The 922,746-nt window shown below is 48.2% G+C and carries 828 protein-coding genes, 20 tRNA genes, 9 pseudogenes, 2 riboswitches and 1 other annotated feature (2 of these 860 only partly in view); of the genes and pseudogenes, 459 read left to right on the forward strand and 398 right to left on the reverse strand.

Annotated features, from left to right (window positions below; all coding sequences use genetic code 11):
- The 6 genes in view from eno to IPP66_10540 are tightly spaced (at most 59 nt apart) and all read right to left on the reverse strand, a layout consistent with a single transcriptional unit that may run on beyond the window.
- Positions 1-516, reverse strand: the beginning of a protein-coding gene (eno, locus tag IPP66_10515; protein MBK9925714.1) for a phosphopyruvate hydratase. 777 nt of this gene lie to the left of the window's left edge; the window shows 516 of its 1,293 coding nt (coding positions 1-516); its start codon is at positions 514-516; the stop codon falls past the left edge of the window.
- A 37-nt stretch (positions 517-553) separates the two neighbouring features.
- A complete protein-coding gene (locus tag IPP66_10520; GenBank protein MBK9925715.1) occupies positions 554-2,095 on the reverse strand; it encodes a sulfatase-like hydrolase/transferase in 1,542 nt (513 codons plus the stop codon).
- 3 nt (positions 2,096-2,098) lie between these two features.
- Positions 2,099-2,668, reverse strand: coding sequence for a hypothetical protein (locus tag IPP66_10525; protein ID MBK9925716.1), 570 nt, complete (start codon positions 2,666-2,668; stop codon positions 2,099-2,101).
- Between the two features lie 59 nt (positions 2,669-2,727).
- Complete coding sequence (locus IPP66_10530; protein MBK9925717.1) at positions 2,728-3,336, reverse strand: sulfotransferase; 609 nt, start codon at positions 3,334-3,336, stop codon at positions 2,728-2,730.
- Positions 3,336-5,162, reverse strand: coding sequence for an alkaline phosphatase family protein (locus tag IPP66_10535; GenBank protein MBK9925718.1), 1,827 nt, complete (start codon positions 5,160-5,162; stop codon positions 3,336-3,338). The genes IPP66_10530 and IPP66_10535 overlap by 1 nt, the downstream gene beginning before the upstream one ends.
- 11 nt (positions 5,163-5,173) lie before the next feature.
- The gene (locus tag IPP66_10540; protein ID MBK9925719.1) at positions 5,174-5,335 is read right to left on the reverse strand and encodes an LPXTG cell wall anchor domain-containing protein; all 162 of its coding nucleotides are present in this window, start codon (positions 5,333-5,335) and stop codon (positions 5,174-5,176) included.
- Between the two features lie 74 nt (positions 5,336-5,409).
- Here IPP66_10540 and IPP66_10545 point away from each other — a divergent pair, with 74 nt between their 5' ends.
- From IPP66_10545 to IPP66_10600, 12 genes are all read left to right on the forward strand, one after another.
- Positions 5,410-6,108, forward strand: coding sequence for a 1-acyl-sn-glycerol-3-phosphate acyltransferase (locus tag IPP66_10545; GenBank protein MBK9925720.1), 699 nt, complete (start codon positions 5,410-5,412; stop codon positions 6,106-6,108).
- A 36-nt stretch (positions 6,109-6,144) separates the two neighbouring features.
- Positions 6,145-6,990 (forward strand): TerC family protein, encoded by an 846-nt coding sequence (locus IPP66_10550; protein MBK9925721.1) that lies wholly within the window; start codon positions 6,145-6,147, stop codon positions 6,988-6,990.
- 126 nt (positions 6,991-7,116) lie between these two features.
- Positions 7,117-7,863, forward strand: coding sequence for a LysM peptidoglycan-binding domain-containing protein (locus IPP66_10555; GenBank protein MBK9925722.1), 747 nt, complete (start codon positions 7,117-7,119; stop codon positions 7,861-7,863).
- A 114-nt stretch (positions 7,864-7,977) separates the two neighbouring features.
- Complete coding sequence (locus tag IPP66_10560; protein MBK9925723.1) at positions 7,978-8,208, forward strand: cytochrome b5; 231 nt, start codon at positions 7,978-7,980, stop codon at positions 8,206-8,208.
- Between the two features lie 32 nt (positions 8,209-8,240).
- The gene (locus IPP66_10565; protein MBK9925724.1) at positions 8,241-9,956 is read left to right on the forward strand and encodes an alpha-glucosidase; all 1,716 of its coding nucleotides are present in this window, start codon (positions 8,241-8,243) and stop codon (positions 9,954-9,956) included.
- 47 nt (positions 9,957-10,003) lie between these two features.
- Positions 10,004-10,222, forward strand: coding sequence for a hypothetical protein (locus IPP66_10570; protein ID MBK9925725.1), 219 nt, complete (start codon positions 10,004-10,006; stop codon positions 10,220-10,222).
- The gene (locus tag IPP66_10575) at positions 10,206-10,829 is read left to right on the forward strand and encodes a DUF402 domain-containing protein (protein ID MBK9925726.1); all 624 of its coding nucleotides are present in this window, start codon (positions 10,206-10,208) and stop codon (positions 10,827-10,829) included. Before IPP66_10570 ends, IPP66_10575 begins: the two co-directional genes overlap by 17 nt.
- Positions 10,830-10,971: 142 nt before the next feature.
- Positions 10,972-11,751, forward strand: a complete 780-nt coding sequence (fdhD, locus tag IPP66_10580; GenBank protein MBK9925727.1) for a formate dehydrogenase accessory sulfurtransferase FdhD — start codon at positions 10,972-10,974, stop codon at positions 11,749-11,751.
- A gap of 59 nt (positions 11,752-11,810) precedes the next feature.
- On the forward strand, positions 11,811-11,978 hold the full coding sequence (locus tag IPP66_10585; GenBank protein MBK9925728.1) for a hypothetical protein: 168 nt from the start codon (positions 11,811-11,813) through the stop codon (positions 11,976-11,978).
- Between the two features lie 93 nt (positions 11,979-12,071).
- Positions 12,072-13,652, forward strand: a complete 1,581-nt coding sequence (locus IPP66_10590) for a LysM peptidoglycan-binding domain-containing protein (protein ID MBK9925729.1) — start codon at positions 12,072-12,074, stop codon at positions 13,650-13,652.
- Positions 13,653-13,771: 119 nt separating this feature from the next.
- Complete coding sequence (locus tag IPP66_10595; protein ID MBK9925730.1) at positions 13,772-15,373, forward strand: hypothetical protein; 1,602 nt, start codon at positions 13,772-13,774, stop codon at positions 15,371-15,373.
- Between the two features lie 100 nt (positions 15,374-15,473).
- Complete coding sequence (locus IPP66_10600) at positions 15,474-16,844, forward strand: LysM peptidoglycan-binding domain-containing protein (GenBank protein ID MBK9925731.1); 1,371 nt, start codon at positions 15,474-15,476, stop codon at positions 16,842-16,844.
- 47 nt (positions 16,845-16,891) lie between these two features.
- Here IPP66_10600 and IPP66_10605 read toward each other — a convergent pair whose 3' ends face one another.
- On the reverse strand, positions 16,892-17,437 hold the full coding sequence (locus IPP66_10605; protein MBK9925732.1) for a TlpA family protein disulfide reductase: 546 nt from the start codon (positions 17,435-17,437) through the stop codon (positions 16,892-16,894).
- Positions 17,438-17,583: 146 nt separating this feature from the next.
- On the opposite strand from IPP66_10605, the gene IPP66_10610 reads away from it, so the two are divergent.
- Positions 17,584-18,042, forward strand: coding sequence for a cyclic nucleotide-binding domain-containing protein (locus IPP66_10610; protein ID MBK9925733.1), 459 nt, complete (start codon positions 17,584-17,586; stop codon positions 18,040-18,042).
- Positions 18,043-18,202: 160 nt separating this feature from the next.
- On the opposite strand, the gene IPP66_10615 is transcribed toward IPP66_10610, so the two are convergent.
- From IPP66_10615 to IPP66_10630, 4 genes are all read right to left on the reverse strand, one after another.
- A complete protein-coding gene (locus tag IPP66_10615) occupies positions 18,203-18,835 on the reverse strand; it encodes a hypothetical protein (protein MBK9925734.1) in 633 nt (210 codons plus the stop codon).
- A 10-nt stretch (positions 18,836-18,845) separates the two neighbouring features.
- Complete coding sequence (locus tag IPP66_10620) at positions 18,846-19,625, reverse strand: hypothetical protein (GenBank protein MBK9925735.1); 780 nt, start codon at positions 19,623-19,625, stop codon at positions 18,846-18,848.
- Positions 19,622-20,149, reverse strand: a complete 528-nt coding sequence (locus IPP66_10625; protein MBK9925736.1) for a hypothetical protein — start codon at positions 20,147-20,149, stop codon at positions 19,622-19,624. The genes IPP66_10620 and IPP66_10625 overlap by 4 nt, the downstream gene beginning before the upstream one ends.
- Before the next feature lie 98 nt (positions 20,150-20,247).
- Complete coding sequence (locus IPP66_10630; protein MBK9925737.1) at positions 20,248-21,102, reverse strand: winged helix DNA-binding domain-containing protein; 855 nt, start codon at positions 21,100-21,102, stop codon at positions 20,248-20,250.
- 43 nt (positions 21,103-21,145) lie between these two features.
- Here IPP66_10630 and IPP66_10635 point away from each other — a divergent pair, with 43 nt between their 5' ends.
- The 4 genes from IPP66_10635 (at position 21,146) to IPP66_10650 (ending at position 25,186) form a co-directional block, all read left to right on the forward strand.
- Positions 21,146-22,048 (forward strand): metalloenzyme domain-containing protein, encoded by a 903-nt coding sequence (locus tag IPP66_10635; GenBank protein MBK9925738.1) that lies wholly within the window; start codon positions 21,146-21,148, stop codon positions 22,046-22,048.
- A gap of 222 nt (positions 22,049-22,270) precedes the next feature.
- Positions 22,271-22,966 carry a hypothetical protein gene (locus IPP66_10640; protein MBK9925739.1) on the forward strand — a complete coding sequence of 232 codons (696 nt, stop codon included), beginning with the start codon at positions 22,271-22,273 and terminating at the stop codon, positions 22,964-22,966.
- A 174-nt stretch (positions 22,967-23,140) separates the two neighbouring features.
- Positions 23,141-24,130, forward strand: a complete 990-nt coding sequence (locus IPP66_10645) for a hypothetical protein (protein MBK9925740.1) — start codon at positions 23,141-23,143, stop codon at positions 24,128-24,130.
- Between the two features lie 207 nt (positions 24,131-24,337).
- The gene (locus tag IPP66_10650) at positions 24,338-25,186 is read left to right on the forward strand and encodes an isocitrate lyase/phosphoenolpyruvate mutase family protein (GenBank protein MBK9925741.1); all 849 of its coding nucleotides are present in this window, start codon (positions 24,338-24,340) and stop codon (positions 25,184-25,186) included.
- A gap of 3 nt (positions 25,187-25,189) precedes the next feature.
- Here the strand turns inward: IPP66_10650 and hemW are convergent, their stop codons facing one another.
- Positions 25,190-26,467: a radical SAM family heme chaperone HemW gene (gene hemW / locus IPP66_10655; GenBank protein MBK9925742.1), complete on the reverse strand. Its 1,278-nt coding sequence runs from the start codon at positions 26,465-26,467 to the stop codon at positions 25,190-25,192.
- Between the two features lie 179 nt (positions 26,468-26,646).
- Here hemW and speD point away from each other — a divergent pair, with 179 nt between their 5' ends.
- The 4 genes and pseudogenes from speD (at position 26,647) to IPP66_10675 (ending at position 29,990) form a co-directional block, all read left to right on the forward strand.
- Positions 26,647-27,030 carry an adenosylmethionine decarboxylase gene (gene speD, locus IPP66_10660; GenBank protein ID MBK9925743.1) on the forward strand — a complete coding sequence of 128 codons (384 nt, stop codon included), beginning with the start codon at positions 26,647-26,649 and terminating at the stop codon, positions 27,028-27,030.
- A gap of 3 nt (positions 27,031-27,033) precedes the next feature.
- Positions 27,034-27,864: a polyamine aminopropyltransferase gene (gene speE / locus IPP66_10665; GenBank protein ID MBK9925744.1), complete on the forward strand. Its 831-nt coding sequence runs from the start codon at positions 27,034-27,036 to the stop codon at positions 27,862-27,864.
- Complete coding sequence (locus IPP66_10670) at positions 27,861-28,259, forward strand: S-adenosylmethionine decarboxylase (protein ID MBK9925745.1); 399 nt, start codon at positions 27,861-27,863, stop codon at positions 28,257-28,259. Before speE ends, IPP66_10670 begins: the two co-directional genes overlap by 4 nt.
- 136 nt (positions 28,260-28,395) lie before the next feature.
- Positions 28,396-29,990 (forward strand): annotated as a pseudogene (locus tag IPP66_10675) (VOC family protein).
- A gap of 226 nt (positions 29,991-30,216) precedes the next feature.
- On the opposite strand, the gene IPP66_10680 reads toward IPP66_10675, so the two are convergent.
- Together IPP66_10680 and IPP66_10685 are read right to left on the reverse strand one after the other, a co-directional pair.
- Positions 30,217-30,984: a DUF4279 domain-containing protein gene (locus IPP66_10680; protein MBK9925746.1), complete on the reverse strand. Its 768-nt coding sequence runs from the start codon at positions 30,982-30,984 to the stop codon at positions 30,217-30,219.
- Between the two features lie 301 nt (positions 30,985-31,285).
- Positions 31,286-32,077, reverse strand: a complete 792-nt coding sequence (locus IPP66_10685) for a class I SAM-dependent methyltransferase (protein MBK9925747.1) — start codon at positions 32,075-32,077, stop codon at positions 31,286-31,288.
- Between the two features lie 154 nt (positions 32,078-32,231).
- Here IPP66_10685 and IPP66_10690 point away from each other — a divergent pair, with 154 nt between their 5' ends.
- A complete protein-coding gene (locus tag IPP66_10690; GenBank protein MBK9925748.1) occupies positions 32,232-35,225 on the forward strand; it encodes a TIR domain-containing protein in 2,994 nt (997 codons plus the stop codon).
- 144 nt (positions 35,226-35,369) lie between these two features.
- Complete coding sequence (locus tag IPP66_10695) at positions 35,370-36,458, forward strand: TIR domain-containing protein (GenBank protein MBK9925749.1); 1,089 nt, start codon at positions 35,370-35,372, stop codon at positions 36,456-36,458.
- A 100-nt stretch (positions 36,459-36,558) separates the two neighbouring features.
- Here the strand turns inward: IPP66_10695 and IPP66_10700 are convergent, their stop codons facing one another.
- From IPP66_10700 to IPP66_10735, 8 genes are all read right to left on the reverse strand, one after another.
- The gene (locus IPP66_10700) at positions 36,559-37,758 is read right to left on the reverse strand and encodes a methionine adenosyltransferase (GenBank protein ID MBK9925750.1); all 1,200 of its coding nucleotides are present in this window, start codon (positions 37,756-37,758) and stop codon (positions 36,559-36,561) included.
- A gap of 96 nt (positions 37,759-37,854) precedes the next feature.
- A riboswitch (SAM riboswitch) is annotated at positions 37,855-37,978 on the reverse strand.
- An 85-nt stretch (positions 37,979-38,063) separates the two neighbouring features.
- Positions 38,064-39,017, reverse strand: coding sequence for an SUMF1/EgtB/PvdO family nonheme iron enzyme (locus IPP66_10705; protein MBK9925751.1), 954 nt, complete (start codon positions 39,015-39,017; stop codon positions 38,064-38,066).
- Between the two features lie 71 nt (positions 39,018-39,088).
- On the reverse strand, positions 39,089-40,330 hold the full coding sequence (locus IPP66_10710) for a C39 family peptidase (GenBank protein ID MBK9925752.1): 1,242 nt from the start codon (positions 40,328-40,330) through the stop codon (positions 39,089-39,091).
- A 79-nt stretch (positions 40,331-40,409) separates the two neighbouring features.
- Positions 40,410-41,792 carry a PDZ domain-containing protein gene (locus IPP66_10715; GenBank protein ID MBK9925753.1) on the reverse strand — a complete coding sequence of 461 codons (1,383 nt, stop codon included), beginning with the start codon at positions 41,790-41,792 and terminating at the stop codon, positions 40,410-40,412.
- A 16-nt stretch (positions 41,793-41,808) separates the two neighbouring features.
- On the reverse strand, positions 41,809-42,792 hold the full coding sequence (locus IPP66_10720) for a hypothetical protein (protein MBK9925754.1): 984 nt from the start codon (positions 42,790-42,792) through the stop codon (positions 41,809-41,811).
- On the reverse strand, positions 42,776-43,033 hold the full coding sequence (locus IPP66_10725) for a hypothetical protein (protein ID MBK9925755.1): 258 nt from the start codon (positions 43,031-43,033) through the stop codon (positions 42,776-42,778). Before IPP66_10725 ends, IPP66_10720 begins: the two co-directional genes overlap by 17 nt.
- A 20-nt stretch (positions 43,034-43,053) precedes the next feature.
- Positions 43,054-43,863 (reverse strand): site-specific DNA-methyltransferase, encoded by an 810-nt coding sequence (locus IPP66_10730; protein MBK9925756.1) that lies wholly within the window; start codon positions 43,861-43,863, stop codon positions 43,054-43,056.
- A 106-nt stretch (positions 43,864-43,969) separates the two neighbouring features.
- Positions 43,970-44,755 carry a hypothetical protein gene (locus IPP66_10735; protein MBK9925757.1) on the reverse strand — a complete coding sequence of 262 codons (786 nt, stop codon included), beginning with the start codon at positions 44,753-44,755 and terminating at the stop codon, positions 43,970-43,972.
- Between the two features lie 48 nt (positions 44,756-44,803).
- Here IPP66_10735 and IPP66_10740 point away from each other — a divergent pair, with 48 nt between their 5' ends.
- Together IPP66_10740 and IPP66_10745 are read left to right on the forward strand one after the other, a co-directional pair.
- Entirely contained in the window at positions 44,804-45,817 is a 1,014-nt protein-coding gene (locus IPP66_10740) for an NAD-dependent epimerase/dehydratase family protein (GenBank protein MBK9925758.1), read from the forward strand.
- A 64-nt stretch (positions 45,818-45,881) separates the two neighbouring features.
- Positions 45,882-46,742: a LysM peptidoglycan-binding domain-containing protein gene (locus IPP66_10745; protein ID MBK9925759.1), complete on the forward strand. Its 861-nt coding sequence runs from the start codon at positions 45,882-45,884 to the stop codon at positions 46,740-46,742.
- A gap of 38 nt (positions 46,743-46,780) precedes the next feature.
- On the opposite strand, the gene IPP66_10750 is transcribed toward IPP66_10745, so the two are convergent.
- Positions 46,781-47,128: a histidine triad nucleotide-binding protein gene (locus tag IPP66_10750; protein MBK9925760.1), complete on the reverse strand. Its 348-nt coding sequence runs from the start codon at positions 47,126-47,128 to the stop codon at positions 46,781-46,783.
- Between the two features lie 173 nt (positions 47,129-47,301).
- Here IPP66_10750 and IPP66_10755 point away from each other — a divergent pair, with 173 nt between their 5' ends.
- From IPP66_10755 to IPP66_10775, 5 genes are all read left to right on the forward strand, one after another.
- Complete coding sequence (locus tag IPP66_10755; protein MBK9925761.1) at positions 47,302-48,804, forward strand: site-2 protease family protein; 1,503 nt, start codon at positions 47,302-47,304, stop codon at positions 48,802-48,804.
- Between the two features lie 3 nt (positions 48,805-48,807).
- Positions 48,808-49,833 carry a HEAT repeat domain-containing protein gene (locus tag IPP66_10760; protein ID MBK9925762.1) on the forward strand — a complete coding sequence of 342 codons (1,026 nt, stop codon included), beginning with the start codon at positions 48,808-48,810 and terminating at the stop codon, positions 49,831-49,833.
- A gap of 182 nt (positions 49,834-50,015) precedes the next feature.
- On the forward strand, positions 50,016-50,933 hold the full coding sequence (locus IPP66_10765; protein MBK9925763.1) for an AEC family transporter: 918 nt from the start codon (positions 50,016-50,018) through the stop codon (positions 50,931-50,933).
- 1 nt (position 50,934) lies between these two features.
- The gene (locus IPP66_10770; protein ID MBK9925764.1) at positions 50,935-52,164 is read left to right on the forward strand and encodes a hypothetical protein; all 1,230 of its coding nucleotides are present in this window, start codon (positions 50,935-50,937) and stop codon (positions 52,162-52,164) included.
- Positions 52,157-52,468 carry an acylphosphatase gene (locus tag IPP66_10775; protein ID MBK9925765.1) on the forward strand — a complete coding sequence of 104 codons (312 nt, stop codon included), beginning with the start codon at positions 52,157-52,159 and terminating at the stop codon, positions 52,466-52,468. The genes IPP66_10770 and IPP66_10775 overlap by 8 nt, the downstream gene beginning before the upstream one ends.
- A 55-nt stretch (positions 52,469-52,523) precedes the next feature.
- On the opposite strand, the gene IPP66_10780 is transcribed toward IPP66_10775, so the two are convergent.
- The 15 genes from IPP66_10780 to radC all read right to left on the reverse strand — a co-directional run bounded on the left by IPP66_10780 (position 52,524) and on the right by radC (position 65,985).
- Positions 52,524-52,985: a DUF1801 domain-containing protein gene (locus IPP66_10780; GenBank protein ID MBK9925766.1), complete on the reverse strand. Its 462-nt coding sequence runs from the start codon at positions 52,983-52,985 to the stop codon at positions 52,524-52,526.
- Between the two features lie 342 nt (positions 52,986-53,327).
- Positions 53,328-54,716 (reverse strand): hypothetical protein, encoded by a 1,389-nt coding sequence (locus tag IPP66_10785; GenBank protein MBK9925767.1) that lies wholly within the window; start codon positions 54,714-54,716, stop codon positions 53,328-53,330.
- A 69-nt stretch (positions 54,717-54,785) separates the two neighbouring features.
- On the reverse strand, positions 54,786-55,073 hold the full coding sequence (locus IPP66_10790) for a hypothetical protein (GenBank protein ID MBK9925768.1): 288 nt from the start codon (positions 55,071-55,073) through the stop codon (positions 54,786-54,788).
- Positions 55,074-55,137: 64 nt separating this feature from the next.
- On the reverse strand, positions 55,138-55,857 hold the full coding sequence (locus tag IPP66_10795) for a toll/interleukin-1 receptor domain-containing protein (protein MBK9925769.1): 720 nt from the start codon (positions 55,855-55,857) through the stop codon (positions 55,138-55,140).
- Between the two features lie 175 nt (positions 55,858-56,032).
- Positions 56,033-56,821: a DUF4145 domain-containing protein gene (locus IPP66_10800; GenBank protein ID MBK9925770.1), complete on the reverse strand. Its 789-nt coding sequence runs from the start codon at positions 56,819-56,821 to the stop codon at positions 56,033-56,035.
- 151 nt (positions 56,822-56,972) lie between these two features.
- On the reverse strand, positions 56,973-57,419 hold the full coding sequence (locus IPP66_10805) for a GNAT family N-acetyltransferase (GenBank protein ID MBK9925771.1): 447 nt from the start codon (positions 57,417-57,419) through the stop codon (positions 56,973-56,975).
- 88 nt (positions 57,420-57,507) lie between these two features.
- On the reverse strand, positions 57,508-58,323 hold the full coding sequence (locus IPP66_10810) for a CPBP family intramembrane metalloprotease (protein MBK9925772.1): 816 nt from the start codon (positions 58,321-58,323) through the stop codon (positions 57,508-57,510).
- A 142-nt stretch (positions 58,324-58,465) separates the two neighbouring features.
- Positions 58,466-59,290 (reverse strand): MBL fold metallo-hydrolase, encoded by an 825-nt coding sequence (locus tag IPP66_10815; GenBank protein MBK9925773.1) that lies wholly within the window; start codon positions 59,288-59,290, stop codon positions 58,466-58,468.
- Positions 59,291-59,365: 75 nt separating this feature from the next.
- Complete coding sequence (locus IPP66_10820) at positions 59,366-60,244, reverse strand: transglutaminase domain-containing protein (GenBank protein ID MBK9925774.1); 879 nt, start codon at positions 60,242-60,244, stop codon at positions 59,366-59,368.
- On the reverse strand, positions 60,241-61,299 hold the full coding sequence (locus tag IPP66_10825; protein ID MBK9925775.1) for a CPBP family intramembrane metalloprotease: 1,059 nt from the start codon (positions 61,297-61,299) through the stop codon (positions 60,241-60,243). Before IPP66_10825 ends, IPP66_10820 begins: the two co-directional genes overlap by 4 nt.
- A gap of 318 nt (positions 61,300-61,617) precedes the next feature.
- Positions 61,618-62,145, reverse strand: a complete 528-nt coding sequence (locus IPP66_10830) for a DMP19 family protein (GenBank protein MBK9925776.1) — start codon at positions 62,143-62,145, stop codon at positions 61,618-61,620.
- 223 nt (positions 62,146-62,368) lie between these two features.
- Complete coding sequence (locus IPP66_10835) at positions 62,369-63,631, reverse strand: TIR domain-containing protein (protein MBK9925777.1); 1,263 nt, start codon at positions 63,629-63,631, stop codon at positions 62,369-62,371.
- A 136-nt stretch (positions 63,632-63,767) separates the two neighbouring features.
- On the reverse strand, positions 63,768-64,784 hold the full coding sequence (locus IPP66_10840) for a hypothetical protein (GenBank protein ID MBK9925778.1): 1,017 nt from the start codon (positions 64,782-64,784) through the stop codon (positions 63,768-63,770).
- A 115-nt stretch (positions 64,785-64,899) separates the two neighbouring features.
- On the reverse strand, positions 64,900-65,274 hold the full coding sequence (locus IPP66_10845) for a ribonuclease E inhibitor RraB (protein MBK9925779.1): 375 nt from the start codon (positions 65,272-65,274) through the stop codon (positions 64,900-64,902).
- A 39-nt stretch (positions 65,275-65,313) separates the two neighbouring features.
- Positions 65,314-65,985 carry a DNA repair protein RadC gene (radC, locus tag IPP66_10850; GenBank protein MBK9925780.1) on the reverse strand — a complete coding sequence of 224 codons (672 nt, stop codon included), beginning with the start codon at positions 65,983-65,985 and terminating at the stop codon, positions 65,314-65,316.
- A gap of 143 nt (positions 65,986-66,128) precedes the next feature.
- Between radC and IPP66_10855 the strand changes: the two genes are divergently transcribed.
- The 8 genes and pseudogenes from IPP66_10855 (at position 66,129) to IPP66_10890 (ending at position 75,828) form a co-directional block, all read left to right on the forward strand.
- Positions 66,129-66,201: transfer RNA gene (locus IPP66_10855), tRNA-Ala, on the forward strand.
- A gap of 57 nt (positions 66,202-66,258) precedes the next feature.
- Positions 66,259-66,331 (forward strand) — tRNA-Ala (locus IPP66_10860).
- Between the two features lie 376 nt (positions 66,332-66,707).
- Positions 66,708-66,875: a hypothetical protein gene (locus IPP66_10865; protein MBK9925781.1), complete on the forward strand. Its 168-nt coding sequence runs from the start codon at positions 66,708-66,710 to the stop codon at positions 66,873-66,875.
- A 424-nt stretch (positions 66,876-67,299) separates the two neighbouring features.
- Positions 67,300-69,802: pseudogene (locus IPP66_10870) on the forward strand (leucine--tRNA ligase).
- A 194-nt stretch (positions 69,803-69,996) separates the two neighbouring features.
- Positions 69,997-71,244: a hypothetical protein gene (locus IPP66_10875; GenBank protein MBK9925782.1), complete on the forward strand. Its 1,248-nt coding sequence runs from the start codon at positions 69,997-69,999 to the stop codon at positions 71,242-71,244.
- Between the two features lie 65 nt (positions 71,245-71,309).
- Positions 71,310-72,290, forward strand: a complete 981-nt coding sequence (locus IPP66_10880; protein ID MBK9925783.1) for an FHA domain-containing protein — start codon at positions 71,310-71,312, stop codon at positions 72,288-72,290.
- A gap of 102 nt (positions 72,291-72,392) precedes the next feature.
- Positions 72,393-74,516, forward strand: a complete 2,124-nt coding sequence (locus IPP66_10885; protein MBK9925784.1) for a peptidoglycan DD-metalloendopeptidase family protein — start codon at positions 72,393-72,395, stop codon at positions 74,514-74,516.
- 181 nt (positions 74,517-74,697) lie between these two features.
- On the forward strand, positions 74,698-75,828 hold the full coding sequence (locus IPP66_10890; GenBank protein MBK9925785.1) for a cystathionine gamma-lyase: 1,131 nt from the start codon (positions 74,698-74,700) through the stop codon (positions 75,826-75,828).
- A gap of 52 nt (positions 75,829-75,880) precedes the next feature.
- On the opposite strand, the gene IPP66_10895 is transcribed toward IPP66_10890, so the two are convergent.
- Positions 75,881-76,690, reverse strand: coding sequence for a hypothetical protein (locus tag IPP66_10895; protein MBK9925786.1), 810 nt, complete (start codon positions 76,688-76,690; stop codon positions 75,881-75,883).
- A 211-nt stretch (positions 76,691-76,901) separates the two neighbouring features.
- Between IPP66_10895 and IPP66_10900 the strand changes: the two genes are divergently transcribed.
- The 10 genes from IPP66_10900 (at position 76,902) to IPP66_10945 (ending at position 87,001) form a co-directional block, all read left to right on the forward strand.
- Positions 76,902-79,655 carry a hypothetical protein gene (locus tag IPP66_10900; protein MBK9925787.1) on the forward strand — a complete coding sequence of 918 codons (2,754 nt, stop codon included), beginning with the start codon at positions 76,902-76,904 and terminating at the stop codon, positions 79,653-79,655.
- Positions 79,656-79,710: 55 nt separating this feature from the next.
- Positions 79,711-80,241 (forward strand): sigma-70 family RNA polymerase sigma factor, encoded by a 531-nt coding sequence (locus IPP66_10905; GenBank protein MBK9925788.1) that lies wholly within the window; start codon positions 79,711-79,713, stop codon positions 80,239-80,241.
- The gene (locus IPP66_10910) at positions 80,228-80,749 is read left to right on the forward strand and encodes a hypothetical protein (GenBank protein MBK9925789.1); all 522 of its coding nucleotides are present in this window, start codon (positions 80,228-80,230) and stop codon (positions 80,747-80,749) included. Before IPP66_10905 ends, IPP66_10910 begins: the two co-directional genes overlap by 14 nt.
- A 73-nt stretch (positions 80,750-80,822) precedes the next feature.
- Complete coding sequence (locus IPP66_10915) at positions 80,823-81,323, forward strand: hypothetical protein (protein MBK9925790.1); 501 nt, start codon at positions 80,823-80,825, stop codon at positions 81,321-81,323.
- 179 nt (positions 81,324-81,502) lie between these two features.
- Complete coding sequence (locus tag IPP66_10920) at positions 81,503-81,655, forward strand: Flp family type IVb pilin (GenBank protein ID MBK9925791.1); 153 nt, start codon at positions 81,503-81,505, stop codon at positions 81,653-81,655.
- Between the two features lie 143 nt (positions 81,656-81,798).
- Complete coding sequence (locus IPP66_10925) at positions 81,799-82,323, forward strand: hypothetical protein (protein ID MBK9925792.1); 525 nt, start codon at positions 81,799-81,801, stop codon at positions 82,321-82,323.
- 36 nt (positions 82,324-82,359) lie between these two features.
- Positions 82,360-83,841: a DUF1800 family protein gene (locus IPP66_10930; protein MBK9925793.1), complete on the forward strand. Its 1,482-nt coding sequence runs from the start codon at positions 82,360-82,362 to the stop codon at positions 83,839-83,841.
- A gap of 140 nt (positions 83,842-83,981) precedes the next feature.
- Complete coding sequence (locus IPP66_10935; GenBank protein ID MBK9925794.1) at positions 83,982-85,193, forward strand: DUF1501 domain-containing protein; 1,212 nt, start codon at positions 83,982-83,984, stop codon at positions 85,191-85,193.
- A 29-nt stretch (positions 85,194-85,222) separates the two neighbouring features.
- Complete coding sequence (locus IPP66_10940) at positions 85,223-86,287, forward strand: PD40 domain-containing protein (protein ID MBK9925795.1); 1,065 nt, start codon at positions 85,223-85,225, stop codon at positions 86,285-86,287.
- A gap of 186 nt (positions 86,288-86,473) precedes the next feature.
- Positions 86,474-87,001 carry a CbrC family protein gene (locus IPP66_10945; GenBank protein ID MBK9925796.1) on the forward strand — a complete coding sequence of 176 codons (528 nt, stop codon included), beginning with the start codon at positions 86,474-86,476 and terminating at the stop codon, positions 86,999-87,001.
- Positions 87,002-87,168: 167 nt separating this feature from the next.
- Here the strand turns inward: IPP66_10945 and IPP66_10950 are convergent, their stop codons facing one another.
- The 5 genes from IPP66_10950 to IPP66_10970 all read right to left on the reverse strand — a co-directional run bounded on the left by IPP66_10950 (position 87,169) and on the right by IPP66_10970 (position 94,070).
- Entirely contained in the window at positions 87,169-88,164 is a 996-nt protein-coding gene (locus IPP66_10950; protein ID MBK9925797.1) for a hypothetical protein, read from the reverse strand.
- A 2-nt stretch (positions 88,165-88,166) separates the two neighbouring features.
- Positions 88,167-89,219, reverse strand: coding sequence for a hypothetical protein (locus tag IPP66_10955; protein ID MBK9925798.1), 1,053 nt, complete (start codon positions 89,217-89,219; stop codon positions 88,167-88,169).
- A gap of 42 nt (positions 89,220-89,261) precedes the next feature.
- Positions 89,262-91,550, reverse strand: coding sequence for a hypothetical protein (locus IPP66_10960; protein MBK9925799.1), 2,289 nt, complete (start codon positions 91,548-91,550; stop codon positions 89,262-89,264).
- A 149-nt stretch (positions 91,551-91,699) separates the two neighbouring features.
- Positions 91,700-92,854 (reverse strand): polysaccharide deacetylase family protein, encoded by a 1,155-nt coding sequence (locus tag IPP66_10965; protein MBK9925800.1) that lies wholly within the window; start codon positions 92,852-92,854, stop codon positions 91,700-91,702.
- Positions 92,855-92,984: 130 nt separating this feature from the next.
- Positions 92,985-94,070: an inositol-3-phosphate synthase gene (locus IPP66_10970; protein MBK9925801.1), complete on the reverse strand. Its 1,086-nt coding sequence runs from the start codon at positions 94,068-94,070 to the stop codon at positions 92,985-92,987.
- A gap of 179 nt (positions 94,071-94,249) precedes the next feature.
- Here IPP66_10970 and IPP66_10975 point away from each other — a divergent pair, with 179 nt between their 5' ends.
- Complete coding sequence (locus IPP66_10975) at positions 94,250-95,515, forward strand: GAF domain-containing sensor histidine kinase (GenBank protein ID MBK9925802.1); 1,266 nt, start codon at positions 94,250-94,252, stop codon at positions 95,513-95,515.
- A gap of 88 nt (positions 95,516-95,603) precedes the next feature.
- Here the strand turns inward: IPP66_10975 and IPP66_10980 are convergent, their stop codons facing one another.
- Together IPP66_10980 and IPP66_10985 are read right to left on the reverse strand one after the other, a co-directional pair.
- Entirely contained in the window at positions 95,604-96,335 is a 732-nt protein-coding gene (locus IPP66_10980; GenBank protein ID MBK9925803.1) for a DUF4013 domain-containing protein, read from the reverse strand.
- 73 nt (positions 96,336-96,408) lie between these two features.
- Complete coding sequence (locus tag IPP66_10985) at positions 96,409-96,708, reverse strand: hypothetical protein (protein ID MBK9925804.1); 300 nt, start codon at positions 96,706-96,708, stop codon at positions 96,409-96,411.
- A gap of 120 nt (positions 96,709-96,828) precedes the next feature.
- Here IPP66_10985 and IPP66_10990 point away from each other — a divergent pair, with 120 nt between their 5' ends.
- Positions 96,829-97,734, forward strand: coding sequence for a methionyl-tRNA formyltransferase (locus IPP66_10990; protein MBK9925805.1), 906 nt, complete (start codon positions 96,829-96,831; stop codon positions 97,732-97,734).
- Here the strand turns inward: IPP66_10990 and IPP66_10995 are convergent, their stop codons facing one another.
- A complete protein-coding gene (locus tag IPP66_10995) occupies positions 97,735-98,619 on the reverse strand; it encodes a LysR family transcriptional regulator (protein MBK9925806.1) in 885 nt (294 codons plus the stop codon).
- A gap of 136 nt (positions 98,620-98,755) precedes the next feature.
- Between IPP66_10995 and katG the strand changes: the two genes are divergently transcribed.
- Together katG and IPP66_11005 are read left to right on the forward strand one after the other, a co-directional pair.
- Positions 98,756-101,020 carry a catalase/peroxidase HPI gene (gene katG / locus IPP66_11000; protein MBK9925807.1) on the forward strand — a complete coding sequence of 755 codons (2,265 nt, stop codon included), beginning with the start codon at positions 98,756-98,758 and terminating at the stop codon, positions 101,018-101,020.
- 194 nt (positions 101,021-101,214) lie between these two features.
- A complete protein-coding gene (locus IPP66_11005) occupies positions 101,215-102,039 on the forward strand; it encodes an MIP family channel protein (protein ID MBK9925808.1) in 825 nt (274 codons plus the stop codon).
- Between the two features lie 88 nt (positions 102,040-102,127).
- On the opposite strand, the gene arsB is transcribed toward IPP66_11005, so the two are convergent.
- From arsB to IPP66_11030, 5 genes are all read right to left on the reverse strand, one after another.
- Positions 102,128-103,216: an ACR3 family arsenite efflux transporter gene (arsB, locus tag IPP66_11010; GenBank protein ID MBK9925809.1), complete on the reverse strand. Its 1,089-nt coding sequence runs from the start codon at positions 103,214-103,216 to the stop codon at positions 102,128-102,130.
- A gap of 13 nt (positions 103,217-103,229) precedes the next feature.
- Complete coding sequence (locus IPP66_11015; protein ID MBK9925810.1) at positions 103,230-103,643, reverse strand: arsenate reductase ArsC; 414 nt, start codon at positions 103,641-103,643, stop codon at positions 103,230-103,232.
- A gap of 76 nt (positions 103,644-103,719) precedes the next feature.
- Entirely contained in the window at positions 103,720-103,971 is a 252-nt protein-coding gene (locus tag IPP66_11020) for a TM0996/MTH895 family glutaredoxin-like protein (GenBank protein MBK9925811.1), read from the reverse strand.
- Positions 103,972-104,033: 62 nt separating this feature from the next.
- Complete coding sequence (locus IPP66_11025; GenBank protein MBK9925812.1) at positions 104,034-105,080, reverse strand: permease; 1,047 nt, start codon at positions 105,078-105,080, stop codon at positions 104,034-104,036.
- A 3-nt stretch (positions 105,081-105,083) separates the two neighbouring features.
- Positions 105,084-105,473, reverse strand: a complete 390-nt coding sequence (locus tag IPP66_11030; GenBank protein ID MBK9925813.1) for a helix-turn-helix transcriptional regulator — start codon at positions 105,471-105,473, stop codon at positions 105,084-105,086.
- 135 nt (positions 105,474-105,608) lie between these two features.
- On the opposite strand from IPP66_11030, the gene glpK reads away from it, so the two are divergent.
- From glpK to IPP66_11060, 6 genes are read left to right on the forward strand one after another with little or no spacing between them, the layout of a single operon-like run.
- A complete protein-coding gene (glpK, locus tag IPP66_11035; protein MBK9925814.1) occupies positions 105,609-107,102 on the forward strand; it encodes a glycerol kinase GlpK in 1,494 nt (497 codons plus the stop codon).
- Positions 107,103-107,156: 54 nt separating this feature from the next.
- On the forward strand, positions 107,157-108,848 hold the full coding sequence (locus tag IPP66_11040) for a glycerol-3-phosphate dehydrogenase/oxidase (protein MBK9925815.1): 1,692 nt from the start codon (positions 107,157-107,159) through the stop codon (positions 108,846-108,848).
- Positions 108,849-108,871: 23 nt separating this feature from the next.
- Positions 108,872-109,813 carry a glycosyltransferase gene (locus IPP66_11045; GenBank protein MBK9925816.1) on the forward strand — a complete coding sequence of 314 codons (942 nt, stop codon included), beginning with the start codon at positions 108,872-108,874 and terminating at the stop codon, positions 109,811-109,813.
- Entirely contained in the window at positions 109,810-110,451 is a 642-nt protein-coding gene (locus tag IPP66_11050; protein MBK9925817.1) for a histidine phosphatase family protein, read from the forward strand. The genes IPP66_11045 and IPP66_11050 overlap by 4 nt, the downstream gene beginning before the upstream one ends.
- Before the next feature lie 51 nt (positions 110,452-110,502).
- The gene (locus IPP66_11055) at positions 110,503-111,555 is read left to right on the forward strand and encodes a ketopantoate reductase family protein (GenBank protein MBK9925818.1); all 1,053 of its coding nucleotides are present in this window, start codon (positions 110,503-110,505) and stop codon (positions 111,553-111,555) included.
- A gap of 57 nt (positions 111,556-111,612) precedes the next feature.
- The gene (locus IPP66_11060; GenBank protein ID MBK9925819.1) at positions 111,613-113,310 is read left to right on the forward strand and encodes a TGS domain-containing protein; all 1,698 of its coding nucleotides are present in this window, start codon (positions 111,613-111,615) and stop codon (positions 113,308-113,310) included.
- 15 nt (positions 113,311-113,325) lie between these two features.
- On the opposite strand, the gene IPP66_11065 is transcribed toward IPP66_11060, so the two are convergent.
- The 8 genes from IPP66_11065 to IPP66_11100 all read right to left on the reverse strand — a co-directional run bounded on the left by IPP66_11065 (position 113,326) and on the right by IPP66_11100 (position 119,251).
- A complete protein-coding gene (locus tag IPP66_11065) occupies positions 113,326-113,736 on the reverse strand; it encodes a GNAT family acetyltransferase (GenBank protein MBK9925820.1) in 411 nt (136 codons plus the stop codon).
- 46 nt (positions 113,737-113,782) lie between these two features.
- Entirely contained in the window at positions 113,783-114,580 is a 798-nt protein-coding gene (locus tag IPP66_11070; GenBank protein ID MBK9925821.1) for a DUF4111 domain-containing protein, read from the reverse strand.
- Between the two features lie 185 nt (positions 114,581-114,765).
- Positions 114,766-115,281, reverse strand: a complete 516-nt coding sequence (locus IPP66_11075) for a hypothetical protein (protein MBK9925822.1) — start codon at positions 115,279-115,281, stop codon at positions 114,766-114,768.
- A gap of 28 nt (positions 115,282-115,309) precedes the next feature.
- Complete coding sequence (locus IPP66_11080; protein ID MBK9925823.1) at positions 115,310-115,675, reverse strand: DUF2200 domain-containing protein; 366 nt, start codon at positions 115,673-115,675, stop codon at positions 115,310-115,312.
- A gap of 597 nt (positions 115,676-116,272) precedes the next feature.
- A complete protein-coding gene (locus tag IPP66_11085) occupies positions 116,273-116,764 on the reverse strand; it encodes an ATP-binding protein (protein ID MBK9925824.1) in 492 nt (163 codons plus the stop codon).
- 195 nt (positions 116,765-116,959) lie between these two features.
- On the reverse strand, positions 116,960-117,649 hold the full coding sequence (locus IPP66_11090) for a hypothetical protein (protein ID MBK9925825.1): 690 nt from the start codon (positions 117,647-117,649) through the stop codon (positions 116,960-116,962).
- 182 nt (positions 117,650-117,831) lie between these two features.
- Positions 117,832-118,347 carry a hypothetical protein gene (locus IPP66_11095; protein ID MBK9925826.1) on the reverse strand — a complete coding sequence of 172 codons (516 nt, stop codon included), beginning with the start codon at positions 118,345-118,347 and terminating at the stop codon, positions 117,832-117,834.
- A gap of 79 nt (positions 118,348-118,426) precedes the next feature.
- Positions 118,427-119,251 carry an AraC family transcriptional regulator gene (locus IPP66_11100; GenBank protein MBK9925827.1) on the reverse strand — a complete coding sequence of 275 codons (825 nt, stop codon included), beginning with the start codon at positions 119,249-119,251 and terminating at the stop codon, positions 118,427-118,429.
- A gap of 83 nt (positions 119,252-119,334) precedes the next feature.
- Between IPP66_11100 and IPP66_11105 the strand changes: the two genes are divergently transcribed.
- Both IPP66_11105 and IPP66_11110 read left to right on the forward strand, forming a co-directional pair.
- Positions 119,335-119,964 (forward strand): DJ-1/PfpI family protein, encoded by a 630-nt coding sequence (locus IPP66_11105; GenBank protein ID MBK9925828.1) that lies wholly within the window; start codon positions 119,335-119,337, stop codon positions 119,962-119,964.
- Between the two features lie 82 nt (positions 119,965-120,046).
- Positions 120,047-120,388 (forward strand): cupin domain-containing protein, encoded by a 342-nt coding sequence (locus IPP66_11110; protein ID MBK9925829.1) that lies wholly within the window; start codon positions 120,047-120,049, stop codon positions 120,386-120,388.
- A 63-nt stretch (positions 120,389-120,451) separates the two neighbouring features.
- On the opposite strand, the gene IPP66_11115 is transcribed toward IPP66_11110, so the two are convergent.
- The 5 genes from IPP66_11115 to IPP66_11135 all read right to left on the reverse strand — a co-directional run bounded on the left by IPP66_11115 (position 120,452) and on the right by IPP66_11135 (position 124,652).
- Complete coding sequence (locus tag IPP66_11115; protein MBK9925830.1) at positions 120,452-121,417, reverse strand: NAD(P)-dependent alcohol dehydrogenase; 966 nt, start codon at positions 121,415-121,417, stop codon at positions 120,452-120,454.
- Between the two features lie 89 nt (positions 121,418-121,506).
- Positions 121,507-122,472 carry an NAD(P)-dependent alcohol dehydrogenase gene (locus IPP66_11120; protein ID MBK9925831.1) on the reverse strand — a complete coding sequence of 322 codons (966 nt, stop codon included), beginning with the start codon at positions 122,470-122,472 and terminating at the stop codon, positions 121,507-121,509.
- Between the two features lie 30 nt (positions 122,473-122,502).
- Positions 122,503-123,201, reverse strand: coding sequence for a DUF4386 domain-containing protein (locus IPP66_11125; GenBank protein MBK9925832.1), 699 nt, complete (start codon positions 123,199-123,201; stop codon positions 122,503-122,505).
- Positions 123,202-123,232: 31 nt separating this feature from the next.
- The gene (locus tag IPP66_11130; GenBank protein ID MBK9925833.1) at positions 123,233-123,616 is read right to left on the reverse strand and encodes a hypothetical protein; all 384 of its coding nucleotides are present in this window, start codon (positions 123,614-123,616) and stop codon (positions 123,233-123,235) included.
- Positions 123,617-123,653: 37 nt separating this feature from the next.
- A complete protein-coding gene (locus tag IPP66_11135) occupies positions 123,654-124,652 on the reverse strand; it encodes an NAD(P)-dependent alcohol dehydrogenase (GenBank protein MBK9925834.1) in 999 nt (332 codons plus the stop codon).
- A 221-nt stretch (positions 124,653-124,873) separates the two neighbouring features.
- On the opposite strand from IPP66_11135, the gene IPP66_11140 reads away from it, so the two are divergent.
- Entirely contained in the window at positions 124,874-125,842 is a 969-nt protein-coding gene (locus IPP66_11140) for a GAF domain-containing protein (protein ID MBK9925835.1), read from the forward strand.
- A 169-nt stretch (positions 125,843-126,011) separates the two neighbouring features.
- Here the strand turns inward: IPP66_11140 and IPP66_11145 are convergent, their stop codons facing one another.
- From IPP66_11145 to IPP66_11210, 14 genes are all read right to left on the reverse strand, one after another.
- Entirely contained in the window at positions 126,012-127,157 is a 1,146-nt protein-coding gene (locus IPP66_11145; GenBank protein ID MBK9925836.1) for an HD domain-containing protein, read from the reverse strand.
- A 102-nt stretch (positions 127,158-127,259) separates the two neighbouring features.
- Positions 127,260-127,490, reverse strand: coding sequence for a hypothetical protein (locus IPP66_11150; protein MBK9925837.1), 231 nt, complete (start codon positions 127,488-127,490; stop codon positions 127,260-127,262).
- Between the two features lie 54 nt (positions 127,491-127,544).
- The gene (locus IPP66_11155) at positions 127,545-128,297 is read right to left on the reverse strand and encodes a VIT1/CCC1 transporter family protein (protein MBK9925838.1); all 753 of its coding nucleotides are present in this window, start codon (positions 128,295-128,297) and stop codon (positions 127,545-127,547) included.
- Positions 128,298-128,318: 21 nt separating this feature from the next.
- Positions 128,319-129,224 carry a cation transporter gene (locus tag IPP66_11160; GenBank protein MBK9925839.1) on the reverse strand — a complete coding sequence of 302 codons (906 nt, stop codon included), beginning with the start codon at positions 129,222-129,224 and terminating at the stop codon, positions 128,319-128,321.
- Between the two features lie 137 nt (positions 129,225-129,361).
- Entirely contained in the window at positions 129,362-129,814 is a 453-nt protein-coding gene (locus tag IPP66_11165; GenBank protein MBK9925840.1) for a nuclear transport factor 2 family protein, read from the reverse strand.
- 12 nt (positions 129,815-129,826) lie between these two features.
- Positions 129,827-130,489 (reverse strand): hypothetical protein, encoded by a 663-nt coding sequence (locus IPP66_11170; GenBank protein ID MBK9925841.1) that lies wholly within the window; start codon positions 130,487-130,489, stop codon positions 129,827-129,829.
- 31 nt (positions 130,490-130,520) lie between these two features.
- Positions 130,521-130,970 carry a DUF2214 family protein gene (locus tag IPP66_11175; protein ID MBK9925842.1) on the reverse strand — a complete coding sequence of 150 codons (450 nt, stop codon included), beginning with the start codon at positions 130,968-130,970 and terminating at the stop codon, positions 130,521-130,523.
- A gap of 53 nt (positions 130,971-131,023) precedes the next feature.
- Complete coding sequence (locus tag IPP66_11180; protein MBK9925843.1) at positions 131,024-132,187, reverse strand: twin-arginine translocation signal domain-containing protein; 1,164 nt, start codon at positions 132,185-132,187, stop codon at positions 131,024-131,026.
- 37 nt (positions 132,188-132,224) lie between these two features.
- Complete coding sequence (locus tag IPP66_11185; protein ID MBK9925844.1) at positions 132,225-133,175, reverse strand: NAD(P)H-binding protein; 951 nt, start codon at positions 133,173-133,175, stop codon at positions 132,225-132,227.
- A gap of 43 nt (positions 133,176-133,218) precedes the next feature.
- Positions 133,219-133,617 carry a hypothetical protein gene (locus IPP66_11190; protein ID MBK9925845.1) on the reverse strand — a complete coding sequence of 133 codons (399 nt, stop codon included), beginning with the start codon at positions 133,615-133,617 and terminating at the stop codon, positions 133,219-133,221.
- Complete coding sequence (locus IPP66_11195) at positions 133,614-134,318, reverse strand: DUF2306 domain-containing protein (protein ID MBK9925846.1); 705 nt, start codon at positions 134,316-134,318, stop codon at positions 133,614-133,616. The genes IPP66_11190 and IPP66_11195 overlap by 4 nt, the downstream gene beginning before the upstream one ends.
- Before the next feature lie 115 nt (positions 134,319-134,433).
- Entirely contained in the window at positions 134,434-135,693 is a 1,260-nt protein-coding gene (locus tag IPP66_11200; protein ID MBK9925847.1) for a beta-lactamase family protein, read from the reverse strand.
- An 89-nt stretch (positions 135,694-135,782) separates the two neighbouring features.
- Positions 135,783-136,286 (reverse strand): hypothetical protein, encoded by a 504-nt coding sequence (locus tag IPP66_11205; GenBank protein ID MBK9925848.1) that lies wholly within the window; start codon positions 136,284-136,286, stop codon positions 135,783-135,785.
- Positions 136,287-136,291: 5 nt separating this feature from the next.
- On the reverse strand, positions 136,292-136,981 hold the full coding sequence (locus IPP66_11210; protein MBK9925849.1) for a TetR/AcrR family transcriptional regulator: 690 nt from the start codon (positions 136,979-136,981) through the stop codon (positions 136,292-136,294).
- Positions 136,982-137,171: 190 nt separating this feature from the next.
- Between IPP66_11210 and IPP66_11215 the strand changes: the two genes are divergently transcribed.
- Entirely contained in the window at positions 137,172-138,335 is a 1,164-nt protein-coding gene (locus tag IPP66_11215) for a hypothetical protein (GenBank protein MBK9925850.1), read from the forward strand.
- A gap of 73 nt (positions 138,336-138,408) precedes the next feature.
- On the opposite strand, the gene IPP66_11220 is transcribed toward IPP66_11215, so the two are convergent.
- The 7 genes from IPP66_11220 to IPP66_11250 form a co-directional block, all read right to left on the reverse strand.
- Complete coding sequence (locus IPP66_11220) at positions 138,409-139,212, reverse strand: glycoside hydrolase family 16 protein (protein ID MBK9925851.1); 804 nt, start codon at positions 139,210-139,212, stop codon at positions 138,409-138,411.
- A gap of 50 nt (positions 139,213-139,262) precedes the next feature.
- On the reverse strand, positions 139,263-140,444 hold the full coding sequence (locus IPP66_11225; protein MBK9925852.1) for a glycine C-acetyltransferase: 1,182 nt from the start codon (positions 140,442-140,444) through the stop codon (positions 139,263-139,265).
- A 214-nt stretch (positions 140,445-140,658) separates the two neighbouring features.
- On the reverse strand, positions 140,659-140,982 hold the full coding sequence (locus IPP66_11230) for a hypothetical protein (protein ID MBK9925853.1): 324 nt from the start codon (positions 140,980-140,982) through the stop codon (positions 140,659-140,661).
- 75 nt (positions 140,983-141,057) lie between these two features.
- Positions 141,058-142,182 carry a DUF2029 domain-containing protein gene (locus tag IPP66_11235; protein MBK9925854.1) on the reverse strand — a complete coding sequence of 375 codons (1,125 nt, stop codon included), beginning with the start codon at positions 142,180-142,182 and terminating at the stop codon, positions 141,058-141,060.
- A 61-nt stretch (positions 142,183-142,243) separates the two neighbouring features.
- Complete coding sequence (locus IPP66_11240) at positions 142,244-143,878, reverse strand: helicase-associated domain-containing protein (protein ID MBK9925855.1); 1,635 nt, start codon at positions 143,876-143,878, stop codon at positions 142,244-142,246.
- A 53-nt stretch (positions 143,879-143,931) separates the two neighbouring features.
- Positions 143,932-144,843 carry a diacylglycerol kinase family lipid kinase gene (locus IPP66_11245; protein MBK9925856.1) on the reverse strand — a complete coding sequence of 304 codons (912 nt, stop codon included), beginning with the start codon at positions 144,841-144,843 and terminating at the stop codon, positions 143,932-143,934.
- A 148-nt stretch (positions 144,844-144,991) separates the two neighbouring features.
- Positions 144,992-146,230 (reverse strand): GGDEF domain-containing protein, encoded by a 1,239-nt coding sequence (locus IPP66_11250; GenBank protein MBK9925857.1) that lies wholly within the window; start codon positions 146,228-146,230, stop codon positions 144,992-144,994.
- A 106-nt stretch (positions 146,231-146,336) separates the two neighbouring features.
- On the opposite strand from IPP66_11250, the gene IPP66_11255 reads away from it, so the two are divergent.
- From IPP66_11255 to IPP66_11275, 5 genes are all read left to right on the forward strand, one after another.
- Positions 146,337-147,122 carry an SDR family NAD(P)-dependent oxidoreductase gene (locus IPP66_11255; protein ID MBK9925858.1) on the forward strand — a complete coding sequence of 262 codons (786 nt, stop codon included), beginning with the start codon at positions 146,337-146,339 and terminating at the stop codon, positions 147,120-147,122.
- 51 nt (positions 147,123-147,173) lie between these two features.
- Positions 147,174-148,577: an FAD-binding oxidoreductase gene (locus IPP66_11260; GenBank protein MBK9925859.1), complete on the forward strand. Its 1,404-nt coding sequence runs from the start codon at positions 147,174-147,176 to the stop codon at positions 148,575-148,577.
- Between the two features lie 40 nt (positions 148,578-148,617).
- Positions 148,618-149,400 (forward strand): lipoyl(octanoyl) transferase, encoded by a 783-nt coding sequence (locus tag IPP66_11265; GenBank protein MBK9925860.1) that lies wholly within the window; start codon positions 148,618-148,620, stop codon positions 149,398-149,400.
- A 66-nt stretch (positions 149,401-149,466) separates the two neighbouring features.
- Positions 149,467-150,891, forward strand: a complete 1,425-nt coding sequence (locus IPP66_11270; GenBank protein ID MBK9925861.1) for a DUF1800 family protein — start codon at positions 149,467-149,469, stop codon at positions 150,889-150,891.
- A gap of 75 nt (positions 150,892-150,966) precedes the next feature.
- Positions 150,967-152,193 (forward strand): DUF1501 domain-containing protein, encoded by a 1,227-nt coding sequence (locus tag IPP66_11275; protein ID MBK9925862.1) that lies wholly within the window; start codon positions 150,967-150,969, stop codon positions 152,191-152,193.
- A 67-nt stretch (positions 152,194-152,260) separates the two neighbouring features.
- On the opposite strand, the gene IPP66_11280 is transcribed toward IPP66_11275, so the two are convergent.
- The gene (locus IPP66_11280; protein MBK9925863.1) at positions 152,261-153,112 is read right to left on the reverse strand and encodes an FTR1 family protein; all 852 of its coding nucleotides are present in this window, start codon (positions 153,110-153,112) and stop codon (positions 152,261-152,263) included.
- A gap of 137 nt (positions 153,113-153,249) precedes the next feature.
- Here IPP66_11280 and IPP66_11285 point away from each other — a divergent pair, with 137 nt between their 5' ends.
- Positions 153,250-153,942 (forward strand): metal-dependent transcriptional regulator, encoded by a 693-nt coding sequence (locus tag IPP66_11285; protein MBK9925864.1) that lies wholly within the window; start codon positions 153,250-153,252, stop codon positions 153,940-153,942.
- A gap of 128 nt (positions 153,943-154,070) precedes the next feature.
- Here IPP66_11285 and IPP66_11290 read toward each other — a convergent pair whose 3' ends face one another.
- Genes IPP66_11290 through IPP66_11310 form a run of 5 tightly spaced genes read right to left on the reverse strand, consistent with a single transcriptional unit; the run spans position 154,071 to position 158,722 of the window.
- A complete protein-coding gene (locus tag IPP66_11290; GenBank protein MBK9925865.1) occupies positions 154,071-154,712 on the reverse strand; it encodes a hypothetical protein in 642 nt (213 codons plus the stop codon).
- Positions 154,713-154,741: 29 nt separating this feature from the next.
- Complete coding sequence (locus IPP66_11295) at positions 154,742-156,142, reverse strand: ATP-binding protein (GenBank protein MBK9925866.1); 1,401 nt, start codon at positions 156,140-156,142, stop codon at positions 154,742-154,744.
- On the reverse strand, positions 156,048-156,713 hold the full coding sequence (locus IPP66_11300; protein MBK9925867.1) for a DnaD domain protein: 666 nt from the start codon (positions 156,711-156,713) through the stop codon (positions 156,048-156,050). The genes IPP66_11295 and IPP66_11300 overlap by 95 nt, the downstream gene beginning before the upstream one ends.
- A 57-nt stretch (positions 156,714-156,770) precedes the next feature.
- Positions 156,771-158,147 (reverse strand): replicative DNA helicase, encoded by a 1,377-nt coding sequence (gene dnaB / locus IPP66_11305; GenBank protein ID MBK9925868.1) that lies wholly within the window; start codon positions 158,145-158,147, stop codon positions 156,771-156,773.
- Complete coding sequence (locus IPP66_11310) at positions 158,144-158,722, reverse strand: bifunctional nuclease family protein (protein MBK9925869.1); 579 nt, start codon at positions 158,720-158,722, stop codon at positions 158,144-158,146. Before IPP66_11310 ends, dnaB begins: the two co-directional genes overlap by 4 nt.
- Positions 158,723-158,950: 228 nt before the next feature.
- Between IPP66_11310 and IPP66_11315 the strand changes: the two genes are divergently transcribed.
- The 9 genes from IPP66_11315 to IPP66_11355 all read left to right on the forward strand — a co-directional run bounded on the left by IPP66_11315 (position 158,951) and on the right by IPP66_11355 (position 164,300).
- Positions 158,951-159,025, forward strand: a tRNA-Pro gene (locus IPP66_11315).
- A gap of 52 nt (positions 159,026-159,077) precedes the next feature.
- Positions 159,078-159,425, forward strand: a complete 348-nt coding sequence (locus tag IPP66_11320) for a hypothetical protein (GenBank protein MBK9925870.1) — start codon at positions 159,078-159,080, stop codon at positions 159,423-159,425.
- Positions 159,426-159,578: 153 nt separating this feature from the next.
- A tRNA-Sec gene (locus IPP66_11325) sits at positions 159,579-159,672 on the forward strand.
- Between the two features lie 111 nt (positions 159,673-159,783).
- Positions 159,784-161,013 carry a site-2 protease family protein gene (locus tag IPP66_11330; GenBank protein ID MBK9925871.1) on the forward strand — a complete coding sequence of 410 codons (1,230 nt, stop codon included), beginning with the start codon at positions 159,784-159,786 and terminating at the stop codon, positions 161,011-161,013.
- Complete coding sequence (locus tag IPP66_11335) at positions 161,013-162,404, forward strand: extracellular solute-binding protein (GenBank protein MBK9925872.1); 1,392 nt, start codon at positions 161,013-161,015, stop codon at positions 162,402-162,404. The genes IPP66_11330 and IPP66_11335 overlap by 1 nt, the downstream gene beginning before the upstream one ends.
- A 129-nt stretch (positions 162,405-162,533) precedes the next feature.
- On the forward strand, positions 162,534-163,244 hold the full coding sequence (locus IPP66_11340) for a hypothetical protein (GenBank protein ID MBK9925873.1): 711 nt from the start codon (positions 162,534-162,536) through the stop codon (positions 163,242-163,244).
- A gap of 56 nt (positions 163,245-163,300) precedes the next feature.
- Positions 163,301-163,372 (forward strand) — tRNA-Gly (locus IPP66_11345).
- Between the two features lie 65 nt (positions 163,373-163,437).
- Positions 163,438-163,510: transfer RNA gene (locus IPP66_11350), tRNA-Ile, on the forward strand.
- An 88-nt stretch (positions 163,511-163,598) separates the two neighbouring features.
- Complete coding sequence (locus IPP66_11355) at positions 163,599-164,300, forward strand: phosphatidate cytidylyltransferase (GenBank protein MBK9925874.1); 702 nt, start codon at positions 163,599-163,601, stop codon at positions 164,298-164,300.
- A gap of 41 nt (positions 164,301-164,341) precedes the next feature.
- Here the strand turns inward: IPP66_11355 and IPP66_11360 are convergent, their stop codons facing one another.
- Positions 164,342-165,079, reverse strand: coding sequence for a PIG-L family deacetylase (locus tag IPP66_11360; GenBank protein ID MBK9925875.1), 738 nt, complete (start codon positions 165,077-165,079; stop codon positions 164,342-164,344).
- A gap of 202 nt (positions 165,080-165,281) precedes the next feature.
- Between IPP66_11360 and IPP66_11365 the strand changes: the two genes are divergently transcribed.
- Both IPP66_11365 and IPP66_11370 read left to right on the forward strand, forming a co-directional pair.
- Positions 165,282-166,910: a DHA2 family efflux MFS transporter permease subunit gene (locus IPP66_11365; GenBank protein MBK9925876.1), complete on the forward strand. Its 1,629-nt coding sequence runs from the start codon at positions 165,282-165,284 to the stop codon at positions 166,908-166,910.
- A gap of 133 nt (positions 166,911-167,043) precedes the next feature.
- Positions 167,044-168,654 (forward strand): M23 family metallopeptidase, encoded by a 1,611-nt coding sequence (locus tag IPP66_11370; protein ID MBK9925877.1) that lies wholly within the window; start codon positions 167,044-167,046, stop codon positions 168,652-168,654.
- A gap of 8 nt (positions 168,655-168,662) precedes the next feature.
- Here the strand turns inward: IPP66_11370 and IPP66_11375 are convergent, their stop codons facing one another.
- The 5 genes from IPP66_11375 to IPP66_11395 all read right to left on the reverse strand — a co-directional run bounded on the left by IPP66_11375 (position 168,663) and on the right by IPP66_11395 (position 179,831).
- Positions 168,663-169,073, reverse strand: coding sequence for a hypothetical protein (locus IPP66_11375; protein MBK9925878.1), 411 nt, complete (start codon positions 169,071-169,073; stop codon positions 168,663-168,665).
- 2 nt (positions 169,074-169,075) lie between these two features.
- A complete protein-coding gene (locus IPP66_11380) occupies positions 169,076-169,546 on the reverse strand; it encodes a GNAT family N-acetyltransferase (protein ID MBK9925879.1) in 471 nt (156 codons plus the stop codon).
- Positions 169,547-169,759: 213 nt separating this feature from the next.
- Entirely contained in the window at positions 169,760-173,185 is a 3,426-nt protein-coding gene (locus tag IPP66_11385) for a PAS domain S-box protein (GenBank protein MBK9925880.1), read from the reverse strand.
- A 440-nt stretch (positions 173,186-173,625) separates the two neighbouring features.
- Entirely contained in the window at positions 173,626-176,628 is a 3,003-nt protein-coding gene (locus IPP66_11390) for a PAS domain S-box protein (protein ID MBK9925881.1), read from the reverse strand.
- Positions 176,629-176,897: 269 nt separating this feature from the next.
- A complete protein-coding gene (locus IPP66_11395) occupies positions 176,898-179,831 on the reverse strand; it encodes a PAS domain S-box protein (GenBank protein ID MBK9925882.1) in 2,934 nt (977 codons plus the stop codon).
- 328 nt (positions 179,832-180,159) lie between these two features.
- Here IPP66_11395 and IPP66_11400 point away from each other — a divergent pair, with 328 nt between their 5' ends.
- From IPP66_11400 to IPP66_11430, 7 genes are all read left to right on the forward strand, one after another.
- The gene (locus IPP66_11400) at positions 180,160-180,774 is read left to right on the forward strand and encodes a transposase (protein MBK9925883.1); all 615 of its coding nucleotides are present in this window, start codon (positions 180,160-180,162) and stop codon (positions 180,772-180,774) included.
- 68 nt (positions 180,775-180,842) lie between these two features.
- Positions 180,843-182,366 carry an aromatic amino acid lyase gene (locus tag IPP66_11405; protein MBK9925884.1) on the forward strand — a complete coding sequence of 508 codons (1,524 nt, stop codon included), beginning with the start codon at positions 180,843-180,845 and terminating at the stop codon, positions 182,364-182,366.
- The gene (locus IPP66_11410) at positions 182,366-183,094 is read left to right on the forward strand and encodes a hypothetical protein (GenBank protein MBK9925885.1); all 729 of its coding nucleotides are present in this window, start codon (positions 182,366-182,368) and stop codon (positions 183,092-183,094) included. Before IPP66_11405 ends, IPP66_11410 begins: the two co-directional genes overlap by 1 nt.
- Positions 183,095-183,118: 24 nt before the next feature.
- Positions 183,119-183,928 carry an esterase family protein gene (locus IPP66_11415; protein MBK9925886.1) on the forward strand — a complete coding sequence of 270 codons (810 nt, stop codon included), beginning with the start codon at positions 183,119-183,121 and terminating at the stop codon, positions 183,926-183,928.
- A gap of 125 nt (positions 183,929-184,053) precedes the next feature.
- A complete protein-coding gene (locus tag IPP66_11420; GenBank protein ID MBK9925887.1) occupies positions 184,054-185,562 on the forward strand; it encodes an SH3 domain-containing protein in 1,509 nt (502 codons plus the stop codon).
- A gap of 157 nt (positions 185,563-185,719) precedes the next feature.
- Entirely contained in the window at positions 185,720-186,649 is a 930-nt protein-coding gene (locus IPP66_11425; protein ID MBK9925888.1) for a glycoside hydrolase family 5 protein, read from the forward strand.
- An 85-nt stretch (positions 186,650-186,734) separates the two neighbouring features.
- Entirely contained in the window at positions 186,735-186,971 is a 237-nt protein-coding gene (locus IPP66_11430) for a hypothetical protein (GenBank protein ID MBK9925889.1), read from the forward strand.
- Positions 186,972-187,059: 88 nt separating this feature from the next.
- Here IPP66_11430 and IPP66_11435 read toward each other — a convergent pair whose 3' ends face one another.
- The 9 genes from IPP66_11435 to IPP66_11475 form a co-directional block, all read right to left on the reverse strand.
- Positions 187,060-187,929: an alpha/beta hydrolase gene (locus IPP66_11435; GenBank protein MBK9925890.1), complete on the reverse strand. Its 870-nt coding sequence runs from the start codon at positions 187,927-187,929 to the stop codon at positions 187,060-187,062.
- Positions 187,929-189,188, reverse strand: a complete 1,260-nt coding sequence (locus IPP66_11440) for a TIGR03862 family flavoprotein (protein ID MBK9925891.1) — start codon at positions 189,186-189,188, stop codon at positions 187,929-187,931. Before IPP66_11440 ends, IPP66_11435 begins: the two co-directional genes overlap by 1 nt.
- Positions 189,189-189,193: 5 nt before the next feature.
- Positions 189,194-190,426, reverse strand: a complete 1,233-nt coding sequence (locus tag IPP66_11445; protein ID MBK9925892.1) for a hypothetical protein — start codon at positions 190,424-190,426, stop codon at positions 189,194-189,196.
- Positions 190,427-190,435: 9 nt separating this feature from the next.
- Positions 190,436-191,713 (reverse strand): MFS transporter, encoded by a 1,278-nt coding sequence (locus IPP66_11450; protein MBK9925893.1) that lies wholly within the window; start codon positions 191,711-191,713, stop codon positions 190,436-190,438.
- 108 nt (positions 191,714-191,821) lie between these two features.
- Positions 191,822-192,541 carry a sulfotransferase family protein gene (locus tag IPP66_11455; GenBank protein ID MBK9925894.1) on the reverse strand — a complete coding sequence of 240 codons (720 nt, stop codon included), beginning with the start codon at positions 192,539-192,541 and terminating at the stop codon, positions 191,822-191,824.
- A gap of 87 nt (positions 192,542-192,628) precedes the next feature.
- On the reverse strand, positions 192,629-193,708 hold the full coding sequence (locus IPP66_11460) for a zinc ribbon domain-containing protein (GenBank protein MBK9925895.1): 1,080 nt from the start codon (positions 193,706-193,708) through the stop codon (positions 192,629-192,631).
- Positions 193,709-193,754: 46 nt separating this feature from the next.
- Positions 193,755-194,765 carry a histone deacetylase gene (locus IPP66_11465; GenBank protein MBK9925896.1) on the reverse strand — a complete coding sequence of 337 codons (1,011 nt, stop codon included), beginning with the start codon at positions 194,763-194,765 and terminating at the stop codon, positions 193,755-193,757.
- 208 nt (positions 194,766-194,973) lie between these two features.
- Positions 194,974-195,447, reverse strand: coding sequence for an NYN domain-containing protein (locus IPP66_11470; GenBank protein MBK9925897.1), 474 nt, complete (start codon positions 195,445-195,447; stop codon positions 194,974-194,976).
- A gap of 59 nt (positions 195,448-195,506) precedes the next feature.
- The gene (locus IPP66_11475) at positions 195,507-197,540 is read right to left on the reverse strand and encodes an alpha/beta fold hydrolase (protein MBK9925898.1); all 2,034 of its coding nucleotides are present in this window, start codon (positions 197,538-197,540) and stop codon (positions 195,507-195,509) included.
- Positions 197,541-197,788: 248 nt separating this feature from the next.
- Between IPP66_11475 and IPP66_11480 the strand changes: the two genes are divergently transcribed.
- From IPP66_11480 to IPP66_11515, 8 genes are all read left to right on the forward strand, one after another.
- Complete coding sequence (locus IPP66_11480) at positions 197,789-198,145, forward strand: DUF1232 domain-containing protein (protein MBK9925899.1); 357 nt, start codon at positions 197,789-197,791, stop codon at positions 198,143-198,145.
- Between the two features lie 5 nt (positions 198,146-198,150).
- Positions 198,151-199,374 carry a PQQ-dependent sugar dehydrogenase gene (locus IPP66_11485; GenBank protein MBK9925900.1) on the forward strand — a complete coding sequence of 408 codons (1,224 nt, stop codon included), beginning with the start codon at positions 198,151-198,153 and terminating at the stop codon, positions 199,372-199,374.
- 112 nt (positions 199,375-199,486) lie between these two features.
- On the forward strand, positions 199,487-199,705 hold the full coding sequence (locus IPP66_11490; GenBank protein ID MBK9925901.1) for a hypothetical protein: 219 nt from the start codon (positions 199,487-199,489) through the stop codon (positions 199,703-199,705).
- Positions 199,706-199,933: 228 nt separating this feature from the next.
- Entirely contained in the window at positions 199,934-200,851 is a 918-nt protein-coding gene (locus tag IPP66_11495) for a quinate 5-dehydrogenase (protein MBK9925902.1), read from the forward strand.
- 153 nt (positions 200,852-201,004) lie between these two features.
- Positions 201,005-201,247 (forward strand) — a binding site (T-box leader).
- Between the two features lie 100 nt (positions 201,248-201,347).
- Complete coding sequence (gene pheS, locus IPP66_11500) at positions 201,348-202,406, forward strand: phenylalanine--tRNA ligase subunit alpha (GenBank protein MBK9925903.1); 1,059 nt, start codon at positions 201,348-201,350, stop codon at positions 202,404-202,406.
- A 47-nt stretch (positions 202,407-202,453) separates the two neighbouring features.
- Positions 202,454-202,927 carry a four helix bundle protein gene (locus IPP66_11505; protein ID MBK9925904.1) on the forward strand — a complete coding sequence of 158 codons (474 nt, stop codon included), beginning with the start codon at positions 202,454-202,456 and terminating at the stop codon, positions 202,925-202,927.
- Positions 202,928-202,979: 52 nt separating this feature from the next.
- Complete coding sequence (locus IPP66_11510) at positions 202,980-205,496, forward strand: phenylalanine--tRNA ligase subunit beta (GenBank protein ID MBK9925905.1); 2,517 nt, start codon at positions 202,980-202,982, stop codon at positions 205,494-205,496.
- 84 nt (positions 205,497-205,580) lie between these two features.
- Positions 205,581-205,844 carry a hypothetical protein gene (locus IPP66_11515; protein ID MBK9925906.1) on the forward strand — a complete coding sequence of 88 codons (264 nt, stop codon included), beginning with the start codon at positions 205,581-205,583 and terminating at the stop codon, positions 205,842-205,844.
- 68 nt (positions 205,845-205,912) lie between these two features.
- Here IPP66_11515 and IPP66_11520 read toward each other — a convergent pair whose 3' ends face one another.
- The 3 genes from IPP66_11520 to ablA are packed head-to-tail and all read right to left on the reverse strand — an operon-like array spanning position 205,913 to position 208,607.
- Positions 205,913-206,566 carry a hypothetical protein gene (locus IPP66_11520; GenBank protein MBK9925907.1) on the reverse strand — a complete coding sequence of 218 codons (654 nt, stop codon included), beginning with the start codon at positions 206,564-206,566 and terminating at the stop codon, positions 205,913-205,915.
- A 35-nt stretch (positions 206,567-206,601) separates the two neighbouring features.
- Positions 206,602-207,252 (reverse strand): hypothetical protein, encoded by a 651-nt coding sequence (locus IPP66_11525; GenBank protein MBK9925908.1) that lies wholly within the window; start codon positions 207,250-207,252, stop codon positions 206,602-206,604.
- Between the two features lie 17 nt (positions 207,253-207,269).
- Entirely contained in the window at positions 207,270-208,607 is a 1,338-nt protein-coding gene (gene ablA, locus IPP66_11530) for a lysine 2,3-aminomutase (GenBank protein ID MBK9925909.1), read from the reverse strand.
- 203 nt (positions 208,608-208,810) lie between these two features.
- Here ablA and speB point away from each other — a divergent pair, with 203 nt between their 5' ends.
- The 3 genes from speB to IPP66_11545 are packed head-to-tail and all read left to right on the forward strand — an operon-like array spanning position 208,811 to position 210,471.
- The gene (gene speB, locus IPP66_11535; GenBank protein ID MBK9925910.1) at positions 208,811-209,707 is read left to right on the forward strand and encodes an agmatinase; all 897 of its coding nucleotides are present in this window, start codon (positions 208,811-208,813) and stop codon (positions 209,705-209,707) included.
- 12 nt (positions 209,708-209,719) lie between these two features.
- Complete coding sequence (locus tag IPP66_11540) at positions 209,720-210,013, forward strand: N-acetyltransferase (protein MBK9925911.1); 294 nt, start codon at positions 209,720-209,722, stop codon at positions 210,011-210,013.
- Entirely contained in the window at positions 210,010-210,471 is a 462-nt protein-coding gene (locus IPP66_11545; GenBank protein MBK9925912.1) for a GNAT family N-acetyltransferase, read from the forward strand. Before IPP66_11540 ends, IPP66_11545 begins: the two co-directional genes overlap by 4 nt.
- Positions 210,472-210,513: 42 nt before the next feature.
- Here the strand turns inward: IPP66_11545 and IPP66_11550 are convergent, their stop codons facing one another.
- The 3 genes from IPP66_11550 to IPP66_11560 form a co-directional block, all read right to left on the reverse strand.
- The gene (locus IPP66_11550) at positions 210,514-211,815 is read right to left on the reverse strand and encodes a hypothetical protein (GenBank protein MBK9925913.1); all 1,302 of its coding nucleotides are present in this window, start codon (positions 211,813-211,815) and stop codon (positions 210,514-210,516) included.
- A gap of 93 nt (positions 211,816-211,908) precedes the next feature.
- Positions 211,909-211,998: transfer RNA gene (locus IPP66_11555), tRNA-Ser, on the reverse strand.
- 84 nt (positions 211,999-212,082) lie between these two features.
- Positions 212,083-212,167, reverse strand: a tRNA-Ser gene (locus IPP66_11560).
- A 99-nt stretch (positions 212,168-212,266) separates the two neighbouring features.
- Here IPP66_11560 and IPP66_11565 point away from each other — a divergent pair.
- The 3 genes from IPP66_11565 to IPP66_11575 all read left to right on the forward strand — a co-directional run bounded on the left by IPP66_11565 (position 212,267) and on the right by IPP66_11575 (position 214,547).
- Positions 212,267-212,641, forward strand: a complete 375-nt coding sequence (locus IPP66_11565) for a Flp family type IVb pilin (protein ID MBK9925914.1) — start codon at positions 212,267-212,269, stop codon at positions 212,639-212,641.
- Between the two features lie 87 nt (positions 212,642-212,728).
- The gene (miaB, locus tag IPP66_11570; GenBank protein MBK9925915.1) at positions 212,729-214,066 is read left to right on the forward strand and encodes a tRNA (N6-isopentenyl adenosine(37)-C2)-methylthiotransferase MiaB; all 1,338 of its coding nucleotides are present in this window, start codon (positions 212,729-212,731) and stop codon (positions 214,064-214,066) included.
- A 49-nt stretch (positions 214,067-214,115) separates the two neighbouring features.
- A complete protein-coding gene (locus IPP66_11575; GenBank protein MBK9925916.1) occupies positions 214,116-214,547 on the forward strand; it encodes an NUDIX domain-containing protein in 432 nt (143 codons plus the stop codon).
- Between the two features lie 47 nt (positions 214,548-214,594).
- Here IPP66_11575 and IPP66_11580 read toward each other — a convergent pair whose 3' ends face one another.
- Positions 214,595-216,163 carry a toll/interleukin-1 receptor domain-containing protein gene (locus IPP66_11580; GenBank protein MBK9925917.1) on the reverse strand — a complete coding sequence of 523 codons (1,569 nt, stop codon included), beginning with the start codon at positions 216,161-216,163 and terminating at the stop codon, positions 214,595-214,597.
- A 51-nt stretch (positions 216,164-216,214) separates the two neighbouring features.
- Positions 216,215-216,724, reverse strand: a complete 510-nt coding sequence (locus IPP66_11585) for a hypothetical protein (protein MBK9925918.1) — start codon at positions 216,722-216,724, stop codon at positions 216,215-216,217.
- A gap of 219 nt (positions 216,725-216,943) precedes the next feature.
- On the opposite strand from IPP66_11585, the gene IPP66_11590 reads away from it, so the two are divergent.
- Positions 216,944-217,315, forward strand: coding sequence for a hypothetical protein (locus IPP66_11590; protein ID MBK9925919.1), 372 nt, complete (start codon positions 216,944-216,946; stop codon positions 217,313-217,315).
- A 61-nt stretch (positions 217,316-217,376) separates the two neighbouring features.
- Here IPP66_11590 and acnA read toward each other — a convergent pair whose 3' ends face one another.
- From acnA to IPP66_11625, 7 genes and pseudogenes are all read right to left on the reverse strand, one after another.
- The gene (gene acnA, locus IPP66_11595) at positions 217,377-220,085 is read right to left on the reverse strand and encodes an aconitate hydratase AcnA (GenBank protein MBK9925920.1); all 2,709 of its coding nucleotides are present in this window, start codon (positions 220,083-220,085) and stop codon (positions 217,377-217,379) included.
- Positions 220,086-220,206: 121 nt separating this feature from the next.
- Complete coding sequence (gene add, locus IPP66_11600; GenBank protein ID MBK9925921.1) at positions 220,207-221,247, reverse strand: adenosine deaminase; 1,041 nt, start codon at positions 221,245-221,247, stop codon at positions 220,207-220,209.
- Positions 221,248-221,259: 12 nt separating this feature from the next.
- A complete protein-coding gene (locus IPP66_11605; GenBank protein MBK9925922.1) occupies positions 221,260-222,420 on the reverse strand; it encodes a preprotein translocase subunit SecA in 1,161 nt (386 codons plus the stop codon).
- A 306-nt stretch (positions 222,421-222,726) separates the two neighbouring features.
- A pseudogene (locus tag IPP66_11610) lies at positions 222,727-223,287 on the reverse strand (preprotein translocase subunit SecA).
- Positions 223,288-223,938: 651 nt separating this feature from the next.
- A pseudogene (locus IPP66_11615) lies at positions 223,939-225,273 on the reverse strand (preprotein translocase subunit SecA).
- A gap of 138 nt (positions 225,274-225,411) precedes the next feature.
- Positions 225,412-225,702 (reverse strand): hypothetical protein, encoded by a 291-nt coding sequence (locus IPP66_11620; GenBank protein ID MBK9925923.1) that lies wholly within the window; start codon positions 225,700-225,702, stop codon positions 225,412-225,414.
- Between the two features lie 12 nt (positions 225,703-225,714).
- Entirely contained in the window at positions 225,715-226,269 is a 555-nt protein-coding gene (locus IPP66_11625; protein ID MBK9925924.1) for a sigma-70 family RNA polymerase sigma factor, read from the reverse strand.
- A 277-nt stretch (positions 226,270-226,546) separates the two neighbouring features.
- Here IPP66_11625 and IPP66_11630 point away from each other — a divergent pair, with 277 nt between their 5' ends.
- Positions 226,547-227,191 (forward strand): molybdopterin-dependent oxidoreductase, encoded by a 645-nt coding sequence (locus IPP66_11630; GenBank protein ID MBK9925925.1) that lies wholly within the window; start codon positions 226,547-226,549, stop codon positions 227,189-227,191.
- Between the two features lie 58 nt (positions 227,192-227,249).
- Here the strand turns inward: IPP66_11630 and IPP66_11635 are convergent, their stop codons facing one another.
- The 4 genes from IPP66_11635 to IPP66_11650 all read right to left on the reverse strand — a co-directional run bounded on the left by IPP66_11635 (position 227,250) and on the right by IPP66_11650 (position 231,813).
- Positions 227,250-228,383 carry a trypsin-like peptidase domain-containing protein gene (locus IPP66_11635; protein MBK9925926.1) on the reverse strand — a complete coding sequence of 378 codons (1,134 nt, stop codon included), beginning with the start codon at positions 228,381-228,383 and terminating at the stop codon, positions 227,250-227,252.
- A gap of 15 nt (positions 228,384-228,398) precedes the next feature.
- Positions 228,399-229,289 carry a DnaJ domain-containing protein gene (locus tag IPP66_11640; GenBank protein MBK9925927.1) on the reverse strand — a complete coding sequence of 297 codons (891 nt, stop codon included), beginning with the start codon at positions 229,287-229,289 and terminating at the stop codon, positions 228,399-228,401.
- A gap of 121 nt (positions 229,290-229,410) precedes the next feature.
- Positions 229,411-231,045, reverse strand: a complete 1,635-nt coding sequence (locus IPP66_11645; protein MBK9925928.1) for a tRNA uridine(34) 5-carboxymethylaminomethyl modification radical SAM/GNAT enzyme Elp3 — start codon at positions 231,043-231,045, stop codon at positions 229,411-229,413.
- Positions 231,046-231,051: 6 nt separating this feature from the next.
- Entirely contained in the window at positions 231,052-231,813 is a 762-nt protein-coding gene (locus IPP66_11650; protein MBK9925929.1) for a phosphoadenylyl-sulfate reductase, read from the reverse strand.
- Positions 231,814-231,873: 60 nt separating this feature from the next.
- Between IPP66_11650 and IPP66_11655 the strand changes: the two genes are divergently transcribed.
- Together IPP66_11655 and IPP66_11660 are read left to right on the forward strand one after the other, a co-directional pair.
- Positions 231,874-232,611 carry a class I SAM-dependent methyltransferase gene (locus IPP66_11655; protein MBK9925930.1) on the forward strand — a complete coding sequence of 246 codons (738 nt, stop codon included), beginning with the start codon at positions 231,874-231,876 and terminating at the stop codon, positions 232,609-232,611.
- Positions 232,612-232,624: 13 nt separating this feature from the next.
- Positions 232,625-233,767: a polysaccharide pyruvyl transferase family protein gene (locus IPP66_11660; GenBank protein ID MBK9925931.1), complete on the forward strand. Its 1,143-nt coding sequence runs from the start codon at positions 232,625-232,627 to the stop codon at positions 233,765-233,767.
- On the opposite strand, the gene IPP66_11665 is transcribed toward IPP66_11660, so the two are convergent.
- The 3 genes from IPP66_11665 to IPP66_11675 form a co-directional block, all read right to left on the reverse strand.
- Positions 233,764-236,223 carry a diguanylate cyclase gene (locus IPP66_11665; protein MBK9925932.1) on the reverse strand — a complete coding sequence of 820 codons (2,460 nt, stop codon included), beginning with the start codon at positions 236,221-236,223 and terminating at the stop codon, positions 233,764-233,766. The genes IPP66_11660 and IPP66_11665 overlap by 4 nt on opposite strands.
- A 181-nt stretch (positions 236,224-236,404) precedes the next feature.
- Positions 236,405-237,388: a hypothetical protein gene (locus tag IPP66_11670; GenBank protein MBK9925933.1), complete on the reverse strand. Its 984-nt coding sequence runs from the start codon at positions 237,386-237,388 to the stop codon at positions 236,405-236,407.
- A gap of 25 nt (positions 237,389-237,413) precedes the next feature.
- Positions 237,414-239,996: a hypothetical protein gene (locus IPP66_11675; GenBank protein ID MBK9925934.1), complete on the reverse strand. Its 2,583-nt coding sequence runs from the start codon at positions 239,994-239,996 to the stop codon at positions 237,414-237,416.
- A gap of 125 nt (positions 239,997-240,121) precedes the next feature.
- On the opposite strand from IPP66_11675, the gene IPP66_11680 reads away from it, so the two are divergent.
- Positions 240,122-241,129, forward strand: coding sequence for a GNAT family N-acetyltransferase (locus IPP66_11680; protein MBK9925935.1), 1,008 nt, complete (start codon positions 240,122-240,124; stop codon positions 241,127-241,129).
- Here the strand turns inward: IPP66_11680 and IPP66_11685 are convergent, their stop codons facing one another.
- On the reverse strand, positions 241,130-242,440 hold the full coding sequence (locus IPP66_11685) for a hypothetical protein (GenBank protein MBK9925936.1): 1,311 nt from the start codon (positions 242,438-242,440) through the stop codon (positions 241,130-241,132).
- Positions 242,441-242,559: 119 nt separating this feature from the next.
- Between IPP66_11685 and IPP66_11690 the strand changes: the two genes are divergently transcribed.
- The 5 genes from IPP66_11690 (at position 242,560) to IPP66_11710 (ending at position 246,195) form a co-directional block, all read left to right on the forward strand.
- Positions 242,560-243,438, forward strand: coding sequence for a fumarate hydratase (locus IPP66_11690; protein ID MBK9925937.1), 879 nt, complete (start codon positions 242,560-242,562; stop codon positions 243,436-243,438).
- 87 nt (positions 243,439-243,525) lie between these two features.
- The gene (locus tag IPP66_11695) at positions 243,526-244,155 is read left to right on the forward strand and encodes a fumarate hydratase C-terminal domain-containing protein (protein ID MBK9925938.1); all 630 of its coding nucleotides are present in this window, start codon (positions 243,526-243,528) and stop codon (positions 244,153-244,155) included.
- Between the two features lie 131 nt (positions 244,156-244,286).
- Positions 244,287-244,805 carry a chromate transporter gene (locus tag IPP66_11700; protein MBK9925939.1) on the forward strand — a complete coding sequence of 173 codons (519 nt, stop codon included), beginning with the start codon at positions 244,287-244,289 and terminating at the stop codon, positions 244,803-244,805.
- Entirely contained in the window at positions 244,802-245,350 is a 549-nt protein-coding gene (locus tag IPP66_11705; GenBank protein ID MBK9925940.1) for a chromate transporter, read from the forward strand. The genes IPP66_11700 and IPP66_11705 overlap by 4 nt, the downstream gene beginning before the upstream one ends.
- A gap of 2 nt (positions 245,351-245,352) precedes the next feature.
- On the forward strand, positions 245,353-246,195 hold the full coding sequence (locus IPP66_11710; protein ID MBK9925941.1) for a universal stress protein: 843 nt from the start codon (positions 245,353-245,355) through the stop codon (positions 246,193-246,195).
- Positions 246,196-246,295: 100 nt separating this feature from the next.
- Here IPP66_11710 and IPP66_11715 read toward each other — a convergent pair whose 3' ends face one another.
- From IPP66_11715 to IPP66_11735, 5 genes are all read right to left on the reverse strand, one after another.
- Positions 246,296-246,994: a hypothetical protein gene (locus tag IPP66_11715; protein MBK9925942.1), complete on the reverse strand. Its 699-nt coding sequence runs from the start codon at positions 246,992-246,994 to the stop codon at positions 246,296-246,298.
- Between the two features lie 3 nt (positions 246,995-246,997).
- The gene (gene mutM, locus IPP66_11720; protein MBK9925943.1) at positions 246,998-247,801 is read right to left on the reverse strand and encodes a bifunctional DNA-formamidopyrimidine glycosylase/DNA-(apurinic or apyrimidinic site) lyase; all 804 of its coding nucleotides are present in this window, start codon (positions 247,799-247,801) and stop codon (positions 246,998-247,000) included.
- Positions 247,802-247,867: 66 nt separating this feature from the next.
- Positions 247,868-248,830 (reverse strand): ribose-phosphate diphosphokinase, encoded by a 963-nt coding sequence (locus tag IPP66_11725; GenBank protein MBK9925944.1) that lies wholly within the window; start codon positions 248,828-248,830, stop codon positions 247,868-247,870.
- Between the two features lie 45 nt (positions 248,831-248,875).
- Positions 248,876-249,874: a methylmalonyl Co-A mutase-associated GTPase MeaB gene (gene meaB / locus IPP66_11730; GenBank protein MBK9925945.1), complete on the reverse strand. Its 999-nt coding sequence runs from the start codon at positions 249,872-249,874 to the stop codon at positions 248,876-248,878.
- Between the two features lie 46 nt (positions 249,875-249,920).
- Positions 249,921-250,316 (reverse strand): cobalamin B12-binding domain-containing protein, encoded by a 396-nt coding sequence (locus IPP66_11735; protein ID MBK9925946.1) that lies wholly within the window; start codon positions 250,314-250,316, stop codon positions 249,921-249,923.
- 163 nt (positions 250,317-250,479) lie between these two features.
- Between IPP66_11735 and IPP66_11740 the strand changes: the two genes are divergently transcribed.
- The 8 genes from IPP66_11740 to IPP66_11775 all read left to right on the forward strand — a co-directional run bounded on the left by IPP66_11740 (position 250,480) and on the right by IPP66_11775 (position 259,742).
- On the forward strand, positions 250,480-250,716 hold the full coding sequence (locus tag IPP66_11740) for a hypothetical protein (protein ID MBK9925947.1): 237 nt from the start codon (positions 250,480-250,482) through the stop codon (positions 250,714-250,716).
- Positions 250,716-251,450 (forward strand): hypothetical protein, encoded by a 735-nt coding sequence (locus IPP66_11745; GenBank protein MBK9925948.1) that lies wholly within the window; start codon positions 250,716-250,718, stop codon positions 251,448-251,450. The genes IPP66_11740 and IPP66_11745 overlap by 1 nt, the downstream gene beginning before the upstream one ends.
- Positions 251,450-252,070, forward strand: coding sequence for a hypothetical protein (locus IPP66_11750; protein MBK9925949.1), 621 nt, complete (start codon positions 251,450-251,452; stop codon positions 252,068-252,070). The genes IPP66_11745 and IPP66_11750 overlap by 1 nt, the downstream gene beginning before the upstream one ends.
- A 101-nt stretch (positions 252,071-252,171) precedes the next feature.
- A complete protein-coding gene (locus IPP66_11755; GenBank protein ID MBK9925950.1) occupies positions 252,172-255,633 on the forward strand; it encodes a hypothetical protein in 3,462 nt (1,153 codons plus the stop codon).
- A gap of 6 nt (positions 255,634-255,639) precedes the next feature.
- Positions 255,640-256,350, forward strand: a complete 711-nt coding sequence (locus IPP66_11760) for a hypothetical protein (GenBank protein MBK9925951.1) — start codon at positions 255,640-255,642, stop codon at positions 256,348-256,350.
- A 3-nt stretch (positions 256,351-256,353) separates the two neighbouring features.
- Complete coding sequence (locus IPP66_11765; GenBank protein MBK9925952.1) at positions 256,354-258,105, forward strand: glutamate mutase L; 1,752 nt, start codon at positions 256,354-256,356, stop codon at positions 258,103-258,105.
- The gene (locus IPP66_11770; protein ID MBK9925953.1) at positions 258,106-259,161 is read left to right on the forward strand and encodes a hypothetical protein; all 1,056 of its coding nucleotides are present in this window, start codon (positions 258,106-258,108) and stop codon (positions 259,159-259,161) included.
- Positions 259,162-259,196: 35 nt separating this feature from the next.
- Positions 259,197-259,742, forward strand: a complete 546-nt coding sequence (locus IPP66_11775; protein MBK9925954.1) for a hypothetical protein — start codon at positions 259,197-259,199, stop codon at positions 259,740-259,742.
- A gap of 52 nt (positions 259,743-259,794) precedes the next feature.
- Here the strand turns inward: IPP66_11775 and IPP66_11780 are convergent, their stop codons facing one another.
- The 4 genes from IPP66_11780 to IPP66_11795 all read right to left on the reverse strand — a co-directional run bounded on the left by IPP66_11780 (position 259,795) and on the right by IPP66_11795 (position 265,462).
- Positions 259,795-261,444, reverse strand: coding sequence for a hypothetical protein (locus tag IPP66_11780; GenBank protein MBK9925955.1), 1,650 nt, complete (start codon positions 261,442-261,444; stop codon positions 259,795-259,797).
- A gap of 45 nt (positions 261,445-261,489) precedes the next feature.
- On the reverse strand, positions 261,490-262,605 hold the full coding sequence (locus tag IPP66_11785; protein ID MBK9925956.1) for a hypothetical protein: 1,116 nt from the start codon (positions 262,603-262,605) through the stop codon (positions 261,490-261,492).
- A 16-nt stretch (positions 262,606-262,621) separates the two neighbouring features.
- Positions 262,622-264,082: a phosphoglucomutase/phosphomannomutase family protein gene (locus tag IPP66_11790; protein ID MBK9925957.1), complete on the reverse strand. Its 1,461-nt coding sequence runs from the start codon at positions 264,080-264,082 to the stop codon at positions 262,622-262,624.
- Positions 264,083-264,154: 72 nt separating this feature from the next.
- Positions 264,155-265,462 carry a DUF389 domain-containing protein gene (locus tag IPP66_11795; protein MBK9925958.1) on the reverse strand — a complete coding sequence of 436 codons (1,308 nt, stop codon included), beginning with the start codon at positions 265,460-265,462 and terminating at the stop codon, positions 264,155-264,157.
- Between the two features lie 149 nt (positions 265,463-265,611).
- Between IPP66_11795 and IPP66_11800 the strand changes: the two genes are divergently transcribed.
- The 5 genes from IPP66_11800 (at position 265,612) to IPP66_11820 (ending at position 269,792) form a co-directional block, all read left to right on the forward strand.
- Positions 265,612-265,683: transfer RNA gene (locus IPP66_11800), tRNA-Lys, on the forward strand.
- Positions 265,684-265,872: 189 nt separating this feature from the next.
- Positions 265,873-266,382, forward strand: coding sequence for a hypothetical protein (locus IPP66_11805; protein MBK9925959.1), 510 nt, complete (start codon positions 265,873-265,875; stop codon positions 266,380-266,382).
- A gap of 172 nt (positions 266,383-266,554) precedes the next feature.
- Positions 266,555-268,063: a sugar transferase gene (locus tag IPP66_11810; protein MBK9925960.1), complete on the forward strand. Its 1,509-nt coding sequence runs from the start codon at positions 266,555-266,557 to the stop codon at positions 268,061-268,063.
- 108 nt (positions 268,064-268,171) lie between these two features.
- Entirely contained in the window at positions 268,172-269,152 is a 981-nt protein-coding gene (locus IPP66_11815) for a GHMP kinase (GenBank protein ID MBK9925961.1), read from the forward strand.
- A gap of 25 nt (positions 269,153-269,177) precedes the next feature.
- Positions 269,178-269,792 (forward strand): SIS domain-containing protein, encoded by a 615-nt coding sequence (locus IPP66_11820; GenBank protein MBK9925962.1) that lies wholly within the window; start codon positions 269,178-269,180, stop codon positions 269,790-269,792.
- Between the two features lie 4 nt (positions 269,793-269,796).
- Here the strand turns inward: IPP66_11820 and IPP66_11825 are convergent, their stop codons facing one another.
- Positions 269,797-270,357, reverse strand: a complete 561-nt coding sequence (locus IPP66_11825; GenBank protein ID MBK9925963.1) for an HAD family hydrolase — start codon at positions 270,355-270,357, stop codon at positions 269,797-269,799.
- A 175-nt stretch (positions 270,358-270,532) separates the two neighbouring features.
- Here IPP66_11825 and IPP66_11830 point away from each other — a divergent pair, with 175 nt between their 5' ends.
- The 78 genes from IPP66_11830 (at position 270,533) to IPP66_12215 (ending at position 367,493) form a co-directional block, all read left to right on the forward strand.
- Positions 270,533-271,279, forward strand: coding sequence for an acyltransferase (locus IPP66_11830; protein ID MBK9925964.1), 747 nt, complete (start codon positions 270,533-270,535; stop codon positions 271,277-271,279).
- Positions 271,276-272,472 (forward strand): glycosyltransferase family 2 protein, encoded by a 1,197-nt coding sequence (locus IPP66_11835; protein ID MBK9925965.1) that lies wholly within the window; start codon positions 271,276-271,278, stop codon positions 272,470-272,472. The genes IPP66_11830 and IPP66_11835 overlap by 4 nt, the downstream gene beginning before the upstream one ends.
- 45 nt (positions 272,473-272,517) lie before the next feature.
- Positions 272,518-274,179, forward strand: coding sequence for a radical SAM protein (locus IPP66_11840; protein MBK9925966.1), 1,662 nt, complete (start codon positions 272,518-272,520; stop codon positions 274,177-274,179).
- A gap of 108 nt (positions 274,180-274,287) precedes the next feature.
- Positions 274,288-276,018 carry an O-antigen ligase family protein gene (locus IPP66_11845; GenBank protein MBK9925967.1) on the forward strand — a complete coding sequence of 577 codons (1,731 nt, stop codon included), beginning with the start codon at positions 274,288-274,290 and terminating at the stop codon, positions 276,016-276,018.
- Between the two features lie 15 nt (positions 276,019-276,033).
- Positions 276,034-278,700, forward strand: a complete 2,667-nt coding sequence (locus IPP66_11850; protein MBK9925968.1) for an exo-alpha-sialidase — start codon at positions 276,034-276,036, stop codon at positions 278,698-278,700.
- A 4-nt stretch (positions 278,701-278,704) separates the two neighbouring features.
- Entirely contained in the window at positions 278,705-280,246 is a 1,542-nt protein-coding gene (locus IPP66_11855; protein MBK9925969.1) for an exo-alpha-sialidase, read from the forward strand.
- 94 nt (positions 280,247-280,340) lie between these two features.
- Positions 280,341-281,609: an ABC transporter ATP-binding protein gene (locus IPP66_11860; protein ID MBK9925970.1), complete on the forward strand. Its 1,269-nt coding sequence runs from the start codon at positions 280,341-280,343 to the stop codon at positions 281,607-281,609.
- Positions 281,610-281,647: 38 nt separating this feature from the next.
- Positions 281,648-282,400 (forward strand): ABC transporter permease, encoded by a 753-nt coding sequence (locus IPP66_11865; protein ID MBK9925971.1) that lies wholly within the window; start codon positions 281,648-281,650, stop codon positions 282,398-282,400.
- 14 nt (positions 282,401-282,414) lie between these two features.
- On the forward strand, positions 282,415-283,824 hold the full coding sequence (locus IPP66_11870) for a glycosyltransferase family 2 protein (GenBank protein ID MBK9925972.1): 1,410 nt from the start codon (positions 282,415-282,417) through the stop codon (positions 283,822-283,824).
- Positions 283,825-283,842: 18 nt separating this feature from the next.
- Positions 283,843-285,060 carry an ATP-grasp domain-containing protein gene (locus IPP66_11875; protein MBK9925973.1) on the forward strand — a complete coding sequence of 406 codons (1,218 nt, stop codon included), beginning with the start codon at positions 283,843-283,845 and terminating at the stop codon, positions 285,058-285,060.
- 78 nt (positions 285,061-285,138) lie between these two features.
- Positions 285,139-285,414, forward strand: a complete 276-nt coding sequence (locus IPP66_11880) for a hypothetical protein (protein ID MBK9925974.1) — start codon at positions 285,139-285,141, stop codon at positions 285,412-285,414.
- Positions 285,415-285,452: 38 nt separating this feature from the next.
- Positions 285,453-286,751 (forward strand): glycosyltransferase family 4 protein, encoded by a 1,299-nt coding sequence (locus IPP66_11885; GenBank protein MBK9925975.1) that lies wholly within the window; start codon positions 285,453-285,455, stop codon positions 286,749-286,751.
- Between the two features lie 183 nt (positions 286,752-286,934).
- Positions 286,935-287,273 carry a hypothetical protein gene (locus IPP66_11890; GenBank protein MBK9925976.1) on the forward strand — a complete coding sequence of 113 codons (339 nt, stop codon included), beginning with the start codon at positions 286,935-286,937 and terminating at the stop codon, positions 287,271-287,273.
- Positions 287,204-287,560 carry a hypothetical protein gene (locus tag IPP66_11895; protein MBK9925977.1) on the forward strand — a complete coding sequence of 119 codons (357 nt, stop codon included), beginning with the start codon at positions 287,204-287,206 and terminating at the stop codon, positions 287,558-287,560. The genes IPP66_11890 and IPP66_11895 overlap by 70 nt, the downstream gene beginning before the upstream one ends.
- Positions 287,561-287,628: 68 nt before the next feature.
- The gene (locus tag IPP66_11900) at positions 287,629-288,243 is read left to right on the forward strand and encodes a serine acetyltransferase (protein MBK9925978.1); all 615 of its coding nucleotides are present in this window, start codon (positions 287,629-287,631) and stop codon (positions 288,241-288,243) included.
- 63 nt (positions 288,244-288,306) lie between these two features.
- Positions 288,307-289,593 carry a glycosyltransferase family 4 protein gene (locus tag IPP66_11905; protein ID MBK9925979.1) on the forward strand — a complete coding sequence of 429 codons (1,287 nt, stop codon included), beginning with the start codon at positions 288,307-288,309 and terminating at the stop codon, positions 289,591-289,593.
- Positions 289,594-289,623: 30 nt separating this feature from the next.
- The gene (locus IPP66_11910) at positions 289,624-290,841 is read left to right on the forward strand and encodes a glycosyltransferase (protein MBK9925980.1); all 1,218 of its coding nucleotides are present in this window, start codon (positions 289,624-289,626) and stop codon (positions 290,839-290,841) included.
- Positions 290,841-292,109: a glycosyltransferase family 4 protein gene (locus tag IPP66_11915; GenBank protein ID MBK9925981.1), complete on the forward strand. Its 1,269-nt coding sequence runs from the start codon at positions 290,841-290,843 to the stop codon at positions 292,107-292,109. The genes IPP66_11910 and IPP66_11915 overlap by 1 nt, the downstream gene beginning before the upstream one ends.
- A complete protein-coding gene (locus IPP66_11920) occupies positions 292,106-293,332 on the forward strand; it encodes a glycosyltransferase family 4 protein (GenBank protein MBK9925982.1) in 1,227 nt (408 codons plus the stop codon). Before IPP66_11915 ends, IPP66_11920 begins: the two co-directional genes overlap by 4 nt.
- Positions 293,329-294,510 carry a glycosyltransferase gene (locus IPP66_11925; GenBank protein ID MBK9925983.1) on the forward strand — a complete coding sequence of 394 codons (1,182 nt, stop codon included), beginning with the start codon at positions 293,329-293,331 and terminating at the stop codon, positions 294,508-294,510. Before IPP66_11920 ends, IPP66_11925 begins: the two co-directional genes overlap by 4 nt.
- 87 nt (positions 294,511-294,597) lie before the next feature.
- On the forward strand, positions 294,598-298,629 hold the full coding sequence (locus tag IPP66_11930; GenBank protein ID MBK9925984.1) for a hypothetical protein: 4,032 nt from the start codon (positions 294,598-294,600) through the stop codon (positions 298,627-298,629).
- A 133-nt stretch (positions 298,630-298,762) separates the two neighbouring features.
- Positions 298,763-300,196 (forward strand): hypothetical protein, encoded by a 1,434-nt coding sequence (locus IPP66_11935; protein ID MBK9925985.1) that lies wholly within the window; start codon positions 298,763-298,765, stop codon positions 300,194-300,196.
- Positions 300,197-300,217: 21 nt separating this feature from the next.
- Positions 300,218-300,970 carry an NTP transferase domain-containing protein gene (locus IPP66_11940; protein MBK9925986.1) on the forward strand — a complete coding sequence of 251 codons (753 nt, stop codon included), beginning with the start codon at positions 300,218-300,220 and terminating at the stop codon, positions 300,968-300,970.
- Positions 300,971-301,927: a glycosyltransferase family 2 protein gene (locus tag IPP66_11945; GenBank protein ID MBK9925987.1), complete on the forward strand. Its 957-nt coding sequence runs from the start codon at positions 300,971-300,973 to the stop codon at positions 301,925-301,927. It abuts the gene before it with no gap.
- An 87-nt stretch (positions 301,928-302,014) separates the two neighbouring features.
- Complete coding sequence (locus IPP66_11950) at positions 302,015-303,244, forward strand: glycosyltransferase (protein MBK9925988.1); 1,230 nt, start codon at positions 302,015-302,017, stop codon at positions 303,242-303,244.
- Between the two features lie 16 nt (positions 303,245-303,260).
- The gene (locus IPP66_11955) at positions 303,261-304,589 is read left to right on the forward strand and encodes a glycosyltransferase family 39 protein (GenBank protein MBK9925989.1); all 1,329 of its coding nucleotides are present in this window, start codon (positions 303,261-303,263) and stop codon (positions 304,587-304,589) included.
- Between the two features lies 1 nt (position 304,590).
- Positions 304,591-305,766, forward strand: coding sequence for a phosphopentomutase (locus tag IPP66_11960; GenBank protein ID MBK9925990.1), 1,176 nt, complete (start codon positions 304,591-304,593; stop codon positions 305,764-305,766).
- A 2-nt stretch (positions 305,767-305,768) separates the two neighbouring features.
- Complete coding sequence (gene wecB, locus IPP66_11965) at positions 305,769-306,839, forward strand: UDP-N-acetylglucosamine 2-epimerase (non-hydrolyzing) (protein ID MBK9925991.1); 1,071 nt, start codon at positions 305,769-305,771, stop codon at positions 306,837-306,839.
- A gap of 64 nt (positions 306,840-306,903) precedes the next feature.
- Positions 306,904-308,178: an NAD(P)/FAD-dependent oxidoreductase gene (locus tag IPP66_11970; GenBank protein MBK9925992.1), complete on the forward strand. Its 1,275-nt coding sequence runs from the start codon at positions 306,904-306,906 to the stop codon at positions 308,176-308,178.
- A 24-nt stretch (positions 308,179-308,202) separates the two neighbouring features.
- Positions 308,203-308,781, forward strand: coding sequence for a sulfotransferase domain-containing protein (locus IPP66_11975; GenBank protein ID MBK9925993.1), 579 nt, complete (start codon positions 308,203-308,205; stop codon positions 308,779-308,781).
- Between the two features lie 38 nt (positions 308,782-308,819).
- Positions 308,820-309,056, forward strand: a complete 237-nt coding sequence (locus IPP66_11980; GenBank protein MBK9925994.1) for a hypothetical protein — start codon at positions 308,820-308,822, stop codon at positions 309,054-309,056.
- A gap of 15 nt (positions 309,057-309,071) precedes the next feature.
- Positions 309,072-310,913 carry an alkaline phosphatase family protein gene (locus tag IPP66_11985; protein MBK9925995.1) on the forward strand — a complete coding sequence of 614 codons (1,842 nt, stop codon included), beginning with the start codon at positions 309,072-309,074 and terminating at the stop codon, positions 310,911-310,913.
- Positions 310,910-311,527 (forward strand): hypothetical protein, encoded by a 618-nt coding sequence (locus tag IPP66_11990; protein MBK9925996.1) that lies wholly within the window; start codon positions 310,910-310,912, stop codon positions 311,525-311,527. The genes IPP66_11985 and IPP66_11990 overlap by 4 nt, the downstream gene beginning before the upstream one ends.
- Before the next feature lie 54 nt (positions 311,528-311,581).
- Positions 311,582-313,423 carry a sulfatase-like hydrolase/transferase gene (locus tag IPP66_11995; GenBank protein ID MBK9925997.1) on the forward strand — a complete coding sequence of 614 codons (1,842 nt, stop codon included), beginning with the start codon at positions 311,582-311,584 and terminating at the stop codon, positions 313,421-313,423.
- A gap of 7 nt (positions 313,424-313,430) precedes the next feature.
- Entirely contained in the window at positions 313,431-315,275 is a 1,845-nt protein-coding gene (locus IPP66_12000) for a sulfatase-like hydrolase/transferase (protein ID MBK9925998.1), read from the forward strand.
- On the forward strand, positions 315,268-317,286 hold the full coding sequence (locus IPP66_12005) for a twin-arginine translocation signal domain-containing protein (GenBank protein ID MBK9925999.1): 2,019 nt from the start codon (positions 315,268-315,270) through the stop codon (positions 317,284-317,286). Before IPP66_12000 ends, IPP66_12005 begins: the two co-directional genes overlap by 8 nt.
- A gap of 56 nt (positions 317,287-317,342) precedes the next feature.
- Entirely contained in the window at positions 317,343-318,860 is a 1,518-nt protein-coding gene (locus IPP66_12010; protein MBK9926000.1) for a glycosyltransferase family 39 protein, read from the forward strand.
- Between the two features lie 11 nt (positions 318,861-318,871).
- Positions 318,872-320,428: a glycosyltransferase family 39 protein gene (locus IPP66_12015; GenBank protein ID MBK9926001.1), complete on the forward strand. Its 1,557-nt coding sequence runs from the start codon at positions 318,872-318,874 to the stop codon at positions 320,426-320,428.
- Positions 320,429-320,668: 240 nt separating this feature from the next.
- Complete coding sequence (locus IPP66_12020; GenBank protein ID MBK9926002.1) at positions 320,669-321,646, forward strand: Gfo/Idh/MocA family oxidoreductase; 978 nt, start codon at positions 320,669-320,671, stop codon at positions 321,644-321,646.
- A gap of 3 nt (positions 321,647-321,649) precedes the next feature.
- Positions 321,650-322,411, forward strand: coding sequence for a glycosyltransferase family 2 protein (locus IPP66_12025; GenBank protein MBK9926003.1), 762 nt, complete (start codon positions 321,650-321,652; stop codon positions 322,409-322,411).
- A 53-nt stretch (positions 322,412-322,464) separates the two neighbouring features.
- Positions 322,465-323,070 (forward strand): N-acetyltransferase, encoded by a 606-nt coding sequence (locus tag IPP66_12030; GenBank protein MBK9926004.1) that lies wholly within the window; start codon positions 322,465-322,467, stop codon positions 323,068-323,070.
- Positions 323,052-324,143 carry a DegT/DnrJ/EryC1/StrS family aminotransferase gene (locus tag IPP66_12035; protein ID MBK9926005.1) on the forward strand — a complete coding sequence of 364 codons (1,092 nt, stop codon included), beginning with the start codon at positions 323,052-323,054 and terminating at the stop codon, positions 324,141-324,143. Before IPP66_12030 ends, IPP66_12035 begins: the two co-directional genes overlap by 19 nt.
- Positions 324,144-324,156: 13 nt before the next feature.
- Positions 324,157-324,861, forward strand: coding sequence for a glycosyltransferase (locus tag IPP66_12040; GenBank protein MBK9926006.1), 705 nt, complete (start codon positions 324,157-324,159; stop codon positions 324,859-324,861).
- Positions 324,858-325,367, forward strand: coding sequence for a glycosyltransferase (locus tag IPP66_12045; GenBank protein ID MBK9926007.1), 510 nt, complete (start codon positions 324,858-324,860; stop codon positions 325,365-325,367). The genes IPP66_12040 and IPP66_12045 overlap by 4 nt, the downstream gene beginning before the upstream one ends.
- 192 nt (positions 325,368-325,559) lie before the next feature.
- Complete coding sequence (locus IPP66_12050; protein ID MBK9926008.1) at positions 325,560-329,090, forward strand: Ig-like domain-containing protein; 3,531 nt, start codon at positions 325,560-325,562, stop codon at positions 329,088-329,090.
- Between the two features lie 380 nt (positions 329,091-329,470).
- The gene (locus tag IPP66_12055) at positions 329,471-332,227 is read left to right on the forward strand and encodes a cadherin repeat domain-containing protein (protein ID MBK9926009.1); all 2,757 of its coding nucleotides are present in this window, start codon (positions 329,471-329,473) and stop codon (positions 332,225-332,227) included.
- 350 nt (positions 332,228-332,577) lie between these two features.
- Positions 332,578-333,426 carry an ABC transporter permease gene (locus IPP66_12060; protein ID MBK9926010.1) on the forward strand — a complete coding sequence of 283 codons (849 nt, stop codon included), beginning with the start codon at positions 332,578-332,580 and terminating at the stop codon, positions 333,424-333,426.
- A complete protein-coding gene (locus IPP66_12065; GenBank protein ID MBK9926011.1) occupies positions 333,423-334,682 on the forward strand; it encodes an ABC transporter ATP-binding protein in 1,260 nt (419 codons plus the stop codon). Before IPP66_12060 ends, IPP66_12065 begins: the two co-directional genes overlap by 4 nt.
- Positions 334,675-335,409: a methyltransferase domain-containing protein gene (locus tag IPP66_12070; GenBank protein ID MBK9926012.1), complete on the forward strand. Its 735-nt coding sequence runs from the start codon at positions 334,675-334,677 to the stop codon at positions 335,407-335,409. Before IPP66_12065 ends, IPP66_12070 begins: the two co-directional genes overlap by 8 nt.
- Positions 335,410-335,415: 6 nt before the next feature.
- Entirely contained in the window at positions 335,416-336,357 is a 942-nt protein-coding gene (locus IPP66_12075; GenBank protein ID MBK9926013.1) for a glycosyltransferase family 2 protein, read from the forward strand.
- Positions 336,358-336,359: 2 nt separating this feature from the next.
- Positions 336,360-338,030 carry a hypothetical protein gene (locus IPP66_12080; protein MBK9926014.1) on the forward strand — a complete coding sequence of 557 codons (1,671 nt, stop codon included), beginning with the start codon at positions 336,360-336,362 and terminating at the stop codon, positions 338,028-338,030.
- The gene (locus IPP66_12085; protein MBK9926015.1) at positions 338,027-339,277 is read left to right on the forward strand and encodes a glycosyltransferase family 4 protein; all 1,251 of its coding nucleotides are present in this window, start codon (positions 338,027-338,029) and stop codon (positions 339,275-339,277) included. The genes IPP66_12080 and IPP66_12085 overlap by 4 nt, the downstream gene beginning before the upstream one ends.
- A gap of 80 nt (positions 339,278-339,357) precedes the next feature.
- Entirely contained in the window at positions 339,358-340,680 is a 1,323-nt protein-coding gene (locus IPP66_12090) for a CDP-glycerol glycerophosphotransferase family protein (GenBank protein MBK9926016.1), read from the forward strand.
- Positions 340,670-341,629 (forward strand): sulfotransferase, encoded by a 960-nt coding sequence (locus IPP66_12095; GenBank protein ID MBK9926017.1) that lies wholly within the window; start codon positions 340,670-340,672, stop codon positions 341,627-341,629. Before IPP66_12090 ends, IPP66_12095 begins: the two co-directional genes overlap by 11 nt.
- A gap of 31 nt (positions 341,630-341,660) precedes the next feature.
- The gene (locus IPP66_12100; GenBank protein MBK9926018.1) at positions 341,661-342,305 is read left to right on the forward strand and encodes a methyltransferase domain-containing protein; all 645 of its coding nucleotides are present in this window, start codon (positions 341,661-341,663) and stop codon (positions 342,303-342,305) included.
- Between the two features lie 6 nt (positions 342,306-342,311).
- Positions 342,312-344,234: a heparinase II/III family protein gene (locus IPP66_12105; protein ID MBK9926019.1), complete on the forward strand. Its 1,923-nt coding sequence runs from the start codon at positions 342,312-342,314 to the stop codon at positions 344,232-344,234.
- Positions 344,231-345,295, forward strand: a complete 1,065-nt coding sequence (locus IPP66_12110; GenBank protein ID MBK9926020.1) for a glycosyltransferase family 2 protein — start codon at positions 344,231-344,233, stop codon at positions 345,293-345,295. Before IPP66_12105 ends, IPP66_12110 begins: the two co-directional genes overlap by 4 nt.
- Positions 345,270-346,427: a glycosyltransferase family 4 protein gene (locus tag IPP66_12115; GenBank protein ID MBK9926021.1), complete on the forward strand. Its 1,158-nt coding sequence runs from the start codon at positions 345,270-345,272 to the stop codon at positions 346,425-346,427. The genes IPP66_12110 and IPP66_12115 overlap by 26 nt, the downstream gene beginning before the upstream one ends.
- A 53-nt stretch (positions 346,428-346,480) precedes the next feature.
- A complete protein-coding gene (locus tag IPP66_12120; protein MBK9926022.1) occupies positions 346,481-347,437 on the forward strand; it encodes a glycosyltransferase in 957 nt (318 codons plus the stop codon).
- Positions 347,434-348,804, forward strand: a complete 1,371-nt coding sequence (locus IPP66_12125; GenBank protein MBK9926023.1) for an O-antigen ligase family protein — start codon at positions 347,434-347,436, stop codon at positions 348,802-348,804. Before IPP66_12120 ends, IPP66_12125 begins: the two co-directional genes overlap by 4 nt.
- Entirely contained in the window at positions 348,788-349,921 is a 1,134-nt protein-coding gene (locus IPP66_12130; protein ID MBK9926024.1) for a glycosyltransferase, read from the forward strand. The genes IPP66_12125 and IPP66_12130 overlap by 17 nt, the downstream gene beginning before the upstream one ends.
- A complete protein-coding gene (locus IPP66_12135) occupies positions 349,914-350,900 on the forward strand; it encodes a glycosyltransferase (GenBank protein ID MBK9926025.1) in 987 nt (328 codons plus the stop codon). The genes IPP66_12130 and IPP66_12135 overlap by 8 nt, the downstream gene beginning before the upstream one ends.
- Before the next feature lies 1 nt (position 350,901).
- A complete protein-coding gene (locus IPP66_12140) occupies positions 350,902-351,930 on the forward strand; it encodes a glycosyltransferase family 2 protein (GenBank protein ID MBK9926026.1) in 1,029 nt (342 codons plus the stop codon).
- A 27-nt stretch (positions 351,931-351,957) separates the two neighbouring features.
- A complete protein-coding gene (locus IPP66_12145; protein ID MBK9926027.1) occupies positions 351,958-352,977 on the forward strand; it encodes a sugar transferase in 1,020 nt (339 codons plus the stop codon).
- Positions 352,978-352,982: 5 nt separating this feature from the next.
- Entirely contained in the window at positions 352,983-353,537 is a 555-nt protein-coding gene (locus IPP66_12150) for a hypothetical protein (protein ID MBK9926028.1), read from the forward strand.
- On the forward strand, positions 353,534-354,529 hold the full coding sequence (locus tag IPP66_12155; GenBank protein ID MBK9926029.1) for a GDP-mannose 4,6-dehydratase: 996 nt from the start codon (positions 353,534-353,536) through the stop codon (positions 354,527-354,529). The genes IPP66_12150 and IPP66_12155 overlap by 4 nt, the downstream gene beginning before the upstream one ends.
- 9 nt (positions 354,530-354,538) lie before the next feature.
- Positions 354,539-355,249 carry an NTP transferase domain-containing protein gene (locus IPP66_12160; protein MBK9926030.1) on the forward strand — a complete coding sequence of 237 codons (711 nt, stop codon included), beginning with the start codon at positions 354,539-354,541 and terminating at the stop codon, positions 355,247-355,249.
- Positions 355,250-355,252: 3 nt separating this feature from the next.
- Positions 355,253-356,407, forward strand: coding sequence for a DegT/DnrJ/EryC1/StrS family aminotransferase (locus tag IPP66_12165; protein MBK9926031.1), 1,155 nt, complete (start codon positions 355,253-355,255; stop codon positions 356,405-356,407).
- A gap of 31 nt (positions 356,408-356,438) precedes the next feature.
- Entirely contained in the window at positions 356,439-358,295 is a 1,857-nt protein-coding gene (locus IPP66_12170; protein MBK9926032.1) for a polysaccharide biosynthesis tyrosine autokinase, read from the forward strand.
- Between the two features lie 11 nt (positions 358,296-358,306).
- The gene (locus IPP66_12175) at positions 358,307-358,621 is read left to right on the forward strand and encodes a hypothetical protein (GenBank protein MBK9926033.1); all 315 of its coding nucleotides are present in this window, start codon (positions 358,307-358,309) and stop codon (positions 358,619-358,621) included.
- Positions 358,622-359,113: a hypothetical protein gene (locus tag IPP66_12180; GenBank protein MBK9926034.1), complete on the forward strand. Its 492-nt coding sequence runs from the start codon at positions 358,622-358,624 to the stop codon at positions 359,111-359,113.
- A gap of 206 nt (positions 359,114-359,319) precedes the next feature.
- Positions 359,320-361,098, forward strand: a complete 1,779-nt coding sequence (locus IPP66_12185; protein MBK9926035.1) for a polysaccharide biosynthesis tyrosine autokinase — start codon at positions 359,320-359,322, stop codon at positions 361,096-361,098.
- Between the two features lie 78 nt (positions 361,099-361,176).
- Positions 361,177-362,361: a YibE/F family protein gene (locus tag IPP66_12190; GenBank protein MBK9926036.1), complete on the forward strand. Its 1,185-nt coding sequence runs from the start codon at positions 361,177-361,179 to the stop codon at positions 362,359-362,361.
- Between the two features lie 58 nt (positions 362,362-362,419).
- Positions 362,420-363,025, forward strand: a complete 606-nt coding sequence (locus tag IPP66_12195; GenBank protein ID MBK9926037.1) for a sigma-70 family RNA polymerase sigma factor — start codon at positions 362,420-362,422, stop codon at positions 363,023-363,025.
- Positions 363,006-363,530, forward strand: coding sequence for a hypothetical protein (locus IPP66_12200; protein ID MBK9926038.1), 525 nt, complete (start codon positions 363,006-363,008; stop codon positions 363,528-363,530). Before IPP66_12195 ends, IPP66_12200 begins: the two co-directional genes overlap by 20 nt.
- Positions 363,531-363,533: 3 nt before the next feature.
- A complete protein-coding gene (locus IPP66_12205; protein MBK9926039.1) occupies positions 363,534-364,604 on the forward strand; it encodes a polymer-forming cytoskeletal protein in 1,071 nt (356 codons plus the stop codon).
- A gap of 79 nt (positions 364,605-364,683) precedes the next feature.
- Entirely contained in the window at positions 364,684-365,799 is a 1,116-nt protein-coding gene (locus IPP66_12210) for a hypothetical protein (GenBank protein MBK9926040.1), read from the forward strand.
- A gap of 146 nt (positions 365,800-365,945) precedes the next feature.
- Entirely contained in the window at positions 365,946-367,493 is a 1,548-nt protein-coding gene (locus IPP66_12215) for an SUMF1/EgtB/PvdO family nonheme iron enzyme (GenBank protein ID MBK9926041.1), read from the forward strand.
- A gap of 111 nt (positions 367,494-367,604) precedes the next feature.
- On the opposite strand, the gene IPP66_12220 is transcribed toward IPP66_12215, so the two are convergent.
- Positions 367,605-368,516, reverse strand: a complete 912-nt coding sequence (locus IPP66_12220; protein MBK9926042.1) for a VWA domain-containing protein — start codon at positions 368,514-368,516, stop codon at positions 367,605-367,607.
- Between the two features lie 50 nt (positions 368,517-368,566).
- The gene (locus tag IPP66_12225) at positions 368,567-369,667 is read right to left on the reverse strand and encodes an ATP-binding protein (protein ID MBK9926043.1); all 1,101 of its coding nucleotides are present in this window, start codon (positions 369,665-369,667) and stop codon (positions 368,567-368,569) included.
- Positions 369,668-369,903: 236 nt separating this feature from the next.
- Here IPP66_12225 and IPP66_12230 point away from each other — a divergent pair, with 236 nt between their 5' ends.
- Genes IPP66_12230 through IPP66_12240 form a run of 3 tightly spaced genes read left to right on the forward strand, consistent with a single transcriptional unit; the run spans position 369,904 to position 372,716 of the window.
- Positions 369,904-371,121, forward strand: coding sequence for a S1 RNA-binding domain-containing protein (locus IPP66_12230; protein ID MBK9926044.1), 1,218 nt, complete (start codon positions 369,904-369,906; stop codon positions 371,119-371,121).
- Between the two features lie 48 nt (positions 371,122-371,169).
- The gene (locus IPP66_12235; protein ID MBK9926045.1) at positions 371,170-372,261 is read left to right on the forward strand and encodes a membrane dipeptidase; all 1,092 of its coding nucleotides are present in this window, start codon (positions 371,170-371,172) and stop codon (positions 372,259-372,261) included.
- Positions 372,258-372,716: a hypothetical protein gene (locus tag IPP66_12240; protein MBK9926046.1), complete on the forward strand. Its 459-nt coding sequence runs from the start codon at positions 372,258-372,260 to the stop codon at positions 372,714-372,716. Before IPP66_12235 ends, IPP66_12240 begins: the two co-directional genes overlap by 4 nt.
- 31 nt (positions 372,717-372,747) lie before the next feature.
- Here the strand turns inward: IPP66_12240 and IPP66_12245 are convergent, their stop codons facing one another.
- From IPP66_12245 to IPP66_12275, 7 genes are all read right to left on the reverse strand, one after another.
- Complete coding sequence (locus tag IPP66_12245) at positions 372,748-373,122, reverse strand: hypothetical protein (protein MBK9926047.1); 375 nt, start codon at positions 373,120-373,122, stop codon at positions 372,748-372,750.
- 128 nt (positions 373,123-373,250) lie between these two features.
- Entirely contained in the window at positions 373,251-374,411 is a 1,161-nt protein-coding gene (locus tag IPP66_12250) for an amidohydrolase (GenBank protein ID MBK9926048.1), read from the reverse strand.
- A 162-nt stretch (positions 374,412-374,573) separates the two neighbouring features.
- Entirely contained in the window at positions 374,574-375,992 is a 1,419-nt protein-coding gene (locus tag IPP66_12255) for a trimethylamine methyltransferase family protein (GenBank protein ID MBK9926049.1), read from the reverse strand.
- A gap of 10 nt (positions 375,993-376,002) precedes the next feature.
- On the reverse strand, positions 376,003-377,916 hold the full coding sequence (locus IPP66_12260; protein ID MBK9926050.1) for a S9 family peptidase: 1,914 nt from the start codon (positions 377,914-377,916) through the stop codon (positions 376,003-376,005).
- A 6-nt stretch (positions 377,917-377,922) separates the two neighbouring features.
- Positions 377,923-378,573: a corrinoid protein gene (locus tag IPP66_12265; protein ID MBK9926051.1), complete on the reverse strand. Its 651-nt coding sequence runs from the start codon at positions 378,571-378,573 to the stop codon at positions 377,923-377,925.
- A 74-nt stretch (positions 378,574-378,647) separates the two neighbouring features.
- Positions 378,648-379,385, reverse strand: coding sequence for a GntR family transcriptional regulator (locus IPP66_12270; GenBank protein MBK9926052.1), 738 nt, complete (start codon positions 379,383-379,385; stop codon positions 378,648-378,650).
- Positions 379,386-379,426: 41 nt separating this feature from the next.
- Positions 379,427-380,062, reverse strand: a complete 636-nt coding sequence (locus IPP66_12275) for a nicotinate-nucleotide adenylyltransferase (GenBank protein MBK9926053.1) — start codon at positions 380,060-380,062, stop codon at positions 379,427-379,429.
- 267 nt (positions 380,063-380,329) lie between these two features.
- Between IPP66_12275 and IPP66_12280 the strand changes: the two genes are divergently transcribed.
- From IPP66_12280 to ligA, 9 genes are all read left to right on the forward strand, one after another.
- The gene (locus IPP66_12280; protein ID MBK9926054.1) at positions 380,330-381,499 is read left to right on the forward strand and encodes an FAD-binding oxidoreductase; all 1,170 of its coding nucleotides are present in this window, start codon (positions 380,330-380,332) and stop codon (positions 381,497-381,499) included.
- A gap of 14 nt (positions 381,500-381,513) precedes the next feature.
- Positions 381,514-382,110, forward strand: a complete 597-nt coding sequence (locus IPP66_12285) for an HNH endonuclease (GenBank protein ID MBK9926055.1) — start codon at positions 381,514-381,516, stop codon at positions 382,108-382,110.
- Positions 382,111-382,117: 7 nt separating this feature from the next.
- A complete protein-coding gene (locus tag IPP66_12290; protein MBK9926056.1) occupies positions 382,118-382,540 on the forward strand; it encodes a VOC family protein in 423 nt (140 codons plus the stop codon).
- Positions 382,541-382,557: 17 nt separating this feature from the next.
- On the forward strand, positions 382,558-383,373 hold the full coding sequence (locus tag IPP66_12295; GenBank protein MBK9926057.1) for a hypothetical protein: 816 nt from the start codon (positions 382,558-382,560) through the stop codon (positions 383,371-383,373).
- Between the two features lie 39 nt (positions 383,374-383,412).
- A complete protein-coding gene (locus tag IPP66_12300) occupies positions 383,413-383,814 on the forward strand; it encodes a helix-turn-helix transcriptional regulator (GenBank protein MBK9926058.1) in 402 nt (133 codons plus the stop codon).
- A gap of 5 nt (positions 383,815-383,819) precedes the next feature.
- Positions 383,820-384,218: a VOC family protein gene (locus tag IPP66_12305; GenBank protein MBK9926059.1), complete on the forward strand. Its 399-nt coding sequence runs from the start codon at positions 383,820-383,822 to the stop codon at positions 384,216-384,218.
- A gap of 61 nt (positions 384,219-384,279) precedes the next feature.
- The gene (locus tag IPP66_12310; GenBank protein MBK9926060.1) at positions 384,280-384,921 is read left to right on the forward strand and encodes a hypothetical protein; all 642 of its coding nucleotides are present in this window, start codon (positions 384,280-384,282) and stop codon (positions 384,919-384,921) included.
- Positions 384,905-386,290: a hypothetical protein gene (locus tag IPP66_12315; protein MBK9926061.1), complete on the forward strand. Its 1,386-nt coding sequence runs from the start codon at positions 384,905-384,907 to the stop codon at positions 386,288-386,290. Before IPP66_12310 ends, IPP66_12315 begins: the two co-directional genes overlap by 17 nt.
- Positions 386,291-386,366: 76 nt before the next feature.
- Positions 386,367-388,388, forward strand: a complete 2,022-nt coding sequence (ligA, locus tag IPP66_12320) for an NAD-dependent DNA ligase LigA (protein ID MBK9926062.1) — start codon at positions 386,367-386,369, stop codon at positions 388,386-388,388.
- A gap of 39 nt (positions 388,389-388,427) precedes the next feature.
- Here ligA and IPP66_12325 read toward each other — a convergent pair whose 3' ends face one another.
- On the reverse strand, positions 388,428-389,114 hold the full coding sequence (locus IPP66_12325) for a hypothetical protein (GenBank protein MBK9926063.1): 687 nt from the start codon (positions 389,112-389,114) through the stop codon (positions 388,428-388,430).
- A gap of 101 nt (positions 389,115-389,215) precedes the next feature.
- Here IPP66_12325 and IPP66_12330 point away from each other — a divergent pair, with 101 nt between their 5' ends.
- The gene (locus IPP66_12330; GenBank protein MBK9926064.1) at positions 389,216-389,638 is read left to right on the forward strand and encodes a nitroreductase family deazaflavin-dependent oxidoreductase; all 423 of its coding nucleotides are present in this window, start codon (positions 389,216-389,218) and stop codon (positions 389,636-389,638) included.
- Between the two features lie 46 nt (positions 389,639-389,684).
- Here IPP66_12330 and IPP66_12335 read toward each other — a convergent pair whose 3' ends face one another.
- On the reverse strand, positions 389,685-391,154 hold the full coding sequence (locus IPP66_12335; GenBank protein ID MBK9926065.1) for a tetratricopeptide repeat protein: 1,470 nt from the start codon (positions 391,152-391,154) through the stop codon (positions 389,685-389,687).
- A 130-nt stretch (positions 391,155-391,284) separates the two neighbouring features.
- Here IPP66_12335 and IPP66_12340 point away from each other — a divergent pair, with 130 nt between their 5' ends.
- The 6 genes from IPP66_12340 (at position 391,285) to IPP66_12365 (ending at position 400,401) form a co-directional block, all read left to right on the forward strand.
- Positions 391,285-392,940, forward strand: coding sequence for a SulP family inorganic anion transporter (locus IPP66_12340; GenBank protein ID MBK9926066.1), 1,656 nt, complete (start codon positions 391,285-391,287; stop codon positions 392,938-392,940).
- Positions 392,941-393,265: 325 nt separating this feature from the next.
- On the forward strand, positions 393,266-394,249 hold the full coding sequence (locus IPP66_12345; protein MBK9926067.1) for a Gfo/Idh/MocA family oxidoreductase: 984 nt from the start codon (positions 393,266-393,268) through the stop codon (positions 394,247-394,249).
- 63 nt (positions 394,250-394,312) lie between these two features.
- Entirely contained in the window at positions 394,313-395,524 is a 1,212-nt protein-coding gene (locus IPP66_12350; GenBank protein ID MBK9926068.1) for an aminotransferase class I/II-fold pyridoxal phosphate-dependent enzyme, read from the forward strand.
- A 183-nt stretch (positions 395,525-395,707) separates the two neighbouring features.
- Positions 395,708-396,814: a site-2 protease family protein gene (locus IPP66_12355; protein MBK9926069.1), complete on the forward strand. Its 1,107-nt coding sequence runs from the start codon at positions 395,708-395,710 to the stop codon at positions 396,812-396,814.
- A gap of 218 nt (positions 396,815-397,032) precedes the next feature.
- Positions 397,033-397,704: a DedA family protein gene (locus IPP66_12360; protein MBK9926070.1), complete on the forward strand. Its 672-nt coding sequence runs from the start codon at positions 397,033-397,035 to the stop codon at positions 397,702-397,704.
- Positions 397,705-400,401, forward strand: a complete 2,697-nt coding sequence (locus IPP66_12365) for a cation-translocating P-type ATPase (protein ID MBK9926071.1) — start codon at positions 397,705-397,707, stop codon at positions 400,399-400,401.
- Between the two features lie 51 nt (positions 400,402-400,452).
- On the opposite strand, the gene IPP66_12370 is transcribed toward IPP66_12365, so the two are convergent.
- The 26 genes from IPP66_12370 to IPP66_12495 all read right to left on the reverse strand — a co-directional run bounded on the left by IPP66_12370 (position 400,453) and on the right by IPP66_12495 (position 424,926).
- Positions 400,453-400,995, reverse strand: coding sequence for a carbonic anhydrase (locus IPP66_12370; GenBank protein MBK9926072.1), 543 nt, complete (start codon positions 400,993-400,995; stop codon positions 400,453-400,455).
- 140 nt (positions 400,996-401,135) lie between these two features.
- Entirely contained in the window at positions 401,136-403,349 is a 2,214-nt protein-coding gene (locus IPP66_12375) for a right-handed parallel beta-helix repeat-containing protein (GenBank protein ID MBK9926073.1), read from the reverse strand.
- Positions 403,350-403,443: 94 nt separating this feature from the next.
- Positions 403,444-403,818, reverse strand: coding sequence for a cytochrome c (locus tag IPP66_12380; GenBank protein MBK9926074.1), 375 nt, complete (start codon positions 403,816-403,818; stop codon positions 403,444-403,446).
- Between the two features lie 80 nt (positions 403,819-403,898).
- Positions 403,899-404,282, reverse strand: a complete 384-nt coding sequence (locus IPP66_12385) for a hypothetical protein (protein MBK9926075.1) — start codon at positions 404,280-404,282, stop codon at positions 403,899-403,901.
- A gap of 162 nt (positions 404,283-404,444) precedes the next feature.
- Positions 404,445-404,729, reverse strand: coding sequence for a hypothetical protein (locus IPP66_12390; GenBank protein MBK9926076.1), 285 nt, complete (start codon positions 404,727-404,729; stop codon positions 404,445-404,447).
- A gap of 26 nt (positions 404,730-404,755) precedes the next feature.
- Complete coding sequence (locus tag IPP66_12395) at positions 404,756-405,181, reverse strand: TIGR03667 family PPOX class F420-dependent oxidoreductase (GenBank protein ID MBK9926077.1); 426 nt, start codon at positions 405,179-405,181, stop codon at positions 404,756-404,758.
- 15 nt (positions 405,182-405,196) lie between these two features.
- Positions 405,197-407,209 carry a (Fe-S)-binding protein gene (locus tag IPP66_12400; protein ID MBK9926078.1) on the reverse strand — a complete coding sequence of 671 codons (2,013 nt, stop codon included), beginning with the start codon at positions 407,207-407,209 and terminating at the stop codon, positions 405,197-405,199.
- A 168-nt stretch (positions 407,210-407,377) separates the two neighbouring features.
- A complete protein-coding gene (locus IPP66_12405) occupies positions 407,378-409,042 on the reverse strand; it encodes a hypothetical protein (GenBank protein MBK9926079.1) in 1,665 nt (554 codons plus the stop codon).
- A gap of 46 nt (positions 409,043-409,088) precedes the next feature.
- Positions 409,089-409,340, reverse strand: a complete 252-nt coding sequence (locus IPP66_12410) for a hypothetical protein (GenBank protein MBK9926080.1) — start codon at positions 409,338-409,340, stop codon at positions 409,089-409,091.
- Positions 409,341-409,352: 12 nt separating this feature from the next.
- A complete protein-coding gene (gene ccsA, locus IPP66_12415) occupies positions 409,353-410,051 on the reverse strand; it encodes a cytochrome c biogenesis protein CcsA (protein ID MBK9926081.1) in 699 nt (232 codons plus the stop codon).
- Positions 410,052-410,111: 60 nt separating this feature from the next.
- On the reverse strand, positions 410,112-410,819 hold the full coding sequence (locus IPP66_12420; GenBank protein MBK9926082.1) for a heme exporter protein CcmB: 708 nt from the start codon (positions 410,817-410,819) through the stop codon (positions 410,112-410,114).
- Between the two features lies 1 nt (position 410,820).
- Complete coding sequence (ccmA, locus tag IPP66_12425; GenBank protein ID MBK9926083.1) at positions 410,821-411,519, reverse strand: heme ABC exporter ATP-binding protein CcmA; 699 nt, start codon at positions 411,517-411,519, stop codon at positions 410,821-410,823.
- A gap of 33 nt (positions 411,520-411,552) precedes the next feature.
- Positions 411,553-413,406, reverse strand: coding sequence for a c-type cytochrome (locus IPP66_12430; GenBank protein MBK9926084.1), 1,854 nt, complete (start codon positions 413,404-413,406; stop codon positions 411,553-411,555).
- Positions 413,407-413,427: 21 nt separating this feature from the next.
- A complete protein-coding gene (locus tag IPP66_12435; protein ID MBK9926085.1) occupies positions 413,428-413,934 on the reverse strand; it encodes a zinc ribbon domain-containing protein in 507 nt (168 codons plus the stop codon).
- A 7-nt stretch (positions 413,935-413,941) separates the two neighbouring features.
- The gene (locus IPP66_12440; protein ID MBK9926086.1) at positions 413,942-414,520 is read right to left on the reverse strand and encodes a TlpA family protein disulfide reductase; all 579 of its coding nucleotides are present in this window, start codon (positions 414,518-414,520) and stop codon (positions 413,942-413,944) included.
- Positions 414,521-414,525: 5 nt separating this feature from the next.
- Positions 414,526-415,035 carry a cytochrome c-type biogenesis protein CcmH gene (locus IPP66_12445; GenBank protein ID MBK9926087.1) on the reverse strand — a complete coding sequence of 170 codons (510 nt, stop codon included), beginning with the start codon at positions 415,033-415,035 and terminating at the stop codon, positions 414,526-414,528.
- A 34-nt stretch (positions 415,036-415,069) separates the two neighbouring features.
- The gene (locus IPP66_12450) at positions 415,070-417,136 is read right to left on the reverse strand and encodes a heme lyase CcmF/NrfE family subunit (protein ID MBK9926088.1); all 2,067 of its coding nucleotides are present in this window, start codon (positions 417,134-417,136) and stop codon (positions 415,070-415,072) included.
- A gap of 60 nt (positions 417,137-417,196) precedes the next feature.
- A complete protein-coding gene (locus IPP66_12455; GenBank protein ID MBK9926089.1) occupies positions 417,197-417,679 on the reverse strand; it encodes a cytochrome c maturation protein CcmE in 483 nt (160 codons plus the stop codon).
- Positions 417,680-417,827: 148 nt separating this feature from the next.
- Positions 417,828-418,091: a MoaD/ThiS family protein gene (locus IPP66_12460; GenBank protein ID MBK9926090.1), complete on the reverse strand. Its 264-nt coding sequence runs from the start codon at positions 418,089-418,091 to the stop codon at positions 417,828-417,830.
- Between the two features lie 81 nt (positions 418,092-418,172).
- A complete protein-coding gene (locus IPP66_12465) occupies positions 418,173-418,457 on the reverse strand; it encodes a GIY-YIG nuclease family protein (GenBank protein MBK9926091.1) in 285 nt (94 codons plus the stop codon).
- A gap of 192 nt (positions 418,458-418,649) precedes the next feature.
- A complete protein-coding gene (locus tag IPP66_12470; protein MBK9926092.1) occupies positions 418,650-419,219 on the reverse strand; it encodes an endonuclease/exonuclease/phosphatase family protein in 570 nt (189 codons plus the stop codon).
- Between the two features lie 356 nt (positions 419,220-419,575).
- Entirely contained in the window at positions 419,576-420,121 is a 546-nt protein-coding gene (locus tag IPP66_12475) for a HEAT repeat domain-containing protein (protein MBK9926093.1), read from the reverse strand.
- 26 nt (positions 420,122-420,147) lie between these two features.
- Entirely contained in the window at positions 420,148-422,406 is a 2,259-nt protein-coding gene (locus IPP66_12480; GenBank protein MBK9926094.1) for a xanthine dehydrogenase family protein molybdopterin-binding subunit, read from the reverse strand.
- A gap of 94 nt (positions 422,407-422,500) precedes the next feature.
- A complete protein-coding gene (locus IPP66_12485) occupies positions 422,501-422,968 on the reverse strand; it encodes a (2Fe-2S)-binding protein (GenBank protein ID MBK9926095.1) in 468 nt (155 codons plus the stop codon).
- Positions 422,958-423,842, reverse strand: a complete 885-nt coding sequence (locus tag IPP66_12490) for an FAD binding domain-containing protein (protein MBK9926096.1) — start codon at positions 423,840-423,842, stop codon at positions 422,958-422,960. Before IPP66_12490 ends, IPP66_12485 begins: the two co-directional genes overlap by 11 nt.
- Positions 423,843-423,957: 115 nt before the next feature.
- On the reverse strand, positions 423,958-424,926 hold the full coding sequence (locus IPP66_12495; GenBank protein ID MBK9926097.1) for an aldo/keto reductase: 969 nt from the start codon (positions 424,924-424,926) through the stop codon (positions 423,958-423,960).
- Between the two features lie 44 nt (positions 424,927-424,970).
- Here IPP66_12495 and IPP66_12500 point away from each other — a divergent pair, with 44 nt between their 5' ends.
- Together IPP66_12500 and IPP66_12505 are read left to right on the forward strand one after the other, a co-directional pair.
- Complete coding sequence (locus tag IPP66_12500) at positions 424,971-425,447, forward strand: LysM peptidoglycan-binding domain-containing protein (GenBank protein ID MBK9926098.1); 477 nt, start codon at positions 424,971-424,973, stop codon at positions 425,445-425,447.
- Positions 425,423-425,905, forward strand: coding sequence for a hypothetical protein (locus IPP66_12505; protein MBK9926099.1), 483 nt, complete (start codon positions 425,423-425,425; stop codon positions 425,903-425,905). The genes IPP66_12500 and IPP66_12505 overlap by 25 nt, the downstream gene beginning before the upstream one ends.
- A 43-nt stretch (positions 425,906-425,948) precedes the next feature.
- Here the strand turns inward: IPP66_12505 and IPP66_12510 are convergent, their stop codons facing one another.
- Complete coding sequence (locus IPP66_12510; GenBank protein MBK9926100.1) at positions 425,949-427,535, reverse strand: peptide ABC transporter substrate-binding protein; 1,587 nt, start codon at positions 427,533-427,535, stop codon at positions 425,949-425,951.
- A complete protein-coding gene (locus IPP66_12515) occupies positions 427,528-428,901 on the reverse strand; it encodes a hypothetical protein (GenBank protein MBK9926101.1) in 1,374 nt (457 codons plus the stop codon). Before IPP66_12515 ends, IPP66_12510 begins: the two co-directional genes overlap by 8 nt.
- Before the next feature lie 153 nt (positions 428,902-429,054).
- Here IPP66_12515 and IPP66_12520 point away from each other — a divergent pair, with 153 nt between their 5' ends.
- From IPP66_12520 to IPP66_12590, 15 genes are all read left to right on the forward strand, one after another.
- Entirely contained in the window at positions 429,055-429,861 is an 807-nt protein-coding gene (locus tag IPP66_12520; GenBank protein ID MBK9926102.1) for a DUF4388 domain-containing protein, read from the forward strand.
- Positions 429,862-429,887: 26 nt separating this feature from the next.
- Positions 429,888-430,427, forward strand: coding sequence for an ATP/GTP-binding protein (locus tag IPP66_12525; GenBank protein MBK9926103.1), 540 nt, complete (start codon positions 429,888-429,890; stop codon positions 430,425-430,427).
- A gap of 23 nt (positions 430,428-430,450) precedes the next feature.
- Positions 430,451-431,314: an alpha/beta hydrolase gene (locus IPP66_12530; GenBank protein ID MBK9926104.1), complete on the forward strand. Its 864-nt coding sequence runs from the start codon at positions 430,451-430,453 to the stop codon at positions 431,312-431,314.
- On the forward strand, positions 431,311-431,937 hold the full coding sequence (locus IPP66_12535; protein MBK9926105.1) for a 4-vinyl reductase: 627 nt from the start codon (positions 431,311-431,313) through the stop codon (positions 431,935-431,937). The genes IPP66_12530 and IPP66_12535 overlap by 4 nt, the downstream gene beginning before the upstream one ends.
- Before the next feature lie 86 nt (positions 431,938-432,023).
- Positions 432,024-433,316 (forward strand): multidrug transporter, encoded by a 1,293-nt coding sequence (locus IPP66_12540; GenBank protein ID MBK9926106.1) that lies wholly within the window; start codon positions 432,024-432,026, stop codon positions 433,314-433,316.
- A 3-nt stretch (positions 433,317-433,319) separates the two neighbouring features.
- Positions 433,320-434,420, forward strand: a complete 1,101-nt coding sequence (locus tag IPP66_12545) for a shikimate dehydrogenase (GenBank protein MBK9926107.1) — start codon at positions 433,320-433,322, stop codon at positions 434,418-434,420.
- Positions 434,421-434,435: 15 nt separating this feature from the next.
- On the forward strand, positions 434,436-435,341 hold the full coding sequence (locus IPP66_12550) for a response regulator (protein ID MBK9926108.1): 906 nt from the start codon (positions 434,436-434,438) through the stop codon (positions 435,339-435,341).
- A gap of 9 nt (positions 435,342-435,350) precedes the next feature.
- Positions 435,351-442,787 carry a GAF domain-containing protein gene (locus IPP66_12555; GenBank protein ID MBK9926109.1) on the forward strand — a complete coding sequence of 2,479 codons (7,437 nt, stop codon included), beginning with the start codon at positions 435,351-435,353 and terminating at the stop codon, positions 442,785-442,787.
- A complete protein-coding gene (locus tag IPP66_12560) occupies positions 442,788-443,162 on the forward strand; it encodes a response regulator (GenBank protein ID MBK9926110.1) in 375 nt (124 codons plus the stop codon).
- Positions 443,163-443,165: 3 nt separating this feature from the next.
- Positions 443,166-443,948 (forward strand): alpha/beta hydrolase, encoded by a 783-nt coding sequence (locus tag IPP66_12565; protein MBK9926111.1) that lies wholly within the window; start codon positions 443,166-443,168, stop codon positions 443,946-443,948.
- A 71-nt stretch (positions 443,949-444,019) separates the two neighbouring features.
- Positions 444,020-444,130, forward strand: a riboswitch (TPP riboswitch).
- 28 nt (positions 444,131-444,158) lie between these two features.
- Positions 444,159-444,800: a thiamine diphosphokinase gene (locus IPP66_12570; GenBank protein MBK9926112.1), complete on the forward strand. Its 642-nt coding sequence runs from the start codon at positions 444,159-444,161 to the stop codon at positions 444,798-444,800.
- An 8-nt stretch (positions 444,801-444,808) separates the two neighbouring features.
- A complete protein-coding gene (locus IPP66_12575) occupies positions 444,809-445,909 on the forward strand; it encodes a thiamine ABC transporter substrate-binding protein (protein MBK9926113.1) in 1,101 nt (366 codons plus the stop codon).
- Positions 445,885-447,621, forward strand: coding sequence for an iron ABC transporter permease (locus tag IPP66_12580; GenBank protein MBK9926114.1), 1,737 nt, complete (start codon positions 445,885-445,887; stop codon positions 447,619-447,621). Before IPP66_12575 ends, IPP66_12580 begins: the two co-directional genes overlap by 25 nt.
- Positions 447,621-448,640: an ABC transporter ATP-binding protein gene (locus tag IPP66_12585; GenBank protein ID MBK9926115.1), complete on the forward strand. Its 1,020-nt coding sequence runs from the start codon at positions 447,621-447,623 to the stop codon at positions 448,638-448,640. The genes IPP66_12580 and IPP66_12585 overlap by 1 nt, the downstream gene beginning before the upstream one ends.
- Positions 448,637-449,092, forward strand: a complete 456-nt coding sequence (locus IPP66_12590) for a DUF402 domain-containing protein (GenBank protein ID MBK9926116.1) — start codon at positions 448,637-448,639, stop codon at positions 449,090-449,092. Before IPP66_12585 ends, IPP66_12590 begins: the two co-directional genes overlap by 4 nt.
- A 28-nt stretch (positions 449,093-449,120) precedes the next feature.
- Here IPP66_12590 and IPP66_12595 read toward each other — a convergent pair whose 3' ends face one another.
- The 3 genes from IPP66_12595 to IPP66_12605 are packed head-to-tail and all read right to left on the reverse strand — an operon-like array spanning position 449,121 to position 450,769.
- Positions 449,121-449,279 (reverse strand): hypothetical protein, encoded by a 159-nt coding sequence (locus IPP66_12595; GenBank protein MBK9926117.1) that lies wholly within the window; start codon positions 449,277-449,279, stop codon positions 449,121-449,123.
- A gap of 58 nt (positions 449,280-449,337) precedes the next feature.
- Positions 449,338-449,904, reverse strand: coding sequence for a DUF4126 domain-containing protein (locus tag IPP66_12600; GenBank protein MBK9926118.1), 567 nt, complete (start codon positions 449,902-449,904; stop codon positions 449,338-449,340).
- 34 nt (positions 449,905-449,938) lie between these two features.
- Complete coding sequence (locus IPP66_12605) at positions 449,939-450,769, reverse strand: DUF2085 domain-containing protein (protein MBK9926119.1); 831 nt, start codon at positions 450,767-450,769, stop codon at positions 449,939-449,941.
- 394 nt (positions 450,770-451,163) lie between these two features.
- Here IPP66_12605 and IPP66_12610 point away from each other — a divergent pair, with 394 nt between their 5' ends.
- A complete protein-coding gene (locus IPP66_12610; protein ID MBK9926120.1) occupies positions 451,164-452,771 on the forward strand; it encodes a DUF4173 domain-containing protein in 1,608 nt (535 codons plus the stop codon).
- Between the two features lie 54 nt (positions 452,772-452,825).
- On the opposite strand, the gene IPP66_12615 is transcribed toward IPP66_12610, so the two are convergent.
- The 6 genes from IPP66_12615 to IPP66_12640 form a co-directional block, all read right to left on the reverse strand.
- Positions 452,826-454,145 (reverse strand): DUF2029 domain-containing protein, encoded by a 1,320-nt coding sequence (locus IPP66_12615; protein MBK9926121.1) that lies wholly within the window; start codon positions 454,143-454,145, stop codon positions 452,826-452,828.
- A gap of 108 nt (positions 454,146-454,253) precedes the next feature.
- Complete coding sequence (locus IPP66_12620; protein MBK9926122.1) at positions 454,254-454,622, reverse strand: response regulator; 369 nt, start codon at positions 454,620-454,622, stop codon at positions 454,254-454,256.
- A 26-nt stretch (positions 454,623-454,648) separates the two neighbouring features.
- The gene (locus IPP66_12625; protein ID MBK9926123.1) at positions 454,649-456,340 is read right to left on the reverse strand and encodes a PAS domain-containing protein; all 1,692 of its coding nucleotides are present in this window, start codon (positions 456,338-456,340) and stop codon (positions 454,649-454,651) included.
- 4 nt (positions 456,341-456,344) lie between these two features.
- Positions 456,345-457,814 (reverse strand): cyclase, encoded by a 1,470-nt coding sequence (locus IPP66_12630; protein MBK9926124.1) that lies wholly within the window; start codon positions 457,812-457,814, stop codon positions 456,345-456,347.
- 2 nt (positions 457,815-457,816) lie between these two features.
- Complete coding sequence (locus tag IPP66_12635) at positions 457,817-458,716, reverse strand: diterpene synthase (protein ID MBK9926125.1); 900 nt, start codon at positions 458,714-458,716, stop codon at positions 457,817-457,819.
- Positions 458,717-458,805: 89 nt separating this feature from the next.
- A complete protein-coding gene (locus IPP66_12640; protein ID MBK9926126.1) occupies positions 458,806-459,840 on the reverse strand; it encodes a hypothetical protein in 1,035 nt (344 codons plus the stop codon).
- A gap of 112 nt (positions 459,841-459,952) precedes the next feature.
- Between IPP66_12640 and IPP66_12645 the strand changes: the two genes are divergently transcribed.
- Entirely contained in the window at positions 459,953-460,351 is a 399-nt protein-coding gene (locus IPP66_12645; protein MBK9926127.1) for a DNA-binding protein, read from the forward strand.
- Between the two features lie 123 nt (positions 460,352-460,474).
- Positions 460,475-461,890 (forward strand): PAS domain S-box protein, encoded by a 1,416-nt coding sequence (locus tag IPP66_12650; protein ID MBK9926128.1) that lies wholly within the window; start codon positions 460,475-460,477, stop codon positions 461,888-461,890.
- On the opposite strand, the gene IPP66_12655 is transcribed toward IPP66_12650, so the two are convergent.
- The 8 genes from IPP66_12655 to rbsK form a co-directional block, all read right to left on the reverse strand.
- Positions 461,869-462,678 (reverse strand): ABC transporter ATP-binding protein, encoded by an 810-nt coding sequence (locus IPP66_12655; GenBank protein ID MBK9926129.1) that lies wholly within the window; start codon positions 462,676-462,678, stop codon positions 461,869-461,871. The two genes, IPP66_12650 and IPP66_12655, sit on opposite strands and share 22 nt — an antisense overlap.
- The gene (locus IPP66_12660) at positions 462,675-463,514 is read right to left on the reverse strand and encodes an ABC transporter ATP-binding protein (protein MBK9926130.1); all 840 of its coding nucleotides are present in this window, start codon (positions 463,512-463,514) and stop codon (positions 462,675-462,677) included. Before IPP66_12660 ends, IPP66_12655 begins: the two co-directional genes overlap by 4 nt.
- Positions 463,502-464,281 (reverse strand): energy-coupling factor transporter transmembrane protein EcfT, encoded by a 780-nt coding sequence (locus IPP66_12665; GenBank protein MBK9926131.1) that lies wholly within the window; start codon positions 464,279-464,281, stop codon positions 463,502-463,504. Before IPP66_12665 ends, IPP66_12660 begins: the two co-directional genes overlap by 13 nt.
- A 140-nt stretch (positions 464,282-464,421) precedes the next feature.
- A complete protein-coding gene (locus IPP66_12670; GenBank protein MBK9926132.1) occupies positions 464,422-465,102 on the reverse strand; it encodes an ECF transporter S component in 681 nt (226 codons plus the stop codon).
- Positions 465,103-465,156: 54 nt separating this feature from the next.
- Entirely contained in the window at positions 465,157-465,693 is a 537-nt protein-coding gene (locus IPP66_12675; GenBank protein ID MBK9926133.1) for an ECF transporter S component, read from the reverse strand.
- A 25-nt stretch (positions 465,694-465,718) separates the two neighbouring features.
- Positions 465,719-466,672 (reverse strand): nucleoside hydrolase, encoded by a 954-nt coding sequence (locus IPP66_12680; protein MBK9926134.1) that lies wholly within the window; start codon positions 466,670-466,672, stop codon positions 465,719-465,721.
- A gap of 1 nt (position 466,673) precedes the next feature.
- Positions 466,674-467,624 carry a nucleoside hydrolase gene (locus IPP66_12685; GenBank protein ID MBK9926135.1) on the reverse strand — a complete coding sequence of 317 codons (951 nt, stop codon included), beginning with the start codon at positions 467,622-467,624 and terminating at the stop codon, positions 466,674-466,676.
- A gap of 48 nt (positions 467,625-467,672) precedes the next feature.
- On the reverse strand, positions 467,673-468,587 hold the full coding sequence (gene rbsK, locus IPP66_12690) for a ribokinase (GenBank protein MBK9926136.1): 915 nt from the start codon (positions 468,585-468,587) through the stop codon (positions 467,673-467,675).
- Positions 468,588-468,644: 57 nt separating this feature from the next.
- Between rbsK and IPP66_12695 the strand changes: the two genes are divergently transcribed.
- Positions 468,645-469,802, forward strand: a complete 1,158-nt coding sequence (locus tag IPP66_12695; protein ID MBK9926137.1) for an MFS transporter — start codon at positions 468,645-468,647, stop codon at positions 469,800-469,802.
- Here the strand turns inward: IPP66_12695 and IPP66_12700 are convergent.
- The 7 genes from IPP66_12700 to IPP66_12730 form a co-directional block, all read right to left on the reverse strand.
- The gene (locus IPP66_12700; GenBank protein MBK9926138.1) at positions 469,783-471,033 is read right to left on the reverse strand and encodes an MFS transporter; all 1,251 of its coding nucleotides are present in this window, start codon (positions 471,031-471,033) and stop codon (positions 469,783-469,785) included. The two genes, IPP66_12695 and IPP66_12700, sit on opposite strands and share 20 nt — an antisense overlap.
- A 29-nt stretch (positions 471,034-471,062) precedes the next feature.
- Entirely contained in the window at positions 471,063-471,989 is a 927-nt protein-coding gene (locus IPP66_12705; GenBank protein ID MBK9926139.1) for a DMT family transporter, read from the reverse strand.
- Positions 471,990-472,040: 51 nt separating this feature from the next.
- Positions 472,041-472,113 (reverse strand) — tRNA-Glu (locus IPP66_12710).
- A gap of 53 nt (positions 472,114-472,166) precedes the next feature.
- Positions 472,167-473,726, reverse strand: coding sequence for a hypothetical protein (locus IPP66_12715; protein ID MBK9926140.1), 1,560 nt, complete (start codon positions 473,724-473,726; stop codon positions 472,167-472,169).
- A 14-nt stretch (positions 473,727-473,740) separates the two neighbouring features.
- The gene (locus IPP66_12720) at positions 473,741-475,777 is read right to left on the reverse strand and encodes an LUD domain-containing protein (GenBank protein MBK9926141.1); all 2,037 of its coding nucleotides are present in this window, start codon (positions 475,775-475,777) and stop codon (positions 473,741-473,743) included.
- 3 nt (positions 475,778-475,780) lie between these two features.
- Complete coding sequence (locus IPP66_12725; GenBank protein MBK9926142.1) at positions 475,781-476,494, reverse strand: class I SAM-dependent methyltransferase; 714 nt, start codon at positions 476,492-476,494, stop codon at positions 475,781-475,783.
- Positions 476,495-476,508: 14 nt separating this feature from the next.
- On the reverse strand, positions 476,509-477,258 hold the full coding sequence (locus tag IPP66_12730; protein MBK9926143.1) for a (Fe-S)-binding protein: 750 nt from the start codon (positions 477,256-477,258) through the stop codon (positions 476,509-476,511).
- A 108-nt stretch (positions 477,259-477,366) separates the two neighbouring features.
- Between IPP66_12730 and glgP the strand changes: the two genes are divergently transcribed.
- Positions 477,367-479,502 (forward strand): alpha-glucan family phosphorylase, encoded by a 2,136-nt coding sequence (gene glgP / locus IPP66_12735; GenBank protein ID MBK9926144.1) that lies wholly within the window; start codon positions 477,367-477,369, stop codon positions 479,500-479,502.
- Positions 479,503-479,507: 5 nt separating this feature from the next.
- Positions 479,508-479,852 carry a hypothetical protein gene (locus IPP66_12740; GenBank protein MBK9926145.1) on the forward strand — a complete coding sequence of 115 codons (345 nt, stop codon included), beginning with the start codon at positions 479,508-479,510 and terminating at the stop codon, positions 479,850-479,852.
- Positions 479,853-479,889: 37 nt separating this feature from the next.
- Here the strand turns inward: IPP66_12740 and IPP66_12745 are convergent, their stop codons facing one another.
- Positions 479,890-481,014, reverse strand: a complete 1,125-nt coding sequence (locus IPP66_12745) for an aminopeptidase (protein ID MBK9926146.1) — start codon at positions 481,012-481,014, stop codon at positions 479,890-479,892.
- 149 nt (positions 481,015-481,163) lie between these two features.
- Here IPP66_12745 and IPP66_12750 point away from each other — a divergent pair, with 149 nt between their 5' ends.
- From IPP66_12750 to IPP66_12760, 3 genes are all read left to right on the forward strand, one after another.
- Positions 481,164-482,435: a radical SAM protein gene (locus IPP66_12750; protein ID MBK9926147.1), complete on the forward strand. Its 1,272-nt coding sequence runs from the start codon at positions 481,164-481,166 to the stop codon at positions 482,433-482,435.
- Between the two features lie 103 nt (positions 482,436-482,538).
- Positions 482,539-482,847: a MoaD/ThiS family protein gene (locus tag IPP66_12755; GenBank protein ID MBK9926148.1), complete on the forward strand. Its 309-nt coding sequence runs from the start codon at positions 482,539-482,541 to the stop codon at positions 482,845-482,847.
- A complete protein-coding gene (locus tag IPP66_12760; protein MBK9926149.1) occupies positions 482,844-483,122 on the forward strand; it encodes a MoaD/ThiS family protein in 279 nt (92 codons plus the stop codon). The genes IPP66_12755 and IPP66_12760 overlap by 4 nt, the downstream gene beginning before the upstream one ends.
- Before the next feature lie 252 nt (positions 483,123-483,374).
- Here IPP66_12760 and IPP66_12765 read toward each other — a convergent pair whose 3' ends face one another.
- Positions 483,375-485,201: an aldehyde ferredoxin oxidoreductase family protein gene (locus IPP66_12765; protein ID MBK9926150.1), complete on the reverse strand. Its 1,827-nt coding sequence runs from the start codon at positions 485,199-485,201 to the stop codon at positions 483,375-483,377.
- A gap of 301 nt (positions 485,202-485,502) precedes the next feature.
- Here IPP66_12765 and IPP66_12770 point away from each other — a divergent pair, with 301 nt between their 5' ends.
- The 7 genes from IPP66_12770 to IPP66_12800 all read left to right on the forward strand — a co-directional run bounded on the left by IPP66_12770 (position 485,503) and on the right by IPP66_12800 (position 494,434).
- On the forward strand, positions 485,503-487,656 hold the full coding sequence (locus IPP66_12770; protein ID MBK9926151.1) for a bi-domain-containing oxidoreductase: 2,154 nt from the start codon (positions 485,503-485,505) through the stop codon (positions 487,654-487,656).
- Between the two features lie 5 nt (positions 487,657-487,661).
- Positions 487,662-489,263, forward strand: a complete 1,602-nt coding sequence (locus IPP66_12775; GenBank protein ID MBK9926152.1) for a hypothetical protein — start codon at positions 487,662-487,664, stop codon at positions 489,261-489,263.
- A gap of 16 nt (positions 489,264-489,279) precedes the next feature.
- A complete protein-coding gene (locus IPP66_12780) occupies positions 489,280-489,738 on the forward strand; it encodes an NUDIX domain-containing protein (protein MBK9926153.1) in 459 nt (152 codons plus the stop codon).
- A gap of 36 nt (positions 489,739-489,774) precedes the next feature.
- On the forward strand, positions 489,775-490,965 hold the full coding sequence (locus tag IPP66_12785; protein ID MBK9926154.1) for a toll/interleukin-1 receptor domain-containing protein: 1,191 nt from the start codon (positions 489,775-489,777) through the stop codon (positions 490,963-490,965).
- Between the two features lie 188 nt (positions 490,966-491,153).
- Positions 491,154-492,023, forward strand: coding sequence for a 4-hydroxy-tetrahydrodipicolinate synthase (gene dapA, locus IPP66_12790; GenBank protein MBK9926155.1), 870 nt, complete (start codon positions 491,154-491,156; stop codon positions 492,021-492,023).
- A gap of 41 nt (positions 492,024-492,064) precedes the next feature.
- Complete coding sequence (locus IPP66_12795) at positions 492,065-493,090, forward strand: proline racemase family protein (GenBank protein MBK9926156.1); 1,026 nt, start codon at positions 492,065-492,067, stop codon at positions 493,088-493,090.
- Between the two features lie 93 nt (positions 493,091-493,183).
- Positions 493,184-494,434 (forward strand): FAD-dependent oxidoreductase, encoded by a 1,251-nt coding sequence (locus IPP66_12800; protein MBK9926157.1) that lies wholly within the window; start codon positions 493,184-493,186, stop codon positions 494,432-494,434.
- Here IPP66_12800 and IPP66_12805 read toward each other — a convergent pair.
- The gene (locus IPP66_12805) at positions 494,431-495,276 is read right to left on the reverse strand and encodes a methyltransferase domain-containing protein (GenBank protein MBK9926158.1); all 846 of its coding nucleotides are present in this window, start codon (positions 495,274-495,276) and stop codon (positions 494,431-494,433) included. The two genes, IPP66_12800 and IPP66_12805, sit on opposite strands and share 4 nt — an antisense overlap.
- Positions 495,277-495,433: 157 nt before the next feature.
- On the opposite strand from IPP66_12805, the gene IPP66_12810 reads away from it, so the two are divergent.
- The 3 genes from IPP66_12810 to IPP66_12820 all read left to right on the forward strand — a co-directional run bounded on the left by IPP66_12810 (position 495,434) and on the right by IPP66_12820 (position 497,553).
- A complete protein-coding gene (locus IPP66_12810) occupies positions 495,434-495,970 on the forward strand; it encodes an NUDIX hydrolase (GenBank protein ID MBK9926159.1) in 537 nt (178 codons plus the stop codon).
- Positions 495,971-495,991: 21 nt separating this feature from the next.
- Complete coding sequence (locus tag IPP66_12815) at positions 495,992-496,447, forward strand: NUDIX domain-containing protein (protein MBK9926160.1); 456 nt, start codon at positions 495,992-495,994, stop codon at positions 496,445-496,447.
- Positions 496,448-496,536: 89 nt separating this feature from the next.
- Positions 496,537-497,553: a DUF4349 domain-containing protein gene (locus tag IPP66_12820; protein MBK9926161.1), complete on the forward strand. Its 1,017-nt coding sequence runs from the start codon at positions 496,537-496,539 to the stop codon at positions 497,551-497,553.
- Positions 497,554-497,635: 82 nt separating this feature from the next.
- Here the strand turns inward: IPP66_12820 and IPP66_12825 are convergent, their stop codons facing one another.
- The 10 genes from IPP66_12825 to IPP66_12870 all read right to left on the reverse strand — a co-directional run bounded on the left by IPP66_12825 (position 497,636) and on the right by IPP66_12870 (position 506,136).
- Positions 497,636-498,190: a hypothetical protein gene (locus tag IPP66_12825; protein MBK9926162.1), complete on the reverse strand. Its 555-nt coding sequence runs from the start codon at positions 498,188-498,190 to the stop codon at positions 497,636-497,638.
- 8 nt (positions 498,191-498,198) lie between these two features.
- A complete protein-coding gene (locus IPP66_12830; protein MBK9926163.1) occupies positions 498,199-499,230 on the reverse strand; it encodes an aldehyde reductase in 1,032 nt (343 codons plus the stop codon).
- A 1-nt stretch (position 499,231) separates the two neighbouring features.
- Positions 499,232-500,023, reverse strand: a complete 792-nt coding sequence (locus IPP66_12835) for a DUF92 domain-containing protein (protein ID MBK9926164.1) — start codon at positions 500,021-500,023, stop codon at positions 499,232-499,234.
- A gap of 25 nt (positions 500,024-500,048) precedes the next feature.
- Positions 500,049-500,966 carry a hypothetical protein gene (locus IPP66_12840; GenBank protein MBK9926165.1) on the reverse strand — a complete coding sequence of 306 codons (918 nt, stop codon included), beginning with the start codon at positions 500,964-500,966 and terminating at the stop codon, positions 500,049-500,051.
- A 33-nt stretch (positions 500,967-500,999) separates the two neighbouring features.
- Positions 501,000-502,169, reverse strand: coding sequence for a hypothetical protein (locus tag IPP66_12845; protein MBK9926166.1), 1,170 nt, complete (start codon positions 502,167-502,169; stop codon positions 501,000-501,002).
- Between the two features lie 57 nt (positions 502,170-502,226).
- Positions 502,227-502,736, reverse strand: a complete 510-nt coding sequence (locus IPP66_12850; GenBank protein MBK9926167.1) for a polymer-forming cytoskeletal protein — start codon at positions 502,734-502,736, stop codon at positions 502,227-502,229.
- A gap of 84 nt (positions 502,737-502,820) precedes the next feature.
- The gene (locus tag IPP66_12855) at positions 502,821-503,618 is read right to left on the reverse strand and encodes an enoyl-ACP reductase (GenBank protein ID MBK9926168.1); all 798 of its coding nucleotides are present in this window, start codon (positions 503,616-503,618) and stop codon (positions 502,821-502,823) included.
- A 40-nt stretch (positions 503,619-503,658) separates the two neighbouring features.
- On the reverse strand, positions 503,659-504,231 hold the full coding sequence (locus tag IPP66_12860) for a DNA-3-methyladenine glycosylase (protein ID MBK9926169.1): 573 nt from the start codon (positions 504,229-504,231) through the stop codon (positions 503,659-503,661).
- A gap of 79 nt (positions 504,232-504,310) precedes the next feature.
- Positions 504,311-505,234, reverse strand: coding sequence for an NAD-dependent epimerase/dehydratase family protein (locus tag IPP66_12865; protein ID MBK9926170.1), 924 nt, complete (start codon positions 505,232-505,234; stop codon positions 504,311-504,313).
- Between the two features lie 26 nt (positions 505,235-505,260).
- Entirely contained in the window at positions 505,261-506,136 is an 876-nt protein-coding gene (locus IPP66_12870) for an EamA family transporter (GenBank protein ID MBK9926171.1), read from the reverse strand.
- Between the two features lie 329 nt (positions 506,137-506,465).
- Here IPP66_12870 and IPP66_12875 point away from each other — a divergent pair, with 329 nt between their 5' ends.
- Together IPP66_12875 and IPP66_12880 are read left to right on the forward strand one after the other, a co-directional pair.
- Entirely contained in the window at positions 506,466-506,678 is a 213-nt protein-coding gene (locus tag IPP66_12875) for a cold-shock protein (GenBank protein ID MBK9926172.1), read from the forward strand.
- Between the two features lie 155 nt (positions 506,679-506,833).
- On the forward strand, positions 506,834-506,986 hold the full coding sequence (locus IPP66_12880) for a hypothetical protein (protein ID MBK9926173.1): 153 nt from the start codon (positions 506,834-506,836) through the stop codon (positions 506,984-506,986).
- 163 nt (positions 506,987-507,149) lie between these two features.
- Here IPP66_12880 and IPP66_12885 read toward each other — a convergent pair whose 3' ends face one another.
- The 14 genes from IPP66_12885 to IPP66_12950 form a co-directional block, all read right to left on the reverse strand.
- Positions 507,150-507,995: a DUF4435 domain-containing protein gene (locus tag IPP66_12885; GenBank protein ID MBK9926174.1), complete on the reverse strand. Its 846-nt coding sequence runs from the start codon at positions 507,993-507,995 to the stop codon at positions 507,150-507,152.
- A complete protein-coding gene (locus tag IPP66_12890; protein ID MBK9926175.1) occupies positions 507,988-509,301 on the reverse strand; it encodes an AAA family ATPase in 1,314 nt (437 codons plus the stop codon). Before IPP66_12890 ends, IPP66_12885 begins: the two co-directional genes overlap by 8 nt.
- A gap of 97 nt (positions 509,302-509,398) precedes the next feature.
- Positions 509,399-510,637 (reverse strand): DEAD/DEAH box helicase, encoded by a 1,239-nt coding sequence (locus IPP66_12895; GenBank protein MBK9926176.1) that lies wholly within the window; start codon positions 510,635-510,637, stop codon positions 509,399-509,401.
- A 286-nt stretch (positions 510,638-510,923) separates the two neighbouring features.
- Positions 510,924-511,547, reverse strand: coding sequence for a hypothetical protein (locus tag IPP66_12900; protein ID MBK9926177.1), 624 nt, complete (start codon positions 511,545-511,547; stop codon positions 510,924-510,926).
- Between the two features lie 16 nt (positions 511,548-511,563).
- A complete protein-coding gene (locus IPP66_12905; protein MBK9926178.1) occupies positions 511,564-512,460 on the reverse strand; it encodes a class I SAM-dependent methyltransferase in 897 nt (298 codons plus the stop codon).
- 15 nt (positions 512,461-512,475) lie between these two features.
- Positions 512,476-513,612 (reverse strand): glycosyltransferase family 4 protein, encoded by a 1,137-nt coding sequence (locus IPP66_12910; GenBank protein ID MBK9926179.1) that lies wholly within the window; start codon positions 513,610-513,612, stop codon positions 512,476-512,478.
- A 50-nt stretch (positions 513,613-513,662) separates the two neighbouring features.
- Positions 513,663-514,049, reverse strand: a complete 387-nt coding sequence (locus tag IPP66_12915) for a 6-carboxytetrahydropterin synthase (protein MBK9926180.1) — start codon at positions 514,047-514,049, stop codon at positions 513,663-513,665.
- A gap of 21 nt (positions 514,050-514,070) precedes the next feature.
- Positions 514,071-514,757 carry a 2-phosphosulfolactate phosphatase gene (locus IPP66_12920; GenBank protein ID MBK9926181.1) on the reverse strand — a complete coding sequence of 229 codons (687 nt, stop codon included), beginning with the start codon at positions 514,755-514,757 and terminating at the stop codon, positions 514,071-514,073.
- 2 nt (positions 514,758-514,759) lie between these two features.
- Positions 514,760-515,089, reverse strand: a complete 330-nt coding sequence (locus IPP66_12925; protein ID MBK9926182.1) for a hypothetical protein — start codon at positions 515,087-515,089, stop codon at positions 514,760-514,762.
- The gene (locus IPP66_12930) at positions 515,079-516,104 is read right to left on the reverse strand and encodes a zinc-binding alcohol dehydrogenase (GenBank protein MBK9926183.1); all 1,026 of its coding nucleotides are present in this window, start codon (positions 516,102-516,104) and stop codon (positions 515,079-515,081) included. Before IPP66_12930 ends, IPP66_12925 begins: the two co-directional genes overlap by 11 nt.
- Positions 516,101-517,075: a flippase-like domain-containing protein gene (locus tag IPP66_12935; GenBank protein MBK9926184.1), complete on the reverse strand. Its 975-nt coding sequence runs from the start codon at positions 517,073-517,075 to the stop codon at positions 516,101-516,103. Before IPP66_12935 ends, IPP66_12930 begins: the two co-directional genes overlap by 4 nt.
- Positions 517,072-517,962 carry a 1-acyl-sn-glycerol-3-phosphate acyltransferase gene (locus tag IPP66_12940; GenBank protein MBK9926185.1) on the reverse strand — a complete coding sequence of 297 codons (891 nt, stop codon included), beginning with the start codon at positions 517,960-517,962 and terminating at the stop codon, positions 517,072-517,074. The genes IPP66_12935 and IPP66_12940 overlap by 4 nt, the downstream gene beginning before the upstream one ends.
- Positions 517,963-517,996: 34 nt before the next feature.
- On the reverse strand, positions 517,997-518,302 hold the full coding sequence (locus IPP66_12945) for an ATP-dependent Clp protease adaptor ClpS (protein MBK9926186.1): 306 nt from the start codon (positions 518,300-518,302) through the stop codon (positions 517,997-517,999).
- Positions 518,303-518,319: 17 nt separating this feature from the next.
- Positions 518,320-519,144, reverse strand: a complete 825-nt coding sequence (locus tag IPP66_12950) for an aldo/keto reductase (GenBank protein ID MBK9926187.1) — start codon at positions 519,142-519,144, stop codon at positions 518,320-518,322.
- 135 nt (positions 519,145-519,279) lie between these two features.
- Here IPP66_12950 and IPP66_12955 point away from each other — a divergent pair, with 135 nt between their 5' ends.
- From IPP66_12955 to IPP66_12980, 6 genes are all read left to right on the forward strand, one after another.
- Entirely contained in the window at positions 519,280-520,857 is a 1,578-nt protein-coding gene (locus IPP66_12955) for a hypothetical protein (GenBank protein MBK9926188.1), read from the forward strand.
- A 103-nt stretch (positions 520,858-520,960) separates the two neighbouring features.
- Positions 520,961-522,271 carry an efflux RND transporter periplasmic adaptor subunit gene (locus tag IPP66_12960; protein MBK9926189.1) on the forward strand — a complete coding sequence of 437 codons (1,311 nt, stop codon included), beginning with the start codon at positions 520,961-520,963 and terminating at the stop codon, positions 522,269-522,271.
- A complete protein-coding gene (locus IPP66_12965; protein ID MBK9926190.1) occupies positions 522,268-522,990 on the forward strand; it encodes an ABC transporter ATP-binding protein in 723 nt (240 codons plus the stop codon). Before IPP66_12960 ends, IPP66_12965 begins: the two co-directional genes overlap by 4 nt.
- Before the next feature lie 10 nt (positions 522,991-523,000).
- Positions 523,001-524,245, forward strand: a complete 1,245-nt coding sequence (locus IPP66_12970) for an ABC transporter permease (protein MBK9926191.1) — start codon at positions 523,001-523,003, stop codon at positions 524,243-524,245.
- 89 nt (positions 524,246-524,334) lie between these two features.
- Positions 524,335-525,003 (forward strand): response regulator transcription factor, encoded by a 669-nt coding sequence (locus IPP66_12975; GenBank protein ID MBK9926192.1) that lies wholly within the window; start codon positions 524,335-524,337, stop codon positions 525,001-525,003.
- A complete protein-coding gene (locus tag IPP66_12980) occupies positions 525,000-526,328 on the forward strand; it encodes a HAMP domain-containing protein (protein MBK9926193.1) in 1,329 nt (442 codons plus the stop codon). The genes IPP66_12975 and IPP66_12980 overlap by 4 nt, the downstream gene beginning before the upstream one ends.
- Positions 526,329-526,358: 30 nt before the next feature.
- Here IPP66_12980 and IPP66_12985 read toward each other — a convergent pair whose 3' ends face one another.
- A complete protein-coding gene (locus IPP66_12985) occupies positions 526,359-527,675 on the reverse strand; it encodes a GHKL domain-containing protein (GenBank protein ID MBK9926194.1) in 1,317 nt (438 codons plus the stop codon).
- 220 nt (positions 527,676-527,895) lie between these two features.
- Entirely contained in the window at positions 527,896-528,576 is a 681-nt protein-coding gene (locus IPP66_12990; protein MBK9926195.1) for an HAD-IB family hydrolase, read from the reverse strand.
- 107 nt (positions 528,577-528,683) lie between these two features.
- Here IPP66_12990 and IPP66_12995 point away from each other — a divergent pair, with 107 nt between their 5' ends.
- Genes IPP66_12995 through IPP66_13005 form a run of 3 tightly spaced genes read left to right on the forward strand, consistent with a single transcriptional unit; the run spans position 528,684 to position 531,264 of the window.
- A complete protein-coding gene (locus IPP66_12995) occupies positions 528,684-529,670 on the forward strand; it encodes an ABC transporter ATP-binding protein (protein MBK9926196.1) in 987 nt (328 codons plus the stop codon).
- Positions 529,667-530,464 (forward strand): ABC transporter permease, encoded by a 798-nt coding sequence (locus IPP66_13000; protein ID MBK9926197.1) that lies wholly within the window; start codon positions 529,667-529,669, stop codon positions 530,462-530,464. The genes IPP66_12995 and IPP66_13000 overlap by 4 nt, the downstream gene beginning before the upstream one ends.
- Entirely contained in the window at positions 530,461-531,264 is an 804-nt protein-coding gene (locus IPP66_13005; GenBank protein MBK9926198.1) for an ABC transporter permease, read from the forward strand. Before IPP66_13000 ends, IPP66_13005 begins: the two co-directional genes overlap by 4 nt.
- Before the next feature lie 73 nt (positions 531,265-531,337).
- Here the strand turns inward: IPP66_13005 and IPP66_13010 are convergent, their stop codons facing one another.
- Complete coding sequence (locus tag IPP66_13010) at positions 531,338-532,012, reverse strand: hypothetical protein (protein ID MBK9926199.1); 675 nt, start codon at positions 532,010-532,012, stop codon at positions 531,338-531,340.
- Positions 532,013-532,104: 92 nt separating this feature from the next.
- Here IPP66_13010 and IPP66_13015 point away from each other — a divergent pair, with 92 nt between their 5' ends.
- Genes IPP66_13015 through vanZ form a run of 5 tightly spaced genes read left to right on the forward strand, consistent with a single transcriptional unit; the run spans position 532,105 to position 535,704 of the window.
- Positions 532,105-533,259 carry a cysteine desulfurase gene (locus IPP66_13015; protein ID MBK9926200.1) on the forward strand — a complete coding sequence of 385 codons (1,155 nt, stop codon included), beginning with the start codon at positions 532,105-532,107 and terminating at the stop codon, positions 533,257-533,259.
- 1 nt (position 533,260) lies between these two features.
- A complete protein-coding gene (gene mnmA, locus IPP66_13020; GenBank protein MBK9926201.1) occupies positions 533,261-534,322 on the forward strand; it encodes a tRNA 2-thiouridine(34) synthase MnmA in 1,062 nt (353 codons plus the stop codon).
- A gap of 19 nt (positions 534,323-534,341) precedes the next feature.
- Positions 534,342-534,608, forward strand: coding sequence for a hypothetical protein (locus IPP66_13025; protein MBK9926202.1), 267 nt, complete (start codon positions 534,342-534,344; stop codon positions 534,606-534,608).
- A 56-nt stretch (positions 534,609-534,664) separates the two neighbouring features.
- Entirely contained in the window at positions 534,665-535,303 is a 639-nt protein-coding gene (locus IPP66_13030; protein ID MBK9926203.1) for a DedA family protein, read from the forward strand.
- A 38-nt stretch (positions 535,304-535,341) separates the two neighbouring features.
- The gene (gene vanZ, locus IPP66_13035; protein ID MBK9926204.1) at positions 535,342-535,704 is read left to right on the forward strand and encodes a VanZ family protein; all 363 of its coding nucleotides are present in this window, start codon (positions 535,342-535,344) and stop codon (positions 535,702-535,704) included.
- A gap of 30 nt (positions 535,705-535,734) precedes the next feature.
- Here the strand turns inward: vanZ and IPP66_13040 are convergent.
- From IPP66_13040 to IPP66_13090, 11 genes and pseudogenes are all read right to left on the reverse strand, one after another.
- Positions 535,735-538,289: pseudogene (locus IPP66_13040) on the reverse strand (penicillin acylase family protein).
- A gap of 104 nt (positions 538,290-538,393) precedes the next feature.
- Positions 538,394-540,892, reverse strand: coding sequence for a hypothetical protein (locus IPP66_13045; GenBank protein MBK9926205.1), 2,499 nt, complete (start codon positions 540,890-540,892; stop codon positions 538,394-538,396).
- Positions 540,893-540,937: 45 nt separating this feature from the next.
- Positions 540,938-541,861 carry a twin-arginine translocase subunit TatC gene (tatC, locus tag IPP66_13050; GenBank protein MBK9926206.1) on the reverse strand — a complete coding sequence of 308 codons (924 nt, stop codon included), beginning with the start codon at positions 541,859-541,861 and terminating at the stop codon, positions 540,938-540,940.
- Complete coding sequence (locus IPP66_13055) at positions 541,854-542,231, reverse strand: twin-arginine translocase TatA/TatE family subunit (protein MBK9926207.1); 378 nt, start codon at positions 542,229-542,231, stop codon at positions 541,854-541,856. The genes tatC and IPP66_13055 overlap by 8 nt, the downstream gene beginning before the upstream one ends.
- Positions 542,232-542,240: 9 nt before the next feature.
- Positions 542,241-542,672: a transcription antitermination factor NusB gene (gene nusB, locus IPP66_13060; GenBank protein ID MBK9926208.1), complete on the reverse strand. Its 432-nt coding sequence runs from the start codon at positions 542,670-542,672 to the stop codon at positions 542,241-542,243.
- On the reverse strand, positions 542,669-543,025 hold the full coding sequence (locus tag IPP66_13065; protein MBK9926209.1) for an Asp23/Gls24 family envelope stress response protein: 357 nt from the start codon (positions 543,023-543,025) through the stop codon (positions 542,669-542,671). Before IPP66_13065 ends, nusB begins: the two co-directional genes overlap by 4 nt.
- Positions 543,026-543,037: 12 nt before the next feature.
- Complete coding sequence (gene fabG, locus IPP66_13070; protein MBK9926210.1) at positions 543,038-543,796, reverse strand: 3-oxoacyl-[acyl-carrier-protein] reductase; 759 nt, start codon at positions 543,794-543,796, stop codon at positions 543,038-543,040.
- Between the two features lie 54 nt (positions 543,797-543,850).
- Complete coding sequence (locus IPP66_13075) at positions 543,851-544,522, reverse strand: TIGR01906 family membrane protein (GenBank protein MBK9926211.1); 672 nt, start codon at positions 544,520-544,522, stop codon at positions 543,851-543,853.
- 121 nt (positions 544,523-544,643) lie between these two features.
- Complete coding sequence (locus IPP66_13080) at positions 544,644-546,194, reverse strand: fused MFS/spermidine synthase (GenBank protein MBK9926212.1); 1,551 nt, start codon at positions 546,192-546,194, stop codon at positions 544,644-544,646.
- A gap of 100 nt (positions 546,195-546,294) precedes the next feature.
- Complete coding sequence (locus tag IPP66_13085) at positions 546,295-547,197, reverse strand: LysM peptidoglycan-binding domain-containing protein (GenBank protein MBK9926213.1); 903 nt, start codon at positions 547,195-547,197, stop codon at positions 546,295-546,297.
- Positions 547,164-547,697 (reverse strand): hypothetical protein, encoded by a 534-nt coding sequence (locus tag IPP66_13090; GenBank protein ID MBK9926214.1) that lies wholly within the window; start codon positions 547,695-547,697, stop codon positions 547,164-547,166. The genes IPP66_13085 and IPP66_13090 overlap by 34 nt, the downstream gene beginning before the upstream one ends.
- A gap of 106 nt (positions 547,698-547,803) precedes the next feature.
- Here IPP66_13090 and IPP66_13095 point away from each other — a divergent pair, with 106 nt between their 5' ends.
- The 4 genes from IPP66_13095 (at position 547,804) to IPP66_13110 (ending at position 550,741) form a co-directional block, all read left to right on the forward strand.
- Positions 547,804-548,415: an FMN-binding negative transcriptional regulator gene (locus tag IPP66_13095; protein MBK9926215.1), complete on the forward strand. Its 612-nt coding sequence runs from the start codon at positions 547,804-547,806 to the stop codon at positions 548,413-548,415.
- A 7-nt stretch (positions 548,416-548,422) separates the two neighbouring features.
- Positions 548,423-549,313: a hypothetical protein gene (locus tag IPP66_13100; GenBank protein ID MBK9926216.1), complete on the forward strand. Its 891-nt coding sequence runs from the start codon at positions 548,423-548,425 to the stop codon at positions 549,311-549,313.
- Between the two features lie 154 nt (positions 549,314-549,467).
- Positions 549,468-549,989, forward strand: coding sequence for a hypothetical protein (locus tag IPP66_13105; protein ID MBK9926217.1), 522 nt, complete (start codon positions 549,468-549,470; stop codon positions 549,987-549,989).
- A gap of 98 nt (positions 549,990-550,087) precedes the next feature.
- Entirely contained in the window at positions 550,088-550,741 is a 654-nt protein-coding gene (locus IPP66_13110) for a 50S ribosomal protein L25 (GenBank protein MBK9926218.1), read from the forward strand.
- An 82-nt stretch (positions 550,742-550,823) separates the two neighbouring features.
- On the opposite strand, the gene IPP66_13115 is transcribed toward IPP66_13110, so the two are convergent.
- The 6 genes from IPP66_13115 to IPP66_13140 all read right to left on the reverse strand — a co-directional run bounded on the left by IPP66_13115 (position 550,824) and on the right by IPP66_13140 (position 556,977).
- Positions 550,824-551,486, reverse strand: a complete 663-nt coding sequence (locus IPP66_13115; protein MBK9926219.1) for a CoA pyrophosphatase — start codon at positions 551,484-551,486, stop codon at positions 550,824-550,826.
- 45 nt (positions 551,487-551,531) lie between these two features.
- A complete protein-coding gene (locus IPP66_13120) occupies positions 551,532-552,059 on the reverse strand; it encodes a hypothetical protein (GenBank protein ID MBK9926220.1) in 528 nt (175 codons plus the stop codon).
- Positions 552,059-552,913: a tRNA (adenine-N1)-methyltransferase gene (locus IPP66_13125; GenBank protein MBK9926221.1), complete on the reverse strand. Its 855-nt coding sequence runs from the start codon at positions 552,911-552,913 to the stop codon at positions 552,059-552,061. The genes IPP66_13120 and IPP66_13125 overlap by 1 nt, the downstream gene beginning before the upstream one ends.
- Positions 552,914-552,927: 14 nt before the next feature.
- The gene (locus IPP66_13130; GenBank protein MBK9926222.1) at positions 552,928-554,160 is read right to left on the reverse strand and encodes a peptidylprolyl isomerase; all 1,233 of its coding nucleotides are present in this window, start codon (positions 554,158-554,160) and stop codon (positions 552,928-552,930) included.
- Between the two features lie 3 nt (positions 554,161-554,163).
- Positions 554,164-555,438, reverse strand: coding sequence for a hypothetical protein (locus IPP66_13135; protein ID MBK9926223.1), 1,275 nt, complete (start codon positions 555,436-555,438; stop codon positions 554,164-554,166).
- A gap of 99 nt (positions 555,439-555,537) precedes the next feature.
- A complete protein-coding gene (locus IPP66_13140; GenBank protein MBK9926224.1) occupies positions 555,538-556,977 on the reverse strand; it encodes an NAD(P)-dependent oxidoreductase in 1,440 nt (479 codons plus the stop codon).
- Between the two features lie 249 nt (positions 556,978-557,226).
- On the opposite strand from IPP66_13140, the gene IPP66_13145 reads away from it, so the two are divergent.
- The 14 genes from IPP66_13145 (at position 557,227) to fdhF (ending at position 573,979) form a co-directional block, all read left to right on the forward strand.
- Complete coding sequence (locus IPP66_13145; protein ID MBK9926225.1) at positions 557,227-558,495, forward strand: efflux RND transporter periplasmic adaptor subunit; 1,269 nt, start codon at positions 557,227-557,229, stop codon at positions 558,493-558,495.
- A 10-nt stretch (positions 558,496-558,505) separates the two neighbouring features.
- A complete protein-coding gene (locus IPP66_13150) occupies positions 558,506-559,198 on the forward strand; it encodes an ABC transporter ATP-binding protein (protein MBK9926226.1) in 693 nt (230 codons plus the stop codon).
- A complete protein-coding gene (locus tag IPP66_13155) occupies positions 559,195-560,451 on the forward strand; it encodes an ABC transporter permease (protein MBK9926227.1) in 1,257 nt (418 codons plus the stop codon). Before IPP66_13150 ends, IPP66_13155 begins: the two co-directional genes overlap by 4 nt.
- A 152-nt stretch (positions 560,452-560,603) precedes the next feature.
- Positions 560,604-561,545 (forward strand): hypothetical protein, encoded by a 942-nt coding sequence (locus IPP66_13160; protein MBK9926228.1) that lies wholly within the window; start codon positions 560,604-560,606, stop codon positions 561,543-561,545.
- Positions 561,546-561,624: 79 nt separating this feature from the next.
- Complete coding sequence (locus IPP66_13165; protein ID MBK9926229.1) at positions 561,625-563,121, forward strand: carboxypeptidase M32; 1,497 nt, start codon at positions 561,625-561,627, stop codon at positions 563,119-563,121.
- 66 nt (positions 563,122-563,187) lie between these two features.
- Complete coding sequence (locus IPP66_13170; GenBank protein MBK9926230.1) at positions 563,188-564,120, forward strand: hypothetical protein; 933 nt, start codon at positions 563,188-563,190, stop codon at positions 564,118-564,120.
- Positions 564,121-564,180: 60 nt separating this feature from the next.
- Positions 564,181-564,254: transfer RNA gene (locus IPP66_13175), tRNA-Pro, on the forward strand.
- 106 nt (positions 564,255-564,360) lie between these two features.
- Positions 564,361-565,182 (forward strand): class II aldolase/adducin family protein, encoded by an 822-nt coding sequence (locus tag IPP66_13180; protein ID MBK9926231.1) that lies wholly within the window; start codon positions 564,361-564,363, stop codon positions 565,180-565,182.
- A gap of 243 nt (positions 565,183-565,425) precedes the next feature.
- Positions 565,426-565,863: a CBS domain-containing protein gene (locus tag IPP66_13185; GenBank protein MBK9926232.1), complete on the forward strand. Its 438-nt coding sequence runs from the start codon at positions 565,426-565,428 to the stop codon at positions 565,861-565,863.
- Positions 565,864-565,900: 37 nt separating this feature from the next.
- Positions 565,901-567,409 carry an amidase gene (locus IPP66_13190; protein ID MBK9926233.1) on the forward strand — a complete coding sequence of 503 codons (1,509 nt, stop codon included), beginning with the start codon at positions 565,901-565,903 and terminating at the stop codon, positions 567,407-567,409.
- Between the two features lie 57 nt (positions 567,410-567,466).
- Positions 567,467-569,191, forward strand: coding sequence for an NAD(P)H-dependent oxidoreductase subunit E (locus IPP66_13195; GenBank protein ID MBK9926234.1), 1,725 nt, complete (start codon positions 567,467-567,469; stop codon positions 569,189-569,191).
- Between the two features lie 20 nt (positions 569,192-569,211).
- Complete coding sequence (locus tag IPP66_13200; protein ID MBK9926235.1) at positions 569,212-570,972, forward strand: DUF4173 domain-containing protein; 1,761 nt, start codon at positions 569,212-569,214, stop codon at positions 570,970-570,972.
- 22 nt (positions 570,973-570,994) lie between these two features.
- Positions 570,995-571,696, forward strand: coding sequence for a (2Fe-2S)-binding protein (locus IPP66_13205; protein MBK9926236.1), 702 nt, complete (start codon positions 570,995-570,997; stop codon positions 571,694-571,696).
- 33 nt (positions 571,697-571,729) lie between these two features.
- Positions 571,730-573,979 (forward strand): formate dehydrogenase subunit alpha, encoded by a 2,250-nt coding sequence (fdhF, locus tag IPP66_13210; protein MBK9926237.1) that lies wholly within the window; start codon positions 571,730-571,732, stop codon positions 573,977-573,979.
- 49 nt (positions 573,980-574,028) lie between these two features.
- Here the strand turns inward: fdhF and IPP66_13215 are convergent, their stop codons facing one another.
- Together IPP66_13215 and IPP66_13220 are read right to left on the reverse strand one after the other, a co-directional pair.
- Positions 574,029-575,849, reverse strand: coding sequence for a DUF262 domain-containing protein (locus tag IPP66_13215; GenBank protein MBK9926238.1), 1,821 nt, complete (start codon positions 575,847-575,849; stop codon positions 574,029-574,031).
- Positions 575,850-576,235: 386 nt separating this feature from the next.
- Positions 576,236-576,964 carry a hypothetical protein gene (locus IPP66_13220; GenBank protein MBK9926239.1) on the reverse strand — a complete coding sequence of 243 codons (729 nt, stop codon included), beginning with the start codon at positions 576,962-576,964 and terminating at the stop codon, positions 576,236-576,238.
- Positions 576,965-577,229: 265 nt separating this feature from the next.
- Here IPP66_13220 and IPP66_13225 point away from each other — a divergent pair, with 265 nt between their 5' ends.
- Positions 577,230-577,862 (forward strand): hypothetical protein, encoded by a 633-nt coding sequence (locus IPP66_13225; GenBank protein ID MBK9926240.1) that lies wholly within the window; start codon positions 577,230-577,232, stop codon positions 577,860-577,862.
- Positions 577,863-577,923: 61 nt separating this feature from the next.
- Entirely contained in the window at positions 577,924-578,511 is a 588-nt protein-coding gene (locus IPP66_13230) for a YigZ family protein (protein ID MBK9926241.1), read from the forward strand.
- 84 nt (positions 578,512-578,595) lie between these two features.
- Here IPP66_13230 and IPP66_13235 read toward each other — a convergent pair whose 3' ends face one another.
- From IPP66_13235 to IPP66_13245, 3 genes are read right to left on the reverse strand one after another with little or no spacing between them, the layout of a single operon-like run.
- Positions 578,596-579,249 (reverse strand): hypothetical protein, encoded by a 654-nt coding sequence (locus IPP66_13235; GenBank protein MBK9926242.1) that lies wholly within the window; start codon positions 579,247-579,249, stop codon positions 578,596-578,598.
- A gap of 3 nt (positions 579,250-579,252) precedes the next feature.
- Positions 579,253-579,612, reverse strand: a complete 360-nt coding sequence (locus IPP66_13240) for a response regulator (protein MBK9926243.1) — start codon at positions 579,610-579,612, stop codon at positions 579,253-579,255.
- Between the two features lies 1 nt (position 579,613).
- Complete coding sequence (locus IPP66_13245; GenBank protein ID MBK9926244.1) at positions 579,614-581,776, reverse strand: PAS domain S-box protein; 2,163 nt, start codon at positions 581,774-581,776, stop codon at positions 579,614-579,616.
- Between the two features lie 177 nt (positions 581,777-581,953).
- Between IPP66_13245 and IPP66_13250 the strand changes: the two genes are divergently transcribed.
- Entirely contained in the window at positions 581,954-583,528 is a 1,575-nt protein-coding gene (locus tag IPP66_13250; GenBank protein ID MBK9926245.1) for a protein kinase, read from the forward strand.
- Positions 583,529-583,602: 74 nt separating this feature from the next.
- Here IPP66_13250 and IPP66_13255 read toward each other — a convergent pair whose 3' ends face one another.
- From IPP66_13255 to IPP66_13265, 3 genes are all read right to left on the reverse strand, one after another.
- Positions 583,603-585,990: an FtsX-like permease family protein gene (locus IPP66_13255; GenBank protein ID MBK9926246.1), complete on the reverse strand. Its 2,388-nt coding sequence runs from the start codon at positions 585,988-585,990 to the stop codon at positions 583,603-583,605.
- Positions 585,987-587,072 (reverse strand): ATP-binding cassette domain-containing protein, encoded by a 1,086-nt coding sequence (locus tag IPP66_13260; GenBank protein ID MBK9926247.1) that lies wholly within the window; start codon positions 587,070-587,072, stop codon positions 585,987-585,989. The genes IPP66_13255 and IPP66_13260 overlap by 4 nt, the downstream gene beginning before the upstream one ends.
- A gap of 131 nt (positions 587,073-587,203) precedes the next feature.
- Complete coding sequence (locus IPP66_13265; protein ID MBK9926248.1) at positions 587,204-588,241, reverse strand: HlyD family efflux transporter periplasmic adaptor subunit; 1,038 nt, start codon at positions 588,239-588,241, stop codon at positions 587,204-587,206.
- 230 nt (positions 588,242-588,471) lie between these two features.
- On the opposite strand from IPP66_13265, the gene IPP66_13270 reads away from it, so the two are divergent.
- From IPP66_13270 to ltaE, 8 genes are all read left to right on the forward strand, one after another.
- Positions 588,472-589,257, forward strand: coding sequence for a hypothetical protein (locus IPP66_13270; protein MBK9926249.1), 786 nt, complete (start codon positions 588,472-588,474; stop codon positions 589,255-589,257).
- A 193-nt stretch (positions 589,258-589,450) separates the two neighbouring features.
- The gene (locus IPP66_13275) at positions 589,451-589,804 is read left to right on the forward strand and encodes an RNA-binding protein (protein ID MBK9926250.1); all 354 of its coding nucleotides are present in this window, start codon (positions 589,451-589,453) and stop codon (positions 589,802-589,804) included.
- Positions 589,805-589,883: 79 nt separating this feature from the next.
- Positions 589,884-590,342: a GNAT family N-acetyltransferase gene (locus IPP66_13280; GenBank protein ID MBK9926251.1), complete on the forward strand. Its 459-nt coding sequence runs from the start codon at positions 589,884-589,886 to the stop codon at positions 590,340-590,342.
- Between the two features lie 10 nt (positions 590,343-590,352).
- On the forward strand, positions 590,353-591,462 hold the full coding sequence (alr, locus tag IPP66_13285; GenBank protein ID MBK9926252.1) for an alanine racemase: 1,110 nt from the start codon (positions 590,353-590,355) through the stop codon (positions 591,460-591,462).
- 34 nt (positions 591,463-591,496) lie between these two features.
- Positions 591,497-592,048, forward strand: a complete 552-nt coding sequence (gene lspA / locus IPP66_13290) for a signal peptidase II (GenBank protein MBK9926253.1) — start codon at positions 591,497-591,499, stop codon at positions 592,046-592,048.
- The gene (locus IPP66_13295; GenBank protein ID MBK9926254.1) at positions 592,041-592,961 is read left to right on the forward strand and encodes an RluA family pseudouridine synthase; all 921 of its coding nucleotides are present in this window, start codon (positions 592,041-592,043) and stop codon (positions 592,959-592,961) included. Before lspA ends, IPP66_13295 begins: the two co-directional genes overlap by 8 nt.
- Entirely contained in the window at positions 592,958-593,521 is a 564-nt protein-coding gene (locus tag IPP66_13300) for a histidine phosphatase family protein (protein MBK9926255.1), read from the forward strand. The genes IPP66_13295 and IPP66_13300 overlap by 4 nt, the downstream gene beginning before the upstream one ends.
- A 10-nt stretch (positions 593,522-593,531) precedes the next feature.
- Entirely contained in the window at positions 593,532-594,572 is a 1,041-nt protein-coding gene (ltaE, locus tag IPP66_13305; protein ID MBK9926256.1) for a low-specificity L-threonine aldolase, read from the forward strand.
- Between the two features lie 30 nt (positions 594,573-594,602).
- On the opposite strand, the gene IPP66_13310 is transcribed toward ltaE, so the two are convergent.
- Complete coding sequence (locus IPP66_13310) at positions 594,603-596,141, reverse strand: GGDEF domain-containing protein (GenBank protein ID MBK9926257.1); 1,539 nt, start codon at positions 596,139-596,141, stop codon at positions 594,603-594,605.
- Positions 596,138-598,702 carry a GAF domain-containing protein gene (locus IPP66_13315; protein ID MBK9926258.1) on the reverse strand — a complete coding sequence of 855 codons (2,565 nt, stop codon included), beginning with the start codon at positions 598,700-598,702 and terminating at the stop codon, positions 596,138-596,140. Before IPP66_13315 ends, IPP66_13310 begins: the two co-directional genes overlap by 4 nt.
- Before the next feature lie 128 nt (positions 598,703-598,830).
- Here IPP66_13315 and IPP66_13320 point away from each other — a divergent pair, with 128 nt between their 5' ends.
- From IPP66_13320 to IPP66_13375, 12 genes are all read left to right on the forward strand, one after another.
- Complete coding sequence (locus tag IPP66_13320) at positions 598,831-599,685, forward strand: purine-nucleoside phosphorylase (protein MBK9926259.1); 855 nt, start codon at positions 598,831-598,833, stop codon at positions 599,683-599,685.
- Positions 599,676-600,344: a hypothetical protein gene (locus IPP66_13325; GenBank protein MBK9926260.1), complete on the forward strand. Its 669-nt coding sequence runs from the start codon at positions 599,676-599,678 to the stop codon at positions 600,342-600,344. Before IPP66_13320 ends, IPP66_13325 begins: the two co-directional genes overlap by 10 nt.
- A gap of 11 nt (positions 600,345-600,355) precedes the next feature.
- The gene (locus IPP66_13330; GenBank protein MBK9926261.1) at positions 600,356-600,895 is read left to right on the forward strand and encodes a GNAT family N-acetyltransferase; all 540 of its coding nucleotides are present in this window, start codon (positions 600,356-600,358) and stop codon (positions 600,893-600,895) included.
- A gap of 18 nt (positions 600,896-600,913) precedes the next feature.
- Positions 600,914-602,851, forward strand: a complete 1,938-nt coding sequence (locus tag IPP66_13335; protein MBK9926262.1) for a hypothetical protein — start codon at positions 600,914-600,916, stop codon at positions 602,849-602,851.
- A complete protein-coding gene (locus IPP66_13340; protein ID MBK9926263.1) occupies positions 602,848-603,828 on the forward strand; it encodes a S1 RNA-binding domain-containing protein in 981 nt (326 codons plus the stop codon). Before IPP66_13335 ends, IPP66_13340 begins: the two co-directional genes overlap by 4 nt.
- Positions 603,825-604,442, forward strand: a complete 618-nt coding sequence (locus IPP66_13345) for a hypothetical protein (GenBank protein ID MBK9926264.1) — start codon at positions 603,825-603,827, stop codon at positions 604,440-604,442. The genes IPP66_13340 and IPP66_13345 overlap by 4 nt, the downstream gene beginning before the upstream one ends.
- On the forward strand, positions 604,393-606,018 hold the full coding sequence (locus IPP66_13350; protein MBK9926265.1) for a DNA translocase FtsK: 1,626 nt from the start codon (positions 604,393-604,395) through the stop codon (positions 606,016-606,018). Before IPP66_13345 ends, IPP66_13350 begins: the two co-directional genes overlap by 50 nt.
- A 26-nt stretch (positions 606,019-606,044) precedes the next feature.
- Positions 606,045-606,677 (forward strand): CDP-alcohol phosphatidyltransferase family protein, encoded by a 633-nt coding sequence (locus tag IPP66_13355; GenBank protein MBK9926266.1) that lies wholly within the window; start codon positions 606,045-606,047, stop codon positions 606,675-606,677.
- An 8-nt stretch (positions 606,678-606,685) separates the two neighbouring features.
- The gene (locus IPP66_13360) at positions 606,686-607,468 is read left to right on the forward strand and encodes a prolipoprotein diacylglyceryl transferase (GenBank protein MBK9926267.1); all 783 of its coding nucleotides are present in this window, start codon (positions 606,686-606,688) and stop codon (positions 607,466-607,468) included.
- A gap of 91 nt (positions 607,469-607,559) precedes the next feature.
- On the forward strand, positions 607,560-608,498 hold the full coding sequence (locus tag IPP66_13365) for an ABC transporter ATP-binding protein (protein ID MBK9926268.1): 939 nt from the start codon (positions 607,560-607,562) through the stop codon (positions 608,496-608,498).
- Positions 608,488-609,924, forward strand: coding sequence for a stage II sporulation protein M (locus IPP66_13370; GenBank protein MBK9926269.1), 1,437 nt, complete (start codon positions 608,488-608,490; stop codon positions 609,922-609,924). The genes IPP66_13365 and IPP66_13370 overlap by 11 nt, the downstream gene beginning before the upstream one ends.
- Positions 609,925-609,941: 17 nt before the next feature.
- Positions 609,942-610,697, forward strand: coding sequence for an MBL fold metallo-hydrolase (locus IPP66_13375; protein MBK9926270.1), 756 nt, complete (start codon positions 609,942-609,944; stop codon positions 610,695-610,697).
- A 68-nt stretch (positions 610,698-610,765) separates the two neighbouring features.
- Here IPP66_13375 and IPP66_13380 read toward each other — a convergent pair whose 3' ends face one another.
- Entirely contained in the window at positions 610,766-611,269 is a 504-nt protein-coding gene (locus tag IPP66_13380) for an HNH endonuclease (protein MBK9926271.1), read from the reverse strand.
- A 95-nt stretch (positions 611,270-611,364) separates the two neighbouring features.
- Between IPP66_13380 and IPP66_13385 the strand changes: the two genes are divergently transcribed.
- The 3 genes from IPP66_13385 (at position 611,365) to IPP66_13395 (ending at position 614,374) form a co-directional block, all read left to right on the forward strand.
- The gene (locus tag IPP66_13385; protein ID MBK9926272.1) at positions 611,365-612,255 is read left to right on the forward strand and encodes a TIGR01777 family protein; all 891 of its coding nucleotides are present in this window, start codon (positions 611,365-611,367) and stop codon (positions 612,253-612,255) included.
- Between the two features lie 66 nt (positions 612,256-612,321).
- Positions 612,322-612,984, forward strand: coding sequence for a hypothetical protein (locus IPP66_13390; GenBank protein ID MBK9926273.1), 663 nt, complete (start codon positions 612,322-612,324; stop codon positions 612,982-612,984).
- A 178-nt stretch (positions 612,985-613,162) separates the two neighbouring features.
- Positions 613,163-614,374 carry a tyrosine--tRNA ligase gene (locus IPP66_13395; protein MBK9926274.1) on the forward strand — a complete coding sequence of 404 codons (1,212 nt, stop codon included), beginning with the start codon at positions 613,163-613,165 and terminating at the stop codon, positions 614,372-614,374.
- Positions 614,375-614,394: 20 nt separating this feature from the next.
- On the opposite strand, the gene IPP66_13400 is transcribed toward IPP66_13395, so the two are convergent.
- Positions 614,395-618,789, reverse strand: coding sequence for a GAF domain-containing protein (locus IPP66_13400; GenBank protein MBK9926275.1), 4,395 nt, complete (start codon positions 618,787-618,789; stop codon positions 614,395-614,397).
- Between the two features lie 460 nt (positions 618,790-619,249).
- Here IPP66_13400 and IPP66_13405 point away from each other — a divergent pair, with 460 nt between their 5' ends.
- Positions 619,250-619,411, forward strand: a complete 162-nt coding sequence (locus IPP66_13405; GenBank protein MBK9926276.1) for a hypothetical protein — start codon at positions 619,250-619,252, stop codon at positions 619,409-619,411.
- On the opposite strand, the gene IPP66_13410 is transcribed toward IPP66_13405, so the two are convergent.
- The 3 genes from IPP66_13410 to IPP66_13420 form a co-directional block, all read right to left on the reverse strand.
- Positions 619,381-619,452 (reverse strand) — tRNA-Cys (locus IPP66_13410). The genes IPP66_13405 and IPP66_13410 overlap by 31 nt on opposite strands.
- A gap of 14 nt (positions 619,453-619,466) precedes the next feature.
- Positions 619,467-619,538 (reverse strand) — tRNA-Gly (locus tag IPP66_13415).
- A gap of 23 nt (positions 619,539-619,561) precedes the next feature.
- Positions 619,562-619,634 (reverse strand) — tRNA-Phe (locus IPP66_13420).
- A gap of 345 nt (positions 619,635-619,979) precedes the next feature.
- Here IPP66_13420 and ffh point away from each other — a divergent pair.
- A complete protein-coding gene (gene ffh, locus IPP66_13425; GenBank protein MBK9926277.1) occupies positions 619,980-621,305 on the forward strand; it encodes a signal recognition particle protein in 1,326 nt (441 codons plus the stop codon).
- A gap of 99 nt (positions 621,306-621,404) precedes the next feature.
- Here ffh and IPP66_13430 read toward each other — a convergent pair whose 3' ends face one another.
- Positions 621,405-622,343, reverse strand: coding sequence for a hypothetical protein (locus IPP66_13430; GenBank protein ID MBK9926278.1), 939 nt, complete (start codon positions 622,341-622,343; stop codon positions 621,405-621,407).
- 183 nt (positions 622,344-622,526) lie between these two features.
- Between IPP66_13430 and IPP66_13435 the strand changes: the two genes are divergently transcribed.
- The 10 genes from IPP66_13435 to IPP66_13480 all read left to right on the forward strand — a co-directional run bounded on the left by IPP66_13435 (position 622,527) and on the right by IPP66_13480 (position 632,263).
- Entirely contained in the window at positions 622,527-622,976 is a 450-nt protein-coding gene (locus IPP66_13435; protein MBK9926279.1) for a hypothetical protein, read from the forward strand.
- 326 nt (positions 622,977-623,302) lie between these two features.
- Positions 623,303-623,989: a response regulator transcription factor gene (locus IPP66_13440; protein MBK9926280.1), complete on the forward strand. Its 687-nt coding sequence runs from the start codon at positions 623,303-623,305 to the stop codon at positions 623,987-623,989.
- Between the two features lie 48 nt (positions 623,990-624,037).
- Positions 624,038-625,207, forward strand: a complete 1,170-nt coding sequence (locus IPP66_13445) for a HAMP domain-containing histidine kinase (protein ID MBK9926281.1) — start codon at positions 624,038-624,040, stop codon at positions 625,205-625,207.
- Between the two features lie 121 nt (positions 625,208-625,328).
- Positions 625,329-625,670 carry a 30S ribosomal protein S16 gene (gene rpsP, locus IPP66_13450; protein MBK9926282.1) on the forward strand — a complete coding sequence of 114 codons (342 nt, stop codon included), beginning with the start codon at positions 625,329-625,331 and terminating at the stop codon, positions 625,668-625,670.
- 52 nt (positions 625,671-625,722) lie between these two features.
- Entirely contained in the window at positions 625,723-625,959 is a 237-nt protein-coding gene (locus tag IPP66_13455; GenBank protein MBK9926283.1) for a KH domain-containing protein, read from the forward strand.
- Entirely contained in the window at positions 625,959-626,489 is a 531-nt protein-coding gene (rimM, locus tag IPP66_13460; protein ID MBK9926284.1) for a 16S rRNA processing protein RimM, read from the forward strand. The genes IPP66_13455 and rimM overlap by 1 nt, the downstream gene beginning before the upstream one ends.
- 81 nt (positions 626,490-626,570) lie before the next feature.
- Positions 626,571-627,677: a DNA-protecting protein DprA gene (gene dprA, locus IPP66_13465; protein MBK9926285.1), complete on the forward strand. Its 1,107-nt coding sequence runs from the start codon at positions 626,571-626,573 to the stop codon at positions 627,675-627,677.
- A 23-nt stretch (positions 627,678-627,700) separates the two neighbouring features.
- Positions 627,701-628,792: a mannose-1-phosphate guanylyltransferase gene (locus IPP66_13470; GenBank protein MBK9926286.1), complete on the forward strand. Its 1,092-nt coding sequence runs from the start codon at positions 627,701-627,703 to the stop codon at positions 628,790-628,792.
- Positions 628,793-628,887: 95 nt separating this feature from the next.
- Positions 628,888-631,167: a type I DNA topoisomerase gene (topA, locus tag IPP66_13475; GenBank protein MBK9926287.1), complete on the forward strand. Its 2,280-nt coding sequence runs from the start codon at positions 628,888-628,890 to the stop codon at positions 631,165-631,167.
- 94 nt (positions 631,168-631,261) lie between these two features.
- Entirely contained in the window at positions 631,262-632,263 is a 1,002-nt protein-coding gene (locus IPP66_13480) for a hypothetical protein (GenBank protein ID MBK9926288.1), read from the forward strand.
- Positions 632,264-632,332: 69 nt separating this feature from the next.
- Here the strand turns inward: IPP66_13480 and greA are convergent, their stop codons facing one another.
- The 4 genes from greA to IPP66_13500 form a co-directional block, all read right to left on the reverse strand.
- Complete coding sequence (gene greA / locus IPP66_13485) at positions 632,333-632,794, reverse strand: transcription elongation factor GreA (GenBank protein MBK9926289.1); 462 nt, start codon at positions 632,792-632,794, stop codon at positions 632,333-632,335.
- A gap of 15 nt (positions 632,795-632,809) precedes the next feature.
- Positions 632,810-633,961 (reverse strand): deoxyguanosinetriphosphate triphosphohydrolase, encoded by a 1,152-nt coding sequence (locus IPP66_13490; protein MBK9926290.1) that lies wholly within the window; start codon positions 633,959-633,961, stop codon positions 632,810-632,812.
- An 88-nt stretch (positions 633,962-634,049) separates the two neighbouring features.
- Positions 634,050-634,133: transfer RNA gene (locus IPP66_13495), tRNA-Leu, on the reverse strand.
- A 26-nt stretch (positions 634,134-634,159) separates the two neighbouring features.
- Entirely contained in the window at positions 634,160-634,927 is a 768-nt protein-coding gene (locus IPP66_13500; protein MBK9926291.1) for a TIGR02206 family membrane protein, read from the reverse strand.
- Positions 634,928-635,126: 199 nt separating this feature from the next.
- On the opposite strand from IPP66_13500, the gene IPP66_13505 reads away from it, so the two are divergent.
- The 21 genes from IPP66_13505 (at position 635,127) to IPP66_13605 (ending at position 660,295) form a co-directional block, all read left to right on the forward strand.
- Complete coding sequence (locus IPP66_13505) at positions 635,127-636,077, forward strand: MoxR family ATPase (GenBank protein MBK9926292.1); 951 nt, start codon at positions 635,127-635,129, stop codon at positions 636,075-636,077.
- Positions 636,078-636,089: 12 nt separating this feature from the next.
- Positions 636,090-637,277 carry a DUF58 domain-containing protein gene (locus IPP66_13510; protein ID MBK9926293.1) on the forward strand — a complete coding sequence of 396 codons (1,188 nt, stop codon included), beginning with the start codon at positions 636,090-636,092 and terminating at the stop codon, positions 637,275-637,277.
- A complete protein-coding gene (locus IPP66_13515) occupies positions 637,274-638,908 on the forward strand; it encodes a DUF4129 domain-containing protein (protein ID MBK9926294.1) in 1,635 nt (544 codons plus the stop codon). The genes IPP66_13510 and IPP66_13515 overlap by 4 nt, the downstream gene beginning before the upstream one ends.
- A 314-nt stretch (positions 638,909-639,222) precedes the next feature.
- The gene (locus tag IPP66_13520; GenBank protein MBK9926295.1) at positions 639,223-639,567 is read left to right on the forward strand and encodes an SH3 domain-containing protein; all 345 of its coding nucleotides are present in this window, start codon (positions 639,223-639,225) and stop codon (positions 639,565-639,567) included.
- Positions 639,567-640,340 (forward strand): hypothetical protein, encoded by a 774-nt coding sequence (locus tag IPP66_13525; GenBank protein ID MBK9926296.1) that lies wholly within the window; start codon positions 639,567-639,569, stop codon positions 640,338-640,340. The genes IPP66_13520 and IPP66_13525 overlap by 1 nt, the downstream gene beginning before the upstream one ends.
- Complete coding sequence (locus IPP66_13530; protein ID MBK9926297.1) at positions 640,337-640,630, forward strand: hypothetical protein; 294 nt, start codon at positions 640,337-640,339, stop codon at positions 640,628-640,630. The genes IPP66_13525 and IPP66_13530 overlap by 4 nt, the downstream gene beginning before the upstream one ends.
- Positions 640,627-641,403 (forward strand): ParA family protein, encoded by a 777-nt coding sequence (locus IPP66_13535; protein MBK9926298.1) that lies wholly within the window; start codon positions 640,627-640,629, stop codon positions 641,401-641,403. The genes IPP66_13530 and IPP66_13535 overlap by 4 nt, the downstream gene beginning before the upstream one ends.
- Before the next feature lie 9 nt (positions 641,404-641,412).
- Positions 641,413-641,988 carry a hypothetical protein gene (locus IPP66_13540; protein MBK9926299.1) on the forward strand — a complete coding sequence of 192 codons (576 nt, stop codon included), beginning with the start codon at positions 641,413-641,415 and terminating at the stop codon, positions 641,986-641,988.
- Between the two features lie 271 nt (positions 641,989-642,259).
- Positions 642,260-643,174 (forward strand): tyrosine-type recombinase/integrase, encoded by a 915-nt coding sequence (locus IPP66_13545; protein MBK9926300.1) that lies wholly within the window; start codon positions 642,260-642,262, stop codon positions 643,172-643,174.
- 21 nt (positions 643,175-643,195) lie between these two features.
- Positions 643,196-646,387 carry a DUF927 domain-containing protein gene (locus tag IPP66_13550; protein ID MBK9926301.1) on the forward strand — a complete coding sequence of 1,064 codons (3,192 nt, stop codon included), beginning with the start codon at positions 643,196-643,198 and terminating at the stop codon, positions 646,385-646,387.
- 531 nt (positions 646,388-646,918) lie between these two features.
- On the forward strand, positions 646,919-647,359 hold the full coding sequence (locus IPP66_13555; GenBank protein MBK9926302.1) for a hypothetical protein: 441 nt from the start codon (positions 646,919-646,921) through the stop codon (positions 647,357-647,359).
- Positions 647,346-648,623, forward strand: a complete 1,278-nt coding sequence (locus tag IPP66_13560; protein ID MBK9926303.1) for a winged helix-turn-helix transcriptional regulator — start codon at positions 647,346-647,348, stop codon at positions 648,621-648,623. The genes IPP66_13555 and IPP66_13560 overlap by 14 nt, the downstream gene beginning before the upstream one ends.
- A 125-nt stretch (positions 648,624-648,748) precedes the next feature.
- The gene (gene hsdR / locus IPP66_13565) at positions 648,749-652,012 is read left to right on the forward strand and encodes a type I restriction-modification system endonuclease (GenBank protein ID MBK9926304.1); all 3,264 of its coding nucleotides are present in this window, start codon (positions 648,749-648,751) and stop codon (positions 652,010-652,012) included.
- Positions 652,009-653,565 carry an N-6 DNA methylase gene (locus IPP66_13570; protein ID MBK9926305.1) on the forward strand — a complete coding sequence of 519 codons (1,557 nt, stop codon included), beginning with the start codon at positions 652,009-652,011 and terminating at the stop codon, positions 653,563-653,565. Before hsdR ends, IPP66_13570 begins: the two co-directional genes overlap by 4 nt.
- A complete protein-coding gene (locus IPP66_13575; protein ID MBK9926306.1) occupies positions 653,546-654,889 on the forward strand; it encodes a restriction endonuclease subunit S in 1,344 nt (447 codons plus the stop codon). Before IPP66_13570 ends, IPP66_13575 begins: the two co-directional genes overlap by 20 nt.
- 1 nt (position 654,890) lies before the next feature.
- On the forward strand, positions 654,891-656,063 hold the full coding sequence (locus tag IPP66_13580) for a hypothetical protein (GenBank protein MBK9926307.1): 1,173 nt from the start codon (positions 654,891-654,893) through the stop codon (positions 656,061-656,063).
- A 15-nt stretch (positions 656,064-656,078) separates the two neighbouring features.
- Positions 656,079-656,273, forward strand: a complete 195-nt coding sequence (locus IPP66_13585) for a hypothetical protein (protein MBK9926308.1) — start codon at positions 656,079-656,081, stop codon at positions 656,271-656,273.
- The gene (locus IPP66_13590) at positions 656,270-656,962 is read left to right on the forward strand and encodes a hypothetical protein (protein MBK9926309.1); all 693 of its coding nucleotides are present in this window, start codon (positions 656,270-656,272) and stop codon (positions 656,960-656,962) included. Before IPP66_13585 ends, IPP66_13590 begins: the two co-directional genes overlap by 4 nt.
- Before the next feature lie 4 nt (positions 656,963-656,966).
- Positions 656,967-657,761 carry a hypothetical protein gene (locus tag IPP66_13595; GenBank protein MBK9926310.1) on the forward strand — a complete coding sequence of 265 codons (795 nt, stop codon included), beginning with the start codon at positions 656,967-656,969 and terminating at the stop codon, positions 657,759-657,761.
- A gap of 286 nt (positions 657,762-658,047) precedes the next feature.
- Complete coding sequence (locus tag IPP66_13600; protein MBK9926311.1) at positions 658,048-659,259, forward strand: DUF4263 domain-containing protein; 1,212 nt, start codon at positions 658,048-658,050, stop codon at positions 659,257-659,259.
- Positions 659,260-659,287: 28 nt separating this feature from the next.
- Complete coding sequence (locus tag IPP66_13605; protein ID MBK9926312.1) at positions 659,288-660,295, forward strand: hypothetical protein; 1,008 nt, start codon at positions 659,288-659,290, stop codon at positions 660,293-660,295.
- Here the strand turns inward: IPP66_13605 and IPP66_13610 are convergent.
- A tRNA-OTHER gene (locus tag IPP66_13610) sits at positions 660,277-660,383 on the reverse strand. The two genes, IPP66_13605 and IPP66_13610, sit on opposite strands and share 19 nt — an antisense overlap.
- 109 nt (positions 660,384-660,492) lie before the next feature.
- Between IPP66_13610 and IPP66_13615 the strand changes: the two genes are divergently transcribed.
- The 7 genes from IPP66_13615 (at position 660,493) to IPP66_13645 (ending at position 675,298) form a co-directional block, all read left to right on the forward strand.
- Complete coding sequence (locus tag IPP66_13615) at positions 660,493-661,446, forward strand: ATP-binding protein (protein ID MBK9926313.1); 954 nt, start codon at positions 660,493-660,495, stop codon at positions 661,444-661,446.
- A gap of 53 nt (positions 661,447-661,499) precedes the next feature.
- Positions 661,500-667,832, forward strand: a complete 6,333-nt coding sequence (locus IPP66_13620) for an ATP-binding protein (GenBank protein ID MBK9926314.1) — start codon at positions 661,500-661,502, stop codon at positions 667,830-667,832.
- Positions 667,744-668,526: a hypothetical protein gene (locus tag IPP66_13625; protein ID MBK9926315.1), complete on the forward strand. Its 783-nt coding sequence runs from the start codon at positions 667,744-667,746 to the stop codon at positions 668,524-668,526. Before IPP66_13620 ends, IPP66_13625 begins: the two co-directional genes overlap by 89 nt.
- Positions 668,527-668,797: 271 nt before the next feature.
- Positions 668,798-669,058 carry a hypothetical protein gene (locus IPP66_13630; GenBank protein ID MBK9926316.1) on the forward strand — a complete coding sequence of 87 codons (261 nt, stop codon included), beginning with the start codon at positions 668,798-668,800 and terminating at the stop codon, positions 669,056-669,058.
- Positions 669,055-669,516, forward strand: a complete 462-nt coding sequence (locus tag IPP66_13635; protein MBK9926317.1) for a hypothetical protein — start codon at positions 669,055-669,057, stop codon at positions 669,514-669,516. The genes IPP66_13630 and IPP66_13635 overlap by 4 nt, the downstream gene beginning before the upstream one ends.
- A gap of 13 nt (positions 669,517-669,529) precedes the next feature.
- On the forward strand, positions 669,530-669,892 hold the full coding sequence (locus IPP66_13640) for a trypsin-like peptidase domain-containing protein (protein ID MBK9926318.1): 363 nt from the start codon (positions 669,530-669,532) through the stop codon (positions 669,890-669,892).
- A 66-nt stretch (positions 669,893-669,958) separates the two neighbouring features.
- Positions 669,959-675,298, forward strand: a complete 5,340-nt coding sequence (locus IPP66_13645; protein MBK9926319.1) for an ATP-binding protein — start codon at positions 669,959-669,961, stop codon at positions 675,296-675,298.
- A 222-nt stretch (positions 675,299-675,520) separates the two neighbouring features.
- Here IPP66_13645 and IPP66_13650 read toward each other — a convergent pair whose 3' ends face one another.
- The 8 genes from IPP66_13650 to IPP66_13685 all read right to left on the reverse strand — a co-directional run bounded on the left by IPP66_13650 (position 675,521) and on the right by IPP66_13685 (position 684,270).
- Positions 675,521-676,558 carry a hypothetical protein gene (locus IPP66_13650; GenBank protein ID MBK9926320.1) on the reverse strand — a complete coding sequence of 346 codons (1,038 nt, stop codon included), beginning with the start codon at positions 676,556-676,558 and terminating at the stop codon, positions 675,521-675,523.
- 212 nt (positions 676,559-676,770) lie between these two features.
- A complete protein-coding gene (locus IPP66_13655) occupies positions 676,771-677,178 on the reverse strand; it encodes a hypothetical protein (GenBank protein ID MBK9926321.1) in 408 nt (135 codons plus the stop codon).
- Between the two features lie 125 nt (positions 677,179-677,303).
- Positions 677,304-677,702: a hypothetical protein gene (locus IPP66_13660; protein ID MBK9926322.1), complete on the reverse strand. Its 399-nt coding sequence runs from the start codon at positions 677,700-677,702 to the stop codon at positions 677,304-677,306.
- Positions 677,703-677,721: 19 nt separating this feature from the next.
- Positions 677,722-679,020: a hypothetical protein gene (locus IPP66_13665; GenBank protein MBK9926323.1), complete on the reverse strand. Its 1,299-nt coding sequence runs from the start codon at positions 679,018-679,020 to the stop codon at positions 677,722-677,724.
- Positions 679,017-679,304, reverse strand: a complete 288-nt coding sequence (locus tag IPP66_13670; GenBank protein ID MBK9926324.1) for a WXG100 family type VII secretion target — start codon at positions 679,302-679,304, stop codon at positions 679,017-679,019. Before IPP66_13670 ends, IPP66_13665 begins: the two co-directional genes overlap by 4 nt.
- The gene (locus tag IPP66_13675; protein MBK9926325.1) at positions 679,297-679,569 is read right to left on the reverse strand and encodes a hypothetical protein; all 273 of its coding nucleotides are present in this window, start codon (positions 679,567-679,569) and stop codon (positions 679,297-679,299) included. Before IPP66_13675 ends, IPP66_13670 begins: the two co-directional genes overlap by 8 nt.
- Positions 679,566-682,436: a DNA translocase FtsK gene (locus tag IPP66_13680; GenBank protein MBK9926326.1), complete on the reverse strand. Its 2,871-nt coding sequence runs from the start codon at positions 682,434-682,436 to the stop codon at positions 679,566-679,568. Before IPP66_13680 ends, IPP66_13675 begins: the two co-directional genes overlap by 4 nt.
- 343 nt (positions 682,437-682,779) lie before the next feature.
- Positions 682,780-684,270: a hypothetical protein gene (locus IPP66_13685; protein MBK9926327.1), complete on the reverse strand. Its 1,491-nt coding sequence runs from the start codon at positions 684,268-684,270 to the stop codon at positions 682,780-682,782.
- A 177-nt stretch (positions 684,271-684,447) separates the two neighbouring features.
- Here IPP66_13685 and IPP66_13690 point away from each other — a divergent pair, with 177 nt between their 5' ends.
- Together IPP66_13690 and IPP66_13695 are read left to right on the forward strand one after the other, a co-directional pair.
- Complete coding sequence (locus IPP66_13690; protein MBK9926328.1) at positions 684,448-684,609, forward strand: hypothetical protein; 162 nt, start codon at positions 684,448-684,450, stop codon at positions 684,607-684,609.
- On the forward strand, positions 684,584-686,407 hold the full coding sequence (locus IPP66_13695) for a recombinase family protein (GenBank protein MBK9926329.1): 1,824 nt from the start codon (positions 684,584-684,586) through the stop codon (positions 686,405-686,407). The genes IPP66_13690 and IPP66_13695 overlap by 26 nt, the downstream gene beginning before the upstream one ends.
- Before the next feature lie 9 nt (positions 686,408-686,416).
- Here the strand turns inward: IPP66_13695 and IPP66_13700 are convergent, their stop codons facing one another.
- Positions 686,417-686,839: a helix-turn-helix transcriptional regulator gene (locus IPP66_13700; GenBank protein MBK9926330.1), complete on the reverse strand. Its 423-nt coding sequence runs from the start codon at positions 686,837-686,839 to the stop codon at positions 686,417-686,419.
- 447 nt (positions 686,840-687,286) lie between these two features.
- Between IPP66_13700 and IPP66_13705 the strand changes: the two are divergent.
- Together IPP66_13705 and IPP66_13710 are read left to right on the forward strand one after the other, a co-directional pair.
- A pseudogene (locus IPP66_13705) lies at positions 687,287-687,832 on the forward strand (recombinase family protein).
- Between the two features lie 27 nt (positions 687,833-687,859).
- Positions 687,860-688,060: pseudogene (locus IPP66_13710) on the forward strand (recombinase zinc beta ribbon domain-containing protein).
- Positions 688,061-688,446: 386 nt separating this feature from the next.
- On the opposite strand, the gene IPP66_13715 reads toward IPP66_13710, so the two are convergent.
- Positions 688,447-688,520 (reverse strand) — tRNA-Asp (locus IPP66_13715).
- A gap of 44 nt (positions 688,521-688,564) precedes the next feature.
- Positions 688,565-689,713, reverse strand: coding sequence for a L,D-transpeptidase (locus tag IPP66_13720; protein ID MBK9926331.1), 1,149 nt, complete (start codon positions 689,711-689,713; stop codon positions 688,565-688,567).
- A gap of 204 nt (positions 689,714-689,917) precedes the next feature.
- Between IPP66_13720 and IPP66_13725 the strand changes: the two genes are divergently transcribed.
- Genes IPP66_13725 through IPP66_13740 form a run of 4 tightly spaced genes read left to right on the forward strand, consistent with a single transcriptional unit; the run spans position 689,918 to position 692,511 of the window.
- Positions 689,918-690,265, forward strand: a complete 348-nt coding sequence (locus IPP66_13725) for a roadblock/LC7 domain-containing protein (protein ID MBK9926332.1) — start codon at positions 689,918-689,920, stop codon at positions 690,263-690,265.
- Between the two features lie 12 nt (positions 690,266-690,277).
- Positions 690,278-690,913, forward strand: coding sequence for a 4-vinyl reductase (locus IPP66_13730; GenBank protein MBK9926333.1), 636 nt, complete (start codon positions 690,278-690,280; stop codon positions 690,911-690,913).
- A gap of 12 nt (positions 690,914-690,925) precedes the next feature.
- Positions 690,926-691,780 carry a response regulator gene (locus tag IPP66_13735; GenBank protein ID MBK9926334.1) on the forward strand — a complete coding sequence of 285 codons (855 nt, stop codon included), beginning with the start codon at positions 690,926-690,928 and terminating at the stop codon, positions 691,778-691,780.
- Complete coding sequence (locus IPP66_13740; GenBank protein ID MBK9926335.1) at positions 691,777-692,511, forward strand: polyprenol monophosphomannose synthase; 735 nt, start codon at positions 691,777-691,779, stop codon at positions 692,509-692,511. Before IPP66_13735 ends, IPP66_13740 begins: the two co-directional genes overlap by 4 nt.
- 36 nt (positions 692,512-692,547) lie before the next feature.
- Here the strand turns inward: IPP66_13740 and rsmA are convergent, their stop codons facing one another.
- From rsmA to IPP66_13775, 7 genes are all read right to left on the reverse strand, one after another.
- Entirely contained in the window at positions 692,548-693,378 is an 831-nt protein-coding gene (gene rsmA / locus IPP66_13745; GenBank protein MBK9926336.1) for a ribosomal RNA small subunit methyltransferase A, read from the reverse strand.
- Complete coding sequence (locus tag IPP66_13750) at positions 693,375-694,544, reverse strand: LCP family protein (protein ID MBK9926337.1); 1,170 nt, start codon at positions 694,542-694,544, stop codon at positions 693,375-693,377. Before IPP66_13750 ends, rsmA begins: the two co-directional genes overlap by 4 nt.
- The gene (locus tag IPP66_13755) at positions 694,544-695,737 is read right to left on the reverse strand and encodes a DUF348 domain-containing protein (protein MBK9926338.1); all 1,194 of its coding nucleotides are present in this window, start codon (positions 695,735-695,737) and stop codon (positions 694,544-694,546) included. Before IPP66_13755 ends, IPP66_13750 begins: the two co-directional genes overlap by 1 nt.
- Before the next feature lie 7 nt (positions 695,738-695,744).
- Positions 695,745-697,289 (reverse strand): DUF4111 domain-containing protein, encoded by a 1,545-nt coding sequence (locus IPP66_13760; protein MBK9926339.1) that lies wholly within the window; start codon positions 697,287-697,289, stop codon positions 695,745-695,747.
- Positions 697,290-697,331: 42 nt separating this feature from the next.
- Positions 697,332-698,945 carry an ABC-F family ATP-binding cassette domain-containing protein gene (locus IPP66_13765; protein ID MBK9926340.1) on the reverse strand — a complete coding sequence of 538 codons (1,614 nt, stop codon included), beginning with the start codon at positions 698,943-698,945 and terminating at the stop codon, positions 697,332-697,334.
- Between the two features lie 268 nt (positions 698,946-699,213).
- Positions 699,214-699,507: an antibiotic biosynthesis monooxygenase gene (locus IPP66_13770; GenBank protein MBK9926341.1), complete on the reverse strand. Its 294-nt coding sequence runs from the start codon at positions 699,505-699,507 to the stop codon at positions 699,214-699,216.
- 30 nt (positions 699,508-699,537) lie between these two features.
- The gene (locus IPP66_13775) at positions 699,538-700,197 is read right to left on the reverse strand and encodes a cation transporter (GenBank protein ID MBK9926342.1); all 660 of its coding nucleotides are present in this window, start codon (positions 700,195-700,197) and stop codon (positions 699,538-699,540) included.
- A 122-nt stretch (positions 700,198-700,319) separates the two neighbouring features.
- On the opposite strand from IPP66_13775, the gene IPP66_13780 reads away from it, so the two are divergent.
- Together IPP66_13780 and IPP66_13785 are read left to right on the forward strand one after the other, a co-directional pair.
- The gene (locus tag IPP66_13780) at positions 700,320-700,730 is read left to right on the forward strand and encodes a cupredoxin domain-containing protein (protein ID MBK9926343.1); all 411 of its coding nucleotides are present in this window, start codon (positions 700,320-700,322) and stop codon (positions 700,728-700,730) included.
- 53 nt (positions 700,731-700,783) lie between these two features.
- Positions 700,784-701,560 (forward strand): RNA methyltransferase, encoded by a 777-nt coding sequence (locus tag IPP66_13785; protein MBK9926344.1) that lies wholly within the window; start codon positions 700,784-700,786, stop codon positions 701,558-701,560.
- A gap of 84 nt (positions 701,561-701,644) precedes the next feature.
- Here the strand turns inward: IPP66_13785 and IPP66_13790 are convergent, their stop codons facing one another.
- The 5 genes from IPP66_13790 to IPP66_13810 all read right to left on the reverse strand — a co-directional run bounded on the left by IPP66_13790 (position 701,645) and on the right by IPP66_13810 (position 706,318).
- Complete coding sequence (locus IPP66_13790) at positions 701,645-701,863, reverse strand: hypothetical protein (GenBank protein MBK9926345.1); 219 nt, start codon at positions 701,861-701,863, stop codon at positions 701,645-701,647.
- 18 nt (positions 701,864-701,881) lie between these two features.
- Positions 701,882-702,307 carry a vitamin K epoxide reductase family protein gene (locus IPP66_13795; GenBank protein MBK9926346.1) on the reverse strand — a complete coding sequence of 142 codons (426 nt, stop codon included), beginning with the start codon at positions 702,305-702,307 and terminating at the stop codon, positions 701,882-701,884.
- 3 nt (positions 702,308-702,310) lie between these two features.
- The gene (locus IPP66_13800) at positions 702,311-703,543 is read right to left on the reverse strand and encodes a molybdopterin molybdotransferase MoeA (GenBank protein ID MBK9926347.1); all 1,233 of its coding nucleotides are present in this window, start codon (positions 703,541-703,543) and stop codon (positions 702,311-702,313) included.
- A gap of 4 nt (positions 703,544-703,547) precedes the next feature.
- The gene (locus IPP66_13805) at positions 703,548-705,752 is read right to left on the reverse strand and encodes a bifunctional (p)ppGpp synthetase/guanosine-3',5'-bis(diphosphate) 3'-pyrophosphohydrolase (GenBank protein MBK9926348.1); all 2,205 of its coding nucleotides are present in this window, start codon (positions 705,750-705,752) and stop codon (positions 703,548-703,550) included.
- Between the two features lie 113 nt (positions 705,753-705,865).
- Positions 705,866-706,318 (reverse strand): cyclic nucleotide-binding domain-containing protein, encoded by a 453-nt coding sequence (locus IPP66_13810; GenBank protein ID MBK9926349.1) that lies wholly within the window; start codon positions 706,316-706,318, stop codon positions 705,866-705,868.
- Positions 706,319-706,371: 53 nt separating this feature from the next.
- On the opposite strand from IPP66_13810, the gene IPP66_13815 reads away from it, so the two are divergent.
- Positions 706,372-706,854 (forward strand): aminoacyl-tRNA deacylase, encoded by a 483-nt coding sequence (locus IPP66_13815; protein ID MBK9926350.1) that lies wholly within the window; start codon positions 706,372-706,374, stop codon positions 706,852-706,854.
- Between the two features lie 58 nt (positions 706,855-706,912).
- On the opposite strand, the gene IPP66_13820 is transcribed toward IPP66_13815, so the two are convergent.
- The 3 genes from IPP66_13820 to trxA all read right to left on the reverse strand — a co-directional run bounded on the left by IPP66_13820 (position 706,913) and on the right by trxA (position 708,707).
- Positions 706,913-707,545, reverse strand: a complete 633-nt coding sequence (locus IPP66_13820) for a hypothetical protein (GenBank protein MBK9926351.1) — start codon at positions 707,543-707,545, stop codon at positions 706,913-706,915.
- Between the two features lie 132 nt (positions 707,546-707,677).
- Entirely contained in the window at positions 707,678-708,343 is a 666-nt protein-coding gene (locus tag IPP66_13825) for a hypothetical protein (GenBank protein ID MBK9926352.1), read from the reverse strand.
- Between the two features lie 19 nt (positions 708,344-708,362).
- A complete protein-coding gene (gene trxA / locus IPP66_13830) occupies positions 708,363-708,707 on the reverse strand; it encodes a thioredoxin (GenBank protein MBK9926353.1) in 345 nt (114 codons plus the stop codon).
- A 102-nt stretch (positions 708,708-708,809) separates the two neighbouring features.
- Between trxA and ftsY the strand changes: the two genes are divergently transcribed.
- The 6 genes and pseudogenes from ftsY to IPP66_13860 all read left to right on the forward strand — a co-directional run bounded on the left by ftsY (position 708,810) and on the right by IPP66_13860 (position 714,316).
- On the forward strand, positions 708,810-709,718 hold the full coding sequence (gene ftsY, locus IPP66_13835; GenBank protein MBK9926354.1) for a signal recognition particle-docking protein FtsY: 909 nt from the start codon (positions 708,810-708,812) through the stop codon (positions 709,716-709,718).
- 112 nt (positions 709,719-709,830) lie between these two features.
- Positions 709,831-710,853, forward strand: a pseudogene (gene prfB / locus IPP66_13840) (peptide chain release factor 2).
- Between the two features lie 9 nt (positions 710,854-710,862).
- Positions 710,863-711,108: an acyl carrier protein gene (locus IPP66_13845; GenBank protein MBK9926355.1), complete on the forward strand. Its 246-nt coding sequence runs from the start codon at positions 710,863-710,865 to the stop codon at positions 711,106-711,108.
- Positions 711,105-712,790, forward strand: coding sequence for an AMP-binding protein (locus tag IPP66_13850; GenBank protein MBK9926356.1), 1,686 nt, complete (start codon positions 711,105-711,107; stop codon positions 712,788-712,790). The genes IPP66_13845 and IPP66_13850 overlap by 4 nt, the downstream gene beginning before the upstream one ends.
- A gap of 5 nt (positions 712,791-712,795) precedes the next feature.
- Positions 712,796-713,623: a hypothetical protein gene (locus tag IPP66_13855; GenBank protein ID MBK9926357.1), complete on the forward strand. Its 828-nt coding sequence runs from the start codon at positions 712,796-712,798 to the stop codon at positions 713,621-713,623.
- 141 nt (positions 713,624-713,764) lie between these two features.
- Positions 713,765-714,316, forward strand: coding sequence for a rhomboid family intramembrane serine protease (locus tag IPP66_13860; GenBank protein ID MBK9926358.1), 552 nt, complete (start codon positions 713,765-713,767; stop codon positions 714,314-714,316).
- 49 nt (positions 714,317-714,365) lie between these two features.
- On the opposite strand, the gene IPP66_13865 is transcribed toward IPP66_13860, so the two are convergent.
- Entirely contained in the window at positions 714,366-715,133 is a 768-nt protein-coding gene (locus tag IPP66_13865) for a S1 RNA-binding domain-containing protein (GenBank protein ID MBK9926359.1), read from the reverse strand.
- A gap of 265 nt (positions 715,134-715,398) precedes the next feature.
- Between IPP66_13865 and IPP66_13870 the strand changes: the two genes are divergently transcribed.
- From IPP66_13870 to IPP66_13940, 15 genes are all read left to right on the forward strand, one after another.
- Positions 715,399-715,905 carry an Lrp/AsnC family transcriptional regulator gene (locus tag IPP66_13870; protein MBK9926360.1) on the forward strand — a complete coding sequence of 169 codons (507 nt, stop codon included), beginning with the start codon at positions 715,399-715,401 and terminating at the stop codon, positions 715,903-715,905.
- 20 nt (positions 715,906-715,925) lie between these two features.
- On the forward strand, positions 715,926-717,224 hold the full coding sequence (locus IPP66_13875; GenBank protein MBK9926361.1) for an aspartate aminotransferase family protein: 1,299 nt from the start codon (positions 715,926-715,928) through the stop codon (positions 717,222-717,224).
- A 63-nt stretch (positions 717,225-717,287) separates the two neighbouring features.
- Complete coding sequence (locus IPP66_13880) at positions 717,288-718,613, forward strand: aminotransferase class III-fold pyridoxal phosphate-dependent enzyme (protein ID MBK9926362.1); 1,326 nt, start codon at positions 717,288-717,290, stop codon at positions 718,611-718,613.
- 79 nt (positions 718,614-718,692) lie between these two features.
- Positions 718,693-720,159 (forward strand): CoA-acylating methylmalonate-semialdehyde dehydrogenase, encoded by a 1,467-nt coding sequence (locus IPP66_13885; GenBank protein MBK9926363.1) that lies wholly within the window; start codon positions 718,693-718,695, stop codon positions 720,157-720,159.
- 30 nt (positions 720,160-720,189) lie between these two features.
- Complete coding sequence (locus IPP66_13890) at positions 720,190-721,602, forward strand: APC family permease (protein MBK9926364.1); 1,413 nt, start codon at positions 720,190-720,192, stop codon at positions 721,600-721,602.
- Between the two features lie 14 nt (positions 721,603-721,616).
- Positions 721,617-722,042, forward strand: coding sequence for a universal stress protein (locus IPP66_13895; GenBank protein ID MBK9926365.1), 426 nt, complete (start codon positions 721,617-721,619; stop codon positions 722,040-722,042).
- Between the two features lie 80 nt (positions 722,043-722,122).
- Positions 722,123-723,478, forward strand: coding sequence for an aminotransferase class III-fold pyridoxal phosphate-dependent enzyme (locus IPP66_13900; GenBank protein ID MBK9926366.1), 1,356 nt, complete (start codon positions 722,123-722,125; stop codon positions 723,476-723,478).
- Positions 723,479-723,571: 93 nt separating this feature from the next.
- The gene (locus IPP66_13905; GenBank protein ID MBK9926367.1) at positions 723,572-724,684 is read left to right on the forward strand and encodes an ABC transporter ATP-binding protein; all 1,113 of its coding nucleotides are present in this window, start codon (positions 723,572-723,574) and stop codon (positions 724,682-724,684) included.
- Positions 724,685-724,689: 5 nt separating this feature from the next.
- On the forward strand, positions 724,690-725,613 hold the full coding sequence (locus tag IPP66_13910; GenBank protein MBK9926368.1) for an ABC transporter permease: 924 nt from the start codon (positions 724,690-724,692) through the stop codon (positions 725,611-725,613).
- Positions 725,614-725,698: 85 nt separating this feature from the next.
- Complete coding sequence (locus tag IPP66_13915; GenBank protein ID MBK9926369.1) at positions 725,699-726,592, forward strand: ABC transporter permease; 894 nt, start codon at positions 725,699-725,701, stop codon at positions 726,590-726,592.
- A gap of 69 nt (positions 726,593-726,661) precedes the next feature.
- A complete protein-coding gene (locus IPP66_13920; protein MBK9926370.1) occupies positions 726,662-727,837 on the forward strand; it encodes a spermidine/putrescine ABC transporter substrate-binding protein in 1,176 nt (391 codons plus the stop codon).
- Between the two features lie 110 nt (positions 727,838-727,947).
- On the forward strand, positions 727,948-729,156 hold the full coding sequence (locus IPP66_13925; protein ID MBK9926371.1) for a saccharopine dehydrogenase NADP-binding domain-containing protein: 1,209 nt from the start codon (positions 727,948-727,950) through the stop codon (positions 729,154-729,156).
- Between the two features lie 207 nt (positions 729,157-729,363).
- Positions 729,364-731,271: an aldehyde ferredoxin oxidoreductase family protein gene (locus tag IPP66_13930; protein MBK9926372.1), complete on the forward strand. Its 1,908-nt coding sequence runs from the start codon at positions 729,364-729,366 to the stop codon at positions 731,269-731,271.
- Between the two features lie 120 nt (positions 731,272-731,391).
- Complete coding sequence (locus tag IPP66_13935) at positions 731,392-732,642, forward strand: aminotransferase class III-fold pyridoxal phosphate-dependent enzyme (GenBank protein ID MBK9926373.1); 1,251 nt, start codon at positions 731,392-731,394, stop codon at positions 732,640-732,642.
- Between the two features lie 76 nt (positions 732,643-732,718).
- Entirely contained in the window at positions 732,719-734,074 is a 1,356-nt protein-coding gene (locus IPP66_13940; GenBank protein ID MBK9926374.1) for an aspartate aminotransferase family protein, read from the forward strand.
- Between the two features lie 68 nt (positions 734,075-734,142).
- Here IPP66_13940 and IPP66_13945 read toward each other — a convergent pair whose 3' ends face one another.
- Positions 734,143-735,246 carry an AAA family ATPase gene (locus IPP66_13945; protein ID MBK9926375.1) on the reverse strand — a complete coding sequence of 368 codons (1,104 nt, stop codon included), beginning with the start codon at positions 735,244-735,246 and terminating at the stop codon, positions 734,143-734,145.
- A gap of 105 nt (positions 735,247-735,351) precedes the next feature.
- On the opposite strand from IPP66_13945, the gene IPP66_13950 reads away from it, so the two are divergent.
- Both IPP66_13950 and IPP66_13955 read left to right on the forward strand, forming a co-directional pair.
- Positions 735,352-737,076 (forward strand): aldehyde ferredoxin oxidoreductase, encoded by a 1,725-nt coding sequence (locus tag IPP66_13950; GenBank protein MBK9926376.1) that lies wholly within the window; start codon positions 735,352-735,354, stop codon positions 737,074-737,076.
- A 46-nt stretch (positions 737,077-737,122) separates the two neighbouring features.
- Positions 737,123-738,196, forward strand: a complete 1,074-nt coding sequence (locus tag IPP66_13955; protein MBK9926377.1) for a DUF4870 domain-containing protein — start codon at positions 737,123-737,125, stop codon at positions 738,194-738,196.
- 207 nt (positions 738,197-738,403) lie between these two features.
- Here IPP66_13955 and IPP66_13960 read toward each other — a convergent pair.
- Positions 738,404-738,476, reverse strand: a tRNA-Thr gene (locus tag IPP66_13960).
- A 90-nt stretch (positions 738,477-738,566) separates the two neighbouring features.
- Here IPP66_13960 and IPP66_13965 point away from each other — a divergent pair.
- The gene (locus tag IPP66_13965; protein ID MBK9926378.1) at positions 738,567-739,814 is read left to right on the forward strand and encodes a glycosyltransferase; all 1,248 of its coding nucleotides are present in this window, start codon (positions 738,567-738,569) and stop codon (positions 739,812-739,814) included.
- Here IPP66_13965 and IPP66_13970 read toward each other — a convergent pair.
- From IPP66_13970 to IPP66_14010, 9 genes are all read right to left on the reverse strand, one after another.
- On the reverse strand, positions 739,811-740,521 hold the full coding sequence (locus IPP66_13970; GenBank protein ID MBK9926379.1) for a hypothetical protein: 711 nt from the start codon (positions 740,519-740,521) through the stop codon (positions 739,811-739,813). The two genes, IPP66_13965 and IPP66_13970, sit on opposite strands and share 4 nt — an antisense overlap.
- Before the next feature lie 121 nt (positions 740,522-740,642).
- Positions 740,643-741,392 (reverse strand): hypothetical protein, encoded by a 750-nt coding sequence (locus IPP66_13975; GenBank protein ID MBK9926380.1) that lies wholly within the window; start codon positions 741,390-741,392, stop codon positions 740,643-740,645.
- 112 nt (positions 741,393-741,504) lie between these two features.
- The gene (locus tag IPP66_13980) at positions 741,505-742,779 is read right to left on the reverse strand and encodes a methyltransferase domain-containing protein (GenBank protein ID MBK9926381.1); all 1,275 of its coding nucleotides are present in this window, start codon (positions 742,777-742,779) and stop codon (positions 741,505-741,507) included.
- Entirely contained in the window at positions 742,772-743,947 is a 1,176-nt protein-coding gene (locus IPP66_13985; GenBank protein MBK9926382.1) for a DUF2029 domain-containing protein, read from the reverse strand. Before IPP66_13985 ends, IPP66_13980 begins: the two co-directional genes overlap by 8 nt.
- A gap of 98 nt (positions 743,948-744,045) precedes the next feature.
- Complete coding sequence (locus IPP66_13990; protein MBK9926383.1) at positions 744,046-744,810, reverse strand: NYN domain-containing protein; 765 nt, start codon at positions 744,808-744,810, stop codon at positions 744,046-744,048.
- Between the two features lie 25 nt (positions 744,811-744,835).
- On the reverse strand, positions 744,836-745,495 hold the full coding sequence (locus tag IPP66_13995) for a hypothetical protein (GenBank protein ID MBK9926384.1): 660 nt from the start codon (positions 745,493-745,495) through the stop codon (positions 744,836-744,838).
- Between the two features lie 59 nt (positions 745,496-745,554).
- Complete coding sequence (locus tag IPP66_14000) at positions 745,555-745,815, reverse strand: glutaredoxin family protein (protein ID MBK9926385.1); 261 nt, start codon at positions 745,813-745,815, stop codon at positions 745,555-745,557.
- 124 nt (positions 745,816-745,939) lie between these two features.
- Positions 745,940-746,164 (reverse strand): hypothetical protein, encoded by a 225-nt coding sequence (locus IPP66_14005; protein ID MBK9926386.1) that lies wholly within the window; start codon positions 746,162-746,164, stop codon positions 745,940-745,942.
- A 12-nt stretch (positions 746,165-746,176) separates the two neighbouring features.
- Positions 746,177-746,249: transfer RNA gene (locus IPP66_14010), tRNA-Arg, on the reverse strand.
- A 398-nt stretch (positions 746,250-746,647) separates the two neighbouring features.
- Here IPP66_14010 and IPP66_14015 point away from each other — a divergent pair.
- From IPP66_14015 to IPP66_14060, 10 genes are all read left to right on the forward strand, one after another.
- Positions 746,648-748,939 (forward strand): nitrite/sulfite reductase, encoded by a 2,292-nt coding sequence (locus IPP66_14015; protein ID MBK9926387.1) that lies wholly within the window; start codon positions 746,648-746,650, stop codon positions 748,937-748,939.
- Between the two features lie 30 nt (positions 748,940-748,969).
- Positions 748,970-749,563, forward strand: coding sequence for a hypothetical protein (locus IPP66_14020; GenBank protein MBK9926388.1), 594 nt, complete (start codon positions 748,970-748,972; stop codon positions 749,561-749,563).
- Positions 749,556-750,353 (forward strand): uroporphyrinogen-III C-methyltransferase, encoded by a 798-nt coding sequence (cobA, locus tag IPP66_14025; protein ID MBK9926389.1) that lies wholly within the window; start codon positions 749,556-749,558, stop codon positions 750,351-750,353. The genes IPP66_14020 and cobA overlap by 8 nt, the downstream gene beginning before the upstream one ends.
- Before the next feature lie 35 nt (positions 750,354-750,388).
- Positions 750,389-751,141, forward strand: coding sequence for a phosphoadenylyl-sulfate reductase (locus tag IPP66_14030; protein ID MBK9926390.1), 753 nt, complete (start codon positions 750,389-750,391; stop codon positions 751,139-751,141).
- A gap of 100 nt (positions 751,142-751,241) precedes the next feature.
- Complete coding sequence (locus IPP66_14035) at positions 751,242-751,898, forward strand: bifunctional precorrin-2 dehydrogenase/sirohydrochlorin ferrochelatase (GenBank protein ID MBK9926391.1); 657 nt, start codon at positions 751,242-751,244, stop codon at positions 751,896-751,898.
- Positions 751,898-753,124, forward strand: a complete 1,227-nt coding sequence (locus tag IPP66_14040; protein MBK9926392.1) for a glutamyl-tRNA reductase — start codon at positions 751,898-751,900, stop codon at positions 753,122-753,124. Before IPP66_14035 ends, IPP66_14040 begins: the two co-directional genes overlap by 1 nt.
- Complete coding sequence (gene hemC / locus IPP66_14045) at positions 753,121-754,035, forward strand: hydroxymethylbilane synthase (protein ID MBK9926393.1); 915 nt, start codon at positions 753,121-753,123, stop codon at positions 754,033-754,035. The genes IPP66_14040 and hemC overlap by 4 nt, the downstream gene beginning before the upstream one ends.
- Positions 754,036-754,173: 138 nt before the next feature.
- Positions 754,174-755,169, forward strand: a complete 996-nt coding sequence (locus tag IPP66_14050) for a MoxR family ATPase (protein MBK9926394.1) — start codon at positions 754,174-754,176, stop codon at positions 755,167-755,169.
- A complete protein-coding gene (locus tag IPP66_14055) occupies positions 755,166-756,485 on the forward strand; it encodes a DUF58 domain-containing protein (protein MBK9926395.1) in 1,320 nt (439 codons plus the stop codon). Before IPP66_14050 ends, IPP66_14055 begins: the two co-directional genes overlap by 4 nt.
- Positions 756,452-757,360 carry an MBL fold metallo-hydrolase gene (locus IPP66_14060; GenBank protein ID MBK9926396.1) on the forward strand — a complete coding sequence of 303 codons (909 nt, stop codon included), beginning with the start codon at positions 756,452-756,454 and terminating at the stop codon, positions 757,358-757,360. The genes IPP66_14055 and IPP66_14060 overlap by 34 nt, the downstream gene beginning before the upstream one ends.
- Here IPP66_14060 and IPP66_14065 read toward each other — a convergent pair.
- Genes IPP66_14065 through IPP66_14075 form a run of 3 tightly spaced genes read right to left on the reverse strand, consistent with a single transcriptional unit; the run spans position 757,357 to position 759,277 of the window.
- The gene (locus IPP66_14065; protein MBK9926397.1) at positions 757,357-757,833 is read right to left on the reverse strand and encodes a GNAT family N-acetyltransferase; all 477 of its coding nucleotides are present in this window, start codon (positions 757,831-757,833) and stop codon (positions 757,357-757,359) included. The genes IPP66_14060 and IPP66_14065 overlap by 4 nt on opposite strands.
- A gap of 41 nt (positions 757,834-757,874) precedes the next feature.
- Positions 757,875-758,696 carry an MBL fold metallo-hydrolase gene (locus tag IPP66_14070; GenBank protein MBK9926398.1) on the reverse strand — a complete coding sequence of 274 codons (822 nt, stop codon included), beginning with the start codon at positions 758,694-758,696 and terminating at the stop codon, positions 757,875-757,877.
- A 50-nt stretch (positions 758,697-758,746) separates the two neighbouring features.
- On the reverse strand, positions 758,747-759,277 hold the full coding sequence (locus IPP66_14075; protein ID MBK9926399.1) for an alpha/beta hydrolase: 531 nt from the start codon (positions 759,275-759,277) through the stop codon (positions 758,747-758,749).
- A 270-nt stretch (positions 759,278-759,547) separates the two neighbouring features.
- On the opposite strand from IPP66_14075, the gene IPP66_14080 reads away from it, so the two are divergent.
- The 9 genes and pseudogenes from IPP66_14080 (at position 759,548) to pyk (ending at position 775,021) form a co-directional block, all read left to right on the forward strand.
- Positions 759,548-766,903 carry a DUF11 domain-containing protein gene (locus IPP66_14080; GenBank protein MBK9926400.1) on the forward strand — a complete coding sequence of 2,452 codons (7,356 nt, stop codon included), beginning with the start codon at positions 759,548-759,550 and terminating at the stop codon, positions 766,901-766,903.
- A gap of 89 nt (positions 766,904-766,992) precedes the next feature.
- Complete coding sequence (locus IPP66_14085; protein ID MBK9926401.1) at positions 766,993-767,376, forward strand: hypothetical protein; 384 nt, start codon at positions 766,993-766,995, stop codon at positions 767,374-767,376.
- A 175-nt stretch (positions 767,377-767,551) separates the two neighbouring features.
- Positions 767,552-768,301 (forward strand): hypothetical protein, encoded by a 750-nt coding sequence (locus tag IPP66_14090; GenBank protein MBK9926402.1) that lies wholly within the window; start codon positions 767,552-767,554, stop codon positions 768,299-768,301.
- Positions 768,302-768,404: 103 nt separating this feature from the next.
- Positions 768,405-768,770, forward strand: coding sequence for a hypothetical protein (locus IPP66_14095; GenBank protein ID MBK9926403.1), 366 nt, complete (start codon positions 768,405-768,407; stop codon positions 768,768-768,770).
- Positions 768,771-769,065: 295 nt separating this feature from the next.
- Entirely contained in the window at positions 769,066-769,989 is a 924-nt protein-coding gene (gene argF / locus IPP66_14100; GenBank protein ID MBK9926404.1) for an ornithine carbamoyltransferase, read from the forward strand.
- 59 nt (positions 769,990-770,048) lie between these two features.
- A pseudogene (gene rocD / locus IPP66_14105) lies at positions 770,049-771,252 on the forward strand (ornithine--oxo-acid transaminase).
- A 57-nt stretch (positions 771,253-771,309) separates the two neighbouring features.
- Positions 771,310-772,404, forward strand: coding sequence for an alanine dehydrogenase (gene ald, locus IPP66_14110; protein ID MBK9926405.1), 1,095 nt, complete (start codon positions 771,310-771,312; stop codon positions 772,402-772,404).
- Positions 772,391-773,482 carry an acetyl-CoA hydrolase/transferase family protein gene (locus IPP66_14115; protein ID MBK9926406.1) on the forward strand — a complete coding sequence of 364 codons (1,092 nt, stop codon included), beginning with the start codon at positions 772,391-772,393 and terminating at the stop codon, positions 773,480-773,482. The genes ald and IPP66_14115 overlap by 14 nt, the downstream gene beginning before the upstream one ends.
- Positions 773,483-773,575: 93 nt before the next feature.
- Positions 773,576-775,021, forward strand: a complete 1,446-nt coding sequence (gene pyk / locus IPP66_14120) for a pyruvate kinase (protein MBK9926407.1) — start codon at positions 773,576-773,578, stop codon at positions 775,019-775,021.
- Here pyk and IPP66_14125 read toward each other — a convergent pair.
- The 17 genes from IPP66_14125 to IPP66_14205 all read right to left on the reverse strand — a co-directional run bounded on the left by IPP66_14125 (position 775,018) and on the right by IPP66_14205 (position 790,097).
- Entirely contained in the window at positions 775,018-775,893 is an 876-nt protein-coding gene (locus IPP66_14125; GenBank protein ID MBK9926408.1) for a DMT family transporter, read from the reverse strand. The genes pyk and IPP66_14125 overlap by 4 nt on opposite strands.
- A 69-nt stretch (positions 775,894-775,962) precedes the next feature.
- On the reverse strand, positions 775,963-776,382 hold the full coding sequence (gene arfB / locus IPP66_14130) for an aminoacyl-tRNA hydrolase (GenBank protein MBK9926409.1): 420 nt from the start codon (positions 776,380-776,382) through the stop codon (positions 775,963-775,965).
- Positions 776,383-776,462: 80 nt separating this feature from the next.
- Positions 776,463-777,500 (reverse strand): 2-oxoacid:ferredoxin oxidoreductase subunit beta, encoded by a 1,038-nt coding sequence (locus IPP66_14135; protein ID MBK9926410.1) that lies wholly within the window; start codon positions 777,498-777,500, stop codon positions 776,463-776,465.
- A 14-nt stretch (positions 777,501-777,514) separates the two neighbouring features.
- Positions 777,515-779,449 (reverse strand): 2-oxoacid:acceptor oxidoreductase subunit alpha, encoded by a 1,935-nt coding sequence (locus IPP66_14140; protein ID MBK9926411.1) that lies wholly within the window; start codon positions 779,447-779,449, stop codon positions 777,515-777,517.
- A gap of 69 nt (positions 779,450-779,518) precedes the next feature.
- Entirely contained in the window at positions 779,519-780,193 is a 675-nt protein-coding gene (locus IPP66_14145; GenBank protein MBK9926412.1) for a FadR family transcriptional regulator, read from the reverse strand.
- A gap of 147 nt (positions 780,194-780,340) precedes the next feature.
- On the reverse strand, positions 780,341-780,478 hold the full coding sequence (locus tag IPP66_14150; protein ID MBK9926413.1) for a hypothetical protein: 138 nt from the start codon (positions 780,476-780,478) through the stop codon (positions 780,341-780,343).
- Between the two features lie 91 nt (positions 780,479-780,569).
- Positions 780,570-780,791, reverse strand: coding sequence for a DUF2132 domain-containing protein (locus tag IPP66_14155; protein ID MBK9926414.1), 222 nt, complete (start codon positions 780,789-780,791; stop codon positions 780,570-780,572).
- Positions 780,788-781,717 carry a hypothetical protein gene (locus IPP66_14160; GenBank protein MBK9926415.1) on the reverse strand — a complete coding sequence of 310 codons (930 nt, stop codon included), beginning with the start codon at positions 781,715-781,717 and terminating at the stop codon, positions 780,788-780,790. The genes IPP66_14155 and IPP66_14160 overlap by 4 nt, the downstream gene beginning before the upstream one ends.
- Before the next feature lie 47 nt (positions 781,718-781,764).
- Positions 781,765-782,589 (reverse strand): EF2563 family selenium-dependent molybdenum hydroxylase system protein, encoded by an 825-nt coding sequence (locus IPP66_14165; GenBank protein MBK9926416.1) that lies wholly within the window; start codon positions 782,587-782,589, stop codon positions 781,765-781,767.
- The gene (locus tag IPP66_14170; protein ID MBK9926417.1) at positions 782,576-783,331 is read right to left on the reverse strand and encodes a DUF1361 domain-containing protein; all 756 of its coding nucleotides are present in this window, start codon (positions 783,329-783,331) and stop codon (positions 782,576-782,578) included. Before IPP66_14170 ends, IPP66_14165 begins: the two co-directional genes overlap by 14 nt.
- 6 nt (positions 783,332-783,337) lie before the next feature.
- Positions 783,338-783,829: a DinB family protein gene (locus IPP66_14175; GenBank protein ID MBK9926418.1), complete on the reverse strand. Its 492-nt coding sequence runs from the start codon at positions 783,827-783,829 to the stop codon at positions 783,338-783,340.
- On the reverse strand, positions 783,826-784,539 hold the full coding sequence (locus tag IPP66_14180; GenBank protein ID MBK9926419.1) for a DUF1361 domain-containing protein: 714 nt from the start codon (positions 784,537-784,539) through the stop codon (positions 783,826-783,828). The genes IPP66_14175 and IPP66_14180 overlap by 4 nt, the downstream gene beginning before the upstream one ends.
- Positions 784,539-785,417 carry an alpha/beta hydrolase gene (locus IPP66_14185; GenBank protein ID MBK9926420.1) on the reverse strand — a complete coding sequence of 293 codons (879 nt, stop codon included), beginning with the start codon at positions 785,415-785,417 and terminating at the stop codon, positions 784,539-784,541. Before IPP66_14185 ends, IPP66_14180 begins: the two co-directional genes overlap by 1 nt.
- A 42-nt stretch (positions 785,418-785,459) precedes the next feature.
- The gene (locus tag IPP66_14190; GenBank protein MBK9926421.1) at positions 785,460-787,649 is read right to left on the reverse strand and encodes a xanthine dehydrogenase family protein molybdopterin-binding subunit; all 2,190 of its coding nucleotides are present in this window, start codon (positions 787,647-787,649) and stop codon (positions 785,460-785,462) included.
- Positions 787,650-787,683: 34 nt separating this feature from the next.
- On the reverse strand, positions 787,684-788,112 hold the full coding sequence (locus IPP66_14195; protein ID MBK9926422.1) for a hypothetical protein: 429 nt from the start codon (positions 788,110-788,112) through the stop codon (positions 787,684-787,686).
- An 8-nt stretch (positions 788,113-788,120) separates the two neighbouring features.
- Positions 788,121-789,530, reverse strand: coding sequence for an FAD binding domain-containing protein (locus IPP66_14200; GenBank protein MBK9926423.1), 1,410 nt, complete (start codon positions 789,528-789,530; stop codon positions 788,121-788,123).
- A gap of 45 nt (positions 789,531-789,575) precedes the next feature.
- Positions 789,576-790,097 carry a hypothetical protein gene (locus IPP66_14205; GenBank protein ID MBK9926424.1) on the reverse strand — a complete coding sequence of 174 codons (522 nt, stop codon included), beginning with the start codon at positions 790,095-790,097 and terminating at the stop codon, positions 789,576-789,578.
- A 200-nt stretch (positions 790,098-790,297) separates the two neighbouring features.
- Between IPP66_14205 and IPP66_14210 the strand changes: the two genes are divergently transcribed.
- Positions 790,298-791,362: a class I fructose-bisphosphate aldolase gene (locus IPP66_14210; GenBank protein MBK9926425.1), complete on the forward strand. Its 1,065-nt coding sequence runs from the start codon at positions 790,298-790,300 to the stop codon at positions 791,360-791,362.
- A gap of 49 nt (positions 791,363-791,411) precedes the next feature.
- A complete protein-coding gene (locus tag IPP66_14215; protein MBK9926426.1) occupies positions 791,412-791,906 on the forward strand; it encodes an NUDIX domain-containing protein in 495 nt (164 codons plus the stop codon).
- Positions 791,907-791,992: 86 nt separating this feature from the next.
- Here the strand turns inward: IPP66_14215 and IPP66_14220 are convergent, their stop codons facing one another.
- The 14 genes from IPP66_14220 to IPP66_14285 all read right to left on the reverse strand — a co-directional run bounded on the left by IPP66_14220 (position 791,993) and on the right by IPP66_14285 (position 805,333).
- Positions 791,993-793,246 carry a hypothetical protein gene (locus tag IPP66_14220; GenBank protein MBK9926427.1) on the reverse strand — a complete coding sequence of 418 codons (1,254 nt, stop codon included), beginning with the start codon at positions 793,244-793,246 and terminating at the stop codon, positions 791,993-791,995.
- A 52-nt stretch (positions 793,247-793,298) separates the two neighbouring features.
- Positions 793,299-794,474: a cyclic nucleotide-binding domain-containing protein gene (locus IPP66_14225; GenBank protein ID MBK9926428.1), complete on the reverse strand. Its 1,176-nt coding sequence runs from the start codon at positions 794,472-794,474 to the stop codon at positions 793,299-793,301.
- A 150-nt stretch (positions 794,475-794,624) separates the two neighbouring features.
- The gene (locus IPP66_14230) at positions 794,625-795,113 is read right to left on the reverse strand and encodes an adenosine-specific kinase (protein MBK9926429.1); all 489 of its coding nucleotides are present in this window, start codon (positions 795,111-795,113) and stop codon (positions 794,625-794,627) included.
- 194 nt (positions 795,114-795,307) lie between these two features.
- Positions 795,308-795,874 (reverse strand): 16S rRNA (guanine(966)-N(2))-methyltransferase RsmD, encoded by a 567-nt coding sequence (gene rsmD / locus IPP66_14235; protein MBK9926430.1) that lies wholly within the window; start codon positions 795,872-795,874, stop codon positions 795,308-795,310.
- A complete protein-coding gene (locus tag IPP66_14240) occupies positions 795,871-796,845 on the reverse strand; it encodes a uroporphyrinogen decarboxylase (GenBank protein MBK9926431.1) in 975 nt (324 codons plus the stop codon). The genes rsmD and IPP66_14240 overlap by 4 nt, the downstream gene beginning before the upstream one ends.
- Entirely contained in the window at positions 796,842-798,458 is a 1,617-nt protein-coding gene (locus IPP66_14245; protein MBK9926432.1) for a hypothetical protein, read from the reverse strand. Before IPP66_14245 ends, IPP66_14240 begins: the two co-directional genes overlap by 4 nt.
- 101 nt (positions 798,459-798,559) lie before the next feature.
- Positions 798,560-799,189, reverse strand: coding sequence for a GNAT family N-acetyltransferase (locus tag IPP66_14250; protein ID MBK9926433.1), 630 nt, complete (start codon positions 799,187-799,189; stop codon positions 798,560-798,562).
- On the reverse strand, positions 799,186-800,268 hold the full coding sequence (locus IPP66_14255; GenBank protein ID MBK9926434.1) for an ATP-binding protein: 1,083 nt from the start codon (positions 800,266-800,268) through the stop codon (positions 799,186-799,188). The genes IPP66_14250 and IPP66_14255 overlap by 4 nt, the downstream gene beginning before the upstream one ends.
- Before the next feature lie 270 nt (positions 800,269-800,538).
- The gene (locus IPP66_14260) at positions 800,539-801,006 is read right to left on the reverse strand and encodes an acyl-CoA thioesterase (GenBank protein ID MBK9926435.1); all 468 of its coding nucleotides are present in this window, start codon (positions 801,004-801,006) and stop codon (positions 800,539-800,541) included.
- 263 nt (positions 801,007-801,269) lie between these two features.
- Positions 801,270-801,653, reverse strand: coding sequence for a hypothetical protein (locus tag IPP66_14265; protein MBK9926436.1), 384 nt, complete (start codon positions 801,651-801,653; stop codon positions 801,270-801,272).
- A 21-nt stretch (positions 801,654-801,674) separates the two neighbouring features.
- The gene (locus IPP66_14270) at positions 801,675-802,127 is read right to left on the reverse strand and encodes a GtrA family protein (protein MBK9926437.1); all 453 of its coding nucleotides are present in this window, start codon (positions 802,125-802,127) and stop codon (positions 801,675-801,677) included.
- Positions 802,124-803,080, reverse strand: a complete 957-nt coding sequence (locus IPP66_14275) for an SDR family oxidoreductase (GenBank protein MBK9926438.1) — start codon at positions 803,078-803,080, stop codon at positions 802,124-802,126. The genes IPP66_14270 and IPP66_14275 overlap by 4 nt, the downstream gene beginning before the upstream one ends.
- A 63-nt stretch (positions 803,081-803,143) precedes the next feature.
- Positions 803,144-804,724, reverse strand: coding sequence for a G5 domain-containing protein (locus IPP66_14280; protein MBK9926439.1), 1,581 nt, complete (start codon positions 804,722-804,724; stop codon positions 803,144-803,146).
- Between the two features lie 24 nt (positions 804,725-804,748).
- On the reverse strand, positions 804,749-805,333 hold the full coding sequence (locus tag IPP66_14285) for a hypothetical protein (GenBank protein MBK9926440.1): 585 nt from the start codon (positions 805,331-805,333) through the stop codon (positions 804,749-804,751).
- 38 nt (positions 805,334-805,371) lie between these two features.
- Between IPP66_14285 and scpB the strand changes: the two genes are divergently transcribed.
- Positions 805,372-805,959, forward strand: a complete 588-nt coding sequence (scpB, locus tag IPP66_14290; GenBank protein MBK9926441.1) for an SMC-Scp complex subunit ScpB — start codon at positions 805,372-805,374, stop codon at positions 805,957-805,959.
- A gap of 85 nt (positions 805,960-806,044) precedes the next feature.
- Here scpB and IPP66_14295 read toward each other — a convergent pair whose 3' ends face one another.
- The 5 genes from IPP66_14295 to IPP66_14315 all read right to left on the reverse strand — a co-directional run bounded on the left by IPP66_14295 (position 806,045) and on the right by IPP66_14315 (position 813,583).
- Entirely contained in the window at positions 806,045-807,565 is a 1,521-nt protein-coding gene (locus IPP66_14295) for a sulfatase-like hydrolase/transferase (protein MBK9926442.1), read from the reverse strand.
- 739 nt (positions 807,566-808,304) lie between these two features.
- Positions 808,305-808,754, reverse strand: coding sequence for a rhodanese-like domain-containing protein (locus tag IPP66_14300; GenBank protein MBK9926443.1), 450 nt, complete (start codon positions 808,752-808,754; stop codon positions 808,305-808,307).
- A 138-nt stretch (positions 808,755-808,892) separates the two neighbouring features.
- Positions 808,893-811,106, reverse strand: coding sequence for a serine/threonine protein kinase (locus IPP66_14305; protein MBK9926444.1), 2,214 nt, complete (start codon positions 811,104-811,106; stop codon positions 808,893-808,895).
- Positions 811,107-811,121: 15 nt separating this feature from the next.
- A complete protein-coding gene (locus IPP66_14310) occupies positions 811,122-813,020 on the reverse strand; it encodes a hypothetical protein (protein MBK9926445.1) in 1,899 nt (632 codons plus the stop codon).
- A 23-nt stretch (positions 813,021-813,043) separates the two neighbouring features.
- Entirely contained in the window at positions 813,044-813,583 is a 540-nt protein-coding gene (locus IPP66_14315; protein ID MBK9926446.1) for an FHA domain-containing protein, read from the reverse strand.
- 232 nt (positions 813,584-813,815) lie between these two features.
- Between IPP66_14315 and IPP66_14320 the strand changes: the two genes are divergently transcribed.
- A complete protein-coding gene (locus IPP66_14320; GenBank protein MBK9926447.1) occupies positions 813,816-814,592 on the forward strand; it encodes an rRNA pseudouridine synthase in 777 nt (258 codons plus the stop codon).
- A gap of 164 nt (positions 814,593-814,756) precedes the next feature.
- Here IPP66_14320 and IPP66_14325 read toward each other — a convergent pair whose 3' ends face one another.
- The 6 genes from IPP66_14325 to IPP66_14350 all read right to left on the reverse strand — a co-directional run bounded on the left by IPP66_14325 (position 814,757) and on the right by IPP66_14350 (position 819,753).
- The gene (locus IPP66_14325) at positions 814,757-815,398 is read right to left on the reverse strand and encodes a CBS domain-containing protein (GenBank protein MBK9926448.1); all 642 of its coding nucleotides are present in this window, start codon (positions 815,396-815,398) and stop codon (positions 814,757-814,759) included.
- Between the two features lie 118 nt (positions 815,399-815,516).
- Positions 815,517-816,878 (reverse strand): M20/M25/M40 family metallo-hydrolase, encoded by a 1,362-nt coding sequence (locus IPP66_14330; GenBank protein MBK9926449.1) that lies wholly within the window; start codon positions 816,876-816,878, stop codon positions 815,517-815,519.
- A 10-nt stretch (positions 816,879-816,888) separates the two neighbouring features.
- Positions 816,889-817,467 (reverse strand): VTT domain-containing protein, encoded by a 579-nt coding sequence (locus IPP66_14335; protein MBK9926450.1) that lies wholly within the window; start codon positions 817,465-817,467, stop codon positions 816,889-816,891.
- 84 nt (positions 817,468-817,551) lie between these two features.
- On the reverse strand, positions 817,552-818,064 hold the full coding sequence (locus tag IPP66_14340; protein ID MBK9926451.1) for a peptidylprolyl isomerase: 513 nt from the start codon (positions 818,062-818,064) through the stop codon (positions 817,552-817,554).
- A gap of 94 nt (positions 818,065-818,158) precedes the next feature.
- Complete coding sequence (udk, locus tag IPP66_14345) at positions 818,159-818,782, reverse strand: uridine kinase (protein ID MBK9926452.1); 624 nt, start codon at positions 818,780-818,782, stop codon at positions 818,159-818,161.
- 116 nt (positions 818,783-818,898) lie between these two features.
- Complete coding sequence (locus tag IPP66_14350) at positions 818,899-819,753, reverse strand: DegV family protein (protein ID MBK9926453.1); 855 nt, start codon at positions 819,751-819,753, stop codon at positions 818,899-818,901.
- 138 nt (positions 819,754-819,891) lie between these two features.
- On the opposite strand from IPP66_14350, the gene IPP66_14355 reads away from it, so the two are divergent.
- The 9 genes from IPP66_14355 to IPP66_14395 are packed head-to-tail and all read left to right on the forward strand — an operon-like array spanning position 819,892 to position 829,142.
- Complete coding sequence (locus IPP66_14355) at positions 819,892-820,962, forward strand: rod shape-determining protein (protein MBK9926454.1); 1,071 nt, start codon at positions 819,892-819,894, stop codon at positions 820,960-820,962.
- A gap of 41 nt (positions 820,963-821,003) precedes the next feature.
- Positions 821,004-821,843, forward strand: a complete 840-nt coding sequence (gene mreC, locus IPP66_14360) for a rod shape-determining protein MreC (GenBank protein ID MBK9926455.1) — start codon at positions 821,004-821,006, stop codon at positions 821,841-821,843.
- A gap of 1 nt (position 821,844) precedes the next feature.
- Positions 821,845-822,345 carry a hypothetical protein gene (locus IPP66_14365; protein ID MBK9926456.1) on the forward strand — a complete coding sequence of 167 codons (501 nt, stop codon included), beginning with the start codon at positions 821,845-821,847 and terminating at the stop codon, positions 822,343-822,345.
- Complete coding sequence (locus tag IPP66_14370) at positions 822,342-824,627, forward strand: hypothetical protein (protein MBK9926457.1); 2,286 nt, start codon at positions 822,342-822,344, stop codon at positions 824,625-824,627. Before IPP66_14365 ends, IPP66_14370 begins: the two co-directional genes overlap by 4 nt.
- A gap of 44 nt (positions 824,628-824,671) precedes the next feature.
- Entirely contained in the window at positions 824,672-825,361 is a 690-nt protein-coding gene (gene minC, locus IPP66_14375) for a septum site-determining protein MinC (protein MBK9926458.1), read from the forward strand.
- A gap of 32 nt (positions 825,362-825,393) precedes the next feature.
- On the forward strand, positions 825,394-826,191 hold the full coding sequence (gene minD, locus IPP66_14380) for a septum site-determining protein MinD (protein ID MBK9926459.1): 798 nt from the start codon (positions 825,394-825,396) through the stop codon (positions 826,189-826,191).
- A gap of 2 nt (positions 826,192-826,193) precedes the next feature.
- On the forward strand, positions 826,194-826,475 hold the full coding sequence (gene minE, locus IPP66_14385) for a cell division topological specificity factor MinE (GenBank protein MBK9926460.1): 282 nt from the start codon (positions 826,194-826,196) through the stop codon (positions 826,473-826,475).
- Between the two features lie 8 nt (positions 826,476-826,483).
- Positions 826,484-827,611, forward strand: a complete 1,128-nt coding sequence (locus tag IPP66_14390; GenBank protein ID MBK9926461.1) for a rod shape-determining protein RodA — start codon at positions 826,484-826,486, stop codon at positions 827,609-827,611.
- Positions 827,612-827,666: 55 nt separating this feature from the next.
- Positions 827,667-829,142 (forward strand): glutamate--tRNA ligase, encoded by a 1,476-nt coding sequence (locus tag IPP66_14395; GenBank protein MBK9926462.1) that lies wholly within the window; start codon positions 827,667-827,669, stop codon positions 829,140-829,142.
- 40 nt (positions 829,143-829,182) lie between these two features.
- Here IPP66_14395 and IPP66_14400 read toward each other — a convergent pair whose 3' ends face one another.
- The 6 genes from IPP66_14400 to IPP66_14425 all read right to left on the reverse strand — a co-directional run bounded on the left by IPP66_14400 (position 829,183) and on the right by IPP66_14425 (position 837,479).
- Positions 829,183-829,599 (reverse strand): hypothetical protein, encoded by a 417-nt coding sequence (locus IPP66_14400; protein ID MBK9926463.1) that lies wholly within the window; start codon positions 829,597-829,599, stop codon positions 829,183-829,185.
- Positions 829,600-829,792: 193 nt separating this feature from the next.
- Positions 829,793-830,425 (reverse strand): adenylate/guanylate cyclase domain-containing protein, encoded by a 633-nt coding sequence (locus IPP66_14405; GenBank protein MBK9926464.1) that lies wholly within the window; start codon positions 830,423-830,425, stop codon positions 829,793-829,795.
- Between the two features lie 72 nt (positions 830,426-830,497).
- The gene (locus tag IPP66_14410) at positions 830,498-831,919 is read right to left on the reverse strand and encodes an RtcB family protein (GenBank protein ID MBK9926465.1); all 1,422 of its coding nucleotides are present in this window, start codon (positions 831,917-831,919) and stop codon (positions 830,498-830,500) included.
- A gap of 24 nt (positions 831,920-831,943) precedes the next feature.
- Positions 831,944-833,758, reverse strand: a complete 1,815-nt coding sequence (locus tag IPP66_14415; GenBank protein ID MBK9926466.1) for an ABC transporter ATP-binding protein — start codon at positions 833,756-833,758, stop codon at positions 831,944-831,946.
- Positions 833,759-833,800: 42 nt separating this feature from the next.
- On the reverse strand, positions 833,801-835,564 hold the full coding sequence (locus tag IPP66_14420) for an ABC transporter ATP-binding protein (protein ID MBK9926467.1): 1,764 nt from the start codon (positions 835,562-835,564) through the stop codon (positions 833,801-833,803).
- Between the two features lie 241 nt (positions 835,565-835,805).
- Positions 835,806-837,479: a glutamine--tRNA ligase/YqeY domain fusion protein gene (locus tag IPP66_14425; GenBank protein ID MBK9926468.1), complete on the reverse strand. Its 1,674-nt coding sequence runs from the start codon at positions 837,477-837,479 to the stop codon at positions 835,806-835,808.
- Between the two features lie 152 nt (positions 837,480-837,631).
- On the opposite strand from IPP66_14425, the gene IPP66_14430 reads away from it, so the two are divergent.
- The 25 genes from IPP66_14430 (at position 837,632) to IPP66_14550 (ending at position 871,592) form a co-directional block, all read left to right on the forward strand.
- Positions 837,632-837,973: a hypothetical protein gene (locus IPP66_14430; GenBank protein ID MBK9926469.1), complete on the forward strand. Its 342-nt coding sequence runs from the start codon at positions 837,632-837,634 to the stop codon at positions 837,971-837,973.
- Between the two features lie 108 nt (positions 837,974-838,081).
- Positions 838,082-838,152 (forward strand) — tRNA-Gln (locus IPP66_14435).
- Between the two features lie 333 nt (positions 838,153-838,485).
- Positions 838,486-839,508, forward strand: coding sequence for a LacI family DNA-binding transcriptional regulator (locus IPP66_14440; GenBank protein MBK9926470.1), 1,023 nt, complete (start codon positions 838,486-838,488; stop codon positions 839,506-839,508).
- A gap of 104 nt (positions 839,509-839,612) precedes the next feature.
- Positions 839,613-841,127: an extracellular solute-binding protein gene (locus IPP66_14445; GenBank protein ID MBK9926471.1), complete on the forward strand. Its 1,515-nt coding sequence runs from the start codon at positions 839,613-839,615 to the stop codon at positions 841,125-841,127.
- Between the two features lie 72 nt (positions 841,128-841,199).
- On the forward strand, positions 841,200-842,198 hold the full coding sequence (locus IPP66_14450) for a sugar ABC transporter permease (GenBank protein ID MBK9926472.1): 999 nt from the start codon (positions 841,200-841,202) through the stop codon (positions 842,196-842,198).
- A 15-nt stretch (positions 842,199-842,213) separates the two neighbouring features.
- On the forward strand, positions 842,214-843,368 hold the full coding sequence (locus tag IPP66_14455; GenBank protein ID MBK9926473.1) for a carbohydrate ABC transporter permease: 1,155 nt from the start codon (positions 842,214-842,216) through the stop codon (positions 843,366-843,368).
- Positions 843,368-844,768, forward strand: coding sequence for a hypothetical protein (locus tag IPP66_14460; protein ID MBK9926474.1), 1,401 nt, complete (start codon positions 843,368-843,370; stop codon positions 844,766-844,768). The genes IPP66_14455 and IPP66_14460 overlap by 1 nt, the downstream gene beginning before the upstream one ends.
- A gap of 14 nt (positions 844,769-844,782) precedes the next feature.
- Positions 844,783-846,078, forward strand: coding sequence for a 6-phospho-beta-glucosidase (locus tag IPP66_14465; protein MBK9926475.1), 1,296 nt, complete (start codon positions 844,783-844,785; stop codon positions 846,076-846,078).
- A gap of 52 nt (positions 846,079-846,130) precedes the next feature.
- Positions 846,131-847,126 carry an ATPase gene (locus IPP66_14470; protein ID MBK9926476.1) on the forward strand — a complete coding sequence of 332 codons (996 nt, stop codon included), beginning with the start codon at positions 846,131-846,133 and terminating at the stop codon, positions 847,124-847,126.
- Complete coding sequence (locus tag IPP66_14475; GenBank protein MBK9926477.1) at positions 847,123-848,331, forward strand: extracellular solute-binding protein; 1,209 nt, start codon at positions 847,123-847,125, stop codon at positions 848,329-848,331. Before IPP66_14470 ends, IPP66_14475 begins: the two co-directional genes overlap by 4 nt.
- Before the next feature lie 120 nt (positions 848,332-848,451).
- Complete coding sequence (locus tag IPP66_14480; protein ID MBK9926478.1) at positions 848,452-849,423, forward strand: glycoside hydrolase family 130 protein; 972 nt, start codon at positions 848,452-848,454, stop codon at positions 849,421-849,423.
- Between the two features lie 65 nt (positions 849,424-849,488).
- Entirely contained in the window at positions 849,489-850,670 is a 1,182-nt protein-coding gene (locus IPP66_14485; protein MBK9926479.1) for an AGE family epimerase/isomerase, read from the forward strand.
- Entirely contained in the window at positions 850,670-851,923 is a 1,254-nt protein-coding gene (locus IPP66_14490) for a cellulase family glycosylhydrolase (protein MBK9926480.1), read from the forward strand. Before IPP66_14485 ends, IPP66_14490 begins: the two co-directional genes overlap by 1 nt.
- Positions 851,924-851,997: 74 nt before the next feature.
- Positions 851,998-852,804, forward strand: a complete 807-nt coding sequence (locus IPP66_14495) for a carbohydrate deacetylase (protein ID MBK9926481.1) — start codon at positions 851,998-852,000, stop codon at positions 852,802-852,804.
- A 94-nt stretch (positions 852,805-852,898) separates the two neighbouring features.
- Positions 852,899-855,319, forward strand: a complete 2,421-nt coding sequence (locus IPP66_14500) for a glycoside hydrolase family 3 C-terminal domain-containing protein (GenBank protein MBK9926482.1) — start codon at positions 852,899-852,901, stop codon at positions 855,317-855,319.
- A 189-nt stretch (positions 855,320-855,508) separates the two neighbouring features.
- On the forward strand, positions 855,509-857,962 hold the full coding sequence (locus IPP66_14505; protein ID MBK9926483.1) for a glycosyl transferase: 2,454 nt from the start codon (positions 855,509-855,511) through the stop codon (positions 857,960-857,962).
- A complete protein-coding gene (locus IPP66_14510; GenBank protein MBK9926484.1) occupies positions 857,962-859,032 on the forward strand; it encodes an efflux RND transporter periplasmic adaptor subunit in 1,071 nt (356 codons plus the stop codon). Before IPP66_14505 ends, IPP66_14510 begins: the two co-directional genes overlap by 1 nt.
- Before the next feature lie 97 nt (positions 859,033-859,129).
- Positions 859,130-862,048 carry an ABC transporter permease gene (locus tag IPP66_14515; protein ID MBK9926485.1) on the forward strand — a complete coding sequence of 973 codons (2,919 nt, stop codon included), beginning with the start codon at positions 859,130-859,132 and terminating at the stop codon, positions 862,046-862,048.
- A gap of 89 nt (positions 862,049-862,137) precedes the next feature.
- Positions 862,138-863,133 carry an ABC transporter ATP-binding protein gene (locus IPP66_14520; GenBank protein MBK9926486.1) on the forward strand — a complete coding sequence of 332 codons (996 nt, stop codon included), beginning with the start codon at positions 862,138-862,140 and terminating at the stop codon, positions 863,131-863,133.
- The gene (locus IPP66_14525) at positions 863,130-863,807 is read left to right on the forward strand and encodes an ABC transporter ATP-binding protein (GenBank protein MBK9926487.1); all 678 of its coding nucleotides are present in this window, start codon (positions 863,130-863,132) and stop codon (positions 863,805-863,807) included. Before IPP66_14520 ends, IPP66_14525 begins: the two co-directional genes overlap by 4 nt.
- Positions 863,804-865,783: a glycoside hydrolase family 3 C-terminal domain-containing protein gene (locus IPP66_14530; GenBank protein MBK9926488.1), complete on the forward strand. Its 1,980-nt coding sequence runs from the start codon at positions 863,804-863,806 to the stop codon at positions 865,781-865,783. The genes IPP66_14525 and IPP66_14530 overlap by 4 nt, the downstream gene beginning before the upstream one ends.
- A gap of 10 nt (positions 865,784-865,793) precedes the next feature.
- The gene (locus tag IPP66_14535) at positions 865,794-866,873 is read left to right on the forward strand and encodes a hypothetical protein (protein MBK9926489.1); all 1,080 of its coding nucleotides are present in this window, start codon (positions 865,794-865,796) and stop codon (positions 866,871-866,873) included.
- A 13-nt stretch (positions 866,874-866,886) separates the two neighbouring features.
- A complete protein-coding gene (locus IPP66_14540; GenBank protein ID MBK9926490.1) occupies positions 866,887-869,316 on the forward strand; it encodes a glycosyl transferase in 2,430 nt (809 codons plus the stop codon).
- Positions 869,316-870,164: a hypothetical protein gene (locus IPP66_14545; GenBank protein ID MBK9926491.1), complete on the forward strand. Its 849-nt coding sequence runs from the start codon at positions 869,316-869,318 to the stop codon at positions 870,162-870,164. The genes IPP66_14540 and IPP66_14545 overlap by 1 nt, the downstream gene beginning before the upstream one ends.
- A gap of 66 nt (positions 870,165-870,230) precedes the next feature.
- Positions 870,231-871,592 carry a beta-glucosidase gene (locus IPP66_14550; protein ID MBK9926492.1) on the forward strand — a complete coding sequence of 454 codons (1,362 nt, stop codon included), beginning with the start codon at positions 870,231-870,233 and terminating at the stop codon, positions 871,590-871,592.
- Between the two features lie 47 nt (positions 871,593-871,639).
- Here IPP66_14550 and IPP66_14555 read toward each other — a convergent pair whose 3' ends face one another.
- On the reverse strand, positions 871,640-872,413 hold the full coding sequence (locus IPP66_14555; GenBank protein MBK9926493.1) for a class I SAM-dependent methyltransferase: 774 nt from the start codon (positions 872,411-872,413) through the stop codon (positions 871,640-871,642).
- A gap of 196 nt (positions 872,414-872,609) precedes the next feature.
- On the opposite strand from IPP66_14555, the gene IPP66_14560 reads away from it, so the two are divergent.
- Positions 872,610-873,302 carry a hypothetical protein gene (locus IPP66_14560; GenBank protein MBK9926494.1) on the forward strand — a complete coding sequence of 231 codons (693 nt, stop codon included), beginning with the start codon at positions 872,610-872,612 and terminating at the stop codon, positions 873,300-873,302.
- A gap of 127 nt (positions 873,303-873,429) precedes the next feature.
- On the opposite strand, the gene IPP66_14565 is transcribed toward IPP66_14560, so the two are convergent.
- The 5 genes from IPP66_14565 to IPP66_14585 all read right to left on the reverse strand — a co-directional run bounded on the left by IPP66_14565 (position 873,430) and on the right by IPP66_14585 (position 879,272).
- Positions 873,430-874,680: an MFS transporter gene (locus IPP66_14565; GenBank protein ID MBK9926495.1), complete on the reverse strand. Its 1,251-nt coding sequence runs from the start codon at positions 874,678-874,680 to the stop codon at positions 873,430-873,432.
- Positions 874,681-874,792: 112 nt separating this feature from the next.
- Positions 874,793-875,035, reverse strand: a complete 243-nt coding sequence (locus IPP66_14570; protein ID MBK9926496.1) for a hypothetical protein — start codon at positions 875,033-875,035, stop codon at positions 874,793-874,795.
- 28 nt (positions 875,036-875,063) lie between these two features.
- The gene (locus IPP66_14575) at positions 875,064-876,155 is read right to left on the reverse strand and encodes a winged helix-turn-helix transcriptional regulator (protein MBK9926497.1); all 1,092 of its coding nucleotides are present in this window, start codon (positions 876,153-876,155) and stop codon (positions 875,064-875,066) included.
- 177 nt (positions 876,156-876,332) lie between these two features.
- Positions 876,333-877,496 carry a LysM peptidoglycan-binding domain-containing protein gene (locus tag IPP66_14580; GenBank protein ID MBK9926498.1) on the reverse strand — a complete coding sequence of 388 codons (1,164 nt, stop codon included), beginning with the start codon at positions 877,494-877,496 and terminating at the stop codon, positions 876,333-876,335.
- Positions 877,497-877,616: 120 nt separating this feature from the next.
- Positions 877,617-879,272 carry an ABC-F family ATP-binding cassette domain-containing protein gene (locus tag IPP66_14585; GenBank protein MBK9926499.1) on the reverse strand — a complete coding sequence of 552 codons (1,656 nt, stop codon included), beginning with the start codon at positions 879,270-879,272 and terminating at the stop codon, positions 877,617-877,619.
- 363 nt (positions 879,273-879,635) lie between these two features.
- Here IPP66_14585 and IPP66_14590 point away from each other — a divergent pair, with 363 nt between their 5' ends.
- Both IPP66_14590 and typA read left to right on the forward strand, forming a co-directional pair.
- The gene (locus IPP66_14590; protein ID MBK9926500.1) at positions 879,636-881,339 is read left to right on the forward strand and encodes an SUMF1/EgtB/PvdO family nonheme iron enzyme; all 1,704 of its coding nucleotides are present in this window, start codon (positions 879,636-879,638) and stop codon (positions 881,337-881,339) included.
- A gap of 236 nt (positions 881,340-881,575) precedes the next feature.
- Positions 881,576-883,435 carry a translational GTPase TypA gene (gene typA, locus IPP66_14595; protein ID MBK9926501.1) on the forward strand — a complete coding sequence of 620 codons (1,860 nt, stop codon included), beginning with the start codon at positions 881,576-881,578 and terminating at the stop codon, positions 883,433-883,435.
- Between the two features lie 84 nt (positions 883,436-883,519).
- Here typA and IPP66_14600 read toward each other — a convergent pair whose 3' ends face one another.
- The 9 genes from IPP66_14600 to IPP66_14640 all read right to left on the reverse strand — a co-directional run bounded on the left by IPP66_14600 (position 883,520) and on the right by IPP66_14640 (position 891,769).
- A complete protein-coding gene (locus tag IPP66_14600; protein MBK9926502.1) occupies positions 883,520-884,302 on the reverse strand; it encodes an SH3 domain-containing protein in 783 nt (260 codons plus the stop codon).
- 79 nt (positions 884,303-884,381) lie between these two features.
- Positions 884,382-885,266: a hypothetical protein gene (locus tag IPP66_14605; GenBank protein ID MBK9926503.1), complete on the reverse strand. Its 885-nt coding sequence runs from the start codon at positions 885,264-885,266 to the stop codon at positions 884,382-884,384.
- 73 nt (positions 885,267-885,339) lie between these two features.
- Positions 885,340-886,152, reverse strand: a complete 813-nt coding sequence (locus IPP66_14610; GenBank protein ID MBK9926504.1) for a hypothetical protein — start codon at positions 886,150-886,152, stop codon at positions 885,340-885,342.
- Positions 886,153-886,157: 5 nt separating this feature from the next.
- Positions 886,158-887,768 (reverse strand): hypothetical protein, encoded by a 1,611-nt coding sequence (locus IPP66_14615; GenBank protein MBK9926505.1) that lies wholly within the window; start codon positions 887,766-887,768, stop codon positions 886,158-886,160.
- Entirely contained in the window at positions 887,710-888,819 is a 1,110-nt protein-coding gene (locus tag IPP66_14620) for a LysM peptidoglycan-binding domain-containing protein (protein ID MBK9926506.1), read from the reverse strand. Before IPP66_14620 ends, IPP66_14615 begins: the two co-directional genes overlap by 59 nt.
- Positions 888,820-888,999: 180 nt before the next feature.
- On the reverse strand, positions 889,000-889,737 hold the full coding sequence (locus IPP66_14625; protein ID MBK9926507.1) for a TIGR02206 family membrane protein: 738 nt from the start codon (positions 889,735-889,737) through the stop codon (positions 889,000-889,002).
- Between the two features lie 73 nt (positions 889,738-889,810).
- Positions 889,811-890,761 (reverse strand): prolyl oligopeptidase family serine peptidase, encoded by a 951-nt coding sequence (locus IPP66_14630; GenBank protein MBK9926508.1) that lies wholly within the window; start codon positions 890,759-890,761, stop codon positions 889,811-889,813.
- 88 nt (positions 890,762-890,849) lie between these two features.
- Positions 890,850-891,296 carry a protein tyrosine phosphatase family protein gene (locus IPP66_14635; GenBank protein MBK9926509.1) on the reverse strand — a complete coding sequence of 149 codons (447 nt, stop codon included), beginning with the start codon at positions 891,294-891,296 and terminating at the stop codon, positions 890,850-890,852.
- Positions 891,293-891,769: a YbaK/EbsC family protein gene (locus IPP66_14640; GenBank protein MBK9926510.1), complete on the reverse strand. Its 477-nt coding sequence runs from the start codon at positions 891,767-891,769 to the stop codon at positions 891,293-891,295. Before IPP66_14640 ends, IPP66_14635 begins: the two co-directional genes overlap by 4 nt.
- Positions 891,770-891,895: 126 nt before the next feature.
- On the opposite strand from IPP66_14640, the gene IPP66_14645 reads away from it, so the two are divergent.
- Both IPP66_14645 and IPP66_14650 read left to right on the forward strand, forming a co-directional pair.
- Positions 891,896-893,335: a hypothetical protein gene (locus tag IPP66_14645; GenBank protein ID MBK9926511.1), complete on the forward strand. Its 1,440-nt coding sequence runs from the start codon at positions 891,896-891,898 to the stop codon at positions 893,333-893,335.
- Between the two features lie 3 nt (positions 893,336-893,338).
- Positions 893,339-894,760, forward strand: coding sequence for a hypothetical protein (locus tag IPP66_14650; GenBank protein ID MBK9926512.1), 1,422 nt, complete (start codon positions 893,339-893,341; stop codon positions 894,758-894,760).
- 5 nt (positions 894,761-894,765) lie between these two features.
- Here the strand turns inward: IPP66_14650 and IPP66_14655 are convergent, their stop codons facing one another.
- Positions 894,766-895,182, reverse strand: coding sequence for a hypothetical protein (locus IPP66_14655; GenBank protein ID MBK9926513.1), 417 nt, complete (start codon positions 895,180-895,182; stop codon positions 894,766-894,768).
- 88 nt (positions 895,183-895,270) lie between these two features.
- Between IPP66_14655 and IPP66_14660 the strand changes: the two genes are divergently transcribed.
- Positions 895,271-895,966, forward strand: a complete 696-nt coding sequence (locus tag IPP66_14660) for a methyltransferase domain-containing protein (GenBank protein MBK9926514.1) — start codon at positions 895,271-895,273, stop codon at positions 895,964-895,966.
- Here the strand turns inward: IPP66_14660 and IPP66_14665 are convergent.
- From IPP66_14665 to IPP66_14725, 13 genes are all read right to left on the reverse strand, one after another.
- On the reverse strand, positions 895,963-896,523 hold the full coding sequence (locus tag IPP66_14665; GenBank protein MBK9926515.1) for a hypothetical protein: 561 nt from the start codon (positions 896,521-896,523) through the stop codon (positions 895,963-895,965). The two genes, IPP66_14660 and IPP66_14665, sit on opposite strands and share 4 nt — an antisense overlap.
- A 78-nt stretch (positions 896,524-896,601) precedes the next feature.
- A complete protein-coding gene (locus tag IPP66_14670; protein MBK9926516.1) occupies positions 896,602-897,066 on the reverse strand; it encodes an NUDIX domain-containing protein in 465 nt (154 codons plus the stop codon).
- 53 nt (positions 897,067-897,119) lie between these two features.
- A complete protein-coding gene (locus IPP66_14675; protein MBK9926517.1) occupies positions 897,120-897,965 on the reverse strand; it encodes a pirin family protein in 846 nt (281 codons plus the stop codon).
- A gap of 42 nt (positions 897,966-898,007) precedes the next feature.
- A complete protein-coding gene (locus IPP66_14680) occupies positions 898,008-898,433 on the reverse strand; it encodes a PPOX class F420-dependent oxidoreductase (protein ID MBK9926518.1) in 426 nt (141 codons plus the stop codon).
- A gap of 9 nt (positions 898,434-898,442) precedes the next feature.
- Positions 898,443-898,925 (reverse strand): methylglyoxal synthase, encoded by a 483-nt coding sequence (locus IPP66_14685; GenBank protein MBK9926519.1) that lies wholly within the window; start codon positions 898,923-898,925, stop codon positions 898,443-898,445.
- Positions 898,926-898,967: 42 nt separating this feature from the next.
- Positions 898,968-899,405 (reverse strand): DinB family protein, encoded by a 438-nt coding sequence (locus tag IPP66_14690; protein ID MBK9926520.1) that lies wholly within the window; start codon positions 899,403-899,405, stop codon positions 898,968-898,970.
- Positions 899,406-899,421: 16 nt separating this feature from the next.
- Entirely contained in the window at positions 899,422-899,859 is a 438-nt protein-coding gene (locus IPP66_14695; protein ID MBK9926521.1) for an SPOR domain-containing protein, read from the reverse strand.
- Positions 899,860-899,871: 12 nt separating this feature from the next.
- Positions 899,872-900,594, reverse strand: coding sequence for a DNA/RNA non-specific endonuclease (locus tag IPP66_14700; protein ID MBK9926522.1), 723 nt, complete (start codon positions 900,592-900,594; stop codon positions 899,872-899,874).
- A 69-nt stretch (positions 900,595-900,663) separates the two neighbouring features.
- On the reverse strand, positions 900,664-900,954 hold the full coding sequence (locus IPP66_14705; GenBank protein ID MBK9926523.1) for a hypothetical protein: 291 nt from the start codon (positions 900,952-900,954) through the stop codon (positions 900,664-900,666).
- A 106-nt stretch (positions 900,955-901,060) separates the two neighbouring features.
- A complete protein-coding gene (locus IPP66_14710) occupies positions 901,061-901,816 on the reverse strand; it encodes a dienelactone hydrolase family protein (protein MBK9926524.1) in 756 nt (251 codons plus the stop codon).
- Between the two features lie 18 nt (positions 901,817-901,834).
- Positions 901,835-902,287 carry a VOC family protein gene (locus IPP66_14715; GenBank protein ID MBK9926525.1) on the reverse strand — a complete coding sequence of 151 codons (453 nt, stop codon included), beginning with the start codon at positions 902,285-902,287 and terminating at the stop codon, positions 901,835-901,837.
- Between the two features lie 12 nt (positions 902,288-902,299).
- Entirely contained in the window at positions 902,300-903,196 is an 897-nt protein-coding gene (locus tag IPP66_14720) for a hypothetical protein (protein MBK9926526.1), read from the reverse strand.
- Positions 903,197-903,248: 52 nt separating this feature from the next.
- The gene (locus IPP66_14725; protein MBK9926527.1) at positions 903,249-903,842 is read right to left on the reverse strand and encodes a deoxynucleoside kinase; all 594 of its coding nucleotides are present in this window, start codon (positions 903,840-903,842) and stop codon (positions 903,249-903,251) included.
- 82 nt (positions 903,843-903,924) lie between these two features.
- On the opposite strand from IPP66_14725, the gene IPP66_14730 reads away from it, so the two are divergent.
- The gene (locus IPP66_14730) at positions 903,925-904,395 is read left to right on the forward strand and encodes a hypothetical protein (protein MBK9926528.1); all 471 of its coding nucleotides are present in this window, start codon (positions 903,925-903,927) and stop codon (positions 904,393-904,395) included.
- A gap of 27 nt (positions 904,396-904,422) precedes the next feature.
- Here IPP66_14730 and IPP66_14735 read toward each other — a convergent pair whose 3' ends face one another.
- The 7 genes from IPP66_14735 to IPP66_14765 form a co-directional block, all read right to left on the reverse strand.
- On the reverse strand, positions 904,423-906,786 hold the full coding sequence (locus IPP66_14735; GenBank protein ID MBK9926529.1) for a DUF4071 domain-containing protein: 2,364 nt from the start codon (positions 906,784-906,786) through the stop codon (positions 904,423-904,425).
- A gap of 59 nt (positions 906,787-906,845) precedes the next feature.
- On the reverse strand, positions 906,846-908,234 hold the full coding sequence (locus tag IPP66_14740; GenBank protein ID MBK9926530.1) for an SLATT domain-containing protein: 1,389 nt from the start codon (positions 908,232-908,234) through the stop codon (positions 906,846-906,848).
- Entirely contained in the window at positions 908,234-911,293 is a 3,060-nt protein-coding gene (locus IPP66_14745; GenBank protein MBK9926531.1) for a TIR domain-containing protein, read from the reverse strand. Before IPP66_14745 ends, IPP66_14740 begins: the two co-directional genes overlap by 1 nt.
- 12 nt (positions 911,294-911,305) lie before the next feature.
- Positions 911,306-912,739: an SH3 domain-containing protein gene (locus tag IPP66_14750; GenBank protein MBK9926532.1), complete on the reverse strand. Its 1,434-nt coding sequence runs from the start codon at positions 912,737-912,739 to the stop codon at positions 911,306-911,308.
- A 207-nt stretch (positions 912,740-912,946) separates the two neighbouring features.
- The gene (locus IPP66_14755) at positions 912,947-913,648 is read right to left on the reverse strand and encodes a histidine phosphatase family protein (protein ID MBK9926533.1); all 702 of its coding nucleotides are present in this window, start codon (positions 913,646-913,648) and stop codon (positions 912,947-912,949) included.
- A gap of 84 nt (positions 913,649-913,732) precedes the next feature.
- On the reverse strand, positions 913,733-914,917 hold the full coding sequence (locus tag IPP66_14760; protein ID MBK9926534.1) for an alpha/beta fold hydrolase: 1,185 nt from the start codon (positions 914,915-914,917) through the stop codon (positions 913,733-913,735).
- Positions 914,865-915,371, reverse strand: a complete 507-nt coding sequence (locus IPP66_14765) for a DUF4760 domain-containing protein (protein MBK9926535.1) — start codon at positions 915,369-915,371, stop codon at positions 914,865-914,867. Before IPP66_14765 ends, IPP66_14760 begins: the two co-directional genes overlap by 53 nt.
- A 134-nt stretch (positions 915,372-915,505) precedes the next feature.
- On the opposite strand from IPP66_14765, the gene IPP66_14770 reads away from it, so the two are divergent.
- The 4 genes from IPP66_14770 to ndk all read left to right on the forward strand — a co-directional run bounded on the left by IPP66_14770 (position 915,506) and on the right by ndk (position 920,774).
- Positions 915,506-916,801, forward strand: coding sequence for a thymidine phosphorylase (locus IPP66_14770; GenBank protein MBK9926536.1), 1,296 nt, complete (start codon positions 915,506-915,508; stop codon positions 916,799-916,801).
- Positions 916,802-916,839: 38 nt separating this feature from the next.
- Positions 916,840-917,847, forward strand: a complete 1,008-nt coding sequence (locus tag IPP66_14775; GenBank protein MBK9926537.1) for a tetratricopeptide repeat protein — start codon at positions 916,840-916,842, stop codon at positions 917,845-917,847.
- Positions 917,848-917,889: 42 nt separating this feature from the next.
- On the forward strand, positions 917,890-920,205 hold the full coding sequence (locus tag IPP66_14780) for a hypothetical protein (protein ID MBK9926538.1): 2,316 nt from the start codon (positions 917,890-917,892) through the stop codon (positions 920,203-920,205).
- Positions 920,206-920,321: 116 nt separating this feature from the next.
- Complete coding sequence (gene ndk / locus IPP66_14785) at positions 920,322-920,774, forward strand: nucleoside-diphosphate kinase (GenBank protein MBK9926539.1); 453 nt, start codon at positions 920,322-920,324, stop codon at positions 920,772-920,774.
- Between the two features lie 61 nt (positions 920,775-920,835).
- Here the strand turns inward: ndk and IPP66_14790 are convergent, their stop codons facing one another.
- Entirely contained in the window at positions 920,836-921,789 is a 954-nt protein-coding gene (locus IPP66_14790) for an EamA family transporter (GenBank protein ID MBK9926540.1), read from the reverse strand.
- Positions 921,790-921,801: 12 nt separating this feature from the next.
- Positions 921,802-922,746, reverse strand: the 3' portion of a protein-coding gene (locus tag IPP66_14795) for a DUF2029 domain-containing protein (protein MBK9926541.1). The gene runs 213 nt beyond the window's last position; only the last 945 of its 1,158 coding nucleotides appear in the window; the start codon falls outside the window, past its right edge — the gene reads right to left on this strand; the stop codon is at positions 921,802-921,804.

Here is a 922,746-nt window from a genome sequence, read left to right on the forward strand (position 1 = left end):
GAACGGCATGACCATGAATTCCTGCATGTCAGTCGATTGCCAGGCAGTGTGTGCGCCACCGTTCAAGATGTTCATCATCGGCACAGGCAACACGTGCGCATACACGCCACCGAGGTAGCGATAGAGCGGCAGACCCAAAGAGTTGGCCGCAGCTTTAGCAACGGCAAGGCTCACACCCAAAATTGCATTCGCGCCGAGCTTTGATTTGTTGGGTGTGCCATCCAGTTCGAGCAATGCGGCATCAAGACCTTTCTGGTCGGTTGCATCCCAGCCGAAGAGTTCGTCTGAGATCACGCCGTTGACGTTCGCCACAGCCTGCGAAACGCCCTTGCCAAGATAGCGTTTCTTGTCGCCGTCGCGCAATTCAAGCGCTTCATGTATGCCGGTGGATGCGCCTGACGGCACAGCCGCGCGTCCCCATGAACCGTCCGCAAGCGCAACTTCAACCTCAACGGTCGGGTTGCCGCGCGAGTCAAGAACTTCCAATGCTGAAATACTTTCGATAATAGTGTCCATTTTTTTTCTCCAATATGTTTTTATAACCGATCACGAGTTATAGATAGGGCTGATTAACAGTGTCTAATTTTATCTTTAATTCGTTCAAAAGTTCGGTTGTAATTGCTTTTTGTGATGATGAGAGGTCAACCAATTCTTCCGGGTCCGATTCTACATCAAACAGCTTGACCAATTCGGATATATTGCGTTCACTGTATCCAAAATAATAGTGTAGCTTATATCGTCCTTTCGTCAATGTGACGGATGCATGCGTAAGGGGGACAAACTTCCCGTTTTTTGTGGATCTCATCGTATACACGCTTCTTTCCGACCCCGAAGCTGATTCAGCGAAAGGAGCCAATACTTCCCCTTCGGCCCATTCCGGAACCGCCTGCCCCGTTACATGCAGGAGGGTGGGTAGAAGGTCTATCGCGCTGGTATTCGTGTATACGTCTGTGCGAGATTTGCGCCCCGGTTCAAAGATCATTAATGGCGTTCGGATGACTGGCTCATACATCGAGTCCGTGCCATGCGCTACTATACCACGTTCGAACATTTCACCATGATCAGACGTAAGCACAAGCCAGGTGTTCTCCAATAAGCCAAGCGATTCCAATTTCATGTACAGATCGTTGAAAGCCTTGTCTGCATACAGAATGAATTCATCGTACTCAGTACGCTGTTTCAGCATCTCTGCCTTGGATTTTTTCTGTGAGAAGACAGAGTCATCGGGCTTGTCGACCGGTGCGTAACCATCCTGCCCGAAGCGGCCATAAAACTCTTGTGAGGTTCGGTAAGGATCATGCGGCGGCAGAAAATGGAAATACCCAAGGAATGGTTGGGGCAGGGCAGGCAGGCGTTTGACAGTCCAATCCACGGCATCTTCGAGTGTGAATACATTCTGTGAAGCTTCAATGGACGGAATGCCACGCGGGAATAGTTTCCTGTAATCCGCGATATGCTTCTCGCGCAGGAGTTGATAGAGATGTGATATCAACAGTGAGTAGGCGGTGCCTTGCTCTTTTATGTTGATGTTGCGCGTCCAACTTAACGAGGCGATATCGTCATCGTTCTTGAAAAGAGTATGAATGAACCCATCATCTTGCGAGCCGAGAAAGAGTGAGTACCAAGGGATTAACTCATCGATTTCACTGCCGAACGTGCTCAGGATCTTATTTGCCCATGGATTATGGGTATAGGCGATCCCGTAATGATCTTTGAAGGCGCTGAATATATTACGCGTGATAAAGTCGTCGCTCACTGTGCCATTGGATTGAAATGCGCGATGTGTCCATGGGAGCGTCCCAGTCAAAATGGATGCTGTACCGGGTGTCGTGAAATTTCCTCCTGCATAATGGTTGTGATACACGACAGCTCGCTCCGCCAGCCTTGTAATGTTAGGCATGGTCTCGCGTGGGTAACCGTGCATGGATAGGTGATACGCGGAGAGTGCATCGAAAACGATCACAAGTACGTTCGCTTGTCCGCTTTGCAGGGGTTGTGGCATTCCAAGTTTGGTAAAGGTTTGTGAAGCGGCAACACCAGCGGGTAAAACCCCAGCCAGCTTCAAAAAATCTCTGCGTGAAATGGGACGTTTCATGATTTATCCAATATTACGGATGACCACCACGATCAAACCGATAAGGTCAAAGAACAGATACAACATGGTCAATGTGGAAAGACGCTCGATCAATTCCTGCATGAACAGGAATACTTTGTTCGTACGCAAGAAGAAATACACGGGAAGTATGACCGTTGGGATAACGATGATCAAACTCCCTGCATATAAAACGCGTAGGGGATGTGCGTTACGAGCAAGAGCCTGCATCAGCGGGGCGGGGAGATTGATATTCCAAAGAAAGAAGAACTGGCTAAGTATTCCCCACAGAGTAATGATAAGGACGATAAGACTCAAAAATGCAACGCGTGTATCAACATCCCATTGTTTTGGCAAGACAAAACCAATTGCTGTGAAAATAAGAAATACAAGAATACTTTCAACTAGCGCCAATAACAGCCCATATGCCACCACACCGACAGCGTCCCATGTATTGGTCCGCTCGGCTACCCAGGATATATCCCGGAAGGCCATGATGAGAGCCCAAAGATGAAATGGGAAGGCGCACATTAAGAAAAGGGACCAGAGTCCCTGTTTGGAGTAGGTTCGTAACATTAATTCAAGTTCCGGGGCCAAATTATACCCAGAGCGGTCACAAATTGCGCTTTTTCAAATCATGAACGGTTTCGGTATAAATTCTTGTTGGGCACAGATAGCATGTGTTCAAGATTCATGGGCAGACCAAGGAACTCCACGATACGGGAGCAGAAGGGTTCAGGGGTTGCCATGAGCGCGTTGAAATTGACGTACAGCACTTCGATATTCGGTTGCCGCACGAGCCAGGCTCTAACTGTCTTGAGGTGACCTTGAAATTGTTGTTTCATCTCTTCATCTTCCACTGTGGAAGTTTCGTTTCGGTTCGTGAGCATCTTCTGCTGTGATGCAAGGACTTCGCTCAGTTCCCGTTCCATGAAGATGATCTTATAAGAATGTTGTGGCGGCAAATATTCAAGCAGGGATGAGATGACTTTGACAACCTTGCCATTGGCGCCATCCATCCACGTCAGGTTGCCTCGCGTCATCTCTTTGACGGCTTCGAGTTCGAAATATCCATTGGGGTTGTCGTTGTCGGCCTGACGCAAGCCGTCGGTGACAGCTTGCAGGCCACCTTCCACGAGCATCTTCATCATCATGGAAGTACCAGACCTTGGCAGGCCCGACACAATGACAACAGGTAGTTTGGGTTGTTTCTTTTTACTGAATAAAGACAATGGGTTTTTCACTACAAGTATCCCAAGCCCTTCAATCTTTCCTCAATATCTTTTTGACCTTGTCCACCGGCGGAGTGCGAGGGCGGTTTGACATGGGATTGGTCGAGGTGTTTGCCGATGGCGAGGAAGGGAATATCGCGGAAGGAGATGGCCCCAAAATCGCGCAGGTCACGGTTGGCAAACAATACACCGGGCACGATATCTGCATCCATACAGTGATCGGCACCCCAGTGATCGGTATTGGGTTCCATGACCGCTTCAGGAATTTTGCCGACCCCGGTCTCAGCGGAGGAACGGTATCCTGCGGCGTACCCAACTATAAGGTCGGGGCCGAGGCGTGTGTAGGGACCGGAGTACACCTCGTGCTTGAGTCGTGCTTTTTCGACAACTGAGTCCCCATTGGAGTTTTTCCAGTTGACCAATTTATCTTTGATCTCAGCCAATGTACTTTCGATCGCGTCAGGTTGGACGATGCCTTGCCCCTCGCGGCCTTGAATGTTCAAGTAGATGCTGTTGAGACCAACAGAATACGCGCGGGTCTTGGCCCAATCCACATGGGTGAGATCGCCCGATGTGTTGCCATTCTTGAATGCAAGATAACCTTCATTGAGAAGCCAGCGATTCAAATGGACCTTGTGCTGGAAGTTGCTAAAGCCATGATCCGACATCACGATGAAACGATGCTTGCTATCCCAGCCTGAGATTTTCTGCTGTACATCACCGACGAAACGATCCAACCGCTGATACCAATCGCGGACGATATCCTGCCGGTTGTGGAAAAACATGTGTTGCACGCGGTCGAGATCATCAAAGATGGCCGCGAGTACACCCTCACGAAAATCGCCCATCAGATGATAGAGAATGCGGATGCGTTGATCGAAGATGAGTTGGCAGAGGTCTAGGAATTGTTCGTCGTTGATACAACCATCTTCGAGACCGGTGGTGTCCTGCGGCCAGCCGAGCGTAAGGAACGGGCCGACTTCCGTCCACAACTTTTTGACGAATGATTTCGATGCTGTGTAGTTGAATGTGGAATGAAGCGGATGGATCTGCAAGGGTTGAACATAAAAACGGACAACGCCGTTTGTATTTGTGAGAATGACCTGTGTGATTGCATGGACGTTGACGAGAAGCCCTGCTTTGAATTTCAACTCAATGATCTCACTCCACTTGCCCAAACGAAGTTGAATCTTTTTGCCATCAATAGAGAGTTCAGCGAGGTTGTTATCAATGATATCGAGGGTGAGTGGCAGAGTGATGAACTTCGGCCCCGTCTTGCTCGGTACTTGCGGCCCCGGCAGTTCAGCTTGATAACGATTCTTCCCAGTCGATTCTAATTTCACAACGCGAACTTTTTTCTTCTCTTCGGTTTCGGTTGTGAAGAACGTACCCACCCCAAGTTGTCCACGGATATCGGGTGTGCCAAGGCCGGGGATGGTCATCACCGGTAATTCAGGGCGGGCAGGGAACATGGCCGGCCACCACAGCGCTGTTGCGGGGTAGCCTAATTCAGAGGCTTCCTCAAAAAAAGTTTTGGCTGTGTAAGGGGGAACGAACTGCTCACCCAATGCGCTTTTGCGTGTCGGCAAAATGGACACATAGGGCATATATGTGCCTGGGTCGCGATGAACGAAATCGAAGATGCCGTGGCCACCCGGGTCTGTGCCGGTGGCAATGCTCGTCCATGAAACCTCGGTCTGTGGGGGAGAGCAAACATCTAAACGGGAATATCCGTTCCACTGATTGAACTTTTCAAAGTTGGGCATTTGTCCCTTGCCCAACATATCTTCGAACGTTGCAGGGTTAAAGGAATCAAACCCCAGAATAAGAGTCTTCATGCAAAACTAGTCTATTCCTGGGTTTCTTCTTTGTTTTCACGTGAACGGCGGCGAAGTTTGGCAATCCCTTCTTTGATTCTGCGTGAAAAAATAAATAATACACCTGAAACAGCTACTAACGCTCCGGCCAGTGCCTGAAACAGGATGCCGCCTGTGTTGGGGTCAATATACATTTTGACTAACTCCTTTATCGATTGGTAAATTGTGATTGCAAGTATAATCCACTTTAGGTGACCGATTTTTCACTATGGACTCAGCGCCTCATTCCCCACTTGAACCTGATTCTAGAGACAAAAAGAAATTCTATTTCGCTGACACTTTCCAGCGCCGGGCATTGATCTTGTTTGCCCGCGCTATTTTTTACCCTGTTATGAAATACGAGGTCAGCGGACTTGAAAATTTTCCTTACGAAGGGGCGGCTATTCTTGCGGCGAACCATGTAACAAATTTCGATGTGTTCCCAATACAGTTCTCTGTCCCTCGTGTGATATTTTTCATGGGGAAGGCTGAGTTGTTCAAAAATCCTGTGATGGATATTTTGATGCGGAACCTAAGCAGTTTCCCTGTCAATCGTGGAGAGAAAGATCAGTGGGCGATGGACCATGCGTTGAAAATCTTGCGTCACGGACTTGTCCTCGGCATGTTCCCAGAAGGGACGAGATCGCAAGGGGCTGGGCTAAAGGTCGCTAAAACAGGAACAGCCAAACTTGCGATTGAAGCGGGATGTCCCATTGTGCCAATAACGGTCCAAGGGTCAGACCAGTTTTTTAAGAAGATTCCACACCGGGCACGTGTCCACATTCAGATCCTGCCGCCTATTACGCCGAATGCTGGGGAGAGTCCGCTGGCGCTGACTGACCGTTTGATGTTCACTTTAGCAAAGGCTTTGCCAAAAGAAATGCGTGGCGTGTATGGCATAGTGCCACAAGGTTTTGAACCAAATTAAGTTATACTCTTGCTACTTTACTCTGGAGGAATGGTTATGGAATGGTTGTCGTTTGATTGGGTTTCACAGCCCGAAGCTTGGGTTGCTTTGATTACCCTGGTTGTGCTTGAACTTGTGTTGGGCGTGGACAATGTGATCTTTATTTCGATCTTGGCGGGGAAACTGCCAGAAGCGGAACGTGATCGCGCTCGTATGACCGGCATTTCGATGGCGGTTATTACCCGTATTTTGTTGTTGCTTTCCCTTTCATGGATCATCAGTTTAGAAGAGCCGTTCTTTACCCTGCCTTTGCTTAACGTCGGCATCTCAGGCCACGACTTGATTCTGCTGGCGGGTGGTTTGTTCTTGTTGTGGAAGAGCGTGCATGAGATCCATGATAAGTTGGAAGGCGTGGAAGGACATGCCTCTTCCAAGGTGTATGCGTCGTTCTGGAGCGTCATCATCCAGATCATGCTGCTCGATATTGTCTTCTCGCTTGACTCAGTGATTACTGCTGTGGGTATGGCCAATGAATTGATGATCATGATCATTGCTGTGGTCGTCGCGGCTGGGGTGATGATCTTTGCTTCTGGCCCCATCGCTCATTTTGTGGAGAAACACCCCACGATTAAGATGCTGGCTTTGTCCTTCCTGTTGTTGATCGGTTTCACCCTGATCGTCGAAGGATTGCACCAACATATTCCGAAGGGATATATTTACTTCGCGATGGGCTTCTCGATCCTTGTGGAGTTGCTTAATTTGCGTATACGTGAGAAATCAGCTCATCCAGTCAACTTGCGGGATGCGTATATAGTGGAGAAGGCTCCAGCGGCGGCTGTGCCAGTGCAGGCAAAGTCGGTTGCCAATAAATCCAAGCCCAAATCGAAGGGTAAGAAGCGCTAATCCATACTGTTGCAATACAATTGTTATATTCCCGGTGTCACCCTAGGAGTAATCTGAGGGTAACACCGGGAACTTTTTTAATTTGAGAATCATCTTCTGTATGGTTATAACGAAATGGAGGTTTCGATGAACACCAAAAAAATATTACAGTCTTTTGTTCTTATGGCAATGTTATTTGCCACGTTTGCAACTACATCCTCGGCCTATGCGGCGGCTGGATGCGGTTCCAGCGTCACCGTCGTAAAAGGCGACACGTTGCGCAAGATCGCTGAGCGTTGTGGCACGACCGTCTCGGCCCTGCAACGAGCGAATCCCGAGATCGGGTCTGGCAATCTGATCTATCCGGGACAGGTCTTGCAGTTGCCGGGTACCATTCTCGGTACCGATGGTGGATATTTCGTCTATGTTGTTGCTCGCGGTGATTCTCTTAAAGGTTTGGCAACCCGCTTTGGCACCACTATTGACATCCTGCTTGCCGACAACCCGGAGATTACAAATAGAAACGTGATCTACGAAGGACAGCAGATCAAGGTCTATGATCATTCCACTACACCCCCGCCACCACCGCCCCCTTCTTCTGGACAGACCTACTACGTGCAGAAAGGTGATACCCTGCGGAAAATCGCGGCAAAGTTCAACACATCGGTTGATGCGATCCTTCAACTCAATAATATTGCTAACCCCAATGTGATCTATGTTGGTCAGGCCATTACACTTCCGGCGTACATCTCCACCTACATCGTTCAGAAAGGCGATACGCTCAAGATCATTGCCAATCGATACGGAACGACCGTTGAGAAGTTGCTCGGGCTGAATCCCACGATCAAGAATGCGAATGTGATCTATGTCGGTCAGGTAATCACTCTTTGGTAAAGCGCAAATTCGATAAAAGCAGGACGTGCCTTTAATGTGCGTCCTGCTTTTTCGTTTAATTCAATCCCTTGTATAATTCTGTCCATGCAAATCCCCGAACTCATTATCACTGAAATGGAACTGCGCCGTAATAACGGCGACCGTGGTTCTCGAAAATATATTGCCTATAATGGAATCGTCTACGATGTGACCGATTGCCCGAGATGGCGCCTTGATTTACACGAGAGACTGCACTTCCCCGGGCAAGATCTCACATCCGAGCTTCCTGATGCGCCGCATGAGGAAGATGTTTTTTCAAGACCTTGTGTGAAAATCGTTGGGAAACTGGAATCCAAAGTCTCCTGATTTTGGAAATCTCTAATTCAAGGAATCAATCTATGTCAAATCTCAAGTGGTGGCAGACTGCAGTCTTTTATCAAATTTATCCGCGTTCGTTCGCCGATGGAAATGGCGATGGTATTGGCGATTTCAGAGGCATCACCGAAAAGCTGGATTACCTCGCCGACCTTGGTGTAGATGCCCTTTGGCTCTCACCTCATTTCCCATCTCCCAATTGGGATTGTGGCTACGACATTTCCGATTACATGAACGTTGCGCCTGAATACGGAACTTTGGATGACTTCAAACATTTCCTTGCCGAAGCGCACAAACGAAATTTACGCGTCATTCTGGACCTTGTCCTGAATCATACATCCGATGAGCACCCCTGGTTCCTTGAATCAAAATCCAGCCGCGATAATCCCAAAGCGGATTGGTACGTCTGGGCCGATACACCACCGAATAACTGGCAATCCTGTTTTGATGGCGAAGCGTGGACGTATTCACCTGAGCGCGATCAATACTATTATCACTATTTCATGAAGCAACAGCCTGACCTCAATTGGCATAATCCTCAGGTCAAACAAGCCATGTGGGATGCGGTCCGTTTTTGGCTTGACCTTGGCGTGGATGGCTATCGCCTCGATGCCATCGGCACTATTTACGAAGACCCTAACCTTACACCACACACTGTCCCGATGGATTTAGCGCAATTACGTCTTGCCTCTGAAACTGCAAAGACCCCTGCCGAGAAAAAGAAAGTCGGAAAATACTGGGAAGAGATGTTCAAGAATCAAGTGGAACAACCCGGCGTGCATGAACTAATGAAAGAATTGCGTGCCGTTCTGAATGAATATGACGGTGACCGCATGTTAGTGGGCGAGGATGATCACATTGAATTTCACGGCAATGGTGACGATGAACTACAACTCGTCTTCAACTTCCCTCTCATGCGGACAGCACGCATCACTCCTGACCATATTCGGCGCAACCAAAAGGAGCGTTTGACTCAACTGGAAGCGCTTCCTGTTAAAGGCTGGCCGTGTAATACGCTTGGTAATCACGATACATCCCGTGTTCATACAGCGTTTGGTGACAAACAACATGATGCTGACTTGGCACGCCTCCACGCCGCATTGGTGTTGACTCTCAAAGGGACTCCTTTCCTCTACGACGGCGAAGAGATCGGTATGACAGATCTCATCATCACCGACCCGACCAAATTGCGCGACACGATGGCAACCTGGTATTACGGCAGATTAATCAATGAACTCAAAATAGAACCAGCCGAAGCCGCCTTACTTGCTGCCAAAATGTCTCGCGATAAGAATCGTACACCCATGCAATGGTCTAACAATCCCAATGGCGGATTCTCTCCCTTTGGCGTGGACACATGGCTTCCTGTTAATCCGAACTTTAAAGACGGCATCAACGTCCGCGACCAGGGACATAACCCAAGCTCACTTCTTAATTACTACAAACACCTTTTACGTGTTCGCAAAAATACGCCTGCCTTGATCGAGGGCGAATATATCCCGCTTGATAAGACAGCCAAGGAACATTTCTCTTTTCTTCGCCGTTCTAGTCAGCAAACAGTTTTAGTTGTATTGAACTTCTCCGAAGCAAAACTCGAATTGAATTTCTTGCGGACAAAAGAATTCAAAGGTAAAAGTTTGCACCTTCTATTTTCCAGCGCCACCCGCTCCAAAACGGACTTGAATCCTCAAGACCTTAACATCAGCTCTTTCGAAGCGTTCATTGCCGAAGTGAAATAATATCCGTCATTGTGAGCGGAGCGAAGCAATCTCAAACTTCCATACTTATGCTTCAAAAACAAAAATCCCGCCCAAAACAATTCGTCACCCTCTGTGGACGTATCTTCCGTGATACGGATTCCGCTTACTTCCCTCGTACCGAATATCGCGGACGAACGATCCTGCTCTGCACAGACTCATGTCTTGGTGCGTTCCTTGCCGACCCTGATATCTTCTACAAAGCCCATCGTAACTCGGAGAAACATAAAAATGTGGAAACCCGGTGACATTGTTGCATGGAGGGGAATTGCTGGAAACCGTCCATGGCATATTGTGTCAGCAATCGTTGTTGCCGATAAACCTAATGAGATTGTAGTGACGATTCTCCCTGGCGCTGAAGGCATTGCAGAGAAGACCTACGCCATGGGTATGGGGAAACATGGCAATCGCCGTTGGGATTTCACGGAACATGATTGGGTCCTCGGTAGTTTCGCATGGCATACCAATCGCGTGTTGGCTATTGTGGAACCGGAGAAATATTATTCCATCATGCTTTTTTGGCATCACGAGCGTAATGAATTTTTGGGGTATTACGTCAATTTTCAAACCCCTTATATGAGAAGTCATTGTGGAATTGACACTTTAGATCTGGATCTTGATATTGACATTGATCCAAGCTTTGGCTTCAGGTGGAAGGATGAGGACGATTATCAAAAAGCGATTGATCACGGCTTGATAACTTCCGAATGGATTCAGGGTATCGAAACCGCAAAGCCAGAGATATTTGATAAGCTTGAAAACCGCCACTATCCCTTCGATGGTTCCTGGTTGGATTGGAAACCTGACCCGAATTGGTTACCGCCCAAGTTGCCTGAGAATTGGGATAAGATCTAAAAACTTGAGTTTGTCATGCTGAGCGAAGCATCTTTACCATCGCAACAGAGACTCTCACCTGCACTTGCGTGCGGTGCAAGTGTCGGTTGCAAAGAACGCTCCCTCAGAGTGACATTAATTGATTTTACCGGTTGGAGCAACCATGATCACCCCTCAAAAAGCAATTCAATATGACCGATACGAATTCAAGAAGTGGGAACATCACGATGCAGAGACTATTGTTGAGACTCCTGTTTCGTTAACGGTCAATGGCAAGGTCTGGTTGACGTTCATGTGTACGCCGGTCCATCTGGAAGCATTGTCAGTGGGATTTCTGTACAACGAAGGCATCATCGAATCCATGAGCGAAGTGGTGGATGCACGCGTCTGTGAGCATGGCGATAACGTGGACGTATGGTTGAGTCACGATGTGGAACAACCTACCTCATGGCGAAGGACTTCTGGTTGCACGGGTGGCATGACGGCTGTGGATCTTCTAGCGAAGCCCAATGTCTCTTTTGATGGAGACAGGCTTGAGGTCCAGCCGGAGGCGATTGGGAACTTAGTGGAGATGCTGTTTGATGCGCAGTCTTTGTATCGTGAGACCGGCGGAGTCCATACATCCGCGTTGAGCGATGGGGAGAAGGTTTTGTTGTCAGCAGAGGATATTGGCAGACACAACACGCTCGATAAGATCGCGGGGTTGTGTTTGATGAACAACGTCTCGCCCGAAAAACGGATCTTGATCACGACCGGGCGTATCAGCTCCGAGATGTTGCAAAAGGCTGCGCGGATGCAGACACCGATTTTGATCTCGCGCACATCGCCGAGTTCGCTTTCCATTGAGATGGCGGAGCGATATGGCATTACGTTGATCGGGTACGCGAGGAAACATCGTTTCAATGTGTATTCGAACGCGCAACGGGTTGGAGTAAATGGGTGATGATTTAACTGGTATGATGTGATTAAGATAAAGTCTAATGCGCTAATAAGGAGGTTTGTATGGACTTGAGTGCCTTTTTGTTCTTTTTTATTGTCGTGCCTTTTGTTTTGATAAATTTCACAAAATATCGCAAAGAACGTATGAACTCTGACGAGCAATTGCAGGCGTTGTTGAAAGAAAACAACTTGTTGCTCAAAGAGTTGTTGGTCTCATTGAAAAACGATTAAGTATATTCTGGAAAATCAATGAATACTTTTCAAGTAATGGCAAAGTCATTACTTGTCTGATGTTTGTTGTTTCCTTTTGGTAAAATCCCTCGCATGTCACTACGAGCCTTTCTTCTTTCTTTTTTCATTTTTCCCGTCATTCTTTCTTCCTGTTCCTCTTCCTCGTCGAACGTATATCCAACTTACGATCCCTTCGCGACGGTGGCCGCTACTAACGCCATGCCGCCTCCGCAAGAGGGTGTGGTCATTCAATCCACCGGCACACCTCGCGGACCTGCTCCTACGCGTGCATCTATTTCTGTTACTCTTCCGCCGCGTAACCCTAACAGTTCGTTGGTCACCCCAACGGCTGATGCCCCTCATCCGCTTCCGCCGCCACGCGAGTTTGTTGACCAGTACACGGTTCAAGCCGGTGATACGCTTGGCAGTATCGCTCAACGATATGGCATCGGCCTCGCGGCGTTGTTGCAGGCTAACGGATTGAATGAAACGAGCGTCCTTTCTGTGGGGACGGTGCTCAATATCCCTCCTGTTGTTACAGACCCGAACCCCGGCTCCTCGTTTAAAATCATCCCTGATTCTGAATTGATCTTTAGCCCTTCCAGTATTGGGTTCGATATTGATGCATTCGTTCAAAGCAAGGGCGGGTATCTTGCAAGTTATTCTGAAGATGTGCATGGCGAGATCTTGAGTGGTTCGCAGGTCATCATGCGTGTGGCGCAAAATTATTCGGTTAGCCCGCGCCTGTTGTTGGCTGTGCTTGAATATCGAAGCGGGTGGGTGACGAATCCTGTGCCCTCAAACGTCAATTATCCTTTTGGTTATCTCAATGATTATTCGGCCGGGTTGTATCGTCAGGCAGTGTGGGCCGCCGATAGCTTGAGCCGCGGATATTATCTCTGGCGCGTCAATGCCATCTCTACTGTATCTTTGAATGATGGCACATACGTTCCGCTTGCACCGACCATCAACGCCGGTACGATGGGTGTGCAATATCTTTTTTCATTGTTCAATGATCGTATTACTTGGGATCAGGATGTTAGCGCGCTTGGACTCTTCCAAACGTATACACTGTTCTTTGGTTCGCCCTTCGACTATGACATCGCGTCTCTTCTTCCCTCGAACCTGATTCAGCCTCCGATGCAACTTCCCTTTGAACCCGGCGTGACCTGGGCATTCACCGGCGGCCCGCATGGAGGTTGGGATGCCAGCTCAGCTTGGGGTGCGCTCGATTTTGCACCGCCGCTCGAAGGCATGGGATGTGATACGAGCAATCTGTGGGTGACGGCGATTGCCGATGGGTATATTGTCCGTGCGGCGAATGGGGCAGTGATGCAAGACCTCGATAATGATGGATACGAACAAACGGGTTGGAATGTCCTTTATATGCATATTGCAGAAGATGGACGTGTGCAACCGAATACGTATGTATATGCGGGTGATCGTATTGGGCATCCATCTTGTGAAGGCGGCATATCGAATGCCACACATCTTCACCTTTCTCGTAAGTACAACGGTGAATGGATCTCGGCCGACAGTAACCTGCCTTTCAATCTTGATGGCTGGATTTCCAGTGGCAATGGCATTTACTATGATGGGTATCTCACACGCAATGGAATTACTTTGCAGGCTGAGGAAGGCGTCTTCGAGGGCGTGAACCTGATCTCACGATGAGTATGGAGTCAGGGAGCTCGTGTGCCCGTTAGGGTATGCTCCCGCCATAACAACTCCATACACTATACTCGTCCACATCCTGCATTAATCTACAAAGGTATAATCACATCGGACATCTTGTGAAAAGAAGCATCGTTTTTCTCGTTCTTACATCCGTTTTATTATCTTCATGCGTTGGGAATACGTCATTGTGGGGGCAATACCCAACGCCTACGCCGATAGGATGGATTCCAGAAACATCCACGCCTGCGCCGGATGTTTTTATTCCTGATACCCCTATCCCGACTCCGATCAATATCGTTGCGCCAACCGCAAGCCCAACGCCCACAGCCCTTGCCAATTTTGTGCCGAACGAAGCTGCCACGCAACCGTCGGCTGATATAGCACCGACTATCGATGGAAATTCGATTCTGTACTACGCTCAAAGCGGGGATACGCTTCCAGCAGTAGCAAGCAGGTTTGGGGTCGATGCGAACGAGGTCACGTCCCCAAAGATATTGCCTGAGACCGGGCTGATCGATGTGGATACACTCCTCATCATCCCTGACAGTCTTGATAAAGCTATTTCATATACGCCGTCAACGCGCTTCATCCCTGATAGTGACGTGGTGTTCTCTGCCACAGCGATCGATTTCGATATTGAAAAATACGTTAAGGATGCAGGTGGCTACCTTTCGAATTATCGTGAATATCTCGGCACTACGGCATGGACGTCTGGCCCGCAAGAGATCAAACGCCTTGCGTATGAGAACTCGATCAACCCACGCCTCATCCTTGCTTTGTTGGATTATGAAGCGAATTGGGTGCGCGGTAAGCCTGAGAGCAAGTTCCGCACAGATTATCCGATGGGGCATGAGGATTATCATAACTTGGGGATGTTCGGCCAAATGGCCTGGGCTGTTGACCAACTTTCCATTGGCTATTATGGCTGGCGCAAAGGAAGCCTCACAGAATTGGTTTTCAATGACGGTAACAGACTTCGTCTTGACCCAACTCTCAACGCCGGCACAGTAGCTGTGATGACGTTGTTCTCGCGCCACCACAGTTTGAACGAATGGCTTCGCATCATGGATGTGAACAGCGGGTTTCCCTATTTCTATCAAAACATGTTTGGCGACCCGTGGGCACGTGCTGATACATTGAATAACCTCTTTCCCCCCGGGCTGGCCCAACCGACAATGACATTGCCCTTTGAGCGCGGCCGTACGTGGGCATATACTGGTGGCCCACACGGAGCATGGGAGGCGAATGGTCCGCTTGCCGCGATAGATTTTGCGCCAGAGGGTGATAAGCCCGGTTGTTATACAGCGAGTTCGTGGGTTGTAGCAATCGTCTCAGGGCTGGTGGTGCGATCAGAGAATGGTGTAGTGGTTGTGGACATGGATGGGGACGGCTCTGAACAAACCGGGTGGAATGTGATGTACTTGCACATTGCAAATAAAGACCGCGTACCGCTTGGTCAGTGGGTGGAGCAGGATGGCCGGATCGGCCATGCCTCTTGTGAAGGCGGCGTTTCCACAGGCACGCATGTACATATTGCTCGCAAATACAACGGCGAATGGATCATCGCTGACGGCCCTATTCCGTTCGTGCTTGATGGTTGGCGCGTGGTTGACGGTGATAAACCGTATCAGGGGAGTTTGGTTCGAGACGGTGAAAGCATCAAAGCCGATATCTATGCACAAGCCTGGTCATTGATCACACGTAAAGATGATGAATAAAAACTCTCGGGTGATAGTCACTTTTAAAATGACTATCACCTTATTTGCCATACTCATTTCCTCCTGCGCCTCGCGCGAATCAACCAGCAGTATCGAGAATATGATCACGCCGCTCGCGCCGACGCCCGTGCCTGCACCTACTTCCGGCAGGCCTGCCTATGCTCCCGGCGAGCTTGTGGATTACACAGCACAGAGCGGTGATACATTGCTCGCGCTTGCGACTCGGTTCAACACATCTGTTGCACAGATCTTGGAAGCCAACCCGATCATTCCACGTGAAGCCACCACCATGCCGCCCGGCATGCCCATGAAAATTCCCGTTTACTATCTTCCATTATGGGGTACGGCCTATCAAAGTATCCCGGATGATGCTTTCGTCAATGGGCCATCGCAGATTGGCTTCAGCACGTCCGCTTTTGTTGAGGCGTCTTCGGGATGGTTGAAAAACTATCAGGCCTATGCTGGCGGAAAAAATCGTAGTGGCGCTGAGATCGTTGAGTACGTTGCGGCCAATTACAGCGTCAGTCCGCGCCTTTTGCTGGCGGTGCTTGAATATCAGGGTGGCGCATTGACGCAACCTGTTCCAATGATAGACGAATACATGCTCGGTTTTCGCCGCTCATATTACGAGTCGCCATACTTGCAACTTGTCATTGCGGCGAACATACTCAACAACGGATACTATGGTTGGCGCTCCGGTATGTTGACCGAGTTTGACTTGACCGATGGTTCCGTCACAAGGCCTGACCCCTGGCAAAATGCAGGATCAGTAGCTTTACAATATTATTTCTCGAGAATCTATTCTGGAAGCGAATATTACGCCTCTATCGGACCCGATGGGCTGGCTCGTACATACTCAGACCTTTTCGGCAATCCATGGCAGGATTCCGCTCCTACGATCCCTGGTAGTTTGCAACAACCTGCACTTCGATTTCCGTTTTTGGCAGGGAATGCCTGGTCGTATACGGGCGGCCCACATACGGGGTGGGGCTCCGGCCAACCGTTTGCCGCAGTGGATTTTGCTCCCGCATCAAATTCTCACGGTTGCTTTACCGCGCCTTCTGATCTTTATGCAGTTGCGATGGCAGATGGATTAGTTGTCCGCTCCAGCATAGACGGCATTGTTATTGACCTCGATAAAGATGGCGATGAACGGACAGGCTGGGCTTTATTCTATTTGCATTTAGCGACGAACAAACGCGCAGGTGTTGGCACGGAAGTGGTGGCAGGCCAGCCGGTAGGTTACCCCTCTTGCGAAGGTGGCTCTTCTACAGGGACACATGTTCACATTGCGAGAAAATATAACGGCGAGTGGATCCTTGCAGATGGCCCGCTTGCTTTTGAGTTTGAAGGCTGGGTGGTCCACAGTGATGGCAAGGCGTACAAAGGCACACTCAAGCGTGGTCCGCTGACTGTGGAAGCTTGTGATTGTGGTGACGCGGGAAGTCAGATCGTGTCGGGTCTTCCGTAAAGATACTTGACGTCACCCGTCTGCTCTAACAATCCTGTATTCTAAAATTACAGTTTTTCTTCAATAATGGGGGTTACGAATTTTTCGAGCATCTTGCTGTTGATCCCGCCAACCCATTGCAAGCGGATCGTTCCATTACGGTCAATGACAAATGAACTGGGCAGATTCAATGTTTTGAATACCTGTTCTGTTGCTGTGTAATTGAGGTCAATCCAAACGGGGAAGGTGAGACGGTAATCTTTCACGAATTGAATGACTTCTGGAGCGGGGTCGCCATCGTTGATGGCAATGATGATGAAACCATCCTCTTTATGTTTGTTGTAATAGGCATCGAGTGTAGGCATTTCGTCTTTGCAGGGTGGGCACCATGTGGCCCACAAGTTGACGAGCACGACCTGTCCTTTGTAATCGGCGAGGGAGTGAGTAATGCCTTGGGTGTCGGTCAGAGTCAGTTCGGGGGAAGCATAGTTCACTTGTGCTGGAACAGCTGAAAGGTCAGATTGAGCCGAAGGGTTTTGTAAAATAAAATATCCGGAAGCGGCGATCAGGATAAGTCCCAATCCCAATAAGATTAGTGGTGTGGTTCGTTGCATGTGATGTGTTTCCTGTCCATTTGATGCACAATATTGAGAAAAGTATACCTCTGCCGGTGATGGTCATGTTAAATAAGGATAAACGTCATTGAAAAGATGATGTTTGCCACTAGGACGAACCATCCCTTAAAAGTTAAGATGTTTCAATGGTTGTAGATTTAGAGTTAAATCCTTTGTTTCGTGGTATTGATAGTAAGCACCTTGGTCTCCTTCGACCGTTGTTCGAACGTGTCGCGTTCCGTGCGGGCACGACGGTGATCGAGCAAGGCGCAGTAGCTGATTTTATTTATTTGATCGAGAATGGTGTAGTGGCGATTACCTACAAGCCGTATGATGGTGAGCCTATCACGATCACACACGTAGAAGTAGGCGGCTTGTTTGGGTGGTCTGCTTTGGTGGGAAGTCACAATTACACTTCATCTGGTGTTGCAGTAGAAAGCCTTGAGACGATCCGTATGCGTGGGAGTGATCTGCGTACGTTGTGCGCGGAACATCCCGAGGCGGGTAAGGCGATATTGGATCGGTTGGCAAGTGCCGTATCTTCCCGTTGGAAGGATGCGCATGAGCAGGTGAAGTCTATTCTGGAGAGCGGGATAAAAAGTTGATTTGAATAATGCCGGGGAGGCAGGTAACGAAAACGGGATGGAGGTTTTTCCATCCCGTTTTTGGTTAAGAATATATCAATTGGTGTTTCCCTGTATTTTTGCCACTGAGACACAGAGTTCGCAGAGATTTAAAAATTTTCGTGCTCAGCAGATTGTTTTATTACTCCGACGATTTGCTCCTGAAGAAGCGCAGGATGAGGAACCCGCCGATGATAATGAGCAGGGCAGGACCGACATAACTGGAAATGCCAAGCGCTGGGACGAGTAACGCGCCAAACAGTAAAAGGATGACAGCGGGGATATAAGCCCATGAGCGGCTATCTCCGCCGGGAAGTAGGGCAACGAGCAAGAAGGTCAACCCCAGCCCAATGAAGAAGATGCCGCCCGAATCGACGCCTGAGATTTCATCGAGCACTGATACAACCCCGAGCGTGAGCAGAACACCGCCAGGGATGATGGCCCACCATCGCGTTCTGTCAGTGAAGTAAACCCACAGGAAGGCAAAGCTGATCCCCGCAAAGAAAACCAGTCCGCTCAATGCGTCCAGAGGTTTAGGTAATATGGATGCGACAGCCATGCCGATGAGTGTAAAGCCCGGGAACGCGGCCCACCAATTCCTTTGCCCATCTACAAACAGCAAGTAGACGAAGAACACACCGACTGCGCCCCAGATCAAACCCCAGAAGATACCGCCGGCATTTCGGATGATGCCCATCGCATCCAACAGAGAAAGGATGCCGCCGAATAGGAGCAATCCGCCAAAGATCAACCGAGGATCATATTTTCGTATCATGATGTTTTCCTTACTTGACCGTGATCGAACCCAACCCGGCTTCTACATTGATCTCGGCGCGGTTGGGGTTGGTATCGTAGTCAGCAGATTGATACATGCGCGAGTCCAGTTGGGGGAAGCGGCTTGTGTTCACGTTCATCGAGGTGAGTCCCTCTTTGATGCGGACGCGCGCCGAAACACCGTCAGGGACGCGAATGTCGATCGAGGCCGCACCAGCTGAAAGGTCCAAAATCGACGCGCCGCGTGCAGGCAGGGTCACACTTGAGTTGCTGGCGCCGGTTTGCAATCTGATCTGTGAGGCGAGTACATTTGTCAGATCCATATCCAACTGACTTGCACCTGTCTCCACATTGATTGTGGCTGGGACTTCCTGACTCAATTGAAATCTCCAGACGCCATCATCAGGCCCAACGAACGGGACGAAAGACGCGCCCGCTTCAATACGGACATCGAGCTTGTCTCCGTCCAATCGAGAGGTGTCTTTCATCCCAGTGGCAGATGAACCTACCAAGGCTTTGCCTACTGGTGCGCCACCTTTGATCTCGAACTGACCTGCGCCGTGTGCAAAACTATAGCGAACGCTTTTTGCGTTTTGCAGTGCAATATCGAATTGTTCTGCAGATTGTTCAGGTTTCCAAAAGACATTCAAGATCATCCAGCCACCGATGAGGATCAGTGCCAGCGGCCAAATGTAAACGAAGACGTTCTTGATAATGCCTTGTTGTTGGAGGAAGAACAGCCCGCCCAAAAGAATGAGCGCAACTCCCCAAAAAATGTTATCGCGTTTCATTGAGTCGCTCCTCTATTTCCTCGCATAAAACCGCGTGCGAGAATATACAGACCCAACAAAATGAGAACGATGGGCAGGCCATATTCTCCAAGGATCGAAAGCCCACCGAAGAATGTGGCAAAGATGAGGAAGAGTACCGCGCTGGTGACGATGAGTCTCAGCCCGTGGCCGATATTCCTGCGGGTGTTCTCACCGAGCAAACCCGCCAGAATGGAACCGACACCCACGAAGCCGGGGATCAACGTCCACATGTAAGACCAGGAGGCGAAGTTACCGGTCTCATTCTGGTAATACAAAATGCCACCGACACCCGCCACAATGGAGGCAGGGACAGCCATGCCGGGGGAACCCGTGAGCAGGCCGATGAAGAGGATGAGAACGCCTGCGCCGATGGTCCACATCGGCCAGGAGAAGTTGAGGTTGATCCATTTTTCAAGAGCGGGCACCTGGCGAACGGCCAAAAGCCACCCGCCGACCGCAAGAAGGATGAGACCGAGAGCAAGACTGGAACGATTTTGTTTCATGATGATTCTCCTTGTGAAAATCCAAAAGTAACTATTAATATTGTACGCCCATGTGTGGGAAAAGTTTCATGTTTCTTGAAACTTGTTTTGAGAGAACTTTACTTTGTGATGTCTTGTAGCGCGAACCAACTTCCCTTGTGTTCTGGGTGTTCTGTCTCGACTAAGATCCGCTTCGTCACTAAGCTGGAAATTGCCCTTGTGACGAGTTCCTTTTTCCACCCGAACAGTTTGACAGCGTCACGTTCCTGCGCCGCGCCCACAGATTGGAAATAGAGTTCCACGAGTTTTGCACGTGCTTCGCCTTCGCCGATCTTGCGTGCCTGCTCGGGCAACTCAGGGAAGTGGCGCGGAACAAGTTGGTAAATAAACGAATACTTCCATGCGCCTGCCTGCGATACACCCACGGGCAATATCTTGAAATCGGACTGTAGATATTCGAGTGCCTTGTTGAACTCTGAATCTTTTGCGTTGGATAACTTGGACGCTTTGCGCAAGTCCAATGTATTCATCGCCCCTTCGTTGAGAAGCACCTCGTAGACTTGTTTCGCTGACTGCGTCATGCGCCCTTCTTCGTATGTCAGCAGGTAATCTTCTTCGGGCGAACCGTAGTTTTCTGAGAGCGCATAAAAATAGGGGGCCACGTCGAGCGAGATCATGGTTGCTTTTTTGCGAAGGATCTTCGCGTAGTACCAGATCTTTTTATCAAGCGCTCCATCTTTCCACCCCCACGTGATGTGACCGGGGTCATCGTGTTTATCGGCGACGGGTCTGTTACCGGCAACGGCTGTCCATAGACTGGGCATGTCGATGCCAGCGATGGGCCAGAAGAAAATGAATCCGCGTTGATCCACGAATTTCAAAGCTTGGGCGGGAGATGAAAGCCTTTTAGACGGAGGCAGGTTGAAGGTCCGTGTGCGATGCGTGTTGAGTTTCTTGATGTCAATTGTGGGCATGTGACGATTATAATCTCCTACTATGCGAGTCTTATTTATATTCATGGACGGAATCGGTTTAGGCGAAAACGATCCAGAGACAAATCCGTTGGCGCGCGCGAAGATGCCGAACTTGAATGCGTTGCTCGATGGACGGTCACTGCTGAAAGAGTCCGCGCCGTTTGTGGGGGAACATGCATCACTGCTCGCCATTGACCCGAACGTGGGCGTGGACGGTTTGCCGCAATCGGCAACGGGACAGGCGATGTTGTTGACGGGTGTCAACGTTTCGGCGGAGATCGGGTATCACTATGGGCCGAAGCCGAACCCTGAAGTGGCCGCGTATTTGAACGGCGGCACGCTGTTCTCGCGTTGTGTGGAAGCGGGCAAGAAAACGACTTTGCTCAATGCGTATCCGCCGCGTTACTTCGATGGGATCGATTCGGGCAAGCGCAATTATTCGTCCATCCCGATGGCAGTGACGAATGCGGGCCTTGAGCTTTTTCGGCACGAAGATTATTTTGCTGGCCGCGCCCTCTCGGCAGACTTCACTGGTGAAGGCTGGCGGACGATGCTTGGCTTCCCCGATGCACCCTTGATGGAACCGCATGATGCAGGACGTAAACTTGCATCGCTTGCGATGGAGTACGACTTCTCTTTGTTCGAGTATTGGGCAAGCGATTATGCCGGTCACAAACAGCAAATGGGCACGGCAGTGGGATTGATGGAGGCGTTTGATGGGGTGATTGGTGGATTAGTGGAAAGTGGAAAGTGGGAGGATGAGTTGTTGATTGTGGTGACTTCCGATCATGGAAACATGGAAGATATGTCCACACGCAGGCACACGGATGCAATGGTCCCTGCCTTGGTGATCGGGGAGAAGAACGCGCGGGAGGAGTTTACGCACGATATGAAAAACATCACAGATATTGCCCCAGCGATTTGGAAAGCGGTGGAGAACCACTAATTAATTCTTGGCAATCAATCAAATTAGGCGTATAGTATGAACAATTGCGGGAGAAATTCCGTATAAGACTCCATATGGGCGTCATCTACGGAAAATGTCCGCATAAGACCCCAAATCAGCGTCATATACAGAAAACATCCGCATAAGACCCCGTAGGGGGTGGTTATACGGAAAGTTTCCGTCTAATACATAGTTGGGCGCTGGGTCATACATTGAGAATTTATGAGCATTCCTTCTAATATTGCACTAGTCAACGCATTTGGGAAAGCAGGGGTAGACTATTTCAATTGTAAAGAGCAATTGATAAAGTCTCATCCAAGCTGGAATCAAGACAGTGACGCAAGAATATCTGTTTTCTCAAAATGCGCCAATGTATTTGGAAGTGTAAATTTAGGAATGAACTTTATTATGCTCAACTTGACAAGTGATGAGTGGTGGCAATCAAAATCCGAACAAAAAATCCCTGATGAACTTATCAAGCATTCAATACATGAGTTTGATGTTTTCCTAAAAATCAGCTTTTTTCATTTGTTTTTTTCTTCCATTGAAAGTTCATTTAGAGCTATCGTTCAGGCACTTGACCCACAAGCATGTAACAATGGAAAAAGCGACTTCAAAAATCTGTATTCTTGGTTATTAAGCAGGCTAAAACTTTCAAGGTGGAATAATTTATTGGACCTGTTGCGTTGCATCCGAAATACTATTCACAATAACGGGATATATTTCCCTAAAAGCGGAAAAAATGAGAAAATCTCTTATAAAGGAATTGACTACAATTTTGTTGTAGGAAGTAAAATTGGTTTTACATGGGAACAACTTTTAGAGTTTACAAGTGATGTCAAAGACATGCTTCGCGAAATAATTGAAAGTCCAGAAGTGGCTTCACATGCGAGTGTTGGAGATCCGTTTGCCCAATAATCTTAAGCATTAAAAGCGCCCAACAAAGCGTGCACCTGACGCTGGGGATTCTGCGCAAATCTCAAACAGTTTTCTGCGCCTTATCATTTTTCTGGTTGGACGGCTTCGCCGTCCCCGCCCCAGCGCAGGTAACGCAAACCGTTGGCTTGCCCCTTGTATAAAATGAGTAAAAATATGCCAAAATCAAGTCGCAGTATACAAAAAATAATAAACCCAATATACAACTACTCTGCTTGGGTCTTTTCTGTATTTTTTATTATCGTTGTGCTTGTTTTCGTCACTCAATATTTTCAAGGTGAGTTGAGTAAATGTTTCACTCCAACTGTTCTTGCGTTTAGCGTGTTAAACTTAATCACGCCATTGGTCGCCAACTATTTATACAAGACCTTTTCGTCACTGCAAAATGCAGTTAGTACTTTAACAGAGACAAATCAGAAAAAATGGTTTTCACAACAGGAATCATTTATCTTTGGTGTCAATACTGGCTCTGTCGCTACTGCAATATTCTTGGCTATCTGTGGTGGAATACTAAATTATGGCATGGTGGGATGTGTCTGGACTGGCATCGCAAAATTTTTCTACTTCTTACATGTGATTGTGCTTTTTGGTGCGCTGGGAGTGTTAGGTTGGGCATACTGGGGAATATTACTGTTTTTTTATCGGTTACAAAACCTCAAGTTAAATCCACAACCATTTCAAGCAAAAAAAGACGAGTTTGAAGAAATAAGCACTTTACTTTTTGGAATATTTTCCACTGGCGCAATTTTATATATTGTAGCAATAACAGCAACTTGGATAAGTCCGCTTGTTGATTATCTTGAAGTGTTTATGCTTCAATATTTGATTTTTCCATTAGCAATCGTAATCGCAGGCTTTTTCATTTTAGCGCAACATTTTCTACATGAGATTATGAAGCAAAGCAAGAAGACTAGATTAAATAAAATCTTAGCATTCACAGTGAAACTTTACAATAAATGGGAAAAATCCCAATTATCCACTCACCGAACAGCAATTAATGATTTACTTTCATGGAAAGAGAAAATCGAAACGGAAAAAGATTTTCCTTTTAATTTTTTTACAATTGTATTCGTTCTAGCGGCTGTGTTTTTGCCGACAATAGCCTTATTTTTGCCAACAATAAAAACAATTATTAAGTTGTTTTGAATTCCAAAAGCAAGCCAACAAAGCGTGCACTGGACGCTGGGGATTCTGCGGCAATCTCAAGCAGTTTTCTATACCTTAGCATTTTTCCAGTCGGACGGCTTTGCTGTCCCCGCCCCAGCGCAGGTAACGCAAACCGTTAACCTTACAAAAATCGCATAAAGACTTAACTGCCGAGTAAGTACAAATACGGTGAGTAGGAATCCTCAAATGCTAACTACTGAACAAACCACCAAAGCAGAAAAACTATTATCCCTTCACACGAACGGACAACTTCTAATCCTGCCAAATATCTGGAATCCGATTGGGGCGCGGGTTTTGGAGAGCAAGGGATATCCTGCAGTAGCGACCGCCAGTGCGGCGATTGCCGAATCGCTTGGGTATGCGGATGGGGAGAATATTCGCTTTGAAACCATGCTGGAGATGTTGACCCGCATTGCGCGGAGTGTGGATGTCCCTGTCACGGCGGATATAGAAGCAGGATATGCCAGCACCGTAAGCGAACTCAAAGACTCGATCCATGAAGTGTTGAAAACAGGCGTTGTGGGAATCAATATCGAAGATAGCTTGGTCGAGGGCGTGTCCATGCGCTCTGTGCGGGAGCAGTGCGAACGAATTGCCGCTGTCCGTGAGGCGGCGGATCAATATGGCGTGCATTTGGTTATCAACGCCCGTGTAGACAGTTTCTTTTTGGATAGCCTGGGTGCTGGGCAAGAGAAACTTGAAGATGCTGTCGCACGTGCTAACGCGTACGCTGAAGCTGGCGCGGATTGCATTTACCCCATCGGCCCGGGTGACAGGGAGACGGTCAGCCTGTTACGTCAACGGATCGTTGTGCCGTTGAATATCCTTGCCACGCCCAATGCGGTCAGTTTGACAGACTTGCAACGGCTGGGCATTAACCGAGTCAGTTTTGGACCGTTCATCTTTCGGTCGTTGTTGGCGAAGTTTGTTCGCATCGCAGATGAATTAAAGGATTTTGGCCCGTATTCCGTTTTTGCTGAACAAAGTATGTCTGGAAAAGACGTGACGAAATTTTTGATCTCAGGAAAAGAGTAGCTTCTACACAAAACGCATAAAGACTTGGTTACCGAGCAGGCGTCCGTGTTGGGTGAGCCTTAAGACTTCCGAAGTCTCCGAGACTTCGGAAGTCTGTTTTTCAAGTAACCCCAACTTCAATAATTCATTGATTTCTTTACCGAACACATCCTGCATGGACTGTCCGAATCTTGTTTGGAATTCTTGAAACGAAACGCCTTCCTGCGTGAGGCGTAAGCCAGTCATCATGAACTCGGACATATCGTCTTTGGGAGTTTGTTTGTGTTGGTTGACTGTTGCGGGAGATAAAGGAAAAGTCTGACGGCTAATGGCTAATGGCTGAGTTAGTCGTTCGATATAGGTTTTGATTCGTAATACATTTGAGTAACGGTAGCCGTCTGCGTATCCGTGCCCGCCAGCGCCGAAGGCCAGATAGGGGAGTCCGCGCCAGTATTGCAGATTATGTTTGCAAGCAAACGACGATGGACGATAGACGATGGACGATAAATTGTCTAAGGTCGATTGTCGATGGTCATCCTTTGCCCAATTGGAAATCTCATATTGCACATACCCGTTCGCTTCCAATATTTCGCTCAGCCATTCGTACATTTCTGCGGCGAGATCGGGATCGGGAAGGGGGAGCATGCCTTTCGATGACCAACGTCCGAAGGGAGTGCCGTGTTCGAGGGTCAGTGCGTAAGCGGAGATGTGTTCGGGGTGCAGGTCGAGAATCCGCTGGACGGTGGTTTGCCATGTTTCGAGTGTTTGTTCAGGCAGACCATAGATTAGATCAAGGTTGAGGTTATCGAACCCTGCTTTGCGTGCGGATGTCACGGCTTCGATCACATCAATAAAGTTGTGCGCACGCTCAAGCATTTTTAATTCGAATGCGTTTGCCGATTGGACACCGTAGCTGATGCGGTTGATGCCGATCTCACGAAGCTGACATAACGCTTCGTACGTCACTGTGCCGGGGTTGGCCTCGATGGAAATTTCCGCATCTGGAGTCAAGGTAAAGGCGGAGCGAATGCTTTTGAAGATCGAGTCAAATTGGAGCGGGGAAAGAAGCGATGGCGTCCCTCCGCCGAAGAATATTGTATGAATCGTAGGGGACGGCAGCTGCCCGTCCCTGCGATTATGTCCAACGAATTCAATCTCTTTGCATAGTGCATCCACGTAGGCAGGGATCATGTCTTCTTGACCTGCGTAGGTGTTGAAGTCGCAATAGGCACAGCGGTGTGTGCAAAAGGGAATGTGAAAATAGAGGGAATAATTCATCAGTGTGATTATAGTGTATGACAAAAATAGTGACACTCAAAAGATTGACATTCTGTGATTCGATAGTATAAATACACCTAACAGAGTCTATTTCGAGGGCGCTTCGTCCGTTACTCAGGGCACACATCCTGTGGATCGGCTTGAAGTGAAAAGTTCGTGCCTTCGGATAGGTTCTTTATCTTTTTAACCCTATGGAGGTGTGAGTGAACGCGACTTTGAAATTAGGAGAGCACTTTATCTTTGATCTCTCCGACTGCAACCATGAGATTCTCATGGATGGTGAATTGGCATATTCACTGTTTGCGCAAGCTGTTCGTGAAAGCGGCTTGACGGTTGTGGATGAGGGCTTTTACAAGTTCAGTCCGCATGGCTTTACCTGTTTTTTGCTTCTCGCAGAGTCGCATGCAAGTTTGCATGCTTGGCCCGAACATAATTATTGCGCCATCGATCTGTTTACGTGTGCGATCGGCAAAGATATGATGCCGTTGATCACGCAGATCAAGAACGCTCTTGGCGCTGATAAATTTACACTGCGCAAGATTGACCGCGATGCCGAAATTGAAACCATGATGGCAGTGGCGGTGTAAGGAATGAGTATCTGGTTTACTGAAGAACTGCATCCCTATTATCGCAAAGGGATTCGCGTCAAACGTGTGTTGGCAGATGAACAAACACAATATCAGCATCTGCAATTCGTGGAGACCGAATTCTTTGGCAACGCGATGATCCTCGATGGCATCATCCAACTGACCGAGCGCGACAACATGGGCTATCACGAGATGATTGTGCATGTACCCATGTTGGCCGTTGGAAAGCCCAAGCGCGTGCTCATCGTCGGTGGCGGAGATGGCGGCTCACTGCAACAAGTACTGCGATATGACTCGGTGGAGGAAGCGGTGGTCTGTGAATTGGACCAACGCGTCGTGGATCTCTCTCGTGAATATTTCGCCGCCTCTTTTGGCGACCCGTGGGCTGATCCTCGTTCCAAGCTTCTCGTTCGGGACGCCTTTGGCTACCTCGAAGAAAACCCCGGTCAATTCGACGTGATCATCTCCGATACTACCGACCCCATCGGCATGGCGGAGCGGTTGTTCTCAGACGAGTTCCAAAAATTATTGGTACGTGCGCTGGCCCCCGGTGGGGCGGCCGCCACACAATGTGAACAGCCTTACTTCGACACCGCATTGATCAAAGAGATCTACAAGTCAGCCAAAGCGCTGACGAAGAATCCCGCGTATTACTACGCCAACATCCCCACGTATCCCGGCGGTGGGATCGGGTTCATGTACGTCTCAGACACTCCCTGGGAAAACGGATTGAAAACCCCATATCCGAAGGGCATCAATAATTATCTTAATCCTGAAATCCACAAGGCCGCCTTTGCCTTGCCGGAGTTCTTTAGAAGGGAACTTTATCAATGATCAACCTCCCGACAGAAATAAAAGAAAAGGCGGACTCTGAAACCGAATACTGGGGTGTTTCGTCCGCGATTGACCTATATGACTGTGACCTGTCCCTCATGCAGAATGCGGACGCGATCCGTGAGTTCGTTGTGCTTCTTTGTGACCGTATCAAGATGCGCCGTTATGGAGAGACACAAGTTGTGTTCTTTGGCGATGAGCCACGTGTGCAGGGATTTAGCATGACGCAACTGATCGAAACATCCCTGATCTCTGCGCATTTTGCCGATGCAAGCCGCGCTATTTACCTCGATGTGTTCAGTTGCGCGCCTTATGATTCACAAGATGCGGCAGAGTTCGCGGCAGAATATTTCAAGGCCAGCCGATATCAGTTGAACGTGGTACACAGGCGTTGATGCTGTGTGGAAGTTTTATGTCAAAAGCCTCAGGTTTCAAGCCTGAGGCTTTTATATATTTCATACAGGATGTTTACCCGATGCAAATGTAAGATTGCCTCTCCTGCCCCAATCTTGAAATCTAAAGGAGCAAAACATGGATCCCATTAAAGGTTTACATCATGTCACCGCTGTGGCGCGTGATCCACAACGGAATTTGGATTTTTATCGGAACATACTTGGACAAAGATTTGTAAAGCGGACGGTCAATTTCGATGCGCCGGATACGTATCACTTTTACTTTGGTGATGAAAACGGATCGCCCGGTAGTATCTTGACCTTCTTTGCATGGCCCAACACACGGAAGGGTGTACGTGGCAACGGTGAGACGAATGTCGTTGCTTATAACGTTCCTATGGGTTCGCTGGGATTTTGGCAGAGCCGTCTGGAGCAGAATGGCATCAAGACTGACCCCATCGAAGAGCGCTTCGGTGAAAAGGTTTTGCCGTTCAGTGATCCGGACGGAATGCGTGTGGAACTGGTGGAAGTCGAATCTCTGCCACCAGTCCGATTTTGGGAGGAAGGGCCGATTCCACGAGAATACGCTTTACACGGTTTTCACAGCGTCACCTTGTGGCTGGATGAGGTTGAACCGACGTCAGCGTTGTTGACGGATCAGATGGGCTATCAGGCTGCAGGTCAGGAAGGGAACCACTTTCGTTTCGTCGGCGATGTGAAGGAGTTGGGTCACATTGTGGACATCATCCAGCGTCCCGGTAAAGCACAGGCTGGGTTTGGCGCAGGCTCGATCCATCATATCGCTTTCCGTGTGCCGGGCGATGCGGAGCAGTTGGAGTATCGCTCAAAGATCCGTTCTGCGGGGTTTGGCGTGACCGAAATGATGGATCGCAATTACTTCCATTCGATCTATTTCCGTGAACAAGGTGGTGTGTTGTTCGAGATCGCAACCGATGCGCCTGGCTTCGCAGTGGATGAGCCATTTGAAACTCTTGGCGAGACGTTGAAACTGCCGGAGTGGTATGAGCCGAATCGTGAAGAGATCGAGCAAAGCCTTGCGCCGCTGAGGTTGAGAACGTTGGAGAAGGCGGCGCAATGACCCTGCCACATGCAGACCAGCCTGTGTATTCCGCAGGCGTTGACCTGGATAAGGCTGTTGCCGCGATGATCTTGATCCACGGGCGCGGCGCGGATGCAGGCGATATCCTTTCGCTTTCACAGTATCTCGATTTTCCCGGGTTGACCTATCTTGCGCCGCAAGCCGAAGGATATACGTGGTATCCGAACCGCTTTATCTTCCCGGTGGAACAGAATGAGCCGTATCTCTCCGGTGCGTTGGCAAAAGTGGATGGCATCGTCAAGCAAGCCGAAGCGCAGGGAATCCCATCTGAGAAAATATTCATCGGAGGCTTCTCGCAGGGAGCCTGCCTTGCCAGTGAATATGTCATTCGAAACCCGAAACGCTACGGCGGATTGCTCGTCTTTAGCGGCGGGTACATCGGACAATTGAACGCGTTGCGTGAGCCCTCCGGTGATTTGAGCGATACGCCTGTCTTCATCGGTTGCTCTGACATTGACCCACACATTCCGCTTCAACGCGTGCAGGAGACAACGTCCCTGTTGCGCGCAATGGGCGCACAGGTGGCCGAGAAGATCTACCCAAACATGGGGCATATGATCAACGATGATGAGATTGAGTCAGCTAGAACGTTGATGGAAATTGCGTTGAATTAAAACGAAGGGATTTTCAAAAACTTTAAACACTCGGCTATGGCTTGATTGCTTTCATTTGCTTCCCCCAAAAAAACAGCAGCCACCTTAACTTTCAAGACAGTTGCTGCACGCTATGTTGCCTTTTTCATGGCATCAGGCTTTCTCCATCCATTTTCCATCCTAGTCCTCGCGAAGCACCTCTTTGGGGTTGATACTGCTGTTCATCGGTAGGCGGTGATGTGGATAATCAAATAAAATCATCGGGCCAGAAACTTATATCTATTCTATCAGTCAAATTCACTAGCTTTGTAAGCATAGAACTTGGTAACGATATACCCGAGTACCTACTTGGTTCTACTATACTAATCTGGAGAACACGGCAATCATCTGTATTCAAGTTTTGCGAAAATTGTTTTAGCTCAAGTGTGAGTGTTCCCAGAAGGTTGGTCAACCACTCCAAATGTATCATAATATCGTTTGACTCTACGTGCGGCAGAGAGCAGACTTCCCACCACCCAGTATGACTTAAGCGAATTGGAGCGTCTTTTCGACGTTTAGAATATGGCCTGAGAAAGGGTTCGTCTTTTTTGCAAGCAAACGTTGGTGTTATTCTCAAAAGTGCCGTTACCTGTGCCGGATCAAGGTCAACATCTGCAAGAATAAAACTCCCGTGAGTTGGAATGCCAGCATTGCGATAAATCTTCTCATAAGTTTTTTGCACAACATAAGTTTTTCCATTTCGAATCTCTTCAATCACTCGGGTGCCATTGTGTTTCTTAAGTCGCTTATATCTTCCCAACAGTTTTTGGTTTGATATTTCTGTGCGATACCAACCTTTATTGAACACGGAACAAACAATATCGTCAATGAAGTTTTCAATTGAATGTGCGGGTGGGTAAGCTACCGTTCCGTCGTCTAGAACTTCAATGACAACATCGGAATCGCTGATTGCTTTTATCAGCGACGATTGAAGTGTTTCGTCTGTAAAGCGGAAAAACTCTCGATTTTCTTGCAAATGTTTTTCTCCACAAATAACATGATGAAAGATTGTCTATGGACTGACCGCCTAACTATTATTTATACAGAATCATTCTTTAATTAACCCCTGTGCGGGGTGTTATACAGACTGCGTCTGTATAACAGGCTATGTACAGATTATATAACCGTCCATTCCAAAGGGCAACTGAAAGCATATTATGCCTTTTCCTTGCATAGTTCCAGCACAGTATTCCGCGTTTCTCCTTCTGCCACGAATACCAATATATCGCCTGCTTTGAGGATGGTTTCACTGCGCCGCGGATTTGACCGGGCCGCCTTCATGCCAACCTCATCCTTATCACAAGTGCAGGGGGGATCTCGCTGAATTTTCCTCCCCATCCGAGCGGATGATCTTGCGGATGCTCAGGTGGGAAGGCGCGTTCTTCGAAGCCGTCTACAACGAATCCGTTTTGGAAGCCGAGGTTCATGTAGTATTGAAGCGGGCGCTCGAAATAGAGTTGGGGCTTGGGTTGTTCCCGCAATGCAAGTCCTTCGGCTTGATAGGGTGTCATGTATCGTGAGATCTTTACGGCGTAACGCGTTTTGATCTGTCCATCGTCCCATTCTTCGACGAGGTGTGTGGACGATGAATTGTTGAAAGCGGGGTGGCATAAGGAGAAGGCAAAGACCCCGTTCGGTTTGAGTAATTTTGGCAGAGTCTGAAATAAAGTCTCGATGTTCGCCATATCAAAGAGCGCCATATTCGAGAGGGCGGAGTCAAATTTATGCTTGCCCAAGGACAGAAGTTGCGATTCGTCGGTCGCGTCAATGACGTGATATGTAATTCGATGATTAGGGTTAGACCGTTCTTTAGCTTTCTCGATGAGATTGGCAGAAAAATCAAAAGCTGTGACGTTTGCTCCGAGCGATGCGAGGCGGCGCGAGGTCAGGCCGTTGCCACAGGCGATGTCGAGGATGTTCGAATCAGGCTGAACATCGAGAAAAGAGGCGAGAACGGGCCAGCAGAGGATGTTGAAGAAGTCGTTACCCTCGTCACCCATGCGTGAGTCCCACACTTCGGCGTTGGAGTCCCAGGCAGATTTTGCGAATTGATTGGGGTCATTTTTCATTGGGTTGTTTTACCATAAAATAGGTGGCAGGCATAATGACCGAACGTCAGGACATATGGGGTATAAAATTGGTACGCAGGCTGATACAATTGAAAGATACGAACATGGGTTAAGGACGCATGAATTCTGTTTTTTGACCGGGATTAGGTGCTTCATGGCGAAAATATTCGTTTCATATTCCAGAAAAGATTCAAAATATGCTCGCAACTTGATCAACTCCATCAAGGAGTTGAAGCATGACCCGTGGGTGGATTGGGAGGATATTCCCCCGGCAACCAACTGGATGGACCAGATCGAGTCTGGCATCGAGAAGTCGGATGCTTTCATTTTCTGCATCAGCCCAGATTCGGTTGCGTCTGAAGTATGTAACGTGGAATTAAGTCACGCCGCGAAATATAACAAACGTATTATCCCCATTGTTCTACGTGAAGTGCCAGCCAAAGATACCAACAATATCATCCGTCAGTTAAATTGGATCTTCTTGCGTGAAGAAGATGATCTTCAAAGTGCGCTTGGCAGACTCAAAGACGCAGTTGAACTCGATTTTGTATGGCTTGCGGAACACAACCGCTTGCTGGAAAAAACACTTGACTGGCATCACGGTAAGACAAATAGTTTGTTGTTGCGCGGCAGTGAATTACATCGCGTGCAAAAAGTTGTAGCAGAAGCAAAAGGTAAAGAACCTTTTCTGACGCCGTTGCAAGAGAAATTCCTGGAGAACAGCATCCAGAATGAGAGAAGAACTTATTTCCTCGGCATGATCGTTGGGATCGTATTGACGATATTGGCCGGGCTTACAGTCTTTGCCCTCGTTCAGAGAAACCTCGCCAAATTTAACGAAAGAGAAGCGACAAAACAAGCCGCGATCGCCTCTGAGAATGCGCTGGTGGCATTGAAGAATGAGCGTGAAGCTAGAAAAGCTCAACAAGAAGCGGAAGATCAGCGCCAGATCGCTGAAGAGCAACGTTCCATTGCAGACGATCAACGCAAGGTTGCGGAAGAACGGGCAAGATTTGCACTGGCACAACAAAGCGCGGCGAGGGCGCAGATCTATCAAAGCCAGCCGGGCGAACTGTATACCAGTACATTGCTGGCGATCAACTCATGGCAAACGGCACCCTCCTCTGAGGCAGAGGAAATTTTACGAAAGAACATCAGCCTTTTGCCGATCCCGGTAAAACAAACACAACGTGATGGCAAGATCAACTCACTCGAGTTCGACAGGCAGGGTGATATGTTCGTCACAGGCGGTGCGGATGGCAATGCCTGTGTGTGGAAGGCGTCAGATGGGGAAATGCAATTTTGTGTAACCAGCTCCGGGGCTGTGAATGACGCGGTATTTAGTCCCAATGGGAAACTGCTTGTGACCGGCGATATGACCGGGCTTGTGCAGATCATCCGCATTGAGGATCAAAATGTGCTGGCCACATACAAGGCTGGTGCCATTGTTTGGGATGTGGACATTCGCAAAGCGGGCGACCAGATCGCTGTCACGCGTGACGATGGCAGGATCACATTGCTCGATACAGCAACGGGTAAACGAAAATATGATTTGCAGGCATCCGGCAGACTCAAGATCGCATCGTTCAGCCCCGACGGAAGATACATTGCCGTGGGTTCGAGTATTGGCGCTGTGACGCTTTGGAATCTTGATGATGGCAAGGCTGTTTCGAGTGGAAGACATAAAGGGGAAGTGCTCGCGCTTGTATTCAGCCCGGATAGTAAGTATCTTGTCACAGGCGGCGCCGATAGCATGGCCGTGGCCGCGAAAACGATCGACGGGCAGGAAGTCTATCGCCTCTTGCACGAAGATTGGGTGCAGGATATCGCCTTCAACCCCGATAACTCATGGTTCGCCACTGTTTCGAATGATCGTCGCATTCGGCTTTGGGATACAGCCGATGGCGATGAACGTTTGCGCATGTCGCAGAATAGTTTTGTGAAGCAGGTCAAGGTTAGTGCGAACGGTCAATGGCTTGCCACCACAGGCGCCGATAAAACTGTGCGTGTGTGGAACGCCTCCACGGGTACCGAGATGTTCCAGATTCCGTTGAAGGGTGAGGGCACGGTGGTTGGTTTCAGTGCGGATGGTACAAGGCTTGTGGAAGGTGACACAACAGGCGAACTCAATGTCTGGGATATTTCTGTGATGCCTGCCCCCGAAAACTATCTCCAATTTCCTGGCTTGGTCGGAGACGTGCATTACAGTCCTTCCGGGGATTGGATGGCCGCTTCAGACGGACCCCGAGTTTGGTTGCTACAACCCGGGCAGTTATCCACGCTGACATCGCGTTCGCTTGGCAGGCCAACTCTCGAAGTGAACGGAAACGTGATGGCCATGGAATTCAGCCCCGACTCAACATGGTTGGGAATTTCCACTGATACCGGGAATGTGACCGTCTACCAGATCAAAAATAGATCATCTCAAACATTCACAACATCCGGCGGTGACCACGAGATAGCCTTTACCTCCGATAATACACGTCTGCTTGTGGGCCAACCCGGCTGGAGTGTGGATGCATGGGACCTGAAAACAAGAGAACAATTGGTTGCTTTCGCCGGTGGTCAACAGGAAGTGATGTCTTTTGCAGTAGGGCCGTCAATGATCGCATTGGGGCTAACGGACAAAGTCACAATATTGAATGATGCCGGTGAAAAGGTACAAGAGATCGATTCTCCCGGTGAGCATTCGCTATTGATGTTCAGTTCAGACGGTTCGTTGCTTGCCTCCAGCAATTCGGCTGGGTTGGTCAATCTCTGGAAAAACACGAATGGGAAGTTCGTCTTTGTCGATTCTATTCGTAAGGATGCTGTGTATTCCATGACCTTCAACCCGGCTGGCAATCGTCTGGCTGTTGGTGCCACGAATGCGGTCTACTTGATCGATACCGCCACAGTAGATGAAGTGGCACGCATCCCGCATGCGGGCAAAGTGGATGGCGTTTCCTATTCAATCGGCGGACAGATCATGGCGACAGCCTCGCTCAAAGCCATCCAGTTTTGGGATGTAACGAAGATCGAAAACGTTCAGGCAGATGCCCTCATTCCGACTGCTTGCTCGCGCCTGACAGCCAATTTCTCCGAAGCGCAGTGGAGTAACCTGTTCGGCAGTGAGCCATATAGAAAACTATGTGAAGCATTGCCATAGTTCAATAAAAGAACTCCGAGTTTTCGCAATGAGAAACTCGGAGTTCTGTATTTAAGAGTGAAAATCTATATTTGCGCCTTACAGCCTGACGTTCCTGATATATAATGATAAAAATCTATCGGGCAATTCAAGAATGAGGCTACCATGGCGAACGAAACCCAACTCAAGACATTTCTCAGTTACTCACGGGCGAACAAGGACTTTGCCATCAGGTTAGCCAAGGAATTGAAATCAGAGGGATTCTCCGTTTGGCTGGATCAGTTGGATATCCCTGCCGGCTCGCGTTGGGATCGGGAAGTTGAAAAAGCACTGAAAGAGTGCGAAATCTTCATGATTATCCTGACATCTGCCTCCGTGGATTCGGAAAATGTGCTGGATGAGATCGGATACGCCATTGATACAGGTAAACGTTTTTTGCCTGTATTACTTGAAAAATGTGATGTTCCTTTTCGCCTAAGGCGTTTTCAATATGTTGATTTTACGAATAAGAACTTTGATGATGGGGTGGAATCAGCCAAAGACTTGCTTAGAAACCTGATTGCACAAACTACAACTTCACAGAGAACCCAACCTGAGTCTCAAGGGCAAACAACTCAACCTGATACGGGACAAGTTGCCACACAAAAAGCCGAGGAGGAGCGGCTTGCCCAAGTCAAGGCCGATACCGAGCGAAAAGCCAAGGAAGAAGCGGATCGTCTCGCTGCGCAGAAAGCTGAATCAGATCGAGTAGCCAAACAAAAGGTAGAAGAGGAACGGCTCGCTCAAGTCAAAGCGAAGGAAGAAGCGGACCGAATTGCCAAGGCAGAAGCAAAGGGTAAAACGAAAGACAAATCCACGCCCGCTAAAAAGAGACCTGTCTTAAAAGGGATTGTAATTGGCATTGTTGTGATCGTTTTATGTGCCATTGTTGGTATTGGATTTAACATTCTCTCCAATAGGAATACTCCAACTCCGGACGTTGAAGGCGGCGTAATCCATTATGATCTTGATTGTTACGATATGAATGTTAGCAATGAGGACAGAAAAACAGTTCCTCTGTACAGTGGGGCTACAGTTGTTGTATCTCTTCAACATTGTGAGTCCGGGACATATAAATCGACAGGCTCCATTACGCCAAATTCTTCGATCGATTCTTACCTGACGAATGTTTCTGAATTTAAAATTACGGGAAATGCATACTTGGAGATTCATGGAAATAAGATATTTAAGTGGACGTTTGCAGCAACCCCGTAAGGATTACAGAAGAAAATAATCGCAAAGTAAAAAATCTGCCGAAGTCATTTGACTTCGGCAGATTTTTATAAACTTCAGGTATTGATATGACTGAATATGCTTACAGTCCAGCCGCGCTCTTGAGAGCTTCGGCTTTGTCAGTGCGTTCCCAGGGGAATTGGACATCGTCACGGCCAAAGTGACCGTAGGCGGCGGTTTGGCGATAGATCGGCTTGCGCAGGCCAAGGTCACGGATGATCGCGCCGGGGCGCAGATCAAAGTATTGGCTGATGAGGTCCGCGATGTGTTCGTCTGAGATCTTGGCGGTGCCAAAGGTTTCAACGTTCACAGAAAGCGGATGTGCTACACCGATGGCGTAAGAGACCTGTACTTCCACGCGGTCAGCGATGCCAGCGGCTACGATGTTCTTCGCAACATAACGCGCGGCGTACGCGGCGGAGCGATCCACTTTTGTGGGATCCTTACCGCTGAATGCGCCGCCACCGTGACGACCCATGCCGCCGTAGGTATCTACGATAATCTTGCGGCCGGTCAAGCCAGCGTCGCCCATGGGGCCACCGACAACGAAACGGCCGGTCGGGTTGACGTAGACTTTGATGTTGTTATCCACCAATTCTTTGGGCAGAGCGGGCATGATGAGTTGATCTGTGACAACTTCGGCGATCTCAGCTTGTGAGACTTCCGGTGCGTGTTGAGTGGAGATCAGGACGGTGTCCACGCGAACGGGCTTGCCCTTCGAGTATTCGATCGTCACCTGGCTCTTCGCATCTGGACGAAGCCAGGGAATGGTTCCGTTTTTACGAAGCTCGCTTTGCCGACGAGTTAACTTGTGTGCGAGGTAGATCGGCAACGGCATGAGGGTGGGGGTTTCATTACAAGCAAAGCCGAACATCATACCCTGATCGCCTGCGCCGATGGATTCAACTTCCTCATCAGTGAGGTGATGTCCATCACGTGTTTCGAGCGCGTTGTTCACGCCCATGGCGATATCGCCAGATTGTTTGGCAATGGCGACGAGAACACCGCAGGTGTTGCCATCGAAACCTTTGTCGCTTGAGTCGTAGCCGATCTCGTTGATGACCTTGCGGGCCAGTTCATCGTAATTGATCTGCGCCTTGGTTGTGATCTCGCCCAACAATGCGACGAAGCCGGTCTTGGTAGCGGTCTCGCAGGCAACGCGTGAGCGTGGATCCTGTTCGAGACATGCATCCAGCACTGCGTCAGAGATCTGATCGCAGAGCTTGTCGGGGTGTCCTTCAGTCACTGATTCAGACGTGAACATCAGTTTTGAGGACGTCATAAAAGTGTTGCTCATTTGTTTATTTCTCCTTAAGAAAATAAGATTGCCCCATCAGACGAACAAGAAAGGGCAATCTCATATTTTTCGATTGTAGCCCTCTCATCTCCCAGGACATCCGTCTGTCGGAATTGGCACCTTTTCAACGTGATCTAATGAGAACCTTTGTTGATAGGTTGTCGAGGCATCGCAGGGCCGTTCCCTCCGCCTCTCTGGATAAGAGCGCCTTGTGGGGCTATTGAATTGTGTTTGGATATTACCACATGGAAAACGTTGAGTCAATTAAATAACTTGTTATTAATGAATTGTTATTGACTCACTGCACAGCGAAATCCAATGCGTGGTGAAAAGTCACCGAGATATTCTTTTGAATTTTCCAAAGCGTTTAGATCTGAACCCAACACAGATGAACGCTTCGATACGCGGATGTTGATCTCTGCATCACCCAAACTTCCACCGCGTACTACACGGAAGAAATTGGAACTCGTCTGTGGCCCCAGTGGATTCACTGTTTCGGCATTTGCGTAATAATTGGAATTATAAAAATCATTCGTCCATTCAGCGACGTTGCCTGCCATATCCAATACGCCAAACGGACTGGCTCCCAATGGGTAACTCCCTACACGTGATGTATCTTTGACCATAAAGTTGAAGTTGGTAAATCGTTCATCAGATTTATCTTCGCCCCATGGGAAAGTTCGCAGGTCATCACCGCGTGCGGCGCGTTCCCATTCCGCTTCAGTGGGGAGACGCTCACCGGCCCATTCGCAGTATGTTTTTGCCTGCCCCCATGTCACATGCACAACGGGATAATCTTTAAACTCAGAGATGTTGTAGTATTCCTGTCTTCGTTGTGACCCAAGGTTTTGTGGGAGCGTACACTTGCCAGCGCTGACACATAATTGATACATGGCATTCGTTACTTCGAGTTGGTCCATCCAGAACGCGTCGAGCGTGACATCATGAGCAGGGAATTCATCCGGCGCGGCGCGGACGTCATAGCCACCCATGTGAAGTATTCCCGCTGGGATATACACCTGTGGCATGCCGTTGATGGATGACACACGTACATTCAGAGGCTCTTCCGTTGGCGCAATTGCCGGTGTGACAATAACCTCAACGGTTGCACTCGGAGCTACAGTGGGCATAGCTGTGGAAGTAGATGGCACTGTTGAAGTTGATTCGACTACGGGAGTTTGAGTCTGCCCTGCGCATGCGGTGATGATGAAGATGAACAATAGGGTCGGGATATATTTTTTCATGGATTGTCCTGAATTAACACAAAGTGACAGCCACCTTGTAGATAGATGGCTGTCACTTAAGTATAGTATTGCTAAGGCGTGGCTCCCACAAAGCTCAATGCATACAAAGCATCTTCATATCCCGGGTGGACGGATAATGCCTTGCGCCAGTTCTCGACCGCGCCTTTGACATCATCTTTGCGATAGAGCGCCCAACCGTGCCAGAGCCATGTCTCTTCAGACATTTGTGTTCGTTGTAAAGCGTAATCGGTCAACACTAACAGATCATCGGTTCGATGGGCGTGGAAGTTGGCGAGGAACGGGCCGAATTGATAACGGAACATGCGTTGTGGCAAGCCAAGTTCACGCGCCTTGTCATATGCAACATTGGCTTCATCGTAACGCTCAAAGTAGACGAGATTACTGCCAAGGTTGAACCACGCGAATGAGTCCGATGGGTCGGTGATAGTAGCGGCCTCAGATGCGGCAAGGCTGTTTTGGCGATTCAAGTCCGGGTCCCAATTTGAGCCGAGCAGTCCCTTCATCTCCTCTTCCTGATCGGGGAGATAAAGAACGATATATAAATAGTTGAACGGCTTCCATTCATCCAGTGTTTTGGTGTATTCCACTTTTTGATCGGGGCCTCGATAGGCATCCTGCACAGTGAAGGTTTGAGTGGCATCATCGTAGCCAGTGACCAGAAGATAATGCGCGGCCCATAGATCATCGTCAGGCCAGCCGGTGTCATCGGGGTTAAGAGACGTGGTACCTTCGATGATGACGGGATATCCTTTGGAGACGAGACGTTTGAGCGTATCAAGATCGCCGCCCACACGGTACTCGATGCGAAGCCAACCCGCGTAATTGCGTACCCAATATGCGAGTTCCTCGGGGTTCACATTGCGGTCACCCGTGACTGGTTTGATGACATCCGAAATATCTTTTTGTGAGCCATTCCAGCCAAAGATGTGAAGCATCATCGACAATGCCGCCGGGCCACAATTATTTGGCGATTGTTTTTCGTATGGAGGGGAAGTGATGAACGCCTGCGGCGGAAGCGGCTCAAGCGTGGACGTGGGGACTGGTACAGTCTCGATTGCCTGTTGTGTCGGGACAGCGGTTTGCGTGGGCGTCACCGGCGTGGATGTTGCGATACTTGTTGGGTTGGGAACGGCGGTGGGCACACTACCGACGGGATTGATGACATTCTGCACGTAGATCTTTGCGACTTCGAATCTCCATGCAACACGTTCCTTGATGGCAGGGATTTGCAAAAGGAGAATGCCGAGCACAAGAATGCCCAAACCAGCGAATGCGATATTTCTCTTTGACATGATAGGGGGACGACCTTTACGGTCATCCCCGGGGATGTTTCTGTTTAACATGCGGAAAGTTTACCAGAGTTGAATGAGTCTAATTTAATCCATGTCCCAACAACTTCAACGCCGCCGCAACGGATGGGTCGGTGTCGAAGTAGAACGTTGTCCAATCAGCATAGGCCTCAATATCTGTAACAATGCCAGTTTGTTCCCAATCGGTATCCGAGAACGCGGAATCGAATTTCTCAGCGGCGATCCAAAGCACAGATCCATCCTCAAACGTGGACCCGTGCAAGACTTCCACATTTCCCAAGCTGGTCTTACCGGTGATCTTTGCGTGGCGGGCATCTTTCATAACACCTGCGAAGATCTCACCGAAACTTGCTGTGCCCTCGCCGACCATCACCACAAGTGGAACGGTCTGTGAATTGTTGACCGGGTTGGCTTTGATCTCCAGTGGGCGTGAAGCATCGCGGCTCACGAAGTTTCCAAGCCTCCCTTCGGTAAAGAAGGAAAGGATCGGGTAAAGAACTGTACTGCTCCCGCCTCCGTTTAAGCGCACATCCAGTATCAATCCATCGAGTTGACCGAATTCTTTCAAGGCGTTTTCGATCTGTGGCGGTAAGGTTTCATCAAAGAAAGATGGGATAAAGATATAGCCGATGCGTGACCCGTCGTTAGTAGAAACGAGACGCGCGTCGATCGGTATATTTCCCTCCACTTTTGTGCGCATCACGATCACATCACGCGGCGCCTCGCCGGGTGATTGCACTTTCAACACCACGGCCGTGCATTCCGGTCCGCGTGTGAGTCTGGTGTCTTCTGGTGAAATAGGTTTCCCATCCAACGCCAGAATGCTGTCGTGTGATTGTAGGCCTGCATATTCGGCGGGCGAGCCGGGAAAGGTCGAAATAACAACCAGACTGTTGTTGTCGGGGTTTATGTTGCTATAAATACCCACGCCCACAAATTCCGATTCCCCTTTCAATTCAGCATCTGATGCTTCCACTTCGACCGGTGAAATGAACGAGGAATGATCGTCTTGCAATTCGTCGATCATCGCTTGCATTTGGAAATAAAACTCTTGTGTTTCCATGCCAGCTTCGACCATGGCACGGTAACGTGCTACGATCCCGTCCCAATCCTTGCCGTTGTAATCGGGGTAAACATATTTATCTTCCACAATGCTCTTGATCTCATTAAGGATTCGCAATTGTTTGCTCTTCGATATTTCCTTCACATCGAAGGTCTGAATCGGTTGCACGACATCATCAGGCGAAAGGGTCGCTACAGGCCGCGACTTGCATTGTGGCGGGATGAACGCTGGGACAAGTTGAGTAGGTGTAGGTGTTACTGTGACTGTTGGTGTGAACGTAGGGACGGGTGTAGCAGTTGGTGGCACGATCATTTGTGTCACAAAATTACAAGCCAACAACGATAAGACCAATGCACCGAAAGCGATTCGTTTTATTTTCATGGATACCTTTATATGGTTACGTATTCCATTCTTTCACACGTTCCAGCAACTCAGAGATCGGTTTAAGCTCTGATACAGCGACGGCCATATTCTTTGTACGTGTTCGATCATATTGAAACACACGCGTTCCTTCCGGGATCGGGTTTGCGCGGCGATTGAACTCCTCATGCGTCTGCCAACCTGCCAGCAAAACATCCAGGCCATAGACCCAGATATTGCCCCAATCCATTTCACCGATGACGTGAGTCTCTTTGCGCAACGGGCTATGGATTCCGATGCGGGCATTCGGCAAAGACTTACTTTGGATGTACGCCACTGAACAGAATCCACTCTCGATCTGGACTCTCGTATTGGGCGGCAACTCCACACTGACGGTCCGCGTCTCTCGCCTTTCATCCTGCCCATTGACTTCGACGACTTGAGTCTCCACTGAGTCCGATTTCAAGACCAACGCCCCAAGCGGATTCCATTTCACCGGTCGCATCCACGCCTCAGGCATCACATGGACAAGATGATACGGTTGCTTCTTGTAAATTGCTTTTTGCAAATCTTCTTGTGACGCGGCAATAAGACCCGATAAAAACGCGAATAGATAAATATCTTTATCTGAACGTCCCTCGCTTAGATTCTGTTCCGAAGGAACAAGTGCAGGCGCTTTCAACACAACCTGCGGATTACGTTTCATCTCCATGACTTGTTCGCGATACGAGATCAAAAAAGATTTGATGTCACATCGTCGCCCGCCCAGTGACACATCATACCGCTCTGGGTCCGTGAACGGTTTTGCCCCCTTCACCTCAAAAGGGACATTCTGCTCCGCAAGATACCTCCGAAATGCCAACTCCACCGCCACACTCGCCACTGTCCTGCGCAAGCGGTCATAAATAGAACTCCCTGTCCGCGTGTACATGAAGGGTAACGAATGGAGCGCATACGCGATCCCGCCCTCGGTCAGGTCACGGGTGTAGGGGAGGTGGATGAAATCAGGGGAGGACAGCATTGAGCACTGTTGTTAAGATAATCACCACCACATTACAGATTGTCACAAGTGCTACTACAACAGTAGCTATAGACATTATTTTTGTCCACTTATTCAGTGCTCTCGTATGTTCATCTTGACTACGGTGGAAAAGTTCGTCACGATAATCATTGTAACTATACGCGACGTTCTTTGCCTCAGCACGCATTCGATCATGAATTTCGTCTTTAGTCAGATCTACTAGAGATTTTTTTATATCCATAATATCCTCCTTTTGAAGTTTCAATCATTCCTAAACTGCAAACAATAGTGATGGAACGTATTGCTCACCCAAGCAGACCCCATGCCGAACGGCGCGAGGGGTTGGTTATCTTGTAACCAGATCTTTTCGTCTTTGAGTGTGTAGGTCTTGCCGAGTTCGCGGGCAATGTCCCATGCGAGGGGATAAATTTTCCCGCCCTTCTTTACGTTCTTGACGATGATCGTGATGTAGGATTTTTCTCGCAGTAAGGGTTTTAGCCCCTCATAGATATGAACCAGTTTTCCAAGAAACTCTTCGTAATCAGCGATATTCCCCATATCGTTCGGGTCATCTGAATAATGGACATCCAACTTATCCGAGTCGCGGCGTTTCTTTTGATTCTCTGCGCCTTTTACGCGGAGCATGTCCCAGTAAGGTGGCGAAGTTAATACATAGTCGAAGATTGGTAATTGGTAAGTGTTAATTTTTGCCGCATCCCCATTTACGATTTCAGATTTCAGATTGATGATCGCTTCACCAAGCGTATTGCGTTCATCTTCGATGATCTGCTTTGCGATCTTCGCATATTTAGGATTCAACTCAATACCATAACTGTTCCGCCCCGCACGCAAGGCCGCAACGAGAGTCGAACCTGTCCCTGCCATGGGGTCGAGGACGGTTTCGCCTTCCATGGTGAAAAACTCAATGAATTCCTGCGCCATCGTCTCAGGGTACTTGGCGGGATGGACCAAGACTCCCTTTTTACGAGGAGGTGGGTTATGAATGAACCATGATTTCTGGAACTTCAGCCATTCTTTATTCGTGAGGTTGTTGAGTTTATTTCGGGCCATATGAAGATTATATCGTAGGGGCGACCCTTGACTGCCGGGGTTGTAAATATTGTCGTTATGGTTTTATATCAGGCTCAGTACCCTTTTAAACCCTGACGGGTCGCCCTTACGGCATGGGCGTTTTTGTTGGTACTGTGTAACTCACATCATACACGACGAAATCGGAAAATATAACGCTGACCGGTGTATCCCCTCCGCCGCGCGCAAAGACGCCGAACCCGCCACTTGAAAAAGCAATATCTGTCACGCTGAATTGGAATCGTCCGTTGAGGAAGAGGCGCATTTCACCGCCAACAGCCCAGAGACCGATGTGTACTTCACCGGGTGCACCGGCGGGTGCATCTCCGCTGGGGACGGGTTGTTGCAACCCCAAACGTACATTGGACTTGATCCGTTCCGCTTGGATCATGGAATTACAGGCGAGGCTAAACCGATAGAAAGAATTTCCCTGCGAACGGACGATGAGTCCGTAACTATCCTCGCCACGGCACAGGCTAAGATTCACTGTGATCTCGGCGTAGAAATCTGTGAGGAGCGCAATACGATTCATGCTGGTAAGCGTAATGCCCGGTTGAGCGAATAAGGATAAACGGTTGCGGCTGATGTTAGCGCTCCCTTGATCGGATGTGGCAGTGTCCCAGTTGGAGTCATCTGAGAAGTCGTCTGAAAGAATTTCTGCGCCGATACCGGGGCTCATTTCGGGCGTGCCTGTGTAGGTAGGGAATGCCAACAGCGTAGATGTGGCTGATGGGGGGAACCAGATCACAGTTGAGGTGGGAAGCGCTGTTTCACTCGGTTGAGGAGTTTCAGTGGGCAGAATCGTCTGAGACGGCAGGCAAGCCGTCAGTGTGAGAAATCCAACAAAAAGAAATATTACAAATATACGTTGCATGATGTTGTACAATTAAGAGGTATTCTACCTCGACATAAAGGAGATTGAATGACCGAAAAACTTGTGCTGGTGACTGGCGCTTGTGGTGAGATTGGTCAGGCTCTTATTCAGGGGTTGGCAAAACGTGGGGGCTATAAAATCGTAACATCAGATCTGGCTCCACTGCCCGATAGCATTAAGGCGATGTCGGCGGAGCACGCGCAAGGGGATCTGGTATACAAGATCAAAACTTTCTACGATTATGATTTCGATGTGGTCTTTCACTTGGCGGCTTCGCTTTCCTCGAAGGCGGAGGTTTCCAGTGAAGATGCGCATCGCATCAACGTGGAAGGCACGATGCAACTGCTGATGATGGCGGCGTATCGTTCGGAGAAATATCACAAAGATGTGAAGTTTGTGTTCCCGAGTTCGATTGCCGCGTATGGTATGCCGAGTCTTGAAGCGAAGAAGACGGCCGGGCTTGTGACCGAAACCGAGTTTAATTTTCCGCATACGATGTATGGATGTAATAAACTGTATTGCGAAAAATTGGGGATGTACTACAGCAAGTACAACGGTCAAAAACATTTGGATGAAAACCCGCCTCATTTTCTGGACTTTAGAGGGATCCGGTTCCCCGGCTTGATCTCAGCCTTTACCTTGCCTAGTGGCGGGACAAGTGACTATGGTCCCGAGATGCTTCATGCGGCGGCACAGGGAAAACCCTATTCGTGTTTCGTGCGTGAGGATACGAAGATCTCGTTCATGGCGATGCCCGATGCGATCAAATCTTTGTTGATGATGTTGGATGTGCCGCGTGAAAAGTTGAACCATCAAGTGTATAACATCGCGGCATTTGCGATCACAGCAGGGGAGTTCCGTGACCGTGCGATGAAGGCTTTCCCTGATGCGAAGATCACCTTCGAACCCAATCCGCGCCGACAGGGCATCGTCGATTCGTGGCCTGAAGATGTGGATGATTCCCTCGCGCGTACAGAATGGGGCTGGGAACCAGATTACGATGAAAACCGTTTCTTCGATGAATATTTTTTACCGGAGATCAAGAAACGATATGGAAAATAATTTGTAGGGACGGGCGGCCGCCCGTCCCTACGGGTTTGTGTGTACCCTGATATAATCCCCGCCGATGAAAATACGGAAACTATTTTTTATTAGCTCGTTATTTTTGGTCTTGTTATTGATCGGCATGGCCTTGCCTGCGTATAGCGTAACCGCTGCGCCGAACCAGCAGGGATTTATCACGGCTACACCGGGCCCTGATGGACGCATCATGTACACGGTTGTATCGGGTGATTCCTGTTCGCAGGTTGCACTGCTTCATAACATCACGGTCGCTCAGTTGCGCCTGTACAATACACGTCTCGATAAAGACTGTAATCTATCAGAGGGTCAACAACTGGTCGTTGGACTTGTTCCGCTGATTACTTCCCCCACGCCGGGGCCTGCTCCCACCAACACGCCTCCCGCTGTGACCTCCACTCCTTTCACTGGGACGACTGAGGTCTGTATCCTTTTGTTTAACGATATCAACGGTGATGCCTTGCGGCAGGAGATCGAACTAGGCATCGACGGTGGAGCGGTCAGTCTCACGAATTTGAACGGCTCGTACTCGCAGACTCAGAACACCACTTCGGCTCTTGACCCTGATCTGCAAGAACCGACCCGTGCATGTTTTAAAGATGTTCCACCCGGAAAATACAATGTCAGTATGGCCATCCCTGATGGATACAACCCGACGATGAATCCCACCTATACATTCGATGTCAAAGCCGGTGACCGTGCTTCTGTGGACTTTGGCGCACAATCCAAGACGGTGACGTCGCAAGAACCAGCGCCGACCACAACCGATGAAGGCGGAAGCCGTTCTCCCATGTTGGGCATATTCGGTTTGTTGTTGTTGCTCGGGGGAGTGGGGCTGGGGTACTTTGCGTATCGGTCAAACCAGCCAAAGAGTAAACTAAAAGATAGTCCGTTGATGAAGCGATAAGTACAAAAGAGACCACCGATTTCGGTGGTCTCTTTTATCTATCCCATTGGGTATTTCATTCTTTGTCCGCCGATCAAGTGCAGATGAAGATGAAATACGGTTTGGCCACCATCAGCTCCGGTGTTTGTGATGAGGCGGTATCCGCTCTGGTGAATCCCTTCTTCTTTTGCAAGTTTGCCAGCGATTGCAATGAGATGTCCCATGACTGGCTCATCTTCTGCTTCAAGGGCGTTCACGGATTCGATGTGTTTATTCGGGATAAGTAGAATATGCGTCGGCGTCACGGGGTGAATATCGCGAAAGGCTGTCACTTGTTCGTCACGGTACACGATCTCGGCTTTTGCCTCCCCTGAAACGATCTTACAGAAAATACATGTATCTGTCATATTTGCTCTGATCCTTGAAAAGCGGGCAATGATGTGGATGAAATGCGCTTTTAGCATATTTGCACAAAGTATGGGCGCAATTCTAACCGTTTCTTGTGGCATTGTTAGAAATATCTTACTTTCAGGCGTCGTCCATCTAAAAGGCGATATAATGCCACGCGAAGGAAAAAAACATGAACGAAACTATGTTAACCTGGCTGGTTTTCATTCTGGCCTTTGGCGGAATGATCATTATTCACGAACTCGGACACTACCTTGCCGCCTTAATGGTGAAAGTGGAAGTAGAAGAATTTGGTATCGGTTTCCCGACCCCCGGTGCAATTGCATTCTGGATCGCAAAAGGCTATTTCTTCTTGCGAAATGGCAAACGAGTGGAGATTCCTCGAAACTTCCGCATGCCGGTTCTATGGGATGAACTTGTTGACCGCGAAGTAAAGATCACCGTGGACGAGGTGGATGGCCGCCTGATCCTGCGTTCGATCGAAGCGGTTGTATATGAAGAAAAGCGACAAGCTCCCGCCCGTGGGCAAAAGCTTGATGAAATTTATGTAGACGAAGATGGTAATCCCATTGACCCGCCGAAAGACGATGTAAAAACGGAAGTTTCAAAGAAACTGATCACGGCTGGCAAGACGTTTGGTGCCGTACAGCTAACGGACGTGATCGCAGAAGTCCACCCCGGCACACGCTTTACGATCAACTGGCTTCCGATTGGTGGCTTTGTACGCCCGAAGGGTGAGAACGACCCCAACATTGAAGGTGGTCTTGCCGCCGCCGCGCCATGGAAGCGTTTGGTTGTGTTATTTGCTGGACCGTTGATGAACCTCGTGATGGCGGTCGTATTGATCAGTGTCATTATCAGCCAGATGGGCGGCATCATTTCTTCGCCGCTTGATGAGACCGGCCCGCAGGATATTCTCATTACTGAAGTTGTGCCGAACAGCCCGGCTGATCAAGCTGGTTTGCAGATGGGCGATATTCTGCGCACGGGCGCTGGACAAACTCTCAGCGGTGATAAAGACCTCGAAACTGTTATAACTGCCGGTAAAGATACGCCCACTGTCTTTGTTGTAGACAGACAGGGCGAGACCCTTGAATTAACCATCACGCCTCGTATGAATGAAGCTGCTGGGCGGCCTATGATCGGTATCGCGTATTGTGCCGGATGTGAATTCAAGCCGATCACCAATCCACTTGAAAACTTGAAATACAGTTTGCGTTTTACGGGTGTACAGATCAACTCTCTCGTCACGTTGCCTGTACGTTTGATCATGGGAACCATCCCTCCCGAGCAGGGACGTCTCGTTGGCTTGAAAGGTATCTTCGATATTGTAGGGCAGGGTGTGGCCAGCGATGTGAAGGCCAGCCAGGAGAAAGCCGCAACATCTCAAACATCATCTCCGTCTGCGGCATCAAGCCCGTATAACCAACCGGTGCAAACACTGTTCATCATCGCATCGCTTTCCATCAGTCTCGGTATCTTCAACCTCTTTCCGTTCCCTGCGCTTGATGGTGGACGTATCATCTTTGTCATTCCTGAGATGATCTTCCGCAAGCGTATTCCGCATCAGTTCGAGAACTATGTCCACGGGATCGGTATGATGCTCCTATTAGCTTTGATGCTTTATATCAACGTGCGCGATTTCATTGACCCTGTCACCTCAAACCTTCCATAAGATATGAACACTCAAACCACAACCTTTCAAACAGTGCTGGATGCTCTGCTTGCTTCAGGCAAGGATTTTCCCCGCCGCTACCTGCAACAGTTTTCAGATATTGGACCTCTCGAACTGAAGACTCTACTGGAAGTGTGGCCACGCGTCAAACCGGAACGCAAGCTGTCTCTGCTCGAGGGGCTTCGGTCGTTGGCTGAGAAAGATACCCTCGTCAACTTTGACGAGTTCGCGCGTGCCATTCTCAACGATACAGAAGCGACCGTCCGTGTGCAGGCCATTCGTTTGCTTGGCGAGTGCGATGATGTGAAACTGATCCCGTCGTATCTCAACCTGTTGAAGAACGACCCGGACGTGAACGTCCGTGCGGAGGCGGCGACTGCGCTCAACCTGTTCGTGGACCTCGGCGAGCTGGAGGAGATCACAGAAGAAACCTACGGGAAGCTACAGGCCGCTTTGCTCGAATCAGCCAACGGGTCGGATGAGGCGCGTGTTCGTCGTCATGCGTTGGAGTCGCTTGGATATGCATCCAACAATGCGGACGTGGTCGAGTTGGTCGAGTCATCTTTCGATCAAGGGAACAACGATTGGAAGGTCAGCGCATTGATCGCAATGGGACGTTCGGCCGATGACCGTTGGGAAGACCGCGTTCTTCGTTCGATGCTTGAGGAAAATAATGCGATCCGCAAGGCCGCGATACAAAGCGCGGGGTTGCTTGCGTTGAAGTCTGCACGTTTGCCGTTGTTGCGTATGTTGGAGACAGAGGAAGATGGTGATGTGATCAGTGCGGCGATCTGGTCGCTTTCGCAGATCGGCGGCGAGGATGTGCAACTCTACATCGAGACCCTGATCGATAACACGGAAGATGAAGACCTGATCGAGTTCCTTGAAGAGGCGCTTGAGAATCTGGCCTTCACCGAAGACCTCGACCGCTTTGAGTTGATGTCGTTTGACCCTGACGAGATCGATGGCCTTGAAGAACTCGAAGACCTTGAAGACCTCGAGAAACTTGATGGGGAAGAAGACGAGTAGGTTTTTGCTGCCCTAGAGGGTGCGTCGCACTCTTGGGATTAGGATACGTTCGCAACTTGAGCCCCGCCTGTTTATCAGATGGAGCTATCCGTGTGGTGCGACGCACTCCGGTAAGTAAGAGTATATTAAACACAATCACGGAGACGATATAATCTCCGTGATTTTTATGCGGCGGTAAACCCATGGCTTTTTCAACACTTTTTTCTACGTTTGCCAATAACATCCTTCCGATCATTTTGCTCGGAGGGGCTGGCTTTGCGCTGGGAAAGATACTACATGTCGATGCGCAGGCTTTGGGGCGGGTGGTCTTTTATGTGTTCAGCCCGGTCTTGATCTTCGACTTGATGATCAAGAATCAGCTTGAACTTAGCGAGGCCGCAATTGTGATCGGGTTCTCGACATCCATTATTTTGACGGTGGGATTGCTCACTTACCTTTTCGGGAAGTTGTTGAAACTGGAACGGCCTGCATTGATCTCGGTCATAGTAACATCCATGTTTGCGAACACAGGGAATTACGGTCTGCCGCTTGTCTCATTCGCGTTTGGGGAAAAGGCTTTGCCTTATGCAGGTATTTATTTTGTGACGACCACTTTGTTGTTCTACTCTCTCGGCGTTTTGCTTGCTTCTTTGGGACACATGAACTTCAAGGACGCTTTGCTCGGCTTGTTCAAAGTGCCAACATTGTACGCGGTGCTTCTGGCGTTGATCGTCAATACCTTGCACGTCGAACTTCCTCTTGCCATCAACCGTGCTGTGGAACTTGCCTCAGGTGGGACGATCCCTGCCATGCTTGTACTTCTTGGCTTGCAAATGACAAAAGTTGAATTCTCGAAGAATATGCGAGCCTTGCAATTGAGCGTGGCCATGCGTCTGCTCGTTGCACCTGCGCTTGCGCTCTTGGTGGCTGGGATATTTGGCATGCAAGGCTTTGCCCGTCAGGGAGCCATCACGCAGGCCTCCATGCCGAGTATGGTCAGTTCCACGGTTCTCGCATCGGAATATCACCTCGATACGAAACTTGTCGCGGCGGTTGTGCTGGTCAGCACGTTGTTGAGTCCGCTCACGTTGACGCCGTTGCTTGTGTTTTTAGGGAGATGAAATGAAATCGCCGTGTCGGTGGGTTCTCTCAGTTGTCAGCGTAGCGCTCATTCTGTTGAACGCGAAGCAGGCACAGGCCGCCGCCCTGACCGTGCCGAAGGAGCAGGCAGGAATCGACATGCAGATGTCGGCCTTCTATCAATTTGGGGATTTTGTCACGTTCACTGCACAGCTGAATTCCCCAGTCCAGATCCAAAAAGCATCCATCCTCATTCACGATAGTACGCAGATCATCACGCATGTAGAACCTGTTACGTTCAACGAGCAGGGTATTTCAGAATATCGTTTTGATACGCGGCAAAATATTTTGCGGCCGTTCACAACCGTCCTATGGCGATATGAATTGACGTTGGCCGATGGGAGCATTGTGCAAAGCGCCACAGGCTCGATCCGTTATGACGATGATCGCTTCTCGTGGCAAACGCTCGATGCCGATGCGCTTCACGTCCATTGGTATAACGGTGACCAGCAGTTTGGCGTATCTGCCTTGAACGCGGGGCAGGCGGGGCTTCAAACGATTGCCGGTGTGTTCCCTCCAGATCTTTCACAACCGATTGATGTGTATATCTACGCAAATGGGAACGATCTGCGCGGCACGTTGTATGGCGCAGAGACCTGGGCGGCAGGCCATGCCGATTCTGCGGCGGGTGTGGTCATGGTCACGGTTGAGCGGGATGTGAATCAAAACGCCGTCATGGAGCAACGCATTCCGCACGAGATCATGCACATCATGTTGTATCGCCAGATCGGCGCGGGATATAAGAACATCCCTGCCTGGTTGCGTGAGGGCATTGCCATGCTTGCGGAGGTCTATCCGAATCCCGATTATGACAGTGTTCTACAGGATGCTACATCACGTAACGCATTGATCCCCATCAGGGACTTGTGCGCTTCCTTCTCCCCGCAAATTGATACAGCGTTTCTGGCCTATGCTGAGTCCCGATCCTTTACCAATTACCTGCGCGGACAGTACGGTGCAGACGGCTTGTTGACTCTCGCCAAAGCCTACGCCGATGGCGTGGACTGTGAACGCGGAACCGAACGCGCCTTCGGGGTGACGCTCGCCAAACTCGAACGGGATTGGCATGTCAATGCACTCGGACAAACCAGCGCCTCCTCAATATTTGTGCGATTGGCTCCGTATCTGGTTTTGTTATGCATGGTGATCTTCTTCCCGTTGATCGGTGCAATTGGCTCCTCAATGAAAAAGAAGGGAGACTCAAATGGATAAAAAACATAAACCCGCATCTGACATTGTCCGCGCGCACATATGGGTGCAGGGACGTGTGCAAGGCGTTGGTTTTCGTGCCCACGTGGAATACGCCGCGCGGACGATCACCGGCATCACTGGCTGGGTGCGCAACGTGGGCTATGACACCGTCGAGGCCATCGCAGAAGGTGAGCGCGAAAACGTGGAGCGCTTCATCGAATGGATGCAGGAAGGTCCGCGCATGGCACGCGTGGACGAGTCTAAAGTGGAGTGGGAAGATGTGACGGGCGAGTTTCAGGGATTTGGTGTGAAGAGGAGCGGGTGAGGGGATAATGTCGGTGTTGCAGCCGTATCGGGTCATATCGGTAAGGCAGAACTGCTTATTTTTGCCATAATATTTGGTTGATGTGTCCGTCTTGAGACTTTATATTCTCATATGACTTTTGGATGATTTGCTCAAGGGTCGGTATCTCTACATCGCCAAGCCGTTTGATATAAACACAGTATCCAGTAGTGGTATGTTTACCTAACTTAGCCAGCAATTCAGAATAGCGTGCCGTGCCGTCCATCAGGTAAATGGTAGTCTTGCCTTTTCCTGGATGAAAGCCAAGAACATGACCGTCGCCTTCGCGCCCGCTGTCGTATTTATAGTGGTAGGTATCAAACCCGATAGTGCCCGCATTCCAAATCTTTGGCTTCTGCCCACTTATTCTCTGCATCATTTCTATAAGTACCTGGCAATCTTTTACCAACTGTTCATCCTCTAACGAAGCAATAAACTCTTTAACCGAAGTGTTGTTCTGAGCGGCCTTGCTTTTAGATGAAACGGTTGTTTTTTTCATGAGTATTCTCCTTTGTGAGATTGTAGAATTTATGTTCTATTTCGTCAAGGTGGAATAAAGGAGATTCTGAACAGAAGGGGCGAAAACATGGAGCGCTTCATCGAATGGATGCAGGAAGGTCCGCGCATGGCACGCGTGGACGAGGCCAAAGTGGAGTAGGAAGATGTGACGGGCGAGTTTCAGGGATTTGGTGTGAAGTGGAGTGGGTGAGGGGACGAAGTCGTCCAGCTAGAAAACTGCTTGACTGCGAAGCGTACCGCAGATCGGGCGAACGAGCCTCCAGCGAGCATCGCCCAGTCAAAGCGTGCACTTAGCGCTTTGACTGGGCATTTTTGGAAACGCCTACTCGCTCAATAACCAATTGCCATACATTGCTTGTTCCAGCGCATCCATAATGATTTGATCTGCTTGGCTTTCACTCATTCCAGAAGGAATTTTTGGATTGGTGTAATAGAAGCCAGCAGACCCGCATGTAAAATCTAATCCTGGATGTTGTGCTGCTAATTCTTGCTTGGCGCGAACACAATTTGCCGCAAGATTATTTTCAGCGGGAACGCGAATATTGCTAATAGATATACTGACAGGCGAAGTGCCATAATTACTTATACCGACAGGAAATTCAACGACATAACAACGATATGCGCTTGAATATGTGGATGCGTCTTTCGGGTTCTTGAGCATATATCCTGAAAGCGAGTTTTGGACATTGCCCGCAATAAGCATAACACCATTCAAATTCCAATCTCGTGTATCGGGCAACTGGGCGCAAACCTCAACGTTAGTAACAATCTCGCCTTTTTGAACATCGACCAAAGTCATTGTCACGTTGCCTGCTTGAACTGAATTACTACCCAATTGGGCATTTCCAACGACGATTTTCAACCAAACTGTGTTGCCATCGCCAGATACTGTTTGTCCATTAGCATTTTGTAGTTTGTAATGGATTTCGTAGACCCCATCCATATCAGGGACAGTAAAATCTGCGGAAATTTCTATAGATTCACCTGGATTTACAGATTTTGGCAATTTGATTTGATAGGGTTCGTTTAGGCTTTTTCCCAGCGGATGGAAAGAGTCGGTCAAAACCAGAAAATAATCTGTTGTCCATGTAGTCGAACCATTATTTTGAAGTTTCCACGTTTTAGTGAAAGTTACACCTTTTTCAATTTTGGTTCCATCGGGATAATTTTCAGTGAGGAAGTGTGCTATATCCCCTGCCGATGCTGATACTTGTATTGTGCTTGTAGGTACCGCAGGCTCTGACGTAATCGTTGGCGTTAGAGGCAAAAGCGTTTCAGTTGATACTACGGATGTTTGCTCTGCTGACAGGGTTGGGGTAAGGGCTAATTTTTGAGTAGGCGAGTTAGCAAGCACGAGTGCCACCACCAATAAGGTTGTAAACAAACCACCGCTAACGATGTAAAACAAGTTTTTCATGGGGATCCTCCGTGAAATGGTTTTGACGCCATTTTCGGTGGATTCGCTATTTATATCAACTATGGGTTTCCTTAATTCACCTGGGACAACCTCACCTATGGATTTCCCCAGGCGTAAAACTGCCTCAGTTCTTGAGCTTACTTGAAGTTTTTTGTAGATATTTTTCAGGTGGTATTCAACGGTACTTGCAGAAATACCGAGCGACAGGGCAATTTGTTTGTTGCTTTTGCCCTGTAAGAGAAGTCCCGTTACTTCCTTTTCACGCTCACTAAACTTGCTATCATCAATGTGCATGTTTTGTTTTCACTTGAAACCATTTTGACTTACTGCCCCAGCGCCAAGAGCACGCGTTATTGGGCAGTTTTATGCCTTCCCGTTTTTAATAACTACTGCCTCTTTAATTAGCAATGCGATTTGTGCAGAACTTATAAATAATCGCTGGCTTTCGGGTGGAAGAATAAATTGAGCCTTCCCTTCGGCAATCTCATAAGTGTCAATGTAGCCACGGTCTGAAACCAACTTGAACTGTCTGTTTGTTGTTTCCAAAAAAGCGATCCATCCCATAGACCAAAAATCTAGTGAAATGAGTTTTGAATCTTCGGGTAACTCTTTCATAATCTCGGACAGTTCAGACGGAAGTTGTTTTTCCATTTTCTGTTATTGATGGATTGTTAATTGTGTTTTACAAGGAACTGCCCAACGGCTGCGCGCATTGTTAGGTTGTTTCTGCATCGTCTTGAGCACAAACATAAAGGGACTGTATAAGAAGCTCAAATCCATCTTGAGAATACAAGTCTACCCATTGCCTACTGCTCAATCTATCTGGAACTTTACACTCTTCGATCTTGGCTGGTATTAGAAATATCTTGCCCTCGGGCCTCTCATCTGCTGCGTCAAGTGCAATTCTTATCTCCTTTTGAACATACCCAGTTTTATCAACTGACTTGTTAGATAAGAAAATGACAACAACGTCGCTACTTCTTACAGCTTTCTTTATCTCCAAAGTCCAATTCTGACCGGGCAGGATACTTTTTTCATCAAGCCAAGGCTCAATACCATTAGCAATTAACTCATAATATATTTTTCTAACGACGAGTTTATCTTCTTTCGCATGGCATAAAAACACTCTCAGCGGTTTTCCCGCTTTCACAAAGAGCTTTCTTCTTTCTTGAATTTCGCTTGCATAATAAAAGGCATTTGCAAAATCATCTATGACGACCCATGTTTTTTCCTTCACGTGAGACATCCAATCTGTTTCGCTCATCCTTTTAAATGAAATAGGATAACGCGTGCTGAGACATTCCACGCCATATGTGGTTACCGCCCAAGTCCCAAAACGTTTAATTATTGGTGAGCCATCAAAGCGGTTGGCGGCTTCCTCCAAACTAAAGACTTCGTTATGAATTGTTGTTACTTGGTCGTCTTTAGAATTCATTTTCATTATCCTTACTATCCAGTCATGAATGATATTAACAGCCTAACGGTTTACGTTACTGCGCTGGGGCAGGGACGGCGAAGCCGTCCAGCCAGAAAAAGGCTAAGGCGTAGAAAACTGCTTGGGATGTGCGCAGAATCCCCAGTATCAAGTGCACGCTTTGTTAGGTGCGATTTTATAAAACACCTTCTTGTTGAGCGATGTCTTTCAGAATAGCAATTAGCCTTGATCCAATATCCAATGCTTCTTGCGCTTGAAATTCGGGAATTACTTGAGCGTGAGCCGCTGCATTACCAACTTCTCTAACATAATCAAAGGATTTTTGCAGGTACTTGTAATCTGGATAGTATTGGAAAAACTCTTTTGTCATTTGCAACATTGACATAAACTTAATGCCTTTGGATGCGTCACTCACGCTAACCCGTTTTTCAAGAAGTTTTCGTAATAAATACTCAAGTTGAACTCTTATTTTCAAAACAGACATCGCCGTATCTTGATTTTCTAGGAATTCATCTTTTATTTCTTCCGCTTCCTTTTCTACTGCCTGTGATGTCTTTTGCTTTAAGTCAGCCTTCGCTTCTTCGTAGCCAGGAACATAAACTGTAACTTGATTCTGGTTTCTAATACTTGCGACTGCTGTGATTTGACTCGACATTATAGAAATTGTATTTCTAGTCTCGTTCTTGAACTCGGTTAAATCTTTCTTTGCCTGTTCTATTTCTCTCTCTATTTCAATTTCTCCAACTTTCACTCTTTTGAAAAAAGGAAGCAAGATTAAGAGAATTCCAAACGCAGAGATTGTCAAAAATAACGGCTTGATTTCATCTGGCTTTGATAAGTCAAGATTTGAATATCCCAAGTTGAATATTTTTATACCGAAATACCAACATACAACAAGGAAAAGCAAACTTTTCCAGTTATCAGAAAAAAATTTTCCGATTGGCTTGAAATGATTGTCGGACATAAATTCCCTTTTTCATTACAAAGTGCCGAACTATGTATTAGACGGAAACTTTCCGTATAACTACCCTGTAGGGTGTCATATGCGGAATATCTTTCCCGTGCATGCCTCAACTATACAACCGTTTTGATTTCCGCGCAAAGCGAAAGCGTGCTTAAAACCTTTTCATGAAGGCTGTCTTGCCGCCGCGCGTTAAACCGCAACTGTCATAAAACCGCAGTTTCCATTCGTCTTTTGTTCCTGTCTCTAAAATCACCTTGTAGCAATTCCATTTTTCCGCTTGCGTCATTGCATGGCGCACCAATTGTTTGCCAATTCCCCGGCTTCGTATCGCATCCAGCACGACCACGTTTTCAATGATCGCGAATGGACGGCATCCCTTTGATAATCCCTCCACTCTTCCGAGGGTACAGGTCCCGACTATTTTTCCATCCAGTTCATATCCAAAGACCATCATGTGCTCCAGCTGTGACATGTCCGCGATTTTTGCTTTGATCGCAGCCACCGTCTCTTCGGTAACGCTTGCCTCATCAGACGAACTCAATTGCCTGAGCAATTCAGCCATGTCATTGGCGTCTTGTGTGTTTACTTCTCGAATCATTTCTGCTCCCGGGTAATTTTTCTAGCAGTTTGGACAAAAGGTTATTCGTTGGTTGTGGTTTCGGTACGCCCTTCGCTATCGCTTCGGGCTACTCAACCACCACTTGATTCGAAAGTGTCAGGCGGCTGGTAATTTTACAAATCACTCCGATTGCCAGCAACCAGATCAGCGGACCCAACACTCCCGACTCAGGCATCCACGGAGGAGTGCCTACCAACCATTGCGGAGCCTGATACCTTGTCAGAATAAAGCCTCCCAGTAAACTGAAGCTGATATTCAAACCATAATGCAGACCGAAAGGAAACCAGAGCGATTTCCCAGTCCGCAAATAGCCGATGCTTAACGCAGTTCCCCATACGATAAATGTCAACATGCCCAGTGTTATCGCAAAGAGGGGTAACCCTTCACTGACCATTGATGCAAGATGCCCGATGCTCCACAGCGCGGATGATAACAACACTGCCCATACCATGTTCATGCCGAGCGCAAGTCGCTGGAGGAAAAAGCCGCGAAAGACGAACTCCTCGATCGCGGCAATAAAGAACATTTTGACCAAAACAAAAGCGATATAGCCCGGCACAAGAATGTATGTTGGGTACTCACCATACACAAGAGCACGAGGCGTCAGTGTTACCCAACCAAAGAGAACTTGCGCCAACAGGATCAGCACGGGAAATATCAGTCCCAGTCCAATGGCCCAGCTTAAGGACTGCTTCCATGCGTCCCCGCTTCGACTCAAGCCCAGGTCTTGCAGAGTCCGCCCTTCACTGCGCCATAACCAGATGGCACACACAGGGAAAACGAGCAAATACACTAGTGGCGATAACCATTTCAAGTTTGGTTCCCAGATCGCCAAGCCAACTGCAACGATTCCCAATGTGTACAATGTAAATACTTTTTTCATGCATCAACGCCTTCCTCAATGGGATTGCTTCGTCGGGGAAGAGCACCCTCCTCGCAATGACATCGTTAATCAATGACACCCGTTTCCAATCTGTTGAAGTTTGGTAACGGGTGTCAAAAGTTTACATCTGAGATTTACAGTTTTACCAGCTGGGCAATTTGAACATGGATTGGTACGCGTACGCCAGCGGGCCAAAGATGAGAATGCTCTGCTCTGCAGGAATATCGGCTTTGGTGATGCTCACACCGCCAGTGTCGGTGTACACATAGCCCTTCCACTTTTCCACGGCTAAAGCGATCCCTGCCTGATTCGCGTGCGCGGTAGGGATGATCAACTTCGGTTTCAACTGGTCCATCAAGTTGAAGCCTTTTTTGTTTTCAACAGTCATATCGCTGTAGCTGTTTTCGAATTGGGTGATGGCAATGTCCACATCTCCCAACTCCTGAAGTTGTTCATCGGTCAATGCATCTTGCCCGATATCGCCGAAGTGAGCGATGCGCAGACCCGCCACGTCAACGATCTCAATGTAGTTGGTGCCTTTATCGGCGGGTGTCAACGGATCGTACGAATTGTGCGCAGCGACAATGGACTTTACTTTTACATCAGATGAAGTGATTTCGCCTTCTTGAAAGGTAAGTTGTTGGCCCGGGAAAGATTCCGCCAGCTTAGCATCGTAATGATCGGTATGGGCGTGCGTGGTCAGGAGTACATCATTTGCCGTTGGTTGGGCTGTAAACTGACCCGTGTCAATGACATCGAACCAAACGTGTATACCTTCAGGGCTGACAATTTCAAACTGGGCGTTACCCTGATAGTAGAGCGTGATGGCTGGCTGAGGCTCTGGTGTGGCCGTCTCTGTTGGCGCAGGGAGTGGGGTGGCGGTAGGAGCCTCCGTCGGTGCGGCACAGGCGCTGAGAATGCTTGCGATCAGTGCGATCACAAAAATAGAAAATACAAAACGCTTCATTACTTTATCCTTTTCATATTAAGAGTTTCTACGTGCGCGGCGGATTATCTCATATAAGTTGAATCGGCCGCAAGTTTATGGTTTCGCCCAAAAAACATCGGGGTTATGGATCACCTGATTCTTTGCAAATGGATTCCTTCTGCCGCTGTCATTGCCCATCGGGTTCAGTGTGACCATTTTTCGATCGGGCGACGAGTCAATGCCAAAGGCAGAAACCTGCGGGCTGGCGAAGCGATAAAAGTTCTTCGCAAGATAATGCAGATAGTCCACGTCCACAGGCCCACCGTTGTAATTGATCGAGCTGTTCGCTTGTAAAAGGCTTCCAGTGATGAGTCCAGAGCGTATCTCAGCAATATCCAGATAATGATTCGTCTCGTCCACAAAATAGGCCTGATAGGTGGGGTCGAGATACATCCATTGATCTAACTCTGAAAGATAGGCGAGTGTGACCACATGACTCTCGGATGAAAAATCGCGTGGTAGAAGTTCTACGAAGCGGGCTTTGACCCCAACGCTTAATAAGGATTCCGACAGGACGATCGCCAGCCCTCTACAATTTAATCCATGCCCCGAGCTTTGAGTGTACTCAATGAGTGAGATCGCGTCTCTCTTCGACGGAAGCGGGTAACTGCCATCATGCCTGATCGTCTCCTGAACCCATTTCAACATGTTCTGTGATTTTTCAAGGTCTGTCCCTGTGCCAGCGATAGTGCCTAGATGATACAGCTCTCGTAAGTTCACAAGACCGGGGTCATCTTTCGATTGATACGAAAAAGTGACATCAGCTTTTTCGGTGTAATCATATGCAGGCGAGGACTTGAGCACAGACAGATAATCATAGTTGGGATCATACGAACGGCTGGATAGATACCAGTTGAAGGCTGTCCCAGTTGTTACGAGCATAGCTATAACGCCTAATGAGATGAAGAGTAAACGTTTTACTGCTTTGTTCATGATGAAATTTTTGCCAGCTTTTCGTTTTGTTTTAACTTGCGTTTTTCCATGACTTCCAACACAAGTGCAATGACTAGAGCAACGATACTGAATAAGATAGCCATGTCTTCGGCTGTTGCAACAATGACTGCAAAGATGACCATGAAAATGCTTGCCAGTGCCGTCCCAACTTTTGAGACGATATCCGACTTGAACATTGCGCCAAATGTCTGGAATTCTTCGACAATTTGCTTGCGGTAGATCACAATAATGGCAAGCATCGCGATGGGTAAGAGGAAGTCAGCCATTCCGCGTGTAGGGAAGTTTATAAGGACGTGCGCTACGATGGGCGCGATCAGGGAGCGTGTTCGGTAAAAGACAAAGCCCCATGCCAACGACGAGAACAGTCCTGTGAGCAACATTCCTACTGTCCAAGGGGAAAGCGTAAGATAATACTGCCCATGAGAGAATTCAAAGAATAAGGCCGCGACTAGAATAGCCGTAGGGGCGTCAAAATCTTCACCTAAACGCACCTGCACATACCCCCGATAGAAAAATTCTTCCACAAACGGGATCAGCAGGAAACTGCCGACTGCCATGAAGACCCAGAATCTGAAATCGCTCCAGTCCAACATGGATGCGATATTTTGCGTCACAGCCTTTGCGCCAAGCGGAATGATATGGTCAATGGCTACGAGTAACTTGACGGGTAAGTCCGCAACGGCAAAAAGCACAACGCCGATCCCTACTTGTTTGAGGATGGGTTGTTTGGCTTTGGTTACACCGTACTCGGAGATGCGTCGTTTGCGATGCCACCAGCCGATCGTCAATGCAAGGGACATGATGCCGCCATACTGCAAGAAGAGTATGGACACCATATTCTTGGACATCTCTAGTAAGTCTGCATTTGGGTTGGCGGTTAACACCGTGATGGGATTCTGTACTTCGACCCCCAATACCTTCATGAGAATAAATGCGATTAATTGTCCCACCATATACACACCACACACTTCAAGTATGGCGGTCAAGCGGCGTTGTCGGGCGGATGGCTTGTTTTGTACCTCAATTGTTGACATGATATTTCTCCGTTTTTGAATAAGTTGATTTGATCCCACCGCCTTTCATGGAGAACTTGTAAGACATATTGTGTCTGCGTGCCATGCAAGAACGCGACGATCTCATTACATACGCCGAGAAATAAAAAAGGTTTTATTTTGGTAATGTAAAGGCCTGACTGTTCACGTCTATGGTGAGGCCGCATGTTCAGTGTCAAGAACTCCTTTAAAAAGAAAAACCCAATGCCTTTTCATGGCATCAGGCTTTCTCCATCCATTTTCTACCCTAGCCCTTGACACTGCTGCTCATCGTTGGGCGGCGGTTTTGAACTGGAAACTTTACTGCTTTTTTGCCCATCGTTTCGGTATCTTTATTTTGTCATTGAAATAAAATGCCCTTTTATTTTCGAGAACATATTGATAAATTCTTTCATAGATTTGATTGTCTATTTCATAAAGCCGAGAGTCTAATTCGGTAAAATCTGGCTCGTATTTATCCAACTGTTCTTGCCTTGCTTCTCTGTCCAAACTTGGTTCGCCGCCCATTTTGACGGCAGATTCTTCTATGATTTTGGAAACTTCATCAAGCCCTAAAATTTTGCTACACAAAAGCGCATCTTTCCATACAATGCCTGTGGAGTTGAAATAAAACTGGTCATGTCCACCATTCTCTACTTCAGCCAAATACCACAACAAAGCATAGACATTCCGCTGCTCTTTAGAAAAAGGTGCAAGGCTTTCATTATATTTTTCTTCGCCGTCATATATAGTGGCAGACCACCAAACGGGAGAAATAATCTTCATTGGGTCATCATTACTCTTGATGAACTCATCATCAATTTTTATGTGTTCAATCACTGTTTCCATATTCGACTCGATGACTAATTAAACTTTTTTATGCTTTCCTGACAATCTCTTGGCGAAGCCGCCCAACGGTTTGCGTTACCTGCGCTGGGGCGGGCGGCGGGACGCCGTCCGATTGGAAAAATGACAAGGCGTAGAAAACTGCTTGAGATGTGCGCAGAATCCCCAGCGTAGGCTGCACGCTTTGTTGGGCAGTGTTTGCGCATTAGACACCTGTTTGAGGTTGCTAGCCTTGCTCTACTTCTGTGATTACTAGACGAAAACCGCAACCCATCCAATCTCCAGTTGCTTGAAACGATCCATAGGAGGATACTCGTGCAAGCTCACGAGTATATTCATCAATATACAGATAGCCATCACAATATTCTAGTGAGTCTGGAAGATTCTTTCCGTAACAATTTGCAAGCATATCTGTTGCGGAAATGTCTAATGAAAGCCCAGGATGGCGTTTTGCAAAAAGGCGTAGAGTTGGATCAAGCGATACGCGGCTCAAATCATCATACTTGACTGCGACATGAAACTCTGTTTCCAATGGAAGGCGAACATCAAAATTTGAATTTGCGGGCATCATGCTTGAAAGGTTTTCCGCGTCTGGTAATTCTTTCCAGTGACGCAAAAACCATTTGCAGTAAGCATTTGCTTCGAACCAAGAGACTTGTGCGTGATGGTTAGGTTGACGGTAATCATAGTCTAAACCTGCTCCTATCGGTGGCTCATACCAATACCAATCTAGATATTTTTCTAAGAGCGACGAATGATTTTTGAGCGCATTTTTTAGCCATTTCAAGCCTGCATCACCCCAATTCCCAATATAGTTGCAGTTCTCATCAAATTTCGGAAAATTTATCCAATAAATATCTTTAGCATAATCGTTGGCATGGAGAAATTGTATATATTGCTCGTTGGTTATATGAAACTTTCGTATTGAGAAGGAATAATTGACTTTAGTTGTTTCGGGAATATTAACATACTTATGCCAATCCAAATTTTCATAAAAACTCGAGGGACGCGAAACTGGAAATTGAGCAGAATCGAGTGGGGCAGTTTCACTTCCTGTTGTGTAGATTGCGGGTTCGCCGCTGAATATGCGTAGGTAGTTGATTAAATCTTCATGTCCATTTTTGCTGAAATAATCTCTCTTGCTAAAATAATCTCGCCGTATCAGATATTGTAAACTCTCAGGCAATGCGCACTCATCTAAACGCAAAGCAATAACGCGAAATAACTTTTTATGGCTTTCTTCTATTAACTTAAGAGTGCGCGTAAAATTATCTTCTAAGTATCCTTGTTTAGAAAATGATTGCTTTGATATAAGAAATATAACTACGTGCGCCCCGTTGACAGTATTTTCAATTTGTTTTTCCCAATTGGAACCAAATACCAGCCAAGGTCTTATCCATGTGTAAGCCGAAAGGCGTTTGTATACTTCCTGTGCAGGCAACTTATCGTATGATGAGTAACAAAGAAAAGTATTTAATCGAAAACCCATTTTGATACCTCAAACTGCCCAACTATGTATTCCACGGAAACTTTCCGTATAACCACCCCTGTAGGGACTTATACGGAAATTTCTCCCACATAGCCCAACTATACACCGATTTGTTTTTACACAAACCTCAAACCTACTACACCCGCCGTGTGTCCGTACTGCAATAGGGGCACACCACATTGTTGACTGATACAGGGAACGAGAGCAAAGCTCCGCACTTTTGACAGGGAATGGCCTGACTGTTCACATCGATGGTGAAGCCGCATGATTCGCACACCATCTGTTTCGCGCCGGGGAGAGCTTCAATATCTGACCCGCAACATCCACAATGACGGTGTTCGGTTTCCAATGGTTTCACTTCATCGTATTCCGCGTTCAAGCCATAAAATTTCAAGAGGCGTTCCCCATCTGTTGGGGAGAGGTGGGGGAGCCAGGCCTGACAGAAGGTTGTGTATTCCATGCGCAGGGCAACTTCGGGCGAGGCATGATCGGGGTCCAACTTGTCCGCACCCAATTGACGGATCAGCGCATACGTCCCTTCCATCTGTTCCTTGAACAGCGCGGCATACTCCCAGAACGGGCCAGCCACCATCCATGCGCCGCCAGGCGTAGGGATGCGTTGCAGGCGGGACACTAACGAATCCATTTGAGTTTGTAGTGTGGTCTGATGCGGGTCCATGTCCTTGATCATCGCGCACTCGGCCGAGTAATCAATGAACTGTTTGCGAAAGCCCATGTCCCTGATCGCGCGCGGCGAAGCGGCGTTTGGGCATTCCTGCAACCATTGTGTGAAGACCTGCTTGTAGATGATACGTACCGCTTCTCGATTCCCCACAGCCTTCGATTGCGCCAGCGGAACTTGTACCGTGGCAATGATGCGATGATAGACCGTGTTGGTAATGCCTGCGTTGGTGTTGGCATTCGCCATGCGGAAGTCATAGTCCATGAGCGAACCGCAATAGTCACAGTAAATGTATGCCGTTGTAGAAGGTCGTGACTTCGGTGCGCCGCATTGTGGACAACTCACGCGCTTTATGAAGCGGGAGTGAGCCTTCAAGGAGTCAGGGATCGCATCACCCGCCTTGGGAAGCCCTGCTGAAAAACTGGGTTTTTGTGATTGCTGTGGCTTGCGCTTTCCGAAGAAAAAATCCATAAGGCTCACTCCCGAATAAAGATATGAATAAGGGTAACTACATCATATCATTGGAGGAAGAACCGCTTCATCCTCCATTTGGGCTGGTTCGCTGACCTTCGAGTTTCGATAAAGCCTAGGATTTGTGCTTTGGCGGTTCTTGCCCTTTCCACGGCATATAAGCACCACATCCATCAAATGTTAAATGTAACATGTCAGCAAGTTTACAGAATCGACGTGTTTGTTCATTCAATATTTCCAATGTCCATGATTGTGATATTGGCACAGTAATTGTCCAACCTTTGAGAATAAAAAGAGTTCGATTTATACTTTTCTTGGCTGATAACCCCGCTTTCTCTAACCCGGCAATTAACTCGTCAGCTGCTTGTTCTTTTGATGTGTAAAAGTGGAACTCGACCTCAAACTCGGCGCCTGAGGTGATACCAAAATCCAGCCATCTATGCCATAACATTTCATTTGTTTTTAATTGGTATGGGAGGTCGTTAGCCATATAAGCATCCAAAGTTTAATTGCGTAGCTGTTTTACTCATTACCCAAACCCCAATCCTTTTTCTTTCAACGAGACCCACTTCCCCTGACCGATCACAAGATGATCAAGTACTTCCACATCCAAGAGTTTGCCTGCCTGCACGATGGCACGCGTCACAGCGACATCATCGGGGCTGGGAGTGGGGTCTCCGCTGGGGTGGTTGTGGATCACAATGATCGCAGAAGAATTTTTCCGTACCGCTTCTTTGAAGATTTCACCAACTCTTACTTGTGATGAGTTGACCGAGCCTTTGTACACTTCCACGGTTTCCATCACGCGGTTTCTTCTATCGAGCAATATCACGCGCAGATGTTCCTGCTCCAACGCGGACATTTCATACGAAACCAATGCGGCCGCATCGGCAGGGGAGTTGATCGAGGGGCGTTCTTCCGGGGATTCGAGAGTCAATCGTCGGCCGAGTTCGATGGCGGCTTTGATCTCTGCGGCTTTCGCCTCACCTATCGCATGTTGTTTTGTAAGGTCAACGAATGGGGCGCGGTGGAGACCGGTCAGCCCGCCGAATTTGTTGAGCAGGCGTTGTCCTACCTCGACCGCATTCTCGCCTTTCACACCGACTCGTAACAGGATGGCAATTAATTCAGCGTTGGTCAAGGCTTGGGGTCCCAATGAAGCAAGCCTCTCGCGCGGACGATCCGAAGCGTGTAAGTCCATGATGCGATAGATTGGTTTGGAGTTTGTTTCGGCCATGAGACTCCCTCAATAGGTAGGATGTCTCTATTTTACAGCGAATCTTGTGGAGTGCTTTGCTTGACATCCCCCAACCCCTCAAGTAGAATTCGGGTCGCCTTATTTACGGGCCTGTAGCGCAGTTGGGAGCGCGCCTCAATCGCACTGAGGAGGTCAGGGGTTCGAATCCCCTCAGGTCCACTAGGCAGTGAACGGTGGACAAATGGAAAGCTGGTTCACTGCTCACAAAAAGAATATGGGCCCATAGCGCAGTTGGGAGCGCGTCTCAATGGCATTGAGAAGGTCGAGGGTTCGAATCCCTCTGGGTCCACTAGCGAGAGCGATTAGAAAACCTAGTCGCTCTTATGCTATAATGAACGAACATAATTAAAAGTCAAGACAGGAGTAGTAGGTCATCCCGTCAGCGAGTTGGGAGAGTGAGGTGGAAGCCCAACAACAGTGTCAACGGGACACTTTAAAGACTGAACTCGCCTGTTACTCGATCGAGAGACTTGGATGGTGAAACGAAGTAGTCATCCACGGGTATGCCCGTTATCGCAGTTAAAGTGACGTTTACAGGTTCGAACGTTGAAACGTTTGAACGTTCCAACTTGAAAACGTAATTCGGGTGGTACCGCGGAGAGAACTCTTCGTCCCTGTTGTGGATGAAGGGTTTTTTGTTTTTTACGGACAATGGACGGTAGACCATGGACGATGAGAAGAACTTCATGGTCGATTGTCCACGGCCCATCGTCAAATTTAGAAAGGAGGCACGTATGATCGCAGAACAAATCTTTGAAATCAGGACGGTGTCCTGCCTTCTCGCATGGAGCGTCAATGCCGTGCGCCTCCTCACGCTGAAAGTCAAAAATTGAATGTCAAAGGTCAGATTTTGACCTGAGACTTGAAACCTGGAACCTGAAACTATTAAACAATGAGGTAAGAATGGCTGTTACAAAGAAAAGTAAAACTACAAAGAAAACTGTCGCGAAGAAACCGTCTCCCAAGACGAAGAAAATAGCGGCAGTAAAAAAGGCAGTGGTTAAAAAAGCGACTCCGAAGAAAACGGCAGTCAAGAAAGTCGCTGTAAAGACATCGTCCTCGAAGGCGAAAGCCACTCCTGCCAAAAAGACAACCCCGAAGGCAAAACCTGCTGTTACGAAAAAGGTTGTTGCCAAGAAGACAGCAACAAAAGCGATTGTGGTTGCGCCCGTCAAGGCTATTACGCCTGTGACCCCAAAGCCCAAGGCTGTTGTGCCTGTGGAGAAGAAACAGTCCGCTATTCAGGCGGTAAAGGAAGTGAAACCCGTGAAGGAAGAAACCAAAAAGGACATTTCCTATTCTCCTAAAGCTCTTGAAGCCAAGTGGCAGAAGAAATGGGAAGCAGACAAGCTGTACCGTTCTGTGATCGATGAGAGCCGACCTAAGCATTACGCGTTGACCATGTTGCCGTATCCGAGTGGTGACTTGCATATTGGTCACTGGTATGCGATGACGCCTTCAGACGCGCGTGCCCGTTACATGCGGATGAAAGGCTACAACGTATTGTTCCCGATGGGTTTTGATGCGTTCGGTCTGCCCGCGGAGAACGCCGCCATTAAAAGCGGTATTCACCCCATGGTGCGCACGCGGGACAATATCGTCCGCATGCGTGGGCAGTTGCGCTCGATGGGCGCGATGTTCGATTGGGAACGTGAAGCGGTCTCATGCGAGCCTGAATACTACAAGTGGACTGAGTGGTTCTTCATCCAGTTATACAAGGCTGGGTTGGCCTACCGCAAACTATCGCCAGTGGATTTCTGCCCGAACTGCAATACGACATTGGCACGTGAACAGGTTTGGGGCGACGACCGTCATTGTGAACGATGCGGCACGCCTGTCATCAAGAAGGACTTGAGTCAGTGGTTCTTCAAAACGACCAAGTATGCTGATGAACTGTTGAACTTCGATGGCATTGACTGGCCTCAAACGGTCAAGACTCTGCAAACGAATTGGATCGACCGCAGTGAAGGTGCATCGGTCGTCTTCAAGACCGAAATCGGAAACCATGGTGTAGAGGTCTTTACGACTCGTCCCGATACGTTGTGGGGCGCGACTTTCATGGTCTTCTCGCCTGAGCATCCATTGGTGGATGAATTGACCACACCTGAGAACAAAGTCGCTGTCGAAGAGTATAAGTCACAAGCCGCGCGTCAATCGGATATTCAACGTGGCGCTATCGACAAAGAAAAGACTGGCGTGTTCACGGGCGCTTATGCCATCAACCCGGTCAATCAGGCGCGCATTCCGATCTGGATCGCAGATTATGTTTTGATGTCCTATGGCACGGGCGCGATCATGGCTGTCCCTGCACACGATGAACGTGACTTCGCATTTGCCAAAAAGTATGAACTGCCTATTATCCCAGTGATCCAGCCCGAAGGTCAGAGCGAAGCGGGTGTTTTAGAGTCCGCATTTATTGGGGCTGGTGTCATGATCAATTCTGGTATGTTGGATGGTACGAAAGTCAACACAGAAAAAGGACGGAAGAATCCCAGCATCGCAAAAGTCATTGACTGGCTGGAAGCGCAGGGCATCGGCAAAGAGTCGGTCAACTATCGCTATCGCGATTGGTTGATCTCGCGCCAGCGATATTGGGGCGCACCGATCCCGATGATCCATTGCGATGTGCATGGATGGAATCCTGTGCCTGACGATCAATTGCCTGTGACGTTGCCCGAAGATGTGGAATGGAAGCCAACCGGCGAAAGCCCGTTGAAACTGCATCCCACATGGAAGAATACCACCTGTCCTGTGTGTGGTGAACCTGCCACACGTGAAACCGATACGATGGATACATTTATGTGTTCGTCATGGTATCACCTGCGTTACCTGTCGCCGAAGTATGACAAAGGTCCGTTTGATGATAAGGAATATAACTATTGGATGCCTGTTGATACCTATACGGGTGGCATCGAACATGCCACCATGCATCTGTTGTACACTCGCTTCTTCCACAAGGCTTTGCGTGATGCAGGCATCACTGAAGGTGGCGAGCCGATGTTGCAGTTGCGCAATCAAGGCATGGTATTGGGCGAAGATAACGAGAAGATGTCGAAGAGCCGCGGCAACGTCATTGCGCCCGATGTGTTGGTGGATCGTTATGGCGCCGACACCGTCCGCGCGTATTTGATGTTCTTCGCGCGTTGGGATATGGGCGCTCCGTGGGACTCACAAGGCATTGAAGGATCCGCACGTTGGATTCGCCGCACATGGAATCTGTTCACTGATCCCTCGCCTGCCTCTTCCAACCCGACGGCTGGTTCAGCCTTCGATGGACGTCAATTGCGCCGACGCGTTCACCAGACCCTGCGCAAAGTGACTCGTGATTTCGAAAACTTTGAATTCAACACGATCATCTCCTCGTTGATGGAATTGATGAATGACATGTATAAAGCACGTGAGGCTGGTGCGGTTGGTTCCCCTGAATGGAACGAAGCACAGGAGATCTACTTGAAGATGCTGGCCCCTGTTGCGCCGCACATCGCCGAAGAACTGTGGACGAATCACATGGGCAAGCCATACTCGGTCCATCAGCAGGATTGGCCGAAATTCGATGAAGCCGCCGCGAAAGAAGATTCCATCGAACTGCCGGTTCAGGTCAATGGCAAAGTGCGTGACCGCATCACGGTCCCAGCCGAAGCTACGGAAGATGAGATCAAGTCTGCCGCGCTGGCTTCTGAAGTCGTGCAAAAGTTCCTGGAGGAAGGAGCCGAAGAAGGTCATCGTAGCGAACCGCAGATTGGTGAGCATTGTTATATAAGACAGCCAGATAAGAAGAAGCCCTTGAGAGTCGAAAGATTTTCAAGGGCTTTTTGATTCACATTCCCACAAAAGTACTGCCGTTATTTTGGCAATCATTCTGCAACATCACGGCAACCCTAATGCAACGGTACTAACCTTTATCTAGACCTACAATGAGAATAGTTTTTCCACCAAATCCAGAAGGAGAATGTAATGATGAAATTCAAAAGCCTTTTGCAGATCCTTGTTGTAGTTGTGATGTTGTTTGCGGTTGTAGGAAGTTTCCAATCTGCGCAGGCACAATCCGGGGACCCAGTGGTTGTAGTGCGTGATCTCACCTATTGGGATGCCACTTATGCTGGATATGTAGATGCCAACCGCATCGAAAAATGGCCTGTCCTGTTCACTGAAACCGAAAATTTCTCTGTGAACGCTGCTGCCAGCGGAGATGGCTTGACCACCGTGGTCATCTTGACCGATGCAAACGGTAACGAGATCACACGTGGTAATGGCTCGTTGACCAGTTCTCAGCCAGCCGGAAGTTACTTTGTACTGGTTGAACCTGGAACCGGCAGTGGTTTCTATTCCTTTACCATCCGGCGTGTAACAATCACTCCACCTCCAACCGATCCATCATCCTCAGTGAGTGCTCAGCCCGATAGTGTGAAGGTGGGAGAAATCTCCACCGTCAGCGTTAGCTTGGATAACATCCCTGAAGGTGGATATACGAGCGCAGAATTCACTTGTACCTATGATATGAGCAAGATCGAAGTGAGCAACATTGTTGTTGCCGGTTTGTTTGGTGCCGATTCTGCTACAGCACTCAGCGGCCCAACGAACGGCAGTTTCATTGTGGCAGTTGCGGGAAGTAACGGAAACAGAGCTCTGACAGATGGTGTTGCGTTCACCTTCAATGCGAAGGGTCTGCAGGAAGGCCAGGCTACGATTACGTGTGTGGCCCGCGTTTCCAAGGGCGATAATGTCCTCATAACACTTCCGGCCACTTCTATTACTTTGACGATTACCGGCGTTGTAGTTGAGCCTGTGAATGGAACTTTGACCGGGCAAGTCCTTGCTGGCAAGGCTGTGACCATCGGTCTGTATGACGCGCAGGACACCCTGGTCACTTCGGTCGCTGCCAACACAGATGGCACCTTTAGCCTCACGGCTCCTGCTGGGACCTATACTGTTGTCGGAACGGCGAGCGGCTTTCTCAACGCAGAAGGTTCGGCTGTCATCACTGCGAATGCGACCACCGCCAAGACTGCGGTGACCCTGTTGGCTGGTGATATTGATGGCAATGGAGTTATCGACCAATTCGATGCCCTTACCATTGGCATGAGCTACAACACTGCAGTTCCCTCCGCTGCTGACTTGAACAATGATGGCACCATCAATGTTCTCGACCTGGAACTGCTCGCTGCCAACTACCGCTTGACAGGTCCTATTAACTGGCCGTAACACAACATGATAGATGATCACATGGGCGCACGTGTATATGTGCGCCCATGTCATGGAATTATCCTATGAGACTTATCGTTGCAATTATTCTTGTATTTGTTTTTGCTTTTTCATTCGTCCCTGGTGTCCATGCGCAGGTATCGGAAACGATCTGGTTGACTGCCAATACCACTGCATATAAAACCGGTGAAACCGTGCTGATCACGGTCAATGCAATGTCTGTCACTCCCATCCAGGGATTCACATTTCAGGTTCGCTATGATCCCGCTTGTCTCAAACCTGTCAATGCCACGAGCCCCATTCCAGGTATGAACGGTTTATCACTACCCCAAACCTCCGGTCTTGTAGATGCATCCTTTGCCAGCACCACCCCGCAAATAGTGAATGGCGTACTGGCTGAATTGAGATTTGTAACACTTGGTGGTTGCCAGACCGGCATCAATTTGGAGAACGCTGCGCTGGCTGTTCGCAATGAAAAAGGATTTGCTGCCCCGCTCCCTGGTGTGAAATTTTCCCAGAGCAGTATTGCTTTGAATGTGGATTCGGCGGTGGGTGAACAATCCGATCAACCTGTATCGGGTACGCCGCTTCCTCTCGACCCGACGATTGGTTCCCCTTCGAATTTTCAGTCTCCCCTTTGGGGTGTTGCCGCGATCACGATCTTCCTGATTCTTGGTCTTGGTTTTGGCATTTACAAGGTGATCCAGAAAACTGCTGGCATGGCCTATGTCGACCAACCATCGCCTTCCTTCTTGAAGCCGGTTGCCGTCAGTTTCAAGATGGGTTCACGTGCTGGCAAAAGGTTTTCACTGAACAGACTGCCCTGTGTGATTGGCCATGACCCGTCCAACGATATCTGTCTTGATGACCCACAGGTGATCGGGCAACACATCAAGATCTACGCCGCCAATAACGATTATTACCTCATGGATTTGGGCGGCGAGACATTCGTCAATGGCCGGGCCGTGCGAAAAAGCTCTGCCGTCTTGAAATCTGGTGATGTGGTACGCCTCGGAAGACGTGTCCTGTTTGTGTTTGGAACCTAGCTAAAGAAATAGTGGCGCTCGTTATGTATGGAGAGCACCATGAGTATGTGGCATTGTGTCATAGCCCCGGAATAGTTGTCATATTGATTAAGGAAAATAGAGATGAAATCTAAACGCACTCTTCGGGCTATCCTTCTGTTAATCCTGTTGACTTCTTTATTGCCTGTGGATGTAGCGGGTGCCCTCCCTGCCAATGCTACTACGCTCCCGCCAACGGATATGTTCCAACTGCCTTGGGATTACGGTGTTGCCTGGATGGCGATCGATGGGATCGATAACGGTTTCAAACGGCCCATAAGTAGTTCACATAATTATTCGGTGGGCGGCGCAATTGATTTTGCTCCACACAAGTATACCTATAAAGGGGAAGATACATCCAATTTTTGGGTGGCCGCCGCGGCTTCAGGGACAGTGGTTGCTGTATCGAGTTGCTACATCATCCTCGATCATCATAACGGATGGGTATCACAATATCAATTCCTCGGTAATGTACAGGTGCGTTTGGGCGACACAATTAATCGCAACCAACGTCTCGGCATTATTGCCGATGGTATACGGTATAAATTTTGCGTTGGGAGTACAGAGCCAGATATTCCGCATTTGCATTTCATGCTGCGTCCCACCTTGCTTGGTGCTTCATTTGCCGGGTGGCAGGTAAATTACTTTTCGCTTTTCAACCACACTTCTTTCACAAAGGGGAGCGAGACTGTAGGCTTATACAAGCCGCTCATGAACACGTTCGATTCATTGTCCATCACTCCTACACCTACACCATCTGAGACGCCAACTTTACCTACTACAACAGAAACTACTCTCACAGTCTTTCCCACTCCTACCGGGCCTTATATCTCCACCAGCGCTGACCCGCTGAATATCAATGTCGGTGAAACAGCGCTTGTCACGGTCAGCTTGAATAATGTGCCAGTGGAAGGTTATACAAGTACGGAAATAGTTTGCCCGTATGATTCATCTATTATCGAAGTAAGTAATATTTCCGTTGCAAACATCTTTGGCACAGACCCCGCTGTTGCGTTCAATGGACCGCAAAATGGGAGCTTCATCGTTGCCATCGCCGGCAGTCACGGGAACAAAGCCACGGCAAGCGGATCGGCATTCACCTTTGTTGCGAAGGGTTTGCGATCAGGGCAAACCAACCTTGAATGCACGGGGCGTGTATCATCAGGTAATGATCAACTTGTGAATCTCCCTTCCATTGGAACTGCTTTGAATGTTCTTGGATCTATTCCAACGCCTACATTCACGCCCACAACTACACCAGTACCTCTGCCATCATCGACTCCGACACCTGTTTCCACCGTTGATACTTGGTTGACCTTTACTGATGCAACCTATAATTTCCAATTTAAATATCCACCACAAGGAACAATTGATCCCGTTAGTAATGACAATCTCACGTATATCTACCTTCCTGTTACGCCCGGGACGAATCTGGGTGTGAAATATTTGGAAATGATTGTGGCTGAGAATGCCAATCCATGTCAAAGCCCCTTGGCTATCCAATCAATGCTTGAAACATCTGAGACAGTCACTATCAACGGTCTCTCTTTTCTAAAGCAGACCGGACAAGATACCACTGCCGGGCATACCAACAAATGGACAGCGTATTCCACTCTGCGTGACAATATCTGTGTCAGTCTCGACTTTATCCTGCGTGCTGCCAACCCTGGAGCGTTTGTAACACCTCCACCGTTATATGATGAAGCGGCGGAGTCCGCTGTTTTTGGGCAGATCGTTGAGACATATGTCTGGCTTTCGCAGATGTATCCTACATCGACACCAACACCATTACAAAATGGGACACTCACCGGCCAGGTACTTTCCACCAAGCCAGTGACGATCAATTTATATGCATCGAATGGTTCCATTGTTTCGGCTGTCACGACCAATACTGATGGCACATTCACGCTCACGGCTCCTGCTGGGACCTATACAACTGTCGCCTCCTCAAGCGGCTTTCTCAACGCTCAAGCCTCTGTTACTCTCACCAGTGGTGTGATAACGTCACTAACATCCATCGCTCTTCTCGCTGGTGATATTGACGGTAACAATATTATTGACCAGTTCGATGCGTTAACCATTGGGATGAACTACAATGCATCCCAGCCCTCTGCCGCTGACTTGAACAACGATAGCATCATCAATGTGTTGGATCTTGAACGACTTGCAGCCAATTATAGAAAAACAGGTCCTATTGTTTGGCCATAGGGGAGTTTTTCCCAAATAGAGATAAAAGCCAATGCTTTCCATGGCGAAATTCCCTGATGACGCGGAAGTTCATCAGGGAATTTTTCATTGTCAGGCAAATAAACTTTGATGCTTCAAGGGAGTGAAGACGAAAAGGTATAATCCATTTGAATGTCCAATCTCTTAAGTCCCTAAAAATTTAATGAATATGGAGAGCCCCATGAAAGAAGCAACTCGTGTCGTTAGAGCGGGTCTGCCGGATGCAAAACAAGGTGATGCCTTTTTGCCCGGCCCGACTTTTGCTGGTACCTATCATCTTAGTGGTGACCCGTCCACCTCGGCGTACCTCTATGGACGGTATCACAACCCAACATGGACGGCATACGAAAAAGCCATCACTGAATTGGAATCAGGCGCGGCGACTATCGCATTTTCCTCTGGCATGGCAGCCATTGCCGCAGTGTTGGGAGTGACGCTCAAAGCGGGGGATCGTTTGGTCATGCCATCGGACGCGTATTATGCCGCTCGTATGATCGCTACTGGTTTTTTCGCAAACCTCGGCGTGGAAGTTCAACTTGCCCCCACGGCAAATAACGCGCAGAAAGAATTCCTGCAGGGCGCAAAACTGTTATGGTTGGAAACTCCCAGTAATCCTCTTTTAGATGTCTGCGATATTGCTTTGCTTGCAGAGGCCGCTCATGCGGCTGGATGTCTGGTTATCGTGGATAACACAACACCATCCTGTCTTGGCCAACAACCATTGACCTTAGGCGCGGACTTTTCGTTATCGTCTGATACAAAGATCACAACGGGACATAGCGATCTGATATTGGGACATGTGTCTGTGAAGGATGTACAGTGGGGAGAAAAGTTGCGAGCGTGGCGTACGCAAATGGGTTCGATCCCCGGTCCCATGGAAGTTTGGCTTGCTCATCGTTCATTGGCGACACTTGATGTGCGCATGGAACGTCAGCGCAAAAATACTTTAGCTATAGCAGAGTTCCTTGCCTCTCGCCCCGACGTGCAGGGATTGCGCTATCCTGGCTTACCGAATGATCCAGCTCATGCAGTTGCATCTCGTCAGATGAGATTTTACGGTTCGGTCATTAGCTTTGAATTGGCATCTCAGGAACTAGCTGAGCAATTTTTGAAGAACTGCGAATTGGTTTACGAAGCCACCAGCTTTGGCAGTTTGCACACCATGGCTGAGCGGCGTGCACGTTGGGGAGGGGACAAGGTCAATGCTGGATTCATCCGCATGAGTGTTGGTTGTGAAGACGCGGAAGACCTGATCGCGGATATGAAACAAGCTCTGGATAAAATATCCAGTTAATTGTTGTTGTAATAAAAAGACCCTGATGTTTTTAGCATCAGGGTCTTTTGCTTTATCTTGGCAGTGAAAAACTCAACACCAAACCATCGTCCGTTTCTTGCGGATCATCCATCTGTCCATCATGGAGTTTGACAAGCGATGTGGTAATGAACTCCAGCATGGACGAGTCCATTTCGGATTTATCAACGGCCTTTTTGCCGTTACTTTGGACCCTGACCTTTAGTGCTTTAGGCGAGTCGCTTGCTGAAAGTGAGACAGTCCCATCGGTCACACGGATCGAAGCGAAAGTCAAAAGATACATGAAGATCGTGCGCATCTGAGCTTTGTCCACGTTGAAAGACGGATTTGCGATGGTTACATCGATGTTGAGTGGCTTGGCCGTGCTTTGGGTCTTCCAGCGATTGGTGGCGTCGGTGATGATCTCTGTAATATCGTTATCGCTACGAGAAAGTTTGATGTGGCCGTTGTTTAGGCGGGCGATCTCCACCAGATAGGTGACCAGCGCCAGCATGCGCTGACCCGCTGTGAACGCGGTTGTAAGGTCAGTTTCCTGCATCTCGTTGACGGGACCGTCAATACCTTTCAGCACCACCTTGGTAAAACCGATGATGGAATTGAGCGGAGTTTTCAGGTCATGTGAGGCCCACGAAAGGAAGTCGTCTAGGCCAAAATGACCTGTCTCGCCATTGCTCCAGACCAACGATTCGATCACCTTCGGGTCACCCGCCAGTTGCGCGGCCTGCCTGTCGTTCAATTTGTGCAATTGATACAGGCGGATGGCCAGTTCTTTTTTGGCATCCTCGGCTGTGATCTTTGCCGCTTCCAATAGCTCGGTCGGAATTTCAAGGGTAGTTGTATTCACATCGGTCTCCCAAACGGGGGGTGAGATAAATCGAGTATAGCACACGCAGTATGTAGGGCACTTTACAGCATGTTTAGGTTGTTCAGGAGTAAAAACCCTCGGTAAGCGCGAATGTTACGAAGCCATAGCCCTACTATTCTGTAAATTTGACCCAATTTGGAATACAATCGAAAATAAATCTAACTTACTAGTTGACCTTGAGGAACACGATATGCCTGAACAAACTATTTACTTCCAGTGGCAGAACGATGTTTTACGAAAGACTATTTATCCCTTGCGCGAGATGAAACTGCGTGATTTTCTTGTGTATTACAAGGAGATCGAATTATGGGCGGAATACAAGAACAAAGATATCAAAGGCGAGATCAATGCCTATCATGCCCAAAAGAAACTGGCCGTTGAAAAGGCGGCCAAGGCTTACTTTGAATATAGAAATTATTTTATGAGCGGGGATGTCCGCGCGGATTATATGAAGAAGTTTGGTGCGGTGGATGAAGAGATACTCAACGCCATCCACGCCTTTCACAGGAATTTCAGCACATACCTTCCAAAGTTCACTGATCCACGCCGCGAAACATATTTTGTATCGCAACAAGTCCTTTTCTGGCAACAATATCGAAAAGAATATCTCAAGAAACTTGCGAACAAACAGCGCCGTGTGGATATTATGAAGAGCCAGACGCCGCCTCATCCGAATGCGCCCAAAGAGGAACAGGAATTAATCCGTATGCAAAAGCCTGCCTTCCAAATGGTGGACGAGGAACTCAATCGTTTGTATGTATTTGTCTCCACCTCAGGCAGGATCGAAAAACGCAAACAGGATATAGAGAAATCAATTCAGAACGCCGAAAAGATCGTCAAAGAAGCGACGGCTAAACTGGATCTATTGAAGCCTCAGATCGAAAAGCAGAATTCCCTCCAAAAGAAAGCTTCGGACGAATTGGCACGCCTCAAATCTCCCCCGCAGTTGGCTTCTGTTGAATCATACTTTTCCACCGCTGACGTCTCTTCGCAACTCCGCAATCAATTTGCACAGGCCAGTCAATCGTTGGTGGATGCGATCAACAAATTTCACAAGGACTTAAAAGACCAATTCAGTTATTCCAAATCGGAGTCGTCGCGGCTGAACGTGATCCGAAACACACTCTACAGTTTGAACCAGTATCAAGCGACTCTCCAAAAAGAGATCATCAAACACGACACAGACCTCCGCAACATGGGCCCAACCTGGAAATACAAAGCGGAGCGGGAAGCCCTGCGCGATAATCTGCGGAATGTCAGCTTGAAGGCTGTGGAGGAAGAGCTAAAAAAACTGACTGACTTCCAAGCTGCGTTCGAATACTCAAGCAAATCTAAAGACGAGATGACGAAGTTGGTTCAGGCCAAAGAGTTGGAATTGGCGTCAGCAAACGGAAGCCTCTCAAAGTTAAGGGACGAAGCGAAGGCGTTGCAAAGTCAGATCGATTCATATGACGACATCCTTATCGTCACCGAAGAAAAACGTCTGATGGAATACGTCCCGGATGCATCGAAGCCTGTCACTGTGAAGGATATTGTGCAGGTGAAACTGGATGATTACAAGCTGTCGCTGGGGGACTTGGATCACTATCAGCTTTTGGAATTGGTCGTTAAAGAGTTCAAGGCCAAGCTGGGACGGTATCCACGTTGGCTTCAGTATATGGTTGTCCATTTTTCAGGGATGCGATACGCGAGCGCACATGGCTCGTGGGCAGACCCCAAAGATCTGTTGGCAAACCTGCATACCGCGGAAATCGAAAAAGAAATGAAGAGTCTGAGCGAGGACGCCGTGGAGGCGCTTTGCCGTGAGAAAGTGGAATCTTACGAACCTTCCAGTGGGGTGCCTGCCTCACCTGTTCAGCAAAAACCGAAACTTGCCCAAGCCACCGATCCTGAATGGAAGGAACGCATTGCAGGACATTTGAAACGCATCAAACGTGCACTTGAAATTGACAGCCCGTCTCATCAACGCAATTCATTGATCAACTTACGTATTGACGAGGGAAGTTACGAAGTCGATGCAATGAAATCGGATGAAATCTACGAAGCTCTGATGGACTATAAGGATGACCTGCCCGATTGGATGTGGAAGGAGATCGTCAAGTTAACCGATCTGCGTCTGACCGAAGTGAAGGATAAAGATTGGGAGAAGTCGACACAGGGACAGACTGGCGGATTTTCCAAACAGGATGCTGAGTTCCGCCAGATGATGGGAGACTGGAAGAATAAGTTCATGACCGGCTGGCGCGAAGAACATGACCGCTCTGATCGGCTGGTTGTTTCGCGTGCGGTGTGTAATGAAGTGGCGGAACACATCCAACACTTACGTGGACACACTCCTCCCGGCGGCCTGACACCGAAACCGACATGGTATCAAAGCAATGAAAAGAAGGATCCGAACTCGTATCTGGTAAAACCTGAAAGTGAAACGGATTTCAAAACGGGTGCGAGTATTCTGTGGCTACGTTTCGTGCGCAAAGAACCGAACGAGTGGCAGATGGCACACCCCATTACAACGAAAAAAGGCGGCTTTGGTTTGCTCCCGCCCGGTTTCATCGCAAAGCGAGCGACAAGCGGCCCCAATGAGACTACTCCCTGGGCCTATAACATGAGTGACCCGATCACGCGCGTCCGTACATTCCTCACCGCTGAGAAGGCGCGTATTCGCGAGCAGGAATGGTTACGTTGGATCCATGAGGCGACAGTGGTGGAAATGGCAGATACGGCCGATGGCAAGATCGTGCTCACCTTTGAAACGGCGTTGCCCAGCGACGATCCGCGCTTATCTTCGATCGGTGTGTTCAAACATCGTTTAAGCGACCTGTTACTCGATGGGGAAGAGGATGTCTATAATCGCTCATTCATCGGCTATATTCCCGAGGGGAAAGTGCCTGAAGACAACTTGAAGGACATGCTCGATTGGGATAAGGTCTTGTTGAAACAATAAGGCTTCACCTGCAACTTTTTCAACCTATCGCCTGTATTACACTGTAGCCATGACCGTGCCCACAGACCGCGACCTCATCCTCCGTGCCCGTCGCGGCGAAAGTGATGCTTTCGGCGAACTTGTCACGCGCTACCAGACGGGTGTGTTTAACGTCTGTTATCGCATGCTCCACGAGCGCGGCGAAGCCGAAGACATGGCGCAGGAAACCTTCATGCGAGCCTACGACCGCCTCAACACCTTTGACCTCGAACGCGAATTCGGCCCGTGGATTCGGCGTGTGGCTGCGAACTTGTGCCTCAACTTCCTTGAGGCGCGCAAGGCTGTGCTTCCTCTTGATGAAGAGCGGGATCGAGATCAAACTCAAAGACCTGAGAAGCAGGTCGAGGTCAAAGAAAGAAGCGAGCAGGTGCGCGATGCACTTGCTTCCTTGCCCGCGAACTATCGCGTTGTCGTCGAATTGCGTCATTATCAAGAACTTTCCTACGAAGAGATCGCAAACGAACTCAATATCCCTCTCAGCGACGTGAAGAGTCATCTCTTCCGCGCCCGCAAGCTTTTGGCGGAGAAACTCCATGCATCTGACTGACGATCAACTCAACGAGTATTTGGATAACGAATCAGCAGAACGTGCTGCCATCGAAACACATTTATCTTCATGCGATGAATGTGCGGCGCGTCTGACTGCGCTACAAGCCTTGTTCACCGAAATAGAATCTCTTCCTGAATTAGCCTTATCTCAATCCATCGCCGCCCGCTTCACTACGACCTCAAGCCTGCCTCCGCAACTCCCACGCTGGCTCACGCTGACAGCGACTCTGCAAGCTGTGGCCGCAGTAGTTGCCATCATATTCGTTGCTCCATTTGTGGCAAATCTCTTCCCTGCTATTCAAACACCCTCCATCGCTGAAACTTTACTTCACCTTCAGTCACACTGGATGGCCTTGCTTAAGACATTGACTGATTTTCAATTACCGACCCTTCCGCAAATACCCGTTATTGAAACTTCCAGCCTCATGCTTGCATTGACCCTTGCTGGTGTTTCCCTGCTCTGGCTGGTGGGGAATGGGTTTTTATTACGAAGTCAAATGAAATAAAACTATGGAGTGCGGGAGCTTGCTCCCGCGAATTAGCCAGCAAGCTGGCTGACTCCAAATTTAGGAGATACACATGACAGATATCTTTCGCACACTCTTGATCGTTCTATTGCTCACCGTCAGCCTTGCGGCATACTTTGTTACTTTGGGTGCGCTTTTCCCATCTCGTGTAGCCAAAGTGGGACAGGTTATCAATCAAATACCAGGACGTTCCCTCGGTGTGGGTTTTGTTAATTTCTTATTCTTTGGTGTGATCCTGCTTGTGCTGGTCACGATCACAGACGGGAATGCCAACAGGGTCGACTCTGTCATTCGAGCCATCCTACTGGTTCCCACCATTGGCCTCGCGGGTTTGTTGACTGCCGTCTTGAGCTTTGGCTTGGTGGGCATGGTCAATGTTTTGGGTGAAAAAGTGTTTCCCACATTTGAAGCCTTGAAGCGGACCATTTCAGGCTCTGTGCTTTTGTCCTTTGCCTGTGCCTTGCCATTTGTGGGGTGGTTCCTGCTGTTTCCATATGTCGCGCTCACAGGTTTCGGCGCTGTGATCTTGAGTTTCTTTCAAAAAAACCAGTAGATCATCTTGGAAAATGACATTCTCAGCCTAACTATTTTGTAATTTTTAGTTTTCTAACAATGTTGTAAATAGAGTTCCTTTTCCTATTGATATAATTTATTAAAGTTATATTAAACAGGCAACTGAAAGAATGAATTGTTTGACTTTGCCTGTAATTTTTTTCAGGAAAGGAAATTTTTATGTTATTCGCTCCCCAGGAAAAAGGACAAGGTTTGGTTGAGTATGCCATCATTCTCGCTTTGGTAGCCATTGTGGTTATCGCTGTGATGAGGTTGTTAGGCCCCAAGATTGGGAACACCTTCAGCTCCATCAATAATTCTCTTCGAGTCTGATTGACGTATTTCTCAAACAAAAAGAACCGCATAAAATGCGGTTCTTTTTGTTTAATATCATCGTTAGATCAAATACAAAATACTGCAACTTTTTCGTTTGGTTTCTGTATCCCTTACATCAACCAAACGAAAGGACATTTCCCGTGGCCGATATTTCCGCCATCTTCTTCATCCTCTTGATCATCGCTATTGCCTTCCCTGCCATGCTGACCGCATGGTGGCTGTTGTTCCCAAATCTTATTTCGCGCGCACAAACACGAGTGGAGAAATCCCTGTCTGGCACATTCTGGTTCGGGCTGGTTATCGTCATCGCATTGACTATCCCCATTGTTATTTTGTTCGCACTTCCCTTTGGCCCTGCTAAAGCCTTCGGGTGGATCTTGCTTGCGGTTTCGCTGGCGCTCTCCACAGTAGGTGCAGCAGGCATTGCCGCGCATTTAGGCGAACGGATAAAAAACACAAGCAAGGACATGACATCACTCGGTACTTTCATCCGTGGGGCAGTTGTGCTGGAGCTTGCCGCATTTCTCCCTGCCATCGGCTGGCTCTTCTTCTGGCCTATCGCCATTATCACAGCCTTTGGTGCGACAGGCTTTGCCCTCCTCAACTGGATGCCGCGAGAGAAATCTCAAATTGCTTCTGCAACTACTTCACCCTCGCAAGCATAAATCTTTTGTGTTCTTTGTGTCCTTAGTGGTAAGAAAATGACCCTCTCCCGACGTGACTTCCTCAAACTTGGCGCACTCGTCACTGCCAGCGCAGTGCTCTCCTCCTGCGCACCTGTGTACCGCAGGCTGGCTGGTGACCTCCCAACCGTTCCCTGGGCACCACTGACAGCGAGTGACTTCCTTGCCCTCAACCGTCTCACCTTTGGGCCACGCGTCGAAGAACGTGCCCGCTTTACAGAGATCGGACTTCAAAACTACATCGAGGAACAACTCGCATTTGATTCTATCAACGATTTCGATTGCGAATTATTACTCAATCCGTTCAAGACCCTCAATATGGATGCGAACGAGCTTGAAGGCATCAGCAATCAGTTGTTTGATGGATATGACCGCGATAAAGCGCCAAATGAACTGCGTCAGGCAACATTGATACGCCAACTGTATAGCAAGCGTCAACTGTATGAAGTGATAGTCGAGTTTTGGAGTGACCACTTCAATATCTTCATGGAAAAAGGCAATTGCTTCTACCTCAAAACTGTAGACGACCGTGAAGTGATCCGCAAGCACGCGATGGGTAACTTCCGTGATCTGGTGTGGGCGTCTGCCCATTCGCCCGCGATGCTGACCTATCTCGATAATCAAGCCAATGAGAAAAGTCATCCCAACGAAAATTATGCGCGCGAACTCATGGAGTTGCATACGCTCAGCGTCAACGGCGGTTACAGTCAACAAGATGTGATGGAGCTGGCGCGTTGTCTCACGGGTTGGACGGTCAAGGAGCACTTCTGGCTCGGTGACTTTGCCTTCAAAGAGGAACTCCACGATCAAGGCGTGAAAAATGTTTTGGGGCGAACGATCCAACCGTCGGGTCAGAGTGAAGCGGAGCAGGTCATCGAGCAGTTGGTCACACATCCCAGCACGGCGCATTTCATCGCAACCAAACTTACTCGTCGCTTCATCGCGGATGAGCCGCCTCAGCAAGTTGTCGAAAAAGCCGCACAAACATTTCTCGATACGAATGGTGACATCCAATCTGTGTTGCGTGTTATTTTGTTGGACGGTCTTCCGCTCGCGCAACCGAAATACAAACGACCCGCGAATTTTGCTTTGTCTGCGTTGCGAGCACTTAATGCCGAGACCGATGGCGCCGCGATCAATGAGCATCTGCTTCGGATGGGGCAGTCCTATTTCAATCATCCCACGCCCGATGGGTATCCCGATCACAGCGAGGCTTGGCAGGGAAATCTCATGCCGCGTTGGCAATTTGCGTTTGAATTGATTCGCAATGAGATGAAAAACACGAAGCATAATCTCAATGCTTTATTGGATGTCGTCCCAACAGACAGTTTACAAGCTGATGTGGATGCAGTGGCCTCATTGCTTTTGGGTGCCCCTTTAGAACGCTTCACTCGTGACGAGTTGATCGATTCGGTTTCGAAAGCGGGCGCCACCCCCGAAGAGACTCTGCAGATCATCGCCGCGAGTCTCATCGCTTCACCTGCGTTTCAATGGAGATAGTTTCCGCGCTGATCGGAGCGTAGCGAAGTCGAAGCGCCGTTAAGTTAGGCCGAGATTGCTTCGTCACTCACTACCGTTCGCTCCTCGCAACACCGCACCTGCGGTGGGTGCAGGTGTGACGAGATGATTTTGGAGATACCATGTTACAAACCTTACCCGTACTTCATCAGATCCCAAATAAATCCTGGATGCCACGCCTTGCATTCGTACCTCGCAACTCCGCACCGCGTGGCGATACATTAGTTGTCATTTTCCTACGCGGCGCCGCGGACGTGTTGAACATGGTCGTGCCGCATGGCGAGGATGCGTATTATCGTTTACGTCCGTCACTTGGTGTGCCAAGACCAGATGATTCAAAAAGGAAAAAAGAAGAAAGAGCTTTGGACCTGGATGGATTCTTTGGATTCCATCCGAGCATGTCTGCGTTGACCGATGCATGGATCTCGCAGCAGCTTGCCATCATCCATGCCTGCGGTGCACCAGATGAGTCGCGTAGCCACTTCAAGGCAATGGAGTTGATGGAACGTGGCGTGGACGATGAACGCGGGCCCGCCTCGGGTTGGATCGGCCGTCACCTCGCCACGTTGGATACAGGTAACTCGTCGCCATTGCGCGCGGTAGGGATGGGGACTCGTCCGCAGAGGAGTTTGAGCGGGTCAGTCCCTGTTTCGGCTTTGCGCTCCATCACGGACTTTCACCTCGGTGGCGATGCACGTGCCTTACAACAAATGCGCGCCGCGTTGAGCACGGTCTATGAAGGTGACGTGATGGGACAGGACACGTTATCCATTATGGATACGTTACAACAACTTGACCCTGTGAATTATCAATCGAAAGTTGCCTATCCCGATTCGGAATTTGGACTTGCGCTCAAACAAACTGCCATGCTCATCAAAGCGGAAGTGGGACTCGAAGTCTCTGCCATCGATGTGGGTGGATGGGATACGCATTTCGCTCAAGGTTCGGTCAATGGGCAGATGCCCAACTTGATGAAAGACCTCGCCGATGGCATGGCCGCCTTCCATGCCGATATGCAGGAATATATGAGCCAACTGACGATTGTCACGATGTCTGAGTTTGGGCGGCGCGCCTCGGAGAATGGAAGTTTGGGCACCGACCACGGACACGGAAGCATGATGATGGTCATGGGAGGTCACGTGGACGGTGACAAAGTCCACGGCCAATGGCCTGGATTGGGCGAAGGCCAATTGGTTGGTCCCGGCGACCTCGCGGTCACGACCGATTATCGCGATGTCCTCTCCGAAATCCTGACGAAGCGTTTGAACAATCCCGCCATCGATTCTATTTTTTCGAATTATCAAACCAAGCCCGTGAATGTGCTCAGCGGATAATCGAATACAATTGCATCGGGATCTTCTCGATGCAATCTTCGAACACCAAATTTTTATTTGGTGGATTGGGATGTGGACTTGCGCTCGCGTGCCTCGGGGTTGGATACTTCGCCTACATCGTGGGCAACTTACGCGTCTCGCCTTCCCCTGCGGGGACGATGCCCCCCGACCCGACAGTTGATTCGGCCTCTCTGATAACTCCCACGCCCATCTTCATTTTTCAAGTCACAGAACCTGTTGGGCCAACGCCCCTCGCAGAGACATTTTCCCTCACGCCGATTCCATCTCCCATCCCCGGCTCGTTCGGTGACATACCTCCTGTTGGCAAGATCGCCTTCGCCTGTTACATCAAACAAATTGACCAGATCTGCCTCATGAGCGCGGACGGGACGAACCGTGTGCAACTCACGGACTTCAAGGCCACGGCCTTTTATCCATCCATTTCACCGGATGGAAGCACGGTTTACTTTTCATCGAAGCAGGATGGTGGATTTGAAATTTATTCCATCTCAGTGGATGGGGGAGAAGCACAACGATTGACCAACGACATCGGCAGTTTATACGCGCCTGAACTTTCCCCAAACGGTGAGTGGATTCTCTTCACCAATCAGGGCAACGGACTTTGGTTGATGCGCCCCGATGGGAAGAACCCTCATGCCCTCACGAACCGTGATGATATTGACCCGACATGGTCTCTCGATGGTTCGATGATCGCGTTCGCTTCCTCGCGTGCAGGAGACCGTCAACTCTTCGTCATGGACGCGGACGGGACGAACATCCGTCAGGTGACGAACCTCGACAACATGGGCGGGCGCAGTACCTTCTCTCCCGATGGAACAAAACTAGCTTTCTATCGTGGTCCCGCCGGTGACCACAACATTTACGTCATCAACATTGACGGTACGGGCCTCGTCCAACTCACGAACGGAGGCGATAACCTCGGCCCTTCGTGGTCACCTGATGGCAATTGGATTGCGTTCACGTCTTATCGCGACGGCAACAACGAGATCTACATCATCCATCCCGATGGAACAGGCCTCACGCGCCTGACGAACACCTCCATTTCAGATTGGCAACCGAGGTGGGGGAATTAAGATGTTTATTCAGCAATTGGACTGCTGGATAAAGTTGCGTATAATGCAGTTATGGAAGATATAAGATGTTATACAGCCCACAGGCTGTATAACATCCCAATTTGGGGGTTTATACAGCATGCTGTATAAACTATAGTTAGCCGCTTTCTCTGAAATTTTGTCCAAGTAAATCTCCAAAGGAATAAAATGGATTTGCCAATATTTAAGTATCATCCTGATCCACTTGCCACTGGCTCAATAATTGAAAGCAATGCGATGTGCCACTGTTGCGAGCAAAGTAAAGGTTATATTTATATATCCAATGTTTATGCCGAAGAAGATCTTGATAACAAAATTTGCCCTTGGTGTATTGCGGACGGGAGTGCCGCCAAAAAATTTGATGCTACTTTTTCTGAAAGTTTTGCTTTAGAGCAAGCAGGAATTTCCAACGACATCATCCTTGAAGTTACAACAAGGACTCCAGGATATGTCACATGGCAACCAGAATTTTGGCTATCCCACTGTAAAGACGCATGTGCCTTCTTGGGTGATGCATCAAAGGATGATGTATTAAGAATTGCAAATGAACATGTTAAAGTCATCCGCTGGGAAGACCTCAATGAGGAAGTTATGAAAGAGATTGCCAAAGATTACCAGCCAAAAGAAAGTCCAGCGTTTTATAAGTTTAAATGCCTCCACTGCAATGAGATTTTATATACAATGGATTATCTTTAATGGCAAAAAGCGGCTAACACAGCGTGCACCCGACGTGTGGGAGTCTGCGCGATTTACAGGCATTTTTCTGGCTTCGGGTTTTTTCTACATCTCAAGCATTGTCCACGCCCGCCCACACGCGGGTAACGCAAACCGTTGAGCAGTTGGTTGACACAACAAGATTCCTCTTACGGCCCGCCCATATCCACAGTCCAATAGCCGCCGTACGAGCTGAATTTGTTATAGACATATCCCACGCCGATCTCAGTGACACGCGAGTTAATGACCAGCTCCCATTCGAGTTTTGGGTGTATCTTCCATTGGTTGATCGCATCGCCCGGCAGACCGATGGCGAGCAGTTCAAGGTAATACGGATTGGTATAACCTGCTTTGGTCAGGCGGTCCCCTGTCCACGAGCCATCGGAGCCGCTGTGCTTGAGAAAGTCTTTACAGGCCATATCGAGGCTGTGTGCTTGTGCGGCGCTCATTAACTTATCATTGACCGTCAATTCGGCGCGACCTACATCTGCACGGGCTTTGTTGATCAGATCGATCAACTGTTGAACATAACTGCTGTTCGTTGTGTACACACAGTTGCCAACCTGCCCAGCCTGCGATGAACCCACAGTGATCTGCACCCAGAAAACGGATTCGTTTCCCACAGGCACGGTTTTCCCATCTGCATTCCGTAATTCAAAATTTCCATGATATGTCCCGTCGATGGACGGGGCAGTTAGATCCACTGAAACTTCCACAGGGTTGCCCTTGTCTGTTTCAGGGACGGGCACAGAATCGGGGGAAGCCATTCGGTCACCGTCAACGAATGCGACGGTGTACCCTGTCCATTTGCAATTGCCATTGTTTTGTAATTTCCATATTTTGGTGAAAGTTTCACCCGTGGGCACAATTGCGTTATCAGGGTATGTCACATCTTCGACGAGGGCCGCACTGTCCCTGCAGTTGGAGGCGGGATCAGGAGTTCGCGTTACAGAGGGATCCAACGTCGCTGTGGCGGTGGGCGGAACATCCGTCGGGATGGTTAAGGCTTGTTTGGTCGGAGGCAGGGTCGAGGTCACAAAAAGAGGCGCGGCTGGTGTAGCTGTGCCCTGTTGTTGCGATGAAACGTCCACGCAGGATGTCAAAAGTAAAACAAGAGTAATAAAGAGAGTGATGTGTTTTTTCATGGTTAAGGTCTTCCAAAATCTACAGTGTAATAACCGCCGTACGCCGTATCGGCCACGTAGGCATATCCAACGCCCATCTCGCTGATGTTCGGATTCAAGATCGCGTCACGATGGATTTTATCGTTCATCCACCAATCGAACGCAGTTTGTGGAAAGCCACTTCCGTAGATGATCTCTTCGGAATAGGAGGGAGCATACCCTGCAGCGACCACGCGTTGATTAACAGACGATCCATCGGAGCCTGTGTGGCTGAGTAAACCATGGCAAGCCATATCGATGCTGTGGCCTTGTGCGGCGGACGCGAGTTGTGCGTTGATCGCGAGGGCAGGCAATCCGTTTTGCGTGCGGGCAGTGTTGATGAGATTGGCAATTTCAGTTTGATATGATGCACTGGTGGTGTATGTGCAACTCTTGGGGCCTGAAGGCTTTGAAACGGGCGTGTTGTTGGGAGAGGTGGCAATAACTATAACGTTGGTTGGAGCGGCGATGCCGATCAATATCTTCACCCAAAATGTTTTTTCTGTGCCGATGGCAAGTGCCTGGCCGTTCGCGTTCCTTAACTCGAAATATCCTGTGTAACTTCCATCTGCCGATGGGGCAGTGAGTTCCACAGATACATCCACGGTCTGGCCTGATGCGGTTTGCGGAACGGGTGCGGTATCGGGCGCATCCATTCGGTCACCCGCTGAAAATGCGATGGTGTAGCCGCCCCAATTGCATTTGCCTGTGTTCGCGAAGCGCCACGTTTTCGTGAACATTTCTCCGCGCGTCATCAACGTATTATCGGGCACGGTTACATCTTGCATCAGCACGGCGCTATCTTTGCACGTTGTTCCGTTGGCCAATGGCGTTTCCACCGGTGTGGTTGTGATGGATGCGTCAGGAGTCTCTGTCAACGGGATTGATGTGGCCACAGACGGTTCTTGTTGGGTTGGTGGCAAAGTGGCCGTGACAAATTGCGGCCCTGTGGGCGTGGGCATATCTTCTACAGCGATATGCACGCAGGATGTGAGTAATAAAAGAATGGATATACCAAGAATTGTTTTTTTATACATGGGATTTTCTACCAGGGCGGGGTTTAAATGCCCAGTGATGGATCAAAACATGATCATCTGTGATTTGGATTTTTCAAGCGGGTCGCTGGCGATCTGTTCTTCGAACGTTTCGCGCGTCAACACTGGGACCTCGAACAGGGTCCGCAACAAACGATATTTTACAAGCTGATAGCTTTTCATACGTGCCGCCAGCGACGGGTCACGTTGTGCCTTGTATTGGATCAACCCTGCACGTCCGCCGGGGATGACAATGATCGTTTGCTCTGCCGGGTAAGGTGTTTCGTTGATCGCACGCCCGATCAATGCTGATGCAAGGATGCAAAATGCGTGTGCCACTTTGCTTGAGCCGCCGTCCCCGGCGGCGAGGACGCCGCCTTGAGCAGATGGATACTCCCAAAGATAATTTTTATCCTGTTTGCGTGTTTCATATTGCAGGCGTTTTCCAACAGCATGGAGCATGGCCGTGATCGTAATGAGCTCATTGCGCCGCGCATTGGCGACATCTTCGGGGCGCAACCGCCATGAGGCTCCGCTTTTTTCTGCATAGGAATTCAAGATCGCATAGATCATTCCCTTTGAAGGTGTCATCAACCCTGGGAAACGCGGGTACAAATCATCTTCGATCTCGAGATAAATGCTATCGGGATTCTTTTGCAAGAATGTGACGATGGCTACTTCGATTTGATCTGATAACGAATCGTCCTGAGCGTCCTTCGACTTCGCTCCGCTCCGCTCAGGACGAGATGCGAGACCCCACATCCCTGTATCCACATTCTCGCCGGTAGAGTAATGAACAAATCGCTCATCGTCCGCTAGTGCACTTTGAATAACAGATTGTGTTGTTCGCAAGGCCTCGTCGAATTCCTGTTCCTTTTTCTTCAACGCATGAGTCTCGGTCAACGCGATCAGCCCCGCCGCATGCACATGCAGATAGCTGGCGGGTTCGCCACGTTCGGTCAAATGCATGTGAATAGCTTCGCGTACAGAGTCCACGTTGGGGATGTTCGTCTCGCGTTTCAAATGTTCGCCGCGCTTCCATATGAGTTGGATTGGATCATATTCCGTGCGCAATGCAAGCGATGTCAGATCAAAGCCAGCCGCACTGGCGGCGGTCAATGCAGAGGTCAAAAATGCGGGTTCGGCTTCGGGCAGTAAGCCAAAGAACGGCGTACCCAGTGGGAGCAATTCAAACAAGTGAGCGAATGCGGCATTCAATGCGGTCGCGTTCCATGCCCAATCATACCGTCTACGACGCAATGCCACCTTGAACGGTTCCACTGCCTCGCGCCCCCACAGCCACCCCGCCCACAAAGCGGACAATGTCCAAAACGCTTGATTCGGACGCGGCACCGAACCGATCACTGCCGCAATAGGAATCTCTTTTTTGACTTCGTGTGCCAGATCTTTGAGACGACCTTCGTAAATGCAGATGCCGCCGCTCTCTGGGATCTTCTTCGGCCACGCTTCCACTACGACGCCTGAACCTGTTTCCGTCCAAAGACTTAATCCACGCTCCAGCATCATCCATAAATTATGCTCGCGAAATTGGCTTGGAATGTTGAGTTGCTTGGGCCGCGGCCTCTCAGATGGATGTCCCCACAGTGTGTTGCCCGCGTCACAGGCCAGCAGAATCATTGCGGTCAAGGCACGCCTTCGTTCAGTTGCGAGAGTCAAACCATCGAGACGGTTGATGACTGTTGTGAGGAAATACAATGGCCTCGGTAAATAATGTTCGATGGCTTCTTCTGCATAGATGCGGTCTTCGTCATCGAGTGCTACAACACGTTCAAATGCGCGTGAACGATGCAGGCCGTCTGTCGCTTTGATCTTTTTTGCGCGGTCAATGTCAACCTGTGTGGTCACGCGTTCGCCCGCATCCTCGCAATGCGGACACTTGTACACACGGGCATACGGCGCATCCTCGCCTTTGCGCCAGAGAAATGCTTCAGCTTGTATGTCTTGTTCGCATTTTTCACATGGTGTGAGATACAAAGATTGAAGATGCGCCTGAAGCCGTTCGTCCCCTTTTTTGACGACGGCCAGATCAGCGAGTGCAGCTTTGAAATCCGCTTCCGATGGGGGATTGGCCGACATCTCAAGCATGAAGCGTGTGATCGGGTTGTTGACCGTCACCAGTACACGATACCCTGCGCGCGCGGCCTCGAGGGTCAGCCGGGGGGAGAATCCGAATGGGTCGAGGAGCCAGCTTGAAGTCGAGGCGTGAGGCGGGAGCCAGCGTGCGACAACACCTTCCTCAAGAGGCGGCGTATAGCGCGAAAGCGGACCTGGGTCCGCTGGCTTTGTCCCTGGGATGTAGGGTTGGTGGTCCATCTGGAGTTAAGTATACATCCCCCAGCCTTTCCGCTCTGAGCGGAGCGTCCTTCGACTGCGGGTTTCGCAACAACCGCTCAACTCTCCGCTCAGGACGGAAGAACTTTGGGAAAGAGCGAAGTCGAAGCGTATGTTCAGCACGGAGAGGCTTATGGCATTGCGCCTAAAGTTGGCGCACAGACGATATCGTAGTATTCCAACTCGGTGGCTTTGTTCTGCTCAGCGTAGGCCGCGGCTTCCTTACCGATATTGCGTACAGCATCAAGCTCAGATTGGACTTGATACGGCCAATAGCGCGGAATGACCATACGCGGGTCGTTGACATACCCTTCGGCTTGATATGCAGGACGATTGGGGTCGTCCTGGTCTGCGAGCGGAATCCAGTTGTACATGACGGGCCCACGTGGGTTGACGGTAAAACCAAGACGGTAACCGTATTCGCGCGCGATCTGCACGGGGCGAGCACCAAACCCACCGCCTGGCCAGATGATGGCAACCGGTGTTTTGTTGAAGTTCGTTTTTAAGTCGTTGAGAGAACCTTCGAATTCGCCTTTGATGAATTCGTCAGTGGATTCGTCGCTCATGTTGATGTTGTGAACGTAGCCATGTGACTGATGGTCGACCCAGCCTTCGGTTTCGAGGGCGACGTTGTCTTGCAGGTTCAGCGCGCGAATGGAATCATCCCAGCTGATCCATGCGTTGACGACAGGCCAGCCCCACTTGTCGTGATAGGGTCTGAAATGTTCATTGAAGTTTTGGGCTGTACGGCGGTCGTCTTGAATGAGAAGCACGGAACGGCTGGGGATCTTGGCGTTGTGGTCGACGAAATCTGCCAGTTGTGTAGCGTTGATGGCTTCGAAGCCTTGATCGTGCAGATCGTTCATCATGTGGCCGAAATCTTCGGCGGTGATGTCGTTGGCAGTGACATCGGATGCACTTTGCTTGATGCCGTGCAACATCACAACCATGACGATCGTGCCGGGGGCAGCGTTGGTCGAACTCCATTTGTCACGGAGATATTGGCAGGTGTCTGTGATGTACGTGTGCGGCGTATCGAGCGGGTTAAGTTTATTTGATACATACCCTGCCGGTAACGCAGGCGGTGTGCGGACGGCTGTCGATGATGGGACGGGTGTCTCGGTGGGGACGGGCGTCCCTGTGGGTTGAAGTGTAGCGAGTGCAGTCTGGTAGGCCTGTGTGGAAAAGGCGCTGATGTCGATGGTGGGTGCGGCGGCAGGCGCAGGGGCGCACGAGGCCAATAGAATGAGGAGCAGGCTGAGGTTAAGGATGAGGCGTTTAGTCATATGAGTTTAAATTAAAAACAAAACCCGTCATTGCGAGTGGCGCCTTGGCGCTACGAATCAATCCCCAACATGATGGTGAGATTGCTTCGTCGGGCTACGCCCTCCTCGCAATGACGGAGTTTCATATTATTTATTCTTCGCTTTTGCCAGAGATAAAGTCTTCCACCTTTTGGTGGCAGACTTCATCACGGAATTGTTTGGGTGGGGTCTTGAAGAAGTAGGAGGATGGGCCGACGATGGGACCAGCCAGCTCGCGGTCAAGCGCAAGTTTGGCACAGCGGATGGCATCGATCATCACGCCTGCAGAGTTGGGGCTATCCCACACTTCGAGTTTGACTTCCATGTTGAGGGGAACATTGCCGAAGGTGGTGCCTTCCATGCGGATGTAGGCCCACTTGCGGTCGGTGAGCCAGGGTACGTGATCGCTGGGGCCGACGTGTACATTGCTCGGGTCGATCTCGTAGGGAATCATACTGGTGACGGCGTTGGTCTTGGAAATCTTCTTGCTCTCGAGGCGTTCGCGTTCGAGCATGTTGAGGAAGTCTGTGTTGCCGCCGAAGTTGAGCTGGTAGGTGCGGTCGATCTTGACGCCGCGATCCACGAACAGTGTGGCAAGTTGACGATGCAAAATAGTAGCACCGACTTGGCTCTTGATATCATCGCCGAGGATGGGCAGTCCAGCGTCAGCGAAGCGTTTGCCCCAATATTCAGAGGATGCGATGAAAACGGGAATGCCATTGACGAACGCACAACCTGCCTCGATGATCTGCTCCACGTACCATTTGGTTGCCATCTCAGAACCAACGGGCAGGAAGTTGACGACCACATCGGTCTTAGTGTCTTTGAGCAGTTTGACGATATCAGCTGTTGAGCCGGGCGCCTTTTCAATCACTTCGGAAAGGTACTTGCCGAGTCCATCGTGGGTCATGCCGCGCACGACGGGTACGTTGAGGCGAGGGACATCTGCGAATTTATAGGTGTTATTAGGTTCGGCGAAGATAGCTTCAGAAAGATCTTTGCCAACCTTGGTTGCATTGATGTCTATACCCAGAGTGAATTCAATATCCTTCACATGGTAATCAGCGAGTTGGGTGTGCATGATGCCGGGGATGATGTCATCCTTTTTTGCGTTCTTGTAGAATTGCACTCCCTGCACAAGCGATGATGCGCAGTTCCCCACGCCGATGATCGCAACACGTACTTTTTTATTTGCCATTTTCTTGAAGTTCTCCTTGTTTATGGTTGCTGAATGATGGGTTTAACCCACTGTTGCAGAATTTGATTTAGCCACAGAGACCACTGAGCCTTTGAGTTTTTCTCCGTGGGCTGCGTGACTAAACCACTCCTTCAAATTGCCTATTTGGATACGATGTTCCATGTTGTATAATGCATCTGATGTCAACCAACGAACGTATTGATCATTTGGAACGTTTGCTGGAAGTAGTTCGGGGTTTGACGACTGCACCCGACCTCGAATCCTTTTTGCAAACGATCATTACTGAAGCCACCGAGATGACGGAGAGTGAACTCGCGTCCATTCTCGAGTATGACGATGAGACGAATGAACTGCGCTTCCTCTCGACTATTTGGTTTGACCGTGATGTGCTTCGTCCCATGGGCGTGCCGCTGGAGGGAAGTGTAGCTGGTTGGGTATTCAGTAAACAACAGCCATTGATCATTCAAGATACCAAAGCGGATCAACGTCACTTCAAGGTGGTGGATCGTGTTACGAAGCACGAAACCCAGTCCCTTGCGGCAGTGCCTCTCATTGTGCGAGGCCAGACCGTGGGTGTTTTGGAAGCGCTCAATAAAAGGGACAATGCTCATTATACCGAAGAAGACCTGACTATCCTTGCTTCACTAGGAGCACTTGCGGCGCAGGCCATGCGTAATGTGAATTTGGAAAGGAAAGTTCGGTCCGCGCGAATTGAATTAGCCGAACTCGAACGCCTCAAAACGGACTTTATAGCGATCGCTTCTCACGAGCTTCGCACACCCCTTGGCTTGATCCTCGGTCATGCGACATTCCTGAAGGAACTAGTCGGGCAGGAACATGAAGGCCAATTGAATACGATCATCAAGAATGCCACACGTTTGAAGGATATCGTTGAGAATCTCTCGGATGTGGATAATATGCAGACTGGTGTTGCGCGTGTTCGTAGCCGCAGAATTTCACTGGCGAAGATCGTGGAAGATGTTGTACTAACGTTTCAGGACGAGGCTAAGGCCAGAAACATTACCATTACGAAAGAACTCGGTGATTCGCCCTATTACGTTGAAGCGGATGGGGTCAAGATCAATATTGCTTTGAGTAACCTTGTAAAGAATGCCATCCAATTCACAGATGAGGGTGGACGCGTTCATGTTTTGGTGGAAGAAGATTCGGGGTACGTGAAAGTTGCTGTGATCGATAATGGTATTGGCGTCCCTGCCAAAGACTTGCCGAAATTGTTCGACCGTTTCTTCCAGGTGGAAGGTCACCTCACACGCAAGCATGGAGGCATGGGGCTGGGACTTTCCGTTGCGCGCTCCATGATCGAACTACACGGTGGACGTATTTGGGTTGAAAGCGAAGAAGGAAAGGGAAGTACTTTTACATTCCTTCTGCCGGTGGAAAGTGAAGTAAAGCCTGTTGTTTCAACTGGGCCGTTCGTTCAATAGACCCTTGTCATTAAACTTAAAACAAAATCACCCTCGAAAATTACATCGGGGGTGATTTTTATTTTTAGAGTTTGAGCATTCCGCCAGTTTAGCTGGGCATTGGTATCTGACCTTGATGGTTTACACTCATGCCAAATTGGCCAAACAAATGTGCGTAAATAGCGGATGTATATGCCACGATGCCAACGGTCAATATAAACGATGCGAGTTGACCGATGCAAGGGATGATGTTGAGGATTACTTGAGCAAACCCTGCCACTAATCCGACTCCGAACCCTGCCGCGAGGCTAACACCCCAAGCCGTGAAAAAGGAACCTGTGTTCCTGCCGATGAGGTTGAACACTTCGCGAAGTTTGAAGCACGAAGCAAATGTCCCTTCACGGGAAAAGACGATCATAATGCCGGGGTAGATCACGGAAAGAGCCAGCCCGTATAAAGCAAACATACATGATAGGCAGACCAACAAAACACTCCCTGCACCAGCGATCGTGTTTGCGATATCCTGCATGTCTCCATTACCAGCCATCAGAGCTGGGATCACCATAATACTTAAGGGCAGGCAGATCACGATCAGGATGGGTAGGGAATACACCAAGCCAGCCAACCCCAAAATAAGACCATCCATGAATTTTTTATCGATGTTCTCCCAGGTTGGCAAAGGCTCCTGTTGATTGTTCATCACGTTGCGGAGTAACTGCACCATGTAACCGGTCCATGCAAAGTTCAGGATCGGCACCATGGTGATTAAGGCGCCCAACCCAAGTTTGCTGATCCACTGTTTATCGTCAAACGGAAAAGAAAAAGCTTTACCGATGTTCATGAATTCTTCCTGTATCTGAAAATGCAAAAAGAAAGGGCTACTATACAGTAGCCCTTCAAAGATATTTTTCTAATTAACTCTGGCTTTTGACCAAGTTTGAAATAAGCGGGATCTCGATCAACTCACCTTGATAGGCTTTGTAAGCGCAATACAGTTGATAGAACCAGACGAGAATACCGACACAGAACGTGGATGTAACGATTGTGATGATGCCAAGGACAAGAGCCTGTGCGTTGTGGGCCTTGATAAAGGGGCGATCCTTTTTATCAGCCATTAATAGAATGATGATGGGCATTAGGGGTGAAAGTGCGTACGAAAGAGCAGCAAACAACTTATCATCACTTGTAACATCCATCATAGGTGCGTTAGACATGAGTTCCTCCGAATTGATATTGTTTTTAGATTTCAAGTATTGTACAACCAAATAGGGCAAAAATCAACCAAATTATTGAGTAGTGTGGGGTTACTTCATTCCTACTGGTAAAATACCCATATGACAAAAATAGTATTCATGGGTTCACCAGATTTTTCATTGGCCACCCTGCGAGGGTTGGCAAACACATATGATGTTGTAGGTGTTGTTACACAACCAGACCGTGCCTCAGGGCGTGGACGTGAATTGAAAGCGCCGCCTGTTAAAGTCCTTGCACAAGAACTTGGCCTTCCCATCATGCAACCTGAAAAACTCAAACAGCCTGAAGCCATGGAACAATTACGTGCATGGGCTCCTGATCTTATTGTTGTTGCGGCGTTTGGGCAGATCCTTCGCAAGGATGTTTTGGAATTGCCGCGCTTTGGGTGTATCAATATCCATGCATCTTTGTTGCCTCGCTGGCGTGGCGCGGCACCCATCAATGCCGCCATACTTGCTGGGGATGAAGAGACGGGCATCACCATCATGAAAATGGATGTGGGACTCGACACCGGCCCGATGCTCTCTAAACGATCCATCCGCCTCACTCCTGACCATACAGCTGGTTCAGCCTTCCAAGCCTTATCTACTCTGGGAGCGGATTTGCTCCTCGAAACTCTGCCTGATTATTTATCTGGCAAGCTTCAACCTGTCTCTCAACCCGAAGAGGGTGCAACTTACGCCCCCATGATGAAAAAAGAAGAGGGCAAACTCGATTTCACGGATGATGCCCACGCATTGGAGCGACGTGTGCGTGCGTTTAATCCGTGGCCGGGCGCGTTCATGGATTTTGATGGGGCAGTGTTGAAGGTCCACCGTGCGCATGTTGATGAGGGAAAAGCTGAGGAGGGGCAAAGGTTAATTGTGCAGAATCAGCCTGCTGTTGGAGCAAGAGGCGGTATTCTCGTCCTCGATGAAGTACAGCCTGCCGGAAAGAAGCCTATGAATGGAAAGTCGTTTTTAGCGGGTGCGAGAAATTGGGCGTGATTATGCGGGGTATTCTTCGCGCACCATCTCGATGAGCTTTTGAGCAAGAAAAGAAGGTGTTCTATCTGCGCGAGTTGCGGCCGCGATCTTTCTTTGTGGCGAGGTGTCACTCAAAGTTCGGTAGGTGATGCGGTTGGACGTATCGCTGACGGCTAGTGCGCGCGGAACAAGTGAAACACCCAGCCCCAGCGCAACACAATTTTGCACGGTGGTCAGTTGCGATGTGTCGCACACGACCTTTAATTCCAGCCCTTGTAAGTGACAAAAGGATTGTATCTGTTCACCGAGACAGTGCATCTCACTCAACGCGATAAACGGAAAATTATCCAATTCTTTCACACGAATGGATGCGCGAGTGATGATGTCGTTTTTGCGGGAGGATGCAACCAGAAGCGGCTCAGTATGTAATTCTTGTGTGCGGATCAACTTGTTATGAATGGGCGTGCTGGTGATGCCAACGTCCAGTTTCCCATCGACAAGATCACGTACAAGGGCTTCGGTGAGATCTTCTTGCACAGTGAGATGTGCGTTTGGATATTCCTGACTGAAACGCTTGATCACGCGTGGTAAAACAAATGGCGCAATGGTGGGAATAAAGCCAACATGGAGCAGGCCATGACCTGCATCCATATTTTGGTTGAGGGTGTGTTTAATGTTTTGAAGATCTCCAAGGATAGTGATTGCTCGCGGCAATAAAATTCGGCCTGCATCAGTCAATACCACTTTACGGGGGAGACGTTCAAAAAGGGCTTCACCCAATTCCTGTTCCAATTTCATGATCTGTTGGCTGAGGGATGGTTGGGTGATGTTGCATCGTTCAGCGGCGCGACTAAAACTTCCCGTTTCAGCGACAGCGACAAAGTAAGTGAGTTGGTGGATTTCCATGTGATTTTATTGGTATAGTTTCTGTCTATGGTCTGTATAGGTATCCTATATTTTACATCTATAAATCAAAGTTATACAATGAATTCAGAATATTTCACATATCTACTATGTTTCAATCACTACAAGGAGAATAACAATGAGCGAAGAAAACAAATGTCCTGTTGCCCACGTTGGTATGACCTCTGCCAGCCGGGGAACGTCTAACCGTGATTGGTGGCCCAATCAACTGAACTTGAATATTTTGCACCAACACGCGCCTGCCTCCAATCCAATGGATCCTGATTTTGATTACGCAAAAGAATTCAAGAAGCTCAATCTGGCCGCGGTCAAGAAAGACTTGGCGCAACTGATGACCGACTCGCAAGAGTGGTGGCCCGCGGACTGGGGTCATTACGGTGGTTTGATGATCCGCATGGCTTGGCACAGTGCCGGTACGTATCGCACCGCAGATGGTCGCGGTGGTGGCGGAACGGGCAACCAGCGGTTTGCACCGGTCAATAGTTGGCCTGATAACGTCAGCCTCGACAAAGCACGCCGTCTCCTTTGGCCCATCAAACAAAAATATGGCAACAAGCTCTCATGGGCAGACTTGATGATTCTTGCAGGCAACGTAGCATTGGAGTCGATGGGTTTTAAGACCTTTGGCTTTGGTGGGGGACGTGCCGACATCTGGCAACCCGAGGAAGATATCTATTGGGGTAGTGAAGACAAATGGCTGGGTGGCGATATTCGCTATGCCCACGGTTCTGACGGCGTTGAAAAGGATGACGCGGTGCTCGTGACAGACGATACTGCGGACGGGAAGATTCATAGCCGCAATCTGGAGAATCCATTGGCAGCCGTGCAAATGGGCTTGATCTATGTCAATCCCGAAGGCCCGGATGGCAACCCCGACCCGGTTGCTTCAGGCCGTGATGTCCGCGAGACTTTTGCCCGCATGGCGATGAACGATGAAGAAACCGTTGCGCTTGTCGCCGGTGGACATACCTTCGGCAAAGCACACGGCGCAGGCGATCCGAAACTTGTTGGCCCCGAACCTGAAGCCGCTCCACTCGAAGAAATGGGGTTGGGTTGGAAGAATAAATTGGGAACTGGCGTAGGCGTCCACACCACTACCAGTGGCATCGAAGGTGCATGGAAACCCAATCCCACTCAATGGGACATGGGTTACTTCGACATGCTCTTTGGTTACGAATGGGAATTGGTCAAAAGCCCGGCGGGTGCGCAACAGTGGCAGGCAAAGAACTGCAAGCCCGAACATATGATCCCCGACGCGCATGACCCATCGAAGAAGCATGCGCCGATGATGACCACGGCTGACTTGTCTTTGCGCTTTGACCCGATCTATGAGCCGATTGCTCGCCGCTTCCACCAGAATCCCGAGGCGTTTGCAGATGCCTTTGCTCGCGCTTGGTTCAAACTGACACACCGCGACATGGGTCCCAAAGTCCGTTATCTCGGACCGGAAGTCCCGAAGGAAGATTTGATCTGGCAGGATCCCATTCCTGCGGTCGATTACAAGTTGATTGATGCAAAGGGTATCGCTGCTTTGAAGAAGGAGATCCTGGCTTCGGGTCTTTCCATATCCGAGCTTGTTTCTACAGCCTGGGCCTCTGCATCCACCTTCCGCGGATCGGACAAGCGCGGTGGTGCTAATGGCGCTCGCATCCGCCTTGCCCCGCAAAAGGATTGGGAAGTCAACCAGCCCGCACAATTGGCAAAGGTGCTTACGACATTGGAGCGCATCCATACAGAATTCAACAGCGCACAATCTGATGGTAAGAAAGTTTCTCTCGCTGACTTGATCGTGCTAGGTGGTTGTGCGGCGGTTGAAGCGGCCGCCAAGGATGCTGGATATACAGTGAATGTGCCTTTCACACCGGGCCGTGCCGATACAACACAATCACAAACCGACGTGGAATCTTTCGCCGTGCTCGAGCCTGAAGCGGATGGTTTCCGCAACTACCAGAAGACCACCTTCACAGTTTCTGCTGAAGAAATGTTGGTGGATAAGGCCCAGTTGCTGACCCTGAGCGCTCCCGAAATGACCGTGCTTGTTGGCGGTCTGCGTGTGCTTGGTGCCAATGTTGGCGGTTCACAAAATGGTGTGTTCACCAAACAGGTTGGCAAATTGACAAACGATTTCTTCGTCAACTTGACCGATATGGGCGTTGTCTGGCATCCCACATCGGAAGCCGCCGATACATTCAATGCTCACGACCGCAAGACCGGCGAAGTCAAATGGACCGGCACTCGCGTGGACTTGGTCTTCGGCTCCAACTCACAACTGCGTGCTCTTGCCGAAGTCTATGCACAGGATGACAACAAGGAAAAGTTTGTACGTGACTTCGTGGCGGCGTGGAATAAGGTTATGAACCTTGACCGTTTCGACATTGCCTAATCGTTGAATAAATCTTAGCTTCAAGTCAATTTGATGTACAATCGGGGCTGTGTAATTCAGGCACAGCCTCGATTTTTTTAAGCAAATGAAGAAATCCGTGAACCAGAAGTTCTTTTCGGCCGATGTGTGGTTGGCGTACCGATTCGATCATGTTTGGGGTTTAAGGGCTGTAATCAAAATCCATAGGAGACAATATGTTTAATCCGAAAGTGTTCGTGGCAGAGTTTATCGGCACATTCACGCTGGTGTTTATCGGCGCGGCCGCTGGTATCTATAGTACGGTGAGTTCTTTGGGGATGGGTTTATTGGGGATCGCGTTGGCTCACGGGTTTATTCTGGCCGCGCTTGTGTATACGTATGGTCATATTTCAGGGGCACACATTAACCCAGCCGTTACTTTGGGCCTTGCCATCAATGGGACGATCAAGTGGTTGGAAGCCGTTGTATATTGGGTTGCCCAATTTGCCGGTGCAGTTCTTGCGGCCTTTTTGTTGAAAATGTTTATCACCCTCATCAATGCGGACCTTGCATCTGGCATGGCGACCAATGGTGTGCTTAGCACTGAGTATGCCTATTACGCTTTGGGGCTTGAAGCACTGTTGACCTTCTTCCTTGTCAACACAGTTTTGCACACAACCGTTGATGGCAAGCCAAATCAGGTCGCTGGTATTGCGATTGGCCTAACCTACACAATTGCCATTATGGCTGGTGGTCCGTTGACGGGTGCTTCCTTGAACCCGGCGCGTTCGTTTGGCCCGGCGATCTTCACATCTGCTGTTACAGCAGGCACGCCCGATTTCCAGAACCCCATGTTCTACTTGATCTATTTCGTGGGACCGTTCATTGGCTCGGTCTTGGCCGTGCTTCTCTATCAACTCTTCAAGTATGAGTTTGTGACCAGCGCAGACCTGGAAGACGAAGAAGATGAAGAATTGGAAGTGGAAGAGATCGTTGTTGAAGAAGAAGTGGTCGAAAAGCCTGTTCGTAAGCTTGCGGCGCGTAAGCCCACAAAGAGCTAAGATAGAACTTCGAATAAAAAAGTCCCCGCCAATTTGGTGGGGACTTTTTGCTTTATTAGACTAAAGCTTCACTTGGTAGACAAGCTTGTTACGCTGAAGCAAGCGTCTCTGAGGAAGAGCCGATGCCTTTGAAATATTTTTTCTGTAAGTAGAAGGCCACGTTCACCAGTCCGATCATCACAGGGACTTCGATCAGTGGACCGATGACTGCCGCAAAAGCCGCGCCGGAGTTAATCCCAAAGACTGCCACAGCTACAGCGATGGCAAGTTCAAAGTTGTTGCTTGCCGCTGTGAAGGATAGGGTGGTGGTTTTGGAATAATCGGCTCCGACAGAGCGCCCCATGAAGAACGAAACGAGGAACATCACCACGAAGTAGATCAAAAGTGGAATGGCAATGCGGACAACATCCAATGGCAGTTCCACGATCACATCACCCTTGAGCGAGAACATAACAACGATGGTGAAGAGTAAAGCGATCAACGTCAGCGGGCTGATCTTGGGAACGAAGACCTTGTGATACCAATCCTTGCCCTTTGCGCGGACAAGGAAATAGCGCGTCAGAAAACCTGCGATGAATGGGATGCCCAAATAGATGAATACACTTTTCGCGATTTCGCTGATGGTGATATCCACGATGTTGCCGGTCATGCCGAACCATGTGGGCAGAACAGTAATGAACACATACGCATAAACGCTGTAGAACAGAACCTGAAAGATGCTGTTGAAGGCCACCAATCCTGCCGCGTATTCGTTATCACCTTTTGCAAGTTCATTCCACACGATGACCATCGCAATGCAACGTGCGAGGCCGATGAGAATAAGTCCGGTCATGTATTCGGGGTAGCCGCGCAAGAAGATAATGGCAAGAACGAACATCAAAATGGGGCCGATCACCCAGTTTTGCACCAGCGAGAGGCCGAGAATTTTCCAGTTGCGGAACACATCGCCTAACTCATCGTAACGAACCTTGGCCAGCGGCGGATACATCATCAGGATCAAACCGATCGCAATCGGAATGTTCGTTGTGCCAACCGAAACCGCTCTATTAAAATCCGCAACGGCTTGAGGGAACAGAAAACCTATCCCCACACCTAATGCCATTGCGAGAAATATCCACAAGGTCAAATAACGATCCAGGGTTGAAAGTTTTTTGGTCGTGCTTTTTTCCTGTGACATACCAGCCTCCATTTCAAGAATACATTTTGAGCAATTGAGTCATCTCTTTTTCAATATCATCTCGCACAGATCGAAAGACGCTCATGATCTCTTCCTCTGTGCCTTCAGCTTTTGCGGGATCGGGGAAACTGTGATGGACACGTTTTCCCTGCCCGAGCCAGATGGGACATTCCTCAGCCGCCGAATCACAGACCGTGACTACGAGGTTGAAATCCACGCTTTTGAATTCGTCAACACGCTTCGAACTACCCGTGTGCTGGATCCCGATTTCTGATAGCGCTTCCAACGCCTTAGGGTGGACGTAGCCTGCAGGTTTTGTTCCTGCGCTGACGGCTTGCCATGTATCGCCCAGCCGGGCATTGATGATCGCCTCTGCCATTTGCGAGCGGCAGGAATTCCCTGTGCATAAAAATAAAACTTTTTTCATGGTGATCTCCAAACTTTGTAGTGTGTGATAATTTTATGGAGAGCGAGAGAATGCTGTGTTATTGTCTTGTTAATGATTACGCAGTCGCTACTGCGTTTGTCAGCCATGTTGTAACTTCAGCGGGCGTGGGGATGCGCCCCGAGGAAACGACTTTTTCATTGACGACCAACCCAGGCGTGGACATGATGTTGTATGCCATGATGTCTGGATACTCGGTCACTTTGATGACCTCCGCTTCGATGCCCATGTCAGAAACAACTTTGTGAGCGATCTGCTCCAATCGTTTGCAGTTTGCACAGCCTGAACCTAGTACTTTGATAGTTAACATTTTTCTCCTTTTATCTTCTCGATAAGACCCTAAAGGTTTCAAAAACCTTTAGGGTCTATGTTTTATAGAACCCAGTTGAACATATAGCCTGTGAGAATGATCGCCACTGCGATCACCGCAAAGAACGTGACGAGTAAGGGCGTTTTCAAGACACGTTTCAAAATGACAGCCTCGGGCAGGCTCAAACCGATGACAGACATCATGAAGGCCAGCGCTGTTCCAACCGATGCGCCTTTTTCGATCAGTGTACCCACGATGGGGACAATGCCTGCTGCGTTGGAATAGAGTGGGATGCCGATCAATACCGCCGCAGGGACCGACCACCAAGCCTGTTTGCCCAATATCGAAGCGAGAGCATCCTCGGGCACGTACCCGTGGATCCCTGCGCCGACAGCAATGCCGATCACGACATATAACCAGACCTTGCCAACGATTTCCTTCACCGATTCCCAGGCGCGTTCGATACGGTCAGCCCAGGTTAATTTTTCTTCCGTCAAATTTGCTGTATGTTGGATTTTCCAAACGAAGTCTTCCACATACTTTTCCATTTTCAGCCGCCCAATGATGAAACCCGCAACGATGGCAACGATCAATCCAGAAGTGATATAGAGTCCCGCCACTTTCCAGCCGAAGAGACCAAACAACAGAATGATGGCGACTTCGTTAATGGTTGGCGCGGCGATGAGGAAGGAGAATGTCACGCCAAGTGGGATGCCTGATTCTACAAAGCCTATGAAAAGTGGCACGGCAGAACATGAGCAAAACGGAGTGACAATGCCAAGCAATGCGGCGAAAATATTGCCAATGCCTTCACGCTTCCCGCCGAGCAGGGCGCGCGTTCTTTCGGGGCTGAAGAACGTGCGGACGATGGAGATCGCAAAGACCATCCCTGAAAGCAAAAGCAAAATCTTGGGCACATCGTAAAGAAAGAATGCCAGTGATTCACCGAAACGCGAATCACGTGCCAGACCCAATGCGGAATAGGAGATCCAATCTGCTAGAGGTTGAATCATGTTGTATGCAACAAACCATGCAAGGATGGCAATCGCAAGCATGCCGTATAAACGTCTATGAGTGTGGGGCAGGGAAGAAGATGGAAGTGTGGTCATGGGTTATAGACTCGTAACAGGAATAAGCGCGGGCACACACTGCGGACACTCGCATGAAGGATTGACCTGCGTATTGATGAGGGCAGAGACAGATTCAGCCGAGAGTCCGCTTAGGGTAGCTGAGGCAGTGATAAGGTCTAGAAGCGAGGCGTCTTTCAGGCTGTAGAAAATGTAACGGCCTTCACGCCGGTCTTGCAGGATGTCCGCTTTGCGGAGTGCCATCAGATGTTGAGAGATGTAAGCCTGACGCCATCCAAGTGATGCTTCAAGATGACAAACGCAGGCTTCGCCCTTGCCGATCAAAAGTAAAATGGCGATGCGTTGCGGTGAGGCAATGGCGGTGAGCGGTGCGGCGATCTGTTCGGAAATTTGAGTGATGGATTGTCTTTTCATATTCATAAACCTGAATGTATTATACGACACATTCGAAAATGTGAATATAACGAATGTCACTGTATAAATTGCTGAATCTCCCGAAACATCAGCGTGGTTTTGTTATACAATTGAAAAAATCGTTGGAAGGTGCATATGTCAAAATACGTCGCCGCGATAGACCAGGGTACGACCAGCACTCGTTGCATGATCTTCGATCATGGGGGAAATGTGATTGCCGTTGACCAAAGGGAACACCAGCAAATTTATCCGAAGCCCGGTTGGGTGGAGCACGATGCGCTTGAGATCTCCGAGCGGACCCTTGAAGTGATGAATGGGGCGTTGGAGAAAAGCGGTGTTTCTTCCAAGGATATTGTTGCGATTGGGATCACGAATCAACGCGAGACAACGGTTGTGTGGGATAAGCAGACCGGCAAGCCGATCTATAATGCAATTGTCTGGCAGGATACGCGGACGGACACCATCATCAATGAATTGGCTAAAGATGGAGGACAAGACCGCTTCAGACTTAAGACCGGCCTGCCTCTGGCAACCTATTTTTCTGGCCCCAAGCTGAAATGGATTCTCGATAACGTGGACGGTGCATGCGCTAAAGCCGAAAACGGAGACTTGTTATTCGGCACAATTGACACTTGGCTGATCTGGAATCTCACTGGTGAGTACATCACGGATGTGACGAATGCCTCACGTACGATGTTGATGAATATCAACACATTGGAATGGGACGATGAGATATTAGGCATCCTCGATATTCCGCGTGCGGTGTTGCCGAAGATCAAATCTTCTTCGGAGATTTATGGCTCGGTAGGGAAGGGCAGCTGCCCTTCCCTACAAAATGTACCTGTTGCAGGCAACCTCGGCGATCAACATGCCGCATTGTTTGGTCAAACCTGTTTCAATCCCGGCGAGGCGAAGAACACGTATGGTACGGGTTGCTTCATGCTGTTGAACACCGGTGAAAAACCTGTCCCTTCGAAATCGGGATTGCTGACAACGATGGGATACAAGATCGGTAACGCGCCAGCCGTGTATGCGTTGGAAGGTTCCATTGCGATCACGGGAGCTTTGATCCAGTGGCTGAGAGATAACTTGGGGCTGATCCAATCGTCGGCGGAGGTGGAAGCGTTGGCTCAGTCAGTGGAGGATAGCGGCGGAATCTATTTTGTCCCAGCCTTTAGCGGATTGTTCGCTCCGTATTGGAAGTCTGATGCGCGGGGCGCGATCGTCGGGATGACTCGTTACGTCAACAAGGGGCATATCGCACGTGCCGCGCTCGAAGCGACGGCATATCAGACGCGTGAAGTATTGGATGCTATGGAGACAGACTCGGGTGTGAAGTTGACCGCGCTCAAAGTGGATGGGGGAATGGTGTTCAACGAATTGCTCATGCAGTTCCAAGCCGATGTGCTGGACGTGCCGGTCATCCGCCCGAAGGTGGCAGAGACAACGGCGCTTGGTGCGGCCTACGCGGCGGGGCTGGCTGTGGGCTTTTGGCAGGATTATGATGAACTGCGCTCGAACTGGGGCAGGGACAAAGAGTGGCGCCCGGCCATGAGCGAAGAATTGCGAAAGAAGTTATACTCAGGCTGGAAAAAGGCAGTCACAAGGACGTTCGATTGGGTTGAATAATAAGCCATGCTCTCAGCGGCGTCCTCGCCGCCGAGGACGGCGGCAAGAGCATAAATGAATCGACAAGAAATTCTTTCTCATCTCCGTGAAAACCAGGAAGTCTCCGTGCTGATCATCGGCGGCGGCATCAATGGTATTGGTGTGTTTCGTGAACTTGCATTGAATGGCGTGGATGTTCTGCTTGTAGAGCGTGGTGATTTTTGCTCAGGGGCGTCAGCGGCTTCTTCGCATATGGCACATGGGGGTATTCGGTATCTTGAAAATGGAGAGTTCCGTCTCGTGCGTGAGGCTGTGCGCGAACGCAATATGTTGTTACAGAACGCGCCGCATCTGGTGAAACCACTTCCCACTACCATCCCTGTTTTCAAGCATTTTTCAGGTCTGTTGAATGCACCATTGAAATTCTTTGGCAAACTGGATAAACCTTCAGAACGCGGTTCGTTCGTCATCAAGATTGGCTTGCGAATGTACGATGCCTACACAGGCCGCCAACGCGTTGTTCCCAAACACAAATTCCTCTCAAGAAAAAAATCTCTCAAAAAGTGGGGTCACCTCAACCCAAAGGTTGTTGGTACAGCTACCTATTATGACGGCGCCATTTTGCAACCTGAACGCTTGGGCGTGGAGTTGATCCTTGATGCCGAGCAGGAAAATCGCGATGCGCGCGCGCTCAATTACATGAGTATGGTCGGGGGCATGGAGAACACCATCATCCTGCGCGATGAGCTGACCGATGAGAATTTCGATGTCAAACCGAAACTTGTCATCAATGCCTCGGGCGCTTGGATCGATACATCGAATAAAAAACTCGGGTTGTCATCCCGTTTTATCGGCGGCACCAAAGGCTCGCATATCGTTGTCAAGCATGATGCACTCCGCGAAGCCATCGGCGATCATGAATTCTTTTTTGAGAACGAAGATGGCCGCATCGTACTCATCTTCCCGTTGTATGACCGTATATTGATCGGCAGTTCGGATATTCCGGTCGACAGCCCGGATGATGTGCGCTGTACGGATGAGGAGATCGAATATTTCCTCGGGATGGTCAAGCGTGTCTTTCCGACCATTGAGTTGTCACGTGACAATATCGTTTTTCAATTCTCAGGCGTTCGTCCATTACCTTTTGCAGGCACGAAGAATGCCGCTCAGATCTCGCGCGATCACAGCATTGAAGTCCTCAGCGGCGATTGGACCAGCCTTATGTTCCCGGTGTACTCTCTCGTTGGCGGCAAGTGGACTTCCTTCCGTGCATTCTCAGAGCAGACTGCAAATAAAGCGTTCGAGTATCTCGGCCTGAAACGGACAAAGGATACCGTGTCCATGCCTATTGGTGGTGGACGTGCCTATCCATCTACTGATGATGAATTGAATCGTCAGTTGGAAAGCCTCTCCGCGTGGACGGCTTTGTCGAAGGAACGCTTACAGGTTTTGTTCGAACGATACGGCACACGCACTGAGACTGTAGCATCCTTTATCAGCGGTGGCTCTGATCAAGTGTTGTCGGGCTTGCCCGATATGTCGCGCCGGGAGATCATGTTCCTTGCTCAGCGTGAAAGAGTGTGCCATCTTGATGATCTTGTTTTGCGGCGGTCTATGCTGGCTATGCTCGGGCGCTTAACGCGCAACGCAGTCCATGAACTGGCTGGGGTGTTGGGTGATGCATTGGGCTGGGACAAAGAACAGAAAACGGCTGAAGCGGAGCGTACGCTGTCCATTCTGGAAGACAGGCACGGGGTTAAATTGTGAAGCGGATGGTAGAATAGGCGCTTATGTCCCCTAAGAAATCCAAATTGAACATTGACCTTGTCATCCCCGTCTATAACGAGGCAGGGGTGGTTGAGCAGACGTATGCAAAAGTCTGCGAGGTCATTGATGCTTTGCCACACGAGTTCACCTTCTATTATGTGGACGATGGCTCGGAAGATGCTACTGCTGAGTCTCTGCATGCGTTGGCAAAGAAGGATAAGCGTGTTGAGGTGCTGGAGCTTTCGCGCAACTTTGGACATCAGGCCGCACTCTCTGCTGGGCTGGATGCAACGACCGGTGATTTTGTGATCTCGATGGATGCGGATGGACAACATCCACCTGCGATGATCGAAGAAATGATCGCATTGTTCGAACAGGGATATGATATTGTGCAGGCCCAGCGCATGGATGAAGGCGGGACAGCCTCGACGTTCAAACGGATTACATCTTCCGCGTTCTATAAATTGATCAATAACATCAGCGGCACGCAGATCATCCCCGGCGCGGCTGATTTTCGTGGCATGAGTAGGCAAGCCGTGGATGCGTTGACAGGCATGCCTGAATATCATCGCTTTCTGCGCGGCATGATCTCAGACATTGGGTATAAAAGTGTTATCCTGCCGTACCGCGAGACAGAACGCCTGGCCGGTGTATCGAAATATTCACTCGGCAAGATGATCCGCCTTGCCATGGATGCGATCTTCTCATTCTCACTTGTGCCTTTGTATATTGGTTTGAGTGCAGGCGGCGTGTTCTTTTTGCTGGCCATCCTTCAGGTGATCTATGTATATTCCAAAGGTGATACAGCCAATTTTGTATCTGGCTGGGGCTCGCTCATGTTTGTCCTTTTGGTCGCCAGTGGTGTGATCTTGATCGTGCTTGGTTTTATCGGCGTATATATCGGTTATATCTTCCAGCAAGTAAAGGGCAGGCCGGTATATCTTTTGAAGAAGGGGCGGGAATGAATTCATCGGAAAAGCCAGTGTATCAATTTACTTTTCTGCGACATGGCGAATCGGTGGGCAACGCCCAATCGCGTTGGCAGGGACAATCCGATTATCCGCTTACTGAAAAGGGACGTGCACAAGCCACCGCTCTTGCCCAACGTTGGAAGTCAGAAGGCATGAAGTTCGATCTGGCGATCACAAGCTCGCTGATGCGCGCTAAAGAAACAGCTGAGATCATTGTCTCAACCCTGAACGTAAATTTGGAAATCGATAACATCTGGCTGGAACGTGCCATCGGCGAAATGGAAGGGCTGACCGCCGATGAGGTCCGCCAGAAACCGAAGCCTCCATACGTTACTCCCTATGATCCTGTCGGTGGTGATGGTGAAGGGGATTGGGCCTTGTACCTGCGCGCAGGGCAGGCTTTGCATGGATTGTTACGAAGACCGGCGGGGAGCTATTTGATCGTTTCGCATGGCGGTTTGTTGAACCAGTTGATGAACGCTATCATCGGTGTAGCTCCTCATGTAGACCCTTCCGGTGTGCGTTTCAGATTTGAGAACACAGCCTTTGCGCGTGTTTTTTATTTCCCTCATCAACATCGCTGGAGCATTGATACGGTCAATGACCGCGGGCATCTACAATCCTTGAAGTAAGAGAGAAACATGTCATTATCAACTGATACGATGAGTCCCATCAATGGCAAGATCAAAATGCTCGCGTTTGGGGCGGGCGCCATTGGAACGTATATTGGTGGAAGTCTTGCCTTGGCCGGATACCCGGTCGTTTTTGTAGAAAAGCAAAAAATTGTGGATGAACTGCGTGAAAAGGGAATGCGCCTCGATCTTACTTTGGATTCCCGCCGTAATACGAAGGATGCGTCGCGGGTGGATCCATCTGCCTTTGTGATCGTTTCTTCCCTCGAAGAAGCGCTTCGTTACGGACCATTTGACGTGGCTCTGTTTGCTTTGAAATCGTTCGACACCCAATCCGCTTTAGAGGGCATCAAACCTTTCGCAGACAAAATACCACCAATCCTATGTCTCTCGAACGGGGTGGCGAACGAACCAGCCATCGCTGAAGCCTTGGGTGCGGAAAAAGTTATTTACGGCACAGTGACCACCGCTATCGGACGGCGCGGCGCGGGCGATATTGTCCTTGAGAAATTGCGCGGTGTTGGCATCGCAAAGGGACATCCGCTTTCGGTCAAGTTGAATTCGGTTTTCAACAAGGCTTTCCTTAATTGCCAACTTTTTGAGAATGCGGCCTCGATGAAATGGTCGAAGATGCTGACGAACCTGATCGCAAATCCAACATCCGCTATTTTGGATATGACCGCTGGGGAAGTGTTTGCAAATAAAGACTTATATAAGATCGAGATCGACATGTTGAAGGAATGTCTTGCCGTGATGCAAGCGCAGGGTTTTGAAGTGGTTGACTTGCCCGGCACGCCGGTCCGCGCGTTGACATTCGCTACGACATTGCCTCTGTGGTTATCCAAGCCTTTGCTTGGGCGGGCGGCAGGTGCAGGTCGCGGTGCCAAGATGCCATCCTTCCACATTGATCTGTATTCTGGCCGAGGCAAAAGCGAAGTGGATTATCTCCACGGTGCGGTGGTGCGTGCAGGCGAGAAACACAACGTGCCAACCCCGGTCAACAAAGCGTTGACCGATACATTGATGGCGCTAACGAATAAGGAAGTCCCATTGGAGCAGTTCGCGCATAAACCTGAAAAATTGGTTGGCATGTTGAAACGTTAGAGCGTTTGTAAGTTAACTTTCCAACATGACAACTTGCCGACATGAAAACGAGTTGTTATGTCTTTCCAAATTATAGAACCAAGAAATATTGTTGAAGTCCATCTCCCTGATGGTCGTGTATTGTCCGGTCCGCGCGGGGCGACGGTGGGGGAGTTCCTCTCTGCGATCGAGCATGAGACGCAATTCGTGGGGGCCATCGTCAATGGGGAATTACGCGAACTGACCCATGTTGTTGATATCGAATCAAATGTCGAGCCTGTGTTGGTAGATTCTGCCGATGGCTCGCGCATCTATCGCCGCTCGTTAACGTTCCTGCTTGAGATGGCCTTTGCTGACTTGTATCCTGACGGTGTTTTGTTTGTGGACCACTCGGTGGGCACGGGGGGATATTACTGTCAGGTAACAGGACGCAACCCGTTATCTGAATCTGAGATCGAGGCGCTTAAAGCTCATATGCAAGGACTGGTCGAAGCGGATATGCCTTTCGGACGAAAGGAAGTTCCGTTACAGGAAGCTATTGAGTACTTCCATTCACATGGCTATGAAGACAAAGCTCAACTGTTCAAGTATCGCAAAAAAGCTTATCTGACTTTATACAGTCTTGGTGATCGTATGGATTATCACCACGGCTATATGGTTCCCTCAACGGGGTATTTGCGTGTGTTCGACCTGATGATCACGAATGGTGGGTTTACGTTGATCTATCCGCGTAGGAATCAGAGTAATGAGTTATTGCCGGTGCCAGACTACCCCAAGTTGCTCTCTGCATTCCGTCAATATGGGAACTGGTTGACGCGTTTGGGAATTGACAATGTCGGTTCATTGAATGAAGCCATCGAAAGCGGCCACGCCGATGAGATCGTGTTGGTCTCTGAAGCATTCCATGAGCAGAACCTTTCGGATATTGCGCGCACAGTGGCTGAACGGCTCGATAAGAGCCATTTGATCTTGATCGCGGGGCCATCTTCTTCGGGCAAGACCACTTCTTCGCGGCGGCTGACGATTCAATTGCTTGCACTGGGTATTTCACCGTTTCCGTTGGAACTCGATAATTATTTTATTGACCGCGATAAAACGCCTCTTGGTGAGGATGGCAAACCCGATTTTGAAACCATCGAAGCGCTCAACCTCCCATTGTTGGCGGAGCATTTACAGAGTCTGATTCGGGGAGAAGAAGTTCAATTGCCGCGATACAACTTCAAGTTAGGGAAGAGCGAGGCGGGGCACGTCATCCAATTGAAACACGGACAGCCAATCATTCTGGAAGGAATCCACGGCATGGACCCGCGACTCATCCCCGAAAGTTTGAGTGGTGAGGCGTTTAGGATCTACGTCTCGGCTCTGACTCAGTTGAACCTGGATCGCCACAATCGCGTTTCCACCACTGACACTCGACTCATCCGACGTATTGTGCGTGATGCGCGCGAGCGTGGCTATAGCGCGGCGCAAACCATTCGCCAATGGGAGTCGGTGCGGCGTGGTGAGAAGCGGCATATCTTCCCATTTCAGGAAAATGCGGATGTGATGTTCAATTCGGCGCTGGCGTATGAGATGGCGGCGTTGAAACCGTTTGCTGAACCGTTACTGCGACAGGTGCAACATGGTACGCGGGAATACATCGAGGCGAAGAGACTTCTTGCGTTCCTCGAATGGTTCCTGCCGTTGGATATTGATCTCGTGCCCGATAATTCGCTGTTACGTGAGTTTCTGGGTGGTTCGATCTTGAAAGATTTTACGGTGTGGAAAGAAGGGTAAGGCAGGCGTGGGTTTTTATGTAAGCCATTTTTCCATAAAGATGAGTTCTTCACGCTGGTAATCAAGCGTTTCATAAAAATGCTGGACTTTTGCATTCTTAGGTTCGATCAAGAGATTGAGTTTCTGACATCCTTTTTTGCGTAAGCGCTCTTCGAGTTGTGCCACAATGGCCGCGCCATAGCCGCGCCCTTGATAGTTGGGGTGTATGGCTAAATGATTGATCCAACCGCGACGCCCATCGTAGGTCCCCATGACCGCTCCAACCAGCACATCATTCTCAATGCCAACTAGAAACAGGTCAGGGTCTCGCTCCATTTTATGGATAACCCCAGCCTGATCGTCGGTGCGACCGAGTGGAATGTCCGTAATTTGCCATAAACCTATTACGGCATCGTAGTCAGTCATTTGAAACTCACGAATCTGCATTCTCTATTTTCCCTTTTCATCATGAAAACTTGGGCAATGCTTGTGTCTATTGGAATTCAGCATTGCTTGTTTGAATAATATACTTTAGAAATTTTGCAGCATCAATCATTCTGACAATTTTTGAACGATACTGTGATCTCTTCTTTCCTTCACGGATATCGATCGCTTCCTGAATTAAAGGGTGCCAACGAGTTGGTAGGCATGTAAGGGCATATTCCGCCGCTTTTGTTTTTGTGACGATCGAATTTTCCCGAAATGTGTAGTATTGTCGTAATACACCTAATACAGCCCATTGGATTCCCCAATCTGAAAGCAGTATAAAGAAACTGTCGATGCGTTTCGTCCAACCGAGCCAGTAAGAATTTAAATTCTTTTTCATCCTGGAAATGAGCAAATTCCAGTCTATGGTGAAAGGTAATTCGGCAGGGTCTTGACCGGTAACTGCTATACCGTGGTTTTTCAATGTCCACCACGTGATGGAGTTGATCTCAAAATATCCTTTTTCATGAAGTTTGCCATCGTGATAATAAGGATGTGGTTCGATCTCGTTTTCAAAACGTCCCAAATCATGAGTTTGGAGGTAAGAGCCAGATAACTTCCATTTGGGGAAATTTTTCTCGATGGTTTTATGGATCTCGGCAAGCTTTTCGAGATCTACTTGATTCGCTTTTCGATGGAGGACGGTGACAAAATCAATGTCGCTGAATTGTTCGTTGAACCCATCTAATGCAATGGAACCGACAATGTAAAAGCCGCTGATCAAATCAGGCAGTTCTTTGTTCGTTAGAACAGCATAGTTTTCCAGGATGGGGTGAATAGGTTCTGGGATTCGTTGATTTATCATTTGTTACTTTTCTCAAAAAGGGATTTGTAGTGACTGCTTCGTAGCTAAGACTGTTTATCCAGTTAAATGAATTAAGTCTTTTTTATTTCTCACGTTTGCCATCTTCTAACTTTCTGCACGATTGCATCAAATGATTTTTGGCTTATTTTATTCATCTTGATATTTTCTTTTACTGGTTTATCTGGTCAACAATCAAATACGAACCAGCAGATTTCATTTCGTAACCGCTGATCGTCTAGGACAAGATCGCGAATCGCATCTGGTAGCTGTTCACGTTGCCATTGACACTCCAATCGACCCGCCTTGTCCCTTTCATCCTCAACAGTAGCCGCTCGTACGGCCTTTATTGCATAGGCGGCTGCACCTAACTCATGTGCCGCAACATGTGCCACTACTGCAGCCTGTCCGGCCGCGTACGCTGCATCTCTAGCCGCTCCGCGTAGATTTCTGGCTGCAGCCATGGCGTGACCGCCTGCGGCTCGAGATTGTGTCATTGGGATTTCACCGCGTACCCATGCCCGTACCTGAGCAATTGCCTGTCGAGGACGCAAATCAGAAGGTTGTGTTGACTCGAATAGGGGCAAAACATGTTCTGCACACATGGCGGCCCATAGGGCGAGCAAGTGATGGTCCGCGTCTGTGAGAGTCCCTCCGCGGCGTATGGTGATAAATCTGGGATCTCGTTTCTTCGGTAATATCATTCATTAGTTTCTGTGTGTTCAAAATATCTTAAGAACCACGCAGAATCTTCTCCATCTTCCTGCCCTTTGCCAACTCGTCCACTAACTTATCCAAATATCGAACCTGCTGTGTCAAAGGATTTTCGATCTCCTCCACACGATATCCACAGATCACTCCAGTGATGAGATGTGCATTCGGGTTTAGTGAGGCGCGTTGGAAAAATGTTTCAAAGGTGACATTTTCCTTTATGAGTTCCTGAAGTTTTTTATGATCGAAATCTGTTAACCATTTGATGACCTGATGTAACTCTTCCTTGGTTCTGCCTTTCTTCTCTATCTTTTCGACATACATCGGATAGATCGAAGCGAAGGTCATTTTTGCGATACGTTCATTGTGTGTGTTGGAATTATTCATATTTGCTTTGTATTTTAAAGTTAATCTTTCAAATTTATAAATCAAATATATTTCTAGTGAATGTTAGAACACAAATTCTATTTTGTCAAATCGAGTATTTTACGTTGCCATGTTTGAGCAAAGGGGGGCAAGCCAACGACTTGTGTCCCTACCGTGGACTCTGCTTAGGAGCCAATAGCCTCATCAATCTTACACAAGTATATCTATCAAGCCTGCGATACCTGCGCCGAGAATGATTATCCAGGAGAATACGGATTTGAATTGATTCTTTGGGTGTTTGAGAAATACTACATGAAGAAACACGTGGATAATAAAGAAAATATCCAAGCCTGTGATTAGGTTTTGGTTTGGCCCGTTTTGTCTATAGAGCCCCCAGAATAAGAGAAGATATAAGGGAATGTGTATGGCTGTAAATACAAAGTAGCCCGTCTTCTCGTTTAACTTGGATAGCAGAGGAAATATTGTCCACTCCTGGCATTTAATAGCGTCCATTTCATGCACGATGATAAACGAAAGACCTATCAAAAAGAAAAAATAGTTTTCCATGCGTGCTATTATGCCAGATTCTTATTTGGCTTGAAGGAAGTGCCTAATCGTTCAAGGCTTCTCCGATGGATGGTCTTCGGGACCGAAATAGGCGTCATACATCGCTGTCTCATCTGCGGTGGGTCGTTCGAACTTCTCTGGAAACTTTAGTAGTACGTCCTCCAGCAAGCTCTTTGCATCTGGACCACCACGTTCCCGCACTCGGCGAGCCAACTCTTGAAGTGGCGCGTCGACGAAATGCAGTTCCGTCGCTGCGCCGGTGTGCACGGCGATCTGTCGAATGGCTTCGCGTTCAGAACGGGACCATGACCCGAACTCGATAATGACCGATACGCCTGCCCGGAGCAGGGTTTCACCATGTCCGATCATATGATCCTGTAACCGAAAACGAATGGGGTAGTCTACCAGACTGATTCCCATCGCCACCAACCATTCGTCCGGGCACAAGCGCACCGCGCCAGTCGCCTTGGCGATCGCGATTGCTCGTGTGGTCTTGCCGGCGCCAGGCAAGCCAAAAATGACATAGAGTTTGGGCCTAATCAAGTGAAACCTCCAGGAAGTTTGGGAATCATCGCGGACACAATTCTGGCTGGATACATGGGATGAACGAGCGTTGCACTCTTGCTGAAGATAAAGACGAGCAATGCAACGTGAATGATAGCAGTGTATGTAATGTTAATCTGCCTTCTGCTTTTCTCTTCAACCATGCAAAGCGCCCTTTGGGGTTGACACTGCTGTTCATCGGTGGGCACTCTTTTTGTCGGCGAAGATCTCATTAGTGACCATTGCTAGTACTTCATCTATACTCTTGTCGAAAACCTGAACTTCGGCAGATTGAGCCATACAGTCATAAATCATTGGCAACTTGCCAATCCAACTGTAAAAACTGCGTTTCTCAAATGACACCTCACTTATCCGTAACCCACTTCCCATTTCTGGAAGGAACCTAACAACATAATGATTTTGGGAATGCCACAATTCTGGATTAGACTGGACTCGATCAGCGAACAAGGATTTATTTTCTTCAACCCAGTCAGAATCTTCAACTTCTTCAAACGGAAAAAAGTCAAGATCCTTTATCTGCAGAACACGTCCATCGATATTTAGCTTGGTGCGATACCGAAAATCTGATAATACACACTGACGAAATTTAACAAGCACAATTTTCGCGGGGGAATTACTCTTTGTTTGAAAAACAACATAAATATTCCTGTTGTAATGAACCAAATGCATTATATGCGCATCATCTTTTACAGGAAAAACTTGAGTCTGGATGTATATTGCCATGCGCTCATTCGCCAACTTAAGCGTTAGAGCGGCTTCTATCTCACTGGCGGCATGATACTCATCCCATCGTTTTTCTAAAACGGCTTGGATGGTTCGTTCACGAGCAATTTCTAAATCTTTTTCTAGATCAGGAATTAACATAATTTATCTTCGAAGAAGTGCCTAACGGTATGCGTTACCTGCGCTGGGGTGGGGACGGCGAAGCCGTCCAACCAGAAAAGTGCTTAGGCCTAGAAAACTGCTTGAGATTGCCGCGAATCTCCAGTGTTGCACACGATGTTAGGCGCGATCTTAAAGTAAAGTTGTTTTTACAAGGACTCGCTTCAGTCTTTCCAGAAGCCTATTTCGCTCTCATTCATTAATTTAACACAAGTTGATGCAATTTCCGACGAAAGAATTTCTAAGTTTGTAACGGTCCTTGCTGTGCTATCTTTGTCTAATTTATAAGCAGCACTAATTTCAATTGCTCCAAACCTCCCTTTTGGGCATTGTAGAGGTAGATAAAAACGTATTTTCTCATCTAGAATATCAGGGTTATTGAAAAACTCTTCATTATCATCTACTAGCGGACTTCCATTGCGGATTACGATGCAGATGGGGTTGGAGAGTTTTATATTCATGTTCATTCTTCTTTGATAATACTTACTTCCTGCGCCTTTGTAAAATCTCACTAAAAGATTAGGCTCCAGTAAGGCAATACCAACAAACAAAAAGTTGATACGTTCCTTGACAATTTGAACAACTTTCTCTGCATACTCACCTAAAGAGCGTGCATGGATGCCTGTTACCTTTAGTTCATCAAGACATTGGCTGTAAACTGGTTCTATGGTTGAAATCATATTTTGTCCCAGCTAAACCTATTTGATTTACTTATACTAAACGCCCAACTATGTTTTATACAGCATTATACGCCCAGCCTTATTTCTCTGTATGTGCGCGCGTGCGTTTGATGTAGGCGTGGGGCGATATGCCGATCACGGCGCTAAATTCACGGATGAAGTGCGATTGATCGTAAAAACCAAAATTGGCGGCTACTTCTGCTGAGGATCTGCCATCCGTTTGTTTAAGGGCGAGGCGGGCGGCGTCCACGCGCATGAGTTGGGCGTATTGCTTGGGCGTCATACCCACCTGTGTTTGGTAGATGCGTTCCATTTGCCGTTGGCTGATCGATAACTCCCGCGCCAGTTCAGGGATCGAGTACAGTCCGTTCGATGTTTTGAGTCGTTGCAGTGAAGCAGGGATGAGCACATTTTGTTCCCTGCCAGGTTTCAGACGGGAGAAAAGCCAATTTTCGAGCAGGCAAATTCGAGCGCGGAGAGAGGCGGTCTCTTGTAAACGTCCATGCAGTTGTAACAGGCTGGGCCTATCCAGCGCATCCAAAAGATTGATCTCGTTCTGTAATTCAACGAGCGGAATGCCGAGAAAGGGGAATGCCGCGCCTTCGTAGAACCGAATGCCCATCAAGTCTATGTTGCCGAAGAAACCCATGGCGCGCGAAACTGTGTTGGACCCATCCAGGAATATGGGGTCTGTCACCATCTGTGTGCCCAAACGCACTGCATCTCCAAAATTGAAAACCACCCCATACCCGCCGCGCGGATTCATAAATTCCTCGTGATAGGTGTGAAGGGGATTCTTTCGTTGAAAATACCAATACGACTGCACGTAAGGTTTCAACGCCGGGTTGGGTTGTAGCAGTTGAAAGCCAAGATATGCTAATTTGGTTTCGGGTGTTTGGGGCATGCTATCTCGAAGATGTCGAAAAAGTACAATATTTTCAGTGACGTTCTCGATATTATAAGGCGAAAATAAACAGGAGATTGATAATGACAAAAGCTTACACAATTGGGATCGTTGCATTCGATGGAGTATTAACTGCTGAAGTGGTTGGCCCCGCCGAGGTATTTGGCATTGCGGGTAAACAGGATTGGTTCAAGAATGCGAAAGTGCTATTGATCGGGATCAATGAGCGCCCCATGATCGTGACCGAGGAGGGGCTTCAGCTTGCCGTGAACGCCACGATCGCCGATGACCTCTCGCTGGATGTGTTGCTCGTGCCCGGCGGTAATGACATGAGTCCGCTTCTTGAGAATGAAGCGCTGAATGCCTTTATTCAAAAACAAGAGCAGGATGCGCAGTGGGTGGGGAGTGTCTGTGCGGGAGCGTTTCTCTTGGGCAATGCTGGCGTATTGGATGGTAAACAGGCCACCACCTGGTTTGGCGGCGAGACGAGTTTGCAGACTCAGTTCCCCGCAATTCAAGTTATTCACGATCAAGCGGTGGTGATCGACAAGCGCCGCATCACTGCTAACGGAGGGTTGGTCAGTTATCGAGCGGCCTTGATCCTACTCGGACAACTGGTCGGCCCCGATCACGCGAAAGAAGTATACGAAACCCTTGGCATGCACCGCCTTGGCACTTGGGCTGATATCGAAGCGAGCATTGTCGCCTCATGAAATGATTTGAGATCAGGGAGCTTGCTCCTGTATTGCTCGACAACAAATTAATTAACAACACGACTATGAAAAGGAAACCTTGATGTACAAACTTATGCAAGAAAAAGATTTTGAACTCCGCCCTGGCGGCACTGTGAGATTTGAAGGCGCCCCGCATGGCTCTGGTGCTTCATTCTTCCACGTCAGATCAGAACCGGGCAAGGGGTCTTCCCTGCACAAACATCCCTACCCTGAGACCTGGGTTGTCCGCGCCGGGAAAGTCCGCTTCACTGTAGGGGATGAGCAGATCGAGACCGATGCAGGTCACATCGTTGTAGCTGGAGCGAACATCCCTCACAAATACACCAACATCGGAACCGACATACTCGAACTCTTCTGTATCCACCCTTCACCGCAGATCCTTCAAGAAGCCGTTGCAGAATAATGGTCTTAACTAAAGAGCACACAGAGTTCTCTGTGTGCTCTTTAGCAAATGTGTCTTTGACGATCAGGCTACTTTGATGATGATCTTCCCGCGAGCATGTTCTTTTTCGAAATGCCAGAGCGCTTTCGCAGTTTCACTGAGAGGATACACCTTATCAATCACAGGAACGACCTTGCGTGATCCGAGAAGTTCTGCAATGAAAGCCAGGTCATCGCTTTTCACTTCGGCCGTGTTCATCATGCCGATCTGCTGTCCCTTTGATGCCAATAACGATCCCAGCGATAGGATATGGATCATGTGGGGCATGGTGGAGAAACCTGCCATCACGAATTTTCCGTTGGGAGCCAATACACGTTTGTAGTCGAAGATCGAGCGACTTGCGGCTACATCGTAGATCAAGTCGTATTGTTTCCCGTTCTTTGTGAAGTCTTCTTTGGTGTAATCGATCACGTGGTCTGCGCCGATGGAACGTACCATGTCCATGTTCCGTGTACTGCATACCCCAGTTACTTCGGCGCCATAATATTTGGCAATCATCACCGCAAAAGTCCCTACGCCGCCGGACGCGCCATTGATCAAAACCTTCTGCCCGGACTGGATCTTCCCTGTATCGCGGAGGCCTTGTAGGGCGGTCAATGCGGCCATTGGGGCAGCGGCGGCCTCTTCGAATGAAACGTTGTTAGGTTTGTGTGCCAGTGCATCTTCCGGTGCGCAAACATACTCAGTGTATGCGCCAGACCTGACTTCTCCGAATACCTCGTCCCCCGGCTTGAACATCGTAACCTTGCTTCCAACCGCTTCCACGATCCCTGAGAAATCGGCACCGAGACCGGGGTCTTGTGGCTTGAATAACCCAACACTCGTGCGAACAAGGAAAGGCACTGCTCTTACAAAACGCCAGTCATACGAATTGATAGACGCCGCATGGACTTTCACGAGAACCTCGGATTCGTTGGGTGTGGGCTTCTCCATGTCAACGAGTTGAACACCATCGGGTGAACCATACTTATACCGGACACTTGCTTTCATGTATTCTTCTCCTAAAATTGGTCGGCTATTTGTTGTCTATATTTATAACGAATAGGTGGTGCGAAATATTCGGCTGAATTTGGGATTGTTTACTTTACGGTGATCACCACATTTCCCTTTTTGTGGCCCTTGTCAACATATCGGTGGGCTTCGACAATTTGTTCCAACGGATAGCGTCTATCTATTACCGGTTTTAGCTTCTCTGCTTCAATGAGCTCCCTGATGAAAATCAACGCTTCATTCTTTTCGACTGACATTCCACTGATAACTTTCTTGCCGCCCGTGATCGAAGTCCATAACATGAGAACACGGTTTGTTATCAGGCCAACAGTTGGAAGATAGCAGCCGTTTTTCTTTAGCGAAACTTTGCAATGTGAAAACGAACTCTTTCCTACCGTATCGAAAATAATGTCATATGTCTCGCCGTTCTTGGTGAAATCTTCTTTGGTGTAATCAATGACCTTGTCCGCTCCCAGAGATTTTACCAAGTCCATATTTGTAGTACTGCATACCCCGGTCACTTCCGCTCCAAAATATTTGGCAAGTTGTACTGCATAAACGCCAATACTTCCTGATGCGCCAATGATAAGGACCTTCTGTCCGTGCTGAATATTTGCTTTGTCTCTAAGGAAAAACAATGATGTTGTTGCGCCATCAACTGTGGCAACGGCTTCTTCATAGGTCTTATTGGCTGGTTTGACTGCCAGCGAACTTTTTTCGGGCAGGCAGATGTAATCGGCATAAGCGCCAATATTAAAACCGGCAAATCCAAAAACCTGGTCCCCTTTTTTGAATCGCCTTACTTTCCTGCCAACGGATTCTATTTCCCCTGCCAGTTCAATCCCAAGTATTCTGAATTTTTTTCTTGGCCCTCGAAACCCGAAGATCATTCTGCCCCAAAGTGGCTCGCCCTTTCGCATCATACTCTCTGCCGCTGTTACTGTTGTCGCATGGACTCGTATCAGTACTTCATTGTCTTTTGGGGTGGGCTTCTCTGCCGCTAAGAGTTCAAGAACATCGGGTGAACCGTATTTGTAATAAACAATAGCTTTCATATTAAAAATCCTTTTTTAATTTATATTCATTTATGCAGGCTCAGGAGTGATCGCGGAAACATTGAATCCTTTAGCGATGAACCATACCGCCATTACCATTTCCTGAAGAAGGATCGGAAGATTCATGATCACCACTGCTGTTGACATGCCTGACTCCACGATGTGGAACATCATGAGAAAGGCTGTGGAAAAATGTAACAGGATGGCGACGAGGCCCCAAACCGATATCCAGCGAGGGACAAGCTTCGAGCGATAGAGCAGGTAATACAGCATCAAGGCATCGAGACTGAAAATGATGATCAGAACATTGCTGATCGAATCGTTTCCCTTTAAGAGCATATCTCCCAAGGTTTGAAGATAAGGCAAGTTGGATGCTCCCGAGGCTGTATATTCATGGCTTACGATGATCAGGAACAACCAACAGATGACCATGGCGATATAGGCAGTTGTTTCTAGTGCGCCTCTGAAAATAACGTATCCGATTGCTAATACTTCATTTTGTTTCTTGAGAACGGGAAACAACAGAGCCGAAACCATTGCTAACGTCAGTCCCATTGTGAGCACGAGCAAGGCGCCAATGATCATTGGGTTTTCGTTGACAGATATTTCCCCCAGAACATCTGAACTTCCCAAGGTTGATTGCGTTACGACGACACTGAGTATACCCGCCACTGTCCCAATGATGTATAACACTCCCGCGCCCACTGCGTTCATTCTATATGTGTTCATTCTTTCTCCCTTTTGAAAGGTGATGATTTCGTCAAAACGCTTGTGGTATCCAATTCCACGCATACCAGATCGTTATTCCATTGAACACGAGGCTGACAGCGATCAAGAACCTGTCATAAGCGGACGGGTAAGTGGGTAATCCAATAAGGTTGAATAGTAAAAAGAATCCAGCCATAATGATGTTCACCCAACGATTAGCAGGATAAGGCAACGTCACGCACAAGACAACCATCACGATGGGGAGCACCATTAAGGATGCTATCAATAACCACATAGGTTGTGTGAATTTGGTGATTTGCTCTTTCATTGCTTGTGTCTGAGTGTCACCGCTGAATATTCGCAGTACGTCTCCCAACAGGTAAGTCAACATCGTGGCGACCCATAATGCCGAAAGTTTTATTTGAATATCTTCCATGCTCTACTCTCCTCTGTGCATAGTGAGAAAATAATGGTCATGCGGCGATAGTGATGACCACACTTCCTGCCTTGTTGCCACTCTCGACATATCGATGAGCATCAGCGGCTCTTTCCATCGGAAAGCGTTTGTCTACGATCGCCTTGATCTTTCCCTCCTCTGCAAGTTTCTTGATGAGTTCCAGGTCTTGCGGTGTTTCTGTGGAAAACGCACAAATAACCTTTTTGCCGCTCGACTTTGATGTCTGCAACATTTGGAAGACTTGTTTCATCTTGAAACTGGCGAGAAGATAAATTCCATTCGGCTTGAGCGAGTTCTTGCATTTCTCGAAGGAGCTTTTGTTCATGATGTCAAAGATCAAGTCGTAGGTCTCGCCATTTTTGGTGAAATCTTCCTTGGTGTAATCAATGACTTTGTCTGCGCCCAACGCTTTGACAAATCCCAGCCGTGGCGTACCACATACACCGGTAACCTCGGCGCCGTAATATTTCGCAAGCTGAACCGCGGCGGAACCGATGCCACCCGAAGCGCCGTTGATCAACACTTTTTGTCCGCGTTGAATGTTTACTTTTCGGAGTAATGTCATGGCGGTCAACGCTCCATACGGGACGGTTGCCGCTTCATCGTAACTCATGTTTGATGGCATTGTTGTTACTGTCCCGTTTTCGGGGACACACAAATACTCGGCGTTGGCACCCATGCTTTGTCCGCGGTACCCAAACACTCGGTCGCCTTTTTTGAAGCGCTGTACATCCTTGCCTGTCCCTTCGACCATGCCTGCAAATTCGCTTCCCAAAATATTGACTCTGGGTTTTGTAATTCCAAAATATAAACGGGAAGGTAGCCAAAGAGGGAGTGGCATCGAGAATTTACTGGGTGTGATCGCCTTGAAATTGCGTGCCCAAAGATCGCCAACATTGATAGATACCGCATGGACTTTGATTAGGATCTCGTTATCCTTGGGACTGGGTTTCTCCATCTCTTTGAGATGAAGTACATCGGGTGAGCCGTATTCTGTGAGCGTAATTGCTTTCATAATGAGTTTCTCCGTCTTCTTTCTGTTATCGATAAACTGGAAATTACAGCTTTTAAGCCTTTTATTTCTCTGACTTTCTTGATCGTGTTCATCGATTCAACGTGCAGTTGGCATGAAATATTCGGTTGTCTTGTAAGCAATCTGCAAGGGGACATTTACATACTGTTAATTGCCCGTTAAATAGCAATAGATATACTGGTCCCAGTTTGGATACAGACATCATGACCACATTACGGACTCCAGTCAATCCATTTTTATTGCCCACAGGGGAGTTCCAAACGCCAGTATGTTTGGGTGACATGCCCTTGCATCGTTATCAAGTACCCATTTATACGAGAACTGAAACAGTCACTTCGTATCTGGATGTGCACCCGGAGATCCCCGGTGTGATTCTCACTGACCGAGGAAAACTTCATAGTGTTATTACCCGTTCAAGGATGTTTGAGCGTTTGGGACATCGTTATGGTGTGGAGTTGTTCCTGCGTAAACCGATCATTGAGCTGCAAATGAATCTTGGCGTCAGTGCTTACCCTGTTTCCAGTAACACTCGTATTCAAGATGCTGTCCAGATTGCGCTAAAACGTTCACCAGACGATGTATATGACCCATTCGTCGTCATATTCGATAATGATGATATGGGATTGTTGGATATACATGTCTTGTTGCTTGCACAATCTCACACATTGCAAAACGCTAATAACATCATGGGTAATCTTGCGCGTATTGAACAGGCCATCCGGTCTGATGCACCCCTTGATCACATTTTAGATTTCTCCTTGAAATCTCTGCAGAAGGTAGTTCCTTTCCATAGCGCGGCGATCCATGTTCAGGAATTGGAAGTTTTACACGGACTGCATGGTTCGATCTATCCTTTTAACCGGTCATTGTATCCAAATGATATTTTGCAAGCTGTGTTAAATATCCGTCAGACCATGCAACTTGATGATGTGACTTCTGTGCCAGCATGGGACTCATCGGCTCCTTTTCACGAGGTCCGTTCGTGGGTTGGGGCTCCGTTATTGAAACAACCTCAGGCATTTGGAGTTCTTTCGGTCATGCGCCATTCTCATTCTCCGTTTAGCAAGAATGAAATGAATGTAACCAGCGCATTTGCCGAGTTGATGAGTAAGGCCATATGTAATGTGCCTGTCAATACTGTGCCACATTCCGTACAATGGAAGAAACAATGATTTGCATCAAAGACAATCTGCAAATTTGATGTATGTTCGTGTTTGTCGATTCGGCGTGCGGTTGGCATGAAATATTCGGGCTAGTTTTGCTTTTGTAAATCAACTGGTTAAAAAAGGAACCGCCTTGAGAGACCAAGACGGTTGTTATTTAATCGTGTTTGATGATCATTCAAGGCGCAGATTGATCGCTGAGTAACTCAATAAAAGCCTCAACAGCATCAGGAAAGAAGTGTTTTCCCGATTGCGCTCGAATATAGGCTAGAACCTTTTCTTTCTTCCAGGCTTTCCGATAGGGGCGATTGGATGTGAGCGCATCATAGACATCTACTACAGCAAAGAGCCGCGCGGATAACGGAATCTCTTCCCCTTTTAGTTTACGGGGATACCCCGTCCCATCCCATTTTTCATGGTGGCAATAAGGAATATCCAATGCGGGAATAAGATAATCGATATTAGAGAGAAGCTCGTAGGCCTTCTCAGGGTGAGTTCGCATGATCGCTATCTCTGCTTTCGATAACCTGCTTGGCTTCTGTAGAATGGTATCAGGAATTGCCATCTTCCCGATATCATGCAAAAGAGCGCCTCTTCGAATATGCCCGATTTCAGATTCTGGGATGCCCATCTTTTCTGCCAGAGCAATGGTCAATCTGGTAACGCGTTGCGTATGTTCATCTGTAGCATGGTCTCGCATATCGAGCACACGGGACCATCCCTCAAGTGTCGCGTCGTAGGTGTGTGTTAGGTCGGTAACTGCCTGTTGGGCTTTTTTATACAATTGTGCATTTGCGATCGCGAGAGAAACTTCATATGAAAGTATGTAGCACAGATCAACCTCATCATTGGTAAACAGGCGAGTGTCACTTGTTGTACCGACAATGAAAACGCCGATCACATCTTCTTTCAGAAGTAATGGAAAGTAAAGGATTGAAATAAGGTGACGGGAATCAACAACGATTTTTTCGGCAGGAGAAAGTGATTCTATTCTGGCATCATAGAGATATACAGGGGATTTTGTATGAACGACATTTTCTATATGTGGATGATCCCCAAGGTATGAACTGAGTACGCCTCTTGGCATTTCAGGAGGCAGGGGTGGGGAGGTTGCTCCGAGGTGCAATATCTTGTCTTCAAGCGTATAGATTGCGCCTGTATCCAAACTAAGTGATCCGATGACACTCTCAATCGAGATCTGCAAAACCTTGGCTAAATCCAATGTGGAAGCGAGACAACTGCTGACCTTTAATAGGGTCGACAATTCTTTTGCAGATACCTGCCTGGTGATCTTCTCGTATTCTGCAAACTCAATATCTCTCATTGTTTAGGCCTCACTTACATATTGAATATACTCGTCAACTGTTCTTCTGTGGAGGGGTTTGTCAGCAGGAGTATTCTGGAGAATATTGAAGGCTTATTCTCACTACCGCGAAAACAATTCTGAAAAGAAACGCTCAATGTTGTTTAGCCATCTCTGAATCGCGTTGGTCCTTTCCCACTCTGGGATAAGTTCAGCAATGACATAGATCACACTACCCATGAGCGGGAAAATCAAAATGAGGAAGACCCAAATAAAAGGTCGCCGAGTTCGAACGGCATGGACTGCGAGTACGATCTGTAGGATAACAGTGCCAATCCCAGCAAGATATGTCATTTGCTTTGCCTTTCTTGATGCGCTCCTGTATCAATACGATATCTGCTTGTTGCGTCACGGCACTGTTGGCACTTTGAATAGCCAGCCTACTACGTAGCCAGCCAGTGCGCTCAATGTGCCGATGAGTGCCATTTCCATTCCACTGCGGAAGGGCTTGCCGACGGTTACGCGGGCTTTGTATACGCCGACTGCGAACAAGGTCAGGGCGGCGATAATGATCGAGATGATGATACTCAGATTCACGTTCAAGAAAAAGAACGGGAAGAGGGGGATGAAAGAGCCTGCCAGCGCAGAGAATCCAACCAGCATGGCAGAGTTGAAGGCTTTGGATTTCTCGGGTGGCGTTAACTGGAACTCCTCCGACATCATCACATTGACCCACACATCAGGGTTGGATGTGATGACATCCACGATCTTATCGAGCGTCTCACCTTCAAAGCCTTTTTTCCGATAAATATCGCGGATCTCTTCAACCTCTACATCTGGCGCAAGATGGATGTGGCGATACTCGCGTTCGCGCTCGCTGTGATACAGGTCATTCTCGGCCAGCGTGGATGTGTACGCAACCGCGCCCATCGAGATGGATTCAGCAAAGGTGGCCGCCAGCCCTGCCGCAATGACGATGCGCGCATCTGATGTGGCCGCCGCAACACCCAGGATGACGCCGAGGGTATTGACAAGTCCATCCTGCCCTCCAAGGATCACTTCTGAAAGACGGAACTCACCATGATGCGGATCATGATGGTCATGAAGGCGGACTTGTTCGATCAATGTGCTTTTATCTTGTTGTGTGGTTATGTTTGTCATGTGTTATTTCTTTCATTGGTTTCAACGATCCAGATACATATCATCCATAGAAAGTTCATCTTCAGCGGGCTCAAGGTGCGTGAAGACCGTGATCACTCCACCCAGTGTTGCCCGAATATCATTCTCGAAATCCTCCGCAACGTGATGCGCATCGTGGACGGTCCATTCGCCGGGTACAAGTACATGCACCGACATGAACCTGCGTGCGGCGGCTTGACGCGTACGTAAGGCATGGAAGTCCACGCCTCTTTCGCGATATTTGGCCATCACAGTCTCGATCAGCTTTTGTTCCTCTGCGGGCAAGACCTCATCCATAAGACCTGAGATCGAACGACGCACGAGCTGGAAGCCTGTCCAAACGATGTTGAGTGCTACGATGATGGCAACGATGGGGTCGAGGATTTGCCAGTTGGTGAAACCCGCAACGGCAACACCACCGATGACGCCGACGGAAGTCCACACATCGGTCATGAGGTGATGCGCATCGGCCTCCAGCGAAATGGATTGCCGTTCTTTGCCAGATTTCAACAAGATACGTGAGACGATAAAGTTGATCAGCGAAGCGACAATGGATACGACCAAGCCCAACCCTAATTGTTCGATGGGGCGCGGATCCAACAACCTTTGCACTGCCGTAACCATGATGCCGATGGCGGCGCCCAGGATCAAGATGCCCTCGGTCACGCTGGCAAAATATTCTGCCTTGCTGTGACCGTAGACGTGGTCATCGTCTGCGGGACGCGCCGCGATAATGAGCATCAACAAAGCCATGATGGCGCCAGCCAGATTGACAAGTGATTCGATGGCATCTGATAGCAAGCCGACGGAGCCTGTTAGAAAATATGCACCTGTCTTTAGTGCGATGGTTGCGACTGCCGCCGCGATGGACAACCACGCAAATTTTGTGAGGGAAGATCGGTTTTGCATTAAATCGTTGTGAGCAGATTGTTTATGAGGCATAAAACCATGATACCTGCGTAAGAAAGTATTGGGAATGGATAAAAGTCACTTTAAAAGCAAAACGGACAGTCGCTCGTGCGATTGTCCGTTTTATTTGGTTGAAATTATCCGATTAGAGGGGGCAATGCGACATCTGCAACCCCGCCCTCAGCCTGGATCGCTAAATTAGCGAGAAGCAGTTTTGTGTCACAGTAGATGCGGATGGAATCCGCTTTGAACCATTTGAAGTGGATGATGTGTACACCAAGATTTGACCTTTTCTTGCCATTGAGAAGGGTGTAACTATCATCCCACTCGACGGTGACAGTTGTATCCCATGGCGCACCCTGCACGACAATATTTTTGATGTCAAAGTGGATGTTTGGGAAAATTTGATACAACCGCTCGTACCATTGGCGTGTTACGGGCAGGGAGGTGCGCAAGCCCGAAAGAGCATGCTCGCCAATGAACCAGTGCTCGAACTTTGGCGCAAGATTGGTAAGGATCAGGTCGTATTTTCCTTCGTTGAGTTGGTCGAACACCTCACGTACTTTTGAGCGCATGATGGCGTGATACATATAACTATCCTCTTAAGCGTTTTTGTCAAACCAGAATGCCAATCCGCAGATCACAAGCGGTTCCACTATCCATGATAAGGCTGCTCCTGTTGCGGGAGGAGGCGTTTCACCGAAGAGCATCCCTGTAACGGTAAGGATAGTGAGAAATAACAAGAGTATGCCGATCCCGTAGCGGGCTAGATTGGTTTTAGGTTTGATCACCAAAAGGTAAAAGGCAAAGCCTGTTACAACAAGGGCAGTTTCCAGTGTAAGTGCGAGCGGAAGGTTGTTCCATAGTCCCAGACCGATCTTGGGTGAGCTTTCTCCCAACAGGGGAATTTCAGGGATATGTACCATCCAATCCAAGACGAAGTGTGAGAAGACCGCCAGACCCATTGCAACGCCAGCCTGATTGCGTTCTTTGGATGCCCAGCGCGGAAGTGCCATATAGGTGATCCCGAATGCAAGCACCGACCAGAAAATGGATGCGGCCAAGCCGTGCGAAAAGGGAAATATGAATGTGAGGTAGTGAAGCTGCGCGAAGTTTTCTGGAACTTGGACTTGCTCAAGACCCATCAAAATTAATATGCCGAGCAGGAAATCATGGAACAACCCCGCAAAGAAAAACCAACCGATATTTATGCGGCGTTCCATTTTTTTGAGAACAAGACCAGCGCTTAGATGTCCAACGAACATAAATTACTCCTTTTCCTGTCGTGTTGCTTTCCTACATTCCGATCCCGCGCGCCATGAACGCTGCTGAGAACATGATGACAGCCAACCCGATCACTTCCAACGTAAGCAGAATACGAGTTCGTTTGAATTCGCTGTCAGTGATCTCTGGAGCAATGTTCGCTTTCACGGTCTTGTTCCATTTTAGGTAACGGATGGTTGGATCAATGGATAGTAATCCTACGATAACGAACGCCGCCATCTTCACCCAAAAGAATGGACTTTGGGTGTAAAAGGCAGGCCCCTTTTCAAAGAAATAGACGCGTAATAAACCTACGACCAATAAAATGCCAGCCGAGATACCATATGCCATATCTGCGCGCTGGACGCGGCGCGCCTCTTCAATGGTCAAGCCTTTACGATAGGCGATGAATTCATAGATCACACTTGCCACCAACGTAAACGCGGATAGGTGATGCAGAAATGCCATGAATGCGGATGCCATACTCTTTTTCTCCTGTTAACTTTAAAGTTTTAGCGGAAAAAATATTCCGCTGTTTACGATAAAACTTGTTCCAGCCCACGCCGTGGACTTGGAAAAGACTCCTGCACGGGATACCCAATGCGGAAAGGCATGATGGCGTGCCAGTCATCATCGTTGACCAGCCCACGGACTGCTTTTGTTAAAGTGAATTCTTTGTTCAGTTGTGCTTCACGGTCAACGCGTTCGCACATTTGGTTGAGTGGTTGAAGTGCCAATCCCTGTGTTGTGCCCCACAAATGGATCCGTTGCCAGATGCGGCCGCACTCTAATCGTTGAGCATTATCTCTTCCATCTCTTACAGTCAAAATGCCGAACGCCGCAGACAGGGGGATATTGGTCTCGCGCATGTTTTTGAGGAAGATCTGGTCATTCTGTTTACGTGAGCCATCGGGCAGAAACTTTGCCGCTTGTGTGATAAATGGGCTCAGGCCCTGTGCATCAAGGGTGATGCCATCGGCGCGTTCCTGCAACTCCGACCAATCCTGTCGCCACCAGGCGTGACTGTCCAGGCTTTGTTCTTCGTCATTGATCAATGCTTCGGTGGCGGCAGTCGCTACCTGACCAAACTTTTCTTTTTCTGTTTCCTCTGCGAACCAGAATAATCGCGCGTTTTCATTTTTCACAAGGTCATTGATCATGGTCAATGTGTCAGCGGAGATGCCGCGTCTCATATCGTAAGCACTACGATTTGTATGACGGGATGGAATTACAGAATATAGTTTCGATGATTGAGGGGGAGCGGGAGAAAGGTCAAGGTGAACCGCATGTGTTTCGTTGGCAGAATCAGGCATGAGCTTAGGGGATGAGGCGAAGCCCTCCGCTTCAGCCGCTAGTATCATGTTCTCCAATGCACATCCTAATCCGATGTACATCTCACGAAGGAAGGGATCGATCACTCCGATCTGTCGGTTTGTGTCAGCGAAGAGATCAATGGTTGATGATGTGATGTGGAATATCCACGGTTGCGAATTGTGCGGGTTGGATGCAAGAATGCCCGCCGCGACAATGCGTTCAAGTGGAGTCTCTGCATCACGCCAATTTGTCCATGCTTGGTATACAGGGCCTTTGCCTGCACTGAACATGCCTTGATCGACTGCACGCCAGACCGATCCGCCCGCCGCTACAACAAATGTTGCCCCAGCGAGTTTGAGAAAATCACGACGATTGATTGGTTTCATTTTGACCTGCCTGTCTATGTTCTACTTGTTTACGTGCCTACTTCTTCAACGGATGCGACTTGTACCATGCGACTGTAGTCTTGATCGCCTCGCGCATCGGTGTGGCTTTGATGCCGAATGCCTTTTCGAATTTGCTTGAATCCACGATAAAGGGTTTCTCGAATTCATACATCATCTCGACCATTTCTTTTGCCTCAGGAATAAACAAACCACCGAACCACATCATCCCTTTGCCCATTGCGCTTATCTTTGGTTCCACGCCCGCCGCTTCAGCGATCATCTTGACCATCTCACGTTGGGTCACACGTGGGTTATCGTTCGGCACATGCCATGCTTGTCCATAGGCTTCATCGCGTTCACCTAAAGTTACCAGCGCTTTTCCGAAATCAGGAATATAGGTGTGTGTATGTGGCGCATCAATATCACCAACCAAGCCAACTGCCTTTCCATTCAATAACGGATAGAATGTCCTCTCGCCCATAGCCGCAGTGGGCAAACCCCATGCGCCAAAGAAATCTGATCCACGACCCGCAGTGACGCGCACCTTCCCTGCTCGATGTGCCTGGAACGCGGCTTTGCTGATCTCACTTCGTACTTTTCCTTTGCGCGTGTGTGCATTGTGCGGCATGTCTTCTGTCAGCGGTGTTCCGTTTGTATCCCCATACATGTATAAATTTTCAACCATCACCAACTTTGCGTCGCTGCCCGTCAAACCATCTATGATGGATTTCTGGAACGATGGGAATTTTTCCACCCATTCGTGATAGTTCGGCTGAGCGGCTTGATATACCACTTTAGCCCCTCGCGTCACTTCCTTGACCTGAGCCTGGTCATACAGATCTGAAGCCTTTACCTCCACTCCAGCAGGTATCTCTTCCATCTTCCCAGACCGATTCACCATACGGACAGATTCTCCGCGCTTGATGAGTTCTTCTGCAATTGCTCGCCCAATGGCGCCAGTTCCTAAAATAACATGAGTAGCTGACATTTACATTCTCCTTTTTGATAGACCCTAAAGGTCTCAAAGACCTTTAGGGTCTGTTTATGAGATTCCAAAAATACATGATGAAGAACGAACCTACAGATAAACAATACACTTTGATGGCGATCTCGATCAACTCGTCCGTTGTAAGGTTGAAGAGTAAACCTGTGTTGATGCCATACATCAGCGCATACAAGCCTAAAAAGATCAAACTGGAACCTGTAAGCAGACCGAACAACGATGCCTTGTCATTCCCTTGAAGCAGGAAGATGAATGCGAGAAGCGATACGACCGCGATCCATCCATCTGCCAGTGGGAAGGACATGAACCAGTTGCGATACCCCGGTACAAGTTCGGTGACCTTGAAGACGCCAGTAAAGACAGATACCCAGTAAGCGACAATTCCAAATGTAGTAAAGGCGGTTAGGCCAAGTGCAAGCTGTTTCACGCAACTTCCTTTGTGAGGCTGATTTGTTTGTTGATAGTTACAGCTTTCGGTGCACGGCGGCGATTGATGATCCATTCGGCGACGATCAAATTCGGAACCCATGAAAGCCACATCACCAGACGGTAGACTTCGACGAATAGATTATCGAAATTATTTTCGTATTTGGTTGCAAGCATGGGCAACTGGGTTGCAATCAAAATTCCCAGCCATAGGCGCAGGGTAACACCAGCGAAGGTCAAGGCGTAGTTGCGGGTCATCCAGTCGCGATGGACTTCCACGTTGCCAGTGCGGATGTTGATGTACGCCATTAAACCTGTCCACAACCAGAGAGCGGCAAGTGTCATCAAGCCGATCTCGCCGACGAGTCCTGAGATCAAGCCTGGGGCGATGATAAAAGCCGATAGTCCACCGATCAGGATCGCAGTTAGATAGATGCGTCCCATCCAGCGATGGAGAGTGGGACGTCGGTTGCGGAGTCCGCTCAAAAATTGGAAAGGCCCGATGATGAGAGCGATCCCGCCTGAAAAAGCATGGACGAATAGGCTGACGAATTTGAGGTTTGTTTCCGTTGCATAGCGCGCGGTGGCCCCGTTGAAGTTTGCTGAGTTGAGGGTTGTATATGGTCCAACGGCGGCGATGGTGATGCCGATGGCGAGAAATGCCATCAAGCCCCAGGGAAAGTGTTTGCGAAGTGAGTTCATGCGAGTCTCCAGATTAAAGGTTTATTTATCGTTTTCGATATACATGGTCTTATGCGTTGAATGGTGATGGTGGTTGTGTTCTAGGCCGTTAATATTTCTGCGAAGGTATTCTTCGTTACCAATCCAGACTACTTGCAAGGTTGACAATATCAAACCCAAAATTGCGTCCGAGGTAGGTACTGTTGGCGGCTGCAAAAACTCCCAAACCTTCCTCGGGATAAAGTTTTATAAAGCTTACAAAGGATGTTCCCTGCCCTCCATGAACAAGTGCGACACGATCTTCTTCATGGACGATGAACCATCCCAACCCAAAGTCCAGGTTGCTGATCGGCGCAGGGCTTTTTGTGACAGCGACTTGTTCCTTCTGCATCAACTCGATGTTTTCTGCAGAAAGAATACGTGTCTCGTTTAAAACACCCTTGTTGAGTACCATCATCATGAAGCGAGTCATGTCAGATGGAGAGCCGATAAGTCCCGTTGGGGCTGTCTGGTGTGAATAGATGTTGTTGAACCACAGGCGTCCGTTACGCTTCTCCTGAATGGCTCGATCCATATCAATTAACTGAGATGCCATGAAGCCCATAACGTCAATGGGATGCGATCCCGAAGCGGCACGCACCTGCATTTCTGGTGTGTAGATAAAGTGGGTATGCTCCATTCCCAAAGGTTTCAGGATATTGTCAACAACATACTCTTCATACGATTGTTGGGACACCGATTCAATGACCGCCGACAGTACGATATAACCAATATTGGAATATTGTCCCTCCGTGCCTGGCTCGTAAACCAGTTTGCTATAGCGCGGAAGAATTTCTTTCAAAAATTCTGTCTGGTTCAGGGTGGGATCGCCGTCGTAATGGATCCAGCCCAGTATCTCGTTTCCTGCATCGGGCATGCCCGAACTGTGACTCAAGAGATGTTGAATCGTGATCTGCTGGCTGGCAGTGGATGGATACTCAACCTGAAAGAACGGAAGATACTTTGTGACAGGGTCTTGAATGTTGAGAAGTCCCTGCTCCTGGAGTTGTAGTGTGGCGATCACAGTGAACATTTTGCTTATTGACCACCAATGGTAGACAGTATCAGGTGTGGCAGGGATGCTGTTGAGGCTGTCTGATGTTCCAAATCCCTTTTCGTATTTAATGACACCGTCCTTGACCACAACAATGGACATCCCAGGCGGATCGCCAAACTCGATCAATTCATTTACATACTCTTCAAATTCTGCAACATTATTAACTTGCTGTGGAGGCTTTGGTGCGTAGAGAAATTTCGGACGATAGTAAAAAACGATCGCAAATACCAGACCGATCACAACTGCCAAACCGATAAGAAAATAAGTTAGAATGCCGTTCATTTTATTTGACCTTTTCATTGTTATAAAATCCTGACCGCTAAAGTTAGAAAAAATAAATTTTTTTGCCTTGTATTCTTTAATAGCTCTGATGGATCAATGTATATGTTTTAGAGAATGTTTCTTATGTAAACAGTCAAAGCATGTGAGAGATGAAAAGCAACAAAAATAATTGATATGGCGATGTACATCCATGACCGATACGGTGACGAAAAATAAAGAGTGCTGCCGATCAACCCTATGCCGACCAGCCAGATCAACGGGGTATAGGCTGGAGCTAAAAAGCCGATGGCGCTCAAACTCCATACGCTTTGCGGAAAATACATCTGCGCCAACCATGCGGTAAAGTAAATCCCTGTTCCAATGATGTATAACCATAAGCCAAGCTTTTGAGTTTGCGTTTTGATCCGCAAAGGCATCAAAAGAGGAAGGATGAAAACAATTAACCTAAAAAAGTTTTCACCGTTTGTGATGAGGGATGGAATATCCTTTTCAAAGATATCTGCCAAATACGCCCGCGGCAATTTGCTGGCAAAGATCACATTCCATGCCATGATGGGCAGGAGGAGCAACATACAGTTCAATATGTAGTTCGTGATGGATGCTGGCTTCACGGACCTTATTCCTTGATAAATTGCTGTATGAGGGATTTCAGCTCAAACAGATACAAGTCATTACCGCTTGGACCGAAGAGGGGCATATTGTTAGATATTTCAAGCGAGACGATGCCATGCACGCGCGACCAGACGATCATTGCAACAGATATTGACAATGAGTCCACGTCGCCGCCAAACTTTTTCCATGTTTCAAAATAGTCGAGATATTCCTTCTGTACCTCGGGAAATTTATCTACCTTCAATTTGCCTGTCACACGTAATTTTTCAATAATGCTTACTGGCGCACTCAGGGAGCGAGCCGCAGAAGGCAGGACCTCCATTAACGGTGCTTCGTAGCCCGGAATAGGCGTACCGAAAATCAATTGGTACCGCTGTGGATAGGTACGTGCCCAATTGCGGTATGCCAAACCAATTGCCATCAGGCGAGCAGTGTTGTCATCCTCTTCTACAGCATCTCGCGCTTCGATTTGCGAATCTCCAAAGGATGTATATGCGTCGATGATGAGCGCAGTGACCAATGCATCTCTGTCTGGAAAGTAGTTGTAGATGGCAGGGGCCGTGATCTTCAAAGCACGGGCAATAGCTCTCAGCGAAAGGGCAGGGGCACCGAACTCAGCGATCTGCTTCCAGGCAGTTTCCTTGATGGCTTCTTGAAGATTGGCGATCTGTTTTTTCTTTGTAGGTCTGACCATGTTGACTCCTTATTTACTATACACTGTAAATATACAGTGTATAGTTATTTAAGTCAAGAGGCGAAATAAAGTGAACTTCGAGATTTTGAAAGCTGGACTATTGGTTCTGTGGGAAAACTGCTTCTTGAATCTGGCGATTCAAAATGCTATACTCTCTCCAATTAGTCCACATTCGCCAATGGAGGAAGCAATGCGCAAGTCAACTCGTACATTTGTTACGTTCGTTGTTCTACTGGTTCTACTTTCTACATTGACAGGTACCGCTTTCGCCGCACCTGCCGCACAAGCCAAATGGACGGTGATGGTCTACATCTCAGGGGATAACAATCTTGAAGATTATGTTGTAAAAGATATTGAGTTGGAACTTGCGCCCATTGGTTCAAGTGCTAATGTACAAATAGTCGCATTGGCAGATCGTGCGCCCGGTTATGATACAAGCCGTGGAGATTGGCAGACGACAAAGCTCTACCACGTCACACCTGGCATGATCGCTGACTCTGCCAGCGCAGTTGCAGATTGGGGCGAGAAGAATATGGGGGAGGCGCAAACGCTGACCGAATTTGTTACATGGTCAAAGACTAATTACCCCGCCGATCATTACGCGTTATATTTTTGGGGACATGGCTGGAATTGGCATCCCGGTTATGTGATGCAGGATGACACAAATGCCGATACGCTTGATTATGAAGAGATGAAAGCCATCATCCCATCACTTGGTTTTATCGATGTGGTCGGATACGATGGCTGTAACATGGCGTCCATTGAAGTCTTCAAACTTTGGCATACTCATGCCACAGTGGTTGCCAGTTCACAGGAATATGTTGGTTGGGACGGCATTGAGTATGATATTGTGCTGGCACAATTAGCCGCCAATCCAAACATGACCGCTGATCAGGTGGCGATAGCTACCAGTCAGAGCGCTTCTAATGACAAGACCTGGTCTGCTGTGGCTGTCGATGGGCGTTTGACTACCCTACTTACTGCCGTGGATCAATGGTCCGTCGCTTTGAAGAATGGACTCACTGCCAACCGCTCCAAATATGCCAAGGCGTTTACTGCGACTCGGAGCATGTGGCAGGCGCCAATGGATGATGATCTGTACGATATGGCCTATGAAATTAATCGTAATGTGACGGACGCCAATATCAAGGCCAAGAGTCAGGCAGTGATGAATGCATTTGCTTCCGTGGTCTTACACGAACGTCATGTGAACGCTTATTCGGATGTACATGGTATTTCGATCTATCTTATTACGAAAGCATCTCAAAAGGATTCAAACTATACGTACTATCGAACCCTGGATTTTGCTCTGACTACAGGTTGGGATGAGTTCTTGGATGCATACGCAAAGTAGATAAGCCGCAGGTAGAATCAAAAAGGACATCAGAGCTAAAAACCCTGATGTCCTTTTTGATTCTTAGATCGTATCAAGGACGTTGATACACACGCACGTAATCTACTAATAATTGTTGTGGGAAGATGTCGGAGCCATCAGGGTAGCCTGGCCAACCGCCTCCCACGGCTACGTTCAGGATGATAAAGAAGGGATGATCAAAGACCCATTCCCCGGGCACATCCGCTTTGGTGACTTTGAATGTTTGCGCCTCATCAATATACCAGCGGATTTCAGCCGGTTCCCATTCAATTGCGTATACATGAAAATCGCTTTGCAAGGATCCCTGTGGCAGATCGGTATGTGTGCCTATACCTTTCGCGGCGGAATAACCGGGTCCATGCACGGTGTTGTAAACAGTGTTCGGTTCTTTGCCGATCAATTCCATGATGTCGATCTCGCCGCTATTGGGCCAGATCGTCGTTTTGTCGATATTATCGCCAAGCATCCAAAAGGCGGGCCAAATACCCTGTCCTTGCGGAAGTTTCATCCGCCCTTCGATACGCCCATATTGCCAGGCTTGCAGGTCTTGGGTCTTGATGCGTGCAGATGTGTAACCGAATTTGCCGGTTTCATCTGCGCGTGCTTCAATGACCAGATTGCCGTTCTCAACGCGCGCATTTTCAGTGCGGTTCGTGTATTCTTCCAATTCTGCATTGCCCCAACCGTTCGCACCGAGATCAAATTTCCAATTGCTCAAATCAAGCGCGTCGCCATTGAACTCATCCTGCCAGATCAAATTCCAACCGTTTCGTTCGCTTTCTGGAGTTGGGCTTGGTTGTGGGGTGGATGTGGGCGGTATCGGCGTGGGAGTTACACAGGCTGATACCGCTAGGATAACTAATACAGTGAAGTAAAGTTTTTTTAGCACGATGGTTTCCTTAGGCGTTATTGTATTACACCCAACTTCTTTCCAACTTTAGCGAATGCATCCAGACCTTTACCGAGGTCATCATTATCATGCGCAGCGGAGATCATGACTCGAATACGAGCCTTGCCTTTTGGTACAGTGGGGAACCCGATGGACATAGCAAAGACGCCTTCTTCAAATAGCTCACGGCTAAATTGTTGTGCCAATGGTGCTTCACCGAGCATGACGGGTGTGATGGGTGTTTCGCTGACACCCGTGTCAAACCCGAGTTTCTTCATTTCCTCTTTGAAGTATTTGGCATTAGCCCAGAGCTTGTCCACGAGTTCGGTGGATTCTTCGAGCAGGTCAACTGCCGCCAGACATGCCGCTGCATCGGGTGCGGTGACAGCAGAGGAGAACAAGAACGGTCGTCCGCGTTGACGCAGCCATTCAACGATCTCTTTTTTGCCCGCAACGATACCTCCCACAACGCCGAATGCTTTCGACATCGTGCCGACTTCGATGTCAATTTTTCCATGCAAACCGAAGTGATCCACGATGCCACGTCCGCCTTTGCCGAGAACACCTTCGCCGTGTGCGTCATCCACCATAAATAGAATATCGTACTTCTTGGCAACTTCATACAGGGCAGGGAGGGGGGCGATATCGCCGTCCATGCTGAAGACGCCATCAGTGATGATCAAGGCTCGGCGGAAGTTTGAAGCGTGTTCTTTGATCGCGTCCTCTAAAGCGCTAGCGTCGTTATGTTCATACGCGACGATCTTCGCTCCCGAGAGTCGACATCCATCAATGATCGATGCATGGTTCAGACGGTCAGAAAAGATCACGTCGTCTTTGCCAACCAACGCCGAGATAGTTCCGAGATTGGCCGTGAAGCCCGATTGAAACGTGATGACATCTTCGGCCCCTTTGAACTTGGCGAGTCGCTGTTCGAGTTGGATGTGCAGATCGGTTGTGCCAGCAATGGTACGCACTGCGGCAGGGCCAACGCCATATTTCTTCGTCGCATCCTTTGCGGCTTCCACGAGCCTTGGGTGATTCGCCAAACCGAGATAATTGTTCGAACAAAAGTTGAGAGCGTTCTTTCCATCCACTGTAATCCACGCACCTTGTGCCGAGCCGATCGTGCGGATGCGGTTGTATAACCCCTGTTCTTTCAAGCCGTCAATTTCCTGTGTGAGCCAATCAAGTTTGGACATGGAAACTCCTGTGATTATATTGTTCCGGTGGTTGAGTAGGGCTGAGCGCTTTTCTCAGCCTGTATCGAAACCACCACTTTCATGTGTACTTGTTATTGCTGGTTTCGATACGCTCGCAAAAAACGCTCGCTACTCAACCAGCGATTTTCTATTTTCATTATAGTCATTAAACAAAAAACGACTGTCACAACCTTTCAGTGACAGTCGCCGTGTTCTAAAAATCTTTCAAAGTTAGTGGTCTTGGTTGCTTGCCATCTATATCTTTAATGCCGTATTCCAGCGCCTCTTGTGCCGCTACCAATACTTGTCCGCTCTTCTTCATGATCTTCGGGTCATTCGCCAAAGCAGTGACCACTCGACCAATGAATTGCGGGGACTCAGAGTTACTCATATCGAAGTGCTTCGCGTTGCGCATGACCGACTCGGTTCGTACCAAGCCTGGATATAAAGAAACGACCGCCACTTTGAACTTTTTCAATTCATGTGCCATGTATTCGGTCATCTTGTCCACTGCAACCTTCTTAGTCAGCGAACCCATTCAGCCTCCTTTTGGAATAAATGATTGGATAAGGGTTTTGATTAAAACAGATATTCAGTTGAGTTTCAAGGGAAATTACACGTTTAAGAATAACATCTCTCTCGTTTGACGTAAGAGTATCCAAGTCAGCGTGATATATAAAAGATATGGCAGTATAAAATATATTGGTAAAACTGCAGCAGAGACAAATAAAGCTGACGATGCTCCTGCGAACAAAGTAGATGATTTGGGGAAAGATAAGAAGGGGGTGATTACTTTGATAGTCAATAAAATTGGGAGAAGTAACACGGTCAGATCATGGTAATGAAGGTGTGGTGCAAAAAATAACGCTCCAATAATGGATAGTCCCAATAAATGTTCGTCTGGCATCTTGACGCGTGACCACATTACGATAAGAAGTCCAATTCCAAAAATATACCCACCCCATGAGATAAATCTAATGATGGTCTCGTCAACGAAGGGAAATATGCGAAGAAGTAGGCCTAGCAAGTTGAACATCACTGCTTGATTCATGCCAAACCAATTTCCTCCAGCAGTGATAAGCAAAACATCAACAAATTCCTTTGTGCCACTTGTTCCCAATATCGCGATACTGAACACTACAAGAAACAGGGTTGGTGTGAAAAAACGCCACCAAACCCTTATAAAACGGATAAATATGGGAATTGCTAACGCCAGAAAAATGTGTGGCCGCACCGTGACCAATGCCAGACCCATGCCAGCCAGCCAATCATTTTTTTTCAGAATACCAACACTTAACAGCGCTACGCCAAAATAAAGGATGACCGAATCTTGCCCCATCAAAAGGCTGATGAAGAATGGATAAAAAATTACTGCTCCACCCAATAAGGTTAAGCTATCAAACCAAGATTGATCAGGAAAGTTTGAACGAAGAAAAATAAGAGTCCCGGTTATGAATAGCGTGAGAAGAATAATGACCCACCGTATGAATGAATCAACATAACTTGAGCTGACCAGTAATCGAAGGAAGGGGACCAAATACGGTATATGGTTGTAGGGAAGGATCTGGCCTTCTGGCATATCGGAGCCAACAACCTCCTCCTCGATCTTTTGCTGAAGGTCGAGGTTGTATACAGATGAAAAACCAAACATCTGGGCAACCCGCCCTGCTGAATAAAAATGAATAAAATCTGCTCCTGTTGGCGCAACAGGATTTGAAATCATTTGAATCCATTGCATTGCAAACCAAGTAACGAGCGAAAATATTACTGTGATCCGTGCGATGCGCCAAACGTCAAGTTTATTCATTGATCTCTGCCAGTACACCCAATTCTGCCAACGCCTCCATCACTTTTTGAATGGCTCCACTTTTGACTGTTACTGCTGTTGGACTTAATACTTCGCCCAAATATTTTGATGCCTTTGATTTGCGCATCTCTTCCAAAATCTCGGGCCTGCTCAGCCTTAATATGACTTGAGTCTCCACCCGGGCCTCTGTGCCATTAACTTCCCAGCGTTTGAGTGCCTGCACGAGCGAAGGTGGAACTTTACCGCTCGTGTGTTTGACAAGCAATGCCAATAACTGTTCGGCTTTAAGCCCCTGTTCTTTGGCTTTGGTCAGCGAGTTGGTCGTAATGCGATATTGATATGCGTCTTTCTTTTCTTCATTCCATTCGCAGAAGCGTGAGATTTGATAGCGAACAACACGTGGGGCAGTTCTTTCTACGCTGATTTTTCCGTTTGAGGAAACCGATACCTTGCCCTTTTCGTCGAATGTTGAACGGCCAGTGTCTGATGTGATTCGAAATGCAGTGACCTCTGTCGCTCCCTCTGCAATTGATAAATCCACACGCCCAAGCCAGTGAAGGATGTTTGTGATGAAATACTTGATAAGTGCGCCGTCCACCTGATCCCAGTAGGAGAAGCCACGCAGAAATTGTCCATCGGATGCGCGTTTGATGAACCATGAATCGTAGTCACCGGCGGGACGTTGAAAGTCGGCATACTTTGTTTTGATGTCGCGGATAAAAGAGTTGAGACTCCACCATTTATCTTCGGGAATGGCATCGAGCAAATTGAGTAGGAATTCGCGTGTTTCAAATGGCTGATTTGTCCATTCGCCTTCGCAGACGATGCTGGGCATGAGCTTGAGTTCGTTGAAAGTTGTACTTTCAACCCAGGCATCTTGCAAGATTTTCAACGCTTCATTGCGTGGGGCTTCGAAAAACGCTTTGACAGCTTCAGCTTGGATGGTGTTTTTCTTGATGAGTTTTGCTGATGTAAGCAAACCATGGAATCCAGAAGCTCGTGTGCCCGCTAGGGTATGCTTCTGGGTATTCGCCAGCAAGCTGGCTGAGTCCATACTTTTACCCATGCGTAGTGCGGCAAGTAAAGTAGTTACATCATCTAAAACGGAATCGTTTGCGAGAATCTCTTGGCCTTTTTCGCCGGGAGATGCAGGGCGACCAAGCGCTTCGACCTCGATAGGCGGCTCGTTATCTTTACTGCTTTCGATGAGGAGCAATAGATCATCAGGGATGTAAGCAAATTCTTGTGAGCCTTTGTCGGTTTCGAAGAAGGCTTTGGCGAGTATGCCGCGATAGAAGAGAGCTTCGGAAGTGGAAGATGGTTTAAGGTGTGGACGCTCCCGATCGCGTTTGCCTGCGCCCATTTCGCGGATGTCGCCGTATTTGCGCGTGAAGGCGGGCCATGCGATCCGTCCGCCTGAGTTGACGAGGTCGGTTATGGCAAGATCCACTTGAGGGGAGAGAGACTCCATTAATTCAGCGAGCAGTTCAAAGTCGAGGAGAGAGGCGGATAGTTCCTCGCGTGCTGAATCTACATCGACAGAATTCAGTTCGATGCCCCAGAATTCTGCGATGATACGGAGATGTCCAATATCTTGTTTGAGAAGGGAGTGAATTAGATCAGGCATGGGGTAAGTATACAAGTAGACGGGGAACGAGTCTACTTGTATACGTGTGTACTTTACCCTCTTACTATTCTCAATGCATTGGGCAGGACCTCAAACGACACTTTACGGAGGTCAGAGCCGGGGCCGGAGTAGATCTCGCCATCAGCATGGATGTACATTGGGCGATCTGCGGTGATCGAGAATTTTTTGCACGTGCCCATTTTGACTTCTTTGAAGCGGCCATGTGTGCCTTTTAGCACTTCAGGTACGATACGGAACATCATGGCGCGGCTGACGTTGGTGATCATGGCGTAGTGGAGGACGCCATCGTCAATTTTCGCTTCAGGAGCGATGAGAAAGCCGCCACCTTCGCGTGGACCATTACAGAGAATAAGGTAGATAACGCTTTGTTCCCATTTTTCACCATCGGATTCGATTTGCATTTGGATGGGGTTGTGATCGAAGATGATGGTTTGAATGACGGCTGTGAGGTACATGATGAAGCCGCGCAGAATGGGGAGGCGGTGTGAACGGATGGTGACGGTTGCTCCGAAGCCAATGCCGAGCGTGTTATCGAAATATTCTTTGCGCCCATCTGCATCGGTCATTAAGCCGAGGTCAACCAGGGATGGCTCACCATTGATGGCATGTGTGAGGGCTTGTGTCGGAGTTGTGGATATGCCGATGCCGTGTCCAAAATCGTTTCCTGATCCGGCAGGGACAATGCCAAGGATGGGACGTTTGTTTTCGGGGATTTGCATGAGGCCGTTCATTACTTCGTGAACTGTACCGTCGCCGCCCATGGCAATGACCATATCGTACCCTTCGGAGTTTTTTGCCAGATCAATGGCGTGACCAGGGTAGACCGTGCCGCTCCACTCTATGCCACCGTGTTGTTCTGTGACGGAGCGTAGGTCGCGGGCGATGCGCCAGGCGTTGCCCATATCTGCCATGGGATTCAATATGATCTTGATTTTGCGATGCATAAGGACATTCTCCTTGTGATGGGAATGTCACTCTGAATGACGGCAAGGGGTCTCTACTTTGAGCATATGAGACTCCTTGGTCGTAACAAACGCTCCCTCAGAGTGACAGATTTTCACAAATTATAACCCCCGTAAAATCAATCGGAGGCTATTCGCCTCCGATATTGTGTGTTGAGATGGGACCTGTGACACCGCGTGCCATTTGGAAAGTACCGCGGTTATGCTTTTTGGCTTGATATAAGGCCGCATCCGCCGCGCGCAGAAGGTCAGGTCCGCTACGGGCATGGACGGGGAAGATGGCGATACCGCCGGATATCCCTAGTTTGAGTTTCTTTTTGTCTGGCAGAATGAATTTGAGTTTCTTCATGCCTTCCACGATCTTCTCTGTCACGATCTTGGCTGAGGATATATCTGATTGGGTCAGAATGAGAGTCAATTCGTCGCCACCGTAGCGCGCTAGAAAATCTGTATTGCGGACGCCACGTGCCATTTGCGAGAAGACCAATCGTAGAACATCATCGCCAACAGAGTGGCCGTAGGTGTCATTTATGTCTTTGAAGCCGTCGAGATCCATCATCACAACTGCAAAGGAGTAGTTGTTGCGGCGGGCGGATAGGACTTCCTCTTCGAGGCGTTCGTCCAGTGCGCGGCGGTTGGGGAGGCCGGTCAATGTATCGCTGTAAGCCTGACGACTGATCATCTGGTGAAGGTTGGCGTTTGAAATCGCAACGGCCGCTTGATCTGAAAGCAGACTGAGTAAGCGCAGTTCAGAGGATGGGAATGGACCGCTGATCGAGCGTGCTAGATTCATCACGCCAACAACGGTCGAGCCGACTTTGAGCGGGATACTGATGATCGAGCCTTGCCATTCCTTTGGGGCATTGGCAAAGATGGGATGACTTTGCATATCCTCCACGATCATTGTTTCACCGGTACGAGCCACTGTATAGGTGAGTCCATTTGATCTTGGCGTGGACCATGCCTTGTTACGATTGCCATCTGAATCGAGCGCGGCACCGAACGACAGTTTGTGATTCTTATACAGGAACATATTCACATCGCGCGCATTCATGATAAGGCGCATCGCTTCGGAGACGACCGCATCCAACACATCCGGCAAGTCGAGGCTGGATGTGAGATTAATGCTCAACTTCTTGAGAGTATCGAGCTCTTCTGTTTGTTGTTTCAACATGGACAGTAGTCCATGGTTGTTGATCAATAGCTGTGGAAGGGCGTCCGCGTCCATTGCATCAGGAGAATATTTTTCTGCGGATGTAGTTAGGAGCGCAAGGAGTTTGACGAGGGTGTCTTTTTCATTGGCTGGAATGTTACTCTCATCTAATAATTGGCGGGCATTTGCCAGAATTTTGTAAATTTTTTCTTTCATGATTTTTAATGATGTCATTATAGCAATTCGGCCATTTTCCAGTATTACATGCACGTTACAGTGCCTGATGGGTTAAAATGGCTGTTACCTATATCTGGAGGATACAGTGTCTGATACCCCTATACCTGTCTCTGCAACCCCTTTGAAGCCGCGTTTGCGCGGTATTGTGATCGGCGCTTCTGATGGACTTGGCGCCGCACTTGCACGAAAACTTGCCCGCGAGGGATATACCCTCGCATTAATTGCCAGAAGTCAAGACAAGTTGAATTCCCTTTGTGACGAGATCAAAGCAGGTGGACAACATGCCATTGCTTGTGTGCATGATGTCAGTGAATATGATAAAGTGCCGAGTCTGCTTCGTAAACTTGTTGCTGAGTTGGGCGGCCTTGACCTGGTTGTCTTTGTCGCTGGCGTGAATTATCCGCCCGGTGGGATCGATAAATACAACTTTGAAAACGACCGCAAGATGATCGAAGTCAATCTCATCGGTGCGATGGCCTGGCTTACGCCCATTGCTGAAATGTTCCAATCTGCCAAAGCAGGTCAGATCGTTGGCATCGCATCTGTCGCGGGTGACCGTGGCCGTGTGGGCAACCCCGGTTATAACACATCCAAGGCAGGGCTGGCAACATATCTTGAGGCATTACGAAACCGTCTGACACGCCATGGCGTTAATGTGTTGACGGTTAAGCCGGGTTTCTTGAAGACTGAAATGCTCAAAGCGGCGCAAGGAGCTACTCCATTTGCGATCGAGCCCGAAAAGGCCGCCGACGATATCGTCAACGCCATGAAGAAACGCAAACAATTGATCTATACTGCGCCTATCTGGCGCTGGGTCATGCTGGTAATACAGCATGTGCCATCGTTCATTTTCAGAAGACTATCTTTCTAAAGGAAAGGTGACAGTCACTTTTGGAAGTGGCTGTCACCTTATATTCATACCATGTCCCTTTCTCTCAGTACGTTCACAACGCTTGAAAACTTTGGCCACTCTTTAAAATCATCTTGTTATCGAATACAAGTTAAACAGGTCGAAGATATTCAAGAAGCTTTTCTCACTGCAAAGAAGCTCGGCCTCACCGTTACGGCGCGTGGCACGGGCATTAGTTATAACGATGTCTCGCTCAATGGCGGCGGCATTGTGTTGGATATGTCGGGGATGAATCAGATTCTCGAATGGGATCCAGCTACCGGCTACGTCCGATGCGAGGCCGGGGTCACGCTCCAACAATTATGGCAAACGGTCGAGCCCGATGGTTGGTGGCCTCCTGTTGTTTCGGGTACGATGAAGACAACATTGGGTGGGTGTCTTGCCGCGAACATTCACGGTAAAAATAATTTCAAAGCGGGTCCCATCGGCGAGCATGTGACCGGGTTCACTGCGATCCTGCCCACTGGTGCGTTAATCACTTGCTCACCCAAAAAGAATGCGGATTTGTTCTACTCGATGATCAGCGGACTTGGGATGTTGGGCATCTTCGTATCTGTGACCATGAAGATGAAGCGCGTCTATTCTGGACTGATAGCTGTGGACGCGCGCCCTGTGCCGAATCTCCACGAACACTTGAGTGACCTACTTGAGAACGCGCCTCATTACGATTACATCGTGGGCTGGCTCGATACATTCCCCAGTGGAAAACATCTTGGCCGCGGACAGATCCATGCCTCGCGCAATTTGAAAGAAGGCGAAGACGCCAACGCACAAGAGACATTGCAACTCAAGTATCAGCACTTACCTGATCGTTTATTTGGTGTGATGCCTAAGTCGTTGTTGCATTACTTTATGAATCCATTTGTGAACAATGTAGGTTGGCGGGCGGTAAATATTGCCAAGTATGTTGCGAGCCAGCGGAAACATACGTTCCGTCAGTCACATGCGGAGTTTCACTTCTTGTTGGATTATGTCCCTGATTGGGAACGCTCGGTTGGGCGAGGTGGATTGATCCAGTATCAATCATTCTTACCGAAAGAGACTGCCGAAGATGCCTGGCGCGAGATGTTGCTTCTCTCACAGAAGAACGGACTGCCTTCTTATTTGGGCGTGACCAAACGCCATCGCCCGGATAACTTCCTGCTCACGCATGCCGTGGATGGCCTATCACTTGCAATGGATTTCAAAGTGACAGATAAGAACCGCGCAAGATTAGGCAAACAATTGCAGGAGTTTGATCGTATCGTCCTTTCAGCGGGCGGGCGATTCTATTTTGCCAAGAACAGCGAGACCTCCGCCGAAAGCACGCGCAAGTTTTTAGGTGATGAAACAATCGCCAAGTTCAAGAAACTCAAGAAGCGTTGCGACCCGAACGGGTTGCTGGAGTCCGATTTGTATCGGAGAATATTCAAATAACATGTAGGGACGGCGGCTGCCGTCCCCTACGATTTATATTATGAATTTTATTGTTGAAGATTTGGGCCTGATCGAATATGAATCCGCGTGGAAGTTGCAGGAGCAATATGCGACGGAGATCGCGGAGGGGAAGCGCTCGCCGACACTTTTATTGCTGGAGCATCCTCACGTATATACGTTCGGGCGGCGAGGAAAGCAGGAGAATTTGTTGTGGGGCGAATCGCAACTCAAGGAAAAAGGGATTGCGGTCCATTGGGTGGATCGGGGTGGCGATGTGACGTATCACGGGCCGGGGCAGTTGGTAGGGTATCCGTTGTTGCCGTTGATTCCGTTAAGACCTGACAGGTCTTCACAGGAATCTAACGATCAAAGCATTGTGCCTTCCTATGCGCCCGACCCGACTCTCAGTACGATGAGACCTGTCAGGTCTGTACCTGATGCCGATTATGTTGGTTACGTCCGCAAGTTAGAGAAGGTATTGATCAGCACGTTGGCAAATCTCGGCATTGTGGCGGGTCAACGCCTCGGCCTCACAGGCGTTTGGGTACAGGCGGATGTGTATTCACGTTGCACGCGTTGCAAGCCCGAAGACCGCAAGAAACCAGCCAAGATCGCGGCAATTGGTGTTAAAGTGGACGCGCGCGGCGTGTCACGTCATGGCTTTGCGTTGAATGTGAATCCAGACATGGACTATTGGGATGGTATCATCGCGTGTGGGTTGCAGGATGAACCCATCGTCTCCCTCGCGGACCTGTTGCCTGCTCCGCCCTCGATGGAACGAGTCAAAGCGGAAGTGGTGAAAGCGTTTGGAGAGATATTCTGAACTGATGGGTGATTGAGAGGGGAAAGAAAAATTTGTAAATTTCATCATTCTTTTATAGGAGAATATATGGCTCAACCTCAAGCTAGAATTAATCGTAGGGATTTTCTGAAGTTGATGGGGACATTTGCGAGCGTAGCAGGGGCGTCAGTGGCGGTGACTGCTTGTGCGCCGGAACAGGTTCCAGGTCCAGACCCGACGCGGGTGGTTCCTCCTGTTGTCGATTCGACCAGCGTCCCGCCTGAGCCTGTTTTGCCGCCGGTTCCATTGGGGATCATCGCATTGAATCGCATGGGATTTGGTCCACGACCGGGCGATTTTGATGCATTCAATCTATTGGGCGGGACAGATGATGAACGTTTGCGTGCGTATGTTGCTCAACAACTCAACCCTGATTCGATCGACGACAGTGATTTTGAAGCGCGTTATAACGCGGCAGGTTTCGAGACCTTACATAAAACGCAGGAAGAATTGTATTTTGACCATATTGCCAATAACCCCTACGACTCGAACGATGATGCGTATTGGGATTGGTACAGCAAGCCAGCTCATGAGCTTGTGGATGCAACCTTTCTGCGAGCAGTGTATAGCAAGAAACAACTCGTAGAGGTGCTGGCAGATTTTTGGCACAATCATTTCAATGTCTATTTTTGGCAGGATGATGGTGTGCCGTTGCTGGTCTCATACAACCGTGACGTATTGCGTAAACATATGTTTGGTAATTTCCGTCAAATGTTGGAAGCAATTGCAACGCATCCATCCATGTTGTATTACCTGAACCAAAACAATTCGTCTGATGCAGGGCCGAACGAAAATTTTGCGCGCGAGCTTTTTGAGTTGCACACGCTTGGGGCGGAGAATTACCTTGGGGTGCGCGACCCGAATACGGTCGAGAAAGATGCGAATGGCATCGCTATCGGGTATGTTGATAACGCGCCTGATCAACTCAAGCGTGTTGTAGAAGTGATCCTACTTTCACCTGAGTTCCGTGGATCATGGGGTGCAAAGATCAAACGTCCCATCGAAGCGGCGATCTCGATCATGCGCACTCTTAACGCAGACTTTACCAGATTACCCGGCGGCATCCCGTGGATGTGCTCGATGATGGGGCAGCCCATCTTCGAACGCCGCCCACCGGATGGTTACCCAGATGTGAAGGAAGCCTGGGCCAATTCCATGTCACTGTTGTATCGCTGGAATTTTGCTGTGGGCATCTCTGAAAATTGGATGGACGACGAAGAGCAGGGACGCATCATCCGTACCGATATTCTGGGGCAAACACCTGTAGAGATTCGCACCGCTGAATCCCTTGCGGATTTCTGGATCCCTCGCCTTTTGAATCGCACCATGTCTGAAGCGGACCGTCAGGCCGTGATCTCGGTCATGGCGCAGGATCATGGCCCGCAGGATGAACTTGATCAGGATCACATCAATTGGGTTTTGCCCGCGATGGTGGAAGTGATTCTCATGAGCCCCGATTTTCAATGGAAATAATATTTGCTCACAGCGCCGTCCTCGGCGCTGCCCTTGTCGCCGAGGACGGCGATAAGAGCGAAGGATAATAACTATATGCCCTCCCTCAAATTTACTCGTCGACACTTCCTGCAAGGATGTTCCTCCGCCATTGCCGCACTGGCTGGCGCACGCCTTACCAACGCCGCATTTGCGCAACAGGATGACCCAACTGATACGCTGGTCGTTGTCTTTTTGCGTGGCGGTTGGGACGCACTCAACGTTGTCGCGCCAATTGCTGGCGATGATCGCGGATACTACGAAGCTGCACGTCCCGATATCAAGATCACGAACCTGCTTCCTTTGAACGATCAATTCGGCATGCATCCTGCGCTCGCGCCGTTGCATGAACTGTATCAACAAGGAAAAATGGCCGCCATCCATGCTGTGGGGCTGAACTACGATACGCGTAGCCACTTCGATGCAATGGAATATATCGAACTGGGTACACCCGGTTCAAAGAGCACCACCTCAGGTTGGATCACACGTTATTTGCAAAGCACCGGCACAACATCCATTTTGCCTGCGCTTTCCACCGTAGGTGCTCCATCGTCCTTATTGAATTATGTTCCGACCGTAAATCTCAACGACCCCGGCGATTTCTCGCAATGGGAGAACGGTCTGGCTGTATCTCAACAAAAAGCCCTGCGCCAGATGTACAACGGCGAAACCCTTCTGCATCGCGCTGGTTTGCGTACTTTAGAATCGCTTGATATTGTGCATCCGCTTGTGGAACAGGAATATCAACCGTCCAATGGCGCATCCTACAACGACGATGAACTGAGTCAACAACTCAAGACTGTTGCCCGCATGATCAAATTGGATGCTGGCCTGCGTGTTGCTACAGTGGATTACGGCGGCTGGGACACGCATGAGTACGAGACCGATGGCAATGGCGGGTACATCGCTGAACTGCTTGGCAACCTCGCCTCGGGCCTTTCCAATTTTTACCTCGATCTCGATTCGGGATACACAGACCGCCTGTCAGTTGTTGTGATCAGCGAATTTGGGCGGCGCCTCGTGCAGAATGAAGATTACGGTACCGATCACGGTCACGGCAATGTTATGTTCACACTCGGTGGCGACGTCAACGGGGGGCAGGTTTACGGCACGTGGCCCGGTCTGCATAACGATCAGCTTTACGATCACGCTGACCTCGCCATCACAACCGATTACCGTCAGGTCTTGAGCGAACTTCTCGCGCGGCGTTTGCGAAACACAAATGCGGGGACGATCTTCCCCGGTTTTGCTCCATCGGGTGAATTGGGAATCTTCCGCTCGTAGTTGTGGAATAAAAAAACAGGCTTCGCGTCTTTTTGGACCCGAAGCCTGTTTCCGTTTCGATAAAGCTTTATGCCGCTGATTCAGCTGTCGCTTTGGCAGGGACCGTGTTCTCTCGTCTCCAAAAAATGAATGTGACGATGATATAGGCGAAGTAGGCGATCATCTCGGTGAGAGACGGGTTGCCGTTGTAGCCGAAGAGGGTCTTGAGTAATTGACCAACGACGGAATTTTCATCGAGGATCATGTTCACATCCCAAATATGTTCGACGATAACAGGGATCCAGCCGACCTCGTTGAATTCATGGACGCCATGTGCTACAAGCCCAGCCGCGAACAGGATGAGCATAATGCCTGTCACTTGGAAGAAGCGACGCAGATCGAGGCGGAGTGTGCTGGCAAAAATAGTGTAGCCGAGTAATGCGGCAGTGCCGAGACCAAGGATCGTGCCAGCCAGTGTTTGGATGGTATTGGACATCAGTTGATTTGGATCACCGGCGAAAAATGCGGCAGTGATAAAGATGGCAAGCTCCACACCTTCGCGGACAACCGCCATGAACGCCAGCCAGAAGACAGCACGTTTGCCGGTGGATGAGGCGGCTTTGTTGACACCATCTTCGAGTTCACTCTTGAGGAAACGGGCTTGTTTGCCCATCCAGAAGATCATCCAGGTAAGGATGCCCGCCGCGATGAACATGGTGATGCCTTCAAAGATCTGTTCAGCGCCATCTTCAAGGGACATGCCAAAGCTGGTGAGCACTATAGCGGTAAGGATGCTTACTACGACCGCGCTCAATGTGCCGAGCCAAACGGACGAGGTAAGGTCGGTGCGACGGATCTTGCTGACTGCGCCAAGGACAATACCGATAATGAGGGCGGCTTCAAGGCCTTCACGTAGGGACAATAAATAGGTTGCTAACATTCTCGTTAAATACTCCTATTGAGATGTGATTTGTCTAGTTGCCGATGTTATAATCTATAAAACTAGAAACAACCATAAACTTGTTTGATATTATGTTTCACCCAGGGTGAAACATTTTCGTATGTGGAGAGCGTTTGATGGCAACACCTGCAATGCAGAGATATGCAGCCGAGATCTTTCGGCTTCAACAAGACACCCCTTATGTTGGTTTGGCTGAGTTATCAGAGAGTGCGAATTCATCCCAACAGGCTACTGCCCGCATGGTGGGGAAGATGAAGGATTTGGAATATCTCGAACATGAGTTGTATCGAGGAGTCCGTTTGACGAGCAAAGGCGAGAAGATCGCCATGCCCGCCCTGCGACGTCACCGTTTGGTGGAAGTGTTTTTGGTAAAGGTGATGAAATACGGCTGGGACGAGGCGCACGAGTTATCGGATACGTTTGCGTTGGGCGTCAACGATGTGGTCGAGGATCGCATCTTCGAGATCACAGGCAAACCGACTCGTTGTCCGCATGGAGAGCCAATTCCAAGCAAGGACGGGGCCATGCCGGTCGTGAAAGATGTGCATCTGTTGGATGTGCCTTCGGGCTCGGATTGCATCATCAGCCGCGTGCGGACTCATGACATGGAGAAGTTAAGGTATTTTGCTGAGTTGGGATTTGTGCCGGGCGCTCCGTTCCATTTGTTCAGTTGCGCGCCGTTCAAAGGTCCGTTGCGCTTGCAGATGAAACCGCACGATCATTTGATCGGATATGAGTTAGCTGACGCCTTATGGGTGGAAGTGACGAAAGAGGGCGAGGGGAATAAACTCCCGCCGAAGAAGATTTAAACGCGGTTAGTAGTAATTGGTAATTGAAACAGCCTCCACACGGAGGCTGTTTTTTGAACCACGGAGTCACGAAGACACTGAGAAATTTTAAACTCCGTGCCTCTGTGTCTCCGTGGTTAAGATTTGGCTTATGGCACAATTTTCAAGCTATTGAGGAAATACTCATATCCTTTTTCGAATTCGCCACCACGCTCTTTTTCTGCAACGCTAAAAAATACTTCGTAAAACTGGTCTTTCACAGTGAAAAATGCAGACCTATTAAACATTAATGATGGAGAGTGTTCGGGGTCGTTTGTTTGATATTCTAATATGCTGGCATCATACCCATCTATCTTAATTCTGTAATCGTTGAGTAGAGTAACCCAATTTGTCACGCTCTGCTTTTGCTTGCTATAGTTTTGTTTGCGTAATGCGATTTCCGCATCAGGTGTTTGCCCGGGTTTTACTGGTAAAAATAAAATGCTAATATACCCAAAGTCATTAGACGCGATATGTGACTCGCCAGGTGCTTGGGTTGGAGCAATAAGGAACCTTGGTTCTCCCAGGAAAAGGGTTGAATAATATGTTTTATTATGTTCTTCAAGAAGCCATGAGCTTGGATAATCAAATTCAAGATGGACATTAAACCCATCGGATGGAGTGTAGTGAAGATATGGTGGCAATGCGGTAGGGGCGGCCTTGAGTGTTAATATCCCGCACCCAGCAAGCATAAATATGATTATGCTTGCTGACAAACTTCCCCAAACGTAAAGGTTTTTTGTTTTGTTCATGTTTATTCCCCAATAGGTTGTTGAAAGATCTACTTCCTGCCCTTTTTCGCCTTCCCCTGAAACGCCGGTGCATCGATCAACACGTAATTACAAAGGCGCTCATCCAACATGCGTGTGATGATGCGCTCGTCCACTTGATGTTGTTCGAGGCTTTCCTTCGCAACTGTGATGACGGTTGGTAGTTCGGCGTTGTATCTGTAATTCAGCAGTTGATGCAGTTTCTCTTTTGCCCACGGCGTAGCAGACTGGGAACCGAGATCGTCCAAGACGAGCAATGGCGCAGTGCGCACTTCGTCGAAGCGGCGGTCGTAACTTGTCCCTGCATTGGGACTGAACGCTGCACGCAAATGATCAAGCAGATCAGGGACCATCACAAAGAGGGGAGGGTCACCGAGTCCTGCGCGGTAGTTGGCGATGGCCGCGGCGAGATGAGTCTTGCCACAACCGTACGTCCCTTCGAAGACGAGCCAGCCTTTCGGCTTTTCTGCAAATCCATGCGCGGCTTTGAGCGCTCTCTGCAGGGACTTGGCCTCGTCCGTTCGGAGGTTTTCTTGTGAACGATCTTCAAATGTGCCGAAGGTTTTACTCGTCAACAGATCAAGCGAGGATAATTCGGGATGGCTTGTATCCTGCATGGGACGTCGGAAGTCGGGAGCGCTAATTCGAAATGCTGAAACAAGCTCGGGGTCAGAAAGACGCGAGCGGATGCGCGGTTCGATCTCGTCCAGTGCGAGGTTGGTCGTGATGACGGTCGAAAGTCTGTTGATGTAACGATAGTTGACGATCTGGAATAATTTTTCCTGTGCCCAGCCCGTTGCGTTCTGCGTGCCGAAATCATCCAATACCAAAAGTTTCGCGTTGCGAATTTGATCGAAGCGTTCTTCGAAGGTTGTATCTTCTGCACCATACGCGAAACGCAAGGCGTCGAGCAGATCGGGGACAGTGAGGAAAAGAGTAGGCACGCCCATGCCAACCACAAAGTTTGCGATGGCCGCGGCCAGGTGTGTTTTTCCACAACCGTATCCACCTTGCAATAACAACCAGCCGTTCAAGTTCTGAGCGTAATGATGCGCGTGGTTATAAGCCATCTCCAACGAAGTGGATTGCATCTCACCGAGACCTTTGCGCCCGCGTGGCTTGAATGTTTCGAAGGTCAGTTCCTTCAACTCATCGAGATGACTGAGCGCAAACAACCGATCACGGATCGAGTCGGTGATGTTGGCGCGGCGGCACGTGCAAACCTCCAGCCTGCCAAAATCAGGATGCCCCACCGGCACATCCACGCGCAAATACCCAACGCCGCCGCAAATCGGACAGTCCGGGTCGCCGGGTAATTCATTTCTTCGCGCGTTTTCGAAGCTGTTCGATCTTTCTGTCGAGGTTCTGTTCGCCAGGTTTTTTATTGTCGCGTCTATCTTGCTTTTCGGCACGGCCTTCTTCCTTCCAGCGTTTCAAAATCGCTTCGCAATATTTCCAACTGCGTTTGTTATTTTGTACGGCAAGCTCGATCGCATCTGCGATCCAATCGGATTGATACAGTTCTTCAGCATCTTTCAAAGTATCCGCGATCAACGGCGTCAGCGGACCGATATTTTCTTCGTACAGCTTGAACACGTTCGGGCGTTCCACCGGCGGCATCGAACTTCCTGCTTTCGGATTCCATTTGCCGCTTTCGATGGCTTCAACGGCGGCTCGTCCGCGTGGGGAATTCAATAGGAAATAAACCGTCGCTTCTTTCGTAACTGTGAGTAGGCTCCCGCGCTTGATCGCTTTCTCCAGCCCAAGCTTGATCTCCTCAGCGCTCAACCCCAACTCTTTCACATCGAAATCCATCTTGCTCAATGCCCGAAACGGACTGTCCATGTGCTCAACGCGCCACAGAAGGTAGAGAGTCACTTTTAATTCTGCCGCATCATCAATTTCTTTCAGTAGTTGATGAAACAACGAATCAGGGACTTGCGTAAAGGTTTCAGAGTCGGTAAAGCCTTTGAATTTTGTCATTTATATTTTTTATTCCTGTAGGGACGGGCAGCTGCCCGTCCCTACAGGACATCATAATTATTCGTTCGGCTTGAACACCCGCGTTGCCGCGTTCTCGAACTTCGCCTGTTCACCACGGAAGACCAATTCCACGCTTCCCACGGGACCATTACGATGCTTTGCTATGATGATCTCGGCCACGTTTTGTTTGACCGTGTCCTTTTCATATTGATCGGGACGGTAGATGAACATAACGATGTCTGCGTCCTGTTCGAGCGAGCCTGATTCGCGTAAGTCTGAGAGCACAGGCTTTTTGTCCGAGCGTTGTTCGACGGCGCGGGATAACTGTGCCGCCGCAAGGACCGGGACGTTCAATTCGCGGGCCAGCACTTTCAAACTGCGGGAGATGTGCGACACTTCCTGCACGCGGTTATCGGTGCGAGTGTCACCGCCCATCAACTGGAGATAATCCACGATGATGAGATCGATCCCAAACTCCATGTGCAGGCGGCGGCATTTCGTACGGAGTTGAAGCGGGGTGATGGCCGGTGTGTCATCGAGATAGATGTGTGTATCGCCAAAGACTTCGATGGCGTGCGTGAACAACGGCCATTCGTTGTCGTTTAATTTACCTGTGCGCAAACGTTGCGATGAGATACCAGTCTCTTGCGAGATCAAACGTTGCACCACCTGGTCATTGGACATTTCCAAAGAGAAGATGGCCACGTGTTTCTTGTGCGTAAGCCCGGCGTTCTTGGCGATCGAAAGCATGAAACCCGTCTTACCTTGACCCGGGCGACCTGCGATGATCAACAAATCGGAGGGTTGCAAGCCGGTCAACATCTTATCAAGGTCAATGAAACCTGTTGGCACGCCGACGATCTCATCGTCGCGTTTTGCGAGGTCATCGATTCGGTCGTAGTATTCGCTTAATACACTTTTGATCGGCTGAAGGTCGTGTTTGAGGCGCCGTTCACTGACGTTGAAAACTGCCTTCTCCGCTTCGTTCATCACATCTTCAACGCTTGTCTTCTCGTTGTATGCGATCGAAGCGATCTGGTTCGCGGCTGTGATCATCTTGCGTCGGACGGAATATCCCTCAACGATACGCCCATAGGATTCGGCGTTCAACGAAGATGGCACCTGGTTGACGAGTGTCGTCAGGTAGGCGGGTCCGCCCACTTCGCCCAATTGGCCTCTTCGCTCCAATTCATCGGCAACAGTCAACAGGTCCACAGGGACGCGTTGTTCGTGCAGGCTGTTGAACGCTTCCCAGATCCATTTCAGTCTATGAATGTAAAAATCATCGGCAGTCAAAAACTGCGCGATGTCATAATACACTTCTGGGTTAATGAAGACCGCCCCTACGACGGCTTCTTCGGCTTCTCGGTTGTGCGGGACTGCCGTTGATGTAGCGGGGGCGGCGAACTCTTCTTGTGGCAGATAATCGGTCATTTTTTCTTTGGCTGGTCCGGTGATTCGTCGTCGCTGGGATTATTTTTATCGTCGAGCTTATCGAGATCGAGCTTGCCAAGGAAATCTTCAAAGACGGACAAGCGTGCGCTTCCTTCTTCAGACAGTGGGGCTGGTTCGCTTCGAGCAGGCGCTTCTTCGCCTTCGGGCAAATCCTGCTCAGGCAATATGCCAGCCTCATCCATCACGCTCTTGTGGACAAGGATCGGCACATGCGCACGGACAGACAACGCGATGGCATCTGAAGGTCGTGAGTCAATATGGATTTCACGTCCATCGGCCTCGGCCACGATGTTGCCATAGAAAATATCGTTTTGCAGTTTGATGATCTCGATGCGCTTGATCTGTGCATTGAACGAGTCAAAGATGTTCTTGAGCAGATCATGCGTCAGCGGGCGACTCATTTCCACTTCCTGTAAAGCTACGGTGATCGCTTCCGCTTCATAGGGACCAACCCAGATGGGGAGGTAGCGCTCAGATTCTTTTTGTTTTAAAACGACAAGGCGTTGTGGGGTCATTAAATGTACACGGACGCTGTCTATTTGAACTTCGATCATTTCAGGCATGGGTTCTCCAAATAGTGATGAATGTATTTTAGCATATTCAAGTGTGGATGTGGGAGTTACAGATGGAATGCAGATTTTGCATGGGCACAAATTCTGCGAAAAACCAAAGATGGGTTACATCTTTTGCTCTTCTCGCAATGTTCGTGTTTGGAAGTTGCCAGATTATAAAAATGAGACTATAATGCTGCTCTGCTGAACGGGGTAGGCAACCGAAACAATCGGGGCGTGGCGCAGCCCGGCTAGCGCGCTTGCATGGGGTGCAAGAGGTCGGAGGTTCAAATCCTCTCGCCCCGACTGAAACAAAGACCCTAAAGGTTCCAAAACCTTTAGGGTCTCACTTTATATAATGACCGAATCCATATCCATCCCACCCTTCAATCGTAACGCCATCCTTAGTTTTATCTTGGCAATCACCACCTTGCTGGCTCTCTGCGCAGGGATATTGCCCATCCCATTCACGATCATCATCTGCTATCCGCCCGGAGTCTTGTTTGCCATTGCATCCCTGTTCCTGGGACTCAAATCCCAGCGCGAACTTCGCACTGATGGCAAACGCGGACGTTCGTTGGCAGTGATGGCTGTGTGGGTGAGCGGACTGTCCATGCTGGCGTATGCATGCATGATCACGGCGGGGGTGATCCTCATTCCGCGGATCACGGAGTATGTGTCGCAGTTCATCTCGTCAATTAAATAGGATGTGCCTCCGTCGCATGCGCTTCGACTTCGGTCTTCGTCTTCGCTACGCTTCGCTCAGACCTCCGCTCAGCGCGGAGCAATAACTCCATCAATTAACACAACCTGATAATCCTGCTTGCGTTCCCATTCCCCTTCGATTATCCTTGTTCGTGGGAGTGGTTAGGTCCCGGTGGGTCTCCTGGTCTTCAACACCTGTGGCGGGTCGCGTTGCGAGCCGCGGTGGGTTCGACTCCCATCCACTCCCGCCTAATTCTTTGACGGTGGACCGTAGACGATAGACCATAGATGATGAACACTTGCGGTCTGTTGTGCATGGTCCACGGTCTATTGTCTATCGTCCGAACAAAGGTGCCTTTATGTCTTTCCCTGAATTAGAAGTATTGAACAGTCACGTATCCCGTATCTTTCATGTAGATGATGTCACTGCGGGCGACCCGCGTCAATGGCTGGTCCGTTATCGCGGACATTTTTTGAGCGAAGATACGGTCGCCGCTTACGATCAACTGGCTGATGCCGTCAACCCTTACGGAATCACCCCGCTCTTTCGCAAGGAAGGCGATACCCAAGTGATCTATCTTGCCGCCACGCCTGTGGTCCCCAAATCGTCTGCAAGAGTCACTGTAAACATCGTTCTCTTTGTCCTTACAGTGATCAGCATGATGGTAACTCTCGTGGATGTCCCTGCAAACATGACGTTTACCAGTGAAATGTCTTATTACATTTATAAGTTTCAACACATAATCTCTGGCTGGCCTTTTGCGTTGAGCATGATGGGCATCCTCTTTGCCCACGAAATGGGACATTACATTGCCTGCCGCATTTACAAAATCCCTGCTACATTGCCATTCTTTATCCCGGCACCGCTGATAAGCCCGTTGGGGACGTTTGGCGCGTTCATCGCAATGCGTGGTATCCCCAAGAACAAACGCATTCTCTTTGACGTTGGTGTAGCGGGTCCGATCGCGGGACTGGTGATCGCTGTCCCTGTGTTGTTCATCGGGTTGTCACTTTCTCATCTCGGTGTGATCGATCAGCCGCCTCCAGGCATGCAAGGTGTACTTGAAGGAAACTCATTGTTCTATTTATTTGCCAAGTATATGGTCTTTGGTAAATTACTCCCTGACCCTGTCAATTACGGCGGGCTCTCGCCAGTCTTGTATTGGATACGCTACTTCCTCACCGGCCAGCCGGTTCCCTTTGGTGGGACAGATGTGATGGTGCACCAAGTGGCATGGGCTGGTTGGGGTGGCCTCCTTGTGACCGCGCTGAATCTTGTCCCTGTGGGAACGTTAGATGGTGGGCACGTCGTCTATGGTCTCTTCGGTGAGAAAGCGCGCAAGATCTTCCCGATTGCAATAGGTGTATTGATCGCGTTGATGATATTGCCTGTGGTGCTTACGCTTTCGTTTACCTCATTCAACTTTAGCTGGTTACTGTGGGTGTTCATTCTTTTCTGGCTTGGCAACGTCCGCACACAGCCGCTCGATGATATTACTCCGCTCGATGTGAAGCGTCGTGTACTTGGGTATGTCATGTTGCTTGTCTTTATTTTGATCTTCACTCCAATTCCCATGGTGGGATATTAATGCAAAAGACGTTCGTCGCATTCGTCCTAATTGCTATCCTTCTTGCGGCTTGTGTTCCATCTACTTCAACGGATGTTACGCAAACGCCGTCCGTGGCCATTACGGAAAAGCCGTCAGTTACACAACTGCCAACGTTAGCAGTAAGCAGTTTGAACGTTGAGAAAGAAGCGTTGCGTGGGGCGCAGGTCACGGTTTGGCATCCGTGGTTTGGCGCGGAGGCGAGTCTCTTTGAGTCGCAGATCCAGCAATTCAACACAACGAACGAGTGGGGGATCGTTGTCAATGCCGAATCCAAAAATAATTTCAGCGAGGTGGTTGCGCAAACCGATGCCGCGTTGAAAGAGTCCAAGAACCCGAACGTTGTGATCGCGTTGCCTGAGCACGCCATTGGGTGGCAGGAAAATGTCGTTGACCTGAATACATATTTGCGCGATCCGATCTATGGCATGAGCGCGTTAGAGATGTCTGACTTTCCGTCTGTGATCTGGATGCAGGATGAGTTGGATGATCTGCGGCTGGGAATGCCTGCACAACGGACAGCGCGCTTCGTTCTCTACAACCAAAGCTGGGCGCGTGAACTGGGATTTGATTCTCCGCCTCAAACCTTTTCTGATTTTCAGTCACAAGCTTGTGCCGCACACAATGCGCTGGCTTCGGATGCAAATGCTGATAACGATGCACTGGGCGGTTGGTTGATCGATACAAATGCAACGACCACTCTTTCGTGGATGCTGGCTTTTGGCGGCAGTGTGCAGGAGGAAAAGGGATATCGTTTTCTCACGCCGAAAAATGTCGATGCATTCAAGTCGTTGAAGTTGTTGCAACAAAAGGGCTGTGCGTGGGTTGCCTCGCCCGATAGTTCGGTGTACGACCGTTTCGCTGGGCGACAGGCTTTATTCGCAACAGCCAGCCTTGAAGAATTCGTGGACCAAGCACGTTCGTTCGGTGCATTGGGAAGCAAAGATGAATGGATCGCCCTGCCGTTTCCCGGCACAGACCAAACTGCTTTTGTAGTGTATGGTTCCTCATTTATCGTGTTCAATTCAGATGATGTGACACAACTGGCCTCATGGCTGTTCATCCGTTGGATGCTTTCGGCGGAGAATCAGGCCAAGTGGGTACAGAGCACCGATCTCTTCCCGCTTCGCTCCTCAACGATGGATCTGCTCACAGACTATTCCGCTTCTCATCCACAATGGGCCGAAGCGGTTGCGTTCCTGCCAACAGGAAAGATGACTCCAAAACTTTCCTCGTGGAGGAACGTAAAGGTAATGATGGAAGATGCTGTTCGTGATATGTTCGATACGATCCGTCACCCCGAGTTGACCGATGGGCAGGCGCCCATTATCTTGAAGCAAATGGAAGATACAGCGCGCGATCTGAATCGGTGATATGGAGTTGTCCAATAGAGTGCTTTTAGCCACAGATACGCGAGACTTGGATGAAATTCGTTGACCACTCTGTGATCTGTGTCTTTGTGGCAGAATTTATTGTTTGCTTGTGCCAAAAGGAAAAATACCATGCCTCAATCTGAATACCGCGCCCGACAAGTAGGAGCCAAGACAAATGAAGTGGTCGAGTATGACCACGATGACTCAAAGCCCGGCAAGCCATTGCATATCCTGATCCCTGGCGGATTGGTGGCGTTGGGCGCATTGGGTGTCATTATCCTTGTCGCTTATTTGACATGGATCGAAGGACAAGTACAACAGAATCTGGGGATCGTCTTGATCGCGATCCTATTTCCGTTCTATGTGGGTGGTGTGTTCTTGTTCAGCTATGGCTATGAGTTGTATAACATTCCGCGCGCGCTCCGCTTGACGGCGATCATCGTCTTTTTGACGGTAGCGGCAGTGGTCATTGTGGCTGTGTTGTTCCTTGTATTGGCTGGCGGTGGAAAGGTCCCAAGTGGGTCCTCCAAAGAAAAATCAGCTTCCGGTGGAAGTTCCAGAGCACGCGTGAAGAGTAGTTCATCCTCTTCATCTAATGGGCCGAATCTTGGTAATGTCTTCATGTTGGGAAATATAGGAGGCAGTACCCATACACGCGAAGTGACGAGAGAAATTGTCACCGAAAAGAAAGTGGAAGTACCTGTGGCGCCACGGTCGGTGGATTGCCCGTATTGTCAGAGGTCGTATGTCCCTGCAGAACAGAAGTATGCCTGTCCTGCCTGCGGCGCGGCGACGCCGAAAGAGTTGATCGAAGAGTCGCAAGCGCCGAGGGAGAAATAAACCATAGGCGGGCGGTCTTCCTTGTAAATCACCTTGTGGTAAAATAGCGGCCGTACGCGGGAGTCGCCAAGTGGTAAGGCATCAGCCTTCCAAGCTGATATTCGTGGGTTCGAATCCCATCTCCCGCTCTAGGTAGCGGTTAGCCATTAGCGTTCAGCAAAAATGCTCGACTGCTAGTGGCTAAATGTTACTAGGGCCCATGGCGCAGCGGTTAGCGCAGGCGACTCATAATCGCTTGGTCGCAAGTTCGAATCTTGCTGGGCCCACTGATAGTTTTATGCTTTTGATTCACGAATGCCGCACTGAAATGCGGCGTTTTGTGTTAATACTGAAAACTCAATCAGGATAAAACCTATGAATCCCTATCTCGCCACCCTCCTCACCTTTGTCATTGCCATTGCCTTCCTCCGCCTTATGGACTTTTTCGCCCATCGCGGGTGGATCGAGAGCAAGTTGAGTCGCAAGTTCATTCATATTGGGACTGGCCCGATCTTTGTGTTGTGTTGGCTGATGTTCCCTGATTTGACCATGTCCCGTTACCTCGCGGCGCTGGTTCCGTTGTTGATCACGATTCAATTTGCTTTGGTAGGGACAGGGATCATGAAAGACGATGCATCTGTTCAGGCGATGACACGCACGGGTAATCCGAGAGAGATTCTGCGCGGACCGTTATTCTACGGGATCGTGTTTGTCGCGCTTACTGTCATCTATTGGAAGGATTCGCCGATCGGCATCACTGCCCTCATGATGATGTGCGGTGGCGATGGCGTGGCGGATATTGTTGGGCGGCGGATCAAGTCACCGAAGTTGTTTTGGTCGCGGGAAAAAAGTGTGGCGGGTTCGTTGAGTGTGTTCGCTGGGGGAGCGTTACTCAGTGCTCTTATCTTGTTCGTCTATGTCAATGTCGGTATCTTCGCTTCGCCGTTCACAACGTATTTGCTCCCCATCTTTTGGATCGCTCTCGGCGGGATGTTGATTGAGTCACTTCCGTTCAAGGATGTGGACAATATCACACTGACCGTTGTCACCGCGTTGATCGGGCATTTGGTTTTCTAAAAAAAGACCCTAAAGGTTTGATAAACCTTTAGGGTCCCATGCTAGTCGCCCTTATCCTCATCCTTTTTCAAGATCATTACTTTGTAGCTCTCAGCATATTTCATATCTTTATCTTTCGCATCCTCGGCCGCCCATTCGGTCATCCACTTCCCAACTTCATCCACAGGGACCTGGCTCACATGTTGTTGAAGCGCTTTGATCTTGACATCAAGGGTCTCGGTAATGTCAACCCAAGTGTCGGCTTTGTCCATGCCGTGGATGTAGAGACGCTTGACTTCATGCGGCTCATATCCCGCCGGTAGCAGGTCCGCAAAGATGAGCCGACTCCCTGCTGATGGAAACACTGCTGTACATGCCGCTTCTGCGGCCGCGCGATGATCGGGGTGATTGAGATACTCATTGCCGTAAAACCATCCCTCAGGATTCCCTGTCAAAACAGTATCAGGCTTGAATTTACGAATGAGGCGCGTGAGTTCCTTGCGAAGTGCGATGGTCGGTTCAAGTTCTCCATCTGGATAGTGCAGGAAGATCGTTTCCCGAATCCCTAAAATGGCATTGGCCGCCAATTGTTCTTTCTCACGTAACTCCGCAAGGACGGGTTTATAGTCCGCATTTTTTGATGGATCGTTCGAGCCTGAGTCGCCACTGGTGATGATGACCGAGATGATCTCACATCCTTGTTTTGCCCATTTGGCCAGCGTGCCGCCGATGGAAAATTCCTGATCGTCAGGGTGCGCGTGAATGCTCATGACAATTTGGGGTATATATTCGTTACCCATAAAGTTTCTCCTGTCTTTTATATGCTGACATGTGTTTCTGATAACGAGCTGGATTTTACTCGAAAGCAAACTCGTATGTATGTGTAAGACTTTTATCCTTGTAGGTGTCTAGGCCTAGGTCACGTGAGTGGGTGTATAATCCCGCGCTTGTGTGAACTTATATAATGCCTGTTTTGGACATAACATTGAAAGGTATTCAAGAATGACTGTTGCTGTAGAAAATAAACCAAAAGGACTCGAACCCAAATGGAGAGTTCTGATCTCCGTTATGTTCGGTATCTTCATGATCATTTTGGATTCGACGATCGTGAATGTTGCCTTCCCTACGTTACGCCGTGAATTTGGTGTGTCGCTAGCAGACGCACAATGGGTGTTGAGTATTTACGTGCTGGCGTTGGGAGTTACCACGCCGGTCTCTGGCTTTCTTGCTGACCGTTTCGGGATCAAGCGTATGTATCTGCTGGGACTCTCGATCTTTGTCGTCGGCTCTTTCTTATGTGGGCTTGCTCCTTCCCTCGGTTGGCTGATCCTCGCCCGAGCCTTGCAGGGATTCGGTGGCGGCATGGCCCAACCTTTGGGACCCGCACAACTCTATCGCGCCTTTCCGCCTAAAGAGCAAGGCACAGCCCTCGGTTATTTCGGAATCGCATTGGTGTTTGCTCCCGCTCTCGGCCCGATCTTGGGCGGTTGGTTGGTGGATGCTAATCTTTGGCGCTTGATCTTCTTTATCAATATTCCCATCGGCATTGTGGGTGTCTTCCTTGGTTCTCGCTTCCTGCTTGATTATCAAGTGGAAAGCAAGCCATCTTTTGATCCATTGGGTTTGATCACGGCTGTGATCGGTTTTGGATCCGTGTTGTATGCGGCTAGTATCGCTGAAATAAATGGCTGGACTGGCTCCAACACGTTGCTGTTCTTCGGCATCGGCATTGTGGCGTTGATCGCGCATGTGATCGTTGAGTTGTATTTTGCCAAAGAACCGATGACGAATTTGCGCTTGTTTGCAAATCGGACGTTCCTCAATTCCGCACTCGTGGGTTATGTGGCCACCGTTGCGTTGTTCGGTGCGGAATTTTTGATGCCCATTTATCTGCAAGCCTTCCGTGGGCGCACTGCGTTGCAGACTGGTTTCATTCTGCTCGGCGTCGCGCTTACATCGGGTATTGCTACACCGCTTGCAGGTCGTCTATACGATAAGATCGGGCCACGCATGAACCTGATCGTGGGCTTTGCCATTTTGTGTTTCAACACTTGGCAACTCTCCATGATCCAAGGCGATACCCCCATCACATATATTTTCTTCCTGCTTGCCGTCCGCGGATTGGCAGTGGGGCTTACACTTCAAACCTCCTTTGTGGCGGCGCTCAGCAGTGTGCCGCTCAATCAACTGCCGCGTGGCTCCTCTTTGATGAACAGTACGCGCTTTGTGGTGCAGGCGGTTTCAGTGGCGGCCTTGGCAACTGTTTTTTCCTCCGCAGTCCCAGCCGAGATCAGAGCGCAACAGGATGAGATGCAGGAAACACAGACAGCTTCAACTGTCCACTTTGGGATCTGTGAGACGCCCGGAGTCAAAGCTGAAGATAACCTGCCACCTGGTACGGACGCTACGCTCGCCTCTGTGCCTACGGCGATGGTTGGTGCGGCTAAAGAGAAAATTTTATCTGCCCTCAAGCTTGCCTGTGACTCAGGCATGAAAGGCTTTGAGGATGCCTATCGCCTTACATTCTTCGCTTCGATTGCCGCATTGATTGTGGGAGCCTTCCTGCCTGGCTGGCCCGGCAAATGGGGCGGACGTGGCTCCATGCAAGGCGCAGTCCCCGGCGGACATTAATACTCTTAACTTGAAACCAACAGCGGAGACCAATACCGGTCTCCGCTGTTTTTTTTCATTTGTTTCTCGTGGATAAAAAGCAAAGTACAATTTATGTATGAAAAGGGAAACTCAATCAAAACACAGATCATTTTTGACAAGACTTATTATCGTAGTACTGCTTGTTGGCTTTTATGATTCAGGTGTAAAACCTGCCCAAAATGTATATGCCTACTCAGCTGTAAGTGAGCGACCAGTATTTCTTGCCTGGCCTCTTCCGAGTTATGTTGGGGTCGCGCGTATTTCCCAATTCCCTAATACACCTTGGACATGGAATTATTTGGGCTTGAACCCTGGTCAACAGTGCCCTCCCGCATTTGGGTATTTACTCAATGCTGAATTCTGGAGTGTTTGGAAAGATACTTCGCTTCCTGAAGAACAAGATATGGCAAAAGCAGACCCTCATAATTTCGAAATGGTGAACTGCTATTCCACTTTAGGCCCTGCTGGGGAAAACGGACATGAAGCAACAGATATTAAAGCTCCCGCTGGTACACCTACTTATGCCAGCGCGGATGGTAAAGTTGCTGGCTGGCGATTTGCTGAAGTCAACACGATGGTTGTTTTAAAGCATTGTTTGGGTGGTCAATGGGATGTGGATGGTAATTGTGCAGGCGGTAGGAAGTGGTACACCACCTACATGCATATTATTCCAGATGACAATCTGCTCCAAATGGAAAAGGATGTAACAGAAGGCACGCAGGTTGGCACGATCTATAACCAAGGGGATAATTCACACCTTCATTTTGAAGTGGGAGTGGACCAGCGTTCCTATTTCAACTATGTTAATCCATGGGGTAGAGACGAACCTCCTTGGGTAGGTTGTATGTGGAAGGATCAAAGCTTATGCATACAGTCAAACCTGGGATATAGACGGGTTGGCATTGTTGCTCAATCTGGTCGCTTTTTTGTACAGGATGATAACTTGACCTTTGCTGAGATATTTGGCGTAGATGAGGTAAAACAGTTTAAGATGGCTGGCCATCGTATTGCGGTTATGGACAAAGAAGGCTATTTGTTTGCAAGAGATGTTGAATTCAAAAGAGTAGTGCCGTTCAGCTATGATTTTGTGTTGAATTGGGTAAATATCGGTAATGACTTTGTAAATTATCAAATTACAGAGAATAGGATTGCGCTCCTTGATACCGACGGGGTCTTGAAGATCAAAGAAGGAGAGCTAAGCGGTGAATGGGCCCTGCAAGTCGATAATGTACTCTCCTATTCAATTTCTAAACATCGTCTGGGAATACTTACCACCACAGGTGAATTGAAAGTCAAAGAAGGCGGATTGAACACTGATTGGATTCATATCGCAAGTAATGTCAAAGACTTTCAGTTGTTAGATAGCCGTATTGCTGTGGTGGACCTGCAAAACAATTTATTTGTTCAGGAAGGTGCGCTGACCAATGAGTGGAAACCCATGGGGACGAAGATACAAGCTTTTCAACTCTCTGGAACACGTATTGCTGTTATGGATTCGCTTGGAAAGTTGATGGTCAATGACGGGAATTTGCGAGCCGCGTGGGTTTTGCAGGCTGAAAATATCCAACGATTTCAGTTGGCAGATAATCGAATCGTGATTCAGGATAAAGATGGGAAGTGGAAGATCAAGATAGGTGACCTGTATCAACCCTGGAAAGATTTCGCTGGGTTTTCTGCACAGGACATTAAGTTGAACGGCGAGTTACTTGTGATGCTTGAATAGCAGGATTGTTATTTATTTTCCCGTTCCCAGCGCTGAATCGCATTCTGCAAATAGACTAATCGCGTGGCGTTCGGTTTTTGCCCGCGTTCAAACTCAATGAGACGTTCCACTACGGACCTATCTCCTCCTACCTTCTTGAGCAGGTCATCAAACAGAGACGCCTCTCTCAGCGCGCCCGTGAACAACTCCTCAGCGATATGCGGTTCCCCGCGCAACTTCCCCCACATGGACTCAGCCCACAGTGCTAATTTATTCTTAGGCCGGGGAGGCGCTGGCTCATTCAAATCTATATGGGGAAATGGATTGACCAGATACACACTGCAATTCGGGCACTTCAACAGATCGTGATAAATGTATGCGCCGCAATTGCCGCATTCCACTTCATCGTCTTTAGGTGGGGGAGTGATGCTGGTAGGCATACCTAAACTTTTTTCGTAAAGATCCACAGATCATCGCCAGGTTTATAGTAATCCTTGATGACCGCTTCTTGGGCGCACCCTGTACGGAAGTAAAACTCTCGTGTGGACTCATACTCGGGCGTCCCTGATGTTTCGATGATGATGAGACGCCCACCCAGTTCACGGATCGCTTCCTCGCTGGCGGTTAACAAGGCACGTCCTACACCTTTGCGTCGCGCATTCGGATCAACTGCGATCCAATACAGATCGTACACGCCATCGGTCAGGTCGCGGTAGCCAAAAATCGCATATCCAAGGATTTGGTCATCTTCCCGGTACACAATGAAGTGATAGCCATCGCCTTCTGTGCCATATTTGATGTAATCATCGAACATCTCAGGGACGCAGTCAATTTCTTCCTGGCTGAATACCCCTGCTCGTGCTGTAATGTCGTGGATTTGTGCTTTGTCTGCTTTGGTTGCTGTGGAGATCATATTGGTTCCATACGAAATTTATTGTAAGTTTATTATACTGCGGGTAGTGTAAAGTAAAATGCCGATCCTTGCCCCATGTACGACAGGCAAACTATTTTATATCTCTACCTTGACCCCACGCTCCAGAATTTGCCCTTTTACTCATACTTTGGATATCCACATCGAACATCACAGAGATTGAGATAATTTCGGACACACCCAGTCAGTAGCTTATTACTCTATATCATTTTTGTGAAGCCAGATCTCAATGGTGTTTTTTAGATTTTTTAAACCGACGGGCTTACTTAAGTATTCATTTGCTCCTGCGTCAATACAACGTTCCCGATCGCCGGGCATGGCCAGGGCTGTTAAAGTAATGATCGGCGTAGTAGCGAAGCGCGGATTGGCCCGCAATTTACGGGTGGCATCCAAGCCATCCATGACAGGCATTTGTATATCCATCAAGATAATATCTGGACTGGTTTCTTCAGCTTTTTTGATCGCCTCTGCGCCATCATATGCATTCACGATGGTATAGCCATGATTTTGCAAGTACTCGCCAATGGTGAGAATATTCGTTTCGTTATCTTCCACCAAAAGGATCACACCATGGGTGGATGATTTTTCTTCTTCCGTATGAGTTTGCTTCGTAAAAATGGGTTCCAAGCCCAGGATAATGCGCTCTTCTTGTACGACGGCGTCCTGTCCCCACGGAATGTTGACAGTAAAGCGACTACCTTTACCAACCTCGCTTTCTACCTCTACACTACCACCATGCATATCGGTCAGCCTTTGAACCAGTGTCAATCCCAGGCCTGTGCCTTCAAACTGACGGTTAAGCGCGCTATCTACTTGTACGAAAGGTTGAAATAACTTCCGTAAGTTATCTGGCGTAATGCCAATACCGGTATCACTTACTGAAAACTGTACGGTATCTCTTTCTGGATACGCACGCACCTCCAATGTGACCTGACCTCTTTCCGATGTGAACTTGACAGCATTGGACAGTAGATTAACCAGCACTTGCTTCAAGCGTCGTGCGTCAGCGTAGATCTTTAGATCCTCTGTGTTTGATTCGTAAACAATATCAACGGACCTTCGCAAGGCTTGTTCCCTTACAAAAGCCATACTTGATCTACATAAGGTACTCACGTCCACGGTTTGTGGATAATAATCCAACTTGCCAGCTTCGACCTTGGATAGGTCGAGAATATCGTTGATCAAATCGAGCAGGTGCTGTCCGCTGGATTCGATGGTTTGTATATATTCTTGCTGGCTATCATTGAGAGGACCTCGTGTTCTTTCAAGCAGGGATTCAGACAGACCAAGGATACTGTTGAGCGGAGTGCGAAGTTCGTGACTCATATTCGCGAGAAATTCACTCTTGACGCGGTTGGCGTGTTCCAACTCAATGTTGGTTTGGTTCAATTCCGTGGTGCGATTGATTACGCGTTGCTCAAGCTCGGCATTGAGAATGCGTAAATCTTCGATCAAGTTGTTTTGCGAGATGGCAATTGCCACTTGATTGGCAACTTCACGTCCTAGGTGTATGCTTTCCTCGTTGAAGAAGTTGCGGGTTTCAGAGAACATATCGAATGTCCCGATCAACTTCCATTGGGAATAGAGTGGAAGGATGCATACAGACTGCAAGCCTGCTTTGAGCAAGGTTTGAAATTGAGGGATGGAAGATGGTGCCTCGTCTAACTCTGTGATGACAAGTTGTTGGTTTTGAGAAAGTGTTTTGCCTAGATCATCGAATAGCTCCAAAGGCAGGTGTGCTTCTTTTTGTAATGAGGTTTCTAGATTGCCTTTCGCGCCGATGATTTCTGCTTCATTTGCTCGCCAATCGAACAGCGTCAGGGTCACACTGTGACAACCAACTAACTGACGTACATGAATCAAGGCCGTATCTATAATATTTTCCAACGAATGGGAAGTGAGAATGGCAGTATCGATTTCATGAAGGACTTTCAGCCGTTCATTCTGAAGCTGAATTTTCTCCTCTGCCTGCTTGCGTTCCGTAATATCTAGCATACTGGAAAGCAGGCAGGCCTCGTTATTAAAGTTGATGCCCTCCAGAGATGCCAATACAGTTCGGTGTTCACCGTATTTATTCTGAATGGTGATTTCATAGTTGTAGAGTGCCCCTTTTGCCTGCAATTGTCTTATGACTTCCTGACGTTGCTCGGGGTATAGATAAATATTAAACTCGGTTGTCAGGTGTCCAATAAGTTCCTCGCGCGTATATCCTACAATATGGGTATATGCTTCATTCACTTCCAAATATTTTCCATCCGCAAGGCGGGTGACCAAGAGTGCGGCAGGGCTCGAACGGAAAGTCTTTGAGAATTTCTCCTCGCTCTGCCTAAGTTGTTGTTCTGCCTTTTTTCGTTCAGTGATATCACGTCCATAGATGTTTACGTAGCTCTCATTAAAAATGGGGGTGATGGTAAGAGAAAAAGTTCTGTCAGATATTGTTGTGTCAACTTCTTGTTGAGAGCGAGATTTCAGGACCTCCTCAACTTTTTTCAACCAGAAGGTTGGGACTTCCTGACCGATGACTGTACTCCATTCCTTGAGTATAGGCTGGCTGGATTGGTTGGCGTATAAGATCGTGCCAGTATCACTGATTCTCAATACAGGAAATGGATTCTCGTCGGGGAACTTTGCCATATTCCTGATTTTCTCTTCCGCTTGCTTTCGCTCAGCTTCCGTTTCCATTGTGTCCAGCGCAAAAGAGATATCTAATCCCATCTCGTCAAACAATTTCAATTCCTCTTCGGCTTGGAAAATGCCCCGCTCGACCGATATCATGACCAAGATGCCGATTGTTTTTTCTCGAAGTCGGAATGGGACAGTTGCTAATGAATGGAAGCCGAATTTTTGAACCACATCGTGCAATGCCTTTGTCCGTTTATCGGTTTGCACATCCTGGCTGGTAACAGCTTTTGATGTATGCATTGCTTCCACGATCACACCATTGAGAGGCGTTTTTGCGTAGATGTTTATGACCGGGAATGGCCAGCGCACTATATCTGCCCCCATGCCGCTTACCGCCACCGGTTGGATATCACCCGTTTTTTCATCTAGAAGCCCAATCCAGGCTAGGGCTAATTCTCCGAATTTCAACACGACATCACAGATGCTTTGGTAAAGTTCTTTGTGACTTTTCACGTGCACAATGATCTGGTTTACCTGGCTCAAAGTGGCGTACAAACGTTTCATTTGTACGATCTGCTTTTCAACCTGTTTGCGCTCGGTGATGTCGCGATTAATGGCAACAAACCCAACCGGGTTGCCTGTATCATCTTTGACTTGAGAAACAGATGACAGCACAGGGAAATGGCTACCATCTTTGCGGTTCTGGATAACCTCGCCTTTCCATATCCCATCCTCGACCAAGCTTTTGATAGCACTGTCTCTCGTAGTTCCATCTACATATTCGCTTTGAACAAATTCCCGTAATGGATGACCTATAACTTCTGATGCGTTCCACCCGTATAGTGCTTCTGCTCCTGCATTCCACTCCAAAATAATAAAGCTCATATCCGTGGAGATCAAAGCGTCGGAGATGTTATCTACCAGACTGGCAAGATACAAACTACGATCATGTTCCTGTTTGTCTTTGCTGACCATGCTTGGTTTTGTTTTCGCCTTCATGTTGTTCCTTTATACCTACCAACCTGAAACGCCTAACAAGTGCTTGAATGAGTTGTCGATGAATTAATTAGCCGCCTGATTTATTGAAAAGAGTTGTTAAACCTCAGAAAATGGGAGTAATGGATAATTACATTACGTTATACTGCGATGTAGTTGCGAAGAGGGGCATCTTTCCCGAGTTATGTCCAAAACCCTTTGGTGGTCGGAAACCGCTCCAGCACGCCATTCCTGCACTTGATATCAGCACAAGTGACAGGAAGTAGAGTGTATTCTTTGGGAGGGTGATATAGTCTTTTCTTTTTCTTGTCCATTAGAGACGTTAAGATGCAAAAACAGTATAGCACTCCCACAGCGGCAAAGTCAATCTCATTTTGGGTGGATGTGTCTGTTCGCGCCGTGATATTTGTACTTTAGTAGCGGGGAAGGGCAAGAATATTACCCTATGTATTTTTACTTTGTAATAAGTTGTTGATGGTTTCAGCCAGGTCTTTCAACCTCACTGGTTTGCTCATGTATTCATTGGCGCCTGCTTTAAGGCAACGCTCGCGGTCACCGGGCATAGCCAGAGCGGTAAGAGCAATGATCGGCGTGGTAGCGAAGCGGGTATTCAGTCTTAATTGTTGAATCGCTTCCAGCCCATCCATCTCGGGCATCTGAATATCCATCAAAATAAGATCTGGTGATAATTCTTTTGCACGCATGATCGCTTCCTGCCCGTTATGAGCGATAACCACTTCATGCCCTCGATCCATCAAATATTCTTGAATTGCCATAATATTGGTTTCGTTATCTTCAGCAAGCAGAATACGACTATGTTTTTTGGCGCTGACTTCGGAGATGTTTACATCGTCAGCGGGACCTGACTGCATTTCTTCTTTTTGGCTTTGCGGTTCATTCTCGCTCCATGGCAAGGTGACTGTAAACTGACTTCCCTTACCGGGCTCACTTTCCACTGCTACACTGCCGCCATGTAGTTCTGTCAATTTATAGACAAGTACCAGACCCAATCCTGTCCCTTCGTATTGGCGGGACAGATCGCTGTCCAATTGTGTGAAGGGGGTAAACAACTTTTTTATGTTTTCCTTTGAGATACCGATCCCATTGTCTTTTACCGAGAATAGGATGCGATCCTTTTCGGCATTGGTTTGTACTTCGAGAGATACACTTCCATATGCTGGCGTAAATTTGACTGCGTTACTCAGTAAATTAACTAATATTTGCTTCAAGCGTTGAGAGTCTGCCCAAAGCGTCGAAATGGAAGACTCGTTTTGATATTCCAGCGAGATGGATTTTTTCATAGCCGCTTCTTTGACAAAATTCAGGCTGGATTCACAAACATCTTTTACAAAAACGAACTCAGGGCGAATTTCAAATTTCCCTGCTTCGATCTTGGAAACCTGAAGGATGTCATTGATCAGGTTCAGCAAATGTTCTCCGCTGGAATGGATCAATTCGATATATTGCTCCTGTTTTTTATTGATGGGACCACGCCTTTGTTCGAGCAGAGATTCTGAGAAACCTAGAATGCTGTTGAGAGGCGTCCGTAATTCATGGCTCATGTTTGCCAGGAACTCATCCTTGGCATGATTGGCATGTTGCAGTTCAAGATTCAATCTGTGGAGTTCTGCTGTCCGTTCTTCTACACGGAGTTCGAGATCCAATGCATGTTGTTGGACACGTTTCCACAAGCGCGCATTATCAATGGCAATAGCGATTTGCCCTGCAAGTGACCCCATGAAATCCAACCATTCTGGTTTGGGTTGTATCTGTGAACGATGAAAAATTTCCAATACGCCCACCACTTCGCCTTTGGCGATCAGAGGGATGCCAAAGTAGGAAATGAAACCTTCAGTCGAGAAGGTAGGGGAGCGTTGAAAATCGATCCCTTTATTTTTTAGGTCTTCGATATAGACCATTTGTTTGGTGAGTGCGGCCTTGCCTGCGAACCCCTCTCCCAAGTGTAGATGCGTATATTTCAAAGCAGGTGATCTCAAGCCTAACCCAAATTCGTACTTCAATGTTTGTTCCACTGGGTCGATCAATAGGACAACAGAAGCGTCCACGCTGAGCTCAGTGAGCAAGTGTTGAAGTGCCACACTCAGTACCCAGTGCACGTTCATGCTTCCGGCAATGGCTTGCTCTATTTTTCGAAGCGTTGTCAGGCGTTTGAGTTGTTGTGAAATTTTGTCTTCTGCCAGTTTTCGTTCCGTGATGTCCTGAATTTTAGAGATGAAGAACGAAGGTGCGCCATCGCTTTCTCGGACCATGGAAACGCTAAGGGATGCCCACACGAGATGTCCATCTTTGTGGATGTACCGTTTTTCCATTTGGTAGGTTTTGATGTGTCCAGCGCGCATATCGGCTACATGAGCAAGATCAGCTTCAAGGTCGTCAGGATGCGTGATGTCCTGAAATGATTTGGCAAGAAATTCTTTGGGGGAATATCCCAGCATTTTACATATGCTGTTGTTGACTTTCAAGAAATATCCATCCAGTGCAACCAATGCTTTTCCGATGGCGGCATATTCAAAGGCGCTTGCAAACTTTTCTTCGGATTGTAACAATTCCTGTTTTGCATGTTTCTGTTCCGTCATATCACGGACGATCACTGCAATTACCCGCCCGCCTCGAACATCTAAAGGATTAAGACTGATCTCTACAGGGAATTGACTTCCATCCTTGCGTTGAGCAAAAAGTTCCAGGTGTGATCCCATTTGCCTTGTGAAAGGTTTAGCACTGTAACTCTCCCGGTGGCTTTGATGCACTGCACGGAGATTTTCGGGCATCAACTCTTCCACTGATTTGCCCAAGAGATCCTCTCGTGTGTAGCCAAACATTGTTTCTGCTTGTGAATTGACTAAAACGATCTTCCCATCAAGACCAACCATGAAGATGCCATCGGGAGCCGCCTCTGCAAGCCCATGAAACATTTCTTCAGCCAACTTGCGTTCAGAAATATCACGGTTGACGCTGACGTACCCACTGATGTTGTTATTCTCATCGTATAGGATCGTGACAGAAATCTCACAGGGGAAACGAGTTCCATCTTTTTTTAGCTGGGTTACTTCTCCAAACCAAAACTTATCTTTATGAACGATCTCATGATATCTTTCCTTGTTGAAGGGGCGATTGGTTTGTGTCTGCAAGAGCTGTTTTACATCTTTCCCCAGCACCTCTTCAGATCGCCAGCCATATATGGTTTCTGCGGCGGCATTCCAATAGAGCACCTGATAATCTTTATCAGAAGCAACGACCGCATCCCTTACCTTTTGTAAATAATATTCTTGAAGGGGTATATCTGTAGGCAGAGAGTTTGTTGCACCCGTGGCAGTACGCTGGCTTGATGTTAGGCTCCCTTCCAGTTCCATCAACCTGTGCTTCAGGATTTCATTTTCCTGAAGAAGTTCTTCTTTAGTTTGTCTTTTGGATTTTGCCGGTGTCATAGACCCCCTTCTTCGCTCTTTGTGCAGAGTGCCAACAAGAAAGCCTCCATTTTTAACTACTTAAACTACTCAGTTTATGGGTAATGCGTGACATTAATAATATGGTTCGTGTCGCAAGTATATGATGAATAAAGCATAAACTCAATTGCAATATCGGTACACGCGACATCGCGCATCAGACTTAAATTGGGGCTGTTTCATGATATTGAGCCGCTTCTCCGCTGGAGATATTTTTCTCCTCTTCGAGCGTGAAATGCGCTTCATATTTGCTACCATTCATTCCGGGCTCGACGGCTTTTTTGCTTCTCCACATACATGGCCTCGTCTGCATTACTAAGAAGATCGTCAATTGTCAAATCCGTTTCTTCTTTGATATGTATCACACCCACACTCATGGATAGATTGTTCTCTTTGAGGTTGTTGCTCAGCCTTTCGCGTAACGTTTGTGCGTTGTTGTCATCTGCCTCGATGGCAAGGATGACAAACTCGTCACCTCCAAGGCGAGCCTTGAGGTCTGATGCACGGAAGGTCTTGTTCAGTGCCTCGGCGGCCTTGATAATGGCCTCGTCACCGGCCTTGTGACCTAATGTGTCATTGATTTGTTTTAGCCCGTCGAGGTCTGCATAAAATATTAATAATTTGTATTGGTGACGCCTCATCAGCAGGAAATAGTTCTCAGCAAAGTATAAGAAGCCTCGTCGATTATACAAGCTGGTCAATGGGTCAATGAATGTCAGTTGCTTTAATTGCTCATTGGCTTGAGCCAATTCGGCCGTCCTTTGGCGAACCTTTTTTTCAAGCTCAGCATTAAGTTCATGTAATTTTTCTTCTGCGTGTTTGCGGTCAGTGATATCCACACCCGATATGATCACTTCAACGATATTCCCATTGGCATCACGCAGTGGGGCAAAATTGGTATCGATGGTGGCGGTTTGACCATTTGGTAGCTCTACGGGCAGATCCACACGGGAGATCTCACCCAATGTGGCACGTTGCACAGATTCGTTGATCAATTTGACGACGGTTTCAGATTTAGAGAATAGTTCCAGTGTTGCAAAGGGTTTTCCAACGACTTGATCAGGATGCATACCTGTAGCTTCAAATGGTGCGCGGTTGGCTGTCAGTAATATTCCACCCAGTGAAACTACACCAACGAATGTAAACATGGAGTCGAGAATATTTTGTTGTCGTTTATAGGTTTCTTGAAGTTTGGCCTCTGCTTCTTTTTGTTCTGTCATATCCGTGATCGTTGCCATCACAAAAAGACCTTCATGGGTCTTGATCGGTTCAAGGCCGATCTCTACGGGGAATTCCTCTCCATTTTTTCGGACGGCATTTACATCGCGTCCCAAGGGGATGGTACGCCGTCTAGGGCTTTCAAAGAACTCTGCCTGACGTTGTACATGTCCTCCCGAAAATTGTTTGGGTATCAGTTGATCGACAGATAACCCCAGCATTTCTTTTCTTGTATAGCCGAAGATTTTTTCAGCTTGTGAATTAATAAGGACGATCTCCCTGTTTCGATTAACCATAATAACAGCGTTGTGAGCCGATTCAACAGCGAGATGAAAACGTTCTTCTGCATGTTTGCGCGGTGTAATATCGGATGTTAATATCAAGACCTTCCAATCTGAAAAACTCACAGGCACAGCGCTGACGTTCGTCCAGATGATATTCCCATCCTCCTTGGTGATCCTGATCTCGGTATCCAGGATCTCTCGGTTTTCTGTAACGGCTCTTGCGCTGGGAAATTCATCGGGTGACATGAGGGTATCGTCCACTGTGTGATACGTGCGGCGGCTGTATGCGCCGGAACTCAACTCTTCATCAGACATTTGCAATATCTTTTTCATGGCAGGGTTTGAGAAAATAACATTGCGTTTATCGTCGAGAATGGTGAGCCCCACGGGTAGGCTATCCAATATCTTTGCGAGTTTCATCTCGCGCTCGATCAGTGCCTGCTCTGCCTGATGATGTTCAGTGATATCTTCAGAGAGAATGAAAATGCCTTCCTCAGTATATTGGATGCGGATATTGAACCAGTAGGTACCATCATCTGGAAAAGCGTATTTGAACGTAAGTTGACGCGGCTGATGGTCTTGCATGGTGGATGCAATGGCTACATAGAGCGGAGAATTTTCGATCCAGGGAAAACATTCTTGCATGCGACGTCCCACCAACTCTGTTCGATTGAGTCGCGTATTTTTTATCGCTGCGTCATTGATATAGATGTGACGCCAGTCAAAGTCTATAAGTTGTAAGCCTTCCACCATATTATCAATGATGCTTCGAAAGCGGATTTCACTTTTTTGTAGTTTTTGAAATATCTCCTGTCGTTCGATGTCAACTTTGGTCAACTGGGCGGCATTGATCCAAATAAAAAGGGTTTGAGATATAAGTAGGCTGATTACCATAATTGCCAAACCGAAGTTCGTATCGTACAGCCCTGCGTATTGACCCATCAGCCTGATCCACCCTATCAGAATTGGCAACAGGATGGATATGGGGAGGAAGCGTCTCAATATCATGCCTCCCGGAGTATCCATGAGTACGAAGCGTGCCAATTCGCTTTCTGGGTTTGTAAAAAAGATCCCTAAGGAAAGCAGGATCAACCCAATGGATGTGTGTATGGCTAGAGATGAATAAATGCTAATTCGATATAAGGATGACGCGCCGTAGATGTATCCTACAAAGGCCAACAGGGCGATAAGGAATACAAAAACGGGAAGTAACTCTTGCAATCTGCTTTTGTCTTTGTGATGGAGACTCAGTAAGGCAAGCCCGATCAAAAAGAACGACAACGCAGTAGCGGAAGAGGGGCGCCCAGGATATTGTGAGCCAGGATTTGTATCCGTAACTATCAATTGATCGACGGCGAGGCTTACATGGAGAACATATTCCCCCAGAGTTAACACGCTGATTATGATAATGACAACAGCGATGTACTGTGCAAATTTTATGTTTCTATTGCTAATATGTAGCCAAAGGGAAACCCCGCTCAAGATGAACAGTATGGCGGTATTTCCTTTCATTGTTGCCATACGGGGGAAAATACTTTTCCATAGTTCAATGTTCAGAATCCACCCTGCCAATACAACACACCCCATACCTATGATAAGTAGGGAGATCGTTTTTGATGTTGATATTGCAATGTCCAGGGAGCGGCGGTTGAGCGGAATCATCAGATCGTTACCCTGATGCATGTTCACCTCTTTCAGGTACCTCACAAACCAAGAACAGATAATTTGATTGTACTATTACAGCATGGCAATCTTAAGACTAAAATAAAATTAATATACTATACGAGCCTGCTCATAACCATCCCCTTGATTTGCCAAAGACTTTGGAAGTCTTGCTTGTCTTTGATCGTTATGGATATTCTGATCCTGTTTACGGTTTGATGTTCGCTTTGGTGGCTGTGGATGTCATAATTGTTGTTCTAGTAAAACAACACCTCTTTCAGAGTACAATATATTGAAAGAGACTTCCGAAGTCTCACAGACTTCGGAAGTCTACTAGCAAGGTGTAACCATGCCGCGCAGATTGACTCCCTTTGCACCCGATATGTACTATCACTTCTACAATCGCGGTAATAATCGTCAGGCGGTTTTCTTTGAGATAGATAATTATCTGTACTTCTTGGGTGGAGTAAAAAAGTATCTTATTCCTGTTGCTCATGTTGTTGCTTATTGTTTGATGCCTACTCATTATCATATTTTGGTGCGTATAAAACAGACTTCCGAAGTTTTTAAAACTTCGGAAGTCTCGTTACAGGTCTCCCGCGCCATGCAGAAGTTTCTGATCTCCTACACCAAAGCCATCAACAAACGCTTCTCTCGTGTTGGCTCATTGTTTCAGGGGCAATTCCAAGCCAAGCCGATTCAAACCTACTCCCACTTGCTCAATTTATGTGTCTATATTCATGCCAACCCTGTGAAAGACGGATTAGTCGCTTTGCCTGAAGATTGGATATACTCCAACTACCTCGAGTGGCTTGGTCAGCGCGATGGAACATTGGTTGATCAAGAATTTATTCAAGAGCATTTTGGTTCGCCTGCCGAGTATCAAGAGCTTGTTATGGAATATATCAAGACCCGTTCCCTACCTGATGATGTAAGAAAGTATTTGGAATCATTTGATGATTAACCCTAACCCCAAACCAGACTTCCGAAGTCTCAAAGACTTCGGAAGTCTCCTTCTCAAGGAGTCTGCCCATGACCATCACATTGAACGGAACCTCTCTCACGATTGAAAAGCTCGTTGCGATTGCACGAGATAATGAGAAAGTAGAACTTGCCCCCGAAGCCTTGGAGCGCATCAAAGTCTGCCGGGCCATGCTGGAGGAGAAACTTGCCAAGAAAGAAGTCATGTATGGCACGAATACAGGCATCGGTGAGTTTTCGGAGACGATGCTCAACGATGAGCAGGTGAAAGAGTTCCAAAGGTATCTTGTTTACAATCACGCGGCGGGCATCGGCGACCCCGCGCCGATCGAACATGTCCGTGCGGCGCTGGCGGGGCGCATCAATGTCCATGCGCATGGGAATTCTGGTTGCAGACCTGAGATCACACTCACGATGATCGAGATGCTGAACAAAGGCGTCACGCCAGTTGTTTGTCAGAAGGGGTCGGTGGGTGCGAGCGGTGACCTCGCTCCGATGGCGCAAGCCGCGTTGCTGCTCATGGGCGAAGGCGAAGCTTTCTATAACGGCGAACGACTCGCGGGTCAAGAAGCGATGCGGCGGGCTGGCATCGAAGTCCCAGGCTTGCAGGCGCGCGATGGTCTTGCCGCCATCAACGGATCCAATTTGTTGACCGCCATGTCCGCGTTGCACATTTATGATATGGAACGTTTCCTCAAGCAGGCAGAGATCGCAGCGGCGATGTCCATTGAGGCGCTGCTCGGCAACATGAAACCGTACAACACCAAACTGCATGAACTGCGCGGCTTCAACGGCGCGGTCACGTCTGCGAAAAATATTTTGAAGGTCATTGAGGGTTCCGACCTCATGACGGGCAAGATGAAAACCAAAGTGCAGGACGCCTATTCGATGCGTTCCACTCCGCAGGTCATCGGCGCGGCGCGGGATGCAATTGCGTATGCACGCACGCAGGTCGAGATCGAACTCAACGGTGTTGGAGATAATCCCATCTTCGTCCCTGAATTGAAATTGACTCTCACAGGCGCAAACTTTCAAGGGACGCCCGTTGCCTTGCCGATGGATATGGCGGGCGCGGCGATCACGATGGTGTGTGTGATGTCTGAGCGGCGCATGAACCGACTGACGAACCCGGCTCTTTCTCAGGGACTGCCTGATTTCCTCGCCCATGAGCCTGGTTTCTACTCTGGGATGATGCTCAGCCAATACACCGCCGATCACTTGATCGTCGAACAACGGATTTTATCCACGCCTGCGAGTATTCAATCCATCCCTGCCGCCGCGGACCAAGAGGACTTCGTCTCAATGGGCATGAACACTGCGTTGAAGAATGGACAGATCCTCGATAACGCATTCGGTGTCTTGGGAATCGAATTCATGGCGGCGGCACAAGCGCTCGACTTCCGTGAGTTTACGCCGGGCAAAGGTTCGCTCAAAGCGCGTGAAGTGATTCGCAAATACGTGGAGCACTTGCATGTGGATCGTCCTTTGTATAACGATCACAATGCGATGAAGAAGTTAGTGAAGTCTGGCGAGATATTGGATGAGGTCGAGAAGGTGGTAGGGGTTCTTGAATAATGTTCACAGTGATATACCATTCCCTGTTGATTGGCGCGGCGTTGTTCGTGCCAATCCCATTTCTGGATGACAAGCTGGCGACGTTTCTATGGAAGCACATGGTCTCTGACCTGGCAAAAAGTCATAATAAGACGCTGACCGAGGAACAACTGCTTGTACTGTCTTATCAGTCCCGCTTTGCGCTTTCAGATGGCTGTATGTTCCTCATAAGACGCTTATTCAAAGAATTGCTTCAGGAAGTGCTGTTCTTTCTGGAATGGAGTAAAGCGATCAATCTGGCAACCGATGCCTATTACTCCGGTTATTTGCTGAATGAGTTGTTTGCCTATGAAAGGTTCGATCCAGCAAAAACGAGGCAGTATGCCATTGCTCTTCAAAAAACCAAACAGGGGGTAAACATGAAGCTCGTACAGGGTGTCTTTCGAGGGAACTTTCGATCTGGCAGGGGAGTACTGACATCCATTGTGAAATGGCTTTCGAGCATTACCATCGGTTATGTAAAGGACTCGTGGACCCGCAGACAAAATAAAAAGAATGCCGACAGTGCGTCGGAACAGCAAATGGAGAATTTCTTCGAGATGCATAAATCCAGATTTCAAGAACTTCTCAAGGATTTGATCGCAAGCCTGCAAACTGGGATCGGTGCATTGCCGAAAGAACATTTTGACGACCTGAGAAATAAACTGTTCGATGAATTGGGCAGATTGGAATTAACTCTAATAAGTTGACATAGCCAACAGAATTGAGACAATATGATCCTCAACGAACTCAACTTCTTTTCTGAAACATTAGGGATGCGAAGCAGTATGTACGTTCTGCTTCCTCAGCACATGCTTTTAGCGGGGGCAAAACGCAAATCCAAGTATCGCACGCTTTATCTCTTGCACGGCCACTCCGACGATCACACGGCATGGATGCGTTGGTCGTCCATCGAGAAATATGCTCAGGGATTGAACCTTGCCGTCGTGATGCCCGCCGTCCACCTCAGCTTTTACAGTGACATGGTTTATGGTGGCAAGTACTGGCAATTCGTTAGCGAAGAAGTCCCTGCATTGGTGCGCGATACATTCCCTGTCTCCTCGGCGCGCAAGGACAACTTTGTGGCGGGCCTGTCCATGGGCGGATACGGCGCCTTCAAATTGGCATTGACCCGCCCCGAACGATTTGCCGCCGCGGCGAGTCTTTCAGGTGCAGTGGACATCCGTGAAGTAGTTCGAGAACATAAGCATGATCCATTGAACAAAGACTGGCTGGTGGGGATGCGTAATGTCTTCGGCGATCTAACGAAGGTGCCAAACAGTCAGCACGATCTGTTCACGCTTGCGAAGAAAGCGGCAAAGGGAAAAGACAAGCCGCGTTTGTATCAATGTTGCGGCACCGAAGATTTTCTCTATGCCGATAACATTCGCTTCCGTGATGCGGTCCGCAAACTTTCGCTTGATCTGACATATGCAGAAGGCCCGGGCGATCACAACTGGTCGTATTGGGATAAGATGATCCAGGATGTCTTGCTATGGATGTTCCCAGAAAAGAGAGACCTGAATGGGCTGATAGGGATCTGACGGGTTGCTATTTTGTTTCAGCTCGCACAGATGCCTATTCAAGGGTAGAAGACTCATACATTACAAAAAGGTGGTTATTGTCTGAAACTTTGTGTGCGATAATTTTCTCCGAGGAGAAAATGCACATGAAAAGAAAAATAATTCTTGTATCTTTATTGGTTTTGATGTTATTGGTATCGGGTGGTTGTAATGTGCCCCTTCCCATTTGTTCGACGGACAGCCTGCAGGCTGTGACGCCGAACAGCCCGGCGATGTGGAGTACTGTCGATTCACTTTCTCCCACCCTGCAATGGACGTATCCATCTTCGTCCTGCACTCCTCAAGGATATGCGATCACTCTCCGGACGGGTCCATTCTTTACCGATGACCGTGGCGGCGGGACGGGAAATCCTTCCACTAGTTGGAGTCCTGGTTCGCCCCTCGAACCGGGCAAGGAATACGCATGGAGTGTCGCGCCAATCAATGACACTACTTTAGGGCCATCTGCCGGCAGGTTTTATTTCTTCACCGGCCCAACCTGTGCGACAGATTCACTAGTTGCTCCTGTATTACTTGAACCAGCAGAAGGGGCAAGTTTCAATGAAGCCAACGACAGCCTGATCTGGGATTACCCTGCAGATTGCGCTCCGGAAGGGTACCGAGTTGATCTCTCTGTTGACCCAACGTTCGCGGACACAAGTCTCAGTGGCGGGACGGGGAATCCATCCACACGCTGGGGGCCGGGATCACCTCTTGTTGATTGCCAGATTTATTATTGGCGTATTGCGCCCATCAACGGCACCACGCTTGGACCGTTCTCTACCTCCCGAAGCTTTGTGCGAGATGAAACAGGTTTATGCGGTGGCCCTGGTGGAAGCCCGCCTCCCTCCGCATCCATTAGTGGAATCGTATGGCATGATCTGTGTGCTGTACCTGATGGCCCTGCTCCTGAGCCGTTGCCGGCTGGTTGTGTCAGTGCAACGGATGGGTCTCTTCATGCGAATGGAATTCGCGAGGCCGGAGAGCCCGGCATTGCAGGCGTTCAGGTAGACCTGCATTGGGGAGGTTGTGCAACCGCCAGTGTAGCCAGCGTGCTCACAGATACCGATGGGCATTATCAATTCGATGGGATCCTTGCGTTCGGAAGTTATTGTCTTGCGATTCGTTCGTTGAACCCGCCGAACGATTCCATTTTGCTCCCCGGCGGATGGACATTCCCTCCTGGCCTTACAGGTGCTGATGCTTTTGCCAATGCAATGGTGGATAGTGGCACGATTCTGACCGACAAAGACTTTGGCTGGGATTATCAATTCCTGCCTGTGGCGTCAGCCGCCGCTACTGCGGTTCCGCTCTCTGAGCCTAAATTTGTCCTGGATAAAAACGCCTTTTGTCGAAAAGGCCCGGGCGAAAACTATCCCGATCTGACTGCGATCCCACAGGGTGATACCGTTGATATCCTCGGCGTCAGTGAGAATGCCGCATGGTATTACATTTTCTGGAAAAAGTTCAACGCCAGTTGTTGGGTGGCATCATCCACCGGTCATCTGATCGGTGACCTACAAACGGTTCCCATTTTCACCCCGGTGCCCACACTGGTGCCAACAGCGGTAAAGCCCACGCCAGTGCCAAGCCCAACTCCAAAAGGAAAACAGTGATACGAGTGCCTTCATGAAACGATTCCTTCTTTTCTCTTTTGCTGTTCTTTTGGTTCTCTCTGCATGTGTGCAACAATATGCGACGCCAACTCTAGTTTCTCGATCCACGGCGACGCCCATGCCGCTTCTTCCTACGCCTTTGCCTGAATCCACCTCGATGCCCATTTCCTCCCCGACACTTCATCGCGGTGTCAACTTTGGCAATATGCTTGAATCGCCCAACGAAGGTGAATGGGGATTGTATGTGCAGGAAGAATATTTCGATCTCGTCAAGGAAGCTGGCTTTGACTTTGTCCGCTTGCCAGTGAGATGGAATACCCATGCACAAGAGGAATGGCCCTACACCATTGACCCTGACTTCTTTGCGCGTGTCGATGAAGTGGTGAATTGGGCATTGAAACGTGACCTGACCATCATCGTTGACTTCCATCACTATGAAGAGATGGCTTGGGACCCGTGGAGTCACAAGGATCGTTATCTCGGCATTTGGAAACAAGTCGCGGAACATTACAAAGAGTATCCATCGACCGTCTTGTTCGAACTGCTCAACGAGCCGAATGATCAGCTCAACGCACAACTGTGGAATCAATATCTGATCGAAGCGCTGGCAATTGTCCGCGAGACGAACCCCACACGCGATGTTGTGATCGGTCCCGTTAATTGGAACTCGCATGAATGGCTCTCCACGCTGGATGTGCCGGACGATCAACATCTCATTGTTACATTCCACTACTATTCGCCATTCCAGTTCACACATCAAGGTGCAGAGTGGGCGGGAGACGAAGCGCAAGGTTGGCTTGGCACAGAGTGGGGCAGTGACGCGGAAAAGGCCGAAGTCATTCGCAACTTCGACTTTGTCGTAGATTGGTCACAGCGACATGGAAACGTTCGTATCTTGCTGGGAGAGTTTGGCGCGTATAACAAAGCGCCACAAGAGTCCCGTGTCCGCTGGACGACGTTTGTCCGCGAACAGGCAGAAGCTCACGGGTTTGCGTGGGCCTATTGGGAATTGGCGTCAGGTTTCGGGCTGTATGACCCGGATGCCAAAGTCTGGCGAGAAGACCTGTTGAAGGCATTGATTCCTTGATGGACATTTGTAGGGACACAGCGAATCCTAAAAGGGTTTTGACGAGTATTCGTCCTGCTGTGTCCCTACGGTTAAGGATAAAGAAATGAATCAGAAAATCCAAAAGCTCAAAGGCGCGAACATGGATATTGACCTTGCCACCCCTAAGGGAAGCATTGCGTGGGAGCAGGATGGCTGTCCGTGGAACAAAGCGGAAAGCACAGACACACATAAATGCGCCGTGAAGAACGTTTCACTCTGTCCATATTTTTGCGGCGTGGAATATCTCGATACACTTTTATGTTCTTACCCGAATGAGAATCCCCTGCGAAGTGAAAATTAGGCTTTCACATTATGCCTTGTAAGGGCGACCCATCAGGATCGTCGGGTCCTTTGCTCTCGCTAGGCGGGTCGCCCCTACGCTAAACTCGTTAATTGAACATCCCCAAAAACGGACTGAACTCACGGTTAAGCCACTCGAAGGTGGGCGGTTCTGGCGGTTGGTGATACGGATGCGTGAACTTCTGGATCGTGAGTTTCTGAAAGTGTTGACGCACGATCTGTTCTGTGAGATCGTAGTTCAATATATCGTCATTGACCGACATGCCGAAATAAGACGGGATACTAAACGGCGCACCTGTGTATTGATACTCCGTCTGAAAAATTTCATCCAGAGTGTAGGCGAACACATCCAGTGTGGAAAGGGGCATGCGCAGCGCTTTCTTGTTTTCAAGGATGCGTCTGTCCACTTTGCTGGCTTTGCTGAGTGCATACGTCAGCGGCTTTTCAAGGCTAGGCGCGTTCATTGCATAATGAATGCCTTGCAAGAGCCTTGGATTTTTCATCGCTTTGACTGATGCCTTGAACGCCCATTGTCTTGGCGTTGACCACTTCAACGCACGCCGACTGACGCACGGCGAAAGCAAGATCACCTTTTCGATTCGGTCTTGCAGGTGTTCCAATGTCCGCAAGGCCAGCAATCCCCCAAATGAAAATCCCATCAGGCTGAACTTTTCATATCCCAGGTTGTCAACGAAGGCTTCAACAGTTTTAGGGACGAGGCTACTCTGAAATTTTTCAGGATACGGAGTTGAACCGCCATGCCCAGGCAGTTCAAAGAAATAACTTGTAAATCGTTGTCCCATGAACTGCGTGAGCGGAAGCCATTGCCTTATCAACGAAACCGTCGCAGGGACGATGATAAGCGGCGCGCCGCTCCCTGCCTTCACATAATGCAGGCGAGTGTTCGGCAATGTCATATCCCCGTAGATAGCTTGTGGCGGCTCAACTGCAAACGCCATTACAAGTTTCCCAACCACTTCAACGCGCCGTTCCCCGCCGCGTACCCGCTGGAGAAACAGGCTGTCAGCAAGTATCCGCCTGTGGGTGCTTCCCAATCGAGCATCTCGCCTGCGCAAAAAACGCCGGGCAAGTTCTTCAACATCAAATTTTCATCAAGCGATTCAAATGTCACGCCACCTGCACTGCTGATCGCTTCATCGAGCGGGCGCGGCGCGACCAATGGCACGGGCAACGCCTTGATGAAACCAGCCAGTCTATCTCCATCCATGAGATCTTCTTTCGATAAAAATTCGCGCAACAGTCCCGCCTTCACGCTGTGGATCCCCAATGACTTTTCAAGATAGCTAGCCAATGAACGTTTGCCTTGTGGCCTTGATAATTTTTCTTTCAACCACTCGAGCGTTCGGTCAGGTTTCAGGTCCAACAACATCACTGCCTTGCCGTTCGCCTCGATCTCGTCGCGCATCATCGCTGAGGCTGTGTAGATCAAGCCTCCCTGCACGCCTTCTTTCGTCACAATGAACTCGCCTTGTTGGCGAAAATTCCCGAACGATAAGATCACCGATTTGATGGGATGCCCATCGTACTTTTCTCGGAAGTGTTCAGACCACGCCACATCGAATCCGCAATTGGATGGACGCAACGCTTCCACCTTAACCCCGGCTTGTTCCAGCGTGGACACCCACGCGCCATCCGAGCCGAGTCTCGACCAACTGCCTCCGCCCAAAGCGAACACAACCACGTCTGCTTTCACTGTCACCTCGCCATCGGGTGTGACAAAGCGCAACGACAAGCTCCCGCCGCCGTCCTCGGCGCCGGGGACGGCGCCGAGAGCAAGCTGAGGTGTAGGAAAACCTGTCCACTTGTGGCGCAGATGTAAGGTCACGTTTGAGGCGTTTAATCGCGTGAGCCAGGCCCGTAGTAGCGGACTCGCTTTCATCCCCATGGGAAAGACGCGTCCTGAAGTCCCAATGAAAGTATTGATCCCTAAGCTATGCACCCATTCACGGAGTTGGTCAGCGCCGAATGCTTTGAGCAGTGGTTCGATATTATTTTTTCGTTTGCCGTAACGCGAAACGAACACATCGAATGGATCGGAGTGTGTGATGTTCAATCCGCTTTTGCCTGCCATCAAAAGCTTGCGCCCGACCGAAGACATGGAATCATATACATCCACCTTCACACCGTGTGCGCTGATGACTTCAGCCGCCATCAACCCTGCTGGCCCACCTCCGACAATAACTACAGACTTATCCATGACGCTCATTTCGAGTGGCTTTCATTTTCGATCCACTGTCTGACCCGACTAGGTGTGACTGGCTCTCCAAGCAGGCGTATAAAATATTTTTCCCGGTTTGCCGTCGAGAACAATTTCTCTAAAAGGTCATAACCGGCAGTGTACGTAAAAATGTAAGAACGATCCAACGGACCAGATATGAACTGAATAGCCCGGTTGGCTTCTTTCTCTGTACTTAATTCATATTTTTGCAAATACGCAACGATCTCACTTGTACTTTTCTTTTGCTCGTGAAGCATGAACGCTGCGTTTCCCCAAAGTTCCCGCACCTTTCGTTCTGCACGGCTTACTCCCATTATAGTTTTTATATCAATGTCGGTCATCTCTGCTCGCGGAAGGAGTTCCTCTCGATATAGGTCTTCCAGTTCCTGATCGGTGAGTAGCGTTTCCAAAGCGCTTGTTGCAATACCTTCTGTGATCACAGCCCAGGGGGAATTGATCAATGTGAGTTGGTGCTCTTGATATCCTTTTTGCTTGATCAACCTCGCATCTTTCGTGGAAAGTTCTGTATGATGGCCGGGGTAGCCTTCATGCGCGATCGTGACCGCCAGATCCTTGATCTGCATGGGCATATCGGTATTGATCTCAATCCGTGATTTGTACTCTCCAAGATACTGGTTATATGCCATCCAGGACTGGTCTGAAATGAACTCGACAGTAAATGACTCGTTCTCTGGAAGATCGAATTTTTTATGCGTCAATTCTCGGAAAGTGTTAATGAGGAAAGGAAGAAGTTGCTCCACCTTTTCAAGCGGTATCTCAATGGATTTTTGCCAACTCTCAAAGCGCTCTCGTAACGAGCCGCCCTTTGGTAGAACATCTTCAAGCCATTTTTGATACTCTATAAAATAGGACTCGTCTTTCCATGTTGGGTGAATATCATATAAAGCCTGAGCTTCTTCAACTAGCGATACGGTCTCGCCTGCGAGCAAGCGCAAACTCATTTGCATGGCAGTGACCTGGTGCATCAAAAAATCCTTGCGTTGAACATCCCACTCGTTTGCTTGGGAGATGTTGACAGCAAGTCGCTCCGCCTCTTGCAGCAGGGTTGGAAGTTCCAGCTTCCCGACTTTTCCGGCATCTTGTGCCCATTCGTCAGGGCCGAAATACGAATCGATATACCCCGGCAAATGTTCGTTAATCGACAGCGCAAGCCGTATATAGTTTTCGATTAATTCCTGATAGTCTTTGTTCATCATAGGTTCTTACTAAGGTGTTGTATTTATGATGGGATTATAGCTTCCACGGAAGAAGCTTCTTGTGAAGCATTGCCAGCCAGATACGCCAGCGCTGCGCCAACAGAAAATAAAACGGTATTGAGAATCATGGGATAGATACGGTTGATCTCTGAAAGATTGCCAGCGATCCATGGAAATGGGGCAGTAATGAGGGATGATGCCCACCGCGAGAATGGACTGGATCCGTGCGCGTTCTTTGGGGTCAACTGTCAGCACGACCATCTTATCCACAAGCGGACTGACTGCGGCGAAACAACTGGCGTCCATGATGACGTTGGCGACGATGAACGCATAGCTTTGTACCGGTGAAACAATAATAATGATCTGACTAAGAACAAAACCAAGGAAACCAATTGCCATGGGAAGTTTGAAATGTAATTTGTTGATACGTGGCATGACGACAAAGAAAAAGAACAGGATCACAGCCGACCTGACGAATTGGAAGTATCCCAAACTTCCCTCAGGGATAAGAAGTTTCTCTTTCACAATGATTGACCAAAAGTTGTTTGAGATCGTGGTCGTAATGCTGATCACGAGCATGATGCCTGCTGTATAGAGTGTTTGAGGCGTGCGTAATACATCCTGAAAAACGCCACGATATTCGATCAATGCGCTGAATATGCTTTGACTGCGTGTTTCCTCCAGGCGGATGATGCCTTGTTGTGTCTCTGTGGTCATGCGATAGGTGATGATCGCCTTGACCGTGAACATGATCGCCGCAAAGATATACAAGCCTCGCACAGTGGGCACCATGGTGAATCGGTTCACCAGCAGGCTCGCCACCGGCGCTACAAAACCCGATATGTTGACGGCGATATAGATCCATGTGTAAATATCCACGAGTTGATCTTTATCGGCGTCTTCCACGAGCAAGCAGTTCCATGAATTATGGGTGATGCGCCAGACGCTATTGATAATGCCCGCTATGAGGAAATACCAGAAGTTCTGAGCAATGGCGGCTAAGATTGATGGGATCGTCCAGGAAATAATGTCGAAGACCAGTGTAGTGAGGCGGCGTCCCAGCTTATCGGTGATGATGCCGCCGAACAATGCAAAGATCACCTGAAATCCCAGGCTGATACTGGCGATGGTTCCGATCTGCGCATCGGAAAGTCCCAGTGCGAGCATGTAGATCGAAACGTATGGCAGATACAGAAAATAGGGAATACCCCATAACGGTTCATTGTAGACGCATCCGCGCGGGTTGCCACGTAGGCTTCTCAAGGTGGTGATGAGCGAGTGATTCAAGTTGACTCCAAATCGTATACAGTGATATGTGCGGCTGGATTATAAAGACAAACTCCTGAATGATGGTCAGGAGTTTGTCTGATAAAGGTAATGATCAATTACCAGTGTTTAGGTGATTATAAGCTTCGCCATCAACCAGACGATTAGAAGAATGATCCCAATCCCAACATAAGGGATAACCTGATACATCGTGCGTGCTCTTTCAATTTGCTTTTTCACTGTTTCGTGATCGTTGATATGCGGGAAAGGAATGTCTTCAGGCACAGGAATTCCCAGAAAGTCACAGAGCGGTTTCCATCCTTCTTTTACGTTGAAGATCAAAAGCTTTTCCGCAGGGATATTCTTCTTGACTTCTTCGATATGTGCATTGAAGATTTGAATGGCATGTTCCTTATCTGCGAACTTGCCGTTGAATAACCCATTCCAGATCATTACGTCGATCAAGTCGGCAAAGCGTTTGTATTGCGGAACATACTTTTTTACCCACGCAGGCGTGTATAACTCCATCATTGTGTAGGCGGTCTCGTACATGCTTTGATACCAACGCTCAGGTTCACGGACGGTGAGTACCACTTTCGCATCAGGGTAGGCCGCCAACAACTCGCGATAATACAAGCTGGCAGGAAAATCGAGCGAGGATTGATAGTTCTCGAAAATATCATCCCAGTTAACAGGTTTGCCTTGTGCGACCGCTTTCCACACATCCATGTGCTGTGGGTAGCGGATCATTTCGTCCATGTGATAGCAGGGACCAAACCCGATCAGTTCAAGAGCCTTTTTCAGTGATAACGTGCCTGTGCGTCCAAACCCAGCCCCAATGAGTTTCATATTTCCCATGCTCCTTTTGTGGTGATGTTGTGCGTGATTATAAAGAAACCCCCCTGAACATATCAGGAGTTTTCTTTGTTCAGATATTTATGGGTTTACGCTTACTATTCCACCAAGTAAGTTCAATTTCAATTTCCATGTGCTCCCGACTTCATATTGTTGGAATTCAGTGATCGTGCTGGGAGAGTAAGTTTTGTCGCCTTTGTCTGTTGAGAAATTGACCGTCAACTCCTCGCTTTTATCGCCGATACGCTGGTCACTGGCAAGGTTGGGAGAATCATAGACGGGCTGTAGGTTGTTGCCATCAAGCGTGTAGGTTTGAATGGTTCTCCATTCATCCAACGTATAGGAGCAATATTGATCGGTTTCCGTGTGGCATTCCTCCACAACTTCCGAGTAGCCGTTGCCTTTGTCGATTGTCTTTTGTTCGCAGACATCGCGACTTTCGTTATGACAGGAAACATCATACGCACCAGAAGGCGGGTTCCCTTTTTCGTTTGAATAGTCAACAGCCTGCACTTCTTGCACGGGTACATTTGTTTGCCAGTGTACGTCGGTCACAGTAGCTTGCACCGAGGAAGTAGGGATGAGGAACAAGGCTCCGATCGCAACACAACAAATTCCCAGCACGCCTACAATAGCGGCGATCAACAGCCAGTTTGTTTTCTTTGGTGCTGCAGGTTTGGATGCAAGAGCCATCGGTTTCTGTGCAACTGCTGGTGCCGCGACGGCTTGTACTGCCTGAGCCGCCTGAACTTTTGGCAACGCCGCTCCGCATTGTAGACAATTGACGTTCGTGCCGGGATTCTCAGTTCCGCAGTTCTGGCATTTGATCACTGTTGGGCGGGGAGGCGGGGCCTGCATAATTCGCCCCGCTTCACGGGCTTTGCCTTCTTTTAGATCGCCACCGCATTGTGAGCACGTTTCAGCTGTAGCAGGGTTGCGTGTGCCGCAGAACCCACAATGGATGTCCGCGCCTGCTTGTGCGGCTTTGAGCGCCGCTTCATCTTTCACAAGTTTTTGTTCCGATGGAAGATGGAATTGCACATTCTCTGGTTGGGGCGCACCACAGGCATCACATGCCTTCAAACTGCCCTTATTTTCCCCTCCGCAGTTTGGGCAAGTCCATACATTTTCAATATATCCGACAGTTCTTCTTCGTCCCATGATTGCTCCTTATGGCAAAATTGACTCAGCAATTATAAAAGATGACTCAAGAGAATCCATGCCACTTACGTACTTCCTCGATGCGCACCTCGCAATCTGGTTCCTTATGCGGACTTAGATCATTCGCGTCTTTTCTGGACTTTGAACTGGTCAATGCGTCGAATGTCGCTTCTGCCCCGTTAGCCACGTTGAGCGGGTCATAGCCGCCTTCGAGAACGAAGACGATCTTCCCATCGCAGTATTCCTCCGCCAAAGCGACAGTTTTGTTCGCCAACATGTAATATCCCTCGGATGATAACCCGAGCATGGTGATGGGATCATTCCAATGCGCATCGAAGCCAACAGAAATAAAGATCATTTGTGGCTTGAATGATTCGACGAATGGTTTGAAGATTTGATCTGCGACTTGTTCGTAAACGGTATCACCAGCACGTGCAGGCAATGGGACGTTGACGATACGCTTCTTGGCGTGCGGCGCATCCATTGTTGTTCCTGTGCCGGGGTAAATGCCCCATTGATGTGCCGATAGAAATGCAACACGCTCGTCATTCAAGAATGCGGCTTGCGTCCCGTTACCGTGATGGGCATCATAGTCAATGACCATCACGCGATCCAATCCTTGTACCAGAGCATCTCTTGCCGCAACAGCAACATTGTTGAAGATACAGAATCCCATTGCTTTATCGGGCTCTGCGTGATGCCCTGGCGGTCGGACGATGGCGAAGGCGTTATGAGCATCTCCGTTCATCACTGCTCGTGAGCAGGTAATGACTCCGCCGGCGGCGAGCAGGGCATCATCGAACGAAGTTTTTGTTACATATGTGGGGGCATGATCAATGATGCCGGGCGCTTGTTCACGGCAAATCGCTTCCAGCGTAGTAAGAAGTTCAGGATCATGGACCAGACTGATCTGTTCGTGTGAGGCGGGTTTTACATCCAATAGCTCTGCATGGAAAGATGCGAGCCGTGGTTGCAGAATACCTAATCGCGCTGGTCGTTCAGGATGCTCGGGATACACATGGTTGGGAGAGGAGACGAGTGTATAAGCGGTTTTCATATTTGGATTATATCGCCTGGAGGCCGGGTGGAGTAAAAAACCACCGCCCTGTCAGCATGGGGGGGACATGCTGTTCAAAGCGGTGGCAGAGACACCTAATACCAATAAAGGGGGAGGGCAGGTGTCGATGGATTGAATATACTCTTGAACGAAAAAAACTACATTAATTTTTTATTAGAAATTCGATACAGATTATCCTAATTACTCGTTACCGTTGTTTGTGGTTTCTTGCCTCGAACAGTTTGAGCCAATCTTCTACTTCTTGTTTTGAGAGCTTGCGATCTTCAGATGGCTTGGGGGCAGAGTTGCGGGCCTGCCTGAGTAACATGGCAAATGTTTCTGATGATATGACTTCTGCTTGTACAGCATGTGCATCTGCTCCTACCTGTCTATCGGATGAAACAACAGTGAGATTCTTTGCGCGTTTGCCCATCTTCTTTAGTTGTCTGCGAATGGCATCGTCAGCGGTGGTTCCCAGCGGAATAAAATGCGCGGTTACAGTGCCCAGCTTGCGGGTGCCGGCATGAGGCGTAGGCGCTCCGTCAAAATAGACTTCCACTTGTTTGCGTTCGATCCTGCAGAATTCTTGAAGAATGGCAACGAGTTCCATTTCATCGTCTGGGGAATCCAAGCGAAGCCCAAGTTTGGGAATCAGATTGTGTCCATCAATGAGATAGGGCATGATAAAAGATAAAGAAGACAGTCACTATACAGTGACTGTCTTCTTGTTTCTGGTAAATCTTACTGGCTCAAGTCTATGGTCTCGCCACCGTATTCCCCAGTGACGGAGCTTGTGCCATCGTCGTAGTTCTTGGTGTAGGTGAGCGTTCCCTTTTTCTTGCCGCTGATTTCTGCTTCAAGGGTCAGGACGCCACTGTTGGAGTCGTAGCCGCCTTTACCTGTGATCGCGAAGCCTTTTGTGAAGGCGCAGTTTTCGTACGAGTATGCTTCGCCTGTTTCACTGGGACCAAATGTGAACGATCCGCCGTAGTTACAGGCAAATGAGACATCCTCGCTGAAATCGCTGTAATAAAACTCGGGTTGCGAGAGAAGGTTCGAATCGATTGCGAGGAAAACCTCCAGCGGGTCGGCAAAGTCACTCACGTCCTTGGCGATGAGAGGCTTATAAGCCCGCACAACGGACGGATCCCACTTACAAACGGTCTCACGCTCGGCAGGCAGTTCGCCTTTGACGAGGAAGTTCGTGATGTAATCATCAGGGCATTCGTTTCCATAACCAAATATGGAATGAAGGCCTCCATCGACATAGATATGATATCCATCTGCCAGACGTTCAGCAACGACTTTCCCTTCTTCAAATGGGGTGGCGGGGTCGAGCGTTGCATTCAATACAATCGTTGGCACACCGTCAGCGATCAGGGGCTCATTCTTGACAACTTCCTTCGGTGCGCTGGGCCAGAAGGCGCAATACAAACCTGTGTATACGCTACCGTCCACACGCGGCACGGTGCCGTTGGATGCCTGTCCTGCCTCGATCGTCTTGGCGATCTTTTCCTCTGGCGTGCCGCTGAAATACGAGTCGTCGGTGCAGTTCACATCGTAGAACATCGTATCTGAGAATGTTGGGTCACCGATGTAGTCTCCTGTGGCGGGGTCAAGGTTTGCCTGTTGATATAACAAACGCGCCATGGGGATAATATCTCCCTGATTGGCAGAAGCCAGGGCGCGCAGGAATAGCATGCGTCCGCCGAGGGAGTACATTTGATACGCAGTGGTGTATTCCCATTGATTGAACGTGAACGTGCGCTTCACCTTTGTTCCGTCAGGTAGAGGGAATTCATAGGCCATGGGTTTCTTTGAGATTTGCGCGGCAAGTTTATCGTAAACTGCCAATGCATCGCCGCCCAACTCTGCCGCACAAGCCTCGTCTGCATCACAGGCTTTGAGAACAGCGACAAGGACTTTGTCGAAGGCTTTTTCCTGCGCGAGAGCGCCTTCTTCTCCTGTCAGCGTCATATCAATTGTTCCGTCAAGGACGAGACCCGCAAGACGGTCCGCATGTGAGGCGGCGTAGGTTTGGGCCACAGCGGTGCCGTAGCTTACACCATACAGCCAGAACTTTTCATCGCCCACTTCCTTGCGGAAAGATTCAATATCTTCGGCCACTTGATCTGTGCCGTAGTAATTCAATTTGACTGGGTCGATGCCGATCTCTGCCACGCAACTTTCCACGAAGGTGCGAGCATCATCAATGGCGGATTGTTGTTCGGCTGGTGTATCGTACCCTTCCAGCCCGGCTTTATTGGTCTCATTCAAATACCCCAGAAAATCTTTTGCGTATGCAGTGGGGCAGGTTAAGGGACCGGAAAGCCCAAGTCCGCGTTGATCGAAGTAAACAATATCAAAATGTTCCAGAATGGTTTCTGGTATCCAATACAGACCACCTGAGCTGATACCTTCACCGCCGGGACCGCCGGGGAATGCTTGCACATACATTCCATAGCGTTCTCCTGTTGCGGGCGCAACTGCAAAGACCACGTCCAATGTCTCTGTGTTGGCCGTATCGAAGTGATTCAATGGGACCTGGATCGTCACGCAGGTGAAATCTGTATTTTCTTCGCAGGTTTCTCCACCCAAGCGTTCCAACATCGATGTCATGTTGTTCGTTTCGGTAGGTGCCGGGGTGTCGGTTACCGATGCGGGTTCGGTTGCTGGTGCTTCGGTGGGTTTTGGCGTGAGAAGCCCTCCAAAGTTACAGGCCAGCATAAATAAAGCAGTACAAATAGTAATGATCAATACATTTTTACGGGACATATTTTTCTCCTTGCTTTTCGGTTACTTGAATAAGGCTGAATTGTAAGCGTGACGCGCTATGTCAGCAAGAAACTACGGTGACTTTTGTATGATTGCCATAAACCAACACTGACACTTTAGGGTAGCTCTTTCGTATATATCTGATATAACGCAAACAGAAACATTACATGTGTTAGGTATAATGATATGAAGATGTTTGTGTCGACATCTCAAAACAAATGCAACATATTGATAAACAGGAGATACAAATGGCTGACAAAAAACAAAATAGATCGATCGTCCAATCTCAGGGCGGCGTATTACACAATGTGGTTATTCAAACAAAACTCATCTTGCGTCTTCTTGGCGACCGAAGGGTCAGCGCATGGACAAAGCTCATTCCCCTTGGCACCCTTGTATATCTCGTTTCACCTCTTGATATCATCATGGGTATTCCCGGCATATCTGCGCTCGACGATGCGGCTATCGTCTGGTTTGGTTCCAATCTCTTCATTGAACTTTGCCCTCGTGATGTGGTCAAGGAGCATATGAGCGATCTGCAAAGCAACCTCGACACCACAGATACCGATGATGTGATCGACGCTGAATCTACGGATGTGAAATAGATACAATGAAACGCTACCTGATCCTATTATTGGTATTGCCTCTTCTTGCTTGTAGCGGATTAAGTGCCCCGCTTCCTCCTACACCGACGCCTGATCCCAATTTACCGACCTTTGTCCCCCCGACAACAATCCCTGATTTACCTACACTGACATCAGTTCCTCCCACCGATCTGCCATCTGATGTTTCGGCATTCCCCGATGCCAACAACTACACCTGGCAAATGGTCGTCTCTGGCCTCGAACGTCCCGTTGACTTGCAACCCGATGGGTCAGGACGTTTGTTTGTGATCGAGAAAGCGGGCCGTATCCGAATCATTGAGAATGGACAGTTGCTTTCAAATCCGTTTTTGAATATCGAAGATCGCGTAAATAACGACTCAAATGAGAGAGGTTTGCTTGGGTTGGCTTTTCACCCCAATTACGCACAAAACGGATATTTCTTCGTGAACTACACCGGTAGTGGCGGCGATACTTTCATTTCCCGCTTTCAGGTTTCTGGTGACCCAAATACAGCCAACCCTTCCAGTGAAGTCAATCTGTTGCGTGTAAAGCAACCCTTCCCAAATCACAATGGTGGCACACTGCAATTTGGCCCTGATGGGTATCTCTATGCCGGTTTGGGCGATGGCGGCGCGGCAGATGATCCATTTGGCAATGGACAAAAAACAGACATGTTACTTGGCAAGATCTTGCGACTGGATGTTAACTCAGCCGAACCATATGCCGTCCCTGCTGATAACCCGTTCGGGAATGAGATCTGGGCATACGGACTTCGCAATCCGTGGCGGATTTCATTTGATAAACAAACAGGCGATTTGTACATTGGCGATGTAGGGCAGAACGTTTATGAAGAGATCGATTATCTTCCTGCAAATTCTCCCGGTGGTGCCAACTTTGGCTGGGACTTACGCGAAGGTAAACATGATTTTGAGGGCAGCGCATCTCCCGATCTGATCGAGCCTGTTGCAGAATACAGCCATTCCGAAGGCGGTTGCTCCGTCACTGGTGGATACGTCTACCGTGGAGCCATGCCCGAGTGGAACGGAGTCTACCTCTACGGCGATTATTGCACAGGGAAAATTTGGGGGTTGATCAAGTCTGTGAATGGCTGGCAGAACCAATTGTTGTTCGACGCGGATTTCAATATCACATCCTTCGGGCAGGATCAGGGTGGGGAAGTCTATCTTGTAGCGGACGGTGGCGATGTCTATCAATTAGACAGAAAATAATTTGGTGAAGTCTCATCCACAATAGGCGGATTGTCATTCCAATTTGTGACGCCTGTCACTAGCAGGCGTTTTTTATTTGCCCTACAATGGCGCTGTACACTGGAGGTGTCAAATGACTCAGAAAAAATGGCAAATTAGCAAGATCCGTTATTGTGAACATGTTGGGCATGAGATCTTTTTAGAATCGCAGGTTGTATATCCTTCTGATCAAATGCCCGATCAACCGCCTCATGTCGTTGCCCAGCGCTGTTCTCATGCCTTGGAATGCAACGCCATGGACAAAATGGTTTGTGCCTGGTGCGGTACGAACCCTGATGTGCGACCCTCGTAAACGAAATAGGCTGAAAAGCCTGTTTTGAAAGCAAAACGCCTGTAAAGGCATACATAACTCTCTCCTCCCTCTGAGTTGGTCTAAGGGCTACCCCGCGAGTGATCGCGGGGTTTGCCGTTAAGTGACCGGGACAAGGTTGTATGGGGTATCTTTTACTGCGTGTACGGGTTTTGAAACTTATACGCCAGTGATAGATGCAGTAAAACTATATAACCTTCGGAGTGGTATATGAAAAAAGTATTGTCCATTAGTGTGGGGTCTTCATCGCGCGATCATACAACCAGACATACCTTTCTTGGTCAGGAATGTGAACTTTCGAGGCGGGGCACCAACGGGGATTTTGAGAAAGCTGTTCAACAATATGCTGAGATGGATGGCAAAGTGGATGCTTTTGGTGTAGGCGGGCTGGAATTCTTTTTGCGAGTCGCAGATAAACGGTATTACTTTCGTGATGTTCACCGCATTCGTAAAACGATCAAGGTCAGCAAAGTGGGGGATGGGAATGGTGTAAAAGGTATTCTTGAAAAGCGCGCTTTTCAGTTTCTTGAGAAGCATCTTAATGAAAAGGAAGGCAAAACCCTCAAAGGTATGCCTGCTTTGCAGACTACTGCCGTGGACCGCTACGGTATGGGTGAAGCCATGGTAGATGCAGGTCTTGATGTTACGTTTGCTGATCTCATGTTCGCATTGGGAATCCCTATCCCTATCAAAACACTGGCGGGTGTGCGCCTGATGGCGGCGATCCTTTTACCCGTGATCACGAACCTGCCCTTTAAGTGGTTCTATGCGCTTGGTTCAGAGCAGGATAAACCACCTCAATCAAAATGGACAGAATACTATGAACGTTCTACTGTCATTGCGGGTGACTTTATCCAGATCCGCCAGTACATGCCTGATGACCTGACAGGCAAGATCGTTGTTACGAACACGACTACAGCGAAGAATGTTGAAGAGCTCAAAAAACGAAACCTGCATATCTTGGTCACCGTTACGCCGCGGCTCGAAGGTCGCAGTTTTGGTACGAACGTGATGGAAGCGACATTGCTGGCTTTGTTAGATAAGCCCCAATCCGAAGTAACCAATAAGGATTTTCTGGATTTGGTCGAGCGCATCCCTTTGGAGCCAAGTATTGAAGTGCTGAATTAAACGCTTCTTGTCAAGCCTAAGCCTGCTTCACCTATTCAAACAGGATTCCAGCCTTGACACCGTCCCGTTTTCGCAGATAATAAAGCGCAACCAATATGGAATACACCAGCTTGCTGGTGTAAAAACGGGAGCAAGCTCCCTGATTCCAAAAATATAAAGGCAGTGACAGAGGAAAGTAAACTGGCAGAAGCCGCCAGAGATGTGCAAGGTAAGCGGTGAAATTGCACTCGTCCGAAATCAGTTGAAGTTCCCTCTTGAGCCATTCGTGTGAAATGTATAAGTAGTGCGAATCGCAATCCCAGCGTTATAGGGGAGGCTGATGTTAGTCAGCACAAAGAGGACCACGAGAGTGGTCAACTTGGGTGGTACCACGGGAATCTCCCTCCCGTCCCATTTGCGGACGGGAGGTTTTTGTTTTGGACTATAGACCGTAGACGACGGACGATAGATAATGGTCAATGGTCAATCGTCTACGGTCAGATTTTTGGAGGTACGAATGTTGGAACAATTGAACGAGATCGAAAAGACTGCATTGGAATCGTTAGCCGCGATCACCGATCAGGCCGCGCTGGATGCCTGGCGCGTGGCGAATGTTGGACGTAGCTCACCGTTGATGCAGGTTTTTTCAGGGCTGGGAAAACTCTCCAAGGAAGAGAAACCAGCTGTCGGCGCGGCGGCGAACCGTGTGAAGGTGGCATTGGAGTCTGCTTTGGAGGAAAGGGCTAAGGCGATCAAAGATGCCGCGTTGGCGAAATCCCTTGAAGAAGAACAATTGGATGTGACGTTGCCCGGACGCAATGTGCATCTGGGACGGTTACATCCATCCACGCAACAATTGCGTCGCGTAATGGCTATTCTCGCGGACATGGGTTTTCAAGTGTATACATCGCGTGAAGTGGAAACGGACGAAGTCAATTTTCAAATGTTGAACTTCCCGCCGAACCATCCTGCGCGTGATATGCAGGATACGTTCTTCGTGGAAGCGGAGGGGCGGGGCGAGAACCCAATCGTGCTTCGGACGCATACATCGCCGGGACAGATCCACGCGATGCGCGAGTTTGCCGCAACGAACCCGCAGAACCCGCCGCCGATTCGCATTGCTCTGCCTGGCATGTGCTTCCGCTATGAGCAGATCACAACGCGTTCAGAAATTCAGTTCAATCAGGTAGAGGGACTTGTGGTGGGCGAGAACATCACCTTCGCTGATTTGAAGGGAACACTGATCGACTTTGCACATCGTATGTTCGGACAGAATGCTCATACGCGTTTCCGTGCTTCGTACTTCCCGTTCACGGAGCCATCCGCTGAAATGGATGTGGAATGTTTTGTCTGTGGTGGCAAGGGATGCGGTGTATGCAAGAACTCGGGCTGGCTCGAAATTCTTGGGTGCGGCATGGTACACCCTGTTGTGTTACAAAACGGCGGATACGACCCGAAGTGTTACTCGGGCTATGCCTGGGGCATGGGTCCTGAACGCCAGTTGATGTTGCGTTATAAGATCGACGACATTCGCTATTTCTGGGGAAACGATCTTCGTTTCCTGGAACAGTTCTAAATTAGATGATTAGAGAATGGAGATTAGAGATTAGTGAAGGAAGATAAATGAGTATACAGGGTTTGAAGAAGTTGCAGGTTTGGGTTAGGGCGAAGGATTATGCAGTTAAGGTTTACAAGCAAGTTATATCTTTGCTCCCGCCCGAAGAAAAATGGAACCTGAATCAACAACTCCGTCGCTCATCTCTCAGGGTCTCTGCCAATATTGCAGAAGGATATGGACGATTCTATTATCAGGATAATGTCCGTTTTTGCTACAACGCTCGAGGCTCCTTGGAAGAAATGCTCAGTCACTTGATCTTTTGCCTTGAAGTGAACTTTATACCCGAGACACTTTACAAAGAATTAGAAAACGAAGGCGAAGAGATCGAGAAAATGCTCAACGGCTATATCGCCTTCCTCAAGAAAAGTAAACAAGGTGAAAACGAGCCTGGTGCAAATTACAAAGTTCGTGAAGATGCCGAGCCTTACGAAATTGACTCTTCACACGACTCCAACAACCCTGAAGACACCACTATCTAACTATCTACTCACTACTTATCTAATCTCTATTCTCTACTCACTGGAGTAAATTATGAAAATACCTCTCTCATGGCTAAAAGATTACATTGACCTTGACGGTCTCTCCGTCGAAGACATTGCCCGCAAGTTGACTCTCGCTGGTATGGAAGTGGACGAGATCAAATATGCGGGTCTGCCGATGCCAACCTATAAGGACGGCGAACGTCACGAATTCAAGACCAGCGGTATTGGCTGGGAGCGTGACAAGATCGTCGTGGCAGAGATCCGTGAAGTGAATCCGCATCCCAATGCGGACAAGTTGACTTTGCTCGACTTGTTCGATGGTGAAAAGGATCAAGTTGTGCTCACGGGTGCGCCGAACATTTTCCATTTGAAGGGCACGGGCAAACTCCCCAAGCCGATTAAAGTTGCTTATGCCAAAGAAGGGACAACCCTCTATGATGGTCATGCCGATGGACTTGTGCTGACCACGCTCAAGCGCGCCAAGATCCGCGGTGTTGAGTCTTATTCAATGGTGGCATCAGAAAAAGAACTTGGCATTTCGGAAGAACACGAAGGCATCATCATTCTCGATGACGATGCTCCCGTGGGCATGCCGCTTGTGGATTACATGGGCGATGCCGTCCTGGATGTTTCCATTTTGCCGAACATGGCACGCAATGCGAACATCATCGGTATTGCACGTGAACTTGCCGCATTGACTGGGCGCTCGCTCAAGAAGCCGACAATCGAATACAAGACCGAAGGCGAAGCCATCGAAAAACTGGTTTCCATCGAGATCAGCAACCCCGAACTCAATCCGCGCTTTGTTCTTGGCTTGATCCGTGATGTGGAGATCAAACAGAGTCCATACAAGATCCAACGTCGTTTGCGCCTTGCGGGCATCCGTGCCATTAGCAATATCGTAGATGCGACCAACTATGCCATGCTCGATCAGGGCGAGCCGCTTCATGCCTTTGATTACGATGTTCTCAAAGAACGCGCAGGCAAGAACAATATCAAGATCAGTACCCGTTCCGCAAAGGATGGCGAGAAACTCACAACACTGGACGGCAACGAGCGCACGCTCACGTCCACGAATGTGTTGGTCTGTGACGAAAAAGGTTCGCTCTCGCTGGCAGGTGTGATGGGTGGCTCCGAATCCGAAGTCACTGACAAGACCAAAAACATCCTGCTCGAAGGCGCGGCGTGGAACTTCATCAATATCCGTAAGACGGCACAGCAACATAACCTTCCTTCCGAAGCATCCTTCCGTTTCTCGCGTGGTGTGCATCCTTCACAGTCAGAAATCGGCGTCAAGCGCGGACTTCAGCTCATGGCTGAATGGTCAGGTGGCAAGGTTGCGCCTGGACTCGTGGACGAGTATCCGCTTCAACCGAAAGACTCAGTGGTTGATGTCACAACACAAGATGTCAAGCGTCTGCTTGGCATTGACCTCACCATTGAGAAGGTTTCTGAACTTCTCACACACCTTGAATTCAAATGCGAAACCACAAAAGATGGTTTACGTGTCACGGCTCCCTCGCATCGCCTCGATATTGGTGAAGGTGTCATCGGTCTCGCCGACGTGCTTGAAGAAGTCGCCCGCAGTTATGGCTTCGACAACATCCCCGAAACACGCATGTCCGATTCGCTCCCGCCGCAGATCGGCAATCCCATTCACGAGTGGGAGGAGCATGTGCGCGACCTGCTCGTCCGCCTTGGCTTGCAGGAGATCGTCAGCTATCGCATGACCTCGCCCGAGCGTGAAGGTCGCGTTGTGCATCACGATGAATATGTTGTGCTTGCGAATCCCATTGCCCCCGAACGGAGCGTCATGCGTCGCAGCCTGCTTGCCTCCGCGCTTGAGTCGGTTGAAAAGAACGTGCGTGCCGAATCCATTGCGTTGTTCGAGATCGGTCCCGTTTTCGAGCCTGTCAAAAATGAACTCCCCAACGAGCCACGCAAGCTCGTCCTTGTGATGACTGGATTACGAGAAGCGCTGGCATGGGATGTGAAAGACTCTCCTCATCTTGATTTCTACGATATGAAGGGACGCCTCGAACTCCTTTTGAGCGGTCTCCGCCTCACAGACATTACCTACTCTGTAGCTGACGCTGTTCCCTACCTGCACCCAGGCAAAGCCGCACAAATTAAGATCGGTGACAAAGTCGTCGGCGTGTTCGGTGAATTGCATCCGTTAGTGAAAGATAAATACGAAGTCGGTGACGCGCCTGTCCTCGCGGCAGAATTTGACCTCGATGTGTTGCGTTCCGTTTCCCCGACCTACGGAATTAAACCCGTTGCTGATGTGCCCCCCGTCCTCGAGGATATTGCTGTCATTTTGGATGAGGCAGTCCCAGCATCCCAGGTGGAAGCGTTGATCCGCCAAACAGGCGGCAAGGTGCTGACCAATGTCAAGTTGTTCGATGTCTATCGTGATGAAAAGATCGGCGCAGGCAAAAAGTCACTGGCTTATAGCCTGACGTATCAATCCGACAAAACAATGACTGATGCCGATGCCGCCGCGATCCGCAAGAAGATCGTCAAACGGCTGGAGCATGAGGTTGGCGCGAAGTTGCGAAGTTAGTACAAACGGGATGCAAAAAGACTTGCATCCCGTTTTCTATATCTGTATACTGACCTAAATTCATTTTTATGGAGAAGAGAAAAGATGAACAATAAAAATACGGGCATAATTGCCACTATTGCCGCAGTGGTTCTTTGCGGTTGTCCGGGCTTGTTCTTGTGTTTATTTGGTGCATTGACTGCGGTGGGACGGGGAACTTTCAATAATTCCCGTATGCACCCGATGGCCGGTGTTGGTTTGCTTTGTGTGGCCTTGATTTTGATCTTGATCCCGGCTGGTGTTGGCTTCTTCACTTTACGCAAGAAACCTGAGCAACCTACTGAAACTCCTCCTGTTGATCCCCAGTAATCTATTGTGTAGATAATAAAAACAGTGGCCGCCCATTCGAGCGGCCACTGTTTTTATTTAATGATTGTTTATTTCACAATAATAGTCAATTTCATGTTGCAGAACTTCTCTTTGCCTGCCAGTAGAACCCAGGTTGTGTTGTAGGTGCCGGGGTCTTTGGGGGCACGCATCTCCACGATCAGATCCGCTACTTCACCGATCAAGGTCGTTCGAGAAAGATCGTAGCCCTCCACCAAATGGAATTTATCGCCACTGTCGTAGATAAACTCAACTCCGGTACGTTCCCATACTTTTCTGCCGACATTCCTTGCCCGCCACTTCACATTGAAATCCACTCGCGGGCTGTAGATTTCCCTGTTCTTTGGGCTATCCAGAAGCGTACAAGCGTAGTTATTTTTACTGGTGGGGCTGAACGTTTTCGTAATGGTTGGGATTACAAAAGCCGTCGGCGTGTAATAGACGAAGACGATAGTCTCTGTGATGGTTGGTGAAGGCGTGTTCGTTCCACGCGGTGTGGGAGTGATTGTTTCTGTTGGCGTAGAGGTTGGCAGGGCTCTCGCCGTCTGCGTAGATGCGGCATTTGCGGTTTGTTCGATGATCTTGTTGATCGCGCCCGGGTCCAGCGTGGGGACAACTGGTGCCGCATTCAAGGTTGGCACACAAGCTAATATTGTGCCTAAGGCAAGAAACCACATCAATAGCTTTGTTCTACGATTCAACATACGCCCTTTTACATTGACCTGTTCAACGATGATTATTAGTTCTCAACAATGATGCGAACGTACGGGAAGCAGATACCGCCTTCGAGCGCCCAAACCATAACCTGATAGCCTTCGTCCTTTGGTGCCACCGCATCGAAGCTAACCGAATACTGATCGCCCGGGTCCATGGCAGGAAGTTCGAATGAGCCGGATCCTGTCATCTTGGGGCCATTGCTGTATTTCAGATCGAGCCCGGCGCGCCAGGATTTTGTACCTGTATTGACGATGGTCCACTTGACATCAAAAGGGTCACCTGGTTTGAAGTATGTATCGTCATAGGGCCGTTGACCGATCACATCGCAAGAGTATTCTGCTTTAGCTGTGGAGCTACCACCACCTCCACCACCACCGCTTGGGGCAGTTGTGGGTGGAACAACAACGAACGGAGTCGCTGTCGGGATGAGGGAGGTTGGTGTGGGGGCAGCAGCTTCAGTTTGAGTCGGAAGCGGGGTGTTCGTCGGTTGAGCGGCCAATGCCTGAGCCTGTTGTGCGTCCTTTGCAGCGACGGTCAAAGCAACGGCTTCCTGAATCTGTTGTTGCACTTCTGCCGGGTCTTGCGTGGGAGCGGCTTGTGATGGGGCGCAGGCCGCAAGCAGGATGATGCCCGCCATGAGGATGAATATTACTCGTTTATTTGATTGATACATACTTAATCTCCTTCGTTTTACTTCTCGTTTGATTTTGAAGAGCCGTCACCGATACCGAGCGGCATCCATTTCTTCTCGTCCTTGAGGCGGTGCTGAATGCCATGACGGTCGTGGGTCTCATCGAAGCCCTCGGGTTTGATGAACATTTGCTCACCTTCAAGCAACCCGTGGACGCCGGTTTGGCCGGGCTCCAGTCTCTTTTCACCTTTGAATTTTGCGGCTTTGCTGGGCAGGTAGTCTGTTGGTTCCTCGTAGGTCGTTACGTAACCTTCATAATTCCGAAGGATAACCTTGTGATCAGACATGCTCAACAAGTAGTTCGGCATCACTGGGATCTTGCCGCCACCGCCCGGTGCATCCACAATGTATTGTGGAACAGCATAGCCGGAAGTGTGTCCGCGCAAGCCTTCCATGATCTCAATGCCTTTTGCGACCGGTGTGCGGAAGTGTCCCGCGCCTTCCACCAGGTCGCATTGATACAGGTAATACGGGCGCACTCGAATGCGTACCAGGTCCTGCACAAGTTTGCGTTGAATGTGAACATTGTCGTTCACGCCCGCTAGTAGAACGGACTGATTGCCGAGCGGAATGCCTGCTCGTGTAAGACGGTCGCAGGCTTGTTCCAGTTCCAGCGAAATTTCATTCGAGTGGTTCACATGAATATTGAGCCACAACGGATGGAACTTGGCGAGCATATCACACAATTCCTGTGTGATGCGCATTGGCATAAAGACCGGTACACGCGAACCGATGCGGATGATCTCAATATGTGGGATCTCACGTAAGCGGGTGAGCAATTCCTCAAGAACTTTTGGCGCCAGTACGAGCGGGTCTCCACCAGAGAGCAACACATCGCGCACTTGCGGTGTCCGTTTGAGGTAATCGATCTGCATCTCGAATTCCTGGCGGTTGAATGTTTGGCCGGGGTCACCGACGATGCGCGAGCGTGTGCAGTAGCGGCAGTATGACGCACACTGAGTCGTTACCAGCATGAGAACCCTGTCAGGATACCGATGGACCAGCCCGGGCACGGGAGAGTGGCGGTCTTCCGCAAGTGAGTCTTCCATCATGGCGGTGAAAGCATTCATCTCCTCCGCAACCGGGATGATTTGTTTGCGTGTCGGGTCATCAGGGTCATTTGGGTCGATCAATGAAATAAAGTAGGGCGTTACATCCACGCGAAACAGTCCCTGTGTTTGTAATGCCTTGCGTTCCGAGTCTGTCAGCGGCAGAACCTTCTCGATCTCTTCTGCTGTGTTCAAACGATGGCTCAATTGCCAACGCCAATCATTCCACTTCTCATCAGGGACATCGGCGTAAATAGGTGCACGTTTTGAAACAAAAGGTGTGGACATTTTTCCTCCGGGTTGATTAAAAGTTAAGTAACACTAAGACGTTATGCAACAGGTAAATTCCCTGTGGAGGATCATGATCTGGCCTGAAGAAACCGGCAGAGTTCAATTTCATAAATAATATTGTACGGGCAAACAAAAAGCGGGTCAATGATATATAATGCCCATAGGGGTAAATATGCACATCATTTTTTAATGGAGGACTTATGACAGACCCCGCTTCAACTCATCGACTTTGGGCTGATCTGCACCACCCAAACCTTTCTTCCGCTGATGCTGATTTTTCCATCCTTGGCATTCCCTATGATGGCGCGGCATCTGCGCGGAAAGGAGCCGCCCTCGGCCCCGAACGGATCCGCTTTTGGTCCACACATTTGACTCCCTTTAGCGAAGATCGCACGCCTCTTGGTGATATCCGCGTGGCCGACCTCGGCGATATTCCTGTCGCAGATCAAATAACGGACTTCAAACTAATACGTAAAAAAATAGCAGGGCTGCCTAATACCCCCATCGTTCTTGGTGGTGATCATTCCATCAGCATTCCGGTCTTACAAGCTCAGCGCGAAAAATATGCCGACCAGAAACTCGGTTTATTATGGGTGGATGCACACCCTGATCTGTGCGATGTGTTCACAGGCTCGAAGTTATCTCACGCCTGTGTGTTGCGGCGTGCGCTTGAGGCCGGTTATGAACCGGGAGAAGTGTGTCTTGTCGGTTTACGTTCATGGGAAGATCAGGAAATTGACCTGATCGAGAATGGCGGTCTGAACGTTTACACTGCGGCCGATGTGGCAGAACGAAACATGAAACGGATAGCGACCAGTATTCGCAGTAAGTTGAGCGATTGCGATGCCGTCCATATTTCACTGGATATAGATTGCCTAGACCCAGCCTTTGCCCCTGGTACCGGCATCCCTGACGCCGGCGGCCTAAGCACACGAGATGTGATCATTCTCCTCAAAGAGTTGCAGGGACTTCCACTTGTGGGTCTTGATCTGGTCGAAGTCGCGCCTCCGCTTGACCCAAGCGAAGCGACGGTCTTTGCGGCATTGAAGATCATTATGGAATTTATGGCGATCTTTGCCAGAGAGAAACAGAAATAAGAGGAATATTCAATGGAAAAAATTCAAATAGTCCACAACCCGGGCGAAAAGTGTTTTGAGACCGTGATCGATGGCAAACTTTCCAAGCTGGATTACATTCAGGATGGGAAGAATTTTGTAATTACACATGTAGGCGTTCACCCCGATTTGAGGGGCGGTGGTGTTGCTGGAAAGATCGTTCAAGCCGGGCTTGAATATGCCAGAGAGAATTCCTTGCGTGTGGTCCCAATGTGTTCCTATGCGGCGGCTTATATTCGCAAACATCCAGAATATGCCGAGTTGACCAAGCAAACAACGGGCGAATGAGCGAAATCACTTTTCGTACTGCAAAACGCGAAGATTTATCAACTATTGTGCGCATGCTTGCGGAAGATGATTTGGGGAGTCAACGTGAACAGTATGATGAGCCATTGCCCGAAGCGTATTACAAAGCATTTGAACAAATCGAAAACGACTCGAATCATGAGTTGATCGTGGCTGAATTGGATGGAGAGGTTGTGGGGACTCTCCATCTTATTTTTATTCCATCAATTAGCTTTCAGGGTGGATTACGTGCGCAGGTTGAGTCTGTGCGCGTAGGCAGGGTGTTTCGTAATCGGGGAATTGGAAGGGAAATGCTGAAGTGGGCAATTGAGCGAGCTCAAAGACGAGATGCACACCTTATCCAGCTGACAACTCATAGGTCCAGAAAAGACGCGCACCGCTTTTACGAAAAACTCGGTTTCGAAGGGTCCCATTTGGGAATGAAGTTGATGTTGAAATAAAAAGGCGACAATCATACAAAGTGATTGTCGCCTTTTTTCAAATCATTTGATCACATATAGTGTAGCTGATTGTGCGGGCAATGTCACCATGCCATCTTTTGAAAAAGTTTGTATCCCCAGGTTTTCGGCGTTGTGTGTTGAATCCAATAACCAGACTTCGGCCTCGCTCAACTTTTTACCTTTTACTTGAAGCGGAATAGTCTGCTCTGTGTCTGATAAGTTGATTACCATCAGAGTTAGTGCTCCATCCGCACGTGTAGCGGCGAAGATATCCACATCTGTTACGCCAGATGCGGCGTACACTTGTTGGTTGCCAAAGTTCTTGTAGAGGGGGAAAACATAGAAAGTGGAACGGACGTTAGTGCCATCAAGTAATCCAAGCCCGCCACCATGTTGTGATAACACCCATTGATTGACCATGAAGACGTCAGAGTTCATCAACTGCCCGAGCACATCAGCGTACCAGATAGCGTTATAGAACGAATCGGGCGACGCTATCTGATTCATTTGAGTACTCGGATCAGAATTGAGTTCAGTAATGGCGATGGGTAGATCACGACCCGTAATCTCTTTGACCAAATTGCGCAACGCTTCCACATCTGCGGTCCATTTGCGCGTATCTTCCCGTAGGTCTTGGATCGTAACCGGAGTTCTCGGCGAATACATGGGATAACGATGGACACTGATAACATCTATCAGGTCGCCATTGACTTTTAGAAATTCACTTACCCATTCACGTCCGGCAGAATCTTTTGGCGTTGCTTCAGGGTTATCGTCCCATTGGTGGACCTCAGGCCCGATCAACTTGATGGTTGGGTCAACCGCTTTCATCGCGAGCGCAATAGGCCGCCAATCTTTATTGAGATTTTCGGTAGTGTAATCGTATTTTGCATAATGCAGTTCAGTGTAAATGGATGGTTCATTGCCGATGCTCCAGTAGGTTACACCATATTTTCTCTCAATATTGGTGTAGCGGACGAGTTCAGCAGCGGCTTCAGGTGTTCCACCTAACAAGCGTGCACTAATAGTTGGCATGGCCCCTACTTGTTTTGCAAAACCCATGAGCATGTCTATTTGAAAAGTTTGAACGTCAGCTTGGTCGGTCCATGCGCCTGCGGGGAAACGTAATACGGTAAACCCTGCTTGTTCAACGAGCGGCATTGCATCTAACGTTACTGCATGCATCGGTCCATAGTTGGTTCCGTATAAATATGGACTGATTGGGCCAAGGTCCGTACGGGTGTCGACAAATAATGTGTCTGGTATGGGCGTAGGCGCTGGGGCAGGGCCACACGCAGATAATAGTGCGATGATCAATAGCACGATCATATATCGATGTTTCATTCTTTGCTCCTTAATATGATTGAGATGTGCTCAACAGACAAGATTATAACGAGCACAGGAAACAAAAAACACGCCCATGTGGACGTGTTTTTGTGGCGGGGAGGGCGGGATTCGAACCCGCGACTGGTTTTACCCAGCACTCACTTAGCAGGCGAGCCCATTCAGCCACTCTGGCACCTCCCCGTGTATTCAGTTCGAGGTTTCAAGTTGAGGGAACTTGTGCTAAATAAACCTCAAACGTTCGCTATTTTATCATGCAACCCTCAGCGGAGGGAGTGGGATTCGAACCCACGTTGGTGTGACCCAAACATGTTTTCAAGACATGCACCTTCAGCCGCTCGGTCATCCCTCCAATATCCCGTTGATTCTCGGGAAGCGGTCAACATTTTACCATAAACATGAAACGAAAATACCCTGCAGAGCGTTATAATAATATATAGGAGATTTTATTATGTTTTTATCCCTTTCATCTTCCAATTTAAAGAAAGGGCAGGGGTTAGTGGAATATGCCATCATCCTTGCCATGGTTGGTATTGTAGTGATTGCGGTCATGCGTGTAATGGGGCCTAAGATCGGCAATGTTTTTAGCTCGATCAATAACTCCCTGAGTGTTAGCATTGGCGGTGGGTCAAACTCAGGGAATTTTGTGCATATTGCAAATGAAGGCGAAACCTTTACTGTGCCCGCTGGACAGCACGAGGTTCAATATGGTTCAAACGGCGTTTATTACACTCAGTTTATTACAGGTCCAACTACTGTCCAGTGTAGTGCTTCTACATTTGGGAACCCAAACTCTGGGGGAGTAAATAGTTGTTCTATGAGGTAATGGATAAGTAGGGGCGTGGTATTGTAACTGTGCCTATTCCATACCTTGTTTTCTGTAAATGAGACGAACTTGGTATAATTCGCCCCTATGAAATACCACATCTGGACCGAAGGATGCCAAATGAACGTCGCCGACTCGCAACGGGTCGGTTCTTCGTTGGAGCATCTTGGCTATACTTTTACCGAAACCATCGAAGAAGCAGACGTTATTGTTTTAAATACATGTGTCGTACGCCAATCTGCTGAAGACAAGGCGATAGGGCGTGTTTCCTCGCTTGCGCCCCTGAAGAAGAAAAACCCAAACCTTGTTATCAATTTGATGGGGTGTATGGTCGGTGTGCGTGGTGCAGAAAAACTCCGTGAGCGACTCCCGTATGTGGATGTCTTCTCACCGCCATCGGACCCAGGCCCGTTGATCTCGCACCTTACACAGGGCGAGATTCAATCCATGGAAGATGCTGAAACTACACGTCGTTTCCTCACAATGGACGAGGAACTGATCCTGCCCGTTGCCGAACGAGGCAAGCTCATCAGTGCCCATGTGCCTATTGTTTATGGTTGTTCACATGCTTGTACGTTCTGCATCATCCCTTATAAGCGTGGAATTGAACGTTCACGTCCCGTTGGCGATATCGTGAGCGAAGTCCGTTCGTTGGCAAAACAAGGCGTCAAGGAAATCACCCTCCTTGGCCAGATCGTTGACCGTTACGGCAAGGATATCCCCGATGGTCCCAACTTGGCGGCTCTTCTTCGCATCATCCACGATGTAGAAGGTATTGAACGCATCCGCTTCCTCACTTCTCATCCCAATTATTTTGATGATGAACTGATACAGGCTATCGCTGAACTTCCGCGCGTGATGCCGCATATTGAACTTCCCATTCAAGCGGGTGATGATGAAGTACTCGCTAACATGAAACGTGGATATACCCAACAGGCCTATCGTGATCTTGTTGGAAAGATCCGTGAACGGATTCCTAACTGCTCCATCGCGACGGATATCATTGTTGGATTCCCCGGCGAGACCGAAGAGCAATTTATGGAAACGTACCGCGTCCTCTCTGACCTTCGGCTTGATGTGGCCCATTTAGCCCGATACTCCGTTCGAGAGGGGACCGTTGCCACCCGCCGCATGGACGATAATGTTCCCGAAGAAGAAAAGATGCGCCGTTTACACATGCTGGACGATCTGCAAGAACAAGTTGTCGGTGAGATCAACAAGAAATATCTTGGCGAAACTGTGGAAGTATTGTTTGAAGAAAAAGTTAAGGGCCGTTGGCGTGGACGTACTCCTACCAATAAACTTGTTTTCGTTGAATCGAACGATGATTTGCGCGGCAAACTCCTACCTGTTACCGTCACGTGGACAGGGCCATGGTCTATGCAGGCGAACCTGCAGAAACAACCTGAATTGATTTCATTATGATGCCTTAGGGGCGGGTTTCAAACCCGCCCCTACATTTTTTGGAGGGAACATGAAAAAACATAAAGTCCGCCCATTGGCTATTTGTGTGTTTCGTCATAACGACCGTATTCTTGTCAATGAAGGATATGATCCGCTCAAAGATCAGACATTCTACCGTCCGCTTGGAGGTGGAATTGAGTTTGGCGAAACAGCTGAAGAGACTGTTCGACGCGAGTTGATGGAGGAGATCAATGTGGAGGTGGGGGAGGTGCGTTATCTCGGCACGCTCGAAAACATCTTCACCTTCAATGGGACTCCCGGTCATGAGATCGTGATGATCTATGATGGGGTGTTGAAAAACTCCGGGTTGTATGAGCAGGCCGAAGTCGAAGGAAAAGAGGCGAACGGAGAAGTCATCCGTGCGGTGTGGATGGAATTGGATCAGTTTAGGATGGGGAAGTCCATTTTATATCCAAATGGTTTGCTTGAGTTACTGATGTAAATCAAAAAGGAGACTTGCCATCATGGCAAGTCTCCTTTTTAGTTATGTTATTTTCCCGATGGGAACCAACGTTTTATATCTTGATTATTTCTGAAGAATACAAGTCCTATTATGAATAGGCCGAGGAAATAAATGTATTCTGCAAGATTGACAAAGCTGATACCCATCTCATCCGCTTCGATACCTTGTTCGTGAAGATGACTGATGATGCTTTCATCGAGTAACTTTTGCCCGTAGACCATCATGCCTAGCACTAGAATGCCGACCAACACCAGAGCGAATTTGGAAAACAGGCCTGTGCGGCTTGTTAAACCGCTCACCATGAAGTAGGCAAGCGCACAATACAAGAGAATATTGCCGATGACCAGCGCGATCTCGGATGCTTCTAATGAAACTGGAGAATCGAGAAGATAGTGCAAAGATGTGCCGATGTTTACTACACTCAGAAAGATGATGAAGTAATATAACGCTGTGATCATGGGAGAGTACACAGTTTGAGAACTGACAGGCCGCATACCGAGCGCTTTGAGCATTTCTTTAGGTTGTGGCAATAGTTTGGCAATGACATCAAGCCCGCGTACGCCGGGGCGGAAGTCGATCCACTGGATCTTGGATAACTTTTTCGAGATGTCATTGTTGGTCTGCACAAGGATTGGGAAAAGCATTTGCGTTTCGGGAACAGCCTCAGTGTCCGATTTGAAGCGTGAGATCAGGGTGAACACAGCTTTTGCGTCTTGAATATTGTCCGTTTGTGGATGTCCATATTTTTTCAAGGTGGAAGCTAATTCTTTAGCGATGACATGGTCTTCTGGGGCATGGTCCACATAGAACGGAATGGGTGTCGGGTTTTCGAGGTTTATATTCTGTGGATTGATGTATTTGGGGATGATCGCTTCTGGCTTTCCCCAGCGTTGCATGGCGGGAGAGCGCAAGATCATTAGCAGGATGATGCCCAGTACAAAACCAGCCCATACCAAATCGCGCAGGGTCGGGTCTTGATAAACGATCTCAGATAGCAGGGATGCAATGGGTAATGCGAGCAATGCAGTTTGTACGTGGGTGAAGTTGTAGTTGCGTTGGTAGATACGGTAGGGAAGTGGAACGAGTATGAACGGGATGAACAGGGTCCAATATTCAAAAAGCGAGAGGAGCGCTACAAATACACTGACAATGGCGGCGGCCCAGACAATGGGAGGCGCTTTGAAGCCAGTCTCTGGAACAGGATGTTCCTCTTGTATGGGTTGTTTTAGCTGGGAGAAGAGTTCGTCAAGCCCGGCTTTGTAACTCCCGCGAAAGTCTACCCATTCGAATTTTTCGAGTTCCTTGGGCAGGTCCACGGCTTCGAAGATCAGAAGAATGACGCGTTTATTGGTTTCAAGAAAGTGACGCCATTCCAACGCAACGAATTCAGAGCCGATGGATGCTTTTGATGCCACCAATAAAACGGTGTCGGCGTCGTTAAGTCCTTTATCGATCTGCTGTGCCCACGGTGTGCCGGGAATAAGCACGCGGTAATCCAACCAGACGTTGTAACCGCCGCCTTCCAATTTGCTCACCAGGTCATCTACAAATCCCAGTTCGCGGCGGGAGTAACTCATAAAAATATTCTTCGTCATAGTTTGCTCCTTTTATCGGTTTGAAATGGAAAATCAACGATCCCTGTTTGACTAGAATACTAAGTATCTGGCAATTGCCATAAAGAACATCGCAAGGATCATGCTGTAGATATGGATGGGGGAGACGGTCTTGATCCGTTTTTGGAGCGCCTGGATTTGTGAAAGTTGCGCTTCTGTTGGCTTACCTTGAATTTGTGAGCCGATCTCACCAAGCTTTGCGTTGGTTCCTCCGAAGATCGCGCCGAATATGAATGCGATAAGACCGAACACAGCTCCAATGCCAAAACCGATCCCTGTGCTGGATTTCATCCATGCTGAGGTGAAGCCATTCGAGTCGTGCCAGTAGAGAAGGACGCCCCCGAGGATGGTCAAGATGGCCATTGCGGTCATAAATTTATGGAATCTTAGCTTATTCATCAAGTGCTGAACAAATTTCTGACCAGATTCCCCGGTATTCATAACTGTTCGACTAATAAAGAACTCCATGATGAGAGCACCACCTCCCCAAATGATCCCGGCTACAATATGGACCAATCGTACAACGAGTAAATAGATATTCATATAAAACTCCTTTGAATCTACCAATAAATGAAATACTAAAGAACGAAACCCGTGCTAACTGGTTTCGTTACGTGTCATCCGTTCATTATATGCTTGAATTTCAATTAAAAATTAGTTCAAAGAGATAGATGCTACTAGATAGCATGAGATAGAGTTTGTGTAGCATTTTACGAGAGTGATAAAATAAAAAAGAAATAACCTGACAATCAAGGAGACCACATGAAATGCTATGTTCATGAGAGTGAAGAAGCGGTGGGAATTTGTAAGCACTGTGTGAGGGCGATGTGTAAACAATGTGCCATTCCGAATGACCAAAATTTTATGGTGTGTTCTGAGCGTTGTAAGCAGGAGGTTCTTATTTATCAGGACTTGATGGAAAAAACAAAAATGGCTTATGGGCTAAAATCAGGAAGATTGCCGGCTACTATTATATTTCTGACCTTGTTTGGTGTTTTGTTTATGGTGTTTGGTTGTTTTGCTATTAACACTAGTTTATTTTTGGGAATATTTACAATAGTGATGGGGTTGGCTTTCTTGATTAGCGGTGGGGTATATTACTATAATCAAGTAAAGTCTGGACTGCGTACTTGATATAACAAAGAGACTCGCCAAACGGCGAGTCTCTTTGTTATATGTAATACGAACCGCAAATTTACTTCACTAAATTTCTCAGCACTGTGTGGAGAATGCCTCCGTTGCGGTAGTAGTTAACTTCTACGTCCGTGTTTAGCAGGGCAGTGGCTTGGAATTGGATCACCGAACCGTCAGCCTTCGTTGCCTTCACGTTTAAGACAGACTTGGGGGCCATCTTGTCACTCAGGCCTTCGATATCGAAGACTTCGTCGCCTTTCAACCCCAGTGACTCAGCGCTCTGCCCATCAAGGAATTTCAATGGCAGAATGCCCATGCCGACCAAGTTCGAGCGGTGAATACGTTCAAAGGATTCGGCGATCACGGCCTTCACACCTTGCAGAAGCGGACCCTTTGCGGCCCAGTCACGGCTGGAGCCGGTACCATATTCCTTACCTGCGAGAATGATGCTCGGTGTGCCAACTTCCATATACTTCATAGCCGCATCATACATCGACATCACTTCGCCACTTGGGTGATGCTTCGTCCAGTTGCCTTCCTTGGGTTCGACGAGTACATTCTTCAAGCGGATGTTCGCGAACGTGCCGCGCGCCATCACAAGATCGTTGCCGCGACGTGAACCATAGGAGTTGAAATATTGCGGAGCTACATCGCGTTCCTGCAGATATTTTCCTGCGGGGCTATCGGCCGCAATGTTGCCAGCAGGGGAGATGTGATCGGTTGTGATCGAGTCGCGGAACAAGCCCAACACACGCGCAGCCTTGATATCTTTTACAGAAGTAACATCAAGCGTTAATTCCTGGAAGTAGGGCGGATGATGGATGTAAGTTGAGTTCTCATCCCATTGATACAGGTCGCCACCGGTGACATTGATCTCTTTCCACATATCCGAGCCGCTGAATACATCCGCATATTTATCGCGGAACATTTCCACTTTTACGCTTGCGGCAACTGCTTCGTTGATCTCGTTTTGCGAAGGCCACAGATCTTTGAGATATACAGCCGCGCCATCGGAGCCCGTGCCAAGCGGCTCGTTGACGAGGTCAATATCTACTGTGCCAGCTAAAGCATAGGCGACGACAAGCGGCGGACTGGCGAGGAAGTTTGCCTTCACCAATGGGTGGACTCTACCCTCGAAGTTTCTATTGCCCGAGATCACCGCCGCCGCCACAAGATCGGACCCGGTCACTGCTTTGGCCACCTCAGCCGGGAGCGGCCCCGAGTTACCGATACAAGTGGTACATCCGTAAGCGATGACGTTGAATCCAAGTTGTGAGAGCGGTTCGGTCAGGCCAGCCTTCTGGAGATATTCGGTTACGACGCGAGAGCCGGGCGCAAGAGATGTCTTCACATACGGCTTGACAGCCAGTCCCTTTTCAACAGCTTTCTTGGCAACAAGTCCCGCCGCGACTAGCACGGATGGATTGCTCGTGTTGGTGCAAGATGTGATGGCCGCGATGACGACTGCGCCGTGTTTCATCTTCATCGAACTGCCATTCGTCCCGTATGTAGCTTCAGCAGTCAATGCTTCGGGCTTGAGTTCAAATCCACGTTCTTTTACGGGAGCAGATAACGCCTTGCTGAATGTCTCTTTCAAGTCAGACATCGGCACACGATCTTGCGGGCGCTTCGGCCCAGCCAAGGATGGCACAACAGTGTCGAGGTCCAGTTCGAGCGTGTCGGTAAATTCAGGTTCGGGCATGCCAGGCTCGTGGAAGAGTCCTTGGGCGCGCATGTAGGCTTCAGTTAAGGCAACGGTCTCTTCGGAGCGACCAGTTAGACGCATGTAGCGAAGCGTTTCGTTGTCCACAGGGAAGTAGCCGATGGTGGCGCCGTATTCAGGGGCCATATTCGCGATAGTTGCACGGTCTGTGAGACTCATCGTTTCGAGGCCGGGGCCATAGAACTCAACGAACTTATCCACAACACCCTTCTTGCGAAGCATCTGCGTGACGGTGAGCACGAGGTCGGTGGCGGTGACGCCATCTTGTAGTTTGCCGAAGAGTTTGAAGCCGATCACATCAGGCAGGAGCATGTCCATGGGTTGACCGAGCATTACAGCTTCGGCTTCGATGCCACCCACACCCCAGCCAACCACGCCGAGACCGTTGATCATGGTGGTGTGTGAGTCGGTGCCGACAAGTGTATCGGGAAATGCATAGACTTCCGAAGTCTCCGAGACTTCGGAAGTCTTCGTCATCACGACATCGGCAAGATATTCAAGATTGACCTGATGCACGATGCCGGTCATCGGCGGAACAACGCGGAAATTACTAAAGGCCTGCTGACCCCATTTGAGGAATTCGTAGCGTTCTTTGTTGCGCAGGAATTCCATTTCGGTATTGCGGTTGAGGGCATCGGCTGTGGCGAAGAAATCTACCTGCACGGAATGGTCAATGACTAGGTCAACGGGCACGAGTGGATTGATCTTCTTCGGGTCGCCACCGAGACGTGCAACGGCGGCGCGCATGGCGGCCAAATCAACGACTGCGGGGACGCCGGTGAAATCCTGCATTACAACGCGGGCGGGGAGCAGGGGAATGCCGGGGCGATTGCCTTTGGCGGTCCATGCCGCGATGTTCTTCACATCGGCCTGTGTAATTTCGTTGTCGTTGCATTGACGAAGAGCCGCCTCGAGCACGATGCGGATCGAAAACGGAAGCCGCTTGAGCTGAGTCAGACCCGCTTTTTCCAAAGCTTCCAGTTTGAAGATGACGTATGATTTATTCCCAACCTTCAATACGTCGCGTGAATTGAAGAAATCTTTCATGACTACTCCTTTGGTGATGTATTCATAGGGGCGAAGTATGCTTCGTCCCTGCATATATTCACCACAGACTTGCGAAGAACATAAAGGAGCGCCTTTGCTATCCTTGCCTGTGTGGTGCTATTTATATTTTTAATTCGTCTTTGAGTTGTGAAACGATGAGTTCTTTTTCGTTATTTGGTAAAAAGCCAGCCTGTGCGGCGGCAATGATACGTTCCTTCAGAGTTTCGAGTGGCATGTGTAGTTCAGTGCAGGCATTGTAATACTCATTGCTGAGCGTGATGCGCGAAATGCTCGGATCATCGGTATTGATGGTCACGTTGATACCGCTTTGGTACATCTTCAATATAGGATGTGTTTCCAGCGAAGTGACCACACCAGATTGATAGTTACTGGTGATACAAACCTCGCAAGCTGTGTTGCGCTCTTTTACAAGTGCGGTAACGTCTTCATCTTCGAGCACACGCACACCGTGACCGATCCGTTCCGCGCCGAGTTCTTCAATGGCCTCTTTGATGTGCTTGGCCGGTCCCCATTCACCCGCATGAATCGTCACATGCAGGCCAGCCTGCTTGGCTTCCTTGAAGATTCCGTAAAAAGGTTGGGAGGGGAATTCGGCTTCGTTACCGGCCAGATCAAGCGCAACGATCCCGTCCTTTGTGTGGTCTGTTGCCAGCCACGCCACCTGTTCGGCGATCTCTGCGCTTTCATGTCTGTTGACCGATGCGATCAACTTCACTTTGATGTTGTACTTTTCTGCGGCTTCCTTTGTACTGGCAGTGACCCAGTTGATCACATCGTGCAAAGGGAAGCGTTCCGCGCGACTCAACGCGACGGGCGTAAAACGTAACTCAAGGTATCTCACATTGTCACGGGCCGCATCTTCGATCGCTTCGCGCGTGATGCGATGGATCACATCGGGGGAACGATAGAACAGGCGTAACGTATTAAATTTTGAAAGGAAGTTCTGAAAAGTAAACTTGTCTTCTTCCTGTATTTGCACAAGCGTGCTCAATCGCAATATATCCGCAGGGATCGTGAGACCGTGTTCTCTCGCCACTTCCAGCATGGTGTCCAGCCGTAGTGAACCCTCCAAATGGCGATGCAGTTCCACCTTTGGAAGTGCGCGGTACATGTTGAGAGAAGCAGTGACACGTTCGGTCATACGAATAAAAGGTCAGTTCCTGCGGCGCTTCCTTTTTTTGCCGCCATCCGATTGCCCATCGGGGGCGTTTGATGAATCTGAAGTAGTTTGTTCTGCTGTTTCTACTGGCGTAATTTCTATAGGTCTGCGCTGAATGGTGAATGCACGGCTTACAACAAGTCCGCGAATATCTTCCACCAATTGAGCGAACATTTCCGAAGCTTTCGCTTTATATTGTACCAGCGGGTCACGTTGAGCGTAAGCCTCTAAACCTATCGAAACTCTTAGGGCCTCAATACGCGTCAGATAGTCCACCCAGAGTTCGGATGTGGCACCTAACAGCAATCGGCGCTGTGACTCATTCAATATATATTTGCCTATGGACTCGCTCAGCACTTCCCGGTCAGACTCACTGAGGCCTGCTACAGTCTCGTTGAGCCTTTCTTCCCCGAAGGCTCTTTTCGCGGCTTCGCCAAAATCTGCCAGCCGTATAGCGTTCGAAGAGATGCGGTTATATTCGTTCTGCCCAATGGCAGTGATGAGAGCTTCTTCAGCTTCATCGAGATGGGTGAGCACATCTTCTGTGATGTCTTCCGCATCCTGACCATCCAATAGTTGTGCGATCAGGAAGATATAGTTGAAACGATTGAAGACACGTTTTTCCTGACGGTGCGTCTTCTGATTGAAGACAGTCAATGCACCTTGTGAAAGCGTGATGAGCAGTTGTAGTTTGGTCGTGTCATTCACTTCAGAGGGCATCAAGTTATGGATGTCACGTTCGATCTGTCCGTTTTCGCCGACCAAATGCTCGCGGCGAAGCTTGAGTGCATTTTGTGCCATCTCCTGGATCATATCCACGGCATCTTCCCAGCTTTTGACTTCGAATCTGTCACCGAAGGATTCGCCGATGCGATTTGCCACCGAAGCGATCAAGCGCGAAGCGTATAAGCCCGTCAATTGTCCGGTGATGTGGTTCCTGAGAAGTTCCTTGGCTTCCTGCGGATCCTCATCGAATTTTCTGAGTTGCTCACCATTCAAGCGGATCTGCATCCCGATCAAGGCGTTGATCTCTTCCAGCATCTTTTGCGCGCGTGGGGCATCTTCTCTATCGCGCAGTCCATCAAAGTACGTATCGAGTGAGTCTGTGCGTGATTCAACTTGTGCTTCGAAGGCTTCCTCTGTGCGGTTAATCATGCCTTCGATGGCACGCAGGTTGTGTGCGTTCTCGGTCTCAATGGCGCGTTTGACAAGATCAAGGGCCGATTGTTTGAGATCGTCAGACTTGGATAATTCTTTTAGTAACAGAGCCAGACCAAAACTGGGGAAGAGGCGTTCTTCCGACATGAACGGCGGCTGGACCTGATCGAGCCAGGCGATCAGTTTCCACGGGCCTTCTTCGTCGGTCATTCCCAGTGATACGCGTTGTTTGACCTCGGCCTCGAGCATGGTGTGCACATCATCGCTTAGGTCTTCCTTTACGAAGATGAGGTCGCGTTGACCGTAGATCTGCGCGCGTTGTTTGTTGAGTACGTCATCGTAATCGAGCAAGTGTTTGCGGACATCGGAGTTGGCGCCTTCGACGCGGTGCTGTGAACCTTCGATGATGTTGCTGACGATGCGGACCTCGATGGGGAGGCTGTCGTCAGTTTTGATGAGGGTTTGCATGAGGTTATTGACCCTATCGCCACCGAACAGGCGCATAAGATCATCTTCAAGCGAGAGATAGAAGCGGGATGAGCCAGGGTCGCCTTGACGTGCAGAACGCCCACGCAACTGATTGTCGATGCGGCGAGCCTCGTGGCGCTCAGAGCCGATGACGTGTAACCCGCCCCGAACTTTGACGCGTTCCATGTCCTCGAAGTATTGCAGGAAGAGTTGCACCTCTGCTGTGTAGATGCCGTAATTGGCTGGGTCAACTTTCTTCAACGCAACACGACGTTCTTCATGTGTCATGTCGAAGGGATCTTTGTAGCCAGATTTGCCAAGCACGCGATTGACAGCCGCAATGACTTCTTCAGCAAGCTCGCCACCGAGTTTAATATCAACACCACGGCCTGCCATGTTGGTGGCAATGGTCACTGCGCCGAACGAACCTGCACCTGCGATGATCTGCGATTCTTCCGTATGTTTGCGCGCATTGAGCACTTGATGTGGAATGCCACCTTGTAAAACTTTCTTTAGGCGTTCGGCATCGCTGGGCTCAAGCCGCATGATATCGAGAATAATGGGGAGGTTGGACGGGTCTTCGAGACTGATGGTCGTCAACCCAAACGGCTGGATGAACTTCCGCAATACATCGGGTGAGATCTTTTCGAGCGGTTCGTTGAACTGAGCCAGTTCAGGGATGAGACGTCCATCCTCTTCGCGGTTATTTTCCCGTATCCAAACATTTCGGACGAGGGCAATTTGCAGTAAACGGCGAACAGGCTCGGCTTTGAGGCGAAGCGAAAGTTGGTCTGATGATTCTACAGACGTAGTACCGATCAATAGCGGTCGTCCACGTACGTGTTCGCGAATAATATCCAGCATGATGGCGCGTAGTTTCGCTTCCACGGTGCGGTAGATGACATCAGGATAATCCTTGCGGCGATAGAAGAGCGGAGTTTTCTCTGCATCATCGCGCTTGGCAAAATAAGTATATGCATACCCATCCTCATCCTTGGCCTTGACCTCGATCAAAGGTGCATCTTTGCCGAAGGCTTGATATTCAAGGTTGGGCGGAATGGGTGTGACTTCAAGTTTGTATATCTTGCTAAACTCTTCTGCTTCGGTCAGCGCGGTACCGGTCATGCCTGCCAGTTTGCTGTACATACGGAAGTAGTTCTGCAAGGTGATGGTTGCATACGTGACGTTTTCTGGTTCGACCTTGACGCCTTCTTTGGCTTCCACTGCTTGGTGCAGACCGTCGCTCCATCTACGCCCAGGCATGAGGCGGCCAGTGAAGTCGTCAACAATCACGACTTTGCCACCTTGTACAAGATATTCTTTGTTGCGTTTGAAAAGATATTGGGCACGCAGAGCTTGTTCAAGATGCCCGCGCAGGCGGGCTTGTTCGGGTGTCACATCTTCAGGCCGGTCAGGGTCCATCAACGATAGGCCGAGCAATTGCTCAACGTGGGCCATGCCGATCTCAGTGATCGAAACGTTGCGATCCTTTTCGTTGACCTCATAATCTTCGGGCTTGAGTTGCTTGACGGCCTGTGACATTTTGCCGTACCACTCAAGGTCACCGGAAGACGGGCCAGAAATGATGAGGGGTGTACGCGCCTCGTCGATCAACACATTGTCTACTTCATCGACTATCGCATAATGGTGACCACGTTGGACACGTTCTTCCAGACTCATGGTCATGTTATCGCGTAAATAATCGAAGCCGAATTCCGAGTTTGTTCCGTAAGTGACATCCGCGGCATAGGCTTCTACACGATCCACCATGCGCAGGAATTCCTGATCCTCGTGTGGCGACTCGCGTTCAAGGTCAACAATAAAAGCCTTCTTGCCGTTCTCGGTCACAGCCGCCATTTGCAGAACGCCGACCGAAAGGCCAAGCATATTAAATACCGGTGCCATCCAACGCGCATCACGCCGTGCAAGATAATCGTTGACCGTGACGAGGTGAATGCCCTTCCCGAGCAATGCATTGAGATACACAGGGAGCGTGGCAACCAATGTTTTACCTTCACCTGTACGCATCTCTGCGATGGAGCCTCGGTGCAGGGCGATACCACCGATCATTTGAACATCATAATGACGCAAGCCAAGAGTCCGTTTGGATGCTTCGCGCACTACAGCAAATGCTTCAACCAGGACATCTTCCAGCGCTTCTTGCTCCGCTTTGAATTGCTCCTGCTCAGTCAGCCCTTCCAAATCTCCAAGCGAATCAGCAATACGCGCACGGAACTCGTCCGTTTTGGCGCGTAAGGCATCATCACTCAAGGCTTCGAATTGAGGCTCGAGTGAGTTGATCTGCTTGACGACTTCACTTAATTGCTCGACGACTTTTTTATTGGGGTCGCCCCCGAAGAGTTTGATAAAGTTGTTTAACATTTGGTACCTTTCGAGCGGAGATTATAGCATGGCGCCCCTTAGCGTTAATATTTGACTTTCATTAGAAACCAAAAGGATGGCAGGAGTTGAATCCTGCCATCTGGTTGTCTTGAAAGTGATAGGCAAGTGCCTTGCTTTTTATTTTTTCTTACTATCGCTTTTGCTGAGTGGTAAGGCTGCGGTGTTTTTGGCGCGGCTTGTTTTTTGTATGCGTTGCCATTCCCCTGTAAATGTATCGCGAGTAGACGAGCAATTACTGGTGGAAATGCTCATTATTTGGCCCTGTCTCACTCGTTTCAGTACAGCTGCTGCCTGTTTGATATACATATTGCGGCGAGACCGCATCATGCTTGGCGGGTATTTGTTCTCAGCGCTCTTCAGACCAGCGAAAAAAAATCGCATGTCCTGGTCGCTGAACTTGCTCTTCATTTGATAATCCTACTATTCTTCGATTTGATGTTCGAGGGCTTTCCGTAACTTGGCAACTCCTCGATTTTGAATGACCTTTACGTTATTGACTTCCTTGCCGATGATCTGTGCGGTTTCCTTGAGACTGAAATCTTCCAGGAAGCGCAGAATGATCACATGACGTTGGTCATCGGTTAGTTCCGAGTTCATGGCAGAGACGAGGGCCTCCATCAAGACACGTTCTTCGATCTGGGTTGCCGTGGGAACTGTGCGCGCCCGCTCTTGTATATTGACAGCGACTTCGAGTGGGGCAGTATGTTTGTTATCGCGTGAACGGTCCACTACAAGGTGGTAGGCCGTTTGGTAGAGATAGGAACGCAGGTTGGTGCGAGGTCCCTTTCCGTTTGCGAATTGCTCTAATAATTGTGAAAATACATCGCCTACGATGTTATCCGCATCGATTGGGTCATGGCATAGTCTCAGGGCGTACTTGTAAATAGCGGGCGCAAATTCATCGAAGATGGTAGTCAACGCATCTTCGTCGAGTTTTTGTGCGGCCTTAAGCAGAGTGACGCCGTCTTTGATCATGGCAAGTCACCGTCTGCGTGGGTTTTCATAAGGATGCTACTCTTAAGTACAAAATAAATGCCAAGTTTCATAAAGATTAGAATTAACGATGACTGTATTATAAACCTTCCTGACGCCATAGTCTAACAGAGAGATTGCCCGTTGTACGGGATTTGCAAAGTGAGAGGAAGGGCCAGTTAAGAGAATCATAAGGATTTTTTGGGTAACATCTGCATGCTTTAGATGGTCTTGGGGGTGTTGAAATTGATATAATCACTATCGACGAGGAGCAAAGACCATGTTTTCATCATTTGAAGGATTTGACCGCCGCAAGGAAGAAGACCGCATTCGTAATGAGGGACGTCTTCCACCGGGGCAGTCTCTTACATTTAAATTTCCTGTTCTACATTATGGCCCGGTGCCATCTTTCAACCCTGCCACATGGGATTTCCGTGTTTGGGGCGAGGTGGAAGAAGAGAAGCGTTGGACGTGGGATGAGTTCAATCAGTTGCCACGTGAAAAGATCCAAATGGACATCCATTGTGTGACCCGTTGGAGCAAATTCGACACGGTCTGGGAAGGTGTCTCTGTTAAAACGATGGTACAAAACGGCCTCTTCAAGATCAAGCCTGGCGCTACACATGTGATGCAACACGCTGAATATGGATTTACGGTCAACCTGCCATTGGACGTTGTATTGCAGGATAACTTTTTACTTGCCACACATTTCAATGGTGAGCCTCTCTCGCCCGATCATGGATATCCGTTACGTGGTGTGGTGGGGTATCTCACCGATCAAGCGGACTTGGAAACACCTTACTTGTGGAAGGGCGCCAAGTGGGTGAGGTCCCTGGAGTTTATGTCACGCGACCGTAGAGGCTTCTGGGAACAAGCCGGCTATCACAATCGAGCCGACGTGTGGAAAGAAGAACGTTTCGGATAAATCAAATCGGACGGCAGATCATCTGTCGTCCGATTTTTATTTGTAGTGAAAAGCTTGCTTATTTCGGCCGTGCGCCGAGGGTCACCGTAATATCTTTGGATTGACCGTCACGGATCACTGTCAACACTACCGTATCACCCGGGGATTTGTTGGTGACGAGATAACTCAGTAGGGTATCAAAGGTAGTCACTGTTTTACCATCGATTGCCACGATCAGGTCGCCGCCTGCGTTCAATCCTTGAAGCCTGGACGGGGTATCACCTGCCTGAATGCCTGCCTGGTCGGCTGGGCCGCCCGGGGTGACCTCACTCACATATGCGCCAGTATATGTGGTTAGCCCTAACGCCTCGATTTGACTCAAGCTCAAATCACTTGAAGAACGGATGCCAAGATACGGGTAATCGTATTTTCCATCACGGATCAAGAATGGAACAACGCGTTTGACAAGGTTGATCGAGACGGAAAAACCAACGCCAGAGTTGACAGCATTCCCTGTGACCTGGTTGAACGAGTCTGTTCGTATGGATTGGTTGATGCCGACTACTTCGCCGTTCATGTTGAACAATGGGCCGCCAGAGTTGCCGGGGTTGATCGCCGCATCAGTTTGGATGATATCGGCAGTGCTGAAATATCCGCCGCCAGCGGCTGCCTGTTCCACAGGTTGTGTGCGCCCAAGGCCGGAAATGATGCCCAGCGTCATGGTTCCACTCAATCCAAAGGGATTGCCGATCGCAACAACGGTCTGACCCACTTGGAGTGTATCTGAGTCGCCGATTATCAGCGGATGGATCTCTTCGGCGGGTGCTTCCACTTTGACGACAGCAATATCCGCATCTTTATCGAAGCCGATCACTGTTCCATATGCTTTGAAGCCGGAGGAATAGGCGACCTCCACAATTTGAGCTTCATTGATCACATGTTGATTTGTGACAATGTGGCCTTCGCTGTCGAACACAAAGCCGGAACCTTGTCCTTTATCCGTGCGAATGGAGACGACACCGGGAATGACTTGTTGATATAAGGAGGTAAGCGACCCATCAAGGACGACCGGGTTGGCCGTAACAGGTTGAAGGGTGGCAACGGTTGGTTGTAGAGAATCAGTTTGCGGCTTGGTAAGAGGCGTAAGTCCGCCTAATTGACAAGCCAGCATGGTGAGAGTCAAAATGGTTATGAAAAGAATGAGACGTTTCATGAGTGAGTCGTACTCCTAAAATTTGATCTTCGATGCTTCTTCAAGAAGCTCACGCTGTTTAGACGATAAATATTTCGGAACTTGTACTTTAAGTTTGACAAATAAATCGCCTTTTTCTTTTGGATCGCGTACATGTGGCATGCCACGCCCAGCCAAGCGAAAGACCTGTTCGGGTTGTGTGCCTGCGGGGATATTGAGTTTGAGCTTTCCTTCGAGTGTTTCCACATCGGCTTCACCGCCGAGGATGGCTGTGAAGATATTGACGGTGGCAGTTGTGTGCAGGTCGTTGCCACGTCGTTCAAAGCGATTATCTTCTTTGACATCAACGATCAAATATAAATCGAGGCCGTTCGGGCCAGCACCTGCCACGCGCACTTTTGAACCTGTTCGTACGCCTGCCGGAATGCGGACTTGTTTTTGCTTGCCATCGCTCTCGATCAAACGGGTTGTGCCTTTGTATGCTTCCTCGAATGCGATCTCAAGTTCCTGTTGATATCCCTGTGGTTGCGAACGCGCCGAAGGTCTTGCGCCGCCCATGCCGAAAATGGTTTGAAAGAAATCAGAGAACCCGCCACCGCCACCGAACATGTCGTTGAGATCGTCCATGTTGACGCGCGTGCCGCCCGGGGCTCCGCCGTATTGATCCCAATTGAAATCGCCGGGGTTACCACGCCTTTGCCATTGCGAGTAATCGGAACCAAGCCTGTCGTAATGTGAGCGTTTCTTTGCATCGCTCAACACTTCGTAGGCTTCGTTGATCTCTTTAAATTTATCCTCGGCCTGTTTGTTGTTGGGGTTGTAATCGGGATGATATTGTTTGGCCAGTTTGCGATATGCCTTGCGGATATCGTCCTCACTGGCTTTGCGGTCCACGCCGAGAATTTTGTAATAATCCTTATAGTCCATACTTTAATTGTCACACCTCGTCAAGCGCGAGTCAAGAACCCATGTGGATGTCTAACACAACTCTAATTGATGAGTATTGGATGAAAACCCCGCTTCATTCTTAACTGGAAGCTGATTCTACTTAATTGAGCTTTTTCACCAGATAATATTCACTTCGTTCAAATCCACGTCCGAGATAATATCCACGTGTGCCGACTGCCGAGATAACCGCCATGCGCGCAAATCCATTTTCTTTGGCGATGCGCTCCGCCTCTTCAAGAAGACGTGTCCCCAAGCCCATATGTTGCGCCGCGCCATCCTTCTCTGCGCCCACAGCAAGGGACTGTCCGTAGACGTGTACTTCACGGATCAATGCCGCGCCATCAAGATCATGAATGCCTGTCTCTGGCGAGTTCTTGCCTGGCAATGACAATCGTATAAACCCGGCTAACTTATCCTCTGGCGTGACATACGAAATGAAATGCTCTTCCGCTGTACCTGCTTGGTAGATGAGATCGTGTAATTCCAAAGACTCTGTCCTCACCGATTTCCCCTTCACCTCGCGGCATCTTACGCACTGACATTGTGTGCCGCGCCGTTTCATTTCATCCTGCACATCCTGTCGCAAGCTCGTACGACGATTCCCCTCTACAACATTCGTGGACGGAATATCACGGATCACTCGGTTCACACGGCAATAGCGTGGAATAGTTGGCTTGATATCGGCGATCAGGTCAATGAGTTCTTGTGTAGTATATGGCTTAAATTCACCGCGTTGCCAGTATTCATATAATTCAGCATTCGCCAATAATTGATTGGGATAGATCTTGATCTCGTCTGGACAGAAGTCATTCCACAAGCGCGCAAAGTCTTCGCGGTCCGATTCGGGAGTTGCGCCATGCAAATTGGGCATCCAATGCAAAACAACTTTGAAGCCCGCCGCGCGCAGTAACGCTACAGCGTTACGCGTACATTCCACATCGTGCCCGCGTTTGTTCATTGCAAGGACACGATCATCCAAACTCTGTGCGCCCATCTGCACCTTGGTCACACCGAGATGTCGAAGCCACTTTATTTCATCCGGTGTAATTTCATCAGGACGTGTTTCAATGACAAGTCCCACGTTGCGGTTGTGGGTTGTTTCGTTGAAAGTATGCGCATTATCCAGTTCGCTTATGTTTAGCTTCGTTTCTTCACGTGGAAGATCTGCAAAACCATTCATTGCATCGAAACAACGTTTGACGAACCACTCCTGATAATCGCGTTTATACGAGGACCATGTCCCGCCGAGGATCAACAACTCAATCTTGTCAGTCGGGTGTCCTAACGCCTTCAATTGCGTAATACGCGACATCACCTGCGCATACGGATCGAATTCATGTTCCACTGCGCGCATCGCACCGGGTTCATCGGGTAAATACGATTTGGGCATACGGACGTCAGTGGGGCAGAAGATGCATTTACCGGGACACGGATATGGCTTCGTCAGAACCGTGACCGTCGTCACACCGGAGAGAGTCCGCATGGGCTTCATGCGAATCCGCTCGAGTAGGCGTACGTCCTCTTCCATCTCTCCCGCCGCAACCATTTCGTTGTAGATCGAAACCAGCATGGACTTGTTGAGATACCCGCTTCCATTTTCAAGTGGATGACTGCGCAGAGTCTTTGTCACATCCTGCCCGCTTCGAATCAGATTTAGCACATGACGTGCCAGATCTTTCTTGTCAGGTGTGATGAGATGAGTCTCTCTCCAACGTTCGCGTTTCTCTGTTTGCATACAGTTCTACTTGTTTCCGTTCATTGTGGGAACATCCACTTGAAATTCACTTTTTAATTCAGACACATTCTTATGTGTGAACATGTCGGTGTGCAGGCCGCATTCAGTCTTGCCGCGTCCCTGCCAGCGACCAGCTCGTTCATCGTCATTGAGGCCGATCGCCACAGTACAAGGAGCACAACCTACACTGCGATAGCCTTTCTCGAGTAATGGATGCGACGGCAAATTATTTTCTTCCATATACCGTTTCACATCTGCCTTCGTCCAATTCAGCAATGGATTGATCTTCAGCAACCCGTCATCCTGTAATTCTAAAATTTTTGCCTTGGCTCGCACTGCAGTCTGGTCGCGTCGAATACCGCTGATCCATGCCAGCATATCTTTCATCGCTTTTTGCATCGGCTGGACTTTGTGAATATAACAACACAGGTTTGGGTCTGCAAGCGGAAGTGTGCGCGTGTTCTGGCGCGCATACACATCCCAACGTGTGTCACGGTATAGATCCAATACATTCAAATGCCATTCGGACGCCAACTGCTCGCGGAAGATGGCCGTCTCCCAAAAATGATAGCCTGTATCAATGAAAAAAATCAACAAGTTGCGATTGATCTTAGAGACCATATGTAATAGCGGCACACTTTGTGTTTGGAACGAGGAACTCATCGCCACTTGTGGCCAGAACATCTTCATTGCCCACTGAATGATCTCTTGCGGTGTCTTTGTCTCAAATTCTTCCGATAAAGTTTCTATCTCTATAGGCGTAAGCATGGCAGGATTATACCCGTTATAGAATACCCAGTTATAAATGGCACTGGGTATAATCACCTCATGAATTCAGCCACAGCTGTGCGATTGATCGAACTTAATCGTGATTTTTACACTCGTTTCGGCGATTCCTTCTCGGCGACTCGTCATCGCATTCAGCCCGGTGTCCGCCGTGTGCTTGAATCTCTAAATGGGGACGAGAACATATTGGATTTGGGATGCGGCAATGGCTGGTTTGCCCGCGAATTAGCAGATCGCAGCCACCGCGGTTCGTATCTGGGCCTCGACTTTAGCCTGCCTCTGCTCCGAGATGCAGAGTCGATCCCGAAAACTTTTTCTGCCAAATTCTTGCAGATCGATCTTGCTGAGTTATCTCCAAGTAGTGAACAGTTATCAGTTATCAGTCAATACACCGATACCTGCTCACTGATAACTTGTTTCGCAACGCTTCATCACATCCCATCTCGCGAACTTCGTTTGAATATTTTGCGTACTGTCCATAAATTGTTAAGCCAAGACGGGCTCTTTATCCACTCTAACTGGCAGTTTTTAAACAGCGAAAAGCTCAAAGCGAGAATCCAGCCATGGGAACGAGTAGCAGTCTCAAGGTCCGATATAGACGCGAACGATTACTTGCTCGATTGGCGAAGCGGAGGGGAAGGCCTGCGGTATGTCCACCACTTTGATGCAGGCGAATTGCAAGAATTAGCAAATGCAACGGGTTTTGATGTTATAAGTGCTTTTTATTCTGATGGCGATACAGGAAATTTAGGTTTATATCAAGTGTGGAAAAAACTTTAATGAGGAGAAAACAATGAAACGAGTAACGATTTGGGGGACGACCTTGAAAAAAGTTGCAGATGAAGCGCAAATGATCTCACAGTATAAGATCGTCAAAACATTCGCACCCGATGCGGATGTGACCATGCTGACACGTCTCAACCCTCTTGTTCAGCAGTCTTACCCTAATTTGACGATCACGCCTGTATTTCGAATCGACAAGTTAATATCGCGTATTTTTAGATCAGATTTGTTCGTGATCGGCGGCGGCCCATTCTTCGATCATTTTCCGCATCTGGTGCGTGTGGCATTTCTGATGTTCCTTGTGTCGCTGGCGCGTGTCCCTGTGCTCATCTATGGGGTGACGGGGTTTCCGGTTAAATCGTGGTTTGGGAAGGCCGTGTTTCGCTGGATCGGTAACCACGCCCAAAAGATCGTGACACGTGATGCAAGTGCCTATAGATCATTATTAGATGTTGGTGTTGAAACACCCATGCAAAAAGGGATTGATCTGCGTGCGATCTTGGATCCTGCTCCGCGTGAGCGGGTGAACGAAATTCTCAGAGGAGAGGGAATCGACCCTGAAAAGCCTATGATCGGGGTAACAGTCCGTTATATTTACAAAGAGATCCCGGATTGGGTCAAGGGTCATCTTGATATGCATGAGGGGAGCATTGACCGTTTCAATGAGACACTCGGCAGGCTTGTGGCGGAATTGAGTAAGTCGTCGCAAGTGTTCATCATCGCTATGAACCCAAAGCTGGAGGAAGATCTTGCGGCGGCAGAAAATATAAAGAAATACATGGATGACCCGTCTCGTTTGAAAGTCATTGGTCACCGCTACCTTGCTACAGAAATATTGGGCATTATCAAAGCATGTGATTTGTTACTTGCGGGGCGTGTTGGCTCGGCGTTCTTTGCCACCATGATGCATACACCCCTGATCGCCATCTCTCATGATGAACGTATGAACGATTGGATGGAAGAGATCCATATGCAGGAATATTTATTCGATTGGCAGTCGTTGGATGTCGAAAAGATACTAAAGCAAGTTGAAAAGTTACGATTATCCCGAGATCAGATCTTACAAGCCTTTGAAGTCAAAGCAGAAGCCTCGCGAAAACAAGCCTGGACTGATGCTGAAGTATATAAACAGTTTTTGAAGCCTGATAATTAAACGCTCACTGCCACAACATTTCTCCCCTTGTGTTTGGCTACATACAAAGCCTGATCTGCACGTGCAACCAGCGTTTCCAAATCTGATGTGTTTGCACTTTTCCCGGCGATGCCGATGCTGACAGTTATGTTGATTTCCTGACCTGAAGCGATCATTGGTGTGTTGGCAATATTCTTGCGCAATCGTTCTGCGACCAGTTTGGCCGTATCAACTTTTGTTTCTGGCAAAAGAATGATTAATTCTTCACCACCATAGCGACCGATTATATCGATTTCGCGGATTGAATTTTTACAGCGATTGGCAAATTCCTTCAAAATCTGATCCCCGATTAAATGTCCGTAGTTGTCATTGATCTTTTTGAAATGGTCTAGGTCAAGCATCATGCAACAGAATTCACGCTCCATTCGAGTGGCACGAGCAAATTCGATGTTTCCCAATTCGAATAAATTGCGGCGATTGCTTAAGCCGGTCAACGGGTCAGTCAATGCAAGTTCTTGCACCTCTTTAAACAAGCGTACCCTTTCGAAAGAAGTGCCAATTTGCTTTGCAAAAATAGACATAATGGGTAGATCTGAATTTTGGATACCGCTTCCCCATATCCATAATATTCCCTGTAGATCTTCATCCACCTTCAAGGGTAAACGTAGTAATTCAGTTCCGGGGGTGATGCCGATCTCCTGCAGGGTTTTTTTAGTACTGTCCCTTTTTGTGCCTGTGAATAGAGCTTGAATTTCTTCCTCTGGATTTGGAATCATAACAGGGTAGATAATACCCTTTGCGCTCGATACCTGTTCTAACTTGTCTTCCGAAAATGCATATTGGACTAATGGATACCCCAACGCGTTTTCTACGGCATGGAGAAAGTGCGACTCCAGTGATGTATAGTCTATTGTAAATTGGGACCGTTCTTTATCGTAACTCGCCATGATACAGGTAAGACCGATATTGCCCAGCTCTTCACCGAGAAGGAGGATGATATTTTCCTTGGTCAATGCTCTTTCGATCTTTGCAGTGATCTGTGCAATAGAGTAGATTATGTCGTTAGAGTGGGCAAGTTGATTTAGCCACTTTCTTTCCGCTTGTGTTCTGCGAATTTGCTTAATGGCTGTTGCTAGTTGCCCAGCCAGGGTTGCAAGCAGGCGCTCATCCTCCTCGTTAAAGGCTTTTCTTTTCGTACTTTCTGCATTAATCACACCCAATAATTGTTCTTGAAATAAGATGGGCACACAAAGTTCTGAAATTGTGCGATCATCCACATCCAGATAATATGAAATTTGCCTGACGTTTCCAATACACTGCGATTTGCGCGTCAACGCAACCCGCCCGGTTACTCCCTCGCCAACCTTAATTGGTTTAGTGTGGACTTCTTCTATCGAATAAACCTTATAGGATGAATGTGGGTGCAATATTTGTGTTTGTTCATCTAACAAGAGAATGCCAAAGTTATCTGGAAAGAGATTGTTGCCAATGATATCTGTCACACGTTCGATCAACGCATCTTCATCATCTACCTGCGAGGAAATATGTGCGACATCATATAAAGCGCTCAATTGCCTGACCTGTTTTCTCTCCTCTTCGAGCAACAATGATTTTGCAAGCACCAACCCAACCTGTTCGGCAGTGATTGAGGCGCGTGAGATTTGCTCTTGATCAAATGTATGACTTCGCTTGTACCCCAAGGTTAATGTGCCTAATTTTTGTCCGTCCACAATGAGTGGAAACCCCAACATGGAACGGTTAGGGTATAACATTGCGATCTTGCTATCAATGAACGGGGAATTTTCGGTATCAGAAACTGCAATTGGCGATTGAGCTTCCATTACTGATTTCGATAATGGACGTTCGCCTGGTTGAAACATCATATATGGGTAAATGTCACTCATGGACCCATACGCTATAGTGGGTTGGGGCAGGTCTCTTTGATTATCCCAAAAAGCAAAGTAGCAGTCGTCCGCTTCAAAGAGTGCACCAATTTGTTCAACGAGGATTTTGAGTGTTGCCTCAATACTTTTGGCCTCGAGAGCTAAACCTGTACTCGTATGAAGTAACTCGAGGAAGTTGGTATATGCCTGGCGACTTTTTTCATACTCTTCTAACTTGAGCAGAGCACTTTGTCGCTCGCGAGTAACAGTACCAAGTTTCCCTATAATAAATGCTATTGAAAGTAAGACAAGAATGAGAACATCATTTTCGGGATTGAGGATTGAAATACTTTCGGAGTGATTTGTAATAACGTGTAGAAGCTCACTTGCGAAAATTGCAAGAATAGCAACTGCCGCTCCGCCTGTGATGCCAAAAAACCATCCCGCACTGATAACAGGGAGCACAGCAAATGATGCTGTAGCAGAGCCAAATTCGTGATGGAATACGATCAAGATGGCTGTGTACAATATGAAAGCGAGTGCAGTGACTCTAAGGGGAGATGTTCTGTCAGATGGATAAATCAATTTATTCATTGACGCCTTGTGCAAGATATGGGTGTGGAGCGAACTTTTAGGTATGACCCTTGAATTTTGATTGTAATAACTAATAAGCTCATTAGTATTGCATATTCAAAATATTGTCCCCGATTGCTCTAACGATAACAATAGGGGAATTCACCCATTGCTTATTGCGCTTTAATTGCAACAAGCCACATTAAAAACTGACATTGTTAGGGTTTGCAATATATTGCCACCAATTGTTGTGGATTCCATCTTGGCGTCCCTGAGTTTTTGGGAAATGCTTCATCCACCAGATATGATGTTTTCGGATGTCTCCATTCCCCCAGTCTGCGGCGGTGACTTTGCGAGTCACGCCTTTGAAATCGGGGAAGTTGTATAGCCAGTCATCACATTCACTGATGACTGTGGATGGGTTGTTCCAGTCGTAGTCACGTACGCTATTCGGCGCAAAATGGACGTTGCCCAGCGCGGCCTGACCGGGGTGCGTTTTGTCGTAACGAATGAACCGTTTCCATAGGTTTATATCTTCAGGAATTTTCGAAAAAGTTGTTTCCATAATGGATTCGGCGCGGTGGCCCATGTTTTCGAGCATTTCACCTACGCCACGTTCAAAAGAAAAGCCCATGATGATAAAACGTCGCTTTGAGGCTTCGGTATTTTTGAGTGGCGGGGCATTGCAGCAAAAGGCACCGAGTCCGCCCATGATGGATTCGTAAAAGCCTGCATGAGGGAAGTTAAATATCCAAACTTCATCAATTGTTCCGTTTGCAACAGATTTTAGAATATCGAATTTTTTGATGATGTCGTAATAATTCGCCTCTTGGGGCATATATGGACGTGACGCGCCTCGCACTACATTGAGATACGATTCTGCATCGTATTTGTGGCCGTCTACTTTGACGGGGAAGTCTTCTACGTCAAAACGTTGGACAATCTGATAACGGACTAATCCGCCGCTGACAAGCAAGATATCGGACATGAACCCTGTGGCGAGGTCCTCGACACGATTCCAGTTCATAAACTCGAGGAGCCTTTTACCAGAGGATTTATCTACCACTGGGTTATAGACAATGACAAGCGTCTTGAGGATCGTTGTCAGTGGCGGCTCGATTGGATTGTTAGGATCAATTGTCGGCTTAGAAGGAGGCGGGGGTTGTCGCTTGAAAAAAGGGAACATGCGGCATGTCCGATTTGCGAATTGGTTACGGAAGATTTGTCGCGAAGTAGACCTGATTGCCTACTGCGAGGTAAAGAACATAGTTAGGGCTGATCGTCATCGCACCGATAGTGCCTTGTTGGAAGGGATTGGCTTTGCTCGCAAAACCGCTGACCTGATTTTGTAACTCGAGCGAACGTGGTGATAAGCGGAAGACAGTTTGATTATCAGCATCAAGTAAAAGGATGACAGAGTTAGGCGGATTGGTAAGCGACATTTGTGTGAAATGTGCTTGTGCAAAGACATCAAAATCTTTATGTGCAGGATAGTTATCTACATGTGGTGCTGGGTCCACACACCGTGTGGGTACTTCAGCAATGCGGCTATAGGTGCATGTGGAAAGATGTCCATCGGCATGAAGCAAATAGAGATCGTCTCCGCCTACAGCCAGGTCGATGGCGTTTTCAATGTTGGGAACCTGATTTCCAAAGAAGAAGTAGGGAGAATCAACAAAAGAACTGTTTCTGCCTCTGTACACCCAAACTGCATGCGCGTCTGCATCAAGAATATACAGGTTGTCGTTGTCCAAAACAAAGGATGTGATTCGTCCCCAGTTCGTATTGGGAAGAGCGGGTAATGGGAACACTTGCGGAACTTGTCCCGGTGCGCAGTAGAGAAGATGACCAGCCTTATCAATGCCAAGTACAGTGCCACCTACGGCGTTATTTTTGGGCAAAGCCAGAATATCTATAATGGCTAACTCTTCGTATCCACCGTATGTACCGGGCTGACAATTGAATGCACTGTCGAATTCAAGGCTTCTTCCGGTGAATGTAGCATGCAGAATGTTGCCACGTTCTGCATCGAGCATGTACAGATCACTTTCGCTGGCGGCCATGCGGCTGATCTGTACCGAGCCGCTAAGCCCGTTTGTGAAAGCGGGGATGAACTCAAGGCGGATGACGCCCATTAGATTATCTAGCTTTGCCTGCGTTTCTGTGCGTAGTAGTTTGGTTTTGTCTGTTTCGCCGCCATGATATTCTTCGGCTTGGTCGAGTTTCTCAAGCACACCACTTAACATATCACGTTGGCGAGCTGGGTCTGTTTCAATGTCGGCTTGGGCTTTTTCTGTCTGTGCAAGCAAATACAACTCGTTGAATTGTTCGTTGAGACCGTATTTGGCATATACGATCCATGCAACCATCGCTACGAGTATCGGAATAATAACGGCCATTGATACCATTGCATATGTTGGCATGACGAACGGCTGACTTGTCTCTTCGCCGTTCGGAAGTAGCTTCGGTATGAAATTCTTCAAGAAATCCCCGACGCGCTCGTTCAAACGACGCCTGGTCTTGATTCCACCGACCATAACTTTTGCCAACTGACGGGCCGCTTCAGCGTGTGCGCTTGGTTGTTCGGGCTTTCTCAAAAATGCCAAGCGAGATTTTTTCTCTACTTGTTCGGCCCCTTCCACCTCAACGGTTTCCGATTCGGTATCTGGCTCTTCCTCATCTTCTTCCACATCGGGTTGTTGTACTTCCGCTTTGGGCTCAACAGGTTTTGCACGCGGAATGGACGGAGGAAAACTGCGTGGCCCTGTGGACGTTGGGGTGGTTGCGGGAGTCTCTTCTTTTACTGGTGGGGTATACGTCGCTGGCTCTGGTTGTGGCGGAATCGCGTAAGCCGAGGGCTGAAGAAAATGAATGCCGAGTTCAGCCAGTGCATCGATATCTTCCTCGGTGATGGTGGGCTTGGCAGGTTGTTGGAGTTCGTTCTCTTCGATGGGCTGTTCTGGCTCGAAGGAAACACTTTCAGTTTCATCCACATCAACGATTTCATTCTGCTCTTCGGCAGGTTGCATGGCAAAGGCTGAAGGTTCGATCGGTGCCTCGATCGTAGGAGCAGACCGGGGTTGAGAAGGACGCGAAGCACTTACATCGGGACGAAGAACGGTGATGATGCCACGTCCGCTTTGAGGCTGGATGAGAGTCGCATTCAAGTCGCCTTTTGTGAATGTCAGCTTGCGATAACTTGCATCCAACGAAGCAGGCAGACGTTCGTTTAATAGATCGGCTTCCCAATCCTTTGGGAATTTTCCACACAAGGCGATCAGATCATTTGCTTTGAATTCAATTTGGGAAAGATAAGTCTGGATACTCTGGCTCGAACCCAGGCCCTTGCCTGAAAGTGCCGGGTCGTGGATGTATCTTTGTTGCCCGTCTGTGATCCAAACAACATGTGCTGGGCCGCTCAAAGAAACTGTACATTGATTATCGCGGATCACGGCTAGAGCGAGTGTGGCGATTGCGTATTGTCCGCGGCCGGTTGTTGAAAGGTTGCGTTCCAGCAATGTTGCATTGATGTTCTCTGCCGTTTTGCGCATGGCAGAGGTGAGCGATCCCGCATTTTGATAGAACGAACTGGCCGCATTGCTGATCAGTTGCTTGACTTCTGCTGTTGAGAAATCTGCATTGCCTGAAAGCATCAAGTACAGCACAAGACTGTCCTTGTCGCGTCCACGTGCGGCTTTGCGTGGTGGTGCAACAGCCAGCAGACCGGGCAGGTCAGCGAACTCTTGTCCGTTTTGTCTATGAATGGGGAGGATGTTTAAGTCGAAGTTTGCCACGGCGTAAGATAATCAAAAAGTTAACCATCATTATACTGGTAAAATTTGCGTATGGCGTAGGGGCATGGCGGGCAGGTTTGAAATTGCCCTCTATGCTCCTATAATTATGCCTAAAGATGAAATATATGGAATTCAAATTACATAACAGTTTTTCTGAGATCGATCCCAACACATGGAATATGCTTGTTGAGCAAAGCATCGCCGATACTCCCTTCTCGCGTTATGAATACCTCTCTGAGTGGTGGAAGACCTCCGGCGGCGGTGAATGGAAAAACGCGAAACTGGTTCTTGTCTCAGCTAGCGAAAACGATCAACTCATTGGTATCGCACCTCTCTTCATCGACGAATACGACGGACACCAAGCCGTGCTCCTCATTGGAAGCATCGAGATTTCAGACTACTTGGATTTGATCGTCCGAGAAGATGACTTGCCTCGCTTCCTCTCTGGACTCATAGATTTCCTCGCCTCTTCCTTAACCGACAACTGGTCCAGTCTCGATTGGTACAACCTCCCCGATAACTCTCCCACCCTCGCCGCCCTCAAAGCGGACTCTGAAAAACGCGGCTGGACCTATCACGAAGAAGTCTATCGCCCCACTCCGTGCATTGCATTGAATGGTTCGTTTGATGATTATCTTGCCAATATAGACAAAAAACAGCGTCATGAGATCCGCCGCAAAATGCGAAAAGCAGAGGAAAGCGGACGTGTCCGTTTTTATGTGGTTGATAAGAATGTGGATATCGAACCTGAATTGGAATCATTTTTCCATTTGATGGTACAAGACCCCAACAAAGCTGAATTCTTGCATGAGGTCATGCGCGATCAAATGTCCAAGTCCTTGCGAGCCGCGCATGCATACGGCTATCTTTGGCTCGGCTTCCTTGAAGTGGATGGCGTCCGCGCTGCGGCATCACTCAACTTCGATTACAAAAACAAACTCTGGGGCTACAACTCCGGCGTCAGCCGTGAACATATGGAATTCTCCCCCGGTTGGGTCCTGCTCGGTCACACCATTCAATGGTGTTGCGAAAACAACCGTCACGAATTTGACTTTATGCGCGGCGACGAAGAATACAAATATCGCTTCGGCGGGGTGGATCGCTTTGTAATGAGGGTGCGAGTGATTAGGTGATCAGACAGTTTTTCTCTTAAATAAATCTGTAAGTACGTATCCACATAATACAAACCCCAAAAGGGTAAAAGGCATCTGCCATCCCATAGTGTTTACATGTGTGTGGATGATTGAGTGTGGCCTGAATAATAAATACCATGAAAAAGGTGCACAGATTGAGTACCAAGTTGAAACTATAAGTGCTGTCGCTTTGAGTGGATATTGCCTTTGATTTCTGTTCCAGGCCAAGTAAATTATTGTGAAAATTGCAAACATCACTACAAGATGCCAATATAAGACTACAATATTCATCCCCCCGGCTTGAAGAGTTAATGCCGGCATATTCAGATATTTTCCTAAAATTTCGAATGCGCTAATTTTCGTTGCTTTTATCTCGGGGTTTGTAAAAATCTTGGAATTCCCCTCTGCATGGTGACCCAAGCGATTTAAAATATAGCTAATGGCGCTTTTGGTGTTACCCTCATCAAGGATGATCTGTGTTGACATAACAAGAAGACCTGTTATGACACCCGCTAAAATGGAAAATCCACCCTTTATCGAACGAATAAAGAATGTTTTCCATCCCCAATTTTCTTTGATACCATAGAAAACAAAAGGCACAGTTGTCATAAGCATGCCGGTTGTTATAACATCGAAACCGCTGAGCAAAATTCTCAATAAAGTTGAAAAAAATAAAAGAATGTGGAGCTTAGTTGCATTGTAATAACCCCGCTTGGTAGATTCTGTCAGCACATATATACTTGCTAGAAAAGGCAGAAAGATTGCCCAAAGATTCCAAAAAATACTCCCTGCGGGAAGAACGAGCCAAATTGATGAAACCGCAAAAAAAAGCATCAATAACCCTGCAAGGATGCCAAATTCTATTGCAAAGGCTGCAAACAAGATACCAATTCCTGTAGCAGATAAAAGTGCAGTCAAACCGCGGAAAATCTTGAGTTTCTGATTATTTGAGATGTTTAGTAGCTTATCAATGGTTCCATATAAGATACCTTGAAATCCTGGATTGGACCTATAAATTTCATAAGATTGAAATTTACCATTATTTAAGTACAGTTCTAGTTGATGCCTATTGGTTGCAGACAGAAAATTTAACTCGGTTACATCTCCAAGGCCCATAAAGCCACTAGCAGAAAAAAAGCCATCCTGTCGCGTTTTGACTAATCTGGCTATCACAAAGCGATCGTATTGTGTTTGCCACCCTTCATAATACTTTACATCAACGGCATTCCATCTGTTGCGGTAAAAGTTAGGCAATACAAAAAGGGTTCCTACTGTAGCCAGTAAAATAAATAACACCAATCCTTTTTTCATAACACACTCACTTTAGAAAATTTGCCGAATTATACTGGACAAAAACTTGTGGAGATACTCTCTATATTTTGATTGCATTCTTACCATTTCAGAGTATCATTTATTACATCGGAGGTGCCATGCAAAAAGACTTTACCAATGAGATTTTAGAGTTGATCCGCCGCACATCGTCCAGCTTGCCAAAGGATGTGGAAGACCGTTTGCGTGCGTCTATTGAGAAGGAAGAGCCAGGTTCTGCGGCGCGTGGAGCGTTGGAGACGATCATGAAGAATATCGAATTATCGCGTGCTAACTCGACGCCGATCTGCCAGGATACAGGCACGCCGATTTTCTATGTTCATTATCCAGAGGGGAGTAGCACGAGAAAGCTCCGAGAGCAGATAAGGTCTGCTATGGTTGAAGCAACCAAAAAGTCCTATATGCGACCGAATGCCGTGGATGCCATCTACGATAAAAATTCAGGTAATAATCTTGGAGGCGACGACTTTCCGTATATCCATTTTGATGAAGTAGATGCAGACCAGCCATTGGTCATCGAGTTGATGCTCAAGGGCGGCGGATGTGAGAACGTGGGCGCGCAGTATTCACTGCCAGATAATACATTAGGCGCAGGGCGCGACCTGGCCGGTGTCCGCAAGGTGGTTTTGGATGCGGTGCAAAAGGCACAGGGAAAAGGATGTGCGCCGGGTATTTTGGGTGTGTCCATTGGTGGTGACCGAGGGTCATCCTATGTCAAATCGAAGGAAGTGTTGTTTAGCGAAATGGGCACACGCAATGCTGACCCGAAGATCGCTGAGTTGGAAGAACGCCTGACGAAGGAATCCAACGAGATGGGCATTGGTCCGATGGGTTTTGGTGGACAGACGACCGTGCTGGACACAAAGATCACTGGAATGCATCGTTTACCCGCTTCATACTTTGTGTCTGTTTCTTATATGTGTTGGGCATATCGCCGCCGCAAGATGACGGTGAAGGGTGATGAAGTCACTTACGAGTAAATCTTTTCACCACAAAGTACACAAAGGAATTAGATTGACAAACCTTCGTGACCGTTGTGTCCTTTGTGTTTAAATAAGGAAAATACCATGCGCGAAATAACTATTCCTATTGGCGACGAAGTCATCCGCAGTTTACATGCTGGGGAGCCCGTGCAATTGTCAGGAGTTATGATTACGGGCCGTGATGCTGTCCATAAGTGGATGAGTGAAACGTTTATCAAGAAGACACGTGAACCGCAAGGCGATGATCTGCAGGTGTATGAAGAGATCAAGAAATATCTCAATCAGGCTGTTTTGTATCATTGTGGACCTGTGGTTTCGGGTTTGGATACCAAACAATATAAATTTGTCGCGGCGGGACCCACAACCTCCACGCGCGAGGAACCTTATCAAGCCGACGTAATGAGACACTTCAACATCAAGGGCGTGATCGGTAAAGGTGGCATGGGAGCAAAGACTTTGCAGGGATGTGTAGATACGCCAGGTGTGTACTTCCATGCAATCGGTGGTGCGGCATCTTTCCTTGCGCAGACTGTGCAAAAGGTATTGGGAGTGTATAAGCTCGAAGAATTTGGCGTCCCTGAAGCGATGTGGGTGATCGAGGTGAAGAACTTCCCTGTGGTCGTCACCATGGATGCGCACGGTGTGAGCAAACATTCCACGCTGGATGAGAGTTCGCACAAAGTGTTGGACGATTTGCTGGCAAAGCCGTATTAGTCAGCCGATTTATACAAATAAACAGGAGCGGTATTTAAGTAATCGCTCCTGTTTATGTTTCTTTCTGCAAGTAAGCCCTGATAGTTACGCAATTATTGTTACAATTGTGCCCAATATCGAAGGAAATAATTTTGGAACAACTTACTCAACTCTTCTGGATATTCCTAAAGGTTAATTTACTTTCTACATCAGGCCCTGCCTCTGTCGGCCTACTTTATCATGAGGTCGTTGGTAACTTGATCACAGAGGGACAGTTTGTGCAGGCGGTTGGGCTTTCCTCTGTTTTACCGGGCAGTGATGCTTTACAGCTTGCGATGTACATTGGTTATGCCGTGGCAGGGATACCAGGTGGTATGGTTGCTTTGGTTGCATCCATTTTGCCTCCTACGGTCATTATCCTTGGTGTGACAATGATCTTGCATCGTTTACGTCGTCAGGCATGGATCAGTAACTTTGTAGAAGGGCTTGCGCCCGCGATCTCTGTGCTTATGGTGTTTACGGCATGGAAGATCTTTCAGAAAGGTGGCGCAACCGGTTGGCAGGGATGGGTTATTGTTCTGATCAGCCTTGCGGCCATATCCAGTCAAAAAGTTCCTGAGCGGATCGTTATCCTTGTTGCGGGTATAGCTGGGGTGTTGTTCTTATCATGAACCAGCCGAAGTTCAAGGTGTGGTTGAAACTATTGTGGATGTTCCTCAAGGTGAATATTTTGTCACCTTCAGGTCCTGCTTCCATTGGTTTGTTATACAAGGAAGCAGTCGGAACCATCATGACGGAAGAACAATTCGTCGAAGCCGTTGGCTTTTCGAATGTTCTGCCGGGCAGTGAAGCGTTAAAGCTTGCCATGTTCGTGGGTTTTTCAGCGGGAGGAATTCCAGGTGTTTTTACGGCATTGTTGGGGGCGATCATTCCACCTACTGTATTAATGTTAAGCGTTGCCGCGGCCCTTCAACAATTTCAGCATGAAAATTGGCTTAATGGATTCGTTGCAGGCATGAGCCCGGCTGTGGCGGCATTGATCGTGGTGGTTTCGTGGGAGTTGTTCCGCGCCAGTTCAAGAAAAAAGATCGACCGTCGCGTAGTGCTCATTGCAGTGTTAAGCGCGGTTGCGTTTTGGTTTGACCTGCCATCCCCGCTTGTTTTGCTTGGGGCCGGTATTCTTGGCGTGATCTTATTTGGGAATCGGAGTATTTGACGATGTCGGAGTTATTGATCACAACGAACGGATATAAAGGGACGTGGCCGTCGATTGAATATGGTGCGTGGCTGGCAGAATCCATGCGGATGAAAGTCACGCTTCTGGGTGTGACCGAGAACCTGGATCCTGCAACGATGGAGGATCATCACCCTTTGGAGGATATCTTCGAAGACGCCGTCAGCTTGTTTAAGGACAAGGGTATTGCATACAGCCTCGAGATCCATAATGGAGAGGCGGAGCAAGTCATCCCGCAAAAAGCCAATCACGGTGACTTCATCACAGTGGTCAGCCCGTTGGGACGTCCACGCATCAAACGCTGGCTTACGGGACGTTCCATTCGTCAGTTGATGGAGAAGATACAAGGGCCGATTTTATACGTGCCGCAAATGCGATTGCCGGTGAAAAAGATGTTGGTGAGCATTGGTGGTTTGATCTATGCAGAAGCGACAGAAAGCCTTGCGTTTAAAGTGGCGACCGCCTGCAAAGCGGATGTGACGATCCTGCATGTGATCCCTCCTGCGGACTTGGATTATCCAAGTACACGTGATGTACGTGAACACTTGGATGATCTTGCACAGACTAACACTTTGCCGGGCCGTAGTTTACGCAAAGCTTTAGAGATGGCAAAAGAAGTAGGCGTGAATGCGAACACTGTTGCGCGTGAAGGCAATATTGTGGAACAAATTTTGGCAGAGATAAAACGAGGGGAATATGATATGGTCTGCATGGGGTCACCGTATAGCGCCCATGCTTTGCGACAGTTCTATACGCCGAACGTGACTGCTGAAGTTGCAGAGATCGTTCACTGCCCGGTCTTGACCGCGCGATTCAAACAGTTGTAAATTGACGTATTACAAGCCCGGTGTGTATTTCTTTTCCCAACTTGCAATCGCGGCACGAATCGCGGATTTGATCTCTTCGTCAGGGACTTCATCCACGCTTTCATAACGATTTACCCCAACATATACGCTCACACCACCTGAAGCAGATTCCAACAATGAGACACCTCGCGATGCAAGCGGGGTGTTGATGATCTGTTCTTGCAGAATGAAGTTGATCTGTCCCACGATGCTTGTGGGGGGGGAGCTCAGGTTCTTCCACTTTCTTTTTGGAGGATGTTTTGGCGCTTGATGTCCCAGTTTCCAGCGAAGAAACTTGAGATGGAGGAAAGGCCGGTGGAGTTGGAGCAGGCCTGATGGCGATAGAGCCGATGGGTGTTGTCGGCATGGGAGGAAGCGGACTCGCCGGCATCGTCGCAGGAGCGATGGCTGGTTTCCCTTCCAGCCACGGACGAATTGCATTCAACATTTCGATCAGGCGTTTGCGTTGCTCGGCTGTCAGCGCGTTGGGAATCATCCGCTCACCATCGAGGTCGAGAGTCAATATTCCGTTTTCGTTTTTGATGCGCATCAGGCCGGGATCATCTACAGCATACGGGAGAGTGGGGGACTCGGCGGCTTTGGATGTAACTTGTGCCAGCCTGGCTTCGGCGCTCTCGACCGCGAACTTCGCAGTCTCTTCGGCTTTCTTTATCTTGTCGGCAGTGCGCTTATTTGAATCGAAATACCCAAGTACCCAGCCGATGATAAGTGCGATGGCTGGAACTGCAAGAGGGCTAAGGAGCTGAATCACAACGTCCATGTATTACCTCAATACCTGACACTCAGGACAAATATGTGTGCCGCGTTGTCCAACCACCAATTTTTCGATCAGTGCGCCACAGACAACGCATGGCTGACCTTCACGATCGTATACCTGAAAATAGTTTTGAAATTCACCGCCGCGATACACCCAATCAATGGACGCACCGTTGCGTTTGATGCCTTCCTTCAACACTTTGCGGATCGCCTCATGCAACGCTTTTGCCTGCTTCTCGTTGACCGAATCAGACATTGCCAGCGGATGCAGTTTGGCGATGTGCAAGGCTTCATCTGTGTAGATGTTGCCCAGCCCGGCAAGGAAGGTTTGATCGAGCAGTAATGGTTTGAGTTGACGATGCTTTTTGCGTAATGAACCCAAAAGCCATTGCGGTGTAAAGTCTTTGCTGAGAGGTTCGGGTCCTAACTTACCAAGCACATCCTCTGGAGTGGACGTAAGCCAAACACGCCCGAACTTGCGTGTATCGTTGAAGATCAAAGACTTGTTACCTGATAATTTTATTACAAGTCTGTCATGTTTTGCTGGTTGGATTGTACTAGTCTTGACGTATAGGTCTCCGCTCATGCGTAGGTGGATTAACAGGCTGAAATCGGAAAGACGCAGGATAAAGTACTTCGCGCGGCGCGTCACTTCTTTGATCTTTTGCCCCTGGATCTGCTCCTTGAACTTTTTTGGCGAAGGCGTGGCAAGAGTCCGTGCCCAGCGCAGATCAGCAGAATGGATCGTTCTGCCGACCAGTTCGGGTTCCAGTGAACGTGCAATAGTTTCTACTTCAGGGAGTTCAGGCATAGTTAGCTTTCAGCTTTTAGCGATTGACTTTTAGCTGGCTAAACGCTAAAAGCTAACCGCTGACTGCTATTCGTTGAACATCTCTCCAACACTCCGCCCTTCATGCGCGCGTCGAATGACTTCGCCCAGCATGGATGCAACCGAAAGGACCGTGATACGCCCCTCAAGTTGTTTCATCTTCTCGGCAGGGATCGGTACTGTGTCGGTCGTGATGATGTGTTTGATGGGCAGGTCTGCCAGTTTTTCAGCGGCGTTGACTGAGAAGATCGGGTGGATGAACGCGAGGTAAACATCCCGTGCGCCATGCTTTTTCACAACATTCACAGCCTGCGCAATGGACCCGCCCGTATCCACTTCATCATCCACAATGATCACATCGCGGTCACTCATATCGCCGATCAACGTCAGTGCTTCGGCTTTTGCTTCATTTCCAAGGCGACGCTTTTCAATGAAGGCGATTGGCACATCCATATCTAGCGCGTAGTTGCGTCCCTTTTTGGCAAAGCCCAAATCTGTAGCAACGACAACAGGATGCACCATTTGTTTGTATAAATTCTCTTTGATGTATTTACTGATCATGTGCGAAGCGGTCAACACATCGCCAGGCACCGAGAAAAATCCCTGTATCTGCCCAGCGTGCGGATCGAATGTCATGTAGCGGTCTGCGCCAGCGCTCTCGATCATATCCGCCACCAAACGCGCAGTGATCGGCACACGTGGTTGATCTTTCTTGTCCGAGCGTCCGTATGCAAGATAAGGGACAACTGCCGTAATGCGTGCGGCTGAGTCCAACCGCACAGTTTGGATCATGATCAACAGTTCCATAATATTGTAGTGTACTGGCGATGATGTCGTTTGGATCACATACACATCCTGTCCGCGTGCGCTACTGTTCAGCTTGATGAAAATATTTTCGTTAGGGAATTGGATCACCTCACGCGGGCTTAATGTCTGGCCGAGATACTCTGCGATCTTCTGCGCCAGTTCCGGTGAACCTGAACCTGCATACAGTTTGATCTCGCCATACATTTTTATTTCATCATGCGTGTGTTGTTCCATTTCGCTCCTTGTCACTTATTTTGTTTTCCCATTCAACAGGGAAAGAGCCGCTTCATACGGCGAAAATTTCCTTTGGACGACTTCCTCGATCATCTCTTCATACGCCTCTTGCTTGACCTTCTCTAAAAAGCGACTCATCAACTCATGCTGTAACATCGCCTCCAACTCGGACCTGAGCCTGGCTCTGTCACGAGCGGCCCAATCTCCACTTTGATGGAGGTGTGTTGCGTGCTTTGCAATCGCCTCGACCAACTCAGGGACGCCGGTCCCATCTGTTGAAATGGTTTTGCAAATGGGAGGAATCCACAGGGTTGCATCAACTTCAGGCGCATCGAGAGTCAGAGTCTGTCCGTGATGGCGAAAAATGCGTTTCGTTGGATGGGCAAGCTCAAGCGTAGAACGAAGCGCGCGTTCTGTATTGTCCGCACCGGGGCGATCAGCTTTGTTCACTACGAGCACGTCCGCGATTTCCAAAATCCCCGCTTTGATGGCTTGAATATCATCGCCCATGCCCGGTGCTTCGACAACGATCGTTGTATGTGCGAGCCGTGCGATATCCACTTCGCTTTGCCCAGCGCCGACAGTTTCAATGATGATGATTTCATAACCCGCCGCGTCGAAGACTTGTACGAACGCCGCGGTCTTTTGCGCCAACCCGCCGACCGATCCGCGTGAAGCCATCGAACGGATGAAGACACCCTCATCGCCCGAAAGGTCGCGCATGCGTACACGATCACCCAACACCGCGCCACCCGTGAACGGACTCGAAGGGTCCACGGCGATGATCGCAACTTTTTTATTTTGCTGTTTTCTATAAAATAGCGTGAGTTGACTGACGAGAGACGACTTGCCGGTGCCCGGTGCGCCCGTCACACCGATCAAATGCGCTTTGCCCGTATGCGGAAACAACTGTGCAAGCACGGTTTGCCCATCGGGAGAATCGTTTTCCACCTGAGTTAACAGGCGCGACAATGAAAGACGGTTTCCCTCGAGAATAGGTTGGGTCAGCAAGATATTCCTCTGGATAAAATTACGCAACACTTTTCAGTCATTGCGTAATTTACTTCACAACATTACGGATGTCTTTGATGATGTCCTCTGTAGATGCCCCCGGACCGTAAATGCCTGTAACGCCCATTTCTTTCAACTTGGGCATATCGTCATCAGGGACGATGCCTCCGATGAAAACTTTCACACTTTCCTGCCCATTGGCTTTGAGCAGTTCCAAAATGCGTGGTGCCAACGCCATGTGCGCACCCGAGAGAATGGACAAGCCTACTACATCTACATCCTCTTGCAATGCGGCTTCGGCTATCATTTCAGGGGTTTGACGCAAGCCGGTGTAAATCACTTCCATACCGGCATCGCGCAAAGCGCGTGCCACAACTTTTGCACCTCGATCATGTCCGTCAAGCCCTGGTTTTGCAACGAGAACACGTATCTTTTTCTCGGTCATTCTGCCTCCGTCATTGGATTCTGGTGTGATTATACTATGCGTGGTTTGTGCATTTAATGAAGGCATACTGTGCGGTTATGTCTCGTTTCAATCGCAACGACACTGAAATATCCATACGTCCTTGTTGCGTAAAGCCATCTTCAAAATATGCTATACTTCGCATATGCCATTGCATACCGACTGGTCAAAATGGGTTGAGACGTTGCATCGTTTCAAATTAGATGGGCTTGCTTCGTGGTTTTTGGAGGCAGGCTCCCCATTAAAGTTGCTGGGCGCACAAGCGCTCTACATGAGCCAGCCGTTCGTAGGTGGGGGACAACTCGAAGCCATCGCGCACATGCTTGAAGATGAAGAAGAGACACAGGCCTTCGTGAATTATCTGCGTGGGGAGAGATCATAATGATCGCACTTGTTGTTTTTCTTATTGCCGTTTTGCTTTTATTGGCGTTTACATTCATGCGCCGCAAATCTCCGGCGGTGTTCCGAAAGATCGAAGCGTACGAACGCCTCAAGCGTGTAGTGGGGCAGGCTGTTGAAGATGGTACACGTTTGCACATCTCCATTGGACGCGGTAACCTCTTCACACCTCGTGGCGGTTCGGCATTGGCTGGGCTTGCCATGTTGCGTCGTCTTTCAGAACGCACATCTTTGAGCGACCATCCACCTATTGTTTCCTCAGGGGATGCTTCGCTGGCAGTTCTTTCACAGGACACACTACAAGCTGGCTACCACGCGGCAGGTGCGGAAGATCAATATCGCTTCACTACGGGACGTTTGACTGGTCTCACCCCATTTGCCTTTGCCGCAGGGACAATTCCCATCATCCGCGATGAGAACGTCTCTGCAAATGTTGTCATTGGCGATTTCGGGCCAGAGGTTGCTTTGTTGGCTGAAGCCGCAGATCGCGAAGATACCGACCTGATCGCCGCAAGTGACAATCCTTCTGCTCAAGCTGTTTTATATGTCTCTTCACAGGAACCATTGATCGGTGAAGAGTTGTTTGCCGCTGGTGCCTATTTGGGAGCGGGCGCCTCGCACGATGCCAGCTTACAAACACAGGACGTGTTGCGCTGGCTGGTCATCCTTGCCATATTTGGTGGGGTACTCTTGAAACTCGCAGGAATTAACTTCTAATGCGTGTCATTACTGCTGTCATTGCTATTACGGCCGGTGTGTTGGTTCTTTTAGGAATTTTCTTTGGTGGTGTCTTCGATGTCATTCGCTTACTTGTGACAGACTGGACCATCATCATTGCCGGTATGGCTGTGTTGGTAGGGGTGCTCAATCTTGTTATGGTGCAATGGGGAAAAATCAGTACACGCCAAAAAGGTTGGGGATATAGTGTGCTCCTGGTTGTTTCGCTTCTTGGCGCTGCTTTGTATGGCAGTATCCTTGGTTTGGATAACTCGATTATGAAGTTCACAGTGGAAGCTATCATTATCCCTGTTGAGGCGTCCTTGTTGGCGATCCTTGCTGTGACGTTGGTCTATGCGAGCATTCGTCTTTTGCGCCGTCGCACGGATATGATGAGCGTCATCTTTCTGATTACTCTGGTCTTGTTCTTGCTTGCCATTATGCCGACTCCGCTTTCTCTCGATCCAAATGTTCAATTCATCCAGAACAGCATTATTGGTTTTGTAGGCATGATCTCGCGCGGAGGCGCACGCGGTTTGTTGATCGGTGTAGCATTAGGGACTTTGCTCACTGGTTTGCGTGTTCTGTTTGGAATTGACCGTCCGTATGGGGGTAAATAATGTCTGATATCCGTTGCCCCAAGTGCGGAAATAACAATCCAGACTTTTTGGATTCCTGTCAGTTTTGCCAGACGCCCTTGAGGCCTGAGGCTGAGTCTTCCATGTTCCATATTGGGGACGAGCCCACTAAAAAAGATACAGGCGAGTTGGAGGAAATCCTTCCCTCGTGGTTGAAGGATGCACGTCAGCAAAGCAAAGAAGAAACGGGCGGAGATGCAACTCTTCGATCAGAAACCAAGCCGAAGGTCCAGAGAAATGAGGCGCCTGATCTTTTAGCAGGCCTCATCTCACAGGCTGATTCGGACGATGACGAAGTCCCTGATTGGCTCGCTAGCATTAATCCAGTTGTTGAAAAGACTCCAGCCAAGTCATCCTCTGCAAAGGAAGATGGCCCTTCGGATTTCTTCGCTCAATTTAAACAAAGTGAGACTCCACCTTCAAAGCCTGCGGTGAGTGAACCTGCGCAAGATGATACGCCGGCATGGATGAATGGCATGGAAAAACCTGCGTCAGCGCCGAAAGACGAGTTGGCAGACTGGCTCTCACAAACTCCTGCTGAAACAACATCGTCGGCGTTTGTCTCTCCTGCGGCCGACGATAATAGTTGGATAAATAACCTTGGGTCGTTTGATGATGCGGCCCAAACGCCCGCAGAAAAGGAGCCTGAAGATCTTAGTTGGCTCCATGACTTGGAAAATTCAGCGAAACAGCCGGATAGTTCTTCAACGTCTTCGCCGAGTGCAGGTTTTGATTTTGCACCTTCTTCTGCTGGAGATGGAGATGACCTCAGTTGGTTGAATAACCTTGGTGGAATAAGTGTTCCATCGTTTGAGCAACCTGCACAGCCGTCCTCGTCCAATGCTGGGGACGATATGAGTTGGTTGAACAATCTGGGCGGCGCTTCTACGCCTGCGCCATCGTTTGAACAGCCCGCACAATCCAAGCCCGCAAGTTCAGATGAAGACTTGAGTTGGTTGAATACTCTTGGTGGTACGCCCGCATCTTCATTTGAAGAACCTGTACAGTCCAAGCCCGCAAGTTCAGGTGAAGACTTAAGTTGGTTAAACAATCTGGGCGACACAACACCTTCATTTGAACAGCCTGCACAGTCCAAGCCCGCGAGTTCCGATGAAGACTTAAGTTGGTTAAATAATCTTGGCGGCACATCCACGCCTTCATTTGAACAGCCTGCACAGTCCAAGCCCGCGAGTTCCGATGAAGACTTAAGTTGGTTAAATAATCTCGGTGGTACGCCCGCATCTTCATTTGAAGAACCTGCTCAACCCGCGTCTTCCTCACAGGGCGACCTTGATTGGTTGAGCAACCTTGGTGATACATCTACACCCGCATTTGAGCAACCAGCCCAGCCAGCATCTTCATCACAAGAAGATCTCGACTGGTTGAGTAACCTTGGCGGTACGTCTACACCTTCGTTCGAGCAACCCGCGCAACCTGCGTCTTCATCACAAGAAGACCTTGATTGGTTGAGCAACCTTGGCGGTGCGTCTACGCCTGCGTTTGAGCAACCAGCCCAGCCAGCATCTTCATCACAAGAAGATCTCGACTGGTTGAGTAACCTTGGCGGTACGTCCACACCTTCGTTCGAGCAACCCGCGCAACCTGCGTCTTCATCGCAAGATGATCTTGATTGGTTGAGTAACCTTGGCGGTGCGTCTACACCTGCGTTTGAGCAACCAGCACAGCCTGCGCTTTCATCACAAGAAGACCTTGACTGGTTGAGTAACCTTGGCGGTACGTCTACACCTTCGTTCGAGCAACCCGCGCAACCTGCTTCTTCATCACAAGAAGATCTTGATTGGTTGAGCAACCTTGGTGGTACGTCTACACCTGCGTTTGAGCAACCCGCGCAACCTGCGTCTGCTTCGCAAGAAGATCTTGATTGGTTGAGTAATCTTGGTGGCACATCTACACCTGCGTTTGAGCAACCCGCGCAACCTGTGACTTCTTCGCAAGATGATCTCGATTGGTTGAGTAATCTTGGTGGTGTATCTACACCTGCGTTTGAACAGCCAAAAGAAAATTCTCAGCCCGTCGAATCAGGTGTTTCAAAGCCCTTCCAGACCGCGCCCCTCAATGAACTCTTCAAAGATAACGATATCAAAGATGCCAATCCTGATTGGCTCAAGAGTGCGCTCGAGGAAGAACCGTCCATGCCATCGTTGGATGATCTTTCCGTAGGACGACGTTCCGAGCAGGAGAAACCGTCGAAAGCATTTGACGAACGGCCCGCTTCATCTCAACCCGCGCCTGCTTCTCCTCAACCGGCTTTTACCCCATCTTTCGGCGGCTCATCCACACCGTCCTCCGCTGATGTCGATTCGTTGTTCAACATTGACATGCCCGATTGGCTTTCACGTGAAGCGGAAAATGTTGAAGCATCTCAATCTGGAGTTGACTCATCCTCCAGCGCTGGCGATGCATCACTTGCGCCTGTGGAATTACCTTCGTGGGTGCAAGCTATGCGCCCGGTGGGTTCGTCCATTGATAGTGCAATTCCCAGCACTGTGGATCAGATTACTGAACGCGAAGGTCCACTTGCAGGATTTAGTGGCGTGATCCCATCGGCTCCTATCGGCTCTGCGTTGCGTCCCAAAGCTTTTTCGTTGAAGTTACAGGTCACTGACGAGCAACAGGCAGGAGCGTCGTTATTCGAACGTATCCTTGCAAGTGAAACCACTGCTCAAACACTTAAATCAACATCAGCCGTTTCGTCTCAGCGTATGTTGCGTTGGGCTCTTTCTGCCATATTCATCCTCGTATTGGCTTTGGTTATTGGGTTTGGTTCACAATCAATGCCCATCGTTCCAGCCAATCAATTATCTGATCTTGTTGCGACCATTCCAGATAGTTCATCAGTGCTTGTCGTGATGGATTATGAGCCTTCACTCGCTGGCGAGTTGGAAGCGACGGGCGGCCCGCTGTTGAACCAATTGGCCTTGGCGCGACGTTCCGCTTTTACATTTATTGCTACATCTCCAACAGGTTCAGCTTTGGTAGATCGTTTGGTCTCCAATACGATCATCAAACCTACACCGAAAGATCTGAATTTGAAATATGAGTTAGGCGCACAATATTTCAATATCGGTTTCTTGCCGGGTGGCTCTGCAGGTGTACTCGGCTTTATTACAGACCCTGCGAAAACCATGCCTGTTATGAGCATAGATAAGTTCTCGGCGTTCCAAGCCATCATCCTGATGACTGATAACGCCGAATCAGGCCGCGTGTGGGTGGAGCAATTAGAAATAGCAAAGAGCAAGGATGCAAGCATTGCAGAAAAGCCTGTGTTTGTGGTTTCAAGTGCGCAATCAGCCCCTATGCTTCAGCCGTATGCTTCTTCTGGTCAGGTGGATATTGTGATCAATGGACTGTATGATGCGGCAAAATACGAATATGTGAACACATCTCGCCCTGGGATTGCACGAGGGTATTGGGATGCCTTCGGCGTCGGCTTGTTCATGGCAATCACTGCCATTGTTCTGGGAAGTGTATGGAGCATTCTCGTAGGCATCCGTGAACGACGAGCGCAAGCGGAGCAAGGATAACGAATTATGCTCACTATTGCACTAACCTCCGCTGAAATCATCTCCTTATTAATCGGCCTTTTTCTTACCTTGATGGTTTTTAGTTATCTCATTGGCGATAACGTGTTGTTCCGTATCGCTGTGTATTTGTTTATCGGTGTAGCATCTGGTTATGCCGCTGCTGTTGTAGTCCAATATGTTTTGAAACCGAAATTACTTGACCCCATACCATCATTGTTGAATGATCCACTTCAATTGGCGTCGTTGATGATCATTGTGCCTTTCGTCTTATCGCTCTCTTTGTTTGCAAAGCTTCTTCCGCGTATTTCGTGGATGGGAAGTTTTGCGATGGCACTGTTGGTCGGTGTGGGTGCAGCGACCGCTGTCGGCGGGGCGGTGGTTGGAACGTTAATTCCCCAGGTCCGAGCTTCGGCAGGTGCGTTTGATATCCAAGCCCTAGGTGGCTTGCCGAAAGCAATTCCCGGTCTTGTTGAAGGTACTGTTATGTTGTTGGGGACTGTCTTGACATTGGCTTATTTCCAATTTACGGCAAAGCGTGCGGCAGATGGTTCTGCCAAGCGGAATGCCATCCTTGAATTCATGGCATGGCTCGGCCGTATCTTTATCGCGATTACATTTGGCGTGTTATTCGCCGGTGTCTATATGGCGGCGTTGACTGCCATGATCGAACGTTTGAGTTCCATGATTAATTTCATCAAGTTAGTATTGGGTCTATAGCATATGCCAACATCACTGGTTCAAAACGAATCCATACTAGCGATTGAAGTCGGCGCGGCAGTGACGCGCGCTGTATTGTTTGATGTAGTTGAAGGACAGTATCGTTTTGTGGCATCGGGTCAGGCTCCCTCCACGGCCGAAGCGCCATTCATGGATATCGGTATCGGCATAAGGGAAGCGGTGTCCAGTTTGCAGAACGTCACCGGTGTTACATTGTTGGGCAAAGATAGGAACTTGATCGCACCCTCTCAGGCCGATGGCTCGGGCGTGGATGCGGTCGTTGCAACTATCTCTGCTGGCCCTGCCATGCGAACGGTGATCGTTGGATTGCTTTCCGATGTGTCTGTACAGAGCGCACGTCATCTTGCTGAGACCACATATACTCGTGTTGTCGATACACTTGATCTTTCTGATCAGCGCAAGCCCGAACAGCAATTGGATGGCATTGTTCGTTCCCGCCCAGACCTTGTGATATTGGCTGGCGGAACAAATGATGGCGCCTCGCGCTCAATGCTCAAGATATTGGAATCTGTTGGTTTGGCTTGTTATTTGATGCCTGCAGATAAGCGCCCGATGGTGCTTTATGCAGGGAATGAAAAACTCGAAGCGGATGTTCAGGAACTATTAGGCTCGTATGCTGGACAATTGAAAATCAGTCATAACATTCGCCCTTCGCTTGATGTGGAAGACCTTGGCCCTGCGAGCGCCGAGTTGGCTTCCTTGGTTGTAAATCTTCGCCAACGACACTTAAAGGGTTTGGAAGAACTGAACACATGGGCAGGTGGAAACATCCTGCCGACCACGTATGCGCAGGGACGCATGATCCGTTATTTGAGCCGCTTGTATGAATCGACACGTGGTTTATTGAGCGTAAACATCGGCGCTTCCGCGACCTCTGTAGCGGTGGGTTTTGCCGATAAGACGATCTTGAAAACATATCCAGAATTCGGTCTGGGAGAGAGTCTTTCCGGGCTGTTGCAGTATACAGATGTTGAAAGCATTATGCGCTGGCTTCCGTTAGACATTGCTCCAAACACACTGCGAGAATATTTGTATCAAAAGTCGTTATATCCCGCTACTCTTCCTGCCACTACTGACGATTACGCAATTGCCCAGGCGATCTCACGACAGGCAATGTTCCTTGCGGTCCGCTCGGCTCAAAAGGATTTCCCAGGAAACCCGTATGCTCCGAAAGATGTCATGCCTCCGTTGGATTTGATCATTGCAGGTGGCGGTGCAGTGGGTGATGGCCTTTCGCTGGGACAAGGCTTGTTGATGTTGTTGGATGCTGTACAGCCAGTTGGTATTCTTCCGATATTGATCGATCAAAATAATTTATTGCCCTTACTTGGAGTTGCAGCGGCTCGTAATAACTATCTGCCAGTGCAGGTCATTGATTCTGGCGCTTTCATTGGTTTAGGAACAGTGGTTTCCGTTGTTGCTTCTGCTAATTATGGTGACCAAATTCTGCGTGCAAAATTAACGTATAGTGATGGCACAGATGTCCGTGCTGATGTGAAGTTTGGCGGATTAGAAATACTCCCGTTGCCGAGTGGGCAGAGTGCACGTCTCAGCTTGCAACCGCTTCAGAGGGCCGATGCAGGTTTGGGTCCGGGAAGAAGCGGAACTGTCACCGTGACAGGTGGCGCGATGGGTGTAGTCATCGATGCACGTGGACGTCCGCTGCAATTCCCATCCGATCCGGTGCGCAGGCGTGAGTTGATCAAAAAATGGCACTATACGGTGGGAGGTTAAATGTTAGCGCCTGTTCTGCATATTCTGCCTCTAACCTCCATTGTGCGTGAGCGTGTCTTGCCGATGGCGGGTAAGGTCAATGTCAATGTTAATCAGAAGGTCAGTCCGACGGATGTGATCGCTGAAGCGAGATTTGCTCGCGAACACGTGTTGCTCGATGTGGCGCGAACCTTTGGTGTTACTACAAAAGCCGCTGATAAGCTGATCAAGGTCAAAGAAGGTGATCGTCTTGCGGAGAGCGCCATTGTGGCGGAGGCTGGGGGGATCATCCCTCGTACAGTCAAGGCGCCTCGTGCCGGGCGTGTGATGGTTGCCGGTGGTGGACAGGTTCTCATGGAAGTTGGGGACGCGCGGATTGAGTTGAAAGCCGGTCTTTCTGGCACTGTTATACGTGTCATTCCGGACCGTGGAGCTTTGATCCGTACTACCGGAGCTTTGATTCAGGGTGTGTGGGGCAATGGACGTGTAGAGAGTGGCGTGATGGCCAGCTTGTTAGAAAAGCCCGATGAAGTACTTACTGCTGATCGCCTAGATGTTAGTATGCGTGGTTCCGTGATCCTTGGCGGGCATGTACGTGACTTGGAAACTTTGAAGGTGGCGGGTGAAATGCCGGTCCGAGGTTTGATTCTTTCAAGCCTGAACCCAGCATTGTTACAGCCTGCCATGCAGATGCGTTACCCGATCCTTGTTTTGGATGGGTTGGGCGCCATGCCAATGAACTCAGTGGCGTATAAGTTGCTCACCACGAATGCAAAGCGTGAAGTTACTGTGAACGCGGAATTTTCTGACCGCTACACAAATGGCCGCCCTGAAGCGATCATTCCATTGAATGTGCCTGGCGAACCAGATGAACCGAATGATTACGAAATGTTCTCTGTGGGGCGACAGGTGCGTATGCGTCGTGCACCGCATGTGGGCATGATCGGTTCGATCGCAAGCCTGCCCGCAGGTTTAATGAAATTAGATAGCGGTCTGCGTGCGCTTGCCGCAGAAGTAAAGCTTGAAAATGGTGCAAGCGTGCTTGTGCCTTTGGTAAATCTTGAAGTTGTGGGATAATACATTAAAGCAATTCACGAAGAGGAGAGTGCAATATGTCGATGGATAATTATGATGACCTTGATACTTATGATGAAGAAGCTGATGCCCCCGAGGAATCAAATAATCGTACGTTCCTGATCGTGGCTGGCGGGTTGGGAGGGTTAATTTTAGTTGTCCTCCTTTGTGTAGTTGCTTATGTATTCTTCAATTACAACTCCAACCAGACAAACACTGCCACGGCACAAGCACAAGCTACGATCTATGAGATGACTGTTCAAGCGGCGTTGACACAAACCGCGGTCGCTCAAGCGCAAACACAAGCTGTGCAACCAACTGCTACGGTTCTTCCTACCAATACACCTGTTATCGCTGAAGCGTCAGCTACGGTTACCGAGACGCAGAATCCTGCCACTGCTACAGTAGGCGCAGCCTTTACACAAATCGCCGCATCCACACAGACGATCATTCCCACATCCACTGCTTTGCCGAACACTGGTTTTGCTGACGATGTTGGCATCCCCGGCATGTTTGCGATGGTAGTTGCTTTGGTCGCTGTGATCTTCCTCGTAAGAAGGTTGAGAACGGCTCCGGCAAGATAAGTGATCTATATAGAAAATGACAGGCCCCAGAAATTTTTCTGGGGCCTGTTTGTTATTCCACAACACTAACTCTTAACCGCCCGAAAATATAATGGGTTATATTTCCCTTTTTAACTGTTGGGGGATCTTCGAACACATACGTAACGAGATATTTTCCACCGCCAAACGTTCTGAATTGTATTCCTTCTTGTTGATTTGTTAAACCATATCGACGTAGTAGCTCATAATCGAAACTCCTCCCGATCGTCATTGGCGCAGGATACCAAGGGGACAATTTGTCTCCAAACGTAGGTATCCAATCCCATTTACCACCGCCGAGATCATAATCAACGGGAATAAAGTTTGAGTCAGAGTGTTCTTTCCAATCTTTCGCAATGAAATCAACCGCCTGCATTTTGTCGATAAGCGGTACGTCTGCTTCACTCAAAACATTGCCGCGATATTGGAGATGGTCGCGGATGATAAGGAAGCCACACACTAAGTTTGTTATGCAAAATAGTCCCACCAAAAAATAAGAAACCCCATTAATTAGTTTGTATGTCAGTCCATTTGTAGTAATTACATGTGGTAATAGAAAAATGACTAGCAAAAACAAGGGAAAGAATTGGGCTGTTTGATCCAGGCGTTTTCCGTCCATCCAGGATGGCCCACCGAAGAATGCTGATAAAGTATAAGACAGAACGATGAAAATCCCTGACGTGATGACCACTCTAGCCGCAGAGGAATTTACCTTCGTATTTTTGACATTAATAAATCTGATGATAATCAGGTAGATAAATGTTAGAAAACTGAAAATCGCCTGCGCCATGTATATTTTGCCAATTGATGCTAGAAGCAGATTGCTAACTGGTGAAATAATATTGGAGTCGGCATGTTTGAAAGCCGATGAAAACAAAGATTTATCAGCCCACTGAGCGGTTGTGTAGATGGGTAACTGGAAGAGCGACTTCAAAGACAATTGAAGCGCCATGGATGGCTCCCAATTTGTTTGGTTATATTTTATTACCGGACCTAATCCGCCAGACTGATAATAGGGCAACCATGTCACAAATAAGGAAATTGCTACTTCCAGTGCAATCACGCTCAGGATTAATTTGCCATCTTTTACGACAGGACGTGTATAAATGAGAGCGCCGATGGTTATAATAGCCATTACAGCGGCATTGGCAACCCCTGCATGGTAAATGGACGGTGCCAAAATAATCAAGGCCACAATCGGGGGTAAGTTCCAAAGGGACTTGTTTTTTAGGTGTCTTATAACCCAGAAAATAAAAAAGACATTTATGAGAGTTATGATGTATTGATTCCAGAACTCGACAGAAATTGAACGCAAGATGACAGAAGAAAGGAGGGGGATGATTGCCAGTATGAAATATTGCCACTGTTTGCCAAATGCTTCCCATCCAACAAGTATGAGAAGTGTTATTTGTATGATCCCAAGAATAAAGCTAACAGACAGAAGATTTGGCAGAACGCTGAGCACGATTCCCAGAAGGAGCATTCCATTGGGATTAGGTATAACTTTTGAACTCATCAACCCGACTGGCATATTCCAAATATCGGTTGTGTACCCGAGCCAGAGATTCGTCGCCTGATCTTCCCTCCATTGTGAGATTTCAGACCAGTAAAATCTATCAATCAGTAGTGTAAGTACACAAAGAACTATTATGCTAAGGACAATTTTCTTTTTATGCCCATTCATCGTTATCCCCCATAAGAGTTTGAGAAAAAATATTACTGGTCATAATCATAGTAAGCGAGTGAGATGCCTGATGAATTCGTAAAAAGGCGTTGTGTGGATCTCTCCTGCCCATGAAAAGTAACGTGGTGTTACAAAAGAGATGACGCCAATAAGGATCAATGCCTGCAAGAATTGTTTCCGCGCGATCATTTGATTCTCGTTGTCAGCAGTTAGTTCGTATGAGTAGAATATACACTCAAACAGGATGCCCCAAGAGATTAGGATAAACACCCTTGTAGTATCAAGAGTGAAAAACACGATTCCGTAATTCACCACTAACATTAGCAACGCCAGAGAGTAAAACCTTTTGTTTCTTTTGAAAAACATTACCATGCAGGTTGCAAAAATTAACCAATGGATACTGAATAATGAAAGTAGGGACATGGGTAGGTTACGGATGTTCATTTTTACCCATTCATCCAGGCTTTTTAATTGCATAAAATCGAAACGGGAAAATATATCGATTGCGTTGATTTCGAGGAAGAACTTTATAAACCCATAGCCTAGAATGATCCCTATTGCTGTCGCAATAAAGTGTTTTGTCCCAATGCCGCTATGTCTTAATGCCCTTAATGTTAGGATTTCAATAATAGCAATTGCAAATGTGGGGTGATTTACCATGCCTAGAAAGGCAAGACAAAATGCGAGTGGACTTGAACGCAAGAACAGAAATGGAATAGTTAAAAGCACTGTTAGCCCGTCAGGCGTGCCAAGCCAGCATAGAAATATTGTGGTTAATGGACTCGTAATAAGAAGTGTAGAAAAGATCAGTGATTGTGTTGAACCCCAGTGACGAGCTGTTAATCCCGTAAATAAAGCATATGCTCCAAAAATGATAACAAAGCATAAGATATTAAATGTCAATGAAGACGTTTGGCGTAAATAAAACGCAATTATTGGCAGAAGAGGATTTTCCTGCCAATAATTGTTGAAATGTATATCTGTTCTTGTAATAAAGGGATTTTCTGATAACCGCTGATAGGGCGCCTCTAGGACAATCCCAACGCCATTAATGAGAACTACGAACAGGAATACCAGACTTGGAAAGAGAAACCAAAATTTACTCTTTCCAAAGCCCAGTATTTTTTCGTAAAAGACATCCAATAATGTGGAAGGCAACATTGTTTTGGAATATTCGTTATACCGTACTTTTTGCAACCTGTTCGCCGTACCCTAGCAACGCCTTGACCATTTCTTGTGTTCTTCCCTCCGCATATACGCGTAGGACGGGTTCTGTGCCGGACGGACGGATCAATAACCATGAATCATCAGCCATGATGTATTTGACCCCATCACGTTGACTGATCTCGGTAACTTTCTCGCCTCCGATCTCAGCTGGAGCCTGCTTCGTCAAGATGTTTGTCATCTCAGCTTTGGCGACCGGGCGACTCAAGCGCAAGTCGGTACGCTCATAATAAGCAGGGCCAACATCATTGAGCAATTCTTCGATCATACCTTGAAGGGTCTTGCCTGATTCTGCGATCATTTCTACAAGAAGTAGCCCCATAATCGGGCCGTCTCCTTCGGGGATATGTCCTTTGAATGAGATACCGCCCGATTCTTCGCCGCCGATCAATACATCTTCCGACATCATGTAGTCAGCAATGTGATTGAAGCCAACGGGCGTTTCGTATAAAGGCAATCCATACCGTTTTGCGAGACGATCTATCATGCGCGTTGTCGAAACAGTTCGTACCACAGCGCCGGTCATTCCGCGCTTTTCAACAAGATATTTCAAAGATAAAGCCATGATCTTGTGTGGGTCAACAAACGTACCGCGTTCATCCATTGCACCGATGCGGTCTGCATCACCATCCGTTACCACGCCGAAATTGCCCATGCCTGAACTGACAGCAGATGCCAATGCGCCGAGGTTTTTAGCGATGGGTTCGGGGTGCACACTGCCAAATCCGGGATTCATCTCTCCTCGTATTTCAGCAATTTCACAGCCAGTTCCTTGCAAAAAGGATTTGATCACGCCGCGCCCTGAGCCGTACATTGCATCAACAACGAAACGTTGAGGATTGTCGGCGATTATGTCTGTGTTGATCAATGTCCGCAGATGGTCAAAATAGGCTGGCAGTGGATTGAACTTTTGAATTAACCCAGCTTCACGTGCTTTTCTGAAATCCATTAAGTTGGGGCCGCGTGCTTGTTCTTCATTGTCATTGATATATATTTCAACACGGCGACATTGTTCGGGTAGGGCAGAGCCGCCGAATGCGCCTTTAAGTTTGACACCGTTGTAGCGAGGCGCATTGTGTGATGCTGTGATCATCACACCGGCTGCCGCATTTTGTTGCTTAACCGCATATGAGATTGCCGGAGTGGGAGCATCGGCTTGAGCAAGCATAACGGTAAAACCGTTTGCTGCAAGGACGCGAGCCACCTCGCCGGCGTAGCGATCAGAAAGGAATCGGGTATCAAAACCGATGACAATCTTTTGATGACCGGAAGTTTGATCACCATTTCCCGATTTTCCCCAATGCTCGGATGCTACTGCATCTGCAATAGCTTGGGCAACCATGCGCAGGTTGTCAAATGTGAATGTGTCTGAGATAACGGCACGCCAGCCGTCCGTTCCAAAATGTATGGGCATGAAATTCCTCTGATGAGTTTTATTTAAAACAGTTCTTTCGATACTACAGGTTATCGAAAGACTTATTGTTTATTACTGTGTGGATGTTGGTGATGGTGTAGCGGAAGGTTCCCAGTTGGGTATGGGGGTGGCTGTGACCAGAACAGATTGGATCATCCATCCGTCAACACGTGTATCGTTGACAGTCACAAACACATGGACCCAAACCACTCTGTTGACTTCCTGTAAATCATTAGGGATGATGGTTACGGTGGAGCCGTTGCCGAGTGTAACAAGGACCTTTCCGCTTGGTTTCTCACGAATGAAAGCACCGCCTCCTTCAGCCGCTTTGATAAGCGCAATGATGGGAGTTGGCTCAGCAGTAATAGTTGATGTGGGCGACTTGGCGGGTGTAAGGCTAGTTTTTGTTGCACGTGGATTTGGCGTTGTCGTCTGCGATGGGGTTAGGGTTGAGACGCCAATGACTGCTGTAACAGGTTGAGGTGTGATCGTAGGAGTGATCGTAGGAACAAGAGGCAGGGTAGGCGTAGTTTGAAGCGTAGGATCAGGCTTCGGCGTAGAAAGACCCGTCTGTATTCTTATCCAATCCACGGCTCCTGTAGTAATTGCTAGCCATGCAATCAGAACGATGAGAGCGAGTCCAGTAAATGAAAACCCACTTAGGGAAGTGGGATAAAAGCGGAGAAAAAATAATGTGAAGATACAGAATAATGTGGCCCAGGCGAAATGTACAAGAAAAACGAGAGCACCTTGCGGCCATAATTCACTTACACCGCTACCGAGACCAAAGCCAGCCGCACATAAAGGAAGAAATAATTCATAAGCAACTAAAGCGCTGGGGAGGTATGGACGCTGTTCTGATCGAACAAATGAAAGAGTGATGAGGACTGCGCCAATGGCAAGTATACAAAGGTCGGGCCACCATAGGCGGCTGTGTAGAAAAGCTTCATTGAATGTAAGTGGCTGAGGAAAAACTCGGGTTGCAAAACCAGCAAGAATACCACTGAGGAAGATCAGTACGGAGCTGACGATAAACGCCAGAATGGTTTGCACAAATAACCGCCCAGCACCGGCAACAATGGCGAGCGAGATTCCGATCCATGGTGTCAGGAGAGGAGCAACAAGAATGCCAAAGAAGAGCAGGCCTTGTGAGTTTAGAAAATATCCCAGTCCTAGAATGACGCCGGCAACGAGTGCAAAAATAAAAAGTTCATAGGAAGGGAAAGCGCGTTTTGCAAGATGTGTAAATAATGCCGCACGTTCTTCCTCGTCTGTTGGGAAGTAGGCGCGACGCAAAGCTCTTCGCCTTCTTGCACGCGCAGAGATAAATTCCTGTGTTGATTCTGGTATGGGTTGCGATGTGGGGTCTGAATAATCCATTGATGTGATCTCGGGCGCAATTATACAGGGAACCAAGCCTTGGTGGGGGAGTGTAATCTTTTGGATATTCCCCCGTTTCGCCCTTAACGGAGGCCTGTCTCTGTTATTGACAGGTATTTCTCATCGGGTATAATACCGTCCGCACGAACGGCCGACTAGCTCAATGGTAGAGCAAATGACTCTTAATCATTTGGTTCAGGGTTCGAGCCCCTGGTCGGTCACAATATAGAAAGCCAGATGCTAAAGATACAGTTTAGTGGGTTGCATCAGGCTTTTTTGTTTTAACACTGATATTAGTACAACAATGAAATGAGCCCTTAATGAGTGGCTCACGAAACACTTTAATAGGTAGTATATAATTATCATGTACGTTCTGAGACTTAGAATCCTTTTCCTTAAACGAAATTTTTATGACCTTATCTTGGTATGCGATTCGTAGTAAGCCAAATAAAGAAGAGTTCCTCGCCGGACAACTTCAAGCACATGGGGTTGAATATTTTTATCCAGCTTTGCGCGTAAACCCTGTTAACCCAAGGTCGCGAAAGGTGCGTCCGTATTTCCCTAATTATCTATTTGTACATGTAGATTTGAGCGCAGTTAACGTCTCGGATTTGCGTTGGATGCCGGGGGCATCAGGCCTTGTCAGTTTTGACGGAGAACCCGCCTCTGTGCCGGACCTTTTAATTGCTACTATAAAACGGCAGATCGACCAGCACGCAGCTTTACTCCGTGAACAGACCAGTAACTTTCAACATGGCGATTTGGTTGAAATTCAAGAGGGACCATTTGCCGGGTATGAAGCAGTCTTTGATACACAGTTATCGGGCCAGGACCGGGTGCGGGTGCTCTTAAGTCTGCTTCAGAGTAGGCAGGTGCCTGTTGAAATAGTCAGCAGGCAAATCAGGCGCGTGAAGCGTTAGTAGTATTTCCCATTCATTTAGTTCCAAAATTGTTGTGGTTTACAGAAAATCCCATGATGGAGTAGTCTCTGTAACTTTTGTAATTAAAAGGCGTCATGGGTATGCTTTGGAATAAACAGAACTTTTTTCTTTTTATGATCGGTTCTCTGCATTTGCAGAGGGAGTAGTAGGCATGAGCATTCGTTCTGAATTTGAAAAATTTCCTTTAATTGCTGTTGCTAAAAAGATCAAGAAAGCCAATTCGATCGTTTCCCGTCCACAGCAGTGGTTTTTGTTTGTTTCTGCGCTTATCCTGTCGGATGCGATTATGACATTCCTCGCATTTTGGGCGGCGTATTATTTCCGCTTTGATCTTTTCAGTCAATACTTTGACCCCAATGGCATTGTATCTTTCAATACATATCAGTTCTTACTTTATTCAATCCCATTCCTTTGGCTGGTGATTTTTGGGCTTAATGGATTGTATGCAAAAGACAATTTGTTAGGTGGCACTCAGGAGTATTCAAAGGTTTTCCGTTCAGCGACTGTAGGCTTTTTGTTGATCGTTATCGCAGGCTTTCTCGGACCCAATTTGGTGATCGCTCGCGGTTGGTTATTGATGACATGGGCTTTTACATTTTTATTTGTGGCTAGTGCGCGTTTTGGCTTGCGCAGATTGGTATATGCTCTTCGTAAACATGGATTTTTCCTGACCCCTGCCGTGATCGTTGGAGCCAATCAAGAGGGGCGTTGGCTTGCTGAGCAGTTGTTGAAATGGGAAACTTCTGGGTTGCATCTGGTTGGCTTTGTGGATAAGAAAACCCCGGTGACCTTCCCTTTGTTCCATGATCTGGTCTCTTTGGGTACCGTTGAACAATTGGGTGAGATCATTGAGCGTTATAATGTTGGTGAAGTGATTTTGGCATCAAGTGCCATTTCCACTCGTGACTATCTCCTTGAAATTTTCCGAAAATACGGTGTGTCAGACAAGGTTAATATTCGTATGTCTTCAGGGTTGTACGAAATTCTTACCACTGGTTTAACTGTCAGTGAGCTTGCTTACGTACCTTTGGTTTATGTAAACAAAGTGCGTTTGACTGGTTCTGATACACTGATGAAATTCCTCCTTGATTATGTCTTAACCATAGGTAGTTTGATTGTTTTGTCGCCGTTTTTGTTGGTTTTTGTTGTTTTGGTGAAGTTGAGTTCTCCAGGGCCAGCTATTCATAAGCGATTGGTAATGGGATTGAATGGAAAACAATTCCATGCTTACAAATTTAGAACTATGGTTGTCAATGGTGATGAAGTTTTGGAACAGCACCCAGAGTTGAAGGAAGAGCTTGCAAGGACTCATAAATTAAAGAATGATCCACGCATTACGAAAATTGGTGCATTCCTTCGAAAGTTCAGCCTCGATGAGCTTCCGCAGTTATTCAATGTTATAAAACGTGAAATGTCTTTGGTGGGGCCTAGAATGATCTCGCCCGCTGAAGTGGCTATGTACAAGCAATTTGACATGAATTTGTTGACGGTTCTTCCTGGTCTTACCGGTGTGTGGCAGGTAAGTGGACGTTCTGATGTATCTTATGAAGAGCGTGTGCGCCTCGATATGTATTACATCCGCAACTGGAGCATCTGGCTTGACCTTCAAATCCTGTTTCAAACGATCCCGGCAGTCCTCAAGAGCCGCGGGGCATATTAGTAGTAATCGATATTGTAGAAAATACAGAAATTTTTGGAACCGGTGAAGCCGGTTCCAGTGGTTCATATCTAATAAGATGTCTTATTTTAAAGTATTAAAGAAGGTCTTTTGATTATCGTTCAAACTCCACTTCGTATCAGTTTCTTTGGCGGAGGCACAGACTTCCCATCCTATTTCATGGAAGAGGGGGGATGTGTCTTAAGTTCTGCCATTGATAAGTTTATCTTCTTGACCATCAAAGAGCGTTTTGATGACAAGCTTCGTATTGGGTATACCCGAACGGAAATGGTTGATAATATCGATCAGATTCAACATGAACTGATTCGTGAGGCCCTTCGCGTTACTGGCATTACCAGTGGCGTGGAAATTACCACAATGGGTGATATTCCATCTGAAGGCTCAGGTTTAGGATCTTCCAGCACTGTGGCAGTTGGTGCATTAAATGCCATGTATTCTTATCAAGGCGAGATAGCCTCAGCAGAGAGACTTGCTCGAGAAGCATGTGCTCTGGAAATTGACACATTGAAGAAACCCATAGGCATACAAGATCAGTATATTGCCGCATATGGTGGGTTGCGTTTCTTTGAGTTTATGCCTGATGGCGAAGTTAAAACGGAAAAGATCCATATTTCTGTTGATGCTCGACGGGCGTTGAACGATAACTTCTTGTTGTTTTTTACTGGTGTTAGTCGTAGTTCTTCTTCGATCCTCACGGAACAAAAAAGTAATATTAGGGACCGCTTAAGTGAGTTGCGTGAGATCAAACAAATGGCATACCAAGCCCGGTCTTATGTCGAGACCGAGAACTTTGATGCTTTGGGCGAGTTGATGCATCAATCGTGGGAATTAAAGAAGCGACTGGCAGGTACGATCAGTAACTCCAGTATCAATGACATGTATGAGGCGGCAAGAAATGCTGGGGCTGTCGGCGGTAAGATCGCCGGAGCTGGCGGCGGAGGTTTCCTACTATTGTATGTGCCATATGAGCGTCAAAATAAGGTTCGGGCCGCGCTATCTGGTTTACAGGAACTTCCCTTTAGACTGGAAACCGATGGCACCAAGATAATCTTCAACTATCGTCGTTCGTAGCGAGAATTATAAAAAGTAGGTTGTAATGGAACAAATAAAAAACTATATATCAACACTTCAGAGCACTATAGATGAACTCCCTATTTCATTGATTGCTGATGTAGTCAACGTGTTACAACGCGCACGCATACAAGGTAATCAGGTATTCATTATGGGAAATGGCGGTTCGGCATCTACATCGTCGCACTTTGTTTGTGACTTGGCAAAGAACACACGTTATGAAGGACTTCCGCATTTTCGTGTAATTGGGCTTGCTGATAACATGGAAATATTTTCTGCCTACGCCAATGACGAAGGATACGAGAATGTCTTCTCTCAGCAATTGATCAATCTGATCAGACCCAATGATATTGTTATTGCCATTTCAGCCAGTGGTAACTCGCGAAATGTTGTAAATGCTGTGGAAGAAGCACAAAAATACAACGCCACAACGATTGGTTTCACGGGATTCGACGGTGGCCGTTTGGGACAAATGGTAAATATCCATATTCACGTGAAAAGCAATATCATTGAACATGTTGAGGATATTCATTTAATGCTGGAACACATGATTGTGAGAACTATTAAAGACCAACCCTTTATTGGTGTTGAAAATTCAAGTGCTAATGCAAAACTCCCTGTAAATGCTTTGGGCGCTTAAGTGATCACAAGCCATGATCATGGGCAATGATCGTATTCATGGCTTGTGAAAGATCGTTGCATACTAGATAGTCTGTTACGTTTATTGGTCGTGGTAATAATAATTGTTCAGAACCACGACCAGTTTTTACAATAATTGTTCCTCGAACGCCTGCTGATTGCCCCGCCTGAATATCACTCCAGGCATCTCCGATCATCCAGGAGCTCCGCAAGTCTAGTGATAATTCTTTTGCGGCTTGTAGTAAAAGCCCAGGCTTGGGTTTACGGCAATCGCAGTCATTCGCTGGTCCATGTGGACAAATATAAGCCCCGTCCACTCTGCCGTTTTGATCGCGAATTGAATTGACGAGATGATTATTGATGTCTTCTGCGATTCCGAGTGAGATGATACCTCGTCCCACAGCAGACTGGTTGGTTACGATCACGATCTTGTAGTTTTTTATGTTCGAATTTGAAAGTGCGCGGATTGCTTCAGGAAAAATACTGACATGAGACCAATCCCTGACGTAATCAGAACGGTTTTCAATGATGACACCATCGCGATCGAGAAAAATAGCTGGAAACATGAAGTAATTATACTATCCAGCTTTATCAAATAACGAGACGCATCGCTTCATTACTCACGATTGTCTGGTCCCGTTAAATTGATTGGTAATACACTGAAACCTGATACTGTATAAGAAAATCGGCATTCATCTAACAGGATGTCGAAATGGCGGAGCATGCCTGTGGTAAAGCTTTATGATTGACAAACTTCGTTTATACCTGCAACGTCAGGCATCCTCTATTCCCAGATATTTCTACGAACAGACCGTTCTTTTTCTGTTCGGTTGGGTTCCAACGATCATTGGTGTTGGGCTGCGTGGATTGTTCTATCGCCTTATTATGAAAATGGATGGTGTCGCCGCTATTGAGAGCCGTGTCCGCATTCGGTTTGCAAACTTTATCAAACTTGGTCATGGCGTCTATATTGATGAAGGCACCTATCTTCATGCATGTCCGCAAGGGATTGAGATCGGTGATAATACAATTGTTATGCATGGAGCAATTCTGCACGTGTACAATTTTCGCGATATGCCGCATTCCCGAATCAAAATTGGACGCGATAGTTTGATCGGTGAATATTCTGTAATTCGTGGGCAAGGCGGCGTTGAAATTGGCGACCGTGTATATACATCACCGTTCACACAGATTATTGCAGTAAATCATGTGTTCGATGACCCCAACCGTCCTTTTGTTGACCAGGGGATTACAGCCGAAGGAATTGTTATTGAAGACGATGTTTGGTTGGGCGCCGGGGCAGTTATTACCGATGGAGTACGAGTGGGGAAGGGGGCTGTTGTGGCGGCTGGCGCAGTTGTAACAAAGGATGTCCCTCCTCATGTGGTTGTCGGTGGTGTCCCAGCAAAGTTAATAAAAAATATTGATGGAAATATGATCAAGTCTGAAAGAAAAATTTATCAAACAACAAAGGATGGAGTTTTATGACGATATTGTCTATTGTTATCCCTGCCTATAATGAAGAAAATGGGATACGGGAAATTGCAGAAAGAGTGCTTGCTGTTGAGCCTTCCTTGCAAAAGGTTGGCGTGGAACGTATGGAATTACTTGTTGTGGACGACGGTTCAAAGGATCGCACAGCTGAAGTTGCGGAGAGTATTCGTGGGGTCACATTGATCCGCCACCCTAAAAATAAGGGATATGGCGCGGCATTGAAGACCGGTTTTTCCAAAGCTAGCGGCGAATTGATCGGGTTTCTGGATGCGGATGGTACGTATCCGCCAGAATATTTTCCGCAATTATGCCAATCAGCTTTGGGTGGTTCTGAACTCGTGATTGGTTCACGTATGGCGGGTGAGGACAGCAAAATGCCATTAACCAGGCGAATTGGTAATTTCTTCTTTGCCAATTTGTTGTCTATTTTGGGCCGCCAAAAAGTTACCGATAGCGCCAGCGGGATGCGTGTTTTCAAGCGTGAAATTCTTGAACAGATATATCCTTTACCGGATGGATTGAACCTAACTCCTGTCATGAGTACACGTGCCCTACACGAGGGGATCAAAGTTGTTGAAGTTCCAATACCTTACAGTGAGCGTGTGGGCCGTTCTAAGTTGAGTGTGATCCGTGATGGACAGGTGTTCCTCCAAAGTATGGTATGGACAGCCATGTCCTATAACCCGGTTCGTATCTTGGGTTTAGTGGGTTTGGGCGGCATTGGCCTTGCTGGTCTCGTATTTATCGGATTATTGATCGCAAGGTTAAATGGTGTTACCACGCTTGGCCCATGGGGCGTCCTCGCTCTGTTTACAGCTTTGGTTTCATCCATTGCGGGAATTAATATCTTCGCATTAGGTGTTACATTTAACTACCTTGTATCATTATTCTATAATAAACCAATACGACAAGGATTATTTGGAAAGCCTATCTTCAAAACGCCTCTAGATCAACAGTTTGGTTGGATGGGCGGTTTATCTGTGCTTATTGGTATGATAATTGCCATAGTTGCATTGGCGCTTGGTATAAACGGTTGGCAAATTGACCGTCTGTGGTTCTATTTGTTGGGCAGTGCTATGCTTTTTCTGGCAGGTATCCAGCTTTTTGTTTATTGGCTACTCATAAGGATACTTGAAGAGTTGAATCAAAGAGATGTGCTCACAAAGCATGATCTTGGCGTTGAATAAAAGTTATTGGTAAGTTTGTTCATAGGTTATAAAGGAGAAAGAAAAATGACATCAAATGATCCTCAATCTGTAAATATGGGAAGTCGCCTGACCCCGAAGCTTCGTATGGTGGATTTCCCGAATGCTGACGAGATCGTTCACAACGGACTCTTGAACGCGCCTCGCTCCGAAGAAGCGGTTGATATCATGCTCGTAAACCCTCCCACCCCTGACGGGGAGCTTTGGATTCGTACCCAACACCGGGTTGGGCGCCGCACTCGTGAGAACATGGTTTGGCCTCAGGTGTCGTTGGCGCAAATGGCCGCGTTATTGCACCCGGTCTACAAAGTCAAAGTTGTAGACTGTAATGCCGAACGGATGGGTTGGCCGGAATTCACGAAATTGCTGGATAAATATCAGCCAAAATATTACTTGACGCAAATGACTGCGCCGACTCTCGAAAATGATATGTATGGTTGTTTCCTAGCTCATGCTCGTGGTGCAAAGACAATTGCTTTTGGCACACACATCACACCCATCCCTGTGGAGACAATGCGTCCGTATCCCTCTCTCGACTTTGCTCTGGTCGGTGAACCTGACCTCACAATCCGTGACCTGCTCGATCACCTTGAAGGCAAGATCGAAGAGCGCTCTCCGCAGATCAAGACCATGTTTGAAAAAGATCCAACCTATAAACCATCCTTTAATGAAGATGGTAGTGTTAACTTGCGTGGGATCAAGGGTATTGCATGGCGTAACAAGGATGAGATCCTTTTGAACTTCCCGCGCCCATTCGTTGCTGACCTGGACGATATGCCGATCCCTATGCATGAGCTGTTGCCTCTGCAGTCTTATCGCATGCCGTATATTAAGGGACCGTTTACCTTCATCGTAACGAGCCGCGGCTGTCCTGCCGGGTGTACCTACTGTATCAAGCATGTAAGTTACCAATATTCAACCCGTATTCGCTCACCCAAGTTGATCATGGAAGAGATGTGGGTGTTGAAGAAGCTTGGCATCAATAATATTCATATGTATGCCGACCTGTTTACAGTGAATCGCGACCAGGTTATTGAGTTGTGCAAACTAATGATCGAGGAAAAAATTGACCTTCATTGGACTTCCAATAGCCGCGTTGACTTTGTGGACGAAGAGATGCTGACATTGATGGGCAAAGCAGGCTGTCGTTTGATCTCATGGGGTATTGAAAGCGGCAACGAAGCAATATTAAAGCATGCCCGCAAAGGCGCAGACCCTGCAAAAGCAGAACGAGCATTGCGCTGGGCAAAAAACGCCGGCATCATGAATTGGGGTTACTTTATCATTGGTTTGCCCGGCGAAACAGAAGCGACTATTAGAGAGACCATCGACTTTGCCAAAAAACTTCCCTTGGATATTGCCCTCTTCCATGTCGCTGCGCCCTATCCGGGTACGCCGTTCTTCTTCGAAGTGGTAAAGAATAATTGGTTCCGTCCTGGAACACGCTGGGAACAAGTGGATATGGATAAAGGCACAGTTTTGGACTACCCTGACCTCTCAGCAGAGCGATTACTTTACTGGCAGAAACGTGCTTTCCGCGAATGGGCGTTCCGCCCTGGCCCCGCTTTCACGTATTTGAAAATGTTGCTATATGATTGGTCCACGTTGAAAACTGCACTCAATGTAGGGATGCAACACATCTTCTGGTCCACTTCAGATTCGGGCGCACCTGTAGGTGGTGCAAGTTAGTTTCACCGGCTAATTACAACGGAGATAGGATACTTGCGGAAACTTGTTTGCAGCCAAAACTTTGCTCTTGTTGAGCTGATACTTGTAATGGTATGTGGAGCGGTCTGGATGATCAAACCAGAATGGGGTGTTTGGTTCATTCTGGTCGCTCTACTGCCATTGCTGTTGAAGATATTCCTTGGCGAAGCATCTTCGCGGCGTATCATCGCTCTTGATTGGCTGGTCCTTGTGTTTCTTATCACCGCCTGGGTTGGGTATTGGGCTGCATATGACAAGGCGATTGCGTGGAGTAAAGTGTGGTTTATCATGACCGGCGTTCTGTTGTATTGCTCTCTGAGTATGCAACCTCGAGAAAACCTGGTCTGGGTATCCGTGTTTCTATTTTGTATCGGTGTGGGTGTTTCGCTTTATTATTTTCTAACCCATGATTTTGTCGCTATCCCGAGAAAGATTGAGTTTGTGAATAGTATCGGGCGTTCGATCATGAATGTACGTCCGCAGACTGGCTGGACACCGATCCACCCAAACTATGTAGCAGGGATGATCGCTGTTACAACGCCATTTATCCTATATCCCGTTATGAAGTTCAAGAAAAACAATAAGAGCGGTGATTCACTGTTTTATGTGTTGATTATTCTGGGGCTTGTACTGGCAGTCATTGCTCTGCTTATGGCAACTTCTCGTGGGGTGATCTTTGCGATCGTCGCTGGGGTGGGGACATGGTTTCTGTGGCGATTTGTTAATTCGGACGGGATCAAACGTCAGTTTAAGAGCGAAGCGGTTTTTCCAGTCGCTTTATTGATTTACCTGATAGTGATCGTTGTTTTTCTTTATGTTGGTCCAGCCCGGTCAGCTGAAACTGTTTCCAGTAATTATTATTTTGGAAGCGATAGTCGCGCTGAATTATTTGGGAGAAGCTTATATTTGTTTTCTTCTTTTCTAATTACCGGCGGTGGCTTGGGCTCATTCCCCGGTTTGTATTCTCGTTATTTGTTAGATATACCATTCTTCAACGTTCCTAATAGCCATAATTTATTTTTGGATGTTGGTATCGAACAGGGTGTATTTGGTGGCATCTCTTTTATTCTTCTTTATCTTGTAAGTTTGTGGACAGTTTCTGTTTCCTTGGTGAGAGGCAAGCGGTCAGTAACATTTCATTGGATCGTATTATTTTCTCTTACGGTTGCCATTGTTCACGGCATGGTGGATGACTACTTGTATAATGGTGTTGGCTCAATGTTCGCTCTTTTGCTTGTTGGTTTATCTATGAATGAAGAGCGAAACAGCCTACCTGCTGAAAAGAAATTAGATATTCGAACGTTTGTCACAATCATTGCTATTTGGTTGTTTGTCGCTCTATTTAACTTCAACCAAATACGGGCGACATGGTATGCAAATCTGGGTGCAGTTCAACTGGCAAAAGTAGAACTAGCTGGATTTCCTAACGCTGGTTGGATTGGAGATAAAATTAGCTCCCAATTGGATGTGGCTGACGCCTCGCTTCATTCCGCCCTGCGATTTGATTCTACCAATCGGACAGCGAATCAGCACCTTGGCGTAATCTTGATGTTACGGCAGGATTTCCAACCTGCAACTACTCTACTTGAGAAAGCACGAATGCAGGCTCCGAAACACAGAGGTATTCTTAAATCACTTGGCTATTGTTATGTTTGGCTGGGTGATATGGAAAAAGCTCAAAAATATTTATCTCAAATATCTGAAGCGAAGGATGAATTGGACGCTTATACACAATGGTGGAAGGCGCAGGGAAGAGATGATTTATCAGAAAATGCATTTACTGCTTTATCTCTTTTAAAGACTGCAACCTCTCAGCCTTGATCGGACATATGGAAAATGAAAAAAATCAGATCACTATTTAACGTATTTATAACTCTTGTGATGTTTACATCGATTTTTTGGACTTCAGTACCAAAAAGTTATGCACAAGAAAGCGAAGGTTGGTCAACACCGTTTAATCTGTCAGAATCGGGTTCTGCCACTAACCCTGTTATGGTTGTGGATTTTCGAGGGACCATCCATTCCATCTGGATGGAAGGCGCGGATGAATATAAATATAGTCAAAGTACAGATGGCGAAATATGGTCTTCACCGGTAACGGTTGCATTTCCTTTTGGGCACAAAGACCCCACTCCTATTTTGCTGTCGGATGCCAATGGCTCCATCCATATATTTTGGACATCTAGTACAGATCTCTTTTATGGACAGGCAACACCTTTGGAAATTGCTGACCCTAAAAAATGGGCGGTTAATACCCTTTTATCTCATGATGTTCTGGCATTTGATGTAACTATTGATTCTCGTAATTCCTTAAATCTTGCTTATGTACGAAAGACATCAACGTCTCGAAATCCTGCCGGTGTGTATTATCGCCGGTCTATTGCTGGGGGAGGTTCATGGTTGGAAGCTCGTATTTTATATAAATCTGAGTATTTCCGGTCTATAACAACTAGTGACGCGTATGTTCGTGTTACTACCGCACATATGAAACCTAATTCTAATAATGAACGAATCTATGTGACATGGGACAATCGCCCACAAAAACGTGTATACATGGCAGTTTCTGATGATTCCGGGTTGACATGGGGTGATGTTCAACCGATGAAAAGCCCTGAGGATACAGGGGGAAGCGACACACCCTTTAACTTAACTGCGGCTGCATTTGGTAGTAATTTACTTCTTGTTTGGCAAGTTGGTGAGCCTGGCTCATCTAAATGTACTGTGTACAGTCAATGGTCTGTTGATGGTGGTAAGAGCTGGGGCGATACTTTGGCTGTTTTAGGTGGACGTTCAGAATGCCCTGTGAGCACAAAAATTATTGAACATACCGAAAAATATATGTCGATTATGTTAACTGGGCAAGTTACCCCAATTTTGATTGCATGGAATGGCGAAAAATGGAGTAGCACGCAGACACAGATACAGTTTCCATCTTTTTCCAACCCATTGACCTATGATGTCGTATTCTTAGGTTGTAGATTCGATTTGATTTATCAACAGCGCCTGTACTCTGCTGGGTGTGATCAAGCGAAAGGGCATGATGTTTGGTTTTTGTCATTGCCTTTGGAGCCTATAGAAAGTTGGTTTGCTCCATCAGTAGTGTGGGGTGAGCCAATTGTGTTACCAATAAAATCAGAAACACCTCAGAGGATTTCAGACTTTTATTCTACGTCTGATACTGCTGGGAATATTCATGTAGCTTGGGTGCAGTCTCCTATTGAATTAAATGGGGGAGAGAACATAGAGATTGGATATGCTCGTTGGAATGGACGGGAATGGACAACCACGCCCGCATCTGTGGTAGCTCTGAATGGAAAGCCAATCAGTTTGTTGCTAGCGGTTGATTCTCTGAAGCGCCTTTTTCTTTCGTGGGTTGATAGTTATAGCGGCGATTTACTCTTCAGTTGGGCAAATTTAGAAAAAGCAAATCTGTATTCTGAATGGAGGGAAGCAACTAGCTTGCCATCTCCTTCCCAATTGGTCAATTCATCCGATGTTTTGGTAGATGCTTCTGGGCGGATTGTTTGTGTTTATGTCATACCTGTCAATGAGAACAGGGGGGTGTATGTTGTTCAGTCCACTGATAATGGGGAAAGTTGGTCAACTCCTATTCGAGTATTTGACGCTGTTGCTGCATCTTGGGAAGAAGTTGAGCGGCCTCGAATCAGTCTTGATTCTGATGGCAATTTACACTTGGTTTTTACAAGGGACACTGTTCGGGATGGGCAAACTGTAGGACTCTATTATTCCCGCTCCGTAGATGGTGGAGTTACTTGGAGTGATATTCAAGTTCTCAGTGAAGGGGAAGTTCAGTGGGCAGATATTGTTAGTTATGGTGAAAGAAATGTACATATAGTATGGCAGGAATATGATGGGTTGATTTTTGCCAACGTTTCTCAGGTATCAAAAGATGGTGGTATTACTTGGGGCAAGCAGAACAATGTAACTAGTGTAAATGAAACTGCAACACAAGTTTCTCTGGCTTCTGATGGAAAAGGTTTGCTTCATTTTGTTCAACTTGTTAATAAAAATAATGTTGCGGCATATAACCAAAAGGGATTAGTGCTACAAGATTGGAAGTGGGATGAAACAGGCTGGAGTCTTGATCTGACCAAGGATATCCTTATTAAGGGTGAAAATATAAATTATTCCCTGTCTTCTAGTATTACTTCAACGGGTTATTTAGGTGTATTCCTTCCTATTGAATATACTGACCCTGTTGAAGGAACTAAGAGTGAAGTCCTTGCCTTTAGCCGTTACCTTACGAATGAAGGAGTAACTACTTTAGATCTACAACCTCCATCTATCCCCACGCCTATAAATATGCCAAATGAGAATCAAGCATCTAATATACAACCAACCCCTACGTCGGATCTTCTAGTCTTATATGAAGATAATGTGCCTACATCGCCGCTTCAACGAAATCTTGCTGGGATTGTTTTAATTGTTATTGGTATTGCCGCTACTGTTTTTCTTCTTGTACGGCGCCAATCTGCAAAATAACAAAATGAAAACATTTCAAGTTCGACTTGTAGTTAGTATTATTTGCGTTATTCTGATAACTGGATTGGGGTATGTTCCAGTTAACGCTGGCAAGCCAACAGGCTGGTCTCCAGATGAAAAAGTGCCAGGGTACCTCGATGACACATTTACCCCATTCCTTTTAGCTGATCATAACAAAACCATACAAGCATTTGCCAGTCAATGGGTTGAGAACCAGGGGCGTAGGCGCGCGATTGTATATCGTCAATGGACTCTGGTAGGTGGATGGACACGCCCTGTGGACATCATACTTTCACCGACGAGGGGCGATGCAAACTTTTTATGGGCTTTTATGGATTCGTTGGATAATATCCATTTAATTTTCTCTGCTACTCAGTCGAGTAAAACAGCAGTGTATTACACGAGTGCACCAGCTATAAATGCGGATCGGGCGTCTGCGTGGTCCACACCTATGCTTATAGGAGAAAACGCTTTACTTTTAAATTCAGCCGTAATTATTGGTGATGGCCAGGAAAATTTAGTTATTATATACAGCGGGAATCGTGATGGAAGCGGCGTGTATTATATGCAATCCAAGGATACGGGTAAAACTTGGACAAGCCCTCTTCCAGTGTTTTTAACATATGATTCAAGTTTAAGCGCTTTCAGCCTGCGGCTTGTGCTTGGAACAGAGCAAAAGATAAGGGCTACTTGGAATGTTGTGACAAATTTGGGCGAGGATGAGTCACTATACTTTGCAAATTTTGATCTGCAAAAGTCAGAATGGGATACCCCTATTGAATTGGACCAAAGAATCAATATACGAGATTATTTTGGCCCGTCATTTCCTGCTATCGTGGATAATGGACGAGAAATTATAGTGGTGTATAACAGCGGTAATCCATTCAAAGGTCGCCCTGTTGATCTTGGCCGTCCGGTCCAATTTTTTAGTTTATCTAAAAATGGTGGGGTGACATGGAGCGATCCGTCAGTTCCATTTCCATTTCATGTGGGTAGGAGTGGTGAACATACTTTATTGTTGGATGGAGATGGCGTTCCACATACTTTGTTTATTCAGCGTATTGATACAAAGGATGAAAGCGGTAAGTACTCCAGTATTGGTGGAGTTTGGCACAGTAAATTTCAGAATGGTATTTGGACGAACCCAGATAGATTCGTGACAACATATGCCCCTCATGATATTAGAGCAGCCATTAGCCAAGGGAATGTGCTCCTTGCTGTTTGGCGTGAAGATCCAGGAGTAGAACGCCAACACGGTATTTGGTATTCTTACAATGTTTTGGATGCTTCGCAGTTGCCTGCGTCGCCTTTGGCAACCGCTGAGATTGATTATTCAGTGAAAGTGGAATCTACTACGGCGTCTTCCCCATTGACTTTTAATGAGACGCCAACACCATCATCACAGGCCGACCTTTTCAATGAATCCCCACCATCTCCTTTAGGCAATAACCCTGCGTTGCCAGTAATTATTGGTATTATTCCTGTGCTTTTAATATTAATTGGCGTGTTGGTAGGGTACCGTTTTGTATTAAATCGTAATAAATAAAATTGAAATACAAGATTTCCAGGTAGTTCAAAAATCTTTAAAAAGGATGTATGGCTTTAAAAGGTAAAAAAAGTAAAAGAACCATACCATAAAAATGAAACCTGTTATAAATTTTTCAAATGTATCCAAACGCTATAACCTTGGCCTTACTCGTTCAAGTTTGCCTTCTGTTGTTTCGCAATGGGCTAAGCAGATTGTAAAACGCGATGCCAACACTTCCGCTAATAACAAATACCACTGGGCACTAAAAGATGTCAGCTTTAAATTGGAAAAAGGGCAGTCCATGGCGTTGGTTGGCCCGAATGGAGCAGGTAAATCTACAATTTTGAAGTTGTTGGCCAAAATAACGAATCCAACTTCAGGGACAGTAGATGTCAATGGTCAGCTATCAGCTTTGATTGAGTTGGGAGCCGGGTTTCATCCAGACCTGACAGGGCGGGAAAATATATATCTCAACGGTACCATTTTGGGGCTAACATATTCTGATGTCCAAAGAAGGTTTGATGAGATTGTGGATTTTTCAGAAATCAAGGATTTTATTGACACCCCAGTTAAACGATATTCATCGGGCATGACGGTTAGGCTTGGCTTCGCAATTGCATCCTGTATCGAGCCAGATATACTACTTGTTGATGAAGTGTTGGCTGTAGGTGATGCATCTTTTCGTCAAAAGTGTATTGAACGAATCAAAACTCTGTTGAACAATGGCACAAGTTTGATCTTTGTTTCTCACGATATGGGGTTGATTCGTGCAGTGTGCGAACGCGCCATCTATGTTGAGCATGGAGAAATCCAACATGTTGGTAGTGCTGGCGAGGTTATCGATGTATATAATCAAGCTCTTGAAAAAAAGCGAATTCAAAAATTAACGACTCTGGGCGATAGTGTCGATGAAGGTAGCAAGGGTATTGAAATAACAAAAATGGAAATCCTTGATTTGACTGGGGGGCAGATCAGTGAAATGTATGTCGATCAATCTATTGAAATTCAGATACATTATGTTTCATATCAGGACATTGGAAAAGCCAACGCAATAGTTCTTATCTATCGTTCTGATGGACTTCCCTGTTGCAATATGCGCACGCATCTCGATCAATTTCCAATTACGATCCAAAAGGGAAAAGGGGTGGTTTCCATTAAACTTGAACCATTGCAGTTGTTTGGTGGGATGTACTATGCTACTGCCTGGATGATGAATGCAGAGGATTCAGATGGGCTAGCCACTGGTGCAACAGATTGGTTTGAGGTTAAGAACCGTACACCTGGACGTGAGGCCAATACAGCTGTTTTTGAACCAAAACGAAAATGGGGCCACCGCACGCTTTCTGCAGACAATCGTAATGATGAAAATTCCAATATATGAGGTAATGAATTTTGACCCCGGAAAAACAACTTCTTAAAATGCGTGATCTTGTTTGGGCTTGGACCGTTCGTACATTGCGTGCGCGTTATCAACAATCTGCATTGGGTTGGTTTTGGGCAATTGTCCAGCCTGTGGCTACAGTTGCAATATTTGCGGTTGTTTTTACACACATCGTTCGGGTGGATACAGGTGGCGTTCCTTACATCCTATTCTCTTATTCGGCTGTTGTTCCTTGGACATTACTTTCTACATCACTTACAGATATGGCGATGTCCTTGGTTCAAAATATGAATTTGGTGAGCAAAATATATTTTCCACGTGAGGCGTTACCCATCGCAACATTGTTAGCTCGCTTTGTGGATTTTGCCATTTCATTCGCTTTGTTGGTAGTTTTGGTGATCTTTTATCGTATACCAATTGCGCCATTGGGACTTCTCTACCTTGTGCTTATTATTGGAATTCAACTCGCGCTCATGCTGGGACTTGGGATTGGCTCAGCTGCCCTGAACATTTTCTACCGTGATGTGGATCCTCTTCTTAAACTCGTTATACAAATTTGGTTCTACGCATCCCCAATCTTATATCCTGCATCTCTTGTTCCTGAAGAATGGCAGTGGTTGTATTATCTTAACCCAATGGCAGGGATCATCACAGCATATCGCGATGTTCTGATTTATAACCGTTTGCCGGGAAGTTATTTGTTGCCTTCTGCGATCATTTCTTTGGTGATACTTGTTGTCGGATATAGGTTTTTCAAGCGTGTTGAGTTTCAGTTTGCCGATATTGTATAAAAATGGAGGGCTTTATGTCGAGACCGCTTGTTAGTGTAATTATCCCTACTTATGGTGGTGCTAACTTTTTGGGGAATGCGATTCGAAGTGTTTTGGATCAAACTTACTCGAATTTTGAGTTAATAATTATCGATGATAAATCACCAGATAACACTGAAGACGTTGTAAGGCAGTTTAGTGATCCTCGTATCAAATATATTCGTCATGAAATAAATCAAGGGGCTGCTACAGCCAGAGGAACCGGACGTCGAGCATCTTCTGGTGAGATCATCGCTTTTTTAGATCAAGATGATTTGTTCCATCCTGAAAAACTTGAAGCACATGTCGAATTCCTGAATCAGCATCCTGATGTTGGTTTTACCTATAACCCTTATTTTGAACTTATTCATTCATCTGACAGGGTGCGGACGGTTTTCATGCCGCCCCAAAACATCTCACTCGCGGAATTGACAGTGGGGTTTTACCTCCCGCCTAGTGCGTGGGTTGTGCGGAGAGAATGGGCTTTCCACGAGGAGATTTGGGATGCCCATGCCACCTTGCGTGGGCGTGAGATTGTCGTGTGCGGCCGTCTTTTCATGGCTGGTTGTAAATTTGCGCGTGTGGATAGAGTTCTCCATTATCGTGGCTATCACGCTCGTCGAAAAGTAAGTGAGTTGGAAAAAAATTGCAATGATGAACTTGCCTGCCAAGAGATCGTCTTATCTGACCCTCGTTGCCCGACAGATGTGTTGACTTTGCGTTCATTGGCAAATACAGTTATCAATTTGATGTGGGCAAATGTGGCTTTTACGCAAAAAGAGACCGGATTAGGGCGGCAGTTTTTATGGAATGTCGCTCAAGCAAATCCTTCTGCATTTTGGGGAACCCCATCTTTGTTCATAAACTTCCTGATGGGGTATTGTGTTGATGATGAAAGCCATGATTATGAGGAATTATTAGACTTAATATTTTCCCAACTACCGTCCGATATTCCAAATATCCTGCCGAATTATTTTTGGATGGTCTCTCGCGGGAATTTTATTAGAGGAGTGCGCGCATTGATCTGGGATCGTCCTGGCGATGCTGAAAAGTATTTGTCGCAGGCGATTAAGTACAAATTTGATGTGGACGACGCTTTTGTTCAACAAGTGACTCATGAGTTGCTTGGCTACGAAATGGCATATGGTATTAATGCTACTTTCGATATGTTTTCAAAGCTTTCTTCAGGCTTGTTGAAATTTACAGATCGCAGGACGGTAAATTGGTTTAAGGGTAGTTATTTTATTAGCCAAGCGAATCGAAACTATCTCAACGGCCAATTGGGGACAGCCTTTAGAAACATTTTGGGTGCCATGATAAGTTATCCTAGGTACCTACTAAACCGTGGCGTCATGTTGATGCTGATCAAATCCATGCTTGGAATAAAGTCTGGGCGTGACAAGTGATGTTTTAGATGGGTTCTGATGAAAAAAATTTTACTACTTGGTGCGGCTACTTTTCAAATTCCCCCGATCCAGTATGCATTGGATCGGGGATATTATGTTGTCACTTGTGATAATGTTCCGCAGAACCCTGGACATAAACTTTCTCATAAATCTTTCAATGTTAGCACCACTGACATGGATGGAATATTGTCAATAGCTCGACAGGAAAGTATTGATGGGATCATGACATTTGGCTCGGATGTGTCTGCTCCTACTGCTGCGTACGTATCCGAAAAAATGGAATTGCCCGGCAATCCTATTGAATCTGTTCAGATGTTGACGAACAAGGCGAAGTTTCGTGCATTCTTAAGCACAACGGGTATACAGCCATTGGAATTTAGAAGTTTCCCTCAACCTGAAATGAAGTCGGTTCAGGATTATATTGGTGGCTTGGAATTGCCAGTTGTAATTAAACCTGTTGATGCGGCTGGAAGCAAAGGTGTTTCGATCCTATATGATCTTGACCAGATTGAGAATCAGGTTAAGTATGCGTTTGAGAATTCAATGTCAGGGCATATTGTGATTGAAAAATACATTCAGAAAATGGGGAAGCAGGTCTGTGGCGATGGGTTTGTTCTAAACGGAGATCTCGTATTTATTGAGTTTGGTGATGGGTATTTCTATGATGACGGGGAATACCTGGCACCCTATGCTGAGTCATTTCCCAGTACCCATCAAGTTGAACACTTGGCAAAGGTGCGCGAAAAATTACAGTCAATTATTCGCGCATCGGGTTTTAGGCGTGGGCCCTTCAATTTTGATGTATTGATCACGCCATCTGGTGAGCCGTTTATTATTGAAATTGGGCCTCGTAGTGGAGGAAATTTCATTCCTAGAGCCATTCATTTAAACACAGGTGTAAATGTAGTTGCGGCGGCGGTTGAGACTTGTTTAAATTGGGACTATCAGTTTCCTGAAATTCCAACTCGGCAGGATAAATTTTATGCTTGCTATATGATCCATAGCCGTAAAAGTGGTATGTTGAAAAAAGTTGCGTTTTCTGATGAGATTGTCAAGAACATTTTTGAAGTTAACATGTATCTGGATGCAGGCAGTCCTATTCACCCGTTCCATAAGGCAAACTCTGCGATAGGAAACATTATTCTTCAGTTTGATGCTTTTGATGAAATGCAAGAGAAAATGAAAAACATGCAACAGTATTGTTTCCCGGAACTTGAGAACAATGAAATTGATTAAACGGATGTAAATTAAAAAAAGCACTTGTTTTTGGTATTGGAAGTGCTCAGGTAGATCTCATTCGACATTTGAAGTCAGATGGTTGGTGGTGTGGATTTGTTGGATGCAAGTATAAAATTGCTAGCTGGTTATAAACCAAGCGATTTCCAAATGAAAGAGAATGTGGGTTGGTGTCACTTGAACTTCTTTTTGAGTCAACCCGAAAAAGAATTTAGGCAGATGGATTATCATGTTCCACCAACTGTATCTTGCCTTGAGTATTATTATACTGATGGAGAGATTGTTAGGGCGATTAACGGCTCGCTTGAAAAGGTAGGATATTATATTAAACACGAAGAACCGCGGAATATCTAAATAGACATGGAACCCCAAAAAACTGGATACATATATCGATGAAGATAGGTATGGTTTTGTTTGATATGCAAGAACTGGGTGGATTGGAGGAGTATACGATCACCTTGGCTATAGGACTCCAGCAACAAGGGCACGATGTCACTTTGTTGTCTACTGCATGGGTCAATCCTAATAACCAATATTTGATGCGACTAAAGAAAAGCCCGGTAAAATTTTTTCATTTGCCCAAATGGATTTCGTATCCTGCATCAGATTGGGACACTAAGGAAAGAATTTTGAATGGGCTTACGTGGTTGTTTTCCCCATTTATTTTTATACTGGGTATTTTGTTGCTTTTAAGTAGGAAACAATCAGGGGTAGATGCTTTTCGTAGCGCCCGGAATTGGCTTCGAGGTCAGTTGATGAAGCGTTTTGTCGGCCCAGATTGGCGCAAACCTTTTGTGCGTTTTATGCTTGGAATGTGGAAACTGTTATGGCGTCCGGATATCCTGCATATTCAAGGCTATACAACCAGCTTACTTTTTGTTGTGGATTGGGCATATCAGAAAAAGTTGCCAATTGTTTATGAAGAGCACCAAACTCCTGACCCGCAGTTTGATTGGTGGCAGGGATTCGATAAAAGTATCAATAAGGCGAATGTCGTTGTTGCTGTTTCTGAAAAAAGCGCGGATGCATTGCGGACAGTATGTGGTGTTACTCAGCCAATTGTTGTACAAGGTCCGCTGGTTCCTGACCCGGTTGAATCTGGATTCGATGTGAATGAAATTGAACAGGGTCTTGACTCTTTACAGCTTACTGCAGTTGCGCGACTGTTTGTTACGAAGGGACTAATTTACTTACTGGATGCGTTGAAGGTAATCAGAGAAAAGTACCCCAAAATACATCTCAAAGTTTATGGTGATGGACCATTGCGAGATGAGTTGATGTCCCATGCAGATCAGTTAGGGCTAAATGGTAACGAGATTTTTGTTGGAGCGTTTACCTCTCGTGATGATTTATCTCGTATCATGGCGGAGACAGATATATTTGTCATGCCATCTATCTTAGAGGGACAGCCAGTTTCCCTTGTTGAAGCAATGGCGCATGGTCGTCCGATTGTGGCTACCACGGTCGGTGGAATCCCTGAATTGATCGAAGACGGTGTTAATGGCCTTTTATGTTCGCCGGGTGATTCGAAGTGCTTAACGCAGAAAATTCTTTTGATGCTTGATGAACCTATCCTTCGACTGAACTTGGGAAAGGCGGCAAGAAAATCTTATGAACAAGGTCCCTTTCAACCTGCCTCAGTTTGTCGCGATTTTGTTTCAATATATAATAAGGTTCTGTTGGAAAGGTGAAAGAGTTGGTATTTCGATGGACGGTATCGGAAGACCATTTTGTTTTGGATCTAGCTTTTCATCTAATACTGGAGACTCTGCGCATATTGTTAAACGAAATGGCGTTCCTGTAAGTGAGCCATTGAGTGTTTAAAGCTTATTTTAGATTCGACCATCATAGTCCACAAAGAAAGACATACTAAAATGATAAAGAAACTAAAAGCCCTTCCTCACATTCTCCTTCTACGACGTTCGTCAAGTAAAGCTGTCCTTGAAAAGGACATGCTGAAGTGGTTCCAGGTTTATAAGCCCAAGCTTCAGAAGAACACAGCAGTCGATCTGCTATGTTGGCTTTTGGATACCCACCCTGAATTTCGTAATCTTTTCTATATACGTATTGGGCGTTATTCCGGAGTTGCAGGGAAGGCCTTGCTGTTCCTTGCCAAGAAACTTTATAAACCACTTAAAGAAACATTGAGGTTTGCCGAACCTGCAAACATTGGAGCAGGTTTTTTTCGCGCACAGGGTTTGGGACCGTCATAGGCGCTGAGAAGATCGGCGAAAACTGCTGGGTCAATACGGGCGTTGCAATTGGTTACAAAGATGATAAAGGGGGGATGCCAGTTATAGGCAACAATGTCTATATTGGTGCAGGTGCAAAGATACTGGGACCTATAATAATTGGCGATAATGTTATTGTTGGGGCAAATGCGGTTATAACCAAAAATGTTCCATCCAATTGCACTGTTGCAGGAGTGCCCGCAAAAATTATTAAACGTGACGGTGTAAAGGTCAAGGAATCTTTGTCTACGGCTTCTCCGTCGGCATGACCTTATATTTTGAACGGCAATAAAAGGCTCTTGAAGATATGATAAGAAAAATTCGAAACCTTATTAGGATGATCAAACTATACCCACTTAAGTTGTTGATCAATCGCCTGCCTGATAAAAAATATATCGAGATGGATATTCGCCGGTGGGTACGGATGAACGATAATTCAAGATCGGGCGGTACGATCTGGGAACAACTGATGTGGCTTTTGTATGCGGAAAATATGGAAGAGTTTCGGAATCTTCTATATTTTCGCTTCGATTCCCCTTCTAGTTTGCTGGATAAATTTCTACTTTCCCTTTCAAAGACTCTGTTTCAGCCATTGGAGACACTATCTATTTCGGCATCAACGATTGGGCCGGGACTCGTTATCAAGCATGGATATGGTACTGCTATTAAGGCGCAAACGATTGGCGAAAATTGCTTGATCTTTCAAGATGTTGTAATTGGATATAAAAACGAGACAGATGATCTGCCAATCATTGGAAACTGTGTTCATGTTAGCGTTGGTTCAAAAGTATTGGGAAACATAACGATTGGCGATTATTCTGTTATTGCTGCTAACTCTGTCGTGACGAAGGATATGCCCCCTAATAGTCTGGCAATAGGAATACCGGCGCGCATTATAAGGGATGCTGGCACCAAAGCAGAACATGTTGCCAATGGCGAAGTTTCTGTATAGGAATTCTAGCGACAGATATTAATCAGGATTTTATTAGACTTGAATACAGCTGCGCCATCAAACATGAAAAATAAACAAAGGATCGTTCTTGGCGTCCCGGAATGGGAACCGTTCCATCAGGTGATGATGGGACAACCTGCGGATGCTACTTATGTGATTCAGGGAAACCTATCCAAAGGCTTGATGGCACGTGGACATTCTCTCTTGTTCAGTGCTCCGAACGGTGTGGACGATTTTATCTTTACATCTGACCCACAGGAAACCAAAATTGCCTTACGAACCTGGTCTGCAAATAGCTTGTTCACTCTAGTGAGTAAGCTTGTCTGGCGTATTCAGAAGCTTTTTGGTATTCCATATTTGAATTTCTTTTCTAATTATCGCTTTTATGATGCGGCTTTGCAAAATTTGAAAGACGTAGATGTTATCTATGAGCGCAATGGTTTGTATAACTATGGGCTTGCAATGGCTAGCAAGCGTCTCAAATTGTCGTATGTGATCTTCTTTGAAGCAGACCAGATCATGGAGCTTGATATCATGAATAAGCCTATTACAGGCTTGCTTCGTTGGCGCGCAAATCAAATACTTCGCTATAACCTAAATACAGCAGATTGTGTTATTTGTGTTACAGATGCAGGTAAACGCCACCTTGTCGCAAAGTGGAATATTCCTGCGAAAAAGATAGTTGTCTTCCCTAATGCTGTGCATGTGGATCGTTTTAAGCCAGATGTAGATGCACGTGGTCAAATACGTCAATCGCTTGGAATGAAAGATGAGCCGATGGTTATGTTTGTCGGAAATTTTTTCCATTGGCATGATGTAACCACTTTATTAAAGGCTTTTGCGTCTACGTTGAAAACTTGTCCGGATGCACGTCTTGTTTTGGTTGGAGATGGCGAGCATAAGGCAGAAATGATGAAATTTGCTTCGGATATTGGGCTCGACCATGCTGTTAAATTTACTGGCATTGTTCCGCATGCTGAAGTTCCACGCTATATTGCATCTGCAGATATAGCTGTTGTACCTTACCCACCCATGCAACAGGAGATGTGGCTTTCTCCGTTGAAGCTTTTTGAGTATATGTCCTCTGGTAAGGCTGTGGTTGCATCAGCGGTTGGTCAGATCGTGGATGTGCTTCAAGATGGTAAGAATGGATTGCTTGTTTCACCGGGGGATGCTGTAGCCATGTCATCTGCACTTATTAAGTTGATCCAGGATCCTAACCTGCGCTTAAAACTGGGAACACAGGCACGTGAGGATGCTGTTCAGAAATTTTCCTGGGAAAGTTACCTCACGCGACTTGAACGGATATTCAATGCGATCATTGCACGTCAACCTGTAGACACAATTTAACGCGTCAAAACATTACATCAACCTGATTCTATGCCCAAACAGAAGCCTGTCGTTAGCATTATCATCCCTAATTACAATCATGCTCAATACATAAGTGATGCGATTAATAGCGTCTTGAACCAGACCTACCCCGATTACGAAGTGATCGTTGTAGATGATGGCTCAAAAGATAATAGCCGTGAAGTGATCGATGCGTACGGCGGCAAAATCCGTGCTATTTACCAGCAAAACCAAGGGCTTTCCGCCGCACGTAATACCGGTATTACTGCCGCACAGGGCGATTACATTGGTGTACTCGATGCAGACGATATGTACGAGCCAGAATTCATCAGTACGCTTGTTTCGCTACTGGAAAGTCAACCTGATGCTGATGGTGTTTACTGTGGTTATCGCTTTGTGGATCATTTGAATAATCCATTGCCTCAGGTTGAAGCACGAGAGGTTGCACCCGAAAAGTTGTATGGGGCGCTTGTGGACGGAAACTTTCTCGTTCCCGAATCGATTTTTGTTCGTAAATATTGTTACGAAAAAGTGGGCCTATTCGATACTTCACTGCGTGCTCTGGAAGACCTTGATATGTGGCTTCGGATCACGAGCCAATTCAGGGTTACTCATACAACGAAAATTCTGACAAGGCATCGTATTTTACCGGGCAGTATGTCTACCGATCCAACACGGCAATTCCAAAATCGCTTGAAGGTTATCGAAAAGCATTTTGGGGCTGAACCAATTTCCAGTGAGGCGTGGAGCGAGGCGCAAAGAAGGGCATATGGACGTGCGTACCTTGTGTCTGCTGTTGAGTATCTTCAAGCGCACAATGAAGATCGTGCATTTGAATGTATATGTTCAATGGTTGCAATTTCCCCAAATCTAGTAGCCAATGTTGAAACATTTTACGAGTTGGTATGTGGGGATCAGCCAAAAGGCTATCGTGGCGAATTTTCTTCAGTCGATTTAGAAAAAAGTTCCCAGACAGTTTTCCGCCTTTTAGTAAGGCTATCCCAAGTTCCTGAACTGCATGAATTTATGCATTTAAAGCAAATAGCTTACGCCAATGCCTATTATGCATCGGGTTTGATTGCATATGGACAAGGGAAAACGAATGCCGCACGTAATTTCTTTTTGATGGCCGTAAAATATCGCCCTCAACTTCTTTTGGATCGAACGCTGACTGGGTTTTTATTACGATCCCTCATTGGAACAAAATTGATTCGTTCGATGAAAAAGTTTTTAGGAAGATCTAATTAATGCGGATTTTATTTGTATCCAGCCAATACCCGCCATATGAATTAGGTGGTTATGAACAACTCTGTCATGAAGTGACGACTGACCTGTTAACGCGCGGGCATGATGTTAGAGTTCTAACCAGCAGATATGGAATACATTCAGAGGACGAGATCCATGTAGGAAATGTGACACGTTCCCTGCATCTGATGGCTGACATTCATTATTACAAGCCTCTTGATTTCTTTTTGAAGCTTCCTTCGCAGGAAAAGAAAAATCTTGCGGAACTGAAACAGGTAATTGACCAATTTAAGCCTGATATTGTCATGTTTTGGGGGATGTTCGGAATGTCGCATACTTTGCCTTACTGGGCAGAAAAATGGATGCCCGGGCGTACGACATATTATATGGCTTCCTACTGGCCGATTGATGAAGATCTTCATATGGCTTATTGGATGTCATCCGCAAATCGATGGGTAACCGAACAACTCAAGCAGGTTCTTCGGACTTTTGCTCTGGCTCGTCTGAAACGGACTGGATATCCGCCCAAATTACAATTTGAGAATGTGATCTGTTGTAGCTCATATGTTAGAGATCGACTTGTGGATGACGGTATATTCCCATCGAGTGCCTACGTAGTTTATGCGGGTGCAGATCCTGCACCATTTCAAAATCAGAGATCAAAAAAAGAATTTGCATCAGAATCAACGATCCGCCTACTTTATTTTGGAAGATTAGTGCCTGATAAAGGCGTGCATACTGCAATTGAAGCCATTGGCTTGCTCAAGAAAAATGGACTTGCAGACCAGGTTGAGTTAACGATCCTTGGCGATGGTCATCCAGATTATAAGAACTTGTTGCATCGTCGAGTTGAAGAATTGGGTATTGCAGATCATGTTCACTTTTCCGGTAAAGTTGCCCGCGAGGATATTCCTGAAAAATTGAGTCACTTTGATGTGTTTCTGTTTACTTCCATCTGGCCCGAACCATTTGGCCGTACTATTGTGGAAGCGATGATGGCCGGACTGGTGGTTATTGGCTCTGATGTAGGCGGAAGCCGTGAAATATTCCAGCATTATGATAAAGAGATGTTATTCCAGCCCGAAGATGCGCAAGGCCTGGCAGACAGGATTATTCGCATCATTTCTGACTCTGGGCTGGGGCAACGCTTAATTGATTCTGGCCGACGTTTGGCTTTTGAACGCTTCACGATCCATCAAATGACGAATGGTATTGAAAAATTTCTTATAGATGTATCCAAGCATGCAGATGTGTCGGAAAGCGCTCAATGAAAATTTTATTTCTTACGAACTTTTATCCTCCTGCCAGTCGTGGAGGATATGAACAGTGGTGTCAGGAAGTTGCTGATGGTTTAACAAAACGCGGGCACGATATCCTTGTCCTTGCCAGTAGCCATGGAAAGAGCACCGTGCAAGATGATCCAATTTGGGTTCGACGCGAACTCTATTTGGAAATGGAATTTGCATCGCTTCAAAATGCCCTCCATTTTTTTACCGCCCGAAAGAAACGAGAAAATGAAAACCTGGTCTTACTTCGAAAGACCATAGCGGACTATAAACCTGATATTGTCTTAATTTGGGGGATGTGGAATCTTTCACGTTCCCTATCCGCCCTGGCTGAAGCAATGATGCCTGGGCGGGTTGCTTATTATGTGGGTGATTACTGGCCTACTCTGCCTGACCAGTTCGAGAATTACTGGAATGCCTCGCCGCGTAATTTCATCACAGGGCTCCCAAAACTCTTGCTGAAGCCTATTGCTCAGCAAATACTGGCGCGCGAGAAAAGACCAGTTTTGAAATTAGAGCATGTTATGTTCCCATCTACATTTATGATGGAAGAATTTAAACGAAAAGGGATTTCTCCTCGAAATGTAAAGATCGTGCACGGTGGAATTGATACAAGGCCCTATCTCGATGGGCTTGTTACGCATCACAAACACTTATCCTTGTTATATATTGGACGCCTTACGCACGAAAAAGGGGTTCATACCACGATCGAGTCGTTGGGGCAGCTTGTGCATGAACATAATATTAAAGACCTGACTCTGACTATAGTTGGAGATGGCGAATCTGACTATATGAATCACCTGCACCAACTTGTCGAAGATAAAAGGCTCGTCTCTTTCGTAAACTTTCTACCTGTTCAGCCTAAGGATGCTTTACCAGTCCTCTATCGTGCTGCCGATGTATTTTTATTCACGTCCATTTGGCCTGAGCCATTTGGAAGGGTCATTGTTGAAGCAATGGCATCGGGAGTAGCCGTGATTGGGACAAGTGTTGGAGGGGCATCAGAGATCCTTGTGGACGGTGATAATGCTCTGGTGTTTTCTCCCGATAATCCATCAAGCCTGACACAACAAGTGATGCGGTTGATCGAAACGCCTGCTTTACGTGAACAGTTGATTGCGTCTGCTCGAGAAACGGCTGTAAATAAATTCGATATTCAGCGTATGACGGCAGAGATCGAATCATACCTGCAAACGATGATCAAATGAAAATCCTTTTTCTTTCGCGCTGGTTCCCGTGGCCTATGAATAACGGCTCAAAGATTCGCATCTATAACCTGTTGCGTGGATTGAGTCAGCATCACGATGTGACATTGCTTAGTTTTGCAGACCAGCCTGAAGTGAGTCCCGATGCGCCTGAGGTAAGAGAGATCTGTTCGGATGTTAGGGTCGTCCCTTGGCGAGAGTTCAATCCCAGCACTTTGGGTGCACGTCTTGCCATCTTAAATTTGAAACCGCGCTCTGTGGTGGATACTTTCTCAGTTGATATGGCAAATGCCATCACTGAAACCTTGAACAAACAACAGTATGATCTTGTGATTGCATCACAGTTGCAGATGGCGGCATATTATCCATATTTCCAAAATCTTCCCGCCTTGTTCGAAGAGATAGAGATTGGTTTGTTCCATGATCAAGCATTTTCTGCGGATGGAAAGATACGCTTCAGACATGCTTTGACCTGGTTTAAGCTTCGCATGTACCTTTCCCGTCTCCTTGACTCTTTTCAGGCATGCACGGTGGCTTCCGCACAGGAACAGCAGTTGATTTTGCAAAGTTTTCCCAGTTACAAGAAGATGGTCAAAATCATCCCTAACTGTTTGAATGTGGATGAGTATAAAAATATTAATGTAGAGAAAAAATCAAATACTTTAATTTTTTCTGGACCGTTTAAATATAAGGCAAACTATGATGCCATGCTTTGGTTTGTAGGTGAAGTATTTCCATTGGTCCTTGAAAAGAAGCCAGATACCCAACTGATTATTACAGGTGACCATGCCAATTTACCGTTGCCGTCATTAAGGAACATAACTCTTGCTGGTTATGTGGATGATATTAAGGCACGTATAGCTTCATCCACGATAAGCATTGCCCCACTTTTAAGTGGAGGGGGAACGCGCCTGAAAATATTAGAAGCAATGGCGTTAGGTACATCTGTAGTAGCTACTTCTAAAGGTGCAGAGGGTCTGGACGCTCGGACCGAAGAACACCTCGTAATTGCAGACTCTGCCGATACATTTGCAAGTTCTATCCTACAGTTATTCCAGGAAACGGATTTACGTCAGAAACTTGTGGAAAATTCCCAAAAATTGGTTTACGAAAAATACGACTGGGGGGGAGTTATGCCTACTTTTCTAGAATTATTGGAGAAAAGTATTAGAAAAAATTGACCTTACATTTTTGTTACTTTTTTCGATCAAATTCGTCTTGTACTGAGTTTTTACATACCTTTTTATTTATTATTACATTGGAGCTTTATGAACACTAGGAAAAACATCGTTCTAACGGCAATTCTTCTCTTTATGTTGGTTTTCTCTCAGTTCAACACAACGCAGTCTGTATATGCTGCGTGTAGCGGTGTGGTTTATGTAAGTGCCAACTCAAGTATCGCTAACCCCGATGGTTGTAGTTGGGGGACTGCGTTTTCAAAACTACAAGATGCTTTAGCGATTTCAGTAGCCGGTGACGAAATTTGGGTTGCGGCGGGAACATATTACCCTGATGAGGGTACTGGTCAATCTAATGATAATCGCAATAGTACCTTTCTACTTAAGAACGGCGTTGCTGTATACGGTGGTTTTACTGGGACTGAAACTACAAGAAGCCAACGTAACTCTTCTGTCAATGTGACCGTTTTGAGTGGTGATATTGGTGCAGTTGGTGTGATGTCAGATAATACCTATCAAGTTGTAAATGTTGTTGGAAACCTTTCTGATACCTATATTTTGGATGGTTTCACCATTAAGTCTGGCAATTCAAATGGCAGTTCTGGTCATGGTGGTGGTATTTATATTCAAAATGCAAGCCCTGCTTTTAGTAACTTGATAATTACCAATAACCTGGCTAGTGCAAATGGTGCTGGTGTTTATGTAACTTCTTTGGGTAGTGTTCGCTCATCGTATAGCAGTCCATCGTTTTCAAATGTAGTGATTAGCAACAATTCGGCCGCACGAGGCGGTGGCCTGTACACACAAAACAGCAATCCTGCGCTCAATAATGTTTCATTCATAGGGAATACTGCTACAAGTGGGGCGGGCGGCGGTATGAATAACCAAGTGTTGAATGGAGCAACAGATGAATATAGCATTCCACTTTTGAGCAACGTTACTTTTAGTGGGAACGTTGCAAAAGGGGGAGCGGGTCTTTTCAATAATCGTAGCCATCCGGTCTTAACAAATGTTACTTTTAGTGGAAATACCGCCTCTGTTCGTGGTGGGGCAATTCTCAACGAAGGTGCAAGCCCGATTTTGCAAAACATTACCATCACCGGCAACTCGGCTCCAGCCGGTGCGGGAGGTTCGATCCGTAATGTGCAGAGTTCGTCGGGTTTTGTGAGCAACCCTCAGATTTACAGCAGTATCTTATGGAACAATGGTCCTGATGAAATTACAACAGATGGAACTGGAACCATAACTGTTGTGGATAGCATTGTGCAAGGTGGATATGCTGGTGTCAATGTAATGACATCTGACCCATTACTGGTTCCGCTTGCCAACAACAATGGTTTTACACAAACCCATGCTTTGATGGCTGGTAGCCCTGCTATTGATGCTGGTGGCGTCAACGCTGCCTGTTCGTCCACAGATCAGCGCGGCATTGTGCGCCCACAGGGAAATGCCTGTGATGTTGGTGCATATGAGTATGAAGGTGTTTCAGGCCCAATAGCCACTTTTACACCAACTTTGGTGCCTACAGCTACATTTACGACTACAGTGACACCTGTAGTAACAAATACTCCGGTAACTCCCGTAAGTTCACCGACGCAGACATCAGAAATCCCTACTGCCACTGATACTCCTGTGGTGGCGCCAACATCTACCGCGACCTTTACCTCAACTCCTGTAGTAACGTCAACTTTTACGACAACATCTACGTCAGTTCCTATAGTGACAAGTACACCGCCTGGCACACCAACTGTTTATCGCGTTGCAACAACTGGGTCTAGCAGTCCTTCCTGCGGTACCAATTGGGCAACTCCGTGCGATTTGCAGTATGCATTGAATACTCTTGCCGGTCCGAATAGCGAGTTGTGGGTCAAACAAGGTGTATATCTACCCGGTAGTGATCGTTCGTCAACATTTCAATTGAAAAATGGCGTTGCTGTTTACGGTGGCTTTACAGGCTTGGAAACCTTGCGCGTTCAACGCAATGCAGACCCGTCAACGAACAATACTGTTTTGAGCGGTGATATTGGGACATCTGGCGTTATTGCTGATAATGTTTACTCTGTTGTGACGGTTTCTGGGATTCTTTCGCACACATTTGTTTTAGATGGCTTTACTATTACTGGGGGAAACTCGAACGGAGGTGCTGGACATGGTGGCGGCATCTTTATCCAAGATAGCAGTCCATCTCTTACGAATCTGATCGTGGCGAATAACTCAGCTAGTGCGAATGGCGGCGGCATATACGTATTGTCGCTGGCCAGCCAACGTGTAAACTATAGTAGTCCTAACTTGACGAATGTGATAATCCGTAATAACACGTCAGCACGTGGCGGTGGACTCTATACTCAAAACGGAAGTCCGGTCCTGACCAATGTCACCATTAGCGGAAATATTGCTACAGGTGGAGCCGGAGGTGGTATCAATAATCAGGTTTTGAATGAAACTGTTGATGAATACAGTATTCCCATTCTCAATAATGTTACCTTCAGCGGAAATACTGCTAACGGTGGTGGTGGACTGTTTAACAACAATAGTAATCCCTTGTTAACTAACGTTACCTTTAGTGGGAACGTTGCCAATATCCGTGGTGGAGCAATGTTGAATGAAGGTGGTAGTCCTATTCTAAGAAATGTCACGATCACGGGTAACATAGCTCCTGTAGGCATGGGCGGATCTTTCCGCAATATTGTGAATGCAACCGGTAAGCCCAGTTCCCCTGTACTTTATAACAGCATTATTTGGGGTAATGGGACTGAGGAAATTACTGGTGATGGTACAGGCAATATTTCCATTATGGATAGTGTTGTAATGGGAGGTTGCCCTGTTGGGGGAACATGTATACATGTAATAGACACAAATCCGTTGCTTGCTTCCTTGGCGAATAATGGCGGTTTTACCCAAACACATATGATTACCGTCGGTAGTCCTGCGATTGATGCAGGTGGAGTAAATAGTGCCTGCGCAACGACCGATCAACGCGGTGTGGTACGTCCACAGGGGAGCGCATGTGATATTGGGTCATATGAATATAATGAGATTCTTCCCTCCACATCGACGCCTGTGCCAACATATACGTCGACATCTACAAGCACACCTTTGCCGACTGATACGCCTGCACCGACAGCCACTTTTACCTCCACAGCGACCAAAACATTTACACCTACCGTCACCTTTACAGCTACAATAACCAAGACATTCACTCCCACATCTACATCAACCAAAACACTCACGCCAACCAAAACGTTCACGCCTACATCTACACCGACCAAAACCCTCACGCCGACTAAAACATTTACGCCGACACGTACGCCCACCGCAACCTTCACCCCAACGCGGACGCCTACGAATACTTCTACGCCGGTACCCGTTGATGTACTGCGCATTAGTTCATCATCGAATGGAACGGCTGGAAGCGTAGCCTTTAATGATGAAGATGTCCTTTCTTACAATACATCTACAAGGACCTGGTCCATGTACTTTGATGGCTCGGATGTGGGTGTTACAGGTAATGTTGATGCCTTCTACATTCGGCCCGATGGTTCTCTCCTCTTCAGCCTCAATGCAGATGGCACGGTTGGGAGCTTAGGCACTGTGGATAATTCAGATATTATTCGCTTTGTGCCCACCTCTCTCGGCGCGAATACCAGTGGCACTTTATCTATGTATTTTGATGGTTCAGATGTGGGCTTATCTACTACTGGCGAAGATGTTGATGCGCTCGGATTCACCTCTGACGGAAAGTTGATTGTCAGCACAACTGACACTTTCAGCGTAACTGGTGTTTCTGGTGAAGATGAGGACCTGATCGCGTTTACGCCAACAACCCTCGGCTCCAATACTGCCGGTACATGGGCACTATATTTCGACGGCTCAGACGTAGGGCTTGATGCAACTTCCGAGGATATTAATGCTATCTGGGTCGATTCGGGAACGGGCCGCATCTATTTGAGTACCTTGGGTAACTTTTCGGTCACCGGTGTAAATGGTACAGGTTCAGATATTTTTATCTGCGCGCCTGGTTCACTTGGTAATACCACAACTTGTACCTATTCATCCTATTGGCTCGGAGCGTCAAACGGATTTAATAACCAGATTGTGGACTCTCTGGTTATCACCCGATAAAACGCATCTGGACCAGGGTTGGCCTGATCCTTGCATATAAACCTGTTGTGTATCTGACGACTTTCCCGTCCGGTTGTTGTAAAATATACCTGCCGGACGGGATCTTTTAGTTTTATCTTGAAAAAAACATCCAATGAATTTTGACTTTCACCTGAAGTTTTTCTCCATTGACCGTAGAATATCCATCAGTATGAAGTGGATTCAGTATGGGGTCATGCTTGCGGCCGCCTTGATCAGTGTTGTTGCCGTATATTGGGGAAATACAAAAGTTTTTCTGGTTGTGATTGGCGCTGTGGGAGGGATCGGCGTATTTTCAGCATTATTACGTTACCCAAACCTTGGGTTTATATTCCTTTTCCTTGGGGGGATGTTTGTACCTTTTGCAGGGCCAGGGGGGTTTAATGCATCCATCTTAACCTTGATCCTGATGGTCTTTTTATGGATGTTGGATATGTTCGTGGTGAAGCGTAAATTTAGCTTCGTACAGTCTCGCCCCATTCGGCCTGCGGTGTATATGCTTCTCGTATCGATTCTTGCATTTGCAATGGGACAAATCCCCTGGTTTGCTTTTGCAAATCAGGCTCCGATTAATGCGCAGGCTGGCGGGTTTGCCATATACTTTTTCCTTGTTACTGCCATGATCATGACTGCCAATATCTTACAAGATATCAAGTGGCTCAAAGCTATTGTATGGATCTTTATCGGACTTGGAACAGTGTATGTTATAGGTCGAACACTCAATCTGTCGATTATTGATCGCATATATGCACATGGCGTGTATGCGAATAGCATGTTCTGGATGTGGTTGATTGTTCTTCCGTTAAGTCAGGCCATATACAATAATCATCTAAAAACTCGCCCACGAGTTCTTTTGTATGTAGTTGTGTTATTGGCTTTTTATATTGCCTTTGTTCAACAAAACGACTGGAAATCGGGGTGGGTACCTGCGACAGTTGCTGCTGGCGTCTTGGTTGGTATAAAGTTTAGGAAATTCATACCATTTACGATACCGTTTGTATTTGCAATAGTAGTTTATCTTGCGCAGGATCTTATATCTACAGATCAATACAGCTGGGGGACTCGTGTAGACGCATGGTTGGTTGTGTTGGGAATTAGTAGTTACAGCCCGATCATTGGGCTTGGTTTTGCAAATTACTATTGGTATGCAAAGGTTTTTAATATACGCGGCTATGCTATAAAATTCAATTCGCACAGCCAATTCGTTGATATTGTTGCGCAGACGGGTATATTAGGTTTGATATGCTTTATGTGGATTCTTATTGAACTTGGACAATTGGCATGGAAGTTGACACAGCAATTGCCAGAAGGATTCGAAAAAGCATATGCCTATGGGATCTTTGCAAGTGTATTCGGGTCTCTCATGGCTGCATTTTTGGTAGATTGGTTGCTGCCCTTTGCGTATAACATCGGTTTAGATGGTGTGAGAGCCAGCGTGTTGCCTTGGATATTCTTTGGCGGCTTGATCGCGATAGAGAAGTTTCATAATGCTCGGCAAAAAGAGAATTCAGTTAGTTTGCGGGATCGTAAATTAAGCGTTGTAAGATAAAATCCAATTTGGAGAGATATTATGGACGAATTGATCGGTTTGATCCCTGCAGCAGGGAAAGGTGTTCGTTTGGGATTGCCCTATCCAAAAGAACTGTATCCTGTCATTCGGAATAATCACTATAAACCTATCTCACAATTTGTAGTAGATAATCTGACGAACGCTGGCTTGAAACATATCGTATTTGTTGTCAACGAAACCAAACACCAATTGATGGGATATTTTGGAAGCGGTCAGCGTTTTGGGTGCGACATTAGCTATGTGGTTCAGGAGGTTGTGGAAGGGAAGACAAAGTCCACTTCACCTGGATTGGCACATGCACTGGATTCTGCGTATCACTTGATCAAAGGTAAAACGGTTTTCTTTGGCATGGCTGATACATTGATGAAGCCCGGCGATATTTTCAAGCGGATCTATGAAGCCGCATTGCCAGATGACGACGTGCTATTTGGAATGTTCACTACGGAACGCCCTGAAAAATTTGGCATGGTGAAAATGAATAGTGACGGTCGTGTAGTGGAGATCGTTGACAAGCCGAAGCAAACCGATTTGACCGAGATGTGGGGATGTATTGTCTGGCGGCCGAAGTTCACTGAATATATGCATAAATGTGTCTTTGAAGAAGGCATTTCTGATTTCGCCAAGATCATGAATGATGCGATTGCACTGGGCATGAAGTTCAAGGGTGTTCACATGAAAGATGGCACCTATATTGACCTTGGCACTTACGAAGAGATTGCAGATTTAGACCGAAAATATCGAGGTGAGGAATAGATGTCTGAAACAGCAAACAAGCCAAAGGTCCAAAAAAGAGGCGATGGACAGGTTGTAGATATGTCCATCGTGTTGGTGTGTTGGAATAACAAAGCATATCTCGATCCTTGTTTGAAGTCCCTGTATGAAGGCGGGCTGAAGAGTTCATTCGATGTGGTCGTGGTCGATAACGGCTCAACGGATGGAAGTCAGCAGATGCTTGCAGAGAAATACCCGGATGTGATGTTGATCCAAAATGCTGGGAATGTGGGGCTGGGTAAGGCGAGCAATCAGGGAATTGAGGCGACGAACGGGCGTCATGTGTTGTTGTTGAATAACGACACGCTCGTGAATGGCCCTGCACTGGATGTGTTGGTTGAATATTTGGACGCTCACCCTGAAGCAGGGGCGACGGCAGGGAAATTGTTGAACCCTGATGGTTCGTTTCAATCTGGCTTCGCGCCGTTCTCGACGCTACTTGAAGAATTTTTCATTGTGACGCATATTGGCGAGTTGTTGTGGCCGGGATACCCCTCTCACGGTGACTCAAATGAGATCAAGGCAACTGGATGGATGAGCTCGGCGTGTCTTTTAGTGCGCCGCGCGGCTCTCGATAAGATCGGCCTTCTCGATGAAAGCTATTTTATTTATGGGGATGAGGCTGACTTGCAATATCGCTTGAATAAGGCGGGTTGGAAAGTTGTCTTTTTGCCTAATTCTTCCATTATCCATTTCGGTGGGCGTAGCATGGACCGCTGGAAGCGGCGCAAGATGGTCTATCGCGGCAAGATGATGTTTTATAAAAAGAATTATGGCTTCTTTAGCACATTGTTGTTGCGTTTGATATTTTTTGTAATGAGCTTGTTAAAGTTACTGGTCTGGTGTTTGGGATTTTTTATTCCCAGCCGCAATGAACAGGCCAGGAAGGAATTGCGTTCGAATTTAGATGTGATGGGTTTGTGCCTTAATTTGAAGTAATCTCGGTTGACTTGTATTCTCGCCACAGAAATCTTGGTTATTGTCCAGCGATCTCTGTGGCGAAATTTGTTGTGATGAGAGAACAGAATGGCAAAAATACTTTTCCTAACGCAGATTGTTCCATTCCCGCCTGATGCGGGGCCAAAAGTTAAAACATATCATGTGATACGTGCTCTGGTTGGGCAGGGACATTCTGTAACCCTTGTGTCCTTTGTTCGTCCAGAAGAAGTGCGGCATATTTCTGCTTTACAGGAAATATGTGAAGCGGTTCATGCCGTGCCGATCCGTAGATCTCGAATTGCAGATGCCGCTTATATGGCGAGGAGTTATCTGACGGGTCGTCCCTTTTTGATCGAACGCGATGATCTGCGCCCCATGCAGGATACGGTCAATCGCCTGGTGCAGGAGAATGATTTTCAATTCATCCATGCAGACCAGTTGACAATGGTGCAGTTCGCGATCAGAGGGGCTTCTGCATTTCCAGATAAAAAGCCGAAGGTCATCTTCGATGCGCACAATGCGGTGTGGACCATTGTGGAGCGGATGAAGGAGAATGCACGTTTTTTCCTGAAGCCCGTCCTTGCTGTTGAAGCGAAGCGCGTCAAACAGTATGAAGGTGAATTGTTGCGGACAGTCGATCATGTTTTAGCAGTGACTGATATCGATAAGAAGCTTCTTGAAGAAGCATTGCACTTTTCAAAGCCAGGTAAAGCTGACCGCGTTTCGCCCATGACGGTTGTCCCGATCGCGGTGGATACACAAAAACTCCAGCCGGTAAACCGTAAAGTCGGTTCGAAAAACATCGTAACACTGGGGACGTTGCATTACCCGCCTAATGCAGACGGTATCCGTTGGTTTTTCAATGAAGTGTTTCCGCTGGTACAAAAGCGTGTGCCCGGCGCGACCCTAACCATCATAGGCAAGAACCCGCCGCAGGATTTTATCGAGTTGGCCGAACAAAACCCAGGCGTTGTCAAAGTGACAGGGTATGTGGATGATCTTGTCCCTTATCTGGAAGAGAGCGCTTTGATGGTGGTACCCGTCCGTGCGGGTGGTGGGATGCGGGTGCGTATTCTTGAGGCATTTGCATATGCCATGCCTGTTGTGACAACAACTGTCGGTTTGGAAGGGATTTATGGAACTCCTGACCACGATGTAATTGTTGCGGATGCCCCGCTGGATTTTGCCGAGCGAACAAGCGAACTCTTGGAGAATGTTTCACTGCAAGAAAAGCTTTCGACCAATGGGCGAGAACTCGCAACAACGAAGTATGACTGGCAAGCTGTGTTATCTGCAATGAAACCAATTTACGAGTAGAGAGAACACAACGAATATGAAAAGATCGTTTCTGAGTCAAATTAAAGAACAACCCTTGATGCCGATCATTTTTGTGTCGGTATTATTGAGAGTTGTGGTTGCGTTCTCTATGGGGAACCAAGTGGTTGAACTGCCCGGTATCTTCGATCAGGTTTCGTATCACAATCTGGCTCTCCGTGTATTGGGTGGACATGGCTTTACATTCGGTGAAATGTGGTGGCCCATTACACGTGCCGGCGAGCCCACGGCGCATTGGTCCTTCCCCTATACGTTGTATCTTGTTGCCGTCTACGCGTTGGCTGGTGCGCATCCTCTGGTCGCGAGAATTTTGCAGGCGATCATTGTGGGTATTTTGCACCCATACATTACATATCATATTGGCGAAAAGGTCTTTGATAAGAAAGTTGGCCTCGTCGCCGCTACAGTCGTTTCATTGTATATCTACTATATCTACTACGGCGCGGCATTAATGACCGAGCCGTTTTATATTACAGCCATTTTGTTTAGTTTATTCTTTGCGATGCAACTGGTAGATAACACTGACAAGAAACTAGACGTCAAATTCGGGCTTGCACTTGGATTGTCTCTTGGATTAACTGTTACATTACGACAAGTCTTTTTGCTTTTTCTTCCATTTCTCTTTCTATGGATTTGGATCGCCCGCTTCAAACGGACCCGAAACCTGCCTCTCGTTTCGACAGTTTTATCTGTCGCTTTGATGCTTGTCTTTATCCTGCCGATCACACTCTACAACTATTCCCGCTTTCACAAGGTGGTTTTGCTCAACACCAATTCGGGGTATGCCTTCTTCTGGGGGAACAATCCCATTTATGGTACTAAGTTCATCCCGATCCTCTCCACCCCTGAGTATCAGGCAATGATCCCAGAAGAAGTCCGCCATTTGGATGAAGCGGCTTTAGATAGTGAACTGCTTGGGCGCGGAATCCAGTTCGTGGTCCAGGACCCGAAGCGATATGCCTTGTTGTCATTGAGTCGCATCTCACCCTATTTTATGTTCTGGTACTCGTCCGATTCCAGCATGTTGAGCAATATTTCCCGCATTGGAAGTTTTGGCATCATGTTGCCGTTCATCCTGTATGGATTGTTCCTTGGCATCAAACGAAGTGGAAACTTTTGGGATCTACTCCTTTCCCCGCAGGGACTCTTGATGCTCTTTGCTTTAGTCTATTCTGGTGCCCACATCCTCACGTGGACATTGATCCGCTATCGCCTGCCTGTGGATGCGGTTCTGATCCCATTTGCTGGGCTTGCGTTATATGACGTTGCCCAGCGTCTTTCTGTGAAGTTTCCTGTTATTCAACGACTCATCAAGGTAGGAGAGTAAGATGACAATCAATCGTATGATCGTGATCGTCTTGGATGGTGTTGGGGCAGGGGAGGCTCCCGATGCTGCGGCCTATGGCGATGTTGGCAGCAACTCGCTCGGTAATGTCGCACGTGCTATAGGCGGGCTCAACACTCCGAACATGTATGAACTCGGTTTGGGTAACATCACGGATATTCAAGGCGTACCGAGAAATTCGAATGCGAAAGGTGCATTTGGCAGGTTCCAACCACGATCGGCGGGCAAGGATACTGTTATTGGACATTGGGAAATGATGGGTGTTCACTTGGCTGTGGCCTTCCCAACATACCCCAATGGTTTTCCGCCTGCAGTGCTCGACCCGTTCACAAAAGCGATTGGGCGGGATGTGCTTGGCAACAAACCTTCATCAGGCACAGAGATCCTTGTTGAACTGGGTATGGAGCACATGCGGACTGGCAAACCCATCGTGTACACATCTGCCGACAGTGTCTTTCAAATCGCGGCACATGAGGAAGTAATTCCTTTGGATGAATTGTACAAGATGTGCGAGATCGCTCGAAATATCCTGCAAGGGGAACATGGTGCTGGGCGTGTGATCGCACGTCCGTTTGTGGGTGACTCACCCGAGAACTTCAAACGCACTCACCACCGCAAGGATTATCCGCGTAACCCTGCCTATCCCACAATGATGCAGAAACTTGTAGACGCAGGTAAGGATGTCTACTCTGTTGGCAAGATCGATGATATTTTCAACCATCAAGGCATCACTAAAAAGAATCACGTGCTGACCAACGTCGAGAGTCTGGATGTCACACTCAAGCTATTGGAAGATGATTTCGAAGGCCTGATGTTTGTCAATTTGATCGAGTTCGACATGATCTACGGTCATCGCAATGACCCGCGCGGTTATGCCAACGCTCTCGAGCAGTTTGACAGTTATATTCCCGAAATCCAGAAACGCTTAAAGCCTGGTGACCTGGTCATTGTCACTGGCGATCACGGTGTAGATCCCACAACACCTGGTACTGATCATTCACGTGAATATGTGCCTTTGCTCGCGTTCGGCCCAAATATCAAACACGGCGTGGACCTCGGTGACCGTGGCAGTCTCGGTGACATCGCAGGGACTTTAGCCGAGATGTTCTCTCTTGTGCCACAGCCGATCGGCAAAAGTTTCTTGAAGGAAATTATCTAATTATGAATTTCGTATCTGTTGTTGGCGCACGCCCTGAATTTATTCAAGCCACCCCGGTGAGTCGTGCTTTGCGCAAAACTCATCAAGAGATCCTTGTTCATACTGGGCAACACTACGACTATAAAATGTCGCAGACCTTCTTTGATGAACTGGGCATTCCGTCTCCAGATTACAACCTCGAAGTTGGCTCTGGCTCTCACGCTGTTCAGACTGCCGAAATGTTGATCCGCTTCGAAGAATTGCTTCTCAAAGAGAAACCTGATTGTGTCATCGTGCGCGGCGATACCAATTCCACTCTCGCGGGCGCATTAGCCGCTTGCAAACTGCACATCCCAACGGTCCATATTGAGGCGGGCGAACGCAGTTTTGACCGTCGCATGCCTGAAGAGATCAATCGTCTCGTCGCCGATAAACTCGCATCCGCATTTTTCTGCGTTAGCCAGACCGCTGTCAAACAGCTTGCGAACGAAGGCATTAAGAAGGATGTCTACTGGGTGGGCGATGTGATGCTGGATGCAAATCTTGCCAATCGGCCTCTCGCTCGACAAAAATCTACGGTTCTTTCTACACATGGGCTTGTTCCGGCTTCCTATGGGCTTGTTACTGTCCATCGTGCCGCCAACACCGACGACCCTCAGCGCTTGGCGAATATCGTAAAAGCCTTGAGCCAAGTGGGTGAGACTGTGGTATTCCCTGTTCATCCACGAACACGCGGCGCATTGGAGAAGCTCGATGTGAAGTTTGGTGATAACGTCCGCTTGATAGAACCAGTGGGCTACTTCGATATGATGGTGCTGGAAGAGAATGCACGTATAATCGCCACGGACTCAGGCGGCGTTCAACGCGAGGCGTATTTTATGCAGAAGCCTTGTATCACTATGCGTGACGAAACTGAATGGACAGAAACTGTTGAAGTGGGATGGAATAAATTGGTCGGTGTGGAAGTAGATACGATCGTGAATGAATGGAAAACCTTCACGCCCCCTGCTGAACAACCTCCGATCTTTGGGGATGGCAAAGCGGGTGAGAAGATCGCAGACATTCTTGGCAAAATGAATTTATCAATCAATTAGTGAAAGTGAACTTGTCATGACTCAAACATCAAAACAAAAAGTTGGAATCATAGGTGGAGGTATTATGGGCATCAGCCTTGGATACTTCCTCGCAAAACAGGGTGTCTCTGTAACCATTTATGAGGCGTCTCCTGTGCTAGGTGGTTTAGCTGGCCCTCTTGTCTTGGAAGATGGTACGGAAGTGGATCGTTTCTACCATGCCATTCTCTCCAGTGATCGCCATTTGCGTGAATTGTGCGAAGAGTTAGGTATCGTAGATCAATTTAGATTCAAGGAAACGAAAACAAGCTTCTATTACAAGAATGCTCTTTATCCGATGAACAATATGATCGATTTCCTGAAGTTCCCTCCGTTAGGTTGGATCGACCGTTTTCGCCTTGGCCTGACAGTCCTTGCCGCACAGTTTACAAGGGATTGGAAAAGCCTCGAGTCAATCAGTGTTCAAGATTGGTTGTTGAAGTGGGGTGGTAAAGTGACATTCCAGAATATCTGGCGTCCGATGTTGAAAGCCAAGTTCGATGCTGGTTTTGATAATGTTCCTGCCACATGGATATGGTCACGCCTTGTTCGTATGAAGTCTACACGTGAAGGCGCAAACCAGAAAGAAATGGCTGGTCATTTGATCGGTGGGTATATCACCTTGATAAAGGCCATGACCGAAAAGATCAAGGAACTTGGCGGGGAAGTGCTTCTCAAGACCCCCGTCAAGGAAATTGTCATTGAGAATGGCAAAGCAACTGGTATTCGGATGACGAATGACGAAGTTGTGAAGTTTGATAAGGTGGTTTGTACCATGCAAACGCCTGTGTTTCAGCGCTTGATCCCTAGTGCCGATAAAAATTATCACGAATATCTTGGAAAGTCAGATTATCTGGGAATTATCGCGCCCTTGCTCGTTTTGAATCGTCCGTTGACTGGTTGTTGGACTGTGAACATCACCGATGATCGCTTTCCGTTCACCGGCGTGATCGAGACCACCGCATTCATTGACCCGAAGTATGTGAATGGCTATCACCTTGTGTATTTACCGAAGTACACTGCTCCAGGCAGTGAATGGCAGAAGAAAACGGATGACGAGATCAAACAGATCTGGCTCGAAAACCTGAAAGCCATGTTCCCTGACTTTGACACAAAGTCGATCAAGTACTTCCTTATCCATCGTGAACGCTATGTTGAGCCGCTTCATGGCCTGAACGAGATAGACCTTGTCCCTGAAGTAAAAACTCCTATTGCAAACCTTTTCCTCGCTACTACATCTCAGATCTACCCTGCGTTGACAAATGGTGAATCAGTCAGTCGTCATGCTCGTGAATCGGCTGAAGTTGTGTTGAAAAATTAGTCTTGTGTTAAAGCGGAGAGACAGATGGAGAATAAAGATTATATTATTGTAGTGTCAGGGTTACCACGCTCAGGAACATCCATGATGATGAAAATGCTTGAGGCTGGCGGACAACCCATTCTGACCGATAACCTGCGTGAACCCGATGCCAATAACCCGAATGGCTATTATGAGTTTGAACGTGTAAAGCAACTCACAGACGGCGACTTTGATTGGATACCTGAAGCAGGCGGAAAGGTTGTCAAGATCGTGACCGGCTTAGTCATGAACCTGCCATCGGATCACAAATATAAAGTCATCTTTATGCAGAGGGCGATGAAGGAAGTCCTTTCCTCTCAAAAGAAGATGCTTGGGCGTTTAGGCCAGCAGGATGACAAGGTCGAGGATGAGAAGATGAAGAAGATCTATCAGGAGCACCTTAAGCAGGTGAACGCCTGGATCGCAAAACAACCAAATATTGAAGTGTTGTACGTGAACTACAATACCATGCTGGGTAATCCGCTTGATTCATTACAAAAAGTCAATGACTTTTTAGGCGGCACGATGGATGTGAATCGCATGGCAGGTGTGGTTAATAAAGAATTGTATCGAGAAAGAAAATAAAATCGTTATTATTTATAGAGACAAGAAAGGAAAAGATCATGAATATATTGTTTGGTATTTTGGGTTTGATCGCGCCGCATCGGCCTGCACAGTATTTGGGGCCAGAGACGTTGATGCCGTTGGCTTCTGTCCTGGCGGCGATTGCAGGGTTCTTTTTGATATTTTGGCGGCTGATCGTAAGATTTGTAAAAACGATTTACCGAAAGCTTCGTGGCTTACCCGATGAAGTTCCGCCCGAAGTGGAAGATGTTGTTGATGAAGAGCAGGACAAATAATCTTATTTCACAATGATGAAAAAAGTCATAGCCATTGGATTAGATGGGTTCGAGCCGAAGATCGCTGAGGCGATGATCGCGCGCGGTGAGCTGCCTAATTTGCAGAAATTGCAAGAGCAGGGCGGATATTCCCGTTTGGGAACTACGCACTCTGCACAAACACCTGTTGCGTGGTCCACATTCTCGACCGGCACAAACCCCGGCGGGCATGGTATCTTCGACTTCCTGTCTCGCGACCCGAAGACGTATTTTCCCATCATGGCGCTTAGCCGTTATGAGCAAAAAAATGCCTTTGTGTTGCCAAAGGTTGTGAACATGCGGCGCGGCACTCCATTCTGGGACCTGTTGTCTGCAAGGGATGTGCAATCCACGATCTTGCGCGTGCCGTGTGCGTATCCGCCGGATCAAGTTAAGGGACGTTTGCTTTCTGGCGTTGGCGTGCCTGATCTGCGCGGAGGGTTTGGTACTCCTTCTTTTTATTCGAGTCGTAAGGATGTTCATGCCGACCAAGCCGAGAAGGTGGTCACTGTCAGCGTGGACAAGGACCGGGTGGTTACGCAAGTCATCGGTCCGCGTGACCCGAAGACAAAGTCTGATCACAAATTTGATATCGGCATCCAAATCGTCAAAGAAGAAAACAAGGTTGTTATCACATCACAGGGACAGCCTGATAAACTGGAAGTGCAACTTGGCAAGTGGAGCAAGTGGCTGAAGGTCAAATTCAAAGTGGGGATGATGCAGACTGTTTCAGGTATCGTGCGATTCAACCTACGCCAGATCGAACCCGATTTTGAATTGTATGCTTCGCCGGTAAACTTTGAGACCGAGGAACCATTATTCCCGATCAGTTCACCGAAGGAGTATGCTCATGAACTGGCGATGAAGATCGGACGTTTTTATACGGCGGGCATGGCCGAAGATCATGATGGTTTGAATTTGAATCGTTTTGATGAGGCCGCGTATCTTGAGCAGTGCCGTGTTGTGATGCGCGAACGCCGCAGGATGATGGAATTTGAATTGGGTAGGCTTGAAAGTGGATATTTCTTCTGCCTGTTCGATACGCCAGACCGCCTTGCCCACATGTTCTGGCGATTCCGCGAACCCGATCATCCATCCAATCGAACGCATGGTTACAACCCTGAGTTCGCAAATGTAATTGAAGAACATTATCGTGAATGCGATGCGATTATTGGCGAAGCGATGAAGTATGTAGATAATGACACTCTCTTCATTGTTCTTAGCGATCACGGTATGAATTCATTCCAGCGTGGATTGAACGTTAACACATGGCTGTATGAAAACGGATACCTTGCATTGAAGTCTGGTGCCCAACCCGGTGATGGTGGTGACTTCTTCGAAAATGTGGATTGGGATAAGACCAAGGCCTATGCCATGGGGTTGGGATGTATCTTCCTCAATATCAAAGGACGCGAAGGTAACGGCATTCTGAGCAATGATGAAGCAGAAGCAACGCGTACAGGGATCGTAAGTGGATTAACTGGTTTGGTGGATCCAGATCGAAGCACTGTGGCAGTTCGAAGCGTAGTCCGACGCGAGCAGGTGTATAGAGGTCCATATTTGGAGGAAGCTCCTGATTTGCTTGTCAATTTCTCCGAAGGATATCGAGTCTCATGGGATACACCGTTGGGTGGTGTGCCTCAAGGCATCTTCAAAGACAACCATAAACGCTGGGGCGGTGACCATGTCATTGATCCCGCACTGTCTTCGGGTGTGCTGTTCATGAATCGAAAATTCCGAACAGAGTCGCCGAGTCTGGTTGATCTTGCGCCAACGATTTTGAATACACTCGGTGTGCCAAAGGGCGCCGAAATGGAAGGGAGCGATCTTTTATCATGAATGTCCTTGTATTGAATTTCCCGGGTGCTGAGCCCAAAACCCTGTTCAGCGACAACCGCCTTGAGAATCTACACCGCTTGATGGATATGGGATGTTTTGGTGAGTTGAGCGGTTCTGGCGAATGGAATGTACTGGCACGTCAGGAAAGCCATACGCTTACATTGACCGAATATTTCCAGCAGGCTGAGAAGCTTTGTGTGGACACGAGTGATCCTGTCACCTTACGTGAAAAACTCTCGGTAGGGGATTGGGATTATCTCCAATTCACCGCCGCCTCTTTCCCCGCCGATAACTGGTCCAGCGACGATTACCTTCGCCTCGACAATGAGTTGGGTGAGGCGCTTCAGGAATTGGACGATGACACGGTGATCACAGTGCTTGGGAAAGGGTGCTTTGTGCTTGTCTCTGCGAGCAACCCGATCAGCGGAGAACACAAGGGTGGTTCATCTTCTGATATTGCTCCTACATTGGTGCAACTCACCGGGTATCCGCTTCCCTCTGCCACAGAGGGGAGATCCTGGGTGGCGGGCATGGAGTTAAATAGCACATCCGGTTTGACGGCCGACGAGCAAGAGATCCTTCGGGATCGTTTGAGTGGTTTGGGATACGTTTAGTTGTTCAGGTCACACATATAGTGTGGCCTGAACTTATTATTATGGGTAAAAGCAATGAAATTCAACAAAAAAATTGCGATTGATATTCTTTATTATTCGATTTGGTTTGGCTTATTGACAGGTCTTGTAGAAGGGGTATTGCTGTTTATCTTTCAACGATTTGAATTGTTGAAAGGACAGATCACCTACCTTGGTTCCTCATGGGAAGTCATGTGGGTTGCTCCGCTCTTTGATCTGTTGTTCTTTTTGATCGCTGGTGCGTTCCTAATTCTTGCTTCTGGATTCCTCCCGCAGGTGTGGGCTAAAAGATTTGCGTTGCTTGTGTTTTCATTCTTGATGGTCTTCCCATGGATATTGTCGTATCTATCCGGCAGAATAGGCCCTGCCTATATCGGCATCCTTGTGGCGGGTGTTGGCTATCAATTGTCGCTTCTCTTATATGAACGTGAGAAGAAATTCCTTCCTTTTGTACAAAGAACTGTAAAAGGGATTGGCGTTTTTACACTTGTTCTTTTTATTATCATTCAAGGCGGCAACTGGATCCGGGAATGGTCCACGGTGCGGAACCTGCCACAAGCAAAAGCATCTGCTCCGAATGTTCTTGTGATCGTCGTGGATACCTTACGTGCAGATCATTTGTCACTTCAAGGATATACACGTACTACCGATCCGAATTTGACGCGCCTGGCAAGCGAAGGTGTCTTGTTCGAGAATGCCTATTCCACCTCCTCATGGACCTTGACATCTCATGCATCACTCTTTACCGGGCGCTGGCCTTATGAACATAAGGCAGATGGTGGAAGAACTCTTGATAATACCTATCCCACCATCGCAGAAGCGCTTTCTGCACGCGGTTACCGCACTGGTGCATTCAATGGAAATTTTGAAACCGTCACGAAAAGATGGGGGTTTGCACGCGGCTTTGCTCATTTTGAAGATTACTATCAGACGGTTCCACAATTAACAGTAAGCTCGGTCTATGGCCGCTTTTTAGAATACTATGTTTTGCATAAAGTTTTGAACATGGAGTTCAAAATAGATCGGCTTTGGGCGCCAACGATCAATCGATCTGCACTCAATTGGATTGGCCAGGATTCTGAGCGTCCGTTTTTTGTATTTATCAATTACTTTGATGTCCATGCACCGTATATCTCTCCTGACCGTGGCATGTTCTCGGATTTGAAAAATCCTGGTGGCTTGGTGAATACGGATTGGACGACAGCCGATATTTACAACCCTAAAACTCCTGAGCAAATTCAGGGTGAGATTGATGCCTATGACGGCGGGATATACTATACTGACCAACAGATTCAGAATTTGTTGGATGAATTAAAAAAGCGTGGTGTGCTCGAGAACACCATTGTGATGGTCACATCGGATCATGGCGAGATGTTTGGCGAACACGGTCTTTGGGAACATCATAATTCTCTCTACAAGCCGGTGATCCATGTTCCGCTGATTATCTGGCAACCCAAATCGATCCCACAAGGAGTTCGAATCCCTGTTGCTGTCTCGAATGCCTCTATCCCTGCCACATTGCTGGATATGCTTGGATATACAGATCAGAAGGAATTTCCCGGCGCTTCATTGGCGGAATTATGGACCGACCCGACTGCAGCGGCTCAATGGCCGGACCCGATCGCTGAAATGGCAGAATCCAGTTGGGTCAACCCGAATCATCTTTCCATCAAAGGTGATATGACGTCTGTCATCTCCACGGATTGGCAATATATCGAGCACGAATTTAATGGCGTTGAGTTGTACAATCTAAACGAAGACCCTGACCAAGAGCATAATCTTGCTGAACAAAACCCAACTGTGTTGGATGAACTTAAGAGTTATTACCTGGATGCCCTTGCTAAAATTGGTTTGACTTGGCCTTACGATAATAAATGAGCCTACAATGATGACTGCAAAGGAAAATATCATAGCTTTTACAAAGAAAACTCTCGCACTTGCTATCGCAGTGGGTTTAATCACTGGTCTGGTGGAGGGAATATTACTGTTCGGCCTGCATCAAACTAATCTCTTGACGTGGCGTCTGCAGAACCGCGCCTTTTGGTACGAAACATTATGGATCGCTCCGTTGGTGGATTTGATCTTGTTCGCGTTGGCGGGTGGTTTCTTTGCGTTGGCGGGCTGGCTTCTTCCGCGACTGCCGATCAGAAAAGTATCGTGGTTTGTGTTCATCCTGCTTGCTGTGTTCGACTGGATCTTTATTGTTTTGTTTGGAAAAATTTCGTTGGTTGCGATTTTTATCCTTGCGATAGGGATCAGCATTCAAGTTTTCAATCCAATCATGAAGCGAGAAATTGCAGCTTCAGCGGGGCTTCAAAAAATATTGCCGTGGCTGGCAGGCGTGGCTTTTTCTCTGTTCGTGGTGATTCAGGGTGGGGGATGGCTTAACGAAAAAGTAAATACATCAAAGTTGCCTTTGGCTAAAACAGAAACGCCAAATGTGATCGTCATTATTGTGGACACTCTTCGCGCGGATCATCTTTCTTCCTATGGATACAAGCGAGATACCAGCCCCTTTATTGACAGCCTTGCGGCACAAGGTGTCCGTTTTGAGAATGCCATCTCGTCTGCTTCATGGACACAACCTTCTCACGCTTCCATGTTGACAGGACGTTACACCTACGAACATCAAGCAGAGACGAAGCCGTTAGATAATACCTATCCGACCATTGGTGAAGTCATGCAATCCAATGGATATCGTAGCGGGGCCTTTTCGGGAAATACAGAATTTTTCACGCGTCGTCAGGGATTTGGGCGCGGCTTTCTACATTTTGAAGACAATTACAAGTCTGTGCCGGATGCGTTTTTCAATTCATCCTTGTATGGGTTTTTATTTGACTTCTATGGCTTGCGGAAGGCCTTGAACTACGAAGGTGTACCAACCCGCGTCCTTGCCCCAGATATCAACCGTTCTGTTCTCAATTGGATCGATAAGGATGACACACCCTTCTTTGTCTTCATCAATTATTTTGATGTACATGACCCATATACCCCGCCGGAGCCGTATCGAAGCAAGTATGCATCGTCTCCAAACCCTGGTGGTTTGATCAACGGATTTATGGAAAGATACCACCCTGACCTAACTCCTGAACAATTACAAAGCGAGATCGACGCCTATGATGGTTCGATTTCATATGTGGATGACCAGATCAAGGCGTTATTTAGTGAACTTGAGCAACGTGGGCTGTCTAAAAATACAATTGTGATCCTTACTTCTGACCATGGTGAATCTTTGGGTGAACATGGGTTGCTCCAACACAGCGCATCTTTGTATTTGAATGAAATTCATGTTCCGTTGATTGTTTGGGGGCCGGGGCATGTCCCATCTGGGAAATCCATCGATACCCCTGTGACTCTCACTGCCCTTCCTTCGACCATCCTGTCCTTGATCGGCTCAAGTAATAATGATCCTTTCCCTGGCCCTTCTCTTGCCATTTTGATGTCTGGTGATGATGTGCCCGCAGATTGGCCTGATCCTATCTCTGAAGTGGCACAGTTTTCAGGGGCGGCTGAACAGAATCCGTCTACGCATGGTGAGATGAAGTCAGTGATTGGGACAGAACAACAATATATTGTCCATGAGAAGTTCGGTGAAGAATTGTATAACTGGCGCGAAGACCCGTTGGAAGAAAACAACATCATATCCGAACCTTCATCACAGACGGTTGTTGATGAATTCAGGAACTATCTCAAGAATCTTATAGGCGAGTTGTTCAAAGCCCATGAATAAAAAAAGAAATCTAACCCGCAGGGATTTCCTCAAACTGGCAGGTGTTGGTACTGCCGTGGTTGTGCCTGCCGCATTGGGAGTTGGTGTATATCGTACAGCATTAGGGGATGCACCAATTGAGCGTTCTCCTTATGTCGAGACCGTTCATACAGATGATCTGAATGGCTCTGTACCGATCCTGTTGATCGTCAACAAGGATTCGACAAATCCGTTTGGAATGTATTTCACCGAGATTCTGCGTGCTGAAGGCTTGAACTGTTTTCATACAACGGATCTTTCCACACTTCAGCCTGCCTCGCTCGAAAAGTATGACGTTGCCATCCTTGCTGAGTCTCCATTAACTGCTCCGCAATTGGATATGTTCGAAACCTATGTTTCGCAAGGCGGACGACTCGTCAGCATGAAACCGGCTGATCGTTTAGATTCAGTTTTCGGCTTGGAAAGAAGCGAAGGCACTTTGTCCAAAGGATATATCAAGACTGATGATAGTTATCCTGCGAGCAAAGGGATCAATTCATCCACCATGCAATTGCATGAGGATGTGAATTTATATAATCTTGTTGGCGCACAACGTATTGCGTCATTGTATTCAGACCGCGATACGGGCACCGAACACCCTGCGATTTCGATCAATCAGGTTGGAGATGGCTTTGCTGTTGCATTTGCTTTCGACCTTGCGAAGAGCATTGCGTACATGCGGCAAGGGAACCCAGAGCAAGCCAACAAGGATGTTGACGGTTTGAGCGGCGTTCGTACTGTGGATATGTTCGTAGATTGGATAGACCTCGAACGCATTCATATCCCGCAGGCTGATGAACAGCAAAGATTGTTTGCAAATATCCTTGCGCAATTGAGCAAGCGACCGTTGCCGCGTTTATGGTATTTCCCTGAAGATAAAAAGAGTGTATTGATCGCGACAGGTGACTCGCATAGTAACCCCGCTAATTTCATCGAAGAAGTCTTAACGATCGTGGATCAACGTGGCGGGCACTTTACTGTTTACTATTCGCCGCAGATCGTAAGTGATGTAGGACGTGCAGCACGCTGGTCTCGTTTTTGGCTGACCGATCATGTTCCCGTTGTTTCAAATCTTTTAGGCGAAGAATTTGGTTCGCCAACCCCGCTCATGGTGAACGAGTGGCGCGCACGCGGACATGAGATCACATTGCATCCGTATGTGGAGACAGGTCTAGAAGAGTGGATGTTGTATTGGAAGGAATTCACCGGCAGAGGATATGAGCCTCTCTCTCAAACGGTCCGCACACATCGCATTCTTTGGACGGGTTGGATGGAAACGGCACAGGTGCAGGCGACTTACGGCATGCGCATGAACTTTGATTATTATCATGTTGGTCCATCACTGCAAAAGAAGAACGGCGAATGGGTGAACGGTCATCTTACCGGAAGCGGTCGTCCTATGAAGTTCGTTGACGAGCAGGGTCGTATCATTGACCTTTATCAACAACATACGCATATCGCTGATGAGCATCTTATTCCCATGGATGTGCCCGGGTGGGGCGGCTGGCCGCAACTAACTGCACAGGAAGCCGTGGAAGTTTCTAAATACATGCTCGATCGTTCAGTGAACGGTGATTATTGTGCAATTGGCGGGCAGTTCCATGTAGACCCTTTTCAATTGGTGGGCGACCCCGCTGAAAAAGGTCGCGCCTTTTTGGAAGGCACATTGGATGAAGCAAATAAACTTGGTGTGCCGATCCTCTCTGCTCAAGAATGGCTTGACTTTACAGACCTGAGGCACGAATCTAATTTTGCAGATGTGATTTGGGATGCGGACGCCTCAACCCTGACCTTCAATCTGCTTCCGTTAAATCAATCTGATTCCACACTGACAGTTCTGCTTCCCATCGCAATTGCTGATAAATCACTTTCCACAATTCGCGTGGATAGTGTAACGACTTCGATAGATACTCGTCTCGTACTAAGCGGTGCAGAATATGCGCTTATTATTGTCAAAGCGCAGGAACATATGATTGAAGCAGCGTATTTATAGAAATCAACTCGTAGTTTGGGAGATATGCAATTATGTCGAATTTATCAGGGAAGCCAATGTCAAAAAACCAAAGGATACTCCTGTCGGTGTTGGGCGTTTTGGCTGTTTATTTTTTCGTATTTCATAACCTGACTCGTTTTCCGTCACCCTGGTTCGATGAGGGGTCGCATCTGCACGTACCTAAAACATTGGTTAAATTTGGGGTGTATGCCGATATTAGCAGTGAAGGGTTCCGCTATTATGGCCCAACCATCGGGGTTGGCCCTACAGTCATGCTTCCCATTGCGGCGATGTTTAAGTTATTTGGGGTAGGTTTATTACAAGCACGCATCGTCATGGCGTTATATCTTCTTGCCGCCATCTTTACATTCTACCGGTTGGTTGAGTTTCTCTCTGGGAAATGGGTGGCATGGATTGCCATCGCTCTGATGCTTTCCTCTCGTAGTGTATTGGTTTTGGAATATGGCCGTCAGTTGCTTGGTGAGGTGCCGGGTCTCTTTTTCCTGCTCCTTGCTTTATATCTGTGGTTCTCCAAATGGAATGAAAACGATTGGAAGCGTTTATCTCTGATCGGCCTGCTCTTTGGGCTGGCAATGATCACCAAGTATCAATATTTGTTGTTCCTTGCTCCTGCATTGATCCTTTCATGGGGACTGGATATTTTTTACTACAAGACATCCTCTCATCGTAATTTTCTTGTGCCGGGCATTATTGCGGCCGGTAGTTTTGGAATTTGGCAGTTGCTCACACTTCAATATTTGGGCCCTTCTACAGCTATGGAGAACTTGGCGTTATTGCGGACAACCGCAGAAGGGGCAGCTTTCAATTTCAACCTTGCCCAGCTTTCTGCCAATTTTGGCGAATTAACATCTCGTGCGGCGTATTTAGGCGCATTGATTCCCGCAGTATTTTATGGATTGTTTATCTCTTTGCCTCGCACCCGTGATGGCCAAAAGTGGAGCGTGATTTTTCTTCTCGTAGCCTTGAACCTGGTTTGGTATGTGGTTGCATCCATCGGATGGGTACGATATGCGTTTCTTGGCCTTACGTTGTCCAGTATCTTCATTGCTCGTTTGTTTTCAGAAATTGCAAATGGTTTTAAGTTCGACTGGAGCAAAGGTTGGTTTCATTCCTTGTTCGAGATACGAAACGCCCCTCGCTTTGCAGTTTCCCTTTGGTTGCTTTTAATCATCTTGATTCCACTGGCGAAGACAGTTCTTGAAATTGCTGCACCCGGTCCCGCTTATGCACAACAAATGTCTGCTTATATCAATGAAAATGTCCCACAAGGTGCAGTGATAGAGACTTGGGAGCCTGAAATTGGCTTTCTGACCGATCATAATTATCACTACCCGCCTAATGCTTTGCTTGCAGTTGCTGTAAACCAGGTCTATTATGGCGGCGACCCTGTACATGATCGTTATGATTTTGTACAAGCCGAACACCCGGCGTATCTACTTGTGGGTAAATTCTCCAAGTGGACAAAGATATATTCGGCGGAAGAACTAGAAGGTCAATATGAATGGGCCGCTAGTTTCGGAGATTACGACCTTTATAAGCTCGTCGAAAAGTGATCGGAGATTTGATGGTTCAGCAATTGATAGTTTTTGTATTACTGGTTGTAGTGGCTGGCATTTATATTATTGGGATGCGTCGCGATTCCAACAAATTGACCGCTTTAGCCGCGAATTTGTTTGCCGTGTATGCAATTGCATGGATTTTATTTATGGTCTATGCATGGATCAACCATATCAACTTCCCGCTCAACCTTGAGGCTATGGAGTTGACAGTCGTTCAGCACCTCAAGCGGATCATGGCAGGGCAACCTGTATACGTAGAGCCGTCGCCCGATTTCGTTCCTTTGGCGTACGCACCTTTGTATTATTATTTTTCGGTTCCTTTTGCATGGTTGTTCGGCGCAAATTTATTGACAATGCGCCTTGTCTCAATCTTAGGGATGCTGGGGTCGGGGATTGTTATTTATTTGGCAGTCAGAAGACATACGCAGTCACATTGGTGGGGAATTATTGCTGTTGGGCTGTTTGCCTCGGCATATCGGGTTATGGATGCCTACCTTGATAATGCCCACTCCGATTCTTGGCTTTTGTGTACTGTATTCTTAGGTTGTTACCTCATTGAACAAAACCGATCACGTGCTTACAACTTGATTGGTGTGTTTTTTCTGATTGTGTCATTCTGGTTCAAACAACATGGTGCATTATTCGTTATTGGTGGTGTTCTGTACCTCACTTGGCGGGACGGTTTGAAAAACTCCTGGATCTATTGGGCACTCGCAGCACTCTTGGGGCCTGCTTTGTATATTGTCGCGCCATCCCTCATGTTTGGCCCACAATTCCATTACTATACCTATTCGATACCAAGCCACTGGAGTGAGTTGACTTTTGGTGCTGTGAAGCGTTATATCGGTTTTGCAGTCAAAGGGTATTTAGCGCTAGCGGGTATTGGGGTATTAGCGTCCCTTTATTTCCTGATTAGGAAATTGAGCAAGGTTAGCGTATGGTACTTCATACTTCCATTTGCCATGTTAAGTGGTTTTATGGGTGCGTTAGACCCGGGTTCAAACAACAACGTATTCATTACAATGGGCGTTTGGTTTATCCTGACAGGCGTTTTGGGGTTGCATTATTTGACGGAACACTTTACACCTGTAAACAAATGGGCAATGCATTTAGGGGTTTTGGCCCTGTCGTTTGGACTATTTTTCTACAATCCCAAGACTGTTCTGGTTTCACCCAAGGCACCTGAAGCTTATCAGGATTTTATTGGATATCTGAACTCTTTGGATGGTTCTGTGTATGCGCCCTGGCTGGGACAATTGCAAGATGGTTATGCATTTTCCCCTTCTGTACATTGGGTGCCCATGGAAGATCTTATCCGCGGGCCTGGAGTGGATGAACGTAATCATCCAACGACCCGTAAGTTGTTGGATGCCGCTATCCATCCAAATGGAACGGCTTATATTTTGATGAACTATCCACTTGAAAATGACCCACTGTTGGGATTTCTGCTGGATGATTATCATTTGGAGACAGATCTTGGTGATCGTTTCGCATCGTTGGGCACTCTCCCAAGAAGGTTTGATCTTCAGTACCCGCGCTACCTTTATAAATATGGCCCCTAGGGTTTTAATGAAAAGTGTAATAAAGGCAGTATCCTTATAAATAAATCTTATTTTTAAGTGTCAGGCTTTTAGCTGGTACTATGAGAATATCTTGCTGTAGAATCTCATAGGATGAAAGATGTCTTTGTTATATTGGCTGTTGCCACTGAAATTAACCGATTAGTGGATCATGCGATCTCATCCACTGGCGGTTGTAATAAACAAAAGTAAGTTTCACTCAATAAAACGGAGGAGTAAACCATGGATCCGGTCAGAATTGGTGTAATTGGTGTTGGAAGAATGGGGCAGAGTCATTGCCGTGTGTATTCAAATTTGCGGCATGCTAAATTCGTGGGGCTGTGTGATGTCAATGCGGATTTGGGCAAGGATGTTGCCCGAAGGCATGAAGTCTCATTTTTCAGGGATGTTGATTCCCTGCTTGAAAACGTAGATGCGGTAAGTGTTTGTACACCTACGCCCGATCACTTTGCCATTGTAAAGAGATGTTTGGAGCAAAACATCCATGTCATGGTGGAGAAACCGTTCACAGAAACGCTGGAGCAGGCTGAAGCGTTGAAGGAGGCGGCTTCAAAGAGCAAAGCGATTGTCCAGGTGGGGCATATCGAAAAATATAATCCAGCATACATCGAACTCCGAAAAGTTTTGGAGGGTATGGAAATCTTGTCGATGAACTTTAATCGTTTGAGTCCATTTCAGGGAAGTAATGTCGATGTGGACGTGGTCCTTGATTTGATGATCCATGATATCGGCTTGGTGGTGGACATGTTCGATAAGGAACCTATTTCTGTAGATGCTCATGGTTTTTCTGTGTTCACAAAGACCATCGATCATGGATTGGCTGTTATAAAATATGAACCTGAACTTTTGTTGACGCTGACAGCTTCAAGAGTGACAGAACAGAAGATCCGTGGAATTTCTGTGACCACTCGCGATGCGTATATTGAGGCGGATCTCCTGCACAAGACAATAGAAGTGCATCGCCGTACTTTGGGCGATTATGTTAATCATAAGAATAGCGTGAAGTATCGCCAGGAAAGTTTGATCGAACGCATCGTGGTGCCTGCTATGGAGCCTTTATTCTTGGAATTACAGGACTTTGTTACCTGTGTGGCTGAATCCAGGATTCCTCAGGTTACAGCAGAGGATGGTTATAACGCATTGCGCTTTGTTATATTGTTGAGGGATAAAATTTTAGAGTCAAGAAGGGTTAAAAATTAAGTCATGAAACTTTCGGTTGTTGTTCCTTGTTTTAATGAAGAAGATAATATTGATAAGCTGAAAACCGAATTCTTTCCTGTCATGGAAAAATTGCTGGGGAGCAATGTAGATGGCAAGCCGATCGATTCGGTTGAAGTTATCTTCGTTGATGATGGCAGTAAGGATGGCACATATGGCGCCTTGAAGGATGCATATGGCTCTTTCAAGCATCCATCTATCTCTGTAAAGTTTGAGAAGCATGAAGTTAATCGCGGTCTCGGTGCGGCCGTGCGGACGGGGTTTGGTGCGGTCACTCGTGACATCATTGTGACGACAGACAGCGATGGTACATACCATTTTTCCACCATCCCTGCCTTGCTTGGCCATCTCAAAGGGAAAGTGTCGATCGTTACAGCCTCACCATATCATCCTAAAGGGGAGGTGGTTGGTGTGCCAGGGTATCGTATCTTCCTGAGTAAAGGTTCATCTCTGATCTATCGCATTTTGCTAAGCTGGAAGGTGCATACCTATACCGCTCTGTATCGTGCTTATCGCAGAGAAGTGATCGATAATGTTTCCTTTGCCGCGAACGACTTTTTAGGCGGCACGGAACTGATGGTGAAGGCTATGTTGAAGGGATATCAAGTGGATGAGTTCCCCGCCGCTCTTCATCAGAGAATGTTTGGTGTATCAAAAGCCAAATTGATGAGGACCATCAAATCACATTTGGGCTTCCAGTTTCGGCTAATTTTGCACAGGCTTCATATCCGCTCCATGTTTGCTTGAGTATTTGGAACTTCTGCAGGGACGTTCCCTGCGTTTTATGAAAGGGAAAATCTATGGCTGTCCGTATTCATCCGACCGCTGATGTTTCGGAAAAAATAACGATTGGGGAGGGGTCAAGCATCTGGCATCATGCACAGGTGCGTGAAGGTGTGTCCATTGGTTCAAACTGCATCATCGGCAAAGGTGTGTATGTAGATGCAGGCGTCTCCATTGGAAATAACGTCAAGATCCAGAATTATGTTTCTGTGTATCACGGCGTCTCATTGGAAGACGGCGTCTTCGTAGGGCCTCATGTCTGCTTCACAAACGATATGCGTCCGCGAGCCATCAACCCTGATGGTTCGCTCAAAGCCGCAGACGATTGGGTGTTGAGTGAAACTCGTATCAAACGCGGGGCGGCGCTTGGTGCAAACTCCACCATTCGATGCGGTATCACCATTGGTGAGTGGGCAATGGTTGGCTCTGGTAGTGTCGTCACGAAAGACGTGCCTGCTCATGGGCTTGTATATGGTAACCCGGCGCAACTGCATGGATTTGTCTGTGCTTGCGGTGAATTTGTGCAAAAAGAATCGCAGGCCGAAAAGAGTGTGATCGCGCGATGCCCAAAATGCAAAAGCACGATCGAAGTTTCAATTGAAGATTGGGAGAGGCAAAAATGATTTACATGGCAAAACCCCAAATTGGGGAAGAAGAAAAACAAGCTGTAATGGAAGTACTGGACTCAGGCATCATTGCACAGGGTCCACGGACCAAGGCGTTCGAAGAAGGCTTTGCGCAAATGTGCAATACAAAATACGCCATAGCTACCTCATCGGGTACAACGGCTTTGCATGTTGCGTTATTGGCCCATGGTATCAAGGCAGGGGATGAAGTTATCACGTCTGCGTTTACTTTCATTGCATCGGCGAACAGTGTTTTATTCACCGGTGCAAAACCGGTTTTTGTGGATATTGATCCCCGCACATTTAATTTGGATGTGGCCCAGATCGAATCTGCTATTACGCCTAAGACGAAGGCCATACTCCCGGTTCATCTCTACGGGTTGGCCTGCGATATGGACCCGATCATGAGTCTTGCCGAGAAGCATGGTTTGGCAGTCATCGAAGATGCTTGTCAGAGTCATGGAGCAACATATAAAGGAAAGAAAGTTGGTTCCTTTGGCACTGGTACTTTCTCGTTGTACCCCACAAAGAATATGACATCCGGCGAAGGTGGCATGATCACCACCAACGATGCTTCCATTGATGAGCATAGCCGCGTCATTCGCCAACATGGAATGCGTGTTCGCTACTATCACGATGAGCTCGGTTACAACTTTCGCATGACGGATGTCCATGCAGCGATCGGTTTGGCGCAGTTGAAAAAATTAGATGGGTTCAACTCGAAGCGTCAGGCAAATGCCAAGTTCCTGAGTGAAAACTTGAAGGGAGTTGTAACGCCGTATATACCTGAAGGGCAGACCCACGTCTTTCATCAGTATACAATCCGGGTCCCAGATGGGAAGCGTGATGCGTTGAGGACTCACTTACAGGAAAAGGGAGTCGGCTCTGAAGTCTACTATCCTGTGCCGATCCATCAGCAGACGTTTTATGTGAAAGAACTTGGTTATAACCAAAGTCTGCCTGAGACAGAGCATGCTACGACGGAAGTTTTATCCTTACCGGTGCATGCCAGCCTTAGTCCGTCGGATTTGGAAACAATAGTCTCAGCAGTAAACGAGTTCATGGGATAGACCAAACTCAAAAATGAAAATTGCTTACGTCGTTCCATACGTTCCAAACCTTATCCGTACCCGTCCGTATAATCTGATCGTTCATCTTGCGGCTTTAGGGAACGAAGTCACGGTTTTCACTCTTGGCTCAGGAGAGCAAGATTTAAAGGATGTAGAAACTCTGCGCACCAAGGTGAAGCAAGTGTATTATCAGGAACAACCTGTATGGTATTCATTATGGAATGGCGTAAAGGTTTTGCCGTCTCGAAGACCTCTTCAGACGGTTTATAGTTGGAATCTGCGATTGGCAAAGCAATTAGTGAGTCTCTTAAGCGTTCCTGGCGCTTTTGATGTGGTGCATGTTGAGCACTTAAGAGGCTCGCTTTATGGCCAATACATAAAAAAACATTTGCCACATATTCCAGTTATGTGGGATAGTGTTGACTGTATCAGCTATCTTTTCAAGCAAGCATCCGCCCATAGTACAGGCGGCTTTGGTAAATTTGTCACGCGGTTCGAGTTGGGAAGAACCCAGTACATGGAGGGGAAACTAATTGGTGAGTTTGACCATGTCCTAGTGACATCCGAGACTGACAAAAATTCTCTTCTTGCATTGGCTTTGCAGGTGCAAAAACTGCCCCTATTTCTGTTTTGTCAAATGGGGTTGACTTGGAGTATTTCTATCCCAACCCTGATATTCAAAGAGACCCGGAGACATTGGTCTTTAGTGGCAAGATGAGTTATCACGCAAATATTTCAATGGTGAAATATCTTGTTTCTGAGATCATGCCGCGAGTTTGGGTGAATCGTCCGCAAGTCAAGTTAGTGATCGTGGGGAAGGATCCAACTCCAGAAATCCGTGCTTTGGGTGAAGATTCACGGATAACTGTTACCGGTACAGTAGATGATATTCGTCCGTATCTTTGGAAGGCAACTGCGGCAGTTGTGCCACTGGTGTATGGAGCGGGGATACAGAACAAGATCCTTGAAGCAATGGCTTGTGAGACGCCAGTAATTACCACATCCAAAACATTATCGTCGCTCCATGTGATATCTGGTGATGATATTTTGGTGGCTGATAGTGCTGATGAATTTTCTCAGGCAATAACCGGAATCTTGGATAGTAAAACCCTTCAATCGAAGGTTGGAGGAAATGGGGGAAAATATGTTAGAAAACACCATAGTTGGAATGCGATAGCGAAGCAGATGTTAGCATGTTACACTCTTCCCATAAGGCAAAGTTAGTGTAATAAATGCTACATTACAGTACTGCGTATAAGCGTCTGAGGCTTGTTGTCGTTTATAAAATTTTACGATATCACTCAATATAAATACTGGATGTAACCTGTCAGGAATGGTTTCCGTCATGCTTGCAACATTGCAAGCATGACGGAAATTTTTATCCCCACTTAAATGTGAGTTTTCAGGAGAAGTAAAATGAAAGTAAATCAGAAACAAATTGTGTCACTATTTATTCTTTTTGTGCTTATTTTTAGTCAATTTGCACACCCGCAATCCGCCTCTGCAGCGACAATTCGTTACGTTGTCTCAACAGGCGGCTTGACTACTGGAACATGCGATAGTTGGGGGAATGCCTGTACTCTACAACGTGCATTAGTTGCTGCGGGGTCTGGTGACGAGATTTGGGTACAACAAGGTATTTATATTCCAGGAACAGGCACTGACCGCGATGCTACATTTGTTATTCCTGATAACATTGCAATTTATGGTGGTTTTGATGGGGATGAAATATTGCGAACTGAACGAAATACTGATCCGTCTCTCACGACTTTAAGTGGTGAAATTGGTACAGTTGCTCTGACTGATAATATAAAACATATTGTTCATATTGAGAATGTAACATCTGCTTTGTTAGATGGCTTTACTGTAAAGTGGGGGTATGTATCAGATGCAGATGGTAATCCTTATGGCGCTGGTATTTCTATTTCCAATAGTAACCTAATACTGAACAATCTTGTTATTGCAAATAATCACGCAGGTGAATCAGTAGGTAGTGGTGGCGGTGGTATATACATTGATGATACCAATGGCGCTCCGGTTATTAGTCCTCAGATTTCCAATGTCACTTTTTTAATGAATGAATCTGGGCGTGGCGGTGGGTTGTTTAGTCAAAATAGTAACCCGGTATTGGAAAATGTAACTTTTACAGAAAATAAAGCTTTAGCAACTGGTGGTGGTGGGCTGAATGCTCAAACCCTGTATGCTCCTGGCGCAGGGCCTGTTATCAACCCATCTCTTACAAATGTGGCCTTTATCAATAATACTGCTGCTGGTGGTGGTGGGATGTTCCTTGGTAATGCAACAGGAAGTTTGGTTAATGTTACATTCAGTGGCAATATTGCCAACCGACGAGGTGGCGGGTTGTTGATGGAATTTAGTTCGCCGATATTAACAAATATAACTTTTTACAACAACACTTCAAATAATACTGGCAATAACCCTAAGGGTGGTGGCGGACTTATGGTTGTAGGTAGTAATCCAACCCTAAACAACATTACTTTTAGTGGAAATAATAGTGCAGACGGCGCTGCCATGCGAAGCGCTCAGGAGCCGACTGCTCCTACTAATAGTAACCCCATAATTCGTAACAGTATTTTCTGGGGAGGTAATTCAACCGAGTTTACAAGTGATGGTACCGGTACCGTCACAATTTCCGATAGCCTTATTCAGGGAGGATGCCCGTCCTTTACTGGTGTTACTTGCACAACTACTATTGTTAATGCGAATCCGTTATTAGGAGCATTAGCTAATAATGGTGGTTTTACACAGACAATGGCATTGGGTGTTGGAAGCCCTGCTATCAACGCAGGAAATAACTCAACTTGTGCTACAACTGATCAACGTAATACTCCACGCCCACAGGGTGGGGTATGTGATATAGGCGCATATGAATATGATTCTGCTCCCACTATTACAAATCGTTCACCTATTCCAAATGCAACTGGAGTTTTAACCTCTACCAATGTAACGGTAACCTTTAGCGAGTCAATGAATGCAACAACTATTACTGGATCCACCTTTGCATTGCGTGCTAATGGCTCTGGCAGTGATGTTCCCGCAACAGTAAGTTATTCGAATCAAGTTGCTACGTTGAATCCAATAGCTGATTTAGCCCCTGCGACACTCTATAATGTGACAGTTTCAAGTTCTGTCGCCGATTTGTCTGGGAATACTCTTGGTAGTAATGATACATGGAGTTTCACTACGGGTGGTGGTTCTTACACGGATACAACTGTGGCAAACTTCAATGGCGGAACAGCAGGAACTTGTGTGGTTGACAACACAATTGGAGATGGAGCTGTGCGTTTGAATACAGCATCATCGACCTCATGTGAGTTCCTGTCGAGGATTTTTGATGCAGGAGATGTTGTCAACTGGAATAACCTGACGTCTACAGTGCAAGCACTAAATGGAACAACAGTAAACTTGGAAGTGCATACAGGCAACACTCCCATACCTGATGACTATTGGTCCGGTTGGGGAGCAGTTGGTAGTCCTACAACCTTTCCGTATGGGCGATATATTCAGTATAGGGCTAATCTGACAAGCCCAACATTGGGAGATACTCCCGTGGTGGAAAATGTAACTTTGTACTACGCAAGTCAAGAAGTGTCAGTGTTAATTGCGCCGAGCGGTTCGCTCACCAACTGGAGTAATACCTTTAGCTGGACAGGAGTCAGCGGGGCAACTGAATATCTATTGGAAGTATATACAGATACCGATGTTCTGGTTCATAAACAATGGTTTACCAAGGCGCAGGCAAGCTGCGACACTGACCTGAGTTGTCAAGTATCACCTGTTGCCTTGGGAAGCCTTGCGCAAGGAAATTATAAATGGTGGATCGAGGATTACGGTTCCGGTACCTATAATTTTGGGCCTTATACTACTTTCACGAGTTTTGTTTTAGGCGGTTCCTGTTACACATTAACAACAAATGTTGTGGGGAGCGGTTCGGTTCAAGTTCCTGCGCAAACTTGTAGTGGTGGGTACACGGCAGGGTCGGTCGTCCAACTTACAGCTCTACCAGGTGCCGGTTTTGTATTTGGCAGTTGGAGTGGAAGTGCAAGCGGAACAAGCAACCCAGTGAGTGTGACAATGAATGCGAACAAGAGCGTAACTGCCACCTTCCGTGGAGAAATATTAATTGCACCGAGTGGGTCGTTTACGAATTGGAGCAACACTTTCAGTTGGACGGGATATAGTGCTGCAACAAATTACTTTATGGAAGTGCGAAAGGTAGATAACACAGTTGTGTTAGCCAAGTGGTATACAGCGGCTCAGGTGAATTGTGATACCGACACGAGTTGTGTAGTCACGCCATCTGAATTGGCAGGCTTGGGAACGGGTAACTACAAGTGGCGTGTGCGTGATTATGGCGCAGGTATTTATGGTCCGTACTCACCCTACATGAGCTTTGATCTGAGTGTTGCTTGTTACACATTGACAACAAATGTTGTGGGAAATGGCTCCATCTTGGCACCTGCTCAAAATTGCGCTGGTGGTTATGCACCGGGCACTGTTATCCAGGTTTTAGGGTCGCCGAGTACTGGCTTTGCATTTGGCGGTTGGAGTGGCGATGTAAGTGGCGTGAGTAACCCTGTTAATATTACGATGAATAGCAACAAGAATATAACTGCTACTTTCCGTGGTGAAGTGTTGATCGCACCGAACGGATCGTTGACGAGTTGGACGAATACGTTTAGTTGGACAGGACATAGCGCCGCTACAAATTACTTTGTGGAGGTACGAAAGACAGATAATACTGTGGTGTTGACCAAGTGGTATACAGTTGCGCAGGCGGGTTGTGATACAGATACAAGTTGTGTAATCTCACCGTCTGAACTGGCAAGTTTGGGAACGGGCAGTTATAAATGGCGTGTGCGAGATTATGGCGCCAGTATTTATGGCCCCTACTCACCATACATGAATTTCTCGTTAAATAATTAAGCTAAATTATATAAAATTGATTATGCAGGTAGTGCCAATTGGACATTGCCTGCATAATCTTTTTAATAGATATCTTGAATTTAGCTTAGGTTGTAGGTCACTATGATCACGTTAATCCACAAACTAATCCCTTTGCTGTAACTCCGATATTTTTTACCTATAACATGAATGGTTCTTAACGAGTGTGGCTTCACAACTGTCCTTTTCTGTGGATTTTGTGGAAAAATGCAATCCAGGCGGATTTGGAGACGAGAAATGACAATTTTGTAATGATATAAAATCTGGTGTAACCCTTCTGATGTATAGTCGTCGAGTGAATAGCAGTGAATATAAATTGAAAACGATGTAGTTTACGAGATTTTTTGTTAGGGAGTATACATATGAAACAATTGATTCGACATCGTCCCTCTTCTTTCTTGATGACATTGACCATTTTGCTTACCATACTGGGGACTCCGGTACAGACGGTTCGTGCAACAGGAGAAATCAATCTGCTTGATAGCACCACTTACTCGCAAAATTTTAATACGCTGGCTAACTCTGGTACATCAAATATAACCATGCCGTCAGGTTGGGAGTTTTCTGAAACAGGTAGTAATGCAGATGCGATATATGTAGCGGGTACTGGGTCGGGTACCGCAGGTAATACATATAGCTTTGGCGCTGTTAGTGATACTGAGCGTGCTTTAGGTGAGCTCACATCAACCAACCTGTTGGCAACTATTGGTGCAAATTTTGTCAATAATACTGGCACTACAGTGACCGCATTGGCGATCAACTATGCAGGTGAGCAATGGCGACTTGGAAGTACTGCCCGAGTTGACCAAATTGATTTTCAATACAGTACGGATGCTACGAGTTTGATTACGGGTACATGGATAGATGTAAATTCACTCGACTTTATTGCTCCGGTTACTAGTGGAACTATTGGAGCCATCAATGGTAACGATTCTACTAATCGTACGGTTTTGAGCCACACACTAACTGGCCTGAATATTGTAAACGGCTCCGAGTTTTGGATTCGATGGATACCGATTAACGCTACGGGTAATGATGACAGTTTAGCTGTGGATGATTTTTCTCTAACCCCTATTCTGGCTAACCGTACGCCTTCAGATTTGGCCATCTCAACAGGGATCATTGCAGAGAACAATACTGTAAACACAGTGATTGGTACTTTGTCCACGATAGATCCAGATGCTGAAGATGCGTTTACATACACACTGGAGAGTGGCGACGGCGATGCTGATAATACATCCTTCAATATATATGGAGATAGCTTACGAGCATCCGAAGTCTTCGACTATGAAACTAAGGCCAGTTACTCTATTCGAGTGCGTTCCACGGATCAAGGTGGGCTGTCTTTTGAAAAAGTATTCACCATCACAGTGATTGATATCAATGATATATATATGGACACAACAGTTGGGCACTTTAATTTAGGAGACGTAGGGACCTGTGTCGTGGATGGCACAATTGGAAATGGAGCCTTGTTGTTGAATACTGCTACAGATACGGTATGTTTATTTGAATCGCGAATATTGAATGGGGGGCAAGTTGTGAAATGGAACGACCTTATTGCCACAATACAAGCAACGGGTGGAACCACCGCCGATTTCGAAGTGCGAACAGGCAATACCACCACACCAGATATATATTGGTCTAGTTGGGGAGCGATTGACAGTATTACTACCTTCTCGTATGGACAATATGTGCAGTACCGTGTGAACCTATCAAGTCCAATACTAGGACAAACGCCGATTGTGGAAGATGTAACCTTGTTTTACGTGATACCTGAGGTGTCAGTACCTGTAACACCAAATAGACCGTTGACAAGTTGGTCAAACACGTTCAGTTGGATCGGACACAGCGATGCCACACAATACTTCATACAAGTACAAAAAGCAGACGGAACAACCCTACTGACCAAATGGTACACAGCCTCACAAGCAGGTTGCGACACCGACACCGGCTGCACCATCACGCCCCCAGAACTCGCAACCCTCGGCACAGGCAACTACAAATGGCGCATACGAGACTACGGCTCTTCCGGCTACAGTCCCTACTCCCCCTACTTGAACTTTGATCTCAGCGTGACTTGTTACACCCTCAACACAAATACATCTGGAAGTGGAACGATTCAAGCTCCTGCTTACACCTGTGGCAGTGGTTACACAGCTGGTTCCACCATCCAGCTCTCTGCCCTGCCAAACGCAGGCTTTGCCTTCGGAGGCTGGAGTGGCGATGCCAGTGGAACAAGTACCCCAGTCAACATCACCATGGACGCAAACAAAAGTGTCACCGCCTCATTCCTTGGAGAAACCCTGATCGCGCCAAGTGGACCGTTGACAAGCTGGAACAACACCTTCAGTTGGACCGGTCACACCGCCGCAACGAATTACTTTGTAGAAGTTCGAAAAGCAGACAACACTGTCGTATTGACCAAATGGTACACAGCCGCTCAAGCAAGCTGTGACACCGATACAAGCTGTACGATCACTCCTTCAGAACTCGCAAACTTGGGGGTAGGCAGTTACAAGTGGCGTGTGCGTGACTATGGCACCTACGGCTACGGTCCCTACTCTCCCTACATGACCTTCGACCTCACCCTTACCTGCTACACACTCACGACAAATGTGATTGGCAGTGGTTCGGTTCTGGTACCAGCCCAAACCTGTAGTGGCGGCTATGTAACCGGATCCGTGATCCAGGTCACGGGAGTGCCGAGCGCTGGTTTTGCCTTGGGAAGTTGGAGTGGTGATGCCAGTGGGACAAGCAATCCAGTCAGCATCACCATGAATGCGAACAAAAGCATCACTGCTACCTTCCGTGGCGAGACCTTGATCGCACCGAGCGGATTGTTGACAAGCTGGAGCAACGCCTTCAGTTGGACAGGACACACTGCCGCGACGAACTACTTTGTGGAAGTACGAAAGGCAGATAACACTGTTGTATTGGCCAAGTGGTACACAACCGCTCAAGCAAGTTGCGACACTGACACAAGTTGTTTCATCTCCCCTACTCAATTGGCAAGTCTGGCAAATGGTAGTTACAAATGGAGTGTCCGTGACTATGGCAGTACCTACGGCTATGGCTCCTATTCCCCTTATAAAAGTTTCTCGCTTTCAATCCCATAGATTAGATGAATAGATCTTGCAAGTGATGAAATTGTTTGTTGTTATCACTTGCAGGATTATACTAATTTTGTTAGACTAATTTTATTCCGTTTGTGGGATGCTTGGGGTGAGAAGCTTGAAATAGCAAAAGTTTTGATGATATGTGGGATAGCATCTAGCACTGCCAAGTTTATTCTATGCTTGGGCTGGTGAATATTTTTAACTGATATGAATAGCTACATGTCAGGAGGGCGGAGCGTGCTTCATTTTATATTTACCATTAGCTGAATTGAAGATATTTTGTCGGAGATTATAGGGTTTATACAAGATGCCTTTATGAGCAATGTAGACAGTAAAAAGAGTATCCATTAATGAATGATGAAAATTGGTCGATGATTATTCAGCCTCAACGAAGCTGGTTTGATCTACGTTTAGGTGAATTATGGCATTACCGTGATTTGGTGATGCTGTTTGTTCGCCGCGATTTTGTGTCTGTTTATAAGCAAACCGTTTTAGGGCCGTTGTGGTACTTGATCCAGCCGTTGTTGACTACGATCACGTTCACAGTAATTTTCGGGAGTATTGCCAGCCTTCCCACGGATGGATTGCCGCAGTTCCTATTTTATATGTCGGGGACGGTGGTATGGGCGTATTTTGCAGATTGTCTAAATAAAACTTCTAATACTTTCGTGCAGAATGCAGGCTTGTTTGGTAAGGTGTACTTTCCCCGCCTTGCGATCCCCATTTCGATCTTGATCTCAAATCTGGCGACCTTTTTTATCCAATTCATTCTGTTCCTTGTATTTATCCTGTATTTTTTCGTGCGAGGTGCCTCTATACATTTTGAGTGGACTTGGGTCGCATTATCACCGCTATTAGTATTGATGATGGCCGGGCTTGGGCTTGGCTTTGGCATCATCATCTCTTCGCTGACCACGAAATACCGAGATCTGCGCTTTTTGGTGACCTTTGGCGTACAGTTGATGATGTATGCTACCCCTGTGATCTACCCAGTGTCCTCCGTTCCAGGGCGCTTTCGATGGATCATACTGACCAACCCGATGACGCCCATTGTGGAAGCTTTCCGTTTTGCGTTTTTGGGAGCAGGCACAGTGGACACGGGGCATTTGCTTTACAGTTTGATCTTTATGCTCGTAGCGGTCTTTTTGGGGACGTTGATCTTCAATCGTGTTGAGCAGACTTTCATGGATACCGTATGACAACGGTGATCTCGGTTGAGAACCTTTCCAAGATATATCGTTTAGGGCAGATTGGTACCGGTACCTTTGCCAATGATTTGAAGGTCTGGTGGGCACGGACACGCGGCAAACCGAACCCGTTGCTCAGGATCGGCGAAACGGACCATGGTAATCGCAATGGCGAAGATGTTTGGGCGTTAAAGGGTGTCAGTTTCCAGGTTCAGCAAGGGGAGGCGTTGGGGATTATCGGCCGCAATGGAGCGGGGAAAAGCACCTTGCTCAAAATATTGTCACGGATCACTGCTCCCACCAGTGGACAGGTCAAGGTGAAAGGACGGATTGCTAGTTTGCTGGAAGTGGGTACTGGTTTTCATCCTGAATTGACCGGGCGTGAGAATACCTACTTGAATGGTGCCATTTTGGGGATGAAGCGCGAGGAAATCACGCGCAAGTTCGATGAGATCGTGGATTTTGCAGGGATTGAGAAGTTCATCGATACCCCGGTCAAGCGTTATTCCAGTGGCATGTATGTGCGTCTAGCCTTTGCCGTGGCGGCACATTTGGATCCAGAAATACTGGTAGTGGATGAGGTTTTGGCAGTGGGGGATGTGGCATTTCAGAAAAAATGTTTAGGTAAGATGGGAGATGTGGCACAGGAAGGAAGAACCGTGTTATTTGTTAGCCATAATATGGCTGCTGTGATGACTCTGTGCCAACGCCTAATTCTTCTTGAAAATGGTAATCTTTCTTTGAATGGTGACCCGCACAAGGTGATATCAAGATATTATGATCGGTTGCAATTGCAAACGAATATCCAAGAGGTTCATCGAACTGGAAGTGGGAAAGCGAAATTCATATCGGCAAGTTTGTTGAATGAAGATGGCACTGAAGCGTCCTCGTTCATTATGGGGCATTCTTTGTTTATTGAAATGTGGGCTGAATCAGCTATCAAAACTGGTGTCCAATTTGCTTTAGTAATTAACGACCACTATGGAAGGCCCATCATTCATGCCGTAGATCAAGACGATAGTTTTCAGGCACAACCAGATGCTGGCGTTTATAAAATCCGCGTGCAGTTGGGAAATTTAAGCCTTTATCCAGGAGAGTATACTTTAAGTATATGGTGTGGCTATGAAAAGGAAGATTATGATTATGTTCATGATTACTTACGCTTTACAGTGGAGCAGGGGGCAATTTCCAGTAGAACAACTCATATGTCGGGAAAGCAAGCCGTTTTTTTTGCCCAGACGAAATGGGAGAACCTGTTAAGTGAATGATCAAAATGCCGCAGGGTTTTATTACGACTTGTTTGTTCAGAATCCAATGTGGAACAAACCATATCCTAACCACGATGAAGCTATACGTTTTGGAAAAATTCTTCAATTAATTACTGATGTTACAAATGGATATACTTCTGCGATACATGATCCAATAAGGATAGTTGATGTGGGATGTGGACGTGGTTGGCTGACCGCTTTAATGCAGAACTTTGGGACAGTTGTGGGGATAGAGCCTGTTGAACAAGTGGTTAGTCATGCGAGAAACTTATTTCCAAATATGAGTTTTTTGGCAGTTACACCTGGACAATATAGCCGTCACCCCGATTTTTTTCATTTTGACATCGTGATTTGCTCAGAAGTTGTTGAACATATTCATCGGAGTGAACAACAACAATTCATCAAGGACTTGGCGTCATTGCTGAAGCCTAACGGTCATTTGATTTTATCTACTCCACGAGGGGAATTGTTTTCTAACTGGAAAAGAAAGTCTACTCGGATGCAGCCGGTTGAAGACTGGTTGACTGAAGAACAATTGAATTCTCTTTTTGAATCATGTGATTTACAAGTACTAAGACGTGAAAGGTGCCTTCCAACTAAACTGTACTCCCACCCCTTACGGGTTTTTCATAAACAGCCATTTCAGAGATTGTTCTCTTGGTTGGGGTATTCTATTGATAGGGGAGATGGAATGATCTATCAAGTTGTGTTGGCAGAGAAGATCTGATCGAATATGAATTCAGATCTTTTTTTTTCTGTTGTAGTTCCTCTTTACAATAAAGAGCAACATATAAAAAGAGCTGTACTTTCAGTTCTTGACCAGAATTTTATAAGATATGAATTATTAATTGTGGATGACGGCTCTACTGATAATTCATATGAAGTTGCCAAAAGTATAGAAGATGACCGTATAAGAATTATTCGGCAGTCGAACCAAGGTGAATGTGCGGCTCGTAACCGCGGTATATTGGAATCGTCAAGCGAGTTTATCGCTTTTTTAGATGCGGATGATTGTTGGAAGCCTAGCTTTCTCGATCAAATTGCATCTTTGATAAAAGAATACCCCACATGTGGCGTATATGCTACTTCCTATGAAGTTGTTGATGAGTTTGGGGTCTGTCAGCCGTTAAAGAAAAGCTACTTCGTACGAGGTTGGCGTGGTATTTTGGATAATTACTTTGAGATCATACGAGATTATTTCCCGTTCAACTCGTCATCGGTTGCGATACGAAAGGAAGCACTGAAAAAGGTGAATGGTTTTCCAGTTGGTGTGAAACTGGGTGGGGATATTGCTACATGGTTCAATCTTTGCACTGTGACAAAGTTCGCATACGTAAACCTGCCTTTTTCAACGATTCATTATGATGCGGAAAATCGCGTGACCATGACCTACAAAAAGCCATTGAATGACTATGCACCCATAACGACCTTGTCGAATTTAACCCGAAACGGGAAGCTTTCTCTACAGAACACCCAGCATGCAATTAATTATTTAGCCAAAAAACAGTTACCTATTGTGAGACATTATTTAGAAAATGGCGATAGCTTAAACGCAAGAAAAGCACTTTCTCTTTGTAAGGGTACAACTCGCTATGCAAAAGCCTGGAGAAAGTATTATCTTTATTCATGGTTGCCAAGTCGAATTGGGCAATGGGCAATTAAGAACAGGCCTTGAATATGCTTTCCTGGTTGCGTGTAGTTCTTGACCCAGTATATCGTAGCCAACAACGTGAGCTAACTCACGACTTTAAGACCACTTGTCATCAAGTTGAGAATTGGGCTGTACAGGGCAATGAGTTTGCGGACCCGAATCGGCGGTTTGCCATACTAAGTTTTACGAATATCCCCATGCACGCCAAGTTTCATGGCTTGGTGGCAAAAGGTATGCAGTTTCAAGGATATACCCCGGTCATCTTTACACGTTCTGGCAATCATTTTGCCCATTCCTATTATCGGTTGTTCAGGATCACGCAATTGGAGATGTGGGACCAGTGGGAGAAAAGGTTTGGGCTGCTCGATGACCAGCTCGAAAGGGAGGTGGAAGCGCTGCTTCCCGCGAAGATCACGGTCAATCTGGCAAAAGAGCTTGTTTTCCATGGGGTGCATGTCGGCGAACATGCATTGTCCATGACCTGCCGCAGGAGGGTCGAGGGTCGACTCAATTTACAGGATGTTGAGACGTTCGACCTGTTTCGTTTGCAGTTGAAAAAAGCCATTCAAAACACGCTGACCGCTGAGAAATATCTCGATCAAAACCCGATAGAGAAAATGCTGGTGCGCGATGCGGGTTACATTCCGAGCGGACCGATCTTTGAAGTGGCATTGAACCACGGGGTGGATTGTGTGGTTTTGGAATTTGGCCAGCGGCGCAGTACGTGGATATTCAAACGCTATACCTCCGAAACGCGCGGCCGGCATTATTTTTCACTCTCCCCGCGAACATGGGAGAATATAAAAACACAGCCATGGGGGGATGAACAGGACAAGGCTTTGGAGGAAGAGTTCACTGCCAGATATCGCCCTGATTCGATGGATGATACACGCCGCTTGCAATCGGGAAAGCAGGTTCTGCCTCCGAGCGAAGTATACGAACGATTGGGGTTGGACCCGGGTAAAAAGACCGCTGTCATCTTTTCACACGTGGCCTGGGATGCGGCCTTCTTCTTTGGTTCAGGCCTGTTCGATGACTTTGAAGACTGGTTGTTCCAGACCGTGCAGTTCGTTTCGCAAACCGAGGAATGCCGCGCGATGAATTGGATCGTTAAGGAGCATCCCTTCAATATGTTCAAATTGCAGCGTGAGAAGATAAAGACTTCCTCCGAACGGCGCCTGCTCGAACCATTGATGCCTTTGCCGGAACATGTCCGCTTCATGCCTGCCGAGACGGAGATCAACACCCGGTCCTTGTTCCCACTGGTGGATTGTGTGCTGACCGTCAACGGGACAGTGGGGATGGAATTCCCATGTTTTGGTATTCCCGCAGTCCTGGCCGGGACAGGCCGCTATAACGGTTTTGGTTTCACCATGGAGCCATCTACAAGGGAAGAATATTTCGCGACCCTGCGCAACCTGCACAAGGTGGAGCGGCTGAGTGCGGAGGTTCAACAGTTGGCAAGGCAGCATTTTTATGCCTTAGTAGTTGGCAAACAAATCTCTTTTGATGATATCGCCCCCATGGAATTGAAGAGGATCCACGAAGCGCAAAGCGATGTGCATGACAATATCAACATCACGGCCCGCTCACTGGATGACCTGCGCGCCTCGCCTTCATTGAGTTTGTTGGCTGACTGGCTTGCCAACTCACGAGAAGCAGACCTAATTCTTTTGCCTGTTACGGACCCAGCGTGAAGTGTATTTGCTTGTTCGGGGATGCCCCGCTTTCTTCCAATTATTCAGGCGCGGCCAGCCGTCATTTACAGTCGTTTCTGGCGTTGAAAAAGCTGGGCTTGGAAGTTCATGTCTGGCGTTTTCTTTCTGATGGGGTGCGGGAGAAGGTGCTGGAACATGAAGGCAATGAAACCGAGCACAGCAAAGAGATTCGGGCACAGGCGGACTCATGGACGGATGTTATCTATTCCCTTCCACCTGCCTATCGCACATGGATCGAGTTATTATCACGGGCGATTTCCCGTCCGTTATTATTGGCCTTTCCTGCGATCGGCACATTGAGCGGGAGATTTGTTGAATTTGTGCATGAGGTAGATCCCGATCTTATCTGGGCGGAGTCAGGTGTGGCGGGTGCTGTTGCAGCATCATTACCCGCTCCGATACCTTTTGTATATTCCCAGACGGATTTTCATTATCGTATTTTTGGGTTGCGCCAGGAGGCACGGGCCCGCAAACCTTACCCGAGTGAGCGGATCCAGCTTTGGGCGATGCACAGGGGAGAGATGCAGGTCATTCGTCAGGCCGCCGCCATTGTGACGGGTTCACAGACAGAGGCGGATGAATTACGAAGCGTGGGCGGGAGGAATATTTCTGTGATCCCCACCACGTATGAAGTGGTTGCTTTGGATCACCCGAATTCACAGGGCGAATGGCCCGCCCGCATCCTGCATTTGGGAAGCCTGCGTACCACCTCGAATTATCTGGGGCTGATGGCCTATCTGGATAAGGTGCAATCGCGGCTCGATGCAAATGGCGGGCGTTATCAACTCCATATTATCGGTGATGTGACCGGGGCCAAGCCGGAACTGCTGGAACGCCTGAATGCCTGCAAGGCAGTTTTGCATGGGCACGTGAACGACCTAGGTTCTACTCTGCGTCCCTTTGATGTTGCCATTATCCCTTATGAATATGATACTGGGACGCGCACAAAATTATCCTTGCTGTTCAACCATGCACAGGTTGTGGTTGCCACGCGTTCGGCTGTGGCTGGGTCGCGGGAGTTGCGTCCTAGGGAGAATTGCATGGTTCTGCCTGACCTGGGATCCTTCATAACCGCACTGCCTGAATTGCTCAGTAACAGGGAACTGCGTGAACGCATCGGCCGTGCAGCTAGAAAAACCTTTGAAAAAGAATTCACGTTGGATGCACAGTTACCTAAGTTCGCAAAGGTTGTTGAACGTCTCGCTGTGGCCAAGGGGAGTTGGTGAACATAACAAAGCCTCGGTTATTGATACCGCTCTCCCAGCATTTTACGGTCCGTTATCTCATACGGACCGGGATGCTGAAAATGCTCGCAGAATTTTCCCAGCCGGTCATCGCACTGGCATGGGACGATCCGCAGTTAGGCACGGAGATCGAATCTCTTGGCGGGGAGGTCTTTATCACCTCGCACTTCAAGCATGGACACGAGTTCGAGCACGTTCGTGCGCGCATCAACCATTGGCATCGCCGCTACCGCAATACGGTGACCACTGCGATCGATGCCCGGCGAAATGCCCTGTTCATGGATGGACGTTCACTTGCGGTACATACACTGCGAAATGCCCTGATGACCGCGGAGCAATTACTGCCTGGGAACATGGAGCGTCTTTTTGCAAAGGATGAAGAACTGTTCTGGCAAGATACGAACGTGGCTGATTTTGTGCCTGTGCTTGAAAATGCGCGGCCTGATGCTGTTTTTTCTATAACGCCGTTCATTTATCAGGATGAGCCTTGGTTACGGTTAGGTCGAAAAGCGGATATTCCTTTGTTCACTGCCATTCTTTCCTTTGACAACATCACTGCCCGCACTTGGCTTCCGGTTACGTTCCGGCATTACATGGTTTGGAATAAATACAATAAACAGGAACTCCTGCGTTCTTATCCAACTGTTAAAGTGGATGACGTTTCTGTGACGGGCCCGCCACAGTTCGATTTTTATTGGGATAAAAGTTATATCTGGGATGAAAACACCTGGCGCAGGGAACTTGGCCTGCCAATGGATGCCCCGGTCATCTTTTGGGGATCGGGGTATGTGAAGATCGTGCCCAATGAAACATCACTGTTGTTGGACCTGGACTTTGCCATCGAAAACGGTCAGATTCCCGATAAGCCTGTCATCCTGTTTCGCAGGCATCCGGTGGACATCGAAAGCAGATGGACACCCATCCTAAAGCAATGCAAGTACGTAGTGGTTGACAGGCCGTGGCAGGCACGTGAAGCGAACGGGAAAATGGATATTTCCCGTTATGATATTGAACGGCTTGCTTCCACCCTTTATCACAGTTGTGTGCATGTCAACGTTTCTTCCACGTTGACCGTAGATGGCGCTATTTTCAATAAACCGCAGGTTGGTCCTGCGTATGACCCCGAAGGTCGCCCGAAATATGACCGTGTGTTGAAGGAGTTATATTTGCGTGAGCATTACCTACCGATCACGAACTCGGGCGGACTAGATTTGGCGCGAAACACAAAAGAGTTTATTGATGCCGTTTCATCTGCTCTCGAAAAGCCAGGTAAACTGGCGGTGGGGAGGCAGAAGATCGTTGAAGAGATCTGTGCCTTTAGTGACGGGGAGTCTACTGAACGTATCTCCAGAGTGTTAAAGGGTGTATTGACAAATGGTCAGTGATAAAAAGTTTACATATACGTATATTACGTCATTTAAGTATAGCGGTTCCACTTTGCTTTCTATGTTTCTCAATCTTCACCCACAAGTTTCCACACTGGGTGAATTATATTGGATGTATCCACTGCACAGAGAGAAAATTGGTTGTTCATGTGGACGAGTAACATCCGAGTGCCCATACTGGCTCTCAATTCATGATGCTGTTAGTGAAATTTCAGGGGAACCGTGGAGCTTTGCAGCTGTTCTTCGGCCGCGATATTCAGAATCTCGTTACCTAAACCAACTTTATCTATCCGTTTGGGACAGACCTTGGATGGAATCCATTAACGATAAGATCGTTCGTTTATTGCCAGGGTATTCTGAATGGTTTGAAGAATTGAAACGTCATCATAATGCTTTTTTTACTGGTGTTTTTCGTGCAACAAACACTATGTGCTTTGTTGACGAGTCGAAAACACCATGGATGCTGAAATATATTCCAAGGTTTCACCAGGATCATCATGTAAGAATTATTCATCTTTTTCGTGATCCTCGTGGGGTTGTCGCGTCGCGGAAGCGAAAGAAAGAGTCTGGTACTCTGGATGGTTGGGTGGATGAATGGATCAAAACAGAAGTGGAAATTGAGTTACGTAGTAAGATGTATTATCCTGAAAAGGATATCCTTTTGTTGAATTACGATGAGCTATGTCTGTCACCTGAGACGACTTGGTATACATTATTGGATTTTATTGGGCTTCCCTCGTACCCTTTTTTCGGAGATTTGGGGAAGGTAGAGCACCATGTTATCGGAAATCGTTCTAGTTTTTTGCGCAATGGAACTAATATAGTTCTTGATGAGAAGTGGCACAATGAACTTGACAATAAAGAGTTGTCGCGCATTCAAAGACGATTTGAGGAAAAATCACCGAATTGGTTGTTGGCTCGTTTGTCTCCAATCATGACGCTTTTATAGCCGGATTTTTAAGGGATTAAGTAGTGCAAATATGTTTTTAAAATTTAAGTCTCTATTCGGGTTAATACTCTCCAAACCTCGTTCATATAACCCAAAAGCCTATTGGATAGAGCAGGGTGAGACGTATAAACAGAAATACCATGAACGTTTCGAAAAACGTTTACAGGAAAACGGCTATGACCGTAACATCGGGGTCCTGATGTCCACGCTTCACGAATTTGATTTCAAGTCAATTTTGGATGTGGGATGTGGGTATGGCCTATACCTTCAAGTGATCGAGCAGGAATTCCCTGATCTTGATGATATTCAAGGATGCGATATCAGCCTCACTCAATTGGAAGAAGCTCGTGAGTTTTTGGGGCCTGACTCACGTGTCAAATTGAGTGAAACAGATGGGATACATTTGCCCTACCCTGATAAACATTTCGATATTGTGATCACGTACGGCGTTTGCATCCATGTTGCTGATAACAAGATCGAAGATTTTTTATTAGAGATCCTTCGGGTAGCCAGACAGGCATATATATTCATCGAATCGAGTTCTTTCATTAACGAACACAGCTATTTTGCTCATAACTACCCGGATATTTTTGCCAAGATGGGTGCCCCGCTGGAAATTCGAAAAGAATTGGATCCTAAGCACAAAGAAAGACTTTACGTAGCAGATCTACGATGATGCCAAATGAAATTGTTTGATCGTTTTGCAGTCAGTTATTGGCGGGCGATTGACTTGGTCCGTATGGCTGGTGGCGAAAGAAATAATTACATAAAACAATGCTGGAAAACAGGCCGTTGGATGGATGGATTACAGGCTTCGGTCTATCCGGCTCGATATCTGGTATATCGTTGGTATCGAGACCTGATTTCCCCGGCTGAGAAAATGAAATATAGACTTTGCCTACAACCGCAGGAGGAGATCAATTTCACTACTGAAATCCCAGACCTGTTTGTAGGAAGTGTTGAAGAGTTGTCTGAGTTATTTGGGAAAGAAGATCTATATTTTGATGTTGACCGACACGCGGATGGGATATTTCGGTTGGCAGGTGGTGCAACCCTTTCCCTTGAGAAACTCTTGAGTGGTGGTGTTGAGGATGTAGAGCATTTGCATGCCTACCATCGCCTATATTGGGCTGTCCGTTATGCCCGTGGGGTGTTTTGCGGCCATGTTAATGCATTCCAGTCCTTGAAGCACGATCTGTCCTCGTGGATGTCGCATTCTTGGGATGGTGATATTGCTGTAGCAACACCATATACCACTTCTGAGCGTATTGCATCTCTCGCTGAAGTTTTGTTCTGGCTCAAACAAGCAGGCTTGCCTGATTCAATGGATATGATCGCTCCCATTAAACAGCGCATGTATTTGGATTCGATCCATTTGCAGGAAAACCTTGAAGTTCGCGATGACTTTAACAATCACATTCTGAACAATGCCCGCGCTTTGTATATTGCGAGCCGAATGTTACATGATATGTCGCAGGCTGAAGTTTGGGAGAAGCAGGCTTTTGAATTATGGGAGAAATATTTTCCTAAGCTGGTTCTCGAAGATGGAAGCTTTGCTGAACAAACGAGTTTTTATCACTTACAGATGTGTCGCACAGCCTTGGAATATGTTCTGGCGTCAAGGCAAACTGGACGGGAGATCGTGCCGGATCTGTTCCAGTGCCTCTGCAGAATGTTTCAACAAGCCGATGATCTGTTACGCTCGGATGGTTCATTGATCCGTTCTGGGAATACATCTCCAGATCATTCTGTGGATAATTTTTGGGGGATGCTTTCGGCTTGTTATGCTCACGGCCTTTTGCCTAATCCACCTCGCCATAAGATTATTACTTTGCTGACTTTGTACTATTCGACGATGGTTGATGGTTTGCAAAATGAACAAGAAGGTAAAAAGGTCGTTTTATACCATCAAGGTGGGTGGGCATTTATTACAGACACAAATCTGGACGTTGATTTAGCGGCTCATGGCGACCCAAGAAATGAAACACATCATTCAGGGGATGCTGGTCGAGGTACCTTTGAGTTATGGTGGAAAAATATGATTCTTATAAGAGAACCGGGTAACCCTACTTATACGTTGAACGCCCGGCATTGGTATCGCAACGCCTCCGGGCAGAATGTTTCCTCTCTCAATGGTGTGCCGCCGGGTATCAGCGCTGAATATCAGGCTTATCTTCCCTCGTGGTATTTTAAGTGTCAGAACGGGGAATGGGAACTGCTGGGCGAACAGGGCGTGAAGTATGTCTCTTACGGGTTGAGTCGTTTGGACGTCTCGATCGTCTTGACCCGTAAATGGTTTTGGCGGGATGAGAGGAAACTAGCGATGGAAGAAACTATTAGCGGGGATGGCAATTATCAATTCGCTTCTAGCCTGCATCTGGGAGACGCTCCGTGGAGACAGGAAGGCACCTCCACTTTTGCTTGCACGCTGGGAGACTCACAGGTTTTGATGAAACTCTTTCCTCCTCAAAACTCCAAAGTAAAGGTCGTTCCATCGAAATATGCACCGGAGTATGGGGTCGAAAAAGATGGGCGTACTTTGAGTCTTGTTGGAAAAGTAAAACTGCCGTTCACATGGTCTGTCGAATGGGAGTTTCGTCCATGACCTCTCCTGAAGTAACGATATTGACCGCGGCCCGCAACGCAAGTCCGTTCATCGGGGAAACGATCGCGAACATGCAGGCCCAAACCTTCCGTAATTGGGAATACATCATTGTGGATGATGCATCAGAGGATGACACAGTAGAGGTTGTCGCAAGGTTTGCGGCGCAGGATGGGCGCATCCGTTTATTGAGGCGGAATCAGCCCGGAGGTCCGTTTGCCGCGGCGAATGCTGGTTTGCACGAAGCGCAAGGCAGGTATATCGTCCGTATCGATGCGGATGACCTGTCGCCTGTGTATCGCATTGAGCATCAGCTTCAATTTTTGAGATCGCACCCTCAATTTCGCGCCTGCATTACACCATGGCGATCCTTCGATGGGGGAGGCATGATCCGCGGGAGTCAGCAAAAACTGCCTATGACCCCCAATGGGCTCAAGTGGTATCTCATCCTGCGCAGTTTCGCCTCTCATAGTTCCTTTACCATCGAACGGGCCGCATTGTTGGAAGTGGACGGGTATCAGGAACTGCCAGCAGCACAGGATTACAGGATGATGTGCCGCCTCTCTCGTTTGGGCTGGCTGGGGATGATGCCCGAGGTATTGTCTTTTGTCAGAAGGCATGAGAGCCGCATTTCACGCACATCTGGCAATGTACAACAAGGATTGGCGCTTGATGTTCTCGATGAGCATTTAAAGGAACTTACCGGACAGGCCTGGCAAAAAGAAGAGATCAATACCCTTTGGATGGCTGGGCAGGCACGGCAAATGTCCCTTCACGCTGGGATCGCTCTGATGGAGCGTTGGCGTTCGCTTTGGGTAGACCTTGAAGATCTGGAGCGTAGTGAGAAGGATGAACTTTGGTTCCTGTTCCATTACCACAAATGGATGTTCCTTCACGCCAACTTAAGAGCACAACCCTTTTCTGTATTGCGGGAGATGATGCGGGGTTTACCTTTCAGGCTTGTGCAAAATACAAAAGCAGGTTGGGATTATTTCCTTTCTGTATCAGACGGAAAGCTCAGCACCGGGAGAGACAAACTTGAAGGTCTGCTTTATTTGCTCTGAGTATCCCCCGGGCAAGTATGGTGGCATCGGCATCTTGGTCCAGACACTGACGCGTTCTTTGGCCCGCAGGGGCCACGAAGTGCGGGTGATCGGTATCTATGCCAGTGATTACCCTGCCCCGGATTTCGAAGAGGATGAGGGTGTAAAGGTCTGGCGTATGCGTGAGCCGCGCCTGCGTTATTTCGGTTGGCTCCTGGGGCGCTGGCGATTGTTTCGCGTAATCGTACAATGGGCAAAAGATGGGGAGATCGACCTTGTGGATGTGCCGGATTATCAAGGTTGGGCCGCAGGCTGGACTTCATTGCCCGTGCCGGTGATAGTACGCTTTAGCGGGTCGGCATCCCATAACGCAAAAGAATTGGGGCGATCTTTGCAGCGCCTCATCTTCTGGATCGAAAACTGGTCCATGCGCCGAGCCGATTTTTACTGCTCTGAGAGTTTATACCTTGCCGCGAAAACGAACGATTTGTTCGACTTGGGCGATAAATATATGCAGGTGATCTATAACCCGGTGGAACCTCGGCCATACTCACCTCCTTTGAAACGTGTGGCGGGTAAGGTTGTGTTTACCGGCACGTTGAATAGAAACAAAGGTGTCATCCAACTGCTCACTGCCTGGCCTAAAGTAAAAGAGGCCTGCCCAACTGCAGAGCTTCATATCTTTGGTAAGGATTGGCGTATGGAAGACGGGCGGTCCATGCGGGAATATTTGAACTCGGAATTCCAACATGCGATCAAACAGGGAGTGATCTTTCACGGCTTTGTTGAACGTGATGCAGTTTGGGATGCCCTTGAAACAGCCACTGTTGCTGTTTACCCCTCTCTGGTGGAAGGCTTTGCGATAGCGCCATTGGAAGCCATGTCGGTGGGATGCCCGGTCATCTTCACGGATCGTGCCAGCGGCCCCGAACTGATAACGCATGGCAAGGATGGATTTTTGATCGCCCCTCAAAACACAGAGGCAATTGCCGATGCGATCATATATATATTGAGAGATGAACAAGTAGCGTCGCAGCTTGGCCGGGCTGGCTGGGATAAGATCAAAGAGAACTTTTCAACAGAGATCGTAATGTCCCAGAACGAAAAGTTATTTATGGGTTGTGTGGAGCGATTTCAATCTAAAAGAAAATGATACCTGATAGTCTTTCGATAAGCATTTGTATTGCCACCCATGAACGAAGCCAATTGCTTTCCTCAACTTTGGATGCCATTGCCCGTCAGACACGTCTTCCAGATGAGATTGTGATCAGCGACTCATCTCAAACAGATAAAGCGAAACAGGTAGTAGCTAGTTTTCAGGCGGGCAATCTGCATCTACAAGTAAAATATGTCCCGTCTGAATATAAAACGTTGCCTTGGCACCGTTGGAATGCGTTTCAACATAGCACCGGGCAAGTCGTGTTCTTTATGGATGATGATATAACTCTTATTCGCCAAGCCCTGCAAATGTTGGAGCAGTCATATATTGAATTATTCTCTCGCCATGGAGCGAATACAATTGCCGGTGTTGGTCTCTATATTGTATTGGATGATGGCGAGAAGTTACGTCGGCTGGGCTCATTTGAGGAGAAATGGTTGGGGATATCTTCTTTACCATCTGCTTCAATTACTCGGGGAGGGATGGGGATACCTGCGAAAAGTATGCCCGAGGATACATTAATGGAAGTTGGACGCCTCTCTGGCGGCGCAATGTCTTTCCGCCGTGAAGTATTGAAAAACATTGGACATTTGGATGGTTTGGTTGATTTGTTTAACCGCCATATAGGTCCAAGTGAAGATGCAGTTCTAAGCTATTATGCGCGGCAGTTTGGCAGGTTGTTTATGCTCACGCATCATTTGGCTGTTCACCCAGGCGAACTTAATGCTGTTCATACTGTCGATGCAAGGGATGGCTGGCATAGGGGCATGTTGGAGACCTGGGGACGGGCTCATACGATGCGCTGGATGTCTACTAATAAATCATCTTATCGACAGGACTGGCTTCGAGTTTCAACCTTGGAGATCTTGCGGTCAATTTGGTGGGGTATCCTCAGAAAGCCATTTTCCAGGGCAAGCTGGTCTCGTTTGGCAGGTGGCCTGTATGGTTTTCTCCTCACATTGTGGAAATGGAATACAATTCCACCCACGGCAAGATTATCATGAAAAAGATTCAATCATTTTCCTCTGAAAGATCGCGACAAATCGTTTGGGGTTCGGTGGCGCTCATTCTCTCCTTTAGCGGGGGATACTTTGTCGCATTTGCCGGGGTGGAAGGTGTGGTACGCCTGATCCAGTTCATTGTGTTGATCGGGGCAACACTGTTGATCCTGCGTCGTCCATATTGGGGGCTTGTTTTCATTGTTGCCAGTCTCCCCCTGCTCGATATTTTGCCTTCCATCCCTTTCGCATCTTCGGTAGTCTCTTTGTTGGGGATTGTCACGTTGGGTGCACATTTGCTTTCACGCACAACTCACAGGGAAAAAAGTTTCCACTGGAGTGCCAGCCTGGTCTGGGGATGCTTGTTAGTATTTTGGATCATTGTCAGTAATCCGTCGGCATCTCTTTTGCCGGGCACAGACGATCGTAATTGGGCATTCACGTTTATCCAACTCTGGTTATTGGCGTGGCTGGCGGCCCAAATGCTTGATACACCTTCCAAACATCGAACCTTGATATGGGTGTTTTCCATAGCGGTATTGCTCTCTGCTGTGTATGCGCTAACACAAGGAAATATTGGGCAGAGTTTAAAACTGTCTGACCGTGCAGAAGGATTGGCCGGTGGTGCGAATAGTGCCGCACGTTACTTTGTAGTGGGTTTGGTCTTTATTGTTTATTTGCGCGCTACAACAAAAAAATCGGTGGTGAGTTTTTTTCTTCTTCTTGGATTGGGGCTTGTTATCATTGCCACTTTTTACACAGTGTCTCGTACGGGTTTATTGTTGCTTTTTTCGGCGATCGGCTTATCAGCCATTCAACGCTTTGCGAAGTATCAGATTCAAGCAGTGATCGGATTTGTCATGGCTTTTTTGATCATTTGGTTGTTTGCCGATAATATTCTGACTATCATAGGTACGATCTCTTCATCAATCCGCGAAGGTACCGATACCGTGGGGCTTCGCTATAACTTATGGCGGGCTGGGTGGCGTATGTGGCTTGATCACCCGGTACATGGAGTGGGTATTGGGCAATTTGTAGAGCGATTGGCATCGTATGGTAGCGATTTGCTGGAGCCACGTCGTTTACGTTTGGGTGCGCACAATATGTACGTGCAGGTTTTAGCTGAGACGGGTCTAGTCGGTTTTTTTCTGTTTTTGGCAATGCTTATCTCTACAATTCGTGAAATATGGACACTCCGAAATTTAAGCGATCCATCCATTATTACACTTGCCCAAACCTGGTTCATTGTGTTTGTTATCATGCTTCTTGGTGGTCTGACCAAACATGATCATTATGATAAATTGATTTGGATTATGGTTGGGATAGGTATTGGCTTGCAGGATAGAAAAAACGGTTTTGATGAGAATCGCTAGAAGAATAAAAATCTCTTATATTATTGGGCAGTTGGAGGTTGGTGGTACCCAATTACAGGTAATGGAATTACTGCAGCATCTGGATTTTAAGAGATTTGAACCCCAAGTCATTTTTTTGTCAGATGGGAATGCAAGATTGCACGAAAAATTTAGTCTATTAAATATCCCGATTTACATCCTTGGTAGAAATAGAGTGGGACGCCTGAAAACAATCTGGAGTCTGTATCTATTGCTGCAAAAGATAAAGCCTGACATCGTTCACGCATTTTCCTATGCATCCCGGGCTGCCATACCTGTAAGCAGATTCTTGATGATGCCCAGGATTGTTGTTTCTTTCAGAACTGACCCAGCACGATGGGTAACTTCATTTGACCGTCTTCTTGTAAATGTATCTGATCTTATTTTAGAAAATTCACATATGGCAGTTCATTCGTATAATGTTTTGAATGGAAAATCCAAAGCTCCTGAAATAAGAGTGATACATAATGGCATCGATATTCACAAATTTGACCAAATGTCCAAGGCGGGAATTGCTTTACCTGACTTTTGTGATCAAGAACAGAACGGCCCTGTCATTTGTATTGTTTCATCATTGCGACCTGTAAAACAGTTACCCCTTTTAATCAATGCATTTACCTTGCTCAAAGCCCGAATCCCATTCGTATCCCTCTGGGTGGTAGGAGATGGGGATGAGAGGGCCAGGCTTGAGAAACAAGTTGCAAACATTGGAATAAAAGGATCTGTCACTTTTTGGGGTGAGCGTAAAGATATCCCTGCCATTCTGAAAAGAGTTTCGTTGGGGGTGCTTTCTTCAGAATATGAAGGGGTTTCGAATGCTTTGCTTGAGTATATGGCCGCCTCACTACCTGTTGTGGTAACGGATGTTGGCGGAAATCATGAAGTGGTTGTAAATGGGAAAACAGGTATTTTGGTGCCATTTGGGGACCCCAAGTCCTTTGCTGATGCAATGTTTTCCCTCATACAGAATTCAGAATTATCACGTGAGTATGGTAAGGCAGGGCGTTATCGCGTTGAAAAAAAGTTCAATATTCAAAGAATGATACGGGAAATGGAAGATACGTATTTCAGTCTTGTACGAGGTGAAAAGATTGGATAAAAAGCGTATCCTGATGCTCACTAGCGAATGGCCCACTTTAGATCGCCCGTATGCTGTTCCTTTCATTGTTCGTCAAGTGGAGTTTGTACGGCTGGCAGGGTGGGAAGTGGATGTATATCATTTTCGAGGTGCAAAGAATCCGTTTAATTACTTACATGCATGGAAACAAGTACACAAGCGTTTGAAGAATGGAAACTATGACTTGGTACATGCACAATGGGGGCAGAGCGCCCTCTTAACGCTTCCGAAAACCAAGCCGTTAGTTGTAACCTTTCGTGGCGATGATGTTAATGGCATTGTTGGAAATAAAAAACAGCAGACCTTTTTGGGTAGGATATTGCAGATTGTTACCCGTTACATCGCAAAAGTAGCTGATGAATGTGTTTTTGTTTCCCGTGGGCTCGCTGAACGATTAACTGTGGACGATTATCATATCATTCCATCTGGTATTGATTTAAATTTATTTTCTATAATGGAAAGGGATAATGCTCGACATTCTTTAGGGTTGGTGTTGGATAAATCTATTGTGTTGTTTGTTGGGGACGGAAATAATCCAAGGAAGAGATTGGATCTGATTCAGAATGCTGTAAAATTAGCGCAGTTTGGTGGAACTATTGATTTTGAGTTTGTCTATGTGGGAAACATTGTCCATGAACAAATTCCTGTTTATATGAACGCCTGTGATGTTTTAGTGTTGGCATCTGTCCATGAAGGATCTCCAAATGTTGTGAAAGAAGCTTTGGCATGTAATCTGCCAGTGGTTTCTACGGATGTTGGTGACGTACGTGAACGCATCGGTTCCGTTGAAGGCTGTGTTGTTTGTGACGATGATAGGCCTGAAACCTTGGCTGCCGGCATTCTAAGTGTATTAAGCCGTAATAAAAGGATAGATGGTCGTAAAACCGTGCTTGATCTCGATGAAACCATACTCACCCAAAAATTGATCTCAGTTTATAAAAAGGCCATTGAGGGAAAATAATTTGAAGGCCCCTTTTGTTTCCATTATCCTTCCCGTTCACAACGAAGCGAACCATATCCGACGGAGTCTGGGGGCCGTACTGCAGCAGGATTATTCAGTTGAAAACATGGAAGTCCTTGTCGCCGATGGTTTGTCCACGGATAATACACGCGCGATTATTGAGGAGTTGGCGGGACAATACCCAAAAATAGAATTAAAAATTTTAGATAACTCTGAACAGATTGTTCCTACTGGCCTGAATAAGGCCTTGCAAATTGCCAGAGGTGAAATTGTTGTCCGTGTAGATGGACATACTATGATCGCTCCTGACTACATACGTCAATGTGTTGATACTTTGCAGCGCACACAGGCTGACAATGTTGGCGGAAGAATGGCTGCGGTTGGCAATACCTCTTTTGGAGAAGCCGTAGCATTGGGAACCAGTACTCCATTTGGAATAGGTGGCGGCCGATTTCATTTCTCAGATAAAAATGAATGGGTGGATACAGTTTATATGGGCGCGTGGCCGCGCAGGGTATTCCAAGAGGTCGGATTGTTTGACGAGGAATTGATTCGCGATCAAGATGACGAATTTAATTACCGTTTGCGCGAATATGGTGGACGTATCCTGCTTTCCTCATCCATTCGTTCCGAATACACAGTGCGCAGTACCCCTGGTAGCCTTTGGCGTCAATATTATCAATACGGCTTTTGGAAGGTGCGTGTTCTGCAGAAGCATCCTCGTCAGATGCGGCCGCGCCAGTTTGTCCCCCCGTTATTTGTCTTCGCTTTACTGGTAAACTTGGCTTTGATTTTTATTACATCTTGGAGTATTGGATTATTGTTTATTGTGGTAGGTTTGTATTTGTTTGCGAATTTTACTGCGTCCATTCTCGCGTCTAGAAAAAATAATTGGCGATACCTAGGTGTACTGCCATTGGTCTTTTTGATATTACACCTTGGCTATGGATTAGGCTTTCTTATCGGTTTAATCAGATTCGCCGGCCGATGGAAAGATAAAGTTGGTAAAACACCAACTTTTATGACTTAAAATTTTTTCGTTGCAAGGTTTTAGATCATGGAAAACGATCATAACATCCTAAAGAAGATATCGATGTCGTCAAATTATATTCGTCCGAATTGGTACTCCTTTGTAGCCAAACGTTTGATGGATGTTTTGATCGCATTACTTGGATTATTTATTCTGGCGCCGTTCTTTATTTTCATGGGCGTTTTAATAAAGATGGATTCTTCCGGTCCAGTTTTTTTTCGTGGCCCTCGTTTAGGCCGTAACGGACGTATCTTCCAAATTCTCAAATTTCGCACGATGCATGAAGAGACCACCGGGCCGGGTATTACGGCAAAAGATGATCCACGAATCACTTCTTTAGGTAAGTGGTTGCGGGATACTAAGATCAATGAACTGCCGCAGTTATGGAATGTGTTGACAGGAGAGATGAGTTTAGTTGGTCCTCGGCCGGAAGACCCGAACATAGCGGCGACCTGGTCTGAACCCGCGAGGACCGAGATATTATCCATGCGACCGGGAATTACAAGCCCCGCTAGCATTGCGTATCATGATGAAGAAGGGCGTCTGCAATCTGATAGTGTTATGGACTATTATCTTGAACATATCGCACCAGATAAGTTGCGACTTGACCGATTGTATGTCCGTCATCATACCTTCTTAGGGGATATGGATACCCTTTTCTGGACATTTGTTATCATGATCCCACGTTTGAAAGATAAACGGATCCCGGAAGGGTGGCTTTTTGGCGGGCCCGTTTCGCGGTTCCTACGGCGATATGTAAGCTGGGCGGTCTATGATTTTTTGATTGCATTTTTGTGTATTGGTTTGTTGGGTATGACTTGGCGCTTATACCGGCCACTGGATTTAGGACTTTGGCGCGCTACAAGTTTGGCATTCTTGCTGGCTATTTTGTTTACATTTTTTAACATCTTATTAGGCTTGAAAAACGTGTCGTGGTCGCGCGCCATCGCTGACGATATCTTGCGGTTGATAATTTCATGTGGACTGGTCACGTTGACAGTGGTTGTATTGCAATGTTTCTTTTGCCACAACATGGTCTGCCAATGAGTTTTATGTATGTAGCAGGTTCACTAGTATTAGCTGGCTTTGTAGCTGTACGGTATCGTTTGCGATTGATAACAGGCTTGGCTGATGGTTGGATCAAACTAAGGCATAGCGGCTACGGTGCAGGCGAACGTGTCCTTGTGGTGGGAGCAGGAGAAGGAAGTCAATTTGTTGCATGGCTATTAAGGCAAAAGGATTTTAGAAAATTGTATACAGTTATTGGTATTGCTGATGATGACCCATCGAAGCAAGGTATGCATTTTGATGGCCTCAAAGTTCTTGGCACAACGATGGATATCCCCAAGCTTGTTCAGCTTCATGATGTTGATTTGATATTCTATGCCATTTCAAAGATCTCAAAAGCGGATGACCAACGCATAATGTCTGTCTGTAATAAAACAGGACTTCGCCTGATCAAACTCTCTGATGTGATGAGCACGCTTCATGATTCATTAACGATGAGCCTGTCTCTGCCAGAGACTGATTTTCTATACCCGAATATTACCAGCCAATTTCATCAGTCGCCAAGTCAAAGCAAAAGTAGGATGGATATAAATCGGTGAGTAATTTCTGGAACGATAAGAAAGTTCTTGTTACTGGGGCAGGCGGTTTTATTGGCAGTCATTTGGTTGAGACACTTCTTGTTGAAGGGGCCAAGGTCCGTGCCTTTATTCGTTATACATCGCGTAAAGATCCTGGCATGTTGCGTGACTTAATCCCCAGTGATTTTGCCAAACTGGAGATCATTGCAGGGGATTTGCGTGATGAGCAGGCTGTACGTGATGCGGTTCGAGATTGTACAGTGGTTTTTCATTTGGGGGCGTTGATCTCGATTCCATATTCATATCTTCACCCAGTTGAAGTAGCCAGCACGAACTTTATGGGTACTTTGAATGTGCTCACGGCTTGTCGAGAACTGGGAGTAGAGCGTCTTATCCATACATCAACCAGTGAAGTATATGGCACTGCCCTGCAGATCCCCATCTCAGAAGAGCATCCATTGCAGGGACAATCTCCATATTCGGCCAGCAAGATCGGTGCAGATAAACTTGTTGAGAGTTTCTTTTGTTCCTATAATTTGCCAGTGGTAACTATTCGACCATTCAATACGTTTGGACCACGTCAATCGGCGCGCGCTGTTATACCTACAATCATTACACAGGTCCTTGTGAAAGACACCATCAAACTTGGTAGTTTAACCACCACGCGAGATTTTACTTTTGTAACGGATACTGTACGTGGGTTTTTGTGTGCGGCAGAAGCACAAGGTGTGGAAGGCGAAGTGTTTAATTTAGGAACTGGCGAAGAAATCTCGATTGGCGACTTGGCAAACAGAATCATGCAACAAGTGGGGAAAACTGTCCGCATAACAGAAGACAGCCACCGGCTTAGACCTGAGGCGTCCGAAGTCCTGCAATTGTTATCTAATAATTCGCTTGCTCGTCAACGCTTAAACTGGAGACCACAGTTTACTTTGGATCAAGGTTTGAGTCAGACAATTGCTTGGATCCGTGACCATTTGGATCGATATCAAGTTGGTACATATGAATTTTAGGTGTGAAAAATGAAGGCCGTTATATTAGCTGGGGGAAAAGGGACACGTCTTGCCCCTTACACTAGAATTTTACCGAAGCCCCTTATGCCGATCGGCGAGATGCCCATTCTTGAGGTATTGCTTAGACAGATGAAGCGTGCGGGTGTTGAGGATGTTATCCTTACTGTTGGGCACCTGGCGAATTTATTGCGGACCTTTTTTATGGACGGTCAACAGTGGGGGCTAAACATTACTTATAGTCACGAAGCTGAGCCTCTTGGAACGGCTGGGCCTCTTTCTTTAATCAAGGATTTGAGTTCGACATTTTTTGTGACCAATGGCGATGTATTAACTACGCTTGATTTAAGAGATTTATATGCTTTTCACAAGGAGCAGGGTGGTATTGCTACGATTGCGGTTCATCAGCGGCATGTGAAAATTGACCTGGGGGTGGTGCAGTGGAATGGCAGGAATCAAATTAGTGGGTATATTGAAAAGCCGACGTATGATTACACAGTCAGCATGGGTGTCTATGTTTTTGAGCCGGAAGTCATGAAATACATCCCATTTAATGTGTATCTAGATTTCCCTGAACTCGTCTTGAAAATGATAGCCGCTGGCGAAAAAGTGAGCGGTTACCGCTTTGATGGTTATTGGATGGACTTGGGCCGTCCGGATGATTATGCCCAAGCCTCTGATGATTTTATCAAGATGCGGTCTCAATTTCTGCTTGAGGAGTAGTTTGTGGAGTGGCGTGTGCCCTTGTCTGATCTGGATTTTGGCCCTGAAGAGGCTGAAGCTGTGCAAAAGGTGCTTGATAGCCGTTGGCTGACGATGGGAGTTGTCACGCAGCAGTTTGAGCAGGAATTTGCCACTTATATAGGCTCTCGCCATGCCATCGCCGTGACAAACGCGACTGCCGCCTTGCATATGGCTTGTGTGGTGGCGGGGCTGGGGCCTGGGGACGAAGCGATTCTTCCTTCCCTTACGTTTGTTGCTACAGCCAATGCCATTCGTTACACTGGAGCCATTCCCGTCTTTGCCGATATTACAGATGAAACCGACTTGAATGTTTCCCCGCAAGCTATTGAGGCATGTATTACGCCTCGTACTCGGGCTATCTTGGTTGTACATTATGGCGGTTACGCTTGTAATATGCCATCCATAATGGAGGTTGCCAGCAAGCATGGTTTGGTTGTTATCGAAGATGCTGCTCATGCAATCGGTTCGCATTTAAATGGTCGTATGCTGGGTACTTGGGGGCAGTCTGGTTGTTTTAGCTTCTTTTCCAACAAGAATATGACCACTGGTGAAGGTGGCATGGTAGTGACTGATGATGACGCTATAGCCGATAAACTTCGACTTTTGCGTTCACACGGGATGACCAGCCTGACTTTAGACCGTCATAAAGGACACGCCTGGAGTTATGACGTGATAGAACTGGGCTATAACTATCGCATTGACGAGATACGTTCTGCTATTGGGCGTGTCCAACTTGCTAAACTTCCCAACAATAATCGCTTGCGTCGCGAACGAACAATGCTTTACCATGAAATGCTTCGCGAATTATGCCCTTCTATTGTTATTCCTTTTCAAGAATACAATGGCGTTTCCGCTTGTCATTTGTTACCTATTCTTTTACCCAAAGGTATGCATCGTGAAGACTTTATGGCTCATATGAAGACCTATGGCATACAGACCAGTATTCATTACCCTCCAGTGCATCTTTTTAAGGCTTATCGTGACTATAACTATAACACGTCACATTTATTTAATTTGCCAGTTACGGAATCCATTTCTATCCGTGAGGTGTCTCTTCCACTGCACTCATTATTGTCAGAAACGGATGTCCAGTCAGTGGTTGAAGCAGTCTCTGTTTCTCTAGCTAATTTGAATTAATGATGGTTTAATTATACGTAGGAGTTTTTGGATGGAATTAAAAGAATATTTGCGTATTGTAAGACGGTGGTCTTGGTTATTTTTATTTGGTTTAATTCTTGGCGGGGTTGGAGGGTATTATTTTAGCCAATACCAAACACCGATCTATCAGGCTTCAACAAGAGCTATTGTTGTAAGCCCTCCTCAGTCTGGAGTTTCTGATTACACATACTTGAGCGATCAGCAATTAACCCAGACTTATATTCAATTACTTACTACCCAACCTGTTCTCAATGCGACTGCAACACAACTTGGTTATGAAGTTGAGCGTGACCAGATTACTGCTCAACAGATAAGAGACACGCAGATTATTCAAATAACTGTTGAAAATGAAGATCCTATTCGTGCCGCCGAAATTGCGAATGTTCTTGTGGAACAATTGATTAACCAGAATGAAAGCTTTCAGTCTGGTAGATTTTCTACTGCTGAAAATAATTTGCAAGAGCAAGTACGACAAATGGAAAGTCAAATTTCTGGCCTGCAGGGTGTTATTACTCAAATATCATCGCAGAATTTAAAGGATCAAATTGCCCAACTGGAGGCACAAATCAATCCCTTGCAAGAAGAAAAATCCAAACTTGAGCAGGAGATTGCATCTTTACCTACATCGAGAATTGAAAACAAGATACTAATTGCTGAAAAACAAGCACGTATTGACCAGATTTCCCCTCTCCTAAACTTGTATCAGGAAATTTATTCCAATTTAATTGTGTTGGGGCAACCTTCTGAAAAGAGCAATAGTCAGGACCTTCGCTTGGAACAGCTAAGGACTCAATTGAGTTTGTACCAACAGATTTATGTTAACCTTTTGAGCAGCCTTGAATCGATTCGCCTTGCCCGCTTGCAGAACACCCCCAATATTTCCCAGATTGAACCAGCCACTACTCCGACTTTGCCGATCCGGCCACGTCCCTTAATGAATACCGCGCTGGCCGCTGTAGTTGGATTGATGTTAGCGGCCATGGTTGTATTTCTGGTTGAGTATATGGACGATACTCTAAAAACGCCGGATGATGTTGAGAGATTCCTCGGCATTCCAGTTCTTGGGTTTGTGGCGGAAATGCAATATAAAGATAAAAGCGCTGAAGAGGTTTATGTCTCTCGTCAACCACGTTCCCCAGTTTCGGAAGCCTTCCGTTCACTTCGAACAAATTTAGAGTTTGCTTCTGTTGAACGTTCTATCCATACTTTGTTAATCACAAGTACGGCGCCTGCTGAAGGCAAAACAACCATTGCCGCTAATTTAGCCGCTATTATCAGTCAGGCAGGTAAACGCGTCACATTGTTGGATGCCGATATGCGTCGTCCACATGTACATAGTTTGTTGGGGCTACCTAATCGTGATGGTTTAAGTAACCTATTTCGTGGTCAGGTTTCCAGTGAAATGGTTGCGCACAAAATGGACAATATGCCTAACTTGATGATTGTTACTAGCGGTAGCCTTCCTCCGAACCCTGCTGAATTGTTGGGCTCGGAGAAAATGGTACATATTCTCCACGACTTACAAAGCGTAAATGATATGGTCGTTATTGACAGTCCGCCTTCGCTTGTTGCTGATGCACAAGTCCTGGCTGCCAAAGTGGATGCTGTTTTGTTCGTAATCCAACCAGGGGTAACCCATGTAGAAGCGGCACGTAGTTCACTTGAATCTTTTCGGAGAGCTGGTGCTCGCGTAGTAGGAGTTGTCTTAAATCGTATTCCGCGTAATCGTAGTGAATATTATGGTGGTTATAAATACTATTCACCATATGGTTTTGATAAAGGTTACTACTCTGAAGGTGATGGTCAACCAGAGTTTGCTAAATTTTCTAAAAGGGTGAAAGAATTGCCGCAATCTGGCCCACAGTAGAATCATCTCGTATGTCAAATTTTGAACATCAGCATGAAGATCGCTCAGCTAAGATAAATATATGTCCTTATCTTGGCTTGGAGGAAGATCGACAAACTTGCATGGCCTATCCTTCCGAGTGGAATGCATGTCACCGTGCTAAGCCGGTTGCTCTTGTTAAGGTTGAGCATCAACGTACAGCCTGCCTTTCACATGGGTATGAAAAATGCGTTGTGTTTCAATTAAAGGAAATACGTGCTTTACCTGTACAACTAACTGGGTACCGAAAGCCAAAAAAGAATAAACTCCGTCGCGTCGTTAACTTATCAATGAATAAAAGAGCCTGAATGCCATCTGTCCTGTTTGTTTGTACAGCCAATCGTTTTCGCTCACCAGTTGCTGCTGCATTATTCAAAAAAAAACTTGACGAGATGGGTGCTTCTGACGGTTGGCGTGTCTCTAGTGCTGGTACATGGACTGAAAATGAGTTGCCAGTAATTTCTAGCATATCTAGGATTACTCAAAAACTGGGTATTGACCTCTCGACACACCGTTCAGTTGGCGTCAACAAACAATTGCTTGCCGAGTATGATTTGACCCTAGTCATGGAAGCTGGCCAAAAAGAAGCCTTAGTAAGCGAGTTTCCTCATATTAAGCACCATGTGTTTTTATTATCGTACGTTGCAGAGAATCGTTTGTATGATATTCCTGATGTACTTGATTCTCGTCAGGAAGCTGAAAAGATTGTTTTGGAGATTAATTCACTTATTCAACGTGGTTATGATGCTATTTTTGCTCTTGCGACAAATTTGAGCCATATAAGGTATGTCGCAAGATAGCGCCTAAACAAGACAAATATCACGTTGTATACATCTTAAGTGCATTATATATTGTATAGGGACTTGAAGAGAAGAAATCGTTCTTAAAACCAAGTAACTATTTGATGCAATTTGCGTCATGCTTTGGTGTTTGCGCACAAAACTGAGAAATATCTTGTAATATCTCTATCCCAATTTGTTTTAAAAATAGTTTAGAATAACTCTATATGGAAATTAATTCTTATATTCGACCTCTTATACGATGGTGGCGCCTTGTAGTTGTTGTAACTATGTTGGCAGTGATTTCAAGTGCTGTTTCGACTTTGTTTCAGCCTGCCCTATATGAATCACGGACAACATTGGTTATAGGTACGACAATTTTGGATCCGAACCCAGATTCTGGGCAAATTTACATCGCCCAACAACTAGCTGGGATTTATGCTGATATGGCGAGGCGTGAGCCGATCCAACAGGCTACAATGAATGCATTGGGTATTACATGGTTGCCTCAATATCAGTCCAAGGTAGTGCCTAATACGCAGATGGTGGAAATCTCTGTTTCTGATACGAATCCACAGCGTGCACAAATTATTGCAAATGAATTGGCACGTCAATTGATGGAACAAAGCCCGGCGATTGGTGGGACTGAGACAGGTGTTCGACAAGAATTTATTCGACAGCAATTATCCAGTCTCCAGCTTCAAATCCAAGATGTCGAGAAGAATATTGAAGATTTGCAAAGCAGCTTGGTTGGATTGAATAGCGCTAGTCAAACATCCAATATTCAAAGTCAGATTGATGAACAGACGCGTAAGCTCAATAGCTTACGTGAAAGTTATGCCAGTTTTCTTTCCAATTCTCAAAAAGGCGCTCTTAACATTTTATCTGTTGTAGAGCCTGCAAACCTCCCAACGAAATCAGTAGGTACAAATAAACTCATTATCATTGCTTTGGCCGGTTTAGTAGGCTTTAGTTTGGGGGCGGGTGCAGCCTATTTGCTTGAATTCCTTGATCGAACGGTCAAAACCACGACAGATGTTGAACGCTTGTTTGGTTTGCCCGTAATTGGGTATATTTCTGAGATTCAAGAAAATAGCAATAATGGTACGTATGTAGCGGAAAACCCAAATTCCATTATTGCTGAAAATTTCCGCTTGCTTCGTTCTAACATTGAGTTTTTTCAAATTAGTAATCCGATCAGAACGATTCTGGTCACGAGCCCAAATCAAGGGAATGGAAAAACTACAGTTGCTACAAACCTGGCATTGTCCATTTCGCAAGGGGAACAGGACGTAGTGCTGGTGGATGCGGATTTAAGAAGGCCCGCTGTTCATAAAGTTCTTGACATGTCTAAAGAACCAGGCCTTTCGGATGTGATTCGAAATAAGGCCAGAGTTGATAATGTCGTGCGAAAGTGGATGGATGATGGGCTGAAGGTGATTTCTGCGGGTGATATTCCATCAAATATTACTGAAGTCGTTGGTTCCAAGCGAATCGCTTCTATTTTGGGTGAACTCAGGGATATGTACGAATTAGTCATCGTCGATGCTCCTCCGTTGATCATTGCTGACTCGTATAACCTAGCATCCAAAGTAGATGGCGTTATTTTAGTCATGGAGCCTGGTCAGACAACCGAAGATCAGGCAAAGACAATCAAAGAGCAATTGGACCGCTCCAATGCGCATTTATTGGGAATTGTTTTTAACAAGATATCTGAACAGAGTGCACACAGTTATTACGATTACCAGTATCGTTCCTTATATTCGCCGCGATATTATGGTGACTATATTTCGAAAGCCGATAAGGAGCCAAACACTGGCTCACGCTCTAAAAAGATTATGGCGTTTTTTGAGCACGGGAATGTTCCACCTGAGGTGGAAGATGGGATTCAAAGCGCCATCACAGCGATTCGAACTCAGCCGCGCGATATGGTGAGCCGCATCAAGAAAAATCGTAAAAATGGCAAAGCCAGTAAAAGCGATGATACTACCGAAAATAGTGAATAGACGGATTTTTCATAAATCTAAAACGGGCACACAAACGCGTGCCCGTTTTTTGTTATGTGGTCGGTGTATACTTTGGGTATGAAAATACGACATATCGTTTTATCTATTCTGTTGTTAGGGCTAATCCTCTTCTTGTTCGTCCAGCCAGTGGATCTACCTGATGCGGCCATGTCTGCTTTTGGCTCGGAGACGGTTCGGGCACAGGTGACGAAGATCATTGAAGATGGGCAAATTGATCTTGGCGGAGTGACACAGCGGTATCAGGTAGCTCGCGTGGAATTGCTGGACGGCAAATATCAGGGCCTTCCCATGGAGATGGATTACGGCCGTCGACAGGTGTTATCAAACACTGTTTATCTTGAAGAGGGAGATAAAATTCTGGTCACGGTTGGGTCGCGCCCGGATGGAGTACTGGTCGTATACTTTGTTGACTTTATGCGTGCCAGCCCGTTGCTGTGGTTGACTGCAATATTTGCAGGGGCGATTCTTCTTATAAGTCGTTGGAAGGGACTCCGCTCACTTTTGAGCATGGCCTTCAGCCTGATGGTTATTATCAACTATATTATTCCTCATATCTTGACTGGCGGGGATCCATTACGTGTCAGTATTATCGGTTCAGTCATTTTGCTTGGGGTGACTCTTTATCTAACCTATGGTTGGAACCTCAAGACACATGCCGCTGTGATCAGTATGGTTTTGGTATTGCTTATTACTGGGGTATTGGCTGGCCTGTTTGTGGCTATTACGCGGTTAACGGGTGCTGGCGATGAAAACGCGCTGTTTCTCATACAAATGCTCCATACTGAGATCAACTTACGTGGACTTTTGCTCGGTGGCATGATTATTGGTGCACTGGGCGTGTTGGACGACCTGGTGACAACACAGGCATCAGCCGTATTTGAGCTTCACCATGCCAACCCCACACTGGGCTTCCGGGCGCTTTTCCAGTCTGCGATGCGGATTGGTCAGGATCACGTGGCGGCGACGGTCAATACGCTAGTTTTGGCCTATGCAGGGGCATCCCTACCGATGTTGTTGATGTTTACGCTAGGGCGGGGCGATTTGGGGTATTTGGTCAATTTTGAGTTCGTAGCGGAGGAAATCGTTCGAACGCTGGTCGGTTCGTTGGGATTGATCAGCGCGGTGCCGCTCACAACGGCGATCGCCACCCTGTTCGTTCTCAGGGCTGATTCGCTTGGGGCGTGGGAGCAGGTTCTCGGTCCGATGGGAAGCGGGGATGGGGGGCATGGACATGCCCATTAAGTGCAACTTTTCTACGTCTGCTCCGTAGGTATGTATAGAAAGTCCAAGAGGAGAGCAAGTGACTGACGAAAAGACCTGGGTTTTCCAGGCACAACAAGGCAGTGACGAGGCGTTTACTCAACTCGTTGAAACCTATCAAAAACCTGTATATAACCTGTGTTATCGCATGTTGGGCGAGCCAGGCGCGGCGGAAGATGCCTCGCAAGAGACCTTCCTGCGCGCCTATCAGAACCTACATCGTTATGATGCTTCGCGAGCATTCGGCACGTGGATTCTCTCCATCGCCGCGCACTATTGCATTGATCAGTTGCGGAAGAAGAAGTTTACGATGTTTTCAATGGACGCTGAAAACGACGATGGCGCGACATTTGAGATCCCAGACGCCTCAGCCCCGGACCCCGAAGCTGAATCTGTCAAAAAGGAACAACGTGAACGCCTACACCTTTTGCTCAAACATCTTGATCCGACCGATAGGGCCGCAGTAATCATGCGTTATTGGTACGATTTTTCTGAAGTTGAAATTGCAAAATCCTTGAAGCTTACAGTTAGCGCGGTGAAAAGCCGTCTGCACCGTTCAAGACGTGTGTTGGCGGGTATGTGGCAGGAAGATTCTGCACCCAGCGCACGCCCCGAAAGGAGACCCTATGAATCACCAGCCTTTTGAAGAATGGTTGTTGAATGAGATACCTGTTACCCCTGAGCAAAAGCGCGAGCTTGACCTGCATGTGCGCTCCTGCTCATATTGTGCCGCACTTGTTGAAACGGGAATTGCCCTGCATTCGACAAAAATGGTTGCACCTGCCAGCGGTTTCACGGCACGCTTCCAGACTCGTTTGATCGAGCGGAAGCTGGCCGACCGCCGACGTAAGTTCTGGGGCGCCCTTGTGTTTCTATTGGGCGGTTTGAGTTTTCTGGCGTGGATCTTGGCACCTTCGGTGGCTTCTTTCTTTGCCTCACCGGCGGCATGGATTACCGCTCTCGTGGAATGGGGTGTATTTGTCCTTACCACGTTGAATGCGATGTTCCAGGCTGGATCTGTTGTGGTAAAGATCGCCCCGGGTTTTCTTTCCCCTTTCATGTGGATGATCCTGATTTCGGCGTTTGCCGGCATCAGTCTTCTGTGGTCAGTATCAATCTGGCGGTTTGTTCGTAAGCCGCAAGGAGTATAGTGTATGAAAAATAAATTTAGATATGTGTCTTTCTTGTTACTATTGGTTTTGTTGCTTGTGCCTGCCAGTTCGGTACATGCACAGGGAAGTGGCCCCGGTGATGGAAGTGGACGTGTCATCTTTGGGTCTAACTTTACTCTCAAGAGTGGAGATACCTTCGAAGGAGATTTGGTTCTCTTTGGTGGCAATGTAACGATTGAAGAAGATGCAACATTGAAAGGCAATCTGGTTGTCATTGGCGGACAAGTGGAAAGCAATGGTTTACTTGACGGCGACCTTGTCGTTGTGGGTGGACAGGTTAGCCTTGAGAAAACCGCTGTTGTTGAAGGGGATGTGGTTACTGTAGGTGGACAGTTACAACAGGAAGATGGCGCCGAGATCAATGGCGAAGTTGTAAATAATGTCGCTCCTGAGATCGATATTCCCAACGGACGTGTGCCACCTGTAGTCCCTGGCGTCCCATCAGTGCCTGATGTTCCGTCAGCGCCCAATATCAACATTGATTTCAACCCGTTCCTTTCGGCAGGTGGAATTTTCTTTCGCGCAGTGGTTGTTGCCATGTTGGCCATGCTGATCGTTGTATTTCTGCAACCGCAAATGGAGCAGGTCAGCGATGCAATCGTTAGTCAGCCCTTGATGTCTGGTGTATTTGGTTTAGCCGCAACTGTGGGCGGACCAATTGTCATTCTAGTGGCCTCTCTAATTATGATCGTCACGCTTATTCTTATCCCTGTGGCGGTTGTAGTCTTGTTCTTGGGCTCATTACTTCTGGCTCTGGCTTGGTTATTCGGCGTAATTGCTCTCGGTTATGAAGTGGGTGAACGCTTTACTCGTTCACTCAATCAGACTTGGGCGCCAGTGCTCACAGCCGGGTTTGGGACCTTCCTGGTCATGCTTGTTGGCGGTGCGGTTGGTGCGATCCCTTGTATCGGGTGGGTCGTCCCGACATTGATCGGCCTGGTGGCTGTTGGTGCTGTAGCGATCACACGCTTCGGCGTCCGCCCTGTGCCAGTATCTGTAGCGAATGTATATACCCCGCCTGTAGACCAAAGTCAGATCCCGCCCACCTCGTAACAGCCAAAATACCCGCGTGATATAATTTTGCCCGCTCCGAAGCAAGAACTCGGAGCGGGTTCTGTTTTACGGAGGTAGTATGGCTTTGAAAGAAATATCAATCCCCAACACGAAGATACACAAATCACCGCCGCCACTGATCGAAGTATCAGGCACTCATCGCGAAATGGGACAGCAGATCGGTGAGGCGCGACGTGAGCAGGTACAACATAGCGTGGAGAATGCACGTAACCTTATCGAACTGGCTTACGATACACTTGAGTTGACTTGGGACGGCGCACAGATCCAATCGCGCAAGTACCTGCCCTTTGCCGAAGAGCGATATTCACAGTATGTAGAAGAGTGGCGTGGTATTGCAGAGGGTGCCAATGTCCCTTTTTCTGAACTTGTAACGCTTAACGTCATGGAAGCTGTCACAGTGGATGCCCTGCATCTCACGCGCTGTACCAGCTTTGCCGTTAATGAAGAGCGAACCGCTGATGGTCACATCCTTCTTGCGCACAACGAGGATTGGGTCCCAGAGGATGAAGATGATGTGTATGTGGTCAGTGCCAAGCCAGACAAGGAACCCCCGTATCTTGCCATGACGTACGGCGGTCTCCTGCCAAATGTTGGATTCAACGCATATGGTATTGCCCAACTCATTGACTCGGTCTACCCCAACGATTCGCGTATCGGCATTCCGCGTCTGATCGTCGCGAGGGCAGTTTTGGCCTCCCGTCGCCTTTCCGGCGCCCTCGGACGGACTCTCATCAAGCATCGCGCGGCAGGCTACAACCATTTGCTCGCACACGAAAGCGGGGAGTTGTACTCGGTGGAAGTCTCAGCGCGCAAATTTGAAATCCTGCACGGCACGGACGGATATATGGTGCACACCAATCATTATCTTTCCCACACAATGAAGGCTATTGAGCACGAACCCGAAGAGTTGCTTTCTTCCCGTGTGCGTTACTTCAGGGCAAATCGCCTGTTACGACAAAGCTCTGAACATACGATCAAATCCTTGCAAGGCATTCAAAAAGACCACGTCAACCTGCCAAACTCGATCTGCAACCACAATATCGAAGGTATTGACCCGCTTGACCGCGAAAGCACCATCTGCGCCCTCGTCATTGACCTGACCGCCCGCGAGATGCACATCGCCTGGGGCAATCCCTGCCAGAATGCATATCATACGTATCATTTGAGTGAGTAGTTGAAAACGAGGAAATTGATTTGGAATCAGACGGCTTGCCGTCTGATTTTGCTTCAATGCAGTTTTTGTCTTATAATGCAGACTTGATGGGAATGATATGACCTCAAAAGGTTAGACACTACAGATAGCGAGACGGGAAATAAGTTATGAATGCTACAGCACGAGCCCTTAAAGTTTTTCTCTGTAATGCAGACCAAGATCAAAAAGCGGTACTAGACCTTTATCGACGCTTGAAAAACGATGGGGTAGAAGCTTGGTTACCAGAAGAGGATCTCGTGCCTGGCCTGAATCGTGAGCATGGTATTCGTATGGCTGTGCATGAAGCTGACGTAGTGGCAGTATGCCTTTCTAATCACTTCAACCAAGAAGGTGATCAACAAAGAGAGGTACGGATTGCTTTCGAAGCAGCTAAAGGGAAACCAGATGATCAGATTTTTATCGTTCCTGTTCGTTTGGAAAAATGCGGAGTTTCTGAAAGTTTAAGGCAATGGCAACATGTGGATTTATTTGAAACGGGTGGCTATGAAAAACTTATGCGTGCTCTACATCAGCGTGCACATGGTATCGGTATTACTACGTTGCAATTCAAGAAAGACCAATTGCCGGGTGTCGAAAAAAATAAAAATAGGGAACCTAAGTCTGTTCCTACAAAAAAACAATCTGGTAATAAGCCGTCACTCCCGTTAGACGTTGGTACGTCCCAACCTGTTTCGAAATCTGGATTAAATACTACCATTGCTGTAGCATTGATTGGCCTTGTGGGAACGATCATTGCGGCTTTGTTGACATCCCCTATCATTGAGAAATTATTTTCGCCTTCATCACCTACCCCTGTCATTATGGCGTCTATGTCTCCAGAACCAATCGTTACTCTGGCACCCGGAGATGCTCTATTGTCTCCTGTTCCGGCTGATACTCTGATGCTATTAACACCTTCAGTACCTTTGATTGGAAGGGATGGAATGCGTTTGATTGAGATTCCCGCTGGGGATTTCGCTATGGGTAGCAAAGGGAATGAACCCGATGAAAGGCCAGTACATACGGTTTACTTGGGTACTTTTTTTATTGACCAGACAGAGATCACAAATGCCATGTATGCTTTGTGTGTGGACAGTGGAAAGTGTAGCGCTCCAAAACTAAACACATCGATCACCCAGAATGAGAGTAATAACAATTCCTATTATGGAAACCCAAAATTTGATAATTACCCAGTAATTTACGTTTCATGGATTGATGCTAAAACATATTGTAAGTGGACAGGGCGTCGTTTGCCAACAGAAGCCGAGTGGGAGAAGGCAGCAAGTTGGGACGATGGGAAAAAAGTAAAGCGGTTATATCCTTGGGGAAGCGGAATTGATTGTTCATACGCGAACTATTATGGAGATGGGGACAATTTGTGTACTGGTGATACCACACCTGTTGGAAGTTATCCTGTTGGGGCCAGTTTCTACGGCGTTTTGGATATGGCGGGTAATGTTTGGGAATGGGTTGCAGACCGATATGACCATGAATATTATCAAGACCCTGATTCTGATAACCCACTAAGTGTTTCGGGTAATAATATTGTTGTCCGGGGAGGTTCATTCCTCACGGGGCGAGCAGTAGGTATACGATCATCAGATCGTCATTCATTGCCTCCTGATAACACTAGCTATAGTTTAGGTTTCCGCTGTGCCACGGATGTGACGCCGTAAAAAAAACCAAAAGATCGCAAAGTATCGATTTTTCTTACTTTTTTTATTGGTTTCGCTTACCTTTTAGAGCTTCGAGATTTCTTCGCAAGAATCTCGAAGCTCTTATTTATCCTATTTCTTCATTGGCCTGGCCATCTCATCCTTCACCGTGTGATACAAACTTTCTGCTTTCAACTCACTCAACGCATAGCATGGCGCTTTGAGATGATTTGCCAGTTGTTGCGCGAGACCTTGATCGAAGGCGGCGTGTTCCATGTTAATGACCACACACTTTACTTTCTCGTGAGCGATCAATTCCGCGAAGCGATAGGATTCTTCCTGTGGGGGCAAAGCTCCAATGGACACATTTCCTGCGCCATCGGTTAATACGATCAAGAGTGGTTCTACATCGGGGTGATGTAATTTTTCCTGTCGCAAAACATCTGAAGCGAGGAATAAGCCCGCCGAAAGCGGCGTTTTCCCACCGACGGGGATATCCATCAATGCGCGTTGCGCGAGTTGTACAGAGTTCGTGGGGGGTAATACGAGAGTCGCACGGTCTTTTTGGAAGACGATCAAGCCTACACGGTCACGGCGCTGATACGCATCTGTGAGCAATGAAAGGATCGCTCCCTTCGTTGCGTTCATACGCTCCGCAACAGCCATCGACCATGAAGCATCCACCAAGAACAAAACGAGATTTGCCACACGCTTCACGCGGATCTTGCGTTGCAAGTCCGATGACTCGATGGCAAATGCCAGTCGTTTGCGCTTTTCAACACGTTGTTTCTGGAAGGGTGCCGCGGCGCGGATCGTGGCATCGAAAGCGATGTCATCTTTCTTGTCGCCTGCAGGCCGCGCCTTGATATAGCGCCCGTGTTTGCGTTCAGTCTTGGTGAGCGAACGTCGACCCGCGTGTTTACGCGCGAGCTTATCGAGAGGCGTGTTCAATTTACGGGGTTGAAACTTCTCTCCCGCTTTGACCTTCTGTCCGCCTTCCCACCAATTCGCAGATGTATCCGCAAACACATCCTGCGGCTGCATGGGCTCCGGCTTGCCCTCCTGCGGACCTTCCTCGCGTTCATCCTCGAGTTTTAAGTTTTTTTTTCTTCGGATTTGCCTTCTTGGGATTCGGACTCTTCCGCTTCCGCTTCGCTCGGGACCGATTGGCCTGCCAACTGCTCAATGCGCTCTTGCAACTGCTCGGTCGTCATCTCAGCCTGCTGGAAGGGAGTCCGTTTGATACGGTGGGGAAGTGCCAACTCGGCCGCAAGAGCGATATCGTGATCGTTGATCTTGGTACGGCCTTCGAATGCGGCTTGCGCACGAGCAGCTTTGAGGATCACTAGATCCGCACGGTGACCGTCCACATTTAGAGACGCAGTCAACGCGGCGATGGAAAGCAGATCGCGACTGGTGTGAGTCACTTGCCCCACGAGTTCGCGTCCACGTTCGATCTGGTGCGAGAGTTCTTCTTCTTTGGGCATCCATTCCTTGCGGAAGGCCTCTGCATCTTGTTCGTAAGCAAGGTTGCGCTGCATGATCATCACGCGCTCGCGTGCTTCGCGAATGCCTACAATGTCCACGGAGAGGGCGAAACGATCAAGCAACTGAGGGCGCAACTCTCCTTCTTCAGGATTCATCGTCCCCACAAGAATGAAGCGCGCAGGATGGGTGAAGGAAATGCCTTCGCGTTCGACGTTGTTTACGCCCATCGCAGCAGAGTCCAGGAGAACATCCACTACATGATCGTCAAGCAGGTTCACTTCATCGATATAGAGAAGTCCACGATTGGCGCCTGCGAGAATGCCGGGTTCAAAATGGCGTTCACCTTTTTGAATGGCCTGCTCGATATCAAGTGTACCGACCACGCGGTCTTCTGTGGCGGAGACAGGTAAGTTTACGAATGATGTAGTGCGAACGTGAGTTGGAATTTTTTTGTTATCGGAAAAACGTTCCTTACATTCGGTGCACCATGTGTTGGGTTTATTGGGATCACAACCGAAGCGGCAATCGTCCACAACATTGACTTTGGGTAACAATGCGGCAAGTGCGCGCGATGCAGTGGATTTGGCAGTACCGCGTTCGCCGCGGATCAACACACCGCCGATACGTGTATCAACGGCATTCAACACAAGAGCGCGTTTCATGCGCTCCTGACCTACGATGGCTGTAAAGGGAAAAATGGATGGCATGTTTATATCAACTCCGTGCCGAGATTATAACGCGTGAATCAATATATTGATTAAATTAATATATTGATTGAGTGATGTTGCGTGTTTTTAAATTTAAGCTAAAGTTGTAATGCTTTGATTGTCAGGGTTGCAAACTTCACCATTCAACTGTATAATCCCCCTTACATTTTTCTTAATTGGAGTCTCAAGTGACAGATCAAAATAATGCCCTGCCCGCTCAGGGGAGCGATGCCAATATGCAGGGAGAACAATCCAGTAATAACAATCTAACGATGGAGTCCTTGCTCAATGAGCAGGAACTTAATATTGATTTGCCTCAGAAAGATGAGATCCGCAAGGGGACCATTGCCAGCATTGGTTCATCGCAGATACTCATCAGTATCGGCGCAAAATCAGAAGGGGTGGTTTCTGGCCGCGAGCTGGAGCAGTTGGATGCAGACGAACGCGCCGCGCTACAGGTCGGACAGGAAGTTTATGTATTTGTCATCAGCCCTGAAGATGCCAATGGGAATGTCGTTCTTTCCCTTAAGCGTGCGCAGGAGCAAATCTCTTGGGATAATGTCGATAAACTGCTCGAAGACAGCGGTGCTATCGATAGCAAGATCATCGGTTTCAACAAGGGGGGCTTAATCGCCTCTGTTGAAGGCCTGCGTGGTTTCATCCCCTCATCTCAAATTAGCGCCATGCGTCGCACTCAATCCACTGGCGAAACACCCGAACAACGCTGGCAGAAGATGGTGGGACAACCCATCACCGTTCGCGTGATCGAAGTGGACCGCGAACGCCGCCGCCTCATTCTCTCTGAAAAAGCCGCCAGCAGTGAAACACGCCAATCCATCAAGGAACGCGTGCTAGATGAACTGCAAGAAGGCGAAGTCTACACCGGTCGCGTTACTAGTATTGCCAACTTTGGCGCGTTCATCAACGTCAACGGTGCTGATGGCCTCGTTCACCTCTCTGAAATTTCGTGGGATCATATCGAACACCCGCGCGAAGCTCTTGAAGTGGGGCAGGAAGTCAAAGTCAAGGTCATCAATGTTGACCGTGAGAAGAAGCGCATCGGCCTTTCCATCCGCGTCTTGTTGGATGATCCCTGGAAGGCTCGTCTTGAAAAGTACAGCATCGGCCAATTGGTCGAGGGTGTCATCACCCGTTTGACCAAGTTCGGCGCCTTTGCCCGCCTTGAAGGTGATATTGAAGGTCTCATTCACATTTCCGAAATTTCGGAAAACCGCATTGAACATCCCAAGGAAGTTCTCAAAGAAGGGGATGTCAAGAGCTTGCGCGTCATCCGCATTGATCCTGAACAGCACCGCATTGGTTTGAGCCTCCGCAAAGTGGACTCAGCCGCCTTCGCTGATAAAGACTTCAAAATGATGACCGCCGATTTCACTTCGTTCGACCAAGCCGACGAAGAACAAAGCAGTGGGGATACTCCGAATACGGAAGCCTAACATAAAATAAATAACGTCCCGCCGCAAGCGGGACGTTATTTCATGCTTATGTTGATCATCGACTCCCATCAAGACCTCGCTTGGAATATCCTTGCTTATGGCCGTGATTACACACGTTCGATAACAGAAACGCGTCAGCTTGAGGTTGGCACCACTATCCCAGAGCGCAACGGTGATAGCCTCGTTGGCTGGCCTGAATATCAACGTGGGAAAGTTGCTGTTGTTTTTTCGACGCTCTATGCAACACCCTATAGAAAGTGCGAAGCGGGGGATACTATTTTTTATAAGGATTCGGAATCTGCGCACCGTATCTATCGTCAACAAATTGACGTCTACCGCAAACTGACCGATTCTCATCCCGATAAATTTCGCCTCATTTCTTCAACCCCAGAGCTGGATTCTGTTATCAAAGATTGGTCCACCCCCAAAGTGGACTCAGCCACGCATCCCGTTGGTTTGATCTATCTCATGGAAGGTGCGGACGGCATACGCTCACCACGTGAACTTTCTGAATGGTGGGATTTGGGTCTGCGTATGATCGGACTTGCTTGGGCTGGTACTCGTTACTGCGGCGGGACCGGTGAACCTGGTCCGCTTACGGACGAAGGCCGCCAATTGATCTCTGCCATGGCCGATTACAACTTTATCCTTGACCTCAGCCACATGGATCAAGCCGCCGTTTACGAATCTTTGGATAGGTATGAAGGGCCCATCATGGCCTCTCATGCCAATTGTGCGGCGCTCATGCGTGGGTCCGAAACGAACCGCCATTTGTCAGACGATGTCATTCGTGGCATCATCGAGCGCGAGGGTGTGATCGGTGTCATCCCGTTCAATACATTCCTAAAAGTGGGATGGTTACGAAACAAAGGCAGTCGCCGCGAAGAAGTCCCGTTGAATACTTTGATCGCGCACATTGACCATATCTGCCAACTGGCAGGGAACTCGAACCATGCCGCCATCGGCTCAGACTTTGATGGAGGCTTCGGTCTGCAATCTATTCCGCTTGAGTTGGATTCCATCGCTGACTTGCAAATGATCGCGACCCGATTAATGGAACGCGGGTATACTGAAACTGACGCCGCTAATATTTTAGGTGGGAATTGGTTGAGATTTCTCAGAAAGAATTTACCCTCATGAATAATAGTACACCCGCATTTCGTATTTCCTATTATCGTATTCGCTTTAGCTTGATCTCTGTCATCTTTGGTTTTTTTGTGTTTTCGGTTGGAGCAAAACCCAATTGGTACGGTTGGGATCGAAGCCCGGTGGTCGGGTTCATTCAGATCGCTGTGTTCCTGATCGGGTTGGCGATGATCTGTATTGGTGGTTACGTTGGATTGGTTGCGTTATGGGGAAAGGAACCGCGCAGTATTATTGCCGATATTGGTATGCGGTTGGTGGGCACGGGGTATGTTGTTTCGGTCTTCACGGGCATGGCGGATATTTTCGGAATGGGCACACAACCTTTACCCATGGTCCCGTATTTTGGTCCGTGGCAGTCAGGCGGCGTGTTGATCGGCCAGATCGTGACCGCCATCGGTTTTCTGATGATGATCCCCTATCATCAGTTTTTTAGAAGGCCAGCGCTATAGGATTGTTAATCCCGCTTACAAGCGGGATTTTTTATGTCGTTTTTGGTTTTACTGATGGGATAAATAACCTGATCAAAAATGTATTGATCTGTAAAAGCTTGTTCCCGATCTTCAACGCGATTTTCTTCAACCAAACAAGGATAAACGGTTTGCGAATCAACACAAGTGCCGCGGTGAACGCAACAAGAAAAACCGCGAGTGCTATGACGCTAAGCATCGCTAGAAAAGCAGCGAATAGAAGATACATGGGCCAGAAGGGAGCCATGAAGATGGCGGCAGGATGAAAATCCCGTTTTGCTGGGTCGCCAGTTGCCTGTTTTGAGTTGACGTAATACGCAAATCCCGAAAACGCCCAAAACAGCAGTGAGATCAAAGCATAGCCTTCCAAACATAGAACAATGTTCATTGTATACCCCAAATGTTTTTTCCCTGCCCTAGTTATAGCAATTATTAATCGCATGAGCAAGTAACAAACATCCCATGCCTTTTGTGACATGGGATGTTTGTTTTAGTGTGACTTAAAATTGTTGCGGGTTAGCTTTTGCCAAGGAACCGTTTGGCTGTCTCTACGAGCATTGCTGTGCCAACTGGCAAAGCGCGTTCGTCAATATCGAATTTGGGGTGATGGAGTTGATATTCTTCATGTCCTTTTTTCTGCGTGCCAAGCGTGAACATGGCACCGGGAGCATGGCTCATGAATTCGCCAAAATCCTCCGCCCCGAGAGTTTTCCCGATCTCGTGAACGTTATCCGTGCCAAGAATATCCTTGCCGGTTTCTTCTATCAGGTCCGATACCATCTTGTCGTTGATCATGGGCGGACCACCGTATTCAAAGTTGAGTTCATAACCGCCACCCATGGTCTTTGCGATGCTGAATGCACGGTGCATTTCCTCGCGGACTTGTTTCTGCACATCCAAATTGGTGAAGCGCATCGTGCCTGTGATCTTTACCATGTCGGGAATCACATTTTCTGTAAAGCCACCGTTGATCGTGCCAATGCTGACGGCAGTCGGTTGAAATGGGTCGATCCGCCGAGAGACGATGCCGTTCAAGCCAAAGATAACATGTGCTAATAAATGGAACGGGTCAATTGTCAGATCGGGATGCGCACCGTGTCCGCCCTTGCCTGTAATCGTCGCAAACCAAGTGTCCACACCGCCTGAAGAAGGGCCAGCATTAATACCGATCGTACCGACAGGTTGTGCCGGGTCAACATGCTGTGCAATGACGTAATTCACGCCATCCATCGCGCCTTCTGCGGCCATGCGTTGCGCGCCGCTTTTACCTTCCTCGTCGGTGGTCTCTTCACAGGGTTGGAACAAAAAACGCACGCGCCCGGGTAATTTCTCTTTTGATAACAATAAAGCCGCGCCGAGCGCCATGGCGGTATGGGCATCGTGTCCACAGGCATGCATGGCTCCGGGCGTTTGCGAAATGTAGTCGTATGCATTCTGTTCAAGGATGGGGAGCGCATCCATATCTGCGCGGATGGCGACCACCTTGCCGCCTTCGCCGATCTCAGCGACAACCCCGGTCTTCCCAACCCCGCGCCTGACTCTGTATCCCATTTTCTCTAACTCATCTGCGACAATTTTCGAAGTACGATGCAGGTCAAAGCCAATCTCTGGGTGCATGTGAAAGTCGCGCCGCCATTCGATCAGTTCTTCTGAAATCGCATGTGATTGCTTGAGCATACTAATTCCATTTCTGCTGGTTGAGTAGCCCTGAGCGGTTGTTGCGAAGGGCATATCGAAACCAGCAATTTGATAAATACTTATAATCTCTTGTTTACTTGTACTTTGTGGTTTCGATACGTTCTTCGCTATCGTTCGGAACTACTCAACCACCAGACTGTATTATTTCTTCCTCATGGTTTCTACTTCAGCCGCCACGAGAATTCTGTCCAATTCCTTTTCTTGCTGATCATCCAACGGAGGGACAGTGTGTTCACGTAATATTCGTTCAGCTTCGTCAATGGCGTAATCTGCCATTTGTTTGCGCTCGAGTTTTTCCTCCCACGTATCCCATGAATTGCGTTCGGCAAATTTGGTGAGCGCCAGTTCACCTCCGCGTAGATGTTTCATCGTGTGTTTCTGGCCGAGGAAGTTGCGCGTCCCATTCATCACATTCAGGATGATATCCACGGCCAGATGTTCTGCATCGGCAGACAAGCCTTTGCGCAGACGCTTGACGCTTCCTACAAGTTCGTTATCCAGAACCATTTGAGCAAAGGAGCCCATCACACCTGCTTCCATTTCGCCGATGCCAGAGAGCTCGTCTGCGCCAGCCAGAGCAGGGATCGCGGCGTTGAGTCCGCGTTCAAAGGCATCTTGCGCGTCGAGCGTATGGGCATTCGTTGAAAACCCATACACATTGACGCTGAACCCGTAATAATGTCCGAGTTGAACCGTGGCGGCGGAAGATAGGCCCAATTCCACGCCACCCCAGATCAATCCTGTACGCGGTTCCAGCATCCCGAGTCGTCCACAATAGATAAATCCACAGCCGGGGTTGATGATCTGTGCCAGCACCAACGGTGCAAGGGACTCGGCGCTTTGTTGCACGATACTGCCTGTGATGGTCATGGGTGATGTGGCGCCGCCCGTGGGGCAGGGCAGGTTGGCGTGGACCACGCCATGCTTGGCCATTTCCATGATCGCTTCGGCGGCTATGTCGTGCATGGTAAGCGGACTGACCGGTGAAAGTGACAAGGTCAACTCATGTGCAGGCGTACCGACCACTGCCGCCATTTCCACCGCATATCGGACCTCGTGTCCAAATTGGATGCCGGGACCTTGCACGGGTTTGGTTGTGTGAGAGAGCGCACTACGATACATGTGTAGCGACAGCATCTCATTTGAAACATCAGGCGGAGTAAAGAAAGGCGTGACTGTGTTGCAGTTATCGAGCGCATCAAGCAGACGAACAGCATCTTTTGCATCTTGCGTGGTGGCGACATGACGTGTGCCTGTTCTGGCATCGAACACGTCGCGCGCGCCACCGAGATTATGGAAATATAAATTTCCATCGCCCAATGTATTTACCTGTCCGTTGCGCCCGCGAATGACGGGACGTTTGTTTGCCTTGCTGATACTTTCCATCACGAGTTCAGGTGGGAAGTAAACGCGATTATCTTTTACAGTGCATCCTGCATTTTGCAAGATCTCAAGGCTGGGTTTGTGAGTCCAGAACACACCTGCTTCCTGCAACACACGCAGTGTGGCCTCGTGCATTGCCTGTATATCTTCATCGGATAAAAACTTTAATGCGGGCATACGGCTCCTTTTAATTATCTTCCAATGCTTTCACTAAAAACTCGACTCGCTTTGTTTCAGCATCCAATATATTTTCGATCTTCAAAAATGCATGACCTTCATCTTCATACAAGAGAAAGTCAACCGTTTTTCCGAGTTCCAGAAGTTTATCACGGGTATCAATTGAATCGCTCGCTGGGCAACGTGGGTCATTGCCTCCACAGATCATTTGCACAGGAGCCTGAATCTTATCTAAAAAGAAATAAGGTGAGGCGTTGTACCAACGCTCATAATTCTCTTTGGGGTCGCCCATATTTTCAATGTTCCAATGTTGCAGATCTTCGCGTGCATCATTATGTGATTTGAGCCAATTGGTAAACGGCACGATCGCCGAGCCCGCGCACCACAACTCAGGAAACTGCGTTAAACATGTCATTGTCAAATAGCCGCCGTGGCTTCGGCCTGTCACTGCAACCTTATTCGCAATCCCTTCATGCAAAAGATACTGCGCGCCTGCCACTACATCACGTGTATCCACGCCACCCATATCGAACTGTGCGGCATATTGCCACTTGCGCCCATATCCGGTCGAGCCGCGATAATTCGGGCACAACACCACAACCCCTCGGCTTGCCAAATGTGCCATGATCGGATTCCACTCCGCCGAGTAATGCCAATTCGGTCCGCCATGGATCATTACCACTGCAGGCGCGGGCACTTGTTGTGAACTAAACAATAGCGCAGGGATTTGTGCGCCGTCCATGCCTGCGTATTGGATTTCCTCGGGCATGACAAACTCAGCCTTTGATAACTCTTCTGGCAACGAATGTGTTAATTGGATAGCCTCACCTGACTCAACATCGATCATCCAAAGATCAGGTGGCTGGCTGGGACTACTAAACATTGTCACTATCCGCTTCATATCGGACGTGAACCTGATTCCGTTATGGATGCCTTTTCCAACCCGATACTTTTCTTGTCCTTCCGTGCTGACATTGTGCCCGAAGGGTAGCGGAGCGAAGCGCAGTCGAAGCACATTGTTATCCGTAGGGCCTACTTCAATCCAATTCACCGCGCCTTTGCTTTGCGTGTAGGCAATTTGGTGAGTGGATGTATCCGTTGAATTATCTAATACAAATGTTGCAGACTGCGAATCCCCTTCGCTTTGCGTGACCCACACAACCTCTTTTGTTTTTAGATCATACATCCCGATATCAAACCAGTCATGAGCATCAGAGTGAAAGGCGAGTTTGCTTCCATTGGGTGACCATTCGGGTTCGTGTGCATTCAACGGGATTTGAGTAACTTCTTTCGTTTCTACATCAACAATGAATATCCCGTAATCCTGTCCATGCATTTCGCATGAGACAGCGAGATGTTTTCCATCCGGTGACCATTCCACCTGCCAGGCAGGGTGACCGGTGTCCAGCACCAGTTGCGGCTCGCCGCCAATTGATGAAATGATGTATGCGCTGAAATGTCCCTGCTCATCGCTGAGAAACGCAAGTTGACTTCCATCCGGTGACCAACAGAAGTTCGGTTGCAAAGCATAATTGATGTTTGGTGTTAGATCAGTGTGCGTATTAGTAGATGGGTCAAAGACAACAAGATGATAACTTTCACTGCCGTCTACATCCAGAACATAAGCAAGTTGTGAGCCATTGGGGGAGTAGCGTGGATTAAATTTTCCGCCAGAACTAGATGTAATTTGCCTAATGTTTTCCTCGCCCCACGTTTCGGCTGCGCTTTTTGCTGTGAATGTTTCCGTCCTGAGCGGTGTTTGCTCAGCCCGCAGTCGAAGTATGCTCCGCTCAGCGAGGAGTAATTCGTAAATCTGCCATTCGCCGGTCTTGTTCCATGCGAAAGCGAGTTTAGAGTCGTCGGGAGAAATGTCAAAATGGGAATCGACGTATGGAACGCGTAGGAGTTGGTTGAGGTTGAGCAAAGAGGGTCACTCCTTTCCAACCAACCTCTTAGCCAATTGCACAGCGCCAATAGCATCTTCTGATGTGCCATTTGCATTGATCTTTGTCGCCCAATCTTTCGTGATCGGTGCGCCACCTACCATCACTTGAATGCGCGGACGCAAGCCTTCCTTATCCAACTCTTCGATCAACTCACGTTGCCGCACCATTGTTGTTGTGAGAAGTGCGCTCAAGCCGATCAGATTGGCATCAATTTCGAGTGCCTTGCCGATGATCTTCTCAGCGGATTGATCTACACCCAGATCAACGACCTCAAAGCCCGAAGCGGTGAGCATGGTGCCAACGAGAGTCTTTCCGATCTCGTGAATATCTCCTTCGACGGTTGCGAGCACGACGCGTCCCATCATCTCGCGCGCTTCGCCGAGTTTCAATAACTCAGGTTCCAGCACTGCCACTGCCGCTTTCATCGCTTCGCCTGCCATCACCAGCTCAGGTAGAAAGGCTTCGCCTTTGCCGAACAGGTCGCCAATATAGTTCACACCTTGCACGAATCCTTTTGTGATGGCGTCCAAAGGTGGCATGCCCACCTCAATGGATTTTTGTGCCAGCTCGATTGCAATTTCTTTTTCGCCTTCGATGATGCTTTGTGCCATTTGCTTATAAAGTTCTTCAAACATAATTTCTCCTAATATGAAATCAGCCAGCTGGCTGGCGGGATTATGGGAGCAAACTCCCTGATACCATCTTTAATTTATAGACCCAAATGCTTTGTCTTTTCGTCCAATAACGTTTGCGGAACCCCCAAATATGATACAAGCTGATTGCCAATTTCGCGAATATGTTCCACGGCGCGTTGCTCGGCCAGATCTGGGTTACGCGCCTCGATCGCCTCGGCAATGGCAAGATGTTCTCGATATTCCTCTTTGACGCTTTCCTCCAGCGCCTCAGGGTATTCGAACATCGCCTGATACAACATCCAATCGGGGAAAGAGTTTGCGGCCATTTTATACGCGCGCATGAGCGCGGAGTTTTTTGATGCATCCGCAATCGTGAAGTGGAAGTCCACGCTGAGCTTGTGGGAAGCAGACATCTGATCCAATCGAATCAACTTTTTGGATTGGCTGACGATCCGCTTCAATGCCTCGACGTGTGCCTGCTCCCGGTTAAGAGCCGCTGCCCGGTTGACAGCTTTTTCCAGCAATAAACGTGTGGCGTAGGATTCTGCGATCTCTTCTTGTGATGGCTGTGGCACGCGCACCCCGCGATACGGCACACGCTCCGCAAGACCAGCGGCATCGAGCAAGTCCAATGCCTCTCGGACGGGAGTCATGCTAACGCCAAGTTGTGACGCGATGTCTTCCTGTCTCAGCCAGACGCCGGGCTTGTACTGACCAGAGATGATCTTCTCGAGCAAGGCATCAAAAATATCCTCTTTGAGAGGCCTCTTTGTGTTGAGTTCAATTTCTTCTTTGAGTGGGGAGTTGGTCATCAGCACCTCTATGGACTGATGACATTATAAATTGTATATAATCATTTGGGCAGGTTGAGGAGGGATGTATCTGCCTGATAAAGCTGATGTTCCTCAATGTATTCATACACCGCTGGATGTAGATAATAGCGGAATGGTTTGCCGTCCGCAATGCGACTCCGTATTTCACGCGAGGCGATCTCGAGAAGCGGCGCATCCACATAATGGACCTTGGAACTGATGCCCGGTAATTGCTGTTCCAACGCTTCGAGATTTTCCTGTTCGCCTGGGCGGTGCATTACGCCCACCCAGTGACAGGCTTGCAGAAGTTCTTTCGGTCGATTCCACTTGGGCAGGTCTCGCAACGAGTCGCCGCCGATGATGGGCGTAATATCTGAATCGGGATATTGATCTGCGACCAATTGGATCGTATCCAGTGTGTAATGCGGACCGGGTCGATCCAACTCGACGTGTGACAGCTCGAAAGTGGGGTTATCTTGAATGGCGAGTTCAACCATCGCAAGGCGATGCTCAACGGATGTGATGAGTTGATCCTGTTTATGCGGAGGGTTGGGGGTGAGAATCCACAAGAGACGGTCGAGGTCGAGTTGGGAGAATGCTTCAGAAGCGAGGATCAAGTGACCGAGATGCGGCGGGTCGAATGTGCCGCCAAAGAGACCGATCTGTTCACGGGACATGTTGGAAGTATAACTTATGTCTCGCTCCCTGCGCCGTCCTCGGCACAGGGCTTGCTCGCAAATCGCCGCCGGGGACGGCGGCTTGAGCTTATTATTTTCATTTCATTCCACTTCTCTAACGCTCAGCCCTACTCAACCACCGAAATACTTTTGAATCCTGCTACAATTCCGCCAACCATAGCGAAATTCCACAAAAAATCAACAAACTCCATCCTTGGTTTTCCCTTTGTGCTCTTCGTGCCTTTTGTGGTTAAAAAGGAAATTATTATGACTCAAACTTACGATGCCATCGTCATCGGTGCAGGTGTGATGGGCGCTAGTACCGCCTTTCACCTCGCCGAGCGTGGACTCAAAGTCGCCATCCTCGAACGCAAGGTCACTGCGTCTGGCGCAACTGGCTATTCCAGCGGACTTGTCCGTATGCACTATGATCTCAAGGTTGAATGTGAGCTGGCGTTTATCAGCTATAAAAACTACTATTCCAATTGGAAGGAGCGGGTTGGCGGGGATTGCGGTTTCATCAACACAGGCTTTTTGCAAATTTCCAAGCGCGAACATGAAGCGCAATTGCGTGGTAATGTCATTAATCAGCGGAGTATTGGCATCAATACGTCGGTTGTATCTGCCGATGATGTGAAGAAGCTCTTCCCTGATCTGGTCACCGAGCATTTTGACTTTACCGCCTATGAGCCTGATTCAGGCTATGGTGATGCGACTCTCACGACCAACTCGTTCATCGATGCCGCCAAACGCAACGGCGCAACGTTGATCCAGAATTGTGAAGTGACTGCCATCCACGTATCAGGCGGACGGGTAACAGGCGTCAGCACCACCAAAGGTGAATTTGCGGCGCCGACAGTTGTCAATGCGGCGGGACCGTGGGCGAAGCATGTCGCAAAACTCGCTGATGTTGAAATCCCGCTTGAGACGTGGACGCACGATGTGGCGTTTCTCCATCGCCCAGCATCCCTTGGTAAGATCCCTACAGTGATCGACGATACTATCAATTGTTACTTTCGCCCTGAGGGTGGTGCGCTGATTCTTGCCGCAGGTGAAGATGAATCGATGCGCGGTGAAGGGCCCGATGCCGAAGACCAGACACCAACGCCTACTTTTCTTGACAAGCTCGTCGATGCCATGCTTCAACGCATTCCGAAACTTGAAGAGAGCGGTTTACACTCCATCCATGTGGGGCGCGATGGTATTACGCCAGACCAGCGCGCCATCTATAGCGGCACGGACTTGGGTGGTTTCTACCTTGCCTGTGGCTTGAGCGGCACGGGATTCAAAACGTCGCCTGCGGCGGGTGCAAGTATGGCAGAGTTGATTTTGGATGGAACACCAAAGACGGTGGATATCACGCCGTTTCGATTCAGTCGCTTCGCGGAGGGGAAGTTGTTGGAAGGCGAATATGGGTATGGGAATATTTGGAAATAGAAAAAGAAAGGCCTATGAAGATGAGAGAAAGAGCAGATATCATTAAAGACATATGTGAGTATATAAATCAAGACGAAGATACAAAAGCCATTAACATACTTTTATCAGAATACAAATTCATACCTATGGGTGAGAATAAATCAAGGAACTACAACCATTTCGAAAAGCTTCAAGTTTTTCTTCGCGATGGATTCACAGATAGGTATTCTGGAGCTAAATTATTTTTTCCACCTGTATTGAAGATATTATCAACCAAACTACCTCAGGATTTTCCTTACCAAAAGAATTGGAGATTAGATAAGTGTCATATTGCATATTGGGAATTGATTCCAACAATTGATCATATTATCCCTGTGTCTAGGGGTGGAAAAGATGAATTTGATAATTGGATTTGTACATCACAACTCAGAAATAGCATCAAAAGCAACTGGTTGCTAGAGGAATTGGGATGGAAATTACACGGTCCACGTGATCTCAAGGTATGGGACGGAATGCTTAACTGGTTTATCGAACAAGTAAACAAAAACAACAAGTATTTAGACGACACCTATATAAAGCCATGGTACAAAGCAATAGCAAAAGCAAATTTGATTCTAGATGCAGGCGTATAATTTCAATATGAAACAGTCAATCATCCATATTGCGTTGGTCGTCAGGGACTATGACGAAGCGATCTCTTTTTATACAGAGAAACTGCATTTTACATTGGTTGAAGATACATATCAGCCAGAACAGGATAAGCGCTGGGTGGTGGTCGCGCCTCCCAATGCCAATGGCACTACCCTTCTTTTGGCGAAAGCATCGAAGCCCGAGCAGGAACCTTTCATTGGCAATCAAACAGGCGGCAGGGTTTTCCTCTTTCTGAGCACTGATGATTTCTGGCGTGATTACAACGAGATGGTTTCCAAAGGCATCAAATTCATCCGACCACCTAAAGAAGCCCCATATGGAATAGTCGCTGTTTTTGAAGACCTATATGGCAATCTGTGGGATCTACTGCAACTCAACGCCGATCATCCCCTATACAAGTACAACTCCTGAATTCAAAAAACACATCCATGTTGGCTTCTCATCCCTCCGCCGCTCTTGAATATTGGTTCTTCAAAGTCAACGCAGGTCCAGTTGCCTTGATCGTGGATTGGATCGAGCGTCGCAAGAACAATGAGCATGTGTTGCGTGTCAGTGTCCATTCGCCATATAAGCGCGAAGTCATCTTTGAGAAACTGGATTCCCTTATGCCCAAGGATATCTTCATGACCGCCGAGCGGACAGTTGGACATGCGGGAGAAGTTTCGTGGGATTTGACGATCGTCCCGAACGGCGATTGGGTCGAGCCAGATATCTTCCCTGCCCGGTTGTTGAAGATGCCCGACTTGTTATCCTTCGGTGCGCCTCTTGTGACATTCAGTGGTTGGATCCGCCACGGCTCGCATCAAACCACTCTGGGCCGTGTGCCTGGTTCCATCACCCAATATTGGGGACGTCAACTGGCAGTGGAGTGGTGGTGGGTATCGGCCCATCAGTTTGACCGTGAGGGAATCGTGGTTGAAGGCACCATTCTTCGATCCAGGCTATGGGGCACGTCCATGCAGATGCCGCTCGCGTTTCTTTATCTGCGTCAGCAGGATAAAAAGGAATTGATTATTGCACCCGCCAGCCTTGCCCAAGTCCGTGGCACGCCTGAGAACTTTCAAGTGGAGTTTCAACGATTGGGCAAAGAGAAGGTCACTTTGATTTGCAAGGGACGCGAATATGGCGACTTCGGAGATAACATCATTAATACACTAACTGGTGATATGGAACTTCGTGAAGGGGAGCGTTTGATCGCGCGTGCATTAGGCACGGCTGGGCTTGAGCGCCATTATCCAAGTTGATGCCCGAAAATGATACATTTGGAATAGCGGATAGGGGTCTTGATATACTATAGTTTGCCTATGGTGACCGACACTTTAAACACTCAAGAATATTCTGAGACCATCGAGGACATAAAGCTGTACATCCGTACGCACATTCACGAAGACCTGAATCGCGAAGTGTTGGCAGATGTTGCAGGCTTCTCTGTGCCACACTTCCATCGCGTCTTCACGGCGCAGGTTGGCGAGAGCGCGGTTAGTTATGTCCGCCGTCTGCGGCTGGAACGTGCAGGGCGTAAACTCCGCATGGGTGCTGTGGATATCACGGAGGTGGCCCGTGCAGCGGGGTACGAGTCGCATGCGGCGTTCAGCAAAGCATTCAAACAGCAGTACGGTCTCAGTCCCAGTGAGTTCCGTCAACTTGGTTGTAGTGCCGCCACCCAACTTCTGTCCAAAGGATAAACAAAATGAAAATCAAACTTACCAGTGTTTCTATCGATGACTACGACAAGGCTTTAAAGTTCTATACAGAGGTGATGGGCTTTGTGAAAAAACACGATATTCCTCTTGGGCCGGGCGCCCGTTGGATCACCGTTGTCTCGCCCGAGGAGCCCGATGGCACGGAACTCCTGCTTGAACCGAATGCCAGTTATCCTGCCATGAAAGCGCTCAAGGAATCACTTGTGAAGGATGGAATTCCGTTCACTGCCTTCCAAGTCAGCGACATCCATAATGAATATGAACGTATGAAGAAATTAGGCGTGGATTTCACCATGGAGCCAACCAACATGGGCACGACCACCGTAGCGATATTCAACGATACGTGCGGGAATTTGATCCAAATTTATCAGATGACGGGTATGTAATAGAAAATCAGAACCGAGGCTATAAATGAGCGCCGCCAAGAATTAACCCTCGGTGGCGCTCATGCTTGGAATACCCCAGTTGCATTTGGTGGCAATTACAATCCGTTATAATATTTGCTATAAATATATGAACATTAACGGTAAGCTAACAGAGATCAGAAAAAGACTGTCAACTCCTGGATACATACTGCAAATCCTTTTGCTTGGTAGCTGGGCGTTTTTCCAATATCAACGGGGGAATGAGTTTTATGCAATATTCGTGCTTTTCCTTTTTCTCTCCATGTCCGTTTTTCGCCTGAGAAACTTTACTCTTATTGCCATATCAGTTTTGGCAATCATCCTTTTTAAGACCCCCATCTTCGATACTTGGGTTGAAGTCAGAGACTCGAATCTAAGCATAAGTATGTTGTCGTCTTTTAGAACGTCAATGTCAAACTTGTTTGCACTCAATTCAGGAAAGGAAGCTTTGCCTGTTCATGTTCGGCGAATGGTTGTTCTTATTGAAGAGAGCAAAATTAGTGATTACCGATTGTGTACTACATATGAGCAGGAGGGCAGTCAACGTATTATTGAATCTGCCTGGCCAGTTAGGAAAGACGCCTCCTCAAAGTATGTTTTGTGCTCATTGGACGAAATCCAGAATATGGCAGGGTGCACTGAAATAAAAGAACGAGGAGATGTGGGTCTTGCATACTGTCCTTAATATTTTGAGACTATCCCTCTTGCTTGGCTTTGGTTTTTCCTATTTTATAGGTTTAGGCTGGCTGATTATCGATTTGTTGTTTCATGATGATTCGACAGACAAACATAAGGCTTTCCCTCTGCTTCAAAAGATAGCATTAGCTATTGTCCTTGGGGTTATTGTCAATTATGGCATTGTGTTAATATTTCGTTCGCTTTCCATTGGCCTGTTTGTAGGTGGGATTGTCGCCATTTTGGGCGTGTGGCGTTTAGGTAGTTGGTATGCCAAGAATCGCACTGTAGGTGAATCGCTCAATAAATGGCTTGGCGTCGCTCTTGTTTGTTCGCTTTTCCTGAGTAGTATTTTATTTGAGCCACTTAAGGATTGGGATGCTCGCTCTATTTGGTTTTTCCATGCCAAAATGATCTATGCGGCGGGATCTATTGGTTTGTCAGCTGGATGGCAGCTTCCCCTAGTGGCGTTCTCACATGTTGATTATCCAAACCTTGTGCCAAGCATAGCCGCACAAATAACCTATATCCTTGGTTATTGGAACGAATATATTCCCAAAATATCACTTTTCTTCATCCTTGTGCCTATTGTTATGTGGCTGTTCAGCTTTGCGCGTAAATCGATCAGTTTTGTTGTTCTTATTTTAATAATTCCCTTTAGTATTCACTTGTGGATTTGGAATGGCTACATGGATGGATACCTTGCCATGTATGTAGCGGTTGCAATGTTGTTGTTAGGTAGATATATCCAGCGCAATGATTCTATAGACCTTTATTCCAGTCTGGCTTGTTTAGCCTTTGTTTTGTGTTTAAAGAACGAAGGTGTGTTGGCGCTATTCGCTGGGGTGGTCTCCGTCGCTGTTGCAGGTTTTTACATGAAAAAAAGTAGACATGCCGATATTCGACAGCACATATTCAGTTGGAGAAAAATTGCCTGTGCTGTGATCGTTCTGTTGCCTTTTGTGCTATGGACCTTTTACAAGCGAAGTTACGGGTTGTCGAATGACCTGAAAATTGGAACTGCCGAATCTATCGCTAATATCATTGAACGGATGAAGGATGGCTCTGCTATCCTGATCTTTGAACAGACATACAAATATATTGAAGGTTCATTGTTGCTTTTCGGTTTGTTGTACTTTGTCTCAATCGCACGAAACCACGCTGTTCCAAAGATGGCGGTCCCTGCGTTGGTGACAGCCAGTATCTACTATGTTGGTATGTTTGTTGTATATCTTCTCACGCCGTATGACCTAAACTGGCATCTGACTTTCTCAGCCAACCGTACGATGTTGCCTGTAATAGAATGCGTTTTTGTCGCGAGTTATTATATTTTTGATTCACTTGAGACTTTGCAAAAAGCAGATCAGATGATGCTTTAAAGACAATGCAGGGGTGTGGCTTTTTTGTTCAACTCTACTCTATAGCACAATTTTTCAACTGGACTATAATTTATCTATGACGACTAAATCCCACTACGAACAACTCAAAGCAGAGATCCACGCGCACAATTATCGGTATCATGTTTTGGATGCGCCGATTATCAGTGACTTGGAATTTGATAAGCTGTCGAATGAGCTTAAGCGGATCGAAGCTGAGCATCCCGATTGGGTGACGCCTGATTCGCCGACGCAGCGCGCCGGTGCCAAGCCTGCTGACCGTTTCGAGAAGGTTCGTCACCCCGCTCCGATTCTCTCGCTGGCGAATGCCTTTGGCGCGGACGATGCGCGTGCCTGGCTGGAACGCGTCTCCAAAATTGATGACCGCGTGGAGAAGGCTAAATTTGTCGTTGAGCCGAAGATCGATGGCTTATCGGTTGTACTCCATTACCGCGATGGACTCTTTGTCCAAGGCGCAACGCGTGGAGATGGGGAAGTGGGCGAGGACATCACATCCAATTTGCGGACGGTGCGGGCGATCCCGCTCAGGATACCAGTGGAGTCAAAGGCCAAGGTTTCAGTACCCAGCTATCTGGTCGTGCGAGGCGAGGCATTCATCCCGAATAAGGAATTTGAAGAGTTGAATCGCAAGCGCGAAGAAGCAGGCGAAGCGACGTATCAAAACCCGCGCAATACGGCGGCGGGAGCGTTACGTCAGCTTGACCCAAAGTTGACAGCGTCACGTCCGATCACGTTGTTGGTGTATCAGATCGTTGCGTCTGAAGGCGGGAAGGTTCCCACATCTCAATGGGAGATCTTGGAATATCTCAAGACGTTGGGCTTTCCTGTGACAGATGTGGCTAAGCGTTTCGATACTCTTGAGAAGGCGATTACTTATACTGAAACGTGGAACGAAGGCCGCGATAATTTGCCATACGAAGCGGACGGCATGGTCATCAAGATCGATGATTTGGTTCTTGCGGCGGAGTTGGGCTTTGTGGGCAAGGACCCGCGTGGCGCGATTGCGTTCAAGTTCCCTGCGCGTGAAGTGACAACGACTCTGAATGACATCGGTGTGGCGGTGGGGCGTACAGGTGTGCTGACCCCGTATGCGATGCTGGAGCCTGTTGAGATCGGTGGCGTCATTGTTGAACGTGCCACGTTACATAATTTTGATTTCATCGCTGAAAAGGACATCCGTGTAGGCGACCGTGTGTTGGTGAAGCGAGCGGGGGAAGTGATACCGTATGTGATCGGCCCTGTAGTGGATGCGCGCAAGGGCAAGGAGAAGAAGTTCAAGCCGCCGACGAAATGTCCCGCGTGTGATCAGCCTGTGGAACATTTTGAGGGTGAGGTAGCGTGGTATTGCGTCAATGCGGCGTGCCCGGCGCAGTTGGTGCGGAACATCGAGCATTACGTTTCACGCGGGGCAATGGACATCGTGGGGCTGGGCATCAAAATTGTGGAACAGTTGATCGAGTCGGGTCTGGTCAAGGATGTGGCAGACTTGTATACGCTCAAGCGAGATCAATTACTTGAGTTGGAAGGATTCAAAGATAAGAAAGCCGACAATCTGTTGACTGCGATTGAGAATTCGAAACAGCAATCTCTGGCGCGGTTGATCGCGGCGCTGGGAATCCACGGCGTCGGTGAGGTGATGGCCGGGGATCTGGCTTCAGCTTTCCCTGAGTTGGATGCGTTGTCTAAATCCAAAGTGGATGAATTGATGGAGATCGAAGGCCTCGGCCCGAACATCGCCGAATCCATTGTGGATTGGTTCGCACGCCCTGCGAATCAAAAAGTGTTGAAGAAGTTGAAAGCGGTGGGGATGTGGCCGAAGGGTGGGGCGTCGAACGCCAAATCTCAAGCATCGGATGCATTCGCAGGGATGACGTTCGTCGTCACAGGGACATTGCCCATGTTCTCGCGTGACGATGCGAAGGCGTTCATCGAGTCACATGGCGGCAAGGTGACCGATAGCGTCAGCAAGAAGACGAGTTATTTGGTGTTGGGTGAAGCGCCAGGGTCAAAGTTCGAGAAGGCGAAGTCGTTGGGAGTGAAGATCATTGGCGAAGAAGAATTGAAGAAGCTGGCTGGATAGCAAAACTCGGAGCGGTTCAACCGCTCCGAGTTTTTTCATTTACTTCTTTGAAGTTTTATCTATCAGGGTTCTCATCAAGTAGGTTGCGCCGTTGATGATATTGTTGGCAGATGGATTCTCTGCCAGTTGTTTGAACGTCCCTATGCCGTGACGGATATCGCTGGGTGTCAGAATGTTGATCTGCACGGCATCGACCTGTTGCGGTGGGTTGGGATGGACATTGATCGGTTGGAGCAGATTCGCCACTTGTTGACAGACACCTAACAAGGCGTCAATTGTCTCATTGAGGGAAGAGTCGGGCGCTTCCCAGATCACACTGCTACCTGTGTAGTTGAAATAGCGGGCATGATGATCGGCATACGCCGCAACAAATTCGAGCCCATTGGGTAAATGGACATCCACCAGTACGCCGTAGACCTTCGCATTCAACTCAGCAGGTGGGTTGACGTTCAACCTGCGCAGGAAGTGCCACGCCTGTAAATAGTGACGTGACTCGAGATCGGGCATCTCTGTGATCTTCTTGTAAATATTGATGGCTTCTGGAAAATTCTGTTGCTTGGTGATCAGGTCTCTTGCCTGCACGAACATGGACCAGGGGATATCATTTGACTCTCCCTTCGGCCAGTCCATGGGCGCCACATCGCCCAGCATCATATCGCGGATCGGGTTGTTGATATCAGCGGGCTTTTTCTTGTCATCTTTTTTCTTGAATAGGTTGAACATCATCTCTCTCCTCAGAAGATTTGTCGTGACGAGTATACTTTAAAAAATGTTCAACACGTAAGCAGATGATGGTTCACATCATCGCTGATACAATGGACAGTACAATGAAAAACTTCTTCGTCAAACTCTTTATGGACGTCAACGCCTTCCTCATCCGCATCTCACGCGGACGGATCGGCTCCAACCTCGGCACACAGACCATTCTCCTGCTTGAAACAACGGGTCGCAAAACGGGACAACTGCGTGAGGTCCCGATTGCCTATTTCTTCCACGAAGGGCAGTATCTGATCGTGGCCTCGAACTGGGGCAGGGACAATCACGCGGACTGGTACCTGAACATCCTCAAAAACCCCCGTGCGAAATTAACCGTGAATGGAAAAACGCTTCAAGTGACCGCTCGTGACACGCAGGGGGATGAATACGCTCGTCTGTGGGACTGGGCGACAAAGAAGCATCCTCCGTATTTGGATTATCAGAAGATGACATCGCGCCACATTCCGATTGTGGTGTTTGAAACGGTTGCATAAAGCAGAACTCGGAGACAGTGTCTCCGAGTTCTTTGTTGTAGAGTTCTTATTTTTCAGGCTTTGGGCCGACAATTTCAACGAAACGTGGGTCATCTCGTATCCATTGCAGGTCAGGATCTTCCCATGCCCATTCTCTGTCTAGGTGATTTTCATCTCTCGCTTGGATTAAATTTTGAAATGCTATAGCATTGTTTCCAAGAATCGCTTCCAAGCATGCAATGTTATACCAATAGCTCTCATTTTTTGGAGTGTAAGCACGTGCTTTCTCTACATATTCTTCGATTTCCTTCGTGTCACCCGTTGATTTTTTTATTGAAGCAATCGTCATTAAAGTTGTAAAGTCTTCGGGATTGTTTTTGAGGAATACAGAAAGATGTTCTAAAGCATCATGATAATTTTTAGTTTTTCTGAGAAAGTTAATTAAGTATTCAAAAAAACCTTTATTGTCGGGTTCCATTTCAAATGCTCTTTTAAAACATACCATTGCTTCTTCATATTCTTTTGATTTTTCGAGAATTTGCCCTAGAAAAAAATGAGCTTCGGATTCATGTGGAAATTTTTCGACAGCCTGTTGACATATTTTTTTAGCAAGATTGTCCTTGTTTAGTTTGTCCAAAGTGTGTCCATAGGCTAATAGATTGTATACATTGTCAGGTTGCAATTTAACTAATTTTTCAGCATGTGCTTCAAGTTCTTCAAACTTATCTTGACCCCAGAGAGATAAGGCTATAATTTGTTTTATAAAAATGTCTTTTGTGTTTTTTAATGATGCTTGTTTGAAAAAAATTTCTGCATCGCTAATTCTGTTATCGTTTTTTAGTAACTCCCAAAACTCAGCATAGGCTCTTTCGTCGTGGGGGTAATGTGAAATAAGTTTCTTGTAAATATCTTCAGCGTTTTGATTGCGATTGGATGATCTATAGAGCTTGGCTAAATTTAGATGACCGCTTGTTTCGTTTGGGTCGATTTTTACGGCAACTTGAAATTCGTTTTCGGCTTCATCAAAGCGATGTAGTTTCGCTAAAAACCTGCCATAATAGATATGAATATAACTTGAGTTTGACGCGAGAGATAAAGCTTTCTTGAACATCTCTTCGGCTTCAATGTTTTTGCCTTGTTTTTCTAAATTTATTCCCAGATATGTGTAACTGAGACCATCTTGTGGGAATAAGGCAATCATTTGTCTGGGAATCTCTTCGGCCTCAGCCAATCTATTCGTTTCATCCAAAAGCCAGAATAGTGAACGATATGCTCTTATATCTTGTGGATTAAGTTCAATTGCACGCCTGAATTCGTCTTCGGCTTCTTCATACATTTCATCTTCGGTTAGAAGGTCCCCTAGCTGATAATGAGCCTCATAGTCGTTTGGTTTTGATTTAATTTTTTGTCGTAGAACTTTTACCGTTCTTGAATATGTTTGCCAAAGAAAAACCGACGCAAAAAAGAGAATAAGCAAAATCTCAGAGAACCAGGGTTTCCCCCAGAGGCCTTTTAAAACCTCAAGTAATGTCTGCATATTTGCTAATTTTAGACCATAAATTTTATTCGGGCAAACATCTTTATGTTACAATCCCGCCGTTGACACAAAGGACGCCTTGGGGGAGCAGCATGCCTTTGTACATATTCTATTTCGGAGAAAACTAAATATGCCACGTCGTTCACTTGCTCGCCTTTACAAAGACGAGTTCTCAAACTATTCGCTTGCCAAGTTCCAGCAGGATCTATTGGCGGGTCTCACTGTTGCCGCTGTTGCCCTGCCACTGGCCCTCGCGTTCGGGGTTGCTTCGGGTGCGTCCGCGGCGGCGGGGTTGGTCACTGCCATTCTCGCGGGCTTCATCATGGGCGCTCTCACGGGCGCACCGTTCCAGATCAGCGGACCCACAGGCGCCATGTCCGCCGTCCTCATTGTCCTCGTCCAACGCTACGGTCTCGAAGGCATTTGGGTTGCGGGTCTCTTCTCGGGCGTGCTCCTGCTCCTCATCGGTCTCCTGCGCCTCGGTCGCTTCATCGCCTTCATCCCTGCGCCCGTCATCAGCGGCTTCACCTCGGGTATCGCGCTCATCATCTTCATCGGTCAGATCGATAACTTCCTTGGAGTCAAAACTCCCGCCACCGATACTGCCGCTCAAAAACTGCTTGGATATTTTCAAGGCGGATTCGCCCCAAGCTTTCAATCCCTGATCCTCGGGTTACTCGTCATTGCGACGATGCTGTTCATGCCGAAAAAATGGACAGCACGATTCCCCGCTTCGCTCCTCGGCATCATCCTTGCCACGCTTCTCAATTGGACTTTGAACTGGTCTGCCCCAATGATCGGAGCCATCCCGCAAACTCTTCTCCTCAATGACCGCCTGAGCTTTGCCAACATCCCGTGGACAAACCTCCCTGAGTTCATCGCTCCCATCCTGACGATTACTGCACTCGGCGCAGTTGAGTCCTTGCTGTGCGGTGCAGTAGGCTCGAACATGACAGGCATCCGCCTGCAAGCGAATCAAGAACTCGTCGCACAAGGCATCGGCAACATGCTCATCCCGTTCTTCGGCGGAGTCCCTGCCACGGCGGCGATCGCGCGCTCCAGCGTCGGCATCAAATCAGGCGGACAGACCCGCCTCGTAAGCATTGTCCACGCGGTGGGGTTGTTGTTGTCCATGTTCTTGCTCGCGCCCTTCATGAGTCGCATCCCTTTGGCGGCGTTGGCAGGTGTGTTGATGGTGACCGCCGTCCGCATGAACGAATGGGACGCGATCAAGTTCATCTTCGGCAAACGCTTCAAGACCGATATGATCGCTTTCACTGTCACAATGCTGGCAACCGTGATCCTCGATCTGACGCAAGCTATTCTCATCGGTTCGTTCCTCGCGGGTGCAGTCTTTCTTAATAAACTTGCAAGCATTGATATTGATGTTCAGGAGATCGATGTCGAACGCTTAAAGCAACGAGGCATCGAAACAACAGGCGAATGCAAACATGTGAGAGTTGCCTTCCTCACGGGTCCGCTTTTCTTTGCGGCCACAGGTCAATTCAACGAAGCCTTCCAAAATCTAAAGGATACGCATGCGTTGATCCTCTCGATGCGCGGCGTATCGCATGTGGATACCGCTGGTGTCGAAGCTATCCATCGTCTGCACGAACGACTACACAAGCAAGGCGGCACGCTCATGCTTGCAGGAGTCCATGAGAACGCACGGCAAATGCTCGAACGCGCCGACCTCATCAAAGTGATCGGCGAGGAAAACTTTTTCTGGTCCAGTGATCAGGCCATTGTCGAAGCAGAGAAGCGAGGATGTAAGTTTTGTTCATAGTAGGTGACAGTCACTTTTGCGAAGCACTCCCGAAGCAAAGCGTAGGGAGCAAAATGACTGTCACCTTTGCATGGGCGTATACAATCCCGAAGGGATGAAATTTTTATAGAAATGGAAACGGATTTATCAAACCCCGAAGGAGTGTCATAGCTTTGGTTATATGACACCCCTTCGGGGTTGTTTAAAAAATCACTTGCAATCTCTAGAATCATTTCACCCCTTCGGGGTTTGAACTTGCGATTTTGGTTCTATAATAGTGCCAGCTATTTCGACAGGCTCAATACACCGCCTTCGGGATTATTCTTATCTAGAAAGGTAGTTCATTATGACAAAGAAAGTTCTCAACTGGGGATTGCTTTCCACGGCAAATATTAACCGTTCGCTAATCCCACCTTTACAGGTATCCAAGCGCAATCATCTTCTTGCTGTGGCTTCACGTTCGCAGGCCAGCGCCGATGCGTATGCCAAAGAGAAGCATATCGAACGCGCGCATGGTTCGTATGAAGCTTTGCTTGCCGACGCCGATATTGACGTGATCTACAATCCGCTTCCCAATCATCTCCACGCCGAGTGGACGATCAAAGCTGTTGAGGCGGGTAAGCATGTTCTGTGCGAAAAGCCCATCGCTTTGACCGTGGAAGAAGTGGATGCCATCAAAGCCGCCGCCCACAAACATGGACGCATCGTCGCCGAGGCTTTCATGTATCGTCACCACCCGCAAACGTTGAAGGTGCAGGAAATGGTGAAAAGCGGCTCACTCGGGACTTTGAAACTGATTCGTGCGGGCTTTGGCTTTTTCCTCGACCGAACAGTCGACATTCGCCTTGACCCCACGATGGGCGGAGGGAGCATTTGGGATGTAGGCTGTTATCCCATCAGCTACGCGCGGACCATTGTCGGGGAGGCGCCGCTTGAAGTTTTTGGCACACAGGTTACGGGTCCGAGCGGAGTCGATCTCACGTTCACAGGTCAAATGAAATTTGCGAACAATATCCTTGCGCAGATCGATTGTAGTTTCGATATCCCGTTGTATTGGGGCGTTGAAATTTTGGGCAGTGAAGCCTCCTTGAAGATTTTGAGTCCGTTCAAACCCCAAGTCAATGAAAAACTTTTGCTCACACACGGCGATAAGACCGAGACCATCAAGGTCAAGGGACAGGAGCTCTATATTGGTGAAGTGGAAGATATGGCTGATGCGATCTTGCTTGGCAAGGAACCTCATATCTCGCTCGATGATAGCCGTGCCAACGTGGCAGTGATCCAGGCTTTTCTTCAGTCAGCAAAGCTTGGAAAAGCGGTTAGTTTGTAGTCTGCTGGACAGAACCTCTTCCCTCTGCTACACTTCCGCCAATCTTTTCTCGGAGGAATCTCAATGGATTTCCAGAACACCAATGACGCTGTAACGCGCCGCATTCAAGCTTTTACAGACCGTCTAGCGTATTTGAAGTCGAACGATCTGTATTTTTATAACCAACCCGTGCAGGAGATCCTGCCGAACATGAAAGTTCGCGTAAATGGGCGGGAGATGGGGATGTACGCTTCGTACAGCTATTTGGGGCTGATCAATCATCCCCGAATTAATGAGGCGGCTAAGAAAGCCGTGGATAAATTCGGTACGGGCACGAACGGCGTCCGCACGCTGGCCGGTACATTGACGATCCACAACGAATTGGAAGAGACGATTGCGAACTTCAAGCATGCCGAAGCCGCCATCACGTATTCTTCTGGATATGCCACCAACCTGACCGTCGTCTCCACCTTGATGGGGCGCGGCGATTATGTCTTTTCAGACAAATTGAATCACGCCTCCATTGTAGATGGGTGTTTGATGTCTGGTGCAGAGTTTCGTCGTTTCCGTCACAACGAAATGGACCACCTCGAAGGTTTGTTGAAGAATGCTCCCGAGGGTGTTGCCAAGTTGGTGATCGCGGATTCGGTCTTCAGCATGGACGGCGATATCATCGACCTGCCGAAGATGGTCGCTTTGTGCAAAAAGTACAATGCGTGGTTGATGATCGACGAAGCCCATTCGGTGGGTGTGCTCGGCAAGACGGGCACAGGTATCGAAGAACATTTCGATATGTACGGTGAGATCGATATCAAGATGGGAACCCTGAGCAAGACCATCCCCTCGGTGGGCGGGTATGTGGCTGGGAAACGGGAGATCATCAATTATTTCCGTCACGCCAGCCGCGCGTATATTTTCTCGGCTGCATTGCCGCCTGCACAGGCCGCCGCCGCGAACGAGGCCTTCAAGGTCATTCTCGATGAGCCCTGGCGTATTGAGCGTCTCAATGAGAACACCAAGTTGTTCATCAACGGCCTCAAGAGTATGGGTTTCGATACCATGTTGACCGAGACCGCCATTGTCCCTGTGTTGTGCGGCGATGACGATACTGCTTTTGCAATGACACGCGAATCTCAGCACAACGATGTGTTCGTTCTGCCCGTTGTTTCGCCCGCCGTACCGGAAGGGCTCGCCCGCCTGCGTGCTACCGTCACTGCCGGGCATGAACCGAGTGAGATCGAACGTGCGATGGATGTCATCGGCGAAGCTGGTAAGAAACTGGGACTCATTAAATAGAGTTAAGTGTTTTGCTTGAGACCCGTATATCCTTTCGATATACGGGTCTTTTTATTTAACTCTGATAGTTCTTGAGAGATATTTAAAATAAATTTCTAATACATGCTCTTTAGAATGTGGCCATAACAGTTCTTGTGAGGGCGTAGCCCTCACAAGAACTGATGTCAAAACTGGAGTTTAAAAATGAAATGGCAATGGAAACTTGGACGTTTTGCAGGGATAGATGTGTATGTGCATGCCACCTTCCTCTTGCTCATCGGCTGGGTTGGTTATAGTCACTGGGTCGAACATCAGAACTGGGGCGAGGTTCTTAATGGCATACTGTTTATCCTCGCGCTGTTTGGATGTGTGGTTTTGCATGAATATGGTCATGCCCTAACCGCCCGAAAATACGGGATCAAAACACGCGATATTACTTTATACCCAATTGGCGGTGTGGCTCGGTTGGAGCGCATGCCTGACAAACCGATCGAGGAGTTGTGGGTGGCTTTGATGGGACCCGCCGTTAATGTGGTCATTGCGGCGATCTTATTTGCGGTTCTTTACTTAACGAACAATCTGGTTCCTCTTACAGACCTGACCATCGCTTCGGGTTCTTTCCTTGAACGCGTGATGACTGTGAACATCTCGCTTGTGTTGTTCAACCTCATCCCTGCCTTCCCCATGGATGGTGGCCGCGTGTTGCGTGCTGTCCTTGCCATGCGCATGGAGTATGTCCGTGCCACACAGATCGCCGCGAACATCGGTCAGGGTATGGCGTTGTTGTTCGGCTTTTTGGGCTTGTTCGGAAACCCCACCTTGCTCTTCATCGCCTTCTTCGTCTGGATCGGCGCTTCACAAGAAGCCAATGCGGCGCAGGTCAAGAACTCTGTCAGCGGAATTCCCATCACGCGTGCCATGTTGACCGATTTCAAAACCTTGTCACCGCGCGATAATCTTTCACAGGTTGTCGCCTTGATATTGGCTGGTTCACAACATGACTTTCCCGTTGTGGACGCGAATGGCAAGGTCGCTGGAATTCTCGACCGTGACGCATTTATGCTGGCGCTCACCCAACACGGACAGTCTGCCCCGGTCATGAACTTCATCCGTCGCGACCTGCCCGAGGTGGATTCGTATGAGATGATCGAAATGGTGCTCATGCGTTTGCAGGAATCTGGCTCAAAGACTTTGCCCGTCACTCACGGCGGACAACTCGTTGGCCTCATCACCATGGAGAACATCACCGAATACCTGATGATCCGTTCAGCATTGCAAGTGGCAAATCGGATCCCTCAGCCGTTGGGATGAGAATATTCTTAACTAGCGTGGTTCAAAAATAAAACCACTGTATAATCTAAAAACTCCGATGGGGAGTAGCCGCCCAAATATTGGGATGCTCAGTCGTCAATACGGAATTCGTTCCCGGCTGTTCAGCAAAAGGCAAGACCATCGCCAAAAAGTGTTTGGCGGTGGTCTTTTTAATTCATACTACCCCTGTTGGGGTATGGAAAAACAGGAAAAACAAAATGCTAGATACCTTGGAACAAACAATCTTATCTGCCTTGCAAATGATCTTTGATAAATTTGGCTGGTATGGCGTCTTTGGCCTGATGGTTTTCGAAAATGCCACTGGTATTACGCCCAGCGAGATCATTCTGGCCTTCGCAGGTTGGATGTTGATCGAACGACATGGCATCTCGCCAACATTTATTCCGCTGGCTGGTCTATATGCAGGCTTGGGAAGCGCCATTGGTGCATCCATCACTTATTGGGTGGCGCGGATCGGTGGCCGCCCCGTGATCGATAAATTCACCCATTGGTTTCGCATTGATACTCGGTATATTGAAAAGATCGAAGATCAATGCCGTAAGTGGGGCGCAGGCATTGTCATGGTTGGGCGCGTTATTCCCGGTGTACGCACACTTGTCAGTATTCCAGCCGGGATCGTAAAGATCCCTTTCCCAAAATTCTTTTTCGCCACGTTTCTCGGCGCCTATGTTTGGTGTACGCTATTGATCGGCGCCGGATACGTCCTTGGGCATGAATGGATGCTGATCAGCCAATATATCAAAACGCATTTACCCTTCATATTCGGCCTCGGTTTTCTTGTTATTGTCTCTTATCTCATGTATCATTATCGTGCAGTCTTTCCTCGGTTGGGATGGATGCGCTCAAACAAAAGTAGACTGGACTCATAAATGAACTGGCACCTACAAAACATTGAATCGACTCTTGCTACGCTTCAAACTCAGCCTGAAACTGGTCTTTCACAAAAGGAAGCGGATCTGCGTCTGACAAAGTACGGGCGCAACGAGCTCGTTGAAAAGGGTGGACGCACGCCGCTCAAGATCCTGTGGGAGCAATTTACCGCGACCATGGTGTTGATCCTCATCGCGGCGGCGGTAGTCGCAGGCTTGCTTGGCGATTTGAAGAACACGATCGCCATCTCGGCCATCGTGATCCTGTATGCCATTCTTGGCTTTGTTCAAGAGTATCGTGCTGAACAGGCGATTGCGGCTCTCAAGAAATTGTCTGTGCCAAATGTACGGGTGCTGCGCGATGGCGCACTCAAGGAACTCTCAGCGCGTGAACTGGTGCCAGGCGATATCATCCAACTCGAGGCAGGGAATGTTCTGCCTGCGGATGTGCGTCTGCTTGAGGCGGTCAACCTACGTATTCAAGAAGCCGCTCTCACAGGTGAATCGGAGCCCGTTGAAAAGCAAACGGCCATGCTATCTGGCGAAGGCCTTCCATTAGGTGATCGCCGTAACATGGGTTATATGGGGACCATCATTACGCAGGGACGTGGTCTTGCACTCGTGGTGGAAACGGGTATGCAAACTGAACTTGGCAAGATCGCGGACCTCATTCAACAAAGCGGTTCAGATGAGACGCCTTTACAAAAACGACTCGATCAGCTTGGTAAGAATCTTGCGATCATAGGAGTTCTCATTGCCATTATCATCGCTGTGCTGGGGGTGTTACGCGGCGATGAACTTCGTCACATGTTATTGACAGCGGTCAGCGTCGCAGTAGCGATTGTCCCTGAAGGTTTGCCTGCTGTTGTGACCATTACACTTGCGTTGGGCGCACAACGCATGCTTGCCAAAAATTCCCTGATTCGCAAATTACCTGCGGTGGAAACGTTAGGTTCGGTCACCGTGATCTGTTCCGATAAAACCGGCACGCTCACCGAGAACCGCATGACGGTGGTTGTATTGGATGTGGCCGACCATGAATTGGATCTGACCGGTGAAATGGACAGAAGCGGCTCATTCACGACAACCCGCAATATGGGTGTGCCAGCCCAGTCAGCTCTTTCGCTGACAGCGATCGGCGGCGCGTTATGTAATGACGCGAGTCTCGTCGATGAAGGGGCTGACAAGTTTCACACGTTGGGAGATCCCACCGAAGGGGCGTTGGTCGTTTCTGCCGCGAAGATGGGCTATTGGAAGTCATCGCTGGATCTGTCCTTCCCGCGTGCGGCTGAATTGCCCTTTGACTCTGAGCGCAAGCGCATGACAACTGTCCATCACCTGGGTCAATATGATGCGACGACCCTGGCAGGTTTGGATGTTGGCGATCATAAATATATTGCCTTTACCAAGGGTAGCGTGGACGGTCTCTTGGGTGTGTCAAATCAGGTTTGGGTGAATAACCAGGCTCAATTGTTAGATGACAGCTTACGGCTTCGAATCGAGGCGGCGAATGAACGTCTCGCCAAGAAAGGGATGCGCGTCTTGGGCGTTGCAGTCCGTTTGTTGAATCAGATTCCCGAAGTGATCCAAACCGATTTGGAACAGAATTTGACATTCGTTGGCTTGTTCGGCATGATCGACCCACCGCGTGAAGAAGTGAAGGATGCGGTTGCCATCACAAAGACTGCGGGAATTCGTACGGTCATGATCACTGGCGATCATCCGCTGACGGCTTCGGAGATCGCGCGTCAGTTGGGTATCAGCGAACAGGGGCGTGTGTTGACGGGCGTTGAGATCGAAAAACTTTCGTTCGATGAGTTGAAGAATGTAGTGGATGATGTGCAGGTGTTCGCGCGTGTATCGCCGGAACATAAGTTGAAGATCGTGCAGGCTTTGCAGGAACGCGGGCATATTGTCTCGATGACAGGTGATGGTGTGAATGATGCGCCTGCGTTGAAGCGCGCGGATATCGGTGTTGCTATGGGGATCACCGGTACGGATGTTTCCAAGGAAGCCGCCGATATGGTTCTGCTCGACGATAACTTTGCGACCATTGTTGCCGCCGTGAAAGAAGGGCGCACGATCTACGATAACATCCGCAAGTTTGTACGCTTTAGCGTGGCGGGGAATATTGGCAAGGTGCTGGTGATGTTGCTGGCGCCGTTCCTTGGAAAACCGATTCCATTGTTGCCATTGCAGTTGCTGTGGCTCAATCTGTTGACTGACGGTTTGCTTGGCCTTGGCATGGGTGTGGAGACACCCGAAAAAGATGCGATGAATCGCCCGCCGTACTCGCCAAAAGAAGGTGTGTTCGCGCGCGGAGCTGGTGTACAGGTCGTGTGGGTGGGCACGTTGATCGGTGCATTGGCATTGGGGCTCGGCGCGTGGTATTACTACGGCGGTTACGACCAATGGCAGACGATGGTCTTTACGTTCCTGGCGTTTGCGCAGGTTTTTCAGGCGCTGGCTTCGCGTTCGGCAACCGAATCAGTATTCAAGATGAATTTGTTTGAGAATAAATTGCTGGCGTGGATGATGTTTTCGGTCGTAGTGTTACAGTTGATCGTACTCTACGTGCCGTTCATGAGCTCGTTCTTTGGGGTTGTGCCGTTGAGCCTTGTTGATCTGCTTATCGCCACAGGGACCGGTGCATTGGTGTTGGTGGCGATGGAGTTGGAGAAGGTGTTCAAAAAATAAAGGCTCGTATCGTTCAGGCAGGGTCTGAAAACCCTGCCTGAACAAATGAACTTAATTTTCCTTCACTTGGTACAGTAAATTATCTTCCACCTTATACAACAGCGGAGCGACCTGGATCTTCGGGTAACGTGTGCGTAGGCGTTGAGTTTCGCTCAAGACGAAGTCTATTTCGTTGCCGATCTCGAACATGGGGGCAAGTTGCATGAAATGCTCTTCGGCCTGTGCCCGCTCCCAGCCTGCGTTTTCGATCAGCCCTTTGATAAACATTTCCTTGCGAGCCACGAGATTGACCATACCGCATTGGTTGTGGCCGATCAAAGCAATACTCTTCGCTCCTCCTGCGCCGATGGCATAAGACACCTTGAATTCACTGTAACGTAAATTGGCTCCTCCCGAGCGGATGATAAAAGCGAAGTTGTCGGGGATGTGCAGATGTTTGCGATTGTCCATGCACATGCCGATGAGTAGCTGTGCCTGTGAGTACGTCTCGTACTCGTGGTTGAGGTTGTGGTATTCCAATAAAAAGCCCACGGGTGTGCCGCGATATTGCGGAAAGATATCTTCTTGTGTAAGAACGGGTGATAAGCGATTCATTGTTAAAGTCTCCAGAAGTATTATAAACAAAGTTTTGGCAATTACCTGCCCCAAATGGAAGCATTTGGTAGCTATTGCAAGCCACATACAACAAGAAAGAGACCAGATTTTGTCTGGTCTCTTTCTTGTTGTACTTTTACCTAGCTTGCCATCTTGGCTATAAAGTTCATTACTCGCCAGTATAAGTTGTATAACGGTTGGGGCCACGATGTTTTCGGCAGAGCGGGCGGGAAGGATGATGCCACCTTCTCATCGAAATAGTTGTCCGCGCCGCTCGTATCCCAAATGATATCGTATCCTTTGCCGAGCATATTCTTCACGAAAGGATCAGCATCGTATCCATTGTTCTCGTATATGTTGTCGTGGGCGTAGACATGTTCAGGGTTCGGGCCTACATCGATCTCGTTGGTCGAGAAGCCAATCGTCAAGTTGAAGACCGCCAGACCTCCTGTCTTGTTGCCTCGGATCGTGTTGTTGTAAATCTCTACCTCATCCGCTGCGAGGATCAGCATGCCCGTACCAGGCGGGATGAGCGCCACCGCTGTCCCTTCGGTGCCAAAGTTGTTGCCATTGTTGTTTTCGCTGATGTTATCGTGTACCTTCGTGTACATCGAAACCTTCGAAGGCAATTGCGGCAACAGGTCAATGAAGATGCCGACCGTGTTGTCGTGCGCTACGTTGTTATACACATCGCCGTTGACCGTATTCTCCAACTCAATGCCGATCACATTGCCATATGTCAAAGTATTGCGGATCACCACATCCTGTGATTTGCCCGCATAGATCGCGGCGTCGTTCATCAACGTCGCTTCGATGCGCTCGATCAGCACATCGGTACAGCGCACAGGGTACACACCATACACGCCCGTATTCTCAATGTACATGTCATGCAAGTACACCTTCGTCGCGCCTTCTACCAACACGCCGTTCGATGTGTAATTCTTCACGGCAAAGTTATACATCTCAAAGTTATTGCCCGATGCGATCACGCCGTCTGAACGCGTGCCCTCGCCATCGATCACAGGCCATTCGCCTTTATTGTTCGGGATGCCGACCAGCTTGACATCACTCCAATCCAACACGACAGACTCGTGATAAATGCCGTATGGGATTTCGATCGTGTCGCCGGGGCCAGACCGATCCACAGCTTGTTGGATCGTCTCATCCGGTCCCATGCGGACGGTGGTCGGTTCATGCTTCGGGGTGCCTGATTCAGTCACGGCCACATTCGCCACGCGGACAACTTCACGCGCCGGGTTCGGGTATTGTTCCACCACTGGTAATCCTGAAGGCACAGACGTCGGAATTTCAGGCATTGCGCTTTCATCGGTCAATGCATACAGGAACGCGACCAGATCTTCTTTCTCTTGTGCGCTTAAACTGATCTTGTTGATGTGACGGTCCACTTTGATGCCTTGATCCATGCCGCCGCCATTGGCGTAGAAGTCGATCACTTCTTCGAGAGTGGCAAAGGCACCATTGTGCATGTATGGGGCAGACAGAGCCACATTTCTCAAGGATGGTGCTTTGAATGCACCATCGAGCCCATCTGCGGAAATTGCGGCACGTCCCTTGTCGTGTGTCTGTCCGTCAAGATCGGGCACGCCAGTGACGAAGAAATTGTCGTTGCCAAAGGTGGGCGCGGCGTGACATTCAAAACAACGCGTGGATGCCGAGCGGAACAAATCCAGCCCGCGGCGCTGTTGTCCGGTCAATGCATCGAATTGACCGGCAGCGTATTGATCGAATGGGCTGTTGTTGGAAATGAGTGTGCGTTCAAACGATGCGATGGCTGTTTGCAGATTCTCAATAGTGACCGAGTCCGCGCCGTCGCCGTATGCTTTATCGAATAGGTCTACGTAGGCTGGAATCGCTTTCAGGCGGGATACGGTCTCTTCATCAGTAGCAGACATCTCGTTAGGTGCATGAAGCGGGACTAATAGTTGAGATTCGAGAGTCGGTTCGCGTCCATCCCAGAAGAAGTTGGTCCCATAGCCAACATTCCAAAGGCTCAGACTATTGCGCTGAAGATTGAGCGCGGTTTGCATCCCATCACTGAAACCGAGACTGGGGTTGTGGCAGGTGGCGCAGGCGAGGTCTTGATCTTTTGAAAGAACGGGATCGAAGAACAACATGCGGCCGAGTTCTGTTTTTTCTGGTGAGGTCTTGCCATTGAGCGCAGGGAATTCTCGTTGCAAGCCGCTATAGGCGGGAAGCACACTGCTTGCGCCCGCGCCCCATTTTTCTTTTGGGAGAACGGGATCGTAGGACAGAGGGGCAAAGGCGGCGTAGAGAATGCCGAGGAGCGCAAGTGCGCCGAGACCGAGCAGGATGCGTTTGATCCAGGTTTTCATTTTCTTCTCCGTTTGGCGATTTTATAAAAACCTGACAGGTCTTCACGATCCTATATTGTTCGGATCGCCTCCAATGAGACTTGTCAGATTGGTCTTACTTGAAGGTCATCAAGTATGAAATGATTGCATTGAGTTCATCACTGGTAAGTTCTTTGCCAAAGTTGGTGGGCATGGTGTCGGTGAAACCATCGACGATGTAATCTTTAGGGAATAAGATCGAGTGTTCAATGTAAGCCTGCGCATCGTAGCCTTCCATGCGAGTGGCGGCGCGGGTGGCAAGGCCATACATGGACGGGCCGATCACAACCGTATCGGGCACGGTGGCGTGACATTGGGCGCAACGCAGATTGAAGACGGATTGCCCTTGTTGTTGGACAGCATCAAGTGTTGGCGCAGGTTGCACAGCAGACGTGGAGCAAGCCGCCAAAAGTAAAGTGGCGATGAATAAGAGTGGGATTTTGTATTTCATGTGGGGATCATCCTTGTGGGTGAAGTCCGCGAATTATACAATAGTCCCTTGCGTTTAGAATTGTTAGCTTCGAAAGCAGGCTATCGGATGGTTTCCAAATCGTTGGCGAGCCGTTGCTTATTCACTTCATCGTTGATCTGCATGAGCATTTCGTGCGCTTTTTCGAGGTGCGTAAGCATGATGACGCGTTTGTTTGCGATCATCTCGGCGCGGGCGAGTGTTTCGTAGGCATAGCCTCTGAAGAAAGGGGACAATTCTTTAGCGTATTGCAGAGCCAACATTCCATATGTGCGGGCGTTGTTCGGTTGCCGGATCAGGCAGTAGACGCGCGATACCTGCCAATATCCAACTGAGAGATTTTCGCATGTAACGTCCTTGCGTTGTGACCAATGCCAGATGGATGCAATGGCTGTGTGCAACATTTCCATATTCTCTTCGGTGGAACGTATGCTGTTTTTGTCCATGTTGCCCCAGGTTCGGTTAGAACAATCATCAGAAAAAAAAGTATGCGCTTGTTGAATGTCAAAATTCGGTGTATCCGCCATTTTGGGTCTCTTATAGATTTTAAAGATAAAGTTTGAGTTGATGATGGCTGGGCTGGTTTTGCCTGTTATGCCGTGTGTCAGTTATTTGACGAGCCTGACGAGTTGAGGCCTTGAATTGGGAACGCGTCTGACCTCGCCGCGCGCTTCCATGTCCAATTTGACGGTGGTCACATACCACATGACCGAACCATCGAATGTGCCGCGCACTTCCTTCTCCACTGCGCGGGAAAGTTTCATGAAAGGCATTTCTTTATTTTGTTTCAGAACGGTAAAGATCGTCTTGCGAATGATTTCATATTTGTCTTTGCTGATGTTCACCCCTTGTTTCTTTTCTGGGTGCAATGTTCGAATCATATCTTTCGTCATTGTTCCTCCATATGAACTGGAGTATTTTACTCCCAACCACGTACTTCCGTTGGCTTGATTCTTATGGCTCTTGAGTACTCATTGCCGAATTCTTCGGGAGTCATCTTTAAACCAATTATGCCGCTTTTATATTTCTTGAGATATGCAGGCACCATGTGTGCAAGAGGAGACATGGTATCGAAAAAGGCGTCACCGGTCAGAACGATCACATGTTGATCTCCATGTTGGTCCTTTGTGTTGAAGTGAAGTGAAACGTTTGGGTTGTTTTTCAAGTGCTTGACCTTGAACGCATTTGGCTTGCTGAATATCAGGAATGAATCGTCGTCCCAAACAAACCAGACTGGCCTCGGCTGAGGCGTTCCTCTTGAATCCACTGTTGTTAACCAGACGAAATATTCATTCTTGAGATGTCTCTTTACGACACGCCCGAACTTGGAATTCAGATCCAACATGGATAGCTTCTCCTTTTACTTCATTCTCTCCAGGACCAACTCTGCTACATCTTTGACTTGAATTTCACCGCCATCTGCTTTGGACGCATCGCTCATCATAGTTAAGCAGAATGGACATCCTACAGCGACGGTGTTTGCGCCAGTTTCTTTTGCTTCAGCGAAACGCGTGGCATTGACACGCGCTGTGCCGTTTTCTTCTTCTTTCCACATCTGTGCGCCGCCTGCACCACAACAAAAAGACTTGGCTGAATTGCGTGGCATCTCGATCGTCAACACGCCAGCGGACTTCAACGCTTCGCGCGGCGCATCGGTGATCTTGTTGTGTCTGCCTAAATAGCACGGGTCATGGAATGTCACTGAGAACTGGTCGCTATTCACTTCCAGACTGATCTTCCCTGCACCGACCAGCTCATTGATCAACTGCGTGTGATGGATGACCTGATAGTTTCCGCCAAAGGCAGGATATTCGTTCTTGAGCGTATGTAAACAATGTGGGCAGGTCGTCACGATCCGTTTGGGTGCGACCTCGTTGAGAATCTCCACGTTTTGTGTGGCGAGACCGAAGAAAATATCTTCGCGTCCTGCGCGGCGAGCGGAATCACCTGTACAGGCTTCGTTCTTTCCGAGCACTGCGAAATTAACACCGGCCGCATTCAGTATCTTCGCAAAGGCTTGCGCGGTCTTTTGCGCGCGCGCATCCGTTGCGGGGGCACAGCCGACCCACCACACAATATCAGGCTCAGCGTTTTGCTCAATCGTTGGCACGTTTATGCCCTCAGCCCATTTCATGCGGTCAGCTTGCGAAACATTCCACGGGTTGGTGTTGCGTTCCATGCCCTTGAATGCAGTCTCAAGTTGTTTGGGGAATGTGCTTTCCATCATCGAGAGATTGCGGCGGATATCGAGAATATCACGCATCGGCTCATTGCCAACGGGACAGATGTCCACGCAGGCACCACAAGATGTACAAGCCCACACAGCTTCTTCCGAGATCAATTGTGTCATCGGCACATCGGTCGCGCCGCCAAAGTTCAAGTGATAGCGTTTGTTGATCTCCAAAGCGGCGGGAGATAACAACTTGCCAGTGTTGTACGCGGGGCACACTTCCTGACAGCGCATGCACATGATGCAGGCGTAACTATCCATGATCTGTTCCCAGCCGAGGTCTTTCATTGTCGCGGCGCCGAACTGTTCAATGGATTGGTCATCGAGATTGATATAGCTCAATTCCCCAATAGACTTCCGCTCGGGCTTCAGTGCAAAATTGAGCGGAGCAAAGAACAAGTGAATATGCTTTGAATACGGGAAGTAAGGAAGGAACGCAACCACTGCGCCAATGGATAGCCAGAAGGCAATATGCTCAATAGTCTCTATGGTAGCAGGAGAATAATGAATTAAGCTTAGTGCAAATCTACTTATAAAAGGTTGCCAAGGATCTATAACGGGATCAATAAGAAACGAAGTTCCGGCGACTGGTAGTGCAAGATATGCACTTTCCCCTAAGAACCGCATTGAATTATGAATAATTATAAAGGTTGCGACAATAGCTGAGTCTCGCAGAATCCCAGAACGCGCTTTGGGGTGAAGTAAAGTTGTCTCACGAGTGGACAGGTTCAAAGGTCGGATGATGAAGCGGCGAACGGCCATCGCGAATATGCCGATGAGGATCGCTACGTTCGCAAAGTCCGCGATGAGACGGTAGATGTCCCCAAATAAGCCAAGATGTTCAAGGAGTTTGAAGTTCGTAAATGCGTAGATCAGGTCTGCAAGATTGATGAAGAGGAACGAGATGAAACCCCAACCGATAAGCGCATGAAGAATGCTGGGCCACAATCGAAAACGGAACACCGGTTGGAACAACCCCACTTTGATGATGACCTCTCCCAGTCGCTTCCAAAACAGAGACCAATCGGGTTTGCCCTGTCCACTGGCGATGTGAGCGATGATGCGTTGAACGCCTTTATAGGTGAAATATAGCGATGCGACTGTTGCGAGTACAAAGAGGATTTTTTCGATCGGTGAGAGCATGGTTCCTCCAAAAAATAAACGAAGCAGTTACCTGTGAACAGGCCTGCTTCATTTTTGATGATCTATATGCGGTTTATATCTTGCGCTGACTTCTGTGAAGTTTCGCGGGAGCATCATGCCTTTAGTGTAGCATATTATGCTGATGGGTTACAACTTTATTCGATGAGTTCAAGGTGCCTGACTGGCAGGTGTTCCGCTGATCTGCTTTACGTAGTCAACGGCTCTCTGGCACGCAGGCTCAAGATACAAGGAGATGCGTTCGAAGGTGAGCGGCTCTTGTTTTTCGCTTGCCAGATCAAATGCCGTAGCGAGACATCCACCGCCTGCATTGTAGTTGACCAACGTGAACTTCCACATATCTTCGTAGGATATTTCCAGTTCGCTGGGGGTCTTTTTATTGTTGTAGTTCCAGACTACCTGGGAAGCTTGTTCGCAATTGGCGAGCAGGGTGTGGGCAAAGACGCCGATGCTGAAATTCGCACGTTCCATATCGAGCCCGAGCGGACAATCATCGCAATTCGCATTGACTGCATCTATCAAAGCCAAACGCAGATACGCTTGCTTCTCATCGCCGACATGCAGGTAGCCCTTGCTGCATTCTTCTGAGTCCATCACAAGTGGACAGAACTGTTTGAAGAACGGAGGATTCCAAAGCAGGGTTGTATCGGCTCCATGTTCCGTCAATTGACCGAGCCCCATGTCGCTTTTCAAATTACTTCCCGGCCAGAATTGGCTTTCCACGGCGAACAGGTTTTTCAGTAAATGTGCGGGCACGCCCGTATCTTTTGCGACGTTCAGAATGGCACCATCGAATTGATTTTGCCAATCCTTGACGGTTGGACGTGCGGCTTGAATTCCACATTCCGAAGCGCTTCCATCGGGCATCAGTCCGTTATCAGCACAGTAACTCGCATCCACAGCGCCGCTACGGATCAGGTTTGCAGTCAGATAGTTATAAGGTACTTCGGTGCCGAGTTTTTCGCTTTGAGTAGGTGTGCTCAACCATTCTGGTGGCCCGCCGATGGGAGGCAGTACGCCCCATGATTCCACACAAGTGGCCAGCGGTACTCCAGCCCACTGGGAGCTTAATACATCTACGAACCAATAATGTTGTTGATCGGGGTTGCCTTCATCTGTGACGGCCACACGGATCTTTGCATCGAACACTTCACTGCTATCACCGTAACTGGAATATGCCCAGAATTGCAGTGTGAACACCTCTTCGTTGGTGACGGGTAATCTCAACCGACACACCGGACCGCAAGTAAATGTTTGTCCACCGTATAGGCCTTCGATGCCGGTGATGGTGTATCCCTGCAACGGCTCGATACCGGTTAAGACCAAAACAGGTTCATATTCGCAAATGTTTGTAGACGATGTGTAAACGGGCTTGCAGTTTTCGAGAGTCACTTGCACGATCGGCGGTTGTAGTTTTGATGAAATCTTCTTTTGAGCAGGCTCGCTATCCACCTTTACAAGATAAAAACCTTTACAAAGGCTCACATCTTTTTCACTACAGGGTTTTTGTTCGATCCATTCATCGTATACATCTTCCCCGCAATCCACGTAAATATCCCCGGGCGTTGGCAGACCTTCGTGGTCCACCTCAATTTTGCATTCAACTTTACTTCCACCCCAGCGGATCATCCACCAGGAGTATTTTGTGTAGCTCACAACTGTGACGGCATATCTGTCAGGGCCGGGAGGGGATTGGGACGACGAAGCAGACCCAAGGGGGAAAGACCCGAAGGCGCTTCCTGCCAGGACGATGAGCAGGCTCAGCGTTATGAGCCTTATCATCCACTGTGTGCGAATCCCGTTGTTTGATCTCATATAAAAAAGCCCGCCTACATTATAGCGGACTCTTCTCTTTCAGTGCCTATTTTTTCTTTGACTTTTTTGTTACAGTTTTAGCCTTTTTCGCGGCTGTGGCTTTGGGCTTGCCTGTTGATTTGGCAGGTACCACAGGCGCGACAGGCTTGTCCATTTCTTCGAGCATGGCTTTATCCTGGTTCAAGTTGCGAGCGCGGACGTACATGCTGGCAACGTACAGCGCCATCACGATAAAGGAGATCGCATAACCGGCGATCATGTAGCCGGAGGTATCAGGTGTGGGTGTTTGTAGGAACATGGTTGACTCCAATTACATGGTAACTTTGAGTTTGAGTTGTTCGACCTTTTCCTCGAGATTGCCGAGAAGGATGCGATTCCAGAACAGGTCAATGAAAATAATGGTGAATGCGAACAAGGCGAAGAAAAACGCCACGCGCATATCAGCAGACATGGCGAAGGTGCCTTCTGCTTCAGCGTTTGCGCCGCCGATGACCACCGGGTGAATGGTGCGGAACAAGCGAATGGCAAAGAAGGTGATCGGTGCGCTCAACCCACCAACGAGCGCATAGACGGCGCCAAAGCGGGCGCGTCGTTCGGGATCGTCAATACCCTGGCGGAGCATGAAGTAGGCGATATAGATCAACTCGGTGACAGCGGCGGTCGTAAGGCGCGGATCCCAGGTCCACCAGGTGTTCCAGGCGGGGCGGGCCCAAATGGAACCGAGTACGATGGTGATGAGGAAAAACACCAGGCTCACCTCAATGGCGGCCACTTGCCAGCGATCCCATTTTAGGTCTTTGCTGATGAGGTAGATCACACTGAACAATGCGGCAAGGATAAAGCCAAGCAGGGCTGTCCATGCGGTGCCGATGTGGAAGTAGAACACTCGCTGTACATCACCCATCACCACTTCCTTTGGCGCAAAAACAAGGGCAAGGTATGTGGAGATGCCCAACACGATAATGGAGAGGACATCGAGAATTTTGAGAGCTACGGGTTTGGCTTGCATAAATACTCCTTAATAAAAGTTTTATGTGGTCCGCAGGAGAGTACTCCTGCATCCAAAGAATTATTCTTCTACAACACTATCAAAGACCATGAACGCCACGGCGATAAAAATGACATCGTACGTGATCAGGATGCTCAATGGAAAGAGAATCTCCGACATCTCAAGACCGTTCAGGAAGCCGTTGCTGGCTATGATGGCGGGCAACAATACCGGCAGGATCACTGGGAAAAGTAAAATGGAAAGGAGAATATCGCGTGTGCGTGTCTGCACAGACATGGTTGCAAGCAGGGTTCCTACTCCCACGTAACCGATTGAACCGAGCAGAATGACCAAGAGCAAACCCGGTTGAAAAAGGTTTGTGTTGTAAAGAACACTATACACAGGCAAGACAACGATCGCCACGATCAGCATGAATATCAGGTTGCTTATTGCCTTGCCAAAATAAATGGCGGAACGGTCGACGGGCGCAAGCAGGAGGCCGTCCAGACAGCCGCGATCCTTTTCAACAGACATGGAACGGTTGAGGCCAAGTGTCCCTGCGAAGGCGAAGGTGGCCCAAAGCACGCCTGCGGTGATTGTCTGACGTGTTTTGATATCAAGATCGAGCGCAAAGTTAAAAATGATGATAACCAAAAGCGAGAAAACGCTCATCGCCGAAACCAGTTCGAGTGAACGATATTCTGCAATAATGTCTTTCCATACGATTGCGCCGACCGCTTTGATGTAACTGCCTTTTGCCGACTGGGAATTGGAACGTTGTTCTGTCATCTTAGTCAACCAGCGCTTCTTTATAGAATGTGAGCAGATTGTTTTTACGGAGTTGTTTCTTGGTCGCTGATGCTGCGATAACGCCGCGTGAAAGGATATCAAATCGCGTGGCGAGTTCTTCAGCGCGGGCCAAGTCGTGAGATGTCATCACTACGGTCCGTCCCTTTGCGGCAACGGTTTTCAACACATCATCAAGCATGGACGATGCATCCTGATCAAGACCGGTATAGGGTTCATCGAAAAGCATCACGTCGGGGTCGTGCAATACAGCGCGCCCAATGGCGAGACGTTGTTGCATGCCGCGTGAAAATGTGCGGACAAGGTCGCGTCTGCGATTTTCAAGCCCAACCATTTCCAACACTTCGGTCACACGCTCTTCAAGGCTCGCGATGTTGTACATGCGTCCATAAAAGCGAAGATTCTCGTCTGCGGTCAGGTCACCATACAGCAAGGGAAGATGGGATACGACGCCCAATCTCGCGCGGACATTTGCGGCTTCGTTGGGAAGTTGATACCCAGCGACTTTTACTTCTCCCAATGATGGGCGCGAGAGGGAAGCAAGGATGCGTAAAAAGGTTGTCTTGCCTGCACCGTTTGGCCCAAGCAATGCAACGAACTCACCGGGTTGGACTTCAAAGTCCAACCCGCGTAAGACGGTCTTCAACCCGAAACGTTTAACCAGCTTTTTGACGGTGATCATGACGTGTTTACGCCATTCCCTTTAATATATCTTTCAACTCGGCACGTCGCTTTTGATATGCTTCGTCAGTGATCTTTTGGCGCGATGCAGGTCGTCAAGAGCGATGATGGCATCCATTACATCTTCCGCAGTTTCGAACTCTTCTTCGTCATCCTCTTCATCAATTTCTTCTGCAAGTTTCTTGCGGTCACGCAGGTACATCCAGCCACCGGCAAGGATGAGTGCCAAGCCCAATCCGCCAGCGCCGATCAAGAGCGCATTGTTGGTTGTGGATTTGGCGGGCTCTGGTGTTGAAGCAGTTTTGGGTGTGCCGCTGACTTTGAAACTCAAGGTGTCATTGGCGTTTACGCCATTGGCGAGATACGATTGATACGACATCCCTTGAATATCCTGCAATTGATCTTTGGTGATGCTGGTGCCTTCCACTTCCATGCCTTCGGGCACGAAGATTCGCACCACAGAAACAGGCAGAACGAACGGTTGCGAGAGAGTAAATTCCTCGGTCTTTGCGATGCTGGCAACCGCAAGGATGTTATACGGCTGGTCACTTGGTTTCATCGCAATACCATCGGCTGTGTCGATGAACGGCGCACTACCTTGCATGGCATCGTACCCCATACCCTGTGCTTCCACCGGGAATTTCAGGAATGGGATTTCCTGGCTGGTTCCCATGGAGATCGAGACAATCGCATCGCCGGTATTGCGGAAGTTATAGACCGCGTAAATGTTATAGGTTGTCTCATTCTCTTCGCTGAGGAAGATATCCAACTCATCAACGGTCAGCGAAGATGTGTCATCTGTGACAGGGTATATGACCAGCGGCAGAATGGTCACCGCGCTCTGCCCGGCTTCCACAACCACATAGTCTGAAGTTACATCCATCCCCTCGTATTTCGCTTCAGCCAAAAAGATGCGGTTCTCAGGCATCTCGACATTTTCAAAAATGAATGAGCCATCTGGTGCGGCCACGCCTTCCAGAGTCAACACTTCTTGTGTGCCGGCGTTGGGGTTGGCCAGATCATGCTCGTATCCACGCAGGGTGATCTTGAGATCGGATGGAAGTTCTTTGCCGGTCTTATTATCGATGGTTCCGCTGACAGTTCCAAACCCTTCTTTGACGACAACCGTCGCCTCTGGTTGGACGTTGGTCTGCGGCGTGCCTTCGATAGGCGTTCCCTCAGCTGACGGTGTGTCAACGGGGGCAGGAGTCTCAGTAGCCGGAACAACTGTCGGGGTGGCAGGAGCCGCTACGTCATACGATAATGACCGCAGATATTCAGCCACGGCCCACGTCTCTGCATCTGGAAGATTCTCTCCGAAAGCAGGGATGGTTTCGTTGCCAAGCCTCACGATGCGCGCCAACGCTACCGTACTCAGATCAGACATCTTGCTCAGATCTTTGTAATAGTCAGTTGAACAATCCGTGCAGTTGGCATCAAAGATCTCTTTACCTTTTTGAATCTCCTCTGTGCTGGTATGTAAGGTCATGATGTACGCCACCACATCCCAACGTTCCTGATCGTTCAGGCTGGCAAAGGGAGGCATGAAGCGATCCATGCGACCACGCGTGACGGTTGTATACCATTGCGAAGGTGATGCCGAGCGCGCTGATTCAGCGATTGCAAACGCGGGGACAGTAACGCCGAGTTGAATACCCTGTGCGCCATCGCCGAGACCGGTTTCGCCGTGACAGGCCGCACATTTTTCAAAATAGATGGCTTGTCCGTTGGCAACGTTCGGGCGTTGTGGAGGAACCAACGCCAGTGTTGGCATCGGTGTGGGGGGAACGTAGCCGGGAGGTGGTGTCACATCCTCAGCCAGCGTCAGGTTACATGCCGAAACCATGATGGCGGCGAAGACAAATAAAATCGTATGGCGAAGTTTCATTGAAATCCTGTTCTCTTCTCTTTACAAAGGCTTTCCGCATGATGGACAGAAGCGGTCGGTTTCCATTACGGGTTTTCCGCATTTCGGGCAGAAGCCTGCCGATTTGTCCTTATGCAGTTTGCGGCGTGCCGATAGCATGGACTCAATATCATCATCGCTGATCTTGGTTTCTTTGGCAGATGAGTCTGCGCGGCGTGCGGCAATGGCCTTCTCCAGCCTGGATTCAGTATCCTGCGCTGAAGCAGATTTGGGGGAGAATGAATCGATCTTCCTGAGGATGTCTGCGCCTCGTTGCAAAAGTCCGGCGCGTTGATCTGGATAATCCCCTTCGGGGATCTTCCCAAGTTTGAAATCGAAATCAAGTTCTTGTAGCGAATTGATCACACGGTCACGTTCGGCCAGTAGAGTGGAAAGTTCCGTCTCTTCGCTGGTGACGCGGCGCGCCTGACGCTCGAGGAGCGGGGCATATAAATACAACCCGACCAGTATGGCAACTCCGAGGGTGAGTAAGATTGCGGCGATTTGCATGGAGCCTCTATTTGGCGAGCAATGGGTCTATGATGTCACGTATCTGCTGAACAGAGGAGAACGGTCCCACCTGTACATAGCGTAGAACGCCTTCGCGGTCGATGAAATACGTTTCGGGTACGCCCTTGATACGGAAGTATTGTGAGATGTGTGTGGCGAGGTCTGGTCCGTTAGCGAACGTGATACCAAACTTTTTCAAATACACGCGCGCCTCCGGTTCGGTGTCTACATAATCAACGCCAATGAAAACCACATCGCCGGCGGGTTCATATTCGGCCCAGGCGCTTTGCAGTTCTGCGGCTTCCTGTTCACATGGCTTGCACCATGATGCCCAGAAGTTGAGCACTACAACCTTGCCGCGTAAGTCAGTTAATTGGACTTCGCTTTTGCCTTGATACTCATACCCACTGAACAACGGCAGTGTGAAATTTTCCACCTGTTGGCCGGGTTGAATAGTGCCTTGTTGCGCGCGCTTCAAACCCATCGCAACGATGACGAGCAAGGCAACCAAAAACACCCAGATGACGATCTGCACCGGAAGCGCAACACCTTTACGTTGCGGGGCAGTATTCTGCGATTCGGTCATTGACGTTAATTCCTTTTCTTCAATTCTTCTTCCATTTTTCGAATGTAATCATCCTGTTGGACAGGCTCCGCCTCATTCGTAATAGGGGAAGCTGATTCTGTTTCAACTGGCTTCATCCACATCCGGAACCCGCGAAAGAGCAGGAACGCGCCTGCAAGGAACGCGACGACCGGCACAAGATAGGATGCCCAACGGTTGGGTGGTTCGTTCAACACGCGCACACCGTATTGGATCACAAAATATTGCTTGATCTCGTCGTCGCTTTTTCCTTCGGCCAGCATCGAGCGGATCAAGTCACGCCACTGACGGCAAGCCTCAGTAGGGCATACATCTAAAGGAGTACTTTCGCAAACGGGACAGTACAACTGCTTGGCAACACGGTTCACGTCATCATCGGTCGGCTCGTTGCCTTGGGCAAAAACGACGGCTGCAAAGATGGCCGAAAACACAAGCGCGGTCATGATCGCCAGCGGTAATTCGTAATTTGTAATTCGTAATTTTCTATTGTTCAGCATTTCATCCTCGTAATTACCATTTACTAATTACCAACTAATCCGCTGCGCTGGGCTGATGGGCGCGTTTGTTCGTGCGCACAGTCACACGCTCGGGGTCTTTATCGGGCCAGGCCGCGATGATCGTGCCGATGATGAAGAGGAAACTTCCCATCCATAACCAGTTGATTAACGGGTTGACGAAGACCTTGAAAGTGGTGCCTGCTTGATCGATCGGTTCCCAATCTACCAGCAGAACATATACTTCGTCTTTGAGCGAAGCCAATTGGCCGGGGATGGTCATAGGTTGTTGGCTGTCGAAGTAGAAGTCCTTGCGCGGGTGCAGGTCTCCTAAAAGTTTTCCGTTTTTATCGTAGATCTCTACTGTGGCGCGTGTGAAATTCACACCTTTGGGGGCGTCGTCCCACGAGGCCACTTCCGTGTATTTGATGGTGTACCCGGAGAGTTGTAAAGAATCGCCTGCGGCAATGGTTCCCTGCGTCTCTACCTGGAATATCTCAATGCCAAGAATGCCGATTGCCATCAACATCATGCTGAGGTGGATGATGTATCCACCGTAGCGGCGACGATTGCGGCCGGTGAGATTCCATATTGCGGTAAAGATATCTTCGCCCTGTGCCTTGCGCCGTGCATTGACCCCTCGGCCATATTCATACAAAGTCACAAGGATAACGAGCGCCACCAGGAAGAAGCTCAACAATGCGATGGGGATCGTTGTGTAAGTGAAATACAACACCACTGTGATCGCCAGCGCTGCAGCGGCTGGTTTCCAGATGGCACGTCCCAACGTCTTGACAGTGGAATGTCCCCACGCAGAGAGTGGTGCAATGCCCATCAGGAGCAACAACGTAGCCCACAAAGGACCGGTAGCCTTTTCATAGAAGGGAGGTCCAACCGTCACTTTTTGGCCGGTGAATAGTTCAGAGATAAGTGGGTAGATCACGCCCCAGAAACATACGACCAGAATGCTCATGAACAATAAGTTGTTGAACAGGAACAGCGCCTCGCGTGAAAGCAGGGAGGTCATTTGTGTTTCGGATTTCAAAGCTTCCCAACGATAGAAGATGAGCGCAACCGATGTGATGAGCGTAATGCCGATGAAAGCAAAGAACAACGGGCCAATGGCGCTCTGTGCAAAGGCATGCACAGAAGAGAGCACACCGGAGCGGGTCAGGAATGTGCCAAAGATGACGAGGTCGTACGTCAGGATAATGAGCAACATGTTCCAGTGCTTGAACAAGCCGCGCTTTTCCTGGATCATGACGGAGTGAAGGAAGGCTGTACCGGTCAACCACGGCATGAAAGCCGCGATCTCCACGGGGTCCCAGCCCCAGTAACCGCCCCAGCCGAGTACATCGTATGCCCAGCGTCCGCCAAGCACGAGACCAGCGGAGAGGAACAACCATGCCCACAACGTCCAGCGGCGCGTGAGACGGATCCAACGGTCATCGGTGCGGCCGGTGATCAAAGCCGCCATTGCGAACGCATACGGGATGACGAAAGAAACAAAGCCAAGATACAGCATGGGAGGATGGATCACCATGCCGGGGTGGCGGAGAAGCGGGTTCAATCCACGGCCATCTTGCGGGGTGAAGAGAATGCTATTCGCCGGTTGAAAGGTGTGAGGGGCGATGGTCCCATCAAAGGTTTGATACAGCTGAGCGAACGGATTTTCGTAGAAGACGTTCATACCAACGAAGAATGCCAGTGTGACGCATGCCACAACGATCACCCAGGGAAGGAACTCGCGGTCACGGTCCCATTTGCGGAGGGTGGCCAGCGAGGCAAACGCGGACATTAACCAAGACCAAAAGAGAAGTGAACCGGCTTGTCCGCCCCACCACGCCGTCACTTTGAGGTAAGTGGGCATGGCGCGACTGGTCACTTCATAGACGAACTGGACTTCGTAGTGGTCATTGACTAGGAGATAGATAAGAATGCCTGCGGTAAGTGTCAACAAGGGCCATGTCAATAACATGGCCCGACGGGCACTTTCAACCATGCCCGGTAATTTCTTGAACTCGCCATAGATTGCGGCGAACACGCTATATACAGCTACTAAAAACGATACGAATAAAACGCCATATCCAAAGTCTGCGATCATGAGATCTCCTTCGATTTTAAAATCCTAAAGGTCTATAAGACCTTTAGGATTTACTTACCGTTATTTGCTTGCCGCCTGTTCAGGTACAGCTTCTTCGTATTTGGTCGGGCATTTGAGCAAGAGCTCATCCGCATGGAAAACGCCATCTTCACCGAGTTGACCGGTCACAATGGCTTGCGCCTCGTTTCTCAGCAAGTCTGGCATGGGGCCTACATATACGATCTTCATGCGAGAGCGGGAAGGATCCATAACTGCTTCGTGCAATGCATCGGCAAGACCGCCTTCTTCTTCGATCAAGGCTTGGTCACCGGGTACGTGAGCTACTTCGAATGTGAGGGTCAGGTTCTGTGCATCATACTGGATGGTATCGCCGAGGACAGCACCAGAGACGCGCAAATTGCGGTTCACGACAGCTCCACCCTTTGCGTTGACCTCATCTACCGTGTAAAAATATTCCGATGCTGATACCGTGGAAGACCAGATCAAGAAGACCACTGCACCCAGGATCAGGATTCCACCGATGACGAATTTGTTGATTTTCATGTAATGCCTCCAACAACTATTTTCATTATGTGTGCAAACTTTATGAACAATGGCTATTTTGACATGTTGAGATTAATAGCGACTGAGAAGGGCGCGAGATAAATGTCACGAAGATAATCTGACAAAAGACCTCGTAGACCTCCGAGATTCATCCGCCGCTGATCGCCACCACAAAATGGACCTCGCTATCCTCTTCGAGCTTCTCCCTCATCTTCAAATGCGAGACCTGTCCATTAACCATCACTGAAATATTCGGGCGGACCTTTTCTCCCTCACATAACCGGTCCTTGATCCCGGGATATTCCGCTTCGAGAACATCAATCGCCTCACGCACGCTGGAGGCGGATACGACAACTGAAGCTTTTCCTTGCGTGAAGTTGCGAAGAGGGGCAGGGATGAAGATGGTGGGCATGGTATTGGTTATGTCACTCTGAGCGGAGCGAAGAGTCTCTACCCCGACGGTGGAGTTGCTTCGCTTACTCAGTATGACATATTAATCTTTTGCATCTTGTACAGGCGTAAACCATTCTTCTGATAAGTCTTTCCATGTAGGATTCATAGAATCGATAAGAGCGATTTTCTTTGATCTCAACCAGCCTTTGATTTGCTTTTCCCTTGCAAGCGCCGCATGGATGTCAGTTGTAGATTCGTAGAAAACCAGAAATTGAATGTTGTACCTGCTCGTAAACCCTTTGACCAATTTGTTCTTGTGTTCATGAACGCGCCGCATCAAATCATTTGTGACGCCTGTATACAGTGTCCGTGATTTGTTGGTCATGATGTAGACGTAATATTCTTTGCTCATGGTATTGTCTCTATTGTGTCACCCTCCCGAAGGACATCGGGACGATGTGAGCCGCTAGACGAAGGGTCTCTACTCCTCACGGTAGAGATGCTTCGCTATCGCTCAGCATGACATCGTTGGAGGTGGGGATGAAGAGTGTGGGCATAGATTATTCTTCTTTAAAATTTATAAACTAAACTCGGCCACAACGGGATAATGGTCTGATGCTAGATTTAAGCTGTTTGGTTCTCGTACTACCCAACACTTTGACATGTTTTCCTTCACCTTGTTGTTGACAAAGATATAGTCTAACCGAGCATTTGGGTTAGGCGGCGGGAGAGTAAAGCCATCATCCGAATTCAATAATCGGAAGCAGTCCGTAAACCCCGCTGATAGTATCCTCCTGATAGAGAAGTGATAAACGCGATTGCCTTGCAAACGTATCATCCGCTTGAGCCAATAGGGCATATTCTCGGTTTTCACGTTTTCGTTCGGCGCGATGGCATTGAAATCGCCTGCTATGAGACATGGTTTGTTTTGATACTTTTGAGTGTACTTGATGATATATAAAGCTTCCAGCAGACGCCAAAACTCAAAAACGATTCCCAAGTTTGCCATAGGGTGAACGCCGATAATTCTTATGGTTTGATTTGGCTCACACTCAATTTCCGCATCAATGAAGTTGCGCCAAATAGGGAAAACTGGATGGTGACTTTTGAACGTATGAACAGGCAACTTGCTGATTGCCTGAGCCAATAAAATAATTCATTCCCAATGAATGTGACAAGGACTTTAGAAACTCTTCGGTAAATACTTCTTGAAGAATAACAATATCTGGGTTGACGGTTCGGATAACATCCAAGATGTAAGTTTCTCGATTTCCCCCGCCATCCAAAATATTATAGGTCATCACACGCAGAGACATTTATACTTTGCCTTCCATGTCACCCTAAGCCGCTAGGCGAGGGTCTCTCCTCCCGCTGGAAGACTTCACAACGTGGTAGGGATTCGTCGCTTTGCTCAGAATGACAATCCTGAGGAGTGGGGATGAAGAGGGTGGGCAAAAGGTTATTCGTCCTTTGCGTACTTTGTTGAATTACTGCTTTAGGCAACTAACATTTGGATTTCATTCTTTTTTTAATCGCCGCGATTGCTTCATGTGCAGCATTTGCTATAGTTCGATCTTCATAATCTTTTCCCTTATCATATTTTTCTGCGTAGGCGAGTGCTGGAATAGCTCTTTCATCACCAACAGCATATAACGCCTCTGCTGCCACAAGCCGAACGTTTGGGTCTGCGTCATTTTGTAGTACCTTTACTAACGGAAGAACAACCCTTGAGTCTGGATATCCATGAAATAACTCACATAATGTCCATCGTATACCCGAACTTGAGTCAGACAAGTATGGTAAGAGCAAGTCAATCATTACATCACTCGGAACAAGATGTGGCAATGCGTTAATTACATAGAGTCGAATATCAGTTTCTGCGAAACTGAGTATGGCTGACATTACTTTAGAGATTTGCGACACATCGTGTTTGCTAAGAGTCAATATTTCGGGTAAGTTTTCGTATTTGAGACTATCAGCGTTGTGGCTCTCAGCCCACTGACAGAGCGCCTCTATAATGTCAGCATATGGTGTAAGGTGGGTATTCATATAGTAAATCTAACGAGGTAATCCAACTACCTCTTCAATCCCTCCACCACCTTTGCAGGTGACATCGGCAACTCTGTCATCCTCACGCCGATGGCGTTATAGATCGCATTCGCAATCGCCGCAGGCGGCGGGACAATAGGCACTTCGCCGACTCCTCTCACTCCGTAAGGATGCCCAGGGTTTGCGACTTCCACAAGGATCGTGTCGATCATCGGCAGGTCGAGCGCGACGGGCATACGGTAATCGAGCAGACTCGCGTTGAGCAATCGTCCCTGTTCATCGTAGAGATACTCTTCGTTCAATGCCCAGCCAACGCCTTGCGCAACTCCGCCTTGAATTTGACTCTCGACATACGCACGATGAATCGCTTTGCCAACATCTTGAACCGCTGTGTAACGTAGGATCTGCACTTTGCCTGTGTCAGGATCCACTTCCACATCTACGATATGAACCGCAAAGCCAGGATTATTCCCACGCGGTTGGACTGCCGCACTGGCAACGACAGGTCCACCTGTTTCGTCCAATTTTTCGGCGAGTTCTTTGAAGGTCAACTTTTTATCGCCTGACGAAAAGACTCCGTTCTCAAATGTAACAGTATCCTTTTCCACTTCCCAAAGGATGGCGGCACGTTCCTTCAATTTCTCGATCAGTGCTTTGCCAGTTTCAATAACCGCCCAACCCGTTGCAAACGTTGTGCGGCTTCCATATGTCCCTTCGGTGTAGCCGACCGAGTCCGTATCCGCCACAATGGGATGCACATCCTCGGCAGAGATTCCCAGAGTCTCTGCAAGTTGCATGGCAAGTGATGTACGTGAGCCGCCGATATCCACAGAACCTTCCAACAGGCTCACGGTTCCATTGTTGTTCACGCTGGCAGAGGCTGAAGATTTTCCTCCATAGTTAAACCAAAAGCCTCCAGCAACGCCGCGCCCTCTATTCGGTCCAGTAGGAAGCGGTGATTTGTAATGATCCGATTCTTTCGCGGCTTGAAGAGTCTCCAAATAGCCAATCGTCTTAAAAGCCGCGCCGTCAATTCTTCGATCACCTTCTTGCACGCCGTTGAGCAAACGAAACTCGATCGGGTCCATGCCAAGTTTTTCAGCAAGTTCATCAATGATCACTTCCGCAGTGAAGGCGGCATTCGTTCCGCCCGGTGCGCGATACGCGGCAGTGCGCGGCTTGTTGACCACGATATCGTAGCCATCGACAAGCCCGTTCTCGATCTTATACGGCGCAAACATCACCACCATCGCACCACCAACGGGTGAACCAGGATATGCGCCCGCTTCATACAATAGTTCCGCTTGCGCGGCTGTGATCTTACCGTTTGCATCAACGCACATTTTGACTTTGATGTACGAACCCGAAGTAGGCCCTGTTGCCGCCAACACATCCGCACGGCTCATCGTCAGCTTGACGGGGCGGTATCCGCTTTTCTTTGAAAGCAATACGGCGAGTGGCTCAAGATACACGCCGTTCTTGCCGCCGAACCCGCCGCCGATCTCCATCGGGATAACACGAATATTCGAGACAGGGATCTCAAGAATTTCCGCCACTTGATCGCGCACACCAAACGAACCCTGTGTACTGCACCAGATCGTCACTTGCCCATCGGGGTTGTATTGAGCCGTTCCATTTTGCGGCTCGATGTATCCCTGATGCACCATCTTTGTATTGAATTCGCGCTCAACGATGAACTTCGCTTCCTTGAATCCTTTTTCGATATCGCCGCACGCATTCTGTCCATGCCATGCAATGTTCGTTGGCGTATCGCCTTTTTTGCCAAACTCGTCTGTGCGCAAATCGTCAAGCAAAATAGGACTCTCTGCCTCGATGGCCTTTCTCACATCTAAAACAGGAGTCAACACCTCATACTCGACTCTGATCAATGACAGCGCTTCATTCGCAACGTGGAGGCTGGTCGCTGAAACTGCGGCCACTGCATGACCGAAGTAAAGGACTTTGTCACGTGCCAAGACGTTGTTGCTTTGATATTTACGGTCTATAACGCTTTCGCCCAATTCAACGATCTTGCTTTCGAGGTCAGGGAAATCTTTCGCAGTGATGACCGCATGCACGCCATGAAGTTTTTCTGCATCACTCGTATCAATCGAGATAATCTTCGCATGTGCATGCGGACTCCGCAGTACCGCACCGTATAACATGCCCGGTAAGCGAATGTCCGCGCCGTATGCGGCTCGTCCCGTTACTTTATCCACGCCATCATGTCGGAGTGGGGAAGTGCCGATGACTTTATATTCAGTTGGTTTGTCTAAAGTTGTCATTTCGTATTCCTTACTTGTTGTGCAGGTTCACTATAGACCATGGACCGTTGACGATGGACGATAAAATGGTCAACGGTCTATGGTCTATAGTCCGTCAAACATCAGCCGCATCCAATACGGCTTTTACGATTCGATCATAGCCCGTGCAACGACACAAATTCCCTGCCAGCCATGCACGGACTTCCTGTTCGCTTGGATCTGGGTTTTGGTCGAGCAAGGCTTTGCTGGCAACGATGAAACCCGGTGTGCAATATCCGCATTGCAGGGCGGCGTGTTCGATGAATTTTTGTTGTAAGGGATGAAGCCCGTTAGGTGATGCGATGCCTTCAATGGTTGTGACGGAACGTCCCTGAATTTCAACGGCTAACACAAGGCATGAGTTGACCAGCACGCCATCGAGGATGACATTGCACGATCCGCAATTGCCGTTGTTGCATCCTTCTTTTGTACCCATGAGACCAACTGTCTCACGCAGAACTTCAAGGAGACTTTGATGTGGCTCGCACAGGAATTCCATTTCCTCGCCGTTGATTGTGGCTGTGATATGAGTCTTATTCGGCATATTTTCCTCCTGCACGTTCGATGGCTATGTTTAAGGTACGTTCAACAAGAACGGCCACTAAATGTTTACGATGTTCGGCCGTGCCGCGTAAGTCTGTGATGGGTTTGGCGATCGCTTGTCCCCTCTTTGCGGCCTCTTTGACGTTTTCATGAGTCAACGCTTTCCCTGCGAGAAAATCTCCAGCAGGCGAAGCAAGCAGAGGGGTAGGGGCGACCGCTCCGAGTCCAATTCTCACAGCGACGAATCGCTTTCGATCCGCACCCAAAAGAACGGACGCTCCCACACCGACGACAGCGATGTCCATTTCGTTGCGAGGGATGAAGCGCAGATAACTTGCGCCGAAATTTTCTTTAGGTGCAGGGACAGTGATGGACGTGAGAAACTCACCCGACTGTAAGGCGTTCTTCCCGGGTGCAACACAAAACGACTCAACGGGAAGCGTGCGTGAACCGTTGGGGCCTGTGATATGACACACCGCCTGATGCACAATGAGTGCAGGAATCGAATCAGCGGCAGGCGAGGCGTTGCAGAGATTACCTCCCACGCTCGCACGATTTTGAATCTGCACACCGCCAATGAGATGGATGCCATCCACGAGGCCGGGATAGTGTTTAATCACATTTGGGTTACTGCAAATCTCATGGCATGATGCCGCCGCGCCGATGCGGAGTCCGTTTTTAGAATCGAATGTGATTTGTGTGAGTTCTGAGATGTTCTTGATATCAATGACGAGTTTGGTTTGGCGGCGGCCTTCCCGCAATTGCACGAGCAAGTCCGTGCCGCCAGAGAGAATTCGTGCATCCCCATTTTTGTCAGCAAGAAGAGTGGCGACCTCTTCAACGCTTTTCGGTGCTACATAATCGAACGATTGCATGACACCTCCGTTTGTTGGAAACCAATAAGGGCGATTATACCTGCGTAAACAAACAGGTAGACACGGAAATACGTAGCCGCATCTACCTGTTTGTCTGTTTACTTAATGTACGTGTCTACTTGCCTTCCCCAAATATCGCTTCAATCTTCTTCATCACTTCATCTGTCAACTTCGATGCCACTTCCACTGCTTTCATATTCTCGTGCACTTGTTCCACACGGCTTGCGCCCGTAATCACCGAACTCACGAACGGATTTTTCAAGCACCACGCAATGGACAACTGTGAGATCGTGCAACCTACTTCTTTCGCAATGGGTTCCAAGGCTTGCACCTTTGCCAGCTTTTCCTGGTTGGTAACATTTTCCTTGAACCAATCCATATTTGTTGTTGCGGCGCGGCTATCCGATGGAATGCCCTTATTGTATTTGCCACTTAGCAACCCCGCGGCTAACGGGCTGAACGTTGTGGACCCGTATCCGTACTCTTTATAGAAGCGCTCATACTCGCCTTTGAATCGATATTGTTCAAATAAGTTGTAGCGTGGTTGCTCCACGACGGGCTTATGCAGATGATGTTTCTCTGCCACTGCAATCGCTTCCACGATCTCCGTCGCGTTCCATTCCGATGTGCCCCAATACATCGCCTTGCCCCATTCGATGATATTGTGCATTGCCCACACAGTCTCTTCAATGGGCGTGTTTTTATCAGGGCGGTGACAATACAACACGTCCACATAGTCCAATTCAAAACGTTTCAGAGAACCGTTGATGCCTTCGATCAAACGTCTGCGGTTCAATGTCTGCTTCTCGTTGATTCCTTCTCGCAAGCCCCAGAATAGTTTTGTTGTGACAACATAACTTTCCCTGTGCCAGCCAAGTTTCCGAATCGCCGCCCCCATTACCTCTTCCGATTTACCTGCTGCATAAGCTTCTGCATTATCGAAGAAATTTACACCTGCATCATATGCCGCCGCCATGATCTCAGCCGCCGCATCTATATTCACCTGATCGCTGAACGTCACCCAGGATCCTAACGATAATTCGCTTACTCGAATCCCTGTTCTTCCCAAAAACCGATAGTTCATGTACTGCCTCCGAATAGATTTTGTATAACCATTATAATCTCGCCATGCGAAAAAGCTTTTCTTTCATCCTTTTATTGTTGACTGCTTGCGCCCCTCAACAGATTCAATCCACGCCCAAGCCTGTGGACCTCATCCCATATTTCACTCAAACTTCCCAAGCCCCGCTTCCATTGACTCCAGAGGGGCTGGTTCCCCTTAAGACACCTTTACCTACCTCCACGCCTTTCACTTACTCAGTCAAAGCAGGTGACACGATCAGCAGTATCGCGCTCCAATTTGGTGTGACGATTGATGAATTACTTTCTATCAATCCCGAAGTCAATGCAAATGCCATGTCTGTTGGGACAACGCTCAAGATTCCCAGTGTCCCCGATAACCCCACTGGTGAAGCGACGCCGACTCCGCTCCGTTCACTGTCCAACAGGTCGAATGTTATTCAACAGCGAATAAAGGCATGTGGTGTTTTGTGCTTGCTCACAATGATACATCTGAGTTCATGGAAAACATCAGTGCGCAAGTAACGCTGGTTGACGCGAACGAAAATTTTCTCGCAACGCAAACTGCCTTACTCCCTTTAGACATTCTTCCTCCCAACACATCATTGCCTCTTTCTATTTATTTTCCTCCCGAACTGCCTGTGGATGCAAAACCACAAGTACAGATATTGACTGCTATCCGTTTATTGCCGAACGATACGCGATATTTGCCAGCGACAGTCAACAACACGTTGGTAGAGATCAATGCGGAAGGACATTACGCAAACATCACTGGCGAAGTCCGTTTGCCAGCGGAATCAAAAGCCGCAACACAAACTTGGGTTGCGGCTGTGGCTTACGATGAAGAAGGTCGTGTGGTTGGCGTCAAACGCTGGGAAGGAGGCGGGGTCCAGCCCGGAGGAAGTTTAAGCTTCCAGATGAGCGTATCCAGTCTCGGCGGAAGAATGACGCGTGTTGAGTTTGCGGTGGAAACCAGACCATAGACGATAGACCGTTGACCATTGTCCACCGTCCATGGTCCATCGTCTATTTCCCTTCCAGCCACATATAACGTTCAATGGGGATGTCGATCGGTGTCAGCACATATCCTTTTACGTAAGGCTTGACCAATTCATATGAAAGATAGTGCACTGTGAATAGTGCGGCGGCATCGTCTACGATGATCTGCTCGGCTTGTTGATACATTCCGATGCGCTTGGTCACATCCTGTTCGATGCGCGCGGATTCAAGCAATGTGTCGAGTTCGGGGTTGGAGTATCCGCCTGAGTTTTGGAGTGCACCACTATGGAACAATACATCGGCAAAGTTTTCAGGGTCGGGATAATCGGCACACCAACCGCCACTGAAAAGTTGACCGTGATTACCCGAGTAAATTTGATCGAGATAAAAATTCGGCTCAAGGTTTTCAACCGTGATCGTCACGCCGAGATTCTTTTTCCACATATCTGCCAGGGCGGCCACATCAGAACGGATGTAACTTCCAGTGCCTCCGTTGGTAAAGACGATGGGCGGCAGGTTGTCACCGTACTTGGATTGCTTCAAGAGTTCACGCGCTTGCGCGGGGTCGAAAAGCAAACCTTGGAGTGCAATGTTGAAACCCGGTAAGCCCGGCGGATACAATCCTTGTGCAGGTAAGGCATGTCCACTCGAAACCACGTCAATGTATTGCTGACGATTGAACGCCATCGAAAACGCCTTGCGGACGTTGACATCATCAAAGGGTGGTTTGGTTGTATCGAATGTAATGTAGCCTGTGCAGAGCGAGACGCCTGTGCGCAATTCGTTATGAAGCGGTTCTGTGGGGTCTGTGAACCGTTCGATGGAATACACGCCTGTAATATCTACATCACCTGTTTCATATAAACGCTGGCTGTCACCTGAAAACAAATTGACGACTACGTACGGGATTGAAGGCGCACCCAGATAAAAATCCCGATTGGCTTCATATACGATACGTTTGAAAGATGTCCATTCGGTGATGCGATATGGCCCAGTGCCGTTCGGTTGACGGTACCAATCTTCTCCGTTTTCTACATTTGCTTTATCTACTATGAACGCAGTGGGATACGTGAGTTTCAACAAGAAATATGGTTTGGGCGCGTCGATCTTGATTTGCAATGTATGTTCATCCACTGCGCTGATTCCCGTGACGTGATCTGCCTGACCCGCTGCATATTCTTTTGAGCCGACAATATCGCCGAGGTAAGTGAGCGCTGTGTCTGATTCGAGATCGGGGCTTAAAGCTCGTTCCAATGAATAAACAAAATCCTGCGCGGTAACAGCGCGTCCATCATGGAACTTGGCATTCGTGCGTAAATGAAACGTGTATGTGGTGCCGTTATCGCTCACATCCCAACTCTCTGCGAGATCGGGAGTCAAATTCAATTGAGGGTCGAAAGAGACTAATCCACTGAAGACACGTTTGTCGCCAGAACCGTGTGTAGTGGCAGGGTCATATTCACGTGGATTTGTGGACTCGCCTCCTTCCAGCACCAAGGCCTGATTCAGCGGAATGTCAATTTGCCACGCTGATACTTGATTTGGCGTAGCGACGTTAAATATGAGAATCGCAACAAGGGATACCGTAAGTATGGAAGTGAACTTCTTAAACATTGTTTCCTCCTTTGCTGTTGCCACGACGAACAATAAAGCCGAGTACAACGATACCGATGAGAAGAATGAAAACACAACACATCCCTAGCAGGATAAGTGTAAGAGCAAGGGGAGGTCCGCTTGGGGTGGAGGATGTCCCTGTGGGTTGCTCTCCAAAAGATGAAGTAGGGATGGGTGTAGCATTTTGATTGGCTTGTGGCGCCCCTGAGATCGGGACGATGGTGGGAACAAAGGTTGGGGTTGGCTGAGCGGTCGGTTGAGCAGATGTAGACCGTGGCTGAGCTTGAACCGCTTTTCTCCAAGCATCCTCGAGCCCTTCGACGTTAAATCCATACACTTGCGTAAGTGCATCATCGATTGCCATCCCATCACGCAGGGAAGTGAGCAGGTTTGTCATTTTGTCCTGCCCATACGTTTCGATAAGAAACTTTACAATGCTGAACGATTGAGTGTAGGAGAGGTTTGCTTTATCCGAAACCTCCGAGAACCCTGCGCTTAATGAGCGGACAGAGAGTAGTGAGTTATCACGAATGGCTTGATCGAGTTGCGATTGTGAATTCGAGTCGAGGTCTCCTTCACTGTATACGGCTAATCCTTCATTGAGCCAGGTTGGCACGCCGCCAAGACAGGAAAATGTGAGATGACCGACGAGCACATGGGTCAACTCATGTACGATAGCTTTGCGTCCCCATTCGAGATCATTTTTTGAGATGCCGATGATGACAATGTCGTGATCGGGGAAAGCCTGTCCGCCTGTCCATGAAGGTTCGTAGAGGATGGCATCTTTCATGTCATCCGTGTTGGCGTAGATGTAAAGGTCGATGGGAGAATCTGCGGTAAGACCCGACTTTGTCTTATTAAACTCAAGTCCACCGCCAGCAGTGTTGAGCAGATCTTGTGCAAAGGCTTGATCGCCAGAATACCAATGTAAATTGAGTTTGCCTTTCGATACAGTTTCCCATTTGTGTTGGGAATCGAGCCACGTGACTGTTTGTTTGTCGGTTACGGTTTCTGCTCCGCTTTCATCGGTATATCGCCAGCGCCACCAGATCCCTGCGCCGGGTGGCAGTGATCCGCTTTGGCGCATGTCCCACGTCCACTCCACATCTACAGATGGGGCAGGGGTGAATTGTGGGAAGGCTTTTGCGATCACTTCGCCACAAGTCAGTTGTTTGGTTCCATATTCAAGGACCACGGATGTGATGTTTGCGTTACTTTTAATGGTAGCGCTGAACGTAACCGTGTTCGGAAAATCTAGAACAGCCTGATCTTTGGTCACATCTGCTTGGGATGCGGCAAAGGCTGTTTGAACCGGAAGCAGAACGAGGTTAAGAATGAGCGTGAGCAGGGTCAGAATTCGTCTCATATATCATGTCTCCTTGTAAATTATTTGAAAGGTTGGCCGTTTGTCTAACCTTCCAGACACTTTTCAATATCAATAAGTTTGTTTGACGCTTGTATACCTTGCAAGTATAATCCTTTCATTCTCCTGACTCGGGGAGATTTTATTGAGGTATTCATGGCCCTTCGCGGAAATTTGCGTGATTTTACGATTACACAATTGCTAAACCTGATCAATCTGGCTCATAAGACCGGTACGCTGGTTGTAGATGGCCCGAGTGAGCAGGCTTATATTTCGTTCCGCGATGGTAAATTGGCCTATGCTCGTGTTGGTCAGGATGATGGAAGTCTCGCATCTGTCTTACACAAGGCCAATCGTTTGACGGTGAATCAATATCGTGCCATTGTAGAGCGCGCAGGAAATATTTCTGATAAGGAACTGGGTCTGTTGCTAATTAACTCCGGGTACCTGACACAAGAAGACATCCTTGCCAACTTGCAGGCATATTTTACAGAAGCTGTGCGTCGGTTGTTCACGTGGGTGGAAGGTATGTTCCGTTTTGAAGCGGAAATGATGGCGCCGACGGATCGCATCAATGTACGACTTGATCTTGAAAACATTATTATTGAAGGTTCGCGCCAATTGCGTGAATGGGAACAGCTTTCTGATGAAATTCCCAGTCTTGAGATGGCGTTGAAATTTACTGACCGCCCGCTTAAGAATGTGAATTTGAGCGTGGAAGAATGGCGTGTGGTTTCGTTCATTAATCCCAAGAATACGATGAAGCAGATCGGTCAGACTAACAAGATGAACGACCTCGAGATTCGCAGGATCGTTTATGGTCTCTTGCAAGCTGGTTTGGTAGAGATCGTTCGTCCCGAAGGTGTGGTTGTTCAACAAAGCCCGAAGATGTTCCCAACGCAAGTGAAAGAGGAACAGAAGTCATTGGTCAACAAATTAATTGGACGTATCAAAACGCTATAGTGATCCAGGCGGAAGGATAAGAAATTATGCAAACAGTCAAAATGGTAGTCACAGGTCCATTCAGCGCCGGCAAGACGGAATTTATTCAATCCGTCAGCGAAATCGACGTTGTATCGACCGAGCGCAAGATTTCCAATAAGGCGGAACAGGCTGTAAAAGAAGCCACGACCGTTGCAATGGACTTTGGTCGTATTACGGTTGATGAAGATCTTGTCCTTTACCTTTTCGGTACACCGGGACAGAAGCGTTTTGATTTCATGTGGGAGATCCTCTCCGAGGGCATGCTTGGTTTTATCGTGATGGTCGATAGCACACGCCCTGAGACCTTCCGTGAAGCCCGCTCGATCCTTGAAACCTTTCGCGCATATGCGCCCACACCGTATGTAGTTGCGGCGAATAAACAAGATATGGCCGACGCATGGGATCTGGAAGATATGCGCCATGCTCTCCGCCTTGAAAGCAAGGTGAAGTTCCTGCCTTGTGTAGCCAATGATAAAGACACGGTAAAGTCAGTTCTTCTTGAATTGTTGTATAGTATCCTTGCTGAAATGGAGTCGGGTGGATAGGGGAGCCCGGTTGACAGGAATTCGTGTCGTCGATCACCACTGATCAAGGTATTGTTCATTACGAAGTATATGGGCGAGGAAAACCCGTAATTCTTCTGCATGGCTGGCTCGGTTCGTGGGGCCTGTGGCAGGAGACGATGGGATTTCTCGGTCGATATTATCGCACCTATGCAATGGATTTTTGGGGGTTTGGGGAATCAGGTAAAAAGCGCGAAACCTACGCTGTGCAGGATTTCGTCAGCCTTGTAAATCAATTCATGGAACAACTTGGTATCATGCATGCGCCGCTTGTCGGTCATAGCATGGGTGGTACGGTCAGCCTTTCAGTTGCCATTCGTTTTCCGGAACGTGTTAGCAAAGTTGTTGTTGTCGGTTCGCCTATTGTTGGGTCTTCGTTGGCCCCATTACTCAAATTGGCGGGCTATCGTCCCAGTGCGTTCGTGTTATTCAATATGATGGGTCCTTTTAGAGCCTTCATGAAACACTATTATTCTCGTGTAATCTGCTCCGATCCACGCTTTCCAAACATGATGGATCGTGACCTTTCCAAGACGACGCTCGAATCATTCCTCCTTTCGATTGCCTCGCTTCGAAGAACGGATCTTCGCCCAATGCTTGACCAGATCAAGATTCCTGCGATGGGCATGTATGGTGATGTAGATAAAGTTGTTCACCCCAAGCAATGGCAACCCATGCAAAAAGGGATTCCTCAGGCAAAGATCGAAAGATTCCCAAAGTGCGGGCATTTTCCCATGTTGGAAGAGCCTCAAATCTTTGCTGAAAAACTTAAAGCCTTCCTTGATTACCAAGAACCAATAGCACAACCTATTATTCAAGCACAGCCCACACCTCTGAATACAACAACGTCCGTAACGCTGGCTCCATGACCGAATCACAGTCATTTTTTTACCCAAACCGGATGGGGAGAATCATCCTTCTCTCCATGGAAGAGGTAATGGGACGGAATGGCGTACATGCTATTCTTAACCTCGCCTCGCTTTCATCGCTTTTAGATAACTATCCGCCCGAAAACACCGAGCGCGAATTCCCCTTTACTACAATTAGTGCTATGACAGATATGTTGGAGCAGGTTTATGGTCCGCATGGTGGACGTGGGCTTGCTTTGCGTGTTGGGCGTGCCTGTTTCAATAATGGGGTCCGTCAGTATGGTATGCAGATGGGCATTACCGAAATGGCCTTTCGCCTCTTGCCGCTTCCAGCCAAAGTCAGTGCAGGGGCAAAGGCGTTTGCCGAGCTATTCAATCACTTTACCGACCAAAAAGTACGGATCGAAGAAGACGGTAACAAACTTCTCTGGCATATTGAGCGGTGTCCCTTGTGTTGGGAGCGCCACGCGCATGAACCGGTCTGTCATTTAGCGGTTGGCCTGTTACAAGAGGCTTTATACTGGTTAAGCGGTGGGAAAGTATTCAATGTGGAGGAAAAAACCTGTATTGCGGCCGGAGATGAGTGTTGCACCATTGAAATCGACCAATCCCCGATCTATTAGTATCCACCCCAACAATTTTGTATATGTTACAAGCAGGGACTAGCTTTCCCTGTTTTTGGGATTTTGTGGAATAATTGTCAATTGAAATGTACAAGATTATCCTTCCGTCGCCCAAACTGATTACCCCTTTCAACGAGCCTGCGCGCGACCTGCGTATCTTGAACCATCCTCTTTGGTTGCACCAACGGAACGTACTTGCCCCCTATACGACAAAAGAAAAAGAACTGGATCCCCTCGAACGATTCCCGTCTGATAAAGAAGAGATGATCGTCTATCGCGATAACCTTTTCTTTGACGAGGAATATATTCGCATCTTTATCTCTATGGCGCGAAAGAAGAAGCGTGCGGTCCGTGCCGCATTTTCTGCTGAGGACCCGGCCTTTAAAGAACATGCTCTACCACTTTCCACTTCTTATACATTGGCAGGCGATCTTTATCTGGCGGACTTGTGGTATTACCCAAGCGGCCCTGTCGCGGATGTAGAACCTATGGTTGTTGATCTGCACTCGCAGGAAGTTGGCTATTATCACGTGCCCACTTACATGGCAGACCAAAGCGGCGATCTAACTTTTCAATTACCCTTGTCAGCTACTTTAATTGCAATTGATAGCTGGATACATGTTTTTATTGCCGATATCGTTTTTGGTTTGTTTACACGTGGGGAGCGATTCCAGCAACGACTGAATACGGATCTGGCGTTTAAACTGGGGATCCTTGGTGCCGCCTTGTATGAGGGTCGCCAAATTCTTGAATGTTCCCGTCTAGTCACGATCGGAAAAAATTGTATTATTGATCCCCACGCCATCATTCATGGACCAACCACGATCGGTGATAATGTGACGATCAATGCTGGTGCTGTGATAGAAAATTGTATTATTGGAAACAATGTCAATGTGTCGCAGGATGTGCAGTTGATGTTGTCTGTTGTGGGAGATGGTACCTTCCTCCCATTTCGTGCATCCCTGTTTATGACGACTGTGATGGAAAACAGCATGATCGCACAAAATACATGTTTGCAAATGTGTGTTGTGGGGCGCAACACGTTCATTGGCGCAGGGTCAACTTTTACTGATTACAATCTTGTGCCTGCTCCGATTCGTGCTGTGGATGGAAATGGTAATCTGAGCCATGCCAACCGCCCGGTGATCGGGAGTGCAGTGGGGCATAATTGTCGTATTGGTTCGGGCATGATCGTGTATCCTGCGCGAACGATTGAGTCGGACGTTGTTTTAGCCGCATCCAGGGATCGGCGTGTGATCGATAAGAATGTAACTTACATGGACAGTGATCATCACAAATTTAAATTCCCTGGATTACACCAGCGATTGTATGCTCCCAAGACCAAGGATAAGAGCTCACAAGAATTGGAATCATGGTAACGAGTGGATACCTTTGCATTTATCATCCATCCCATCGATCCGAAACGGGATGTCAGCCGGAAGTTTCCGTTGTTAGGACGTGTCTTAAATGAGAAGCAGATCGATTTCTTCTCCACGTTCTTCCCTCCAGTTTATATTTCCGAGATCGAAGGGATACGTTCGGAAGCTACGGGTAAGGAGATCAAGGGCTGGTTTATTGCCTGCCCCTATACTCCAAGGCGAATGATGGAGTTGCCAGAGCAGGCGGTTTATCGTAAGATTATCCAAACTGGCCGTCTTGCTGAAAAACTTGGGGCTCAGGTGCTTGGGTTGGGCGCTTTTACCTCGGTCGTTGGAGATGCAGGCGTTACAATTGCAAATGCACTGGATGTTCCTGTAACGACTGGTGACTCATACACAGTGATCGTGGCTGTAGAGGCCATTCGAGAAGCGGCACGTATCATGGATATTCCGCTTCGAGGCGCGACTGCCGCAGTAGTGGGTGCCACGGGTACAATTGGGCAAGTTTGTGCTGATTTGTTGGCTGATGATGTAGAACGGTTGTATTTGATCGGCCGCAGACAAGATGCGCTTGAAGAATTGCGAGACAGGCTCAAGGTCCATGCAAGAGCCGAGTTGATCGTCAGTACAAAAATGGATGTTCTCTCGGAGGCACAGCTGATCCTGACTGTAACGAGCGCTGTCCATGATATTATCCGCCCGGAGTATTTGCAATCGGGCAGTGTGGTTTGTGATGTGGCTCGCCCTCGCGATGTATCTGCAATGGTGGCGGCGGTGAGAGATGATATATTAGTGATTGACGGTGGAATGGTTGATGTGCCAGGACCCGTTGATTTCCACTTTAACTTCGGTTTTCCGCCGGGCAAAGCATATGCCTGTATGGCTGAGACAATTGCTCTGGCTTTAGAAGGACGCTTCGAAGATTACACGCTCGGTAAACATATTACAAGAGCGCGTGTCGAGGAGATCGGTTCGATGGCAGTAAAGCATGGTTTTCGCTTGAGCGGTTTTCGTTCGTTCGAGCGGGAAGTAACACCCCAGCAAATTGAGGCAGTGCGGCGCAATGCGCGCAGGGCAAAACCTGTGCGTGTGTTGCACACGTAATATCGGAGGCAGTGTATGGGAAAATCGCGATTGTTGGTTGTGGAAGACGATATTGACATTGGAAACATGCTGAAGATCTATTTCAGTGGCATGGATTTCGATGTCGATGTTGCCGTGCGCGGTTCAGATGCTTTGGAGAAAACCAAGCAGGTTCTCCCGCATTTGATCGTGTTGGATATCATGTTGCCCGATATTGATGGTTATGAGGTGTGCCGCAATTTGCGCACCAATATGCGTACCAGCCATATCCCTGTGATCTTCCTTACACAAAAGGATGAGCGCAGTGACAAACTGCAGGGATTGGAATTGGGTGCAGATGATTACATCACCAAGCCGTTCGATATTGAGGAACTCAAATTGCGTGTGCAGGGCGCGATCCGACGTGCTGAACGCGAGAGCTTGACCGATCCCCGGTCTGGCCTTCCCGCAGGACGCTTGATCGAAGAGCAATTGCGCCGCATCATTCGTGAAAAGAATTGGGCGCTGATCGATGCACGTGTCAACTACTTTGACTCTTTCAAGGATGTGTACGGCTTTGTGGCCGGTGACGATGTGCTTCGCTTTACCGCCATGTTGATTGGCGAAGTAGTCGACGAATTGGGGACAAACTCTGATTTCATCGGCCATGCAGGTGGCGACAATTTCATTATTGTCACCACTGCTGAAAATTCTGTTGCTATTCGTAACCGTATCAGGGAAAGGTTTGATCAAGAAGTACAGACCCACTACAACTTCATGGACCGCCAACAGGGATTTGTACTGGCTCCTGCCGCAGATGGAACTACTACCAAGGTGCCGTTTATGAACATTTCCATGGGCATGGTTTCGCCCAATGAACATTCGTTTGCCGATATTCGCGAGATCACTGAACTCGCGGCGGAAGCACGTCGGCAGGATTCTCCGTCCGCCAAAACAGGTTGATAACTCAGAATGTTTGCCGGGCTGGGAGTTGGCTTTTTTTTAATATTGCTGGCGCTGGCATTACTTGTGCCGGTGCTGGTGACTGTTGCATTGCGACAACGCAACAGAAAAGCGGCAAAATCTCCCCGGCCTATTTCGCCTTTTATTTCCCCTAACTCAACAAAAACAAATGAAGCAATTCTCCTCGTCCAGTCTGGCGGGCGAATTGAGTACATTAACGATACGGCGCGTGAGTGGTTTGGCTTATACCCGGAAGATATCCCGGATCTTGAGCGCTTGATGCGTCGCATTCGTCCTTCTGAAGAGTTCCTTGGCCTTTGTGCAACTTCTGGTCAGAAACGTCTCTCGGTTGGCAGTCAATTGGTAGAAGCGTCTTCCTACCAGGTGCCAGGTGTTTACCCTCAAATGCTTGTTGCAATGAAAACTGTAGAGTTTTCAAAGAACATCGCTGAGACAGGTGAGGGTTCTTCGATCCTGCGGTTGATATCAGAATTCGGCAGAGATGTTTCTTCCAGTCTTGACATCAATGATGTATTGCAAGCTACTTTGTTGAATGTATCGCAATTGATTTCTTCTGATTTGCTTGAAATCAAAACTTGGGACCCTTCCTCCCAAACACTCACACCATATACCTTGGAATCCTCTGGTAAGTCTGGTGTTCAACGTGTCAAACTCTCTCAATTTGGTAGTTTGACCGATTCCCTTGTGAATCAGCGTAAACCCCTTCTTGTGCCGGATACCCGCACGCCTCCATCTTCTGTGCCATATTTGAACGGCAATTCTCCTGTTCAATCCTACCTTGGCATGCCCCTTATTGCTGACGATCAATTGATTGGTACATTGGAGTTGGGACATCTCAATCCAGATGCACTTGGGCAACATGATCTTGAATTATTACAGCTCGTCTCATCACAGATTGCTTACGGTCTTCGTAATGCATCGCTTTACTCTGCGGAACAAAAACGTTCGGCGGAACTAAGCGGGCTTGCCAACCTCGCGCAGGCGATTGGTGCATCGAACGATTACAGCAACCTGATCCAGCGGTTGATCGAAAGCATCACACCGCTTTTCTCTGTTGATATCCTTGGCTTCTTGCTGTATGACGATGGCAAACGGACATTGGAGGCGCAGTCTCCATTTCTTGGCCTGCCATCGCATATTGTTGATATTTATCGCGCCGCCGTTTCGTTTAATAGCCCTGCTGAAGCCATTGTCCTTGAAAAGAAGCTTATTGTCACGCGTAATGCCGCAACAGATCAAACTTGGCGCGAACTTGGATTGCAAACCCTTGCACAAGCCGCAAGTCTGCGTGAGGCGGTTCTTGCTCCAATGATCTCCAGCGAGCGGCTCGTGGGTTACCTCCAGCTTTCCAATCATAAAGGTTCTGTGGTTGAGTTTTCAGAGTCTGAGCTTCGATTGATCGAAACTGTTGCCCGTCAGGCCGCTGGCATTATCGATAATTCTGTGACTGTTGAACAGACCCGTCAACGTGCATTACGTTCTGATGCCATGCGGCGTATTGCCAGCCTTGCAGCATCTACAGCAACCATCGACGAAATCCTGCGTTTCTCTATTCAAGAACTTGCGCGTCTATTTCAGGGAGAGATAGCCGCCATCTTTTTACATGATGAGCAAGTGGGTGATCTTCGCCTCCACGAAAACTCCGTTTTTGGTGCAACAACAGAGACGATAGCCACCCTCAATCGTTTGCACGTAGACCCTACACAATACCGTTTCACTGTATCCGGTAGTCAGAAATCATTTATGTCTGGGCGTCTTAGTGTAGACCGTCGCGTATTGCCTAGCTACCGTCCCTTGGTGACAACTCTTCAAGTGGAATCAGCCGTTGTCGTCCCGCTTATTATCCGTGAGCGCAGTCTCGGTGAACTGATGCTTGGAAGCCGTAAGGCCGAGTTCTTCAATAATTACGATCTTCAGATCATTTCGACAGCCGCTGGGCAACTTGCGTCTGCCGTTGATGATGCATCCCGTTCTACACTTACAGATGAGACATTACGTAGGCGTGTTGAACAACTCACATCTATCGCACGTGTCAGCCGCGAACTCAACGCCACAACAGACTTACGGTCTCTTTTGGATGTAGTGCGTGACGAAAGCCTGCGAACGACTCGTGCACAATGCGGTTCCATTCTGCTTTTCGACGTAACCGCCTCAACTAACCTTTTGCCTGTTTCACTTTCAATTGGCTGTACTCACCCTGAGACCCTTTCACCTGTGGAATTGAAAGCCATTGAAACCGGCGAACCTCAATTGGTCGCGGATATCAAACAGGTTAAGAATGTCCAGGTGCATGAAGGCATTAATTCGGTTATGGTTGTGCCAATCATCAGCAATGGTAAGGCCGCTGGTTTGATTCATTTGCATTCCACGCAGGTTGCATATTTTGATCAGGATTCGCTTGACGTTGTACAAACCCTTGCATCACAAGCCGCGATCGCTATCGGGAATATCCAGCGTTATCAGGAACAGCTTCAGCGCTCCGAAATTCTCCGTCGTCGTGCCGATGTTCTCTCACATTTATCCGAAACCAGCGTGATGTTGAATTTTGAACAGCCGCTTGAGCAATCTATGCGGCTCATAGCACAGAAGATCAGTGAAGCGACACCTTTCAAGGCAGTCCTTATCAGCGTTTTGGAATCAGGTGATGGATTATTAAGGCGTGTTGCCGGGGTAGGGTTCCCTCCCGATACACTGGCAGACCTTATAGCTCGTAAACAACCATTTGCAAGCCTTCAACAGTTTCTTAAACCTCAATTCCGAATTAAGAGATCATATTTTGTTCCTGTAGATCAATCGCCTGTTGTCCCGGCAGATGTACATGTGGTTGCGTTTGATGCGGATGGGCGACCTCAAAAGTCTTCTCCCAACACATGGCATGTTAATGACACCCTCATAACTGTGCTTGAAGATTATCAGGGGACCCCACTTGGGGTGATTAGCCTCGATTCCCCGCGTGATGGCATGCGCCCAGACCGTGCAACCATCGAAGCGTTGGATATATTTGCCTCACAGGCATCTTTTACAATCATGGGAAGTACTCGCTTGTTTGATCTGCGTACTCAGGTTGAATCTCTTTCATCGGGTATTGAAAGACAACAGCGATTACTTACGATCACTCAGAACGATCTCCCGATCCTTCTCCGTAAGGATCTTGACCAAACTATTGCCATTCAAAATCTCGATCAACGCTCGCAACGTGTGCGTGCTGGCCTAGCCATTACTGAATCTGTTAGCCGCCAATTGGACTCGTCATCAGCGTTACAAGCATTGGCCCGTGAAACCCTGACACAGCTTGGCATGTCCGTTGCACTCGTGAGCGAAGTAACCTCCGAAGGTCCGCGTTTGACACATGTTTTAGGGAGTGTCCCTCGCGCGACCAACCCGGATGCTTTGTTTGGACAACGGAACCCGCTTCGGACATGTTTACAGAGCGGCGAAGCCATCCTGATCTCAACTTTGGATGAAAATCTCGAATGGCGCGAGACGCCCTTGTTGACAGCTTTGCATACGAAGTCTTTGGTTTGCTTGCCGATCAAAATTGATAATCGAACAGTGGCCGCGATGATGGCGATCAGCCCTGAACCAATGCCTGCATTTACCAGCGAAGACCTGCAGGTGTATCACCAGATCGCCCGTCAAACATCAGTTATTCTTCAAAACATTTCCCTGCTCAATGAAACACGCAGACGCTTGCAGGAAGTAAATCTTCTGCTTGATTTCAGCCGTCAATTGCGTGACCTTGATGCAGACCGTATTGTTAGCTCCTTGTTGGATAGTGCTCGTAAAGCATTAAGCTCCGCACATGCAGGCGTCGTACTGATCTGGGACGAACATATCAATCAATTGATCCCTCAAGCGGTATCTGGGTATGCGGATAATGATGCCATGAAGCGCATTACCTACAACATCGGAGAGTCGTTGCCGGGTCAGGTGTTTGAAACGAATCGTCCCATACGATTGGATGAAGTGCAATTTGCCCGCGATTACACCTTCTCGACCGAAAGCCAGTTGTTGTATCGTCAGGCCACTGGCGGGCGGCTTCCTGTTTCAAGTGTGTTGATACCCATTCAGTCGGGTGATCAGCGGGTGGGTGTGGTCGTATTGGATAACTTCAATACGCCGTCTGCCTTCCGCCCTGAGGATGAAACCCTTCTCCTTTCTCTCTCGCAACAGGTTGGCTTATCGCTTCAGAACGTCCGCCTCGTTCGTACAACGCAAGAACGTGCGGAACAATTGGAAGCCCTTACTGCCGCTTCTTCAAGTCTGACCTCTAGCTTGAAGAGTACTGAATTGGTGGCTTCACTCCTCGACCAACTTGGACCGGTGATCCCATACGATACAGCCACTTTGTGGATCCGTGAAAAAGACCGCCTAACGGTTGCCGCCGCACGTGGCTTCCCAGATACTGAACGACGTCTTGGCCTGACCATTGCGATGGAAGACAGCGCACTCTTCAAGGAAATGATCCGAATGCAACATGGGCTTTTGGTCGGTGACATTCGGCAAGACCCACGCTTCCCAACGCTTGAAGCCCCGCGTCTATCCTGGCTTGGTTTGCCTCTTATCTCGAAGAGCGAAGTGATTGGTGTGTTGGCTCTCGAAAAATGGCAGGCTTATTACTATTCACGTGAACATGTGCAGGTTGGAACCACCTTTGCAAGCCAGGCGGCGGTTGCCCTTGAGAATGCAAGGTTGTTTGAAGATAGCATCAGCCGAGCCACAGACCTCGATGAAAGATCGCAACGCCTAGCGCTCTTGAACCGCTTCTCTTCATCGCTCAGCGGTTTGCTTGACGAAGAGAAGATTCTTCAGCTTACTGCACAGGAATTACAGGATGCACTGGGTGCGCCCCGTGTTTCTGTTGTTTCATTTGAGCGCGGTAAGGCGATCTGGAAATATTCCAACCCGAAGCCGGGTAAGAAGCTTCCCTATACATTGCCTGATGCGCCGATTTTCCGTCGCTTGCAGGAATCGCTTGGTGTGTTTGCAACAGATGCGGTGAACGCAGAGCCGGACCTGACACCCTTAGGAGACTTTTTGGGTGAAGGGACACAGTCCCTTTTGATAATGCCGTTTGTCAGTGCGTCATCTTTACGGGCTTTAATGTTCCTTCATCAGAATGAAACAATCCGCTTTAGCCTTGCCGAGATCGAGTTGGCACGCACATTGACCAATCAGGCGTCCATAGCCCTTGAAAATGCGCGTTTGTATCAATCTACCTTGATGACTGCTGAACGGTTCTCGATCCTCAATGACGCAAGTTATCAGATTGGCGCAAACCTTGACCCTGAGCAGATTTATGTTGCCGTACATAGCGCAGCTAAAAAACTCATGCCAGTTGAGTCCTTTGTGATTAGTCTTTTGGATGATGAATCAGATGAGATCGAAGGCGTTTACCTTGTAGCCAATGACCAGCGCTCTCCTGTAACTCGCATCCCACGTGACGAAGGACTGAGTGGCCGCGTAATATCAACTGGCGAACCTATATTTGTACATGGCTCTGATGAAGTGGATGCGCTGGGAGCTGTTACTTATGGAAAGGTTGATGCACCTCGTTCTGTTATAGCAGTCCCGATGTTACTTGGCGGACGTGCGACCGGTATGCTTTCTGCACAGAGTTATCAGCCAAATGTTTATACAGAGGAAGATCTCCAAATTCTCAGTACGCTTGCCAATCAGGCTATTGTAGCGATCCAGAACGGACGTTTGTTCAATGAGACACAACGGCTAGCGCAGGAACTCGAACAGCGTGTTATTGACCGTACTGCTGAATTGTTGCGCGAACAACAAAATACAGAGACGCTTCTCCGTATCCTTACAGAGGTCTCTTCCAGCCTTGATTTAGACCGTGCCTTAAACCGTACGCTTGCATTGCTGAATGACGCCATTGGCGCCGAACAGGGTACGATTATGCTACGTGGCGCAGATGACAATATGTTGCATTACCGTGCTGGCTATGGTTACCTCTCCGATAAGATCAGTGGCGAAGGACGTGGTTTCAAGCTTAAAGTGGGTGAAGGGTTGGCCGGTTGGGTCGTAGCAAACCGCGAGGAAGTTTTGATCGGCGACCTGTTGAAAGATCCGCGTTGGGTGACCACATCCTCCTCTTCTCATGAGCACCGCAGTGCAATCGTCGTGCCCTTGTTGGTAGCGGAAGATGTTATCGGCGTATTGATGGTGTTCCACCGTAAGGTCAACTTCTTTAGCTCTGAGCGCTTGAACATGGTGAAGGCAATTGCAGGGCAGGTTTCGGTCGCGATTAATAATGCCCACCTGTATGAATTGATCCGCGATCAGGCTGAAAGACTTGGTACTATGCTTCGTCGTGAGCAAGAAGATGCCAGCCGTTCACAGGCTATTCTCGAAGCTGTGGCTGATGGTGTCCTTGTCACTGGCTCGAACAATCGTATTACCTTCTTGAATAACTCCGCTGAGGATATTCTTGATCTTCAGGCTGGGCGTGTTGTTGGGCAACCTCTTGATGTATTTGCTGGCTTGTTTGGCAAGGCTGCCGGTTCATGGATGCAGACGATCCGCACGTGGTCAGATTCGCCGTCCGATTATAAAAAAGGTGAGACCTACGCGGAACAATTGGATCTGCAAAATGGACGTATTATTTTGGTCCACCTTGCTCCGGTCATTTTGCAAAGTGACTTTTTGGGTACGGTATCCATTTTCCGCGATATTACTCATGAGGTCGAAGTGGACAGGCTCAAGTCGGAGTTTGTTGCTACAGTCAGTCATGAGCTTCGTACGCCAATGACATCCATTCGAGGTTATACGGATGTCCTTTTGATGGGTGCCGCAGGTGCTATGAATGAGAATCAGGCACACTTCCTGAAGATCATTAAGAGCAACACGGAACGGCTTAATATTTTGGTAAATGATCTGTTGGACATTTCTCGTCTCGAATCGGCGCGTGTGACCCTTTCGCCTCAGGCATTGGACTTACGTGAACTGGCTGAAGATGTGATTGAAGATGTTCTGCGTCGATCACAGGAAGAAAACAAAGCAATGGCGCTTTCTTTGGATGCTCCGAAGAAACTGCCGCCAGTTTATGGTGATACAGAGCGTATCCGTCAGATATTGAGCAATCTTGTTTTCAATGCGTACCACTATACCCCTGAAGGCGGTACGATTACGGTTCAGGTCCAACCATTAAATGGTGGACATCAAGTGCAAGTGGACGTGAAAGATAATGGCGTAGGGATCGCCGTGGAAGACCAGGAACGTATCTTTGAACGGTTCTATCGAGGTGAACATCCTCTGGTTCTGGCAACACCGGGAACTGGTTTGGGTCTCTCCATCGTCAAACAGATCGTGGAGATGCATAAAGGAAACATCTGGATGAAAAGTAGCGGCATCCCTGGTGAAGGAAGCACATTCTCCTTTACCTTGCCTGTCTATGAAAAGAATGAGGCATGAATGGCTAAGATATTGATTGCAGAAGACGAACGCGATATCCGGGACCTGGTGGCTTTTACCTTGCGGTTTGCCGGGCACGAGGTATTTGCGGCATCCAATGGGGAGGAGGCCGTGGAAATGGCTCCCAAAGTCAATCCAGACCTCATTTTGATGGACGTGCGCATGCCGCGTATGACAGGCTATGAAGCCTGCAAGGTTATGAAGGCAAATCCCGACCTGAAGGATATTCCCGTTGTTTTTCTTTCGGCAAAAGGCCAGGAAAGCGAAATTCAACAGGGCCTGGAGGCCGGTGCTGAAAAATATTTATTGAAACCGTTTGCGCCCGATCAGTTGACGGTGCACGTAAAAGAAATTCTTGCAAAATTTGGGAAGTAACGTTTGAGCGCTATTCTTCTTGAAGGCTCCATTGTACATTACGAAGTACTGGGACGAGGTCGCCCGGTGATCTTCCTGCACGGCTGGGTTGGCTCATGGAAATATTGGATCGCTTCCATGCAAGTCACCTCAACCTCCTTCCGCGCCTATGCACTGGACCTTTGGGGATTTGGAGATACCGCTCACAACACGTTGAAGTATTCACTTGATGAGCAAGTGAAATTAATGGATGCCTTCCTCAATGAAATGGGGATCGGCAAGATCGCTCTCGTAGGCCATGGACTGGGCGCGCTTGTTGCCATGAAATTTGCCATCCGCTATCGCCAGAGTGTGGACCGGGTGATGGCGATCAACTGTCCGTTAAATTATGAGGCGGTCAGTCAACGTTTGAGAACAGCCCCACCACAGGAACTTTCCGATTGGTTGTCCAATCGTTCACCTGAAGCGAATACTGCTTTGTCTGATGCTCCGAAGGCCGATGGCAAAGCGATCGCTGAATCGATGGTTGGTTTGCAGGCCGATAATTTATTTGGGAGTTTCCGTAATCTGGATGTGCCATGTCTTTTGGTGTACGGTGAAAAAGATCAGGCCATTACACTGCCCACATATGAGGCCGCTACATCCACGTTCACTCATCAGGTGGTGCTCGATAGTTCTGGTCATTTCCCCATGATCGAAGAGACCATCAAATTCAATCGCCTGCTCACCGACTTCCTCGCGCTTCCTTCGGGCGTCAGCCCCAGTGAGCTCCAAATGAAGGAAGAATGGAAACGCAGGGTTCGATAAGAATGCTCAAGCCGCCAAAGATGGCGGCTTTTTTGTATTGACAAAAAGTCTTGTAACGCATATAACTGCGGCACAATTGAACGGGGTGTCCTGCGATGCGGGACTGAGAGGAGCGAGCCGCGCTCAACCCGCATTACCTGATCCAGGTCATACTGGCGGAGGGACTTCTCTATTTGCATCAAACATCCTCCGCTGTGAGGATGTTTTATTTTGAATCGCATCATAATTTTTGCCAACGGCGACTTACCCGACATCAATAAAGTCCGTGCTATTCTGTGGGATGATGATTACATCATCTGCGCGGATGGTGGCGCACGCCACGCCTCTTCTCTGGACCTCAAGCCTGCCCTCGTCATAGGAGATATGGATTCCGCTGATAGCGGATACATCCAAGCTTTGCAAGCAGATGGTGTTCGCATTGATCGCTACCCTACTGACAAAAACGAAACTGACCTCGAACTCGCCATTCTCAAAGCCATCGAACTCGATCCCAAAGAGATCGTCATCGTTGCTGCCCTTGGTGGTCGCTTGGATCAAACCCTCGCCAATATTGCACTCCTTAGTGACGTTCGACTTTCGGTGTTTGACATTCGACTCGATGATGGGGTGGAGGAAATCTTCTTTTGCAGAGACCAAGCCGAAGTTAAAGGGCGAAGCGGTGATATCGTTTCGTTGATTCCGTGGGGTGGAGAAGTTACGGGCGTCCAAACTGAAAATCTTCAATGGCAATTGAAAAAAGAAACTCTATATTCTGAAAAGACGCGCGGCATCAGCAACGAAATGCTTGAGAATGTTGCACGTGTAAAAATCTCAACGGGTTTGCTCTTGATCGTGCATACTCGAAAATCATAAAGGACAAAATGAAAAAAATAACACTACTACTTATATCTTTTATCTTTCTGCTTTCCGCTTGTGCGCCGCAAGCGACTGCAACGCCTGTTCCCGCAAGTTCATCTACAGAAGTGCCAGCCATTACGGAAGTTTCTGCACCTCAGACCTTGACGGTTATGTCTCACGACTCATTTGCTGTGAGTGAAGATGTTGTCAAAGCGTTTGAAGAAGCGAACAATGCCAAGCTTGTCTTCCTTCAAAGTGGAGATGCGGGTGCTGTGCTCAACAAAGCCATTCTCACCAAAGATGCGCCGCTTGCGGATGTGCTCTTCGGCGTGGATAACACGTTCCTCTCCCGTGCCCTCGAAGCGGATATTTTCGAAGCGTACGCCTCGCCTGAATTGGCAAATATCCCTGATGCCTTCAAACTCGACGCATCAAATAATGTGTCTCCCGTTGATTACGGTGACGTATGCATCAACTACGATAAAAAATATTTTTCCGATAACGCGCTCGCTGTGCCACAGAGCCTCGAAGATCTGACCAAGCCCGAATACACAAACCTGCTCGCAGTGGAAAATCCCGCCACATCCTCAACGGGGCTTGCCTTCCTGTTTGCCACGATTGCACACTTTGGTGAAGATGGCTACGTGGAGTATTGGAAATCTCTCAAAGCAAATGGCACCGTCGTTGTCGATGGCTGGGAGACCGCCTACTACACCAATTTCAGCGCATCTTCGGGCAAAGGACCTCAGCCGATGATCGTTTCGTACGGGACTTCTCCTGCTGTTGAAGTGATCTTTGCCGATCCACCTGTTGACGATGCTCCCACCGCCTCCGTTCTTGGACCCGATACCTGCTTCCGTCAAATCGAATTTGTCGGCATCCTCAAAGGGACTCAAAACCGCGCCCTCGCCGAAAAATTTGTGGACTTCATGTTGAGCAAACAATTCCAGGAAGATATTCCGTTGCAGATGTTTGTATATCCTGCAAATTCAACAGCTGTGTTGCCCGAAGTCTTCACCAAATATTCTCAAGCCCCCGAACAGACTGCCACCCTCGCATCCGATGTCATCGCCGCCAACCGCGACAAATGGATCCAGGAGTGGACAGACGCGGTGATGAAGTAAACATGGAGACAGGTAAACACGTACGCAAGGAAACCAATAAACAGGAAAGCCGCACTCTGTTTACGTATCTACGTGTTTACCTGTCTACTTATCGTGTTCTCCTCTGGCTCCTGCCTCTCTCCTTCCTCGCCATCGCTTTCTTCTACCCGCTTTCCCGTATACTTGTTCTCACATTCAATCTTGATACGCTTACATCCAATAATTTTCAAACCGCACTTCATGTTTTACTTTTCACTTTTTATCAAGCCATTCTCTCTACTCTCCTCACGCTCCTCCTCGGACTCCCCTCCGCCTATCTCTTCGCACACTTCGACTTCCGCGGTAAATCCCTTCTGCGGGCCCTGACTGCCGTCCCATTTATGCTCCCCACGGTTGTTGTTGCCGCCTCTTTCAATGCCCTCCTCGGTCAACGTGGATTGCTCAACACAATTACCAATTCCCAATTACCGATCACCCCGTCGCCATTCATCCTTATTCTCCTCGCCCACGTCTTCTACAACACCACGATCATCATCCGCATTGTAGGGACAGCCCTCGCAAGCCTCGACCCCAAACTCGAACAGACCGCTCGCTCCCTAGGCGCGGACTCGCTCCGCGTGTGGACAAACATTACTCTGCCTCTTCTTCGTCCTTCTATTCTTGCCGCCTCACTCCTCGTCTTCCTCTTCGACTTTACATCTTTTGGCGTTATCCTTCTCCTCGGTGGTTCCCAATTCTCCACCCTCGAAGTGGAAATCTACATGCAAGCTGTCAGACTCCTCAATCTACCCCTTGCCGCTTTGCTTTCTGTGATTCAACTTCTCTGCACACTCGTATTCTCCATTCTCTACACTCGTCTTGTAACTCGAACTACGCAACAACTCAACCCTCGTTCGACTATAACCAAACCCCAAACCCTCAAACAAAGACTCTTCGTCTTCACACTCTGTTCACTGCTTACTGTTTACTTTGCTTTTCCTCTTTTATCCCTTCCTATTCGCTCCCTCTTCCGCCTCGAAGCGGACCGTGGACAGCGCAATGAGGTCCAATACGGATTCACCACCGACTACTACAAAGAACTCTTTATCAATCGTCGTGGCTCGGTCTTTTATGTTCCACCCATCAAAGCGACATTCAACTCGCTAACCTATGCCTCCGCAACCGTCGTTATCTCCCTCCTTCTTGGTTTCCCCGCCGCATTCGCTCTCGCCAAACCAACAAAACTCGAAAAAGTCCTTGACCCGATTATCATGCTCCCGCTCGGATCGTCCGCAGTCATGCTTGGGCTGGGATTCATCATCACGTATGGCAAATGGCTTACCTCACCGCTTCTCGTTCCATTTGCGCATACCCTTGTTGCTTTGCCATTTGTCATTCGCACATTGCAACCTGCCATCGCCTCCATCCCACAGCGACTTCGCCAAGCTGCATCATCCCTCGGTGCCTCGTCCTTCGAAGTCTGGAAGAACATAGACCTTCCCATTCTCCGACGTGCCACCCTTGCCGCCTCCACTTTCGCTTTCACCGTATCACTCGGTGAGTTCGGTGCTACGCTCCTCATCTCACGCCCCGAATACCCAACCATCCCCGTTGCCATCGAACGCTTCCTCTCCCAGCCTGGCGGTCTCAACTACGGTCAAGCTATGGCAATGGCGTCCATCCTCATGCTCCTCACCACCGCCAGCATCCTCCTCATCGAAAAATTCCGCCTGCCCAACTCGGGAGAATTCTAATGCTCGAACTCCGTCATATCTTCAAAAACTACGAAGGCAAACCGCTCCTCAAAGACATCTCTTTCAAACTCGACTCAGGCGAGACGATCTGCCTACTCGGAGCATCGGGTAGCGGAAAATCCACTCTCTTGCGGATGATCGTTGGACTGGAGAATCCAAACTCAGGCAGTATCCTGTTCAACGATATTGACCTCGCCTCAACACCGCCTCACCTCCGCGACTTTGGGTTAGTCTTTCAAGACTATGCACTTTTTCCTCACCTCAACGTCAACGACAATGTCGCCTTCGGCTTGAAGATGCGCCGCCTCGGACAAGCTGAAATCAATGAGCGCGTAGCCAATTCCTTGGAGTTGGTGAACTTGCAGGACTTTGGCAAACGTAAAGTCACCGACCTCTCAGGCGGAGAACAACAACGCGTTGCCCTAGCCCGTGCCTTAGCGATTCGTCCCCGTCTGCTCATGTTTGACGAACCTCTTGGTGCATTAGATCGTTCCTTGCGCGAAGACCTGCTCAACGAATTACGATCCATTTTGCACCAAACCAAAATCCCTGCAATCTATGTGACTCACGACCAAGAGGAAGCCTTTACCATCGCAGATAGAGTCTTGATTCTCCATGATGGCACCATTGTCCGTGAGGGGACTCCCGACGAGGTATGGGCAAATCCGCAGTCAGCGTATGTAGCGGAGTTTCTTGGTTTGGGAAATATCCTCGATGGGGAAGTGGTTACAGAAGTGGTGAATGCAGAAGACAGGATGATGAATGTCAAAACCACGTATGGTTCATTTGATGTAAGATGTGAGAAAAAGGTCTCAAAGGGAGAAAAAGTTAAATTATTGGCGCGCCCATTTGAGGTCAAGGATGAGGCGAATGTCATCTCGGGAGTTGTCACTGACGTGATATTCCAGCACGACCGATACAAAGTCACATTGGATAATGGATTGTATGTTTATTTGAGTGAAAAGCCAAAGATCGGCAAGAAGATTTCCGTGCAGGTTAAGGTAGAATGTCTCGCATGAGAATTAAGGTACAGAAAAAGAATCCCGCTGGTGAAGTGACCTATCAATACGAAGGCGATTTAGTGCGCCGCGACGAGAACTGTATCGTCATCGAAGCCCTGTTCGACCGCAAGGATATGCCTTTTCAAGAAGTGGTCTTCCGTACAGGTGACCGCTTCGTGGAATATTATTATTCAGACCACTGGTATAACGTTTTTGCTGTCCATGATAAGGACGATGGGAAGATCAAAGGCTGGTATTGCAATATCGGTAAACCCGCTGAGATTGAAGATGGCCTTGTCTCTTATGTTGACCTTGCCCTCGACCTCTGGGTTTCCGCCGATTGGAAACAGACCGTTTTGGACGAAGACGAATTCGACGAGTTGAAACTAACTGGTGAGTTGCACGCTGGGGCACTGAATGGGTTGAGGGAAGTCCAAAGTCTCTTTGAATCAAAAAATCCTCCGCAATAAGAGCGGAGGATTTTTTGATTGCAGATTTTTAGAAATTCAGGTTCTGCATAATGGCATCGCCGAAATTCCAAGCAAGGCCCAAGCCAACACAACAACAGCACAATAAGACAACAACAACCACTACAATGATTAGTGTTGTGTTATTCTTCTTGGGTTCTTCAGCGACTGGGGGCATTTGTTCGTTCATGATTTCTTCTCCTTATGAATAGGTGGATGAAACAGGTTGAATAACTCGGCACATTATATCAGGATGTATCCCCGTTTGTCTTTCCCCAAATGCGCCATACAATGAAAGATGCGATGACGACCAACAGGGTACCGATCAGGATTGGCAGAACAACGGCCAGTATGGACAGTGTTGTGGCAACAACGTCCTCTGCAATGCTTACAGGGACGTTCCCTGCGCCGCCGGTGGTGGCAGTGACTGCCGGGCGTACCAAGCCCGATTTGGTGATATGCACGGCTCCAGCGATCAACAGGCCGCATCCCAAAGCCAGAACCGGGTGAATGTTTGTGATCACATTAGTGCTGGCGGCAAAGGCAATTGCGCCTGCCGCAGGGCGGACCAAGGTCTGGATGATGTCGTTGATGTGGTTGACGGCTGGAATTTTGTCCGCCAGCATTTCAATGATGACCAGCACGCACAGTAAGAGAATGATCCACGGGTTGGAAAGGGCGTCCCAAGGGGAAGCGAGGGTGATCAGCTTGGTGTAGTGTGCCAACAGGCCCACAACCAGTAATGGAATGTAGGCATTCAGCCCTGCACTGGCAGAGAGCCCAAAAGCGGTAAATATTGTAGTGAGTATTTCCATAGTTCTCCTGATTGTATAAGGCTAAAGCTGAGACTCAGCCCAAAGGAAAGCCTCCCCAGGTTCCGGTGAGTTTGAAGCGGACCAGGTCAATGGCGGTGATCATCAATAAGGCAAGAGTCGTTCCCGCGAGAAAGGGCATCCACATTTGGTTCAATTTGTCGAAGGTGTTGTCGAGACGCATTATCAAAACCCACACCATGCTGAAGACAATGATCAACAGCGATAGCACTCCCAGCACGCTGATGATGGCGATGGGCAACAAGATGATGGGGCTTTCGGTCAGGATGAGCAAGTCAACGATGAGGATGATCCCGATGATCGAGCCGAGCTTCTTCCAATCGAGAGCAGATTCTGTTTCAAAAGTTTTCCATGCAGTATTACTGAATGCAGGAAAAAGCACACAGGCGAGCGCAATGCCCATGCCGCTCCCTGTAAAGAGACGCAGGGTATTGTTAGGGACGTACAGGTTGGGAATGTTATCGAACATGCCTTGGGAAGTTTGCTTGAGTAAATACAGGTACGAGTTTGTCCCGTCGAGGCCAAACGCAATGAAGAACAAGAGAAGGGGCGCGCCAAGTTTCCAGCCGGGCATCCCGCTTTTTCGTGGGCTGACGAGTGAGAGGAAAAGCAGTGTGATTCCAGCTGCATAGAACTCGCCTGTGCAACGGGCGCATAAAGGCAGCTGGCGGTCAAAGATATGGAAAGAACGCTCGTCAATGCGGTGACAGATGGCATAACCGATCGAGTCTGCTTTACCTAGAAAGCCTGGCGGTGCAATGGTGAACCAGATACTGAAAACAATAAGAGCGGCAAATGGGACAAGCCAGCGTGAAAGTTTTTCGATGTGAGCTTTTTGTATTTTCATTTGGTTCATTATACCCAGAGCTTATACAAATTGTGTTTTTTAAAAGCGAGAAATGTATTGGCCCTTAAAGCCAGGAAGCCGCCCAATTTGGACGGCTCCCGTGGTGCGCTGTGGCTTCCTTTACTTACTTGAGGAGGGATGCCACAGCGCTGGGTTTGATACTACTATCCATGTTAGACATCACCTCCTCCTTTCATAGGATGGCGGTTAATTTGTTTGCCCCCGAACAATGTCGAAAGTATGTCACATTTCAAATCGGATGTCAATGGCCCAAAATCCATTCTCATCAAATTGTAATTTCGTATATGTTTTTGCGAAAATGTGATACCTTTTGAGAGTCTCCGCAAGCATATCAAGGCTATAGTTTGCGAAAACAAATCACTGGAGGCATTCTGTGAAGAAAAATCCGAACCGTTTTTGGGTACTTGTTATTCTGCTGGGCTGGGTATTTGATTTCCTGTTTTGGGAAAAGCCCGTTCCTGGCATCAACTTTTTTCTGTATGTGGTTCTTTGCCTTGCTACAGGCATTTACATCCTTTATACAGACGGGCTTCGCCTCTCACGACGGTCTGGCCTGCTACTGCTCCCCATTGCCTTTTTCGCCGCTGTTACCTTTATCCGTCAGGAACCGATGACGGTTTTCCTCTCTGTGGCAATGACCATCTTTCTCTTGGGCATCTTTGCACTGACCTTCATCAATGGGGAGTGGATGAAATATGGCTTACTCGATTACCTTTTTGGCTTCCTGCGTCTCTTCGGAAGCATGCTTGCCCGTCCGATAGGGTTCACGGCCGAGGTCCGGCGCGAGCAACCGTCCACAGCTAGTGATAAGCGTCCAAGCCCTATTTGGCCGGTCGTACGTGGCGTTGTCATTGCTTTACCGGTCATCGCCATTTTTGCCTCGTTACTTTCGGCGGCAGACCCCATCTTTGCCAAGCGATTTGGGGATTTTATAAAACTCTTCAACATAGATAATCTCCCTGAATATATTTTCCGCTTTGTTTACATCTTGGTCTTTGCGTATGCTCTAGCTGGCGTGTTCCTGCATGCCGCGCAGAAATCTGGTGAAGCGATGGAGGAGAAAAACTTTATCTCGCCATTTCTGGGCTTTACCGAGTCCACTATTGTGCTGGGAAGTGTGGTCGTTTTGTTCGTCGCATTTGTAGCCATCCAATTCCAATATTTCTTTGGTGGGCAGGCTAATATCCACATTGATGGGTATACCTACTCCGAATATGCACGCAAAGGCTTTGGCGAACTCGTTGCTGTTGCCTTCTTTAGTTTGCTATTGTTGCTTGGGTTGGGCGCCATTACCCGCCGCGAAACTGATGCCCAACGTCGAACCTTTACCTCGCTTGGGGTTGCGCTTGTCGGGTTAGTGCTCGTAATGCTTGTCTCTGCCTTTCAGCGTTTGGCTTTATATGAGTATGCCTATGGCTTCTCCCGTCTACGCACCTATACACACGTGTTCGTGATCTGGCTGGCGCTTTTGCTTGTTGCTGTTGTTATTCTCGAAGCTCTCCGCCGTGAACGTTCCATTGGGCTGACGATGGTACTTGCTTCCCTTGGGTTTGTGGTCTCGCTCAGCCTGTTGAATGTGGATGGTTTTATCGTCAAACAAAATGTTCAGCGTGAACAGCGAGAAAACACTGCGAACACATCTTCTTTGCTAGAACGCCCTGATCTGGATGCGCAATACTTCCTAGACCTGTCTGACGATGCCGTACCGACCATGGTGGCCGCCTTTACGGATACATCCCTGCCATACGATGTCCGCGAGAAATTAGGAGCGGCGCTTACTTGTAAACGCTATGAACGCAAGCAGGGGAATCAGGTATATCCTTGGCAGGCTTTTCATCTGTCGCGGTATCAAGCAGATATCGCATTTGAAACTGTAAAACAGGAGTTAGACACCTACAAGATCATAGACAAAGATTGGCCTGTAAAGGTTGAAACCCCGAATGGGAAAGAATTTTCCTGTTCACAATACTATTATGACTAAAAGCAAAAGAGGCCAGATGGAAATATCTGGCCTCTTTTGAGATTGCATTTCTTCTTAGGCAGTTTGATTTAAGAAAGCATTCAATTTCTTCAATGACAGGGTATAGAAGCCTAATATGATCGCTGTGATCCATGGAATATACAGAATCGGGTCAGTAAGCAGGTATGCTCCCTGATAAAGGATGTCGTCACCGAAGATTATGTAAGTGACAAGTCGCCAAATATCCACCAGGGCATAGGGCGCGAACAATATCCATAATGAGATTACAGCCCATTTTTTCTCTGTCGTTGCCAGGAAGTAGGCGAAGACGACCAATCCCAGTGATATTTCCCAGACATTATCCAACCAGATGAATGCGCCTAGATAAAACGCAAAAGCAAGCGCTAATTTGGTCTCTGATTTTATAGCTTGACGCCGCTCCTGTGGAAGGCGAAGGAATTTCACACTGATCCACCCGAGAGGGATAAGCAGTGCAACCTTGAGAATGGTCACGATCTTTAATGTCAGGGTGGAGATACCGAAATAGTAAAGGAAGGTTTGTTTTACAGACTGGTCATAGCCAAGGAAAGGCGCATCGGGGCCTCGCCAGGGAAAGTCACGGGAGAGGCGGGCGAGGAATCCAATGTAATCCTTATATTGTTGAATGCCGTAACTTACGCCTCCAGCCAGGATCGTGACCCCAGCGATGAGAAGATAGACGACGATTGCTCCAGCTAACAGTTTGAAAAAGAAGCGATAGTTCCCTATTAATAATGGCAAAGCAAGGGCAAATGCCCAATGCGGTTTGATGGAAAGGATGACTGCCAGCCAAAGGACAGCCCATCCTAATTTTTCCTGCATGACTGCATCGATAGCAAAAGTGGCTAATAGGGCAATGAGGAGGTATATATTCAAATAACCAAGATCGTCCCAGAACGCTGAAAATACAAGAAATAGTGGTAATACTCCTGCCCACATTTTTGCCACGTTTTCAAGATTGTTTTTCTGAAAGATCCGATCCCACCAGATGTATAAAAGCCAATATGCCGCTATATGCAAGATCACGAGAAGAGGTACTAGAATATTAAGTGGCAATAACAAGATGGGACCAAAAAAGAAAGCGAATGCAGGGGAATATGGAAAGTGATCTTCGAGAACTTTGAGTGAGCCTTTGAGGTATATATCTTCATGCGCTCGAAAGTGTTGTGCGGCCGGGATATAGGATCGTTGTAGGTCGGCTGAAACTTGCGTTTCCTCTGCACTTACCCCCGGTCGTAGTGCATCTGAAAAAAGGTAGACCTGCATTGCGAGACGTAACACGGCGTAGATAATTGCAGCGATCAGGAATCCCCGGTATGATTTTGATGTTTTCCACCGCTCCTGTATATTGTTCATGTTAGTGCTCCTTGGATTTTTTCCTCGCAAGTCAGGTTTCCTGGTCGGATAACGTAAAAGGCGACAGGCCCTGGCGTTGTCACCTTTTATAAGCAAGTCTGAGAGATGTTATTTGTGGGGTTTCAATCTTGCAGTCAGATCTCTGAGCTGTACGAAAGAAATCGGTTTGACCATTACAAAGTCTACCTGATCGTTATAGGCTTCGCCCATGCGAGCATCTGCCGTAGTGATGATGATCGTTGTGTCATTGAAACGCTCGTCCGGCTTGATGAAACTTGTTAATAGATCGCCTCCTGAAATGTGAGGGATGTGCATATCAAGCAGGATCAGGTAAGGCGTTGGTCCGTTTACCAGCCGTTCCTTTGCCTTTTGCCCATCGGGAGCGTGCTCCACTTCGAAGCCAACGCCTCGCAATGCTTCTGCAAAAATGTCTGCGAGATCTTCATCATCTTCGATAATTAAGGCTATTTCGTTCATGGTTTCTCTCCTTTTGGCTTTTACAATTAGGGTATGACCAGCGGCAAGGTGATGGTAAAGGTTGTCCCCAAATCCAATTCACTGGACACGTTGACACTTCCATTCATGATACCAACGAGTTGTTTAACGATGGCAAGACCAAGGCCAAATCCGCCTTTGGTACGTGTGGCCGCACCTTCCACTTGACGGAACGTATCAAAGATGTGGGGGAGCTCCGAAGGAGGAATCCCGCGACCTGTATCGGTGACTTCAATACCCCATTTAGCAACATCCGAGCGAAATAGCCTGACACTGACCTCGCCTACATCTGTGAACTTGATGGCATTGTTCACGAGGTTGACCAGTATCTGTTGTAGGCGAGCGGGGTCACCGATCAGAAGTTCGGGTAGGCTATCGTCAATTTCGCTGGTCAAGTTTAGGTTTTTGTCTGATGCGGTTTTGTCCATCAGGCCGTGCAAAGTTTCGAGAAGCTCATAGGGCTTTATTGGACCATTATGTATCGTTAACTTGCCTGCTTCCATCTGAGCCTGGTCAAGAAGGTCGTTGATCAATCCCAATAACCGTTGGGTGTTCTTGATGATACGGTCAGCCATATTAACTTGCTTGTCGTTCATAGGGCCGTAGACCGCCTCTCTGAACATCTCTGCATACCCCAATATCGCGTTGAGAGGCGTTCGTAGTTCGTGAGAGACGATGGCCACGAACGTACTTTTGAGTCTTTCCACCTCTGCTTCACGCGTAAAGTCACGGAATACGGTTACTGTACCAATGTTCAAGTTCCCGTCGTCGCGGTTGTCATATACCTGCGCCGCGCTTACTGAGATGGTCTTGTCTCCCCATTCGATACGAAAACCGATGGGTTGTGTATCATGTTCGATCATGGCACTTAATAGTCCACGGCTTTGAGGAGATAACTTGGGATGTTCGAGAAATTCACGGAAATTGTGATTTACGATTACTTCAAGAGGGACCTCAAGAATTGACCTAATAGATGGATTGGCAAGTGTGGCATTCCAATTTCTATCAAACACGATCACACCATCCGCAATGGAATTGAGGATGGCCTGGTTGCGCCCCGCCTCGAGGCGTTCGCGGGAAAGTGACTCGGCCAGCGCTTTTGTGCGTTGATTTACGACTTGGTCAAGATTGGTATTGATTGCGCGTAATTCATTGAGGGCAGATTCCAAGCTACTTGCGGCCAGCCACGAGACTAATGCAAGGGTAAAGAAGCCTATGATCCCAAATGTGTTTATGGGAAGGTTGATGGTTGTAGCGAGGTATGCGATGATCGAACTACAAATGGTTGCAAACAAAAAGCTTGCTGGTGGCAAGAGGATTAGGCTGGATATTGCAATTGGAAGTGTATAAATAACCAGCGAACGGCCGTTCGAGAGTTGTTCAGGGCTGTCTGCAAATGTAATGATAAGTGTAAGAAAAAGTAGGAACAACAAAGCCGCAAAACGTGTTGAATATCGTCGGTTAACTTGATAAACACCAAACAAGGCAATTGCGGTTATGAAGATGTTTAGTAAGAGGGTTTGTGTTTCAGGGTCAGAAAAACTACTTGCCCCCGTAAAAATGCTCACAAGCATCAGGATGAAGCCTGTTATAGCCGCCCCCAATATTCCTAGCAACATGATATTAAGGAGCCTGCCTCGGCGAGCGCGATCAGGGTCAGGTGTTGAGATGCTTATGATGGATTCAAAATATGATTTCATATTTTTATTCGGCCAGTGCCAATGCACTGATCACAGATGCTCGAATCACAAGGCGTGGAGTGTAGAGGCATTTACCAATCCACAAAGGTGGATAGGGCTTATTAAGATTTTCTCTCAACCACCTTGCACCGTTCTTAAATACAGATTTGGGTATTCTGGCAACTTTCTCGTTCCACACCCATAGGGCTTGTAAGGCATACGATGTCTCTTCGGCTGTGGAGAGGAATGAGCCCCATGAGCCATCTGGGTTCTGGGTTTCCAAAAGCCATTCAACAGCATCGGTCACTAAATCGTTATGGAAGTTTGCACAAGCCATGATCGCATGGGCAGTTGGATAGTAGGGTGATGCGTGCCACTTGTCCACCCAGTAGGAGCTTCCTCTCTTTGCTTTTGTAAGAAACCGCAGGATCTTTTCAATGGATGAATTGTTGCGACCAAGGCCACCTTGCTTAAGGCCATCCAAAATATGGATATTGGCGCTAATGGATGGATTAACCTCCAGGTCGAAACAACGGAAGTGTTCATCTTCTTCGTAGGCCAACACACTGGCAAGATCTTTTTCAATGCCAAATCGCATTAACGTCATATAGGTCATTATTGTGTCGTCGCTATCTTTAACCGAGTAATTTGTAGCGAAACATACCCCTCGTTGTGGTTCCCATGCGTTCGAGAGGAAGTCGATGTGGGGTTTGAGCTTCTCGGTCACTTTCATGCCTGGTATGAGACTGAGATTCCAAAGCGACCATGCGATCTCAAAAACATCAAAAGGGGAAACATTCGGTTGACCGCCATCACTATTTATGGTCTTGTTGAGATACTCTAGCGAAGCCTTATCGCCTTTTTTGATATAGGTTGCGAAATAAGCAGTTGCTGATGGGCTTAATCCAACAGATCCGTTTGTTTCCTGTAGATTTTCGATGTCCAACATGTGTTGGCCATCTATTCCAGCCATTTCAGACGAAAAGGCCATAGTGACATTACGGGAGAGCATCTTGCCCTGAAGATATGAAAGCTTTTTTGCGCGTTGCTTGGATAAACGTCCTAAAATGCGATTCGCCTGGTTTTTAATGAGACCTAATTTTTCAGCTTCCTCTACCAAAGTAGGTGCGATCATTTCAAAGCCGACAGTTGCTCCGTTGGGATCAGCCTGTAGCCCCTGTGTGGCGCCTCCTACGATCCGTTCTAACGCGAGTCTACCATTCTCTATTTGTACCTTATCGTGGCCACGTCGACCCTGGTAAGCAAGGGCGATCATCGCCGCGAGCGTGCAGAGAACGCGGTCGTGATAATACATGGGTGCAGGAGCACCCCAGGAGCCATCTGGCAATTGATGCTCAGCAAGCCACGCCAGAGACTTATTGGTTAATTTATAATCAATATCTCCGAGACGAGCCGCCCAGGCTGTGTCGTAGGCTGTACTGGCCATGTGGCCGGGACCAATTTCTTCGATAAGTGCTTCAATGAGGTCTGTCATTATTAAGTGCCTTCTTGAAACCATAGATTGAATTTTAGCCTGCCCACGCCATACGCGTGGTCTTTATTGTTGCGGTAGAACTCCCGTAACCAATCCAATTCATCTTTAGACATTTTTGTGTAATCTGGTTCAGAGACCTTTCGAACGTAAATATGATCGTATAGAATGGCTCGTAATTGATGCTCTGTCATATAGGGGGAGGGGCTGACGGAAAAATATAGATCTTCCTCACCTGTTGCCAGCAACGGCATATCGAATACACTGAATTTATCGAAGCCAATGAACATGCTGACCCCGGGTAGTTCTTCCCCGTAGTATTTACGGATCAATGCATTTTTGTCTGGAACTGCATTATAAGCAAGATAATGCTCCACCGAAAGGCGGGCGATGGTTTCGGTTACTTCGTCTGCAAATACACCGAAGAAAAGGTTGAATTTGTTATTATCTTTGGTTGCGTCCATCACTTCGTAGATGGAGCCGAGCACATATTCGAACTCTGTGCCTGTTAGCACATCGCGATAATCACCATAGAAGCGGACCCGGACATTGTATTTGTTGAAAAAATCGCGGTAGTTTTTATCCGTTGCCGTGCGGACGAGCCCGTCCATGCCGACGCGCTTGGTATATTCATCGCCGCGATGCATAAGCTCACGACCAAAGACGGGAGCTAGAATCGTCTGAATGCCGTGGTCAAATAACATGGAGCACAAATGGACGTGATTTTCTATTGAGAGGTCTATATATGCTTTGAAAAAGTCATCACCGATCTTATCTGCATGTTCGAGCATGAACCAGCGGCGCGTACCATTAACGGGAAACACGCAAACTTTATGCCCGGTCGCTCTGACGCGTTCAGCTATCTCATTGGTGTGGAGTTGCCGAAAATCTTCAAACCGCATCATTAGATTTTGTGAGTACTCCTCTGTCTTTTAGTGTCGTGTATACACGGACTTTTGCAATATTCAGTTGGACATTGTCTATAGAAAGTACTTTACTCTGCGCTTAATAGGTTTGCTGCTCGTGACATAATGCCTGGCATTGTGATCATGGCGTGATTGGTGTCTTCGAGATGGAAACCAAGCCTGCGTTTCACATCATATGCGCCACTCCCAAAGCGGACGAGACGAACATTATGCTCAAAAGCTTCTTGTAAGGCGGCATATAACAAAAGGAAATACCCGCCAGGGACGTCATCTTCTAGCCCAAGCGATGACGCGAGTTGGAATTTGTTGTCACGAAGGACTGCGCCACACCCCACTAGTTTGTCATCCTTGCGAAGTTCCAGCCAGGTGCCGTCAGTTGTTGAGAAGTTCTCAAGCAGGTTGCGGGTCCAGGGATTGGGTGCTGAGCCGTGCCATATCGAAACATTTCTGATCAATTTGAGAGCAGTATCAACATCGGGGACAAAGTTCTTTCTTGAAAGAACGATGCCATTATCACTCGTCTCTTTTAGCGTGCGTTTGTAATGTTGACGATCTTTCTTGTTCCCCGCCTCAAGATAAGCATCAAAGCTATCCCAACTGATGGGCATATACGTTCCAGGTTCTGAAATCGTGATAGGCTCGAAGCCATTTGGCCATGATGGGTATTTAAGTTGCTCGGTTAGCAAATAATCGAATACGAGAAAAGAGCAGCGTTGCTTTTTAAATTCATCTTGTGCGGCAGACGCCAGCAAAGGAAGAATCTCATCTCGTAAGGGTTCGCCGGGGAGTAATAGGGCTGAAGTGTCTGCCAAAGGAGAACGGCAAACAAGGAGAGGCCTACGCTTGAGAACCGATGACATAAATTGTCTAGCTACTCTTGGAAGGGGTAATGGCTCATTGTGTACGCGGAACAGCGCCATACCTGCAAGGGGGGTATCGCCATCCCACACGATCAGGTAAGTAGGCAGGCAATCTGCCATGGCACGCTCGCCAAAGGTGTACCAGGCATGACTCTGAAACCCTCGACCAGATGCGATCTGGTTCCAGACTTCTGGCTTGATCTCCTGAATACTTCTATAAGTCTTAACTTCCAGTTTTGTCATGTTGTTCTCGCTTCAATTTTACTGTCAGTCTAAACAATCGGGCTTTGATTGCCTTTTGCCTTGCAAAAATGAAAACAGTTCAGTCTGCTTTATAATTACATAATTATTGGATATGGATAATTATACCTTTCGGCTGAAACCCGGTGATGATCTGTTTGGCTCAATTGATCTCTTTGTGCAGGAACACGAGATCGAAGCAGGGTGTGTATTAAGCGGCGTAGGAAGCTTAACTCATATAGTGCTACGATTTGCAAACCGTGATGACTATTCCGAATTTAACGGTTATTTCGAGATTGTTTCAATTACCGGTACGGTTTCGATCCATGGTTCACATTTGCATATTTCAGTTTCTGATAGCGAGGGGCGAACATTGGGTGGGCATCTCGTTCATGGGTGCAAGATATATACGACAGCAGAGATCGTGCTTGCTGTTTTTGAAGATGTTGTCTACAAACGCGAACTTTATAAAGACGACTCTGGTTATGATGAATTAAAGGTCTACAAGCGCTGAATTCGCTATTTGGCGCCGTTTAACTTTGCATTTTCGTTTTTAATGCACATTGTTGTAACTTTACATTATGTTGTATCCTGATAAAATTCCCCTATTCTAGGCTCTGGAGGGCAATTTCTACCCATGCAATGGTCTGCAAACCCCTATTTCTACCCTCTTCTGATCGCTGGGTTGATCGGTTTATTGAATGTTTTATTTATTTCGCGCCGTTCCAAAGTGCCGGGCGCGATTCCGTTATTAGCTATGGGGTTTGCGGTTAGCGAATGGGCATTAGCCTATGCCATGGAAATGGCCAGTAGTAACATTGAAACACAGATATTCTGGGGGAAAATTCAATATTTTGGTATTGTGAGCGTTTCGGTGACATTTTTGTTGTTTGCCTTGACGTATGCCCAATACCAAAAAGTCCTAAGATCAAAATGGATATGGCTCCTGTGGGTTTTCCCGTTGCTATGTATTTATCTTATCTGGACAAATGAATCTCATCATTTGATCTGGACCAAGATCAATCAAATGGACTTTGGTACATATTCTATAGCGGCATTCGGCCATGGCCCTGTGTTTTATATCCTTGTAGCATACTCATACCTAACCCTTATTGCAGGGAGTGTTGTACTGGTGCGGCAGGCGATTAAATCGCAGCCTGAATTTAGGAGCCAGACCTTTTTGCTTGTGTTCGGTGTAGCGATTAACTGGGTTGGGAACATCATTTATGTTTCCGGGGCGAACCCGATCCCTGACTTGGATTGGACGCCCATGGGCCTCATCCTCTCCGGCGTTATTTACAGTATTGCCCTGTTCCAATTCCGTTTTCTAGACCTGACCCCCATCGCAGGTGAGACTGTATTGGAAAGCATGGATGATATTGTGATTGTCTTGGACGATCATAACCGTTTGGTATATCTCAACAATGCCTTTGAATACTATTTTCAGACGAACCCTAGAAAGCTGATTGGGTCTTCAGTATCTTCTGCGTTCGCATCATGGCCTGAGCTGATTAGTTTGTGCAATCAGCATAATACAACTCGTTCCGAAGTGACTGTCTCAATTCCAAAACGCGACCATTTGCAGTTTGATGTACGTGTGTCGAACATTCGCTGGCAGAAAAATTATGCAATGGGACGCGTTCTTGTTTTGAAGGATGTCACCGAACAGAAACAGGCTGAAACACGCGCAACCCTGTTCTACGAGCTTCGAGCGCAGAATGGAAAGGCCGATCGTATCCCGATGGTGTTGATGTATCGTGTCTTTGACGAAATGATCATCGAGGTGAATCGCGCTTTCCTGTTGGTGATGGGGTATGAACGAATGAAACTCCTGGGCCGCTCCATGTTGGATGGCCGCCTATGGGAACCCTACCAGCGAGCTGAATTCTTGCGAGCCTTCAATCGCGAACGCACTTTGCATGAATACCCTCTGACCTTGAAACATTACAATGGCACCGACCGTGCTCTCATAGCCTCAATTCAACCAGTAGAGATCGGTGGTACGTCTTACGTGGTCATTCTGGCGCATGTTCAGGATAAACCTGCGGACTGATATTCAGCAAGAAACTCTTTTTCATTTCTCACTGTTTTCTTTAACCCAAGTTTTTTCCCCAACCTGGTCAACTGTGGTGGGTCAACGTATGTTGTGGCAAGGATCTCATCCTGGCCTAGTACTTCATTGGCATTTCCATCCAATACAACCTGACCCTGTGACATGGCGATCACACGCTCAAAATTCTCAGCACAAAAATCAATATCGTGTGTGATCGTAATGACTGTCTTGCCGCGTTCCCGCAAAACCTTGATGACGTTCGCAATACGTGCGATATTGGCCGCATCCTGTCCGGTGGTAGGCTCGTCGAAGATGACAATAGATGTATCCATTGCAATAACAGAAGCAATGGCGACCATCTTCCGCCAGGTGGGGGACAAGTCGTATGGATTCGTCTCCGTTTTATCTGATAACTCCGTCATTGCCAACGCTTCATCAACCCGACCTTCAATCTGCTCGCTGGTATACCCAAGATTTTTCGGCCCGAAAGCGACTTCTGTCTTCACGTCGCGTGAAAAGAGTTGCTCATCAGGGTTTTGGAAAACATATCCCACGCGCGAAGCAAGTTTTGCAACCGAGTATTTTTTTGTATCCCAGTCACCGATCTTGATTTCACCTGACGTAGGTTGTAATAATCCATTGATATGACGCACGAGAGTCGTCTTCCCTGCGCCGTTCTGTCCGACAATGGCAACCTGTTCACCAGATTCGATTGTCAGCGAGATGCCACGTAAGGCAAGTACACCGGCAGGATAGGAGAACTGCAAATTGTTGATCTCAACTCTCATTTTGCGAACCCATCCACTGCCTCATCCAATGTAATAGGCAGGCTAGTTTTCTTCCATAACCCCAACTCTTTCGCCTTGCGTGCCACGGACGTGTACCGCGAAATGCCAAAGCCTTTGTCCGTCAATACATCTGATGTGAGAACTTCAGCAGGCTTCCCATCGAGGATGATCTGACCCTCGTGCAATGCGATGACTCTATCTGCGAAGTTAGCGATCCATTCCACTTTATGTTCCACAAGGATAACGGTCATGCCTTGTTCTGCCATTGTGCGGATCACTCCAAAGACCTCGCGTGTGCCAATCGGGTCCATTTGAGAAGTCGGTTCGTCGAGGACGAGGACTTTCGGTTGCATGACCAGGATCGAGGTCAGAGCGACGCGTTGTTGTTGTCCGCCAGATAAAGAATAAGGGGAGCGATCCGCCAGATCTGAAATCCCAGTCAATTTCATGGCTTCTTCCACTCGGCTTTTCATTTCCTCACGTGGGACGCCGGTATTTTCCAGCCCGAAAGCGATTTCTTCGAAGACCGTATATTTTGCGCCGCTGATCTGGTTGAATGGATTTTGAAACGCCAGCCCAACATTCAATACCAACTCAGGTAAATTGGATTTGCTCGATTCTATACCCGCGACTTCGACAGTGCCAGTGAGTTCGCCTTTAAAAAAATGAGGGACAAACCCTGCGACGGTATAGCACAGTGTGGACTTGCCTGCGCCGTTCGGACCGACTACAGCAATGAACTCACCTTCACTCACTTGCAAATTTATATTTTGCAATACCGGTGAATCCGTGAGCGGATATTTGTATGTGACGTTTTGCAGGTTTACGATAGCCATAATTTCAAAACCAGTGTAATGACAACGAGTCCAACAAGGATCCAGCGGATGGTTTTATCTAAGCTGGTGTCTGGTACATCATGCAGAGATGTTTTGACGTGTGTGGAAGTGAATCCGCGCGCTTCAATGGCAATGGCACGTTCTTCTACCTCGATGAGAGAACCAAATACAAGCGGACCTACGAGCGGCACCAAAGAGCCTGCCCGCTTAAGAAATGTGCTTTCTGTATCCAAACCACGTGAGCGTTGGGCGGCAATAATAGTCTGTGCCTTGGCTTGCATTTGTGGCAGGATTTGTAGAGTTGAAATGATCACGTAGGCAAATTGCCCCGGCAGTCCACGCCGTGTAAGGTCAGACATCAATTCACTTGGATGGGTGGTCAGTAAAAAAAATGTGAAAGCTGAGATCATCACTGCAATTCTTGTGGCAACGTAGAATCCATAAGAAAGGCTTTCTTGTGTTACATCCAAGATCCAGAAGCTGAAAATTACAGTTTCTCCAACGGGTTGAAAAAACGCCTGCATTAAGAAGATGAAACCCGCCGCGGGAATAATCAAACGGATTGCGCTTCTAAAGAATTCTTTGGAAACCTCGCCAACGAAACACAGAGGCGTAATTACCAGAAATAATAAAATGAGAGATGTCCAATACCAGGGACTAGAAAAAGAAATGAGAATAATACCTAGCGCCACAACGATCTTGGTCAAAGGGTTGAGACGATGGATGCTACTATCTCGCTTTACGTAATAAGAAAGGCGTTCATGCATGATGTGACTGTTTACGATGGTTTATGCCAATGAAGATTACACTCGAATTATACCCAGAGAGGTCATAAATTGCTCTCGTATAGGCTAAACAAAATCAGTCCCACATTTTGCGGGACTGATTTTGAAAACCTAAGTTGTTTTTAGCTTAGCATATTGCGTACAACAAAGCCTAATGCCACTACGATAATGGTAACAATGATCGCAGTGATCAACTGCGTTGTACTGTTGCCTGCTTCGGCCGCAGCATTTTCAGGTCGTGGGAAGCGCGCTACCAGTCGTTTGGAAAGTCCTTGAACAATGGCAAAGGCGAGCATAGCCGTGGAGATTTTGTCCACGGGTTCAGTGAGGAAGCTTGTGCTTACTACTGCAGACCAAAGTCCTTGTCCCGTTTGGAGCAAATACGCTGTGATGAAAGATGAACCGCTGGCTGTGATTCCGCCATACAGGTAGACGGAAATCGGGGTGGATACGATCGCAGCCGTAAGCGCGATAAGGAAGCCTGAGAGGATCACTTTCCACCAATTCTTGAACAAGCCTGCATTGGCACAAAAGCCCGCTACCAAACCAATAAAGAAGGCAACAGGCCACCATGGCAGGGAATCGGGATTGAACAAGCCCCAAATGGTATTGGAAAGAGCGCCCGTCAGAGCGCCGGCCCATGGACCACAGATAATACCCACGAGCACAGTACCAATTGAATCAAGGAACACAGGTAGTTTCAACAGAACGACGATTTGCCCTATTGCAATATTGATGGCGATTGCCACAGGGATGAGCACCCACGTCATGGTAGTGAAATCTTTCTTGATTTTGTCTAACATGTTCTTCTCCTTTTTAATATTTGATACTTACAACACCGCATGTGCGGTTTTGTTTCACTTTTCTTTAGGTACTATATTTTCGGGCCGAGGCAGAAGCGCAAGAACTTGTGTGGGCAGAAGTTTCGCAACACCGAACGCGATTAAAGTTGTAACAATTTTGTCTAAAGGTTCTTCAACAAGAAAATAAAGAGGAGAAATGGAGAATTCCCCAAATATTTTTGCGGCAATCAATGTGGATGTAAACGCGGCGATGATGGCTATGAAGATACCCACAATCACAACTTTCCACCACTGTTTGAACCAACCTGCATTGGCGAAAAGGCCTGCCATCAGGCCAATCAACAACGGGACCGGCCAATAAGGGATATAGCTCGGTGATACAAGGCCAAGGCCCATATTGGTAAGAACGCCTGTCAGCGCCCCCGCAAATGGACCTGCCACGATAGCGACAAAGATCGTCCCAACGGTATCCATATAAAATGGGACGTCTAGTTTCGCAATGATCCAGCCGCCTGCACCGTTAACGATGACAGCAATGGGGATCAGTATCCATGTTATCGGCCTAAAATCCTGTTTGAATTTTTCCAACAAAACATTACTCCTTTTGAGATTGTTCTCAGGCCTTCGAAATTTTATGTGCGAGCTTCTCCATTCGCTCCAAAAACAACTCAATGAAATCTCTTGGACGCACACCCAGCGCCACTTTCATGTTGGCGGGTTTCTTGTCGTAATTATAAAAATCGGCTAGCGTCTTGCCCATCGAAACACCGCCTGAAATATCCACATCCACAGGCAGGTCCTGATAATCACACAACTCGGGCGCAAAGGTCAACGCTAGCGCCAGCGGGTCATTGATGATGCACCCCTTGATGCCTTGATAACTATCATGATACTCCATATAAAAATCGGTCGTGTCCTTGATGAACTTTGGGATGGGCGAATCGATCTTCATCAGCCGTTCCACATCCTGTGCAGTCAACAGACATTGATACGTCACATCCAGTGGCACAAGCGTCGTTGGCACCTCTGCATGAAAAACGATGTGCGCGGCGTGCGGGTCAACATACACATTGAATTCGCCCAGTGCGGTCACATTACCTTCATGGCGGATCGCTCCGCCCATGATGATCAACTCCTTAAGTGCCTTTGCAAACCCCGGTTCTTTTCTCATCGCCAGTGCGATGTTTGTCAACGGGCCGACTGCCACCAAAGTGATCTCTCCGGGGTTTGCCATGACCTTCTCGATCAGAAAATCGCATCCATGCTGGACTGTGGGCCTGATTCGCGGTTCTGGGAGCTTTGCGTATCCCAAGCCTGTGTTGCCATGCGTCTCTGGCGCGAGCAAGGACGGTTGCACCAACGGCAGTTCACATCCCCTCGCCAGCGGAATGTGACCCGCGTTCGCCAACTCCAAAACGGACAAGCCATTCGTCACTGCCTGTTCGAGCGAACAATTTCCATGTACAACACTCAAGCCTTCGAGCGTAAGTTCAGGCGATGCAATGGCAAGTAAGATCGCCAGAGAATCGTCAATGCCGGGATCGGTATCAATAAGGATTCGTTTTGTCATTTTAGTTTGGTATGGCCTTTGCTAAAGTTTCCATGCGCTGTAAAAACAATTCAATGAAATCATCTCCACGCACATCCATCGCAACCTTCATATTGGCAGGCTTCCCAGTAACATTAGCAATATCGGCAAATGTTTTGCCCATCGCCACGCCGCCTGAATGGTCAACATCTACGTAATAGTCTTTTAGGGTTAACAACTCAGGCGCAATGACAGTTGCCAACGTCAATGGATCGTGCATGGCACTGCCTGCGAAGCCTCTCTCTTGCGAGAACTTCAGGTATACATCCACCGCATCCTTGATGAATTGAGTGATGGGAGATTTGATCTTCATCAAACGGGCCACATGCTCCTGCTTGAGCAGACATTTGTGTGTTACATCCAAGGGAATGAGCGTAGTGGGAATTCCTGAATGAAAAACAATGTGCGCGGCATGTGGGTCAACATAGATGTTGAACTCAGCCAGCGGAGTGACGTTGCCATTTTCCTGGATTGCTCCGCCCATGATGACTAATTCTTTGACTGCTTCCGTAAATTTTGGCTCCTTGCGAATCGCCATAGCGACGTTGGTCAATGGCCCGATGGGAAAGATGCTGATTTCGTTTGGCTCAGCTAGAACGCGTTCGATCAAATAGTCCACGGCATGTTGTGGGACGGGTTTTGTGTTTGGCTCTGGCAATTTTGAATCGCCGATGCCGCTCTCGCCGTGGACATCTGCTGAAGCGCATAACGGTTGAACCAACGGGTACATGCTTCCCACCGCGACTGGAATATGACTTGCCCGACAAAGCTCCAGAATGGACAATGCATTACGTGTCGCTTTTTCGAGCGTGACGTTGCCTTGTGTAGTTGTCAGCGCTTCGAGTTGAATTTCAGGCGAAGCGAGCGCCAATAGAAAGGTGAAGGCATCGTCAATGCCGGGGTCAGTGTCAATAATGATTCGTTTGGATTTCATTTGACTTTTCACGTAGGGGCACAGCAGGACGATTAATCGTCAAGGTGCTTATTGGTTTCGCTGTGTCCCTACAATATTTTCCACATCTTCTTTGTTGGGTAATGATGGTTGCGCGCCGAACTTGGTGGTTGCAAGCGCGCCACAGGCACAGGCATAGCGAACGGCATCCAGCAAGTTGGATGAATCCAAAACGCTTGCCAAACATCCGATGAAAGCATCGCCTGCGGCGGTGGTGTCGACAACATCAACCTTAAACGTGTTTACATGTTGACTTGTATTCTTGTCTACGATCAATGCGCCTTTGCTTCCCAATGTGACGATGACGTTTTGTGCGCCTTTATCTAATAATGCGTACGCCGCTTTTTCAGCGGAGGGGATGTCGTTGACAACCATGCCCGTGAGAAGACTCAATTCCGTTTCATTGGGGATGATAAAGTCAGCGAGTGCGATCAATTCATCGGGGAGTGGTTTGGCGGGGGCGGGATTCAAAATGACGCGGACGCCATTTTGTTTGGCGAGTTTTGCGGCGGATAGAACTGTCAGTGTAGGAATTTCCAATTGGAGCAGAAGCAGGCTGAAGGTCGAAAAAGAAGCGCGCTCTACATCCAATGAAGAGACTTTGCCGTTTGCACCTGCCGAAAGGACAATACTGTTCTGCCCATTGGAGTCCACCATGATGGTGGCGGTGCCTGTGGATGCATCATCACGCTCGATGAGGGATGTATCTACATGATTTGATTTGAGGTTGTTGATGAGAAAATCGCCGAAGTTGTCTTTGCCCACGCGCCCAAGCATGGAAACATTCGCGCCAAGGCGGGCGGCGGCGACGGCTTGATTGGCTCCCTTGCCACCTGGGATGACTTGTAGATCTTCACCACTGATGGTTTCACCCGGTTGCGGAAAACGTGGTGTGCGGACGACGAGATCTGCATTGAGCGAACCAACCACCAAAATATTGGGCATGGAGAGATTTTACTTCATTTGATTGATTGGTCATATAATGTGCGGCTGGAGAATCGCATGAAAAAAATAGTTTCGTTCAGTTTTTACTTTTTATATTTTGCGGCGTTTGCATTTATAGCGCCTTATTATGTGTTGTATTACCAATCGCTTGGCTTCAATGGCACTCAGATCGGCCTGTTGACCGGAATACCGCCTTTGATCACGTTGATCGGAGCGCCATTCGGGACGGGGTTGGCAGATAGAACGATGCGTCATAAGTTGATTATGGGATTGGGAATCGGTGTGCCGATTATTGTCGCGGTCTTGATCCCTGCTTTTTCAGGTTTTGCATTGGTCTTTGGGTTGATCATTTTGCTCAACATTTTCATCTCGCCCGTATCTTCTCTGGGCGATAGCGCTACAATGACGATGTTGGGCGATGAAAAAGAAATGTATGGGCGCGTGCGTTTGGGTGGGACGATCGGTTGGGGGATCTTTGTACAGGTCTCAGGGGTGTTGCTCAAAGTGCAGGGATTGAAGATTCTGTTTTATGTGTATGCGGTGATCATGTTGATCAACTTGTTTATCTCTCAACGACTGTCGTTCGGCAAGCATGAAGCACATGAGGCCAATAGCGGAGGAACGTTGAAGTTGTTGAAGGATCGCCGTTGGATCATTTTTCTTGGTTATGCCTTTTTGGGAGGCATGGGCGTGTTTTCGGTTGCATCCTATTTTTCGGCGTACTTGCAGGAACTCGGCGCAGATGGCACTCAAATAGGCTTTGCATTTTTTCTAGGGGCGCTGGTGGAAGCTCCGTTCTTTTTCTTTGGGAATCTTCTTGTCAAACGCTTTACAGCGAATGGATTATTTATCATGGCGTTGGTGATGCTCGGTGTTCGCTCTCTGCTCTTTGGGGTGGTGGATAATCTACTTCTAGCGACTGTGGTGATGGCGCTTGGCGGATTGACGTTCCCGTTGATGTGGTCTGGTGGTGTAGCGTATGCGGATGAGAACGCACCTGCGGGATTAAAGTCCACGGCGCAGGGATTGTTTGGCGCTCTTACCTTTGGCTTCGGTTCGGCGGTCAGTGGTTTTGTAGGTGGTTTGCTACTTGAAAGTATCGGCGGGCGCGGAATGTTTTTTGTGTTCGGGATTGTCATCCTTGCTGGGATGATATTGATCGAAGGGCTTAAAAGAGTGTTCCCTGAACCAAAACTCATTCAGGCTGAAGTGTAGGAACAGACTCGTTATTCAATACAACTGTTGGTCTCGATAACCAGATGCATATTGCGCCGATGGCATATCCACTGGCGGAAAGTGCATACAACCACCTTGCACCGATCACATCGAAGATGGCCCCAGAAACGGGCGCGGCAAGGATGTTGACTAGACTCGCCAGTGTGACTGTGTATAGCGCAAGCATGGTCCCTGTTTCGCTTTGGTCGGTGCGACTGCTGATCAGCCCGATATAGGAAACGGTATACATGCTAAATGCTGTGCCACCGATGAAGCGCACGATCATGATCGTGGCAATTGATGGGAAGAGAAGCACGGCTGCACGTTGTATCATGGTCATGAGAATGGCGACCAGCAGAATTTGGCTTGCGCCATATCGTTTTACAAAACGATCTGCATAGATCATGAATGGTAGTTCAACCACGGCGCTTAAGATTCCAGCCACAGAGATCAATTGCTTCGATGTGCCGAGTTCCGCGAGAAATACATTTTCAAACTGCAAAACACCGCTGTTCATAAATCCGATAAAGATCAATGCGATCGCAAAACCGAGCAGGGTGCGGTCGCTTATAACGCGTTTGGCAGTTGTCAGTAAATTGGGCTTGGATGATTGTGTGCTTTGTTGTGTGACAAAGAAACGTGGATTGATAAATGAAATGATAAGTGCACCGAGCGACCACATCACACTGACACCGATAAAGCCCACAAGGAAACCGAATCTCTGGATCAACCAGCCTGATGTCAACGTTGCGACGATCCATCCCAAGGATGCGAACACGCGGATACTTCCATACCCGCCTCCTGCTTCCTTTGAAACTGATACTGCCATCGCATCGGATACTGGCATGACGCCTGATCCTGCCAACGCCTGAAAGAATACGTTGACGAGGATGAGGAGATAGATGGTTTGATGCCCGAGCATGAAATATCCCAGCGCACCAAGCAACATGGCTGTTTGTAAAAGTCCCCGTGCTTGTGGCCGTTTCTTGATCTCATTGACGATGAATGGCGCAAATAACAACCCCACAATGGAACTTGTAGATGTGATCGTCCCGATCTGCGCTCCCTTTAACCCCAAACTGACATAGAACAGATTGATGAACGGTAGAATGAAACCCCATCCGCCCATGAAGGCAAAATAGTGGGCTCTTGCAAAAAACAAATTTCGGTCAAATGTCTTGGGCATAACGGCAAACGGGGCGAAGTATATCACCGTCGTTTGTTTATTCATGAGTGTGTTTTATCGTTATTTTCGGAAAGTTATTCCGTTTTTTCGCCCCAGCGTAATAGGATGACTCCCGTGAAAACGAGGAAACTTCCGACCCATTGAATGAGGCTGAGTTGTTCGCTGAGCAGTAAGTATGCCCAGATGGCCGTCAGTGCAGGCTCGAGTGTGGCGATGAGGTTCGCAACCGTTGGCGCAAGATAGCGAAGACTGAGTGTATAGAGTCCAAATCCACCTAATGTGGGGGCAATGCCAAGAAAGAATAGAATTCCCCAAGCGATAGTTGAATTGCCAAGCCAAAGTAAGTCGGAGAATAGCGGTTTAGCTGATATTAGGTCTGAACCAATGTTGAAGAAAAATAGAAGAAATGAAGCAATAGCAAAACTGTAGAGCATGGCTGTCCATGAATCAATGTGTGTGTCAGAGGCATGTTTGCCTTCGAGATTGTAGAAGGCGAAGAAGAGACCTGTCAGCAAGCCAAAGATGATCCCAAGCGGATTGAGTCTCCAGACCGATGGATCGTATGCGCCTGCGACGAGAGTCGTCCCGAGTAGGCTCAAGATGATGGACAAGACCTTTATTTGGCTAAATTGTTCTTTGAAGATAATACGGCTTAAGATGGCGGTCATAGCAGGGGAGGAAAAGGCCAATACGGTCGCAACAGCCGCCCCGTTATATTGAACCGAAAACGTCCACATGGAGTTGAAGATGGCGAGTGTGAGTCCATATAAGACCATGAACTTCCAGTGTGGGCGGTCGAGTCGGAAACGTGAGCGGCTGAAGAGTAAGAGCCCCACGGTCATTCCAATAGAGACGAACAGGTCGCGCCAGAAAGCAAGGACGAGCGATGGCAGGGCGTAGGTTTTGCTGATGTAACTGATGAGCGGCCCAGTGGTTGACCAAAGGAAAGTGGCGACCAACGCGATGAGGTAACCGCGAGAGAATGATGATGTTTTGTTCATATGGTTTCCAAAAAAGTGACAGCCACCTTTTAGGTGGCTGTCATTGAAGTGTGCCCCCATGGGGATTCGAACCCCAGTTTGGGCCTTGAGAGGGCCCCGTCCTGGGCCTCTAGACGATGGGGGCGTTTAGAAGCGGGCGAGATTGTATCATTGCGAAAAAGATACGTCAATCAATAGCTATCTTGGCGTGAGCCGGTATACGTCGCCTTGTTTGCTGGAGAAAAGCAGTTCAAAATTGGCTTTGGAAGTTAGTTGTTCGGGGGCGAGGACATATTCTTTGAAGCCCAGTTCCTTCATCCAGACCACATACCCCGCGCCATCTTTGCCTGGCCAATCGGGGTAATTTGCTAATACTTCTTGTGGATCTGGCGCTTTGGGCTTGACAGGTCCCTGTGGGAGCTTGAGGATCGTGTGACGCGCATACAGCCATGCGAGAGGTTCGTAGTTGCTGTAGATCTTGTCACTTGAAGAGATGGATAGCGACTCGATGAATTCCCGAACGCCTGATTCGTTCAGCGCGCGCGTGTTGTAGATGTTATATTCGCTCGCTTCGCCGTTGACGTAGGAGATCCGCAGATACTTTTGGATGTTGTTTGCAGGATATGCCAGCCAGAGGATAAAGAGGATGACAACAGCCATGTACAGTTTGTTGACTGAGATGCGCCGCAGATACAACGGAAGTAACTCGCGAGCTGTCATGAAGCCGACTGCCACTACCGATGGCAATATGATGATATGGATACGGTCCATGAAAGGCCAGCGCACCTCGTTATAGCTGACGTTGAAGACCAAAACGAGTGAGTAGAGAATGATGAAGATCAGGCTGGGAAGGAATTTTGAACTTATGATTTGTCTTCCCCAATTCTTCCAGTCCATAACGCGATTGCCCGTTATGAAAATAACCAGGATGACAAGAAGGATCAACCATTCGGGGAGCCGCTCCGTGACACTGTAGGGGATGAACCAGTGAATAGCCTTTTCAATCGTTACCTGCAGATTTCCTTGTGGATTGGGTGGCAGGCGTGTGCCGAACAGAATTCCTGTTTGCAGATAGTTATGGAAATACACCCAAAGCAAAACGGGAAGGCTTGCGAGAAAGCCGAAAACCCCTGCTTGAAGAATCCCTTTGAAAAACTCTTTTTGACGAACGATCAAAATAACAACCGAGACCGTGATGATGTGTGTTAGCCCTGCGTAGCGCAACAACGGTGAGACCGCGCACAACAACCCAAGAATGTACAAGTTTTTTCGTAACGGGTTCTCAATGTAATCTGTAACGAGCATCAGGAACATGATCGTTACTGCAAGGAACATCAGGTCTGAAAGCACATTCGATGCCATGCGAATCAAAGAAAGGGAAGTGACGAACAGTCCGCTCCCGATGTAGGCATATAAGAAGTTTTCTGGAAACAGTTTGCGAAAGAATTTTCCCGAAAGCCAGATCGTCACTCCAAAGGTCAGGATGTTGAGATATTGCGCGATGACAAATACATCTGCCCGCGTGACAAAACCGATCATTGCGATGAATATCGAATATACAGGGGGAAATTGTGTGAGCGGTACGCCGAGATATTCTGTGAATCCATTTCCATTGACCAAGCTCTCGGCAGTTGATAAATACCTTGCCCCGTCCGTTGCCAACCCTGGGCCGTATCGAAACGTCACGATGAACGCAAAGAGCATCCCGAGCAACGAAATAAAAAACAAGAACAGTGTGAAAACTTTCTCTCGATTCATGCCCGCGGATTTTATCATGCTACCAAAAAGACCACGATCTCGCCCGGTCCATGCACGCCAATGGTGTGAGACATTTCGATGTCGCCCGTGCGTGATGGGCCTGTGATAAAAGCGGCAGACTTTGTCCCACGCACAAGATGGATCGCATTCTCAAGTGATGGATAAATGTCTGACTCGTGCAAAATTGCCAGATGGACTTCCGGTAACAGCGAAGCAAACAACTTATCGCCCTCATCGTCCGCCTCCAACACGGACCCGGTATCTGCCAGCCCACAAATGGCCTTTGTCACCCCGCACGTTTCACTGTATTTAAAAGAGACGTGCGGGGTCACCCCGACACTTACTTTTGCATCACGTTCATGACTTATGGTGATTCCTGCTTGATGAAGTTTGTCTTCATCCAAAACGTTCGGCTCAAGATGGATGTGTTTGATATTCCGTGTTTTAAGAAATTCGATCACCTTATCCGCTACTTCATTCTTCGTTGTGTGGACAACCTTCCCATCAACCTTGATCAATGATTCGACAAATTGTTCGGCCTTATGGTTTGCAGGAGCTCGCTCCTGCGTGGCTTCATGTTTCGAGTAAGGTTGGGCTTTATCCGGGTTTGGGTTTTCGGACAGTAAGCTGTCCGATTCCATAAAACGTTCTCGAAACGTCTTTCCTGCAAACCTTGGCAAGTCCTTGCTGTAACCCCAACCCGTGATCGCTGGCAAGTGGATGTAGTCACTGAAAGGGGAGAGGAGAAAAGTTCCCAGCGAGGCGAATTTTTGGGAGAACGCAAACAGCCTCGGGTAAGTCGCGATGCGGCTGTATATCTGCAAGAAAAGTTTTGACGTGAGCGACAGTCCGCCACCGTTGTTCACTGATGACTGTTTCCTGTCGATTGGGCTTTGCCCTGCTCTTACACGAGTCAATAACTTTGGCAGGTCAATGTCTACTGGACAAGCATCCTTACATGCGCCACAAAGCGACGATGCCTGCGCAAGCGGGACGAACTCACTTCCGAAGAGTCCCGCAGAGATGACGGAGCCGATGGGGCCAGAATATGGACTCTTATAAGCGTGCCCACCGAGTTCGCGAAAAACGGGGCAGGCGTTGAGGCACGAGCCGCATCGAATGCAATACAGCGATTCTTTGAGCGGCGAATTGCGCAGGCGCGAACGTCCGTTATCGAGCAGGATGATATGGCGTTGTTGATTGGGGAGAGGCTGGTGGATCAGTTGAGTGTAGACGCTGAGTTTTTGTCCCGTTGCAGAGCGGGGGAGAAGCGAGAGCATGAGCGCGAGATCATCGAGGTTGCGGACGAGGCGCTCCATGCCCATCAGCGCAATATGGATCGGCGGCAGGGATGTGACCATGCGTCCATTGCCTTCGTTGGTGACGAGACAGATGCCGCCTGTTTCAGCGATGCCAAAATTCACGCCGCTGATGCCGACATCGGCAGTGAGAAAGACATCGCGCAGGACTTTACGTGCTGTGTTCGTAAGTGTAGGAATATCTTCGGTATAGGGGATGCCAAGTTTCTCGTGGAAGAGTTTGCCCACGTCGTTACGGCGCAAGTGGATGGCGGGTGTGATAATGTGTGCAGGTTTTTCATTGCGTAGTTGAACGATGTATTCACCCAGATCCGTTTCGACGACTTTCATCCCTTTTGATTCGAGAACATGATTAAGGTCAAGCTCTTCTGAGATCATCGATTTGGATTTGGCGACAAGAAAATTACGTTTTATGGATTTCGCATTACGTAATTCGTGATCTGTGATGCGTGAAATCGTTTCGATTGCCTCTTGTGCATCTTTTGCGCGATGAACAACAATTCCATTTTGAGTTGCATTATGGATGAATTGTTCAAGATATTCGTCGAGGTGCTCGATGATGTCTGCACGCACACTGTGTGCCCTTTGACGGCGCTCGCGCCAATCGGGTAGTGACTTCATGGCGTTGATGCGTCCGTTAACACGGCGTTCGGCATTGGCATCCAATGCAAGTTGAAGGCTCTCGTTCGTAAGGGATGTGCGGATGCGCTCTCTAAATTCAGTGGCGGTCATAGCTCATTTGACCGCTTTCTTGCCAATAAACAGGCCGCGGTTTCCCGGTTCTTTTTTGTTGTGGGTAACGCGCAATCCTGCCTTATTAAATGCATCCATGTATTCTGCATGTGTGAACAATCCCAATGTGTGTACTTCTGTGAGATGGTTCACTCCTTTTGATGTACCGATCATGTAATGCAGATCCACAAAGGAGATTTTCCCTTTTTGCCTGCTCAAACTCATACGGACGATCTTCAGGTCAGGTTTTTCGACCTGAAGGGTGAATATGTTGCCGGGATTCCATTGCTCGGGTGTGAACCACGGCTCGACCAATAGAACACCTCCCGGAAGCAGATGATTGGTCATGTTCTTGATTGCTTTATCCAGGTTGGACTTGTTCTTCACGTATCCAATGGAACTGAACAGGCAGGTGATGATGTCGTATTGGCGATCCAATTTGAAGTCGATCATGTTGCCTTGATGAAAGCGGATCTTCGGATGTTTCTTCTTGGCAACCTTCAACATTTGGGCGTCAAGATCCAATCCTTCGACTTTGTAATACTTGTTCAGTAACCCCGCGTGAACTCCCGTCCCACAGGCGAGATCGAGCAGGGTGTTTCCTTGGGAGCGTTTGTGCTTTTGGATAATTTTATTTAATTTGTTTACCTCTATTACATAATTCTTGCCTGCTGAGCCATAAATATCATCGTAATATTGTGCTGATTTCGAGAACATGGTTTCCTCCTGTGTTAGCGGGTGTTAAGCACTTCCGCAATATGAATGACTTTCTGCTTTTTCTTTTGCCGATGCAATCCGCCCGCGATGTGCATCAGGCATCCCGACTCGGTCACGACTAGAGTAGGGGACTCCGTCTTTTCTAAATTACCGATCTTTCGCTTCAACCATTCTGCTGAAAGTTCGGGATGTTCCATGGAGAAGATGCCACCGAAGCCGCAACAATTTTCGGCCTCTGGTAGTTCAACGATGTTCGCGCCTCTCACGTTTGCCAGTAGGGCGCGTGGTTGGCGGTCAATGTTCATGCCGCGCAGTGTGTGACATGAGGGATGATACGTCAGCGTTCCGTTCCATTGTGCGCCGAGATCGGTCACGTTGAGTTTGTCAACAAGATATTCTGTGAACTCGTAAACGCGTGAAGCCAATGCCTTTGCACGTGGAAGCCAGACAGGGTCGTCTGCGAACAACTCTGCGTATCCGTGTTTCATCATGTAGGCACACGAGCCCGAAGGGACAACAATGTCGCAGACTTCCGAAGTCTTTAAAGACTTCGGAAGTCTCTCTAAAACCTTGATGGTATGTTCTGCCATTGGCCGCGCTTCTTTTCGCAAGCCCGCGTTGAAGTTGGGTTGTCCGCAACAGGTTTGGTCGGGCGCGAATTCCACGTCAATGCCGAGGCGATGGAAAATGTCCACGATGGCCGAACCAGTTTTCGGGTAGAAAGAATCGACAAGACATGTTACAAAAAATTGGATCGTTGGCATAAATCCATTGTACCGCTTGTCGCACTCAGTTTAATGCTTACTACCTGTTCGGGTACTTGTATCCTCTTGTAATTATCAGGAATAAATTTTGCGGTATGATTGTGCGCCATGAATAATTTTCGCACTCAACTTCCTTCCTTTGACCTTCCTAAAAAGCTGGCTCGCCTCGGTGAGTTGGCATACAACCTTTGGTGGACGTGGCAACCTGACGCCACCCGCCTATATTCGCAATTGGATCGTGCCATGTGGGAGCGTTTGAATCACAATCCCATTCGCATGTTGCGCGAGATCACGCGTAAGCGTTTGAATGAAGTTCTCAAAGACAGAGACTATATGACATCGTATCAATTTGTCTTTGATGAATTTGATGCATATATGGCGCAACAAGAGACGTGGACGAATCAGACTCAGCCGAAGCTGGCTCAAAATTCCATAGCTTATTTTTCCATGGAGTTTGGTCTGCATGAAACTCTACCGATCTATTCGGGTGGCCTTGGCGTATTGGCTGGTGATCATTTGAAAGAAGCCAGTGACTTGGGCTTGCCGTTGACTGGTATCGGCTTCATGTATTCGCAAGGATATTTCTCACAGCGCATCAGCGAGGATGGCTGGCAAGAGTCTTTGAACAACCCGTTAACTTTTGACGATTTACCAGTGACTCAGGTGTTGCAAGATGGCAAGCCTGTCACCGTATCGGTTGAGTTACCGGACCGAAACATTGCATTGCGTGTGTGGGAAGTGCGTGTGGGTCGGATTCCGCTGTATCTATTGGATTCAAATGTTGAAGGCAATTCAGACTATGACCGCCTGTTGACCGCGCGCTTATATTGGTCGGACTTGGACCGCCGCATCATTCAGGAAGTTCTGCTTGGTATTGGCGGCGTGCGTATGTTGCGTGTGTTGGGAGTCAACCCAACTGTTTGGCATATGAATGAAGGACATGCCGCATTCCTTGTGTTGGAACGCGCGCGTGAACTGATTGTGAAGGGTGATACGTTTGAAACTGCAATCGAAAAAACACGTGGGCAGAACATTTTCACCACACATACCCCTGTCCCTGCTGGGAATGACGAATTCCCGCTGTGGCTTATGGATAAATATCTTGCGGCGATCTGGCCTCAGCTTGGCTTAAGCCGTGAGCAGTTCTATGACCTTGCGCGCCATCAGCAGGCACATGGCGAAACGTTCAGCATGGGCGTACTTGCTCTCCGCTCCTCGAAGGGACGCAATGCCGTCTCTGAATTGCACGGACATGTCTCGCGTGATATGTGGCACTTCCTTTGGAATGACAAGAAGGTGGATGATGTTCCCATCACACATGTGACGAACGGAGTCCACACCGCAAATTGGATGGCACGTCGCTTGCGCCTGTTGCTCGACCTGCATCTTGGCCGAAATTGGCTTGATCGTTTGGATGACTCTAATTTGTGGGATAAGCTGGATACCCTTCCCAATGAAGCCTTGTGGGAAGTTCGCCAGCACCTCAAACGCAAATTGGACTTTTACCTGCGCGAACGCGTCCGTGACCGTTGGACGGCAGGTGGTTTCCATCCGGTGCAGGTTGTCTCTGCGGGACTTTTGCTCAACCCGTATGTGTTGACAATTGGTTTTGCGCGCCGCTTTGCCACCTATAAACGAGCCAGCCTGATCCTTTCAGATGTGGAACGTTTATTGAATGTTATCAATCGCCCGAACATGCCGGTGCAGATCGTTTTTGCAGGCAAGGCACATCCTGCCGATGAACCTGGCAAGCAACTCATCCAGAAGATCTATCGCACAGTCAAACGCGCTGAGACGGGCGGGCGCCTCGTCTTTGTTGAAGACTATGATATGAATCTTGCTCGTTACCTTGTCCAAGGTGTGGATGTGTGGCTCAATACGCCGCGCCGTCCGCTGGAAGCAAGTGGCACATCGGGCATGAAAGCTGGCTTGAATGGCGCATTGAACTTCTCCATTCTTGATGGTTGGTGGCGTGAGGCCTTTAATGGCAAGAATGGCTGGTCTATTGGCGAGGATAAGCACACCGAAGTGACTGATCTTCAGGACCAGTCCGACGCGCAGGATTTATATAACAAATTGGAAAACGAACTCATCCCAATGTATTACGACCGTGATATCAATGGCATCCCGACAGAATGGGTGGGACGTATGAAAGAATCCATCAAGACTGTCGCTCCGCAATTCTCCACCCGTCGCATGGTGAAGGAATATGTAGAGAAGTTGTATTCAAAGGCATTGGAATAACAATTATGTTCCCCGAAATTACCGTGGCCGAACTGGCCGAAAAGCTCAACTCAGAAGATAAATTTATTTTGCTTGACGTTCGCGAGCTTGATGAGTTGAACTATGCCAAAATAGAGGATAACAGGCTTGAGGTCACACCGATGAGCCGGTTGGCGCAGGACGGACCGGATGCTTTGTCAGAGTCCGCTAGAGCGCAAGACATTCCTGTCTATATCATGTGTCATCATGGGAGTCGTAGTGCACAAGTCACTGCATGGTTGGCGCAACAGGGATGGAAGAACGTAGTCAACGTCCGTGGTGGGATCGATGAATATGCACGTAAAGTTGATAGCGGGGTTGGGTTTTATTAAACGATGTAGGGACGGGCAGCTGCCCGTCCCTACGATTTTATTTTCCGAAAACAAATTCCCCATTCTTGTAAAACAACTCGCCATCCACGCGGATTTCCGAGTCTGTGCGTAGGTCGCATATCATGTCCCAGTGGATGGATGATTTATTGTGTGAACCAGTTTCCGGGTAACCTGCGCCGAGCGCCATGTGGAATGTCCCGCCGATCTTTTCATCGAACAGGATATTGCCGGTAAACTTGTCGATATCGTAGTTCGAACCAATGGCAAATTCGCCTATGTAACGTGAGCCGCCATCCGAATCAAGCATCTTGAGCAGGTATTCCTGATTCTGTTTTGCAGTAGCTTGTTCCACACGCCCATCTTTGAACTTTAACTCCGCACCTTCCACGGCCACGCCGCCATAGATCGCGGGATATGTATATTTCACCCAACCATTAAGAGACTCTTCCACCGGCCCTGTATAAATTTCGCCGTCGGGCATGTTATAGGTGCCCGTTGAATTCATGAACTTGCGGCCTTTGATCGAAAGCGTCAGGTCAACGTTCGGTCCTTGTAGCGTAACTTTGTCCTTGCCTGCAAGAAAGTCAATGGCTCTCTGTTGACCGGCTGCCGTGCTGTTCCAATAGGCGATCGGGTCTTCTTCGTTGGCATGGATAGCCTTGAAGACGAAATCTTCATAAGCTTTTAAACTCATCCCGGCGTCTTGTGCAAAGCCATCGGTGGGGTAGAGCGTAGTGACCCACTTGAATTTTCCCTCTGCGCCACGTCGCATTTGATGTTCTGTGATCGTGCTGGTTGCCCGGCTGTGCCGTTGCGCTTTGGCAGGGTCAATGCTGGATGTGGCTCGCGTGTTTGCCGCAGAATGAATGCGGATGCGGCCCTCGAACTGTTCGTAAGCAAGCTTATAAAATGTCGGTACAAAGTCAAGTTGGGTGTCATTGGCATAGGTGAGGAACATGTCCTCTTGCACAAACGGCACCATGCCTGGAAACCCGACCATCAGGTGCGGTAGACCGCCTTTTTCCAAAATTTGACTATATAACTCTCGTATCAAGGGCTCCGCAAGGGTTGTCCCTTCGATCAAGATGCGGTCGCCGGGTACGATGCGTGCTGAATGTTCCACTAAGATCTTTGCGAATTTTTGAACTCGTAGGTCAGCCAAGGGGATTCTCCTAAATGGATTAGTTCGAAGATTATAACATTTCCCAAACATGGGCTATTTGTCTTCATTGAACTGTAACTTTCGTCACATGAATCTTTTCCAAAAATGGATAACATAAGTATGAATTGGTTTATCAGTAAGGAGAGACCATGAACGTTCTTTCGACGAAACCGACAACCGCCTGGGCAGAAGTGGATGAACAGGGACGCCTCATTCTTCCACCTGAAGTTGCTCGCCAGTATGGGATGAATCCTGGTTCCAAGGTTCGCCTCGACGAGGGGAATAACTTCGTCCGTATGCATCGCCCGGTAACGCACCTCACCAAAGTCTACATCGAACCAACCGTTGCCTGCAATCTCGATTGCATTACCTGTTTCCGCAATGCGTGGGACCAGCCCATTGGCCGTATGACCGAGGACACGTTTGAAAGTATCATCAACGGCCTCAAACAAATGGACCCAATTCCCAGTGTTTATTTTGGGGGCATCGGCGAACCGCTCTTCCATCAAAAGACAATCGAATGGATCCGTCGTATCAAACAGGAACTTGGTGTAAAAGTGGAAGTCATCACCAACGGCACGATCCTGACCGAGAAAAAGGCTCGTGAACTAATTGACGCAGGGTTGGATATTCTCTGGGTTTCTTTAGATGGCGCAACTCCCGAAGGTTTCGCCGACGTACGCCTCGGTGCGGAATTTCCTGTCATCATCGAAAATCTTCGCCGTCTCTTCAAAATGCGCGGACCGGGTCACTTCCCCAAGCCTGAGATCGGTGTTGCATTCGTGGCGATGAAACGCAACATCAATGATTTGCCAAAGATCATTCAACTGGGACATACTTTCGGCGCACGGTATTACTCCGTCAGCAATGTGCAACCCGCCACGCCAGAGATGCAAGCGGACCGTCTCTACTTACGCACGATGCGAAACATTGCTTATCTGCCTTCTCCCATGTTGCCAAAACTCAGCCTCCCAAAAATGGACTTCAACGAAGATACGCAAGCCGCGCTTACCGAGGCCTTCAACAGCGGATGCAACATCAGCTTTGCGGGCAACAATTGGGGCGGCGCCAACGATGTCTGTAACTTCGTCGAAAGCGGAACCATGTCCATTGCGTGGACGGGCGACGTCAGCCCGTGTTGGCCGTTGATGCACACGCATACCAGCTATTTGCACAACAAACCACGCACCTCGCAAAAACATGTCATTGCCAATGTCCGCGAAAAAACGTTGGAGCAGATTTGGCTCGATCCGGAATATCTCGCCTATCGCGAACGCTTGCATAACTTTGTTTTTGCGCCCTGCACCTTCTGCGGTGGCTGTGACCTCTCTGAAGAAAATGTGGAAGACTGTCTTGGCAACGATATTGCTCCCGTCTGCGGCGGATGCTTGTGGGCGCAGGGCATCATCCAGTGCCCGTAGATTTTTGGAGTTAGGGAGCTTGCTCCCGTATTTTCGGCGGCAAGCCACCGACTCCATAAAATTTGATATACTGCATTTTATGCAGGCGAAATTCTATGCCAATATGCGTACGATCATTGGCATCCCGTCTTTGGATGTGGACGATGCACGCGTGGATACCTTCCGCAAGCTGACCGCCTACCTCATCGAAAAATTCCCCGAAGCCAAACAGCATTTATTGGATTTGCACGACAATCTGCGGCAGGATGTGCCTGTCTATGTGGATGGACGGAACCCGCGTCTTTTGACGGCGGGAATTGATACGCCCCTCAAGCCCGATTCTGTCGTCAGTTTTTTCTCTCCCATCTCCAGCGGACGGATGAACGTGGAAGTTTTACGTGAGCCGAATTTTAGGAAAAGGAGCAGTGAATGAAAGTCAATTTTTTTGCAACCCTACGCGATATTGCTGGTGGCAAGACGGTTGAGTTTGATGTAGATCATGGTGTCACCGCACAGGAACTTTTGGATGCGGTCATCGAGAAATTCCCGAAGATGAAAAAAGAGTTGCTCAACGAAAATGGAGATATGTACGGCCACGTCCACTTTTTTATCAATGGCCGTGATGTGCAATTTACCGAGGATAAATTCCAAACGAAGATCATGCAGGATGATACGGTCAATGTGTTCCCTGCGGTGGGTGGTGGCTAACCCCGAAGGGGTGGCATTCTTATAGCCTTGATGTCGTGTTTTCAAATCCCGAAGGGATGACATACGCTTGTGTCATCCCTTCGGGATTTTTCTGTTGGCGCATCGGCTTTTATAATCATTGCACCCCTTCGGGGTTGAGAAATGAACAGGGCGACTCACGTCGCCCTGTTTTGTGTTCGGGGAGATTCTGTTTCAGAAAGCAGAATCAGATGTCGGTTACCCACAGGGGGCTGTGCCAGAAAGAGCCGAGCGTTAGATGATTTCCAACTCTTTCAGTTTGGATTCAGGCACGACGCCGTTGACCCATCCGCGCTTGTCGTAATATTCCACGAGCATTTTATCGAGTTCGCAAACCTGGCCTTTGCTTCCACCCATCGTGGAGGGTTCATCGGTGAAGCGTTTGGGCAGGTAGTCACTGCCTTCGCGGAAGCCGTTCAGGTTGTTGTAATAGCGCTCGAGGTTATAGACGCGCTCGCCAACTTTGAGCAGATGCTCGGGGCTGGAGGGGACGCCCGTCATGGCTTCGTATTGCGCCGCGAACGCATCAAGCGATTCGGCGAATGTGGCAAATTTACAAATATCAAGACAATCTGTCACCGTATGAACATTTTGGAAAATCATGGCGAGTTCGCCTTTGCCCTTCCACTCAAGCGGATCGGTGACGGTAGACGGACCGAGCACGTTACCAACAACCTCAGCGGCAGGAGTGTAACCACGCAGATGGCAGGCACCGCGGTTGGATGTGGCGTAGCCAATGCCCATGCCTTTGATACCACGCGGATCGTATGCAGGCACGCCCTGACCTTTGACGGTCATGGCGAGTTCGGGGTGACCGAAGTGCGCGGCGACTGCATTGGCGCCGTTCGCGAGTACATCACCAAAGCCTTCACGATACGCGATCATTCTGGCGGTTTCGACCATCTTTGCACCATCGCCCCAGTTGATCTTGCCGGAGCCGTTGGTGTAGCCTCTGGCGCTGGCTTCCATCCAAACAGAAAGCGGATGTCCAACTTCGATGGCGTCGAAGCCATAATCGTTGGCGCAATCGATCATCTTGGCAACTACGCGGATATCGTCATTGCCGCAGTTCGCCCCGACAGACCAGGCGGGTTCGTATTCCACCGATTCCATGCGCAGACCGGCGTACGGTCCGTCCTTGATCTCTACTTCCTTTTTGCAGGCCACAGGGCAGGCGTGACAAGTGGGATTGTCCACAAGGATGTTATCGTTTACATATTCGCCCGCGATCTTATCGGCGTGTTCGTAAGCGGTTTGCTGACTGTTCATGGCGGGCAGACCACCAATGACATTGGTCATATTCATGAGCACGTTCGTGCCGTAGACGGAGAGTCCGCCTTTGCGTGGGGAGGTGACAACGCGCTCATCCATGATCTGGGCGAGGGCGGTGGAGTGAGCGGCCTTCCACTTATCACGGTCGGCGGCTTTGACGATCTTCTTCTCAGCTTTGATGACAATGGCTTTCAGGTTTTTCGAACCACCAACACAGCCGGTGCCACCGCGTCCGCTGGCGCGATCATCTTCGTTGACCCAGCACGCATACTTGACAAGGTTCTCACCTGCGGGACCAATGGCGATCACGGTCAGGTCTTTCTCACCATATTTTTCTTTGAAATGTTTTACGGTATCGTGAACGCCTTTCCCCCAAACTTCTGAAGCATCAAGCAGTTCAAATTCGCCATCATGGATGTAGACATAGGTCGGTTTGGCCGCTTTACCTTTGAAAACCAAGCCATCGTAACCAGCCCAGCGCAACCGGGCGGCAGACCAGCCTCCATGGTGAGAATCAGTGACCGTTCCAGTAAGAGGCGATTTTGTCACAACCGCCATACGTCCGCTCATGTTGGCTTCCGAGCCGGTCATGGGACCGTTCATGAAGCACAGCAGGTTATCTGGTGAAAGCGGATCGACCGATGGCCCATTGTCGAATACAAATCGTACGCCAACGCCACGAGCACCAATATATTTCAATTTGTATTCTTCGGGGATGGGTTTGAATTCTGTTTTGCCTGCAGTCAAATCTACCCAGGCAACCTTGTCTGCGTAACCACCGAGCGCCATAGTTAACTCCTCTGTTATGTATGAAACGACAAATAAACAGCTCACGCTGTTCCCGATATGAATAGAATAGCACTCGGAAAAATGAAAGTCAATTATTAAGTTTTTCCTTAATCGTAAAGGTGACATTTGTCATCCAAAGTTCGCTTTTAGTTCGCATATCGAGTTGGGTTATACTTCCTGATGTAGAGAATAGAGAACAGAAAGTAGATGAGTAGGGATTTAAAAGCGGTTTTCCGACGATCCAGCCTCTAAATTCTCCCTTACTAATCTCTAATACCCAATCTCTACTCTCCGATACCATATGAAACAACTCCTACAAAACGTCAAAACAGGTAAGTCCACAATCGAGAATGTACCCATGCCAACCCCGCGTGAAGGGCAGGCACTTGTCAAGATCGAGTCCAGCCTTGTCTCTGCGGGCACTGAACGCATGGTCGTCGAATTCGCAGAGAAAAGTTATCTTGGCAAGGCGCGTTCACGCCCTGATCTTGTCAAACAAACGCTCGATAAAGCAAAACGCGAAGGCATCATGCCAACTGTGCAGGCTGTATTCAACCGTCTCGATCAGCCCATGGCGCTTGGTTATTCATCTGCCGGCACGATCATTGCACTTGGTAAAGGTATGCAGGGATTCAAAGTCGGTCAACGTGTGGCGTGTGCCGGTGGCGGCTTTGCCGTCCATGCGGAATACAATGTTGTGCCGCGTAACCTGCTCACGCCTCTTCCAAAGAATGTCGATTCCGAATCCGCGGCCTTCACGACTCTTGGCGCCATTGCTTTGCACGGATTCCGTTTGGCCGAACCTCAGATCGGTGAGAATGTTGCGATCATCGGGATGGGATTGCTCGGCCTCCTCGCCGCCCAGATCGCTACCGCCGCTGGATGCAACGTTCTCGGCATTGACATTGACCCCGCCCGCCTCGCCCTCGCCTCTTCTCTTGGACTTCAAGCTGTTTCCCGTCCGAAAGCGGTGGACACAGCCCAAGCCTTCACCTCTAATCGCGGATTCGATGTCATCCTCATCTGCGCGGACACCTCGTCCAATGACCCGATTGAACTGGCGGGCGTCATTGCCCGTGACCGTGCGCGTGTTGTTGCAACAGGTGCGGTTGGGCTCACCATCCCTCGCAAGGTCTACTACGAAAAAGAGATCTCTTTTATCAACTCGCGTTCCTACGGACCTGGCCGTTACGACATCAACTACGAAGAAAACGGACACGACTATCCCCTCGGCTACATCCGTTGGACGGAGGGGCGCAACTTCGAAGCCGTCGTGGACTTAATGTCGAAGGGCAAGCTCAAAGTCCAACCACTCATCACACATCGTTTTCCAATCGAACAGGGCGTCAAAGCTTATGAAGTCATCACAGGGAAAGCGAAAGAAAAGTTCCTAGGTGTGTTACTTACATATCCTCAGTCTGTGGAAACAGCGGAAAGCCAGAAAGTTGTCAGGTTCAACGTTCAAACGTTACAACGTTCAAACGTTGTGACGCTGGGTGTTTTGGGTGCAGGCTTATTTGCCAATGCAGTTCTCCTTCCTGCCATCAAGAAAGCTGGAGATATCAACCTCGTCGGCATCGCCTCGTCGGGCGGGCTCCACGCTCAACACTCAGGCAAAAAGTTTGGCTTTCAGTACGCGACATCGAACGATGACGAGATCATCAATGACCCGAACATCAACACCGTCGCTATCCTTACCCGTCATGACTCACACGCGGATCTGGTCGTCAAAGCTCTCAAGGCAGGGAAGCATGTGTTTGTGGAAAAACCGTTGGCGATTAATAGCTCTCAGCTGTTAGCCATTAGCAAACAGCTAAAAGCTAACAATCAATCGCTCCTGACCGTAGGTTTCAACCGCCGCTTTGCCCCTCTTGCTCAACAACTTTCTACTTTCTACAAAGATCGCACCGAACCCATGCATGTTCACTACCGAGTCAATGCGGGTTATATTCCTCTCAATCATTGGACTCAAGACCCCGAACTCGGTGGCGGACGCATTATCGGCGAAGGCTGTCATTTCATTGACTTTATTACGTTTCTCGTTGGGGCAAGTCCCATTTCGGTGACAGCACATGCGTTACCTGATAACGGTAAATACCGCGAAGACAACGTCTCGATGACCTTTACCTTTCCTGATGGTTCCGTTGGTATCGTGGATTATCTCGCCAACGGCGACAAATCCTTCCCGAAAGAACGCGTTGAAGTGTTTTGTGGCGGAGGAGTGTCAGTGTTGGATGATTTCGTTTCGTTGCAGACAGTTCGTGATGGAAGAAAGAACGTGGCGAAGGGGGCGCAGGATAAAGGTCATGTGGTAGAGTGGAAAGCCTTCGCCAAATCCATTCGAGAAGGCGGCGAACTACCAATTCCATATGAGCAGTTGATCGGTGTGACCAAATCCACGTTTGCGGCGGTGGAAGCAATTAGGGGCACACAAAATAATTTCAAAACTATATAGGGATTATGAAGAGAATCAACGTTAACTTGAATGTCTTTCTGACGATAATAATAGCCGCGGGATTTCTCGTCTGGAGTGGGTTATTTATTTATCAATCATCATTCATTACCATTGATAGACAGCGGTCGTACTCTCTGTTTGATGATGCAATGATTTCCATGCGCTATGCTTGGAATTTTTCACATGGACAGGGTTTAGTTTGGAATGCCGGGGAATATGTTCAAGGATATACCAATCTTCTTATGGTATTGATTATGTCTTTGGTTACTTTGTTTCTAAGCAAAACCACATCCGTTTTGATGATTCAAATTCTTGGTGCGTTTTTTATGTTGATGATTGCCGGAATGAATGCAAAGATCGCAAGTGTCATTTTTTCAAACGATAACAATGACCATAAAAAATTTTTTGTTGTTCTGGCTTTTCTGTGTGGATTGGTATATTACCCATTAGCGTATTGGTCTCTGATGGGAATGGAAACAGGCTTATTAAGTGTGTTGTTGCTTTCTGGGGTCTTTTTTGCTTTGCAATATACCCGGGAAACCAAACCTATGTATCTGCTCCTTTTTTCAACAGCAGGTGGACTCGCATTTCTGACGAGAAACGATTCCTTTATTTTTTTCTTTATTTTATGGGGGTATCTTTGTGTTGATGGTTTTAGGGCGCGAGACGGTAAAAATAAAGTGCAATGGTATCTAGCTTCGGCTGGTTTGTATTTTGTTTTTATTGTTGGGGAGTTATGGTTTCAATACATGTATTATGGCCAATTCCTCCCCAATACTTATGTTCTTAAAATGACTGGGATGCCATTGCCTTTACGTATCCAAAATGGATTGGGTTTTATCTGGCCTTATTTGAAAGAGGCAATTGTCGTTTTGACATTTTCGATCATCGCTTTGTTATTTCACTTTCATAAGCAAAAATTACTTTTATTCTCTTTGTTTGCTGTGTCTGTCATTTATCAAGTCTATGTAGGCGGGGACCCATGGAATTATTGGCGAATCATGTCGCCAACCATGCCGTTGTTATTGTTGCTTACCGTGGATGGCGCGTTTGTCCTGGGGAAATATGTTGTCAAATTTAGTGGCATTCAGAAAAATGGATTTAATTTGGCTGTATCGTTAGCTTTACTGGTGGCTTGCGTGGGTATGATTAACCTTCGCTTCTGGCCAGAAATATTTTTTCACTCTAAACCATTTCAAGTAAACGCTAACTATCGAAATGCAAATATTGCTGTAGCCCTAAACGATATCCTTACCCCCAGTGCTACGGTAGGAGTGTTTTGGGCGGGTACGATTCCATACTACGTTGATAGCAAAGCCATCGATTTTTTGGGTAAATCTGACGTTTATATTGCCAACTTGCCTCCTGATCTATCGGGCTCGGTATCGTTCAATGGGATGGCCAGTGTCCCCGGTCATAATAAATATGACTTAAAGTATTCCATTGTTGAGTTAAAGCCAACTTATGTGCAGAAGTTCTTTTGGGGCAGTCAGAATGTCGATTCGATGGCTGAAGATAACTATGTAGTAGTGAAATATAGATATATGACGTTATATCTTCTTAAAGACTCTCCTGATGTCAACTGGAAAAGACTTGGCCTTCGGTGACGTGTAAATATAATATATGGACTATTTGCTCGAACTGCGAAAGTATGTGGGACATCGTCCGCTGTTGATGGTGGGGGCGACCGTTTTTGTGTTCGATGAACAAAACCGCTTGCTCCTGCTCAAGCGCAGGGACAACAAATGTTGGGGGCCGCCCGGCGGTGCCGTGGAGCCCGGTGAAGTAGTGGAAGAAGCCGCCAAGCGCGAAACTCTCGAAGAGACAGGGCTCGAACTTGGGGAACTATCTCTGTATGGCGTTTTCTCTGGCGCGGACCAATTCTACCGCTACCCAAACGGAGACGAAGTCCACAACGTGACCATTACGTACATATCCCGCGTTCATGGTGGACAAGTCCACATCAGCCACGAGCACACCGATTGGAAATATTTCCCGTTGGCCGAAATCCCATCCGAGATCAGCCCGCCGATTATTCCGATTTTGCGAAAGCTACTCGCGGACTTTCAAGATAAGTCGTAAAATTCAAAAACAACATCCCTAATGGGGACAAAGCTTATGACAACCAATCGCCCTCTAAAAGTGTTTCTCTGTCATTCCAGCAACGACAAACCCGCCGTGCGTGAGTTATACCAAAGACTTCGCGTCGAACCGTGGATTCAACCCTGGCTGGACGAAGAAGAACTCTTCCCTGGCATGGATTGGAACATTGAGATCGAAAAAGCTATTGAAGAGACAGATGTAATTATCGTTTGCCTTTCCAAAGGCTCAACTACCAAAGAAGGCTATGTTCAACGCGAAATTCGGACTGCGTTGGATTATGCTGATTACAAACCCGAAGGCACTTTATACATTATCCCTGTACGTTTGGAAGAATGCGAACCGCCGCGCCGATTGCGTGCATGGCAATATGCGGATTATTTTGAAGGTCAACGGGAACGAGCATTTGAAAGATTATTGGTTAGTCTGAGGAGACGTGCCGACTCGCTAGGCATACAATTTGTTGTCTCGGATTCCGAAATTGATATTAATGAAAAGAGTACAAATTCTCTATCAGAGCAGTCTGAATGGCTAGTGCCTGTGAGTAATGCAGCAACAGCAACAGATATACTTGAATCTTCTCAAGAAGACCATCTATATTGCACCAACGCAATGGGGTTGACATTATTCAATTCCCTTGAAGATGCTCTCGAAAGCAAGAACGCAACGAACGCAATTTTAAATCTTGCTTCATTATTTCAATATATAGAAAATTATCCTCCTGATAATCTTGAAAAGAATTTTAATGTGTCAGCGTTCTCAAAAGTTGGTGCTTCATTAGAAGAATTATTTGAGGTGCGTGGTGGGCGCGCCCTTGCTCTTCGTGTAGGGCGTGCGATGTTCTCAGATATGATACGTAGATTTGGATTTTTCACTGGTGGGTTAAATTTAACGATTGCAGCTCTTCCATTACAAGCCAAATTAAAAATAGGGCTACCCGCTCTTGCCAAGATGTTTACGCAAATGAGCAACCAAAAAATTACTGTTCAGGAAAATGCCACTGAATGGATTTGGACAATAGACAAATGCCCTTATTGTTTAGAACGTACAGGATTAGATAAGTGTGTGTGTTTTATGGCAGTTGGTTTCTTACAAGAAAGTTTAAAATGGATTTCTAATGGTCAAGAATTCCGAGTCGCTGAGTTCAGATGCAAGGCTACAGGAGACTATGATTGTGCATTTTCGATTCAAAAAAATCCAATTGCATGATCGATACTATATAGCCAAATAATTTATTCCTTTCCCACAACTGGGGAAAGTAAACTTTCACTGCACCCGTAGTGCGTCGCACCATACGGGTTGATTTTTTCTGGTTGAGCAGAAGAATCTCAATCGGTAGCCTTTCCCCGTCAGTCAGGTGCGACGCACTCTCATACTCACCAACTGGAGCCTCCCTCATGCAACTCAAAGGAATATACGCCCCCATCGTCACACCCTTCAACGCGGACGAAAGCATCAACTACCCCGTCCTTGAACAACTGATCGAATACCTGATCGCCAACAAGATCGCAGGGCTCGTCCCCGGCGGCACCACGGGCGAAGTCTACGCCTTCACCGAAGCCGAACGGCTGGATATTTTCAAATTCACCAAAGAGAAAGTCAACGGGCGGGTGACGCTCATTGCAGGCACCAACTCTGGCGCCACGCGTGACGTGGTCCGCTACTCGCAGATCGCCGAAGAGATGGGCTACGACGCGCTCATGGTCGCCGTCCCGCCGTATTCACGTCCCAACCAGCGCGAACTGCTCGCGCATTACGAAGCCGTCGCCAAAGCCGTCAAAATTCCCATCGTGCTTTACAACTTCCCCTGGCGCGCGGGCACCGAAGTCAGCTACGAAGTGATGGACGGTCTGGCAAAATACGATCACATCATCGGCATCAAAGAAGCCTCCAGCGACATGTCCCGCGTCTACGAGTTTCGTCTGCGCTACGGCGACCGCTATCAAATGATCTGCGGCTCCGACGATCAAGCGCTCGACTACTTCCTGTGGGGCACCACCTCATGGATTGGCGGCGCCGCTTCCTGCGCTCCGCTCGAACATCACAACGTCCTCGAAGCCGCGCTCAACAACGATTTCGTCACCGCCCGCAAGCACATGGACAAGCTCCTCCCGCTCCTCCGCAACATGGAAAGCGGCGGTTACACCCAAAAAGTCAAGCTCGGCTGTGAACTACGTGGCATCAAGGTCGGCGCACCTCGTCAACCTCTCTTGCCTTTAGCCGATGACGACCGCAAAGAATTCGAACGCATCTTTAAGACGTTATAACGTTTAAACGTTCGAACGTTCAAACACCTGACTCTCGACTCATGATAAAGATTCCCTTCTTGGACTCACACACCGGCGGCGAGCCTACTCGCCTCATCACTTCGCTTCCTTTCGACCTCGGAACTGGTTCTGTTGCTGACAAATTATCCACGCTGAAAGCGCACCACGACGACCTGCGCCGCACCGTCCTGCTAGAACCCCGCGGCTCAGACGTGCTCGTCGGAGCATACCTCGTCCCGCCCGCCGACCCAACCTGTCAATTCGGCGTCATCTACTTCAACAACGTCGGCTACCTCGGCATGTGCGGACACGGCACGATTGGTCTCATTACATCATTGGCATACTTAGGAAAAGTCCAACCCGGTGTGATTCGTGTGGAGACTCCTGTTGGAGTTGTGGAAGCAACTCTACATGATATGTCGTTGCGAGGATGGCTTCAGCCCGACGAAGCAATCTCCCCCTCGGCTCATGGGATTGCTTCGGGCGAAAACCAAGAGCGCCCTCGCAATGACATGTACCCCAATCGAGTCTCCGTCAAAAACATCCCTGCATATCGCCACCTGACTCATGTCCCTGTCACCGTTGACGGCAAAACTGTCCACGGCGACGTGGCGTGGGGCGGCAACTGGTTCTTCCTCTGTCATGACCACGGACTTGAAGTCAACATGCAAAACCTCGAAGCGCTCACCGATTTCTCGTGGCGAGTCCGCGAGCAGTTGACTGCAAACGGCATCATCGGCGCGAACGGCGCGGAGATCGACCACGTTGAGTTATTCGCATCCACGCCTGATGCCGACAGCAAAAGTTTTGTTTTGTGTCCGGGCAAAGCTTATGACCGTTCTCCCTGCGGGACAGGCACGAGTGCAAAACTGGCTTGTCTTTATGGTGATGGCAAATTGCAAGTGGGACAAATCTGGAAACAACAAAGCGTCGTCGGCAGTATCTTTGAAGGCAGTGTGCAATTAGACGGTGACAAGATCATCCCAACCATTACTGGCGAAGCGTGGGTCATGTCCGAAGGCGCGATCTTGGTGGATGACCGCGATCCGTTCGGAAAAGGAATTTAAGAAATTAACTGCGAAGAGCGCTAAGAACGCAAAGATAAAAGAAATGTTTTCTTGGCGACCTTCGCGTGCTTTGCGGTTCAATAGGAATTTTCAATGACAACAAAATCAGATGTCCTTATCATCGGTGGGGGACCCGTAGGTTTAAGCTGTGCTTATTACCTTTTGAAATCTGGAAGAAAAGTGACTTTGCTCGATGCAAAAGAAATCGGCAAGGGCAGTGGCTCAGGTAACGCGGGGCATATCGTGCCGAGTCATATCATTCCGCTGGCGGCGCCGGGCGTAGTGACATCTGCCCTCAAGTGGATGCTAGACCCTGCACACAGTCCTTTTGGAATGAAGATCAGTCTCGACCCGAATTACCTAATGTGGCTGTTGAAGTTCACGTTGGCGTGTAGTGATGCGAATGTTCAACGCAGTATCAAACCATTGAACGACCTCGGCCAACTAAGCGCGAAGAACTTTGCGCAGATCATCGCTGAAGAAAAGTTTGACTGCTCGTATCAAGAGAAAGGTTTGCTCTTTTTATACAAAACTGAAAACGCCTTCTACGATGGACAGCATGAAGGTGAGTTCATGCAGAAGCATGGAATCCCTGTCAGTGTGTACGATAAATCCAAAATTCATGAAGTGGAACCCGCCGCATTGGAAGATGTCATCGGTAGCGTGCATTTCACAGGTGACTCGCACCTCAACCCGGCTGTGTTTCTCAAACTATTAAGCGACCGCGTCCGTGCGATGGGATGCGAAATGCTTGAGAACACGCCGGTCACAGGATTTGAATCAGCGGAGGGAAAGGTTCGGGTTGTGAAAACAGCCTCGGCTGAGTTTGAAGCGGAGCACGTCATCCTGGCGGCTGGTTCGTTGACCCCATCCGTGGCACGTGACCTGAAATTGAATGTTCCCATCCAGCCTGCGCGCGGATATAGCCTGACCATGTCTGCGACAAAGCAGATGCCGAGCCACGCGCTTATCTTGGGGGAACGCAGGGTCGCAGTTTCGCCGATGGGAGATGTCTTGCGGTTTACTGGGCGGTTGGAAGTGGGGAATAGCGGTATGACGCCGAACCCGATCTGGATTCAACGCATTGAGAATTCGGCGCGTGAGTATTTGCGGCTCGATGAAAAGCTCGATGTGAAAGAAACGTGGGCAGGGCTTCGACCGACGACGCCCGATGGGGTTCCGATCATTGGGCGTTCACCGAAGCACAGCAATTTGATCCTTGCTACGGGGCATGCGATGCTTGGTCTTTCGCTTGGACCTGGTACGGGGCAGGTGGTGACGGAGCTGATCAATGGGAAGCAGACAGCGCTTGATCTACAACCATTGCGTTTGAATCGATTTTAGATTTTCTCGAACACTAAAAAACGATATTCGATAATGTCTGTGTACAGGCATTGTTGTAACGCCATACTCCCTAGCATGGATGAGACAATGGTGTGTTTGATCGGAATATGCTCACCGATGAAACGCAATGTACGCGCAAGAAAATTTGGCAGATTGCGTAGGCGCAGATATGGCGTTAGGTTGTCGTTCTTGAGTAAACGTAATTGATGTTGCTTTGCAAATGTGGTGGCTTGTTCTGTGGTGATTACACCGGGGACATGCCACCCGTTTTTGAATGTGTTTAGCCAACGCGTTTCTGCTGGTGACAGTGGCCGCGCCGCTTGATAATCATCCACGATGATCAGTTTGCCACCTTTCCGCAGTAGCCGACTCGTCTCTTGGAAATATTGTTCTTGCTCTGCTGTGTGGACGATAGCCTCAACCGAAAAGATGACATCCAGCGTTTCGTCTTTTAGCGGCATGTGTATGAAATTACCTTCTGCGAAAAGGATCTGATTCTCCAACCCGATTTGTTTTGTAAATTGATTTGCCAGTTGTGCTTGTACCGGGCTGATCGTTACGCCTAGTGCAGGTGCGGGCTCCTGTAAACGCGGGACGATATAAAATAACCCTGCACCGACGCCACAGCCAAGGTCTGCGATACGTGCGCCGATGGGTGCGATGGATTCGATCTCGACACGTATCCGTTCGTTGGTTACATTGAGGGCATCTTCAAGTGTTTGTGTATCGTCTGTCCATAATGAGCGGTGGATGTTTTGCGCTTGTTTCGAGTTGCTGAAAGCGAGGAACAGACGGGTGTTTTCATCGTAGTAGTTGCGGACGTCCTTGTGGGTGATGGTCATGATGCAAAAATTATACCTAGAGCGGCCACATATTGCAGCAGTAGGCAATATAACCCCTTCCATCGAAATCTTTCACGGTTTATACTGACATTTGCCCATTCTCCAGTTGGAGTCTTTTACATCCCATACGGCACGAGAAACAGAGGAATCGTAACCCATGACCATCACGCCCTGGAAAGTTTTAGAGTCATCTTATATTCGTCCGAGATTCCGTATTGATAAGTGCGAATTGCCCAATGGCAAATTCCTCGACGCGACCATTTTTGAATTCCGCTCGTGGGCGAACGTTGTTGCGCTGACCGAAAAGAATGAAGTGGTTTTGATCAAACAATACCGTCACGGCGTGCAAGAAGTGTTGTGGGAGATTCCCGGTGGTGTGGTGGAAGACGAGGAAGACCCATTGGAAGGTGTGAAGCGGGAATTGATCGAAGAGACAGGTTATACAGCTCGCGAGTTTATCCAGGTGGCAAAGTTGTATCCCAACCCCGCGCTTCAAACGAATTCGATGTACTGCTTCCTTGCATTAGGCGCGGAAAAAGTAAGTGGACAAGACCTCGATGATGGCGAAGATATTGAAGTTCATCTTGTGCCATTGGAAGATTTGATGGAAATGACAAAGCGCGGGGAGTTTCCGCATGCTTTACAGGTGGCGGCATTGTTCCATGCGATCAGCTATTTGAACGGCAAACCGTAGTCGCCAAGAAGGGAGATGTTCATGCGAACTCGTGCTGGGATTGTACTGATCGAAGACGATAAAGTTGCGTTGATCGAACGTCATCGCGGTGGGTTGGATTATTTTGTGTTCCCCGGCGGCGGTGTGGACGAAGGCGAGACGATTGAGGCTGCCGCCATCCGTGAGACGATGGAAGAGTTGGGTGTGGAAGTTGTGATCAAGCAACAGGTGGTGACCATCCATTTTGATCAAAGTACACAAGTCTATTTTTTGGTGGAGAGAGTCGGTGGAGAGTTTGGTACGGGCACAGGAGAGGAGTTCACCGATTCCAATCCTTTCGATCCAGATGAGGGTGTATACGTCCCGATCTGGATGCCAATCGAGGAGTTGCCACAACACGAGAAAGTTTTCCCTGCTGAAGTGGCGAAACTGCTTTTGAAAGCGCAGACAGACGGATGGTCGGATGAGCCGGTTGTCATTTTTGAAAAGACAAAGTAACAAAGATCCAGAACGCTCAGGGGAACATTTTATCCAGCCCATCGTCCATGACTTAACGCCGAAAGTAAAATCTGTTCACGGAGGATAAGATGAAAACTCGATCTAGTCTGTTGATGTTGTTTGTTGTTGGTGTTCTGTTGTTGGCCGCTTGTGGAAGTGCCATGGCACCGTCCGCTACCGAAGCGCCGTTCGTAGATGAAATGATATTGCCGGCCGCGACGATGGTGGTGGAATCATATGCCGCGCAGGAGGCGCCTGCCGCCGACGTGGCGGGACTCGCGCCGGTGCAAGATGCACAGAAATCAAGCGTGGATGGGGGCGCTTATGAAATTGCCAACCCTGAAGGGGAGAATGTGGTGGTGCAAAACACGAATCGGAAGGTCATCAAGAATGCGGATATGCGTTTGTTGGTGAAAGAGACGAGTACAGCCATCAATCGCACAACCCAGATCGTTTCTGATGTGGGCGGATATATCGTGAGCTCCCGCGTCTGGTATCAGGATTATTTTGGCAATAACCTGATGTATGCCACGATCACTATGGGCGTACCGGTGGATGAGTTCGAACATAGTTTGAATCGTCTGCGCGATCTTTCGATCCGCGTGTTGGATGAGAATGCATCGGGCGAAGATGTGACCGACCAGTATGTGGACTTGCAATCGCAGTTGGTTAATCTCGAGGCGACGCGTGCTCGTATTCAGGAATTTTTGAAAGATGCGAAAAGCGTGGACGAGGCCTTGCGCATCAATCAGGAATTAGCGAATATCGAATCACAGATCGAACAGATCAAGGGACGCATGAATTATCTTTCAGATCGCGCGGCCTTTTCAACGATCACTGTCAACTTTGAGCCTGAGTTGCCCATTCTGACACCGACTCCCACCCCGACCATTGCGCCGACGAATACTCCTGTCCCCACCGCCACTCTGGCCCCGTGGAAACCCGGTGAAACCTTTGGCGATGCGAAGAAGAGTGTGACTGTGGCCTATCGCGGTATCTTTGACTTCTTGATCTGGCTGGTCGTTGTGATCCTGCCCATTGTCCTGCCGCCTGCATTGATCCTGTGGGGGCTGTGGAAGTTGTTGAATAGGAAGCCGAAGGCATAGTCATTGGTAAATGGTAATTGGTAAGTGAAAACAGGGACGGCACGTGGAGTGCTGTCCCTGTTTTTTATGTTTGATCTTGAAGTTAGTTCTGCGTTTTTACGAAATCTTGAGGAACAAAGTCATCTGGATCCCCAATAAAGTTCCATAGAATTAAGTCTTCATTTTCCTCATAGATATATAAATTGTATGTCCGACTATAGTTGTTTGGGTACTCAATAGAGATCTTTACACTAGGAACATCTTTATTCCCCTCGCTTGTGATCCCGTTCGTGGTGCTTATTTCCCACGAGCAAGCCAGGATATTGTTGGTGAGAACGTCATTGGGTATTTCACTGTGGGAGATTTCTGGGGGAGAATCTTTGTAATTGGGTAACCATTGAATCTCAAGCTTGACCTGACATGTCCCGTCATTGTTCAATCGGATTGTTTTCCATGGGGCGAGATCTGGCCAATCTGGAAAAGTATCTCTAAACTTCTGAAGCCTTTCTTCGGATTCTTGTTTTATTCTCCATTCCCCAGCTAATTCTTGAGTTTGTACCTCTCGGGTTATATATCGATTTGGCACATCAAATAAAAGGCTTAAAATTCCACAACCGAGGAAAATGAAGATAAAACCAAACCCGAGTGATGATTTCATTATGCGTGCTACACCAAGCCATTCTCGATCAAGCTCTCAGCCATCGAAAGGATTGCTTCCTTGCTTGAGCGTGGTTGCCAGTTAAGAACTCGCTTCGCTTTGTCACTGGAAAGTTCAAAATCCCAATTCAGCGAAGGGATGACGAGCGCAACTTTTTTATCGAAGAGTGCAACCAGCTTGGCGAGAAAAACGGGGAATACCAATCGGGGTATCTTGTAGCCACGACTTCCATATTGGGCATGCAATATCTCAGCGATGTCTTTGATCCATGCTGTTCCTCCAGAGCACAAGAATCGTTGGCCAGCGGCTTCGGGTGTGGACATCGCAAGGATGATCGCTGATGCTACATCGCGCACATCTACAACCCCCATTTTGAGTCTTGCGATGCCGGGCACTTGTCCGCGCAGTAAGGTGCTGATGGCTTCTGCCGATGTGGGGAAGTTCTTGTTGGGAATGGGACCGACGATCAGCGGTGGGTTGATCGTTGCCAATTCCATTTTGTTGACGTTTTCTGTACCGTTGATGAAGTCCCATGCGGCACGTTCGGCGAGAGTCTTGCTTTTGGCATAGGCGCCAATCGGCCTATCTAACCGTGACCAATCCTCTTCGGTAAAGGCTCGGTTCTCGCCTTCATGCCCTGTTGAGATCGCCGCATTCGATGAGACCTGCACCACGCGTTTCACTTTGGCCGCGTGTGCGGCGCGGAGTACACATAAGGTCCCTTCAACGGCGGGTTTGATCAGCTCATCTTCATGTTCTGGTTCGTATAACGGGAATGGCGATGCCACATGCAATACATATTCGCATCCCTGTACGGCTTGTTCCCAGCCTTCCTCTTTACCGAGGTCAGCGTTGACGAATTCGAGACGGTCGTCCGCGTTCACGTATTTGCGAAGAGTCTCGCGTACCTCGTTCTCACGGCTCATGGTCCGTAATGTGCCTCGTACTTTGTATCCTTGCTCGAGCAATTGAATGATCGTGTGAGTCGCGAGGAATCCACTTGCACCTGTGACAAGCACGGGGTGTGATGTAACGGCCATGTTAGAACAATCCTTTCAATAGAAGAGCAATGAATACGCCGAACGCGCCACACGCAAAATTAACCCAATCATTGTCGAGCCACTTCCAGCCACGGATGTGAACCGTCTCTGTGCCGCAGGTGTGGAGCGGATGCTTCTCCGTCTCTTTTTTGTCGATGGGGCAATAGTACATGGCTTGCACGGTGGCACCGATCAATGAGTCGAAGAGCGAACCAGCGAGGCCAGCAAGAGAAATTAACGGAAGAAGGAACCAGTTAGCAGTAAACAGTGCGGCGGGCAGAGCGATGACAAATGCACCCAACAGCGAGGCAAAAGTTCCAAAGAGGGAGATCCCGCCCGAGGTCCCTTTTTCGACGCGTTTTCTTAAGTCCGTGATCATGGTGGGGGGAGTCGGATTCAGAACGCCCAACTCTGTTGCCCAAGTGTCCGCATTGACAGCCGCTAACGCGGCCGCGAATCCGATCCACGGGACGGCTGATTCGGGGTAAATGGCATGGGTCAACACGAAGGCTGTTGCGATGCCACCGTTGCCGAACACCTGACCCGCATCACGTTGATGTCCCTTTGAAAACTTTTCATCGAGTCCCTGCTTGCGTTTCTTGAAAAGTCGACTTAACGCCGATGATGTAATGAAGAAGATGAGAAGCAGTACTGCCCATTGCAGACCGCCCAAACCAAAAACGACCGTGCCCACAATGGTCGCGGCAATCGCTCCGCTTTGATCGAGGCTGTGTGCACGATAAGCAAGATAAGCGATGATGATGGCAAGAATGAGACCAATGATGAGTTGCATGAAAGTTAATGTCCGCACTGAGATGTTAGACCGGTGTCGTCACCAAAAATAAAACTGCCATAAGGAATAATACCGCGCAGATCGTGCTTGAGATCCACACAATGAATGCCAATGGGCGTTGTTTATCCCAACGATAAAAATATAGACCTGCGATAATGCTCAACGCGTACATGAAGCCGCTGATGAGAGGCAGCAGGATCAATTGCGAAGACGAAGCGACCTGGTCAGGTACGCCGAGTGCATCGAATCCAAACGGGATTTGCGTCAGCGAGGGGATCAATATCCCGACCCAAACCACCAGCCCTAAATTAAGAAAGAGGCCGCTCATCCATAAGAAGCGTGCCATGGGGCTTTCCCATGCCTGTGTGATGATGAATGACGGATACACCGATTTATATTCGGCGGGCGTCAAGCTTCCCATCTCTGTGGCGCGGGCAAAGGTTTGCACAAGTGCCGATGCTTTCTCAGGCGAGATGGCGAACACGCGCTTTGAAGTTGCGATGAGGATCATGTTATTTGTGCTGGATGCGATGAACTCGACAACGCCTAGATCAGGATGACGGCGCGTGCCGAGTATTGCACCGGGCAAACGCAAGGGTGGCAGACTCAATGGACGTGTCAGGTCAGTGGCAGGGCGCACCCATTCGATATCGCTCAACGGAATATCTTCCACGCGCAAGCCCCACAAAATGGCGAGACTGTCGCGGTCGATGTAATAGTCCGCGCGTAGCAGTGCGTAGACGCGATATCCAAAGACAGGAATCGGCGCAAAGGCGATCAAGGCAACGAGAAGATACATCACATACGATGGCCCTACCTGCACACGCGAGAGATTCCAAAATCCCCATGCCGATACAGCCGCAAGCACGATGATGATGATCACGTGTGTTGTTACGCCGCTTTGTTTGGCTGGGGGGAAATGTCCGACTTTGGGGTTGTTCATTATTTTTGTAGGGGCGGGGTCTCCCCGCCCATTTCATTTCAAAAGGGATTTGATTTTCTCAACGATCTCGTCAACCGCTACAAGTTGATTCTCTTTTACCTTGCGCGGCTTCAATTCTACCATTCCCTCTTTCAAACCCTTTTCTCCCACTGTTACCCGCACAGGACATCCGATCAAGTCCGCATCGTTGAATTTGACTCCTGCACGTTCATCGCGGTCATCAAATAATACCGAGACGCCCGCAGTTTGCAATGAGTTATAAATCTCCTCTGCTTTCGCGCGCGTATCTAATTCCTTGCCGGGCACATGCATGAGATACACATCGAACGGCGCGGCAGGATGGGGGAGAGTCAGTCCCTTTTCATCGTGATGAGTTTCGGCCAAAGCCAGAAGAATATTTTCTGCATCGTTCAATTGAATGACATTCAAAACCGAAAGCGGATTTCCACACGCAATACATGCGTCGCCCTCTTTCGCTTGCACCAGATCCGCAACGACCTCAGCAGAATAATCTCTTCCGTAATTTGTGTTCTTGAAATGCCAACCCGATTCATTTGCTCCCGCAACAAGATTTTGTGAAGCTGGGACCAGATCATCCACGAGAATCAACGCGTCTTTCAACCCGACAGCTGATGCATACCCCGCCACCGCTCCCACACGGACAATTTCTTCCCCCGTCGCCGCACGGACATCACCAACTTGCGCCTTTAACTTCGCTTCGCTGGCTTGCATGTCTCCACGCACAACGACGAAGATGAATTTTCCATCGCTGATGCGGGTGTACATCAATGCTTTAGCGGTTTTCTCTTTGGGAAGGTTCAGTAAATTCGCAAGGGATTCAATGGTATTGCAATCGGGCGTTGAAATTTTTTCAACGGATAACATTTCCTCTTGCGGAAGTGCCGTCTTTGCAAGGCGAGCGAGTTCCAGCCGCTTTGTATATTTGCAAGATGGACAATACGCAACTTCAATGTCGCCTGAGGCGATAGAGAAGAAAGTTTCGTTTTTGTTACTAATTGTTGGCAGAGAAAGCAGGGATTGGTCAGCCAACTCGCGCAAGTGACTTGTGGCGTGTTCGCCCAACTTCGTCAACAGATTCTCTCGAGTCAAATACCCTGCGCGGGCAAGGAATGAGAATCCCTCTGTCCGTGCGTTGTTCGGCGCTTCACGTTGTGTTTGGATTTGCAGGTCGCGATATTTCATAAACAATTTGTAGGGATGACCACATCGTACCCTATGGGTAGCTGGTCATCCCTACAGTTATTCCGCCTTTTTTCTTTTAGGGAGCCGTTGTGTTCTCTCAGGGTCAGGGACAACGATCGGCGTCGATGCAATGGACTCGGCTTGGGCGGCCTCCGATTGTGTTGTTTCAGTGGCAGGCCCGAGGTCCAGCTCGACCGTTTCTTCCATGCGGATCTGGCCTCTTAGGAAGGCGCCTTCTTCCGTCACGAAGGCTGTCGTGACCACGTCTCCCCAAACACGACCACTGCCGCGAATTTCCAATTTTTGAGTCGTGATGTTGCCGCGCACCGCACCAGCGACAATGACCGTGTTAGCGCGGACGTTCTGGCAGGTGACACGTCCCGTTTCACCGACGACGAGCATACCGCGCAAAGCGATCTCACCTTCGAACGCGCCCTCAATGCGGACGCCGCCCGAACCGTTGATCGAACCGTGCCAAATGACACCCGAACCCAGCACCGACGTGATGCGCTCCACGGCCTGGACGGGTTGTTGTGTTTCAGTAGGAATAGTATTGCGTTTGAACATAGGGTTGATTTTACCGTTAAAACAAAAAGGGCGGCACGCTTCGCAGCGCCGCCCCTACTGTTCACTTATCAAGGGTAACTTGACTTACTCGCTCTTCTCTTCTTTCGGTGGCATCTGCACGCCCATGATGTTGAAACCAGAGTCTACGTACAACACTTCGCCCGTAATGCGAGCGGACATATTCGAAGCAAGGAACACAGCCGAATTGCCGACATCTTCGATAGTCACATTCTCGCGCATCGGAGCCGCATCAGCAAAGTGCTTGTACATATCGCGGAAGCCGCCCACGCCCGCCGCCGCCAATGTGCGGATCGGTCCAGCCGAGATCGCATTGACGCGGATACCTTGCGGGCCGAGGTCATTCGCCAAATAGCGTGTGGATGATTCCAATGCGGCTTTCGCTACACCCATCACGTTATAGTTTGGCGCAACTTTCACCGAACCGTAATACGTGAGACACATCACCGAAGCGCCGGGGTTCAAGAGTGGCAGAAATGCATTGGTCAACGCCACAAACGAAAAGACCGAAATGTCCATCGCGTTCTTGAAGCCTTCGCGGCTGGTTTGGTAATACGGTCTGCTCAATTCGTCCTTGCCCGCGAATGCAATCGAGTGTACCAACACGTCGATCTTGCCAAATTGCTTTGCGGCTTTTTCTGCCGTCGCCGCGATCTGCTCATCGTTCGTTACATCACATTCTTCAACCCACTTGCATCCTACTTTTTCTGCGAGCGGCATCACACGCTTTTCAAGCATCTGACCCGCGTAGCTGATACCGATATTCGCGCCCTCACGATGGAACGCCTGCGTAATGCCCCACGCGATGGACTTGTCATTTGCCAGACCAAAAATCAATGCATTCTTACCTTCAAGTAATCCCATAAAATCTCCTTTGGTTATCTCCGTCATTGCGATGACAAAATTATAAAATCTTCCAGCCTTTTACCAAAAATCTCCAGGGTTTGGATAGCCATGGCTCAGGCGTATTATTTAAACCCACACGAGGGCCTTTCGTCACGGCTTTATTCGGGACTTTAACACCCGCTTCTATCCATAAGCCTGAGCCTGTTTCCGTCAAATCGACCGTATTCTCGCTTTTAGTGATCCCCATTGCCTGACAAAGTTTCCCGGGACCGAATGTATCGCGGCCGTTTCTTCTTTCCAGCATGACTTCAACGCCCTCAATAGGTTGTATTGCCCGTATCAATACCGCCGCAGGGAATCCTTCCTGCTCGGTGACCGCGTTCAAAATCCAGTGATTCCCATACGTAAAATAGACATACGCATGTCCGGGTTCTCCATACATTACCTGAGTGCGCGGTGTACGCCCTGCTTTGCAGTGACAGGCCAAATCCTTTTCGCTGATATAGGCTTCCGTTTCGGTAATGATGCCAACCAACTTCACGCCATCGAGAATCCGAACCAAGCGCGCACCGATCAGTTCGCGTGCCACGGTCAATGTGGGGCGGTTGTAAAAATCTCGGGGAATAATCATTTTTTTACCACGAAGGACACTAAGGTCACGAAGGATTAAGCCATTAAAACTTTGTGTCCTTCGTGCCCTTTGTGTTTAATCATTTGAATCGTGAGTCCCTCTTGATCGTCAGCCTCAGCCCTTCTTCCAACTTAATGGACGGACGGTAGCCGAGTTTCTCTTTCGCGATGGATAGGTCTGCGCTCATGCGTGAGACGCCACCAGATGTGGTGGCGTTGTATAACACTTCGGGTTTACTTCCCGTCACATCCAACACGGACTTGATCAAATCGCGGACGTTGGTCTCTACGCCAGAGCCGACATTGATGACAAGCCCGTTGATGTTCGGTGCGGTGGCGGAGGCGACCAGTGCGCTGACCACATCGTCCACGTAGACGTAATCGCGGGTTTGCGAGCCATCTCCGTGTGCGACGAGGGTTCCGCCGCGCAAGGCTTGTTTCAGATAATGCGGTACCACGGGTGGATGCGATGCGGGGAGGTGTTGACCGGGTCCATAGGCGTTGAAGATTCTCAAACTGACAGTTTCGATTCCCCACAAGCCGCCGATGGTGCGGACGTAGTATTCCGCCGCGAGTTTGGATACGGCATACGGTGAACGAGGGTTGGGGGTGAGAGTCTCTTTCAGCGGCTGATCGGCTATATCGCCGTAGACAGCTCCGGAGGAGGCAAGAACGACGCGGCGTACGCCGACATCCCGCATTGCTTCCATGAGCGCCACTGTCCCGCCGACGTTGACGTTGTTGTAGTCCCGAGGATATAAAACGGACTCAGGCACCGAGACACGTGCCGCGAGATGATAGACAACATCCACCTCTTGAAGGAGAGTCCACAACTTGGGGCGGTCGCTGACATCACCGCGCGTAAAGTGGACATCGGGTGCGAGCGCTTGTGGATCGCCCGTAGAGAGATCGTCGAGCCCACGGACTTGATGTCCCTCGCGGGCGAGGTGGTTGGCAAGAGAAGAGCCGAGGAATCCCGCGGCTCCAGTGATTAGAAAGTTCATAAGGTGATTATAGCATTCCCCTGTGCTTAGATTTCGGCTGGCCGGGTTTGACGGAGTTCATTGCGTGCGAGCAAAATAACCGCGAATATGATCAAGCCACCTCCCAACAATGTGACCGTCGTCAGCCGTTCCTGAAATAACCACGCAGCCAAAAGGACAGTGACCACAGGCTCCAGTGTGGATAGCATCGCCGCGTTGGTGGGACCGATCCTTTCCAGCCCGCCGAGAAATGTGACCACGGGAATTACGGTGGCGATCAAGACAACGCCAGCCATGGCGAGCCAGGAGGAATTACTTGTGGGGAAGTGTGGGCCATTGATTGCCGCAAGGATCCCGTAGACTGTACCCGCCGATGCAAAAATAACCGTGGACGATTGCACTGTCGAAACATGTTTCATGACGTTCGTGCCGACGATGATGTAGACGGAATAGATCGCCGCGGCAGAGATGGCGAACAAAATGCCCGTCCATTCGCCGCCTTTGGGATTCACGGTGAGAGCGGTGCCGATCAGGGCAATGCCTAACGCGATGACTTTGACGCGCGTAATTTTTTCTCGTAAAAAGATCACAGACAGGAGAAAGACGAACATCGGATACAAGTACAGAAGCAATGCCACCAAGCCAGCGGATGCATATTGAATGGCACTCAGGTAGGAGAACGACTGACCGACATACCCCAAGGCGCCCATCCCGATCAGTTGACCGAGGATCCGTCCGCGTGGCAGAGACTCGCGCCTTGCAATGAGAAGGATGACCATTATGACTGCGGCAATCGAAAATCGTAGGAAGAGCACGGTGAATGTATCCATGCCTGCGGCATATAGGTATTTACCGAAGATGGCAAGTGTCCCGAAGGACGCGGCGGAGATGGCGATGAGAATGATGCCTGTTATGCGTTTCATGTACGAATAGTGTTCCGATCTGGTGTTTGGATCGCCGAAGCATACACCTTTAACTTGTCGTTGTGAGGGCGTGGTTGTTGGAAAGTTGTTTGAAATAAGCTCAATACGAACTGTGTGATGCGTGCTTGATCGCGTTTAACTGCCAATTTTGATTGACTTATTCGCATTACCCTGTTACTATTGGCTCAGTAGGATAACGGTAAGTTACGTTGGTTTGAAGAACAGCCACAGCTCACGGTTTCAAATCCGTGGGCTGTTTTGTTTTTGTTTACCTCCGATGGAACGACCAAGACGCCTAAAAACTTTTTTATTGCCATAGGAGGCAAAACATGTCTGAAAGAATAGTCGGTACAGTTAAGTGGTTCAACGGTGACAAGGGCTTCGGCTTCATCGAACGCGAAGGCGGAAAGGACGTTTTCGTCCATTTCTCTGCCATTCAAGGCGATGGTTTCCGCAACTTGCAGGAAGGCCAGAAGGTCGAGTTCAATGTTGAACAAGGCCCCAAGGGTCCGCAGGCCAGCAACGTTACGATCAGCAACTAGTTGACAAAAAAAGAGCCCCGCGATTTCGCGGGGCTCTTTTTGATTCTGTGATTATTCATTGCATTTTTGTTATGACGTGTGCATTTTTATTGCAAAACAATATCATTCAACTGAACTTTGAATGAACTTTGAAATCACCAGTGTATACTAAAATTATGAATACAAAAGACGAAAAGAAAATCATAAAAGAAAAGCCTATGTTTCTTTTGCCGCTTCCCATTGATGAGATTATGAACGCCTTGTTGCAGGGCAGACAACAGCCCAAAAAGGAAAAGAAGCCAAAGAAGAAAATGGCTAAATCCAAGTAACTTGCTTATTCTGTTTTTGCGTGCGCTAATTTATTCTTGGAGAATCTGCTCGGCTTGGGAGCAAATTTACTCTGAGTAGGGCCGTAAGCCAGCAAATAGTCGACAAAAAAAAGGAGCCCGCAATTTCGCGGGGCTCCTTTTTGATTCTTTTGTTTCAATTTTGCTAGGTAAATACTTCTAATTGGTTTTTTAAATACTGAATGTCATCACGCGATGAATTGCTGATACATTCATTTTTAAGTATTAAAACGAGATTTGTATATAGGCTTTCATTTGATATTGAAGGCGGTTTCTTGCTTGAATTTTTACCCTCGTGACGAATAAAGCTATTAATAGCCATAGTAAGAAAATGCCCCCTTATCAGAAAGAATATAGGTTTTTTTGAAGCAATCATAGTGAAAAGCTTTTCGCACCTTTTATACTTTTTTTTATCAATAGCTTGAGCTAATTCGTTTTCTCTCTCATTAATTGTTTGCTTAGATGTTAGGTGATGTTTTTTAGGATCGACAAACTTTCCACAGGCATCTCCTAGAATTTCTAGCCCTAAATTGTATTTTTGGTTCACAAGTTCAAAAATCAATAAATATCTAAATTCTTCTGTGAATTGAAGAAGCCATTTTTCGGCGAGGGAGACATCGTAACTTTGAGAACGAGAAAAAATAGATATAACTTCTGCTAAGTTGTTAGGATGGTACAACGAGTTTTCTATAGAATGTCCATACGTCCAAATAATTCTCGGGTGAATTATTTTGGTTTTTAGTATTTCCGTAAAATGAGTGTCTCTCGCCACAAATATGTCAACATTGTCAGTTGTTATTGACTGGCAATATTTTTCTAATTCGGGTGAACCGCCGGCAGGCTTTAGTATGTAGTTCTTTATGTGAAAGGCTTTGAAAATTGTATTCCAAAATGGAATATCATCAACACCTTCTACATAAACTATATACGGTTTTTCATGAAATTCTGTAAGAACATCAAGGGCTTTACTTGAATAATTGAGACTATTCATGAAGAATTTTTTCCATTGAAATGAGGTTCTTTTTTCTTCCCGCCGCAATTTCTGGTGAGTGGGTCGCCACTATGATTTGGGCGGAATCATTCAGTTTTTTGATCGACGGAATGATTTGAGCTTGCCATTCAATATGTAGCGATAGTTCTGGTTCGTCAGCGAAAAAAATAAAAGGTTCACTTTTTTGTAAGAGAGTCTCGGTTAATAGTATCAAAAGTTGCTTTTCTCCCGAAGAGATATTGGAGATTGTTGGTGACAAAATTACTTTTTGTCCCTTCTTGATTTCTAAATCCCCGTTTGCGGTGATTGAGACATCCTTGTCTTTTATGAATTCGTTGATCGTTTGTAAAAATAAATTGATCAATTGAAATACATTTTGCTTGTTTTGTTCGGCTTTTAGTGCAAGATCGATGACATGTTGAGTTCTTTTCAATAGAGACATAGGCATAATATCATCAACACGTAAATAATTTTGGTCTTTGCTATCTTGAGCCTTTCGAATACTTGCTAGGCTTTGATTGAGGACACGAATATGCTTGTCAATTTTCTGCTTTGTGGGTTCATCAAGCGCACCTAATTCTTTGTAGGCTTTTGTAAGTTCTTGTTTTTCCTTGCCTAATTCAAGTTCGCTGTTTGGTGATAATGAAAAAGTGTCGAAATTTGGATTGTATAACATTGAGCGAAGAACATCTTTTTGAAGATTAGATGAGATTTCATCCGCTTGCTTAGAGAGGATGAGCTGATACCCTTTAAGGCGTCCGATTAAGTCGTTGAGTCTTTGATCAATAGGTAGTGTGTTTGGCCTATCTATGCGACGACTTGCTCGAAATTCATCCTCAGGTGAATTTGTGTATTCAGAAGTTGCTCTGTGAACTGATAAGTTTGATATATTTATTAAGTCTGAGATTTTTCTCCCAAGCTCAAACAAAGATTCGCTAATAAGTGAATGGCGTCTCATGTTTCTTTCGATGAGTTCCACATCTCTGGCAGAAATTGAAAAGGGATAGCTTTTGTTTGCTAGTTTGTATGTAATATTTTGTATAGCAGATTCAGAAGATTCGGATTTTGTGACTGATATTTTCTTTGTTTTTGATTTTTCACTCCTTAATAAGATTGTTATTTTTTTGAATTCAAGATTTAGCAATGTCCTCAAATCAACTTTGAGGACAGCATATAGCATATTTATAAAGGTGGTTTTGCCAGTCCCATTTTTTCCGATAAAAATATTTACATCTGGATGTAGGTCAGTTTCTATTTTGTATTTCCCCCAAAAGCCTTCAATTTCTACGCGAGTTATTAGATACATAGTGGCTTCCTCTTTTATTCTACAAAACTTTTATTTCTATATTATAAAGTAACTATCAAAAACCCGCCTCTCAACGAGACGGGTTAGGTATTACAAGTTACTTCTTACGCCTCGGCGCCAAGCGATTCTTTGAAAATCGATTCGGCGTGGGAGCGGGACGTGGAGGGCGAGGTGCCCCGCGTCCATGATCGTTGGCAGACCTCGGTGGGGCGGGAGGCGAGTAGTCAAAGTCCTCGAGAATGATCCGTTCGAGCGGTTGTTTCATAATGCGTTCGAGCGTGCGGATCATGTCATTGTCTTCGGGGGTGACGAGTGTGAATGCGTCGCCGGTGCGTTGTGCGCGACCGGTACGTCCAATTCTATGAATGTAAGCATCGGCAGTATCGGGCATGTCGAAGTTGATGACGTGTGAGATGCTGTCAATATCGAGGCCGCGTGCCGCGATGTCGGTGGCCACCATGATGCGGAAGTGTCCGCTTTTGAAGCCGCTGAGTGCGGTCTGGCGTTGTCCCTGTGTGCGGTTGCTATGCAGGCTCGTGACTTTATGTCCCGCATGCGCGATCTGGCGTGCGATCTTGTCCGCGCGATGTTTGGTGCGGGTGAAGATCAGCACCGAGTCGGTATCGGTCTGCTGGAGCAGTTTCAACAACAAACCAGATTTCAAATGTTGAGGGACGGGGTACAGTGCATGCGTCACTGTGTGCGCGGGGCGGCTGATGCCCATCGCGATCTTTTGCGGTTCGACGAGCGAGTGCGAAGCAAGCAATTCCACTTCGGCAGGGAAAGTCGCCGAGAACAACATGGTTTGTCTGCGTTCGGGCACCGCTTTGATGATGCGCTTCACATCGGGCAGAAAGCCCATATCGAACATGCGGTCCGCTTCATCGAGCACCAGCACCTCGATATGTTCCATTTTTGCATGACGTTGTTGGATGAGATCCAAAAGGCGACCTGGGCACGCGACGAGAATCTCTGCACCGGCGCGTAAGGCCTTGATCTGGTTCCCGGCTCCGACTCCGCCGTAGATGGTTGCGCTCCTCAGCTTTGTCCCCACTGCAAGCGCGTGGATGACTTGATTGATCTGTTCCGCGAGTTCGCGCGTCGGTGTGACGATCAGCGCGCGGGCCTGATTGCGTGGACCATCAAGTAATTTGTTGAGAATGGGGAGGACGAACGCGGCGGTCTTGCCTGTTCCCGTCTGTGCGGTGCCAATGATGTCACGTCCGCGCAGAGCGGCTGGAATGGCCGCTTCCTGAATAGGGGTCGGGGTTTCATAACCAGCGACCTTGATTCCCTGCATCAGGCGGGAATCCAGATTAAATTGTTCAAAGTTCAAGGTATTTCTTTCCTGTTCTTCAGAAGTCGTGCACTTGTAAAGATTGGGTTTCCCCTTCCCGAAAACCATCGGGACACGCAAGTAAACAGCGGTTGGACTGCTGATATAGATTATTAACTTAGATGATTATACACTATGAATTCCAACTATCCCCGCTGGTTGAGTAGCCCTGAGCGTTCGTTGCGAAGGGCGTACACCTGCACCCACCGCAGGTGCGGTGTCGAAACCAGAAATAAGCAAAATGGCTTTTGTTAGTAGTGGTTTCGATACGGCGGACGAGCGCCGCCTACTCAACCACCGATGCACTTATTAACTGTCTACTGCCTTCCGCATTCTGCAATCTGACTTCTGCCTTTTTATGACTAAACCCATCCCAGATCTCTTGCGGATACACGATCGCGTTCGTCCCAGGTAGTTGCTCCATGGCGAGGCCGGTGTTCAGGTCAATGCCGATCTGCTGATAGGCTTTGTATGCCAACTGGCTGCAATAGAACGAATCCTCTGTTTCTGCGTTCAGGAAATTCAGGTTATATGGTTTGCCAACTTGTGCGAGACAATATTGAGCGACCCTCTTCCGCATCTCCTCTTGTTCTTCCTCGCTCACTTCCAAAGTGTCCAGCGGAGAGGCAATCCCGTAGAAGGTATCAAACAAATGTCCGCGCCGACGCGCCATGCGTTCCGTATTCCATTCGCCACTAAAGACCGTGAACTTGATCACGCCATGTGCACCCGCCTCGATACAACGTCCCTGCGGACCCGTATAGATCGCCACGTGGTCCACATCCCCGGGCACGAGCCGACCTACGAGACGCCAAAACTCGCCGGGCAAAATATCAGGCTTGCCGTTCATCGTGCAGATGATATCGCCCGTTTGTAAAGTGAGACCTTCAATTTGATACGTGTAGATCATTTTTACTCCGTATTCATTATACGGTTTTCTCTACGATTTGTTTCACCAGAAAATCCATCTGATGCGCAATATATACCAGTTCACCGAGTTCGATCTGTGCCCGCCGTTGTGCGAGCCATGCGGCAAAGACATCTGGATCCAATTCGGCATGCCCCATCAGCGACTCTTCCAGAAAGTGCAAAATAAAATGGAGGAAATATTTCTCGTCCTCCAAATATTTCCCACTCGTCGCATGCACCACCCAATCCGAAGCACCCGCCGCAAGGATCCCTGCACCTACGCTTCGCAAGTGCCCGAACAAATGTCGTCCGCTTTTACTGTCGCCGCCTGTTGCCCGCGTGTCCATCGTCTCGTGATATAACCGTTCGATCTTCTCGTCCAAAGCCGCGTCGATCATTGGCTCAAACGATGTCACGCCGTCAAAGTTGATTGTCAACCATGCCAATCCTTTTGTCAGCGTGAGTAACTTTGTCAACGACTCGGGCATTGGCAATAGATCCAAAAACGCATGCGCGATCAATAAGTCCGCGGGTTGTTTATTTTTTTGGATGAAATCGAAAACGTCCGCTCGCTCAAACTGTATGTGGACATCACGAGCCTCGTCATACACTCGAACCTGATCTTGCCCGCTTCTTTCCACGTTCAAGCCTGCTTCAACAGCCCAAACCTTTATCCACTCTGACGCATATTCGATATTCTCTGCCATCTCATCCACGATCACATATTCGCATTGACGGAGTACATCCCACCGCATCAACCGTCTCAGCATCGTTCCAACCCCTGCGCCGACCTCAATAATGTGGATAGGTTGTTGCGGTAAATTTGACTTCAGCGCAGACAACACATCCTTGTTCAAAGCGCGGTCATCCACCGATTGTTTGGATAATAAATAATGGGGGAAGGAATATTGCATAAATGTACTGTCCCGTCATTGCGAGGGCGATGTTCTTTCGCCCGAAGCAATCTCCGTCACCGCATGGGGGATTGCTTCGGGGCTTTCGCCCCTCGCAATGACGGAAAGAAACTCTCTTATGCCTTTTGCCGTCTCATCCCACCTCGGCTGGGACTTGTATCTCTTCAATGCATTCAAAGACAACTTCAACAATAACTCGCGGTTCATAGCAAGTTCAGTGAGGTGCTTCGCGAGCGCATCGGCGTCATCAGGTTCGATCAAATACCCATCTTCTCCATGTGTAATGACCTCACTCGCCGCTCCTGCCGTTGTCCCAATGGCAGGCAGGCCAAATCCCATCCCTTCGAGATAGACAATCCCAAACCCCTCATAACTCGATGGCACAACCATCACATGCGCTCGCTTATACATCTCAACAAGCGGACCATTGTCCAGTGAGCCATGAAACTTGACCTTGGATGATAGTCCATTGGCGATAACGAACTTCTGCATCTCCTCCGCATATTGTGGCTCTGCCTTCAATCCTCCGACCACATCCACGCTAACTGCTAACTGCTGACCGCTGACTGCTTTCAATAAAGTGTGTAACCCCTTCCGATAGATCACATTCCCCAAAAACAAAATTCTAAAATTGCTGTCTTTTGCGCGTTTGGCAATTTCGCTTTCCGAAATCGCATCCCCGAATCTATCTGTTGGCGGATAAACAACAATAGAAGGTTTACTATTCTCTGCTCCTCTATTCTCTAATGTCTCACCTACTACTCCTTCTGTCGTCTTGGAGTTGAAGATGAATCCGTCCACACTTTGCAGATACTTCTTTTCGACGACTCGATAAAAAGTATTCTGCCATTGCGGACGCAACTCCGAACATCGCAGATGATGGACAAGGCTAATCACAGGATATGGATGTTCCCCCCGATTGGCCCAGATCAAAGATGGGTGATTGAGTTCGTCTTGGATCAGAATATCTAGACCTTTGGGGAGTTGAAACCGAAAATTATCAGTCAGATGCGCGGCGTAATTCCTCCACGGCAGAGATATGATCTCCACTGTGTCACCTTGCGCGCGCAAATACTCCACCAGTTTGCGATCATATAGATACCCGCCACTGACCGTATCCAGCGAACCGTAAATGACAAGCCCGATTTTCATAGAGATCATCTGAATGTTTGAAAGTTGAAAGGTTTGAACGTTCAAACCTTCTAACTTGCCAACCTGTCAACGGAATATGCTGCCCACGCGGATTCGTTCTCCCACAGTACCACCTTCAACACAGAGATATTCTTCGCTTTGATGCGCTCACTCAACGAAGTAGCCAGTATCCGCGCGAAATGCTCAATGGAAGGATTCAACCCTGCGAACTCAGGTTTCTCGTTGAGCATTTGATCTTTGTAATAACTCACGATTTCATCGAGATGTTTCTCAACATCCACGATGTCTACAAGATAGCCGTGTTGGTCGAGTTCTTTCCCTTCCAGTTGCAACTCAAGGATGTAATGATGTGAGTTGGGAAAGTTTTCAGGCCCCCAGTCTCCGCCGATAAGGAAGTGTCTTGCGATGAAGTCGCGACGAACGCCAAGAGTGTACATGTAGATTCTCCAATTCCAATGTCAGGGTTGTACGGCACGCATTACAGGGCGTCCGTTTTCTTTTGTGACGAGCATGGCAAAGTCGAATGCGTCGATACTTGTGCAATGATCCAGGTCTGATCTTGGGAACTCAGGGATATGAGGGTCAAGATGTTTGATTGCATCTCGTGATCGAATCACACGCTCGATAAAAGTGACTGGGTCAGGTTGCTTGTCTTTCAGTAGTAATTCAAGGTATTCTGCGCATGCGAGATCTTCATCGCCATGTTCTGGAGCATATTGCCCTGTAACAACAAAGGTCAATGTTTCAGGTGCAAGATGCCGAATGTACTCTGTCGTTGCACTTGCTACAACAAAACTTGTTGCCAGCATGATTTCAGCTTTCACGCTACGTGTGATGCCTTGCGTCCCTGCACCTGTGCGTTGTACGATGATTTTGTCGGCTAAATCCAATTCCCTTGTTTGGGTGGGGGAGTTGCCAAAGTCAAAACCTTCAGGTGGAAGTCCGCCTTCCTCGCCGCATACCAGCGAATTAGCGATCTTTGTTTTCAGTTGTAACGCTTCGTCTACGCCGCTGACGGGATATATTTCTTTTGCTCCGCGCGAAAATGCAAAGGCGGCATTTGTAAACGCGCGCAAAACATCAATGACCACGACTACACCCGTCGCTTCGTGGCAGGATTCAAGGTTGGTGTAATGGAATTTCATGGTTAGAAAAATTTCTTGAGGATCACACCGAGCACAACAGCGATAAACGAAATCAGCAAAACCCAACGATTTAAACTTCCGAGAAATTTCATGTTTGGCGGAATGATGGAAGCCAGCCCAAATGTTGTGAGCATGACACCCACGGCAAACACTTCCCAAGTGTGCGGGTCGTTGAAGATCGCAATGCGATTGGGGTGGAGGTCAACATAGGGAAGGACGCTCAACGAAACCAGGATCGTCAGCACGCCTCCAAGGATGGGAAGCCCGCCCAGGAAAAATTTCCCCAATGGGCTTTTGCCGAATTCTTCTGCAGACCGTCTTTTATTTTCCATATGTAAAGATTACCTGAATTGTCTCTTGTGGATTTTCATCCAGTAATTGATACGCCTGATCTGCTTCTTCAATAGGAAAGCGATGCGTGATCCACTTCTGTGGTTGGATTCGTTTCAACGCCTCCCATGCGACCCCGAACCTGCGTGCCTTATCCCAGCGCCCGCTCAACGCTGGAGCTATGGTGCTGACCTGTGAAGAGATCAACTGAATGCGTGACCGATGAAATGCACCACCCAGATCGATCGGCGCTTTCTTCTCTCCATACCAAGAACCGATGACAACACGTCCGCTGAAAGTTGTCATTGCAATCGCATCGTTCAACGCGGACGGGGAGCCACTCAACTCGAAAGTCAAATCAAAGCTTTGCGCGTAGGCAGATTGGGGTGTTGTGGTGTTTGTTTGTTCGTTTTTACGATGGATCAATGTTGGATCGAACGAATCGTTGACGCCAATTGCAAGCGATGATCTCCTCCGTAATTCATAACGATCAGAGGTGACCAACAATTCCAATGGAAATTCTTTCAATAGCGAAGCAACCAATAAGCCAATCACGCCTTGTCCCAACACGAGGACGCGTTCACCGAGAAGCGGTGCGGCATCCTGGATCAAGTTCACAGCGGTTTCCATGTTTGGGAGGAAGGAGCAGGCCTCAGCTGGGAAAGAAGCGGGGGCGAAGATCAAGGATGAAGGATCGCAGATATAGGCTGATGTGTGCGGAGCAAATCCGAAAACGATTTTATTGAGAAAAGAAATATCTACTTGTTTTCCTATTTCAGTAATCTGCCCAACATTTGCGTATCCATATGCCAATGGATATTTAAGATCACTGCTCACGCTATCGTGTGAATCAACAACGTGCGGAAATTGCCCGCGGTACACAAGCATTTCTGTCCCCGCGCTGATGGAGGAGCAGATCGTTTCGACCAGCACCTCGTTATCTTTCAACGATAGTAATTGTTGTTCGCGAATTTCAACCTGTTTAGGCGCAGTGAAAAATACAGTGCGTGCTCTCATTTTGTAATTGTATCTTTGAATCCATGCCCTGCGAGAAGTAAGCCGATCCCTCCGAGTAACAGATCGCGCCCGCGAATCAAGAACGTCACGCTGATCGCAGAAGCCGCCGCTACACCGAATGTGCCCAGCGCCACAACCTGACTTGCTTCGAGCGCACCCAATCCGCCGGGTAACGGCACAAGAAATGCAAGCCAGCCTGCCGTCCATGCCGCGATGGTTTGAGAAAGCGAAAGGTCAATGTGCAAGAACGAAGTGATCAGAAAATATTCGCTCACCATTCCCACTGCGGCAAGAATTGAAATTGCGGTGGCAGATAGTAGTGCTGAAAAATGTCTGCGACAGAATGTGCCAGCCATCCGTTCAGATGCGGCAACGAAACGCACAAATCTGTTGTTCGATATTTTTCGCAAGATCGCGGAAAGGGGATAGATTCCGCGCATCATCAGGATGATATGAATGGGGGGCAGTAAAAACAGGATGACAAGCCCGCTCAGACTCACGAGAGAACTGCTTCCGTTTCTGGAGATGAATCCTGCTTGAAAGATGGCTGTCATTCCCAGCGCCAGCAGAAAGAAATTGGCGAGAAACTCAAGAAGCTTATCCATCAGCACAGATGCGGTTGCACGTGTATAAGTGATACCGTATTTGCGTTGTAGATATAAAACCTGTAATGGTTCACCACCCACTTGCGGACCCAGTGTGAAATAACTTACCCCGAACACGGCGAGTCGCACCGCGATCAATGGGAGATAGGAAATGGCTTTGCTCTCTGCTCGGACAATGATCCACCAGCGCAAAGTAATGAGCGCGTAGATCAATACGTTGATGATAATTAGTGTGGCAATCTGCCAGAATTGTAGTTGCCTAAGTGTGTTCCATATCTCGATAAGCGGCGCGTTACGCAGGGCAAAGTAAAGTAGAACGACTAGTATGATAGCGATGAGTGCGCGCCTAAGCGGTTTGTTATTCACAACGCAGACATCCCGTCATCTTTAGGAGTTGTTTCGATCAATCTCTTCATTCTTTCGAGTACCACTTGATGAATGGCTTCCGCGTCTGTTGATCCAACTTCGTCCAGTGTAATGGGCTTCGCAAACTGCACGTGGACAGTTGTCGGCCTTGCATTGCGTGTGACCATGGCAAGCAATTGCAGGGCTGCGGCAAGTTTCTCGCGTTCAAAACGCGTGCGCTTGATATGAGTCAACCAGTGGTGTGCAGTTTTCTCCCAAACTACTCCGCTGACAAGAACGGGGACGATCTTAGTCTCCCGCGCAAAACGGATAAAGACGCCAGCCGAGTCGGTCCAATTGCTGAGAGAGTCGAATGCGCCTGGGTATACGCTGGGATCGGGTTCGATCTTCCCAGCAGGAAAGGTGAGCGCCGCTCCGCCTTTTTTCAAATGACTGGAGATTTGTCGAACGGCGCGCATTCGTTCAGCATCTTCATCGCTAATGTAGGCGAGATTGCGAGTCACGTTTGTGAGTGAAACTAAAAACGGACGATGTAGTGCGATGATGTTGAGGTCGGGGCGGTTGATGGCGGCGAAGAGACTGATAGTATCTGCCATGCCAGGATGATTGGATAGAAATAAGGCGGGTTCGTCTTGGGAAATATTTTCATGTCCATGCACGCGCACATCACGGACGTATAGTTTTCGCATGAGCGTTCGCGATGCTTCAGCGAGGTTTGCGTGCCCGACTGCGTTATCAAACTCCACCATTTGTTCTGCAAATTTTCGGGCGGGGTTGGCAAATAAGAAGCGCAGAGGAGTTGCCAGTAACGGATACTTCTCCCACCCGAAGGAGGAGACGAGATCGTCGAGGTTGATTTGGGTGAGAGTGTCGAGTTGGGATGGCATTGGGAAGGATGAATAGCGGAAAAGATAAAACGGATTATTCAGGTTCCATTGTGAATTTCAATGGGTAGCCTGCGTTGTTTGCTTCAAAATGCGCTTTGGCGATCCGTTTTTCTGCTTCAGACTTGGCGAGCGTTTGTACATAGGCGGTGCCGTAGTAATGTGCCATGAACATGATATCTGCGGCTTTGTCATTCGACAAGTAGAAATGATTCTTCAGGACATGGACCACAAAATCCATGGGCGTGACGTGGTCATTATGGATGATGACCTTGTAGAACGGTTCGAGCTCCGTCTCAGTTTCTTCGATGATCTCGATTTCAGGGATAGGATGGGATGGCATTTTTAACTACAATGATTTTATTTGTTCCACGCGCTGGAAAGCTGAGCCATTTCCTTTTCGGTGAGTTCGATATCTGCCGCTTCAAAGTTCTCTTTGATGTGCTGTGGGTTGAATGACATGGGAATCGTGATAACGCGTGGTTGCATGACGAGCCACGTCAATGCGATCTGGTAAGGTGTGGCAGAATGCGTTTTGGCGACCGCTCCCAAAACCTTGTTGGTATTCATGCTTCGGAATTTGATGGGGGAATAGGCTGTCACTGTGATGTTGTTTTGTTGACAATATTCAAGTACACCGTTATCCACGTAGGTTTTATCTGGCAGGCTGTAAGGGACTTGGTTGGTGATAAGCGGGGTTTCGGAAAGTGAATGTGCCTGCTTGAGAAGTTTGAGCTTGAAGTTGCTGACACCCAGATGTTTGACCTTGCCATCGCGGACGAGTTTATTCAACGCACGGAATGTCTCTTCGTAGTCTACACCTTTGCCGGGCCAGTGGATGAGGTACAGGTCGATATAGTCCATGTTGAGGCGGCGCAGAGAGTTTTCGCACGAATGGAGCACATTGTCATAGGAAAGATGTTCGGGAGAAACTTTGGTGGTGATGAAGACATCTTCACGTTTGGTGTTTGTCTCACGAATGGCGCGCCCGAGCAGTTCTTCTGCATGACCTGCGGCGTAATACTCTGCTGTGTCGAAGTGGGTGTAGCCAGTTTCTAATGCAGAGAGGAGAGCGGTCATCGAAGCAGAATCAAGTTGCGGGTCGGCAAAAGAGCCGCCGCCGAGGCTCCATGTGCCGTATCCGATTTTGGGGAGAGTCAGAGTGGGGATAGTTTCGTATTTCATATCCCAATTGTACACAAGAAAGCCCCACGGTTTGTATATCCATAATTATCCATTCATAACCCTGCATCCTTTATACATAAATTCTGCAAAAGTTCTACACATTGGTTTGTTATCTTGCAAGCCAAATGGTGAACTGTGAAAAAACATTATTTCCTGATTCTGCTTGTTTGTCTAAATCTGATTGTTGGCTTGTTTGTTCTGCCATCATTTGGCGAGAGTGTTGATGAACTCTCGCAACATATGTATGCTGAGAGAACAATTCAAGCTGTAGACTCCCTGATTTGTACCGGTACTTGGTCTGACTATTTTATAGAAGAAGAGCCCAAACAGGGTAGCCATGGACCGGCATTTATCACTATGGTTCTCTTATTAAGAAATTTCATCCTTCCAGAAGGAAGCATAGTACAAAAACTTCAGTTTAGCCATTTTCTTTATTTTGTAGTATTTCAGATAGGGATTGGTTCGTTTTATTTCCTGGCGCGACGCTGGATGAGTGATGCATCTGCTTTTGGTGCCACACTTCTTTTCAATACACAACCTCTTTTGATTGGTCATGCGTTTATGAATCCGAAGGATGTTGTTTTCATGTCCTTATTGATTACTAGCGCCATGCTTGGGCTGTGGATGGTGGATCGCAGCGATAAGGTAACAATCCCAGCCCATGGCAACTCAATAGGAAGCATTATTCGAAAATTTTTCAAACGATCACTTTCTTTTGATGTTTGGCTTGCTGGGTTTGTATTAGGTTTTGCAAGCGCCATTCGTCTTATTGCACCATTGATAGGTATAGTGATCCTTGTTTACATCTTAGTATCTAAAAAGTGGTATGTATGGCCACGTTTTATGGCTTATGGGTTGATTGCTTTTGGCTTCATGGTCATCCTTTGGCCTTATTTATGGCCAGATCCTTTTGAGCGCTTGATCGCGTCTGTTAGTTATAGTGTTACGTATCCTGGCACACATTTAACCTTGTTTAGAGGTGTACTATATGATGCAAATGAAATACCACCATCCTACTTACCGGTGTTGCTTGCCATACAATTGACTGAACCTGTATTACTCTTGATGATTGTGGGTGCTATTTCTTTTTACAAAAAATTTAGGTGCGACCTTGTTGGCCTGACCCTGGTCTGGTTTGTGCTGCCGGTAGCTACGATGATCCTGATGCGCGTGAACCTCTATAATAATTATCGTCAGGTGTTTTTCCTGCTTCCACCACTTTTTCTCATCGCTGGCTTTGGGTTGAATTGGATTTTCTCACGTCTGCAACGTAGGTCTATTCGCTTTGTGATCATGTGTGTTTTACTGTTACCCGGACTGTATGCCATTATTGCCCTACACCCATATCAGTATATTTACTATAACCAACTGGTTGGCGGAGTCAGCGGGGCATTTCGGGAATTTGAGCTTGATTACTGGAATCTGGCTTTCATGGAGGCTCAGACATACATTAACCGTGTCGCCGACCAAGATGCAAATGTATTCGTTAGCGATTCAAAACCCACTGCACAGACATTCGCTCGTCCTGATTTGGTTTTCAATGCTTTTGGTTTGCGTATGAAGAACATAGATAAATATGACTATATTATCGTAAGCACCGCTAAAAACGTCGATATGAAGTTTGCTAATTACCCAACAGTATTTATGGTAGAGCGAGATGGGGTGCCATTGGCCTATGTTAAGATGGTCTACATCGGGGAAGATCAAGAATAAGTTGCATTTCAGTAAGTGGTTATTCACAACCCTGCCTTTTTTCTGCACAAATTCTGCATATTTGACCAATATGATAGGGGAAATTCAATAAGGAGATATGAATATGTTTAAAAATAAAAAAATTAGAAATTGGATCATCGCCATTGTGGCAATTGCTATAGTTGCTTTTGTGGCGGTACAAATGATCTTGCCCGCGAGTGCCAGTACATCAACTGCCGCACAGAAAGAAAAGGTGATCGCCATTGATGTGGCAGAGACCATTGAAGCATCAGGCACCTTGGATGCCCAACCGTTTGCCAGCCTGGCGTGGAAAACGAGCGGCATTGTTGAGAAGGTTAACGTTCAGCCCGGGGATATGGTGAAGGCTGGTGATGTTTTGTTGGCGTTACAACCAGCGAGTACTTCTTCGAACATTGTAGCCGCGCAGGCAGACTTGGTGAATGCACAGCAGGAACTTGATGACTTGTTAAATTCAGGCACGTCTTTAGCGCAAGCCGCCATTGACCTGAAGGATGCCCAGGAAGCGTATACAAAAGCTGATAATTATCTTCGATATTTGCAGACATCTGAAAGCGTTCCGCAAACCATTTACGAAAGCAAGCTTGTGAGCACGAATCGTAATGGCTGGCAATATGAGTACGATCTCCAGAATTACCGTGGTCCCGCTCCAGAAGATTGGATCTTGGATGCTAAAAATGACCTCGCTTTGAAAAAGGCTGAATTGGATGATGCACAACGCAACTATGACAGTCTTTTGGCGGGCGAAGATTCTGCAGATGTGATCGCGGCAAAAGCCAACGTGGAAGCGGCGCAGGTGACTGTAAGCTCCTTGTATATCACTGCACCATTCGATGGAAAGGTGCTTGCAGTAAAGGATGTGGTCGGTGATTTGGTGGATGCGAATGCGGTCTCTGTGTATGTCGCAGATATGAATCGGCTTTACGTAGATGCGCAGGTGGATGAATCAGATGTGGCAAAGGTCAAGATGGGGCAACAGGTTGATGTCACGTTGGATGCGTTAGCAGGAGTTACGCTCACTGGTACCGTGACGGCGATCAATCCTGTTGGTGAGGAAGTTTCTGGTTTAGTAAAGTATTCCGTCCACATTGACCTTGATAAAGTGACAGATCAGGATTTTATCCCGTTGGGGACGACTGCGAATGTGACGATCCATGTAATGGATGCTACCGCTTCGTTGACTGTTCCGATCACGACCATTCAGAATGATGCTAAAGGCGAATTTGTGCTGGTCGCGCAACGTGACGGTTCCACGAAGCGCGTGGATGTGGTCACTGGTGCGATCGTGGGCGATAAAGTTGTGGTGACGGGTGACTTACGTGAAGGTGATGTTATTCAAGTGAACGATGGTAGTAGCTTCAATGCGCCCAACCCATTTGGCGGAGGTACTCAATGATTCGCGCGGAAGAATTGACGAAGGTGTATCAGATGGGTGAAACGGAAGTACGTGCTCTCGATGGAGCGAGTTTCACCATCGAAAAAGGGGAGATGGTTGCCATCATGGGGCCATCTGGCTCAGGCAAGAGTACGTTGATGTCCATTATTGGTTGTCTTGATGTGCCTACCAGTGGAAGATATACATTGGATAGTGTCGCAGTCGAAAATGTAGGCGAAACGGAGCTCGCTGAGATCCGTGGACGTAAGATCGGGTTTGTGTTCCAACAATTTAATTTATTGTCGCGTACAAGTGCGCTTGAAAATGTAATGTTGCCATTGACATACGCTGGTGTTTCAGGAAAAGAGCGGAACACGCGTGCAATGAAAGCCTTGGAACGTGTCGGTCTTGGAGGGCGAACCCAACATGCCCCTAATGAACTCTCAGGAGGTCAGCAACAACGTGTGGCGATAGCACGTGCATTAGTCAATGAGCCAGCCATTATTCTGGCTGATGAACCGACAGGTGCGTTGGATAGCAAAACAGGTGTCGAGATCATGGACCTATTTCAGAGTCTTTACAGGGATAGTGGCCAGACTGTGATCTTGGTAACCCATGATGCGTATGTAGCTCGTCACACCAATCGAATCATAAAAATTTCGGACGGGCGTATTGTTTCGGATGAAGTGAACCACAATCCGATCAAGGCAGGCGCACCACGGCCTGAGGAAGTGTTGTAGGAGTTTAACTATGTTGTTTTCAGAGAATTTCAAGATTGCGCTGCGTGCATTGCGCGCTAATAAGATGCGATCAGTGCTTACAATGCTGGGTATTGTGATCGGTGTGGCAACGGTGGTGGCACTACTTTCCATTGGACAAGGAGCTACAGCCAGTATTACGAGTTCCATTCAGAACAATGGCTCAAACCTGTTGACCATTTCCCCTGGGCGCCAGCAAGGTGGTGGAGCCGGGTTGGGACAATCGCGACAGACGAGTTATCTGTATTACTCGGATTATCAGTTGATTCAGCGCTCGTTAACAGAAAACATCAGTGCCCTTGCGCCGAGTTACCAGTCCTCATATACAGTGAAGTATGGTTCTGAGAGTTTCAGCGTGAATGTGAGTGGTGTTGTGGAAGATCACCAGGAAGCGAATTCCTACGAAGTGGCACAGGGGCGCTTCATCACGGACGGTGATAACAAGTCGCAGTCATTGGTGGCTGTGTTGGGTTCAGAGACAGCGACAGACTTGTTTGGTGGGCTGGCGCCTATCGGTAAGACGATCTCTATCAATGGCGTGAAGTTTGATGTGGTCGGTGTGTTGGAATCTAAGGGATCATCGGGACTTGGTGGCTCTGCTGATGATGTGATTTTCATTCCGTTAGATACAGGCTATAACAAATTATTTGGTGCTACTGCCACATACAACGATAAGAAGATCGTTAATCGGATTTCAGTCTCTGTTACAACCACCGAAGCCATGGATACGGTCTCGGCTCAGATCGAATTCCTGCTTCGCCGTGCACATAAACTTGCCTCGACCGACCAGCTGGACTTCAATGTGTTGAGTCAATCTGACTTGTTGAGTACGCTAACTTCTGTGACGCAGATCCTCACAACTTTCCTCGGTGCCATCGCTGGGATTTCCCTTCTGGTGGGTGGTATCGGCATCATGAACATTATGCTGGTCTCGGTTACAGAGCGAACGAAAGAGATCGGTTTGCGTAAGGCAGTTGGTGCGACGAAGAATCAGATACTCACGCAATTTCTCATTGAGACAATGACTCTTAGCGTGTTAGGCGGTCTCATTGGTATTTTGCTGGGCGTGGGAATCGCCTTGGTCTTTTCCGCGACCGGTTTGATCGCCTCTGTCATCACAGTCAATTCGATCCTGCTGGCTTTCTTCTTCGCCTTGCTGATCGGTGTGTTCTTCGGACTGTATCCTGCATTCCGCGCGGCAAACCTGCATCCGATGGTTGCGTTGCGATACGAGTAAAGAAAATTGACCACGAAGGTTTTAAAGCCTTAAGGCAAAATGATTTTCCCCCTTTGTGTACTTCGTGTCCTTTGTGGTAAAAAGGTCTTATGCCGAAGAAAATCCTGCTTGTAGATGATGAGCCAGAGATCCTTGAGATCTGTCGTGATTATCTTAAGGCTTCCAACTATGATGTTGTCACAGCGAAAGACGGCGCGCAGGGACTATCGTCTGCGCGCCGTGAAAAGCCTGACCTGATCGTGCTCGACTTGATGATGCCTGAGATGGATGGTCTTGATCTATGCCGTACTATTCGGCGCGAAAGCAATGTGCCCATTATCATGCTTACTGCTCGTGTCGAGGAGACTGACAAACTCATTGGTCTTGAACTTGGTGCTGACGATTACATGACCAAGCCGTTTAGTCCACGAGAATTGGTGGCACGTGTTAAGGTCGTGTTACGACGCGTTAGCGGCGACTCGGCGGCGGAAGTGATCAGAGTGGGAAATGTTTCGTTGGACAGAACCCAGTATGAAGTCCAGATTGGGAATCGTGTGATTACATTGACCCCTACAGAGTTCGAAATTATGGCAACCCTCATGAGTCAGCCAAGTCGCATTTTTTCCCGTAATCAATTGTTGAACGCCGCGCATGGCGTTGCGTTTGAAAGTTATGAGCGCGCCATCGATTCTCACATCCGCAACCTGCGCCGAAAGCTTGAACCCGACGAATTGATCTTCACTGTGCATGGTGTGGGTTATAAATTTGAGGCTAAATGAAACCATCTGTTCGTGAAATTCGCTGGCGTTTGTTGTTTCTTTTGTTGCGCGCATTTGTCGTCGTTGTCTTTCTTTCCTTTTTTATTTTCACTTTCATTCTTGGATATTTTTTAACTTCCTCGTCGACGCCAGTGCCGTTTCCGTTTGTCAGTACACTCGAAGGGTATTATCTTGCGAAAGGCAGTTGGGATGGTGTTGATGTCGTCTTTGATTCAACAAATGGCTTGCATGTACTGAATCCTATTTTGCTGGATAAAGATCAACGCATCATTCTGGACCGAGGGTCTGATTCTGTTTCGACAGTTGGCTCACAGTATGAGAATCAAAAAGAAGACGTGGTGCTCAGGTTGAAGGTACAGGGCGAAACGATTGGATACGTGGTGATCACGGCGTATTCACTCTCACAGCGATTTAACTTGGCGCGTGCGATTCTTTTTCCTGTCGGTATTATTTCCTTTGTGTTGGCAATATTTTTGATGTTGGTGTCGGTCTTGCTGACACGTCGCTTTGTCAATCCTTTGGCCGATGTGATCTATGCGGCACGTGAAGTCTCATCGGGTAAGTTGAACACGCGCATCCCGTTGGAAGGGCCACAGGATTTGCGTAGTCTCTCTGAAAGTTTCAACGAAATGGCAACCGAACTTGAACGCAATGATCGCGAACGCCGTGACATGCTCGCGGACATTGCACATGAATTACGCACACCGCTTTCCGTGATCCGTGGACGCCTCGAAGGCATTGTGGATGGTATTTACCCCGAGAATGGTCCGCAAGTTTCCATGGCGTTGGAGCAGGCCTATTTATTACAGCGACTTGTTGACGACCTGCGCCTGCTCACGCTTGCCGAAACACGTCAATTACCGTTTGATAAGCGTGATGTGAATGTTGGAAATGTGATCCATAGAGTTGTTGAAATGCTCTCTGCAGAGGCAAAGGAGAAAAATATTTCTTTATCCTTTAGCGAGCAAAGCGGAAATTTATTTGCTCAACTTGACCCGCAACGTTTTGAGCAAGCTGTCAGTAATTTGGTTGGCAATGCGATTCGGTATGTCCCTGATGGTGGCAGAGTCTGGATCACAGCAAATGAGACAAGCGATGGTTTACGCATTACCATTAACGATAACGGCAATGGGATCCCTGCTGAAGACCTGCCCTTTATCTTTGACCGTTTCTGGCGCAAAGATAAATCTCGCGCTCGTCTCTCTGGCGGCACGGGCCTCGGACTCGCGATCACAAAACAACTCATCGAAGCGCAGGATGGAACGATTGAAGCGGAAAACTTGGAAGCAGGTGGATTGCAAGTAACGATAGTTCTGAAGAAGTAAATATTTGTAGTACACCAAACGGATATTCAGTTACTTGATAGGCAGTGTGAAATAAAAAGTACTGCCTTGTTCTATGCCATCTGATTCGACCCAGATACGACCCCCGTGTACTTCAATAATGCGTTTGACAAGCGCCAGCCCCACACCAGTTCCTTCACTTTTGGGGTTTAGCTTATCGAATAGGCCAAAGACCTTTTCGTGATAAGCAGGGTCGATCCCGATTCCATTGTCTTTGATATAAAAGACCGTCTCACCTTTATAGTCCCGCATGCCGATGTGAATTTGCGGGTTAGGCTGGTCGATTGTAAACTTTGCCGCGTTATCAATCAGGTTTTGCATAACCTCCACCAACCGTGGACTATCTCCAGTTACAGTTGGCAGGTCTTTATCCACTGTAACCTGAACATTGCTCGCCATGATCCTGCCACGTGTCAATATCAATGCATCGTCAATGATTTTTGCAAAAGGTGTATCAGTTGATTTATTGACAAGGCGACCAATACGCGAAAGTTCAAGCAATTCATTCAGCAGGCGGTGCATTTTGTCTTTTGCATCGCTGATACGCTCCAGGTCTTTGTGGAATTTAGCTGTATTCCCGGAACGCATATCCTCTTCCAATAAACCGATAAATCCCCCGATTGTGATCAATGGGCTCTTAAGGTCGTGTGACACGGTGTATGTAAACCGTTCCAGTTCTGCGTTTTTCGACTCCAGCTCCTTGATCGTCTCCTTGTACTTTACTTCTAAACGTCTGCGTTCGGCAAGTTCGCGTTCGGCATTCTTCCACGCATCATCAATTTTGTTGAGAGTCTGCCCAATCAAAAACGTAGCTGTAAGAATGTACATACTTTGCACTGCCCAAACTGCAAAGATCGGCGTGGGGGTGGCTAATGGACGCAAGATGCCAAATTTCCCAAGCCCGAGAATAACAGCACTTGTAAAAATGCAGAAAATACTCCAACTGATGGCGGCACGCCAGTGTAAGATCAACCCTGCACAAATGATAACTATTAGATACCCCATAAAGGCTGGGTTTCTAAAATCTGCACCAAAAAACATCGCAACTGTAAATATGAGCCAAAGTGAAAAAACAATCAAATATCCTACCAAGCGTACATGTCCCTGATTGACAAATTGCTTCAACCCCAGCATGGTCAATATAAACGGGGCAATAATTATAATTCGTTGTATTCGTAATGCTGATTCGATGGGAGCGAAAAGTCCATAAATGCTGGATGTTAAAATGAAAATCCATAGGATCGTGTTGAGCAACCCAGCTAAACGTGTTTTGTGCTCATCCCCTTCAAAACTTGGATTTGAAGCCCACTCACGAAGCTTTTTCAGCATTAAGATACTCCTAGCTTATGTACCGTTGGCTCAACCATCATTATAGGCGGTTAGTGACTATTTTTCAATTTACAGATCAATAACTGTTCCGTTTCTGGCCTGACGGGACACCTGTTTCTGTTATGCATGTTGTATCCACACTGAAAGCCCGTATTACAAAAATAAAGAGTCTCGCAAAATGAGAGACTCTTTTACAAGACCTGTTTCGTTGTTATTTTAACTAGTCCTTCGGCTTTCCCAATACTTCCCAGTTCTTTTCTTTTGCAAGGGCGTGTAGCTTTTTGTCAGGATACACTGCTACAGGATTTCCCACCAGGTTCAACATGTGATTGTCGGAAAACGAATCACCGTATGCATAACTGGCGGCCCAATCCACATCCCAGTCTCGCTCTTTGACCAGCTCTCGGACCTTGTCTACTTTGACTGCGCCACTGATCAACGGTGGAATATTCTTTCCCGTGTACCGCCCATCTTTGAACTCTGATTGTGTGCCGATCGCTCCGTCCATTCCGAAATGGGCTTTGAATATCTCGGCACATTCCGTGAACATGCCTGAGACAATAATAACTTTATGCCCCTTGGCTGAATGTTCTTTCATTCGTTTAATAACATCCTCGCGTTGAGTGGGAAGAAGATATTCAAACGCAAGCCAGGTTAGTGCGGTGTTGGCTTGTTCATGGTCAAGTCCTTGCAACATTCCACTGAGGTAGGCTAGCAGGGCACGCTGTACTTTTTCGCGGTTGCCGAGTTTCAGCTTGTATAACATATAAGTAGGAAGAATCCTAAAGTAATATCGTTGAGCAAAAAACCGGCGGTTGTGCTCGGATGAATATTTCATCAACCCACGCCCGAATTGTCCCGTGTATAGAGTTCCGTCTGCATCGAATAAGGCTATGATCATCGTTGTGTTCCTCATGGGGCTTATAACACAACGCGCTTCCAAGAGATGCGAGAGGAACATAGGCAAAATCGTGTACAATTTATTCAACCCCAACTCAGAGGAAACAAATGAACAGTTCTTTAGTGAACGCAATTGAAGTGTCCCACCTTAGACGTATCTTTACATCCCAGATCGGCGTCATCAAACGCACTGCAAAGGAAGTGGTCGCTGTGGATGACGTCTCGTTTGAAATTCAGGAGGGCGAACTATTCGGACTCCTTGGCCCGAACGGTGCTGGCAAAACAACCACGGTCAAGATGTTGACCACGCTTCTCATCCCTACGGGTGGGTCTGCTTCTGTAAAAGGATTTGATGTCGTCGCCCAAGCCAATGAGGTGCGGAAGCGTATCGGCTTTATCTTCGGTGGCGAACGTGGATTGTATTGGCGTCTCTCTGGCGTGGATAATCTCCGTTATTTCGCCAGTCTCTATAACTTGGATTATGACGTCACCAAAAAACGGATTCCGCAACTGCTCGAACTTGTCGGCTTGAATGGACGTGGTGACGAGAAAGTGCAAGGATATTCGCGCGGCATGAAGCAACGCTTGCATGTAGCGCGGACTCTTCTGCACGACCCTGATGTGCTGTTCCTTGATGAACCAACCCTGGGGCTTGACCCTGTCGGTGCGCGCGAGTTCCGCCAAGTGATCCTTGATCTGCAATCTCAGAAGAAAACCATTTTACTTACCACGCATTACATGTTTGAGGCCGATGCGCTTTGTGATCGCATCGCCATCATCAATCACGGACGTATCATCGCCAGCGATACCCCCAGCGGGCTTAAGGCTCACGTCCGTGATTTGAATGTGGTGGAAGTGGAAACCTTCGGCGCACCGGTCAATATGATCGAAAAACTACGCGCCTTGCCGTTCGCGGATGCGGTATCTGTTGAGGAACAAGGACAAAGGCAAATGTTGCTGATTCAGACGTCCCGTGGGGCTGAGGCGGTGCCAGATGTCATGTCTGCGCTCGAAGGTTTGAAAGTCGGTCGAGTCATTGTCCGTGAACCGACTCTTGAAGATGCCTATGTGCGGCTGGTGGGAGGTGACGCATGAACATTCGTATGCTCGCGAAATATTGGCGGACGATTCTGGTGGTGGCAGAAATGACCATGCGCCAGCAAATGACAGATGGTTTCATTTTGTTTACAGTTTTATTTCAGCCGATCATCATTGCGTTGCTTGGGCTGTGGATGTTGCAAGGCAAAGGCGAGGACGCCGCGATGTTTGTTGTGGTTGGCAGTGGGTTGACGGGATTGTGGTCGAGCCTGTTGTTCATCTCCGGCGGCAGCATCAACATGGAGCGCTGGTCTGGCACGTTGGAGTCACTAGTTGCGATACCAACACCATTCGAGGTGATCGTGTTTGGAAAGAACCTTGCGAATGTGGTGCAATCCCTGCTTTCGATGGTGTTGGGATATTTGGTAGCGGCCTTCGCGTTTGGATATTCCCTCCAAATACAAAGCCCGTTAAATTTTGCCGTGTCTGTGATCTTTTCGGTGGTAGCGTTCATCAGTTTTGGTTTGATCATCGCGCCGGTCTTTGTGATGAACCCTGGTGTGCGCGCCTGGCAAAATGCGATGGAGTTCCCTGTTTATGTTTTATGTGGATTCCTTTTCCCGATCGCGCTCTTACCTGGTTGGACGACTCCTGTCTCGTATCTGCTTCCGCCATATTGGGCGGCGGTCGCTCTTCATGGGACCTCGACAACTGGTGCGCCATTCAACGAGATTCTCTTCGCTTGGGGCATGATGCTTCTTTCCTCTGTGATCGATCTGCTCATTGCCTCACGTTTGTTCAAGATCATGCTTCACAGAGCCCGAGTCGACGCGACATTAGGAATGGAATGATGAAGAACCTTTCTAACAATCTCCGTCTTTTCTGGCAGGGTGCAGTTCTTTCTTATGTGGCCCTCTTCCATTGGATGCGCCCGATTCAATATATGGCGTCCAAGATATTGATGCCGTTGGCGCAAATGTTCTTCTTTGTATATCTCGGGACTTATGCAACAAGCGCGGACAATAAATCGTTCTACATTGTTGGGAATGCTTTGCAGATCGCGGCTGTCAGCGGGATCTTTGGCATGACCATGAGCATCGGTGGCGACCGTGATAACGGTACACTTGGTTATATCTTTGGCACACCAGCGAATCGTCTCATCGTTTTTATGGGCCGTGCCTTCATGAATATTATGGACGGCGCCTTGGGTGTGGTCATCGCCTTTGTGTGGGGCGTGCTCCTCATGGGGCTCGACCTCTCACATACGAACCTATCCGCGCTTGCGTTGACGATACTCATCACAACCATCAGCACCTGCGGTCTTGGGTTATTGATGGGCTGTCTTGCGTTAATCACGGTCAATGTGATGTTTGTCAATAACTTTGTCTATTTTCTATTATTGCTATTCTCTGGCGCGAACATCCCGCTTGCTCAACTCCCAATATGGATCAGATCCATATCTTATGCGCTTCCATTGACGCGCGGTATCTTGGCCGCACGGGAGATTGTCGGCGGCGCGAGTTTTGTGGATGTGTCTCCGCTTTTGCTCGGCGAGTTGGGAATCGGTCTAATGTATTTTGTGGCTGGGTATCTTCTTTTCGCCGTGTTTGAAGTGTACGCAAAGAGACGCGGCACGCTTGAGGTGTTTTAGGAAATAGGAAATACACCCACTCACAAATGGAGTGGGTGTATTTATAAATAATTATCTATAGGAACTCTATAGACTAAGGGTACGCTGGTTGAGTGGTTGCCGTTGGGGTTTTCGCCTTTGTCGCGGTTGCCGTCGCACCTCCGACTGTAATTAGCACATACACTTCGTCACCGAAGAACTGTCCGCCCGCAGTGGACATGCGCCAGTTACTGCGAATAGCGCCGGTCTTGTTGGTTGGGGCAGTTAGCGCAACTGAGATGTCAAGTTCCGCGCCGGAAGCCACGGAAGAAGGAAGTGTATAGGTCGCTCCATTCATTGCTTCGCCACCTGTGAATGCGAATTTGAATCCCGCATCCCATGCACAGGAACCAAGATTCTTGACCTTCCATGTTTTGGTGAAAGTTTGTCCTGGTGTCATGGGCGTATTGTCCGGGATGGATACGTCACTGACGAATCGAAGTTGATAGCAAGAGGCTGTTGGTGGTACCACTACCTGTGTGTTGGCAGGCAATGTAATGGCGGCGCTGGTTGCCACCGGTGCAAATGTCGGTTGCGTTGTCGGTGTAGAGAAAGGTGTCTGGGTGGGTGCGGCAAGTGCGGTTTGAGTCAGAACCGCAGAGAAAGTCTCTACTGCTTGTGTTTGGATTTGTTCCGGGCTCAAAGTTGGTGTGGCGTCCGCATCGCTTCCTCCGCAGGCTGTCAGAATTAAGATACTCGCGAGCAGGACATAGATCACTTTTTGTTTCATATATACTCCTTTTCAACAGGCCAATACTTATACGGCCTCATCCCGTTGTTAACGGATAATGGCGTCTTAAAGTTCCTGCTATAATCTGCCCGATGATCTATTTCGACTATTCCGCTACAACACCAGTGGATTCACGCGTACTTGACGCGATGACTCCCTACTTTTCGGCCTCTTTTGGCAATCCCTCGTCTGTTCACCGTTTCGGACAGATCGCCGAGTCTGCGATCGATTCCGCACGCGAGACGGTGGCACGCATCCTCAATTGCCGTCCCGATGAAATTATTTTTACTTCGTGTGGTTCTGAGTCGGATAACCTTGCTATTCGTGGCGCAGCCTATGCCATGCGCGAAAAGACTGGTGCAAAGCAGATCCTCGCCTCGCGCACAGAACACCCTGCGATCACCAAAACATTGTTACATCTTGAAAAATACGAGGGCTTTCTCATCGAATGGCTGGACGTGAACGAACAAGGCATGGTCACGCCTGAAGTTGTGGCGAAGGCGATCTCTAACAACACTGCAGTTGTCTCTGTGATGTATGCGAACAATGAAATCGGCACGATCAACCCGATCAAAGAAATTGCTGCAATCTGTCATGCGAAGAACGTTCTCTTTCACACGGATGCTGTGCAAGCTGCGGCCTATCTGCATGTGGATGTGAACAAACTTGGCGTGGATATGATGTCGCTTGGTGCGCACAAGTTCTACGGGCCGAAAGGCGTCGGTGCGTTATACGTCCGAAAAGGGACGCCGCTCATCTCGACACTGACAGGTGGCGGGCAGGAATTCAGTCTGCGGGCTGGGACTCAGAACGTGCCTTATATCGTTGGCTTTGCAGAAGCACTGCGACTGACTTACGAAGAACGCGAACGGCGTGTGGAACACGTCCGCCCCTTGCGAGACAAGATCATCGGAACTGTCCTTGAAACAATCCCCGATTCGCGTTTGACCGGCGATATGGAATCTCGTTTACCGCAACATGCCAGTTTTGCCTTCAAAGATGTAGATGGTAACTTGTTGCTCACATTGCTCGATGCAGCGGGTTTTGCCTGCTCATCAGGTTCTGCTTGTAAAACAGGTAATCCCGAACCGAGCGAAGTGATGAATGCCATCGGCTTATCGCGTGATTGGGGACTTGGGTCCCTGCGTGTGACATTGGGCACTCATACGACATCTTCTGATATCGAATCGTTTTTGAAAGCTCTGCCCGAATTGGTTCAAAAAGCCCGTAAATTGAATAAAGCCTAAAATGGAAAAAGTTGTCGTTGCCATGTCTGGAGGAGTAGATTCCTCTGTTGCCGCGGCCTTGCTCAAAGAGCAGGGCTATGATGTTATTGGCATGATGATGCGCTTGTGGAGCGAGCCCGGCAAGGAAGAATCCAACCGCTGTTGTACTCCGGATTCCATGGCACAGGCAAGGCGTGTTGCGGCCATTCTCGACATTCCGTTTTATGTCATTGATGCGAAAGATGTCTTCCGTGAGACGGTCGTTGAATATTTTCTTGAGGGATACGCGCGCGGCGAGACGCCGAATCCGTGCTTGATCTGTAATCGCAAGATCCGCTGGACGTTCTTGCTCGATCATGCTTTAGCCCTTGGCGCGGACTTTATGGCAACGGGGCATTATGTACGAAGGACGCAAGCAGAAGACGGAAAGATAAATTTATTGCGGGCGATTGACCGTTCCAAAGATCAATCCTATGTTTTGCATGTTTTGAACCAAGAGAAGTTGAAGCATGCTTTATTTCCTGTTGGTGATTATCCCAAGACCGAGATTCGCCAGATTGCAGAGAAACATGGGCTTCCCACTGCTTCGCGCAAAGACTCGCAAGACCTGTGCTTTTTAGCAGGCGAAGACTATCGCAACTTCCTACAGCGTAACGCAGCCGAAATGCTCAAACCCGGAGAGATCGTCACGCGTGACGGCAAGCCACTGGGCGAACACAACGGACTTGCGAATTACACCATCGGTCAACGCAAGGGACTGGGCGTTGCACCGCCTGTTCCATTGTATGTGCTAGGGAAGAATGCGGCGAATAATGCATTGATCGTTGGAACACAAGATGAGCTTGGTTCGTTTATATTGACGGCGCGCGATGTCAATTGGACAAGCGGACAAGTGCCCGTCGAACCATTCCGCGCAGAAGTGAAGATCCGCTACACGGCGAAGGAGGCTGAAGCGTTGGTTACGCCGATTGGCGAGAATCAGGTAAAGGTCCAGTTTGACGCGCCGCAACGGGATATCACAGCCGGGCAGGCGGCAGTCTTCTATCAGGGTGACCTCCTGATCGGCGGCGGGATCATCCTTTAGTTTTGTTTGGCAAAATCAAATGACTTTACCGACATTCTTGTTCGCACTTCTCATCGCATTACTTTACGGCGCGTTGTATCATTTTTTTCGCGGCGGCGGTTTTGGACGTCTGCTTTTGTATTTAGGGTTGAGTGTGCTGGGTTTTGCTTTTGGTCATGTCATTGGGATGTGGCGTGAATGGTATTTCATCCCGATTGGCTCGTTGAACTTGGGACTGTCCACCATCGGAAGTGTCCTTGCCCTTGTGATCGGTGACTGGTTGAGCCGCATCGAGGCGGGTTCGTAAAGCAAGGTATAATCTGCGACCGTTGGTAACAAACTTTGAAAGAGAGTACATACTAAATGGAATTACTGAAAAGCCTTATTGATCTTTTCCTGCATCTTGATGAATATCTGGCGAAGATCATCCTTGATTACGGTGCGTGGACGTATGGCATCCTGTTTGCTGTGATCTTTGTCGAAACAGGTTTGGTTGTTATGCCGTTCCTACCTGGTGATTCTCTGTTGTTTGCGGCTGGCACATTTGCGGCACTGGGTTCATTGAATATCTGGCTTCTGATCGGCTTGATGATCATTGCGGCGGTAGTGGGCGATGCTGTCAATTACTCCATCGGTCATTATCTGGGTGAGCGAGCCTACAACATCAAATGGGTCAAGAAGGAACACATTGAAAAGACTCATGCCTTCTTTGAGAAGCATGGCGGCAAAGCCATCTTCCTTGCGCGTTTCGTTCCCATCGTGCGCACGTTCGCTCCGTTCGTGGCGGGCATTGGCAAAATGACCTATGGCTATTTTGCAACCTATAACATTGTGGGTGGTGTGACGTGGGTTTTGACCTTTACGTTGCTCGGTTATTTCTTCGGGAACCTTGAGTTCGTACAGAAGAATTTTGAATTGGTGATCGTCGCCATCATCCTCATCTCCGTTGTGCCGATGGGTATTGAGTGGTGGAAGGCACGCCGCGAATCAAAAGCTGGATAAACACGAATAGAGACGCCTCAACGGCGTCTCATTTTTTTATGATGAAGTGGATCGCGATTCTTTTTGGATTTTTTATCATTACCATCATTGTCCTTGCGGATAATGATATGCTAGGTATTCTTGGAGTCATCAACAGGATTCCCTATGGTGATAAAGCGGGACATTTCATTCTGTACGGGGTCCTGACCTTTTTGATTGACCTTCCCCTCTTCGGCACGCTTCAACACTTAAGCCGACGGTTGATCGTGCTACGAGTGGCCTTGATCCTTGGCCTCCTCATTGGCATCGAAGAATTCTCACAACAATTTTTCCCCAGCCGTACCTTTGACTTGGTCGATCTGACGTTCAGTTATCTGGGCGTGGGCTTCTTTTCGTGGTTGGCGTTGCGGATTAAATTGTAGGGGCAGGTCTCAGACCTGCCCCTACAAAAATTATTTGGGGGATAACAGCAAGTGTCCTTCGGCGTCTTTGACTATTGTCTTTTCATTCCACAACATCGGGTAATACTGGATGCTTGCCCATAGCTCAGCCATGTCAATATAGTGCTTGTTGTACGCATGACCAGATTGTCCTGTTGTATGCACAGTGACGGAGTTGTTCAAGTTGCTCAAATCCACGATCATGCGCATCGATGGGAGCCAGTTGGTTTCGTAGCCGTCTTTGACAGACCAACCCGTCGCATTGACGATTGCCTCGCCGCCGCTGGTTGGGAATGGTCCGCGGTTGAACAATGCTTCGATCAAGCCGATACCTGATTCACCCAATGTACCATTTCGAAATGTGGAAGCGTGCATGGTACCCCAATTCCATTTGGCTGTGTCTTTGCCGAAAATATCTTCGAGTTCAGTAATGCCTTGCTCGAATGATTTTTTGATGATGTCTTCGCGCGCTTCCACAATGTTCGCAGTGGATTTATCGTCCCACCAGGGGCTATCTGTGCTGATGTGACGCATGACTTCATTCCAGCGTGAGCCGCCATCAGGGAAGTAGCGCTCTTCGGGCATATCGTCATTGAAGGTGTTTTGAAGTAGGTGACGCCAGAAGGCGTTGAACATTGCCGCGGCGGAGGAATCGGCGCGGTCTTGATAATCCCAGCCATCAAGAAGTTTGAGATGTGTTTCCGATAAACCCTGTGTTTTCAAAAGTATAGGAACATACAAGGGCGCATTCGCATCGAACGAATCGCCTTGCATGGATTGGATATAGGCGATGTCGATCTTGTCAGGCGCATTGTTGATCATGTCGTTGATGCGTTGTGAGCGGAAGCCATAGTCCCAATCGTAGGTGATGAGATAGGGGTAATCGCGCGGCGGTACTTGATTGTTTGCAGTGACAATGTAACCTTCCGCAGGATTGAAGGTGTAGGGTTGCTCATCGAACGGAATGAACCCTGTCCATTCGTATTCGTCTGTCCAGCCGGGGACTGGGACTGTGCCATCACCTTTTGCGCGGATGGGAATATCGCCTGGCATTTGGTAGCTGATGTTGCCGTCTACATCTGCGTACAGAAGATTCTGTGCAGGTACATGGAAGCCACTTGCGGCTGTGCGGAACTCTTCCCAATTCTGTGCGCGGTCAAATCCCCAAATGGCCTGGAAGGGCGTGGAGGGAGTCAGCGCTGTCCATTTGAGGGCGATGACGTATGGTTGAGGCAGTTCGAGACCGGCACGGTCTTTGAATGGGACAAATTCTTTATCGTCTGGCTCACCTTCATTTTTCAGAGGCCATACACTTCTGAGATGACAGGTCCGTGCCTTGTGGAGCGAACAGTGATTTCCACTGGGTCACCGCCGACAACATCAACAGTTTCTGTGCGTGTCTCGAAATCCACCCATTTACCGTTGACTTCGTATTGGTTCGGGTTTTCAGGATTCACTTTTTCGATGTAGAGATCCATCACATCGGGGCCGACGTTGGTGAAACCCCATGCGATGCGATCATTGTGGCCAATGACGATGCCGGGCACGCCAGCGAATGAGAAACCCGCTACGTTGAAAGGACAGGATGCACTTTGCGGTTTACATTCCAAATGAGCCTGATACCAGATCGACGGCATTTGAATTCCGAGGTGCGGATCGTTGGCGAGGAGAGGCATCCCTGTTGCAGATCGTGAACCGGAAACAGCCCAGGAGTTGGATCCAATTCCATCGCCCATCGGACCAAGCACAAGGTCCAGTAATGAAGCGTTGTGTTGAAGTGATGCGAGAGTCTCATTGGGGATGTCGAAGGCCGAGGCTTGAAGCGGTGCATTAGCGGAAGTCCCATCACCGACCTTGTTGACGATAACGGGGCGATCTTCAGGGTAAGCAGGGAAGAGTTCCGCCACTTGTTCAGGAGTGAGTGTTTTGAGGAGAACGGCGCGTTCGATCTCTTCGCCCATGTTGCCACGCAAGTCCCATGCCATGGCTTTGCCCCAAGTGAGACTGTTGATGGGCGTCCACGGTTCGATCTTGTAATCGGGGCTGAGTAAACCAAGGATGGCGTATTCCAAGCTGAGGGCGGTGGTATCGTGGTCTTTGAGATAGGCGTTCACGCCGCCTACGTATGAGTCGAGGATGGCTTTGGATGTGGAATCGAGCTGGGCGTATTCGGCTTCAGCGGTTTGTCGCCAGCCGAGGGTGCGGAGGAAAGTATCGGTTTCAACTTGCCCTTTGCCGAACATTTCCGAGAGTGTGCCCGAACCGATGTGACGCCACGCATCCATTTGCCAGAAGCGATCTTGTGCATGGACGTATCCTTGTGCGAAGAATAGATCGTGTTCAGAAGATGCGTAAATGTGCGGGATGCCCATGCTGTCGCGATAAATGTCAACAGAAGCATCAAGCCCATCGAGCTGAATGTTCCCGTCAATTTGCGGAAAGGATTTGGGAGCAACAGTGTTTGGCAGATAACTCTTGAAATAGAATCCGCCTCCGCTTCCCAAAAGAATTACAAGCACCAATAAACCAAGTCCCCCGCGCTTCAAATACATTTTTGTTTTCGACATGATTGTTCCTCTAGTAAATTTGACTTCTGGGTTTACAACACATACAGAAAGCAAAAGAGACGTAAACCCTTACGTCTCTTTTCTTAACTTATAGTTGGTTCTACTTATTTGACATTTCCCAACAGACGTGGGAACCAATACCAGAGCAGGTCTGCGGCAGGTTTACCGTGAACCGATGCGGACTTATCCTGTAACTCGACCGGCGGGAAGTAGCCGCGACTGACCAACCCGCTGACCCAGGTGCGCCCGTTGATGGCGTTGAGCATGGCATCGTAAATATCGAACTGTTGTTGCAGATCAAGGTTGACGGTGCCGAGATCGGGGTTGGGACGATTGAGGATCGTCCAATCGAAACAGCCTCCCGTTCCATTGGGGATACAGCCTGTAGCGGAATATGTCGAAGATGGATACGTGAGACCGATGATGATGGGCTTGTTGATCTGCGTTTGGACAGGGAAGACGTTGTTATCGAGAATCTTCCCGATCTCATCGGTCATGGCCGCTTTGTTGGGCGAAGCTTGATCGCTGATCTTGGCGAACCACAAAAGATATAAACCATCTGTGCTCTTGAGCAGGTTGATCGGTGGTTGAATGTCAGTGTTGGTATAAGGAAGGGCAAAGAGTATCAAGCCCGCATAATGTTGACGGGCTTCGGCCACGATGGCAAGCCAACGCGCTTCAGCGTCAGCGGGGACTCCGCTTGGGGAGCCATCGGCAAGCTTCCCGTTGGGGAGAGCCGGGGCGATCCAATCACCGCCAAGGATCAAGGCTTGCGCGTCTGATTTAGTAGCGGTATCCGCAAAGTTGACGGCGAACGCTCGATAGTGGTTGAACCAACTATCCCACCAACCTGAATCGCGCGGAGCGTTCTTCCAGAAGTCATTGGCGTTGGTGGCAAAGCGTGCTTGAGGGAAGATCGCTACGTTCATGTTGAGCGCGCGCGAGGCGGACGCTGTTTCAGTTGTATCTTTACTGAATGGGTCTTTGCCGGGTTGCTGGGTAAAGATAACTGGGGCACTGCTCTTGAACGTCCATGTTGGGTCGAGAAATACCCAGTTGCCATTGAAGGCATGGATGTTTTGCAGAGCATCTTGATTGAATCTGGTGATGCCTGGCTCATAGAATGCCTGGAACTCTACGCCCGCAACAAACCCTGTCCCACGCGAGGGGATGTTCACTTGTACAAGCGTGGCATTCAAGTCTTGTGACCAAGTCCATTGTGAAACAGTATCTTGTACATCCTGTGCGGTGATGGTGGGGGTGATGTTCTTGCCGTGTGCATTCTCGCCAGCGGTGGATACGTCATCGGCAGAGTTACATTGTGCATTGCGACAATAGCGATAAGTGAATGAGCCAAGGATATTGAGCGGCCCAAACAGTTTATAAGACCAGCGATAATTGCTGACCTTCCACATGGGGATGGGTTCGGTCCATGCGGCTGGGTTGAATTGGATATAGATCACATCGCCAATGGGTGTAGTGGGCGGCACGTCCACTTCGAAGGTGATGGGGGAATTTGGCCCTGCCTGCCATGATTGCACAGTGTCTTCGATGGCTGTGTTCTGTGACGGTACAACAAAATTTCGAACTACATATTTTCCTGCGGTGTTGAATTCTGAATTCCAGAAGCCATCACCGAGCGTGTACTTATATTCAAGATAAGCGCCTGCTGGCAGAAACAGCGAAACGGAGTAGCGGCCATCAGGTAGTGATGTCATGATCGGCATGCGATCCACAGCAGTGCTTAGGCCGCCACGCAGATCGGTGAAAGTATTTCCGAATTGAAGCAGGCTCCCTGCAATTCGTACAGGAACATCTCGTTGGGTGTTTTGTGGCACGGCAACTGTAAAGATCACATTCACCAATTGAGCAGGTTTCATCTTGACTTCAACCGCTGTGCCTTTATTTCCCTCCACGATCGCGCCTTGCTGGAATGTTCGATACATACCATCGAGCGCAAAAGCTACCAGGTTGTGACGTCCACCGCGTAGGCCTTCGAGTGTGAACCGCCCGGCAGAATCGGTCAATGTTTGCACACCGCCTGCTGTGACCATGATCTCGGGTAATGGTGCGCCTGTATCCGCGTTGACCACTGTGCCAAACATGGAACCCGAAATCGTATTCACGGGTTTATCCGTCCACGAGTTTACTGTGTCCACAATATCGGTGGGACCGTTCACATAGATCAGACGATAGCGAATCGTACCGTCGGTGTTGGTGTCTTCCACCACGCGCGAACCTCCGCGCCTCACATACCGATACTTGATGACTGATTGATCTGGAATGGGGAATGTGGCCGAATACGTGATCGCATCCACTTGCGTCATTTGATAATCGTTGCCGTTCAGCGCCAGGCCAGTCACTTCGTCCAAAACACTGATCGCAAGGATCTCGTTTTGCGCCAACGGTTCGGGCAACTGCACCGTGAACTTGACTTCTGCACGTGGCAACGGCGTGGGTGCTGGCCCGGCAGGCACCGACTGTGTGGGGTTGCCGGTGTTGATCGGCAGATCCAACAGTGAAAGCGCACATGCCTGGCTTGCCAGAGCCAGGATCAGGATGAAATATAAAATAGGACGTGAAATCTTCGGGCGAAAACTCATACTCTCTCCTCACGCCTCAAACCCGGACCTTTAGCCTGCCTCTATCTATTCGGCTTTTGTTTCCTCTGAAGCAGACTCTTCGATTCTCTTACGACGCCCGGCGTAGGCGATATAACTTAGTCCGATGCTGATGAAATATAACAAGGTTAATGGAACCATGACCAACCCCATGGTTGCCGCATCCACGGTGGGCGTTACGGCCGCAGCGATAATGGCGATGATGACAACGGCCAACCTCCATTGTTGAGCCAGAATACTCGGCTTAACCAACCCGATGGATGTGAGAATATACACCACGAGCGGAAATTCAAAGAATAGGCCGATCCATAACATCAACCCGGTCACAAACTTGAAATATTCACGCGCCGCCCAAAATTGTGCGATCTTGGTGAAACCTCCCAAAAATGGGATGGCGTATGGGAGAAGCGCATAAAACGTGAAAGCCATGCCGCTCAGATATAGAATTGTTGCCAGCGGAATGCCGGCCAAACCCATCTTGCGTTCGCGTGGACGTAAGCCCGGCGCAATAAACAGCCAGATCTCAAAGGCGATATAGGGAAGCATAATGGCAAGACCGCTCGTTAGCGCTACTTGCATAAAAACGCCAATCTCTTCAGTCACTTGAATGGCTTGTAGTTTTTCAAGTCCTCCTACGGGGCCAGAGAGATAATCCATGAGCGGGATCGTGAAGTAGAACGACGCGCCCACGCCAATAACGAGAGCGATCACAATGCGCAAAAGATGCATGCGGAGCGCTTCCACGTGATTCCATAAACTTTCGCGTGCCTGCTCCTCGGTGACGAGGTTGGAGAACGTGTCCATGAGTGGACGGTCTTCCTCCTCGGGTAATTCCGCGTTCAAAAAACGATTCGCCTTGCCGATCATTCGAAAGGGGAAGGCGAGAATGTTGAAGACGAGAAGGAATGGGAAGGTGACCACCCGCCAAAGCAGTTGGAAGAATTTACGCATGTTGATCGGTATCAGGTTTGGTTTCAGGTGGTGTGGCAGGCGGAGTTTGAATGGTGTATTCGGTCTCTTGGGGATGAGACAGGCCTCGGTTAAGAGAAGAAGCGGGCGCTTTGGTTGTGTCCATTGCTTTGCGGATCTCTTTTTCCGTTTCCATCATCTCCATGTTCGCTTCGCGCATCAGTTTGGTGGGAAGCGTACGGATCTCGTGCGATGTTTGCTGAAAGACCTTCCAGCCATCAGAACGGATGAGGTTATTTAACCAACGGCCGACGGTTTTGCCTGCCTTTTGCATATCCTTGGGGCCAAGCACGATCAGCGCGATAATAATAATGAATACGAACTCGGGCGCCCCAATGCCAAGAATTTCCATGTTGAAGTTCTATGCCTCTTGCAGGGATTGTTTGATCTCATGCTGGTGTTCTGCGAGACTGCCCAACACGCCGTTAATAAAACGTGGAGCGGAATCAGAACCATATTGTTTAGCGAGTTCTACAGCTTCATTGATCGCCACTTTGACCGGCGTATCGTGAAACACTGCAAATTCCCAACATGCCATCCGCAGAATATTACGATCTATCGCGGCGATCTGGTCGAAGGGCCATTCGGGGGCGTATTTAGCGATGGCGTGATCGAGAAGGGTGGTAATAGGGAGAATTCCGAAAATGATCTGGCGCGCAAAATCAGAAAGTTCCGGGGTAAGCGGCGCCTCCTCCAACCGTTCTTTAAATACTTCGGCTGGAGGGTGGTTTGCCATATCTACTTCGTAAAGTACCTGCAGGGCAAGAGCGCGTGCCCTGGTGCGGGGTTTCATGCGGAGGTTACCTCTCCCTCATAGTCTATGTCTTCAATGTGGATCACAACGCCGCCAATATCCATACCGATCATTTCATGGAGGGCGCGTGCCACTTGTTGTTGTACATTGCGGCTGACCTCGCGGATGTTTACATCCTTATTGAGGATGAGATACAGGTCCGCAGTTACAACATTGTCTTCAACTTCGATGCGCACCCCATCATGTACTCCGCGTTTGAAGAGGCGATTCACTCCACCTGTGACTTGTGCCATACGGCTGACGCCCGGCACGCTCAAAGCGGATGAACGCGCGATGGTAACGAGAACATCGGGTGCTACTGTGGTTTTACCGGTTGTTAGTGTGTCTGTCATTTTCTACTCCTACTACATCATTGCCATGCCGCCATCCACGCTCAACACCTGACCGGTGATGAACGCGGCCTGATCGGAGGCGAGAAAGGCAACGGCATATGCGATTTCTTCTGGTTTGCCCTTGCGGCCCAGTGGCACCATCTTGATGGCGGCTTCCAACACTTCGGATGGCATGGCATCCAGTATCTCAGTATCTACAAAACCCGGTGCAATGGCATTGACTGTGATATTGCGTGCGGCTACTTCGCGGGCCAATGACTTGGTGAAGGCGATCTGTCCGCCTTTGGATGCGGAGTAATTGACCTGCCCGGCGTTCCCCATTTGCCCGGCAATGGACGACATGTTGATAATTCGTCCTGTGCGCTTCCGCATCATGTGTTTGACAGCGGCCTTTGAACAATTGAACGTGGACTTTAAATTCGTGGAAATGACTGCGTCCCAATCGGCCTCAGACATCATCATAATCAACGTATCGCGTGTGATGCCTGCATTATTGACGAGAATGCTTAAGTCACCAAACTTTTCGACGGCGAATTTGATCAATCCTTCTGCTTGTTTGAAATCGGATACATCTGCTTGAAAGGCGGCGGCTTTGCCTCCTGCCTCTTCGATCTGCTTCACAACTGCATTAGCCGCATCGGGTGAACTGTTGTAATTCACAACCACTGCCGCGCCACGTGCCGCGAGTTCCAGTGCCACTGCGCGCCCGATGCCGCGCGAACCGCCGGTGACAACGGCAACTTTATTTTCCAACGTTAAGGTGTCTGTCATGTTTGGTTCTCCTCAAACGGGATTATACCCGTTTACGTATTGCGCATTGCGTAATTACGAAACCTTTCTGAACCCCAGTCCCAGCCCAAGCCCGCCGCCTAATGCGATGGCTGCCGCGAACAGGAACGCGTCCTGCCAAAAGCGCAAGGGAAACAGGCGAATGAGTGTATCTGAAAACAGGAACAGCCACGAGTCGCCTTCAAAGAACAGGCTGTGAAACCCTGCGAAGAAATCCCAAAATACATTTGGATTAACTGTTATGCCGACGACAACGATCAGGCCGACTGCCCCCGCCAAACCGACCATCAACCAACCGCCTCGCCTCAAACCGGACCGATAGGCCTGTCCCCACGACCCAAACTTTGACCACAGCCCGAGCCCGATCAACAGAACCAGCGTGACATACCAAACATTGAGCGCGCCTTTCGTCACACGTTTGACATCTGCCATGTGACTCAACTCACGCTCGTTGTAGAGCGGCTTGCCATCGTCGAATTTCAGATCGCCGAGGTAAGAAATGTCTGCGTTGTTGACGAGATAGGTCAATGCATAGGGTGCCCATTGCAAACGGTCTTCCTTGGTGAAGCCATACTCATCAGGCGGGAAGTAGGGCATGTTGTATTCGATCTGGAGAAAGAGCGGTGTAAGTAAAACTCGTACGCCAAGCCCCAAGAGTGCAATCGGTACAAGGATGGCGACGAGCCAGGATAGGATGTTTAATTTCATTTTGCTCCAATTATTCCGCGCTGAGCGGAGCGTCCTTCGACTACAGGCTTCGCAACAACCGCTCAGCCCTCCGCTCAGGACGGAAATGTGTTTGGGAAAGAGCGCAGTCGAAGCGCACTTGCTATTGCAAATATTCCGTTCCGCCACCGACGATGAAGCGCGCAACCATATCGTTGACGATCCATTCGATGGGAGCGTGGTCATCGGTGAAAACTTGTGTTGTTTCGTAGCCAGTTTTGAGACCTGAGAATGCTACTTGCATCGTATGGATGAGCAACGGGTTGACATTGGGATCATTCGATAGCGCGACAAGATTTGCTGAGAAGTTTTCAGGGGCTGTCTTTTGTTTTGTTGCGAAGATGACTGTGTTCAGTGAGCCGGGGATATCCACCATGTAAATGGATGGGAAAACCGTTCCCATTGTGGTGGCCAGGCCATTGATGAGACGAAAGTCGCCGGGGACGGAGGCAGAGTTGATGGTCAGGACTCCATCGTCCGTTAAGTGTGAGGCGACGATTTCGAAGAATTCTTGCGTCGTCATGTGCGGAGGAATGTACGGAGGGCGGTACGCATCCACCGAGATAATGTCATATTTATATTCACTGCGTTCGAGATTGAGACGTCCATCGCCGATGACGATATTCAAGTTGGGCATTGTCATGCCAAAATATTTTTGTCCTACCTCCACGATCTTTGGGTCGAGCTCGTACCCGTCGATGGGAACATTCGGATATACAGCCGCAAGTTGACGCGCAGTGGTGCCAGCGGCCAACCCCACAATCGCCATGCGCTGAACATCTGACGGTTTTTTATTGGCATAAAAATACGGGCCCACCATCACTTGATCCCAGGGCCCGTCATATTGCAGGGTGTTCGGATTGTAGATCGAGTGCACGCCCTGCCCTTCGTTCAGTCGCAACAAGGTGTAATCGCCTTGTTGTTTAACTTGAATGTAGTTGTACGCTGACTCGGTTTCGTATACCTGCCCTGTGCTGTTCTTAAGTGCCTGCCCTGCCGCCAACACGGCGATGATCGCAATGAGGATGGGCATCCACAAATATTTGATCAATTCTTTTCGGCCTGCGAATTTTCCGAGCCCTGCCAACGCAACGAACAGCAACATAAGACTGAACAATAAAAATGTTTTGGTCGTACCAATGGCTGGGATGGTGATCAACGTTGGAAGAAATGTACCGATGAATGATCCCAATGTTGAGGTCGCATAGATCTGCCCTGAGGTTTGACCCGCGTGGGCAGTGTCGTCCACCAATAAGCGGATGGCGAAAGGGGAGATCGTCCCAAGCAATGTGATGGGGACAATGAACAGCACCAACACTGCTACAAAGGATGCGCCTAATATGCCGATATTCAATGCATCAAAAGCGTTCGCAGCGGACCTGAGGACTGGTCCAGCGATATAGGGGACGAGTCCCAGCGTGAACGCGCCCCACGCAAGGACGCGGTACATCGCGACCGGTGTTGGGTTCGCATCCGCCCATTTACCGCCGATGAAGTATCCGAGTGTGAGGTAGATGAGGATGAGCCCGATGATGCTCGCCCAAACGATATTGCTCGTGCCGAATACTGTGCCGATGAGACGTCCTGCGGCAAGTTCGGCGGCGAGAGTGGTCATGCCGGAGATGAAGACTGTGAAGAGAAGATAACGTTTCATATGGATGGGGATTATACCTGCGGGATGTGTTTCGGAATGCCGAAAGTTCAACACTCGACGTTTGTGAGGTTGTTTTTATACTCTTACTTAAAGTAGAAATTTAGGATTCTAGCTTGCGCGGTATTTTCCACCAGATGAGAGCGCCGACTCCAACCACAATGATGATGATCCCCAAGAATAGTGGCAGGTTGAAGCCACTTGAAGGTGCCTCTGTAGCGATAGCGGTTGGTGTCACTTTTGGAAGTGATTGCGTCGCGGACGGTTGCGGGGATGGGGTAGTTGTCGGGGGGGCAGAGGTGGATGTCGCTGTAACAGGCGGGGCGATGAGAAGAACGAGTTTTTGGTCGGTGCGGATGATGGAGTTGTTGTTCAGTCCATTCCAGGCCATTAAGTCCGAAAGCGAAACGTCATACCGACTGGCGATCCATGAGAGTGTTTCGCCGCTCTGAACGGTGTGGTAATACTTGCCGTCCGCATCTGGCGTAAGTTTTTGGATGGCGCTCAAGGTGGCGCTGGGTGTGACATTGCCCGGGGAAATCAAAAGTTTCTGCCCCACTTGTAACGGCCAATCCTTTTGGAGACCATTCAATGCCAATAGCTGATCCACGGTGACGTGATATGCATCCGCAATCGTGATCAATGCCTGATAGGGTTGCACTTCGTGGACGATCCTGCCGTCTGCATCTGGGCCTTGGAGCGCAACCATGCCAACGGGGGTCGGTGTAGAGTAACCCGCTGTATTTTTATTGGGGATGAATAATTTTTGCCCGGCTTGGAGCGGCGTGTTGCGGGATGTGTTGTTCCATGTTTCCAAGTCTTGAATGGTGATCTGATAAGCGATCGCGATGGACCAGAACGATTGCCCGGCTTGTACCACATGGAATGTCTTGCCGTCTACGTCGGGCGTAGCGATCTTCACTGGGATGATCATTTGTGGGACGATACTGACACCGCCCGAGGTGGTCGTGCCTATGCTACGGTTGACGACGATGTACTGCCACATTCCTGTCCGGAGACGTAAGCCGCCTGTAAGACGTAATATGTTTTGCCGTTTGCGGTGGCGACACCTGCTCCGATATTGCAGTAGGCGGGTTCGACTGCCGGGCGCATGTGGTCTGGGTCAGCCCAGACGGCCATGATCTGGTCAATGCCCATGCCGCTACCGCTCGTGGCAAAGTTCTCGGTTGCCCATACGGTGCCACCGTTGCCGTATCCAGCGGATGCTAATCGTCCGCGGACATTGCCGATGTGCCAGGACATACTGTTAGCCGCCATCGTTGCCGCCGTGGATTGTGCAACGGCATCCACAATGGGATCCTCGATGAGGGCGGGGAGTCCATATGCGACACGCAAGGTGTTCATTGCGATGATCAGATCATAGGCACTGGTCTGGTTTGCTGAAACAGGATTGACTTGATCGGCTTGAACCGTTTGTGGGCGATAAAGTATGCCAAGTCCGATTGTGATGATGACCAGCCAGTTGAGTAAACGTTGAGAATGCATACAACTATTATAATTCGATGCGAATATTTGCTTGATGATCTGATTCATATGGCGTAATGACTATGTTTTACAGGTAATTGTTCCCGCCATATTGCAAGGAGAAAATATGTATATTTCTAAACTGTATCGAGAAGAAGACCGCGTCAAGATATTGGATTTCTTGAAGCAAAACGAATTTGCAACTCTTGTAACCTATGATGGAGCAAAGCCGACTGCCAGCCATTTGTTGGTGGAAGTGATGGAAGAAGGTGAAAACCTTTTCCTCAATGGACACATGTCCAAGGCGAACCCGTTGTGGAAAACATTTGAGATGAACCCCGAGGTGTTGGTCATTTTTCAGGGACCACACACCTACATTTCACCAACTTGGTACAACCACGTAAACGTGCCGACTTGGAATTATCAAGCTGTGCATGTGTATGGAAGTCCACGGATTGTGACGGGCGATGAATATTACGCGATGCTTTCACGATTGATCGCAAGACACGAAGGCGGAACAAGTTATCGAATGGAAGACTTGCCACAGGATTTTGTGGAAAAGCAGATGAACGGGACAGTCGGTTTTCAAATCAATGTCATGCGCATTGAGGCAAGTTATAAGCTCAGTCAGAATCGTGACGATGAAGACTATCACAACATCATTTCGCACTTGCAAGAGCGCGATGATGAAATGTCCCACGCGGTGGCGGATGCGATGGAAAAACAACGCACTAAATAGAGGGTCTATGTGTAGAAAACTTTTGTTGTGTTTCTTGAGCGGGCTTTTATTGTTTGTTTTAGGGGGATGCAACATCCCAGACCGAACTGAAGTTGCAAGCCCAGTACCTGCATTAGATGTAAAGCCGACCATTCAATCGGTCACTTTACCTGTTGAGCCGTCTCTTGAACCAACGCTGATCCCGGCGACCACTATTCCAACAGGTGTATTCACTTTGTCAATTCTGGTGGATATGAGTTCAGAGCCTGTCAGCAGAGAGCAGGCGCAAACTGTGGTGGATGAGGCTGGAATGATCTTGCAGGGATTAACCAACTTTACCTTGCAGATCGTGGACTTCCGTGAAGTGCCCGGAGGTTCCTCGATGGAAAAAATATTGCAAGATTACATCGCTGATCCAGCTTATGTGCCATCCAATGGGATCATTATTTTCTCGTATGGCGATGATGGAACTGCGAAACTCTATGGCGGTTATGCCTTCCCTTATCCCGGTCGTGAAGGATATGTCAACCAATTTGTGGCGCAATCGGCAACGGTCAATGATTTGTATGTCGGTGTGATCCATTTTGGGCATCAGTTTGCCCGTTGTGGATATGGCGACTCGCAAACACCTATCAGCGCCGTCGCGTTAAAAGGGGAGTGTTTTAATCAAGCTGGTACAGCTTGTGTGGAAAATATGGTTATTCGATGTGCTCAAATGCGGTGGATCGTGTCAGCGCGAGCACTCCAACGTATTTCACGTCTGCCACCTTTGTTCACGAGATCATGCATCCCTTTGGGCTGGCCGGTGTGCAGGATCACTATTGGACGCCAGAATGTACAACAAAAATGGCGGATGGAACCAGTCAACGAGCCTATAACTCCCAATTTTTTGACCCAACAGAGGCGGATGATTACGTGAATATGTGTCCGTATGTGTTTGATCTGTTCATGAAGTCGTATCAACCTTGATGGGCGACCCACGCAGGGCAGATTTCCTGTGGTAAAATCCTGCCCGCTAGCGTCCCAACTTTCAATATATGAAGATCGGTTTTACGCCAGCCATTGGAAATACGATGATCGAACCTGAAGAATTCCCCGAAGTTGACTCGCCCCAAGTGACCAACATTTCCCACTCTGACGTACAGAGCGTTCACGCTGAGTTGGTGCGGATGCATCAGTCTGACGCGGAAGTTATCACTGCCGAAGAAGTTGAGATGCAGAACAGCGCGGCGGGCAGTGTCAAGGCGAACCACGTCACTGGTCACATGATCTTGATGGGCGCTGTCAGCGCGGAAGAGGTCACAGTGCAGGAGGGCGGGGTGGGATATGCCCAGGCTGGGAAAATGTCTGTAAGCGGGTATACAGGCGCGGTCGTGGCAGGAAGCGTAGATGTCCAACATGGATTTGTCGGTTTTGTGGCTGGGCGTGATGTCCATGTGAGCGAATCCCGTACAGGTGTCCTGTTGGCGCGAACTGTGAACGGCAATGTGAACACAGTGCTCGATACACGCGGCGCTTTGATCGCCGGGCTAACGGGCGGCTTGTTTGCAGGTTTGATGTTACTGTTGGGACACATGTTGTTCCGACGAAACTAATTTGAATGTAGTGCGGCGCGAGGCGTCGTTTGCAGAATATCATTTCATAGAGCGAAGGTAACCCCGCGATCGGGGTGAGAGGCGCTCGAGGAGTAAAGATGGAAAAAGTAGTATTGAAAGCAACCAAACGCGATGTGGCTGGTAAGCAAGTAAAGGCCCTGCGCCGCGAAGGCAAATTGCCCGCGGTGATCTACGGCAGGCATACCGAGCCGGTCAACGTTGTGTTGGATACACATGCTGCGTCACAGATTTTGGCGAAGGCGACTTCGTCCACACTGGTGACGTTGGATGTGGATGGTCAGGAATACCCCGCGCTTGTGCGTGAGAAGCAACGTGACTTCATCAAGAACCGCTTGTTGCATGTGGATTTTCTGGCTGTTTCCCTCACCGAAAGGATTCGCGCCAATGTGTCCCTGCACTTCTTTGGCGTATCTGGCGCTGTGAAGGATTACAACGCGGTCTTTGTTCATAACCTTGAACAGTTCCATGTGGAATGTTTGCCCGCTGACTTGCCCGAGCGCATCGAAGTGGACATTGCCCCGCTCGCACGTGTGGGCGATGCCATCCGCGTAAGGGACGTGATCGTCTCTGATAAGCTCCGCATTTTGGATAACTCCGATACAGTTGTTGCTGTGGCGAGCGCTCCAAAGGTGGAAGAAGTCTCAGCTGTACCCGGTGCAGAAGGTGTCACACCTACCTCCACCGAACCCTCCCTCTCCGTCGAACGCGGCAAGAAGGAAGAAGAAGAGTAGGATTACTCCTGCAAACGAACAGGGACTTGCACAAGCAAGTCCCTGTTTTTGTTTAATGTATGAACTGCGAAGTTCACTGAGATTAATATCCCAATATCTTTAGGAAGTCCACTGTCATACGCGCTGTGGCGCCCCAAAGCAATTCGCCATCATAGGGATGATACGCAATAAGAGCACGCTTCGTTTCTGGACGTTCGAACTGCCACCGGTTCGACGGGTTTGCCAGCCACCCGAGCGGAATCGTAAAGATGCGCGCCACTTCATGTTCTCCCACGCGGAAGACGGTCGGCCACTTCACAACTCCCACAACAGGTGTCACGCGGTAATACGAGATCGTAACCATATCTACAAGCCTGCCTAAAACTTTCACATCGTTGGGGTTGAGACCGATCTCTTCATCTGCTTCGCGCAGTGCTGTTTGTTCAGGCGTGGTCTCACCCTCGTCGCATGCGCCGCCAGGGAAAGAGACCTGTCCCTTGTGCGATTCGACCTTGTTCGTGCGGCGAGTGTATAACAAGTGCCACTCACCATCCTGCCACAGAAGAGGGACGAGTACAGCCGCGCACCTCAACTGCACAGTATCGTTGAGTGCGATCTCCGAGAATCCATCGGATGACGGATCGTTGGCTTGTTGCGCTTCCTGCAATCGTTGCGAAATAAATTCTTCAGTAACGGTAATGGACATATTTGGAATTTGGGGGATAAACAAGCGATGGGCTTGTGCCAACAGAGACAAGAATGACATACTATGAAAGTTGACAGTCACATACGTGACTGTCAACTTTTTGGGTTATCGTACCGGGCTTCCACAATATCCGCATTCAGCGGTGATCGAATCCAACCACTCCACCTCATCCGGGCGGACCGGCGCACCACAATGTGGACAGTGAGTGGGCAGGATGGGCCGCTTGACCGGCAGTTGAGTTGTCGGCACTTCCGGCAAGATGGACTTTAACCATGTTTGAATTTCAGCCGCTTCCTCTGCCAACCCGTAAGACTTAAGCTCGGCCATCGCCCTTGTGCCAGCCTGATGTAACTTTTGATATTGGTGACGTTCAGCCAATAATTCCAGTCCGCGTTTGATGGAGGGCACACCCAACAGTCCTTGTCTGGCAAGGACACGGGCGTGACCGGCTTGTAAATAAAAGAGAGGCGCACGTGGCCCGCCTCGTCCGTCTGCGGCGTGTGCAATTTGTTCGAACAGTTCAGCGGCACGACCGTATTCACCTTTGTTCAAAGCGATATTCGCTTCCTGCAAGATCGGTGGCACATCCTGTGCCATGGCTTGTCGAATTTGACGACGAAATGTACGACGCATTAATGATTCTCCTCTTCGATTACTTCGCCAACTTCCTTGGATAATTCCTTGCCACGTGGGTCATCGCTGGGTTCGATGCGACGCCCAAAGACAAGAAAGCCAGTGTGAGCCACCATTCTGTCTGTGGGGCGGAGGCGGGCTGGTTCAGCTTTGTAATATCGCAATAGAACCTCGCATACCTCAACGAACGCAAAATTGCTCTGACGAAGCGAGTATAAAGTTTTTTCCACTTGATTGAAAGTAGGAATTAGACAGCATAAATGTCCGCCAGGCTTGAGCGCGTTGCGGACCTGAAATGTGTAGTCGTATGGATTGGGCACATCGAGGAAGAATGCATCAGCGTCAGTTTCGTCAAAGCCTTGTTCGATGTTGCGCAGTTTGAAGTCCACGCGTGAATCGAGCCCGTAACGCGTTAAATTCTTGCGTGCCAGATTTTGCACATCCTCTTTGACCTCATACGAGACGACTTGTCCCTGCGGCCCAACGGCATAGGCCAACGCGGTCGTCATGGACCCCGAACCTGTGCCCGCTTCCATCACCTTTTGCCCCGGCCCGACTCCCATCGTAACAAGGATGAAGCCAATATCTTTCGGGTATAAGATCTGCGTGGTGCGTGGAATGTCAATCAGCAGGTCAGCAAGGGATGGTTGTAACAAGAAGAACGGCGAACCCATGTGGCTGAAAACCTGTGTGCCCCACGGTCTGCCGATCAACTCATCGTGCAGAATGATGCCGCGATGTGTCTCGAACTTTGCGCCCGCTTTGAGATTGATGATGAAGTGCTTGTGGCGCAAACCGACGAGTTCGGCAAGGTCACCGTCGCGCGCGATGGAAGAGATGGGAGAAAATGTCATGCGGGTATCTTAGTCTATCTTTCTTCAATTGTCACGCTAATAAGTTTATCGCCCGGCGGAGTTTCCTCGCCGATCTTTGCATCGCGTGGCGTGAGTTGCGTCAGCACATCCATGCCGCTGAGAACTTCGCCGAATATTGTGTAACGCCCGTTGAATTGTGGCGTCTCTGCGTATGTGATAAAGAATTGGCTTCCGCTGGTATCTGGCCCTGAGTTGACCATTGCCACCATGCCGGGTTTATCGAATGTGAGATCGGGGAGTATCTCCGTGATCACATAATAGCCGGGCGTGCCTTTGCCTGTTCCGCTGGGGTCGCCGGTTTGTGCATACACTTCTGGGATCACGCTATGAAACGTGACGTTGTCGTACCATCCTTGCTTTGCAAGAAATAGGAACGAGTTCACTGTGTATGGCGCTTTGTCTGCAAATAGCTGAATGACCACGTCGCCCTTTTCTGTATGAAGCGTGGCGATATATTGTTTCGTTTGATTGATCATCATGGGTGGGCATTCGGTAAAGTGTCGTTTGCCCAGCAGGATCAACCCGACGATATCGTTCATGCTGTTGAAATCCTGCGGCCCCAAATAAATTTCACCATTGATGACGATCAGCGGGACAGCGAACGGCCCAAACTTTTGCCCCGCCTCGAAATTGCTTTGGACTAAGTTCACAACCGCTTCACTCTTAAGGTCAGCCTGAAACTTCTCAACATCCATTCCCAGCCCTGAAGCTTGTACTGCCGCCCATTGTTCGAAATCCTCAACAGGTAGATTGATCCAATTTGTCTGTTGTGAATACAACAGATCATGCAGTTCCCAGAATTTGCCTTGCAAGTTCGCGGCTTCTACTGCTTGTGCGGCGAGCAGGGCTTTGTCATTGCGCCCTACAAATGGGAAGATGCGGCTGATATACCGAATCTCGCCGGGATATTGCGCGAGCAACTTATTTATCACACCGGCGAAAGTGCCGCTTTCGGGGCGTTGCAGATCGCCATAGACCATGATCTTGACAGCCGCATCCTCAGGTCCAAGGATGTGATCCGCGCTGGTGATCGGCGGAAAGAGGGATGGAGCGTCTGGACCCGGCGTAGGGACGGTGGTGAAGGAAGTACAAGGCGGTGGAAGTGCTACCTTGGAGACGCTTGTAACAGTCGGTTGCGCTTGTGTTGTTACTGTTGCTGGTTGTGTGCAGGAAACAAAAGAAAGGAGAATGAGGAAAGATAGGAGAGTTAATTTAAAACGACGCATAATTTATTTTTTTATGGCCTCTTGAAGTTGTTCGAAAGATGTCATCCATGCGATGGTGTTAATGAAATCTTTGAGCGTAGGGCTTTGGTCGCGCAAGGCACGCACCGCAGGTCCGACCGGGTCCTCGCCTGCCGCACCACCAGGGACATCGGCGTAGGCACCATGAAATGCAAAGTACGCCTGATTGAGTTTTCTAAGTAGATATCCATTTTGCCAGAAGATCTGACGACGTCCTTCCATATACGTCTCTGCCTCTTCGATCTTTCCTTCAGAGAGAAGTTGATCGGCTGTGACGCGCGTCTCGTGCATCTCTGCGCGGAAGTCAAAGGGAGGCGGGTCGTCATACAAGGATGAGGGAAGAGAAGAGTTGTTAAACAGAATCAGGTTTCGGTTAAAGGAAGAAGCGAGAAGTTCGGGATAATAGGCTTGCACTACAAGTTTCCCTACTTCGTCGCCGACAATGTTAGCGGTTGTCTCGTTCATCGTGCGGAGTTCAGGTGTGGTGCTGTAATTGAGGCCCAGTGGACGAAGCTCGAGGTAGTTGTGAGTCCATTCATGGGCGATGGTGCTGATGAGCCAATTCAGGTCGGCGGTTTCCATCACCATGGTGGGGTATACGCCCACGCCGCCGATCGGCACAACCAGTGTGGATACATCGAGAGATTTGGAGACTTTGTCTTCGAGCTTGATCTGGTCGTCAATGGTCAACGTTGGCAGAACGGAAATGTTTGCAGTTTGTTCGATCTTGTTGCGCGGTGAGACGATGAGAGCTAATGGTGTTGGTGAGTTGTGATACAGAACGGGAGGCAGGGGTTGCCCAATGGTTGTTAGCCCAAGCCCAGCAAGTGCTTCACTGAGTTGTTCTTGCAGGATCGATTCGGCGAAGGGCGCAAGATCTTTTTGCCTTTTAATTAATTCGTCGCGTTGTTCGCGCAAAAAGGATGTGGCTGTTTCTTTATCGGTGATATTGGGGTCAGCATAAACCTGTTCGATGCGATTTTCTGTTTGCATCAGGTTTTCGGTTGTGTGCAAGTATACGGATACGAGTTGCTTATTCGTTTCTCTATCGAAAGTGTATGGGGAATTGATGGTGGCTTGCTCGATTTTTGTCCATGTGGCGTTCCATACCCAATTAGGGTAATCGAACTCGATCTCGCGTGTATAAAAACGGACGCGATCTGTGGCCTCTGCAAATCGGGGCGTGTCACTACCCCCAATGATGAGGATGATGATCGATATAATAATGAAATCAACTATGCGTCCAAAGCGATCTAACATGCGGCGGATTATACCCGTATGGGCATAATATAACAGCAGGGGCACCTCGTGTTTTGTGAGGTGTCCCTGCTGTTGCCTGCCCTCCAGCAGAGGTTAATTTCAGCTTTTGTTTTTCAAGTACTCATCAATCGCCCACGCGGCTTTGCGTCCGCCGACCATGGCAGTGACAACGAGATCGGGTCCAGTGGCACAATCGCCGCCAGAGAATACACCCTCACGTGATGTTGCTCCTGTTTTCTTGTCTGCTTTGATAAGACCCCAGTTATGAGTCTCGATGTCAGGTGTGGTCTTGCCGATGATGGGGTCGGGCCAATATCCCAGCGCAAGGATGGCAGTATCGCAGGCCACACTAAAGTTCGAACCTTCCACGGGTACAGGTTTGCGCCTGCCTTTGGCATCAGGTTCGCCTAATTTCATTTCAATACACTCCACTGCGGCGAGCTTTCCATTTTCACCGGGGATGAATTTTACAGGTTGGGTAAGGAAGCGATACTTTGCACCTTCTTCTCTTGCAAGTGTGCGATCCTTTTTTCCGCCGGGCATTTCTTTTTCTGTACGGCGATACAGGCAGGTAACTTCTTCTGCACCAAGCCGTAATGCAGAACGCAGGCAGTCAGAAGCTGTGTCACCGCCACCAATTACTACGACGCGTTTGCCCACTTCAAGATGCTTTCTCATTTCTTTCGGGAGCATGCTCGAATCCACGTTGGCGCGGACGAGGAAATCTGTCGCTTCGAATACACCAGGCAGATCTGTGCCGGGCGTGTCTTCCATCTTTGCATCGACTTCAGAGCCAACGCCTATAAAAACTGCTTCAAAGCCTTCGTCAAAAAGGTCGTTAATCATTTTGTCTTTTCCGATATAGGTATTGGGGACGAACTTTACGCCTGCACGCTCGAATTCCTCCCACTTTTCCTCCCAAACATCTTTTGGAAGTTTGAAATTCGGGATGCCGTAAACGAGTAAGCCACCCGGCGCAGGTTTGGATTCGAAGATCGTTACCTCGTATCCTCTTTGGACGAGTTGGTCGGCACAGCCTAAACCAGCTGGTCCGGCCCCGATAACGGCCACCCGCTTTCCCGTTGGAGGAGCGAGCGGAATTACATGTCCCATGTGACGGCGTTTATAATCAACAGTGAAAGCCTCGAGTTCGCCGCATAGAACGGGTGTATGATGTTTGTTGAGAACACAAGACCCCTGGCATAGTGCCTCGTGTGGGCAGACGCGTCCACAAACTTCTGGCAGGGAACTGGTCTTGTGATATAAATCTGCGGCTTCTGCGAAACGTCCCTGTTCGATGAGCCACATGGCTGATGGAATATCATTGCTGGTGGGGCAGGCGACCATGCAGGGGGCAGGATCTGGGCAATGGATGCATCGTGATGCTTCAACCATTGCGCGTTCTGGGTCAAATTCAATGATGACGCCGTCGAAGTCGCAGGTCCGTTCCTCTGGAGAGCGCAGGTCAAGATCAAAGAAGGGCATATTGGCCCTTGCTTTGCGGTCAATGACGAGGGTCTCACTCGGTATAAACTGCATGAGTTTCTCCAGAGTTTGTTATGGACGAAGACTTCAAAATAATCATACCAAACATGGTCTGCGTCTATAGGCTTGAATGTCACCAAACTAGACGACAATCGTCACAATTGCGAAATATAAGACTTTCGTCAATGTAATGCTTGAAATTCATCGTCAATTCATATTTATGGGGTATAAATTCGGGCTGAATATTTTGTGTGGATATTACGTTTAACATTTAACGAGGCAACCCCTCGTGGAGGCAACAAAATGGGTAATTTTCTAAAGAAAAATCGAATAGTGCTGATATTGCTCCTTGTGGTCATTATCGTGGCCGGTGTGTTCTTCGTGAATAAAAGCAAGAACACCACCACGAATACAGGATTCCAGACCGCAACGGTCAAACGAGGCAATTTGACAGCAACAATCGGTGCAACCGGAACGGTCCGAGCCAAACAGAGCGCTGTTCTGATATGGCAGGCCGCCGGGACCGTGGACACGGTCAATGTGAAGGTTGGTGATAATGTCCCCGCTGGCTTTGTGATGTCCTTCCTTTCCAAGACATCGCTTCCGCAGAGCATCATTCTGGCCGAAGCAGACCTTGCCAGTGCACAAAAATCGCTGGATGATCTTTTGAATTCTGATACATCCCGTGCGCAAGCTGTGATCGATTTGCGTAAGGCCAAAGATGCCTACACCAAGGCATATAACTGGCGCCGCGAGTTGGACAAAAATCGCATCACGATCAAGGAAATTGAGTACAAAACATTTTATGGAAAAAAATTCCCTATTGAGACCGAGAAAAAGGTTTGGGCTGATGAAACCACCAAGCAAAAGGCACAAGAAGACCTTGAGCTCAAGGAAGCCAGACTAAATGATGCCCAACGAACGTATGACCTATTAACTAGCGGCAACACTGTAGAGATCGCATCAGCTCAGGCTCGGGTAGATGCGGCGCAGGCTACCCTGAATCTGTCACGTGTGATCGCGCCATTCGGCGGAATTGTGACTGAAGCCTATCCTCTCTCCGGCGATCAGGTCAGCGCGGGGGCAACCGCCTTCCGCGTGGATGATCTTTCCAGTTTGTTGGGGGATGTGGAAGTCTCTGAAGTAGATATCAACAGTGTCTCAGTAGGTCAACCTGCCACGCTTTCCTTTGATGCTATTTTAGGTAAAGAGTATCACGGAGAAGTAGTCGAAGTTGCGAAGGTAGGTACGAATACAGGCGGCGTTGTCAGTTTTACTGTTACTGTTGAGTTGACAGATGCCGATGAATTTGTGAAACCCGGTATGACCGCCGCAGTTAATGTCGTGGTCAAACAAGAGAATGACGTTTTGCTGGTTCCCAACCGTGCAGTACGGTTAGTGGATTCTGAACGGGTTGTATATATTCTTGTAAATGGTCTGCCCCAGCCGGTCAAAGTTCAACTTGGTTCTTCATCGGGCGTCGACAGTGTCCTTATCTCTGGCGATATCAAAGAAGGTGACTCGATCATTTTGAATCCACCCACCGTTAATGGTGGGCCGTTCGGAGGCTAATATGGACTGGGTGATCGAAGCGCGTAACCTGGTAAAAACGTACAAAATGGGCGAGTTTGACGTTCAGGCGTTGCGCGGTGTTTCGTTTAAGATCAGGCGTGGTGAAGTTGTCTCCATTATGGGACCTTCCGGCTCTGGCAAGTCAACCATGATGAATACACTTGGATGTCTGGATAGACCGACATCTGGTGAATATATCCTGGATGGTGAGTCGGTCGGAAATATGAATGATGATCAACTTGCCAGCGTTCGCAACCGTAAAGTTGGGTTTGTTTTTCAAAGCTTCAACCTGCTTTCACGTCTGACAGCTTTGGGAAATGTTGAATTACCTTTACGCTATGCAGGTATCACAGAAGGACGACGCGAGCGTGCGCAAGCGGCCCTTGAAGCCGTGGGCTTGAAAGATCGCATGACACATCGTCCTTATGAACTTTCAGGCGGTCAACAGCAACGTGTGGCTGTTGCGCGTGCCATTGTAAATGACCCTGCCATGATCATGGCAGATGAACCAACTGGAAACCTGGATTCCAAAGTTGGAAAAGAGATCATGAACCTTTTGCTCAACCTCAACAAGGACCGTGGCACGACTCTGGTCATTGTTACACATGACCCCAATATTGCGGCACAAACCCAACGCGTGATCCGCTTGCGCGATGGTGAACTGGAATCGTCCGGTGAAGAAACGGAAGGGATGACACAATGAGTTTTGCACAGGCCCTTCTCGAAGCCATTGAAAGTTTGAATGGCAATAAAATGCGTTCAGGCCTCACAGTGCTTGGCATTGTGATCGGCGTTGCCGCTGTGATCGCCATGTTAGCAGTGGGTAATGGCGCTCAGGCGTCCATAACGGGTTCCATTAGCAGTATCGGCACGAACCTGTTGTTCGTGTTCAAAGGTAGTGCAGATGGCCCAGGTGGACCAGGCGGCGGTAACAGAAGCGGTAACAATGATCGTCCTCTCACTCTTGCAGATGCAGAAGCGATCGCTGATCCATTTGCTGCGCCTTCTGTGGCAGTTGTTGCCCCTGTGATCCAGGGAAATGGGACGCTTTCATTCGGCGGCGAAAAATCTACAACAAGAATTACCGGCGTGACGCCGGATTATTCTTCCGTGCGTAACCTCGAACTTGCCGAAGGTGATTTTGTCAACCAAGAGCACATGCTTGGACGGATGTCCGTTGTGGTGCTCGGACCAGATGCGGCAGATGCACTCTTTGGTCACCATGATGGAGTTGTTGGCGAAACGATCCGTATAGAAGGGCAACCTTTTCGTGTGATCGGCATTTTGGTGGGGAAAGGTGGAGGCTCGTTTGGTAGTGAAGATGGTGATGCCTACATTCCCTTCACTACTGCGCAGGCACGTCTTATAAAGCGTGCCTCGAGAGATGAAATCGATGTGCTCTATGTACAAGCCACTACTGCGGAAGCGGTACCGAGCGCATCAGAAGAGATCGCAAATATTTTGCGTCAGCGTCATCGTACGCCTATTGGTGCTGATGACTTTACTGTTTTCACGCAACAGGATTTCCTCAAAACATTTGAAACGATCACAGGTGTGTTGACCATCTTCCTTGGCGGTATTGCAGGCATTTCACTGTTGGTGGGTGGTATTGGTATCATGAACATCATGCTTGTGTCCGTTACAGAACGTACTCGCGAGATTGGTCTACGCAAGGCATTGGGCGCTCGCAAGAAAGATATTTTGCTTCAATTCCTTACTGAGTCGTCGTTGCTTAGTTTTATAGGAGGCATTATTGGCATCATGTTTGGCTGGCTCATTGCTTTTGCAGTGGGGCAGGTTGCCAAAGCAACGGGTAATAATTTTGTACCCATCGTAGGAACAGATGCTATTCTGCTTTCAACGAGTTTCTCAGCGATCATCGGCCTGTTCTTTGGGATTTACCCAGCCAGCCGAGCCGCAAACCTCGAGCCAGTAGAAGCTCTCAGATACGAGTAACAAAAACAGGTCACGTTTGAAGCGTGGCCTGTTTTTCGTCTTATGCAAGACCTGCAATTTGTCCAATAATCCCCAACGATTGTCACTAAACAATTTGTCCAAACAGGTTTAAAACTGGGACAATTTCACCATAAAAAGGATAAAATATCGCCATGACTACATTCAAAGTTCTTATTACTGATGGACTTGACGAAAGCGGTCTGTCCATATTGCGTGCATCAGCTCAAGCCGATGACCGCAATAATATTTCAGCGGAGGACCTTCTCAAAGAGATCCCTGCCTATGACGGTCTTATCGTTCGCGGTCGGACCAAGGTAACTGCTGCCGTTATGGAAGCCGCTACCAATCTGAAAGTGATTGGCCGCGCCGGTGTTGGCGTGGATAACATTGACCTCGAGGCCGCAAAGAAAAAGGGCATCACAGTTGTCAATGCACCAGTGTCCACAACATTGGCAGTTGCCGAACTGGCATTTGGCCTGATGCTTGCGGTTGCCCGTGAAATTCCTCGTGCTGATGCAGGATTGAAACAGGGTAAGTGGTTGAAGAAGGAACTTGAGGGCGTTGAGTTGAATGGAAAGACACTTGGCGTTATTGGTTTTGGCCGTATTGGTGCAGAAGTAGGCAAGCGCGCCACTGCCTTTGGTATGACTGTTGTGGCTTATGATCCGTTGATCGCGGCGGATGAGATCAAGCGCCGTGGTGCAGAACCCCTGACACTTGATGAATTGTATGCTCGTGCAGATTTCATCACACTCCACTTACCGTTGACAAAAGACTCGCGTGATCTGGTGGGTGAAGAAGCCTTCTCCAAAATGAAGAAGGGCGTTCGAATTGTCTCTGCCGCACGCGGTGGTATCATTAACGAACCTGCCCTCGTTGCAGCGTTGAACAGTGGCAAAGTGGCAGGTGCTGGTTTGGATGTGTTCGCAACGGAGCCGCCCGGTTTGACAGATGTAGTTTCACACCCGCGTGTGATCGGCGCTCCGCATGTTGGCGCACAGACCGTTGAGGCACAGATCCGCGCTTCCGAAGATATCGCATCTGAGGTATTGGCTGGTTTGCGTGGTGAAGCCCTGCGCTGGAAGGTTGCATAATCCTATAATTCGGGATAGCATTTCCAGCGGCATAAATTCATACACTGGGATTGCTATCCCGTTCACTATAGGAGAATGAATGAGTGAAAAATTAAATCAATTAAAGGAACTTCTGGGGGAAGTTAGCGATATTGGCAAGGCCGCCGCTGTATTGGAGTGGGATCAACAAGTGAACATGCCACCCGGTGGCAACGAAGCCCGCGGACAGCAGATCGCTACATTGAGCAAGATCGCACAAGAAAAATTTATCACCGACGAGATCGGCCGCTTGCTGGAAGACCTCAATGCGGAATACGCCGGCTCTGATTCGGACGATGCCATCATGGTCCGTGTGGCGGCTCGTGACTTCGACAAGGCAAAACGCGTTCCTCCCTCTTTTATTGCGGAGCAGGCTGTTGTCTCGTCGAAAGCGTTCGAAGCATGGGTGGAAGCCAGAAGCAAATCAGATTTCTCCATCTTTTTGCCGCACCTTGAAAAAGTTGTAGAGCTTGTCAGACGCTACGTCTCGTTTTTCCCTCCTGCCGACCATCCTTACGACACTCTGCTTGATAACTACGAACCTGGCATGAAGACAGCTGACGTCAAGGCGATCTTCAATGGCTTGCGCCCCAAACAGGTGGAGTTGATCAAGGCCATTGCCTCTGCCAAGCAAGTGAAGGACGACTTCCTTTATAAGAAGTATAACGAAAAGAAGATGATGGATTTCGGTGTGGATGTTGTGACCAAATTCGGTTACGACTGGAGCCGAGGCCGTCAGGATAAAGCCGCGCATCCTTTTGAAACCACTTTTGATGTGGATGACGTCCGTATCACGACTCGTTTTGAAAACGATAATCCCACTGCTACGTTGTTCAGCACCATGCACGAGGCCGGACATGCCATGTACGAACAGGGTGTTAACCATGCATATTCCCGCACTTCGCTCGCAAGTGGAACATCACTGGCTGTGCACGAATCGCAATCTCGCATGTGGGAAAATCTTGTAGGGCGTTCACTGCCTTTCTGGGAGCATTTCTTCCCCGCCTTCAAGAAAACATTCCCTGCGCAATTGGATGGTGTCAGCCTCAAGGCTTTCTACAAGGCCATCAACAAGGTTCAGCCCTCGCTCATCCGTGTTAATGCCGATGAAGCTACTTACAATCTTCACGTCATGTTGCGCCTTGAACTTGAGATCGCAATGGTTGAGGGCAGTGTTGCCATCAAAGACCTACCCGCACTCTGGAACACCAAGATGCAGGAATACCTCGGCGTCACGCCTCCCAACGATGCAAAGGGTGTCTTGCAGGATATTCACTGGTCGGGCGGTTCCATCGGTTACTTCTCTACTTATGCGCTCGGCAACCTCGTTTCCGCGCAACTTTGGGAGAAGATCAACAAAGATATCCGCGACCTCGATGACCAGATCCGTAAGGGTAACTTCAGCGAATTGCTTGGCTGGCTTCGCAAGAACATTCACCAACATGGCCGTAAATATGAGCCGCAGGCACTCGTTCAAAGTGTGACCGGTTCAAAGATCACCTTCGAACCTTACGTCCGTTACCTGACGAAGAAATACAGCGAGATCTACGGACTATAATTTCAAAATAAGCGCGTCGTACTGGATCAGGATTTGACGCCGTGCGACGTGCTTTTTATTTAATCAATGAAACGTACACTCCTCCTGCTCGCCTCGCTTCTCGGACTGATAGTTGGTTGCTCCTCACCGGCTCAATCCGTCCCGACAAATTATCCTCCTGAATATCTGCCAACAGTGATTGCGTTGACCGCTGGTGCTATTGCACAAGCCACCAACGATTCGGCGGCAACCGCCACTTACGTTGCGTCCGTTCCAACGGAACCTCTTGTTCTTCCCACCCTAACTCCCGAACCGACTCTTAGCCCCACACCTGCACCTACATATACACCAACGGCCATTCCCGGCCATTCGATCTCTGCCATCCAGATCCTCGCGCCGGGACCAATGTCCAAGGTGGTTTCACCGATCAGCCTCAAGATGAACATTATCTCTGGCGCCAGTAAGCGCGTACAAATTGACCTGTTCGGTGAAGATGGACGTCTACTCGCGCGGATCGTAAAACGTAATGTGCCTACATCCACCGATGGCCTCTTGCAGACTGCCAAGATCCCGTTTGAAATACCTGCAACAGCTGAAGTGGGTCGTGTGACTGTAACTACGTTCGACAAGGCCGGTAGGATCCAATCACTCAACTCCGTCCGTGTGTTGTTATTGTCTTCGGGTGTGAGTGAGGTCAATCCGCCGGGGAACCCATCTGAGCCTGTCGGTGTGATCAAGCCTGTAGTTGACGAATCAGTTTCCGGCGGCGTTCTGAGCGTGAGTGGAGATGTGTGGCCTTTCAACCTTCAGCCGGTCATTCTTGAGTTGATGGACGCTGAAGGGAAATCCATCGGTTTGCGAATTTTGAATGTGGAAACGATCAACCCGCAAAAATTCGAAACGACCATTCCATACAAGATCACAGAAGCTACATCGGCGCGCCTTGTTGTTCGACAGGATGATGACCGTGTGAAGGGTTTGTTTTACTTATACAGCCAGGAAGTATTGCTCAACCCATAACTTGCCAAAACAAATTGCAATGGTATAATTCGCACGCTTTCCCCCAAAAGGGGACCGTACCGGGGTGTGGCTCAGACCGGTAGAGCGCACGGTTCGGGTCCGTGAGGTCGAGAGTTCAAATCTCTCCACCCCGACACAAAAAGCAAAGCACGTTCACCGCCTAACCCGAAGGCGGTGATTTTTTTAATCACAAGAAATAGGTACAATTGATATTCATCTTGCGAATTAAAAAGGTTTGATATGGCAGAAAAAATTTCATTGGATCTTGAATTTTTACTTTCTCAACTTGCTCTGGCAGGTAAACGACTTTCCGATGTAGGTGCGGCCGAAGGTGCTGCGGGAAATGTATCGGTGTGTGTGCGCGGGGCGTTGGATGTGCTGGACATATTTCCACAGGTTACTGAAATTACGTTACCTGTAGACGCTCCAGAACTGGCTGGTGCAACGATCATTGTTACAGGTTCTGGCAGACGGCTTAGAGAGATCATCGATTCGCCAACCAGTAATCTGGCGTGTATCGTTGTGAATGAAGGCGGCAAAACAGGGACGATGTTCATAGCGAAAGATTGTCCGTTCAAGCGGGTGACGAGTGAGTTCAATTCACATCTTGCGATTCATCATGACCAGATGCGCGCCCGTGATATACAGTTACATACCGTGCTTCATGCCCAGCCTACGAATCTCACATACTTGAGTCATATCCCTGCGTATCAGGATGAGAACTATTTCAATCGACACCTTTTTCGTTGGCAACCCGAAACGATCTTGAGCATTCCGCAGGGAATGGGTATGTTGCCCTTTATTGTCAACGGTTCGGATGAACAGATGACCGAGACCGTACGTTCCATGCGAGAGCATCCACTTGTGGTTTGGGCGCGGCATGGAGTGGTATCACGTGCGGATAATTCGGTTTTGCACGCTTTGGATTTGATCGAATATGCGGAAGCGGCGGCTCATTATGAGTCCTTGAACCTGTCCACCGGCGAAAAGGCCGATGGCCTCAGCCCGGAACAGGTCCGCCAGATTTGCGCAGGGTGGGGGATTACGCAAAACGTTTACTGATTTGCGTGTAGGCAAGATAGTGGGTTTAGAGTTATAGATGGGAAGGGGTTATGTCATTGATCGTTTGCTATTTCTTATAGCGATGTATAAAGCGGGTTTTGCATGCCAAACGGGAAAAATCGACTTTTCGAGGCTGAATCAGGTGTCGGTTAAGGATGATGCGCAGGACGTTCGTCGCTTGTCAGAGAACCGATTTGAGTCTATACTTCGCGTAGTTCCACAGACATCAAAAAGGAGGCTGGTATGACGAATTTGCGTGATATCGTCCGAAAGAAGGGGAAGAGTGTGTTTTCGGTTACGCCGGATACAACAGTGTTTGAGGCTTTGAAGATAATGGCCGATGCAAACACTGGCGCGTTGCTCGTGATGTCTGGGGATAAGGTGCTGGGGATCGTCTCGGAGCGGGACTTTGTGCGCCGGGTGGATCTTCACGGCCGTTCTTCCAAAACGGCGAAGGTGGAGGAGATCATGACCTCCAAGGTTTTGTATGCGCAGGCCGACCAATCTGTAGAAGAATGTGTGGCGGTAATGATCGATAAGAGTATCCGTCACTTGCCGGTGTTCGAAGGGAATGACCTGATCGGGTTGATCTCGGCCCGTGATGCATTGAAGGAAATGGTCGACGAGCAGAAATTTATGATCTCTCAGTTGGAACACTACATAACTGGCGGGGGACGATGATCCCGCTCGTATTATTTATTTCACAGGAGCGAGTGGGATGATCTTACCGGAATGGACGATCTCTGAACTTCAAGAAAAAATGGAAGCGGGGGAATTGACTTCGCATCAGATCGCAGAGTTGTATCTTCAGCGCATTGAGGCCGTGGATAAGAATGGCCCATATATCAATTCGATCATCGAGTTGAACCCTGACGTGCTTGATATCGCCGATACGTTGGATGCAGAACGAAAAGCGGGTAAGGTGCGCGGCGCATTACACGGAATCCCTGTTTTGTTGAAAGATAATATTGATACACATGACCGCATGCAAACGACAGCGGGCTCTCTTGCATTGGAAGGGAACATCGCCGAAAAGGATGCGTTCATCGTGAAGCAATTGCGCAAGGCGGGAGCGTTGATCCTTGGCAAGACCAATTTGAGCGAGTGGGCAAACTTTCGTGGCAAGCCTTCTGTGAGTGGATGGTCTTCACGTGGCGGGTTGACACGTAATCCTCATGCGTTGGATCGTTCGGCGTGTGGATCTTCGTCTGGTTCAGGGGCTGCGATCGCGGCGAATCTTGCGGCGGTGGCAGTTGGTACGGAGACAGATGGTTCCATCATTTGCCCAGCGCAGACGAATGGTATCGTTGGTATCAAGCCAACGCTTGGTTTGTTGAGCCGCAGTGGAATCATTCCCATTGCGCACAGCCAGGATACCCCCGGTCCCATGGCACGGACAGTTGCCGACGCGGCTCTTTTGCTTGGGGCGATGACGGGAATTGATTCTGCTGATCCAGCCACAAAGTTAAGCAAGAAGCGGGCTTTGTCCAATTATGCAAAGTCTCTTGATTACGATGGGCTCAAAGGCGCACGTATCGGTGTGGCCAGAAATATGGCGGGTTCAAATCCAAAGATCATCAAGATATTCGAGTTGTGCATTGATGTGATGAAGAAATTGGGCGCGGTCATCATTGACCCGGTGACAGTCCCTAACTTTGATAAATTCAGCGCGACCGAATTGGATGTGTTGCATTACGAATTTAAAGCGGACCTCAACAAGTATCTCAAATCACTTGGTGATGAAGCCCGTGTGCATTCGATGGAAGATGTGATCCGCTTCAACGAAGAAAATGAAAATCGTGTAATGCCCTACTTCGGACAGGAACACATGATCGCCGCGCAAGAGAAGGGTTCTTTGCGCGAAAAGAAATATACGGATGCGCTTGCAAAGAATCTGCGACTGACCCGCAAAGAAGGAATCGATGCGGTGATACGCAAGCACAAATTGGATGCCATCATTGTGCCCTCAGGCGGCCCGGCCTGGGTGATCGACCTCGCGAATGGTGATGCGATCAATTGGGATATGGAAAGCACATCACCTGCGGCCGTGGCGGGGTATCCGCACATTACCGTCCCTGCCGGATTTGTTTTTGGTTTACCTGTCGGCATCTCCTTCTTTGGCAAAGCATGGCAGGATGCTGAACTGATCAAGTATGCGTATGCGTTCGAACAGGCCACCCAGTATCGCAGACAACCACGTTATTTACCGACCGCAAATTTAACATAACCTGTTTGTCTTGCCCTGCGCCCTGTTTCGGACTCACTTTTAGCAAATGGAGCAGGTATGACAGATGCAAAGAACGTCGCTCTCCAAACTGCAATCGAAACCTATATTCCTTTGGGCCGCTCAGGGCTGTTGCCAGCCTTGCATGCGGCTCAAACTTTATATGGCTGGATCTCTGAACCTGTTGCCGTAGAGATCGCAAAAGCTTTGCACGTTCCACTTGCTGATGTTTACGGGGTTATCGAATTCTATTCCCTCTTTTATGATATACCAACCAGTAAGCATGTCATCCGTGTATGTACGGATATAGCATGCGGCATCAAAGATGCAGACGGAATTTTAAATTATCTTTGTGCTCATCATGGATTGAAACCCGGTCAGACTCACGATGACCTGTCTCTCACCATTGAAGCGAGTCCATGCCTTGGGCTTTGTGATCAGGCGCCAGCGTCTTGGACGATGGACAATGGACAATGGACGATAAACGATGCAAGTGCTGATACGTATCGTCCACGGTCTATGGTCTATGGTCAAACACGTTTATTGACCGCCAACTGCGGCAATGGCACAACGTCGCTGGCAAAGTATGGAAAATATTCAGCACTCACAAAAGCATTGGGAATGAGACCTGAAGAGATCGTGAACGAGATCAAGGCTTCGGGTTTGGTCGGGCGTGGCGGCGCGGCATTCCCAACAGGGGTCAAATGGGAAGGTGCGGCGAAAGCAGACGCAGACCAGAAGTATGTTGTCTGCAACGCGGACGAATCCGAGCCGGGCACGTTCAAAGACCGCGTTCTGTTGCTAGATGACCCACATCGCACCATCGAAGGGATGTGTATTGCCGCCTATGCCATCGGCGCGAGTAAGGGATATATCTACATCCGTGCAGAATATCCCTATATTCTCCCTGTACTCGAAAATGCATTGAACGAATCCCGTGAAGCTAATTTGCTTGGCGAGAATATTCTCGGTTCTGGCTTTTTGTTTGATATTGAGATCCGCGTCGGCGCTGGTGCCTATATTTGTGGCGAGGAGACCGCGCTGTTTGAGTCCATCGAAGGGAAGCGCGGCTTTCCGCGTATCAAGCCGCCCTTCCCGACGACTCATGGGTTGTTTGGAAAACCGACAGTCATCAACAATGTTGAGACTCTTTGTAATGTCCCATTGATCATTTCAATGGGTTCAACCGAATATCGTAAGATCGGCACAGAGAAATCGCCGGGGCCGAAGTTGTTCTGCGTTTCAGGTGACGTGGCGAAGCCGGGGGTGTATGAGATCCCATTTGGGATGAAGTTGCGCGAACTGCTGGAGATGGCTGGCCTCTCAACGGACTCTGAAACGGATAAAGGATTACAGGCCGTGTTGTTTGGTGGTGCAGCTGGCGCCTTTGCAACGTCTGAGCACCTCGATGTAAAAATGACATTTGAAGATTTACGCGTGGCTGGTTTGCCTTTGGGCTCTGGCGTTGTGATGGTCTTCGATGAGACACGCGACATGCGCGATGTGCTCAAGCGACTCAGCCATTTCTTTGCGCATGAGTCTTGCGGTAAGTGCTATCCCTGCCAGATGGGTACACAACGCCAAAAAGAAATCTTGAGTCGTATCGCAGGCGGCAAAACCCTGTCCGATGACATTCTCCGCTTGCAAGATGTCGGCTGGACGATGACGGATGCGAGTCTCTGTGGCTTGGGGCAGACGGCGGCAAGTGCGGTCTTGTCCGCGATCAAGTTGTGGCCGGAACTTTTTATAGTTGATCAAACGTCTAAGGTTTCAAATTCAAAGTAAATTAGGAGGTAAGTAAAGAAATGAAACCAGTAAAGAAGCAAGCCACAAAAAAGCAACCTACAAAGAAAGTCATTCAAAAAAAGAGATCCCCCAAAACTGTGGATGTTCCAAGGGAAGATGTGCCTATTCCTAAGCTTGTTCAGGAAGTTATGGCGACTCAACCTAAATCTGATCCTGAACTTGAAAACCCAATCTATAAAAATTCAAATGCGCTGTTAGTGATTGCTTTAGTTCTTGGTTGGATGTTCGACAATCTTTTCTGGAAAAAGGATATTGGCATCAATTTTCCTATATTTTTAGTCCTATGTTTGTTAGGTGGTGGTTATTGGCTGTTCTCAAATAAGATACGACCAGCAAAAAATAGTGTCTGGTTACTTGTTCCGCTCTTGTTCTTTTCCGTTTTTACGATTATCCGACAAGAGCCTTTAACTGTTTTTCTTGGCTTTACTTTTGCATTGTTTTCTGTTGGTTTGTTTGCAACGTCCTATATGGGCGGGCATTGGACGCAATATGGATTTGGGAATTACATAAACAAATTTTTTCTTTTGATTGGTGATGTGCTAACTGGACTTTTGCTATATGCCCCCAGAGCGCGTAAAGTTCAAATTGAATCTGTTACAGGACAAAAGAGTTTCACAATCTGGGCGTTACTGCGTGGATTGGCGATTGCCTTGCCGATCGTTGCCTGTTTTGGGTCCCTGTTGGCGGCTGGTGATGTGGTATTTGAGAGAAAGCTGGATGACCTTCTTAATCTTGAGGATCTTTCAGATAATATATTCCGTGGGATTTTGATATTGATCTATGCCTATCTGCTAGCTGGCGTGTTTATACATTCCGCATGGAAAAGTAAAGATGAAAAGTTGAATGGGGAACACATACCGACCGTCAAACCGTTTCTTGGATTTGCAGAGTCAACAGTTATTCTAGGTAGTGTGATTATTTTGTTCATCGCTTTTGTCGTTGTACAGTTTCAATATTTTTTTGGCGGTCAGGCAAACATTGGAGTTGATGGGTATACATATTCCCAGTATGCACGCCGTGGATTCAACGAATTGATTGCAGTGGCCTTTTTGAGTCTTATTTTATCGATTGTGCTGAGCACTATTGTCCGAAGAGAAATGGATACTCAAAAGAGAATATTCTCAGGGTTAAATATAGCTACTGTAGCTCTCGTTATGGTTATTTTAGTTTCAGCCTATCAACGTATCTCTCTTAGTATTTGGTGGCATGGTTTCTCAAGACTTCGCCTTTACCCACGTATCTTCTTAATATGGCTTGCCGTGTTGCTGATTGCTGTTGTTGCTCTTGAAGTGACGCAACGTCAAAGACACTTCACTCTTGCGCTGGTCTTTGCTGCTATGGGTTTTGCAGTATCCATAACATTGGTTAATATTGATGCGGCCATTATTAAACATAATGTTCCTCGCACTTTACAGGGCAAGAATCTGAATGTTGCCCATCTTGCTTCGCTTTCAGATGATTCTGTACCTGCTTTGGTAGATGAATTTCGTTCATCATCGTATCCAGAATGGGTGCATGAAGGGGTTGGGGCGGCTCTCGTATGTTATTTGCATTTTGATAATTATGACGATAGCGTGAAGGATTGGCGCTCTTTTAACTTGTCCCAATGGCAGGCACATAGTATGTTACAAGGAATTGAAAGAGAAATTCAAAATTATAGCGTTGATGCCAAACAACGATGGAATGTGAAAGTAAGAACCCCTCATAATGTATGGTATGAGTGTGAGGACTATGATGCTGCAAACGATAACGAGAATTGAGTAGTATTGCCAGGAGCAACTTATGGCTGAAAATTCGACACTATTTATCGACGAAAATGAAATTTGTGTAGAACAAGGCAAAACGATTCTGGATGCCGCACGTGAAAATGGAATTGACATTCCAACCATATGCTTTCACGAAGCCACCACAGCGAACGGACTGTGTCGCATGTGTGTCGTTGAAGTGGAAGGGATGCGATTGCTTCAGCCTTCGTGTATTGTGCAAGTTGCCAAGGATATGAAGGTGAAGACACGCAGTGAACGAATTGACCGTGCCCGCAAGACGATCTTGGAAATGCTGGCATCCACCATGGACTTGTCCGATGCGCCTGAGATTTTGACGATGATGGATGAATACGGCGCGAGCGCGGACCGCTTCCCTGATGCGGAACGACGCGAGTCAGAAGTGATCGAAGATAATCCGATGTTTATCCGCGATTACTCGAAGTGCTTGTTGTGCTGGCGGTGTGTGCAAGTCTGCGCGGAGGATGCGCAGTATACGTACGCGATCAATTTTGAGGGACGTGGATTTGAAACGCAGATCAGTACGTTCTTTGATAAACCCATCCCTGAAACAACGTGTGTGTTGTGCGGTCAATGTGTGGGAGTGTGTCCCACAGGTGCATTGAAGCCGAAGAGACAGTATTTATTGGAGCAAGGCATCTCTGCGGAAGATGTCAGCGTGATGAACACGGGCAGGAAACAACGAAAGGAAAAACGTTAGAACGTTTAAACGTGAAAACGTTTGGAGGCCCTTATGGTTGCTGAACTCAAACTTGATGAAAAGCGTGTTGTTGCAGACCGAGTTGTCACAACCACTTGTCCCTACTGTGGCGTGGGATGTAGTTTAGAACTGCACGTCAAGGATGATTTTATTTTCAAGGTTACGTCGCCGTTCGATTCGCCTGTCAATCATGGAAACTTGTGTGTGAAGGGACGCTTTGGGTATGACTTTATCTATCACCCCAAGCGCGTGACCACTCCTTTAGTGCGAAGATATTTGTTAGATGGCAAGCCGAAGCCAGATGGACGCGAACAGGTCTTTGCCGTCAGTCGAGACGGTAAACCGATTCCCGATTCCCAAATTTCCAATCTCTGGGATTGGGTCGAAACCGATTGGGATACCGCGCTGAATATCACTGCGGATAACCTCACACGCATTTACAAACGCGATGGTTCAGATGCGATGGCGGTCTATTGTTGCGCCAAGGCCACGAATGAAGATAATTATCTGTTGCAAAAAATGTGGCGGACGTTGTTCCGCACGAACAATGTTGACCATTGCACGCGCTTATGCCATGCGGGATCGGTAGTTGCGCTTCTAAAAGCAATAGGTTCTTCAGCAATGAGCAATACGGCTTCGCAAGTGATCCAAAACGATGTGTTCATTGTCACGGGGTCGAACACGGGCGAGAATCATCCCATCATTGCGTTGCAGATGAAGGAAGCGGTGCAGAAATATGGCGCGAAGATGATCGTCGTGGACCCGCGCCGCATTGACTTGGTGGACTTCGCCGAGTTGTGGCTGCCGCTCAAACCAGGGACGAATGTGCCTGTGTTCAGTGCGATGGCACATGTCATTGTCAAAGAGGGGTTGGTCAATCACGATTTTGTCGCGAAGCGCACGGAAGGCTTTCAGGATTTTATCGAGTCACTGGAAAAGTTCACGCCTGAATATGCCGAAGAACTTTCAGGTGTGCCTGCCGAAGATATTCGCAAAGCGGCGCGGATGTATGCCACGGCGAAGAACGGCGCGATCTATTGGGGTATGGGCATCTCACAGCTTTCACATGGGACCGCCAGCGCGATGGCGCTCATCCATTTGGCGTTCCTCACAGGGCATATCGGGCGCGATGGCACGGGACTGAATCCTTTGCGCGGACAGAACAACGTGCAGGGCGCGAGCGACATGGGCGCGATGCCGTTCCATTATCCCGGCTACATGCGCGTGGATAACGAAGCCAACGCGGCGAAATGGGAGCAGACCTGGAACATCGAACCCGGCGGTCTCTCGCGTAAACTCGGTCTCACCACTACTGAGATTTTGAGTCATGCGCATGAGGGCGGTGTGCGGGCGTTGTACATCATGGGCGAGAACCCGATGATGTCGGAGCCGAATCTCAACGAGACGCGCAAGCACATGACGCATCTCGAATTTCTCGTCGCGCAGGATCTGTTCATCAATGAGTCGGGCGCGTTTGCGGATGTCTTTCTGCCTGCGACTCCGTTCGCGGAAAAGGATGGGACGTTCACCAATACCGACAGGCGAGTCCAACGGGTGCGGACGGCTCAACCGCCCCGTGGGCTGGCGCGTCCAGATTGGCAAATACTTTGTGATCTGGCGAGCAGGCTCGAGCGTAGATTGAAGCGTAGCTCTTCATCCAAATGGGATTATGAATCGCCGGAGGAAATCCTGCGTGAGATGGCGTCCGTCAACAAGGATTATGCGGGCGTGACATATGAACGCATCGACAAGGTCGGGTTGATCTATCCCGTGCCTGATATGGATCATCCTGGCACGCCGACGCTGTTCACCGAGACCTTCCCTAGCGGGCGCGGAAAATTCCACGTGCTCGATTATGTGCCCGTGATGGAGGAAGCCGATGACGAGTATCCGTTCATTTTGACGACGGGGCGGTTGCTCGAACACTGGCACGGCGGGACGATGACGCGCAACTCGGCGCTAAATGAGGCGTACCCCGAAGCGCGCGTGGAGATGCACCCCGCGGACGCGGAGATGCACGGCATCACGAATAACATGCCTGTGCGCGTGACGTCGCGCCGCGGTGAAATTGTTTTGCGCGCCACTGTCACCGAGAAGACGACGGTGGGCGTGGTGTTTATCCCGTGGCATTTCGCCGAAGCCGCCGCAAATTTATTGACGAACGACGCGCTCGACCCGCAGGCGTTGATTCCCGAGTTCAAGGCGTGCGCGGTGCAGGTGTTCCCGGCGAGGGAGGATGAGTTGGCGAATCCTGAGGTTGAGGTGAAGAGGGGGAGGTATTAGGGGTTTATAGAAAACAGAACCCCGAAAAATTATTTTCGGGGTTCTGTTATTAATTGGTAGTTTCTTCGAAGACAATTCCGTATCTGTTTATTATGCTTTGTCGAGTTTCGTTTGTGTATTTGTTGATAATGTCATATATTGCTTTGGCACGATCTTCAAGAAAGAGCTTAAATAGACCGTTATATGCTTCGTCTGCTATAAGTTCTTTTGGTATTTTATGACTTAGCAAACAGTTTGCCAAATTTTGATTTGAATATTGCTGAATTTCAGAAAGATAAGTCTGAGGTGGTTTCTTTCCGATTTTTATGTTGGTGATTTTGGGTATAAGTGTTCTATTGACAACACAGTCAGCCAATTGCTCTGCTTCCTCTTGTTCTATATCTAAGGACGGTGAATTATTAATATAGGCACTAGGGTATATGTGATGGTCGTCAAGGTTTGGTACATTGATTAATTTCTGTGAGCTGTTCCAATCCATTAAACCCTTTGACTCGTAGTTTAGTAAGTTCAATACACCTCTATAAATAGCGCTTGTTCGTTTTGAATAGCTAAATAGGTCTGCGGATTCTGCAATTAATGGTCTCATCCTATTGAAGTAGCCTCTAATATTTATTTTCTCATCATTTGCAATTTGAGTTAATGCCTTACTGTCTGCAATAATAATTTCATTAGACGAAGAACTGTATCTGTTTGAAAAAATAGAAGACCAATACCAAAACTCTAGAAACTGACGTTGTTCCTCAGTTATCTGATCGAAACCTTTTGTATGATGCCTGAACATCATTATTGGTATGACCATGTTTTCTGATGGCATCCAATCTTGGGACAGAATATAATGTTGACCTGATAAATAACTAAGGCTTTCTGCGTACAACTTACATACTTTGTCCCAGTGTTTGTTGAAGTCATCTGCATCGAGTTCGTCTAGAATTGCTTTTCGATCAATAGCCAACGCCTTCCCGTCTTCCACCCCGCAAATATATGCAATCGCGCGTACAACAATTTCTCTGTTTAGTTTCAATTTGTTTTGATCTTCAAACTCCTCAACTTTCTTGCGTAAGTTGAAACCATGATAAAGTTTGGCAGCCAAAATATCTGTGAAGCTTAATTGAATGCCGCGGCTATTACTGCGTTCGAAAAAGATGCAAAACTTATCTAAGTTCATGTCGAGCAAATAATACGCCACCATTTTTTGCTGCTTATAGAGATCGTTTAATTTTCTAATTGTTCGACGAAATATCTTTTCGCAAGCCCTCTTTCTGTTTAGTGTTTCGGAGTCAGTTGCACTTAATCGTTTCTTTGCAAAAAGCGTTTGACTAAATCGTTGATTGAAATCTTCATCTTCCTCAAGTTTTCCAGTTTCAACATCATATGCGTCTGAAAGTTTTATAGAAATAGATTTCTCACTTTCTTCTCCAGAAACCTCTTTAAAAATTTCTTCAAGTGGTTTATCTTTCGCCGCTTCTTCATCTAAGTCTTCATTTAATATAAGATAAACCGTATCTTTTCCAACGATTGCTCTATGGATAGACGTGATTCGCTGTTGTCCGTCGAGGACAACTTTTAAATTTTCTGTTTGGGTCTTTAATTTGATTTGTTCAGTAGAAAAATCATACGTTTTCAATTTGGCGTTACTCCCCTTGCCTCTTCTTGGTCTCATGTCAATTTCTCGCAATGTCATCCCGAACGATGGCTTGCCGTATATGATAGTGCCTATAAAAATATCTTTAATTAATGAGTCGAAAAGATCATATGTTTGCTCGAGTTCCCATCGAAAATCACGCTGAAACTCTGGGAGCATTATTGATTTTCCTTCAATTCCCTGTACGATATCTAGTAAAGATTCTGTTTGGCTTTGATTTTCATTCATGAGTAGCCTCCTACTGGTAATTTGGTGATGGAAACGGACTTTGCGATGCGTGTCATGACCTCACCCTGATTGTGACGATTGATCGGCGTGTTGGTTGGACCTATCCCCCCGCCCTTCCCAAATGGGAAGGGGGCTGATCGTTTGATGGGCTTGTTGACTTTCCGAGGATGAACTTTGTTCGAGGATGGTTTGGGCTTCTCCCCCGTGGGGGAGACGGGAGAGGGGTTTGTCTTGTGACCTCACCACTTCGACAGGCTCAGTGCGGCGCCTGTTTGTGATGATTGATCGGCGTGTTGACTTGTCCCTCTCCCGCGGGGAGAGGGTATGGAGTTGACTTCTTTTCTATATGCCCTGTCATAAATATTTCCTTGCGGAAGATTATACCGCTACCGCAAATCTTGATAACCGAGATCAAGCATCCACTGGCAGATGATGGGACCTCCAAATTCATCTGGTTGTGGCTCGCCATACGTTTCGATTGGCAGGCCGATGAATCCACGGAAGTAGCCAGATGGCCCGGTGAGTTGCTCTTGTGCAGCAGAGGAAAGTTCCTTGTCGCCGATCGCGATGGCGTGGATGTGATAGGCTGAGTCTTGATATAACTCTCCATAATCACGAAACCAGGCGGCAAAACCTGCCGTCCGCAGGGCGTGGATCATCACTGGGATATCATCCCATAGCACGGTGTACGTTCCGTACTGCATCACGGAAAGGTCCACTGCGCCGCCGCCCAGATGCGTGCCAAAGGATGCTGAACCGTTGTCGTGATAGCTTCCCTGTGTGATGGCGTATTCTGTGAGGTCGATCTCGCCACCGTATAGCTCTTGCGCATGCGCGAGCATGGACAGCGTGCGCTGATTCACTGTCCAGCCGTTGACATCGGCTCGTGCGTAATCGTCAGGCGGCTTCTGGCATCCTGTTGGCTCGGGTGTGGACGTCGATGTGGGAATTGTTGTCGCTGTGAGCGTTGGTGGAATAGGCGTTTGAGTGGCTGTCAGTGAAGGCGTGACAGGTGTCACGGTTGGGGGTGAGGCGGTAGGCACAAACGAGTTAACGCAAGCAACCAGAAACAGCAACGACAATAGCCAGATGAAAATAGTGTTCCGTGTTTTCATTATTTTTAGAAAGTATTTTGAAATTCGCTTTTAACCACAGATGAACGCAGATAAAAAGGATTTAAGAGTTCGTTGATGGCAGTTTATCTGAAAATCGGCGTTCATCCGTGTTGATCTGTGGTGTATTGAGTGGAGTAACATCTGCATACTTTTTGTCCCTTTTGATGAGATTATACTCCTCTGTCGATATTCGCCGTTGCGGCATTCATTCAATCAGGACTACAATAGCCTCAAGATCGAAATCAATTTCATCAGCGGAGGCACCATGTCTGATTTTGCGTTGGAAGCGTTGTCGCGTTTGCGGGATGGGAGTAATTTTCAGTGGTATGTGATTCCATTGCTGGCTTTTGTATTCTATGTCTATACTGTTGAAGCCGAGAAACGCAATTGGAATCTTGTATTGGCAGGTCTCGCCTTTTGGGGCGCGGACTGGCTGAATGAGATCATCAACAGCCTTGTGTTGCGTGGTACGGGGTACGCTCCCATTTGGGCGGAGCCAGGTCCCACCGCGTATCTCATTTTGGTTGGCTTGAATATTGAAACAATGTTCATGTTCGCAGTAGCGGGAATTATTTGGACAAAGATGCTGCATCCCGATAAGAACTTCAAATACCTTGGTATTCCAAATCGTTGGGCGGTAGCGCTCGGCGGTGCGGCCTTTTCTGTTCTCATCGAATACTTCCTCAACTCTGCCAATGCACTCACATGGGATTATGCATGGTGGAATCGTGGTACGCCGATCTTGATTTTTATTTTCGGATATTTGTGGTTCTTTGTGTTCTCCTTTTGGGTTTTTGATCTGAAAGAACTCAAACAAAAGATACAAGTCGTTGGCACGCTTTGGGCTGTGGATATTGTTGCCTTGATCGTGTTTGCAGGCTTCTTGAAATGGATCTAAAGATAGATTGAACGCGAGACTCTACTCTGTCCCTTTGACTGAAATTCGACGTGAGCTTATCGTGATAAATTCACGCTTCATTGCCACGCTCGCGCCTGTTTCCTCTGTCGAAGCCGCCCGCGCCTTCCTGACTCGTATCCGCCACGAATTTGCGGACGCGAGTCATAACGTCCCTGCATATATTATCGGCGGCGGAAACACCGTCACTGAATTTTGTTCAGATGACGGAGAGCCGAGCGGGACTTCAGGTAAGCCTGCTCTGGCGGTCCTACGCGGCAGTGGACTTGGCGATGTGGCGGTCGTGATAACACGTTATTTCGGCGGGACGTTGTTGGGGACAGGTGGGTTAGTGAAAGCATACACCGAGTCCACGCAACTCGTGGTCAATGCAGTGGAACGCGGACGAAGAGTCGCGGTTCATGTTGTGATGGTCGCCATTCCATACAATCTGCTGGAACGTATCCGATTGATGACAACTCGCAATCATGGGGAAGTGTTGGGTGAAGATTTCGGTGGCGACATCACGATGACCCTACAATTCCCAGTCGAGGCATTGGATGGGTTTCAGAATGAATTACGTGAATTATCTGCGGGGAAGATTCAGGCTGAAATGATCGAAACTAAAGAGACGGTTGTGAAGATCAGTTAAACACAAAGGACACAACGGTCACGAAGATAAAAAACCTTAAGTCTTAAACCTTTGTGTACTTTGTGCCCTTCGTGTTTAATGCACTTAATATTTCCGATTCCCGAAAGACTCATTCAAATTCGTGTGTAACACTTCTGCCTCGTATGCGCGGTCTGTGACCGGGCTGAGACGGGCGGCCATGCTCTTTGTGATGAGGGGGATGGCCTTGCGACCATAGAAATGTTTGTGATACACCTTGTTCGCCCCAGCTTCATCCCAAGCCCAGTTGTACCGTGTGTAGCGTGAAGCATCGAAGATACGAGTGTACCCTGTCAACACCTTGAATTGATGAATGCTGACGTAATGCTCGAAGTAGGTCATCACCAACTCGCGAATGTTTTTGTACACGGGCTCGCGAAAACCAAGGTTGATGTAGTTCGTCTTGGCGAGTGCGCCCCAACGCCCTTCGATCTGATAAAGCGCCAGCACATGATCGTCGTCCACACCGGGATCAGGCACAATGTCGATCAGAAGCGGTTTGAATCCAATGCGCCAAAGGCAGAGCGCAGCTAAAAATCCGCCATCGAGGCAGTGCCCTTGATTGTCCAACATCACATTGAGCGGAGAGCGGTCGCGCTCCTCGCCTTTGTACGTTATGCTCTCCAAATAGGTTTGGATAGCGAAGGGTGTATTGAGTTGGTTGAATTTCTTGCGAAGGTCTTTCGGGAGGTGCGATTGAAATTCAGCGATGAACGACATGATTTATCCCGCACTGATCCGTATGGCCAGATCCCGTAGCAATCCCGGGCTGACCGGTTTGAGCAGAACAATATCGGCGCTGTTTGTAAGAGTCTCTGCCTGGCGCTCATCGGCGGTGGCAAGGATGACGCGCGTATTTACAAGCCGTTCATCAGAGCGAATATATTTCAGAATATCGCGGCCAGAGGAGCCGGGCAGGTTGAGGTCAAGGACGACGATCTGCGGAACGATACTTTTCAAACGTTCCATTGCCGTATCGCCATCTGTGCAGGTCTCGATCTGGAAATCCTTTTCCAGTGTGATCGAGATGATCTCATTTAATTTTGGGTCGTCTTCAACGATGAATACAAACGATTTAGTCATGTTATTCCTTTTGCATGATGGGGAGTAGGATGGTAAATGACGAACCTTTGCCGTGTTCACTTTCGACGGCGATTCGGCCGTGCATTAACTCCACGAGTTGTTTTGTGATGGATAATCCCAGCCCTACGCCTCGATTATCGCGTGTGACTGCTGAATTCAACTGACGGAATGGTTCGAAGATGGTGGCTTGTTCTGATTGGGGAATTCCGATGCCGGTGTCGGTCACTTGTATTTCCCAGTGATTTTCATCGGGCCGTCGGACGTTCAAGCGCACGCTTCCCTCCTTCGTGAATTTGATCGAGTTGCCAATGAGGTTGATAATGATCTGACGGATACGGCGGTCATCGCCATAGATCAACTGCGGCAGAGCAGGGTCGATCTGAACCGAAAAGAGCAGTCCCTTTTTCTGTGCGAGAATGTCCATGCCTGAGACAGCACTTTGAATCAACTTGAAGGGTGAGAACATTTTCTCGAGCAATGTCGCGGTGCTTGAGCGAAGTTGTGCTTCGTCCAAAAGCTCATTGACCATGTTCGTTAGATATTCGCCGCTATCTACGATCTCTGAAATGGCTTTGTGTTGGCGTTCGCTTAGATCGCCGAACGTGTTGCCTTGAAGAAGCTCTGCGTATCCGAGAATGCCGCCGAGCGGTGTCCGTAGTTCGTGGCTGACTTTGGAAAGCAACTGGGTCTTTGCGCGGCTGGCTTCCAATGCCTGATCGCGCGCGATCTGCAGGGCATCTTGTGTCTTTTTAATGGCGGTGATGTCACGTGCAAGCGCTTGAAAACCGGTGATCTTGTCACCTTCATAGATCAGTTGTACGTTTTGCCCGAGCCAGATTTCACGACCATCGGGCCCGATACTGGGGAATTCATGATAGGTGATGGGGGTGCGTTTCACGAATTGAAGTTCATAGATCCGTTTTAATCTGTGGCGCACTTCAGGTGCCACCATATCGAGATAGTGTTTGCCGACCAGTTCGTCCTCATCTTTGAAGCCCATTGCATGTAATGCCGATGGATTGGCATAGGTGAAATAGCCATTCGCGTCTGCGCGATATATGATGTCGCTGGCATTTTCCACGATCTGGCGGAACCGTGCTTCACTTTCCTGTAACAGAAGCTCGGCTAGTTTGCGGTCGGTGATATCGCGCACGGTGATCACACGGCCTATGCGTAGTTTATTTTCATCGAACAATGTAGAAAGGTGCAATTCATACCAACGTAGATTTTCCCCTATATCGATTGATATTTCATCATCAGCTTCCTGAACATCGCGATATTTCTCGATCAGTTTAGGCCATTGCGATAACACATCCCCGAATTGTTTGCCTATGGGGCGCTTTTCTTCAGAGAGACCGATCATTGTTCGTGCGGCCTGATTGATATCCACGATGCGGCCATGGACATTTAAAATGACCATGCCGTCTTTCATGTTCTCGATGATGGTGTCGCGTGCGATCGGGGCAATATCCAATAAGCGGTGACGGAAAAGTGCATACGCCATGCCGACACCAGTCACTGTGAAGGCAAAAGGCGTCAAGTCGATCTGAATGGGTATGATCTGGAAAATAGTTATAAGGTTAGCGATTATGGGAGCAAGGGTGGCCAACAGGATCAGGATCATTTGTCCACGGTATTGGGCAGGCCAGCGTAACAAGGCGCGTATGATGAGCACCAAACCGATCATGATGAGAGTGTACGTGTACGGTGCATGCACCGACCAGAACCACGGACCATCCGTTGCTTTTATCGATAGAAAGCCCCCTTGAGTGACCAGTTCACGGCTTATGCGGAAGAGACCGTGGCTTTCGTTTGTAATTAGAATTACTATCGTGATGACTGGGATGGCGGAAAGCATAGCGAGTCTGCGCCAGTTGAGCCATGCTTTTCTCCCGGTATATTCGAATGCAAACACCAACCATGCAACAGGTGTGGCGACCACGCCTGCAAATCGTGCTCCCTCCCAAGGGATTTTTGTTTGCAGATCTGTACCCGCCAGTTCGAATATATAACTTACTCCCCACTCAAACAGGATAAACATCAACACTGATAACGGAGCCGCCCCGGCTGTTTTGCGATTTTGCCAAGTGTAAAGCGCAAGTACACCAGAGATCGCCGCAGTGATCGCAAGAGGCAACATATTGAGTGTGAATTGATAATGCATAGTTAAACCCTGTAAGCGGATGATGCATTTGATTATATCTCACAGGTATGCACTTTACTATTTATGAAGGACTCGTAATCTCGTAATGAATCAAGCTGGCGCAGGATTGTGTATAATACCTAAATTCAGTCTGTAATGTCCAAATAAGAATCCGCATGTCTCGTGAGAGGAGAGAGCATGGATCATCCAACTTGGATCGGGCGAACGCTGGGCGGTCGCTATAAAATTGATGATACCTTGGGGCAGGGAGGGATGTCTGCTGTCTATAAAGCAACCGACCCCAACTTGAAGCGCGTGGTGGCTATCAAACTTATCCATTCGCATCTCTCCACCGACCCCTCATTTGTATCCCGTTTCGAAAGCGAAGCCGCTGCCGTTGCAAGCCTCCGCCACCAGAACATTGTGCAGGTCTATGACTTCAATAATGATGGTGGCATTTATTACATGGTGCTTGAATTTATTCCCGGGGAAACACTACAAGACCGTTTGAAACGCCTTGCAGAAAACAATCGTCAGCTTTCTCTTGAAGATGCGCTCAAGTTCACGCTCAATATCTCGGACGCTGTTGGATATGCCCACCAACGTGGCATGGTGCATCGCGATATCAAGCCTGCAAACATCATGCTCGATGTGCAAGGACAAGCCATCCTCATGGATTTTGGTATCGTCAAGATATTGGGTGGTGAAGGTCACACATCCACTGGCGCAGTGGTTGGCACAGCGCGTTATATGTCACCAGAAATCATCCGTGGCGATGTCGCTGACCATCGTGCCGATATTTATTCTCTTGGCGTTACGCTCTACGAAATGTTGAGCGGGCGGCCTCCCTTCGTTGCTGACTCGGCCATGACCCTGATGATGATGCACCTCAACGATCCCGTGCCCGATGTGCGTGGCTTTCGCAGTGACATTTCACCTGCCATCGTCGCTATCCTTGAGAAGTGTCTTGCCAAAGACCGCAATGATCGCTATCAATCTGCCTCCGCTCTTTCAACTGATTTGAGACGTGCGATTGCTGACCTTGAAAAAAAATCGACGACTATCACCAAAATACCGACTTCCTCTCCCAAGCCTGTTTCTCCTCCCGCGCCTTCTCAATCTCTCCATGCAAACGCCTCGTCGGCCTACCCTCAACCTGCTTCTCCATCGCAGACATCATCTCAGCCTTTGCCTTTACCAACAAAGCCCAAGAGTTCCAACCGTGTGCTCTGGTTTGCTGGCGGAAGTGTCGCTTTTGTGTGTTGTCTGGTGATCGGGTTTTCAGTGTTTCGTGGTTTTTTGAGAACAGGTTTGAATACACCGACTCAAACAACTGAACCTGTTGCTACAGATACGCAACCTGCAGAACCAATTTTGCTTGCGACAGAAGGATCTACACCCACTATCTTGCCCCTCGAAACACCGACTGAAACAGCCATTCCTTTCACGCCAACCCCGTCAACTCCCTATGTGGTCATTACAAACATTCACTTGGATAACACCACCTATGTAGTGGATTACGAAGTCCACAATTTCCCCACATCGCCATCCCTGCATGTTCATATGTTCTTTGATACCGTGCCCCCCGAACAAGCAGGCATGCCCGGCTCCGGCCCGTGGAAGCTGACTTGGGGCAAGTACGGTGACCCTCCCTTTAAACAATATAGTATTGCAAATCGTCCACCGAATGCGGCTCAAATGTGCGCGTTGGTTGCCAATCCAAACCATTCCGTGCTTCTCAACACCGGTAACTGTTTTGATCTGCCTCAGTGATCCAAGTGAAATAGACCAAACAAAAAGTGCGAGCTTTTCAAAGCTCGCACTTTTTGTTGTATAGGAAAACTTGTTTATTCGTAAGCCAATGTGTCTCTTACCGTTAATCGTGAAGCTCTTCTGGCAGGGATTGCGCTTGAGATGGCCGCGAGGATAAGCATGAAGACCAACCAGGCAATGATTCCACTTACGCCATATACGGCAGGCATCGGGGATGTCATAATGGATACGCCTACGCCGTAACACAGCACATTCGTGATGGGGATGGATAGGAAGATGCTCATGATCCAACTGATCAACCCGATCACCATGCCTTCCACAATGACGATGCCCTGGATGTCTCCGTTCGAAGCGCCTACGGCACGCATCACACCGATCTCGCGCGTGCGTTCCAACACGTTGATGCTCATGGTGCCCATCAGCCCCAGCCCGCCGACCACGGCGATCAAACTTGCCATCACCAGCATGAAGTAGACGAGTACATCGGTCTGTGACTTTTGGCTCTGGATGAAGTCTTCGCCCAGTTGTGTCGAACCGACCTGAATGCCGTGTGATTTATACAGCGCCAATAACTGATCGTTGACGGCTTTCTGCGCGATTGCATTATGTTGCTCGGTCAACACCCGCAGGGAATAGACCTGGCCGGGTGCTCCCACAAGTCGACTCAAATATTCGTAATTGACATATAGCAGTGGCGGACTGACATTACCTGTGATCGAGTAAAAGCCAACGATGTGCCACTTTGTTTCCTTGCCATCTATCTTGATCGTGAGCCAGTCACCAATTTGCAAGTCTGGGAAGATCGCAAGCAGATGATTGCCGATCACAATGGCGTTCTCGTCGCCCGTTGTCAGCCAACGACCAGCTGTGATAATGGGATCAATCAAGGTCGAAGTCGAAGGAGGCGCAACGAGCAAAATTTGCGTGCCTTCTTTTTCTTCATCCGAGATCAACGTGCCGGAGTACTCCGTCCAGCCTTCCACGCTAGAAACGCCGGGTATGCTTTCAGCGAGATCAGCTACTTTATCGAAGCGGTAATAGCGCCCGAAAGACAAGTTGATATCTGCCATGAAGTAGCCCTGAATATCACGCATCACCTGATCGAACGAAGCCCATAAGTTGTAAACACCAATAAAAATGGCTCCGGCCAAAACCAGTGTGGATAAGGTCAATGCCAGGCGTGCCTTGCGCCGTACTGCATTTCGTAAGGAAAGACGGATGGGGCGTGGGATCCAGACTGCCGCCTTGCTCACAGGTTTGACGTTCGGATTGTTGTTGCTACCGATGCCATAGTCACTGACTGCCTCACGAACGGTGATTCTCACGCTGTTCCATACGGGCACGATGGCCGCAAGTAAAGGTACAACCAATGCCACAATGAATTGCTGAACGATCGTGGACGGATAGCTCTTATATGGAATGGTATAAAAATTCAACCATGTTGCCATTGCGCCACCATTGGCTTTTGCCGCCAGGTTTGCAAGAGGGATGGCAATAATTAATGCCGCTATGCCGAAGCTTAAGATCAGCACAAGGTACATGGCGAAAACTTGTGAGTTGCCACCGCCGACGGCTTTCATGATGCCGATCTGGCGTGTTTGTTGAGTCATCAAAGCTGTGATCGTGTTGACGATCAGTACGCCGCTCAGGAGCACGGTCATATACCCAAGAACACCAAGAATGAAGAACACGCCCTTTGAAATATTCCACGCGAAATGATGGCCTGGTTGATAGACCGATACAAAGTAGACGGTTGAGCCTGCGCGTTCAAGACGATCAGCAACTGCCTGCGCGATCTTGGTCACATGTTCTTGGTCGGTTGGCTTTTCTGCCACACTGATTTGCAATACGTCAAAGCTGGAAGACCCACCCAGCCATTCCAAAGTGTCAGGGGTTACAAATGCATTGATAGTCTCGGTAAATGTATACGGGAAACCTGTAACATCATGTATGTACCCTGCGAAGACGAGGTCGCGTTGCTTGCCGTCACTCAATTCCACATGGATGATATCGCCGGGTTTGTATCCCATACTCGCCGCCGATGCATCTATAAGCACTTGTTTATTACCAAGTGGTGGGATGCTCGTCTCGCCTTTTGCAGGCTTGATCTGGTTAACTGTCAACGCGGCAGGGTCATCGAGAGCAGTGAATTGAATCGAGATGTTTTTCTCATTCTCACGGATAACATTCGCACTGGTTGAACTGCGTCCTTCCACAGCGTCCACGCCGGGGACTTCGCGTGCAATGCGCACAGAGTCGTCGGTCAACGGGCCGGCGTAGATCTGAGCTTCTGATGGGTGTGCAGAAAGATAGTCGGTATCCATGCTCTCGGTCATGTACAAGCCAGTGTTGCTGTTGAGCCCCACTGCAAAAACACCGACCGCGATCATCATGATGGTCAGGAACGTGCGACTTTTATTCTCCCAAAAGTCCGCCCAGATTTTCTTCCAACGGCTGGTCATAAGATCCCCTCTCGTCGTTTGACGTTTTCATCTTCGCGCCGGTCTGCGAACTGATGCAACGTTTCGCGCGTGACGTCGGATTGCTTCAGCAATTCTTCAAGCTTGTCGTAGCTGATAGCCAGCACTTCCACAGGTCCCGCCTCCGAGGCGCGGATCGAGGCACGATGTTTCTTCTCGTGGAAGAATTCCATTTCGCCGAAATATTTTCCAGGTCCGAGTTGAAGCGCGATCACGTCCGATTGATCTTTGCGCGGAAGAATAACCTCTACCGTCCCCTTGGTCACAATGTAGAATGCATCTGCATGTGTGCCTTCAGCAAGGATCATGGATCCCGCTTCGTATTGTTGAGCCTTTGCTGTGCGTGTTGCTTCCAGTAATTGTTCTCGCGAAAGCGTGGACATGGCTTTTGCCACATATTCATTGACGATCTCGCCATCGGCGATCAAGGCGGTACGTTCGGTGCGTTTGGCAAGACCGCTATCGTGTGTAACCACAATGATGGTCTTTCCTTGTGAAACAAGATTTTTGAACAATTCAAAAACACTATCTGCGGTTTTTGAATCAAGGTTACCTGTTGGTTCGTCTGCGATAATCACGGGCGGATCGTTTGCCAGCGCGCGCGCAATTGCCACGCGTTGTTGTTGTCCGCCGGAGAGGGCGGTGGGGAGTTTGTAAGCATGGTCTCCCAGTTCCACCATCTCAAGCAGAGACAAGGCGCGTTTTTCACGTTCGCGCATGGGGTAGGTGCGGCAGAAATCCATCGGCAACATGATGTTCTCGATGACCGAGATGGTTGGCAGAAGTTGGAAGAATTGAAAGACGATGCCCAGATTCTTCCCGCGCCAACGTGCCATACGGTTCTCGTTCAATTCATGGACTGCGGTGCCGTTCACATAGACTTCTCCCGTTGTGGGGTGGTCGATGCCGGTGATCATATTGAGCAATGTGGATTTGCCACTGCCCGATTTGCCGATCACGCTGACGAACTCGCCCGCATTGATCTGGAGATCTACACTTTTGAGTGCATGATAATCACCGATGGCGGTCTTGTAATATTTATGAACGTCACGCAGGTCGATCATGGGATGATTGCCGTTGCTGTTGCCGTTTCCGTTCGTGGGTTTTGAAAAAATGGACATCTGACCTCGCTTAAAACATCCCGAAGGTTGGGTTGACTAAACCCTATAAAGAACCTTCGGGACGATGTATAAAATTAATTTTCGAACTTGACAGCGGCAGTCATACCCCAACGCATGGCAGGGTTTGTGTCTGTCAACAAGACTGTGACCTTGTAGACAATGTCGCCTTGATTCTGTGAATAGTTCTGGCCGATGGAAAGGATCTTGCCCTTCATCGCCACATCAGGAAGGGCATCGAGAGTTACGCTGACGCTCTGGCCTTCCTTCAGTTTGACCACGTCGATCTCGGTTACGTCAGTAGTGATGGCAAGCCAGTTCGTTGTATCTGCGATCACAACAGCGATCTGTCCGGCGCTGATCGTGCTTCCCAGTTTGGCATTGATTTCAGCGACTACACCATCAAATGGGGCGTTGACTGTGAAAGCGGCCAATGAAGCTTTTGCGGCGTTCAAGCGTGCGTCCAAAACGGGCAGTTGCTCAGCATTCGGTCCATCTTTCAAGTTGTCATACGTGCGTTGCGCATTGTCCAAGACGGCCTTTTTCAGGGCCAGATCGTTCGTTGCGTTGATGATCCACTCTTCGGATGCAGGGCCTTTGAAATTCTCTGTCTCGGGCTTGTATTCGTACCCTCTTGAAGTTTCTACAAGACGAACAGTGTAGTTCGTTTGAGGAACTCTATTCGATGTCTTCAAGAAGTTTAGGTAATTTTCGGCTTTCTTGTATTTATCCTGTGCCTCGCGCAGGTCAATGACAGCTTGGGCAAAATCGGCGCCTCGTGAGTTGACGAGATCATCCATGGCTTTTTGGGCGTTGGCCAGCTCAAGTTTTGCGGCCGCGTAGTTGTTATCGGTCTCGTTGCCCAAACGGATGAGGGGTTCCCCTGCTTTGACAGCCTGACCTTCCTTGACCATCACTTCGCCAACGGTGCCGCTGGTGTTGAAGGCGATCTCGGCATATTGGATGGGTTCCACTCGTCCCTCGGCGATGACGGTGTCATCGGCTATTACGGTTGGAATCGCTTCTGGCGTACCGGTCTCTGCGCTTTTCGAAGTCGAGCATGCGGTAAAGAGCAAACTTGAAACCACAAGCAAGATAAGGATTTTGTTTTTCATATTAAGCCTCCATGCAAAATAATCTACTGAGTATGATAGGGTTTTCAGGAAAAAGTTTCACTGCCCAAGGGGGGAGTCTTCACCTATCCACTTGGACAGTTCGCCATTCTCTTCTATATTACGACGGTTTTCGGTTTTAGTTGCAAACATTGAAAAACTTTAATGCAGATTGTCTTGACGTATGGAAAAGACTGATTAAAATAGAACATGTGTTCTAAAAAGGAGGACGCATGTCTGCTAATAACCGACAATTCTCTCTTGTGCTTGAATCGTCCCTCAAACTAAAAGCGGATTCCCCAACGCTTCTCGATCACCCGATACCTGCTCTAGCAACTTTGAACAGTGTCCTCGCTGGTATCGGTCCACTACCGCGTGAGGCTTTATTCCTCGGCGTGGCATCAGATGGCTTGCCTGTTCTATTGAATCTGCACGACCCGATCCCTGGCCCGTTGTTGGTTGTGGGTGAAGCGGGCGCTGGTAAAACGGGACTCTTGCAATCCATTGTCAACTCGTTGATCAAAACACACAGAGCAGAAGATCTGCAATACGGCGTTATCACAGACTACGCCGATGAGTGGTTGTCTGTTGAACACACGCGCCATCGTATGGGTATTTTTTCTGCCAATCAAGAAAGTGCGCAAGACTATATGCGTTCTCTTGTTTCTTGGGCACGTGAAAATAAAAGATCAGATCGATCCATTTTGTTGTTGATCGATGACCTTGAAGCGATCGCAAAGCTGGACTTTGACGCTTTGCAGAATTTTCGCTGGCTCCTCGCGCGTGGACCTGCGCGGCGTGTGTGGCCTGTCATTACCATGAATGCAGATCGCTATGGTCAGGTACTTTCATGGATACCGATCTTCCGTACGCGTGTGTTTGGACGTATTACTAACGAACGTGTGGCGGCTGCGCTTGGTGGCGATAAGAAATCAGCGTTGGATCAGTTGGAAGCGAAGATCCAGTTTTCCCTGCGCGAGAACGGGAATTGGGTCCGCTTTTGGCTCCCAAGTGTCTAGTCTTGTAATCCCAGTTGTGCTAGAATCAAATTTGTAAGTGCATGAAGTTTGGCGGTCTCGGCAATCAGAAGGGGAATCTTGTTTCACTTCCTGGCGCCTGGGTGTCTGTGATCCCGTAAGTCATGCATCGTTGATCCGTCCCGCCGTTGGTAGTTGCTTCACTGCCCGGCATACACTCAGGAGAGAGAATTAAATGGAAGCGAAACTATATGTAGGAAATCTGCCGTACAGCACGGTGGATGCAGACTTGGAAAACCTGTTTTCCCAAGCTGGCAACGTCAAGTCTGCGCAAGTGATCAAGGATCGCGTTAGTGGACGCTCAAAAGGCTTTGGCTTTGTTGAGATGTCCTCACCCGATGAAGCCCAAAGCGCCATTAACAAGTTTAATGGTCAGGACTTCAATGGACGCGCCCTCACTGTGAATCTTGCCCGTCCGCGCGAGGATCGTCCTGGCGGCGGAGGAGGCGGTTTTCGCGGTGGCGGCGATCGTGGTGGTGGCCGCAGGCAAGGTGGCGGCGGCGATCGGGAACGCAGACGCGATTACTAGGTCGTCATAATTCTTTGCAGTTTTTGAGCCAAATGGGCGGCGCCATCCATTTGGCTCAAATTATTTATGGATGTTTGACATGCTCGATAGCTTTATCGTACGCGAATACGCACCGCAGGATTTTGATGCAGTGACCATTCTGTGGCGAGTCTCTCGCGAGAAATCTTTACCTGATTTTCAGCGTGAAAAAGGATACTTCTTTTATGAGGACCAGTGGTATTTTAGTGAAATGGTCTTGAAGAAGGACAAGGTTTGGGTGGTGGAACAGAATGGACGCGTGGTCGCGTTCATGGCAATGGAAAACGATTTTATTGATCAGTTATATATTCATCCCGATCATTGGCGACAGGGAATTGGGACTGTTCTGTTGAATTTCGCACGGGAGAAATCTCCGGAACATTTGTGGCTTTATACTTTACAGGTCAACGTCAATGCGCGCGCCTTTTATGAGAAGAACGGATTTATTGCAGAGAAGTTTGGTGTCAGCCCGCCGCCGGAGAATGCGCCGGATGTGGAATATCATTGGAGAAAATTGTAATTAACAGCCTATGTCAAATCAAATTCGCCCGGTATATCTTGAAGTGAATCTTTCTCAACTGAGAAAAAATATTGAAGCCATTCGAGCACATGTTGGCTCGGCCAGGGTCATGCCGATGATCAAGGCCAATGCATATGGACACGGCGTGGACGGTGTTGCACCGTTCATCGAACCGTACGTGGATTATCTTGGTGTAGCGATTCTTGAAGAAGGAATCCATTTGCGTGAATTGGGAATCACCAAACCAATTCTTGTTGCTGGTGGCGCGTTGCCGGAGCAAGTTCCATATTTTGCGGAATATGACCTGACATTAACCGGCTCATCTGTTGAATTGTTGGATGCGGCCAATGAAGTTTCTCAGACAACTGGTAAACGCATCAAGACTCATCTGAAAATTGATACCGGTATGGAGAGGGTGGGCGTCCATGAGTACGAAGCGGAAACGTTGATCTGTAAGTCGTTAGCGTGTAGCCACTTGGATGTGGAAGGGATTTATACACACTTTGCAAACTCAGAAGTGAGCGATGCAAATTATTCGAAGTTACAACTCGAACGATTTGAAGAAGCTCTTGATGTATATCGGAAGTTGAGCATCCCTGTCCCTCCGATCAGGCATGTTTGCAATTCAGGCGGAATCTTGAATTTGCCGCAAGCACATTTTGACATGGTGCGCCCGGGGATTCTGTTTTATGGTATTTATCCCGGCAAGGAGACGCCTCGTATTGATGGCGTAAAACCTGCTGTGACATGGCGTGCGAAGGTCTCGTATTCGAAGAGAACAAGGCCTGGGCGGGCTGTTAGCTATGGGTCGCTGTGGCAGGCTGAAGTCGAGACAAGAATCGTCACTGTCCCATGCGGATATGCGGATGGGTATTTTCGTCGCATGACGAATCACGCGCAGGTGCTCATCCATCAAAAAAAGTATCCGCAAGTGGGGCGCATTTGCATGGATCAATTTATGGTGAACGTTGGCGATGATGATGTCAGAGTGGGAGATGATGTGGTCCTATTAGGTGATGAAATTTTTGCGGAAGATCTTGCTGAGTGGACGGGCACGAACGAGTACGAGGTTCTTACAAATATCAGCGCGCGTGTGCCACGTGTGTACGTGAATGAGTGATGGTAGAATGATGCGATTTCGTTTGAGGTGAAAATTGAAAAATATAGTTCAAAAATATTGGCAGATTGTTTTGATCGCTATTGTCATCGTCGGGTTGGATCAGTGGACGAAGACTTTTGTGCGCACAACCATTCCGTTGGGCGAGCGCTGGTTGCCTGCAGGTTGGGAATGGCTACAACCTTATGCACGTATTGTGCATTGGTACAACACAGGTGCGGCGTTCGGAATGTTTAAAGATGGAAGCATGGTATTTACGGTGCTGGCCTTTATCGTGATCGGGTTGATCCTTTTTTATTATCCACAGGTCGAAAGCGCGGACTGGTCATTGCGTATTGCAATGAGCATGCAGTTAGGTGGCGCCGCTGGTAATTTGATCGACCGTCTGACGATTGGGCATGTGACGGATTGGATCTCTGTTGGAAACTTTGCCGTGTTTAACGTTGCCGACGCAAGCATCAGCATGGGTGCGGCCATTTTATTCCTCGGTGTGTGGATGATGGAACGAAAAGAGAAAAAGAAAAAGGAACAGGAAATGGCTGAACAAAATCAATCTGGACCGGCGCAAAGTGAAGTAACCAGTGAGTGATCGCGTACTGAATTTTAGTTTTGATAATGAAACTCCTGAGCGGCTCGATAAGTTCTTGACCGGGCTGTTACAGGAGTTTTCTCGCTCTCGGATACAAGGCCTAATTCTGGATGGCTTTGTGGACGTGAACGGTCAGGCCGCAAAAAAAGCTGGTCAGGCCCTCGAGGCCGGTTCCACTGTGACGGTTCGGATTCCGCCACCTTTGCCGACAAATATCCTCGCCGAGGATATTCCACTGAATATTGTGTTCGAGAACGAAGACCTGATCGTGGTCAATAAACCGGCTGGTATGGTTGTCCACCCGGCGGCTGGTCACGCCTCTGGGACATTGGTCAATGCTGTATTGGGGTACGATCCAGATTTGGAAGGGATCGGTGGCGAAGAACGCCCTGGTGTTGTACATCGCCTAGATAAAGAGACTTCAGGTTTGATCGTGCTTGCGAAGAACGAGCGCGCACACCGCTGGTTGCAGGATCAGTTCCGTTTGCGGAAGGTGAATAAGACCTATCTGGCGCTGGTAGATGGTAAACCGCCTACACCGTCTGGCCGTGTGGAAGCCTATATCGGACGTGACCCAAAACATCGAAAATATATGGCGATCGTTTCAGAGAGCAAAGGACGTGAATCGGTCTCTGAATATAAAACTGTGGAAGAGTTTCATAAACATACTTTGCTTGAGTTCCATCCGCACACCGGGCGGACTCACCAGATCAGGCTTCACTGTGCATTCTTGAAATGTCCGATTGTAGGGGACGAGATCTATGGGAGGAAGACTTCCACGATCAATATTGGACGTCACTTCCTGCATGCGTATCGCCTAAGTATTGTTTTGCCGAATGAGAAAGCACCCAGAGAGTTCGAAGCGCCATTGCCAGAAGAACTGGAAAGCGTATTGACTTTCTTGCGTTCATGAAATATTTGATCCTTGTCAAACATTCCAACCCTGATGTCATTAAACTTGCCCCTGCCCGTGAGTGGGGCCTTTCAGAGAATGGACGGATACGTGCTCAAAAGCTCGCAGAAAAGTTAAAGCTATACGAGCCTGAAGTGATTGTTTCGAGTATTGAACCGAAAGCGCGGCAGACGGCTGAGATCATTAGCGAAAATCTGGGGTTGAATTTTGTTGCGCTAAATGGATTGCACGAACATGATCGAAGTCAATCTCCTTTTTATGAAGATGATGAATTTCAAAGACTTGTTCGTGATTTCTTTAATAACCCTGATATGCTCATTTTCGGAAACGAGACTGCAGATCAGGCGTTGATAAGGTTTCGTGACTCTATTGATTCGGTGATGAGATCTTATACCGAGCAAACTGTGATCGTTGTAGCTCACGGGACGGTTATATCCCTGTTTGTTTCATGGCTGACCGGAGAAGACGGCTACCTTCTTTGGAACAAACTGGGTTTACCTTCCTTTCTCATACTCGATATGAAATCCAAAACTTGTTTGAAAATAGAAAATATACCTTGAGGAGTGTTCCATGGAATACATTGACCTTCGTTCTGATACTGTCACCAAACCCACGCCTGAGATGCGCGAAGCAATGGCAGAGGCCGAGGTGGGGGATGATGTCTATCGTGACGATCCAACTGTCAATAAGTTGGAGACGATAGCGGCTGAAAAATTAGGAAAAGAGGCGGGCATCTTTGTCCCTTCTGGGACGATGGGGAATCTACTTGCGTTACTTGTCCACTGCCAAAGGGGAGATGAAGTTATTCTGGGAAATCAGTCTCACATCTATTTGAATGAAGCGGGTGGAATGTCTGCTTTGGGAGGGATTCATCCCAATCCGATACCGAATCAAAAAGATGGGACGCTTGCCGTCGAAGATATCATCGCCTCCATTCGCGACTCAGAAGATGTGCATCAGCCCATTACGAAATTGATCTGCCTTGAGAACACACAAAACATTTGTGGTGGTATCCCGTTAACCGTGGAGTACACGAAGCAAATTGGCGACCTTGCTCGTAAATATCACCTAGCTTTTCACATTGATGGCGCGCGCATTTTCAATGCGGCGGTTGCTCAAAACGTGGATGTGAAAGACTTGGTTGCGCCTGCGGATTCAGTGATGTTTTGTTTGAGTAAAGGGTTGGCATCTCCCATTGGGTCGATGTTGGTGGGGACAGAAAAATTCGTTGCGCGTGCGCGTCATTTGCGGAAGATGTTGGGTGGCGGGATGCGACAAGTGGGTGTCATTGCCGCGGCTGGATTGATCTCCCTTGAAAAGATGACTCTTCGTTTGGGAGATGACCATAAACACGCCAAACAACTTGCCGATGGGTTATGTACAATTCCCGGCATCGTAGTCGATGAAGATTCCCCAAAGACGAATATGATCTATTTCAATCTGGCTAAAGGTGTGAAAGTCACATCACAACAGATCGGTGAGCGGATGAAGGAAGCTGGTATTTTAGTTGATGCCTATCACCCTTCCCGCTTCCGCCTTGTAACACATTATTGGGTGGACGATGATGCCGTGGAAAAAAGCATTTCGGCGTTCAAGAAGATTATGCAATAAACAAAATGGACAGGTACGGACCTGTCCATTTTAGTTCTTCCAGAAATCATCTCCCGGTTCGATCTGATTCCGTCCGCGCTCTTTTGCCACATACAAACGCCTGTCGGCAGCATCTACCAAGTGGTAGATCTCATTGGCTTCGATTGGGTATACGGCAATTCCTTGACTGATTGTGGGGATTGGGACGGTTTTGTGTTCGAGATCTTCCACGCGTAAATTCCCCAGTGTTTGACTGATCCGTTTTGCAATTTGGAGCGCCTGTGCTCCGTCTGCGCCAGGCAGGGAAATGGCAAATTCTTCACCACCCCAACGTCCGACGGCATCATTTTGTTTGATGTTATGTTTGATTGCTGTGCAAAGTGCCTCAAGAATGCGATCGCCGACTAAATGTCCGTAGGTATCGTTGAATTGCTTGAAGTAATCAATATCCAGCATGATTAAACTGAGAAGTGTGTTTGATTCGTCCGCTTCTTTGGCGCGTTCGGCTAGTTGTTTGAGGAAGTATTCATGATTGTAAACGCCGGTCAAGCTATCAAGCCTGGCCTGTTGCTCTACCAGTGCATGTTTTATGGTGTTATCGAGAGCAAGGGTCACATGTTGCCCAAGGTTGGAGAGTAATTCAAGGTCAGCGCGATCGAATGCGTTGGGCGTGTAGGATGATAATGCGAGAACCCCTGTCACATTTTCTGCCTTGAGCGGTACCCCAATCCATGAGAGGCTGGTTTTTTCACTGCCCATCACAAAGTGCTTAACGCCCTCAAGGTCTACATCATCTTGCAGGTCTGGCAGATAAAGCTCTTTTTCGTTCTTGATTACCCAGCCAGAAAGGGTGCCATCAAGTGGGATACGTGTTCCATTGAAATATTCTTTGTCGTCGAAAAAAAGCTCAAGTTCGATTTCGTCGCCTTTGCGAATGCCAATGAAATAGGTGTCAGCAATGAGCGTTTCATGAATCGTAGAATCCAGAAGCGAGATCGTCTGCTTTGTATCGAGTGTCTGCATGATCTCGCGGCTGACCTTGTTGATCGTTTCGAGGCGGTGGATGTGTTCGTTGGCTGTTTCCTGGAGCCGAATGATAACTTCCATAACTACCACTGAAACAACAAGAGGTGTGAAATATTCCAAAGCCATCCCGACAGTCGTCATGGCTGCAAAATGCTTAGGCAGGCTGACCACAATGATCGCCAGCATGGTTAAGTATGCGTAGACCCTTCCGGACATGGTGGCGACTGCGAGTACACCAAAGGTAATGACAATGTGAGACGCTTCGCTGATGCCATCAGGAAGAATCAGGGAAAGGATGCCAAGACCGATACCAGAGAAGACGGCATTTATAACGCTATAAATACGGCGCAGAATCACATACCGAATGACAATTGTATTTGTTACCAATAAATACAGAATTCCGACAATGCCGCAAACGACAAGAAGCCAGTTTGTGGTTGTACTTCCATCTGTGCTGGCATAGATTATCCCTGCCAGCACAAGGATGGATGCCAGAATAAGGGGCATGACAAAAGTTTTTATTTCGTGTGGCGAAAATGGCGTAACTGGCTTTCGGCTTTTCATACCTTACTGCCGCCTTCCACATACTCAGCATAAGGCAATTGTGCAAGCGCCTCGACAATTTCCCTGTCAAACAGACGCCCCGCTTCTTCTTTTAAATATTGAACTGCTTCATCAGCTGATGCTCTTTTTCTGTAAATGCGACTACTGGTAAGCGCATCGAAGACATCCACTACTGAAAAGATACGAGCATGAATAGGGATATCTTCTCCCTTAATGCCAAGCGGATATCCACTTCCATCCCAACGCTCATGATGATAACGAACCACGTACATGCATTCTTGCAGAAATGGAATCCGTTCGACAATGCGCGCGCCGATATCTGGATGCAGACGCATAATCTTCCATTCATCGTCGGTTAGCTTGCCGGGCTTATGCAGGATGGCGTCACTAATCCCTATTTTGCCGATGTCGTGAAGAAGCGCGCCTCTTTCCAACGCTTTGAGTTGCTCGCTGGTCAACCCGATCTTTTCTCCCAAAAGACATGCCAACTTGCTAACACGCATGCTATGACCCTCTGTCTCGCGGTCACGGGCATCAAGCGCTGACATTAATGCCTTGAGGGTTTGATCGTACGTAGCCTCAAGTTCTTCATATGCGGCTTCGATCTCTCGCGCCTGTCTGCGGGATTCGGCAAGCAGGTTCACGCGCTCCAATGAAACAGCCGCCTGATTTGCCATCAACTGGACATTGGCAAAATTCTGTCCACGGCTTTCAGGAATAGACATCCACAGTGCGCCGACAGGTCTGGAACGCGTAAGAAGTGGGTAACACACCAACAAGCCTTTTTCGTGCGACACAAACATGCTTTGCCCGGTTTGTATCGCTTGATGGATCGTTTCCATAGGATGTTGACGCCGTGTATGGAAGCCGTTGGTATCCAATTCCACTTCAGCTTGGATTACTCCCTCGGCGCTCATTAGAACAATCCCCGTTTCAAGTGCGCTGGTAGTTTTCAGGGCGGCACGTGCAATCGTTTCAGCCGCCTTGCTGATCTCTTCTGTCATGATGACATCTTCGCTCAACTGACGAAGCATGGACGTGATATTCAATGTGCTTCTTAATTCTTGATACAGCCATGAACTCTCCACCGAAGCTGCCGCTTGTGAACTAAGCAAGTCCGCCAGCGACTCGTCACTCTCGGAGAAGAAAACACCGTCTTGTTTTCCGAAGGCGAGGATCGTCCCAATACTTAAACGATGTAAGCGAATGGGAATCGCGAGTATGCTACGAAGGTTGGAATTATCAATATCAAGGTTGCTGTCGCTTGTATATTTTCGCAAGTCGCGCACACGGAAAGGTTTTGTTGCATTTAATGCGGCTTGTAACAGATGCTCTTCAGATGGATTTGCATTGAGCGCTTTGAGTAAGCGAGGGGCTTCCCCAGCATGGGCTGTACGTGAGAAATCTCCCTGTTGATCGAGCAATGTGACAAATACAAATCGTGCGTCAAATGTTTTGCGTGTGAGGGTGGCTATTTCTTGTACGGCGGCTTGTGGATCTAGCAAGGTAGTGAGGGAAATGCCAGATTGGATAAGTTCTGTTAATCTCTGATTGTAGTTGGCACGTTCCCATGCACGGGAGAGTTCGAAAGCGGCACCCTCTACGCTGGCAATGTCCATGTTGTTGAAGGCATGCGTTCTATCTGAGCGCACTTCCAATGTGCCTCTGAGTTGTCCATGTGAGAGCATGGGGACAATGATCATTGAGCGCGTGTTCTCGTTGCTGTTCGGAGAGAAGTCGGTCTCATGGAATGTGTCGTTGACGATGACCGTCTTTTTTTGCCGTGCAACACGTCCTTGTAAGCCTTTGCTTGCCGCCTGACGATACCCTGGCGGTATGATATTGGTCATGGTTCCGCTGGAAGCAAGCGCGACAAATTCTTTTGTGTCTGGCTCATACAACATCAAGGAAACCACCGTGCATCTTACTGCGCGTTCCAATGTGTTGACGGCGAGCTGTGCCGCGACAGGTGGATCCAATTCATCGTTGAGTTGATGACCAAGTTCGATGAGATAGGTGAGTTGTGTTGTACGTTGTTTTTCGGAATTTAGTTTTTGGGTTGCGATCGATGCTTGTTCTTTGAGTGCATCAATATTTTGAGAAAGGTCTGGCAGGCGTACGGTTGTCTCTTTTTCTTTTTGAAGATCATCAGAAGGCGATATCAGTGTTGGGGATGTTGTGTTTGCGATGATGCCGTAAACGGTCAGAGCGGTGATCAGGCTGGTTAAGATGAAGCCGCCCAAATGTGCGGTTGAATCGGATGCGTCTGAAATAAGAAAAATGCCAAAGACAATGATCGCTTGATTGAGGATGAAATGCGCGTTGCCGCGCCATCCTGTTCGTAAAGACCGTATGATCGATACCACCCAGATCGTGGCAATCGCAAACAAACTTACGCCTGCAGCGATGCTTCCCCAATGTGGTAAAGGAAGATAGGATGTCAGAGTTATGGGCAGGATCAACAGACCTTGTGCCAGGATCGAGAGAACACCCGCAAGGATGATCTGTGCCTTATGGGACCGTGAAGGTTGTATAGCTGACATATGTGTGCGATTTAACATATTGTATCCTGCAAGACAAAGCGACTTTTGTTTTGTTACTTACAACGTTGCAAGTTGTTATCTGTTATAATTTTTTTAACTGCATGAGGGGCAGTGACCCTTATCTTAACCTAAAAAGAAGAATTCACATGAACACATATGTTACTCTGGAACAAATTGACCAGGCGGCGGATGCGGTACGTTCGAAGACGTCCTATAAGCCACGTGTTGGATTAATTCTCGGCTCGGGACTTAACGGTTTGGCTGATTCTGTTCAAAAAGCCGATTTCGTCCCGTATAGCGATCTGCCCAACTGGCCGATTTCGACAGTGTTTGGGCATGCAGGACGGCTCGTGATCGGTGAGTTGGAATCACAGCCGGTCCTCGTTATGCAGGGACGCACACATTTTTATGAAGGTTATAGCATGTCGCAGGTCACTTTGCCGGTGCGTGTGATGTTGCGACTTGGATTAGAGATGTTGATCGTTACGAATGCGGCGGGTGGTATCAACCCTGATTTCGTGCCGGGGGATGTGATGTTGATTACCGACAACCTGAATTTGATCGGTATGGCGGGAGCGAATCCGCTTATGGGGCCGAACATCGATGAGCTTGGTCCGCGTTTCCCGGATATGAGTCGTTCTTATGATCCCGAATTGATGGCGATTGCGCGGAAGGTCGCAGTAGAGAATACGATTTCATTACGAGAGGGAGTCTACTGCGGTTTGAGTGGGCCCTCTTTTGAAACCCCTGCAGATTTGCGCTTTTTGCGAATGGCAGGAGCCGATGCCGTGGGAATGTCTACGGTGCCTGAGGTGATCGTGGCTCGCCATGGTGGTATGCGCGTGTTGGGTTTTTCTGGTATCAGTAACAAGGCCAACCTTGATGGTTCAACTGTCACGACTCATGAAGAAGTTATTGAGGCAGGCAGAGTGATTACTCCCAAGATCGAAACTATTCTTCGCGGCGTATTGCGCGTTATAGTGTTCCCGTTATGGGCTTGATCTATCGTTCCCTTGCTACCTACGGCCCTCTGATCTATATCGCTTTGACGATCATGGGGTTATATGCCTTCCGTTGGATGTGGCACACCTGGCGTGAGTGGCACAACGCTGTGTATTCCCTTGAACGTGAATTTGCATTGAATCGATTGAGACGGGCAACCGCTTTTGGTTTGCTTGTCCTGTTCCTGTTCTTTGGTGAATTTTATATCGCTACGTTCATTGCGCCATCCTTGCCTGCTGTTGATATATTGGTGACGCCTACGCTCGACCTGCTTGCCACTCCTGTCGGGACAGCACCTGCAAATGGAGTGGTTTCACTTGCAACGTCAGCTCCACAAAGCGGCATGAAGGGATGTGTGAAAGATAAGCTCATGTTGACCTCGCCCAAACCTGCTGAGGAAATAAGCGGTACCATTACATTGGCCGGTACGGTTGATGTGGCCTATTTTGGCTTTTACAAATACGAGTACGCACCGGTTGGGTCCACTAACTGGGTGACCATTGCGGCTGGTGATAAGATCGTCAAAGGTGATGAATTAGGCGAATGGGATACCACCACGATTACAAATGGAGATTACTTTTTGCAGTTGGTTATTATTGATAATGTTGGTAAAACCCTTGAGCCTTGCGTGATCTCTGTGCGTGTGGCGAACAAATAACGGGAGAATGAATGTCTTCTTTTGAGATACGACCTGTGAACTCAAGTGACCTGCAACGCTTGGTGACATTGGATCACACCTGCTCAAGTGATTATGTTTGGCAGTTGGAGTTACGAAGCGAAGCGAAACAGGTGGCCGCCAATTTTCATGAGGTGCGTTTGCCGCGCGCGGTGACTGTGTCATATCCGCGCAATCCGTTGCTATTGGTGGATGAATGGAAAAAACGGGATGTTATGTTGGTAGCTGTAAAAGGCGATGTCCCTGTTGGTTATGCTTGTGCGATGGAAGAACACGCTTCGACGGTGGTGCGGGTGATTGATCTGGTTGTTGCGTCGGAAGCAAGGCGTCAGGGCGCCGCATCCGCTTTGTTGGACGGGATCCAGGCTTGGGCGTTGGAAAGAAGCGTGCGTCGCATTGTGATCGAGATGCAGTCCAAGAACCATCCTTGTATCAGGTTGGCGCAAAAGTTCGGTTATGAATTCTGCGGGTATAATGACCAATATTACCCAACCCAGGATGTAGCACTGTTCTTCGGGAGAGCATTAAAATAAGTTTTTGGGAAGGATCGAATGTTTAACGGTTGGCTTGAAAGTTTATTGGCGGGGCTTCAAGTTCTAAATAATATCTTGACGGCTGGCATAGCGATCACCGCTTTTTCCTTGTTCCTATATGCCTTGTCGTTCAACTTGCGTGACCGCGTTGCTCGTTCATTTGCGATCATTCTGCTTTGTGTTGTTGTTGTCTTTACCACTGAAGCCCTTCAAAATAAGACTGTGCCAGATTGGGGAATTGAGATGCTCTTGCGGGCGCAGTGGATCGGCATTATCTTTTTACCCCCAGCTTATTTGCATTTATCAGATGCACTACTTGTGACGGCAGGTCGTCCATCTCGTGGACGCAGGCGTCTTGCAGTGCGTCTTGTGTATGTGGCTTCTCTTCTGTTTGTGTTTCTTTTGATCTCGGGCTTGCTGGTTGGTGGGTTGGTGACAAATGGTAAGCCAGCCCCGCATTTACAGCGCACGATATGGACGGAAGTCTTTACGCTTTACTACATCGGCATCATTACGTGGGCAGGCTATAACTTCATCCGCGCCTATCGCCGCATGTTGACTCGCTCCGGCCGACGGAGAATGTTGTACCTGATGGCGGGTGCCACGGCCCCGGCGCTCGGTTCGTATCCGTACCTGTTGTTTGGTTCTACCTTTGCGGCCAGTTTCCCGCTGTTTTTTTGGTCTGTCCTTCTTGTTATCAATATCCTTGTTGCAGTTTTAGTTGTAGCAATGGCATATGCAGTAGCCTTCTTCGGTGTTTCATGGCCGGACCGGATTGTAAAGAGTCGCCTGTTCAAATGGCTCCTGCGTGGCCCGGTGACGGCCTCGCTTGCGTTGGCTTTGATGACCGTTGTCCGCCGTGCGGGGGAATTGTTTGAGGGCAATCCGTATTCGGGTTTTGTCCCATTGGTGATGGTGGTGACGGTATTGTTGTTCGAACATGCCATTACATTGCTTTCCCCATTGTGGGAACGTGTTTTGTTCTTTGGTCGCGACCGTGAGGAGATACAACTCCTTCAAAATATCGAAGAACGCTTGCTTACACAAGGTGATTTGCAACAGTTCCTTGAAAGCGTCCTCGCCGCTGTGCGTGACCACCTTCAATCGCCGTGTGCGTTTGTCGCCGCATTGGATGGAGATGAATTGTCCCTGAATGTGATCGCAGGCAACCGCGCATTGCTCGTGCAGGAAAACCTGAATGATGCTTTGCAGGTCATGCATCACAATGGCAACGGAAACGGTAAACGGCATGAATTCATTTGGGGTGATTTTTGGATTTTGCCACTGCACCAGCGCAAATTCAACGGTGATCGCGATGAAGCGCCGCCTCTGTTGGGATTGCTGGGTATTGCTAGACGGTCAGAACAGGTATTGGACAAGGATCAACGAGACTCGCTCTGGCTCTTGGCAGACCGCGTTTCACTGGCGCTGGAAGATCGTCAGTTACAACAGCGTGTATTCCGTTCGTTGGAAGATCTCCAGCCTCAAATGGACATGTTGCAACGTATCCGCGCGGCTGGACGATACGATACGACCAACAACTTGTTGACCGAACCTATCTTTGAAGAATCGGATATGGCAGATTGGGTGAAAGATGCGCTTACACATTATTGGGGTGGCCCCAAGCTGACGAATAGTCCATTGTTGCGTTTGCAGACGGTTAAAACATTCATGGACGATTATGAAGGTAATGCTTCAAACGCCTTACGCGCGTTACTCCGTCACGCAGTGGACCAGGTAAAACCTGACGGGGACCGTAAGTTTACAAGTGAGTGGATACTGTATAACATTCTCGAAATGAAATTCATTGAGGGGCGTAAAGTTCGTGAAGTGGCAGGCCGCCTTGCCATGTCTGAGGCGGATCTTTATCGGAAGCAACGAGTGGCTGTTGAAGCAGTTGCGCACGCCATTATTGAGATGGAACAAATTGAAAAGGTAAATGGGAGGGCAGGATGAACGTTCAAAAGGATGACAAAAAGAGATACAAAAACGAAATGCCTGTAGTAGATGAGGGGTGGTGGGAATCGGTTTTAGCCGAAGAGCAAAGGTATACCGCTCCGAGCCCAAAGGCAGTGGCGGTGCATGTTACCAACTCGCAGGAGACTGGTGGGAAGGCTCCTGAGGAAAAAACGGTTCAGGTGGATTGGGATTCGATTCGATCATTTTACAAAAATGACCGAATCATCGAAATGAAGGTGACGGGTCATAACCGTGGCGGTCTGCTCGTGGAGGGCGATGGGCTGACCGGTTTTGTGCCGTTATCTCATTTGATCGAATTGGCTGGCAAGGAAGATACTGAAGACCGCGATGCTTCTCTGGAAACCTATGCGGGTAGAACCTTGAAGGTCAAGATCATCGAGTGTGTGCCGGAAGATGAGCGGATCATATTTTCTGAGCGCGCCGCTCTTTCAGAACCCGGTAAACGTGTAGAGCTCTTTCATACGCTTGCGCCCGGCATGAATGTAAAAGGGCTGGTCACCAACATCACCGATTTCGGCGTATTCCTTGACCTTGGTGGTGTGGAAGGTTTGATCCACATTTCCGAATTGTCGTGGGGACGTGTTTCGCATCCCAATCAGCTGGTCAAACTCGGGCAGGAATTGGACGTGCAAGTGCTGGAGCTTTCGGCAGAACGTTGTCGTGTGGCATTGAGCCGCAAGCGTTTGCTCCCTAACCCGTGGGAACATGCGCTCGACGAATTCCCGGAAGGCAAGGTTGTTTCGGCCACGGTCACGAATGTGCTTTCTTATGGTGCGTTTGCCAGCCTTGATATTGGCGTGGAAGGTTTGATCCATGCTACCGAAATGCCGCTGGAAGCCGGGCAATCTCCACGCGATATTTTGTCTGTGGGGCAAAGAGTGGATCTACGCGTCTTACATGTCGAAGCAAGCCATCAACGTTTGGGTTTTAGCATGGCTTTAGGCGGCGAATGACAAAACACACAAAGCCCGTCCGCACGTACGAATCAGAAAGCCGCAATGAGTGGCTTGACCGTCTCGCGAGTTTTAACCACCACTTTGGGCGGTTCGTGCGTGATGCGCTTGGCGTTTCATTGATCGCGTTTGCGGTCATGACGTTTCTTGCACTTGGTAAATATACACAGGGCGCATGGCTCGTTCCCTGGGTTGTCTTTCTTTCTCTATGGTTTGGTTGGGGTTCGTATTTTGTTGTAGCAATATTGGGATATGCTGGATTTTCCCTTCTTCGCCGTGTGGAGACGCGCCTACACTGGGGCCGTCTCTTCGCGTTAGAGATCGCTTCATTTCTGACCTTGGGCCTGTTTGCTGCACTAGGAGGCAATTCCGTCCTTGATGCAGAGGCCGGTAAATATGGTGGTCGTATCGGTTGGGGCATCACGCAACTTTTCTGGCGATTAGACAAAATTCCCGGCACGTTGTTGATGTTCGTTTTATGGCTTCTTGCTGTAATGAGCGGTTTCAATCTTTGGGCGTTCATTGAAAAGTGGCTGATGAAGGTTGCAGGGGAGACTCCGCCAGGTGGAAACAGTGATCCAGCCCGAGGTCCAGCAAGAGGCGATTGTTGTTGAGGAGAAAAAAGAAGCTCCTCGCTCAGAGAAAAAGAAGTCAACGCCTCTTCCTCCTGAGTTTAGAAAATCCTTCAAAGCATCTGAACAAAAAGATAAAAAGGCAGAACCACGCAATCGCGATGAACGTTTGCCTTCACTCAATATCCTGCTTGCAGACCAAGCCTCGCGCCCAGATGAACGCACGATCAATCAGACGGCGGGCATGGTCGAAAAAACATTGGCTGAGTTTGGCATTCCTGCAACCGTGATCGGGTTCCGTGTGGGGCCAACGGTTACGCAGTTTGCTGTGCAACCTGGTTTTATGAAGAAGGCTGGTGCCAGCGAAGAGGATGAAAGGCAGATGAAGGTGCGCGTGGCGCAGATCGCTTCATTGCAAAAGGATCTCGCGCTTGCTCTATCGGCTGAACGCTTGCGTATTGAAGCGCCGGTACCGGGAAAACCATACGTGGGCATTGAAGTGCCCAACTCGTATCAATCCAATGTTCGTTTGCGCCCGTTGTTGGAAACTGAAGTCTTCCATAAGATCGGTGCGCCGCTTGCACTTGCCTTGGGGCGTGATGTTTCGGGTCAGCCTTTGGTCGCGGATTTGTCGCGCATGCCACACTTGTTGATCGCAGGCGCGACAGGTTCTGGTAAGTCCATTTGTATTACTTCGCTTGCGGTATGTCTTGCCATGAACAATGCGCCGGAAGACCTGCGTATGGTGATGATCGACTCGAAGATGGTGGAGTTATTGCGTTTCAATGGCTTGCCGCATTTGTATGGCAAAGTCGAAACGAACGTGGATCGAATTTTAGGCGTATTACGTTGGGTTGTAGTGGAGATGGAGCATCGTTATCGCTTGCTCGAATCTGCGCATGCACGTGACCTTGAGACGTATAACCGCAAACTTGCGCGTAAAAAAGACAGCATGCCCCTTCCGCGTATTGTTGTGTTGATCGATGAGCTCGCAGACTTGATGATGTCTGCACCTGACCAGACCGAACATAACCTCGTGCGTCTTGCGCAGATGGCGCGTGCTACTGGTATCCATTTGATCGTTGCCACGCAACGCCCATCTACGGATGTGGTGACGGGTTTGATCAAGGCGAACTTCCCGGCGCGTTTGGCGTTCTCAGTGGCTTCGGGTGTGGATAGCCGCGTTATTCTCGATACGACTGGCGCAGAAAGTTTGTTGGGCCGTGGCGATATGCTCTTCCTCAACCCTGAAGTGGGAAGCCCCGTCCGTGCACAGGGTATCTACGTCACTGATATGGAGATCGAACGCGTCATTGCTCACTGGCAGAAGAATGCAGAAGCCAATGACCCGACTGCCCCATGGGAAAAATTATTGACCGAACCAGAAGACAACGAAGATGAAGGTTTGATCGAACAAGCAGTTTCCATTGTGAGGTCAAGTCAACGTGCCTCAGCGTCTTTGATACAGAGACGGTTGCGTATCGGTTATCCGCGAGCGGCGCGTTTATTGGATCAATTGGAAGAAATGGGCGTTGTTGGTCCGTCACTGGGCGGTGGCAAAGAACGCGATGTATTGCTGGGTCCGCTGGATGAAGAATCGCCCAGCGATGATGTATGACAAAACCTTTAATAAAGAATTGATTCATGGAAAATACACCCAATAAAGTAGCTACGAAAAAAACATTCACAGATTATTTGAGGTTATGGTTCAAGTGGGTGCTCGACCCATTGGGAAGGTTTTTTCTCAAGTTGGGTTTGACGCCCAACATGGTCACCATGCTGGGAATGCTTGGCAACGTTATCGGTGCGTATTATCTTGCACGTGGTGAGATGTTGACCGGCGGACTCTGGATCACGTTGATGACTCCTGTCGATGCGTTGGACGGAACAATGGCGCGTTTGCGTGGCGAGGCGAGCGATTGGGGCGCGTATGTCGATTCTGTCTCTGACCGATATTCTGAGTTATTCATTTACGCCGGGTTGTTGTATTACTTTTTAGAGAAGGGCGATACACTTGGCGGCATGCTTACCTTCGGTGCAGCGGCAGGTTCAGTCTTGGTTTCATACGTCAAGGCGCGGGCTGAGGGATTGGGATATGAGGCTAAAGTTGGTTTGCTGACACGTGCAGAACGTTACCTTGTTCTCGCTCCCTCATTGATCTTCAACAAGCTTTATTGGGGACTAGGCATTCTGGCTGTCTTTGCGAATGTCACTGCTTTACAGCGCATTTGGTATGTTCGCAAATACGCAAAAGTTAGAACAAAGAAGGAAAATTAGAGGTATCCATGCCTGAAGGTTTTAGTATTGGTCCACTGACTATTCGTTTTTATGGAATCATTCTCATGAGCGGCGCATTGATCGGCGGATTTTTGGCCGTCCGTGAAGCAAAACGTCGTGGATATGATCCTGAGATCGTTTGGGATATGTTTATCTATTTGTTGATCGGTGGCATCATTGGTGCGCGGTTGTGGCATATTCTCACGCCGTCTCCATCCACGGGGATAACAACAGGCTGGTATTTTACACATCCGTTAGATGCGTTGGCCATTTGGAAGGGTGGGCTTGGAATTCCTGGCGCGATCATTGGTGGTTTGATCACTTTATATTTGTATTCTCGCAAAACAGGGATCAACTTTGCAGAGTGGACCGACATCATTTCTCCGAGTCTTGCGTTGGGTCAGGCGATCGGCCGCTGGGGAAATTTTTTCAATCAAGAACTCTATGGCGCGCCCACGAACCTTCTGTGGAAGCTTTACATTGACCCTGCTCATCGTTTGGCGAACTATCTTGACGTGGAATACTACCATCCATTGTTCCTATATGAATCTTTATGGAACTTGATGAACATGTTCCTGTTGTTGTGGATTTCCCGTCGATTTGCTGATTCTTTGAAAAATGGCGATATCTTCCTTATTTACCTGATCGTTTACCCCATTGGCCGCTTCTTTCTGGACTTTTTGCGGCTCGATGCTTCGTTGGTTGGGGGCATCAATATCAATCAGACCATTATGGCGGTGGTTGCTCTGATTGCGGCAGTCTCATTATATTTACGGCATCGTAAGGCCTGATCCCCTCGAAAAGTGATAAGATTTTCAAGGTGACCGTTGTCTTATTGACCATAAGGTCAACCGTGACTTTTAATGGGAAAGATAGGTGCTAATGATAGAGACACATGATTTAAGCAAACAATACAATAATGATTTCTGGGCTGTGGATGGCGTTACATTGAATGTACAGCCTGGGCAGATCCTTGCGTTGCTTGGGCAGAATGGTGCTGGCAAAACGACAACGGTCCGTATGCTGACGGCGTTATTGACGCCGACACGTGGCTGGGCGCGTGTTGCTGGCTATGATGTGACGAAGAATCCCCGAGAGATCCGGGCAAATGTCGGTGTGTTGACTGAACAACATGGCTTATACATGCGTATGACCGGCGAAGAGTACATGGATTATTTCGGCAGGGTATACAGCATGGATGCCGACGCTAGAAAAAAGCGGAGTGATTATTTACTTGAGTATTTTGGCTTATCAGAGGCGGCACGTAGACGGTCTGGTGAATACTCTAAGGGTATGAAGCAGAAATTGGCATTAGCACGTGCGTTGATGCATGATCCCGCTGTGCTGTTGTTGGATGAACCTACTTCGGCAATGGACCCTGAGTCTGCGCAGTTGGTGAGAAATGAGATCGCCCGTCTGAAATCGTCCAAGCGGACGATCATCCTTTGTTCGCACAATCTAGCCGAAGCTGAGGCCCTTGCCGATAGGATCGCGATCATTTATCGGGGAAAGATATTGCTCAATGGAACCTTGGACGAGTTAAAACGTCAAGTACTTGGGCCGGTGGAATACGAAGCGAAGTTTGCCGAGCCTTTTGATGCAGGTGATTTGAATCTGCCTGAAGGTGTAACTCTGGCCTCTCGCGACAGTACCAGTTTGCGGTTCCAGGTAGAAGCGCCGCATTTGGTCAATCCAAAGATCGTTCATGAGTTGACATCTCGAAATGCTCCTCTTGTTTCATTTCAAGAAGTTTCGAGAAAACTGGAGCAGGTATATTTGAAAACAATGGCTGATGCTCAAGGGGTGGCGTATGCGGCGTAATTGGGATGCGATCTGGCTGATCGCGAGGCGTGAGTTCCTCGATCAGCTTCGTGATTGGCGTATCGTGGCGCCGATGACTTTGTTGATATTGGTGTTCCCATTCATCGCAGACGATACAACACGTCAGGCGGTTGCTTTTATGAATCGCTTTGGCGGAAGCCTCATTCTTGCCAACTTGATCCCATTCGTTATTCTGGTGATCGGGTTTTTCCCGTTGTCTTTTACGCTTGTGGTGGCCCTGGAATCGTTTGTAGGTGAAAAAGAGCGCGGCACAATTGAGCCTTTGTTGTCTTCGCCTTTGGAAGACAGACATTTGTATCTTGGCAAATTGTTGGTGGGAATTACTACGCCACTTGTATTTAGTTTTATTTCCATCGTGATTTACCTGATACTAGTATCGCGGCGCGATGTGCAATTCCCCAGCGCGTACATGTTGTCTTTGATCTTCTTGTTGACGTTGGCGCATGCGGTTCTCATGGTCAGTTCTGCGATCGTGATATCGGTACAGGCTACAACAATCCGTTCTGCAAATTTGATGGCATCATTTGTTGTAGTGCCGGTTGCGTTTTTATTGCAAGGCGAGACCATTCTGATCTTTTGGGGCAACGAAGATGTTCTGTGGTTCGCGATCATTGCCGTGGCTTTGCTTTCAGCGCTTCTTGTGCGATTGGGATTGGCTCACTTCAAACGAGAATACCTGCTCGGACGTGAGATCGACACGTTGAGCATCAAGAATATCTATCGTGTTGTGCGTGGACAGTTTGTGGGGCAGGCGGAGTCGATCTGGGAATGGTATCGAGTAGAGCTTCCTCTTACGTTACGGCAACTACGACAACCTCTAATTATCGTGATCGCTTTGGCGGTTATCTCTGTAGTGGCTAGTTATGCTTGGGTGGTTATCAATGTTCCTACTTATGTTGACATCACACCTGAACGCACACAAGAACTCAGGACAATGGTTGGAGACAATCTAGTTGACCTCGATAACCTTGGCGATGCCTTACCTGCGCCGGTGTTGTTCCTTCATAACGCACGTACCACACTCGCTTTCTTGTTGATGGGGCTGGTTTCGTTTGGTACATTGGGACTCACCCTATTCATGGTGAACTTTGCATTGGTTGGCGGGGTATTAGGCGCGGCGCAACTGGTTGGGTTCTCTCCGCTCCTGACCTTCGTAGTTGGTGTTTTACCTCATGGTTTATTTGAGTTGACCGCTATTATGTTGGCGACGGCGGCCATGTTGCGAGTGGGCGCCTTATTGGTATCGCCCAACACAGATAAAAGTTTAGGAGAGACCTTCCTCCTGTCACTGGCGGACTGGTTCAGGGTCTTCATTGGTCTGGTTGTTCCATTATTGGCGGTTGCGGCTGTGATCGAGATCTATCTCACCCCCGTACTCATCAAAATGGCATTCCCGTTACTATAAAAGAGGAGTGACCCATCGTGCCAAAAGTCATCATACTCGGATCATCCAACGCCGTACCCACCAAGGATCATGAAAATACGCATCTCGCGATCATCGGAGATGATCGTTCCATCCTTGTGGACTGTGTCAGCAACCCTGTAGTCCGTTTGGAACAGGCGGGGTTGGATTTCAACGAATTGACTGACATCATCATCACTCACTTTCACCCCGATCATGTTTCTGGTGTCCCGCTTCTTCTCATGGACATGTGGCTGATGGGGCGCACCAAGCCGATCAACATCTATGGCCTTCACTTCACAATGGATCGTCTCGAAAACCTGATGGGTTTTTATGGTTGGGCGGAATGGCCGAATTTCTTTCCTGTTGCCTTTTACCGGTTGCCTGAAGCAGAGAAAGCTTTCGTTATGGATTGCGACGACTTCAAGATCACAGCTTCACCAGTTCATCATATGGTTCCCACCATAGGCATTCGCGTGGAATGCAAAAAGACTCAAAAGCTATTTGCCTATTCCTGTGATACTGAACCCTGTGAACAAACCGTCCGCCTTGCGGATGGGGTGGATATCCTCATCCATGAAGCAGGCGGCGCTACCTTTGGGCACTCGTCTGCAGAACAAGCAGGTGAGATCGCGACCAAGGCGGAAGCTGGTAAGCTTTACCTTATTCACTACCCAACCGGCCGTTTTGCCAAAGGTGATATTGCTAAAGAAGCCAGTAAGACCTTTCAAGGCGAGGTCGTTGTCGCAAAAGATTTTATGACGATTGAATTATAAATATTATCCGCGCCGTAAAAATAAAGGGACAGTTACCTTTGAAGTAACTGTCCCTTTTCTGTTCAAGATTACCAGCCGTTGATGTACGGTTCCCATTCACGGTATTCATTCAGGTGCCTGCCAAAAATGTATTGTGCACTGGCTGGCGGTTCCTTGGGTGGATGGAACAAATGCATGTGAACTTCCTCTACTTTGCGCCCACCTTTGCGATGATTACAATGCGGACAGGCTGTCACCACATTCGTCCACTCGTGCCCGCCACCCATATGACGCGGGATCACATGGTCAACCGTCATGCCACCATCACGTTTTCCACAGTACTGACAGGTATAATTGTCGCGGCGAAATACCTCGCGACGTGTCAACTTGACGCGAGGTCTGGGTCGATGGATCTGCATCTCTAACCGAATGACCGAAGGACGCGGGATCAATTGCTTTACAGTTTTTATGTGACCGCGTCCGTTCACAACCATATCGGCTTTGCCCGCCAGCAATAATCCAACGGCTCTGCGTGTGGAACAGACATTGATCGGTTCGAAATTGGCGTTTAGCACCAGTACAGGGTCTTGCACTCTGCCTCCGCAACAGGCACGATTATATGCCAGATAACATAATTTGCAAAACCACGTTTGGGGAGTGACACGAAACTGTCATTGAGGAGCGCACTATGAATGTATTGATCGCAGGCGGCTCCGGTTTCATCGGAACCGCTCTCACAAAATCATTGCAACAAGATGGTCACAAGGTCTTTATTCTGACCCGCCGTATACCAAAAGATTCCAGCCAGATCCAATGGGATGGAAAAACAACAAAAGGTTGGGGCTACATCATCAATGAAGTGGATGCGGTTATTAATTTAACCGGATACGGACTGGAACATTGGCCATGGACAAAACGTCAAAAGCAAAGATTCATTGACTCTCGCGTCTTTCCTGGATTTGCGCTTGCCTCTGCCATAAAAGACTCTTCCCATCGCCCAAGCGTTTTTCTGCAAACCTCTGGCATCAACCACTACGGCCTCCGAAACGACTCCATCGCTGACGAATCCACGCCGCCCGCTAGTGACTTTCTTGCGCAACTCACTGTTGGCTGGGAAGATGCCACCAAGCCCATTGAAGAACTGGGTGTTCGCCGCGTTGTCACTCGTACTGCTGTTGTCCTTTCTGGGCGTGGCGGATTGTTCCCGCTCATGGCATTATCTGTACGGTTGTTCTTTGGTGGACGATTTGGCGATGGCAAACAAGCCACACCATGGATCCATCTTGCAGATCAAGTTTCAGCGATAAAATTTTTGCTCGAGAACGAAAACGCACGTGGACCTTTCAACCTGATTGCTCCAACCCCAACTTCCAACGCGGATTTTATGAAGATCATCGCGACCCATTTGAAACGCCCCTATTGGTTTCACCTTCCTGCTTTCCTTTTGCGAATCCCTCTGGGTGAGATGAGTGTTTTGCTCACCGAAGGCAGTTACTCACAGCCCAAACGTCTGCTTGAACTCGGATATAAATTTCAATTTCCGAAGCTTAAAGATGCAGTGAAGGATATCTTCAAATAAATATGGAGTCAGCCAGCTTGCTGGCGTATTATGGGAGCACACTCCCTGATTCCAAAGGAGAAAATAATGAAAAAAATACTTGTATTACTGGCCTTACTTCTCTCTGCTTGTAATTTGACACCTGCCCCAAACGTGGAGCCAGGTGTGCCTACCGCTTACATTGACCCATCCTACCCGACAGTTCAGTCGCAATCTGTGGCCCCTGTGCAAACTTTGAGCGGGATTGAGGTGCGCGTGGACCGTGCCTGGCGTGACGGTAAGGAAGTTCATGCTGAAGTTTGTTTTACGTTGTTGGATACGTCCAACTGGTCTATCTCGGGAGCGAGCTTGCAATATGCTGGTGGGGCAGTTGTTGATTTTAGCTCTACCATGTTGCGTGTGCAGGAAGCTGTAGAGGGGCAGTCTGGAGTGCGGTGTGATGACTTGGCTTTCTTCAATATCCCGCCTGATGCCGATTTGACGAATGTGACTGTCACGATTGATGCAATAGCTCCTTTACTGCGCGATGAAGATTACTGTACGATCTACATGCCCAAGATCCAACAGACTCTCACTGAACGCGGAATCGCCATCCAGTTGGGTTGCGTGGATTCAGGTGGGGTGCAGATAATGCAAATCTTAAGCAAACCAGACACAATGTCGCAGGAAGAGGCGGAACAGATCGTCTACAGCGATGAGTTCTACAGTGTCAAAGGTCCGTGGTCGTTTGCCTTCAATCTCGGTCAATGATGTTGTCCACTGGACTGCTTCGCGTGTATAATAGGCGCATGTTCGAGCCCCAGTTCGTAAACGCGTATTATTATCGCCATCTGTAAATCCAACGATGGTGTATCTGAACGCGCCCACCATCGAGGGCGCGTTTTTGTTTGTAAATTTTCAGGGCAAACCCCTGTTTAGGAGGCAGAAAATGAATATTGAAGAACAAGTCCAATTATTGATGCAGGGCACGGAGTATGGCGATGAGGAATTGACGAAAGCCATGGCCGCTGACCTGCGCCAACGTTTGATCGAAGCGGAAAAGGCGGGGCGCCCGTTGCGTGTGTATTGTGGTTACGATCCACGGACCGCTGACTTGCACATTGGTCACACAGTGACAATGCGAAAACTGCGCCAGTTTCAAGACCTGGGGCATGACGTTACATTCTTGATCGGGACGTATACATCGCTGATCGGCGACCCTTCGGATAAGGATAAGCTTCGCCCATTGCTCACGCAAGATGAAGTAATGGAAAATGCACGCTCGTATGCTGAACAGGCGTTTCGCATTTTGGACAAAAGCAAGACGACCGTTCGCTTTAACCATGAATGGCTTTCGCAATTGACCTTTGCAGATCTGATCAAACTCGGTTCGAATTTCACCATTCAGCAATTCCTCACGCGAGAAGCATTCCGTAAGCGTTGGGATGGCGGGGATGCTGTGTATTTGCATGAGTTCTTCTATGCCATCATGCAAGGCTATGATGCACACGCCTTGAAAACAGACGTGCAAGTGGGTGGGACGGATCAGTTGTTCAATATTGTGACGGCGGGCCGCAAGGTGATGGCCGCTTTTGACGAGAAGCCGAACATTGGCATCATCATGGCGATATTGCCCGGCACCGATGGCGTGGTGAAGATGAGCAAGTCGTTGGGGAACCATATCCCGCTTAACTCCACGCCGGAGGATATGTATGGCAAGGTGATGTCTGTGCCTGACTCTGCCATGCCGTTATATGCAAAGCTTGTAACGCGTTGGTTGCCTGCCGAAGTCTCTGCCTTTGAAAAGGGATTGGCCGATGGAAGCGTCCATCCGCGTGACGCGAAGATGAAGTTGGCGCACGAGATCACTGCCACATACTACAGCGAAGCCGATGCTGATAAGGGGCAGGCCGCTTTCGTAAGTCTCTTCCAGAAGGGCGATATCCCAGATGAGATGCCCGAGTACGCGCTTCAAGATGGTCAGACCGTTTTAGATGTGATCCTTGTTGCGAAGATGGCGGCAAGTCGTAGCGACGCGCGCCGTTTGATCGACCAGAAGGGTGTACGCCTTGACGGTGAAGTGTTGGAACGTGGCGACTCGCCCTTCCCGCATGCGGGTGTATTGCAGGTTGGAAAACGGAAGTTTTTACGAGTGAAATAAAAATCAAAACGGGATGGCGATCAAGCCATCCCGTTTTGATTTTCCTCCTGCTCGATCATTGTCAGGAAGGTTTCGACGATCCTGGGATCAAGAACTGTCCCAGAGATGTTTTTTAGATACTTTTTCACTTTCTCACGGGACCATGCATTTCGATACGGGCGGTCTGATAACAGGGCGTCCCAAATATCCACAACGGAAAAGATGCGCGCAGAAAGTGGGATCTGTTCACCCTTTAATCCGCGTGGGTATCCGCTTCCATCCCAATGTTCATGATGACAGTACGGAATATCAAGAGCAGGCCGCAGATAGGGGATGGGGGCCAACAGGTCAAATGCATATTGCGGGTGCCTGCGCATCTCAACCCATTCACCATCGTTGAGCGGGCCGGTCTTCCTCAAAATTTGATCGGGTACACCCATTTTGCCAATGTCGTGCAATAGCACGCCACGATAAATATTGACCAATTCATCCTCGCTCGTCCTCATGTGACGAGCAAGGCGCATGGTCAGGTCGGTCACGCGGCGAGTATGGCCTTCTGTCTCACGGTCTCGTAGCTCAAGTGCGCGCGCCCATCCCTCAAGGGTTGTATCGTATGCCTGCCTGATCTCCTGGTTTGAACGTTGTAGATTGTCAAATAATTGAGAGTTATCGATGGCGATCGCGGCTTGTCCGGTCAGTGTTTGCATGAACTGCATCCATTCGTTGTTGACGGAAAGCGGAGAACGATGGAAGATCTCAAACACGCCTTTGATCTGTCCCTTCACGATAAGTGGCACGCCAATATAGGATGTAAATCCCTCGCGCATCAATAAGGGGTCGCGTTTTGCTTCGTTCAAAGCTTGCAGATCGGGGACCTGTTCGATTCTTCCTTTCATAACGACCTGCCCAGCCAACCCATCACCGATTCTCATCAATGGGCGGGTGGGAGAAGATGCGCGGAACCCTGCACTACTCATGTACGTCAGGCTTTGAAGTTCGGGGTGATAGAGAAGAATATCCACGGCATCGACTTTGAGATGTCTCAGCGTATGATCCATCAAAATGTTGAGTGTCACCCGCAGGTCCGTGGATGAAGCGATGGCAGAGTCGATGTCACGCAGGGTGGTCAGCTTGCGGATCTGATCCTGGCTTTGTTCGAATAAATCCGCACGATGGATTGCATTACCTGCGATCTCTGCGAGAGTTGTCAAGAGACCGACGTGGTCTTCCACGTGCCTGCTTGATTCGATCTGTACCATGAGCACGCCCAGTATCCCATCTGTTGAATAAATGGGAATGCCAGCGCCTGCGAATCCCTCGAGAATGGCATCGCGATTGCCGTCAAAGAATAGCGGGTCGTTTTTCAGATCGGCCGTAATGTAGACATTGCCCGTGGAGATGACATGCCCTGTAATGCCTTCGTTGGGCTTGATACGGGGATATTTAACCTTGGCCGCGACCCCGCGAGCGGAGCGTTGCACCAACATATTCGTAGATGCGTCATACGTCCAGACCGATCCATGCTCTGCGTTCAACAGATCAAGTGCTTCGTTCAAAAGAATATTGCACATCTCTGATTGCGATTGGGTCCCTCGCATGGCGAGTGAGATGCGATTGATCGACACCATTTCCTTCAAACGGCGTTGTGTCTCATCATAGAGCCTTGCGTTTTCTATGGCGATGGAAGCATGATTGGCAATTGCTACGCCTATTTCCACATCGCGCTCGGTAAAGTAGGCGGGCTTCCTACTGTCAAGCGTAATCAGCCCGATCGACACCCCTTTGGAAATTAATGGGATCAGGATGAAAGATATTGTTTCACTTAAATTACGAACTTGTATGTATCTGTCGTCTTGTTTGACATCATCCAGGCGAACTGCCTTTTGTGTCTCAATCGCAAATTGGTTTAATGGATAATCGTGCAATGAAACAAATCCGTCCACTGCAAATAGTCTGCTGTCAAAGCCGACCGCTGTTGCGATCTGTAATTGATCCCCTTGAAGAAGTTGAATACTTCCCGCATCTGCACCAAGAAGCTTGATAAGTTGATCTAGGATTATGTGTAGTACTTTGTCCAGATCCAGTGAAGATACTGCTGACCGCATGAGGGTTAGGATTGCCGCTTCACGTATGAACTGTTCACGTTGGGATGCGAATAGTTGTGCATTTTTTATTGCCACGGCTGCAGAGTTGGCAAAGGTCCGGGCAATGGTGGCATCACGCTCTGTAAACGCGTTGATGCGATGGCTATCGAGGTTGATAAAACCAACGATTTTGTCTTGCGAGATCATGGGAATACCCATCCAGCCACGGATTTGTTCTGTACCTTCCCACTTTTCAAAACGTGGATCTTGTTGGGCGTCCGGCATTATAAGTGTTTTTCGGGCTGTTGTAAGTTCGCGCCACTTCTCTGTTTTCCCAAGTTTCTTTCCAATTAAATTGCTTTCTTCAGGAAAACCTCTTATTGCGACGATTTCCATATCGCCATACTCATCTTCAAGGAAGATGGATGCGCTATCGTAGGAGACGATCCTCATGAGTGAATTGAGTATTTGTTCCAGACAGGATTTGATCTCGATATGGATACTGAGAGATGCTGTCGCTTCTCTCAATAATTCAGCATCCTGACGGCGAACGCGTTCTGTCTCGTAAAGATGAGCATTTTCCAGGGCGATGGCGGCGGAGCTTGCTAATGTAGTTAATAAGCTTTCATCGTGCTTGTTGTAGGCATTTATTTCCCGCGATTCAAGGGTGAGTGCACCGATCACGCCTCCTCGAATAGCCAGAGGCGCACACAGAAGAGATCGCATCCCTTCATGTAGGGACAAATATAGCGGATTGGTGAGAACATCCCCTTCACACACGGGTAAGTTGTTTTGAATAACCCATCCGACCAACCCTTGATCTGGCTTGATATTTAGATTTCGAAGTCGTTTTAGTTCGGCTTGATGAGCTTCTTCTGTATATCCCTTGTAGTTGACCGCCAATGGAATCAGATTCTGCGTTTCATCATCTATCAAGGTGATGGTGCTGACCTCATAACCAATTAGATCGGCCATGGTTTCGAGTAAATTCTGTGCAATGATTTCTGGTTTCAAGCTATAGGTCAGTGACCTTGTAGCCAGATACAGCATGGACAATTCCTTGTTACGTTGTTGCTCTGCATTGAACAAACGGAGTCTCTCAAGGGCAGTCCCCAAGGTGCCTGCGACGGTCGTCAAGAATTGTTCATCGTCGTCATCGAAGGCGTTGAGCTTTCGGCTCTCAACATTAAGCACTCCAATAATACGTTGATCCACGCGGATGGGGATACACAACTCTGAACGGACACCTGGAGCAATTTCAATGAAGGCCGGTTCGTTCGCTGTATTGTCAAGCCGTATTGCTTTTCCAGTAAGTACAGATTTTCCTGTCACGCCTTGGTTGAGCGGGGTGCCTTTTTCCCAGCTTGAAACATCGGCTCCATAATACGATGGGTGAGGTATTAATACATCCCGTTCATTATTGAGTAGAAGCACACCACACACCTCGCTGTAGATCAGCGTGACGATCTGCACAAATCTTTCAATGACTCTGTCTTCTGTGGTTTCTTCAGTGCCGGCCAGAGTGACCGCGTTCAAAATGGTCAACTCCTCGAGTTGTCTTTGTAGGGCGGCTTCGTTATCCTTATCCTTTGTGATGTCAATTAGGATACCCTGCCAGTAAAGCGGATTTCCACTCTTGTCGCGGATAAGATTCGTGTCTTCCTTGATCCAGATTACACGTCCATCGCGGCGAATAAATCGATATTCCTCTTGAAAGCGGTCGCCATGTACATGGGTTCTTTTGTCATGACTAAGAACCCGATCTTTATCATCAGGATGGATATTCTTTTCCCAAATTTGCGGATCTGCGTGCCATTGTTCTGGGGTATAGCCAGTTAGCTCCTCAACACGTGGGCTGATATAAATGGTCGATTCCTCGTCATCTATGTTATCCAGGAAAACGACCGCAGGAATTTGCTCAACAAGCGCCTGATATTTGACTTCCGCTTCAAGTTTTGCGGCTTGCTCACGGGCTAGATTGTTTTGCGCAACTGCGTTTTTGATGACCACGGGCAGGCGATGCAGATAATCACTTTGTTTAACGAGGTAATCTGCCGCACCGGCTTTCAGCGCCGCAACAGCCACTTGTTCATCGCCCTGTCCGGTGACCAATACGACCGCCGGTGGGTACGGCAGTTCACGGATACTTTTTAAAAGATCCAAGCCGGAACCATCTGGTAGGCGTAGGTCTGTCAGAACAATATCTATATTAGTTTCAGTCTTGAGGAGTTCGAGTGCGCTTTTGCACGATTCGCAGTTAAGCAGGACAAAACTTTCCTTGAGATTGTTCTCAAGGGTCCGTTGTGCCAGCTCTACATGGGGTACTTCATCTTCAACGTACAAGATTTTCATATCGTAGGTCGGTTACCAAAAAATAAATGCAGACGGGGTACCCCCGGTCGATAAATCCAACAGATTCATTATAAAACAAAGTTGTCTGAACGAAGGTGCGAATCTTATTTTTGTTGTGGATTTTTTACGTTCAATAAAGTAAAGAATATCGTGGGGTTATCTCCTAATGAATGCAAAACAAAAGACGCCTTATGGCGTCGATCGAAAATCGCAAAGTATCAATCTGAAATTGCAAGAGGCGTCGAGAGGATATGTGCCCATAATGAATACTATCCCACCTGCGGCGAAACACATGAATAAAAAGACGCCTTGCGACGTCCATTATGCTAGAGGGCCGAGATGATTTGTAACATCCCTCCTGCGAGGAAACCCATGAATAAAAAAAGACGCCTTGTGGCGTCCATCAAAACTTGCTAGAGGCGTCGAGGGGATTCGTATCATCCCCCCTGCGGGGAAGCCCATGAATAAAAAAGACGCCTTGCGGCGTCCATTAAGACTTGCTAGAGGCGTTGAGATGATTCGTGTCATCCCTCCTGTGGGGAAACCCATGAATAAAAAAGACGCCTTGCGGCGTCCATCAAAACTTGCTAGAGGCGTCGAGGGGATTCGAACCCCTGAATGAGGGTTTTGCAGACCCTTGCCTTACCACTTGGCCACGACGCCATTTTAAAGAACTGAGCGGGCGATGAGATTCGAACTCACGACCTTCTCCTTGGCAAGGAGACGTTCTACCACTGAACTACGCCCGCATTCGGTCAACTTGCACCGAGAGTGCCGAGACACAGAATCGAACTGTGGACACCGCGATTTTCAGTCGCGTGCTCTACCAACTGAGCTATCTCGGCAGATATTCTGTTGTTAAGCGTCCGTGATTTTACTGTGGGAGTTGGGGATTGTCAAGCAAACATTCTCGAACTTAGGCGTGTTGTATTAACTTTGATGGGACAAATATCTGTTTTGGATACTTACTGACGATGGAAATTTATCAAACTTATAAGCATGATACACACCTCACACCCGCCTCATACTTGACCTGAACCTGCTTCGCCACTACAATCTTGTGCCTACACTGATACATCGTCATTGCGAGGAGCCCGTAGGGCGACGAAGCAATCCCCAATATTGTCGGTAACTCGTCCTCATAGGAGATTGCTTCGGGCTAATGCCCTCGCAATGACAGAAGATATTTTATGTTTGAAAATTTAACTAACAGACTCAATCAAGTATTTGACGGACTCCGCAAGCGCGGCAAACTCTCCGAAGCGGATGTGGATGTAGCGATGCGCGAAGTGCGCCTTGCCCTCCTCGAAGCGGATGTGCACTTCAGCGTTGTAAAAACATTTATCGCGCGTGTACGTGAACGAGCCATCGGGGCCGAAGTCTCAAAAGCGTTGAACCCGGGTCAGCAAGTCATCAAGATCGTCAATGAAGAATTGATCGCCACACTTGGTGAACCTGCGCCATTAAACCTTCGTGGACCGAAACCGCATGTCGTTATGATGGTCGGTTTGCAAGGCTCGGGTAAAACGACTGGCGCAGGCAAACTGGCGAAGATGCTCCGCTCGAAAGGGGAGCGCGTGATGCTCGTCGCTGGTGACCCATATCGCCCCGCGGCTGTGACTCAGCTCCAACAACTCGGCGAGCGGATCGATGTCCCTGTGGAAGCAGATTTGAGCATCAAGCCACCTGAACTCGTGAAGCGCTCTTTTGAGAAAGCTGAAAAGGGTGGATACAGCATCATGATCGTGGATACAGCCGGTCGGTCGCAGTTGGACGCGCAGTTGATGGACGAGTTAAAGGCCATCGTGGCGAAAGTCCCGCCTGTGGAAATTTTGCTCGTAGTCGATTCCATGATCGGTCAGGAAGCGTTGAACATCGCGCAGGGGTTCCGTGATAATGTGTCGATCACGGGTTTGATGATGACGAAAATGGATGGTGATTCGCGCGGCGGTGCGGCGATCTCGATCCGCTCGGTGACGGGTGTGCCGATCAAGTTTATCGGTACGGGTGAGAAGCTTGACGCGCTCGAAACGTATGACCCCTCACGCTTGTCATCACGTATTTTGGGCATGGGCGATATGATCGGCTTGATCGAAAAGGCCGAAGCGGCGTTCGATCAGGAAGTTTCGCAGAAATCTGCTGAACGCATGATGAAGGGACAGTTCACGCTCGAGGACTGGCTCGAGCAAATGAAGCAGATGAAAAAAATGGGACCGCTTGCGCAGATCATGGACATGTTGCCCGGTCAGTTGGGGCAGGCGGCTCGCCAGGTGGATCCAAAACAAATGGAAGATAGCTTCAAACAATCGGAAGCGATCATCTATTCGATGACTTTGAAAGAACGCCGTGATCCCGATATTCTGAATGCCTCACGACGACGACGCATTGCCGCTGGCTGTGGCATGGAAGTACAAGACGTGAACCGCTTGATCAAGCAGTTTCGTGAAGCACAGAAAATGATGAAGATGTTGCAGAAGACAGGTGGTAAAGGCTTGGGGAATTTGTTTGGGCGGTAAGAAGGCATACAGAAAGATTAAATTTTATCAAAGAATCAATAACAGCCACCTTTATGGTGGCTGTTATTATTAGGCTTGCGATTTGATGGCTTTGATCTGTTATTTCTTTATCAACTGATCAAAACTTGTCAGTAATTGATTGATATCCTCTTTTGCAGAAACCTGAAACGGGACATCAAGAGATGCGGCTTCAGATAGTTGAATGGATAGTGTAAGCAGATCATCATTTTTCGCGCTTATAGAAAGTTTTTTGATCCTGTTGAGTTGAATGTAAGTCCATGTGCCGCCATAATTACCTTTCCCCATCCGTTCTTTCTCTTCATGAATCATAATGAACTCGTGGTCGGTTAGAGTAACCATGTGAGTTGGGTGGATTGTTTTATAGTAAGTATTTCCTAAAAACGTAAATATTTTTTCAGTAATTTCGGGTTGGAAGATGAAGTGAATGACCTTTTCTCCTGCCAATATACTGCGCCTGGCATAGTTCATGAACTTGAAGTTCGTTTTCATCAGGTGATCGAATTTTGCTACTTCTGCATCCCGATCTATGTTGATGTTTGTTCTCGCCAGTCTTATTTTTTGAAGGAGTGGCTCAAACAGATAGTCTGTCACTGAGTTGAATTTGAGTGTGGTCGAAATATTCACGCCGTCACTGTTCACTCCGTATAGCTTGATTTGACAATCCAATAAGATGGTACGTATTTCAAAATAACTGATTCGTTCGATGGGGTATCGTTGTGTCTCAAATGTGTCCCCGTGTTTTTCAAGGACGACGATGTCATCATCCAGGTCGCAGACAAGTTTTTCGGTGCTCTTAAACATAAACCTATCGAAGGCTGGGGTTTGAACCGTATACGGGAACGTTTTTCCTGATTCTATTAGCGGTTTGAAAAAACTGTTGTAGGGGTCTGGTACTGCGTCATATGATCCAATGCGTTTGGCCCATGACCATTTCGTCGGTTCGGTATCAAACTTTGCTGTCGATTTTTGGGTTATTTCCAAAAGAGTATGCGCGATATTTTGAATTCTGGTCAACATACTTTCTCCTTTGTGACAAAATCGCTCAGATATGACTGATATAGGTGAATACTTCTGTTTATTCTACTAAGATTGTACGTCGGCAAATTGAAAAAAACAACAGGTTTTTATCCCTTGTCTCTTCACAGTCAATTCACAACCTAAATCTATACTCCTGTCATAAGTTCAAACAAAGGAGTAAAAATGAACGATAACAAAATTGGTTTACGTATTTTTGCAGGCTTGGTTTTGGTTGCCGCGATCGCTGGAATTGCCTTCTTCGCTTTTCAAGCAGGTGTAGTAAACGGATCACGGGTCACCATCCAAGCTCCATCGGGTGATGTGCAAGCAGCTCCCGTACCATACCCAATGTACGGTTATGGATATGGTCATGGAATGCCCTTCCATCACTTTGGGTTCGGCTTGGGTTGCTTCGGCATCCTCATCCCGCTCTTCCTCTTCTTCCTCGCCATGAAAGCATTTCGCATGATGGTCTGGGGTCCGCGCTGGTGGGGTCACATGGGACATCATCATGGTCACGGCCCATGGGGCAGGCATTGGGAAGGTGGAGTCCCGCCGATGTTCGCAGAGTGGCATAAACGGGCACACAACCCGTCCGAGGAAAGTAAAGAATCCGCCAAAGACAGCGAATAACTCAAGGTCATATATTAGATGACCCATGAAGAGGTAATGAGATGAACTTTTCAAACAAGACCCTACGAACTATCTTGCGTGCCATTCACCTTATTATAGGGGGCATGGTCATCGCACACTTGTACACACCGCTGGGCACTATGGAATGGTTTGGGAGTTTGGTTAAAATTTCACTTCCCATCCTAACGCTCACTGGAGTTTTGATGTGGCAAATGCCGTTCTTTACAAAAATCATCAAACGCCAACCAGCGTCAACACAAATATAAATTTGCATCAAATGAACAGCGGGCAGGTTTGTCCGCTGTTCATCGTATAATATCAGACGAATGAAAACCATCCTTGTTGTAGACGACGAACCTAAGATCACCCAACTCGTGCAGGATTATCTGGAACGCGCGGGATTTTCCGTTTTGGTAGCACATGATGGGAAGAAAGCCTTGTCCATCGCTAAGACGGAGAAACCAGATGCGGTCATTCTGGACCTCGGCCTGCCTCAGCTCGATGGGCTGGATTTTACCCGTGAGTTTCGCAAAACCTCCAACGCCCCGATCATTATGCTGACAGCCCGCTCCGAAGAATCGGATAAGCTCATCGGCCTTGAACTCGGCGCTGACGATTACATGACCAAGCCGTTCAGCCCCAAGGAATTGGTGGCGCGAGTCCGTGTGGTGTTTCGGCGTATCGAAAACGCAACGAGCGCTGGCTCCGAGATGATCCGCATTGCGGATCTGACTCTCGATGTACCGCGTATGCGTGTCACAGCCGAAGACCGTGAGATCGAAGAACTGACTCCCACCGAGTTTGAATTGCTCGCAACGCTGGCCCGTCAACCTGGCCGTGTTTTCACTCGTGCACAATTGCTTGATGCTATTCATGGCGTGGCGTTCGAATCCTATGAACGTGCAATCGATGCACATATCAAGAACATCCGCCGCAAGATTGAAGCTAAGGCGAGCGACCCGCAATATATTCTGACTGTCTATGGTGTAGGGTACAAATTTGTGGATAAATAATCAGTAGGGGCAGGTCTAAGACCTGCCCCTACACACCGATATGACTTTATGAGACAACCTCCTGTTTTTTCCAGTAATCGCACACGCGAACACATGCAACATCATCGCCCGCCTTGGTGGCCTGAGAACGAAGAGTGGCCTCCGCGCGAGCCGCATCGATGGCGCCGTATGGGCAGGCATAATCCATTCTTTCGCAGGTTGGGTTGTCTCTTTGTCGTCTTTAACTTTTTTGGTTTTGTATTATTTGCTACGATCCTTGGCTTGGTTTTGAATGCGTTAGGTGTCATTCAAATTTCTGTGCCGCAACTGCAGTGGGTTTTACCAATTGGAGTTTTGTTCATAATTTTTGTTGTGGCTGTTGGAGCATTCGCCACACGGAACTTACGCAGAGTCTCCAAACCGTTGGATGAATTAGTGGAAGCTTCGAATAAAGTCGCTGAGGGTGATTTCTCTGTCCGTGTGGATGAACGAGGGCCGACTGAGGTCCGTTCGTTGTTGCGTGGATTCAATTCGATGGCGGAACGCTTACAGGAGAATGACAAGCAACGCCGTAACATGCTTGCAGATGTGTCTCACGAACTGCGCACACCATTGACTGTTATTCAGGGCAACGTGGAAGGTATCTTGGATGGGATGTATCCCGCCGACGAAGCTCGCTTACGTTCTGTCCTTGAAGAGACCCAAGTCCTTTCGCGACTGGTCGAAGATTTGCGGACGCTGGCATTGGCAGAAAGCGGCGGCTTGCAGTTGAAGCGAGAACCCACAAACCTGGATGAGTTGGTCCGCGATACGGTTGCAGGTTTTGAAGCGCAGGCGAAAGAGAAAGAGATAACTCTTGAATTATCTTTGACACAAGTTGCAGAAGCGAATATCGATCCACAGCGAATCCGCGAGGTGTTATCAAACTTGATCGGGAATGCGTTGCGCTATACACCAAGTCAGGGCGTGGTAAAGGTTGGTTTGGTTGAATCAGGCTCGGGCGTGGAAAGAGGCGCGCTACTTTTTGTCGAGGATAACGGTCCGGGGATTGAATCCGCTGATCTGCCGCATGTCTTTGAGCGTTTTTATAAATCTAGTGATTCTGGTGGAATGGGTTTGGGGCTTTCGATCGCAAAGTATATAGTTGAGGCGCATGGCGGGAAAATCTGGGCGGAGAGTGTCGTGGGGCAAGGTACGAGGATTTCATTCATCATTCCGCAGACTTCCGAAGTCCTATAGACTTCGGAAGTCTTTACATTTCTCTGGTAAAATACGGGCCTGTGATTTCAGCCCGCATGTGTCCTTTCACACACCTCTATGCCTGTCTGAGACACAATACATATTAAGGAGAAAAAGAAAGATGGTTCGTTTACGTTTACGTCGTATTGGTTTGAAGGGTCAGCCCACCTATCGTGTCGTTGCCGCGGACAGTGAGTCCCCTCGCGATGGCCGCTTTTTGGAGATCTTGGGCTTCTACAACCCCCGTACCCAACCTGCAACAATTCATTTGAATGAAGATCGCGTGTTCCACTGGATGAAGAACGGTGCATTGCCGACCGAATCAGTGGCACAGGTTTTCAAGAGCTCCGGCACCACAGCCCGCTGGGAACGCTTCAAGAAGGGCGAGTCGATTGAAACTCTCGTCAAAGAAGCGGCTGAAGCTGAATCTGTGCGCGGTGCAACCACCCGCACTGGCAAGTAAATTTATCTATGAGTAGGTCACGTTTCAAGCGTGACCTACAGATGGTCTTATTATGAAAGAACTTATTGAATACATCGCCAAATCGTTAGTGGATCATCCCGAAGACGTGCAAGTGCGCGAGATGGGGGGTGGTTCAAAGGTTCGCATTGAGTTGAGCGTGGCCAAAGACGATATGGGCCGCGTCATCGGCAAAGGCGGCAAGGTTGCCAACTCCATTCGCACATTGTTGCGGGTGGCCGCTGAGAAAAAAGGCAAGCAAGCCACACTCGACGTGGTAGAGCCAGAATAATGGCCGATACGAAAAACACAGGCTCGCCAACAGGCGAGCCTCTTTATTTGAGTGTTGGATTTTTGCGACGTCCGCATGGGGTACAGGGCGAGATCATTATGGATTTGCATACCGATTTCCCAGAACGCATGAAAAAGGGCAGAAAACTTTTGGTGGGCGAGGAACACAAGCCGATGACCCTGACCAGCGTACGCCCTCATCAATTGGGATTGCTTGTAAAATTCAACGATGTAAACACTCCGGAAGAAGCAGGGCTATTTCGTAATCAATGGGTGTACGTGCCAACGAAGGATGTCCCACTGCCTGAAGGTGAACATTACAAACATGAACTTTTAGGCATCAAAGTTGTTGACGAGAATGACAGTCCGCTTGGTGTATTGGCTGAGATTTTAGAGACAGGTGCCAACGATGTCTATATCGTGCGGGATGACTCTGGCAAGGAGATTCTTCTGCCCGCCATCCCCTCGGTCATTCTGGACCTGGATATTGATCGCGGTTTACTGAAAGTTCATCTGCTCGAAGGGCTGTAGAGCAAGTTGTAAGTAGTAAGTTGCGGGTAGTGCATGTTTTGGGTCGTAAATCCTTTGTGTGCTTTGTGGTAAATTGTTTTCATGGACGATAAAAAATACTGGATCGGCTTCAACCTCATCAAGGGTATTGGCTCAGTCCGTATGCAGGGACTGGTCTCATACTTTGGTGATTTGGAATCTGCCTGGCGGGCGTCCCCGGTCGATTTGGCTGGAGCAGGCCTTGGGTTGAAAGTGATCGAGCGAGTCGTTTCAGCACGCGATACTGTAGATTTAGATAAAGTCTGGGAAAAGATCGAGCAACAGGGGATCAAGATCCTGACATGGCAGGATGAAGCATATCCGCAACGATTGAAAGAAATTGACCAGCCTCCGCCCGTGTTATACATTCGCGGTGATTATTTACCTGATGACCTATTTGCCGTTGCGATTGTGGGTACGCGTCGTGTTACGCCATATGGAAGACAGATCACTGAGGAGTTATCGTCCTTTCTTGCCGCAAACGGCATTACTGTAATCAGCGGTCTTGCACGTGGTGTGGATGCGGTTGCGCATCAGGCAACATTGAAGGCAGGCGGGCGAACAATCGGCATCTTGGGTTCGGGTGTGGATAAGATCTATCCGCCTGAGCATCGTGGTCTTGCCGAACAAATGATGGAACACGGCGCGATCATCAGCGATTATGCTCCCGGTACACCACCTGAAGCGTCCAATTTCCCGCCGCGCAATCGAATCATCTCTGGTTTATCATTGGCCGTGGTTGTGATCGAAGCAGGTGAAACAAGTGGTGCATTGATCACTGCTGAATTCGCCGCCGAGCAGGGACGTGAAATCTTTGCAGTGCCTGGTAGTATACTTGCGCCTCAAAGCAAGGGTACGAACAAATTGATCCAAAAAGGCGCGTTGCCTTTGTTGAGCGTCAACGATCTGATGCAAGCTTTGGATATCACGCGTGTTGGTGAGCAAAAGGCCGCTCGTAAGATCATGCCGAGCGATCCAACCGAAGCAAAATTATTGAGCGTACTGGGAAGCGAACCTCTACATGTGGATGAAATACGCAATCAATCTGAATTGCCGATAGAGAAAGTATCTTCAGCACTGGCATTGATGGAATTGAAGGGCATGGTACGTCAGGTGGGTGGCATGAACTATGTTGCGGTGCGTGAGGTACAATCCGACTACAATACTTGATACTGAACGGTGAATCATAAACAATGACTGAACATACATACGCTGTCATCATGGCTGGAGGCGGGGGGACTCGTCTTTGGCCCGTTTCAAGAAAAGAATCCCCAAAACAATTGTTGCCTCTCTTGGGAAAGGAGACCATGTTCCAAAGCACGGTGGCGCGACTGGAGAAGCTGTTTCCGCCTGAACGCATTCTTGTTGTGACTGTTGAAGAACAGGCGCGTGAGATGCGGGAACAGGTGCCTTCCATCCCCAATGAGAACTATTTAATTGAACCTGCGCCGCGTGGTACGGCATCTGTGGTAGCATTGGCGGCTGCTGTCCTTAAGAAACGCGATCCGCAGGCAGTGATGGCGATACAAACGGCTGACCATCACATTCGCAATCAGGATCTGTTCCAATATCTGCTTCGTACTGCGTTCGATGTGGCAGATAAAGAATATCTGGTAACACTTGGCATTACGCCAACGTTCCCCTCGATTGGATATGGATACATTCAGCAAGGCGAAGCTCTGGATGGTGATTACAAATATCCGGTATATGCGGTCAAACGATTTGTTGAAAAACCTGATGAGGCTACAGCACAGATATTGCTTCGGAGCGGCGACCATTCATGGAATAGCGGCATGTTCGTCTGGCGCGTGGACAACATCCTTGCAGAGATCGAGCGGCAGATGCCCGAATTGTTTGCCGCTGTGAACGAGATCGCATCTGCATGGGAAACGCCACAGAAAGAAAGCGTCATCCAAAAACTTTGGTATGATTTGAAACCTCAAACCGTGGATTACGGCATCATGGAGCAAGCAGAACGAGTGGCTGTGTTGCCCGCTGGCGGTTTGGGTTGGAGTGATGTCGGTTCGTGGGATTCACTTTTTGAAGTCCTATTCCCAGATATGAACGGGAATGTAGTAACCAATGCCCAGCATCTTGGAGTTGATACACATAATACGCTTGTCTATAGTATCGATGATCGGCGACTTATTGTTACCATCGGCATGGATGATGTGGTGGTCGTGGATGCAGGTGATGTGTTGATGGTCTGCAAGACGGATCAGTCGCAAAAAGTGCGCGACATTGTTGAACATTTGAAGAAACATAATCAGGATAAATTTTTGTAGTAATGTTACGAAGAGGAGAGTTCCCGTCCTCGAACTGATATTACAAAGGTGTGTACATGGAAGCTTATTGCATGAAGTGCAAGACCAAACGTGAGATGACAGATCCCGTTGCGGGTTTTAACGCAAAGGTATCTCCTGTCACGATTGGTGTGTGCTCTGTTTGCGGAACAAAACTTTATCGGATGGGCCGTACAGATGCACATGAGGGTTTGATCCCACCACCAAAGCCTGAAAAGCAGGTGAAGGTGGTGAAACGCGAAGGTAAACTTGTGATCGTTGAGTCTCCGGCAAAAGCGAAGACTGTTGGTCGCTATCTCGGCAAAGGGTATACCGTCCGCGCTTCGGTGGGGCATGTGCGCGATCTGTTGAAATCTCAATTATCTGTGGACGTGGAAAACAATTTCACGCCCAAGTATCGTGTTCCGAATGAAAAGAAGGAAGTAGTCAAAGAGATCAAGAAACTCGCGCAAAAGGCGGAAGAAGTCTATCTCGCGACCGATCCTGACCGCGAAGGTGAGTCGATCTCCTGGCATCTTTTGGAATCGGCCGAGATCGAACCGGAGCGCGCCAAACGTGTGGTGTTCCATGAGATCACGGAGCCAGCCATCAAGGAAGCCTTCAATCATCCGCGCCAGATCAACATGGATCTGGTGGATGCACAACAAGCGCGCCGCATTCTGGACCGTTTGGTTGGATACAGCATCAGCCCGATCCTGTGGGAGAAGGTGCGCGGACGGCTGTCAGCGGGCAGAGTTCAATCAGTGGCTCTCAGGCTGATCGTTGAGAGAGAACGTGAGATCGAAGAGTTTGTGCCAGTTGAGTATTGGTCCATTCATGGCGAGTTTAAGCCTGAAGGGTTGAAGTCCAATTTCATTGCGAAGTTGGCAAAGATCGACGAGAAAGATCCCGAGCTTTCCAATGAAGAAACAGTTAAACCGATCCTTGTAGATATGGAAACTGCTGCGTACTCGGTGACGAAGGTCAAGCGCGGCGAACGTCGACGTAAACCTTCTGCGCCATTTACAACATCGACTTTGCAACAAGAGGCTTCTCGTAAACTTGGCTTTACTGCGCGCCGCACGATGGCGCTTGCACAAGGACTATATGAAGGTCAGGATGTTGGCAATGGCGGTACGACGGGTTTAATTACCTACATGCGTACGGACTCAACCAATGTGTCTACGATCGCGCAACAGGAAGCTCGCGAATATGTCGGTGGCAAGTATGGACAGGATTTCTTGCCGCCCGAGCCGCCGCAATATACAAAGAAAACTGCTAATGCGCAGGAAGCGCATGAGGCAGTCCGCCCTACGTCTGTGATGCGGACGCCGGAGCAGGTGCAGGAATATCTCGACCCTGCGATGTTCAAGTTGTATCGTTTGATCTGGCAAAGATTTGTCGCTTCGCAGATGGAAGCGGCTGTGTACGATACCTTGCAAGTGGAAGTGACCGGCAAGACAAATGAGCACGAATATCTTCTCCGCGCTTCAGGGTCGGCTATAAAGTTTATCGGTTTCCTGGTTGTGTATGAAGAAGCAAAGAATGAAGATGTAAAGACGGAAGAAGACGAAGAGAATGTGAAAATCCCGGCTGGTATTGCCGAGGGACAAAAACAGGAACTCGTTCGTTTGATTCCTGAACAGCATTTCACGCAACCGCCGCCACGTTACTCAGAAGCTTCGCTGGTGCAAGCTTTGGAAGAAGATGGCATTGGACGTCCGTCCACGTATGCGCCGACGATCTCGACCATTCAGGCGCGTGGATATGTTCTGCGCGAAGAAAAGCGCCTCATGCCAACGGACATTGGCATTCAGGTCAATGACTTGATGGTGCAATATTTCTCAGACATCGTGGACTTCCAATTTACCGCCCGCATGGAAGAAGATTTGGATATGATCGCGAACGGTCAGGCGGAATGGACGGAAGTGATCCACTCGTTCTACCATCCGTTTGCAGAAGACTTGAAAAAGGCGCAGGCAGAAATGCCCGTCACGAAGAGCGAGCCCGAGAAAATAGGACGTATCTGTCCCGAAGATGGAGGCGAGCTTGTCATCCGTTATGGACGGTTTGGGAAATTTATCTCGTGTGCAAACTTCCCAACCTGCCGTTATACGGAACCGTGGCTTGAGAAGATCGGTATTCAATGCCCGAAAGATCATGGCGAACTTGTGGAAAGAAAAACACGCAAGGGACGCACATTCTACGGGTGTGAGAATTACCCCAATTGTGACTTCACGTCCTGGAAACGCCCGATCAAACAGCCTTGCCCGAAGTGTAACGGTTTGCTTGTGTATGCCAATAAACGGGAAGCGCAATGCACGAATTGTCAGGAGACCTTCCTGCTCGAATCGATCGTCCCTGAAATGGCAGAGTAACTTATATCAATAGACGATTAGTACCACCCGAAGGTTGTTTTCATGATGGGATGGTATATAATTCAGGTAATAACCCAAACAAAAGGAAAATGCCATGGAAGCAGTAATCGCTATTGTCAAGAACCTCCTCAAAAACCCAAGAGTGGCCCTTATTTTGGGAGTTGTGTTGGGGTTGATATTAGGTTTGTTAGTAGGGTGGTTTATTTGGCCTGTAACATATACCGATCAAACCCCCGAACTTCTGCGGGCAGATTTGCAGGATGATTGGGTACGCATGGCGGCGGAAGCATACGCCAGAACCAATAATCAGGATGAAGCTATGCGCGTTTGGGAGGCGTTGGGGCCTAAAGCAAATGATGCCTATATTCGACTTCAAGCTAATCCAGGAAAACTTGACCCAGCGGTTTTGCAACATTTTGGCGAATTGATTCAAAATAGAAAAGGCCCGATCGTTCCTTCGCAACCAGCGGATGGTAGTTCGGGGGTAAGTAGTCTTGTTTGGTACATTTCTGCTGCTGTGTTGGTTATTGTGGCTGCAGCAGCTGGTTTTTATTTGTATCGTTTGTTCCGTAAGGGGCCTGGTACACAAACTGCTGTCATGGCGGCCGCAGAGGCCAGTCGTAAAGCTGAAAAGACCAATTTCGAAGAAATGGGTCTTGCGCCTCCGATCACACAAACCATGACCACGTATGTGCTTGGCGACGATCTGTATGACGAGTCCTTTAGCATTGACACGGGCGGTGGCGAATTCCTTGGCGAATACGGCGTCGGTGTTTCAGAGACTATCGGTGTAGGCGAGCCAAAGAAAGTCGCTGCACTAGAGATCTGGTTGTTTGATAAAAACGATATCAAGACTGCCACAAAAGTTTTGATGTCACAACATGCGTACAACGATCCGAACATCCGCGCAAAGCTGGAGCCCAAAGGTGACTTGAATGTAGTCAAGGCAGGCGATCAAGTTTTGCTGGAGACAGAAACACTCCAACTCCTTGCCACTGTAGTGGATATGGAATATGGAATGGGTGCTCTGCCAGCGAACAGCTACTTCGAACGCATCACACTGGAACTCGCGATCTGGCCCCGTTCAGGGAAGTAATCCAACGCTTTGAGTTTGAATCAAAAGAGACCGGCAATCTGCCGGTCTCTTTTTCGTTGTAAACCTGTTTTACTCGATCTTCAGGATCTTGATCTTGACTTTGCCGCCCGGCGTTTCGGCTTCCACTATATCTCCAACTTTATGGTCGAGCAGGGCTTTGCCAAATGGAGACTCGTTGGATATTTTGCCTTTGCGTGGGTCAGCTTCACTGGCTCCCACGACAGAATACGTCTCGGGGTCGTAGTTATCCTCTTGAATGGTCACCTGTGAGCCGACAGTCACCATGTCGCTGTATTTTTTCTCAATAATGGTGGCAGAGCGCAGGATAGCTTCAATTTCTTGAATACGGCCTTCTAAAAAGGCCTGATCTTCTTTGGCCTTGTGGTAATCGGCATTTTCTGAAAGATCGCCCATTTGAATGGCGGAGCGCAGGCGTTGCGACAGTTCTTCACGGCGGGGGCCGGTGAGCTCTTTTAGTTCCGCCTTCAGTTTTTCTTCCCCTTCCGGTGTTAGGTATTGTTGCTGTGACATGTTGTTCCTCCTTTTCTAAGGTCTTTCCAATTGGTTGAAGAGTTTTTGATGTTCCTCGATGGCATAGCGATCTGTCATACCCGCGATGTAATCACAAAGGGTGCGTTCCAAACCGCGAACATTGATCGTATCCTGTATGGTGTTCGGGAGCATGGTCGGTTCTGCACGGTAGGCGTTGAATAGGTCCGTGATCAGGTTCTCAGCTTTGACTTGCATTCTCACCACGCGGTAATGGCGATATAGGTTCTTATACAGAAAGTCTTTCAATTCACGGTTGCGGCGTTGCATTTCTTCGCTGTAACCGATCACATTGCTCTTGAGCTTTTGGATATCGAGCGGAGACTTAACCTTACTTTCCTTGAGCCGCTTGTCTGTCGCCTCGACCATATCCGTGACCATGATGCCGACCAGTTGACGGATCATGCGATGACGTTCCATTTCGCTCAATTCCGGGCCGTGCCAGTTGTAGGTCTCGCGCAGTATTTCCCAGAGCGCGATGCCATCCAGCATTTGCGGAGTGATCATTCTTGAGCGCAGACCGTCATCAAGATCGTGTGTGGTGTAGGCGAGTTCATCGGCTACGTTGGCGATCTGCGTTTCCAAGTTGCCGCGCAATTCAGGATTGAAATCCTTCGCGTCAGAGATGTCATATTCGGATTCGTGTTTGACCATTCCTTCGCGTACTTCCCATGTGAGGTTCAAGCCAGGGAATTCGGGATAGCGTTGTTCCAGCTCTGTGACAATGCGCAAAGACTGCCTGTTGTGGTCGAACCCGCCGAAATCCTTCATCAATCGTGCAAGGACAACTTCACCGGAGTGGCCGAAAGGGGAGTGCCCGAGGTCGTGCGCAAGACAAATGGTTTCGACGAGATCTTCATTCCCGCCTAGGGCGCGGGCAAAGGTCCGGCCGATCTGAGCAACTTCCAGTGTATGAGTGAGGCGGGTGCGGAAATAGTCGCCTTCATAGTTGATGAAAACCTGCGTCTTGTATTCGAGTCGACGGAAGGCTGTGGTGTGTAGGATGCGGTCACGGTCGCGTTGGAATGAAGTGCGATATTCAGGCTCGTTATCCAGATAGGCGCGACCTTTGGTATCCCTGCTCCTCATGCCGTAGGGCGCGAGGGCCTTATCTTCGATCTCTTCCAGTTGTTGACGGGTAAAGTACATTGCCAACCTTTCAGATGCAAATGTCATTGTACTCTTTGTCTTTGGGCGGGAACCCTCTGCTTTATTTGAGCACAATGACATATGAAGGTGGGGCGAGAGGGGGTCGAACCCTCACGTTGTCTCCAACGACAGATTTTAAGTCTGTTGCGTCTGCCGATTCCGCCATCGCCCCAGTAACGATGTAGCGTGTATTTTACCTTAATTTGAAAGGTCTTCAAGCCTTGAAGTGTGATTTCGATTCACTTCGACTTTCTCCCACCAATCCTTGATCGCAAATGGAGAATACAACAACAATGTCAAGATCATCCCAAGGGCTTCCATATAAAGGATATAGATCGGCCACGGTGGGAGCAGGTCTAATAGGCTGGCGGTGGGTGGCTTATGGTTGATCATGAGGTAGTTACTACCGATGGCCTGGTTCAGGAAGAACACGGGGATCATATAAATGTTCATCCATACGAAGACTCGCCAAACCGACTTCCATGTGGGGCGGAACCCCTCAACGACTGTCATGTAGATGGCCGCCGTGACGATCAATCCGTGTGAGATGAATGTTTGAAAGAAGCGAAAATGTGGGAAACCGAAGATATCTAGGTCGGGTGTCGCGAGCGCTTGAGTCGCTCCACTGATCCCCATCAGATACATGAATTCATAGATGTGATAATTCTTGGTCACCAGCATCAGTGCTCCGATCCACACCAACACACTGCATAGGTGAAACGGCAACATTTCCTGTATTGTCCACCGGCCAACGGCAACATTCCAAGCATGCCACGCGATCTCGTTTCCCCAAAGGACCAACGCCATCGTCCAGCGTACCTTTTGCTTGGTCTCCTCGCTCCCAGATCTGAACCGAAGCAGAAACAAATTCAAAAGCACCAACAGGATTAACATGGCGATGTGTGCATTGCCAAATAACTCGAATGCGGGACCTGAATAATCGTTGCCGGCAAAGAATTGATCCATATTGACTCCTCTTTGATCTCTCAATTTTACAACACCGAGGACGAAAACACGTTTCACTGCGACCTTTGAACTGGTTCGCCTTAGACTCAGAAGCCAACCCTTGAGCTCATTCTTCCTAATCTCATTACAGTCGGTTTGTTGGCTGGCAAAATGAGTATATAATCACAAATACAATTCGTTCGGATATAAGGATATATATATGGAAGATGTCCAGAAATTTGTTGGCCCCTTGATCGAAAACGTAGAGCGTGTTGTGATCGGCAAGCGTCAGGCCATCGAGTTCATCATTGTGGCTTTGTTATGTGAGGGACATGTACTGCTGGAAGATGTGCCTGGTTCGGGTAAGACCATGCTGGCACGTTCCGTGGCAACCAGCCTGGGAATCGGTTTCAAGCGTATCCAGTGTACGCCCGATTTATTACCGAACGATGTAACCGGGGTCTCGATCTTCAATCAAAAGGATGGGGAATTCGAATTCAAGCCTGGCCCGATCTTTGTCAACATCCTTCTGGCCGATGAGGTCAACCGTGCCACGCCGCGCACCCAATCAGCCTTGCTGGAAGCCATGCAGGAACAGCAAGTGACAGTTGATGGTGTGACGCACGATCTGCCACGTCCGTTTTTAGTGTTGGCAACACAGAACCCGATCGAATACGAGGGGACGTTTCCGCTCCCAGAAGCTCAACTAGACCGCTTCTTGATGCGGCTTTCGCTAGGATATCCCTCTCGTGCAGATGAGCGTCAGATCCTTGTTAATCTGTGGCGTGAACACCCCATCACAAAGATCGGTAAAGTGGTCGATGGGAATGATCTGCTCTCCCTTCAAAAGAAAATTTGGGATGTCAATGTGGATGTCACTTTGCAGGATTATATTGTTGCATTGACCGAAGCCACACGTAATCACCCCGATCTGTCGCTGGGCGTAAGTCCGCGTGGGAGCCTTGCTTTGCTGAAAACATCCCAGGCTTTAGCCGCCATTCGTGGCCGTGACTATGTGATTCCCGAAGATATAAAAACTCTTGTACCGTTAACGCTTGCTCACCGACTTATCATCAAACCTGAAGCTGAACTTCGCGGGCGTACGGCACTCACTATTCTCGAAGATGTGTTGGAAAACACTCCGCTCGATCTGGGTAACCTGAATAGCTAGAGCGTATCTGATATGTATTCCCCACTTCTGACCCTGCTGGCAGTGCTCTTACTGCTTGCCGCATTTATGCGGGGTGATTTTGCTTTGTCGTTGGTCTACCTTGTGGTTGGCGCGTTTGTCGCAGGACTATGGTGGGGTCGTAGGGCTTTAACACAAGTTGAGACCAAACGTCGTTTCAATACTCATGCTTTCCTTGGCGAGAAAGTCAAGATCAATTTACGTGTGCAAAACAAGGGCTGGTTACCCATTCCCTGGCTTGAGCTTCGCGATGTTTTGCCGGTAGAGCTTGCGGGGCCACGTAATTTCCAAATGGCAACCAACCTCGAGTCCCATGCTGACGCGAATTTTGAGTATTCAGTAGAAGCTCTGAAACGGGGCTATTATCCCATCGGACCTCTTTCTATCTCAACAGGCGATATTCTTGGCTTGAGTAAGTCACTGCGAGCCGAAAATCAGGCTGAACACTTGGTGGTGTATCCAAAGATCATCCCGTTCACGTCCATCAAGATACCATCCTACTCACCGCAAGGGACGCTACAACACGCCTTGCCGCTGTTCGAAGACCCGACACGTATCTTTGGCAAGCGTGGATACGCACCCGGCGATTCTTTGCGAAGGATCGACTGGAAATCCTCTGCGTCTATGGGACGATTACAGGTTAGATTATTTGAACCGTCCATCGCACTTGAAACATTTGTTGTTTTGAACCTTAACGCTGAAGATTATTTTTACCGAAACCGTATTGATTCATCGGAATTAGCCATTGTCATTGCTGCATCTGTTTCCAATTGGATTGTTGGTAAACAGCAAATGGTTGGGATGATGATAAACGGACATGATCCATTGTCCGCTGATAGTACACCACAGTCCATTCCTCCCGGAAAAGGGAGGTTGCACCTGATCCGCTTGCTGGAAACATTGGCTCGCTCTGCGACGATTGAATCATCGCCGCTTGTTCCCCTGATCCAGCGCCAGCGTTATCAACTTGCGTGGGGCACCACGCTGATCGTGATCACCGGAACCGCCAATAGTGAACTGTTGGATGAACTCTATCAGGCGCGCCGGTGCGGACAGAATGTTGTACTAATTTTGGCAGGTAGGAACCCGGTAGAAAAAGACATAGATCACCATGCCAAACTTTTTGGGATACCGGTTTTTTCTGTTGTCACTGAACACGATTTGGAGGTGTGGAAACAGTGAATCAACAGCCAAACTCGAAATTGATAGGAAGAGAAAAGACAACGAGAGCCATCGGCTATGTACTGTTACTCATGATGATGGTTTGCATTATCATGACGATCAACACCCTTTTGCACAACACTGTGCCGGAGTGGCCGTCCGACGTTATTTCCGGCATTACATTATTCATTGTGCTTGACCGTCTGTACACATATCGCAGTTTCAAACCTTTGATCCCGTTAAGCCCAGATTGGGCGAAAAGCTTTGGGGCTCAATGGGTCGTTATCATACTGTTTATACGGTTGTTACTTTCCTACGCTAAAGGTCCAGACGCCTTTATCGCGGACATGTCGCTTTTTGCTCGAGGATATACCCCTGCGTTTTTTACCCCCGAATTTATCGTTACCTTATTACTTGCCCTCCTTGCCTGGTATTTGCCAGGACAATTTCTTGATCTGCTCGGTGAGCTTGGGCTGAATCAAGAACTGGCCTTGCGCGAAGATGCCGATCCTTCTCAAAGTGACCTTCTGCCAGCTCATCAACGTCTGGCAAATCTAACCTTCAGCACAGGTATTGCACTTGTGGTGCTAGCTACGCTTACTCGCATTAATCTGCGGGCAGTTTTTATATTCAATGCTCAAGCCTCCTTTGCAAGTTTCAATCACTTCTCCGGTGGGGAAGTGGGCGCTCTGCTCTATTTTGTTTTTGGGTTAGCGTTGCTCAGCCAAAGTCGTTTAGTGTCATTACAAACCCATTGGAATCGACAACATATTCCTGTCTCATCCAGCAACCTGACAAGACGATGGGCATTATATAGCCTTCTCTTTTTCTCACTCCTTATTGTTGTCGTCGGTATCCTGCCGTCCGGCGACAGTATTGGCTTTTTCTCTCTATTGGCAACCCTGCTCGGTTTTCTGGTAAATATACTTTTGCTGTTTGCACGATTAATCGTATTCGTTGCGGCACTTGTGTTTATCATCCCTCTTCTATTGTTTGGAAAACCCATCCCGCTCAAGGATAGATTGCCGCCTTTGCCTTCTTTATTGCCAGAGCCTCCACCTACGCCGCTTTTACCTGTAACACACAATGCGCTTTGGGTTCTTGTACGCTCAGTAGTCTTATGGGGAGCGTTGATCGCCATTATTGTTTTTTCGCTTATTTGGTTTGCGAAACAACATGGTGGTCTCCTTGTGGCCATCCGCAAGACGCGTTTTGCGAATTGGCTTATGAGCGCCTGGCAATGGCTGAGTAGAAATGCGGATACCGCCCGTATAAGCCTTTCACATGCAATAGCGGATGGTTGGCAAAACATCGTTTCTCGCCTCGAAGGGAAACGCATCATTCCACGCCCGGTTTTGATCCGCCTCAAGTCGCTTGATCCACGCCGACAGATCTACTTCTTCTATCTTGCGATGATACGTCGTAGTGGTGATTATGGCGTCGCGCGCAAACCATCGCAAACGCCGTCTGAACATTCTGATGCATTGAAAAAAACATTGCCATCTGCAGAAGAAGATATTGATGCTGTCACCGATGCTTTCATGATGGCGCGTTATAGCCGTGAAAAAATCGATTCTACAAAAGTAAACCTAATTAAAACAGCTTGGGGAAGTGTTCGTCGTGCGTTCACCGCACAATCAAATAAAAAATAACTTGTGAATTATGAGGACCCCTCTTGAAAACAAAAATCTCTCCAACGAGGAGAGATTTTTTGGCGGTCCCGACGGGCGAAAACTCCCACTCTCCTATGATGGGATTGAATTGCTTTCGCCAGGAATAAAACCATCAGAAGCTTTTATGGTTTTGGACTACAGAAGAAAACGCGATCTCAAATAGCCATATAACGCGGCTCAATGCAAAGAGCGGCACTCGCACTTTTGTGTGGGTGCCGTTTTTTTATTTTCAATACAAAGGAGATCGCGCGTATGAACAACAGATATGCAGGACCATCAACCAGGAGGGATTTATGAAGCAATACAGATTTCTGTTCCTGATATTGCTTTCGCTTGGCTGTTCACTCACGACACCGCCGTCAGTGCCACAGGATGTGTCGACACAGTCGCCTAAAAAGAATTTAACGACGCCAACGAAAGACCCCGAACCTATCCCCTCTACAATTCCAGCCGCCTGCACGGTATCTGCTGAGTCCCTGCACCTGAGAGAGTGCGCCGGCTTGCATTGCCTGGTGATTGCCTGGTTGTCCAAGGGTGATGTTCTGGTAATTCAGGAAAAAGATCATGACTGGATAAAGGTAATAACCCCTTCCGGACAAACTGGTTGGGTTCATTCCAAATACTGTGGAGGATTGTGATGAAAGCTCTGTTCAAGTTCGTGGCGATGGTCGCCTTTCTTGTTATCGGCGGTGGGCTGCTTGCGTACGCCGCTTCCCGTTCGTTGGACTTTGTGCAAACCACCTTGCCTGCGAAGGATCAGGTGCTCGGCTACTTTGCATTGCTCGCCACTTCTGGTGGGATGATCGGCTGGTTGTTGGTTTTCCTATACCGCGCAGATGGCATTATCCAACGTGGCACAGCCCTGCTCATGGTCCTGCTCGACTTCCTTGGTGAAGCAGCTCTGTTCACGATGGACACGCTATATCGCTCTGGTGAAAACGGATTGGTTGGTCAAATGACGCAGGATGAAATCCGCACGGTCATCCTTGGGATGTCCGCCCTCATCGCCATCAATATCTTCGCCACGATTGTTTTCGAACTTGGCAAGATGGAAGTACTCAAGGAGATTGCCGAAGGCGCGGCACGTGACCTGGTCATGTTCAAAGCCCTGGCACGTATCGAGAAGGATTCCGAAACCGTAGCAGATGAAATGATGGAGGATATTGTCAATCAATGGCGCGGCAATTTCCGCTCCGCGTATGGCTCAGCAGACAAACTGGGTATTGGTCAGTACGAAACAAAAAAGCCTGTGCAGCCGGCACATAAACCTGAAGGTGGTTTCTCAATCTGGCCGTGGCTCAATCCTTGGAGAAAGACAACTCCCATGCCACCGTTGGAACCAGAACTAGCTCCCTTGGAAACTCGGAAGAACGGCAATGGTTCGAAGCCACCTGAGGAAAACCCTACGTGAGCCGGCCTGCCGGCTGGAACATACTTCTGGATTCGGCGCGCCAGATTGTGGCGTCCGGGGCAATCCAGCTGGTGAAACGGAGTGCCTCCCGCCTGCCTCATTCCGCCGAGGCGATGGCACTCACCGTCAGCGCACTTGGAGCGCTGAACCGGCATACCGGCGTTCGAACTTTGAACCTTGATTTGGATGGCAAGCCTGTCGCGTTGGCGATCATTGAAGATGCGACCTTTGACCAAGACTCGGAAGGCAACACTGTTTTGGAAAATCATATTATGAGGAATGACCCATGAAAATCATCGTATTTGCAAATCAAAAAGGCGGGACAGGCAAGACCACGACTGTGATCAATATTGGCGATGCCTTCACCCGTATGGGCAAGAAGGTGTTGATCGCTGACCTCGACCCGCAGGGACACGCGGCAGTTTCCATGAACCTGGATACCGAACCCTGCGTGGCGAATTGGCTGATGCACCCGATCTTCAACCCCAATCCAATTACGCCAGAGATCATGAACCAATGGATTCGAGCTACACGCCGAGAAAATCTTTTTGTGTTGCCTGGCAATCAAATGACCGCCAAGGCACAACGCTTGCTCACCATCGAAGAGAAACCGATCAACTATATTAAGGATCAATTGTCAGCCATTAGGCGATTGGGTTTTGATTACCTGCTCTTCGATACTCCACCCTCCACCGGTGGCCTTCAAGAGATGGCTGCGTGGGCGGCAGACCTGGCTGTGATCGTATCGAGCCTGGATTATCTCTCCGCAGATGGTGTCTCGGGCTTTTTGGATATGCTGCGAGTGCTCCATTCGGAAAAACAATGGTGCGGAAAACTCGCCGGCGTTCTGCCAACTTTCTATGACGAGCAGACTCGCACGACCCGCGAACAAATGATGAACTTGCAAACCGCATTCCCGGATCAGGTCTTCACGCCCATTCATCGCGCTACGTTGTTACGAGAAGCCTCTGCCGAGGGATTGACGATCTTTGAAAAAGACCTGAAGAGTCGTTCTGCTTTTGAATATGAAGACCTGGCAAGACGGCTTGCCAAATTGGAATAGGAGGAGATCATGCCTGGACGAAATGCCTACTCTACAACCAACACCACCGTGGCACAGGATCTGGTCGTTGCGCAAAAGCGCAAGCAGACGCGGACTTGGGAGAAATCCAATCCAGCACGCCGCTATCTGATCCCAGTCGAGGTGCGTGATGAAGTGGCTGCACTCGCCGAAATTCTTATGGAAAATGTCGATCCAGTGGCGTGTGTCTTGTACGATTACGCCGAGACCTGTCACACACGCGGGACGCTGAAGTTCAAACCACGTCTCAATCCGAAAGGTCGCAAACATACCTTGGGATGGGAGGAAGCCGACACACAGCCGATACAGTTGCAAACCCGCCGACACAGAGCGGTGAAGAAACCCGACACACTTTTTCACTCCCTCAAAGGTCAGACCGCTGCGTATCGGTTGGGTGCGGAACGACATGCGCGCTTGAAGACCATTGCCGATGCATACAACTTGCGCTTGGCAGATATCCTGAGCGCGTTCTTTCGTCACAGCGTTCAAGCTTTTCAGGATGGAAAATTGAAGATCAAACGCGAGCCTGTTGTAATGCAAATGCAGGTCCAGGGTTGGTCCGAATGAAAACCACCCAAAATCGAACCCGGAGTTTTCTGCCAACAGTGAAAGCAAATTTGGAAATCAAAAAGTTTTGTAAGCGTGCTGCTTACAACTTGGCTTACTTTCTGCTTACCTTTGCTTACATGCCTGCTTACTGTCCCGCTTACCTTCCTTCAACAGGAAAGACTGAGAGCCGCTCAACCACTCCAATACGACTCGTACTATGTGTCGGAAATATCGCCTGTCCTGGGGCTTTGTACGGACTTTCCCAAAATCGATGTAAAGGGCTTTTGAAATGAACAAACTACTCACCAATTTCCAAAAACACATGGATGATCAAGACCTTTCGCCTCTCACTGTAAAAGGGTATCTCTCAGACCTGAATCACTTTGCACGCTGGTTCGAACAAACGAATGGTGAGGTGCTCACGGTCCAACGCATTACACCGACCGACGTGAAGGAATACAAACATTTCCTGCTGAGCGTTGAACGCCGAAAAGCCGGCACAGTGAATCGGCGTCTGGCGTCAATCGCAGCACTGTGCAAATGGGCACGACAAAACAAACAGATCACAAGCGATCCCACGGAAAACATCAAAGGTGTTGCAGGTGTTGTGCGTGGTCCGAAATGGTTGGACAAACATGAGCAGCACCGCCTGATACGTGCTATTGAGAATGACCTGGAACTTGCAAAACAGAAGTATCCCAAACGTTGGGTGACGCGCCGACGTGACGCCTCCCTCGTGTTGTTTCTGCTGCACACCGGTTTGCGATTGAGTGAAGCTATTCATCTCCAGATGAGCGATATCCAACTCTCCGAACGCAAGGGCAGTGTCCTGGTCCAAAATGGGAAAGGCAACAAACAACGCAGTGTGCCATTGAATTCAGACGCGCGCAAAGCTATACAGGAATGGCTGGAGGTTCGTCCGCAGAGCGATCATCTTTGGATGACCGTTGAAGGGGAACACGAAAGCTTGAGCGGCAGAACGGTACAGCGTGTTCTACAGCGCTATGCCAAAGCCGCCGATGTGAAAGAACTGACCCCGCATGTCTGTCGTCACACGTTCGCGAAAAATCTGGTTGAGAACGAAGTTGGTTTGGAGAAGGTGGCGGCTTTACTCGGACACTCCAGCTTGAACACCACCCGGATCTATATCACCCCCAGTGAACGCGATCTTGAACTGGCGGTGGAACACTTGGCAATTCAATAAAATCAATACAAGGAAAACACTATGAATAAAAAACAGATTGCCGCCGGGCGGAAACCGGCGGCATCGTTGGGAGAGCGAGATACGTTGACTTATAAATCGCATGATACCACAAAACCTACACGGCTCGACCTGAGTGTCGTGTTGTCTAAAGTAAGGCTCGAGGAACTGGCACAACAGGCTGGTGCAAAACTGCATCGCAAGAGTGTGGAGCTGCGCGGATCCTGTCCGCTGCATAAAGGGGATAATCCAACAGCGTTCAGCATATACATGGATCCATCCGGTCATCAACGCTGGCGCTGCTATACAAAGTGTGATGCCGGAGGTGACGCGTTTGACTTTGTTCAGCGCTGGCAGGGATTGGACTTCATCGGTGCAGTGAAGTACCTGGCTGAATATGCTGGGCTGGATTTGAAGAATCTCGGTTTCGATTCACAAGCCATTCAAGGCGAGGTGGAGCAGAGAAAGCATACTGATCTCTTCGAGGAAGCGGCACGTTATTTTGCGGCTCAATTATGGAATAAGGCAGGGGAGCCGGCACGGACCTATTTGCTTGGGCGTGGCTTTTCGGAAAAGACCTTGCGTGAGACCAATTGGGGATTCAGCAAATCGGATCGCGGTCTTATGCAACATTTGCAAAAATCCGATGCTGATATTTCCCTGGCAAAGGAACTTGGGTTGGTTCGAGCGGATGGTCTGGACTTCACCGCGAATGGCAATGGTGCAAATGCCTCGCCAACCGGATACGTTATTTATCCTCACATTTGGAACGGTAGAAGCACATACTTCTCGGCACGTGCCTTAAAGCCAATCGACCCAGATGATAAGTCACGCAATCTGCCAGGCGAACGCCAGGTCTATTGGGCATTGGTCCCGGGTGATCCCAATCTCATCGTTGTGGAAGGACAATCTGATGCCGAAAGCTTAAGACAGTTGGGGCGTTCCGCCCTAGCATTATGTGGGGTGGGGAATTTGCCGGCGCTGGAGATCGAGCGTATTTATAAAAGGCGTGTGATCTATCTGGCATTGGATAATGACCTGCACAAGACCAAATTATCCGCAGTGGAACAGGACAAGATCCGCAAGCGTAAAGCAACTGTGACACGCCGCTTGTGCGAAGCCCTTGGTGCTCTGACGATGGTTGTACCGGACCTGCCCTTCAAGGATTGTAATGAATGGCTGCTGAACGACTTAACCCTGCAGAACCTAGAAAAACATCTGTCTAGCGCAAAACCCTGGCTGGATATCTTGATCGATCAAAGCCGCACTCTTTCTCCGATGGAATTCGATGAGGCGTTGAAGTTGATTGTTGATCATATCCGTGGATTACCCGATAGGATCCAATCTCGATATGTTTCCCTGGTCGAAAAGAAACTCAACCTACCTCGGCGGGACCTTAGAGAATTGATGAACCATCATGAGAATGGCAATGGCAACTTGTATTCTGAGATCCGGGAACGCCGACTGCATTTCATGGGTGATCCGCTTGGCAACTTCTGGGCGCGCATCAGTCATGAACTGATGGTGGATGATGGTCTCAACCCGCCGACCGTCCGATACAGTATTGAAGGCGGGTTGGCTTCCGGACAACCTTTGCAATCGGTTCAAGTGGAAGCACGTGCTTTTGGAAAACTCGATTGGGTTCCGGATAACTGGGGCATGCGACCGATCATCAATCTGCCTCCAGGAAAATCTTATTTGGTGGCACGTGCCATTCAGGAAGTCTCGATGGAGACCGTGCAGCGAGAACGCTTGTATACCTTCACCGGTTGGCATGAGTGTGATGGCAAGCGCGGGTTCCTCACTACATCTGGTTGGTTGGGTGCAGATGGATTGAACGACCAAGTGCGGGTGGATCTGGGTTCGAACAACCTGCGGCATTACGCCCTACCAAAAGAGGAGATCAATCCGGAAGAAGCGGTACGTGCGACGTTGGAATTTCTGCAACTTGGTCCGCGCAAGGTAACAACTCCATTATGGGCTGCGATGTACGCGGCTCCGTTGACCTGTTTGCGACCTTTGAATGCTGTGCTTTCCGTGTATGGTACGACACAAAGTGGCAAGTCCACACTCGCGCATTTGGCGCTGAGTCATTTTGGAACGGGCTTTATTCAAGGACGGGATTACCATGCGCCCATTGATTGGACTTCCACCGTGACAGCGATTGAAGCGGCGATGTTCTACGCTAAAGATATACCGCTCGTGATCGATGACTTTGCGCCGCAATTTTCCGGCGTGGCGGAAGCGCGAAGCATGCATAAAAAAGCGCATCATGTTGTTCGCTCAGTGGGGAACCGTTCTGCGCGTGGTCGTTCACGAGCCGACCTCTCCCAACAAAACACGCGCTTCCCACGTGGACTGGTGATCATGACCGCGGAGAATCCCTTGATCGGGCAAAGCATTGTTGGACGCATGGTGTATGTGGGCGTGGAGCCTGGTGATATTCTGCCGGCACCAGGTTCACAGAATGATGGGGAAGACAAACTGACTAACCTTCAGGGAAAGGCACAACAAGGCTTGCTCGCGCAGGCGATGAAGATGTATCTGCAATATCTGGCTGAGAATTGGGAGCGTATAGTCACTGAGTATCCCGTGCTAGTGGACAAGGCTGCTCAGATCGCGCGGCAGGCTGGCAATTTGCAAAACCGCCTGCCAGATGCGTATGCGGTGTTGGCGGCTTCCCAGGAATTGGCGATCCGTTGTTTTGAGGAAATGCAGTTGATCTCTTTTGCAGATGCAGATCGCTTGACCGCTGAGAACAACGCTGCGCTTCTAACGATTATCCAGAATCAGGCGGAGCAGGTTGCAGCGGAGTCGCCGGTCCGCAAATTCTTCACTGCCATCGCCTACCTGCTGGTGGAAGGAAAAGTATATTTGGCGCCGCGAACCCTAGATGAGGAGTATCAACCACCATTCAATGCAGATCAAATTGGTTATTACGATTCTGGTGCGGATCAGAAGATGATTTATCTGCGCACAGAGACCAGCCTGGCGCGTGCCAAGGAATACTGGCGGGGGTTGGATGAAAATTTGGATATCATGCCCGATGCTCTGCGCCGGCAACTGCGCCAAGTGGATGGCTTACTGGCACAAGTGGGGGAGCGTCAGGTGGAGGCGAGCAAGTCTTGTCGTGGAATCAAGCAGCGTGTATTGGTGGTGGATATCCATAAGGTGGAGCAGATGTACGGTGTTTCTTTGGCAAGACCTGAAAAGTAGATACTTACGAACATAAAGCCTGGCTTACGTGAAAACGGAGCCAGGCTTTTTTGATTCTTGGCTTTTGAAGGTTGAGGAAAAAATTAATTAAAATTTCGCGTTCTCTTGTAGTTCAGTAGTTCCCTGAAAAAATTAGTACCAATATATGGATCGATAAATCTATTTTCAAATTAATAATCCGTTATATGGGGGTATTTTGACGGAACTACTCAGGGAACTACTCGGGAACTACTTGGGAACTGCAATCGACCGACAGAGAACTACTCTGGCTTGGTGCAGTTCCCGATGCAGTTCCCGAAAACACCCGCCAGATATTGGGATAAAGAGCTTTGATAAAAGATAAATCTCCAAATATGGCGGGTGTCCGCGATGAGGGAACTACTGAACTACAACAGGAAGAGCATATGGGAATTAATTAAATTTTCCGGCATTTGGCTTGGACAGATGCGCCTGTCCATAATGATTTAGCGACACATTGACAAGACCCCTGATTGGTTTTCTTTATCATGCTTTTCTAAAGGAGACCATAACATGACTGATCAATCTCGTTCGCATTTTCATGTAGCCCTATCTAATTTTGTTGAAAAATCCTGTCGTGACGAAGAAGTGTTTCGTATTTTTGAAGTATTCCTGGAACAAGAAAATCCAATGACGTTGGAGGAGTTGGCTGAGCATGTTTTCGATGAAGAAACACCCGAAGAGGATGAGTATTTTGTATTGGAATTTGAGGAGAAGCATGAGAATGCGTATCGCGATACCCATATGCGCGAAGGGATCGCAGAACTGCAGGGACTTGCTGTTCCCATCCTGATATCCGAAGATGGAAAATATCGGCTTGGAAATTCCATTGATGATATTTGGGAGATGGTGTCTTCTCTGGAGGAGGAGATTAAACAACTCAACGGAAAGCTAAACACAATGTATCTGAATCTCGGTCGGCAGGTTGAAACGTATCACGATGAAGAAAGTTAACTCCATGTCTAACCTGGCGTTGGACTGGGCGCCGATTCAGCTTGCAAACAAGGGGAAGGTAATTGTCGATGTGTTCAAGTGCAGCCTGTCCGCAACGGACGGGCTGCCGCCTTATGCCCAGGCACGGATTATTGACCTGATTGCCAATCGCTTGGTCAAGGCACGACCCCGTGCCTGTCTGTGGGTTTCGGTGGATGCGCCGGGAAGATGGTATTTGCATGAGATTATGCGATTGGTGAAACGCAAGATGCCGATTGCGATCCTGCCGATAGGACATGCTCCCAAGGATCATTGGGATTTCAATCCACACGGATATCCGAGCCTTGCTGAAAATGCTCCAATTCCACAACTAGCGTCTCCATTTGTTGCAAGTGACTTTGGATACAAGCCGAATGTCATTCGTGTCTTGCGCATTCTAGCTCGTCTCAAAACTGCTCACACATCTGAGATTGTGTCGCTGGCTGGTTTTAGCAAAACACATATCCGGTCGCTTCTGAAAAAACTTCAGGTGGCGAATCTCATCGAGTGGAAGCGAATAGGGAAGTATGATGGGTGGGCGATTAGAAACACGGGATTAAGTCTGGCGCATCGTTCTTGGAATATTCCCAAAGGCGTTCACTTTACAAAATACCGAGGCGAATTCCGATATGCTGCTGAGCGCCATCGACGCAAGTCGCGGATGTGGAGGGCATGGTTGGAAGCTGCCTATCGTAACATTGAAATATGGGAGAGTTGGACTGAGGTGCCAGTCAAATATGGCATTCCGGATGCGCTGGCGTGGGGTACACACTATGGACGAGAAACCTTATTTTGGTTGGAAGTGGATAGCGGACATAGTTCAACCAAAACGATTGAGGCAAACTATAAGCGGCGCTTGCAACTGGCGTATGACCATGCGCAAGAATGGGGGATACCTATTGTCTTCTGCATCATGGGTCCACCCTGGGTAGTGGAGCGTTTCGGTTGGAACATTCCGAGAGTGATTAGTCCCTGGGTTGCGATTATCGGACACGACTGGCGGGATTTTGGGAATTTGCCGATCTATGAATTTGGACAATGGATGCGGAATTTTGAGATGAGTCGTTTTTATAAGCCATCCCGTTCTTACAATGAATTACCCTTTGATCCGAAACTATATCCTCCAAAACCAAGGCGATTAAAAAATCAAGCACCACTGAAATCCAAATCTTCAAAGCCAAAATTCTCAACGGGTTCTGAAGATGCCAACAACTGGTATCGGGGGGAGTCTGAGAAGGAGGAGTGATGCACTAATGAAAGTGGCGCAACGGGGGAGCGCTATTTATGCGACGAATTTTTACTGTTTCTGGTGGCTAGGTCGGGTATACTTAGGAGACAAGATGGGGTTATCCCATGACTTAAAATGACCAAATGAAAAGTCAAAATCAATCCTCCGCAAACTTCTCTCACTTACAGGCTTATGATGAACAGCTTGTACTTTTGGGTGCGCTTGCGGAGAAATATTTTGCGGACGACCCGAATACCAGCCTGATTAAGATACGACAGTTTGGGGAATTGCTGGCGAAGCATGTTGCCACGCAGATGGGATTGTACGATACCGAGAAAGATGAAAGCCAGTACGAACTTCTACGCCGCTTGCGGGATGAAGGCGCATTGACTTATGAAACCTATCAATTATTTGGTGAGATTCGGAGGATGGGGAATGTAGCGAATCATGCCAATCAGGGAGACCAGGCAATCGCGCTGAACATCCTGAAAATGGGATGGCAGTTGGGCGTCTGGTTTCAGCGCACTTTTGTAAAAGCGGATTTCAAGGCGGCGGATTTTGTCGAACCCTCGGCGATCAGCGAAACAGATGCCTTGTTAGTAGAGCGGGAAAAGCTTGCGGAACAGGTTGAAAAAGCCACTGCCAAAGTGGAAGCCTTGCTCCAGAAACAACAAGCAGAAGCAGAGAAGAAACGATCCACCACATTTGAAAAATACCGAAGGGCTGCAACAACTGCCAGCCAGTTTGTGCGTTTGGATGAAGCCCAAACCCGCCAGATCATTGATGCGCAGTTACGTGCGGCAGGCTGGGAAGCGGATACAGTCAACCTGCGTTACAACAATGGGACACAACCCGAGCGCGGCAGGAATTTGGCGATTGCGGAATATCCCACTGCCAGCGGACCTGCGGATTATGTGTTGTTCATCGGGTTGATGCCCGTGGCAGTGGTGGAAGCCAAGCGCAAGAATGTAGATGTTTCAGCGGCATTGGTGCAGGCAAAGCGGTACAGCCGTGATATTTTCCTTATGGATGATATGCAAGCACCAGGTGATGGATGGGGTGAGTATAAGATTCCTTTTGCATTCTCTTCCAATGGGCGACCCTATTTGAAGCAACTGGAAACGCACAGTGGGATTTGGTTTGTGGATTTACGTCGCTCGACGAATTTGAGTCATGCATTGGATGGATGGTACACGCCCGAAGGTTTGAAGGAATTATTGAAACGTGATGAAGTGGCAGCTCATCAACAATTGGAAACAGAGTCATTTGATTATGGATTCACCCTGCGCTATTACCAGAAGGATGCCATTCGAGCTGCAGAAAACGGAATTGCGGAAGGTCGCCGCGAGATGTTATTGGCGATGGCAACTGGCACAGGCAAGACTAAAACCTGTATTGCGTTGATTTATCGTCTGTTGAAAGTACAGCGCTTCAAGCGGATTTTGTTCCTGGTGGATCGCGAAGCATTAGGCGAACAGGCTGCGAATGCTTTCAAAGACACGCGCATGGATAGCATTCAAAGTTTTGCCGATATTTTCGGAATCAAAGAACTCGACGAGACTACGCCAGATAGTGACACAGCGGTACAGATTGCCACGGTACAAGGAATGGTCAAGCGGGTTTTGTATCCGTCTGAGAATGTAACCCCGCCGGCAGTGGACCAATATGACTGCATTGTGGTGGATGAGTGTCATCGTGGATATTTGCTTGATCGTGAATTGTCGGACACAGAGCTTTCCTTCCGAAGTTATGAGGATTACATCTCGAAGTATCGGCGGGTGATCGAATACTTCGATGCGGTCAAGGTAGGGTTGACGGCTACACCTGCCTTGCACACGACTCAAATTTTCGGCGCACCAATCTATACCTACACTTATCGTGAAGCAGTGATTGACGGCTTCCTCATTGACCATGAACCGCCGATTCAAATCAAGACGAAGTTATTGAATGACGGAATCACCTGGCAGGCAGGTGAAGAGGTGAAGGTTTTTGACCCGCGCACTCAGCAGATTGATTTGCACATGCTGCCTGATGAAGTTCACCTAGATGTGGATTCATTTAATCGTCGGGTAATTACTCGTCCGTTCAATGAGGTGGTTTGCAAGTATCTGGCGCAGGAAATTGACCCATTCTCAAAACAGAAGACGCTTATCTTTTGTGTGAACGACAAACACGCAGACATGGTGGTGGACTTGCTCAAGCAAGCATTCCAGGCACAATATGGCAGCGTGGATGATGATGCCATCGTCAAGATTACGGGGACAGCAGATAAGCCGCTTGAGTTGATCCGCCGTTACAAGAACGAGCGCAACCCGACTATCTCGGTCACGGTGGATTTGCTAACTACAGGCGTGGATGTACCCGAGATTTGTAATATCGTATTTTTGCGACGTGTGAACAGTCGTATTCTGTTCGAGCAGATGTTGGGACGCGCTACCCGCCTATGCCCTGAAGTGGAAAAGGAAACGTTCCGTGTGTTCGATGCGGTGCGATTGTATGAAGCGCTTGAAGGCGTGACTGCGATGAAGCCTGTGGTGGTTGACCCGCAACTGACGTTCAGCCAGTTGATGGCAGAGATGACCAGTGTGAACGATGAAGCGGTGAAGAAACTGCTTAGGGAACAGTTTCTTGCCAAGTTTCAGAGAAAGAAGCGCCGCCTAAGCGAGGACAATGCGCGGGATTTTGAATCCGTTGCAGGCTTAAGTCCAGAGGCGTTTGGTCAGAAGTTGAGTCAGATGTCTTTGAATGAAGTGGCAGGTTGGTTTACGGAAAATACGCAATTGGGAGAAATCCTGGACCGCATTAATCCAGACCAGCGCCCGATGTTGATCTCGGAGCATCCCGATGCGTTCGTAGGGGCGGAACGTGGTTATGGGGCGGCAGAAAAGCCCGAAGATTATTTGAAATCATTTGGTGAGTTTATCAAGACACACCGTGATGAAATTCCAGCACTGTTGACAGTGCTGACTCGTCCGCGTGAGTTGACCCGCAAGCAGTTGCGCGAACTGGCGATGGAGTTGGATCGGGCGGGGTTCAGTGAAGCGAACATCACCACTGCCTGGCGCGAAATGACCAACCAGGATGTTGCGGCACATATCGTTGGCTTTATCCGTCACCTGGCAACGGGTGACCCGCTTGTGCCGTATGAACAGCGGGTGGATTGGGCGTTGAGCCAGATACTTGTGGCTCGTCAATGGAGACAGCCTCAACGGGATTGGTTGATGAAAATTGCGGCGCAGACGAAAGCAAACGTCATTGTGGATCGCGATGCATTGGATGACCCCGATTTGATTTTCTCCCGCGAAGGCGGCGGATTCACGAGGCTCGACAAGATGTTTGACGGACAACTGGCGAATACGCTTGAAACATTTAATGACTTACTATGGAAAAAGGACACCACTCAATGACGCCACAGAAAAAGAAGCAGGCTGTTAGTAAGAAAGAAATAAAAACATCCAATAAAACAATAACGAATGATGCGGTTGTCTCTCAATCCTTAACCACAGTCAAGGCAGGAACCGTCACAGAGGCTATTGTTGCCAAATTGTGGAATTTGTGCAACGTGCTCAAAGACGATGGCGTGACCTATCATCAATATGTCACTGAATTGACTTACCTGCTCTTTCTCAAGATGGCGAAGGAAACCAACACTGAAGGTCAATTACCAGATGGTTACCGATGGGATGATTTGGAACATGAAAGTGCTGCGACACGCCTGGATACTTACAGAAAACTTCTTATCCATTTGGGCAATCATGGTTCTTTGTTGGTGCGCGAGATTTTCGCCAATGCAAGTTCGTTCATCAAGAAACCCACCACGCTTTCGATTTTGGTGACAGAGATTGACAAACTAGATTGGTATAACGCTCGTCGCGAAGGTATGGGTGACCTATACGAAGGCTTGCTTGAAAAGAATGCTAATGAGAAGAAGTCAGGGGCAGGACAATATTTCACGCCACGTCCACTGATTGATAGCATGGTCGCGGTGATGAAGCCGAGGCTGGATGACATTGTTCAAGACCCTGCCGCAGGTACGGGTGGATTCTTGATTGCCGCCAATCGCTATATTCGAGATAATAGCGACCCCGATTCATGGACGGAATCCCAGCAGCGCAAATATCGTCGCAATACGTTTTACGGCATGGAATTTGTACAGGATACGCACCGTCTGGCGCTGATGAACCTCATGCTGCATGGTCTCGATTCAGACCCTACTGCGGCTGGCATCCGGTATGGAGATACCCTCTCCCCTGAGGGCGAGCAATTACCCAAAGCCACACTCATCCTCACCAATCCGCCGTTTGGGACAAAGAAGGGCGGAGGTTTGCCTACGCGGACCGATTTCACCTTTCCCACGAGCAACAAACAGTTTGCGTTTTTACAACACATCTATCGTGGGCTGAAACCTGGTGGGCGTGCCGCGGTGGTTCTGCCCGACAATGTACTCTTTGAAGCCAACACGGGCAGGCAGATCCGCACTGACTTGATGGACAAGTGCAACCTGCACACCATTTTGCGCCTGCCTACGGGTATCTTTTATGCGCAGGGCGTGAAGACCAATGTACTATTCTTTACACGCGGTGAAACAGAAAAGGGCAACACGAAGGAAGTGTGGGTGTATGACTTGCGCGCTAACATGCCAGCCTTTGGTAAACGGACTGAATTAAAGCAAGGTCACTTTAAGCCGTTTGAAGATTGCTACGGTGATGAGCCAACATACCTAGCCGAAAGAGAAATGAGAAAAGAAACGGAACGCTTCCGCCGTTTCGCACGGGACTGGGTAGCGGGACGCGGCGACAATTTGGATATTGCCTGGTTGAAAGATGATTCCGAAACCGCTGCCGAAGATTTGCCCGAACCTGAAGCATTGGCAGAAGAAGCCTTAGGCGAACTCGAAGCAGCAATAGCGGAGATCCGCAGTATCTTGATTGAGTTGGGCGATGAGGTGGGCAGTGAGTGATTTGCCGATTGGTTGGGTTGAAACAAAACTTGGCGAAGTTGTTAATTATGGCAAAACAGAAAAGGTTGAGCCGAAAAATATACCTGCCAATGCTTGGATATTAGAACTTGAAGATATTGAAAAAGACACTTCACGTCTTTTACAGCGTTTAACTTTTGCTCAAAGGGATTCAAAGAGCACAAAAAATGCTTTCAAAAAGGACGATGTTTTATATGGAAAACTCCGCCCGTATCTAAACAAAATTATTGTTGCCGACCGAGATGGTTTTTGCACAACTGAGATCATTCCGATAAAACCAAATGAAGCAATTATTGGACGTTATTTGTTTTACTGGCTCAAGAATCCAGAATTCCTGAATCATGTAAATTCAGTGAGTTACGGATTGAACATGCCGAGACTTGGAACAAAAGATGGTCTTGCTGCACCGCTTGTTTTAGCCCCGCTCGACGAACAAAAACGCATTGCCGAAAAACTCGATTCCCTGCTCGCTCGCGTGGACTCGTGCCAGTTGCACCTGGAACGCGTCCCGCAAATTCTCAAACGATTCCGCCAGTCCGTTCTTGCAGTGGCTACGTCAGGTCGCTTGACGGAGGATTGGAGGGATGAACACACCAACTTACCAAAGTATCGGACTGTGACTTTACGAGAAGTCGCTACAGGTTTTAATTACGGTACATCTGCCAAATCTCAGAGATCTGGAAATATCCCTGTTTTGCGAATGGGAAATATTCAAGATGGAAAACTGGATTGGAATGATTTGGTTTTTACATCAGACAAAGATGAAATTGAAAAGTATAAATTGGTAAAGGGTGATGTCTTGTTTAACCGAACCAATAGCCCAGAATGGGTTGGGAAAACTGCTGTTTATAAAGATGAACAACCAGCAATATATGCAGGGTACTTAGTTCGAGTCAAATGCGGCGATGAGCTTCTGCCTGATTTTCTAAATTACTGCTTGAATAGTCCGATGGGACGCGACTGGCGTTGGCGAGTTAAATCTGATGGCGTTAGTCAATCAAATATCAATGCTCAAAAATTGGCGGATTTTGAATTTGAACTTCCTCCAGTTGAAGAACAAACCGAAATCGTGCGGCGCGTCGAGAAGCTGTTTGCCTACGCTGAACGTCTCGAAGCCCGCTACTATTCCGCATCCGAACAGGTCGAACGGCTGACGCCGTCCCTGCTGGCGAAGGCGTTCCGCGGGGAGTTGGTGGAGCAGGACCCGAATGATGAGTCCGCGGAGGGAGTGATGGAGAAGGTCAAGGCAAGGCGGGAGGATATCTCGCCGCAGAAGACGGGTCCACGTAGGGAGAGGAAGGGATAATATGACTGGTTCATCCAAGGCTACGACAAAACCAGAGATGCAAATGGCTTTGCTCAAGGTGCTGAAAGCCCTTACGACTTTACCTGCACAAGTCATATTTTACGGGTCAATAATTTTGGCAATCGCAGCAACAGGCGGCGCACAGCTGCCAGGTGTTTTAGGAATGTTATCTACAACTATTGGAATGAATTTGCTTTCCAATATGCTTGAGCGAGTTGTGCAAGGGGAAAATGTTCTTGACGAAGAAATTCAAAAAGTTGTTCAAGAAACAATCCAAACCACAGGCATTGAGAATCTTCTTACTAGCAACGAATTTCAGCGGGTGACAGCTCATGTGTTTCGACAATTCGATTTGTTGAAATACGCTGTGCAAAGAGGAGAAATCAATATCGCAGCTTTGCTTTCTGAACAATTTGCAGAACATAAAATTATGTTGGAAGAAATGCAAATTGAACTAACTGCCATTAGCGAGAAATTAGATACATTAGCCACACGGGAACAGGGCGAAAGAATAATAAAACTGATTCGACAATTACATGAAACTCAAGGCATCATCGGAGTGCTTCCAGATACAGATAAGGTAATGAACGAAATATTCAAGATATTAAGCGACGAAGCAAAGGACGGTCCACGGCTATTTAGTATTGCACCCGTTAACAGAAGCTCGCTTGATCCTAAAGAGTGGCTAAGCACAAAATATAAGGTCATTTTATGGTGTGAACATTCGGGTTTACCACTGGTTGTTCTTAATGGCGAGGGTGATAAGCGCGGAGTTTATGAATTAGATTTACCGCGGGAATGGGTTCTGCAAGCTGCTCCTTACTTAAAAACAATTTCCACAGCCTTAGGTTTAGTCTTTCCTATTCTATCTTCTGCATATACTAACTTATTATCATCTGATGATCAATATAAATTTATAGAAAAACAACTTTCCTTCAGCAGAGATGTATTTGATGCTATGCTTACAGACACAGATAAAAGTTCTATCTGGACAGATAAACCAGATGTTCTTGTTCTGCCACATGGAGTCCCTCAAAAAGCCGAAGGTGCTCTTCTTCGTGAATTCCATGCGTTTCTAAAAGCAAAAGATCCATCTTTTGGTGGTCTTGTACGAGTGATGAACAAGCAGAATGAATTTCTGTGGGTACATAAGCGATTTGCCAGCGAATACTGAAATTGGAAAATCAATATGCTTGAACCAAATCTGTCTACCTTCGCTGAATGCCTCGAAACCCGCTACACGTCCGCGTCCGAGCATGTCGAGCGGCTGACCCCGTCCCTGCTGGCGAAGGCGTTCCGCGGGGAGTTGGTGGAGCAAAATATCAAGGATGAGCCTGCGTCCGCGCTGGTGGAGAGGATCAAGAAGGGGAAGGAATCAGCATGAGTAGCTTAATAAGAGTCTTTGAAATTCAAGTTCCAGAAATTACTGATGTAAGTGCAGATTCTAATAACACTCCACTTACACCTTTGGCTTCTAGAATTACAGATAACATTATGGACGCGCTAGGAAATGGAAATCCCAGCAGAGATTTTACTGTCAATGAAATGGAGATTAACGATCGTGCTCAAGTTCATTGTGAAAAATGGGTTGAAGAAGTTGGTTATCACTTTGTAAGGTATTCAAACTCAAAAAAGCCGGATTTGATTTATCCAATTAACCAATCAGGAAACCGCAATGTGCTCAAAAGTAAAGTGTACTCAGGAGATGTTTCAGGCACCATTGGGGAATCGCTTTTTTCTTTATACATCATAAAGTGTTTTTTTCTTTCCGACGGCGATTTTGCCCATCTACGCACAGACAACAGTAGTGTTTATCCAGATTTTGCAATTTACACCCCTTCCCAAGAAATGCTGTCAAATTTTGGATGGCCCGAAGTTTCTGAAATTCCAGCCGAAGTAAAAAATGCAAACGAACTTGAACGCAGCGCTATTTATCCTCAGATCCGTAAATCAATTCAGCAGATTAGGAGTTTTTGGAGAAGACGTGGGGCAACGGCAGGTCCTTCAATGATCGGGGTAACGGTTAGAAATCAACGCCAGCAAACCTACGATCTCGCCGTAATTTGGAGATGATCTTATGGAAAATCAAACCAACAACCGTGCAACGCTGGCAATAGCCGCAGTTCGAAATGCCATAAAAGACATTAGAATTCTAATCTGGGCTGGCAATTATCAAGAAGCGCGAAGAATTATTGAAAGCACATATTCGGATTATGAAGAAGAACTAAGAGAGGCATTTGCATTACGAAAGCATGTCGTCAAATATGAGTTGGACATAAGGAAAGAAATTCCAGATGATGGAAAGCCAATCACTGAACAACAACTAATTGCTATGCAGATTGCCTCAGAAAAATCCCGTGAAATAATCGGCGAGAGAGTTGATTATTTTTCCCTGGGAGTACTTGCAAATATCTTGTCAAAGTTGGATAAGCGAATTTCTGATCAAACGAATCAAAAGACAAGTATTCCAAAGGATTTCTTAAAAAGTAAAACTGAAAAAAGAGGAAAACAAGAATCGTTTCTTGAAGAAACTATGGGTAATTCACTTTTTGGTTTTGAATATGTCCTAATTCCTTTAGGTGAAAACAAATGGGAGTTGAGGGCATATAGATCTCAAAATTTACCTGATGTGAACTTGAATATAGTAGTCTCTCACCTCAAACACATTGAAAATCTTAACATTCACAGATCAACTAGCGCAAAAGACATCAAAGGTGAAGACATCTTTCCACACAGGTATGTAGGCTTTTCAGAAAATTCACATGTCGAAATCACAATATTTGAGCTGAATCGACTTAGGATTTATTTGGCTACTGAAAACCCAATTGAACCTATGGAGATTTTCGAGAAAGTCCTTCATGCATTTAATTAATTCTTTACAAACTTCAAGCGCAAAAAGCATGAACCATATGGGATTATTCAGAATTTCTGGAAATGTTATATTTTGCATTGAATGTCAATCTACCTCCGAGCACGTCGAGCGGCTGATCCCGTCCCTGCTGGCGAAGGCGTTCCGCGGGGAGTTGGTGGGGCGGGATGCGGGGGATGCGTCCGCTGCGGAGTTGGTGGAGAGGATCAGGGAGGCAAGGAAAGAAGTCGAGTTGAAAGCAACGGGTCCATGTCTGAAGAGGACTGTTCATTTGTAAGGAGCGGCAAATATGAATAATAACGCTAATGTAGTGGAAACAAAAAATAAAGATGGAATATCCTATGTAACTATCAATACAAAAACTAAGAATGGGGTGTATCGGATATTGCATAAGCCTGGACAAAGAAATAGCCAATTTGACTTTTGTGAAGAGATAAAGTTTGAAGGGTTTTCCAAGTTACCAACAGGTTTTTATACGAATGATGGAAATGGGCTGGTGGGAGGGGGCTTCCAAATCTTAAAGGCATTATATGAACGCTTTGGAAAAAAAGTAGAACTCATATTAGTTGCAAAAGGCGTAGCAAGTATCAATGCTAGAGGATCAAAGTTAAAGGTAATACTTTCTCACTCTGAGTTGAAAGTTCTTAATTCAAAAGTTCGAGAGATCAAGCAGGTCAAGAATGAGGAGATCCGCTCTACAGTTCAAAGTTTTCTCTCTCGAAAATTTCCAAAACGTTTTTCCGGATCTGCAAAAACAAGAAACAAATACATTTCGGGATCATTGGCTGGAGTGCTCGATCGGAGTGATGTATTGACGAGATTAAGTCCCCTTGATCGTCAATACCTGGAAAAATTGATTCCTGACTACCTTTCAAATATCAAAGCTACGCTCGCCGCGCCCGAAAAGCTGAAGATAATTTATGAGTCTTTGGATGCAGGTAAGGTAGTCTATTTCAAAAAGGTAATAAAGGAATTTCGACGAAGGCTTAAGAAGTCAAATCAGAGCGAATCTGATTGGCAGGCTTTTCTATCTGAGCATATCTTGGTTCTAAAAAGCGGCTATGGACATGTTCTCGAAAAAAATAGCGTTACTTTGCAAGGAAAATACCCTGATTTCATGCTAATCGACCCATACGGCTATTTGGATATTTATGAGATCAAGAAGCCAGCCACGTCGGTCTTGAAAAAGGACAAGAGTCGGGACAATTATTATTGGGATGTTGAAATAGCGAAAGCAATTTCACAGGTTGAAAATTATTTACATCAGGTACAAAGAAACAGTGACGGATTAATAAACGACATAAGAAGGAATAAGAAAATCGATATCAATATCGTACGTCCACGAGGCTATATTATTGCAGGCATGCGCAATCAATTACTAAATCAAAAAATGATTGATGATTTTCGTATGTTGAATGAAGCCTTGAAAAATGTGGATATTATTTTCTACGATGATTTGGTTGAAAATCTGGAGACATTTGTGAAGAGAATTGGAAATTGATCGAGTTTGCTGGAATATCGTGCCAAAAATGAAAAGACTTTTTTTCTCTGCTTCTAATGATGTGATTGAACAGGTCACGGACCTGTATGATTTTGTCTGGCCAACCGCTTCTGCTATGTGGAACTTTCGTTGGCAAATTAAAGGATTTGTGGATGAAGTTGGGAGAGAAAATATTTCCCAACAGAATCTGCTAAATCGCTTTGACTGGGGAAGTGGCATTCATGGCGCGAATATAAAAAGGGCAGTTCTCGAAAAAAGTTGGGATGAGCAGCAAGAGCAATTTGCCAAATTTCTATTGATAAATCTTATTGCTATCTATGAGGGCTGGCTTGAAGGACTCCAAGAGGTTCTCGGACTTACTAAAAAACAAATAAAACAGCTTCAATTCCCCACAGGAGTAGACAGAGACGGAAACCCGTTTGGTGTAAATGTTGCCTTAACCCAGTTAACGAATAACAGATCTACACTACTGCAGAATGCTTTTTACGCAACACTTCGGTCCCACAGTAAAAACTCATTTTTGCAGCTGGAAAATCTATTAATTTGCTTTCGGTTCTTCAAGGAGTGTCGAAACTCGGTTGCTCATCGAGGCGGTACCGCAGATGAAAAGACGTATGAGAGCTATATTGGTTTTGCAAGAACTGCCTCTCCGGGCAACCTAAATGTTGATGAAGTACCCGAACACTTTCCAGTTGTCGTCGGCGAGCCAGTAAAGCTATCGCTTCGAGGGGTTGTAGGTTTGGGGGATATTATTATCAAGTTGGTGGCTACTTTAGATGCAGAATTGTCAACTTGCCAAAAGGCGGAAAATGAACTTGTTGAGCGATTTAAGCATTGGTCAATAAGTAAATCTGGCAAATCAAAAAACAGTCTAAAGAAAGACCCAAGTGCAAGAAATGGACAATTGCTCAGAATCTTGCGAGCGCTAGAATTTCCTGAGCCGATAAGGAATGATGAGATTGAGGCACTGTTATTGCAAGAAGGAATTTTAAAAGAGAATTACGCGAAAATAGAAAACGAAGGTGGCGGGATTTGAACCCACACCCCCCGTTTTATTCAATGCTCAATATAAAATATTAAGCGCTGAATAGAACGGGGGAGCTCTACCTTTAAGCTACACCTTCTAGAAATATTTTACCATTGGTATGCAATCGCGAAAGTGCCAATTGCAATGCTAAATGCAAGAAGATTAATTAGTGAAATAAAATCATTCGATGGTTAAAAGAGGAAATCGTGGATAAGAACCGACTGGAGCATCTCCTTTCCCTGGATGAAAGCAACACTCTTGATTTCAAGAGGGAGATTGACCTTGACTCCAAAAGAGGTAAGGCAAAGTTTCTTGTTGAAGTATTGGAACTTGCAAATTCTCCCGAGAAACCAGCGTATCTGATTTTAGGGATTGAAGATAAAACAAAAAAACCTGTAGGAATTTCAGAAGAAATTACAGAAGAAAGACTGCAGAAGGTAATTGCGGATAATTGTCGCCCTCCACTTAAGTGCGTGTTTGAAAACGTGGCAGATATGGGTAAGCGCATTGGCATTCTGATCGTTCAAGGTGACAGGCGACCGTATTTCTTGAAAAAGGACCTGGGTTTTCAAGATGAGAATGGGAAGCAGCAGATCTATTCTGACAAAGTGATCTTCGTGAAACGAGGCTCAACGGGTGACACAGCAACTATCGATGAAATTACGGAAATGATTCTGGACAGGCAAACAAATGGTCTCGAAACGAATGAAGAGCTTTACGAGGAACTAAACAGCCTCTCTTCGAACCTTTTTCATATAAACAATAGTATTGATCGACTGAGCGACAGAGGAAAAAGAGAAAGAGTTATCGAATATCTTTTCGTTGGTATCGTTTCCGGGTTGGTAGTGGGTTTCCTTCAAGCCTTAGGACTTGACTGGAAAATTTATATCAGCGGTATCTTTGTATCGACATTTTGGGTCAGTGTACTTGCGTCTACACTGAAAATTGTTCGATTTGGCTGGATACGGAGTGTGTTAATCAGCCTGATAATTTCTGTTGCTTTTGTTGCTCTGTCTGTTCTCCTGGACCGTTCGGTAACACAGACGCTTACATCATTAGGGTTCCCAACAACACTTGTTCCAGTTTGGAGTGGCATCAAAGGGATGGTTGGTGGGATAGCGGCTGCCTTCTTGGGAAGAGGTGAATACGAATATGATTAATAATAGCGATTTTTTTGATAGGGCTAAATCGAAAGCCAAGGTGGGATGAAAGAATGCCAAGAAGCCAAAATAAACTCGTAGGCTATTCAAGAGCTGGAGATGCGTTTCATTACCGTTGGGCAGCTCGTCGCTGTCTTAGACTGATATATCCCAAATCTCAACTTCGCCATGTTGTCATTGAGGGGTCTAAAGAGTCTGTATTGGCTGGCGAGTATGTAATTGATGTGGCTGAGTATTCAGACTCAGACAAAAACGGCATTCAGGAAATCACATATTATCAACTGAAGCATACGACCGTAAGAAAAGAGCAGCCGTTCAACTTGAGTGACTTGAAAGATACTATTTCTGGATTCGCTGATAGATATCTAGCTTTTCTTAATCGAAATGACGCAACTCGTAATTCTTCAATTATTACTTTCACAATTGTTACTAATAGGGCAATTGCTGACAACTTCAAGCGGGACATAAACACCATCGCAAAGGGTGATAAAGTAAATGCTCGTTTTAAGGCTACCTTCAAAAAGTATACAAAATTAAATGAGAAGAACCTAGCTGAATTCTGTGCTTTGCTCAAATTCGTGGATGGGGAAGGGGATTATGAGGCACAGAGGTATGAGCTTCATGCCGAGATATCCCAGCTGCTTGCTGGAGCAGTTGATAGTCCTCAAATTGACAGTGTTGTTGCCTTAGTACAAGATAAAGTCCTGCCTAATTCAGATGGACGAATTGAACGCGAAGATATACTAAAGCGCTTTGGTGTAACATCGGAGAGGGATTTATATCCTGCGCCACTCGAACTTGAGAGTTTACATACTGTAATTCCAAGACAACAACATCCAGAGCTTTTAAATTCCATCGTCAATTCTTCGGCGCCTGTAATAATTCATGCCGCTGGTGGGGTTGGAAAATCAGTTTTTGCTCGGCAAATAACAGAGTCTTTGCCAAAAGGCTCATTGGGGATTGTGTACGATTGTTTCGGAGGCGGACGGTACAGAAATCGAAGTGAACCGCGCCATCGACATCGAGATGCCCTCGTCCAGATCTCAAACGAATTGGCATCCCAGGGATTATGTAGCCCACTAATAGCATTGTCCACTTATTTAGATGACGAGATCATGAGAGCCTTTCTGATACGGCTTGAGATGGCCGTTACGTGTTTAAGAAAAGCAGATAAAAATGCGGTCTTAGTGATTCTGATCGATGCAGCTGATAATGCAGAAATGGCTGCGCAAGAGTTTAGTCAATCGTGCTTCGTTCATGAATTAATACGTGAGGCGATGCCTAAGGGCTGCCGTCTCGTTGCGCTATGCAGGACGGAACGCATAAATCTCTTGCGCCTTCCCGCTAATGTTTCCCAGTTAGAGTTGCAACCATTTTCGGCTGACGAAACACTCGTGCACCTCAGGAACCGCTTTCCGCAAGCCACAAGTGCCGATGGTTTAGAATTTCATCGCTTAACTAACAACGGCAATCCTCGTGTGCAGGCAAATGCTTTAGGGCTAGGACTTCCTACGGTCGCAGCAACCTTGGATAGCATTGGACCGCTGGGCACTACCGTTGAGAAACAAATTGAAGCACAGTTAGACTCTGCGATTGCACTCATCAAAGATAGGCTTCCTCTTGATTACCAAGAGCATATTGATGCTATTTGTCTTGGCCTTGCCACGCTTCCGCCCTTTATACCTTTAAGTGTTATTGCCACAGTCGCCGACGTTGATGAAGCTACGGTAGTGAGTTTTGTTGCAGATTTGGGGCGTCCTCTATGGCTATCAGACACATCAGTACAGTTTAGAGATGAGCCAACAGAGACATGGTTCAGGGAAAAGTTCTCAGCAACGTCAGATCAAGTAAACGACTATATTACACGCCTTGAGCCATTAGCTCAAAAATTTCCATATGTTGCGGAGACCTTACCGTCCTTATATTTAAACGCTGGGAGATATAGAGAGCTGATTGACTTAGCGCTCTCTGATAAGTTTCTTCCAAAAGACAATCCAATTGATGAACGGAATGTTCGGGTCTATCGTCTTCAATTTGCTTTTAAGGCGGCTTTGAAGGCAGAGGAATATGCCGATGCAACCAAGCTGGCATTACGTGCCGGGGAAGAAGTCGCAGGCGATAAAAGACAACTCGAAATCCTTAGGAAAAATGTTGATTTAATCGCTCCATTACAATATGAACAAAAGGTTCAGGATCTAGCATTTCGTCGGTCTTTGCGTAGTGGCTGGGATGGCTCTGAAAATGTCTACGCTGCGGCATTGCTTTCATCAGTCGAAGACTTTAAGGGAGAAGCTAGGGGATACTTAAGAGCTGCAAATAATTGGCTCCATTTATATTTTGAGAAACGAAAAGAAGAGAAGACAAATCATTTCGATGATAAATTGACAGATGATGATATTGTAGAGTTGGCATTTTCTCAATTCAACCTGCATGGCACGAAAAAACTTGTGGATTTTATATTAAGTTGGAAACCGCCAGAAGTCATATATCGCATTTCTAAAAAATTATTTAGGCGGCTAATAGATGCAAATAACTTTGTGGCTATTGAAGAAACATTACATCTAGATCTTTATAAACAACATATTGGCAACCAATACCTAATCATTGCTATTGCTCACGAATTGTTGGATATTCGAAAATTCCCGGACCGCAAGGCAACGCGGATATGCTTAGATTTGCTCGCTTCAAACCGTACTCGAATTGTAAAACCTGTGTACTCGTACAAGGACACAACCTCCTCCGCAATTGTATCGTTTATAGAAGCGTGTGCTGCAAATAAGCATTCCAAAGAAAAAATACTGCGGGTACTTAACCACTATATTCCAGTCCGGGCTTCCCGGTCTGTTGCTAGCGATTTTCAGACAGAGGAGCGGGATACTTACTTGCGAGCACTTGCGCTTAGGTGTGTGCTTGAGAATAAACTTGAGCCAGATTTAGACATATTACTTCCCAAGGAGTTTATTGAAAAGAAAACGAAAAAGAAAAAAACTTACAGTTATGATCAAGAAATAAGGGAGTTTAAAGAGCGAGTTGGCGGACTTTTGCCTTGGTATATAATACGTGCCCGAATTCTTGTAAACGGTATTAATGATCTGTTTCAATTAGTTGTAGATGCTGATGAGAAATCAAAAAAGGCGCGAGCGCGAAGATATAGAGATTCTGATAGTATGCCTTATGAGATTTCCCACGTATTGGTTGAGGTTTTGACGCTATATCGATTTGGGAATCCAACAGATGCAGAAAATTTCTTCACTTTATATTTAAAGGACAATAAGCAAGTTTGGATTCATGATCGTTTGAAATCAGTACGAAGCGCCTTTCGTTCAGATCATCTTTCGGGGATTAGAAGACAGTTGGAAGTATCCACTAATGCTTTAATTGCCTCGTTAAAAAGCGAGGACCCCGAAACAAGAGCCGAGTGGTATACCGACTTGGCACGTGCCGTATTTTCAGTGAGCCGGGAGGATGCGGCCACCTATTTTAATTACGCAATTGAGGCAGTTTCAAAATTTGGTGATGAACTTGTAGAGCGATGGGAAGCAGTAGCCGCCTTGGCAAAACGAAGCGCGGAGGATGGACAATCATCTTCTGAGATGGCTTATCGTTTTATCCGCTGTGCCGAATTGATTGGTGATAATGTTGCAAGAGAAAAGCATTGGAACCGCAGTGGTGCTGTCAGGGCATGTGTCCAATTATCTCCCGTTTCTGCCCTGGCATCCTTAAGTCGTTGGCGCGACCGAGACGTCGGCTGGTTTGGTCGGCAAGTTGTATCTTTAGCTGATGAGCTTGTGAACGCAAATATTATTTCTCCCGCAGCAGGGTGGTCTCTTTCTGTATTTTTTGAAGAGTATGGGTTGGATGATTTTGCGTCTCTTTGTATTGAAAAAGAATCTTCTGCGGCACGTCGCCAATATGTATTAGATTCCGTAGTTCGAGACCTCAGAATTAATGAAACAACTGAACAAAGCTGGCAAACGCTTCATAAGGTCGCTCGACAACACACTATCAATAATGCCGATTTAGATGATGTTCTTACTTTTTACATAGCCAACCCTGAAAAAAAAGATAGGGAGCCAAGTTCTCCTATTGCAAATTCCAAAAATAAGGAAGAATCAAAGCCTGTTGAAAGAGTAAATTTTCTAGATGATTTGGATTTAGCCACGAGTACTGGAATAAGCGAGGCAATCTATCGAAAAAATATGGCTTCAACCAAGTTTCGTAGCCACGAAGCTTTTTGGCAAGAAGTTTTCAAGCGCGTTAATGAGCACGATGCTGTCAAATTTTTAAAAGCACTTGTCGTCGCAGAGCATGCCGACCGATTTGATGTACAAACCGCACTTTCTTCCCTGCCAAAAGATTGGCGTCAAAAAGTTAGCATCAAACGAAATTGGGGGAATATTCTCGAACTTATAGCACAGCGCTTTGCTCTCGAATTTACAAGTCGCTGGAGTTTGGAGTATTTTTTGGAGAAAATCGAAGGCAACGAGGAAGTAATGCCACACCTTCGGCAAGGCATTCTTAAAGGGCTATCTAGTAATATCGATCTCGTAAATGCAAGCACTTTTTTTGGCTTTGCTGAGATCGTCTCCCCCTTTATTACATCCCAACAAGCAAACAACCTTCTTGACTTTGCATTAACCCGGTTTGAATTTCATGTTGATGAAGAATATGCAGATGGTCCTTGGAAAGATTGGCTAAATCCGCCTTCTGATATAACTACAGCGTTTGCTGGTTTCGTTTGGTCCGCACTTGGTTCACCTCGTGCCGAAATTCGCTGGCGAGCGGCCCATTGTGTAAGAAGACTTGCAAGTCTTGGATGTGAAGCTGAAATCAATGCTTTGGTCAAATGGATGGAGCGAGATAGGGTAGATGCCTTTGGAAGCCAAAAATATCCTTTCTACAATTTGCATGCTCGGCAATATCTTCTTATTGCTTTAGCACGCGTATCAATTGATAATCCAGGAATATTAAAACGATATTCTGAAACTTTCTCGCAACTTGCACTGTCAGCCATGCCTCATATCCTCATACAGAAATTTTCAGCTCAAGTTGCATTGAATATCGAAAACGCTTTTCCCAAAACCTATCAAAGGAATGTGGTCAAACAACTTCAACAAGTAGGTGTAAGTCAACTGCCGGTTAGGGAGCTCGACAAATACAAGGAAAAGGTTGAAAGTTACTGGCATATCAGAGCGGATGTCCGTAAAAATTTAAAATTCCATCATGGATATGATTTTGATAGATACTGGTATGAGCCGCTTGGAAACGTTTTTGGAATATCAGCCAAACAAATTGAGGAACTTGCGACTGAAACCATAATTAATGTGTGGCATGTGAATGGAGACGGAAGTTATAACAGCGATCCACGTGTTGGACTGTGGAGTTCAACGCGAAATGAACGGGAAACTTGGCGTGATCATGGGAGTTATCCCCGGACTGACAACTATAGTTTTTATTTGTCCTATCATGCTATGTTGACTACTGCGTCTAAATTACTTCAAAAAATGCCTGTTGTAAAAAGACGCGATTGGTATGAAGATGAGGATCAGTGGCTCGAGTGGCTCCATCGACATTTATTAACACGAAATGACGGACGGTGGTTAGCTGACCGTCGTGACCCAGCACCTCTTTTACGACCAAATTGGATTCGTCAAACAAAGGCTGAAAATTGGCGATCAGAAATAACAACAGATGATTTCCTTGACACAATTCTGTTTGAACGCCAGGGTGAAACATGGCTAAATGTTTCTGGATCTTGGACGGAAGGCTATTCTGAACGTGAGGAAGACCTGTATGTTTCTACTGCACTCGTATCCCCGCCCGCTTCTCAATCGCTTTTAAATGCATTAACTACTTGTTCTGACCCGAATGACTTTAAGTTGCCAAACTATGAGGAAAATGATATGGAGTTTGACCTAGCTCCCTTTACACTCAAGGGCTGGATCTGGCGTGGACATGCGGACAAGAGTCTTGATGAGTATGATCCTTTTGCAGGTGAAATAGCTTTTCCGCCCTATAAAGTTGGTGATGCAATTGTTAAAAAGCTGGGTATGTCGGTCGATACTGAACAACGGGAATGGTTCCTGCCAAACTCAGACAAGGCATCGCTAATCTGTGAGCTTTGGAGTATCAATAAACCTAGGCCAGATGAGGATCCACTTAGGCGAGGGGAGCGACTAAGCGCGTCACTAGACTTTTTGAAAAAGCTTTGTTTGATTCAAAAATGTCAAATCATTTTTAATATACAAATCAGTCGTCGTTTTCACTATGGTTCTTATGCGAGGAATGAAGGTGACAATGGATACAACCCGCCGCACAACAAAATCTATATCCTCTCGGCAGATGGCAAGCTCAGAGATACAGAAACGTATTATCAAATTGGGTGAAAACCTGGTCAAAGCACTTGGGTTAGATTCAAGCGTTGATACTCTTTCGCGCTGGATGGCCCACTATATTGCCGAACAAATGTCAATTGCGAAAAAGGCAAAAGGAAAAGAAAAAATAAGGGCAGAACAACAGTGTTTTGAAACAATACTGAAGCTTTGGCAGCATCGGTCACATTTACCGGCTGGTGTACGTCCTTTTGAAAGCTTCGATCCTATTCTGCGCGCGCTTGAAAGATTTGATCCAGATAATAAACAACCATATTTTTACCGGAGCCAAGGTTCGTCAAAGAAAAATAAATCGGGCAAGAAGAAGTTGGATGATGTCCAAATGTGGCTAGACATTGCCCAAGGAATCGACCAGGCAGCACGGATTTGGCTTGAATATGTCTTTCATCAAGCGGCTTTAAATGCAACAGATAGAAAGACAGTTACATGGTTGGAAAATGCGGTTGTTGATTCGGGAGGGGATGAGGTTTCAATTATTGTTCGTCTTATCGATGCAGGACTAGAAGATATCGAAGATGCTGATGTGCAAGAACAGAAAGCGAGACAAGATAAATTGAAATCAAGAATCGAACAACTTGATTCGTTTAATAATTTTAGCCAGACTCTGCGTGCAATGTTTGTAGATGAACTCAGCGCTATTTCGCAGGTAGATTCATCTGTAGACACTATCGATTCGGAGCCAAACTAATTTATTGTTTATGAGTTACGTAAGTCAATCAACTTGCCAAGCTATTTAAGAGTCTTATTGAGTTTAAGAAATTTAACGACTTAATTTTTGAATGATATCCGTTAAGAGCCAAGAACAAAATTTTTCCTTGTCGCTTGAATATCTTCGCACAATGCCTGTTATGTTCCATCTTCTCAAAATCCTATTTTGATGTACACTCCAGTGAACTACTTTGTCTTTCTGCACCAGTATTGAAGTAGTTCTCATAGATGATTTATCACAAGGGATAAACATGGAAAAATCAAATGAAGTTTATGACGTGCCCCAATGCCCATCCTGCGGCAAAGCCCATAAATACCGCATGATTGTCCTGCGCTCGACTGTCTTGTTCGGCGCGTCGAATGCTGATATGCAAAAAGAGAAACGCGTGCGCAGAATATTTATCTGCCCCAAAACAGGAGTCAAGTTTGAAGGCGTAGTGGTTCTGCTGGACGACCCGAAGAACAAGATTGCATCTGTCAAAGTTGAAGGTCTGGTTGAGGAAAAGAAATGAGCAAAACTGCTGCCAAGAAAGCCATTGAAGTACAAGAAGTCAGCCTGCTTTCCGCACATAGCGAGGCACTCATTGAGATTGGCAAGGGCATCGTAAAAGATTCAGTAACTACGGCGCGTGAATTTTGCAAATCGATGATTTCGACAAGTACTGGCGCAATTCCAATCTACCTGGGTATCTTAACATTCATCCTTCCAAATAAATTCGAGTTAGGGGTCCCGGCTGGAGTGACGGTTGCTGCTCCAGCTGTTGGTTTTCTTATTGCAGCGATAATCTTCACCTTTGGTTACTTACCTCTAGCCGATAAGTTCTCGCTTGATATTATCGAAGAAATCCAGAATGCACTTGAGAAGAACCTTGCGTATCGCAAGCGTTTTATTTGGTACGGTTTGGGTGTCTTTATCGTTAGTACGTTACTGGCTATTTATGTGATTGTCATTAACATAGGTGTAAAATAAACTGGGGTTAACTTTGGATATCAAATCGAGCATCTTTGCCGTATTGAATCAAACTGGCTCGGTTAAAGGCACAGGATTTCTTGTCGCCCCAAACCTAGCTATAACATGTGCGCACGTTATCTTTGCTGCTGATGCACAGCCTGGCGATATCATCGAAGTACGATTCAGTGGTCGAATCGAGAAGAACAAAGCACTGGTAATGACAGAATATTGGCGGGATGTAGATCAAGGCGATATAGCTATTCTTCAACTTGACTTCAGTGTGTTGGTTGCTGATCCGCTACCGCTTGGGGTTGCTTCCAGCAGTTCCGGACACGACTTTTACTCGTTTGGATTTGCCACCGTCACAGATGTAAATGGGATTGGCGCAAGATGAAAAATTGTTGATGTTGTGGAGTGGGGACAATTAGTTCAATTGACATCGCAGGAACTCGACCAGGGTATGAGTGGCAGTCCGGTTGTGGATGAACAGCGACAGGTTGTCATAGGAATGATAGCAAAAGGAAAAAACAAGGGAGGCAAGGATGAAAGTCAACGTAATCTACTAACCACTTTCGCTACCTCGATGGAAGTGATTCGTGAAGTTTGCCCCAAAATTTCTTATAGTTTGAATACTGCTGGTGCCCGTGTGGGCGACTGGCCAGTGTCTTTCGACGGTGCAGTACAGAACTTTTTAGAATATTATCTTGGCACACCAGAAAGATCTTCTCCTTTTGGAGGTCGAGATGCTGATCTATATGAACTAAATGCATGGTTATTGCATTCAGACTCACCGCCATATGCCTTGTTAGTTGCGCCAGCTGGGCGCGGGAAATCAGCTTTGCTAGCCCATTGGATAACTGAACTTAAGAGAGATCCTGTTGCGCCGTTTGTGTTGTATTTTCCGATTAGTGCTCGCTTCAATACCAATCGTGAAAGCGTAGTATTCTCTGCTTTATATACTTTTCTTGCCCGGTTCCATGAAGAACCTATTATCCATGCAAGTGAAACCCAGGAATACCGTAGATTGGTCGTAGATTATTTGCGTCGACCTACGCCAAAGGGTCGCCCTATACTGGTCGTATTAGATGGGTTGGATGAAGCGGCTGATTGGAAAATTAGTGCGGAGATTTTTCCAACTGAGCCACCGCCACATTTGCGAGTGCTTGTCGCCGCTCGCGAATTGGCAGGCAACGTTGATTGGCTGCTTCAATTGGGATGGGAACGAGCAGGAAAAACAAAGATATTTCACCTGGCCAAGCTAGATCAAGATGCAGTACGCGATGTATTGCTCAAGAGAGGTATTTCACTCGATCAGAAGAAAATAAGATTTGATGTTGCAGCCAAGTTATACGAACTGAGCAGTGGCGACCCGTTATTGTTGGGGTTATACATCGATTCACTCTGGCCCCGCAAAATGGTGCCAGGTGAGATTAGCTTGAATGATTTATTGCTGACTAAACCTGGCATTACGCCCTATTTTGACCTATGGTTTCGGCAGCAAGATGCCATATGGCATAGCACTCAGGCACAAGTGGATCGAAGTTCCATAGATGTTATTTTTGGCATATGCTCCACAGCATTTGGTCCACTAACCAAGGCAGACCTGGTGTCTCTGTTGCCGGATGTCACCTGGACAAGTGGTAAATTAGAACGAACAATAAACACAGTAAGTCGTTTTGTATTAGGCGATGGAACCGAAGAGAGAGGTTATATCTTCAGTCATCCATTCTTGAAAGAATATTTTCTCAACAAGTTATCTCACAAAGAACGCACTGAATGGGAAAATAGATTCCTTTCTTATGGACGTGAAACTCTATCCCGATTACAAGACACAAGCCAAATTGGTCAATCTATTTCTAGATACATAGTAAAGTACTTTAGTGCTCATCTCCTTGCTCAAGATAAGATTCCTGCATCCGATTTCTATTCATTAATCTCTGAAAGTTGGCTATATGCCTGGCAGCTTGTCGATGGAACAGTGGATGGTTTTTTGGATGATGTTTTTCGGGCATGGGTGATCGCTGATGGTGAAGGCCCAGCGGCTATTGATAAAGTTATTAGATCAGCATTATGTTTTTCCAGCACGATCTCCTTAAGTTCAAATGTGCCTAATGAGCTGATCGTTACCTGCTTAAAACTGGGTGTAATTAGTAACTCAGAAGCCATATCAATTGCAGGACACAAATCTGATTTAGGTGAAAGAGCTATTTGTTTAGCGTTAATCAGTGACTATTTGCCGGCCGAAGATAAGAAAGCAATTCTGACTATTGCGCTTGAAAACATTACGATTGTTGAAAACAACCACAGAAATATTGATCGCCACTTAGAAGAAATAGTGGAGCATATCCCACCTGAATTCCAAGAACTATTGGTTCAATGCTTATTCTTGGCCCGAAAAATCGGATATTTGAGATTTCGAGTTCGCACGTTATGCTCATTATCAGAAAAAATTCCACAACAGACCATCGAGATCCTAACAGAAGCTATCACCGTTACGCTTGCCATTGAAGATGAACGAGATAGAGCTCTAGCCTTAGAAATACCAGCAAGAAAAATACCAATCACCGCACCTGAATTAATAGACATTATTCTAAATTCTTTAAAGTCAATTCAGAATGAAGATGATCGCGACGGGATACTATTGGCAATCGTCCAAGTATCATCGCAAAATTCACATGACTTGATCAGCAGGGTGTTGGACGAAATTAGTTTATTTGAAGAGGCATCTTCATACGACTATGGGAACATCATACGTTCTATAGCGGACCGTTTATCAGAGGAAGATCAAAGCGTTTGGGAGAGACTTATCCTGATATCGCAGCGTTCAGATGATTTCACGTACATACTTAATCATATGCCTCGCCAATTCAGTAGTTTATGGTTAAGTGCATTGGTAATCATTCGTAGTATGCAGGACAATTACGAAATTATTAGAGCAATGAAAATTGTTACTCCTAATTTACCCGCTGACGACCGCAATTTATGGCTTGACCTGCTGTCAAGTACATTATTGATCGAGGATGAAACTGACAGATTACAACTATTCAAGACCCTAGTCAAAAGCTTACCTATCAGCATGCGAGAACTATGGGTTAGTGCGCTAAACACTGTAGAACAATTTACAGATTCATGGTCGTACGCTGGTGCCTTAATTGCATTAATAGAATATTTACCGTCAGAATTTCACGACCTGTGGGGTAAATTATTGGATTTGGGATATTCATTTACTACACAAACTTATAGTCATCGCGTTTTCGTTGCAATCGCCGAATATTTGCCTCTGACAGAGTCGAACTTCTTAACAAACTTATTAAATATTATCGGTACACGCGAAGATAAAGCTCTTCTTTTGGCAACTGTAGCAAATCGTTTCCCATCTAAGGAGAAGAAGGCTCAAACAATCTCTGAAGCCTTACAAGTTGCTCATTCAATAGAATCAGAATTATCAAGAGTTTCTGAATTAAGTTCACTCTTGGAATATTTGCCATTAATCGAACAGCGAAGTGTATTGGCAGAGACGATGCCTATTATTTGCGACACTAGCGAGGCATATTGGGTGTATGTGTTGTTAGAAAGAATCTTGAAGTTCTTACCTGTAGACATGTCGGACGAATGGAATATGGCGGTAGTCGCTGTAGGCAATATGAACGATGAGAGGTATCGTGTTCTCTCTCTTCTAGAACTAATAAAATATCTACCATCCCAAAGAGAAGATCTTTTCTTCCAGGTTGTTACTCTGGTAAAGGGCATGAATGACCTACAGGATCGGGGTACAGCCCTTTGCAAGTTAATTGAAAAATTACCGACACATTCACATTCCTTGCACAAAAATATTCTTGCCATAGTAAATTCTATGGATGATGGGAAAATCGGTCTTGATGTTATTTGTGTTTTAGCGAGCCATGTCTCCGGCGAAGATAGGGAGGTGTGGTATCAGTTAGTAACTGCTGTGGAAAAATTGATTGCAGAGAAAACGGTTAATAGCTGGTATTATGTCGACACCTTGGATACGGTTGCTAAATACCTGCCTGCGGCCTGGCCAGAATTGTGGATGAAAATTTTGGGACTGGCAAGCCAGTTGGCTACTTCAGATCGCAGCAGATTCCTCTCAAATGTTGTAGAAAAACTGCCTGGTGCTCCAGATCTTTTATGGGCACAAATCCTTGATTTAGCTTACGAGATTGAGTATCCGCGTGATAGGTCCCTGGTTCTTCATGCAATTGCACAACATTTACCATCCAATCTGAATTATCTGTATCACAACGCACTTGCAAGAAGCTATGAAATTAATGATACAGATTTTCGTACCCAGACGCTGCTGACGTTTGCAAACTATCTCTCAAAAGAAAGCGCACATTTAGTGATGGCAGAGTTGCTAGCGTCCGTAAACTTAATAAGGGACGAAAAAACTCATCTCGCAGTCATACAATCTGCCGCAAAGAATTTATCAATTGACTATCCAAGATATTCTTATGAGGATTTGTTACTATCTGCCAGACTACTAAATAACGAAATTTATCGGGTTGATGCATTAATGGCAATAGTTCCTTATCTTCCTGAGCGCGTGAGCCATCCTCTTCTCAAAGAATCTTTGGAGTATTCAAGAACTATAAAGTACGAAGATAGCAAGGTCAAGGCTATGCTGGCTATCTTGTTGCACTTTTCAGGCGACGAACAGAAAAACATATTGCTTGAGGCTATAAGAATCGCGCGAACCGAGCAATATCCCAATATAAAGATATTGCTTCTCATAAAAGTAGTTGAAACTTGGAAAGCAATCCCCCGCCCATTTTGGAATATATCTGTTAAACGAGCACTAAAAGTATTAAGCAATAAAGACGGAATGCCAAGCCGTCGAAGCCTATTGATAGAGGCAATCACTAGCCTCCAGAGCATTGAGAATGATACATCGTTCAATATTACATTACGAGATCTATGTCTATGTTTGCGTTCTGTAGCACCTGATCTCCTCCAAACCGCATTAAGAGACATACAAAAAACTGATTCAAAAAAGCGACGAGCTTATGGTCTTGCTATCGTTGCTGATTACTTGCCAGTTGATCAACAGTTAGCTGTACTAACTGAAGCCTTAACTATTGCACAAACCATTGAAGACAATACTGCACGAGTCTATGTCTTGCGTACTATTGCATCTAGCCTTCCAATTTCTCAAAGACATACGGTCTTGGTTGAGGCCCTCGATTTGGCAAAAAATATTCAAGATGATAGTATGAGAGCTTCCGCATTGCAGACTGTTATACGGCAAGCGTCCCCAGAAGACCATGAGCTATTTCTGATGGGGCTGAGTATAGCTAGAAGCATAGAACCAAAATATTATCGCGTCGCGGCTTTGGCCACTGTTGCCAAGAATCTGCTTTTGGATCAACGAATCAACATCTTGGATGAATCCCTGTTCATTTCCCAATCTATTCAAGATGAGTGGGAGAGATGTCAGTCCATTTTGAAAGTGGCAGAAGCGTTGCCTGCTAGTGCAACAGAGTTGCAACAAGAAGTATTGAGAGCTGTATATAGTTTTGATTTGAATCATGAGTATGAGATGGATAAAGTCATCGACATTCTCGAAGCACTGGTTCCGCATTGGATAGAAATGTTTGAAGGCGACACCAAAGTAGCTTCAAATGCCATTTCTACAGTGTTGAAAACATTTTCTAAGAAAAAGCGTTCGACTTTGCTGAAAATTTTGGCGGTCTTTGCGCCGGTTATTTATAAGATAGGAGGAGAAAAGACGGTCTTGGCATCGGCTCAATCTATTCTGGATACATCTCGATGGTGGGTATAAAAGACTTTAAGTTACTAAGTATGCAAGCATATGAATAAAGCTACATATAAAGTATGTGACCGTTTTGATTTGTGTAATACTTGTACTTTGTATTATTTCCTGAGACATATTTTATCGTCTTCTGGGCGCATTTCCATTCTTTGCCAAGCATGATACGTAACCAAAGCTGTCGCGCAATGCCTATTATTCCCCTTAGCTACTGGTGAGGCGATTTGCTTTTCATTACTTAAGTCTACCTAAGAACCCATGAGCTGCTATTCGTATTTCTTCAATGGGTTCTTGCAAATCTTTAATTTGTTCCTCGGAAAATCTATGCCAAGGGAGGTTCAGCAAAACATTGCACAGATAAGGCTCTTTCATTTTATTCGTCCACATATTCTCGATAATTGAAAGAAGAATCCATGACCAAAGGAGCCATGAACCAGGATTGGGTTCGGGATCAGTTCGTACTTTATTTTCTAGCGCTTTAGCGGCTTCTATCGCTGCTGTTTTAACGGCATTTTTTTTGTTTTGGACACGACCAACATCTACTCCAACTGTTAGCAGGGTAAAAATTGATCCAGCACCTCCGCCTACGTCAGGGGCTATAAAGCCTTTATGTTGTACGAGTTTGTCAAGTTCAATGAAGTACCACGACAGCTTTGCAAAGATATTCGTTGGGTTTATTTTGAGTTCTGCTCTTGCCCAAGTCTCAGCATTTTTGCAATCATTCATGTGAGTTAAAACAAGAGCCATTAAACCCGCAATGCCTTTTTGCGCTTCGATATCTTTACCCGCTTCAGCGTATGCCATTGTGAGATAACCATGCGACTTAGAAAGTAGCCCTGAACTTTTATTCTTATCAGATTCCGACATAGAGTCTATAAAGCATTGCCAGCCCTTTTCATAGTATTGGTCTGATTTAGATTGTGTAGAATCAATGGGCGGGGTAGAAGAGTTTCGGTTTGGGACAAAGCTTTTTTCTTTACCACACTTAAGACATAATAGTGTCCTAACGTTAAAATTTCCACAGTTTTTACATTTCCACCCGGTGTCAGCTAACACGCCATCTTTTGTTCCTTCATAATTTACATGAGGCTGCGGTAGTGGGCGTGTGCTATCTATTTCACTATATTGGTAATCAAATTCATATCGACAAGTCGGACAGACTATGTGAAGTTTTTGATTGCGTCGAGGAATGCGCAATTTTCGATGACAATTTTCGCAATCGATTATTATTCTTGCTTCTTCATAATTTTGAGAGGTTGGGTTATTGTTCATGGCATCTCTTTTTACTAAGAGTCTATAGCTGGCAATTGAATTTGCAGTTCGTCCTTGTTCAAAGTTCAATATAGGTCCAAACTAAGGGGTAACCCGAACATAGACAGTATGCTTCCTGATTTTGGTGATGACACAGAAACCCTCTTGGGTATGTATGGATAGAAAAGTGCTAAATCACTTCGCTATCTCCAGCTAAGAGTTCCGAATAACACTTAATTTTGAAAACTACTAATTATCGCATTTATGATGGCAGATCCTGCACAAACGGCAATCGCTAGAATGATAACTATCCCTATTCCAATGAGTATCGCTCTAGTAGTTCGTTGACTTTGAATTTTTTTTATCTCGGCTTGATAAACTTTGATGCTTTCTTGAGCTTGAGAAATTTTGGCCATTTCTGTCTGAAAGTTTTGATAGGCTGCGGCGATTTCGGCTGGCGGTGTCTTCTCGTTAGTTAATTCCGTGGGAAGCTGCGCGAAATTATCTATGACCACCTGTGAAGAACGTTTTTCCATCTCCTGAACATGATCTTGTGCTACGTCAAATTCTTGCCATGTTTTATCCCGCTCTTCGAGAATCTGGCGGATATCAGAGGGAATTACGAATCCTGTGTTTGACATTGTTGATTATCCTTTCTCTATATTGCCTAGAGATAAACCTTCTGGCGAAAGTGATACGCTTTGAAGTGTGTTTCTACATTTTGTGGTTTTTAGGCACTCTACCTAAGAAGGTGAATAGTCACATTTCACCCCGTGCCTACCACATTCGCCTGATCTAATAGACTTTGAACCGCAGGAAACGTTGCCCGGGCTTCAGAATGGTAATGCTCAAATGTGTTAACGTAACCATGTGAGGTTTTCATTTCCTGATCTGTAGATTTCAGTCTCTCAGATACTACCTCGGCATGCTCTTCGACTTGGCGTGAGTAATTTTGGGCGGACTCTAATTTCGCTTGCGACTGATCTAAAGTAGCCATCTGTTGGTTAAGCCCTGCCAACATATGCTGATCCTCAATTTCGTGAGGATCAAGATATCGACTCGTGAGTTCACGCGTAGCTTCATCATCCCATACTCCACGAATATCTTTTCGCAATTCCTGTAGGACACGCGAGCCTTGAGTCATTGACCAAAGTAAATCTTCCATGTCTGCTCTCCATCAACTCCTATGATTTTGAGCGCCGGTAATTAATTGCTTTCAGGGTGGCTAATATAGCATCCTGCAGGTTCTCGGCCTCCTGGGAATCCCTGAGAGCATCCCTAAAACGTTCGCCTTCAATTAGCTGTTGTATCCACGAACTATCTTCCTGTAAGGTGCTTGTCCGAAGGTCGGAAACAGGCCGCTTTAACTTCTCTAAATCATCAAGGGTTATTTCCTTTCCTCCCTCAATTTTCTTCAAGATATCCTGTTTTTCTGCCCAAGTAATGCCTGTGGAATTGGCTGGGGATTGGCTTACTGATCCGGTCATTCCATAGTTTGAACCTGTTGCTACTTCGGACGGTCTATTTAGCTCATACAATTGCTGAGAACGGTGTTCTAGTTCTTTTTGAACCGAAGCTGAATATATTTGCGCAGAATCTTCGGCGCTGTCAGCCATTCGTAAATGATAAGCAGCTTCATCAGTGAGAGCCTGAGCAGCTTGGGTGTCCGTCATCATGCTTTCAGCAGATTCAACTTCAGAGGTCACCTCACTTTGAGCAACTTGCACTAACCTTTTGGCGGCTTGGACAGATTCCAAGCTTCGCTCAGCTGAGTTTAATGCCTCTATTGAGCTTGATTCACCCTCTTGCGCCAAGTTCACCGCTTGTTCCGACAAGGAAACTGCTTTTTCGCAACAGGCTACACGTGCCTTGGCTTGAGCTACCTCTTCTTTAGCAGCAGTAACCTCAACTTCAGCAGCTCTAACCCAGTTCCTGGCATATGCAACTTCGCCTCGTGCCCTACTGACTGCGGCCTCCTCACTGCTACAATTATTTCGATCCTTATCGTTTCTGCAATTGTAAAGGCGTGACTCTGCGCTACTTAAACTCCATTCGGCACTTCTCAAAGCACTAAGAGCACGTTCGTATTCCGTAATCGCGGCGGCTAATCTGGCATTAGCACGTGCTAGCCATGCCAACGCTTTTTCCAATTCCCCTTGCCACAATTGGAGCGTAGAGTGTGCTTCTCGTAAAACTCTTTGTGCTTCCGTCAAAGTTTGGTGAGCAGTATTCTTGGCAACAACACATTTTTCCAGAAGGGAAGCTACGGACGAAACTACATTTTGAACATGGTCTTGATCATCTTTTGCCCGATCCAGCAAAATGGCGGCATTGTGCAGCGCACGGTCAACAGCCTCTTTTGCGTGTCGTTGAAATTCTGTAGCCGATGTCAGTGTGTCACTTGCGATTGAAGACCAGCGTGCAATTTCTTCTTGTAAGTCATCAAGCGCCTGTGCCACAATTCGTGGGTTATAGCTACTCATCCGATCAAGCCACCCTCCGAGCGGTTTGCTTCTCGCAAGTGCTCAATTCGTTCGTTAAGCACCATACTGATTTTTTGGGTTTGTTCAATATATTCCTGGAAGCGTTGTGTCGTGCGAATCCAGCCCTCACGGAATTGATCGGCAGCTTCGCCTTCGTAAACAGCACTGAAATTCCGCCAAGTATTGTCAAGTTGTTGAAATTCAGCAGTCAACTTGGATAAGTGCATTCCCAAAACGCGGTGGTATTCTTCTAAGCCAGACAGCAAAACGCGAGTATCAGCCACCTTGTAAGTACCTCCCCAACGCATGGAGCTTGATGGTCAAGAATTCCACAAATCCGGGACCCTCAGAAGCAACGTAGTGTTTCATTGTTTCTTGAAACGGTCCCCAAACAGAGTCGTAGTGCTTACGCATTTCATCTTGCCAATGTGGTGAAACGTTGTCATGTTGTGCTTGAAGTTCACTGAGGGAAGCACTTAAATTCTCATTGAAGCCAATCAACGCTCGTTGAAAATTTTGCATCTGTGCGTATTGTTCATCCATACTCATAAATGATTTCTCCGCTCCGCAAGTTCATTACCAATCATGCGAAGATGATCAATAAGCGATTCGTTCTCAGCGACAGTAGAGGCATCGCTGCTGTAAGGTTTGAATCTTATTGATCTGTCATTTTCCAAGTCTACATACAAAGCGCAAATTGGTGTAGAACCTTCAGCCTGTAGCTGAGATGCTTTTCGGCTCCGCGCAAAAGTATGAGACTCATCCTCCGACATTTGAAGAGCAACGCGATGACGAAAATTAACCAAGCCACGTCGCTCGTCTATCACATTTGCCATAGGTCTTACGCCTGCGAAGCTCAAAATCAAGTGGATTCCGAGAGGAGAACCTTCCAGATATAGCCGTCTCAGTTTTTCTCCTAAGGGCGATTCAGCCATTCCCCCGTATGTGTCAGTCTTGCGTCTCATTGCCTCAATCCCATCGAGTTCGGTCATCATGACAATAATTGTTGGAGCGTTGGCAATATCTTCTTCGTTCAGATTGCGCCGCGCATCTAGTTCGCCAATCAATTTATTTAGTATGCTCTCGATTTTTGTTGTTTCCTTGGTGAATTCGGTTATAAAACCAGCCGGCAGCAGGACAGAATCGCAAGCGGCCTGAAGAACATTGCTCCATTGTGATCCAACAATACTACGATCAAAAATGACGAACTGCGTTTCCACAGGTTTGGTGTTCACACTCAAACTGGCAATCATAGCAGCTAACATTCCATACCGGGCAGCGTTTGCTCCCCCCACGATCAATGCATGTTCCGAAACACGTCGTCGGAAGACTACCATAGCTTGTCCACGAACATTAAATTGTTGTCCAAGCCAAACTACGCGAGGATGTTCAGCCGAGAACCAATCGACGATTCCTAATCCGCCCGTTTCTACGACCTCTCGAGCAAAGCTCTCTAATTCTTGTGCTGTTGGCCAGGTCGATCGACGCAATAAGCTTGCACAGTATGGGTTGTCGATTAGGCTGGGTTGTGCCTTTCCATTAAAAACCACGCGGCGAGGCAAGCTATCATCAGACAGAGAATTGGCTCTCTCTATTAAAGCTTGTAGGATTTCGTCGCGATGTTCAGGGTGAAGATAGGCTACCTTCCCTGCAACGTTCGCTGTATCGTCACCACCTTTTTCATTAACAACGATTTTTCCAGGTAAGTCGCATGTTGTAATCAAGGCTTTGCCGCGCCGTCCAAACTCAGTCAAGGCTTGTACGTCTGCGGCCTTCATCTGCATAGCCATCAGCAAATGCAAATTTCCGAAAATACCCGTCTGGTTGAGCATACCCGCTGCACCGAAGCGTTGCGATGCCAATAGCATGTGAATAGCCGCGCTTCGCCCCTGTTGCGAGAGCTGTAACAGATAATTGGAGGCCACTCCATCTTTGTCTCCCTCAAACAGTTCTTGATATTCGTCTACTAAGAGGAGAATGCGCGGCAATTTCCCTTCAGGTTCACCTTTAGCGCGGTAACTTGCGAAGTCATTTACCCCGACTCGTGCAAAAATCGCATTTCGCCGTTCTTTTTCTGCAATAAGTTCGGCTAGTACACTTCTAGATAGTTCTGGAGAAGAGCGAAGTGAGACAACTTCTGCATGTGGCAGTTGGCGGTAAGTTTGAAACTCTACGCCATCTTTGCCGTCAATCAAATAAAGTCGTAGTTCATCAGGTCCGTATCGAACTGCAAGCCCGCTAATGAGGACATGGTATAGATTGGATTTGCCTGCGCCAGTCATAGCCCCAAGCATACCGTGAGCGCATGGTTGGTTATCATTGTTTACGCCGAACCATATTTTTAGTTTATCTGTACCACCGCGTGCGCCAATCGGAGTCTCAACAATCTTGGTACTCGTTTCCTGCCACCATTCTGACTTAGGTAATCCAACCAGGCTATCCCAATCCAATATTCGTTCTGGAGGTTTTGCTATCTTAAGTTTCTGGAATAATTGGGTTTGTAGGTCAGCAGATGGAGCGGACTCGGGCTTGATTTTTAGGTTCAAGTCAGTGAAAACTCCCTCGTCTTCCATATTCACATAGAAGGCATTTTTGAAGCCATCCATACTCATGTCGCGGGGTAGTTCGTAATTCTGATTGTGGTGAATGAACAGATAGGTTCCGGCGGCTGGCCCTGTGTTCCCTATACTTTGTAAGGCCTCAATGGCACGGCGATCATACTGATTCGGAAAGTCGGCCGCAAAAACAAAATGGAATTTCTCATTTATGCGAATCTCAGGTGGCACGCGTTCAAAAGACGTAATAGATGCGTCAAGGTAAGTTTCAATAATTCTCTGGATATTAACAATTACTTGATCTAAATCGCGGCGGACATCACCGGTGCCATCTTGTACTTGTGGTAAGTAACGTCTCATTGGAAAGGCAATGCCATTCCCCGCAGGGTCAAGCAAGGTATAACGTACTTGATGCGGCAACATCAATGCAGTTCGGACTAATAGTGATTGAAGGAGAGCGGTTCCTTGTCCAACCGTGTTTCCAACGCTCCTCAAGATGATGGTTTTACCTTGGCCAATAAAAGGAACATAGGCAGGTATATGAAAAATACCATTTGTACGGGGTTCGCTCAAATCACCAACTCGGATCACTGATTCTTCTCGTGCAGCGTCAGCCCCCCACGTATCCCACCGATTATCATTCCAACTAGCGACAGATGAAGCAGGCTGGTTGAATAACAAGGTGCTTAATTTTTCAATATTCTCTTGCAGTAATGGATCGAAATATTCGCCAAGCTTTTGTACATAGTGCTTTCCATGCTCCGCCCATGATCTGGCTCTTGATTGAGACGCTGAGATCTCCTGATTAAGTTTCCCGATCAGCTTTTGCAATTCGTCAATATTTTTGGGCATTGGAAGCATTGCCTTCACTCCTCTTTATTTTGCCTAGTATCTGATTATCCCTATGACCGAAGCCCTTACACGAACTTTGTTTTCACAAGAAATGATATCTGTTAATTCCCCAATTTAGGTGTTATACAGAATATTTCTGTATAAAGAGATTATAAATCGAATTATACGCCTAACCACAAAATATAGGTGTATTGATCATAACGTACTGGGCGTGACATTGATCCTGACGATTTCAATCAAACACAAAATAACTTTTCACATTACCCCGATATTGCCAACAATCAATATTCTCTACAGGGCGGCAACCTCGCACCACATTTACGGGCTTTCACTTTCGAACTAAATCCCGTTCTTAATCCGATGCGTGTTTAGCGAGCCAGATTTTACTCTCTACTTTTTTTGCTTCTGGAATATGTTTTGAGTTCGCCCTAGTACTGTGCATGATATGCAGAATTTGGTCGTCTGTTACTGATTGGGTGGATAAGCCGAGAAAATCTCTAAAATCATTTGCATCCAATGAATAACTTATAGATTCCCGAAACGCTAGTTGCTCCATATGCCCAGCTCGAGTTTCTGGTATCCACCAGGGATCATCGGAGCTTTCACATGCGCCCAAATATATTTCAAACCCTGTTTCAACTTCCTGGTATCCGTAACGTGCCCGTCGTATATATTTTTCCTTGAATTGTTGAGCAATCCTGCTTTGATTCCAAGCTTTTTGCGATTGTTCAGCAGCAGAGTTTTCTTGATAAAAGGTTGTTAGGGAGGTTATTAAGTGCCAGTCTGAGTTATCACCTAATGGTTGAGTGAAGTTGAATTGATCGCGATCAAGGTTGATGATTGTTGCCAGTTTTGAAGGACCTGGAAACCGTTCATTTACTCGGATTGTGTCGCCGCATCTTGTCGTGATTGTGTCAAATTTTGTTGGCGTGGCTTCGATGTGGATTAATATTTTGAATGAAATATTATCAGGCTCAATAACTGAAGGATCTATCCAGAATGGACTACTCTGAAGTTTGTGTCTTAGTTTGGTTAGCGCTTCTTTTCTTTCTTGTTCAGTTCGAATATGTGAAGACAAGTCTGGTAGCTCTGGGTTATTGGTTATATTAACCAGCTCTGTTTCGACCCATTCTATCGCGCTTGAAAACTCCTTGAAATGCTCTGATTTTTCCAAAGACCCTTGTCTTTTCGTGCATGCGCACCAAAACCATTTGGTTTCATCCACACATACACGCCCTTCCGCTGTTAGGTGTTTGCACATCCAGCGATTTGACCCATTGGGCAGCCACTGAAATTGCCTGGCGCTGAAATCGAATTTTTCTGTTTCCTCTTTGTGGGAAAAATCTAGTGCTGCTTCTATGAACTGATGTATTGCATCGTCGTAGCGCTTCTTTTCCATTTTTGCCATATTGGAGATTATTGACTTGTTCGCGTTGATAAGTTCGATTAATTCCGGTCCGGCTTCAGCGGGCAAGTGCAACATTTCCTTGTAAAACGGCTTGGTACCTGTTGATGTCGTTTCAGTTTTCTGCTCAGTTTTTTTGCGCCGCCCACGAGGATGTGCTTCGAATGAAAACTCATACACCAATTTTGTAACTGAAATTCCCTCTGTTTTCCAGTTATCCTGGGATTCAAGTTGATTTAGCAGTCGCAATGTGTAAGAACCGTTCAAGGCTTCGATTTTTTTGTCAACGTTATTCCAGACGATCAAACCTTCTTCTTGCCAGACATTGAATTGACGTTGTTCAAACCAGTCAGGACAATCAGGCATATTTTCTGCTGTAGAGAAACGCTTGTATTCTGAATGCTGGTTGAAGCGCATACCCCAAGATGTTCTGTTCATGGTTACTCCTTGTACTGTTCAAAAGGACACCAATGAGAAAGTAGCTAATTTTAACCACTAAACAGAAAAATGTTCAATTCAATATTTTCATAGCGACAGTATTTCGATACCTAGCCCTTCCTGGCACTAAAATTTGTCCTGATCTATGCAAGATCGAACCTTACTAATCCAGGAGAAATGATCACGTTGTCATACGCAGTTGATGAACGAATTGATGAGTTTGCCCGAGCCTTTGTGGCGATTCTTCGCCGTCTGATTAATGAACAACAAGCTCGTCAAAATATACATGATGCCAAAGAAAAGAATGATACCAATGCGAGCCGCGCTTCAAGTAGATAGCTCTTCTGTTTCTACTACTCTAGATGAACTGAATATTTTTATTAGGCGGGAATACGGTTATTTAGATGAGATTTCTAATAACGCAACCTGGGCGATTTATTCGCGAGTTTCGCGGGTGGATCCTAAGTTTCAAGGATATTCGCTTGAAATTCAGCCAGATCGAGCCGAGGAATATGCTCGTGCACATGGTGCCCAAAAAGTAGAGAATTACAGCGATCCAAATAAGACTGGTCGTAATAGTCGACGCAAAGAGTTACAGCGGCTGATTCGTGATGTCATATCTGGTCGCATTCAAGTTGTGGTCGTTCATCGGCTGGATCGCTTATACCGAAATTTGGAATCCGTGTTGGGCTTCGTTCGCCTCCTAAAAAGGTATAAAGTCGGTCTGATCAGTGTTACAGAGAACATTGATACCAATACGCCTTATGGACTTCAAATGCTGGCGTTGTTGGGGATGATGGCTGAAACCTATGTACACCAAACTAGTGAGCGTACACGGGAAGCCAAGGCTCATCGGGCACGGAGTGGTTTGCCAAATGGATATTTACCGCTAGGATATTGCAACGGCCTTTGTTCGACTTGTTCCGACTCTCATGGAAAGGGGATATGCCCAATGATTGGAATGGAAGATCGACCAGAAAGCCAACGCGGGCGTGTGGCTGTTCCTCATCCGGTTACACGGTATGCCATCTCCTGGATCTTTGAATTGTTTCAGAAGGGATATAGCTATCGCGAGATCGCTGATTGGTTGAATTCACATGACTTTACCCTGCCAGATGGCCAATCTATTCGATACCGCACCAAAGGAAAGACCCTTAGTAATCCACTGGGATTATTTTCCCGGGACAGCATACGGGCGATCATTGAAAACCCATTCTTTGCTGGTTTGGTGGCTCGGTATGAACGACCTGATTTGGATATGTCAGATGATCCCGAGAATCCGGAGAAGAAAACCGGAAATGGAAAGAAGATCAACAGCCGACGCGTGATCGAACTACAGCAAGGCAAACATGAGGCTTTGATTAGCTTGAAGGATTGGAAAACCGCCCAACATATGCGCAAAATGAAAGGGCGTACACCTACTTCTGCAGCTGCCTCAAAACGTATTTACCCATTGACAGGTGTCAGTCGTTGTTGGGTATGTTTTGAACATAACGGAGGGATTGTTACCCTCCGAGGTGGAACATTGAGAAACGATCGGCGTACTTATCGGTGTGCCGCACTGCAGGATCGTCATTCATCGAAGCACAAGCATCTGAAGATAAATTTGAAGACTAAAGCTTTGAAGGAAATCAAGGTTCAACCAAATCCTATGAGTCAGGATGTAGTTGATCGTCATACGACCCGTTACCTATCGGGAGATAAGCTGGAGGCAGAGGTGGATCGTTTGATCGAAAGGATCAAACTGCCTGATGAGATCAAGGAAAAAATCCTGGCATATTATGTGTCAGACGAAGGTTTGTCGGCATTTGAGAGGGAGAATTTTAATCTGCGCCAATCACTTAAACGTTTCCAAGAGCTATATAAACAGGGAGATATCGACAAGGCAGAATACGAGGAGCAGGCTCATTTTATTCTTCAACGACTACGAAGCTTGAAACCATCTGCAAATCCGGCTGCCCAGGATGTTCTACTGCTCTTGGCAGATTTTCCTGGAAACTGGTCTCGGATGTTGCCGGGCGAAAAACGGGTACTCCTCAACATCATGTTCAAAGGATTGTATTTCGATTCGCAGGGAAAATTGCGGAAAATCCTTGCCCACCCGCCATTTGATGTAATGTTTGGACTAGAGGATTAAACGCAAGGATTATGCCAGCTTTTTGAGTTCCCTCAAGATAGTACGGAATGCACCAACTACCTTCCGGCGCGATTCGGCATTTGGAAATTCTGCCAAGTCTAAAGCCATGTCTACAGCCTCGGGTGGTAATTGTTTTTCTCTGTTGCTGTGAGCAATATCAAATATCTGAAGTGTGGGCCATTGAGCAAGTTGTAGGAACTCATTTGGATTTACACCAAAATAATCAGCCAGCATGATGCAGGCAATCATGTTTGGGCGTTCGCCATTTACGATCCTGCGCACGAATTGATGATCTAATCCTGAATTGATGCCGGCAGAGCGCAGCGATTCATTTCTTTGGTCGAGCAACTCCTGTACTCGATTGGAGAATGGCGTTAGATCAACCTTCTTTTTTCGGGCATATCTTAATTGGCTTGCGATTGGTTTTTCCATGTGTTTCTCCTCAATGCGATAGAATGCACGAGTGTGATTATATATCTTCAAAGAGAGGAGAAAAATTATATGACGTCTTTTTCCATGCGCGCCGTTGGCTATCGGCGCGTCTCGATGCGTGAGCAGGTGGATGGATTCAGCCTAGATGCGCAAGAGAATAATATCCGTAAGTATGCAGCAGAACGAGGTTGGGATTTGGTGAGGGTTTATACAGATGCTGGCATCTCTGCTAAGAAAGATAGCCACCGACCGGAATTGGCAAAATTGATGCAGGATGCCGAGGACGGGCACTTTGATATTGTCATTGTAGATAAGATCGACCGCTTCTACCGCCACTTGAATGGCCTACTCAATGCGCTGGATCAATTGAATGACCATAGCGTAACCTTTGTATCGGTCCAGGAGCGGCTCGATTTCACAACACCTTGGGGAAAGTTAACTCTGACCATGTTGGGCATGCTGGCAGAGATTTATATCGACAATTTACGCCAAGAAACCCGTAAAGGAAAAATGCAGCGCGCCCGGGACGGTTTATGGAATGGCAATATACCATTTGGTTATTGTCGAGGTCTATGTTCAAAATGCGATGATCCAAATGGACCAGGGTATTGCCCTGATGTTGGGATGCCAGACAAAGGAAGTGGCAAAACTATGGTGGAACATCCAATTGATGGGAATGCGGTCAGGAAGATGTTTGACTTATATTTGAATGGGACGAAAAGTGACCTGGGGGTAGCTGAGAAATTAAACCAAATGACATTCACCTTACCGGATGGCACTATTCGCAACTATCGACAAAAAGGGATTCGAGGACTGAAAGGACCAGGCCTATTCACCAGGGATTTTGTGCGCGGACTTCTCACTAGGGTTTTGTACACAGGAAAAATCGCGTACTATGGCAGAGGCAGAAAACGAAAAATAGAATCTCTTTATCCAGGAAGACATCCTGCGCTAATTTCCGATGAAACATTTCAGGCGTTGACGGATCTCAGAAAAACAGTGGGAAAACATCCGTCAAAGATGTATGGTAAAGATGCGCGAGTCTATCCGTTGACAGGCATGCTTTTTTGCGCGGGTTGCGGTTGGCCAATGCGCGGAACTGCTTGGAAGCATATTGGTTTTACTTATAAAGATTCAAGCCGGATAGAACTTGATAATGACCATTGTGATCAAAAGATTGTAAAAGCAACTGCATTGGAAAAGCAGGTGATCAAACTTTTATATGATGCAACCAAGATCTGGGAGAAATCTGTGAAACCAGAGTTTACGGCAAAGCATGTTGAAGAGGCTGAAACCGATTTACATCGAGCCCAAGAGTTATATATCCGAGGTGAAATTACGAAAGAAATATTGGATCGGGAGAAGGAAAGAGTAGATAATATCAGCAGACCCTTGCAGGAAAATAATTTCACTGCTACACTAACATTAAGCAAGAAAATCCAATTGGCATATGCCAATTGGAAAGAGTTAAGTACAATCGAACAAAAAAGATTGCTTCGACTGGTACTCGAAGCAATCTTTGTGCGAGAAAACGCGCTAGTGGCTGTTCAACCGACTTTTGCGTTTCTTCCTATTTTGACTACTCTCTTGAAAAAGAGTAGTAGCAGCGGTCCCGACGGGATTCGAACCCGCGATCTCGGCCTTGACAGGGCCGCATGTTAGGCCGCTACACCACGGGACCAATTAGCTAAGCGGCCGATAGTTTACCATGTGCATTATTACGTGTCAATACGCCCAATCCTTATACAAGGCTGGATCGGTGGGGGTTAATCCAGTTGTGTCATAAACAAAAACATAGTCTCCAACATTGGCCCAGTTAAACAACCAGTGTGAATCGCCCACTGATAAATTTACGCATCCATGTGATTGTGGATATCCAAATCGGGTGCGCCAATACGCGCCATGCAACGCGCGTGCTTTATCGAAGTACATTGTCCAGGGTACATTGTCGAGATAATAAAAATCTGTCAGGTCGCCGTTCCTCATGGTTTCAGTTTCTTTTTTCTCATAGATCTGAAACAGCCCGGGGCGTGTATAGAACGGTTCCAATCCACTGGCAATCACAGTTGCGAAGACGAGTTGGTTGTTATCGTAGACTGCCAATGTTTGTTCGGCGAGATCAACATCGATCCAACGGCCATTTGCTACTCCCTCTGGGGAAGTTGTTTTTGGTGTTACTTTAGCAAGGATGCGTGCCTCCACCCATTGACCGGGGCCGATCATGTCCCAATCCACGCCGTCAGCAGACTGGGTATCATACACTTGCACGATATCAACATAGGGGTAAAGAATTCTGTCTGTTAGTGGGGTGTTATATCCGGGAGCGCTTCGAACAGGAACACTATCTGTATAGAACGGCAATGGCCATGCAAAAGAATTATGCGGCGTGGATTTAAACTCCAACCCTTGGAATGTTGAAAATTCCCCTATCCGTGAGCCTTTGCCCGGTATCCATGCGCCAGATTGGAGCAGATAGAAAATCCCTTTGCCAGTATCTACTCTGTCTACATAGGAGACATACACAAAGCCGGTAGGAAAAATTTGTCCAGTAGGTGAACCTGCCGGGCCTGATACAGCAGACACATCGCCATCATCGAGGCGAAAGTAAAAATAGGGGAGCTTTGTCAATTCAAAATCAGGCTTGTTAAAGCGTAAAGGACGTGGTGGGATGGTTAATCCCTGTTTTGCCAATTCGGTCACATAGGCCGATGGCCCACTGACAAGACAATCCTCTGGCATTACAACATACACATCTGGCGCACAAACTACTGTGCCGCTTGCTGGTTCGTCGCTTTGTGCTCGAGCAATGATCCAATTTGTAGCAAGGCTGGCAGAGATCGCAATACCAACAAAAACAAAAAATATCTTTTTCATATGCTTCCAATGTTACCAGACGATTGAAATCTGCCAACCTTTACATTTCTGTTAATGGATGGCCGGTTTTTTGATGACTTGGCTTGACACTTTTTGTCCACTACGCTATATTATCCGCAATTCCTATCAAACCTGCCAGCCAGGTATTGGCTGGAGAATTTTCTGTGCAGGAGGGCTGTCTTGTCCAAGTCACGAACGCAACAAATGGTTGATCGTCTTCGGGAGTTACAGGCATCATCACCCGATATTGAGGCGTCCGCAGTCGTTAGTGTGGATGGTCTTAGCATTGCATCTGCATTGCCTCAAGGTGTAGAAGAAGACCGCGTATCGGCGATGTCTGCGGCAATGCTATCCCTTGGCGAACGCATCGCAACGGAACTCGGTAGGGGCTCACTGGAACAAGTGTATATCAAAGGGGAAAAGGGATATGTAGTATTGATGTCGGTGGGTGAGGAAGCAGTTCTTACCGCATTGGCCCGTGAACAAGCAAAACTAGGCTTGATCTTCCTGGATATGAGACGTGCCACTGAAGATCTCGCAAAACTGATCTAATTGGAGTCAAGCATGAGCCCTGTTCAAAACGCTGGTTTATATTATCCAAATAAATTCGGACGCATCATGATCCAATCCCTTGAAGAGGTAATGGGTAAGAATGGTTTGAATGCTATCCTTAATCTTGCTGGCTTGAATCATTATATTGATAGTTATCCCCCCGATAATTTGGATAAAGGCTTTGACTTTGCTGAACTTTCTGCTGTTGGAACTGCCCTCGAGGAAATGTATGGTCCGCGTGGTGGACGTGGTTTAGCTCTGCGCGCAGGACGTGCCACTTTTGCAGAAGGCTTGAAGAATTTCGGCGCTCTTGCTGGTGCGGCAGACTTGGCGTTTGTCGTTCTCCCGCTTCAGTCCAAGTTGCGAATTGGTCTGCCGGCCTTTGCCAAGATTTTTTCCCAATTAAGTGATCAGCACAGTACTGTTGAAGAAAAAGATACAGAGTTTATCTGGACCATCCATAAGTGTCCTGTTTGTTGGGCGAGAACAAATGTGGATAAGCCTGTATGTTATGTTGCGACAGGTTTGCTTCAGGAATCCCTCAAATGGGTGTCAGGCGGCAATGAATTCCGCGTGAATGAATCCAAATGCATTGCCATGGGTGATGCGGTCTGCGAATTCGTCATTCAAAAAGAACCCATTTCCTAAAGTGGGGTAGATGTGGCAGAAGCCAAACATAAGATCCTGATCGTTGAAGATGACCTTGATGTAGCGGAGATGTTGAACGCATATTTCCGCGTTCAGGGATATGAAGTGTTCACTGTCAACTGGGGTGAAGATGGTGTACGTGCCGGCCAGACTATTTTGCCTGAGCTGGTTATTTTAGATATTCGCCTTCCTGATATTGATGGTTATGAGGTAGCGCGTCGTTTGCGCGCTGATCGTCGTACGCAGGAAATCCCCATTATCTTCTTAACGGAAAAACGTGAGCGTGTAGATCGTCTGCAAGGATTTGAAGTCGGCGCAGATGATTACATTACCAAACCTTTCGACGTGCAGGAACTCCGCCTGCGCGTTCGCAATGCCCTTAAGCGTATCAGCCAAGGGTCGTTGACCAATCCTGTCAGTGGATTGCCGGAAGGCCCTTTGGTCGAGGAAAAACTATCGGATGCCATCCACAAAAGCGGATGGGCACTGCTTCATATTTCGATCAGTCATCTCGATTCTTTCCGTGAAGCATATGGATTTGTTGCTTCTGACGATGTGTTACGCGCCATCAGCTTAATGATTCACAATACGATCAAAGAAACCGGCTCGAACGAAGATTTCCTTGGGCATTTGAGCCCGACAGATTTTGTCATCATTATGACCCCCGCGAACATGACAGCATTTCGTGATCGCATTCATTCTCGACTTGAACAATCACTGGATTATTTTTATCCTATCAAGGATCGTGAGCAGGCATCCAAGCGACCGGATCGCCTTTCGGTTAAGGTCTCTGAAGTGCCATCTGTGTTTGGTAAATATTCCAGCGTAGATCAATTAAAGAAAGAGTTGTTGAGCAAGCATTCGTGAAGATCACCATCGTTTTACCAACATATAACGAAGCGGAGAACCTACCCAAACTGGTCTCCGCTTTATTTTCGTTACCACTGGAACTGTCCCTTTTGGTTGTGGATGATAACAGTCCAGATGGCACCGGTCAGATCGCCGAGGATTTGTCGAAAGAACATCCCGGGCGGATTTATATTCTCCATCGTGCAGGGAAGCTGGGATTAAGATCAGCGTATCTGGAAGGGTTTGCCAAGGCTTTCGAAACAGGAGCAGATGTCGTGGTCCAGATGGATGCGGACTTTTCCCATGCCCCGGCTGTTTTGGTGGAGATGGCAAAGCGCATCGAATCCTATGACGTGGTGATTGGGTCCCGTTATACAAAAGGTGGTTCCCTCGATCAAAATTGGCCTCTCTGGCGAAAAGCATTATCAGCATTTGGCAACACCTATGCACGGACCATCCTCAACTTTCCGTTGCGCGATGTAACAACTGGTTACCGCATGTGGAGACGGCAGGTGTTGGAGAAGATGCCGTTGGATCGTATTCGCTCGAACGGATATGTGTTTTTGGTAGAGATGGCGTATGTAGCCTATCTGATGGGATTCAAGATCGTTGAGACGCCCATTCATTTTTCAGATCGGCGCTGGGGAAAATCGAAGATGTCTTTGAAAATTCAAATGGAAGCTGCAACACGGATATGGGACGTTCGCTGGCATTACCGTGACTTGCGAGATGCCAGACGTATAAAATAGTAAAAACAAATTGCTTCCCATATCGGGAAGCAATTTTTATTTGTAGAGTTTACAGAGCGTTTCCCATTCTTCAATGCTCAATGTTTCTGCGCGACGCATTGGATTGATGTTCGCTTTCGCGAGTAGTTCTTCAGCATTGGGTGGGGAGATGTGCAGGCCTGATGAAAGCGAGTTGCGTAGAGTTTTGCGTTTCTGGCTGAATCCCGCCTTGGTTAATTTGAAGAATGTATTGAGCAGTTCTGGCTGAATCAAAGGTGATGGATAAATGTCAATGCACAGCACCGCAGAGTCCACTTTGGGGGCAGGGAAGAACGCGCTGGCTGGGATGCGTGCCGCGATGCGTGGCTTTCCGTAGACTTGGACACTCAACGCCAACAGACTCATATCCCCTGGCTTGGCGCAGATGCGCTCAGCGACTTCCTTTTGAATGGTGAGTACGATGCGGCGTGGTTTGTTGTCGCTTTCAAGTAGATGACGGATCACAGCCGACGTAATGTAATAGGGGATGTTGGCGACAACGAGATAGTTTTTTTCTGTGATCAATTCCTGTGGGGATAATTTCAATATGTCGCCATGGATGATGTTGACATTTTTATATGGCGTCATGACCACTTTGAGCGGTGCGAGTATTTTCACATCCAGTTCGACCGCGATTACCTCGTGGGCACAGGCGGCAATGTAACGTGTTAAACTCCCGAGGCCGGGGCCGATCTCCAGGACGGTATCTGTTGGCTGTATTTCGGCGGCAGAGACAATATCTTCGAGCGCAAATTGATCTTGTAAAAAATTTTGACCGAGACTTTTTTCGGCATGTAAACCGAATCGTCTAAGTAACGCAGATGCATCGAGCGGGGGGATTTCATTCATTGGCAAATGACGGTTTCTCCTTTTTGCTGTGGTTCGGTTTGTGCGGCAACAGCCGATGGCCATTTGCCACTATTGAATTGTTGAATGTATTCGCGCAGAATATCGTAATCCACATCCCATGTAAAGATATATTTTTTGAAGAGCGGATCGTATGTGCGACCCTGTTCAAAGAGTTGTTGCGGGAAGCTCGTAAAGATGATGTTCTGTGGGTCGAGTTGTGTGCCCAAGCATGCCAGTTGACTGATCTCTTGCGGGCTGAGGGATGTTTGGATCGCGCCTTGAAATGATTGGATCAGATCAGGGATCTTGGTCACAACCTCTGGGCTGGTGAGTTTATCACGTAACGCGCACAGGACGCGGTCCTGGTTGTCGGCGCGGGAAAATACCCCCTCAATGCGAATACGTGCAAGGGTGAGCGCCTGTGCGCCATTTAGATGGTGTGTACCTTGCAGGAACAACAAACGGCTAGCTTTGTCCTCTGCCGTGCGGCCGTCCACCGTTTCGGGCAGTGTCACGTCAATGCCATCTACGGCGTTGACGATCTTTTCGAAGGTGCGCATGTTGACAGCGGCGTAGTGGTCTATCTCTGTGCCGAAGTTGAGAGTCAGTGTCCGCGCCAACAGACCGGGGCCTCCCGCGGGGTCTTTTGTATAGCCCATGCCGGGGTTACCATAGAGGTAGGCTTGATTGAGTTTTTCGTGATCCTGCCCTTTGAGATTGTCTGCGATGTCTGGGATCTCTACCCACAGGTCTCGTGGAATTTCCAACACAGTGACTTTGGGATTTACAAAGTCCACGCGGATGAGACGGATGACATCTGCCAGGCCGTAGAGGTAACTATCTGCACGTTGGTCACTGCCGACGGCAAGGATAAACATGGGCGAGGCCGCTCCACAGACGCCGATGGTTTTCTTGATCGGTCCAGGTGTGGATAATGTTGTCGAAACAGAAGCAGGCACGAGCGTGGAAAGAGGCGTATCATCGTGTGGATTCGGAGTCCACGTGGGAGGAAGTCCGAAGGCAGTAGGAATTGGCGTATGTGGAATTTGAAGCACAGGTCCAAGCGGCTTGCTCCACTTTGTTTGGTAAAGCCAAAAGAAAGCGCCTGCAAGGAGTACCGCAACGATCGAAAGAAATCGAAGAGAGAATTTTTCGAAGCGGCTCATTATTCGATGGGGGGGACGTACGCAGGTGCGGGCGCGAGGAAGTACACTGTGACCACTTCATGCCAGGGTTCGTAATCGGCGTCAGTGAAACCTAGATCGATCCACGGCTTGCCCACACAGCCACCACATGCATCTTCCACAGTGGCGAAGCCATAACCGGGGATAAACAGCGCTTGACCTTTCAACGCAAAATACAGATCGGTTCGCAATGCGACCATACCTTTTTGAAGTTGCTTCCCGCTTGCGGTTGTGGAGCCGCATGTGCTTGTGCCGATGTTGCATGGTGAATACGATGTGGCATACATCTGCACCGCGCGCCAGTATTCGATCTGCACGCCGTTCACCGTTGCAGTTTTTATTTCCACCTTTGTGCCGTAGGCAAGCTTGCGTATCTTTGGCGGGCGCACAAGCGTTTCCTCTTCGGTCACGCGCGAAACTTCAGCGCCGTCTTCATAACGGACACGCACACGTTGTATCGAGATGCCATTTTCACCGGGCTCAAGGATCTGTGTTTGGTCGAGCGCGATCTCTGATGAGGCAACTGTCTCTGTTTCAAACGGGATGGACTTTTGCGCGAGGATGACCGACTCTGTGACTCGTACCACTTTGATATTGCCATCGGACGGCAACGCCTCATTCTCCGAAGGGATGGCATGGTCCAGTCCGAGAAGCGGAATCCCCGCTTCGGTCAATGCTTCCCCAACTGTCCGCGCGGACGATTGAACCTGTAAGATTCTTCCATCCACGCTGATGTTTAGTACGCGAGGGGAAGTGATTGTGATCGTCATTCCGTTTTCAACAGGCGAACCCAACGATGGAACAACTTGGCCCTTTGCTTGTAACTGATACGGTACTTCTGCCAATACTTCTGCAACCGTAAACGCGGACGACTGAATCTGTTGTTGTCCACTGGGTGTGACAAGAGTCAATGCTACCGCACGGCGGATTTGAATGGTGATAGGGTAACTGGTAATTGGTAATTCAGGTTGAATCGATAACCCATTGGAGAGGATACGGTCATTGGCATTGAGCGTTATCCCTGCCTGCGCGAGAATCGCCGAAGGGACACGCTCGTCTGTTTGAAGCGTGGTAGTTTTATCATTGTCAATGATCGTGACGGCAGGTTGGGCGACTGGTTGGCAGGCGAAAAGAAATAACGCAAATGCCCAAACCAGATAATGATTGAATCTCATTGGGTAATTATAAACTTATCTTATCTTTTACAAATCGGATGAAATTCAAGGTTTTGTCCAATGCCAAATCTTGTTCCTCGTGATTTGCTACAGCGACAGCATTATCGATCAATTGCGTCCACGGTTCACCCAGTTTTGTCTTTGCCCATTGGATGGCTTTAGGTTTTGATGTGATCGTCCCTGTTTCCAAGGCGTGCAAAACGCGACACATGGTGATGACGGCAAAGGAACGATATCCACTTTCGCCATTGCGTAACCATGAAGGGTCGTCAAGCATGGGAAACCACCATTCGATCAAAGTTCCCATCACTGCGCCGCGAATATCCTCGGGCGTGACAAAATCGATCAAGGTCTTTGGGTCTGGGCCTTCGATCACAATTCCGTACTCACGGATAACATGCCGCTGGATGATCCAGTCACTACCACGTTGATCCACAAAGAACTTTCCTTCGTTGACCGTTGGGCATGGTTCACCATTTGGGTCGTGTTTACGAATCAAATCCTTAGGGATATATGAACCTTCCAACTCGCCAGCGCGTTTGTGACTGGTTGCCCAAGTCTCTTTATGCATGGACTCAAGTTTGGCAATCGTTTCCTCTGAAAGCGAGCCACCAGTTACGAACAGAAAATCAATGTCACTGGTTTCGGGGTTGAAGTCACCGCTGGAGAGAGAACCGTAGAGGTACATGCCAACGAATTGGTCGCCAAGAATTTCCTTTGCGTTCGCATGGAGCAGGTTTAACACCTCGTTGACATCTGGATACGGTGTTGGCTTCATCACTTGAAGCGCGTAGCGGATTATGTCGAGTGTTCCATTTAGATCTTCAGGAAGGATTTCCAAACCAGGATTTTGCCTTCCCAGTAGAGCGCTTTCGACCAACGGTGTCCATTCTTTGCCTAGATTTTCCTTGGCCCATTTTGCCGCGACAGGTTTCGAGACAACCGTGCCGTGATAATAGGTGTAGAGTATTCTGCACAAAGTCAACACGGTATACGATTGATATCCGCGCCTCCCAAATTCTTGCGGATTATCGAGAAAGTGTTTAAGCCATTTATGTAGGACATCAAATACTGCTTCTCGTAGATTGCCTGATGAGACAGGGTCAATGAGCGTTTTGAGATCAGGTCCTGTGAGCGTTGTACCGTGTTCTCTAAGCACATGTCGCTGAATGACCCAATCACTATCGTGAGACATGATATGAAGTGTTTCATCGTTGCCTCTATCCATGTGCGGATGTTGGTTATCCGTTGGGTCGTAGTGGCGCAGGGCTTTTTGTGGAATATAAGAGACTTCCAATTGGATCGCCCAGGGCGAATCGAGTTTGATGATCCGTTCGTGCATGGCTTTCAGTGCATTGAATGTCTCGTTGTTGATATCAGTCTCTGTGACGACGAGTACGTCAATATCGCTGTATTCGTCAAAGTCACCGTTGGCGAGCGAGCCAAAAAGATACATGCCGATGAAGTTGTTTTGTAGAATTTCTTTGACGTCTGTGAACAAGATGTTGAGCATCTCATTCACGTCAGAATGGGGAGTAGGGGATAGGTTCATGTTGTAATTTCCTTGTAAGGGCGAGTCTCAGACTCGCCCTTACTATTTTGTTTCAATTCTTCCATCCTTCACAGTCCATATATCGGATGCGAAGCGTTCGAGGAAGTAGCGGTCATGGACAACGGCAAGGATCGTCCCATTGAAATTGGTGAGCGCTTCTTCAAAGCGGGCACGCGAGGGGATGTCGAGATGGTTGATGGGTTCGTCGAGCAACAGGAATGTGCATCCCTGTGCAATGAGCATTCCCAATTGCAGACGGGCGCGTTCACCAAACGAAAGTTCCGACGTGGGGCGTAACGCATCATCACCTTTGAAGAGGAAGTAATGCAGGAAGTTGCGTGCTTCAGTTTCGTTCATCGTTGCGATACTCTGGATGGTTTGCAACGCATTGAAATTTGGATTGAGTAACTCCTGTTCTTGACTCATGTATCCCAACTTGACGGTCTGACCTAACTTCAGGTTGCCCGCCAGTGGACGCAGTTTCCCTGCGATGGTGCGGATTAGAGTCGTCTTGCCTGTCCCGTTTGAGCCGGTGAGGCCGATGCGTTGTCCCGCACGGATATGGAGATTGAGGTTTTCGAGAAGCGGTTTGTCTATCGCGTAGCCAATTGTGAGGTTATCGGTGACCAATACGTTTTTGCTTTGAACATCACTTGCTTCGAATTCAAGTTTTATTTGCCATGACGGTTTTGGCTTCTCCACGCGCTCATCTGAGTCAAGATAACGATCCAGTTTTTTCTCGCGTGCTAAAGCTTTCTTTGCGACTTTCTTCGCATATCGTCGCACACCGGGTGTGCGCGGCGTTGTTGTGATCTCCACGTGTCGCGCTTGTTCCTTTGTGCGCGCAATGTCTTGTTTCATGCGGCGGATCTCATACTCTTGATCGCGATATGCGGCAAGTTGTTTATCCTGCTCTCTGAGGTATTGTTCGATGTAATCGGAATAGTTCCCTGTGTACACACGGATGGAGTGGGTCTTGGGATTTAGATCCAGAATCGATGTGACCGTGTTGTCGAGAAATGCGCGGTCATGCGAGACGATAAGTGCCGCGCCTTGAAAACGGTTGAGCCAGTCTTCAAGCCACTCGAGCATTTCAATATCGAGATGATTGGTGGGTTCATCGAGCAAGAGGAGATTCGGTTCTTCCAATAGGACACGTGCCAGCATGAGACGAGTCTTTTGTCCGCCGCTGAGGTGTTTGACGGGGGTGTCGAGGGGAATATCTGCAAGGCCAAGTGGGCCCAAGACCGTGGATGGATGTCGGTTGACCGAAGAAAGCTGTTCAATCGTAGCGTCGTATTTCACTTGAAGGTCTGAATCGTTTGGGTTGGCGGATAAAGCGTGGGCGAGGGATGTGATCTCAGATTCGAGGTCCGCTTGAGAAACGGGATTCAGGCTGAGGGTAGATTGAAGCGTTGCTTCAGGGTCGAATTCCATTCCTTGGGCGAGATAGCCTATTCTGAGATTCGGGCGCGTCGAAGCGACAGTCCCAGAATCGGGCTGTTCGAGGCCAGCGAGGATGCGCATGAGGGTGGTTTTGCCACAGCCATTGGGACCGATCAGGCCGACGCGCTCGTTGGTATTAACGCTGAAGGAGATGTCTTGCAGGATGGGCTGGATGCCGTATGTTTTGTGGATGTGATGTGCGGTAAGCATAGTGACCTGTAGATGGAGTAGGGGCGATCCTACGTAAAATTAAAACAAAAACCGAGGGCAAGCCTCGGCTGGTGGTAAAGACCTGACAGGTCTATAAGGTTTTTTGATCGTTCTTGGTTTCAGTCTGTGCGCAGGTTATGAATGGAAATAGCGCAACTGAGACCTGTCAGGTCTGAGAGTTCAGCGGGTTAGTGCCCTGAAAAAGTTTATGGTCTACAGGTTATCGGTCATTTCTATGCTCCTACTAAGTACGGACGGGCAGATTATATCACTGGTTTTCTACCTGATTGAAATACCCTCCACTCGGCGCGGACGCGAGTAATGGCCTGATCTCAACCAGCTTTTCGGCTGGGATGTTCTTGGCAGACATTTGATGTAATTCAATGCTCTCCCACACTTCGATTATGGTGAACTTTGTCGAGTCCTCATGGGATTGATAGAGCGTGACCGCCTCGCATCCCTGTGATGATTTGATCAACGGCATAATGGAGATAAGAAAGTTGCGTAGCGAGTCGGTCAGCCCGGGATTGGCTTGAAATTCGCTGATGCGGGTAATGGTCATTTTATACTCCAAAAGGTAACAGTTACTTGGCTAATTTTCGCAGTGATCGTCATCGCAATCACATTCCATCCCTGCGGCTTTTTCAAAGGCTTCTTTGCCTTCGCTGTACGAGAACCAGATCAAACCCAACGCGCCGATTGAATCGACGAAGCCGAAGCCTGTCAATTGATAGATCAAGCTCGAGGCCAGTAGAACAACGGACATGTAAATACAAACCATTGTGCAATTTGCGTCTGAGAGAATTGGCTGAGAGTTGAGTTCACGCCCTGCTTTGCGTTTGCCCATCACGAGTATCCACATCATTGCAATGGAGATAACAGAGATAATCAACCCGGGCAATGTCGTTTCAGGCTTGTGTCCGACGACAATGTTGTAAATGGCTGTTATAGCCAAACCTGCAACTAATAAATAAAACGCTGTGCCTGTGATGCGTAACGCCGTGATCTCGAACTGCGTGCGAGATGTACCCGGGTTCTGGCGGATGCGGATGACCATGGCGAGAATGCCGATACCTGACATGACCTCGATGAATGAGTCCACGCCAAAGCCGAAGAGGGTCAATGCCTCATCGGAGAATCCGAAATAAACGGAAATCATTCCCTCGGCGAGGTTGTAGACGATAGTGAAGACGGCCAGCCAGAGGGCGTACATCCAATATTTATTTGTGGTGGGTTGGGCAAGAGATGTCATGGATACTCCTAAAAATTTACTTTGAGCTATATCATACTGCATAAAGGTGACATTTATCTGTTGGGTAGGCTATCATACCTATTGTATAGTTTTAAAAGCCAAATCGAGAAGGAGAATAAACAATGAAGAAGAAAATTAGCTTTGTAGCCATGTTGATCGGGTTTGCTGTAGTGCTGACCACATGTGGCGGGGGAGGTCCGTCCACAACGATCAATGTCACCATGACCGATTTTCATTTTGAGCCTGGCGAATTCATTGTCCCTGCCGGACAAGAGATCACGGTCAATGCTACGAACAATGGCGCTGTGAAGCATGAACTTGTGATATTCAATTTAGGTACCGATGCAGGCACTAAATTCGGAGACGAGGACGAAGGGAACATCTATTGGGAGGTGGAGGTCGAGTCGGGTGACTCTATTGCTCAGACGTTCACCGCGCCCACTGAACCCGGTGAATATTATGTCACCTGTGGTGTCGAAGGTCACCTCGAGGCAGGGATGAGCGGCAAGCTGATCGTTGTGGCTGGCGAGTGAGAGAAAACTTTCGAAGTCTCGAAGAGTTCGGAAGTTTGTTTTACAATTAGGATATGAAAAAACCGATCATAACCAGTTTAGGCAATCCGCTTGTCAAGCAAGTGCGGGCATTACGCCAAAAGAAAGCTCGCACCGAAAGCGGACTGTTCCTTGTAGAAGGCATCCATCATGTGGGTGAAGTTGTTGAAGCAGGATGGGATGTGGACGCCGTCCTGTACGCACCAGGAATGCTCACAAGCACTTTTGCGCGGGATTTAGTAGACCGCCTCGACTCTAACTGCCAGCCTGTTTCTGAACAAGTGATGGAATCCATGGCTGACAAAGAAAACCCTCAAGGCATCCTTGCTCTGGTTCGCCAGAAGAAAACACAACTCAGTGAACTCAAACAGATCAACCGTGCTGTTGCCCTCGTCTCCCCGCAGGACCCGGGCAATGTCGGCACCATCCTCCGCACCATGGATGCTGTTGGCGCCGATGCATTGTTCCTGCTTGAGAAAGGCGTGGAGTTGTACCATCCCACTGTGATACGTTCCAGCATGGGGACGTTGTTCTGGAAGCCGATTGTCCAAACTTCGTTCGAGCAATTCGTGCAGTGGGCACGGGCAGGTAACTATCAGCTCATTGGAACATCGGCGCACGGTACTGTTGAATACAAAACGTTCATCCCGACCATTCCTTGGGTTTTAGTTCTGGGTAACGAACAAAAAGGCTTATCTCCCGAACAAGTCAAAGCTTGTGATGTGACCATCTCTCTGCCCATGAAGGGACGTGTCAGCTCATTGAACCTGTCTGTTGCGGCGGGAGTTCTGTTATATCAGTTCGGTCAGTGAATCCGTTTAAAACGAAGAGACACAGCATCGGCTGTGTCCCAGTTTTATTGAAATAAGATTCAATTGTCGTAGTGGAAAGACGCGCTAAAACTCGTCCTCATCTTCTTCCCACAACTCGTCTTCTTCCTCTTCTTCCTCTTCCTCCCATTCGAGTTCTTCCTCGTCTTCCCACTCCGTTGCGGCTTCTTCCGAAGGGGAATAGGTACTGCATCCGGTGTCGGGGTCAATTTCCACGGCCGCGGCACTGCATAAACCTTCGTCTATAAAGACACAATCTACGTAATGGCACTTAATGCGGGGCATTCATTCCTCCTGATGGAATTAGGGTTGGCGTATTACGCGAATTACTGAAAGAATAAAGATCACGGTCATCGTTATTTGGGAAGTGATACAGAATGGGCAGTAGGCATCCAAAAGCGCCACTTCTACATAGATCAGCCAGAGCGTAAAGAAAAAGCCGATCAATGAAATGCCGAAGAAGGCCATACTCCCATTGCTTTTGAGAAAATCAATTTTGTTCTCGAACAAAAGAATTCCCAAAAGCACTACATACCCAAGTATCCCAACGGCCGCCACAGGAATGCCGTTGATGGACGAATAAATGCTGTTGTTCACTGTTTCGCATCCACCAGAGCCGATGCACATTTTGCTATTCAATGTGACCTTATAGATGGTCATGTAGATCGAAACCAACAAACCCAGTATGGCGAGCGCAATTGTGATTTGTGTAAGTCGTTTATTCATCATTCCTCATAGTAACCATGCGTTCACTTCCTGACCAGCAGGCACGCATTTTACACCAGCGGGGATAATTAGTAAAGCATTCGCTTGTACCAATGATAGGAGATTGCCCGAGCCCTGATGCCCCGTTAAATTTGCGACGTATTGACCGTTTTCCTCGTGGACGATGGCCCGTAGGTAACTCTCTCGTCCATCAGATAGGATTTCCTCCTCGCATCTTACGCGGACCGTCAGCCTATTTCTGTCCGAATGGCCGCTCAGCCTCTGAAGCGTATCGCGCACGAAAACCTCGAATCCAACGAAGGCTGAGACTGGGTTGCCCGGCAAACCAATGAAGGGAATGCCCTTGTATTCACCGAATGCCACAGGCTTACCCGGGCGCATATTCACGCGCCAGAAATTCAAACTACCATGTGACTCTACAACTTCTTTTACATAATCGAATGCACCAACGCTTACACCTGCCGAAGAAAGGATCAGATCCACGTTGAGTTGCACGGCCTGGTCGATCAGCCCTTGTACAGAGGCGCGTGTGTCTTTCGCAATGCCCAAGCGCAATACTTCTGCATATGTGCTTTCGATCAATGCCGCGAGCATGTAGGAATTTGAATCCCGTATCTTACCTGATTCAAGTGGAGCGCCCGCTTCAAGAAGTTCATCACCTGAAGAAAGCAAAGCGATTAATGGCCTTTTGTATACTTCCACTTCAGAAAAGCCTAGCATGGCAAGCAGGCCAATATCTTGTGGCTTGAGAATGGAACCTCGTTTGAGAACAACGTCGCCTGCGTGAACATCCATGCCACGTGGTCGGACGTTTTCGCCTTTCTTTACGATTTTTTCGAAAGAAACAGTTTCAGGTGCATGTGTGCCGGGCGAGCGGTCGTTAAAGTCTGTGTCTTCCACCGGGATGACCGAGTCGGCGCCTTGGGGCATTTGTGCGCCGGTCATGATGCGCGCGGCTTGGCCGGGCGCGAGAGAAATCGTCGGTGTCGAACCGGCTGGTAGATCAGCGACCACGCTCAAAGTCACGCGTGAGGCGGGCGCGGCGTTTGAGGAGTCTGCAGCTCGGATGGCGAAGCCGTCCATGGAGGAGTTGTCGAAGAGGGGCAGGTCATCCGCTGCGACGATATCCATCCCCAATATGCGGTTGATGCAGGCTGTGATGGGAACGATCTCTGTTTGAACGGGATTGAATTGGGAAAGGATTCTTTCGCGGGCTTGTTGAACGCTGAGAAGGGACATGGTGTTAACCGGGTTTGACGCGATGCGCTTCCATTACATTGGGGAGGTTTTCAATACGTGTGAGGATGCGACTGAGTTGATCGAGGTTCTTTACTTCTACAACCAGACTCAGGTCGGCAAAAGATCGAATGGTATTTACAGATGCGTTGGCGATGTTTATGCCTTCGGTGTCGAGCAGTGTGGAGATATCGCCCATCAGACCCTGACGGTCATATGCCTTGACTTTGATCGGCACAGGGAAGGTGCTTTCTACAGTTCCCCAATTCACTTGCAGGAATCGCTCTTTGTCTTTTCTTTGAAGCATGTTTGGGCAATCTTGTCGATGGATGGTGGCGCCGCGTCCGCGTGTGATGTAGCCTACGATCTGATCGCCGGGCATGGGGTTGCAACACCTTGCCATTTGCGAGAGCAAACCCTTGAGCCCGACGACTTCCACTTTGTCGGTACTTGTGTTGTCGTTGGTGTGCGGGCCGGTGACGAGCACATCGGTGCTTTCCTCGGTCTCTGAAAAACGGCGAAGCACGCGACTCATTGAGAGGTCGCCACACCCCAACGAAATGAACAACTCATCTGGTGTTTTGAAACCGAGGTCGCGTGCCATGGTTTCAAAGTTCATTTCGGTGATGCCGAGGCGTTGCAATTCGCGTTCGAGGGTGCTACGTCCTTGTGTGAGGTTTTGTTCGTCTTCCTGTTTCTTGAACCAGGCTTTGATCTTGGTGCGTGCACGTTGTGTTTTGACGAGGCCAAGATTCGGATTTAACCAATCGCGACTCGGTCCGCCTCGCTTCGCCGTCAGGATTTCAACCTGGTCGCCGGTCTTTAGGTCTTGATACAACGGGACAAGTTTTCCGTTGACACGTGCACCACGACAACGATGACCGATATCTGTGTGAACATGGTAGGCAAAGTCAATGGGGGTGGAGCCTACCGACAGATCGAAGATATCGCCACGTGGGGTGAAGACGTAAACACGGTCTTGGAAGACATCGGTCTTCATGCCTTCCACAAATTCCTGTGCATCGTTTACTTCAGATCGCCATTCCATCATACTGCGAAGCCAGTTGATGCGGTCTTCATAGACCTTGTTTGATGATTTCCCGCCTTCTTTATATCGCCAGTGTGATGCAATGCCATATTCGGCATTTTGGTGCATTTCGGCTGTACGTATCTGCACTTCGACCGGGCGTTTATCATCGTAAATGACAGCGGTGTGAAGCGACTGATAGAAATTGTCTTTGGGAGCGGCGATGTAATCATCGAACTCGCCGGGGATGGGACGCCAGTGTGTATGGATCACTCCCAGCGCGGCATAGCAGGACGGGACGTCTGGGACAATAAGTCGTACAGCACGCACGTCACGCACGAGATCGAAGGGTTTGCCCTTTTGTGCCATTTTCTTGTATATGGAATAGATATGTTTGGGACGTCCACTGATCTCCGCTTTGATATTATGTTTGGCAAGGAGTTCAATGAGCTTTTCCTTGATGACATCAATCTGTGCTTCGCGGTCTGGTCGCTTTTCGCTGATCTGTTCCGCGATCTCTTTGTACTTTTCAGGGTTTGTATATCGAAAGCCCAGGTCTTCCAATTCCCATTTGATCTGCCAAATGCCGAGGCGGTTGGCGAGCGGAGCAAAGATATCGAGAGTCTCTTTGGCGATACGTTTTTGTTTATCTTCGGAAGTGTGGTGAAGGGTCCGCATATTGTGCAAGCGGTCGGCTAGTTTGATCAATACCACGCGTACATCGTCACCCATGGCAAGGAAGGTCTTGCGTAAAGTCTCTGATTTGAGGTCTTGTTTGCTTTTCTTAGAATGGTCTGGCTCATCGTGAGGTTGTGCGCCATTGTTGTTTTCATCTTTACCGGCGTGTTGGTCGCCACGTGATACACGTGGCAGGTTGGTGAGCTTGGTCACACCATTGACGAGACTTGCCACAACATCGCCGAAATCACGGTCAATATCTTGTAGTGTGACAGGGGTGTCCTCGACCGTATCATGTAAAAGACCCGCGACGACCACTTCAGGCGGTACGCGCAGGTCTGCAAGGATGCCGGCCACGGTAATACAATGATTAATGTAGGGTGCGCCTGATTGACGTTTTTGTCCGTGGTGTGCTTCTTTGGCGAAGCGATAGGCACGTTTGATCACATCCCTTTCTGCAAGCGAATAGTGCTCTGGGAGTTGTTCAAGGAATTTTTCGAGGGGGATAACTTCGAATTGTTCTTCCATATATAGGAGTATTTTACTACGCTAGATTAGAATCAAATTAGCCCGCTCGTTGGCAGGGGAAGTGGAAATGCTTTTGTGATGAAATATTGTGCTTAAAGTGTTTTTAGGAGGGCTTGTCGGCTATTACGCAGGCGATCTGAGATGATTTGTGTGATACGAAGCATGATCTTATACCCATCTGCGGGGTGTTGGTCTAAGATTTGCAGGAATTTTTCTGACGGGATGGCGATCAATTCGGAGTCCTCTTCGCAAAATGCGGAGGCCGTGTAATGGTTGGGGGATACTACGCCAGACCAACCCAGAGTCTGGTGTGGGCGGCTGATAAAAGAAACGGTGACAGAATCGGGCCGCGATGTAAGGTTGACGCGCAAGGCAATGCTTCCATTAATAAGCAAGTGCAGTTTGTCCGCTTTCCCACCTTCCTTGAAAACATAATCATCCTTTTTCACATGGACGGTTTCGCAAATGGCCGCGATCTCGCCCAGTGATTCTTTGGATATATCTCTGAATAACTCGAAATCTGCCAGCGTATTCGATGTGATCATAGGTCCTCCAAAGCGGTAAAATTGATTGAAATTAGTATAGCATGGATGTCAATATGCCCGTTGTCAATAATGTCACTCGTTTTTTGGATTCCCGTAAGGTTTCATATACCGCCTTTGAAACGCCACCTGAAAAGTTGGGCGCACTGGAAACGGCGCATCTTCTCAATATTTCACCTGATTCTGTTTTCAAGACCATTGTCGTCACCCGAGATAAGCCGAAAAAGCCGTTGCTTGTAGTGGTGCCCGGTCCATCACAGGTGGATTTGAAGAAGCTGGCATCTGCCATCGGTGAGAAGAAGGTGTACCTGCCAACTGAGCGCGAAGCTGAGCAGTTAACTGGCCTACAGGCTGGCGGTATTTCTCCACTAGCCTTGATCAATAAAGGTTTTCAGGTTGTGATTGACGCTTCCTCGCAGAACTTTTCCGAGATCCACATCTCTGGTGGGCAGAGGGGATTGAATATTCGATTGTCTGTGAATGATCTTGCTACACTCGTAAATGCGAGATTTTCATTGGTGTGTATAGATCCTAAGTGAGAATCAAAAAAGTCGGCGAAACCGCCGACTTTTTTGATTCTAGATGATCGGTAACAAACTAAGGTCCGTTAAATTGGACTTTCTCTGCGTAGACATCAAAGCTCCATAGATCAGGGTTGTTGATACAACCATATCCAAAGGCTTTAGAATCCTTGCCTTCATTGCCGTTAACAAAAACGCTTACGTTATAACAACCCTGCACAAGGTCGGTATAGGTGAGAGCGTCATTCTTACCGAGATTGAAACCTCGGTATCCACATTCACCGAAAGGAGTCTTATTCAAGTATATTGAGCCGACTAATGTTCCCTTGGTCATGTTTCTAATTCTGATCTTTGTTGGATGCCCATCAATAGTTCCGGGGAGCGGGGCGTTGCATGGATCGCCTCCAGCATTATTGTTTGACGAGGCGGTAGTAGGTGCCAACGTTGGAGCATCAAGTGTGGGCAATGCGATAGGCGTATCTGTGGGGAGGGGAGTATTTGTTGCAGGGATGGGAGTGTCGGTTGGCGGGACCGGGGTATTCGTGGGGATGGCCGCCTGTGTTTCGGCAACAATAGTCAATGCCGCCGCGACAGCCGTAGATTGTATCTGCTCTGGGCTGACGGTTGGTTCAGATGGGGCCGCCGCACCGCATGCACTGATGATCATGGTAAAGGCCATAACCAGTGATAAGATGGTAAAACGTTTCATTGTGATTTTTTGTCTCCTAATTATTGACAATTGGGATTGCATCTTCCCAAATTTGTTTGAGGTCATTGGGTGCGATGGTTTATTTTATTTAAAACGAACCGTCGCACGAGTTTGTTCCACATACTTCATGTTTTATTGGATTGTGACCTTATCCTTGAAAATAGTGATTGTGAGGTCATCTCCGTCGTTTAGTGTAAACGTGCCTGTGATCTCTCGGCCGCCTACCCAAACAACATATACATAATAACCAAGCGGTGCCTGTGTGCGGACCTCTTTTTTAACCGGGTATTCGATCACTGTATCAGGTCTGCCTATTGCATCATTTTGCAATGAGATGTAAGCCTGCGCCTGTGACTTGTTGAAAATCTTGACATTCGCGTAGGGCACCGCCGGTGGAAGGGTCCCATACTTAAGTATGCCTAGCGTAGGCGTCACGGTGGGACTTCCAGAAGATGTGACAGGCTGTGTTACTGTGGCAGTGGCAGTTACACTTCCAGCAGGCACATTTGTAGATGTTGCCGGGGTGGTTGTCAAATTTGGGGCGGGAGTGAATGATGGTGTATCAGTAACCGCGAGAGTAGAAGAGGCCACTACAACAAGCGTATTTGTCTGAGTCTCGGTTGGCAAAACAGTTGTCGGGGAGGGAAGAGCCGCCTGCGTCTGTGCTTGCGATTGCCGTACCTTGGCATCAATTGTCGCTTGTGCATCAACGCTTGGAGCAGGACTTTGTCCCGCGCCTAACACGGAACAAGCGCTTGCGAAAACTAATGCCAACGTAAGAATAATAAACTTTTTCATCAAACCACTCCTTGTGGGGCTATGACTGACCAGCTACCTCCAGGAATTGTGTTACCGTATCGCGCAACATGCGCTCCGGTAGTGCACCGACCTGGCGATGCACGATTTTGCCGCCTGCAACAAAGAGCATGGTCGGGATTCCCTGAATCCCGTATTTCATCATCCATTCGGGATTCTCGTCTGTGTTGACCTTGGCGATGACGACCTTGCCATCATATTCCTTGGCAAGCTTATCGAGAATAGGCGCGATCATTTTGCAAGGACCGCACCACGGCGCCCAGAAATCAACGATTACCGGCACAGTAGACTGAAGGACTGTCTTCTCAAATGCGGCATCAGTTACATGAATAGGTTCATTAGACATCGTATTACACCTTTATTTGTTCAAAAATTTGGGGTTTATTTTGAAAAACCTTGAACGATAAAAAAGTATATCACAATACCCTGCATGATATAATCGCCCGCTATGGCTGAACTATTTTCAAAATGGAGAGAAGGCCTCGCTAAAACGAGCAAGACAACATTTGGAAGGCTCAAATCCATTCTTGGTGCAACCGAGATCACGCAAGATACTTGGGATGAACTGGAATCATTGCTTGTACAAGCTGACTTGGGAATCGAAACGGCGACTGAAATTCTGGATTCAATGCGCCGTATCGTGCGGACCGAAGGCCTGACTCGCTCTGATGAGCTTTGGGATGCCCTTCGAGCTGAACTTCGCTCCAGACTCTCCGTCCCACCAGCCTTCACATGGACTAATAAACCGTCCGTCATCATGATGGTCGGAGTCAATGGCTCTGGCAAAACAACCACCATCGCCAAACTCGGACAGCGTTTTCACAACGAAGGGAAATCTCTTCTCTTTGGCGCGGCAGATACCTTCCGTGCCGCAGCGGTGGACCAGCTTCAGGTATGGGGAGACAGGTTGAAGGTCGATGTGATCGCGGGCGCGCCCGAGTCCGATCCCGGAGCGGTGGCATTCAATGCTGTTCAAGCAGGAACAGCTCGCGGCGTAGACATCATCCTGATCGACACTGCTGGAAGATTACAAACCAAATTCAACTTGATGGAAGAGTTAAAAAAGGTCAATCGTGTGATCGGTAAAGCTTTACCCGGAGCACCTCACGAAGTATGGCTTGTGTTGGATGCGACCACAGGACAAAACGCAATGCAACAAGCCAAGGCTTTTAAAGAAGCAGTGGGTGTGAACGGTGTGATTTTATCTAAACTGGATTCTTCTGCACGTGGTGGCATGGCGTTTGCCATTCAGCGTGAACTTGGTCTGCCTATTATGTTTGCGGGCCTTGGTGAAAAGCCCGAAGATCTGACGTTGTTTGATCCCGACGCATTTATTCAAGGGATATTAGGAAAATAGATTTGGAATGCAGGAAGTCACTCCTGCGCTTCTTAGTAAAAAGGAGAAACAATGCAAGACCTTATCAACCGCTTGAAACCATCACAGGACTTAACTCAGCAATTAATGGTGCGTCTTTGACTTCGTTGGCAAAGAACAACAACTTTCCGGACTTGAAAAAGAAATAGAGGCGCCTGATTTTTGGGGGAATCCATCTGAAGCTCAAAAGGTGATGAAGCAATATAACGCGGTCAAGAACGAAGTCGAGTCGTGGCGCGTTTTTTCGCGTCGTTTGCGTGATGCTCTTGAATTAGCCCAACTGGACGATGAAAGCCTGCGTGTCGAACTCGAAAGTGAGGTCGCTTCCATCGAAGCTGAACTTGAAAAGCGTTCGTTTACTGCTATGCTCTCCGGTAAATACGATCAGGATTCTGCCATCCTTGCCATCCATGCGGGTGCAGGTGGTACCGACTCACAAGATTGGGCCGCCATGCTTGAGCGCATGTATCTTCGCTGGGCAGAAGAGCGTGGTTTCTCCACTGAAATATTTGACTCTACCGATGGCGAAGAAGCGGGTATCAAAAGCGCGACCATTGCCATCAATGGCGAGTATGCCTTTGGGTATCTCCGTTCAGAAAAGGGTGTTCATCGTTTGGTTCGTCTTTCACCTTTTGACGCTGCACACCGCAGGCATACATCCTTTGCTTTGATCGAGGTCTTGCCTCAAGTTGCAATGGACGATGCTGAAGTGGATATTGACCCCGGCGATATCAAAATGGATGTCTATCGTTCTTCCGGCGCGGGTGGGCAGAACGTGCAAAAGAATGCAACTGCCGTTCGTCTTACACATATCCCAACAGGGATTGTCGTCACTTGTCAAAACGAACGCTCGCAGACGCAAAATCGTGAATTCGCTATGAAAATTTTGCGCGGCCGTTTGCTTGAACTTCGGCAGGCTGAACGTGAAGAAGAGCGTGCCGTTCTGCGCGGTGAATATACCAAGGCTGAGTGGGGGAGCCAAATCCGTTCGTATGTATTACATCCCTATCAAATGGTCAAGGACCATCGCACTGAGCATGAAACCGGTAACACACAGGCAGTGCTCGATGGCGACCTTGATGAATTCATGGAAGCGTATCTACGCTCCACCAACTAAGGAGGGATCATGTCTGATCTCATCACAAAGCTTTCTGTATTTCTTGCAACTGATATTTTGAAGCAACCCAATCGTGCTATTTCCGCCGATGAGCCTTTGATCTCCAGCGGCTTGATCGATTCGTTCAGCCTCATGGATGTTGCTTTGTTTGTCGAAGACAACTTTGGCGTTCGCATCGAAGACACTGAACTCAATGCGGATACCTTCGACAATTTGACTCAACTCGCTTCTTTGATCGAATCTCGTCAATCATGATTTTTCCTGAACGACTAAAAGCGCTTCACGAGCGGACCCCGGAGCGGGTTGCTGTTACTCTGCAATTTCCCAACGCTGACGATTTTTCTGTCTCGCTCGATCAGCTTCTGCGCGGTTCTCAATCCTTTGCGCACACATATGCCCGCGAAGGGATTCAACCCGGCGAAGTGATTGTCCTCATTCTTCAACACAGTGAAGATTTGCTTTACGCATTCTGGGGTGCGATTCTGCATGGCGCGATTCCATCCATCATGCCGTTTCTAACGGAGAAGCTTTCCCCCGAACGTTATCGTGCAGACTTATCCTCATTAATGTCTGTGACAAAACCTGCCGCGATTGTGACGTATCCAGAATTTGAAAACGAAGTTCGTTCGGCGCTTAGAGATGGAGATTCGGTTCGTAAGGTGGTCGTCACAAATCAAATTGAACCGCAGACCGAGCTGGATTTCGACACACTTGCGGGTTTCAAAAGAAAACCTGACGATATTGTTCTCTTACAACACTCATCAGGGACAACAGGATTGCAAAAAGGCGTTGCGCTTTCTCATCAATCTGTGTTCAATCAACTTGATGCCTACAGTAAGGCGCTTGCTCTAAGCGATGAAGATGTGGCTGTTTCCTGGCTTCCGCTTTACCATGATATGGGGTTGATTGCTGGGTTTATCATGCCCATCTTGTCAGGGGTTCCATTGGTGTTGATGTCTCCGTTTGATTGGGTGCGCGCGCCATATAAGTTGATGCAATCCATTACAAAATATCGCGGCACATTGACTTGGCTCCCAAACTTTGCCTACAACTTTTGCGCGCAAAAGATACGAGATCGTCACCTTGAAGATGTGGATCTATCTTCATTGCGTGCGGTTGTTAACTGCTCTGAACCTGTTCGTTGGGAAAGTCATAACGCCTTCTATGAACGTTTCAAGGGTTTTGGTCTCAAGCTGGAAGCGTTGCAAACGTCCTATGCGATGGCAGAGAACGTTTTCTGTGTAACTCAAAGTCCTTTGGGGAGCGTACCAGTTGTCGATGAGATTGACCGGGAATCGTTCATGAGCGAGCGTGTGGCGAAGAGTCCGTTTGATGGGCGTCCATCCATGAAGATGATGTCGTCAGGGCGTCCGTTGGAGAATGTGAAGATCCGAATCCTTGATGAGCAAGGGCAAGATGTGCCCGAACGTGTTATTGGCGAAGTTGCTTTGCAAAGTGATTGCATGTTGACGGGATATTACAACCGTGAGGATGCCACTCAGAAAGCGTTTGTGGATGGATGGTATTTGACGGGTGATTACGGATACATTGCGAATGGGGATGTGTTTGTTTCTGGCCGTAAAAAAGATATGATCATTGTGGGCGGCAAGAATGTGTACCCGCAGGATTTGGAATCGTTGACTTATGAAGTGCCCGGCGTACACGGTGGGAGGTCTGTGGCGTTCGGCATGTATGATGAAGCGCAAGGGACTGAAGATGTTGTTGTGATTGCAGAAGTAGATACGGACGATGCGGTAGAGCAACAAAAAATTGCCGATGCGATCCGCTTACATGTAACGAAGAACTCAGCGGTTGCTTTACGGTACGTCAAAGTGGTGGATCCGAAATGGATCATCAAAACCTCAAGTGGAAAAACTGCGCGTTCTGCAAATAAAGAAAAGTTCATAAAAGAATTGCAAGAGGCGCAAGGAGGATAAATTATATGGGGGCGGATTCGCCAAACCTTATTCGAGAAGCTGTTGATCTGGCGCGTGCAGGAAAAAACGTTGACGCGCGTGATATTTTCTTGAGGGTGGTTGAGAATGATCCTCAAAATGAGTTGGCTTGGATGTGGCTTGCTGGCTTGGTTGACTCGCTTGAGGATAAAATCATTGCCTGTGAGAACGTGTTAATTATTAATCCTTCAAATCTTAAAGCGCAAGCTTATCTTGAAAGTTTGAAGAATAAGAGACAATCCTCAACTATAGGGCAGGAGATACAAAAGAAACAAGAACCTCAAAAAAGCACACCTCGACGCAGTCCTTTGGAAACTGCTAAATTTCTTGAGCAGGACGGGAAATTCGCGGAAGCGCTGGAGATTTACAAGGTGGAAGCCGCCAAGACAAAAGATACAAATGCTTTCAATGAGATATATAAAAAGATTACGCGTATTGAGCAACTGCAGGCTGACAAAGTTCAATATGTATCGCCGAATGTGTCCATTGCGCGTTTGACCTTTACCTGGCCATTGCTATATTTGAGTCTTGTGTTGATACAGGTGGGATTAAATCCGTTCAAAAACCAGATGATTTATTTGTGGCTAGCGTTCCCGTTGGTGATCTTGGGAAGCTACTTTATTGCGATATCGGATGTACGGTCGCGCCATTGGGTTTGGCATGGCTTGTTCGCTGAAAAAGGAGATGGGTCTGCATTTGCGCGTATGACCTTGGCGGCCGTAGGTTGGATATTGGTTTTGCTTCCGATCGTGCTGATTGTTCTAGATTCGTTCAATCGTTTATCTAACTTTCAGATCCCGCCAAAGTTGTTCTAAGGTGCTGCGATGATCCCGCTGAATGACACAGAGAAAAATCGATATTCCTTCTTCCCGATTGTCACCATCCTTTTGATTTTGGTGAATTGTTTTGTTTTTTACGCTGAACGATATACAGTTGATAATGTATGGGAGTATTACATGAAGTTCGGGATAACGCCGCGACTGATCCATCAAATGGTGGGTGGCGGGGTGATATCAAACGTTACTGCCATTTTCCTTCATGGCGATCTATTCCATTTGTTGGGCAACATGCTTCCGCTTTGGGTTTTCGGCAGACGTGTAGAAGATGCATGTGGCCCATGGCGATTTATCGCGTTTTATCTATTTGCTGGAACATGCGCCAATCTGTTGTTTGCGGTTGTGCTGTACGATTCGCCAATTCCAGGTATTGGGGCAAGCGGAGCTATATTTGGTTTGATGGGCGCGTATTTATTGTTGTACCCGGGTGCCCGCATTCGAACATTGGTATTCATAAGCTTTGTCCCTCTTTGGCCACGTGTTCGGGCTTTCTGGATCGTGGCCTATTTTTTTGCTCTGCAAATTATCCCTGCGGTTGAAATATTAGTTGACAAAGCGGACTATCAAGTAAATTATTGGGCTCATTTAGGCGGGTTCTTTTCAGGGGTATTTATTTTGCTGTTTATACGCCCCGAAGCTTACGCTCGATATATGAGTGATGTCTCTGTGTGAATCAAAAAAGAGCGAGTGTACAACTCGCTCTTTTTTATTCTTTAGAGTTTTATCCGCCAGTGGGGAGGCGTTTCTTCAATGTGCGGTTCAGTAATTCTTCCTGCTCATCAGAAACTGATACCTTGTTCTTTCTCATTTTCAAATCCCGGCCTTCGTTGGAACGATTTAACGCTTCTTGCCAGGCGATCTGCATCGCGGTCAATTCGGGTTCCTTGGGTTCTTCTTGCTGGACAGCTTCCGCTTCTTCTCTCTTGGACCCGGGCTTGCCACTCTTTCTATTATCCTTTTTCGCCGGCTTGAATTCTTCGATCTCCGGTTCCAAGGCTTTCATGCTCAACTTGATCTGTTTCTTCTTGCGATTGACATCGAGAACCTTGGCTTCGATCTCGTCGCCTTCTTTAACGATCTCGTTCGGGGTCTTGACGTATCCATGTGCAAGTTCACTGACGTGGATCATGCCGGGGCGTTCTGCACCGATCTCAACAAAAGCTCCATAGGTTTCAAGGCGGACAACTTTGCCTTTTACAACCATATCAGGTTCGATCTCTTTCCAATCCAAGGCTAGGGGTTCGATCATTGTGAGTTCGATGCGATCTTTCTTGACGCGTCGTACCCACACATCCACAGTCTGGCCTTCTTTCACAACATCTTCAACCTTGTTGACAGCATCTTTGCTAAGTTGTGAAATGTGGACAACACCCGGGAGAGCCTGGCCAACATCGACCAAAGCGCCTGCGAGTGTAGTCTTTAATACTTTGCCACTTAATTTTGTTTTGGGTTCCAGTGTCACTTCTGACACAGTGCTGATAGTTTCCATAATTAACTCCTACGTTTTGAAATAATGCCGAAAGCGGATTATACATGTTTGAGAAGCATCAGTCAATGTGAAATATGTTTCAATCCGTATGTTGACGACGCGTTGTAAGTTCTTGTTATTTCAATTTGCACATTGTCGTTTTGTGGATGAGTGTATGTTTTCTTGTATCTCGTACGAGAAACAAGATTGAAAAATGAGCTTTGCATACAAAGTGGATGGCATTCGCCTTGACACATGTAGTTTTCGGAAATAGAATACATGAAGTATGTATAATTTCGACAAAATAGATATAAAAATCGTCAATATCCTTCTAGAGGACGGGCGCATGCCCTCCTCAGAGATTGCCCGTCGCATTGAAGATATCTCTGAGCGTGCAGTTCGCTATCGAATTGATCGCATGGTCGACGCAGGGATCATCCAGGTCAGTGCTGTAGCAAAGCCTCAAGCGTTCGGTTTGACTACTATCGCTGATGTGTGGCTGGAGGTCGAATCAGATCGAATTCTTGAAGTCGCAAAAAAAATGGCGCAATATGACAATGTCAGTTATGTGGCATGCGGTATTGGGGAATCAGATGTAAGTATTCAAGTGGTGGCAAAAGATACGGCAGAGATCTATCAATTTATCACAGAGATTGTTCGTAAAGTTCCGGGTGTACGGAAAACAACAACATCGATAGTCCCATTGATCATCAAAGATGTGTATCAATGGCGTGTACCGGAGAGGATTGCGCGGGAGATTTCAGAAGAAAAAGGTTTGTCTGCCACTGATTAATTCATATTAAGGAGAAAATAATGTTCGGTCCAAAGACACATGCGTTACAAAAGCGTGCGCAGAAAATTATGCCATTGGGGGTCAATTCTAATTTTCGATTTTGGGGGGAAGAGATTACACCGTATGTTGAAAAAGCAAAAGGTGCGTATTTATGGGACGTTGATGGGAATAAGTATATCGATTATCGCATGGCCTTTGGACCAATTATCCTCGGTCATTCCTACCCCGAAGTTGATTCGAAAGTAATTGAAGAGATCCAACGCGGAATCCTTTTTGCCATGACCGGGGAACTGGAGATCGCTGTCGCTGAGATGATCACAGAGATGGCTCCCGCAGTGGAGATGGTCCGCATGGCGTGTTCAGGGACAGAAGCGACCATGCATGCCATTCGCGTGGCACGTGCTTATACCGGGCGTGACTTGATCCTGAAGTTCGAGGGTAACTATCATGGTTTCCATGACCATACATTGTGGTCGACATATGCTCCTGTTGAAGCGTATGGGAATCGGCGTAGTCCAATTCCGGTGCCGGCCTCCTCAGGCATCCCGAAGACGATGCGGGAATTCATTATCACACTTCCATTTAATGATTTCGATGGCTTTGAGCGTGTGATGCGTTCGTATGGCGAGCAGATCGCGGCTGTGATCTCTGAACCGTGTCAGGGAAATTGTGCAGCAATCAATCCGCAGGATGGCTTCCTTGAATTGATCCGCAAGAAGACGGAAGAATATGGCTGTGTCTTTATTCTCGATGAAGTGAAGACTGGTTTCCGTATTGCCAACGGTGGTGCGCAAGAGTATTACGGAATCAAACCTGACCTTGCAACGTATGCGAAGGCTCTTGGCAACGGATACCCGATTGCGGCATTTGGTGGCAAGAAAGAGATCATGTCCATTATTGGACAGGGCGTAGCGCAAGGCGGGACGTACACAAATAACAAGCCCGGTATTGCTGGCGCGTATGCGACCTTAAGCCTGTTGAAATCAAAACCGATTCTGAAGGCCATCGCACAACGCGGACAACGCCTCATGGATGGCTTGAAGGATATCTTCGAAGAGAACGATATCCCCGCCGCGATGACTGGGTACCCGGCCATGTTCTCGTTCTCCTTAGGAGTCGAAGCTGTGACCTGTCAACGAGACTGGGCGAAAAGCGATCATGACTTGTATCTCAAGCTTGTTGAAAAAGCCATCGCCAAAGGTGTGATGCCTGACTATGATTCGCGAGAACCGTGGTTTATGTGTTACGACCATTCAGATGCCGATGTAGATGAAACATTAAGCGTCTATGCTGAGATCGTAAAGGAAGTGAAGAATTGATTTATTGAAGGTCAAACGTTGAAAGTTAAACGTTTGACCTTCAACTTTTTATATGGAGTCTCTATGACAAAACTAACATCCCAAGAAATCATTGACCTCAACAAAGAATACACTTTCTTCTCCTGGTCCGTGCAGGGACAGGTGAATCCTATTCCTGTGACCAAAGCGGAAGGCGTGTACTTCTGGGATGCGGACGGGAAACGCTATTTGGATTTCTCGTCCCAACTGATGAACACCAATATCGGGCATCAACATCCCAAAGTTATCAAAGCCATTCAAGACCAGGCCGCGCAGTTGACTTTCACTCATCCGGGCAACGCTACGGAAGCGCGTGGTTTGCTCGGCAAAAAGTTGGCAGAAGTGACGCCGGGTGATTTGAAAAAGACCTTTTTTGCGCTTGGTGGCTCGGAAGCAAATGAGAATGCGATCAAGATTGCGCGCTTCTATACGGGGCGCCATAAGATCCTTGCGCGCTATCGCTCGTATCACGGTGCGACGCATGGCTCAATTGCGTTGACAGGCGATTACCGCCGCCTTGCAGTGGAGCCGGTCATGCCGGGCGGAGTCCATTTCCTTGACCCATTCTGTTATCGCTGTCCGTTTGGGCAGAAACCTGAGTCATGCAAACGGGAATGTATTTCCCATTTGGAAGAAGTCATTAAATATGAAGGACCTGACAAGATCGCCGCGATCATCATGGAAGGTGTGGTTGGCTCAAACGGACTCATCGTCCCGCCCGATGATTATTGGCCTCGCGTGCGTGAGTTGTGCGACAAGTATGGCATCTTGTTGATCTCTGACGAGGTCATGAGCGGATGGGGACGCACCGGCAAATGGTTCGCCGTGGACAACTGGAATGTGACTCCGGACATCATTACCACCGCCAAGGGCATCACCAGCGGATACACCCCGCTCGGTGCGGTCATTGTCTCTGAGAAGATCGCCAAGTTCTTCGATGATAAATATTTCTATGCGGGTCTCACATATAGCGCGCATGCGCTTTCTTGTGCTACTGCATTGGCAACAATCGAAGTCTACGAAGAAGATAAGCTAATTGAAAATGCCGCTTTGCTCGGAAAATATCTCGGCGAAGCGTTGGAAGATATCAAAGCGAGACATGTCTCCGTGGGCGATGTACGTTACATCGGCTTGTTCTCAACGATTGAGTTGGTCGTCAACCGTGAGACCAAGGAAAGCTTCTCGCCTGTCGTCATGGCGGAAGTTGGCAAGGTCTTGCGCCAAAACGGACTGTTCACCTTCATCATGGCGAACAACATGGGCAGTATGGTCTTCATTGTTCCGCCGTTGTGCATCACGCAGGAACAAATCGACGAAGGTCTCGCTATCGTCGAGAAGGCGCTGGAAGTTGCGGATAAACAATTGAAATAAAGAGAATAGAGAGTAGATGATTGGATAATAGTTTCAACTAATCATCTACTCTCTAATTATCTAATCATCTGGAGAACTCATGGAAATCCTCAACTACATCAACGGCGAATGGGTCAAGCCCACCGTCAAAGAATATTTCGATGTCATCAACCCCGCTACGGGACTGGTGATCGCCAAGACTCCGCTCGGCACAAAAGCGGATGTGGACTCAGCGGCGAAAGCCGCCAGTGAAGCGTATATTTCGTGGCGGCGTGTGCCGGTCAATGATCGCGTGCAGTATCTTTTCAAACTGCGCGACCTCATGCGTTCCAATCATGATGAGATTGCCAAACTCATCACTGAAGAATGTGGCAAGACCTTCGAAGAAGCCAAGGCCGAGATGGTGCGCGCCTTTGAGAATATCGAAGTCGCTTGCGGAATGCCGCACATGAGCAAGGGCGAATTCGTCGAAGATATTGCCCCTGGCATTGACGAGATCATGATCCGTCAGCCCGTGGGTGTGTGCGCCACGATCGCGCCGTTCAACTTCCCTGGCATGATCCCGTTTTGGTATCTGCCGTATGCGCTTGCCGCTGGCAACACCTACATCGTTAAGCCTTCTGAAAAAGTGCCCACCACGATGCAGTTCATCTTCAAGCTCATCGAGCAGGTTGGTTTCCCTAAGGGCGTGGTCAACATGGTCAACGGCGCGAAAGATGTGGTGGATGGCATCCTTGAGCATCCGTCCATTCGCGCGATCACGTTTGTCGGTTCCACCAACATCGCAAAATATATTTACGCCACCGCCGCGTCACATGGCAAGCGTGTGCAGGCGCAGGGTGGAGCGAAGAATCCTGTCATCGTTTTGCCGGATGCAGATATGGACATGGCTACGAAGATCATTGCGGACTCTGCCTTCGGATGCGCGGGACAACGCTGTCTCGCCGTCTCTTTCGCAGTGACGGTTGGTACAGCCCGAAATACTTTTACTGAGCTGATATGTGATGCTGCTTCGACTCGTGTCGTCGGCTACGGCATGGACTCCGGTGTCCAGATGGGACCGGTCATCAATGCGGCGTCAAAGGCGAGAGTCGAGTCGTTGATTGGACTCGGCGTCCAGGAAGGAGCAGGCATCCCCGTAGATGGACGCGGAACTTTAGTCAAAGGATATGAAGGCGGTAACTTTGTACGTCCCACGATTTTGGCAGATGTCCCGCGTGGAAGTGAGATCGCAAAGACAGAGATCTTCGGTCCCGTGTTGAGTCTCATGCATGTGGAAACGGTTGACGATGCAATTGAACTCGTCAACAGCGGACAGTATGGCAATCAAGCGAGTCTGTTTACGTCATCGGGTTCTGCCGCGCGAAAGTTTAGATACGAGGCTGATGCAGGCAACATCGGCATCAACATCGGTGTTGCCGCGCCGATGGCATTCTTCCCGTTCAGCGGTTGGAAGGATTCGTTCTTCGGCGATATGCACGGGCAGGGCATGGACGCAGTAGAGTTCTTCACGCAGAAGAAAATTGTGGTGGAACGCTGGCCCAAGGAATGGACAAGGAAGTTTTAATTTTATTTATTGGATCAACAAGGAGGAGCCATGGCTGAAATAAGTGCAACGCAGAATAGTGGTATTCCGGTTCGAGTCATTCAGCGACGGTTGACGTTGTTGCCGCTCGTGATGATCATGTTTTTCACGGTGAGCGGCGGCGCCTATGGGCTGGAAGATTTGGTTGGTTATTCCGCGCCCGGCATGAGTCTTCTGCTTATTTTATTGACGCCCATCATTTGGAGTTTGCCTACAGCGTTGATGGTGGCTGAACTTTCCACAGCCATGCCTGTGCAAGGTGGTTATTATGCCTGGGTGAAAAAGGCGCTCGGCCCATTTTGGGGATTTCAGGAAGGCTGGTGGAGTTGGCTTACTTCTTTTGTGGATATGGCGATCTACCCGGTATTGTTTGCTGATTATCTTTCTGCGTTGCTGGTTCAACAATTCGATATTCATGCCCTTGAAAATCCATGGATCCATTGGGGTGTTACTTTGTTGGTGATCTGGATATTTGCCGGATTGAATATTCGCGGCACAAAAAATGTAGGCGATTCATCCAATTGGTTTGGGTTGTTCATCCTTGCGCCTTTCGCAGTTATGTCAGTGATCGGGATCGTACGTTTGATCCAAAATCCTTTCCCGATCTGGGAGCCTTTCGTTCCGCCTGATACATCTGTTTTCGGCGCGTTTGGCGTGGGGTTGTTCGTTGTCATGTGGAATTACCTTGGTTGGGATGGTGTCTCCACGGTTTCGGAGGAGATTGAAAACCCGAAGAAAAATTATCCGCGAACATTAGCGATCACCATTCCGCTTGTGACGTTGGCATATTTGCTCCCTGTAGTGGGAGGTCTGGCAGTTTCACGCGATTGGGAAAACTGGACGGCGGGTTATTTCCCACAGGTTGCGGCGGCAATTGGTGGTCAATGGTTGGGCGCCTGGCTTGCGATTGGTGGGTTGGTCAGTGCGGTAGGGCTTTTTAGTGCATTACTGCTTTCGATCTCACGCCTGCCCTTTGTGATGGCGGAGGATGGATATTTGCCGAAAGGCATCACAAAGATGCACCCGAAATACGAAACACCCTGGGTGGCGATTGTGGTCTGTGCCACGATCTATTCCTTCTTCACGCTCAGTGCATTTGCAAGCCTGGTGGTTGTAGATGTGATCGTTTATTCGGCGGCGTTGTTGTTGGAATTCACGGCGTTGATCGCCTTCCGTATCAAGTTCCCAAAGATGAAGCGTCCATATCGTGTGCCGGGTGGTTGGTTTGGAATATTCTTGGTAACCATATTCCCGCTGGCCGTGTTGGTTCTTGCTGTGACGAGCACCATTCAGGAAGAAGGGATCGGTGCGCTCTACCTTTCGATTGGAGCGATCGCCACAGGGCCGATTCTCTACCCAATTTTGAAAAAGTTCGTCAAGAAAGATCAGCCTGACGTTGAAGTCCCAATTGAAATGGAAGCATAACAAAGGAATATCCAATGATCAAAAAAATCCTTTTACCTACAGATGGTTCAGAATATTCGCAGAAGACCGTGCAATATGCGATTGACCTTGCCAGGTCTCTGGGTGCAAGTGTAGATGTGATGCATGCCTATCAGTCTGCCTCCTTTTTGCGAAAACGCGCCGCCGCCATGATGGAAGAGTACAAACAAATGATGGAGGAAGATGCGAAAGAGATCGTTACGGAGATTGCCGAGCAACTGAAATCAGAAGGGATACAGGTTTCGGCAGTGGTCGTGGAGGGACCTGCCGCAGAAGCCATATTACGTGCTGTGGATGAATTAAACCCTGACGTGATCGTAATGGGTTCGCGTGGTGTGGGCGGTTTCAGTAACATGCTGTTGGGCGGTGTTGCTGAGCACGTGGTCCATTATTCGAAAGTCCCTGTGCTGGTGGTGAAGTAACTGTTGAAGGAAACTAGCAGCGGTGGTTGAGTAGCCCTTCGTTCTGCTCAACCACCAGATTATGAACAAATAGGAATTATATGAACTACGACAACGCATTATCTTATTCATCTCAATGGCTTGATATCATCAAACAGGAACATTTCCCTGAAGAGACTCAAGCCAAATGGATCATCAACGAATCCAAAAATAATTTTGCCGAACATTTCAATCGCAATTGGTTGGAGTATCGCAAGTCTGTGACCGAAGCTGGCGATTGGGCCTCGGTGGAATGGTCGGGCAAGGGTGCAACCTTCACCGATGTGATGGGACGAAAATTCATCGATTGGCTTGGCGGCTTTGGCATGTTCGATCTCGGTTGGACGCATCCTGACGTGATCGCCGCCGTTGATGCTCAACTCAAACGCAGTCCCATGCCTTCGCAGGAATTGATCGATCCCTTGCGCGGCGTGTTGGCAAAACTGATGGCAGAGATCACACCGGGTGATTTGAAATACTCGTGGTTCGCCGCAAGTGGAACCGAAGCCATTGAGGCCGCTATAAAGATCGCAAAACTATACACGGGCAAATCAGCATTCATTGTTTCGGTCAAAGGCTTTCATGGCAAGACCATGGGCTCGCTCTCAATGATGGGCAAGGCCGATTATCGTCAACCGATGGGTACGCTGTATGGTGGGCAGGTCTATCACGTCCCGTTTGGCGATGCGGCCGCAGTGGAGAAACAACTCGAAATTTGTGAGAAGGTTGGTATCGGTGTGGCGGCGGTTATCTTTGAACCGATCCAAGGTGAAGCGGGCGGTATTGTTCCGCCGGATGATTTCTGGCCGCGTGTGCGTGCCGCCACGAAAAAATATGGCACGCTCTTAATTGCGGACGAAGTGCAAACGGGTCTTGGCCGGACGGGGAAACTGTGGGGTGTGAATCATTGGGATGTCACTCCCGATATCATCGCCACTGCCAAATCCCTTGGTGGCGGTGTGATGCCCATCAGTGCAGTGACAACCACCGAAGAGATCTTTTATCCGATGATGTACCCGAATCCTTTTATGCATACGACGACTACCGGTGGAGGCGCCCTGGCTTGCTCTGCTGCGATTGCTGCGATCAACGTCACGCTTCGTGACCGACTTTGGGAGGGTGCGGCCACAAAAGGCAGTTACATCATCGAAAAAGTGACCGAACTTGCGGATGAATTCCCGCAGTTGTATGATAAGGTAACAGGTAAAGGTTTGTTGATCGGCCAGCATTTCCAGACGCCCGAGTTGGGTTACAAGGTCGCTTCAGAATTGTTCAAGCGCGGTGTACTTGTCTCTGGGACATTGACCAGCGCGCAAACGATACGCATCGAGCCGCCACTGATCATCCAGCAGGATGAAATTGACGAAGGCTTGAACCGTCTGCGTGATGCGGTCGGTGTTGTAGCAAGAACAGCGTAAAAGTATTGCAACGGAATACTACCCATGTGAGTACCCTCGCAATCACCCAAAAGGTGTTTACAATACCTACATTCCACTCTGAGGAGAAGAGAGATGGCAAATGAGTATGCGGTAGAGCTTAGAGATGTTGTTAAGCAGTTCACTACCCCTGAAGGACAACAATTGAACGCCGTGGATCACGTGACCATGAAGATCAAGAACGGCGAGTTCTTTTCCATGTTGGGTTCTTCGGGTTGTGGTAAGACCACGTCTTTACGGATGATCGCGGGGTTCGAGTGGCCTACGGAGGGTGAAATATATATTGAGGGGCAGGCAATGGGGCATACGCCTCCATTTCAGCGCAAGGTGAATACTGTTTTTCAAAGTTACGCCTTGTTCCAGCACATGACTGTTTTTCAGAATATCGCCTTTGGCTTGGAAATGGAAGGCGCACAAAAAGATGAGATCGAAAAACGCGTCAAGCGCGCGTTGGAGATGGTCCAACTCACGGGTATGGAGCGACGCAAACCCAAACAACTCTCCGGCGGACAGCAACAACGCGTGGCGGTGGCGCGGTCTCTGGTCAAAGTGCCAGATGTATTGTTGCTCGATGAGCCGCTTGGTGCGTTGGATTTAAAACTTCGCAAGGAAATGCAACTTGAACTTAAAGCTCTGCAACAACAGCTCGGCATCACGTTCATCTATGTAACCCACGATCAGGAAGAAGCCATGACCATGTCTGACCGTATTGCGGTCATGAGCAAGGGTAAGGTTCAGCAAATGGGGACCCCGGTCGAGATCTATGAAAGACCTGCGAATAAGTTCGTGGCAGATTTTATCGGGGAGTCAAATTTCTTCGAAGGCAAGATCAAGTCATTGTCCAGTAGTGAGGCGGTGGTCTTCATCCCTAGCCTGAATGCAGAGTTAACAGGTCTGCCTGTTTCAGAAGGATTGGTCAACGGAGAGGAAGTCACGGTTTCAATTCGGCCTGAGAAGGTATTGATCGCTAAAAGGCCTATGGACTCGAACTCGTTCGTCGGGAAAGTGGCTAGCACGGTGTATATTGGCACCGATACGCATGTGTTTGCGGATGTGAACGGTACGCGCCTCAAGATCTTCGAGCAAAATCGAATCTCGCGACTTGACCCGAGTTCCTTCTACACGGCCGGTCAGGAGATTACGCTTGTGATGATCCCTGAGAACGTGCTTATATTGAAGAAGGAGTAACCGCCATGTTGAAACGTTTGCGCGAAAACAAGTCAGCGCAGGGTGCATTGTTAGTTTCACCAACCATGTTGTGGATGGTCGGCCTTCTTATTATCCCTTTGCTCCTTACATTGGTGATCTCTTTTGGTAAGCGGGGACCTGATGGCGATGTTATTTATACGTTCACTTTGGACAACTATATACGCTTGATGGGGTACAGTAAGGATTGTGCTAATGGACAGGCCTCCTGTTTTGACCCTTTATACGTTCAAATTCTAGGTCGTTCACTTTCACTTGCTTTCAATACAACTGTATTGGTGATCTTGCTTGCATACCCATTGGCGTATTTTATAGCGCGTGCGCATCCTAAACGTCGTAATACATTTATGTTTTTGGTGCTGATTCCGCTGTGGACAAACTTTGTCATCCGCGTATATGCGTGGATGATGTTGCTCCGTACGCAAGGTGTGATTAACCTGATTTTGGGATGGTTTGCAAGTTTGCTCCATATCTCGTTCACGCCGTTGGAAATGTTGTATACGCCGGGGGCAGTGCTGGTAGGTATGGTCTACGAGTTCTTGCCATTCATGATCCTGCCGATCTATACTTCGCTCGAGAAAATTGATGCTTCATTATATGAAGCTGCGGCCGACCTTGGAGCGAACGGCATCAAAACATTTGCACGAGTCACCTTGCCGCTTTCCATGCCCGGTGTAGTTGCGGGTACGATCCTGGTGTTCATCCCTGTGATGGGAACATTCATCGTCTCCGACATTTTGGGTGGAAGGCAGGTGATCCTGGTTGGGAACTTGATCCAGCGTCAATTTTTAGATGCGCGCGACCCAACCTTTGGAAGCGCGGCTTCGTTGATCCTGATGATAATGACATTGATCGTCACCTATTTCTATACACGTAAATTTGGCTTCGGAGAGGAGATTGTTGTGGCATGACCCCGCTACCTCATCTTTTGTGCAATGTAAGTAGCGGGGTGATAATCCCGCACAATACAATCTTATTAGGAATGGAGTGTGCGGGATGAATCCCCATCGCCGACATCCGCTCATTTTCTCTTCTGCCATGCTGGTGTACGTATTCCTGTATGCGCCTATCGTTGTGTTGATCCTCTTTTCATTCAACGCCTCACGCACGAACATTACGTTCGAGGGGTTTATCCCAAAGTATAGTGAACGTGTTGTCATGGAAGGGAGCATGGTGAAATCCAGCCCGTGTGGTCCTTTCCATTGGTTTTGTGAGCTTTCAAAGAACAAAGAAGTTGCTGAGGCGGCAGGCAATACATTGAAAATTGCCTTCACGTCCACGATCATTTCCACCATCGTTGGCACAATGGCAGCACTTGCGCTCCAACGATATGACTTCAAGTGGAAACCCTTCTCGCAAATTTCATTGTATATCCCGATCGTCATTCCTGAGATCGTGATGGGCATTGGGATCCTGACCCTTTTCACCCAGTTGTTTGGCATCATCAACAATTCTCTTGGATTGACCGGCGATTCAAGACTCAGCTTGGGGCTGGGTACGGTTATTCTGAGTCATATTGCCTTCAGTATTCCTTTTGTGACGCTCGTAGTGCAGGCGCGCTTGCAAGGATTCGACAAATCCTTTGAAGAGGCCGCCATGGACCTGGGTGCGAACGAGTGGATCACTTTCCGGCGTGTGACCCTTCCCACGATCCTGCCCGGTATTCTTTCAGGTGCATTACTGGCTTTTACCTTATCGCTGGATGACTTTGTGATCACGTTCTTCACAAATGGACCGGGCTCAACAACCTTGCCGATCTATGTTTATGGCTTGTTAAGACGTATCATCACCCCGCAGGTCAATGCACTCTCCACAGTTTGGATCCTGCTGGTATTTTCCGTTGTGTTGTTGTTGCAATGGGTACAGAGCCGTGAACAGAAGCAACATTAGTTTAGGTACTGCACGGATTCGCCGTGTCCGTGTTGCCGTGTATCAATTAATTCCCTAAAGGAGAAAGAGATGAGCAAGAAAAATATTTTGAATGTTTTGGGGGTGTTGGTTATCGCCAGCCTGATGTTGGTTTCCTGCGGTGGGCAAGGAGAGCCTGCGGCTCCAGAGCCAGCCACGGATGCTCCTGCGTCCACGACCAGCAAGGTTACATCCAGCGGTTTCGAATGTCCTGAACCGAATCCGCGCATGGAAGTGACCTCGAAGGAATTGAACGTCTTTGTGTGGACTGAATATTTCCCGCAGGATATGCTGGATTGTTTCGAATTGGTCTATGACATCAAGTTGAATCGAGATGAGTATTCCAGCAATGAGGAAATGTACGCCAAGGTTTCAGCTGGTGGTACTGCCTATGACCTCGTTCAGCCTACAGATTACATCATCGGTTTGATGATCCGCCAGAATCTGTTACAGGAACTGGACAAATCGAAAATGCCGAACATTGGTAACTTCGATGCAGGCTGGATGGATCAAGACTTTGATCCAGGTAACAAATACACCGTCCCCTATTTGGCTGGAACAGACGCGATCATTGTGAACACCGATGCCGTCGAGAATGTCCCTGAATCGTGGGCAGACTTATGGAAGCCTGAGTATGCTGGGAAAATGATCTTCCTGGATGACTCTCGCGCAGTGATCGGTTTTACCTTGTTGACACTGGGATACGATGTCAATACCAAAGATCCTGCTCAACTTTCCGAAGCCAAAGCCAAATTGGCCGAGCTTATTCCGAACGTGAAGGTGTTCGATAGTGATAGCCCCAAGACTGCCTTGATTGCTGGTGACGTGGATTTAGGCATGACCTGGACAGGTGAAGCTTTTATTGCCAATCAGGAGAATCCTGCCATTCAATATGTTTACCCCAAGGAAGGCCCCATCCTTTGGCAGGATAACTGGGCCATGTTGGCTGGCGCGGCTCATACAGATGCCGCGTATGCATGGATGAATTACACCATGCAGGGCGATGTCTTCTGGTTGACGGTCCGTGATTTCCAATATACCAACCCGAACAAAGCCGCGTTGGAATTTGCGAAGGCAAATCATCCTGAAGTGTATGATGCTTACGCCAATTCGCCGATCACCAATCCCCCCGCCGAAGTTGTGGCAAATGGACATGGTATTGCAGATGTTGGTGATGCAACTCCGTTGTACGATGATATTTGGGTGGAAGTAAAGGGCGGTAACTAGGTTTGTGTTTTGAATCTGCCTGACTGTGTATGCATGCAGTCAGGCAGATTTTGTAAGACTCTAACTCGCACTGTGCGGGTTATAAAACTAATGGAGAATAGAAAGGATTTATGAAAGTATTACTCGTGGGAACAGGGGGAGTGGGGGAAGCTATTGCCGCAATCGCCAAACCACGTCCGTGGATGGAGTTGATGGTACTTGCTGATTACAACATCGAACGAGCAAAGGAAGTGCAAGGCAAACTGGGGGATGAAAAACGCTTCCCTGCCGAATTTGTTGATGCCAGCAAACAAGAAATGATCGAGGAACTGGCTCGCAAATATCAAGTTGACCTCATCATGAATTCTGTTGACCCGATCTTCAATAAACAAATATTTGATGCAGCATACAATGTCGGTGTCAAATATATGGATATGGCCATGACCTTGTCTGAGCCGCATCCTACTGACCCGTTCCACAAGTCGGGCGTCAAACTTGGTGATTATCAATTTGAAAAGGCCAAAGAATGGGAAGAGAAAAACCTGCTTGCGATGGTCGGCTTCGGTGTGGAGCCCGGCATGGCCGACGTGTTCGCCCGTTATGCACAGGATTATCTCTTCGATGAAATTGACGAGATCGGGATCCGTGATGGCGCCAATATTTCAATTGATGGATATGAGTTTGCCCCGAACTTTTCAATATGGACCACGATCGAGGAATGTTTAAATCCGCCAGTGATTTATGAGGAAGGAAAAGGTTGGTTCACCACGGAACCATTCTCCGAACCTGAAGTATTTGACTTCCCAGAGATCGGTCCAGTTGAAATTGTGAATGTAGAACATGAAGAAGTGTTGCTCGTGCCGCGTTGGATCAAGGCAAAACGAGTGACCTTCAAATATGGTCTGGGACAGGAATTCATCGATGTGTTGAAGACGCTTCATAAACTCGGCCTTGATAAAAAGGACAAGATCAAGGTCAAGGGTATTGACGTTTCACCGCGCGATGTAGTTGCCGCGAGCCTGCCGGACCCTGCCCATCTTGGTAACAAGATGCATGGCAAAACCTGTGCTGGTACATGGATCACCGGCACAAAAGACGGCACGAAGAAGGAAATCTACCTCTATCAGATCGCGGACAATGAACAGTGCATGAAGGTTTGGGGATGTCAGGCGGTTGTGGCGCAGACAGCTTTCAGCGCGGTCATTGCCATGGACTTGATCGAGCATGGTATTTGGAGTGGCGCGGGCGTGCTTGGCCCTGAAGCTTTTGAACCTGTCCCATTTATGGAGAAAATGGCCGAGTATGGATTTCCGTATGGGATGAGGGAAGTGAATAAGTAAATAGATGTGTAGGTAAACAGGTATACACGTATTTACTTGTGTACCTGTTTATGAGTTTGTTTACTTTGTCAGAGTCAGAAAATGTTTGTTGAGACTGTACCAGCTATCCATTAAGAAGGAAGCGTGTTCTTCGTCCAAATCGGAAGTGGTGCGTTGAATAAAGTCTGGTCGAATTGTATAATTTAGAAAAATATTTAGGAGGTCGTCATGCCAAACGGTTATAACGGTAAGATCCTGCACGTTGATTTAACGAAAGGTTCGTTGACTGTCGAAGAGCCAACTGAGGCTTTCTATCGTAAATATATGGGTGGGAGTGCGATGGGGATGCATTATATTTTGCGTGATATGCCGAAAGGTGCCGACCCGCTTGGGCCTGAGAACGTGTTGACCTTGATGGCTGGTGTGACGACTGGCGCGGCGATCTCGGGGCAGAGTCGTTTGAATGCGAATGCCAAGTCACCGATCAGCGGTGGTATTGGCGATTCGCAGAGCGGTGGATTTTTCCCTGCGGAATTAAAGTTCGCAGGTTTCGATGGGATCGTGGTCAAAGGCAAATCATCAAAGCCTGTGTATCTTTGTATCATTGATGGTAAATACGAATTGCGTGATGCTGCGCATTTGATGGGCAAGAAATCGGGCGAAGTGGATGACATCATTCACAAGGAAGTGGACCCGAAGGCTGAGATTTTACAACACGGCATGGGCGCAGAGAATGGCGTGCTGTTCTCAACATTGGTTTCCATGTCTAATCGCCATAACGGACGTACAGGCATGGGCTTGGTGATGGCTTCGAAAAACCTCAAGGCGGTGGTGGTACGCGGAACGGGGAAGGCGAAAGTTGCCAATCAAAAAGCGATCACTGACTTGAATCGTATTGGTCCGAAGGCTATTCCTGAAAATGGTGATATGGACGGCCTCGCCAAACATGGCACAGCTGTTGTTGTATTGTTCAACAACACCATCGGCACATTGCCGACCCGTAACTATAACGAAGGTCAATTCGAAGGTTGCGAACCGATCAGTGGCGAACGCATGACGGAAACCGTGTTGAAGGAACGCGATACTTGTTATGCTTGTGTGGTGAAATGCAAGCGCGTGGTTGAGATCAAAGACGGGCCCTATAAAGTCGATCCGCGTTACGGCGGCGCTGAATACGAAACACTCGGTACGTTCGGTTCCTATTGTGGCGTTGATGATCTTGCCGCGGTCAACCTTGCGAATCAAATTTGCAATGAATATGCAGTGGATACCATCGCGGCTGGCGCGACCATTGCTTTCGCGATGGAGTGCTACGAGAAGGGCATCATCACCAAAGAACAAACTGGTGGCCTTGAACTTAAATTTGGCAATGCATCTGCGATGATCACCGCACTCGAACAGATCGTAAAGAATGAAGGCGTGCTCGGTAAAGTGCTCTCACAAGGTTCGGAACGCGCCGCCAAAGTGTGGGGCAATGGTGCCGATGAATGTCTTATCACAGTTAAAGGTGCCGAGTCCCCTGCGCACATGCCGCAAGCCAAACGTTCGCTCGCGTTGATCTATGCGATCAACCCGTTCGGCGCCGATCATCAATCGTCTGAGCATGATCCGTATTACGAAGAAGGCGTTGGCGATTTCAATCTCGACCGTCTCAAACAGATCGGCCTTGGTTCACCGCAACCTGCTTACAGCCTCACCGAAGAGAAAGTCCGCTTTGCGTATGAGACCGAAGTCTTTTACTCCATGCTCGATTCAGCAGAACTCTGTCAATTCGTTTGGGGCCCCACGTGGACTCTCTACGATGGTCAGCAAACTGCGGACATGGTCAATGCTGTCACCGGTTGGGATATGACCCTTGATGAATTGATGGAAGTCGGCCGCCGCCGTTTGAGCCTCTTCCGTGTGTTCAATGCCCGCGAAGGCCTCGGACGAAAAGACGACAAACTGCCAAAGAAATTTTTCAAAGCTCTGGCAGGTACTGGCCCCACTGCGGGCTTCGCTCTGACTCACGAGGAAGTTGATTCAGCGATAGATCACTATTACAAGCTGGCAGGCCTTAACGCTGACGGCGCCCCGACCCTTGAGACTCTCAAGAAACACGATGTCGAGTGGGCGGCTGAATATTTACCAGCGTAAACAAGATGTAGACACGTAAACAGGTAGATACATCGCCTGTTTACGTGTCTACTTGTCTATGTTCGTTCCCGAAAGAAAATTATGTCTACAAACCCCCTCTATACTGAAAATTTTCCCCACATGACCCCGGCCTACTCGCGTATCTTCAACTTTGTTGCAGATCGTGCAGAAGGCTCCTATATCTACACAGAAGATGGACGTAAGTTCCTTGACTTCACCTGTGGCATCGGTGTGACAAACACAGGCCACTGTCATCCAAAGGTTGTTGAAGCTATCCGCGAACAAGCAGGGAACTTTATCCACGCGCAGGCGAATATCGTCGTCCACAAACCGATGTTGCAATTGATCGACGAGCTACGCAAGATCACACCTCAATCCATTGACTCGTACTTCTTTGCCAACTCAGGCGCAGAAGCGGTGGAGAACGCCATCAAGATCGCACGCGTGGCAACGGGACGTCAGAATGTGATCGTGTTCAGTGGCTCCTTCCACGGACGTTCCTCCGGCACGATGGCATTGACCACCTCCAAAACGGTCTACCGCACTGGCTTTGGCCCATTGCCCTCGGGTGTGTTCGTTTCGCCATTCCCCTATGCCTTCCGTTTGAAGATGACAGAGGCCGAAGCCTCTGAGTATGCATTGGAGCAACTGGAATATTTGCTTGCATCGCAAACTGCTCCAAAGGATACAGCGGCCATTTTGATCGAATCAGTTTTGGGTGAAGGAGGATACGTTGTTCCTCCGAAGTCGTTCATGAAAGGTTTGCGCGAGATCTGTGACCGTCACAAGATCATGCTGATCTTCGATGAAGTCCAATCAGGGTTTGGGCGCACAGGCAAATGGTTTGCGTTTGAACACTTTGAAATTGTGCCCGATATCATGACTGCCGCAAAAGGGATCGCCTCTGGTATGCCACTCTCGGGCGTCTTTACCAGTACCGACATTATGATGAGACTTGATGTCGGTTCCATTGGCGGAACGTATGGCGGCAACGCGCTCGCCTGTGCTGCAGCAGTCGGCACCATCCGTGCGATGCGTGATGAAAAAATGTTGGAGAATGCCGAAGAGCGCGGAGTCCAATTGATGACTGGGCTTCGAAAATTCCAGGAAGAATATCCGCAGATCGGTGATGTGCGCGGCAAAGGCCTGATGATCGGGACGGAATTCGTAGGCGAAGGTGGCCGAACAGACAAGGCCAAACAAATGGTCAAAGGTATTATTCACTCTGCAGAGGAGAAAGGTTTGTTACTTCTCTCTTGCGGAACCTACGATAACACCCTGCGCTGGATCCCGCCGTTGAATGTGACATCCGAACAGATCAATGATGGGTTGAAGATATTTGGGGAAGCGTTGGGAGAAGTAATCAAGTAAACGCGGAAACAGGTAGGCACGGACAATATTACGTTACGTGCCTACCTGTCTACATGTATACCTGCCGACTAATACTATGCCTGAATTAAATCGTACCAAACTGAACTCCCTCCTTCAATCCGAAGAATCCCTCTTCCACAAAACCCATCCAAAATCCTATGAACTCTATCAGCGTGCGCGCAAGTCATTGCATGGCGGCGTGCCGATGTTGTGGATGATCCGTTGGGCGGGTTCGTTTCCCGTTTTCGTCAAAGAGGCAAAAGGTGCTCACTTCACCGATGTAGATGGCAATGAATACATTGACCTCTGCCTCGGCGATACCGGCGCCATGACCGGGCATTCACCAGAAGCAACGGTCAACGCCATCACCGAGCAAATTCAAAAAGGCATCACGCTCATGCTCCCGTATGAAGATGTGATCTGGGTGGGCGAGGAATTGGGACGCCGCTTCAAACTTCCCTATTGGCAGTTTGCCCTCACCGCCACCGATGCGAATCGCTTTGCCCTTCGCATGGCGCGCATGATCACGGGGCGTTCGAAAGTTTTGGTTTTTAATTATTGCTATCATGGCTCCGTGGATGAAACCTTCATTACGCTCGACGAAGAAGGCACGCCCATGTCGCGCTCGAACAACATGGGCCCACAGGTGGATCCGCGTTTTACAACCAAGGTCATTGAGTTTAACGATATTGCCGCGCTCGAAACTGTCCTTGCGGCGCGCGATGTTGCGGCTGTCCTTGCTGAACCTGTGATGACCAACATCGGCATCATCCATCCCAAACCTGGATATCATGATGCCCTTCGTGAGATCACTCGCAAATATGGAACGTATCTCATCATCGATGAGACACACACCATCTGTACGGGTCCTGGCGGATACACCGCCTCATTCGACCTTCGACCTGATTTCCTCACGATTGGCAAACCCATCGCTGGAGGTGTTCCCGCGGCGGTGTATGGATTCACCGAGGAAGTGTCAAAGGCTTTTGATGCGAAGCTCAACGTGGACGATGCAGACGTTGGCGGCATTGGCGGAACATTAGCAGGCAACGCTTTGTCCATTGCGGCGATGAAGGCCACTCTGCAAAATGTGTTGACGCAAGAGTTCTACGATAAAGCTATTCGATTACAAGAGAAATTTACGGAAGGTGTTGAGTCTGTAATAAAAGAATTTGAATTGCCATGGATCGTGAAGCAACTTGGCAATCGTTCTGAGTATTGGTTCCGCCCAACTCCGCCCAAAAACGGAGGTGAAGCCTTCGCCGCCATCGACCACGAACTCGACCGCTACATGCACCTCTTCGCACTCAACCGTGGAATTCTGATGACCCCTTTTCACAACATGGCATTGATCTCGCCTGAAACCACACAAGATGATGTAGACACTCATACGAGGGTGTTCCGGGAAGCGGTTGAGAGTTTGTTCGGTTAAAAATGTAAGGGCGACCCGTATCTCCTTCTGCTTGGCGAGTCGCCCTTACGATATAACTTGTTTGCCCCTTATGTGAACCCTATCGTTCGCTTGGTAGACTTGCTGAAACTCTGGTGATCGTAACCAAAGATATCTGCCAGCGTGAGACTGCCCGTCACGCCTTCGTGACCGAGCTTCTTCGCAAGCGCCGCTGTCTTCTCTGCAGAGAGTGGCGTAAAGTTATATTTGGCGATCATACGTCCCTTACGGAGAAGCGCCTTATCGATCCGCTCGAGGTTGGTGTTGAAGGTGCAGATGATCTTGATGTTCAGGAAGTCGCTGAACAGGCCATCGGTCAATTGCAGAAGCGTGGACACCACCGATTCGTCCGTTGAGCTATCGCGTGCCACTACAACTTTCTCAGCATCTTCGATGATCAGGAGCGCATCCTTGTTCTGCAAAAGGAAGGCGACGAACGAAGGTTTCAACAGTTCCTTTACAAAATCATTCTGGATAAAGATGAACTTCTTTTCCTTGAACTTGCTGATCAGGTGTTTGATGTAAGTCGTTTTGCCGGTGCCGGGTTCACCATGAAGCAGGATCATACCCGACTCCTTTTTCTGGATGGATGCGTTGATCAGAGTATCCACCTCGACAAAATCATCGTTGTATAACTCTTTTATGTCAATGGAAATGAAGTCACTGGTTTCCACTTCTTCAGTGTTAAACATACCATCCTGCGCGATCAAGACCTTGAACTTGGGTTTGTCAGTTGTCTTGAATGTACCTTGGAGTTGGCGGCTGGTTTCAAGGATCCATGCCTCTGTATCTTGATCCTTGATGTCGTAGGCAAAGGTGATCTCGAGTGAATGATGGTGACACATGATTTGGATCGCAGTGCGCCTTGAATTACTCTTGAAAAGTAGTTCGTAGGCATATTCATCGAAGAGATCTTGTTCAGGCTTTTTGATCTCGTCCACGCGCCAATCTTTGGTAACGGGCTCGAAGGAGTTCTTTTGGAGATCGATCATCTGCATGATGGAGTCCACAGCGTCCCTTGGCTTTTCAGACGGCAAACTGACCTTCAAACTAGAAGGCAGGGCCCCAAAGCAAGTGACATAGTAGGCTCCCAGGTTAAACTGCCCAAAGGCGCCGAACGAATCGAGTAATGTGCCGATGACAGGTTGATCCATGTCTTCATCTCCATCGAACGAAATTAATGATAGACTTTTCCCGCAAGAGCCTGAACTATACAGCCGTTCCCAAATTTTGGCAATATTACTTAACTGGAGTAACTGATGACTGACTATAAATCACAGGTTTGGCGTGTTAATGTGAGTGAGCAAACGCTGAAACTTGAATCTGTCCCCGCTTCATGGCAACGCCTCGGCGGTCGTGGACTTTTGGCCCGTATCCTGTTCGATGAAGTGGATGCCACCTGTGACCCTCTCGGCCCCGGCAATAAATTGATCTTCGCCCCGGGCTTGTTAGTGGGTCATATGCTTTCCTCCACAGATAGGATTTCGGTTGGTGGAAAATCTCCTTTAACCGGTGGTATCAAAGAAGCCAATGCTGGCGGTCGGACAGGCTTGCACATGACGCACATGGGCATCCATGCGCTTGTTATTGAAGGCCAGCCAAAAGAAGACGGTTTCTGGGTTTTACATCTTTCACTCAATGGTGCTAAATGGGAACGTGCAGATGATTTAGTTGGTTTGGGTGTTTATGAAACTGCTCCAAAGCTGTTGGAGAAATATGGAGATAAAGTTGCCATCTCCTTGATCGGCCCCGGCGGTGAGATGCAATTGAAGTCGGCGCGAGTGCAAAATATTGATAAAGATAAAGTCCCTTCGAGGATTGCCGCTCGTGGTGGTCTCGGCGCGGTGATGGGTTCGAAGGGATTAAAAGCCATCGTGTTTGACCATGCCGGTGGGCAGAAGCCGCCTGTCGTGAATCCTGAAGCGTTCAAAATCGCAACAAAAGATTATACAAAGTCGGTCATGGAACACCCGCAATCCATTACATATCGTGACTATAGCACAGCGGCGATTGCGGCGATGTGTCAGAGTTTTGCGGCGTTGACCGTCAAAAATTTTTCGCGTGGCACGTTCGATAAAGTAGATCACGTAGACGGCGATGCACTGCGTGAATTTACTTTGAAGCGCGGCAAACCGTCGGACCCGTCACATGCGTGTATGGCGGGGTGCACGATCAAATGCTCGAATATTTTGGGTGGGGAGGATGGCAAGGTCATTGTCTCGCCGCTTGAATATGAGACGATCGGTTTGATGGGTATCAACCTTGAGATCGATTCACTCGAGTCAATTGGACGGTTGAATTGGCAGGTCAATGACTTGGGACTTGATTCGATTGAGATCGGCGGTGCGCTGGGTGTTGCGGCCGAAGCAGGTTTGATGCGCTGGGGCAATGAAGAAGATGCGTTGAAGTTGATTGACGAAATTCGCAAAGGCACCGAATTGGGACGCGTGCTCGGGAATGGCGCGGTCAGCACGGGGAAAGCCTATAACATTGAGCGTGTGCCTGCCGTGAAGGGACAAGCCATGTCTGGCTATGAACCGCGTTCGATCAAAGGGACTGGCGTAACGTACGCTACAACTCCGCAGGGCGCAGATCATACCTGCGGACTCACCATCCGCGCGCAAGTTAATCATCTCGACCCGACCGTACAAAAAGATCCATCGCTCAACGCACAGTTGAACATGGCTGGTTACGATACTCTGGGCGCGTGCATCTTTGCGGGCTTCGGTTACGCCGCCACGCCTGATGGCGTTGTCAAACGTTTGTTATCTGCCCGTTATGGCTGGGACGATCTGCCCGATAACATTTTGCAGGCATTAGGTAAAGAGACCATCAAGATGGAGCGCGAGTTCAATAAGCGTGCAGGCTTTACCAAGGAAGATGACCGTTTGCCCAAGTGGATGACCGAAGAAGCGATCCCTGAAAATGGCGCAGTGTTTGATGTGAGTGAAGATGTGCTCGATCATATTTTTGATGATCTGTAAGTCGAGTTAGGCGCTTCACATCACAGCAAATTTAGGAAGGAAAATAATGAGTAATAATTCCGACTTGGCAAACACACATATTTACAAACCAAAGCGATGGACTCTCGCCCTTAATGTTTTTTCCTTGTTTTTCATGGGAATAATTATGGGAATTCCCCTCATGGCATTTGTGCTAATGATAGTTTCGTTTTTCCAAGCCCAAAAAAGTTTCGACACATTTGCTATTGTCTTTGGTTGTCTCTTAATCCCAATAATCATTTTGTTAGTTTTCAATCTCGTCCAAATAACCATTAGCACCATTATGTCATTTTTCTCTTATGTGAAAATCTCGCCTGATGGAATTGAGCAAAAGAATTTGCCTTATAAGCATATTCGATGTAATTGGTCTGATGTAGATGAACTTGGAAAGTTCTTTTTGTTCACTGATGTTCTCTATCTAAATTCCTATGAAGTTATTGGTTTTTCCTTGTCGCTAAAATCGCCGTTTAGGTTTTTGCGTCCCACGCAAGGTTTTATATCTCTCACGGGTTACGAAGGTTGGCCAGATGGCCAATTGGCGAGTGACATAAAACAATATGCGCCAAAACTGTTTGAAAATCAGCCGATTCCCCAAGAAACTCAGTCAGAGAAAAAGGAAGTCCAGAAAGAAATTCAAGCGATAGAAACGCCCTTAATAAGTCAGGAAGTCCGTTTGTTAGCGGCAATTTCCCATGCTTCTGTTTTATTTCCCAACATTGGGTTTTTTGTTCCTATCGGTATTTATTTGACTCAAAAGAAAAAATCATCTTATCTCGGCTTTCAGTCATTGCAGGCGTTAATCTGGCAAATCGTTATGCTTGTGTTCAGTATGTTGGCGTCATCTTGTATGGTAGGTTCAATTTTCATCCCTGTTTTGCTAACTTCTGCTACACATAACGAAAAATTTATTGGCGTTACGGGTGGCGGTATCTTTATGGCAATAATCATAAGCGTATTAGTGATGACCATTGGAAATCTTGGATTTATAATCTACGCCATCATTGGCGCATTAATGACATATCAAGGAAAAGATTTTCGTTATATCTTTATTGCCAATCGTATTTATAAAAGCAAAAGTGCTAAATCAACAAACAGCGCCTAACATCGCGTGCAGGCGGACGAGGGCGGGCTTTTCCCTCGCCCTTAGGGATTCAGTGCCTTTGGCGGATTCTACCTTTGGGTTTTTCTTGCCAAATCTCGCCCATGCCGCTAACGCTTGCCGTTCCCAGTTCGACTTACTTGGATGCAGAGATTGATATAACAAAAAGACTTCCGAAGTCTCTGAGACTTCGGAAGTCTTTTTGTGTTGAGCCGCTGACGAGAGTTGCACTCGTGACCTACGCTTTACGAGAGCGTCGCTCTGCTAACTGAGCTACAGCGGCATACTTACCTTAGCGGCGGAGATTATAAAGGATTACAATTAATCACGCAAGTTTCTATCACATCACCGCGTCTAGAACGGCGGAAAAAACATGTATCGAATCGCAATGCTCTCTTATCACACCTGTCCGCTCGCTACACTGGGTGGCAAAGACACCGGCGGCATGAATGTCTACGTCCGCGAACTCACACGTCAACTTGGCCAAATGGGCATCCATGTAGATGTCTTCACGCGCTCGCAGGATGACCATGTCCCTCATGTTTTGCACGAACTTGGCTATGGCAATCGCGTTGTCCATGTGCCTGCCGGGCCTGAACATCCCATTCCGAACAAGCAGGAACTCGCGAATTACATCCCTGAATTTGTGGAAGGCGTCGATGCCTTTGCAAAAGAAAAGGGGATTAAGTACGACATTATCCACAGTCATTACTGGATGAGCGGCATTGCCGCCGCGTCTCTTTCGGACCTTTGGGCTGGTACGCCCATCGTCAACATGTTCCACACTTTGGGCGAGATGAAGAACCGGGTGGCGCAATCTGAGGCAGAACGCGAAGGTGCATATCGGGTCAATGGGGAGAAGCAAGTCATCCGTCGTGTGGACCGGATCATCGTCGCAACATTGGCGGAAATGACCCAACTCCGATTTCTTTATAAGGCTGATCAAAACAAAATGGTTGTCATCCCACCCGGTGTGGACTTAAGCCATTTCTATCCGATCCCTGCTGACGAATCAAAGGCATATGTTGGCCTGCAACCTGAGAGTCGTATGATCCTATTTGTGGGGCGTATCGAACGGTTGAAAGGTGTAGATACGTTGCTTGAGGCGATGGCTTGCCTAAAGTTAAAGGACGGTAGTCGTCCTGTACATCTTGCCATCATCGGTGGTGATCCTTCTGCCAGCCGTGAACAAATGACAACGGAAATGGCGCGCCTGAAAGATTTATGCGAGTCACTAGGATTAGATCAATCAGTTGTTTTTTTGGGAAAACGCGACCAGGATAAACTGCCGTATTTTTATTCCGCCGCTGATGTATTGGTGATGCCTTCGCATTATGAGTCGTTTGGTATGGTTGCACTCGAAGCGATGGCATGCGGCACCCCGGTCATTGCCTCGGAGGTGGGTGGGTTGGCCTACCTTGTGCGTGATGGCGAAACAGGATTCACGATTCCCGCCGAGGAACCAGAAATGTTGTGTGATAAATTGTCATGGTTGCTGAACGATGGAGAACTCCATGCAAAAATGAGCAAACAAGCCGCAGAGTATGCGAAAGATTATGCCTGGGAAAAGATTGCTCAACAAATTGTGGGGGTATATAAAGAGTTGCTAGAACAGAATTAGGGAATGTTGTTAACGAAATCCAGTAAGGCCTTTAGAAATTCGTCACCCACTGGTGAGTAAAAAAGATCTGTGCCATGCTGAGCGGTATCAGGATAGATGATTAGTGTTTTAGGTTCAATGGCTTTTTTGTAATCACTCTTTATGGGGCTAGACCATTGATCCAGTTGTCCCGCAATAAAAAGTTTGGGATACGTGATATCGGTTAGAAGGCCACCATTATTTGGACCTGCGATGGTTGCAATGCCGACCATCGTGGGGTCGTGTGCGATATAGCCACATGCACTTACACCTAGGCTGGCACCTATACAAATAGCGCGTTTATAACCGGCACTCTTTAATGTATCAAGAATAATCTCTGTTTCCTGTTCTGCTGAAGCATAATCATCTGCGACCAGCATTAAGTAATTAAAAGTGACCCCCGTGAATTTTTCTTTGTCAATTGCTTTTACAAAGGGATCCCATTGTGATTCTCCTCCATAAGACATATTTGCCAAAATGATCGCAGTTTCACCGTGGCCGTATACTGTCCCTGCATATTTTTTCCCATCATACCTGGTAAAAACGGTCTTTCCTTCGGCAAGTGATGGTTTAGGTGTTGTGGTTGGTGCGGCAGTAGGTTCGGCGGTTGGTGTTGGTGGGGGCGCGAGTGAGGCGCATCCCACCATGGCGAATGCAATGATAAGTGTGAAATATAAATGGAGTTTCATAGATAATTGTCTCCTTAAAAATTTCTATGAAGCGCGCATGGGACTGATTTCAAGAAAGGTCGCTAACTTGACAGGAATAGTGTAAGGAGTTTTCCGGTAGATAGTCAAAAAACTGTCGATTTTAGCGGCTGAGCACTCTCATTAAAACTGGAATCCACAAGCCAACCCAGATTAGGGCAAACACGATTTTATTTTTAAATGACGATAGAAGAACAACACTATAACTGAATTGGCTTATGTACGGGGCAAAAAAAACGCTTGAAATCGCTGCTAAATTCTTATCATTGTCTTTCATTGATATATACAGAAGAGCAAGCCCGGCCCAGATACCATAAGGGAATGTGCTCATATTGATATCGGCATCTGGTAAAGAGAACATTCGAAGTGGCCATAATCCGTAAAGCCAGAACGATATAAGATAAGCCAGCGAAATGGGCCCAAGAAGTTTTATCAAACCTGGAAACTTGTCGTTTTTCCAGGTTTGCCATGACCAAAAGATGAGAAGCCCAATTCCAACTTGTGGCTTCATCATTACGAAGAATAAACCTATTTGAGGGGGCATCCAAAGGCCGGCGGTAACAAGCCAATCTAGGTTCCCGTTATTCAGGCATCCCACAACAGCTGATGATAGTATGAAAGCAATCAATTGCCATTTAGTCGCACCGAGTCGAATTGCGCTATATGCAAATACAATTAACGAAACAAGAAATAATATAACTCTGCCAACCCAGAACGGTAAAAATGCCAATGGGGATAGGATAATATAAGTCCAGAATGGTTCGAAAACTTGACCGACAGAGTAGGGGTTCCCGCCGGACAAGAATTCTTTTACAGATGGTAGGATGTTGAGCCAATCAAGGCCAATAGGCATGTTTCTCTCCGGTACCCTTTAATACGATGATTGTTATAAAGCATGAACAGAATTTCACTAACAACGCCTTGTTGCAAGTTGTACACGGTATTATTCGGGCCCAATAATATCGCTAATACACAGGTCGTTTTCGTAATCCTAAAATCAATTCCCCTTGCAGGATATAGCGTGTCGTTTCCAGTTTGTAGCCACGTTTAATTACAAGCTCATCGTAGAGTTCTTGGAATGTGTAATGGGTGATATGTTCATCGGCATAAGCTTGGGGCAAGAGAACTTTGTATAACCACTCAATGACATTCCATTGCCATTTGGCATAATCAGGTGTTCCCAGAATAAGATATCCACCGGGTTCTAGAACACGGTCCAGCTCATCCAGTACATTTGCACGCGGCACATGTTCGATTACTTGCGAACATAGGACGCACGGGAAGGACGATGCAGGGACAGGCAGATCGAAGATAGATCCTTGAACGGTCATATGTCCAAAACGACGGGAATATCGAAGTTTTCGAATCAAAATGTCCAGGGCGATGCTACCATTAGGAAGTGCTCCAATAATGCGGCTAGACCCACAACCTACATCTAGGCATTTTCCTTTGCCTTTCAACATGCCTGTAATGTGTTTGTAGCGTTGTCTTTGCCAATAGCGTTGTGGAGGCATCATAGCATTGTAGGCACGTGCATCATAATCTGCACTAGCGATAGAATTTCGTAGTTTCCAAAGGCGGGAAAAAGCTCTCAAGTATGCCAGCCCGAATTTTGTCATTCGCGTATATGCGGAGTCGACTGACCGGTATTTAAACGGGATTTCGCTAACATGGTAACCCGCCATTAAAATCTTTACAAGTATTTCCTGTAAGACATCAAAATTCTTGCTCTCAGTTGTTAAGTTCTTGACAACATGGCCTTTATATAAACGAAACCCGCTGGACATGTCATGTACGGGTAAATCTAACCCGCGACTGAAAGCAATATTTAGAAACTTGCTCAGGAACTTGCGAAGAATTGGGGTTTGTGTTTGTCCTTTGGCGATATATCGAGATGCAACAACAACATCAGCGTTATCTCTAGCCTCCCATAGCTCTTTCAGAAAGGTTGCCGGATGTGTCTGGTCTGCATCCATGGTAATGATATATCTGCCAGTCGAGTGGTGAATTCCTGTTAGGACACTATCCCCATATCCAGCTGTCTGCGGAATTAGAATTGTACAATTGTTCTGTTGGAGTGTCTTCCGGGCTTGCTCGTCAAAACGACAGGATACGATAAGAATTTCATATTCCACAGAGAGCAACTTTAGGGTTGAGTGAATTTGCGAGATTGTCTCTATAAGCTTTTTTGTTTTTTCATGTGCAATAACGACTACAGATAGATTGAGTTGATTATTCATGAATATAGGTTAGCCTTGTATAGTAGTAATACCATGTGATACCAAAAACCAGACACCAGAATAAGGGAACCCAGACATAGTAAACTTCATAAGTGTCGGTTACCTTTTGATAGTAGTTAATCACGACTACTAGGATCATAAATGTGGAAAGTACATATTTTAATGCTACTGCTCTTAATTGGTACAGCCAGTAAAATATCTGCGCAATAGGTATTAAAAGTATGACCTGATCGTAACTCCAGCCGAAGAATGTAAAGGGAACGGTTATAAGTGTAAGTAGCGCGATAGATAACTCCATGCTGAAACTTGTATGGTATTTTGCCAGTATAAATGGTATGGGCAAAAACAACACAATCAAATAGCGGGCGATTTCGGTAGCACCGATGAAACTGATCCATCCGCCAATCGTTGGTGTATACCATTTTGTGGGTGCAATTTTTGACAACCCAACGAGGTCGCTGATAAGCTGGGGCCGTAACCCAAAGAGGATAACGAGAAATACACTTCCGGCTAGTAATATCCCTGCCCATCCCTGAATTTTTTTCCTCTGTATCATGTATAGAAATAAATAAATTATTTGTAAGACAACAAGATGGGGTTTGATTGTTGTAAGAATTAAGATTGCCCCAGCCCAGAACCAATGGTTTTTTCTAATAAGTATCATACTTGTAACCAACCCAAAGGTCACTAATATGGTTACCTGACCAACATAGACCCCGGATAATATCTGAGGCATAAGAAAAGCCAAGAGAAGAAACATCAATTTTAGCTTTGCATTATCCTGTGGTAAGTACAACTTTATGAGCATCAAGATGGTGGTCGCGATCAGGGTTAGGTTGGCGATTAGCCAGATGAACTTTGCCGATGTAATGGATAGTAACGTAAGCGGTAAAATAACCACAAATAATGTCGGAGGATTCCATGACATAATGGTGAAATCTAGCCCTGTATGCATTTGGGTGGCTTGGACTAATCTCATTGCATCCGGGTCATAGGGGTTTTGTCCATTCCGCAATAAGAATGTGGCTGACCAATATCCCCAAAAATCACCCCCACCTAAGTTTGTTGTTGAGGCAATACCCCATAAAGTATTAAGAATTAATAGGCCTGCTATTGTGATAAAAGCTACTATTAATCGATTTCGAGTAAACAAGTGCGATGATCCCACTTTGCTTTCCTTTATGTTTATGAATGGTGAATAGACGATCGTATGGCGGCATCGGTCATCGTATAAATTTTTTAGGCTAAAAGCTTATTCTCTGCAAATTATTCCTTCACCTTCACATACATCACACTTGTACCGCCTACTTCCTGGGTTCTGATTTCGAAGCGGTCTTTGAGTTTGGCGATCATGCGTGAGAGCTGTTTATGACCATACGTGCGCGGATCAAAGCTAGGGTCTACTTGATAGAGGGCTTGCCCCATAGTAGCGAGGGGGGCCCAGCCATCTTGTCCCACTGCTATTTCGAAGGCTTGACTGAGGATCGGCATTGGATCAAGTTCTTCTTTTTCGTCCTCGTTTTTCTTCCCCACTTTTTTTACGTGCGTTTGCTTCTTCTGTTGGATGGCTTTCTTTTCCGCGGCAAGGTTTTCTGTGAACACAAAGACATCGCAGGCATTTACAAAGGCTTTGGGTGTTTTCTTTTCGCCGATACCCATTACGAAGATACCTGCCTCGCGGATGCGTGTGGCTAGACGAGTGTAATCGCTATCGGATGAGACGAGACAGAATCCATCTACAACGCCGGAGTGCAGGATATCCATAGCGTCAATGATCATGGCGCTATCGGTGGCGTTCTTGCCAATGGTATAGCGGAATTGTTGAATGGGTTGAAAGGCGTGATAGTTGAGCACATCCTTCCATGAATTCATATTATTGGTTGTCCAATCCCCATAAATACGGCGTACAGTGACTTGACCGTGTTTGCCGGTTTCCACGAGCATCTCTGGGAGCAGGGATGATTGGGCGTTGTCGCCGTCGATCAGGATGGCGATCTTATTTCGTGCAGTGGATAGATTATCGTTTGCCATGGTTTGATTATACCCTTCACTGTCCCTATGGATTACTCGGCACGGGCGTGTTTAAGCTGTCAGGTTTTGGGGCAAGCAGGCCGAGGTCACGGCAGGAGGCGATGCCTTCGCGTGGAAAAAGGCCCTGGGCGCTGTTCACTTCGACTTGGACCGGCGATTCCTGTTTGTAGGTACTGTCCACAGTTAATTTGAGAGTGATTTCATAATTCATCGGTAGAGACGATACTTCCAGAGTTTTATCGGGATGTTCTCTGCCTTCATCGAGTGCGTAGAGCGTTGCGACAAGGTTTGTGAGCTCTACGTTGCCGATGTTCTTCAATGTGACATATGCGTTCGTTACTTCACCCATGCCGTGAGTAACATCAATGCCGGTGTTGCATCCCAGTATTGTGATGTAGAGCGCATGCGCATTGACAAGACTTGTGGGTGTATATGTGTTGACGGGAGCTTCGGCCGGTGTGATAGATGGGGTGTTTGTATTGGTGGGTAGAAAAGTCGGCGTAGCGGTAGGGGACGAGCTGGTGACCACCGGAGTTGGACTGTAAATATCTGGCGTGCGTGTTGGCTGAACAAATGGGGTAGGTGGGTTATACGGCAATGGCTGTATAACCCATCCGTTACAGGAGGTCAATATGAGTGCAAACAGAATGAACAGGCTTGTTCTTTTCACTATAAGGTTATGCATTTTTTCTCCTCCCTGTCATTGTATCCCTCTTGATGTGATTGGGTAAAGCCCTCGTTTGGTCAGTTGAATTTTTGCTTGAGTTCGTCCCAACTGGGTTCGGTTAGCACGGTTCCATCGGGAAAAATGATGGTGGGTACGCTTCGGTAGCCGTTATTCACTTGCATGACGAACTCGGTGGCTTCTGTATTGCCTTCGAGCCCAACACGCAGGTAAGGGATATTGTTGGCTTCAAAGAATTTTTTGGCGCGCATACAATCGGGGCAATATTCAGTTGTGTACATCACGATTTGTGACGGGGTGAGGGTGTAGTGATCGGACATTTGAAGAACCTTTGCGATGGAATTATTTATGCCTATTGAGCGTATCCACCCTTAATATCTTATCTTCTTCAAAAGTAAAAATGCCACACCTTGATATTTTGCAAACCAGACTAAAAGACTCTGTTTATTTTTCTCTTGCGGCTTGCGTCAGAATGTAATGTGCCATGTCTGTGGCTTGGGTAATGAGTTTTGTGTCTGGTGGTTCTTCATTTTGTCCGCTATCGAGAATACGAAGCAATGACCCGCGCAAACCGCTGGCGCGATGTGCCCAAACCGAATCGGCAGAGATGCGCTCGAGGCGGTCGGTCAATATACGGATAAGTTGTAAGTCTGCTTGTGGAGTGGACATAAAAAAAGAGAGTGCCCCCGGTGCGGGTCGAACGCACAACCACTGGATTCGAAGTCCATTACTCTATCCATTGAGCTACGGGGGCAAGCGACCGAAATTATACTCGAAAAAGAAATCGTGATTACGCTTATGAAGTGTATAAAACTAAAAGAATTTTCTATGGGTTTTGGGTGCATCATGTTTAAAGCTGTCTAAACCATTGACAAATCTGACATAGCCGATATAATCACGCAAATTAATTGACCATGATGACCGTTGTGATGTTCTCGATGTGTATGGCTTGTTTGTGTACATGTCTGTGTTGTATGAAAACACAGAGAACTGTTCAACACGCCATCATAGGTTAATCGAATATAAGATATATAAACGTAAAACCAGACCGGTGAACAGTTCCTTGCACGTAGAAGATGTTCATCGGCTTTTTTTGTGAAAAGCCCGAAGACATCGGGCTTTTTGTTATTTATACCCAGAGGAGATGACTTTATGAAGGCAAGTAACAAATTATGGAGTGAACAGAAATTGGAAAGCCCCATCCCTGAGTTAATGCGTGAGATCGAGATTTATGAGACTGAGATCGAACTCCGTAAGCAGGGAAAGATGGATGAGAAATTATTTGCCGAAACTCGCCTGCGCCGTGGTGCGTATGGACAACGCTACGACAACGGTCAGCGTTGGGATGGCAAAGAGACTCGTGCGCTTCCGTTCCCATCTGCATCTACCGATCTCACTAAAGGTCCCAACACCGTTTGGGATGCACCTGGCATGCAACGCATCAAAGTGCCATACGGCGGCATGAACCCCGAGCAACTCGAAGTGATGGCGGAATTGGCGGAGGAATATGCTGACAATATCGCCCACGTCACCACCCGCCAGGATTTTCAACTCCACTTCATTCACATTGAAGATACGCCCGCTCTGTTGCGTCGCCTTGCGGCTGTAGGCATCACCTCTCGTGAAGCGTGCGGAAATTCTGTCCGCAATATCACGGGGTGTCCGTTGGCAGGTGTGTGCCACACCGAATCGTTTGATGTGACTCCCTATGCAAATGCCCTCACATTCTTCCTCCTCGGTCACCCTGACATCCAGGATTTCGGTCGCAAATTCAAGATCGCCTTCTCGGGTTGTCGTGATGAAGCCTGTGGACTCGTGAACCTGCACGATATGGGTGTAGTTGCCGTGACACGCACAATTGACGGTGAAAAGAAGCGTGGCTTTGAAATGTATGTTGGCGGTGGTCTCGGCACCGTTCCTCATCAGGCAAAACTGCTTTATGAGTTTGTCACCGAAGAGGAATTACTTCCTGTGTCACAGGCGATCTCTCGTGTGTTTGCCCGCCTCGGCGAAAAGAAGAATCGCAATCGTGCCCGCATCAAATTCCTCGTGGCGCAACTTGGTATCGAAGAATTCAGACGTCTCGTGACGGAAGAACGCGCCATACTTCCTCATGATCCACGCTGGACGGCCTATCTCTCCGATATTCACATCTTGGATGAAAAACCGCTTCGTCCCGCTACGCCTTTGGTTGATGCGCCTCAAACGGACTCTTTCCAACGCTGGTACAAAACCAACATCTACAAACAGGTGCAGGAAGGCTACGTCACTGCTACGATCACGCTTCCATTAGGTGACCTCACAGGCGATCAACTGCGTGCACTAGCTGACATTGCTCGCAAATTTACTAATGGAACTCTCCGCACAACCGTTGACCAGAACATTGTCTTGCGCTGGATCAGCGAAGGTGACTTGCCCGAAGTCTACGCGGCACTCGAAGCCGTAGGGCTTGGCCAAGCCGGCGCGGGCACCATCGCAGACATCACCTCCTGCCCAGGAACGGATACCTGCAAGCTCGGCATCTCCGCTTCTCGTGGGCTTGCTGGTGAATTGCGCCAAAGGCTTGCTGAGAAGAGTTACACACTGGATGAAGCCGTACAGAATTTGCACATCAAAGTCAGCGGTTGTTTCAATTCGTGCGGTCAACATCACGTTGCCGATCTTGGTTTCTATGGCGTCAGTCGCCACTCTGGCAATTACACGGTCCCGCATTTCCAATTGGTGTTGGGCGGCGAATGGGCTCACAATGCAGGTTCATATGGTCTTGCAGTAGCGGCGGTCCCAGCGAAGAGAATCCCCGAAGTGGTGGAGCGACTCACGGGTCGGTATGTGGCGGACCGTCAGAAGAATGAATCGTTCCGAGCGTTCATACAGCGCATTGGCAAAGTCGAGATCAAGAATATGGTCAACGATCTGACGAAGATTCCCGCGCACGATGAAGACCCAACAATTTATACCGATTGGGGCGACAGTCGCGAGTTCACGATCGGTGATATCGGTGTGGGTGAGTGCGCAGGTGAAGTGATCTCACATGCTGAGTTTGGTTTGGGCGCCGCTGAGCGACAAGTGTTCGAAGCGCAGGTTCTTTTGGATCAAGGCGCATATCAACAAGCAGGCGAGACCGCATACAAATCCATGTTGCAGGCGGCGAAGACTTTGGTGCAGGAACAATTTTATGATGTACCCGATGAACCGAATCGCATCGTTGAAGAATTCCGCACACGCTTCTATGACACCAAGTTGTTCTGGGATGAATATGCAGGTGGTAAGTTCGGTCATTACTTCCTGCGCGCGCACGAAAAGTCGAACGAGCCTTACACACGCGATGAAGCCTATCGTCGTGTCGAGGAGGCACAACTTGTTATTGAAGCCTCGCACAGTTGTTACGGCAAACTGCTCGCCGCCAAGCCAGCTGTCCAATCTTTAAAACTGCCGTTGAAGTAATCAGCATCAACAACTAATAGGAATAAAATCATGGAACTTCAACATATCAATCTCAAATTCTTCATCGAGAACGGTGCAAGCCTCAACCTCGAATCATTTCACGGCGTCTTCAACAAGTGGATTCAAAAGAGTCTCACGAATGATCTCCTCGTGGATGTTGCCGAATATCTCCACGTTCACAATGGACCTGGCGTCATGCTCATCGGTCACTCCGCCAATTACAGTCTTGATCTCACAGCGGGTCGCCTCGGTCTGCTCTACAATCGCAAAGAAAAAGTTGTGGGTACCAATCAACAAAAACTTGCCCAAGCCGCTCATGCCGCATTGAGTGCCATGTTGATTCTCGAAAAAGAAAACCGTGTGCGTTTCATCGGTAACGAAGTGCAACTCATTATCAATGACCGCCTGCTCACACCGAACACCGCTGAAACTTTTTCAGAACTTAAATCGGATCTGGAATCCTTCTTCGGGACTCTGTTCAAAGGCTCGAATGTGACTCTCGCCCACAGTTCTTTATCTGAACCCCGAGCACGCTTCACTCTGGACGTGAAGTCTGCTTCGGCTTTCGATGTGCAGTCTCTCCTCGATAACATCTCCACCGAACTGGAGCCTGTCCATGCTTAACTCCTATTCGTCTGACGGGATCGTATACATCATCGGTGCTGGACCTGGTGATCCAGGTCTCATCACCGTCAAAGGACTGGATCGACTCCGTCAAGCGGATGTGGTTTTATATGATCGTCTCATCCCACAGGAACTTTTGCTGGAAGTCTCTCCATTTGCGGAATTGATTGACGTGGGCAAAGAGCCAAAGCGACATCGTCGCTCTCAGGATGAGATCAATGCCTTATTGATCGAGAAGGCAGGGCAAGGCAAAAGCGTGGCGAGACTCAAAGGTGGCGATCCATTCGTCTTTGGGCGTGGAGGCGAGGAATGTCAGGCGTTGGCAGAGGCGGGCATCCGTTATGAAGTCATCCCTGGTGTGAGTAGTGTCATCGCTGTCCCTGCCTATGCGGGTATCCCTGTAACGCAACGCAACGTGACCACATCCTTCACCGTCATTGCAGGTCACACAGGCGGCTCTGAAGCGGACGTGGATTGGGCATCCATTCCGCGCAATGGCACGATCATATTCGTGATGGGCGTGGAACACATGCCACAGATCGTTCTGGAATTGATCTCACGTGGTTTCTCGCCAGAGACTCCCGCCGCTGTCATCGAAAAAGGGACAACGCCGAATCAAGTTGTGGTCACCGCCACACTATCAGACATCGTCGAAAAAGCGGCACACATGCAACCACCGTCCATTTTGATCGTCGGTGAAGTTGTGCGCTTGCATGAAGAACTCAATTGGTTCAATTTGGAATCAGCCAGCTCATTGCACTCACAGGGCGTGCTGGTGGAGAAGCAGTAGCAAGCTACTGCATTCCATAAAAAGGATTTACCGTTATGACCACACAACTCAGAACTGTTGAAGTACAAAACTGGTCTCCTGAATCATTGAAACAGGTCAGCCAATCCCTTGAAGGCAGTTCGCCCGCTGATGTTTTACGCTGGGGTTTTGACAACTTCGGTGATGGCATCGTAATGGCAACAGGCTTCGGACCTGAAGGTGTGGTCCTCATGCATCATGTGTCACAGATCCGCCCTGAGACGATTGTCTTTTATCTCGACACTGATCTGCTCTTTTCACACACCTACGAACTGCGTGATGAACTCGTACAAAAACTTGGCATCCGCTTTGAGCGTATTCACAGCGGCATCTCATTGCCCGCTCAAGCCGTCCGCCACGGTGACAAGTTGTGGGAGAGTGACCCAGACACCTGTTGTTTGATGCGCAAGGTCATTCCGCAACGACAGTTCCTCGCGAAACATGATGCGTGGATCACCGGCATTCGCCGTGACCAGACCGCTTTTCGTGCCAATACGGGACTCGTCGAATGGGACTACGCCAACAAGATGGTCAAACTCAATCCGCTCGCCGCATGGACAAGCGATCAGGTTTGGGAGTACATCAAAACTCGTGATCTGCCCTACAACCCTCTGCATGACTATGGCTATCCTAGCATCGGTTGCTGGACATGTACCAAAGCTGTCGAACCTGGGCAAGACCCGCGCTCAGGTCGCTGGTCTGGTAAATCCAAAACTGAATGCGGAATCCATTTACCTTCCGTCAAAGACCCGAAGGCAGATAACATTTAATCGATCCTTACGTGATGTCATTCTGAGCGAAGCGAAGAATCTCTACGACCATCTCAGAGACCCTTCGCTATCGCTCAGGGTGACATACCTGAAAGTAACCATGAACACTTACTACCCCGTTTATCTTGAACTCCGAGACCAACCCTGCCTTGTCGTGGGAGGAGGAAAACTTGCCGAGGAGAAAGTCGTTGGCTTGTTGGCTGTTCACGCGAAAGTGACGCTCATCTCTGCCAAGATTACTGCACACCTCAAACAGTTGGTTGACGAGAATCAAGTCACTTATATTCCTCGTGCCTATCAACAAGGCGACCTTGCCGATGCGTTCATGGTCATCTGCGCCACGGACAACGCGGAGCTGAACCAACAAGTCTGGGACGAAGCCTCTGCCGCTCACAAACTCGTCAATGTGGTAGACGACATTCCTCACTGCAATTTCATTGCCCCTGCCATCATCCGCAACGGAGATTTGACCGTTGCCATCTCGACCAGCGGACGTGCGCCTGCATTGGCTGTCCGTTTGAAGGAGCGTTGGCAAAAGGAACTGGGAAACGAGTACGCTCACTTCCTCGAACTGGCGGGACATTTGCGTGAACCGCTCGCTCAACACATCCCTGATTTTGCGACTCGCAAAAAACTCTGGTATGAGATTGTAGACTCAGGTATTCTCGAAGTCCTTGCGCAAGGGGATGAAGAACGAGCCATTGAGATCATTTCTGAAAAAGTCGGGTTTGAATTTCAGCCGAGAGTGAAGGCGTAATGTATATCCTTTGCGTTGGCATCAACCACGCGACAGCACCACTTCACATCCGTGAACGGTTTGCATTTGATTCTGAATTCAAGCCAACCTTGAACGAGTCACTTGCGGGGTTGATCGTCCTCTCCACATGCAATCGTGTGGAGTTGTATGCCACAGCGAACATCAAAGATTTTTCTGGGTTGGATGAATTGCTCGCCAAACATGGCGGTGTGGATCAGCGTGAACTTTCGCAATACATCTATCGCCATACCGATGATGCAGCCGCAGGTCATTTGATGCAAGTTGCCGCAGGGTTGGACTCGGTTGTGCTAGGTGAACCCCAAATCTTGGGGCAGATTACTCGTGCATTGGAAACTGCTTTGGCGGAAAATACATCAGCGCCGTTGCTTGCTAGGCTATTTCAAAAAGCCATCCATGCAGGGAAACGAGTGCGGAGTGAAACGGGTATTGCACGCAACCCCACGTCCATTGCGGGTGTGGCGGTGAGACTCGCTTCTGAGAACCTGCCTCATTTACCTTCCATGCAAGTGACAGTCCTCGGCGCAGGCGAAACGGCTTCGTTGGTTGTTGGTGCATTGCGCCAACGAGGCGTGGAAAATCTGCAAGTGTTGAACCGCACATTGCGCCATGCGGAAGAACTCGCAAGTTTTTGGGGCGGGAGCGCCCGTCCGTTGAGCGACTTGCCCGTTGCTCTGCAATCGAGTGATCTCGTTGTATCGTCTGTCCAGTCACCTCAACCGATTGTCCAAACACAGACTGTTGCGTCTGCTATGCAAGTCCGCCCGCAACGTGCATTGACCTTGATCGATGTTGCCGTGCCGAGAAATGTTGAGCCTGAAGCGGCACATATTCCAAATGTCTTTTTGCATAACATCGATAACTTGCAGACTTACTTGAAGCGTTCCGTTGACTCACGCCAACAAGAACAACCTCACGCCGAAAAAATTATCAATGAAGAACTGAATGAATTCCGTGATTACCTGCGGACTTACCAAATCTTGCCTGTTATCACAGCGCTCTACGACCGTGCGGAAAGTATCCGTGTAAACGAGGTGAAGAAAAGCATCAAACGTATGACAAGCCTAGATGAGGCGGAGCAGGCAAAGGTCATAGCAATGAGCCGTGCCATCGTCAGCAAAATACTTCACGTGCCAACATCCCATCTGAGAAATTCAGAGCATGCCGTTGAATATGCAAGCATCCTGAATGAATTATTTGAATTATGAAGCTCATCTTCGCAACACGTCCATCCGCATTGGCACGCTGGCAAACATCGTACGTCATCAAGCTGTTGAAAGCGGCGCATCCCGAACTCGAATGCGAAGAGCGCATTATCACCACCAGCGGCGACCGTATCGTTGACCGCCCATTGCCCGAGATCGGCGGCAAGGGGTTGTTCACGAGCGAACTCGAAGCGGCGTTGCGTTCGGACGAGGCGCATGTTGCGGTGCATTCGCTCAAAGATCTGCCCGTGGATGATTCGCCTGGCATCATCACTGCCGCTATCCCTGTGCGTGAAACGGCGTTCGATGTGTTGGTCTCGAACAGTGGCACGCTCGATCAACTGCCGCCTGCCGCACGAGTTGGCACATGCAGTGTGAGGCGCACCGCCCAACTGCTCGCCCGCCGACCCGATCTCACCATCCTGCCATTGCGTGGCAACGTGGATACCCGTCTTCGCAAACTCAAGGACGGCGACTACGATGCCATTGTGCTTGCGTATGCGGGTCTCGTGCGTCTCGGTTTGGATTCGCACATCACTGAAACATTTTCTTTGGAAGCAATGTTGCCCGCGCCTGGACAGGGCGCTCTTGCGATTCAATGTCGTGCCGATGATGAAGTGACGCGCGGACTACTCGCATCGCTTCACGACTCACCGACAGCTGATTCTGTTTCAACAGAACGTTCCTTCCTTTCAGCTTTAGGTGGAGGCTGTTCGATGCCGATCGCTGCGTATGCCGAGAAGATCGAGGATCAAATTCTCTTAACTGGTGCAGTGATTTCACCCGATGGTAAACGCTCCATCCGCTTAACCGCCGCAGGGACCGATCCCAAAGAACTAGGTCATCTGCTTGCTCGTTTTGTATTGGAACGTGGCGGTGCGGATATTCTCGGCTTGGAACAAGTGGCGATCTAGGCATTTCCCTCGTTGTTATGATGAATAACCCCTCCCAGGAGGGGCGTCTTGCACTTGCTCAAGATATATAACCCTCGTAGAATCAGAGCGGTAAAATTTGAGCATTCATCTTTGCAGTGGTATGGGAAAGGAATTGACATGGCAGATATACAGGAATTTGGGGAGCGTCTGATCGGCAATCTGGAGCAGGTGATCGTTGGCAAACGACATTCGATCGAGTTGGTTGTGATCGGTTTGTTGTGCCAGGGGCATATTTTGATCGAGGATGTGCCGGGTGTGGGGAAGACCATGCTGGCTCGTAGTCTTGCCAAGTCTCTCGATTGTTCATTTAACCGCATTCAGTTCACGCCCGATATGTTGCCCAGCGATGTGACGGGCGTTTCCATTTATAACCAGCAGAAACGGGAGTTCGAATTTCGCGCTGGCCCGATCATGGGACAGATCATCCTTGCCGACGAAGTGAACCGTGCAACGCCCAAGACACAGGCCGCTTTGCTTGAAGCGATGGAAGAGAATCAAATGACAGTGGATGGTATTACGCATCCGTTGCCGCAACCGTTCATGGTGCTTGCCACACAGAACCCGATTGAATATGAAGGAACATTCCCGCTTCCTGAGGCCCAGCTTGACCGTTTTATGATGCGCGTCCGCATGGGGTATCCCAGCCCGGTAGAAGAGATGAAAATTTTGAGCGGGCAACAGTTGAAACATCCGATTGAAGCGTTGAAGTCGGTAGTCAAGGTAAAGGATGTGTTAGCCGCAGTCAAAGCTGTGCGTGAAGTATATGTTTCGCCTGCGATCCAAAAATATATTATTGACCTTGTAGGTCGCACCCGCCAAAGCGCAGACGTGTACCTCGGCGCCAGTCCGCGCGGAAGTTTGGCCTTGTCACGTGCCAGTCAGGCACATGCCGCCATGCAAGGGCGAGACCATGTTTTGCCAGACGATGTGAAGGCGCTGGCTGTTTCTGTGCTTGGACATCGTGTCATCGTTTCGCCGGCGGCACGCTTGCGCGAGTTGAGTGCTGATAAGATCGTGGAAGAAGTGCTGCACAGTGCGCCGGTGCCGGGCGGTGATTACAGAGCCGCTGCAGACGCTCAAGCGGCTCGCCCACAAACTCGAGGAAAGAAGTGACGCCGGGTCGTATCTTTGTTTTGTTGATCCTTGCAATTGGGGGGATCGGAACGATGGTCAATGGCGCGGTCTTTTTTGTGCGCCTGCTCTATTTGGGTGCGGCTTTGCTCTTGCTGGCATTGTTGATGACGATAACATCCATGAACGGCCTCAAGCTTGAGCGACGCGCTCGTTCCTCGCGGGCGGGTGTGGGGGACGTGTTCGAAGAACACTTTGAAGTGGTGAACGACAGTCCCTTTGCAAAACTCTGGCTGGAAGTGGCAAACGAGACAAAGATCCCCAATGCCACTGGCTCACGCATCATCACCATATTGCAGGCGCGACAAAGACGTTCTTACACATCCCGAACCTGGCTCACCTCCCGTGGTGGATTCTCGCTCGGCCCCACCACCATTACCTCCGGTGATCCGTTCGGCATCTTTCGTATGTCGCGACAATTCCCCGCGTTGTCGAATCTTATCGTGTTTCCCATGCTGTTTCCGGTGCAAAACTTTTTATCACCTCCCGGCTTATTGCCCGGCGGTAAGGTGATTCGGCGCAAGTCCCTTGATATTACGCCGCATGCTTCGGGTGTGCGCGAGTATGTATCCGGTGATCCGATGAAACGTATTCACTGGCCCACAAGCATGAGGCGCGGCCAGCTTGTGGTCAAAGAGTTCGAGCAAGACCCTCAATCTGAGGTTTGGTTATTTCTTGATACTCACAAGAGCGTGCACGTCTCAAAACCCGGCGAGAGCTACGATCATCCCATCGACGATATGTTCCTGCTTCGTCGCCGCAAAGTGACATTGCCTCCCTCCACGCTCGAATATTCCATCAGCATCGCCGCGTCGCTCGCGCATTATTTCATTGGGCAACGGCGTTCGGTCGGTTTGTTGACCGCATCTGAGCTTTCACATAGGATCATCCCTGCAGAACGAAGCGAGCGACAAGAGGGCAAGATCCTCGAAGCGTTGTCTTTCTTGCAAGCCGAAAGCACTGTCACATTGCCGAGTCTTGTCACCGCCCAAATGGGACAGTTGCCTCAGGGGAGCAGTGCCATCCTCATCACGCCCATGGTTTGGACTGAACTGTTGATTGGTGTGGATAGCCTTCTACGCCGCAACTTGCGCCCGGTGGTTGTGCTCCTTATGTGTGCATCGTTTGGCGCGCGTCGTGGCAACGAAAATCTTTTGAAATCTCTTCAGGAGCGCAATGTACCGGTCTGCCCCGTCTATTGTGAGGACGATCTCTCCGAAACCCTCTCGCGTTTTTCTGCTAATACTTTTTCACAGGATCCTTCATGGCGTCAACCCGTATTGTCACACTTGACCTGAATTTTCAAGGACGCACTCACGCGATCTCTGCCTTTTTGATTCGACAGGGAGACTCGGTCGTCCTCATCGAAAGCGGACCTGGCTCGACTCTTTCCGCGCTGGAAGCTGGTCTGGCGAAAGAAGGCTTATCTCCCCGAAACGTGACTCACGTCCTGCTGACGCACATTCACCTTGACCATGCAGGGGCGGCAGGCTGGCTTGCCAAGCAAGGTGCGGAGATCTATGTACACCCCGTTGGTGCGCCGCACATGTTGAACCCTGAAAAACTCATCGCCAGTGCCACGCGCATTTACGGTGATCGGATGGAGTCGCTTTGGGGTGAGTTCCTGCCGGTGCCGCAGGACCAACTCAAAGTCCCGAATGACGCGGAGCCCATCCATATCGGCAATATGGAATTCATCCCGCTGAATACGCCCGGTCATGCCGAGCATCATTATTGTTATCTCTTTGAAGATATTTTGTTTTGCGGTGACGTGGGCGGCGTGCGGATCCCCGGCTATCAATATTTACGAGTGCCCATGCCGCCGCCGGAGTTGCACCTGGAGCGCTGGCACGAAAGCATCGCGCGCATCCGCAAGGAAAAGTTCTCGCGCATCGCGCCGACTCACTTCGGCATTTTCGATAACCCCCAATGGCAACTGGACGAGGTGGAAAAAGTTTTAGACTCTGCCTCGCGCTGGCTTGACCATGCCATGCCCGCGCAACCGCCCATCGAAGAACTGCGCCAAAGCTTCACCGATTGGATGATGAAGGAAGGCGAGAGCATTGGTTTGGATGAGGCTACTGTGAAAGCCTACGAACTTGCCAACCCGCTCGGCATGAGCGCGGATGGGCTGCTGAGATATTGGAAGAAGATTAGGCAGGCGGCTGGCTAAGGTGCATTCAGTGGGAAAATAAAATTCGCCGCATCGGGACGTTCCTCCCAGCCGTGCTTGGGATAGAATCCACGCTGATACGAATCCCGTTTGCGCATGTTGAGTAACATCAAGCGAGAACAACCTCGCTTCTCTGCCTCTACTTTGACCGCATCTAAAAGTTGACCACCGATGCCCTGTCCGCGAAACTCATCCCAGATAAACAACTCGGATACATATCCCTCTGGCCCGGTGAGAAGCAAATAGGGGAGCCAGTGGACTGCGCAATATCCTGCGACTTCACCATTTTCCGCTTGCGCTACAAGGATCAAGTGACTGTCATCTGACAGGCATAACGTCAGATGTTTGTGAACGCGCTCTTGAGTGGCCTCTTCGAGCTCATCGTTGATATGGGCGAAGAGACTTACCTCTCTTAATAGAGTTGAGATCGCGGGAACGTCGGACGCTTCCGCTTTTCGGATATGAATATTCATTTTGATTTCCTTTGGAACGGCTCGCCAGAAGTGATGAACAACTATGGCTTCAAGGTCAAAACTTCCAACAGGGTGGTATTGGGAATGTTCTGCTGGATATATTCGATCTCTTCCTTGTCCTTGTAGGTGTTGTTCTCAGGCATCCAGTGAATGGGAACGATCACTCTCGGTTTCACGGTCTCTGCAAAACTGACCACGTTCTTTCCAGAGAGAGAATATAAGTTTCGGACGTTCAGAAAAGCGATGTCGATATTGGATAAGCTCTCCATTTCTGGATTCAGATCCGTGTCTCCGGAGAAATAGAGGCGCGTATCGTCAATGGTGATGATGAATCCGAGAAACCCCGAAGTTTTGGGGTGATTGACATTATACGATGCGATGCCTTCTATCTCCAAATTGTCCACGTTTGTCTTTTCACCGGGCGCAAGAGGGGCAGTGCTTAGATCACCAAGAGTGCTGATTATCCCTGCAGTGGAAACAACTTTTGTATTTTCATTCGACAACGCCGTGATAGTTTGCGCGGAAAAGTGATCGGGGTGGTCGTGGGTTATGAGTATGATGTCCGCTTTGGGGAGTTGCGCGGCGTTGACCAGATCAACGGGATCCAGATAAATGACTTTGGTGCCCGCCTGGATCAAAACGCCGGTGTTCCCATAGGGATTGGTTGACCTGAGCCATGTGATTTTCTCAAGCATCGGTGAGACCTTGTCTTCTGTGGGCGCCACTGTAGGCAAAACGGGAGCGGACGTGGGAGATGGCGGCACTGTTTCTTTTGCCGATTGGGATGCACTTGTACATCCAGTTGCCAAAACCAAAATTAGACCCAGAATGATCCAGGCCGTCCATATGTGTTTGCGATCCATGTTTATGTTCCTCCATTTGTTTTTGATCGCAAGCCGTGCTCTCAGTTGTGTTAGTCCCGCAGTTCCTTGAGTAGTTCGTACCCCTGCGGCCATTGACCGAGATCACTGCTTGCGTTGATATGTCCACGGTTCCCGATGTTGACCAGCCTGCTTCCCCAAGCTTTGGCAATACGGGCTGTGTAGTCTGAAGTTGCGTATGGATCGTCGTCACTTGCAACGATGATGCTTGGGAAGGCTAGAGTCTTCATCGGTGTTTCGGAAAAGCCAATCGCCTCCTTGGGAAAGCTGGGCCCGGATGGATCGGGCACCGCAACCAGAAGGGCAGCTTTTATAGCCAAGTCAGTCCCTGCCGCCCAATGGGCAACCGTTAAACAGGCGAGGCTGTGTGCGACCAAAACAACATTTGGCCCCGTATTTTTTACAGCCCTTTCAAGCGTGGACACCCACTCTTCGCAGATGGGTTTGTTCCAGTCTCGTTGTTGGATACGGATAAAGTCAGGGTTGGCTTGTTCCCAAAGCGACTGCCAGTGTAGCGGACCAGAGTTCCCTATGCCGGGAAGGATGAGTATGGGTGATGTCATGATAGGCTCCAATGATTATTAGGATAATGATTTGAATTGTTTTCGGTAAAGTATAAAAGAAATTTGATGTTGTGATAACTCGAATAGGTGATGATGTAATAGAGAGTCAAGAATGCATAACGCAAGTTTGTCTTGACAAATAACTGAAGGGAAGATTAGAATGCAAGCATTGAATTTGCTTGGGGGAAAATCCCATGCACAAACTTTCATAACATAAATTTCGACACAATCAGGGGCACGTTACTGGTTGCAGACAAATCAGGAGGATCTATGTTTGCTATAAAGCCTAAAAAAGAAATCGTATTTAGTGTTTTGTTAATTGTTGTCATGATATTCAATGCTGTTGTTCCAATACCTGCACTTGCAATGTCTGTGACTGATAATAGTCAGACTGATGAATCGTCTATTGTTATATCTGAACATAAAAAAGGTGGTGGTGTAATTGCTAACATCACATCACATTTATTATTTGATCTTGTTTCCAATAAACCAACGGCGACTGCAACTGTTTCGCCAACTATGACTGAGACTCCTCTGCCGGAGTTGACGCAGGCTTCCTCTCCTATAACTGACGTTACTCCGACTTTTGATGTTACTCCAACAGTGACTGAAACACTTAATCCTTCCTCGGTGCAGACGGATACATTAACTCCAATGGGGACATCTACTCCTGGTAGTATATCGACAACCTCAGGTAACGTGCCATCGCTCTACTTTAATTTTACGGCCCAGCCAGAACAAGTGACACCTGGCGGTACGGTGACTTTTACGTTAGAAGTTTTGAATACCGGCCAATTGCCTGCAACAGGCGTCCAGTTTTCAAATGTAATTCCGGATATGTTTAATAACATAAAAAGCAGCACCCCAAATATCGCTTTTAATTCGAAGACCCGCACTCTGGTAGTGAAAAGTAAAACGGACATCTCCCAACATGACGGAATTACCTTGGATGTTGGCGAAAGCCTGACCATTAAATATACAGCTGTTGTGAGTTCAGATATGCTTGGGTCTCAATTTATCGATTCAGCAAATTTAATTGCTGATGGATTGATAGATCCTCTTACTGCTGAAGCAACTTTTTCACTTGTTGACACAGATAGTTCATTAAGTACTCTGGATGCCGAAGGTGGAGAAGCCCTTGGTCTTAATGGACATGTAAAAGTCAAATTTCCGAAAAATAGCGTCGATGCAAGAAAGGTTGTAGCCATTCAGGATCTCAAATCAAAATCACAGCCCACGAAAGATGGGCAACCATGGTTGATGTTTGAGCTTCAGTTACGTTCTCCCCAGATGAGCAGTGTACAACTTTTGAGCCCATTAAATACGGGCGGCGACTCTCTCCAGGATAATATTTCTGTTCCTGATCAGTCATCTGATACGGTCAAAGACATTGCAGATGGCATTTTAACGTCAACGCCCGATCCTTTGCACATTGTTACACCTACCCCTGATAAAGAAAAGAAATTTTCAAAAGAAAAAGATCGCATCATATCATTAAAAACAGAGGAAGCTAAATTCAAAGAACCGGTGGAACTCACTGTTTCTTTTGACGGACTTGCAGACCTTGCAACGCTTACTGCTGATACTGTGCCTTATCTTGTTACTTTAGACGAAGCATCCAATACTTGGGTGCGAGTACCTCTGAAATCCATAGACCGCGAGGCTAATCAGGTCACTGCTGAGATCACACACTTTTCAACATGGGGCATTGGTTTTGGATCATCTTTCCCGCAGAACAGCGCTAATATATTATTGTTTGATAATGCATATCCTACACTATTTACAGGACGTTCCAAGTATTCCATACCCCTGTGGACACCTCCGGGCAGAAATGGCATGGAGCCTTCACTAACGTTGTCATACTCGAGCGGTTCTGTCGATGGGGTGTTGGGTGATGTGCAGGCACCTTGGGTAGGCATGGGTTGGAACATTGACACTGCCGAGATTGCTCGCAAGATTACCACTGGTGATTGTGGTACTGTATGCGGTAGTGGCTCATATGGCTATGAAGATAAATTTGTTCTCCTGCTGAATGGTACAGGCTATGAGCTTATTCCTAACGATGTAACACCCGGACGTTATCACACCAAAAGGGAAAGTTTTATGTATATCCAACGTCACAATGACGTTTTGGGTAGCCCAAGCACCAGTAATGCAACAGGTGAATGGTGGGAGGTTGTAGAAAAGGATGGCACCCGTTGGCGTCTTGGATGGAATGCTAATGCTGAACAGCTTGCTGCTATGAAGGGTTATCCTGGTACTAATCCACCAACCGGCGCGTGGGCTACACTTGGTTATGCAGGGAATGAACCCAATGTAGTGGCGTTGCGTTGGCGTGCCGATCAGGTGACCGATGTATATGGCAACCAGATGACTTATAGCTATTCCGAAGAAAACCGATTGGTGTCGGGAACCAGCACCAATTATGACCGTGCAAGTTATATTGATACGATCGCTTATACAAAACATACCTCGGGAGCACCCATAGAGGGATATTCTGTAAAATTTGTGCTTGAAAGCCGCGGAACAAACGATGTGCCTGCAACCCAGACCGCATGGGATAATTGGGATACGCAACGCCTTGATCGGATCGATGTCAAATATGGCTCAACGGTTATTCGTACCTATGACTTGGGGTATACAATTCGTTCCTACAGTGACGGTTTGCCGGTTGTGAATTGGCAAACAACAACCCTCACTTCTATAGCAATGACTGGCAGTTCGACCGGTTCGCCGGTTGTGACTACTTCAGCTCCGACAATTGTCCTTGGCTATGTAGACAAGAATAACCGTGCTGCTAATGGGTCTAATTCGAATGAGTGGGCATATCCACGCTTGGCAAGCATCTCAAACGGTTCGGGGAGCATCACATCCTATTCCTATGCCGATGATGGGCGGCCATATACATCCTGGTACAACTGGAATGTGACAACCCTTGATGTTACCGATAGCATCAATACCAACCCCATGAGGACTACCTTTGCCTATAGTACGCCTTGCTACAGTGACAGGACGGCCGGGTGGTGTAACGCGAGTAATACCGGTGAATTAATTGGATATGGACAAACCACGGCAACGAACCTGGCATTTGATCTCTCGGCAATTCTTGCAAAAACAGTTCATAAATTCTCTACGAGTGAAGGTTTCTCCGGAAGTGAACCCGAAACGCTTTATCAGAATGGATCCGGTACAACCTTGAAAAAAACCCATACCCAATATTCGGGTACATGGGTAACCGGATACCCCGGATCTCCATGGGACGGGGTCATGTTTGTAAGTCCACTCTATGTAGAGGAGTTCGTATATACTACAAGTCTGGTTCTGACGCACCGTACTGGGTATGGGTGGAATTTTAATACCGGTAATATGATTACCGAACAACAAGAGGATGGCGCAAATAATCTTTACCGCAGGATAGATTACGAATATGTGACCAACACATCCCCCTCGGTTTGGATACTGGACACAGTGGCTCGCCGTACTGTCAAAGATGCAACTGGTGCAGTTCTTTCCCAACAGGAATACGGTTACAACGGCAATTTGCCAGGTGTAGGAACACCTACAACGAATAAGCCTAACCTAAGCCGTCTTGTTAACGGGTCGCAGACTGTTGATGCAAAGTATGTATATGATACCTATGGAAACCTCACTGAAACGGATCTATATAAATCCTATGGTAGCACAGGCAGTCAGCCTTCTGGCGCTTATATTGCTTATGGAAGTGCGTATGACAGTGCTCTGAAAACATATGCCCTGTCAAAAACCACCCCCATAATTCCTGCGACGACGATCACATATGATTACGGATTGGGATTGCCGCTTACGGTTACAGACCCGAACGGTAACACAACAACTAATACATATGATGGGTTGGGACGTGTTACATCCATAAAGTATCCGGGTTTTACATCCCCGAATCTCAAATATACCTACCCAACTCCTGCAGGTTTGCCGCTTGCTGTGAGTGCACCGTCTGCCGTCAAAGCAGAAATATGGGATCAAACTGCCAGTGTGTACCGTTCAGCCTGGCAGGTGGTAGATGGTTTTGGCCGTACGATCCAGACCCAAAGTCCATATGAAACGACTGGGTATTTAATCCTGAACGATACTTCTTATACTGCGCAGGGACTTACCCAGTATCAAGGGCTCCCGCGTACGTTGAGCGCTACTGGGGGTAGTTATCTTGCACCTACTTGGACAAGTGTTCCTCATACGACGACAGGATATGATGCATTAGGCCGTGTATCCTTGGTTACATACCCAGATAACACACAGGAAACAGTTAGTTATTCAGGATTGCGGACCACCACGATTGACCGCAATAATCACCAAAAGGTTGGAGAGACCGATGCTTATGGGCGTTTGGTGAAATTGGAAGAATATACTGGGAGTGGCCCATATACCTTATACGGCACAACTACCTATGAATACGATGTGCGTGACCTGCTTAAAAAAGTGACCGATGCATCCGGGAATGTGACCAATATTGGCTATAACGGTTTTGGGCGAAAGGATTCCATGACCGACCCGGACATGGGTTCGTGGGGATATGGGTACAGTGCAGTAGGGAATCTTACCAGTCAGACAGATGCACGTGGCTGTGTTACAACCATAGGATATGATGACCTGAATCGCCCCACTGGAAAAACGTACACAGGGCCAGGCGCATGCGATAGTACGCCGGATGTCACTTATACATATGATGCCATAACGAGTGGCAACGAAGGTTGGGGACGCCGCACTGGCATGACCGATGGCAGCGGTTCTACTACTTATTTCTATAATGTGTTGGGCCAGGCGACCAATGAAACCCGCACGGTGGAAGGCACGAATTATGGTTTAAGTGCCACATTCGATGCGTTCGGCCGGTTATTAACTCAGACTTTGCCGAGCACGGAAGTTCTCAACTACTCATATAATGCCATGGGCGCAATTTCCAGCTTGAGTGGTACGAATACCTATGTTTCTCAAATTCATTACAACGCCATGGGGCAGGTAACAGACCAATTGTTGGGTAACGGTTTGACACAGCAATCCTGCTATGAAACAAATACACAGCGTCTCTCAGGAATGCGGGTGTACTCAGGGGCGTTGCAAACCTGTGGAACAACCCCAACTAGCCCGAAGCTTCACCTCGGTTATACCTACCAGGCCAATGGCAATGTAAGTCAAATCACCGACGCCACGCGCAACGAAACCTTAGCCTACACATACGATGAGCTCAATCGTTTATTAACCGTGAGCGGCCCCTATTCTCGTAAGTTTGACTATAGCGTTACCGGTAATATGCTTGCTACAACTGGCTTTACGGCGCTCTCTTCTGGCATTTTCCATGATTGTGGTTTCACTGCCAGTACTGGCGTTCGCTGTTGGGGTGCAAACGATCAGGGACAGTTAGGCGATGGTACTACTACCGATCACCTTACCGCGCCGGTGAATGTGAGTGGCCTCACCAGCGGTGTGAGTTCCATTTCTGCAGGCTATGAATACACCTGTGCTCTTACTCAACAGGGAGGTGTCAAATGTTGGGGCGATAATACTGCCGGGCAATTGGGCGATGGTACTACCACAGACCGCGCCACCCCGGTCAATGTTAGCGGCCTGACGAGTGGTATAGCAGCCATCTCTGCTGGATATCAACACACTTGTGCATTGACAACGACTGGGGCCGTAAAATGTTGGGGTAGTAATTCCAATGGACAGTTGGGAGATGGAACAACAACCAATCGCACCAGTCCTGTGACGGTCAGCGGACTTGGAAGCGGTGTTGTAGCGATTTCTGCCGGGGGAGAACATACCTGCGCCTTGCTGGCCACTGGCGGAGTGAAATGCTGGGGCAATGATGCGCAGGGACAGGTAGGCGATGGTGCACTTTCCAATGCGCGCACCACTCCATTGGATGTGAGTGGCCTGACCAGCGGTGTAAAGAAAGTATCCGCTGGTTGGAGTCATACATGTGCATTACTCACAAGCGGCGGAGTAAAGTGTTGGGGTAACAATTACAATGGCCAGTTGGGGAACGGCAGTAACGGCAATCAAAACACCCCTGTGGATGTAAGCGGTTTATCCAGCAATGTGGCAGTTATTTCAACAGGATATTCCCATACTTGTGCAGTGACAAATGCAGGCGGTGTTAAATGTTGGGGCGATAATTCCTACAATCAACTGGGCGATGGAACAACAACTGCCCATAACAGCCCTGTAGATGTTAGTGGATTAACCAGTGGTGTTGTTGCAGGCGGCATGAGTGTTGGGTCATACCATGCGTGCGTACTAATTCTGGATGGTACACTCAAATGCTGGGGAAATGGTGAAGATGCGGTACCTACGGCTACGAGCTTTAGTGCACTGACCACTTACACATACGGTGACACTGCTCACAAACATGCTGTGACTTCTCTTAATAGCGGCGAATCCTACACCTACGACGCCAACGGCAATATGACCCAACGTATCGAAAACGGACTGACCTACACCCAGGTCTTTGATGCCGAAAACCGCCTCATCTCTGTAACTGTGAGCGGACAGACCACCCAATTCGTTTACAACGGCGACGGGGAACTCGTCAAAAAGATCAAGCCTGACGGGAGCAAGACCATCTATATAGGCAAACTCTACGAAGTGGACAAATCCTCGAGCGGAACCGTCACCCGTACCGTGACGTATTACCCCGGCGGCGCGATGCGCATCAATAGCACGCTGTACTATATGCTCAAAGATCACCTTGGTTCTGCCAGCGTAGTCACGGATTCAACAGGCGTAGTCGTTGGCGAACAACGTTACTATCCCTTTGGTGAGACTCGCCTCACCACAGGGACGATGTTCACCGATAAGCTGTTTACGGGCCAACAAGAGATGGCTGGACTGGGCATCTACAATTACGGCGCAAGATTCTATTCGCCGAAACTGGGACGCTTCCTCAGTGCAGATACGATCGTGCCGAACCCATACAACCCGCAGGATTTGAATCGTTTCTCGTATGTACGGAATAATCCGTTGCGGTATATCGACCCCACTGGACACTGGACATGCGATGATGTACTAGGTGATAAATGTACTCACACGCCTGTGCCTAAGCCTAAGCCGCCGTTACCTGACCCTGATGATGATGACCCACAACCTGATAATGATGGTGGTGGAGGGTGTTCAGGAGTCTTATGCATCCCCCAACCAAATGATCCGCCGACAACAAATTCGGGCCCTGTTTTATGCGGCGCCCTCGCGAACGGATATCCTTGTGAGGATGCTTCACTTACATCTTATGAAACACTAAATTTAGTGGGGAATTTATACATTGGAGGTTTAATTGAAGTCGGTATTGGAATACCAGTAGCAATTGTTGGTGTACTCCTGTCTTCAGCACCACATCCTCTTCTCAAGGGTATAGGTATAGCAATGACTATAACGGGCATAGTTTTAAGTGCAGACGCCGTTGCTACAGGAGTTTTGGGATCGGAAATATGGCTTGGCATGAATCCAGATTATGAAAATGGTGAAACTCAAGTTGCTATCATATATGATGCAGCATTCCCTGATGTAGTTGAATATGGCGGATACTACCAACCGCACGATTCCTATGGTTTTCTTGGAACGGTGATTCTGGATGATTTTCTTGAAGATCACTAACTAAAATTTAACATCCTAAGGACGCGCGTACTGTTAAATATAAAGATGATTCGCCTCCTAGTATCAATTTGTTTTGAGGATAGAACTACATGAAAAACTACACGATGTTATCAAAAATATGGCTTGCGTTCATTCGAATTGCTTTTCTCTACTTTAGCATTGCACTGGGTGTTTTCGTAGGGTATTTCATACCTTTACTGTTGTTGCCTATATCTCCTCCGTCACATTGGTCCATGTCTAATTTTGAATTTTCCAAATTGACAATGTTGATAATGATACCTGTATATTTGACTCTTACGGCATTCACAGCGTGGAAAAATAAAACCACCTTGAAAGAGGTGTTTGTCGAGAGAGACAAATTTCCGATCCCACTATTTCGGCACTTGATAGTTGTTTTCCTTCTGGTGGCATTTTTTGTGGCGGCTATACGTTTAGGCTTACAACTGTTATTGTTGCAGATTGTGGTGGCTTGAATAGTGGCGGTTCATATCTTATGGCATCAAAAGATCGGAATGTGCTCACTATTTTTGTTATTTGTTTGGGCGCGATTGTTACAGGAAGTTTATTAGAGTTGACTTGATTGCTATACAACGATAAAAGATAAAGATGTACTATCCCTGTGGTGAGACTCGTCTCACCACAGGGACCATGTTCACCGATAAGCTGTTCACAGGCCAACAGGAGATGGCTGGACTGGGCATCTACAATTATGGCGCAAGATTCTACTCGCCAAAACTGGGACGCTTCCTCAGTGCCGATACAATCGTACCGAACCTATACAATCCGCAAGACCTGAATCGCTTTTCATATGTTAGAAATTCCCCGCTAAACTATATTGATCCGACTGGACATGATCCTTATAGCACCTGTGGTGGAAACCCAGCCTGTATTGAGTATGTCAACAAACACCCAGAGGCAGACTTCACGTCCACTTGGGGAAAAGGTAAAGACGGAGGAACCCCTGATAACAATGACGATGGAGGAGGTAACAACAATAATGGCGGAAAATGTTCGGGCTTGTGTATACCGACAGATGACACGATATCAGGAGGCGATTCAGATGTCGGATATGATATTTACCCAGATGTAGGTGTTGCAATCCTAAACTATTATGGTACTTATCAAGTAATTAACTTGAATGAAGCACAAAATAATGGGACACTTTATCAAAATTTGATTATGTTTGAGCAAAATGCTGATAAAAGGAAAGCCGCCAAAGAAGCAATGTTTTCGTCCAGTATTGAATTTGGGGCTCTTACTGTTGCTACTATCACGGCTGTTGTTGTTGCTTTAGCAGGTACTTTGGAAACAGCTACTGTTGTTGGTGCCCCAGTTGGAATACCACAGGTAATAGGAGCAGTGGGGGGGGGGGCTTGTAGCAGGTGGTGCTGCATATAAAGCAGGAATGGATTACGGGAATGCAGTTGGCGAATTAGAAAGCGCAAACCAAAATCTTCAAAATTCATGGAATATACTTAATTCTACTCCATAGGATGGTAATATGAAGTCTCAAAATGTATTGTTTTTTGGTGCAGTTATTGGTTGGATAATAATTTTTACATTTGTTGAATTTTCCCCTTTAATTAGGAGCATTGGGGTTCGTCTTGTTGTATTGATATTGCCGTATAACATTATATTGTTGGCAACTAGGTTGATTGATGCTAATAGGTTATCAGATTTGTCGAAGCAGACAGCGCTGAGACAGCGTTTTATGTTTTTAAATCTCGTAAATGTATTTCTTGCTTGTGGACTTTCGGCCTTGTTTATTGACTTAAAGTATTTCAGCCTTGCTTTAGGACTACCTAGTTTGGCCGCATTAATTTATGGATACTTTTTAAGAGATGGTGCGAATACAAGTTCTCTTTAATGCGATTGTAAGATAAACTTATGGTGACGGGATGTTTCTCCCATCTGTGTTTGGGTTAGAACCTATATTGACCAGCGGAGTCATTGTAGGTAAATAATGATACTACCCTTTCTGATAAACATGGTTGTAGAAAATTCTTTAGGGATGATAAGATTAACAGCGCCTGTAGGCGCTGTTTTTCTTTTGTCTGCCATTGCTCCCGGTCTGGCGCCGTGTCACGTGCAACGAGTGACGATATTCACAGGCCAAAATCGACTAATCCCACTATACTTATCTTTTGTCCGAAGGAGTTGGAATGAAGCACTTTCTCGCAGTATCAGATCTAACATCAGGGGAAGTTCAGGAATTGCTCGATGTGGCAATCCAGTTAAAAAAGGAACATTTTGAGAAGGGCAATGCGCCTATTTTCAAAGGCAAGGTACTGGGCATGATCTTCCAGAAGCCCAGCCTACGGACGCGCGTCTCGTTCGATATGGCGATGCGTCATTGCGGCGGCGATGCTCTTTATCTTTCCCCGAGCGAGATCGGCCTCGGCAAGCGCGAATCCATTGCGGATATTGCACGGGTCTTGTCGGGATATGTCCAAGGCTTGATGGCGCGCGTCTTTGATCATAATCATGTACTGGAACTGGCGAAGTGGTCTGAGATTCCCGTGGTCAACGGTCTGAGCGATTACAACCATCCCTGCCAGGCCATGGCCGATGCGTTGACCATTCAAGAGAAGTTTGGCAAGGCCAAAGGACTGAACGTCACGTATGTGGGTGACGCGAATAACGTCGCTGTTTCGCTGATGCACGTCTCTGCGAAACTCGGCTGGAACTTTACCATTGCAAATCCTGAAGGCTATGACCTGAACCCGAAAGCTGTAGGCATTGCCAAGGATATTTCCGAAGAGACCGGCGTCAAGCTTGCGTTCCTGCGTGACCCGCATGAGGCAGTCAAAGGGGCACATGTGATCTACACCGATACATGGACTTCGATGGGACAGGAAGAAGAAACCGCCAAACGCGAGAAGGTCTTCCCGCCGTATCAGGTCAATGCCAAGTTGGTGGGCGAAGCGGATAAGGATGCCATTGTCATGCATTGTTTGCCTGCGCATCGCAATCAAGAATTGACCGATGATGTGGCCGACGGTCCGCATTCAGTCATCTTCCCGCAGGCGCATAATCGCCTCCATGCGCAGAAGGCGATTCTGGCTAGATTATTTGGTGTGGCGTAAATCGTTTTGTAGGGGCAGGTCTCAGACCTGCCCCTACGGAAAAATTATATTAGGTAAAAATGAACACAAAAGACTTTATCGCTTTAGAGGAACAATACGGCGCACACAATTATCACCCTTTGAATGTTGTCATTGAAAGGGCAGAAGGGGTTTGGGTCTATGATGTGGACGGGAAGAAATATCTCGATTGTCTTTCCTCCTACTCCGCAGTCAATCAGGGACATGTGCACCCTGACATTTTGAATGCACTGCTCGAACAGGCAAAGAAGGTTACGCTCACCTCGCGCGCTTTTCGCAACGACCAGTTGCCGCTCCTTTACAAAGAACTCTCCGAGATGACCGGCTACGAAATGTCCCTGCCCATGAACAGTGGGGCAGAGGCCGTGGAAACGGCGCTCAAGCTGGCGCGTAAGTGGGCCTATCAGGTCAAAGGCGTGCCGCGCCATCAGGCCGAGATCATCATCGCCGAAGGCAACTTCCACGGGCGCACGATCTCCATCGTCAGTTTTTCCACCGAACCGTTGTATCGTGATGACTTTGGTCCGTTCACGCCGGGCTTCGTCATCGTGAAATATGGCTCTGCTGATGCCATTGAAAAAGCCATCACGCCCAACACCGCGGCCGTGTTGATCGAGCCGATTCAAGGCGAGGCCGGTGTCATCATCCCTCCGGCTGGATATTTAAAGCAAGTGGCTAACATTTGCAAAAAGAAATAACGTGCTTTTTATGGCGGATGAAATTCAAACGGGTCTTGCCCGCACGGGGAAGCTGTTTGCCACTCAACATGAAGATGTCCGCGCTGACGTTGTGATCGTGGGCAAGGCTTTGGCTGGAGGCTTTTATCCCGTTTCGGCTGTGCTGGCTGATAAAGCCATTCTCGGCTTGTTCAAGCCCGGCGAACATGGGTCCACTTTCGGCGGGAATCCACTTGGGGCCGCAGTAGCCAGAGCTTCGTTAAGAGTGATCCGGGAAGAACGATTGGCAGAAAGAGCGCAACAGTTGGGCGAATACTTCATCGAGCAACTGTCCGAGATCCCCAGTCCGCATGTGAAAGAAGTGCGAGGCAAAGGGCTATTGATCGGCGTCGAGTTGAAGCCTGAAGCTGGTGGTGCGCGTCGTTTTTGTGAAGCGCTGCAAGAGAAAGGCATCCTTGCCAAAGAGACACATGACCACGTTATCCGCTTTGCGCCGCCGCTTGTGATTGACAAAGAAACGATCGATTGGGCGTTACCGTCCATTCGCGATGTGTTGAACACGAAATAGTAATCATAGACTTCCGAAGCCATAGAGACTTCGGAAGTCTGGTATGGAGGTTCGACCATGAACATTGGAATACCGAAAGAAACGCGTCCGTTTGAGTATCGTGTGGGCCTTTCACCTGCCGGTGTAGAGATGTTGGTTCAACATGGGCATCCAGTATATGTTGAGCATGAGGCGGGTGTGGGTGCAGGTTTCAGTGATCAAGAATATGAGAGTGCAGGTGCGCGAATCTCTTATTCATCCGATGAAGTGTTTGCGCGCGCTGATATGTTGTTGAAAGTCGCGCGCCCCACCAAAAGCGAGTTGGATTGGTTGCGCCCCGGAACCATAGTGGCGGGCTTGTTGCATCTGGCTTCCTCGCGCCGTGATAAAGTGGATGTTCTGCTTGAAAAGAAAGTGACGTCCATTGCGTATGAACAGATCCAGTTGGCAGATGGCTCTTTGCCTGTTCTACGCCCGTTCAGCGAAATTGGCGGAAGCATGGCTCCGACCATCGCGGCTCGTTTGCTTCAAAATAATCGCGGCGGAAATGGTATCTTGCTCGGCGGTATTCCGGGCGTGCCTCCTGCCGAAGTTGTGATCTTGGGAAGCGGTGTGGTGGCGCGGTATGCGGCCAAAGCGTTCGTAGGCCTGGGTGCGCAAGTGACAGTGATCGGCGCTCAGCTTTCCAGTTTACAGAAACTCCATGAGGATATTCCGGGTATCGTGACCAAGTTCTCGACCAAACGCAATATTGAAAAGTCCACTGCATACGCCGATGTGGTTGTTGGCGCTGTCTTGATCACGGGTCAACGTTCTCCCATCGTTGTCACTCGCGAGATGGTGCAGAACATGAAGCCGCGCTCCGTCATCATTGACGTGAGCATAGATCAAGGTGGTTGTTTCGAAACATCACGCCCGACTACGCATGAGCTTCCCACGTATGTGGAAGAAGGTGTGATTCATTATTGTGTGCCCAACATGCCGAGCGTTGTGGCGCGTACTGCTACACATGCCTTTGTCAATGCCGCAGTACCGTATATCCTTGAGATTGCCAATAAAGGTGTTGATGCCGCGATCGCGGCTGACCCGGCGCTTGAGTTAGGCGTCAATACGCACAATGGAAAACTCGTTCATTTGAACCTTCTTGAGGAGGGTGCCAATGGACTGGAATAGTATTTATCAATCGCGCATCACATCTGCACAGGATGCTGTTTGCAATATCAAATCTGGAAATCGCATCTTTCTCACCGGCAATGTGTCTGTCCCTCAGAAGGTACTCGCCGCTTTGGTTGAGTATGCTCCGAACCTTGAAAATGTGGAAATTTGTCAGGCATTGACCATCGGGCCTGCCGACTATGTCAAGCCAGACATGGAAGGCCATCTGCGTGTCAACACGTTGTTCATCAGTCACAACGTCCGTGCCGCAGTGCAGGAGGGGCGTGCAGATTTCACCCCCGTTCTCCTTTCTGAATTCCCGCTCCTGTTCAAACGTGGTGTCCTGCCATTGGATGTGGCGATTATTCACGTCTCGCCACCTGATGAGCATGGCTTTTGCAGTTTGGGTGTGGAAGTGGGTCTCACCAAGTCCCCGGCTGAATCGGCGAAGATCATCATTGCCGAGGTCAATCAGCAGATGCCTCGCACATTGGGCGATTCGTTCATCCACGTCAGCCGTTTGCACCACATCGTCCCTGTGGATTACCCGATCCCCGAAATGCAAATGTCTGACGAGGGAAATTCCGATGTGGTCGAAAAGATCGCAGGCTATATTGCGGATTTGATCCCAGACGGCGCTACTATGCAATTGGGTATTGGTGCGATTCCCGATGCTGTGTTAAAGTATTTGCACCACAAGAAAGACCTGGGTGTTCATAGTGAGTTGTTCTCAGACGGTGTGATCGAACTGGTCAATGCCGGGATATTGACCAACGCGCGTAAGTCCCTGCATCCGGGCAAGATCATTGCAGGGTTCATGTTTTCTCGTTCCAAAGATGGTGTTCCCATCATTGCCTTGCCAAGCACCACAAAACTCAAGGATGGTACACTCATTACCCGTATCGCGGCCATGCTTAAGCAAGGTGCTGGAGTTGTGACCACTCGCAACCATGTCCGTTATGTAGTGACCGAATATGGTGTGGCTGATCTGTATGGCAAGACCATCCGTCAACGTGCACATCAGTTGATCAATGTCGCCCATCCCGATTTCCGTGCTGATCTTGAGAAACAGGCAAAAACATTGCATTACATATAGGCTTTAACAAAGCCATAACGAAAATATGGAAACTCACCACAGAAGAGGGTGTTCCTCTCTGTGGTTTATCCCAAATTGTTAGAGGAAAGTTTTATGACGACACGCAAAGCAAAAATTGTAGCAACAATCGGGCCTGCCAGCCAAAGTGAGGAAGTGCTTGAGAAATTGATCCGCGCCGGTATGAATGTGGCGCGCATGAATTTCTCTCATGGCACTCACGAACAGCATGCCCAAAGGATCGCAACGATCCGTAGCATTTCTGAACGGATCGGTAGACCTGTTGGCATTCTGCAGGATCTGCAGGGCCCCAAGATCCGTGTAGGTGCATTGGATGCGCCCATTCCACTCGCAGAGGGTGAGATGGTGACTCTCTATGCGACCGGCACATCAACATCGGAAGACGGATTCAAGCATATCCCTGTAGATTTTCGACAAATATTCGATTCAGTTCGGACCTCTGACAGGCTCCTGCTCGATGATGGCCGTCTTACACTGGAAGTTGTTGCTGTCCATGGTCGCGATGCACTGACGGCCAAAGTGGTCGTCGGTGGGCAGTTATCTTCGCACAAAGGTATTAACTTGCCGGGTGTGCAACTTCGCATTTCCGGATTTACTTCAAAAGATGAAGCTGACCTTGAATTTGGCATATCGCAGAACGTGGATGCCGTAGCCATTTCTTTTGTCCGCACTGCCGATGATGTCAACAAGGTTCGTTATGCGATAGAGCGTTTCTCAAAAGGCGGGCGCCAGCCTTTGCTGATCGCCAAACTTGAAAAACCAGAGGCCATCGATAACCTCGATTCGATCCTCGACAATGTGGATGGTGTTATGGTTGCACGTGGTGATCTGGGTGTGGAACTCCCGCCTGAACGTGTACCGGCCCTACAGAAGCACATTATCCGTGTGGCGAACTCGCGTGCCAAGCTTGTGATCACTGCCACGCAGATGCTCGAATCCATGATCACGAATCCGCTTCCCACGCGGGCCGAGGCGTCCGATGTAGCCAACGCCGTTTTCGATGGTACAGACGCGGTCATGTTGTCTGCGGAGTCGGCCTCGGGGAAATATCCCGTTGAATCGGTGGAGATGATGGATCGTATCGTCCGCGAAGCGGAAACCCATTTTTTTGAATGGGGTGTGGAGCAACAGACAGTTACTGGTTTCGACAAAAGCGATACAGCTTCCATGGCGCGTGCCGCTCAAGCGCTGGCCAATGATAAGAATGTTACAGCAGTAGCCTGTTTCACTACGCAGGGACGTACCGCATGGTTAATGTCCAAGATACGCCCTCGTGTGCCGATCATGGCATTTACGCCCGATGAAAAAACCTACAGGCGTTTGGCATTTATTTGGGGCGTACGCCCGCAAAAGATCGAGTTCGCAAATTCTCTCGAGGAAATGCTGGATTATGTGGATGCCGCTCTGATGCGCTCTGATGTGGTTCAATCTGGCGATCAGGTTGTGATGGTTTGCGGTTTCCCCGTGGGAGCCGTCCGCCCGACAAATATGGCTTTATTGCATACAGTGGGAGAAGGTTAGTTTTCTGTTGAAGAGATCAATATCCCAATACCGATCAACACGCCGCCTGCTAAAAACAGCGGCGTGATTTTTTCTCCCAGAAAGAACCAGCCAAGCAGTGTGCCGACAACCGGTTGGGCGAAAAATGTCAGAGATGCGGTGGAGGCGGGTAGAGCGGCGAAGGCATAATTCCATAAGAACATGGCAATAGCAGTGGAGATGATGCCGAGAAAGAGCAAGCCTCCAATGATGCCGGGGGTGATCGATCCAACACCTTGCTTGCTGACCTCGAAAACGCCGAACAATATACTGGAGGGTATCCCGCCCATCAACATCACCGTACTGGATGCCAATAGATTGCTTGTTGTTGAAACTTTTCGAACCAACACGGAATACAAGGCCCAGGTCAGCGCGGCGGCGATCAGGCTTAGATTACCGAGAAAAAGTTTGGAGGAGAAGTCTGCGGTACGAGGGTCGATGACGGCCAGCACACCAAGAGAAGCAACGACCAGAGCGATCATGCCTCGCTGTGTTGTCTTTTCTTTGAGTAGAAGCGGGGCGAACAGCAGAACAAAAGCCGGTGTGGCCGATGTAACGAGGGAGCCATTCGACGCTGTGGAAAGTTTTGTGCCGACGAATTGAAATCCCAGTGAGATACCATAACCGATCACGCCCACAAGGAAACTATCGCGGAAATTTTGTCTTGTGAAGCCAATGTACTCCTTGCGTAGGAGGACGATACTGCCCAATACAAGTGCGCCCATGATGAGACGAATGGCAAGCAATGTGAAAGGTGGAATAACTTCCAATACGACTTTGCTGACAACATACATCCCGCCCCAAATGGATGCTGCGGCGAGACCACATAATAGACCGATGATAGATTTGTTCATAAGGTGGGGATTATAACGGTAGACTGAAAAAATGCGTGGAACGGGATAACATTTGACCCCACGAGAATACTAATCGAAAGATTTGTTTTGGCGCGTCTTTTTGATCGCTCCTCTTTGTTTCTTTTCTTTCAGTCTTTCTTCCTTTGATGTCTTGGTTGGTTTTGTTTTTAAACGCTTTTTCGGTTTGATGGAAGCCTTTTGTAAAAGCTCAACAAGCCTTTGAGTTGCATCTTCGCGGTTCTGTTCCTGTGTGCGGAAGCGCTTTGCTTCTATAAGCAGAATGCCGTCAGCGTTGACGCGGTTTCCAGCAAGCCGGAGCAGGCGTCCCTTGATGTCTGAGGCGAGCGAGGGGGAGTTGGGAATGTCAAAGCGCAGTTGTACCGCTGTCGCCACTTTGTTCACGTTCTGCCCGCCGGGTCCAGATGCGCGGATGTAGTCGAATTGCAATTCGTGTTCATCAAGGTGTACTGATTCTGTGATTTTGAGCATGCTGTATTTTGCCACAGAATCAAAGAGGCGCGGAGAAGAGAAAATCTCTGTGGTTCCGCGTCTCTTTATATTGAAGGACTTTAGAACATCAAGGCGTTGATCTTTTCGATCATTTCAGGAGCAGGCCTGAGGTCTACATCGGTGAGGCGGTTGAGGGGAGTATCCACCAGATTGTAGGTATCGGCGAGGGCGGGCTTTTCAGGGTTGACGTAGATCAAGCCTGTGGCGAGCCAGTTGTTCTGGTGCGCTTCTTCAAGCACGCGCAACGCTTGGAAACGATCAGTGGGGTTGTAATCTTGCTCGAGATTTTTGAGAATGATCGTTGAACCATCGTGCATGGCTACTTCACGGACTTCGCCATCTTTCATCTCTTCTTCGAGAATGATCTCACTGCGCGGTGCGATATAGGTGATATCGTGCAGGGGTTCTTCATGATCCTTGCCCCAGGCGTAGGAGTGGTACGCATTATCTTGATTGTTGAAGGTGACGCATGGGCTGATGATATCAAGCACAGCGATGCCCCTGTGTGCAAAGGCGGCTTTGAGAAGTTCTTTGACCTGCTTGGGGTTGCCTGCGAACGAGCGCGCAATGAAGGTGGCACTGGAGACCAACGCTTCCATGCAGATGTCCACGGGCATGTAGGGATTGACGCCCTGCTTTTTGAGGGAAAGACCGCGTTCAGCAGTGGCGGAGAATTGTCCCTTGGTGAGGCCGTATACACCATTGTTCTCGATGATATAGATCATGTTGAGGTTGCGGCGCATGACATGCTTGAATTGACCCATACCGATGCTGGCGGAGTCGCCGTCACCGGAGACACCGATACCTTTCAGACGATGGTCACCGAACAACGCGCCTGTGGCAATGGATGGCATACGTCCGTGCAGGCTGTTGAAGCCGAAGGAGCGGCTCATGAAATATGTGGGGCTTTTACTCGAGCAACCGATACCGCTAAATTTTGCCACGTTCTCTGGCACCACATTCATTTCGTACATGGCGGCCACGATCTGGTTCGCGATCGAGTTGTGACCGCATCCCTGACATAGGGTTGTGGGGTTGCCGCGATAATCGTTCTTGCTTAGGCCTGCGAGGTTTAAATTGGCTGGTGCTCCAGCCATGGGAAGTGCTGACATTATTTGGCTCCTTTCTTACCACTCTTTGTGGTCTTAGCCGTTTTGGCTGGTGTCTTCTTTTTGGGTGCGGCTTTCTTGGCCGCCGCTTTCTTCACTACTGCCTTCTTCACAGCCACTTTTTTCACCGGGCTGGCCTTGGCAGGTTCGGTGTATTGAGAAAGGATTCCCTCTAATATCCATTTGGCAGAGGCGGGCATACCATCACCGAAGGCAACGGATTTGAGTTTGGACACCTGATCGGGATATGCCAGCGAAATCAGCTGGTGCAACTGCCCATCGCGGTTCATTTCCACAACGAAGACCTGATCGTAGTTTCTGATAAATTCATCCACTTCCGAAGTGAATGGGACGGCGCGCACGCGCATGAAGTCCGCTTTGATGCCGTGTTGGCTTACCAACAAGTCACGCGCTTCAATGATCGCGGATTCGGTGGAACCGTAAGCGAGGATTGCGATCTTTGCGCCGGGGGTGAGGAAGGTCACAGGCTTGGGAACATATTGTTTGGCCGTGACAAACTTCTTCTTCAGGCGCATCATATTGCGATGGAACATACCGCCATCTTCAGTGTATTTGGCATATTCGTCATGGCCGGTACCACGTGTGAAGTACGAGCTCATCGGATGTTTGTTGCCGGGGAAGGTACGGTAGGCAATGCCATCGCCGTCTTTGTCGAGGTAACGTCCCCAGTTTCCTTTTAATTCTTCAAGGTCCTTTTCAAACAACACCTTGCCGCGATCCATGGGGGCGGTGGGATATTCAAAAGGCTTGCTCATCCATTGGTTCATACCCATATCGAGGTCTGAAAGGACGATCACAGGAGTTTGTATACGTTCGGCAATGTCGAATGATCTCCAGCCGAATTCGAAGCATTCATTCATGTCGCCGGGCATCAGCACAATGCTGTCACTATCACCATGACCCATGCCGACCACAAAGCTGAGGTCCGCTTGGGATGTGCGTGTGGGCAGGCCGGTGCTGGGTCCAATGCGTTGGATGTCCCAGATTACTACCGGGATCTCAGCGTAATACGCCAGCCCTACAAATTCTGTCATCAGGCTCAAACCGGGGCCAGAAGTCGAGGTCATGGAGCGTAAGCCGCTCCAACCTGCGCCGACGGCCATACCGATGGCGGCCAATTCGTCTTCCGCTTGCACTACAGCATAGGTGTGTTTGCCGTCCTCGCGTTTGCGGAGCATGGGGAAGTAATCGTTCATGGCTTCGGCTAAGGACGTGGCCGGTGTGATGGGATACCAAGCTACAAATTGCGCGCCACCAAAAACGGAGCCGATCGCGGCGGCGGTGTTGCCATCTGCCATAATCATGCCTTCGGTTTTGTCCATGTGTTCGAGATAATACGGGTCTTTCTTTTCGAGGTTGGCTTTGGCCCATTCAATCCCAGCATGGACCGCGCCCATATTCATACCGATTGGCTTTTGCTTACCTTTAAAGTGAAAATCCAACGCGGCTTGAATCTTCTCCACATCAATGCCGATCATTTGAGCAAGCACACCTACGTAGACCATGTTGCCTACGAGGTCGCGATAATCAGCAGGGATGTTCGGGTCGTTCTTTGTCAGTTCCTTGATCGGCATGGGATAAATGGCAATGTCGGTGCGTGAGATGGGGAGTTTGATATTATCAGCGTAGTAAAAGGCTCCGCCTGGCGCAACAGACTCAAGGTCCCGCATGAACGAATCGGGGTTGATCGCGATCACGATCTCGTTCGTTTCGCGTCGTCCGAGATATCCATCCTTGCTGGCACGGATTGTGTACCAGGTGGGCAATCCTTGAATGTTAGAGGGGAAGAGGTTCTTCCCTGAAACGGGGATGCCCATCTTGAAGATCGCGCGCAAGATGGTATTGTTGGCTGTGGAACTTCCTGAGCCGTTTTTTGTACCAACAATGATCGAGAAATCGTTTATTACTTTATTCATAATGCTCCTAAATGGTTTATGGAATTGTGGGGTGACCCACAAATTGCCAGTAAATTTCTGGCTCCAATATTATGGCCTTTGGTAAAGGAGGTCGGTGTGAGCAACAAGCGCCTTGTAGCCGTCCTCGTATTTGCCGCTGCATATCGCGTCCACCATTTGCTTGTGGTAGCGCCATACTTCCTGTAGATATTCATAACCGCCGGTAAAGACGTTCAACCCGACGTTTTCGTACGCATCCCAGTAGGCTTCCAGAATCCCAGTTACGAACGGATTCTCGAGTCGGCTGTAGATCGTCAGATGTAACCTGCGATGTTCCTCATGCGGGACTTGAATCGGTGAACCCTGCAGTTTCTCAAATGCACTGTTGATCAAGTTCTGTAGCTCTTGTTTATCTGCTTCGTTCAGCTTTTCAACAGCTTCGTTCCAAAACGCGGCTTCCACGTGGTTACGCAATTCGGAATATTTGCGGAAGTGTTCATTGTCAAGTGCCAACGCATATCCAAGGCTTTGACGAATGGCCGGCGCAAAGGAATATTCCATGCGCCTCGTTCCCAATCTGGGCCGGACTTCGACCAACCCGAGCGCACGCGCCACTTCAAGCTGTTCTCGTAAAGAAGCAAGACTTACGCCAAGTTCTTCACTCAACTTTTTGAGAGAAGGGAGTCCGTTTTCGACTTCTTCATGCGTGGCGAGATAACGGAAAAATTCTGAGATGTTCGGGGAGATGCGGTTTCGAATTATCATAGTTACGATTAATCAGATTAATGAGAGTATATATCTATTCTTAGGGCAAGTCAAGGATGGCGCAAATGGGTAAGTGAGATGAGTCCGCGTTACCCGTTTGGGGAAGAAAAAAATCCCCTGATCTTTTTGGATCAGAGGATTTTGGATTCAGCTGGGGATGACAACGTGTCTCTTTTCAGAGGTATCGTGTTTTTCGTGTTTCAGTTTTCTTTTCTCCTTCAGCGTAAGTTTAGATTTCTTCTTTTGTTCCTTGTTGCCTTTGTCTTTTTTACCAGATTGGCCCATGTCAGTTTCTCCTTTCTTTCATAAAAGCGGATATACGACTGATAACACAATTGTACATCTGGTTTACAGCAACGTGTAAGGCAGATTCCTCTCACGTTGCAACAGACTTCAGATACAGGTCTTCTACTTTCTTCCTGGCCCAGGGTGTCTTACGCAAAAAAGCCAAGCTGGATTTGAGGCTGGGATTGTTCGTAAAGCACTTGATGGGAATACGGTCTCCCAGTTCAGCCCAGCCATATTGCTCAACGAGTGTTTTGACGATTGTTTCAAGTGTGATGCCGTGCAAGGGGTCATTGGATTGGAAAGTTGTCATTGCGGCTCGCGTTCAAATATCCTGTTGAATGTTTTTTCGATGATGTGTGCCGTTTCTTGAAGGTTCTCGGGCTCGGTCAGCACCGTGGACGTGAAACCGTATTTGTAGCCGAGAATCCTATTCAAGGTGTTGACTTCTTTTGGCAGCCAGTTGGGATGGTAGTTGAAGATGTGTTTTCCCCAGCGAAGCATCTTCTCCAATTGTGCCTTCATTTCGGCATACAAAGATTCAGGGATTGAATCAAACCAACGCGAGTCGATCACATATAAAGATGGATGGGTTGATTGATTGAGTTCCGTCATTTCAAGGATGCTGTAATAACTTGATTCAAATTCGGATACAAACCCGCTCGTGCTTAACAGGGCGTCTGATTCAGCGAAATCGGCCTGATCCTCCACTGACGCCATAAACTGTACGCGGACGTAATAGCTTTCCACAAATTTCTGCGAGTACAGGCTGATCTCATCCTTGTGGATGAGAAGCGGATCTGGCCTTCCGTCCTTACGAGGGAAGGATAATTCAATATCTTCCACGTTTTCAAGCTGACCATCGCTTGGGTAACACGTCTTCACACGGCCAAAGATCACCGGCGGGCGACCATCCCGTTTACGTTTGAGAGGGATTTTGCAAAAATAGTTTTTACCGATCCAGTTTTGGTGCGCAGGAACGAGCTGATTCTCGAACAATCCAATGGCATCTTCTACCTCGCCAAGTGTAATGTTAGAGAGGGCGCGATATGCCTGCTCGCTTTTCTTGTTCTGTGGTGGTTGGTTTTGACCGCCCTGGTTTGAATCACCTTGTTCTACAGCCCGTTTTTGCCCAACCCAATGATATTCCTGTTGTGGTCCATCGCTCTGGGCGCGAAGCACATTGCGGAACACAAATGGAAAGGTAAAAGGCGGACGTAGGGCAATTTCAAGAGTCATGCTTGGCCCAAGAATACATCCGATTCAGATTTCGGGCAAGTATCGATTTATTTGACTGCGTATAGTAATTTTCTAATTTCTTCTTTCGATAAAACCGCTTCCAGCACGCCGCCGCCGATTGCCAATGCTTTATCTGAGACAAGATCACAGACGCTTGCATCGCCGCGTGGGTCAATATCCCCGACTTTCAAACCTTTGGGCACATATAGACCATTATGTATCAGGCCACGCAAAACGCCATCGAACGGACTAACGATTTTCGATTTGCGATCTTCGATTTCAGATTGAATCTCTGCAATCACTTGACCATCTTTTACATGGTCTCCGATATTTGCATGGGAAACTACAACTCCATCGCTCGGCGCACGCAATACACGGCGTGGATCGCCTTCAGGCAGACCGCTGTCAGGCTGGGTTGAGCCTTGCCAATACACTCGTCCCAGCGTGTGACTGCGGCGGGTTTCGATCACAGCGTGACAATTCTCTCCTGCGCAGAATCCAGGCCCAAGTCCGATATGAAGCGAGACATCTTTTGGAAGAGGAGGGGGAACTTGTTTGATGAGTCGCGCATCCACGACTGCGTAAAACGTGTTGCGTAATAGGATGTCTATATTTGGATCAACGAGAACCGGAATCTCATCAGCTTCATCCCACGCCGATAACTGATTCGCTTCGATCAGCCTTGCCTTCACGCCCTCGACTGTGTGATGGCCCGTATACACTGCCTCTGCGAATGAGACAGTGCGACGTACCGCCAACGGCCGTGCGAGTTCAGTGATGAGTACTTTGATGCCTGCACGATATAAACGAAGGGCAACACCTGTAGCAAGATCGCCACCGCCACGGATCAGCACAAAATTATTTTTGGACATTCGCTTTTTGAGTGGCTTCCAATTGTTCGGGCGTGGCTTTTGCAATGACAGCTTGTTCCTGTAACAAGTGACTGAACGAGTACAGCAAAAGATAAACAAATAGGAAGAAGAACGTGTAAAGGAATGTGAAAGCGGCCAATCTGCGGCTTGGGTCAATAACCAAGCCAAGGATGTTCATGGCGGTTTCAGCGGGGTTTTGTAGAATATCCCACGAGTTGAGACGCACGAAGCGGCCAATATAAATACCAAAACTGCTCAAGGCCGATATGATGAAAACGAAAGCCCAACCTGTGATGCGACCGAATGTCCGCGCGACAATATCTTGCATAAGATAAAGCGATATAACGCCCAACATCATGGCTGTCCATGAGCACCATACAACGATGATGACATCGTACCAAAGAGGGGCGTCAGTAGCGCGACGTGCAAGGTCCTGCAAGTCAGTGAGCATGTAGGGCGCGTTCGGGAAGAAGATCAGCCAGAGGAAAGCGACGAATGGAATGACGAGATACAGCCAAATGCGTCGCCATGAAACAGCATGTGCTATGTAGGCGAGGATAAAAGGTATCCACGCAAGAAAGAGATTCCAGATCAGGTCGATGCGCCTGCCTGTATCGCTGTACACCACGCGTGCGGCGACCAGCGCAATACACACAGCGCAAGCTGTGTTCAGCAGAGTAAATACTGCGATGTTATACCGATGTCGGACGAAGAAGTTGCGAAGTTTGTTGAAGGTAGGCATGGTAGATTACATAGCATCCAGGAAATAGACGAGGTCAATATCGCCGGGAGAACAGCCAAAGTCTGTGAGGAGTGCAGCGGCTTCTGTTTTATGCTGTGTGCCGTGATTGATAACATGGGCCATCACTTGCCATAACACTTTTTCAAATGATGTGCCTTTAAAATTCTTGTAAACGAAGCGACTATTGAGCATCTCGTCTGTGACATTGTCTACAAACGCCATAAGCAATTTTTCTTCCTCTACCCAGCGGGCACCGAGTGACTCGACGTTTGGAAAGTCTTCGGGTTTCAAATGGGCACTCAAGGAAGTTCCCTCCCAACGGTGTCGCCAGACCCACTCTGCAGATAAAGCGTGGATCAGTGTACTGCGCAAGCCTCCATGCGGAAACGAAGCGGGCGCGATGAATTGTTCATGCGTTACCTTCGAGGCGGCATCCAGGATTTTAGCAGTGGTCCACTGATTGTATTTATATAAAAGTGTAATGTCTTGTTTGTTCATAGCTTCTCCAGCGGGTCATTCTTCTGTCTTTCCAACAACAGATGCCCAAAAGTATACAACGTAATGTACAGGAATAAAAAGAATGCCCCAAATAGACTGGTGAACCCTATCGACTGTAAGCTTGGATCCTGTGCGCTTTGTAGCGTGAATTCTGCCATACCGGTCAAGTTCCTGAAAATATCCCAGGAATTCCAGCGCAAAAAGCGGCCAACGTAGACGCCAATACTCGTCAGCCCGGCGACAACAGCCACGAAGCTCCAGCCGAACCAGCGCCCGAATTCACGGCGGATGATCTCTTGCATCAGGAATAATGAAACCATGCCCAGCAAGAGCCCTGTGAACGAGAACCAGATCAGTAACATCACGTCGTACCAAACTGGTACATCACGCCACGCGCCTGCGAGATGTTGAAAGTCCGTTAGGATATAAGGTGCATTGGGAAAGAAGATCAGCCAGAAGAATGCAGCTATTGGAACGAATAGTGTGACCTGCTTTTTGCTCAGGGTCATAGTGTAGGTGAAGTAGGCGATGATAAAGGGAATCCATGCCAGGAATAAATTCCATACCAAGAATCCATAATTAACGCTTTGACTGAACTCCGAGCGCACACGCCAGACAGCAACCGAAAAAACAGATGCGCCCGCCAGCAGTGTGAACATCGTCAGGCGATATTTGTTGTGTGAAAAATAATCAACTAGTTTACGGTACATTATTTCCTCAAGAACTTCAACAGAATAGGATTGAACGTCTCGGGCTTTTCGTAATGGGGAATATGCCCGGCGCCCTCGATTGCATAAAACTCCGCGTTGGGTATCGCGGCGCGCAAGTCATCGCTGTATTCAAATGGCACAGTAGCATCGTTGCGCCCCCAAAACAACGCAACGGGCTTGTCCATTGTTCCAATCAATTTATAGGTCTCGATGAAAGAACCGAGCATATTGTTCCGCACCGTCGAAAGGATGGCACGTTGAAACCCTTTGAACTGGATCTGGGATTTGTACTGCTCTGTGAATCGCTCGACCAAATTGGGATCAAAGAAATCTTTTGCCGCACTTTTGACGAAAGCCCCGCTTCCTGCGACGCTGAGAACTGCTTCAGCCACGAATGGCAGTTTTACCATCCTCAACATCAGTGAAGGGGCAACGGCTCTTGCACCCGTTGGGTCGATCAATGTCAATGATTTGACTCGTTCAGGGTAGCGCGTGGTAAAGGTAGCAGTGATGGGTCCGCCCATAGAAAGACCGACCAGATTGATGGGCGAAGTGAAGCGGAGCGCGTCCAACAGATCAGTGAGTTGCTCCACGAAGAGGTCGATGTTGTAGCGTGTGTCAGGCCGGTCGGAGAATCCGCGCCCATATAAGTCATACCGCAGAACACGAAACCCCGAATCTGACAAAAACTGAAAGAGACTATCAAAAACAAAATAAGGGACAGAAAAACCGTGAACGAGGACGACGGTTTCTTGTTCATCAGCGTTGGCTGTCTCGTAATGGGTGACGCCTTTGGAAAGTTGAATGAATGAACCACTCGCATCTTTGCGAGTTTCATCATTCAATTCTTTTGTTTCATCTCGAATTGGAAGTGGCATGTTGATTTGTAGGGAATGGCAGTTGCCACTCCCTACAGGTGATTATATTTTCCCCAACGCGCGTAAAACGCGTTCGGGTGTAAATGGAAATTCGTTGATCCAGACGCCGGTTGCATCATGGATGGCCGCCGCAATGGCTGGAGCAACCGCAAGATAGGGAAGTTCTCCAACGCCGCGTGCACCCCACGGACCATTCGGGTCGTTGACTTCGACGATCACAGTTTCAACTTTTTCGGGAATATCCAAAATGGTAGGGATGAGATACGTGCTGAGTTGATCGGTGAGCACATACCCGTTTTTAGTTTTGTATTCTTCGAGAATGGCATAGCCCTGCGCTTGCACCACCGCGCCTTCGACTTGTCCCTGCACGAGGGCAGGATTGATTGCCTGACCCACATCATCTGCGGAAACAAAACGGATAACACGCACATGACCGGTCTCGGTATCCACTTCCACTTCAGCGGCTTGAGCTACGAAGGCGTACGCGAAGTTGGGTGTAGAGTATCCCGTTTCGGGTTCAAAGTTGGTTGTGCGCGGCGCGAGATATTTGAACTCGCTAATGGCTGGGCGTTCTTCGGCTTTCCACTTTTTGAGCGCAAGTTCTGCAGCACCTCGAATGGCATTGCCAGACATGAACGTCATGCGTGAAGCGGAGACAGAACCTGATGTACCCGTGACGGCTGTATCGGACGCCACCAGCTTTACTTTCTCGAACGGAACACCAACTGCCTCGGCGGCCATTTGCATCATGACAGTATGCGTGCCCTGGCCCACTTCCGCACTGGCATGATGGAGGATGACTTCGTCGATCTCTGCCTTGCCGCGTATTTCGATCTGTGCCCAACAGTTCTCTTGATAACCAAACGAGAAGCCGATGTTTTTGAATCCAGCCGCGAGGCCTTGACCACGCTTTAGGTAACCTTCGGTATTGCTTGGGGCGAGCTTTCCTTCATCCCATCCAAACTTATCCTTTGCGGCCTCAATACATTGCACAACGCTGACCGGGCTGGGGGAAGGCGTTCCTACACCAAGTGGGTCACCGTCTCTTAACGCATTCTTCAAGCGGAACTCGACCGAGTCCATGCCGAGCTTTTCGGCGAGCTTGTCCATTTGCATTTCAGCCATGAACAATGCTTGTGGTGCGCCGAATCCACGGAAAGCCGCGCCGGGGACGTTGTTGGTGTACACCCCGTACACATCTGTTTTGACGTTTGGGATTACGTAAGGTCCAGTTGATGTGATGGCAGAGTTTCCAAGTACTTTATTGCTTGTGTACATGTAGGCGCCTGCATCACCGATGATCTCATTTTCAATGGCGATGACTTTACCGTCTTTTGTTGCTCCCCATTTTGCGCGCAGAACGACGTGATGGCGTTTCCCATGCCCGATCATGGATTCTTGCCGTGACCAAATGATGCGCACTGGGCGTTGCAGTTTCCATGCGGCCAAGGCCAGCACGATCTGCACGGACATGTCCTCGCGCCCGCCGAATGCGCCGCCGATGGCGGGGTAGATCACACGGATGCGGTCATGCGGCATGTTCAAAGAGTGTGCGATCTGTTCCTGATCTTCGTGGGTCCATTGTCCGCCGCAGACAACCGTAATGCGCCCTTCCTCATCGATGTAAGCCAGACCCGCTTCCGGTTGCAGGTAGGCATGTTCCTGCACTGGCGTGACGTACTCGCTCTCAACGATCACATCCGCTTTGGCAAATGCCTCGTCCACATTCCCTTTGCGGATTTTGTAATGGACGCAGATATTGGAATTGTCGATCTCTTCGTGAACGCGCGGCGAGTCCGCTTTCATGGCTGCGATGGGGTCTGTAACAACTGGCAAATCTTCGTATTCGACATCAATCAACTTGACAGCTACAGCGGCCTGCGCTTCCGTCTCTGCCACGACGACTGCTACTTGGTCGCCCACGAAACGGACAATATCTGCTCCAGCTTTTGATGAGCCAACGCCACAGAGAACAGGCTGATCCTGCCATTGCAATCCATACTCGTTGACGGAAATATCTTTGGCTGTATACACTGCGATCACGCCGGGAGCGGCTTCGGCCTTGTCGGTCTTGATCCACTTAATGCGTGCATGTGGACGACCTGCAAAGAGTATCTTCATGTGCAACATGCCCGGCATCGAAAGATCGCCAGAGTAAGGCGCTGAGCCGGTCACTTTATCGTGTGCATCCACGCGGGGGAGCGATTTGCCAACCGAAGTATAAGTAGTCATTCCTTGCTTCCAAATAACCTTATGAGAGTACGATCTATCTTCTATATTTCTTTGTCTTTATGCGTGGAGCGGGCACATCCATGGGCCCATATCTTGAGGGCCCCATAATGGAATACATGTATCCGTAAATAATGGATACGATACCTCCCACAACCACCAATGCGACCAACGCAAGCACCAATGTCGCGATCAGGTGTGGTCTTGTGGCGAAAAAGTTTGCAATGTAATTCAACCCGGTAAAATTGGCGAGAGCCGGTGGCACAGACATATAGCCATACCATTCTGGAGGAAGGATCCCATTACCGAGATTTTGCCCGGCCAAATAATCTCCAACGCCATACGAAAAGACCGGCACGACCAACATGAATAAACATCCGATCCCGCGCATGTAAGGGTTGATGGCGGTCCTTTCCTTAGTTGTCGGTGCCTGTGGCTTACTCGAACGCGAAGTATACTTTCCCATATCTCACCTCAGTTTCTAATTTTGTTTGCATCTTCAATTGCTTGCACGATCTTGTAATAACCCGTACATCTACACAGGTTGCCGGTAATGGCCTGTTCTATATCACTTCGAGTGATATTCTCTTTTTCTTCCAATAACTTTGCGGCAGACATGACGAAGCCTGGCGTGCAATATCCACATTGGACGGCGCCATCTTGAATGAAAGCCTCTTGCACAGGGTGCAATTTTTCCTCTTGCGCAAGACCTTCCACTGTGACGATCTCTGCGCCATGCGCACGAGGTGCGGGGACGAGACATGCCATCACTGCTTTGCCATCAAGGAAAACCGTACACGCGCCACATTCACCTTCGGCGCAACCTTCTTTGGTGCCGATCAATTCGCCTTCTTCGCGCAAAAGACGAAGCAGAGTTTTATCGTGTCCATTATTGAACACATATTTCTTGCCGTTGATCGTTGTTTGGATGGGCTCGGACGGGGAGGTGTGGATGGTCAATGGTCTATCGTCCACGGTCTTCTTGCCCCACAACAAAACCGCGTCTTTCATTGTTTCGGCTTGATCCTGCCCATCAAGCAGTGACTTTAACCCGCGCTTGGTACACACACGCACCATCTCGCGGCGGTATGCGGCACTTCCACGAATATCATCGATGGGTTTGGATCCATTCATTGTCAAACGAGCGGCTTCTTCGATGACAACATCTGTCAATTTTTTGCCGATGAGATAGGCTTCGGCTTCGGTGGCATGGATGATGGTGGGGGCAACTGCTCCCAGCGTGATCGAGGCTGTTCGGACGGTATCAGCATCAAGTCCAAGAATGACCGCTACATTGATGACAGAAATGGCTTGGGCTCGGCGTAAGGCTAATTTGATGAACGTCCCGCGTTGGGAGGATGTCAATGCTGGGAAAGAAATATCCACAAGCATTTCATCGGGTTGCATCACCGTCTTACGGACGCCGGTATAAAAATCCTGCAGTTTGATCGTGCGTGTGCCGTTGATGGATCGCAATGTGACCGAGGCGCCGAGTGCCATGAGAGGAGTAATGGTGTCGTTGGCGGGCGAGCCTGTGATGAGATTGCCTGCCACGGTGCCGCGATTACGAATTTGAGGTGCCCCAACTTCCCATGCCGCGCGTGCCAGTGGGTAAGCGCGTTCGCGGATGAGTTGTGATGCAACACAATGATTATGTGTGACGAGTGGACCGAGATGGATAATATCGTCTTCGTCGATTGTGATCTGGTCGAGTTGGGGAATACGCGTAATGTCGATGAGGGTGTGAATGCCCTTGCGGACACCGCGTTCGAGTTCAAGGATTAAGTCTGTACCGCCCGCAACAATACGGGTTTGTTGCCCCTGTGTAGAGATTGTCTTTAGTATTTCTTCAATGGTTGTTGCGTTGATATATGTGTGCCACATGGTTGTAACCGTAGGGGCAGGTCTCAGACCTGCCCCTACAAAATGTTATTTTGATCCTGTTACGACTTCGGATCGTTTGTTGTATGTTTCAACTGCGAGTCTGGCAAGCGATATAATGTTGCGGATGGCCGCCGGGAGCGAAGCTTCGTCGCCCATGCTGGCTTCCACGTTATCGTTCGCGCGCGCAATTTGTTCTGCGAGATCGAAGAAGGTGGCATCGAATTGATAGATCGCCTCGAGCTCTTTTTCGTTGATCTTGACTGCATCGAACAAGCCAGAGTATCCGCGTGGGGCCATGCTGATCTTGTCGATGAATGTGCGCAGTTTGATGGCGGCTTGTTCCATATCGTCAACATAGGCGATCATGCCGTTGCTTACCATATCGGCTTGCAACTGGGATGCACGTTGCCATTGCTCATCAAAACGGCGTGCGACGGTATCACGCAATAACTTGTCCGCGTCGCGGCGGTTTTGTCTTTCTACGTATCCACCGAAGCCGGGGATATAGGACGCCAGTTTTTTGAACGGGTCCTGCATGCTGGTCACTTTTTGAAAGAAATCGTCCATTTTTGTGTCTCCTGCGTTGATATACGAGTTTTCAGGAAATATGTCGCACGAACCCATTATAGCCGTACTTTCTGGTTATAATCAAGAAATAAACCTCCCATGCTGGAGTAGTCCCTAACCTGTTTCAACTGGACAATTGTCTTTTGTTGAGCAAAATCAAATCATCCGTGCGCGTGTTGCGCCGGTCAAGGAGAATTAAAATGGCTACCGATATTCAATCCCTATTGGGTGATAAGGCTGAATCCCTGCTTGGATTCAACTCGCCCAAAATTTCGAAGGAACGCTTGCATGTGCCCGGCCCAGATTTTATGGACCGTGTGTTCATACAATCGGACCGCAATAACCGTGTGTTGAACAACCTTGGATGGATGTACAACAGCGGACGTCTTGCCGGAACTGGTTACCTGTCCATTCTGCCCGTGGACCAGGGCATCGAACATTCTGGTGGTGCAAGCTTCGCCAAGAACCCCGATTACTTCGACCCCGAGAACATTATCAAGCTCGCCATCGAAGGCGGGTGTAATGCTGTCGCATCAACATTTGGCGTGCTGGGAATCATGTCCCGCAAGTATGCACACAAGATCCCATTCGTGGTGAAAGTCAATCATAACGAATTGTTGACCTACCCCAACAGCGCCAAACAGATCCTGTTCGGTACGATCAAGGAAGCCTATGATATGGGCGCCGCCGCGATCGGTGCGACGATCTACTTCGGTTCAGACGATGCACATCGTGAGATCATTGAGATCGCACAGGCCTTCTCGATGGCGCATGAACTGGGCATGGGCACAATCCTGTGGTGCTATACCCGTAATAATGCCTTCAAAAAGGACAAGGATTACCATGTCTCTGCTGACCTTACCGGTCAGGCGAATCACCTCGGTGTGACCATTGAAGCGGACATCATCAAGCAGAAACTGCCCGAGAACAACGGTGGCTTCCTCGCTTTGAACACCGGTGACAGCTCCTACGGCAAGCTCGATAAGCGCATGTACAGTGAACTCGCCAGCGATCACCCGATTGACCTGTGCCGCTACCAAGTAGCGAACTGCTACATGGGCCGCGCTGGACTCATCAACAGCGGTGGCGCCTCCGGTGACAATGACTTCGCCGAAGCCGCAGTGACCGCAGTGATCAACAAGCGCGCCGGTGGACAGGGTCTCATCTCTGGCCGCAAAGCCTTCCAACGCCCGATGGCCGAAGGCGCCAAACTCCTGAACACGATTCAGGATGTGTATTTGGATAAGAGCATCACGGTTGCGTAATACATAATCTGTGGGGATGGGCTGCTGCCCATCCCCACAATGTTTTATCATGCCTCAATCTGACCAGGGCGTAACCAAAGATCAATATACCGTCATTCCCCGCACCGCGATATTTTTGCGGCGCGGGGAATCGTATTTATTGCTCAAAGGTGCGCCGACGAAACGCCTGTGGGCGAACAAGTACAATGGACTTGGCGGTCACGTGGAGCGTGGCGAGGATATCCTGACTTCCGCAAAACGCGAACTTCTCGAAGAGACCGGCCTCACCGCGGACTTGTGGCTGTGCGGCACATTGATTGTCGATGCAGGGGAAATGGGAATTGCCTTGTATATTTTTAGCGGGAAATGTGACGAAGGGGAACCCAAACCTTCAAAAGAAGGATTGGCCGAATGGATTCGTTATGATGCCATCGGTGAACTTCCCGTTGTGGAAGATTTGCCTGTTTTGTTGACGAAGATTGATTCCATGAAACGCGGAGATACACCCTTCAGCGCCCGGTCATTTTATGATGAAGCGGGGAAGTTGAATGTGGTGTTTGGATGATACACTGATAGTAGTAACACCTTTGTTATAGAGACAACACGTGATGTTGTGATCATAAAATAGCGGCCGGGTAACTAGAAGTATAGTCATGGTTTTATAGAGATCCATCCTAATACCCTTACGTCCCTGGCGAATATTCCTGCTGTCATCTTAGAAACATCTATTAGGATGACTTCATTTTTACCCAATTCTGTTTGATTTTCAACCAACAACATTTGCCCATCTGGTGACCAAACAGGAAATTTTGAATCCACCACTGACCAATTTTTATAATTCACTTTAATACAAGGATCTATTATTTTCTGTTTTGCTAGATCAACAAGTAGCAGTTTTTCGGTTTGCTGACTGATGCTGTAGGCAACAAGAGCGATATATTTGTTGTCAGGTGACCAACTTAGCTTGTCTACAAGAATGGACTGTAATACTTCACCCAAATTAGCAGTTGCATCAACGTTCCCGTCAAGCTTACCCGTGTGGACATAAGCACCTGATTTTGTTTCTGCGACAAAGGCATATTGCTGACCATCATCACTCCATTCAGGTGCACCAATATCGACAATAGATAGAGATGGGGAGAAGGCAATTTGCTTGTTTCCAGTTCTGTCAAAAAGAGAAAACCCATAAACGTTATCTTCCAATGCCGGGTAAATAACATAATTTAACGTTGGATCGTAGTCAGCGAAAGGCACATAGAGGTCAGGAGACCTAATGACTTGATCAGGGAACAGAGATGGTAAAGGAGTTATTTCACCTGTGAATGGATTTAAGGCAATGAAATCTGGTGGATAATTTTGACTCTCTAACGTGATCAGCAAATCTTTATTATTAAGCCACGTTTTTAAACCATCCAATTCCCAATCATTATGCCATGGCGACTCAATCTTTGTGCCAGTGGAGAAATTCTCCACCACCAAGTTTGATTTTATTCCATTGGTGATAGACTCGTTGAGCTTTCCGTATGCAATCCATTCTCTATTCGGAGACACCCTCAAATCACTCAAGCCCTCATCTGTATTTCCTAACGCGATGATTGACCTGTCTGAAGTGTTCATTAGTATTACATTCTTTGGATATCTTGAGTATGGATCATATAAAAGCAACCCTCCCATATCATCAAGGTGTGGTAATTGTGAATCTACCTGAATACAATTTGAAAGTTCACTATTTGGAATTTGTGTCTGTGTTGGTATAAAGGGTGTAGCTTTTGACAGTGTTTGCGCTATGCAGCCACTATCAAAAAGCAATATCAGTACAATAAGAAAAATAATTATCGACCTATCTATATGCTTAAATACTATTCCGCCCTTATTTCCTCGACTAGAAGTTAACTGACAGTCCACTGATGCCTATTTCCGCCATTGCCTACTGACATTGTCTCTGAGGGATGAATGCTTACTCTAACGCTTTCCACTTCTTCAGCGACAGCGTAAACGTGCTTCCTTCACCTGCTGTGCTTTCCACTTCGAGTCTGCCCTCGTGTTGTTCGATGACCTGGCGCGTGATCGCGAGGCCAAGGCCGATGCCGCCGAAGAGATCGTCACCATATTTTTCGAGGTGATAGAAACGGTCGAAGACGCGTGCCATATCTTCCTTTTGGATGCCAATGCCGTGATCCTCTACCGATACGAACACACCATCATCCTTTTCATCGAAGCGGATCGTCACATCGCCGCCTTTAGGACTGAACTTGATGGCATTATCCACGAGCGCCATGAGAGCCCGCTCCAGCGACTTCATATCTCCTGAAACTTGAGACAGGCCCGGGCGCGGTTCGATGCGAAGCGTCACGTTGCGTTCCTCCGCTTTGGATGCATAACGTTCCAGAACGGCTTTCGCGGCTTCGTGCATATCCACTGCTTGGAACTCAGGCAGGACGAGGTCCATCTCTTGCAGGAACAGGATGTCATTGACGAGCGTAACGATTTGTTGGACATTGCGGGAGACCGCGTCCACCCCCGCCGCAAGCTGGTCGCCGCTTAAGATGCCTTTCTGTAAGATCTGCAGATACCCGCTTGCCACCATGAGCGGCGTGCGGAGTTCGTGGGCCACGTTCGTGAGAAACTCGCGGCGCGCAAGTTCCTGCTCGGCAAGTTTTTGGTAGGCTTGTGCCAGTTCGCTCGCGCGCATACGCAGATCGTCCACAGCCATCTGGTCGTTCTCGCGCAATCTTTCGCTGATCTCGCTGACCATGGCCATGGCGATACTGCTTGAGTTACGTAGAACACGGTTGAACCCGGCTTTATCCAATTCAAGGGTGGTGAGATTTGTTTTTGCTGTGACCGTTGCGGCGCGGCGCGCATTATGGATGATCGCCATCTCGCCGAAGAAATCCCCCGCGCTCAATGTCTTGAGCAGACGTGTTTCAGAGTTGTTGATGACCTTGGTGACTTCGACCTCGCCCTCGAGGATCATGTAGAACTTGTCCTCCGCCGCATCTTCACGGCACAGCACTGCGCCGGGGACGTACGAACGTACCTGGCTGTTTGAGATCAACTCTTCGATCTCGTCGGTTTTGATGCCGGGGAAGGCGCGTGGGATGATTCGGGATGGGGCGCGGTTTGTGGTCATATTGCAGATTCTCCACTAGTGATACTGTTTCATGATTGTAGCACGCCAATATATAACGATTTTAGCCCATTCGGACTAAAAGTGTCTTGTCATTTCGAAGAAGCGAAGCGACTGACATTCTCCCCGCTTCGCGGGTCGAAATGACAGCTCCTACTTGGTCTTGTACCCGATCATGCGCAGGAAGTCTTTACGCCAAGCGATGCCTTCTTCGTCTTCAATACCTTTGGGAGAGAAGCCATCCACCACGCCGAGGATGCCACGTCCCTGCTCAGTTTGGGCCACCAGCACTTCGGTGGGGTTGGCTGTGGCACAAAAAACGCGCGCCACTTCGGGCACGTTCTTGATTGCGTTCAGCACATTGACAGGGAAGAAACCATCACCCAAGAACAAGATGAAAGAATGTCCCGCGCCAATGGCTTGTGCGTTCTTCTTCGCTAACTCGATCATCGCTTCATCCGTCCCAGTCCAACGGATGAGACACTTGCCAGACGCTTCGCAAAACGCCAGTCCGAATTTGATGCCGGGTACCGAAGTGACCAGCGTTTCATGAATATCTTCCACTGTTTTGATGAAATGTGATTGACCAAGAATGAAATTGGTGTTTTCAGGCTTTTCGATTTTTACGGATTGGATGTCCATGTGATTCTCCTGTTTGTCTTAGTGACTGTTTCTTAACTTCCTTTTTGGACACGGATGCCACGGAGTTCACTGATTTTCACGGAAAAGAGCCTTTAAAAAATCATCTTTTTCCGTGTGTTCCGTGAAATCCGCGTACAAACGAATTATATTTGAGACTTAAGAGACACTTTATTAGCACGATTTTCGTGAACATATTACGAAAGTTTTCTTTGATAGAAGACCAAAAGAGTGTTCCCGTATTGACGTTGCTCGAATTCTTCAAGTGTGTTCAGCGTAGGCTTGGATGTTCGATACTCGCGCGGCGCGATCTGCGCGATGACCCAACCATCGTCCGCCAGCCAACCGATATTATCATCAAGCAATTCCAAAGCCTTGATCCACATCTCTTTGTATTGTGGTGGGGCGATATACACATATTCAAACTTTCTGTCGGGTTGCGCGGCGAGATACGCGAACGCATCGGCGCGGCGGATCTCTGACTGCCCCGCAAACCCGCAATGCTCCACATTGGACTTGATGATCTCGATCGGCCCTTTATTCATATCTGAAAACCGCACAGACGTTGCACCACGGCTCAATGCTTCAATGCCTACTGCACCCGTGCCTGCGAACAAATCCCACCAATTTGAATCGATCACATCTCCTGCAAGGACATTGAACAACGACTCTTTGGCGCGGTCTGTGATGGGGCGCGTCGTATCGCCTTCCACCGTCTTCAGTTTGCGACCTTTGGCTTTCCCTGCGATGACTCTGAGACTCATTCGACACTCTTTCTGGCCGCAAGAATGTTTCCATGCGACGCGATGATCGGGACAACACATCCCGTTCCTAATATAAACCGTTTGCCATTTGTTTGCTGGATGGCATCCGCCGCTTCTTTCTGGACTTCAGCCTTCTTCTCGTAAACGAGCGTATCCTGCCTCATGCCTCCGCATACGACCCCTGGGTAGATTCGTTGTGCTTCTTTTAGTGACGGGAAGGTTTCTCTATCGTGCCAGTTCACGATCTGGAAGTTAAACGACTCAAGCAGTGAAAAGTAAACATCATGTCCGTGCAGGTGAAGCAAGTTACACCACAATTGGTTGGATGGTTCCAGTACTTTCAAGTCGTTGGGCAGACCGAAGGTTTTGTATTCTTCAAGAGTTAACAAACTGGCTTGTCCATGTTGAATAGCATAGAAGACTCCGTCAATGCCGATTTCGATGCACGCCTCTGCAAAACGACGGGTTGTCTCGGCGATCGTGGCGAGTCCTTTCATCACGGCTTCGGGATAGAGTCGCATGTGCGCGATAAGAGTCTCATTGCCTGCGAGATTCTTCGCCTGCGCCAGCGGACCGAAGATCGTCTGGAGTAGGGGAGTCTCCGGGCTGAGTGCAGAGCGGATTAAACGGAGGCTGGCCAATTGTCCGGCAAGATGCGGAACGGTTGGGTCAAGAATGGGAAGTGTCTCCCAATCCTTGGGCGAATGGATGACATGCTTTGTATATTGGCGAGTCCCTTCGGTGTGACCCTTCCATACATCTTGTGCACCCCAATCCCTTAAACAGAATGACGATGCAGGTGTGACTTTGACGAGGTCAAAATCATACGTTTGCTGATACTGGAGGGTGGCTTGTGCGAGTAGCTCAGGCGATTGATCGTCCACAGGGAAGTGACGCCACAACGCAACTGGCGGACGGTCAATGAGTTCGCCGTTCATGGCAGCTTGGATGCGTTCTTTATGCGTGGTCATGGAATTTGCCTTACGATACAGAATGTCGCGTCTCCGCGTTTGATCTCGATCACGGTGGGCGCGTCTTTGAAAGTGGATTGATCTTCGTTCGTGCGCGTGTTGACGAGGACGTAGTCTCCCGAACGAACTTGATTCATCGCGCCGCGCAGATCGATGACAGTGATGTTGTCGGTTGCGTACGGTGCGGCAATGTACGCCTCGCGTTTTACATAAAGATTTACAGGTGTGGTTATCTGCTCGTCGAGTTGCTCTACGGCATCTTTATAGCACGTGAGCCAGAACTCCGTTTCATAGTTGCGGAACGCTCCATCTGTGCCGCCGATGAATGAATTGTAATATGTGTATTCGTAAGGATGGAGGCGGACGATGCCGTTGATACCCGGCAAGATGAGCAAGAGACCAAGTCCAGCGCGTAGCCAAGTTGGTAAGAAGCCGGGACGAGAAGAGAAGAAATCTGTAATGGCTTCAAACGCCAGTCCGGCGAAGATGAAGACCGGTGGCAGAACGAAAAGGAAGTGACGTATCCCATCGTACATGGCGGGCTTGCGGATGATGATGTATGCAACCAGAATCGCAAACCATGCGAACATGAGCGATAAAGAGACAAGTTGGTCTCGACGCGTTTCGCTTTTTGATTTGAACAACTTCCAAAAGCCAAGAACGACGCCGATGATAAATAATGGGATGGTGGGTTCTGTCAGCGTGGTGGAGAGCATAAAGGGGAAGTAACGTCTCGGCAATTCACCTGCGGCGTAGGTCTCACCGCCGAATAACACGGGCAGATGCGTTGGGTTATCAGACATGAACATAAAAACGTTCACGAAATTCTTGAATGGGTTCTCCCACAAGAAGGGCCACGTGGCGAACATGATGATGATCGTGAAGAACCCGTATTGGAGGATAGATGGAAAAAACGTTTTGAACCATTGAGACGCGAAGACGAGGAGATTTGATTTATAGGATTTGCTGATGGAATATAGAACGATGAGCAATCCTGCGAATGGTCCCAGGACGCGAATGGATGTGGCGATGCCAAGAAAGAACGAAGCTAGCAGGATCTTTTTCGTTTTGTCTTGTGAGTTCTGTGCGATGGCATCCACCATTTCAAAACCAAAACACATCGAGGCGAGGAAGAACGTTAGAAAGGGTGGGTCTTTGGGGTTGATGAAGGCGTGTCCCCACAGGAGGGGTTGGAGGGAGAAAAAGATCGCAGTGAAGAACGCAGACGATTCGTTCATCCAACGCTTGGAGATGCGATAGAGAAAATAAATGCCAAATTGAAAGAAAAGAAAATTGACGAGATGCCAGGCCGAAGTTGATTCGGAACCGAGTGCTTTTAATCCATAGACAAATTCACGCGCGAGAAAAAGATAGGCGGGACCGCGATTCTTATGGTCGTCTCCGCTGGCACCGTAGGAGTTGTAGAGATCGAAGTGCCCGCTGAACCATTCGTGGGGTGAGTAGGCGTATCCGAGTGCGTCGCCGTAGCTGTAGAAGAGCGGTTCATCCCACGAGGTGCCGAAGTTGCGAAAGATAAATAAGCCGATGATGATGTTGATAGTGATGAGGATCAGGATCGGCTTTGAGATGAACTTTTTGAAAATGGGATTCATAAATTTTCAGTAACGTCAGGGATGAATAAGAAAATTTTGCCACAGAGCCACTGAGAACTCAGAGTTTTAATTACCTTTCTCTGTGGCAGAGTAGCATTATTTCACAACAACGAATTGCCACGTGCGTCGAAGACTTTGATCTTGATCCTGGATGCGGGGCTATTGGGGTATTCGCTTTCGAGTAAACCCCAAACCATTGAGTCGTTCCAATGGTCAAGGAAAGGAGTCTTCTGGCGGAGCGTGCCTTCGTGTGTAAAACCGAGCTTACGCGGAATGGATGCAGACGCGAGATTGCGAACGTCGCAATGGATCTCAACGCGATGAAGATGAATGACCTCGAATGCGACTTGTATCAACGCAGATGTCGATTCAGTGACAAGGCCTTTGTTGACGTAGTCTTTGTGGATCCAATAGCCGATCTCGATTTCCTTGTCGCCAAGGCGTGTGTGTAAACCTGTGCCTCCGATGAGCTTGGTCTCTTCGGGGTTGAAGATGCCGTAGACATAATCTTCATGAAGATCGAAGTTGCCGCGAAACCGTAGCATCCGCTTTTCTTTTTCTTCGAAGGGTTCAGGTTCGTTGTGCGCCCAGGGCATCCAGGGCTTGAGATGTTCGACGCTTTCCGTGACTGACTCGGCTAACAAACGGGCGTCAGAGGGTTTGTAACAGCGTACTACGAGCCGTTTGGTTTCAATGCGATAGGCTGGGTTGATGATCTTTGATGCGCTCATTTGCGTTTGCTGGTTTTCTTTATCGTTTTCTTTTTGTTGAAGTCGCCCAACAGGGTTTGCATTTCTTTCTCTTCGCTTTGCTGGCCTTTGAAATATTCGTTCATGTATTGTGAGCGACGCAAGCGTAACGTCATCGGCGCGACAGCTTTGAGGTCATCGTTCGTGACTTCGTCGCGGCCATCGGCGGCGGCGTAGGCGCGCGCAGCTTCGAACCATGTAATCTCGGCGCGCAGGGAATCAACTTTCATTTTTTGTACAAGCTCAATGGCTGGATTTGCGACTGTATCCGGCAATTTGACTTTCTTCACGCGCTCACGCGCCAGGCGGATCTCGGACGAGGCCGCCTCCATCTCACCCGCAAACTGCGCGATCATCTGACGCGGATTCTCAAGATAGGCATTGACTCTTCGATACGCTTCCAAGCGTTCTTTCGTATCTTCGAGTCCGCGCACAATGACGCGTAACCCAAAGCGGTCGAGGATCTGCGGGCGCAGACGTCCCTCTTCGGGGTTCATCGAGCCAACCAAGACGAAGCGCGAACGATATGTTGCCGCCAGCGGACCGCGCCGTACGGTATATGTCCCTTGTGCGGCGGCATCGAGAATGGAGTCGATGATCTCGTCACTGAGTAGGTTGATCTCATCAATGTAGAGGATGTTGCGGTCAGCCTGCGCAAGGATGCCGCGCCGGACTCGCATACGGTCATGTGCCGCAGCGCGTTCGTCTATGCCGCCAACCACATCTTCAAGGCGGGCGTTGAGTGGTAACTCAATTAATCGAACAGGATCGGGTGCCGTGAGCGGAATCCCTTCGCCGTATTTCTTTGCACAATCCGGGCAGACAGCGTCAATGCCACCGAGTTCAATATCTTCTGGGAGACAGCCATAGTAGCAAGTGCTCCGTTCAACGGAAGGGAGAAGATTCAGCAAACTGCGGACAGCTGTCGTTTTGGCTGTGCCGCGCGGACCGATGAGGAGAATCCCACCGATGTTGGGGTTGATGAGTCCGAGCAGGAGCGCGAGTTTCATTTCCTGTTGGCCGACAATGGCAAGGAAAGGGAAAGGCGTGGGCTCCGTGATTCGGCCGTCGTCTGGGGGAAGAGGCGGGAGGTTCTTCCCAGCAACGTGATCGATCAGTTCGCGCAGACTTTTGATCGGGTGCGCGACCCGTTCTTTGGAGTCCGTTTGTTCGGCGTGGGATTCGGGTTGGGAGAGGTCGGGTGTGGTCATGGTTATTGTCTCCTCGCAGAGCGGAGCGTTAGCGAAGTCGAAGCGCGCGTTTCTTGGAATACCTATTGCTTTGCTTACATGCCCTTCGACTGCGGGACTTCGACTTTCGCTCAGGACGGGTTATTTCTTCAACCTGTATTTCTGTCTTTCAAGGGCGCTGGCCATCTTGCGTTTTTCTTCATCAGTCTCTGCCAATAATGGTGGGACGGGTGACGGTTTGCCTTCGTCATCCAGCGCCACATAGACGAGATACGCATTGTTAGTATGGGTGCGTTTGCCGGTGATGGGGTTCTCTGCGATGACTTCCACTTCGGTTTCCATGGAGGTGCGGCCCGTGTAGGTGACTTCGGCGTTGAGGATGATCAGGTCGCCGATGCGGATGGGTTCGCGAAAGGTCATTGAGTCGATGGCGACCGTGACGACCTTCTGCTGGGCGTGGCGCATACAGGCCAGCGCGCCCGCTTCATCCACGAGTTTCATGATCCAACCGCCATGAACATTGCCCAGCATGTTGGCATGTTCGGGGTGCATCAATTGGGAAATTGTCACACGCGAAGCGCGGACAGGTTTGGGAGTGGAGTCGCTCATGGTGTACTCGTTACGAGTTTACCATAGGAAGAAAGACGTCAAAGTTTGGGAATCTTGGCTGTCGACCGAAACAAATAATTAGATAACCAACCAACACCCCAGTTGCTTGCTCGAATATAAATTACATACCCAATCACCCCTCCTGTAAACGAAGCAACTTCTAGTGCTGTGTGATTGGGCAAAAAATAGTTTGTACTGAATAAAACTAACCCACCAATCAGGATCAACTTAATACTATCAAGAAAAATCCTGTTTTTTTATCTTCAATCCATGTCCTCGCGTAATTCTCCGCCATCTACGGTGTGCAGGCGATCTGGTTCGTCTTGCAATACGTCAATCAGGCCGAGGGGCAGGTCGCTCATCATGGGCGCGAGCGGAATGCTGGATGGTGCGGCGATCTTGCCCGGCTTTGGCGGGGGTTGAAGTCGGGGTTTGAGTTCATTCTCCGAACGTTTGCGGATGATGCGCGTGTCGTCGCTCAGGTTTCCGACAAAATTCCCCATCACGGAATAAACTTCACGTTTGGGCGTCACAAAGCCGATCCATTCCCCAGTTCTGTTGAAGAGATAAGGGAATACAAGGAAGGCTTCCGCTTCTCCATTCGAAGCGTAGATCGGGATGATTCGTTGTTGGTTTTGTTGTGCCATAGGCCGTGCCCCTTTCTGGATTTATTGCACGTCGTTATACGTCCAGTAACGGTTGATGAAGAAATTCCAAAGCATGACAACACCGATGGCAAAAATGAGGGTCGCATTTTTGGCCAGAGCGTCAGCCGCTTGGTAAGTCATGTGGGTCATGTTTTCGATGAACAAGGCAATGGGCGGTTCAAGGTATTTCAAGATCGGTATGCGAATGGCGATCCCGATGGCGTTCACCAGAAAGAACATGCCTAATTGATGGGCAAGCGGACGTGAGCGCGAGTCGGGGTATGTCCAATAGCGGTTACCGATAAAATTACTTGTCACCGCGCAAATGAAGGAGATACTTCCTGCCGCCACTAGCGGAAGGTGGAACAGGCGGGTCAATAGATTCATAATGCCGATGTCCACTACTGAACCTGTTGCGCCCACCACTGCGAATTTGAAAAAACGATTTCTTTCTTTTGCGTCTGCGATGATCATGCCAGCCCCAACTTCTGTTTGAAATACGGGACCGTCTTGCGCAAGCCTTCCTCCAATTCCACTTTGGGTTCCCATTTGAGAATGGAACGGGCGCGTGTGATATCGGGTTGGCGTTGTTGCGGGTCGCGGACACTGCGTGCGTCCTTGTATGTGATGCCGCCTTTGTTGCCTACGATCTTGTTGATCGTCTCAGCAAATTGCAAAATACTCATCTCGTTGGGGTTGCCCACGTTGACCGGCAGATGCTCATCAGAATACAGTAATTTGACAATACCATCCACTAGATCGTCCACGTAGCAGAACGAACGCGTCTGGCTTCCGTCTCCGTACACAGTGAGCGGTTGACCAAGCAAGGCTTGCTTGAGCAGGTTTGGCAGGGCACGGCCATCTTCAAGGTCCATGCGCGGACCGTAGGTGTTGAAGATGCGGATAATGCGTGTGTCTACACCGTGGTAACGGTGATAGGCCATTGTCAATGATTCGGCGAAGCGTTTGGCCTCGTCATATACTGCGCGGGGACCGGCCGGGTCCACGTTGCCGGTGTAATCTTCAGTTTGCGGGTGGACGAGTGGGTCACCGTAAATTTCACTGGTCGATGCGATCAGGAAACGAGCCTTATGTTTGTGTGCCACACCCAAACAGTTATGCGTACCGAGAGCGCCCGCCTTCATGGTTTGAATGGGTAAGTTGAAATACCCAGACGGTGACTCAGGGTTGGGGCTGGCGGGTGACGCAAAGTGCAGAACGGCATCCACTTTGCCGGCTACAAAGATATAGTTCGATACATCATGCTTTTGGAATGAGAAGTTTTCGTTTCCCATCAAGTGAGCAATATTATCCGGGTTACCGGTCACGAAATTATCCATCCCGATGACCTGGTGTCCTTCACTCAAAAGGCGGTCACATAAATGTGAGCCAAGAAATCCGGCAGCTCCTGTAATTAAAATACGCATTTGTTTTCCTTTATAAATTTTATTTTCAGACCCTAAGGGTTTCCTAAACCTTTAGGGTCTTCTCTACTTCCAATCAATTCTTGTGATTAAACCATCACCTGTCACTTGATAGGCCTGTCCGTTACCGCTATCGATCAGCCAGAGATTGCCTTGATAGACGACTGCGATGAAGTCACCGGTTTGCCCATCGATCTGACCCGGCGCCCAAAGCGGAGTCTGCGGCTGGAGACCGGGCGCATCATTCGCAGGGAAGATTGTTCGCCGGTTCGATCCATCTCTATCCATCACGACGACTCTATAGCGGCTCGTCTCGCTTTGCTCGGGGAAGATCGCCTGCAAATACGCGATCTGATATTGCCTTTCGCTCGAACTCGATTGTAGATATGAAGCAGACGGATAAGCAAACATGCCTGTCTGTTTGATGATCTCAACATTGGCATCGTTTTCAAACGATACGGCACTGATGTCAAAGAACGGTGAGTCCTCTTCGCTTACCAAGCTGGGTGGCGGCGCGTGGGATGTGAAGTACAGCGTCTTGCCGTCCGCGCCCCAAGTGATGGAGGGAAGCCATGCCCAGTCACTATGAGTGTTGAAGGGGATGATATCAAGCATGGGCTTGGTATATTTTTTATCTATATCCACCAATCCGATACCATCTGGACGGGCATATGCTAGACGTCCATCTGGCGAAAAAGAATACATCATGCCCCACCAACCATACACGCCGCCGCTGCTCGCATCAAGGATCTTGGCCTTTGCGCCGGTGGTGATGCTGTAACGTTGTAGGTCGTTATTGGCCTGCCAGCCCGGGGCGGTACTGCGCGGCTCAACAGTGGAGTAGGCAATGGAGTTTGTGCCGGGGATCCATTCGGCATAATGGACAACGTTCGAGATGCCGGTGCTGAACGGTTTGCCGCCATTCGTGCGTACAGCCCATATGGTATTGATCTCTTTATCAGCGGGTTTGGTGGATTTACGTGTAAAGACCAGATAACTGCCATTGGGGGAGAGGAAGAAGATACGTCCATCGAGATCACCGGTGGTGACGATGGGCGTGCGGTTGGCAGTGGATGTATCAATGATCCACGCGTTGCCACCAGCGAGGTAAGCGATCTTGCCTGGGATAGGCAATGGCGCAAAAGATGATTGTGCGCCGATCATTACGATCTCCGGTGCACCCTCTTGCAAGGTCACAGACTTGACGACCGAACGACTGATCTCTTCTTTGTTCTCGAGCACGATGCGATAGGTTAATTCCTCCAAACCGTTTACGCCAGCTTGGACGAGTCTTGTTTCGCCTTCGGGTAACGACTCATTGCGTACAACCTGTCGCTCAAAAGGAACGACCTGTTCCTGCGTTTCAAATTTTTCTTCTACACGAGTGAGTGTGATGGTGTCCCCGTTGTTGAGCACTGTATAAAGTGGCGGCTCAGACTTATCGAGATTTCCAGCCGTAATGCCTGCAGTTTGAAATGCCTGCGATACTGTGCTTCCCGCTGGTAATGTAACATCCTGTGTCTTGCCATCTGCTGTTATGTGGACAACAATATCCTCGCTCGTAACTTGCGGCGAGCGGCAAGCTGTCAGCGTGGAGACTGCCAGTAGTAGAGCGAACAGGATCGAGTTAAGAGAGAAGCGGGGCATTTCGTCTGGTGTATAATCCGTGCGCTACTTGATACGTCCAACGATGGTCAATGTTCCATCAGCGATCGAAATCGTTTCAATGCGAAGTCCGGTAGCTACCGGGCCGACCGAGCCAGTATACGCTTCATCGATCATCGAGGAAATGGCTTCTTTGAGACTTTCGGGTGCGGGCAGAGGGCCGAAATCAGCAGAGACGATCTCGATCTTGGGCTTGCCGTTTTCGTCCACACTCATCGAGACGATGATGCCAATGTTAGCAGTGAGCATGCCCTGTTGAGTTTTGCCGAAGATCTGCATCTGACCATCGCGCAAATACACCTGCGGGTCTGTGATGAACGGTTTGGAATCTGTCTGCAGATTTTGATCGGTTTGCAGGCGTTGTGCTAATACAGACGTGATCTGTGTTTCGGTGATCGTGATGGTGACTTGGCCTGTGGATGCGCCTGCTTCGTAAGCCTTTTGGATCTCGACCTTCAAACTTTCGGCGGCCTCAGCTGAGGCAGGGATGACAGGACGATCTGAATAATCTGGCCCGCCAATGAAGACGGTACAAGCCAGTGATGCGAGAATAAGTACGATAAAGAATAACAGTGGTGAAATTTTTTTCATTCTGATTCCATTTTCGAGTTTGACGGAGCAATTATAGCATGAGCGAATCTCAACCTTCTTCAGAGCAAAATATCGAAACTGAATTGCCACTATCTGTAAAGCTGGAGGCGATCCTGTTTGTTGCGGCGGAACCTGTGCAAATTGCCCAACTGGCAACCGCATTGGATGTGTCTTCTTCTGTCGTCGAGCGTGGACTTAACGAACTGGACGCCTCTTTAACTACCCGAGGCCTGCGTCTGCAACGACATGCTGGACGTGTACAACTGACGACTGCTCCTGAACTTGCTGAGTTGATCGAGCGTTTCCTTGGTCTGGAAGCAACTTCACGCCTGAGCCGTGCATCCTTGGAGACACTGGCCATCATTGCATATCAACAGCCGGTCACACGCCCGCACATTGACTCGATCCGTGGCGTGAACAGCGACAGTATGATCAAGAGTCTGTTGAACAAAGGCTTGATCTTAGAGTCGGGGCGCGCCGATGGGCCGGGACGTCCGATCTTGTACTCCACGACCCCCGAATTCTTGCAGCACTTTGGCTTGAGTTCCATTCTTGAGATGCCGCCACTGGCGAAACCTGAAGAAGAGGAAGAGCAACAGACCACAGGCGAGTTGTTGAAGGGATAAGTAATAATAATCAAGTAGCGGACGCTGAAAGCGTCCGCTACTTGATTATATATTCTGTTATATCTGATTTCTTAGCGTTTTGACGCTACGAATCTTTGTTTTGAGTTTGAAGCGTATCTAATAATTCTTCTTTCAATGCTTGTGATATAGATGGGTTGGACGGATATAAGTCATTAAGCTCTTCGGGGTCATTTTGGATATCGTACAACTCAAAGAAATCATCAACTTTCTTATAGCCGGTGTAATGTACTATCTTGTAATTCCCTTTTCGCATGGCAATAGTTGTATTTGTGAGTGGCCGGAATGCTGAATTGGACTTGGCTTCCACGGTGAATATGCTGCGCTCTAAATCGTCCATACCTCCCAGCCCAGGGAGAATCTTTCCCTCACTCCAGTCGGGCACTGTCCCATGTATGTTGTGGCTTATAGTTGGTAGTATGTCAACACTATTAGTTGGTGTGTAGATATCCTTGCGCGCTTTTTGGCCCGGGGCCGAGATTAACAAAGGTATATGAATGCCCGGCTCGTATAAATGACTACTAAGGTGCCCTTCAATGCCACGCTCGAACATTTCTCCATGATCCGATGTGATGATTACATAGCTGTTTTCAAAAATGCCATTTCTTTCCATTCTGTCTAACAACCTGCCAAACTCATCGTCAATATTGGCAATGTATGCATCGTATATTTTTCGATTGTTATCCAACCTCACCTGTTTGTAGCCGGTATCGAACTTTGCTCTGGGCTTTTTAACCAGACTGAAATCATCTTTGTTGTAACGATCATAGAACTTACCGTCAGGACGATATGGTTCATGAGGCGCCATGATATGGTAATAGTGCATATATGGTCCTGTAGAACTTTCTAAATTATCCCCTATCCCATTCATAAGATTTTCCAAAGTGAAAAGAAATGCACCATTTTTGACTTGTGGGATCCCTAATGGATTATTTTCTTTACTGATCGCTGCGCGTTTACGCTCGAGTAAATAATTTATAAATGGCCCAAATACTAATGAGTGAGAAAGTACGGTTGGTTCTTCAAGTGCCAAAAAATCCTGAGCACGATAGCTAGTCTTTCGATCATTTTTGAAAATAGACCCATACAGATAATTTGTAAGGCTAAATGAAGCTGGATTCATGATGACTTCCAGATCATTAGGAAATTGTTCCAGAAAGAGGTTTGGAAGAAGATTCTGCGAAAACGCGATACGTTCGTATTGTGCCCCGATGACATTGAAAATATTGTTTTGAGTCAAATCCCTTTCAATGAGACCAAATAGATTTAGGGCACGATGTGTCCAAGGATACGTACCTGTCATCAGTGATGCTGTGCCTGATGTAGTGAAACTGCCTCCGGAATAATGAGAGTGATAGATGTTGGCATGTTGGGCGAAGTGTGTCAAGTTTGGCGTTGTATCCCTCTGATACCCGTAAATTGACATGTTGCTTGCTGATAGGGCATCAAAAACAAAGATTACAACGTTTAGGAGATCATCTTGGGTACTTTTTAAAACCCCATTTTTTACAGCGTTGGCTGTGCTAAATAAAGCTCCACTTAAAATTGGGATAAGTTTTAAAAACTCCCGTCTATTGATTGATCGCATGGAATTCCCGATTCTACTTTTTTATGGCTTGTGTTATGACGACAAGGATTGCTAGAATACTTACCGGGATGTTGATATACAGAAAAACGGTTGCGCGGTCAGCAAATCCCTCGACTAGTTTTTTTATGAAGGGTAATTTTTCAAAAATAACAATAAAAAGAAGCGTGATACCCAGAATAACCGGAAACCATTTGACCATGTTGGTTGAAAACTCCAGGATTTGGGAACGCCGTATGATCATTGCGGTTAGATATGTTGTTATGAAGAGTGACAGCGCAGTCCCTCGATAAATAAAATCGTCGAGAAGCCAACTCCGCGGTAGTACTATACATAGACCGACTATAAATATTAGGATCAATAAACTCTCTAGAAAATTAGTCACCAAGAAATAAAAATATAAATTGATAACTTCGCCTAGTTGTAGATAATTCAACCAAGCAGGAAGTTCATGTATGGCCCAGTAAAGCGTCCAGCCGTAAACAATGAGAGTAATTACAGCATAAACTGGAGCAATTTCATTCCAATTGGGAATTTTCATTTTCTCAATAATTCTTTTCACGCTGGGATTATAACCGGTGCATAAATCAAGTTTTGAAAAACTTTTTGTATAGCAATCCGTCGTCATATCCTGCACAGTGGGTGTCGTGTCTTGTTTATATAAATCCCTGCTGATTTAATTTAAATTAAAACGATGAGTTGAACAACATCCAACTCATCGTCATGAGAGTCTTGCCGTGTTTTACGGTCCGCTGACTGTTTCAAGACCTGCGGCTGTCCATTGTTTGATGCCACCTGCCATACTAGTGACTTGCGAAAAGCCTGCCGAAAGGAGAGCGTCGCGTCCTTGTTGACTGCGATTACCGGAGCGACATACCACGACGATCTCCTGATCCTTTGGTAATTCGTCCACACGTGATGCCAGCTCTCCGAGTGGTATCAATGTTGCACCGGGGATATGACTCTCGTTCCATTCGTCTGGCTCACGAACATCTAAAATGAAAGCTCCTGCATCACGTTTTGCGGATGCCTCGGAAACTGAAATTTCGCGAGGAAGTTTGTTGGTGGTTGCGGCGTTATTTTGTTGAAGAAGGAATATCCCGACAAGTACAAGTATAGCGATGCCCACCCCCGCCCAGATCAAAGTTGAATTATTTTTTGACTTTACCGGTTTCTTGTTCTTTTTGCTCATTGTAAGTGCTCCTGTGCGATCGAGGTATTGTTTTCTTTTATTGGATGCATAATAGATGAAAAAGTGACAGATTTCCCACGCGAAAAAGACACATAGCCACCATCGTTGATAGGCCATATACCATTATTTCTACAAACCTCAATTTTCTATGATGGAAAGATCAATAAGATTCCCGAAAATACCGATCGAAACGGCGATGACGGATGCGATGAGTGCAATTTGTGTCAGCGGCCAGGAATAATCGTAGCGGAAGACAGGAGTCAGGTCCACGGGAGATGCGGCGAAGTTGATGTGTATCCACCATGTTCCAAGGATCGCGGCAAAAACCGAAAAACTTGATAGGATCATCCTGAGTAAACGAGAACGGATCAGACCACTGATCGCAAATCCAAGGGCGATGAGCAGACAGGCGACCGTAATGGAAAATCCCTTGGGAGGCGTACTGACAAAAAGAATATGAAAGATAAGCAGGCAGATATTCAATCCTATAAGTCCGGTACATGTACCGAGAGCAATTCGAAGAAATGCGTTGGATGATTGGAATCTTTCAACAATGACACGTGTCGAAAAAATTCCAAGCCCGAAGATTGCGCCGATGATCAACCCCTGTTCCAGGGATGTGGTAAGGCGTACCGTATCGAGGAAGCTTGGAAAATTATAAGTGAAATACACTTGTATGCCCACACCCAAAGCCGCGCCGAAAAATGCCAGTATATATGCGCTTGCCAAGCTTACCGGCCGCTGAGTTAATCGATATACGATCCAGCTCATGGATAGTCTTAATCGCATATCAGCTTGGACGTCAGTTGGCAGGCTCCCCGCCACTTTTTGGATTAATGATAGCGCCGCCATTTTTCTTTCATCATCCTTGTATTTAAGGATGGCCTTGATCGCTGACGGGGATCGAAGATGACCGATCAATTCTGCTGTGGTATCGCCTATATCTGAGTCTTCAATCGCCAGATCTCCAAGTCGTTTGAGCTGACTGGGTTGTAGTAACCGATCATCCCATTCGTTTCTTTGACGCGTGAGCGTACGTATCCCATCGAAAATCTCCTTGCGTAGAAACACATTATCTGTTTTGATGCCTGTTTCCAGCAATGAGATCGTTATGCTGTTGGGTAATCCCTTGGGGAGTGCATTGGTATTGACCTCGCTTTTTAGGTGCTCAATAATACGTGCAGTGATCGCATCGTTATTTTTGCCTAACAAGAGGGAGGAGACCATAAGCCTATCTTTTGGGTTGTTAACAATTGTCCACCACTCGTCGTCGTTGTATCCATAGTTTATTGCTTGGGATAATACGAACTTTCCGTAAATATCGGTGTTGATCTTTGAGCGATACAGGTCTATTAATGCAAATCGAGTCAACCCTAGGTTGTATACGCCATTAGATGTTTCCCATTTTGATAAACCACTTTTGAGCAATTCTTCAGCATCTCTGTCGCATATTGTGGCTTTATTTTTTATCCCCGGTTTTATTTGGGATTCAGGTGGTGTTTTGAAAAGATAGTACATCATTTTCATTACCTCACCTGTTGAGTTTGGTCGTTCTCCTGGGGTGGCAGATGTAACGCGGCGGAATATATCCCATATTGCGGCAGGTAAAGCATCATTGAACTCGCATGGATTGGGTATTTCTGCTCTTGAATGGGTTTGTTCCATACCCAATTGTCTTTTCCCTCCCCATGGTAGTTGACCTGTGAATAATTCGTAGAGCAAAATTCCGAAACTAAACACATCAGATTTTGGTGTGATCGCCTTGAGCTGGATTTGTTCCGGTGGGGCGTATGGTGGAGTTCCATGCCCGGTATGGAAGGCCATTGTGGAAGCAGATACAATGCGAGCAAGACCGAAATCGGCAAGGTAGGCGTTGTTGCTCGTATCCAATAATATATTGGATGATTTAAGATCGCGATGGATAATCCCTTGTCCGTGAAGGTAGTCCAAGGCTGATGCAACTTCTGCCCCATATCGCAATATTTCATCGAAGGATAAATGGCCCGGTTTGATTTTTTCTGTTAATGTCCCCCCAGAAAGATATGGACTGACAGTGAAACGTATTCGTTCTTCAAACCCATATTCTTCTAGCGGAAGAATATGAGGATGATCCAAGGTAACCAACTTTGCCAGTTGATATTCATCCCTGATTTCATCTGCTTCACCTTCGTTGGTGTCAGGAACCTCGTTGAACTTGATCGCATAGATGCATTTTTGTGTTTCGTGCAAGGCTGACCACACCACACCTTGTCCGCCAACGCCAATTTGTTCGAGCAGTTTATACTGACGGAATAGTGCTCCAGGGGTTAGTGTGTTTAATGTTGGGTGTGAATAAGCGGAGGAAGTGACCATTGTAAAGAGGTAATGTCACTTAGATGCCACAATCTGGCAACCACTGTCGAAATAGATATGCAGTTCATATCCTGTGGGGTCCAGGTTATCCTGAAAAGTTACTACGAGGTTTTGTGTAGCTGTACTTGGTATTGTGAGATTGGCGCCACCTCTCCAATCAGACCCTGATATGTCACTAGGTGAAGTGGTATCTGATGTGTTCCAAATCAAATTACCGTCCAAGGTTAAGCTATCAAGCTTTTGTGATGGCGCTGATTTTACCCAGTATGCAAAGAATCGGCTGATGGTTATGGCTGTCACATCGTTGTTGGTAATGTCCATGCCAAACTCATTGGGGTTTGGATTCCCAAAATTCGTAAGTGAAACAGAAGATCCGCATAATGGCACCAATGGAGCGTCTGGCGTTGATGTTGATGCTCCAGGAGTTGTCGGAGTCGGGCTAGGCGTATTAGTACGCGTGGGTGTGCTCGTACGCGTTGGCGTATTGGTTATAGTGGGTGTATTAGTACGTGTTGGTGTTCTTGTGGGGCCGGGAGTTTTCGTAGGCCCTGGTGTTTTTGTGGGGCCGGGCGAATGTGTGGCACTCGGAAGGACCAATAATGTATTGGTCGCAGGGACTGTGGCTGATGGTATAGGTGAAAGTGTCGGTGTGGGGACAACGGATGGTGTGGACGTGATCTGATTTTGAATCTGTCCTTGCGCATCGGTTTGAGAAACTGGGGTGATCTCGCTTGGTGTGCAGTATTGCCCGGTTAATGTGCAGGACATGTTCATTTCATCGTTTGTGAGTGGCTGGGGTTCAGATGGTGTGCCGACTGATTGATTGCCATTTGCACCACCCAATGCAACACTGACTTTTTGACCTGCACCAAAATATTGTTCCTTGCCATTTGAAACGACTCTGGCTGAACCTTTGTATACGCTGATTTCCATGTCGCCATTTTTGATGGCTTTTATACTGGCAGACCCGATCAGGGTAAGCTCAGAATTGTTAACTTTGAAATGCACGCCACTTCCATCGGGCGAAGTGATCATTAGCCCATCAAAAGGTACTTTCTCACAGGTCACTTTTCCAAGTTCGCTGGAGAAATAAAATGATTCCAGGTTTCCACTGTTGCCGCTGTCGTTATCAAGTGTAGCATTTCCAAACACCACCATTGTGACGGTTTCGCCCGGAAGAGAACGAGGTAGGTTTGCAATAACCTTGAATACCGCAACTCCCCATTCATTATTGGCAAGATTGAGAGGTGCAGCGGTAAGTCGTTTCAGCTCGTTGACGGCGATCATGTCTCCGCGTTCTGAAAAACGACGGGTTGCATTGGTCGTAAGATCGGCCTTAATAGTTGTATTGCCATAACAAACATTATTGGGGCCGGTGTTATCACAATAACTTCCGGATGATTGAATTGCTTTATCTATCAATATCTGACAACTGGCGTTATTTGCAGCCAGCGCAGTAGCAGTTCTACTGGATGGGCCACCGAGCGGAATGTACCCGCTACGAAATAAAGCAAACCCGGCAACACTGGTACATATGGTTGAGATACATAACCCAAGAAATAGCAACAGAACACCAGATTGTTGTTTCTTCTTGCGAGATGATGGACGCTTAGGTGTATGTGGAATTGGGTCGTTTGCAGATAGCGGCTGGCTGATACTTGATGGACGCAGTGTATCGAAGCGTTGTCGGGCTTCCTTGTGCTTCGGATCAAGTGCGAGAATATGTTTCAGGCATTGTAATTCCTCTTCGATGTTGTAGGCGGCATGCCAAAGAAGCTCCCATGTTGCGATGTTGTTGCGGTCCATGGTAAGCGCTTCACGTAACACCTGGCGTGCTTCCTTTTTTTGACCGGCTTTAAGGAGCTCTACAGCGTCATGAAGTTTTGCATCGAGAGAATTACCAGAATGATTCATAAAATAATGTAAAGTATACCCTGTTATTTAGCTGATGGTTCGCCGACAGAATGATGGACGATCAACAGCCTTAAACGACCTATGCGTAGTTGTGCACCATTCTTGAGATGGTAAGGTCTCTCTGGAACAAGTCGTTCATCATCCATCCATGTACCATTTGTACTTGATAGATCAGTGATTTCATATCCGGTTTCGGCTTTTCGGATCATTACATGTCGCCTTGAAAGTCCAAGATTGAAACCATCCAATCCTGAGAGGTCGAGAAAGTTTTCTGTTGAATCTTCAAACTTGCGACCAATGATAATTTCTTTTTTAACATGCAGATAGTAAGGTTTTAGCGTTCCTGCGGCATAGACAGCAATTCCATCTTCAGGGATCAATGCCTTATTGATGAGGGTTTCCGGGATTTTGGCCGAATCGGTGAATATCCCTCCGGTATTTCTTGTTGTTCTCGCCATGCCAGTGGAACTCTCTACTAATTTCTCACCACAATGAATACACATGATGGCATAACGTTCGTTTTTGTTTTTGCAAACAGGGCAAAACTTTTCTGAAGCTTCCACTATCAGTTCTCCAAACAGGTTTATTTTTCCCAAGTGTTGCCTTTGGCGTGAATATTACACCAAATCACTTGAAATCTCAACATAAAAGCAGGACAAGAGCATTTTAATTGTATTAAAATTCAACAACTAGACGTAAAGCAGAGCTATTAGTTTCATGTCAAATATACGAAATTTGGCGTATTTACTACTGTTTTACTCAAATTAATGGTGTGACGGGTATAATTCCGCCACTATGACAGCAGAAAGATTACAAAAAATTCTTGCCCAAGCTGGTTATGGATCCCGCCGTTCGTGCGAGGATCTGATCACAGCCGGGCGTGTGCGTGTAAACGGACAAATCGCCTCTCTCGGCCAAAAAGCTGACCCTGCCTCCGATAAGATTATGCTTGACGGAAAGCCCATTGCGGCGGCAGAGACATTGACATATATTGCATTACACAAGCCTCGCAATGTGTTGTCTACCGTTGAGAACGAACGCGGTGACGATCGTCAAAACGTGCGAAGTCTTGTGGATGTGCCCGGAAGCTTATATCCAGTAGGGCGGCTTGACTTCGAGAGCGAGGGGTTAGTCTTAATGACTAACGATGGTGACCTCGCCAACCGCTTGACTCATCCACGTTATGGACATACGAAAGAGTATAAAGTTCTTCTTGCTCAACGACCTGACAGAGAGCAGGTGGAAACATGGCAGCGCGGTGTTGTTTTGGAAGATGGCTATAAGACCGCGCCTGTAGATGTACGCTATGAGCAATCGCAAGGAAAAGGCGCTTGGGTGCGTGTGATTATGGCAGAAGGACGAAAGCGCCAAATTCGCGAAACGTGCAAGCAACTCGGCTTACCTGTCGTGCGGATTGTACGTATCAGAATCGGAAGCCTTGCTCTGGGTTCTCTAAAACCTCGTCAATGGCGCTATTTGACAGAGACCGAGATAAAAGAATTGAAAAACAAACCAACTCGAAAAGACAAACCCAGCTCCGCAACTCCACGGCGTAAAATTGTAAGAAAGTAATTGTTTCAATGATTTGACAAAATCACCCCAAACAAAAAATGTTTGGGGTGATTTTATATGCCATCATGAACCTGTGAAAAGTGTAATATGTTGGAGCGCCACAAATGTTGATCGAAACTGAATCAGGCTTGAGTGCATCCTGAAGCGTGGCTGTATCCAAAACATTAGCACACACGAATGTCCCAAAACTTTTTTACGATATTCTTCAGGATGGGTTTTATATCATCCTTCTTGATGCCTTCCACTTTGAAGGTGACGATCTTGGATGTCACATCCTCTCCATCGAAGAAGCCGAAGGAGATGAAGTTGCCGCCTGCATGTGCGATAGCTTTCGTGATCTTGGCTAATTGACCGGGTTTGCTTTCTACAGATGCTGTTACGCGGATGCCTTTATCGCGTGCACCCATTAGTTCGAGGAATAACTTGAAGAGATCGGTCTCAGTGATCAACCCGACCACTTTTTTGTCTTCCATTACCGGTAGACCACCGATCTGTTTGTCTGCCATGATGCGAGCGGCTTCCTCGATCGGGGTGTTCCTGTCCACTGTGATCACTTTTTTGGTCATGACATCTTTGATCTTGATCTTGCTGATCAAATAATGCATTTCCCATACACTCAGTGTCGTCAATGCCGATGGAGACGCATGGATCAGATCGTTCTCTGTGACAATGCCCACCAACTTGCCATCTTTGACAACCGGTGCACGGCTGATATGTTCTTTTCTGAACATAGCCAGCACATCATTGATGGGGGCCTCCGGTGAAATCGTAATTACCGGACGTGACATTCTTTCGCCGACAAACATATTTACCTCCTAGGGTAATGTGGACAGTAACGCCCACTATTCGTGAAATATGCTACGACAAAATTATAGACTTATTTATGCTCGTGAAAGTCATGAAACTGGAGTGATTTAGGTCACTTTATTTTTTTGCAAACTCTTTTATTACGCGTGCCATGTGACGCGCGTGTTTGAGATATAAGTCGATGCGAATGTTCTCGTTTGGTGCATGTGCGCGCGTATCAGGGTAACCGAGTCCTGCTGTTGCAACGGGTAAACCAAGGTCATGCACAAATGGATAATTGGGACCGGAGCCTCCCACCATCGGGACTAACTGCATCGGCTCCTCATAAACTTCCTCAGCTGCTTGAACGACGGTTCTTACGAAGGGGGCGTCTGGTTCTGTCCGAGCGGCCGGTTCTCCGCCCAAATATTGGATCTGTACATCTTCGAAGCCTTGAGCATCGAGATGTGCACGAAGCTTTTTGAGGATGTCTTCAGGCATTTGTCCAGGCACGAGGCGGAAATCCACTTTGGCGGAGGCAAAGGCCGGTTGAACAGTTTTCGAGCCGGGGCCTTGGTATCCACTTGTTAATCCACAGATCGTGCAGGTGGGTGTAAAGACTTCTTCTACTTTTAGGTCCGTGCCACCTGTGAGACCTTTGATGAATCCTTTAGCACCATAACGTTTTTTGTATTCATTAGCAACATCAGGAAGTGCTTCCAATAATTCGCGGTCGCGCATTGTCGGTTGTATGATGTTGTCATAGAAGCCGGGGATGAGAATGCGCTCGTCAGGTCCTTTCAGCGTGGATAAGGCCCATACTAAACGCCACGCCGCATTCGGTAAGATTGAACCGCCGAGTCCAGAGTGGACATCGGTGCCTAATGACTCAACAGAAAGCTCAACGTAACAGATGCCACGTAGTCCAAGATATTGCATGGGTACACCGCGATGGTCTACGCCGCCAAATTCCCAGATGCAGGCATCAGCTTTGAGTTTGTCTTTATTGTCGCGAATAAATTCATGTAAATGAAGGCTGGCAGTTTCCTCTTCACCTTCGATGATGAATTTGATATTACAAGGGAGGTCGCCATCGGTGGCGAGGATCGAATCAATGGCATGCAAACGTGAGACGATATGTCCTTTATCATCGCTGATACCGCGACCGTACATTTTGCCTTCGCGTATCTCTGGCTCAAAAGGAGGTGAATCCCAAAGTTCAAGTGGTTCGGGAGGTTGCACATCGTAATGATTGTAGAAGAGTAGGGTCTTATTGCTTTTGCCTTTTCGTTCTGCAAACACGACAGGCGCGCCTACTGTATCCATGACTTCAGCAGTAAAGCCGCGTGCACGAAGCATATCGGCTACGAGGCTGGCACATTCTTTTAGACCAATGCCTTGTGCACTGATACTGGGTTGCGATACGAGTTTGCCAAGTTCATCGAGACTGGTGCTGAGATTCTTTTCAAGATACGAATCGATCTTTTGATATTCAGACATATTGTGTTCCTTAGTCCATGAAGTTAGTCAACCATGTGAGGGAGTAGTGCCCCGCAATTGCGAATAGTGTCATTTTGATGATCTGTCCGCCCCATGTGAATACTAAAAAGGTCCGCATGGGCATTTTGGCAATGCCTGCGGCGATACCTGCCACATCGAAGAAAGGATTGGGGATTGCAGATAAAACCAGTATCGCCCAACCGCCATATTGATTCACCCAGGGTTTGAAGCGTTCGTAAATGTCTGTGCGTTCGATTACGGCTTGTCCGCTGAAGCCTGCGAGGTAGCCAGAGAGTTCACCGACAGCGCCACCTGTCCCTGCCGCAAGGCCAACTCCAAGGGGATTAAAGACAGCTCCCATTGCGTAGACGATGGCTACGCCGGGTGCTGGCAGAAGGACCGTTGCATTCGCCAGCAACGCAATCACAAAGATACCAGCGTAACCAAATTTCTCGAACTCCGCCACATGTTCCCGGATGTTGTAGATGGAAAGCGTGATCCCTACAACAGCAAGCAGAGAAATGATGCGGAGGATATTGGTTCGTAAAGAGGATGATGCAGGCTTTGTATCGTGATTTTTTTTGTCCAAAGGTATCTCTTTGTTGAAGCGTATAAAGAGCGCGCATGAGTTGTTTATGACTCTGCGCGCTCTTGAATTTCATTCTGGAATTTCTTATTCGCTTTCTTCGATGGTGACACTGACGATTTTCACCGCAGGTGCGTTACGGTTGTTTGGGTCACGCGGCGGGATGGACATGAGCACATCAAGCCCTTCCACAACTTGACCAAAAACACTGTGGCGGTTGTCCAAGTGGGGGGTGGGCCCGTGTGTGATGAAGAATTGTGAGCCGTTTGTGCCTGGACCTGCATTTGCCATGGAAAGTACGCCTTGCTTATCGTGCCTGAGGCTGGGGTGGAATTCATCACCGAACTTGTAACCGGGGCCGCCCATGCCGGTGCCGGTGGGGTCACCACCCTGTGCCATGAAGTTGTCAATTACGCGGTGAAAGATAACACCATCGTAGAATCCTTCGCGGGAGAGAAATACGAAACTATTAACGGTATTGGGGGTCTTATCGGCGAAGAGTTCGATGACCATGGTGCCTTTGTCGGTTTCCATGTGTGCCTTGTATTTTTTCTTGGGGTCGATCTGCATTGCGGGTGGGGTAGTCCATTGTTTTGCCATTATTTTCTCCTTATGAGTAGTATGTTACTTTGTGATGCTTCTTTAGTCTCCCTTCTTTCCCGATCTCGAAAGAGAGACTAAAGAATTTTACAATCTATTTTAACAAGGCTTCAATTCGCGCTACGACCATATCGAGCGCGGCGGCATTGTGTCCACCTTCGGGGATGATAACATCTGCATATCGTTTGGATGGCTCTACAAATTCGAGGTGCATAGGGCGAACAGTTGCTTGATATTGCCGGATGACAGACTCGGTTGTTCGTCCGCGTTCGGTGATATCGCGTTCGAGTCGGCGGATGAAGCGTAGGTCGGAGTCGGTATCCACGAAGATTTTTAAGTCAAACATTTTTCGTAGGTCGGCTTCGGTGAAGATGAGAATCCCTTCCACGACTATGACTTTACGCGGTTGAACTGTAAATGTTTGGCTGGTGCGGCTATGAGTGGAGAAATCGTAGATCGGGACCTCAACAGATTTCCCGTTACGAAGAGACGCGATGTGTTGTATCAGGAGTTCTGTTTCGAGTGAGTTGGGATGATCGAAGTTGACTTCTGCTTTTTGTGCAGGAGGAAGTCCACTAATATCTTTGTAGTAAGAGTCATGTTGAAGGAATGCAATGCGGTCTGGCCCAACGCGTTGCAAGATCTCTTGGGCAACTGTCGTTTTTCCTGAACCTGATCCGCCTGCAATGCCGATGACCAAGGGGTCTGGATGTTGCATGCTCGAATTATACCCAGTGCAGACATAAATGGCGCTTTTTCAAAAGCAAAGTTTGTGTCTGTGGACAACATGCAATAATAAAATCCCCTCTCGATTGGAGAGGGGATTGGGTTATCTTACATTCCTGCCATATAGGCGAGGCCAACTGTACCTGGGCCTGTGTTCGCTCCTACCGTTGGGCTGACTGCGGCGAAGACTGTTTCCACAGGGTTCACTAGAGGCGATATCTTATCAACCAGTATCTTCGCATCGCTTTCTGCGTTGGCGTGTAACGTGGCGATGTGGACCGGTGATTTACCAGCACATTTCTCCGCGATCAATTCGACGACGCGATCGAGTGCCTTGCCTCGTGTGCGGACTCTTTCCAACGCTTCCACACGTCCGCCTTCAACGGTCAGGATGGGCTTGAGGTTGAGTGCTGTTCCGAGGAACCTTTGTGCTCCCCCGATCCTTCCACCACGATGCAGAAACTCAAGAGTATCAACCGTAAGGTACAGGCCAGTGTGGGCGCGTGCTTTTTCAACGAGTGCTTTGCAGTCAGCCATGGATGCACCGTCTACTGCGGCGCGTGCGGCTGTGAGAATCTGAAAGCCCATTGCCATGGCCGTTGTTTCAGAGTCTAGGATGTGGACCTTTTCCTTGCCACTGGCAAGCTCCTCTCGTCCGAGTGTGGCAGATTGTAGTGTGCCAGACAATTTGGATGAGAGAAATACGCCCAGTACTTCATATCCTTGCTCGATAAGATTGTTAAAGGTCTTATGCATGTTGACTATGGAAACTTGCGAAGTGGATGGCATGACCTTGGCGGTCTTTAGCCGTGTATAGAACTGTTCAGATGTGATAGTTACATCATCCTCAAATGTCTCATTTTCCCAAATGACCACTTGGGGAACCACTGTGATTGGGTACTTCTCCCTTACTTCCCGGGGAATATATGCCGTGCTGTCTGTTACAAACGCGATCTTTGACATGCCCGCTCCTTTTATATTGGTTGGAATTTTGGTCTTTCCACTTTTGTCTTAAACACATTGTCTGACACGAGGATACGAATTGTTAGGTATAATACTTCCGCAAGTTATTGCTTTGAAACTCTCATCGAGGAGCCGACTTTGGCGTTTAACCCGATTAATTGGCTATTAGGCCTGTTTTCATTAGATATAGCGATCGACCTGGGGACCGCGAACACTTTGGTGAATGTGCGCGGAAAGGGTATCGTTATTAATGAACCGTCCTGGGTCACAATAGATAAACGTTTGCGCCAGCCGCTGGCGATTGGCCTGGAAGCCAAGGAAATGATGGGCCGTACGCCTGGAAATGTGGCTGTTGTCCGTCCGTTGCGCGATGGCGTGATTTCAGATTTCGATATTACACAGGTTATGCTCGAATACTTTATTGGTCGTGTCCATGAGCAGAGTGTTGTACCACTACCTCGTCCGCGTGTGGTTGTGGGTATCCCCACCGGCGTGACGGAAGTGGAGAAGCGAGCGGTCTATGATGCGGTCATGGCGTCAGGGGCGAGAGCCGCTTATTTGATCGAGGAACCAATTGCCGCGGCGTTGGGAGCGGGGCTTCCCGTCTCAGATATTCATGGAAGCATGGTTGTAGATATCGGCGGCGGGACGACTGAAGTGGCTGTGCTGTCCATGAGCGGTGTAGTGGCTTCCCGTTCACTGCGTGTGGCTGGCGATGAAATGGATCAGGATATCGTCCAGTATTTGCGAAATAAATACAACTTGCTGGTTGGCGAAGGGATCGCTGAGCAGATCAAATGGAAGATCGGTTCTGCATATCCGCTTCAACCTGAAAAGACAATGGAAGTACGTGGTCGCAACCTTGTCACCGGTTTACCTGAGAGCATTGAAGTCTCTTCCATAGAAATGCGTGAGGCATTATCTGGTTCAGTGCAAGTGATCGTGGATACGATCCGTGACGCATTGGATGAGGTCCCGCCTGAGATCGTTTCGGACTTGATGGATGTTGGCATTTGTCTGGCGGGAGGCGGGGGCTTGTTGCAAGGCCTTGCAGATCGCTTGACCGATGAGTTGAAGTTGCGTGTTTGGGTTGCCGAAGACCCACTTACTTGTGTGGCACGTGGCGCTGGTATGGTGTTCGAAGACTTTGATGTTTTGAGCCGCTATTTGGTCGGCTTGGAACGCGGTAGTACACGTCATACACTGTAAAGTGTATTGCGCCCTTTGTGGCGACTTTATAGCACACTAACATGAGGAATTCTTTTTCACGTACGATTCAAACAACGATCATTTTCCTGGTCGTGGGGGGAGTGATGGCGCTTGCATTGGGTGGGTACTTTAGCAGTGCGTCCAACGTGTTCACTGATACATTGATCAATGCGCAATCCTGGTTCTCTTCACGCTTTATTGCCGTGCAGGATTTTTTCACATCGCCACGTGATATTGCATCCCTGCGTCAGCAAAATACGCAATTGCAGAACGATGTTGCCAATCTTCAGGCACAGGTGATCCAACTCCAACAACAAGTGGGTGAGACGCAAGTGCTTGCCGCATTGGTTGATTTTTCGCGTGCAAGGCCTGAAAACACTTACAAGGCTGCGGCCGTGATCGGACGTGACCCGAGTCCATTTCTTCATTATGTCATCATCAACCGTGGATCAAATGATGGGATTTTGCGTGGGATGCCTGTTGTGACCGATCAAGGCTTGGTTGGCCGTGTGGATGCTGTCATCGCGGATGCGGCTCGTGTCCAACTGGTGACTGATCCCGCTTCGAGTGTCAATGTTCGCCTGCAGAACGCAGAAGTGGAAGCGTCTTTGATCGGCTCTGTGACTGGCGACGTGGTCTTGCAATTGATTCCGCAAGATGCGGTTGTGGAGACCGGTGATCTCGTTTTGACATCTGGTTTGGGTGGTGGTTACCCTCCAGACCTGATCGTTGGACAGGTGGTCAATGTCCGCTCACGGGATTATGATCTTTTCCAACAAGCTACCATTCAACCTGTTGTAGACTTCAATCGTTTGCAGATTGTCCTTGTTATCGTGAACTTTAAACCTGTGGATATTTCCCCATTGTTGCCATCCCCATAAAATGAAAAATCTTATAGCAGTTCCAGTGATTCTTTTGTCTGTGATTCTGCAATCGGCTGTGGTCAGCAGAATTACTCTACTCTCCGGCTATGCAGACCTTCCGCTTGTCATGCTTACCGCTTGGGCATTACAGGACCAGGTCGATTCTGCGTGGCATTGGGCGGTGGCGACAGGTGCATTGGTAGGATTTGTCTCCGGCATCAATTGGGCTGTACCTGTTGTTGCTTATATCCTTGTGGTTGCGTTGGCCAAGGTTTTACGAATGCGTGTATGGCAGGCTCCTTTGTTAGCCATGTTCACAGTTACCTTTTTAGGTACTATAGTTTTAGGTGTTCTTTCGCTGGTGTCTCTTCGCGTCATCGGCGTCTCGATAGAGATTCGCGATGCTTTTGGGTTGTTAACGCTTCCGAGTGTTTTGTTGAATATGCTATTTGCCATTCCGGTGTATGCTGTTATGCGTGATCTTGCACACTGGATGTATCCGTCCCCGGAGGTTGAATGAATTCAGGAACGACCAATCGATATAAAGTTCCAACATGGCGTTTGCTTGTTATTTATGGAGTCATGTTCGTGTTTGTAGCGGCGATCGTAATTCGCCTCGCCAATTTACAGGTGTTTGATACTTCAACATGGACAGCTCAAGCCACTGAGAACTATACGTTGTCGATCACTGACCCTGCTCAACGCGGTATCATCTACGACCGTAATGGGTATGTTCTCGCTCGCAATGTGGCATCCTACAATATTGTGATCACGCCTGCCAGCCTTCCCGATGATGATGCAGATATTCAACGGATCTATCGTGATGTCTCAGAATTAACGGGTGTTCCCGCTGGTGGCCCAGTTACGGATGAGACGCTCGAATTCGCAAAATTATTTTCTGCTTGTGTACCAGGCCCCACGATCGCGGATATGGTTGAGCTTGGGGCATCTCTAGCTCCTTATACACCTGTCAAGATAGCCTGTAATGTTGACGAAGAACTGGCACGAGTCGTTGGCGAGAAGGCAGTGGATTGGCCTGGTGTGGCAGTAGAAATTGAGCCTGTTCGGGATTATCCAACTGGCTCGTTGACATCAAATGTCATAGGATTCTTGGGGCCGATCCCTGCAGTAAGTCAAGCAGATTATGAAAAGCTTGGTTTCGTTGTTAACCGTGACAAGATCGGCTACTCTGGTGTGGAATCATCGCTTGATGACCTTTTGATCGGTAGGAATGGTTTACGAATTGTCCAAAGAGATGTGGCAGGTGCCATAGTCCGAAACCTAAAGCCTCCAGTTCCGCCTACGCCGGGTGGCAATGTGGTTTTAACCATTGATACCCGTTTACAAAAAGCCGCAGAGACTGCTTTGGTAGATGAAATAAAATCCTGGAATGCTTACTTTGGAACTGATCGCATTTCAAGTGGTGTAGTCATAGCGATGAATCCCAAGACTGGCGAAATCCTCTCGATGGTGTCCTGGCCAACCTATGAAAACAACCGGATGGCAAGGTTTATTCCTGGTTACTATTACAATCAATTGTTTGAAGACCCGCGACATCCTTTGGTGAACACGGCCATCTCTGGAGAGCTTGCGCCAGGATCCGTTTATAAGCTGACCACGGCGACCGGTGCTTTCAACGAAGGCGTCATTAAACCGGGGGATATTGTAAAGACACCCGGGAAACTTGTTTTGTGTGAAAGATTTTCTCCCAATGATCCGTGTACAGATGCAAATTCCCGTCCTTTCGTAGATTGGATCTACAACAGGCGCGGTGTGATCAATGGAGCAGGCTTCGGCGCTTTGGATTTCTATCACTGTATCGCTTATTCGAGTAACGTATGTTTTTATAAGCTCGGTGGCGGCTTTGAAAATGAGATCGAGGAAGGATTGGGCATTTATCGTTTGGGTGAATATGCGCGGGCGTTGGGATATGGTGAACGGTCTGGTATTCAACTCCCTGGTGAAGAGAACGGGCTTGTCCCATCCCCACAGTGGAAACGTATCAATCAAGGGGAGAACTGGTCTACAGGCGATACCTATATTGCCAGCGTGGGGCAGGGATATGTATTGGTTACGCCTTTGCAGGTTTTGTTGTCTGGGGCAACGATTGCCAATCGTGGCAAACTGGTACAGCCGACCATTGTGAAGGAGGTCCTTGATGACGAAGGGCGTGTAATCCCTGCCTGGTTTGATCCAAAAGACTTTTCCATATACATGGGAAAGCAAATTGCAGAGTCAAGTGGAAATGTCCAGACGGTGTGGATCAATCCTGCCAAACCTGATCAAGTACTTTTGACTCCGCCACAAGGAAGTTATCAGATCTCTCCATTCACGCCAAATATAAAATGGGACCTCACTGACCCTCAGACACCAAAAATTCAAGAATGGAATTGCGATGCTGGATATTGTGACCCGACCGGTGAACTGAAGATCGTAAAGCCTGAGTCAATTGAAGCTGTGCGTACAGGTACTCGCTTGGCGGTTACATCTGATCCGCTCGGCACTCTTTTTAATGTATTTAATACTGAATATCCTTTGCCTGTTGCAGTCGCAGGTAAGACAGGTACAGCCGAATATTGTGACGATGTTGCGAACAAAGCAGGACGTTGTCAATTTGGTTCGTGGCCTACGCATGCGTGGACCTTAGCGTATGCGCCCTTCGATGACCCGGAGATCATTATCGTTGCATTTGTGTATAACGGTGAAGAAGGTGGTACAGTTGCAGCACCGATCGTGGCGCGTGTCATGCAAGCCTATTTTGAATTGAAATCTGTTGATCTTGCCAAAACTTCCGGTGGATAAGACCACCCGGAACTTAATGCTATAATTTTATGAACACTTCATCTATGAATGAGACAAACTCTCTGATTCAAATTAAAGGCCTGCGCGATGGACTTCTTGTCTCATTGAGTGATGCTTCGTGGGAAAATCAACTCACCGCGTTGATGACACAGGTAGATGCACAACCGTCTTTTTTTCAGGGTGCGCGTCTTGCTTTGGATGTTGCGAGCCAGGTATTACATGTCAACGACCTTGTATCCTTGCGCGATCAACTATCGGAACGAGGTATTTTTCTTTGGGCGGTGCTCAGCGAATCGCCTACTACTGAGCAAACCTCGCAATTGCTTGGCCTCGCCACCCGCATTTCAAAACCAAGACCGGAAGAATCCCGTCGCTTTGCAGTAGAAGACCTTGGTGACGAGACTGCCTTGTTTCTGGATCGTACGCTTCGGTCGGGAACGCGGATTGAATTTGCTGGTCACGTAGTAGTTCTAGGAGATGTGAATCCCGGCGCCGAAATTGTAGCGGACGGGAACGTTATAATCTGGGGACGCCTACGTGGTATGGTTCATGCAGGATTAAAAGGTAACCGTGAAGCTGTTGTCTGTGCACTGGACTTTCTGCCCATGCAACTGCGTATCGCAGATGAAGTATCTGCAACGTTGGAATCGCAAACACAAACCAAGCCTCGTCCGCAGATCGCTCGCATCAACGAATTTGGAAAACTACAGGCTGAAGACTGGTCGCCCGGCTAGTCCACGCCCATCTTAACTACAGGAAAACCATTATGCCTGCACAAGTCGTCACCGTTACATCTGGAAAGGGCGGGGTTGGAAAAACCACCGCTGTTGCAAACCTTGCTGTTGCACTTGCTTCCAGCGGGTCTAAAGTGGTTTGTATTGACGGTGACATTGGTCTCCGCAACCTCGATGTGATTCTCGGACTTGAGAATCGCATCGTGTATGACATTGTAGATGTGATCGAAGGTCGTTGTCGTTTGAAACAGGCAATGATCCGTGATAAGAAACTGCCAGAGTTATATCTGATCCCTGCGGCGCAGACTCGTGACAAGAATGCTGTTTCTGCCAGCGACATGAACCGTGTTGTGAAAGACCTTCGTGCTGAATGTGATTTTGTCCTCATCGATTCACCTGCTGGTATTGAGCGTGGTTTCAAAAATGCCATCGCACCGGCCGATCGTGTCCTTGTGGTGACCAATCCTGAGGTCAGTGCGGTGCGTGATGCGGACCGTGTGATCGGTATTCTTGAAGCTGAAGAAAAAGGTCCAGGGGCGCTGATCCTGAATCGTCTCAATCCTGCCCTTGTGAAAAAACAGGATATGCTCTCGGCTGATGATGTGCTTGATCTTCTTGCGATTGAATTGATCGGCATTGTCCCTGAAGATGAAGGCGTGATCGTTGGTTCCAATCGGGGAGTGCCTGTTTCTGCAGATCCTAAAAGTAAGGCTGGGCAGGCATTTCGTAACATCGCCCGCCGCCTCAAAGGTGAAGAAGTTCCATTCCTTGATCTGGATAGTTCAGATAGCCTTTGGGATCGGATTCAAAAACTGGCGGGGAGGAAGTAACCATGTCATTCTTTGATAAACTCCTCGGGAAGAAACATAGTGCGGATAGCGCCAAGGAACGCCTGCAACTTGTCCTCATTCATGACCGGACGGATCTGACTCCTGCCGAGCTTGAATCGCTTCGAGATGATTTGGTTGCCACCATCAGCCGTCACGTCGAAATCGATGCGACAGCCATGCAGTTTGGCATGGAGCATGATGGACGCTCACAGAGATTAGTGGCCGATATTCCCATTAAGAATGCCGCACGCCGTCGGGCATCGAGAAAATCCAAAGCCAAGTAAGTAGTTTTATGCTTCGTGATGTTTCATGGCGGTATTTTGATTTTTGGTTGCTGGGTGCTGTGGTGCTTGCCACGGCTTTTGGCACAACCATGATCCGTTCAGCAATTGCGGGGAATGAAGTGTTGCTACCACTTATCAATCGCCAGATCTATTTTGCCCTTGTTGGGTTGGTTGTTATCTTTGTCGTTGCGGCAATTGATTATCGTTTCTGGTTGTCACTCTACAAACCCATCTTTTTTATCGTAAGCATTCTTTTGTTTTCTCTCTATCTCAGCGCCCAGGCAGTGTTTGGTGCGGCTCGTTGGTTCCAAGTGGGTGTGTTGTTCCTTCAACCAACTGAGTTTGCGAAGATTGCCGCCATCCTCCTGCTTGCCCGTTATTTCGATAAGACTCAAAATGAACCTCGTGACCTGCGGTGGATACTTTTTGCATTCTTTTGGACAATGGGTCTTGGCATCTGGATCCTTCTTCAACCCAATTTGAGTAACGTAGTCGTGTTGATGGTCATCCTGGGAGCTTTACTGTGGTTCAACGGAATCGAATTGAAATATATCGCTTTGTTTGGTGTTGTGGGTGCCGTATTGATCGGCGCTGTTGTTGGTCTTTCTGTTGCCGGTATCCGCATCCCATTTTTACAGGCCTATCAGCAACAACGTATCGTCAATTTCGTTTTGCCTGACCCTAATGCAACCTTTGGTGAAACCTATAATATTACTCAGGCAAAGATCGCCATCGGTTCGGGCGGGCTGTTCGGCAAAGGATATGGACACGGCACCCAGACCCAGTTGCGCTTCTTAAAAGTGCGCCACACAGACTTTATCTTTTCTGCTGTATCTGAAGAGTTTGGTTTTGTTGGGGCATTGTTCGTAGTCATTGTGATTGTATTGATCATATGGAGATGCTTGCGTGCCGCCCAGATGGCACGAGATGTTGCTGGGATGTCTATTGCGTATGGTGTGGCGACATTGATCTTCTTTCAGGGTATGGTCAATATCAGCGTGAACCTGAATATCGTGCCGGTCTCTGGTTTGCCTTTGCCGTTCGTCAGTTATGGCGGTAGCGGTCTTACATCCCTCATGTTGGGCATCGGACTTGTGGAAAGCGTTGCGATGCGCTATAAGCAAATGGACTTTTAATCTATATCATAGCAACGACTTTAGTCGTTTATCTTGTTTTGGAGGATATTTCATCTTGAAACCTGCACGTACTCGTGTTGCCCCATCACCAACGGGACATATGCATGTCGCTACTGCGCGTGTTGCGCTCTATTGTTACTTGCTCGCCAAAAAAACGGGCGGACAGTTTATTCTTCGCATCGAAGATACGGATGTCCAACGTACCGTTCCGGGTGCCGAACAGGAACTCATGGACGGTCTCCATTGGTTGGGCTTGGATTACGACGAAGGCCCTGATATCGGCGGCCCGCATGGCCCCTATCGCCAGACCGATCGCAGGGAGATCTACCAGTCATATGCCAAGACACTTGTAGGTAAAGGACATGCGTATCCGTGTTTCTGTACACCGGACCGTTTGGAAAAAGTGCGACAGGAACAGATGAAGCGCAAAGAGAATCCCCACTACGATGGGACTTGTCGTGTCATCGATCCTGATGAGGCGGCGCGACGTGTGGCGAGTGGTGAAAAATATATTATCCGCTTCAAGATGCCGCACGAAGGCTCGACTGTGGCACACGATCACCTGCGTGGTGATATTGTCACGGAGAATCAACAACTCAACGACTACGTTCTGATGAAGACGGACGGCTTGCCTACATACCATCTTGCCGCTGCGGTGGATGACCATGAAATGGGTATTACACATGTCCTTCGCGGTTCTGAGTGGCTGGGCACATTCCCTTTGCACGTGCAAATCGTCCGTGCCTTTGGTTGGGAAGAACCAACTTGGGTTCATCTTTCAGTTTTCCTCAAGCCTAGTGGCAAGGGCAAACTCAGCAAACGCGATACATCCATTGCGATGAAGGATGGACATTCCGTTTTCATCAAGGATATGAATGAGCTTGGATATACACCCGAAGGAGTTCTGAATTGGATCGCACTCATGGGATGGGGAGTTGCGGAAGATGATGTGTTATCTCTCGATCAAATGATCGAGCGTTTCACCATCGACTCGTTGACTCCTTCACCGGCCGCGATTAACTTCCAAAAACTGGATCACTTCAACGGGACTCACATTCGCCTCATGACGAACGAGGAGCTGTCAGCCAGGATCAAGCCTTATTTTGTCAAAGCAGGCTTACCCGTCAATGATGAAGCGTTGCTCAAAGTCACACCGTTGATCCGCGAGCGACTCGTCACTTTGGATGATTGTCTCGCGTTTGCAAGTTTCTTCTTTCAGGAAAATGTCGAACCGAATCCCGTTGATTTGGTCGCAAAAGGACTCGATGCGAAGCAGTCCGCAGAGATCGCGCGCAAGACCCTTGAGATTTTGTCTGGGTTACCCGACGTGACTCATACAATAGCCGAGCCACCGATGCGTGCCTACGTAGAGGGGAGTGGGTTGAACGCGGGGCAGGTCTTTGGTATTTTGCGTGTGGCCGTGACGGGACAGAAGGTCAGCCCGCCGTTGTTTGAGTCGATGGAGATCATTGGGAGGGGGAAGGTGCTGAAACGGCTGACGAAGGCCGTGGAGATTTTGGAAAAGATGTAAAAAGTAAACCGCCTGCTCAAATGGAGCGGGCGGTTTTTGATTAAAGGGTCTTGCGGGTCTTGCGGGGGTTGCGTCTTTGTTTGCGTGGCAGGGATCTTCTTCTTGGGCTTGACCAGCGTTCATACTTGCGCCATAGTCTACGCGAGATTTCGCCGGTCATAGTGGCGATGCGTTCTTCGTTCTTCTCGTTGATATTCATGCCTTTGCGCGTAAGCACCCAGTCGAAGATCAGGTGCTGGACCTCGTGCGCGACCAGTTCGTGCGCCATGGGGGAGAAGTTCAACTCGCTCAGGTAGATATACCCGAACAGTCCCTGACGCTGTTTTCTGGTCTCAGCCGCAATGTAATAGGCGTGACACTGGTTCTTACGCTTGAAGTAGGCTGGGTCTTTGGCCACGAAGATGTTGACCCACTGCTTATTCTGATTGAAATAGACACGGAAAGCCGGTTTTGACATTTAGGTGCCTCACTTATGGGGTTTGGGGTGCGGCACATTATATGACCAATTTTTGGCGAGGGATAAATTCTTTAACGTTAACGATTTTTTTTGTAATAATTGACAGGCAAGGGGTCAGTAAGCGGCCTTTTGGTTTGCGCGTAGGAAAAATCTGGCGCACGACTGATGTGTATTGCTCTTCAAAAGAAGCAAGTTATGGCAAATTTCGTGACTTTTTATAATCGATCGAATACGCCATAATGTTCAACCCCGATATGGAAACAGTTAACTCCCGTGTTTTGATACCAGCATCTGCCGGGATGGTTTCCATGGCTTCTTTGGTGACAAGAATTTCTCTTGCCGCGGCAAGATCCTCTCCAAGTTTTGATGCGCGGTTTACGGCGTCACCAAAACAATCTTCACCGTTTATGACCAATATCTTTCCATAATCAATGCCACAAGAAATATAGATATCCAGATCATCGGATGTCATCAGGTTGGATGCTTCGAATGCGTGTTGCATCGCAATCGCCGCGTTGACCGCTGATAGGGAGTCGGGGAAGGTGGCGAAGCAATTATCCGCCTCGTATTTGATCATGCTTCCATTGTATGATTTGACGATGGGTTCCGTGGTCAACTGCATGCGCTTGACCATCGAAAGATAATGAACAATGCCGTATTTGCGTGTCAGCATCGAGAAACCAGACATATCGAGCACAAAGACCGCCCGCTCCATACCGTATTCCAGCCATAGTTCTGTTTCAATGCGCCGACGCAGATCCATATCTTCGGCTTGTGAGAAATTGAGAAGGAGACCTTGAAATTTTTCGGACGGTTTGCTTGTCATGGTTACCTCTTTATATGCGGATTATAGCCGAAGAGTTTCGAGGCGAGGGTGCGTCGCACCTATGGTGAAATATCAGATATCGCCCGGCTCGTCTGCCATTCGCACGATGCGCGGCGTAAATTTGCCGATCACATCTACGAGGTCGTTTTGCGCGGCGATAACCTGCTCGATCCGTTTGTAAGCTTGCGGGGACTCATCAAGGCCGCCGCCCAGCAACGTGACATTATTCTCTTTGAGATACGTGTCCCGCGCCGATTTGCTAATCGAGTTCAGCGCGGCCTTGCGGCTCATCAACCTACCCGCTCCATGCGAGGCTGAAGAAAGAGAGTTTCCTTCGCCTTTGCCTCTCACTACGTACCCTGAGTCGCCCATCGAGCCTGGGATGACTCCCAGTACGCCTTCGCCTGCCGGTGTCGCTCCCTTTCTGTGGACGATCACATTACGCCCATCTGGCAGGGATTCGTTCCATGCAAAGTTGTGGTGATTTTCCACCACAGCAACTTCTTTGAGACCAACTGCCGCGGCGACACGTTTGTGGATGATGTAGTGATTCGCCGAAGCGAACCTCCCAGCCAGTTCCATCGAAAGCCAGTATTCTTGTCCATCTTCTGAATCGAGATTGAGCCAGGCTAGGTGTTTCACGCTTTTGTCGAGGTCAGAGTGCTTTTCCATCGCCAGTTTGCTGAATCGGTCAGCGATCTTTGCGCCCACACCTCGTGAACCGCTGTGTGAGAGCAGTGCAAGGTATGAACCAGGCTCCAACCCAAACATAGATTCCTGCAACTCGAACGATCCCCACTCCACAAAGTGGTTGCCTGTTCCGCTTGTGCCAAGTTGATTCATGGCGGTATCTTTCAACGTCTTTAACTGACGGGTTGCGAACCAGGCTTCATCGTCCAGCACTTCGTGTTGCGCCCGTTTATTGCCTGTCCATTTGGCGCCCATTCCGAAGGCGGTTTCATCCCAGAGTGCCTTCTCGAACAAGCCTTTCTTTTGTCCGAGCAAATACGGCGATACCTCGTAAATAGATAGTCTCATTCGGCAGGCAATGTCAACTCCTACCGCATACGGGATGACTGTGTTCTCTGTTGCCAGTACGCCGCCGATGGGAAGTCCGTACCCGACGTGCGCGTCGGGCATCAATGCGCCAGCCACAGTGACCGGTAAGCGCATGGCGTTGTTCATTTGGGAGACAGCCTCACGATCAATATACTCCTCTCCCCAGATCGGGAAGGGGAGAGGAGCGTCCCGTAATTCGTCTACGGGTGTTTCATCTTTTTGAGTAGTGCGGATACATTCACGAGCCAGGTCGGCGAAAGCGGGGTTGGTGAGAAAATTGCCCGGGTTTTGCCGAACGGCATTCAGTTGAGTCAAAACCGTTTCGCGTTCCAATCCATTTTCGATCAACTTGTTCCCAGTATCTTTTGCGATGCCGATGATCTTGCCGTCAGGCCAATTGTCTAATTTAAGGATTTTTCCTGTGATGATGTCCATGTCTTCCTCTTGTTGATGGACGATTTATCGTCCATTCTCTTCCATTTTCCATAACTCGCGCATTTCCTGGCTTGACACGAGTAATTCGTCCAGTGTGCCTTCCGATTCTACTCTGCCATCCTTCAGCAAGATGATGTGATCGGCGCGTTTCAATAGTGAGCGACGATGGGAGACGACCAGGCAGGTCATTTTGTCTGTTGACGAAAAGATTCGCTCCCAAAGTTGACGTTCCGTTTCAACGTCCAATGCGCTGGAGAGGTCGTCAAAAACAACCAGTTCAGGTTCACGGATGAACATGCGCGCCGCTGCGGTTCGCTGTACCTGCCCGCCGGAAAGTTTGACACCGCGTGCACCGACCATTGTTTCGAGGTTGTCGTCAAGTTGTTCGAGGTCACGATCCATGACGGCCAGTTTGGCGGCTTTATAAATTTCGTTGTCGCTTTTGTTCATGCCGAGCAACACATTGTTTCGTAAGGTGTTGCTGAACAGACGTGGGACCTGTGCCGTGTATGCACAACGCGGCGGGACAAAGAAATTTCCAGGCTCATTGATGACCATATCGTTCCACTGAATTGTGCCGGAGTCCATCGGGAGCAGACCTAGTAATGTTCGTAGTAACGTTGTTTTGCCGGACCCAATTCGACCTGTGATGATAGTCAGTGAGCCGCGTTTGAGTTTGAGAGAAACGTTTTCGATGCCGTTGACTGAATCAGGGTAGTGAAAGGTCAATTGTTCAGCGGTCAATTCGCTCAGCCGGTCTGAGGCGGTTTTTGCAGGATAGGTCACTTCGGGTAAAGGGCCTTCCAGATCCACTTTGCTAATTTCGACGAGCGCGTCCAACGGGGCATTTTCCATGAGACGGTACATGCGTTTGACGGAGACGTTCAGTTGTTTGTAGCGCGCCCATAACATACCACCAAAGGTTGTGAGGTCGCCCATGCTTTGAAGCAAATAAACGAACAGAGAAAAATCACCGAGGGTGAAATTGCCCGAACGCATGGATTGACCGACCAGCACAAGGATCACACCTGTACCCAGTGTGGATGTATTTCGATAGAGCGAGCCGAGCACTTCGTCGAATAGTTTTTCGCGAACAGTTAATACGCGGCGCTCATCGTTGATGCGATGGAAATGAGCGATGATGTTCTTCTCGGCGGTCGCCACTTTCACGGCCTGCACTGCGCCGAAGAATTCACCAATGAACCCGGTGACCTTTCCTGCGGCCTGCCGCGATGCACGGCGATAATGTTCGATGCGGTTGGTGGCTATATTTGCAATGACGCCGACAATAACAAGCGGGATCATCGCCATGACGGTGACCGACGGGCTGATCTGAGTCATCAGGTAAATGGAATAGGCAACGATGAGCAGGCCGACCATAATATCGTTGACGAGGATCACAAATAACGGAATCTGATCCACGTCCGTTTTGAAGCGGCTGACTGCCTCACCGGGCGAATCGGGCAATTGGGATGCGCCGGGGCGATTCAAAATATGCTTTAACAAATTTTTACGGAGCAATGTGTTCATATCTGAAAAGATCGGCACATCGGCATAATAAAAACCGTAACTTGCAAGTACACGCCCAAGCCATGAGGCGGCCAAAAATACGACGATCGCCCAGATGCCGAAAGTGAGTTGTGCCTCGCCGGTGATCATATCGAAGAAAGCTTTGATGATGAGCGCAGGTGCGACTTGCCAGCAGAAACGGATAAGCGAAACGGATAACAAATCTATCACCCACAGCCAGAAGCGAAAACGAATCATTTCTGCGATCACTTTCCATGCAGGCAGGGACGGGATATTCATTTCATTTGAGTCGAGCGTTGTTTCAGTCATTCTATTTCCTTTGTGCGGGCGAGACAATTTCGTCCTTGCACACTAGGCCAACACTTCTTCCATGCCGGTTTGTAGTAATTGATAAAACCTTGATTCGGGTTTTGATGCCAGCGTGTTGCGATTTCCATATTCCAGTACATTGCCTTTTTCCAGGATCAAGATGTCATCGGCGCGGTGCAATGTATCCAGTTTGTGGGCGATAATGATGGCGGTGCGGCCTTTGAGAAGCTTATCGATGGCATGCTCCAGTTTTTGTTCGGTGGCTGGATCGAGACGGGATGACGCTTCGTCTAAGATCACCAGACCTGGATCTTTCAGGAAGACTCGTGTGAAAGCGAGTAATTGCGCCTCTCCAGCTGACAATGATCTTGATCCTGTTTCGAGTTCAGAGTCCAAACCTTTGGGCAGGCTTCGGAACCAGTCACCGAGTTCGAGTTCTTCGAGCGTGGCGATGATCTTTTCATCGGATATCGTGCGATCGAAAAAGGTCAAATTGTCGCGGATGCTTGCGCGAAAAAGTTGCACGTCTTGTGTGACAATGGCGATATTGCGTCGCAGTGATTCCAGACGGATATCATATAAATTTTTGTTGTTGATCTTGACCTGTCCTTTGTGGACATCGTATAAACCAAAAATCAATCGTCCAATGGTGGTTTTGCCACTGCCGGTGCGGCCGAGAAGCCCGAGAACAGAACCAGGTTTGATGTCGAAAGAGATGCGGGTGAGAACTGGGTCAGTGCTGTTGTTTCCTTCGGGAATGACATAGGAAAAGGTCACATCATCGAACGTCAGTGCCAAGGGATGAGATCCGATGTCTGTTTTGTCGCTTCGATTTTGCTCTGGTTTGAACGCCCGAAATTCGGTTAAACGTTCCACGCAGGCACCGATGGTCTGAAAGCTTTCGATCTCATGGGTCATTGCCCAAAAAGGTTCCTCAAGCAGGTTAATGTAATGCACGAAGAGATACACCGTGCCTATGGTGACAATGCCAGTTGTAAAAAGCCAGTATCCGCTAGTGATGGCAAGCAATGTACCGAGCGTGAGTGCCAATCCCATGGCGTTTTCGATGATCCAGCGTTTGAAATGTGATTTACGGTTGTGGACTAATATCTCGCCTTGATATCGGTGGAGTTCGCGAATAGAAAAATCCACAGCGCCGCTGGAGCGAATATCTTCTGTGCCAGAGAGTTGTTCTTCGATGAAACCATAATATTGTGCTTCGGCTTCACGTCTCGCTTTTTGATGTGGCACGGCAATATCTTTTACTTTGCCAAGAATGAATATGGTGAGGAAAGAATAAACTGTGAACGCGAGACCAATTCGCCAATCTTCGATAAACAATGCAACGAGAATCCCGATCAGAAGTAAACCGTTTGCAATTAAGTTCAAAGCAAATTGCGAAAAGAAGGTCGCCAGTTCGGTGACATCACCATCGATGCGCTCGATCAACTCTCCGGGGGTGTGGTCGTTGTGAAATTTCATATCGAGGTGCAAGGTATGTTCAGCAAGCTCAGCGCGCAAGGCATTGGTGGCCGTCCATGAAACGTTTTCGCCAAGCCATGTGACGCCAATTGCGACAACCTGTTGGGTCAGGGCAATACTGATAAAGGCAATCGCGGTCCAGGTAAGCGCGGATAATTCTTCGCCAGCCAATGCTTTGTCAATAAATTGACGCATAATTTGTGGGGCAAAGATTTTAAGACCGATACTGCCGAAGAGCATGATAGCAAGCAGGGTGAACTGTCTTTTTTGCGGGCGGATATGCTCGGCAAGGAGATTCCAGTATGATTTGAATGAAATGTTCATCGTTTCACCATGAAGGTTGTAAAGGAGTAAGAATAAAAAAACACGGCGCATTGTGCGCCGTGTTTTTGAGAACACAGAAGGGATACCGTTATGGACGGTAAATAGGCGCACTTCGAGATGGATCAAAAGTATGTAGTTTACGAGCTATTCGTTCAAGCAATACCATTGGCAGTGCGCCTCCTTTATCTTTAGAATTTAATTGCTTTTGCAGTCTACATGGGATGGGAAGGAATTGTCAAGGTTATTTAGCCTTCTTTTCCAACTTTGCCCATGTGTCTTTCAGGTTTACCGTCAGGTTGAAGACGGCTTTTGCGTCAGTGGAGTCTCGGTCAACGCAAAAGTATCCGAGGCGTTCAAACTGGTAACGTGAGCCAACCTCGGGCGTGGAAAGAAGCGGCTCTACATATCCAGTAAGAGTCTCTAATGAGTTTGGATTCAAACATGCAAGGAATCCCTCTTCGCCTTCTTCAGGGTCTTCTTTTGTGAAGAGGCGGTCATACATGCGGATCTCCGCTTCTTTGGCGTGCGCCGCAGAGACCCAGTGGATCGTAGACTTAACCTTGCGCCCATCGGGCGAGTCGCCACCTTTGGTCGCTGGATCGTAGGTTGCATGAACCTCGATCACTTCACCCGCATCGTCTTTCACCACGTGCGTGCATTTGATGAAGTAGGCATAACGCAGGCGCACTTCGTTGCCGGGGAAAAGACGGTAATACTTCGGCGGTGGCGTTTCGCGGAAATCGTCCTGCTCGATATAAATAACCTTCGAGAACGGGACTTTGCGTGTGCCCGCATTCGGGTCTTCGGGGTTGTTGACCGCTTCCATCTCTTCGGTGAGGTCATCAGGATAATTATCGATGACGACCTTTAGCGGGCGAATCACTGCCATGCGTCGCAAAGAATTTTTGTTGAGGTCTTCGCGCACACACGCTTCGAGAAGTGAAACGTCGCTCACACTGTAATTCTTAGCTACACCCACACGGCGGATGAATTCGAGAATCGCCTCCGCTGTGTATCCGCGCCGGCGCATCGCGCGTAGGGTTGGCATACGCGGGTCGTCCCAGCCGCTCACAACTTTTTCTTCCACGAGGCGGCGAAGTTTGCGCTTGCTCATTACGGTATAGGTCATGTTCAAACGCGCAAACTCGATCTGCCTTGGCTTGAACACCCCTAACTGCTCGGGGAACCACTCGTACAAGGGACGATGATCTTCGTATTCGAGTGAACACAAAGAGTGCGTGATGCCTTCCATCGAGTCGTTCTGTCCGTGTGCCCAATCGTACATGGGGTAGATGTTCCACTTGTTGCCTGTGCGGTGATGAGGCGGCTCATGGATAATGCGGTACATGGCCGGGTCACGCATGTTGATGTTTGGGTGTGCCATATCGATCTTGGCACGTAGAATTCGCGAGCCATCGGGGAACTCACCGTTCTTCATGCGTTCGAGCAAGTCCATGTTCTCTTCGACATCACGGTCGCGATATGGCGAATTCTTGCCGGGCTCGGTCAGTGTTCCGCGATTTGCACGTACTTCATCAGGCGTCTGGTCGTCCACGTACGCCTTGCCCATCAAGACCAATTTCTTGGCCCACTCATACAACTCGTCAAAGTAATCTGACGCGTACGTTACCTTAACCCACTCAATGCCAAGCCAGCGTGCATCATCTTCGATTGCTTCTACGTACTCAGTTTCTTCTTTGGCGGGGTTTGTGTCATCGAATCGCAAGATCAACTCACCGCCATTTTCCTTGGCGATAAGGTAATCGATCATGAACGCTTTGACGTGTCCGATATGCAAATAGCCGTTCGGCTCAGGTGGCAGACGTGTGCGGACGTAGTTGAAACGTCCGCTTTTCAGGTCTTCGATGACAGCCTCGCGGATAAAATCAGTTGGTTTGGATTCTTCTGGATTCATTCAATATGCCTTTATTTGGATTTTCACTCGCTTCAGTATTGGACCTCCAGCCTGCCACGGCCTCCCGGAACTTTTTCATGGCTGACGGAGTTTTCCTATTATAACAAACGCAATTCACGGTTGTATGGGTATAATCCATTACGGAGGCTGAAATGAGCGAATCAAACAACAAACAGGAAAAATTTTTTGGCGCATATTTTGAGCGTGATGGAGTGTTACGTCTTTCACGTTGGGCAGATGTGATTGCGTGGATTGTGCTGACGATCTCTATGTTATCTTGGATATTTTCAGTAATGCTTTTTGCTGCTCAATATTTCAACGGTTTATTTTTCGATAAGGGCATGGACTTTCTGAATGCTTTTAGTATTTTCAAGCCTTATTTTGTCGAGCCGTTACCAGGCATTTTCTATTTCTTCGGCTTGCAAGCTGTCTCAAAGGGGTTATTGATATTGCTTGATATAGAAGATAATACTCGCCGTGGCGCACGCAAATAAAACGACTTGCCCGCTCTCGTATCGCATGTTACAATACCGCCCGCTTGATTTAGTACTTAGGGGCTTATCTATAGCAAGATAGCTGACTCCAGATCAGCTAATAAGAATTGCGGGATCGTCTAATGGCAGGACATATCTCTCTGGAAGATAGAGTCGTGGTTCGAATCCACGTCCCGCAGCAACAAAAGGCTCCTCGAAAGGGAGCCTTTTTTATTTTATCTTGATATGTCCATGTAACACCATGAAATAACTTGAATTGACTTCTTTGGATACGTTATGCTTTTATTATGATGTATGATGTTATTTACATGAACATCTTTGTAACATAACGCATAAGTATAGCAATGGGGAATATCGCTGTTTATATTGAAGGTTGATGGAGGGTTATATGTTACCCATTAGGGTGATTTATATTAATGTCAAGTTAATAGATTTTTTAAGGAAAACGCTCCTTGACTTGCTAGAAGGGATGTGAAATAATGTAAACGGTTACTGTAACCGTTTACATGACTATGAGAAAACGTTCTTCGTCTGTAACTATCCGTGATGTGGCTCAGCAGGCTGGTGTCTCTGTGGCTACGGTAAGTCGTTATATTAACCGCAATGCTCCTGTTTCCCCTGAGGTTTCCGACCGTTTGGAACATGTCATGACCGAACTTAAGTATGTTCCTCATGCTGCTGCCCGCCATTTGGCAAGCCGAAAGACCCGAGTTATTGGCCTTTTATTGAATAATTTACATAACGACTTTTTCGTTCCTTTATTAAATGGCGTTGAAGCTGTGATTCGTGAAAAAGGATATAATCTCATCGTGGCGACTTATCATGCGGATAGCCGTAAGGATATGACCCCTCCCATTGGACCTCATAACACTGATGGGTTGCTGATTTTTTCAGATGGGTTGATCGACGAAGACCTTGCGCGATTACACGATAGTGGCTTTCCAATGGTATTGGTTCACCGCACACCTCCCTCATTTCTACCTATTCCCAGTGTAACAGTTGAAAACGTGGCAATTACTCATCAATTAATTGACCACCTTATTAAGGTCCATGGCAAGCGACGTATTCTTTTCTTGCGGGGGCCACTTCACCAGGAAGATTCTATTCGCCGTGAGACTGGGTACAGGTCTGCTTTGCAGGCAAATGGAATTCCTTTTGATGACAATTTAGTACTTAATGGAGATTTCGAACGCGATATCGCCTACCAAGTTTTGAGTAAGTTTCTCGAAAATGGCAAGCGGGTCGCGTTCGATGCTGTATTCACAGGTGATGATGATGCGGCGATCGGTGTTTTGATCGCTCTACAAAAGCATAATATCAAAGTGCCTGATGATGTTGCAGTTGTAGGATTTGATGATCTTGGTTTTGCTCCGTTCTTGAGTCCTCCGTTGACAACGGTTCGGGCGCCAACCGAGACTGTTGGACGAATCGCAACGGAAAGAATGTTTAGTTTGTTGGAAAGTCATGTTTCCGAAGAAGTTGTAGTTCTTCCAACTGAAATTATTTATCGGCGCTCATGTGGTTGTAATGCTTGAGTAAATCTCTGTAAAGGAGGTGAGGCCCTTAGTAATAAGTCGTATTGAAAATGTAAATGTAATACCGTCGAATCCAAAATTCTAGTATGAGGAGAAAACTCACCATGAAGAAACTTTTGTACGTTCTGTCTGCGTTGATCATCGCCTCGATGATGCTCGCAGCATGTGGTGGCGGCGCAACACCGACACCTGTGACAATCGTCGAAACCCAGATTGTTAAAGAAACCCAGGTTGTTGAAGTCCCCGCCACAGATAACAGTGGCATGACAGCTGATGGCAAGGTCTTGATCCGCTGGAGCGTTGGTGCCGGTACCGGTGCTGACCCCGCTCAGATCCCGATCGAAAACGAAGTTGTGGCTGACTTCAATGCTTCCCAGGACAAAATCAAGTTGGTCCTCGAAGTTATCCCGAACGCTTCCGCTCAGGACACACTCGCGACTGAATTCGCCGCTAACGCTGGCCCCGATGTCGTTGGTCCTATCGGTTGGGTTGGTTCCAACACTTTCTACGGTCAGTGGCTGGACCTCGCTCCTTACCTCGAAGCTGCTAACTACGATTTCAGCAAGTTCGAACCCGCTTTGGTCAAGATGTACCAAACCGATCCGACTCAAGGAACTGTTGGTCTGCCCTTCGCTGTGTATCCTTCCGCTATCTATTACAACATCGGCTTGTTTGACGAAGCTGGTTTGAACTACCCGCCTGCCAAGTACGGCGACAAGTATGTCATGCCCGATGGTACAGAAGCTGAATGGAATTGGGAAACCCTCAAGACCGTAGCCCAGATGCTCACTATCGATAAGGCTGGTAAGAACGCTCTTGATGAAGGTTTTGACAAGACCGCCGTCGTACAATACGGCTTCACTTGGCAATGGGAAGACAAGCCCTCTTATTGGGGTTCTTTCTTCAAGTCCGGCCCCGATGAAACCTTCCTCGTTCCTGGTGGTTCCGCTGGTAGCTACGAAGCCCGCATCCCCGATGCTTGGAAGACCGCTTGGAAGTGGTACTATGAAGGCATGTGGGGCGCTCAGCCCTTCGTTCCGAATGGCGCCATCGAAGGCAGTGCTGATTTCAACAGTGGTAACTCCTTCGCCAGTGGCAAGATTGCTATGGCTGAATTACCCTCCTGGTACCTGTGCTGCGTAGGCGGTTTGAAAGATGCCGGCGGCAAATATGACTTCGGCGCCATGCCTGTGTTCTCTGATGGCAATGTTTATGGCCGCGTTGATGCAGACACCTTCCGCATTTGGAAGGGCACCAAGCACCCGCAGGAAGCTTTCGAAGTTATGACCTACCTCGTCGACACTGGTATCCAGAAGTTGGTTGTTGGTAGCGAAGGTCACCCCCCTGCATACGGCGCTATCCCCTCAGACAGCAGCCTCCGTGGACCTTGGCTTGAATCACAAAAAGCAGCCAACCCGTCTGTCACGAACTGGGACGTTCTGATCGAAGGTTTGAACTATCCTGATGCTCCGAGTGCTGAAGCTTACATGCCCAATATGAACGAAGCATGGCAGCGCACCGTCACATTCGGCAACCTTTTGAAGACCACCGAAGGTGTTGATATTGACAAGGAAAGCGAAACTTTGAAGACTGACCTCGCGGTCATTTTCAATAAGTAAAGTTTTTCGGTAACTAAAATGGGCGGGTCTAGTCATAGACCCGCCCATTAACACCGTACTAGGAGTGTTTTTATGGACCAACTAACACAATTAAGCAAATTACTTCCATCTCGTGGATCTCTTCGCGGTATGAAGCCATTGGCTCGGCGAGAGTTTAATAACGGGATGACCTTTATCTCTCCCTGGGTTTTTGGCTTTTTAGCATTTACGCTAATTCCAATAATCGCGACTCTATTCTTTACCTTTATTGATCTGAAGATTGCAGATGGTGTATTGAGCCCTCCTCAGTTCGTTGGCCTAAAGAATTATGAAACCTTGTTTAAAGATGGTCAAGTCTGGAATGCGCGTCCCAATTCTTCCCCCGGCTCCTTGTGGGTAACACTTCGTTTTGGACTTATTGCTTTGCCGATAGGCATATTATTTCCTTTGGGAATTGCTGTGTTAATGAACAGCCCGTATCTCATTGGGAAAAATTTCTTCCGTTCGCTTTTTTACATGCCTTATATTATTCCCTTTGTTGCCAGTGTCTTTTTGTGGGGCGGAGTGCTGAATTCTGAAAATGGCTGGATCAATCTTATTTTGTTGAACATGGGAATTCCAAAAGAAAATCTTCCCGGATGGGTTAATGACATTAACTGGGTATATCCTGCTTACGTGATCATGGGTATTTGGGGTATCGGTAATGCCATGTTGACCATGCTGGCAGGTATGCAGGGTGTTCCTACTGATTTATATGATGCAGCAAAAGTGGATGGTGCGAATGCTTTTCAGAGTTTCTGGAATGTTACATTCCCCATGATCTCCCCTGTAATTTTCTATAATCTGGTGCTTAACGTCGTTGGTTTATTTCAGTACTTCCTTGTGCCGTTGGTAATCAATGCGGGTACGGGCAATCCTGGCGGTGCAACCATGTTCTATAACCTATACCTATATAAGACATTTTTTGGTAACCAAAACATGTCTTATGGTTCAACACTCGCCTGGTTGTTGTTTATGGTCATCCTTCTCGTTACGATAGTCTTGTTCTGGTCGGCACGCTTTTGGGTGTACTACGCTAGTGAAAACCCCTAGAGAGGAAACTGTATCATGAACTTCCTAAAAAAGACTAAGGTTAGAAACGGACTCAATAGTGTCTTTGTCACAGTTTTTACAACTGCGATATTGGCCCTTTTCCTTATGCCGTTCTTGTATATGGCGTTGACATCTTTAAAAACACAGTCACAGATCGCTGTTTTGGGCTCGCCAATCTACCCTGCGGCAATTCCTACTGTTGTATATAACGGTGAAAACACTGGTACATACACCTTTAAAGTAACAAAAGGTGGGATGCAAGCCAATCAAATTGTTGATATGAATAAGTATGCAGGCAAAGAATTGGAAGTTTATACTGTCCCATTTAAGGAGACTGGTGAAACTCGTGAATTAGCTCTGCTTATTGGGTTTCAGAAAGAAGCGATCTTTATTGATCATAAAAACCCGAGTGCAGACCCAATTCTTTGGAACGAGGGATACTACAAGGCATTGAAGCGTCCATGGATATTTTCTCCCACGTGGTCAAACTACTCTAAGGTATGGACACAGATCGAGTTCCCGCGTCTTTTGGGAAACACGATGTTTTATGCCTTTGTCAGTGCTATTGGCGCTGTAATTTCTGCCATCATTGTAGCGTTCGGTTTTTCGCGCTTCCGTTTCCCTGGGCGTGATTTCCTGTTCGTCGTAATGATCGCCACCATTTTTCTTCCTGGTGCAGTAACCATCATCCCTACTTTTACATTCTGGACTCAGTTAACAAGGCTTGGTTTAGGAATAGGGACGGGTACCTGGTGGCCCTTGATCCTTCCGCACTTCTTCTCCAATGCTTATAACGTTTTCCTGCTCCGCCAGTTCTTTATGACACTTCCGCGTGAGTTGGATGAAGCGGCAATGATTGATGGTGCAAGCCCATTGCGCATTCTTTGGTCGGTGATTATTCCGCAATCCTATCCTGCTATTGTTGCCGTCTCGATTTTCCACATTGTATTTGCGTGGAATGACTTCTTTAGCCCGTTGATTTATCTGGCTTCCAAGCCGGAACTTCAGCCGGTTTCAGTTGCGTTGGCTCGTTACAATACCAATTACGCCACATACCCGCAGTATATTCAGGCGGGAGCTCTTATGGCGCTCATCATTCCGTTGTTCCTTTTTGTCGTGGCTCAACGTTTCTTTATTCAAGGTATTGTTATTACCGGCGTCGATAAGTAATGCAAATGCGAAAAGGCTATCAAAACGATTACAGACTGGCGTATTTTGCCAGTCTCGTAATCGTTTTGATTTTAGCTGCATGCCAAGGTACACTTGCTCCAGAAACTGAGCCAAGTTCATTGCCATCTGCAACAGCGACTCCTCCAGAAAACGTCTTTTGGATCGATCCATCTCAAGATCAAGGTGAAGTTGGTAAATTTGTATTAGGAGCCAATCACGGACCTTGGACAGACTTGGGTGTGGCCAATCTTGAACCCACCAAGGCATTAGGCCTTGCGTTTCTTAGGTGGCCAGGTGGAAACTGGGGTGACCAAAACGATGTTCAGACCTATCAGATTGATAATTACATTCTTCAGGCACGGATGCTGGGTACTGAACCAAGCATTACAGTTCGTTTGTTGAATGGTACACCTGAACAGGCTGCTGAAATTGTTCGTTATACCAACGTTGAAAAGGGATATGGGGTTAAATACTGGAGCATTGGCAACGAGCCTGACCTGTTTGTCCTCAGAGATAGTGTTTGGACGCCAGAGTATTACGCAAACCGATGGCGCGAGTTTGCCGTGGCGATGAGAGCCGTAGACCCATCGATACAGTTGTACGGCCCGGAAATATCGGCCTTTCTTGGTGATGCTGATTATTACGATCCACGGGAATATATTTATGTGGATTCTGTCAAACTGGATATCACCAAGCGCGATTATTTGACCGAGTTCCTCAAAGTGAATATTGATCTTGTGGATATTGTTGCAGTGCATCACTATCCCTTTCCAAAGAGCAACAGCGACAGCGTGCCAACTTGGGCGAATTTGCGTGATAACACACCTGAATGGGATCGCATTGTGCCCAACCTGCGCCGAATCATAAAAGAGACGACCGGCACAGAGAAACCTGTTGGTGTTACTGAATTTAATTCGAACGCTTCAGACGCAATAGGTTCTGAAACGTCGACTGACAGTTTTCTTAACGCGATCTGGCTGGCTGATGTTCTTGGACGTATGATTCGTACCCAGCCTGATGTTCTTGCCTATTGGTTGTTAAAGAATAATTACGCTGGGCATGGGTTAATGAGTTCTTTTGACTTGCGCCCTACGTACTATGTGTATCAACTGTATAAGCAGTTTGGCAACCAGTTGCTGATGGCAAGTTCCCCTGAAGAATATGTCTCTTTGTTTGCGGCCAAACGTGATGATGGTGCGGTGACAGCTATTTTTGTAAATCGCGGTGACCAGCCTGTCGACAAACCCCTTGAGATTGCAATGGGCGACGCGCTTAATCTGACAGATGTTTACCTGTTTGATGCAGAACATAACGCAGAAAAGATGGAACTGCCCTCTTTTGAAAACGGCGATGCGGTTCACTTGCCAGCGTATTCAGTGACATTGTATATCCTGAAATAACGAGAGAGGATAAGATGAAAGTAACAGTCATTGGTGGTGGCTCCACCTATACACCTGAATTGGTGAATGGATTTCTCGAGCGGATGAAGCAATTCCCGTTGACCGAATTATGGTTGATGGACGTTGACAAAGAACGTCTCGATATCGTAGGTGGGTTTGCTCAGCGTATGGTGGAAGCGAAGGGTTCGCCTTTCAAGGTTATCCTGTCCACAAATCAACGTGAGGCGATAAAAGACGCTTCATACGTGACGACGCAACTGCGTGTTGGTCACATGGAAGCTCGTCGCCGCGACGAATATCTCGGCTTGCGACATGGGTTGATCGGACAGGAAACCACAGGCGTGGGCGGTATGGCAAAGGCACTTCGTACCATCCCGGTGATCCTTAGCATTGCAAAGGACGTTAGGGAAGTGGCGAAGCCTGGTGCTATGTTGGTTAACTTTACTAACCCGGCCGGTCTGGTTACACAAGCATTGAGCAAGTATGCAAAAGACGTACCCGCAGTAGGGGTGTGTAATGTACCCATCACGGCAAAGATGAAGATTATCGAAAGCCTTGAAAAGGCCACCGGTAAAAAAATTGACCCTGCTCATGCAGAACTAAAAACGTTGGGACTGAATCACTTATCGTGGCACCGAGGGTTTACGATCGAGGGCGAGGATGTCTGGCCGCAAGTCATTCAGGGCTACATCACTGATCTCAAGCAGGCGGAGCATCCCGAATGGGAACCGCGCACCATCGAAGTTCTGCGAATGATGCCGAACTATTATTTGCAGTATTTCTATCACACCGATAAGAAGTTGAAGGCACAGGAAGCCTGGCCGCCTTCTCGTGCAGAGGAAGTGATCGAGATCGAGAAAGATCTTTTGCGCGAATATGCTGACCCGAACCTCAACGAACCTCCTGCAGATTTGATGAAACGCGGCGGTGCATACTACTCGACAGTTGCTACACAACTGTTGAATGCACATTACAACGACTTGGGTGAAACCCATGTGGTGAACATCACCAACAATGGAGCCGTGAAAGAATGGCCTGCGGAATGGGTGTTGGAAATTCCTTCCACTGTAAAGCGGAGCGGCATTACTCCCATACCGGCCGAGCCATTGCCTCAATCTCAATTTGGCTTGATATCGGCAGTGAAGGCGTATGAGATTCTCACAGTTGAAGCCGCAGTGCATGGAGACCGTGACGCTGCGTATCAGGCATTGCTTGCCCATCCAATCGGCCCGAAAGCGGACAAGATTCAGGCCGTGCTGGACGACATGTTGGAAACACACAAGGAACATTTGCCCCAATTTTGGAATTGACCCAATAAAAAGGGGCGACCCAATCAGTCGCCCCTTTGTTGATTTTTGACTTATGCGCTATTTTCTCGGCGCCGATCTCGGCGCAACCAAGACACACACACTCATTGTGGATGAAACAGGCTCCGCAGTTGGCTTCGGCGAAAGCGGACCCGGCAACCACGAGACTGTTGGCTATGATGGTATGTATCAAGCCATGCAGTCTGGTATGGAACTTGCGTTACAAACTGCCGGGTTGACCAAGGCTGATATCGCTGGAGCAGGCTTCGGCGTGGCAGGATTCGACTGGCCGTCCGAATTTGAAGCCACAGCTCAGACAATCGACCGCTTGGAGTTGAGTGCGCCGTATCAATTTGTCAATGATGCAGTGCCCGGATTGGTTGCAGGTTCCGAGGATGGCTGGGGGGTTGTTGTTGTATCGGGGACTGGTTCAAATTGCCGTGGTTGGGACCGCGACCACAAGCGTGAAGGCCGTGTGACTGGGCACGGTGTCTTGATGGGTGAAAATGCTGGCGCATCGGAACTCATGTTTCGCTGTATGCAGTTGGTGGGGTATGCATGGAGCAAGCGCGGCCCGATGACCAAACTTGCAGACGCATTTATTGAGTTGGTCGGTGCAAAAGATCTGGAAGATCTGATCCGTGGTTACACAATGGGTGATTATCAAATTGGCCCGAGCGCGGCACCGATTGTTTTTCGTGTGGCAGAAGAAGGCGATCAAGTAGCACGTGACTTGATCCATTGGGCTGGTACAGAGTTGGGCGAAATGATCAACGGTGTGATACGGCAGTTGGACTTTGAAGAACTTGCCTTTGATGTGGTGATGACGGGAAGTACGTTTAACGGTGGGGCAAGATTAATAGACCCCATGCGTGAGACCGTTCTGAAAGTTGCGCCAAAGGTCAGGTTTGTTCGTTTGAGTGTGCCGCCAGTGGTGGGAGCCGTTGTGCTTGGTTTTGAAGCTGGTGGCATGCAAGTGACAAGTTCTGTGCGCGGAAAAATTATTGAAACCATTTCGTCTGTGAGAAACGTTTCTGTGAGGCAGGTATGACCACGATAGATTTTTCTTATATTGTTGATTCCGAAGCAGATTATGCCAATATTGTTCAACTCATGTCTGATTTCAAACGTGAAACAGGCATTGAGGTGAATATCAAGCGCATGGAGTGGGGAGACGCATGGCAACAACTGATTACCATTGCTACAAAAGGCGTGGGTGCTGATATCTCGCATGTAGGTTCCACGTGGGTCAGCAGTCTGGTGGTCATGGATGCTCTTCGCCCTATTTCCAAACAGCTTGTTAACAGGATCGGTGGTGAGCAGGTCTTTGTTCATTCTACCTGGTCCAATGTCTTCTCGACTGAACACCGCGATGTATATGGCGTACCACTTAGCGCCTACTCCTATGTAGTTGCTTATCGAAAAGATTTGCTTGCCAAAGCTGGCTTACATAGTGGATCAGCCTTTGCTACTCCTGCGGCTCTTGAAGCCACTGTCCAAAAGTTGGATGCGTTGAATGCTGTTGAGAACACATGGCTTATGCCGATCGCTCCACATCCATTCAACGATATCGTTCACATGGCGGCCTCATGGGTATGGAGTTCGGGCGGCCACTTTATGGATAATCGCGGTGGGCAGGTGTTGTTCAATTCACCGGCCACTTTGGCTGGCTTGAAATCGTATCTTGCTCTTCTGCGGCGTGGACCCAAGCTGGACTATCTTGGTCAAAACACTTGTATGGAAATGCTTCTCAATGGAAAAGCCGCGGCAGTTATTACCGACGCGCGGGCTGTCATGGTCGCCGCACAAAACCGTGCGCCGAATATTGAAAATATTGGCGCCGCCAGCCTGATGGGTATTCCCTGGACAGGTGGTGGAAGTGTCGTGGTTTGGCGGCATACGCATGGATACCCAGATCGTCTCGAAGCATCGTTCAAATTGGTTGAATTCCTCGCGCGCAAACAGACCATGTTGGAGTTTGCTCGCAATTCCTCCTATACAATGCCATCACGCACAGATGCCCTCGATGAACTTTTCCCGCCAGATCATATCCTCCGTGCAGTGATGCTTCAACTTGTTTCCACTGGACGTTCGTATCGTCCCATCCCGCTTTGGCATCGCATCGAATATCAATTCGGTGAAGAACTTCAACGTGTTGCCAACGAGCTGATGCAAAACCCAAAACTCGATTTGGATACAACCGTGACGCGAGCGATGACCTCTCTTTCAGAGCGGCTCAATTTGACTCTTGGATAAAGAACACTCGCTTCTTTCTGGACTTTGATCTGTTACTGACCAATTGACCTGACACCCAACTCTGGCAGATGCATCTCTAAGTGTCTGCTGTTAAACTTTTTACACCTAAAGGAACCTATCATGGCCAATAATGCTCTCCCCAACATTCCCTGGCAGGATCGTCCTGCTGGAAACTCTGAAGTGGTCTGGCGCTACGATGCCAACCCCGTCATTCCACGCAACTTGATTCCATCTTCGAATAGTATTTTCAACAGCGCAGTTGTGCCGTTCAAAGGGAAGTTCGCAGGCGTATTCCGTGCCGACAACAAAAAACGTGAGATGAATTTGCACCGTGGTTTCAGCGACGATGGCATCAACTGGAAATTAGACAACGACCCGATCAACTGGGAATGTGATGACCCCGAGATCGGACGCTATCAGTATCGCTATGACCCACGTGTGCTTTGGCTCGAAGACCGCTATTATGTCACATGGTGCAACGGCTATCATGGTCCCACCATCGGTATCGGTTATACCTTTGACTTCGAGAAGTTCACCTTCCTTGAGAATGCGCTTCTGCCTTTCAATCGTAACGGTGTGTTGTTCCCGCGCAAGATCAAGGATAAGTATGTGATGTTCAGCCGCCCAAGTGACAATGGGCATACTCCATTTGGTGACATCTATATCAGTCAAAGCCCTGATATGGTTCACTGGGGTGAACATCGCTTCGTGATGGGGACCAAAGGTGGTTGGCAAAGCACAAAGATCGGCGCAGGCCCTGTGCCGATTGAGACAAAAGAAGGCTGGTTGTTGTTCTATCACGGCGTGCTGACATCCTGCAACGGCTTCGTCTACAGTTTTGGGGCCGCCTTGCTCGACCTTGACCAACCTTGGAAGGTCATTGCCCGTGGAGCGCCGTACCTCCTCTCGCCGCAAACCTACTATGAATGCGTTGGTGACGTGCCGAATGTTGCCTTCCCATGCGCGTCTTTGTATGACGAACCGACAGGTCGTATCGCCATTTACTACGGTGGCGCAGATACCGTCACTGCCCTCGCTTTTGCAAAGATCGATGAAGTGCTGGACTTTGTAAAATCTACTTCTGAAATTTAACTTGAAGACCTGACAGGTTTTAAAAACCTGTCAGGTCTTATGAGAATTTGATGCAAACAAAGACCATGCCAGCCATCACCAAAGAACGGCTTGAACAGGAATTGACGGAGAACATCCTCCCATTTTGGGCGGAGCGTACACCTGACCCTGTCAATGGCGGATTCTATGGCGCATTGAGCAATGACCTGAAAGTGGATAACGCATCACCTCGCTCAGCCATTCTCTATGGCCGCATCTTGTGGACGTTCTCGCTGGCGTACAAGGAATACAAGAAAGCAGAATATCTTGCGACTGCTCGCCGTGCATACGATTACATCAAGACGCACTTTTGGGATGTTCAACATGGCGGCGTGTATTGGTCAGTCGATATGAATGGCAAGCCGCTCAATGCTCGCAAACATACCTATGCCAATTCCTTTTGTATTTACGGGTTGGCTGAATACTATCAAGCCACAGGTGAAGAAGAAGCCTTGGATTTGACAAAACAGATTTTTGAGTTGCTTGATGCGCATTCACACGATTCCGTCCATGGTGGTTATGTGGAAGGCCGTGGTGTGGACTGGGTCTCTGCAACCGACCCTCGCTTGAGCGAATATGAACCGCTGTGCGACAAGTCGATGAACACGCTTCTTCACGCAATGGAAGCATTCACAAACCTTTTACGTGTGTGGGATGAGCCTCGCTTGCGGACTCGTGTAAATGAGTTGATCACAGTCTTTCTGGATCACATCATTGATTCGAAGGCAAATCATCAGCGCCTCTTCTTCAACAACGACTGGAGCTGGGATAAGACCGAGCATATCTCTTATGGTCACGATATTGAGACCAGTTGGTTGATCGTGGAATCGGCAGAGGTGTTGGGCGATCCCGTTTTGTTGAAGCGTGCCAAAGAAGTAGCAGTCAAGATTGCACAGGCAGTGTACGATAAGGCACTACGACCCGACGGCGTTTTGTTTCAAGAGTCTGAAGGAGAGCGCAGTCGCGATATTGTTTGGTGGGTGCATGCTGAAGGCATGGTTGGTTTCTACAATGCCTGGCAACTTTCAGGCGATGAAAAATTTCGTGTTGCCGCCGAACGCATCTGGCAGGTGATCGATCAGAAATTTATTGACCGTCAGCACGGTGACTGGTTTAAAAACCTCGACCCACAGGGAATTCCATATCCCAACCTGCCTAAAGCAGGCCCTTGGGAATGTCCTTACCATCACAGCCGTGCCTGTTTCGAAATGATCCGGAGATTATCTTAATGTCACAGCCTTTTACCCTTGGTGTTAATTATTGGCCTCGTCGTAAGGCCATGTTTTGGTGGAGCGATTTTGATGCAGGCGAAGTACGAGAAGAATTTAGCGTTATCAAAGAAGCTGGCCTTGATGTCGTCCGCTTTTTCCTGCTTTGGGATGACTTTCAGCCTGATCCTGATTCTGTTTCGAAAACAGCGCTTCAGAATCTCACCACAGTCTGCGACATTGCCAATGAGGCTGGTCTTGGCGTTGACCTGACCTTCTTCACAGGGCACATGAGCGGACCCAATTGGAGTCCGAAGTGGTTGCTCGGTGGAGATAGCCATCCATATAAAAGTTATTCCCCCAGACAAATTGTCAGCGGCGGAAAGATCGTCGAAACAGGATACAGGAATATGTTCCATGATGAAGCGGCATTGAGGGCCTCGAGGCTGTTGTTGAAAACAGTCGTCGGTCAACTCAAGGATCATCCCGCCATCTGGATGTGGAATCTTGGCAATGAACCCGATCTCTTCGCTCAGCCTCATTCATGGCAGGAAGGCGAAGCATGGACGAAGGAGATGGTCGGCATTATCAAGGAGATCGACCCAAAACACCTCGTGACGTGTGGTTTGCACAGTGCTAACATCCACGAAGATAATGGATTGCGTATTGATAAGGTGTATGCCCACACAGACGTGGCAGTGATGCATTCCTACCCGATGTATACGCTTTGGGCGCGCGGTCCGCTTGACCCTGATTTTGTGCCATTCACCTGTGCATTGACGGCGGCCTTGTGTGGCAAGCCTGTGCTCATGGAAGAGTTTGGTGGATGTACGGCTTTGCCCGGGCAAGACTCTTATTTTATGGAATGGACGGAAACTACAGGACGGGAACGCAGGCAGTTTATGGCGAGCGAAGAAGACTTTGCCGAGTATATTCGTTTGGTGTTGCCCAAATTGCAAGATAGTGGCGCAACGGGCGCCATGCTTTGGTGCTATGCGGACTACATCCCTGAGTTATGGAACAAGCCACCGTGTTTGGACTCGCAACATGAGCGTTTCTTCGGCTTGGTGCGTCCCGATGGTTCATTGAAGCCGCATGTGAAAGTCATTCAGGAATTTGCCAAAACCAAACCACAGGTCAAGCCGATACCTGAGTATGCAAAGTTGAATGTCAACCCCGATGAATATTATGATGACATTCTCTGGCATATCGGTGACTTGTATCCGAAATATTTGGAAGGATTAAATAATTCGTCATTGCGAGGAGGGCGCTAGCCCGACGAAGCAATCCCCTCCATGATGTTGGAGATTGCTTCGCCCTGTCGGGCTCGCAATGACGGGAGCAGACTATGAAAAGACTCATCATCAATTCCGACGACTACGGTCGTACCCCCGAAATCTCGCGCGGCATACGGGAAGTGCATCTGCGCGGTATGCTTTCCTCTACAACCTGCATGATGAACATCCCCACCACAGTGGATGATATTGCCATTGCTCTGAAAGAGACGCCCAACCTCGGGATGGGAGTTCACCTCGTGTTGACAATGGGCAAGCCGCTCTCAAAGCCTGAAGCGGTTCCATCCATCATCGACGAAAATGGCAATCACCTGAAATACAATCCGTTCTTTGCCAACCTCCCCAATCTCAACATGGACGATGTCAAAACCGAGTGGCGTTTACAGATCGAGCGCTTTGTCAAAGCGGCGGGACGCAAACCAACACACTTAGATTCACATCACCACTCGTCCTACTTCTCGCCAGCCTTGTTTCGCGGCATGCTTGAATTGGCAAAGGAATATGATTGCCCGATCCGTTTTCCGTTTACTGAAAAAGGCATGAGCGAATTGGAAAATACAAGAGACCAGGTTCCTGTTTTGATAAAGGAATTTAGTCCGCGTCACCCAGATCGCTTCATTTCCAGTTTTTATGATAACGGTGCAACGCAGGATGAACTTCTTCGCCTTATCAGCGAAGTTCCTGATGGCACCACCGAGATCATGTGCCACCCGGGCTATGTAGACGAAGCCTTTGCAAAAGAATCTGTCTATAACTTCCAACGTGAACGAGAGTTAAGAATCCTGACCGACCCAACAATTAAACAAGCGATCCAGGCGAATGAAATTGAACTGATTACATTCGCAGATTTGACCGGGTAGACAGGAAAAGTTATATCTGTTGTAAAATTTGCCTTCGCCAATGCAACCGCTTGCGAAACTTTCATTGTCTAAATCACTCTATATAAGGTAACTCATGTCAAGAATAGACGACCTCCTCCAACAACTTACCCTCGAAGAAAAAATCTCCATGCTAGCCGCATCGGATTTGTGGTTCACGACGCCTGTACCTCGCTTGAACATTCCCTACATCCATGTCGCAGACGGCCCCAACGGTGTCCGTGGCACATGGAGCAAAATGTCGCCGACCTCCGCCGCCACGCCAATTGGTACAGCGCTGGGCGCAACATGGAATCCAGAAATCGTCGAAAAGATCGGCAACGTGCTGGCAGAAGAATGCCAAACCAAGAACGCCGATATCCTCCTTGCTCCAACAGTTAACATCCACCGCACACCGATCGCTGGACGCAACTTCGAGTGTTTCTCCGAAGACCCGTATCTGACGGGCATCATGGCATCTGCCTACATCAAAGGCTTACAGGATAAAGGTGTCGGTGCATGTATCAAACATTTTGTCGGTAACGATCAGGAGTTCGAGCGTCATTCGATGAGTTCTGAGATTGACGAACGCACTCTGCGAGAAATTTATCTTGAGCCGTTCCGCATCGCCATTCGCAATTCCAACCCGTGGACGATCATGTCTGGTTATAACCGTGTCAACGGAGTCTATGCCTGCGAATACGACCACTCCCTCAAGGAGATACTCAAAGGCGAATGGAAGTTTGAAGGCGCAGTCGTCTCTGATTGGTATGGCACGTACACCGATACTGTCCCTGCTGGTGGACTCGATATAGAATTCCCCGGCAACGCCCGCTGGATGTCGCCTGAGCTTGTGCAAAAGGCTCTCGATAACGGGAGCCTCTCGATGGATAGCCTGAACGACAAGGTTCGGCGTCTGCTTCTCGTCACAGAGAAGGCGGGTCTCCTTGATAATCCCGAACGCCCAACTGAACGTGCCGAGGATAAACCCGAGCATCGCAAGATCATCCGTCAGGCGGCGGGTGAGGCGATTGTCCTACTCAAGAACGGCGGCAATCTTCCGCTCAAGAAGGTTAAGTCGATTGCAGTCATTGGCCCGCATGCTTCGAACGCCAGTATCTTTGGTGGTGGCAGTTCATCGGGTTTCCTCCCGCATTACATTGTTTCACCGCTCGAAGGCATTAAGAATCGTGCAGGTAAAAAAGTGAAAGTGGATTACGCACCTGGATGCTTTATCCATCGCAATTTGCCTGCTCTTGCTCCCGAAACTTTATCCACCGCAGACGGGCGCCTCGGACTCAGTGTGAGTCTGTTCGACGGAACCGAATTTGCTGGTACTCCCCTGTATCAGTCTGTCGAACCCATTCCCACTTTTGACTGGTTCCATAATTCCATCCCTGCTGTGAACCGTCAAAACTTCTCGATGATCGTGGAAGGATTCTTCACGCCGAAAGAATCAGGCAAGCATAAGATCTCGCTCAATGGCATGGGCTGGAGTCGACTCTTCCTCGATGGCAAGCTCCTCATTGATCACACGGACGATGGTCACTTGGGCAAAGAGCTCAAGACCGAGATCAAACTCAAAGGCGGAAAAGCCTATGCCCTCAAATTGGAATACTGGTTCCAAGGCGATTCGCAATTCCGCTCTGTGGCGATCGGGCACGAACCCCCTCACAGCAAAGATTTGATCGGCGATGCAGTGAAGCTTGCCAAAAAATCAGACGTGGTCATTCTCGTCGCTAGTTTGAACAAAGAATGGGAAGCCGAAGGTTTCGACCGCGTGGATATGAAACTCCCCGGCGAGCAGAACAAACTCATCAAGGAAGTTCTCAAAGCGAACAAAAACACTGTCGTTGTTTTGAATGTTGGTTCTCCTGTTGAAATGCCGTGGATCGATAAAGCTCAGACCGTTCTTCAACTCTGGTACAACAGTCAGGAACAAGGCAACGCGCTTGCGGATGTATTGTTTGGCGATGTAAACCCCTCTGGTAAATTGCCAACCACATTCCCCGTTCGTTTGGAAGATAACCCTGCTTACATCAACTACCCGGGCGAAAATAGCAAAGTCAAATATGGCGAAGGCATTTTCGTTGGCTATCGCTATTACGACAAAAAAGATGTAACGCCTTTGTTCCCGTTTGGTCACGGGTTGTCCTATACCAAGTTCAAGTACAGCAACCTGAAATTAAACGCCAAGAAAATCTCACCGGATGGCACACTCAAGGTTAAGGTGGATGTGACCAACACGGGCAAAGTCGCTGGCAAAGAGATCGTTCAACTTTACGTGCGCGATGTCAAATCCACGTTTGCCCGCCCCGAAAAAGAACTCAAAGCTTTTGATAAAGTGGAACTAAAACCCGGCCAAAAGAAGACAGTTACCTTCACACTTGACCGTGAAGCTTTCTGGTATTTCGACACCATTACGAACACATGGCAAGTCGAGGCAGGTGAGTTTGAAATTCTCGTTGGCGCATCCAGCCGTGACATTCGCTTGAGCGACAAGGTTGTGCTGGAATAACAAAAGCAACTTGGTGGTTGAGTAGGGCGAAGCCCGTATCGAAACCACCAGTTACAAGAAGAATTTATATAACAAAATTACTTTGCTTACATGTTGGTTTCGATATGGCGGACGAACGCCGCCTACTCAACCAACAGAATATATTAAAAATTTAAACAGCAGGGACATGCCTGCGGAACAGGACTCATCATGAAATTCGGACACTTCGACGACAATGCACGTGAATATGTGATCACTCAGCCAGATACTCCTTTGCCGTGGATCAACTACCTCGGCAGTGAAGCATACTTTGGTCTCATCTCAAACACCGCAGGTGGTTACTCCTTCTACAAAGACGCCCGCCTCCGCCGCCTCACACGCTATCGCTACAACAATTCCCCGCTCGATGTGGGCGGTCGCTATCTGTATCTGCGCGACAACAAGAGCGGCAAATACTGGTCACCTTCATGGATGCCCACAAAAACCAAACTCGATGAATACGAATGCCGTCACGGGCAGGGCTACACGGTCATCACATCAAAACTTAATGGGATTAAATCCTCAACCCGCTATTTTGTCCCGCTTGGGGAATCGCTCGAAATCTGGCAAACGACTCTGACCAACGAAAGCGGTTCAGACGCGGATTTGAGCCTGTTCTCTGCCATCGAGTTTTGTCTCTGGGACGCCAACGACGACGCCACCAACTTCCAACGTAACTACTCCATCGGTCAAATGGAAATTGTCGACGATGTCATCTATCACAAGACCGAATATCGTGAACGCCGTGATCACTTCGCCTATTTTGCCTGTTCTGAAAAATTGGCTGGTTACGACACGATCCGTGAAGACTTCCTCGGGCAATATCGAGGTTGGAGCGAGCCTCGGGTTGTTGAAGCAGGCAAATCGTCTAATACAGAAGCGCATGGATGGCAACCGATCGGGTCGCACCATGTCAATGTCAAATTGAAGGCGGGTGAGTCCAAGCAGATCATTTTCATCCTGGGCTATGTGGAAAATGCCAAGGATGACAAGTTCGATCCCCCAGGCTCGCAGATCATTAACAAGAAGAAGGCCAAGGTGGCGCTCGAAAAGTATTTGCAGCAAGCTAACGCAGATAAGGCTTTTGCCGAACTGCGTGATTACTGGACGGCTTTGCTTGGCAAGATGCAAGTGACCACACCTGATGAAGACACCAACCGCATGGTGAATATTTGGAATGCCTATCAATGTATGGTGACGTTTAATATGAGCCGCTCGGCTTCCTACTTTGAAAGTGGCATCGGACGCGGCATGGGCTTCCGTGATTCAAATCAAGACTTGCTCGGCTTCGTTCACATGATCCCCGAACGTGCCCGTGAACGTATTTTGGACATTGCCGCAACCCAACTCAAGGACGGTGGCGCTTTCCATCAATATCAACCGCTGACCAAGCGTGGCAACAATGACGTTGGTTCAGGCTTCAATGACGACCCCGCCTGGCTGGTGCTCGGTGTTGTCGCATACATCAAGGAAAGCGGTGACTGGTCCATTCTTGATGAGCAGGTGCAGTTTGAGAATGAAGCAGGCACAGAAGCTCCGTTGTATGTTCACTTGCAGAAGTCCATTCAATACACGTTGGATCGCCTTGGACCGAATCAACTTCCCTTGATCGGCCGCGCGGACTGGAACGACTGTTTGAACTTGAACTGCTTCTCTGATACACCCGGTCAATCTTTCCAGACAACGACAAATAAAGATGGCAAGGTGGCAGAGAGTGTGTTTATCGCTGGCTTGTTCGTGCTGGCTTGTAGTGAGATGGCTGGCATTGCCAAGCATCGTGGCGATAAAGCTGAATTGGAAAAAGTGACCAAAGCCTCCGCTGACATGGAAAAGATCGTCTGGAAAGCGGGCTGGGATGGTGAATGGTTCCGTCGTGCGTATGATGACTTCGGTCATGTGCTTGGCTCAAAGGAAAATAAGGAAGGTAGTATTTTCATCGAACCGCAGGGTATCTGCGTTATGGCGGGCCTTGGTGTTGAAAACGGTAACGCTGTGAAGGCATTGGATTCCGTTGCGACACATCTTGCAACTCCGCACGGCATTGTATTGCAACAACCTGCTTTCAGTCAGTATTACCTGCATCTCGGCGAGATCTCTTCGTATCCTCCGGGCTATAAGGAGAACGCTGGCATTTTCTGCCACACCAATCCGTGGATCATGATCTCAGAAGCGATCGTCGGACGTGGTGATAAGGCGTTCGATTACTACAAGCGAATCAACCCGTCTGCTCGTGAAGCGATCAGTGAATTGCACAAGTGTGAGCCCTACGTCTATGCCCAGATGATCGCAGGCAAGGATGCGGCGACTCACGGCGAAGCGAAAAACTCATGGCTCTCTGGAACTGCCGCATGGAACTACGTTGCCATCACGCAAGCCATTCTCGGCATTCATCCCACCTTCGATGGGTTGGAAGTTAAACCGGTAGTGCCGTCAGATTGGAAAAGCTTTGAGGTGGTTCGCAACTATCGGGGAGTCCGATACGAGATTTCCGTTGTAAGAGAAGGTAATGGGAACAGTGTCGCGCTTGAGGTGAATGGAAAGTCCATTAATGGGACAGTCATCCCATTGCCCGATAAAAACGCAAAACTTGTAGAGACTGTAAAAGTAAAGGCTGTTATTAAATAATGAAAAAGATAGTTACACTCTTCGTTTTTCTTGCCATCCTGCTTGCAGGATGTGGAGGCGAAGGTCAGGTTGTGACGGAGGCGACTCCTACTCCGTATCCCACGCCTGTGCGCCCCACATTCACCGTGCAAAAAGGCGATATCGTTGTAGAAGCAAAGTATGGAGGACGTGTTACTCCGTTGGCTTCGCATACGGTTTATTTCGAGATCGGTGGGCAGGTGAGCGAAGCGTATGCAAATGTCAACGATGTGGTGACAAAGGGACAATTGCTCGGTGAACTGGTGGAGGCCAAACAACTACGTGCCGATGCGGATAAGACGCAACATACCATTCGCCGCGCGCAGATTGACCTGGAGATCGCCAAACTGACATTGGAACAATATAAAGCACAGGGCAAATCTGAAGCAGAAGTGAAGATACAGGAACTGAAGGTTGAACTGGCGCAAATGAATCTCGATGAAGTGTTGGAGAGTTTGGGTATTGACCCAACTGTGCCTGTGACCGATGAAATTGATGCGCAGGTGGCGAAGGCACGTGTCTTTGCTCCTGCAGATGGCACGATCATTGCGGCGGTCAGCTCGGGACGTAATGTCACCACCACCACGCCAGCCTTTGTGCTCGGTGACCCCGATCAACTCGAAGTGGTTGTTGACCTTGATTCTGGCAAGAGCAAAGACCAGGTCAAGGATATGTACGAAGGTATGCCTGTGGCTGTCACATCTGATACAAACCCCGGCTTAACCATGACAGGTACGATCCGCCAGTTGCCATCTCCGTATGGAACGGGTGCGGCTGAGCAAAATGTTGCACACATTGTTTTGGATACGCCTCCCTCTGCGGATACCTATCAAGTCGGTGATGTTTTACGTGTGACCATTCAATTGGCGAGCAAGACGGGCGTTCTTTGGCTTCCACCTGACGCTGTCCGCTCATCGGGTGGCCGCACCTTTGTCATCGTCAATGGCGATGGTGGCCCACAGCGTGTGGATGTTGAAATCGGCTTGCAGACCCGTGACATGATCGAGATCATCTCTGGCCTGACGGAAGGTCAGGTTGTAGTTGGGCCGTAGTGAGCGTGAGATATGAGTTGCATGTTACGAGATGCCGCACACCAGTGGTTGCTCGTAACATGCAATGTGTACACTCCAACCCGCTACACATAACATTATGAAGTTTTTTTCTCCGCTTATTTCCTTCGCCCTGCAAACATGGGCAACGTCACAGGTCGCTTTCAAGCGTCTGTTGACACAACGCTTTCTTAGCATTGCGTCGATTGTTGGGTTAATGATCGCTTCGGGATTCATCCTGAGCGTGCCTTTGTTCGCCGATGCGACCTATTTCCGTTTGTTGCGTGAAGAGATTCTTGTAGGGCACGAACTTGAGTTGGCCCAAAGACCCGTAGATTATGCACCACTCTCGTTTGTTTTTGAATTCAAAGGGATCGGCAAGAATAGTCCGCAATGGAGCAAGGTCGAGAATGTGGATGCGTACCTTTCTGGGAAGGCATTGAAGGATGTGGGGCTTCCCATCTTGCAGACGATCCGCAGGTTCCGCACGGAAAACTATTCCCTGTTCCCACCGTTGGATACCAACAAGCCCGGCACACAATATTCACTGACAACTGTTGGCTTTGCTTTCGTCACCCCCATGGATGACGTTGCCATTAAGTTAGTGGATGGTGCATATCCCAAGCCCTTTACCTCCCTGATACGAGATGGTGATCAGGTGGAAGCATTGGTCCATGAAGATCTGGTCGTCAAATATGGCATACAGATTGGCGATAGTTACACGGTCCGCACAGACAATGGACGTATCCCTGTGCTTATCACGGGCATATGGCGCGAGACCGATCCCAAGGCTCCTTATTGGGAACAAGATTCAAGCAAGTGGTTATTGGTGGATGAAGAGTCGTATAAAGGTGTCATTAGTGACAAACTGGCAACCGAGTTGACCAGTTCCATGTGGACCATTGTTGCAAGTGGTTCAAGCCTGCATGCGAAAGATGTAAGTGGCCTTGTGGACCGCATCAATGCGATCTCAGGGCAGGCCATCGTGCTCATGCCTGAAACAAAACTGATCGCTTCACCGCTGGAAGCTTTGGCCCGTTACCAGCAAAATGCCCCGCGCCTCACGTATTTGCTGTTTGCGTTTAGCGTGCCGATCTTGAGCCTCATTCTTGCGTTTATTGGTCTGGTCGCAGGGTTGTTCGTCAATCAGCAACGCGGTGAAATGGCGATCTTGCGCAGTCGTGGCGCCAGCAAAATGCAGGTGGTGGGCATATCTCTTTTGCAGGGTGTCATCCTTGGTGCAGTTGCCCTTGTAGGTGGTGTTGGTCTCGGATATTGGATCACAGGTGTCACAGGCAAGGCGCGAAGTTTCCTTGATTTCAGTGCAAAGGGTGGTTTGCGCATCAGCCTTACACCTGAGGCGCTTGGGTATGGTCTATTGGGTATTGCGCTCGTGTTGTTGATCCAGGTCATTATCCCTACCTTGAGTGCGGCCGAGAATACAGTTGTTACTTACAAACAGGAACGTGCCCGTACGCTTAATACACCTTGGTGGCAAAAATTCTACATCGATGTATTCCTGCTCATTCCTGCAGGGTATGGTCTCTGGCAACTTATGCAGGAATCAAAACAGGCTTTAGAGGGATCGGAGGCTCTTCCTGATCCTTTGCAGAATCCACTCTTATTGCTTGTCCCAGCTTTGGGAATTTTCTCCGTCGCTCTTTTCACCCTTCGGCTTGTTCCGCGTTTCATGGACTTTCTCTCCCGAATACTGGATCGTTCCAATAGCGTCGGCATGTTGATGGCCGCGCGTTACCTTGGGCGTAGTCCTGCATTGTATAACGCGCCTCTCGTTTTGCTTGTGTTGACGTTAGGCCTTTCCACATTCACGGCCTCGCTTGCATTGACTCTGGACCGTCACCTCGATAAACAGATGCACTATCAGGTTGGTGCAGATATGAACTTGTATGAGCTGGGTACTACGGTCAACGACAATAGCGATAACCCCGTGTATACGTTTGGCCCTGTGGAAGACCATCTCATCCTTCCTAATGTCAATTCTGCCACTCGTGTAGGACGCTATAAATTTACAGCGATCTTTCCCAATGGCGCCGAAGAAGGGACTTTCCTTGGCGTAGATCGCCTAACCTTCCCTGCCACCGCTTACTGGCAAAGAGACTTCGCAACGGAACAGCTTGGTGTATTGATGAATCAACTCGCTGCTGTCCCAGAAGGCATCCTTGTGCCTCGTAGTTTCATGGAAAAACATAAGTTGAAAGTGGGTGACACGGTTCCACTTGGTATCACCACAGGCTTCGCCGGACAATCTACTCCATTGCAAGCGAAAGTTGTCGGGACGTTCGATCTCTTCCCGACCTGGACACCTGAGACCGATGGCGCTTTCCTCGTAGGTAACTTGGAAGAACTGTATCTGCGAGCAGGCGGAGAATATCCACATGAAGTGTGGCTTGATACCACCAATGAAGCTGACCCTGAAAAGATCGCATATGGTGTGCGTGGGTTCAGTATCATCCTCGACAACCGTGCCGACCAATCCAAGCTTGAACGAGACGGTTTGAATACTATCGTTGAAAAATGGTCGTCAGCCGAACTCAATATTCGTGCAGAACAACGACGCCCTGAACGACAAGGCTTGTTCGGTCTGCTCTCCGTTGGGTTTGTCGCATCAGCTTTGTTGACCGTGTTGGGTTTCCTGCTGTATGCGTTGTTCTCGTTTAGACGGCGCTTCATCGAGATGGGTATGTTGCGTGCTGTTGGCTTGTCCATTCAGCAGATGACAGCCCTGTTGGCGGCTGAACTGGCTTTCCTCGTCTTACTTGGTATTGGCGTAGGGACTGCGCTCGGCGTATTTGCCAGCCGTATTTTTGTTCCGTTCTTACAGATCGGGGCAAGTGCGCAGGCGCAATATCCGCCATTCCAGATCCAGATCGCGTGGTTATCCATTGTGCAGATCTATATCTTATTTGCTCTGCTCTTCTTTGCGGCATTGAGCGCGCTCTCAGCGTTGCTTGTAAGAATGAAGATCTTCCAAGCGATCAAGCTGGGAGAGACAACATAATACGAGTAAGCAGTTATCAGTTGGCGAAAAGAATAATCCTGAAGAGATTAAATAGTTTGTAATGAATTGAGCGTATGAATACAGAACCTTTGATCGTATGTGAAAACCTCGTAAAAATATATAGCCTGCATCAGGAGGGCGGTGCTTCGGTAGAAGTGCAGGCTTTGCAAGGACTGGACATCACCGTTAACGGCGGTGAAATGCTTGGCGTTGTGGGCGCAAGCGGCAGTGGTAAATCCACGTTGCTGAATGTGTTAGGTGGTTTGGATCGCCCAACGGGTGGACGGGCTTTTGTTGGCAAACACAACCTTGGTACATTGAGCGAAACGGCGCTCGATGCGTATCGTCTCAATGAAGTAGGCTTTGTGTGGCAACATGGCACGCGTAACCTCATTCCGTATCTCACGGCATTGGAGAATGTGGAATTGCCTCTCACGCTTTCAGGTCAGGTTGGCGAGCCGTCGCGCGAGCGTGCCATGGAGTTACTGGAACTTGTCGGTTTGCGGGATCGTATGGGCCATCGCCTTGAGGAACTCTCTGGTGGTGAGCAACAGCGTATTGCGATCAGTATCGCTCTGGCGAATAAGCCTACATTATTACTTGCGGATGAACCCACAGGCGAACTTGATACTTCGACAGCGCAGACCATCTATGATCTTTTGCGTGACTTGAACAAACGCCTCGGACTCACGATGGTGATTGTTTCGCACGATCCGGGCATTGCCAAACACGTAGACCGAGTCGTCGCTGTGCGAGATGGCAAACTGGCGAGCGAGACAGTCCGCGTGCAACGATCGGATGGGGGAGAGCATCATGTTGAGCTGGCAGTGTTGGATTCGGCGGGACGTGTGCAGTTGCCTCGCGAGTATCTGGAACAATTCGATATCAAACGCCGTGTGACAATTGAAACCACTGCAGAGGGTATCCTGATTCGCAAGCCGGAGGGAGAAGCTCGCAGCGAAGTACAAGACCTCTCGGCGGAGGAGCAGATTGAAGTTAAGGATGAAGCGATGCAAGGTTCATCGAAGTTGAGTCAGCTTTGGGCAGGGATCCTTTCTGGGATTCAGAAGAGGTTGAAGAGATGAGTCTTGTCATCGAAACAAAAGACTTGTGGCGTGTATATACATCAAAGACGGGCGCGGAGATCCCTGCGTTGCGTGGTGTAAATTTAAACGTGGAAGAAGGAACGTTCGTGACGTTGAAGGGACGCTCGGGTAGTGGCAAGACAACGTTGTTAAACTGTTTGGCGGGTCTCGATAAACCGACCTCGGGTTCAGCGATGGTGTTGGGGCATGACATGATGCAGTTGAGCGATGCTGACGCGACAGTGTGGCGGCGGGAACAGATCGGTTTGGTGTTTCAGTCGTTCGGGTTGTTGCCAACACTTTCAGCTTATGAAAATATTGAGTTGTTGTTGCGCATCAAAGGTGATGAATATGAGGCGCGTCGTAAACGCGCGCTGGAATGTTTGGATATGGTTGGCTTGGGCAAGTGGAAGGATCATCGCCCTTATGAAATGTCTGGTGGTCAGCAACAGCGTGTGGCAATTGCTCGTGCGCTGGCGAATCGTGCCAGATTGATTTTGGCCGATGAGCCAACTGGCGAATTGGATAGTAAGACGACGCGTGAGTTGTTGACATTCTTCCGTGAACTTGTTGAATCTCAGAAGATCACGATGTTAATGGTGTCGCATGATCCGCTGGTGGATCCGTATGTGCATCAGGTGTTGATGCTGAAGGATGGGGTGGTGGTGCAATGAAAAAGATCATTTCATTTCTCTTTCTTCTTTCTTTGCTCGTTTCATCTTGTGGTGAAGCGACGGTTACACCAGCTCCCATCACAGAAGCGGAAGTGGGTGATGTATTTGGCACAGCCATTTATACCGACCCATCACAGCCCATCGAGACACGTGTAGAAGACCTTCTCAAGCGCATGACGCTCGATGAAAAGATCGGGCAGATGACTCAAGTGGAGCGGTTCAGCCTCAAGTCGGGTGATATTACCAAGTACTACATCGGCTCTGTTCTCAATGGGGGCGGTGGTGCACCTCCTGAGAATACACCCTTGGGTTGGTATCAGATGATCGAGCTTTACCAGAATGAAGCCCTGGCTACGCGGTTAAAAATTCCGATGATCTATGGCGTGGATGCTGTACATGGTCACGGGAACATGAAGAATGCGACCATCTTCCCGCAGAACATCGGTCTCGGCGCGACAAACGACCCTGACTTGGTGAATAAGATCGGTAGGGCAACGGCTGAGGAGATCCTTGCCAGTGGCATTCCCTGGAATTTTGCTCCCGTTGTGGCAGTGGTGCAGGACGTACGTTGGGGACGCACGTATGAAGGTTTTGGTGAAGAGACAGAGCTCGTATCAAGGCTTGGCACTGCCTATACCAAAGGGATGCAGGAGTTGCAGTCTGAAGACTCACCAACTCAAGGCCAGACCTTGTTCACATTGGCAACGCCTAAACATTACCTTGGTGATGGTGGCACTATATGGGCCTCCTCACGGACCACCAATATGAACACGCGCTATATGCTCGATCAGGGCAATGTGCAAATTCCAGAGGATGTTATTCGGCAGTTGTATTTGACGCCTTATAAAGACGCAGTAGACGCAGGTGCCATGAGTGTAATGGCATCCTTCAGCAGTTGGCGCGGCACGAAGATGCATGCCCAGCAATATTGGCTGACAAAGGTCCTCAAGAACGAACTTGGTTTCAACGGTTTCATCGTCTCTGACTGGCAGGCCATTGACCAGATCTATCCTGACGATTATTACCTTTCAGTCGTCACTGCCATCAATGCAGGCGTTGACATGAATATGGTGCCACAGAATTATGTTCAATTTATTGAGACGATGCAGGAAGCGGTCAACAATGGCGACATCCCCGAATCTCGCGTAGATGAGGCTGTGCGCCGCATCTTGAGAGTTAAATTCGCTTTGGGCTTGTTCGAACATCCCATGCCAGACGCGAAGTATCAACAGACTGTCCGTTCTAAAGAACATTTGGATTTGGCTCGTCAGGCAGTGTGTGAGTCTCTTGTATTGCTCAAGAATGAGAATGATGCCCTGCCGTTGAAAAAAGATACCCCGGTCATTTTTGTGGCTGGTGAAGGTGCCAATGATATTGGTTTGCAGTCCGGTGGTTGGACGCTCCAGTGGCAGGGTCAACCCGGTAACGACAATGAAGGTACGACAATTCTGAGTGGTATTCGCCCAATGGTAGACCCTGAGACGCGTATTGAATTTAATCGTGATGCTGATTTCAGCGAGTTCAAGGATGCTGAAAGTAATCCGCTCGTTGCAGATGTTGGGATTGTTGTCCTTGCGGAGAAACCATATGCTGAAGGTGTTGGAGATGCGGCAGATATTTCACTCACTGAAACTGAGATCACACTTCTTGAACAGACACGAAAGCAAAGCAAATCCATCGTTGTAATTTTGCTTTCGGGGCGTCCGCGTGTGATCACAGATCAACTTCCGCTTGGAGATGCATGGGTGGCGGCGTGGCTCCCTGGCACCGAAGGTGGAAGCGGCATTGCTGATGTATTGTTCGGCGATCAACCGTTCACCGGGAAATTGTCTTATTCCTGGCCTCGCACCATGGAACAACTTCCGATCAATATCAACAATTTAAAGAACAAAACTGGTTGTGACGCTCCGCTCTTCCCGCTCGGATATGGCCTAATCATCGGTGAACCATCCCCGGAAATCGCGGCTTGCCCATAAATATCAACAAATGAGACTTATAAGTTTTCTCTCCATCTCGATCTTGATTTTGTTGACAGGTTGTACACCACTGGCTTCACCTGCACAGCCATCAACGTTGACTGTTGAACCAGCGCAGACTGCTTCACCGACTCCGACTCTCGCTCCCATGCCCGACTATTCTTCGTGGCCAGGAGTGTACTTTGGCGTATTCCAGGGTGGACAGGATGTTGAACAGCAACTTGGTCAAAAATTCGCTGTTCAATTGTATTATCACCAGTGGGGTAGTCCGTTCAACGCTGGGGCATTTTCAAGTAACCTGGAAAATGGATGGATTACCGAATCGACCTGGGAATACAAAGCTACCTTAACCGGTGTGGATGACCCTTACGCTTTGCAACCGCTCAAAGCTATTGTTGACGGGAAAAAGGATGACTACATCCGGGAGTTCGCTCGCGATGCTGGGGCTTTTGGTCATCCCTTACTGTTACGTTGGGGACATGAAATGAATGGCGATTGGTATATCTGGAGTGGCACGAAGAACGGTGGTGTTGTCCCTGATAAATATGGTGACCTGCTCAAACCCGATGGCCCAGAACTGTTCGTAGATGCTTACCACCATATCCATGATGTTTTTCAGGAAGAAAAGGCAACCAATGTCCTGTGGGTTTGGTGTCCAAACATTCTGATGGGTGATAAGCTGGGCGAGGCTTGGAACGAGATCGGTAACTATTACCCTGGTGATGAATATGTAGATTGGCTATGCATGGATGGATATAACTGGGGCACCAGTCAATCTTGGAGTAGTTGGCAAACCTTTGATGAGGTATACGCGCCGACATATGCACGACTACAGCAGATCAATTCGAATAAACCGATCATCATCGGTGAGTTTGCATCTAGCGACAAGGGCGGCGACAAGGCCGCTTGGGTAGCAGATGCCTTCCAAAAAATCAGCAACGCTTATCCACAGATTCGTGCCGCAGTCTGGTTTAATACCAATAAAGAAACAGATTGGCGTATGAACTCATCTGAGGCTGTGTTTGACGTTTTCAAAACAGAGTTGGCGCGGCCCGGCTGGGTGGAAACCTGGCCTGGGTTTGAAAAATAATTTAGGAGTAAAAATGAAATACGGATACTTTGACGACCCCAACCGTGAATATATCATCACGAATCCGCGCACGCCTGCGAAGTGGATCAACTATATCGGCACGCTTCAATTTGGCGGCTTTGTAGATCACACAGGTGGCGCAATCATCTGCAAGAACGATCCAACCTTTAACCGTATTACGAAGTACGTTCAGCAGATGCCGTCGTCTGACTTCAAGGGTGAGACTTTATATCTCAGAATTCATCGCGCTGAGCGGAGCGATAGCGCAGACGAAGCGAAGTACAAAGTCTTTTCTCCGTTTTATGTTCCCACTCTCGACTCCTATGATAAGTACGAATGCCATGTTGGGCTTGGATACACCCGCATTATCAGTGAAGTGTATGGACTCCGTACCGAAGTGACGATCCTTGTCCCCACAGGCGCCGCTGTAGAAGTGCGTGACATTAAAGTAACCAACGTCAGTAAAAAACCGCTCGAAGTGGATGCGATCCCTGTATTGGAATACACTCATCCCAGTGCCTTACAACAATTCACCAATGCCGATTGGATTCCACAGACCATGCAATCGAAGATGTTGAGGGATGGTGAGTTCACCGTGCTGGTTCAGTATCCATTTATGCACCGCGATACGAAGCATAATTTCTTTACATCGAATTTGCCTGCATCATCCTTTGAGACTGATCGTAAAAAATTCCTTGGCGACAATGAATATGGTACGTGGGCGAATCCGCTCAGCCTGCAAAGCGATGAGCTCTCGAACACGCAAGCACTACGTGGCGATAATATTGCCGCCTTGCTTCATCATCTCGGCACAATTCAACCCGGTGAGACGAAACGCCTTATCACGCAATTGGGTCAGGAGCCGAACTATGATGCGGCGAAGAAAAGTGTCGAGAAGTATCGCAACCCCAAGTCCATTGAAGATGCGCTCGCGGAAATGAAAGCTTTTTGGGATACCTATCTCGACGTGTTACAAGTCAATACACCCGACCCCGCTTTCAATAGCACAGTCAACATTCACAATCCTCATCAATGTCATACCACTCGCCAGTGGTCGCGTTATCTTTCGTATTATCAACTTGGTCTTGGCGCGCGCGGCATTGGCATGCGCGATTCGTCGCAAGACTTGCTTGGCACGATGGCGAATAATCCGCAGGATGCAAAAGAGTTTTTGAAATTGCTTCTATCATTCCAGAAAGCGAACGGCTCGGCGTTGCACCAATTCAATCCGCTCACACTCGAGGGTAACGAAGGCGATTCGCTTGAGATGGAAGACCGTCCACATTATTACAGCGACGACCACCTTTGGAGCATTCTCGGTATTACGGCATACGTAAAAGAGACGGGCGATGTTTCGTTTTTGGATGAAGTGATTCCCTACTATGAAAAAGATAAGGATGGAAAGCCGCTTCAATCTTCGTCCGTGCTTGATCATGCGAAACGAGGCTTGACCTTCACCCGAACAGACATTGGTGCCCACGGACTCCCGCTCCTTGGCTTTGCGGACTGGAACGATACAGTCAATCTGCCCACTGGTGCAGAGTCGTTATTCACGGCGAATCTGTACGGTGTTGCTTTACGCGAGTTTATTGCGTTGCTCAAGTTCATTGGCCAACCCACAGGTGAATTTGAACAAGCATACAAGGAAATGCAATCTCGCATCGAAGAGCATGGCTGGGATGGTGAATGGTATGTCCGTTATTTCGATAACAAAGGCGAGCCGCTTGGCTCCAGTAAGAATAAATACGGACAGATCTATCTCAACGGACAATCATGGGCTGTGCTGTCTGGCTTTGCTTCCAGTGAACGGGCGAAGCGGGCCATGCAATCGGTCTATGAGAAGTTGAATACGAAGTATGGCATCAAGCTCTCAGCTCCTGGGTTCAATGGCTATGACAGAAACTACGGCGGTGTGACGACGTATCCGCCTGGGGCGAAGGAGAATGGTGGTATCTTCTTGCACCCGAATCCGTGGGCAATGATCGCAGAGACCATGCTTGGCAACGGTGACCGTGCCTACGAGTATTATTCACAGATCAACCCTGCTGGTAAAAACGATTCGATTGACCTGTATGAAATTGAGCCATATGTTTACGCTCAAAACATTCTTGGCGATGAACATCCACAATTTGGATTGGGACGTAACTCATGGCTTTCTGGTACGGCCTCGTGGAGTTATCAGGCTGGCACGCAATGGATTCTGGGAATCCGTGCGGAGTATGATGGCTTGTTGATCGATCCGTGTATTCCATCCAAGTGGGACGGCTTTACAGCGATACGCAAATATCGCGGCGTGACGTATCACATCACGGTGAAGAATCCGAAGCATGTCTGTAAGGGCGTGGAAAAGGTCACAGTAAACGGGAAGCAGGTTGAAGGAAGTTTGATTCGAGCAGAAAAAGGTGTGAGCGAAGTCCATGTCGAAGTGGTGTTGGGGTCGTGATGTCCGAATCAAGGCTTCCATCTGCATCTATTGAAAATGAATTTTTGCGACTCGAATATCTGATCACAACAGGGCCTCGTATTATCGGTTTGTATCCAATGGGCGTGGATGGCAACCTGCTTGCTGAAACGCCCGATATACATTGGCCTGTGCCGCATGGGGAATTTTATTTGCGTGGCGGACATCGCTTGTGGAAGGCACCTGAAGATTCGTTTTACAACTGTCCCGAAGACGGTGTGACCGTAATTGAGGGTAATGGCGTGACGTTGCGAAGCCCTGTAGATCCTTCAGGCTTGGAGAAAGAGATTGCGGTGAGGCTGGACGGGCACCGTGTGCATCTTTCACAAAAGATCACGTGGCATGGTGATAAGCCGATCACGCTTGCTCCATGGGGTATCACACAGTTGCGATTGGGTGGCATGGGGATATTACCGTTATCTAGCAAGGATGGTCTTGCGCCGAATCGAAATCTTGTGTTGTGGCCATATACAAGCTTGAAGGACGACCGTTTGGAATTGCACGATGATTTTATATTATTGCACGGTACGGCATCGGAGCAAGCCGCAAAGATTGGAAACTGTAATACACATGGCTGGATCGCTTATGCAATGGGCAATGCCTTGTTCGTAAAGCGTTTTGGCGTTGAAGAAGGTGCGCTTCCTGATTTGAACACTAATGTGCAAGCGTATGTCAGAGATGTGTGTATCGAACTGGAAACGCTTGGAGCGCTGAAGACATTGCGAAACGGGGAATCAGTAACGTTGAATGAGACGTGGGAAGTGACCGTTGGGGAGTTTCCCGCAAATCTCGAAACTGCTCGTATAATCGGCGATCTGTTGAATAAGTAATTGGTAAGTAGTAAGTGGGTCTTGCTTTAATCGAGATCTACGATTTCATGGACTATGGAGTATCAAATGGCAAACAAGATCATCTTCCCTGACAATTTTCTCTGGGGTGCGGCAACAGCCTCGTACCAGATCGAGGGAGCATGGAACAAGCACGGCAAGGGGGAATCCACATGGGATCGATTCACTCACACACCTGGAAATATTCGTAACAACGATACGGGCGATGTAGCGGACGACCATTACAATCGTTGGAAAAAAGATATCGCCTTGATGAAGAAGATCGGGTTGAAAGCGTATCGCTTTTCGATCTCGTGGCCTCGTGTTCTGCCTGCTGGGCGTGGCAAGGTCAATCAAAAGGGACTCGACTTTTACAGCAAACTGGTAGATGGCCTGCTTGAAGCAGGTATTACGCCTTTCGTTACGCTCAATCATTGGGATATTCCACAGGTACTCGAAGACGAAGGCGGCTGGCCTGTCCGTTCAACAGCGGAAGCTTTTGTAGATTACGCCAATGTAGTTTCTCGTGCGCTTGGTGACCGTGTCACGAAGTGGATCACACATAACGAGCCTGCTGTCGTCGCATGGATGGGATACGAGTCAGGCATCCATGCACCAGGCACGAAAGACTACTCTAAAGCAACCCGTGCCGCGCATCACTTGTTGATTTCTCATGGATGGGCGATTCCTGTCATCAAGCGCAATAGTCCGAATGTGGAAGTGGGCATAACACTTAACATCGGCTGGAAGGCGGCGGCGTCCAATAGCGCGATGGACATGAAACTCGCTCGTGAAAGTGACGGCAAATGGTTCCGCTGGTTTGCGGATCCTGTATATGGGTATGGATACCCATCCGATATGGTTGAAGCTTTTACCAGGCAGGGAGCGCTTCCCAATGGACTTGATTTCGTACAACAAGGCGATATGGATGTGATTGCCACGCCAACAGAATTTATTGGGCTAAATTACTATGCTCGACAACTGTCTCGTGCGAATGACCCTGATAATAACCCGCAAACTGTTTTTTCCAAACCGAAGACTCCAGAGAATTGGACGGAGATGGGTTGGGAAAATTACCCTGATGGGCTAACGGGTGTGCTTGGCAGGGTCTATTTCCATTACCAGCCTCTCAAAATTTATGTCACCGAGAATGGGGCAAGCTACTCAACACCACCCGATGAAAACGGCAATGTGCCAGACGAATTCCGCACGCAATATTTGCGTACTCATTTCACCGCATCGCATCGTGCCATTCAGGCGGGAGTTCCACTAGCGGGTTATTTTGTCTGGTCACTGATGGATAACTTCGAATGGTCGTTTGGTTATAGCCAACGCTTTGGCATTGTGTGGGTGGATTATGAAACGCAGAAACGCATATTGAAAGACAGCGCCAAATGGTATAAAGGCGTCATCAAGAAGAACGGGTTTTAGAAAAAATACAAAGCAAAGTCGACCCAGTACTGGGTCGACTTTTTGATTCACTTACTTTTGACAGATCTCGTTGCGATATAGCTGGGGTGATAATTATGCAGGGGGGATTCGATCATGTAATCTTCGAACATATCTGTGACGACCAACCCCACATCCATTTGACCGCCGAGTAGGTCAGTGAGGGAATGACCAAATTCAACAGGCAATCCCTTTTCAAGTTGTTCGTCCAGATCTTCTTTGGGCAGGCTTGTCAAATCTGAATAGGGGATCTGATGCGTGACTTCAAGAACGCCTTCATCCATTTTGAACAAATCGAAAATATAGTGAATGGGATTCATCGAACCTGTCATCAAAATTCCGCCCGGACGCAAAACGCGGGAACATTCCTTCCAAACAGCACGGACGTCTTGCATAAAAACTGTGGAGCAGGGATTGAATACCAGATCGAACGACTCGTCTGCGAACATGGATAGATCTGCCGCGTCGCCTTCCACTGTCCGAATCAGCAACGCTTCTCTCTCAGCCACAAGCTGATCCTGTTTCAATTGGGCTGGGGAATTGTCGAAGACTGTCACATTCGCGCCAGCCGCCGCAAGGACAGGTCCCTGTTGGCCGCCGCCCGATGCCAGACATAGCACGTCTGCGCCGTGAAGCGGAGGAAACCATCGGCGTGGCACAGGGATATTTTCTGTGAGCAATATACTGAACTCGCCTTTTCGTGCCCTGGCAATGATTTCAGAATCAAAGGGCTTTGTCCAACGGCTTTCGCCGCCTTCCACTTCGCGATTCCATGCTTCGCGATTGTACGAGCGGATGTCCATGCGGTGTCTCCTTGTGCGGTGTGTGGCGGGAATTGTAAGAGGGGAAAGAAGGCTTGTCGAGGCAGTTTTAATGGCTGGCTGGACGAGAATTGCTCTGAAAGAGTCAATTAATGACGGTCAAAGAGTCAATTAATCGCAACATTTCTCCTGTTGATTTTTGTAAAATGATTGAAATTATTACATAGGAGTTGTATACATGAAAAAGATCGTCTTGATTATCTCTGCTATTTTGACTTTGTTAATTTCTGCCTGCGGACCCAGCAAGGCTACCCCAACCCCATTCTTTTGGGCGGTTGATGAACTTACTGCCACCTCGAATGCTCCCAGCACAGCCACTCCAACCCCGTTCTTCTGGGGGATGGATGAACTCACTGCAACAGCGGGTGCTCCCAATAATGACGAGCCTATTCAAGCTATTGTTTTCGATGAGCCAGTTAAGGGAATAGTGAATGAAAGCACGCCTGTTCAAGGAATGGTAAACAGTACCCCTATTCAGGCTATAGTTGTCACAACGACCCCTATTGTCGCGTTGGTGAACCCGGGTGTTGAGCATAAGGGTATGTGTCTTTACGACTCGACCAACGCTTGGTATTTGAAAAATAAAAGCACCTCAGAAATGACCGTCAACTGGAAGTTTGATTATCTAAACCCCAGCAGAATCGATGTCGAGGGACAGGTCAAATTACCGGCTGAAAGTGGCTTTGTTAAAGTGTATGTTTCGCCAAACAAAGGATCTTTCATTGTCCCGAATGTTCTCGATGTGGCGTCGACGACTTGTTTTGCTGTGAAAGCAGACTCTCCCTCGTCTCCCTCATCTGCCTCGTCTGATGCACCTGCTCCTGTTGCGCCTACAGCTTGTTCGCCAACTGCCCCTGGCTGTACACAATAATCATATGGGGAGAAGAAAGTTTTCGAGATAGGACCAGCTTTCGGGTAAGAGTGAAGCGCTTAAACGTCACGGGACAAGCCTGCGTATGACTTGTCCCGTTTTCGTGAGGAGAAGAGCCTATGTTGCGTTAATCCGTTGCGGCTGGCTCAGGTTCGATCAAAGGAGCGGGGGAGTGATGAACTTTGTTGAGAACGATAAATCCGATTGTGGATAACGTTCCAATAAACCCGCAAAGGATCCAAAGTAGATTGGGGTTGGAGCCATCGAGGATCAGCCCAGCGAAATAGGGACCGACCGTAAATGCGATGCTCCACGTAAGCCCGGAGACGGCCATGTAGCGCCCGCGCATATCTTCAGGGGCAAAGTTCGCAACGATAGATTGCTGGAACGGCGTCACGACCATTTCGCCGATCGTGATAACGACCATGGCTACGATAAAAAACACGAAGCTATTGGCAAAACCGTACATGGCGAACCCGATCGCATAAAGGAATGCGCCTGCGGCCATCATGTTCAGTGGCTTGAATTTTTCGAGTCGGCGCGTGGTCCAGAACTGGAGGAAAACAACGATGATGGCGTTGATGCTGAGAAGTAAACTGTAGCGGAACTCAGGCAGACCACGTTGGTCACGCAGGAACACACCTAAAGTGGAGTTCATGTTCATGTAGACGAGGGTCATCATCACGCTTACGCCGACGAAGGCAAGGAAGGGAGTATCCTTGAATACACGGCCGTACCCTGCAAAGGTCTGTTTCATTGATTCAGGTTTTGCATCAGGATGCGCTTCTGGTTTGGTTTCGGGCAGTGCAAAGAGCACAATGCTAGCTGCGATAACGCTGATGACCGCATCCACAACGAACAGGGTGAGATAGGAATGTGCGATGAGCAAGCCTGCGATGGGCGGGGCAATGATGACGGCTACATTGAACACCACACGGATGATGCCGTAGCCCTCTGCACGTTTATCGGGCGGAAGTAGGTCTGCTACAACCGCTTCATGCGCTGGACCTCCGATACTGCTCAGTGTGCCGACCACCACCACGACTGCGACGAAGACCGCCAATGTGGGAGCGAATCCCATTCCCAGAGCGCTGATCGAAGAAAGGATCAAGCTGGCGATGATGACAGTTTTGCGTCCCATGCGGTCTGCGATGGCACCTCCCAGCGCGGAACCTGCCATGCCTGAAACAGAGAATACAGCAAAGAGTATGCCCACTGTCGCCATACCGATATCGTATTTTTGGGTAAGGTAAAGCGCAAAGAATGGGTAGAGCATGAAGCCACCGAGTCGATCTATGAACACGATGACGTTATATATCCAGAATGCGCGCGGATATTCGTTATAAGTTTTCTTGGTTCTCTCAAGCAAGGTATTCATTTTTCTCCAAAATTAAATGCGACGTTCTATGAGTTGCTTCTCTAAATATAGAACATCATTTTGTAAATTTACCCATGTGAAGGGATGGTTTTACACTGGTCAAAAGGACAGGTTAGCGGGCAAAACTGTTTGATGGTGGGGTGTGGCAGGTAACAGCAGGAACCTCGTAGCGATTACGGATCTGTTTGCCGGTTGCGATCATCCAGTTGGCGAAGTTGTACATGGTCCGCGCGAACAAGCCTGATTGATTTGTTCGTGATTGGGTGGCTGTTTTTGCAAACCTGTTCTTTTCACTTTGTTTGAGAATATCCTGACGGTGATCCTCGGCCAGATATTCACTATGCCAGTTGTTCATTTGTTACTCCTTTGGCGAAAAGGTCTTGCTAACTTCTCAATAAAAAGGCGCTGACGGCCTTGAGTGTCTTCTCAATACGACCTTCGTTCAAGACATAAACTTTTGATCCGTTTTCTCTCCTTTCTTGTAAATAACCTGTGACCGTGAGTTGGGTCAGATAACGTGAGACGCTTGGCTGGCTCAGGTTCGTCTCTTCCATGATGTCCTGTACACGTAACTCGCCTCTTTCTGTTGCCAGTTGAAGGATGTGCAGGCGAGTATCATCGGCCAGTGCTGAGAGTCTCGCGACGATCTCATTGCGGTCAAGTTCAGGGATGCGTTCTCCGGTCCCTTCGGGTTGGCGTGCCCCAAACGTAATATACAAAGTATCGCCAACTTGCTCTACATGATTGTAGGGGCCAATATGTGGGTTAGGAACAAAAACGATGCGCTCCGCAGTATCCAGCTTTTTGCACCAACGCGATTCATCCAGTTCTTGGCCGGTCACAAACTTGGCGGCTTCGATGCGAGTCATGCTCGTCAGGTCAAAGTTTTTGAAAGCGCGGACCGATTCCTGCACCATGGGTTGTACGCGTTTCCATTCGGGGGCAAGGTAGTTTTCCCAAAGCCAGTTCAAGTGAGTGACGAGAAAATCCTTTAGCGCAGGAGGGTCCATTACGAGATCATATGCACGCCTTTCGAGCTTGATGTCAACATGATCTTTGCCAAAGCGTTCTTCGAGGAATGCGATATAGGTTTCTCTTGACGCAAGGACTTGATCCCAATCCACGCTTTCTGGCTGTTTGTTTTCAAGCGAAATGGTGGCATATGCATTCAGTAACTTGTCCTTGATTGCAATCGGATCCGTGTTTTCGAGACGCACCAAATAGGCAGGGAAGGTGATCCCATTTTCATCAGGGATCAGGGCAAAGAAGAACCCGATCATTGCGAGTTGATGATTTTCCAATTCCTTTTTCTTCATCCGCGCTTGTGTTTTAGCAACCCAATCGTGAACGCCAGGCGTACCGTCGCCTTCCTTTGCCAAAAGAAACATGCTGGAAAAGATGTTTTGTGTTGGCACCAGAGAAACGTCAATTGTTTTGGACGCGGGTTTTTCAAGGACAACTGGGAAGGGTGGCATGGATGGCTCCGATTTCTCTCTTATATTTACATTATTCATAAAATTGAATAATGTAAATATTTTAACCAGATAGGCATATTTGTCAAGGTTTCTGGGAATAAAAAATCCCCGCAGAATAAATTTCTGCGGGGATAACATTCTCGGTTCTTTTTGGACCTTCAGCCTGTTTCAGCGGTCCTATGGCTTGGGTGTACCCTCGACGGCTACTCCGACCCAAGTGAACACGCGCTTATCACTGAATGCGCCAGCCGAGTCGTACACTGGTTTCCCTTGCTCGTCCACACCGTTTTGGCGCACCGTGCTGACCCACCAGCGGATCACATGAGCCAAATTATCATTCGGGCGGAAGGATTTGGGGACAATGTATTTTGTGTCTTTCACATATTCTGTTAAGCGCAAGCCTTCGCCAGATGTCACATCTTCAATTGTTACCTGATAGGCTTCGTTGTCTCGTAATGTGCCAATGGACGCCCATTGCAATGTGACCACATCGTTGGCAAGGGTGAAGGCCGCGCCGTCCGCAGGCAGAAGCAGGTTCGGGGCCTGATAGGGAGGCGGAAGAGTCGCTGTGGGGGTGGGGCCTGGTGTGGCAAATCGTTCACATAGTGGGATGACGATCGTTGATCCAATAAAAACATTATCGGATGAGAGACCGTTGTAAAACTTGATTGCATCCTGCGAAACATTGTAAGTTGCCGCAATCGCAGAAAGCGAATCATTTTCTTGAACTGTGTAAAAAGCTTTTTCACAAGCCTGTGCAGTTTGTGTAGCCTCGTTAGGGACATCTGTTGGAGGCGGTGCAGGCGTGGCTGTTGGGTACGGAATTTTCAGTACTTTGCCTTCAGAAATGATACAACTCGATGGCAGGTTGTTGAGCACGACAATACTTTGCACTGAAACACTAAAGAAGTAAGCGAGGCCGTTGCAGGTATCTCCCGCTTTAACTTGGTATTCAATAGGCGGTAGAGGCGTTTCGGTTGGAATAGGTGTGAGCGTTGGGGTGTCGGTTGGAATGGGCGTGATGGTAGGAGTGTTTGTGGGTGTCCCTACGGCCGTGGGTTCCGTGATCGTAGTGCCAGTGACACCAGACCCCAAGACAAAGTAAACCACTGCTGCGCCGACCAATAGAATGATCACAAGCGCCGCGAGAGCCACGGGTAAGCTGAGCGTAATTTCAGGCATGCGGCTTGCCTGCATACCTGTTTCAACTTTCTTCGATTTTGGAGCGGCTTTCGCCGTCAGTTCTGTGCCGCATACGAGACAGCGTGTAGCATTCTCGCTCAAGCGTGTTCCGCATGTAGGGCAGACCTTTGTTTTTTGTGGGTTATTTTCTTGAAGCATAACGGCGGGAATTATACCATTGAACAATTTTTGGGATTTTTGACAACTTGCCTGAGACTTCGGAAGTCTTCAAGACTTCCGAAGTCTGGCGGCTACTTTTTGACGACAGACCGCTTCTTTCTATGTTTTAGCCTGCTTCGCTCCGAACAAATTGACCTCAGCCTTGGCCGCATAATCGCTATATCCGCCGACATATTCAGTGACCTTTGAGTCTTTCAACTCAAAAATGCGGCTGACGGTTCGATCCAAAAAGTAGCGGTCATGCGAAATGACGAGAACGGTCCCGTTAAATTCTTCGAGCGCGTTCTCTAACACTTCTGCAGATGCAATATCGAGGTTGTTTGTTGGTTCATCGAGTAACAAGAAGTTTGCTCCTGATAGAACGAGTAAAGCTAATTGCAGACGACTCCGTTCACCACCTGAAAGCGACCCGACTTTTTGAGTTGCTTGTTGGTAGGTGAATAGATAGCGGGTTAGTAATGAGACGGCTCGACCTTCGTTCATGTTCCCATACAATCGGACCGTATCGATCACGGATTTATCAAAATCCAGAGTCTCATGCTCTTGCGCGTAGTAACCGACCTTTACACTAGGTCCGATCTTGATCTCACCGAGAGTGGGGTGTTCTTCGCCAAGAATCAAACGCAACATCACAGATTTACCCGCGCCATTTGCACCGATCAACCCCACACGTTCGCCATGCCGAATCAAGAATGTGATGTTATTCAATACTTTTCGGTGGGAAAATTCTTTCGTCACAGAATCAAATTCCAAAACCTGATTCGACCCGCGCCAGCCGTTGAGAGCCAAGTCCATTTTGCGGCGTTCGAGTATGGGGCGGTCGATCTTTTCGATACGGTCAATACGCGCCTCCATGGCGTGGATGCGTGTCGCAAATTTATCGTTAAATACGACCCACACTTTATACCGCTTCAACGCCATTTCCAATCGTCCGATCTCGCGTTGTTGGATCTGATACAACTCTTCCTGCCGCGCGAGTCGTTCTTCCTTGTCGATGATGTATTCGGTGTAGTTGCCGATAAAGGTTGTGATCTTGCCGTCTTCGATCTCGGCAATGTGTGTGGTGACCGCATCAAGGATGTAACGGTCATGTGAAATGATGGCGACCGCTCCGGGGTACTCGACGATGAGCTTTTCAAGATACGCCTTGCCGGGCATATCAAGGTGATTATCGGGTTCGTCCAATAGCAACACTGATGGACGCAACAACAGCAGCTGTGCCAGCCCGATTAGTTTTTTTTGTCCACCGCTCAATGCGCTGACAGGTTTCTCGAAATCGGATTCGGGCAGGCCTAGTCCGCGCAGTAACTCGCGAACACGTGACTCGTAGTTCAGCCCGCCAAGGGATTCGAGTTCGTCCAAAAGTTTTTGCTGGGACTCAAGAGTCCGCTCGAGAGCTTTTGGGTTGTTGTAGACTTCAGGCTCCCCCAACTTTTCTTCGAGGCGAAGCAGTTCTAGGTCAATTTCTTTGATGCGTGGATTTCCATCCAGCGCAAGAGATAAGGCAGTTCGGCTGGGGTCGAATTCGGGATGTTGTGGCAGATATCCGACCGTCACACCCTTGGCACGGATGACCGTCCCGCCTTTTTCGGGGGCGTGTTCGCCCGTGATCAATTTGAACAGCGATGATTTGCCTGCGCCGTTCGGACCGATGAGGCCGATCTTCTGATCGTGCTGGATCTCCCAACTGAGGTCGCGAAAGATGGCGTGCGCGCCAAGGATAAGGCTTGCGTTTGAAACTGTGATCGAGATCATGTGTACTCCATTTTACTCCGGTGGTTGAGCGCGAGCAGTCGAAACCACAACTAACCAGGATTATTCTTGTAACAAGAGTTGTTTTGCTTACTTGGTGGTCTCGATACGAGCCGACGAACACGGCTCTACTCGACCACCATAATTGGATTAAAACAAAAACGCCGCAGGCGACTGCGGCGTGATAGACGAAAGAAGGGCTTATTTCATCCAGGCAACAGGCGCGATTCGAGGAAGCCCTTGAAGTTGAATCCACGCACACCGATGCATAGGAAGGTGTTGCCAGAACTTTGGTATCTCATAATGGCGGGATTATAGCATTAATTCATTCGATGGCTTATAATTTGTGTACGATGGGAATATCACATGGCGCGCATTGAAAAGACAGTCTTCATCAGTTATCGTCGCAAGGACATCTCTTGGGCATTGGCGGTGTATCAATATTTGACTAGCCAGAAATATGATGTTTTTTTTGACTATACCAGTATCCCAAGCGGAGACTTTGAACAAATCATTGTCAGCAACATCAAGGCACGTGCTCATTTTGTTTTGATATTGACTCCAACTTCATTGGATCGTTGTAGCAACCCGGGCGATTGGCTGAGACGTGAAATCGAAACAGCAATTGATGAAAAGCGTAACATTATCCCGTTGTTTTTCGATGGTTTTAGTTTTGGCTCACCAACTGCCGTTGAAAAATTAACAGGGAAACTATCAACGATCAATCGCTACAATGGCTTGGATATCCCTTCTGGTTATTTCATGGAAGGCATGGAGAGATTACGCGGCCGTTATTTGAACATTGCATTGGATGCCGTATTACATCCAGTCTCTGATGAAGTGCAAAAAGTGGTTAAGGAAGAGCAGATAGCAGCTAATAAAGCAGTATTGTTAGAACAAAAAGAAAAAGAAATTAAAAAACATGCTCATGTTGAAATAGTTGAGAAGATTAGGGAAGAAAAACTTCCACGCGAAAGCCTTGCGAAGGTTAATTCCCAACGTGATGTTAGTGGGGAGTTGAACAATGCAAAGAAGGGACAAGCCACTCACGAGGCGAAAGTCAAGCAACCCTTAAAAGAAACCGGCGTAGTAAAGCCTGAATCCAACAGGCAAGTAATGAAGAAGATTCCGTTATGGGGTGTTGGATTGATGGCCTTTGTTATTTTTGCGTTGATTATTTGGGGTGCCTTATCACTTCCTGCTTCTCCCGAGTCGACGCAAACCCCTTTGTCTGAGTCGACTCAAACATTGTCAGCCACGCAGACACCTGTTATTAGCCTGGCGACAAAAACACCTATACCAGTAACAAGCACGGCAACCATTGTTCCAATGCCAGCCTTTGAAATTGGCTCAACCTTGACTGGTGAAGACGGCGCAACTCTCCTTTACGTGCCAGCGGGCGAATTTATAATGGGAGACGACGATCATCCAAATGCGCAGCCTGTTCACAAGGTAAAACTGGATGCTTTCTGGATTGACCAAACTGAAGTAACGATAAAACAGTATGTAGCGTGTGTTTCTGATAATGGTTGTAAGCCGCCAGCCGAGACCAAATCCTACAATCGTTCTGATTATTATGGTAATGCTCAGTTTAATGATTATCCCGTTATATACGTTTCTTGGGAAAACGCAAATGCCTATTGTGCATGGTCAAAACGTAGGTTGCCCACTGAGGCAGAATGGGAAAAAGCTGCGCGCGGTGTTGATGGATGGACTTATCCGTGGGGTAATAACCCGCCAAATAATAGTTTATTGAATTACAACGAAAAAATTGGTGATACGACTGAGGTTTTTAGATATCCTGATGGACGCAGTGTGTATGGCGCGTATGATATGGCTGGTAATGTTTGGGAATGGGTGAGTGATTGGTATCAAAGTGACTACTATTCCACACTTGAGGATGGTGTCTCTAATCCTAAGGGACCCTCCAGTGGTGATGGTCGAGTAGTGCGCAGCAGTTCATATTATATGGATAAATATCATGTCAGTATTACCGAGCGTAATAATTGGAATCCCATGTCGCCCAGTTACGGTTTGGGATTCCGCTGTGCCATGAACGCTTCTGAATAACGCCCTTCCTCAAACGTCATCCATCTGATAAAATACAACTCGCACGCCGAAAGCTTTGATCTAATTCAAAAAAGGAACCCTCGGCCTTTCCCCGTCGGGGGTTTTTGTGTGTGTATAACAGACCAAGGACAATGGACCTTGGACGATGAATTATGGTCTATCGTCAATGATCCACGGTCAAACCAATTATTGTAATGAAAGAAACCAAAGTAACTACTGAAAGCTGAGAGCCAGACATGCAAATCGAACGAACCGATCTCCGAAACATCGCCATCATCGCGCACGTTGACCACGGCAAGACCACGCTCGTAGATGGTCTCTTGCGCCAATCGCACACCTTCCGTGATAACCAGCACGTCGAAGAACGCGTCATGGATTCTAACGACCTCGAACGCGAGCGCGGTATCACCATCCTTGCCAAGAACACCGCTATCACGCTCAACGACCCCAGCACTGGCAAGCCCATCAAGATCAACATCGTGGATACGCCCGGACATGCCGACTTTGGCGGCGAGGTTGAGCGCGTTATGAACATGGTGGACGGCGTGCTCCTGCTCGTGGATGCCGCTGAAGGTCCCATGCCGCAGACCCGTTTCGTTCTCAAGAAGGCCCTCTCGATGGGTCACAAGGCCATCGTTGTCATCAACAAAGTGGATCGCAAAGATGCTGAGCCTGCCCGCGTGCTCAATGAGACTTTTGACCTCTTCATCGAACTTGGCGCTTCCGAAGAACAAGCGGATTTCCCCGTCATTTACGCTGTGGGAATTGACCAACGCGCCGGGCTGACCCCGGAGTTGGGCCCTGACCTTCAGCCTCTCTTTGACGTGATCCTTAAACACATCCCTGCGCCCAAAGTGGATTCTGACGCACCCCTGCAATTGCTTGTCACCATGCTCGGGTATGATGACTACCGCGGTGTCACTGCCATTGGACGTGTCTTCGCTGGTACGATCAAGGCCAACCAGAAACTTGCACGCTTGACTGTGGACGGTCGTAACCTCCCAGAACAAGCTAAATATCTATATACCTTCCAAGGCTTGAACAAAGTTGAAATTCAGTCAGCCACTGCTGGCGATATCGTTTCGCTCGTTGGTTTGAACGAGATCGGCATCGGCGAAACACTTGCCGACCCTACCAATCCTGTTGCGCTTCCCACTATCAAAGTGGAAGAGCCCACGGTCCGTATGACGTTTGGGGTGAATACCTCTCCGTTTGCAGGCACCGAAGGCAAGTGGGGCACATCGCGTAAACTGCGCGAACGCCTTTACGATGAACTCCGCACCAACGTTGCTCTGCGCGTGGAAGATACCGAATCCGCTGAAAACTTTTTGGTCTCCGGGCGCGGTGAGTTGCATCTCGGCATTCTCATCGAAACCATGCGACGTGAAGGATACGAATTTCAAGTCTCCCGCCCTGAAGTGATCTATCACAAAGCGGAAGACGGCGCGTTACTCGAACCCTTTGAAGAAGTCCACATTGAAACCAGCAACGAGACCGTCGGTGCTGTGGTGGAAATGCTTGGAGTGAGACGAGGCCTCATGCAGGAGATGCATGACGAAGGTCAAGGAATGACGCGCATGGTCTTCATCGCACCGACACGCGGCTTGCTCGGCTTCCGTTATCAGTTCCTCACATCCACCCGTGGCGCAGGCGTTATGCACACCATCTTCCACGGCTATGATGAAATGGCTGGTCCCATGTCCACACGCACGACCGGCTCGTTGGTAGCGTGGGAAGCAGGCGACTCCACTGCGTATGCGTTGAAGAACGCGGAAGATCGCGGCACGCTGTTCATTGGCCCAGGCGTCAAAGTGTATGAAGGCATGGTCATCGGCGAAAACACGCGCGGACAAGATATGCCCATCAACGTCTGCAAAAAGAAGCACCTGACCAACATCCGTTCAGCGGGTGCTGACATGGAAATTCGCCTCACACCGCCCCGGCGCATGTCTCTTGATGAAGCGATCGAGTATCTCTCTGACGATGAATTGCTCGAGATCACGCCCGAGTCGTATCGTATTCGCAAGCGCATTCTTAAGACCGATGAACGTGGTAAGCAGACTAAGAAGATCAAGGAGCAAATGGGGGAAGAATAGATTTACTTATTTTGTAAATCAAGCGGTCGCGTGAACTATAGAGTTCATGCGACCGCTTTTCTTTTTAGAAGTCTGCGATGTATTTTAAGGGCACGTCAAATTGATAGGAGTACTTCTCGCGGACCCCGCCGGGCTGTATGCCTCGATGTAATACGTTACGCTTTCGCCTGCCACCAACGGAATGGTTTCTGTATACACAGCGGAGTTGGCTGGCAGTTCGGCGATCACTACATTGTCTCGAATGATGCGATAGCCAGCTTCGTTTTCTGATTGATCTGTCCACTTGATGGTTACTTCCATCTGACCAGTCACTGCATTACAGTAAAAGTCCCATTTCTTAACGGAAGGCGCAACAGGCGGTGCAGGTGTGATCGTGGGTGGCGGAGTGAGTGTTGGCACAACCCAATAACTGCCGGTCAGTTCTACATATTCTCCCCACAACCAACAACTACCCGTTGGGCTTTCGCTGGATTTCACAAGCCAGTAGTTGTTTGGATCGTAGCGTCCAATGATCTCCAGCTTTTTGTTCGGTAGATAAGCAAAAAGTATTTCGTAATCCAAGCTTGGCCCTTCGCGGCAATTCGTCTGTTCGCGGATTTTAAGCATCGGGACAGAATATGTAGGTGTGATGGTAAGTGTGGGGCCTTTGGTCACGGTTGCTGTTGGATTTGGCGTCTGCGAGAAAGTCGCAGTGATCGGAACGTCACCGCCGTTACGACGGCCTTCCATCAGGGTTGCTTCAATGGCGGTAGCGGCTTTATCGTTGACAGAAAGTGCTGGTTGTTCTGCCGCGCCCGGTAAATTGCAGGCCAGGATCGCTAAAACTAAAACAATGGACGTGAAAATTAATCGTGTTGTGTGCTTCATGTGACTCATGGTTGCCCTCGGCGTTTGGATACTGGATCTATTCTAATCCTATAACGCCGAGGGCAAGCTTCTCGTTCCATTATGGACAATATTTTATTGGCATACCCAATACAGAACCGTTCGGATAGGATGATGTATTCCCTGCGTTGTCTTTGGCGAAGAACTGATATTGGAACGTACCATTCTGTGTACCGAGTTCTCCAGCCGCTTCTGCGCCGATGGTGTACATGAATCCGTTCACGCCGCCAGATGCATTGTCATTTGCTGTGACTGTATGCCAACTTCCCGTATATCCTCCATCACTGAGGTAACGGTATTTTAGCCAAACTGAATCGACACCATTTCCATTGTCGGTTACACGGATGGCGACTTGGATCATGTTGCTGGTGCAGTTAGATGGATAGGACATTTCTGCTACGAGAGCCGTCGGGCCGGTTAGAAGCGGACCATTGCTAGCGACGGCGGTAGGTGTGGGTGGAGCGGCAATGACTGATAATCCGTCCACTGAGCCGGTGGTGTGGCCTGTAGAAGCGGAGATCCAGCAGTTGGTGGAGCCGGTCAAAACATACCACCAACTCTTATCGTTATTGCGCCCGGCCAAAGAGAGATATGCACCGGGGGCAAACGAAGTGATCTTGTCATAAACAGTATCTGGACCAGAGCGGCAATTGGCTCCAATATCCACAACAAAGAAACTTCCATTTGGTGTGGCGCTGGGGAGATTTTGTACAGGCGCGGCTGTTGCAGTGGGTAATGTAATGGCCGTTGTAGGTTCAAGCGTCTGCGTGCTGGTTGGGCTGGGAGTTTGCGTGGTAAGCAGTGCTCTGCTGGTTAACGTAAGTGCTACCGATGTGTTGATCTCTTGTAATGGTTGTTCATCGCTGGTGCTGGATGGGAGATTGCACGAAGCCAGGATTAAGATCATGACCATTGCAACGATGAATATGGGTTTGCTAAATTTCACTTAAGACTCTCCTTGAATTTGATAGACAAGATTTTATATTCGATGTATCTATCCGTAGATACTGAACTGCTTTTTATGGCTTACAGTTCAAGACGGTCACGCCGCCATAGGTTGGCGTTTCATCGTACGTAGATTCATTACTCATGTGGATATAGTATTGCAGATCGCCAGTATATGAACCAAGTGACGGCTTGCTTTGGATCGCACCAACCCATTGTGCACCGCTGGTGTTGGTCATTTTCTCTGCAAACCATTCTCCTCCGCCAATGGAGTAGTATAGCGTAGCGGCTGTGGTATTCGTAATGATAATGGATACCTGTACGCGATTGGGGCCACCGCACCCCTCTACATTGTACAACTGATTACCAGAGATAATTGGCGTCTGGTAAATTGGGCGATCTGCGGTGGGTACTGCCGTGGGTGTATCTGTAGGAAGTGGGGTAGGCGTGAATGTAGCAGTGGGCACCAGCGTTGGCGTGGATGTGAATACTGGGGTTGGGGTCGCGCCGATTACTGTGATGTTGACGGCCGCGTAGTTGCTCCAGGTTCCGCCGGTCGTCTGTCCGCGGACTTGGACAAGGTACTGCCCGGGCTGAGATGGAGTCCATTTTTGGCCGATCACAAACAAAGTTAAGGAAGAATCGGGGTTTTCGTCCGTACGGACAACCTGCCCATTTGCAGATAATTCTACACGCGCGATCCCTGTCAAATCAGTTGTGTGGGAGACGATCTCGATCTCTCCTAAGGGGAATGTTGTTCCCTCGAGCGGAGAATCGATCCACGCATTGGGTATGCTTTGGAATTGAGGCTCTGGTGTTGTAGTTGCACCGCAGGCAGAGACGAATATGCTGATCATCAAGATGGTTAACGTAAGCTGTCGTTTCATAGTTTCTATTCGCCTTCCTGTGCGATCTGTGAGATCCATTCATCACTGGTTTGGCTGGTGGATTGTGAGAAGGGTGTGGTTCCGGCAGGTGGTGCGATGAAACTGGTGGAGCAAGCCGCTTGAGCCGTCATGGTGGTGGTAGAGCCGAAGTAAAGATATTGCCAATCGTCGTACATATCTCCGTAGTAGTTTTGTAGTTGCGAGCCGTTGTAATGACCTGCATATATTTCTTCACGGCCTGGTAACCAGAACCCATCTCCGCCAGGCGGGTAAACGCCGCGTTTTTCTGTGAGGGCAAAGGTCAGGCTGGTGGATTCGCCTGGTGCGAGTTGTGGCACAGGGACGTGAACGTTTTTAAAGACCGGTCCGCTGATGGGGGTGCCTTGCCAGTATTGTAGGTTGCCAGTTTGATAATCGGCTCCAATAAAGACCTGTTGACCTGCCCAGGAATTATTTTCTGCATAGGATGAGACATTGACCGCGCATGACGTGTTATACAACTGCGGGTCGGGGAAGGCCGAATCTGGCGCATCGGTACGACGGGTAAGCTGTACTGTAATAACGGCGGGCTCAAGTTGCCCTTCATGCATGGGCTTGGCTTTGACCTCTGGCGGGAGGCAGAGCGGTTCGATACCGTTGTCGTGCGCTTCCTGTTCGCCCATGCAGGCTGAGTCTGCGAATTGGGATTCCACTTCGGCAACGGTGGCATCAATACCCTGACGGATCAAGTCCTTGCATTCTTCAGGGCAGGGAACGCCTGTTTGCTCGGCGATCTGTTCGGCGATGAGGTCGGTTAACTCGCCTTTGCCTTTTTCGATAAGTTCATCGTAATTGGGCAAGGATGGCGGAAGCCCGACATATGTCAGCGCAGCGTTGACGGCCACTTCTGCTACGGCGTGACAAGCATCTTTCACTGTCTGGCTTTCCGTGATGAGATTGGCTTGTAGACAGATGGGGTTGTATTCGGCGATGATGTCTACAACGAAGCCTTTGAGCGTGTTGTACACGGCCGCAACTGTGTTGACCGCCTCTTTTAGGAAACTGCCGATCTTTTCCCATGTGGAAGGTTCTTCATACACATAAGGTGCGGGGCAAAGGTTTGTTCCGGGAGCGGTTAGATACCAGTAAGTTTTTATAACGTCGTTGGGATTAAGGTTGGATGGGTTATACGTCCATGCAGGATCATAGTATGGATTTTCTGTTATCGTGACGCAATAGCGGTAATCGTAATCAGGGAAGTGAATCGGTTTGAAGTCTGTAATCTCAATATCGTAAGTAACAGGCGGTGGTGGTGGCAGAGCCGCTGTAGGAACGACCACATTTGCAGGTGCTTGAATTGTCAGTGTTGCGGTGTTGGATGGTGTGCAATCAGGCTGGCCGTTGATCAGAGGGATCACGCGCGCGTAGAAGATCAGATCTTCGCCATAGTATTTGGGAAATTCAACGGTGAAGGTTGAATTATTCCCTGCGCTACCTACGTGTCCGCTGGTGTAGAGATAAGCGGGCTCCAATTCACAAGTGGAGGTGAAGGGCTGGGTTGAAGTTTGCCAAAGTCCGTCACTCGCCGGGAGGAGCCTGCCAGCGCAGGGTATGGTTGCCTCCGTTGGATGTGACATGTTCCGCAAAGGAGCCGGTCACTTCGCCTTGTGAGCAATTGGTGCCTGCGTTGCAGATCTCAAGTTGGCCGGGTAGAACGACCCAAGGGGTATTGTCTTTGCTGGCGGCAATGATACGCTCAAAACGTCCGATATGGACGAGTGCCCCACCTTGCCAGCCCCATGCATCTACCGTGACGTGGATGTCTTTGGATGGTGCAGATGCCAGCAACGGGGCGAGAATTTCATCGAGATCAAAGAATCCGTTTTTGGGTTTGAGGAATTCGCCTTGATTGCGCGGTACGCGACTCCAGGGACTGCCATCGAGTGAGATGTAGTAATAGACCTGGTCGACGAAGACCAATTCAGGAGAAAGAGGTGGCGTGTTGTTGTCAAAGGGGAGCTTGGCATTTAGAGGAAAGTTTGTTTGAGAAGATGAATTTGATGATGCTGCATCTTTCTTGGGTTGCCCGGGGAAGTCCAATTTGGGGAAAGCTTGGATGATATCTTCAGGATAGCGATTTAATATTTTGATGGGACGATCCAACGGAAGCGGAGCGGAAACGTCAGCGGGGAGAAAAGGATTGGTATTGAGAATCAGCTCCGGGGTTGTGTTGAAGCGTTCTGCCAATCCAGTGAGTGTATCCCCTGTTTGTGCTTGATAGAGTGTTGTGCTTTGCGATACGTTTGGCGATATCCAGAGGATGATGGAGTTGGATGTGTAGGTTATGCCGTCTTTACCGGTGGCACGAGCCTGCAGTGTGTGCAAGCCGGGGGCCGACGAGAACCATTTCCATTTGGCACGGTTGAATTTAGGTTCTTTTGAGTTCTCGAAGGTTGTGCCATCAGCGAGAAGCTCGATGGTTTGTACATCACCTGAAACTTGTATGGATACTGGGACGGGCGCCAAGGCGGGAAATTCTGTACCATTTGCAGGCTGAGCGATCATGATGCTAATGGCTGCGGTCTCCACTGCTTGTGGTGTTGAGGCTGGCGTGGGTGTGATCGGTAGGTTACATGATGAAATGAAAACCATCAGAATCAAAATAACCTGCAGGTGTTTTTGGCGCATGGGTTCCTCGCTTTTGGGTATGGGCCTGGCTGGGCAATTTTGTTGTGGAAACGAGCAGCGCAAGATAAACTCTTGCGCTACTCGTTTCTTCACTTGTTTGACTAATGTGGATAATTTTAATCAATTATGTGCGTGATCGCTAATCCGAAAGTACTGGACTTCCCATTCGCGTGGCAGAATCTAAGAGATGGCTGGTTGGCGGGTTGTAGCCAGGTCCTTGATCGCAAATGGTAGATACAGTACGAGGCAGACGATCAGCGCGATGATTTCCAGTTGGAGGATATACCAGGGCCAGGGTGCAAGCGCGTCAATAAGGGATGGAAATTCAGGTTTGTGGGCGATGAAGAGATAATTACTGCCGATGGCAAGATTGATGAAGAAGACAGAGACCATGTAAATATTCGTCCATAGGAAGACGCGTTTGAATGAACTCCATGTGGGGCGGTAGCATTCGACAACGGTCATGTATAACGCGGCGAGGACAATGCCTCCATGCGATGCGAAGGTTTGAAAAGCTCGGAAGTGGGGAAAGCCATAGATACCGGCATCAGGTGTCAGTAAGGCCTGAAGCGCTCCGCCAATCCCAAGGAAATACGCCAGTTCGTAGATCGTCGAGTTTTTATTCAACATCATAATGATCGTCAGCCATACGAATACACTACAAATGTGGAGCGGCAGATTGGCTTGAATGGTGAACGTCCCGTAGTAGATGCTCCATGCGTGCCAGCTGATTTCCCAGATCAGCATCCAGATTGCCATTGCATATCGAAATCGGCGTTTGGCAGTCTCATCCCATAAGTGGCGGGCAGGGATAAATGACAGCGCGACGACAACAACCAACCCCAATGCTGCGAGGTGTGCCTTTCCGAATAATTCAAACGGTGCGCCTGTGTAATCTTTGACGAAGAACTGTTCCATGCGATCTCCTATTGTGGATGTATTTGCAATTAAAACGCTGTCGGTCTGACGGCGTTACGCATGAGACAGTTTATTATTTTGGATGTGCGGCAAAAAACTTCCAGATCAATTCGGAGGCCGAGATCGTTTGCGTAGGCTGATCTGACCCGGGCCAGCCTCCTCGACCGCCGGGCCAGGAGTGTCCACCGCCGATGATCGTGTACAGTTCTACAGATGTAGACCCGGCGCATCCGGTCCACGTTTCATGCTGGATATCCTCTACCGACTCGGTCTGTGGCTGGGAGTTGCATCCATCAAACGAAGACCAGAATTCTACCGAGTCCTTCACTGACGCAAAGCTGACATCCACAAGCGATTCGGGGCCTTTGCCTCCCTCATAAGGGACATGTTGATCGTCTGTGCCGTGAAACTCGATAATCGAGATGTGTTCTGTTGGATTGCACGACGAAGCGTTGAGCGTCCCTGCCACAGGCGCGACTGCCGCAAATAGGTCAGATGCTTCGCATGCCAGCCGCTGCGACAACATCCCTCCGTTCGACATGCCTGTTGCATAAATTTGGTTAGGGTCAATATTTGTCATGGATTGGATTTCATCTGCAATCGCACGCACAAAGCCGACATCGTCTATATTGTTTCTCTGTGCAAACCCACAACAAGCACCCGCATTCCATGTCAGAAGTTTGTCGTCGTCTAGCGGACCCGTTCCGTTTGGATAGACAACGAGAAATCCGTTGGCGTCTGCAACTTCGTTGAACCCACTCATTATGATCGCACTCTTAGCGTTGCCCGTCCCGCCGTGAAAGACGAATACGAGCGGTACAGGCTGATTCCAATTCACAGATGCAGGTACATACAGAATGTAGCTCCGTTCTAATCCGCTATGTGTCAATGAATGGGAGGTTTCGCCTGTTGAAAGATTTGGTGTCGGTGATACTGGCGTGGCGCTAGAGTTTGTCCGTGCGCATGCCAGCGTTGTGAGTACGAGAATACCTGTAACTATAAATAGTCTTTGAGTAATAGTCATTTTCGCTCCTTGTGAATGGAGGAAATTGTATTTGAACCTTGTTAGATCGGTTTTATGTGGATGTAAACTCACAGTAAAAAACTGCCGCTCATTCAGGCGGCAGTTTTTCTTCGATCAATATATCCCAGGCTGGGTATTCATCTGGGCTCCATATTTTTTGCATGCCCTGAAATGCCTCATCTCTTTCCCAACCTAATTTCAAAACTCGATATAAGGCTACAAATCCTGATGCCCTATAATTTGCCTGACAGTGTACAAGGATGCTTTTCCCTTTGTGCTCGTCCATTGCCTTCAAGAATGCATCCAGATCATCATGTGTTGGTTTATCCCATTCCACAGGGATGTGGACGTATTCCATTCCCAAGCCGTTCACCAATTCACCTTCGTTTGGCATGGCACCTTCTGATTTCGACGTCGCCAGATTGATGACCACTTGCACACCTGCCTCTGCTACCGACTTCAATTGGTCAGGTGTTGGCATACCACTGCTTGATAATTTCTCGTTGTAATACAAGTAATTGTAAATATCTTTCATTTCACCATCACCACCTTTCCATCCGTCATCTTTTGCAAGTCAGATGTCTTCAATTCGAAGATGGCGTTGGGAGTTCCAGCCGCCGCCCAGATGGTCTCATACTGGAGGAAATCCTCGTCGAGATATGTTTCCATTTTTTGGACATGCCCTACGGGCGGCACGCCTCCAATGGCGTAACCGGTAACTGCTCTTACAAAATCGGCATCTGCCTTCCCGATGCCTTCTCCTGCATACTCGCGGATGCGTTTCTCGTCCACGCGATTCGCGCCGCTGGTCAGTACAAGGATCGGCTTACCCGATTGCTTCCCTTTGAAGATCAACGACTTCACGATCTGACCGAGTTCACATCCCGCGCGTTCTGCCGCTTCCAACGCCGTGCGCGTGGATTCGACATGTTCGATCACGGTGTAGTTGTATCCAAGCGAACTGAGCAGGTCCTGTATCTTTTGTGCGGAGGGGGAGAGTGTTGGCATGGGCTAAATTATATTACATCGTACACCTATCATAGGGAAAATGGTGGGAACAAACTGTAAACATGCCCCGTTATTCCCTTCAAGATAAACTGTTCGCAAATAAACTATATAAAGCTGGAGGTCATCATGCTGGAACTGTTTAATCATCTGACAAATTGGGTCAATGTCGAACCTATGGTGGGCTTGTTAATGCTGATTACGGCCATTGTTCTATTTGGCTCTGCCTTCAGAGACTACAAAGAAGACAATATTTCATTTTGGCCCTGGTTGAGGCGGTTTCTTGAAATTTGCACCCGTGCCTTGATCGGTGCGATCATGTTTGTAGGGTTAATGTGGGCGTTCCGTATCATCTTGAACGACAATGTTGCATCATTCTATTCTACTCATGGGAGTTTAAGTGATGTAAGTCGTTCCAGTGCCTTCACGATTTGGGGAAGACCCCACAGACAGGTCGAGCTGACAGTCAATCACTCAATCGAGGTTGAAGAACAACAAGAACAACCTCGTGAAAACCCTGATGACCCTCCAGTCTATAAAACTGTGCTGGTTCGCAAGGATGTTCCTCAAAATAGCATTATAGGTTTTGCGGGCGATGTCGATATGAAATTAAGTGAGCGGGAAAAGGGATATGCCCTGTATAGTGGGTATACTCTTGGAGTAAAACTTGTATATCAGGTTGTAAACGACTCTAATGTTTTAACTGATGCAGATTTCACTTTCCCACTTTCGAATGGCCAAACATTGTTCGAAGACTTTATCATTTCCATGGATGATGTTGATATGAGCTCGAAGCTTCGAGTGGCCAATGACCTTGTCTCTTGGAGAACCCAGATGAAGCCTGGACAGAAGAGTGAAATTATTATTACCTACTCTTCCCGCGGTATGGATTATTTCTATTATCAAATTCCTGTCCAACGAGAGATCAAAGATTTTATACTGACTCTTACTGTGGATCGTCTGCCCATTTCCTTGGTGAATTATCCAGACGGAGTGATTACTCCTACTGAGATCAAGCCAACCGCTGATCGACGTGGTTCGATCTTAACATGGAAACTGGATCGTGCCATTACTGTGGCAGGCATGGGTGTTTCTTTGATGCCGCCGGAACAGCCGGGTGCTCAGGTACTACGCGTGCTTGTTGTGTCTCCTTATGCTTTGACATTGCTCGGCGCAATGCTGGCTCTCACTATGTTGATCTGGGGAACGACCGTCCGTTTCCTTGATTTGTCCCTTTTATCGGCAGTTTACTCGATGCAGTTCCTGTTAATGGCGGCCATCAGCGACTATTTCCTTGGTTTTTGGGAATCTTTGGTTGTAGGTGCGCTTCTAACTTTGTTCCTTTCTTATTTACTGTTCCGTAAACTGCCCACGCGAGAGATGCGCTTATCCGTATATGGGTTAATTTTATTCTTCACCACTATCTATCCCCTCTCTGGCTTACTGACGGATGTTTCCCAACAAAATGCTTTTCATGCTTTTGTTCAGGTTGGCATGATTTCGTATATTGCCGGGCTGTCTTTATATGTGATGGGATATAAATCCGCAGAACAACCTGGAAAAGTGTAGCGCATGTTTACGGGAATGCGTACACTGCTGGCGGCATGGTTTTTGCTGGAACCGGCCGCCAGCCTGTTGGTCTGTGTCGCCGCAGTGCTCCTTGGCAGTGTGACGTTTATTCGCCTTCGAAAGAATAAAGCTTTGGGTTGGTCGTTCGGGCGTACTCTGCTTTCGGCGTTTTTGCAGGGCGTGATGCTTATCGGCGTTACGGGTGTATTCTATTTTCTTTTGAACAGCAGTTATCGCATGTATTCGCCTGCTGTTCAATCTCTTGCGCAAGGGGATGAATACCTAAAGGAAGTGCAGACGGCGCAAAAAAATTGGGGGGACTTTATTGTGCAGGATAATTTAACTGTTGTACATACCTATAGCCATGAAGAGATTCAGCAAGTGCCTGGCCCAGACGGAAAAACATTTTATGTTAATAACATGATTACTGAGAATATCGAACAGGAGACGATTACTGGCTTTAATGGCGTTGTTGACCTTCGTTTGACGAGTCCGTATTTGAATACCTACGAAGCCGATGTCGTATATCAATATAAGATTGTCAATCAGTCTGACATGACGACTACTGCACACTTTTCCTATCCCATTAAACTTTCACAAAACTATAGAAACCTGCTTGTAACAATAAACGGAGTTGATCTGGGTTCTTCCAAGGAACTGGCTGGCTCGGAGATCACTTGGGAGCGTGAAATGCAACCTCATCAAAGCATGGACGTGGCGATCTCTTATCACACACAAGGTATGGGGGGGTATGTGCATAAAATACGGTCGAAAGATGTTGTGCAGGACTTTTTCTTCAGTGTCAACACTGACACCCGTAATTTGTTTGCGTCTACACTCCCTGAGACGAGCGCTATAAAGTTTGCAAGCGTAAATACTGAGAAAGGATATCGCCTTACATGGACAATTGACAGGGCAATCCTTTCTCCCGAATTGGGAATTCGATTTGCACCGGGTTACACGCCTGACCTCGACCATGACTATGCTCTTCAATTGACGCGGTATGCACCACGTGCAATCATGCTTCTCATGGTAGTTTTTGTGTTTACCATGCTGATATGCGGAGTGAATGTGGTCCCATGGAAACTATTGCTTTTGGCCGCGATCTTTTCTTCGCAATTTCTAGCGTTGTTAGGGTTGGATCTGGTTAACGTGAATGGTTGGTTAACACTGCCCTTGTTATTTATCATCACATTTGTTTTGGTGCGAATTGTGTACCGGGATTTGCCCCGCCTTCCATTTACCCTTGTTATGGCATCTGTGGTTCTATTTGCTCTTTTTTATCCCTATGCAGGTCTATTACCAAAAGGGGCGGGGCGGACTGCTTTTGATGCAATTATGCAGTCTTTGATTATTTTATATATTTTTGGCCTATCACTTTACATGCGGGTGAGAAACACTTCGCATGATTTGAATGATGGGTAGCCCGCTTATCGGCGTTTATATTTGATCTGCCACAGCACGCGCCATGTTATACCACCATCATCGGAGCGTTCCCAATTCCAATCAAGCTCGTTCGCTTGTATGTTGTGCCAGATCATCCGCTGTTTGCAAGCCTGCCCTTTGATAATAGTATCTCGCGAAAGGACCATCTTTTCGTCTTCGAATTTTCCTGTAAAGTCGAGATACGTACCGCTGTTATCCACCCACGTCTGGCACCAGAGTCCGCGTTCAGCATCATAAGAAGAGACACTCATGCCTTTCAGTTCGGGTGCGGAGAAGTTCTCTTGAATGATCTTGTCGTTCATGATTCGCAGGATGTGGTTTGTGCCTCTACCGTCTTCGCCCCAGAACACATCCCATTCGCCGAGCCAGAAATCAAATTGAGTTTCGGGTAGATCGCTCATCGTGTTCTCCATGTATTTGGAATGCCTTATAATCTATCACATTGAAATTCTATTTACTCCATTCTCAGGAACTATTTTTTGGAGAGTTATGTCTGACCGACAAAGAAAGATCTATCAAACCGATGGCGACCGCTATGAGGCTTTGATCTCGCGTGAAGACCATCAAGGGAATATCATGAAGACGTTGCAAGAGATCATTAACCCTGATAGCTTGGATATTCTCGATCTCGGCGCAGGGACTGGGCGTCTTACTCTCATGCTGGCACCGCGTGCCAAGTCTATGCGAGCGTTCGATGCTTCGGCTGAGATGTTGCGTGTTTGTCGTGAAAGACTGGTCGCCAGTGGACTGTCCAATTGGAAGGTGGATGTGGCAGACCATCGTCAACTGCCAATTGCCGATCATTCTGCCGACCTTGTTGTCTCTGGCTGGAGCGTGGCATATCTCTATGTGTGGAATCCTGAGACTTGGCGTGTTGAGTTGGAAAAATGGTTGGGCGAAATGAAACGTGTTTTGAGGCGAGACAGCTATATCGTCCTGTTTGAATCGTTGGGCACGGGGAATGAAGAGCCGATTCAGTTGGATCATCTCAAAGAGTACTATCCATGGCTTGGCGAAGCAGGATTCCAAAACAAATGGATTCGAACCGATTACAAGTTCGAATCCATTGAAGAAGCTGAAGAACTGTCCCGTTTTTTCTTTGGCGATGAATTGGGCGATAAGGTCAAGAAAAATAACTGGGTGGTTCTACCTGAATGTACAGGGGTATGGTGGTTGAAAGTTTAGGCTTGTTTTTTGAAGCCGTTCTTGATCGCCATGGCAAGGCCTATTAACAATAATATAACTGTTATCCCAGCAAACGACCATTTGACCAACGTAAAGACTGCTGAAATCCATGCAAGCGCAGACGGTGTAGATGGATAAATAGTCAACATGATCACAATGCAGATGTTTTCAAGCAGATCGAACAGCCAGGCCCCGAATGGAAGAACGTTGTATTTTTGCATCTTGCTATTGGATGCAAATCCGCGTTGGAAAAGCCAGGTGATTGCGAGCGAAAAGAAGAGCGTGTAGACAATGGGGTAAATAATGTCGCCTGTCATTTCAAACGTGCGATACGACATGCGCAATTCAGGGCTATAAGCCTCGATCATTCCATATATTTTTTCGGGCGTATAAAAAAGTTGCAGGTCGATGGGGCCGAAACCACCAGAGCCCGCTTCGATCTTTGCCTGCTGACCCGGCAGGATCACCGCGTTGAAGATCATTTCACCCGCAAGAAATAAAAGAACGAGCCAGCCGTTCACATATTTTCTCAACGTGTCGGAAAGTTTGGTAAGCATACATTCTCCTGTAAGTTTGATGTGTATTATTGTGCAGAACACCAAATTTTCAACGGAGATACTTTTTTGTAAACGGTCTCACTTGATAAAGGCTTCTGCGATGTTGGCGAGAGTATCGTGAATTCGTTCTTTGTGGCGGAAGATAATATCGAGAGTTTCCATCTCTTCCAATGTGAAGTACCCAAAATCGGATGTTTCATCGCTAAGGCCTAATTCGCCTCCGATCACCTCTGCTTCGAAATGCAGGGCGACGATATGGGCTTTGTTGCCATCGGGATATATGACAAGTTGATCGGGATGACTGTACACGCCGACGAAACGCTTCACTCTTACACTCAAGCCTGTTTCCTCGAAAACTTCCCTTTCGCACCCCTCAGCCACGGACTCGCCCGGCTCCACGCCGCCGCTTGGTAAACACCATTGACCGTTGTCCTGACGTTTGGTTAAGAGCACACGTCCTTGTTCATCGAAGATGGCGGCTGAACAGCCGAGGCGGATCTTGCCTTGTTTGGCGATGCGCTCGCCGTAGAGGATTTGGGTCATGATAACCTCCCGTAAAAAATTGTAGGGGCAGGTCTCAGACCTGCCCCTACTTGTTATTTTATAAACGTCCCGTTGCGTAATTCTTTTAGCGTCTGCTGAATTTCTTCGATGGTATTCATCACAAAGGGACCATACGGCACGATGGGTTCTTTGAACGGTGCACCAGCCATCAACATAAAGCGGACAGTGTTATTCTCGGTCTTGACAGTGATGTGGTCGCCATCGGCATATTTGACCATTTTAGGAGCGTCGATGGTTTCGCCCGAGAAGACTCCTTCACCTTCAAAGACGTAGGTGATGAGGGTGTGTCCGCTGGGGATGGGGAACTGCCACTCGATACCCGGAGCAAGCTCAACGTCCATGTAAAGAGGCGAGGCGGCGATATCTGTGACAGGGCCGGTGACTCCTTCCACTGTCCCTGTGACAACGCGGATTTTGACTCCGTCTTTTTCATACGTGGGGATCGTGGTTGAGTTGACTTCCTGATAGCGTGGCTCGGACATTTTGAGATGCGATGGGAGGTTGACCCAAAGCTGGAAGCCGTAGATGTTGCCACTGGGGCCACGGCGGGGCATCTCTTCGTGCAAGATGCCGCGACCGGCGCTCATCCATTGCACATCGCCGGGGCCGATGGTGCCTTCGTTGCCGAGGCTATCGCGGTGAGCGGTGGAGCCTTCGAGCATGTAAGTGACGGTTTCGATGCCGCGATGTGGATGATACGGGAAGCCGCGCATGGGGCCTTCGAGTGGATCGTTGAATGCGAAGTGGTCGAAGAGCAGGAAGGGGTCGAACAGGTTGCTGGTCTTGGGCCCGAAAGAGCGGAGCAAACGCACGCCCGCGCCCTCAATGGCAGTTTGTGGTTCGATGGTTTGGGAGATAGTTCTAAGGTTAGTGTTCATGTTGTGTAGATGAGGTGGGATGAGGCGATATTACTATTTCAACTATACAGGGCGCCCGGTCCATGGGCCAACGCCTACAATTTTATCGACTCGAATCCTTATGACATAACCTGGTGGAGGATTTTCCATGGGCGGGAACTTGACCCCTGGCCTGATGTACACCTCTGCCAGTTTCTGTAAGAGTTCAGGTGCTCCGCCTTCTTCTACTTGAGCTTCTCCATACAGCACGGCATATTCAGTAAGCTCCATATTGCTTTTGGTGTTTGCTTGAAGAGATATAACGACTCGCGGATCACGCAGAACGTTCTTGACCTTTTGGTTTTTGGGAAGATGGGCTGTGACGAGGTGTTCACCATCTACGCCGACCCAGACGAGGGTTACTTGTGGACTGCCATCAGGATTCAGGGTTACCAAATGAGCAGGACAACCTGATTCGATCAGTGCTTTGATCTCGGATGGAATGTTCATAGATGGCCTCTATAGAGTCGGTTCGCTGGTTTGATCTTTAACTTCATCATCTTCCAGCACTATATCCCGTGTACGATATTCCTCATAATCTACAACAAGCCTGTCATATTCTGCGTCCATGAGCGGGGACGAGATCATGAAATCTGCTGAGGTGCGATTGCAAGCCATGGGAATGTTCCATACGACTGCCATGCGGAGCAGAGCCTTTACATCAGGGTCGTGAGGCATGGGTTCGAGCGGATCCCAGAAGAAGATGAGGAAGTCGATTTCGTTCTCGACGATCTTGGCGCCGATCTGTTGATCTCCGCCCAGTGGGCCGCTTTGGAGCAGATTGATCTTCAAACCAAGTTCGCGCTGAAGGACGGTCCCTGTTGTCCCTGTGGCGTAGAGTTCGTGATGAGCTAAAAGGGTTTTGTTGTATTTTGCCCATTCCAACAAGTCCTTTTTCTTATTGTCATGTGCGACAAGAGCGATTTTCTTGTCATGTTTCATCAATATCTTTTTTGTGCGATTTGTTTACTCATTTTTTATCCGTTATTTCTTCAGCGCTGTTTCCGCTTCGCCTAAGTGCTCGTTGCGATGATCTGCACGGAATACCCAACGCCTATATTGATTGTGAACTTCTTCCAACAGCGTCTCAGGATATGTCTCGAGACGTTTATCCACGGCCTCGGCACTTTCCAGTGCAATGCGTACCGCATCGCGTGGTGGAATAACCTCCCATAGTGGGAGGGATATATCATTGATGACAACATCTAGCTCTGGATAAGTCAACTTACCTGCCTTCTCGGTCATATCCAGTACAACCAGCGTACGCCTTTCCCACCATGCGAGATGGACATACACGATTGATACCGTCCAGTGCTCGCCGACCTTGGTTTGCATTTGCTCATCGGTCAAGCCCTCGGCCAGTTTCCGCATCCGTTCGCGGGATGCGTTGTTGAGTTCAATAAAAGAGCGGTCAACAGTCATCGTTTGTTCCTCTTTTCTATTTTGGTTTATCTGTTATGTGCGTTGTGCCTAAAACTTCTTTTACAGTAAATATTTCCTTGCCTGAAACCCATACACGATACAGTGGCTCTTTTACAACGGGTGTGGGTATCTTATCTTGAAATGGGCGTAATCCGTGGCTTTCGAGTTTCGCCTGCAATTCATTTGCCAGTGATTGGGATAAAAAAACACCGATGCAATGGTCGTGGCGAAACTTCATCATGAAATTGAAAAAGTATTCGCACGCTTCTTCCTCACTGGGTGATGTGAATTCGGGCGCACTATCCACACCGCGTTCTGTGTAATAAACCTGCCATTCTCTTCCGTTGTGTGTCAGGCAGTGCGCATCTGAAGCGCCTCCGCGTGAGCCGATGGCATAATAGCCAGGATTACAGCCTTCTTCTTGCAAGCGTTTCTCAAGTTCTTGAATGTTCATACGATGGATTGTTTACAACTTCCACATTGGACGGACCTTGGTTTTTTCCTTCTCGATATCATTGCCGACCAGTCGTTCCCACAAAGTAAAACCTGCATATCGTTCAACTTTTTTTGTTGCTGTCAAAAAATCGCTCAGAGGCTTGGTCGTTGCTTCGTTGGGAATCATGAACGTCCACATGCTCAATCTTCCTTTATTGTCCTCAGTCAGAATCGATTTAAAGAATCCATGTGGGATCGGTAAAGTAACGCCTTTATTTCCCTTGGGTTGTATTGTCACGATCGGTACATCGAAATTAAAGATCGGCCCGCAAATCACATAGGTTTCCAAAACTTCTTTTTGCGCATCCAACTTCCTAACCGCATCTTCCAATTCCTTCCAAATTCCCCGGTTGAAAGACGGCACCTGTGGCGACATATTCGAAAGTAAAAAGGTCTCGCTGTTTTGTATCTCGGTTTCCGCTTGGTTCGCACTTGCCACGAGATGGCCACGGTCAAATCCCGATGCTTCGTAATCCGCAAGGTCAGCCCTGAACAACTCCGGCAATCGCAAATCAGGGCGGAAGTTGTCGAATCGTTCCACGTCTGAATCGTCCGGATCAACGATCTCCAGCGCCCATTTTGCCTGCCTGAAATAATACGAATATCCAACGGTGTAAAAGCGGTTGACCAAGATCTGATCCGCCGCAGGCATTCCATATCTCGTCTCGCGATTTAAACCTTGATAGTCCGACATAGCTTACTCCTTTTGTTTGTGGATGAAAGAAACCGCTTCTTTCTTAACGGACAGTTGATCCCGTCCGAATTACTTTACAGCACTCAAGCGTTGACTCTCCAAATGGCCTCCCGCCTCAGCCTTATCCAACACCGACAAAATGCTCCGCACCAACTCACGTGCGGCATCCTCGCTTAATTCCACAGCGACACGTGCCGAAGGCCCCTGCGATTCGTTGACGAAGTCAATGTTGAGCGCATGTTCATACGGAGCATTGAAAGGATGGTCGTAAGAGACATTGGCACCCTCCAACTTGAACCAACCGCTCGTCCCTTTGCCGCTTCCCTCGATCTTTACCTTTTCTACGATCATTGTGCACATAACAGCTTTTCCTTTTGGGACACGGATTTTACGGATACCACGGATTCTTATCTGTAAATCACGGAAAAATTCCGTCTCGTCCGTATGATCCGTGTCCAAGAATTTTTTACGAAAGATTCTTCTCTAAAAATGCAAAAACCTTTTTCCACCCATCTAAGGCCTGATCCTTGCGATAAGCGGAATAAATGTAATAAAAGAATCCATGCCCAGCGCCATCGTAGCGATGGAACTCATAGTCTTTGCCATGTTTTTTCAAAGCTTCTTCATGCTCGTTCACTTGTTCTGGTGTCGGACTGGTATCTTCATTTCCAAATAACCCCAATATCGGGCAGGGCAGGTCCTTGGTGTAATCGATCGGCGCTACCGGGTTCTTCTCATTTAGCTGATCGGCTGGGATCACAACACGTCCGCCCCAGCAATCAATAACTGCATCAAAACCTGGTGCGCGACATGCTGTGAGATAAGCATGTCTACCACCGGAACATGTGCCAAAGATGCCTACCTTGCCATTCACGTAAGGCAATCCACGCAGGTATTTCATCGCACCCGCAAGATCGGCTACGGCTTGATCGTCCGGCACGCCACCGTCTGCACGGACTTTGGCCGCCACATCTTCTGGCGTGCCGTGTCCCGCACGGATGTAAAGATTCGGCATAAGGGTCACGTATCCATGGTTGGCAAACTTGAAAGCAGTTTCACGATACCACTCATCCCAGCCCGGCATATGATGTGCCAGAACCAATGCGGGATACGGCCCCGGCCCGAGAGGGCGCGCAAAATAGGCATTGATCATGTCCCCATTCGCGCCGGAGTGGGTGACCGTTTCTGCGATAATTCCTTCATACATATCTGTTGTATACATCGCTCTACTCCTTTGGTTTTACTTCGACCATGATTGCAACTCGATCATATTCCCTTCGGGGTCGGTCATGTAGCACCACGTGACTTTACTTCCCACTTTTGTCGTCAATGTGACGATTTCCCCAACGGCACCTCCACCGTTTGCTTCTACAAGTTTGCGCATCTCGTGAACATCGTCCACCTCAAACGCGAGATGCCCAAACCCGGGACGGTTAACCACGGTCTTCGGGCGAGGTTCAAATTGTTCGTAGTTATATATCTCAAGCGTCGGTCCGCTATCGCCATAGCCGGGCAGGCGTAAATGAGCGCCCGTCATATGCGCGCCTGTAAGTCCCGTCCCAGCATCGAGCGCATCGCCTTGATAATCTCGCTCAGGAGGCACAAAGACACAGCCAAAAACATCGGTGTAGAACTTAGCCAGCTTCTTCCAGTCTTCCGCAACCAGATTGGTGTGAACATACTTCACAGACATATCTGCTCCTCCTTATATTGACCAGGGCTCTGCTTTGACGTCCAATTCGTCAGACCAGCGATATTGAAGTGTGGTAATTTCTTTTATGATATCTTCCGACAAAGGCTTGATGTTTCTTGCCGCATCAATGAATTCCTTGAACCTTTCGGGGCTACTTGTAGCTCCAACAGTAGCGCACACCTGCGGGAAACTATGAGCAAAACGTACGCAGAACTCTGTCCAGCTCTTGATACCGGAGCGTTCAAAGATCGGAGCCACTTCAACAGCTCGTTCCTGTAAATACGGTTTCCATGCCGCGCCGGGCACATCACGTAATGTATGAACATTCCCGCCTGAAACAGTGCGCATGGCAACAATGGTTTCTTTTCTTTCAATCAGTAAGTCCCACAGTTCATTTGATGCAAAGCGTTGTAATGGGTTGAGGTAGAAGATGTATCCATCCACAATGCCTTTTGGGTATCCGCCCTGTAGCGCTTTCAATGGCGTGTTCGATGTCCACGGAAATACTTCAACGACAAAACGATTGACCAAGCCATCTTCTTTGATTTTGGCGAAGGCTTCATAACATTTGCCGCCGTTCGCAAATTGTTCTGCAAGTTCACCGCTTAAGCACAATTGCCCCAATTCCAGATTTTTAACACCAAGAGCTTCGATATGTTGGATAATCGTATTGCGTAACTCATCTGCATTATTCCAGCCATTTTTTACGATCAATTTTGGAACCTTATTTCGTTCCTCGTCAAATGCGATTCGTAAAACTTTCAATGCATCGCCGTAGGCGTGACTGGTGTGAAACCATACGCCTGAATCCATTGCGACGTGTGCCATCTTTACGCGCTCAGAGAATGCGATCTTATCGTCGCCCAATCTTGTCGTTCCATATACATACGGGGAAATGTCGGTAAGCATAGATGTCCTTGTCGATGTGATAAATGTATTATACATCCCCTGTTTGTTGTAATTACCAGCTTGTAATCGTATTCATGATCGCCGCAACACTTCGCGGGTACTCAATGGATTCGTCTGTTACGCCCAGCTCCAATATTTGGGATGATGCAGACGCAAGCCATTCGTCCAAATAAGAGTTGAACAACGCTGTATCTTCTGCGCTTGCGATGTTAATGCGCTTCCTTCTGGACAATCGGCCTGCTACTGTTTCTTCATCCGTTCTCAAGCGGACGATGAGTTCAGGCGGTGGAAGTAGTTCGCGGGTGAGTAGATAAAATCGTCGGCATAGATCAAATTCATTTTGGCTGAGCAGGTTTCGGTTAAGAAAGAGGCGTGTGAATCCCTGAAAATCCAGATCAAGGCCACCATCCATCAATCCGATCTTTTGTGTTGTGTATCTGAGACCTTTTTCCTGTTCGGCACGCAAGAGGAGATAGTCCATTTGATTTGCGAATATGTATCGTGAATCTTGTTTTGCCAGTGTTTGAAAGGGACGCTCGGCATGTTGTTCAAGTGCTGTGCTGAATTGCCCTGTCTTTGCGAGAGCTTGTGCGAGCACTGTTTTTCCCACGCCGCTGGGGCCGATGATCGTAATAATTTTGTTCATATATGATTCCATGATCGATGTATGATGCGTTGTTGTAATGTATGACTCTGTTTTGCCTATGGTAAAATTTCTTTATTGAAATATGACAGATCCTATCGTTATTACATCTGATGATCCGATTCTTGAACGTCTTGATTTTAAACCTTACCGGAGTAAGGTTGAGAGGCGTGTGATCCCGTTCTTTCCATCACCTGACGACCCGCAAACAATGGACGTGCATACCCCTTGGGGTGCGACGTTGACTGCGAGGAAAGGGGATTTTTTAGTTAGTGAAATTAATGCCCCGAATGATTACTGGCCGATCGATCCAACGATATTTGAGGAGAGTTATATCCTTACGCGGCCGGGCTATTGTGCCAAGAATGCCATCACCCTGCTTGTGCCGATGACTGATATAGTCAATGGCGATCCTGACCAGACCGTTACAGTTATGGCTCTTGAGGGAGCGGAGACGGTGCGTGCCGGTGATTTCTATCTGGCTAAAGGGATTAAGGGTGAGTTGTGGCCTTATCCCAAAGACAAGATCCATGAAGTAATGACGCCTGCTGATTAATTCAGCAGGCGTTTTTTTGTTTTTTGTTTATTTCTTTTTCTTGCTCTTGGTGGTGGCTTTTCGCTTTGTCGTTTTCAACTGTTTGGTAAAGACAGGTGGTTTCTCAACCAACGCATCGGGTACCGGCCTTACAGGAACTTCAATGTTGCTTGTTTTGGCATTCAGTTTTTCAGAGTTGATATGCTCCACCATGCCGCCGGTATCGCGCATCAAGTCCACCATGTGCTTGACGAGACGCGCATCGAGGTCTTTCGATTGCTCGTTCTTTCCATCCCAAAGTGCGATGAGGCGGACTTTGTCAATGCCGCGTGAAAGGGATGAATATAACGCCCAGCGATTGTTGCGTTCGTGTACGTTGTCGCCTTCTTTAGGCAGGCCCACCTGATCGGGTTGGTAGAACTCATCCACGAGAGGATGATTGCGCATACGGTAGAAACGCTCCACCCATTGTTCACCGCCCGGGCTGACAAAGTCACGCACATAGGGAGCTTCTGGCGCCGGGAAGTATGCTTGCACTGGCACGCCGCGTTCTGCGCAAAGTTCAACGAAGATAAGCTCACTGCCAGCATCCATGCCCGTGGTCACAGCCAGATCATCAGGCCCAGCTTGATACTTGTTCAAGACCGCTTCAATGGCTTTCTGAATATCTTTTTCTTTCTCAGGTGGGAAGTTGCTGTTCTTCTTCTTTAGGTTATCGATCATGTAGCCTGTGAACAGGAAGACATATCCATCGTGTTGAGTGCGAGTGGATTCTGCTTTGGTGCTTTTTCTATCCATTTCGTGAACTTCTTCAGCTTCCTGTTTCTTCATGCGTCGTATTTCGTCTTTGATGACCTGAATGCCCGCCTGCACAAACTCGGTACGCATTTCAAGTGACTGGAGCATTTCCAGTTGTGCAAGGGAAGATTGCAGGAAGAAAGTATTTCTGCGCGAGGCAGTAAGCGCTTTGCGATAGGCGCGTGTTACTTCCTGAACGTTCTTGGCGGTTAGCACTCTTAATTCGGCCATTGAGACGAGAGTCCAGTAATCGGCTCTGTTGGTGTCAATATAGGTTTCGAGCGCAAAAACTAATGATCCACGTAGCTCGTCGAGTGTGCTTCGCACCCAGCCGATCTCTGGATCAGGGCTGGTTGGGTCTTCATATCTGGATGCGAGGTCCACAAGCATGGTGGAAAGGGTAAGCGCATTGACGCCAGGATAGAACTGATTGAGGTTGATACGAAATCCCCTGAGATATGTATCGATCGCTTGTAAAAGCCAGTGATATGAATCAAAAGCTGTTTGCAGGCGTTTTTCTTTGTCTGAAACCCATTTCCACGATTCAACCCACATCTCTTTGTAGATGCGGCCGAGATAGGATATGGCTTCGCTATCATTGGGTGTGTCAGTAATCAGGTTTTCGATCTTTACGATTGCTTCGTCTACTCGCCCAATGCGATTCAGATGGAACGCTTCTTCGCGTCGGAAGAACGGATTACGCGCGTTGACCTCCAAGCCCTTACGATATTGGTCAAGCGCAAGTTCATTTCGGCCCATGTTGGCCAGGGCTCTACCAGCTTCGGTGATCGCCTCTTCCTTGATGAGGGGATTTCGGATCTCTTCGGTCAAAAGGAGAATATCGCCAATGCGTTTCTGTCTTTGTGCAATGGTCACACGTTGTCTCCACTCGTTATATTCGCGCCAGAATCCGGTCGCCAATGGCGTGCGCAGAGACCTGCGGTCGGGTTCGGCCAACCCGGTCAAGATGTTGAATACCGGGCTATGAATGGCGTCTGCATCTGATGCCCATGTATCGCGTGTAACGCGCGAGATAGCGGCCTTGTCCTTGTCCAAAAATGCGGGATCGGGAATGCCTTCAGGGGTAATGTGATATGGAATCGTGCGGACGTTGAAAATATCGAATGGCATATAGGCGCGGCCTGCCTGAATGTGTACGATACCGCGCTTGCGGAACGAATGGCGGATACCGAGTTCGTAGAATACATTGGCATTGTCGATGCTCATATCCACGATGCAGAGATCAGCCAATAGCAATTCCTGGAACATATCTGTCAGGATATCGCCGCTGGTGGTTTCCTCGTCGGCACGAAACGCTTCAAAGCCCGCCATCTCAAGCGTCGGCTTGATAAGTTGCGTGTAAATCGCGTTGAAGTCATACAGCGAGCCATCGCCTCCTTTTTTCTTCCCAAAAGGCATGATGACAAAGGCGTGCGGACGCATCTCAGGACGAAGCAATCCACCTGCATCTTGATCTTTGTTGGACGCGAGATCAAGGGTTTTGACCTCAGGAGTCTTTTTCGGCTCTTCCGCCGGTTTGGGCTGGGCCTGTTGTTCTTCGGCCTTTTTCTCAGCGACAGCGGGAGCCGTTGCGGGAGTAGTTGCTGGTTGCATGTTTCCTTCTTTCTGAAATCTGAACAGTTTCATATTGATAAAAAGACGAAGGAACGAGGCTAGCCTTTGACCTCATTGGTCTTCGGGTAGCGCATAAGGATGGCATTGAGCTCTTCCTTGGTAGTATCGCGACCGATATCAATGTGAGCAAATTCCTTGGCAATATCAGACAGCGATGACGAAAGAGACGAGACGCGTGCCACGACATTCTCAGCCATTTCAACCGCCGCTTTACTCATCGCTTCCAATTCTTGCTGTACAAGTTCGGAAGATGCTTCCTCGGCCAATGAACCCAACGCAGATTTAACAGTCTCTTCAACTTTCTTTTCTGTGTCTTGCAGGGTTTCCTTTGTTTGATCGACGATGGCATCAGCCATGGCTTGTTTTGTGCGATTTGCCGAATCCACCGATTCTTTGATTACGCGGTTGATAAGACCTGCTTCTTCATCCAGATCAGCTTCCTTCAGCGCCTCCTGCATGGACTTGATATATTCCATGTTTTGTGCCCAGAGTACTTCCTCTGTGCTACGTACCATGCGAAAGAACTCTGCGTCTGTTCGTTCTTCAGGTTCGAGGTTAAGCCAGTGATCGTACATAACCGATAATTCGACGATCACTTTACTGTAATTCTTGACAACCATGTCAACACTACGGAGTTCCTGCCAGCCGAGAAAAGCAGCTGTCAAGGACGCTGTTAACGCAACCCATATACTAAGGTTCCCACCAAAGGCAGCCAAGGCGGCACCTGTCACACCGGCCGCAAGGATTAAGACCTGTAGTCGAATACGCTCATTCTGGTGCACACGCACTTTTCTTCTGTGCCACGCCAGTTGGTTTTCAACACGATATTTGAAATATTCTTCACCGGTTAAATCTTCATAGCCAAAATCGCTCGATGGGTCGCCCGGATAATACCGGGAATGATATTCTCCGGTATATGGTTTTAGGGCCAGCTCGCCTCCCATGCTACGATACAGCTGGCGTTGTATCTCCATCAGCCTTTTTTCTAAATAGGGGCGGCGATCTTTTTGTCCCTGAAGGATCGTTCGGAAGAAGTAGATTTCTTTGAGAACTTCCTCTGCACCAGCGCGCATAACAAGCCAATCACCGCTGGCATAGAATGCCTTGGTAAAAGCAGCCATGGCTGATCCAATCAGAGGAGTAAGCACAAGAAGAATCCTGAATATTAAGCCAATAATGGCTGATGTGTCACCTTCTGGTGGATAAGGGAAAATTTGCGCGAAGATGGCAAATAAGGTGGCAAGAACACCTAATGCTGCTATCCAAATACGCTTGTTCAGGTGAGATTTCGTGCGGGCGGATGCGTTCATATCCAGTTCTGAAAAGCGGGCCCATGCGATCTGCAAGATGGGTATGGTACGAGGTGTTTCAGTTTCCATGACAGGTTCCTCCATGATCGAATCAGAAGTGCTGTTAGTCTTTTTCATTATTTACTCTCCGTCAGTTCGGGACAGGTGTTGCGATACTCTTCGTCTGCAAAATAATTATTCCAATCATCTGGGCTAAGGTTGGATATGAGATGGGAACAAGCGTATTGGATGAGTTCATTGTTGGGTACAAGATGGATGCGCGATACATCCCAGATGCGAACCACTTTACGCGAAACCGTAAACAACTGTGTACCATCGATGGAAAAAGTGACGCTTGTGACCGGGTTGCTTCCGTGTGAGATGCGAGCAAGCTCTTGGTTTTTTGCAACATCCCAAAGATAAGCAAAACCTTGAGAGCCGCCACCGGCCAGCAAGGTACTCTCAGGGTTGAATGCCAGCATACGTGCAGGCCCGATGATACTCATGGCTTGCCCTTTTTGTTTGAAGGTGCTTCCATCAATTTCCCAAAGAATGATGGTTCCTTCTGAACTTCCACTCGCCATTAACTTTCCATCATCACTGATCGCTATGGCAACAATATCGCCAGGTTGATTAAGGCTGACGATTTCCTTTTGTGTTGACCAGTCCCATATCTTGATGCTATCGTGAAGACCAGCGGCCAGAAAGGTTCCCTTTGTGCTGAACGCCATGGAATTTACACCTTCTTGGTTGTCAAGATGAAACTCCTTGGTACCGTCTTGAACATCCCAGAGTGCGATCAAACCATCAACGCCACCAGCGGTTGCTACAAGTTTGCTGTCACTGGTAAAACCAACGGCAGTGACCTTGCCTCCATGTTCGAGTTCATGAACAGTTTCCCCGTTAATGCTGACCAATGTGCCACGATTTTTGGTGGCGTTTTCTGTATCAAGCTCAACAACGGCAACCCATTGTGAATCAGGGCTTGTCGCAGTGTTATAGGTCAGGCTTTTAGCGGTGAGAATGATCTTTCTGTCAGTATCGTTATTTAATCCACCGGGTTGGTCTGCGGGGATTCTCCATACATTGTAGTCATCTGCATTAACAACCAGGAAGTTGCCAGATGGGGTGAAGCGAGCTTCACGAACAAACTCTGAAAATTCAATATATCCCAAGCGGCTGTTGAGTGCAGAAATATCCCATATGCCGATGTTTCCGATTTCATCTGTGACTACGATACGGGAGTGATCTTGGTTAAAGGAAATGGCGGCTCCGTTCGCTTCAAGCGGGATTTCGAGCAGTTGTGTGCCCGAAACAGAATCCCAGATGCGGACGACTTTGTCATACCCAGTGGATGCGATCCACTGGCCATCTGCACTAACGATCACTCTTTGGACAAAGTGAGTATGCATCATGCGGAAGCGTTCTTTGCCCGTAGCCCGGTCGATCACGCGGACAATATTGTCATCGGATGCTGTTGCGTACCATGATGGGTCAGGGCCGAATGCCACACCTTCCACCCAATCTTGATGCAGTATTGTGTGCTGTGCTGTGCCATCGCGTCTTGTAAGGCGCGCAAAGCTATCGCCGCCACCTGAAACTAACCACTGGTTGTCAGAACTCCAGCTCAGTACCGCATAAGAACTTTGCACGTGACGTGGACCGTTATAGAAACCGTTGCTCTTTTTCTGCCAAAACCGGACCTGTCCGTTTTGCAGGCCAAACGCAAGATTTTCTCCGTTGGGGGAAAACTTTACCGTTCTCACACCATCAATTTGTTCTACATCTACTGGTTTGAGGTCTGGTCTGCTCAAATTATACAAGGTCAAGTAATTGTCTTCTCTTGCGATGGCGAGGAACGTGTCGCTTATATCAAGGTCAAGGATGCCACCGGAGTAGGTGAATTCTTTGACAAGTTTTCCGTCTGTTGAATTTGAGAACTTGACAACTCCGTCAGAACTGGCTGTGATCAACAGCGTTCCATCTTTTGTGAAAAGCGCATCGTTTACATCGTCATTGTGTGAAACGCAGTACTGCATTCCGCCGTCACTCTGACGATACACACAGGCTTCTTTCTTCGCGGTTTCATCGGACGGATCATGATTATTGCCTGTTACAAAGTATTCGTAATCAGGTGTCCAATTGATGTTCCATATCGGACCATCTTGGTGCATCTGTCTAATGGGAATCGCCATGATGCTGGAATTCCTGCGTAGGATGTTCTCAGCCTGGAAACCAGCCAGCATCCGATAGGATTCGATCGCAAGCAGAGTGCTGGTGTCTAATTCGCCACCACGAGATTGTTGGATCTGTGCTTGTGCGGCGCTCTTTGATGCATTAGCGATTAGTGTTTTTTCTTCCGCTTCTTTCTTTTTGGCCTCTGCTATTTTTTGGTTTGTTTCAGCTTCGGCCTTGGCTGTTGCGGCGGCATGTTGATTTTCGACTGCAATGGCTTCGTTGGTAAGTGCCACATTTTGTGCACGTTTCGCATCATTACGAGCGATCAACGCAAGGACACTGAGTACTAAGCTTATGATTAAGGCAAGCGATATGCCGGTCAAAACGATTCGTTGACGGCGGTCGGCCGCTTTGCGGCTGGCACTGATAAATTCTGCTTGTAAAGGCAAAACCTGACGGTTGTCCTTGCCAGAAGAATCTGCCATCCACTTCTCTGCGTCTTCCAGTTGTGTGCCTTGCAAAAGGAAACTATGGTTTCTGCTCTTTGCTTCCCATTCAAGGGCCTGGTTGAGTAATTGTGTATGGCGGCTGATCCACTCAAGATCTGTTCGGATGGCCTGCACCAAACCGGGAATGGTTCCTTCAAAGTCATCTGTTTTTCGCAGGTATACCCAATTGGTGGCGGCAAGCTTTTCATGCATGCTCTGTCCCTTTTGTGGTTCGCGATAAAGGACAGGGATCAGTTTTTTGTTGAGCTTGATGCCCAGTTCAAGTTCATCGGCACAGACTTTGGATTTAAGAGAATCGGGACTAACGACAAAGATGAAGGCATCGTGCGTTTGGATGGCATGCGTAATCCTCTGCATCCAATCTGATGCGAGTTCAATTCCTTCCCAATCTACCCAAGCTTCAACACCGGCATTGTCCAGAGCATCGTTTAACTTCTGGACAAATACCTTATCTTTGCGGGAATAGGAAATAAAAACGCTTCCCTGTGAGCCTTGCTTTGCGTTGGCCATTTGTGCTTTGTATTATCTTCCTACGAACCAGGCCGCTACATACCCTTCAGCCCCATTTGGGTCTTTGACCTTAAGCCATTGATCGTTCTTGCCAACTTTTCCTTCTGCGTTAGGTTCGGTAACCGTGAACACTGTTCCTAATGGCAGGCGATAGATGAGGCTTGCATCACTCACCACCGGTTGTTTGCGGAGGGCGATCCCTTCAGCGGTAGCTTTTACCTTTAGAACCCCTCCAGTAGGAAGTACGGTGGCGGGCGTTGTCCCTGTGGCTGGTTGTTGTGAACCGCTTGCGTACTTTACATACCAGGCGGCGACGAAACCTTCCTTGTTTTGCTGGTCACGCACCTTGAGCCATTGACCAGTAACACCTACTTTCGGAATGGCAAAATTAGCGGGTTCAATGGAGACTAACTGCTCCGTCACAGGAATGCGACGAATCAAACTCTCAGGTGAGATTTCAGGCTTGGAGCGGAATGCAAGTTCTTCAGTAGGGATGAACAACAAAGCTCCGGTGGGAAGGGGCTTTGCGGCGGGAGTAGTAGAGGTAGTAGCAGGCTTGGATGTAACAGTAGTTGTCGAGGGTGAAGCAGGTTTCGGGGCGGCAGGAGTCGTGCCTGTCGTTGCAGGAGCAGGTGGGTTCTTACTATCTGAAACATACCATGCGGCCACATATCCCTGAGTACCGGTGGAGTCTTGTACGTTGATCCACTGCCCATTCACACCTAGTTTAGCTTTTACAGTAGCCTTGGGTTCCAAGCAGATCAATTCTGAACCCATAACCAAGCGCTTCCAAAGAAATCCGCCAACAGACGGATCGGCACGTAACGCAAGATCATCTTCCACTGCATAGAGTATATACTTATCAGCAGGCACCGGCACTTTGGTGACCTTGGGAGGTTCGGGTGGCGCAGCGCTGTAAGAATCAAACCATAGAACCGCACTGATCTCAGAATCGATTTTTGCGCCGTTGTATTTATAGCGAGCGGTGAGCAATACTTCCTTATCTGGGCCATCACCGCCGTATTTATAAGGATCATAGAGAACGTAATCGTTGCCCTTCTTTTCCTTTACCAGTACGAAGTGAGTTTGAATACCCGCCTGCTTGTTCCAGTCCACTTGAAGGATGACCGGCTTACCAGCCGCCACTGCCGCATCGATCTGATCAATGGGAGCGGGGAAGCTTTCGCAAGGCTGCATATCGCGATACGCACAATTCGGCCACACATACGGCAGGACGCTGGGGATAAAAAATGCTCCCTGAAAACCGCCGGCTGCTTTCATTTTTTCATTGACGGTTTCGGGAGTTTCGCTGTATCCAATTCCATTCAACATCATGGTGACGGATGTCAGTAGACAGCCCCACCCGCCGATGGTTTCAGATGAATTCCCAAGCTTGGTGCTCTTCCACTTCTCATCATTCTGATAAAGATTCTGCGTCTTGAACATGGACAACCTCCTGATACAGTTGGGTGACTGAATTATGAGTGCTAGTACGCTAGTACTGGTGATGCGTTGATTTTACTCTAAATTGGACTCGCCCCCGACAAATATTTTTGTTAAGTAAATCGAAAACCGCCTCATTCTTAAGGGGCGGCTGAGTACTTCTCGAAAGATCTCTTCTACTTTGATAGCGAATCGACCAACCTAATATCGTTAGATATTGTAGTGGTTCTTGTCTTCATCCTCTAAAGTTGTGAGATCCCACCAAGGTGAGAGGTGTTTGTGAGCCCGGTTGGGTTGGTTGGCATAATGGGAAGTGTCATTGAATAACATCAACCGTGCGCGGACCGGGTCCTTGAAATCAAGGATATTCAAACAGGCAGGTGCCTGATCGAGCCTGTCGCGAAAACCGCGCACATCGAACCCCAACAAGCTACTGAGAACAAGTCGCAAGGTTGCTTTATGTGAAACAATGACCACATTCTCGTCCTTATGGTTGATCACTGCCTCGCGAATCACAGGTAAAGCACGTGCCAATACTGTGATGCCCGATTCTCCACCCTCTGGCGCGAAGGTGAAAGGGTCCTCTCCCCAGGCTCTATATTCCTCTGGATATTGATCCTTCACCTCTTGGCGGGATAACCCTTCCCAGTGTCCGTGATTGATCTCGCGGATCCCTGGCTTAGGGATCGGTTTGATGTTCTGATATTTTGCGATAATCGTAGCGGTTTCCATGGAACGGTCCAGCGGACTGGCATAAATCGCATGGACCTTGCCCTTGGCGAGGCGTTCTGAAAGATGTTCCACCTGATTACGCCCTTCATCGGATAAAAATACGTTGGCCGCGCCCGCAAAGCGGTCCTCCGCGGAAAGTTGGGTCGCACCATGGCGAATAAGGTAAAGGCGGGTTGTCATTATCTGTCCTGTCGTTGAATTGTATTGACTTATTGTAACGCACTCATTTCATAAAATGGGTTGCCCATATGGGTAGGTTCACTTTTACTTTACATATCTGTCGTAAAATTCTATCGTGCGACTCATTGCGGTACTAAAATAATTCGAGATATTATGATTGTCCCCTTCATATTTATATAGCTCTATATATTTGTCTACTTCGAGCGCTTGGTAAAAGAGTCTTTCTGAGAATTCCACAGGTACGTCTGTGTCGGCTGTGCCGTGATGGAGTTGGATGGGACCCGAAACGTCACTTAAATAGGAGTTAGCCGAGATAGACGCCCAGAATTCGGGATTTTCTTCCGGCGAGCCATAAGTCTGTACGATGGTTGTGCGCCAACCGCCGGGGCGTGGAGTTGAGTCTGGGGATGCGGTGGGGCCGCGTCGCCAGTTATATAAAAGGTCTGGATATGAGCCGACAACGCCAGCCCAAATCACACCGGCTTTGATGTCTTTGCGAATGACCATTGAACGCAGAGTGATATACCCGCCCATGGAATGTCCCCACATGCCAACGCGATTGGGGTCTGCATCCGGATACTTCTGTATCGAAGAGACCGCATTCAAGACATCGATCGTGTAATCGGGGGTGCTGTAGGCGCCTCGTGCTTCTCCCTCAGACCGGTCATGTCCGCGATAGTCTGGGCGAAGGACGATATATCCTGCACGCGCGATCAGGTCAACGTAGGCGATGTATCTTTCTGTTGTGACATATACATCTGGGGGAATGTATCCGTGGTTGAAAACAATAACCGGCCAGCCTGTAGCGGGTTTCTCGCTGTTTGGAACGGTCATGAGGGCGTAGATCTTTAGTCCCTCTGATTTGTAAGAGACATAATAGCGGTCGTAGCCAACGCCCGGGTCAAGAACATCTTCAATCACAATATCACTGCCGGGATATTCACGTGCGCGCATTGCAACGATCTCCAGTGGATGCGGAATCGGTGTTGCGGTGGGGATGAGCGTCGATGTGGGTGTTGTAGTAAGAGTCGGTGTAGGGAAGGGAGAGCTTGTTGGGGACGATGCAACTGTCGGCGTAGGAGGAAGCGAAGCGGTTGTTGTTCCACAGGCGTTGAGTATCAGTATCAATATTCCAATTGGCAACCAGTAAAACTTAAGTTTGTTCATTGCTAAAATCCTTGATGTGGATTTTAGGACAACCTTGTTTCTAATTCTTTTACTTTGCTTTCCAGTTTTTGTGCGCAATATAAGCAGGGACTGCAGAGCCATGCTGTTCTCTTTCCATCATTCGTTCGGCCAGCCACTGGAACCATTCGAAACCTGTCTCACGGTTTACGCGGGCGCGAAACGCCTCAACGTATTTGCCGAGCTTCGTCCATGATTGAATGATGGGACCGCTAAAGGCATCGTCCACAAGGTCAACAGAGATTTCGTTGCGAAACACAAGAATACCCAGGCGTTCCCATGTGCCAAGCACGAGGTAGATGGTCATGAATTTATCCTCGGGCAGGTTTTCGAAGTCTTCGTTGGTGGCATTATCTGGAAGGTCGAAGATATATAACAACCCACGCACGAATTCCATGGTTTGAAATGAGTTGAGCATAAGGATGGCGGCTTCTCGTTTGCGGCTTGCCTGAAAATTCCTCAGATTGAGAACGCCGAACACAATGCCTAATGTCATGGCGATTGTGGAGATGATCTGAATAAGGTTGGATAAGTTCATCGTAAATTTGTCTTTCCTAGTTGGTTGATAAAAGAAGTATAAAACAAAACCATGTGGAGTGCTCACTCCTTTTTCGATGAAATTTCACCCTCCAAATTGCGATACAATAATATAAGAACATCAAGGAGTTTCTTATGCGTGCAGTAGATATCATCATCAAAAAACGTGATAAAGGTGAACTCTCTCGTGAAGAGATCGAGTTCTTTGTGAAGGGGTTTGTGTCGGGAGATGTGCCTGATTATCAGGTCTCTTCTTTTGCGATGGCAATCCTTCTCAACGGGATGACCCCGCGCGAGACGACGGACTTGACTCTCACAATGGCGCATTCTGGTCAGATGCTTGATCTGAGCGATGTAGTTGACCTCGCCGTGGACAAACATTCCTCTGGTGGAGTCGGTGACAAAACGACTCTAACGGTTCTTCCCACTGTTGCGGCATGTGGACTCCCCGTTGGGAAAATGTCTGGTCGCGGACTTGGGTTCAGCGGCGGCACGCTCGATAAGTTGGAGTCGATCCCGGGGTATCGAGTCGATCTCACAACTGACGAATTCAAGAAACAACTCAAAGAAAAAGGCGTTGTGCTTGCAGGTCAATCCTTGGATCTAGCTCCGGCCGACGGAAAGCTATATGCTCTCCGTGATGTGACAGGGACGGTGCAATCTATTCCGTTGATCGCTTCTTCTATTATGTGCAAAAAACTAGCGGCAGGCGCAAATGCGATCTTGTTGGATGTGAAGACTGGCCTTGGCGCTTTTATGGAAACCTTGGATGAAGCGCGCGTCCTTGCGAACCTCATGGTGGATATTGGCAAGTTGGCTGGCCGTGAAGTGGTGGCTTTGCTTTCGGATATGAATCAGCCACTTGGGTACGCTGTTGGTAATTCGCTTGAAGTGGTCGAAGCGATAGAAACGCTCCAGGGTGGCGGTCCGCATGATTTTCGTGAACATTGTTTGCATGTGAGCGCACATATGCTTGTATTGGGAAAACGAGCGAAGGATTTGGATGAAGGCCGCGTGATGGCGGAAAAGTCCATTGCGGATGGGTCGGCGTTTGAAAAGTTCCGTGTGTTGGTGGCGGCGCAGGGAGGCGATGTTTCGTATGTGGATGACACGTCCAAGTTCCCACGCGCAAAATTTGTCGAGGTGGTAAAGGCCCCTCGAAACGGGAGCATATCCCAGGTCCAAGCGAGAAGCGTGGGTGAGGCGGCGGTGACTTTGGGTGCCGGGCGGGCGAAGAAATCCGACTCGGTGGATCATGCAGTCGGCTTCATCATCCATCACAAAGTTGGGGATAAAGTCCAAAAAGGTGAGCCTTTGTTCACGATCCATGCTAATGACGAAGCTAAACTGGCCGAGGTGCGTGAGGTTGTGCTTGTGGCGCACTCCTTCTCTGAAAGCGTTGTGACTCCGTTACCGCTGTTTTACTCTTAAAAAGGTGCGTTATAATAGCAGAAGGAGCACATTGATTCATGGCAAAAGTATCTCTTCGGGCATATAACCGCGAAATTGAAGCAATGATCGACCGTGGCCATTTGGATGAGGCCGTGGCGCATTGTCAACATATCCTGAAGACTTTCCCCAAGCACATTGAAACCTATCGCCTTTTAGGCAAGTCGTATTTGGAAGCCAAACGATACAACGAAGCGGTGGATATTTTTTCGCGTGTGCTGGCCGCTGAACCGAATGATTTTGTTTCACAGGTGGGAATGAGCATCATCCGTGATGAGCAGAATAAACTCGATGATGCCATTTGGCACATGGAACGTGCTTTCGAAGTTCAATCGGCGAACCCCGCCATTCAAGGTGAGTTGCAAAGATTATATGGTCGTCGCGATGGTATTCAACCTCCACGCATTCGCATGACGCGCGGTGCGTTGGCGCACATGTACATGCGGGGTGAGTTGTATCCGCAGGCGATCTCTGAATCGAAAAATGTATTGGAAGAAGATCAAGGCCGAAGCGATATGCAGGTCTTGCTTGCACGGGCTTATTACAAGAGCGGACAAAAGAATGACGCCTCCGATGCCGCCTCTGCGGTCTTGAAGCGTTACCCTTATTGTCTTGATGCCAACCGTGTGTTGACCGAAGTCCTTAGCAGTGATCGTCCTGAAAATGCGCAGGTATATCGTCAACGCGTGATTGAGCTTGATCCATATGCGGCGCAAGTCAATGGAACGGTTTTTCAAGCGAACGAAGTTAGCGATGCGGCCGTATCGCTGGAACATTTGGAATGGAATGGTCAGACGGTAGGCATGCCTTCCGATTGGGGCACAACTGGAGCGATCAGTTTGGAGAGTGGGTCTTATGATCGCAATGCCCAGCCAGACTGGTTGAAGAATTCTCTTCCTGAGGTGACATCAACGCCTCCCTCTGTTCCGATGTTTGCTCCTGCTCAAGATTCCTTTTCCTCATCCCCGGCTTCTTCACCTGCCCAACCTGCGGACGATATCCCCGACTTTTTGCGCGCGGCTGGCTAAGGCGAATCGACCGGTTCGTTTGATGAGAGTAAAGCCTCCGCCATGTTCGAAGATACGCCAGCTATTTCTCCTGAGCCAATCGTGCAAGGCGACTTGCCGGATTGGGTCAAGGCTATGGCTCCTCAACAACAAACACAACCTGCCGGGCAGGAAGAAGAAATACCGGATTGGATCAATAAGATCGGCACGGGTGCGCTTCTTGTTCCATCTGCATCATCAACATCAGGCGATGGCGATGATTGGATGAATCTATTGGGAGAGGCGCCTGCAGCACAGCAAAAGGATTCAAACCCAGAACTTGATTGGTTAAAAGGTTTGGGCGATGAACAACCTGCTTCTATATCTGATAATCAACAAGATTGGATGAAGGACTTTGGCGCGGAAGAACAACCTGCACCCGCTATCCAATCGGACGATCAACCTGATTGGCTGAAAAGTTTTGGCACGGAACAGGGGTCAAGTGATTTTGATTTTCTCAATGAACTCAAGAGCGAACCAGAGGAACCTATGACTCCCCAACCCAAACCGGAGACTCCCAAACCCGCTTCTCAACCGTCAACAAACGCAGAAGACCTAGGCAAGAGTGGACAGGAAATTGATGATGCGCTTGCATGGTTTGAAGGCCTCGCCGCCAAGCAGGGTGCCACCGAAGGTTTATTGACCAAGCCTGAAGAACGAATGGATCAGGAACCTGATTGGGTGAAAAAGGTGAAGGGCGCTGGAAATGCCGCAGCACAACAAACTCCGGCACAACAGCCTGTTCAGCAACCACCTGTTGTTGAAACACCCAAGCCTGCGACTCCTGTTACGCCAGCTCCGCAACCTGTTGCGAATGTCGAAGACTTGGGCAAGAGTGGACAAGAAATCGACGATGCGCTTGCGTGGTTTGAAAGTCTCGCCGCGAAACAAGGAGCCACTGAAGGTTTGCTGACCAAACCCGAAGAGCGCCTCGAACAAGAACCAGAATGGGTGAAGCAAGCCAAGAGTGCACCGCAACAGCCTCCTGTTCAACAACCTGTTGCTGAAACACCAACACCTGAACCAGCCCCGCAACCTGTTGCGAATGTAGAAGATTTAGGCAAAAGCGGTCAAGAAATTGACGACGCTCTTGCGTGGTTTGAAAGTCTCGCCGCGAAACAAGGAGCCACTGAAGGTTTGTTGACCAAGCCCGAGGAACGCCTTGAACAGGAACCAGAATGGGTAAAGCAAGCTAAGAACGCACCACAACAACCTGTTGTCGAAACGCCTGCACCAGCTCCAGAACCTGTTGCGAATGTCGAAGACCTTGGCAAGAGCGGACAAGAAATTGACGACGCGCTTGCGTGGTTTGAAAGTCTCGCCGCCAAACAGGGCGCCACTGAAGGTTTGTTGACCAAGCCTGAAGAACGCCTTGAACAAGAACCAGAATGGGTAAAGCAAGCCAAGAGTGCGCCACAACAGCCTGTAGTCGCTCAACCTGAAGAAGAGCTAGCTCCGGTGGATGATGTTTCCTCGTGGCTCAAGGGTTTGGACACAGAAGAAGAAACACAACAACCAGCCCCTGTGATGGAAGATGACACAGCCTCATGGTTGAAGTCGTTGGATGAACCGGAAGAATCGCCGATTCCTTCCACGTCTGTTTCGGATGATCTGCCTGCCTGGATGAAAGGTATCAGTGAGGAAGAGCCTCCTGTCGCTGAACCAGTTATCCCGATGGATGAGGCGAAGCCTGTCCAGGAAACGCAGGATGTTACGAGTTGGTTGAGTAGCCTGGCTGAAGAAGATATACAGTCTCCAGCAATTCCTGTCTCTGACGATTTGCCTGCGTGGATGCGTGATGATACCGGGGAAGTGGTTGCCGAGCCGACGAAGATCGAGCCGACTCGCCCTGCGGATTGGAAACCAGTAGACGAACGTGAGGAAGCTGTATTGCCGCCTCCGCCCGCGCCGAAAGTTGTTTCTCAACCCAAGCCTGAGCCAACGCCTATGCCTGTTCAGGAAAAGCCCGCACCTGAACCGAAAAAGAGACCTGCAACTTCTCGCAAAACTGAGATAAAACCGGCGACCCCGCCTGAACCTTATAAAGAACCTGTAACACGGAGGATGACCGGAATGTTGACCATGCCTGTTGACCCGATCCTTGGATCGGCTCGTAATGAGCTTTCACGCAGTAATATCCCCGGTGCGTTGGAGACATACGAGAAACTGATCAAGAAGGGACGCTTCCTCGAGGAAGTCATTTATGACCTGCGTGAAGCGTTGTACCGTTATCCTGTGGAAGTGAGCATCTGGCAAACGCTTGGTGATGCTTATATGCGTGCCAACCAGTTGCAGGATGCGCTGGATGCGTATACCAAAGCGGAAGAATTACTTCGTTAAACCTTTTTAACCACGAAGGACACAACGGACACAAAGTTTGAAAAGAGGTTTTAAAACCTTGGTGCCCTTGGTGTCCTTTGTGGTTAAAGAATAAAAATTATTTTGGAGGAACTACTGTGGAAAGATCGCTCGTATTAGTTAAACCCGATGGCGTGCAACGCGGATTGATCGGTGAAGTGATTGCGCGTTTCGAACGTCGTGGATTGCGTTTGGTTGCCGCAAAGTTTATGCAAGTCAGTCAGGATTTGGCAAAACAACATTATGCCGAACATGAAGGCAAGCCGTTCTATCCCGGTTTGATCTCATACATTACATCCGCGCCAGTGATGGCTATGGTGTGGGAAGGTCCCAACGCTGTTGCGGCCATCCGCCAGACGGTTGGCTCGACCAAACCCGTGGAATCAGCCCCCGGCACGATTCGCCATGACTTCGCCCTCGAAGTAGGGCGTAACCTCATCCACGCTTCGGATAAGCCAGAGACCGGCATCCGCGAAACGGCACTTTGGTTCAAAGCCGAAGAGCTTGTGGATTGGTCCCGTGATATCGATCGTTGGGTGTTCGAGAAGTAAGAGATCTTTGTAATTCGAAAGTGGTAATTGGAGCATCCCGTTGAGTACTCAACGGGATGCTTTATTTTTGGGGCGATCTTCGGAGTTGGACGATTAGTGTTCCCAAGCCTGTTATTGCCAAACCAATGAGCTCTTTTGTTGTAATTGTTTCGTGTAAAAAGATGATGGCAAGGACCGGAATCCAGATCATCATACTCCCATTGATGACACTCGACTCCACGGCCGACAATGTACGAAGTGTGTGATTCCAGAGTGTAAAAGCGAACGCAGTATTGACCACTGCCAACCAGATGATGATCCCCCAGCTTCGCAGGTTGATGATCGGTATGCCTTCTGTGGCAATTCCTGCTATGAGTAATGTTATTGAGCCTGTCCCCATGCTGATGACAGTCACGATCAGTGGGTGATATTTCCCAGAGCGGTTAACATCTCTGCCCAGAATTGACGATGCAGAATTTGCAAGAATGCCCAAAATAGCAACAATGACACCGATTCCCTGATTTCGAGGGATGTTCACCGGATAAAAATAGATCATTGCTCCAACAAGTGCCAACGCCATCCCTGCCCATTGGATTGTTGATGGTTTCTCGGATAACCAGCTTGCCCCCAGAAGTGCAATGAGTACACTACTAAAACTCCATAGCACATTGACGGTTACAGCAGGGAGATAAGCGAGTGCTATGAAGATCGCTCCCTGTGTGATGGCGTAGAAAAGTATTCCAAGAATAATTAATTGTGTCCAACTGGACTTTGATAGCCCACGGATATCCCGTTTGGTACTACTAAAAGTCATTGCGGCCGAAAGGCAAATGAATGCAAGAAAGTACCTAAGCCCTGCAAATGTAATAGGCGGAATATGTTGTAGACCGACCTTTACAAATACCCATGATGTTGCCCACAAGAACACAACGAACAAAGCTTGTACTACTGCGATAACATGAGAACGCGTTGATGTTTCTGTTTTCAGTTTATTGGATCCCTTCGATGGATTTTCATTAGTTTCCCTTTCCCTCACATATGTTTTCCATTAACTTGATGCGGCGTGCGATGAAATGATTTGTTTTCTTCCAGTCAGATACAACCCCAAAACCACGAACGGAATCCAGAAGAACCAAACATCGCTTGGCTTGAAAGTGCGGAGAACATAAGCGGCGAGGTTTGCAATAATCAAAATAATAACGAACGCTTTTGCTGTCTGTTTTGGTAATTTGCCCGTTGTAGCCCATGACAAAATGCTCAAAATTGGAAAGAACAACATGACTTGGTCATAACTCCAGCCGATGGGTGAGACGATCAATCCTGCCGTGAGAGATATATCAATGAATGTACGGCGGTCCCAGTTTTGTCCGCGTGTGAACCACCAGAGGATGCCAGTGATCAGAGCCGCCAGCCAAATCAGCTTGCCGATCTTATTTTCTCCCAGCAACACAAGCAGGCCATTGATCGTCGGTGTCTCTCTAACAGTACTCATGCCCGAGGTAATTACGCCAAGGAAACTTTGAATCCATGGGGGATAAAATGCGAATAGTACAGTGAAACAAAACCCTAATGCAATGAAGAAACCTGCGAGCGTTTTCCATTCCTTTTTGCGGAGCAGATCAAGGAAGATGATGGGAAGGGTGATAATAACCAAATGCGGCTTAATGGTTGTAAGCACCAGACTTGCCCCGGCAAGATACTGTTTGTTCGATTTGTTGAGCGAGAGAAATAATGCCAGCCCTAATACTTCCCATGTGTTGATCTGTCCAAAGACCAGCGAAACAACCGTCATCGAAAAGCTGAACACAGCAAGCAAGGGAATCCATGTGCGAGAATCGACATTGTCCCATATCAACGTGGCACTATAAAAAAGAACGATGATGTTGAGAATAAGCCAGTAGTACACTGCTGTAGTGAATGGGACAGTTGTGAATGGCAACAACACAACATTCCCAATGGGTGAGAACCACGAATAAAGGGTCTCTGGGTCGCT

Source organism: Candidatus Defluviilinea proxima, assembly GCA_016721115.1.
Classification (GTDB): Bacteria; Chloroflexota; Anaerolineae; order Anaerolineales; family Villigracilaceae; genus Defluviilinea; species Defluviilinea proxima.

What these genes read in the sequence shown, in the direction of transcription:
- IPP66_11635 (MBK9925926.1), bottom strand. Translation starts at nt 228,383, where the DNA reads ATGAAACGTCTCATTCTTTTCATAACCATTTTGACTCTCACCATGCTG.
- IPP66_10570 (MBK9925725.1), top strand. Translation starts at nt 10,004, where the DNA reads ATGCTTCAAAAACAAAAATCCCGCCCAAAACAATTCGTCACCCTCTGT.
- IPP66_10780 (MBK9925766.1), bottom strand. Translation starts at nt 52,985, where the DNA reads ATGAAAAAAACAACCGTTTCATCTAAAAGCAAGGCCGCTCAGAACAAC.
- miaB (MBK9925915.1), top strand. Translation starts at nt 212,729, where the DNA reads ATGAAATACCACATCTGGACCGAAGGATGCCAAATGAACGTCGCCGAC.
- IPP66_10540 (MBK9925719.1), bottom strand. Translation starts at nt 5,335, where the DNA reads ATGTATATTGACCCCAACACAGGCGGCATCCTGTTTCAGGCACTGGCC.
- IPP66_11970 (MBK9925992.1), top strand. Translation starts at nt 306,904, where the DNA reads ATGGGCATCAGCCTTGGATACTTCCTCGCAAAACAGGGTGTCTCTGTA.
- ccsA (MBK9926081.1), bottom strand. Translation starts at nt 410,051, where the DNA reads ATGCAAGCCAAACCCGTAGCTCTCAAAATTCTCGATGTCCTCTCCATT.
- IPP66_10945 (MBK9925796.1), top strand. Translation starts at nt 86,474, where the DNA reads ATGGATTTGCCAATATTTAAGTATCATCCTGATCCACTTGCCACTGGC.
- IPP66_13090 (MBK9926214.1), bottom strand. Translation starts at nt 547,697, where the DNA reads ATGCATTCTCAACGTTTACTCAACTGGCTGGTCATCATCACAATCGGA.
- IPP66_13135 (MBK9926223.1), bottom strand. Translation starts at nt 555,438, where the DNA reads ATGTTAGATCGCTTTGGACGCATAGTTGATTTCATTATTATATCGATC.
- IPP66_14400 (MBK9926463.1), bottom strand. Translation starts at nt 829,599, where the DNA reads ATGTCAAAACCGGCTTTCCGTGTCTATTTCAATCAGAATAAGCAGTGG.
- IPP66_13405 (MBK9926276.1), top strand. Translation starts at nt 619,250, where the DNA reads ATGAATAAAAAAGACGCCTTGCGGCGTCCATTAAGACTTGCTAGAGGC.
- IPP66_11445 (MBK9925892.1), bottom strand. Translation starts at nt 190,426, where the DNA reads ATGATGAACAAAGACTATCAGGAATTAATCGAAAACTATATACGGCTT.
- IPP66_10560 (MBK9925723.1), top strand. Translation starts at nt 7,978, where the DNA reads ATGGAACTGCGCCGTAATAACGGCGACCGTGGTTCTCGAAAATATATT.
- IPP66_10600 (MBK9925731.1), top strand. Translation starts at nt 15,474, where the DNA reads ATGATCACGCCGCTCGCGCCGACGCCCGTGCCTGCACCTACTTCCGGC.
- IPP66_12900 (MBK9926177.1), bottom strand. Translation starts at nt 511,547, where the DNA reads ATGATCTACACGTATCAAATTGAAGGTCTCACTTTACAAACGGGCGAT.
- IPP66_12310 (MBK9926060.1), top strand. Translation starts at nt 384,280, where the DNA reads ATGCTTGGAATACCCCAGTTGCATTTGGTGGCAATTACAATCCGTTAT.
- IPP66_14020 (MBK9926388.1), top strand. Translation starts at nt 748,970, where the DNA reads ATGGAACTTCAACATATCAATCTCAAATTCTTCATCGAGAACGGTGCA.
- IPP66_11930 (MBK9925984.1), top strand. Translation starts at nt 294,598, where the DNA reads ATGAACACTAGGAAAAACATCGTTCTAACGGCAATTCTTCTCTTTATG.
- IPP66_14500 (MBK9926482.1), top strand. Translation starts at nt 852,899, where the DNA reads ATGTCAAGAATAGACGACCTCCTCCAACAACTTACCCTCGAAGAAAAA.
- IPP66_11735 (MBK9925946.1), bottom strand. Translation starts at nt 250,316, where the DNA reads ATGACCGAGAAAAAGATACGTGTTCTCGTTGCAAAACCAGGGCTTGAC.
- IPP66_13005 (MBK9926198.1), top strand. Translation starts at nt 530,461, where the DNA reads ATGATGAAGAACCTTTCTAACAATCTCCGTCTTTTCTGGCAGGGTGCA.
- IPP66_10645 (MBK9925740.1), top strand. Translation starts at nt 23,141, where the DNA reads ATGCCAAAATCAAGTCGCAGTATACAAAAAATAATAAACCCAATATAC.
- IPP66_12705 (MBK9926139.1), bottom strand. Translation starts at nt 471,989, where the DNA reads ATGAACAAAACATCATCATTCTCTCGCGGTTACCTCATCGCGTTGGTC.
- IPP66_13075 (MBK9926211.1), bottom strand. Translation starts at nt 544,522, where the DNA reads ATGAAATTAAACATCCTATCCTGGCTCGTCGCCATCCTTGTACCGATT.
- ffh (MBK9926277.1), top strand. Translation starts at nt 619,980, where the DNA reads ATGTTTGAAAATTTAACTAACAGACTCAATCAAGTATTTGACGGACTC.
- IPP66_11265 (MBK9925860.1), top strand. Translation starts at nt 148,618, where the DNA reads ATGAATTTTATTGTTGAAGATTTGGGCCTGATCGAATATGAATCCGCG.
- IPP66_12630 (MBK9926124.1), bottom strand. Translation starts at nt 457,814, where the DNA reads ATGACAGACCTCATTGAAGCACTTATCGAAGAAATTGGTCCCGGCCAC.
- IPP66_11280 (MBK9925863.1), bottom strand. Translation starts at nt 153,112, where the DNA reads ATGTTAGCAACCTATTTATTGTCCCTACGTGAAGGCCTTGAAGCCGCC.
- IPP66_11485 (MBK9925900.1), top strand. Translation starts at nt 198,151, where the DNA reads ATGAAACGCTACCTGATCCTATTATTGGTATTGCCTCTTCTTGCTTGT.
- IPP66_14420 (MBK9926467.1), bottom strand. Translation starts at nt 835,564, where the DNA reads ATGAACATTTCATTCAAATCATACTGGAATCTCCTTGCCGAGCATATC.
- IPP66_10970 (MBK9925801.1), bottom strand. Translation starts at nt 94,070, where the DNA reads ATGGCAAATAAAAAAGTACGTGTTGCGATCATCGGCGTGGGGAACTGC.
- IPP66_12430 (MBK9926084.1), bottom strand. Translation starts at nt 413,406, where the DNA reads ATGAAACTTCGCCATACGATTTTATTTGTCTTCGCCGCCATCATGGTT.
- IPP66_13180 (MBK9926231.1), top strand. Translation starts at nt 564,361, where the DNA reads ATGGCAGAAAAAATTTCATTGGATCTTGAATTTTTACTTTCTCAACTT.
- IPP66_13195 (MBK9926234.1), top strand. Translation starts at nt 567,467, where the DNA reads ATGACAGATGCAAAGAACGTCGCTCTCCAAACTGCAATCGAAACCTAT.
- IPP66_14170 (MBK9926417.1), bottom strand. Translation starts at nt 783,331, where the DNA reads ATGCCTACCTTCAACAAACTTCGCAACTTCTTCGTCCGACATCGGTAT.
- IPP66_14475 (MBK9926477.1), top strand. Translation starts at nt 847,123, where the DNA reads ATGACCACGATAGATTTTTCTTATATTGTTGATTCCGAAGCAGATTAT.
- IPP66_12800 (MBK9926157.1), top strand. Translation starts at nt 493,184, where the DNA reads ATGACAACAAAATCAGATGTCCTTATCATCGGTGGGGGACCCGTAGGT.
- IPP66_13510 (MBK9926293.1), top strand. Translation starts at nt 636,090, where the DNA reads ATGTATTCCCCACTTCTGACCCTGCTGGCAGTGCTCTTACTGCTTGCC.
- IPP66_11885 (MBK9925975.1), top strand. Translation starts at nt 285,453, where the DNA reads ATGAAGATAGGTATGGTTTTGTTTGATATGCAAGAACTGGGTGGATTG.
- IPP66_12810 (MBK9926159.1), top strand. Translation starts at nt 495,434, where the DNA reads ATGACCATCACGCCCTGGAAAGTTTTAGAGTCATCTTATATTCGTCCG.
- IPP66_11380 (MBK9925879.1), bottom strand. Translation starts at nt 169,546, where the DNA reads ATGATCTCCACAGCAACCAAAGCAGACAAAGCACAAATCCACGACATT.
- IPP66_11770 (MBK9925953.1), top strand. Translation starts at nt 258,106, where the DNA reads ATGTTAGCGCCTGTTCTGCATATTCTGCCTCTAACCTCCATTGTGCGT.
- IPP66_13910 (MBK9926368.1), top strand. Translation starts at nt 724,690, where the DNA reads ATGTTGAAACGTTTGCGCGAAAACAAGTCAGCGCAGGGTGCATTGTTA.
- IPP66_13650 (MBK9926320.1), bottom strand. Translation starts at nt 676,558, where the DNA reads ATGAACAATAACCCAACCTCTCAAAATTATGAAGAAGCAAGAATAATA.
- IPP66_14615 (MBK9926505.1), bottom strand. Translation starts at nt 887,768, where the DNA reads ATGTCACATCCAACGGAGGCAACCATACCCTGCGCTGGCAGGCTCCTC.
- IPP66_14390 (MBK9926461.1), top strand. Translation starts at nt 826,484, where the DNA reads ATGCTTCGTGATGTTTCATGGCGGTATTTTGATTTTTGGTTGCTGGGT.
- IPP66_14650 (MBK9926512.1), top strand. Translation starts at nt 893,339, where the DNA reads ATGTTTACGGGAATGCGTACACTGCTGGCGGCATGGTTTTTGCTGGAA.
- IPP66_13655 (MBK9926321.1), bottom strand. Translation starts at nt 677,178, where the DNA reads ATGTCAAACACAGGATTCGTAATTCCCTCTGATATCCGCCAGATTCTC.
- IPP66_12030 (MBK9926004.1), top strand. Translation starts at nt 322,465, where the DNA reads ATGGCTGTCCGTATTCATCCGACCGCTGATGTTTCGGAAAAAATAACG.
- IPP66_12520 (MBK9926102.1), top strand. Translation starts at nt 429,055, where the DNA reads ATGGCCCTTCGCGGAAATTTGCGTGATTTTACGATTACACAATTGCTA.
- IPP66_13880 (MBK9926362.1), top strand. Translation starts at nt 717,288, where the DNA reads ATGACAAAACTAACATCCCAAGAAATCATTGACCTCAACAAAGAATAC.
- IPP66_12475 (MBK9926093.1), bottom strand. Translation starts at nt 420,121, where the DNA reads ATGAATACCCACCTTACACCATATGCTGACATTATAGAGGCGCTCTGT.
- IPP66_13500 (MBK9926291.1), bottom strand. Translation starts at nt 634,927, where the DNA reads ATGGATCAATTCTTTGCCGGCAACGATTATTCAGGTCCCGCATTCGAG.
- IPP66_13490 (MBK9926290.1), bottom strand. Translation starts at nt 633,961, where the DNA reads ATGTACTTTACCCGTCAACAACTGGAAGAGATCGAAGATAAGGCCCTC.
- IPP66_12765 (MBK9926150.1), bottom strand. Translation starts at nt 485,201, where the DNA reads ATGGCGCTCGGTGGTTACGCAGACAAGGTTGCCTGGGTAGATTTGACT.
- IPP66_13025 (MBK9926202.1), top strand. Translation starts at nt 534,342, where the DNA reads ATGACTTTACCGACATTCTTGTTCGCACTTCTCATCGCATTACTTTAC.
- IPP66_13320 (MBK9926259.1), top strand. Translation starts at nt 598,831, where the DNA reads ATGAACACATATGTTACTCTGGAACAAATTGACCAGGCGGCGGATGCG.
- IPP66_11425 (MBK9925888.1), top strand. Translation starts at nt 185,720, where the DNA reads ATGCCCATTTCCTCCCCGACACTTCATCGCGGTGTCAACTTTGGCAAT.
- IPP66_13065 (MBK9926209.1), bottom strand. Translation starts at nt 543,025, where the DNA reads ATGACAGACACACTAACAACCGGTAAAACCACAGTAGCACCCGATGTT.
- IPP66_10920 (MBK9925791.1), top strand. Translation starts at nt 81,503, where the DNA reads ATGTTATTCGCTCCCCAGGAAAAAGGACAAGGTTTGGTTGAGTATGCC.
- IPP66_11040 (MBK9925815.1), top strand. Translation starts at nt 107,157, where the DNA reads ATGAATCGACAAGAAATTCTTTCTCATCTCCGTGAAAACCAGGAAGTC.
- IPP66_11605 (MBK9925922.1), bottom strand. Translation starts at nt 222,420, where the DNA reads ATGATTAACCGCACAGAGGAAGCCTTCGAAGCACAAGTTGAATCACGC.
- IPP66_13625 (MBK9926315.1), top strand. Translation starts at nt 667,744, where the DNA reads ATGGATACAACCCGCCGCACAACAAAATCTATATCCTCTCGGCAGATG.
- IPP66_10670 (MBK9925745.1), top strand. Translation starts at nt 27,861, where the DNA reads ATGATCAACCTCCCGACAGAAATAAAAGAAAAGGCGGACTCTGAAACC.
- IPP66_12945 (MBK9926186.1), bottom strand. Translation starts at nt 518,302, where the DNA reads ATGCCATCCCATCCTATCCCTGAAATCGAGATCATCGAAGAAACTGAG.
- IPP66_13205 (MBK9926236.1), top strand. Translation starts at nt 570,995, where the DNA reads ATGGCTGAAAATTCGACACTATTTATCGACGAAAATGAAATTTGTGTA.
- IPP66_13635 (MBK9926317.1), top strand. Translation starts at nt 669,055, where the DNA reads ATGAGCAAAACTGCTGCCAAGAAAGCCATTGAAGTACAAGAAGTCAGC.
- ftsY (MBK9926354.1), top strand. Translation starts at nt 708,810, where the DNA reads ATGGCTGAACTATTTTCAAAATGGAGAGAAGGCCTCGCTAAAACGAGC.
- IPP66_11430 (MBK9925889.1), top strand. Translation starts at nt 186,735, where the DNA reads ATGAATCAGAAAATCCAAAAGCTCAAAGGCGCGAACATGGATATTGAC.
- IPP66_12065 (MBK9926011.1), top strand. Translation starts at nt 333,423, where the DNA reads ATGACAACGGTGATCTCGGTTGAGAACCTTTCCAAGATATATCGTTTA.
- IPP66_13855 (MBK9926357.1), top strand. Translation starts at nt 712,796, where the DNA reads ATGGGGGCGGATTCGCCAAACCTTATTCGAGAAGCTGTTGATCTGGCG.
- IPP66_13505 (MBK9926292.1), top strand. Translation starts at nt 635,127, where the DNA reads ATGGAAGATGTCCAGAAATTTGTTGGCCCCTTGATCGAAAACGTAGAG.
- IPP66_12915 (MBK9926180.1), bottom strand. Translation starts at nt 514,049, where the DNA reads ATGTACACTCTTGGCGTTCGTCGCGACTTCATCGCAAGACACTTCCTT.
- mutM (MBK9925943.1), bottom strand. Translation starts at nt 247,801, where the DNA reads ATGCCTGAACTCCCTGAAGTAGAAACTATTGCACGTTCACTGGAACCC.
- IPP66_11525 (MBK9925908.1), bottom strand. Translation starts at nt 207,252, where the DNA reads ATGTATCAATCAAATAAACGAGTAATATTCATCCTCATGGCGGGCATC.
- IPP66_11470 (MBK9925897.1), bottom strand. Translation starts at nt 195,447, where the DNA reads ATGCCCTATCTCATTGATGGACACAATCTGATTCCCAAACTTGGGCTT.
- IPP66_13955 (MBK9926377.1), top strand. Translation starts at nt 737,123, where the DNA reads ATGAGTAATAATTCCGACTTGGCAAACACACATATTTACAAACCAAAG.
- IPP66_13470 (MBK9926286.1), top strand. Translation starts at nt 627,701, where the DNA reads ATGACTGAACATACATACGCTGTCATCATGGCTGGAGGCGGGGGGACT.
- IPP66_14140 (MBK9926411.1), bottom strand. Translation starts at nt 779,449, where the DNA reads ATGAATAAAGTAATAAACGATTTCTCGATCATTGTTGGTACAAAAAAC.
- IPP66_14630 (MBK9926508.1), bottom strand. Translation starts at nt 890,761, where the DNA reads ATGACTATTACTCAAAGACTATTTATAGTTACAGGTATTCTCGTACTC.
- IPP66_14495 (MBK9926481.1), top strand. Translation starts at nt 851,998, where the DNA reads ATGAAAAGACTCATCATCAATTCCGACGACTACGGTCGTACCCCCGAA.
- IPP66_13340 (MBK9926263.1), top strand. Translation starts at nt 602,848, where the DNA reads ATGAACGTTCAAAAGGATGACAAAAAGAGATACAAAAACGAAATGCCT.
- IPP66_11210 (MBK9925849.1), bottom strand. Translation starts at nt 136,981, where the DNA reads ATGGTCAGACCTACAAAGAAAAAACAGATCGCCAATCTTCAAGAAGCC.
- IPP66_12950 (MBK9926187.1), bottom strand. Translation starts at nt 519,144, where the DNA reads ATGAAATACGAAACTATCCCCACTCTGACTCTCCCCAAAATCGGATAC.
- IPP66_13620 (MBK9926314.1), top strand. Translation starts at nt 661,500, where the DNA reads ATGCCAAGAAGCCAAAATAAACTCGTAGGCTATTCAAGAGCTGGAGAT.
- IPP66_11765 (MBK9925952.1), top strand. Translation starts at nt 256,354, where the DNA reads ATGCCAACATCACTGGTTCAAAACGAATCCATACTAGCGATTGAAGTC.
- IPP66_12270 (MBK9926052.1), bottom strand. Translation starts at nt 379,385, where the DNA reads ATGACCAACTCCCCACTCAAAGAAGAAATTGAACTCAACACAAAGAGG.
- IPP66_12805 (MBK9926158.1), bottom strand. Translation starts at nt 495,276, where the DNA reads ATGACCATCACCCACAAGGACGTCCGCAACTACTACGATGAAAACACC.
- IPP66_13100 (MBK9926216.1), top strand. Translation starts at nt 548,423, where the DNA reads ATGTGTAGAAAACTTTTGTTGTGTTTCTTGAGCGGGCTTTTATTGTTT.
- IPP66_13730 (MBK9926333.1), top strand. Translation starts at nt 690,278, where the DNA reads ATGAGCCCTGTTCAAAACGCTGGTTTATATTATCCAAATAAATTCGGA.
- IPP66_11870 (MBK9925972.1), top strand. Translation starts at nt 282,415, where the DNA reads ATGTCGAGACCGCTTGTTAGTGTAATTATCCCTACTTATGGTGGTGCT.
- IPP66_12725 (MBK9926142.1), bottom strand. Translation starts at nt 476,494, where the DNA reads ATGTTCTCGAAATCAGCACAATATTACGATGATATTTATGGCTCAGCA.
- IPP66_12700 (MBK9926138.1), bottom strand. Translation starts at nt 471,033, where the DNA reads ATGAATAAACAAACGACGGTGATATACTTCGCCCCGTTTGCCGTTATG.
- IPP66_11990 (MBK9925996.1), top strand. Translation starts at nt 310,910, where the DNA reads ATGAATGTCCTTGTATTGAATTTCCCGGGTGCTGAGCCCAAAACCCTG.
- IPP66_13095 (MBK9926215.1), top strand. Translation starts at nt 547,804, where the DNA reads ATGTATATTTCTAAACTGTATCGAGAAGAAGACCGCGTCAAGATATTG.
- IPP66_12550 (MBK9926108.1), top strand. Translation starts at nt 434,436, where the DNA reads ATGGGAAAATCGCGATTGTTGGTTGTGGAAGACGATATTGACATTGGA.
- IPP66_11855 (MBK9925969.1), top strand. Translation starts at nt 278,705, where the DNA reads ATGAAAACATTTCAAGTTCGACTTGTAGTTAGTATTATTTGCGTTATT.
- IPP66_12910 (MBK9926179.1), bottom strand. Translation starts at nt 513,612, where the DNA reads ATGAAAATCGGGCTTGTCATTTACGGTTCGCTGGATACGGTCAGTGGC.
- IPP66_14620 (MBK9926506.1), bottom strand. Translation starts at nt 888,819, where the DNA reads ATGCGCCAAAAACACCTGCAGGTTATTTTGATTCTGATGGTTTTCATT.
- IPP66_14365 (MBK9926456.1), top strand. Translation starts at nt 821,845, where the DNA reads ATGAAAAATCTTATAGCAGTTCCAGTGATTCTTTTGTCTGTGATTCTG.
- IPP66_14740 (MBK9926530.1), bottom strand. Translation starts at nt 908,234, where the DNA reads ATGAAAAAGACTAACAGCACTTCTGATTCGATCATGGAGGAACCTGTC.
- IPP66_14460 (MBK9926474.1), top strand. Translation starts at nt 843,368, where the DNA reads ATGCAAATGCGAAAAGGCTATCAAAACGATTACAGACTGGCGTATTTT.
- IPP66_13975 (MBK9926380.1), bottom strand. Translation starts at nt 741,392, where the DNA reads ATGCCTATTGGCCTTGATTGGCTCAACATCCTACCATCTGTAAAAGAA.
- IPP66_12360 (MBK9926070.1), top strand. Translation starts at nt 397,033, where the DNA reads ATGCTAGATACCTTGGAACAAACAATCTTATCTGCCTTGCAAATGATC.
- IPP66_12180 (MBK9926034.1), top strand. Translation starts at nt 358,622, where the DNA reads ATGCCATCTGTCCTGTTTGTTTGTACAGCCAATCGTTTTCGCTCACCA.
- IPP66_12330 (MBK9926064.1), top strand. Translation starts at nt 389,216, where the DNA reads ATGAAAAACTTCTTCGTCAAACTCTTTATGGACGTCAACGCCTTCCTC.
- IPP66_11310 (MBK9925869.1), bottom strand. Translation starts at nt 158,722, where the DNA reads ATGATCGAAGTTCAAATAGACAGCGTCCGTGTACATTTAATGACCCCA.
- IPP66_12785 (MBK9926154.1), top strand. Translation starts at nt 489,775, where the DNA reads ATGACAACCAATCGCCCTCTAAAAGTGTTTCTCTGTCATTCCAGCAAC.
- IPP66_13700 (MBK9926330.1), bottom strand. Translation starts at nt 686,839, where the DNA reads ATGGAAAAACCAATCGCAAGCCAATTAAGATATGCCCGAAAAAAGAAG.
- IPP66_12560 (MBK9926110.1), top strand. Translation starts at nt 442,788, where the DNA reads ATGGCTAAGATATTGATTGCAGAAGACGAACGCGATATCCGGGACCTG.
- IPP66_11495 (MBK9925902.1), top strand. Translation starts at nt 199,934, where the DNA reads ATGAAAAAAGTATTGTCCATTAGTGTGGGGTCTTCATCGCGCGATCAT.
- IPP66_12970 (MBK9926191.1), top strand. Translation starts at nt 523,001, where the DNA reads ATGTTGTTTTCAGAGAATTTCAAGATTGCGCTGCGTGCATTGCGCGCT.
- IPP66_12435 (MBK9926085.1), bottom strand. Translation starts at nt 413,934, where the DNA reads ATGCAAATCGCCGCAATCTTACTCACCCTCGGAGTTGCCATACTGGTC.
- IPP66_12595 (MBK9926117.1), bottom strand. Translation starts at nt 449,279, where the DNA reads ATGAACGAACAAATGCCCCCAGTCGCTGAAGAACCCAAGAAGAATAAC.
- IPP66_12080 (MBK9926014.1), top strand. Translation starts at nt 336,360, where the DNA reads ATGCTTTCCTGGTTGCGTGTAGTTCTTGACCCAGTATATCGTAGCCAA.
- IPP66_12095 (MBK9926017.1), top strand. Translation starts at nt 340,670, where the DNA reads ATGGTCAGTGATAAAAAGTTTACATATACGTATATTACGTCATTTAAG.
- IPP66_11690 (MBK9925937.1), top strand. Translation starts at nt 242,560, where the DNA reads ATGCAAAAAGACTTTACCAATGAGATTTTAGAGTTGATCCGCCGCACA.
- IPP66_12885 (MBK9926174.1), bottom strand. Translation starts at nt 507,995, where the DNA reads ATGAATAGTCTCAATTATTCAAGTAAAGCCCTTGATGTTCTTACAGAA.
- IPP66_11175 (MBK9925842.1), bottom strand. Translation starts at nt 130,970, where the DNA reads ATGGCATCCGCATTCATGGCATTTCTGCATCACCTATCCGCGTTTACG.
- IPP66_12960 (MBK9926189.1), top strand. Translation starts at nt 520,961, where the DNA reads ATGTTTAAAAATAAAAAAATTAGAAATTGGATCATCGCCATTGTGGCA.
- IPP66_12010 (MBK9926000.1), top strand. Translation starts at nt 317,343, where the DNA reads ATGTCAAAAAACCAAAGGATACTCCTGTCGGTGTTGGGCGTTTTGGCT.
- IPP66_12305 (MBK9926059.1), top strand. Translation starts at nt 383,820, where the DNA reads ATGAAAATCAAACTTACCAGTGTTTCTATCGATGACTACGACAAGGCT.
- IPP66_13555 (MBK9926302.1), top strand. Translation starts at nt 646,919, where the DNA reads ATGACTGATCAATCTCGTTCGCATTTTCATGTAGCCCTATCTAATTTT.
- IPP66_13790 (MBK9926345.1), bottom strand. Translation starts at nt 701,863, where the DNA reads ATGCCCCGCATTAAGTGCCATTACGTAGATTGTGTCTTTATAGACGAA.
- IPP66_11830 (MBK9925964.1), top strand. Translation starts at nt 270,533, where the DNA reads ATGATTGACAAACTTCGTTTATACCTGCAACGTCAGGCATCCTCTATT.
- IPP66_14440 (MBK9926470.1), top strand. Translation starts at nt 838,486, where the DNA reads ATGAGAAAACGTTCTTCGTCTGTAACTATCCGTGATGTGGCTCAGCAG.
- IPP66_14085 (MBK9926401.1), top strand. Translation starts at nt 766,993, where the DNA reads ATGAAAAACTACACGATGTTATCAAAAATATGGCTTGCGTTCATTCGA.
- IPP66_10635 (MBK9925738.1), top strand. Translation starts at nt 21,146, where the DNA reads ATGGACGGAATCGGTTTAGGCGAAAACGATCCAGAGACAAATCCGTTG.
- IPP66_14775 (MBK9926537.1), top strand. Translation starts at nt 916,840, where the DNA reads ATGGCAAAAGTATCTCTTCGGGCATATAACCGCGAAATTGAAGCAATG.
- IPP66_12525 (MBK9926103.1), top strand. Translation starts at nt 429,888, where the DNA reads ATGCAAACAGTCAAAATGGTAGTCACAGGTCCATTCAGCGCCGGCAAG.
- acnA (MBK9925920.1), bottom strand. Translation starts at nt 220,085, where the DNA reads ATGAAAGATTTCTTCAATTCACGCGACGTATTGAAGGTTGGGAATAAA.
- IPP66_11250 (MBK9925857.1), bottom strand. Translation starts at nt 146,230, where the DNA reads ATGAAAGAAAAAATTTACAAAATTCTGGCAAATGCCCGCCAATTATTA.
- IPP66_13860 (MBK9926358.1), top strand. Translation starts at nt 713,765, where the DNA reads ATGAAGTTCGGGATAACGCCGCGACTGATCCATCAAATGGTGGGTGGC.
- IPP66_12500 (MBK9926098.1), top strand. Translation starts at nt 424,971, where the DNA reads ATGCGAAAAAGCTTTTCTTTCATCCTTTTATTGTTGACTGCTTGCGCC.
- IPP66_13815 (MBK9926350.1), top strand. Translation starts at nt 706,372, where the DNA reads ATGCCCGTTGTCAATAATGTCACTCGTTTTTTGGATTCCCGTAAGGTT.
- IPP66_12365 (MBK9926071.1), top strand. Translation starts at nt 397,705, where the DNA reads ATGAACTGGCACCTACAAAACATTGAATCGACTCTTGCTACGCTTCAA.
- IPP66_12170 (MBK9926032.1), top strand. Translation starts at nt 356,439, where the DNA reads ATGGAATTAAAAGAATATTTGCGTATTGTAAGACGGTGGTCTTGGTTA.
- IPP66_14585 (MBK9926499.1), bottom strand. Translation starts at nt 879,272, where the DNA reads ATGATCTCGATCACAGTTTCAAACGCAAGCCTTATCCTTGGCGCGCAC.
- IPP66_14065 (MBK9926397.1), bottom strand. Translation starts at nt 757,833, where the DNA reads ATGAATATTCATATCCGAAAAGCGGAAGCGTCCGACGTTCCCGCGATC.
- IPP66_12110 (MBK9926020.1), top strand. Translation starts at nt 344,231, where the DNA reads ATGACCTCTCCTGAAGTAACGATATTGACCGCGGCCCGCAACGCAAGT.
- IPP66_10620 (MBK9925735.1), bottom strand. Translation starts at nt 19,625, where the DNA reads ATGAAACGCGATAACATTTTTTGGGGAGTTGCGCTCATTCTTTTGGGC.
- IPP66_13480 (MBK9926288.1), top strand. Translation starts at nt 631,262, where the DNA reads ATGGAAGCAGTAATCGCTATTGTCAAGAACCTCCTCAAAAACCCAAGA.
- IPP66_11060 (MBK9925819.1), top strand. Translation starts at nt 111,613, where the DNA reads ATGTCTTTCCAAATTATAGAACCAAGAAATATTGTTGAAGTCCATCTC.
- IPP66_10930 (MBK9925793.1), top strand. Translation starts at nt 82,360, where the DNA reads ATGACCCTCTCCCGACGTGACTTCCTCAAACTTGGCGCACTCGTCACT.
- IPP66_11865 (MBK9925971.1), top strand. Translation starts at nt 281,648, where the DNA reads ATGCGTGATCTTGTTTGGGCTTGGACCGTTCGTACATTGCGTGCGCGT.
- dapA (MBK9926155.1), top strand. Translation starts at nt 491,154, where the DNA reads ATGCAACTCAAAGGAATATACGCCCCCATCGTCACACCCTTCAACGCG.
- IPP66_13330 (MBK9926261.1), top strand. Translation starts at nt 600,356, where the DNA reads ATGTCTTCTTTTGAGATACGACCTGTGAACTCAAGTGACCTGCAACGC.
- IPP66_11640 (MBK9925927.1), bottom strand. Translation starts at nt 229,289, where the DNA reads ATGGACTATAAGGATTATTACAAAATTCTCGGCGTGGACCGCAAAGCC.
- IPP66_13845 (MBK9926355.1), top strand. Translation starts at nt 710,863, where the DNA reads ATGTCTGATCTCATCACAAAGCTTTCTGTATTTCTTGCAACTGATATT.
- IPP66_11320 (MBK9925870.1), top strand. Translation starts at nt 159,078, where the DNA reads ATGACCGAATCCATATCCATCCCACCCTTCAATCGTAACGCCATCCTT.
- IPP66_11785 (MBK9925956.1), bottom strand. Translation starts at nt 262,605, where the DNA reads ATGTTGCCTTCCACATTATTGGATGTCTTTTACGAAAAAATACTGGGC.
- IPP66_13315 (MBK9926258.1), bottom strand. Translation starts at nt 598,702, where the DNA reads ATGTTAAATCGCACACATATGTCAGCTATACAACCTTCACGGTCCCAT.
- IPP66_11950 (MBK9925988.1), top strand. Translation starts at nt 302,015, where the DNA reads ATGGCAAAAATACTTTTCCTAACGCAGATTGTTCCATTCCCGCCTGAT.
- IPP66_11820 (MBK9925962.1), top strand. Translation starts at nt 269,178, where the DNA reads ATGGAACAAATAAAAAACTATATATCAACACTTCAGAGCACTATAGAT.
- fdhD (MBK9925727.1), top strand. Translation starts at nt 10,972, where the DNA reads ATGATCACCCCTCAAAAAGCAATTCAATATGACCGATACGAATTCAAG.
- IPP66_11875 (MBK9925973.1), top strand. Translation starts at nt 283,843, where the DNA reads ATGAAAAAAATTTTACTACTTGGTGCGGCTACTTTTCAAATTCCCCCG.
- IPP66_12250 (MBK9926048.1), bottom strand. Translation starts at nt 374,411, where the DNA reads ATGCTCAAGCAATCACATGCGATTTCAGAAGAACTGATCGAATGGCGG.
- IPP66_10935 (MBK9925794.1), top strand. Translation starts at nt 83,982, where the DNA reads ATGTTACAAACCTTACCCGTACTTCATCAGATCCCAAATAAATCCTGG.
- IPP66_10985 (MBK9925804.1), bottom strand. Translation starts at nt 96,708, where the DNA reads ATGTCTAACGCACCTATGATGGATGTTACAAGTGATGATAAGTTGTTT.
- IPP66_13010 (MBK9926199.1), bottom strand. Translation starts at nt 532,012, where the DNA reads ATGAAACAAAAAGTGATCTATGTCCTGCTCGCGAGTATCTTAATTCTG.
- IPP66_11230 (MBK9925853.1), bottom strand. Translation starts at nt 140,982, where the DNA reads ATGGGTTCGCTGACTAAGAAGGTTGCAGTGGACAAGATGACCGAATAC.
- IPP66_13895 (MBK9926365.1), top strand. Translation starts at nt 721,617, where the DNA reads ATGATCAAAAAAATCCTTTTACCTACAGATGGTTCAGAATATTCGCAG.
- IPP66_12720 (MBK9926141.1), bottom strand. Translation starts at nt 475,777, where the DNA reads ATGACCGCCACTGAATTTAGAGAGCGCATCCGCACATCCCTTACGAAC.
- IPP66_13270 (MBK9926249.1), top strand. Translation starts at nt 588,472, where the DNA reads ATGTCTGCTAATAACCGACAATTCTCTCTTGTGCTTGAATCGTCCCTC.
- IPP66_13550 (MBK9926301.1), top strand. Translation starts at nt 643,196, where the DNA reads ATGAATAAAAAACAGATTGCCGCCGGGCGGAAACCGGCGGCATCGTTG.
- IPP66_12815 (MBK9926160.1), top strand. Translation starts at nt 495,992, where the DNA reads ATGCGAACTCGTGCTGGGATTGTACTGATCGAAGACGATAAAGTTGCG.
- IPP66_12980 (MBK9926193.1), top strand. Translation starts at nt 525,000, where the DNA reads ATGAAACCATCTGTTCGTGAAATTCGCTGGCGTTTGTTGTTTCTTTTG.
- IPP66_10880 (MBK9925783.1), top strand. Translation starts at nt 71,310, where the DNA reads ATGAGACTTATCGTTGCAATTATTCTTGTATTTGTTTTTGCTTTTTCA.
- ablA (MBK9925909.1), bottom strand. Translation starts at nt 208,607, where the DNA reads ATGTCCACACCTTTTGTTTCAAAACGTGCACCTATTTACGCCGATGTC.
- IPP66_13970 (MBK9926379.1), bottom strand. Translation starts at nt 740,521, where the DNA reads ATGAAACTCCATTTATATTTCACACTTATCATTGCATTCGCCATGGTG.
- IPP66_11170 (MBK9925841.1), bottom strand. Translation starts at nt 130,489, where the DNA reads ATGTTCGTTGGACATCTAAGCGCTGGTCTTGTTCTCAAAAAAATGGAA.
- IPP66_12295 (MBK9926057.1), top strand. Translation starts at nt 382,558, where the DNA reads ATGTTGGCTTCTCATCCCTCCGCCGCTCTTGAATATTGGTTCTTCAAA.
- IPP66_12555 (MBK9926109.1), top strand. Translation starts at nt 435,351, where the DNA reads ATGTTTGCCGGGCTGGGAGTTGGCTTTTTTTTAATATTGCTGGCGCTG.
- IPP66_12865 (MBK9926170.1), bottom strand. Translation starts at nt 505,234, where the DNA reads ATGAACTTTCTAATCACTGGAGCCGCGGGATTCCTCGGCTCTTCTCTT.
- IPP66_14540 (MBK9926490.1), top strand. Translation starts at nt 866,887, where the DNA reads ATGAAATACGGATACTTTGACGACCCCAACCGTGAATATATCATCACG.
- IPP66_14095 (MBK9926403.1), top strand. Translation starts at nt 768,405, where the DNA reads ATGAAGTCTCAAAATGTATTGTTTTTTGGTGCAGTTATTGGTTGGATA.
- IPP66_13680 (MBK9926326.1), bottom strand. Translation starts at nt 682,436, where the DNA reads ATGCTTCCAATGCCCAAAAATATTGACGAATTGCAAAAGCTGATCGGG.
- IPP66_11585 (MBK9925918.1), bottom strand. Translation starts at nt 216,724, where the DNA reads ATGAATATCTATTTACTCGTTGTACGATTGGTCCATATTGTAGCCGGG.
- IPP66_10720 (MBK9925754.1), bottom strand. Translation starts at nt 42,792, where the DNA reads ATGCTGTCCTCCCCTGATTTCATCCACCTCCCCTACACCCGTGACCTG.
- IPP66_10835 (MBK9925777.1), bottom strand. Translation starts at nt 63,631, where the DNA reads ATGGGTTTTCGATTAAATACTTTTCTTTGTTACTCATCATACGATAAG.
- IPP66_13435 (MBK9926279.1), top strand. Translation starts at nt 622,527, where the DNA reads ATGAACGATAACAAAATTGGTTTACGTATTTTTGCAGGCTTGGTTTTG.
- IPP66_13045 (MBK9926205.1), bottom strand. Translation starts at nt 540,892, where the DNA reads ATGAGTTTTCGCCCGAAGATTTCACGTCCTATTTTATATTTCATCCTG.
- IPP66_14705 (MBK9926523.1), bottom strand. Translation starts at nt 900,954, where the DNA reads ATGTGCACAATGATCGTAGAAAAGGTAAAGATCGAGGGAAGCGGCAAA.
- IPP66_13445 (MBK9926281.1), top strand. Translation starts at nt 624,038, where the DNA reads ATGAGACAACCTCCTGTTTTTTCCAGTAATCGCACACGCGAACACATG.
- IPP66_12655 (MBK9926129.1), bottom strand. Translation starts at nt 462,678, where the DNA reads ATGAGAGTTGAGATCAACAATTTGCAGTTCTCCTATCCTGCCGGTGTA.
- IPP66_11670 (MBK9925933.1), bottom strand. Translation starts at nt 237,388, where the DNA reads ATGTTCCCTTTTTTCAAGCGACAACCCCCGCCTCCTTCTAAGCCGACA.
- IPP66_11805 (MBK9925959.1), top strand. Translation starts at nt 265,873, where the DNA reads ATGACCTTATCTTGGTATGCGATTCGTAGTAAGCCAAATAAAGAAGAG.
- IPP66_13395 (MBK9926274.1), top strand. Translation starts at nt 613,163, where the DNA reads ATGAATATTGAAGAACAAGTCCAATTATTGATGCAGGGCACGGAGTAT.
- IPP66_14430 (MBK9926469.1), top strand. Translation starts at nt 837,632, where the DNA reads ATGAGCGAATCAAACAACAAACAGGAAAAATTTTTTGGCGCATATTTT.
- IPP66_11165 (MBK9925840.1), bottom strand. Translation starts at nt 129,814, where the DNA reads ATGTATCACGCCATCATGCGCTCAAAAGTACGTGAGGTGTTCGACCAA.
- IPP66_10810 (MBK9925772.1), bottom strand. Translation starts at nt 58,323, where the DNA reads ATGAAAAAAGTATTTACATTGTACACATTGGGAATCGTTGCAGTTGGC.
- IPP66_14215 (MBK9926426.1), top strand. Translation starts at nt 791,412, where the DNA reads ATGCCTCAATCTGACCAGGGCGTAACCAAAGATCAATATACCGTCATT.
- IPP66_14730 (MBK9926528.1), top strand. Translation starts at nt 903,925, where the DNA reads ATGACAGATCCTATCGTTATTACATCTGATGATCCGATTCTTGAACGT.
- IPP66_12590 (MBK9926116.1), top strand. Translation starts at nt 448,637, where the DNA reads ATGAGAATTAAGGTACAGAAAAAGAATCCCGCTGGTGAAGTGACCTAT.
- IPP66_11755 (MBK9925950.1), top strand. Translation starts at nt 252,172, where the DNA reads ATGTTCCATATTGGGGACGAGCCCACTAAAAAAGATACAGGCGAGTTG.
- IPP66_13750 (MBK9926337.1), bottom strand. Translation starts at nt 694,544, where the DNA reads ATGAGCCGCTTCGAAAAATTCTCTCTTCGATTTCTTTCGATCGTTGCG.
- IPP66_12245 (MBK9926047.1), bottom strand. Translation starts at nt 373,122, where the DNA reads ATGAACATTGTTCTATGTTTGGAAGGCTATGCTTTGATCTCACTGCTG.
- IPP66_11760 (MBK9925951.1), top strand. Translation starts at nt 255,640, where the DNA reads ATGCTCACTATTGCACTAACCTCCGCTGAAATCATCTCCTTATTAATC.
- IPP66_10840 (MBK9925778.1), bottom strand. Translation starts at nt 64,784, where the DNA reads ATGGATTTTTTCTTCGGAAAGCGCAAGCCACAGCAATCACAAAAACCC.
- IPP66_12185 (MBK9926035.1), top strand. Translation starts at nt 359,320, where the DNA reads ATGGAAATTAATTCTTATATTCGACCTCTTATACGATGGTGGCGCCTT.
- IPP66_14175 (MBK9926418.1), bottom strand. Translation starts at nt 783,829, where the DNA reads ATGAACAAACAAGACATTACACTTTTATATAAATACAATCAGTGGACC.
- IPP66_13200 (MBK9926235.1), top strand. Translation starts at nt 569,212, where the DNA reads ATGAAACCAGTAAAGAAGCAAGCCACAAAAAAGCAACCTACAAAGAAA.
- IPP66_13965 (MBK9926378.1), top strand. Translation starts at nt 738,567, where the DNA reads ATGTATCGAATCGCAATGCTCTCTTATCACACCTGTCCGCTCGCTACA.
- IPP66_12370 (MBK9926072.1), bottom strand. Translation starts at nt 400,995, where the DNA reads ATGAATCGCTTATCACCCGTTCTTACACAAGAAGATATCTTTCCGCAA.
- IPP66_10650 (MBK9925741.1), top strand. Translation starts at nt 24,338, where the DNA reads ATGCTAACTACTGAACAAACCACCAAAGCAGAAAAACTATTATCCCTT.
- IPP66_12930 (MBK9926183.1), bottom strand. Translation starts at nt 516,104, where the DNA reads ATGAGAGCACGCACTGTATTTTTCACTGCGCCTAAACAGGTTGAAATT.
- IPP66_13800 (MBK9926347.1), bottom strand. Translation starts at nt 703,543, where the DNA reads ATGTCCCTTCTCAGCGTTCAACAAGCCCGCGAAAGAATCCTTTCCCAA.
- IPP66_10990 (MBK9925805.1), top strand. Translation starts at nt 96,829, where the DNA reads ATGACAAAAATAGTATTCATGGGTTCACCAGATTTTTCATTGGCCACC.
- IPP66_13905 (MBK9926367.1), top strand. Translation starts at nt 723,572, where the DNA reads ATGGCAAATGAGTATGCGGTAGAGCTTAGAGATGTTGTTAAGCAGTTC.
- IPP66_11705 (MBK9925940.1), top strand. Translation starts at nt 244,802, where the DNA reads ATGAACCAGCCGAAGTTCAAGGTGTGGTTGAAACTATTGTGGATGTTC.
- IPP66_10575 (MBK9925726.1), top strand. Translation starts at nt 10,206, where the DNA reads ATGTGGAAACCCGGTGACATTGTTGCATGGAGGGGAATTGCTGGAAAC.
- IPP66_13535 (MBK9926298.1), top strand. Translation starts at nt 640,627, where the DNA reads ATGAAAATCATCGTATTTGCAAATCAAAAAGGCGGGACAGGCAAGACC.
- IPP66_11390 (MBK9925881.1), bottom strand. Translation starts at nt 176,628, where the DNA reads ATGACACCGGCAAAATCCAAAAGACAAACTAAAGAAGAACTTCTTCAG.
- IPP66_10975 (MBK9925802.1), top strand. Translation starts at nt 94,250, where the DNA reads ATGTCAACCAACGAACGTATTGATCATTTGGAACGTTTGCTGGAAGTA.
- IPP66_12845 (MBK9926166.1), bottom strand. Translation starts at nt 502,169, where the DNA reads ATGAAATATCGCGACCTGCAAATCCAAACACAACGTGAAGCGCCGAAC.
- IPP66_11985 (MBK9925995.1), top strand. Translation starts at nt 309,072, where the DNA reads ATGAAAAAAGTCATAGCCATTGGATTAGATGGGTTCGAGCCGAAGATC.
- fabG (MBK9926210.1), bottom strand. Translation starts at nt 543,796, where the DNA reads ATGACAGACACCTTAACGTTGGAAAATAAAGTTGCCGTTGTCACCGGC.
- IPP66_11490 (MBK9925901.1), top strand. Translation starts at nt 199,487, where the DNA reads ATGACTCAGAAAAAATGGCAAATTAGCAAGATCCGTTATTGTGAACAT.
- IPP66_10520 (MBK9925715.1), bottom strand. Translation starts at nt 2,095, where the DNA reads ATGAAACGTCCCATTTCACGCAGAGATTTTTTGAAGCTGGCTGGGGTT.
- IPP66_13865 (MBK9926359.1), bottom strand. Translation starts at nt 715,133, where the DNA reads ATGGAAACTATCAGCACTGTGTCAGAAGTGACACTGGAACCCAAAACA.
- IPP66_12585 (MBK9926115.1), top strand. Translation starts at nt 447,621, where the DNA reads ATGCTCGAACTCCGTCATATCTTCAAAAACTACGAAGGCAAACCGCTC.
- IPP66_14510 (MBK9926484.1), top strand. Translation starts at nt 857,962, where the DNA reads ATGAAAAAGATAGTTACACTCTTCGTTTTTCTTGCCATCCTGCTTGCA.
- IPP66_14205 (MBK9926424.1), bottom strand. Translation starts at nt 790,097, where the DNA reads ATGGACGATTTCTTTCAAAAAGTGACCAGCATGCAGGACCCGTTCAAA.
- IPP66_13875 (MBK9926361.1), top strand. Translation starts at nt 715,926, where the DNA reads ATGTTCGGTCCAAAGACACATGCGTTACAAAAGCGTGCGCAGAAAATT.
- IPP66_10590 (MBK9925729.1), top strand. Translation starts at nt 12,072, where the DNA reads ATGTCACTACGAGCCTTTCTTCTTTCTTTTTTCATTTTTCCCGTCATT.
- IPP66_14455 (MBK9926473.1), top strand. Translation starts at nt 842,214, where the DNA reads ATGAACTTCCTAAAAAAGACTAAGGTTAGAAACGGACTCAATAGTGTC.
- IPP66_13870 (MBK9926360.1), top strand. Translation starts at nt 715,399, where the DNA reads ATGTATAATTTCGACAAAATAGATATAAAAATCGTCAATATCCTTCTA.
- IPP66_12695 (MBK9926137.1), top strand. Translation starts at nt 468,645, where the DNA reads ATGAAAAAAATAGTTTCGTTCAGTTTTTACTTTTTATATTTTGCGGCG.
- IPP66_10910 (MBK9925789.1), top strand. Translation starts at nt 80,228, where the DNA reads ATGCATCTGACTGACGATCAACTCAACGAGTATTTGGATAACGAATCA.
- IPP66_11030 (MBK9925813.1), bottom strand. Translation starts at nt 105,473, where the DNA reads ATGAAAAGACAATCCATCACTCAAATTTCCGAACAGATCGCCGCACCG.
- IPP66_12685 (MBK9926135.1), bottom strand. Translation starts at nt 467,624, where the DNA reads ATGAAATCCAAACGAATCATTATTGACACTGACCCCGGCATTGACGAT.
- IPP66_14515 (MBK9926485.1), top strand. Translation starts at nt 859,130, where the DNA reads ATGAAGTTTTTTTCTCCGCTTATTTCCTTCGCCCTGCAAACATGGGCA.
- IPP66_11725 (MBK9925944.1), bottom strand. Translation starts at nt 248,830, where the DNA reads ATGTATGGCGAGATCAAACTGTATGCAGGTTCAGGTTCACCGGAACTG.
- IPP66_13570 (MBK9926305.1), top strand. Translation starts at nt 652,009, where the DNA reads ATGACGCCACAGAAAAAGAAGCAGGCTGTTAGTAAGAAAGAAATAAAA.
- IPP66_11130 (MBK9925833.1), bottom strand. Translation starts at nt 123,616, where the DNA reads ATGGAAGATATTCAAATAAAACTTTCGGCATTATGGGTCGCCACGATG.
- IPP66_12620 (MBK9926122.1), bottom strand. Translation starts at nt 454,622, where the DNA reads ATGAACGAAATAGCCTTAATTATCGAAGATGATGAAGATCTCGCAGAC.
- IPP66_12100 (MBK9926018.1), top strand. Translation starts at nt 341,661, where the DNA reads ATGTTTTTAAAATTTAAGTCTCTATTCGGGTTAATACTCTCCAAACCT.
- IPP66_13120 (MBK9926220.1), bottom strand. Translation starts at nt 552,059, where the DNA reads ATGCGTCGTACATTTCGTCGTCAAATTCGACAAGCCATGGCACAGGAT.
- dnaB (MBK9925868.1), bottom strand. Translation starts at nt 158,147, where the DNA reads ATGACCGATTATCTGCCACAAGAAGAGTTCGCCGCCCCCGCTACATCA.
- IPP66_14670 (MBK9926516.1), bottom strand. Translation starts at nt 897,066, where the DNA reads ATGACCCAAATCCTCTACGGCGAGCGCATCGCCAAACAAGGCAAGATC.
- IPP66_12480 (MBK9926094.1), bottom strand. Translation starts at nt 422,406, where the DNA reads ATGACAACTTTAGACAAACCAACTGAATATAAAGTCATCGGCACTTCC.
- IPP66_14610 (MBK9926504.1), bottom strand. Translation starts at nt 886,152, where the DNA reads ATGAAACGACAGCTTACGTTAACCATCTTGATGATCAGCATATTCGTC.
- IPP66_12440 (MBK9926086.1), bottom strand. Translation starts at nt 414,520, where the DNA reads ATGACCGAATCGCAGAATACTGCCCCGCAACGTAAAGGTGTTGCGCTT.
- IPP66_10820 (MBK9925774.1), bottom strand. Translation starts at nt 60,244, where the DNA reads ATGAACAAAGCAGTAAAACGTTTACTCTTCATCTCATTAGGCGTTATA.
- IPP66_12870 (MBK9926171.1), bottom strand. Translation starts at nt 506,136, where the DNA reads ATGAAACGCATAACAGGCATCATTCTCATCGCCATCTCCGCCGCGTCC.
- IPP66_14700 (MBK9926522.1), bottom strand. Translation starts at nt 900,594, where the DNA reads ATGTCGGACTATCAAGGTTTAAATCGCGAGACGAGATATGGAATGCCT.
- IPP66_12150 (MBK9926028.1), top strand. Translation starts at nt 352,983, where the DNA reads ATGTATGTAGCAGGTTCACTAGTATTAGCTGGCTTTGTAGCTGTACGG.
- IPP66_11095 (MBK9925826.1), bottom strand. Translation starts at nt 118,347, where the DNA reads ATGATTTCAACCATAGAACCAGTTTACAGCCAATGTCTTGATGAACTA.
- IPP66_11920 (MBK9925982.1), top strand. Translation starts at nt 292,106, where the DNA reads ATGAAAATTTTATTTCTTACGAACTTTTATCCTCCTGCCAGTCGTGGA.
- IPP66_10625 (MBK9925736.1), bottom strand. Translation starts at nt 20,149, where the DNA reads ATGAAACAAAATCGTTCCAGTCTTGCTCTCGGTCTCATCCTTCTTGCG.
- IPP66_14050 (MBK9926394.1), top strand. Translation starts at nt 754,174, where the DNA reads ATGGCAGATATACAGGAATTTGGGGAGCGTCTGATCGGCAATCTGGAG.
- IPP66_11365 (MBK9925876.1), top strand. Translation starts at nt 165,282, where the DNA reads ATGACTGTTGCTGTAGAAAATAAACCAAAAGGACTCGAACCCAAATGG.
- IPP66_10550 (MBK9925721.1), top strand. Translation starts at nt 6,145, where the DNA reads ATGGAATGGTTGTCGTTTGATTGGGTTTCACAGCCCGAAGCTTGGGTT.
- IPP66_13520 (MBK9926295.1), top strand. Translation starts at nt 639,223, where the DNA reads ATGAAGCAATACAGATTTCTGTTCCTGATATTGCTTTCGCTTGGCTGT.
- IPP66_13675 (MBK9926325.1), bottom strand. Translation starts at nt 679,569, where the DNA reads ATGAGTATGGATGAACAATACGCACAGATGCAAAATTTTCAACGAGCG.
- IPP66_10545 (MBK9925720.1), top strand. Translation starts at nt 5,410, where the DNA reads ATGGACTCAGCGCCTCATTCCCCACTTGAACCTGATTCTAGAGACAAA.
- IPP66_13115 (MBK9926219.1), bottom strand. Translation starts at nt 551,486, where the DNA reads ATGTCATTCTTGTCTCTGTTGGCACAAGCCCATCGCTTGTTTATCCCC.
- IPP66_14030 (MBK9926390.1), top strand. Translation starts at nt 750,389, where the DNA reads ATGACCACACAACTCAGAACTGTTGAAGTACAAAACTGGTCTCCTGAA.
- IPP66_11905 (MBK9925979.1), top strand. Translation starts at nt 288,307, where the DNA reads ATGAAAAATAAACAAAGGATCGTTCTTGGCGTCCCGGAATGGGAACCG.
- IPP66_12000 (MBK9925998.1), top strand. Translation starts at nt 313,431, where the DNA reads ATGATGACTGCAAAGGAAAATATCATAGCTTTTACAAAGAAAACTCTC.
- IPP66_12640 (MBK9926126.1), bottom strand. Translation starts at nt 459,840, where the DNA reads ATGACAAAACTGGAAGTTAAGACTTATAGAAGTATTCAGGAGATCAAG.
- IPP66_12215 (MBK9926041.1), top strand. Translation starts at nt 365,946, where the DNA reads ATGAATGCTACAGCACGAGCCCTTAAAGTTTTTCTCTGTAATGCAGAC.
- IPP66_11355 (MBK9925874.1), top strand. Translation starts at nt 163,599, where the DNA reads ATGAATCCCTATCTCGCCACCCTCCTCACCTTTGTCATTGCCATTGCC.
- glpK (MBK9925814.1), top strand. Translation starts at nt 105,609, where the DNA reads ATGTCAAAATACGTCGCCGCGATAGACCAGGGTACGACCAGCACTCGT.
- IPP66_11405 (MBK9925884.1), top strand. Translation starts at nt 180,843, where the DNA reads ATGACCATCACATTGAACGGAACCTCTCTCACGATTGAAAAGCTCGTT.
- IPP66_12855 (MBK9926168.1), bottom strand. Translation starts at nt 503,618, where the DNA reads ATGGGATTACTTGAAGGTAAGAATGCATTGATTTTTGGTCTGGCAAAT.
- IPP66_11900 (MBK9925978.1), top strand. Translation starts at nt 287,629, where the DNA reads ATGATCAAACTATACCCACTTAAGTTGTTGATCAATCGCCTGCCTGAT.
- IPP66_11070 (MBK9925821.1), bottom strand. Translation starts at nt 114,580, where the DNA reads ATGATAAATCAACGAATCCCAGAACCTATTCACCCCATCCTGGAAAAC.
- IPP66_14190 (MBK9926421.1), bottom strand. Translation starts at nt 787,649, where the DNA reads ATGACTACTTATACTTCGGTTGGCAAATCGCTCCCCCGCGTGGATGCA.
- IPP66_12495 (MBK9926097.1), bottom strand. Translation starts at nt 424,926, where the DNA reads ATGAACTATCGGTTTTTGGGAAGAACAGGGATTCGAGTAAGCGAATTA.
- IPP66_12255 (MBK9926049.1), bottom strand. Translation starts at nt 375,992, where the DNA reads ATGCCCGCATTAAAGTTTTTATCCGATGAAGATATACAGGCAATGCAC.
- IPP66_13430 (MBK9926278.1), bottom strand. Translation starts at nt 622,343, where the DNA reads ATGTTGACCAGAATTCAAAATATCGCGCATACTCTTTTGGAAATAACC.
- IPP66_13245 (MBK9926244.1), bottom strand. Translation starts at nt 581,776, where the DNA reads ATGCATTATCAATTCACACTCAATATGTTGCCTCTTGCGATCACTGCG.
- IPP66_11225 (MBK9925852.1), bottom strand. Translation starts at nt 140,444, where the DNA reads ATGTCCAAACTTGATTGGCTCACACAGGAAATTGACGGCTTGAAAGAA.
- IPP66_11955 (MBK9925989.1), top strand. Translation starts at nt 303,261, where the DNA reads ATGAAAAGATCGTTTCTGAGTCAAATTAAAGAACAACCCTTGATGCCG.
- IPP66_11015 (MBK9925810.1), bottom strand. Translation starts at nt 103,643, where the DNA reads ATGAAAAAAGTTTTATTTTTATGCACAGGGAATTCCTGCCGCTCGCAA.
- IPP66_12210 (MBK9926040.1), top strand. Translation starts at nt 364,684, where the DNA reads ATGGCTTTGAAAGAAATATCAATCCCCAACACGAAGATACACAAATCA.
- ccmA (MBK9926083.1), bottom strand. Translation starts at nt 411,519, where the DNA reads ATGATCACCGTCAAAAAGCTGGTTAAACGTTTCGGGTTGAAGACCGTC.
- nusB (MBK9926208.1), bottom strand. Translation starts at nt 542,672, where the DNA reads ATGAAACCCCGCACCAGGGCACGCGCTCTTGCCCTGCAGGTACTTTAC.
- IPP66_13605 (MBK9926312.1), top strand. Translation starts at nt 659,288, where the DNA reads ATGAAAAGACTTTTTTTCTCTGCTTCTAATGATGTGATTGAACAGGTC.
- IPP66_13390 (MBK9926273.1), top strand. Translation starts at nt 612,322, where the DNA reads ATGAAAAAAATACTTGTATTACTGGCCTTACTTCTCTCTGCTTGTAAT.
- IPP66_14285 (MBK9926440.1), bottom strand. Translation starts at nt 805,333, where the DNA reads ATGAAAAAAATTTCACCACTGTTATTCTTTATCGTACTTATTCTCGCA.
- IPP66_10995 (MBK9925806.1), bottom strand. Translation starts at nt 98,619, where the DNA reads ATGGAAATCCACCAACTCACTTACTTTGTCGCTGTCGCTGAAACGGGA.
- IPP66_10890 (MBK9925785.1), top strand. Translation starts at nt 74,698, where the DNA reads ATGAATATGGAGAGCCCCATGAAAGAAGCAACTCGTGTCGTTAGAGCG.
- IPP66_12350 (MBK9926068.1), top strand. Translation starts at nt 394,313, where the DNA reads ATGGATTTCCAGAACACCAATGACGCTGTAACGCGCCGCATTCAAGCT.
- IPP66_11195 (MBK9925846.1), bottom strand. Translation starts at nt 134,318, where the DNA reads ATGAACTCACTTCGCAAACACTTTCCCTGGGGCTTGATGGCATTTCTC.
- IPP66_11050 (MBK9925817.1), top strand. Translation starts at nt 109,810, where the DNA reads ATGAATTCATCGGAAAAGCCAGTGTATCAATTTACTTTTCTGCGACAT.
- IPP66_11695 (MBK9925938.1), top strand. Translation starts at nt 243,526, where the DNA reads ATGCGCGAAATAACTATTCCTATTGGCGACGAAGTCATCCGCAGTTTA.
- IPP66_14325 (MBK9926448.1), bottom strand. Translation starts at nt 815,398, where the DNA reads ATGTTTGTCGGCGAAAGAATGTCACGTCCGGTAATTACGATTTCACCG.
- wecB (MBK9925991.1), top strand. Translation starts at nt 305,769, where the DNA reads ATGAATTTCGTATCTGTTGTTGGCGCACGCCCTGAATTTATTCAAGCC.
- IPP66_14165 (MBK9926416.1), bottom strand. Translation starts at nt 782,589, where the DNA reads ATGTCCAAAAATAATTTTGTGCTGATCCGTGGCGGTGGCGATCTTGCT.
- IPP66_14750 (MBK9926532.1), bottom strand. Translation starts at nt 912,739, where the DNA reads ATGTTCAAGACGCAGAATCTTTATCAGAATGATGAGAAGTGGAAGAGC.
- IPP66_10630 (MBK9925737.1), bottom strand. Translation starts at nt 21,102, where the DNA reads ATGCCCACAATTGACATCAAGAAACTCAACACGCATCGCACACGGACC.
- IPP66_12380 (MBK9926074.1), bottom strand. Translation starts at nt 403,818, where the DNA reads ATGAAATACAAAATCCCACTCTTATTCATCGCCACTTTACTTTTGGCG.
- IPP66_11115 (MBK9925830.1), bottom strand. Translation starts at nt 121,417, where the DNA reads ATGAAAGCAAGTGTCCGGTATAAGTATGGTTCACCCGATGGTGTTCAA.
- IPP66_11235 (MBK9925854.1), bottom strand. Translation starts at nt 142,182, where the DNA reads ATGCAATGGATTCAAATGATTTCAAATCCTGTTGCGCCAACAGGAGCA.
- IPP66_11960 (MBK9925990.1), top strand. Translation starts at nt 304,591, where the DNA reads ATGACAATCAATCGTATGATCGTGATCGTCTTGGATGGTGTTGGGGCA.
- IPP66_11420 (MBK9925887.1), top strand. Translation starts at nt 184,054, where the DNA reads ATGAAAAGAAAAATAATTCTTGTATCTTTATTGGTTTTGATGTTATTG.
- IPP66_12740 (MBK9926145.1), top strand. Translation starts at nt 479,508, where the DNA reads ATGTTCCCCGAAATTACCGTGGCCGAACTGGCCGAAAAGCTCAACTCA.
- IPP66_10735 (MBK9925757.1), bottom strand. Translation starts at nt 44,755, where the DNA reads ATGCAACGTATATTTGTAATATTTCTTTTTGTTGGATTTCTCACACTG.
- alr (MBK9926252.1), top strand. Translation starts at nt 590,353, where the DNA reads ATGTCAAATCAAATTCGCCCGGTATATCTTGAAGTGAATCTTTCTCAA.
- IPP66_12835 (MBK9926164.1), bottom strand. Translation starts at nt 500,023, where the DNA reads ATGCAACTCATCATTGGTCTCATTCTTGCCATCATCATCGCTTATCTT.
- IPP66_10640 (MBK9925739.1), top strand. Translation starts at nt 22,271, where the DNA reads ATGAGCATTCCTTCTAATATTGCACTAGTCAACGCATTTGGGAAAGCA.
- IPP66_13580 (MBK9926307.1), top strand. Translation starts at nt 654,891, where the DNA reads ATGACTGGTTCATCCAAGGCTACGACAAAACCAGAGATGCAAATGGCT.
- IPP66_11065 (MBK9925820.1), bottom strand. Translation starts at nt 113,736, where the DNA reads ATGCAGATTCGTGAGTTTCAAATGACTGACTACGATGCCGTAATAGGT.
- IPP66_13275 (MBK9926250.1), top strand. Translation starts at nt 589,451, where the DNA reads ATGGAAGCGAAACTATATGTAGGAAATCTGCCGTACAGCACGGTGGAT.
- IPP66_13925 (MBK9926371.1), top strand. Translation starts at nt 727,948, where the DNA reads ATGAAAGTATTACTCGTGGGAACAGGGGGAGTGGGGGAAGCTATTGCC.
- IPP66_13885 (MBK9926363.1), top strand. Translation starts at nt 718,693, where the DNA reads ATGGAAATCCTCAACTACATCAACGGCGAATGGGTCAAGCCCACCGTC.
- IPP66_10695 (MBK9925749.1), top strand. Translation starts at nt 35,370, where the DNA reads ATGGCGAACGAAACCCAACTCAAGACATTTCTCAGTTACTCACGGGCG.
- IPP66_13355 (MBK9926266.1), top strand. Translation starts at nt 606,045, where the DNA reads ATGGAAAATACACCCAATAAAGTAGCTACGAAAAAAACATTCACAGAT.
- IPP66_13190 (MBK9926233.1), top strand. Translation starts at nt 565,901, where the DNA reads ATGATCTTACCGGAATGGACGATCTCTGAACTTCAAGAAAAAATGGAA.
- IPP66_11825 (MBK9925963.1), bottom strand. Translation starts at nt 270,357, where the DNA reads ATGTTTCCAGCTATTTTTCTCGATCGCGATGGTGTCATCATTGAAAAC.
- IPP66_11245 (MBK9925856.1), bottom strand. Translation starts at nt 144,843, where the DNA reads ATGCATCGCAAAATCAAGATCATATTGAATCCCATGGCAGATATGGGC.
- IPP66_11480 (MBK9925899.1), top strand. Translation starts at nt 197,789, where the DNA reads ATGGCTGACAAAAAACAAAATAGATCGATCGTCCAATCTCAGGGCGGC.
- IPP66_11455 (MBK9925894.1), bottom strand. Translation starts at nt 192,541, where the DNA reads ATGAAACTCATTGGGGCTGGGTTTGGACGCACAGGCACGTTATCACTG.
- IPP66_14310 (MBK9926445.1), bottom strand. Translation starts at nt 813,020, where the DNA reads ATGAATCATTCTGGTAATTCTCTCGATGCAAAACTTCATGACGCTGTA.
- IPP66_13125 (MBK9926221.1), bottom strand. Translation starts at nt 552,913, where the DNA reads ATGACATTTTCTCCCATCTCTTCCATCGCGCGCGACGGTGACCTTGCC.
- IPP66_12540 (MBK9926106.1), top strand. Translation starts at nt 432,024, where the DNA reads ATGTACAAGATTATCCTTCCGTCGCCCAAACTGATTACCCCTTTCAAC.
- IPP66_12395 (MBK9926077.1), bottom strand. Translation starts at nt 405,181, where the DNA reads ATGTTGGATCTGAATTCCAAGTTCGGGCGTGTCGTAAAGAGACATCTC.
- IPP66_13170 (MBK9926230.1), top strand. Translation starts at nt 563,188, where the DNA reads ATGAAACGTACACTCCTCCTGCTCGCCTCGCTTCTCGGACTGATAGTT.
- IPP66_12055 (MBK9926009.1), top strand. Translation starts at nt 329,471, where the DNA reads ATGAAACAATTGATTCGACATCGTCCCTCTTCTTTCTTGATGACATTG.
- cobA (MBK9926389.1), top strand. Translation starts at nt 749,556, where the DNA reads ATGCTTAACTCCTATTCGTCTGACGGGATCGTATACATCATCGGTGCT.
- IPP66_12905 (MBK9926178.1), bottom strand. Translation starts at nt 512,460, where the DNA reads ATGCAATATTCCTTCCCCCATTATTTATTATCCAAACAATCGGTGGAT.
- IPP66_11410 (MBK9925885.1), top strand. Translation starts at nt 182,366, where the DNA reads ATGTTCACAGTGATATACCATTCCCTGTTGATTGGCGCGGCGTTGTTC.
- IPP66_14725 (MBK9926527.1), bottom strand. Translation starts at nt 903,842, where the DNA reads ATGAACAAAATTATTACGATCATCGGCCCCAGCGGCGTGGGAAAAACA.
- IPP66_13820 (MBK9926351.1), bottom strand. Translation starts at nt 707,545, where the DNA reads ATGAAACGTTTTACCATCTTATCACTGGTTATGGCCTTTACCATGATC.
- IPP66_10705 (MBK9925751.1), bottom strand. Translation starts at nt 39,017, where the DNA reads ATGAAAAAATATATCCCGACCCTATTGTTCATCTTCATCATCACCGCA.
- IPP66_14485 (MBK9926479.1), top strand. Translation starts at nt 849,489, where the DNA reads ATGCCAGCCATCACCAAAGAACGGCTTGAACAGGAATTGACGGAGAAC.
- IPP66_10610 (MBK9925733.1), top strand. Translation starts at nt 17,584, where the DNA reads ATGGTTGTAGATTTAGAGTTAAATCCTTTGTTTCGTGGTATTGATAGT.
- IPP66_11915 (MBK9925981.1), top strand. Translation starts at nt 290,841, where the DNA reads ATGCGGATTTTATTTGTATCCAGCCAATACCCGCCATATGAATTAGGT.
- IPP66_12230 (MBK9926044.1), top strand. Translation starts at nt 369,904, where the DNA reads ATGCAGGGAGAACAATCCAGTAATAACAATCTAACGATGGAGTCCTTG.
- IPP66_11780 (MBK9925955.1), bottom strand. Translation starts at nt 261,444, where the DNA reads ATGAATGGGCATAAAAAGAAAATTGTCCTTAGCATAATAGTTCTTTGT.
- IPP66_12375 (MBK9926073.1), bottom strand. Translation starts at nt 403,349, where the DNA reads ATGAAAACCTGGATCAAACGCATCCTGCTCGGTCTCGGCGCACTTGCG.
- IPP66_13720 (MBK9926331.1), bottom strand. Translation starts at nt 689,713, where the DNA reads ATGAAAAAGATATTTTTTGTTTTTGTTGGTATTGCGATCTCTGCCAGC.
- IPP66_10690 (MBK9925748.1), top strand. Translation starts at nt 32,232, where the DNA reads ATGGCGAAAATATTCGTTTCATATTCCAGAAAAGATTCAAAATATGCT.
- IPP66_12860 (MBK9926169.1), bottom strand. Translation starts at nt 504,231, where the DNA reads ATGATTATTCCCCGAGATTTTTACAACCGCCCCACATTGACCGTGGCA.
- IPP66_12240 (MBK9926046.1), top strand. Translation starts at nt 372,258, where the DNA reads ATGAATAATAGTACACCCGCATTTCGTATTTCCTATTATCGTATTCGC.
- IPP66_10845 (MBK9925779.1), bottom strand. Translation starts at nt 65,274, where the DNA reads ATGGCTAACGACCTCCCATACCAATTAAAAACAAATGAAATGTTATGG.
- IPP66_13000 (MBK9926197.1), top strand. Translation starts at nt 529,667, where the DNA reads ATGAACATTCGTATGCTCGCGAAATATTGGCGGACGATTCTGGTGGTG.
- IPP66_13630 (MBK9926316.1), top strand. Translation starts at nt 668,798, where the DNA reads ATGGAAAAATCAAATGAAGTTTATGACGTGCCCCAATGCCCATCCTGC.
- IPP66_11775 (MBK9925954.1), top strand. Translation starts at nt 259,197, where the DNA reads ATGTCGATGGATAATTATGATGACCTTGATACTTATGATGAAGAAGCT.
- IPP66_11150 (MBK9925837.1), bottom strand. Translation starts at nt 127,490, where the DNA reads ATGACATATCTTGCTGGGATTGGCACTGTTATCCTACAGATCGTACTC.
- IPP66_11180 (MBK9925843.1), bottom strand. Translation starts at nt 132,187, where the DNA reads ATGAAACCAATCAATCGTCGTGATTTTCTCAAACTCGCTGGGGCAACA.
- IPP66_14575 (MBK9926497.1), bottom strand. Translation starts at nt 876,155, where the DNA reads ATGCCACCCTTCCCAGTTGTCCTTGAAAAACCCGCGTCCAAAACAATT.
- IPP66_13140 (MBK9926224.1), bottom strand. Translation starts at nt 556,977, where the DNA reads ATGCAGTTTATACCGAGTGAGACCCTCGTCATTGACCGCAAAGCAAGG.
- IPP66_12280 (MBK9926054.1), top strand. Translation starts at nt 380,330, where the DNA reads ATGACTCAAACTTACGATGCCATCGTCATCGGTGCAGGTGTGATGGGC.
- IPP66_13755 (MBK9926338.1), bottom strand. Translation starts at nt 695,737, where the DNA reads ATGAGATTCAATCATTATCTGGTTTGGGCATTTGCGTTATTTCTTTTC.
- IPP66_12290 (MBK9926056.1), top strand. Translation starts at nt 382,118, where the DNA reads ATGAAACAGTCAATCATCCATATTGCGTTGGTCGTCAGGGACTATGAC.
- IPP66_14665 (MBK9926515.1), bottom strand. Translation starts at nt 896,523, where the DNA reads ATGCTTACCAAACTTTCCGACACGTTGAGAAAATATGTGAACGGCTGG.
- IPP66_13765 (MBK9926340.1), bottom strand. Translation starts at nt 698,945, where the DNA reads ATGCTTACCGCACATCACATCCACAAAACATACGGCATCCAGCCCATC.
- IPP66_10745 (MBK9925759.1), top strand. Translation starts at nt 45,882, where the DNA reads ATGAAAATACGGAAACTATTTTTTATTAGCTCGTTATTTTTGGTCTTG.
- IPP66_13385 (MBK9926272.1), top strand. Translation starts at nt 611,365, where the DNA reads ATGAATGTATTGATCGCAGGCGGCTCCGGTTTCATCGGAACCGCTCTC.
- IPP66_12040 (MBK9926006.1), top strand. Translation starts at nt 324,157, where the DNA reads ATGAAAATTGCTTACGTCGTTCCATACGTTCCAAACCTTATCCGTACC.
- IPP66_10565 (MBK9925724.1), top strand. Translation starts at nt 8,241, where the DNA reads ATGTCAAATCTCAAGTGGTGGCAGACTGCAGTCTTTTATCAAATTTAT.
- IPP66_11910 (MBK9925980.1), top strand. Translation starts at nt 289,624, where the DNA reads ATGCCCAAACAGAAGCCTGTCGTTAGCATTATCATCCCTAATTACAAT.
- IPP66_10760 (MBK9925762.1), top strand. Translation starts at nt 48,808, where the DNA reads ATGAACACTCAAACCACAACCTTTCAAACAGTGCTGGATGCTCTGCTT.
- IPP66_11575 (MBK9925916.1), top strand. Translation starts at nt 214,116, where the DNA reads ATGAAAAAACATAAAGTCCGCCCATTGGCTATTTGTGTGTTTCGTCAT.
- IPP66_13600 (MBK9926311.1), top strand. Translation starts at nt 658,048, where the DNA reads ATGAATAATAACGCTAATGTAGTGGAAACAAAAAATAAAGATGGAATA.
- IPP66_14690 (MBK9926520.1), bottom strand. Translation starts at nt 899,405, where the DNA reads ATGACTGTTGACCGCTCTTTTATTGAACTCAACAACGCATCCCGCGAA.
- IPP66_11270 (MBK9925861.1), top strand. Translation starts at nt 149,467, where the DNA reads ATGGCTCAACCTCAAGCTAGAATTAATCGTAGGGATTTTCTGAAGTTG.
- IPP66_14450 (MBK9926472.1), top strand. Translation starts at nt 841,200, where the DNA reads ATGGACCAACTAACACAATTAAGCAAATTACTTCCATCTCGTGGATCT.
- IPP66_12175 (MBK9926033.1), top strand. Translation starts at nt 358,307, where the DNA reads ATGTCAAATTTTGAACATCAGCATGAAGATCGCTCAGCTAAGATAAAT.
- IPP66_11860 (MBK9925970.1), top strand. Translation starts at nt 280,341, where the DNA reads ATGAAACCTGTTATAAATTTTTCAAATGTATCCAAACGCTATAACCTT.
- IPP66_11155 (MBK9925838.1), bottom strand. Translation starts at nt 128,297, where the DNA reads ATGACAAACATAACCACACAACAAGATAAAAGCACATTGATCGAACAA.
- IPP66_13240 (MBK9926243.1), bottom strand. Translation starts at nt 579,612, where the DNA reads ATGACTAAATCGTTTGTATTCATCGTTGAAGACGACCCAAAATTAAAT.
- rpsP (MBK9926282.1), top strand. Translation starts at nt 625,329, where the DNA reads ATGGTTCGTTTACGTTTACGTCGTATTGGTTTGAAGGGTCAGCCCACC.
- ald (MBK9926405.1), top strand. Translation starts at nt 771,310, where the DNA reads ATGAACATTGGAATACCGAAAGAAACGCGTCCGTTTGAGTATCGTGTG.
- IPP66_11005 (MBK9925808.1), top strand. Translation starts at nt 101,215, where the DNA reads ATGTTTAATCCGAAAGTGTTCGTGGCAGAGTTTATCGGCACATTCACG.
- IPP66_13930 (MBK9926372.1), top strand. Translation starts at nt 729,364, where the DNA reads ATGCCAAACGGTTATAACGGTAAGATCCTGCACGTTGATTTAACGAAA.
- IPP66_14410 (MBK9926465.1), bottom strand. Translation starts at nt 831,919, where the DNA reads ATGGACATCATCACAGGAAAAATCCTTAAATTAGACAATTGGCCTGAC.
- IPP66_10825 (MBK9925775.1), bottom strand. Translation starts at nt 61,299, where the DNA reads ATGTCAACAATTGAGGTACAAAACAAGCCATCCGCCCGACAACGCCGC.
- IPP66_13325 (MBK9926260.1), top strand. Translation starts at nt 599,676, where the DNA reads ATGGGCTTGATCTATCGTTCCCTTGCTACCTACGGCCCTCTGATCTAT.
- IPP66_11120 (MBK9925831.1), bottom strand. Translation starts at nt 122,472, where the DNA reads ATGAAAGCTATTGTTTATTACAAATACGGTTCACCCGATGTTCTTGAA.
- IPP66_13545 (MBK9926300.1), top strand. Translation starts at nt 642,260, where the DNA reads ATGAACAAACTACTCACCAATTTCCAAAAACACATGGATGATCAAGAC.
- IPP66_11540 (MBK9925911.1), top strand. Translation starts at nt 209,720, where the DNA reads ATGGAAAAAATTCAAATAGTCCACAACCCGGGCGAAAAGTGTTTTGAG.
- IPP66_12490 (MBK9926096.1), bottom strand. Translation starts at nt 423,842, where the DNA reads ATGCAATCGTTCGATTATGTAGCACCGAAAAGCGTTGAAGAGGTCGCC.
- IPP66_11375 (MBK9925878.1), bottom strand. Translation starts at nt 169,073, where the DNA reads ATGCCTACCAGCATCACTCCCCCACCTAAAGACGATGAAGTGGAATGC.
- IPP66_14660 (MBK9926514.1), top strand. Translation starts at nt 895,271, where the DNA reads ATGTCTGACCGACAAAGAAAGATCTATCAAACCGATGGCGACCGCTAT.
- IPP66_11440 (MBK9925891.1), bottom strand. Translation starts at nt 189,188, where the DNA reads ATGGATAAGTCTGTAGTTATTGTCGGAGGTGGGCCAGCAGGGTTGATG.
- IPP66_12985 (MBK9926194.1), bottom strand. Translation starts at nt 527,675, where the DNA reads ATGCTGAAAAAGCTTCGTGAGTGGGCTTCAAATCCAAGTTTTGAAGGG.
- IPP66_14555 (MBK9926493.1), bottom strand. Translation starts at nt 872,413, where the DNA reads ATGGACATCCGCTCGTACAATCGCGAAGCATGGAATCGCGAAGTGGAA.
- IPP66_13935 (MBK9926373.1), top strand. Translation starts at nt 731,392, where the DNA reads ATGACCCCGGCCTACTCGCGTATCTTCAACTTTGTTGCAGATCGTGCA.
- IPP66_11925 (MBK9925983.1), top strand. Translation starts at nt 293,329, where the DNA reads ATGAAAATCCTTTTTCTTTCGCGCTGGTTCCCGTGGCCTATGAATAAC.
- IPP66_14745 (MBK9926531.1), bottom strand. Translation starts at nt 911,293, where the DNA reads ATGGCCAACGCAAAGCAAGGCTCACAGGGAAGCGTTTTTATTTCCTAT.
- IPP66_12715 (MBK9926140.1), bottom strand. Translation starts at nt 473,726, where the DNA reads ATGAATCGAGAGAAAGTTTTCACACTGTTCTTGTTTTTTATTTCGTTG.
- IPP66_13260 (MBK9926247.1), bottom strand. Translation starts at nt 587,072, where the DNA reads ATGATCGACCTGCGTGACGTTCATAAATATTACAAGACCGCCATCGGT.
- IPP66_13145 (MBK9926225.1), top strand. Translation starts at nt 557,227, where the DNA reads ATGGGTAATTTTCTAAAGAAAAATCGAATAGTGCTGATATTGCTCCTT.
- IPP66_14185 (MBK9926420.1), bottom strand. Translation starts at nt 785,417, where the DNA reads ATGCCACTTCCAATTCGAGATGAAACAAAAGAATTGAATGATGAAACT.
- IPP66_13695 (MBK9926329.1), top strand. Translation starts at nt 684,584, where the DNA reads ATGCGAGCCGCGCTTCAAGTAGATAGCTCTTCTGTTTCTACTACTCTA.
- IPP66_10715 (MBK9925753.1), bottom strand. Translation starts at nt 41,792, where the DNA reads ATGAAAATAAAACGAATCGCTTTCGGTGCATTGGTCTTATCGTTGTTG.
- IPP66_13360 (MBK9926267.1), top strand. Translation starts at nt 606,686, where the DNA reads ATGCCTGAAGGTTTTAGTATTGGTCCACTGACTATTCGTTTTTATGGA.
- IPP66_14150 (MBK9926413.1), bottom strand. Translation starts at nt 780,478, where the DNA reads ATGGGCCAATCTGGTAAAAAAGACAAAGGCAACAAGGAACAAAAGAAG.
- IPP66_11025 (MBK9925812.1), bottom strand. Translation starts at nt 105,080, where the DNA reads ATGACCACACTTCCATCTTCTTCCCTGCCCCACACTCATAGACGTTTA.
- IPP66_14425 (MBK9926468.1), bottom strand. Translation starts at nt 837,479, where the DNA reads ATGAATCCAGAAGAATCCAAACCAACTGATTTTATCCGCGAGGCTGTC.
- IPP66_13585 (MBK9926308.1), top strand. Translation starts at nt 656,079, where the DNA reads ATGCTTGAACCAAATCTGTCTACCTTCGCTGAATGCCTCGAAACCCGC.
- IPP66_13595 (MBK9926310.1), top strand. Translation starts at nt 656,967, where the DNA reads ATGGAAAATCAAACCAACAACCGTGCAACGCTGGCAATAGCCGCAGTT.
- argF (MBK9926404.1), top strand. Translation starts at nt 769,066, where the DNA reads ATGAAGCACTTTCTCGCAGTATCAGATCTAACATCAGGGGAAGTTCAG.
- IPP66_11710 (MBK9925941.1), top strand. Translation starts at nt 245,353, where the DNA reads ATGTCGGAGTTATTGATCACAACGAACGGATATAAAGGGACGTGGCCG.
- greA (MBK9926289.1), bottom strand. Translation starts at nt 632,794, where the DNA reads ATGTCACAGCAACAATACCTAACACCGGAAGGGGAAGAAAAACTGAAG.
- IPP66_14505 (MBK9926483.1), top strand. Translation starts at nt 855,509, where the DNA reads ATGAAATTCGGACACTTCGACGACAATGCACGTGAATATGTGATCACT.
- IPP66_12605 (MBK9926119.1), bottom strand. Translation starts at nt 450,769, where the DNA reads ATGAAAATACAAAAAGCTCACATCGAAAAACTTTCACGCTGGCTTGTC.
- IPP66_13030 (MBK9926203.1), top strand. Translation starts at nt 534,665, where the DNA reads ATGGAATTACTGAAAAGCCTTATTGATCTTTTCCTGCATCTTGATGAA.
- IPP66_14570 (MBK9926496.1), bottom strand. Translation starts at nt 875,035, where the DNA reads ATGAACAACTGGCATAGTGAATATCTGGCCGAGGATCACCGTCAGGAT.
- IPP66_10875 (MBK9925782.1), top strand. Translation starts at nt 69,997, where the DNA reads ATGATGAAATTCAAAAGCCTTTTGCAGATCCTTGTTGTAGTTGTGATG.
- IPP66_14080 (MBK9926400.1), top strand. Translation starts at nt 759,548, where the DNA reads ATGTTTGCTATAAAGCCTAAAAAAGAAATCGTATTTAGTGTTTTGTTA.
- IPP66_11395 (MBK9925882.1), bottom strand. Translation starts at nt 179,831, where the DNA reads ATGCATCAGGGTAACGATCTGATGATTCCGCTCAACCGCCGCTCCCTG.
- IPP66_14550 (MBK9926492.1), top strand. Translation starts at nt 870,231, where the DNA reads ATGGCAAACAAGATCATCTTCCCTGACAATTTTCTCTGGGGTGCGGCA.
- IPP66_12850 (MBK9926167.1), bottom strand. Translation starts at nt 502,736, where the DNA reads ATGTTCAAACGCAATACTATTCCTACTGAAACACAACAACCCGTCCAG.
- IPP66_12445 (MBK9926087.1), bottom strand. Translation starts at nt 415,035, where the DNA reads ATGCTGAACAATAGAAAATTACGAATTACAAATTACGAATTACCGCTG.
- tatC (MBK9926206.1), bottom strand. Translation starts at nt 541,861, where the DNA reads ATGCGTAAATTCTTCCAACTGCTTTGGCGGGTGGTCACCTTCCCATTC.
- IPP66_11335 (MBK9925872.1), top strand. Translation starts at nt 161,013, where the DNA reads ATGCAAAAGACGTTCGTCGCATTCGTCCTAATTGCTATCCTTCTTGCG.
- IPP66_10535 (MBK9925718.1), bottom strand. Translation starts at nt 5,162, where the DNA reads ATGAAGACTCTTATTCTGGGGTTTGATTCCTTTAACCCTGCAACGTTC.
- IPP66_12325 (MBK9926063.1), bottom strand. Translation starts at nt 389,114, where the DNA reads ATGATGTTCAACCTATTCAAGAAAAAAGATGACAAGAAAAAGCCCGCT.
- IPP66_13160 (MBK9926228.1), top strand. Translation starts at nt 560,604, where the DNA reads ATGACTACATTCAAAGTTCTTATTACTGATGGACTTGACGAAAGCGGT.
- IPP66_11790 (MBK9925957.1), bottom strand. Translation starts at nt 264,082, where the DNA reads ATGCCCATACATTTTGGAACGGACGGCTGGCGTGCCGTTATCTCAGAC.
- IPP66_14710 (MBK9926524.1), bottom strand. Translation starts at nt 901,816, where the DNA reads ATGTATACAACAGATATGTATGAAGGAATTATCGCAGAAACGGTCACC.
- IPP66_10700 (MBK9925750.1), bottom strand. Translation starts at nt 37,758, where the DNA reads ATGACGTCCTCAAAACTGATGTTCACGTCTGAATCAGTGACTGAAGGA.
- IPP66_14180 (MBK9926419.1), bottom strand. Translation starts at nt 784,539, where the DNA reads ATGTACCGTAAACTAGTTGATTATTTTTCACACAACAAATATCGCCTG.
- IPP66_12125 (MBK9926023.1), top strand. Translation starts at nt 347,434, where the DNA reads ATGAAAAAGATTCAATCATTTTCCTCTGAAAGATCGCGACAAATCGTT.
- IPP66_14545 (MBK9926491.1), top strand. Translation starts at nt 869,316, where the DNA reads ATGTCCGAATCAAGGCTTCCATCTGCATCTATTGAAAATGAATTTTTG.
- IPP66_10585 (MBK9925728.1), top strand. Translation starts at nt 11,811, where the DNA reads ATGGACTTGAGTGCCTTTTTGTTCTTTTTTATTGTCGTGCCTTTTGTT.
- IPP66_13825 (MBK9926352.1), bottom strand. Translation starts at nt 708,343, where the DNA reads ATGAAAAAGTTTATTATTCTTACGTTGGCATTAGTTTTCGCAAGCGCT.
- IPP66_14645 (MBK9926511.1), top strand. Translation starts at nt 891,896, where the DNA reads ATGCTGGAACTGTTTAATCATCTGACAAATTGGGTCAATGTCGAACCT.
- rsmA (MBK9926336.1), bottom strand. Translation starts at nt 693,378, where the DNA reads ATGAATGAAATCCCCCCGCTCGATGCATCTGCGTTACTTAGACGATTC.
- IPP66_10525 (MBK9925716.1), bottom strand. Translation starts at nt 2,668, where the DNA reads ATGTTACGAACCTACTCCAAACAGGGACTCTGGTCCCTTTTCTTAATG.
- minD (MBK9926459.1), top strand. Translation starts at nt 825,394, where the DNA reads ATGCCTGCACAAGTCGTCACCGTTACATCTGGAAAGGGCGGGGTTGGA.
- IPP66_14270 (MBK9926437.1), bottom strand. Translation starts at nt 802,127, where the DNA reads ATGATCATCGCAGACGCAAAAGAAAGAAATCGTTTTTTCAAATTCGCA.
- IPP66_14465 (MBK9926475.1), top strand. Translation starts at nt 844,783, where the DNA reads ATGAAAGTAACAGTCATTGGTGGTGGCTCCACCTATACACCTGAATTG.
- IPP66_11680 (MBK9925935.1), top strand. Translation starts at nt 240,122, where the DNA reads ATGGAATTCAAATTACATAACAGTTTTTCTGAGATCGATCCCAACACA.
- IPP66_11580 (MBK9925917.1), bottom strand. Translation starts at nt 216,163, where the DNA reads ATGACGAAGAATATTTTTATGAGTTACTCCCGCCGCGAACTGGGATTT.
- IPP66_12345 (MBK9926067.1), top strand. Translation starts at nt 393,266, where the DNA reads ATGACAAAGAAAGTTCTCAACTGGGGATTGCTTTCCACGGCAAATATT.
- IPP66_12265 (MBK9926051.1), bottom strand. Translation starts at nt 378,573, where the DNA reads ATGTTTGAAGAACTTTATAAGCAAATGGCACAAAGCATCATCGAAGGC.
- IPP66_14245 (MBK9926432.1), bottom strand. Translation starts at nt 798,458, where the DNA reads ATGAATCCCATTTTCAAAAAGTTCATCTCAAAGCCGATCCTGATCCTC.
- IPP66_11215 (MBK9925850.1), top strand. Translation starts at nt 137,172, where the DNA reads ATGCGCAAGTCAACTCGTACATTTGTTACGTTCGTTGTTCTACTGGTT.
- IPP66_11260 (MBK9925859.1), top strand. Translation starts at nt 147,174, where the DNA reads ATGTCCCTTTCTCTCAGTACGTTCACAACGCTTGAAAACTTTGGCCAC.
- IPP66_14260 (MBK9926435.1), bottom strand. Translation starts at nt 801,006, where the DNA reads ATGAGCGACTCCACTCCCAAACCTGTCCGCGCTTCGCGTGTGACAATT.
- IPP66_14040 (MBK9926392.1), top strand. Translation starts at nt 751,898, where the DNA reads ATGTATATCCTTTGCGTTGGCATCAACCACGCGACAGCACCACTTCAC.
- IPP66_13665 (MBK9926323.1), bottom strand. Translation starts at nt 679,020, where the DNA reads ATGAGTAGCTATAACCCACGAATTGTGGCACAGGCGCTTGATGACTTA.
- IPP66_14370 (MBK9926457.1), top strand. Translation starts at nt 822,342, where the DNA reads ATGAATTCAGGAACGACCAATCGATATAAAGTTCCAACATGGCGTTTG.
- IPP66_11200 (MBK9925847.1), bottom strand. Translation starts at nt 135,693, where the DNA reads ATGAAAAGGTCAAATAAAATGAACGGCATTCTAACTTATTTTCTTATC.
- IPP66_11740 (MBK9925947.1), top strand. Translation starts at nt 250,480, where the DNA reads ATGCCATTGCATACCGACTGGTCAAAATGGGTTGAGACGTTGCATCGT.
- IPP66_14000 (MBK9926385.1), bottom strand. Translation starts at nt 745,815, where the DNA reads ATGTCCGATCACTACACCCTCACCCCGTCACAAATCGTGATGTACACA.
- IPP66_13890 (MBK9926364.1), top strand. Translation starts at nt 720,190, where the DNA reads ATGGCTGAAATAAGTGCAACGCAGAATAGTGGTATTCCGGTTCGAGTC.
- IPP66_13950 (MBK9926376.1), top strand. Translation starts at nt 735,352, where the DNA reads ATGACTGACTATAAATCACAGGTTTGGCGTGTTAATGTGAGTGAGCAA.
- IPP66_12775 (MBK9926152.1), top strand. Translation starts at nt 487,662, where the DNA reads ATGAAGAGAATCAACGTTAACTTGAATGTCTTTCTGACGATAATAATA.
- IPP66_14655 (MBK9926513.1), bottom strand. Translation starts at nt 895,182, where the DNA reads ATGAGCGATCTACCCGAAACTCAATTTGATTTCTGGCTCGGCGAATGG.
- IPP66_12625 (MBK9926123.1), bottom strand. Translation starts at nt 456,340, where the DNA reads ATGAAATCATATTTTGAATCCATCATAAGCATCTCAACACCTGACCCT.
- rbsK (MBK9926136.1), bottom strand. Translation starts at nt 468,587, where the DNA reads ATGCCCAATATTTTGGTGGTTGGTTCGCTCAATGCAGATCTCGTCGTC.
- IPP66_11565 (MBK9925914.1), top strand. Translation starts at nt 212,267, where the DNA reads ATGTTTTTATCCCTTTCATCTTCCAATTTAAAGAAAGGGCAGGGGTTA.
- IPP66_10750 (MBK9925760.1), bottom strand. Translation starts at nt 47,128, where the DNA reads ATGACAGATACATGTATTTTCTGTAAGATCGTTTCAGGGGAGGCAAAA.
- IPP66_11125 (MBK9925832.1), bottom strand. Translation starts at nt 123,201, where the DNA reads ATGAACACATATAGAATGAACGCAGTGGGCGCGGGAGTGTTATACATC.
- IPP66_10950 (MBK9925797.1), bottom strand. Translation starts at nt 88,164, where the DNA reads ATGAAAAAACACATCACTCTCTTTATTACTCTTGTTTTACTTTTGACA.
- IPP66_14590 (MBK9926500.1), top strand. Translation starts at nt 879,636, where the DNA reads ATGGCGCGCATTGAAAAGACAGTCTTCATCAGTTATCGTCGCAAGGAC.
- IPP66_12600 (MBK9926118.1), bottom strand. Translation starts at nt 449,904, where the DNA reads ATGGAAATACTCACTACAATATTTACCGCTTTTGGGCTCTCTGCCAGT.
- IPP66_12975 (MBK9926192.1), top strand. Translation starts at nt 524,335, where the DNA reads ATGCCGAAGAAAATCCTGCTTGTAGATGATGAGCCAGAGATCCTTGAG.
- IPP66_14415 (MBK9926466.1), bottom strand. Translation starts at nt 833,758, where the DNA reads ATGACTGAAACAACGCTCGACTCAAATGAAATGAATATCCCGTCCCTG.
- IPP66_14445 (MBK9926471.1), top strand. Translation starts at nt 839,613, where the DNA reads ATGAAGAAACTTTTGTACGTTCTGTCTGCGTTGATCATCGCCTCGATG.
- IPP66_11020 (MBK9925811.1), bottom strand. Translation starts at nt 103,971, where the DNA reads ATGTTAACTATCAAAGTACTAGGTTCAGGCTGTGCAAACTGCAAACGA.
- IPP66_13400 (MBK9926275.1), bottom strand. Translation starts at nt 618,789, where the DNA reads ATGAAAATCTTGTACGTTGAAGATGAAGTACCCCATGTAGAGCTGGCA.
- IPP66_12485 (MBK9926095.1), bottom strand. Translation starts at nt 422,968, where the DNA reads ATGCCGAATAAGACTCATATCACAGCCACAATCAACGGCGAGGAAATG.
- IPP66_13455 (MBK9926283.1), top strand. Translation starts at nt 625,723, where the DNA reads ATGAAAGAACTTATTGAATACATCGCCAAATCGTTAGTGGATCATCCC.
- IPP66_12225 (MBK9926043.1), bottom strand. Translation starts at nt 369,667, where the DNA reads ATGCCATCCATTTTTCCCTTTACAGCCATCGTAGGTCAGGAGCGCATG.
- IPP66_13310 (MBK9926257.1), bottom strand. Translation starts at nt 596,141, where the DNA reads ATGAAAAGCCGAAAGCCAGTTACGCCATTTTCGCCACACGAAATAAAA.
- dprA (MBK9926285.1), top strand. Translation starts at nt 626,571, where the DNA reads ATGGACGATAAAAAATACTGGATCGGCTTCAACCTCATCAAGGGTATT.
- IPP66_10785 (MBK9925767.1), bottom strand. Translation starts at nt 54,716, where the DNA reads ATGCACATTGATGATAGCAAGTTTAGTGAGCGTGAAAAGGAAGTAACG.
- IPP66_14695 (MBK9926521.1), bottom strand. Translation starts at nt 899,859, where the DNA reads ATGAACATTCAAGAACTTGAGAAACGCTTGCAAGAAGAAGGCTGTAAT.
- IPP66_13990 (MBK9926383.1), bottom strand. Translation starts at nt 744,810, where the DNA reads ATGGCAAACGATAATCTATCCACTGCACGAAATAAGATCGCCATCCTG.
- IPP66_14070 (MBK9926398.1), bottom strand. Translation starts at nt 758,696, where the DNA reads ATGGATCGCAAACACATATGGACGGCCTGGATCATTCTGGGTCTAATT.
- IPP66_13130 (MBK9926222.1), bottom strand. Translation starts at nt 554,160, where the DNA reads ATGCGTCGTTTTAAATTAACTCTCCTATCTTTCCTCATTCTCCTTTCT.
- IPP66_11240 (MBK9925855.1), bottom strand. Translation starts at nt 143,878, where the DNA reads ATGCCTGATCTAATTCACTCCCTTCTCAAACAAGATATTGGACATCTC.
- IPP66_13945 (MBK9926375.1), bottom strand. Translation starts at nt 735,246, where the DNA reads ATGGATCAACCTGTCATCGGCACATTACTCGATTCGTTCGGCGCCTTT.
- IPP66_12275 (MBK9926053.1), bottom strand. Translation starts at nt 380,062, where the DNA reads ATGTCCCGTGAACAGATCGGTCTCTTTGGCGGCACATTCGACCCGCCG.
- IPP66_12205 (MBK9926039.1), top strand. Translation starts at nt 363,534, where the DNA reads ATGAAAAATAAATTTAGATATGTGTCTTTCTTGTTACTATTGGTTTTG.
- IPP66_10980 (MBK9925803.1), bottom strand. Translation starts at nt 96,335, where the DNA reads ATGAACATCGGTAAAGCTTTTTCTTTTCCGTTTGACGATAAACAGTGG.
- IPP66_12665 (MBK9926131.1), bottom strand. Translation starts at nt 464,281, where the DNA reads ATGCATGAACGCCTTTCTTATTACGTAAAGCGAGATAGTAGCATCCAT.
- vanZ (MBK9926204.1), top strand. Translation starts at nt 535,342, where the DNA reads ATGATGAAGTGGATCGCGATTCTTTTTGGATTTTTTATCATTACCATC.
- arfB (MBK9926409.1), bottom strand. Translation starts at nt 776,382, where the DNA reads ATGCTCAAAATCACAGAATCAGTACACCTTGATGAACACGAATTGCAA.
- IPP66_14005 (MBK9926386.1), bottom strand. Translation starts at nt 746,164, where the DNA reads ATGTCCACTCCACAAGCAGACTTACAACTTATCCGTATATTGACCGAC.
- IPP66_12455 (MBK9926089.1), bottom strand. Translation starts at nt 417,679, where the DNA reads ATGAAAATCAACAAATTCGTCATCGGTGGAATCCTGATCCTGGGTGCA.
- IPP66_12635 (MBK9926125.1), bottom strand. Translation starts at nt 458,716, where the DNA reads ATGATGCGGTTTGAAGATTTTCGGCAACTCCACACCAATGAGATAGCT.
- IPP66_13250 (MBK9926245.1), top strand. Translation starts at nt 581,954, where the DNA reads ATGGATCATCCAACTTGGATCGGGCGAACGCTGGGCGGTCGCTATAAA.
- IPP66_12995 (MBK9926196.1), top strand. Translation starts at nt 528,684, where the DNA reads ATGAACAGTTCTTTAGTGAACGCAATTGAAGTGTCCCACCTTAGACGT.
- IPP66_12535 (MBK9926105.1), top strand. Translation starts at nt 431,311, where the DNA reads ATGACCGAATCACAGTCATTTTTTTACCCAAACCGGATGGGGAGAATC.
- IPP66_12840 (MBK9926165.1), bottom strand. Translation starts at nt 500,966, where the DNA reads ATGAACAACCCCAAAGTCGGACATTTCCCCCCAGCCAAACAAAGCGGC.
- IPP66_10755 (MBK9925761.1), top strand. Translation starts at nt 47,302, where the DNA reads ATGAACGAAACTATGTTAACCTGGCTGGTTTTCATTCTGGCCTTTGGC.
- IPP66_14280 (MBK9926439.1), bottom strand. Translation starts at nt 804,724, where the DNA reads ATGCCCCGCTTCTCTCTTAACTCGATCCTGTTCGCTCTACTACTGGCA.
- IPP66_13220 (MBK9926239.1), bottom strand. Translation starts at nt 576,964, where the DNA reads ATGAAAACACGGAACACTATTTTCATCTGGCTATTGTCGTTGCTGTTT.
- IPP66_10740 (MBK9925758.1), top strand. Translation starts at nt 44,804, where the DNA reads ATGACCGAAAAACTTGTGCTGGTGACTGGCGCTTGTGGTGAGATTGGT.
- IPP66_14320 (MBK9926447.1), top strand. Translation starts at nt 813,816, where the DNA reads ATGACAGCAGAAAGATTACAAAAAATTCTTGCCCAAGCTGGTTATGGA.
- IPP66_11105 (MBK9925828.1), top strand. Translation starts at nt 119,335, where the DNA reads ATGACAAAAGCTTACACAATTGGGATCGTTGCATTCGATGGAGTATTA.
- IPP66_10800 (MBK9925770.1), bottom strand. Translation starts at nt 56,821, where the DNA reads ATGTCCGACAATCATTTCAAGCCAATCGGAAAATTTTTTTCTGATAAC.
- IPP66_13775 (MBK9926342.1), bottom strand. Translation starts at nt 700,197, where the DNA reads ATGACATCTCTTGCCCAACCCACCACAAATAAATATTGGATGTACGCC.
- IPP66_12190 (MBK9926036.1), top strand. Translation starts at nt 361,177, where the DNA reads ATGAAAATACGACATATCGTTTTATCTATTCTGTTGTTAGGGCTAATC.
- IPP66_14525 (MBK9926487.1), top strand. Translation starts at nt 863,130, where the DNA reads ATGAGTCTTGTCATCGAAACAAAAGACTTGTGGCGTGTATATACATCA.
- IPP66_11810 (MBK9925960.1), top strand. Translation starts at nt 266,555, where the DNA reads ATGAGCATTCGTTCTGAATTTGAAAAATTTCCTTTAATTGCTGTTGCT.
- IPP66_13690 (MBK9926328.1), top strand. Translation starts at nt 684,448, where the DNA reads ATGATCACGTTGTCATACGCAGTTGATGAACGAATTGATGAGTTTGCC.
- IPP66_13560 (MBK9926303.1), top strand. Translation starts at nt 647,346, where the DNA reads ATGAAGAAAGTTAACTCCATGTCTAACCTGGCGTTGGACTGGGCGCCG.
- IPP66_13110 (MBK9926218.1), top strand. Translation starts at nt 550,088, where the DNA reads ATGGAAAAAGTAGTATTGAAAGCAACCAAACGCGATGTGGCTGGTAAG.
- IPP66_11650 (MBK9925929.1), bottom strand. Translation starts at nt 231,813, where the DNA reads ATGCTTACGCCTATAGAGATAGAAACTTTATCGGAAGAATTTGAGACA.
- IPP66_12670 (MBK9926132.1), bottom strand. Translation starts at nt 465,102, where the DNA reads ATGTTAGACAAAATCAAGAAAGATTTCACTACCATGACGTGGGTGCTC.
- IPP66_14470 (MBK9926476.1), top strand. Translation starts at nt 846,131, where the DNA reads ATGCGCTATTTTCTCGGCGCCGATCTCGGCGCAACCAAGACACACACA.
- IPP66_11415 (MBK9925886.1), top strand. Translation starts at nt 183,119, where the DNA reads ATGATCCTCAACGAACTCAACTTCTTTTCTGAAACATTAGGGATGCGA.
- IPP66_13590 (MBK9926309.1), top strand. Translation starts at nt 656,270, where the DNA reads ATGAGTAGCTTAATAAGAGTCTTTGAAATTCAAGTTCCAGAAATTACT.
- IPP66_12025 (MBK9926003.1), top strand. Translation starts at nt 321,650, where the DNA reads ATGAAACTTTCGGTTGTTGTTCCTTGTTTTAATGAAGAAGATAATATT.
- IPP66_14135 (MBK9926410.1), bottom strand. Translation starts at nt 777,500, where the DNA reads ATGGCTGGAGCACCAGCCAATTTAAACCTCGCAGGCCTAAGCAAGAAC.
- IPP66_11795 (MBK9925958.1), bottom strand. Translation starts at nt 265,462, where the DNA reads ATGGATTATTCAGACCCCACATCGCAACCCATACCAGAATCAACACAG.
- glgP (MBK9926144.1), top strand. Translation starts at nt 477,367, where the DNA reads ATGAATAATTTTCGCACTCAACTTCCTTCCTTTGACCTTCCTAAAAAG.
- IPP66_13810 (MBK9926349.1), bottom strand. Translation starts at nt 706,318, where the DNA reads ATGATCACATCGAATACGCTGGCAGATTTCGAGTTATTCAGAGATATA.
- IPP66_13215 (MBK9926238.1), bottom strand. Translation starts at nt 575,849, where the DNA reads ATGAATGAAAATCAAAGCCAAACAGAATCTTTACTAGATATCGTACAG.
- IPP66_13725 (MBK9926332.1), top strand. Translation starts at nt 689,918, where the DNA reads ATGGTTGATCGTCTTCGGGAGTTACAGGCATCATCACCCGATATTGAG.
- IPP66_11840 (MBK9925966.1), top strand. Translation starts at nt 272,518, where the DNA reads ATGACATCAAATGATCCTCAATCTGTAAATATGGGAAGTCGCCTGACC.
- IPP66_11045 (MBK9925816.1), top strand. Translation starts at nt 108,872, where the DNA reads ATGTCCCCTAAGAAATCCAAATTGAACATTGACCTTGTCATCCCCGTC.
- IPP66_12410 (MBK9926080.1), bottom strand. Translation starts at nt 409,340, where the DNA reads ATGTTCCTACAAACACCCACACCTGATACCTCCGGCTACATGATCGCC.
- IPP66_14640 (MBK9926510.1), bottom strand. Translation starts at nt 891,769, where the DNA reads ATGCCAACACTCTCCCCCTCCGCACAAAAGATACAGGACCTGCTCAGT.
- IPP66_14015 (MBK9926387.1), top strand. Translation starts at nt 746,648, where the DNA reads ATGAAGGCAAGTAACAAATTATGGAGTGAACAGAAATTGGAAAGCCCC.
- IPP66_14735 (MBK9926529.1), bottom strand. Translation starts at nt 906,786, where the DNA reads ATGCAACCAGCAACTACTCCCGCAACGGCTCCCGCTGTCGCTGAGAAA.
- IPP66_11975 (MBK9925993.1), top strand. Translation starts at nt 308,203, where the DNA reads ATGGAGAATAAAGATTATATTATTGTAGTGTCAGGGTTACCACGCTCA.
- IPP66_12750 (MBK9926147.1), top strand. Translation starts at nt 481,164, where the DNA reads ATGAACGTTCTTTCGACGAAACCGACAACCGCCTGGGCAGAAGTGGAT.
- hemC (MBK9926393.1), top strand. Translation starts at nt 753,121, where the DNA reads ATGAAGCTCATCTTCGCAACACGTCCATCCGCATTGGCACGCTGGCAA.
- minC (MBK9926458.1), top strand. Translation starts at nt 824,672, where the DNA reads ATGAATGAGACAAACTCTCTGATTCAAATTAAAGGCCTGCGCGATGGA.
- IPP66_12235 (MBK9926045.1), top strand. Translation starts at nt 371,170, where the DNA reads ATGTTGATCATCGACTCCCATCAAGACCTCGCTTGGAATATCCTTGCT.
- IPP66_14075 (MBK9926399.1), bottom strand. Translation starts at nt 759,277, where the DNA reads ATGACATCACCCATACTCATCCTTCCCGGCATAGGGAACTCTGGTCCG.
- IPP66_14300 (MBK9926443.1), bottom strand. Translation starts at nt 808,754, where the DNA reads ATGAGCAAAAAGAACAAGAAACCGGTAAAGTCAAAAAATAATTCAACT.
- arsB (MBK9925809.1), bottom strand. Translation starts at nt 103,216, where the DNA reads ATGTCACAGGAAAAAAGCACGACCAAAAAACTTTCAACCCTGGATCGT.
- IPP66_12450 (MBK9926088.1), bottom strand. Translation starts at nt 417,136, where the DNA reads ATGATCGCAGACTTTGGATATGGCGTTTTATTCGTATCGTTTTTAGTA.
- IPP66_14755 (MBK9926533.1), bottom strand. Translation starts at nt 913,648, where the DNA reads ATGACAACCCGCCTTTACCTTATTCGCCATGGTGCGACCCAACTTTCC.
- IPP66_14225 (MBK9926428.1), bottom strand. Translation starts at nt 794,474, where the DNA reads ATGACCACAAACCGCGCCCCATCCCGAATCATCCCACGCGCCTTCCCC.
- IPP66_12145 (MBK9926027.1), top strand. Translation starts at nt 351,958, where the DNA reads ATGGAAAACGATCATAACATCCTAAAGAAGATATCGATGTCGTCAAAT.
- IPP66_11980 (MBK9925994.1), top strand. Translation starts at nt 308,820, where the DNA reads ATGAATATATTGTTTGGTATTTTGGGTTTGATCGCGCCGCATCGGCCT.
- IPP66_11940 (MBK9925986.1), top strand. Translation starts at nt 300,218, where the DNA reads ATGGACGAATTGATCGGTTTGATCCCTGCAGCAGGGAAAGGTGTTCGT.
- IPP66_13370 (MBK9926269.1), top strand. Translation starts at nt 608,488, where the DNA reads ATGCGGCGTAATTGGGATGCGATCTGGCTGATCGCGAGGCGTGAGTTC.
- IPP66_12405 (MBK9926079.1), bottom strand. Translation starts at nt 409,042, where the DNA reads ATGAGATCAAACAACGGGATTCGCACACAGTGGATGATAAGGCTCATA.
- IPP66_13795 (MBK9926346.1), bottom strand. Translation starts at nt 702,307, where the DNA reads ATGATGAATAAACGACTTACACAAATCACAATTGCGCTCGCCATACTG.
- IPP66_12020 (MBK9926002.1), top strand. Translation starts at nt 320,669, where the DNA reads ATGGATCCGGTCAGAATTGGTGTAATTGGTGTTGGAAGAATGGGGCAG.
- speB (MBK9925910.1), top strand. Translation starts at nt 208,811, where the DNA reads ATGACAGACCCCGCTTCAACTCATCGACTTTGGGCTGATCTGCACCAC.
- IPP66_12050 (MBK9926008.1), top strand. Translation starts at nt 325,560, where the DNA reads ATGAAAGTAAATCAGAAACAAATTGTGTCACTATTTATTCTTTTTGTG.
- IPP66_13645 (MBK9926319.1), top strand. Translation starts at nt 669,959, where the DNA reads ATGAGTGGCAGTCCGGTTGTGGATGAACAGCGACAGGTTGTCATAGGA.
- IPP66_13365 (MBK9926268.1), top strand. Translation starts at nt 607,560, where the DNA reads ATGATAGAGACACATGATTTAAGCAAACAATACAATAATGATTTCTGG.
- IPP66_14330 (MBK9926449.1), bottom strand. Translation starts at nt 816,878, where the DNA reads ATGTCTGAATATCAAAAGATCGATTCGTATCTTGAAAAGAATCTCAGC.
- rsmD (MBK9926430.1), bottom strand. Translation starts at nt 795,874, where the DNA reads ATGAGTCTCAGAGTCATCGCAGGGAAAGCCAAAGGTCGCAAACTGAAG.
- hsdR (MBK9926304.1), top strand. Translation starts at nt 648,749, where the DNA reads ATGAAAAGTCAAAATCAATCCTCCGCAAACTTCTCTCACTTACAGGCT.
- rimM (MBK9926284.1), top strand. Translation starts at nt 625,959, where the DNA reads ATGGCCGATACGAAAAACACAGGCTCGCCAACAGGCGAGCCTCTTTAT.
- IPP66_12075 (MBK9926013.1), top strand. Translation starts at nt 335,416, where the DNA reads ATGAATTCAGATCTTTTTTTTTCTGTTGTAGTTCCTCTTTACAATAAA.
- IPP66_13780 (MBK9926343.1), top strand. Translation starts at nt 700,320, where the DNA reads ATGAAGAAGAAAATTAGCTTTGTAGCCATGTTGATCGGGTTTGCTGTA.
- IPP66_13335 (MBK9926262.1), top strand. Translation starts at nt 600,914, where the DNA reads ATGTTTAACGGTTGGCTTGAAAGTTTATTGGCGGGGCTTCAAGTTCTA.
- IPP66_14580 (MBK9926498.1), bottom strand. Translation starts at nt 877,496, where the DNA reads ATGCTTCAAGAAAATAACCCACAAAAAACAAAGGTCTGCCCTACATGC.
- IPP66_11160 (MBK9925839.1), bottom strand. Translation starts at nt 129,224, where the DNA reads ATGCAAAACCGATCTTCCCTCACAAAATTTGCGTGGTTGTCCATCGCG.
- IPP66_13575 (MBK9926306.1), top strand. Translation starts at nt 653,546, where the DNA reads ATGAGGTGGGCAGTGAGTGATTTGCCGATTGGTTGGGTTGAAACAAAA.
- IPP66_14720 (MBK9926526.1), bottom strand. Translation starts at nt 903,196, where the DNA reads ATGCTTACCGACATTTCCCCGTATGTATATGGAACGACAAGATTGGGC.
- IPP66_14760 (MBK9926534.1), bottom strand. Translation starts at nt 914,917, where the DNA reads ATGGCTCTGCAGTCCCTGCTTATATTGCGCACAAAAACTGGAAAGCAA.
- IPP66_14060 (MBK9926396.1), top strand. Translation starts at nt 756,452, where the DNA reads ATGGCGTCAACCCGTATTGTCACACTTGACCTGAATTTTCAAGGACGC.
- IPP66_14490 (MBK9926480.1), top strand. Translation starts at nt 850,670, where the DNA reads ATGTCACAGCCTTTTACCCTTGGTGTTAATTATTGGCCTCGTCGTAAG.
- IPP66_11890 (MBK9925976.1), top strand. Translation starts at nt 286,935, where the DNA reads ATGATAAAGAAACTAAAAGCCCTTCCTCACATTCTCCTTCTACGACGT.
- IPP66_13225 (MBK9926240.1), top strand. Translation starts at nt 577,230, where the DNA reads ATGTCTGATTTTGCGTTGGAAGCGTTGTCGCGTTTGCGGGATGGGAGT.
- IPP66_13920 (MBK9926370.1), top strand. Translation starts at nt 726,662, where the DNA reads ATGAGCAAGAAAAATATTTTGAATGTTTTGGGGGTGTTGGTTATCGCC.
- IPP66_13055 (MBK9926207.1), bottom strand. Translation starts at nt 542,231, where the DNA reads ATGGAAATTCTTGGCATTGGGGCGCCCGAGTTCGTATTCATTATTATT.
- IPP66_13280 (MBK9926251.1), top strand. Translation starts at nt 589,884, where the DNA reads ATGCTCGATAGCTTTATCGTACGCGAATACGCACCGCAGGATTTTGAT.
- IPP66_11475 (MBK9925898.1), bottom strand. Translation starts at nt 197,540, where the DNA reads ATGTCCCGTAAAAATGTATTGATCATTACTATTTGTACTGCTTTATTT.
- IPP66_13770 (MBK9926341.1), bottom strand. Translation starts at nt 699,507, where the DNA reads ATGACCATTACCCGCATCAGCGAATTTCAAGCCAATCCCGGGCTGACC.
- IPP66_12105 (MBK9926019.1), top strand. Translation starts at nt 342,312, where the DNA reads ATGAAATTGTTTGATCGTTTTGCAGTCAGTTATTGGCGGGCGATTGAC.
- IPP66_14265 (MBK9926436.1), bottom strand. Translation starts at nt 801,653, where the DNA reads ATGGCACAACAAAACCAACAACGAATCATCCCGATCTACGCTTCGAAT.
- IPP66_10775 (MBK9925765.1), top strand. Translation starts at nt 52,157, where the DNA reads ATGGATAAAAAACATAAACCCGCATCTGACATTGTCCGCGCGCACATA.
- IPP66_14125 (MBK9926408.1), bottom strand. Translation starts at nt 775,893, where the DNA reads ATGAACAAATCTATCATCGGTCTATTATGTGGTCTCGCCGCAGCATCC.
- IPP66_12830 (MBK9926163.1), bottom strand. Translation starts at nt 499,230, where the DNA reads ATGGCCGTTACATCACACCCCGTGCTTGTCACAGGTGCAAGTGGATTC.
- IPP66_13155 (MBK9926227.1), top strand. Translation starts at nt 559,195, where the DNA reads ATGAGTTTTGCACAGGCCCTTCTCGAAGCCATTGAAAGTTTGAATGGC.
- IPP66_10725 (MBK9925755.1), bottom strand. Translation starts at nt 43,033, where the DNA reads ATGGATATAAAAAAATCTCTAGTAGATCTGACTAAAGACGAAATTCAT.
- IPP66_11100 (MBK9925827.1), bottom strand. Translation starts at nt 119,251, where the DNA reads ATGCCCCAAACACCCGAAACCAAATTAGCATATCTTGGCTTTCAACTG.
- IPP66_14675 (MBK9926517.1), bottom strand. Translation starts at nt 897,965, where the DNA reads ATGAACACTAACCTTAGAACTATCTCCCAAACCATCGAACCACAAACT.
- IPP66_11505 (MBK9925904.1), top strand. Translation starts at nt 202,454, where the DNA reads ATGAGTATACAGGGTTTGAAGAAGTTGCAGGTTTGGGTTAGGGCGAAG.
- IPP66_13345 (MBK9926264.1), top strand. Translation starts at nt 603,825, where the DNA reads ATGACAAAACACACAAAGCCCGTCCGCACGTACGAATCAGAAAGCCGC.
- IPP66_11835 (MBK9925965.1), top strand. Translation starts at nt 271,276, where the DNA reads ATGACGATATTGTCTATTGTTATCCCTGCCTATAATGAAGAAAATGGG.
- IPP66_11715 (MBK9925942.1), bottom strand. Translation starts at nt 246,994, where the DNA reads ATGGACGTTGTGATTCAGCTCCTTAGCCCTCTTGCAGTTCCAGCCATC.
- IPP66_13080 (MBK9926212.1), bottom strand. Translation starts at nt 546,194, where the DNA reads ATGAAACGTTATCTTCTCTTCACAGTCTTCATCTCCGGCATGACCACT.
- IPP66_11465 (MBK9925896.1), bottom strand. Translation starts at nt 194,765, where the DNA reads ATGAAAACCGCTTATACACTCGTCTCCTCTCCCAACCATGTGTATCCC.
- IPP66_11750 (MBK9925949.1), top strand. Translation starts at nt 251,450, where the DNA reads ATGCGTGTCATTACTGCTGTCATTGCTATTACGGCCGGTGTGTTGGTT.
- IPP66_12340 (MBK9926066.1), top strand. Translation starts at nt 391,285, where the DNA reads ATGCCACGTCGTTCACTTGCTCGCCTTTACAAAGACGAGTTCTCAAAC.
- IPP66_10955 (MBK9925798.1), bottom strand. Translation starts at nt 89,219, where the DNA reads ATGTATAAAAAAACAATTCTTGGTATATCCATTCTTTTATTACTCACA.
- IPP66_11685 (MBK9925936.1), bottom strand. Translation starts at nt 242,440, where the DNA reads ATGAAAAAAGGATTGGTGTTATTTATTTTACTGGCTACAGTAGGAACC.
- IPP66_12220 (MBK9926042.1), bottom strand. Translation starts at nt 368,516, where the DNA reads ATGCAGCCGCAGGATGTGTTTGCGGATACATCTGCGAATTGGTGGGAA.
- IPP66_13185 (MBK9926232.1), top strand. Translation starts at nt 565,426, where the DNA reads ATGACGAATTTGCGTGATATCGTCCGAAAGAAGGGGAAGAGTGTGTTT.
- IPP66_13255 (MBK9926246.1), bottom strand. Translation starts at nt 585,990, where the DNA reads ATGACCAGCCGTTGGAAGAAAATCTGGGCGGACTTTTGGGAGAATAAA.
- IPP66_13525 (MBK9926296.1), top strand. Translation starts at nt 639,567, where the DNA reads ATGAAAGCTCTGTTCAAGTTCGTGGCGATGGTCGCCTTTCTTGTTATC.
- IPP66_11550 (MBK9925913.1), bottom strand. Translation starts at nt 211,815, where the DNA reads ATGAAACATCGATATATGATCGTGCTATTGATCATCGCACTATTATCT.
- IPP66_12090 (MBK9926016.1), top strand. Translation starts at nt 339,358, where the DNA reads ATGCTCGCAGAATTTTCCCAGCCGGTCATCGCACTGGCATGGGACGAT.
- IPP66_11545 (MBK9925912.1), top strand. Translation starts at nt 210,010, where the DNA reads ATGAGCGAAATCACTTTTCGTACTGCAAAACGCGAAGATTTATCAACT.
- IPP66_14230 (MBK9926429.1), bottom strand. Translation starts at nt 795,113, where the DNA reads ATGGACATCCAATCCGTAAAAATCGAAAAGCCTGAAAACACCAATTTC.
- IPP66_13995 (MBK9926384.1), bottom strand. Translation starts at nt 745,495, where the DNA reads ATGCATAACCTTATAGTGAAAAGAACAAGCCTGTTCATTCTGTTTGCA.
- IPP66_12200 (MBK9926038.1), top strand. Translation starts at nt 363,006, where the DNA reads ATGAATCACCAGCCTTTTGAAGAATGGTTGTTGAATGAGATACCTGTT.
- IPP66_14765 (MBK9926535.1), bottom strand. Translation starts at nt 915,371, where the DNA reads ATGAACTTATCCAACCTTATTCAGATCATCTCCACAATCGCCATGACA.
- IPP66_11090 (MBK9925825.1), bottom strand. Translation starts at nt 117,649, where the DNA reads ATGTTAATTCCTGATCTAGAAAAAGATTTAGAAATTGCTCGTGAACGA.
- IPP66_12925 (MBK9926182.1), bottom strand. Translation starts at nt 515,089, where the DNA reads ATGGAAAATAAAAGACGGTCTGCAGAAGAATTCGGCAAAAGCCCATTG.
- IPP66_13440 (MBK9926280.1), top strand. Translation starts at nt 623,303, where the DNA reads ATGAAAACCATCCTTGTTGTAGACGACGAACCTAAGATCACCCAACTC.
- IPP66_13085 (MBK9926213.1), bottom strand. Translation starts at nt 547,197, where the DNA reads ATGTGGCAGTACATCGTCGTCAACCGTAGCATAGGCACGACCACCTCG.
- IPP66_10765 (MBK9925763.1), top strand. Translation starts at nt 50,016, where the DNA reads ATGGCTTTTTCAACACTTTTTTCTACGTTTGCCAATAACATCCTTCCG.
- IPP66_14715 (MBK9926525.1), bottom strand. Translation starts at nt 902,287, where the DNA reads ATGTCTGTGAAGTATGTTCACACCAATCTGGTTGCGGAAGACTGGAAG.
- IPP66_14195 (MBK9926422.1), bottom strand. Translation starts at nt 788,112, where the DNA reads ATGGGAAAGTATACTTCGCGTTCGAGTAAGCCACAGGCACCGACAACT.
- IPP66_12645 (MBK9926127.1), top strand. Translation starts at nt 459,953, where the DNA reads ATGGATAATTATACCTTTCGGCTGAAACCCGGTGATGATCTGTTTGGC.
- IPP66_12780 (MBK9926153.1), top strand. Translation starts at nt 489,280, where the DNA reads ATGGACTATTTGCTCGAACTGCGAAAGTATGTGGGACATCGTCCGCTG.
- IPP66_12355 (MBK9926069.1), top strand. Translation starts at nt 395,708, where the DNA reads ATGAAATGGCAATGGAAACTTGGACGTTTTGCAGGGATAGATGTGTAT.
- IPP66_11075 (MBK9925822.1), bottom strand. Translation starts at nt 115,281, where the DNA reads ATGATATTACCGAAGAAACGAGATCCCAGATTTATCACCATACGCCGC.
- IPP66_12465 (MBK9926091.1), bottom strand. Translation starts at nt 418,457, where the DNA reads ATGACCAACAAATCACGGACACTGTATACAGGCGTCACAAATGATTTG.
- IPP66_12045 (MBK9926007.1), top strand. Translation starts at nt 324,858, where the DNA reads ATGAGTTATCACGCAAATATTTCAATGGTGAAATATCTTGTTTCTGAG.
- mreC (MBK9926455.1), top strand. Translation starts at nt 821,004, where the DNA reads ATGAGGAATTCTTTTTCACGTACGATTCAAACAACGATCATTTTCCTG.
- IPP66_12650 (MBK9926128.1), top strand. Translation starts at nt 460,475, where the DNA reads ATGCAATGGTCTGCAAACCCCTATTTCTACCCTCTTCTGATCGCTGGG.
- IPP66_13980 (MBK9926381.1), bottom strand. Translation starts at nt 742,779, where the DNA reads ATGAATAATCAACTCAATCTATCTGTAGTCGTTATTGCACATGAAAAA.
- ltaE (MBK9926256.1), top strand. Translation starts at nt 593,532, where the DNA reads ATGGAATACATTGACCTTCGTTCTGATACTGTCACCAAACCCACGCCT.
- IPP66_14200 (MBK9926423.1), bottom strand. Translation starts at nt 789,530, where the DNA reads ATGTGGCACACATATATCAACGCAACAACCATTGAAGAAATACTAAAG.
- IPP66_14405 (MBK9926464.1), bottom strand. Translation starts at nt 830,425, where the DNA reads ATGACAAGCAAACCGTCCGAAAAATTTCAAGGTCTCCTTCTCAATTTC.
- IPP66_10915 (MBK9925790.1), top strand. Translation starts at nt 80,823, where the DNA reads ATGACAGATATCTTTCGCACACTCTTGATCGTTCTATTGCTCACCGTC.
- IPP66_11515 (MBK9925906.1), top strand. Translation starts at nt 205,581, where the DNA reads ATGAACAATAAAAATACGGGCATAATTGCCACTATTGCCGCAGTGGTT.
- IPP66_12385 (MBK9926075.1), bottom strand. Translation starts at nt 404,282, where the DNA reads ATGGACAAAAACAGCATACGTTCCACCGAAGAGAATATGGAAATGTTG.
- IPP66_11460 (MBK9925895.1), bottom strand. Translation starts at nt 193,708, where the DNA reads ATGGGACGAAGAAGAACTGTCGGATATATTGAAAATGTATGGACTTGC.
- IPP66_13165 (MBK9926229.1), top strand. Translation starts at nt 561,625, where the DNA reads ATGAGTGAAAAATTAAATCAATTAAAGGAACTTCTGGGGGAAGTTAGC.
- IPP66_14115 (MBK9926406.1), top strand. Translation starts at nt 772,391, where the DNA reads ATGGACTGGAATAGTATTTATCAATCGCGCATCACATCTGCACAGGAT.
- IPP66_11185 (MBK9925844.1), bottom strand. Translation starts at nt 133,175, where the DNA reads ATGTCAGCTACTCATGTTATTTTAGGAACTGGCGCCATTGGGCGAGCA.
- IPP66_10805 (MBK9925771.1), bottom strand. Translation starts at nt 57,419, where the DNA reads ATGATTCGAGAAGTAAACACACAAGACGCCAATGACATGGCTGAATTG.
- IPP66_14275 (MBK9926438.1), bottom strand. Translation starts at nt 803,080, where the DNA reads ATGCGTATTTTAATTACAGGAGCTGCCGGATTTCTTGGCTCACATTTA.
- IPP66_11145 (MBK9925836.1), bottom strand. Translation starts at nt 127,157, where the DNA reads ATGAGAGATATTGAGTTTGCAGAATACGAGAAGATCACCAGGCAGGTA.
- IPP66_12005 (MBK9925999.1), top strand. Translation starts at nt 315,268, where the DNA reads ATGAATAAAAAAAGAAATCTAACCCGCAGGGATTTCCTCAAACTGGCA.
- IPP66_11140 (MBK9925835.1), top strand. Translation starts at nt 124,874, where the DNA reads ATGACCACATTACGGACTCCAGTCAATCCATTTTTATTGCCCACAGGG.
- IPP66_14210 (MBK9926425.1), top strand. Translation starts at nt 790,298, where the DNA reads ATGGCTACCGATATTCAATCCCTATTGGGTGATAAGGCTGAATCCCTG.
- IPP66_14155 (MBK9926414.1), bottom strand. Translation starts at nt 780,791, where the DNA reads ATGACAACTTTCCAATCCAATGACCCCTTGCACGGCATCACACTTGAA.
- IPP66_10830 (MBK9925776.1), bottom strand. Translation starts at nt 62,145, where the DNA reads ATGGAAACAGTGATTGAACACATAAAAATTGATGATGAGTTCATCAAG.
- IPP66_11995 (MBK9925997.1), top strand. Translation starts at nt 311,582, where the DNA reads ATGAAATTCAACAAAAAAATTGCGATTGATATTCTTTATTATTCGATT.
- katG (MBK9925807.1), top strand. Translation starts at nt 98,756, where the DNA reads ATGAGCGAAGAAAACAAATGTCCTGTTGCCCACGTTGGTATGACCTCT.
- IPP66_11400 (MBK9925883.1), top strand. Translation starts at nt 180,160, where the DNA reads ATGCCGCGCAGATTGACTCCCTTTGCACCCGATATGTACTATCACTTC.
- IPP66_12420 (MBK9926082.1), bottom strand. Translation starts at nt 410,819, where the DNA reads ATGACAGAACAACGTTCCAATTCCCAGTCGGCAAAAGGCAGTTACATC.
- IPP66_14780 (MBK9926538.1), top strand. Translation starts at nt 917,890, where the DNA reads ATGTTCGAAGATACGCCAGCTATTTCTCCTGAGCCAATCGTGCAAGGC.
- IPP66_11630 (MBK9925925.1), top strand. Translation starts at nt 226,547, where the DNA reads ATGTTTTCATCATTTGAAGGATTTGACCGCCGCAAGGAAGAAGACCGC.
- IPP66_14535 (MBK9926489.1), top strand. Translation starts at nt 865,794, where the DNA reads ATGAGACTTATAAGTTTTCTCTCCATCTCGATCTTGATTTTGTTGACA.
- IPP66_10555 (MBK9925722.1), top strand. Translation starts at nt 7,117, where the DNA reads ATGAACACCAAAAAAATATTACAGTCTTTTGTTCTTATGGCAATGTTA.
- IPP66_12820 (MBK9926161.1), top strand. Translation starts at nt 496,537, where the DNA reads ATGAAAACTCGATCTAGTCTGTTGATGTTGTTTGTTGTTGGTGTTCTG.
- IPP66_10865 (MBK9925781.1), top strand. Translation starts at nt 66,708, where the DNA reads ATGGACGATGAGAAGAACTTCATGGTCGATTGTCCACGGCCCATCGTC.
- IPP66_10815 (MBK9925773.1), bottom strand. Translation starts at nt 59,290, where the DNA reads ATGAAGCGTTTTGTATTTTCTATTTTTGTGATCGCACTGATCGCAAGC.
- IPP66_12285 (MBK9926055.1), top strand. Translation starts at nt 381,514, where the DNA reads ATGAAGATGAGAGAAAGAGCAGATATCATTAAAGACATATGTGAGTAT.
- IPP66_12335 (MBK9926065.1), bottom strand. Translation starts at nt 391,154, where the DNA reads ATGCAGACATTACTTGAGGTTTTAAAAGGCCTCTGGGGGAAACCCTGG.
- IPP66_10965 (MBK9925800.1), bottom strand. Translation starts at nt 92,854, where the DNA reads ATGACTAAACGCCTCATCCTTAACCTCAGCCTGCTCCTCATTCTATTG.
- IPP66_10940 (MBK9925795.1), top strand. Translation starts at nt 85,223, where the DNA reads ATGCAATCTTCGAACACCAAATTTTTATTTGGTGGATTGGGATGTGGA.
- IPP66_12940 (MBK9926185.1), bottom strand. Translation starts at nt 517,962, where the DNA reads ATGCCATCCCAACTCGACACTCTCACCCAAATCAACCTCGACGATCTC.
- IPP66_11330 (MBK9925871.1), top strand. Translation starts at nt 159,784, where the DNA reads ATGTCTTTCCCTGAATTAGAAGTATTGAACAGTCACGTATCCCGTATC.
- IPP66_14680 (MBK9926518.1), bottom strand. Translation starts at nt 898,433, where the DNA reads ATGAACATTCCATCCGAGATCAAAGCACTGATCGAATCAGGTTGTCCT.
- IPP66_14770 (MBK9926536.1), top strand. Translation starts at nt 915,506, where the DNA reads ATGCGTGCAGTAGATATCATCATCAAAAAACGTGATAAAGGTGAACTC.
- IPP66_11660 (MBK9925931.1), top strand. Translation starts at nt 232,625, where the DNA reads ATGAAACGAGTAACGATTTGGGGGACGACCTTGAAAAAAGTTGCAGAT.
- IPP66_11745 (MBK9925948.1), top strand. Translation starts at nt 250,716, where the DNA reads ATGATCGCACTTGTTGTTTTTCTTATTGCCGTTTTGCTTTTATTGGCG.
- IPP66_14625 (MBK9926507.1), bottom strand. Translation starts at nt 889,737, where the DNA reads ATGGAACAGTTCTTCGTCAAAGATTACACAGGCGCACCGTTTGAATTA.
- minE (MBK9926460.1), top strand. Translation starts at nt 826,194, where the DNA reads ATGTCATTCTTTGATAAACTCCTCGGGAAGAAACATAGTGCGGATAGC.
- IPP66_14340 (MBK9926451.1), bottom strand. Translation starts at nt 818,064, where the DNA reads ATGGCAAAACAATGGACTACCCCACCCGCAATGCAGATCGACCCCAAG.
- IPP66_14035 (MBK9926391.1), top strand. Translation starts at nt 751,242, where the DNA reads ATGAACACTTACTACCCCGTTTATCTTGAACTCCGAGACCAACCCTGC.
- IPP66_11080 (MBK9925823.1), bottom strand. Translation starts at nt 115,675, where the DNA reads ATGAATAATTCCAACACACACAATGAACGTATCGCAAAAATGACCTTC.
- IPP66_12920 (MBK9926181.1), bottom strand. Translation starts at nt 514,757, where the DNA reads ATGAAATTCCATTACACCAACCTTGAATCCTGCCACGAAGCGACGGGT.
- IPP66_11510 (MBK9925905.1), top strand. Translation starts at nt 202,980, where the DNA reads ATGAAAATACCTCTCTCATGGCTAAAAGATTACATTGACCTTGACGGT.
- IPP66_13660 (MBK9926322.1), bottom strand. Translation starts at nt 677,702, where the DNA reads ATGGAAGATTTACTTTGGTCAATGACTCAAGGCTCGCGTGTCCTACAG.
- IPP66_12965 (MBK9926190.1), top strand. Translation starts at nt 522,268, where the DNA reads ATGATTCGCGCGGAAGAATTGACGAAGGTGTATCAGATGGGTGAAACG.
- IPP66_10795 (MBK9925769.1), bottom strand. Translation starts at nt 55,857, where the DNA reads ATGAATTCTAAAGACGACCAAGTAACAACAATTCATAACGAAGTCTTT.
- IPP66_11290 (MBK9925865.1), bottom strand. Translation starts at nt 154,712, where the DNA reads ATGAACAAAACAAAAAACCTTTACGTTTGGGGAAGTTTGTCAGCAAGC.
- IPP66_11625 (MBK9925924.1), bottom strand. Translation starts at nt 226,269, where the DNA reads ATGATCAAAGACGGCGTCACTCTGCTTAAGGCCGCACAAAAACTCGAC.
- IPP66_14240 (MBK9926431.1), bottom strand. Translation starts at nt 796,845, where the DNA reads ATGACCACGCATAAAGAACGCATCCAAGCTGCCATGAACGGCGAACTC.
- IPP66_11340 (MBK9925873.1), top strand. Translation starts at nt 162,534, where the DNA reads ATGCCTCAATCTGAATACCGCGCCCGACAAGTAGGAGCCAAGACAAAT.
- udk (MBK9926452.1), bottom strand. Translation starts at nt 818,782, where the DNA reads ATGCAACATCCAGACCCCTTGGTCATCGGCATTGCAGGCGGATCAGGT.
- IPP66_12400 (MBK9926078.1), bottom strand. Translation starts at nt 407,209, where the DNA reads ATGCTCTCACCGATCGAAAAAATCCTCTTTGTACTCGCAACAGTCGCA.
- IPP66_13300 (MBK9926255.1), top strand. Translation starts at nt 592,958, where the DNA reads ATGAAATATTTGATCCTTGTCAAACATTCCAACCCTGATGTCATTAAA.
- pyk (MBK9926407.1), top strand. Translation starts at nt 773,576, where the DNA reads ATGACGACACGCAAAGCAAAAATTGTAGCAACAATCGGGCCTGCCAGC.
- IPP66_12660 (MBK9926130.1), bottom strand. Translation starts at nt 463,514, where the DNA reads ATGGCTATCGTAAACCTGCAAAACGTCACATACAAATATCCGCTCACG.
- IPP66_12825 (MBK9926162.1), bottom strand. Translation starts at nt 498,190, where the DNA reads ATGAAATCATCACTCGGGTTTGGTTTTATCTTCATTTTCCTCGGTTGT.
- IPP66_11655 (MBK9925930.1), top strand. Translation starts at nt 231,874, where the DNA reads ATGAATTCAGCCACAGCTGTGCGATTGATCGAACTTAATCGTGATTTT.
- IPP66_13105 (MBK9926217.1), top strand. Translation starts at nt 549,468, where the DNA reads ATGATCGAACCTGAAGAATTCCCCGAAGTTGACTCGCCCCAAGTGACC.
- IPP66_14560 (MBK9926494.1), top strand. Translation starts at nt 872,610, where the DNA reads ATGAAAAAGATCGTCTTGATTATCTCTGCTATTTTGACTTTGTTAATT.
- IPP66_11850 (MBK9925968.1), top strand. Translation starts at nt 276,034, where the DNA reads ATGAAAAAAATCAGATCACTATTTAACGTATTTATAACTCTTGTGATG.
- IPP66_13900 (MBK9926366.1), top strand. Translation starts at nt 722,123, where the DNA reads ATGAACTACGACAACGCATTATCTTATTCATCTCAATGGCTTGATATC.
- IPP66_12770 (MBK9926151.1), top strand. Translation starts at nt 485,503, where the DNA reads ATGAAACAACTCCTACAAAACGTCAAAACAGGTAAGTCCACAATCGAG.
- IPP66_11520 (MBK9925907.1), bottom strand. Translation starts at nt 206,566, where the DNA reads ATGTTGAATCGTAGAACAAAGCTATTGATGTGGTTTCTTGCCTTAGGC.
- IPP66_10885 (MBK9925784.1), top strand. Translation starts at nt 72,393, where the DNA reads ATGAAATCTAAACGCACTCTTCGGGCTATCCTTCTGTTAATCCTGTTG.
- IPP66_12575 (MBK9926113.1), top strand. Translation starts at nt 444,809, where the DNA reads ATGAAAAAAATAACACTACTACTTATATCTTTTATCTTTCTGCTTTCC.
- pheS (MBK9925903.1), top strand. Translation starts at nt 201,348, where the DNA reads ATGTTGGAACAATTGAACGAGATCGAAAAGACTGCATTGGAATCGTTA.
- IPP66_14145 (MBK9926412.1), bottom strand. Translation starts at nt 780,193, where the DNA reads ATGATAATTCGAAACCGCATCTCCCCGAACATCTCAGAATTTTTCCGT.
- IPP66_12505 (MBK9926099.1), top strand. Translation starts at nt 425,423, where the DNA reads ATGGAAAACATCAGTGCGCAAGTAACGCTGGTTGACGCGAACGAAAAT.
- IPP66_11135 (MBK9925834.1), bottom strand. Translation starts at nt 124,652, where the DNA reads ATGAAAGCAATTACGCTCACAGAATACGGCTCACCCGATGTACTTCAT.
- IPP66_13915 (MBK9926369.1), top strand. Translation starts at nt 725,699, where the DNA reads ATGAATCCCCATCGCCGACATCCGCTCATTTTCTCTTCTGCCATGCTG.
- IPP66_13760 (MBK9926339.1), bottom strand. Translation starts at nt 697,289, where the DNA reads ATGAACCTATCCCCTACTCCCCATTCTGACGTGAATGAGATGCTCAAC.
- IPP66_12680 (MBK9926134.1), bottom strand. Translation starts at nt 466,672, where the DNA reads ATGACAAAACGAATCCTTATTGATACCGATCCCGGCATTGACGATTCT.
- IPP66_12615 (MBK9926121.1), bottom strand. Translation starts at nt 454,145, where the DNA reads ATGAACAATATACAGGAGCGGTGGAAAACATCAAAATCATACCGGGGA.
- IPP66_12880 (MBK9926173.1), top strand. Translation starts at nt 506,834, where the DNA reads ATGAATACAAAAGACGAAAAGAAAATCATAAAAGAAAAGCCTATGTTT.
- IPP66_11385 (MBK9925880.1), bottom strand. Translation starts at nt 173,185, where the DNA reads ATGAAGGCGAAAACAAAACCAAGCATGGTCAGCAAAGACAAACAGGAA.
- IPP66_12515 (MBK9926101.1), bottom strand. Translation starts at nt 428,901, where the DNA reads ATGAGACGAATTCTGACCCTGCTCACGCTCATTCTTAACCTCGTTCTG.
- IPP66_13940 (MBK9926374.1), top strand. Translation starts at nt 732,719, where the DNA reads ATGCCTGAATTAAATCGTACCAAACTGAACTCCCTCCTTCAATCCGAA.
- IPP66_11285 (MBK9925864.1), top strand. Translation starts at nt 153,250, where the DNA reads ATGGCAACACCTGCAATGCAGAGATATGCAGCCGAGATCTTTCGGCTT.
- IPP66_11300 (MBK9925867.1), bottom strand. Translation starts at nt 156,713, where the DNA reads ATGACAAAATTCAAAGGCTTTACCGACTCTGAAACCTTTACGCAAGTC.
- IPP66_10685 (MBK9925747.1), bottom strand. Translation starts at nt 32,077, where the DNA reads ATGAAAAATGACCCCAATCAATTCGCAAAATCTGCCTGGGACTCCAAC.
- IPP66_12015 (MBK9926001.1), top strand. Translation starts at nt 318,872, where the DNA reads ATGGTTCAGCAATTGATAGTTTTTGTATTACTGGTTGTAGTGGCTGGC.
- IPP66_14250 (MBK9926433.1), bottom strand. Translation starts at nt 799,189, where the DNA reads ATGAGCGCATCAAAGATCATCAACCCAGCCTATCGCATTGAAACCAAA.
- IPP66_12890 (MBK9926175.1), bottom strand. Translation starts at nt 509,301, where the DNA reads ATGTATCTAATAACTCGCGTAGAAATTGAAGGCTTTTGGGGGAAATAC.
- IPP66_11935 (MBK9925985.1), top strand. Translation starts at nt 298,763, where the DNA reads ATGAATTTTGACTTTCACCTGAAGTTTTTCTCCATTGACCGTAGAATA.
- add (MBK9925921.1), bottom strand. Translation starts at nt 221,247, where the DNA reads ATGACCGAACGTGTCACTGCTTCTCTCAACATGTACCGCGCACTTCCA.
- IPP66_10605 (MBK9925732.1), bottom strand. Translation starts at nt 17,437, where the DNA reads ATGCAACGAACCACACCACTAATCTTATTGGGATTGGGACTTATCCTG.
- IPP66_10960 (MBK9925799.1), bottom strand. Translation starts at nt 91,550, where the DNA reads ATGGACCACCAACCCTACATCCCAGGGACAAAGCCAGCGGACCCAGGT.
- IPP66_11665 (MBK9925932.1), bottom strand. Translation starts at nt 236,223, where the DNA reads ATGAATAAATTGATTTATCCATCTGACAGAACATCTCCCCTTAGAGTC.
- IPP66_12760 (MBK9926149.1), top strand. Translation starts at nt 482,844, where the DNA reads ATGAAAGTCAATTTTTTTGCAACCCTACGCGATATTGCTGGTGGCAAG.
- IPP66_11620 (MBK9925923.1), bottom strand. Translation starts at nt 225,702, where the DNA reads ATGAAGAGCAAGTTCAGCGACCAGGACATGCGATTTTTTTTCGCTGGT.
- IPP66_11110 (MBK9925829.1), top strand. Translation starts at nt 120,047, where the DNA reads ATGTACAAACTTATGCAAGAAAAAGATTTTGAACTCCGCCCTGGCGGC.
- IPP66_14305 (MBK9926444.1), bottom strand. Translation starts at nt 811,106, where the DNA reads ATGGTCACTTCCTCCGCTTATTCACACCCAACATTAAACACACTAACC.
- typA (MBK9926501.1), top strand. Translation starts at nt 881,576, where the DNA reads ATGCAAATCGAACGAACCGATCTCCGAAACATCGCCATCATCGCGCAC.
- IPP66_14565 (MBK9926495.1), bottom strand. Translation starts at nt 874,680, where the DNA reads ATGAATACCTTGCTTGAGAGAACCAAGAAAACTTATAACGAATATCCG.
- IPP66_13540 (MBK9926299.1), top strand. Translation starts at nt 641,413, where the DNA reads ATGCCTGGACGAAATGCCTACTCTACAACCAACACCACCGTGGCACAG.
- IPP66_11435 (MBK9925890.1), bottom strand. Translation starts at nt 187,929, where the DNA reads ATGGCGTTTGCAGTTGAGCCGCCACAAGCTATCTACGGGGATATGACA.
- IPP66_14600 (MBK9926502.1), bottom strand. Translation starts at nt 884,302, where the DNA reads ATGAAGCACACAACACGATTAATTTTCACGTCCATTGTTTTAGTTTTA.
- IPP66_10730 (MBK9925756.1), bottom strand. Translation starts at nt 43,863, where the DNA reads ATGGCCCGAAATAAACTCAACAACCTCACGAATAAAGAATGGCTGAAG.
- IPP66_14090 (MBK9926402.1), top strand. Translation starts at nt 767,552, where the DNA reads ATGTTCACCGATAAGCTGTTCACAGGCCAACAGGAGATGGCTGGACTG.
- IPP66_12990 (MBK9926195.1), bottom strand. Translation starts at nt 528,576, where the DNA reads ATGATCATAGCCTTATTCGATGCAGACGGAACTCTATACACGGGACAA.
- IPP66_11845 (MBK9925967.1), top strand. Translation starts at nt 274,288, where the DNA reads ATGATCAAACCAGAATGGGGTGTTTGGTTCATTCTGGTCGCTCTACTG.
- IPP66_14480 (MBK9926478.1), top strand. Translation starts at nt 848,452, where the DNA reads ATGGCCAATAATGCTCTCCCCAACATTCCCTGGCAGGATCGTCCTGCT.
- IPP66_12060 (MBK9926010.1), top strand. Translation starts at nt 332,578, where the DNA reads ATGAATGATGAAAATTGGTCGATGATTATTCAGCCTCAACGAAGCTGG.
- IPP66_11645 (MBK9925928.1), bottom strand. Translation starts at nt 231,045, where the DNA reads ATGCAAACAGAGAAACGCGAACGTTGGAGAGAGACTCATCTCATCACA.
- speE (MBK9925744.1), top strand. Translation starts at nt 27,034, where the DNA reads ATGAGTATCTGGTTTACTGAAGAACTGCATCCCTATTATCGCAAAGGG.
- mnmA (MBK9926201.1), top strand. Translation starts at nt 533,261, where the DNA reads ATGGAAAAAGTTGTCGTTGCCATGTCTGGAGGAGTAGATTCCTCTGTT.
- IPP66_11275 (MBK9925862.1), top strand. Translation starts at nt 150,967, where the DNA reads ATGCCCTCCCTCAAATTTACTCGTCGACACTTCCTGCAAGGATGTTCC.
- IPP66_10615 (MBK9925734.1), bottom strand. Translation starts at nt 18,835, where the DNA reads ATGATACGAAAATATGATCCTCGGTTGATCTTTGGCGGATTGCTCCTA.
- IPP66_11945 (MBK9925987.1), top strand. Translation starts at nt 300,971, where the DNA reads ATGTCTGAAACAGCAAACAAGCCAAAGGTCCAAAAAAGAGGCGATGGA.
- IPP66_11880 (MBK9925974.1), top strand. Translation starts at nt 285,139, where the DNA reads ATGGTTGGTGGTGTGGATTTGTTGGATGCAAGTATAAAATTGCTAGCT.
- IPP66_13235 (MBK9926242.1), bottom strand. Translation starts at nt 579,249, where the DNA reads ATGTCGTTCATCGCTGAATTTCAATCGCACCTCCCGAAAGACCTTCGC.
- topA (MBK9926287.1), top strand. Translation starts at nt 628,888, where the DNA reads ATGACAGATCCCGTTGCGGGTTTTAACGCAAAGGTATCTCCTGTCACG.
- scpB (MBK9926441.1), top strand. Translation starts at nt 805,372, where the DNA reads ATGAGCGAATCTCAACCTTCTTCAGAGCAAAATATCGAAACTGAATTG.
- IPP66_14350 (MBK9926453.1), bottom strand. Translation starts at nt 819,753, where the DNA reads ATGTCAAAGATCGCGTTTGTAACAGACAGCACGGCATATATTCCCCGG.
- IPP66_10710 (MBK9925752.1), bottom strand. Translation starts at nt 40,330, where the DNA reads ATGTCAAAGAGAAATATCGCATTCGCTGGTTTGGGCATTCTTGTGCTC.
- IPP66_10770 (MBK9925764.1), top strand. Translation starts at nt 50,935, where the DNA reads ATGAAATCGCCGTGTCGGTGGGTTCTCTCAGTTGTCAGCGTAGCGCTC.
- IPP66_10900 (MBK9925787.1), top strand. Translation starts at nt 76,902, where the DNA reads ATGCCTGAACAAACTATTTACTTCCAGTGGCAGAACGATGTTTTACGA.
- IPP66_13015 (MBK9926200.1), top strand. Translation starts at nt 532,105, where the DNA reads ATGATCTATTTCGACTATTCCGCTACAACACCAGTGGATTCACGCGTA.
- IPP66_14685 (MBK9926519.1), bottom strand. Translation starts at nt 898,925, where the DNA reads ATGAAACATGACAAGAAAATCGCTCTTGTCGCACATGACAATAAGAAA.
- IPP66_14160 (MBK9926415.1), bottom strand. Translation starts at nt 781,717, where the DNA reads ATGACTCTTGAAATTGCCCTACGTCCGCCTTTTACCTTTCCATTTGTG.
- radC (MBK9925780.1), bottom strand. Translation starts at nt 65,985, where the DNA reads ATGGACTTACACGCTTCGGATCGTCCGCGCGAGAGGCTTGCTTCATTG.
- IPP66_13785 (MBK9926344.1), top strand. Translation starts at nt 700,784, where the DNA reads ATGAAAAAACCGATCATAACCAGTTTAGGCAATCCGCTTGTCAAGCAA.
- IPP66_12730 (MBK9926143.1), bottom strand. Translation starts at nt 477,258, where the DNA reads ATGCCAACGATCCAATTTTTTGTAACATGTCTTGTCGATTCTTTCTAC.
- fdhF (MBK9926237.1), top strand. Translation starts at nt 571,730, where the DNA reads ATGGTTGCTGAACTCAAACTTGATGAAAAGCGTGTTGTTGCAGACCGA.
- IPP66_12160 (MBK9926030.1), top strand. Translation starts at nt 354,539, where the DNA reads ATGAAGGCCGTTATATTAGCTGGGGGAAAAGGGACACGTCTTGCCCCT.
- IPP66_13850 (MBK9926356.1), top strand. Translation starts at nt 711,105, where the DNA reads ATGATTTTTCCTGAACGACTAAAAGCGCTTCACGAGCGGACCCCGGAG.
- IPP66_12795 (MBK9926156.1), top strand. Translation starts at nt 492,065, where the DNA reads ATGATAAAGATTCCCTTCTTGGACTCACACACCGGCGGCGAGCCTACT.
- IPP66_13265 (MBK9926248.1), bottom strand. Translation starts at nt 588,241, where the DNA reads ATGAAAAACAAAATCCTTATCTTGCTTGTGGTTTCAAGTTTGCTCTTT.
- IPP66_12460 (MBK9926090.1), bottom strand. Translation starts at nt 418,091, where the DNA reads ATGCCCACCATCTTCATCCCTGCCCCTCTTCGCAACTTCACGCAAGGA.
- ligA (MBK9926062.1), top strand. Translation starts at nt 386,367, where the DNA reads ATGACGACTAAATCCCACTACGAACAACTCAAAGCAGAGATCCACGCG.
- IPP66_10790 (MBK9925768.1), bottom strand. Translation starts at nt 55,073, where the DNA reads ATGGAAAAACAACTTCCGTCTGAACTGTCCGAGATTATGAAAGAGTTA.
- IPP66_12510 (MBK9926100.1), bottom strand. Translation starts at nt 427,535, where the DNA reads ATGTTTAAGAAGTTCACTTCCATACTTACGGTATCCCTTGTTGCGATT.
- IPP66_12875 (MBK9926172.1), top strand. Translation starts at nt 506,466, where the DNA reads ATGTCTGAAAGAATAGTCGGTACAGTTAAGTGGTTCAACGGTGACAAG.
- IPP66_14635 (MBK9926509.1), bottom strand. Translation starts at nt 891,296, where the DNA reads ATGAAAGATATTTACAATTACTTGTATTACAACGAGAAATTATCAAGC.
- IPP66_14530 (MBK9926488.1), top strand. Translation starts at nt 863,804, where the DNA reads ATGAAAAAGATCATTTCATTTCTCTTTCTTCTTTCTTTGCTCGTTTCA.
- IPP66_12390 (MBK9926076.1), bottom strand. Translation starts at nt 404,729, where the DNA reads ATGACGAAAGATATGATTCGAACATTGCACCCAGAAAAGAAACAAGGG.
- IPP66_13685 (MBK9926327.1), bottom strand. Translation starts at nt 684,270, where the DNA reads ATGAACAGAACATCTTGGGGTATGCGCTTCAACCAGCATTCAGAATAC.
- IPP66_12755 (MBK9926148.1), top strand. Translation starts at nt 482,539, where the DNA reads ATGCGTACGATCATTGGCATCCCGTCTTTGGATGTGGACGATGCACGC.
- IPP66_11360 (MBK9925875.1), bottom strand. Translation starts at nt 165,079, where the DNA reads ATGGGTAACGAATATATACCCCAAATTGTCATGAGCATTCACGCGCAC.
- trxA (MBK9926353.1), bottom strand. Translation starts at nt 708,707, where the DNA reads ATGTCTAATGAACCTATTCATGTAACTGATGCCGCATTTGAGAAGACA.
- IPP66_14295 (MBK9926442.1), bottom strand. Translation starts at nt 807,565, where the DNA reads ATGCGATCAATCAATAGACGGGAGTTTTTAAAACTTATCCCAATTTTA.
- IPP66_11590 (MBK9925919.1), top strand. Translation starts at nt 216,944, where the DNA reads ATGAAATGCTATGTTCATGAGAGTGAAGAAGCGGTGGGAATTTGTAAG.